The organism is Microbacterium luteolum, from assembly GCF_039533965.1.
In the GTDB taxonomy this organism is placed as follows: domain Bacteria; phylum Actinomycetota; class Actinomycetes; order Actinomycetales; family Microbacteriaceae; genus Microbacterium; species Microbacterium luteolum.
The window spans coordinates 509,531-1,415,950 of the sequence record NZ_BAAAUN010000001.1 but is presented as its reverse complement, the minus strand read 5'-3'; the positions used below and the strand labels follow the sequence as shown (position 1 = coordinate 1,415,950).

The window sequence follows — 906,420 nt, the reverse complement described above, 5'->3', positions numbered from 1 at the left end:
CAGGTCCCCACGCGCAGCGCGAGGGCATCGAGATCTCCGCGGAACTCGCCCCCGAGCCGATCCGCCTCCTCGTCGATGCGGGCCGGATCGGGCAGGCACTGGACAACCTGCTCTCCAACGCGATCAAGTTCACGCCCCGAGGTGGGCGCGTCACCGCCGCGGTCCGGCGCGTCGACGGCGGCGTGGAGCTGTCGGTGAGCGACACGGGTGTCGGCATCCCGGAGGACGAGCAGGGGATGCTCTTCACCCGGTTCTTCCGGGCATCCACGGCCACGAGGAACGCGGTGCCCGGTGTGGGGCTCGGCCTCACCATCACGCGGGCCATCGTGCTCGCCCACGGTGGGACGATGGACGTCACCAGCGAGGAGGGCGTGGGCACGGAATTCCGCTTCGTCCTGCCGGCGGCACTGCGGACCGAGGTGCTGCAGACGCTCAGTCGCGCGGACTGAGATCGTCGCCGTCGTCCGTCTCCCATGACGGCGGATGACGGCCCGTGAAGGACCGTGACGCCGAGGGTGCGGGTGCCTCATGGCCCGGCTACGTTTCCCGCATGACTCTTCTCCAGGACCAGATCAGCGCCGTCTCCGACGTCACACCCGCCGAGCGCGCACAGCGCCTGAACGATGCGGGGGCGGCGTGGAACGAGCGCATCGCCGCGGATGCGGGCAGCGCTCAGCTGACCTATCGGGTGAGCGGACGAGGCATCGGCTCGGTCGCGACGGAGATCCGTGCCGGCAAGCACCGATTCATCGTGGACGAGCCGAGCGCGCTCGCGGGGGACGACGTGGCCGCGAGCCCCGTCGAGTACGCGCTGGGTGCGCTGGTGTCGTGCCAGGTGGTCGTGTACCGGCTCTACGCCCAGGCGCTCGGTCTCACGATCGACGAGATCGAGATCACGGCCGAGGGAGACCTCGACGTGCGGAAGCTCTTCGGCATCGACGAGTCGGGCCGTGCCGGATTCCACGACATCCGGGTGAAGGTCGACATCACCGGCCCCGACAGCCCCGAGCAGTACGAGAACCTCCGCCAGGTCGTCGACGCGCACTGCCCGGTGCTCGATCTGTTCGCCGGCACCGTGCCGACGTCGAGCGCGCTCGTCTGATCGCTCTCCTCGTACCATCATCAGTCTGACAGTGGTACGGTGAGGCCATGGATACCACATTCGTCGCACCGATGGGTGATCGCGGACGCCTGGTCATCCCCGCCGAGCTCCGTGCTCGACAGCATTGGGACCAGGGTTCCCGGCTGCTGATGATCGAGACGAGCGGGGGAGTGATCCTCGTGACGCGCGATCAGGCCAAGGCGCTGGTGCGGTCGCAGCTCGACGGATCCGACCTCGTCGAATCGCTTCTCGCCGATCGCCGGGCGGCAGCGGCCTCGGAGGACGACGCCGCGTGACCGTCCTCGACGCCTCGGCGGTCCTCGCTTTCCTGCAGGGGGAGCCGGGTGCCGATCAGGTCGAAGGTGTTCTTGACGAAGCGGTCGTCGGTGCGGCGAACTGGGCGGAGGTGGCCCAGAAGGTGCGCGCCGCCGGTGCGGACTGGGGCGTGGCATCCGGTCTGCTGCGCAGCTACGAGCTGACGATCGAGCCCGTCTCATACGCCGACGCCGAAGCGGCTGCCGCGATGTGGAAGCGCGGCAGCGGACTGTCGCTCGGGGATCGGCTCTGCCTCGCGCTCGCTCGGCGCCTCGATGCGCCGGTGCTCACGGCGGATCGTGCGTGGGGTCGGTCGGACCGGATCATCCAGCTCCGACCCTGATCGCGATTCCGCCGACGGCGTCGCGGACTGATAACCTGGTCGGCTCGCTGTTCGCGGGCGGAAGGACGGCCACGAACAGTGGGCTACATCGATGTCTCCGGAGTGTCTCTGACGCTCCCCGACGGCAGACCGCTTCTCGACGAGGCGACATTCAGGGTCGGCGCAGGATCCACCAGCGCGCTGATCGGACCGAACGGCGCAGGCAAGACGACGCTGCTGCGCATCATCCGTGGTGACCAGCCGGCCGACGACGGAGTCGTCACGATCGACGGCGGGCTCGGCGTCATGGACCAGTTCGTCGGACACGGACGCCAGGGGCAGACCGTGCACGACCTTCTCGTGAGCGTTGCACCCCAGCGGATCCGCGCGGCGGCGCAGGGGCTCGAGGCGGCGGAGAACGCCCTGATCGAGCGCGACGAGCACGACACGCAGATGGCGTACGCGTCGGCGATCGCGGAGTACGCGGATGCCGGCGGCTACGAGCACGAGACCGTGTGGGATCAGTGCACGGTCGCCGCGCTCGGCGTGCCGTTCGAGCGAGCGCGCTTCCGGGAGCTCACGACGCTCTCCGGCGGCGAGCAGAAGAGGCTGGCGCTGGAGGCGCTGCTGCGCGGTCCCGACGAGGTGCTGCTGCTCGACGAGCCGGACAACTACCTCGACGTGCCCACCAAGCGCTGGCTCGAGGGACAGCTGCGGCAGACGCCCAAGACCGTGCTCCTCGTGTCGCACGATCGCGAGCTCCTGGCTCGCGCCGCGGACCGTCTCATCACTCTCGAGCCGGGAGGCGCCGGCTCGACCGCGTGGGTGCACGGCGGCGGCTTCGCGACCTATCAGCAGGCACGCACCGACCGGATGGATCGTCTCGACGAGCTCCGGCGGCGCTGGGACGAGCAGCACGAGAAGCTGCTGACCCTGGTCGCGAACCTCAAGGTCAAGGCCTCGGCGAACGACGGCTTCGCGTCGCGGTATCAGGCCGCCCAGACGCGGCTCCGCAAGTTCGAGGAGGCCGGTCCGCCGGAGGAGCGGCCCCCGGCGCAGGACTTCGACATGCGTCTGCGCGGTTCTCGTACGGGCAAGCGCGCCGTGGTGGCCTCCGCCCTCGAGCTCACCGGGCTGATGAAGCCCTTCGATGCCGAGGTCTGGTACGGCGATCGCGTCGCGGTGCTCGGCTCGAACGGATCGGGGAAGTCGCACTTCCTGCGGCTGCTGGCACGCGGCGGCAGCTATCCGGATGCCACGCTCGGCCATGTCACGTCCACCGGAGAGCAGCTGAGCGAGGTGCCGCATACGGGCACGGCGACGCTCGGCGCCAGGGTCGTGCCGGGCCTCTTCGCGCAGACGCACGCGCACCCGGAGTTCGTCGGGCGCACGCTGCTGGAGATCCTGCACCGCGGAGACGACCGCCGTGCGGGGATGCCGCGGGATGCCGCCAGCTCCGCGCTCGACCGGTACGGGCTCGTCCGGCAGGCGCAGCAGACGTTCGACTCCCTGTCGGGCGGACAGCAGGCGCGGCTCCAGGTGCTGCTGCTGGAGCTGTCCGGCGCGACGCTCCTGCTGCTCGACGAACCAACGGACAACCTCGACCTGGAGTCGGCCGAGGCTCTCGAAGACGCGCTCGCGCGTTTCGAGGGGACGGTGCTCGCGGTGACGCACGACCGCTGGTTCGCGCGATCCTTCGACCGGTTCCTGGTGTTCGGCTCGGACGGCGACGTCTACGAGTCCGACGCGCCGGTCTGGGACGAGAAACGGGTCGCACGCGCGAGGTGAGCCGAGTGCGAGGGGTCAGGAAACGCCGTGCGTCGCGGTCGAAGGCGGCACTCTCTGACCCCTCGACCCGGTCAGCGCCGGCGACCGCTCCCGCCTCGCAGCCGCAGGCTTCGTCGAGCGCCGGGTAGGCTGGACGGGTGACCATGGAGATCGAGCTCGGCCGAGGAAAGCGCGCACGCCGCGCGTACACGTTCGATGACATCGCGGTGGTGCCGTCGCGCCGCACGCGCAACCCCGAGGATGTCTCGACCGCATGGACGATCGACGCGTTCGGCTTCGACATCCCGGTGCTCGGAGCGCCGATGGACTCCGTCGTGAGCCCGCAGACCGCGATCATGCTCGGGCAGCTCGGCGGCCTCGGCGTGCTCGACCTCGAGGGGCTGTGGACGCGATACGAAGACCCCCAGCCGCTGCTCACGGAGATCGCCGGGCTCGACGACGGCGAAGCGACCGTGCGCATGCAGCAGCTGTACTCCGAGCCGATCAAGCCCGAGCTCATCACCCGCCGCCTCGCCGAGATCCGTGAAGCCGGCGTCACCGTCGCTGGATCCCTCACGCCGCAGCGTACACAGGAGCACTACGACACCGTGGCCGCTGCCGGGGTCGACCTCTTCGTCATCCGCGGCACCACGGTGTCCGCCGAGCACGTGTCCAGCGTCGACGAGCCCCTGAACCTCAAGAAGTTCATCTACGACCTCGACGTCCCGGTCATCGTCGGCGGCGCCGCCACCTACACCGCGGCACTGCACCTCATGCGCACCGGCGCTGCCGGCGTGCTGGTCGGCTTCGGCGGCGGAGCGGCTTCCACGACCCGCGCGACGCTCGGCATCCACGCGCCGATGGCCACCGCGGTCTCGGACGTCGCTGCTGCGCGTCGTGACTACCTCGACGAGTCCGGAGGCCGCTACGTGCACGTGATCGCCGACGGCGGCGTCGGCACGTCGGGCGACATCGTCAAGGCGCTGGCCATGGGGGCGGATGCCGTCATGCTCGGCGTCGCGCTCGCCCGCGCCACCGACGCTCCCGGCCGCGGATTCCACTGGGGTCCGGAAGCACACCACTCGAAGCTGCCGCGCGGACGCCGCGTCGAGGTCGGCGGCATCGGCACCCTCGAGGAGATCCTCTACGGTCCCGCCCCCGTCGCCGACGGCACCGCGAACCTCATCGGCGCCCTGCGCAAGTCCATGGCGACCACCGGATACTCCGACCTCAAGGAGTTCCAGCGGGTCGAGGTCGTGCTCGCGCCGTACGAGGCCTGAGGACCCGCTCGTCACCGTGTCGACTACTGCGCCGTTCCCGCCGACCCTTCGCGAGGTCATGCTGCGGGGACGCTGGATCGGGATGCTGCTGCTGTGCCTCGTCGTCGCCGGCGTGTTCGCGTGGCTCGGGCAGTGGCAGCTCGAGCGCGCGATCGAGACGGATCCGCCCCCGGCGGGGGCGACCGAGCAGGTGCGGCCGCTCACCGACGTCGTCGAACCCGGGCAGTACCTTCCCGAGCCGCTGGTCGGGCAGAAGGTCGAGACCTCGGGAGAGTGGGTCGAGGGGGACTTCCTCGTCGTGTCGAGCCGCTTCAACGACGATGTCGAGGGCTACTGGGTCACCGGCCAGCTGCGGGTCGCTGACCGCACGTCGATCGCGGTCGCGATCGGCTGGGCGCCGGATCGCGAGACGGCGGATGCCGCCATCGAACGGCTCGACGCCGAGGTCGACGGCTCCCAGGTGGAGATCGGCGGCCGGATCATCTCCGACGAGGGGCCGTCCGTCCCACCGCGCACGGACCCCGATCGGATGGATCGGATGTCGACGGCGGCGCTTCTCAGCCGCTGGCACGACACCGAGGAGCTCGACGTGTACCGCCCGTTCCTCGCCTCGACCACGGCGACCGCCGGACTCGTGGACATCTCCTCTCCCGCACCCGAGGAGCAGTCGCCGATCAACTGGCTGAACATCTTCTACGCCGTCGAGTGGGCGATCTTCGCGGGCTTCGCGTTCTACCTCTGGTACCGCCTGGCGAAGGACGCGTGGGAGCGCGAGGTCGAGGAGTTCGAAGACGCACGAGGCGTGGAAACGGCCTGATCACGTCGCGCATCTGCGCGGGGGCGGGTGCGCACATGTGCGCCGGAATGCCGGCATATGGACCTTCGTCGGGGGTCGCCGCGGCCATCCGGTGAGCGGTCGGTGACGAATCGGAGAACTCCATTGAGGATGTCCGGAGCGCTCCGTATGCTCGCAACATGTGTGCGGGCTGGGAGACCCCGGTGCGCGCCGTGACAGATTCATGAGAGATGTCGCACCACCGACCGAGGAGACCGCACCGATGATGTCCGCTCCAGAGGACGGGAACCGCATGGCTCCCGTCGCTCACCGTAGAAACAGGGGGCGCGTCGGCGCTCTCGCCCTGACCTGTGTGGCAGCGCTGGGCTTCGGCTCGCTGACCGCCGTGCCCGCCTTCGCCGATCCGGCAGGGACGGGGGTGGTGATCAATGAGGCGTACCTCTCCGGCGGCAGCGCAGGGGCGGCTTTCAAGAACAAGTTCGTCGAGCTCTACAATCCGACCTCCGAGCCGATCACCCTCGACGGCAAGTCGCTGCAGTACCGGTCGGCGACCGGAACCGGCGCCTCGAACGGCGTGGCACCGCTCACCGGCGTGATCCCCGCCGGCGGTTACTACCTGGTGCAGGGCAACAGCAACGGTGCGAACGGCGCAGACCTTCCCGCTCCGGATGCGGTCAGCACCCTCACGCCGAGCGGCACCACCGGCACACTCGCGCTCGTCGAGGGCACGGCCGCCGTCACCCTCACCCCTGGCTCGGTCGTCGGCGTCGACGGCGTGATCGACCTGCTCGGCTACGGCACCTCCAACACGTTCGAGACCGCCGTGGCGACTCCGCCGGCGGGCAACACCGACGTCAAGTCGCTGAACCGCACGAGCGGCGCAGACACCGACGACAACAGCGTCGACTTCACGCTCTCCGCCACCATTACCCCGCAGGGCACCGGCGGCACCGACCCGGATCCGGACCCCGATCCTGATCCCGATCCGACCACGGTCTCGATCGCCGAGGTGCAGGGCACCGCCGACGTCTCGCCGCTGAGCGGCCAGACCGTCACGGTCGAGGGCGTCGTCACCGCCGACTACCGCACCGGCGGCTACAAGGGCATCGTCATCCAGACGCAGGGCTCCGGCGGCGCGGACGACGCGACGCCCGGCGCATCCGACGGCGTCTTCGTCTTCCTCAACGCGCTGGCCCCGACCCTCGCGATCGGCGACCTCGTCTCGGTGACGGGCTCGGTCGGCGAGTACTTCGGCCAGACGCAGCTGAACCCCGGCGCGGTGACCGACATCGCCGTGCTCGCGGCAGGCGCCGGAGTGCCCGCCGTCACGCCGCTTCCCGACGCCGTGCGCGGCGCCGACCGGGAGCAGTACGAGAACATGTACGTGGCTCCGGAGGGCACCTACCGCCTCGCATCCAGCCACCAGCTGTTCAACTTCGGAACGCTCTGGCTCAACGCCGGGGCAGACCTCAACGTCAAGAGCACCGAGACCACGCGGCCCGGAGACGCGGCGGCGGCCATCGCCGCGGCCAATCGCGCCAATCGCCTCCTGCTCGACGACGGCTGGTCCATCCAGGTGACGAACAACGGCCACCCCGGTGCTCAGCCGTACTTCACGAAGGACGCGGTGGTCCGCAACGGCGACACCGTCGACTTCGGCGACAACGGCTACGTCCTCCAGTGGGGCTTCGACGACTGGCGGCTGCAGCCCGTCGTGCCGATAGACGACGCCTCTCCCGAAGACCTCAAGGTCGGCTTCACGGCGACGAACCCGCGCACCGAGTCGGCCCCGGAGGTCGGCGGAGACGTGCAGGTCGCGTCGTTCAACGTCTACAACTACTTCACGACGCTGACCTCCGAGAACCCCGACGCCCGGGGAGCGGAGACGGCCGAGGAGTTCGCGATCCAGAAGTCGAAGATCGTCTCGGCGATCAACGGCCTGGATGCCGAGATCGTCTCGCTCATGGAGATCGAGAACTCGGTCAAGCTGGGCGAGCCGATCGACTCGGCGCTGGCGGATCTGGTCGACGGCCTCAACGCGGACGCCGGCAGCGAGGTGTGGGACTACGTGCCCACCCCCGACGCGCTGAACGACGCGGCCACCACCGACTACATCACCAACGCGATCATCTACAAGAATGATGCCGTCTCCACCGTCGGCGACAGCGCGACCGTCACCGATGAGACCGTCTGGGGCAACGCGCGCGAGCCGATCGCCCAGGCGTTCGACATCGACGGCCGGGTCGTCACCGTGGTCGCCAACCACCTGAAGTCGAAGTCGCCGCCGCAGGGCGCGGGAGCGGAGCCGGCCGACGGCCAGGGCTTCTTCAACGCCGACCGCGTCGCGCAGGCGAACGCGATCCTGGCGTTCACCGCCGAGCTCGAGGAGACCACCGGCAGCGGCGACATGCTGCTGATCGGCGACTTCAACGCGTACGGCAAGGAAGACCCGATCGACGTCTTCACCTCGAACGGCTGGAGCGACCTGGTCGCCGACAAGGCGGCCGGTCAGTACACGTACACGTTCGACGGCGAGCTCGGCTCGCTCGACCACGTGATCGCGTCGCCGTCGCTCGCCGCGTCCATCACGGGCGCCGGCGTCTGGGGCATCAACTCGCCGGAGTGGAGCGACCGCGGCTACGCCTTCGGCGCCACCGAGGAGGGTACGCCCTACCGGTCCAGCGACCACGACCCGATCATCGTCGGCGTCTCCTCGGAGCTCCCGCCGGTGAGCATCGACGTCGTCACGGTCAACGACTTCCATGGGCGGATCGAGGCCGACGGCGCTGCCGCGGGCGCGGCCGTCCTGGCGGGCGCGGTCAAGCAGTTCCGCGAGGCGAACCCGAACACGATCTTCGCCGGAGCCGGCGACCTGATCGGTGCGTCGACGTTCACCTCGTTCATCAACGACGACAACCCCACGATCGACGCCCTCAACGCGGCCGGTCTCGATGTCAGCGCCGCGGGCAACCACGAGTTCGACCAGGGCTGGGAGGATCTGCGCGATCGTGTGCAGGACCGCGCGGACTGGGAGTACATCTCGTCGAACGTCTTCGTCACGGAGACCGGCGAGCCCGCACTCGCACCGGCGTGGGTCAAGGAGCTCGACGGCGTCAAGGTCGGCTTCGTCGGCGCCGTCACCGAGGACCTCGACTCGCTCGTCTCGCCTGAGGGCATCGCCGACCTCGAGGTGCGCAGCATCGTCGACTCCGTCAACGCGGTGGCCGACGACCTGCGCGACGGCGATGAGTCGAACGGCGAAGCGGATGTCGTCATCCTCCTCGTCCACGAGGGCGCGGAGAGCGTCGACGTCGGGGCCATCACCCCGGAATCGCCGCTCGGTGAGATCGTCTACGGCGTCGACGACGACGTGAACGCCATCGTCTCGGCGCACACGCACCTCGCGTACAACCACGTCATCGACGGCCGCCCGGTCGTCTCGGCAGGTCAGTACGGCGAGAACCTGGGCCTGATGAACATCCAGGTGGACCCGAAGACGAAGGACCTGATCTCGATCGCCAACGAGATCAAGCCCCTCACGGCTGCGGGCGCGCCGCTGTACCCGGCCGTCCCCGAGGTCGCCGACATCGTCGCCAAGGCGAAGGCCGAGGCCGACGTGCTGGGCGCGATCAAGGTCGGAGACATCACCGCCGACTTCAACCGCGCGCGTCAGACGGCCGGCTCGGAGAACCGCGGTGGCGAGTCCACCATCGGCAACTTCGTCGCCGACGTGCAGAAGTGGTCCACCGACGCGGACATCGCGCTGATGAACCCGGGCGGGATCCGGGCGAACCTCGCGTACGCCTCGGCCGGAGCATCCGATCCCGACGGCAACGTCACGTACCGCGAGGCGGCGACGGTCCAGCCGTTCGCGAACACGCTGGTGACGCTGACTCTCACCGGTGCGCAGCTGAAGGGCGTGCTGGAGGAGCAGTGGCAGCCCGCGGGCTCGGCACGGCCGTTCCTGAAGCTCGGCGTCTCGAAGGGGCTGGTGTACACCTACGACCCCGCCGGGGCGCAGGGTTCGCGGGTCACGTCGATCACGCTCGACGGCACGCCGATCGACCCCGCAGCGGAGTACACGGTCGCCGCGAACTCGTTCCTCGCCGCCGGTGGAGACAACTTCTCCACCTTCAAGCAGGGGACGGGCAAGCGCGACACGGGCAAGATCGACCTGCAGTCCATGGTCGACTGGTTCGACGCGAACAAGACCGCGAGCCCCGACTACGCCCAGCGTGCGGTCGGCGTCGCGGTCAGCCCGGCGGATGCCGACGGCTACAGCGCCGGCGACCAGGTGACCGTATCGCTCTCCTCGCTCGCGTTCAGCGCGGGGGAGCCGGCTCCGGGCGAGGTGACGCTCTCGCTGGGCGGCACGCAGCTCGCGGCCGGAGCGATCGACCCGGCCATCGTCGACACCACGGACGAGGTCGGGCGGGCGAGCCTGACGTTCACGGTGCCGTCGGGCGTCTTCGGTGAGCAGCAGCTCACCGTCGCTGTCGCGAGCACCGGGACGACCGTGCAGGTGCCGTTCACGATCGCCGGCGAAGAGGAGTTCGCCGGGACGATCGAGCTGGGCTCCTCCAAGGTGGCGGCGGGCAAGAAGCTCACCATCACCGGCGAGGGATATCAGCCCGGCGAGACCGTGACCGTGGAGCTGCGTCCGAAGAAGGGGCAGCCGATCGACGTCGGCACGATCCAGGTCGGTGACGACGGCTCGTTCACCGCGTCGGTGACGGTTCCGAAGAAGACGCAGCCCGGGAAGTACACGGTCGCCGTGTCGCAGGCGGACGGTGACGAGGCGACGGCCACCGTCACGGTCAACCGGGCCGGCGGCATCGGCGGCGCGATCCAGGACATCCTCGACTGGCTGTGGGATCTCCTCACCGGATGGTGGTGATCCTGCACGCAGGATGACAGGGCGGAGGCCGTCGGGGGGAGACCCCGACGGCCTCCGCTGTTGCGCGGGCGGCTCAGATGCGCGCGTCGCTCAGATGCGCGGAACTTCTGCGGCCGATCCTGACTTCTGCGGCCACATCGGCATATTTTGGCCGCAGAAGTTCGGGGTGGCCGCAAAAGTTGGACACCGGATGCCCGGACCGGATGCCCGGACCGGATGCCCGGGATCGCCGACTCGTCAGGGGGTGAGCACCTGCACGTCCGCCTGCGCGAGGGCGGCGGCGATGCGCGCGGGTGGGGGCGCGTCGGTGATTAGGTAGTCGGCGCGGTCCAGCAGGGCGATCTGCGCGAAGAACCTGCGGCCGAGCTTCGTGGAGTCGGCGAGGATCGCTGTGCGCTCCGCGCGCTGGATCATCTCGGACATCATCGCGGCATCGCCGAGGTTCGAGGTCGAGTATCCGGCCTCGTCGATGGCGCCGACCGCGATGAGAGCGAGGTCGCAGCGGATATCGACCTCCGGTCCTCCCGGCGTCATCGTGAACGTCACAGGTCCCGTCGTGGCCTGGGTGATCGATCGCACGGCCCCGCCGAACACGTACAGATCCCGGAAGGCGGACGGCGAGAGCTCCCCGGGGATGCGGAGGTTGTTCGTGGCGATCGTCAGGTCGTGGTGATTGCGCAGTGCCCGCGCGACCGCGAGGGTCGTCGTGCCCGCGTTCAGCATGATGACCGAGCCGTCTTCGACCAGGCCGGCCGCTATTCGCGCGATCCGCTCCTTCTCCTCGGTCTGCACCCGCATGCGCACGTCGAGCGCGCGGTCCTTCAGGGGGCCGCTCGCGGAGCTGACCGCGCCGCCGTGCGTGCGGACGAGCACACCCTCGCGGTCGAGCTGATCGAGGTCGCGGCGGATCGTGTCGATCGAAACGCCGAAGTGCTCGGCGAGATCGCTCACCGTCACCTGCCCCGTCTGCTCGACATAGCTGGCGAGGTCGGCTTTCCTGCCCGCAGGGAGGCGGCGTCGCGCCGTTCCGGAAGCATCCATGACCTCATCTTTAGCACATTCAGAGGATCAACACGGCATAGTCGTGCAAAAAACGGCACAGGCTGCGGCGAGCGATTGGCGGGCTAGATCACCGAGATTCGGGGACTGAACCGCCCGATCGCAGGAAAGTCCTCCTTGACGAACATGCAGATGTCGGCATAACATGGCTCAAAACCGCATGAAGAAGCATTGAAGCGCGTCATGCGGCACGATCTCGAAGAGGAGAAGTGATGAGCACAGTGGGACGAGGGCGCAGACGAACCCGGAACATCGTCGGCGCCGCGACCGCGGCGGTTACCCTGCTGGCCGTGGCGGGCTGCGCGCCCAGCACGACGGGAGACGGTGGCGGCGGTGACGGCGAAGACGTCACGATCGAGTTCGCCCAGTGGTGGGAGCCGGAGCTGCCGGACGGCGAGTTCCGTGCGCTCATCGACAAGTTCGAGGAGGCGAACCCAGGCATCACCGTCGAGCTGGTCAGCGGGCCGTACGCATCGACCAAGGAACAGCTCTTCGCCGGTGCGGCATCCGGAACCATGCCCGACGTCGTCGGTCTCGACGGCGCCTGGGTCAACGACTTCGCCTCACAGGGCGTCATCGCCGATCTCACCGCGCTGATGAAGGAGAACGACTACGACGACAGCCAGCTCGCCAGCCAGATCCAGGTCGACGGCAGCACCTACATGATCCCGGTCGTGAACTTCGTCTACCCGATGTTCACGAACGACGATCTGCTGGCGCAGGCCGGCGTCGACGCGCCGCCGACGAACCGCACGGAGTTCGCGGATGCCGCGGCGAAGGTCACCGCCCTCGGCGGAGACGTCTCCGGCTGGGTGCTCCCGCTGTCGCTCGAGACGCCGAACGGCGTGCAGAACGACGTCATGTCGTGGGTCTGGGCATCCGGCGGTTCGATGCTGAAGGACGGTCAGCCCGACCTGACGAACGACGACGTCACCTCGGCCGTCGAGTACATCGGCGGTCTCTGGGATGACGGCGTCATCGCCTCCGGCTCCTTCACGATGAAGGAGCAGGACAAGGTCGAGGAGTTCACCAACGGCCGCGCCGGAATGATGATCGACTCGCTCGCGCACATCAACCTGATCCGCGAGACGAACCCCGACCTGAAGTTCTCGATCTCAGCGCTCCCCGCTGAGGACGGCTACGACGGCGAACGGGGCATCCCCTACGCGTCCTGGGGCATCGGCGTCGCCGAGAACTCGGAGCACAAGGATGCCGCGTTCAAGCTCGTGTCGTTCCTCATGAGCGAGGAGACCAACTCCGAGCTCTCGACCATGGCCAACGCGTTCCCCGGCAACTCGGAATCCGTCCCGGCCTTCGTCGAGGACGACGAGCTGTTCAAGAAGGCGTTCGAGATCTACCAGGCGGGATACCCGGCGAACGAGTTCACGGGCCTCCCCGTCGCGGAGGAGCTCATGCGCCAGCTCGGTGAGCAGCTGCAGTCGGCGTTCGACGGCCAGCAGTCGATCGACGATGCGCTCAAGAAGGCACAGGAGGCCTGGAAAGCGGAGTTCTGATCTCCCGCCTCCCGCATGAACGGGGTGCCGCATCGCGGTTGCGATGCGGCACCCGACCAACCAAGGAGCACCGGTTCCCATGAGCCTGAGAACGACCGACGACACCGAGGTGATCGTCACCGGAGTGCCGCTGTCGCGCCGGCGACGTCAGCTGCGCAAGACCACGGAGTCCTACGCCTTCCTGTCGCCCACGATCATCCTGCTTCTCGTGCTGATGATCGTGCCGATCATCATGGTGATCGGCTACTCGTTCCAGGACAACGTCATCCTGAACAAGTCGCCCGAGTTCGTCGGCATCGCGAACTTCGTCGAGATCCTCGGTGATCCCGGCTTCTGGAAGGCGACCGGCAACACCCTCGTCTTCACCATCGGCAGTGTGATCGCCCACCTCGTCCTGGGGCTCGGCTTCGCGATGATGCTCAACAGCACCCTGCTGCACCACGCGGCCCGTGCGATCTTCCGGGCCCTCTACGTCCTCCCGTGGCTCTTCACCGTCGCGGTGATCGCCGTCCTCTGGCGCATGCTGCTCGCCCCGAACGGTGTGATCAACTTCCTGCTGAACACCGACATCGAGTGGCTCGCTTCTCCGCAGCTCGCGCTCGGCACCATCACGTTCATCAACATCTGGGCGGGGTACCCGTTCTTCATGGTGAGCCTGCTCGCCGGGCTCCAGGGCATCCCCGGTGAGCTGAACGAAGCGGCGACCGTCGACGGTGCGAGCGCGATCCAGCGGTTCTGGAACGTCACGATCCCGCAGCTGCGGCCCATCATCGTCAGCCTGGTGCTGCTCGACCTGATCTGGACCTCCCAGCAGTTCGCCCTCATCTGGATGACGACGGGTGGTGGCCCCATCGACGTGACCGAGGTGCTCAGCACCTTCACCTACAAGCTGGCGTTCGCCAAGTACGACTTCTCGCTCGCCGCGACCTCCGCGGTCCTCGTGCTGCTGATGTCGATGGTGCTCGCCGTGTTCTACGTCCGTCACCAGAAAGCGAGGGACTGACCATGGCTCTCACCGTCAAGGGCAAGCGCCGCGTCGGGACCGCCGGGGTGACGATCGGCCTCCTCATCGGCGCGGTCTTCGCGGCGGGCCCGGTGCTCTGGATGCTGTCCAGCTCGTTCAAGTCGAACACACAGATCTTCGAGCTGCCGCCGCGGCTGCTCACCGACACGTTCTCGTTCGACGCGTACATCGCGATCTTCACGAACCCCGAGACGATGCGGTTCTTCCTGAACAGCTACGTCGTCGCAGGCTCCGTGACCGTGCTGACTCTGATCGTGGCGATCCAGGCGGCCTACGCGTTCAGCCGGTTCGACTTCCGGGGCAAGCGCATCCTGAACGTGGTGATCGTGAGCGTGCAGGCGGTGCCGCCCATCACGCTGCTGATCCCGTACTTCGGACTCATGGTGGCGCTCGGTCTCTACAACTCCTACGCCGGGCTCATCCTCACCTACATGGTGTTCACGCTGCCCTACGCGATCATCATGATGACCGGCTACTTCAACACCCTGCCGCGTGAGCTCGATGAGGCCGTGCGCGTGGACGGCGCAGGATCCATGACCGCGCTGTGGCGGATCCTCGTGCCGATCTCGGTTCCCGGCATCGTCTCGGTCGGCATCTACACGTTCATGATCGCGTGGAACGAGTACCTGTTCGCCCTGACGCTCACACGCACGATCGACATGCGCACGGTGCCCATCGGCATCCAGCTGCTCATGGGCCAGCACTCCTACGAGTGGAACCAGATCATGGCGATGAGCGTGCTCGGCTCGATCCCCGTGCTGCTGCTCTTCCTCTTCTTCCAGCGCTACTTCATCAGCGGGCTGACCGCCGGCTCCGTGAAGAGCTGACGCCGTCCGAACGGACCCACGACCACCACGAAACAGGAGAAACACGTGCTCTACACCGGCAAATCCATCCTCGACGTCGCCAATGCGAACAACTTCGCGATCCCGGCGTTCAACATCAGCGACTGGGCGATGTTCACCGGCATCATCGACATCAGCGAGGAATTGAACGCCCCGGTCATCATCGCGATCCACCCCGACGAGGTCTCGCACATCACGACCGATCTGATCACCGCGATGCGCTCGCGTGCCCACAGGGCGAGCGTCCCGGTCGCGATCCACTGGGATCACGGCGGCACGTACGAGCAGATGATCACGGCGTTCCAGGCCGGCTTCACCTCGGTCATGATCGACGCCTCGCTGCTGCCGTTCGAGGAGAACGTCGCGCTGACCCGCAAGGTCGTCGAGGCCGCGCACGCGGTCGGCGTGCAGGTCGAGGGCGAGCTCGGCACGATCGGCGCCAACGACAGCTACGGCGAGTCGGGGGCGGCGGAGATCATCTACACCAACCCCGACGATGCGGTGCGCTTCGTGCAGGAGACCGGCGTCGACAGCCTGGCCATCGCGATCGGCACCTCGCACGGGCTCTACCCGGCCGAGAAGAACCCCGAGCTGCGGCACGACCTGCTCGAGCAGATCAAGGCCGCCGTCGGCATCCCGCTCGTCCTCCACGGCGGATCGTCGAACCCCGACTCCGAGCTCCGCCGCGCCGTCGAGCTCGGCGTCAACAAGATCAACATCTCCAGCGACATCAAGGTGGCGTACCACAACCGCATGCGCGAGATCCTCGGCACCGACGAGCGTCTGCGCGAGCCGAACGCGATCCAGCCCGAGCCGATCGCCGCCATGAAGGCCACGGCGGCTGAGAAGATCAAGCTGTTCGGTGCCGACGGCAAGGCCGGTCTCTACTGACGCACACGAATCGACAGTGAGGACGCTCGACGGATGATCGGCGATGTGGACAGGCAGCTGGTGCTCGGGCTCGGCGGCACGGTCGACTACGAGCTGCGGTGGGATTCCGCGGTTCTCGAGCAGCTCGTCCATGCGCATGACGTGCGCATGGACGAGCTCACGACCACGGCGCCCATCGTCGACGAGCGCTCCCTCCTGGTCGCGATCCTCGCCTTCGCCGCCGACGGAATCGGGGCGGAGCGCTTCGTCGCATCCTCCGAGGTCGTCGAGCGCTTCGCCGCGCACTTCGCGTATGAGGTGACACTCGGCGGCACGGGAGTCCGCGCCGGGTTGGTGCTCGACAGCCTCGGCATCCCGAGCGTGCAGCATCTGGTGAGCATCGACGACAACGTGCGCCGGCTGCTTCCCGACAGGATCACGATCGTGTCGTCCGCCGAGGGGGACACCCTGGACCCGCACCTGATCGTGCAGTATCCGGCGGGAGCGCATGTGCGCCTCGCGGACGGCGAGGTTGTCTCGCCCGGCGCCAATCGGCTCATCTTCGCCAACGATCCGCCGAATCGGACGATGGCGATCGCCGCCGACTTGTCCGATGCACTCGCCGACGCCTCCGCGTTCCTCATCTCGGGGTTCAACACGATGCAGGATCACGACCTGCTGGTGCGTCGGCTGAGCGAGCTCCTCACCGCGATGGCGCGCCTGGCGGTGGGGGCCCTGGTCTACTACGAGGACGCCGGCTTCTACACCCGCACCTTCGCCGAGACGGTGCGGGCACGGCTGCTGCCGCACATCCAGGTGTACGGGATGAACGAGGACGAGCTGCAGGAGTATCTCGGCAGAGCCGTCGATCTGCTCGATCCGGCTCAGGTCGCCCCGGCGCTCGAGGAGATCCACCGGCTGATCCCCGTGCCCGCCCTCGTGGTGCACACGCGCTGCTGGGCGCTCGCGGTCGGACCGGATGCAGCCCGCCATCGAGAGGCTCTCGAGAGCGCGGTACGAGTGGCTGCGACCCGCTTCCGGCTCGGAGACGGCTTCACGGCCGCGGACGCGGCGGAGACGGCCGCTATGGATCGGCATGCCGGGGGAGTCGCGCTCGTCCGTGCGATCGAGGACGCGATTCCGGATGCCGTCGGCGTCGCCGCCTTCTCTCTCGATGTCGCATCGCCGACCACCATCGGCCTCGGCGACACCTTCGTCGGCGGGTTCCTCGCCGCGCACGCCCGGAGCGGAGAGCAGCAGTGAACCCGATCGTCCTCCCCTCGAATCGTCCGCCGGAGCGCTTCTACCGCGGAGGCGCGCGCATCTCCGCGTTCCGTGGAGAGGAGGAGGCGGCTCCACGCGAGCCGGAGGACTGGGTCGGATCCACCTCGACCATCCGCGGCGAGGAAGCACTTGGCCTCACGACGCTCCCGGACGGCCGGCTCCTCCGTGACGCGATCGAGGCGGATCCCGTCGCCTGGCTCGGCGACCGCCACGCACGGCGTTGGGGTTCGGACGCCCGTCTGCTGGTCAAGCTCCTCGACGCCGGCCAGCGCCTGCCGGTGCACGCCCACCCGCACGACGACTTCGCCGCCTCGCATCTGGGCCGCACGCACGGCAAGGCCGAGGCCTGGTACATCCTCGAGGGCGGCACGGTGCACGTCGGGCTGCGGGAGGACGTCGCGGTCGAGACCCTCGCCGATCTCGTCGCGCGTCAGGACGTCGAGGTTCTGCTCGGACTCCTGCATGTCATCGAGGTGCATCCGGGCGATGTCGTCTGGGTTCCTCCCGGCGAGCTTCATGCGATCGGTGCAGGCGTGCTGCTGCTCGAGCTGCAGCAGCCCGAGGATCTGTCGATCCTGCTCGAATGGGAGGGCTTCGAGATCAATGGGCCTCAGGAGGGGCATCTGGGTCTCGGCTTCGACCTCGCGCTCACCGCAGTGACGCGGACGGCGCGGAGCGTCGCCGAGATGGGGGCGCTCGTGCACGCTGCACCGTCGTCGGGATCGGTGTTCCCCCGCGATGCCGACGAGTACTTCCGACTCGTGCGGATGCCGGTGCACGGCGCAGCCATCCTCGAGCCCGGTTTCGCGATCGTGATCGTGACCGCCGGTGCGGTCGATCTCGCAGGGCAGCAGCTCACGGCGGGGGCGACCGTGCTCGTGCCTGCGGCCGCGGGCCGTCTCGAGGTCAGCGGCGACGGCGAGCTGCTGGTCGCGCGTCCGCCCGCGCCCTGAGGCGGCATCCCGCGCACAACGGCGGAGGTGGGGAGCAACACGCCGCCGGAACGGACCGGACCCCCGGGGGTCGCCTTCGATCTCCGAAGTCGTGCATGCGCGGAGGCGGTGCCGGCGCCTGAATCGGACCGTTCTCACGCCGTCTAGACTGGGTGCATGCCCGAACCGAAAGTCGCCAGCTTTCCGGCGATCCGCGGTGCGCTGAAGTTCTACCAGATCGCGTCGATCATCACCGGAGTCATGCTGCTCCTGCTGGTCGCCGAGATGGTGCTGAAGTACACGCCGATCCACCTCGAACTCTTCGCCGGCGGATCCGGCGGACCGCTCTGGTTCGCACCGGTCGTCGAGGGCCCGGAGGGTCTCGAGTCCACTGGTGACGGCTTCAACCTCTCGCTCTTCATCCTGGTGGCGCACGGCTGGTTCTACGTCGTGTACCTCTTCGCGTGCTTCCGCATGTGGAGCCTGATGCGCTGGCCGTTCCTGCGGTTCATCCTGCTCGCGCTCGGCGGCGTGATCCCGCTGCTGTCCTTCATCATGGAGACGATCGTCGCCCGCGACGTGAAGACCTATCTCGCCACGAGGGAGGCCGCTGACGCTTCGACGAGCTCAGCGACCCACCCGAACAATGCCCCGGAAGGTGTCCGTTGACCGAGCATTCCGAGACCGAGCAGCGTCCTGCTCTCGTCGTCGACTTCGGCGCGCAGTACGCGCAGCTGATCGCCCGTCGCGTCCGCGAAGCGGGCGTGTACAGCGAGATCGTGCCGCACACCGCCACGGCCGCGGAGATCGCGGCGAAGAACCCCGTGGCGATCATCCTCTCCGGCGGCCCCTCGTCGGTCTACGAAGAGGGTGCTCCGCGGCTCGACCCCGCCGTGTTCGATCTCGGGGTCCCCACGCTCGGCATCTGCTACGGCTTCCAGTACATGGCCCAGACCCTCGGCGGCGAGGTCGCCCACACGGGGCTCCGCGAGTACGGTGCGACGGATGCCGTCATCTCGGGTGACGGCGGCACGCTGCTCGGTGGCCAGCCGGCCGAGCAGAACGTCTGGATGAGTCACGGCGACCAGGTCGCCAAGGCGCCGGAGGGCTTCGAAGTCCTCGCCACCACCGACGCCACCAAGGTCGCGGCGTTCGCGAACGAGGAGCGCAGCTTCTACGGGGTGCAGTGGCACCCCGAGGTGAAGCACTCCGACCACGGTCAGCGCGTGATCGAGAACTTCCTGCACAAGGGTGCCGGTCTCGCGTCTGACTGGAACAGCGGCAACGTGATCGCCGAGCAGATCGAGCGCATCCGCGAGCAGGTCGGTGACGCCCGCGTCATCTCCGCCCTCTCCGGCGGGGTCGACTCCGCGGTGTCGACGGCCCTCGTGCACAAGGCGATCGGCGACCAGCTCACCGCGGTCTTCGTCGACCACGGCCTCCTCCGCAAGGGCGAGCGCGAGCAGGTCGAGAACGACTACGTCGAGTCCACCGGTGTGCGGCTCATCACGGTCGACGCGGCGGAGACGTTCCTCGGCCACCTCGAGGGCGTGACCGACCCTGAGGAGAAGCGCAAGATCATCGGCCGCGAGTTCATCCGCGCGTTCGAGAAGGTGCAGCTCGACCTCGTCGCCGAGGCCAAGGCCTCGGGTGGCGCTCCGGTGAAGTTCCTCGTGCAGGGCACGCTGTACCCCGACGTCGTCGAATCCGGCGGCGGAGCGGGCACCGCGAACATCAAGTCGCACCACAACGTGGGCGGACTTCCCGACGACCTCGACTTCGAGCTCATCGAGCCGCTGCGCGCGCTGTTCAAGGACGAGGTCCGCGCGATCGGCCGCGAGCTCGGCATCCCCGAGGCCATCGTCGGCCGCCAGCCCTTTCCGGGGCCCGGTCTCGGCATCCGGATCATCGGTGAGGTCACCGCTGACCGTCTCGAGATTCTGCGTGAGGCCGACGCGATCGCTCGCGAGGAGCTGACGAAGGCCGGCCTCGACCAGGAGATCTGGCAGTGCCCCGTCGTGCTCCTCGCCGACGTGCGCTCGGTCGGTGTTCAGGGCGACGGCCGTACCTACGGTCACCCGATCGTGCTGCGCCCGGTCTCGAGCGAAGACGCCATGACGGCCGACTGGACGCGCCTCCCGTACGACGTGCTGTCGAAGATCTCCAACCGCATCACGAACGGCGTCCGCGACGTGAACCGCGTCGTGCTCGACGTGACGTCGAAGCCGCCGGGAACGATCGAGTGGGAGTAGGGGACGCCGTGTCCCCGGAAGCGGCGGCCGGGAAGCTTCCCGACGCCGAGTACCTGGTGCTGTCCAGCCGGCTGATCCCCGGGCTGGACGGCGGGTACGCGATCGCCGCGCTCGCGCGCGCCCGGCAGCTTGCAGGCGCCGGCATCGCCGACGGTGCGGGGCCGCAGCTGCTCACCTTCGATCCCGGTACGGCGGCCGCGCATGCGGAGCACCGGGCGACCTTCGCCGAGCACGGCGCGCTGACCGATCCGTCGCGGATGCGCAATCTCTTCGACGAGGCCGTCGCGCCCGGCGGGGGAGCAGCGGCCTGGCTCCTCGCGGCGGCGGATGCCGCGGCGGAACCCGACCCCGCCGTCGAGTACCGCGTGCTCGAGGATGCCGCCGGACGCCCGTTCGCGGCGCTGCCGGTGATCCTCGGGAACCCCGACTGGCATCTCACGGAGGAGCCGGTCCTGATCCACGATGCGTCCGGCGAGGTCGTCGGCGGCGTGCGCGGCTTCCGAGGGCTGTACCGGGCCTGGCTCGATCACGTCACGGCATCCTTCGGCGATCGCACGATCGTCGTGATCTGCGAGTCCCGACAGCTCGGTGAACTCATCGCCGACTGGTCGGATCCCCGAGTGCGCATCATCCACCCGATCCACACCATCCACCTCGAAGCGCCCTACACGGCTGACGCGCCGATGAGCGCGTTCTGGACGCGCTGGTTCACGCTCGCCGAGCGGTTCGACGCGGTCGTGTGGCCGACGAAGACGCAGCGCGACGACGTGGTGGCCCGGTTCGGTGACGCGGCGCGGCACGTCGTCGTTCCCAACCCCATCACACCCGTCGAGCGTCGGGACGACCTGCGCGAGAACGGCCTCGTCGTAGTGCTCGGTCGGCTCGCCCCCGCCAAACGCGTCGATCACGCGATCCGCGCATTCCTCGCCGCCGATGTTCCAGGCGCCCGGCTGGAGATCTGGGGCGAGGGCCCCGAGCACGGGCGGCTCCAGACGTTGCTCGACGAGCTGGGGGCGGGGGACAGGATCCTGCTCGCGGGCTACACGGACGAGCCGGGACAGGTGCTCGAACGCGCGTCGGTCGTCGTCACGTCCACGGCGTTCGAGGGTCAGCCGCTCGGAGTGGTCGAAGCGCTGCTGCACGGGGCGCCGGTCATCGCGTACGACGTGCGCTACGGCATCCGCGATGTGCTGCAGCAGGGCGGGGGAGTCCTCGTGCCCGGCGGAGACGTCGATGCCTTGGGCGAGGCGCTGCGTCGAGTGCTCACCGACGAGGGGCTGCGCACCCGGCTGAGTGCCGAGACCCCCTCGGTCGCCGCGGCGTGGAATCCCGAGCACTCTCTCGCCGCCCTCACCGCGGTGATCCAGGACGCCGTCTCGCGTCCCTCCCGCCGCTGAGCTCCGTCGCAAAAAAAGAATTTCAAGAAAATCTCCGGCGGATGTCGATCCGGGGCATTCCCGTTCGACGTCTGTGATGAGAGGGTCGAGAGACGGCCCCCTCGAACAAGGAGAACATCATGAAGTACATGCTCATCATGCGCGCGACTGACGAAGCGGTGGAGTCCTTCAAGGAGATGCCGTTCGAGCAGGTCATCGAGGCCATGGGAAAGTACAACGAGTCCATGATCAAGGCCGGCGTGCTGGCAGCGGGCGAGGGACTGACGGATGCCGCCGAGGGCTTCGTCGTCGACTTCAGCGCCGAGACGCCCCTGATCACCGACGGCCCCTACGGTGAGACCAAGGAGCTCTTCAACGGGTTCTGGATCATCGAGGTCTCCAGCCGCGAGGAGGCGGCGGAGTGGGCGAGTCGTGCTCCCCTCGGACCCGGTTCGTTCCTCGAGGTGCGTCGGGTGACCGGTGTCGAGGACTTCCCCGCCGACAACGAGTGGATCGAGAAGGAAGCCGGCTGGCGCGACGAGCAGGCTCAGCGCGCGCAGCAGTGATGGACGATTCCTCTCACAGCGAGACGGCGCGTTCCGCCCCCGATCAGGGGTCGGTGGAGCGCGTCGTCGCCGCTGTCTGGCGCATCGAGTCCGCCCGCATCGTCGGCGCGCTCACTCGTCTCGTCGGCGACTTCGGTCTCGCAGAGGACCTCGCGCAGGAGGCGCTGGTGGACGCGCTGCGGCAGTGGCCGGTCGAGGGCGTTCCGCGCAACGCGGCGGCCTGGCTGACCGCGGTCGCGAAGCGGAAGGCCATCGACGGCTGGCGTCGCCGCGAGCGGCTGGACGCGCGGGTCGCGCTGCTGGCCCACGACCTGGAGCGCGAGCAGGCGGAAGCGGGCGACATGCTGTGGGATCCGGATGCCGTGGACGATGACGTCCTGCGCCTGATCTTCATCGCGTGCCACCCGGTGCTCTCGAAGGAGGCGCAGGTCGCCCTCACGCTCCGCGTCGTGGCAGGTCTGTCGAGCGAGGAGATCGCGCGGGCCTTCCTCGTGCCGACGGCGACCGTGCAGCAGCGGATCGTGCGCGCGAAGAAGACGCTGGCCGCCGCGAACGCGCCGTTCGAGGTGCCCCCTCGCGAGGAGCACGCGCAGCGCCTCGGAGCGATCCTGGGCGTGCTGTACCTGATCTTCAACGAGGCCCATGCGGCGTCGAGCGGTCCGGACTGGATGCGGCCGGAACTCAGCGATGAGGCGATCCGGCTCGGCAGAGTGATGGCGGCGCTCATGCCGGGAGAGCCGGAGGTACACGGTCTGCTCGCGCTCATGGAGCTGACCGCGGCGCGTTTCCCCGCCCGCGTGGACGCGAACGGCGATCCGGTGCTGCTGGCCGACCAGGACCGGCGCCGCTGGGATCGCAGCCGCATCTCGCGGGGTCGTGCGGCGCTGGCTGCGGCGGATGCCGTCGGTCGCGGTCGCGGGGCGTTCAGCCTGCAGGCCGCGATCGCCGAGTGCCATGCCGTCGCGGCATCCGTCGACGACACGGACTGGGACCGGATCGTGCTGCTCTACGAAGCGCTCGGCCGGATCGCTCCGTCACCGGTGGTCGAGCTGAACCGGGCCGCCGCGGTGGCGATGGCCACGGGGCCGGCATCGGCGCTGCGGATCATCGACCAGCTGTCCTCGTCGGGCGTGCTGCGGGGCTACCATCTGCTGCCGGCCACGCGCGGGGAGCTGCTGCTGCGTCTCGGGCGCGAGGAAGAGGCACGGAGCGAGTTCGCCGTGGCCGCAGGGCTCGCCGGGAACGACCGGGAGAGGGCGCTGCTGAACCGCAAGGCGCACGGACACGAAAGATGACCCGTCCCTCCGGGAGCTTTCGCTGCCGAAGGGACGGGCCTCTGGGTGCTGTGCGGGCGTCAGTATCCGCTCAGTTGCGGGCCTTGCTGCCGCGACCGACGATCAGGCCGTAGATCAGCAGCACGACGATGGCGCCGCCGATCGCGAGGAGCCAGGTCTGCAGGCTCCAGAACTCTTCCAGACCCACGCCGAAGATGACGGATCCGAGCCAGCCGCCGAGGAAGGCGCCGACCACGCCGAGCAGGAGCGTGACGATCCATCCGCCGCCCTGCTTGCCCGGGAGGATCAGCTTGGCGATGGCGCCGGCGATGAGGCCGAGAAGAAGGAATCCGAGGAAACTCATGGTCTGCTCCTTTGTGTTGCGAATACCCGTGGTGTCGGGTCTCGCAGATGACTATGCCGCTCGGTCACCCTGGAAGACACCCCCTTGCGCGCACCTCCCCGGATATGGCAAGAGGCCCGCCTCCCCAGGGAGACGGGCCTCTCGACGCGAGCTGAGATCAGCAGGCGCTCGTGATCAGTTGCTGCGGACGATCGCGATGATGCGCAGGATCTCGACGTACAGCCAGACGACCGTGACCATGATGCCGAAGGCACCCATCCAGCCGAACTGACGCGGAGCGCCGTTGCGGACGCCCTGCTGGATCTGGTCGAAGTCGAGCACCAGCGAGTACGCGGCCATGATGACGACGAGCACACCGATGATCAGGCCGAGCGGGATGCCGGCGATCGAGGCGCTGAGCAGGCCGAACGCCTGTCCCTCCGGCAGCACGCCCGTCCACATCAGGACGAGGTTCAGCAGCGAGAAGACGAGGTAGCCGACCATCGCGATCATGAAGACCTTGGTCGCCTTCTTCGAGGCGCGGATCTTGCCGCTCGCGAAGAGAGCCAGCGTGACGCCGACGACAGAGACCGTCGCGAGGGTCGCCTGGAAGACGATGCCCGGGTAGATGATCTCGAAGAACGCCGAGATGCCACCGACGAACAGGCCCTCGAAGGCCGCGTAGGCGAAGATCAGCGCGGGACGCACCTTCTTGCGCGACGTGAACGTGATGACCATGGCGAGCACGAAGCCGCCGAGGGCGCCGATGATCCACGGCAGCATCGAGACGCTCTGCGTGGAGCTGAGGTCGACCCCGCCGAGCGTCCAGACCCAGCCGACGGCTGCGGTCACGAGGAGGATGGCGAAGAGGCCGGCGGTCTTCCAGACGGTGTCCTCGACGGACATCCGGTCGGTCTCGATCGCTCCGGCGGGAGGTGCCGCGTACATGCCCTCGAGCTGCGCGTTGGCCGCGGCATCCATCGTGGCGTGCTGGAAGGAGGCGTTCTGCGCACCCTGAGCGGCCTGCGGTCCGCCCGGGTAGGTCGCGACATTGCGCGGATCCTGCTGCTTGAACGCCGGGTTGTTGAAGGCGAAGTTGCTCATTGGTGGGCCTCACTCCAAAAGGGGGTCGTAGGTCGCTTTCCTCTACGATACCCGCGTGGTGGGGGGTATGGGGTGTTCTAAGCTGAGAGCGTGCCAAGGAAATCGCCCCTCGTCATCGGGCATCGCGGTGCGCCCGGCTACCGCCCGGAGCACAGCCGTTCCTCCTACGAACTCGCACTCGCGATGGGTGTCGACGCGGTCGAGCCCGACGTCGTCGCCACGAAGGACGGCGTCCTGGTCGTCCGCCACGAGAACGAGATCTCCGGCACCACCGACATCGCCCGGCATCCGGAGTTCGCCGACCGCAAGACGACCAAGCGCGTCGACGGGCAGGCGCTGACGGGCTGGTTCACCGAGGACTTCACCTGGGCGGAGCTGTCGACCCTGCGCGGGCGCGAGCGGCTGCCCGAGGTGCGCGCGACCAGCGCGAGCTTCGACGACTCCCAGGCGATCCTCCGCCTCCGCGACGTGCTCGACATCGTGCGCGAGGGCTCGGCGGAGCACGGGCGCGAGATCGGCGTCGTGCTCGAGGTCAAGCACGCGACGTACTTCGCCAGCATCGGCCTGGACCTGGCGCCGCTCATCGAGCAGGAGCTCCGCGACGCGGGCTGGGCCGACGGAGAGCTGCCGCTGATCATCGAGTGCTTCGAGTCCACCGTGCTCGGCCAGTTGCGCGCGCGGGGGATCGCGGCGTCGTACGTGTACCTCATCGAGGCGGCGGGACGCCCGTACGACCTGTTCGTCGCCGAGGGCAAGCAGGCGCTCACCTACAAGGCGACCGTGACGCCGCGGGGTCTCGACGGACTGATCGGGAAGGTCGACGGCATCAGCGTGAGCAAGCGGATGCTGCTGGCTCGGGGCAACACGATCGTCCAGGATGCGCATGAGCGAGGCCTCAAGGTCTTCACGTGGACGTGCCGCCCCGAGAACGCATTCCTCGCGGCGGAGTTCCGCGGCCCCGGAAGCAAGGGGGCCTTCGGCGACTACGAGTCGGAGTGGGGTGTGATCGCCCGCACCGGAGTGGACGGGGTGTTCGTCGACCACCCTGACCTCGGCGTGAGCTTCTTCCGCAGCTGACTCGCGGCGCCGGCGTCAGAGCGTGCGGTCGAAAGCGCCCTTGCGGGTGGAGACGATCTCCTTGCCGAGCGGCATCAGCGAGACCGGCACCATCTTGAAGTCGGCGATGCCCATCGGGATGCCGATGATCGTGATGCACAGCGCGATGCCCGAGATGATGTGCCCGATCGCGAGCCACCAGCCGGCGAGGATCACCCAGAGCACATTGCCGAGGAAGGAGCCGACGCCGGCGGTCGGCTTGCTGACGACCTCGCGGCCGAACGGCCAGATCGCGTAGCGCGCGATGCGGAACGACGCGATCGCCCACGGGATCGTGATGATCGGGATGCACAGCAGCACACCGGCCAGGATGTAGCCGAGGAACAGAGCCCATCCGGCCAGAATGACCCAGATGATGTTGAGGATCGTGCGCATCCGCTGATTGTGTCACCTGCCGTCTGCGGTGGCTGAGCATCCGCCCGGAGCTCCCCGACCTCGCGGCGTCCGGATGCCAGACTGACGGCATGACCGGAATCGTCGTGCAAGACGTCAGCAGAGCATTCGGGACGGTTCAGGCGGTGCGCGGGGCGACGCTCCGTGCGGAGCCGGGCCGCGTCACCGGGCTCGTCGGACCGAACGGTGCGGGCAAGACCACGCTCCTGCTGATGCTCGCGTCCCTCCTCGCCCCGGACACGGGATCGATCAGCATCGGGGGAGTGGACCCGTCGGCGGATCCGCTGGCCGCGCGCCGCCTCCTGGGCTGGATGCCGGATGCCCTCGGCGCCTGGCCCTCGCTCACGGCACGGGAGACGATCGTCACGACGGCGCTGCTCTACGGCATCCCGAAGCCGGATGCCGCGGTCCGCGCCCAGCAGCTTCTCGCCCTCGTCGGGCTCGCCGACCTCGCCGATTCTCCGGCGAAGGTTCTCTCGCGCGGGCAGAAGCAGAAGCTCGGACTGGCCAGAGCGCTGGTCCACGATCCTCGGGTGCTGCTGCTCGACGAACCGGCATCCGGTCTCGATCCCGAGGCGCGCGTGCATCTGCGCGAGCTGCTGCGCCGTTTCGCCGCCGAGGGGCGCACGGTACTGATCTCGAGCCACATCCTCTCCGAGCTGGAGGAGGTCGTCGACGATGCGGTCTTCCTCGTCGCGGGAGCGGTCGTCGACGCCGCCCCGGCGCAGGCGGCGGTGCGGGCATGGCGGATCCGGCTGGCCGGCGCCCACCCCGAGCGGATGAGCGCCGACACCTGGCAGGTCGCCTCCCATCTCGGGATCGCCCCCGAACTGCTCGGAGCCGATCGAGGTGCCGTGCTCGTCGGCTTCGCGAGCGAGGATGCGGCGGCGCAGTCGCTGCGTACGCTGGTCACGGCCGGCCTTCCTATCACCGAGTTCGCGCCGGCGCAGAGCGCCCTCGAGCACACGTTCCTGAACCTTCCGTCGCATCAGCCGGCAGCGCCGCCGCCACCCGCACCGACCGTGAGGTTCCCCGGAGAGGAGACGGGCGCATGAGCATCTCGCATATCGGCACGATCGCCCGACTCGAGCTGACGCAGCGGCTCCGCAGCGTGAGCTGGTACGTCCTGCTCGGCGTGTTCGCGGTCGTGCTGCTCGGCATCACGGGCCTCGCGTTCGCCGTGTACTCCTGGGGCGACGACGTCGGCGCCGGGGTCTACTCGATCGTCGTGAACATCGTGCTGCTGCTCGTCGTGCTCGTCTCGCCGACGCTGAGCGGCAACGCGATCAACGGCGACCGCGATGCCGCGACTCTCGCCGCGATCCAGGTCACGGCAGCGTCCACCGGCGACATCATGATCGGCAAGCTCGTCGCCGCCATCGCGACGGGTGGGGCGTTCCTGGTCGTCGCGCTGCCGTTCCTCGCCTTCTCGCTGCTCGGCGGCGGCGCCGACGGATGGGTGCTGGTCGTCTCGCTACTGATCCTGGCCGCCGAGATCATCGTGGTCGCCGCGATCGGCGTCGGACTGAGCGGCCTCCTCGCGCGTCCGCTGTTCTCGGTCGCGACGACCTATCTCGTCGTCGCCACCCTCGTCATCGGCACCCTCATCGTGTTCGCCCTCGGCGGCATGGCGGTGCGAGGGGAGGCGACGAGCTACAACCGTCCGCACGACGCGACGGGCGACGTCGACTGCGAGAACTGGGAGGTGACGACCACGTACGACGTGCCGAGGTTCGATCTCGTCTGGTGGGTACTCGCGGCGAACCCGTTCGTCGTGCTCGCGGATGCGACGCCGACGAAGTTCTCCCCGGACGGATACCCCGTCGACCTTTTCGGCCAGATCAAGTTCGGCGTGCGCAGTGCACAGCTGTCCCCGCTCGAGCAGCGCTGGGACGAATGCGATGAGAACGGCGGCTATCGCACGCCGGAGGAAGTGCTCGGCTCGACCGTGCCGAGCTGGTTCGTCGGATTGGGTGTGCAGATCGTCATCGCGGGCGGACTTTTCGCCGGAGCCTGGTCGCGCACGCGCACTCCTGCGCGACGGCTGCCACCGGGGACCCGCATCGCCTGAACTCAGCAGCTGTCGGGTGAACGGCCACGCGTCGTTCACCTGCTGTGCATCCGCGCGTCTCCGCGCGGCCACGCGGACTCGGTGGTCTGGAGGCCTACCCGTCTGAACCCCTAGCCAGGAGTCCTCCATGCCCCGCCTGCACTTCGCAGCGGCGGTCACGGCCGCGTGCGCCCTCAGCGCCGCCGCCCTGCTCGCCACCCCGGCCGCCGCAGTCGGCGCCGATCCCGGCATCCGCCCCTTCGAAGAGGCTCCGGGCGCGACCGCGACCGCGGGTCTCGTGCTCAACGAGATCATCTACGACGACGCGGCGACCGGTCTCGCCGATCAGGTCGAGCTCTACAACGCCGGCAGCGAGTCGGTCGATCTCGACGGCTGGTACATCGCCGACGAGAAGCGCGACACCTTCGGGTTCGCACCCGAGGGCACGTCGCTGGCTCCCGGCGAGTTCCTGGTGCTCGTGAAGGACGTCGACTTCTCCTTCGGTCTCGGCAAGGGCGACGAGGTCGTGCTGTTCGATCCGGCCGGAGCGGAGATCGACGCGTACGCGTACGAGAACACCGCACCGCTGTCGGACTGGTCGCGCTGCCCCGACGGCACAGGTGACTGGGCGCACGCGACGGCTGCCACGCCGGGAGCGGCGAACGACTGCACCGTGGCGCCCGTCTCGGGCGCGATCGTGATCAACGAGGTGGATTCGCAGCCCGCCGACTGGGTCGAGTTCCACAACCCCGGCGACGCGGCCCTCGACATCTCGGGCTACGAGATCCGCGACAACTCCGACGACCACCACTGGCAGTTCCTGCCGGGCACGACGATCGACGCGGGCGCGTTCCTCGTCGTGGAGGAGGGGACCATCGGACTCGTCGGCGGTGTCGAGACCGCGTTCCGCGACCCGATCGGCATCGGCAGCGCCGACCGTATCCGGCTGTACGACACCACAGGGACGATGATCGACGACACGCTTCCCTGGGAGGGGCACGCGGCGATCGACGGCGACTTCGCGGCGGCGACCCTGGCGCGCTGCCCCGACGGCGAGGGAGCGTTCCTGCTGGCCCGCCCCACTCCGGGTGCGGCGAACTCCTGCGTGATGCCCGACGTGGTCATCAACGAGGTCGAGTCGAACGGCGACACGACCGACTGGGTCGAGGTCGTCAACACCGGCGCGACGGCGGTCGACCTCTCCGGCTGGTCCGTGATGGACAACGACCCGAACGGCCACGCCTCCGAGACCACGCCGCTTCCGGCCGGCACGGTCCTCGAGCCCGGCGCCTTCTTCGTGTTCGACCAGCCCGCGAACTTCAGCTTCGGGCTCGGGAACGGCGACACTGTGACGATCCGCGACGCCAACGGCAACACGGTCGACGAGCACGTGTACGCGACCCACGCCGATGGCGTCTGGGCGCGCTGCGCCGACGGCACGGGCGAGTTCGCCGACGTCGCCGTCTCGACCAAGGGCCTTCGCAACGCCTGCGGCAACCCGGTGCGGATCAACGAGGTCGAGTCCGACGGCGGCTCCCCGGACGACTGGGTGGAGCTGGTGAACCCGACGACCGGGACCCTCGACGTCTCGGGCATCGTCGTGAAGGACGATGACGACGCGCACGCCTACGTGATCCCGGCAGGCTCCTCGATCCCGGCCGGCGGATACCTCGTGATCGAGCGCGAGCAGCTGGGCTTCGGCCTCGGCGGCGGCGACGCGGTGCGCCTGTTCGACGGCGACCTGCTGATCGATGAGACCACCTGGGGTGAGGGACACGCGGCGACGACGTGGGGTCGCTGCCCCGACGCCACGGGTGTGTTCGCGGTCACGGCAGAACCGACCAAGGGTGCCGCGAACGTGTGCGACGGCGAGGTCGTCGTCTCGCCGTGGCCCGGATCCGCGGACGTGCGCGCGCTCGACGAGGTCCCGACGTTCCTCGAGGACAGCTCCGGTCTCGACGTGCAGGAGACCGCCGACGGCGCGTTCCTCTGGGCCGTCGACAACGGCGAGGGCCGCATCTGGAAGCTCGAGGCGCACGCCGACGGCTCGGTCGAGAAGGTCGACGGCTGGGAGGACGGCAAGCGCGTCCGCTTCCAGAAGGACGCCGCGAACCCCGGCGCCGCAGGCCCGGACACCGAGGGCATCACGGTCGATGGTGCGGGCAGCGTCTACGTCGCCTCCGAGCGCGACAACAGCGCGAAGGGCGTGAACCAGAACGTCGTGCTGAAGGTGGATCCGGATGCCGCGGCGGGCGACCTCGTCGCCGAGCAGGAGTGGGATCTGACCGCGCTGCTTCCGGCCGTCGGAGCCAACCTCGGCATGGAGGCGGTCCAGTGGGTGCCCGACGCGGCGCTCGCGGGGAAGCTCTTCGACGACAACACCGGCGCGGCGTACGACCCGGCGGGCTACGCGGGTCACGGCGACGGGCTGTTCTTCGTCGCCGTCGAGGACAACGGGCACGTGTACGGCTTCTCGCTCGGCGCAGACGGCACGGCGACGCTCGTGTCCGAGATCGCGCCCGGCCTCACCGGTGTGATGGGGCTGGACTACGACACCGTGCGGAACACGCTGTGGGCCGTCTGCGACGACGGATGCCAGGGCCGCTCGGCCGAGATCACGCTGAACGGCACGGCGAAGCCGGGGATCGCGCACTACGCGCGCCCCGCCGGCATGCCCGACATCAACAACGAGGGCTTCGCCACGGCGCCGGCCTCGCTGTCGGTCGAGGGTCAGCGCCCGGTCTGGTGGTTCGCCGACGGATTCGCCTCGGAGGCGCTGCGCGTCGGTACCCTTCCGGGCGTCGACGGCGAGAACCCCGGCGGGGAGACGCCACCGCTGCCCGGCACGGATCTGGTCGACGGCAACCGCAACGGCGTGACGGTGGACCCGGCGGTCGCGACGCGCGGCCAGAAGGTCACGGTCACGGTCGGGGCGGATGCCGCGGGCGAGGACGTCGCGGTCTGGATGTACTCCGACCCGGTGCGCATCGCGACCGGATCGCTCTCGGCATCCGGAGCCCTGACCGTCACGATCCCGGCGGATGCCGCGCTCGGCGCTCACCGGATCGCGGTGTACGCCGCCGACGGCACGCTGCTCGGATGGGCGGACATCCGTATCACGGCTGCCTCCGGTGGCCTCGCCGCCACCGGTTCGGAGCTGCCCATCGCGGCTGTCGCGCTCGCGCTGATGCTGCTGACGGCGGGCGCTGTCGCCGTGCGCCGTCGGAAGCGCACGGCCTGAGGACGTCGGGAGGGTGCGCGAGTCCGTTCGCGTGCCCTCCCGCGGCCGTGCCCGGGGGCAGATCCGTGCCGCGGTGTCGGTGCCGCCGCCTAGACTCATAAGGCCATGACCGAAGCTCCCCTCATCGTCCCCGGAACCGCCGGTCCCCGCTCCTCCGGGGCCGAGGGACAGGACGACCTCCTCGCCGGACTGAACCCGCAGCAGCTCGAAGCCGTCACCTATCGCGGACCCGCGCTGCTCATCGTCGCGGGCGCCGGATCAGGCAAGACGAGCGTGCTCACGCGCCGCATCGCCTCGCTGCTGCGTGGCCGCGAGGCATGGCCGAGCCAGATCCTCGCGATCACGTTCACGAACAAGGCCGCCGGCGAGATGCGCGAGCGCGTCGCGGGGCTCATCGGCGACGCCGCCCGCGGCATGTGGATCTCCACCTTCCACTCCGCGTGCGTGCGCATCCTCCGCCGCGAGGCCGAGCAGTTCGGCTTCACGAAGTCATTCACCATCTACGACTCGGGTGACACCCGCGCCCTCCTCAAGCGGTTGGTCAAAGAGCACGAGGCCGACGCCTACGGACTCACACCGGCCTCGGTGATGGGGCGCATCTCGAAGCTGAAGAACGAGCTGTCCGACGCCGAGTCCTACGCACGCCAGGCCAACATGAGCGACCCGGTGGAGCGCAAATTCGTCGAGCTCTTCGCCGATTACCAGCGCCAGCTGCGGAAGGCCAACGCCTTCGACTTCGACGACCTCATCGGGCAGACCGTCTACCTGTTCCGGGCGTTCCCGCAGGTCGCCGACACGTACCGTCGCCGGTTCCGGCACATCCTCGTCGACGAGTACCAGGACACCAACCACGCACAGTACGCGCTGATCCATGAGCTGACGCGGCCGGTCTCGTCCGACGCCCCCGATCCATATGCCTCCAACGGCATGATGATCTTCGAACCCGAGACGACCCCCGCCCTCGAGGGCGCCTCGCTCACGGTGGTCGGCGACTCCGACCAGTCGATCTACGCATTCCGCGGTGCCGACATCCGCAACATCAGCGAGTTCGAGCGCGACTTCCCCGGCGCCAGGGTGGTGCTGCTCGAGCAGAACTACCGCTCCACGCAGAACATCCTGTCCGCGGCGAACGCCGTCATCGGGAACAACTTCGACCGCAAGGACAAGAAGCTCTGGAGCGACAAGGGCGACGGCGACGCCATCATCGGGTTCACGGGGTACTCGCAGCACGACGAGGCGCAGTTCGTGGCCGACGAGATCGAGGTGCTGCGGCGGGCGGGTATGCCGTACTCCGAGATGGCCGTGTTCTATCGCACCAACTCGCAGTCCCGTGCCCTGGAGGAGATCTTCATCCGCTCCGCCGTGCCGTACAAGATCATGGGCGGCACGAAGTTCTACGAGCGCGCCGAGATCAAAGACGCCCTCGCGTACCTCGTGGCGGTCGCGAATCCGGCCGACGAGATGTCGGTGCGCCGCATCCTGAACAAGCCGCGTCGCGGCATCGGCGATGTGACCGAGACCGCGATCGCGCGCTTCGCGGAAGAGCACGACATCAGCTTCCGCGATGCTCTGGCGAACTCGGCTCAGCTCGGCTTCGGCCCGAAGATCCAGGCCGCGATCGCGCACCTCGACGCCGTGCTCGCCGAGGCGACCGCGATCATGCTCCCGGCGTCCGGTGAGCTTCCGGCTCCGACCACCGTCGCCGACGGTCTGAGCCTGCTGCTCTCGAAGAGCGGGTACCTCGATTCGCTCCGCGCGAGCCGCGACCCGCAGGACGAGGCCCGTGTCGAGAACCTCGACGAGTTCGTCGCCGTCGCCCGCGACTTCGCGCGCAACAACCCCGAGGGCACGATCGTCGACTTCCTCACCGAGGTCGCACTGGTGTCGGATGCCGATGACCTCGACGACGAGTCGGGAACGGTCTCCCTGATGACCATGCACACGGCGAAGGGCCTCGAGTACGACGCCGTGTTCGTGACAGGCGTCGAGGAAGACCTCATCCCTCACCGCATCTCGGCAGGCGAGCCCGGTGGTCCGCAGGAGGAGCGTCGCCTCTTCTACGTCGGCATCACCCGTGCGCGCAAGCGCCTGCACCTCTCGCTCGCCATGACCAGGGCCCAGTTCGGCGAGGTCACCGTCGCCATGCCGAGCCGGTTTCTGCAGGAGATCCCGGCTGCGCTGATCGACTGGCGGCAGTCGCCGGGCGACGTCAACTCGCGCGGAGGCATGCAGTCCCGTGCCCTGAATGCGCGTCGTTCCGGGGGATTCGGCGGCTCGGGTTCGGGCGACCGGTTCGGTGTCAAGGCGCTGCCCGGCAGGGACTCGCTAAAGCCGCTCTCGACGGCGATGGACAAGTTCCCCAACCGGGTCACCGCCAAGATGCGCGACAACGGCGACCTCGAGCTCACCGCCGGCGACCGCATCCGTCACGTCGACTTCGGCGAGGGTCGGGTCGATGCCGTGACCGGCGAGGGAGCGAAGCGGATCGCACACGTGCGCTTCGACACGGCGGGACAGAAGAAGCTCCTCATCAAGGTCGCGCCGATCGAGAAGATCTAGGTCTCGCAGGCGGGTTAGGCTGGCTCATATGGCCCTCTTCTCCCGCCGCAAGAAGTCCAGCGACGACGCCGTCGCCCCGGCAGCAGACGCCCCCGAGACCGAATCGAGCGCTCGCGCCGACGATGACGCCGAGACGGCCGTCGCCGAACCGGTGGCCGCAGCGCCCACGATCGGCATCTCCGTCCAGGCGTTCCGCGGAGTCGGAGAGGAAGCCGGCCCCGAGGTCTCCCTGCCCGACGCCGACACGGCGCCCGGGACAGCGGCATCCGCCCCTCGTCCGTCGAGCCCGTCCGCTCTTCCGGGCTCGCAGTCGTCGGCGGCGCAGCCCGCTCCGAAGCTCGCGATCCCGCAGGACCGCAGGCTCCCGCTGGCGCCCAGCCTGCCGCCGGAGCAGACCGAGACCATCGCCGGGATGAAGGACAACGTCCTGCTCCGCGAGGCCCTCAAGGAGGTCGAGGCCGGCGCGACGAACGAGCAGCTGCTCGGCGTCATGCGCCAGGCCTTGCAGGGGCACCTGTACATCCGCGTGATCGGCGACGCGCGCACGCAGATCAGCGAGGGCACGCCGCTGGCGGTCGCGGTCGTCCGCGACGGCGAGCGTCAGTTCATGCTCGCGTTCAGCTCTGCGGCCGCCGTCCGCGACTCGGTGCAGTTGGAAGACGATCCCACGGCGACCTCCGCGGTCGCGCAGCCGGTCACCTCCGTGCTGCAGCAGGTGGTGTCGGGAGACTTCGCCGGCCTCATCGTCGACAACGCTTCCGCGCCGCACCGCGTCGTGTTCCCGACCGAGCTGCTCCAGAAGACGCTCGATCAGGCCGACGTCGACATGGCGGTCAAGTCGCTGCTCGCCGCCCCGCGGGAACAGGATTCCGCCGTGAAGGTGGGGGAGGCGCTCGCATCGAAGCGCATGTGGGTGGCTGTGAACGACGGCAACGGCAGCGGTCAGGTCGGCATCGCCGAGGCGCAGACCACCGATGGCCGACGGTTCCTGCAGCTCTTCTCGCACCCGCTCGAGGTCATCGCCCTCGGCCGCGGCGATCGGCCACTCCCGTTCGAGCCGGAGCAGCTCGCCAAGGTGCTCTCGAGCCACGACGAGATGGCCGGCGTGATCGTCGACACCGCGGGGCCGTCGATCGTCGTCGAGCGCGATGCGCTCGCGCCGGTCCTGGTGCTCGCGGTCGATCTCGGCGACTGAGCGCGGTCTTCCCCGGAATCCGTCGGCACCCTAGGGTCGGAGCATGGCCTCCGAACGTGTGACCCTGACCGTCGTCGACCCCGACGGAGAGCGCGAGGTCGCGCTCTCCAGCCCGAACCGTGTGGTCTGGCCGGACCTCGGCATCACCAAGGCGGAGCTCGCCGAGTACGTGCAGCTGGTGTCGACCCCGTTCCTCAACGCGAACGGCAACAGGGCCGTGTCCCTCGAGCGCTTCCGTGATGGCATCGAAGCCGCGGGAAAGCCGCGGAAGGAGGGATTCTTCTCGAAGAACCCACCCAAGGGCACTCCCGACTTCGTCGACGCCGAGATGATGACGTACAACAGCGGTCGTCAGCATCCGCAGATCGTGCTGAACCGCACGAGCGCGATCGTCTGGGCCGTCCAGATGAACACGATCGTGTTCCACCCCTGGGCATCGCTGGCGACGGATCCGGACAACCCGGTCGAGCTGCGCATCGACCTGGACCCGCAGCCGGGAACGGACTTCGCGGATGCCGTCACCGCCGCGCACACGCTGCGCGAGGTGCTTCGGGAGGCCGGCCTCGACGCGTTCGCCAAGACCAGCGGCAACCGCGGTCTGCACATCTTCGCCCCCATCGAGCCGACGCATGAGTTCCTCGACGTGCGTCACGCCGTGATCGCCGCCGGGCGGGAGCTGGAGCGCCGGATGCCGGAGCAGGTGACCATGAACTGGTGGAAGGAGGAGCGCGGGGAGCGCATCTTCGTCGACTTCAACCAGGCCAACCGCGACCGCACGATGGCCGGCGCCTACAGCCCGCGTGCCCTCCCGGGCGCGACGGTCTCGACGCCCGTGCTGTGGGAGGAGCTCGACGGGCTCGACCCGACCGTCTTCACGGTGCGCAGCATCCCGCAGCGGCTGGCGGAGATCGGCGATCCGTGGGCGGACATGCAGGCCTCGCCGGGTCGCATCGACACCCTGCTCGAGTGGTGGGAGCGCGACAAGGAGAACGGTCTCGGCGAGCTGTCGTTCCCGCCCGAGTTCCCGAAGATGCCGGGGGAGCCGCCGCGCGTGCAGCCGAGCAAGAAGGTCGCCGGCAACTGGGATGCCGAGGGGAATCCGATCGACGACTGACGCGGTTCAGGACAGCACGTCGGCGAGGTCGTAGCCGGCCACCGTGTCGAGCTGGTCGTAGGTGCAGGAGCGGGCATCGCGGTCGGGACGCCAGCGCTCGAACTGCACGGTGTGGCGGAAGCGCGCACCCTCGAGCTGGTCGTAGCGCACCTCGAGCACGCGCTCGGGGCGCAGCCGCACGAACGACACGTCCTTCGAGCCGCTGAACCGCGACCGCTCGCCCTCTCCGGTGACCGCGTCGCCGCTGTCGTCGCGCTCGACGAGGGGTGCGAGCTCCTCGACCAGCTCCTGGCGACGCGCGTCGCTCCACGCGGCGACGCCGCCGACCTGCCGCAGCGTGCCGTCGTCGTCGTAGAGCCCCACGAGCAGCGAGCCGACGCCAGAGCCGGACTTGTGGATCCGGTAGCCGAGGGCGACCACATCGGCGGTGCGCGCGTGCTTGATCTTGAAGAGCGTGCGCTTGCCGGGGGCGTAGGGCTGGTCGAGGGGCTTGGCGACGACGCCGTCGAGTCCCGCCCCTTCGAACTCGGCGAGCCAGCGGACGGCGGCGTCGCGGTCGCGGGTGGTGCGCGTGATGTGCAGGGGATGGTCGACGGCGTCCATCACGGTCTCGAGGCGGGCGCGGCGGGTCTCGAACGACTGCCCGAGCAGGTCGTCTTCGCCGTACGCGAGCAGATCGAACGCGATGAACATGGCGGGTGTCTCCACGGCGAGTTTGGCGACGCGGGAGGCCGCGGGGTGGATGCGCTGGCTCAACGCCTCCCAGTCCAGGCGCTGGGCGCCCTGCGGTCCGGTGGCGACGACGATCTCGCCGTCGAGCAGGCACGGTCCGGGAAGCAGCTCCGGGATCGCCTCCACGAGCTCCGGGAAGTACCGGGTGAGCGGCTTCGCGCCGCGGGAACCGATCTCGACCGTCTCGCCGTCCCACGCGATGAGTCCGCGGAAACCGTCCCATTTCGGCTCGTACAGCAGTCCACCGGGCGTCTTCGCCGGGTCGGGCACCGCCGGAACGGCCTTCGCGAGCATCGGGGAGGGGATGTCGTAGCGCATGGTCCCATCCTGGCCGCGGGTACCGTGCGGGGGAAGGGGGACCGGCTCAGGCGAACAGGTCGCCGAGCTCCGCGGGGGTCCCCGCGTCGCGCAGGGCGGTGCGCGCGGCGTGCCAACCGGCCATGCCGTTGACCGCGGGGCCGGGCGGGGTCGACGCCGAGGCCAGGTAGACCCCGCGCATCGGCGTCCGCCATGGCGCCGGGGACAGCGTCGGCCGACGCAGCGCCTGCCGGATGTCGAAGACGCCCCCAGAGATGTCTCCGCCGATCTCCGCCGGGTTGATGGCGTCCCGTGAGGATGCCGGCACGGCGTGGTGCGCGAGGATCAGGTCGCGGAAGCCGGGGGCGAAGCGCTCGACCTGCGCGGTGATGAGTTCGGTGGGATCGAGCTCCGAACCGTTCGGCACGTGGATGTACGCCCACAGCACCGCTTTGCCCGCCGGCGCGCGAGAGGGATCGAGCACCGAGGGCTGCACAGCGAGCACGTACGGCCGCTCGCTGACCCGTCCGGCGGCCACGGCGTTCTCGCTGGCCCAGATCTCGGCGCGCGTCCCACCCAGGTGCACGGTCGGTGCCTGCCGGACATCCGGATTCGCCCACGGGATCGGGCCGTCGAGCGCGAAGTCGACCTTCGCCGCCGCCGCGCCGTAGCGATACCCCGAGATCGCCCTGGCGTACCCCGACGGGACGTCGCGGTGCGTGAGGGCGAGTCGGGGCGAGGTGTTCAGGAAGAGCAGGTCGCCTCGCGCGGGGTCGCCCCAGTCGAGCCGCTGCAGGTCCGTGACGTGGACTCCGGCCTCCAGCACGCCGCCGTGGGTCTCGATGTCGGCCACCAGGGCATCCGCGATCTGCTGTGCACCGCCGCGCGGGTAGGGCCAGCCGCCGGCGTGGCCGAAGGCGGCGAGGAGCAGCCCGGCAGCGGCGCCCGCGAGCGTCGGCTGCGGCGAGTTCGCGTGCGCGACGACCCCCGACATCAGGGCGGCGGCCGCGTCGCCGAGGAAAGCGCGCTCGGCCAGGGGAGTGCCCTGATCCAGCATCCGGATCGCGTAGCGCGCAGCGGTGAGCGGGTCGCGGGGGACGCGCAGCAGCTGGTTCTCGGTGAAGTCGATGAGACCCTCGATACGGGTGCTCAGCGGCCGCACGCGGGCCAGCCATGCCTGCCCGTCGACGCCCAGCCCGGCCGCCGTGCGCGCGACGTCGTGCCAGGCGATCGCCGCACGCCCGCCGTCGAGCGGGTGAGCATAGGAGATCTCCGGGCGGATCCACTCGATGCGCTCGGCGAGACCGAACGCCTGGAAGAAGGGGGAGGAGACGGCCGCAGGATGCACGGCGGAGCACACGTCGTGCCGGAATCCCGGGAGCGTGGACTCCTGCGTCCGCACGCCTCCGCCGACCGTGTCGGACGCTTCGAGCACGTGCACGTCGTAGCCGGCGCGTGCGAGCGCGACGGCGGCGGCGAGTCCGTTGGGACCTGCGCCGATGATCGTCGCCCGTGCCATCACGCCAGTCTCGCACGCGAGCGGGAGGGAAGCGGTCGAAGACGGCGCTCAGACGTGCGATCCTGGAGGTGATGAAAGAAGCACAGGGGCCGACCCCCGCAGGCACCTCCCGTCCATACCGTTCGCTCAACGAAGCGCTGCGCGCACATCGCATCGACATCTCCAACTACGCGTTCATCACGGCGATCGTCGAGGCGATCGGCATCAGCTCCTACATCGACCGCGGTCGCTACATCGAGGCGATCCGCCGTGGCGAGGGGGCATCGCTCCACATCGGCCGCACCTACACGAACGGCTTCAGCGAAGACGATCGCCTCGTCATCGGTGCGGCTCCGCTGCGTCTGCAGCCGAGTGAGGGGCGTGCGCCGTACTTCTACGTCAATCACCCCACCGAGTTCATGCCGATCGCGCAGCCCAAGCCGAAGCGCACCACCACGCCGCGCGTCTCCGCACCCCGTGGGGAGCGTGCGCCCACACCCGTGGCCGATCGCGACTACGGCGTCTGCGACGTGTGCTTCATGGTCAAGACGCCGGCCGGTGCCTGCGGCTGCAGTTGATCGGGAGCGCCTGAGATGGCGGTGGATGCCTTGCTCCCGATGATCCGGTCGGCCGACCTCTCCGGATCGGATGCCGCAGTGGTCTCCGCCGCTGTCGGTGCGTACCTCCGGCAGACCGAGGAGGAGAAGCGCCGCGAGGGGCTCTCGCCCCGGCCGGACGGCGACGGTGCCCTTCCCGAGCGTTATCGCGCAGAGGTCGACGACCCCGCCGCCGCCTATGCCGGTTTCCACGTGCTCCTCGCCGAGGTCGACGATGAGACGCTGGGGGTCGTCGTCGTGGCGCCGCTCGACGAGGCGGCCGAGATCAAGCGGCTCTGGACGGCACCCGCCGCGCGGGGCCGCGGCATCGGATCCGCTCTTCTCGACGCGGCCGTGGCCACAGCGGGCGGCGCCGTGCGCCTGTCCGTCTGGGATTGGCGTGTCGGAGCCATGCGTCTCTATGCATCGCGCGGGTTCGCTCAGGTGCCGAGCTGGGACGGGCGTGACCGACTCGTCTGCATGATCCGTCAGGACAGCTCGCGGCTGCAGCTGATCAGGCGAAGGCGCTCATCCCGGTGATGTCGCGTCCGAGCAGCAGCGCCTGCACGCTCTCCGTGCCCTCGTAGGTGTGGATGGCCTCGATGTCGGCCATGTGCTGCATCACGCCGTTCTCGAGCAGGATGCCGTTGCCGCCGAGCAGGTCGCGTGCGGTCGAGGCCACCCGTCGTGCAGCGCGCGTGTTGTGGAACTTCGCCAGCGACGCCTGCGTCGGACGCAGCTCTCCGGCGTTCTCGAGATCGGCCATGCGGCGGCAGTAGAGCTGCATCGCCGTGAGGTCCTCGAGCATGTGCGTCAGGCGCTCCTGCACCATCTGGAACTTCGCCAGAGGCTTCCCGAACTGCACCCGTGCCTTGGCGTAGGCCAGCGACGCCTCGTAGCAGGCGGTCGCATGGCCGAGCGCGGACCACGCGACGCCCGACCTGGTCGCGTACAACACGGTAGACGCGTCCTTGAAGCTCGCGGCTCCGGGGAGCACGGCGTCCAGGGGGATGCGCACGTCGTCGAGCCGGATGTGCGCCTGATGGATCGCCCGCAGCGAGGCCTTTCCTGTGATGACCGTTCCGGTGTAGCCGGGGGTCTCCTGCTCCACGAGGAAGCAGCGCACGGCCCCGTGCTCGTCAGCGCTCTCGTCGTCGACGCGGGCCCAGACGAACGTGATCCCTCCGGAGGCGCCGTTGCCGATCCACTTCTTCGCGCCGCGGAGGACCCACTCCTCGCCGTCGCGGCGGGCGACGGTCTCGAGCGAGACGGAGTCGGAGCCGTGGTCGGGTTCGGTCAGGGCGAAGGAGCCGAGCACCGTGCCGTCTGCGAGGGCCGTGAGCCACTTCTCCTGCTGGGCGGGGGAGCCGAAGAGCGCCAGCGTGCGCAACGCCAGGCCGCCCTGCACGGCGAGGATCGTGCCGAGCGATCCGTCGCCGCGGGAGATCTCCATGTTGACGAGGCCTGCGGCCAGCGGGGAGAGGCGCGTCAGCGACGGGTGGTCGATGCCGTCGACGACGAGGTCCATCTCGCCCATACGGCGGGCGGCGTCGAGCGGGTACTCGGCGCGGTCCCAGGCATCCGCCATCTGCGGGGCGACCTCGTCGACGTAGGCCTTCGCGCGATCCCAGGCCTCGCGGTCGGCGGCGGGGATGTCGGCGAAGACGGCGTAGTAGTCGCTGTCCTGGCGCCCGGTGATGTCATACGACGAGACGCGCTCGCCGGGGAAGGGGGCTTCGATGCTCATGGGTACTCCTTCGTGGCACCAAGTATCGTACTCCTCGATACTCGGTCCCACGACCCAGGATCGTCAGTCCAGTTCGGATCGCAGCCTTCTGGTCACCTCGGCGATCGGCATCGAGCGCGGGAACACCGCGACGACGACATCGTCGGGAGCCCCGGCCGCGGCATCCGCTCCCACGCCGTAGCGCCGCCGGACATCGGCGAGCGCCGTCTGCAGCGTCGCCAGCGGCACCTTCTTCTTGCCGCGGAGCAGCTGACGCAGAACGTGGTTGTGCACGGCTGTCACGAGGGCGGCGAAGCCGACGGCGTCGAGGGGATCGACGCCGGGAAGGGCTCCCCGCAGGTAGTCGTCGAACAGCCGCTCGTAGCGGAAGACCGTGATGATCTCCCGCTCGCGGAGCACCGGCACCTGGCGCACGATCTGGTAGCGGCGGCGTGCGAGCTCGGGATCGTGGGCGAAGTGGGCGAAGACGGATTCGGATGCCGCGCACACGGCCGCCCACGGATCCTCGTGCCCCTCCGCGAGGAACTCCCTCAGCTGCCCCAGGAGAACCTCGTGGTCGGCGAAGACCACATCCTCCTTGCCGCCGAACTGCCGGAAGAACGTTGATCGCGAGACTCCGGCCGCTTTCGCGATCTGCTCGACCGAGGTCTGGTCGAAACCCTGATCCTGGAAGAGCTCGAGGGCTGCGGCGACGACGGCGGCGCGCGGTTCGGGGAAGTCTCGCATAGCGAAAGCCTAGATCGTCCGCACGATTGCGCAATCGGGGGCGCGATCCGTGGGATCGAGCGATGCGCGGGCAGGGCCGCCGCCGCGGGAGCTCCCCGGCAGAGGTAGTAGGCTGGGGGACTGGTCGATGTCTCGACATCGAGAGAATTACCAGACAGCAGCCCAGTGAAGGAACCACAGTGGATCTGTACGAGTACCAGGCACGAGACGTTTTCGAGAAGTACGGAGTGCCGGTCCTCGCCGGCATCGTCGCGGACACCCCGGAAGAGGTGAGGGCGGCAGCCGAGAAGATCGGCGGCGTGGTCGTCGTCAAGGCTCAGGTGAAGACCGGCGGCCGTGGAAAGGCCGGCGGCGTCAAGGTCGCCAAGACCCCCGACGAGGCATACGAGGCGGCCAAGGCCATCCTCGGCCTCGACATCAAGGGCCATGTCGTCAAGCGCGTCATGGTCGCGCAGGGCGCACGCATCGCCGAGGAGTTCTACTTCTCCGTGCTGCTCGACCGCGCCAACCGCTCCTACCTGAGCCTCTGCTCGGTCGAGGGCGGCATGGAGATCGAAGAGCTGGCCGTCGAGCGCCCCGAGGCGCTGGCCCGCATCGAGGTCAACCCGCTCACGGGCATCGACAAGGACAAGGCCGTCGAGATCGCCCGCGCGGCGAACTTCCCCGAGGACCTCGTCGAGAAGGTCTCCGACGTCTTCGTGAAGCTGTTCGACGTCTACAAGGGCGAGGACGCGACGCTCGTCGAGGTCAACCCGCTGGTCCGCACCGAAGAGGGCGACATCATCGCGCTCGACGGCAAGGTCACGCTCGACGACAACGCCTCCGAGATCCGTCACCCCGAGCACGAGGCGCTCGAGGACAAGGATGCGGCCGACCCGCTCGAGGCCAAGGCCAAGGCATCCGGTCTCAACTACGTGAAGCTCGACGGCGAGGTCGGCATCATCGGCAACGGCGCAGGACTCGTCATGTCGACGCTCGACGTGGTCGCCTATGCGGGCGAGAACCACAACGGCGTGAAGCCGGCCAACTTCCTCGACATCGGGGGCGGCGCCTCGGCCGAGGTCATGGCCGCCGGCCTCGACGTCATCCTCGGCGACCCGCAGGTGAAGAGCGTGTTCGTCAACGTCTTCGGCGGCATCACGGCGTGCGACGCCGTGGCCAACGGCATCAAGGGCGCCCTCGAGACGCTGGGCGCCACGGCCTCCAAGCCGCTCGTCGTGCGTCTCGACGGCAACCGCGTCGACGAGGGTCGCGCGATCCTCGCCGAGTACGCGCACCCGCTCGTCACCCTGGCCGCCACCATGGACGAGGGCGCCGACAAGGCCGCCGAGCTCGCCAACGCCTGACCCGGCGCTGAGACACAAGGACTGAAGAAATGTCGATCTACCTCAACAAGGACTCCAAGGTCATCGTCCAGGGCATCACCGGCGGCGAGGGCACCAAGCACACGGCACTCATGCTGAAGGCCGGTACCCAGGTCGTCGGCGGCGTGAACGCCCGCAAGGCCGGCACCACGGTCGCGCACACCGACAAGGACGGCAGCGCCATCGAGCTGCCCGTCTTCGCCTCGGTCGCCGAGGCCATGAAGGAGACCGGCGCCGACGTGTCGATCGCCTTCGTCCCCGGCGCCTTCACGAAGGACGCGATGATCGAGGCCATCGACGCCGAGATCCCGCTGCTCGTCGTCATCACCGAGGGCGTGCCCGTCGGTGACTCGGCCGAGGCGTGGGCGTACACGCAGAGCAAGGGCAACAAGACCCGCATCATCGGGCCGAACTGCCCCGGCATCATCACCCCGGGCGAGGCGCTCGTCGGCATCACGCCGGCGAACATCACCGGCAAGGGACCGATCGGCCTCGTGTCGAAGTCGGGCACCCTGACGTACCAGATGATGTTCGAGCTGCGCGACCTCGGCTTCTCGACCGCCATCGGCATCGGCGGCGACCCGGTCATCGGCACCACGCACATCGACGCGCTCGCCGCGTTCGAGGCCGACCCCGAGACCAAGGCGATCGTCATGATCGGCGAGATCGGCGGCGACGCCGAGGAGCGCGCGGCCGACTACATCAAGGCGAACGTCACGAAGCCGGTCGTCGGCTACGTCGCCGGCTTCACGGCTCCCGAGGGCAAGACCATGGGTCACGCCGGTGCGATCGTCTCCGGTTCGGCCGGTACCGCGCAGGCGAAGAAGGAGGCCCTCGAGGCCGCCGGAGTCAAGGTCGGCAAGACGCCGTCCGAGACCGCCGACCTGATGCGTGCACTGATCGAGTCGCTCTAGTCGCGAAGCGACTCCGACTGGTTGCTGAGCGAGGAGCGCAGCGACGAGTCGAAGTAGTCGAAGCTCTCTGATCTGAGTTACGCTGGAAAGGAAGGCCCCGGACTCCACTCTGGGGCCTTCTTTCATGCCCGGGCGGCTGAGCTTCTGCGGCCGATCCCACGTTCTGCGGCCATGCAGCGCCCAGGAAGCCGCAGAAGTTCGATGGGGCCGTTGAACTTACGCCCCGGAGGCGCCTACTGCGGGCGCGGAGCCACGGCATCCAGCAGCAGGTCGAGCGCGTCGTGCGCCTGGGCGCGGGCCGCGGCATCCGTCTGCCGTTCCGAGAGCCAGAGCGCCAGCTCGTTCATGGCTCCCGACAGCGCGGCGGTCAGAGCGTCCTGCAGCGCCGGCGTGATGCCGGCCTCCGTGAGCCCCTCTCGCAGCGTGGCCGCGGGGCCGTCGGCGTCGAACCTTCGCCAGTCTTCCCAGCTCAGCACGGCCGGTCCGTCGACGAGCAGCACGCGCGCAGCAGCCCCGCGGGTGATCGCGTCGAGGAAGGCGTGGCTGCCCTCGTGGAGCGCGGAATCCGGCGTGCTGTTCTCGGTTGCCGCCAGGATCGCATCGGCGACGAGCTGCTGTTGCGCGGAGGCCACGGCCGCGAAGAGGAGCGGCTTGGACGTGTAGTGGTGGTAGACCGCGCCCCGCGTGACGTCTGCGGCCCGGGCGATGTCGTCGACGGATGCCGCCGCGTACCCGTGTTCGGCGAAATGGGCGCTCGCGACATCGAGGACGCGACGGGCGGTCGCGGCGGCATCGGCGGCGGATGCTCGAGGCATGGGGTTTCCTTTACGTGCGGTGTGTATGTATCCTAGACCCACGGATACAAACACAAAGTATGTAAAGGAGATCCGCATGGACATCACGAGCTTCTATCCGGTGCTGATGGTCGACGACGTCGCCGGGGCCGCGGGCTTCTACCGGGAGGAACTCGGCTTCGAGACGACCTTCGAGGCCGACTGGTACGTGAGCCTGCGCTTCGAGGGCGGCGAGCTCGCGATCCTCGACCGTCACCACGAGACCATCCCGCCGGGCTTCCGCGAGCCGGTGCGGGGCCTGCTCCTGAACGTCGAGGTCGCGGACGCCGCCGCCGAGCATGCCCGTCTGGTGGGGGAGCGCGGCCTTCCCGAGCGCCTCCCGCTGCGCGACGAGGCCTTCGGCCAGCGGCACTTCATCGTGGAGGCGCCCGGCGGTGTGCTGATCGACGTGATCGAGCCGATCGAGCCTTCGCCCGAGTTCGCGGAGGCGTTCGCCTGACCTCCCGTCAGGCGAGCAGCCCCCACATCTTCGCGATGTGGGGGTCGTCAGATCCCGACGCCGAACAGCGCTTCGATCGGGCCACGCGCGAAGAAGATCAGGAAGCCCGCTCCGACCACCCACAGCAGGGGGCTGATGCTCTTGGCCTTACCCGAGAACGCGTGGATGAGCACCCAGCTCACGAACCCTGCGCCGATGCCGTTGGCGATCGAGTAGGTCAGCGGCATGACCGAGACCGTGAGGAAGACCGGCAGCAGCACGCGGAAGTCGGCGAAGTCGATGTGACGGATCTGCGCCATCATCATCGCGCCGACGATGATCAGCGCAGCAGCGGCGATCTCGGTCGGGACGATCGACGTCAGCGGAGTCAGGAACATCGCGAGCAGGAAGACGACGCCGGTGACGACGTTCGCGAGGCCGGTGCGCGCCCCCTCGCCGATGCCGGCACCCGACTCGATGAACACCGTGCTCGACGAGGACGAGGTCGCGCCACCCGCGATCGCGCCGACGCCCTCGACGATCAGGGCGGACTTGATCCGCGGGAAATCGCCGTTGTCATCGGCGAGATTCGCCTCTTTCGCGAGCCCCGTCATGGTGCCCATGGCGTCGAAGAAGTTCGTGAAGAGCAGCGTGAAGACGATCATGACCAGCGCGACGATGCTGACCTTGCCGAAGTCGAAGGTGAAGTCCACCGCACCCACCAGGCTCAGGTCGGGAACGCTCACGGGTGAGCCGTTCAGCGCCGGGACGGTCAGGCCCCAGCCGCCGGGGTTGACGACGTTGCCCTCGTCGTCGAAGCCGCGCGGACCGATGTGCCAGATGGCCTCGACGATCACGGCGAGCACCGTGCCGCCGACGAGGCCGATCAGCATGCCGCCCTTGATCCGCAGCGCCACGAGGATGCCGGTGAGGAGGAGCGTGACCACGAAGAGGAGGCTCGGCACGGTGGCGACCGAGCCGTTCACGCCGAGGCCGACCGGGGGAGACGACGATCCCGTGGCGGTGACGAAGCCGGAGTTGACGAAGCCGATGAACGCGATGAACAGGCCGATGCCGACCGTGATGGCGATCTTCAGCTGGAAGGGCACCGCGTCGAAGATGGCCTTCCGCAGGCCGGTGGCCGCGAGCAGCACGATGATGACACCGTTGATCATCACCAGCGCCATCGCCTCGGGCCAGGTGACCTGGCCGACCACCGAGAAGGCCACGAAGGCGTTGATGCCGAGACCTGCCGCGAAGCCGAACGGCAGGCGCGTGACGAGTCCGAACAGGATCGTCATCACGCCGGCGGTGAGGGCGGTGGCGGCTCCCACCGCGTTGAAGGCGAGCATGTCGCCCGCGACGTCGGGCTTGCCCGACAGGATGATCGGGTTCAGGATCACGATGTAGGCCATCGTGACGAACGTCACCAGGCCGCCGCGGATCTCGGTGCCGACCGTGGATCCTCGCTTGCTGATCTCGAAGAAGCGATCGAGAGCGCTCGTGGGCTCGGTGGTCTCGGTGGGCGCGGGGGACGGGGCAGTTGTCATCGGGGGAACCTCCGGAGAAGACGCTATCGTGTCGTCCGCCCAGCGCGCGCCCCCAGGAGGTGAGCGGGAAGTCGTCGTAGTCTCGATTCGATATGCAACGCCTCCTCGTCGCGCTCCTCGCCGCCTTCGACGCCGCCATCGCCGCCGCGGTCGGCCTCGCCGTGCTCCTGGCGCCGTTGACGCTGCTCTGGACGCTCGCGTTCGGCGTCACCGCGGACTGGGGCGCGCTCTGGCCGCTCACCGGCACACTGTGGGAATTCGGTCACGGCGTGCCGCTCGCCGTGACGATCCCCGACACGCTCATCGTCGCGCTCGGCCTGCCGACCGCAGCGGCGAGCTTCGCCGTCTCGATCACCCCGCTCGCATTCCTGCTGTTCACGCTGCTGTTCGCCGCCCGCTCCGGAGCGCGCGCCGCGCACGCCGGCGCCTGGCTCCTGGGCGCGCTCGCCGGCTCGGCCGTGTTCGCCCTGATCGCCACCGGCGTCGCCCTCAGCACGGGACTCGCGGCCGCGCGGACCTCCTTGGTCCTGGCGATCCTCCTTCCGTCCGCGGTGTACCTCGTCGGTGCGATCTGCGGCGGAGTCCGCGTCGCCTGGGAGGAGGGCGACGGCGGCCTGCTGGACCGCATCCACGACGCCCTCGACGCCCGGGAGGACTGGGCGTCGGTCCCTGCCGCGATCGTGCGCGGCACGGCCATCGTCATCGTGGCCGTGACGGGGGCTGCGGCGACGGCGCTCGCCGTGATGATCGCGCTGCGCGGAGGCGAGGTCGTCGCGCTGTTCCAGGCGGCCCGCGTCGACGTGCTCGGCCTGACGGTCATGACGCTGGGACAGCTCGTCTACCTGCCGACGCTGATCGTGTGGGTGGCGTCGTGGATCGCGGGACCCGGCTTCGCGGTCGGCGCCGGGACCGCGGTGTCGCCGGCAGGCACGCAGCTCGGCGTGGTGCCCGGCATCCCGGTCTTCGGCCTGCTGCCGGAGAACAGCTCGATCTGGATGCTGATCATCGTGCTGGTCCCCATCGCCGCCGGTGCGTTCGCGGGCTGGGTGGTCCGCTCCCGCCTGGTGTGGGAGGGAACCCCGCTGGGCATGTCGCAGCGGACCGTCATCGCACTCGGCATCGGCGCGGTCACCGCCGGGGTCGCGGCTCTCGCCGCCGTGCTCGCCTCCGGATCGATGGGACCCGGCCGTTTGGCGGAGGTCGGGCCGTCGCCGCTTCCGTTCGCCCTCGCGCTGGGCGGCGAAGCGCTCCTCGGCGCCGCGATCCTGCTGCTGTCGCCGCGTCATCGCGACGAGCTGGCGGAGGAGCGCACCGATCGGTGGCTGGCCGAGATGTCGGCCGAGCCCCTCGTGGAAGAGGCCGACGGCATCCCGGCGCCGGCATCCGATGCCGCACGGTCGCCCGGCCCCGCCTCCTTCGACGACACGGCGCCGCTGGACGACCTCCGTGGGTTCGTGATCCCGAAACGCGACCCCTCGGACCGTCTCGACTGACGACGACGACGCCGACGGATGCCGGGCGGGAGCACGCCCTGCGCCCCGGTAGACTGGGCGCGTGCTCACGGTCGCCGTTCTCATCTCGGGCACCGGCTCGAACCTTCGCGCCCTCCTCGAGGCCGCTCGTCACCCCGATTTTCCCGCCAGGGTCGTCGTGGTCGGTGCCGACCGCGAAGCCGACGGGCTGGCACACGCCGAGGAGTTCGGCATCCCCAGCTTCACCGTTCCGTGGCACGAGCACGACAGCCGCGCGGCGTGGGGCGAAGAGCTCGGCCGCCAGCTCGCCGTGTGGAGTCCGGATCTGGTGGTGCTGAGCGGGCTCATGCGCCTGCTTCCGCCGGCGCTGGTCGCCGAGTACTCGCCGCGACTGCTCAACACCCACCCCGCGTTCCTCCCGGAGTTCCCCGGTGCCCACGGCGTGCGCGACGCCCTCGCCGCCGGCGTCGAGCAGACCGGCGCGAGCGTCATCGTGGTCGACGACGGCGTCGACACCGGACCGATCCTCGCACAGGAGCGCGTGCCGATCCTCCCCGGTGACACCGAGCACAGCCTGCACGAACGCATCAAACCCGTCGAACGCCGACTCCTCATCGACGTCGTGCGCGCCATCGCCACCGGCGAGCTCGCACTGACACCCGCACCCTGACAGCTTCCACCCGACGCACCTCACGCACGAAGGAGCCCACCATGGCCGGCCCCCGCCACGACCCCTCGCTCTACCGCGACCGCGACACCGTGCCGATCCGGCGCGCGCTCGTCTCGGTGAGCGACAAGACCGATCTGCTCGTGCTCGCCGAAGCGCTGGCCGCGGCCGGGGTGGAGATCGTCTCGACCGGATCGACGGCAGCGACGATCCGCGACGCGGGCTTCGAGGTCACCGACGTCGCCGCCGTCACCGGCGTCGCGGAGATGCTGGACGGACGCGTGAAGACGCTGCACCCGAAGGTCCACGGCGGCCTGCTCGCCGACCTCCGCCTCGAGGATCACGAGCGCCAGCTGTCCGAGCTCGACATCGCCCCGTTCGAGCTCGTCGTGGTGAACCTCTACCCGTTCGTCGAGACCGTCGCCTCCGGCGCGGTCGGCGACGACGTCGTCGAGCAGATCGACATCGGCGGACCCGCGATGGTGCGCGCCGCGGCGAAGAACCACGCCAACGTCGCGATCGTGGTCTCGCCGCAGTCGTACCCCGCGGTCGTCGCGGCGATCGGCGAAGGAGGGACATCCCTGTCCCAGCGCCGCGAACTCGCCGCCCGGGCCTTCGCGCACACCGCCTCCTACGACACGGCCGTCGCGCAGTGGTTCGCCGAGGGCACCCTCGCCGAGGCGGGCGATCTGCCGGTGCACCTGACGATCCAGGCCGAGCGCCTCGCGACCCTGCGCTACGGCGAGAACTCGCACCAGCGCGCCGCGATCTACACGCGCGCCGGCGGCCACGGCATCGCACAGGCCATGCAGCTGCAGGGCAAGGAGATGTCCTACAACAACTACGTCGACGCGGATGCCGCGCTGCGCGCCGCCTACGACATGGTGAAGCCGGCCGTCGCGATCATCAAGCACGCGAACCCCTGCGGCATCGCCACGACGGCACCGAACGCCCTCGACCCGATCGCGAGCGCCCACCTGCGCGCGCACGAGTGCGACCCGGTGTCGGCGTACGGCGGCGTGATCGCCGCCAACGGCACCGTGACCCTCAAGATGGCCGAGAACCTGAAGGACATCTTCACCGAGGTGATCGTCGCGCCGTCGTTCGAGCCGGCGGCGCTCGAGGTGTTCAAGGCGAAGAAGAACCTCCGTCTGCTGCAGCTGCCGGAGGACTGGCAGCAGGAGCGGATGGACGTGCGCCTGGTCTCCGGCGGCCTGCTGCTGCAGGACGCGGACCGCTTCCCCGACGACATCGTGTCGGTCGCGAAGAACTGGGAGCTCGTCTCGGGCGAGCGTCCGACCGACGAGGAGATGGTGAACTTCATCTTCGCGTGGAAGGCCTGCCGCGCCGTGAAGTCGAACGCGATCGTGCTCGCGAAGGACAACGCCACGGTCGGCGTCGGCATGGGCCAGGTCAACCGGGTCGACTCGTGCCGCCTGGCGGTCGAGCGTGCGGGAGATCGCGCAGCCGGATCGGTCGCGGCATCCGACGCGTTCTTCCCGTTCGCGGACGGCGCCCAGGTGCTCATCGATGCCGGTGTCACGGCCATCGTGCAGCCGGGTGGCTCGGTGCGCGACGAGGAGGTCGTCGACGCCGCGCGCAAGGCCGGCGTGACGATGTTCTTCACCGGAGAGCGTCACTTCTTCCACTGATCCGGGGCATCCACAGCGATGTCCGATTCCCGCCAGTCGATGTCGGCGGGTCGTGACAGAGTGGGGGCATGAGCCTCCCCCTGACCGACTTCGACGAACGCTATCGGGCGATCAACGCCCGTGACACGCGCTTCGACGGGCAGTTCGTGACGGCGGTGCGCTCGACCGGTATCTACTGCCGGCCGAGCTGCCCCGCACGCACGCCGAAACCGCAGAACGTCACGTTCTATCCGACGAGTGCGGCCGCCCACGAAGCCGGGTACCGCGCCTGCAAGAGATGCCTGCCGGAGGCGGCTCCCGGTTCGCCCGCCTGGAATGTGCGCGGCGACACGGCGGCCAGGGCGATGCGTCTGATCGCTGACGGCGTGATCGAGCGCGAGGGAGTGCCGGGGCTCGCCGCACGGCTCGGATACTCCTCGCGCCATCTCACGCGCCTTCTCAGCGCCGAGCTGGGTGCGGGCCCCCTCGCGCTCGCCAGGGCGCACCGGGCCCACACCGCTCGCATGCTGCTCGTCGGCACCGACATGCCGATCTCCGACGTCGCGTTCTCGGCGGGCTTCGCGAGCATCCGGCAGGGCAACGACACGATCCGCGAGGTGTTCGGACTCACGCCGGGCGAAGTGCGGGCGCGCCGCCGGTCGTCCGGCATCGAGGTCGCGCCGGGCGTGATCGACCTCGTGCTGCCGTACCGCGGCCCGCTCGACGCCGGCGGCATCTTCGCCTGGATGACGGCGCGCGCGCTGCCGGGGGTCGAGGAGGCGACACCCACCTCCTTCTCCCGACACCTGCGCATGGCCGGAGGGCCGGCCTGGTTCGAGGTGCGTCAGGATGCCGCTGAGCGCCTGCATCTGCGGGCCCGCGTCGCCCAGCTCGGCGACCTCGCACCGCTCGTCGCGACCGTCCGCCGCATCTTCGACCTCGACGCCGACCCGATCGCCATCGACGAAGCCCTCGCCGCACATCCCGAGCTGGTCCCGCTCGTCGCTCGCACGCCCGGCATCCGGGTGCCGGGATCCGCCGATCCGCACGAGATGCTGATCCGCGCGATGATCGGCCAGCAGATCACCGTCGTGGCCGCACGCACCGCGCTCAGCGGACTCGCCGAGGCGCTGGGGGAGCGCACGGAGAACGGCCTGCTCTTCCCGACGATGGCGGCGATCGCCGAGCGCGGCGCCGAGGTGCTCCGTGGCCCCGCGGCCCGGATCCGCGCCATCACCGGTGCCGCGGCGGCCCTCGCCGACGGATCCCTGCGCCTCACGGTCGGTGACGACGGCGCCGAACAGCGCGCCGCCCTGCTCGCGATGCCGGGAATCGGTCCGTGGACCGCCGACTACGTGCGCATGCGCGTGCTCGGCGACCCCGACATCCTGCTGCCGGGAGACGTCGCTCTGCGCGCCGGCGCGGCGGCATCCGGGCTTCCGGGCGACCCCAAGCCCCTCATCGCCTGGGCGGAGCGCACCGCCCCCTGGCGCAGTTACCTCAGCGCGCATCTCTGGCGAGCCGCACCGGTCCGCCCCGCGCGCATCACCCGAACCGTCACTTCGAAGGAGACATCATGACCGCCATCATCCAGACCATCGACACCGCCGACGGCGCCTTCACGATCCTCGTCGACGACCGGCAGCGCGTGCTCTCGTCCGGCTGGACGGCCGACGCCGACGCGATCGTCGACCGGCTGGCAGCCTCCGCTCGTCCTGAAGCGATCCGCGAGGGAGAGACGGATGCCGCCGCTGCGGCCCTCGCCTACTATGCGGGGGACCTCTCCGCGATCGACGCGGTCGCCGTGAAGCAGACCGGAACGGCGCTGCAGCTCGCCGGCTGGGCCGAGCTGCGAGCGATCGACGCGGGGGAGCCCCTGACCTACACCTCGTTCGCGGCACGATTGGGCAACCCGCGTGCCGTGCGGGCCGCGGCATCCATCTGCGCGCGCAACGCACCGGCGCTGTTCGTGCCGTGCCACCGGGTGCTGCGCACCGACGGCTCCCTCGGCGGCTTCGCATGGGGGCTCCCGGTGAAGGAGAGCCTGCTGGCCCGAGAGTCCTCCGCACGCTGAGATCTGCGTGACGATCACGTTACTTCTCGCGCCGTTCGGGCGATATGCCCGGATCGGGCGGCCCGGGGCGGCAGGATGGGCGCATGACCGATAACCGAGCAGCCGCGCTGCACCGCAGCGCTCTCGTCGCCGACGCGCACAATGACCTGCTCTGCGCGGTCGCGACTCGGCCGTCGGACGAGTGGGCGTCGTTCTTCCGCAGGCAGTGGCTTCCGCAGCTGCAGGCCGGCGGTGTCGAGCTCCAGATCCTCCCCGTCTTCATCGACGAGTTCTATCGCCCCGAAGGTGCCCTGCGACGCACGCTGCGGATGATCGAGGCCGCACACCGCCTCGCCGAGGGGAACGCGGATGCCGTGACGCTCTGCGTCACAGGCGACGACATCGAACGTGTGATCGCCGAAGGGCGCATCGCGCTCGTGCTCGCACTCGAGGGCATGCCGGGTATCGCCGAAGACGTCGAGCTGCTCGAGACCGTGCACCGCCTCGGCGTGCGCGTGGGCTCGGTCGCCCACTTCGGGCGCAGCGCGTTCGCCGACGGCAGCGGAGAGGATGCCGCGGGGAGCAGGCTCACGCGTCCCGGCATCCGCGCCTTCGCCGAGATGGAGCGGATGGGGATGATCTTCGACGTGAGCCACCTCGGCGCCGCCGGCGTCGATCATGTGCTGGAGCTCGCCACCCGCCCCGTCATCGCGTCCCATTCCTCGGCGCGAGCACTGTTCGACCACCATCGCAACCTCACCGACGAGCAGATCGCCGGGATCGCGGCCGGCGGCGGTGTGGTCTGCGTCAACTTCTTCGCCTCCTACCTGCACGCAGACACCCACACGCTCGACACGGTCGTCGACCATCTCGAGCACGTCGTCTCGGTCGCCGGCATCGAGCATGTCGGCATGGGCCCCGACTTCGTCCGCGAGGTACTCGAAGACACGACGGCGCCGTGCTGTGTGGAGGAGCTGGTCGAAGGCGTGCCGGTCGACTGCTACATCCCGGGACTCGAAGGTCCGACCGGGCTGCCGCTCGTCACCGAGGCGCTGCTGCGGCGTGGATGGGGCGAGGACGACATCCTCGCCGTGCTCGGCCTCAACCTGAAGCGCCTTCTGCTGGCAGAACTGGGGCGCACCGGGCGCCACTGACGGTGTCTGCCGAGAGTCGAACCGCGAATCGGGAATGACTCTTGCGTCCAGCTGGTTCACAGCAATAGGCTGGTGGGCTGTCGCGCCGACCGGGCGACGCCGCCGAGCCCCTGAGGAGGACATCATGACCACGATCGCCGCTGTGCGGATCGACGCTCTCGGCTCGACCCCGGTGCGTCCGCTCATCTAGAGCCGCCTCTCTCGCAACGGATGCCGGACTCGGAGAGTCCGCGCTGTCATCCGTCCCCTCCGCAACTGTTTTTTCCATACGAAACTCATCTGAGAGACATGTCTTCCTCGCCTTCCTCGCAGAACACCTCGCCCTCTTCCACCCTCTCCACTCCGGCCGCACTGTGGCGCCTGAAGCCCTTCGTGAAGCCGGTCATCTGGCGACTCGCCGGCGGTGCCGCCAGTGCGCTCATCGCCGCGATCATCGCTCTGATGATCCCGATCGTCCTCGAGCAGATCATCGGCGGACCCGTGCGGTCCGGCGAGATCAGCGTCATCGTCTTCGGTGCGCTCATCGTCTTCGCCCTCGCCCTCGGCGAGGCCGTGATGGTGTGGCTGCGCCGGCAGTTCGTGCTGAACCCGGCCACCGAGGTCGAGTACCAGATGCGCACGACCCTCTACTCGCGCCTGCAGACTCTGCCGGTCTCGTTCCACGACCGCTGGCAGTCGGGTCAGCTGCTCAGCCGCATGATGCAGGACATCGGACTCATCCGCCGCTGGCTCGCGTTCGGCCTCGTGCTGCTCGTCGTGAACATCCTCACGATCGCCATCGGATCGGTGCTGCTCTTCCGCTGGCACTGGCTGCTCGGCACCATCTTCCTCGTCACCGCCATCCCGCTGTGGGTGCGCGGATACCTGTTCGAGAAGCGCTACGGCGCGCTCACCCGTCGCAGCCAGGATCAGGCAGGCGACCTGGCGACCAGCGTCGAGGAGAGTGTCCACGGCATCCGTGTGCTGAAGGCCTTCGGGCGCGGCAAGCACGCCCTGAGCCGCTTCAGCCGCCAGGCTGAGACGCTGCGCGAGACCGAGATGAGCAAGGCCCGTGCGATCTCGTCGATCTGGTTCTGGCTCGACCTGATGCCCCAGATCGCCTTCGGTGTCAGCCTGATGTCCGGAATCTGGCTGATCTCGCAGGGCGCCATCGATGAGGCTCAGCTGTTCGCGTTCTTCGCCATGGCCGTGGTGCTGCGCTGGCCGATCGAGTCCATCGGGTTCCTGTTCTCGTTCATGCTCGACGCCCGCACGGCGACCGACCGCGTGTTCGACATCTTCTCCGAGATCAATACGATCACCGACCCGGAGAACCCGGTGCACATCGAGAACCCGCGCGGTGAGCTCGCCTTCGAGGCGGCGCACTTCCGCTACCAGGACGCGGGTGCGCACGAACGCGACCTGCTCGACGGCATCGACCTGGTGCTGCGCCCGGGCGAGACGATGGCGCTGGTCGGTCTCACCGGCAGCGGCAAGACGACGCTGACGACCCTGCCCACGCGTCTGTACGACGTGACCGGCGGCAGAGTCACGCTCGACGGCGTCGACGTGCGCGATCTTCCGCTCGCCGAGCTGCGGCAGCACATCGCCATGGCTTTCGAGGACGCGACGCTCTTCTCGGCGACCGTTCGCGAGAACGTGCTCCTCGGCCGCGCCGACCTCGACGTGCACAGCGAAGAGGGCGAACGCGCGCTGCGCGAAGCGCTGGATGTCGCCCAGGCGGCATTCGTGGACTCCTTGCCCGACGGCGTCGACACCGTGATCGGCGAGGAGGGGCTCAGCCTCTCCGGTGGCCAGCGTCAGCGGCTCGCCCTCGCCCGTGCAGTGGCGGCGAAGCCGAAGGTGCTCGTGCTCGACGATCCGCTGTCCGCACTCGACGTGGACACCGAGGCGCTCGTGGAAGAGGCGCTCCGGCATGTCCTCGCCGACACCACGGCGATGATCGTGGCGCATCGTCCCTCGACGGTCGCGCTCGCCGATCGCGTCGCTCTGCTCGAAGCCGGGCGGGTGACGGCCGTGGGCACCCACTCCGAACTGCTGAAGACGAGCCGCCACTACCGTCACGTCATCTCCAGCTTGGAGGCGGAGGAAGCAGCGCGCACAGGATCGATCCCGATCATCCGCGACGAAGAGCGCGAGGTCGACGAAGAGGTCCGCGAAGGCCTCAGGATGTCGGCTTCCGATGATGCTTCGTCGGGCTCAGCAACCGAAATGGACAAGGAGGTGCAGCGATGAGCTCCGCCGTCACCGGAACGCAGAACGAGGATCGTTCCCAGTACACCCGCGAGGAGAGCAAGGAGATCCGTCGTCGGTCCCTGCGTCTGCTCGGATCGCTGGTGCGCCCGCTGAAGCCGCAGATCGTGCTGGCCGCCGCGGTGCTGGTGGTCTCGACCGCTCTGCAGGTCGCCGGTCCGATCCTGATCAGCATCGGACTCGACCGTGCCCTCCCTGCGGTGCTGAACGACGCCGATTGGATGCCGACCTTCATGGTCGGCGGCATCTACCTGCTCGCGGGCCTGTTCGCGTCGATCCTGATCGCGTGGTACGTGATCATCGCCGCCAAGCTCACGCAGGCCGTGCTGCTCGATCTGCGCAAGCGCATCTTCCTGCACACTCAGCGCCTGAGCCTGGAGTTCCACGAGTCGTACACGTCCGGTCGCATCATCTCGCGCCAGACCAGTGACCTCGACTCGATCAAGGAGCTGCTCGACGGCGGGCTGAACGAGCTCGTCTCCGGCGTGCTCTTCGGCCTCTTCACGTTCATCGCCCTGTGCTTCTGGGACTGGCAGTCGGGCCTGATCCTCGCGATCGGCGGCATCCCGCTGTTCTTCCTGATGCGCTGGTTCTACTCGCGCTCGCAGCTGGTCTACCGCGAATCGCGCGTCATCAGCGCGAAGGTGATCGTGCAGTTCGTCGAGACGATGACCGGCATCCGCGCCGTGAAGGCGTTCCGCAAGGAGCCGCGCAACGACAAGGCGTTCCAGGACGTCGCCGGCGACTACCGCGACGTCAACCGCCGGTCGATGCTGCTGTTCGGCACGTTCGAGCCCGGACTCATGGGCGTCGCAGCGCTGGTGCTCGGCATCGTGGTGCTCTGGGGCGGCATCCGCGTCTCCGACGGAGCACTCACCGTGGGCGTGCTGCTGTCGGCCGTGCTGTACGTGCGCAACTTCTTCGCGCCCATGCAGGAGATCGCGATGTTCCTGAACTCCTACCAGTCGGCCACGGCCGCGCTGGAGAAGGTGTCGGGCGTGCTCGAGGAGGTGCCGACGGTTCCGGACCCCGAGAAGCCCGTCGACCTGTGGGAGTCCCGCGGGCATGTGACGTTCGACGAGGTGACCTTCGGCTACAACGGCGAGAAGACCATCCTCCCGAACTTCTCGCTCGACATCCCCGCGGGTCAGACGATCGCGCTCGTCGGCACGACGGGTGCGGGAAAGTCCACCCTCGCCAAGCTCATCTCGCGTTTCTACGACCCGTCGGAGGGGCATGTGACGCTCGACCGCGTCGACCTGCGCTCGCTGCACCCGAAGGACCTGCGCCGCGCGATCGTCATGGTCACGCAGGAGGCCTACCTGTTCAGCGGGACGGTCGCCGACAACATCGCTCTGGGCAAGCCCGACGCGACGCTCGAGGAGATCCGAGCGGCGGCACGCGCTGTCGGTGCGGACGAGTTCATCTCGTCGCTGCCCGACGGCTACGGCTCCGACGTCAACAAGCGCGGCGGCCGCGTCTCGGCGGGTCAGCGCCAGCTGATCTCCTTCGCTCGGGCGTTCCTCGCCGATCCGGCGGTGCTGATCCTCGACGAGGCCACGGCCTCGCTGGACATCCCGTCGGAGCGCCTGATCCAGGACGCGCTGCAGACCCTGCTCAAGGACCGCACCGCGATCATCATCGCGCACCGGCTCTCGACGGTCGCGATCGCCGACCGGGTGCTGGTGATGGAGCACGGGCGGATCATCGAGGACGACGCCCCGGCGGCGCTCATCGGCGGCACCGGCAAGTTCGCGCAGCTGCACGCGGCGTGGCAGGGGACCCTGGTCTAGCCAGGCCGGCTCCGGGCCGCGGCAATTCCTGCGGCCATCTCCCACTTCTGCGGCCACATCCGAGCGATGTGGCCGCAGAAGTTCGGATCTGCCGCGGAACATGGAGGGCGCGGTCATGCTCGCCGCGCTCGTGATGCCGGAGCCAGGTGCAGTCCGCGCGCGATCGCAGCGGAGATCGTCGCCTCGACGCGGTCCCATCCGTGAACGATCTGAGCGTACGTGAACCTCAACACCGTGTAGCCCCGCAGGCGGAGTTCTGCATCGTGGGCCACATCCCGCCCGCGCTCGGCGGCGGAGGAGTGGTGTGCGAAGCCGTCGATCTGCACGACGAGGTGGGTGCCGAGCACGACATCGACCGGATGTCGGGCGAGGACGACCTGCTGGCGCAGCGGTATGCCCCATGAACTCAGCCGCACGACGAATAGAGTCTCGATCCCCGAATCCGACAGTCCGCGCACGGTCCCCGCGAGTTCGCGCGAGGCACTGCTCGGCCATCGCACCGCGCGCAGGGATTCGAGGTCGAGTGACTCCACCCTGATCGCGGAGTCCCAGATCGAGAGCGCATCCTCATGATCGAAGCACCGCGCGATATGCGCGAGCGCATCCTCGACGGATGCCGTGAGCGCTCGAGGTCCGCGATCCACGAGCGGCGCAGCCCAATGCAGGACGGCATCGTCGGGATGCTTGTGCGCGTTGGGGCCGACCTGCAGGTGGAGCCGTGATGCGGCCCCATCAGGAAGCCACCAGCTGCGATGTCGCGCGAGCGAGATGCAGGTCAGACGAGCGGATGCCGTTGCCGCCGCGGTCAGATCGGCGGGTGCATCGGGGAGTGCGATCCATCGCGCTCGGATGCGGCGCACGGCGCCCGCCCGAATCGCCGCGCGGACCCGATCGGGTGAGAAGCCCCGAGCTGCAGCATCCGCCCGATGTGCGATACCGCCCCGCGAGGCGACCCATTCCGTCAGTTCCATCGCCCCAGAATGCTCCTGCTCGGTGACGTCCACGTGGCGCTACGACCGGAGACGATCGGTGATCGGGGAGAACCCATCCGAATATCTGACTGTGCAGGACGGAATCGGTCTTAACTCTTGCGGCCATCTCCAACTTCTGCGGCCACATCGCGCGCACCTGGCCGCAAAAGGGGGGATCTGCCGCAGAACCTGCCGTCCCACCCCCGCGGGCCCGACCGGCCGCCCCGAGGTGGGAATCGGCCGCAGAAGCCGCCCGGGCCCGCGTGCCGCAACCTGCCCCTGGGTAGCATCGAAGGATGGACCCCTTGCTGCTCGTCGCCGAGTGGTGGTGGATCGCGCCTTCCGCGGTCGCCGTGGGGACAGTGGGGGTGATCGGCGTGAACCGACGCAACAGCACAGTCAGTGGCAGGCGCCTCGCCGTCGATGCGGCGCGTCATGACCTCCGGTCAGCGCAGCAGGTCGCGGCGGAGCGACGGACGGCATGGAAGATCGCACGGGCGGACCTGACGCGGATCTCGGCCGAGCGTGCGGCGCAGCGCGCGTCGGCGGAGCAGGTCGCCGCGGCACGACGGATGCTGCGTGAGAGAGAGCGCGACGCGAAGGCCGCCGCGGCCGACGTGCGCGCCCGTCAGGTGCGGCTGAATGCGGCGCGGGCGGCGATCCCTGCGGCATCCGCTCCTCGTCCGCTCGAACGTCTGCAGGCCGAGCACGACTCGGTGATCGCACGATGGATGCGCTACGAGACCGACCCGGCTCTGCAGATCGGGTATCCGGCGATGACCGACGTCAAGCGACCGGAGACGGCCGCGTATCTGCGTGCGGCGGACCATGCGAAGGAGATGCGCCGGGCGGCGACCGGCAGGGTCACGCCGGCCGCGTTCGGCGCGTACCGGGACGCCGTGGCAGAGCTCGAGCGCGCCTTCGAGGTGGCAGAGCACGCGGCGAAGGTGCAGGCGGGGGAGGCGACCACGATCCCCGCGTGGCAGGACGCGGCGCAGGACGTGTTGAGCCGCTCGGCCGAGGCGATCGACCGGGCGGCGGGAGTGGCGGCATCCGCTCTCTCGGCATGGACGTCGCGCCGCCGCCCTGGGAAGCCGGACGACCGCAGCTGACTGTCGGCTCGCCGGCGACCATCGATCTCGAGAAAGCACTGGCGATCTCTGTACCGGTATAGTAACCTCTTCTGTACCGCTACAGAAAGACAGGATCATGGAACACCAGATGATCGCGGCGCTCGTCCAGGCCGAACGCCGGACCACATCACGCGACCCGCACACCCAGCGACGCCTCGATGCGATGCGTGCGCGGGACCGGGTCTTCGCCGCACGCGCGAGGGAGGAATGGCGCGCACGCGTGCGCGCGAAAGTGGCACGCGGCATCCGACGCCTCGCCGAGGCCGTCGAGCCTCCGCCGCGCCCGGTCACCGCGTCGAGCGTCCCCGATCCGTGCTGATCCCCGACTCCGTTCTGCCGTCGGGCAGAATGGGGGCGGAGGTGGTCGAGGTGGGACGGGTGACGCTGAAGACGATCGCGGAGCACGTGGGGGTCAGCCGCATGACCGTCTCGAACGCCTTCTCCCGACCCGATCAGCTCTCCGAAGATCTTCGCGCCAGGATCCTGAGCGCCGCGGACGAGCTCGGATACGCGGGTCCGGATCCGGCGGCGCGCGCTCTCGCACGCGGACGCACCGGGGTCATCGGAATGGTCCTGACGAACTCGCCGCGAGACGCCTTCACCGATGACGTGGCGGTCGGATTCGTCCGGGCGGTCGCGGGATCGCTCGCCGACGCGGGGTACTCGCTCGTCCTGCTGCACTCCTCCGGAGAATCCGGAGTCGTTCCGGCACGAGACATCGCGATGGACGGCGCCATCGTGTACTCCTGCGCGCCGGCGATGTCGGCGTACACGGCGCTGCGGGAGCGTCGGCTGCCGATCGTGAACGTCGAGGGTTCGCCCCTCCCCGGAGTTCCCGACATCAGCATCGACAACGCCGCCGGCGCGTACCAGGCCGCCCGGCACCTCGTCGAGCTGGGGCATTCCCGCATCGCGGTGGTCGTCGATGCCCTCGATGCCGACAACCGGCCGTCTTCCGAGATCTCCCTCGAGACCGCTTCGACCACCATCGCGGCACGGATGGACGGATGGATGCGGGCACTCGACGAGGCCGGAATCGTCCCGACGCTGGTCGGGACCCCTGCCCTCGATATCGACGCCGTCCTGCGAGAACGAGTCGATCGGATGCTCGATGATCCGCCGACCGCCGTCCTGGCCTTCTCCGATCTCGCGGCGCTCGAGGTGATGGAGCGGGCTCGGGACCGGGGAATCCGCGTGCCCGAGCAGCTGTCCGTGGTCGGTTTCGACGACAATCCGCTCGCGGCGCGCGTATCTCCGCCGCTGACGACCGTGCGCCAGGACATCGATGCCAAGGGGGAGGCGGCGGTGAAGGCCCTGCTCGCCCTGCTGCGGGAAGAGGACGCTGAGTCCCCGCCGCCGCTCCCCACGGCACTCGTGGTCAGGTCGTCGACGGCTCCGCCGAGCTGAGCGCGCGGCGGGAGTGCCGGCGCCTGTCCTAGGCGCCCACCGTCCGCGTGCGCACGAGCTCGCGATACCAGTGCCCGGAATCCTTCACGGTGCGCTCGAGCGTGTCGAAGTCGACCCGCACGATCCCGAAACGCTTGGCGTAGCCGTACCCCCACTCGAAGTTGTCGAGCAGCGACCACACGAAATAGCCGCGCAGGTCGACTCCGCGTTCGAGCGCGCGATGCGCGGCGGTGAAGTGCCGACGAAGGTAGTCGGTGCGCTCCGGGTCGGGGATGGAGCCGTCCTCCGCGACCTCGTCGTCGAAGGCGGCGCCGTTCTCCGTCACCATGAGTGCCTGCTCCGGGAACTGCTCCGACAGCGACACGAGCAGCTCCTCGAGTCCCTCGGGCGCGATGTTCCAGCCCATCGCCGTGTACGGTCCCGGCTGCTCCACGAACTCCACGACGCCGTCGCTTCCCGGCCAGGCCGTGCCGCCCTCGGCGCCCTTGTGGCCGTCGTTCTGCTGCTTCTCCGAGATGCCGTCCCAGAGCCGCACGGTCGCGGTCGAGTAGTAGTTCACGCCGAGCACGTCGATCGGCTGCTCGATCGTGGCGAGGTCGTCCTGCTGCACGAAGTCCCAGTCGCTGACGGATGCCGTGTCGGCCAGCAGATCGGCCGGGTACTCGCCGCGCAGCATCGGCCCGGTGAAGGCGCGGTTCGCCAGAGCGTCGATGCGCCGCACGGCCTCAGCGGCGCCGTCGCCCTGCCCGCGCAGGACGTGGAAGTTGAGGGTCACGGAGTAATCGGGATCGCCGCTCGACGTCGCCCGCAGCGCCTGGATCGCACGCCCGTGGGCGAGGTTCAGGTGATGCACCGCCGCCAGCGCCGACGCCGGCTCATGCCGACCAGGCGCGTGCCCGCCCTGCCCGTAGCCGAGGTAGGCCGAGCACCACGGCTCGTTGAGCGTGGTCCAGGTGTGCACGCGGTCGCCCAGCGCGGCACCCATGATCTCGGCGTAGCGCTCGAATGCGTCGGTGGTCGCGCGGGAGGTCCAGCCGCCGGCGTCCTCCAGGTACTGGGGCAGATCCCAGTGGTACAGGGTCGCCACCGGGCGGATCTCGCGCTCGAGCAGACCGTCGACGAGGCGCGAGTAGAAGTCGACCCCCGCCTGGTTGACCTCGCCGGAAGCCGTCGGCACGATGCGCGGCCACGCGATCGAGAAGCGGTAGGCGTGCAGGCCCAGATCCCTCATCAGATCGAGGTCCTCGTCGACACGGTGGTAGTGATCGCACGCGACGTCGCCCGTGTCGCCGTTCCAGACTCGCCCCGGCGTCTTGCTGAAGGTGTCCCAGATCGACGGGGTGCGCCCGTCCTCGGCCGCCGCGCCCTCGATCTGGTACGAGGCCGTGGCGGAGCCGAACGTGAACCCCTCGGGGAAGACGAGACCGGAGCCCCGGTAGTCGTCACGCGGGGTGAGCGGGGTGGTCATCCGGTGATCTCCTCGAGGTCGACGTCGTACGTGATGGCGCGTCCGTCGGGGCTGGTCACGGTCACCGAGGCGGCTCCCGCGCCGCCGGCGAAGACCCGCAGCTGCAGTCCGTCGTGGTAATCGTACTCAGGGCTGTCGATGCGGGCGCCCCAGGGGAGTGCGGTCCCCGGGCGCACGTACAGCGGCAGGGAATCGAAGCCGTGGGTCTCCCGCCGCCATGAGCCGCCGGTGACGGTCTCGCCGGTGAGCAGCGACGTCCACTCGCCCGACGGCAGGTAGAAGTCGACGGACCCGTCCGCCGAGAACACCGGGGCCACCAGCAGGCTCGACCCCAGCATGTACTGCCGGTCGAGGTAGGCGGTGGCCGGGTCGTCCGGGAACTCCATCATCATCGGCCGCATCAACGGAGTACCCGACGCCGCGGCATCCAGACCCTGCTGGTAGAGGTACGGCATGAGTCGCATCTTCAGATGCGTGAACCGACGCGTCACCTCGACGGCCTCGTCGTCGAACGCCCACGGCACGCGGTACGAACTCGACCCGTGGAAGCGCGAATGCGAGCCGAGCAGGCCGAACGCGGTCCAGCGCTTGAACACGGCGGCATCCGGCGTGCCCTCGAACCCGCCGATGTCATGGCTCCAGAACGCGAAGCCGCTCAGCGCGAGCGACAGGCCGCCACGCAGAGTCTCGGCCATCGACGTGAACGTCGAGGTCGAGTCGCCGCCCCAGTGCACGGGCATGCTCTGCCCTCCCGCGGTCGCCGACCGCGCGAACAGCACCGCTTCGCCCTCGCCGCGGGCGTCGGTGAGCACCTCGAACACGGCGCGGTTGTAGAGCTCCGTGTAGAGGTTGTGCATGCGCTCGGGGTCGGAGCCGTCCGCCCAGACGACGTCGGTGGGGATGCGCTCGCCGAAGTCCGTCTTGAAGCAGTCGACCCCCTGGTCGATCAGCGCGCGGAGCTTCGACTGGTACCAGGCCGTGGCGTCGGGATTCGTGAAGTCGACGAGCCCCATGCCCGCCTGCCAGAGGTCCCACTGCCAGACGGATCCGTCTGCCCGCTTCACGAGGAAACCCTGATCCGCCGCTTCGCGGAAGAGTGCCGAGCGCTGCGCGATGTACGGGTTGATCCACACGCAGACGCGGAGGTCCTTGTCGTGCAGGCGCCCGAGCATGCCCTCCGGGTCGGCGAAGACCCGCGGGTCCCACTCGAAGTCGCACCAGTTGAACTCGCGCATCCAGAAGCAGTCGAAGTGGAAGACCGACACCGGCAGCTCACGGGCGGCCATCTCGTCGATGAACGAGTTCACGGTCTGCTCGTCGTAGTCGGTCGTGAAGCTCGTCGAGAGCCAGAGTCCGTACGACCAGGCCGGCACGATCGGCGGCCGCCCGGTGAGCGCCGTGTAGCGTCCGATCACGTCCTTGGGGGTCGGTCCGGCGATCACGAAGTACTCCAGCACCTCGCCCGACACCGAGAACTGCACGCGTTCGACGGCCTCGGAGCCGATCTCGTAGGAGACGTGGCCCGGGTCGTTCACCAGGACGCCGTATCCGCGATCGGACAGATGGAACGGCACGTTCTTGTAGGCCTGTTCGCTCGAGGTTCCGCCGTCGGCGTTCCAGATCTCGACGGTCTGGCCGTTCTTGACCAGCGGACCGAAGCGCTCGCCGAGTCCGTAGATGTGCTCGCCGACGCCGAGGTCGAGCTGCTCGTGGACGAAGGCGGTTGCGGCCGGTGCGGTCCCGCCCTGGCGGGCATTGGACACGATGCCCTGATCGACCTGGGCTGCTGGGGCGAGCTGGATGTACCCCTGCGCCTTGTGCCCGCTGCCGGTGACCCGACGGCCGTCGACCTCGAACGACAGGTTCCACGGAGCGCCGGGTGCGATGCGGGCCACGAGCGCGCCGGCGTCCACGACGCCGCCGGCATCCGAGACAGCGACGGATGCCGTGCTGGCCGCCGCTCCGGGGAGCGTGAACCCGCCGTGCCATCGGCCGCCGGAGTGATGCGCGATCCGCACGCGGATCACCCCCTCGGCAGGGGAGGAGAGCGTCGTGGTCAGCACGGCGCGGTTGAGCACATCGCCGCGCTTGGCGATCACCATCGTCGGAGCCGTGATGACGATGCCGGGGCCATCGGGGGTGTCATCCGTCTCCACGATGTCGTACGCCTCCTGCGCGTGCAGCGCAGTGACGCCGGGACGAAGCTGCCAGAACCCGTCGGTGAACTTCATTACTTGACTGCTCCTGCCGTGATGCCGCGTGTCAGCGTGCGCTGGAAGATGAGGAAGAAGATGAGCGTGGGGATGATGCCGAGAAGGGCCGACGCGCTCGTGGTGGTGACGTCCATGAGTCGGTCGCCCTGCAGCACGCTGATCGCGACCGGGACCGTCTGGTTCGCGTTCGAGGCGAGGAACGTCAGCGGGATGAGGAACTCGTTCCACGTCCAGATGAAGAAGAAGATGAGCAGCACCGACAGGGTCGGACGGCTGATCGGGAAGATGACCCGCCACAGGATCTGCCAGCGGGTCGCGCCGTCGAGCGAGGCGGCCTCGAGGATCTCCTTGGGGAACGTGCCGTAGACGGACGACAGCAGGTACGTGCCGAAGGCGGCCTGGATGACCGTGAACACGATGATCACCGCCCACACGTTGTCGTACAGGCCGACCGACTTGAACATGTAGTACAGCGGGTAGAGGAGAGCCTCCTGCGGCAGCAGGTTGGCCATCAGGAACAGCAGCACGATCCAGCTGCGTCCGCGGATGCGGCCGATGCCGATCGCGAAGGCGTTGAGCATCGAGATCACGACCGCCAGGACCGCGACGATGCCGGAGATGAAGATGGAGTTCCACACCTTCTCGGGGAAGTTCACCCGCTCCCAGAACTTGACGATGCCGCCGAAGTCGAGCGTCTCGGGGAAGGCGAGCGGGCCGGATGTCGCGTAGTCGACCGGCGACTTGAAGGAGTTCACCAGGACGAGGTAGAAGGGGGCGATGACGAGCAGCGCGCCGACGACGACCAGGGCGAGCAGCAGCCAGTCGACGGGCCGCTTCTTGGTCATGCCGCCGCGCGGACGGCTCTTCGGGGCTTTGCCGGTGACGATGGCAGTGGTGGCGTGCATCACAGTCCCGCCCTTTCCTTGCGCTCGAGCGAGTTCTGCACGCGGATGAACACGATCGACACGATGACCACGACGATGGTGAGCACGGTGGCGATCGTCGCGCCGTAGCCGACGTTCCGCTTCGTGAAGAACTCCTGGTACGCGTAGTAGGCGGGCACGAGCGTCGCGCCCGCGGGTCCGCCGCGCGTGATGATGTAGACGGGGCCGAACACCTTGAGGGCGGCGATCGTGCAGGTCAGGGTCACGACGAAGATCTCCGGGCGGATGATGCTCATCGTGATGGCGGTGAACCGCTGCAGCCAGTTCGCTCCGTCGAGCTCCGCGGCCTCGTACAGCTCCGGATCGACGCGCTGCAGCGCTGCCATGAACACGACGACCGGGTAGCCGAGCTGCACCCACACCATGACGAGCATGAGCACGATGAGTGCCGAGGGCATCTGGCCCAGCCAGTCGTAGGACGGCAGCCCGAAGGCGCCGAGGATCTGGTTGAGCGCACCGTCTCCGCCCGGGCGCACGATCCAGCCGATCACGATGCCCGCGACGGCGATCGGGAGGATCTGCGGCAGGTAGTAGGTGGCCCGCAGGAAGCTGCCGACCCTGCCGCCGAACTTGCGGCCGACGACGTCGAACAGCAGTGCGGCGACCACGAGCCCGACGATCGTGGGGACCACGACCATCGCGAGGATCATCCACACGGAGTTCGTGAACGACGTCCAGAAGTCGCTGTCGGTGAGGATCTTCTGCCAGTTCTCCAGCCCGATGAACTCCGGCGTGCGCACGCCCTTCCACTTGGTGAAGGTGAGGTACACGTTCCAGATGAGCGGGACGATGACGACGACGAGCAGCAGAGCGAATCCGGGAAGCAGGTACATCCAGTAGGCGCCGGTCCCGCCGCTGCGCTGCGGGATGGACGGCTGTTCGGGCGGCAGCTTCTGGCGGCGGCCCTCGCGAGTGGCGAGCGACATGTTCATCTCCAGGTGGAGGCGGGGGCGGCGATCCTGCGGATGCCGCCCCCGCGGTCGGATCAACGGAATTCGGCGGTGCCTTCGTCGTACTGCTCACCGAGGTTGGTGTTCGTCGTCTTCACGTCCTGCGAGCCCGTGATGAGACCCTGGAGCTCCTGGACGATCACGTCGTAGAAGCCGGGGGCGGGCCAGTCCGGGTAGAACGACAGACCATCCGCGTCGAGCACGCCGTTGAACGTCTCGATGAGCGCGGCGCTCTTCTCGTCCGTGATGTCGGCGGTGTCTGCAGCGACGGGCAGGCCGCCGTTGTTGCCGATGATCGCCTGGATCTCGGGCCGCATCGTGATGTCGATGAACTCGTAGGCGAGCTCCTTGTTGGCGGCGTTCTCCGGGACCACCCAGAGGTTGCCCGAGGAGCCCAGCGAGAGGTCCGCGCCCGGGAACGCCGTCATCGTCCAGTCGAAGCCCGTGGCCTCCGCCGCGAAGCGGCCGAACCACCAGGATCCCGAGACGAAGATCGGCGAGGTGCCGTTGATGAACGAGACACCGGCGTCCTCGGCCTTGACCGAGGAGACGTCGGAGGCGATGTAGCCCTTGTCGACGTACTCCTTCAGCGTCTCGGTCGCGGAGGTGACCTCGGGACCCTTCCAGTCGACCGGCTCCTTGTAGAGCTGGTAGTCGTCGACGAAGCCGCGGTCGCCTTCGAGGAGCGCGAGCTGGTACCAGAGCTGCCCGAGGGGGTACTCCGCACCGGCCTCGGCCAGCGGCGTGATCCCCTTCGCGACGAACGCGTCGAGCACGTCGACGAACTCGTCGTAGGTGGTGGGGATCTCGAGCCCCGCCGCCGCGAACGCGTCCTGGTTGTAGTAGACGCCGACGAACTCGCCGTAGTTCGGCACGCCGAACCAGGTGTCGCCGCCCATGACGCCGTCCTCGGAGTACTTCGCCGTCGTCTGCAGCGAGGGTGCGAGCTTCTCGTCCCAGCCGTACTCCTCGACGGCATCCGAGATGTCCGTGATCAGCCCGGTCGATGCGAGGAAGCCCGCCGTCGCGTTGCCCTTGTTGAACTCCATCAGATCCGGTGCGGCATCCGTGTCGAGCACCTGGCTGGCGGTCTTCTGGATCTGCTCGAAGGACTTCTCCTCGAACTCGACCTTCGCACCGGTCTCCTCCTCGAAGACCTTGATGGCCTCGGCCCACGCCTTGCCCATCGCGCTGTCTGCGCCCTCGTAGTGCCAGAGCTTGAGGGTCTTCCCATCGCCGCCGTCATCGCCGGAGCCGGCTGAGCAGCCGCTCAGAGCGATCCCCGTCACGGTGAGCGCGGCCAGCACGGCCAGCGCCTTCGTCCTGCGGATGTTGCGTGCCATCGTCGGCACTCCTTTCTCGGTGGCCCATCGGGCCGGACACTTCTCTGGGTCGGGTGTTCAGTTGTGGGGGAGCGAATCGTCGAAGCGTTTCGACAAAGCGCAAGCGGAAGCGGAGCTTCGGCGGACGTCAGCCCCGAGGGGCGACGGATCCGACGGAGCGGTATTCGGGCGGGATGAGATGGATGCCGGGCCGCACGTCCGCCTCTTCCAGGCGGCGCACCGCGAGGTCGACGGCGAGTTCGCAGGACTGCTGCGGCACGAGCGGGATGGTGTCGACCGGGACCGGCAGGGTGGTCGTGTCGAAGGAAGCGGCCGCGGAGATGACGGAGACGTCTTCGCCGACCAGGAGTCCGCGCTCGTCGAGGACCGCCAGGAGCGCCGCGTGCACGTCGTCGACGGCGTGCACGATGAAGGCCCGGTCGCCGCGTGCGATCGCGGCCTCGGCGGCCGCCCGCACGGCGGCGGTGTCGGTGGCCGATGTGCCGGTGGTGACCCAGTCCAGGCCGACGCCGCGCTCGACGGCCCGATCCTGGACGCCGTGGAGCAGCCGCCGAGGGAAGTTCGACTTCCGGTAGGAGACCTCCGTCTGCCCGAGCAGGGTGATGCGGGTGTGCCCGGCGTCGGCGAGGCGATCCACGGCGAGGTGTCCGGCCGCCTCGAAGTCGAGGTCGACGCAGGTCAGCCCCTCCTGGTCGTCGGGGATCCCGATGAACACGGTGGGGGTGCGCACGGTGCGCGCGATCGCAGCACGCGCGTCGTCCGGAGCGACATCGAGCACGAGGATCGCGTCGACGAGGTTGCTGGCCGCGACACGGTTCATGCCCTCGGAGGCCTGCTCGTCCGTCAGCAGCAGGATGTCGTATCCGCGCTGTCGCGCGGCCACCGCGGTGGCCAGCACGAAGGCCATGTGCGTCGGAGCGTGCGTGTCGGCGCGCAGCGGCTCCGTCAGCGCGAAGATGTGCGTGCGCCTTCCCGCCAGCATCCTGGCCCCGGCATCCGGCTCGTAGCCGAGCACGCGCACGGCGTCCTCGATGCGGACGCGGGTCTTCTCGGACACCGGCCGCTTGCCGCTGAGCGCGTAGGAGACGGTGCTGATCGACACGCCGGCGGCTTCGGCCACCTCATGGATCGTCGTCATCGTGACTCCATCGTCGTCGTGCGGGGAACGCTGTCGAAGCGTTTCGCTAACGCCTCTGGAGCGATGATACGCACGGCGGGGAGAGGAGCGCAAGCTTTTTGTGGTCGCTCGCAACATATTCGTGATGATCGGCGTGGGAGCGGTCCCGCCGATGGTCGATGAAAGGCGACGGAGTCTCGATGGGGGAGGGGATTCGAGACCCCGCCGCCGGTCTCAGGGTGTGACGCGGATCTCGGCGATGATCTCGCCGTATGCCGTCTCGCCGACCGGCGTGAAGCCGACGCGGTGGAAGAAGTTCTCGGGTCCGCCGTCGCCCGCCTCGTAGATCACGTTCACGTGGTCGACCTCGCGGCGTCGCGCCTCGTCGATGAGCGATTCGACCGCGAAGCGCCCGACGCCGCGACCCTGGTCGTCGGCGTCCACGTTGATGCGCCAGAGCACCGAGCGGAAGTGGTCTTCCGGGGCCTCGTCGTCGAAGTTCGCGCTGACGAACCCCACGACCTCGTTGCGATCGAGGATCACCCGCTGCCAGGAAGTCTGCGGGTTGATGACGGTGGCCGCTATCCCGTAGGAGACGGGGGCGAGGAACTGCTCCTGTCCGGGCTTGAGCGACAGGTTGTTCACAGCGACGATCGTCGCAGCGGAGAGTTCGACCATGCGCAGTTCGGACATGATCCCAGGCTAACCCCTCCCGCGCGGAGGAACACGTTTCCGCCGAACATTTCGCTCACGGCCGCAACGCGAGCGTCTTCCGGATGCTGTGACAGGGGGTGCGGCCCACACGGCGAGAGCGGCTCAGGTATCTTGGTATCGAGACAAATAGACCCCGCGAACGGAGAACCTCCTGGTGACCGACGACGCCATCATCTACACCTATACCGACGAGGCGCCGGCCCTTGCCACCGCCTCCTTCCTGCCGATCATCCAGGCCTACACCGGCCAGGCGGGCATCGAGGTGGAGACCCGCGACATCTCGCTGGCCGGCCGCATCCTCGCCGCCTTCCCGCAGAAGCTGAGCCCCGAGCAGCAGGTCGGCGACTCGCTCGCCGAGCTCGGCGGCCTCGCGACTCTGCCCGAGGCGAACATCATCAAGCTGCCGAACATCTCGGCATCCATCCCTCAGCTCAAGGGCGCGATCACCGAGCTCCAGCAGCAGGGCTACGACATCCCGGACTTCCCGGACGAGCCTTCCTCCCTCGAGGAGAAGGACGTGCGGGCGCGGTACGACCGCATCAAGGGCTCCGCGGTCAACCCCGTGCTCCGTGAGGGCAACAGCGACCGTCGGGCGCCGCTGGCGGTGAAGAACTACGCCAGGAAGCACCCGCACCGCAACAAGCCGTTCGCCGAGGGGTCGAAGACCCGCGTCGCGACGATGGGTCACGACGACTTCAAGAGCAACGAACGATCCTGGGTCGCCGCGCACGACGACGTCCTCAGCTTCCGCCACACGGCGGAGGACGGTACCGTCACCATGCTCAAGGAGGGGCTGAAGGTCCTTCCGCGCGAGATCATCGACGCGACGTTCCTCTCGGCGACCGAACTCGACGCGTTCCTCGACGAGACGCTGAAGACGGCCAAGGCCGACGGCATCCTCTACTCGGTGCACCTGAAGGCGACGATGATGAAGGTCAGCGACCCGATCATCTTCGGCCACGTCGTGCGGGCGTTCTTCACGGACGTCTTCGCGCAGTACGGCGAACAGCTCGCCGCCGCGGGCCTCAGCGCGAACGACGGCCTCGGCTCGATCCTCACGGGTCTCGCGAACGTGGCAGGAGGCGACGAGATCGCCGCCGCGTTCGACAAGGCCATCGCCGAGGGCCCCGCGCTCTCGTATGTGAACTCCGACAAGGGGATCACCAACCTCCACGTGCCGAGCGACGTGATCGTCGATGCCTCCATGCCCGCGCTCGTGCGCAACGGCGGCAAGCTCTGGGGCAAGGACGGCGGCGAGGCGGACACGCTCGCGGTCATCCCGGACTCCTCGTACGCGAGCGTCTATCAGGCCGTGCTCGACGACGTCATCGCGAACGGTCCGCTGGATCCCGCCACGATCGGCACCGTGCCGAACGTGGGTCTGATGGCGCAGGCGGCCGAGGAGTACGGCAGCCACGACAAGACGTTCGAGATCGCTGCGGACGGCATCGTCCAGGTCCTCGACGGCGAGGGCACCGTGCTGATCGAGCACAAGGTCGGCGCCGGCGACATCTGGCGTGCGACGCAGACCAAGCACATCCCGGTGATGGACTGGGTGAAGCTCGCGGTCAACCGCGCACGGGCGAGCGGCGTGCCTGCCGTGTTCTGGCTCGACGCGAACCGCTCGCACGACGCGCAGATCATCGCCAAGGTGCATCAGGGTCTCGCGACGCTCGACACCAAGGGGCTGACGATCACGATCCTCGCGCCCGAGGAGGCCACGCGCTACACGCTTGCACGGATGCGCCACGGGCTCGACACGATCTCGGTCACCGGCAACGTGCTGCGCGACTACCTGACCGACCTGTTCCCGATCCTCGAGGTGGGCACGAGCGCCAAGATGCTCTCGATCGTCCCGCTCCTCGCCGGTGGCGGTCTGTTCGAGACGGGTGCCGGCGGTTCTGCGCCCAAGCACGTGCAGCAGCTGGTGGAGGAGAACTACCTGCGCTGGGATTCCCTGGGCGAGTTCTTCGCGCTGGCCGCGTCGCTCGAGCACTTCGCCGACCGCACGGGCAACGAGAAGGCCCGCGTCCTCGCCGAGACCCTGGATGCCGCGACCGGCACCTTCCTCGAGGAGGACCGTTCCCCGGGCCGCGCTCTCGGCACGATCGACAACCGCGGCAGCCACTTCTACCTGAGCCTCTACTGGGCCCAGGAGCTGGCTGCGCAGACCAAGGATGCCGAGCTCGCCGCGTCCTTCGCGCCGATCGCCGCGACTCTCGCCGAGAACGAGGAGACCATCGTCTCCGAGCTCAACGCGGTGCAGGGGAAGCCGGTCGAGATCGGCGGGTACTACCGCCCGGACGACGCGCTCGTCGAGGCGGTCATGCGTCCGTCGGCCACGCTGAACGGCATCGTCGACGCCCTGCGCTGACGAACACGGAAAGGGGCCGGATGCGAATCGCATCCGGCCCCTTTCGCGTGCGTCCCCGCGAGGAGACGTCCGCTCAGTGGTGGACCGAGACCTCGAGGCCGACCGGCGCCCAGTCGAAGACGTACTTCGCGACCGAGACCGGCATGTTCACGCACCCGTGACTCATCTGGTTGCCGAAGTTGTTGTGCCAATAGGCGCCGTGGAAGGCGATGTCCCTCGCGAACCAGGTGTTCCACTGGACATCCTTGGTGACGTAGTCCTCGCCGATCATGTCCTGGATCTCGGTGTGTGCGAACACGGTGAAATTGCCGGTCGGGGTGGGGGTCGCGTCCAGGCCGGAGGAGATCGCCCACGACTGGACGACGGCACCGTTCTCGTACAGCGTCGTCTGCTGTGTGCTGAGGTTGACGTCGATCCGCCGGAAGAGCGTGACGGTCTCGAAGGGGACCTCGGTGACCGAGAGGGCGAACACGCCGTCGCCGGCGGCGAGCTGCTGAGCGAACTGCTCCGCCACGTCGGAGGTGTCGCCGACTGCGCGACCGGTGACGCCGGCCTGCTCTTCACGAAGGACGTTGCCGCCGGAGTCGACGATGCTCGTCGCGCTGACCGGAGCGCGGTCGACGACCAGGGCGAGGTAGTCGGAAGTGGCGCTGATGGCCTGCGCGTCGGCGTCGATGCGCAGCTGGCCGCCGTCGTCCACGACGGTGAGCCAGGTGGCGGCCGTGGCAGCATCGATCGGGACCGTGCGCTCTCCGCCGACGTAGAAGCCGATCGTGGTGAGCAGCGTGTTCATCTTCGCGGCCATCGCGGCAGCGTCGTCATCGGAGACAGCGGCGGGGGCCTCGGCCGGGCCGCCGGGGAACTCGAGCGTCTTGCCGCCGCCGGCGACGGCGTCGACGAATGCCGCGTTGAGCTCGCTCACGTCGATGCCGGTTCCGGCCTCGGCCGGGGTGGAGACGTAGGCGGCGGTGGCTGCGTCGAAGACGACGCCGGCATCGATCGGGTCCTCGAAGCTGGTCGGAACGGCTGCGCGCAGGGCGCTCGTCGCCTTCTCGGCGTCGAAGGTGATCTCGGCGGGCACGGGCTCGCCCATCCAGGCGCCGAGGTTCCACATCGGCGCCGCGGCGAATGCCTTGTCGGCGAGAGCCGTCGCATCGACGGAGGCGCCGAGGTCGGCGCCGGTCAGCACCGTGCCCTCGCCGTCGCCGGTGAGGGTGACCTCTGTCTCGGCGAGATGGGCGTCGATCGCATCGGCGGCGGCACCGGGAGTCATCCAGCCGACCGGGATGCCGGCGACGGTCGTTCCCGGGGCGATGAGGACCATGGAGGCCGCACCAGCGCCGATGGCGAGGACACCGAGGCCGAGGCCGATCCACAGACCGAGGCGGCGCTTCTTCGGCGCGGGCTCGATCGGAGCCCACGCGAGCGGCTGCTCGCCGGTCGTCGGAGGCATGGAGTCGGTGGGTGCGCCGGTGGGTGCGATGACGGCCGTAGCCGCGCCGTCGTCGCCATGCGCCTGTGCTGCGCCCGGTACTGAGATCACATCGGTCACGAACTTCACCCCCCGGTTCTCACGTGTCCTGTTGCTCAATAGTACGGGATGGCAGGTAACAGGGAGGCAACGGTGCTATCCGCGCGGGCCGCGCGGGGGTATAGGTCAGCTGATGACCGCGAGCCCATCGATCTCGACCAGCATCTCCTCACGCGGCAGTCCCGTGAAGACGGTGGTGCGCGCGGGGAGCACGCCGCTCGTCGTGTGAGCGGTCACGAAGGCGCCGTAGGCCTCGTTCATGAGGGGGAAGTCCTCGCGCGTGGTGAGGTAGACGCGCAGCATGACCACGTCGTCGAACGTGGCGCCCGATGCCTCGACGATCGCCTTGACGTTCTCGAGGGTGCGGGTCGTCTGGGCGGCGACGTCTCCGGGGAAGAGGTACTCGTTCGTCTCGGGGTGGACCGGTCCCTGGCCGGAGACCTGCACGATGGGTCCCTTGCGGACGCCCTGCGAGAAGGTGTGCGCGGGGGCGGGAGCGGCATCGGTGGAAACTCGGGTCTTCGCGGTCATGGTTCCACCCTAGTAGCCTTGTTAGGTGCCTCTACAAATTCCGGATCCTGTTCTCGGCGCCTGGGCGAAGGGCTTCCCTGCCCGCGCATCCGGGCTGCGTCTCTCGGAGATCGCCGACGCGGATCTGCACCTCTCCGACCTGGTCACGCCGGTGCTGACGGTGCAGGAGAGCGCGCTCGCCCACAACGAGGACACCGTGTTCGCCTGGGCGCGGGCCCAGGGCGTCCTCCTCGCCCCGCACGGCAAGACGACGATGGCACCGGCGCTGTGGCAGCGCCTGCTCGACGCCGGAGCGTGGGGCATCTCGGTCGCGACCCCGTGGCAGGCCGAGGTCGCCGTGGACGCCGGCGTGTCGACCGTGCTGATCGCGAACGCCGTGACCGATGCCGCAGCCGCCTCCCGGCTCGGCGATCTCCTCGCCGCCGATGCGGGACTGCGCATCCTGTGCTGGGCCGATTCCGTCGCCGGGGTGGGAATCCTGGCGGCAGCGCTCGCCGATGCGGCGCGGCCGCTCGACGTCCTCGTCGAACTCGGCGGCGCTCGCGGACGCACCGGCGCGCGCACGGTCGAGGAGGGGGAGCGCATCGCCGCGGCGATCTCGGCAGCCCCCGGTCTGAGGCTCGCGGGCGTCGCCGGCTACGAGGGGCCGTTCGGTCCCGATCGCAGCGATGCCTCGGTGGGGGCCGTCGACCGGTACCTGCAGACCCTGATCGAGCTGCATGAGCGCATCGAGTATCCCGACGGCATCCGTCCGGTGCTCAGCGCGGGCGGCAGCTCCTTCCCGGACCGTGCGGCCGCCGTGCTGGCGCGGAGCGAGGGCGCCGACGTGGTGCTGCGATCCGGGGCGTTCCAGATCCATGACGACGGGTTCTACAGCCGGATGTCGCCGTTCGGGCCGCTCACGGGCACCGCGCCGCTGCGGTCGGCGATGCATGCGTGGGCGCGAGTGGTCTCGCAGCCCGAGGATGGCCTGGCCCTGCTTGACGCGGGTCGGCGCGATGTGCCGTTCGATCTCGACCTCCCCGTGCCGCAGTCGGTCGACGGCGAGATCACGGCCCTCAACGACCAGCACGCCTTCCTCCGTCTCGCCGACGGAGCGACGGCAGCCGTCGGAGACGTGGTGCGGCTGGGGCTCTCGCATCCGTGCACAGCTTTCGACAAGTGGCGGGTGGTCGCCGTGATCGACGACCCCGACGCCGCCGACCCTCGTGTGATCGGAGCGGTCGCGACATGCTTCTGAGCGCCGAGAAGGCCGCGGCCGGCCTCGTCCGGATCTATCGCGGGGCGACCGTCGTCGACGGTACGGGCGCGCCGCGGTACGCCGCCGACGTGGCGGTCGAGGGCGCCAGGATCGTCGCGATCGTGAAGAGCGCGGATGCCTCCTCCGTCGAGTTCGAGCTGCCGGACGGTGCCGTGGAGGTCGATGCGAGCGGTCTCGTCCTCGCGCCGGGGTTCATCGACATGCACGCGCACAGCGACCTCGCGGTCCTCACCGGTGCGGCTCACCAGGCCAAGATCCGCCAGGGCGTCACGACCGAGGTGCTCGGTCAGGACGGCCTCGGATACGCGCCGCTGGACGAGGAGACGGCATCCGTCATCCCCGGGCAGATCGCCGGCTGGAACGGCAGGCCCGAGGTCGCTCCCTGGCGCACGATGGAGGACCTGCTCGTGGCCATCGACGCCGCGACGGTCGGGAACGCGGCTGTGCTGGTTCCTCAGGGGAACCTCCGCATGATGGTCGTCGGACACGCGAACCGTCGCGCCACGCCGACGGAGGTCGCCGCCATGGCGGAGATGCTCGGCCAGGCACTCGACGCCGGCGCCTTCGGGATGTCGAGCGGTCTCACCTACACGCCCGGCATGTACGCGGACGCCGACGAGCTCGAGGCCCTGTGCCGCGTGGTCGCCGAGCGCGGCGGCTACTGGGCTCCGCACACGCGCAGCTACGGCGGAGGAGCGCTCGACGCCTATCGCGAGGTGCTCGACATCGGCCGACGCACGGGCTGCCCGATCCACCTAACCCACGCGACGATGAACTTCGCACCGAATCGCGGACGCGCCGAGGAGCTGCTCGCGCTGGTGGACGCGGCGATCGGCGACGGCGTCGACGTGACGCTCGACACCTACCCGTACCTCCCCGGCGCCACGACGCTGTCCGCTCTGCTGCCCAGCAGACTCGCCGCGTCGGGTGATCTGCTGGGGACGATCGCCGAGCTGGATGCGGACGGCAGGGAAGCCGTCCGGGTCGAGCTCGAGGAGACCGGGTGCGACGGGTTCCACGGCGAGAAGGCCGACTGGTCGGAGATCCAGATCTCCGGGGTCGCGAACCCGGCGCTCGCCGACCTGGTCGGGCGCACGGTCGCCGAGATCGCGGCGACGACGGGGCGTCGGGGGATCGACGTCGTGCTCGACACGATCACCGCGGATGCCGGGGCGACCGGCATCCTGATGCACATCGGAGACGAGGGGAACGTCCGCGCCATCATGCGGCATCCGCGTCACACCGGCGGCAGCGACGGGATCCTGATCGGCGCGCGTCCTCACCCTCGCGCTCGCGGAACCTTCCCGCGGTATCTCGGGCACTATGTGCGCGAGCTGGGCGTGCTCACGCTCGAGGAGACGGTGCGGCATCTCGCCGGGACGCCGGCCGCGCGCCTCGGCCTGGACCGGGGCGACGCGCCCCGAGGTGTCGTCCGTGAGGGTGCGACCGCCGACCTGGTGCTGTTCGACCCGGAGACGGTCGCGGCCGGCGCCACGTTCGAGAGCCCGCTCGAGGTGCCGATCGGCATCGTCGAGGTGCTGATCGCCGGCGTCCCGGTGCTGTCCGGCGGAGAGGTCACGGGAGCGACGCCGGGGCGAGCGCTGCGGATGCCGCCGCCCGCGCACCGTGCCACGGTGCCGCGCATCGATGCCCGCATAGACCCGTCCGTTCCCGCGTTCTCCTGGGGGCCCTCGACGCCGATCATCGCGGAGCCGGGACTGACGGCATCCGTGGTGCGGCTGGGCGGGGGAGAGGTGGCCGATGATTCGCCGCCGATCCGGCTCCTGATCGAGGAGGGCATCGCCGCCGAGGTCGCCGGCAGTGGCCAGGTCGGCGAGGAGGCGTTCCGGCTGACCGTCGCCCCCGACGGCATCGAGATCCGCGGTGCGAGCGCGGCCGGCGTCTTCCGCGGCGCCACGACCCTGCGACAGCTGCGGGACCCGGATGCCGCGACGGCGGCGCTGCCCGCGGGTGTGTGGCAGGGGGCGCCCGCGTACGGCTGGCGCGGAGTGATGCTCGACGTCGCGCGCCACTTCCGCCCCGTGGACGAGGTACGGCGTCTCATCGACCTTCTCGCGGATCACCACCTGAACGTGCTCCATCTGCACCTCACCGACGATCAGGGCTGGCGCTTCGAGGTGCCCGGCTACCCGCGGCTCACCGAGGTGGGCTCCCGTCGATCGTCGACGCAGCGAGGGCATGGTCCGCTCGCGACCGTCGAACCGGGCGTCCACGAGGGGTTCTACACGACCGACCAGCTGCGGGAGCTCGTCGCGTACGCGGCGGAGCGCTTCGTCACGCTCGTGCCGGAGGTGGAGCTCCCCGGTCATATCCAGGCCGGCCTGGCCGCGTACCCGGAGCTGGGCAACACCGATGTCGGGGAACCTGTCACGGCGCCCTGGGAGCGCTTCGGGGTCAATCCGCGCACGCTCGCGCCGACCGAGGCCTCGCTGGCGTTCGGTCGAGCGGCCATCGACGCGCTGTGCGATGCGTTCGACGCCGAATGGATCGGCATCGGCGGCGACGAGGTGCCCGTGACGGAGTGGGCGCAGAGTCCCGCGGCCGCCGAGCGGATGCGGGAACTCGGCCTCGCCATTCCGCACGACGTCCAGCCATGGTTCACGGCGCAGTTCGTCGCGCACGTGCGCAGCCGCGGCCGCACCGCGCTGGCGTGGGACGAGGTGCTCGAAGGCGAGGTGCCGGAGGGTGTCCGCATCCTCGCCTGGCGTGGTCCCGTCGCGATGCGGGAGGCGCTGAGGCGGGGCATCCCGGTCATCGCCTGCCCCGACCTCGAGGTGTATCTGGACTATCCGCAGTCGGAGTCCGCCGAGGAGCCGATCCGCGTCGGTCCTCCGCTCAGCATCGAGCGGGCGTACACGCTGCGCATCGAGGACGGCGCGGTCGGCGGTCAGGCGAACGTGTGGAGCGAGCATCTGCCCACGCGCGACCGGGTCGACTTCGCGATGTTCCCCCGGGTCGCGGCGATCGCCGAACGGCTCTGGGCCGGCGGGGAACCAGCGCCCTATGCTGATTTCGGGCGGCGACTCCCGACGCACCTGCGCCGCCTGGAAGTCGCGGGGGTGCGTTATCGCCCCCAGGACGGCCCGGCACCGGATCAGCGGCGCCCCGGCGTCCCGGGAAAGCCTCTCACCGTCGAGGCGCGGGAGGCGATCGTCGCGGGGCTGGTCGCCCGGCTCGTGGAGCTCTCGGATTCTCGCCCCGTTCCGCCTCGAAAGTAATGTAACGTTTCGGTAACCCTCGCCGTCCGCCTCGCGGCAGAGGTTGCACAAATTTTGTTCGTAAGGTCTACTAACAAACATGTCCGTTTCGGATGAACAGCGTGCCGCATCGCCCTCGGAGTACGGCGGTGCGAATGCCCACGCCTTCGGCCCCGGCCGCCACCTTCGCTCCCGGTCCAAGGTGCTGCCCGAGCACGCGCGCGGTCATAACCGCGCCCTCGTCCTGCAGACCCTGTATCACGCCGGAGCGATGAGCCGCGCCGACCTCTCGCGCGAGACCGGACTGACCCGCGTGACCATCTCCGACCTCGTCGCCGAGTTCATCGCCGACGGGATCGTCATCGAGATGGGAGTGCGCGAAGCCGTGGGGCCGGGCAAGCCCCCGATCCTCATCGACATCGACCGCATCGGTCATCAGATCCTCGGGCTCGATCTCTCCGGTCCGAGCGCGTTCGAGGGCGCCGTGCTCAGCCTCGACGGCGACGTCCTCGAACGTCGCGAGGTCGCCCGTCCGGAGTCTCCGGACGGCGACGCGGTGTACGCCGCGACCCTCGAGCTCGCGCGCATGCTCGTCGCGGCGTCGACGCAGCCTCTGCTGGGCGTCGGCATCGGCACCCCCGGCGTCGTGCGCCCCGACGGCGTGGTCCTCAGCTCGCCCAACCTCGGCTGGTCGAACTTCCCGCTCGAGGCCAAGCTCAGCGTCGATCTCGACCTTCCGGTGCTGGCCCGCAACGACGCCAACGCGGCCGTGCTCGCCGAATACACGTTCGGTGACGCCAAGGCCGACTTCATGCTGATCAAGCTCGGACGCGGTGTCGGCGCCGGACTCATCACGGGCAGCCAGCCGCTGCTCGGCAGCCGATTCGCCGCCGGTGAGATCGGGCACGTCGTCGTCGGAACCGACGGCGGACCGCGGTGCGCCTGCGGCAAGGACGGATGCCTCGAGGCGTGGCTCAGCGTCAGCCGCATGCGCGAGGCGCTCGCAGCCGACCCCGGTGCGCGGGACGAGATCCTCCGTGATTCGGGAACGCGCATGGCGATCGCCATCGCCCCGATCGTCGCGGCCCTCGATCTGTCCGAGGTCGTGCTCTCCGGTCCCGCCGACCTGCTCGACGGGATCCTCATCGACGCGGCGATCGAGACGCTGCATGCGCGCACGCTCGAGGGCGTCTTCGAAGACGTCGTGGTGCGCCGCACCCACCAGGATGACATCGTGCTGCGCGGAACCGCGGTGATGGTGCTCTCCGGGCAATTGGGGGTGTCGTGACCCGCGCCGACACCACGACAGACGCAAGCGCCATCCGATGAGCGGGGCAGAGACCGCCGACCGAGCCGGTCGGCAGATTCGAGTGGGCCTGGACGTCGGCGGGACGAAGATCGACGCGGTCGCCGTCGACGGCTCCGGCGACATCCTCGGCCGCATCCGCCGATCGACCGGCTGGGGCGACGACGCCGTGGTCGAGAGCATCGTCATGGCCGTCACCGCGCTCGCCGACGAGACGGGCTTCCCCGTCTCCGACATCGGCTCCGTCGGCATCGGCATCCCCGGTCTCGTCGACGTCGCGGAGGGGCGCGTCGACCACGCGGTCAACCTCGGGGTGAAGTCGCTCGATCTCGCCGCGCGCGCCGAGCGGATGCTCGGCATTCCGTTCCGCGTCGAGAACGACGTGAAGGCCGCCGCCCTCGGCGCCGCTGTGCTCAGCGGCGTCGCGGGATCCATGGCCTACCTCAACCTCGGCACCGGCGTCGCAGCTGGCATCGTGATCGACGGGCGCATCTGGCGCGGTTCGCGCGGCACGGCCGGCGAGGTCGGACACATCTCTGTCGACCCGCACGGACGCCTCTGCGGATGCGGACAGCTCGGCTGCATCGAGACGTTCTGCGGCGGGGGAGCCCTCGCGAAGGCCTGGGGACGCCCCGGTGCCCTCCCGATCAGGGACATCTTCGATGCGGCGGATGCCGGAGACGCCCACGCGTCGACACTCCGCGACGATCTCTACCACGGGGCGGCCGCGGCGGTCCGGATCCTCGTGCTGTCCGCGGACGTCGAGACCGTGGTCATCGGCGGTGGGCTCACCGCGCTCGGCGCGCGGCTCGAGGACGGCATCCGCACCGCCCTGCACGCCGGCGCAGAGGCGTCGCCGTTCATGCGGTCGCTGCGCCTGGATGAGAGAATCGAACTGCTCTCCGCGGGTTCCCCCGCGGCTGCCTTCGGCGCCGCTCTGGTGGGCGCCTCCGTACCCGAGAAGGAGATCGTCCCCCATGGCTGAGGTCGTCATCGTCGAGAACGCGGCTGCTGCCGGCGCGCTGGTCGCCACCGAGATCGTCGAGCTCATCGAGAGCCGCCCCGACGCGGTGCTGGGCCTCGCCACGGGCTCCACGCCGCTTCCGGTCTACCTCGCGCTGCGCACGCAGCTCGCCGGGCACGACGTCTCGCAGGTCCGCGGCTTCGCCCTCGACGAGTACGTCGGCATCGACCCCGCGCACCCCGAGAGCTACCGTTCGGTGATCACGCGCGAGGTGGTCGAGCCGCTCGGGCTCGACCCGCAGCGCATCCACGTGCCCAATGGCGCCGCGGCGACCATCCAGCACGCCGGCGACGACTACGAGGCCGCGATCGCCGCGGCGGGCGGAGTGGACCTGCAGATCCTCGGGATCGGGACCGACGGGCACATCGGCTTCAACGAGCCCGGATCGTCGTTCGCCTCGCAGACCCGCGTGAAGACGCTCACCGAGCAGACCCGCGAGGACAACGCGCGGTTCTTCGACTCCATCGACGACGTGCCGCGGCACTGCATCACCCAGGGGCTCGGCACGATCCTGAAGGCGCGCCATCTGGTCCTGCTGGCGTTCGGCGAGGGCAAGGCGCAGGCCGTGGCCGACGCGGTCGAGGGGCCGCTCACGGCCTTCCTCCCCGGCTCCGCGATCCAGCTGCACCCGCATGCCACCGTGGTCGTCGACGAGGCCGCGGCATCGCGTCTGAAGCTCGCGGACTACTACCGCTACACGTTCGCCAACAAGCCCGCCTGGCAGGGCATCTAGCGGGAGCGCCCTACGGGGTGTGCGCCGGCCAGGCGATCGGCAGCAGATGCTCGAGGCTCAGCGGCGCAAGCGGCAGCGTCGCGACGTCGGACGGCGTGATCCAGCGCAGTTCTGCGAGCTCGGCCTGCACCGACACGGCGTCCGGGGCGACGGAGGTCGCGAACGCCTCGGCGACGACGCGGTGACCGGGTTCGTTGGCCGCTTCGGAGATGAACGTGCCGAGCGGCTGGAGGTCCGCCTCGTCGAGACGCAGCCCGAGCTCCTCGTGCAGCTCGCGGATCAGCGTCTGCGCGGGCGATTCACCGGGCTCCGGCTTGCCGCCGGGCTGCATGAACCTCGTCGTCCCCTGCTTGCGGACGACGAGTACGCGCCCGTCGTCGTCGACGATCACGGCCGCGCTCACATGGATGTCAGGCATCGGGCTCGAAGACCTTCCCGGGGTTGAGGATGCCGAGCGGGTCGAACACCCCGGCGATCTGACGCTGCAGCCGCCACTGGTCGTCACCGAGCTCGTCGGCGAGCCAGCGACGCTTCAGCACGCCGATGCCGTGCTCGCCGGTCAGCGTGCCGCCCAGGCGGATCGCGGAGCGGAACAGCTCGTCGGCGGCGGCCCAGACGTGCGTCGGAGTCTCCGGGCCCTCGAAGATGAAGTTCGGGTGGAGGTTGCCGTCGCCGGCGTGCGCGACCGTGGGGATCGTGAGACCGAAGTCGCGCTCGATGCGCGCGATCTCGTCGAACATGGCCGGCATCGCACTGCGCGGCACCGAGACGTCTTCGATCAGCGTGGTGCCGAGAGAGGCCATCGCCGCGTGCATCGAGCGCCGGATCGCGAGAAGCCGCTCGCCCTCCTCGCGGTCGCGGGCGAGTGTCGTGAGGCCACCGTGATCGCGCAGGATCCCGGCGATCGTCTCGGCCTCCGCAGCGGCCGCCGGGCCGTCTGTCCGGACGGTGAGCTGCGCTGCCCCAGGCGCCGGGGCGGGGAGGTCGAGCAGCGCGTGGACGGCGGCCAGGCTCGCGGCATCCATCAGCTCCATGATCGCGGGCTGCACACCGGCAGCGGTGACCGCAGCGGATGCCGCGGCCGCGGCCCGCACGTCGGGGAAGGTCGCGGTCAGCGTGCAGACGTCGCCCGCGACCAGGCGGCGCAGCTTCAGGGTCGCGCCGACGACGACGCCCAGCGTGCCCTCCGAGCCGATCACCAGCGAGGTGAGGTCGAGGCCCGTGACGCCCTTGACGCTGCGGTGTCCGAGGTGGAGCAGGCGGCCGTCGGCGAGCACGAGGTCGACGCCGAGCACCGCATCGCGCACGACGCCGTACTTGGCACAGAGAAGCCCTCCCGCACCGGTCGCGATGTTGCCGCCCACGGTCGAGATGTCGCGGCTGGCGGGGTCGGGCGCCCACCACACCCCGGAGGCGGCGAGCCTGTCGTTGAGGTCGGCGTTGAGGATCCCGGGTTCGACGACGGCGAGCAGATCGTCGGGCCGCACCTCGAGGATCGCGTCCATCCGACGGGTGGAGAGCACGATCTCGCCCTCGCCGGCGTTGGCCGCGCCCGCCAACCCCGTGCCGGCGCCGCGGACGACCACGGGCGTGCGTGTGGCGGTGGCGATCCGCATGGTCCGCTGAACGTGATCCACGGTCTCCGCGTGCACGACGGCGAGCGGGCGCCCGACGGCCGCGTGACCGGAGCGGTCGGCCCGTGCCTCTTCGAGCGCCTCGGGTCGCACATCGACGAGCGGGCCGAGCTCCTCCTGCAGAAGGGGCAGCGCCGTCACGTCCGCGCCCTCGCGCTCACGCCTGCACACTCACGGACGTGCGCTCACGACAGGGTGCGTCGGCCGCTGAGGACCCCGGTGACGATCGCGACCAGGGCGAATGCCGTGCCGATGAGCGCCTGGCCCATCGACCACCACGCGATGGTGACGCCGACGTAGATGAAGAGCTCGACGGCCGCACGGAGGAACGGATGCACCCGCAGGACCGGGCGCGGAGAGAGGAACAGCGCCCAGATCAGCAGGACGACGATCGGGGCGCCCACACCTGCGACGACGTTCCACGGAAGCGACCAGCTGGCGAAGCCCCAGAGAGCGAGGGATGCCACGGCGACGACGAGCACGACGGCGCGGACGATGTCGAGCGCGGTGATGACCGGACGGTCGACGCCGGGGACGGGTGCGGAATCCTGGGGCATGCTCCCAGTCTATTCGGCGGGTGCAGGCTCCTCGGCCGGTGCGAGAGCCTCGTCGACCGGGGCCGTGGCCGCCTCGTCGACCGGGGCCGACTCGACGACGGCGGGTGCGGTCTCGATCGGAGCCGGTTCCGTCTCGACAGGCGCAGGAGCGGGCTCGACAGGCGCAGGAGCGGGCTCGACCGGGGCGGGAACGGGCTCCGGTTCCACGGGGGCGGCCGGCTCATCCGGCACGGCGGCCGGAACGGTGCCTGCGCTGTCATCGAGGATCGTGGCGTCGACCGGAGGCACATCCGCGTCGATGAGCGGGGGTTCGCCCAGCGCACGCAAAGTCGTGTCGGCGGACGGGCCGATGCCGTCGGCGAGCACATAGCGGAAGGTCACCGTCGTGTCGGCCGAGAACAGCAGCTGAACCAGACCGGGCCGCAGGTCGATCGTCCCCTGTCCGAGGGAGTCCAGGACGATCTCGTCGCCTCCGCCGCGGCTTCCGTCGAGCAGCGCCTCCACGGTCGTTCCGGGCACTCCCGTGATCGGCACGCTGTAGTGGATGCGCAGACCCTCGAACCAGATCGTGGCGGCGGACCAGGAGGGAGCCGTGGTCGGCACTGCGGGGTCGGTCGGGTCGGTGGGATCGGTCGGGTCCGTCGGGTCCGTGGGATCGGTCGGGTCCGTCGGGTCCGTCGGGTCCGTGGGATCAGTGGGGTCGGTCGGGTCCGTGGGGTCCGTGGGATCGGTTGGGTCGACCTCGTCCTCGGGGTCGGTCGTCGGCGGCACCGGCGGAGCGACGACCGGCCCGGTCTGCTCCGGTGTCGACCGCGCGGCGGGCTCTTCGGCCGGCGGGGTCGGCGTCGCGTCGGGCTTCGTGACCGGTTCTTCGATGACGACCGGTTCTTCGAGGTTCATCGAGGCGTCGGGTCCGACGTCGGAGGTGATCGACGACGAGCCTCCGTCGGCGGCGCTGGCCAACGAGGTCGCGGGTTCGGCCCCGGCGAGGCCGGGGATGATCGTCGCTGCGGCGACGACGCCCGCGACGACCAGAGCCGCAGAGCCCACGCCGACGAGCGCACCCATCCCGGTGAGCACGCCACCGGACGTGCCGACGCCGGTGGCGACACCCGCGCCGCCGCCTGCCGTACCGCCCGAACCGGCCGTGCCGCTCCCCGAGCCTGCTCCCAGAGCCACGGCACCAGCGCCGGGGTCGCCTGCGAACACGCTGCCGGGGATGCTGGAGGGCATCGCGGCGAGGGCGACGATCGGCGCTCCGCCGCCCTGCAGCGTCGCGAGATACCCCGCGGCGCCGGTGACGCCCAGGACGAGAGGGAGGAGGACCAGAGCGAGACGCTTCGAGACGTCTTTCGCCTCGGCCGCGACGATCATGCAGCGCGCGCACTCGTCGAGGTGCAGCTCGAGTCGCTTGTGGTCGCGCGTGCCGAGGTTGCCTCGCGAGTACGCGCCGAGGTGCTCGATGGTCCACTGGCAGTCCGATCCCTCGGCTGCGCTGCGCAGGTGCGCCTGGATCCATGCCTCACGGAGGCCTTCGCGGGCCCGGAAGGCCAGCTGCGAGACGGCGCCGGACTTCATCCCGAGGAGCGGGGCCACCTCGTGCGGCTTCATCTGCTCGATCTCGGTGTACCAGAGCACCTCCTGCCAGCGGGAGGGGAGGCTGCGGAAGGCCTGCGCGGTCAGGCTGCGGTCGAGAGCCTCGTTGGCGGCCTGGTCTGTGGTGTCAGGGTCGGCGACCGTGTCGAGTTCGTCGATCGCGGTCTCGCGACGGGAACGGCCCCAGGCCGCCGCCGTGTTGCGGATGCTCGTGAACAGGTAGGCGCGGAACGAGCCGTTCGGGCCGCCACCCTTGATGATCGCCTGATAGATGCGGGTGTACGACTCCTGCACGAGGTCGTCGGGGTCGATCGACGAGGTGATGGAGCGGGCGACGGAGAGGCCGGACGGGTAGTGGCGTCGCCAGAGTTCGCCGAACGCCTCCGTGTCGCCCGAGCGGGCGCGGAGGATCAGGTCGGCGTCGCCGATCGGCTCGTCGTGGTGTGAGTTCTGTTCGTGCACTGTCATCCATCGCTCCTGGGGCGCAGGAACGCCTCCACAGGAAGAGACGCGCGAGAGAGGATCTCATCACGCGTCTTTCCATTCTCTCCCGGATCTCCCAGCTTGGCCACCCCTCGGCGAGATCTCACCGGCAGATTCTTTGATGTGATAAAACCCAGGTCTGGATCAATTTCCTGAGATCGTCGAGAAAAGATTCGAGGAAAATCTGAGAAGTCGCGTAATGAATCGGCGTCCGCGTCGTCTCATCCCATAGAGATAGCCGTACGAATTCCACCGGGGGGCGGAGTTCAGGCGCTGGTGCGAGGGGCAACTGCACCGGCTGGGTGGGTCGAGAGCCTCGGGGGAGGAGTTCTCGGCCCCCCTCTCTGTGAGGGGATGAGGCCGCCGATCTGGGGATAGGCGGCCTCCCGCCCCACTTCACGAACGACCGGAGAGCGCAGAGCTGCGCGTCGTCGCGCGATGCGCGGCTCTCATCCTGCGAGCAGCCGTGATCCCACCCATACGCGCGCGACGTGCAGTTCTGCATCCAGAAGCACGGCATCCGCCGTCATGCCTTCGCGCAGGCTGCCGAGCGCAGAATCGCGGCCGATTGCCCGCGCCGGCGTCTCGGTGAGGGCCCGCACGGCCTCGGTCAGTGTCGCGCCTGCATCGACTGCCCGGCGCAGCGCCACGTCCTGCGTCAGGGTCGACCCGGCGATCGAGCCGGTGTCGTCGGCGCGGGCCACGCCGTCCTCGACCGTGACGCTCACGGCGCCGAGGTCGTAGTGCCCGTCGGCGCTGCCCGCTGCGGCCATCGCGTCGGTGATGAGTGCCACGCGTCCCGGCGCGGAGTCGAAGATCAGCTTGATCACGTGGGGATCGAGGTGCACGTTGTCGGCGATCGCCTCGAGGGTCACGCGATGATCCGCCGCTGCGGCGAGAACCGGACCGGGCGCGCGGTGGTGGATGCCCGGCATCGCGTTGAACGCATGCGTGAGGATCGACGCCCCCGCTTCGAAGGCGGCGACCGCCATCGCCGCGTCCGCGCTCGTGTGGCCGACGGCCGCCGCCGCTCCTGCGGCGGCGATCTGACGGATCGCATCGAGGCCGCCGGGCAGCTCGGGCGCGATCGTGACCTGACGGACGGTGCCGCGACCCGCCTCGAGGAGGCGGGCGACATCGGCCGCCGTGGGTGCCCTGAGCAGCGAGGGCTCATGGGCGCCGTGATGCGCGGGATCGAGGAACGGCCCTTCCAGGTGTGTGCCGAGGATGTCGGCATCCGTCTCCATGAGATCGGCGATCGCGGCGACGCTGCGGCCGAGCTCGTCCAGCGGTGCTGTCACCAGCGAGATCACCGCACGGGTCGTCCCGTGCGCGCGGTGCAGGGCGCGCCCGGTGCGGATCGCCTCCACGCCGTCGTCGAACGCGGATCCCGCTCCTCCGTGCCCGTGGATGTCGATGAAGCCGGGGGTCAGCACGGCACCGCGGCCGGCGAGCTCGGCGGCGTCGAACGCCTCGTCCGCTGGCTCCCAGGTCGTGCCCGTCCCGCGGGCGACCACGGCGCCGTCGACGAAGCGGACCCAGCCGTCCTCGACGACCTCGCCCCGGTCGATGATGCGGGCGGAGTGGATGACCAGCGAACCGGTCGCGGAGGAGTGGATGCTCAACGTTCGCTCCAGGGGATCTCGTCTGCGGGGTGGAAATCGACCCCCTCAGCCTTCCACAGCGGGGCGAGCGAGCCGAGCCGCTCGCGGAACGACGCCCAGACGCGGTCGGGTGCCTCCTTCGGCGACCACGCGACCTCCGCCTGTGCTGCGGCGCGCGGGAAGACGAGCTTCTCGACGTCGCTCAGCGTGCGCGTGGTCTCGGACCAGAGCGGAGCCTCGATCCCGAGAATGGCGGCATCCGGAACATCGAGGACCGCGGTCGGCTCCCACTCGTACGCGGAACGGACGTCGATGATCGCCGCCCACGTCAGTCCGAGCGGAAAGTCCTCCGAGTACTTCATGTCGAGGTAGGTGACATCAGCGGCGGACATGATCAGCGCCCCGCCGCGCTCCACGAAGTGCACTGCTTCCTCGGCGTGCGTGCCCTCCGGCGTCGTCTTGCCCCAGTACTGGCCGATGGTCCCCTCGGCAATCTCGGCGGCGGAGCCCATCTCGTGCCAGGCGACGGGCGTCTTGCCCTCCTCGAACACGATGGCCGTGACCCGCTCGGCGAAGAGGTCGAAGTCCGCCTGAGGGGTGCCGAGCGATTCGTCTCCGCCCACATGAATGTACGGACCCGGCGTGAGCTCGGCGAGCTCGCGCACGACGTCGCGGACGAACTCGTAGGTGCGCTCCTCGTGGATGCGCACGCTGGAGTGGCCGACGCCCCAGCCCAGGTAGATCTCGCCGGCGACGGGCAGCGGCTGCCCCAGGCGGGCGGACTCCGAGACGAGACCGTCGTTCAGTACCGGCGCTTCGACGAGATCGGGGTACGCGACGCCGATCGCGTGCGTGTGACCGGGCAGATCGATCTCCGGGATCACGATCATGTGCCGCTCGGCCGCATACGAGACGATCTCGCGGTAGTCGTCCTTCGTGTAGAAACCGCCGAGGTGGCCGTCGACCGACGTGCTGGACGAGAGCTCGGTGAGGAGCGGCCAGGAGTCGATGTGGATGCGCCAGCCCTGGTCGTCGCTCAGGTGCAGGTGCAGGTGGTTGAACTTGAGAGCACTCGTGCTGTCGATGAACTTCTTCACCTCGGCCACGTCGAAGAAGTGCCGCGCGACGTCGAGCATGACGCCCCTGCGACTGAACCGCGGAGCATCCTGTACCTCGGCGCGCAGGACGCCCCAGCCGCTCTCGTCCTCGCGGAGCAGCTGCAGCAGCGTCTGCACGCCGTAGAAGAGCCCGGCCTCGTCGGCGCCGACCACGACCGCCCGATCGCCGACGGCGAGCGTGTAGCCCTCGGCGGCGGCCACGGCCGGGTCGACGCGGAGCTCGATGTCGGCCGGAGACGCGTCGGCGCGGGAGAGGCGGATGCCGCTGCGTCGCTCGACCGCCTCGATCAGCTGCGTCGCGGCGGGGGAGGAGCCGAGCACGCGCGTCGTCACGGTGATCGGCATCCGTCCTTCTCCTGCGGTGGCGGACACGGGTGCTGGCACGAGCGGAAGGGAATGGGTAAAGACCATGAACAAAACCTACCCGGCCGCACCGTCCAGCGGAATGGTGGAAGTCGAATCGATTCTGTGGACAATCTCTGCGGCGGTGGGTTCTCCCTCGTTACCGTCGTCCCATGCTGACCGCGAAGACCATGCATGCAGATGTGCATGCTACCCTCCATTCCATGGTGGCGATTCAAGTGCGCGACGTGCCGGGAGCGATCAGAGACGATCTGATGCGGGCGGCGCGCGAGCGGGGGCAATCCCTGCAGGTGTTCCTCCGCGAAGTCCTGGAAGTCGAGGCGAGGAAGTCGCGAAACCGTGAATTCCTGCGTGAGATGGCGCCGATTCCGGTCTCCGGAGAGATGTCTTCCGACCGCATCGCGGAGCTGATCCGCGAAGGTCGGGACGGACGTGACGAACGCATCATGGACGCGCTGGGCAAGCCGGCCGATTCGTGATCGTTCTCGACGCATCGGCCGTGGTCGAGGCGATCACCGACGTCGGCGCTCGGGGACAGCAGGTGCGTGAGGTCATGATGGGTGATGGTGACTGGGCGATGCCCGCGCATGGCCCGACGGAAGTCGCGAACGCGCTGCGCGGGCTGCGTCTCGCCCGTCTGACGACCGATGACGAGTTTCGTGGTCAGCTCGCGCTGCTCCAGCGGATGGAGCTGGTGCTGTTTCCGGTGTCGCCGCTCCTCTCGCGGGTCGCCGACCTCGCCATGAATGCCACCGCCTACGGCGCGGCGTACCTGGTGCTGGGGGAGGTGCTCGAAGCCAGGGTGCTGACCACCGACCGCAAACTCGCCACGGTCCCGGGCACCCATGCCGACGTCCACGTGGTAGCGATCGGATGAGATCGCGGCGTCGTCGCGGGACGCAGCGGGCAGCGCCGATCCGCTATGCTCGTAACCGTCGCAACTGGCGTCTGGGTGGACTACCACCGGGGAGCGACTGACCACGGAATTCGACCGCGCGCCTGGGCCGATCGGTACACCCTTTCGAATCCGTTGTCAGAGGAGCATGTCATCATGACCGACCGTTACTTCAACGCCCCGCTTTCCGAGGTCGATCCCGAGATCGCTCAGGTCCTCGACCGTGAGCTGAAGCGTCAGCAGACGTTCCTCGAGATGATCGCCTCGGAGAACTTCGTTCCCGTGTCGGTGCTGCAGTCCCAGGGTTCCGTGCTCACGAACAAGTACGCCGAGGGCTACCCCGGTCGCCGCTACTACGGTGGCTGCGAAGAGGTCGACGTCGCCGAGTCGCTGGCGATCGAGCGGGCCAAGAGCCTGTTCGGCTCGGAGTTCGCGAACGTACAGCCACACTCCGGCGCTTCGGCCAATGCGGCGGTGCTGCACGCGATCGCCCGCCCCGGCGACACGCTGCTCGGCCTCTCCCTCGACCAGGGCGGCCACCTCACGCACGGCATGAAGATCAACTTCTCCGGCCGTCTCTACGACATCGTCGCCTATGGTGTCGACCCCGAGACCTCGATCATCGACATGGACGAGGTCCGTCGTCTCGCGATCGAGCACAAGCCGAAGGTCATCATCGCCGGCTGGTCCGCCTACCCCCGCACGCTCGACTTCGCCGCCTTCCGCGCGATCGCTGATGAGGTCGGAGCTCTGCTCTGGGTCGACATGGCGCACTTCGCCGGGCTCGTGGCCGCGGGCCTGCACCCGAACCCGGTGCCGCACGCGCACGTCGTCTCGTCGACCGTGCACAAGACCATCGGCGGCCCGCGCTCGGGCTTCATCCTGACGAACGACGCCGACATCGCGAAGAAGATCAACACCGCCGTGTTCCCCGGCCAGCAGGGCGGACCGCTCATGCACGTGATCGCCGCCAAGGCGACCGCGTTCAAGCTCGCGGCGACGCCCGAGTTCGCCGAGCGCCAGGAGCGCACCCTGCGCGGCGCCGCGCTCCTCGCGGAGCGCCTCTCGCAGCAGGACGTGAAGGATGCCGGCATCGGCGTGCGCTCGGGCGGCACCGACGTGCACCTGGTGCTGGTCGACCTGCGCGACGCCGAGATCGACGGCAAGCAGGCCGAAGACCTGCTGCACGACATCCGCATCACGGTCAACCGCAACGCGGTGCCGAACGACCCGCGTCCGCCGATGGTGACCTCGGGGCTGCGCATCGGCACGCCCGCGCTCGCCACCCGCGGCTTCGGCGACGCCGAGTTCACCGAGGTCGCCGACATCATCGCGCTGGCGTTGATCCCCGGTGCCGATGTAGAGGCGCTCCGTGTACGGGTCGACGCGCTCGCCGCCGGCTTCCCGCTCTACCCGGACCTGCAGCAGTGACCGCTGTCGTCCTCGACGGCAAGGCGGCGGCCGCCGAGATCCGTGCCGAGCTGACCGAGCGTGTCGCCGCGCTGAAGGCGAAGGGGATCACGCCCGGCATCGCCACGGTGCTCGTCGGCGCCGACCCGGCCTCGCAGCTCTACGTGGGCATGAAGCACCGGCAGTCCGAGGCGATCGGGATGAACTCGATCCAGCGCGAGCTGCCCGCCGACGCCACACAGGCCGACGTCGAGGCGCTGATCGACGAGCTCAACGCCGACCCGGCGTGCCACGGCTACATCGTCCAGCTGCCGCTGCCGAAGCACATCGACACGGATGCGATCCTCGAGCGCATCGACCCCGCGAAGGATGCCGACGGGCTGCACCCGACCAACCTCGGGCGGCTCGTGCTGAACGTGAACGCGCCGATCCACACCCCGCTGCCGTGCACGCCGCGAGGCGTGATCGAGCTGCTGCTGCGCAACGACTACGACCTCAAGGGCAAGCACGTGGTCGTCGTCGGACGCGGTGTCACGATCGGACGCTCGATCGGGTTGCTGCTGACGCGTCGTGACCTCAACGCCACGGTCACGCTCACGCACACCGGAACCATCGATATGCCGCGCTACCTCCGCAAGGCCGACGTCATCGTCGCGGCGGCCGGGGTCAAGCACCTCATCCGCGCCGAGGACGTCAAGCCAGGCGCCGCTGTGCTCGATGTCGGCGTCACGCGGGAGAGCGATGCGGAGACCGGCAAGAGCCTGGTCTTCGGCGACGTGCACCCCGACGTGGCCGAGATCGCCGGCTACCTGTCGCCGAACCCGGGTGGTGTCGGGCCGATGACGGTCGCCCTGCTCATGACCAACGTGGTCGAGGCCGCAGAGCGGCTCGCCTGACGGGTCAGCCGAGTTCGTCGAGCATCCGGCGCTGCTCGGGAGTCAGGCCGTCTGTGAGCTCGTCGCGCGCGGCCGCGGTCTCGGGGGTCTCGCGCTCGGGCGCAGAAGCGGATGCCGTCGGCCTCGGACCGCCGCCCTTGACGCGCGCCTGGACGACGTCGTAGATCTCGCCGGCCTTGGCGTGGAGCTTGTCGTCGATCTGATCGTAGACGACCCAGCCGAGCAGCAGGATCAGCGGCGGGATGACGTAGCCCCAGAAGCTCGTGGAGCGTACGCCGCTCAGCCACACCGTGAGAACCCACACGATCAGCTCGACGATGTACACCAGGACGTACTGGACGACCTTCTCACCCGTCTTCGTGCGATCGGCCGCCGACTTCGCGGCCGATCGCCGGAACACGCTCCGCAGCAGCGGCTTCACGAAGAGCGCCGCGAGCGTGAGGATGATGGCGGCCCAGAGGGCGTTCCACCCGACGGAGACGCCGCGCAGCAGCAGGCCGATCAGCAGCAGGACCGCGACGTTGAACACGTACAGCGACACGAACCGGACGATTCCGTTCTTCATGCGACCAGAGTCCCACACCGCACCGGATCCCGCAGGTGCCGCGCCCGCGTCGGATCAGGCGTGTCCGGCGAGTGACCCTTCGATCCCGCTGATCCGCGCCTGCTCGTCGAAGCGGAACGTCGCCGAGCCCGAGGCGTCGACGACCGAGGCTCCGGAGAACGCCTCATCCGTCCAGGTGAGGGTCCAGCCGGCGAGACGGGCGAGATCCCAGACGGCCGTGCGGGCGTCGGTGAGAGCAAGACCGGAGAGGATGCGGGGGAGGGCGATGACGGCGTCCGACACCGTGAGGGCGGGGAGCGGGGCGTCGAGGACGAACACGGCGCGGGTGCCGCCGCCCACCGGCGCGGAGTAGTAGGGCGAGCGACCGGTGAGCTCCACCGCGACCCCGCCGACCACGTGAGCGGCCTGGGCGATCCATTCCTCGTCCGCGGCGGCGTCGGCCGGGAAGGCGACCTCGGGGGCCGTGAGGTCCGCGATGCCGTGCTCCGCGCCGTACGCGCGCAGCTGAGCCGCGACGCCCTGGGCATCTCCCTGCGGGTGGGCCCAGGCCCACAGCATCGACCGGGGTCCCGGAGCGATCGTCGCGATCAGGTGCGCCCGAGTGACGAGCTGACGAGACGGGTCGGCGTTCGCCGTGAAGGTGATGGTGCCGGCTGCCATGTCGGCGTCCCAGCGATGCTCACCCAGCGCGTCGGCCGCGGCGGCGAGAGCGTCCTGGCGGAGCGCGGTGAACAGGGCGGCACGGTCGGCGAGGGGCTGGAGCGCGGCGAAGGTCATGTTGACAGTCTCGCCCGGATTGCTATGAATACGCCAGAGTCAGCTGCGCCGTGTCAGGGCGCCGTCCGGCCTCCCCATGCGCCACACGCTCGGCACGAGGAGGGTCACGAGCGCGACGCAGGCGTAGACGATCCCGGATGCGATCAGCACCGTCGCAGCATCCGCTTGGGTGACGAGCCAGCCGAAGACCAGCGTGCCGATCGGCATCGCCACGAAACTCCCGAGCATGTCGTAGCTCGACACGCGGGAGAGCTTCTCACCGGGGACGTTCTCCATCATCGCGAGGTTCCACCCCGTGCTGAAGACCTCCGCACCGGCGCCCGCGATGAACGCCGCCATGGCGAGGAGCACGACGGCGGGGTGCACGCCGAGCATGGTCACGGGAATCGCGAACGCCGCCATGCCGAGCATCCCGTAGCGCAGCGGTCGCTTGAGCGGGAACCACATCAGGATCAGCGTCATCACGAGGACACCCGCGCCCTCGGCGCTGAGCACCCAGCCCCAGCCCGCGATGCCGAGCCGGTCGTCGTTCTTCGCGATGTACGGACCCACGACGCCCCAGGCACCGACGTGGATGGCGTTCATCACCATGAAGGCCAGCACGATCGTCCAGAGCCAGGAACGACTCCAGAACTCCTGCCAGCCGACGCGCAGATCGTGGAACATGGTCGTGCCGCCGGCGTGCGCGGGCGGCGGGAGCTTGACCAGGGCGAGGACCGGAATGGCGATCAGCCAGCCGGCCGCCTGGACGACCATGGCCCAGGCAGGACCGGCGGTGGCGACGAGGATCCCGGCGATGATCGGGCCGCCGATCGTGACGGCCGAGCGCACGAACGAGAGCATCGCGTTGGCCTGCTGCAGGTTCTCGGGCGTCGTCAGCTGCGGGATGATGCCCTGCATGGCCGGCAGCACGAACGCGGTGGAGGCTCCGTTGGCGACCGAGAGCACCACCAGCAGCATGACGGTCGCCGAGTCCGTGAAGAGCAGCGCCGCCATCGCGCCGATCGTCAGGATGTCGATCACGTAGCAGGTCTGGATGATCAGTGCTCTCGGCAACCGGTCGGCGACGACGCCGCCGAACAGGAGGAAGACGATGTTGCTGACGGTGAAGGCCGTGAGGACGAACGACAGGGAGCGGGCGTCGTTGTCGATCTCCAGCACCGCGAACGCGAGGGCGATCGACGACATCGAGCCCGTGATCATCGTGATCGCCCTGGCGAGGAAGAACCACCGGAAGTTGCGGTCCCGCATCGCGGCGAGCCCGCGGCTCACCGGTTCACCGCCCTCGTCTGCATCAGACGATCCTGCCACGTCAGTAGCTGGCGCGCGCCGATCCCTCGGCGGTGATGAAGCGCGCGGCCAGCGCCTCGGACGCACGGGCGAGCAGCGCCACGTCGGCACCGACCGCCACGAAGTCGGCACCGCCGGCGACGTACGCATCGGCGGCGGCCGGATCGAAGGCGTTGACGCCGACCGGCTTCCCCGCCGACTTGACCGCCGCGAACACCTTCTCGACCGCGGCGACGACATCGGGGTGCGTCTGCTGACCGAGGAGCCCCATCGAGGCCGAGAGGTCGGAAGGCCCGACGAACACCGCGTCGATGCCGTCCACCGCGGCGATCTCCGCCGCCGCATCCACTCCGGCCGCCGTCTCGATCTGCACCGTGAGGGAGGTGTGCTGCGCGGATTCCTGCAGGTAGCCGTCGACCCGGTTCCAGCGGGCGCTGCGCGCCAGCGCACTGCCGACGCCGCGGACGCCGGCGGGCGGATAGCGCGTCGCCGCCACGGCGGCCCGCGCCTCATCGGCGGAGGACACCATCGGCACGATCAGGTTCTGAGCGCCGAGGTCGAGGATCTGCTTGATCGCGACGGTGTCGTTGGAGGGGACCCGCACGAGCGGGGTGATCGGGTACGCCGCGACCGTCTGCAGCTGGAGCAGGACCGACTCGAGCGTGTTCGTCGAGTGCTCCATGTCGATGAGCAGCCAGTCGAGACCGGAACCCGCGGCGACCTCGGTGACGAGCGTGCTGCCCGAGCACGCCCACATGCCGATCAGCGCACGATCGGAGGAGGCGAGTCGCTCGCGGAACGACGGGTCTAGACGAAGCGGCATGTGATTGTTCCCATCGGTCCGTAATCGCACAGCACCTCGTCGCCGCGCGACACCCACATCGGGCGCGTGAACGATCCTGCCAGGATGATCTCTCCCGCCTCCAGACGCGCGCCGTGCTGATGGAACTTGTTCGCCAGCCACGCGACGCCGGTGGCCGGATGACCCAGCACTCCCGCCGCCACCCCGGTCTCCTCGATCTCGCCGTTGCGCGACAGCACGCCGGGCACCCAGCGCAGGTCGATCTCATCAGGGCGGCGGTGCTCGGTGCCCAGGACCATCGCGCCGTACGCGGCGTTGTCGCTGATGGTGTCGACGATGGTGCGCCCCTCGAGCTCGATGTGCGAGTTGAGCACCTCGAGAGCGGGGACCGCGTAGTCGATCGCCGCGAGGGCGTCGTCGAGCGTGCAGTCCGGACCTTCGAGCGGATGCTTCAGCACGAACGCCAGCTCCACCTCGATGCGCACGTTGGAGAAGTGGTCGACCGGGATCTCGGCGCCCGACTCGTAGACCGTGTCGTCGAACATCACGCCGTAGTCGGGTTCGGTGATGCCGGTCGCCTGCTGCATGGCCTTGGAGGTCAAACCGATCTTGCGCCCGACCAGGCGTCGCCCTGCCGCGATCTGCGAATCCCGCCACACGCCCTGGATCGCATACGAGTCCTCGACCGTGGCATCCGGGTAGCGCGCCGTGATGCGCGGGATCACCGCGTGCGTGCGATCGGCCTCCGCGAGCTCGGCCGCGATCTGCGCGATGACCTCGGGGGTCACAGCTGGTTGCCCAGCTTCTTCTCGCCCTCGTCCGCGCGCGTGTACGAGAAGCCGTCGGCGCCGATCGTCACGGCCATCTCCGAGCTGTCGGTGCGGGCGACGACCGGCTGCGGGTTGCCGTCGAGATCGAGCACCAGGCTCGCCTCGGTGTACCAGCTCGGCACGACGGGGTTGCCCCACCAGTCCCGGCGCTGGTTGTCGTGCACATCCCAGGTGATGACCGGGTTGTCGGGGTCGCCCGTGTAGTAGTCCTGCGTGTAGACCTCGACGCGGTGACCGTCGGGATCGCGCAGATAGAGGTAGAACGCGTTCGAGACGCCGTGGCGGCCGGGGCCGCGCTCGATCGAGTCGGAGCGGCGGAGGGCGCCGAGCTTGTCGCAGATCGCGAGGATGTTGTGCTTCTCGTGGGTGGCGAAGCACACGTGGTGCATGCGCGGACCGTCACCGCCGGTCATCGCGGTGTCGTGCACGGTGGGCTTGCGGCGCATCCACGCGGCGTAGACCGTGCCCTCGTCGTCCTGGATGTCCTCGGTGACGCGGAAGCCCAGGTCCTGCATGAACTTCACCGCGCGGGGGACGTCGGGGGTGACCTGGTTGAAGTGGTCGAGGCGCACCAGCTCGCCCGGGATGTGCAGGTCGTAGCGCCACGACATGCGCTCGACGTGGTCGGACTGGTGGAAGAACTCGATCGGGAAGCCGAGCGGGTCGACTACCCGCACCGAGTCGCCGACGCCCTTCACGAACCCGTCGGGGTTGCGGCGCACGTCGCAGCCGAGCTCGGTGTAGAACTCGACGGCGCGGTCCAGGTCCTCCGGCGTGCGCACACGGTACGAGAACGCGGCCACGGCGGCGATCGGGCCCTTGCGCAGCACGAGGTTGTGGTGGATGAACTCCTCCGTCGAGCGCAGGTAGATCGCTTCGTCGTCCTCTTCGGTGACGTACAGACCGAGGATGTCGACGTAGAACTGGCGGGATGCCGCGAGGTCGGTGACCACGAGCTCCATGTAGGCGCAGCGCAGGATGTCGGGAGCGGTGGCCGTCGGCGTCGCCACCGGGTTGTCGGAGCGGATCGGGGCCTCCTGCGAGACGTAGTAGCCGGCGGAGGTCAGGGTCATGTCGTCACGGTTGGTCATGTCAGCGTCCTCGCTTACTTGCCGAAGGTCGGGTTGTGCGCGCCGCCGAGCGTGATGTGCACGCTCTGCTGGTCGGTGTAGAAGTCGATCGAGCGGTAGCCGCCCTCGTGGCCGAGGCCGGAAGCCTTCACACCGCCGAACGGGGTGCGGAGGTCGCGCACGTTGTTGCTGTTCAGCCACACCATGCCGGCCTCGACCGACTGCGCGAAGTTGTGCGCCCGCTTGAGGTCGTTCGTCCAGATGTAGGCCGCGAGGCCGTACTTGGTGTTGTTCGCGAGCGACAGCGCCTCCTCATCGGAGTCGAACGGCGTGATCGCGACGACCGGGCCGAAGATCTCCTCCTGGAAGATGCGTGCGTCGGGCGAGACGTCGGCGAACACGGTCGGGGCGACGAAGTTGCCCTCGTCGAAGCCTTCGGGGCGGCCACCGCCGGCGACGAGGCGCCCCTCGGTCTTGCCGATCTCGACGTAGCTCATCACCTTGTCGTAGTGCTCGGGGTGCACGAGCGCGCCGACCTCGGTGGCCGGATCGTGCGGGTAGCCCACCTTGACCCGCTTCGCCTGGGCGGCGTAGCGCTCGACGAACTCCTCGTAGATCGAGCGCTCGACGAGGATGCGGGATCCGGCCGTGCAGCGCTCGCCGTTCAGGGAGAAGACGCCGAAGATCGTGGCGTCGACGGCGGCCTCGAGATCGGCATCCGCGAAGACGACCGCGGGGGACTTGCCGCCGAGCTCCATCGAGAGGCCCTTGAGGAAGGGCGCGGCGTTGCCGAAGATCAGCTGGCCGGTCGAGCTCTCACCGGTGAAGGAGATCAGCGGTACGTCGGGGTGCTTCACGAGCGCGTCGCCGGCGTCCTCGCCCAGGCCGTTCACGAGGTTGAAGACGCCCTGGGGCAGTCCCGCTTCTTCGAAGATGCCCGCCCAGAGGGATGCCGAGAGCGGCGTGAACTCGGCCGGCTTCAACACCACGGTGTTGCCGGTCGCGAGCGCGGGGCCGAGCTTCCACGACTCGAGCATGAACGGCGTGTTCCAGGGCGTGATGAGGCCCGCGACGCCGATCGGCTTGCGGTTGACGTAGTTCATCTGCTTGCCGGGCACCTTGAAGGCGTCGTCGGACTGCGCGACGATCAGGTCGGCGAAGAAGCGGAAGTTCTCGGCCGCGCGTCGCGCCTGGCCGAGCGCCTGCGTGATCGGCAGGCCCGAGTCGTAGGATTCGAGCTCCGCCAGGCGGGCGTCGCGCGACTCGACGATGTCGGCGATCCGGTGCAGCACGCGGCTTCGCTCGCGCGGCAGCATCCGCGGCCACGGTCCCTCTTCGAAGGCGCGCTTCGCGGCGGCGACGGCAAGCTCGATGTCGGCCTTCTTGCCGGCGGCGGCCGTCGTGTAGGTCTTGTTGGTCACCGGGTCGAGCACGTCGAACGTGTCGCCGTCGACCGAGTCGACGAAGGCGCCGTCGATGTAGTGCTGGATGTGGTCAGGAAGATCGGCGGGGATGCGCGAGTCGGTCATGAGGCTTCTCCTGTGGCGTGGGCGGAACGGTTGTGCAGGGCATCGAGGAACGCGTCCATCGTGCGCCAGCGGTGGTTGCGGGCGGCGAGTTCGATCTCGAGCGGATCGGCATCCGCCCGGATGAGTGCGAGGATCTCGGCGTGCTCCTCGACCGAGTGCTGCGCGCGACCGGGAACGGACGCGAACGTCGAATCCCGGATGCCGGAGAGCCGCGACCAGCCGCGGTGCACGAGGTCGAGCAGGTGCGGGTTCGGGCAGGGCTCGAACAGCACCGAGTGGAACTGCCGGTTGAGCTCCGTGAACGCGTGGGCGTCGAAATGCTCGAGCATCCGCGACATCCGGTCGTTGATCCTGGCCGCTTCGTCGAGGGCGTCCTCGTCGAGCAGGGGAGCGGAGAGCGCGGTCGCCGAGCCCTCGACGATGCCGAGCGTCTGCATCGTGTGCGCGTACTCGCTCTCATCGACCAGGGTGACCCTCGCGCCGACGTTGCGCTCGAAGGTCACGAGGCCTTCGGCCTCGAGGCGCCGGATCGCCTCGCGCACCGGCACGACGCTCATCTGCAGATCATCCGCGATCGATCCGAGCACCAGCCGGTAGCCGGGGCTGAACATGTGCCCCGTGATGCGCGAGCGGATCCACTCGTAGGCGACCTCGGACTTGCTGACGGCCGTGGTCGTCATCTCTGCGCCTCGTAGCGTGCGCGCCATTCGGCGTTCAACGGGAACAGTCCGTCGACCGGATGCCCGGCGGCGACCTGCTCCGCGATCCAGGCATCCTCGATCTCCTGGGCGAGCGCGGCGTCGACGACATCTTCGACCAGCGCCGGCGGGATCACGATCACGCCGTCGCCGTCGCCGACGATGATGTCGCCGGGCTGCACGGTCGCGCCGCCGCAGGAGATCGTGACGTCGACGTCCCACGGCACGTGCTTGCGGCCGAGGACCGAGGGGTGGGCGCCCTGCGAGAAGACGGGAAGACCGATCTCGGCGACCGCGTCGAAGTCGCGTACTCCGCCGTCGGTGACCACTCCGGCCGCGCCGCGCGCCTTCGCGCGGAGGGCGAGGATGTCGCCGAGCGTGCCGGTCGTGGCATCGCCGCGGGCCTCGATCACGATGATCTCGCCTTCGTCCACTGCGTCGAACGCACGTTTCTGCGCGTTGTAGCCGCCGCCGTGGCTCGCGAAGAGGTCTTCGCGGAACGGGACGAAGCGGAGCGTCTTGGCTGTGCCGACGATCTTGGTGCCGGCGATGTTGGCCGCGACGCCGTCGATGAAGCAGGAGTGGTGCCCGCGCTTGCGCAGCTGGGCGGAGAGGCCGGCGGTCGGCGCCTCGAGAAGCTTGGCCCGGAGCTCGGGGGAGAGTCCTGAGGGGTCAGGAATCGCCGCGACAGTCGGCGCGGGCGCGGCGTTCTGTGACTCCTCACCGGTGGTGGCCACGAGACCGGCTGCCTCGGCAGAACCCCAGGCCTCGGTGCGCTGCAGGTCGTCGACGGCAGGGAGCGAGCCGAGTTCCGCATCGAACGGCACGTCGCCCTCGACCACGGTGGTGATCAGCCGGCCCGAGGACGGTGCGCCCGGGGCATCGGGTGCATCCACCTCGATCTCGACGACGTCGCCGGGGACGATGACCGAGGAGCCTGCCGGGGTTCCGGTGAGGATGACGTCTCCTGGTTCGAGCGTGAAGTGCTGGGAGAGGTCGGCCACGAGCTGGGCGAGCGGGAAGATGAGGCCGGCGGTGGTGTCGTCCTGCCGCAGCTCGCCGTTGACCCAGGCGCGGACGCGCAGTGCGGCGGGGTCGACGGTGCGGGCGTCGATGAGCTCCGGGCCGAGCGGCGTGTAGCCGTCGCCGCCCTTGGAGCGGACGTTCGAGCCCTTGTCGTTCGCGCGCAGGTCGTAGAGGCCCAGGTCGTTCGATGCGGTGACTCCGCCGACGTGCGCCCACGCCTCGTCGAGCGAGACGCGGCGTGCGGCGGTGCCGATCACCAGCGCGATCTCGCCCTCGAAGGCGAGGAGCTCGGTACCCGCAGGGCGCTCGACCGTGCCGCCGGAGACGCCGACGGAGCTGGCCGGCTTGAAGAAGTAGGAGGGAGCTGCCGGCCGCCGGCCGCGCTGGTCGGCGCGTGAGGCGTAGCTCAGATGGATCGCGATGATCTTGCCGGGGCGGGCGATCTGGTCCGTCACGGGGCGCCTCCTCGCGCTCGTCTGCGGTGTCGTGCAAGACGCCTTGTGCGTCGTATTCGAAATCATATATCATCAGTTCACCCCTCGGCAAGCACCTCGGGATTCACGTCCCCGCACGCCGTGACAGTGCAGTCACAAACAAAGGAGACACCCCATGAGCGGGCAGTCACAGGCTGGGTTCACGCCCACCGGAACCATCGCGACGGCGGCCGATCGGCGCCGCGTCGTCTTCGCCACCGTCGTCGGGACCACCGTGGAGTGGTACGACTTCTTCATCTACGCGACCGCGGTCGGCCTCGTATTCGGACAGCTGTTCTTCGAGCCGCTGGGCGCGAACAGCGCGCTGATCGCCTTCGCCACCGTCGGCGTCAGCTTCCTCTTCCGCCCGCTCGGCGCCTTCCTCGCCGGTCACTACGGCGACAAGCTCGGTCGCAAGACCGTGCTCATGTGGACGCTGATCCTGATGGGTGCGGCAACCGCTCTGATCGGCCTCCTGCCGACGTACGAGACGATCGGCGTCACAGCGCCGATCCTGCTGGTGCTGCTGCGTATCATCCAGGGCATCTCGGCCGGCGGCGAATGGGGCGGCGCGGTGCTGATGGCCGTCGAGCATGCCCCGCGCCAGAAGCGGGGCATATTCGGTGCGTCGCCGCAGATCGGTGTCCCGCTCGGCCTGCTGCTCGCATCGGGCGTCATGGCGCTCATGACCGCGATCGCACCGGGCGACCAGTTCGCCGCCTGGGGCTGGCGCGTGCCGTTCCTGCTCAGCGTCGTCCTGATCCTCGTCGGCTACTACGTGCGTCGCCGGGTCGAGGAGAGCCCCGTCTTCGCCGAGCTCGCCGCGCGCAAGGAGAAGGCGCGGATGCCGATCGTGCAACTGTTCCGCAAGCACGCGCTGCTCGTGATCATCGCGGCCCTCGTCTTCGCCGGCAACAACGCGGTCGGCTACATGACGACCGGCGGCTACATCCAGGGCTATGCGACGAACCCCGAAGGGCCGATCGGGCTCGAGCGCGGTCCGGTGCTGCTGGCGGTCGCGGGCTCGGCGGTGTCCTGGCTCGTGGCGACGCTGCTCGCCGGGTGGGTCTGCGATCGGATCGGTCGGCGCACCACGTACATCATCGGCTGGGTGCTGCAGCTCATCGGCGTCTTCACGCTGTTCCCGCTCGTGAACACGGGGCAGATCGGGCTCCTGTTCGCCGGGCTCGCCATCCTCACGATCGGCCTCGGGTTCACCTACGGCCCGCAGGCGGCGCTGTACACGGAGCTGTTCCCCGCCAGCATCCGTTTCTCCGGGGTCTCGATCTCCTACGCCATCGGCGCGATCGCGGGCGGCGCGTTCGCCCCTCTCATCGCTGCAGCGATCGTGAAGGAGACCGGGTCGACTCAAGGGGTCACCTTCTATCTCGCCGGTATGACCGTGCTCGGCCTCATCGCGACGCTGCTGCTGCGCGACCGTTCCGGCATCCCGCTGGGTCCGGATCACGAGGAGGAGCAGTCGGTCAGCCCGATCTACGGTCTCGCCAAGGCCTGACACGTCTCATCCCACCGCTCCCGTGGCGCATCGCGCGCCGCGGGAGCAGTGGGGCGTCAGCCGTCGAGCGCGTCGCGGATGAGCGCTGCGGAGCGCTGCAGGCGCACCGCGATCCCGGCGTCGTCGAGCGCGGTCGCCACGTGCACGACGGCGATCGCGGCGGGTCGCTGACCGCGGAGGGCGAGCGGTGCGGCCACGGCCTTGACGGTCGGGATGACCTCGTCATGGCTGGTGCCGTAGCCGCGGCTTCGGGTCACCTCGACCTCGGCGCGCAGCGCGGCGGACACCTCTGACGGCCATTCCGCCGGCGCCAGTTGCGCGAGGATCGCCTTGCCGGGGGCGCCCGCAGTGACCGGATGCCGTGCGCCGGGGCGCTGGGCGACGCTCGCCACCGCGTGTCGGGGCTCGACGCTCGCGAGGGTGATGCACTCGTCCCCGTCGAGCACCGCGAGGAAGCAGGTCATGCCGAGCTCGTTCGCGATGGCGGTGAGCTCGGGGAGGGCCTCGGCCTGCAGGTCGTGCGCCACGCCGGCGGCGAGAGCGGCCATGCGGGGGCCCAGGGAGACGGCGCCTGCCGCATCGCGCCCCACGAGGCGATGGTCCTCCAGCGTGCGCAGCAGGCGATACGCGATCGAGCGGTGCACTCCCAGCCGGCCGGCGATCTCGTCGATCAGGAGCGGCCCGCGGGCATCGGCGAGGATCTCGAGGATCCGGATGCCGCGGCTCAGGGTCTGGGAAGCGGGAGAGGTGGACTCCGCTGCTGCCATCGCTGCACTCCTCGCCATCAGGGCATTGCTTGCATTCCGGGGATGGCCGGAATACGCTGTGTTCAATAGTAGAACGTTGTGTTCGAATATAGAACACGATTGTTCGAGAAGCAACACCGAAGCATGACCTGACAGAGCAGTCGGAAGGAATCGACGACGATGCAGTTCCACCACCATGGCTACGTCTCCGGGGACCCGCGCGTGCACGATGCCGCAGGACTCGGCAAGGATCGTCCGGCCGCGCTGCCGGACGAGGTCGACGTGCTCATCGTCGGCTCGGGCCCGGCCGGCATGCTTCTCGCCGCGCAGATGTCGCAGTACCCCGGCATCTCGACGCGGATCATCGAGAAGCGAGAGGGACGTCTCGTGCTCGGCCAGGCCGACGGCATCCAGCCGCGCAGCGTCGAGACCTTCCAGGCGTTCGGGTTCGCGGAGCGGATCGTCGCCGAGGCCTACAACATCGGGTGGATGAACTTCTGGAGCCCTGACCCGGAGAACCCGCGCGAGATCATCCGCACCGCTCGCACGGCGGACTACGCCTACGACATCTGCGAGTTCCCGCACCTGATCGTGAACCAGGCCCGCGTGCTCGACTACTTCGCCGAGGCCGCTGCGACAGGTCCCGGACGGATCGCGCCGGACTACGGCGTCGAGTTCGTGGGGCTCACCGTGCACGACGAGGGCGAGTACCCCGTCGAGGTGCGCGTGCGCCACGTGGCGGGGGAGCGCGCCGGCGAAGAGCAGACCGTCCGCGCGAAGTACGTCGCCGGGTGCGACGGCGCCCGCAGCGGCGTGCGTCAGGCCATCGGCCGCACCCACGTCGGCGGAAGCGCTGCGCACGCCTGGGGTGTCATGGACGTGCTGGTGAACACCGACTTCCCGGACTGGCGCACCAAATGCGCGATCAACTCTCAGGCGGGCAACATCCTGCACATCCCGCGCGAGGGCGGATACCTGTCGCGGATGTACATCGACCTCGGCGAGGTCGCACAGGATGACGACCACCGGGTGCGGCAGACGCCGATCGAGGAGATCATCCGCAAGGCGAACGACATCCTGCACCCGTACACGCTCGACGTGAAGCAGGTCGCCTGGCACAGCGTGTACGAGGTCGGGCATCGGGTCACGGACGGCTTCGACGACGTGCTCGAGGAGTCGGACCGCACTCCGCGCGTCTTCCTCACGGGTGACGCATGCCACACGCACAGTGCCAAGGCAGGACAGGGCATGAACGTCTCGATGCAGGACGGCTTCAACCTCGGCTGGAAGCTCGGGTCGGTGCTGACCGGTCGCGCGCCCGAGGCGCTGCTGGCCACGTACGGCGCTGAGCGGCGGCCGGTCGCACAGCAGCTCATCGACTTCGACCGGGAGTGGTCGACGCTCATGGCACGCAAGCCGGAAGAGATCTCCGACCCCGGTGAGCTGGCGACGTACTATCTGGCGACGGCGGAGTTCCCCTCGGGGTTCATGACGCAGTACACCTCGTCGATGATCACCGGATCGGATGCGCATCAGGGGCTGGCCGGCGGGTTCCCGCTCGGCAAGCGCTTCAAGTCGGCCGAGGTCATCCGGGTCGGCGACGGCAACGTCGTGCATCTCGGACACCACGCCAAGGCCGACGGCCGCTGGCGGGTCTATGCGTTCGGTGACCGGACGGGAACGGCGCTCGCCGCGTGGGCGGATGCCGCCGCGCCGTTGTTCGCACGGTTCACACCGGCGGATGCCGACGTCGACGCGGTCTTCGACGTGAAAGCCGTGTACCAGCAGCCGTACGAGGAGATCGAGGTCACGACGGTTCCTGAGCTGTTCCAGCCGAAGACCGGCCCGCTCGGGCTCACGGACTGGGAGAAGGTCTACGCCGCTGGACCCTCGAAGTGGACGGAGACCGACATCTTCGCGGCGCGGGAGCTGTCCCGCGACGGTGTGGTGATCGTGGTGCGGCCCGATCAGTACGTCGCGGCGATCCTCCCGCTCGACGGGGTGGACGAGCTGGCGGAGTTCTTCGAGGGGGCACTGCTGCCGGCATCCTGAGCGGTGGGCATCTTCCGCTCGGCATGACACGTGTCATGCCGAGCCGATGACATCGGCATCCGGTGCGGTCGCGACGGCGCGACCAGGCTGGGGGTATGAACACTTCCTCCGTCGCTGAAGCGGCCGCGCGGGCGTCGACCCTCTCGACCGACGACCCCATCGTCATCGCCCTGACCGGCGTACGTCGTCACTACGGTTCGGGCGACCGGCTCGTGCAGGCCGTGGACGGTGTGGACCTGACGATCCGCCGCGGCGAGATCGTCGCTCTGCTCGGGCCGAACGGTGCGGGCAAGACGACCACGCTCGACATGCTGCTGGGCCTCACCGTTCCGAGTGTCGGAACGGTCGAGGTGCTCGGCACCACGCCGGAGCGGGCGACGGCCGGCGGGTCGATCGGTGCCGTGCTGCAGACCGGCGGCCTGCTGTCCGACCTCACCGTGCTCGAGACGGTGCAGCTCATCGCATCGCTGCACGGCGCTGCGGCCATCGGCCGGGTCCCCGAGGTGATGGAGCGTGCGGACCTCGGACATCTCGCCCGCCGTCGGGTGGCGAAGTGCTCGGGAGGCGAGCAGCAGCGGGTCAAGTTCGCGCTCGCGATGGTCTCCGATCCCGACATCCTCGTGCTGGATGAACCGACCGCCGGCATGGACGTCACGGCACGGCGACACTTCTGGGACGTGATGCGCGCGGATGCGGATGCCGGACGCACGATCCTGTTCGCCACCCACTATCTCGAAGAGGCGGAGCAGTTCGCCCGTCGCACCATCGTCATGCACCGAGGGGTCGTCGTCGCAGACTCGCCGACCGCGCGGTTGCGGGCGAGCCTGGGCGAGCGCACGGTCTCGGCGACGATCGCATCGCACGAGGCCGACGACCTGGTCGCCATGCTGAGCGCGACACCGGGCGTGATCGAGGTGCGGCTCGACGACGACCGCCTCGCGCTGCGCGCGGCCGATTCCGACATCGTCGCCCGCATCCTGCTCGACGCGGGCGCTCGTGATCTGGAGATCGCCGCGCCCACGCTCGAGACCGCCTTCACCGCTCTCACGGAGGACTGACCCATGCTCATCTCACCCACCATGTTGCGCATCGAAGGCGTCCGCCAGCTGCGCAACCCGTACACCCTGGCGTTCACGCTCGCGATGCCGGTTGCCATGTATCTGCTGTTCGGCGTGAGCATGGGCTACGGCACGCTGTCGGCGGGCAACGGCAACGTGTCGTTCTACATCATGACTTCGATGGCCGCCTACGGCACGGCCGTCGCCATGAGCTCGCTCACCTCTCTCGCGGCGACCGAAGCGAAGCAGGGATGGGGTCGGCAGCTGGCGATGACCCCGCTGACCACCGCGGGCTACGCACTGACGAAGCTGCTCACGGCTGTCGCGTTCGCGGCCCTGGCGCTGGTGGCTGTGTTCACCGCGGGCATGCTCAGCGGCGCGCACGTCGACGACGCCTGGCGCTGGGTCGCGACGGCCGGGATCATCCTCGGCATCGGACTGATCTACGGGCTGTTCGGACTCGGCGTCGGACTGTTCTTCAGCTCCGATTCGGCGGCGGCCCTCGCCTCGATCTCGATGACGTTCTTCGCGTTCTTCGGCAACGTCTTCATGCCGCTCGACGGGGTGATGCTCGACATCGCGCGGTTCACGCCCCTCTACGGGTTCGTCGCACTGAGCCGCTGGCCGCTCACCGATGGGCGACTGACGACCGGGCAGACCGATGAGATGTGGATGCTGCTGCTCAACGTCGTGGTCTGGCTGGCGCTGTTCGCTGTGCTCGTCACCGTCGGGATGAAGCGCTCGCGCGCTCGCCAGTAGGTTGGACGGATGGTGCAGCCGCTCTCCCGTGACGCGGGGCCGAAGAATCCCTGGGCGAGATTCGGCTGGCTCATGGCGGTCATCTGGCTGGTCTTCCTGATCTACCCGGTGATCGCCTTGCTGCGTTCGGAGGCGCCTGCAGCCTGGGTGGTGGTCGGCTGGGTCGCGTTGATCGTGTTCGTCGTGCTCTATGTCACCGGGTTCATGCATGGCATGCGCCGCGGTGGGCTCGGGCAGAATCCGGCCGCACGTCAGTGGGTCACGTTCGCTGCTCTCATCGTCTGCACGTTGGTCTCCGTGCCTGCCGAGGGCGGTTCGGCGCTCAGCTTCCTGCCTTTCCTGATGTCGTTCGCGTCCTACGGGCTCACCCGGTTGTGGCACTGGATCACCACCGTCAGTGCGGTCGTCATCACCGCGCTCTGCGTGTTCCTGCTGCCCGGCGGGATGAACAACCTCTCCGTCCTCGCGATCGTCGCACTTCTCGGCGTGGTCAACACGGTGTCGACATGGCTCATCATCCGTTCCGTGGAGTCAGAGCGCCTCGGGTTGGAGCTGGCGACGAGCGAGGGAAGAGAGGCGCTGGCCCGTGACGTGCACGACCTGGTGGGGCATTCGCTGACGGTCGTCGGACTCAAGGCTCAGCTGGCGCGGAGGCTGATGGACTCCGATCCGGAGCGCGCGCGGGCCGAGCTCGCCGACATCGAGCAGCTCACGGCCGAAGCGATCGCGGGGATCCGGACGACGGTCGCCGGGTCGCGGGCGACGACGCTCGTCGAACAGCTGGCATCGTGCCGGGAGGCGCTTCGCGCGGCGGACATCGACCTCCACGTCGATGGTGCACCGAACGCGTTGTCTCCCGTGCAGGCCATCACCGCGAGCTGGATCCTGCGCGAGGCGACCACGAACGCACTCCGCCACTCGGAGGCGCGTCACGTCCGGGTGGTGATCGCCCCGGGCCGGTTGTGCGTGGAAGACGACGGCGTCGGGGCGCGGGGCGACGAAGGGAACGGTATCCGGGGGATGCGGGAGCGCGCTGCCGCTGCCGGTGCGGCGTTCTCGCTGGTGGCTGGAGTGAGCGAACCCGGAGTGGCCGAGTCGGGCGAGAGAGCCGGCACACGCGTGGAGGTGACGTGGTGACGGCGCAGACGGGCGGTGGCGGCATCCGGCTCCTCATCGCCGACGATCAGGCGCTGGTTCGAGGGGCGCTGGGCGCGCTGCTGGATCTCGAGGATGACCTGGAGGTGTGCGCCCTGGCGGCGGATGGTGCGGAGGCGCTGCGGCTGGTCGCGGAGACGAAGCCCGACGTGTGTCTGATGGACATCCAGATGCCGGGGATGGATGGCGTCGAGGCCACACGGCGCATCCGGGAGGTCAGCCCCGGCACGCGCGTGCTGATCGTCACCACGTTCGCGCGGCCCGGATATCTGCGCGCAGCTCTGGATGCCGGTGCCAGCGGGTTCATCGTCAAAGACACTCCGGCGGAACAGCTCGCCGAGGCGGTGCGGCGGGTGCACGCGGGACTGCGAGTCCTGGACCCCGCGCTCGCCGAGGAGAGCCTGTTCGAGGGGGCGAATCCGCTCAGCGACCGAGAGCGTCAGGTGCTCCGACTCGCGACGGATGGGCGTTCGGCAGCGGCCATCGCCGCCGAAGTGTTCCTCTCTGCCGGCACCGTGCGCAACCATCTGTCCGCGGCGATCGGGAAGACCGGGGCGTCGAATCGGGCGCAGGCGGCGCAGATCGCGCTCGACAAGGGCTGGATCTGAAGACCGGACGACCTCTGGTGCCGGGCAGGGGAGGGTCGTACCCTGGACCCCGGTGAGCGACGGCGCTCGCCAGGAGGAGTGCGTGATGGATTGGAAGATCGAGCTCATCTTCGTGCCGGTGTCGGATGTCGACCGGGCGAAGGACTTCTACGTGAAGATCGGCTTCAACGCGGATCATGATCAGACACCGTTCGACGGGATGCGCTTCGTGCAGATGACGCCTCCGGGTTCTGCCTGCTCGATCGCGTTCGGCACCGGTCTCGGCATCGATCTCGAGCCGGGGCAGCAGAACACCATCCAGGTCGTGGTGCCGGATGCGGATGAGGCGCTGGCGCACCTGCAGAGCGCCGGCGTCGAAGCGGTGGGCGTCGACGAGCAGGCCTGGGGTCGCTTCGTGAGCTTCGACGACCCCGACGGCAACACCTGGACTCTGCAGGAGCTGCCGGACTACGGCGCGCAGAGCTGAGATCTCCGCTGAGCGACGCGCTGGACTCCGGCCAGCGCGTCGTTCAGCTTGCCAGCGGAGTGCGCCGCAGGGGTGAACGAGGGTCCCACCATCGTCGGGTGGGGTCCCACCAGCCGGGCCCGCGAACTTTCGGGCGTCCGTTGTCCATGCGGACCTCCCACCCGGAGGTTTCCAGAGTGCGGTGGTGGTGCCAGCAGAGGGTCACTCCGTTGTCGGTGTGCGTGGGTCCGCCTCTGGCGTGTTCTTCGACGTGGTGGATCTCGCACCAGGACGCCGGAACGTGACACCCCGGTATGAGGCATTCCTTGTCGCGGAGGGTGATCGCGCGGCGTTGGTGGACGGTGAAGATGCGCTCCGTGGTTCCGATGCCGATGATGCGCCCTTCGGGATCGAGCAGCACCCGTTGGATGCTCCCTCCGCACGCGGCATGCCGGGCAAGGGAAACCGGGGCGGCGACGTCGACTCCGTCGATGTGCGCCCACCCTCGCCCGGTCGTGTAGTCCTGGGCGGTCACGGAGACCACCAGGGTCGGTGCCGCACCGCCGAGGCGGCGGCATATCGTCGTGGCGAGCGGCGATGCCGAGGGCTGCGGCGAGAGCGTCGTGCTGCAGCTGGAAGCGGGAGCGGGTGTCGGTCCTCCCCGCCGGCATCTCCTCGGCAACGCTCTCCGCTGACGTCAGATAGTCCGGGTCCTGCTCGGAGGGTTCGAACCGCACCCCCGGAAGCGGCGGTCCATCCACCTTCGGATTCAGGTACGCATCCCAGATGCGCTGCATCTGCCCCGCGACCTCCGGCAGCAGGCGTCCACTGATCGGGATCAGCCCGTCCTTCGCCCGACCGAGCCGGACGCCGCGTGACCGAGCGGCGCGCTCGTGCTCAGGCTCCGCGCCGTCGGGGTCGAGGTAGGCGACGATCACCTGCGCCAGCGTCCGCAGATCCTCTGCAGTCGGTGCCGGAGCCCCTGCCATCGCGCCGTCAGAAGAATCCTCGTCAGCGGCATCGGCGCCGAGTCTGACTCGTGCGTACGCCGCGAGTTCCGCATCCGCCCGCAGCCGGTCCTCCGCACCGATGCGGGGCCCCGCTTGCTCGATCGGCCCCATGGCCGCCAACAACCCCGCGACCCCGATCACGCCGTCGAGCAGCGCCTGTCGCAGCTCCGGCCACCGCGCCGGCAGCGGCGCGCCGGTCGTCAGCTCGGTCTCCCGCCGCACGACCTTCGACGCCTTGATCACCCGCGCCGCACCCACGGAATCGGTTCGCAGCGCCCTCTGGACCAGCTCATTCGTCGATCGGCACCCGAACCTCTGACCGAAGTCGGCATCAGCCGTGGCGATCGCCTCCACGACCCGTGCCTCGGCTCGCCGGAGCGCGTCACCCGAGCTCCGCAGGACCTCGATCCGCTCCGCATCCGACAACACCGTCAGATCGTCTGAGCACAGCACTTCATCCAGGCCGGACACGACCTGATCGAAGGAGCCCGAGGTGCTGTTCATGTCTTCCATTCAACCGAGAGCCACCGACATTCGATCCCGAAATACACCAGTTCAGAGCAATATTCTGGCATTCAGTTCGAAAGTCTGTAACCCGACTCCGCTCGGCATCCGCTGAGCCGTTCACCCCGCGGCAACGGCGCCGCCATCTGCGGGCCCTACCGTCGCGACGGACCGTGCGTCGAAAGGACTCCGCTGCAATGACATCCCCCTCCCATCGATCTCGGCGAGGCTTCCTCGCGCTTCTCGGAGCAGGCGTCGCGTTCGCCGGACTGCTCGTCGCTCCCGCTGCGCATGCCGCTGGTTCATCGCTCGCGGTCGACGCCTCGAGCATCCGCACCGACGAGACCGTCACGATCTCCTTCGATGCGGGGGAGTCCGTCCACGACCGGAACTGGGTCGGGATCTACCGCGACGGTGCGATCCCGGGAGGCCCCGCATCCCTCGACTGGCGGTACGTGCCCGAGGCGAGCGGAGATCTCACGTGGGGTCCGTCGGCCCGCGACGGCTGGACGCGCAACACGGCGTCGATGGGAGCCGGCGAGTACGACATCTACCTGCTCGAGGACGACGGCTACGGCATCCTCGCCGGCCCGATCGACCTGACCGTCACGGAGGCGGCGACCGAGCCGCCGCGTCCGCCCGCCGAACCCAAGCCCGCCGTCGACGGCGTGAGCGAACTGAACGTGCTCACCTTCAACGTCTGGCACGGCGGCACCCAGGTCGCCGACGGCGCGCAGCAGATCGCCGACATCATCGAGCAGACCGATGCCGACGTGACGTTCCTGCCCGAGGTGGGCGACGCGCCCTCCCAGGTCGCTGCGCTGCTCGGCTGCGACCACCTCACGGCGACCGACACCGGGATCGTCTCGCGCTACCCGATCGTGTCGACCGACACGGTGGGACGCTGGTGGTCGAAGGCGGTCATCGACGTCAACGGCACCGAGGTCGTCGTCTACGGAGGGCACCTCGAGTACCGCTGGTACACGACGTATCTGCCGCGCGGATACGGGGGAGAGATCCACGGCGACTGGCCCGACGGGTGGGACACCTGGGACAAGCTCGACGCACCGGTCACCGACGTCGAGGCGATCCTGGCCGCCAACCTCCAGTCGGGTCGCCCGGATGCTGCCGCCGAACTCCTCGCCGACATCGACGCCGAGCGGACTGCCGGCCGCATCTCCGTCGTCGGCGGCGACTTCAACGAACCTCCCTCGCAGGACTGGACCGCGGCGACGGCCGACCTCTTCGATCACAACGGGGTCGTCATCCCGTGGCAGACGACGCAGACGCTGCTCGACGGTGGTCTCGTGGACGCCTTCCGCGCTGTGCATCCTGATCCTGCGGCGAACCCCGGATTCACCTGGCCGTCGGACAATCCGCTGTTCCCGACCTCGTCGCTCACCTGGGCGCCGGAGGCCGACGAGCGCGACCGGATCGACTACATCTTCGCCACCCCGGATGCGCGCCTGGCGATCGACGGCTCGACGGTCGTCGGACCGCAGTCGACGATCGTGCGCAATGAGCGCGTAGTCGACGACAGCGCCGACGAGATCTTCACGCCCGACGCCGTGTGGCCGTCGGACCACAAGGCGGTGCTCGCGAACTTCTCGATCTGCGACGACGGCTGTGTGCCGCCGGAGCCGGAACCCGAGGCCGCACTCGGCCTCGGATCGACGTCGGTGGCTGCCGGAGCACAGCTCACGATCACGGGTACCGACTTCGCCGCGGATGCCGAGCTGCGCGTCGAACTGCGATCCACCCCCGTGACGCTCGGGACGGTGACGACGGATGCGGCCGGAGCCTTCCGGCTCGCGGTGACCATCCCTGCGGGAACCGCGCCCGGAGCACACCGCATCGTCGTCATCGACCCCGGCGGAACGGAGACGAGCGCTGCCCTCACCGTGACAGCCGTGCCGGGCGGAGGGCAGCCGGGCGGACAGCCGGGCGGCGGCGCGACGACACCCGGGACCGGAGCGGCTGACGCGCTCGCGACGACCGGCGCGGACAGCACGCCGTTCCTGTTCGCCGCGCTGCTGCTGTTCGCCACGGGTCTCGCATTCGTCGCGATGCGCCGTCGCCGGGTCTAGCGCCTTCGTTCCCGTGGCAGGTGTGGTGGGTGTCAGACCGATTCACCCGCCGCAGCTGCCACGGGAGCGTCAGGAGTTCACGCGGATGATCTCCTGCTGGTACGGGGCGATGACGTCACCCGAGATGCGGAGGTCGAGCAGCAGGAAACGGCGCGTCGCGGCATCCTCCGCGGCCCAGGTCTCCAGGCGGTCCAGGTCGGCGAGTGTGCGCACCACGACGCCCTCCGCCCCGACCGCTGCGCCGAGTGCGGCGAAGTCGACCTCGGGGATGAGCATCGGTCCCTCGGCGAGCCCCTTGAGGCCGTAGAGGTTCACCTCGGCCCCGTAGGCGGCGTCGTTCCAGATGACGGCCATGCCCCGGCCGGCTGCAGCACGCACGGCCGATTCGAGGTCCGCGATCGCCATCAGGCCGCCCCCGTCGCCCGAGGTGAGCACGATCGTGGACGAGCGGCGGGCGAGCGCTGCCCCGACGACGCTCGGCCAGCCCAGACCGATCGACTGGAACGCGGTGCCGATCATCATCATGCGATCCGGCGCGGCGACCGGCCAGTACATGTTCGCCCAGCCGATGAAGTGCCCGCCGTCCGAGACGACCACCCGGTCCTCGGGCAGCAGCTCGGCGATGCGGCGTGCCGCCGAACGCGGGTCGAGTCGTCCGTCGGGGGCGAGGTCGTCGCCGGCGTCGTAGGAGCGGGCGGATGCCACGTCGACGCTCTCCCGCCACGGCCGGGCAGGCACAGCTTCGGAGTCCGCGGCCGACACGTCGCCGAAGCGCTCGGGGGACGCGGCGTGCCGCGCCCGATCTCCGAAGTCGTGCCCGGCGGCCGGCTCGGACCGCAGCCGGTTCACGAGCTCCTCGGCCGCGACACGGGCATCCGCGCGGACGAAGCCCCCGATGTGCGCGTGCGTGGCGGCGGGGGCGATGTCGATCTGGAAGACGCGGGTCCCGGGCGCGAACAGCTCGCCGAAGCGCATCGTGAACTGGTTCAGCGACGCACCGAACACGACGGCGACGTCCGCGCTGCGCACGAGTTCCATCGCGCCGTCGGCCCCGAACCCGCCGGTGACGCCGAGGTCGTACCGCGTGTCGGGGAAGACGCCGCGGCCGAGCGCGGACGAGGCCGTGAGCGCTCCGGTCAGCTCGGCGAGCTCGCCCAGCGGCTCGCTCGCCCCGGCCAGCCACGCACCGCGCCCGGCGAGCAGGAACGGACGGTCGGCGTCGCGCAGCGCTGCGGCGATCTCGTCGAGCATCCCTTCGGCGAACTCCCCGCGCGGAGCGAGCGGTGCGGGCAGTCGCGGCGACGGCGCCTCCGCCACCGGGCCCGCTTCGAGGGCGGCGACGTCGTACGGGATCGCGAGCACGACGGGCACACGATACGTGAGCGCGTGCTCGATGGCGATGACCGTGGTCGCCGCGGCATCCGTCCGCCCGACGGTGTAGGTGCGGGCTCCCACTGCCGATGCGAGGGCGATCTGGTCGACGTCCCAGGGGCGCGGGCCCGACGTCGGCTCGTCGCCGACCACGAGCACGAGCGGCACGTGCGCCTGCACGGCTTCGGCCAGGGCGGTCAGGGTGTTCGTGAAGCCGGCGCCGTACGTGGACGTCCCGGCCGCGATGCGCCCGGAGGCCCGGAAGTGCGCGTCGGCGGCGACCACGGCGCCCTGCTCGTGGCGGACGGCGGTGAAGACGGCATCCGTCTGCTTCTCGATCGCATCGAGGAAATAGGCGTTGCCGTTGCCCATCACGCCGAAGACGGCGTCGATGTGCTGGGCGAGGGTGAGGGCGACATGCGCGGACACGGTGGGCATGAGAATGCCTTTCGAGACAGGGACGGAGAACTGCGGATCCGTATGTGTCTCGCCCTCGCATCCATGCGAGGTGCTTCGTGCCTCTTTTTCAGGCACCGGCGGAAGATCGCCGGACACGTCGACTCTACCGCGGCAGCAGTCGTGTCGCTGCCCGTCTTCCCCCGGAAACATCGCCGAAACCAGGCCAGGGAAGTATTCCGACATGGAGTCGCTGTTCAACGGATACACCTCTCGTCGCACCGCGATGCGCAGCGGACCGCAGCCCTGGGACGAGATGTTCCCGTCGGAGGCCGCAGCGGGCGGCGGCGACGTGCGCCTGCCGTACCGCGACATGTACCCCGCGCTCGCGGGAATGGACGATGCCGAGCTGCGGGCGCGGACGGATGCTCTCGCGAGCTCGTACCTGGCGCAGGGGGTGACCTTCGACTTCGCCGGCGAGGAGCGGCCGTTCCCCCTCGACGTGGTGCCCCGGGTGATCGCCGCCGAGGACTGGATGTACGTCGAATCCGGGGTGAAGCAGCGCGTGCGGGCGCTGGAAGCGTTCCTCGCCGACGTGTACGGCCCGCAGACAGCCGTGCGCGACGGGGTGATCCCCGCGACGCTGATCAGCTCCTCCTCGCACTTCCACCGGCAGGCGGCGGGCATCGTCGGCGCGAACGGCGTGCGCATCCACGTCGCGGGGATCGACGTCATCCGCGACGAGAAAGGCGCCTGGCGCGTGCTGGAGGACAACGTCCGCGTGCCGAGCGGCGTGAGCTACGTGCTCGCGAACCGGCGGGTGATGGCGCAGACGCTTCCCGAACTCTTCACGAGCCTCCGGGTGCGACCCGTGGTCGACTACCCGGGCCGGCTGCTCCAGGCTCTGCGCGCGGCCGCACCCGTGGGGATCGATCATCCGACCGTCGTCGTGCTGACGCCCGGCGTGTACAACTCCGCGTACTACGAGCACACGCTGCTGGCGCGGATGATGGGCGTCGAGCTCGTCGAGGGCCGCGACCTCTTCTGCTCCGGCGGGCGGGTGTGGATGCACACGACCGCCGGTCCGACCCGCGTCGACGTCATCTACCGCCGGGTGGACGACGAGTTCCTGGATCCGCAGCACTTCCGGCCGGACTCGGTGCTCGGAGCCCCGGGGCTGATGCTGGCTGCGCGCCTCGGCAACGTCACTCTGGCGAATGCGATCGGCAACGGCGTCGCGGACGACAAGCTCGTGTACACGTACGTTCCCGAGCTCATCCGCTACTACCTCGGCGAGGATCCGATCCTCCCGAACGTCGACACCTGGCGCCTGGAGGAGCCGGATGCTCTCGCGGAGGTGCTCGATCGCCTGGACGAGCTCGTCGTGAAGCCGGTCGACGGCTCCGGCGGGAAGGGGCTCGTGGTCGGCCCCGACGCCTCCCGTGCCGAGCTGGACGCTCTGCGTGCGCAACTGCTCGCCGATCCGCGCGGCTGGATCGCGCAGCCGGTCGTGCAGCTCTCGACGATCCCGACGCTCGTCGAGGACGGATTCCGCCCCCGGCATGTGGACCTCCGCCCCTTCGCGGTCAACGACGGGAACGACATCTGGGTGCTCCCCGGTGGACTCACGCGCGTCGCGCTTCCCGAGGGGCAGCTGGTCGTCAACTCGAGCCAGGGCGGTGGATCCAAGGACACCTGGGTGCTGGATCCCTCGCTGTTCACCGGCCCGACGGCGACCCTGGCGGGACTCTCCGACCCGGCATCCGACGAGGTCTCGATCGCCACCGGAGCCATCGGGATCGTGTCGGCACCTCGCGAGGAGCCGCATCCGCCCTTCCTGTCCTCGCCGCAGGACGAGGACCTCGAGACCCGGCACCACCAGCAGCAACAGCAGCAACAGCAGCAGCAGCAGGGAGGCGCGACATGCTGAGCCGCATCGCCGAAGCGCTGTTCTGGATCGGCCGCTACGTCGAACGCGCCGACGGCACCGCCCGCATCCTCGACGTGCACCTGCAGCTGCTCCTGGAGGATCCATGGGTCGAGGAGGACACCGCGTGCCGCGCCCTGCTCTCGGTCATGGGCACGACGGCGGATGGCGAGAGCACGGTCGGCCGAGACGACGTGGTGCGACTGCTCGCGCTCGACCGGGACCACGCAGCATCCATCGCGCACTCGATCGCCGCCGCGCGCGAGAACGCGCGGCGGGCACGCGAGATCATCTCGACCGACCTCTGGGAGACCCTCAACGAGTCGAACGCGCGGATGCCGCGGTGGGTCGCCTCCGACAAGACGCACCCGTTCTTCCGTTGGGTCCGTGATCGGTCCGCGCTGGCGTTCGGCGTGGTCGACTCGTCGACGAGCCGCGACGAGGCCTGGCAGTTCTTCGTGCTCGGCCGCTCGATCGAGCGCGCCGACATGACGGCCCGCCTGCTGGCGACCCGCTCGCTGACGGATGCCGGCGGCCCGAGCTGGACGACCCTGCTGCGCAGCTGCGGCGCGTACGAGGCCCATCTGCGAGGCCACCGGGCGGTGCCGACCGCGGCCTCCGCAGTCGAGTTCCTGCTCGTGGACAAGCTGTTCCCGCGGTCGGTGCTCTCCAGCGTCCTGCAGGCGGAGGAATGTCTCCGTGGCATCGACCCGGCCGGGGCGTTCGGGGCGCCGGATCGTGCGCACCGGGTGCTCGGCAGGATGCGGTCGGAACTGGAGTACCGCCCTGTCGCCGACATCGTCCATCGGCTGTCGGAGAGCATGGAAGAGGTGCAGGTGGCGATCTCAGTGGCGAGCGACGCGATCCGGGAGCGCTACTTCCCGTCGATCGCCATGCCGGTGTGGATCGGAGAAGCGCTGTGAGCCGGCTCCGGATCGTGCACCGCACCGGATTCCGTTACGAGAAGCCGGCGACCGCGTCGTACAACGAGGCGCGGATGCTGCCGCACTCGCGCGAGGGGCAGTTCGTGCTGCAGGCGACACTGGACATCTCGCCGTCGGCGACCCAGCACTCCTACGCGGACTACTGGGACACGCGCGTGTCGACGTTCGAGGTGCTCACGCCGCATCAACTGCTGTCGGTGACTGCGACCAGCGTCGTCGATGTGCGCGCGCTGCCGCACACGGCGCAGGCGGTGGGGTGGGATGAGCTCGACGCCCGCATCCCGTCGTCCCTGTCGCTCGCGGAGTGCGTCACGCAGACACCGGTGACGTCGCCCGACGACGAGATGCGCGAGCTCGCCCTGCGGATCAGGGCTGAGGGGCGGGATGTCGACGACACGGCCTTCGAGATCTGCCGGACCGTCGGCGGCGCCATGGACTATCAGAGCGGCGTGACGGGCGTGAACTCGACCGCGCGCGAGGCGTGGGCGGCGCGATCCGGTGTCTGCCAGGACATCGCGCATGTCGCCCTCGGCGTGCTGCGCGCGGCCGGCATCCCCGCGCGTTACGTGTCGGGCTACCTGCATCCGGACCCCACAGCGCCGATCGGGCAGCCGGTGATCGGTGAGTCGCACGCGTGGGTCGAGTGGTATTCGGGGGAGTGGCGCGGATACGACCCGACGAACCTGCTGGACATCGGGGAGTCGCACGTCTACGTCGGGCACGGCCGTGACTACGGCGACGTGGCACCGCTGCGGGGCGTGTACGCGGGCCCGAGCGCGTCGGAGCTGTTCGTCTCCGTCGAGGTCACGCGTCTCGACTGACGACCTCATGGAGGAGAATGAGGCGATGACCACGACGACGATCGAGCGCGAGACGCTCACCTGGGACGGCTTCGGCACGGCGACACGCGATCTGGCGCGCAGCATCCTCGCCAGCGGTTTCGAACCGGAGGTCGTCGTGGCGATCGCCCGCGGCGGACTGCTTCCGGCCGGCGCCATCGCCTACGGCCTCGGCGCCAAGAACTGCGGCGCCATCAACGTCGAGTTCTACACCGGCATCGGCACCGTCCTGGACGCACCGGAGGTGCTCCCTCCCGAGCTCGACATGGCGTACCTCGACGGGCGACGCGTGCTGCTCGTCGACGACGTCGCCGACTCGGGCCGCACCCTGGCGCTCGCCGTGCAGCTCCTGAAGGACAAGGGCGCGGACGTGCGCTCGGTCACGATCTACACGAAGCCGTCGACCATCATCCAGCCCGACTACGCCTGGAAGGACACCGATCTCTGGATCAACTTCCCGTGGTCGTTCCAGGGGACCGTACGGGAACAGGACCTGGGGCTTCCGCCTTCGGCGTGACGCGGCGACGCCTCAGTCTTCGTCGTCCAGCGCGTCGAGGAGGCGGGTGGTCGCTGCCGCGAGCAGCGGGATATCGTTCCGTGCGGTCGCAGTGACAACGGCGTGTGCGGTGTCGAAGTATCGATGGGCCAGGTGGTCACGCATCTGGGCGATCTCGCGCCAGGGGATCGTGGGTTCGGCGTCGAGAATATCCGCCGGAAGGTCCTTTACCGCTTCGCCGATCTCCAGCAGACGGATGCGAATCGCGTCGAACACGATCTCATCATCGCTGTCAGCACGCCTGACGTAACGCGAGATTGTGGCGCACGCGAGTGCGATGTCTTCGAGTCGTGCTCGAGTTCGCCGGCTCACAAGGGGACCGCATCTCGCCGAACATCGTCCGCGACACCAGATTTGAGGCTGGCGCGCGGAACGATATCGACGGGACGGCCGAGCAATGCCTCAGCCGCGGACTGCATACGGAGAAGATCGAACATCCCCACATCGGGGGCGAGGTCGACGAGGAGGTCGATGTCGCTGTTCTCATGATCGTCGCCGCGGGCGACGCTGCCGAACACTTCGATGTTTGTCGCACCGTATTCGGCGAGAATCGTCCGTAGATCGGCAGCAAGGAGGCGCACCTGTCGCAAAGTCTCAGGCGCTTCGGCCAGAGTCAGGGTCAGTCCTGCGGCACCCAGAAGCCTGTCGAGTGCGGCAACCGATGGCTCTCGCCTTCCGCTCTCGTACTCGCTGATGACGCTCTGACGGATGCCCGAGCGGTTCGCCAACGCGCTCTGCGTCAGGCCAGTGCGTTCACGCGCAGTCTTGATCAACGAAGCTCCTCGTCGCATGGTTCAACGATATCGCGGATGCGTGATAATGCGTCACCCGCGCAGCAGCGCGCGCAGGGTCTGGATCGTGTCGGCCTCGGCCGGCGTCTTGTCGGGGCGGTAGCCCTTCACCCGTGCGAACCGGAGGGCGATACCGCCGGGATAGCGCGGGGAGCGCTGCACGCCGTCGATCGCGATCTCGACCACGATCTCCGGTCGCAGGAAGACCGTGCCCTGGGTGCGGCGGGTCTCGTACTCGGGGAAGGTCTCGGTCTGCCAGCGCAGCAGTTCGTCGGTGAGGCCCTTGAACGTCTTGCCCACCATGACGTAGCCGCCGGGATCGCCGAACTCGCCGTCGGGATCGAGGGCGCCGAGATGCAGGTTCGACAGCCAGCCCTGTCGGCGGCCGGAGCCCCATTCGGCGCCGAGGACCACGAGGTCATAGGTCAGCACGGGTTTGACCTTGACCCAGGACTTGCCACGTCGACCGGCGGCGTAGGGTGCGTCGAGCGACTTGACGACCACGCCCTCGTGCCCGGCGGCGAGAGCTTCGCGGGACAGCTGCTCGGCGGCATCCGGATCGGCCGTGACGATCCCCGGCATCCGCCATTCCCCGGCCACGCGTTCGAGTTCGGCGAGACGCACCGACAGCGGCTCGTCGAGAAGATCGCGCCCGTCGACGTGCAGCACGTCGAAGAACCACGGCCGGAGCAGCAGCTCACGGGCGACGTCGGCGCCGAAGCGCGACATGGTCTCCTGGAACGGGCGGGGCCCGCCGTCTTCGTCGAGCGACAGCGTCTCGCCGTCGAGGATGAGATCCTGTGCCGGAAGCGACCGCACGATCTCGACGAGTTCCGGCACCCGGTGGGTGATGTCGGCGAGGCTGCGGGTGTAGACGCCGACCTCGTCGCCGTGACGGTGCACCTGGATGCGGGCGCCGTCGAGCTTGTACTCCACGGATGCCTCGCCGGTGATCTCGAGCGCGGCTGTCGGTGTCGCCGCGGTGGCCGCGAGCATCGGCAGCACCGGTCGCCCGACCTGCAGGCCGACCGCGTCGAGCTCTTCGGCGGTTCCGGTGAGGGCGATGAGCGCCGTCTCGCCGAGGTCGCCGGAGAGCATCGCGGCCCTTCGCACGGTCGCGGCGGCGCGATCCGATGCCTTCGCGATCGCATCGAGGAGTACACCCGAGAGGGCACCCGTGCGCAGCTCGCCGAGCATGGCGCGCGTGAGGAAGTCCCACTCGTCGGCGGTCGATCGTGCGGCGAGGGCTCCCAGCGCGCCGGTACGCGTGGCGGCCGAGCCTGTGCCGGATGCCGCGGCGAGAGCATCCAACGATTCGTCCACGTCGGCGATCGTCAGGCTCGGGCTGTCGGCGTGCGAGATCTCCAGTGCCGCGATCCCTCGCCATCCGACGCCGAGCTTGCCCTGACGCGGCGACGCGAGGAGCAGCCCGACGAGGGGCGCGATCTCATCCGGCTCTGCTGTCGCGAGCAGCCGTGCGAGCGCATCGATCTTCGCCAGGCGCGACGACGTGGCGGCGACCTCTTCTGTGGTGGAGACGAGGTCGGAGAGCTTCATCCCCGCATTCTCGCACCGAGGTCGGACATCGATGCCGGTGTGGCACCATCGGAGACCGGTGAGAGGTGGAGAATGAGCGATCAGCGAACGGAGTTCCTCGGCGCGCTGCTCGCGCTGATGCCGGTTCCCGAGCTCCATGGCCCCAACCTCATCGTCGGGATCGACGGCGTCGACGGCGTCGACGGCTCGGGCAAGACGCGGCTCGCGGATGAGCTGGCGGCGCGGATGCCCGAGTCCAGCCCCGTCGTGCGGGTGTCGATCGATGGATTTCATCACGTTCGAGAGAAGCGTTACCGCCGCGGACCCCGGTCGCCGGAGGGTTTCTGGCTCGACTCCTACGATTACGAACAGTTCCGTCAGGAGGTCATCGATCCGTTCCGCAGCGGCCGGGGGACCTACCTGTCTGCGGGACACGACGTCGACTCCGACAGGCTCTTGAGCGGTCCCCGTCGTGACGTTCAGCAGGGGAGCATCCTCCTCGTCGACGGCATCTTCCTTCACCGTCCGGAGCTTGTCGACGTCTGGGATCTGACGGTGTTCCTCGACGTCCCGTTCATGGAATCCGTCCGCCGGATGTCGGTGCGCGATGGGCTGCCAGGCGACCCGGATGCCGAGGAGAACACGCGCTACGTCGGCGGTCAGAAGCTGTATCTGTCGGAGTGCCGACCGGCCGATCGTGCCACGATCCACGTCGACTATCGACACCTCGATCGGCCTCGCATCCGACGTGCGGCGCGGCAACCCGCCCATCAACGCCATCGGGAAGGAACGTGAACGGCTTCATGCCAGGATGGTCGGATGATCGTCGAGACCGCACTGCTGGGCAGCCGAGCGGTCGGCGAGGAGCTGACCATATCCGCTGTCGAGGGCCCGAGCTCGCTGCGCGCGCTGCTGCGGATTCTGGTGCAACACGAGTTGACCGCGTACGCCGCGCATCGCTCGCGTTCGGCGATGATGCGCATCCTCACACCCGCTGAGCTTGTGGAGGGCGTCGAGACCGGACGCTATGGGCGGGAGGCGCGCGCTCTTCCGGCGCCGCCGAATCTCGATGCCGCGCATGCACGTGCCGTCGAGGCGTTCACCGACGAGCTTTTCTTCGTGTTCCTGGACGAGGTCCGGATCACCGACCTCGATGACACCCTCACGATCGAGCCGCACACACGTCTCCGGCTGGTGCGGCTCGTCGCTCTGACCGGATAGGGCAACAGTGCTGACCGCCGACCAGGCCAAAGAACAACTGAGCAAGTACTGCACCTGCGGTGACAAGGGGCGACGCGCGATTCGCGCCGAGGGTCTGCTCGCCCCGCGGCTCGCCCGTCGCATCGCGGACAATCTCAACGACCAGAGCGGTGCCCACGACCCCGAGGCGGCGGACGTCGTGCGGAGCACCGCGATGACGCTCGCCGGTGAACTCGATGACCTGTCCGAAGCGAAGCGGGCGAAGGTGTTCGCCGCGCTCTCGCCCTCACTGGGCGCAGAGCTCGCGCACTGGTGGGGGTGGGCGCAGGCCCGACCCTATGTTCAGGGATGGAGTGGGGTGCGCCCGTACCGCTCATCGGACCCCGCGATCACCCGATCGGCGCGCTGGCAGCGGCTCGCTTCGCTGCTGCATGACGCGACGCACTATCCGCAGCCGATCGAATGGCACGCGAGCTGGCTGCTCTACACCTCGTCGCAGTATGGCCCCGACCCTGTCGGCGAACTCCTCGCCTCGGCCCTGGATGCCGGGAACCACGCGGTACGGCGCATCCTGATGGAGAGCATCGACGGGACGCACTCGATCGGCGGGCCGTCCCAGCCGGGGTACGTCGCTCTGCTCGCAGCGTCCGACCCCGACGCGTGGGAGTTCGTGGGTCGGCAACTGCTCGCCGCAGGGCGTGCCGAAGGATTGCGCCAGACGATCCTCGGGTCCCTCAGTCTCGCGCATCCCGACGCCCTCACGCGGTTCGTCGAGATCATCGTCGAGAACGATCTCGTCCGGTTCTCCAGCGCGATCCTCAGTGTCGCAGGGTGGGCGGGCGAGGAATTGACCACGCAACGATCCGCGCAGGTCGCCGAGGCCCTCGCGGCGACCCGGCGCTTCCTGCAGGAGCCGCCGGACATCGACCAGCTCCGCGCCGCCGCGCCCGTCGAAGTCGTCTTCGGCTTGTGGTCGCTCGCGGTGCGTGACGTCTCCACGGCGATCGCGGCCGCCGCCGCACTCATCCACGACGCCGATGCGCGCCGCAGGCTCGCGGCGACGAGGATCCTCGTCGATGTCGCACACCCCGAAGCGGCCGCGCCACTCGCGGCAGCACTCGCGGATGCCGACCTCTCGGTGTTCGTCGCAGCGTTGGGGGCGCGGCCGACGTACAACGGCGCGTCGTGGGAGGGTCTTGTCGGCGATGTGGGTGCGAGCCTGCGACAGCGCCTGCTGGGGTGGCCCCCATCGCTGAGCGTCGACATCGGCCTCCTCGCCCCCCAGATCGTGAGACTGAAGAAGTCGGATGTCGCCGATGCGCTGGCAGCGTTCTCGGGCGACGAGGACGTCGATCTCGAGTTCGCGTCGGCTGATGCGCGTCGCGGCGCCGCGCGGAGGTTCGCGAAGGATCCGGTTCGGTATCGGGAGCAGCTGTTCATCCTCGCGCTGGACGCGTCGGAGAGTGTGCGCCGGGAGGCGCGACGAGCACTGGACGTCGATGCGATCACCATCGCAGAGGCTCTGACGCTGGAACGGGCGCTCACACGCAAGACGGATGACGTCCGCAAGACGGCGCTTCGACTGCTGCTGAAGCAGTCGCCCGCAGCCCTGGCCGCCTCGGTGGAGAGGCTCGGGGCGGGAAAGCCCGACCAGCGACGCGCGGCCGAAGAACTCGCTCAGATCGCGGGACTCAAGCCGACCGCAGACGAAGGCGCTTCTCACGAAGGGGCGTTGGCGGAGGGAACCCCGGCGACGACCGAAGGCATCGATGCCGCTGCGAGTCCGAGCGCCGACGATCGTCCGCCTCTGCTCAGGTACGGCGTCGAAGACCGCACGCCCGCTGAGCGTCCGCTCGCTCCACCCCGGTCACGCTGGACCGCGTACCACCCCGGTGCTCGGCGCATCTGGCAGTCGCTCGGAGCGTGGCTGGACGAGCACGCGAACCTCGAAGTGCAGACGCGCGGGGGAGTGGAGATGCTCGCGAACATCAGAGGCATCCAACGGAACGACGACGGTTCGATGCCGCTCGGGGAGCTGCTGGATCCGTGGTGGGAACGCATCCGTGGCGAGCTCGTCGACGGCGGAGTGGAACTTGTCCTTCTTCGACTGCTGCAGGCCGGCCGCGGTGATGCGGCCGTGCAGGTCCTCGGATCGCTCGGTGACGAACGGAGCGAGTGGAACGACGGACTCCGACGCGAGATGATCCGGCATCTGGCCTGGCGCGAGTGCCGAGCGAGCTGGGCGGAGCCGGTACTGGACCTGTTCGCTCTTGTGGCGGGTGAACTGCCGACCGATGAACTGATCGGTCCGCGAAACGTGGTGTTCGGCGACGACCGAAAACGAGTCGGGAGGGATCCCCGTGAGTTGAGCTGGCTTCTCAGCTATGCGTGGGACTACCTGGATCCGTCATTGCTCGACGACCAGCAGCTTCATCGTCTGTGGCGCATCGTCCGGTTCCTCGACGAACCCGAAGGTGCGGTCGACCAGTGGGCCGGGCCGAAGGCAGAGCTGGTCGATCCGTCCTACTGGGGGGCTGTCCACATCGTCGCCGACCAGCCGTTCCGGTACCGACCACCGTCCAATGTCGTGTTCGAGGCCTTCGCCCGCGGAATCGCCACGCGCGCCGACCTCATCGACCATCTGTTCACTCGTCCTGCACTGAGTTGCGAACTCAACACTCACAGACTCAATCCGTTGGAGGAGGCCAGTGCACTCAAGGCGACGGATCCCGCGATCCAGGCGATCGTCGAAGAAGTGCAGCGCACGGTGGTCGGTCTCGAGATCACTCGCGGTGACCGCCCGACGCCTTACTCCCGCATGGCGATGTCTCTCCAGCGAGTCACCGGAGTCGAGAGCCTCGCCGGCGTGCTCAAGGCTCTGGGGCGTCGCCCCTTCGTGCGCGGCTATCTCTACGCTGACAAGCGCGAGAGCGTGTTCTCTCATCTCGTCCGCATCCATCATCCCGCGACGGATGACTCCGTCGAATCCATCGCTCACGCGCTCTCCGGAGCGAAGATCTCGGAGAGCCGGATCATCGAGACCGCGATGTACGCGCCGCAGTGGGCGGAGCCTTTCGAGGAGCATTTGGCGTGGCCAGGATTCGCGTCAGCGATCTGGTGGGTGCACGCGCACACCACTGACTCCTGGCGAGTTCCGGAGGCCACCAGATCCTGGCAGTCGGATCAGGCACTCGGCGCGGCGCGGAAGCGAGAGATCGACCAGCGCACCCCGCTCTCGACCGAAGACCGCGATCGAGGAAGCGCCGACGCCGAGTGGTTCCACAGACTGTACGCCGAACTCGGCGACGATCGACTCGACCGCGTGCTCAACGCGGCGAAGTATGCCTCGAATGCGGCCGAACACAAGCAGGCCGAGCTGTTCGCGAACGCCATGCGCGGCAGAGTGACCGAAGACGAGCTGCTCACTCGCATGTACGAGAAGCGGCATCAGGATGCTGTGCGTGCGTACGGTCTGCTGCCGTTGAGCGGCGATCCGGACCAACTGCTGCGTCGGTACGAAGTGCTCCGCGCGTTCGTCAGCACCGGGAAGACCAACGGTCCTCAGCGCAGGGCGACCGAGACGGCAGCCGTGCACGCGGCGCTGGAGAACCTCGCCCGCTCCGCCGGGTACCGCGATCCGCAGCGTCTGATCTGGGCGATGGAGGCTCGGGCCGGCGAAGACCTGAGCCGCGGCGCGGTCACCGCCGTCGACGGCGACGTGACCGTCAGCCTCACCATCGACGATCTCGGCATGCCCGAGATCACAGTGGACCGTGCGGGCAAGACCCTGGCAGCCGTGCCGGCGAAGAGCCGCAAGGCCGAGGAGATCGCTGCGCTGACGACCCGAGCGCGCGACCTCAGGAAGCAGGCTCAGCGTGTCCGCGCCTCGCTGGAGGCCGCGTGCGTGCTCGGAGACGTCATCGACGCGAGCGAGCTCGCGCTCCTACAGGCGCATCCGATCCTCGGGCGCATGCTGTCGGATCTCGTCATGGTCGACGGTGAAGGCCGAACAGGTTTCCTCAGCGCCGGCGGCGACGAACTCGTCAACGCAGATGCATCGGCGTTTCGCGCGGTCGGCGGCTTGCGCATCGCCCATCCGCTCGATCTGCTGGCGAGCGGCGACTGGCCCGATCTGCAGCGCGCCGTCATGACGCGCGAACGTCCGCAGCCGTTCAAGCAGGTGTTCCGCGAGCTCTACGTGCTCAACGAGAACGAGAAGGCTGAGAAGGGGATCTCCTCGCGGCGCTACGTCGGACATCAGCTCGCGTCGAGACGAGCATCCGGTCTCTTCATCTCCCGCGGCTGGATCAGCGAGTACGGGTTCGGGTTCGGGCGCACGTTCCACAACGAGAAGGTGACCGCTTTCTGCAACATCGAAGGAGGGTGGGGGACCGCCGGCGAGGTCGAGGAGGCTGCCGTCGACGACGTCCGTTTCGCTCACGCAGGCACGCACATCGCGCTTCCTCTGGCCGACGTTCCGCCGCGCGTCTTCTCCGAGACCATGCGGGATCTCGACCTCGTGGTCTCGGTCGCCCATGCCAGCGGCGTGGATCCGCAGGCGTCGGAGTCGAGCATCGAGATGCGTCAGCGCCTCGTCGACGAGACCTGCCGACTTCTCGGACTCGAGAACGTCGAGGTCGACGGGCACCATGCGCGCGTGAAGGGGGCACTCGGGATCTACTCCGTGCACCTGGGGTCCGGCATCGTGCATCGCATCCCGGGGAACACGCTGTTCATCATCCCGGTGGGCGCACAGCACCGTGGACGCGTCTTCCTCCCGTTCGTCGACGACGATCCCCGCACGGCGGAGATCGTGTCGAAGGTCGTGATGCTCTCGCGAGACGAGAAGATCACGGATCCGACGATCCTCAGCCAGATCGTGCGCTGAGCCAGCGGCCGGAATCAGGCGAAAACGCAGGATCAGGCCGATTCCGAGCGAAACGGCCTGATTCCGCGTGGTCGCCTGATTCCGCGCACGGCCGTCGGATGCCGCAGCGCTCAGCGCCCGCGGAACTCCGGCTTGCGCTTCTCCTGAAAAGCGGCGAAGCCCTCGCGGTAGTCGTCGGTCTCGCAGAGCGCAGCCTGTGCGGCGTTCTCGATGTCGACCGAGTCCCAGAGCGCCAGGCGCTCATCGCGGATCCGTGCGATGAGCTCCTTGCTGGCGAGGAAGGCGGCCGTGGCCCCGCGTGCGGCGGTGGCTGCGGCATCCGTCGTCGCCGACACGACCTCGTCGTCGGGGAAGACCTGCGAGAACAGTCCGGATGCGACGGCTTCGGCGCCGCTCATCAGCCGCCCGGTGTAAATGAGGTCGAGGGTCTTGTGGGCGCCGAGGCGCTCCAGGAAGAGCGCGTGGCCGCCGGAGTCGAGCGTGGCTCCGAGCGCGGCGAAGGGCGAGCCGATCTTCGCGGACTCCGCGACGTAGACGACATCCGTCGCGATCAGCAGGCCGAGCCCGACGCCCAGGCAGGCGCCATGAGCGACCGCGAACGTCGGCGCCGGGAACCGTGACATGCGCTGCAGCAGCGGCGTGACGAGCCCGCCGAGATACCCCATGACGTCGTCGTCACGGGGGTCGACGCCCGAGATGTCGCGTCCGGCGCAGAACGCCCGGCCCTCGCCGCGAAGCACCAGGGCGCGGACGCCGGCGGCCTCGGCCTCCGCGTAGGCGGCATCCAGCCCGTGGAGCGCCTGCTCGTCGAGGGAGTTCAGCTTCGCGGGGGCGTTAAGGACGACCGTGGCGACGTCATCGGCGATGGTGAGATCGATCATGGGTTTCCTCTCGGTGGGCCCTTCGACAAGCTCAGGGACCCAGGTGGCGCGGGCCCTTCGACAAGCTCAGGGACCCAGGTGACGCACTCCGGTCACACGTCGTAGTCGACGACCACGCGGTCGCTGGTGGGATGGGACTGACAGGTGAGCACGTACCCGCGCTCGAGCTCGTCGGGCTCCAGCGCGTAGTTCTCGGTCATGCTGACGCTGCCCTCGATCACGCGCGCACGGCAGGTTCCGCAGACGCCGCCCGCGCAGGCGAACGGTGCATCCGGCCGCACGCGCAGGGCCGCATTCAGCACCGATTCGTGCGCGTCGACCGGACTCTCCACCGTCGACGAGACGCCGTCGAGGTTGACCTCGATGCGGAATGTCGCAGCTCCCGCGCGCACCTCGACCGGCCGTGCGGTGCGGAGCGGCTCGTCTCCCGTCGTGAACAGTTCGAAGCGGATGTGCTCGCGGGCGACGCCCACGTCGGAGAGCACCTCGCGGCACAGGTCCACCAGCGAGAGCGGACCGCACAGGAACCATTCGTCGACATCGGCGGGGTCGATGAGCGAGCCGAAGATCGTCCGCAGCTTCTCCTCGTCGATCCTCCCGGACAGCACGGGAGCCGTGCGCTGCTCGCGTGACAGCACGTGATGCAGTGTCACGCGGGTCGGGTAGCGGTCCTTGAGATCGGCGAGATCCTCCAGGAACATCACGTCGAGCGTCGACCGGTTCGTGTACAGCAGCGTGAAGCGCGAGGTGGTCGATCGCGTGAGCACCGTGTGGGCGAGCGCCATGAGCGGGGTGATGCCGGAGCCGGCGGCGATCCCGACCACGTGCTTGTGGTCGAGGTCGTCGAGGCCTGAGGTGAACGTGCCCTGCGGACTCATCACGTCGATCTCGAACCCCGGGTGCAGGCCGGTCTGGGCCCAGGTGGAGAACAGGCCGCCCTCGTCGCGCTTCACGGCGACGCTGAGTCGTGTCGGCGCGCCGTCCGTGCGGTGCTCGGGAGCCCGGCACAGCGAGTACGAACGGCGAACCTCCGTGCCCTCGAGCGTCGTGCGCAGCGCTACGTACTGGCCCGGCAGGTGGTCGTAATCATCGGCCAGCGCGGCCGGCACGGTGAACGTCACCTCGACCGCATCGTCGGTGAGCGGGCGCACATCCTCGACCGTGAGCGTGTGGAAGCGTGCGCGCGTGCGCTCGCCGGGCGACCGGCGCGGCGGGACGGATGCCGGGGCGCCGGCTCGCGCGGAGGAGAAGAGCGACATCAGTGCACCTTGAAATGGTCGAAGGGCTCGAGGCATGCGCGGCACTCGAACAGGGACTTGCAGGAGGTCGAACCGAAGCGCGAGACCTCGTGCGTGTCGAGTGAGCCGCAGCGCGGGCAGCGCACGCTCAGCAGGAGCCGGATCGGTCCGGTGGAGACGGCGGCGCGGCCGGAGGGCGGCGCGATGCCGTAGGCCTCGAGCTTCTTCTTGCCGGCATCCGACATCCAGTCCGTCGTCCAGGCGGGGGAAAGGACCAGGCGCACGTCGACCTCCGCGAAGCCGGCCGCGGTCAGCGACATGATCACGTCGTCGCGGATCGTGTCCATCGCCGGGCATCCGCTGTACGTCGGCGTGATGTCGACGCGCACGCGGTCGCCGTCGGCTTCGACGGCGCGGAGCACTCCGAGGTCCTCGATCGTGAGCACAGGGACCTCGGGGTCGGGCACGGCCGCCGCGATCCGCCAGGCCGCCTGCGTCGGAGTGAGGGTCACCATGATGCCCCCGGATGCCGGCGCGCGAGCACCTGCATCTCGGCGAGGATGTGGCCCAGGGGAGTCGCGTGTGCTCCGCGCCGTCCGCCGGCGGAAGAGGCGGCCACCGCGGGCACGGCCAGGTCGGCCTCGGCGAAGACGGTGTCGACGACGCCGTCGAATCCCTCCCGCAGGCTCGACGGCCGTGCGGCGGCGTCGCCCAGCCGTTCGATCAGCTCGTCGTCGCGGAACAGCTCATCCACGTAGGGCCAGACGTCCGCGGTCGCACGGATGATCCGGGCGCGCGATTCCTCCGTGCCGCCGGCGAGGCGCAGCATCCACTGCACCGAATGATCCCGGTGGTAGTCGACCTCTTTGAGGGACTTCTCCGCGATCGCCGCGAATGTCTCATCGGTGCTCGTGCGGAGGGCCGAGTACATCTCGAACATGTAGGTCGACACCACGAACTGTCGGGCGATGGTCTGCGCGAAGTCGCCGTTGGGCTGCTCGACGATCCAGGCGCAGCGGAACTCCGGCTCGTCGCGGAAGAAGGCCAGGTCGTCCTCGCTGCGGCCGTCGTAGGAGCCGGCGTAGTGCAGGAGCGAGCGGGCGTGACCGAGCAGGTCGAGGGCGATGTTGCCGAGCGCCACGTCCTCCTCGAGCTCCGGCGCGCGGGAGATCCACTCGCCCAGCTGCTGCGAGAGGATCAGCGCGTCGTCGCCGAGGCGGAGCGCGTACTCGGCGATGTCGGCGGACGCTGCCGTCGCTCCGGTTCCGGAGAGCTCGTCGCTGAGCTGCAGCGCGTCGACCGACACGTCGCCGTGGACGTCGTGCGTTTCGTCTCGCTTCGCTCGCTCAACGACCGGGTTGGTGTCGGTCACAGGTGCGGCACCCCCTCGGATGCCGTGTAGTACACGGCGTGCCGGTAGTTCTTCCCAGCCGGGCTCTCGAAGTACGCGCCCTTCGCGTCGGGGTCGCTGGTCGTGATCGCATCGGCCGGGACGGCCCAGATCGACACGCCCTCGCCGCGCCGCGTGTAGAGGTCGCGGGCGTTGCGGATGGCCATCTCGGCGTCCGGTGCGTGCAGGGACCCGACGTGCACGTGGCTCAGGCCGCGGTTCGCACGGACGAAGACCTCCCACAGGGGCCACGGCTCGCGCTCATCGGCGCCGGGCGTCGCCATCAGGCCACCTGCCCTTCGACGGGCTCAGGGACCCAAGGAGAGGCCTGCTTGCGGGCATACGCCGCTGCGGCCTCGCGCACCCAGGCGCCGTCCTCGTGGGCGGTCCGCCGGCGCTCGAGACGCTCGGCGTTGCAGGGGCCGTTGCCGCGCAGCACCTCGAAGAACTCGTCCCAGTCGATCTCGCCGATCGCGTACTGACCGGTCTCCTCGTCGAAGCGCAGGTCGGGGTCGGGCAGCGTCACGCCGAGGATCTCGGCCTGGGGCACCAGCATCCCGACGAACCGCTGACGCAGGTCGTCGTTCGAGAAGCGCTTGATCTTCCACTTCATCGACTGCGCGGAGTTGGGTGACTGCTCGTCCGGCGGCCCGAACATCGCCAGGCTCGGCCAGTACCAGCGGTTCACGGCATCCTGTGCCATCTGCCGCTGCTCCTCGGTGCCCTGCATGAGGCTGAGCAGGATCTCGAATCCCTGCCGCTGGTGGAAGGACTCCTCCTTGCAGACCCGCACCATGGCGCGGCCGTAGGGTCCATACGAGGCGCGGCACAGCGGCACCTGGTTGACGATCGCCGCGCCGTCGACGAGCCAGCCGATCGCGCCCATGTCGGCCCAGGTGGGCGTGGGGTAGTTGAAGATCGACGAGTACTTGGCCTTGCCGCTGATGAGCTGGTCCATCATCTCGTCGCGCGTGATGCCGAGGGTCTGTGCCGCCGAGTAGAGGTACAGGCCGTGGCCGGCCTCGTCCTGCACCTTGGCCATCAGGATCGCCTTGCGCTTGAGGCTCGGCGCCCGCGTGATCCAGTTGCCTTCCGGCTGCATCCCGATGATCTCGGAGTGGGCGTGCTGGGAGATCTGGCGGATCAGCGTCTTGCGGTACGCGTCGGGCATCCAGTCGCGGGGTTCGATGCGCTGCTCGTTCGCGATGAGCTCGTCGAACACGCGCTCCTCATCCGAGATCTCGCTCGGGATGAGGGAGAGGTCTGCGGGGCTGGTCATCGTGGCTCCTCATTCAGCATCTTTACTGACCGATCGTTAGGTTATTCTGACACAGAAGGTCGCCCGTCTTCAAGGCGGGTCTCAGTGCGACCGCGAGATCAGCTCCAGGAGAGCCCGGCCATACGCCTCGGCCGGATCCGGATGCTCGAACGAGAGGCCGTTCCCCGCGATCTCGATGTCCACGCGGAAGGTGTCTTCGAGGCGCACCAGTGAGCGGAAGGTCCCCCGGAGCAGCTCGCGCAGCTGGTCCTCGCGCGGCAGCCAGACCGCGTCAGCGAGAGTCACCGCGTCGAGGGCCCATTCCGTCGTGCCGTTGAACGCGAGGTCGGTGCCGCTCGGCGTCTGGCGCGCCTCGATCGTCATCTCGCTGACGGTGAAGACGTCGGCCTCCGCTTCGAGCTCCACCTCGTCGGGGAGGTCGAGCTGGAAGCGGTCGCCTTCGGCCGGGTGCCAGCCGAGGCCGGCCTCACGGAGGGTGACGGCGAGTTCGCGGGTGATCATGCTCCTACGCTAGGCGCGATCTGCGGCCGGGGATCGGAGGGCATGGGTGAGGCCCCGACACAGATGCAGGCCGAAAGGACGGATGCAGGTTCGGAAAGGGTGTTCTGGACCTGCATCCGCGCTTTCGACCGACACGTGTGATGCGAGGGCGGCGGGCTGGACGAGCCTGTGGATGCCGACCCCGAGGTGTCGGTGATGTGGGGCAGAGTGGGGGCATGACCTCCGCACCTCCCGTCGACACCCGCGAGGCCGCGCTCGCGGCGCTGCGCGAACTCGTCGGCCGCCCCGACGCCGACTTCCACGACGGGCAGTACGAGGCGATCGAGGCGCTGGTCGAAGGGCGCCGCCGCGCGCTCGTGGTGCAGCGCACAGGCTGGGGCAAGTCGGCCGTCTACTTCGTCGCGACGCTGCTGCTGCGGCGGCAGGGCGCGGGTCCCACCGTGCTCGTGTCGCCCCTGCTGGCGCTCATGCGCGACCAGATCGCCGCCGCCGAACGGGCGGGAGTGCGCGCGGTCGCGATCAACTCCACCAATGCGCACGAGTGGTCCGACGTGCTCGCGCAGCTCGACCGCGACGAGGTCGACGTGCTGCTGGTCTCGCCCGAGCGACTCAACAATCCCGCGTTCCGCGAGGAGCAGCTGCCGGCGCTCGTCCGTCGCATCGGGATGCTGGTCGTCGACGAGGCGCACTGCATCAGCGACTGGGGGCACGACTTCCGCCCCGACTATCGGCGGCTGCGCGACCTCATCGCGCAGATGCCGGCAGATGTCCCGGTGCTCGCGACGACGGCGACCGCGAACAGCCGGGTCGTGGCCGACGTCGCCGAGCAGCTCGGCAGCCTGACGGGTGCGACAGAGGGCGACGAGGGTATGGCGCCGGTGCTCACGATCCGCGGACCGCTCGCGCGCACTTCGCTGCGTCTGGGTGTGCTGCGGCTGCGCGATTCGGCGAGTCGGCTGGCCTGGCTGCTGAGTCACCTTGACGACCTGCCCGGTTCCGGCATCATCTACACGCTGACGGTCGCCGCCGCCGTCGACACCGCCCGGTTGCTGCGCGATCACGGCCACGACGTGCGGGCCTACACCGGCCAGACCGACACCGAGGAGCGCGAAGAGTCCGAGGGGATGCTCAAGCGCAACGAGGTCAAGGCGCTCGTGGCGACGAGCGCTCTGGGCATGGGCTTCGACAAACCCGACCTGGGGTTCGTGCTGCACCTCGGCGCGCCATCGTCGCCCGTGGCCTACTACCAGCAGGTCGGTCGTGCCGGTCGTGCGAGCGAGAGCGCCGACGTCCTGCTGCTGCCCGGCGTCGAGGACCGCGACATCTGGCACTACTTCGCGACCGCGTCGATGCCCGACCGGGAGCGCGCCGAACGGGTGATCGGCGCGCTCGGCGATGCGCCGATCTCGACGCCGGCGCTCGAGGCGATGGTCGACATCCGCCGCACGCCGCTCGAACTGCTGCTGAAGGTGCTCGACGTCGACGGGGCCGTGCGGCGCGTGCAGGGCGGGTGGGTCGCGACGGGTGCGCCGTGGAGCTACGACGCCGAACGCTACGAGCGCATCGCCGCCGAGCGCCTCGCCGAGCAGCAGCACATGATCGAATACGAGCAGACCGACGGATGCCGCATGGAGTTCCTCCAGCGCTCCCTCGACGATGACACGGCCGCACCCTGCGGGAGATGCGACAACTGCGCGGGCGGATGGTTCCCGCGCGAGATCGGCACGGCGGCGAGCACGCAGGCGGCGGAGTCGCTCGACCGTGTCGGCGTTCCGATCGAGCCCCGTCGGGCCTGGCCGACGGGAGCCGACCGGCTGGGCGTTCCGCTCAAGGGCCGCATCTCGGCAGGCGAGCAGGCCGGCGAGGGCCGAGCGCTCGCGCGTCTCACCGACCTGGGGTGGGGGAACAGCCTGCGGGAGATCTTCGCGCCCGGTGCGTCGGATGTCGCGGTGACACCGCAGCTGATCCAGGGCTGCATCCGCGTGCTCGCCGGGTGGGGATGGGCCGAGCGTCCGGTGGCTGTCGTCGCCCTGCCGTCGCGGTCGCGTCCGCTGCTGGTCGACTCGCTCGCGCGCGGGCTCGCCGAAGTCGGGCGCCTGCCGTATCTGGGGGCGCTCGAGCCGGTCGGGGGCGGGCCGACCGGGCAACCGGGCGGGAACAGCGTCTTCCGCCTCGCCGGCCTCTGGGACCGTTTCAGCGCCGAGCACCTGGAGGTGCCTGAGGGCCCTGTGCTGCTCATCGACGACCTGGTCGACAGCCGGTGGACGATGACCGTCGCCGCCCGTGTGCTGCGCCAGGCCGGGGCGACCGACGTGCTCCCGCTCGCCCTCGCGCTGCGCGGCTGAACTCGGGTCCTCGCGCGGTCAGTCCTCCGCTGGGGCGACGCGCGGCGGCCAGGACGTCGCGCCGAGCTCCCGCGAGATGTTGCGGGCCGTCTCGCGGAGCGCATCGAGGATGGCATCCGATGGCGGTGTCTGTGTGGTCGGCATCACCACCGCCACGGCCGCGACGATGTCGTTCGATGCATCCGCGATGGGTGCCGCGATCGAGGACTCGCCGAGCACCGCCTCGTCGAACTCCGCCGCGTTCCCGCGCTCGGCGATCGCGGGAAGTTCCAGGGTGAGTCGTGCGATGTCGGTCACCGTGTCGCCGGTGAGGCTGCGCAGCGGCTGCTCGAACACGCTCCGCTGGAAGCCGAGGTCGTAGGCCAGCAGCACCTTGCCCATCGCCGAGGCGTGTGCGGGGATCGCGACGCCGGTCTCCAGCATCTGCTGGCTGTCGTCGGGCCGGAGGTTGTGATGGATGACCAGGACGTCCGTGAAGTGCGGGGCGCCGAGTCGCACCGAGAGGTTCGTGCGGCGGGCGAGCTCCTGCGTCCAGCGCATCGCCCGGGCGCGCACGTCGAGCGTGTCGAGGTAGACGTTGCTGAGGCGCAGCAGGGTGGGCCCCAGCATGTAGCGCTGACCGCCGCGCTCCTTGGCGACGAGGCCGTGAGAGCGCAGCGACTTCACGATGCCGTGCACGGTGGAGGGCGGAAGACTGAGGGCGGCCGCGAGGTCGGTGATGCCCAGATGGCGGGCGCCCTGGAGCAGTTCGAGGATCTTCGCCGCACGGTCGATCGCCTGGATCACGGGGCCGTCCCTTCTTCCGATTCGACGTCGAACCGGTTCGTCGTGCTGGTCTTCCGGATTGATCTTGACAACCCGACCGGGTCCGAGCATATTCGACATTAACGAATTGCTTTCCGATTTTCGCGAAAGAGATCAAAGGAGATCGCAGTGAAGAAGCTCATCAATGCCCCGGAGGACGTGCTCGTCGAATCGCTCAGGGGCGTGGCGCTCGCCCATCCCGAGCTCTCGGTCGATCTCGAGACCCACGTCATCACGCGCGCGACGCCCAAGGCGCAGGGCAAGGTCGCCATCGTGTCCGGGGGCGGATCAGGCCACGAACCGCTGCACGGCGGGTTCGTCGGTACGGGCATGCTGGATGCCGCCGTCGCCGGCGAGGTCTTCACCTCGCCCACGCCCGACCGCGTGCAGGCCGCGACCAAAGCCGTCGACCGTGGCGCCGGCGTCCTGCACATCGTGAAGAACTACACCGGCGACGTGCTCAACTTCGAGATGGCGGCCGAGCTGGCATCGATGGAGGGCATCGAGGTGGGCAGCGTCGTGGTGGACGACGACGTCGCGGTGCAGGACTCGCTCTACACGGCAGGGCGTCGCGGCGTCGGCCTCACGGTGCTGCTGGAGAAGCTCGTCGGCGCGGCGGCGGAAGAGGGCCAGGACCTCGCCTCGGTGGTCGAGCTCGCGAAGCGCGTCAACGGCCAGGGGCGCTCGATGGGTATGGCGCTCACGAGCTGCACGGTTCCGGCCGCGGGCAAGCCGACCTTCGACCTCCCCGATGATCAGATGGAGATCGGCATCGGCATCCACGGCGAACCGGGTCGCCACCGCGAGCCGCTGGCTCCGGCATCCGACATCGCCCGTCAGCTCGTCGAGCCGATCCTCGCCGACCTCGACTTCGCCGGACCCGCGATCGTGATGGTCAACGGGATGGGCGCGACACCGCAGATCGAGCTGTACCTGATGTACGCGGAGGTCGCCGCGCTCCTCGAGAAGGCGGGGGTGCAGATCGTCCGGAACCTCGTCGGCAACTACATCACGTCGCTCGACATGGCCGGATGCTCGGTCACGGTGCTCAAGGTCGACGACGAGCTGCTGCGGCTGTGGGATGCGCCTGTGAACACGCCCGGTCTGCGGTGGGGGGCGTGATGGCGGCCGTCGGAACCGACACCCTGGTCGACTGGATCTCCGGCTTCCGCGATGCGGTGACCGAGAAGCGCGAGTGGCTCACGGAGCTGGACTCGGCGATCGGCGACGCCGACCACGGCGCCAACATGGCGCGTGGCATGAGCGCGGTCGGGGAGAAGCTCGCCGCCGGAACGCCGGCCACCGTCGACGAACTGCTGAAGACGGTGGGCATGACCCTCGTGAGCTCGGTCGGAGGGGCCAGCGGGCCGCTCTACGGCACGTTCTTCCTGCGCATGGGGATGACGGCCGGCGCGGTCACGGAGCTCGACGCGGCCGGCCTCGCCTCCGCGTTGCGGGCGGGGCTCGAGGGCATCGTCGCGCGCGGCAAGGCCGAAGCGGGAGACAAGACGATGTTCGACGCGATGGCACCGGCGGTCGACGCGCTCGATGCGGCGATCGCCGATGGCGCTGATCTGTCGACGGCGGCTCGGAGGGCTGCGGATGCCGCAGCCGCAGGGCGGGACGCGACCGAACCGCTCGTGGCCCGCAAGGGGCGGGCGAGCTATCTCGGCGAACGCAGCGCCGGACACCTCGACCCGGGTGCCGCATCGACGGCGATCCTGTTCGACACGCTCGCCACGGCGATCTCCGGCAGCTCCTGATGATCGGGATCGTCGCCGTCTCCCACAGCGCACGACTCGGGGAGGCGGCGCTGGAGCTTGCCCTGCAGATGGTGCAGGGCGCGGATGTGCAGGTGAAGGTCGCTGCCGGTGCCGGAAGCGACGCCGACGGAGCGCCGATCCTCGGAACGGATGCCGTGGCCGTCGCGGGTGCGATCGATGAGCTCGCCGCCGACTGCGACGGTGTGCTGGTGCTGATGGATCTGGGATCCGCGGTGCTGAGTGCGGAGCTCGCGCTCGAGCTGCGTGGGAGCGACGTGCCGGTGCGCCTCGCCCCCGCTCCCTTCGTCGAGGGGCTGCTCGCGGCGGTGGTCTCGGCGGCCGCGGGCGGTTCGCTCGACGAGGTGGCCGCGGAGGCCGGTGCCGCGCTCGGAGCGAAGACGGGGCAGCTCGGCAGCCCGGAGGAGAACCCGACCGTAACTGCGGAACCCGCAGGTGCGGAACACGCAGGAGCGACCGCGGTCGCGGAGGATGCGCTCGTCCGTCGCGTGCGAGTCCGCAATCCGCTCGGCATCCACGCGCGCCCGGCAGCCCTCATCGCCAAGGCCTCGGCGGGGTCGGACGTGCGGCTGCGGCGTCTCCCGGACGGACCCGACGCGTCGGCGGCGAGCCTCTCCCGGCTGCTGATCCTCGGCGCGCGCCAGGGAGACGAGGTCGAGGTGACCGCGCGAGGAGCCGACGCCGACGCCGCGCTGGACCGCGTGGTCGCGCTGTTCGACGACGGTTTCGGCGAAGGCGTGGACGACCCTGCGCCCGCGCAGCCCTCCGCGACGTCGACGAGCCCCGCGGCACCCGCGACGACGGCCGCGCCGCCGACCGCGATCGCCTCGGGCACGGTGCTCCGCGGACGCGGGGTGAGCGCGGGACGCGTCGCCGCGACCGTGGTGCATCTCGCCCCTCCGCTTCCCGAGCCCGATGCGAGCACGGTGATCGCACCGGAGAACCGCGTCGACGAGGTCTCCGCCATCGAGTGGGCGGCCGTGGCGGTCGCCGATCAGCTGCGTTCCCGCACGGCGCAGGCCACGGGTGAGGCCAGGGCGATCCTCGACGCCTCGCGACTCCTCGCCTCCGACCCGGAGCTCGTCGCGGACGCGACCGCCCTCGTGCAGACGAAGGGGCGCAGCGCCGCGCGAGCGGTGTGGGAGGCTGCGACGGCGCACGAGAAGAGCCTCAGAGCCCTCGGCGGACGCATGGCAGAACGGGTCGCCGACATCCGCGACGTGCGGGATCGGATCATCGCCGAGATCCTCGAGGTCGACATGCCCGGCGTTCCGGAGCGCGATGAGCCGTTCGTGCTCGTCGCCGCAGATCTCGCTCCGGCCGACACGGCGTCGCTCGAGGGCGGGCAGTGCGTCGGACTGGTCACCGAGCAGGGCGGCCCGACCTCGCACACCGCCATCATCGCGCGATCCCTCGGACTGCCGGCAGTCGTCGGTGTGGCCGGGGCGACGGGCGTGGTCGCGGGTGCGCTGCTGCTCGTCGACGGCGATCACGGCACGGTCGAGGTGGATCCCTCCGAGGAGCGCATCGCCGAGGCGCGGGCAGCGGCCGTCGTGGTCGCGTTCGACGGCGCCGGTGCGCTCGCAGACGGGCAACCCGTGCCGTTGCTGGCGAATGTCGGGGGAGCAGCGGATGCCGTGGCCGCCGCATCCGCCCATGCGGAAGGCGTCGGACTCTTCCGCACCGAGTTCTGCTTCCTGGACCGGGCCGACGCCCCGAGCATCGACGAGCAGGTCGCCGCGTACCGCGGGGTGCTCGCCGCGTTCCCCGGACGCAAGGTCGTGGTGCGCACGCTCGACGCGGGCAGCGACAAGCCCCTGCCCTTCGCGAACGCGGATCACGAGGACAACCCCGCGCTCGGCGTTCGCGGTCTCCGCATCGCGCGCCGTTCGCCGGAGCTCCTCGACGACCAGCTGCGGGCGCTCGCGCTCGCCGCAGAAGCGGAGTCGGCGCTGGTCGAGGTGATGGCCCCGATGGTCTCGACGGTCGAGGAGGCTCGTGACTTCGCCGAGCGCTGCCGCTCGGCAGGACTCGCACGTGTGGGGATCATGATCGAGACGCCGTCCGCCGCGCTTCTGGCCGCCGAGCTCTTCGAGATCGTCGACTTCGTCAGCCTCGGCACCAACGACCTGGCGCAGTACACGCTGGCGGCCGATCGACTGCTCAGCGAGCTCGGCGATCTCAACGATCCGTGGCAGCCGGCGGTGCTGCGCCTGATCGGCGCGGTCGGCGATGCGGGCCGTGCGGCAGGGAAGCCGGTGGGCGTCTGCGGCGAGGCCGGCGGGGATCCGGCGCTCGCGCCGGTGCTGCTCGGGCTCGGCGTGACGTCTCTGTCGATGACGTCGCGCGCGCTCGGCCGCGTCGCGGCCGAGCTCGCCGAGGTGGATGAGGCGACGTGCCGCCGCGCGGCACTCGCAGCGATCGCGGCCTCCACCGCAGCCGATGCCCGCGCGGCGGCTGCCGGAGAACTCAGCGGTGCGCTCCGTCGCTGAGCCTGCGATGGGCGACACGTATGCGCGCGACGGCATGCGCTTCGTATCATTCTGATCTCGACATGAGTCGCCTGCCCTCGTGGCGGCGTCGGCCTGATCTACGCTCGCCGCAGGGGGCGTCGACACGCGACGCAGTTTCACATCGGAGGGTCATATGTCGCGCGCGCGTTCACTCACGACGACGGTGGTCGGCGTCATCGCCGTCAGCTCGTTCCTCATGCTCTCGGCATGTGCCCCCGAACCGGGACCGAGCCCGGCGCCCACCGGCTCGGAGACACCCGGCTCCTCGCCGTACACGGGGCCCGCGGTTTTCGTGGGGGATGAGCTCGACCTGCTGCTCCTCACGCCGGACGAGATCACGGAGCTCCTCCCAGGGAGTGCCGAGGTGGGTGCGTCGTCGTCTGTGCTGGAGCAGATCTCCGACGGTGGCGGGCCGACCCCCGTCCCCGCGATCTGCTCGGCGCTGTTCGCCGAGCAGTCGCTGACGAGCGTGGGTTCGCGCAACCTCTCCTGGAAGGTGCCGGAGGACTCCGAGAGGGGAACCGGCAGCCTCACCGTCCTGCAGTTCGCCGATGAAGCTCAGGCGACGAAGCGCATGGACCAGCTGGTCGACGCGGCGGGGCGATGCGGCACGTTCGACTACAACGGCGAGGCGACCTTCGAGGCGGTGATTCCGGATGCCTCGGAGAACGCGCGCGCATTCGCCGGCGTCCTGACCTTCCCCGAGATCGAGGGCGGCAGGAGCACGTTCTCCGCCGTCGCCTCCGTCGGCAACGTGATCGTGCAGATCTGGCAGCCCGTCGTCGGCGACACCGCGATCGATGGGGAAGCGGTCGCCGAGCTCCTTCTGTGGCGCGCGGAGGACGCCCGTGCGTCGTTGATCGACGAGCTCACGGCGAACCCGCCCGAAGACGAGGAGGACCCGGCCTCCGATGCATCCGCGCCCTGGAGCGAGTGGACGGTGTCGACCGGCGGCGTCGGTCCGATCCGGCTCGGGGACCCGATCGACGAGGCCGTGAAGGCCGCAGCGGGAGCGCAGGCGCTCGAGCCCGCCTTCGAACAGGGGCCGTGGCGGGTCGTGAACCAGGACGGCACCGCCTCGCTCCTGATCCAACCGGAGCAGGGCGGTACGGTCGTCACGGCGATCACGGTGGGCAATGACCGCTCCCTCGATGAGACGGCGCAGTCGGGCGCCGCGCTGCCCGCCCGCGGCGACGTGCGTGTCGGAGACGCGGTCGCCGAGGCGGTCGCCGCCTACCCGGGAGGCACGACGGTGACCGTCGTCTCGTCGGGCGATGACTGGTACGACGTCGCGACGAGGGACGGCCGCCTGTTCCGCTTCCATGCCGACCGCGACGTCGTCGACCCCGGGTCGCTCATCGTCGGGATCTCCGTGGAGGATGCGACCACGCGTCGCGACCTCGTCTTCGACTGACGGACCCTCAGTCGATCCGGCGGTTCGTCGTGACCGAGCGGCCGCGGAACTCCGCGACCACGTCGCCGGCGTCGTCGGTGACGGTGACGTCGTAGAGGCCGGTGCGTCCGCTGACGACGCGGCGCACCGCCGTGGCGGTCAGCGTCTGTCCGGCGTGCGTCGACTTCAGGAACGTGATGTCGGCGCCCGCCGCCACGGTCACGCGTTCGTCCTCGTTGCACGCGAGGGCGAACGCGGTGTCGGCGAGCGCGAAGACGAGGCCGCCGTGCGTGATAGCGAACCCGTTCAGCATGTCGTCGCGCACGACCATCGACACGACCGCGGCTCCGGGGTCGTCGCGGTCCACGCTCATGCCCAGCGCAGCGGACGCCCGGTCGCGCTGCATCATCGGCCTCATACCGGGACCGCCGCCGGAGCGGGCTCCTTGCTGACGAGCGTCAGCACGTCGTAGGTGGCCACCGTCTCGTCGGCCTGGTTGCGGATGACGGCGTCCCAGCGCACCTCGCCGTACTCATCGGTCTCGCGGGGAGTGATCTGCTTCGCGGTGAGCTCGACCCGGATCTCGTCTCCCGGAGACACCGGGGTCAGGAACCGCAGGTTCTCCAGGCCGTAGTTCGCGAGCACGGGACCGGGTTCGGGGTCGACGAAGAGCCCGGCCGCCCAGGAGACGAGCAGATACCCGTGGGCGACCCGTCCGGGGAAGAACGGGTTGGCCGCTGCGGCATCCTCGTCCATGTGCGCGTAGAACGTGTCGCCGGTGAACTGCGCGAAGGTCTCGATGTCGGCCAGCGTCACCTCGCGAGACGCCGAGACGATCTGATCGCCGATGCGCAACTCGGCCAGCGATTTGCGGAACGGATGCCGGCCCTCGCTGCGGGCGGTCGCGCCGGCGTGCCAGATGCCGGTGAGCGCGGTGAGCATCTGCGGCGAGCCCTGCACGGCCGTGCGCTGCATGTGGTGCAGCACGGCGCGGATGCCGCCGAGCTCCTCACCGCCGCCCGCCCGCCCAGGACCGCCGTGCACGAGGTTGGGGAGCGGCGAGCCATGACCGGTCGACGATCGGGCGTCATCCCGGTCGAGCAGCAGCATGCGTCCGTTGAAGGGAGCGATGCGCGTGGCGAGGTCGACGGCCTGCACGGGATCGTGCGTCGCGATGCTGGTGACCAGCGAACCGCCGCCCCGTCCGACGAGCGCTGCGGCCTCGGCCGTCGTGTCGTAGGTCAGGAGCGACGCCACGGGGCCGAAGGCCTCCACGCTGTGCACGGCCTCGGCCCGGCGATCGTCGAAACGCAGCAGGACGGGAGAGACGAAGGCCCCGTCCACTGCGGCACCGGTGGTCCCGTCGGCGAGACGCACCTCCGGGGTCTCGGTCGATCCGACGACGAGCCGCCCACCGGCATCCTGCAGCACCGTGACCTGGCGCAGAACCTCGTCGCGCTGGGCGAGGGAGGCGAGCGGGCCCATCGTGACGCCTTCGGCGCGCGGGTCGCCCAGCACCGTCTTCTCGGCGATCCGAGCACGGACCGCCTCGATCACGGCATCCGCCGTCTCCGTCGGCACGATCGCCCGGCGGATCGCGGTGCACTTCTGACCGGCCTTGGTCGTCATCTCGGTCACGAGCTGACGCACGTAGGCGTCGAACTCCGGGGTGCCGGCCACCGCGTCCGTGCCGAGCACCGAGGCGTTGATCGAGTCGGTCTCAGCGGTGAACCGCACCCCGCCCGTCTGCACGGCCGGGTGCGCCTTGAGGCTCTCCGCCGTCGACGCGCTGCCGGTGAATCCGACGATGTCGCCCAGGCGCAGGTGATCGAACAGGGTCGGGACACTGCCGCTGACGAGCTGCAGCGACCCCGCCGGCAGGAGTCCGGATTCGACGAGGATCCGCACCATCGCCTCGGCCAGGTACCCGGTCGGGGTCGCGGGCTTCACAAGCGTCGGCATGCCGGCGAGGAAGGCCGGGGCGAGCTTCTCGAGCGAACCCCACACCGGGAAGTTGAAGGCGTTGATCTGCACCGCGACGCCCGGCAGCGTCGTGTACACGTGGCGGCCGAGGAACGAGCCGTCCTTCGAGAGCGGCTCGACCGGGCCGTCGACGTGCACCGTGCTGTTCGGCAGCTCGCGGCGGCCCTTGCCCGAGTAGGAGAACAGGACCCCGATCCCGCCGTCGATGTCGACCCAGGAATCGGTCTTGGTGGCACCCGTGCGGGCGGACAGCGCGTAGAGCTCGTCCTTGCGCTCGGTCAGCGCGAGCGCGAACTGCTTCAGCAGCACGGCCCGCTGGTGGAACGTGAGCGCACCCAGGCTCGCCTGGCCGACCGTGCGCGCGTGCTCGAGAGCCGCCGCGAGATCCAGTCCCACGGTGCTCACGCGTGTCACGATCTCGCCCGTCGACGCATCGCGCACGTCGGTTCCGGCGATGGATCCCTGAGCCTCTCCAAGAGGAGTCCACCAGGAACCCTCGACGTAGCTGGGCAGGTAGTCGGTCATCGCGTCTCCTCGTTCCATCTGTAGAAGCCCTCGCCGCTCTTGCGGCCGAGCTTTCCGTCCGCGACCATCGCGCGCAGCAGCGCGGGTGGTTCGAAGCGCGGGCCCAGCGTCGCCGCGAGCTCCTCGGCGATCCCGAGGCGCACGTCGAGTCCGACGATGTCGGTCGTGCGCAGGGGGCCGGTCGGATGCCGGTAGCCGAGAGTCATCGCCGCGTCGATGTCGGCGGCGCTCGCGACGCCCTCCTCCAGCATCCGGATCGCCTCGAGGCCGAGCATCACGCCGAGCCGCGAGGAGGCGAAGCCGGGGGAGTCGCGCACCACGATCGGCGACTTGCCGAGCGTCTGCACCCAGGCGTGAGCGGTCTCGACCACGTCGGCCCGCGTGGCCGATCCGCGGACGATCTCCACGAGGGCGGATGCCGGCACCGGATTGAAGAAGTGCAGCCCGAGGAAGGTCTCGGGTCGGGCGCGGCTCGTGGCGAGGTCGTCGATCGAGATCGAGGAGGTGTTCGAGGCGAGGATCGCGCCGTCGTGCATCGCTCCCTCGGCGCGGCTCAGCGCCTCCTCCTTGAGCGCCCGGTCCTCCGGAACGGCTTCCACGACCAGCGCGCACTCCGAGAACTCGGCGATCTCGGTGCCGCAGGTGAGGCGGGCGCGGAGCGCGGGTTCGTCGAGCAGCGGGTCGCGGTCGACCGAACGCCGGATGCTGTCGTGCACGCGCTCGGCGGCGGCGTCGGCACTGGCGCTGTCGCGCTCCACCACGCTCACACGGGATCCGGCGAGCAGGAAGGCGTGGGCGATCCCGGCGCCCATGCGCCCTCCGCCGACGACTCCGACGTGTGCCGGTGCGTCCATGCCGCTCATCGTCGCGCCCGCCTCTCGAGGAACTCCGTCATCCGGCGGTGCTTCGCCGGCGACTCGAACAGCTCGGCCTGCAGCTCGAACTCGATCGCGGGGTGCTCGGAGCGCGGCGTCCGCAGGGCGCGCTTGGTGTGCTGGGTCGCGAGCGGGTCGTTCGCGGCGATCCGGTCGGCGAGGGCGTGCGCCGCGCCGAGCAGGTCCTCGGCCGCGTGCAGGGACGAGACGAGCCCCCAGGCGAGCGCCTCGTCGGCGTCGAGCGTGCGACCGGTGAGCAGCAGCTCGCTCGCCCTGGCCTCGCCGACGATCTCGGGCAGCCGCCAGGTGGCGCCGGCCGCGGCCATGATCCCGAGCCCCGTCTCGGGATTCCCGATCCGCAGCGCGGGCGTGCCGATGCGGATGTCGGCGGCGTAGGCGAGTTCGGCCCCGCCGCCCAGCGCGTAGCCGTCGATCGCGGCGATCACCGGCATCGGCAGCTCCCGGACGCGGATGAACGCCGTCGCGTTGATACCGCGTCGGGCGTCGTCGGCCGTGCGCTCGCGGAGCTGGGCGATGTCGGCACCCGCGGCGAAGACGCCGTCGGCGCCGGTGAGGATGAGCGTGCGCGGGTGCTCTTCGAGCGACGCGCACAGGTCATGCAGCGCATCGATGGTCTCCTGGTCGATGGCGTTGCGCTTCTCCGGGCGATCCAGCACGGCGATGACGCGGTCGGTCCGCTCCTCGACCTGCAGCGTCATGAGACCCGCTCCACGATCATCGCGGCGCCCTGGCCCACGCCGACGCACATCGTGGCGAGACCGCGTTCGACGCCTTCTCGCTCCAGGCGCCCGAGCAGCGTGACGACGAGACGGGATCCGCTCGAGCCGAGAGGATGCCCCAGGGCGATCGCGCCGCCGTCCCGGTTGACGATCTCGGGGTCCAGGCCGAGTCGGCGCATCGACGCGAGCGACTGCGTCGCGAAGGCCTCGTTCAACTCGACGGCCCCGATGTCGGCGATGTCGAGCCCGGCGCGCTGGAGCGCCTTCTCGGTGGCCGGCACCGGTCCGAGGCCCATGATCTCGGGGGCGAGGGCCGCCGAGGTCGCCGCGAGGATGCGGGCGCGCGGCACGAGTCCGTAGCGCCGCACGGCGTCGGCGCTCGCGACCACGATGGCGGAGGAGCCGTCGTTCAGCGAGCTGGAGTTCCCGGCGGTGACCACCTCGCCCCCGGCGACGACCGGCCGGAGTCCGGCCAGGGCCTCCAGGCTGGTGTCGCGACGCGGGCCCTCGTCGATCGTGACATCGCCGGACCGTGTGGGCACGGCGACGATCTCGGCCGTGAAGCGACCGGCGTCGATCGCGGCGGCGGCGCGCTGCTGGCTGCGGAGAGCGAAGGCGTCGGCATCCGCACGGGTGATGCCGTCGCGGCGCGCGACCTCTTCGGCGGTCTCGGGCATCGAGAACGTCGCCTTGTCGCGCGCGGCCAGGCGGGGATTCGTGAAACGCCAGCCGATCGAAGTGTCGAATGCCGCACCGGGCTTCGCCCACGCGCGCTCGGGCTTCGCCTGCACCCACGGCGCCCGGGTCATGGATTCGACACCGCCCGCGACGATGAGGTCGGCGTCGCGGGCGCGGATCGCCTGTGCGGCCATCGCGATCGCCGACATCCCGGAGGCGCAGAGCCGGTTCACCGTGATGCCGGGGATGCTGTCAGGGAGTCCCGCCAGCAGCACGGCCATGCGCGCGACGTTCCGGTTGTCCTCGCCCGCCTGGTTGGCCGCTCCCAGGATGACCTCGTCGATCGCGGCATCCGGGATTCCGGCCCTGGCGACCGCCTCGCGCACGACGAGAGCGGCGAGGTCGTCGGGTCGCACACCGGCGAGGGCTCCGCCGTAGCGTCCGACCGGTGTGCGGACTCCGCCGACGAGGAACGCCTCCGTCATCAGACCCTCCCGAAGGCGCGCAGCGGATGCTCGATAAGCTCGGTCACGCGTCGGAGGAAGCCGGCTGCGTACCCGCCGTCGCAGACGCGGTGATCGAACACGAGCGACAGCTGGGCGATGCGCCGCACCACGATCTCGCCGTCCACGACCCAGGGGCGCTCGATGATGCGGCCGATGCCGAGGATGGCGACATCGGGGTGGTTGATGATCGCCGCCGAGCCGTCGACTCCCAGCCCGCCGTAGTTGTTGAGGGTGAACGTCGATCCGCGCAGTCGCTCCGGCGGCAGCGATCCGGCCCTCGCCGATGTGGCGAGCTCGCGCAGCGCCACGTCGAGCTGCTCGACCGTGAGGCTGTGAGCGCCGGGGATCACCGGGACCATCAGCCCGCGATCGGTGTCTGCCGCGACGCCGAGGTTCACCCCGTCGAAGGAGATCAGCTCGCCGGCGTCCTCGCTGAGACGCGACGCGAGGATGGGGTGGTCCTCGAGGGCGAGGAGCACGAAGCGGGCGAGGAGGGCGGTGACCGACGGTGCCCTGCCGCCCTCGGGCGCCATCTGCGCGCGAAGGTCCCAGAGGGCGGTGGCGTCGACGTCGACCCAGACCGTCGCCTCCGGAATCTCGGCCCTGCTGCGGCTGAGCTTGGCGCTGACGGCCTTCCGCAACGGCGACATCCGCTCCCGCGCCCGGACGCCGAGGCCGTCGACGGTCTCCTCGCTGCCGACCGCGGCACTGCTCGTCTCGCGATGATGCGCGGCCGCGCCGTCCACGGCGTTGTCCACCGCGGAACGGAGCACATCGGCGCGCGTCACGGCGCCGTCTGGTCCGGTCGCGACGATGGTGTGCACGTCGAGGCCGAGATCGCGCGCGAGGCGCCGCACGAGCGGAGAGCGCACCGCCACGGGGCGGCGTGGCGCGGCATCCGTCTCTCGGACGATCGTCGGCTTCTCGGATGATTCCGCGGGGACGGTCCGAGAAGCGGAGGGCTCTCGGAGATCTGCGGGAGTCTTCGCACGCGCAGCGGCGGGGCGGCGACGACGGCCGGATCCGGCGCGCTCCGTGGTGCCGTAGCCGATGAGCACGTTGCCGGAGCCGGCGCGCTCCTCCTCGCGGTAGGCCTCCTGCTCCACGGCGGCGCCGGGCGCGGCATCCGACTCCGGGTTCTGCGGGGCTCCCGCGACCTCGAGGACAGGGGCTCCGACGTCGATCGTGTCACCCGCCTCACCGTGCAGCGCGACCACGACGCCCGCGAACGGCGAGGGCAGCTCGACGACGCTCTTGGCGGTCTCGACCTCGGCGATGGGCTGGTCCGTGACGATCGTGTCGCCGACCGCGACGAGCCACTGCACGAGTCCGGCCTCGGTCAGTCCCTCGCCGAGGTCGGGGAGACGGAAGACCTGCGCGGTGCCGTTCTTCAGGTCGGTGCTCATACGTCCTCGTCCCAGTGCAGCGTGTCGATCGCGTCGAGAACCCGGTCGACGTCGGGCAGGTACCAGTGCTCGAGCTTCGGCGGCGCGTAGGGCACATCGAAGCCGGTGACCCGGCGCACGGGCGCCTCGAGGAACTCGAAGCACCGCTCGAAGACGCGGGCCTGGATCTCCGAGGCGACGGAGGCGTATCCGGGAGCCTCGGCGATGACCACGGCCCGCCCGGTCGACTTCACGGCGGCCGTCACCGTCGCGTCGTCGAACGGGGAGAGCGAGCGCACGTCCACGACCTGCACGCTCCGGCCCTCCGCGGCGGCGACCTCGGCGGCCTCGAGGGCGAGCGACACGGAGGCGCCGTACGCGAGCAGGGTCACGTCGGTGCCCTCCCGTGCGATCCGCGCCGTGCCGATCTCCGCCGTGATCGACGTGTCGACCTCGCCCTTGCTCCAGTACAGCTTCTTCGGCTCGAGGAAGATCACGGGGTCGGGGGAGGCGATCGCCGCACGCAGCAGGGAGTAGGCGTCCTGCGGGGTGGAGGGACTCACCACGGTGAGCCCCGGGGTGTGCGCGTAGTACGCCTCCGAGGAGTCGCAGTGGTGCTCCACGCCGCCGATGCCGCCGCCGAACGGGACGCGGATGACCAGCGGCATCCGCATTCCTCCGCGTGTGCGGTTGCCGAGCTTCGCGACGTGGCTCACGACCTGCTCGAAGGCGGGAAGGGCGAACGCGTCGAACTGCATCTCCACCACCGGACGCAGGCCGTTCATGGCCATGCCGACGGCGGTGCCGACGATGCCGGACTCCGCGAGAGGCGTGTCGAAGCACCGGTCCTCGCCGTAGCGCGCGGTGAGCCCGTCGGTGATGCGGAAGACGCCACCGAGAGCGCCGACGTCCTCGCCGAACACGACCACGTCCTGGTCGGATTCGATCGCGTCGGCGAGAGCCCGGTTGAGGGCGGCGGCCATGCTCATGGTCGTCACCTGGCGCTCCGCGGTCTCGGTGCGCATGTCGTCATGGGCGATGGTCATCGGTGGCCCTCCGTCTCGAGCTGCGAGCGTTCGATCTCGTCGCGCAGCAGCTGCCACTGCTCCTCGAGCTGCGACGAGCGCGTCTCGGTCACGAAGCGGAAGAGGTCTTCGGGATCGAGGTCGGCGTCCGTGTTCAGCGCAGCCCGCATGGCCGCGGCGATCTCCTCCGCGCCGGCCGCGAACCGCTCCTCGGCCTCCGCGTCGAGGGCGCCGGTCGCCGTGAGGTGCGTGCGCAGGCGCTGCAGGGGATCCCGCGCGACCCACTCCTGCACCTCGGCGCGCTCGCGGTAGCGGGTGTCGTCGTCGGCGTTGGTGTGCGCCTGCATCCGATACGTGTGCGCTTCGATGAGCGAGGGGCCGCCGCCGTCGCGTGCCCGGGAGATCGCCTCGCCGAGCACGGCGAGGACCGCGGCGACGTCGTTGCCGTCGACCCGCTGCCCTGGCATTCCGTATCCGATCGCCTTGTGCGCGAGGGAGGGGGCGGCGGTCTGGCGGGACAACGGCACCGAGATCGCGAACTCGTTGTTCTGCACGAAGAAGACGACCGGGACATGGAACACGGCGGCGAAGTTCATCGCCTCGTGGAAGTCGCCCTCGCTCGTCGCGCCGTCGCCGCAGAGGGCGAGGACGACCGTGTCCTCCCCGCGGTGCTTCGCGGCCTGCGCGAAGCCGACCGCGTGCAGGAGCTGCGTCGCGAGGGGCGTCGTCTGCGGTGCGACCCGGTGTGCGCGCACGTCGTAGCCGGAGTGCCAGTCGCCCTTGAGGAGGACCAGCGCGTCGGCGGGCTCGACTCCACGGGCGATGACGGCGACCGAGTCGCGATAGGTCGGGAACAGCCAGTCGGCGTCGCCGAGAACCATGGACGCGCCCACCTGGCAGGCCTCCTGGCCGTGCGACGACGGATAGACCGCGAGGCGGCCCTGGCGCACGAGGGCGCCCGCCTGATCATTGATCCGTCGTCCCTCGACCAGGCCGCGGTAGGCCTGCAGCAGGACGTCCGCCTCGGGGAGCGCATACTGCTCGTCGGCGACGGGAGCGCCGTTCTGGTCGATCAACTGCACCGCGGTGTCGCGCGGGAGCATGTCGGTGTGCTGCATCGTTCGCCCTCCTTGCCGAACTCGATGAGCCCAGCATGCCTCTCAGGAGTCAGTCGTCCAAGAGATTGCAGCAGATGCTGGACGAAGCGTGGCAGATTGCCGTTTCTGCGTTCGAAGTGTCAGAATTCGATGGACGAACGAAGGGGTTCCCATGACCGTGCTGGATGACATCGACCATGCGATCCTCGGTGAGCTCCGCCGGGATGCCCGGTCGTCGATGACGGCGATCGCCGAGGCCGTGCACATCTCGCGCGCCGGTGCCCACGCGCGCATCAAGCGGCTCACGGATGCCGGCGTCATCACCGGCTACTCGGTGCGCACCGATCCGGTGCTGCTGGGACATCACGCCAGCGCGTACGTCACGCTGGCGATCGAGCAGGCGACCTGGCAGGACGTGCGCGACCGCCTGCGCGCGATTCCCGAGATCGAGCACATGGCGCTGGTCGGCGGCGACTTCGACGTCATCCTGCTCGTGCGGGCCAACGATGCGCGGGATCTCCGTCGCATCGTGCTGGAGGACATCCAGGCGATCCCGTCGATCCGCTCGACGAGGACGACGCTGATCTTCGAGGACTTCGGGCCGAGCTGACCCTCTCGTTCCCGTGGCACTTCCTGCGGGTCGAAGGCCGCAGAACCCGCCGCAGCCGCCACGGGAACAGCGGGCGAACCTGCCAGACTGACGGGATGAGTCAGAGTGGCGCGACCGAACCGGCTCGGCGCGGCCGTCCGGGATACGACCGACGCGGCCTGCTCGACGCGTCTGTCGCCGTCTTCAACGAATCTGGCTACGACGCCACGTCGGTCGCTGCACTCGCCACCCGACTCGGATTGTCGAAGGCCGCTCTCTATCACCACTTCTCCTCGAAGGAGGAGATCCTCGAGACGGCACTCGGCGAAGCGCTGGACGGCCTCGAAGGCGTGCTCGCCGATACGCGGACGGTCGTCCCGAGCGAGCGCCTGGCGGCCGTGCTCCAGGGTGCCGTCCGTGTGCTCGCCGCGCACCTCCCGTCGGTGACCCTGCTGCTGCGCGTCCGCGGCAACAGCGATGTGGAACGCCGGGCGCTCGAACGACGCCGCGCCTTCGACCAGGAGGTCACGGGCATCGTGCGCGCCGCCCAGCGGGAGGGCGCCGTCCGAGCGGATGTCGACGCCTCGGTCGCGACACGACTGCTCTTCGGCATGGTCAACTCGCTCGTCGAGTGGTACCGCCCCGGCGGAGCCGAGGACGCCGACGCGCTCGCGGGAGACGTGCTGACCGTAGCGCTCGACGGTCTGCGCACGCGCTGAGCCGCGGCATCCTTCGCACTCGGACATCTACGACGCGCTCCCGGACAAGTGCCGTGCCGGACGGCATCCGACAATGAGATGACGACCGGCCTCCCCGATGCCGGCACCGTCCTGCTCGAAGGAGAGTCACCGATGTCCGAATCCGCCGCAGCCGCCGCCGCGCTGCTCGACCGCATCCAGGCGCCGGAGGGCGCAGGCCGGGACATCCCCGATGCGGCGACCCGTGAAGTCATCGGCCGCGCGCCGGTGCACGCCGTCGCCGACCTCGACGACGCGGTCGCGCGGGCCCACGCCGCGCAGCCGGCATGGGAGGCGCTCGGCCACGCGAAGCGCAGCGAGCTGCTGCTCGCGGCCGCCGATGCGATCGACGCGAACGCCGAGGCGCTGGCCCATCTGCTCTCGCGCGAGCAGGGCAAACCCCTCAACGGCCCGAACGCCCGATTCGAGCTGGGCGCCTGCTCGGCCTGGCTGCGCACCAACGCGAGCATCGCGATCGAGCCGCAGGTGCTGGTCGACGACGAGACGCTCCACGCCGAGCTCATCTACAAGGCGGCCGGCGTGGTGGGCGCGATCGGTCCGTGGAACTGGCCCCTGATGATCACCATCTGGCAGATCGGGCCCTCGCTCCGGATGGGGAACACCGTCGTCGCGAAGCCGAGCGAGTACACGCCCCTCAGCGTGCTCGCGATGCTCGCCGTCATGAACGAGGTGCTTCCCGCCGATGTGCTGATCGGCATCTCCGGAGACCGCGAGGTGGGCGCGCGGCTCGCGTCGCACCCGGACGTCGCCAAGATCATGTTCACCGGATCGACCGCGACCGGACGACGCATCATCGAGAGCTCCGCAGGCAACCTCGCCCGTCTCACCCTCGAACTGGGCGGCAACGACGCCGGCATCGTGCTCCCGGGGACGGATGCCGCCGCCATCGCCCAGGACCTGTTCTGGGGCGCCTTCATCAACACCGGTCAGACCTGCGCCGCGATGAAGCGCCTCTACGTGCACGACTCCGTCTACGACGATGTCGTCGATGCGCTCGCCGAGATCGCGGCATCCGTTCCGATGGGGAACGGCCTCGACGAGGCCAACGTCCTCGGACCCCTGCAGAACCGCGCACAGTTCGACATCGTCACCCGGCTGGTCGACGACGCGAAGAGCCGCGGCGCGCGCATCGTCGCCGGCGGCGAGCCCGCGCCGGAGCTGGGGGAACTGTTCTACCGCCCGACGATCGTCGCCGACATCGCCAACGACGCCTCGCTCGTGCAGGAGGAGCAGTTCGGCCCGGCACTCCCGGTGATCCGGTACTCCGACGTCGACGAGGCCTTCGCCTGGGCGAACGCGGTCGATGTGGGACTCGGCGCCTCGGTCTGGTCGAGCGATCCGGCGGCGGCGCGGGAGGCCGCCACGCGCATGCAGGCGGGAACCGTGTGGGTCAACTCGCACGGCGGGCTGCATCCGATGGTCCCGTTCGGCGGGGTGAAGAGCTCGGGCTACGGCCTCGAGTTCGGCGTCGAAGGGCTCAAGTCGGTGGCCGTGACGCAGGTCGTGTCCGGCCCCGGTCGGAAGGGCTGAACCATGCGCTCTGCGATCGTCGTCGGAGCGGGGACGTCGGGGGCCATCGTCGCGCGGAGACTGGCGGATGCCGGCGTCGCGGTGACCCTCATCGAAGCGGGCGGGTACGACACCAATCCGGCCATCCACGATCCCTCGCGCGCAGGAGAGCTGTGGCACTCCGCAGAGGACTGGGACTACTTCACCGTGCCGCAGGCGCACGCGGCCGGCCGTCGGCTGCACTTGCCCCGGGGCAAGGTGACCGGAGGATCGCACGCCCTCAACGCCATGATCTGGGTGCGCGGCGCCGCACCCGACTACGACGGATGGGAACGCGCCGGTGCGACCGGCTGGGGCTGGTCCGAGGTCGAACCCGTGTACGACGCGATCGAGCACGACCTGCTCTACGTGAGCGACGACTATGCGCTCTCGCCGATCCAGGCGTCGATCATCGCCGCCGCCGTGGAGGAGGGGCTGCCGCACAATCCGAACTACAACGGCGGCGTCCTCGACGGGGTCTCCCAGCAGCAGGTCACGATCCGCGACGGCCGCAGGGTGAACACCTGGACGACGTACGCGCAGCCGATCGCCGAGAAGCTGACGATCATCACCGGACGAGAGGTCCACTCGGTGATCATCGAGGACGGCCGGGCGCGGGGGGTCCGGCTGGGGGAGGGGTCCGATTCCGAGGAGGTGCTCGCCGACGAGGTCATCCTCTCGGCCGGCGCCATCGGATCGCCGACGATCCTGCTGCGATCGGGCATCGGCCCCGCGGCGGAGCTCGAGGCCCTGGGGATCCCGGTCGTGCAGGATTCGCCGGGGGTCGGCAAGAACCTGCACGACCACCTCCTCTCGCCGGTGATCTTCACGACCGCGCGCCCGGTGGGTCCGCCGCAGACCGGGGTCTCGGTGACGCAGACGCATCTCTTCTGGCGCAGCCGCGACGATCTGGCGGAGCCCGACACGCAGCCGATCCATTTCTCGGTCCCGATGTGGGGCGAGCTCGAGCCGCGAGGCGACGACGGCTTCACGCTCATGGCCGGGCTCGTGACCCCGCACAGTCGTGGTGCGCTGACGCTCAGCGGCCCTGGTCTGGCCGACCAGCCCGACATCGATCTGGCCGCGCTGGCCGACGAACGCGATGTCGCCTCGCTCGCGGCATCCGTGCGCCAATGCCGCCGCATCGGCGCGCAGCCGGCCCTCGCCGAGGAGTGGGGTGCGGTCGAGGTCTATCCCGGTCCCGAGGTGTCGGACGCCGACGTCGACGACTGGGTGCGTCGCACCGCCATCACCTATCACCACCAGGTCGGCACGTGCCGGATGGGGACGGATGCCGCTGCCGTGGTCGATCCACGACTGCGGGTGCACGGGATCGAGGGGCTGCGGGTGATCGACGCGTCCGTGATGCCCACGGTCCCGACCGGCAACACCAACGCGCCCGCCGCGATGATCGGCGAGCGCGGGGCGGAGTTCGCGCTCGCGGACTGAAACCGCCGAGCCCCTTCCGACTCGAAACCCCCACCCGCGATGACAGCGGGTGGGGGTTTCGGCGTCCAGGGGCCCCGCGTCAGGCGGAGTACACCTCGCGGCCGGCGAACCACGTCGAGATGACGGGCGTGCGCACGATCTCCTCCGGGGGGCCGGCGATCGCGTCTCGTGCCAGCACGACGAAGTCCGCGGACTTGCCGGGCGTCAGAGAGCCGGTCTCCGCACCGAGGCCCATGGCCGTCGCGGCGTTGATCGTGAAGACCTCGAGCGCTTCCTCGGCGGAGATGGCCTGCTCCGGCCAGAGCACGCCGGGTGCGCGCCCGAGCGGGTCGGCTCGCGTCACCAGGCCCTGCAGCCCCTCCAGGGTGTTCGGGGACTCGCTCACCGGCCAGTCCGACCCGCCGGCGACCAGTGCCCCCGAGTCGATCAGGGCGCGGTTCGGCTGCGAGTGCTCCGCCCGCTCGCCGAGCACATCGGCGAGCGCATGGGGGATGACGCCGGGGAACCAGATGAACGGCGAGATGTCGGCCGACACGTCCAGGGCCTGCAGCCGCGGGATGTCGGCGTCGGCGAGGAACTGGCCGTGCGCGATCTGGATCGGGGTCGTGACGCCCTCGCCCCGCAGCCGCTCGGCGACATCCAGCACGAGCCGGGCGGAGCCGTCGCCGGTGCAGTGGACCTTCGCGCCGAGACCTCTGTCGGCGACCGCGCGCAGCCAGCCGTGGAGCTCGTCGAACGTCATGGTCGTCTCGCCGTGGAAGTGCGCGCCGTGCGCGGCGTCCGCCGGATACGGGTCGAGGAAGGCCGCGGTGTGCGCCGGAGGCACGCCGTCGAGGAAGATCTTCACGAAGTCGGGGCGGTGGTGCGCCGTGCGGAACTCCTCGCCTCGTTCGATGAGGGTCGTGCCGATCGGCGAGACGCCGAAGATGTCGTCGTTGACGAGCAGCGACGACACGACCCACGCGTGCAGTTCGCCCGCGCGGTCGAGGGTCGCGAGGGCGTCGAGGATGTCGACCGACACACCTGCGTCCTGGAAGGTCGTGATGCCGAAGGAGTTCAGCAGCTCGACGCCGCGGCGCGAGGCGTCCGCATGCTGCTGCGGCGAGAGCCCGCCGCCGGCGTCGTGGGCCTCCTGCACCGGGATGCCCGCGGCCTCCAGAAGAACGCCCGTCGGCGCGCCGTCGTCGGGATCGAGCATGGTCACGCCGGAGGGCGGGATGCTCGTCGTGGTGATGCCCGCGAGCTCGAGCGCGCGCGAGTTCACCCAGCGGTTGTGTCGTGAGTCCTCCATGAGCATCACCGGGCGCCCGCCGGACGCGTCATCGAGTCGTCGGCGCGACTTCGTGTTCGCCAGCGAAGGCAGCAGCGTGGTCGGCACCGCGCCGCCGACGATCCAGGCGTCCGCTGGCAGCGTCGCGGCCCTGTCGCGCACGCGCTCGAGGATCTCATCGAGGGTCAGCGACGGCGGCAGCGACAGCTCGAACAGGTCGGTGCGGCCGGCCAGCGCGTGATGGTTGTGCACATCGACGAAACCGGGATAGACCGCCGCCTCCCCGACGTCCAGCATCCGCGTCTCCGGTCCGCGCAGTCGTGCGACATCGGCGAGGGAGCCGACCGCGAGCACACGTCCGTCGCAGACCGCGAAGGCTTCGACGAGCGGATCGTCCCTGTCGGCGGTCCGGATGACGGAGCCGGTGACGATGAGGTCGGCGACGGTCCCCATCTCAGTCTCCGAAGGTCGCCGGCTCGAGCTCGGGCGCGTGGAGCGTGGTGGACAGCAGCCGCCCGTGCGCGCCGAACGTGAAGTGCGTCGGCACCTCGCCCGTCTCGTCGAGCCCGAACAGCACGCCGTGCGAGCGGATGGCGTTCACGTCACGGTGGTCGGCGATGGTCACCGAGGCGCACGGGATGACCTTCTCTCGCCACGCGAAGATGTAGATGCCGGGACGCACCTCCCACACGCTGTTCTCGTCGGTGTCGGCGAGTCCGCGCTCCGGGCCGGCGAGGCACTGCCACGAGTACCACCGCGACGACAGGTAGACGTGCTCGTAGGCGTGCTCGGCGCTGTAGACCCACTCGACCCGTCGTCCGATCAGGGTCGTCGTCGGTGCGGCCTCGGCGCCCGACACCTCGGCGCCTTCGATCACGCTCGGCGCGAAGACGTGCTGCACACGGGTGCGGCCCTGCTCCGGCGCGGGGAGGATGATCGAGATCACGGCCAGTGCGCGTCCGGCGCGCAGATCGAGCACGAGCGAGACCGCTTCATTCGGCAGGTAGCGGTGATGGAACTGCACGAAGTAGAGGTCGTCGTCGACCTCGAACGCCTCGTAGTCGTCGGTATCCGCTGCGGCCTCGGTGGGATCCTCGGCGCCAGGGTGGTACTCCCACGAGACGGTCGTGTCGTCGAACCGGTGCACGATGCGGGTGCCGCGCGCGTCGACGACGGCGATCTCCCGGCCGCTGAGCGCGGTGCTGTGCGGAGCCTTGTTCGCGTCGAATCCGGGGGCGAGGCCCTCGAGCGGCAGCCAGGTGGAGGTGTCTGCGGGGTTCAGCGTGGTCATGGATTCCTTCTCTCTCGGAGGTGGTGGGGGAGAGTCAGCGGTCGCTGAACTTCTCCAGGTCGGTGGCGAGACCCTCGTACACGGCGGGCTTCGAGCGCTTCAGGTACGCGCCGTAGACGATGCCTCCGATGAGGGCCACGACCAGCAGCAGCGGCATGAGGCGGATCGCGAGCTCCTGGGATCCGGCGACGATGTCGAAGTTGACGACGGCCAGCACGGAGATGGCCGCGATGCCGAGGAAGCCGATGCCCGGGGCGATGAACGTGCTCCACCAGCGCGGGTCGTTCGCGCGCCGGAAGTACACCACGATCGAGATCGCGGCGAGACCCTGGAGGATCAGCACGCTGAGTGTGCCGAAGCCGAGCATCGCGGGGACGAGGGTGAGGATGGGGTCGGCGCCGGCGATCGCGAACACGATCGCGACGATCGCGGCGAAGGAAGCCTGCACGATGCCGGCGAGCTGCGGGGCGCCGTTCGCCCGGGTGCGGGCGAGGGCGTGCGGCAGGATCCGTGCGCGACCGAGCGAGTAGAGGTAGCGGGTCGCCGAGTTGTGGAACGCCAGCATCGCGGCGAACAGGCTCACGAGGAGCAGCACCATCATCACGATGGTGAGCGGACCGCCGAGATACTGCTGCGAGATCGAGAAGATGAGGTCGCCGGTCGGCAGATGTTCGAGCGCCGTCGCCTGCGCCTGGGCCACGCCGGTCGCGCTGACCACTGCCCAGGTCGTGACGCCGAGGATGACGCCGATCGCGATGATCGAGGTGTACGTGGCGCGGGGGATGGTGCGCAGCGGCTGCTTGGCCTCCTCGCTGAACAGCGCGGTCGCCTCGAAGCCGAGGAAGCCGGTCGCGGCGAGCAGCAGGCCGATCGGGAGCGAGCCCGAGAACACGGCCTCCGGGCTGAACGCGCCCAGGTCGTAGCCGGTCTGCACCAGCACCGAGACATCGAACACGACGAGCATCAGCACCTCGAGCACCAGGCACACGCCGAGGATCTTCGAGCTGAAGTCGACGCCGACCCGCGCGAGCACGAAGCACACGACGATCGACAGCAGACCCCACACCAGCCAGTGCACGTCGAGACCGGTGAGGTCGCGGATGATGTTCTGCATGAAGAAGCCGCTGGTGCCGATCGTGCCGACGACGAAGAAGTTGTAGCCGAGGGTGGCGATGAGACCGGCGATGAGTCCGCCGGTGCGACCGAGGCCCTTCACGACGAACGCGTAGAAGCCGCCGGCGTTGACCAGCTGCTTCGACATCTGCGCGTAGCCGACCGCGAACAGCAGGAGGATGGCGGCGACGAGGAAGAACGACATCGGGGTGCCGCCGCCGTTGCCGAGGGCGATCGCCAGCGAGGCGACGACCACGATGCCCGTCAGCGGTGCGACCGCGGCGAGCACCAGGAAGACGATCCCGGCGACGCCGAGGGCGCCGGAGCGGAGGGCGGTGTGCCCGTGAGATGTTTCGGTCGGGGTTGCCACGTCGGCTCCTTTGCTGGGTGACGCCGTGCTCGCACGGCACCGACGACGAGGGGAATCGTCGATAGAGCGAGTCTGCTCGCGCCGGTCGGTTCGCACTTGACCGTGAGGGAAAGACGATGGTGCGAGCGCGCACACCCCGCCGACGACGGTTCGCGTCGCCGCGAGGGGGGAGCAGGATGACCGAGACGACACCGCCGTCCTCTCCGCACCATCCGGTGCCCGGCGGCGATCCCGGAGGGTGAGATGGATCTGCAGCTGCAGGGCACGACGGCCCTCGTCACGGGCGCGGCGAGCGGGATCGGCCGTGCCACGGCGCTCGCGCTCGCCGCGGAAGGCGTGCGGGTCGCTCTGCTGGATCGCGATGCATCCGCGCTCCGCGAGACGGCGAGCGGATGCCGTGATGCCGTGATCCTCGTCGCCGACGTGACGGACGAGGACGAGGTGCGTGCGGCGGTGGAATCCGGTGCCGCGTCGCTCGGACGGCTCGATGCCGTCGTCTGCTGCGCCGGGATCTCCGGGCCGGTCGGGACATCGATCGAGGACACCGCTCTCGCTGACTGGCAAGCCGTGTTCGCGGTGAACGTGACCGGAGCGTTCCTCGTGCTCAAGCATTCGCTCCCGGCGCTGCGCGCCGCACCGGCGGCATCCGTCGTCCTGCTCGCGAGCGACTCCGCCGTCGTCGCCTCGCCGGGGATGGTGCCGTACGCGGCGTCGAAGGCCGCGCTCGTGCAGTTCGGGCGGGCGCTCTCGGTCGATCTCGCCGACACGCGCATCCGCGTGAACGCGGTGGCGCCGTCGATCGTCGACACGCCTATGAGCCGAGGCGATCTCGGTTCCGACGCGTTCGACGCGCCGGGATTCCCGGTGCAGAGCGCGGCGGAGGTCGCCGCGCACGTCGTCTACCTGGCGTCTCCGCGCAGCAGGGCGATCAACGGGACGACACTGCTCAGCGACTTCGGGTACACCGCCCGTTCGGGGTTCCCCGCGTGACGACGGAACCGTCGAGCACGAATCCACCGCGCGCACGCGCCAGAACAGTACAGGGAGCAGACATGGGACTCGCATTCGGATCGACGGTCTCCGGACGCGTCGTCGTCATCACCGGAGGCGGCACCGGCATCGGCGCCGCCATCGCCCAGCGCTATGCGGCCGAGGGTGCGCACGTCGTGGTCGTCGGGCGCCGCCCGGAGCCGCTGCAGGAGGTCGAACGCGCCGTCGGCGCCGTACCGGTCGTCGCTGATGCCGCCGACACGGCCTCGGCGAAGGCGGCGGTCGCCGAGGTGCTCGCGCGGTTCGGACGCATCGACGTGCTCGTGGCGAATGCCGGGGGCCACGGATTCTCGCCGGTCGGCGAGACCGACGACGCCGGATGGGAGGCGGCGATCCGCGCCAATCTCACGACCGCGTTCACGATGGCGCGCGAGTCGCTGCCCGCGTTGATCGAGGCGAAGGGGCAGATCGTGATCGTGTCGTCGCTCGCCGGGCTCTTCGCCGGGCCATCGGTCGCGGGGTACACCGTGGGCAAGCATGCACTGATCGGTCTGACCCGCACCCTCGCCCGCGACTACGGCAGGCACGGGGTGCGCGTGAACGCGATCTGCCCCGGCTGGGTGCAGACGCCCATGGCCGACGACGAGATGGACGAGTTCGCGACCCACGCGGATCTCTCCTCCCGGGAGGAGGCCTATGCCGCGGTCACCGCCGACGTGCCGCTGCGTCGCCCCGCACAGCCGTCGGAGATCGCGTCGGTCGTGCGCTTCCTCGGCTCGGGGGAGTCGTCGTACATCACCGGCGCCGTGATCGTCGCCGACGGCGGATCGCACGTCGTCGATGTGCCGACGATCGCGTTCGACCACGCGGGGATGTAGGAGCGGCGAGCTCAGCCGATCGTGAGTGCGAATCCCTCGGTGGTGGGGGCGACCGTGACCTGCGTCAGGTCGTCGACCCGGTAGGTCGGCCCGTGCGCGGCGGCGTGCTGTCCGACGCCGAGCACCCGCATGCCCGCGGCGAGACCCGCCTGGATGCCGGCACCGGAGTCCTCGAACACGACGCAGTCGGCGGGGTCGATGCCGAGCAGGCTCGCGCCGAGCAGGAAGCCTTCGGGATCCGGCTTGGATGCCGAGACGCTCTCGGCCGTGACGGCGATCGCGGGGACGGTGAGTCCGGCCGCCTGCATCCGTGCCGTCATCAGCGCGACGTTCGCCGAGGTGACGATCGCGTGCGGATAGGGGAGGAGTGCCTCGAGCAGTGCCTTCGCCCCCGAGATCTCGATGACGCCGTCGACGTCGTTCGTCTCGGTCGCGAGCATCTCGTCGTTCTCGCGGAGATTGATCGCATGATCGCGCTCCGGCAACATGATCGACATGCTCTGATGCCCCTGCCGGCCGTGCACGACGCTGAGCACGTGCTCGGGGGCGATTCCGTGCGGCTCCGCCCAGGCCAGCCAGAGCCGTTCCACCACCGCCGTCGAGTCGACGAGAGTCCCGTCCATGTCGAGGAGGACGGCGCGGGCGTGGATGGTCTCGGTCACCCCTTCAGGCTAGCTGGCGCACGGCGGTCACCTGCTAGGTTGGCGAACGGCATTCGAGGACCGGGGGGATTCCATGGACACCACGCCGACACGCCGCGGGCGCGTTTTCTTCATCGCCGCAGGGGTGCTGCTGGTTGCAGCCTTCCTCGGGTGGATAGTGCTCCGCAGACAGGATGCCTGGCCGGCGGCGCTGGAGCTGGACTCCGTGCTCGGATGGATCGCCCACGGGCTGGCGCTGCTGGCGCTGCCCGCTGGTGCCTGGTTGATCGCCAGAGGCACCTTCCGCGAGCGCGAGCGCGCGGTCGACAGCATCGACTGACGCGCGCGCCAGCCGCCGTCAGCCGCCCAGGTAGGCGCGATGCAGCAGGGCGGGGTCGGCACCGAGCTCCGCGGCCGTGCCCTGGAAGGACACCCGGCCACCCGCCACGACCACGGCCTCGCGTGCGAGACCGAGCGCGACCTGCGTGAACTGCTCGACGAGCAGCACGGCCACGCCCGAGTCGGCGATCGACTTCACGATCGGCATCAACCGCAGGAAGACGACCGGTGCGAGCCCGAGCGACATCTCGTCGATGAGGAGAACGCGGGGCTTCGCGGCGAACGCGCGCGCGAGCACGACCATCTGCTGCTCGCCGCCCGAGAGCAGGGCGGTCGGCGAGTCGATGCGCTTCTCGAGCTCGGGGAACTGCGCGAGCGCCGCATCCAGCTCCCCAGGGGTGCGGGCGGTGAGCGAGATGTTCTCCCGCACGGTGAGCGAGGGGAACACGGCTCTGCCCTGCTCGATGTGCACGATGCCGCGCCGCGAGCGCGCGACCCGCGACAACTTGTCGATCGGCTCGCCGTCGAGAGTGATGCTGCCGGCGGAGTGCGGGGTCACGCCCGAGATCGATTCGATCAGGCTGGTCTTGCCGGCGCCGTTGGGGCCGACCAGGGCCAGCACCTCGCCGCCCTCGACCCGCAGCGAGACGTCGGAGATCACGGCGCCCGCACCGCGGCTGACGCTCACGGCGTCCAGGACGAGTTCGCTCACTTCAACAGCTCCGTCTCTCCCATGTACGCCTTCACGACGTCGGGATTCGCGAGGACCTCGGCTTGCGGTCCGCTGGCGAGCACCCGGCCGAAGTCGAGCACCGTGAGAGTCGGGCAGACCGAGCGCACGAGATCGAGGTCGTGCTCGATGATGATCAGCGCGATGCCGTAGCGGGACGGGAGCTCTCTCAGTCGAGCGGCCAGCGCCAGGTGCTCGTCGTGCGAGAGCCCGGCGGCCGGTTCGTCGAGGATCAGCAGCCGGGGGCGCGCCACCACGTTCGCGGCGACCTCGACGAGTCGTCTCGTTCCGACGTCGACGCTCGACAGGCGAGCGCGTGCCGGCGGGCATCCGAAGAACTCCAGCACCTCGTCGATATCGGATGCCGCGAGCCGACGCCGTGCGACGAACCGCACATACGCCCCGATCGTGAGCGCGGGCGGCACGCGATCCTGCTGGAACGTGCGGCGCAGCCCGAGGCGTGCGCGCCGGGTGGGGGAGAGACCAGCGAGGTCGCGATCCCCGAGGAGCACGCGGCCGCCGTGCTTCGGCAGGAACCCGCTGATCGCATCGACGAACGTCGACTTCCCCGCACCGTTCGGGCCGATCAGTCCCATGATCGACGCGGCAGGCACCACGACCGACACGTCGTCGAGCGCCTTCAGTGCGCCGAACTGCACGGTCAGCCCATCGACGGACAGCACGGGTGCCCCCTCGAGCGCGGCCGCGTCGACCGTGGCGGTGGTCGTCGTGGTGATGGCCCCGGCATCCGCTCCGACGTCCGGAGGGAGCGCCGTGAGCTTCGCGTTCGCGGCACGCCGGTCGGCGCGCCGGTAGAACAGGTTGCGGATCCCCTGGCCGAGGTTGGTGCCGCTCGTGAGGGCCTGCACGCCGAGCACGCCGAACACCACGAAGCCCCAGTCCTGCGGGATTCCCCAACGCTTGAGCAGCTCGGGGACGAGCACCCACAGGATGCCGCCGAAGATGGCCATGTCGATCAGGTGCGCGCCCGACATGATCGCCAGGACGTAGAGCGCGAGGGACTGCAGCGGGGTGAAGCTGGAGGCGAACGGCAGCTGCACCTGACCGGCCAGCAGCCCTCCGGCGACGCCGCCCAGCGCGGCCGAGACCGCGAAGGCCGTGAGCTTCGCGATCTGCACGCTCTGGCCCGCGGCCGCGGTGCCGCGCTCCGAGAACGCGACGGCCTTCCAGCTCGATCCCCAGCGTCCGCGCTGCAGGAAGAAGACCCCGAGCGCGCAGAGTGCGAGCACGACGATCGAGAGGAAGAAGAACTGCCGGTCGTTGGAGAACATCGTGGGGCGCTCGATCGCGGTGCCGTCGGCGGAGCCGGGGAACTGGATCTGCACGAGCGTGACGTCGGCCGCCGCGGCGAAGCCGAGCGTGACGACCGCGAGATTCACCCCGCGGAGGCGGAGGGCGGGGAGCCCGACCAGCACGCCGACGAGACCTGCGGCGATGCCGCCGAGCACGAGCCAGACGATGAATCCGCCCGGTGCCTGCATCACGTTCAGAAGCGAGACGATCCACGCGCCGACGGCAGCGAAGGTGAGCTGGCACAGGGCGATCATGCCGGCGGAGCCGGTCACGATGCCGAGACCGAGGATCGCGATGGCGGCGATCACGGCGCTGATGGCGAGGAACACGAAGTAGCCCGGCAGGGCTGCGCTCAGGATCGCTCCGGCGCCGATACCGGCGAGTGCGATCGCGAACGGCCAGGTGATCCGGAACCAGGGACGGTCAGCGAGCGGCATCCCACACCTCCTTGCGCTGGGTCCAGAGGAGAAGGACGACGATGAACAGGAACGGGAGGAAGTTGCGCACGAGCGCGACCTCGTCGATCTGGGCGACCAGGCCGCCGAGCACGCCGAGGACGACGCCGCCGATCACCGCCAGGTCGAGACGCCGGAACCCGCCGAGGAGGGCGGCAGCTGCTGCGGGGACGATGAGCATCGCGAGGCTCGTCGCGTCGTTCGACTGCGACGGGGCGACGACGATGATCGCGATCGCGCTGATGACGCCGGTCACGAACCAGACGGCGATCGACAGCGGACGCGAGCGGATGCCGAGCAGCTCGGCCGTGGTCGGACGCTCCGAGAGGGCCCGCAGCTGCGTGCCGACCCTGGTGCGGCGCAGCACGATCCGGACCACGATGGCAGTGATGATCGCCATCGCCACGGTCGCGACGGTGACCTGGCTGATCACCACGCCGCCGAACGAGAAAGCGGGGCCCGCGATGATGGGCGTGAACGGCTGAGGCTTGTTGCCGAACAGGATGAACGACATCGAGATCAGCAGGAGCAGTGGTCCGACGGTCATCGCCGAGCGTGTCGTCGTGGAAGCCTCGGAGAGCCAGGTCGCGGCGATGAATCCGATCGCCGCGGCGAGGAGACCGGCGACCAGCACCCCGAGCACCGACCCGAGCCAGATCGGCAGCCCGATCTCGCGGACGAACCACACCGCCGTGAACGCGCCGAACATCCCGGTCGCGGCCTGAGCGAAGTTCACCACGCGGACGAGGCGTGACATGAGCGTCAGGCACACGCCGAGAACGGCGTAGAGCCCGCCGGCGGCGAGGCCGGCGATCGCGCCTTGCAGCATGAGGCGTCCTTTCTGATCTGAGGGGGATGGCCCGGTCGTTGAGCGAGGAGCGGAGCGACGAGACGAAACGCTGCGAATGCGTTTCGTCTCGCTCCGCTCGCTCAACGACCGGACCCGCGAGTGTCTACTTGCCGATGCGGAGCCAGTCGTCGGCGACCTGCTCCCAGGCATTCGTGCCCGACTTCAGGATGATCGGCCACCCCGCGGTGTTCTGCGTGCCGAAGGCGTACGGCGTGCCCACCATCGGGTTCTCGATCGGGTCCATGGCCTTGAGCGCCTCGGAGACGCTCTCCCGCGTGATGTCGCCGTCGATGCCCTTGAGCACTTCGATGAAGTACGTCGCGGCGAGATATCCGCCCTGGCTGAACGAGGTGAGCGGGATGTCGTTCGCCTCCATCAGCTCCCGCCAATCGGCGTTGATCTCGTTGTCGTCCGTGAACGGGTAGAACTCGGCCGGCACGTAGATCCCGGCGCCGGCGTTGTCGATCGCGTCGGCGAAGTTCTCGCTGTAGACGCTCGTCAGATAGAGCCAGGTCACGTCGTCCCAGCCCTGCGCGTTGGCGGCCTTGACCTGGCCGATCGCGTCGGGCTCGACCGGGTTGATCGCCAGAGCCTTGCAGCCCTGGTCCCGCGCCTTGACGATGTACGGCGTGTAGTCGGAGGCGCCGTAGGGCACGGTGTCGTCGACGTACTTCGGCTCCTTGCCGGTGATCTCGGTCCACTTGTCGATCGCGGCCTGGTAGGTGGGGCGCGTGGAGCCCGCGATCTCGAGCAGGATGCAGATGTCGTCCAGGCCGAGCACCTCGGAGCCGTACTGCAGCGTGAGGGTCATGTCGTTGAACGGCCCCACGTTCGCCGGCGAGATGTTGTCGCTGGCGAAGCAGCCGGTGTCGACGCCGATGCCGGGCATCGAGAGGATGCCTTCCTGCTCGTAGTACTTGGCGTTGATCTCGCATTCGATCAGGCTGGCCGAGCCGACGAGCGCGACGGCGCCGTCGCTGCCCACCAGTTCGCGAGCGGATGCCGTGGCTGTCGCGGGGTCGCCCTTGTCGTCGAGGGTCTTGTACTCGATCGTGCGACCGTCGAGCCCCCCGGCCTCGTTGAACGCGTCGAAGACGGCCGCTGCCGCCTGCGACGCCTCGGGGAAGGTCGCCGGACCGCTGATCGTGTTGACGGAGCCGACGACGATCGGGGCGCCTTCACCTCCGCCGCCTCCGCCGTCCGCGCCGGCGCAGCCGGCCAGGGTGAGGGCTGCCACGGCGAGGAGCGCCGCGGTGCCGGATGCTCGTCTGTTCATGTGCTTCCTGCCTCTCGTGTGTTCGGGTCGTGCTGTGGCTCAGGCTCGGGTCCCTGAGCCCGTCGAAGGGTCGCGCAACGCGCGGCTCACCATCTCGGTGTCGGTGAACTGCTCGAAGGCGACGACCTCGGCATCCTTCAGACGCCAGACGTGTGCGACGCGAGCGGCGAAGAAGCGCCCGGTGGCCCTGTTGGTGCCGGAGTACGTGCCGATGCCGACGACGACGTCTCCGCCGTCGATCACCTCGTCGATCGCGACGGTGTAGTCGTCCCAGTCCTCCTGGAGGCGCGCGAAGACGTTCGCGGCGACAGCATCCGGTCCGACGTAGGTGCCGGCGTAGGGGAAGCCCGCGGCCTCCGTCCAGCGGACGTCGGATGCCAGCGGTGCCAGCATCCCGTCGAGGTCGCCGCGGTCGCTGGCGGCGTAGTGGCTGCGGATGATCTCTGCGTTGCTCATGTGCGCTCTCCTCGATTCGTTTCCTGGGCCGTGAGCCTGTCGAAGACGGTCAGACCGGCTGGGCGTCGGGATAGGCGACGGACCCGAGCGGGTAGATGTGGCCACCGCCGCGGGAGTGCTCGGCGCGGCCCTCGCCGTTGAGCCCGAGGAAGGTGCCCGTGGTCATCAGCTGGTAGCCGAGGTCGTGCAGCCAGACGCTGGCGACGGCGATCCGGAACTCGCGGAAGCAGAAGAGGTACAGGCCGTCGGCGAACTTCCACACCGTCGAGAGATCCATGTCGCCGTGGCCGCGCTGCACGCCTTCCAGGCACTGCCACGCGTAGCGCTGACTCGAGATGTAGACGTGCTCGTAAAGGTGCTCGGGGCTGTAGCGGTAGACGTTGCGCTTGCCGATGAGGTCGCGGCTCGGGCCGGGCACTTCGCCGGTCGCCTCGCCGGCGTCGGTCGTCGCTGCCCAGAAGTCCTGCCCCACCTGCGGAGTGCCCTCCACGGCCTCGGCCCCGATGCGGGAGCGGATGACGGTCGCGCGATGCGTCGTGCGGGAGAAGACGACCGTGATCGCCTCGCGCTCGCGGCTCTCCAGCGGGATGTTCACGAAGACGACGTCGTCGCGTACGGCCACAGCGTCGTAGGGATCGGTGCCGGAGGCCTCGAATCCGGTCCACGTGACGGCGACGGAGTCGAAGCGCAGAGACAGCGTGGAGCCGTCGTCGAGGCTGAGGGCGAGCGCGGTGCCGGCCAGGGACACGTTCGGAAGTCGGAAGGTGTCGATCCCCGCAGCGAACTCGTCGTAGGTGCGCCACTCGTCGAGCGCCGGATCGAGGGAGGTGTCGGTCATGGAGGTCCTGACATCGCACGTGGCGGAGCATCGAGGCCCCGGGCGCCGCGTCATCGCGGTGCGCTTGCCTCATGCTCGGCCGCGGTGCGGCATCCGCTCAAGAGCGGGGGCGCCATCGCGCGCCGAGAGTCAACCGGCGTGCCCTCCCGGGCAAGGCCGCGCGATCAGCGGCGTCAGTGCGCGGCGCGGTACTCGCTGGGGGAGACCCGGAACGCCGCCTTGAAAGCGCGGCTGAAGTGCGCGGCATCCACGAAGCCCCAGCGGGCCGCGATCGCGGCGACGGGGCGGTCGGCCAGCATCGGGTCGAGCAGGTCGCGTCGGCACTGCTCGAGGCGTCGCGTGCGGATCCAGGTCGAGACGGTGACGCCCTGCTCCTGGAACAACCCGTGGAGGTGACGGGTGGAGATGAAGTGCGCCGCGGCGATCGTCGCGGGTCCGAGGTCGGTCGATGCCAGGTTGCGGTCGATGTAGGAGCGGATGCGCTGCACCAGAGCCCGGTGCGGATCGGCGGAGACCTCGTCGAGTCCGAGCTCGCGTGTGAACACCGTCGTCACGAGGTCGAGGGCGCTGTGCGCGAGGCGGGCGCCCGTGGTGCCTGCGAGCTGATCGAGGTTCCCGGCGAGCTGCGTGAGGTACGGCACGACCATGCCGCCGAGTCCCTCCTGGCCGGAGATCCGCACGGCGGTGAGCTGGCCGATCATGTCGGACGGCAGGCTGATCAGATGCTTCGGGAACATCACGACCATGGTGCGGAAGTCCTGGTCGAAGACGAGGGAGTACGGACGATCCGTGTCGTAGACGGCGAGGTCGCCGGGGTGGAGCACGGCCTCGCGGTCGTCCTGGATGAGCAGGCCCGTGCCGGCGAGCATCAGGCTCACCTTGAAGTAGGAGCGGTCGGCGCGGGCGATCAGCTCGGGTGTGCGCTCGACCACGTGCGACGTCGCACGCACCTCCGTCACGTGGACCTCGTCGACGGATGCTCCGCGGATGACGCCGCGGAAGTGATCAGGGCCGCTGCTCGACACCTGCAGAGGGACGAAGGACTGGGAGACGGCCGCACGGAATTCGCTGATGTTGCGCGCGATGAGCGACGACACCGACTCGGCGGGGGCGACGGGGGCAGCGAGTGCACCGTTCATGACTGATCACCTCGGGATGGTGGAACGACGACGTTGTATACGATCCGTTCCGTGATGCTATCACCGGCGACGGCCGCACAGCACTGCTTCTAGGATGTGACCGGAGGACGGACGATGAAAGCTCTCGGAGACACGATCCTGCGCGTCCTGCGACAGGTGCGGGGAGCGGACAGGTCGGATGCCGTCTTCGAGGCGACGGCGCTCATCGTGGGCGCGGCGTTCCTGGTTCTCGGCTTCGCGATCGGGCTGCCGGTCTTCTGGGGCCGCGAGCTGGCGATCAGCGGAGCCGGATCGATCGGCGTCTTCGCGGCTGTCGGCGGCGCGGTGACAGCGGTCATCGCCTTCGTGGTGGGGCGTCTGGCGGTACGTCCGGCGGAGCCGGACGCCGAGGGACTCCGCGACGGGTTCAGCGTGCCGGGCGACCGGCTGCGCTGGTACGACCTCGTCGCGATCGCCTTCGCGCACGCGGCGATCGCCTACCTCGGCTGGATCGGGATCGCCGAACTGCTCGAGCGCAGCTTCACCGACGCCCCGGTGTTCGCGTTCCCCGGCGCGGTGCTGGTCGCTGTGGCGTTCGCGCTCACCGGGTACGTCTCGTTCCTCAGCGCCGTCGCGCTCACACCGACGGTGCTGTCGCTCGTGCTGGCGGTGTTCCTCGTCGTGGGCGCCTTCGCCAGCATGCTCGCGTCGAGCGATCCGCACTGGTGGCGCGACAACCTCTCCGCGCTCGGGATGAGCACCAACAGCGCCTCGCTCGCCTTCAACGTCACGCTCATCATCGCGGGTGTCATGGTGACGACGATCTCGCGCTACGCGACGGCCGGCCTGCCGGCGTCGGACCCGATCGACCGCCGTGGCCGATTCATCGTGCGCGGCGGCCTGATCCTGCTGGGCGTCTTCCTCGCCTGCGTCGGCGTCTTCCCCGTCGACGAGTTCTTCCTGGTGCACAACACCGTGGCGACCGGCATGACGGTGGTGTTCGCGGTCGTCGTGGTCGGACTGCCGTGGTTCCTGCGCAGCATCCCTCGGGTCTTCGTCGTGTTCGGCTGGGTGTACGTGCTGGTCATCGTGCTGCTGGCCGTGTTCTTCGCGATCGGCTACTACAACCTCACGGCGGTGGAGCTCATCGCCGCCGTGCTGATCTTCAGCTGGATCATCGTGTTCCTGCGCACGGCGAGCTCGGCGGGATCGCCGCGCGTTCCCGCCCCCGCTCTGACGTCGGAGGACGCGCCGGCGCACTGACGGCTCCGGCTTCAGTCGTCGCGAAGCGCCCTGGCCGCGTCGGCCGTGCGCTGGAGCGCGTGCACGGTGTGGGCATGGCGGCGCTGGGCGACGCCGACGAAGAGGCAGTCGACGAGTGCGAGCTGAGCGATCCGGCTGACCATCGCGCCCGCCCGGAAGCGGGGTTCGCGCGCATGGCTGAACAGGGTATGGTCCGACTCGCGCACGAGAGGGGAGTCGACGACGCTCGTGACCCCGATCGTGGTCGTGCCGGCTCCGCGTGCGGCCTGCAGGAATCGCACCGTCTCCCTGGTGGACCCCGAGTTCGAGAATCCGATCGCGACCGCCTTGGTCGCGCTGAGCGAGGCGGCGGCACTCGCCTCGTGCGCGTCGGACAGGACGATCGCCGAGCGCCCGATCCGCAGGAGCTTGTGTCCGAGGTCGTCGGCGACCAGGCGGCTGGCGCCGACCCCGAAGAGCAGGATCCGGTCGGCCTGGTCGATCGCCTCCACGGCGGCGGCGAGCACGTCGAAGTCGAGATTCCCGATCGTCTCCTCGATTGCGAGCAGCTCGAGCGCGGCGATCTTGCCGACGGCATCCGGGAGTGTGTCACCCGTCGCGATCTCTGAGCCGAACCCGGCGGGGGCGTTGAACTGCACGGATTCGCGTCCGAGCTCGGCGGCCAGCGACATGCGCAGGGCGGCGTAGCCGCGAAGCCCGATGACACGGCAGAAGCGCACGACCGAGGCGACGGAGGTGTCGCAGAGAGCGGCGAGCTCGGAGATCGTGCTCTCGACGGCGGTGGTGGGATCGTCGGTGATGACGCGGGCGATCCGGGCGAGTGACGGCGGGAGTGTCTCGGCTGCCGTCGCGATGGTCGTCTGGATGCTCATGCCACTCCTTGCTCGGAAACGACCGGATGAACAATTGTTCCACGAATAGCTGGATCTGCGTAGACTATTTTCATGAGTTCCCCGCGTCCCGCCGTCGCCGTCGATCTCGGCAAGTCCCGGTGCCGCGTCGCGTCAGGCGATGTGGTCCGTGAAGGTCTCGGCGCCCCGGGTCTCGCTGCCGAAGACGGCGTGACCGCAGCGATCGCCGCCATCCTGCCCCTGCTGCCGGATGACGGGGGAACCCTCGACCTCGTCGGTGTCGGCGCCGCAGGCGCGTGGGCCGCTCCCGGCGCAGCACAGCAACTGGCTGCCGCGCTGGCAGCGGCGACGCACGCCAGGGTCGCCGTCGCCTCCGACGTCGTCGCCGCCCACGCCGGTGCGCTCGAGGGCGGCGAGGGCGTGCTCCTCATCGCCGGCACCGGCGCCGCCGCACTCGGCATCGACGCCGACGGCGCCCGGCTCGTCGACGGATGGGGCCCCGAGCTCGGCGACTTCGGGAGCGGCTCGTGGCTCGGACGTGAGGCCCTGCGCGCGGTGCTCCGCGCATCCGTCGGCCTCTCACCAGACACCGTGCTCGTCCCGGCGATCGAGACGCGCATCGGCACGGCGTCCGACATCATCGGCTGGCTGGCGGATCCGGAACCGCTCGCGCGGCGCCTCGCGACCTTCGCCCCGCTGGTGCTCGACTCCGCAGCAGCGGGCGATGATGTGGCCGGCGAGATCGTCGAGGAAGCCGTGCGTCTGCTCACCGCGTCCGCGGTCGCCGCCTCCTCCCGCACGCTCGCGGTGACGCTCCACGGCGGGCTCATCCAGCATCCCTGGTTCCATGCCGCCCTGGTCGCCTCGCTGCAGGCGGCAGGGCGACAGACCGTGCCCGCTGCCGGCACCGCTCTCGACGGCGCGCTGCTCCTCGCGCGCCGGGTCGATCTTCCCCACGAAAGGTTCGTGCACCGTGCCGAATGACGACGTCCGACTGACCGCCCTGCTCTCGGTGCTCGAGAGCCTCGACACCGAGGCGTCGACCACGGAGCGCGGCGACCTCGACCTGCTCGACACCGCCGAGCTCATCCGGCGGATGAACGCCGAGGACCGTCGCGTCCCGGCCGCGGTCGCGGAGCGCGCCACCGAGATCGCCTCCGCGATCGACGGGATCACCGAGCGGTTCCGCCGCGGCGGACGGCTCATCTACATCGGTGCGGGCACGGCAGGACGCATCGGCGTGCTCGACGCGAGCGAGTGCCCTCCCACCTTCGGCACGGATCCCTCGATGGTCGTGGGCCTGATCGCCGGCGGCGAGACCGCGATCCGATCCGCCGTCGAGAACGCGGAGGACGACGACGAGGCGGCCGCCGCGTCGCTGCGCGACCTCGACCTCTCCGCGAGCGACACGGTCGTCGGCATCTCGGCTTCGGGGCGGACGCCCTATGTCGTGGGCGGGCTGGACTATGCGCGGGGTCTCGGCGCACTGACGGTCGCGATCGCCTCGAATGCGGGGTCCGCGATCGGTGCAGCCGCCGAGATCGCGATCGAGGTGGTCACCGGACCCGAGTTCATCTCCGGATCCACGCGGTTGAAGTCCGGCACCGCGCAGAAGCTCGTGGTGAACATGCTCACCACCCTGTCGATGATCAAGCTCGGCAAGACCTATCGCGGCGTGATGGTCGACCTGCTCGCCACCAATGAGAAGCTCCACGCCCGGTCCATCCGCACGGTGTCGCAGCTCGCGGGCGTCGGCGTCGACGAGGCCTCCGTCGCGCTCAGGGCAGCCGACGGTTCGGTGAAGCTCGCCCTGCTGATGCTCGCCGCCGACGCGTCGCCCGAGGCCGCGGCATCCGCTCTCGTCGACGCCGACGGCATCCTCCGCGACGCGATCGCCGCCCTCGCCTGACGCTGCGGTCGCGTCAGTGCCCGCAGGTGCAGGCGGCGCCTCCGCCGCAGCATCCGCCGGCTCCCGGTGCGGCGTGTGCCTGCGATGACTCCGGCACGTCCATCGCGGGGTTCTGGTCGAGGAAGCCGTTCGGCTTGAACCAGAAGCCCGCGTAGTCGACGGGCATGATGGGCCAGTCCTCCGGGCGGGGGAAGTGCGTGAGCCCGAACGTGTGCCACAGCACCATGTCCTCGCCGTCGATCGAGCGATCTCCTGCCGAGTACTCCGGCAGTCCCGCCCCGCCCTGATGCGCATTCGGGTAGCGGCCGGCCGGCCAGATCTGACCCGGCTCATGCCGCGTCGCCCAGAGGTGCTTGGTGGCGAACGCGGCACGTGCGGCGACCGACGACGCCGGGTCGGCCATGAGCAACGCGGTCGGCTCGGGGATGAGGTGGTAGGCGGTCGGTCGTCCGACGCGGTTCGTCTGCGTGGCGCTCTGCACCTCCCAGACGCGCGCGAGCGACGTGTCGGCCTCGCGCTGCGCCGCGTGCTCCGTGGCGAGGAGCGTCTCCGACCACGTGAACGCGTTGCCGAAGGGGTTGTCCGGACCCATCGGCACGCGCTGGGCGTCGATCTCGACGAGCCGGTTGGCCTCCCCGTCGATCGCGACGTCGAGCCGCGCGCAGAACAGGTGCTGGTGCACGGGCGCGAAAACGCCGGGGGCGAGTTCCGTCGCGTGCTTCTGACGGACTCCGGGCTCGCCCGCGGCGGCGAAGACGATGCCGGTGGCCTTGGCGACGACCTCGATCGAGCCGTCCAGGTAGAAGTGCCAGTAGAAGCCGTAGTCGTAGTTGCCGATCGTCGAGAAGTACGACACCACGAAGCGGCGCGACCGGCGCACGTCGGAACGGCCCGACAGGTCGGTATGCTTCCAGAGGATGCCGTAGTCCTCCTCGTGCATGCAGATCACGTTCGGGATGCGCACGGGGTTGCCGTGATCGTCCGCGACGTAGCCGTCGACGTATCGGATGACGCCGAGGCAGTCGCAGCCGAGCTCCAGGTGGTTGGCGTTCTTGCCGAGCAGGTATTCGCCGGCGTCGAAGTAGCTGATCCAGAAGCGACCTAGTGCGGTGTCGCCGTAGGGCACGACCATCTCGGGCACGCTCGCCCTGCTCAGCACCGAGCGCCCGCCGAACGAGACATCGTGCAGCACGAGACCCTCGCGCGCGTTGAAGTCCACGCGCATCGACCAGCCCTCCCACTCGACGAGCGAGCCTGTGACCGCGAAGCTCGGGCCCTCGGGCTGCGTGATCTCGATGGGCTTGAGCGTCGTGCGCGCGGCGCCCTGCGCCTCGGGGTAGTAGTTGCCGTGACCGGCCGGCACCGGCACATCACCGTGGTCCTCGACCCGGATGACGCTGTTCGTCGTGAGATCGATGTGCACGATGAGGCCCTCGACGGGGTGCGCCCACGGGGAGTCGGCCTCGTCGTGCTTCAGGAACGTGAGGGAGCGGATGACGCGGCGGCCGACCTCGTCGGCTCGGCCGGTGTAGCCCGGGGCGAGCGGGCCGCAGAATGCCAGCGCCATGTGGCCCGCGAGGCCGCGGCGCGTCATCGCGGCCTGCCACTCGGGGGAGGCCTTCGCGATCGTCTCGGCGCGCTCGTACTCCTCGAAGAGGTACTGCGGCTGGCCGTAGGGCGGCGCGTCATTGGGCACCCGCTCGGCGCGGACGACCTCGCCGCGGGTGAGGGAGACGATGACCTCGGTGGCGACCCCGGTGGCGATGTCGAGAAGGGTGATGTCGGCGCGGCGGTCGATCGGAGAGCCGGGGCGCCACGCGGCGCGCTCCTGCTTGGTCGGCTCGTCGGGGAGCAGCATCGGCACGCGCGTGGTCTCGGTCATGAGCCCGGCGGCGTCGAGTACGGCGCGGGCGGCGGCGATCTCGGCGCCGGTGAGCGGATCGAGCGGATGCGGGACGGCGATCTTCTCGATGGAGACGGGCTGCGGGTGGTGGGACATCGTCGACCTCACTATTTTCGAGCAAACGCTCAATAAACGGGTTGGCACGATCGTACGACGGAACGCCCGGCGTCACAAGACCCGGGCTGCAGCCGGGCGGCTCAGGCGCGCCAGGGGGCCAGGATGCCCTCGAGCACGGCCAGGTGCGCCGAGGCCGGCTGGGGCTCGGTGACCTCGACCACCTGCTGCCCGTAGGTGATCGAGCGCAGCAGTGCCATCACGGCATCCTGCGGGGTCTCGGCGCGGAGTGCGCCGTCGGCGACGGCCTCTTCGAGGGAGGAGCGGATGCTGTCCTGCCAGGTCGCGAGGGTGGGCGCCCCGGCATCCGGCGTCGATTCGAGGGTGGCGATGCGGCCCCAGAATCCGACGACCACGTGGGCCTCGGTGCGCGTGCGCTCGTCGATCGGAAGAACCTCGCGCATGAGCGCGTGCAGTCGGGGGAGGCCGCGCAGGCCCGCGGTGGCGTCGGCGATCCGCATGTCGGTGCGACGGGTGACCTCGGCGGCGGCAGCACGCACGACGTCGTCGAATCCGTCGAAGTAGTGCCAGAGCGATCCGGTCGCCACCCCGAGCTCCTTGGCGACGGCGCGCGACGACACGTTCTCGTGGCCCTCGCGGGCGGCGACGGTCAGCAGCGCCTCGGCGATCTGCCGGCGGCGCTCATCGTGATCGACGATGCGGGGCACGTTCACATCCTGTCGTATTCGCGGTGGGTGTAGCTATGTTGAGCGTCCGATCAATATACTTCGCGGGTGGAGCATCTCCTGCCGGCGGCGCCGTGGCTGATGGCCGCGGCGGCGATCGTCTCGGCCGTCGCCTGCGTGGCCGCGTGGCGATCCGTCCCCTGGCAGGGCAAGCAGTCGGCTCTCGTCATGGCGGCGGTGATGCTGCTGGTGGCGGCGGGCGACGGAAGTCCGGTCGTCGGTCTGATCCTCGGGGCGGTGCTGCTGCTCTCGGCGATGCTCGGGACCATGGGAGTCCGCGGAACCCCGGCCGCCGCCACGTGCTGCCACCGTGCGCTCGTCTCGCTGGTGATGGCGATCTGCTCCTTCGAGAGTGCGTCGACCGGACAGGCCGCCGCCGTCGCGGGGCACGCCCACGGGCATGGCCAGGGCGTGACGGGTCTCCTCTCGGTGCTCGTGGTGGTCGGGGTCATCAGTGTGGTGCTGTGGACGGTCGTCGCGGAATGGGTGCTCGAGCCGGTGCACCACGGCCGCACCGCGCGCCTGCTCACGACGGAGGCCTGGGCCATGGCGGCGGGTGTCGCCGTGATGTGCCTCGGGTTCTGACCGCCGATGCGGTCCGGTAGCGTGGCCGGATGCCTGTCGCCCTGATCACCGGAGCCGCGCGCGCGAACAGCATCGCCGCCGGAATCATCTCTCGCCTGCGTGCCGCGGGTTGGACGGTCGCCACCAGCGATCTGCACGACGCCGAGCACACGGCGGACCTCTCGACGGCGGAGGGCCCCGACGCCTTGATCGCCGAGGTCACCGCCACGCATGGCACCATCTCCGCGCTCATCCTCAGCCATGCGCACGACGTCGAATCCGGCATCCTCGACACCACAGCCGAGAGCTTCGACCTGCACGTCGCCGTCAACGCGCGGGCGAGCCTGCTGCTCATCGCGGCGTTCGCCCGCCAGGTCGGCGACGAGGGCGGTGCGATCGTGGCGCTCACGAGCGACCATGTCACCGGGAACCTGCCGTACGGCGCGTCGAAGGGTGCGCTCGACCGGCTCGTGATCTCCGCGGCGCGCGAGCTCGGCCCGCGCGGCATCTCGGCGAACGTGCTGAACCCCGGCCCGATCGACACCGGGTGGATGGATGACGCCACGCGCACGCAGCTGCGCGAGATGACCCCGCTCGGGCGCCTCGGGCGTCCGGCCGATGTGGCCGCGGTGGTGGAGTTCCTCGTCTCGGACGAGGGCCGCTGGATCTCGGGGCAGCTCCTGAAGGCGGACGGGGCGTTCGGCGCCGATTTCTGATCAGGCGCGGCTTCCGATCAGCTGCGGGCGGCGGGGCGGACGAACGCCCAGGCGGCGATCGCTGCGACCGCCGCAGCGACGGTCATCGTCACGGCCATGGTCACGGCGTTCGTGCCGCCGACTCCTGCGGCGAGAGGCGCGACCACCGGTCCGAACAGGAACGTCGCCATGCCGAGCAGAGCGGATGCCGTGCCCGCCCTGGGGCGATGATGCGCGAGCGCGAGCGTCTGCCCGTTGGGGCCGCCGATCCCCGAGCACAGCATGAAGCCGACGAGCGCCGCGACGACACCGGAGACCCCCGTGCCGCTCAGAGCCAGCACGAGGAAGGTCGTCGTCGCGATCAGGGTCGCGGTGATCCCGCCGAGATAGATGTTCAGCGGACCCCAGCGGCGCACGACGAGGCGGCTCGCCTGACTTCCCGCGATGCTGGCCAGGGCTCCGCCCGCGAAGGCGAGGCTGAATGTCTGCGGCGTCAGGCCGAACTCGTCCTGCAGGACGAACGACGACATCGACAGATAGGTGAAGAAGGCGACGCCGCCACCCGCCGCAGCGATCAGCACCGAGGTGAAGAGTCTGTCGCTCATGACGGCGCCCGCGTGTCCGCGCAGCGCCTGCAGACCGCCGCCGTGACGTTCCCCGACGGGCAGGGTCTCGGGCAGCGCGAAGACGACGACGAGCAGGAGGACGACCCCGACGGCGCCGAGCACCCAGAAGATCCCGCGCCAGTCCATGATGAGGGCGAGCTGGCCGCCGACGACCGGCGCGATGATGGGCGCGGTGCCGGAGACGAGGAACAGCAGCGACAGCATCCGCGAGAGCTCGACGCCGTCGAATTGATCGCGGGCGATCGCCAGGCAGATCACGATCCCGGCCGATCCGGCGAGTCCCTGGAGGAACCGGGCGAGCAGCAGCAGCTCGATGGTCGGGGCCGTCGCACACACCGCGGAGAGCACGGCGAACGCCGCGACTCCGACCATCAGCGGCAGGCGTCGGCCGAAGCGATCGCTCAGCGGGCCCGCGATCAGCTGCCCGAGTCCGAGACCGATCATGCACGCCGACATCGTCGCCTGGCCGAGCGCCTCCGTGGTGCCGAGGGATGCCGCCAGCTGGGGCAGCTGCGGCAGATACAGGTCCATCGACAGCGGCCCGAAGGCCTCCAGCATCCCCAGGACGAGCATCGCGTGCAGCGTGCTCATCCGCGGGTGGTGAGGCTGATCCGGCGCGGGGATGCTCATTCGTCGAGGTGCAGGATGCGGCGCAACCAGCTCTCGCGCGCGGCGTTGGCCGCCTTCGAGACCTCGGCGTCGGGGGAGAACCCGTGGAAGCCGTGATACCCGCCGGCCCAGACGTGCAGTTCGGCCTGCCCGCCGGTCGCCCAGATGCGAGTGGCGTAGTCGACGGCTTCGTCGCGGAACGTCTCTGCGGCGCCGACCTCGATGAACGCCGGGGCGAGACCGGACAGGTCCGTCGCGCGCGCCGGGGCGGTGTACGGCGAGACGGCGTCGCTGAAGCGGTCGGTGCCGGCGATCGCGTCCCAGGCGGTGTCGTTGTTGTTGCGATCCCAGGCGCCGAAGCCGTCGTACTGCCGGGCCGACACGGTCTCGTTGCGATCGTCCAGCATGGGGCAGCCGAGAAGCTGTCCGGCGAGCCGAGGGCCCCCGCGGTCGCGAGAGAGCAGCGCCACGGCGGCCGAGAGTCCGCCGCCGGCGCTCATGCCCGAGGCGATGATCCGGTCAGGGTCGATCGCGAGCTCGTCGGCGTGCGCCGCCATCCACTCCAGCGCGGCGTAGCAGTCCTCGGCCTGGGCGGGGCCCGGATGCTCGGGTGCGAGGCGGTACTCGACGGCCACGCCGACCACTCCGTGGCGTTCGGCGAGGTCGATGAGCTCGCCCGTGCCGAAGAAGCGCGTGCCGAGCACCATCCCTCCGCCGTGGATCGAGAGCACCGCCGGCGCCGGTCCGGACGCGGCATGTGACGGTCGGACGATCGTGATCTCCAGATCGGGCGCGCCCTCGGGCCCGGAGATCACCCGGTCCTCCCAGGAGACGGCCCGCCCCTCGGCCTGCACGGTCATCGGCGGGATGATCGTGGCGAAGTGATCCCGGTTCGCGTGGATCGAGTCGGCGCGCAGGGGGATGATCTCGACGAGGCTCACGAAGGCGTCGAGGCCGGCCACGAGCTCGGGGTCGTAGGGGACGGGCGCGGGAGCGGTCATCGTGCGACGCTCCAGATCCGTCGCAGCCACGAGGCGCGGGCGGCGAGGGCCGCGCGCGAGAGCTCGGCATCCGGCATGTACATGTCGAAGCCGTGCGCGCCGCCGCCCCAGACGTGGAGCTCGGCCTGTCCGCCGGTGGCCCAGATGCGGAGGGCGTACTCGGTGTCCTCGTCGCGGAACATCTCCGCCTCGCCGACCTCGATGTAGGCCGCGGGGAGTCCGGACAGGTCGTCTGCGCGGGCAGGCGCCGCGTAGGCCGGCACGTCTGCGCGGAAGGCGACGTCGTCGCCGAGCACGCACGACCAGGCGAGCAGATTCATCTCGCGCTGCCAGGTGCCGATGCCGTCGTACTGCCGGCTCGAGACGGTGGTGTTGGTGTTGTCGATCATGGGGCAGAGCAGCAGCTGGCCCGCCATGACGGGACCCTGCCGATCGCGGGCCATGAGGGCGACGGCGGCCGTGAGGCCTCCGCCTGCGCTGCCGCCGCCGACGATGATGCGCTCGGGGTCGACGCCGAATTCGGACGCGTGCGCGTGCAGCCACACGAACGCGGCGTAGCAGTCCTCGACGCCGGCGGGGAACGGATGCTCTGGAGCCAGACGGTACTCGACGTTGACGGCGACCACCCGGTGCTCGGCGACGATGTCCACGACCCGACCGGTCTCCCACGAGCGGTGACCGACGATCATGCCGCCGCCGTGGATGTTGAGGAACGCGGGAAGTGTTTCGGTGTCGCTGTCCCGGGGGCGGAAGATCGTGATCTCGATGTCGGGATCGCCCGCAGGACCAGGGATCACGCGGTCCTCCCACTCGATGTCGCGACCGGCGATGACGGCCGTGTTGTCGGGGAACATCGTGTCGGTGCCTTCGCGGGGGAGTGACGCCCGGGTGAGTGCGGGTTGCGGGTTCTTCGCGAGCTCGTCGAGCACGGCCTGCACTTCGGGGTCGAAGGGCACGGGCGTGACGGTCGGGTGGCCGGCGGCGGTGGCGGTCATGGGTCTCTTTCGTTCGTGAGCGGTTCGCTGAGCGTGTCGAAGCGCCGGATCAGGGGCCTTCGGGCGAGACCACGTCGCGGTCCGCCCAGAACGGTTCGACGAGGCTGCGCAGTTCGGCGGCGCCGATGCGGTCGACGAGGGCGGCGGCGTCCAGGTTGGCCCGCAGCTGCTCGACGCTCGAGGCGCCGAACAGGGTCGTGGTCAGAGCCGGGTGGGTCAGCGTGAAGGCGATGCCCAGCTGTGCGGGAGAGACGTCGAGCGATGCCGCCAGCGCGGTGAACGCGGGGACGTCGTCGATGATCCGTTCGCGGATGTCGCCGGGGTCGCGTCCGATCTGGCGATCCCCGTTGATCTTCCCTGCCAGCACACCGCCCTCGAGGCAGTCGGAAGCCTGGAGGGTGAGTCCCTGCTCCCAGAGTCGTGCGAAGGGTTCGCCGTCCGGGATCGAGCGTCGAGAGACGCTGTACTTGAGCTGCGCGATCTGGGGGCCGGGCACGCCTTCGGCGGTCGAGATGTCGATCAGTCGCTGGATGCTGGACGCCGACCAGTTGTTCACACCCCAGGCGCGGATGAGTCCGGCATCCGTCAGCCGCGCCAGATCGAGCACGAGGTCGCGCAGGTCGAGGTCGTCCCGCCGCAGGTCGCCGAGGATCACCAGGTCGGAGTGCTCCACGCCGATGCGCATGAGCGCGTTCTCCAACTGCGGCCGGAAGCCGTCGGCCCCGAACGACTCGAGCCACAGCTTGGACGACAGCAGCCACTCCTCGCGTCGGAGTCCCGCCGCGCGGACCATACCGGCGAAGATGACGTCGGTGAAGACGGGCGGCATGCCCGGCGCGGAATACACGCCGACGTCGAAGAGATCCACACCCCGATCCACGGCCTCGCCCAGCATCGCGACCGCATCGGCGAAGTCCATCCGGTCATAGGTATGCCAGGAACCGAGGGAGAACAGGGAGGTGTGGATGCCGCTGCGGCCGATCTCGCGGCGGGGAAGCGGGGTGGTGGCGGTGGGCATGGTCGTGGTCCTCACAGGCTCGGGTCGATGACGGCCTTGACCTCATCGAGGTGGTGCATGTTCGCGATCTTCGCGGAGGCCTCGGCGAGTCCGACGGGCTCGCTGAAGAGGTCGTCCCAGGGGTACCGGTCGGCGAAGGCGGTGAAGAATTTGATGGCGCGGGCGTAGTCGGAGATGTCGCCGTTGAGGGAGCCGACCACGGTGAGCTCTTTGCCCATGATCGTGCTCAGTGGGAAGCCGTCGCCGGCGGGGCCCGTCGAGCCGACGATCGCGACCGTGCCGCGCTGTGCCGCCATGCCGATCGCGTCGGGTCCGACGCTCGGCGCTCCGGCGAAGTCGAAGACATGGTCGGCACCGTGGCCGCCGGTCAGCTCCATGACCTGCTCGATGACCGGGCCCTCGCGGAAGTCAACGACGGCGTCCGCGCCGAATCGGGCGGCGAGCTCGAGGCGGGCGGCAGGCGCTCCGACGGTGATGACCTGGCCGGCGCCGGCGACCTTGGCGACCGCGGTGGCGAAGATGCCGAGGGCGCCGGAGCCCTGGACGACCACCGTCGACCCGGGGCGGACACGGCCGGCACGCTCGAACGAACGAAGCACCGTCTTGGCCGCGCACCCAGCCATCGACGCCCACGTGTCCTTCACGGATGCCGGGAGCAGCAGCTTCGCGGCGCCAGGGGTCACATAGGCGTATTCCGAGAGCCCGGCCGTCGCGAACGGGTGCACGTCGGCGCGCTGCAGGAAGCCGTAGCCGCGGCGGGAGCAGGCCACGGGTTCCCGCAGCACCACGCAGCCGTGGCATTCGCCGCAGGTCGACTCCGACCAGCCGATGCGGTCGCCGGGGGAGAGGGGGCGGCCCAGCGCATCGTTCGTGTCAGGGCCGGCGGCGACGATCTCGCCGACCATCTCGTGACCGAGCACCATCGGGAGCATGCCGGGGAACGTCATCTTCCCCTCCCAGATCTCGATGTCGGTGCCGCACAGCGTCGTGCAGGCGATGCGCACGAGGGCGGCGCCCGGCTCGATCTCGGCGGGAAGAGGGAGATCCTGCAGGGTCAGCGGTTCGCGGTGCGCGGTGAGCACCGCTGCGCGGGTCGTGGTGGGGAGGGGCATGGCTGTCCTGTCTCGGGGAGTCGCGGCGTCAGGGGGAGGTGGTCGGGTCAGACCAGGAGCTGTCCGCCGTCGACCGCGACGGAGACGCCAGTGATGTGGCTGGCGGCGTCACTCGCGAGGAACAGGACGAGCGGGGTGACCTGGTCGACCTCGGCGATCGCGCCGAGCGGGATGCGCGACTCCCAGGCGGCGCGGGCCTGCGGGTCGTCGGCGAAGGCGGCGGTCAGGGGAGTGAGGACAGGGCCGGGGGCGACGGCGTTCACGCGCACGCCGGAGGCGGCGAGCTCGATCGCGGCCGTGCGCGTCAGGGCGTCGACAGCGGCCTTGGTCGCCTCGTAGTGGCCGAGGCCGGGTGTGGGCTGCCGCGCGCCGATCGAGGAGATGTTCACGATGCTGCCGCGACCGGCCTCGGCGAGAAGGGCCCCGAAGACCCGCAGCATGAGGAACGTGCCGCGCACGTTGACGCGGAGCGCGGCGTCGACCACGTCGACCGGCACCTCCAGCAGGGTGCCGCCACCGGCGACGATCCCGGCGTTGTTCACGAGCACGTCGAGTCCGCCGTCTGCGGCGATCAGCTCGGCGGCGGCGAGGACGGATGCCTCATCGCCGATGTCGAGGGTGAGGGCGGTCGCGCCGATCGCGGCCGCAGCTTCGGCCGCGGCATCCGCGTTCACGTCTCCGATGAAGACCGTGGCGCCCTCGGCGCGGTAGGCGGCGGCGATACCGCGACCGAGCCCGGAGGCGCCTCCGGTGACCAGGATGCGGCGGGGGGATGCAGACATGTTCGTCCTCACTGACGGTGTTGCGACGGGGTGTCTCCGTTATATTCTACAAACATAGAAAAACACAACCCCGTTCGTCGAGCGAGCGCAGCGAGACGCTCTCTCGTTCGTTGAGCGAGCGGAGCGAGACGAAACGCGCGTGCTCTCTCGTTCGTTGAGCGAGCGGAGCGAGACGAAACGCCCATCCGTCGATAAACCCCAGAGGAGCCGTCATGCCCGATCAGACATATGCCCGGAGGTCGCTGCACCCGGGCGGCGCACCGGTGCCGCCGCTCGCGCTCGGGTCGTGGAACACCTGGGACCGGATGTCGCAGGACGACGCGGTCTCGCTGATCCGTCGCGCCGTCGAGCTCGATGCCGGATTCTTCGACGTCGCGTACTACAACATGGGTCCGCACGCCGAGAACTCGAAGACGGACATCCTCTTCGGGGAGGCGCTCCGGAGGAGCGGAGTGGACCGCTCCGAGATCGTCCTGTGCGGCAAGCTCTGGCTGTGGGACTGGCCGAACCAGGGATTCCGGGCGCAGATCGTCGAGTCCCTCGATCGTGCCGGCCTGGATCGATTCGACACGCTCGTGGTGGGCGACTACATCGACGCGCCCGACATGCCGCGCCTGGTCGCCGACGTGAGCGAACTGATCGGGGAGGGGCTGCTCGACTCCTGGGGCATCAACAACTGGCGGATCGAGCACACGCGGGATGCCTTGGCCGAGGCTGCGACCCAGGGGGTCGCGGGTCCCGTGTTCGCGCAGCTGAAGTACGGCATCGCTCGGCGCTCGATGGCGGAGGGGCAGGCGTACGGACCGCTGTTCGCGGACGGCACGCTGACCCTGCAGGCGTCCGATGTGTTCGAGGGCGGCATCCTCGCCACCGGTCGCGCGCCGCAGCGGAAGATCGGCGCCGATGTCGGCGGCATCCGCGAGCAGATCGCGGCGATCTACCCGGAGATCGAGCGCGTCGCGGGGGAATTCGGCGTCTCTCCCGCCGCGCTCGGCATCGCCTTCTGCCTGTCCAATCCGGCGACGGCGAACGTCCTCTTCGGTGCCTCCCGCCTCGATCAGCTGGAGCAGAATCACGCCGCGCTGGCGCTGGCTCGCGACCACGGTGCGGAGGTGCGAGCCGCGCTCGCCGATTGCGGGGTCGACCGGGATGTGAGGGCCGACGGGGCGTGGTGACCCCGCGGCGGGCGCCGTGCGCGTCAGTGGGCGTGCGTCAGCGGGCGTGCGTCAGTGCGCGCCGCCGAATTCGATGAGAGCCACTCCGACCGCGATCAGGGCGACGCCGATCGCCATCATGGCGGAGAAGTGGTCCTTGAAGATCACTCGACCGAGCACGGCGGTGAGGGCCACGCCGGCGGCGGCCCAGATGCCGTAGGCCACGCCGACCGGCATCCCCATCGCGAGGATCGTGCCGAGCAGGGTGAATGCGGCGAGGTAGCCCACGACGATCACGGGGATCCAGCGTTTGCGGCGAAGCCCCTCGGAAGCGCGCAGGCTCAACGTCGCGGTGACCTCGCTCGCGATCGCGAGGGCCAGCAGCAGCCAGGTCACGAGGTGGCCTTCGCCGGCTCGCGCTTGTGAGAGCCGAGCTCGACCAGCAGCACGCCCATCACGATCACGCCGACACCGATGATCTGCACGGGCCCGAGGAGCTCGCCGAACAGAACGGTCCCGAGCACGGCCGTGAGCACCACGCCGATCGCCGACCAGATGCCGTACGCGACACCCACCGGCATGCCGCGATCGAGGACGATCGACAGCAGCCAGAGAGAGCCGCTGTAGCCGATTGCCACGACGATGAGCCAGAGCGGATGCGTGAAGCCCTCGGCTGCACGCAGCGCGAGAGTCGCCGACACCTCGAGCGCGATGGCGACCAGCAGCGGGGGCCAGGCCGAACGGCGGGGCGGAGTGGTCATCGTGCGCCTTCCTCGGGGTGTCCGAAGGGGACAACGTGGGCGGGTCTCGCGGGATTCCCGCAAGCCGGGCGATGTCTGCTGCGGAAGGCGAGGGGCCTCGATTGCTGACGTCGGCTGCGGTTGGCCGTGCGGCTTCCGCTGTCACGCGTCTGTGAGCGACGTCGGCCGCGAACGGTCCGTCGCGAGGCTCTACTCGGAGGGATTGAGTCCGTGTTTGGGTTGACGATCCGTGCTTTCACGATATGCCGATAGGCCGGTATGGGATCGAACAAAGCTTCGAAAGTCGGGTGGACGCGCGGTAAACTGGGGGTATGTCGAAGCTCACTGGATTGTTGGAGGCGGTCACCCGTCTCGATGCGGTGTGGGCGAGCGCGGATGACGCGACGGGGTTGACGCGGGAGCAGTTGATCGCGGTGGAGGCGACGATCGGGGTGGTGCAGCGTCAACTGGATGCCGCGCATGTCGATGTGGCCGCACGGATCTCTCACGAGTCGCGGGCCGAGCTCGGATCGGGGAGCCTGGCGAAAGAGCACGGGTTCCGGTCGGCGGCGAAGTTGATCGCCGCGACCACGGGGGTGTCGTCGGGGGATGCGTCCCGGTTGGTGAAAGTGGGGGAGGCGACCGCTCCCCGCACGGATCTACTCGGTGGGAGGTTGCCGGCCCGGTATGAAGTGCTGCGGGCGGCGTTGGCTACCGGGGTGATCGGAGTACCGGCCGAAGCGCTGATCGTCGCCCTGCTGGACCGGTGCCGGGTGGTGGCGGGAGTGGAACGCATTGCCGAGGCGGAGGCGCTGCTCACCGAACGTGCGGTCGGGTTGGGGCTGGATGAGTTGCGGAGGCTGATCACGCGGGCGGAGGCCTGGTTGGACCCGGACGGGGTGGAGCCGAAGGAGGAGGAGAAGCGGGCGAAGAGATCGCTGACGATCTTCGAACGCGACGGGATGGTGCACCTGAACGCGGTCCTCGATGCGGAGACCGCGGCACCGGTGGTGACCGCGATCCGCGGATTCGTGTCCGCCGCGTTCGCTGCCCGGAAGGATGCCCCGGATCCGGGGGCGGCGGATGCGGATCGCCGCACGGTGTCGATGATCCAGGCCGATGCTCTCGCGGTGTTCTGCGCGCACGTCCTCGGATGCGAATCCCGGGTGCCGCTCGCCGGAGCGACCATCGTGGTGCGGGTCACTCTCGACAACCTCCAGTCGGGGACCGGGTCGGCGACGATCGACGGACTCGACCAGCCCGTCAGCGCCGGGGCGGCGCGGCGGATGGCCGCCGGGGGCGGGGTGATCCCGTGGGTCATGGGCGGGCGCAGCGAGATCCTCGACTGGGGTCGGGAGAAACGCCTCTTCACCCGCCCGCAACGCCTCGCCCTGGTGGAACGGGACGGCGGGTGCGCGATGTGCGGACTCCCACCGGAGATGACGAAAGCCCACCACATCCGGTGGTGGCAACGCGACCACGGACCCACCGACCTCACCAACGGGGTGCTGCTCTGCGAGACCTGCCACCACCGCATCCACGACAACGGATGGGACATCCACATCGACGGCACCGGGACCACCGCCCGGGTCTGGTTCACCCCACCCCGCTACATCGATCCCGCCCGCACACCGCGCCTGGGTGGGCGGGCGCGATTCGACATCGCCGCCTGAGCGGCACAGCGGTGGCAGGTCTGCGCGCTCGGACAAGCCGTGTGCGCGACCGGGCATGGCGGATGCCGAGACCGGCCAGTCATGCCCTTGCACTCTTTTTCCACGCATGTAGACTAACCAGCACGACACATCGAAGTGGCGTCGGATCCGGCTCTCCGGCCAGCGGCTCTTCGAACCCTTCTTCACCCTCCCTGCATCCGAGAGAAGGAACCATGAAACGAATGCCCCTCGCGCTTGCCGCGGCAGTGGCCGCGACCCTCGCGCTCACCAGCTGCAGCGGCGGAACGTCTCCGTCACCGTCCGACGGCAGCGGTGCCGAAGGACCCGACGCTCTCAACATCGGCAACTTCCTCGACGTCACCTCCTGGGATCCGTCGCTCGCCGACATCGGCTTCGACGGTCCCTACCTCTCCGCGGTCTACGACGCCCTGATCGCACTCGACGCGGACGGAGCGCCCATCCCGTCGCTCGCGACCGAATGGACCGTCGCCGACGACGATCTGAGCATCGACCTCGACATCCGGACCGACGCGGTGTTCAGCGACGGAACCCCGGTCGACGCAGATGCCGTCGTGAAGAGCCTCGAGTATCTCAAGGCCGGCCCGCGATCCGGCGAGGCGTACCTCAACGTCGCCTCGTTCGAGAAGGTCGACGACGACACGATCAGCATCCGGCTCACGCAGCGCGACGACACGATCCTGTACCTGATGGGCCTCGGCCGCAGCTACGTGATGTCGCCGGCGTCCATCGAAGCGGGCACTCTCGGCAAGGAGCCGATCGGCTCCGGCCCGTACGTGCTCGACAGCACCACGAGCATCGCCGGCGCGGAGTACCACTTCACCAAGACCGCTGACTATTGGGATGCCGAGACGTACCCGTTCTCCGAGCTGTCGATCTTCCCGATCACCGACGCCACCGCCCGTCACAACGCGATGCTCAGCGGCCAGATCAACGTCCAGTACGGGGATGTGGCGAATCTCGAGCAGGCGGAGCAGCAGGGGTGGAACGTCGCCCAGCGCGTGTCCGGCTGGGCGGGCCTCGTGATCACGGACCACACCGGTGCCAAGAGCGAGCCCCTCGGCAAGCTCGAGGTGCGCCAGGCCCTCAACTACGCCTTCGATGGCGCCGCGGTCCTCGCCGCCGTCGGCAGCGGTGCGGGAGTCTCCACCAACCAGGTCTTCCCCGACGGCGGTGACATCAACGATCCGGCGCTGAACGAGACCTATGCGTACAACATGGACAAGGCCAAGGAGCTGCTGGCAGACGCCGGCTACCCCGACGGCTTCGCGATCTCGATGCCCATGTCGCCGATCTTCGAGATGTGGAAGCCATCCGCCGAGCAGGCGCTCAAGGAGCTCGGGGTCACGGTGACCTGGGACAACATGCAGATGCCGGACTACCAGCTGAACGCGCCGAACTATCCGATGTTCATCTCCTTCCTCGCGATGGACGGGAACGACGTCGCGACGGTGGCTCGGCAGGTCACCAGCGTGCAGTGGTTCAACCCCGAGCCCGACTACGCCAAGAACGACGTCATCGCTCCGCTCGTCGAGAAGGTGCAGACCGAACGCGGCGACGCGCAGACCGCGGCCATCGAAGAGCTGAACAAGGCCCTCGTCGATCAGGCGTGGTGGTCGGTCTGGTATCAGGCGAACAACACCTACTACATGGCGACCGGCATCCAGCTGCAGCCGGTCGTGGGGATGATGTTCCCGACACTGCGCTACATCTCCCAGGGCTGAAACCCACCGGGGCGGTCGGCGACACCGACCGCCCCGGCATCCTTCCCCTCCGACCCGAGAGGTCCCCATGCTCCTGTTCACGGCGAAGCGAGTGCTGTCCGGTCTGGTTCTGCTCATCGCGGTCTCGATCGGCACCTTCTTCCTCGCCCACCTCGCGATCAGCGATCCGACGGCATCGCTCCTCGGCACCACGGCGAGCCCCGCGCAGCAGGCCGCGCTCGCCGAGAAGATCGGGCTCGACCGTCCGCTGCTGGTGCAGTTCTGGGACTGGCTCTCGCAGGCGGCGCAGCTCGATTTCGGCGTCTCCTGGCGCAACTTCCAGCCGGTCTCGGAGCAGCTCGCCGTCAAGGTCCCGGTGACCCTCTCGGTGGTCACGTTCGCGACCCTCATCACCGCGGTGATCGGCGTCGCCTTCGGGATGATCACCGGTCTCCGACCCGGCACCTGGTTCGACAGGGGGATCAAGGGCATCTCCGTCGTGCTCTTCGCCCTCCCCGGCTTCTGGGTGAGCCTCGTGCTGGTGATGTGGCTGGCCGTCCAGCTCAAGTGGTTCCCGGCCGTCGGCTACGTCCCGCCGACGCAGTCCGTCGACGGGTGGCTCCGTTCGATCACGCTGCCCGCCATCTCGCTCGCCCTCGGCGGCATCGTCGCCGTCGCCGAGCAGCTCCGCAACGCAGTGATCGCGCAGAGCCGGCAGGACTGGGTCCGAACCCTCCGCAGTCGCGGCCTGTCGTCCGCCAGGGTCAACCTGCACATCCTGCGCAACGCCTCGCCCGCCGCCCTCACGGTGATCGCCCTGATGTTCGTCGGGCTGCTCTCCGGCGCGATCGTGGTCGAGCAGATCTTCAGCCTCCCGGGTCTCGGGCAGCTCACCAACCAGTCCTCGCAGAACGGCGACATCCCGATGCTGCTCGGCATCACCGTGATCTCGATCGTCTTCGTCGTCCTCATCAACCTCCTGCTCGACCTCGTGCTCGGCTGGATCAACCCGAAGGTGCGCGTCGCATGACCACGACAGACATCCGCGTCGCCTTCGACAGGGCGGCCCAGAAGCGCCGGTCCGGCCTGTTCCGCCGCTTCCTCCGCCACCCCGGGGGCTGGATCCCGCTGGCGATCTTCGCGGCCGTCGTGCTGGTCGGGGTCCTCGCCCCGCTCCTCGCGCCCATGGACCCGAACTTCGTCGACCTCGCCGCAGCGAAGGCCGCGCCGGGCCCCGAACACCTCCTCGGCGGGGACTCGACCGGACGCGACATCCTGTCCCGGCTCATCTACGGCACCCGCACCACGCTGCGGGGAGCTCTCATCACGGTCGTCACCGCGCTCGTGCTCGGCGTGCCGACCGGCGTCGCGGCCGGGTACTTCGGCGGCGTCTTCGACCGCGTCGCGACGTGGATCAGCGATGCGCTGCAGTCGATCCCGGGCATGATCATCCTGCTGGTGGTCGCCGCGGGCAGCCGCAACAACTTCGAGGTGCTCATGGCCACCGTCGGCGTGTTCATGGTGCCCGGCTACTTCCGCATCTCGCGCTCGCAGACGCTCGCGGTGCGGGGCGAGCCCTACATCGACGCCGCCCGCGTCTCGGGACTGTCGGATGCGCGCATCATCTTCCGCCACGTGATCAAGGCCGTCTACCCGCCCGTGATCATCCAGACGGCGCTCACCGCCGGCATCGCGATGGGTATGCAGGCCGGGCTCCAGTTCCTCGGCATCGGCGACTCGAACGTCCCCAGCTGGGGCGCGATGATGCTCGAGGGCTTCCGGCTCATGCTCACCTACCCGCTCATGCTGCTCTGGCCGTCGGCAGCGCTCGGGCTGACCATCGCGGTGCTGGCCATCATGGGGTCGACCCTCGCGGAACTCGTGCAGGTACGCACCCCACGGGCGTCGCGTCGGAAGGCGGATGCCGTCGCCGCTGCGCCATCGACCCCGGCCACGGGCAGCGCCCAGCACGAAGCCGCGCACGCCGCGCTCCGCATCGACAACCTCCGCGTCGCGCACGCGACGCCGAACGGAGAGACCGAGGTCGTGCACGGCGTCACCCTCGACATCGCGCCGGGCGAGGTCGTCGGGATCGTGGGGGAGTCCGGGTCCGGCAAGTCGCAGACCGTGTTCTCTGTACTCGACCTGCTGCCCTCGACAGGACGCGCGACGGCCGACGCGATCTGGGTGGGCGGCAAGGACGTCAGCCGTGCGACCGGGAAGCAGCGCCACGCATTGCTCGGGCGAGAGATCGGGTACGTGCCGCAGGAGCCGATGAGCAACCTCGACCCGTCCTACACGATCGGCCACCAGCTCATCGAGCCGCTCCGGCGAACCCATGGCCTGAGCCGGGCAGAGGCGAAGGAACGCGCGCGAGCCATGCTCGTCCGTGTCGGGCTCACCGATCCGGCCCGCGTCCTGCGCAGCTACCCCCACCAGATCTCCGGTGGCATGGCCCAGCGGGTCCTGATCGCCGGCGCGATCGCGGGAAAGCCCTCGCTGCTCGTGGCCGACGAGCCGACGACCGCGCTCGACGTCACCGTGCAGGCCGAAGTGCTCGAGCTGCTGCGCGAACTGCAGGCGGAGTACGGGATGGCGCTGCTCATCGTGACCCACAACTTCGGCGTCGTGGCCGACATCTGCGATCGCGTCATCGTGATGCGCGACGGCGAGATCGTCGAAGCGGGCCCGGTCGACGACCTCTTCGCCACACCGGCCGCCGACTACACGCGCGCACTCATCTCGGCGTCGCTCGACGATGTCGCCGGCCGCGCCGAACTCGACCGCGCCGTGGGCCCGGCCGTGCAGACAACGGAGGTGACGGCATGACCGCGCTGCTCGAAGTGAACGATCTCGTCGTCGACTACGGCCACGGACGCCGTGCCTTCCGTGCTCTCGACGGCATCTCGCTCGATATCGCGCCGGGGGAATGCCTGGGGCTCGTCGGCGAGTCCGGATCGGGGAAGTCGACCCTCGGCAAGGCCATCCTGGGACTCGCGCCGGTCACCAGCGGCAGCATCCGGTTCGAAGGGCAGGAGATCAGCGGTCTCGGACGCCGGGCCCGGCGTCGACTCGCCGATGACGTGCAGGTGGTCTTCCAGGACCCGTACGGATCGTTGAATCCGGCGATGACCATCGGCGACATCCTCGCCGAGCCCCTCCTCACCACCGGCATCGGGGCGACGGCGGCCGAGTCGAAGGTGCGGGAGATGCTCGACCGTGTGCGGCTGCCCGAATCGGTCATGGACCGCTACCCGAGCGAATTCTCCGGCGGACAGCGCCAGCGGATCGCGATCGCCCGGGCGCTGGTGCGCGGTCCGCGCCTCATCGTGTGCGACGAGCCGGTGAGCGCTCTCGACCTCACGACGCAGGCGACGATCCTCGACCTGTTCATCGAGCTGCAGCGAGACACCGGCGTCGCGTATCTCTTCGTGTCCCATGACCTCGGCGTGGTGCGCCGGGTCTGCCACCGGGTCGCGGTGATGTACCGAGGCGAGATCGTGGAGATCGGCGACGGCGAGCAGGTGACGCGGTCGCCGCAGCATCCGTACTCCGAGCGGCTGCGCCTGGCCTCGCCGGTCGCCGACCCCGTCGCTCAGCGCGAACGACGTGCCGGGTGGCTCGCTCTCCGGGAGGTGCGCGATGCGGCGGTACGGTAGCTCCAGGCCGGATCATCGCGTCGTCCACGACCGGCCGGAAGGACTCCATGCCGAAGATCATCGATCACGACCAGCGTCGACGGGACATCGTCGAGGTGGCGAAGAGCATCATCCTCAAGGGTGGCTTCGAAGCGGCGACGATGCGCAGCATCGCCGCCGAGGCGGGCTTCGCCAACGGAGCGTTGAAGCACTACTTCCCCGGCAAGGAGAGCATCGTCGCCGCGACCTTCGAGACGATCCTGCAGCAGATGTCGGAGGGCGTTCAGGCCGCAGGCGAGGAGCCGACGACGGCGGATGCCGCGCTGCGGGGATTCCTGGAGGCCACGATCCCGCGCGATCAGGCACAGATCGCCGCGGGGCGGGTGCTCCTCGCCCTGTGGGAGTACGCGATGGCGAACGAGTCGCTCGCGGACCTGTACCGGAGCCACCTCGCTGCCTGGCGGGGGTCACTCATCGAGCGGATGGAAGCCGCGCGCGACGAGGGCGCGATCCGCGACCAGGACTTCGGCGCCCGAGCGAACGAGTACATCTCGGTCGCGGTCGGAGCGACCGTCATCAACCTGATGTACCCGGACGGCGAACGCATCGCCGACTACGAGACCTATATCGACCAGTTCCTGGCGCGACTCCGCTGACGGCGACGCGCCCGATCCGAGAGGACGGCGCGCCGTGACCATCTCCCTGCACGCCGACCGACACCGCGGCTCCGGCCGGCCTGTCGTCTTCCTCCACGGTCTCGCGTCGCGCGGGAAGCAGGATTGGCCGGATGCCGAGTGGGCGGGGGTGTTCGCCGATCGTCCGCGGGTCGTGATCGACCTCCCCGCGCATGGCCGAAGTCCTGCGACAGGGACCGCGCCCACAACGGCGGTGATCGATGCACTGGCGCTCGCGGTCGGGGAGGAGGAGATCGACCTCGTCGGCTACTCGCTCGGGGCACGTCTCGCCTGGGATCTGGCGCAGCATCCGTCCGTGCACGTGCGACGTCTCGTGCTCGGCGGGCTCAGTGCCGCGGAGCCGTTCGGTCATCTCGACCTCGCAGCGGCGAGGGCAGCGATCGGCGGCGGACCCGCCCCGCTGGACCCGCTGACGGCGATGATCGTGAACATGGTGTCGTCGCCCGGCGCCCGGTCGGCGCAGCTGCTCGATCTGATCGAGGGACTGGCCGCAGAGCCGTTCGCGCCCGAGGCGCGCGGCCCGCAGATGCCGGTGCTCCTGGTCGGAGGCGTGCACGACACGATGTCCGACGGCATCGCCGCGCTCGCCGCCCTGCTGCCGGACGCGCGAGCGTTGCGGGTCCCCGGCGACCACGTCACGGCTCTGCACACCGCCGAGTTCCGCACCGCCGTGCAGAGCTTCCTGACGGCCTAGCGCCGACGCTCCATCTCACAGACGCAGACACAGACGCAGACACTCGCAGCACAACTGCGGATCACCCAGGAAAGGCAGAACCATGACGACCACCTCCACCCCCGATGCCGCGCGCATCCTCGACATCGCGACCGGCTACATGGCTTCGAAGCAGCTCTTCGAAGCCAGCCGCATCGGGCTCTTCGCCGCGATCGCCGACGGCGCCGACACCGTCGAGGAGATCGCCGTGCGCAGCGGTGTGAGTGAGCGCATCGCCCGCATCCTCGCCGACGCGATGGCGGCGAAAGGCCTGCTCGTGCGCACCGATGCGCGCTACACCGTGGCTGACGACGCCGCGGCGTACCTCACCGGTGCCGATGCGCAGGTCGACCTCGCTCCCTTCCTCACCTTCCTCGGCGAGATCAGCTATCCGCACTGGCTGCAGTTCGGCCACACGGTCGACACCACGGAACCCGGTGATCTGCAGATGGACGACGCGCGCTGGGCGACGTTCATGGCCGGCGTCATGACGTACAACCGTCTCCATGCGCAGGAATTCGGGCGACACCTCGACCTGGCCGGCGCCACCCGAGCGCTCGACTTCGGTGGACTCTCTGCCGAGTTCGCCCTCTCGGTGATGGCGAAGAACCCCGGGCTGCACACCACGTTCGTCTACGCCCCGGGGTTCGAAGACGGGATCGCCGAAGCGGTAGAGGCCGCAGGCGTCACCGATCGTACGGCCGTCGAGGTCGGCGACACCGCCACGGCGACGCCGCAGGGCGAGTACGACCTGGTCTATGCGAACCACGTGATCCACCGCTTCAGCGCGGAGGAGAACGCCCAGATCTTCCGCAATCTTCGGGCGGCCGCGGTGGACGGCGCGACTCTGACGGTGCTCGACTTCTTCCTCGATGACGACGTCGACCAGCGCGGCCTCGACGCCCTGCACGCGGGGGAGTACCTCGTGATCGACGGCACCATCGTGTATCCCGAGGCGCAGGTGCGCGGATGGCTGAACGATGCCGGGTGGAAGGTACGCGACAAGGTCGCGCTCCCCGGCAGCCCGCGGGTGCTGCTGGCCACCGCGGTATGAGCTCTGCCCCGGCGCCCGCTCATGCGGCGCCGGGGCAGGGACTGGTCCGAGGGGGATCAGAGGCGGGCGGCATGCGTGAACATGCCGCCCGCCGTTGCCGTCCCTCGAACGTGCTCAGTCCCGAACCTGCTCAGTCCCGCACGAAGACCGTCCGGCCGTCGACGATCGTGCGCGCGACTTCGGCGGAGGAGAACGCGCGACCCGGCTCGAGCGGGTCCTCGTCGAGGATCGTGAGGTCCGCGACCTTGCCGGTCTCGAGAGAGCCCTTCCACGTCAGAGCGCCGTCCTGACGCGCCGCTTCCACGGTCATGGTCCGCAGCAGCGCGCGACGCGTGCGGGCATCGTCCGGAGTTCCGGCCGCGGCGAGCAGGTCGAGTGAGGCATCGAGGCCTCGCCGCCAATCCGGCGTGGCGATCGGGGCGTCGCTCGTGATCGTGGTCAGCACGCCGGAGGCGAGCATCTCCGCCAGTGGCCAGGCGGTGGCGAGCCGCTCCGCGCCGAGCTGAGCGCGGGCCCAGTTATGCGTGTGCGCGGCGATCAGCGGCTGCACGGCGAACCCCGCCCCCAGCCGCCGCATGCGCTCGATCTGCTCGACGGTCGCGAGGTCGCCGTGCACCACGTAGTGCGGCGCGGGGGGTGCCGGGTGCCCGCTGGGCCGCTCGAGCACCCGTACGAACTCCGTGATCGAACGGTCGCCCGTGGCATGCACCGCGATCTGCAGTCCGAGCGATGCCGCGAGTTCCAGCATCCGTTGGAAGGCGGAGAGCGGGTCGTGGCCGCCACGCGTGAGCAGGCCGCCGGTCGTGCCGTCCGTGTACGGCTCGTCGACCCACGCCGTCGCCATGGGCGGGATGCCGTCGGCGAAGATCTTCACGCCGGTGATCGCCAACCAGCCAGGGTCGGTTGCCGGAACGGGTGTGCGGATGCCGCGCTCGAAGTCGTCGAGCCTGCTCTCGCCGTCGATGGTGCCGAACAGGCGGAGCATCGTCACCCGGGAGGTCTGTGCCCCGGCGCGGTGCAGATCGATGTAGGTCGAGAGCATGTCGGTGCCGAAGCATCCGGTCTCGCCGCCGTCTTCGCCTGGTCCGATCCCCGGCTCCGTGTAACTGGTGATCCCGAGTTCGGCGAGCAGGCGCCACGCCTGCTGCAGCGCGGCGCGGCGTTCGGCGGCCGTCGACACCAGCCGCCCGGACGGCTGCTGCTCCGGCGGGGTGTCGGAGAAGAACAGGTGCGGCCAGCGGGCTCCGAGCCAGGCGGCATGCAGGTGCGCGTCGTTGATGCCGGGGATGGCGGTGCGCCCGTCGAGCTCGATCGTCTCGCGGGCTCCCATCGCTTCGGCATCCGCGTCCGTCGCGACGATCCGTCCGCCGCGCACCGCGACGGCGCTGGCGAGGGCGTCGGCGGAATCGAAGGTGTGCACGCGTCCGCCGCGGATGATCAGGTCGGCGCCGTCGCCGTAAGAATCTTCACTCATTATTCCACCAGTGTAGACACAAAAGGGCATCTCCGGGGACGGTCGATGACCCTCGATTCGGATGCCGCCGCCGACCACGCGTACGCTGGTGGCATCCCCCGAATCACCCGGCAACCTCGCGCGCCGGCGATCTCGGCGCGCTCACACATGCAAGGACGCAGATGAACGATTCCGTCGCACCCCACGACGACTGGACGGCGAGAGAAGAGCTGGCCGAGCGGATGATCCCGCTGATCGGCGCACTCAGGCGCGAACACGACGTGGTGACGTCGCTGCACGGCCACCGCCTGCTCGGACTCTCCGCCACGGGACTCGTCGAGGTGCACGAGCGCGTCGCGCAGCTCGGTCACGAGCAGCTGCGTCTCGAAGACAGCCTCGCCGTCCTGCAGGCCATCCATGAGCTGGCTCCCGGCGCCTCGTCCCTCGACGTCGCGCGACTGGTCTCCGGGCATGCCGAGAGCGGTCAATCCCTCGAGACCTACGTCGCGGAAGCGCTCGCCCCCGCCGTCGGCGCGGTGGCCGCAGCGCCCACCGACGTGGTGCTCTACGGCTTCGGACGGATCGGGCGTCTGCTCGCCCGCATCCTCATCGCCCACACCGGCGGCGGCAACGGCCTGCGCCTGCGCGCCATCGTCGTTCGGCGCGGATCCGAGAACGATCTGATCAAGCGCGCGTCCCTGCTGCTGCGCGACTCGGTGCATGGGCGATTCGCCGGTTCGGTGACGGTCGACGAGGAGGCCGAGCAGATCATCGCCAACGGCACGCGCATCCAGGTGATCTACTCCGATGCTCCGGAATCCGTCGACTACACGGCCTACGGCATCCACGACGCGATCGTCGTCGACAACACGGGGCGCTGGCGCGATGAGGCCGGACTCTCGCAGCACCTCGAGGCGAAGGGCGTCGCCCGCGTGCTGCTCACGGCGCCCGGCAAGGGGCCGCTCAAGAACATCGTGCACGGCATCAACGACCATACGATCGATGCCGACGACCGCATCGTGTCGGCCGCGTCGTGCACGACGAACGCGATCACGCCGGTCCTGGCAGCGATCGACGAGGCCTACGGCGTCGTGCGCGGCCACGTCGAGACCGTGCACTCGTTCACGAACGACCAGAACCTGATCGACAACTTCCACAAGGGCGACCGGCGGGGCCGCTCGGCGGTGCTGAACATGGTCATCACCGAGACCGGAGCGGCGAAGGCCGTGGCCAAGGCCCTTCCGCAGCTGGAGGGCAGGCTCACCGGCAGCTCGATCCGGGTGCCCACCCCCGACGTCTCGCTCGCGGTGCTCCACCTCACGACAGAGCGTCCGGTGTCGAAGGAGCAGGTCAACGACTACCTGCGCCGCGTCTCCCTGCACTCCAAGCTGCGGCAGCAGATCGACTACGTCGAGTCGCCCGAGGTCGTGTCGACGGACTTCGTCGGCTCGCACCGCGCCGGCATCGTCGACGGACTGGCGACGGTCGCCGAGGAGAACACCCTGATCCTCTACGTCTGGTACGACAACGAGTTCGGCTACTCGTGCCAGGTGATCCGTGTCCTCGAGGTGATGGCGGGCTCGCACCCCGTCGTGCTTCCGGCGCGTCGAGAGGTGACACTGCACTCCTGATCTCGCAGGTGCGCGACGTCGGCGGCGCCCGGCATGATGGGCTCATGAAGACCGCGACCCTGCTGGCCGAGCGTCTCCGATCGCACCGGCTCACCGCGCCGGCGAAGACGGTGGCGGATGCCGCGCACCATATGCTCGCCGTGCAGAGCCAGGACTTCACCGCCGGGCGCTGGGCGCTCGCCCTGCGCACGCGGGGCGAGCTGCGGATGCGCGACGTGGACCGGGCATTCGATGCCGGCGACATCGTGCGGGCGTGGCCGATGCGGGGCACCCTCCACACGCTGCCGGCGCGCGACCTCGGCTGGGTGCTCTCGGTGACGGCGGCGCGGCAGCGGCAGCAGGCTGCGGGGCGGCACCGTGATCTCGGGATCGACGACGACATGGTCGCCCTCGCCGTGCGCGCGCTCACTCCGGCGCTGCACGACGGCGGACGCACCCGCGCCGAGGTCTTCGAGATCCTCGAGGGCGTCGGCATCGACCCCACCGGCCAGCGGGGCCTCCACCTGCTGTTCGTGCTGACGATCGACGGGCTCATCTGCCAGGGGCCGGTCGTCGCCCGCGACGGTGTGACGCGCGAGCAGCGCTTCGTGCTCGTCGACGACCACATCCGCGAGCACGCGCACCCCGACGATCCGCTGGCCGAGCTGTTCGTCCGGTACATCACCGGCCACGGGCCTGCCGGCGTCGCCGACTTCGCCTGGTGGTCCGGCCTCACGCTCGGCCAGTCCCGCGAGGCGGCGGAGCGTGCCGCGGGCCGCGTGGACGAGGTCGCCGACGGCCTGTTCGCGGCGCCCGAGCGTCCGCGTCGCGCCGCGGGGGCGGCATCCGTCATCGCGCTCGGCGCCTTCGACGAGTACTACCTCTCCTACGCCGACCGCACGACCGTCTGCGCGCCGGAGCACCTGGCGACAGTCGGGCCGGGGAAGAACGGGATGGTGCGTGCCACGCTCGTCGAGCAGGGCCGCGTGATCGGATGCTGGATGCACGCGACCGCCAGCAGAGGAGTGCCGCCGGAGTACTTCACGGCGCCGGCCGATGCCGACGCCGCGATGGCCGCACTCGCCCGCTTCGAGCGCTTCACGGAGAGCTGAGCCCCGGTCACTCGCTGGCGTGCCGACCCAGGAAGTTGTAGACCTCGTTGTCGTCCACGCCGGGGAAAGCACCGCGGGGGAGCGGCGAGAACATGTGCGTGTGCACGCGCGCGCTCGGCCACGCCTTCCCGCTCCAGCGCTCGGCCAGGTCGTTCGACGGCCGGCGGCAGCAGGCCTCGTCCGGGCACGTCGACACGGCCCGGTCCACGCTCTCCCGGCCTCGCCACCAGCGCGCATCGTCGAAGGGCACGCCGACCGTGATGGAGAACTCGCCGTCGCTCGATGAGCCCGTCTGCGTCGAGCACCAGAACGTGCCGGACGGAGTGTCGGTGTACTGGTGGTGCTCGGTCGTGCGGTTCTGCTGGGTGAAAGCGGCCCGCGCCTGGAACTTCCGGCACACGCGCTGTCCTTCGACCGCACCCGTGACATCCATCGGCAGCGGCAGGTCGTCGTTCTCGTAGACACGCGTGATCGCACCGGTCGCATCCACGCGCAGGAAGTGCAGCGGCATCCCGAGGTGCTGCGTGACGAGGTTGGTCATGCGCATCCCGGCAGCCTCGTGCGTCACGCCGAAGGCGTCGCGGAAGTCCTCGACCGCGAGGTTGCGGTCCTTCTTCGCCTGCTGGAGGAACGCGACCGACGCGGTCTCGGGCATCAGGCAGCACGCCGCGAAGTAGTTGATCTCGAGGCGCTGCTGCAGGAAGTCCGCGTAGTCGGTCGGCGGAGTGTGCCCGAGCAGTCGGTGCGCCATGGCCTGCAGCGCCATCGAGCGCAGTCCGTGGCCACCGGGGATCGACGCGGGCGGAAGGTAGATGCGCCCGTTCTCGAGGTCGGTGACCGAACGCGTGGAATGGGGGAGGTCGTTCACGTAGATCAGCTCGAAGCCGAGCTTCTCGGCCATGATGCTCACGGTGCGGTGCGTCAGCGCACCCTGGACATGCCCGGCGGACTTGAGCTGCTTCTCGGCGAGCTTCTCGATCTCGGGCAGGTAGTTGTTCTGCGCGCGCATCCGCAGTCGCAGCTCGGTGTTGCCGCGGCGTGCTTCCTCGGGGGTGGCGATGGCCTCGCGCTCGCGACGCTGCAGCTCGCGGTGCAGGCCGAGGATCGACTCGATCGTCTCGTCGCTCGTGCCCTTCGTGACGCGGATGGGCGCGACGCCGAGCTGCCGGAACACCGGGCTCTCCTGCGCGCGTTCGAGCTCGATCTCGAGCGCCGCGCGTCGGTTCGGCGGCTCGCCGGAGATGAGGTCGGTCACCTGGGTGCTGGTCGCCTGGGCGATCGCCTGGAGCAGCGACAGCTTCGGCTCGCGCTTGCCGTTCTCGATGAGGCTCAGTTGGGAGCCGGCGACGCCGACGAGCGCACCGAGTTCGTCGAGCGTGAACCCGTTCTCCAGTCGGTGATGACGGATGCGGTGACCGAGGGTCGTGAGATGGATGCCAGAGGACGCCATTCCTTGAGTCTAGCGAAAGAATTCGGATTCTTATCGCCCGTTTCGTCCGAAAATACCTCCCGAGTCGGAAGAAGATGGATGCAACGCCCCACACTTCGAAGGAGCAGTCATGGCCATGGCCGAAGTCATCACCCCTCGCACGTCACCCGTCGCCGCAGAGCGCACGTTCGGTGCGGCACCGACGTATGACACTCCCGCGATGGCCGAGCTGGTGGCCTGGGTCGAGGAGATCCGCGCCCTCACCCAGCCCGACTCCGTGCACTGGGTCGACGGCTCGCGGGCCGAGAACGACTGGCTCCTGCGTGGTCTCGTCACCGAGGGCAAGCTCATCAAGCTCAACCCCGAATGGCGTCCCGGCTCCTACCTCGCCCGGTCGCACCCGAGCGACGTCGCCCGCACCGAGGGACGCACGTACATCGCCTCGGAGCGCGAAGAGGATGCCGGCCCCACGAACAACTGGGCCGCCCCCGCCGACATGCACGCCAAGATGAACGAGATCTTCGAGGGCTCGATGCGCGGGCGCACGATGTACGTCGTTCCGTTCTCGATGGGCCCGGTCGGCGGACCGCTCTCCCACATCGGCGTACAGGTCACCGACAGCGCCTACGCGGTGGCCTCCATCGGCATCATGACCCGCGTCGGCGAAGCCGTCACGAGTCGGATCGCCGAGGGCGCGCCTTGGGTGAAGACCGTGCACAGCGTCGGCGCACCGCTCGCCCCCGGTGAGCAGGACGTCGAGTGGCCGTGCAACGACGAGAAGTACATCGTGCACTTCCCCGAGACGCTCGAGGTCTACTCCTTCGGTTCCGGCTACGGCGGCAACGCGATCCTCGCGAAGAAGTGCTTCGCGCTGCGCATCGCCTCGGTGATCGCCCGCGATGAGGGCTGGCTCGCCGAGCACATGCTGCTCATCCGCGTGATCGACCCGCAGGGCAAGGCGTACCACGTCGCCGCGGCGTTCCCCTCCGCGTGCGGCAAGACGAACCTCGCGATGCTGCGCCCGACGATCCCCGGCTGGAAGGTCGAGACGCTCGGCGACGACATCGCCTGGATCCGTCCCGGCGAGGACGGTCGCATGTGGGCGATCAATCCCGAGGCCGGCTTCTTCGGCGTCGCTCCCGGCACCGGCGAGTCGACCAACGTCACCGCGGTCGAGACGCTGTGGGGCAACACGATCTTCACGAACGTCGCGCTCCGCCCGGACGGCGACGTGTGGTGGGAGGGGCTGACCGAGCAGGCACCCGCGAACCTGATCGACTGGGAGGGCAATGACTGGACGCCCGACTCCGATCGCCCGGCGGCGCACCCGAACTCGCGCTTCACGGTGTCTGCGGCGCAGTGCCCGCAGATCTCCGAGGACTGGGAGCAGGCCGTGCCGCTCGACGTCATCCTCTTCGGCGGACGCCGCGCCAGCAACGTCCCGCTCGTGGTCGAGGCGACCGACTGGACCCACGGCGTCTTCCTCGGCTCGAACATCTCGTCCGAGCGCACGGCCGCTGCCGAGGGCAAGGTCGGAGAGCTTCGTCGCGACCCGTTCGCGATGCTGCCGTTCTGCGGATACAACATGGCGGACTACTTCGGTCACTGGCTGAAGGTCGGTCGTGGCCTGCGCTTCGACCGTGCACCGCGCATCTTCCAGGTGAACTGGTTCCGTCGCGGCGACGACGGCCGGTTCCTGTGGCCCGGATTCGGCGACAACTCGCGTGTCGTCGACTGGATCATCCGCCGCATCGCGGGCGACGTGCCCGCCGTCGACAGCCCGATCGGTCGCCTGCCCCGTCCGGAGGACCTCAACCTCGACGGACTCGACATCCCCGCCGCCGACCTCGACGAGCTGTTCTCCGTCGACGCCGAGGCCTGGAAGACCGAGGCCGACCTCACCGAGGCGTTCTACGACACCTTCGGCGACAAGGTCCCCGCGGCCCTGCGCGCCGAGCTCGCCTCGCTCCGCTACCGCCTCGCGAAGGCGTAGCCCCAGACCGGTGCCGACTCGGGGGAGTCGGCACCTCCCCTTCCGGCCTCCGCGGCCGGTCGAACCCGCGAAGGCGGGACGTCAGAGACGAACCCATGGCTGAGTGTGTCTCCGGTGTCCCGCCTTCGCGTCTGTCTGCATCCCGGTCGTTGAGCGAGCTTGCGAGACGAAACGCCCCTGGGCTCGTCGAAGGGCTCAGGCCAGCAGCTGATGACGCGCGAGATCGCGGTACAGCGGGGTGGATTCCACCAGCTCGGCATGCGTTCCCTGCCCGACGACGACGCCGTCCTGCAGCACGACGATCAGGTCGCTGTCGACGACGGTCGAGAGGCGATGCGCGATCACGACGAGCGTGCGATCCGTCGACACGGCGTCGATGGCCTCCCGCATCCGCTGCTCGTTGACGCCGTCGAGTGACGAGGTCGACTCGTCGAGGAGCAGGATCGGCGCGTTCGTCAGCAGCGCACGCGCGATCGCGAGGCGCTGGCGCTCGCCGCCGGAGAGCATCACGCCGTCCTCACCCACGGGGGCCTCGAGTCCGAGCGGATTGCGCTCGAGCACGTCGCCGAGGTTGACCGCACGCAGCACGCGCTCGCAGTCAGCGTCTGAGGCGTCGGGTGCTGCGAGGCGCAGGTTCTCCGCCAGCGTTCCGGCGAGCGTGGGAGCATCCTGCTCGACGTAGCCGAACTGCGCGCGGAGCTCGTCACGCGGGTACGTGCGGGCGTCGTGGCCGTGCAGCCGGATCGAGCCTCCGGTCGGGTCGTAGAAGCGCTCGACCAGCGACAGGATCGTGCTCTTGCCGGCGCCGCTCGGTCCGACGAGGGCCACGCGCGCGCCGCGCGGCACGAGGAAGGACACGCCCCGCAGGACCTCGTGGTCCGGGGTCGCGGCCGTCTCGGCATCCGCCTGTTCGAGGTGGGCGTCGGCGAGCAGGTTCCGCGCCTCCTTCGCTGCCGCCTGCCGGGCGGCGACGACGTTGGCGGGGTAGTGGAAGCGCACGTCCCGGAACTCGATCGCCGGCTCGGCATCGCCGACGGGCTGAGGGGTGGGTCCCTGACTCTCCCTGGGCCCCTGAGCTTCCCTGGGCCCCTGAGCCTGTCGAAGGGACGCCGCGATCCTCTCGTCGTCCTGGGTCTCGGTCGGCAGATCGAGCACTTCCTGGATGCGTCCGAGCGCTCCGAGAGCCTGGTTGACCGAGGTGATCGCACCGAAGGTCGTGGCGAGGGGCATGACGAGCAGGAACAGGAACATGATGAACGCGATCAGCGAGGCGATCGAGATCACGCCGGCCGCGACGCGGAAGCCGCCCACGCCCAGCACGACCAGGAGCGACAGCTGCAGGGCGATGCCGGAGACCGGGACGACAAGCGAGGAGATCTTCGCGATCCGCACCCCGATGCCGTACGCGTCGGAGGCGAGCTCCGACACGGCGGCGGTCTCGCGCTCGGTCGCACCCGACGCGCGGACCGTGCGGATCGAGCCGATCGCCCGCTCGACGCCGGACGCGAGCTCTCCGACTTTCTCCTGCTGCGCGGTGGACGCGGTGCGGATGCGTCCGCTGAGCAGTACGACCGTCACGACCGAGAGGCCGATCACGATGACGATGAGCAGCAGCAGGACCGGGTCGATCACGAGCATCGCGATGAGCGCGCCGAGGAAGAGCACCGCGCTGCCGACGGCATCCGCCAGCCCCTGCGTGAGCACCGCGTAGAGGAGGGTGGTGTCGGTGCCTACGCGCGAGACGAGGTCGCCGGTGCGGCGGGCGTCGAACTCGGAGACCGGCAGATGCAGGATGCGGGCGATGAGCTTGCGCCGGCTGGAGTACACGACGGCAGTGCCGGTGCGCTGCAGGAGGTAGTGCTGGAAGCCGGAGATGATCGACGACACGATCACGAAGCCGACGAGGAGCCACACCAGGATGCCTAGCGTGCCGCCGGATTGCACGGCCTCGATCACCTGCCCGACGAGCAGGGGCTGCACGAGCGAGGTCGCGGCGCCGACGACGCTCAGCACCGCGACGACGATCAGCGTGCGCTTGTGCTCGAACAGGAACGGGAGGAGCTGGCGGAACGTGGCGCGGGGGCCTTCGGGCTGCGCGCCGCGTCCGCGGCGGCGTGGTGTCGCCGTGCGGGACATGCGGGACCTCGATCTGAGAAGGGTACTTAGAACGTACTTCGTGCGCGCGGGGATTCTGTGGATGGGCTGTGTGCCCGGACCTCAGTGCCGCCCGTACTTCCGGTGCGCGGCCTGCTTGCTCACGCCCAGCGCGCTCGCGATCGCCTGCCACGAGTAGCCGGCGTTCCGCGCTCGGCGCACCTGGGTCTCCTCGGCGCGGGCGACCTCCTGGCGGATGCCGGCGAGCCGGTGCAGCTCGGCCAGCGGCTCGCCTTCCGGGTCGGTCGCCTGGGCGGTGGATGCGCTCATGTCCGCGCTCCTCTCTCTTCGTCTGCTTCTTCGCCTGTCTGTCAACTTATATTGACGTCGTCTCGCCGTCAACCCATGTTGACCTTTCGAGTCCGGCAGACTGGACGGATGCTGGCCGCACCCAAGCTCGTCCCCGGCGACCGCGTCGCCATCCTCTCGCCCGCGTTCGCTGCGCCCGCCGTCGCGCCGGCGCTGCACGAACAGGCCCTGCACCGCCTCGAGGAGCTCACCGGTCTGATCCCGGTCGAGTACCCGACGACGCGCCTCCTGGGCGCCCCGCCGGAGGCCCGCGCAGCGGATGTGAACGCGGCCTTCGCCGATCCCGGCATCCGTGCCATCCTCGCCACGATCGGCGGCGACGACCAGATCCTCGTGGTGCCGCATCTCGACCCCGCGCTTCCTGTGGCCGATCCCAAGCCGTTCGTCGGCTACAGCGACAACACGAACATCCTCAACTGGCTGTGGAGCCTCGGCGTCCGCGGGTACTACGGAGGCTCCACCGCGGTGCATCTCGGCCCCGGACCGGGCGTGGATGACATCCACCTGCGGTCGCTGCGTGCGCTGCTGCTCGACGGCGAGTCCCTCGCCATCACCGAGCCGGGGGAGTCGGAGGACGTCGGGCGGCGCTGGGACGATTCGCGCGCTCTCACCGAGTTCGGCGACCGCACTCCGACCGAGGAGTGGACGTGGGCCGGTCCTGCGAAGCGCGTGGAGGGGCGCACCTGGGGAGGCTGCCTCGAGGTGATCGACGGACTCGCGCTCGCCGATCGCCTGCCCGCGGCTGACGAGCTGACCGGGGCGATCCTGCTGCTGGAGACGAGCGAGGAGCGCCCGTCCGCCGGGTGGGTCGCCCGGTGGCTGCGAGGACTGGGGGAGCGTGGCATCCTGAGCGCGGTGTCAGGTGTGGTCGTCGCGCGCCCGCCGGTCAGCGATTTCGAGTTCCACCCGTCGGCCGAGGAGGCGGCTGCGCTCCGCGCGGCGCAGCGGGATGCCGTGCTCGATCAGGTCGCCCGCTACAACCCGGATGCCGTCGTCTGCATCGGCGTCCCGTTCGGCCACACCCGCCCGCAGTGGATCCTGCCCTACGGCGGCACGATGGTCGTGGACGGCGCGGCTCGCACCATCGTCGCTGAGTACTGACTCCCGGCGCCCTGTTCTAGGGTGTCCGGATGGCTGACGTGAGATGGATCCTGTTCGACATCGGCGGCGTGCTCGAGGTCGTCGACGACGACACCTGGCAGGAGCAGTGGTGGCAGCGCTGGTCCGATCGTGCGGGCATCTCGCGCGCCGAGGTCGATGCGCGTGTCGAGGACGCGGATCTGCCCCGGATCGATGTGACGACCGGTCAAGCCGAGGAGTTCTGGTCGGGACTCGGGTCTGCTCTCGAACTCGATCCCGAACAACGCGGAACCATGCGCGCGGATTTCTGGGACGCGTACTGCGGCACCGGGAACACCGAGCTGATCGAGTACGCGCGCTCCCTCCGCGGTCGGGCGCGCACCGCCATCCTGTCGAACTCCGCCGACGGCGCCCGCGAGGAGGAGGAGCGACGATTCGGCCTCTCCGAGATCTTCGATCCGATCTGCTACAGCCACGAGCAGGGCGTGAACAAGCCCGACCCGCATGCGTACCTGCTCGCTCTGGACCGCCTCGGCGCGGCCCCGGAAGACGCCTTCTTCATCGACGACCACGCCGAGGCCATCGCGGGAGCGGCGGCCGTCGGCATCCGTGGCATCCTGCACCGCCACAACGCCGAGACGATCACCGCGATCGAGACGTTCCTCGCCGGCGGTGCCCCCGTCGCCGCGGGCTAGCGCGTGGCGGGCGCCGCGACCCCGAGGTCTTGCTCGAAATCGCGGTCCTTCGTCTCCGGAGAGAAGATCAGCGCCACGAACGTCAGCACGCCCATCGCCGACAGGTACAGGCCGACGAGCCACGGAGCCCCGCCGCCGAGCTCCCAGAGCCAGACCGCGATCAGCGGAGCCACGGCGGCACCCAGGATGGACGACACGTTGTACGAGATGGCCGAGCCGGTGTAGCGCACGTTCGTCGGGAACAGCTCGGGCAGCAGGGCGCCCATCGGTCCGAAGGTCGCGCCCATCAGCATGAACCCGATCACGAGGAACGCCTGCACGAGAGTCGTGGTCAGGCGCGGATCGGCGGTCGGCAGCAGGAACAGGTTGAAGCTCAGGCCGAACACGATGATGAGCCCGGTCACCACCAGCAGGACCTTCCGGCGGCCGAACTTGTCGGCGAAGGGACCGGAGAGCAGCGTGAAGATGCCGAAGAACACGACGCCGACGATCTGCATCAGCACGAAGTCGGTGTAGCCGAAGCCGAGTCCGGGATAGAACTGGGCGGCGAACGCCGACGCGTCGAAGTCCTTCCCTGCGGCCTCGGCGGCGGCCTGGGCCGCGGCGGATGCCGTCTCGAGCGAGGCCGCCTTGGTGCCGTAGGCGAGCGTGAAGTTCGTCATCAGGTAGAAGAGCACGTAGGTCGCCAGCATGATGAAGGTGCCGAGGATCAGGTGCCACCAGTGGTGGCGGAAGACGGTCGCCAGCGGGAGCTTGCGGACGGCACCCTTCTTCTCCGCGTTCTTGAAGGTGTCCGATTCGACGAGTCGCAGGCGCACCCACAGGCCGATGATGACCATGACGGCGGAGAACAGGAACGGGATGCGCCAGCCCCACGACAGGAACGCCTCGGACTTCAGCGCCGGGTTCTCGGAGTGCGGCAGCAGCCAGTTGATGCCGAGGAACAGAAAGTTCGCGATGATGAAGCCGAGCGGCGCGCCCAACTGCGGGAAGGTGCCGTACCAGGCGCGCTTGCCCTTCGGAGCGTTCTCGGTCGCGACCAGGGCGGCGCCCGACCACTCGCCGCCGAGCGCGAATCCCTGCGCGAGGCGCAGGACCAGGAGCAGGAGTGCCGCCCACCAGTTGATCTGCTGATACGTCGGCAGCACGCCGATCAGGAACGTGGCGATACCCATCGTGAGCAGGGAGGCGACGAGCGTCGCCTTGCGCCCGAACTTGTCGCCGAAGTGCCCGAACACGACGGCGCCGATCGGGCGGGCGACCATCGCGGCGCCGAACACGCCGAACGAGGCGAGCAGCGAGGTCGTGTCGTTGCCGGTCGGGAAGAAGAGCACGGGGAACACGAGCACGGCCGCTGTCGCGTACGCATAGAAGTCGTAGAACTCGATCGTGGTGCCGACGAGGCTGGCCGTGATGACGCGGGAGCGCGGATTCGCGGGCGCGGGTGCAGTGCTCAAGGTGCTTCTCCGTTCAGTGCCTGGATGCCAGGGACTCGGGCGAGTTTACGCCTTCCTGAGTGTTGGCTGTGTGCGATGCTCCGCTAGCGTGTCGAGGATGACGACGCGGATCCTGCTGCTCGCCGACACGCACGTGCCGAAGCGGGCGAGACGACTGCCCGAGGGCGTCCTGCGGGCGGTCGACGAGGCCGACATCGTGGTGCATGCGGGGGACTGGGTGGACGTGCCGACGCTCGACCTGCTCGAATCGCGGGCACGCTCGTTCCACGGGGTCTACGGCAACAACGACGGCCCCGAGCTGCGGGCACGGCTGCCGGAGATCGCCCGGTTCACGGTCGAGAACGTCGACGTCGCGGTCATCCACGAGACCGGTGCGGCCACCGGTAGGGAGGAGCGGATGGACGCCGCCTTCGCCGGCGTCGATCTGCTCGTCTTCGGGCACTCGCACATCCCCTGGGACACCGTGTCGCGCGCGGGCATGCGGCTGCTGAACCCCGGATCTCCCACGGATCGCCGCCGTCAGCCGGTCTGCACCATGATGTGGGTCGCGATCGATGGTGCGTCGATCGAGGCGACGCTGGTGCCGGTTCGATGAGCGAGATGCCGGTCTATCGCGCGCCGATGCGCTCGCGCGACGATGCGGTACCCCGCGGCGTGGGGCCGGAGCGGGCGCTCGAGCTCGGCATATGCGGCATCGGCGGCAGGCTGGAGCCGGCTCCAGGCTCACTGGCCGAGGCGTTGGTCACCGCGGACGCGCAGTCCGGCATCCGGTTGGCGTGGCGTATCGAACGGTTCGCGAAGGCGCCCATCGGTGCGTTCGTGTGGACGAGGGATGTCGACGGCCTGACCTATCTCGGACGCATTGCCGGCCCCTGGGAGTATGACCCCGGAGAGGACGCCACCGCCGCGGACCTCGTACACATCCGCCGCTGCGAGTGGCTCGCTGAACCGATCGACCAGGTGGAGGTGCCGGCCGGTGTGCGGGCCACCTTCGCCCGTAATGGTCGGAACTGGCAGCGCATCCACGATGATGATGCCGAGCGGTTGTCCGCCGGGCTCTGGTACGCGCACCGCGACTGAACCCCGGCTCACTCCTCCGTGTCGCCGAGGGACAGCGCGCCGACGAACGCCGCCCGTGGTGCCACGAGGTTCTCCAGCTCGAGCACGATGAGGCGGTTCGCACCCGCGCGGGTCGCAGGCGCGGGGACGTACAGCGTGCGCTGCGGCCCGTTGCGCCAGTAGCGGCCGAGGAAGAAGCCGTTGACGAACGCGTAGCCCTTGCTCCACTCCGACGTATCGACGAACAGGTCGCCGGGCTCTTCGAGGGAGAAGTCTCCGGCCCACGCCCGCGGTCCGTCTGCGGTGTCGGCGCCCGATCGTTCGCCGAACTCCGCGGCGATGGCCGCGACGTCGAGCGGCGTCGAGCGCCATCCCGTCAGAGGCACGCCGTCGAGCGTCACCGCGCCGAGCAGCCCCTTCTCCTCGCCGAGTCGATGGTCGTAGTTCACGCGCCCCTGGTCTTCGACGAGGATGCTGAGCAGGCCGCCGGCCGGGATCCGGACGCTGCGGTCGTGGCGCGTCCGCGAGAGCGTGCCGACCGGCTGCCCGGCGACGCTCACCCACGCGAGGTCGCGGACGTCGTCGACGGCGAGCAGACCACCCGCGCCATGCAGCTCGACGTCGTAGCGCACGAGGGCGCTGAGGTGCGAGAGATCGTCGAACGTCTGCGGCCGGTCGGTGACGGGACCGGATGCCGCGGCATCCGTCCACGCGCCCAGGGGAGCGAGCGCGACGTCGAAGGCCGGCGCCGCGGCGGTCCGGGTCGGAAGCTCCTCGGGGACTGGGGCGTATCTCGCGATCACCTCGCGGAACGCGAAGAACTTCTCCGTGGGGTCGCCGGCCTCGTCGAGCGGAGCGTCGTAGTCGTAGGAGGTCACCAGCGGCAGGTAGCGGCCCTTGTCGTTCGCGCCGTTGGTGAGCCCGAAGTTCGTGCCGCCGTGGAACATGTAGACGTTCACGGAGGCACCGGCGGCGAGCAGCACGTCGAGGTCGGCAGCGGCGGCGGAGACATCGGTCGTGTGGTGCACACCGCCCCACCAGTCGAACCACCCGTCCCAGAACTCCGAGCACATCAGGGGTCCGGTGGGCTGGTGCTTCCGGAGCGTCGCCAGTCGCTCGGCGCTGCGCGAGCCGAAGGAGCCGGTCTTGTGGAGCTCGGGGAGGCTCCCGTCCGCCAGCATCTGATCGACGGGCTGATCGACCGTGGTGAGCGGCACGGTGATGCCCGCATCACGGGTGACGGCGACCAGCGCTTCGAGGTACGCCTTGTCGGCGCCGTACGCGCCGTATTCGTTCTCGATCTGGACGAGCACGACAGGCCCTCCGCGGTCGATCTGCCGCGGCGAGACGATCTCGTAGACCCGACGGAGGTAGGCGCTCACGTCCGCCAGGAACGCCGGCTCCGAGGAGCGCAGCTCGCGCTCGCCGCCGGTGAGCCAGACGGGGAGACCGCCGTTGTGCCATTCGGCGCAGATGTACGGTCCGGGCCGGACGATCGCGTCCATGCCCTCCGCGTGCACCAGGTCGAGGAATCGACCGAGGTCGTTCCATCCGCTCGCGTCCCACTCGCCGCGCCGCGGCTCGTGCGCGTTCCAGGCGACATAGGTCTCGATGGTGTTCAGGCCCATGAGCCGCGCCTTGTGGATGCGGTCCTGCCACTGGTCCGGGTGCACCCGGAAGTAGTGGATGGCGCCCGCGATCACCTGGTGCGGCTGTCCGTCGCGGAGGAAGTCGGCGTCGCCGATGGAGAAGGAGGTCACGTTTTTCGCAGTGCTTTCGGTGGAGGATCAGACCGCGCTGGGGACTCCTGGGTCCCTGAGCCTGTCGAAGGGCCCGGGCCCCCAGCGCGGCCGATGGCGTTACTTGTTGACGGCGAAGCCCTGGTCGTTGCCGTACTCGACCAGCGCGTCCTGCCAGGCGGTGAGGCCCTCGTTCAGGTCGCTGCTGTTCTGGTACGACTGCCCGACGGTGTCGCCGAAGATGCTGTTCGCGTACACCTGGTAGGGCAGGTAGCTCCAGCCCTCGACCACGTCATCGGCGGCAGCCGCCAGGACCTCGTTGATCTTCTGGCCACCGAAGTACTCCGGCGCGTCGGCCAGGAACTCCTCGCTCGACAGCTCAGCGGTCGTCGACGGGAAGCCGCCCGACTCGAGGAAGATGGAGATGCTCTCCTCCGAGTTGTTCAGCCACCACAGGAAGCCCGCAGCGAGTTCCGGGTTCTTGCTCTGCTTCGTCACGGCCTGGCCGCCGCCGCCGTTCTCCGCGCTCGCCGCCTTGCCGTCGTAGGTGGGCATCGGCGCGACGCGCCAGTCGCCGGCGCCGTCGGGAGCTCCCGAGATCAGGTTGCCCGGCATCCAGGCGCCGATCACGAGCGTGGCGATGCTGCCGTCGCCGAGGGCGCGGAACCACTCGTCGCTCCAGCTGCTGGTCGGCGCGACGAGGTCCTCCTCGACGAGGCGGTTCCAGTTCTCGGTCCACTTCTTGGAGCCCTCGTCCTGCAGGTCGAGGGTGACGTCGGTTCCCGAGGTCGCGAACGGCTTGCCGCCCGCCTGCCAGATCATCGACGTCGCGAAGCCCGCGTCACCGGTGTCGTTGGTGATGTACGCGTCGGGGTTCGCCGCATGGATGGCCTTGGCGGCCTCGTAGTACTCGTCCCACGTGGTCGGCACGGCGATGCCGGCCGCGTCGAAGACGGCCTTGTTGTAGAAGAGCGCCATGGGGCCGGAGTCCTGGGGGAGGCCGTAGATCGCGTCGCCGTCGGTCACGGAGTTCCAGGTCGAGGCGGTGTAGTCGTCCTCGAAGTCGGCGAAGCCGTACTGGGAGAGGTCGACGAAAGCGTCGGTCAGGGCGAACTGCGGCAGAGCGTAGTACTCGACCTGCACGACGTCCGGAGCGCCGGAGCCCGCCTTGATGGCGTTCTGCAGCTTGGTGTACTCCTCGTTGTTGGTGCCCGCGTTGACGAGGTTGACCTTGACGTTCGGGTACTCCTTCTCGAACGCCGCGACCTGGTCCTCGGCGGACGGGGTCCACGACCAGTACGTGATCTCGCCGCCCTTCTCGAGGGCCGCCTCCACGGAGTCGAACGAGCCGGTGCCGGAGCCGCCGCCGGCGTCTCCGCTGCCGCCGGTGCTGCAGCCGGCCAGCGCCAGCGCTGCCACGGTTCCTGCCGCGAGCACTGCGAGGGTGCGCCGCGTCGGTGAGGGAAGGTGCTTCATTGCTGTGTCCTTTCGGGGGGTGCGATCCGGCATCGGAGCGCGGGGGTGATGCAGGGGTACGGGAGGCTACTGCTTGACGCTTCCCGCGGTGAGACCTGACTGCCAGAAACGCTGCAGCAGCAGGAAGGCGATGACGATCGGGATGATCGTGAGGAGCGAGCCCATGATCACGAGGTTGTAGATGGGCTGGGATCCGGCACCGATCGCCTGCGAACTCCACTGGTTCAGGCCCACGGTGAGCGGGTACCAGGCGGGGTCCGACAGCATGATCAGCGGCAGGAAGTAGTTGTTCCAGGTGGCAACGACGGTGAAGAGCGCGACGGTCACGATGCCCGGAGCGAGCAGCCGCATCGAGATCGTGAAGAACGTGCGGAACTCTCCTGCACCGTCGATGCGCGCCGCCTCGAGCAGCTCGGTCGGCACCGACTCGGTGGCGAACACCCAGATGAGGTACAGCCCGAATGGACTGATCAACGACGGGATGATGACCGCCCACGGCGTGTTCGTCAGTCCCAGTTCGCTGAAGAGCAGGAACGTCGGGACCGCGAGCGCCGTGCCGGGCACCGCGACCGCTCCGAGGACGACGGCGAAGACCGCGCGGCGGCCGGGGAAGCGGTACTTCGCCAGACCGTAGCCCGCCATGGTGGCCAGCAGCGTCGCACCGCCGGCGCCCACCACGACGTAGAGCAGCGTGTTGCCCAGCCAGCGCAGGAAGATGCCGTCGCGATACGAGAACGTGGCTGCGAGGTTGTCGAAGAACGCGAAGTCGTCGGCGAACCAGAGGCCGAACGAGCTGAACAGCCCCGACTGGGTCTTGGTCGAGCTGAAGAGCAGCCACACCAGGGGAACGAGCGTGTACAGCGCGTAGACGACCATGACGATCAGCAGCGTGTTGGACTTGCGCGGGTTCATCGGGTCGTGGCGCTTGCGCGAGGTGCGGGCGAGGGGGAGTGCCATGTCAGCGCACCTCAGACTTCGAGCCGCGCAGCTGCACGACGTAGGCGATGACCGCGGTGATGACGCCCATGATGATGGCGATCGTCGCGGCGTAGTTGAACTGCTGGCCCGCGAACGACAGGTTGTACGCGTACATGTTCGGCGTGAAGAACGTCGTGATCACGTTGGGCGCCAGCGGGCGGAGGATGTTGGGCTCGTTGAACAGCTGGAAGCTGCCGATGATCGAGAAGATCGTCGCGATGACGAGGGCTCCGCGGACGGAGGGGATCTTGATCGAGAAGATCGTGCGCCAGGCGCCTGCACCGTCGAGCGAGGCGGCCTCGTACATGTCGGTGGGGATCGTCTTGAGCGAGGAGTAGAAGATCAGCATGTTGTAGCCGACGAACTCCCACGTCACGATGTTGCCGATCGAGACCAGCATCCACTCCTTCGCGAAGGGGGTGACCGCGTCGATGCCGAGGAAGTCGTTGACGTTGCTCGCGAGACCGAACTGGTCGCCGTAGATGTAGCCCCACATGAGAACGGCGACGACGGCGGGCACGGCGTACGGCAGGAAGATGATGATGCGGAAGAAGGATGCTCCGCGCAGTCGGGCGCTGTCGAGGGCGAGTGCCGCGCCGAGGGCGAGGATCAGCATGATCGGCACCTGCACGACGAGGAAGATCAACACGCGGCCGAACGCCTCCCAGAACTGCGGGTCGCTCAGCGCGCGGACGTAGTTGTCGAGGCCGACGAATGCGGTGCCGCCGATGAGCTTCTCCTGGAAGAAGCTCAGGTAGAGCGCGTAGGCGAGAGGTGTCAGGAACACCAGGGCGAACACGACCATGAACGGGCCGACGAAGGCCCATCCCTTCCAGTCGCGCTTGTCGCGGCGTCGGATGCCGAGGGCTCCGAGTGCTGCGGGGTTTTCAGTCGTCATCGACGAGACCTTCTTCGAGTAAGTGCGCTCGATGCGCCATGTGTCTACGTCAACATATGCGATCGACTGCTAGTGTGTCAACGTCAACATATGAATGGATGGTTGATCGTGTCCTCGGAGCATCTGGCAGAGCCCTCGCAGCGTCGTCGCGAGCCGTCGATGGAGGACGTGGCACGGGAGGCCGGGGTCTCCGGTCAGACCGTCTCGCGCGTGGTGAACGCCCGCGGATACGTCGGCGCCGCCACGAGAGAACGCGTCGAAGCGGCCATGCAGAGCCTCGGCTACCGACCGAACAGCGCCGCCCGCGCCCTGCGATCCGGTCGCTTCCGCACCATCGGCGTTGTGATGTTCTCGTTCAGCTCGTACGGCAACCAGCGCACGCTCGACGCGATCGCCGTGCGCGCCGCGCAGCTCGGCTACGCCCTCACCCTCATCCCTGTCGAATCGAGCGCGGGGGAGACCGTCGAAGGCGCCTTCCGCCGACTCGAGGAGCATGCGGTCGACGGCATCATCATCGTGATCGAGGCCCATCAGCTCGATGAGGCCGACATCGAGATCCCCGCCGCGCTGCCGGTCGTGTTCGTGGACTCGAACCGCGGCGACCTGCATCCGTTCGTCGACACGGACCAGGCTCAGGGAGCGCGGCTCGCGACCGAGCATCTGCTCGATCTCGGACACGACACGGTCTGGCATGTCGCCGGGCCGGCGAAGTCCTATTCCGCTGAGCGACGTCGTGAGGCCTGGCGGGCGACCCTCGACGCGCGCGACCGCGCCATCCCCGAGGTGCTGCAGGGCGACTGGTCTGCCGCATCCGGCTATGAGGCTGGCCTCCGTCTGCGCGAGATCGACGATGTGACGGCGGTGTTCGCCGCGAACGACCAGATGGCGATCGGCGTGCTGCGCGCGTTCCGCGAGGTGGGTCGCGAGGTGCCGGGCGATGTCAGCATCGTCGGTTTCGACGGACTGCCGGATGCCGCGCAGCTATGGCCACCGCTCACGACCGTTCAGCAGCATCCGGAACGTGTCGGCGCGCTTGCGGTCGATGCCCTTCTCGCCGAGCTCGACGGGGAAGAGCGGGTGCATACGCCGCTCGTCGGCACCGAGCTCATCGTGCGCGAGAGCACGGGCGCCCCGCGGGTCCGCTGAGGTCGCTCAGCGCCAGAGCAGCGCGAGAGCGGCGTTCGTGACCGCCAGGATGCCGATGAGCCAGAACACTGGCGACGGCACGGCCGCCCCCCGCTTCTGACGCGCCATGCCGATGCCGAGCATCGCGCCGATGACCAGCAGGATGACGAGCTTCGTGCCGATCTTGACGTAATTGAGGTCGTAGTCGATGCCCCACGGCGCCGCCAGGGCGAGACCGGCGAGACCGGCGATGGCCAGGCCGTAGTCCATGATCTTGGTGATCTTGCGCTCTCCGCCGAATGCCTGCGCGGCCCAGGAGCCGAAGAGCACGGCGAAGCCGATGAGGTGGACGAGCACGACGATCAGGCGCAGGGTCTCCATGCGCTCACCGTAGCGATGCCGACCGATATTCCGCCAGCAAGGCGAGGCTGACCTCAGCCGCGAAGCTCGCGTACCAGGAGGGCAGTCCGCAGCGCAGCATCCGCGGCTTCGGCGCCCTTGTCCTCCTTGGAGCCCGCAAGCCCCGCACGGTCGAGCCCCTGCTGCTCGTCGTCGAGGGTCAGCACGCCGAACCCGACGGGCTTGCCCGCATCGAGCGAGACCCGCGTGAGGCCGTCGGTCGTCGCCGCCGACACGTACTCGAAGTGCGGTGTGCCACCGCGGATGATGACGCCGAGAGCGACGACCGCATCCGCTCCGCCAGCGAAGGCGGCCTGCGCCGCGATCGCCAGCTCGAACGACCCGGGCACGCGCACCACGCGGTGCGTCGCCTGGGCCTCGTCCAGCACGCGCTCGGCTCCGGCGATCAGGCCGTCGGAGATCGCCTCATGCCAGGTGCCGGCGATGATCACGACGTTCAGCCCGCGGCCGTCGATCTTCTCGGTCTTCGGTGCTCCTGCGCCGCTCATTCGTGGTCCTCTCCGTGGGCGAGAGCCTCTGCGAGCTCGTCCGCGCCGATGATGTGACCCATACGGTCACGCTTGGTCTCCAGGTACTGGTGGTTGTTCGGGCCGACGCCGACGATCAGGGGCACCTGCTCGATGATGTCGAGTCCGAGCTCGCGCAGCTGCGTCACCTTGTCGGTGTTGTTCGTGAGCAGGCGCACGCGCGAGACCCCGAGGTCGTTCAGGATGCCGGCCGCCGCCGCGTACTCGCGGGCATCGGCGGGGAGGCCGAGCGCGAGGTTGGCGTCCACGGTGTCGAGGCCCTCCTCCTGGAGGCTGTAGGCCCGCAGCTTGTTGATGAGCCCGATTCCGCGTCCCTCGTGTCCGCGCATGTAGACGACGACGCCGCCCTCCTTCTCGATCGCGTCGAGTGCCGCGTCGAGCTGCGGCCCGCATTCGCACTTCAGGGAGCCGAAGGCCTCGCCGGTCAGGCACTCCGAGTGCACGCGCACGAGGGCGGTGTCGGTGAGCTCTCCGGAGACGACCGCGAGGTGGTCGGTGCCGGTGACACGGTCCTTGTAGGCGAGGAAGCGGAACGTGCCGTGGGTCGTGGGAACGGTCGCGTCGGCGCGCAGGCTCACCCGGCGACCACGAACAGCCTTCGGCGTCGCGCCCTCGGGATCGATCTCGTTGAGGTGCGCGATCAGCTGCTCGATCGTGATCACCGGGACGCCGTCGCGGGCGCCGAGCTCGAGCAGTCCGGGGAGGCGCATCATGCTGCCGTCCTCGGCCACGACCTCGGCGATTCCGCCGACCGGCTGGAGGCCGGCGAGCTTCATCAGCTCGACCGCCGCCTCGGTGTGTCCGCTGCGCTCGCGCACGCCGCCGTCGACGGCCCGGAGCGGCAGGACATGACCCGGTCGGATGATGCTCGTCGCGGTCGACGCCGGGTTAGCCAGCACGTTCAGGGTGTGGGCGCGGTCGTGTGCGCTGATGCCGGTGGTGACGCCCTCCGCGGCATCCACGCTCACGGTGTACGCGGTGGAGCGGGCATCCTCGCTCGCGGCGACCATCGGCGGCAGGTTCAGGCTGTCGGCGAGATCGGCGGGCATGGGGGCGCAGATGAAGCCCGACGACCAGCGCACGGTCCAGGCGACCCACTCGGGGGTGGCGAGCTCGGCCGACAGGATGACGTCGCCCTCGTTCTCGCGGTTCTCGTCGTCTGCGACGAGGACGGGACGCCCGGCGCGCAGCGCTTCGAGGGCCTCGGGGATGGTGGAAAGGCTCATCGCGAGCCTCCTTCCGGTGCAGCGGCGGTGGTCGGCCGGAACGCGAGCAGGCGCTCGACGTGGCGGGCGAGGATGTCGGTCTCGAGGTTGACGCGGTCGCCCACGGCACGGGTGCCGAGAGTGGTCGCGGCGAGGGTCTCCGGGATCAGCGAGATCTCGAACCAGTGGCCGTCCTGGGTCCCTGAATCTCCCTGGGTCCCTGAGTCTGCCTGGGTCCCTGAGCTCGTCGAAGGGGCGGCGCTGACCGCGCTCACCGTGAGCGAGGTGCCGTCGACGGAGATCGAGCCCTTGTCGACGACGAGCGGGGCGAGATCGTCCGGCAGGCTCACGCGCAGCACGCTCCACTGGGCTCCTGGACGCACCTCGAGGACCTCGCCGACTCCGTCGACGTGGCCCTGCACGATGTGGCCGCCGAGACGCGCGCCGACGGGCATGGCCTTCTCGATGTTCACGCGCGTGCCGACGGTCGCCCCGCCGATCGCGGCGACGTCGAGGGTCTGCTTCATCACGTCGGTGTCGAACGTGTCTGCGGTGGATCCCACGACGGTGAGGCAGACGCCCGACACGGCGATGGACTCGCCGTGCACGGCATCCGCCGCGGCCTTGGGGGCGCGCACGGTCAGACGCCAGCCGTCGCCTGAGGGCGCGATCGCGGTGATCTCGCCGATCTCCTCGATGATTCCGGTGAACATCAGTCGGTTCCTTCGTTCTGAGAGAGAGGGTCGTCGGCGGGCCGCGCGATCGCGAGCAGGTCGGGACCGAGGGGGAGCCATTCCGTCACGGTGAGGCGGCGGGCCTGGTCGATCGAGGCGACGCCGATGTCGGTCAATGCGAGGCGGTCGCCGCCGAGCAGGACGGGGGCGATGTAGGCGAGCACGCGGTCGGCGAGACCGGCGGCGATGAACGCGCTGGCCAGCGTCGGGCCGCCCTCGACGAACACGCTCTGGATCCCGCGGGCGTGCAGATCGGCTGTGACGGCCTGCAGATCGTGGGTGTCGTAGAACAGGGGCGGATGCGGATGCCGGTGCACCGCGGCATCCGACGGCGTCGGACGCGTTCCGATGACCACGGGGATCGGCTGGTTCGGGTACAGCGCGTCGCCGTCCCGCGCCGTGAGCGCCGGGTCGTCGGCCAGCACGGTGCCGGTGCCGACCGCGATGGCGTCGGCCTGCGCGCGACGGAGGTGCACGTCGGCCCTGGCCGCGGGACCCGTGATCCACTGGCTCGAGCCGTCGGCGGCGGCAGCCCGCCCGTCGAGGCTCTGCGCCCACTTCACCGTGATGTGCGGGCGGCCCAGACGCTGAGCGGTGAGCCATCCATCGATCAGTGCATGTGCGGCATCCGCCTGCTCGCCCGACTCGACGCTCACGCCGGCGGCGCGCAGACGCTCGGCTCCGCCACCCGAGGCGACGCCGGGGTCGTCGAGCGCGTAGACGACGCGGGAGACGCCGGCTTCGATGAGCGCCACGGCGCAGGGGCCGGTGCGTCCGGTGTGGTTGCAGGGCTCGAGAGTCACGACCGCGGTCGCGCCTCGGGCCGCGCCGGGAGCGAGCTTCGACAGCGCGTCGACCTCGGCGTGCGGCGTGCCGGCACCGTGGTGCCAGCCCTCTGCGAGCACCTCGCCGTCGGGGGAGAGGATGAGTGCACCGACCTGCGGGTTCACGCCGCGCGGGCCGCGGGCGGCGAGCTCGAGCGCACGGCTCATCGCCTCGCGCTCTGTCCCGTTCACTGCCATCCGTCGTCCTCCTGTGAGGCTCCGGAGCTTCTCCTGATCGGAGAGGGGAGACAGAAGGCGCGCACAGCTACGCCTCGTGCTGCCTCCCTTCCGGACTAGCGAGGTCTCCCTCACATCACCGTCGGTCCCGGAATTCCACCGGATCGGCATCTCGGATGGACCGAGACGCTCGCGGACTGTCACCGCCGGTTCGGATTCTCACCGACCCCGGAGCACGTTTGATGCTCTGAGTGTACTCAACGCGTCTGAGGACATTTCATTCCGCGTCATCGAGCGGCGCGTGCTCGTCACTTGAGCAGCCGCGAGAGACGGCGATCGGCGAGCACCTTGCCACCCGTCTGGCACGTCGGGCAGTACTCGAGCGAGCGGTCGGCGAAGAACACGCTGCGCACGGTGTCGCCGCAGACCGGACACGTCTCACCCCGTCGGGCGTGCACCTGCATGCCCCGGCGCTTGGCGTCCTTGAGGTCGGCGGGCGGCTTGCCGGATGCCTCGGCGACGGCTTCGGTCAGGGTCTCCTGCATCGCGGTGAACAGCCGATCGACCTCGGCGTCGTCGAGCTTCCCTGCGATGGCGTACGGCGACATCTTCGCGGCGTGCAGGATCTCGTCGGAGTATGCGTTGCCGATGCCGGCGATGACCGCCTGGTCGCGCAGCAGGCCCTTGATCTGCATGCGGCGATCCGCGAGGAGAGCGGCGAACGCGTCGCGCGTGAACCCCGGATCGAGCGGGTCGGGGCCGAGCCTCGCGATGCCGGGGACCTCCTGCACATCGCGCACGACGTAGACGGCGAGAGACTTCTTGGTCCCGGCCTCGGTGAGGTCGAACCCGCTGCCGTCGTCGAAGGCGATGCGCAGCGCGATCGGCGATTTGCCCGGCTTGATCAACGTCGCCGGCAGCGCCTCGTACCAGCGCAGCCAGCCGGCCTTGGCCAGATGGAACACGAGGTGCAGGTCGTCGCCGCAGGACAGCACGACGAACTTGCCGAGCCGAGCGGATGCCGTGACCTCGGCACCCTGGAGAGCGGAGATCGGAGGATCGTAGGTCTTCAGCGCGGCGATTGCCGCCACGCTCGCGCGGGTGATCGTGCGCCCGACGGCGCGCTCGCCGAGGAACGCGGTGAGTCCCTGGACCTCCGGCATCTCGGGCATGGTGTCATCCTGCCATCGGCATCCGACACTGTCACTCGAGCACTGTCACGTGCCTACGGCCGGCGTTCAGAGCACCGGCCACGCCACCGGGGTGCGGTCGTCGTCCACGAGCAGCCCGGCGATCCAGCCGTCGTCGCGACCGCGGGGACCCGTGAGCGCCTGGCGCTGCAGACCCTCGTACTGGAACCCGAGGGCTCGGGCGGCACGCGCGGAGGGCTCGTTCCCGGCGACGGCCTGCCAGCGGATGCGGACGAGTCCCAGCTCGGCGAAGCCCCAGTCGATCACCGCGCGGGCGGCCTCGACGATGTATCCCCGGCCTCGAGCGGATGCCGTCACCCAGAACCCGATCTCGGCGTGTGCGCCGGCGTGGTGGGTCTCGATGTCGTGCAAGCCGATCATGCCCACGAGGATGTCGTCGGCGAAGATGGCCCAGACGGTCTCCTTCCCCTCGGCCCACCATCCGGTCACGAGCTTCACGAAGTCCTCGGCGTGCTCACGTGTGTACGGACTCGGCACCGTCGTCCAGCGCGGGATCTCCGGGTCCTGGCATGCCGCCTCGATCGCGGCGATGTCGGCCTCGGTCGGTGCGCGCAGCACGAGTCGTTCGGTGGTGAGGGTGACCGTTTCCATCCCGACAGCCTAGTGAGCGTGCGCGCGCCGCCATGTCGGTGGGCGCGACTAGTCTTGTCCGGTGACTGTTCCGGGGATTCTGCGCGCCTTGGAAGAGGCGTCTCTGTACCGTGACGCCCTCAGCTGGGCGCACACCGACGCCGACCTCGGCCTGGTCGACGGACTCGACGCTCCGGCGCTGGCCGGGCTGCTCGAGAAGCGCGGTGCCGCGGGGCACCCCTCGGCTCTGCTCGCCGTCGCGCCGACCGGCCGCCGCGCCGAGAGCCTCGCGCATGCGCTCGCGGCCTACCTCCCGACAGCCGAGATCCTCACGTTCCCCGCCTGGGAGACCCTCCCGCACGAGCGGCTGAGTCCGAGCCCCGACACCGTCGGACAGCGACTGCAGACGCTGCGCCGGATCGCCGAGTGGTCCGGCGACCATCCGCTCGTCGTCGTCGCCTCGGTGCGCGCGGCGCTGCAGCCGATCGCGGGCAACCTCGGCGAGATCGCGCCGCTCGAGCTCGTGACCGGCAGCCGGGGGAACGAGCTCGACCATGTCGCCGAGCAGCTCGTGGAGCGCGCCTACTCGCGGGTCGACATGGTGTCGCGTCGCGGCGAGTTCGCCGTGCGCGGCGGCATCCTCGACGTCTTCCCTCCCACATCGGAGCACCCGTACCGCGTCGAGTTCTTCGGCGACGAGATCGATCAGATCCGCGCGTTCTCGGTCGCCGATCAGCGCTCGCTGCCGGGAGACATCCCGGGTGTCGACCTGCCCCCGAGCCGCGAGCTGCTGCTCACACCTGACGTGCGCGAGCGGGCACGCGCCCTGATCGGCGGGTTCCCGGCGATCTCGGGGATGCTCGAGAAGATGGCCGAGGGCATCCCGGTCGAGGGCATGGAGTCGCTGCTCCCCGCCGTGTCGGGTCCGCTCAAGTCGCTGGCCGAATACCTGCCGGCCGGGAGTGCGACGGCCGTCGTCGACCCGGAGCGCTCGACCGCGCGCGCCATCACCCTCGGCGAGACGAACCGCGAGTTCCTCGACGCCGCGTGGAGCGCGGCCACGTCGGGAGCCTCGGCGCCGATCGATCTCGGAGCCGGCGACTTCCGCACGATCGCCCAGCTGCGCGAGGTCGTGCGCGACCGCGGCGGCGTCTGGTGGCGGCTGAGCCCGTTCGGGGCTGGACTCGGCGAAGGCGATGCCGAGGCGACGAACCTCGATGCCGCCGTCATCCCGTCGTTCCACGGCAACGTCGACGGCGCGATCTCGTTCGTCGAGGCGAAGGTCTCGGACGGCTGGCGGGTCGTCGTCATCTCCGCGGGTTCCGGACTCGTCGATCGGGCGCGCGACGTGCTCGCCGACCGCGGCATCGCCGCGCGCGTCGTCGAGTCGCTCACCGAAGCTCCGGAGGCCGGGATCGCGACACTCGTCACCGGTTCGGTCGAGGCGGGCTTCCAGATCTCCGAGGCGAAGCTCGCCGTCCTCACCGACAACGAGTTCTACGGCCGCACGATCGGCGGCGACCAGCGTGTTGTCAAGAAGCTCGCCTCGCGCCGCAAGAACGTCGTCGACCCGCTGCAGCTCAAGCCCGGCGACCACGTGGTGCACGCCACGCACGGCATCGGCCGCTTCGTCGAGATGACCAAGCGCGAGGTGTCGACCGGCGGACGCAACGCCACCAAGTCGATCCGCGACTATCTCGTCCTGGAGTACGCGCCGTCCAAGCGCGGCTACCCCGGCGACAAGCTGTACGTGCCGACGGACCAGCTCGATCTGCTGTCGAAGTACGTCGGCGGCGAGGCCCCGACGCTCTCCAAGATGGGCGGCAGCGACTGGTCGCAGGCCAAGGGCAAGGCTCGCAAGGCCGTGCGCGACATCGCCGTCGAGCTCGTAAAGCTGTACTCGGCGCGGATGAGCGCGAAGGGGCACGCCTTCGGACCGGACACCCCCTGGCAGCGCGAGCTCGAAGAGGCGTTCCCGTTCGCCGAGACTCCCGACCAGCTGCAGACGATCGACGAGATCAAGGCCGACATGGAGCGGCCCATCCCGATGGACCGCCTGCTCTCCGGAGACGTGGGCTTCGGCAAGACCGAGGTCGCCGTGCGCGCCGCGTTCAAGGCGATCCAGGACGGCAAGCAGGTCGCGATGCTCGTGCCGACGACCCTGCTCGTGAAGCAGCACATGGAGACCTTCACCGAGCGGTTCGCCGGATTCCCAGTGAAGGTGCGGGCGCTGTCGCGGTTCCAGAGCGACAAAGAGGTGCGTCTCACGCTGCAGGGCCTGCTCGAGGGCTCCGTCGACATGGTCATCGGCACGCACCGCATCCTCACCGAGGGCATCGTTTTCAAGGACCTCGGCCTGATGATCATCGACGAGGAGCAGCGGTTCGGTGTCGAGCACAAGGACACGCTCAAGAAGCTGAAGACAAACGTCGACATCCTCGCGATGAGTGCGACGCCGATCCCTCGGACGCTCGAGATGGCGGTCACCGGCATCCGCGAGATGTCGACGCTCGCGACGCCGCCGGAGGACCGGCATCCGATCCTCTCGTTCGTGGGGCCCCGCAGCGACAAGCAGATGGCGGCGGCCATCCGTCGCGAGATCCTGCGCGAAGGTCAGATCTTCTTCGTGCACAACCGGGTGCAGTCGATCCAGCGGGTCGCCGCCCAGCTCGCCGAACTCGTGCCGGAGGCCCGCATCGCCGTCGCGCACGGGCAGATGGGGGAGCACCAGCTCGAGCAGGTCGTCGACGACTTCTGGGAGCGCAAGTTCGACGTGCTCGTCTCGACGACCATCATCGAGACCGGGCTCGACATCTCCAACGCGAACACGATCATCATCGATCGCGCCGACAAGTACGGCCTCAGCCAGCTGCACCAGCTGCGCGGTCGCGTCGGTCGTGGGCGCGAGCGGGCCTACGCCTACTTCCTCTACGACGAGATGAAGCCTCTGTCCGAGACCGCCGCCGACCGCCTGCAGACCATCGCGGTGAACAACGACCTCGGTTCGGGCATGCAGGTCGCGCTGAAGGATCTCGAGCTGCGCGGCGCGGGCAACATGCTCGGCGCCGAGCAGGCCGGTCACATCGCCGGCGTCGGCTTCGACCTGTATCTCCGCATGATCGGCGAGGCCGTGGCGACGTTCCGCGGCGACGAGGTCGAGAGCGGGCAGGAGCTGCGCCTGGAGCTGCCGCTCGACGCGCGCATCCCCGAGTACTACATCGACAGCGAGAGGCTGCGTCTCGAGGCGTACCAGAAGCTCTCGGCGGCATCCGCGGCCACGGCGAAGGACGAGGCGATCGATCAGGTCATCGAGGAGCTCGTCGACCGTTACGGCACGCCGCCGGAAGAGGTCGAGGGGCTGCTCGCGATCTCGCGCCTGCGCCGCCGCGCCGCGCGCGCGGGGCTGACGGATGTCGTGGTGATGGGGTCGAATCTGCGCATCGCCCCGGCACGCCTCGAGGACTCCATCAAGGTGCGGCTGCAGCGGCTGTACCCGAAGGCGAAGCTCGTCTCCGGCGGCGAGGCGCTCGTGGTGCCGATGCCGATGGTGGCGGCCGACGTGGGCGTGGGGCTCGAGCCCCTGCCCGACGCGCAGCTGCTCGAGTGGGTCGGACAGCTCTTCACCGCGATCTTCCCGGAGCCGGTCAAGGTCGAATAGCCGTCGCGACGTAGAGCAGGTTGCCGTCGGGGTCTCGCACCTGAGCGACGCGCTCGCCCCAGGGGAGATCCTCGGGCGGAGCGACGGATGCCGCGCCGGCAGCGAGTGCTGCAGCGTAGGTGGCATCGACATCGTCGGTGTAGAACCAGACGGCGATCGCGTCGCCGCGCGCGATGTCCGCTTCGAGCCCGATGCCGATCTGCCCGCCGCCCACCGCCAGGGCCACGTAGACGTCGACCCCTTCATGGTCGTAGCGGTAGGTGACCTCGGCGTCGAACGCCTGTTCATAGAACCCGCTGAGTTGCGGCAGGTCGGGCGTGCGGAGGATGGGAAAGAGCCGGTCGATGACCATGCAGGGGAGAGTAGATCGGTCGCTCAGCCCGTGTCAACGCTCATCGCGCCAGAGCCAGCGCAGCGCATCCGGGAGGATGACGCCGCCGTGATTCGGATGGTGGCCGCCGTCGCCGACAACGAGGCGGACATCGGTTCCCGCCCGGGTCAGGGCCGCGGCGGTCTCGAGGTTCTCAGCGAACCAGTTGTGATCGCGATCGTTCCAGCCGAGGTCGCGATGGGCGGCATGCAGAAAGACCCGCAACGGGCGGCCCTCGCCGGAGCGGAGGAGCGCGGGGTAGGGGTTGCCGCTCGGCATCTGCGCGAAGCTCCCGTTGAACGAGATGACCCGGCGGATGCCGTCGGGGCGCTGCCACGCGGCCGTGAGGGCGCCGTTCCCACCGGAACTCCCTCCGCAGATCCCGCGTCGGTCCGGCTCGGGCCTCAGCGCGTGCGTCTCGGCGACCCGGGGTAGCACCTCGTCCAGGAGGAAGCCGGCGTAGCGCGCATCTGCCTCGTCGTACTCCGCGTTGCGGTTCTTCGGGTTCGTGGCGTCCGGGAAGACTCCGGGGTCGACGAAGACGGATACGAGTGAGGGGATCTCGGCGCGATGCGCGAGGTTGTCCAGCACGATTCCCGCTCGGACATCGCCGGCCGGATCCAGGTACCACCAGCCGTCGTTGAAGACCATGACCGCCGCCGGGGCAGCAGCATCGTGGCCGTGCGGCGCATGCACCCAGATCTTGCGCACCGTACCGGGATACGCCACGCTGTCGACGATCTCGAAGGTGCGGATGGTTCCGGCGCGTACGTCGTCGCCACGCCTCGAGTCGGGGCCGTAGGCGTAGCTGACGGCATCCGCCTGCAGTGGCAGTGCGCGAAACGGAACGATCTCGGTCATCGCTCGAGCGTACCGAGCAGGACTAGTCTGGCCGCATGTTGTACGAGCACCTCGGGGCTCGGCCCCGGATCCATGACACCGCCGTCATCGCTCCCACCGCCGTGATCTCCGGCGACGTGGAGATCGGCCCGGACTGCCAGGTGCTGCACGGCGCCGTGATCACCGCGGAGGGCGGACCGATCACTCTCGGTGAGAACGTGATCGTGATGGAGAACGCCCTCATCCGCGCCACGGCCGCCAACGCGGTGCACATCGGGGCGCACACCCTCATCGGCACGCTGGCCAGCATCGCCGGCGCGACCGTCGGCGAGGAGGTCTTCTTCGCCTCGGGCGCCCGCATCTTCAACGGCGCGCTGGTCGGCGACCGCTGCGAGGTGCGGGTCAACGCCATCGTGCATCGACGCGCGGTGCTCCCGGAAGGGACCGTCGTCCCGATCGGCTGGGTGGCGGTCGGCGACCCCGTGCAGCTGCTGTCACCCGACCGGGAGGCCGAGATCACCGCCGCGCAGCCGGAACTCGACTTCCCCGGCCACGTCTTCGGCGTCGACCGCGACACCCCCGACCTGATGGTGCAGCTCACCGAGCGCTACGGCCGCTCGCTCGCCCGGCACGCCGACGACCGGCAGGTCGGCGGCTGACGGCATCCGCTCTGCGCCTGCGATCAGATGACGCCCTGGGCGAGCATCGCCGCGGCGACGCGCTCGAAGCCGGCGATGTTCGCTCCAGCGACGTAGTCTCCCGGCCGGCCGTGACGCTCGGCGGCGTCGAAGGCGGCGCGGTGGATGTCGCCCATGATCTCGCGCAGCTTGTTCTCGCTGTCGTGGAACGTCCAGCGCTGGCGCGAGGCGTTCTGGCTCATCTCCAGCGCCGAGGTCGCGACACCGCCGGCGTTCGCGGCCTTTCCGGGAGCGAAGAGCACCCCGGCGTTCTGGAACGCGTCGACCGCGGCCGGCTCGCAGGGCATGTTCGCGCCCTCGGAGACCGCGCGCACGCCGTTCGCGATCAGCGCCTCGGCGTCGGCCAGGCTCACCTCGTTCTGCGTGGCGGACGGCACGGCGATGTCGACCGGCACCTCCCACACGCTGCCGCCCTCGACGAAGCGGGCGCTCGGGCGACGGTTCGCGTACTCGACGATGCGGGCGCGCTCGACCTCCTTGAGCTGGCGGAGCAGATCGACGTCGATGCCGGCGTCGTCGACGACGTAGCCGGAGGAGTCGGATGCCGTGACCGGCGTTGCGCCCAGCTGGGTCGCCTTCTGGATCGCGTAGATCGCGACGTTGCCCGATCCCGAGATGCCGACGCGCTTGCCCGCGAGGGAGTCGTCGTGCACGGCGAGCATCTCCTGGGCGAAGAACACGGCGCCGTAGCCCGTGGCCTCGGTGCGCACCTCGGCGCCGCCCCAGCCCGTGCCCTTGCCGGTGAACATGCCGGACTCGTGGCGGTTGGTCACCTTGCGGTACTGCCCGAAGAGGTAGCCGATCTCGCGTCCGCCCACGCCGATGTCGCCGGCCGGCACGTCGGTGTGCTCGCCGAGGTGGCGGTAGAGCTCGTTCATGAACGACTGACAGAACCGCATGACCTCGGCGTCGGACCTGCCGTGCGGATCGAAGTCCGACCCGCCCTTGCCGCCGCCGATGCCCTGACCGGTGAGCGCGTTCTTGAAGATCTGCTCGAACCCGAGGAACTTGATGATCGAGAGGTTCACCGAAGGGTGGAAGCGCAGACCGCCCTTGTAAGGCCCGAGCACCGAGGAGAACTGGATGCGGTAGCCGCGGTTGACCTGCAGCCGACCGGCATCATCGACCCACGGCACGCGGAACAGGATCTGACGCTCCGGCTCGACCAGACGCTCCAGGATGCCGCCGTCGACGTATTCCGGGTGCTGCTCCAGCACCGGCGAGATCGAGTTCAGCACCTCGTGCACGGCCTGGTGGAACTCGGGCTCGTACGGGCTCCGCGAGAGCACCGTGTCGAAGACGGGCTGCACGGCGGGGGAGAGCGGGTGGAAGTCGACGGAAGACGTAGCGGTCACGCGAGGTGGGCTTTCTGGTGGGGGATGAGGGCGCAGGCGATCGTGTCGCGTGAGGGAGAAGGGCCGGATCCGACCGGTATTTCACTCTAGCGGTGCCCCGGACGTGAGAACTCTCACGCCGCCTGGGCGCAGGATCACCCGGTGTTCTGCAGGCCCGCCGCGACGCCGCTGACCGACAGCAGGAGCAGGCGCTGCTGCTCCGCATCGGCTCCGGAGCCCCCCGCCTCCTCTGCGGCCGAGCGGAGCGCCCGGAGCGCACGCAGCTGCAGCAGCGAGAGCGCATCGACGTAGGGGCTGCGCAACTGCACGGCGCGCTGCAGGACGGGCTTGTTCTCGAGGAGTCCCTCGCCGCCGGTGAGGCGGATCACCCACTGGCGGGTGAGCGCGAGCTCATCGAGCACGAGGGTGGCGAGGTCGTCGCGGTCGCCGAGTGCGAGGTACTGACGGGCGATCCGCTCGTCCGTCTTCGCCAGGCTCATCGCGACGTTGTCGATCATGGTGCGCAGCAGCGGCCAGTCCCGGTACGCCTCGGTGAGCAGTTCCACATCGCCGACGGCCTCCAGCGCGGTGCCCAGACCGAACCATCCGGCGAGGTTGATGCGGGCCTGCGTCCACGCGAAGACCCACGGGATCGCCCGGAGGTCTTCGAGCGACTCGACGGACAGACCGCGCCGTGCGGGGCGCGAGCCGAGCGCCAGCAGGCCGATCTCCTCGAGCGGCGTCACGGTCGCGAACCAGGGCGCGAACCCCTCGGCCTTCACGAGCGAGAAGAACCGCTCGCGCGACGTCGCATCCATGATCGACGCGACCTCGGCATAGCGGGCGGCGGCGCCGCTGGTGCGGGCCTCCTCCGAGGGGGCGGATGCCAGGAGGGTCGCTGCGGCGACCTGGTCGATGTGGCGCATGGCGATCGCGGGCTCGCCGTAGCGGGCGAAGATGACCTCGCCCTGCTCTGTGAGCTTGAACCGGCCGTCGACGGAGTGCGGCGGCTGCGCGAGGATGGCCGAGTTCGCAGGTCCGCCACCGCGTCCGAGGGCGCCGCCGCGACCGTGGAAGAGGGTGAGCTCGATGTCCGACTCCTGCGCCCACCGGGCGATCTTCTCCTGCGCTTCGTAGAGCGCGAGGTTCGCGGCGACCGGTCCGACGTCCTTCGACGAGTCCGAGTAGCCGAGCATGACCTCGAGGCGGTTGCCGGTCTCCGCCATGCGGGCGCGGAACTCCGGGAAGGTCACGGCCTCGGCGAGGATCTCCGGGGCGGCCTGCAGGTCGGCGAACGTCTCGAACAGCGGCACCACGTCGAGCACCGGGGCGTCGTCGCCGAGCGCGTGACGGGCGAGACGGTGCACGTTGGCGAGATCCGATGCCGACTGGGTGAACGACACCACGTAGCGGCCGGCCGCACGGGCTCCGCGGTCGCGCTGGATCTCGGCGATCACGCGGAACAGCTCCAGGACCTCCTCGGTCTGCGCGCTGATCGCGTCGCCGGCCTCCAGCTCCGCCAGAGCCTTCCTGTGCACCTGCGAGTGCTGACGGACCTCGAGCTCGGTGAGGTGGAAGCCGTAGGTCTCCACCTGCCAGATCAGGTGCTGCACGCCGCCGAAGGCGTGGCGCTTCGCGCCGGCATCCGCGAGCGAGGTCTGCACCGCGCGCAGGTCGGCGAGCAGCTCCTCCGGGCGTGCGTAACCGCGCTCGCGGTCGCCGCTCCGGGTCGCGGCGACGCGGCGCGCGAGCACGAGCAGTACGCGACGGTGCGGCTCCTCGGGAGAGCGCGCGGCGAGTTCGGCGGCGACATCGGGCTCCGCGGCGGCGAACCCCTCCCAGAGGGCGGTGACGTCGGCGCTGGGCGGTGTGTCGTCCGCGGCGAGCGTGAGCGTGCGGCCGATGCGGTCGAGGGCACGCTCGAGACCCCGGAGCACGTGGTCCGCGGCGATCTGCGAGGCCTCTCGGGTGACGGATGCCGTGACGAACGGGTTCCCGTCGCGATCGCCGCCCACCCAGGACCCGATGCGGACGAACGCGGGGACGACGGGCGCGCTCGAGCCGGAGTCCTCGCCGCGCAGCGCGTCGTCGATGCGCCGGTACACATGCGGCACGGTCGTGAAGAGCGTCTCGTCGAACACGCCCATGACCGTACGGACCTCGTCGGTCGGCGACGGCTTCTGCGAACGCAGCGGCGCGGTGCGCCACAGCGTGTCGATCTCCTCGAGCATCCGGCGACGGGCGCGGTGCTGCTCGGCGCCGCGTTCGCTCGCCGCATCGTGCTGGGTGAGCAGCTCGGACAGGCGGCGGATGCTGGACGACACGGCGCGGCGACGGGCCTCGGTCGGGTGCGCCGTGAACACCGGGTGGAAGCGCAGTCCGGCCAGGCGACGGCGCGCCTCGTCGTCGCCGACCTCGCTCTGCAGGCGCGCGTACGCGGTCGCGACCGTGTCGGCGGCATCCTCGCGGCCCGGCTGGCCGGCGCGTTCGCGCAGCACCCGGACGCGCTGGTGCTCCTCGGCGAGGTTCACCAGGTGGAAGTAGCAGGTGAAGGCGCGGGCGACCTCGTCGGCGCGCGCGACCGTGAAGGACTCGGCGATCGCCGCCGCCCGCTCGAAGGCGTCGGAGTTCTCCTCCTCGTACGCCTGGATCGTGGCGAGGCGCAGACGCTCGACGTCCTCGAAGAGGTCGTCGCCGCCGGCTTCGCGCAGCACCTGGCCGAGCAGTCCGCCCAGCATCCTGACGTCGGAGCGCATGGCATCCGGGATGCCCTGGCCGGCTTCGAAGCGGCCGATCACGCGGATGGCCTCGGTGTTCGTGGGCTCGGGAAAGCTCTGTGCGGGGGTCACCCTTCGAGAGTATCCCCGTCGGTCGGTGTGTCTGGAACGCATGACGCCCGAGGACACCCGCGCCCCGCGATCTACGATGGAGGGGATGCGCATCTCAGCGAACCCCCTCCGCGGCCAGCAGTTCCCCGCCGTCCTCCTGCTCGTCGCCGCAGGGCTCGGGCTGCTGCTGGCGAACCTCCCGACGCACGATGCGCTCGCGGCCATCCTCGACTTCCACATCGCCGTGCCCGGCACCGGGCTCGATCTGTCGGTCGCACATTGGGTGTCGGACGGGCTGCTCGCCGTCTTCTTCCTCGTCGTGGCCATCGAGCTGCGGCACGAGCTGACCCATGGCGAGCTCGATTCCCCGCAGAAGGCGGTGCAACCCGCGATCGCGGCCGCCGGTGGTGTGCTCGTTCCGATCGCGGTGTACCTCCTGATCGCCGGCAGCGGCGACACGGCGACGGGGTGGCCCATCCCGACCGCCACCGACATCGCCTTCGCTCTCGGCGTCCTGGCGATGTTCGGACGTGGTCTGCCTCCGACCGTGCGGGTCTTCCTCCTGGCGCTCGCGATCCTCGACGACATCATCGGCATCATCTTCATCGCCGTCCTCTTCGCGCACGACGTGCAGTGGCTGCTGCTCGGCCTCGGGATCATCGGGGTCGCGGTGTTCTGGCTGCTCAGCCGGCTGCTCCACGAACACGGGCACGCGCTGATCGCGGTGGCCATGGTCATCGTCGGAGTCGTGACGTGGGGCCTCGTGGCATCGTCCGGCATCCACGCCACGATCGCGGGAGTGATGCTCGGACTGGTCATGTCGCCGGTCCCTGCCGGTCGCACCAGGCACGCGCTCGAGCCGACGGTGAACGGCGTGATCCTGCCCGTCTTCGCGTTCGTCGCCGCCTTCGTGGTGATCCCCGCCGTGTCTCCGACGCAGCTGTCGCCGGCATTCTGGGCGATCGTCGTCGCCCTCCCGGTCGGCAAGATCGTGGGTATCGGCCTGTTCGGCTGGATCGCCATGCGCATCCGCCCGAAGGGAGCGGCGCCCGGATTGCCCTTCGCCGACATCCTGGCGGCGGGTGCCCTCGGCGGCATCGGGTTCACGGTCTCCCTGCTGCTGGCCAACCTGGCCTTCGGTGCGCACGACGAGATCCGCGATCAGGCGATCCTCGGCGTGCTCGTCGGTTCGCTGATCGCCCTCGTGCTCTCCGGCATCATCGTGTCGCTGCGCGCGCGCTGGTACCGTCAGGTCGCGGCCGCCTCGTCGTGAGCGCCGCCCGCCCGGAGCGCACCCCGGGGAGGATCGAAGGAGGAACCGTGAGCACTCGGCCCGAACTCCACGACGGCACGGAGGATCCGCTGCGCGCCGCGGCCGAGACCATGCGCCAGGTGCGTGAGCGCTGCGTGTGGTCGCAGCGCATCACGCATCGCGATCTGGTCCCCTATCTGATCGAGGAGTCGCACGAGGTCATCGACGCGGTCGAGAGCGGCACCCGGGCCGACCTGCGCGAGGAGCTCGGCGACCTGCTCTGGCAGGTGCTGTTCCACGCGGCGATCGCGGCGCAGGATCCGGACCACCCGTTCGACATCGACGACGTGGCCGAGACCCTGACCGAGAAGATGGTGCGCCGGCATCCGCACGTCTTCGCCGGAGAGGTGGCGACGACGCCGGAAGAGGTCCTCGTGCACTGGAATGCGGCGAAGGCCGCCGAGAAGCGCACCAGGACGAGCGTGCTCGACGGTGTTCCCCGGGGGATGCCGGCGCTCGCGCTCGCGCAGAAGCTCGTGGGGCGGGCAGCGGGGGCGGGGATCGTGCCGCAGGCCGAGCCTGCCGCTCCGGCATCCGAGGCCGAGCTCGGAGACGCGCTCCTCGCGCTGGTGGCGACGGCTCGCACCGAGGGCTGGGATGCGGAACGCGCGCTGCGCGAGAGACTGCGGATGCTGGAAGACGAGGTCCGCGTCGCCGAAGCGGCGTCCTGACACCCGGAGGATCGGGCCCCGCGCCGGACCTGGGAAGATGGGAGCGTGGCTACTGTGAACCCGCCGCGCGGCATGCGCGACATCCTCCCCGCCGACAAGGCCCGCCGTGAGCGTGTGCTCTCCGTCATCCGCGATCGGTACCTCGCGCACGGATTCGACGAGATCGAGACCCCGGTCGTGGAGGACTACGACCGCCTGCACGCCGGCATCGGCGGCGACAACGAGAAGCTGTCGTTCAACATCCTGCGGCGAGGCCTCGACGCCGACGAGATCCGCGAAGCGGCGGAGGACCCGGCCGAGCTGTCCGATCTCGGGCTGCGCTACGACCTGACCGTGCCGCTCGCCCGGTTCTACGCGAGCAACCGCGGGCAGCTTCCCGGCGTGTTCCGCTCCATCCAGATCGGGCCGGTCTGGCGCGCCGAGCGTCCGCAGAAGGGGCGCTACCGCCAGTTCGTGCAGTGCGACATCGACATCATCGGCGACGACTCCTCGCGCGCCGAGGCCGAGCTCATGGTCGCCTCCCTCGACGCGGTCGACGCGCTCGGACTCGAGGGCGCCACGGTGCGGATCAACGACCGGCGAGTGCTGGACTGGATGCTCGACAGCTTCGGCTTCACCGCCGACGAGCGCCCTGGCGTGCTGATCACGATCGACAAGCTTGACAAGATCGGCCCCGAGGGCGTCGGTGCCGAGCTCCGCGAGCGGGCTCTGCGGCAGGGGAGCAGCACGGATCCCGTCGACGCGTTCGAGGAGTTCCTGCGGCGTCCGCAGACCATGGAGTACAACCCGTACGGCGAGCGGCAGATCCGCAAGGCGCTGCCCGACGACGCGCCGGACGAGATCGTCGCGCACCTCGTCGGCATCGGCGACGCTGTCGCCGCCGGGCGTGCTTCGACAGAGCCGACCGAGATCCCGCTGGTCTTCGATCCGTTCCTCGTGCGGGGGATGGGCTACTACACCGGCACGATCTTCGAACTCGCACATCCCTCGGTCGCCTACTCGCTCGGCGGCGGTGGACGCTACGACGGCATGATCGGCCGCTTCCTCGGCCAGCAGGTTCCCGCCGTCGGGTTCTCGCTCGGCTTCGAGCGCTTGGTCGACCTGGTCACCGCGGAACCGGATGCCGTGGCCGAGGCGGTCGTGCTCATCCACGACGCCGACGTGCCCGTGAGCGAGCTCGTCGCGCACAAGGCCCGCCTCATCGCGGGCGGCGCTCGGGTACGTCTGGAGCGTCGGACCAAGAACCTCAAGGCGCTGCTCGAGCGCTCGGCCGCTGACGGCTACACCGCGTTCGCGACCGTGTCGACAGGGGCGGGCGCGCTGGAGCTCAAGCCGCTGAACTGACGACGGGCGTACATGACCGTCCGGAGTGATCCGTTCACGCCGCGTTCACGCCGGTCGTGTCGAATCGTGGCGTGAGCCGTATCCGCGTCCTCGTGTTCCGGGGTCTTGTCACCGGTCTCTCGGTCGCCGCCGTCCTCGCCGGCATCCGCCTCGTCCTCACGCGGCAGGCGGCTCTCGCCCGGGAGCGGATCGGGAAGCCGCTCGGCGAGGAGTCGCTGGATGCCGATCGCGTGTGGCGGGCAGGGCTCGACGGAGACCCGATCGACCTGCTCATCCTCGGCGACTCGATCGCGGCCGGCCTCGGAGCGGAACGGCGCAAGGAGACGCTGGGCGGGCGCCTCGCGAAGGGCACGGCACGACGGATGCGGCGCCCCGTGCGCCTGCACACCGCGGCGATCGTCGGCTCGGAGTCGCCGGACCTGCCCGCGCAGCTCGACGTGCTGCCGGAGGGCTACCGTCCGCAGGTCGCCGTGATCGTCGTGGGCGGAAACGACGTGACGCACCGCCTTCCGCCTTCGCTCTCGGCCCAGCATCTGCACGAGACGATCCGACGGCTGCGCGAGGTCGGCGCCGAGGTCGTCGTCGGCACCTGTCCCGACCTCGGCGCGCTGCGCCCGGTGCCGCAGCCGCTCCGGCGTCTGGCCTCCAGCATGTCGCGCCGTCTCGCCGACATCCAGGCGGAGACCGCGCGGCACGCGGGTGCCGAACCCGTCGATCTGCGCCGCGCCGTCGGGCCGATGTTCTTCGACGAGCCGGAGGCGATGTTCAGCCTCGACCGCTTCCACCCGAGCGCCCTCGGATACCGGCGCACGGCAGAGGCGCTGCTCCCTGCCGTGTGCCGGGCGGCCGAGGTCGCCGTCAGCTCGCGGCGTCCGCCGGTGCAGAGCTGAACGACTCGGCCCATTCGGCCACGCGACGGCTGCTCTCCTCATCGGAGATGTCCTCGACGCGGGTCATCACCGACCAGCGCACGCCGAACGGGTCGCGGATGCTGGCGTACCGGTCGCCCGACACGAACGGCGCCGGCGCTTCGCGAACGGTCGCTCCCGCCGCGACGGCCTTCTCGACCACGGCATCGACGTCGGACACGTACAGGCCCATCGAGTAGCAGTCGTCGTCGCCGGCGGGAGCGGCCACCAGGTGGTAGTCGGGACTCGGCTCGCCGAGCTGGAGGAGTCCGAGCCCGAAGTCGAGGTCGGCGTGGGCGACGACGCCGCCGAACTCGGTCACGTCGACGACCCGCGCGCCGAAGACGTCCCGGTAGAACTCGATGGCCTGCTTCGCTCCGGGGATCGCGAGGAAGGGTGTGAGCGACGTCGCGCTGTTCGGTCGTCCGTCGGTCGTGTACGCGCCGTTGGCGCCGGTGGTTGGGGTCTCATCAGTCATGTCCTCACGGTAGGAGGGGCGGGATGCCGGCGGCTTGAAGATCCGCGCCAACCTCGGCCGCATCGGTGTCGGGGTCGGACCCTACGCTGGGCCCATGGTGAATCCGACCCGCGGCATCCTGTACCCGGCACGACTGCCGGAGTTCCATCGCCTGCCGGCGCCGGCCGATGCGGTGGAGCTCGTCACCTGGTTCTGGATCCCCGAGTGGGACATCGAGCCTGGGCGCTCGTCCCGGCAGGAGATCGTCTCGTATCCCGCGCTCAACCTCGTGGTCGAGCCGGAAGGGGTCGCGCTGTCGGGGGCGACGACCCGCGCGTCCCATCGCGATCTGCGCGGACGCGGCTGGGCGGTGGGCGCGCTGCTGCGCCCCGCTGCGGTTGCCGCGCTGATCGAGGAGCCGGCGCTGCTGATCGACTCGGAGGCACGGTTCGACGCGCCCGACCTGCTCGACGCCGTGAGCGCGGCCATGGGTTCCGGCGAGGGGCACAGGGAGCGTGCGGTGGCGGCGTTCTCCCGCTGGCTCCGCGAGCGGATCGGCCTGCCAGAAGACGCGGCGCGTCAGGCGAACGCCCTGACCGACGTGCTGATGGGGGAGGACGCGGCGCTCACGCCCGAGGAGGCGGCGACGCGCCTGGCCGTGTCGGTGCGCACGCTCCAGCGGATGACGCACCGGCACATCGGGTTGTCGCCCGCCGCGATGATCCGGCGCCGCCGTCTGCAGGAGGCCGCCCTGCTCGTCCGTGAGGAACCGGCGGCCGACCTCGCGACGATCGCGGCCGAGCTCGGCTACTCCGACCACGCGCACCTGACGAGGGACTTCCAGGCCGTGCTCGGGATCGCGCCGCGGACGTACCGCTCGGAGTCAGCAGCGGACTCAGCTGCCGAGTCGGCGACCGGCGAGGTGCAGGCGCAGCATCCGATACCCGACGCCGAGGACGACGACGGCCGTCCCGACGAGTGAGGCGATGACCGGCAGGCTGTTCACGAGCACCAGGCAGCCGAGCGCTCCGACGACCTGCAGCACGCGCGGATAGCGGCGCGCTGCTCCTGTCTGGCGGAAGGCAGCCGCATTCGCGATCAGGTAGTACAGCAGCACGCCGAAGGAGGAGAACCCGATGGCGTCGCGCAGATCCGCGACGAGCACGATGACGATGACGATCGCGGCGATCACGATCTCGGCGCGCTGCGGCACCTGATGACGCTCGTCGACCTTCGCCAGGAACCGCGGCACGTCGCTCTCCCGAGCCATCGCGAGGGTCGTGCGGCCGATGCCCGTGAGCAGGGCGAGCAGCGCGCCGAGAGAGGCGGCGGCCGCGGCCACCCGGATGAGCGGTGCCAGTGCTGGCCAGCCGGCGGCGACGAGAAGATCGGCCAGCGGTGCGGTCGATGAGGCGGCATCGGCCCCGAGCACGAGGATGACCGCGAGGCCCACCAGGGCGTAGACGACGACCGCGCCGCCGAGGGCGAGGATGATGGCGCGGGGGATCGTCCGGGCGGGGTCGACGACCTCTTCACCCATGGTCGCGATCCGCGCGTAGCCGGCGAACGCGAAGAACAGCAGCCCGGCTCCCTGCAGCACGCCGTATGCCGAGGCATCCGGGAGTGGGGGAGGCGCGGCCGCGGAGGCCGACCCGAATCCGACCGCGACCGTGACGGCGAGGCCGAGCAGCGAGCACGCGACGAGGATCCGGGTCAGGAGGGCTGTGCGGGTCACGCCGAAACAGTTGACCGTGGCGAGCGCCGCGACAGCGACGACGGCGACCGGTATCTGCCAGCCCTCTGGGGCGGCGTACGCGGCGAACGTCATCGCCATCGCCGCGCAGCTCGCGATCTTGCCGATCACGAAGCTCCACCCCGCGATGAATCCCCACCACGGTCCGATCTCCGCGCGGGCGTACGCGTAGGTTCCGCCGGCGACGGGATGCACGGCGGCGAGCTGGGCAGACGAGGTGGCGTTGCAGAACGCCACGACGGCGGCGATCGCGAGAGCGATGAGGATGCCGCTGCCGGCGACGCCCATCGCGGGGGCCCACACCGCGAACACGCCGGCGCCGATCATCGAACCCAGGCCGATCGCGACGGCGTCTCCGAGCGTCAGTCGGCGGGCGAGGGGCATGGCGACATCGTCGCATGCCCGGGTGAACGGCAGGAGTCCGGTCAGCTCCGCGACGCGGTGACGCGCTTCTTCTCGCGGATGTAGACCTCCCGGCGCACCTTCGCGACGACGTCGCCGTCGCGGTCGGTGATGACGGTCTCGAACCACTCGAGCACCTTCGCTCCGCCTCGGGCGCGCTCGCGGATCTCGTCGGCCTTCTCCTTCGACACCTCGAACTCGGCGGTGAGCACGCCGCGGCCGGGCTTGAGGAACTCGATCTCGCCGCGGGTGTCCCACACGACGTGGTCGCGTCCGAGCTGATGCATCACCAGCATGAAGAAGTAGGGGTCCGTCATCGCCGACATCGAGCCGCCGAAAGCCGTCTTGACGTAGTTGCGGGTGAACACGTTCACGTGGAGCTCGACGGTCGCGTGGGTCCAGTCGTCGCTGAACCGGCGGATGCGGATGCCGCTGAAGAGGTTCGGGATCCAGAGACTCATGCCGATCGCGAGTCGGCGGGGAGTGATGCGCATGGCGTCAGTGTCCCGGATGCACCGCGCGTCGACCAAGGCGACTGGAGGGTTGCCACAGTTGTTCTAGTTCAATTAGAATAAGTAGCGATTCGAGAGGAGGAGTGCCGATGCTGATCCGAGTCGACACCGACAGTCCCCGACCGCTGTACGACCAGGTCGCGGCGTCCGTCCGCTCCGACATCCTCGCCGGCGCGCTCGTGCCCGGAGATCGCCTGCCGGCGGCGCGCGACGTCGCCGAGGCCCTCGACATCAACCAGCACACCGTTCTCCACGCCTACCAGCGGCTGCGCGACGAGGGACTCGTCGATCTCCGCCGGGGCAGGGGAGCCGTGATCGCGGCGTCGGCGGCACCGCTCGCCGAGCTCGCGCAGGACATCGACGCGCTGGTGCGTCGAGCCGGTGCCCTCGGTGTCTCCGCCGAGACGCTCGCGGGGATCGTGCACGCGCATCGTGATCCTCGCACAGAGACGAAAACCCCCAGGAGCCCCGAGGAGGTCTCGCCATGACCGCAGACGACCCGACCCGCACACCGTCGTCGCCGCTTCGCCGCGCGCGTCTCACCTTCTTCCTCGTCGCGGTGGTCGTGCCCATCGTGATCTCGGCCATCGGCGTCGTCGTGCTCCTCGCCTGGCTGCCGTCGATGCCCGACCAGGTGGCGATCCACTGGGGTGTCGACGGTGCCGACGGGTTCGGACCGGCATCCACCTATGTCTGGATCCTGCTCGGCGTCGGCCTGGTGCTCCCCGTACTCATGGCGATAATCACGCTCGCCGCGGTGGGCGCGCAGTGGGGCGGTGCCGCGCGGCTCATGGGTGCGCTCGCCGCGGGCATGGCCGCCTTCGCCACCGTGCTGAGCCTCGGCTCGCTGGCGATGCAGCGCGACCTCGAAGCCGGGGCAGACGTGCCGGGTATCGGCCTCGTGCTGGCCGGATCCTTCGCCGCGCTCGCGGCCGTCGGTGCCGTCGCCTGGGCGGTGCAGCCGCAGGTGCGTCCCGAATCGGGGCCCACGCTCGAACCGCGTCAGGCCGTGCGTATCGCCGAGGGGGAGCGCGTCGTCTGGCTGGCCACGACCTCGATGCCGCGTGCCGCGGTCTCGGCCCTCCTGCTGCTCCTGTTCGCGCTCGTCGCGCTCGCGGCCTTCATGCTCGGTACGGGTGTGCAGGGCGGATGGGTCGTCGCGATCGTGGTGGTCGTCGTCGCGTTCGCGATGGTCGCGACCACGGCGTTCCGAGTGCGCGTGACACCCGAGGGATTCGCCGCGAGAGCCCTCATCGGCTGGCCGCGCATCACGATGCCGCTCGACGAGGTCGAGTCGGCGCGTGCCGTCGACGTCTCGCCCTTCGGCGAGTTCGGCGGCTGGGGCTGGCGCATCGGCCTGGACGGGCGGACCGGCATCGTGACCCGTCGGGGATCAGCGATCGAGGTCGAGCGTCGCGGCCGACCGCCGTTCCTCGTCACGATCGACGGCGCCGAGGAGGCAGCAGCCCTGCTGCAGACGTTCGTCGACCGTGCACGCCCCCACGGCGCACCCCGGACCGACCAAGGAAAGGCGACCTCATGAACCACTCCGCACTGCTCGAGACCCGGCGGGTGCCCTGGTCGGCTGTCATCGTGTTCACGGTGCTCGCGTGCGGTCTCGCCTGGCTGGTCGCACTGCCGCTGTGGCTGGGTGACGGTCTCGCCGAACCGCTGGCCGGGGCGCTGCTGCCGGCGATGATGCTGACGCCTGCCATCGCCGCGCTGATCGTCACCTTCGCGATGCGCATCCCTGCGCGAGGGGAGCGTGCCCGATTCCTGGGGCTGTGGCCGCTGCGGCCCGCGAAGCGGGTCGTCTGGCTGATGGTCGCGGCCTGGCTGGTGCCACCGTTTCTGGTCGCGCTGACCGTCCTCGTGTCGGCCGCCCTCGGCTTCGTCCGGCTCGACCTCACGTTCGCGGCCTTCGCGGTCGAGCTCCAGAAGGCTCTGCCTGCGGGGTCGCCGATGCCCCCGGTCGAGGTGGTCGTGTTCGCGCAGATCGCGATGATCCCCTTCGCGGCGCTCCTGAACGCGATCCCCGCCTTCGGAGAGGAGCTCGGCTGGCGGGGGTGGCTCGTTCCCGCCCTCCGTCCGCTCGGCACGTGGCCGACGCTGCTCCTCAGCGGCGCCATCTGGGGCTTCTGGCACAGCCCGATCATCCTCCTCGGCTACAACTTCGGCCGCACCGACCTGAGCGGCGTGCTCCTGATGATCGGCGGATGCGTCGCCTGGGGCATCCTGCTCGGCTGGCTCCGGCTGCGCTCCGCATCGGTCTGGCCGGCGGTCATCGCACACGGGTCGCTCAACGCGGCCGCAGGGCTCATCGTGATCTTCGCGGCGGCGAAGCCTGATCTGGCGCTCGCGGGACCGCTCGGGGTCGCCGGCTGGATCGTCCTCGCCGTCGTGATCGCGGTCCTCGTGGCCACCGGGCAGTTCCGGCGGCAGCCCGAACTCGCCGGTGCACCGGGAAGGCTGCTCTCCGCCCCGCGCTCTTGACGCGCCGCCGAGCCGGCGGTTGGCTGAGGGAATGGAATCCACTCCCGCAGCCTGGTCGCAGGCCGACGCCTTCCTCGCCGACACGCTCGTCGGACACGACCCGGCCCTGGAGGCGGCGCTCGAGGCGCAGCGGGCCGCCGGCCTCCCCGAGATCGAGGTGGCTCCGGTGGCCGGCAAGCTGCTCGACCTCCTCGTCCGCATCAGCGGCGCGCGCCGGGTGCTCGAGATCGGCACGCTCGGCGGGTACTCCACGATCTGGCTGGCCCGCGCGGTCGGCCCGGAAGGGCGGGTCGTGACGATCGAGGCGGAGGCGGACAACGCTGCCGTCGCGCGCGCCAGCATCGATGCCGCCGGTGTGGGCGATCGTGTCGACATCCGCATCGGCAGGGGCGCCGACGTGCTGCCGACCCTGGTCGCCGGATTCGACCTGGTCTTCATCGACGCCGACAAGGAGTCCAACACCGTCTACCTCGACTGGGCCGCGAAGCTGGGCCACCCGGGGACGGTGATCGTGCTCGACAACATCGGTCGCGAGGGCGAGATCGTGCGCGAGGACTCGACGGATTCGAAGGTGATCGGCACCCGCGACGGACTGCGGATGCTGGGAGAAGATCCGCGGTTCGACGCGACGGCTTTGCAGACGGTCGGCGCCAAGGGCTGGGACGGCGTCGCCCTCGCGCTCGTCGTCTGACCGGCGTTCCCCGAACCCCGGGGGTGGGTCCCTGAGCCCGAGGAAGGGCCGGGCTAGACTGAGCGCGGACCGACGACGCTCCACACACCTTTTCTCTGAGCAAGGAGCACATCAGTGGCACTGATCGAGGCTGTAGGCGCACGCGAGATTCTCGACTCGCGCGGAAACCCGACCGTCGAGGTGGAGGTGCTCCTCGACGATGGCATCGTCCAGCGGGCCGCCGTCCCCTCCGGTGCATCCACCGGTGCGTTCGAGGCGTACGAGCTCCGCGACGGCGACAAGAGCCGTTACGGCGGCAAGGGCGTGCTCAAGGCCGTCGAAGCCATCATCGACGAGCTGGGCCCGGCCATCGAGGGCGTGGAGGCGAGCGAGCAGCGCATCGTCGACGAGATCCTCATCGAGGTCGACGGCACCGAGAACAAGAAGCGCGTCGGCGCGAACGCCATCCTCGGCGTGAGCCTCGCGGTCTCGAAGGCCGCCGCGGACTCCGCCGACCTTCCCCTGTTCCGCTACCTCGGCGGCCCGAACGCGCACCTGCTGCCCGTTCCGCTGTTCAACGTCATCAACGGCGGCGAGCACGCCGACAACGGCATCGACATGCAGGAGTTCTTCCTGGCGCCGATCGGCGCCGAGACCTACTCCGAGGCGCTGCGCTGGGGCGTGGAGACGTACCACGTCCTGCGCTCCGAGCTGAAGGCCGCCGGCTACGCCACGGGCCTCGGCGACGAGGGCGGCTTCGCCCCCGACCTGCCCAGCAACCGCGAGGGCCTCGACTTCCTGGTCAAGGCGATCGAGAAGGCCGGCTTCACGCCCGGATCCGACATCGCCCTCGGCCTCGACGTCGCCGCCACCGAGTTCTTCAAGGACGGCGTCTACCGCCTCGACAACAAGGACTGGGACGCCGAAGCGCTGACCGAGTACTACGTCGGCCTGGTCAACGACTTCCCGATCGTCACGATCGAGGATGCCCTCGCCGAGGACGACTGGGACAACTGGAAGCACCTCACCGACGTGCTCGGCTCGCGCGTCCAGCTCGTGGGCGACGACCTGTTCGTCACGAACCCGGAGCGCCTCGCCGACGGCATCAAGCGCGGCGTCGCGAACTCCCTGCTCGTGAAGGTCAACCAGATCGGCACGCTCACCGAGACGTTCGACGCGGTCAGCCTGGCGCAGCGTTCGGGCTACACGGCGATGCTCTCGCACCGCTCGGGTGAGACCGAGGACACCACGATCGCCGACCTCGTCGTCGCGACGAACGCGGGTCAGATCAAGGCGGGTGCGCCTGCGCGCAGCGAGCGCGTCGCGAAGTACAATCAGCTTCTGCGCATCGAGGAGGAGCTCGGCGACGCCGCGGTCTTCGCCGGGCGTTCGGCCTTCCCGCGCTACCAGGGCTGAGCAGGACAGAAGAGTCAGATTCACACCGCTGAGCGGTGACCGGAGGAGGAGCCGTGGCACGACGACCGGCTCCTCCTTCGGCGTCTCCGAAGGCGTCAGCGCCCCCACAGGCGACCGCGAAGAAGGGGCGCGCGAAGGCGAACGTCCGAGCGGCATCCGCGCCCGCCGCGTCGCGGAAGCGCACGCGGGGGAGCTCTCAGCGCGTCGATGTGCGCGAGTGGGCCTCCGGCATCCGTCTCTCCGCTTTCTCCGTGATCATGCTGTCCCTCGTCGTGCTGGGGGCGTGGGTGCTCGTGCCGACGCTCGGCACCTTCATCGACCAGCGGCAGAAGATCGCAGCGCTCGAGGCCTCTGTGAAGGTCAGCGAGGACGAGATCGCCGACCTGATCGCCGAGCGCGAGCGCTGGAGCGATCCCGCCTACATCACGACGCAGGCCCGTGAGCGCCTCTATTACGTGAAGCCGGGGGAGGTCGTCTACCTGATCGACAACGACCTCGACCCCTCCGCGCTCCCGCGCGAGCAGGACCCGATCAGCGCCACTCTCGAGGAGAAGCCGGCGGACTGGATGCCGCAGCTGCTGCGCACCCTCGTCTCGACCGGGCTCAGCGACACGGCGGCCGTCGTTCCCTGAGTGTTCGCTCCGAGCATCCTCCCTGGCGGCTCCCCTACGCTGGTGTGGTGACCACGCCGCCCTTCCCCGCACCCACGCCCGCCGAGCTCGCCGTCGTCTCGGCGCAGCTCGGGCGCCCTGCACGCGGAGTGGTCGGCATCGCGGCGCGATGCGCCTGCGGCAACCCGACGGTCGTCGCCACCACGCCGCGTCTGCCCGACGGCACGCCGTTCCCGACTTTCTACTACCTGACGCACCCGTCCGCCACGGCGGCGATGTCGACGCTCGAGGCCACGCAGGTGATGCGGGAGCTCGCGGCGCTCCTCACCGACGACGAGGCGATCGCAGCGGGATATCTCGCGGCGCACGAGGCGTATCTGTCCGATCGCGGCGGGTTCGGCGACGTGCCGGAGATCGACGGCATCTCGGCCGGCGGCATGCCCACCCGCGTCAAGTGCCTGCACGCCCTCGCCGGCCATGCGCTCGCGGCAGGGCCGGGAGTGAACCCGATCGGAGACATCGCTCTGGAACGATCCTCGTGGTCTCCTGCGGTGTGCCGCTGCGAGGACCCCGGCGCGGCGACCCGCGACGAGGCGCGGTCGGCGTGAGCCCACGGCGGATGCTGCGAAATGTCACGGCCATCGCGGTCGTGGCGGCATCCGTCCTGCTCCTGGGAGCGACGGCGACGCCTCCGCCGATCCCCGACGACCCCACCGATCCCGTGCGCGCGTCGGAGTACTGGCTCGACGGGGCCAAGATCCGCGAGGCGTGGAAGACGACCAGAGGTGCCGGCGTCACGATCGCGGTGATCGACACGGGAATCGGCAAGGTCCCGCAGACGTTCGGCGATGCGGTGGTCGGCGGGACGGACGTCTCCGGAACGGGCACGCCCGACGGCCGCACCCCGGTCGGAGCGGTCGACGGCAATCACGGGTCCTGGGTCGCCTCCCTCGCCGCCGGACGAGGTGCCCCCGACGGCAAGGGCATGATCGGCGTCGCGCCCGAGGCGAACCTCCTCTCCATCTCCGTGGGCTTCGGTGCCGCCGCGGCCGTACCGTTCACCGAGCAGGTCGCCAAGGCGATGCGCTGGGCCGTCGACAACGGCGCCGACGTGATCAACCTGTCGTTCACGACGAACACGCTCGACTGGGACGAGAGCTGGGACGACGCGTTCCTGTACGCCTTCGAGCACGACGTCGTCGTCGTGGTCGCCGCGGGCAACCGGGGGAGCGGCACCGACATCATCGGTGCGCCGGCAACGATCCCGGGCGTCCTGACCGTCGGCGGGGTCGACCAGACGGGCACGGCCAGCATCGAGGCGTCCACCCAGGGCATCACGATCGGCATCTCCGCTCCCAGCGAGGGGCTGCTGGGCGTGTCCGCGAACGGCGAGGTCGTCTCCTGGAGGGGCACCAGCGGGGCCGCCCCGATCGTGGCAGGCGTCGCGGCGCTGATCCGCTCCGCGCATCCCGACATCAAGGCGATCGACGTCATCAACCGGATCATCAAGACCGCGATGCCCGTCGCGGACGCCGTGAAACCGAGGGATCCGCTGTACGGGTTCGGCCTCGTGGACGCGGCGGCGGCGATCTCCGCCGACATCGCCGCGGTGGACAAGAACCCGATGGGGGATCTCGCCGAATGGATCCACTTCTTCCGCCGCGCGAAGACCGAGCCGCAGCCCGAACCGACGGTCACTCCGGTCGCCGTCGAGCCCCTTCCGGATGCCGACGCTCCCACCGAGGCGGGCTCACCGCTGCTTCCCAGCGCTGATTCGCTGCGCTACGGTACCCTGCCGCTCATCGCGCTCACAGTCCCTGGTATCCTGATAGCGCTTGGCGTCACCGCAGCTGCCCGGCGCATCCGATCGGCGCGCGTTTCTCGTACGCCACATTCCTGACTCCAAGGAGTTGTTCCCCTGTGCCTCAGAACAGCACTGTGCCCAAGATTCTGATCGTCGGTGGAGGCTACGCGGGCTTCTACAGCGCGTGGAAGCTCGAGAAGCACCTGCGCAAGGGCGAGGCGGAGGTGACCATGGTCGACCCGCTGCCGTACATGACGTACCAGCCGTTCCTGCCCGAGGTCGCTGCGGGCTCGATCGAGGCTCGGCACTCCGTGGTCGCGCATCGTCGTCACCTCAAGCGCACGAACGTGATCACCGCCAAGGTGACCAACATCAACCACGCGGAGAAGACCGCGACGATCACGCCGCCGCTGGGTGAGTCGTACGAGTTCGCATACGACCAGATCGTCGTGACCGCCGGTGCCGTGTCGCGCACGTTCCCGATCCCCGGCATCGCCGACAACGCGATCGGCCTCAAGACGATCGAGGAGGCCGTCGCGATCCGCGACCGCCTGATGTCGAACTTCGACAAGGCTGCTTCCCTGCCCGCAGGCCCCGCACGCGACCGTCTGCTCACGGTCGTCGTCGTCGGTGGTGGGTTCGCCGGCATCGAGGTGTTCGCCGAGCTGCGTTCGCTCGCCTCGTCGCTCGTCTCCAAGTACCCGCAGCTGACGTTCGATGACACGCACTTCCACCTCATCGAGGCCATGGGCCGCATCATGCCCGAGGTCTCGCTGAAGACGAGCGAGTGGGTCCTCAAGGACCTCGCCAAGCGCGGCGCGAACGTGCACCTCGACACGCAGCTCACCAGCGCGGTCGACGGCGACGTCGAGCTCTCGACCGGCGAGGTCATCCCGACCGACCTGATCGTGTGGACCGCCGGTGTCATGGCGAACCCGACCGTCGTCCGCGGCGGCGACCTGCCCGTCGAGGAGCGCGGTCGCATCCAGACCCGCGCCGACCTGCGGGTCGGCACCCCGGAGGCCTTCGTCGAGGGCGCCTGGGCTGCCGGCGACGTCTCGGCCGTCCCCGACCTCTCCGGTGGTGGCGTCGGCGGCTTCTGCGTGCCGAACGCCCAGCACGCGGTCCGTCAGGCGAAGCTTCTGGCGAAGAACATCGTCGCCGTGCTCCGCGGCGAGAAGCCCCGCGAGTACTTCCACAAGAACATGGGCGCCGTGGCCGGTCTCGGCCTGTACAACGGTGTCTTCCAGTCCGGCAAGATCGCGCTCAAGGGCTTCGTCGCCTGGGTCGCCCACCGCGGCTACCACGGTCTCGCGATGCCGACGTGGGAGCGCAAGTTCCGTGTCGTCTGGGGCTGGTGGAACAACCTGTGGCTCGGCCGCGACCTGGTGAACCTCGAGACGGTGCAGAACCCGCGCTACGTCTTCGAGGAGTTCGCCGCGCGTCCGCGCGCTGCCGCTCCCGCGGCTCCCGCCGTTCCCGCCTCGCCGTCGTCGGATGCCGCGACGACCACCGCTGCCGTCGCGGGCAAGGTTCCCGACGACAAGGCTCCGGTCGACGCCGCTCCGGCCGAGAAGGCTCCGGCCGCGAAGAAGGCACCGGCCAAGAAGGCTCCTGCCAAGAAGCCGGTCGCCGAGAAGGTCGCCGTCAAGTAATTCCACGGCTCCGCCCGTCCGAACAGCCCTCCCTTTCCGGGAGGGCTGTTCGCGTCTGAGGGTGCGGCATGGAGGTCACGCATAGCTCGGTTCCGTAGAGTCGAGCGCGCAAGGGGAGTACTCCCGTCTGCGGCGGAGTCGTCATTACGGACACGAGATCGTGTCCCGGCCCGTCGGCCCGAGAGGGTGGAGGAGACCTTGGCACCCGCTCTGCGGGCTGCCTCGACTCTTGCCGTCGTCCGACGTCGTGGAATCCCGGTGGTCCGCACCGCCCCACGAAAGGGACCACCATGGGAAAGCTCTCCCGCCTGATCGGCATCGCCTCCGACGCCCTGGAGAAGAACAGCGGCTCCGCCCGCAGCGGCGATCCCGCCGGCGGGTCCCGGTCGTCGACGGACTGGAGCGGCATGCTCCGCGGCGCCGTCGACGCCGTTCGAGGACCGTCGGACGCGTCACGCGCCGACGGGGCACGCCCCGCCGCGCCGGCTGCGCCGCCGGCATCCGCCGATCCGTACGCACCGCCGCCCGCTCCCGGCGACGCTGGGGCTACCCGAGCCGGTTCGGTGGCGAGCGATGCGGACCGCGCCGCGATCGCCCGTTACGACTACCTGCTCCAGACCGCCGATCCGCAGCGCATCGAGCAGATCCATCGTGACGCGTTCGCGCGCCTCACGCCGCAGCAGCGGGAGCTCGTCGAGGAGCGGATGCGCGACGAACTCGCGCCAGGGGAGCGGCCGCGTTCGTCCTCACCCGACGACCTCGCCCGTGCGGCGGGTCGAGCCGAGGCGATGCGCCCTGGTCGGATGCGGGGACTGCTGTCCCGCGCGCGCGGCGGCGGTGCCGGAGGTGCGGCCGTCATGGCGGGCGGTGCGGCAGTCGGTGTGCTCGGCGCGGTCGCGGGCGGCGCCGTGCTCAGCGCCGTCGCCACGCCGATCCTGGAGCAGGCCGCGGGTCTCGGCGTCGATTTCAGCGCGCTGGCTGGGGGCGTCGATCTCGAGGCCCTCGCCTCGGGCGTCGACATCGGTGGCTTCACGGGCGGTGCGGAAGAGCTGATGGGATCCGCCGGCGAGGCGGTGTCCGGCCTGGGGGAGACCGCGACCGGCTGGGGCGAGAAGCTCGGCGACCTCGGAATCCCGGGCATCGGCGATATCTTCGGCCGCTGAGAGGCGAGCATCGATGACTGCTGATCATGGCTTCACCGGCCTGACAGGGTTCGCAGCCGACGTCCTCACGTCTCTCGGCGACATCGGCGTCGGGGTGCTCGTCTTCCTCGAGGTGCTCGTCCCGCCGATCCCGAGCGAGGTGATCCTGCCGTTCGCCGGCTACCTCAGTCAGAGCGGTCAGCTGAACCTCGGCTGGCTGTTCTTCTGGAGCACGCTGGCATCCTGGCTCGGAGCGATGCTCCTGTATGCGCTGGGATCCGCCATCGGCATGCAGCGGGCGATCCGACTGCTCGCCGCGACGCGGCTCGTCAGTCGAACCGACCTGGAACGCGGTGCGGACTGGTTCGCGCGGAGCGGCGCGTGGACCGTGCTGGTCGGCCGGATGGTGCCGGGCGTGCGCAGCCTCATCTCGCTCCCGGCTGGGGCATCGCGCATGAATCTGCTGACGTTCAGCATCTACACGATCCTCGGCAGCGGTCTGTGGAATGCGCTGCTCCTGGGAGTCGGTGCCGCGCTCGGCACGCAGCACGAGCAGCTCGAGCAGTACCTCGGGTACCTCGACTACGTCGTCTACGGCGCGATCGCGATCGCGCTGGTGGTCCTGGTCGTGCGTCGGCTGCGGGAGGGGGCGGCAGCCCGACGCGAGACCGTCCGGGTCGACGACTGAGGATCGTGGTGCCCCCGCTGGGACTCGAACCCAGACTGAAGCGATTTTAAGTCGCCTGCCTCTGCCATTGGGCTACGGGGGCCACGCCGTCAGCCTAGCGGCGACCACCCCGGGTGCGACGGGGTGCCGCCGGACGTGATCCTGAGTCCGCGAAGCCATAAGGTGGGGGAGTGCTCGACCTCACCGAAGAACTGAGCCCCGTTCCGGGTGCCCCCGTGGTAGCTCCCGAGTGGCAGGACCCCGCTCGCTACTGGCCTCGCCTGTCCGCCGCGACCCAGCACCTGCCCGCCCCGGTCGCGGTGATCGACCGGGAGGCGCTGCGCTACAACGCGATGGACCTCCTGGTGCGCTCCGGCGGCCTGCCCATCCGCGTCGCATCCAAGTCGGTGCGCGTGCGTGCAGTCCTGGATGCCGTCCTGAAGCTCCCCGGATACCGCGGCATCCTCGCCTTCACACTCGCGGAGGCCCTGTGGCTCGCCGAGACCCACGACGACATCGTGCTCGCGTACCCCACCGTCGACCGGGGGAGCCTCGAGGCCCTGTTCGCGGATGAGCAAGCCGCGCAGCGCATCACGCTCATGATCGACGACCTGGCGCACCTCGACCTGATCGACAGCATCAAGGGTCCGGGCGAACGTCCGGAGATCCGCGTCGCGGTCGACGTCGACGCCTCGTGGAAGTCGTCCCTCCTGGGGCACATCGGCGTTCGTCGTTCCGCGCTCTTCACCGCGGGCGAGGTGGCCGGCTTCGCCCGGAAGGTCATCGCGCGTCCCGGGTTCCGGCTCGTCGGGCTGCAGATGTACGACGCGCAGATCGCCGGTCAGGGCGATGATGCCGGTTCCGATGCGCCGCTGATCCGCATGGTGCAGGCCCGGTCGCGCGCCGAGCTGCGCGAGCGCCGGGCGGCGATCGTCGAGGCCGTCACGGCCCTCGCGCCGATGGAGTTCCTCAACGGCGGAGGAACGGGGTCGCTCGAGTTCACCGGCAGCGACGAGTCCCTCACCGAGGCGAGTGCGGGCAGCGGGCTCCTCGGCGGTCATCTGTTCGACGGCTATCGGTCGTTCCAGCCGGCCCCGGCATCCGCCTTCGCCTTCGACGTCGTCCGCCGCCCTGCGGCCGACATCGCGACCGTGCTCGGCGGCGGATGGATCGCCTCCGGCCCGCCGGTCGCCTCCCGTCAGCCGAAGCCGGTGTGGCCGGAGGGCCTCCGCACCCTGCCGCGCGAGGCTGCCGGCGAGGTCCAGACTCCGCTGCAGGGCCCGGCGGCGACCTCTCTCGGCGTGGGGGACCGGGTCTGGTTCCGGCACGCGAAGAGCGGCGAACCGGCCGAGCGGATCGAGAGGTACCACCTCGTGTCGGGCGACGAGATCATCGACGAGCTGCCGACCTACCGCGGCGAGGGGAAGGCGTTCCTGTGACGAGAATCGGCGGCACCTGGCAGAACTGGGCGCGGTCGGCGTCGGTCCGTCCCGTGCGCGTGGAGCGCCCGCGCAGCCCCGAGGGGGTGCAGCGGGCGGTGATCGCCGCCGTGCACCACGGGCTCACGGTCAAGGCCGTGGGTGCCGGTCACAGCTTCACAGGCATCGCCGTCGCGCCGGGCGTACTTCTGGAGCTCGACGACATGCAGGGCCTGGTCTCGGCGGATGCCGCCACGGGGCGCGTGACCCTCCTCGCCGGCACGCGGCTGCATCGGATCCCGGCGCTCCTCGCCCCGTTCGGTCTGGCGATGGAGAACCTCGGAGACATCGATCGGCAGTCGATCTCCGGGGCGATCTCGACCGGCACGCACGGCACCGGCGCGGGTTACGGCGGTCTCGCCACCCAGGTCGTCGGCCTCACGATCATCACGGCCGCCGGCGAGTTCCTCCGCATCGACAAGCAGCAGAACAGTGAGCTGCTGCCTGCCGCCGCGCTCGGGCTCGGTGCCCTCGGGATCATCGTCGAGGTCACCCTGCAGTGCGTTCCGAGGTTCGTCATGCACGCGGTCGACGAGCCCCTGCCGCTGGAGGACGTGCTCGATCAGCTCGAGAGCCACGTCTCGGCATCCGACCATTTCGAGTTCTACTGGTTCCCGCACACCGATGTCGCGCTCACCAAGCGGCAGTCCCGTCTGCCCGAATCGGCCGTGCGCAAGCCGCTCCCGGTGGTGGGCAAGTGGATCGACGAGACGCTTCTGTCCAACGGCGTCTACCGGTTGGTGTGCGCGGCAGGACAGCTGGTCCCGGCCGTCACCCCGCCGTTCAGTCGACTCGCCGTGAAGCTCACCGGAGATCGCGAGTACACCGATCTCTCGAACCGCGTCCTCACGCAGAGCCGCACCGTGCGCTTCCGCGAGATGGAGTACGCGATCCCGGCCGAGAACGTCGTGCCCGCCTTCCGTGCCGTGCAAGCGCTCATCGAACGCCAGGGCTGGCGCATCGAGTTCCCCGTCGAGGTGCGCTTCGCCGCCGAGGACGACCGGTGGCTGTCCACGGCGCACGGCAGGGCGAGCGCGTACATCGCAGTCCACCGCTACTGGCGTGCCGACCCGACCGAGTACTTCGGCGCGGTGGAGGCCATCATGCGGGAGCACGGCGGACGGCCGCACTGGGGCAAGCTCCACACGCAGTCCGCAGACACGCTGCGCGAGCGCTACCCGCGGTTCGACGACTTCCTCGCCGTGCGCGACCGCCTGGATCCGGAGCGTCGGTTCGGCAACCGGTACCTCGAGCGCGTGCTCGGCGATTGACACCGGATCGATGCACGGGCACCCGGGCATCCCCAGTGCACGTGCAGACAGCCCGTCTAGGATGAGAGAAACACGAGGAAGGGTGGGCCTCTGATGGAATGGCTCGTGCCAGTACTGATCGTCGTCGGAGTGATCCTGCTCGTCGGCATCTATCTCTGGGCCACGTACAACTCGCTGGTGCAGTTGAACGTTCGCGTCGACGAGGCGTGGAGCGGCATCACGGTGCAGCTCAAGCGACGAGCCGACCTCATTCCCAACCTCATCGAGACGGTGAAGGGGTACGCCTCCCACGAGAAGGCCGTCTTCGAGAACGTCACGCGTGCGCGCGCCGAGACACTGTCCGCCGGCGGTCCCGGTGAAGCCGGCATCGCCGAGGGGCACCTGCAGCAGGCGCTGCGCAGTCTCTTCGCCGTCGCCGAGGCGTACCCGCAGCTGCAGGCGAGCCAGAACTTCCTCCAGCTCCAGCAGGCGATCGTCGACACCGAGGACAAGATCCAGGCAGCGCGCCGGTTCTACAACGGCGGGGTGCGCGAGCTGAACACCAAGATCAAGGTGTTCCCCAACAACCTCTTCGCCAAGGGGCTCGGCTTCACCGAGCGGGAGTTCTTCGAGGTCGCTGACAGCGGCGCGATCTCGGAGCCGCCGCGCGTCCAGTTTTGATTCGCTCCGGCGCATCAAGGTTGAGCGAGCGCAGCGAGTCGAAACCCGCGTCCCGCGCATCCCTCACCACGCCGTGAGGACCAGCTCCTCCTCGGTGAACGCGATGTCGCCGCGGATGCTCCAGGTCTCGGTGCGATAGGTCGTCGTGCGCTCCGCGCCATCCGTGCCCGTGCCCGTGACGGTAGCGACGAGCACGCCACCGTCGGCGACGAATCCGGTCGCGCCCAACGTGATCGCGGGCGACTTCTCGATGCGGTACCGGACGTCGGCGACGGCCCGGAACTCGGTCCCCCAGGGAATGCGGATGCCGCAGCCGTCCGGCGGTGTGCCGGCCGTCGTCGTGCTGTCCGACGAGGTGCATTCGGCGAGGTGCTCGTCGAGCTGCTCCTGTGCGGCCGCGGTCGCCGCGGGCAGGGCCGTGGCCTCGACCGTGACCTCGGCATCCTCCCTCGGGAGCACGAGCAGGTTCGCTGAGCCCTCGAGGAGGGAGGAGGGGGCGGCGGAGACGGCGTACTCGGCAGGCAGCAGCTGCACCGCCTCGCCCACGGCGACGGTCTGCTCGCCGATGCTGACCGACGAACCCAGGTCGGCCGTCGCGGTCGAGGTGCCGAACGCAGACGATCCGACGATCCAGTGGCCGTCGACCTCGATGATGTCCAGTCGGGCGGTCCTGTCCTCATCGCCGAGGCGGAAGGAGACGTCGGCCGTCGCCTCGGCGTCGCCGGTCTGCTCGATCGAGGCGACCTCGGCGTCCTCGATGAGATGACTCGCCCCGGCGAACGCCCCGAGTGCGGTCTCGGAGACGTCGATCCCGGTCGCCGCCACGGCCGCCGGGTCGCCGGACTCGAGTGCGCGCAGGTAGGCGGTCGCCGCTTCCTGCGGAGTGTCGGGGCGGGCGAGGGACTGCCAGATCAGCACGCCGGCGACGGCGGCCGCGACCACGAGAACGGACACGCCTCCGACGAGCCACCACCGACGCCGCGTCACGACGCCCTTTCCCTGGCGTGCAGGTGGCGCTGGACCGATGCGTATGCGCGCCCGCGCAGGGCGTCGTGGATCGCGGCGGTCGCGTCGCCCCAGCCCGAGACCGAGATGTGCTCGAGCCCCTGCCAGGCTGCCGCGAGGACGAGCTCCTCGGCGATCCGTTCCGCGTCTTCCGGTCGCGCCTGCGGCTCCCACCACGCCGACTGCACCTGCAGCGTCGACGTCGCCCGCTCGGCCTTGAGGTCGACCCGCGCGACGATGCGATCGCCGACGAGGACGGGCAGGGAGTAGTAGCCGAATCGTCGCTTCTCCGCGGGGACGTAGATCTCGATGCGGTAGTCGAGATCGAAGGTGCGAAGAGCCCGATCGCGGAACCAGACCACGGGGTCGAAGGGAGTCAGCAGGGCCGCGGCCTCGATCCTGCGGGGGAGGACCGCGTCGCGGTGGCGCCAGGCGGGGATCGGTCGCCCGCCTCGCTCCCAGCCGCGGACGTGGACGGGCTGGAGCTCGCCCGCATCGACGAGGTCGGCGATCGACCGGGCCACCGTCGCCCTGTCCTTGATGCGGTAGTAGTCGGCGAGATCGGACTGAGTGGCGACTCCGCTCGACCGCGCGGCACGGCGCATCAGCTCGTGGATCGCCTCGGCGCGCGGGATCTCTCGGGACAGGATGGCGTCGGGGATCACCTGCTCGGCGAGCGCGTAGGTGCGCTCGAATCCGCGGCGTCCGCTCACGGCGACGTCGCCCGTGCGCCAGAGGTGCTCGAGCGCGAGCTTGACCTCGTCCCAGTCCCACCAGGTTCCCCGCTCCCGTGGAGCGTCGGCGCGCAGGTCGGCCGGGCGCAGCGGGCCGCGCGTGCGCAGCTCGTCCTGCACCCACTGGACCGTGCGGGCGTTGGCGCTCAGCCACGAGTCCTCGCCGGCCCATCGTCGGCGGAAGTCGTCCATGCGGAAGCGCCACAGCGGCCAGTCCTCGATCGGGATGAACGTGGCCTCGTGGGCCAGGTACTCCACATAGTGCGTGGTGCGGGCGAGGAAGACGCGGTCCAGCAGTGCGGGTTCGTAGGCCCCGAGGCGCGAGAAGAGCGGCAAGTAGTGCGAACGCGCGAAGACGTTGACCGAGTCGATCTGCAGCACGCCCAGCCGCTCCATCACCCGATCCACGTGACGCCGGGAGACGGATGCCGGACGTGCGCGGGTGAATCCCTGAGCGGCCAGAGCGATGCGGCGTGCCTGGGCGGCGCTGAGGGTGTCGGTCACGTCGTCAGCGTATCGCCGGCCGCTGACATCGCGTCATGACCCGACGCGCCACCGCCGTAGACTTGGGCGATGAGCGAGGACCAGCGACCCCGGCTGCGAGACCTGTTCCGTCCGCGCCCGGTCTCCACCGACAGAACCGTGACGACAGAGGCCGACGAGGCCGTGCCCCCGAGACTGCGCATCACCGCCGCGTACGCGTGGCGTCTGCTGCTCATCGCGGCGGTCATCGGCGTCTTCATCTGGCTCGTCATGCTGCTGAAGCTGCTCGTGATCCCGCTGATGGTCGCCATCCTCATCACGGCGTTGCTCTGGCCGGCGTTCGAATGGATGCTGCGCCACCGGTTCCCGCGGTGGGCCGCCATCGCCGTGTCCCTCATCGGGACGGCGGCGATCGTCACCGGGCTCGTCTGGCTCGTCGTGTGGCAGGTGCGAGCCGAGCTTCCCGCCGTGCAGGAGAGCACCGCGAAGGCCATCGACGGCTTCCAGGTCTGGCTGCACGAAGGACCCCTGCAGCTTTCCGACAGCCAGATCGCCGACTACATCGACCAGGGCTTCGCGATGATCGAGGAGCAGACGCAGGCGCTGCTCTCGGGCGCACTGGCGATCGGCACCACGCTCGGGCACGTCCTCACCGGAGCCCTCCTCGCGCTGTTCAGCCTCATCTGCCTCCTGGCCGACGGCGGCGGCATCTGGCGCTGGACCGTCAAGCTCTTCCCGCGCAACGCCCGCCCTGCGGTCGACGGTGCGGCCCGCAACGGCTGGCGCACGATCGTCAACTACGCGCGGACCCAGCTCTTCGTCGCGACGATCGATGCGATCGGCATCGGCCTCGGCGCGTTCCTCCTGCAGGTGCCGCTCGCACTGCCGGTCGCCGTGCTGGTGTTCCTCGGCTCCTTCATCCCGATCGTCGGTGCGGTCGCCACCGGCGCCGTCGCCGTGTTCCTCGCGCTCGTCTACAACGGGCCGTGGATCGCGCTGTGGATGCTCGTGGTCGTGCTCGCGGTGCAGCAGATCGAGGGGCACATCCTGCAGCCCATCATGATGGGCTCCGCCGTCAAGGTGCACCCGCTTGCCGTCGTGCTCGTCGTCGCGGGCGGTGCGATGATCGCCGGCATCCCCGGCGCGCTGTTCGCGGTGCCGTTGGCGGCGTTCGTCAACGTCGCGGCGGTGACCCTGAGCTCGGGATCGTGGCGCACCGGCGCCGCTCCGAGCGGAGATCTGATCTGGAGCACAGTGCCGCGCGAGCGGCAACGGAGGAATCGATGAGCGCAGTCCCCAGCCTGTCCGAGTTCGAGTACGCGGCTCAGAGTCTGGCTGAGGTGATCTCGCACACGCCGACGCTGCCGTCCCGCGCGCTCTCCGACGTGCTCGGCTCTCCGGTGCTGCTGAAGATGGAGAACCTGCAGCGCACCGGGTCCTTCAAGATCCGCGGCGCGGCCTATCGGCTGTCAAAGCTCAGCGCCGAGGAGCGCTCCCGCGGCGTCGTCGCGGCATCCGCCGGGAACCACGCACAGGGCGTCGCGCTGGCCGCTCAGGCACTCGGGATCCCCGCCACCATCTTCATGCCGCTGGGTGTCCCGGTGCCCAAGCTCCTCGCCACCCGCGGCTACGGCGCGGAGGTCGTGCTGGAGGGCGAGACCGTGGCGACCTCGCTGCGCCTCGCCGCCGACTTCTCGGAGCGCACGGGCGCCGTGCTCATCCACCCGTTCGATCACCGCGACGTCGTGATCGGCCAGGGCACGCTCGGCCTCGAGCTCCTGGAAGACGCACCCGACGTCGACACCATCGTTCTCGGCATCGGCGGCGGAGGCCTCATCGCCGGCGTCGCCGCGGCGGTCAAGGCCCGCGCGGCCGAGCTCGGCCGCACCGTGCGCGTGATCGGCGTGCAGGCGGAGAACGCCGCCGCGATCCCGCCGTCGCTCGCGGCAGGAGAGCCCGTCGACATCGTCACGCGCCCGACCATCGCCGACGGCATCCTCGTCGCGCGCCCCGGTGCCATCCCGTTCGACATCATCAAAGACCTCGTCGACGAGGTCGTCACGGTCTCCGACGACGACCTGGCGCGGGCGATCCTCGTGCTGCTCGAGCAGGCGAAGGTCGTCGTGGAGCCCGCGGGCGCGGCTGGCGTCGCGGCGATCCTGGCCGGCAAGGTCACCGGATCGGGGACCACGATGGCCGTGCTCTCCGGCGGCAACATCGATCCGCTGCTGCTGCAGCGCGTCGTCTCGCACGGGCTCGCGGCCTCGGGGCGCTACCTCACGATCCGCGTGCCGCTTCCTGACCGACCCGGTCAGCTGGCGCGCGTGTCCGAGCTCATCGCCGAGGCTGGCGCCAACGTCATGGAGGCGATGCACACGCGGCACGGCCACGGTCTGCAGATCAGCGATGTCATCCTCGAGCTCAGCGTCGAGACGCGCGGACCGGAGCATTCGGAGCACACGCTCGACACCCTGCGCGGGGCCGGCTTCGAGCCGATCGTCGTCCCCGACTGATTCCCGACACAGACGAAGCGCCCCGGCATCCGCAGGGACACCGGGGCGCGTGCGTGTGACCGGCGTCAGCCGGTGTACGTCTCGACGTTCACGATCTCGACGGCGATCGCCCGACCGTTCGGCGCCTCGTAGGACGACTTCTCGCCGACCTTGAGGCCGAGGATCGCCTGGCCGAGCGGGCTCGCCTCGCTGTACACGTCGAGGTCGCTGCCGGCGGCGATCTCTCGGCTGCCGAGGAGGAAGACCTCCTCGCCGCCCGCGACGACCGCGGTGACGACGGTGCCGGGCTCGACGATGCCGCGGCTGGCCGGAGCCTCGCCGACCTTCGCGGTCTTCAAGAGGCCCTCGAGGGTGCGGATGCGGGCTTCCTGCTTGCCCTGCTCGTCCTTCGCGGCGTGGTAGCCGCCGTTCTCCTTGAGGTCGCCCTCTTCACGAGCGGCCTCGATGCGCTTGGCGATCTCGTCGCGTCCCGTGGTCGAGAGGTGTTCCAGCTCGGCGACGAGCCGGTCGTACGCCTCCTGCGTGAGGAAGGGAACCTGAGCATCAGTCGACATGACGAAGCTCCTTCTATCCGGATCCCGGCCGCGAACCGCGGGGGATATGCCAAGACGCCCCGGCTCTGTGCCAGGGCGTCGTCTGTCTGCGATGAGTCTAGGCGACCCAGCAGGTGTTCACCAAACCTGTGGTGGCAGCGGAGACGGTCGGAACCGAGGCGGACACGGCCTGCGAGTGGCTGTCTCCGGCCGGGATCTCGACGACCTTCCAGCCGACGACACCGAACTCTTCGTCGAGGGCCTCGACCACGCAGACGACGTCCTTGCCCTGCACGCCGGTGACCTGGAATCGCACGTCGACGGTGTGCTCGTCGACGAGATCGAAGCCGAGATCATCGGCATCCACCGAGCTCATCGACTGCGCGACGATCATCCAGCCGAACGCTCCGACGACGATCAGTGCGACGATGCCGCCGATGATCCACGGCATCCGCCGCGTGCGGGTGCGGCCATAGCGTTCGTCGAGCTGTTCTGCGGTCGTCACAGGGCGGTCTTCCGGTCGTTAGGCTGGTGTTACCAGGTTATGCGACCTGCGTAGGAAAGGCCGACACACATGCGCTCTCTGTCCGAGACTCCGATGCCGACGCCCGTCATGACGGTGGCTCCGGAGGCCGTGACTCCCGGGTTCGTCGGCTTCGCCGCGATCGTCGTCATCCTCATCGCGGTGATCCTCCTCATCTGGGACATGAACCGGCGCATCCGCCGTGTCCGGTACCGCGAGGAGGTACGGGAGGAGCTCGACGCCGAAGAGGCGGCACGCGCCGCGGATGAGGCGACCCTCCAGGGCACCGGCGGGACAGGGCAGGCCGGTGCCGACCTGCCGGTCACCCCCCGCGAAGGCGACGACGACCCGCGCGCCACCTGAGCGGGCGTCAGCCGCCGAGCGACGGCGAGAGCGGCTCCAGCGTGATCAGCAGGCACGCGAACCAGTGGCACAGGAACGCGAGCACCGTGCACACGTGGAAGATCTCGTGGAAGCCGAAGTGGCCGGGCCACGGGTTGGGCTTCTTCAGCGCGTAGACGATCGCTCCGCCCGTGTACAGCAGGCCTCCGACGATGACGAGAACCATCATCGTGGCGTTCGCCACGAACAGATCCGCCATGAACATCACGGCCGCCCACCCCATCAGCAGGTACAGGGCCACGTAGAGCCAGCGCGGCGCGTGGATCCAGAAGACGCGGAAGAGGATGCCGACCACGGTTCCACCCCAGACAAGCGCGAGCAGCAGGGCGCCCTTCCCCGGAGGGAGCGCCAGGGTCGCGAGCGGCGTATAGGTCCCGGCGATCAACAGGAAGATGTTGGCGTGGTCGATCCGCTTGAGGGTGAGCTTCACCTTCGGCGACCAGTCGAAGCGGTGGTACAACGCGGAGTTCCCGAACAGGAGCAGCGAGCTCGTCATGAAGACGGCAGCCGCCCACTTCGCAGCACCGCCCTGCGCGACGATGATCAGCACCACGCCGGCCACGAGCGCGACAGGGAAGATGCCGGCGTGGATCCATCCGCGCCAGGTCGGCCTCAGCTCGGCCCCGGCCTCGGATTCCGCCTCCTCGACGAGCGGCAGCTGGGGGAGGTCGGGTTCGGATGACTCGGGAGTGCTCACGTGCTCACTCTAGGCGGGCCCGCATGCCACCGATGGCACATATCCCCAGCATCCGTACACGGTTCAGGACGGCCCGACGCTGTAGCGTAGGTGGGTGATGTCACGCGAGAGTCCGGGGCGCGGACCGCTGTACCGGCTCTACACCAGCCGGCTGCGACGCCATCTCGATCCCGCGTCGGTGCCGCACCACGTCGCGATGATGATCGACGGCAACCGACGGTGGGCACGGCAGCTCGGATTCACCACTCCGGCGGAGGGGCACCGGGCCGGTGCCGCCAAGATGCGCGAGTTCCTCGGCTGGTGTGATGAGCTGGGCGTGCGGGTGGTGTCTCTCTACCTGCTGTCCAGCGACAACCTTCGCAAGCGGGATTCGGCCGAGCTCGCGGACCTCATCGAGATCATCGCGGAGCTCGCCGAGGCGGTCTCGCGCGAGGACAACTGGCGCGTGCAGCACGTGGGGCGCTCCGACATCCTCCCGCCCGAGCTCGCCCGCGTGCTCTCCGACGCCGAAGAGCGCACGAAGGGGCACACCGGCCTGCACGTGAACCTGGCCGTCGGCTACGGCGGACGCCACGAGATCGTCGACGCGGTCCGCAGCATCATCACCAAGCACGAGGCGTCCGGCGGCACCCTCGAGGATCTCGCGGCGCACCTGACCCCCGAGATGATCGGGGAGCATCTCTACACGGGCGGCCAGCCCGATCCGGATCTCGTCATCCGCACCAGCGGGGAGCAGCGGCTCAGCGACTTCCTGCTCTGGCAGAGCGCGCACAGCGAGTTCTACTTCGTCGAGGCACTGGGTCCCGACCTGCGACAGGTCGACTTCCTCCGCGCCATCCGCGACTACGCCGATCGCGACCGCCGCTTCGGACGCTGATCCGTCCGCGGGCTCAGGGACCGGCGTCCGATGACGGGCCGTGCCAGAATGACGCGGTGAGCACTATCGAGGACTACGTCGGGACGTTCGACAACGAGTCCGGTTACCTGAACTGGGCCGCGTTCGGTCCGCTGTCGCCATCCGTGCGCGAGGAGATCTTCGCCGATGCCGATCTGCTGGGCAGCGGGCGCCCGTCGTCGCTGTCCCTGGTGGCGGAACGCATCGGGCAGGCGCGGGAACTGGTCGCCGAACTGCTCGGCGCCGAGGCGGACGACGTCACCCTGCAGCCGTCGTCCACACAGGGGCTCATGCATGCGCTGTACGGGATGATGGGCGCGGTGATCGCGAGCACGGCCGAGTTCCCCAGCGTGAGTCTGACGCTCGAGCGCGCCGCGGCCGCGTCGAACCGCGCACTGACGCCGCGCTGGGTCACCCCGGCGGACGGCCGCATGACCCCGGATGCCGTCGCCGAGGCGCTGGACGGTGAGGTCACCGCGGTGGCCGTCAGCCACGTCGACTTCCGCACGGGCTTCCGCGCCGACCTCTCCGCGCTTCGCGAGCTCATCGGACCGGACCGGCTGCTGATCGTCGACGCCGTGCAGTCGTTCGGCGTCGTGGACGTCGACTACTCCGCCGCCGACGTCGTGGTCGGCCACGGCTACAAGTGGCTGCGCGCCGGGCGAGGCAGCGCGTTCGCGTGGTTCTCGCCACGCGCGAGGGAGCGGATCGCACCCGTCCTCTCCGGAATCACCGGCACCACGGCGACGGGTCTCGTCGTCGATGAGCTGCCTGCGCCCGCCGCATCCGCTCAGGCCTTCACGGTGAGCCAACCAGACACTCTCGCGGCCGGACGCCTCGCGATCGGCACGCGCGACATCCGCGACGCCGGAGTGGCGGCGATCGAGGAGCGCATCGCCGCGCACGTCGACGCCGTCCTCGAGATCGCCGACCGCCACGCCATCGCCGTGACCTCGCCGCGGGAACGCGCGTCCAGGGCCGGCATCGTCGCGCTCTCGCCCGAGGAGCCGGCCCGTCTGGCCGCCGCGCTGGCCAACGCCGGACTGGTCGTCACCGCCCGCGGGTCGTCGGTCCGCGTCGCCGCGCATGCCGGCACCGACGCCGCCACTCTCCGGCTGCTGGACGAGGCGCTCGCGGCCTTCGGTAACGAGACGTTCATCAGCGCGTAAAGAATCATGGCGTGTCGACGCGCGGTTAAGTCGTTGAGGGGTCGTACGTTCTAGGCATCGGGCAAGGAGCCCGGTCGAGTCGGCCTTCCGGTTGACGACTCGTGGCCCCAGGTCGACTCGTTCTCAGGCGGGGATCATCCCCGGGTCGGGAGTGGGTCGTGACCACACGTACAGCGCAGCAGTCCAGCACCACCGCGCAGCAGTCCACGCGTAAGACGACGAGGAGCGCCTCGTCGATCGAACCGGATCAGGACCTGCGCACCTATGTGCTCGACACGTCGGTGCTGCTGAGCGATCCGCAGGCCTTCTTCCGGTTCGCGGAGCACTCCGTCGTCGTCCCCGTGGTCGTGATCACGGAGCTCGAAGGCAAGCGTCACGATCCGGAGATCGGCTACTTCGCCCGGCAGGCGCTCCGGCACCTCGACGACCTGCGCATCGAGCACGGACGCCTGGACTTCCCGGTCGAGGTCGGCGAGGGCGGCACGCTGCGTGTCGAACTCGCGAACACGGATCCGTCCGTGCTCCCGGCCGGCATCCGGCTCAGCGACAACGACACCCGCATCCTCTCGGTCGCGATGCACCTCGCGCAGGACGGCCAGGACGTCACGATCGTCTCGAAGGACCTGCCGATGCGCGTCAAGGCGGCGTCGCTCGGCATCCGCGCCGAGGAGTACCTCGCCGAGCAGGCCGTGGACTCCGGGTGGACCGGCATCTCCACGCTCGACCTCTCGGGTGACGAGATCAGCGACCTGTACGAGAGCGAGGTCGGCATCAGCGAGGACGCCAGGGGCATCCCCGTGAACACCGGCCTGATCATCCACTCGGAGCGCGGATCGGCCCTCGGCAGGGTCACCGGCGACGGCGAGTACAGGTTGGTGCGCGGCGACCGCGACATCTTCGGGATGCACGGACGCTCGGCCGAGCAGCGCATCGCGATCGACCTGCTGCTCGACCAGGAGGTCGGGATCGTCTCCCTCGGCGGCCGGGCCGGCACCGGCAAATCGGCCCTCGCGCTGTGCGCCGGTCTTGAAGCCGTGCTGGAGCGGCAGCAGCAGAAGAAGATCATCGTGTTCCGGCCGCTTTTCGCCGTCGGAGGGCAGGAACTCGGGTACCTTCCCGGCGACCAGGGCGAGAAGATGGGCCCGTGGGGTCAGGCGGTGTTCGACACGCTCGGCTCGGTTGTCTCGGGCAACGTCGTCGAAGAGGTGATCGAGCGCGGACTGCTCGAGGTGCTCCCGCTCACGCACATCCGCGGACGCTCGCTCCACGATGCCTTCGTGATCGTCGACGAGGCGCAGTCGCTGGAGCGCAACGTGCTGCTGACCGTCCTCAGCCGCATGGGGCAGAACTCGCGAGTGATCCTCACGCACGACGTCGGGCAGCGCGACAACCTCCGGGTCGGTCGGCACGACGGCATCGCGAGCGTCATCGAGACTCTGAAGGGTCACGATCTGTTCGGACACGTGACGCTGATGCGCTCCGAGCGCTCGGCGATCGCCGCACTCGTCACTGAGCTCCTGGAGGGCGGAGAGCTCAGCTGACGGCAGTGGGGGAGCGGATGCCGCGACCACGGCATCCGCNCACGCCAGATGTCGGATCGAATGCGCACAAGTGTCCGACATCTGGCGTGTCGACCCCCAAAGTGAACGAGGAAGGGGCCGACCGGTGGCGGGGTTCACCGGTGGTCCCGAGTCCGTTCGACTGCGGCGAGGATCGCGGCCTGCACCGACGGCCATTCGTGGATCACCTGGGCATAGTCGAAGCGAAGGGTCTCGATGCCCATGCGCGACGCCGCCGCATCCCGAGTCAGGTCGCGATGCCGTTCGGATGCTCCGTCATGATTCTCTCGACCGTCGATCTCCAGGATCAGCCGCTTCTCGATGAGGAAGTCGACCCGCCCGACGTCGGGAAGCAGGACCTGGCACGCCAGGAACAGACCGAGGATGTGCAGACGGAGACGCACCAGGGACTCCAACCCGCTGTCGGCATCCGGGCGCGCGAAGTCGACGAGCCAACGTGCGTATGCGGGGAGAGCCGCGCGGATACGCGAACGTGCGGCGGCGGACAGCTTGCGGAGACGCCAGGACGACTCGAAAGAGGCGAAGAACGCCTCATCTCCGGCGCAGCGATGAAGGTGAATGAGTGCGGTCTCGACGTCGACCAGGCCGAGCCCAGGAACTCCTCGGAAGAAATGACTCGTGCATCGGCATCCGACGTGCGGATGAACGCGACCGCGCCGGCCGACCCACACGTGGGGAGGGCCTTCCGGCTCGAGCACCCACACGCCGTGTCGGCGCAGGGCCTCCGCGCACGTGAGGGAACCGCCGTGCAGAGCTGCGCGATGCAGCGAATCGTGCAGGCCCTTCGTGGCGAAGAGTCCGGGGCGGACGCGGTCTATTCGCCCCTCGCGGACATCTTTCGTCAGCTGCACCCGGCTGACGCCGTACTGCCGGAGCTGCACGCCGCTGGCCAGCCCACCGAGGCGGGTGAGGAGCAGCTGTGGATCGAGCATCCTTCCACCATGCCCGGCCCTGCCGTGCGGGACCGGCGCCAGGGCGCCCGATGGCGGAAACCGGGGGAATGAAGCGCGGGAAGCCTTGCTGTGCAGGACAAGTCGTTGCGTCATTCCGGGGGCCGACACGCCAGATGTCGGACCGAATCGGCACACGTGTCCGACATCCGGAGTGTCGGCCCCCAGGGAAGTGGGCAACGGTCGTCATCAGCGGGTGCGGACCACAGGCAGGAGACGACGGATGCCGCGAGGACCAGGTCCCCACGGCATCCGCTCTTCTCCGTCTTCGTCCGGACTCAGCCGGGGTGCGTCATCGAGAGCAGGTCGAGCTTCTCGTCGAGCTGCTCGAGCGTGAGGTCGCCGCGCTCGACGTAGCCCAGGTCGATCACGGCGTCGCGCACCGTGATGCCCTTGGCGACCGAGTGCTTCGCGATCTTCGCCGCCGCCTCGTAGCCGATGAGCTTGTTCAGCGGCGTCACGATCGACGGGCTCATGCCCGCGAACGCGGCCGCGCGCTCGACGTTCGCCTGCAGGCCGTCGATCGTCTTGTCGGCGAGCACACGCGAGGCGTTCGACAGCAGGCGGATCGACTCGAGCAGCGCCGTGCCCATGACGGGGATCGCGACGTTGAGCTCGAACGAACCGGATGCTCCGGCCCAGGCGACCGTCGCGTCGTTGCCGATCACGCGCGCGCAGACCATCAGCACGGCCTCCGGCACGACCGGGTTGACCTTGCCGGGCATGATCGAGGATCCGGGCTGCAGGTCGGGGATGTGCAGCTCGCCGAGACCCGTGTTCGGGCCGGAGCCCATCCAGCGCAGGTCGTTGTTGATCTTGGTCAGCGAGACCGCGATCGTGCGGAGGGCACCGGACGCCTCGACCAGACCGTCGCGGTTGGCCTGCGCCTCGAAGTGGTCCTTGGCCTCGGTGATCGGCAGCTCGGTCTCGGCCGCGAGCAGCGCGATGACCTTCTGCGGGAAGCCGAGCGGGGTGTTGATGCCCGTGCCGACGGCGGTGCCGCCGAGCGGGACCTCGGCGACGCGGGGGAGCGCCGACTGCACGCGCTCGATGCCGAGGCGCACCTGACGGGCGTAGCCGCCGAACTCCTGACCGAGCGTGACGGGCGTCGCATCCATGAGGTGCGTGCGGCCGGACTTCACGGCATCCTTCCACAGCTCCGCCTTCGCCTCGAGGGCGACGGCGAGGTGGTCGAGCGAGGGGATGAGCGTGTCGATGAGCGCCTGGGTGACAGCGATGTGCACCGAGGTCGGGAACACGTCGTTCGACGACTGTGAGGCGTTCACGTGGTCGTTGGGGTGCACGCTCGCGCCGAGGATGCCGGTCGCGAGGGTCGCGAGCACCTCGTTCATGTTCATGTTCGACGACGTGCCGGAACCGGTCTGGTACGTGTCGACCGGGAATTCGCCGTCGTGCGCACCCGAGGCGACCTGGTCGGCCGCCTGGGCGATCGCGTCGGCGATGGCGCCGTCGAGGGTGCCGAGCTCCTTGTTCGCCAGGGCGGCGGCCTTCTTGATGCGCGCGAGGGCGGCGATCTGCGTCGACTCCAGCCCCTTGCCCGAGATCGGGAAGTTCTCCACGGCACGCTGCGTCTGGGCGCCGTAGAGCGCGTTCACGGGAACACGCACCTCACCCATGGTGTCGTGCTCGATGCGGTAGTCGTACTCAGTCATTCCGAACCTTCCTTGGTTGCGGGGACGATCCCCTCGATGGCGACGTCCTCGGTGTCGATTCCGACCGTGATCACCGGCGAAGCGGTGCCCTCGGCCAGACGGTAGTTGGCGCCCACGATGCCCAGACGGCCCTCGGCGACGGCGCTGCTGATCAGCTCGGAGGACTGCAGCAGATCCTTCACCGTGTTGCGCAGGTGCTCTTCGCCGACGAGCTCGGCATCGATCTCGGCGACCGTGGTGCCGCCGTTCTCGGCCAGCACCTTCCGGGCCGCCGGCACGATCGGGGCGATCAGTCGCCAGATGTGCGGCGGAAGGGGAGCGGCGTCGATGGCGGTGCCGTCGATCGCCGCGCGCACCGCACCGCAGGAGTCGTGCGCGAGGACGACGATGAGCGGAACCTCCAGCACGGCGACGGCGTACTCGAGGCTCGCCACGATCGACTCGCCGAGAACCTGGCCGGCGTTGCGCACGACGAAGAGGTCGCCCAGACCCAGGTCGAAGATGATCTCGGCTGCGAGACGCGAGTCGGAGCAGCCGAAGAGTGTGGCGACCGGATGCTGCGCGGCGGCGAGGTGCTGGCGCCTGGCGCCGTCCTGGTTGGGATGCTGAGGCTCGTCGCGCACGAAACGGGCGTTCCCCTCCTGCATCTGCTGCCAGGCTGCGGCCGGGGTGAGGGTGTTCGTCATGAAGCCTCCGAGAGAGCGCGGATCTGGGGCACGAGGGATTCGGCGAGGTCGGCGGTGGACGCCGCGGAGCGCGAGCCGTAGAGCAGCACGTAGTCGTCGCCGGCCTGTGTGCCGATCGCATAGCTGACGTTGGCGTTCGCGCCCGCGTCGCCGAGCTTGTAGACGTCCCAGTCGAGTCCGCCGATGCGCACCTCGTCGGTGGGGGCGTTGCCGTTCAGCCGCTGCGGAGCCCAGGAGGAGTCGGCGTCGAACGCCTGGGCGACCTTGATGAAGCCGCGCTCGTCGTCGGCGGCCGGGGCGAGGGTGATCTCCCACACGACAGTGGCGCCGCTCTGCAGCTCGGCGGCGTTCACGCGCCAGAAGTCATCGAGTTCCGGGACGATCGCCGGGCTCTCCATGGTCGACTCCACGCCGGCGGCGATGCCCGCGACGTCGATCTCCTCGGCCTTCACCGGTTCCCCGCGAGGGACGGCGAAGATGATCACGGCGACGACGGCGACGGTGACGAGGAGCGCCGCGACGAGGTTCCGCACGGTCTGGCTGCCGCGGTACGCCTTGCTGGACGCGGCCTTGCGTGCCGCGGTCTCGTCCGGGGTCTCGGGGCGGCCGAGCTCGGCGACGATCGGCGGCTGCTTGCTCACGATGCGCCGCCGGGGGCGTCGGAGTCGGATGCCGCGGCCCGAGCGGCGTCGAGACGGCGCTTCGCGCCGAGGAGCCACTCCTCGCATCGGGCGGCGAGTGCTTCGCCGCGTTCCCAGAGGGCCAGAGAATGCTCGAGCGTGGGGGAGCCCTGCTCGAGCTCGGCGACGACGGTGACGAGCTCATCGCGGGCTGCCTCGAATGACAGCGTCTCGACCGGGATCTCGTTCAGGGCGCTCACTCCTCCATCTTACGGCGTGCGTCGTCGGTGGCCCGCTCAGGAACCTTCGGCGATCTCGCCCTCCGAACGCGCGGCGAGCGAGCCGCGATCGACGGTGATCGTCAGGGCGCTCCCGGCCGGAGCATCCGCCGCGTCACGCAGGATCACACCGCCCTCGAGGTGCGCGATCGCATAGCCGCGGGCCAGGGTCGCGGCCGGTGACAGGGCTCGCAGGGAGGCGCGGAGCTCACTGGTGCGGCGACCGGCCGTGTCGAGCTGCCGGGCGATCGTGTCGCGGCCGCGCGACAGCAGCAGCCACAGCTCCTGAGACCGGGCGTCGATGATCGGCGCGGGGGAGCGCAGCACCGGGCGGGACCGCAGCTGCTCGAGCTGGGCGATGTCGTGGGACAGGCGCTGGGTGAGCCGGGTGGTCGCCCGAGAACGCAGCTGTGCGATGAGCGCGCGCTGTTCGCCGACATCGGGGACGACGCGCTTCGCGGCGTCTGTCGGGGTCGATGCCCGCAGATCGGCGACGTCGTCGAGCAGGGGGTGGTCGTTCTCGTGCCCGATCGCGCTGACGATCGGAGTGGATGCCGCGGCCACGGCCCGCACCAGCCGCTCGTCGCTGAACCCGAGGAGCGTCTGCGGGTCGCCGCCGCCGCGCGCGATGATGATGACGTCGACCTCGGGATCGGCGTCGAGGCGCTTGAGCGCCGCAAGGGTGTCGGGGACGCAGCGGTCGCCCTGCACAGCCGCGTATTCGGTGCGGAATCGCACCTGCGGCCAACGCAGCTCGGCGTTGCGGTGCACGTCCTTCTCGGCATCGGAGCGCTCGCCGGTGATCAGGCCGATGACATGTGGGAGGAACGGCAGGCGCTTCTTGCGGGCGGCATCGAAAAGCCCCTCCTGGCGCAGCTGCAGCCGCAGCTTCTCCAAGCGCTCGAGCTGGTCGCCGAGGCCCACGTGCTTCATCGCCGAGACGGCGAAGCTGAAGTCACCGGACTTGACGAAGTAGTCGGCCTTCACCGCCGCGACCACGTGGTCGCCGACGCCGAGGTCGGAGGGGATGCGTCCGCGCACGCTCGACCAGATCCGGATCGAGATCTGCGCATCGGACTGAGTGTCCTTCAGGCGAGCGAAGATGTTCCCGGCCCGCACGTTCCACGAGGTGATCTCGCCTTCCACCCACACTGTGTTCCAGCGTGCGATGAAGTCGCGGATCGTCGCGTTCAACCGCGCGACGGAGGTGGGCGCGTCGGAGGTGGAATCCCGCGGGGCGACGGCATCGGCCGGCGGCGTCTCGCCCGGACCCGCGGCCGCTTCGAAGACTGTCATCTGCTCCCGTTCCGTGCCGTCGCGTCGTGTGGCGGCATCCCGGCCTTCCACAGGCACACGCCGGTAGAATCATGGGGTGACTTCGACTGCCGTTCATCTCCCCGTCCCCCGCATCCCACGCGTGCGCGCGGCGGCAGGGCGGCTTCAGGATAACCCGATCGTCGGACACAAGCGGATTCTGCTCGCCGCTCCCCGCGGTTACTGCGCGGGCGTCGACCGTGCCGTGGTCGCGGTCGAGAAGGCGCTGGAGCGCTACGGCGCACCGGTGTACGTGCGCAAGCAGATCGTGCACAACATCCATGTCGTCACCGAGCTCGAGGAGAAGGGCGCGATCTTCGTCGAAGAGGTCGACGAGGTCCCGGCCGGAGCCCACGTCGTCTTCAGCGCGCACGGCGTCTCGCCGGCCGTGGTGAACGCGGCATCCGATCGCGGCCTTCATGCGATCGACGCGACCTGCCCGCTGGTGACGAAGGTGCACCGCGAGGCCGTGAGGTTCGCCCGGGACGACTTCGAGATCCTCCTGATCGGTCACGAGGGCCACGAAGAGGTCGAGGGCACCGCGGGCGAGGCGCCCGAGCACGTGACCATCGTGAACTCGCCGGCCGAGGCCGACACGGTGCAGGTGAAGGACCCGTCGAAGGTCGTCTGGCTCTCGCAGACCACGCTGTCGGTCGACGAGACCATGGAGACGGTCAACCGCCTGCGCCTCCGCTTCCCCGATCTGCAGAACCCGCCGTCCGATGACATCTGCTACGCCACCCAGAACCGGCAGGTGGCGATCAAGAAGGTGGCGGCGAACGCGGATCTCGTCATCGTCGTCGGATCCTCGAACTCGTCGAACTCGGTGCGCCTGGTCGAAGTCGCCCTCGAATACGGCGCCAAGGCGGCGTATCGTGTCGACTACGCCGAAGAGGTCAAGCAGGAATGGCTCGACGGCGTGGAGACCGTCGGCGTGACGAGCGGGGCATCCGTTCCCGAAGTGCTCGTCCGCGAGGTCCTCGATGCACTCGGTGACGCCGGATACCGCGACGTGGAAGAAGTGAAGACGGCTGAGGAGGATCTGATGTTCTCTCTGCCCAAGGAGCTGCGCCAGGACTCCACCGGCCAGCGCGACGCCCGGGCGCTCGGCGGTCGTGCCTCAGGAGGAGGCGCGTAGCGGTGAGCCCGACGGAGGGCGAGCCGACTCTCATCGGGTCGGTGCAGCGCGCACTCCGTCTCGTCGACATCGTCGCGAACTCGCCCCGTCCGCTGCCGGCGAAGATGCTGGCCACCGCCACCGGGCTGACCCCCGGCACGACGTACAACCTCATCCGAACTCTGATCCACGAGGGATATCTGTCCGCGGAGCCCGACGGCCTCGTGCTCGGCACCCGGTTCCCGTCCTTCCAGCAGGAGATCGACTCGCGAGGGGTCTTCCTCGCCCGCGTGCGCTCCGCCCTGCGGAAGGTGACGGAGGAGGTCGGCGCGACCGCCTATCTGTCTCGCTTCGACGACGGCGAGATGCACCTCGTCGACATCGTCGACGCCGTGCACAATCCGCGGGTCGAGCTCTGGGTCGGCCTGCAGTCCAGCGCCCACGCCACGGCCCTCGGCAAGCAGATCCTCGCGGAGCTTCCCGACGAGCACCGGCTCGACTACCTGGCGCGGCACCGCCTGGAGGAGCTGACGCCTCGCACCATCAGCGATCGCCACACGCTGCTGACGCAGCTCGAGCATTCTCCGGGCTGGGTGGTGGATCAGGAGGAATACGTCATCGGAGCGACGTGCGTCGCCGTGCCGGTGATCGCTCCGAACATCACCGCCTCGCTGGCGATCTCGCTGCCCTCGGAGCTCGCCGTCGTGGATCGAGCACTGGTTTCCCGTCTCCAGAGCGTGGCGCGGAGGCTGTCTCTCCAGCTCGGAGCCGATGCGTTGGACGCGGGCACGCCCGATGTCGAGTTCACTATCTGAAGTTTCCGCTCTAGCGCGGGGGCGAGGGTCTTCCTATGATCAGAACTGTAGGCGTCTGTGCAAACGGCCCTGCAGATTCGCGGAGGGTCCCCAGCTCTGCGTGAATCCACTTGGATGACGAGCGTCCCCAGCGTTCCGAGTCCGCGGCCCCGAGGAGTCCCCAATTCTCCGGGGCCGCCATCATTTTCGGCGGTGTCCTGCTGTGAGCCGCTCCGAGCCACGGCGATTAGCATGGCGGGATGACCGATCAGCGTCCTCAGTACGGCGAACTCGCGACCCCCGAGGAGCAGCGGAGAGCGGCGGGTCTTCCGCCGCTGAGCGAGGTCGTGGCCGAGCCGGTCTTCACGACCCCCGCGCCGGGGCCGGTCGTCGCGGATGCGGCTCCGCGCCGCCCCCATGCCGTCGATCGGTTCGTGACCATCGGGTTGCTGGCCTACGGCCTCATCAACGTGATCGTCACGGCGTTGTCCTACCTCGACCTCACGCGCGTGATGAACGAGAGCATGAAGATCCTCGGCATCGAGGGAGAGTTCACGAACTACGACCAGGGCAAGCTGTGGGGGACCATCGCCGCGGTCGTGCTGGTCGTCGGCTGGTCGCTCACCGCGTGGGCGTCGATCCGGCGGCTCCGCAGTGCGAAGGTCGCCTGGTGGGTTCCGCTGGTCGGCGCGGTGGTGACGATGCTGATCGCGTCGATGTGCCTCGCGGTGCCGATGTTCGGCGATCCCGCGTTCATGTCCTACGTCGGGAACGTGGGCGGGAGCTGATCCCGCCGCTTGACGCAGAAGGGGTGCCCGGCCGATCGGCCGGGCACCCCTTCGCTTCGACAAGCTCAGCGACCCATTGAGGGCCGCTCAGCGACCCACGGAGGGCCGCTCAGCGACGGTCGTCAGCTCTTCGACTGGCCGTAGGAGCCGAGCTGGCGGGTCGACTCGACGACGCGGGCGGCCATCGCGGTCTCCGCGACCTTGCCCCAGGCGCGCGGGTCGTACTGCTTCTTGTTGCCGACCTCGCCGTCGACCTTCAGGACGCTGTCGTAGTTCTTGAACATGTAGTCGGCGATCGCACGCGTGTAGGCGTACTGCGTGTCGGTGTCGATGTTCATCTTGATGACACCGTTGGCGACCGCGAGGGCGATCTCGTCGTCGGTCGAGCCGGAGCCGCCGTGGAAGACGAGGTCGAGGGGCTTGGCGCCGGTGTTGTACTTCGCGGCGACCTGCTGCTGGATCTCGCCCAGCAGCTCGGGACGCAGCTTCACGCCACCCGGCTTGTAGACACCGTGGACGTTGCCGAAGGTGAGGGCGGCGATGTAGCGCCCCTGCTCACCGAGACCCAGCGCCTGCACGGCCTGGTCGACATCGGCGAAGGTCGTGTACAGCGCATCGTTCGAACCCTCGTGCGCGACGCCGTCTTCCTCGCCGCCGACGACGCCGATCTCGACCTCGAGGATCGCGTTGATGGCCTTCATGCGGGGGAGGAGATCCTTGGCGATCTCGATGTTCTCTGCGAGGGGAACAGCCGAGCCGTCCCACATGTGGGACTGGAAGATCGGGTTGCGTCCGGCCTTGACCTCTTCCTCAGAGGCGGCGATGAGCGGCTCGACGAAGCCGGCCAGCGCGTCCTTGGGGCAGTGGTCGGTGTGCAGCGCGACGGTGACCGGGTAGTTCTTGGCGACCTCGGTGGCGTAGCGCGCGAACGCGAGTGCGCCGGTGGCGCGGGCCTTGACCGTGTGGCCGGCGAAGTAGTCGGCGCCGCCGGTGGTGACCTGGATGATGCCGTCGGAGCCGGCCTCGGTGAGGCCCTGCAGGACGGAGTTGATCGTCTGCGAGCTGGAGACGTTGAAAGCGGGGTACGCGAAGCCGCCGGCCTTCGCGCGGTCGAGCATTTCGGCGTACTGATCCGGGGTGGCGACGGGCATGAGAACTCCTGCGGTAGGTGAAGCCGGGACAGCAGTCACTCTATCGGGGTGCGTGAGCGGATGCCGCAGGCCCCCGGGCGCGGGGGAGCCGGGACTCCTGCCGGAACGTTAAGAACCGCGATTCCTTCACGTGAAATCGACCGAAAGCCGGGCGCTTCGCAACGGACGATGGCTAGGCTGACCGCATGGTGAGTCTGACAGCGGATCTGAGCCCTCTTCATCCCGACCGTAACCTCGCGATGGAGCTCGTCCGCTCCACCGAGGCGGCGGCCATTCGCGCGGTGCCGTTCATCGGCCGTGGCGCGAAGGAAGCGGCGGACGGTGCCGCGGTCGACGCGATGCGGGCGTTCCTCGGAACGGTCGACTTCCAGGGCAAGGTCGTCATCGGCGAAGGCGAGAAGGACAACGCCCCGATGCTCTTCAACGGCGAGGTCGTCGGCACCGGTCGCGGACCGCTGTGCGACATCGCCGTCGACCCCATCGACGGCACATCACTCACTGCCGCCGGTCGGCAGAACGCGCTCTCCGTGATCGCGGTGTCCGACCGCGGCACGATGCTCGACGCGTCATCCGTGTTCTACATGGACAAGCTCGTGACCGGGCCTGCGGGTGTCGGCGTTGTCGACATTCGTCTGCCCATCGGCGAGAACATCCGCAAGCTCGCGGGCGCGCTCGACAAGCCGGTCGACGAGATCGTCGTCTCGGTGCTGAATCGTCCGCGTCACGAGAAGCTGATCCAGGAGATCCGCGATGCCGGTGCCGGCACGCGTCTGATGAGCGACGGTGACGTGGCCGGCGGGATCAACGCCGCTCGGCACGACGCGCGCACCGACATGTGCGTGGGCGTCGGTGGCAGCCCGGAGGGCATCGTCACCGCATGCGCGATCAAGGCGCTCGGCGGGCACATCCAGGGGATTCTCTGGCCTCGCGACGATGACGAGCGTCAGCGCGGGATCGACGCCGGTCTCGACATGGACAAGGTCTACGAGGCCGACGACCTGGTTCAGGGCAAGAACACCATCTTCGTCGCGACCGGCGTCACGGACGGGCAGCTCGTCGCGGGTGTGCGCCGGGAGCGCGGCTTCGTCTACACGGAGAGCGTGGTGCTCCGCGGAGCGTCGGGAACCCTTCGCCGCATCGCGTCGGAGCACCTCGTCTCCAAGTGGCTCTGAGAGGCTCGCAGCGGCCGTATGCGCCCGTCGGTGAGTGACCGGCGGGCCTTCTGGACAGCCTCATCGTTACCGACCCGGTACCCGGTCGAGACGTCGTGATCCGCGGTTACTCGGAGCGCCGTGTCACAATTGACCCTGGGTTTGTCGCCGTCGACGGAGCCGCCAGGCACCGCGGGCACAGGAGGGCGAACAGATGACAACGCAGCACACGAGTGGCTCGAAGGCCGCCCCGACGAAGATCATCACGACGAACACGGGGCGCATCCTCCGGGTGAGCGCCGACGCCGAGGTGATCGCGCCAGCCACGACTGCTCCACCCCAGACCTCGGTCAGTGACCCGGCCCGCCGCGCCGATGTGCTCTTCCGCAAGCGTCTCGACGAAGGTCATGAGATCAGTGCCTGGTGGATGATCGGGGCCTTCCTCGCCACCAGCGGCCTCGTCATCGTGCTGCTGAGCGGCGTTCCGGGCGCGGCCTGACTCACACGTCGTCGAGACGTGCGCGCACCTCGCCCACGTCTGCGCGCACCGCACTGTCTGATTCCTCGTCGTCGATGCCGACGAGTTCCGGCGCGGTGAACCGTCGGGTGATGCCCGCGGTGACCGCCGGCGCTGCGGGGAGGCCCGAGGCGTCGACGCCGGGGAACTGCCTCGCCGTCACGAGGACACGGGTCTCGAGGGAGCCGGCGAACTTGTTGTAGCTGTCGACCGTGCGCTCCAGCGCTCGACGCAGGTCGTCGGCGTGCCCCGAGAGAGTGCCGAGGCGCTCGTAGAGCTGGGTGCCGAGATTGAGCAGGGTGCGCGCCTCGGTCGACACCTCCTGCTGCGTCCAGGCGTATGCCACCGTCTTCAGGACCGCCCACAGGTTGACGGGGGAGGCCAGCGCGACGCGCCGGCTGAAGGCGTAGTCGAGCAGCGTGGGATCTTCGTCGATCGCCGCCGCGAGGAGGGACTCGCTCGGCAGGAAGCAGATCACGAACTCGGGGCTGGCGTCGAGACCCGACCAGTAGGCCTTCTTCGCGAGGGCGTCGACGTGAGCGCGCACGGCTTTGACGTGCCGCTGCATGTGCGCACGTCGCTGCGGCTCGTGGGCGTCTCCGGCGGGAAGCGCGGACGCCTCGAGATACGCGTCGAGCGGGACCTTGGCGTCGACGGCGATCGACGTGCCGCCGGCCAGGCGCACGACCATGTCGGGACGGCCGGTGCCGCGGTCGGACGAGATCGTGGACTGCAGGTCGAAGTCGACATGCCGGGTGAGGCCGGCGGCCTCGACCACCCGACGCAGCTGCGTCTCTCCCCAGACGCCGCGTGTCGCGGTGGAGCGCAGGGCTCCGGCCAGGGATTCGGTCGTCGCCCGCAGCGCCTCGTCGGACTCCTGCGCGCGCCGCAGCTGCTCGGCGAGGGAGCCGAACTGGGCCTGCCGCTCCTGCTCGATCGCCGTGACCTTCGACTGCATCTGCTGCAGGCTCTCGCGCACGGGGGCGAGGGCGGTGAGCACGGCATTCTGCTGCTGCACGCGCAACGCCTCGGCGCGCTGTTCCGTGCGGGAATGCTCGACGGCGTCGCGGTAGAGGTCGTATTGGCGGTCCCGGTCGTCGCGCGCGGCGGCCAGCTCGGCCTCGGCCCGTGCCAGGTCGGCAGCCCCTCGTCCTGCGCGCAGGAACCAGCCCACGGCGACACCCGCCGCGAGTGCGGCGAGGACGAGAACGAGCGAGAGAGCATCCATGTGTCTCATGATGCGGCCGGCATCCGACATTCCCAGGGCGCCCCGCTCAGGCGCGGCGATGCTCGTCAGGCGACGGCGCGCTCCAGAGCAGGAGCCGCGGGCGACGTCACGCGCAGGCTGAGTGCATCGGCGAGCGCGAAAACGTCGGTCGCGCCGTGACGACGGGCGGCGTCGATCACGATCTGCGCGCAGGCGCGGGCGTCGGCCAGGGCGTCGTGGTGCGAGAACTCGGCGAACCCCGCGGCGGCCGCGGCCACCGGCAGACGGTAGGAGTCGAGCTGGTAGGTCTTGCGCGCGACCTGCAGGCTGCAGAGCGAGCGGTACGGCGGGCAGGACATATCGGTGGCCTCCGCCGCCCGGCGCAGCACGTTGAGATCGAATCCCGCGTTGTGCGCGACCAGCACGTCGGCACCGGCGAAGGCACACAGCCGGTCGAACTGCTCTACCCAGGTGGCGGCCGAGAGCACGTCCTGCGGCTGGATGCCGTGGATGCGCACGTTCCACTCCTGGAACTCGTCGTGTCCGGGCGGGGGCTGGATGAGCCAGCCGGCGGTGGCGACGACCTCGCCGCCGCGCACGCGGACGAGTCCGACGGAACAGGCGGAGGCGGGGCTGGAGTTCGCGGTTTCGAAGTCGATCGCAGTGAAGTCCAGTGGCACGGGTCCACTCTCCCTCCCGACATCGGCGACCGATCGCAGGCTCGCCGTAGGCTGGCGACATGACGGACGAGCAGGCGACATCCTTCGGCGTGCAGGCCCACAGCTATGAGGTCGGTCGACCGGAGTACCCCTTCGCAGCCGTCGCCTGGATGCTCGATGCCCTCCCGCACGGTTCGCGCCGCATCGCCGATGTGGGTGCGGGGACGGGAAAGCTCACCCGTACGCTGCTCGGTGCGCCGGACGCCGAGGTCGTCGCGGTCGACCCCGACCCCGAGATGCTCGCGACCCTGCGCACGGCGGTTCCCGGGGTCCCCGCGTTCGTCGGCACGGCCGAGCGGCTCCCGCTCCCGGATGACAGCGTCGACGCGGTCGTGCTGGGCCAGGCGTGGCACTGGGTGGAGCCGATCGCGGCATCCGTCGAGATCGGCCGCGTCGTCCGGCGCGGGGGAGTGCTCGGACTCATCTGGAACATCCGCGACGAGCGCGTGGACTGGGTGCGCAGGCTCACCGAGATCATGCACGGCAGCAATGCCGAGATCATGCTCGCCGCGGGAGACCCTGTCGTCGCGGCGCCGTTCGGTCCGCTTGCCCAGCAGCGGTGGGAGTGGGCGCGGCCCATCACCCGGGAGCTGCTGCACGCCATGGCGTCGTCGCGCAGCTATGTGATCACGGCATCCGACGATGAGAAGGCGCGCATCCGGCGCGACATGGACGCCCTGTTCGACGAGCTCGGCCTCCACGGTGACGACACGATCGATCTTCCCTACGTGACGAGGGCGTTCCGCGCGGTGCGCGACTGACGACGCAGGGTCAGGCACGCGGAATCAGGCGATCACGCGAAATCAGGCCGATTGCGTCGGCATCCGCCTGATTCCACGCGTCTGCCTGTCCTGGCGACGCAGGGTCGCGCGGGACCGACCGGTAGACTCGTCCTCCGTGGCTCTCACTATCGGCATCGTCGGCCTGCCCAACGTCGGCAAGTCCACCCTCTTCAACGCACTCACCAAGAACGACGTGCTCGCGGCGAACTATCCGTTCGCGACGATCGAGCCGAACGTCGGCGTGGTGAACCTGCCCGACCCGCGTCTCGACACGCTCGCGGAGATCTTCGGCAGCGAGCGCATCCTCCCCGCCGCGGTGTCGTTCGTCGACATCGCCGGCATCGTGCGCGGTGCGAGCGAGGGCGAGGGGCTGGGCAACAAGTTCCTGGCGAACATCCGCGAGGCGGATGCGATCGCCCAGGTCGTGCGCGGATTCGCCGACGACGACGTGGTGCACGTGGACGGTGCCGTGAACCCGGCATCCGACATGGAGACGATCAACGCGGAGCTCATGCTCGCCGACCTCGAGACGGTCGAGAAGGCGATCAGCCGGTTCGAGAAGGAAGTTCGCGGCAAGAAGATCGAGCCCGTCGTGCTCGAGACCGCGATCGCCGCGAAGGATGCTCTGGAGCGCGGTGTGCTGCTGTCGGTCGCCGGCATCGACCTGGCGCCGATCCGCGAACTCGGACTGCTCACCGCGAAGCCCGTCATCTTCGTCTTCAACGTCGATGAGGGCGTGCTGACGGATGCCGCGCGCAAGGCCGAGCTCGCCGCTCTCGTCGCGCCCGCGAAGGCCATCTTCCTCGACGCTAAGATCGAGTCCGAACTGATCGACCTCGACCCGGAGGATGCCGCGGAACTGCTGGCATCGACCGGCCAGGACGAGTCGGGCCTCGACCAGCTCGCACGCATCGGCTTCGACACGCTGGGCCTGCAGACGTACCTCACCGCAGGTCCGAAGGAAGCTCGCGCCTGGACGATCCCCAAGGGGTCGAAGGCACCGCAGGCCGCCGGTGTCATCCACACCGACTTCGAGAAGGGCTTCATCAAGGCCGAGATCGTCTCGTTCGATGACCTCGTCGAGACGGGTTCCGTCGTCGAGGCCCGCGCCAAGGGCAAGGCGCGCCTCGAGGGCAAGGACTACATCATGAAGGACGGCGACGTCGTGGAGTTCCGCTTCAACAACTGAGTGGTCGACCTGGCGGATCGAAGTAGTCATGGCTGCGGATGAAACGCGCTCCCCAGTAGCCGCGAGTGAGATCTTCGGCGACCTTCGTATCGCTCCTCTTCCGGAGGGGACGAAGGCCGAGGCTGTCTTCGTCCTGGTCAAGCTTGACGACGGAGATTGGTGCGCCCGAAGTGTTGGGGGCGATGCGTACAACCGCGTATCCTCGCCGAGGACGACGAGGATACGATGAGTGACGGCGACGCAGCGGAGTTCCGTCATAGTTAGGTATCTGCCGGTCCCACCGGATGGAGGAGACACGGTGCGCTTGAGTCTCAGTCGCTTGGCAATGATCGGAACGCTCTCGCTTGCGGTCGTCCTTGGCGCAACCTCGTGTGCCGCGGCTGGACGGGCTGACGGGGAATCCCCGGCGGGGGAGCCATCCGAGGACGTATGGGTGTTCTACAACGATCACTTTGAGACCGACCGGTCCATGCTTACCGAGGATGAGCGAGGCTTGCTCGCCATCCTCGACTTGCGTCAAGAGGTCGCGTCAGGCGGTTTCGATTCCTACCTCTCGGGATGGGGTGGGAACACAGCGGTCGATGCTCTCGACGCTCTACCCGCTGCATTGGGTACCGAATGGGCGGATGTGCTCCGCGACGCGATGGGACTACTCGGTTCTCCCTATCCGAACGATCCTGACGAGCGCTACGAGATCTTGCAGTCGCGGGACACCGAGGAGGAAATAGACGCGCTCGATGCGCGTCTCAACACTCTCGAGGCAACGTCCGACGTTGACGCTCGGCTCGGAGCCGTGCTCGCCGCGTTGCATCGTTGAGCCAGGACGGCGACGTGGTGGAGGTCCGCTTCAACGTGTGATCGGGTTGCGCTCCTGCGTCTCGGCTTCTACCGGGCCAAGCGCCAGTAGGTCGGTCGCCACCAGTACAAGGTCGTGAGGTCGTCGGGCCACTCTGCGTCGCGGTCGTCCTTGGCTTCGAACGCATCCTGCTCGTGGTCGATGGGCCGCCACCCGGCATCCATCTGTTCCTCTTCCGAGGCCCGGCGGACGTGCTTGACGAATCGGTCCTCCATTGCTCCGAACAGCGCATAAGCGCGCTGGGAATCGATGAGGGAGGGGCGATTGGCTCCACCTGCGTATGTGGGCCATCGGAGTTGGACTGCGTCGTCCTCCCAGAAGCACACAGGGCATAATTCGTATGATCCCGGCGGCTGACCAAGGGTCAGATGTCCGCAACATGGGCACGGGTAGGCGGTCTGGTCATCAAGGTCGGACACGTCGTCAGGTTATCGGTGGCGCGAAATGCCTATCGGTGACGCGACGTCGTGGAGTTCCGCTTAAACAACTGAGTGGTCGAACTGATGTGATGGCTAGGATCAGACCGTCATACTCGGATCGCGGAGGACAGGTGAGACCGTTGGTTGTTGCCTATCGTCACTACCCATCGCGCGACGACCAGCGAGAGTGGATGCAGTCGCTGCGATCGCGAACCTCCCATTTCGAGTTCGTCTTCAATCGTGGAGACGACGAGGGCCATGCTCTGATCGCGCTGCTCGCTCACCTGAAGTCGACGAGAACTGTCGGTGTGGGACCGAGTAATGGTTATGTGCGGTCGCGTCCGACCGCAGTGAGGCGCCGGTTCGCCTACGATCGCGACATCCTCCGTGCCGTCGATGGATTGGGCGGGATCTTCCCCGAGGAGGCGAGCCCCGAGCCTTGGACCGGACTGGGAGATGTCGATATCTTCTTCGTCGACGCAAGGGGCGGGGTCCTCGGAGAAACGGTGACGCACGAGCAGATACTGATCACCACGCAAGATGAGGGCCATGCCGACCGTTGAGAGTGATGCCTATCGGCGACGCAATCCGGTGGAGTTCCGCTTCAACGTGTAGTCCCGTCCCGTTTCGACCTCTGGCCCGGACTGCTGGTGTCGCCGCTTTGCTCTGTCGCGGTGTCACAGCCACAGTCCCCGGGGCGGCCGCCTGGTATATTTATCTTGACGTCGAGATAAATTGGAGGCGGAGATGAAGCTCCATCATGTGCAGATTTCCATGCCTCGAGGCGAAGAGGATGATGCCCGTCGCTTCTACGGCGAAGCCCTCGGACTGCACGAGGTTCAGAAACCGCCATCTCTGGTCGGCCGCGGCGGCTGCTGGTTCCGTGCCTTCGATGGTGATGTCATCGCTGCGGAGATCCACCTCGGAGTCGACGATCCTTTCAGCCCTGCGAGGAAGGCTCACCCTGGCCTCGTCTGCGCGACCCTGCGAGAGCTGGAAGCGACGGCTGAGCGCATCGAGCGCGGTGGGTACGAGCTCTCGTGGGCAGAGCGGGACACCTTCGAGGGATACGTTCGCTTCCACGCGTGCGACGGTTTCGGGAATCGCATCGAAGTGATGACACCCGCCGGCTGATAGACGGGCTCTGCCGTTGATGGTCGCACATGCGTTGGTCCGGATGGCGACGTCGTGGAATTCCGCTTCAGTGTGCAGCCATGCGGCTCGGCGGGTCACGGATGCCCCGCGGCGCCTGTCAGAGACCCTTCCGATGCTTCGCGGCCGCACGCCGGATCGAGGCCACCTTCGGGCTGTCCGCACGCGATGCGGGGAGACTGTCGAGGATCGTGACGTCGGCTCGGGCTGCGAGCGTCAGGAGGCCCCACATGCCGATCGAGTCGAGTTCCAGATCGACTTCTTCGGGGGTCGCCGCTGCGAACGCCGCACGCGCGATCGCCTCGATCTCTGGGTCGCTCGGTCTCTTCGCCGCGCCTGCGACGGCGTTCGGCTGATTCGAGTAGTTGTCGAGCTTGGTCAGAAGTTCATCGGCGCGTGCGGTACCGAGGGCCGATTCGAACCGGGCTTGAATCGGGTATGTCTCCGTCAATCTCGTCTCCAGAGTTCGGTTCGCGGTCGTTGCGATGGCAGCTGCCGGAATCGGCCACCGTACGGGTAGCGTACTCATTCGGACGACGCTCGGGTTCTGCCGGGGCCCTCCAGGTGTGAGCGTTCAACTGCGAACATGTCCTCATGCGCCGCGCTGCCACGCTCACCACGACCCTCGCCGCTCTCCTGCTCACGACCGGCGTGCTTGCAGGGTGCGCCGACTCGACAGCGCCAGAGGCGGCACCTCCCTGGCCGACGCCTGCCCCCACACCGCTCCAGGAGTACCCTCCGGAGCTGCCCGAGTGGGCGCAGGGTCACCAGGTCTGGCTCATCTATCCGGACGGTTTCGAGTGCGGCGGCACCGAGGGGTGCCCGAACGACTACCGTGCGCTCATCGGCGAGCCTGGTCCCGTCCTGCCTGATGGCGTCGAATACTACGACCCGGCCAAGCACGACTGCGTGGTGGTGGCTCCCCTGGGCGTGGACTGCTTCGGGTGAACCGCAGACTCGCCTCACCTGCTCTGCACTCTCAGCGCGTCTCTGAGAGTCGTCCACAATCGCTCGAATCTGCTCACATGATGGCGTGCGCGCGTGCAGGCTCGACGCATGGGAAACAGATCCTCCGCGCCGCGTGCTATCGTGCGTGATATCAGGCAAGGAGGTGGTCGTTTCGTGGCATCGATCATTGTTCGTGGACTCGATGAGTCGGTCAAAGTGCAACTCGCCGCGCAGGCGAGGAGCCATGGACGTTCCATGGAGGCTGAGGTCCGTGAGATTCTGACCAGGGCCGCTCGGAGACCGCACATCGGGCTGGCGCTCATGCACGCCGCCCAGCAATGGGGTGTTGCGGATGACCTGGAGATTCCGAAGCGCGATGACATCGCGCGGGCTGCGGACTTCGAGTGATCGTCCTCGACACGAACGTCATCTCGGAGGTCTTCCGATCCGCGCCGAATGAACGGGTCGTCGCCTGGCTCGAGGCGTGCACCGATGAAGTCTCCATCACTGCGGTGACGTTGGCTGAGCTGTTGGCGGGCCTGGAACGGCTCCCGGACGGCCGTCGGAAGACGGAGCTGACCGCTCGCGTTGACGCGGCGATCGAGCCCTTTCGCGGTACCCGTTCCATCCTGGCCTTCGATGACGCCTCCGCAGCTCACTACGCGAGAGTCCTTCTCGCGCGAGAGGCGGCGGGGAGCCCGATCAGCACGGCTGATGCCCAGATCGCTGCCATCTGCCTCGCCCATGAGGCGACGTGCGCGACACGCAATGTCAAAGACTTCGCGCACACCGGGGTCGACCTGTTCGACCCGTGGGGTGTCTCGTAACGATTTGCGCGTGCGGAAAGAGGCGACGAACCACCAGAATGTCTCCATAGTCGAATCGTCGCGATGGGCCCACCCGGCGACACGAAGCCTCGGAAGGTCCCGATGACAACGGCAACCACTGCACCGCGCACGAACACCCTGTCCCTCGTCGGCTTCATCGCCGCGTTCGTGATCCCCGTCGCCGGACTCATTCTCGGAGTGTTCGCCCTGCGGCAGCTGCGGGCGCCCGGAAACCTCGAATCGGGGGCGGGGCTCGCTCGCTGGGCGATGGTGATCGGAGTCCTGGGCGCCCTGGCGCAGCTGATCTTCTTCATCGTGTGGTTCACCCTGTTCTTCTCCGCACTCAACGGGCAGTCGTTCGGCCCGGGGCAGCCCGGCTGAGCCCGCGGTCCGACCTCGAGAAACAGGTCGGGATCCTCGACGAGATCACCGGCCGATTCGTGTACTTCCACGGCGTGCGGCCCAACGCCACATGGCACCCCGAGTCGTTGGGATACCGTTTGAGGTCGATCACGGCCGTCGAGATCGGCCGGCGCTACTTCGCCGCTCTCTCAGTGATCGCCGGCGAGGGTCCCGAGCGCGACCGGGACTAGCTACGCTGGACGGAGGCGGCGTGAGCCGCGGTCCGGCCGCAGGCGTCCGCCGAGTTCGTTCCGCCTGCGCTTCCGACACCGACGGCACGAGGAGACTGACGCCGATGACCGACACCCAGACTTTCGAGCCCGACGGCCGCGCCGTTCCCTTCGTTGACGAGGGCGATGGTCCCGTCAAGCTCGTGCTGATCCAGGAGCAGGGTCTGGCCGCCGACGTCCTGGGCGTCGTCGGGCACTACCTCGCCGAGGAAGCCGGATTCCACGTGCTGCGGATCGGCTACCGCGGCGGCGACGCCGACATCTCGCTCGAGGACCGCGTCGACGATGTCCTCGCGGTGATCGACCACGTCGGCCTCACCGACACCTGGGTCGGCGGTCACGGCTTCGGAGGCACCATCGCACGTGCGCTCGCCGCATCCCACCACGAGCGCGTCAACGGCCTGCTCCTGCTCGGCGTGGAGGAGAACGAGATCCCCGTCGCACCGGTGATCCCCGTGCTCATCATCCAGGGCTCCGACGACACCACCACTCCGCCGGCCACCGGCGAGCGTCTGCAGTCGACCGTGCCCGAGCGCGCGAGCGTGAAGACCATCACCGGCGGTGACCACCTGTTCCCGATGACGCACCCGATCGAGACCGCGGTGAACATCGAGGAATACCTCGACTGGGACTGAGATGACCTCGATCCCCGCGCCGCGTACCGCTGTCGTCATCATCGACGCGCAGGTCGGGGTGATGCCCGGCTGCTTCGACGAACAGGGCATGCTCGCTCGCACCGCCACTCTCGTGGAGCGCGCCCGCGTCGCCGATGTGCCGGTCGTGTGGGTGCACCACGATCCGGTCGGCGTCGGAACGCCCGACTGGGACCTCGCGCCACCCCTGGCTCGTCACGACGGAGAACCGCTGGTCCGGAAGAGCTATCGCGATGCCTTCGCCGAGACGGACCTGCGCGAGACGCTCGACCGTCTCGCGGTCACGCACCTCGTCGTGGCCGGCGCGCAGTCGGATTTCTGCGTGCGCACCACGCTCCAGCGCGCGGCGGCGGAGGGGTACGACGTCACCCTCGTGGGAGACGCGCACACCACGGTCGACACGGACTGGGACGGCGTGCTGATCTCGGGGGAGCAGATCGTCGCGCACACCAACATGTACTTCTCGGGGCTGCGATACCCCGAACAGAGCTTCGCGGTCGCCACGCACGACGACGCCGAGCTGCTGACCCCGGCGGCTTCGCGGAATTAGCGCCCCTGACGCTTCTTGTACGGCTTCGGCTGCCCCTTCACCACGGGGGCTCGGCCCTTGCCCTTCGAGGCCTTGGCCTTGCCACCCGCCGGAACGACCGGCTTCGCGCTCGGTGCCGGCGCCGCGGCGATCCGCTCTCGTGCCTCGTCGAGCAGAAGCTCGCCGGCCTTCGTCAGGCGCGTGTCGCCTCCGCGCGTGAAGAGCGGATGTCCGACCTCCTCCTCGAGCTGCTCGATCGAGGAGTAGACAGCCTGCAGCGACACGTCGAGGGATTCTGCCGCCCGGGGGAAATGCAGCGTCTCGGCGACGGCGACGAAACGCCGAAGTTGAGTGAGTTTCACGGGGGAGCAGTCCTTTCCCGCGGGAATCGCGGCCGGTCTTCAGCGTACGCGTCTTCGATCGGGATGTCGGCGTACGCTGAGCATGCCGCCGATCGAAGGGTTCGCCGTGTCCGACCACAACGACCACTCCTCGCACGAACACATCCCCGGCCCGGGCGAGGCGACCATCCCCGAACTCGAGGACGACGAGACGATCGCACCGCGGCCGGAAGAGGAGATCGCCGACGCTCTGCGGGCGAAGCCCGACCTGGAAGACCACAGCGGGCACCACCCCGACTGAAGCTCGCAGTCGGGCCGAGGCGGATCGCGTGCGAACCGGCATCCGCTCGATGACAGGATTGAGTCATGACCGCAACACTCGTGGCCCAGGGCCTGGCCGGAGGCTACGGCCATCGCATCCTCTTCGACTCGCTCGATCTGACGGTCGCGCCGGGAGACGTCGTCGGAGTGGTCGGTGCGAACGGCGCGGGTAAGTCCACGCTCCTCCGTCTGCTCGCCGGCCTCGACGAACCGCAGGCGGGCACGATCGCCCTGGCTCCGTCGGATGCGTTCGTCGGATGGCTGCCCCAGGAGCACGACCGCGTCGCCGGTGAGACGATCGCCGCGTACATCGCCCGCCGCACGGGATGCGCGGCGGCCACCACGGCGATGGATGCCGCCGCGGCTGCGCTCGGCGACCCGTCGCTCGCTGCCTCGGGCATCGACCCCGCAGACGCCTACTCGACGGCCCTCGACCGGTGGCTCGCCAGCGGCGCCGCGGACCTGGACGAGCGACTCCCGGCCGTGCTCGCCGACCTGGGTCTCGAACTCGGCGGCGACGCCGACGGTGTCCTGATGACCTCGCTCTCCGGAGGTCAGGCGGCTCGTGTCGGGCTGGCGGCGCTGCTCCTCTCGCGTTTCGACATCGCGCTGCTCGACGAGCCGACCAATGATCTCGATCTCGACGGTCTCGAGCGGCTGGAGGGCTTCGTGCGCGGGCTGCGTGGCGGCGCGGTGCTGGTCAGCCATGATCGCGAGTTCCTCGCACGCTGCGTGACCCGGGTGCTGGAGCTCGACCTGGCGCAGGGCTCCAATCGCGTGTTCGGCGGCGGCTACGACGCCTATCTCGAGGAGCGGGCGACGGTGCGCCGCCACCAGCGCGAGAAGTACGACGAGTTCGCCGAGAAGAAGGCCGACCTCATCGGTCGTGCCAGGACGCAGCGGGAATGGTCCAGCCAGGGTGTGCGCAACGCGATGAAGAAGGCGCCGGACAACGACAAGATCAGACGCAAGGCGTCGACGGAGTCCAGCGAGAAGCAGGCGCAGAAGGTTCGACAGATGGAGAGCCGGATCGCGCGGCTCGAAGAGGTCGAAGAGCCCCGCAAGGAGTGGCAGCTCGAGTTCACCATCGCCGCGGCGCCGCGGTCCAGTTCGGTCGTCTCGACGCTGAGCTCCGCGGTCTACCGGCAGGGCTCCTTCGCTCTGGGCCCGGTGTCGCTGCAGGTCAACGCAGGGGAGCGCATCGGCATCACGGGTCCCAACGGCGCGGGCAAGTCGACTCTCCTTCGCGCACTGCTCGGGCAGCAGCATCCGGATGAGGGAACCGCGAGCCTCGGAGCGAGCGTGCAGATCGGCGAGATCGATCAGGCACGCTCGCTGCTGGCCGGTTCCCAGCCGCTGGCGGTCGCCTTCGAGGAACTCGTGCCGGAGATGGCCAGCGGCGAGGTGCGCACGCTTCTCGCCAAGTTCGGGCTCAGGGCCGACCACGTGGGGCGTCCCGTCGACGACCTGTCACCGGGGGAGCGCACCCGCGCGGGACTCGCCCTGCTGCAGGCCCGCGGCACCAACGTGCTGGTCCTCGACGAGCCGACGAACCACCTCGATCTCGCGGCGATCGAGCAGCTCGAGCAGGCGCTCGAATCGTACGAGGGAACGCTGCTGCTGGTCACGCACGACCGGCGGATGCTCGCAACGGTGCACACCGATCGTCAATGGCGTGTCGAATCCGGTCAGGTGACCGAGCTCTAGTGGGACGACCCCGGGGTTTCGGCGGATAGCATCCGAGGATGAGTGCAAACGCCGTGCGGAAGGGTGTGCGCCTGCGTGCCCTGGTCTCGATCATCCTCGGCGGCATCGCGGGAGTCGCCGTGGCGTTCGTCCTCGGGCCGGCCCCGGGTCTCCTCGCCGGCTGGGGAGTCTTCGCCCTCGTCAACGTCATCTGGGTGCTTCGCGTCGTCTGGCCGATGGGGCCGACCGAGACGCGGGAGCACGCGACGATCGAGGCGCCCGGTCGACGGGTGGCCCGCCTGATCTCGGTCATCGGGAGCCTGGTGAGCCTCGCCGCGGTCCTGAGCGTGATCATTCAGGCCCAGAACGCTCCCGGTGCGGAGGAATACGTCCTCGCCGGCATCGCGGTCGTGAGCGTCGCGACCTCCTGGCTGCTCATCCAGGTCGACTACGTGCTGCGCTACGCGCGGATGTACTACTCCGAGCCGAACGGCGGCATCGACTTCAATCAGGATGAGCCACCGCAGTACACGGATTTCCTCTACTTCTCACTCGGCCTCGGCATGACGTATCAGGTCGCCGACACCAACGTCACGAGGAACGCCATCCGCCGCGTCGTCATCGCTCAGACGGTTCTCGCCTACCTCTTCGGCACGGTGATCCTCGCCACCATCATCAACCTGGTGGCCGGCCTGCACTGACCTCTCAGAGGTCGCTGAAGTCGTTGGCGAGTCCGAAGATCTTCGACACGGTGTCGCCGTCGAGGGCGAGCATCACGTACTCGATTCCGACTTCGCCCGGCCGGACGAGCGACGTGGTGCCCGGGACCTCGCGTGTGCCGACCGCGAGGTAGTCGTTCACGCCGTCGCCATCATCGTCCAACGGCAGCTCTTCGGCACCGGCCGCCAGAGCTGCTTCGCGCGTCGCGCCGATGCCGATATCGTCGGCGACGGTGAACACGACGCCGGGCGTATCGGCGCTCCCGACCCAGAGCCCGGCGCGGCCCGACTCGGGAACGTTCAGGCGCACGGCGCCGTCCCAGTCGTACGACGTGAACCCGTACTGGTCCGGCCCTTGCGCCGCAGGTACGGGGCCCACGATATCGCCGAGGGCGGCGAGGACAGCCTCGTGGTCGGTGTACTCGATCAGCGGACCGTCATCGATCGAGAGACCGTCGATGGTCACCAGAGCGTTCGCTGCCGACGACGTGGCGGACGCGGACGGCGAGGGCACAGCCGAACCCGGCGAGCCGCTGGGCTGCGGTGCGGTCGGCGTGCATCCGGTCGCGACGACGGCGAAGACCGCCAACGTGGAGAGGAGCAGGAGACGGGGCGCGCGAGTTCTCATGCCTCGATGCTAAACGGCACGGGCGGGGCGAGTTGTCCTGCATCGATGCCATATACCGGTCCCCGACGTGGGCGGCGTCGCCGTCCAGTCCCGCTGCCGGAAGACGACGGATGCCGCGACCCTGGGGGCCGCGGCATCCGGAATCCTGTCGGTCAGGCGACCTTCGGCATCACGGCGAAGGACACGGCGCCCTCGTCGTCGACGCCGGCGTCGAGCACCTTGTCGTCGAGCGCGGTCGCGGCCTCCTCATCGAGGAAGAGGCGGGTGCCGGAGATCTCCACGACCTGGTCCTGCGGCTCAGGGTCGGCGGTCACGAGGACGGCCAGGCGGGCTCCGCCGTCCGCGCCGGGGGTGGCGGTGGAGTGGATGCGCAGACCGGCATCCGGGGCTTCGCTCTGACGACTCACGAGGGTGGAGACGATGGCGGTGGCGTTGTCGGTGAGGGTGAGCACGAGACTCTCCTTCCGGTTGGGGCATGCCGCGGTCGCGACACGTCCGGGCCACGATGCCGGACCTCGTCCTTCGGCTCAACCCCCTTGCCGGGATTGCCAGGAGGCTCTCAAGGTCCGAGCCGCTTCCGCAGGAACACCTGTGCGGTCCCGTCGCCGTCCGGAATCCGCTCGTGCTCCTCGTACCCGCACGATTCGTACAGCCGCAGGTTCGCCTCGCTGAGGCTGCCGGTGAAGAGCTCGGCCACGTCGGCATCAGAGGACTCCTCGGCGGCTTCGAGCAGCATCCGTCCGATCCCCTCGCCCTGCATGTCGGGGGCGATCGCGATCCGGCCGATCAGGAGCAGGCCATCGCGCTCGACGAATCGGATCGCGCCGACGAGGCGCCCGTCGATCCGCGCGACGAAGCCGGATTCCGTGCGCAGCTCGGCTTCCAGCTCGGAGAGCGTCTGCGTCAACGGCGGCATGTCGACGCTCCCGTAGATCGCTGCCTCCGAGACGAAGGCCGCTCGCTGCACCGTCAGCACCTCGCCCGCGTCGCTGTCCTGGATCGAGCTGATCTCGATCTGCGATCGCTCCTGCTGGTCGTTCTCCACCCGGTCCGCCTCTCTGTCCTCCGGCCACATTCGAGGGGGACGCATATCGCTGTCAACCCCCTCGGTGCTCGCTTCCGCCCCCGCTAGCGTCGCACCATGGCTGAGACGAAGACGACCAAGAAGACCACCGGCAGCACGAAGGGCGGAGCGAAGACGACGCGACGGCAGAACGCCGAGAAGGGCTTCACCGCCACGCCGGATCTGGCGGCGAACCTGCAGTCCGTGCTCGTCGACCTGCTGGAGCTCGCGACTCAGGGCAAGCAGGCGCACTGGAACGTCGTCGGACGCAACTTCCGCGACATGCATCGACAGCTCGACGAGATCATCGACGACGCGCGTGCCTTCAGCGACACGGTCGCCGAGCGCATGCGCGCGCTGCACGCCGTGCCGGACGGGCGCAGCGTCACGGTGTCGGCCACGACATCCCTGCCCGAGTTCCCGGCGGGAGAGGTCTCCACGTCGGAGACCATCGACCTGATCACCGTCCGTCTCGAAGCCGTCGTCTCGACGATGCGCGATGTGCACGACGACGTGGATGAGGCCGACCCGACATCGGCGGACATCCTGCACGCGGTGATCGAGCGCTTGGAGCAGTTCGCGTGGATGGTCAGCGCGGAGAACCGGAGCCCTGCCGGCCGCTGATCGCGGTGCGCGGAGTCAGTCCTCGACGGTCTCGACGGAGCGGGGACGCCCGCGCATCAGCCGCGGCAACGCCAGCCACAGCGCCACGACCAGCACGAGCGCGGCCACGAGCGCGACGATACCCGCGGTGCGGTTGACCGTGAAGTCGACGATCAACGTGGTCACGCCGATGGTCAGCACGCCGATCACGGCGAGGTCGATCCGCACGATGCGCGCGGCGATCCGCACCAGGTCGGGCTTGCGATGGTGCCCGAACAGTGCGCGGTGCATGCCCACCGGAGCGAGCGCGAGAATCGTCGCGACCGCTGCGAGAGCGACCAGGATGACATAGAGGTCGCGCTGGAGTTCATCCATGTCGGTGAAGCGCGGCTGGAACGCCACGGCGAGCAGGAAGCCGGTGAGGATCTGCGTGCCGGTCTGCATGACGCGCAGCTCCTGCAGGAGCTCGAGCCAGTTCCGGTCGGCCCTCTCGTTGGGCGTCTCGTCGCGACCGTCGGCCCGATCGTCGATGTCGGGCTCATCAGGGGGCAGATCCACTGTCATGATCTCAGTGTCGTGCCGGTGATCCGGTGATGTCCAGCCCGTTGCCCTGCCCCTCCGAAAGAAGGAATGATGACGCTTCCCCCGATCGACGACTGGTGGTCGGAGCTGTCGCCCGATGCCCAGCAGTCCGTGCTCGACAGCGACTCGCACCGCCTCGATGAGACGGTCCGGGAGGAGATCCGCGAGATCACCGGAGCCGTCGTCGGGATGGTGGAGCAGCTCTCCGCCAAGGATCTCGCCTACGCGCGGGCGCACACCGGGTCGAAGGACTGACCGGAGCGGGCCGTTCGTCAGTCGGCGCCCGGCGACGCCGCCGGGTTCTCCTCGCGCAGTCGCGGCTCGGTCCGTCGCTCGGGGCGCACGCCGGCCTTGTCGGCGTAGAACGCCCGGATGCGGTCCATGTCGGCTGCCACATCACCCGTGAGGTCGATCGTCGGTCCGAGACCCGTGGTCATGGTCGTGCGGTCGACGAAGCCGAGGGTCACCGGCATCCCCGTCTCGCGGGCGATGCGGTAGAAACCGGACTTCCAGTACTCGTTGCCGCCGCGGGTTCCGTCCGGTGTCACGACGAGCCCGAAGACCGTGCCGGCGTGCACCTGGCCGACGACCTCCTTCACCACGCGCGCCGGGTCGGCTCGATCGACGGGGATGCCGCCGAGCCCGCGCATGATCGGACCCCGCCACCCGCGGAAGAGACTCTTCTTCCCGAGCCAGTGCACGTCGATGCCGAGGCGCCACGCGATGGCGAGCATCAGGACGAAGTCCCAGTTGGACGTGTGCGGTGCGCCCACCAGCACCGTCGGGCGCGTCGGTGCGCCTTCGCTTGTGAGCGTCCAGCGGCTGAACGCCCAGAACAAGCGGGCGAGGAGTCGTTTGAGCATGGCTCAACCGTAAGGGAGAGCGGCTATCCATCCCCTGTCGGCTGCGAGCGGACGGCGGCTTCCGAGCGCGTCAGCGCGGCGGCGATGGTCGGATCCAGGCCGGGGACCTCGTCGACCGGCACGGCGAGGGCGAGCAGGGCGCGGCTGAAGAAGTTCCGTGCCGCCGCCGCGAGAGTGATGTCCACGATCTGCCGGTCCGAGTAGCCCACGTCGCGCAGGGCCTGCGTGTCGGCATCCGTCATCGAAGCGGGGTCGTTCGACAGCTGCGCGGCATACCCGACGACCACCTGCTCGGCGGGGGTGAATCCGGCGTCGTCTCCCGCCGCGAAGGCTTCGAGGGCGTTCTCGTCGAGGACGTCGGCTCGCAACGACTTGCGGCCGTGCGCGAGGAGACAGTGGGTGGAGCCGATGGCCCGCGCCGCGCCGAGCGTGGCTGCCTCGTACACGCGGATGCCGATCGACGGCACGATCGCGCCGATCAGATCCTCGAACGCGGCATGCGCGTCGGGATTCACAGCCATCGCGCGAGTGTGCGCGAAGACGAAGCCGTCGTCGTCGATGTCGCCCGCATACATCTCGGCGACATGGCCCGCTGCCTCGGACTCTCCCGGCGTGCTGATGATCATGGCGGCTCCTTCGCTGCGGTCACCGGACCGCGCACGCGCCCGGCATCACAGCGAACGATACGCCGGGCGTATCAGGCAGGGAAGAGGCGGGCGGCGCCGGTTGCTTCCGGCAGGCGTACCATCGAAGGATGAAGAAAACGCAGCAGGACTCCGTGGAGCAGGTTGCGCCTCTCGCGACACTGCCGCTCGCGGACGCCCTGAACCTGCTCGAGGCGGATGCCGCCGGTTATTGCAGCGGTGGCGTCTGCCACTTCCCTGCGCCGAAGACGCAGTAGCGGGCAGACGCCACCGGGTGCGATCCGTGCCGGTCAGTGACCGCCGTGGAAGCCCTCGCCCGCGTCATCGGCGGGCTTGCGCACGAACGGGCTCAGCGCCACAGCGGCCAGGGAGATGATCGCCGCGATCAGGAACGCCATGCGCGCCCCGGGTGCACCGGCGGTCGCCGTGGAGAGGCCTTCGCTCTCTCCCGCGTGCAGGATCGCGGAGTACGTCACCGTCAGCAGAGCGACGCCTGCGGCGCCGCCGACCTGCTGCAGCGTGTTCAGCACGGCGGAGCCGTGCGAGTACAGCGAGCGCTGCAGCGAACCCAGCGAGGCGGAGAACAGCGGGGTGAACGACATCGCCAGTCCGACCGACATCGCGGCCTGCACGATGATGAGCACCCACCACACGGTGTGCTCGCCGACCGTCGAGTAGTAGAACAGCGCGGCCGACACCAGGATGGTCCCGGGGATCAGCAGCGGGCGCGTGCCACGCGAGTCGTAGACGCGACCCATCACCGGACCGAGCAGACCCATGAGCACCGAGCCCGGCAGCAGGATCAGCCCGGACTGCAGCGCATTGAGTCCCGCGACGTTCTGCAGGTACTGCGGCAGCAGGGTGAGCGTTCCGAACATCGACAGCGCGAGGATCGTCATGATGATGACCGCGAACGTGAAGTTGCCGGCGCGGAACACCCGCAGATCGAGCAGCGCGTCATCGATGCGCTGCAGCAGGAGCTGACGCCAGACGAACAGGCCGAGCGTCACGGCGCCGACGACGAGGGCGATGATGCCGGTCGTCTCACCGGAGCCGCCCTCTCCGCCGAACTGGCTGAGGCCGAACACGATGCCGCCGAAGCCGAGCGCCGCGAGCGGGATGGACAGCACGTCGAGCGGGACGCGACGCGTCTCGCCGAGGTTCGTCATCCACTTGACGCCCATGCCGAGGGCGATGAGGGCGATGGGCAGGACGATCGCGAACAGCGCACGCCAGTTGAACGCCTCGAGCACGGCGCCGGCGAGCGTCGGGCCGATCGCGGGTGCAAGGGAGATGACCATGCCGACGCGGCCCATCATGCGGCCGCGCGACTGCGGCGGCACGACGTTCATGATGGTGGTCATCAGCAGGGGCATCATGATGCCGGTTCCCGCGGCCTGGATGACGCGGCCGACCAGCAGCACGCCGAATCCGGGCGCGACCAGGGCCACGAGCGTGCCGAGCGAGAACGCGACCATGGCTGCGATGAACACCTGGCGCGTCGTGAAGCGCTGGAGGATGAACCCTGTCGTCGGGATGACGACGGCCATGGTCAGCATGAAGGCGCTGGTCAGCCACTGACCGAGCTCCGGCGGGATGCCGAGATCGGTGTTCAGGTGCGGGATCGCGATGCCCATCGTCGTCTCGTTGAGGATGGCGACGAAGGCGGCGACGAGCAGCAGCCAGATGACACGCATGTCGGTGCGAGAGATCTCGCCGGACGCGGGCGTGCGGGTGGTCGGGATGGAGCCGGTATCGACGGCAGACATAGACGGCCTCCTGGGCGACGAGATGAAGGGGAAGTGCGAGAGATCGCGGAAGTCTTTCAGCGTAACCACAGGTTCCGACATTTCATTCCGGATGCGGCGATATCCGCCGACAGCGGATCCCGCGGCCCTGCATGTCCATGAGGCTGAGTACGCTGGCGCCATGAGCATGGGCGGTGGCAGAGGTGGCGGGCACGGCGGCGGGTTCCGCGGTGTGGACGAAGACGCGCAGCGCAGGCTGAACGCCGAGGCGCCGCGCATCAGCGGTCTCGGCGCGCGCGTGATCACGCTGTTCCGCCCGTACCGGTGGCGGATCTTCTTCACCGGCATCCTGGTCGTGGCGGGCGCCGCGATCGCCGTCATCCCTCCGCTGATCGTCCAGCGCATCTTCGACGATGCACTCTTCCCCGTCGACGGCGGGAGCCCGCAGCTGCAGCTGCTGGCCTGGCTGGTCGCGGCGATGGTCGGGCTGTTCCTCTTCTCGGCGGTGCTGGGCGTCGCGCAGACCTGGCTGACGGCAACAGTGGGCAACAGCGTCACCGGCGACCTGCGCGTCAGACTGTTCGAGCACCTCCAGGCGATGGAGCTCGGCTTCTTCACCCGCACGAAGACCGGCGTGATCCAGTCGCGGCTGCAGAACGACGTCGGCGGAGTCTCCGGCGTGCTGACCAACACGGTCACCAGCATCCTCGGGAACGTCGTGACGGTGGTGGCGTCGCTCGTCGCCATGATCCTGATCGACTGGCGTCTGACCCTCATCGCGGTGGTGCTGATGCCGTTCCTGATCTTCGTGCAGCGCCGCGTCGGCCAGGTGCGCGCACGGATCGCGGGGGAGACCCAGGAGTCGCTCTCGGAGCTGACCTCGATCACGCAGGAGACGCTGAGCGTCTCGGGGATGCTGCTCTCGAAGGCTTTCAACCGGCAGCGCACCGAGTCGGAGCGGTATCAGGCAGAGAACCGCAACCAGGTGACCCTCCAGGTGCGCCGGGCGATGAGCGGCCAGGGCTTCTTCGCGGTGGTCCAGGTGCTGATGGCCAGCGTGCCGGCGGTCATCTACCTCGTCTCCGGCTACCTGATCACCGGGGGGACCGACGCCATCACCGCCGGAACGGTCGTCGCCTTCACGACCGTGCAGGCGCGGCTGCTGATGCCGTTGATGGGACTCATGCGGGTCTCGCTCGATCTGCAGACATCGTCGGCGCTGTTCGCGCGCATCTTCGAGTACCTCGATCTGGTGCCCGAGATCGTGGACGCGCCGGACGCGATCTCGGTCGACGAGGCGCCCGGACCGCGCGGACGCATCGAGTTCGCCGATGTCGTCTTCCGCTACCCCGACGCGTCGGCGGACGCCAGACCCACGCTGGACGGCGTCTCCTTCGTCGCCGAGCCGGGCCAGCACGTCGCCTTCGTGGGGCCGTCCGGCGCGGGGAAGACCACGATCCTGTACCTCGCGCCGCGGCTCTATGAGGCGAAGGGCGGGGCGGTGCTGTTCGCCGGCGCCGACGTGCGGGCACTCACGCAGGAGTCGATCATCGACAACGTCGGCATCGTCTCGCAGGAGACGTACCTCTTCCATGCGACGATCCGCGAGAACCTGATGTACGCGCGCCCGGAGGCGACCGAGGAAGAGCTCATCGCCGCCTGTGAGGCCGCGAACATCCACCACATCATCGCCGGATTCGAGAACGGGTACGACACGGTCGTCGGAGAACGCGGATATCGGCTCTCCGGAGGCGAGAAGCAGCGCATCGCGATCGCGCGCGTGCTGCTGAAGGACCCGCCGGTCCTCCTCCTCGACGAGGCGACCTCGGCTCTCGACACCGTCTCGGAGCGCGTCGTGCAGGAGGCGCTCGACGAGGCCGCGAACGGACGGACGACGCTGTCGATCGCCCACCGGCTGTCGACGGTCATGGGCGCCGACGTCATCCACGTGGTCGAGGCCGGCAAGATCGTCGAGTCGGGAACGCACGCCGAGCTGCTCGCCCAGGACGGCCTCTACGCCGAGCTCGCCGCACAGCAGGTCGCGGCGTCGCGCGTGCTCGCGACCGAGGCGGTCGTCGAGGACACGGTGACGGGGGGCATCCAGGCGGGCCTCACCGACCGCAGGGCCGATCGTGCACCGGTCGACTCCGCCGGAGCCGATGCGGTGGCCGCGCTCACGGCTGCGGTGCCGCTCCTCGCTGAGCCGAGGGTCGACGAACGGGTCTATCCCGCCGAGACCTGAGCGCGGCGAGGGCCAGGTCAGTGCACCGAGAGGCCGCCGTCGACGAAGAGCGAGTGGCCCGTGACGTAGCCGGAACCCGCACCGGCGAGGAAGACCGCGGCGCCGGCGAAGTCGCTCGGCAGGCCGTTGCGACCGATCATCGTGCGTGCGGCGAGGGCGGCGATCTTCTCGGGGTCCTCCTGGAGCCGGGCGTTGAGCGGGGTGAGGACGAACCCGGGGACGAGCGTGTTGCTCGTCACCCCCGTGCCGCCCCACGCCTCGGCCTCCGACCGCATGAGCGACTCCACCGCCCCCTTCGACGCGCCGTAGATGCCGCTGCCGACGAACGCGCGATGCGCCTGCTGAGAGCTGATGTGGATGAGCCGGCCGTACCCGCGCTCGACCATTCCGCGGGCATAGTGCTGTCCGAGCAGGAAGGGCGCGAGGGCGTTCACCGTCATCGTGGCATCCCAGTCGTCCTCGGTGATCTCGGCGTAGGGCGGCCGGATGTTGATGCCGGCCGAGTTCACCAGGATGTCGGGGGCGCCAAAGGGTTCGGCCGCCGCCTCGGCGAGGGCGTGGATGCCCGCACGGGTGCCGAGATCGCCCACGACACCGGCGACGCGGCATCCGCTCTCCTGGAGATCGCGCACGGTCTCGTCGATGCGCTCTGCGCCGCGGGCGACGATGACCGTCGACGCACCCGCACGGGCCAGGGCGGTGGCGATGCCGCGGCCGATGCCCGAGCTTCCGCCCGTCACCACGGCGGTGCGGCCCTCGAGCGAGAAGAGCGAGTCGAGGTAGTCGTTCATGGAGTCACCGTTCTCGTCGATCACCAGGAGAGTGCCGCAGCGATGGCCTCATCGGGAGAGGCGTCGTCGAACTCCGGAAGCGCGCGGAGCTCGTCGATGAAGACGGCGACCTCGGCGGCGTAGGCGGGGTCGTCGTGGGTCGCGGCGATGTCGAGCAGCGACGGCATGTCCATCGCGAGGATCAGGTCGAGCCGCGCCGTGACGGCCGCGCGCTCACCGGCGTCCTGCAGCACACGGATGCCGCCGCGCAGGGCGGCGAGGTAGTCGCGCAGCACCGGCAGCTGAGCCTTCCCCTGCGTGATCGAGGTGCCGTCCGGGCGGACACGCCACCTCACGACGACGTCGGGGATGACATCGAAGGAACGGGCACGGGTGTACATCTGCTGGGCGACGATCTGATCCTCGTACGCGACGCCTTCGGGGAACCGGAGATCGTGCCAGAAGTCCGTGCTGCTGATCTTCGACCAGGCCACGATGTTCGACACCGCCCGCGGATGCCGGGCGAGCGAGGTGCGGAGCCGTGCCGGATCGGTGGCCGCGGCGACCCAGGGCTGCACTCGTCCGGAGTCGTAGGTGTCGCCGTGCGGGCGCAGTCGCACGTAGGCCCCGGCCACGAAGTCGCTTCCGGTCTCGGCGAGGGTTCCGGTCAGGCGGGTGAGTGCCTCCCGGGTGAGTTCGTCGTCGCCGTCGAGGAAGCCCAGGTACGGGGTGTCGACGCGGGCGACGCCGGCGTTGCGGGCCGCGCCGAGGCCGCGGGACGCCTCGTGCCGGAGCACGGTGAACCGGGTGTCGGCCGCCGCGGCGTCGGCGAAGATGGCTCCGGTCTCATCGACCGAGCCGTCGTCGATGAGGATCGCGCGCCAGCGGGTCTCGGTCTGGGCGCGCAGCGAATCGAGAGCGGCCGGGGCGAAGGCGGCGATGTCGCGTCCGGGGACGATCATCGTCACGATCGGGGCGGATGCAGTCACCAGCCGAGTCTATTGGCCGCCCGTCAGCCGGAGGCCGCTCGCACCGACTCCGCGACCAGCACCGTCAGACGTTCCGGGGCGTCGTCGGGAAGGGGTTCCCGGCCGAACGTGAAGCGCACGGAGGTCTGCGCGACCTCGGGCGGGATCCCGCAGGCGAGCAGAACGGGCGACGGCTCGTCGCTGCCTGCCGCGCACGCCGAGCCGCTGGACGAGATCACACCGCGGCGCTCGAGCTCCAGCAGCACCGCCTCGCCGCTCGTTCCCGCGAACGTGAAGCTCGCGGTGCCGGGGAGCCGATGCTCGGGGTCCCCGGTGAGCGCGGCCTGAGGAACGGAGCGCAGCACGCCCGCGATGAATCGTGCGGTCGCGGCGCCGACGCGGGCCGAGACGACGGCCCGCTCCGCCTCGGCGAGCTCGAGGGCCGTCGCCAATCCCACGGCGCCGGCGACGTTCTCGGTGCCGGAACGGCGTCCGCGCTCCTGACCGCCGCCGTGCAGCAGAGGCTCCAGCGGCACCCGTCCGCGTACCGCCAGAGCGCCGATGCCCTTCGGGGCGCCGAGCTTGTGCCCGGCGATCGACACGGCATCGGCGCCGAGGTCGCGCAGCGGCAGCCATCCCGCGGACTGCACCGCATCGAGGTGCAGGGGGACGCCCGCCGAGCGAGCGATCTCGGCGAGGGCCTCGACGTCCTGGACCGTGCCGATCTCGTTGTTCGCGTGGCCGACGGAGACGAGCGCAGTGTCGTCGCGGATCGCCTCCGCGAGGGCCGACGGCTCGATGCGCCCCTCGGTGTCGACCCGGAGCCTCGTGACGGAGACCGCGTGGAAGCGGCTGAGATAGTCGGCGGACTCGAGGATCGACTCGTGCTCGATGGGGGACACCACGAGGTGTCGCCGCCCGCTGTCGAGCGCCGCGAGCACGATGCCCTTGACCGCGAGGTTGTTCGCCTCGGTGCCGCCCGCGGTGAACACCACGTCGCCGCGACGCATGCCGAGCACGCTCGCCACCCGAGCCCGGGCGTCGTCGAGGGCGCTCGCCGCCGCTTCGCCGGCCGTGTGGTGGCTGGACGGGTTCCCGAACACCGCGGTGAGGTAGGGGTGCATCGCCTCGAGCACCTCCGGTCTGACCGGAGAGGTGGCGGCGTGATCGAGGTACAGCACGATGCTCAGTCGATCCGCAGGTCGAGGCCGAGATCGAGGGCCCTCGCCGAGTGGGTCAGCGCCCCGACCGAGATCACGTCGACGCCGGTTGCAGCGATGTCGTGCACGGTGTCGAGGTTCACACCCCCGGAGGCCTCGACCGTAGCCCTGTCGCCGATCAGCTCGACGCCCGCGCGCAGGTCGTCGAGCGAGAAGTTGTCGAGCAGCACGGTGTGCGCGCCGCCGTCGAGGACCGCCGGGATCTGGTCGAGGCGATCGACCTCGACGACGACATGCGTGGTGTGCGGCAGTCGGGACAGCGCATCGCGGAGCGACGTCGCAAGGTCGGCGCCGGAACGCTTCAGCACCGCGAGGTGGTTGTCCTTGGCCATCACGGCATCCGACAGCGAGTAGCGGTGATTGCGCGCTCCGCCCGACACGACGGCATGCCTCTCGAAGGCGCGGAGTCCCGGCGTGGTCTTGCGGGTGTCGGCGATACGCGCGCCGGTGCCCTCGACGGCGCGCACATAGGCCGCGGTCAGCGTCGCGATGCCGCTCATCCGCTGGGCGAAGTTCAGGGCCACGCGCTCGGCGGTGAGGATGCTGCGCGCCGAACCCGAGACCGAGGCGAGCACGTCGCCGGCGGCGAACTCGTCGCCGTCGCCCACGTGCAGGTCGACCGTGAGCGCGGGGTCGGTGAGGGCGAAGGCCGTCGAGAAGACCTCGCCGCCGCTGAAGACGCCCGCCTCGCGCGCGACGAGATCGGCCGTGGCGGTGGCCTCCGCGGGAAGCAGGGTCGCGCTGGTCAGGTCGCCCCAGGGAGCGTCCTCCTCGAGGGCGGCGCCGACGACGCGCGTGAGGATGGCGGGTGTGAGCATCAGACGGTCTCCAGGATCGGTGCGGCGGTGCGGGCTTCGGCATCCGTGAGCCGGTAGTGGGCGCCGACGGAGCCGGTGCGCGCCAGGGCGGCGGATGCCGTTGCCTCGGCCAGCAGCAGCAGGTTGGCGTCCTCGTGCTCGCCGACGGTGCGGGGCGCGGGTGCAGCGAGGCGCCATGCCTGCACGGTGTCGAGGGCGTTCCGAAGACCCTCGGAGGTGCGCAGGAGTCCGACGTCGCTCCACATCAGCTGCTGCAGAGCCGCGCGGGAGAAGTCCGGGACCTCGCTCCCGTCGCGATATTCCACGGATGCCGGCGCCGGATCGGTTGATTCCCGCGACCCCAGGGTGGGGGATCCCGGCCAGGGGGCACCGAGCGCCGCCGCAGCGCGAGCACCGAAGACGGCGCCCTCGAGCAGGGAGTTGGATGCCAGGCGGTTGGCTCCGTGCACGCCGGTGCGCGCGACCTCGCCGACGGCGAAGAGCCCGGGGATCGTGCTCCGACCGTGCAGGTCGGTGACGACGCCGCCCATCAGGTAGTGGGCGGCGGGTGTCACCGGGATGGGGTCGGTCGACCAGTCGAAGCCGCGCTCGCGCGTCACCCTGTCGATGGTCGGGAAACGCGCGGCGAGCGTCGCGGCTCCGAGCATCGCGGCATCCAGGCGCACCGGACCACCCTGCGCCGCGGCCCGGCGGGCGATCGCCCGGGAGACCACGTCGCGCGGTGCCAGCTCGCCGTCGGGGTGGCTGTCGAAGACGAACCGTCGACCGTCGTCGTCGATCAGCGTGGCGCCTTCCCCGCGCACGGCCTCGGAGATCAGGAAGGCGGGGTTGTCGGCGAGGATCGTCGGGTGGAACTGGACGAACTCCAGATCGTCGACCTCCGCGCCGGCGCGCAGGGCGGCGGCGATGCCGTCACCCGTGGTCCCGACGGGATTCGTCGTGTGCGCGTAGAGGTGCCCTGCTCCGCCGGTGGCGAGGATCACGGCGTCGGCCGTGAGCTCGGATGCTGTCGCGTTCCCCGCGGAATCACGGATGAGCAGGCGGATGCCGCGCACCGCGCCGTCGCTCACGATGAGGTCGGACACGAACGCGTGCTCGATCACGTCGATCGTCGCGCGACGCACCGCTGCGACGAGCGCGCGGGAGATCGCTGCTCCCGTGGCGTCTCCGCCGGCGTGCACGATGCGGGCGTGGCTGTGCGCGGCCTCACGACCGAGCAGCAGCATGCCGTCCGCGTCGCGGTCGAACGCGACGCCGCGGGCGATCAGCTCGGCGATCCGGTCGGCCCCGTCCGCGACGAGGGCTTCGACGGCCGCCTCCTCCGAGAGCCCCGCGCCGGCGGCCAGAGTGTCGGCCGCGTGCTGCTCCGCCGAGTCGCCGGCGCCGTAGACCCCGGCTACGCCGCCCTGTGCGTAACCGGTGCTGCCGTCGCCGAGTGCGCCCTTCGTGACGACCGTGACAGCATGCCCGGCCTCCCGCGCGTGGAGAGCCGCGGTGAGTCCGGCGATGCCGGAGCCGACCACCAGGACGTTCATCGCGCGCCGACCGTCACGGGCGGCTTCGCCGCCAGCATCCGCTCCAGGGCCACGCGCGCGGGATCCGCGACGTCGGCTGACACCGTGATGCGGTTGGGCGTTCGTCCCGCGACGAGCTCCTCGAGCACCCAGGCCAGGTATCCGGGGTGGATGCGGTACATCGTGGAGCACGGGCACACCACCGGGTCGAGGCAGAAGATCTCGTGCTGCGGGTACTGGGCCGCGAGGCGGCGGACGAGGTTGATCTCGGTCCCGATCGCGAAGGTGGTCGGTTCCGTTGCGCCGTCGATCGCGCGGCGGATGTAGTCGGTGGATCCGGCCTCGTCGGCGGCGTCGACGACCTCCATCGGGCATTCCGGGTGCACGATCACCCGCACGCCGGGGTGCTCCGCGCGTGCCTGATCGATCTGCGCCACGGTGAAACGACGGTGCACGGAGCAGAAGCCGTGCCACAGGATGACGCGCGAATCGACGAGTTCGGCCGCAGAGGAGCCGCCCAGCGGCCGACGCGGATTCCACATCGGCATCTGCTCGAGCGGCACGCCCATCGCCTTCGCCGTGTTGCGACCGAGGTGCTGGTCGGGGAAGAACAGGACGCGCTGACCGCGTTCGAACGCCCACTCGAGCACCGTCTCGGCGTTCGACGATGTGCAGACGATGCCGCCGTGGCGCCCGACGAAGCCCTTGATCGCCGCGGAGGAGTTCATGTACGTGACGGGGATCACGGGCACCCGGCCGTCGGCGTCGGGGGTGTCCAGATCGCCGAGGACATCGGCCAGCTGCTCCCAGCACTCCTCGACCTGGTCGATGTCGGCCATGTCGGCCATCGAGCATCCCGCAGCCAGGTTCGGCAGGATCACGGCCTGATCGGGCTGCGAGAGCAGGTCGGCTGTCTCGGCCATGAAGTGGACGCCGCAGAACACGATCGCCTCGGCATCCGTCCTGCCCTTGGCTGCCGTCGCGAGCTGGAACGAATCGCCCACGTAGTCCGCATGCTGCACGACCTCCTCGCGCTGGTAGAAGTGGCCGAGGATCACGACGCGATCGCCGAGGGTCGCCTTCGCGGAACGGATGCGCTCATCGAGCTCGCTCTCATCCGCTTCGCGATAGGCGGCGGGGAGCTCGCCCTGGCGCGGGGCACCGGTCGGGATGACGTCGCCCATGGAGGACCCGGGGCCGTAGCCGGGCCTGGCGTCGAAGTCCCAGGGGCCGGCGGCGAGGTCGGTCGCACAGGTCGCGTCGGTCGACGCTCCCTCGACGATCGCCTGGATCGCGTGGTCGACGGAGGGATCCAGGGGCGGAACCGCGGGCGTCGGGACGAAGGTGATGCTCATCGGGTGCTCGTTTCTTCGGAACCGAGAGGGCCGCGGTCGGCCAGCTCGACATCGGTGTTGTAGCGGTACAGACGTGCAGGTCGGTGGCTCCCGGTGCGGAAGCGCTCGGTGGGGAGGAGGTTGCCCGTCGCCTCCACCTGGCGACGGAAGTTGGCGGGGTCGAGCTGCTTTCCGAGGATCGCCTCGTAAGCCTCCCGAAGATCGGCGAGCGTGAACTCGGCGGGGAGGAACCCGTGCGCGACGCGGCTGTAGCCGACCTTGTTGCGCAGGCGCCAGAGCGCGTACTCGATGATCTTCGCGTGGTCGAACGCGAGCGGAGGCAGGGCGTCGACGTCGAACCACTGCACGTTCTCCGGCGCGCGTCCGGAGGCGATGTGCGCCGCGCTCTGCGCCACCACATCGTCCTGGCGGAGCAGTGCCCAGTAGACGATCGACACGACGCGGGTGGGGGAGCGGTCGACGGCGCCGAAGGCGTAGAGCTGCTCGAGATAGCTGGGTGCGAGGCCGGTGGTCTCGGCGAGCGTGCGGGCCGCGGCGTCGACCGGCGATTCGTCGGCGGTGAGCCAGCCGCCCGGCAGTGCCCACTGGTGCGCGAAGGGTTCGCGCGTGCGCAGCACCAGCGGCAGCGACAGGACCGCTGCGCCGTTCTCCGCACGGCGCAGCGTGAGGATCACCGTCGAGCCGGCGACCCGGATGCCGCGAGTTTGAGTCATGGTTACCTTAACCTCCGAGATCGATCTTAGTGTCCTTCTGACCCTTAGTGGGTGCAGATGACGAGAATTCCCGTCGAGTCCGAAACGTTATCTCCCGACCGGGTGGAGGCTTGTCCGCCGCGGCAGGGTTTGTTAGGTTACTGTCCTAACAAACCCTGCGAGGTCGGCCCACCAGCTCCTCCCGGGTTTCCACGAACCCCAGACGGGGTTCTGCTCCATCCGGAGAAATCCCTCCTGCAGTGCAGCACCGAGAGGAAACAGAAGAATGATCCGTAACGGAAAGCGCAAGATCGCGCTCACCGCCGTCGCAGGGGCATCCGTCCTGGCACTGGGCCTCACCGCCTGTGGCACCGGCGGCAGCGGCGATGACGGCAACGCCGATGGCGACCGGGCCCTCCGGGTCTGGGCCGGAAGCCAGACCCCGATCACCGCGAACTACAACCCGTTCGCACCGACCGTGCTCCATGGCGCGCTCGGACCCATCTACGAGCCGCTGTTCTTCTTCAACAAGACGTCCGACTCCGAGCCCGTGGGCCTGATCGGCGACTCGTACGAGTACAACGAGGACGGCACGGTGATCACCATCACCATCAAGCCCGACCTCAAGTGGAGCGACGGCGAGCCGCTGACCGCTGCGGACGTCGCGTTCTCCTTCAATTACGAGGCGAACAACCCCGAGGGCAACGGACTCGTGTCCGCCGAGGCCACCGACGACACCACCGTGGTGCTCACCTACGCGGCCGCGCAGTACACCACCGAGTTCCAGCGCCTCGGCTCGACCTACATCCTGCCCGAGCACATCTGGGCCGACGTCGCCGATTTCGCGAACTTCGCGAACGAGGAGCCGGTCGGATCCGGCGCATACGTCGTCGACAAGACCACCAGCGAGTCGTACACGCTCGTGGCGAACGAGAACTTCCGCGACGCCGACAAGCTCGGTGTGAAGAAGGTCCAGTACATCGCCGTCGACAACAACCAGACCGCACAGGACCTGCTCGCGGCGGGTGAGCTCGACTGGACGGGCATGTTCATCCCGAACCCGGATGACGTGACCGCCAACGGCAAGATCAGCTGGGTCAACACCCCGCAGGACCCGACCGTGCTCTACACCTGCTCGAACGCCGAGCTCGGCTGCGCCGGTCCGCAGACCGACGTCGCCGTGCGCCAGGCGCTCAACGTCGCGATCGATCGTGCGGCGATCAAGGACAAGGCGTTCGTCGGTCTCACCGGCGACATCTCGCCGACCTACGCGCTGCTCCCGCGCGACGAGAAGTGGGTCGCGGATGCTGCCAACGAGGTCAGCCCGCAGGAGGCGGACGCCGCCGAGGCAGGCAAGATCCTCGAGGCCGCCGGCTACGTCAAGGACGGCGACTTCTACGCGAAGGACGGCGTGCCGCTCGAGCTCACGCTCACCTCGGTCGACGGCTGGACCGACTACAACGACGCCGCCAAGCTGATCGCCGAGCAGGCCGCGGCAGCGGGCATCAAGATCACCGCGTCGACCGTGCAGTGGCAGGAGTTCTCGGACTCCCGTCAGGGCGGCGAGTACCAGCTCATCGTCGGCGGCATGATCGGCACCTCGGTGGCCGACCCGTTCCAGATCTACCGCGACTGGGTCGGTGGCACCGCGATCCAGTCGACCAGCCCCGTCGGCACCGAGGTTCCCGCCGGACGCTGGAACTTCAGCCGCTACGACAACCCCGTCGTCGACGCCGCGATCCAGTCGGCGATCAGCACGAACGACGAGGCCGAGAAGAAGGAGCTGTACGGCACGATCCAGACCGAGATCGTCCGTGACCTGCCCTACATTCCGCTCGTGATCAACGCCACGCAGACCTTCTACAACACGCAGGACTTCACGGGTTGGCCGACGGAGGAGGAGATGTACGCCTTCCCGCCGTCCTGGGGTGCGATCGCGGCAGGCTACGTCCTGACGCAGCTGCAGCCGGCTAAGTAATTCGAAGGGATGGGGAAGCAGGAAGCAGTGACATGAAGTTCTATGCACGAAGAATCGGGTTCTACGCGTTCACGCTCTGGGCCGCGATCTCTCTCAACTTCCTGCTTCCCCGGCTCATGCCGGGGAACCCCGCCGACATCATGATCGCCAAGATGCAGCGGGCCGGCGGCGAGATCTCCGAGACCACCATCAGGAACATCAAGCTCCTGCTGGGCGGCGACGACTCCTCGCTGTGGGAGCAGTACCTCTCCTACTGGGCGCGCATGTTCCGCGGCGACCTCGGTATCTCGGTGACGAAGTATCCGACCCCGGTGACCGAGCTCATCGCCGGCGCGATCCCGTGGACCCTCGTCCTGGTGGGTACCGCGACCGTCATCTCGTTCATCCTCGGCATCGCGCTCGGCGCCTGGGCAGGGTGGAAGCGCGGGACCTGGGTCGATCATCTGATCCCGGCGACGACCGTGCTGCAGTCGATCCCGTATTTCTGGTTGGCCCTGATCCTGGTCGCGGTGTTCTCCGTGGGGCTCGGCTGGTTCCCGCTCTTCGGGGGCTACGACGTCTTCGACTTCCCCGACGGGCCGGAGCCGACCTGGGCGTTCTTCACCGACGCCTTCTCGCATGCTCTCCTTCCGGCGATCACCATCGTCATCTCCTCGGTGGGCGGCTGGATGTTCGGCATGCGCAACATGATGGTCGCGACCCTCGCCGAGGACTACGTCCTCACGGCCGAGGCCAAAGGCCTTCGCCCGCGGCGCATCCTCACCACGTACGCCGCGCGGAATGCCGCGATCCCGTCGATCGCCGGCTTCTCGATCACCCTCGGCTTCGTCGTCTCGGGCTCCATCGTGATGGAGCAGGTGTTCACGTACCCCGGCATCGGCAAGCTGATGTTCCAGGCGGTCACCAACAACGACTACGCGCTGATGCAGGGTCTGTTCCTCGTGATCACCATCACGGTGCTCGCGGCCAACTTCTTCATGGACCTCGTCTATGGCTTCATCGACCCGAGGGCTCGCCAGAATGTCTGATCCGCAGAACACCGCCGGCCTCCTCTCCGTCGAGGAGACGCCCACGACGGCACCCGCCAGCACGATCGCGATGGCGACGCAGCAGGGCCGCAAGCGCCGTCGCATCCTTCCCAGCACGTCGCCGAAGTTCATCGTCGGCTCGATCCTGGTGATCGCGACCGTCCTGTTCGCGATCATCGCGCCGATCTTCACGCAGAACCCGCGCAGCACCGCGAATCCCGCTCTTCAGGCGCCCTCGGCCGAGCACTGGCTCGGCACGACGAAGCTCGGCAACGACATGTTCGCCCAACTCGCGATCGGCGCTCAGGGATCGCTGCTCGTCGGACTGATCGCCAGCGTCATCGCGATCGTGCTGTCGCTCGTCTTCGGCGTTCTCGCCGGCTACCTGGGCGGATGGCGCGAGGACGGTCTCGCGCTCTTCACCAACGTGATGCTCGTGATCCCCGCACTTCCGCTGGTCATGGTGATCGCGTCCTTCGTCCCTCAGCGCACCTGGCAGCTGGTGGCGATCTTCCTCGGCATCACCTCGTGGGCGGGCGCGGCCTACGTGCTGCGTCTGCAGACGCGCTCGCTGCGCACCCGCGACTACGTCTACGCCTCGAAGGTCGCCGGAGAGAGGTCGCTGCGCGTGATCCTCGTCGAGATCATGCCGAACCTCCTTCCCCTTCTCACCGCGCAGTTCCTGTTCGCCCTCATCTTCGCGATCCTCGGGGAGGCAGGACTCTCGTATCTGGGACTCGGACCGACGGACTCGATCACCTGGGGGACGATCCTCAATGATGCGCAGTCCGGTCAGGCCCTGGGACGAGGGGCGTGGTGGTGGTTCGTGCCGCCGGGCCTGATGATCGCCGTCATCGGCGCGGGCCTCGTCCTCATCAACTTCGCCATCGACGAGGTCATCAACCCGAAGCTCCGCAATGCGCCGGATGCGGCCCGCCGCGTGCGCAAGGCCGCCAAGACCAAGGGGGTCACCGCATGAGCGACGCCGTGCTGACAGCGACGAACGTGTCGATCGAGTACGAGGTCGATCCGCCGGTGAAGGCCGTGCGCAACGTGTCGCTCACGCTGAACCGCGGCGAGATCCTGGGACTCGCCGGGGAGTCCGGCTGCGGCAAGACGACGCTCGCCTACGGGATGAACCGTCTGTTGAAGGCGCCGGCGCTGATGACGAGCGGCGAGATCGTGTTCCACGATCGCGACGGCCACGACATCGACATCGTGGGGCTCGACGGCGATGGCCTGCGAGCGTTCCGGTGGGACAAGATCTCGATGGTGTTCCAGGGCGCGATGAACTCGCTCAACCCGGTGCTCGATGTGAAGGCGCAGATCTTCGACATCTTCGACACCCACCGCCCCGGCATGTCGAAGAAGGACAAGACGGCCCGCGCCGAGGAACTGCTCACCCTGGTGGGAGTGGATCCCGCCCGGTTGACGAGCTTCCCGCACGAGTTGTCGGGTGGGATGCGGCAGCGCATGATGATCGCGATGGCGCTGGCGTTGGATCCGCAGGTGATGATCATGGACGAGCCGACCACGGCGTTGGATGTGGTCGTGCAGCGGGGGATCATCCGGGAGATCATGCGGCTGCGTGAACGCCTCGGGTTCGCGGTCATCTTCATCACGCACGATCTGCCGATGCTGATCGAGATCAGCGACCGCATCGCGGTGATGCTCCAGGGACAGATCGTGGAGCAGGGGACGGCTGCGGAGATCTACCGGACCCCGCAGCACGAGTACACGAAGAAACTGCTGTCGAGCTTCCCCTCGCTGAAGGGTGAGCGGGGCGATTTCGTCCGCACGGGCGTGAGCCAGGAGGGGACCCGATGAGCACGAAGACGGATGCCGCGCGCGGCACGGGCACGCTGGAGGCGCGGAACCTGACGAAGGACTTCCACCTGCGCTCCGGGTTCAGGACCACGACCCTGCACGCGGTGAAGGACGTGTCGTTCACGTTGGAGCCGGGGCGGACGGTGGCGCTGGTGGGGGAGTCGGGGTCGGGCAAGTCGACGATCGCGCGGATGCTGATGAAGCTGGAGACCCCCACGAGTGGGGAGATCCTCCTCGACGGCGCCCCCTCGGGGACGGGCGGACGCGCGCTGGAGCGGTACCGGTCGGATGTGCAGATGGTGTTCCAGGACCCGTTCGCGTCGTTGAACCCCTTCCACACGATCGTGCACCACCTGGAGCGACCGATCCGCCTGCACCACCCGGAGCTGACAAGTGCTCAGGTGCGGGAGCGGGCCGTGGAGCTGCTGGAGCGGGTCCGGTTGACACCGGGGGAGAGCTTCGCGGAGCGTCGTCCGCACGAGTTGTCGGGTGGTCAGCGGCAGCGTGTCGCGATCGCCCGGGCGCTCGCGCCGGGGGCACGGTTCATCGTCGCCGACGAGCCGGTGTCGATGCTCGACGTGTCGATCCGCCTCGGGGTGTTGAATCTCCTCGCGGAGCTGCAGCGGGAGGAGAACCTCGGGGTGTTGTACATCACGCACGATCTCGCGACCGCCCGACACTTCTCCGACGAGATCATGGTTCTCTACAAGGGGGATGTCGTCGAACGCGGGCCCGCGGACGAGGTCATCCTCAACCCGCAGCACGAGTACACCAAGACCCTCCTCGGCGCCGCTCCCGAGCCCGAGAACCTCGGTCGTCTGCGGGACGAGGTCCGCGCCGAACTCGGCATCGTCGGCTGACAGCACCGTTCCGCGCGGGGCTCCCGCTAGACTGATCCCCACAACTGAAGACAGGCCGAATGACCCCCGCGGGAGAGCCCCGGCGAACGCAGCCGGGCACCGAAGGAGCAAGCCTCCCCGCCAATCTCTCAGGTAACGCGTACCGCGCGGTTCCGGCCACTCTGAAAAGCGATTTCGAGCGAAGCAAGAAATCGGGTTGAGCAAGGGCGCCCCGCGCCCGAGTCGAAACCCCGGTGAGACAAGCCCCGCGAGTCTCCCCGTTCTTGCTCTGGTTCGAGAGTCGAGTGCACGGTGAGGCGTTTCGTCTCGCTCCGCTCGCTCAACGACCGGGATATCGAGATCCGCCGACGGTGAAAGCCCCCCAGCGCGGGCGAAGCTCTCAGGCCCATGACAGAGGGGGAGTTCCGAGGAACGTCGATGTCGTCGTTCCGCCCGATTCCGCACGGGAGAACTCCATGTCCGATCCCCGCTACACCCCGCTCCGCGAACGCCATGAGGCGCTCGGGGCATCGTTCACCGACTTCGGCGGCTGGCAGATGCCGGTGCGCTACACGTCGGACCTCGCGGAGCACCACGCCGTCCGCCGGTCGGCCGGCCTGTTCGACATCTCGCACATGGCCGAGTTCCTCGTCACCGGGCCGAGCGCCGCGGAGTTCCTCGACTACGCGCTCGCCGGCCGTCTCTCCACGATGTCTGTGGGAAAGGCCAAGTACTCGCTGATCCTGTCCGAGGCCGGCGGCATCGTCGACGACGTCATCGTCTACCGTCTCGCGGAGGATCGCTACCTGGTGATCGCGAACGCCGGGAACCGCGGATACGTGGATGCCGCCTTCGCCTCGCGCGTCCGGTCGTTCCCGTCGCTCATCGAGCGCGAGGGACCCCCGCGCGTGGAGGGGGAGGAGCGCAGCTTCGCCGGCTTCCTGGGCGACCGCGGGGTCGATGTCGAGGATGTCTCCGACTCGTTCGCCCTCCTCGCCGTCCAGGGCCCCGCGGCGGAGGCCATCGTCGCGGCGACCGAGGGGATCACCGACGTCGGAACGCCGTGGGCCGAGCAGAAGTACTACGCCTGGGCCGACGCCCGCTTCCTCGGCGAGCCCCTGCTCCTCGCCCGGACCGGCTACACGGGCGAGGACGGCTTCGAGCTGCTCGTCCCCGGCACCCTCGCGCCCGCGCTCTGGGATGCGCTGGTCGTCGCAGGAGAGCCGCACGGCCTCGTTCCCGCCGGGCTCGCCGCTCGCGACACGCTCCGGCTCGAGGCGGGGATGCCCCTCTACGGCCACGAGCTCTCCCTCGAGACGCGACCGGCGCAGGCCGGCCTCGGACGCGTGGTGGTGTCCGACAAGGAGAGCTTCATCGGGAAGGATGCCGTCGACGCGGCCCCGGATGCTCCGGTCCTCGTCGGGCTCGTCGCCGAGGGCAAGCGCGCCGGACGCGCCGGCTACGCCGTGGTGGATGCCGAGGGCGCAGCGCTCGGTGAGATCACCAGCGGTGCTCTGAGCCCGACCCTCGGCCACCCGATCGCGATGGCCTACGTGACCCCGTCTTCCGCCGAAGAGGGAACCGCAGTATTCCTTGATGTGCGGGGGACGAAGATCCCCGCGACCGTGACCGCCCTGCCTTTCTACCGGAGGACAAAATGACCGACCTCAACGCACTGAAGTACACCGAAGAGCACGAGTGGATCGCGACCGGTCCTTCGACAGGCTCAGGAACCCAGGTCGTGAGCATCGGCATCACCGACTATGCCGCCGAGAAGCTCGGTGACGTCGTGTTCGTCGAGCTCCCCGCGGTCGGCACCGAGCTCGCCGCCGGCGCTGTCGTCGGCGAGATCGAGTCGACGAAGTCGGTCGGCGAGCTCTACGCCCCGGTCGCCGGCACGGTCGTCGAGATCAACGATGCGGTCGTCGACGACCCGTCGCTCGTCAACGCCGAGCCCTTCGAGGGCGGCTGGCTGATCAAGGTGTCGGTGGCCGACGGCGCCACCGACGACCTGCTCGACCGCGACGCGTACGTCGCCCTGACGGAGGGCTGATCCACCCGTGGTAGCTTTCGCCGATCGTCACATCGGACCCACCGCCCAGGCCCAGCGGACCATGCTGGATGCACTCGGGCTCCTCGACGAATCCGAGGAGCCCGTCGAGGCGCTGATGCGTCAGGCCGTGCCCGGCTCGATCTTCACGGCTGCTCCCTCGGGCGCGGAGGCCCAGGCCTCTCTCATCCCGCCGGCGGCGAGCGAGACCGAGGCGCTGGCCGAGCTGCGCGCCCTCGCGTCGCGCAACGCGGTGAACCGGCCGATGATCGGCCTCGGCTACTACGGAACCATCACCCCGCAGGTGATCCAGCGCAATGTGCTGGAGAACCCCTCGTGGTACACGGCGTACACGCCGTATCAGCCGGAGATCTCGCAGGGCCGCCTGGAAGCGCTCATCAACTTCCAGACCATGGTCGCCGAGCTCACCGGGCTGACGACCGCCAACGCGTCGATGCTCGACGAGTCCACCGCGGTCGTCGAGGGCATGCTGCTCGCCCGTCGCGCCTCCAAGTCGTCGTCGAACGTCTTCGCGGTCGACGCCGACGCGTTCCCGCAGACCAAGGCCCTGCTGGCCACGCGGGCTGATGCCGTCGGCATCGAGCTCGTCTCCGTCGACTTCGCCGCCGGAGCGGAACTCCCGACCGAGCTGTTCGGAGTCTTCGTGCAGTACCCGGGCGCATCCGGTCGGGTCTGGGACCCGTCGGCCGTGATCGACGCCGCGCACCTCGCCGGCGGTCTCGCCGTCGCGGCCGCGGACCTGCTCGCCCTCACGCTGATCTCCTCGCCCGGCTCGCTGGGCGCGGATGTGGCGGTCGGCACCACGCAGCGCTTCGGTGTGCCGATGGGCTTCGGCGGTCCGCACGCCGGCTACATGGCCGTGCGTTCGGGACTCGAGCGTCAGCTGCCCGGTCGCCTGGTCGGCGTCTCGGTCGATGCCGATGGCAGGCCCGCCTACCGCCTCTCCCTGCAGACGCGCGAGCAGCACATCCGCCGCGAGAAGGCCACGTCGAACATCTGCACCGCGCAGGTGCTGCTGGCCGTCATGGCCTCGATGTACGCCGTCTATCACGGGCCCGACGGGCTCAAGGCGATCGCGACGGAGGTGGCGACGAAGGCCGCGCTGCTGCGCGACTGGCTCGTCGAGGCCGGCGCCGACGTCGCGCACGACGCGTTCTTCGACACCGTCTCCGTGCGGGTACCGGGTCGTGCGGCGGAGCATCAGGCGCAGGCGCATCACGGCTACGGCATCCTCGTCCATGTCGCGGATGCCGACACGATCAGCTTCGCCGTCGACGAGACGACGACGATCTCCGAGCTGCACCAGGTCGCAATGGTCTTCGGCGGCAAGCAGGAGCGGGTGTTCGGGGTCATCGATGGGCACGACGCTCTGCCGGCTGTCCTGCGCCGTCAGGACGAGTACCTGACCCACCCGGTCTTCCACGCGCACCGCAGCGAGACCGCGATGATGCGCTACCTGAAGAGCCTCGCCGACCGCGACTACGCGCTCGACCGCGGCATGATCCCGCTCGGGTCGTGCACCATGAAGCTCAACGCCGCGACCGAGATGGCCGCGATCACGTGGCCCGAGTTCGCGGGCATCCACCCGTTCGCGCCGGCATCCGACGTGCAGGGCTACCTCGACCTCATCGAGCAGCTCGAGGGCTGGCTCGCCGAGGTCACCGGGTACGACGCCGTGTCGCTGCAGCCGAACGCCGGCTCGCAGGGCGAGCTGGCCGGTCTCCTGGCGATCCGCGGCTACCACCTCGCCAACGGTGACGAGCAGCGCACGGTCTGCCTGATCCCGTCGTCGGCGCACGGCACGAACGCGGCATCCGCCGTGCTCGCGGGGATGAAGGTCGTCGTGGTGGCCTGCGACGAGCTCGGCAACGTCGATCTCGACGACCTGCGCGCCAAGATCGCCGCGCACGCCGACACCCTCTCCGCGCTGATGATCACCTACCCGTCCACGCACGGCGTGTACGAGCACGACGTCGTGGAGATCACGACGGCGGTGCACGACGCCGGCGGCCAGGTGTACGTCGACGGCGCCAACCTCAACGCCCTGCTGGGGTACGCGCGCTTCGGCGACCTCGGCGGCGACGTCTCGCACCTGAACCTGCACAAGACGTTCGCGATCCCGCACGGCGGCGGCGGCCCGGGCGTCGGACCCGTGGCGGCGAAGGCGCACCTCGCGCCGTTCCTGCCGTCGCACCCGCTCGCGCAGCGCGCCGAGCACTTCGGCGGCTTCACATTCGAGGGCGGAGTCGTCTCGGCGGCGCCCTACGGATCTGCGGGCATCCTGCCGATCTCCTGGGCGTACGTGCGCATGATGGGCGCCGACGGCCTGCGGCGCGCGACCGCTGCCGCGGTGCTCTCGGCGAACTACATCGCCGCCCGCCTGGGCGAGCACTACCCCGTGCTCTACACCGGTGAGAACGGTCGAGTGGCGCACGAGTGCATCCTCGACCTGCGTCCGCTCAAGGAGGCCACGGGCATCACGGTCGACGACGTCGCCAAGCGACTGATCGACTACGGCTTCCATGCGCCGACGATGTCGTTCCCGGTCGCGGGCACGCTGATGGTCGAGCCGACGGAGTCCGAGGACCTCGCCGAGATCGAGCGCTTCATCGAGGCCATGATCATGATCAAGGCCGAAGCGGATGCCGTGGCGGCAGGGCGCTGGCCCGCCGACGACAACCCTCTCGTGCACGCGCCGCACACCGCGGTCTCGCTGATCGCGGGGGAGTGGACCCACGCCTATACCCGGGAGGACGCCGCGTACCCCGTGCACGCACTCGTCGCCGGGAAGTACTGGCCGCCGGTGCGCCGTATCGATCAGGCCTACGGCGACCGCAACCTCGTCTGCGCCTGCCCGCCCGTGGAGGCCTTCGCCTGACACCGGGCCCGCGGATCCGAACGGAGTCGTGCTCCTCGCCGGGGAGCGCGGCTCCGTCGCGTCTTTCCGGGTGTTTCGCGGATGTTACGGATGGTCACCACTCAGTAACAGTTCGTTAGCTGAGTGCATTCGGGAGCCCGAGCGCGGGTTACGCTCGACTATCCCTACGCGTTCAACGGTGAGCGCGCAGTCTGAGTAACAAGTCCAGGAGGACACAAAGTGAAGCGCAACAAGATCGCCCTCGCGGGCAGCGCCATTTTCCTGATCGGAGCCCTGACTCTCGCGGGCTGCGCGAGCGGCGGCGGCAATGAGCCCGCCGAGGAATCGTCGGGTGACGCTTCGGCGATCATCTCGGTCAACAACACCGAGCCGCAGAACCCGCTGATCCCCACGAACACGAACGAGGTCGGCGGCGGCCTCGTGCTGCAGAGCATCTTCGCCGGTCTCGTGTACTACGACGCCGAGGGCGCCGTGCACAACGACCTCGCCGAGTCCATCGAGACCGACGACGCGCAGACCTACACGATCAAGATCAAGGCCGACCAGACCTTCGCGAACGGCGACCCGGTCGACGCCGAGTCGTTCGTCAAGGCCTGGAACTACGGTGCAGCGCTCGACAACAAGCAGCTCTCGAGCTACTTCTTCGAGTCCATCGAGGGCTTCTCCTACGAGGAGAACGTCCCGGAGCTCTCCGGCCTCAAGGTCGTCGACGACCTGACCTTCACGGTCAAGCTCAAGCAGCCCGAGTCCGACTTCCCGCTGCGCCTCGGCTACACCGCGTTCTTCCCGCTGCCCGCAGCGGCGTGGGACGACCTCGAGGCCTTCGGTGAGAACCCGATCGGCAACGGACCGTACGTCTTCGCCGAAGAGGGCGCGTGGAAGCACAACGAGAGCATCGACCTCATCAAGAACGAGGACTACACCGGTCCCCGTGAGCCGAAGAACGGCGGCGTGGACATGATCCTCTACGCCAGCACCGATGCCGCGTACGCCGACCTCCAGGGCGGCAACCTCGACATCCTCCAGGAGATCCCGGACAGCGCACTGCAGACGTTCGAGAGCGACTTCGAGGGTCGTACCGTGAACCAGCCGGCCGCAGCCAACGCGACCATCACCATCCCGGAGCGCCTCGAGCACTTCAGCGGTGAAGAGGGCCAGCTGCGCCGTGCCGCCATCTCGCACGCGATCGACCGCGAGGAGATCACCGACGTGGTCTTCAGCGGCACGCGCACCCCGATGAAGGACTTCACGTCGCCGGTGATCGACGGATACTCCGAGGACATCCCCGGCTCCGACGTGCTCGACTTCGACCCCGAGAAGGCGAAGGAACTGTGGGCCGAGGCCGACGCCATCGCTCCGTGGACCGGCTCGTTCCAGATCCAGTACAACGCCGACGGTCCCAACCAGGGCTGGGTCGACGCGATCGCCAACCAGCTGAAGAACAACCTCGGCATCGACGCATCGGGCAACCCGATCCCGACCTTCGCCGAGCACCGCACGCTGATCACCGAGCGTCAGTCGACCACCGCCTTCCGCACCGGATGGCAGTTCGACTACCCGTCGATGTTCAACGGTCTCGGCCCGCTCTTCGGAACCGGCGCCGGCTCGAACGACGGCGACTACTCGAACCCCGAGTTCGACGCACTCCTCGATGAGGGCGCATCCGCTGCCGACGTCGAAGAGGGCATCACGAAGTTCCAGGAGGCGCAGGAGATCCTGTTCAAGGACCTGCCCGCCATCCCGCTCTGGTACACCAACGCCATGGGCGCCTGGGGCGAGTCGGTCGACAACGTCGCGTTCGGCTGGGACACCTGGCCGATCCTCTACCAGGTCACGAAGGACGGCGAGTAAGCCGGACGGCACTCACCTGTGAGGCGGTGACGATTCGTCGTCACCGCCTCGCGGGCTGTGTTCGTCACGATTCTCCGCCTCCTCGCTACAGGACCACAGATGCTCGGCTACATCCTCAGACGTCTTCTGCAGGTGATTCCGGTTTTCTTCGGAGCCACCCTGCTCATCTACTTCCTCGTGTTCGCCATGCCCGGCGATCCGATCCTCGCCCTGTTCGGCGACCGCACCCCGAACCCCGCGGTCGTGGAACAGCTGCGTGAGCAGTACCACCTCAACGATCCGTTCCTCGTGCAGTACTGGTACTACATCACCGGCGTGTTCCAGGGAGATCTCGGCAACACGTTCTCCGGACGCCCCGTCTCGGAGGTCCTCGCAGAGACCCTCCCCGTCACGGGCCGTCTGGCCGTCATGGCGATCGCCATCGAGTTCGCACTCGCCATCGTCATCGGCACGATCTCGGCTCTGCGCAAGGGCAAGGTCTTCGACCACGCGATGCTGGGCATCGCGCTCGTCGCGATCGCCATCCCGATCTTCGTGGTCGCGTTCCTCGCGCAGTACTTCCTGGCGATCCAACTCGGCTGGTTCAAGCCCACGGTGGGCTCCGACAACGACTGGGGCGGCCTGTGGCTGCCTGCCATCGTGCTCGGTTTCAGCCTGTTCGCGGTCAGCATGCGGTTGATGCGGAGCTCCGTGATCGACACGCTCAACCAGGACTGGGTGCGCACCGCCTACAGCAAGGGCCTCTCCCGCAACCGGGTGATCCCCGTTCACGTGCTGCGCAACTCGCTGATCCCGGTGATCACCAACTCGGCCACCAACTTCGGTGTGCTGCTGGTCGGCGCGACCGTGACCGAGGGCATCTTCAACGTCCCGGGCGTCGGCAACACGCTGTATCAGGCCGCGATCCGCAACGAGGGGCCGACCGTGGTCTCCTTCGTCACGGTGTTCGTGATCCTGTACGTCCTGGTCAACCTCGTCATCGACCTGCTCTACGGTCTGCTCGACCCAAGGATCCGCTATGCATGACCCCATCTCGCAGAATCACTTCGTCGCGCCGGTCGAGACGGAGACCATCTCGGTCGACGCCGTGCGCATCGCCGAGAAGCCGCGCAACCTGTGGCGTGATGCATGGGCCGATCTCCGGCGGCGCCCGCTGTTCTGGTTCTCGGTCGTGCTCGCGCTCTTCTTCCTCGTGATGGCGCTCTTCCCGACGCTGTTCACGTCGACTCCGCCGAACGCCGACTGCCAGCTCGGCAACAGCAACGCCGGTCCGGCCGAGGGGCATCCGCTCGGCTTCACCTTCCAGGGCTGCGACATCTACGCCCGGCTCGTCTGGGGGGCGCAGACCTCGCTCGCCGTCGGCCTCCTGGCCACGGCGATCGGCTCGATCGTCGGCCTCATCATGGGCGCGCTGGCCGGGTTCTACGGCGGATGGCTGGACTCGCTGCTGTCGCGCATCGGCGACATCTTCTTCGCCATCCCCTACATCCTCGCCGCCGTGGTCGTCATGACGGTCTTCTCGCAGTACCGCTCCGTGCCGGTCCTCGCGTTCGCGATCGGTGGTTTCGCCTGGGCGTCGACCGCACGCGTCGTGCGTGCCGAGGTCCTCAGGGTTCGTCAGGCCGACTTCGTCGTCGCGTCCAGAGCGCTCGGGCGATCCAAGTTCGGCACCCTCGTCGGACACGTGATCCCGAACGCCCTGGCGCCGCTGCTCGTCGTCTCGACGCTGTCGCTCGCCGCATCGATCGTTGCGGAGGCGACCCTGTCGTTCCTCGGCGTCGGCCTGGGAAGCGACACCATGTCGTGGGGAAATGACATCAGCGCCGCGCAGTCGTCGCTGCGGGTGGCGCCCATGGCGCTCATCTATCCGTCGATCGCGCTCACGCTCGCCGTGCTCGCGTTCGTCACCCTGGGCGAGCTCATCCGAGACGCCATCGATCCGAGAGCGAGGGCACGCCGATGAGCGAACGCACTCCCGACCAGGTGCCCCTGCTGAGCGTGCGCGACCTCAAGGTCGCGTTCCGCACACAGGACGGGCTCCGCGAGGTCCTGCACGGCGCGAGCTTCGACATCTTCCCCGGCGAGACCATCGCCATCGTGGGCGAGTCCGGGTCGGGCAAGTCCACGACCGCCAGCGCCATCGTCAACCTGCTCCCGGGCACCGGCACGATCACGGGCGGTTCGATCACCCTCGACGGACGCGAGCTGACCACGCTCGGGCGCCGCGAGATCGAGGCCGTCCGCGGCCGGGAGATCGGCTTCGTGCCGCAGGATCCCATGTCGAACCTCAACCCGGTATGGAGCATCGGCTTCCAGGTGAAGGAGGCGATCCGCGCCAACGGGATCGCCAGCGGCAAGCAGGACGTCAAGGCGCGAGCGATCGAGGTGCTGCAGCAGGCCGGACTCGGCGACGCCGAGCGACGCCTGCACCAGTTCCCCCACCAGTTCTCCGGTGGCATGCGTCAGCGCGCGCTGATCGGCATCGGCCTGGCGGCGGATCCCAAGCTGCTCATCGCCGACGAGCCGACCTCGGCTCTCGACGTCACGGTGCAGCGGGTCATCCTCGACCACATGGCGACTCTCACTCGCGAGAAGGGCACCTCGGTGCTCCTCATCACGCACGACCTCGGCCTCGCGGCCGAGCGCGCGGAGAAGATCATCGTGATGAGCAACGGCAACATCGTCGAAGCCGGGCCGAGCAGGGAGATCCTCGAGAACCCGCAGCACCCGTACACGCAGCGACTCGTCGGAGCCGCCCCGAGCGTCGCCTCGCAGCGCATCCAGGCCGTGGTCGAGGACCGCGGCATCGAGACGCTCGAGGACCTCGCGGACATCCCGCCGACCGTGCGGGTCGCGGGTCTCACGAAGGACTACAAGATCCGCCAGGGGAACTTCCGCAGTGAAGCCTTCCGCGCGGTCGACGATGTCTCCTTCGAGATCCCGCGAGGCAAGACGCTCGCGCTCGTCGGGGAGTCGGGTTCCGGCAAGTCGACCGTCGCCAAGATGGTGCTCAAGCTCGAGGAGCCGACCAGCGGAACGATCGAGATCGACGGCCAGGACGTGTCGAAGCTCTCGAACGCGCAGGCATTCGGCCTGCGTCGTCGCATGCAGCCGGTGTTCCAGGATCCGTATGGATCGCTCGACCCGCTCCGCAACATCGGGAGCACGATCGCGGAACCGCTGCAGATCCACGGAGTGGGGGATCGCGCCTCGCAGCGCGAGCGCGTGGAGGAACTCCTCGACCAGGTGGCGCTGCCGAGGGCGCTCGCGACCCGGTACGCGAACGAGCTCTCCGGCGGACAGCGGCAGCGCGTCGCGATCGCTCGGGCGCTCGCGCTCAAGCCGGACATCGTCGTGCTCGACGAAGCGGTCTCGGCGCTCGACGTGCTGGTGCAGGATCAGATCCTGAAGCTCCTCGCGGAGCTGCAGTCGGAACTGAACCTCACGTACCTCTTCATCACGCACGACCTCGCCGTCGTGCGCGTGTCGAGCGATCTCGTCTGCGTCATGGAGAAGGGAAAGGTCGTCGAGCAGGGAACTGTCGACGAGATCTTCGCGAACCCCCAGCAGGAGTACACCGACCGACTGCTCAAGGCGATCCCGGGTGCGTCGATCCCGCTCGGCGGGCGCTGAACGTGCCGACGGATCCACGACCGGAGGCCGCACGGACTTTCCGTGCGGCCTCCGGTCCTGTCTTCCTCGTCATCTGCGCACTGCTCGCGCTGTTCCTGCTCGGCGATGCCGTGCTGCGCGCCGGCTGGGGGCCGATGCTGCTGCTCGCACCCTGGATCCTCCTCGGCCTGTGGGTGGTGTACGAGGTCGCCTTCGTCTCGTTCGTCCGCATCGATGACGCGGGAGGGACCGTGCAGAACATGCTGCGACGCACGACCTTCGGGTGGCGTCGTGTGCGGGACATCGATCTTCGCTGGCAGCTCGTCTTCTCGCTCGACGACGGCACCGATGTCACGTGTTACGGCGGCCCGGCCAGGGCGCGGCAGCGGCGCACGGTCGGTCGGCAGGACGAGGAGCGGAAAGCCCCGACCAGCCTCCGCGACCTGACCGACATCCGCGACCGCTGGGAGGCAGCCGATATCGCCGCCGATGCGCCGATCCGGCGGAGCTGGGACGGCCCGGCGATCATCGCCCTCGCCGTGATCGTCGTCTGGGCTGTCGCCGCAGTCCTCATCGCGAACGCCGGCTGACCGCGTCTCAGCTCGGCAACCCGAACAGCTCGGGCCAGGTCGCGGCTGCCCAGGGGTAGCCGACGAAGACCGTCGCGTCGATCAGGAAGTGCGCGACGAGGAACGGCAGCAGGCGGCCGCTGCGCTGGAAGAGCCAGCCGAACAGCAGTCCCATGGCCAGGTTCCCGATGAACGCGCCGGGCCCCTGGTACAGGTGATAGCTCGCACGCAGCACCGAGGTGGACACGATGATGGTCCAGGGGCTCCAACCGAGCTGCTTCAGGCGGGCGAAGAGGTATCCGAGCACGACGAACTCCTCCTGCAGCGACGCCCGCGCGGCGGCGAGCAGCAGGACGGGCACGGTCCACCAGTGCGTGTCGAGTCCCGCCGGGTTCACGGCGACGAAGAGTCCGGAGGCGCGTCCGGCGATGTAGAGGGCGAGTCCGGGGACGCCGATGGCGACGACGAGGAGGATGCCGCGTCCGGCATCTGCTGCGACCCGGGTGCCGTCCAGTCCGAGCCTCTCCAGGTGCGGACGTCGGGACTGCCAGAGCAGGAAGCACACCAGCAGAACCGGCACCAGCGAGAAGCCGATCGACAGCACCTGGTAGATGAGGTCGAAGATCTCGCGGTCGCTGCGCGAGGGGTTGAGCGTCGCGGTCTGATCTGCCAGCGGTGTCTCATCCGCGAGACGGTAGGCCAGCTGCACGATCGCGTACACCGCGGACTGGCCGAGGCCCAGCGCGAGGACGATCGCGATCTCCCACCAGAGCCGGCTGCGGGAGGGCGCGGGAGAGCCCCAGGGGAGGGGGTCCGAGGCGGGTCGGGAAGTCACGATCCCGATGCTACGACCTCCGCTCAGGAACCGACCCTCAGGTTGCGTTATCCTGGAACGTCGGCTTCCCGGCGCAATCCCACACCTCTTTAGGACTTCTGCATGGCGCACGCCCTCCGCTCTGACCTCCGCAACGTCGCAATCGTCGCGCACGTCGACCACGGCAAGACCACTCTCGTCGACGCCATGCTGCGTCAGACGGGCTCCTTCGGCGAACACGCCCACGTCGACGATCGCGCCATGGACTCGAACGACCTCGAGCGCGAGAAGGGCATCACGATCCTCGCCAAGAACACGGCGATCACCTACAAGGGCGTGCACGCCACCGACGGCGAGGTGACGATCAACGTCATCGACACCCCCGGTCACGCCGACTTCGGCGGCGAGGTCGAGCGCGGCCTCTCCATGGTCGACGGCGTCGTGCTGCTCGTCGACGCCAGCGAGGGCCCGCTCCCGCAGACACGCTTCGTGCTGCGCAAGGCGCTCGAGGCGAAGCTGCCCGTCATCCTCCTGGTCAACAAGACCGACCGTCCCGATGCCCGCATCGCCGAGGTCGAGGAGGAGGCCCACGATCTGCTCCTGGGTCTCGCGTCCGACCTCGTCGACGACGTGCCCGACCTCGACGTCGACGCGCTGCTCGACGTGCCGATCGTGTATGCATCCGGCCGTAACGGAGCCGCCTCGCTCAACCGCCCGGAGAACGGCACTCTGCCCGACAACGAGGACCTGGAGCCGCTCTTCGGCGCGATCCTCGAGCACATCCCGGCCCCGTCCTACGACGACGAGGCTCCGCTTCAGGCGTGGGTCACGAACCTCGACTCGAGCCCGTTCCTCGGCCGCCTCGCTCTGCTGCGCGTCTTCAACGGCACGCTGAAGAAGGGCCAGACGGTCGCCTGGGTCCGCGCCGACGGCACGCACCAGAACGCCCGCATCACCGAGCTCCTGAAGACCCGCGCCCTCGAGCGCTACCCGGCGGAGTCCGCGGCCCCCGGCGACATCGTCGCCATCGCCGGCTTCGAGGACATCACCATCGGCGAGACCATCGCCGACCCGGAGGATGTCCGCCCGCTCCCCGCGATCACGGTCGACGACCCCGCCATCTCGATGACGATCGGCACGAACACCTCGCCCCTCATGGGCAAGGTCAAGGGACACAAGCTGACCGCCCGCATGGTCAAGGACCGCCTCGACCGCGAGCTCATCGGCAACGTGTCGCTCAAGGTCGTCGACATCGGACGCCCCGACGCGTGGGAGGTCCAGGGACGCGGCGAGCTCGCGCTCGCGATCCTCGTCGAGAACATGCGCCGCGAGGGCTTCGAGCTCACGGTGGGCAAGCCCCAGGTGGTCACGAAGCAGATCGACGGCAAGACGAACGAGCCGTTCGAGCACCTCACGATCGACACGCCGGAGGAGCACCTCGGCGCGATCACGCAGCTGCTCGCGGGCCGCAAGGGTCGCATGGAGAACATGACGAACCACGGCACCGGCTGGGTGCGCATGGAGTTCATCGTCCCGTCGCGCGGCCTCATCGGCTTCCGCAGCGAGTTCCTCACCACGACCCGTGGCACCGGTATCGCCAACGCGATCTCGCACGGCTACGAGCCGTGGGCCGGACACATCACCACGCGCCAGAACGGCTCGATCGTCGCCGACCGCCAGGGTGTCGTCACCCCGTTCGCGATGATCGCCCTGCAGGAGCGCATGTCGTTCTTCGTGCAGCCCACCCAGGAGGTCTACGAGGGCATGGTCATCGGCGAGAACTCGCGCGCCGACGACATGGACGTGAACATCACCAAGGAGAAGAAGCTCACCAACATGCGTGCAGCGAGCTCCGACACGTTCGAGTCGATGACCCCGCCGCGTCAGCTGACGCTCGAGGAGAGCCTCGAGTTCGCCCGTGACGACGAGTGCGTCGAGGTGACGCCGGAGGTCGTGCGCATCCGCAAGGTGAACCTCGATCAGAACACCCGCGCTCGCGAGACGGCCCGCATCAAGCGTCAGGACGCGAACGCCTGACCCTCGTCTCGAGGATGCTCTGCAGAGGGCCTCGCACCGCCGAAAGGCGCGTGCGGGGCCCTCTTCTCATGTAAATCCCAGATGAGGCACAATTTTCGTTCAGGAAGGCATGGCAGGCTCGAACACTTGCGCCTGGGACGAGCTCCCGATGAGTCTCCTGTATGGGCGTACGACGACCCGAAAGTCGAACCATGCTCCATGAAACCCGTGCGCTTCGGCGCGCCTCCGACGCGGCGAACGCCCGCGCCACGACCCGCCGTCCGATGATGATCCTCGGGACCGCGGCCGCCACACTCCTCGGCATCACCCTCACCGCCGGCATCGTGTCGGTTCCCGCCTCCGGTTCCGAGATACCGGATGCGACCGCAGCCGTCGCGCAGCTGGTCGCCGCTGCCGAGCCCCACGCGAAGGTCGCGGACGACGCGGCCATGCCGCTGGTCGATGCGAAGGATGCCGTGTTCGCCGCACAGGCCCTGACGTACGACGTGGCCGCGTCCGGTCTCGACGTGAGTGCCGCGCCGCCCGTCGACGTGTCCGAGCTGCAGCACGACATCGACGCGCTCGAGGACCGCGACGCGATGTCGCCCCTCGTCGTCACGGTGCTCGCGGGCGAAGTGGAAGCCGAGACGACGACGCTCGCCACGGCGACCGTGGCGCTGCAGGGCGCGCTCACCGCCGCCCAGGAGAAGAAGGCCGCGGATGACGCCGCCGCCGCGGCAGCCGCCGAAGCAGAGGCCGCCGCCGTCGCGCTGGCCTCCGCGAACACGGTCGACGGCGCGAAGGCCACGGCGCAGCAGATGATGTCGAGCCGCTACGGCTGGGGCGGCGACCAGTTCTCCTGCCTGGATTCGCTGTGGACCAAGGAGTCCGGCTGGAACTACCAGGCGTACAACCCCAGCGGCGCCACGGGCATCCCGCAGGCTCTCCCCGGCAGCAAGATGGCGTCGGAGGGCAGCGACTGGGAGACCAACGCCACGACCCAGATCGCCTGGGGTCTCGGCTACATCTCGTCCGTCTACGGCACTCCCTGCAGCGCCTGGGGGCACTCGCAGGCGACGAACTGGTACTGAGCCCCTCTGGTCGGAGCGCCCTCCGACCGCTACGGTGGCACTGACGGCTGGGGACGTCTCCGATCCGAGGAGGACGCGTGCTCGACCCCGCCGCCTGGCTCGACGTCCCTCAGCAGGTGTCCACGGGCGCTCTGCCCGGCTGGGACCGCGTCGAGGAGATCGTCCGCGAGGCGCATTCACGGTTCTCGGCGGAGCGCGGAGGACGTGTCGCCGACTACATCCCCGTGCTCGCCGAGGCCGACCCCGATCTCTTCGGCCTCGCGGTGATCGAGGTCGGCGGCGGCCTGCACGACGCCGGCGACGCGCGGCATCCGTTCTCGATCCAGTCGATCTCGAAGATGTTCGTGTACGCCCTGGCGATCCGGGAGCACGGGCACGAGCGCGTGCGCGACATCGTCGGGGTGAACAACACGGGTCTCGCCTTCAACTCCGTCGTCGCGCTGGAGCTCAACGACGGTCATCCGATGAACCCCATGGTCAACGCCGGAGCGATCGCGACGACGGCGCTGATGCCCGGCTCGACGACGGCGGAGCAGTGGGAGCGCGTGCGCGAGGGGCTCTCCGCCTTCGCCGGGCGCTCGCTGAGCCTGGACGGCGTCGTGTACGCCTCCGAGGCCGCGACCAACGAGCGCAACCGCGCGTTGGGGTGGCTGCTGCGCAGCTACGGCCGACTCAGTGGCGATCCCGACGAGGTCGTCGACGTCTACACGCGTCAGTGCGCTCTCAGCGTCACCGCGCACGACCTCGCCGTGATGGGGGCGACGCTGGCCGATGGCGGTGTGAATCCCGTGACGGGGGAGCGCGTCGTGTCGGCGGAGGTGTGCCGGGACACGCTCGCCGTCGTCGCGTCCACCGGGCTCTATGAGCGCTCGGGGGACTGGCTGTTCGAGATCGGCCTGCCTGCGAAGTCCGGCGTCGCCGGTGGGATCGTGGCCGTCGCTCCCGGCAAGGGCGCCGTGGCCGGGTTCTCGCCGCCGCTCGACGACGCGGGCAACTCCGTGCGATCGCAGATGGCCATCGGCTACCTCTCGCGTGCGCTCGGTCTGAACCTCTTCGCCTCCGCTCCCGCGCAGGAGCATTCCGGCGCTGTTCCTCGATCCCCCGAGTAGGAGAAGCCATGACGCAGATTGAGCAGTCGACGACGAAGACCTCCTGGCTGCCGATGGTCAGCCTGTTTCTCGCGCAGGTGCTGATGTCGTTCAATGTCGCCGCGCTGCCGATCTCGCTGGGTGGGATGGTGAGCGACTTCGGGGTGCCTCCCACGGTCGCGAGCACGACCATCGTGATGTACGGACTGGCGGTGGCGGCACTCGTGATGACGGGCGCGAAGCTCGGCCAGCGCATCGGCTGGGTCCTCATCTTCCGCATCGTGATCGCGCTGTTCGCGGCATCCTCGATCATGATGCTGGTCGCGCCGACCGTGGGATGGGCGATCGCAGGTCAGGCGGTCGCCGGAGCCGCTGCGGCGATCATCGTGCCGTCGATCGTCGCCCTCATCGCCGAGAACTATCGGGGAGCGCAGCAGGCGACCGCGATCGGTGCGATCGGCTCGGCGCGGGCGATCTCCGGGGTCAGCGCGTTCCTCATCGGCGGCACGCTCGGAACGCTCGTCGGCTGGCGGCCGATGTTCTTCATCGTGCTCGGGATCGCCGTGCTGGTCTTCGCCCTCAGCTTCACCCTGCGTGGCGACCGCGGCGACGCCTCGATCCGCATCGACCTGGTCGCCTCGCTCCTGATCGGCGCGGCGATCGTCTTGCTCACGCTGGGTTTCAACAACCTCAACGCCTGGGGAGCGGTCGCGGCGACGGACACAGCGCCCTTCAGCATCCTGGGGCTCTCGCCTGCTCCGGTCTTCGTGGGCGTCGGACTCGTGCTCGGGCAGGGCTTCTTCCTGTGGACGAGAAGGCGGATGGCCGAGGGGAAGGTCCCGCTGATCGATCTGAGCGTCCTCGGCTCGTCACGGGAGCGCGCCGCGGTGTACGCGATGTTCATCGTCGTGGCTCTGGAAGCGTGCGTGAACTTCACGATCCCGCTCTACATCCAGATCGTGCAGGGCCGAACGCCGTTCGACACCTCGATCGCCATGATGCCGTTCAACCTCACGGTCTTCATCACAGCGACGCTCGTGGTGCGGTTCTACAAGCGGTTCCCGCCGCGCACGATCGGCGTCTTCGGCTTCATCCTGACCACGGCGGCATTGGTCTGGCTCTCCTTCGTCGTGAGCAACAACTGGGAGACGCTGCCGACGATCCTGGGCCTCATCGTGTTCGGCATCGGTCAGGGCGCGCTCGTGACCCTGGTGTTCAACGTGCTGGTGACGGCGGCACCGGCCGAGCTGGCGGGCGATGTGGGGTCGTTGCGGGGGACCACGCAGAACCTCGCCTCGGCGGTCGGAACCGCGCTGGCCGGGGCGCTGCTGGTGTCGCTGCTCGGTCTCAGCATCGGGCGCGCGGTGGTCGAGCATCCGGAGCTTCCGCCGTCGCTGCTGGCCCAGGTCGACATGGACAACCTCAACTTCGTCAGCAACGACGATCTCCGGGCTGCGCTCGAAGCGACCGATGCGACGCCCGGGCAGGTCGATGCGGCCGTGGTCGTCAACGAGGAGGCCCGCCTGGGGACGCTCAAGCTCGGCCTGCTCCTGCTGGCGGGGATCAGCGCCCTCGCGATCCTCCCGGCGTCGCGGCTTCCGCAGTACCGGCCGCACGAGATCCCCGATCCCTCGCCCGCGGGCGGCGCCGAGTGAGTCGGGCGCGGCCGACGATCAGCGCAGCTCGGAGATGAGCACGGCGCTGGTGCCGGCGGCGGTCGCCTCGAAGATGTGGGGCGCGTCGCCGGCGTACGTCAGGTAGTCGCCGGGGCCCAGCAGGATCGGCTCGGCCACCGGGCCGACCTGGGCCTGCCCGGCGATCAGGATGACGTGCTCGATCGTCCCCGCGTGGTGCGGGTCGGACACCCGGGGGTCGCCCGGCTCCGCCTGGATCAGGTAGACGTCGCGACGGGCGCCGGGAGGGCTGGCCGAGAGCAGCGTCGCGCTGTAGGCCGAGGCTGACGACGGAACACCGGCGAGCTCGTCGGCGCGGATCAGTGTCGGTGCGTTGGCCTGCTGGTCGACCAGCACCGCGAACGGAACGCCGAGAGCGACGCCGAGGGCCCAGAGAGTCTCGACGCTCGGGTTTCCCGCCCCGCTCTCCAGCTGTGAGACGGTCGCCTTGGACACGCCGGCGCGCCGGGCGAGCTCGGAGACCGAGAGGCCGATGGCCTCGCGCTCGCGGCGGAGCGTGCGGGAGATGCGTGTGCGGAGATCCTCCATCCGTTCATCATGTCAAACGATCGTTCGCTTGACTATGCACGCGCCGTTGTTCAGAATGATAGGCATGTGTTCATCGGATCGAACGACGGCGGATCGGTGCGATGACCGCCGAGCGTGAGGTCTGGCGCGAGGCTCTCGGCGTCGTGCTCGCGACGAGCGCCTACGGCATCTCGTTCGGCGCGTTGGCGGTGGCATCCGGTCTCGACGTCTGGCAGACCTGTGTCCTGAGTCTGCTGATGTTCACGGGTGGATCGCAGTTCGCGTTCGTCGGTGTCTTCACGGCAGGCGGGCTGGCGGCGCTGCCCTCGGCCGTCGCCTCCGCGGCGCTGCTCGGGGTGCGCAATGTCGCCTACGGCATGCGCATGTCGCCCATCGTCGGAGGCGGACCCGTGCGTCGCGCCGCCGCAGCGCATTTCACGATCGACGAGTCGACGGCTGTGGCGATCTCGCAGACCGTCCCGCGCCTTCGCCAGGTCGGCTTCTGGGTGACGGGCATCGGCATCTTCGTCGGGTGGAACATCACGACGCTGATCGGCGCTCTCGTGGGCGATGTGCTCGGCGACCCCAAGACCTGGGGACTGGACGCGGCGGCCGCGGCGGCCTTCCTCGCCCTGCTCTGGCCACGGCTCAAGCAGCGCCAAGCGATCGCCGTCGGTGTCGCGGCCGCCGTCGTCGCGGCGGCGCTGACGCCCTTCCTCATGCCGGGGCTGCCGGTGCTGGTCGCCGCCCTGGTCGCCATCCTGGTCGGCTGGTTCAACTGGCTCGGACGCGATCCGCAGCAGGAATCCGCGGCGGATGCCGGAACGGAGGCGGTGTCGTGAGCCTGTGGAGCGCCATCCTCCTGGCCGCCCTGATCTGCCTCGCACTGAAGGCGGTCGGGTACCTCGTGCCACCCAAGGTGCTCGAGGCGCCTCGGCCCGCACGGATCTCGGACCTGCTGACCGTCGCGCTGCTCGCCGCTCTCGTGGCGGTGCAGACTCTCGGCGACGGGCAGGCGATCACGGTGGATGCCCGCGTGCCTGCGCTGCTGGTCGCCGGCGGTCTGCTCTGGCTGCGTCAGTCGTTCCTCGTGGTCGTCGTGGCGGCAGCACTCGTCGCGGCGCTCCTGCGGCTCTTCGGCCTCGCGGCGTGAACCCGAGGCCGCACCCCGGATGCACAGCCCCCGCCGGTAGGATCGACGGGTGCGTGTGAGCTGGTTGTCGAGAGTCCTGTCGTGGGTCGCGGCCGCCCTGGTGGGCGGCGTCTACGGCGTCGCCGGGACGATCGGACACAGCCTGATGTGGGGACCGATCCCGGTCGGACTCATCGTCGGCGCGATCGCCTGCGCGGCGATCCTCATCGCCGTCCGCGCGCTCACCCACGACCGGGGCGCCGCCGTCGCCGCCGGTCTCGGCATGATCGGGATGCTGGTGCTGATCTCCGGTGTCGGTCCGGGCGGATCCGTCGTCGTGGCCGACTCGCTCGCCGGACGGATCTGGACCTACCTGGTCGCCGGACTCGTGCTCCTGGTCGTCGCCTGGCCGTCGCTCTCGCGGCTCCCCGTGCGCACGGAGACCCCCTCTGCGGAGGAAGCGGCCGTCCGCGAGTCGTAGACTGGGGGAGTGACGTATGTGATCGCCCTCCCGTGCGTCGATGTCAAGGATCGCGCCTGCATCGACGAGTGCCCCGTTGACTGCATCTACGAGGGTGAACGCTCGTTGTACATCCACCCGGACGAGTGTGTGGACTGCGGCGCGTGCGAACCCGTGTGTCCCGTCGAGGCGATCTACTACGAAGACGACCTGCCCGACGAGTGGCAGGACTACTACAAGGCCAACGTCGAGTTCTTCGACGAGATCGGCTCACCAGGCGGCGCCGCCAAGGTCGGCGTCTACACGTTCGATCACCCGGTCATCGCCGCCCTGCCTCCTCAGGGCGAGTAGGCGCCGCCCGTGAGCGTCCGCGACCTCGCCGACTACCCGTGGGACGCCGTGGTGCCGTTCCGCGAGCGAGCCGTCCAGCATCCTCTGGGGCTCGTCGATCTCTCCGTCGGCTCTCCCGTCGATCCGACGCCGGAGATCATCCGCCGCGCGCTGGCCGAGGCGACCGACGCGCACGCGTATCCGCAGACGCTCGGCACGCCCAGCCTCCGCGAAGCCATCGTCGCCTGGTATGCGCGTCGCCGCGGTGTACCGGACCTCACGGTCGACAACGTGCTCCCGACGATCGGCTCCAAGGAGCTGGTCGCCCTGCTGCCGACGCTCCTCGGGCTCGGCGCGGGCGACATCGTCGTGCATCCGCGCGTCGCCTACCCGACCTACGAGGTCGGCGCCCGCGTGGTCGGTGCCGAGCCGGTCGCCGCAGACGATCCCGCGGAGTGGCCCGAGGGTGCCAAGCTCATCTGGATCAACACGCCGGGCAACCCCGACGGCCGCACCTGGACCGTCGACGAGCTGGCAGCCGCGGTCCGGCGCGCACGCGAGCTCGGCGCAGTGCTCGCGAGCGACGAGTGCTATGCCGAACTCGGCTGGGACGGACCGTGGGCGACCGAGTCCATCCCGTCCATCCTCGACCCCCGCGTGACCGGCGGGCGACGGTCGAACCTGCTCAGCGTGTACTCGCTCAGCAAGCAGTCGAATCTCGCGGGCTACCGCGCGGCTTTCGTCGCCGGCTGCGCCCACATCGTCGGCGACCTTCTCACGGCACGCAAGCACCTGGGGCTGATGCCGCCCGCGCCTGTGCAGCACGCCATGACCGTGGCTCTCGGCGACGACGAGCACGTCGCCGTCCAGAAGGAGCTGTACCGCGCGCGGCGCGACGCCCTGCGTCCGGCGCTCGAGGCGGCGGGATTCCGCATCGACGGCTCCGAGGCCGGGCTGTACCTCTGGGCGACCGAGGGGCGGGACGCCTGGGAGTCGATGGGGCGGCTCGCCGATCTCGGCATCCTCGCGGGTCCGGGGCCGTTCTACGGCGCGGCATCCGGTCAGCACGTCCGGCTGGCGCTGACGGCCGCGACCGACCGTGTCCTGGAGGCCGCACGACGCCTTCATGAAGGAAAGCTGTAGATTCCCTCGTCAGACGAGCCGTCTGTTTGGTGGATGTCACAGTAGGCCTGCATGCCTACTAGGCTGTAAAGGCGATTCGGTCGGGTGCCGACCTGGTGCCTCAGCGCCGTGAGATCGCCAGTTCCGGCTTGATCAAGATCTTGTCTGACACCGACGCGACAAGCGGGGGTCCGACACCAGGAGGAGGTCCGCGTGAGCGCAGCGGCAGACCAGACGGCGAAGCTGACGATCGGCGACACGACCGCCGAATTCCCGCTGGTGCGCGGCACGGCAGGCCACGACAGCATCGACTTCTCGACCCTGACCCGGCAGACCGGCTACACGGGTCTGGACTACGGCTTCGTCAACACCGCCTCGACCAAGTCGGACATCACGTTCATCGACGGCGACAAGGGCATCCTGCGCTACCGCGGGTATCCGATCGAGCAGCTGGCCAACACCACGAGCTACCTCGAGGTCGCCTGGCTCCTCATCTACGGCGAGTTGCCGTCGGCGTCCGAGCTCGCGGAGTTCGACGAGAAGATCCGTCGTCACACGCTGCTGCACGAAGACCTCAAGCGCTTCTTCTCCGCTCTTCCGCACACCGCGCACCCCATGTCGGTGCTGTCGTCCGCGGTCGCCGCGCTCTCGACCTACTACGAGGGCCAGACCGACCCGCACAACCCCGAGCACGTCGAGCTGAACATGATCCGCATGCTCGCGAAGCTTCCGGTGATCGCGGCGTACGCGCACAAGAAGAGCGTCGGCCAGGCCTTCCTGTACCCCGACAACTCGCTGAGCTTCGTGGACAACTTCCTGAAGCTGAACTTCGGTGTGCTGTCGGAGCCGTACGAGATCAACCCCGTCATGTCGAAGGCTCTCGAGCTGCTTCTCATCCTGCACGAGGACCACGAGCAGAACGCGTCCACCTCGACCGTCCGTCTGGTGGGTTCCACCGGTGCGAACCAGTTCGCCTCGATCTCGGCCGGCATCCAGGCCCTCTCCGGCCCGCTGCACGGTGGCGCCAACGAGGCCGTGCTCAGCATGCTCGGCCAGATCCGCGACTCCGGACAGAGCGTGTCGCGCTTCGTCGAACGGGTGAAGAACAAGGAAGAGGGCGTGAAGCTGATGGGCTTCGGGCACCGGGTCTACAAGAACTACGACCCGCGCGCCAAGCTCGTCAAGGAGGCGGCCGACGAGGTGCTCGCCTCGCTCGGAGTGACCGACCCGCTGCTGGACCTCGCGAAGGAGCTCGAGGAGCTCGCTCTCGCCGACGACTACTTCCGCGAGCGTCGCCTGTACCCCAACGTCGACTTCTACACCGGCGTGATCTACAAGGCGATGGGCTTCCCGACCCGCATGTTCACGGTGCTCTTCGCCATCGGCCGCCTGCCGGGGTGGCTCGCGCAGTACCGCGAGCTGCAGCTCGACCCGCAGACGAAGATCGGTCGCCCGCAGCAGCTGTACACGGGGTCTCCGGAGCGCACGTTCCAGACCCGCTGACACCGGCGTCCGATGCCCGTCGTCAGCGCCGAAGCCGTCGTCCCGGTCGATCCGGCGACCGCCTTCGCCGTCTCGCAGACGACGGGAGCGATCCGTCGACGCTGGGACCCGTTCATCAGCGAACAGCATTTCCTGGATGAGGCGGATGCTCCGGCCAAGGGCGTGCGCACGTTCACCCGGCAGCGCTTCGGCTTCGCGATGGTGAGCAGCTACGTCTCGTACGCGCCGCCGACGAACGTCGGCATGGTGATGGAGACCGGACCGTGGTTCTTCGAGAAACTCGGTGGCGGCTGGCGGTTCACCGCGGTGCCCGAGGGCACCCTGGCGGTGTGGAAGTACAACTTCTCGTGCCGGCCGGCCTGGCTCGCACCCCTCGCCGAGTGGATCGGTGCGCGGGTCCTCGGCTTCGAGATCCGGCGCCGGCTTGCCGGGTTCGTCCGCGGATGCTCCGACCCGGTCGTGCTGGACGCGGTGCGGACCTGACGGCCAGACGCCTGGGCACGCCGAGGTGACGAAAAAGGCCGCCGGCACGAATGCGCGGCGACCTTTCGCATCATCTGATCTGCGAGCGGATCAGATGTGAGAGAGATTCAGCGTCCCTGGTAGCCGCGGCCACCCTGGCCCTGGCGTGCGGCGCCGCCCTGACGAGCCGCACCGCCCTGGCCGCCCTGACCCGAGCGGGGACGACGGCGACGAGCGGGGGGGAGTGGATGCTCCGGCACGCTCTCCGCCGGCCGGGCGCTGCTTGGCCTGACGCTGCGGCTGCGTCGCCTGCACGGGCGCCGGGCGCACGTGAGCCGCGCGCTCGGGCACGAGACCGGTGATGGCATCCTGCGTCGCGTTCTCGAGCGGTGCGTCGATCGCAGCCTTGCGCAGCAGGTCCTTGACGTCGCGGCGCTGCTCGGGGAGCACGACCGTGACGACGGTTCCTGCGGCGCCGGCACGGGCGGTGCGACCGGAACGGTGCAGGTACGCCTTGTGCTCGACGGGCGGGTCGACGTGGACGACCAGGTCGACGTTGTCGACGTGCACGCCGCGGGCCGCGACGTCGGTGGCGACGAGCACGCGCACGCCGCCCTCGTCGGGAGCGGTCGAGAAGGCGCTCAGGTTGCGCTCACGCGCGTTCTGGGACAGGTTGCCGTGCAGATCGACGGCCGGGATGCCGGCCGCGGTCAGCTGCTTGGCGAGCTTCTTCGCCTGGTGCTTGGTGCGCGTGAAGAGGATGCGGCGACCGGTGCCCGAGGCGAGGTCGCGGACGAGAGCGGTCTTGTTGTCCGTCGAGTCCACGACCAGCACGCGGTGGGTCATCTCGCCGACCGGCACGCTCTCCTCGTCGACCTCGTGGCTCACGGCGTTCGAGAGGAAGCGGCGGGCGAGGGTGTCGATGCCGCGGTCCAGGGTCGCGCTGAACAGCAGACGCTGTCCGCCGGCCGGGGTCGCGGTGAGGATGCGGGTGACGCCGGGCAGGAAGCCCAGGTCGGCCATGTGATCGGCCTCGTCGAGAACGGTCACCTCGACGGCGTCGAGCTGCACGACGCGCTGCTTCATGAGGTCTTCGAGGCGGCCGGGGCACGCCACGACGATGTCGACGCCGTTGCGCATGGCCTGCTCCTGCGGACGCTGGCTGACGCCGCCGAACACGGTGGTGACGCGCAGGCCCTTGGCCTCGGCGAGCGGCGCGATGGTCGCGGCGATCTGGGTGGCGAGCTCGCGGGTCGGCGCGAGCACGAGGCCACGCGGGTGGCCGGGACGGCTCTTGCGCGACGACGCCGCGATGCGGGCGACGAGGGGGAGTGCGAAGGCGATCGTCTTGCCGCTGCCGGTGCGGCCGCGGCCGAGCAGGTCACGGCCGGCGAGGGAATCGGGAAGCGTGTCGCGCTGAATCGCGAACGCCTCGGTCTTGCCGTCCTTGGAGAGGACGGCGGCGAGGTCGGCGGGCACGCCGAGATCGAGGAAGGAAGTCATAGGGGTATATCTCCGAGAGTGCACGCACGAACCATCAGGGCCGGGTGCGGAAGGTGGGCGACGGCGCGGGATCGCGCATCGTTTCGCCGTTCGAAGTGGCCAGAACCAGGCTAGTGGCGCGGGAGCGTGTCGACGACGCAGACGTCTCGCACTGCGAGGGGCGTCATGCCGACACTATCACGCACAACCTGAGTGCCGGCCCGCCACGCGCGGTCGGCACCGTCGGCGTGGTGCGGATGTCAGGCGTGCAGGGCCTCGTTCAACGTCACGCCGATGCCCGCACGGCGCACCGCTTCGACCGCGCCGCTGAGCGAGTTGCGGCGGAAGAGGAGCCCGTCCTGACCGGACAGCTCTGCGCCCTTCACGGTGGTGCGGCCATCGTCGGCGGTCTGCGGGCCGTCGACGAGCACGATCTTCGTGCCGGCGGTGACGTAGAGCCCCGCCTCGACCACGCAGTCGTCGCCGAGGGAGATGCCGATGCCCGCGTTGGCGCCGAGGAGGGTCCTCGCCCCGATCGAGACGCGATGCGTCCCGCCACCGGACAGCGTGCCCATGATCGACGAACCGCCCCCGATGTCGCTGCCGTCGCCCACGACGACGCCCTGCGAGATGCGTCCCTCGACCATCGAGGCGCCCAGGGTGCCGGCGTTGAAGTTGACGAAGCCCTCGTGCATGACGGTCGTGCCGGGGGAGAGGTACGCCCCGAGGCGCACGCGCGACGCATCGGCGATCCGCACGCCGGCGGGCTGCACGTAGTCGGTCAGGCGGGGGAACTTGTCGAGCCCCTGCACCTGGATGCCGGCGCGCTGCAGCAGCGGGCGCAGGCGGGCCGCATCCGCGGGGTGCACGGGGCCGGCGTTCGTCCACGCCACGTTCGGAAGGTGGCCGAAGATGCCGTCGAGGTTGAGGTCGTTCGGGCGCACGACGAGGTGCGAGAGGGCGTGCAGGCGCAGGTAGGCGTCAGCCGTGGAGGCCGGGGCCTCGTCGAGGTCGATCTGGAGCTGGACGACCTCGACCGTGACGTTGCGTCGGTCATCGGGGCCGGTGAGGGCCTCCCAGGTCGCGACCGCGGCGGCTGCATCGCCCGCAGACGGCGCTCCGACGCCGACCTCGGGGTACCACGCGTCGAGCACCGTGCCGTCTCCGGCGATCGTGGTCAGTCCGATGCCCCACACGCTGCGCGATTCACTCATGCTTCCACGCTATCGCGCCCGCCGAGCGACGACGTCACGCATGACGGTGTAAGTAGGCTGGTGGACATGCTGCTCGATCTGACCGCGACCTCCGTGGAACTCACCCGCGCTCTCTGCGACATCCCGAGCGTCTCGGGCGACGAGAAGACCCTGGCGGACGCGATCGAGGCGGCCGTCGCGCCGCTCGCGCACCTGGAGGTGATCCGGCACGGCAACACGATCGTCGCGCGCACGAACCTCGGCCGGGCGCAGCGCGTCGCGATCGCCGGGCATATCGACACCGTGCCCATCAACGCGAACGTCCCCACGCGCGACATCGAGATCGACGGCGTCCCCTATCTGTGGGGGCGCGGCACGGTCGACATGAAGGCCGGTACCGCCGTGCAGCTCAAGCTGGCCGCTGAGCTCACCGATCCCGCGATCGACATCACCTGGATGTGGTACGACAACGAGGAGGTCGAGGCTTCCAAGAACGGCCTCGGGCTGCTCGCCGCTGTGCGTCCGGAGCTGTTCCAGGCGGACTTCGCCATCCTGGGTGAACCGTCCAACGGCGAGGTCGAGGGCGGATGCAACGGCACGCTGCGTGCGATCGTGCGCACCACCGGCGTGCGTGCGCACGCCGCTCGCGCCTGGATCGGCGAGAACGCGATCCATCGCGCAGCGCCGATCCTCGCCCGCCTCGCCGAGTACCGGGCCAAGGAAGTGCCCGTCGACGGGCTCCTGTACCGCGAGAGCCTGAGTGCGGTCCGGATCACCGGCGGCGTCGCGGGCAACGTGATCCCCGACGCGTGCGAGGTCGAGGTGAACTACCGCTTCGCTCCGAGCAAGTCGGCGGCCGACGCCGAGGCGCATGTGCGCGGCGTGCTCGCCGGGTTCGACGTCGAGATCACGGATGCCGCGGAGGGAGCCCGCCCCGGGCTCGACGCCCCGATCGCGCAGCAGTTCGTCGCCGCCGTCGGCGCCGAGCCTCGGCCGAAGTACGGCTGGACCGATGTGGCGCGCTTCTCGGCTCTCAGCATCCCCGCGGTGAACTACGGCCCCGGTGACCCCCACCTCGCGCATCACGACGAGGAGCGCGTGCCCCTGGCGCAGATCGACGCCGTGGAGCGGGGCCTGCGCGCATGGCTCACCTCGCACTGAGCGTCGCCCGTCGCTGGGCGCAGGCGCCGCTCGCGCTGCGCATCGCCGTCATCTATCTCGCCGCGCGCATCGTCACGACCGGCTTCCTCATCGCGGCGGCCACTCTGTCGACATCGCTGTCGCGCTTCGGAGCGGGGGCCGGGCTGATCGACTTCGTGCTCGGCTGGGATGCGCAGTGGTACTGGCTGGTCGCCGAGAGCGGGTATCCGGCGGAGCTTCCGGTGACGGATACCGGCGATGTCGCGGAGAACGCCTGGGCGTTCATGCCGGTGTTCGCCTACGCGGCCAAGGCGCTCGGGTTCGTATTCGGCTCCTGGGGCGCCGGAGCCTTCCTGCTCTCCTTCGTGGCCGGCTACCTCGCCTGTCTGGCGTTGCATCGGCTTCTCCGTGATCGCATCGGAGTCTCCGCGGCGACCTGGGCCGTGGTGTTCTTCGCCGCGGGCCCGCTCGCCGCGATGTTCCAGGTCGGCTACGCGGAGACGCTGTTCCTCCTGCTGCTGTTCCTGGCTCTCGACGCGATGACACGCCGGCAGTACGCCTGGCTCTACGTGCTCATCCCGGTGATGGCCTTCACGCGGCCGGGCATCCTCGCCTTCGCGCTCTACATCGGACTGCACGGCATCGTCCGGTGGGTGCGCCGCCGCGAAGATCCGCTCACCGGCCGGGAGATCGCGCACATCGTCGCGCTCGGCGCCCTCGCCACCGCGACCGGCTTCGCCTGGCAGCTGATCGCCGGCATCATCACGGGCGATCCCGGCGCCTACCTCGCCACGGAGCTCGCATGGCGGCGGCACTGGATCGCCGGCGGCGTCGAGGGGTTCGTGCCGTTCGAGGGATGGGTCCAGGCTTCGCAGTTCTGGTTCGGGCTGTGGGGCCTGCCGACCTGGGCGGGGCCGGTGGCACTGGCTCTGCTGACTGTCGCGGCCGGAGCTGCGCTGCTGTATCTCCCGCAGGTACGAGCGTTGGGAGCGGATATACGGCTGTGGAGCGCGAGCTATCTGCTGTATCTGCTCGCGGTGTTCTTCCCGCAGTCGAGCACGTTCCGACTGCTGCTGCCGCTGAGTCCGACGTGGGGAGCGGTCGCAGTGCCTCGGTCGCGGTGGTGGCGAGGCGGTGTACTGACCCTCTGCCTGGTCGGTCAATGGGCCTGGATCTTCCCCATGTACGCCCTCGGGAACACCTTCTGGCAGGTGCCGTGAAAGTGAACGTGCGTCGCTTTTCTTCACAGGTGACGTCCAGGCACCGGTTACACCCGATAAACTCATCTCATACCACCGAGGAAAAGGAGCCACGATGGCAGCGATGAAGCCGAGGACCGGAGACGGACCCATGGAGGCCGTGAAAGAAGGGCGACTCATCATCGTGCGCGTTCCGCTCGAAGGTGGCGGCCGTCTGGTCGTCTCCGTGAACGACGCCGAGGCCAAGGAACTTCACGACGTGCTGGCCGCCGTCGTGGCACCGGCCTGATAGACCCAGGATCCGCTCTGCGGATCTTCGAGGGCGATGGATCTTCGGATCCGTCGCCCTCTTTCTCGTTGCGGGCGCGGCTCAGCTGCGGTCGGCGAGGCTGACGAGCTGAAGGAGGCCTTCGCCCGCGGGGGAGACGGTCGCGAGAACGGCCGACGACTCCTGCGTCTCCTGCACGAGCGAGCGGTACGCGGCGGTGACCTCGTCGCGCTGCACCGGGTCGGCCACACGGCCGCCACCGAGCACGCGGGGAACGAGCACGATGCCTCCGGCGCGGACGAGCCGCAGACCGTGCTCGACGTACTCGATCACGTTCTCGGGGTCGGCGTCGACGAGCACGATGTCGTAGGAGGCCTCATTCATGCGGGGGAGCACGTCGGAGGCGCGTCCGGTGATGAAACGGGCCTTCGTCGAGGGGACCTTCGCATCGGAGAAGGCCTGACGGGCCGCGGCGAGATGCTCCGGCTCGTTGTCGATCGAGGTCAGCACGGCCTGGGGTGCTCCGCGCAGCAGCCACAGTCCTGAGACGCCGGCGCCGGTACCGATCTCGACGATCGATCGCGCGGCGGTCGCGGCGGCGATCACGGCGAGCTGCGACCCGACGACGGCGCTGACGGGCGCCGCTCCCAGCTCGACGGCATGGGCTCGGGCGCGCGCGATGGCATCCGGCTCGATGATGGACTCGCGAAGGAAACGCGCGTTCGCTTCGTGCTCGCTCATGGCCTGCCTTTCCGTGCTTGCACTGTGATTGTTCTCAGCGTATTCGTTCGGTGTGCGCGGGCAGTGCAGGCGCGGCGGTAGCCTGTAGAGATGACGTTCGGGCTCACTTTCGAGAAGCTGCTGCTGATCGGCCTCATCGCGGTCCTCATCATCGGTCCGGAACGTCTTCCGCGGGCTGCTGAGGGATTCTCGCGCATGGTCCGCAAGGTCGGCGAGTACGTGCGCGACACGAAGTCGAAGATGCGCCAGGAGATGGGCCCCGAGCTCGATGACGTCGACTGGCGCAAGCTCGATCCGCGGCAGTACGACCCGCGCCGCATCATCCGCGATGCGCTGCTGGAGGAGCCGCAGCCCGCTGCCGCGACGAAGGCGCGAGCCACCATCGCCGAGCCCGTGGCGCCGCGCGCCCCGCAGGAGTTCAGCGCCGAGAACCGGCCGCCGTACGACCCCGAATCCACGTGAGGCCGGCGGGGTCGCGCACTCACCCGGCGACTCGTCTTCGCGTGGCGGTGGCCGCCGCGGTCCTCGGCGGCGTCGGCGGCGCGCTGATCTGGGTGCTCTGGGTCCTCCCCATCGTCGCGTCGGTCGACCGTGCGGAGCCCCGCCCGCTCGGTGACGCGATCGTCGTCGAGCTCGGCGCGGACCAACGCGCGGGCGTCTGGGCGCAGGGAGTCTCCGCGAGCCTCGGCACCCTGGACTGCGTCGTCACCGCACCGGACGGAGGAGCCGTGGCGCAGCGCGGGGCGCCAGCGCTCGACTGGAGCAGCACTCTCTGGTGGATGACGCCGAAGGCGGGGTTCGAGCAGATCACGCAGTTCACGGCCTCGACGGCGGGTGCTCACGAGGTCCGCTGCACGGATTCGCTAGACATCTATGACGGAGCCTTCCTGATCGCGGGCGACTCGTTCGGAGGCGGGAGCATCGGGCTCGGTCGCGGAGGCAACGCCGACTACCCCGTCGGGACGATGCTGTCGTTCGGCGCGGTCTTCCTCCCGCCGTTCGCGGTCGGCGTGACGATCATCGTGCTGATCCGCCTCGCGGTATCGCGCCGAACAGCGCGTCGCACCGGGGACCCGGTGGCCTAGGCGATCTTCGCGCGCAGGGCGGCGAGGTCGTCGTCGCTCAGCAGCGCGCGGGGGATGGCCGTCGCGACCGACGCGTCGCGCACCTTCAGCAGCACGGCATCGGTGCCCACCCTGATGCTCTGGAACGTGCTGTAGGCGATGGTCGAACGGCGATCGCCGCTACCCACCTGCAGCTCCTCCTCCTCCAGCGATACCCACACGACGGTCGCCGGCGGCATGGCGGCGCGCACTGCGTGACGGGCGCTCGAGATGGACATGATGATCGCGACGACGGCGAGGGCGATGACCAGCGGCGGCATCCACGCCGCGAGACCGTCGTTGTCCTGGCCGGCGGCGACCCGTCCCGACAGGTTCAGGATGCTGATCCCGAGGGCGGCTGCCAGCGCGACCCACATGACGATCGCGACCGGGCGTGTGAGCGAGTAGACAGCCGCATCGCGCGCCATCCGTCGGAGCAGGCTCTGATCGATCGTGAGGGAGCGAGGGGGCATCGTCCCATTCTCCCACGGGGCCTCCGGTCGTCGGCGGCTCAGCCGATCGACACCGGCAGGGATCGTCCGGAGAGACCGCGGCCCTGACCGGCGAGGGAGCGTGCCAGGGCACGGATCGTGGTGGCGGCGGCATCCGTCGATCCCGTGGTGACGATCGGGATGCCGACGTCGCCGCCCTCGCGGAGCGCCGGGCTCAGCGGGATCGAGGCCAGCAGTGCCACGGCGTCGCCGCCGTCCGACAGCGCCGCGGCCACGGCCTCGCCGCCGCCGGAGCCGAACAGATCGACGACGGTACCGTCGGGGAGGGTGTACGCGGCCATGTTCTCGACGACCCCGATCACGCGCTGCCCGGTCTGCCGGGCCACGAGGCCGCTGCGGATGGCGACGTCGGATGCCGCGGCCTGCGGCGTCGTGACCACGAGCACCTCGGCGTGCGGCAGCAGCTGCCCGATCGAGATCGCGATGTCGCCCGTGCCCGGGGGCATGTCGATCAGGAGGATGTCGAGATCGCCGAAGAAGACGTCGGTGAGGAACTGCGAGACCGTCCGGTGCAGCATCGGTCCTCGCCAGGCGACCACGGCCTCCCCGTCGCGGAGGAACATGCCGATCGAGATCGTCTTCACGCCGTGCGCGACCGGCGGCAGCATGAGATCGTCGATGCGCGTGGGCTGGGTCCCCGCGGGGATGCCGAGCAGGCCGGGGATCGAGAATCCGTGCACGTCGGCATCCACGAGTCCGACGGACAGTCCCTGGTCGGCGAGGGCGACGGCGAGGTTCGCGGTGACCGTCGACTTGCCCACCCCGCCCTTGCCGCTGGAGACGAGGATGACCCGGGTGAGCGACTCGGGGCCGAACGGCATCTGCCTCGCCGGCCGTCCCTCGCGGAGCTTCTCGGTCAGCGCCTTGCGCTCGGCGGGCGTCATCACGCCGACCGCGACCTCGACGGCGGTGATGCCGGGAACGGATGCCGCCGCCTGTCGCACATCCGACTCGATGCGCGACGCCGCGGGACAGCCGACGATCGTGAGCACGATCCCGACCCGCGCCAGATCGCCGTCCACCTCGATCTCGCGCACCATGTCGAGGTCGCCGATCGGACGGCGCAGCTCCGGATCCGTGACCGCGGCCACGGCGGCGCGGACTCTGTCGACCGCTGTCATGAGGCGGCGCCGCCGGTGTGCTTCTCGGCGCCGAGCTTCTCGCCGTGCTTCTCATCTGCGGGGTCGAGCTCCGCGAGCAGAGCCTTCAGCTCGTTCCGCAGCACATCGCGGGTGACGAGCTGCGTGTTGCGCTCCTCGAGCGCCATCCGCAGCGCGACGATCTCACGGGCGAGGTACTCGGTGTCGGCGAGGTTGCGTTCCGCGCGCTGACGGTCCTGCTCGATCTGCACCCGGTCGCGGTCGTCCTGGCGGTTCTGCGCGAGCAGGATCAGGGGAGCGGCGTACGAGGCCTGCAGCGAGAGCATGAGGGTGAGCGCGGTGAAGCCCAGAGCCGCATCGTCGAATCGCAGATGATCGGGCGTCAGCGTGTTCCAGAGGATCCAGGCCACGCAGAACAGCGTGAGCATCAGCAGGAACGCGGGGGTCCCCATCGCCCGGGCGACCCATTCGGTGAACCGCCCGAAGCGGTCGCGCGAGGTGGGGCGTGCGCGCGTGGTGCCCCGGCCGAGGGGCGCGTCGAGGCGCGGAGAACGTGCCATCAGCGCACCTCCTTCGCGGGCGTCGCAGTCTCGTCGCTGTCATGCGAGCGCCAGTCGTCCGGCAACAGGTAGTCGAGCACATCATCGATGCTGACCGCGCCGACGAGGCGACGCGCGGCATCCACGACGGGAAGCGAGACGAGGTCGTAGCTCGCCAGGAGACGCGCGACCTCGGCGGCGGACGCGTTCGCGGGCACGGGCTCGAGACTGTCGTCCATGATCCCGCCGAGACGTTCGTGCGGCGGGTAGCGCAGCATCCGTTGGAAGTGCACCATGCCGAGCAGGCGACCGGTCGGCGTCTCGAACGGCGGAAGCGTGACGAACACCGCAGACGCGAGGGCAGGGTGCAGCTCATGGCGACGGATCAGCGCGAGTGCCTCGGCCACCGTGGCATCCGCCGAGAGGATGATGGGCTCCGGAGTCATCAGACCACCGGCGGTGTCCGGGCCGTAGCGCAACAGCATCCTGACGTCTTCGGCCTCTTCCGGCTCCATCAGCTCGAGCAGCTGCTCGAGCCGCTTGGGAGGCAGCTGGGCCAGGAGATCGGCGGCGTCGTCCGGTTCCATCTGGTCGAGGATGTCCGCGGCGCGCTCGTCGCCCAGCCAATCGAGGATGTGCACCTGATCGTCTTCGGGCATCTCTTCCAGGGCATCGGCGAGCCGGTCGTCGGAGAGCTCTTCGGCGACCTCGATCATGCGCTTCTGCGGCAGATCCAAGAGGGTGTTGGCGAGGTCGGCGGCGTGCAGCTCGGCATACGACGCGACCAGCTGCTCGGCGGACTGCGACTCGCCGGGTGCGACCTTCTCGGCGACCTCGCTCCACGCGGCGAAGGTCGTCGGGCCCTTGGCGAACGGCGAGGCGCTGGTCTTCGGGCGGCGGAGGAAGAGTTGGCTCACGGCCCACTCGCCGAGGCGGTTCGGCTCGATCGCGACGTCTTCGATGACGGCTGTGCCGCTGCCGTCGGCGAACGTCATCCGTCGCCCGAGCATCTCCGCGAGGATGCGCACTTCACCGGCGCGGGGCGAGAACCGTCGCACGTTGATGAGGCCGGTGGTGATGACCTGGCCGGCGCGGATCGACGTGACCCGCCCGATCGACAGGAAGACCTGTCGGCGGCCGGGGATCTCGACCACCAGTCCGATGACGCGGGGAGCGGCGGTACTTCGGTACACGATGACGACGTCGCGGACTTTGCCGAGCCGATCGCCCTGGGGGTCGAAGACGGCGCAACCTGCCAGGCGCGCGGCGAAAACCCTTTGTGTGCTCACCTCCCCAGCGTAGTGCGCGGGCCCTCAGGGCGCCGGAGGGTTGCACACACGGGCCCGGGATGGCAGGGCGTGAAAGAATGGCCGGATGAGCATGCTGAACCGTCCTGTGAACGGTACCGAGACCGGCGAGATGGTCGCGTCGACGCGCGACTACGAGAGCGCGCAGAAGACGGTGTCGAAGCTGATCGCGGGGGAGGTGCCCGCGCGGGACATCGCCATCGTCGGGCAGAGCGTGCGCACCATCGAGAGAGTCACCGGGAAGCTCGGCTACGCCGCGGCCGCCCGCTCCGGCGCGATCAACGGAGTGCTGCTCGGACTGTTCCTCTCCGCGATCCTCGTGCTCGGCAACCCCGAGGTGCCGATCCAGCTGTTCGTCGGCTTCGTCTTCATCGGCGTGGCCGTGGGGATGCTGCTGAGCCTCGTGACCTATGCGATCGTGCGCCGTCGCCGCGACTTCGCGAGCGTCACCCAGTTCGCCGCCGACCACTACGAGGTCACCGTGCTGCCCACGTCGCTGTCCAAGGCCCGTCAGGTGCTCGGGTCTGCGCATGTCGCCCCGGTCAGGCCGCCGGTGAACCTCGACGAGCCGCCCCGGTACGGCGAGCGGATCCCCGCGGGTGCACCGGTGCCGGCGCCGGAGCCGTCGCCGGAGCCCGTGATCCCGCCACGCCCGGCCGATCCCGTTCCGCAGCCCGAGGGAACCACTCCCGAGCCGCCCGCGCCGGGTCCGGTCGATGAGCCCGGTGTCGCCACCGACGTCGAGGGCCCGCAGGACGGCGCTCGATGAGCGGACAGGATCCCCAGGGTCCGGGTGAGTTCGCGCCGCCTCCGCCTCCTGCTCCTCCTGCGCCGCCGGCCGCCCCGGCTCAGATGCCGGTGCCACCCGCGCCGGTCTACGGTGCGCCTGCTCAGCCCGCACAGGCCTATCCCGCACCGGGTGCGCCCGCGGGGTACCCCGCCCCGGCGTACCCCGCCTACCCGGCGGCGGTTCCGCCCCGTGGCCTGCTGCCCTGGGTGCTCGGGTTCCTGATCGTCATCCCGTTCCCGTTCGCCGGCGGTCTCGCCTCCGGAATCGCGATGGCGGTGAGCGGCGGATCGTCTCTCCGCGCCGGCGGCACGGCGCGCGAGAACGCGCGGGCGGCACGGAACTGGGGACTCACCTACCTGATGGTGTCCACGCTCCTGCTCATCCTGCACTTCGTGCTGCTGTTCGTCCTCACGTCGCAGTCGCCGACGACGGGCTTCTACCCGCTCGGCATCCCGATCACCGTGTACTTCGCGCTGTCGCTCGCGCACCTGGTGATCGTGATCATCGGCACCGTGCGGGCGTCTTCGGGCAAGGTCATGCGGGTGCCGTTCGCGATCCCCTTCCTCCGCGCCTGATGGTGGAGATCGCCGTCGAACTGCCGTCCGGGCCCACGACGGTCTCCGCGGACTGGTCCGCCGGCGACAACGGAGTGACGGTGATCGTCGCGCACGGAGCAGGGACCGGCAAGGATCACCCGTTCCTGACGGGGTTCACGGCTGCGCTCGACGCTCTCGGCTTCTCGACCCTGCGCTTCAACTTCCCGTACGTCGAGCAGGGTCGCCGGATGCCGGGACCGGCGGCGCACGCGATCGCGACCTGGAACGCGGTCGTCGGCTTCGCGCGCGCCGCCGACCCCGACGCGACCGTCTGGGCGACCGGGAAGTCCTACGGCGGACGGATGGCGTCCATGGCCGTCGCCGAGGGGCTGGAGGTCGAAGGGCTCGCGTACCTCGGGTATCCGTTGCATCCCCCAGGGAGACCGGAGAAGCCGCGCATCGAGCACCTTTCGGCCATCGGCGTGCCGCAGCTGTTCGTCGAGGGGACGAACGACCCGTTCATCCAGCCGATCTCCCAGTTCGAGGATGCGGTCGCGACGTGTCAGAACGCCGAGGTCGTCTGGATCGAGGGCGGCGGGCACACGTTCGAGGTGAAGGGGCGGAAGCGCCCGGCATCCGAAATCGGTGCGTCTCTCGCGCCGGTCGTCGCGGAGTTCGTGCGCCGCTGAGCGCGTCGAAGCCGTCATGAAGGGGATTCATCACGTCGAGATCTGGGTGGCGGACCTCGATGCGGTCGTCGACGGCTGGAGCTGGCTTTTCACCTCGCTCGGTCTGGAATGCACAGGGGAGTGGCCGGGCGGTCGGACCTGGGACGCCGGTGGCGCCTACGTGACGCTGACGAACTCGCCGAACCTGTCGGCGGTCGATCACGACCGACGGCGACCGGGCATGAACCACCTCGCGCTCTGGGGCGGATCCCGGACCGAGGTCGACGCCGTGATGTCCGCTGCCGTCGCCCATGGGTGGCAGCCGTTGTACGGAGATCGGTATCCGCACGCCGGCGGACCCGACCACTACGCCGGCTGGCTGGAGAACGCCGAAGGATTCAAGGTCGAGATCGTCGCGGAGTGACGCCCCCTCACGGGCGGAGCGCCGACAGCTCCTCGTCCTCCAGCAGCCGCCGCATCGTAGAGAGGCCCAGTGCGCTCATCGGCGGATTCGACTCCTCGTAGTACCAGATGAGACCCATCGCCTGCTGGAACGCCCATGCCGCTCCGCCCAGCCATTCCCCATCGCCCGCGCCGACGCCGTCGCGCAGGATCCGTCGGCGCGGAGCATCGAACAGATGCCACGCGGCGACGAGGTCGAGCGCCGGGTCGGCCGGTCCGAAGCTCCCGCCGTCGAGGACACCGGCGAGCCGATCGTCGCCGTCGCGGCCGATGACGAGCAGGTTGAACGGGGTGAGGTCGCGATGACTCATGACGTCGGGCCCGGTTGTCGGCAGCACGCGCAGCGACGCCCAGAGCTCGGCAGCCCGACGCGTGTCGAGCAGGTGTCCGCTCTGCGCGAGGCACTCCGCGATCCACTCGTCGTGATCGGGGAGATGACCGCCGCGACCGGCGCCGTCGAACACGCGTCCGCCGACCGGGACGCTCCGCAGTGCCGTGATGAGCGTCACGAGGTCGCGGGCGAGAGAAGCGGATGCCGCGTGCCGTGCGTGCCCGGCCACCTCGCCGTCGAGCCAGGTCTGCACCGACCACGCCGAAGCGAAACCGTCGGAGGCGTTCGCGACCCCGTAGGGGCGCGCAGCGGGGAACGGGCCGGCGTCGGCCAGCTCGGCCATGGCGTCGGCCTCGGCGCGCAGCTCCGCCTCGGAAGCGCCGAGGAGCGGGAACCGCGCGACCAGCTCATCGCCCAGTCGGATGATGGTGTTCACCGTGCCGGTCGTGGGCACGCGCCGCAGCGGTCGACCGCGCAGCTCCGGGAAGCGCTGTGCGATCAGCCGCTCGGCGAGACCATCGTCGAGTGGCAGCTCGCCCTCGTGCATCGCGTGTCAGCTCTGCACGCGGGCGATCCAGGCCTCGACCTCGTCAGCTGTGCGGGGGATCCCGGCCGACAGATTCACGGGTCCGTCGGCGGTCATCAGGATGTCGTCCTCGATGCGCACGCCGATGCCGCGAAGCTCCGCGGGCACCGTGAGGTCGTCGATCTGGAAGTAGAGGCCGGGTTCGATCGTGAAGACCATGCCGGGCGCGAGGATGCCGTCGTAGTACATCTCGCGACGCGCCTGTGCGCAGTCGTGCACGTCGATGCCCAGGTGATGCGACGTGCCGTGCACCATGTAGCGGCGGTGCTGCCCGCCGGCATCCGCGTCGAGGGCTTCCTCAGCAGTGACCGGCAGTAGACCCCACTCGGCGGTGCGGGCGGCGATCACGGTCATCGCCGCGGCGTGCACGTCGCGGAACCGCACGCCCACGCGCGCTGCGGCGAACGCGGCATCCGCGGCCTCGCGCACGGTCTCGTAGACGCGACGCTGCACCTCGGTGAAGGTGCCCGACACCGGAAGCGTGCGGGTGATGTCGGCCGTGTACAGGCTGTCCGCCTCCACGCCGGCATCGACGAGGATCAGGTCGCCGGGGACGACGCTGCCGTCGTTGCGGGTCCAGTGCAGGTAGCAGGCGTGCGGACCAGAGGCGGCGATGGTGTCGTACCCCTCGCCGTTGCCGTCCTCGCGCGCGCGGCGGTGGAAGACGCCCTCGACGACGCGCTCTCCGCGTGCGTGGTCGATCGCCTGCGGCAGCTCGCGGATGATGTCGTCGAAGCCGTGCGCGGTGATGTCCACGGCGCGACGCATCTCGGCGATCTCGAACTCGTCCTTGATCAGGCGCAGCTCGGAGACGACGCGGGTGAGGTCGTCATCGTCGTCGAGGATCAGCTCGCCGTCGACCGGTGCGAATTCGTGCAGGTGCTCTGTCGCGATCGCGAGGTCGGCTGCGACGCCGGCGAGGGAGGGCCGCGGGCCGATCCAGAACTCGCCCACCGTGGCGTCGGCGTAGAACTCGGTCGTGGTGCGGTCGGCGCGCTCGCGGAAGTAGAGGGTGACGTCGTGTCCGGCGTCCGTCGGCTCGAAGACGAGGATCGAGTCGGGCTCGGCATCCGACGCCCAGCCGGTGAGGTGGGCGAATGCCGAGTGCGCGCGGAACACGTAGTCGGTGTCGTTGCTGCGCTGCTTGAGGGAGCCGGCGGGGATCACCAGTCGCTTGCCGGGGAAGGCCGCGGAGACCGCCGCCCGCCGCGTCGCCGCGAACGCGGCCTGTGCCCGCGGAGCCGGAAGGGTCTCCGGCCGCTCGGCCCAGCCGGTCGAGATCGTGTCGAGGAAGCCCTGCGGGAAGGGCTGCTTGCGATTGGTACTGCTGTTCTCGACGGTCTCCGTCGTGACTTCGGCGGGGATCTCTCCGGCGGCTTCTGCGATCGTGTCGCGCTCTGCGGTGCTCATCCCTCCAGTCTGTCATCTGGTGGGCAGGCGCAGAAGCTCAGCCGGCCGGCTCCAGCTGCACGACGAGGGCGCGGTGGTCGCTTCCGCCCGCGTCATCGAGCACGACGGAGCCCGACGGCGTCCAGTTCTTCGAGACCATGACGTGGTCGATCGGGGCACCGGCCAGGGGAGGGAGCGAACTCGGCCAGGTGCCGGTCATCCCGTTGCCCGTGCGCGACGCCCCGTCGCGGCAGTACCCGATGTCGCCCCCGTCCATGCCGAGCGGCGCCATGTGGTCGATGGTGGCGTTGAAGTCGCCGGCGAGGATGAAGTCGCCTGGAGGGCACTGGTCGGCGATCCACTGCAGATCCTGCCGCCACTGCTCCATCTCCTCCATGCGCGGCGCCACCGCGTGCACCGCGACGATGGTGGGTCCGGCGCCGTCGATGGGCATGAGCACGGCGCTCGGCACGGATCCGGTGTTGCTCGTGCCATCCTTCGACGACTCGATCACGGAGTACTCGCCGAGCTCGGGGGCGACCAGCACGGTCGTCTGCCAGGACTGCGGACCGTCCTCCACGTCGGGACGGAACTGCACGTGATGCACCCACATCGGGTGTCCCTGCTCCCGCAGCATCAGCGCGATCTGTTCTCCGACCGCCTGTGTGGTCTCCGGAAGCGCGACGATGTCGGCACCCTGCTCGAGGATCTGCTGCGCGATGTCCGCGGCTGAGACCGCCTCGCCGGCGGTGTTCCAGGTCAGCACGCGGACGCTGTCCGCGGTCTTCTCCGGGAGCGCGGAGGCTCCGAAGCCGCGCACGGCGCCGATCGCGCCGATCGCTCCGGCTCCGACCAGAGCCACGATGAGGACGGATGCCGCGAACCCTCGCAGCGGACGAGCGAGGAGCAGCAGGAGCGCGAGAACCGCGACGATGAGGAATCCGGCCAGAACGGGGCCGCGAGCCGACACCAGTTGCGCGAACGGATAGGTCTGCTCGAGGTGGAAGAACTGCGGCCACACCACGATCGCCGTCGCGATCGCGAGCAGCACGGTGAACAGGACCCCCAGTAGTCGAAGCATCCTGACAAGCCTAGAAGCGCCGCCTGTGAAGTCCCTGCCGTCCGTGCTCGGTACGCTGAGAGGATGTCCACTCCGTCCCACGGGTTCGCCGGTCCTGCAGACCTGCACCTGCACTCCAACCATTCCGATGGCACGGAGAGCCCCGCGGAGGTCGTCCGGCAGGCGCACGCGCACGGCGTGAGGACGGTCGCGCTCACCGACCACGACCGCTCGACGGGGTGGCGGGAGGCGGGCGATGCCGCCGCAGAGCTGGGGATGACGTTCCTCCCCGGGATGGAACTCTCGGCGAAGCACGAGTGGCGCAGCGTGCACGTGCTCGGGTACCTCTTCGATCCGGAGGACCCGGCTCTCCTGGCCGAGACGGACAGGATCCGCGGCGATCGGATCGGACGAGCGGAGCGGATCGTCCGGAGCATCGGACGCGACTACGACCTGCACTGGGACGACGTGCTGGCGCAGACCACGCTCGACGCCACCGTCGGGCGCCCGCACATCGCCGATGCGCTGATCGCCCGAGGGATCGTGCGCGACCGCACCGAGGCCTTCGATGGCATCCTCCATCCGCGCGAGGGGTACTACGAGCCCCACTACGCTCCCGACCCGCTCACGGCGGTCCGCCTCATCACGGATGCCGGGGGAGTGGCGGTCATCGCCCACCCGGTGACCGGCCGCGACCTGATGATGCCGGTGCCCTACCTCGAGCGCCTGATCGCCGCCGGGCTCGGCGGGTTCGAGATCGACCACCGGGAGAACACCGAGGCGGGCAAGCGGAAGCTGCGCGGGATCGCCGCCGCGCACGACCTCATCGTGACCGGTTCGAGCGACTATCACGGCAGCGGCAAACCCAACCGTCCGGGCGAGAACACGACGTCCGAGGAGATGGTCGCCCGGATCATAGAGCGCGCGACCGGAACGGCCGTGCGCTTTCCCTGATCCTCGGCATTCTGTCGGGAGACTCCCTGCGGCCTGTCGAACGGCGCGGATACGGTTCCAGGCATGCAGCGAGCGACTTCCCTGGAGCGCCGTGTCGATGCCACGGCGAGGCGCGTGCTCCTCGGCGCTCCGGCGAACGGCATCCGCGGCGCACTCGTCGAGTGTGCGGTGTTCGTCCTCAAGCAGGCCTGGGCGTGCATCTTCGGTGCCGCGCTGCTGCTCGTGATCGTCGCCGCACAGCTCTGGTACCCGGACGACGCGGCCCTCGCCCGCAACGACGCGCTCACGATCGCCGCCGTGGTCATCCAGGTCGCGATGCTGGTGTTCCGCCTCGAGAGCGGACGCGAACTGTGGGTCGTCGTCCTGTTCCATCTCACCGGCACGGTGATGGAGCTGTTCAAGACGGATGCCGGCTCCTGGGCCTATGCCGCGGACGGGTTCCTCCGGATCGGCGGCGTCCCGCTGTTCAGCGGCTTCATGTACGCGGCCGTCGGCTCGTACATGGTGCGCGTGTACCGGTTGTTCGACCTGGGCTTCAGTCGCTACCCGCGTCGGTGGATCACGGCGATCCTGGCCGCGGCGATCTATCTGAACTTCTTCACGCACCACTGGTGGTGGGATGCCCGCTGGGTGCTGCTCGCCGGTGTCGTGCTGCTCTGGCTGCCCACCGTGATGCACGCTCGGGTCTGGCGCCGCACCCTCCGACTCCCGCTCCTGCTGGTGTTCGCCGGGGTGGCGGTGTTCATCTACCTCGCCGAGAACATCGGCACCTGGGCCGGCGCGTGGGCGTACCCGGACCAGGCCGAGAGCTGGCAGCCCGTCTCGCCGAGCAAGCTGAGTTCGTGGTTCCTGCTGATGATCATCTCGGTGGTGCTGGTCGCGTGGGTCTATCCGCCGCAGGTCCCCGCGTCGATGCTGCGCACGGAATCGGGAGACAGCAGAGGGGCGGATGCCGCTCGCGCAGCATCCGCCCCTCCCACATCGGTCGGTCCGACGTCGATCAGGCCCCGGTGACGGGAGCGGCGCCGGGCGCGCCGGAGCCGCCGCGACGGCGACGACGACGGCGTGCCGGTGCCGGCTTTCCGTCGTGGTGCTCCTTGCCCGCACCGTCATGGGTGCCGCCGCCGTCAGCGCTGCGGTCGGCTGCCTGCGCGGACTGCCCGTCACTCGAGGAAGCATCCGACGTGCCCTCCGCGAATGTGGAGCCGACCGGGTTCTCGCTGTTGCGACGACGCCGACGACGACGGGTGCCGCTCTCGTCGGTGCCCTCGGCGGCGGCATCCGCTGCCCGCTCGGGGCGACGCGTGCGCTCGGTCTTCACCGACTGGGTCTTCGGCGCGGTCGTGAGGCGGCCCTTCGTGCCGGCCGGGATGTCGAGGTCCTCGAACAGCTGCGGGCTCGACGAGTAGATCTCGACGGGCTCGGGCTGGCCGAACTCGAGGGCGCGATTGATGAGGGCCCACTTGTGCAGGTCCTCCCAGTCGACGAACGTCACGGCGATTCCGGTCTTCCCGGCACGGCCGGTGCGGCCCGCGCGGTGCAGGTACGTCTTGTCCTCGTCCGGGATCGTGTGGTTGATCACGTGGGTCACGTCGTCGACGTCGATGCCACGCGCGGCGACATCGGTCGCGACGAGCACGTCGCGCTTGCCGGCCTTGAACGCGGCCATCGAGCGCTCGCGCTGATCCTGACCCATGTCGCCGTGCACGCCGCCGACGTTGAAGCCGCGGTCGCCCAGCTCGTCGACGAGGCGCTGCGCCGCGCGCTTGGTACGCGTGAAGATCACGGTCTTGCCGCGACCCTCGGCCTGCAGGATGCGGGCGATGATCTCGTCCTTGTCCATCGAGTGCGCGCGGTACACGAGGTGCTTGATGTTCGCCTGCGTGAGGCCCTCGTCGGGATCGGTCGCGCGGATGTGGATCGGGTTCGACATGAACCGGCGGGCGAGCGCGACGATCGGACCGGGCATGGTCGCCGAGAACAGCTGCGTGTGCCGGACGGCCGGAACCTTCTGGAAGATCTTCTCGATGTCGGCGAGGAAGCCGAGGTCGAGCATCTTGTCGGCCTCGTCGAGCACGACCTCGGTCGCGTTGGAGAGGTCGAGCAGACGCTGTCCGGCGAGGTCGATCAGTCGACCGGGCGTGCCGACGACGATCTGCGCGCCGGCCTTGAGCTGATCGATCTGGCCCTCGTAGGCTTTGCCGCCGTAGATCGCGACGACGCTCGTGGAGCGGTTGCTGGTGAGCAGGTCGATGTCCTCGTAGACCTGCACGGCGAGCTCGCGGGTCGGGACGACGATGAGCGCCTTCACGCCGTGCTCGGGGTCCTTGCCGAGGCGCTGGACGACCGGGATGCCGAAGCCGAAGGTCTTTCCGGTTCCGGTCTTGGCCTGGCCGATGATGTCCTGGCCGGGAAGGCCGAGGGGGATGGTCTGCTCCTGAATGGGGAACGCCTCGATGATGCCCTTGGCGGCGAGTGCGTCGACGATGTCCTGATCGACACCGAGTTCAGCGAAAGTTGTCACTTGTTCAATTGCCTGTCCGGCGACCCTCTGGGTCACCACGTAAACGGATCCACGCCGTCTCTTGTGCCACAGGCGCGGGGGCCCGCTCCGACGGCGGGACACGCCCAGCCTACCCGAGGGCCGGTGCGGGCCAGGAAGAGGCCCTGCGCCCGAGTATTGTGAACGACGTGGTGAACTCGACAGGGAGGCCTCGTGGTTAAGTGGTTCTGGCAGCGCGACGCCGCGCCGCGCCGCACGCTGGCCCTCCGCAGTCGGGGCGATCAGGGCGACGCGACCCGCGTCGACTTCGCCGAGCTCGCGCCCGAGCTCAATCGCTTCCTCGGCCAGGCCGCCTACCTCCAGCTCGGCTACTTCGAGACGCTCACGCGTCTGATCCGGGCGACACCCGAGCTCTCTGAGAAGGAGTCGCTCTCCCGTGCGGCCGGAGCGGCTCTGACCAAGCACCGCGCGATCATCGACCTCATCGCCGCGCGCGGCGACGACCCCACGCAGCTCATGCTGCCGTTCCGGGAGAACCTCGACGCCTTCCGCCGCAAGACCATCGGTGCGCGCCCGAGGGAGACGCTCCTCGCGGTCTACATCACCGCAGGCATGCTCGACGACTTCTACCTGGCCCTCGCCTCCAGCTACGCCGACACCGGCCGCCGCGTGGTGGAGATCCTGCGAGAGGACGATGCGCGACACGAGATCGTCGCGATCATCCAGGAGACGATCGAGAGCGACGAGGAGTGGCGCTCCCTGCTGTCGATGTGGGCGCGCCGGCTCGTCGGCGACACGATCCTCGTCTGCCGCTCGGCGCTGCGCCCGGAGCGGCTCGCTGCCGATGACGAGCGCATCGAGCCCGTGTACACCGAGCTCATGGGTGCGCACGCTCGGCGCATGGACGCGATGGGGCTGGCCTCCTAGGCCGATCGCATCCGCTCGAGTCGAGCGGTGAGTCGCCAGGCGATCAGCAGCGGGATCACGCCGAGCACGCCGAACGACATGTCGATCAGCTGCCACCCCAGCGGGATGCCGCGGATGCCGCCCGCGATCAGGGCGAGGGGGATGATCCCGGCGCAGGCGATGACACCGAACTGGATCACCCAGATGTTGCGCACCGGATCGACCATCGGGCCGATGAAGACCACCGCGAGGACGAGGTGCGCGTACGCGAGCCAATCTGTGCCGTACGAGATGAACGGGTAGCGACCGTCCACGTCGACCAGTGCAGCGGCGACCCGGTCGACCCACGCCACCGCGTCGGGGAACCAGTCCACGGCAGGGCTCGAGTGGAGGATGTCGGAGCCGATCCCCAGCTCGACCCGCAGCGGGAACGCCGTGACACCGCTGACGAACAGCCCGAGGATCATGATCGCGATGCAGATCCGGATCCAGCGCAGCGTGCGCCGCTCGTCCACGTCAGCTCGCTCGCCGGATCAGATCCCGAGCGCGGCCTTGGCCTGGGCATCCGATCGGCGGCGGGCCGCGACGATCGCCACCGTCGCCAGGACGGCGACGGCCACGGCGCCGAGGACGCTCGCGAGCCAGAGCCAGATGCTGTCCTCGCCGATGCCCGCCCACTGCAGGCTCGTGTAGACGATGGCCGACACGGCCGTCGCGATGCCCGGGGTCACCGCGACGCCGCGCAGTTCGCGGCCGCCGATCAGGTAGTGCGCGCCGATGCCGAGAGCGCACGCGCCGATGAGCGCGAGGAGGATGTACATCGTCCGGTCAGGCGACGAAGCCGACGCGGCGGGATTCCTCGGAGCCCAGCTCGATGTAGGCGAGGTTCGCGGTCGGGACGAGGTACGAGTTGCCCTTCACATCGGAGAAGTTCAGGTGCGTCGTGCTCTGCTCGAGGGCGGCGGAGACCTGGGTGCGGACCTCGTCCGCGCTCGCGCCGGTGTCGAAGCTCAGCTCGCGGCCGGTGTTGATGATGCCGATGCGGATTTCCACGCGTGCTCCTTGAAGTTCGGGGACTGGCCCAACTCTACCCCTCGCGCACCGGGCGGGATCGGCCGCTGGAGCCGGTTTCGCCGTGAGCGCACACGGTGCGCGGGCAGGGCGCGGCGACGATGTCCGCGCGCCCCGATACCGTGGAGGACATGACACCGGATGCTGCGCAGCGAGCCGTCGTCGCCGCCGCGTCGACCGCCTCCGGGGTCATCATCGGCGCACCGGGCACCGGGAAGACCCGCACCCTCGTGGATCGCGTCGTGCATCTGCTCGACACCGAGGGGATGCGCCCGGAAGAGGTGCTCGTGCTCACGCCGAGCCGCCAGGCCGCGACCGCGCTGCGCGACCGGATCGGCGTGCGCATCGGGCAGGCGACGCCGGGACCGCTCGCGCGCTCGCTCGGGTCGTTCGCCTTCCAGCTGGTGCGCGGAGCGATGGTGCGCGCGGGCGCCGAGCCGCCGGCTCTGCTCACCGGTGCCGACCAGGACCGCATCATCGCCGAGCTGCTGGCGGGGGACGCCGAGGACGAGCGCATCCGGTGGCCCGAGGCGCTCAGCGCATCCGTGCGCGCCTCCCGAGGATTCCGCTCCGAGTTGCGTGCCTTCCTCGCCGAGTGCACCGAGATCGGCGTCCACCCCGACGAGCTCCGCGCGTCGGGCAACGAGGTCTGGGCCGCGGCGGCCGAGTTCCTCGTCGAGTACCGCACGGTCCTCGACGCGCTGCGCTCGGCCCACCGCGATGCCGCCGATCTGCTGAGCGAGGCGAGCTCGGTCCTTCAGGCCGCGGACCCCGCGGCTCTCGGCCCGCTCGCGCCCCTGCGTGCGGTGCTCATCGACGATGCGCAGGAGCTGACCCGGGGCGGGATCGCGGTGGTGCGGGCCCTGCGGAGCCGCGGGATCGCGGTGCTCGCGTTCGGCGACCCCGACATCTCGTCCGGAGCCTTCCGCGGTGCCAGCCCCGAGCTCTTCGCGCAACTCGCCGGTGTGCTGGGCGACGTGCACGTCCTCGACGGGTCGCACCGCCAGCAGCCCGCTCTCACCGCACTGACGCGCACGGTCACCCAGGCCATCGGCGTCTCCGGCCGAGTCGAGCACCGTCGCGCTCCGGCCCCGCCGATCGAGGATGACGATGCCGCGGTCACGACGTTCATCGCCCCTTCGCCGTACGAGGAGCTCGACCGCATCGCCGGCGTCATGCGGGACTGGCACCTCACCGACGGTGTGCGCTGGGATCGCATGGCGGTCATCGCGCACGACACGCGGCAGGTGACGACGCTCGAGACCGAGCTGGCCGCGCGCGAGATCCCGACGCGAGCAGCGGGCGTGCAGCGACCGCTCGGCAGCGAGGGGATCGTGCGCGACATCGTCGAGATCGTGCGGCTCGCGCTGACCCCGGTGGACGAACGCACCCCGGCGGCGCTGGAGGAGGCGCTGCGCACCCCGTTCGGCGGGATGGACGCCATCGGACTGCGGCGCCTGCGCGCGCGTCTGCGGCACATCGAGCTCCAGCAGGGCGGCTCGACACCCGCACGAGAGCTGCTGCGGCAGGCGATGGCGAACCCCGCCCACCTGACGCTGATAGACGCGGCGGAATCGCGCACGGCGGCACGATTCGCCGAGACGATCGAGGCGCTCGCTCGCGCGGCGGCCGAGGGGGAGACGATCCACGACCTGCTGTGGCGGGTGTGGGATCAGGCCCGCGCGGTCGACGGGCGCCGGCTGCACGTGGCCTGGCGGGAGATCTCGCAGCTGCCGACCGGGGCGGAGACGGCACGCTCCCTCGACGCGCTGGTGTCGCTGTTCGATGCGGCGAAGCGGTTCGTCGAGCGCACCCCCAACGAGAAGCCCGAGACGTTCGTCCGCGACATCCTCGACAGCGAGGTGCCCGAGGACTCGCTCTCGACGCCCGATCGCCCCGGGAAGGTCACGCTGCTGACACCCGCGACCGCACTCGGAACCGAGTTCGACGTGGTCGTGGTAGCGGGCGTGCAGGACGGCGTCTGGCCGAATGTGCGGCTGCGCGGAGGCCTGCTGCAGACCTGGCGGCTGGCCGACGAGCTGGAGGCCGCACGCACCGGGGTGAGCATCGAGCCGCCCGGCGTGGTCGACCGCCGGCGCGCCGCCCTGCACGACGAGCTGCGCCTGTTCGTGCGTGCGATCTCCCGGGCGCGCGACCGGCTCCTCATCACGGCGGTCGATGACGACGACCTGACGCCCAGCGCGTTCTTCGGCTTCCTGCCCGCCCCAGAGCCGCCGGAACGGCACATCTCGGCTGAGCATCCGCTCACCCTGCGCGGCATGGTCGCGCGTCACCGCCGCACGCTCACGTCCGTCCCCGCCGAGCCGCTGCGGCGCGAGGCGGCCGGACAGCTCGCCGTCCTCGCGCGCGAAGGCGTGCCGGGCGCGGATCCGGCCGAGTGGTACGGGGTGACGCCGCCGTCGACGGATGCTCCGCTGCGCGACCTGGCGGTCGCCGGCGCGCGAGTGTCGCCGTCGAAGATGGAATCCTACGAGGAGTGCGGACTGAACTGGGTCGTCACAGCCCTCGGCGGCGACACCGTGATGCCCCCGACCGCCGGGATCGGCACGATCGTGCATGAGGCGATGGAGCGGGTTCCCGACGGCGATCTCGAGCAGATGCGCGCGATCGTCGCCGAGCACTGGCCCGAGCTCGACTTCGAGACCGAGTGGATCGGCCGCAAGGAGCGCCGGCGCGCCGACCTGTTCGTCGATCGGCTGCACTCGTACCTCGGCGACGTGCGCCGCGAGGAGGGCGAGGTCATCGGCAGCGAGGTCGAGTTCCGGTTCGCCGTCGACCTGGCGGACGACGAGGCCACACCCGCCGTGCACGCGGTCGGGGAGGACCGCGCGAATCAGGCGATCATCCACGGATACATCGACCGGGTCGAGGCCTACCCACCGGGGAGCGGCGAGCATGCGCAGGCGCGCGGCCGCGGCTGGAACCCCATGTCGGGAGGTCCTGACGGTCCGACCGTGGTGGTCGACCTGAAGACGGGCAAGACCGACCCCGAGTCCGATTCCGGCGTGCTCGAGCATGCCCAGCTCGCGGCGTATCAGGTCGCCGTGCAGCAGGGGCTGATCGAGGGGGCTCCGCCGGAGTCTCTCGCGGGCGCCCGCCTCGTGATCGTGTCGAAGACCCTCGCCAAGAGTGACTACCGCATCGCCCACCAGCACACGCTCGACGACGAGTCGCGCTCGGCGTTCCTGCGTCGGGTCGCCGGCGCGGCGCGCGGCATGTCGGCGTCGAGCTTCACGGCGCAGGTCGAGTCGCACTGCGCCGACACGCAGCGCCGCGTGCACCCGTGCCGCATCCACACCGTGCCGGCGGTGAGCTCATGACCGCGTGGGCGGCATCCGGCGGCCTGTCCGCGACCGATATCGCGGCCGCGCTCGGCCAGCCGCCGCCCACTGCCGCGCAGCAGCGCGTGATCGAGGCGCCCCCGGAGCCGGCGCTCGTCGTGGCCGGCGCAGGCAGCGGCAAGACCGAGACGATGTCAGGACGCGTCGTGTGGCTCGTCGCCAACGGGCACGTGCGCCGGGACGAGATCCTCGGGCTCACCTTCACCCGCAAGGCGGCCGGGGAGCTCGCGGAGCGGATCGGGACCCGCCTGTCCGTGATCGACGAATACGGACGACGCGGACTGCTGCCTCACCTCACCGAGATCGTTCGCGGCGATGCGCTCCGTCGCGTCGAGGATGCGGCGACGGGACGCCAGCGCGAACTCGTGCGTGCGCACGTGCTCGACGAGCTGGCCGCGGGCTTCGAGACCGGGTGGGATCCGACCACGCCGCGTGCCGCGGAGGACCTGATGATCCGGCCGCGGGTGTCGACGTACAACGCCTTCGCCGACGGCATCGTCCGCGAGCACGCCGCGCGGATCGGTCGCGACCCCGACGTGGCGATGCTCAGCCAGGCGGCGTCCTGGATGCTGGCGCGCGAGGTGGTGCTGCGCAGCGACCTCCCCGAGCTCGAGAACATCGATTTCGCGCTCGGGACCGTGATCGACGCGGTGCAGCGGCTGGCCGGGGATGCACTGGATCACCGCGTCGACCTCGAGCTCGCGGAGCGGATCACGCGGGATCAGGCACTCGCCTTCGCGCCCTACCGGTCGAACGCCGACGTGGAGAAGGCGGCGTCGAACCTGCTGAGCCTGCCGACCCTCGCCCACCTCGTGCGCGACTACATGGCCGAGAAGGAGCGGCGCGGCGTGCTCGACTTCGCCGATCAGGTGGGCGGCGCGTACGACATCGTCGAGTCCGCCCCCGACGTGCGCGCCGAGCTCCGCGAGCAGCACCGCGTCGTGCTTCTCGACGAGTACCAGGACACGTCCGTCATCCAGACCCGCTTCCTGGCGGAGCTCTTCCGCGACTCGGCCGTCATGGCCGTCGGCGACCCGCACCAGTCCATCTACGGGTGGCGCGGCGCGAGCGCCGACAACCTGTACGCCTTCTCGAAGACGTTCGCGAGCACAGGAGCCGCGCAGACGTACAGCCTGATGACGAGCTGGCGCAACGATCGCGGCATCCTCGACATCGCCAACCGGGTGCTCGAGCCGTTGCAGCGGCCGGGACTCGATGTGCCACCGCTCGAGCCGAGGCCGGGCGCGGGCGAGGGCGTCGTGAGCGTGCGCTTCCCGTTCACGGTCGACGACGAGGCCGCCGCCGTGGCGGAGTGGTTCGCCGAGCGGCGCGCGGCGCATGAGGCGCACGGCGCTGTCCGTGGGCAGGGGCACAAGCCCCACACCGGCGCGATCCTCTTCCGGTCTAAGCGGCACATGCAGACCTTCGCCGGAGCGCTCGCCGCCCGCGGCATCCCGCATCGGATCCTCGGTCTCGGTGGACTGCTCACGACGCCGGAGGTGGTCGACGTCGTCTCCACACTGCGGGTCGTCCACGATCCGACCGCGGGGTCGGCGCTGATCCGCCTGCTCACCGGCCCTCGCTTCGGCGTGGGCGTGGCCGACATGGGTGCGCTGTACGACCTCGGCCGCACTCTCGCCGAGCGCGACACCGACATGGCACCGCTGCCGGAGGAGGTGCGCGCGAGGCTGCGGTCATCGCGCGGCGCCGACGAGGCCGTCTCGATCATCGACGCTGTCGACGTCGTGCGCGCGGTCCGGGACGACTACCGCATGCTCGAGCAGATCACGCCGGACGGACGCGCCCGGATCCGGGCCGCGGGCGAGATGCTCGAGCGCCTGCGACGCGCCTCCTCTCAGCCGATCCCCGAGCTGATCAGGCTGATCGAGCTGGAGCTGCGTCTGGACATCGAACTCGCGTCGAACGAGACCAGGGGCCCTGCCCGCATCGCCGCGACCCAGCTGCGGGCCTTCGCCGACGAGGTGCGGGCGTTCCTCGCCGCCGACGACCGCGGCACCATCGGGAGCCTGCTCGCCTGGCTGGACAAGGCCGAGAGCACTGATGAGCTGATGCCCCGACCGGAGCCGCCGGAACCGGGAGTGGTCCAGCTGCTCACGATCCACGGCTCGAAAGGGCTGGAGTGGGACGCGGTCGCCGTGGTCCGGCTGGTCGCGGACGAGCTGCCCAGTCGCGTCTCCGACACGTCCGGCTGGTTCGGCTTCGGCGTCGTGCCGTTCGCGCTCCGCGGCGATCGCGACGCTCTGCCGCGCTTCGAGTGGGATCCCGTCGAGGCGATGGGGGAGGAGTCCGACCCCGAGAAGCGGCAGAAGCTCGCGCAGGCCTCGCTCTCGGGCGGAGCGACGAAGGCCAACCCGCAGGGCGGGGCGCTCAAGCGCTTCAAGGACGCCTACCGCGCGTATCAGCAGCAGGAGGAACGGCGTCTCGCGTATGTCGCGGTGACGCGTGCGCGGACCGACCTGCTGCTCAGCGGTGCGCACTGGGCGGGACAGAAGGCCCCTCGAACCCCGAGCCCGTACCTCGTCGAAGCCATCGAGGTGCAGGGACTCGATCCGATCGACCCCGTCGACCCCGACGAGAATCCGTACGAGGGTCCGGGGTCGACGCTCAGCTGGCCGCTCGATCCGCTGGGCGCGCGGCGGGCCGCCGTGAGCGCGGCGGCGACCTCCGTCGAGGAGGCGGCACGAACGGGCCTCGCACAGCCGTCTCCCGAGCTGACCCGCCTGCTGGCGGAGCGCGCTGCGCGTCAGCGGGGCACCGACGTCGCGGCCCCGACCCGGGTCCCGGCATCGCGCTTCAAGGACTACGTCACCGACTTCACTGGCACGCTGTCATCGATCGTGCGGCCGATGCCCGAGCGTCCCTACCGGCAGACGCGACTGGGTACGCTCTTCCATGCCTGGGTCGAGCAGCGCTCGGAACTCGTCGGCGTCGGCAGCCGTGTCGACGAAGCTCTGTGGGAGGTCGACGAGGACGAGGTCGCCTCCGAACCCGGGTTCTCGTCCGACGGCAGTACCGACGGTCCGGCGTCGTCGGCGGATGCCGCGGATCTGGCCGCGCTGCAGGAGACGTTCGAGCGCAGCGAGTGGGGCGGTCTCCGACCGATCGCTGTCGAGATCGAGATCGACTTCGCTCTCGGCGCGGGAATCGAGGAGGCCGAGCGATCCGAGCAGGCGCACATCGTCATCTGCAAGCTCGACGCCGTGTATCGCCGTGACGACCGTGGCGGGCGCATCGAGATCGTCGACTGGAAGACGGGCAAGGCGCCGCGCACGGCGCAGGAGCGGGACGAGCGGATGCTGCAGCTCGCGCTCTACCGTCTTGCCTACCACCGGCGATTCGAGGTTCCGCTGGACGAGATCGACGTCGCGCTGTACTACGTCGCGGACGACCTCATCATCCGCGGCGACCGGGTCTACTCGGAGGACGAGCTCTTCCACCGCTGGAGCGCGGCGCGCGCCGCGCGCTGAGCCTCTTCGGAGTCGTCGGCGGAGTCTTCAGCAGAGGCATCGCTCGATGCGTCGGTCGCGCGCTGCGGGGCGAGGGGATGCGAGTCCTCGCGCGCCCCCGCGACACCGTTGGTGCCGGCGAACATGCTCGCGACCCCGGACAGATCCTCGGTCTCGAGGTTCAGCATCTCGGCGCGATGGGACGCCTCCGCGCTCTGCGAATCGGTCGCATCCGCGCGCTCGGCCCAGGGCGGCGATGCCGGCTCGTCGTCTCCACTGACGCCGACTTCGCCAGCGCTGTCGTCGTGCGTGTCATCGGCGTCGGCGCCGTCCGCCCACAGCTCGTTGGGATTGTAGGCGTCGGTCTGCATGGAGGTGTCGACGTCGGTGGCGGCCGTGGCCGGCACGCGGCCCAGAGCATCCATCGCGGAATCGACGCCATCGCTGCGAGCGGCGATGATGCTGAGGTCGTCGGTGCGCAGCCCTTCGGCGAGGGATTCGAGCAGAGCGGCGGCGTCATCGACGATGTCGGGCCGGCGCATCGAGTCGCCGTGCACGAGCCAGCGCGCGAACTCCAGCTCGGCGAGCAGTCGTGCGCGCACCTCGAGACCCGGATCCGGCGCCCGGTCGACCGCTCGCGCGTAGGTCGCGTGCACGTCGGGTGCGGCGTCCGGCGCAGCTGACAGCCAGGAGAGATCGACGGCCGGGTCGCCGACGGAGAGTCCGTGCCAGCCGACGAGGCCGGTGACCTCGGGGCCGCGCTCCGGATGGTCCGCGAAGACGAACGAGGTCGCCTGGACCCCGCCCAGGACGACGGTCGATTCGAACCGCCACAGGGCGTCATCGGCGACGGCGTCGCGCCAGCGCACCGTGAGACGTGCGGGAACCCGGCCGGTCGCTGCCGCGGAGTCGACGAGGCGGCTCAACTCCTCGCGGGTCTCGTCAGCCGAGCGGGTCACGAGGCCGGCGCCGCGCACGACCGAGGTCGGCATCCCGTGGACGGCGGCGATGGCGGCACCCATCGATTCGGCCGCGCCACGCCCGGCGGGCACGAGCGACGCCTCGATCTGGAATCCGGGGAGGAGCTCGGTCACCAGCGCGCGACCGGCGCCGACCGTGGTCTCGCCGATGTATTCAGGTGCGTGGAACGGCAGCATCGCCCTGGCGCCGTCGGTCAGAGCCCGCAGTGCGAGGGCCTCCGCGGCCAGTTCGCGCGCCGCGTCCTCATCGTCGGCGACACGGATCGCGAGTTCGCGGCCGTCGGCCAGCGAGGCCACCGCCGAATCGAATCGGCCGTCGCCGTCGGCGCTCAGAGGGCGAGTACCCGTGACCTCCGCGCCGGGCAGTGCGGCCGTCACCGCCGCGGCTAGAGTGAATGGAGAGCGTCCCATGCCCCCAGGGTAGGTCGACGCCGGGGCGGTCCCGCCTCCGCCACGCCCGTGAGAGAGGGAGTCGATGACCTTTCAGCCCCCGTCCCTCGACCGCGCCGCCGAACTCCGCGAGGAGCCGGACGTGCTCGAGCGCCTGCGAGACGACCCCGGCACGCGGGTCATCGTGGTGCGCGAAGGCCGCGTACGGGTCGCCGACTCGACCCTGCTGCGCGTTCCCGCCGACGCCGTGGGCGACGCGACCTGGGCGCTGCTCGGTCGCGATCAGGACGGGGCCGTGCTGCTGCTCGCCGTCGCACCGCCCGAGAACGACGCCCTGGACACGGCCCCCGACGAGATCTGGCTCGGTCTGCGCGATCTCGGCGGGCGCATCGATCGCGTCGAATCCGAACTGCTCGTCGAGGCGATCGCGCTGGCCGGTTGGCTGCGCGACGCGCCCTTCTGCCCGACCTGCGGAGGCGGCACCGAGCTGCGTCAGGCCGGCTGGTCACGGCGCTGCCTCGTCTGCGGCCGCGACCACTTCCCGCGTAACGACCCCGCCGTGATCGTCGCGGTCGAGAGCCGCGACGGCGAGCGTCTGCTGCTCGGCGCGAACGCGAACTGGGGCGGGCGCATGTACTCGTGCTTCGCGGGCTTCACCGAGGCTGGCGAGTCGCTCGAAGCGACCGTGCATCGCGAGATCGAGGAGGAATCCGGCGTACGCCTCTCGGCGCTGCGCTACATCTCGTCGCAGGCCTGGCCGTTCCCGCGCTCGCTGATGATCGGCTTCCGCGCCGTCGTCGACGACGAGTCCACGGCTCTCGCCGACGGTGAGGAGATCGTCGACGTCCGGTGGTTCACCCGGAGCGAGATCGCCTCCGCCCTCGCCGGCGACGGCCCCGTGGGGCTGCCGGGCCCGGCGTCCATCGCGCGCGCCCTGATCATCGACTGGTACGAGGATCACGCGTGAGCGCACTCGATGCCCTCGACGAGGCGCAGCGGGCCGCGGCATCCGTCCTTCGGGGTCCGGTCGCCGTGCTGGCCGGCGCCGGAACCGGCAAGACCCGTGTGATCACGCATCGCATCGCGCACGGCGTCGACACGGGCGCGTATTCGCCGTCACGGGTCATGGCGGTGACTTTCACCGCGAAGGCGGCAGGGGAGCTCCGGGGGCGGCTGCGGGCACTCGGTGTCGAAGGCGTCGCCGCCCGCACGTTCCATGCGACCGCCCTCGCGCAGCTGAACTTCTTCTGGCCGACATTGGCGGGCTCGCCGGCCCCGGCCATCATCACCAACAAGGTGCGGATGCTGGGGCAGGCAGCCGACGCGATCCGGCTGCGACCGAGCACCGCCACGCTCCGCGACATCGCGTCCGAGATCGAGTGGCGCAAGGTGTCGATGCTGTCGATCGATCAGCACGCCGCGCTCGGCCGCACGGTGACGGGAATCGACTCCGGGCAGCTGGGCGAGCTGATGCGCGGCTATGAGGCGCTGAAGGACGAGCGCAGGCAGCTCGACTTCGAGGACGTCCTCCTGGCGTGCGCCGGGATGCTGGAGGCGGAGCCGCGGGTCGCGGCATCCGTGCACGAGCAGTATCGGCACTTCACGGTCGACGAGTTCCAGGACGTCTCGCCGCTGCAGAACCGGCTGTTGGAGCTCTGGCTGGGCGATCGCCAGGACATCTGCGTGGTCGGCGACGCCAGCCAGACCATCTACTCGTTCGCGGGTGCCGAGCAGCGGTTCCTGCTGGAATTCGAACGACGGCACCCGGACGCGACCGTCGTGCGGCTCGAGACGAACTACCGTTCGCAGGCGCCCATCCTGACCGCTGCCAACGCCCTGATGCAGGGCCGCCCCGGCGCCCTGGAACTCGTTCCCGCGCGGGAGCAGTTCACCGCGGATGCTCCGACCGTCACGGCCTACGACTCCGAGACCGACGAAGCCGCCGGCATCGCCGCCGCGATCTCCGCGCGGATCGCCGCCGGCGCGTCTCCGGCCGAGATCGCGGTGCTGTACCGGGCGCACGCGCAGTCGGGCGTGCTGCAGCAGGCGCTGGCGGCGGAGGGCATTCCGACCTCGGTCCTCGGCGGAACGCGCTTCTTCGCTATGCCCGAGGTGCGGCAGGCGATCCTCGCGCTGCGCGCCGCCGCTGTGGCTCCCACCGAGCAGGGCTTTCTCCCGAACGTGCAGCGGGTGCTGCGCGAGCTCGGCCTGACCGACGAACCGCCGGCGGCCGGTGGCGCCCAGCGCGACGGCTGGGAGGCCAGACGGGCGATCCTGCGACTCGCGGAGGAGGCAGGACCCGAGGCGAACCTGCGCACGTTCAGCGATGCCATGATGGCGCGGGCGAAGGATCAGCACGAGCCGACGATGCGCACCGTGACGCTGTCGACCCTCCACGCCGCGAAGGGCCTCGAGTGGCCGCACGTGCATCTCGCGGGCTGGGCGGAGGGATCGCTGCCGATCTCCTACGCCTCGAGCTTCGAGGCCATCGACGAGGAGCGGCGACTGGCCTATGTGGGGGTCACGCGCGCCGCGCGTACCCTGGACATCTCGTGGTCGCGCTCGGCAGGGCGAGGAGAGCGGGCGCCGTCGCGGTTCCTGGCGGAGATGGGGACGACGGCGCGCGGCACCGGCATCCTTCGTGAAACGTCACCGCGCGACGCGCGCGCGAGCCGTCAGCGCTGACCCGGACCATCTCGCCTCCTCCGCCGTCGGCGGCGAGGAGTCGCGACGCCAGGAGCGCGCCCTCGGCCACCTGCGCCGCCCGCAGCACCACGGGGCCGTATCCGATCATCTGGGCGTGCAGCAGCGGCCACGCCGGATCGCGATCGGCGTCGTCGGCGTCTCGGCAGGCCAGACAGGGGGTCTCCCCGGGAAGCACCAGCGGTCCGACCGTGACGTGGCCCGGCTCGAAGGCGATGGGCAGGTGCGGGACGTCCTCACGCAGATAGCGCGCGAACTGCACAGCCGCTGCGGCGCCCTGCACGAGGATGACCCCGACCGCGTCGCGCACCGAGCGGTCGACCAGCGCGATCCCCTCGTCGGCGAGCGCCTCTCTGGCACGATAGGCGCCGCGCCCGTCGGTGATGCCGATGGTCTCGACCCAGGCAGGCCGCGTCGCCGCTGGGTCGTCGATCAGGAGGTGCTCGATCCGGGCCAGCAGAGTCCGAGCCTCCTGACGCGGCGCTCCCGTGCCGTGGGCGATCACATCGAAGGCGGAGCGGCGGAAACCGGAGCGCAGAAGGCTCAGCAGCAGTTCCACCCACGGCGCCTCCGCCTCGATGCGCAGACCGTCGTCGATGCCGAGCTGCAGGGTCCGCTCATCGCGCCAGAGCAGCGGCGCGCTCGGATCCAGGCGGGTGAGGGTCGGCGGGGTCAGCGGCATCACCTGATTCTGGTGAAACCCCGGATGCCGTGGAGTCGCGAACGCGGTTCCGTGGAGAACTTCCGTGCTCCGCGGATCAGGGGAGGAGCGGTGCGCGCCGCGCCCGCTCCTCCAGGCTGTCAGACCGGTCGTTCGCCCTCGGGCGCGGCATCCCCGTCCGGATCGTCGGACCCGTCTGTCTTCTCCGTCGGATCCTCTGCGGAGAAGTCGTCGCCGTCGAGCAGACGCGCGAGGGCCTCGTCGAACTCGTCCGCGACCGGCTGCTCGCCCCGCTCGGCGGCCTGCAGACGAGCCACCAGTGCGCTCGGGTCGTCGATGTCCTCGGCGGTCGGCATGAGGTCGGGGTAGTCCCACAGGGCGTCGCGTCCGCTGATGCCGACGGCATCCGTCACGGCCTGCCACATCGCGGACGCCTCACGCATGCGCCGCGGACGCAGCTTCAGCCCGACGAGAGCGCCCAGGGCGTCTTCGGCAGGACCGCCGACCGCGCGGCGACGACGGGCGGCTTCGGCGATGCGCGCACCGTCGGGCAGCCGGGCGGTCGCCTGTGCGGTGACCACGTCCACCCAGCCGTCGATCGTGGCGATGAGGTTCTCGAGCCGTGTCAGCGCCTCGCGCTGCGCCTCGGTCTGCGCGGGGAGCAGCGCTCCGCCCTCGATCGCCGCCCGCAGCTCCTCGGGGTCCGACGGGTCGAGGCGGCTGGCGACGTCCTCGAGTGCGTCCACGTCGACGCTCACGCCGCGTGCGAAGTCGGTGATCTGCGCCATCACGTGCAGGTGCAGCCACTTCGCATGGCGGTAGAGGCGCGCGTAGGCGAGCTCGCGCGTCGCCAGGTAGAGCGCGATCTGGTCTTCGGGGATCTCGAGTCCCTCGCCGAACGCGGTGAGGTTCTGCGGGATCACGGCGGCGGTCCCGGCCGGCAGCACGGGGATCCCGACGTCGCCGCCGGAGACCACCTCGAGCGAGAGATTGCCGAGCACCTGGCCGAACTGGGCGGCGAACACCGAGCCGCCCAGACCGCGCATGAGCTTGCCCGCCCCCTGGACGACGCTGCGCATCTCCTCGGGGACCTGGGTGTCGAGGGCAGAGGTCAGCGCGTCGGCGATGCTGGTCGACACGGGGCCGGCGATCTCCTTCCAGACAGGCAGGGTCTTCTCGACCCACTCGCCGCGGGTCATCGCGGTGGGGGCCTCGCTCAGCTCGGAGATGGTCGTCGCCTCGCCGAGCCAGAGGTTCGCGAGCGTGAACGCGTCGATGAGCGAGTTGCGCGATCCGTCGGTCACCCCCTGGCCTTCGCGGTTCGCGATGTGCAGCGCCTGACGCTGCGCGTTCTCCCACGGGTCGCCGCCGAACGCGCCCTGGAGCTGCGACATGATCGTCTGCATCATCGCCGGGTCGAACTGGAAGCCCTCCATGCCCTGCATGGCATCTCGCAGAGCCTCGGGGTCGATATCCCCGCCGCCCTGGTTCGAGAGCATCTTTCGGAGGAACTCCTGGAAGTCCTCGGGAGTCGGGTCGTTGTCTGCCATGTCGTTCGCCCTCTCAGCACGCCTATAGCCGTGGCATCTACGCTAGTCACAGGTTTCTGCGCGCGTCCCCGAAGCGAGCAGATCGCTGTACGCCGCTCGCGAACGACGGAGGAATGCTGTGGATCGAACGCGGTCTGGAAAGCCCGGACTCGGAGTCTGGGCGCTGATCGTCGCGCTCTTCGCGCTCGTGGTCCTGACCTTCCTCCCGACGCCGTACGTCATCCAGCGGCCCGGCCCCGTCTACGACACCCTCGGCACCGCCACGGGGACCGACGGCGAGCAGGTGCCGCTGATCAGCATCGACGGCGCCGAGACCTTCGAGACGAGCGGCACGCTCGACCTCACGACCGTGCAGGTCGTCGGCAACCGCGAGCGCACGCCGAGCTGGTTCGAGCTCGCGCTCGCCTGGATAGACTCGTCCCGCGCCGTCGTGCCGCTCGACTCGGTGTTCCCGGAGGGCGTGACGACCGAGCAGCGCGACGAGCGCAACGCGATGCTGATGGTCGACTCGCAGCACGAGGCGACGGCCGCGGCTCTGAACGAGCTCGGCTACGACACGGGTGCGAAGGTCGTCGTGCAGGAGGCCGTGGCCGATGCGCCGGCCGATGGGCTCCTCGACGCCGAAGACGTCATCACCGCGATCGACGGAACCGCGGTCACCTCCGCCGCGCAGCTGCGCCAGGCGATCCAGGATGCCGGCGGCGACCCGGTCGTCCTCACCGTGCTCCGCGCAGGCGAGGAGAAGACCGTCGAGGTGACGCCGGAGGAGCACACCGAGAACGACGTGACGACGTGGCTCATCGGCATCACGCTGCGCACGGACTACGACTTCGAGATCGACGTCACGCTCCAGCTCGACAACGTCGGAGGACCCAGCGCCGGGATGATGTTCGCGCTCGGCATCATCGACACGCTCACCGAGGGCGAGCTCAACGGCGGGCACGACATCGCCGGCACCGGGACGATCGACGCCGCTGGCACGGTCGGGCCGATCGGCGGCATCCGTCAGAAGCTGTACGGGGCGCGCGACGCCGGAGCGGACTACTTCCTCGCGCCGGCGTCGAACTGCGACGAGGTGGTGGGTCACGTGCCCGACGGGCTGCAGGTGATCCGCACGTCGACGCTCGAGGAGTCCCTCGATGCGCTCGAGGTCATCGCGGCCGACGGCGACGTCACCTCCCTTCCCACGTGCGAGCTCGCCGGCTCGTGAGCGGGGGAGTCGCCGTGACCTCGCCGTGACCGGGATGACAGCCGCCGCACAGTGAGGCCCGCCTAGGATGGAACGGTGACCTCGAACTCAGCCTCAGCTCCGAATCCGGCCACGCCTCGAACCTCCCGACGCATCCTCGGCATCTCCCTGGTGATCATCGCCGCCCTGATCGCGGCGTTCTTCGTGTTCGCCTCGCTCTACACGGAGTTCCTCTGGTTCGACCAGGTGGGCTTCACCGGCGTCCTCACCACGCAGTGGATCGCCACGGCCGTGATGTTCGTGGTCGGCTTCCTCGGCATGGCCGCGCCGCTCTTCCTCGTGATCCAGCTCGCGTACCGTCTGCGACCCGTCTACGTGCGGCTCAGCTCGCAGCTGGACCGCTACCAGGAGGTCATCGAGCCGCTGCGTCGCCTGGCGATGTGGGGCATGCCGATCTTCTTCGGCCTCTTCGCCGGTTTCGCTGCCGCCGGACAGTGGAAGACGGTCTGGCTGTGGGCCAACGGCGTAGCGACCTCCGACGTCGATCCGCAGTTCGGCATCGACACCGGCTTCTACATGTTCGCGATGCCGTTCTACTCGATCCTGCTCGCGTTCGTCTCCGCCGTGCTGCTGCTGTCGCTGCTGGTCACCGCCCTCGTGTCGTACCTCTACGGCTCGGTCCGCGTCGGACAGGGCGAGCTGCGCATCTCGAAGCCCGCGCGCATCCAGCTCGCCGTGATAGCCGGCCTCTACCTGCTGGTGCAGGCGGCGAGCCTGTGGCTCGACCAGTACAAGACGCTCTCCACGCCGGAGGACCGCATCACCGGTGCGGCATACACCGGTGTCAACGCGACCATCCCCGGGTTGGCGATCCTCGCGATCATCGCCGCCGTCGTCGCGATCCTCTTCTTCGTCACCGCCGTGATCGGCCGCTGGCGCTTCCCGCTCGCGGCGACCGCGCTGCTCCTCGTCGCCTCGCTCGTCGTGGGTGTCGGATACCCGTGGATCGTCACCACCTTCCAGGTGAAGCCGAACCAGAACGCCTACCAGGCCGAGTACTACCAGCGGAACATCGACGGCACGAAAGAGGCCTACGGCATCGCCGACCTCGAGACCACGGCCTTCGAAGCCGAGACGGACGCCGCGGCCGGCCAGCTGCGCGAGGACGCGGAGACCACCGCGTCGATCCGCATCATGGACCCGAAGGTCATCCCGCCGACCGTCCGCCAGCTCGAGCAGTACCGCGGCTACTACCAGTTCCAGACGACGATGGACGTCGACCGCTATGAGATCGACGGCGTGATGCAGGACACGGTCGTCTCCGTGCGAGACCTCGACATGTCGGGCCTCGGCGACGGCGACAACTGGAACAACCGCGTCGCGGTCTACACGCACGGCTACGGCCTCGTGGCTGCGGCCGGCAACCAGCGCACGAGCGACGGCGAGCCGGTGTTCCTCGAGCGCGGCATCCCGTCGTCCGGATTCCTGACCGACCGGGAGAACTTCGAGCCCCGCGTCTACTTCGGCGAGAACTCCCCGGAGTACTCGATCGTCGGCGCCCCCGAGGGCTCGGAACCGGCGGAGATCGACTATCCGCGCGGCAAGGACGGGTCCAGCGAGACGAAGACCACGTTCGAGGGCGAGGGCGGCCCCGCCGTCGGCAACACGTTCACGAAGCTGCTCTACGCGCTGAAGTTCCAGTCAGAGCAGATCCTGTTCTCCAACCTCGTGAACGAGGACTCGCAGATCCTCTACGACCGCGATCCGAAGACGCGCGTGCAGAAGGTCGCCCCGTACCTCGAGCTCGACAGCGACCCGTACCCGAGCGTCGTGGACGGTCGCATCGTCTGGATCGTCGACGGCTACACCACCAGCTCGACGTACCCGTACTCGACCGGCGTCAGCCTGTCGGACGCGATCGCCGACTCCAACGTCCCGTCGCCGACCCTCGCGATCGACGACATCAACTACATCCGCAACTCGGTGAAGGCCACGGTCGACGCCTACGACGGCTCGGTGACGCTCTACGCCTGGGACGAGGAAGACCCGGTGCTCAAGACCTGGCAGAAGGTCTACCCGTCGACGGTGAAGCCGATCAGCGAGATGTCCGGCGAACTGATGAGCCACGTGCGCTACCCGACCGACCTGTTCAAGGTGCAGCGCGATGTGCTCGGGATCTACCACGTCGACACCGCCGGATCGTTCGCGCAGCAGGACAACCGCTGGCAGACGCCGAACGACCCCCGCAGCGACGCGATGCTGCAGCCGCCGTACTACCTGACGATGCAGATGCCGGGGCAGGATTCTCCGCGCTTCTCGATGTTCTCCACCTTCATCCCTGTCTCCCAGGGAGCGGGAGGCAGCCGAGACGTGCTGATGGGCTACCTCGCGGTGGACTCGGATGCCGGGTCGGAAGCTGGTGTGAAGGGGGACGGCTACGGTCAGCTCCGCATGCTGGAGATCGACACGGACACGACTGTGCCCGGCCCCGGCCAGGTGCAGAACACCTACAACTCGGACACGGCCGTCGTGCCGCAGCTGAACCTGCTGCAGCAGGGCGAGTCCGAGGTGATCTACGGCAACCTGCTCACGCTCCCGGTCGGTGGCGGTCTGCTCTACGTGCAGCCCGTGTACGTGCAGTCCTCCGAGGGCACGCAGCTCCCGAGACTGCAGAAGGTGCTCGTCGCCTTCGGTGATCGCGTGGCCTTCGAGAACACGCTCACCGAGGCGCTCGACACGCTGTTCGGCGGTGACTCGGGAGCGACCGGCGGTGACGACGAGGTCGAGCCCACGGAACCGGGCACGGAAGATCCGAACACCGGCGAGACGCCGACAGAGCCGACGCCGCCCACCGAGCCCACGGGTGACGAGGCCGCCGCCCTCGCGGCCGCGCAGCAGGCGCTGCTCGACCGTGACGCCGCTCTGAAGGCCGGAGACCTCGAGGCCTTCGCGGAGGCCGACAAGCGCCTCACGGCAGCCGTCGAGAAGCTCCTCGCACTGGATGCCGCCGCCGGTCAGTGACCTCGCGCAGCTGAAGTGAATCGGGCGTCCCTTCGGGGGCGCCCGATTCGCGTATCGGCGAAACCTATGGTCTCCATCGGATTCCCGGGATGGGACGGGATCGGCCCGCGACCTACTGTTGCACCATGAACGAGCCGCAGCACGACCTGCCAGATCCCGGCCCCGTGCGGACCGAGGTCCCGGTCTCCCGAGCGACGGGGATCGAGGTCAAGTCCATCGACTGGGTGCCGCTCTCCGAGCGCACCGGCACGCCGTCGAGTCTCTTCCCGCTGTGGTTCATGTCCAACGCGAACCTCACCACGCTCGCGACGGGCATGGTCGGGGTCGCGATGGGGGCGAACTTCCTGGTCTCGCTGCTGGCGATCGTGCTGGGGGTGTGCGTCGGCACCGTGTTCACCTCCTTCCATTCCGCCCAGGGACCACAGCTGGGTCTGCCGCAGATGATCCAGTCGCGAGCGCAGTTCGGCTACCGCGGCGTCGCGATCGTGTGCCTCGTGGTCGTCGCCAGCATCGTCGGATTCAACATCTTCAACCAACTGCTCGCGGGGCAGGTGCTCACGGCGACGACCGGCGTCGATGCGGGCGCCGGCTGGTACGTGCTCATCACGGCTCTCGCCCTCACGTTGGCGATCATCGGCTATCACTGGATCCACCGCGTGCAGAAGTGGCTGACCTGGCTGTTCCTCGCGACCTTCGGCGTGTTCAGCGTGGTGGCGCTGTTCGCGCTTCCGCTCCCTGCAGCGGACTTCTCGCTGGGGGAGTTCGACGGCCCGGCGTTCCTCGTGCAGTTCGCGGCCGCCGCGGCCTACGCGCTGGGCTGGGCGCCCTACGTGTCCGACTACTCACGGTACCTGCCCCCGCAGACGAGCCCGCGCAAGGCGCTGTTCTACACCTCCTCCGGTGTGATCGTCGGCGCGGGCTGGCTGATGATCCTCGGGGCGTTCGTCGCCTCGCTCTTCGCGGATGCGGATCCGGTGCAGGCGATCACGGCGGCGGCCGATGCGATCGTGCCCGGTGCGGGCGCGGTGCTGCTCTGGTCTGCGCTGCCCGCCCTGATCACCGTCATCACGATCAACATCTACGCCGCGAGCCTCGAGCTGATCACGGTCGCCGATTCGTTCCGATCGGTGCGACCCACGCGATTCGCCCGCATCGTCGCCTGCAGCATCATCGGCCTCGGCGGCCTGCTCGGCGCGGCGTTCTCGACGGGGGAGTTCCTCGACTCGTTCGGCAGCTTCCTCGTCGTGCTGCTCTACGTGCTCGTCCCGTGGACCTCGGTCAATCTCGTCGACTACTACTTCGTGCGCCGCGGGCGCTACGCCGTCGCCGAGATGTTCCGTCCGCAGGGCATCTACGGCTCGTGGGGATGGCGCGGGATCACCGCGTACGTCATCGGCATCGCCGCGATGATCCCGTTCGTCGTGGCCACGTGGTTCACGGGGCCGATCGCCGCTGCGATGGGCGGCATCGACATCGCCCTGTTCGTCGGACTCGCGGCATCCGCCGTGGCGTACGTGCTGCTCGCGCGCGGACTCGATCTCGACGCGGAACGTCGACTCGCCAGGGAAGAGGCGGAGGCGATGGGCGTGCGCTCCGTGAGCTTCGGCGCCGAGCGCGGCTGAGGGCGTTCACGTGGCTCTCACGCCGGGCAAGCGAAAGGCCCCCGATCCGGATTTCTCCTGATCAGGGGCCTTTCTTGTGTCGCATTCTCGTTGCGGGGACAGGATTTGAACCTGCGACCTCCGGGTTATGAGCCCGGCGAGCTACCGAACTGCTCCACCCCGCGGCACAAGAAGTAACCTATCACGGATTCCGAAGGTCGGCGAATCGAGGCCGGGCACGGGCGGATGCGAGAGGATGAGGTATGTCCGAGACCGCAGCCGTATCCGTCGCCGTGTGCCAGTTCGCACCGACGGCATCCCGTTCCGACAATCGCGAGCGGATCGCTGCGCTGACGGCGGATGCTGCGGCGCGCGGCGCGAAGCTGATCGTGTTCCCCGAGTACTCGAGCTACTTCGTCGATCCGATGGATGCGACGCTCGCGGCGAACGCCGAGGAGCTCGACGGCGAGTTCGTCGCAGCGCTCACGGCTCTGGCCGCCGACTACGCGGTCGTGATCGTCGCGGGCCTGGCCGAGCGCGCCGCGGACGGCGAACGGGTGCGGAACACGGTCGTGGCGGTGCGCGGCGACGGCATCCTCGCCGTCTACCGCAAAGAGCACCTCTACGACGCCTTCGGGCAGACGGAATCCGACTGGGTCGAGCCGGGTGACCCGGGGGAGCCTGCCACATTCGTGCTCGGTGGCCTGCGCTTCGGGCTGATGACCTGCTACGACCTGCGCTTCCCCGAGCTCGCGCGCACCCTCGTCGACGCGGGCGCCGACGTGCTGGTGGTGCCGGCCGAGTGGGTGAGGGGTCCGCTCAAGGAGCACCACTGGACCACCCTGCTGGCTGCCCGGGCGATCGAGAACACCGTGTACGTGGTCGCCGCGGACCATCCGACGCCGATCGGCGTCGGGCATTCGCAGGTCGTCGACCCGCAGGGCGTCGTGCTTGCCGGCGTCGGAACGGGCGAGGGGATCGCGGTCGCGGCGCTGGAACGGGCGGCGATCGACCGCGTGCGTGCGGTCAACCCCTCCCTGCGCGTGCGGCGCTACGCCGTGGTTCCCCGCTGACGCGGAGCCGCGCGTCAGAGCGCCGAGGCCGCGAGGCGCGCAGCGGCCTCTTCGAGTACCTCGACGCGCTTGCAGGCGGCGAAGCGCACCAGGCTGCTGTACTCGCTGCGCCTGCCCTCCGACACGAACGCCGTCAGGGGGATCGCGACGACGCCGGCGCGCTCCGGCAGCGCACGGCAGAAGGCCGCGGCATCCGCGCCGCCCAGAGCGGTCGCGTCCGCGACGGTGAAGTAGCCGCCCTGGGGTGCGTGCACGGTGAACCCGGCGGCCCGCAGACCCGCCCCGAGGATCTCGTGCTTGTGCGCGAGCGCCGCCGCGGCATCCGTGAACGTGGCGTCGTCGAGACGCAACCCCACGGCGATGGCGGGTTGGAACGGTGAGCCGTTCACATACGTGAGGTACTGCTTCACGGAGAGCACGGCCGTGATCAGGTCGGCCGGACCGTGCACCCAGCCGATCTTCCATCCCGTGGCGGAGAACGTCTTCCCCGCGGAGGAGATCGTGAGCGTGCGCTCGGCGGCGCCGGGCAGCGTGGCGATCGGCGTGTGCGGGGTGTGGAACGAGAGGTGCTCGTAGACCTCGTCGGTGATGATGATCGCGTCGTGCCGCTGGGCCAGACGCACGACCTCGGCGAGCACCTCGGCGCCGAAGACAGCGCCGGTCGGATTGTGCGGGTCGTTCACGAGGATGATCCGGGTGCGATCGTTCACCGTGGCGGCCAGCAGATCGAGATCGGGCTGGAAGTCGGGGGCCCTCAGCGGCACGGTGCGCAGTCGAGCGCCCGCCAGCGCCACCGCCGCCGCATAGGAGTCGTAGTACGGCTCGAACACGACGACCTCGTCGTCCGGCCCGTCGATCAGCGCGAGCAGACTGGCCGTGAGCGCCTCGGTCGCGCCGGCGGTGACGATGACCTCGGTCGCCGGGTCGACGTCCAAACCATAGAAGCGGTGCTGATGCTCGCTGATGGCGGCGAGCAGATCGGGGATGCCGCGCCCCGGCGGATACTGGTTCGCCCCGGCGGAGATCGCGGCGCGCGCGGCCTCCAGCACCACCGCGGGCCCGTCCTCATCGGGGAAGCCCTGGCCGAGATTGATCGCGCCGGTTCTGGCCGCTGCCGCCGACATCTCTGCGAAGATCGTAGGTGCGACGGTTCCGTCTGCGGCGAGCAGACCTGCACCGGCCGCCGTGCGCCGCCATGCGCCGGGAATGACACTCATGAAGAACAGGCTAAGGCCATAGCTGAAACTCATCTTCGCCATACGAAACGCACAGATACAGGCGGCAGTCTGAAGGGGCGTTGATGAAGGAGCACACCATGAACGAAGACGACACCCAGAACCACTCGGCACCCGCGTCCCACGACGCCGTGCCGTCCACCGAGGCAGCAGAGGCCACCGCTCAGTCGGCGACCGCCGCCGCCGCTGAGACCACCGCCCCGGCCGCCCCGGCGCAGGGACATGAGGTGCCGTCGACCTTCACGTCGCAGGCACCCGCCGCCCCCGCCGCGCTCACGCCGCCCGCGCCCGCCGCCCCGGCCGCACCGCAGCCCTTCGCCGCGCCGAGCACGGCGCAGCACGCGACGGCATCGGCTCCGGGCGCAGCCTTCGGCATCCCCACCGCGACCGCGCACACCCAGCCGACGCAGCCGCTCGACGGCACCGCGCCCCTCGGCTTCGGCAGCGCTCCGGCCGACGGCGTCAAGACGAAAGAGCCCAAGTCCCGGGGCGGCGCGAAGTTCGCGGCGTTCATCGTGGCCGCGGCGCTGGTCGGCGGTGTCGCCGGGTTCGGCGGCGGCGCGCTGCTGACCGGACTTCAGGATCAGCCAACGGGCGGCACGGCCGGCGGGCCCCAGACCGTCACGGTCAACGACCCCGGATCGGTCAACGAGACCACCGCGGTCGCGACGGCGGCGCTTCCCTCGGTCGTCACGATCGAGGTCGCCGGCTCCCAGGAGGCCGGCAGCGGCTCTGGCGTGATCATCAGCGAGGACGGCTACGTCCTCACGAACACGCACGTCGTGACCCTCGGCGGCGCCGTGGCCGACCCCAGCATCCGTGTGACCGCGTCCGACGGCCGCATCTACGAGGCCACCGTCGTCGGCACCGACCCGATCTACGACCTCGCCGTGATCAAGCTGACGGACGCCAAGGGCCTCACGCCCATCGAGTTCGCCGACTCGTCCAAGCTCAACGTCGGCGACACCGCCGTCGCGCTCGGTGCCCCGCTCGGTCTCGCGAACTCGGTCACCACCGGCATCGTGAGCGCGCTCAACCGCAGCATCCAGATCGCCTCCTCGGCCCTGCCCGACTCGTCGTCCGAGGACGCTCCGGAGCAGCAGGCGCCGGAAGAGGGCGACGGACAGGGGCCGTTCCAGTTCGATCTGCCGGGCAACACCGGGCAGCAGTCCAACGAGTCGATCTCGATCGCCGTGATCCAGACGGATGCCGCGATCAACCACGGCAACTCCGGCGGCGCACTCGTGAACAGCAAGGGCGAGCTGATCGGCATCAACGTGGCGATCGCGAGCTCGGGCGGATCCGAGGAGTCCGGCTCGATCGGCATCGGCTTCGCGATCCCGGCGAACATCGCCCAGCGCGTCTCCGAGGAGATCATCGCCGACGGCGCAGCCACGCACGGCCTGCTCGGCGCATCCGTCCGCGACGCGGCGAGCGTCGAGGGTGCGAACGTGGCGGGAGCGTACATCGCCGAGGTCACCGACGGCGGAGCGGCAGCTGCGGCCGGGCTCAAGGCGGAGGATGTCGTCACGGCGTTCAACGGAGTCCCGATCACCAGCGCCAGCGATCTGACCGCGCAGGTGCGCGCGGCGGCCGCGGGCAGCGATGCGAAGGTGACCTACGTCCGCGGCGGCAAGGAGGGCGAGCTCGAGGTGACACTCGGCGAGCTCGCCGGCTGACCGCTGTTCGCAGAGAAGGACGCCACCCCGCGATAGGCTCGCGGGGTGGCGTCCTTCTCCTTCGGCACCGGCAATGCGGCCAAGCTGCTCCGGATCCCGCTCTATGCCGCAGGACGCATGGGTACGTTCCTCGTTCCGCGCGGTCGACGCTGGGTGTTCGGCTGCGGCGCGGGGATCGGCGACGGCGCGCTGGCTCTGCAGCGCTATGCATCGGACGCCGGACACGACACGCTGTGGCTCACGTCGTCCGACCGGGAGGATCGCGATGCCGCGGCGCTCGGCATCCGCACTGCGCGCAAGACCGGCCTGCGGGGCTGGTGGGCGACCGCCAGAGCGGGCGTGCTCGTCGTCACGCACGGCCTCGGCGACGTCAACCGCTACGCGAACGGCGGGGCCTTCGTCGTGCAGCTCTGGCACGGTATCCCGCTGAAGCGCATCGGCCTCGACTCGTCGGCCACCACGCAGGTCCCGAACGTTCCCGGCGCACCGCTGCTGCGCCGGGTCGTCGGGCTGCTGTATCGCGGTGCCGCCCAGCGCATCAGGGTCCTGCCCGCGGCCTCGCATCGTTCTCGCGGCCGCCTGGAATCGGCGTTCGGGCTGGGCGATGACCGGGTCGTCGTCACGGGCGAGCCACGGGTCGATGTGCTGTCCACCGGATCAGTCGACGAGCGCAGGGCCGCGGCATCCGCTCTGCTGCGTCGCGCGGTCGGCACCGTCCCCGAGAGCGCTCGCGTGATCCTCTACGCGCCCACCTGGCGCGACGGGGCGGCAGACCCCGCGGTGCCGTCCGCGTCGGAATGGGTGCGGATCATCCGTGTGCTCGAAGAGGAGGATGCGATCCTCCTGGTGCGATCTCACCCGCTCGGCGAAGGCGGCTACGCCCCTCCGCTGCCCAGCAGGAGAGTGCGGATGCTGGGGGCCTCCGTCCTCGCCGATGTCACGCCGGTACTCGCCGCGGTCGACGTTCTCATCACCGACTACTCCTCTCTCGCGTACGACGTAGGTCTGCTCCGGACGCCCGTGCTGTATCTCGCCCCGGACGCGCGGGAGTACGCCCGCACCCGCGGGTTCTACGGACGGTACGAGGACGTCGCGGGCGCGGACCCCGCGCCGGACTGGGATGCCGTCCTCGGGCAGCTCCGCGGCCTGCTTTCCGAGCCGACCGCGTACGACGCGGCGTCGGCGCGTTCCGCTACGCTCAGCGCGGAGATGCATGCATACCGAGACGGGCGCAACACCGATCGGGTGTACCAGGCAATCCGCGCGCGGGGGATCCCCGCACCGAAGGGAGCAGCATGACAACGGCCCGGATCGATGAAGCGGCCGAAGCGCTGATCATCGCAGGGACCGGTCAGCGACCGGCGACCGCGGAGCTGTCCGGACCGCGGGCGCGCGTCGACGCGCGCATCACCGGCGGAGGGAAGACCTGGAAGGCCGTGTTCCCGCTGCAGGCATCGCGGTGGGGCGGCCCCGCTCTGCCGCTGCCTTCGGGCGAGTACGCGCTCCGCATCGCCGATGCCGACCTCGACGACCTGCGGATCGCGCCGACCATGCTGGCCGGCGTCCGCGTCGCGGTCGACGGCGGCGCGGTGCACGTCGCCGCACCGATCGATCCCGTGTACGAGACCGTCGAGGGGCAGTCGACGCTCGAAGGGCGCTACGTGGCCCAGGCCGGGGGCACCGAGAACGCCGTCTTCTTCGAGAGCTTCTACGGCCGCAGCGTCGGCTGCAACCCGCAGGCGATCGACCGCGAGCTCGCGGCTCGCGCACCGGGGCTTCGACGCTACTGGAGCGTCGTGGACCTCTCGGTCGCGGTGCCGGAGGGCGCGATCGCGGTCGTCGAGGGCAGCCCGGAGTGGTGGCACGCCCGAGGCGCCGCGCGGCTCCTGGTCGTGAACGACTGGCTGCGCCGCCGGTTCGTGCGCAAGCCGGCGCAGAAGGTGCTGCAGACCTGGCACGGCACGCCGCTCAAACGGCTCGCCCTCCACCGTCCGGGCTTCGACCCGCGCCGGATGGCGGCCGTCGTGAAGGAATCTCGGCGATGGGACGTGCTGCTCGCGCAGAACACCTACTCCGAGCGCATTCTCCGGAAGGCATATGCCTTCTTCGGCAGGCCGATCTGGGTCGAGGGCTACCCTCGCGACGATGCTCTCACCACCGGCGATCCGACCGCGATCCGTGAGGCTCTGGGCATCGTAGAGCAGGAGCGGGTCCTGCTCTACGCGCCGACCTGGCGCGACGACCGCACGGAGATGGTCGACTTCATCGATCCGGAGCTCCTCGCCCGGCAGGCCGACGCCGTGGTGCTCGTCCGCGGGCATTCGCGCACGTTGCAGCAGGGGCGCGATCGCGCGGGCGCCCGGGTGATCGACGTCACCGGCTACCCCGAGACCGCTCAGCTGCTCCTCGCCGCCGACGCGCTCATCACCGACTACTCCTCGGTGATGTTCGACTTCAGCGTCACGGGCAAGCCGATGTACTTCCTCGTGCCCGACATGGATCACTACCGCGGGCAGCTGCGCGGGTTCTACTTCGACCTCGCCGAGCGGGCACCGGGGCCGCTGGTGCGCACGCAGGACGAGCTCGCCTCCGCGCTCGCCGAGCCCGGCCACGAAGCCGCCTACGCGAGCCGGTACGCGGCGTGGCGCGCGCAGTTCAACCGGCGGGATGACGGCCGTGCCGCCGAGCGCGTGGTCGACCGGATCCTGGATCTGGGGTTCGTCAGCCCCTGAGGCGTCGAGGCACCATCACGGCAGCGGGGTGTTCCGGGTGCCGAGGCGCGACGCGTCGACGGTGTCGCGCGCACCGCGCAGCACGCCGCCGAGGAAGCCGATGCCCCAGGACAGGTGCATCGTCGGGAGCACGAGCAGGGTCCACAGCTTCTGGCGGAGCCCGCCTCCGCCCGGTGCCAGGGCGACGGCGAGGACGAGCAGCAGATACAGCGCGAGCGGCCCGTAGACCACGACGGAGGCGACCAGGGAGGCGATTCCCGAGAGCACTCCGGTGAGCTGCAGGACACCGACGACGATGGCGAGGGCGACGACGAGCACGAGCGCCGGGGGAGCGAAGTAGCGGATGCCGTTGCGGCGGCCGAACCGGCGCACCAGTTCACCGCGCCAGGCGCCGGTCGCGCGGAACTGACGGGCGAGACGGAGCCAGCTCTCCCTCGGCCAGTACGTCACGGAGAGACTTGGGTCGAACCACACGCGATGTCCGGCCTGGCGGATCCGGAGATTGAGCTCCCAGTCCTCGCCGCGCCGGATCGTCTCGTCGAAGAGGCCCACCTCGTCGAGCACCTCGCGGCGCATCACGCCGAGGTACGCCGATTCGGCTTCGCCCTCGTTCGTGCGGCCGTGATACGCGCCGCCGCCGAGGCCGACGGGAGAGTTGTAGAGCCGGGCGACCGCCTTCTGGAAGGGGGTGCGGCCCTCGGCGTGCATGACGCCGCCGACGTTCGCGGACTGCGTGCGCTCGAGCGTCTCCAGGGCACGGGCCGCGTAGCCGGGGGAGAGCTCCGAGTGGGCATCGACGCGGACGATCGTCGCGTAGCGGCTCGCGCCGATCGCGGCGTTCAGTCCCACCGGGATGTGCGCGGCAGGGTTCCGCACCAGACGGATGCGGTCGTCGGCCGTAGCGAGCCGCTCGGCCAGCTCGGTCGTCCCGTCCGTCGAGGGTCCGAGTGCGAGGACGAGCTCGGCGGGGCCGGCGACATCCTGGGCGAGCACAGAGGCGACGGCGTGCTCCAGGTACGCGCGCTCGTTGAGCACCGGCATCACGAAGGACACCCCGGCTTCGGGCGTGACGGATTCGTTGGCTGGCACATGACGATCATGGCACGACGACATCGCGCGTTCCCTGATGCGCGCTCCGGGAGCGGGCGCGGGACGAACTATTCTGGAGGGATGGGTGCATTGTCTGACGCCAAGAAGGCGTACCGTCTCCTCACGCGCGCGCTGGCGTCCCGCAGCGCCGTGCAGCGCGTGCGACGGCGCCTCGCCGAGCACGAGCCGCATCCGCTCGATCATTTCCAGGTCGCGGTGTACTTCGCCGACGGCGCGGTGAACATGTATCAGATGCGGCAGTGGTACCGGCCGCTCGCCGAGCTCGCGAAGCGCTGGCCGGTCGTTGTGCTCTCGCGGTCGGCGGCGGGCGCCGAGAAGCTGCTCGACGAGGACGGGCCGCCGGTGGCCTTCGTGCCGAAGGTCCGCGACCTCGAACGGTTCATCGCCCACCAGGACATCCGGGTCGTGCTGTACGTCAACCAGAACACCCGCAACTTCCAGATGTTCCGCTACGGACGCCGCTGGCACGTGTTCATCAACCACGGCGAGTCCGACAAGATGTACATGACCACGAACCAGTACAAGGCCTACGACTACGCCTTCGTGGCAGGTCAGGCGGCGCGGGATCGTCTCTCGCGCACGCTGTGGGACTACGACGTCGACCGCCGCACGATGGACATCGGCCGTCCCCAGGCGGATCACTACTCCGGCACGCTGCCCTACACGCCCGACGAGCGCACCGTGGTCCTGTACGCGCCGACCTGGGAGGGCGACCGCCCCAGTGCGCACTACGGCTCGATCGCCACGCACGGCGAGACGCTTGTGAAGCAGCTGCTGGCGACCGGCACGCACCGGGTGATCTACCGCCCGCATCCCCGCAGCGGCGTCGTCGACGAGGCGTACGGAGCAGCCCACCGCAGGATCATCGCGGCGATCAGCGCTGCCAATGCCGCCGACCGCAGCGCGCAGCACATCTACGACGACGGTGCCGATCTGGGCTGGCAGCTCTCCGCCGCGGATGTCGCGGTCGTCGACATCTCGGCCATGGTCTACGACCGGCTCGCAGCGGGCAAGCCGCTCATGATCACGCGGCCGGCCGACGAGCGCGCCGCGATCGATTCCACGGGCTACCTCGCGGACTGCGAGTGGCTGACGGTCGCCGACGCCTCCCGGATCGTCTCCGAGGTCGAGCGTGTCCGTGCGGACGATGCGGCCGTCGCCCGACTGAAGATGTGGGTGCAGCACTACTTCGGCGACACGACGCCCGGCGTCGCGACGGAGAAGTTCCATGCGGCCATCGAGCGCCTCATGCAGGAGTGGGAGCAGTGGCAGGCGAACGACCTCGGGGCGATCCGCGAGGACGAGGACGACGACGACGAAGAGGGCGACGAGGAAGACGCATGAGCGCCGACCTCGCGCGTGCTCGCGATGTCGCCGCGCGGCTGGAAGCGCTTCCGCGCACGGGCTCCACGAACGCCGATCTCCGCGAGCGGGCCGATGACGTCGAGGGCTGGCCGCATCTCTCCGTGCTGGTCACGAGAAACCAGACCGCGGGGCGCGGGCGGCTCGACCGCACCTGGGTGGCGCCGGACGGGGCGTCGCTGGCGGTCTCCGTCCTGCTGCGCCGTCTTCCGGCCGATCCCGCCGCGCGCGGCTGGATCCCGCTGGCTGCCGGAGCGGCGATGGCCGAGGCCGTCTCCGCCCAGCTGCCCGGGCGCGACGTCGCGGTCAAGTGGCCCAACGACGTCCTGGTCGACGGGCGCAAGATCTGCGGCATCCTGGCGGAGGCGACGACGGATGCCGTCATCGTCGGATCCGGCGTCAACACGGCCATGACGGGGGAGCAGCTGCCCGTGCCGACGGCCACCTCTTTCGCCGTGCTCGGCGTCGAGGTCGATGAGGACCGGCTGCTGGCGGACTACCTGCGGTCGCTCTCCTCCTCGCTCGCCGCGCTGGTCGCGGCCGACGACGCCGTCGCGAGCGGGCTGCACGCCGCCGTGACCGCCCGCTGTGCGACGCTCGGTCTCGTCGTGCGTGTCTCGCTCCCGGGCGATGTCGTGCTCGAAGGCCTGGCCACGGCGCTCGACTCCGAGGGCCGCCTGCTCGTCTCGGTGGACGGGTCCGAGCGGGCGATCTCGGCGGGCGACGTGGTGCACGTGCGCCCCGCGTGAACTGACACGCCGCCGCGCAGACCGCTTTGTCGCAGATCACGGGCACAATGGTGGGGTGACTCAGCCCGTGACGCTCGGAGGTCGGCCGGTGATGCCGCCACCCGGCGTGCCGACCGAAGAGCTGCTCATCGCGCGGTTGCGGAGCCACGCGCGCCGGCTGTTCTGGTCGGCGCTGGTCCTGATCGCCGTGTTCGGCGCGACGGCGTACTTCTACGACAATCTGCCGGCGGGTCTCGAGAACTGGATGATGCTGTCCGCGGCCGGCCTCGTGGTCTTGTTCGTCGTCGTGGTGCCGTTCGTCGTCTGGTACTCGCGCAGCACGACGGTGACCACCAGGAGGGTCATCGCGCATCAGGGGATCGGGGCGCGTCGACGTCGTGAGATGTCGCACGCCAGGGGGTACACGATCGCGGTGCGCCGCGGGCCGCTGCAGCGGCTGTGGGGGACAGGGACGATCACGCTGTCGAACGGCGTCGACGATCCGCTGCGCCTTCCGAACGTGCCCAACGTCACGCTGGTCCACGAGACCCTCGCCGACCAGATCGAGGTCGGTCAGATCCTCGCGCATCGTGACGCGCAGGGCGGTTCCGACCACGTCGACGACGTCTGAACCCGGCAGCTCGCTCACTGCCGACACACGGTCGCTGGCCCTCGGGGTCGAAGGCGACCTCCTCCGTGCGCGAGAATGGTCCAGACGAATGGAGGCGGCACATGACGCTGCGTGTGGGCGTGATCGGTGGAGGACAGCTGGCCCGGATGATGATCGCTCCGGCGGTCGAACTCGGACTCGACCTGCGGGTGCTCGCGGAGGACGACGGCATGTCCGCCCGACTCGCGGCGACAGCCGTCGGCGACTATCGCGACATCGACGCCGTGCGGGCATTCGCGGCGGGCGTCGACGTGATCACGTTCGACCATGAGCACGTTCCCCAGGATGTGCTGCGGACCCTCGTCGCCGAGGGCGTCGCGGTGCACCCGGGGCCGGACGCCCTGCGGTTCGCGCAGGACAAGCTGGCGATGCGAGCGCGCCTCACCGAGCTCGGCATCCCGCAGCCCGAGTGGGCGGCGGTGCGTGATGCGGAGGAGCTCCAGGCGTTCCTCGACGCCCACGACGGCAGAGGCGTCGTCAAGACGCCGCGCGGGGGTTACGACGGCAAGGGCGTGCGGGTCGTCCGTGCCGCCGACGAAGCCCAGGACTGGCTCGACGCGGTCGCTGAGGGCGATGCGCTCCTCGTCGAGGAGCTCGTGCCGTTCGTCCGGGAGCTCGCACAGCAGGTGGCTCGCCGTCCCAGCGGTCAGATCGTCGCCTACCCGGTCGTCGAGACCGTGCAGCGCGGCGGTGTCTGCGCCGAGGTCATCGCGCCCGCGCCGGCTGCGACCGAGCGTCTCTCGCAGGTCGCCGAGGAGATCGGTCGCACGATCGCCGAAGGGCTCGCAGTGACGGGCATGCTCGCCGTGGAGCTCTTCGAGACCGACGACGAGCGGATCCTTGTCAACGAGCTCGCGATGCGTCCGCACAACAGCGGGCACTGGGGCCAGGACGGTGCCGTGACCGGGCAGTTCGAGCAGCACCTGCGCGCCGTGGCCGACCTTCCCCTCGGAAGCACCGCTCCGCGGGCGGCGTGGTCGGTCATGGTGAACATCCTGGGCGGCCCGACGGAAGGCACGCTCGAGGAGCGTTTCGACGCGGCGATGGCCGAGCACCCCACCGCGAAGATCCACACCTACGGCAAGGCTCCGCGACCCGGCCGCAAGGTCGGGCACGTCAATGTCTCGGGCGACGACCTCGACGATGCCGTGTACGTCGCCAGAGCGGCTGCCGCGCACTTCGACTGAGCGCCCGCAACACCGGTCAACAGGTGTGCCGTTCAGGGCTTCTCACAGCAGCAGACCGTAGCCTGATCTGGTGACCGAGCCACTGCACTCCTCCGCCGCGCCGCTGGTCGGCGTGATCATGGGATCCGACTCCGACTGGCGTGTCATGAGCGACGCGTCGCAGGCGCTCACGGACTTCGGAATCCCGCATGAGGTCGAGGTCGTCTCGGCGCACCGCACGCCGGACAAGCTGATGTCCTACGCGCGCGAGGCCCGATCCCGCGGCATCCGCGTGATCATCGCCGGGGCCGGGGGAGCGGCGCACCTGCCGGGGATGGTCGCCTCGATGACGGCGCTCCCGGTCGTGGGCGTGCCGGTGCCCCTCGCATACCTCGACGGCATGGATTCGCTCCTCTCGATCGTGCAGATGCCCGCCGGTATCCCCGTCGCAACGGTCTCGATCGGCGGAGCCCGCAACGCGGGGCTGCTCGCCGCCCGCATCCTGGGCACGGCCGACGCCGACCTCGCCGACCGGGTGGAGGCTTACGCGCGCGACCTCGAGGCTCAGGTCGAGCAGAAGAACGAACGGCTGAAGGGCTCGCTGTGACCCTCGCGCCGCCGCGCGCGACAGGGCGCCCGCTGATCGAGAACCGGCCGCTGCGGCATCCGGACTCCTCCGACGCCGGGCAGATGGCGAAGCGCGGGTGGTGGCTCGTCGTGCTCAATCTCCTCGTTCCGGGATCGGCGCAGGTCCTCGCCGGCAATCGGCGGCTCGGACGCTTCGGCCTCCGCGCCACGGTGTTCGCCTGGTTCGCGCTGATCGTCACAGCCGGTCTCGCCCTGTTCGCCCGCCCGGTGCTGCTGTGGCTCACGATCGGCGGCGGGTTCCTCTCGGCCGCGGTGCTCACGATCGTGCAGGTCCTGCTGGTCGCGTATGTCGTGCTCTGGATCGTCCTGACCTTCGACGCTCTCCGTCTGGTGCGCCTCGTCAAGGTCTCGAGCCCTTCGCGGTTCGCGATCCCCGTCGTGGCGCTGATCCTGCTCGGTCTCGTCGGCGGCGGTGCGGGTTACGCGGCGACCGTGGTGGGGTCGACGCGCAGCACCATCTCCACGATCTTCGGGCAGAGCGGACCGAGTCTTCCGCCGAGCGACGGCTACTACAACATCCTGCTCCTGGGCGCCGACAGCGGCGACGGGCGCGACTCGATGCGGTTCGACAGCATCTCGGTGGTCTCGGTCAACGCCGACACCGGCGCCGTGACGATCACCGGCATCCCGCGTGAACTTCCGAACGCACCGTTCAGCGAGGGCAGTCCGATGCAGGAGCTCTACCCCGACGGATTCGAGGGCTACAGCTCCGACGACTGCGGCTGGAACGGCTGGATGAACCACGTGCGCAACGCCGCGGAGATCTGCCGTGAGGATCAGGGAGCGTCGCTCTACCCTGACGCCGTCGCGCAGGGGTCGGACCCCGGCATCGAAGCGACCAAGGATGCCGCGGAAGGCGTGCTGGGAATCGAGATCCCGTACTACGTGTTCGTCGACATGCACGGATTCGCGGAGCTCGTGGATGCTCTGGGTGGTGTGAACATCAACGTGACCGAGCGCCTGCCGATGGGCGGCCCGCCGGAAGGCTGGGAGGGCACGGATGTGAACGAGTGGGCGATCGGCTGGATCGAGCCGGGTCAGCAGCTCATGAACGGCGACACCGCCCAGTGGTATGCCCGTTCGCGGTACACGACCAGCGACTGGGATCGGATGAAGCGTCAGCGGGAGCTGCAGGAGGCGATCCTCGCCCAGTTCACCCCGCAGACCGTCCTCAGCCGGTTCAACGAGGTCGCGGCAGCGGGAACCGCGCTCATCAGCACCGACCTCCCTCAGGACAAGCTGCCGGAGTTCTTCGACCTGATGCTCAAGGCGAAGGAGCAGACGGTCACGTCGATCGAGCTCACCCCGGACTTCGGAGTCGACGAGTTCGAGCCGGACTACGCGTACATCCAGGAGATGATCCGGCAGTCGCTGCATCCCCCGACGGCGACGCCGACGCCCGAGCCGTGATCCGGTAGGCCGGGAACCCCTGACCGACGCCTGCGCGAATCCGAGCCGCGATCAGAATGCGCGGTCCAGCCCAGGCACGCCGCAACCCACGACCTTCTCCCTGAGGAGGAGGCCGTGGGCTTCCGGTGCGGCCACCGGGATCGCCAGACGACGGTGATCGGAGGGGGAGGGATCACCGTCGTCCAGCCGACCACCGCACGAGGCGGCAGCCAGACTCAGGCGCGCTTGCGGCGAGCCGCACCAGCGGCGACGAGCGCCCCGCCGGCGACGAGAGCAACGGCTCCGCCACCGAGGATCCACGGCGAAACACTGCCGCCGGTGAGCGCCAGCTCCGATCCTGCAGGCGCGACGCCCGGATCGTGATCGCAGCTCACGGCAGAGTCATGACCGTGCGAGACCGTGATCGTCGCCGTGTACGAGCGCGAGCCTTCGAAGGCGATGGCATAGGAGCCCTCACCGTCGGACGGCGGACGGAACGTCACGGTCATGCTTCCGTCTTCGGCGGCGGTGTTGCCCGAGACGGCCGCGTTCGCGGCGTTCAGACCCGAAACCGACACGTTCACCGTCTCGGACGGCAGGAAGTAGCCGGATCCGAAGACGATGGTCGAGACCTCGCAGATGTCGATGATCGGATCATCGACGTTCACGCCAGGAGTCTCGGCGTAGGAGCCGGATGTCGCAGCCGGCACAGAAGGTGCAGCGGTCGCAACGGTCGGCGCGATGAATACCAGCGCGCCAGCGGTAAGGCTGATGGCAGCCAGTTTCTTCAGCATGATTTCTCCCCAGAATTTCACGCGGAATCGCACCCGAACACACCCCTGCGTTCGACTGCGTGGGCTCATCCTGCCCCCACGGCAGGAAGACAGAGCCCAGATATTCCCCAGTGCCTCGACAGTAGCCTATCCGGCAGCGAAAGTCACGAACCGCAGCGCAGTTCTTCGCGGGAGATCTCCGGAGCCTCGATCAGGGGCGTGACGATCGCCTCCGTGAGCCGTGCGCCCGCGCCATCGCCCTGGAACTCCACGGTGATCGTGGTCGACTCGCCCGGCGCGAGGAGCACCTCGTGCTGGACGACGGAACGGTCGCCCAGCATGGCCGTCTGCACGCTCTCCTCGTCGCCGTCACGGTCGATGTGCGAGGGCGTCGCGCCCTCCGGCCCGTAGACGGCGATGAGGGTCCGCACGGAACCGGCGGGGACGCCGTAGTAGCCAGCGCCGGTGACGTAGGGCGGCAGCGAAGTCGCGGCATCGGAGGGGGCTGTGTTCGTCCAGGTGACGCGGACCTGCGTCGTCGCCTCGCCCTGGCAGCTGCCGATCGCGGTCACGACCGAGGCCCGCGTGTAGTAGTCCATCTTGGCGCCGGTGGTGTCGTTCATCAGCACGCCCACGTACGTGGCGTCGGCGCTGTCCTTCGGGATCGTCCCCCCGAGGGCGGAGGCCGTGAGCACCGCCTCCTCGTCTTCGTGGGCGCTCCAGATGCGGATGCGGCCCTCGCCGGCGGATTCGGCGAGGGCGCCGATGAGCGCCTTCGTGTCGCCGCCGGAGAGAGCTGCGCCGAACAGCCCGCTCGCGGCCTGGGCGAAGACGTCGTCCTGGGCGGCGGGGTCCGGGACGGCCGCGTAGATCTCGGAGAGCAGGATGCTGATGATCGTCTCGGGGGTCGCCGTGAACGGGCCGAAGCTGAGGTCGCCGGTGGCCTCCATGAGGTGCTCGGCCACCACGGCGTCGACCGCGATCACGCCGTCGATCTCGCCACCGAAGCGGCCCTGCCACCTCGCCGCGATCGTCGCCCCCGCCTCGGCGAAGTCGGGGATGCTGGTGATGTTCTGGAGGTAGCGGCCGGGCCGGTCGTCGAAGAGCGCGACGGTCGACTCGCTGAGCGGGAGCGCGGTGTCGAGACCGGGGAAGTCCCTGGTGGATGCCTGGGTGCCCAGCGTGATCCGCCCGCCCTCCGCATGCAGCAGGGCGATCGATCCGATGATCCCGCCCGACGAGCGCAGTTCGGCGTTGTTCTGCATCGCCAGCACGTAGTCGCGCGGTCCGTCTCCTCCGAGCATGGTCGGCAGCAGCACCGCGGCGCCGTGGAGGGAGCCCACCACGGTCGCGGCCTCGGTCACGGACCCTCGGAGCTCCCGCACAGCCTCGGCGAGCGGGGGAAGGGTCGCATCCGCGTCGATCTGCTGAGCGCGCTGCTCCGCCGCGGTGAGGGCCGCACTCGCCGCCCCGAGCGGCTTCTCGATCTCGGCGAAGGGCTCGAGGTCGATCGCGCCGTCCGCGAAGCCGAGGCTTCCCAGATCGAAGTCGGCGGCGACGCCGAGGAGCGGGGCGAGGGCGTCCGCCGACACGTCGTCGGCGATCTCTGCCACGTCGCTCACGGCGCGGAAGTTCGGTCCGAGCCAGGGGACGTAGCCGAACGCCTGCCAGACCGGATCGGAGGTGAGGTCGCGCGCCGAGCGCGCGTTGCCTGCGATGCTCTCGGCGATGGGCTCCGCGCCGTCGAGGTCACCCTCGGCGATCGCGTCCTTGAGCTGCGAAGCCCCCTTGGCGACCAGCTGGAGATCGCTCACCGCGCCGATGCCGCGGATGGCGACCCATCCGATCGCCAGGACCAGAAGGGTCAGGACGAGGCCGACGGTCCAACCGATCCATCGGCGCCGCCGGGGAAGTCGACCGTCGCTCACGTGAGCATTCAAGCACGAACCGCCGCCGCGACGGTGGACGGATGCCGTCGGAGGCCGGACTTTCGCGCGGCACGGGGGTGGGATCCACGGCAGAAGGTGGCGGCGAGGATAGCCTGAGCGCATGGGTGCTCGGCTGCGTGTTGTTCTGGATCAGCTCGTGCACGTCGTCGACGCGGATCAGGCCTCGGCTGCCGTGGATCTGGCGATCGGCCTCGTGGCGACGGCTCCCTCGGGATGCACGGTCGATGCGATCGTGCCCGCCGGTGCAGAGGTCACCGTGACCGGGGTTTCCGACGTGCGCACGCTCAACCTCGGACGGCGGGAGCTGGCCGCGGCCTGGCAGCTGGGCATCGCGCCCGGCGTCGGCGGTGGGCTGATCCATTCGCCGAGCCTGATGGCGCCGCTCGTGCGACACGATCGCGTGCACGACAACGATCAGACCACGGTGACCGTCTGGGATCTGCAGGCCTGGGACGCCCCTGAGCTGCTCCCGAAGAGCGCGGTGGCCTGGCAGCGCGCCATGCTGAAGAGAGCGGTCAAGCACGCCGACGCCGTTGTCGTGCCGTCGCATGCTGTGGCGGAGCGGCTGTCCGAGGTGGCGAAGCTCCGAGGTCGCGTTCGGGTGATCGCCGGCGCCGCGCCGCGCGGGTTCGTGACGCCGCGTGATGCCGAGGCGCGTCGCGCTGCGCTGTCGATGCCGGGGGAGTACGTGGTGCTCACGGGGACGGCGGCCTCGCTCGACGCAGGATTCCGCGGTGCTGTCGCCGCGGGCGTCGATGCGGTCGTGCTCGATGCGCCGGAAGGGGCGGAGCCGCGACTGGCCGAGCTGGCGTCCGCCGCAGGCCTCCCCGAGAGGCGCGCGCATGTGCGCGGAGTGCTGTCCCCGGAGGACCGTGCCGCCGTGCTCGCCGGTGCCGCGGCGTTCGCGGCCACCAGCCCTGTCGCCGGCTGGCCGTGGCGTGCGGTGGAGGCGATGACGCTCGGCACCCCGGTCGTCGCGATCGACAGCGGCGCGCATCAGGACGTGATCGCCGACGGCGGGCTGCTGGTGCCTGAGGACGGCATCGCGGATGCCCTCGCCGCAGCATCTCGAGAAGGAGCGCCGCGCCTGCGCGTCCTCGCCACCGACCGGTCGCGGGCGTTCTCGTGGGCGAGCTCCGCGGAGCGCGTGTGGGGCCTGCACGCCGATCTGTGACGGCTGAATCCGGCCTGTGCGTGCGGGCGACACGCTCAATCCATGCAGCGGATTCTCAGTAACAGTGGCATCATCCTGTAACTTCCGTCACACTGGTCACATGTCTCGACGTGCCCCACGCTCGCGAAACACCCTGAGGATCTCCCGACTCCTCACCTGTTTCCTCGCCGTCTCCGCCCTGATCGTCGGCACGGTGGTCCCCGCCACCGCTGCCGCGGCGTCCATGTCGTCGAGCATCTCGACCGCGGCGAAGGCCGCTGCCGACCCGGCGGCCGCCGGGATCGCGAAGACGACGCTCGTCGGCTTCAACGCGGGCAACATCATCAGCGACGCCGTGTTCACGAACAAGAACTCGATGACCGAGGCGCAGATCCAGGCCTTCTTCAGCAGCAAGGTCTCCCGCTGCCTGGGCGGCACGGATGAAGACGGCCGGCGGATCGTCTGCCTCAAGGACTTCACGATCTCCTCCGTGACGCGTCCGGCTGACGCGTACTGCAACGGATACACGGGGGCCGCGAACGAGTCGGCGGCGCGGATCATCTACCGCGTGGCGCAGTCGTGCAACATCAACCCGCAGGTGCTGATCGTGATGCTCCAGAAGGAGCAGGGCCTCGTCACGCACTCGTGGCCCAGCGCGTGGCGCTACGACATCGCCCTCGGGCAGGGCTGCCCCGACACCGCGCCGTGCGACCCGCAGTACGTGGGCTTCTTCCATCAGATCTACGGTGCCGCGCGCCAGATGCAGATCTACATGGAGGGCAAGTGGTTCCAGTGGTACGCGCCGGGCCGGACCTGGAACATCCTGTACAACCCGAACGCCGCCTGCGGTTCCTCCCCGGTCTACATCGCCAACAAGGCCACGTCGGCGCTCTACTACTACACGCCGTACCAGCCGAACCAGAACGCGCTCAACGCCGGGTACGGCGACAGCGGCGACCCGTGCTCCGCCTACGGCAACCGCAACTTCTACAACTACTTCACGGACTGGTTCGGCTCGACGCAGCTCCCGACCTCGGTGGTCCCGACGTTGTCGTCGATCGACCAGAGCACCTTTGTGATGGGCGTCGACGGAGCGGGGGACGTCTACGGATACCCGTACCTGAACGGCGCCTGGGGCGACCGCGTCAAGGTGGGCGGCGGTCTCACCGGGATCAAGAAGTTCTTCGGCGTCGGAGACCTCGACGGTGACGGGCGGCGTGACTTCATCGCGATCAAGACCTCCGGCTCGGCACAGGTGGTGCGGAGCAACGGGACCACCACGCTCCCCGCGCCGAACACGCTGCCCGGCGACTGGTCCGGAGTGGTGCTGGCGACGCCCGCCGGCGACTTCGACGGAGACGGCATCCCCGATCTGTTCACGACCGACGCCGCGGGCCGGCTCTGGCTCTGGTCCGGCAACGATCGCGGAGGGTTCCTCGCCCCGCGCGCCGTGGGCAGCGGGTGGACGTCGATGAACCTGATCACGGGCAACGGCGATTTCGACGGCGACGGTCGCGCCGACCTCATCTCGCGCGATCCCAGCGGTCGGCTCTTCCTCTACTCCGGTGACGGCAACGGCAGCTGGAAGGCGTCGAAGCAGATCGGGAACGGCTGGCAGGGCTTCACCGACATCTTCAACAACGGCGACTTCAACGGCGACGGCAGAGCCGACCTGCTCGCGGTGACCTCGGCCGGCACGCTGAACCTGTATCGGGGCCTCGGCGGCGGAACGATGAGTGCCGGCCTCGGGATCGGCGGCGGCTGGCAGAACTTCAACGCCTCGTCGGCGGGCCCGGCGGTCACGGCGCGGCGGTCGCTCCCCGCAGGCGCGGGAAATCTCGACGGGGTTCCCGGTGGTGACATCGTCGGGCTCACCACATCCAACGAGCTGCGCGTGTACGGTCTGACGCGCGACGGCAACTGGGGCGGCACCCTCAACATCCCCGGTGCCTGGGGCGCGACCGATCGCCTGGTGTCGATGGGCGATTTCAACGGCGACGGATTCAGCGATGTCGGACAGGTCGACGCCGCAGGATACTTCTACCTGCATCCCGGCAAGGCCGGGGGCGGCTTCGGCGCCCGTTTCGTCATCGGCAACGGTTGGGGCTCGTTCGCCCGGGTCGTCGGCAACCTCGATTTCGACGGCAATCGTCTCCCGGACGTGCTCGCCGTCGACAGCAAGGGCGACCTCATCCTCTACCGCGGCAACGGGTACGGCGGCTGGGCCAACCAGCCGCCCCTGGTGATCGGTCAGGGGGGCTGGTCGGGCTTCACCAGCCTCTTCAGCGCCGGCGACTTCGACGGAGACGGCGCCGCCGACCTGATGGGTCGATCGGCGTCGGGTGCTCTGATGCTCTACTCGACGAGCGGGGACGGCAACTGGGCCCGCGCCCGACAGATCGGGCAGGGGTGGGGCGGCATGTTGGCCGTCTTCAGCGCCGGGGACATCGACGGCGATCGCCGAGTCGACGTGCTCGCCATCGCGGCCAACGGCGACATGTACCTCTACCGCGGTGACGGACAGGGCGCATGGCGAGGCGATCAGCCCCGCATCAACGCGGGCTGGCAGATCATGAAGCAGCTCTTCTGATCCGCATCCCGCACCGCGCGAGGGCACCCTTCGGGGTGTCCTCGGCGCGTTTCCAGGGGTGCCATAGGATACTGGGATGCGTCGTGGCGACCGCCACCGCAGCTGAATGAGTGGGCCAGTGACAGATACCCGAGATCTTTTCGCCGTCGTCCCGCGTTCCGAGTTCGATACTCCCGGCACCAGCCGAGGGCTCATCGATGTCGTGCGCTGGCGCTACCTCCTGTACCTGCTGGTGCGCACGGGGGTCACGACCCGCTACCGCAACTCCGTGCTCGGCTGGACCTGGTCCTACGTCCGTCCTGGAGCGCAGTTCCTCGTGTTCTGGGTGGTGCTGGGGCTCTTCCTGAACCTCAACCGCGACATCCCGAACTACCCGGTGTACCTGTTCTCCGGCATCGTCGTCATCAACCTCTTCTCCGAAGCGTTCAAGAACGCGACCACGTCGATCGTGAACAACGCGCCGCTCGTGCGCAAGGTGTTCCTGCCGCGCCAGCTGTTCGCGGTCTCCTCGGTCGTGGTCGCCTTCATCCACTTCCTCCCGCAGCTCGCCCTGCTGCTCATCGTCTGCCTGTTCATGGGCTGGATCCCGAGCGTCTCGATCCTCGGCGTCCTCGCCGCGCTGGCGGCGATGATCATCGTGTCGCTGTTCGCTCTCGGCATCGGGCTCTTCTTCGGGGCGCTCAACGTGCGCTTCCGCGATGCGGAGAACATCGTCGAGCTGCTGCTCCTCCTCGCCACCTGGGCGTCGCCCGTGCTCTACGCCTGGACGATGGTGCAGGAGGCGATGGACAAGCTGGGGTGGCCGGACTGGCTCGTCGACATCTACCTGCTGAATCCGATCACCCAGGGCGTCGAGCTGTTCCACTACGCCTTCTGGCGTCCGGTGACGAGCACGACGCTGGCGCTGCCGCCGGACCTCGCCTGGAACACGCTCTGGACGTTCCTGATCGCCGTCGTCACCCTGCTGCTCGGCCAGCTCGTCTTCCGACGTCTCGAGGGAAGGTTCGCGCAAGACCTATGAGCACTGCAATCGCTTCGCGCCCCAGCATCGTCGTCGACGGTGTCCGCAAGAACTTCACGCTGAACCACGCGCTGTCCTTCAAGGACACCGTCGTGGCCTGGATCCGCCGTCGCAAGACGAGCAGCACCTTCGAGGCGCTCAAGGGACTGGACCTCGTGATCAACGAGGGCGAGTCCGTCGCCATCCTCGGCCTGAACGGGTCGGGCAAGTCGACGCTCCTCAAGTTGATCTCGGGTGTCATGGAGCCCGACGCCGGCGAGGTGCTCACGCGCGGACGGGTGGCCGGTCTCATCGAGGTCGGCGCCGGGTTCCACCCCGAGCTCTCCGGCCGGGAGAACGTCTTCCTCAACGCCGCCATCCTCGGGATGCAGCGCAAGGAGGTCGAGGAGCGCTACGACGAGATCGTCGCGTTCAGCGAGATCGAGCAGTTCATCGACCAGGAGGTCAAGCACTACTCCTCGGGGATGTTCATGCGGCTCGCGTTCTCGGTCGCGATCCACGTGGAGCTCGATGTGCTCCTCGTCGATGAGATCCTCTCGGTCGGAGACGCCCCCTTCCGGGAGAAGTGCCGCCTGAAGTTCGGCGAGCTGATCGCGCAGAAGAAGACGCTCGTCGTGGTCAGCCACGACATGGAGATGGTCCGAGAGCTCTGCACCAGAGGCGTGGTGATCAACAAGGGCCAGATCGTCTACGACGGCGAGATCGAGGGCGCCATCGCGCTGGTCGACGAATGATCACCGACTGGCTGGCGCAGTCCGGGCTCTTCGCCCTCGCTCTGGCCGTCGTCTTCGTTCCCGGTCTGCTGGTCGGCCTCGTCCTCCGACTGCGCGGCCTCGTCCTGTGGGCGTCGGCGCCGGGGATCTCGGTCGGCCTGCTGTCGGTGCTGGCGATCGCGTACTCGTTCCTCGGCATCCGCTGGGGGCATCTGAGCGTCGCCATCGGCGTGGTGATCGTCGGCGCGCTGCTCTACGCTCTGTCGCTGCTCGTCGGCCGCCGTCGGCTCTCGCCGCCGCGACGGCGGTCGAGCGTGCCGAACCTGCTGCTCTTCGCCGGCCTCCTCGTCGGCGGCGCGCTCAACGCGGCCCGTCTGATGACGTACGTCGGCGTTCCGGAAGCGATCTCGCAGACGAATGACGCGGTGTTCCACCTCAACGTCCTCCGCTGGATCGCCGAGACCGGAAGCGCATCGTCTCTCGACGTGTCAGGGCTCATCGGCGGCACGACGTTCTATCCCGCCGCCTGGCACGCCGTCACCTCGCTCGTCGCGGTGGACGTGGCTCAGATCCCCGTCGCCGCCAACCTCGTCTCCCTGGTGATCGCCGCGGTGATGTGGCCGCTCGCCATCGCGCTCTTCGCGCGAGTGGTGAGCAACGGGAACACCGCCGTGACCGCTCTGGCGGCCGCTCTTTCCGCAGGGCTGCTCGCCTTCCCGCAGCTGATGTTCGAGTGGGGGGTGCTGTACCCCTACGCTCTGTCGCTCGCGGTGATCCCGGCAGCGGCAGCGCTCACGATCGACGCGGTCCGGATCTGGATGGGCGCGGCCCCCGGGGAGAAGACACGTCGGGCGATCGGTGTCGCCGCCGCAGCGCTTCTCGCCGTCGCGGCGACGACACTCTCCCAGCCTTCGTCGATCCTGGTCTGGGGAGTGCTGGTGATGCTGTGGCTCACCGGGACGGTCCTGCTCCGCTATCGCACGAGCGATCGGCTCTTCCGTCGTCGGTCGCTGGTGGTGCTCATCGGCGGGTGGGCGGCGGTCGCGTTCGTGTGGCTCGCGCTGGCGTATCTCGCCGGTCACGTGCTCTGGAGGTCGTACCGCGGGATACCGGGAGCGCTCGTCGACGTCGTCCTGAACAGCCACTCGCTGCTGCCGGCGGCGTGGGGGATGAGCGCACTTCTGATCGTCGGCCTCGTCATCGCGGTGCGGGCGCCGCGCCTGCGCTGGCTGGTCGTCGCCTGGGCAGGGATCTCCGCGCTCTACGTGGTCAGTGTGGCCACGGACCTTCCCGTGGTCAAGCGTGTGCTGACCGGGCCGTGGTACGGCGACTCCTTCCGCCTCGCGGCGATCGTCCCACTGATCGTGGTGCCGCTCGCGGCGATCGGGCTCGCTGCGCTCATCCGCGTCGTGGCGCGACGATGGCCGGACGCCGCCGCGCTCGCCCGTACACCGCTGACGGGTATCGCGATGGCCCTCATCGCCGTGGCCGGGACTATCGGCGTGGTCGTCGCACCGGTCATCCTGCTGCGCGTGGCCGCCGACACCGACGAGCAGTCCCGCTACGCCATGGACGCGGACAGCTACCTCTCGTCCGACGAGTACGCGCTCCTCCGCGAGCTCCCGGACCTCATCCCCGAGGACGCCGTGATCATCGCGAATCCGTCCACGGGCGCCGCCTTCGCGTATGTGCTCGGAGACCGTGACATCATCCCGCGCACCTGGTCCCCGCCGCAGACCCAGGCGTGGGACACCCTTTCCGTCGGACTCCGCGATGCCGGCGAGGACCCCGCGGTCTGCGAGGCTCTGGCCGCCTACGGGGCACCCGAGTACGTCCTCGACTTCGGTATCGGGGGCACGGGGCCCGGTGAGTACCTGATGCCGGGGATGACCGAGTTCGACGGACAGCCCGGATTCACCGAGGTGGCGCGCGAGGGCGACGCCAGCCTCTGGCGGATCACCGCCTGCGACTAGCGGTTCTCCGGCTGCCCGGCATCCGTCTCGTCGGGCTGTGCGGACGGGCTGGACGCCTGGAGCAGCGCCAGCTTGCGCGCCAGCAGCGTCAGTCGCCGCTGCTGTGCCGCGTTCCGACGCGACTGCGTGTAGACGAACACCAGGAACATCAGCACGAGGGCGTAGAGCAGCAGGTCGGTGCCGCGGCCGACGCCGACGAGGTTGGCGACCCAGGTGAGCCACTGCGGGAAGAGGATCGAGATGATCGCGACGAGTCCGAACGCGCCGTAGAGCAGGCGGCGGATGGCGAGGTGGCTGTCGGCGCCCGTGCGGCGCATGAAGACGGCGCCGATGACGACGACGGCGGCGATGAGGACGATCTGGATCCACATGGCGTTACCTCACGATCAGGTCGACGAGGATGTTGACGGAGTTGAGCACCGACTGCCCCTTCGACTTCGAGTAGTCGGTGTAGAGGAGCTCGACGGGGTGCTCGATCCACGGGAGTCCGGTGTGTCCGAGCTGCAGCACGATCTCGGTGGCATGCGCCATCCGGTCCTGCTTCAGCGAGATCTGACTCGCGGCGTCGGCGCGGATGACCCGCAGGCCGTTGTGCGCGTCGGTGAGCTTGACGCTGGTGGTGAGGTTGGTCACCCAGACCGCGGTCTTGAGGATCACGCGCTTCATCAGGCCGGGATTCGTGCGGTCGTCGAGGAACCGGGACCCGAAGACGATCGCCGCACCCGTCTCGCGGGCGGCGGCGACCATGGCGATCGCATCGTCGACGCGGTGCTGGCCGTCGGCGTCGAAGGTCACGATGTACTCGCATCCCGGCTGCGAGAGCGCGTAGTCGATGCCCGTCTGCAGCGCGGCGCCCTGGCCGAGGTTGATCGGGTGCTCCACGATGTGCGCACCAGCCGCCCGCGCCTCCTCGAGAGAGCCGTCGGTGGAGCCGTCATCGATGCACACGACATTCGGGAAATGGGGGAGCAGGGTCGCGATCACCCCCGAGATGACGCTCGCCTCGTTGAACAGCGGGACGACGACCCAGGTGTGCGGATCGGGGCTGACTGGGTTGATCACCCTCCTATCCTCTCAGGAAACGACTGGGTGAACAGATAGGATGACCGAGTCCCCTTCTTCACCCACGAGGAGAACCCGTATGCCCTCACCGACCGATGTCCGGATCGTCGATTCGGCCGATGTGTCCCCTGAGGCGAAGATCGGAGCAGGAAGCTCCATCTGGCATCTGGCGCAGGTACGCGAGGATGCGCAGCTCGGTGAGAACTGCATCGTGGGGCGCGGTGCCTACATCGGCACGGGCGTGATCATGGGCGACAACTGCAAGGTGCAGAACTACGCGCTCGTCTACGAGCCCGCGAAGCTCGGCGACGGCGTGTTCATCGGACCGGCCGTCGTGCTGACCAACGACACGTACCCGCGGGCGATCAACGCCGACGGGACGATCAAGAGCGCGCACGACTGGGAGCCCGTCGGCGTGACGATCGAGCGCGGCGCGGCCATCGGCGCGCGGGCGACCTGCGTCGCCCCCGTGACCATCGGGGCCTGGGCCACCGTCGCCGCCGGCGCCGTGGTCGTCAAGGACGTGCCGGCCTACGCCCTCGTCGCGGGCGTTCCCGCCCGCCGCATCGGCTGGGTCGGCGAGTCGGGCGTGCCCCTCGTGGCCGGAGATGACGCGAAGACCTGGGTGTGCCCCTCGACGGGCGCGCACTACATCGAGACTGACGGAACACTGATCAAGGAGACCGTGTGAGCGAGTTCATTCCCCCCGCCAAGCCGATCATCGGCGACGAAGAGCGTGCTGCTGTCGATCGCGTGATGCGCAGCGGCATGATCGCGCAGGGTCCGGAGGTCGCGACCTTCGAGAGCGAGTTCTCGGCGCACTTCGTGCCCGGTCGCCCCTCCGTCGCCGTGAACTCCGGCACGGCGGGTCTCCACCTCGGGCTGCTCGCCGCCGTCGTCGGCGCGGGCGACGAGGTCATCGTGCCCTCCTTCACGTTCGCGGCGACGGGCAACTCGGTCGCGCTCACGGGCGGGACCCCGGTCTTCGTCGACATCGAGCCCGACACGTTCACGCTCGACCCCGAGGCGGTCGCCGCGGCGATCACTCCCAAGACCAAGGGCATCCTGCCGGTGCACCTGTACGGTCACCCGGCACGGATGCGCGAGCTCGAGAAGATCGCCGCCGAGCACGGCGTCGCCCTGTACGAGGATGCGGCGCAGGCGCACGGCGCGTCGCTCGACGGACGCCCGGTGGGCTCGTTCGGCGAGTTCGCGATGTTCAGCCTGTACCCGACCAAGAACATGACCAGCGGCGAAGGCGGCATGGTCACGACGGCGACCGACGAGATCGCCCGTCAGGTCAAGCTGCTGCGCAACCAGGGCATGGAGCGCCAGTACGAGAACGAGGTCATCGGCTTCAATGCCCGTATGACCGACATCCACGCGGCCATCGGCCGGGTGCAGCTCACCAAGGTCGACGCCTGGACGAAGACGCGCCAGGCGAACGCGGCGTTCCTCGACGCCAACCTGCAGGGCGTCATCGTGCCGCCGGTCGCCGACGGCGCCGTGCACGTGTACCACCAGTACACGATCCGCGTCCCCGAGGACCGCGACGGCTTCGTCGCCGCGCTCAAGAGCGAGCACAACGTGGGCGCCGGTGTCTACTACCCGATCCCCAACCACCGTCTGCCCTCGCTGACGCATTTCGCGCCGGGACTCGACCTGCCGGAGACCGAGCGTGCGGCCCGCGAGGTCGCCTCGCTGCCCGTGCACCCGTCGCTGAGCCAGGACGACCTCGAGCGCATCGTCGCCGCCGTCAACACCGTCGCCGGAGCGGGCGCCTGATGGGCAACCTGCGGGCCGGTCTGCTCGGCGTCGGGATGATGGGACGCAACCATGCGCGCGTCCTCCGTGACGTCGAAGGCATCGACCTCGTCGCGATCGCCGATCCGGGCGGCGACCCCCACGGCGTCGCCGGCAACCTCGAGATCCTCCCCGACATCGAGGCGCTGATCGAGCAGAAGATCGACATCGCGGTCGTCGCGGTTCCCACAGCCTTCCACGAGGATGCGGCCTTGAAGCTCGCGGAAGCCGGAGTGCACACCCTGGTCGAGAAGCCGATCGCGCACAGCGTGGAAGCCGGGCGGCGCATGACGGATGCGTTCGCGGCGAAGGGCCTCGTCGGCGCGGTCGGGCACGTCGAGCGCTTCAACCCCGCTCTGCAGGAGATGCGTCGTCGGCTGGAAGCCGGCGAACTGGGCGACGTGTATCAGATCGCCACTCGCCGACAGAGCACCTTCCCCGCACGCATCGCCGACGTCGGCGTCGCCAAGGATCTCGCATCCCACGACATCGACCTGACGAGCTGGGTCGCCCAGAGCGACTACACGACGGTCTTCGCCCAGACGGCGCACCAGAGCGGCCGCGAGTTCGAGGACATGATCACGATCACCGGGCGTCTTGCCAGCGGCGTGATCGTGAACCACCTCGTGAACTGGCTCAGCCCCATGAAGGAACGGGTCACGGTGGTCACCGGCGATCGAGGGACGTTCATCGCCGACACCGCTACCGGTGACCTCACCTTCTACGCCAACGGCACCATTCCGCTGGAGTGGGAGTCCATGCTCGCCTTCCGGGGAGTGTCCGAGGGTGACATCACGCGCTTCTCGTTCGCCAAGCGCGAGCCGCTCAAGGTGGAGCACGAGGCCTTCCGCGACGCAGTGCTCGGCAAGCCGAACCATGTCGTCACGATGGAGCAGGGGCTCCGCACTCTCGAGATCGTCGAGAGCGCCCTGTCCTCCGCTGCCTCCGGCACCTCGAAGACCCTCTAGGCGCGCATCCAGTGAAACGCATCTGGCCCGTACTCCGGGACCTCCTTCCCCTGCTTCCCGACGGTGCACGTCGCTACTTCGCCGGCTACATGATCGCGACCACGGTCATCACCGGTCTCGACGTGATCGCGATGTCGCTCCTGGCGCTCATCATCGGGCCGGCGGTTACCGGCGGCCAACTCTCCCTGCCCCTCATCGGCGCGGTCTCGGCCGAGACCCTGCCATGGATCGCCCTGGGCGCCTGCGGCCTGATCATCCTCAAGTCCGTGCTCTCCGTCACGCTGCACTGGTTCGCGACGAGGCGTTTCGCCACGTACGAGCTGGAGATCGGCGACCGGATGTTCAAGGCCTACATCAACTCCAGCTGGGAGGAACGGTCGAAGCGCTCCGTCGCCGAGATCACTCGGATCGCGGATGGCGGCATCGCCAACACGATGGCCGGTTTCCTGCTGCCGCTCATGCGCGTCCCGAGCATGATTTTCACGTTCGTGCTCATCATCGTGGTGCTCCTGGTCGCCGACCCGCTCACCGCGGTCATCGCCTTCGTCTACCTCGCGATCGTCGCCTTCATCGTCCATCAGGTCGTCACGAAGCGGTCGCTGGAAGCCGCACAGGTCAATCTGACGTACAGCTATCGCGTCGCGATCCTGATGACGGAGATGATGGAGGCGCTCAAGGAGCTCAGCCTCCGCAACCGTCTCTCCGAGGTCTCGGACCTCGTGACCGCGAACCGCAGCCGGTCGGTTCGAGCACGCGCCAACGGCTCGTTCCTCGGCATCATCCCTGGTTTCGCGTTCGAAGCCGCCCTCATCGGCGGAGTCATCCTCATCGGCGCCTTCGCCTTCGCACAGGGCGGCGTCGCCGGGGCCCTCTCGTCGGTCGCGCTCTTCGCCGCCACCGGCTTCCGGCTGATCCCCGCCATCACGGGGATCCAGGGCGGCATCGTGCAGGCGATCGCCAGCACTCCGCCCGCGATCGACGTCATCGGAGACCTCACGTCGGCCGAGAAGGACATGACGGACTCTCAGCCGCCCGCCGATACCGCGGTGCTGGCGGACAGTCCGCGCGAGCTCCGACTCACCGACGTGCGCTTCCGCTATCCGAACGCCGAGGACGACGTCATCCGCGGCATGTCGCTGGACATCCCGCTCGGCAGCTCGCTCGGGATCGTCGGTCCTTCCGGCGCCGGCAAGTCGACGCTCATCGATCTGCTGCTCGGGCTCAGCCAGACGTCGCGGGGCGCGATCACGATCGACGGCGCACCGTTGAACTCGGTGCTGACGCAGTGGCGCGGGCGAGTCGGATACGTGCCGCAGCGCGTCGCGCTCTTCGACGGCACCATCGCTCAGAACGTCGCGCTCACCTGGAGCGATGACGTCGACGAGGAGAAGGTGCTCCACGCGCTCGAGCGCGCGCAGCTCGGGCCGCTCATCCGCTCGCGAGCGGGCGGAATCCATGAGCGCATCGGCGAACGCGGTGTATCGCTCTCCGGAGGACAGCAGCAGCGTCTGGGTATCGCCCGCGCGCTGTACACCGATCCGCTGGTGCTCGTGCTCGATGAGGCGACGAGTTCGCTCGACACGAAGACAGAGGACGAGGTCACCAAGTCGATCCGCGCGCTGCAGGGTGAGGTCACGCTCATCTCCGTCGCGCATCGTCTGTCCACGATCAAGGACTACGACCGGATCTGCTACGTCGAGGACGGCGTCATCGCGGCATCCGGCAAGTTCCTCGAGGTGGCTGCGACGCTCCCCGCCTTCGCCGAGCAGGTCGTCCTGGCAGGACTCGCGAAAGACCTGGACTGAGAGTCTGCGGCGGACGCGTCAGCGTACCGTCGTGGAGGAGAGCCCGGCCAGGAGCGTGCGCACCGGGGCTTGAGCATGCAGGGTGAGCAGAGGATTCTGCGGAACCAGCGCGTTGAAGGTCCGGTAACGCTGGCGTCGATCGAGGAGCTCGCCGATCCGGATGATGTCCTCGCTCGTGCGCACGGCGGCGATCACTCGACGATCCGCTCGGGACAGGAGTGCCTCCGCAGACGGCGACATCGCGGCAACCCGCTCGAGCACGGCCAGAAGGTGCGGTCTTGCCGTCGAGATGTTCTCCGCGCCGAGAACGACCGCGCGGACGGCGTCGAAGAAGTGCACCCGAAGGATCTTGACGGCCAGTGCCGTGCGATCGGCGGATCCGGCTCGCCGGTATGCGTCGAGATCCTCCACGGCGTCGAGGAAGGCGAAGTCGCGCTCGACCGACCTCGAGCCCTCGGTCACTCGATCCTCGGCATCGTCATGTCCCACATACGGGGGGAGCGCGAGCGCATATGCGATGTCGGTGCCGGTCAACCAGAGCGCGCAGGTGTAGGCCAGGTCCTCCCCGGAGGAGAGCCCCTCGGTGAACCGCAGGCCTCCGTGCGACGCGGTGCGCAACAAGCCGAGCGGCGCGCTGCGGTAGTGCAACCTGTCCCGTCGCGCATCCAGTCGTCTGCGCCGTCGTCCCCAGCGGACCGGGGGGAAAGGATCGCGTCGGCCCGAGACCAGATCGATCGCGGCGAGGACGACGCTGGCGTTCGTGGCTCGCTGAAGACCCAGCCACGCGTCGATCGCTCCCGGGGCGAACTCGTCGTCGGAACCGAGCACGGCGAAGAAGGGCGCGGTCACGTGATCCAACCCGGCGTTCATGGGACCGGCGGGGGAGCGGATGCCGTCGTCGAGGTTCAAGACCCGCACCCGCCGATCGGCGGCCACGTCGCCGAGGTTGCGGACGATGATGTCCTTCTCGATGTTGTGCGCGATCACCGTCACCCGCACGGCGGCCTCGGTATGGTCCAGCACGGATGCCGCCGCGCGCCGGACGGGCCGCATCTCCGAGTGCACCGGGATGATGACATCGACCTCCGGCGTCTGCTCGCCGCGGTCGCCCATCAGATGGTCATCGCGCGGAGTGTGCGGAAAGGGGCCTGCGCGTGCAGGGAACGCAGCGGATTCCGGGTGAGCAGGGCGTCCGCCCCGCCGCCCCACCGCGCTCCGATCAGGCGCCTCACCTCCGCGGTGTCCATGGGGCCGCGCCTCAGCGCGTCGATGACCTTCCGGTCGCATCGTGCGAGGTAGGCGACTGCACCCGGGAACACGGTCGTCAGGGTTCCGAGGACCTCGAGCAGGGCGACGCGAGTCGACTCGAAGTCACCAGGCGCATCGAGGCGGTTCAGCACGGCGTCGAAGAAGTGGACGCGGAGCGTCTTCACCCCGAGGGCGGTCCGCTGTCTGCGGGTCAACCGCGGGAACCACGCCGACGTCGTGATCGCGTCGAGGAACGCGAAGTCCTCGCGAACGAGCCGAGGCGCGGACGTCACCCGGTCGCCCTCGTCCTCGTGCCCGACGTAGCCGGGGGTGTGGCGGTCGTAAGCGAAGGCGGAGCCTGTGAACCAGAGCGCGGCGGTGAACTCGAGATCCTCACCCGAGAACAGGCCCTCGGTGAAACGCAGGTCGGGAAACTGCTTCCTCGACACGAGACCGAGAGGCGCGGATCGGTAGGACAGGCGGTCCCGAGCGGGGTCGAGGTCGGTGATCCGCCCTCGCCGTGTCGGCGGCGTCGGGTCGGGCCCGGACGTGAGGCGGTCGATGCGCGCGAGGACCATGGAGGCATCGACCGACCGAGCCAGTTCCAGCCAGGAATCGAGCGCACCGGGCGCGAACTCGTCATCTGAGCCGAGCAGAGCGAAGTAGGGGGCAGTGGCCTGATCGAGAGCATGATTCATCGGGCCGGCCGGCGAAGGGATCCCATCCGCGAACGGCAGCAGCCGGACGCGCTCATCGTCGAGCAGATCACCGAGATTCGCGGCGATGAGATCGGGATCGATGTTGTGGGCGACGACGTTGACGCGGACCCGCGCTTCGTTCCCACGCAGGGCAGAGGCGGCGGCACGATGGATCGGCCGCGTCACCGTATGGACCGCGATGATGACGTCGACTTCCGGAGTGCTCACCGTTCGAATTCTAGTCGGCGTGTCAGGACTCGTCCCAACCCGTTGGGTATCCTGGAACGACGACGCCATGATTCCGGACTGAGGTTGTATGTCGCGCCCTGCCACGAACGTTCTCGCCGAGCCCACGCAACGGCTCGATGCGCTGACCGGACTGCGGTGGTGGGCAGCCTTCCTCGTGTTCTTCTATCACATGCTGGTCTTCGCACCCGTGCCGGGCATCCTCGCTCAGGTGTTCTCCTACGGCTATTTCGGAGTGACGTTCTTCTTCGTCCTCTCGGGCTTCGTGCTCACCTGGTCTGCGCGTCCGCGAGTGTCGACATCGACTTTCTACTGGCGGCGTTTCGCGCGCATCTGGCCATCGCACATGGTCGCCCTCCTCCTCGCCATCCCGGTCTTCTACACGTTCGCGGCGATCCCGGAGGGGAGCTTCCTCAAGCCGTTCGATCTCGGGATCCTCGCGCTCTCCGTGGTGCTGCTGCAGGCCTGGTGGTCGAATCCGACCATTCTCTTCTCCGGTAACCCGGCAGCGTGGACTCTGACGTGCGAGGCCTTCTTCTACGCGCTGCATCCCTGGATCTCCCGTGTCCTCGTTCCCATGGCGAAGCGCGGGGCGCTGCTCCTCGCGGGCGGCGTCGTGCTCTACGCATTCGTCTACCGCGCCGGCGTGGCGCTCGCGCCGGACTCCTGGCTCCCTCTGGTGCCGGTGCCCGTGCAACGCCTCCCTGAGTTCGTGCTCGGCATGGCGCTCGCCTGGGCGATGCGGTCGGGATGGCGTCCTCGTATCCATCCCCTCGTGGGTGTCGGGGCGATGGCGGCGGTGATCCTCGCCATCCTGGCGAGCACCCGACTCGCGGGTACCCTGCCGATGATCGGCTACCTCGGCATCTTCGCCAACGAACTCTTCACCGTCGCATGCGCGATCGCGATCGTCGCTCTGTCGGCGGCGTCCCTGAACGGACGTCGGGTCTTCTTCGACACGAAGATCCAGGTGAAGCTCGGCGAGTGGTCTTTCGCCTTCTACCTGGTCCACGCCACGCTGATCTACACCGCCCTGCGCATCTTCGGCTACCAGGAGGCTTCCTGGGTGAACCTGCTCTGGTACGTCGCGCTCTTCGCCGTGTGCGTCGTCGCTGCTTGGGCGCTGCACTCGTTCGTCGAGCGGCCCGCTGAGCGACGGATGCGCAAGTGGAAGGACACGCGTGACGCAGCCCGGGCGGTTCCGGCGTCCGCGACCTAACTCGGGTCGATCCAGCCGTCGATGAGCGCCCTGGCGCTGCGGTCGCCGGAATGCACGGCCGCCACGAAGAGCGGACCCGCGGCGGCGATCTCGCGGGCGCGATCGCGGTCCGCGAGCAGACTGCGGATCACCTCCTGAAGCGTGTCGGGAGTGGCCTCGACGATGGGGAGCTCCTTCCCGGTCTCCTGCTCGATCCGTGCCCGCACCGCCGGAAGCACATGTCCGACGACGATTCGGCCGGCTGCCATCGCCTCGCAGGCCGCGACGCCGTAGGAGCCGAGCCGGAACTGGTCGAGAACGATGTCGGCTTCCGCGATCACGCCGGGCATCCGGTCCGAGCTCACCCCGGAGATCAACGCGTAGTCGACGTCGCCCGAATCGATCAAGGGACGCAGGGCGGGTTCGATGTGGTGGCTGCCTTTCTGCACGACCGAGCTGGATGCGTGGATGACACGGGCCGTATCGCGTGCGAGGACCGGAGCGAGGGTGGTGAAACGGTCCGCGTCGACCACGACGGGGCACCAGCGCGCCCACGGCACGTCGTCGAGCAGATCCGGAGTGGACACGAACGTCGGCCGCCGCAGACGCTCCAGGAGCGCGAGATTGGTCTCTGCGGCCACCTGGAGGAGATCGGTGCGCGGGTCGTCGGGATACGGTGACCACGGGGTGCGGCGTGCGTGTTCTCGGGGATCCCGGATGTCCGTGCCATGGCTGATGAACGCCACCGAGACGCCGGCGGCTTCGAGCGCTTCGACCTCTGCAGCGACGTCACGGCCGAAGAGTCCGCCGAAGATCGGTCGTTCCGCCTCGATGAGGACGTGAGTGAAACGCCGGACGGCGTCCCGCTCCGTCTTCTGCCAATCGGTCGAGGCGTTGTTGGCCGCGATCGGCACGAGGTTGTCCGCAGGAAACGCGTAGCCGCCCGGGACGTCGACGGCCATGTTCCTCGCTCCGAGTCGCGGATCGGCGGCTTCGAGCGCCCTCGCCCACAGATACCCCTGCCCCGAGTAGTTCGTGGGAGCGATGTACACTCGCAGCTCCGATTCCGGGACAGAGGTGTTCGAGGCGCCAGCGCCACCGAGTACCCGGTAGGCGATGCGGCCGATGACACCGTCGGGGTTCTGGGCCGGGGCGTCGATGATGCGATTCATCCACGCCGGCATGTCGGCGCGGCGACGGACGAGCCATCCGGCGATCTCCTGCAGACGTCCGCTCATCTCAGCGCCTCGACTCGGTCGCGGCGGACTCTATCTGCACGACGACACGGCGTGCGACGGCGGCGAGGGAGTGCTCTTCCGCCGTCCATCGGGCCAGAGCCGACCGCTCTTCGGTGCTGAGGGGGTCCGTGGCCATCAACGTCATCGCTGCGGCGATCTGTCCTGCATCGTGGGCGCACGCCACTCCGGCCCGTACAGCGCGGTTGGCCTCGCTGATGAACTGCGCCGTCGGTCCCGGCCCGGCGAAGATGACAGGACACCCGGCAGCGAGCGACGAGTACGCCTTGGTCGTGAAGGCGTACTCATACGAGGTTCCGGGCCGGAGGGTCGCGAGGCTCGCGACCGCCGCATGCAGGTGCGGCGCGAGCTCTTCCGCGGGAACGGCGTCGACGAACTCGACCGATCGTCCGATCCCGAGTTCGTCGGCGCGAGCGGCGATGAGGTCGCGCTCGCTCCCGTTGCCGATGAATCGCAGGATGTACCCGGGATGTTCCCGTGAGAAGATCGCGAACGCGTCGGCCAGCGCCTCGGCGCCGTGCCAGGGCGAATAACTGCCCGCGTAGACGAAGAGGCGCTCGACGGGCGCAGCGGCGTCGGATGCGAACGCGCTCGTGTCCGCTCCGAATCCGGTGACGACGATCGGGCGTCGTACGCCGAGAGCCTGCACCCGGTCGACGACCCCCTGGGATATGGTGACCAGTCTCCGCGCGCCGTTCATGCCGAAGCGCTCCATCCCGCGCAGGACGCGGATCACGAGCGACGACCCCGTCGCCTGATGGGCGGCATCCGACCAGATGTCGGCGGCGTCGTACACGTAAGGGATCCGGCGCAGTGCGCAGATGATCCGCACGACCACGCCGGTGGTCGGGGGCGGCTCCATGAAGACGACGTCGGGCCTCGGGGTGAACAGCAGCCGGAAAGCGAGCGGGATGTCGAAGCTCAGGTAGGGGATGTATCCGCGCAGGTAGCCCTGCTTGTCGCGCACGACGGGGAAGTCGCGAACGTCTTCCGCGGACGACGGACGCTTCTGGCGACCGGGCAGGCGGGCCGTCAGCACCCGTACCGCGTGTCCTTCGGCGGTCAGCTCGTCGGCCACCGATCCGAGGAACATCGAGGCGGCTGAGGGCTCCGGGCGGTAGATCCGCGAGACGATGGTGACGCGCAGGGACGTCATACCGAGAAGAAGTCCCGCACCAGGACGTCTCGCGAGAAGGAGCCGTCGTGAAGCCGGCGCACGAAGTCGGGACCGGATCGCGCGATATCGCGGTAATGGTCGCGTCGGGCGACGATGTCTCGGAGCACGTCCTCGAGGGAGTCAGGTGTGGTCTCGGGTATCGGCAGGGGGATGCCGGCACGTCGCTCCACCTCTGCGCGCACCTGGTCCGTGGCGTGGGCGAGCACCACCCGGCCCGCGGCCATCGTCTCGCAGGCGGCGACGCCGTAGTCGCCGACGCGGAACTGATCCAGCACCACGTCGGCCGAAGCGAGGACACCCGGCATCTCCTCGTTGGGCGTTCTCTCGAGCTGGATGAATTCGATCAGGCCCTCGTCGTGGAGTCGTTGAGCCGTCGGCACGATCAGAGGCGTCCCCTTCACGTGCGGGTTGGTGGGCGCGTGCACGACGCGTGGGCGGTCGCGCTCGAGGAGAGGTGCGTCGTTCGCCCAGCGCTCAGGATCGATCACGACGCCCAGGAAGTGCGCACGGGGGAGATCGACGAGCAGCCCGGCTGTCGAGACGAACGTGGGCAGCGCGAGGTCTTCGATGACCCGGAGATTGTCGGCGACCACCGCCTCGACCTTCTCCGCTGCCACCCACTCGGCGTCGCTGTCCGTGAAGTGGGACCACGGAGTGCTCGTGAGGTGGGTCGAGGGCAACCGCACCTCGGTGCCGTGCGCCGCCATCCCGACGACGACGCCCGCCTGCTGGAGCAGCGCGACCTGACGGCGGAGGTCACCGCCGAACATCCCCCCGAAGATGGGGAAGCAGGCCTCGATGAGGACGTGCGTGTAGTGGGCGCGCACGACCTCGACCATCTGGCGCTGCCATGCGCGGGAGTGTTCCGACGTCCGCCAGGAGACGACGTAGTCCGCGGGGTACTGCAGCAGATTGTTCTCCGCGTGCACATAGTTGCGTGCGGACACCTCGCCGGACGTCTCCGCGGCACGGGACCAGCGGTAGCCCTGTCCGGCGTAGTTGACCGGACCGACGAGCATCCGGTACGGCTTGTCGAGATCCGGGACTGGCGGAGGCGGGGGGACCACGCCCCGCAGCCGATCGACACCAGAGGCGATCGCATCCTGTGCGGGCTTGGGTAGACGGGTCCACAACGCTTCAACTCCGTGATGCACGCTCACCGCCTCCTTCCTGATGAGGGCCGGCGCTGCGCCCGATCCAGTGTTCTTCGAGGACGCGAGCCGAGCGACGGCCGTCGTGGACGTCATGGGCGAACTCCACGCCCGTGCGCTGCAGGGGCTCGAGATCGTCGCGCGCCAGCCGTGTTGCGAGGTCGCGGATGACCTCGTCGAGCGTCTCGGGGTCCGCCTCGACGAGCGGGACCTCGGATCCTGTCTGCGCGAGCACCGTGTCGCGCACCTGCGGGTTCAGATGACCCACGACGACGCAGCCGGAGGCCAGCGCCTCGCAGGCGGCCACCCCGTAGGATCCGATCCTCATCTGATCGATCACCACGTCGGCGTCGGCGAACGCCTTCGGCATCTCGGCGCTCGACACCCCCTGGATCAGGCGGAGAGCGATCACGCCCTCGGCCTCGAGGTTCTGCAGGGCGGGCATGATCATCTGCGTCCCCTTGATGACGGAGACGGACGGCGCGTGAGCCACACGCAACGGCCCTGGTCGCCGTTCGCCTCGCTGCGCTGCCCAGCGCGGCGGATCGACGACGACAGGGCACCAGTGCGCGCTCGGAATGTCGAGGAGCAGATCTGGCGTGGAGACGAACACCGGGCGTCCGCTGGCCTCGAGGAAGCGGATGTTGCGTGCAGCGATGGTCTCGTCCCGTGGTGCGTAGACGCCGGCATCCGCGTAGTGCGACCAGCGATTGCCCGCGATGTGCCGAGACGGAAGCCGGACATCGGTACCGTGCGCGAGGAAGGCGACGTCCACGCCCCTCTGCAGAAGGGCTTCCGTCTGGGCGGCGACGGAGCGCCCGAGCAGACGCCCGAACGGAGGCTCCTCGGCTTCGATGAGGACATGCGTTGCCGACGCGGCGGCTTCGAACTGACGCCCCTGCCACTCGGTGCCGTTGTGATAGGTGCCGACCGGAACGACCAGGTCGGATTCGAAGGCGAAGCCCCCCGGTACATCGACGGCCATGTTGCGCGCCGAGATGGCAGGGTCGGCGGCCTCGAGTGCGCGGGCCCAGGCCCGGCCCTGCCCGGAGTAGTTGACCGGAGCGATGAGGACCCGAACAGGGCGGTCATCGAACGACACCGATGGGACGGTGCCATCGGGTGCGGGTGCTCCGAGCCGGCGCGCGGCGATCTGTCCGATCAGACTCGTCGGGGAGTCCGCGATGCGGTCGATGAGCGAGTTGATCCACCTCGGGAGACTGTTGCGATTCACGAGCTCTGTCGGTGCTCCGAGGGGACGGCGATCATGCGGCCAGTCTATCCAGCGCGGCCCGTCGATTCTGGGTGCACCCTCCGTCGCCACTATCATTGCGGACAGTGCGCCGGCACCTACAGCCGATGAACGCGCGTGAGACGAACGGCAGATGATGACCACTCCTGAGCCCGGAAAGCTGGGCTTCTCGCTCAAGGACTACGCGGACACGCTGAAGGCCTACCTCGATGACGGCTATGCGGTGACCGGCTTTCGCGAGTACCTCGACGACCCGCAGCCCAAGCATCTCGTGCTGCGGCACGACATCGACAACAGCATCGAGCAGGCCATGCGCGTCGCGCGTGTCGACGCGGAGGCGGGGTGCACGTCGTCGATCTTCCTGCGCGTGCACGCGCGCGGCTACAGCCTCATGAGCCTGCCCTCGCTCCTCATGATCCGCGAGATGGAGGAGCTCGGGCATGAGGTGCAGCTGCACCTCGAAGGCGGTATCTGCGAGGTGCTGGGCGGCGACAACTTCGAGTGGGCGGAGCGGCAGCGAACGGTCTTCGAGACCGCCGTCGGGCGCCCGCTGGGCGGTTTCAGCCTGCACGAACCCGCACGTCTCGGTGGGTTCGCGTTCGCCGCAGAACTGCTGGAGAAGTGGTCGGACACTGTCCGTTACCACTCCTACGAACCGCGCTTCATGATGCCGCACATGAAGTACTTGAGCGACAGCAGCGGCAACTGGCGTGAGGGACACTTCGCGCTCTGGGTCGGCAAGGAGCCCCTGATGCAGGTGCTCACGCACCCGTTCTGGTGGTTCGACAAGGTGCCCGCTGAGAACTACTGACCCGATCGTTCCGGCCGATTGTCGCCCAGACGACGAGCCGGGTTGCCCGTGCGCACCTCGTTCGCGGGAATCGACCTGATCGCGACGGCTCCGATACCGAGCACCGAGTCTCGGCCGAGCGTCACACCCTGGATCACCGACGCATTCGGCCCGAGCCACGAGTCGTCCTCGATGACGACGCTCCCGGACAACGTGACCCCGGCGGTGAGGATGACGTTGCGTCCGATCTGGCAGTTGTGCGCGATATGCGCGTGGTCATCGATCTTGGTGTGGTCCCCGACGCGGGTCGGGATGATGGTGCCGGAGCAGACGGTGACGAAGTTCCCGACCTCGACATGATCCTCCAGTACGACCGAGCCGACGTGGGGAATGCGGATGTAGTCGCCGGCGGAATCGCGCTCCATGCCGAATCCCTCTTCCCCGACCACGGCGTGGCTCTTGATCAGGGTGTGCTCGCCGACATGCACGTCGTGCCCGATGATCACGTGGTCGCGGACCTCGGCTCCTGCTCCGATGACGGCACCGGCGCGCACGACCGAGTACTCCCCGATGTTGGCGGTGGGATGCACGGACGCTTCCGGGTCGATCCTCGCTGTCGTGGCGATTCCCGGGGAGGGAGTCCGAGCGAAGAACTGCGCCACCGCGATGGCGAACGCCGCGCGCGGGCTGTCGACGGTGATGATGGCCCCGTCATGCTCACCCGCGGAGGCGACAGTCGGCGGCACGAGGACCACGGCACCGGCGGCGAGCGCGGCATCGAGTTGCTCGCGGTACGCGTCGGGATCCACGACGAACGTGAGACGGTCCGCCGTCGCCGCGCCCAACGGTGCGAGCCCGGAGAGCACGCGATCGCGGCCCCGCAGCGGAGCAGAGAGAGCGCGGGCCACCGCGGCGGCGGAGATCTCTGAGTTCATTCTCTGACTGTATCGCGCGGGAATCGGGAGACGAGGCGACCGGTCGTATGCTGGAGGAATGGATGAGAAAGCGCTGATCGAACTCGTTGCCGACATTCTCCAGGTCGATGCTTCGCAGGTCGCACTGGACGATGACCTGAAGGATGCGGGATGGGACTCGCTCGCGAACGTCGAGTTCATCGCGAACGTCGACGAGACGGTCGGGGTCACCGTCGACGCTGATGAGCTCTCCAACGCGGCGACCGTCCGCGATCTCCACGCGCTCGTCTCCGCCGGCTCGACCGACGCGGCGTAGGCGGGCCCCGGCCGCGGCGTCGGCCTCCCGCACGCATGGCCCGGTCACCATAGAATGGGTCCATGGGTGCCCGGATCGCTGCCGTCGACTATTTCCTTCCCGATGAGGTTCTCACGAACGAGGACCTGTCTCGCGAGTTCCCGGAGTGGAGCGTCGAGAAGATCTCGGCGAAGACCGGCATCGACCGCCGGCACATCTCCGGCCCTGACGAATTCTCATCGGATCTCGCGATCGCTGCCGGCCGCGCGCTCTTCGCGAATCGCGACATCGATCCGCAGTCGATCGACTACCTGATCGTCTGCACGCAGAGCCCTGACTACTACCTGCCGTCCACGGCCTGCATCGTCCAGGACGCCCTCGGACTGCCGACATCGGCGGGCGCGACCGACATCACGCTCGGGTGCTCGGGATACATCTACGGACTCGGACTCGCCAAGGGGCTCATCGAGTCGGGGCAGGCGCGACGCGTTCTGGTGATCACCGCTGACACTTACACGAAATTCATCAACCCCGCTGACAAATCCGTGCGGACCATCTTCGGCGACGGCGCAGCAGCGACCCTCGTGACAGACGACGGTGATGCGGCGTCGATCACCGCCATCACCTACGGGACGGACGGCGCGGGGGCGAAGAGCCTCATCGTGCCCAACGGAGGCCTGCGGCGGGGTGCGGGAATCCAGCCCAAAGCCGATGCTGCGGCTCGCGAGCTCGACAGCAGCGGGTACGACCTGTACATGGACGGCCCGGACATCTTCAACTTCACGTTGCGCGTCGTTCCGGGAACCGTCGAGGAGATCCTCGCGAAGGCGGGCGCGGAACTGGGCGACATCGACCTCTTCGTGTTCCACCAGGCGAACGCGTTCATGCTCGAGCACCTGCGCAAGAAGCTCGGCGTGCCGGCCGACCGATTCTTCGTCTCTCTGGCCGAATCCGGGAACACCGTGTCGTCGACGATCCCGATCGCGCTCGCCGATGCCGAACGGACCGGCGTGCTCAAGCCGGGCATGAAGATCATGCTCCTCGGGTTCGGCGTCGGCCTGTCCTGGGGTGGGCTCGTGGCGACGTGGTGAGCGCCTCATCGCGCCCCAGGCTCCTCATCCTGTCCTTCGACGCGATCGACATCGATCCTCGCGTGATCAAGCAGGTGCGCCGCTTCGCCGAGGACCACGAGGTCACCACGTGCTCGCCGGGAGGATCGCCGGATCCCCGCGTCGAACACGTCACTCTCGACCCCGCGGATGTGCGACCGCTCGGACGACTGCGAAATCTCGTCGATGACATCGCCCGCGAACGCGAGTGGTTCGGCTGGACCTACGATCATCTGCCCCTCGTCCAGCAGACGAGAAGACGTCTGAGGGGTCGTGCGTTCGACGCCGTGCTGGCGAACGACGGAGAGACGCTGGGTGCCGCCATCTCGCTCGTCGGCGCCGATCGTGTGCATGCGGATCTTCACGAGTTCTATCCCGGGCTGCCGGTCGACGAGACGAAGCTGGGGCTGCGTCAGCGCCGGTACTGGACATGGCTCATCACGCGGTTCGCCTCGCGCGTCCGGTCGTCCACGACCGTCGGCCGCGAGATCGCGAAACGCTATCGCGAGTACGGCCTCGATGCCGGAGTGGTGACGAACGCGACACCGTTCCGGGATTTCGCTCCCACCTCGACGCAGACTCCCATCCGGCTGGTCCACAGTGGCAACCCCTTCCGGGAGCGCGGTCTCGCGGAGATCATGCGCGCCGTCGCCGCTTCGACCGCTGACGTCAGCCTCGACCTCTACCTGACCTACAACCCGCCGACGGACCGCGAGCAGCTCGTCGCTCTCGCCGACGAGCTCGGACCGCGGATCACCGTGCGCGAGCCGGTGTCGCAGGCCGAACTGATCGACGTGCTGCACGACTACGATCTCGGCATCCACGTGCTCCCGCCGACGAGTGAGAACAACGCCCTCGCGCTGCCGAACAAGTTCTTCGACTTCGTGCAGGCGCGACTCGGCATCATCGTCGGGCCGTCGATCGAGATGGCGAGCATCGTCACCCGCGACGGGCTTGGGATCGTGACCGAGGACTTCTCCGAGAGCAGCATCCTCGCCGCGCTGAACGGCCTCACCCCGGCGGCGGTCGACGAGTTCAAGGCCGTCGTGCAGGCGAACGCCCGCGCGCTCTCCGCCGAGGTGCAGGTGGAGAACTGGGTGACGGCCGTTCGCGCGATCGCGCACTCGGCCTAAGAAGCTGCGTCGAGCTCCGCGGAAGCCTCTTCGAGGTATCTCCGGGACCAGGAGAGCGCCAGTGCGACGCTGCCGACATGGAGATCGCCGGACGTGCGCGCGTCCACGGTGACGCCATCCAGCTCCACTCGAGCCTCGACGCCTTCGGCAGCGAACAGCCCATTCCAGAACTCGGTCTCAGCAGTGGGCGCCGGAGTGCCGATGTAGTGATTCGCCGGTCGCAGCCGGCGCACGAACTCCTGGATCGATGTCGGCAGAAGAGCGAAGAGCTCCGGTCGCGTGCGAGGGAAGCGCGGAGGCAGCTCGGGGGCGGGCGTGACAGGCGCTCCGGTGTTCGCATTGGGCACGCCTCGCAGCGAGACGAGACGCGACGAGATCATCCGGCGGTAGTAGTTCTTCGCCATGATGTCCGTCGGGCCGAGGGTGAGGAGCGCATCCACGTAGCGGCCGGCGAGGACCGGAGTAACGGCCAGCACGTCGTGGGAAAGGATCGCGGGACTCACGTAGCTGAAGCGCGGCTGACGTTCGAACATCGCCCACGCGCTGATCGCCTGAGCCGCCGATCGACCGGGAGAGCGCAGGACGCTGCGGCTCAGCGAGGCGTGGGCCGCACGTGCGATGCGCTTCGCGCGGGGGCCGGCGACCTCGACCCCGCGCACCCGCCAGAGCGGAGCGCGCTTGCGGGACCAGTCCCGCAGCGCCCAGCCGCGCGAGGCGCGGGAGAGCATCAGCGGCGTCACCGGCACGTAGGAGCCGATCAGGCAATCGCCCGGCCAGGCGCCGACGAGGGTGACGTCGCCGTTCGCCGCCTTCCCGGCTACCTCGTAGGCGAGGATGTTGCCGGCGGCCGCGTGGACGGAGACCTGGCCGCCGGTGAGCGACCATCCGGACCTCGCCGCCTGCAGGGACAGGTCGTCGAGCCGCGCGGTCCGATGCGGGAACCCGAGCGTGGTCGCGACCCGGTGAGCGATCTCGAGTTCCTCCGGCGTGGAGAGATCGAGGGTCACCGCCTCGGGCCTTTGCGGACCGGCTTCAGCAAGGACGCCGAGGGTGAGCCTGCTGTCGAGGCCGCCGGAGATCGTCAGCGTGAGCGTGCGGTCCGGGTCGTGCAGGGGGCCGATCTGCGCGACCGAGTCACGCAGCGCCTCGTAGGTCTCATCGATGCTCGCGGTGGACTGCGAGTAGCGCGGGATCCACCGGCGATGCAGCCGGAGTGCGGATGAGCCGTCGACGTCGGTCGTCGCCTGCAGCGCCTCGCCGGCCACGAGGGCGAAGACGCCGCGGAGGGTCGTCTCCCGGCCGATCGCGTGATAGTACGCCAGGAGCTCGTAGGAGCCCTGCGCGCTGAGGGCCGTGAAGCCGAGAGCGACCGCGACGAAATGCGGGTCGTTGGAGATCACGCTGCGGCGTCCGTCGCTGCCGTGGTACAGCGGCCAGGAGCCTGCCCGATCCGCCCACACATCGACCTGTGAGCCCTGTGCCGCCGGACGAACGCGAACTGCCGCGAACTCGCCCCAGATGTCGGGATGCTCGGTCGCGTGCGTCCCTTCGGTCCACTCGTCGGATCCGGAGATGTAGCCGCCGCGGAGCAGGAATCCGCCGCCGTCGGGAGCGTCGAAGAGGTCGGCATGCGTCGAGCCGCCGTCCCAGTACAGAGAGCCGCCGTCGAATTCGCGTCGGGCCAGCTCTCCGAATCGAGCCGTCTCGGAGAGATGGCGGGCATGGAGCAGGGCCGCGCGATCGACGCGCTCCGCACTCTCGGCCGGGTGCAGACTCACCGCAAAGAACATCCCTGTTCCTCCTCCTCGTCGACGTTCAGGCTTCCGACAGAGCCTGATTCAGCGCTTTCGTCGAGGCGGACGCCGAGGCATGCCGCTTCGCCCAGTTCCACCCTCGTTCGGCCTGCGCCGCCATCTCCGCGGGGTGCGCGAGCACTGTCCGCAGCTCGTCGTGCAGCGAGTCGACGTCCGCGATCACCCAGGCGTCGTCGGCGTCTTCGCCCAGGTCCGGCTCATCCGCGAAGCGCGCGCTCGTGACGAGCACGCAGCGGCGCGCCATGGCCTCGACACCGAAGACGCCGGGCACCGAGGCGTAGAACTCGTTGAGCGCGATGTGCGCCTCGTCGAGCGCGGCGAGCACCTGCTCGTGCGGCACGCCGATCAGCTCGCGGTACTCGACCTGCGGGTGGGACTGCGTGATCCGGGCCATGACCTCGCGCACGACATCCGTCCCCTTGAGCAGGGGATTGGAGGGTGCGTGCACGACGACGATCCGCTCGGGGGCTTCGAACTTGTCCGTGGCGTCGACGAACTGCTCATCCGGGTAGAAGTACAGGAACGGGTGGGTGTGCCCCTCGAGGTAGGAGAGTTGATCGTTGCGGGCATTGAAGATCGCCTCCGCATGCCGCTCAGCGACCTCCGCCCGCAGCCGGCGCGCCCGATCGTACTCCGGGGCGGCGAATGCCGGATCGATCGTGACGAGCACGGATCCGATGTTCGGGCGACCCGTCTCCTCGGCGCGCGTCACGGACAGGCGCGGCGAGCGGATGTCGTTGCCGGTGAAGTAGCAGACGAGGCGTCGACCGCGGCTCCGGATGAACGCGAACTCGAACTCGCGCTCGTCATGGTGGCCTTCGAGGAAGGCGCCTCCGCCGACGTAGATGAAGCCGCGTGCGCGATTGACCAGCCAGGCCAGCAGGATCGGACCGCCGTACAGACGGCGCCACGTCGCGAGACGGCCCCCGAGGGCGGTGGAGGAGGTCTGGATCACGGCGTCGTACTCCACCGCGTAGAACGGATTCCTCGCATGGATCGCGGTGTAGCTGTTCGGCAGCGCCTCAGCGATGTGCGTCGCCATCAGCGCGATGTCCTCGGGGCCGACGACCCAGTCGATCCGCCTCGTGAACAGCGCGAAAGGCTTCAGCACCCAGTACAGCGTGCGCAGGAGCGCCTGCTGGCGCCGGAAGACCACCGACGTCGACGCGGTCATCATCGCTTCTTGCGCGGGATGCAGAACTTCACATAGAAGCTCTTGGGGACGCGGTCGAGCTTCCACATGAGCCAGAAGAACGGACGGAGCAGCTCGAACCGCCGCTTGTACGTCGGATAGTCCGTGTAGTCCTTCTTCGGCATCGTCATGATGTGCTCGAAGCCCGCGTCGTCGAAGCCGATGCGCTTCTTCACCATCGCGATGAGCTCGGGGTCGCCGTGGCGCGGCTCGATGAACTGCGCGGCAGCGAGCCTCCGGTCCATCTGCCCCGAGCGCACCAGCGCGGAGAGCTCGATCTGACGGAAGTTGATCCCGAAGCGGGTCGGCAGGAAGTACGTGTGGTAGAACGCGGTGAAGCGGTTCTCCAGGTGGTGGCCGCCGTACCACTGCCAGCCGTACTCGTCGGCGAGGAAGCGCTTCGCGTCTTCCTTGTTGTAGTCGATCCAGTAGAGCGGGCGGGTGCGCTGGATCCGGCTGAACGCCGACCACTTGACGAAGTTCGCGAAGTCGAGGTTCGGATAGGTCTTCATCGGCACCGTGCCGAAGAGCTTGTGGACGCCCTTGATGTAGCCGCCGTCCATGTACAGCCAACCCATGGGGGAGATGCCCTCGGTGCGGAATGAGTGGCCTTCGACGATGTGGCGGATGCCGTGCTTCTCGGCAGCGCGATACAGCACGCCCATGAAGCCGATGTCGGTCGGCGCCTCGATGTCCTTGACGCCCGCGAGCATGAACGAGCGGTAGATGTCGTCGTACTCCGCGTTGTCCACCACGTACGTCTCGAGGTCCACGCCGAGCTTGTCGAGCACCGCGAAGATGTTCGACGTCGCCGTGGGGGAGTTCCAGGTGTTGTCGAAGTGCACGGCCAGCGGGCGCACGCCCTTCTTGACGAGCAGGTGCGCGAGGTAGGACGAGTCCGTGCCGCCGCTCACCCCCATGATGCAGTCATACTTCTTGCCGCGGCCCGCCGCCTTGAGCTCGGCGACGAACTTGTCGAGCGCCTTCTCGCTCTCGACCCCGATCGGGTACTGCTTGTCGAGCGAGTCGTGCAGGTGGCAGTAGTAGCAGACGCCGTCGGCGTCGAAGGCCGCGCCGGGCACGTCGGAGGTGATGATGCATCGGCGGCACACGTTCGGCGAGCTCAGGAACTCATCGGACGTGGCCGCATCGAACTCGCGGCCGAACTGCTGCGCGGCGATGGGTTCCCCGCGCCCGTCGAAGAGGTGGCCGAAGAGCGCGTCGATCTGCGGACGCGTCGGGTAGTTGATGAGCACGCTCTCGCGCCCGGACTGCATGACGAACGCCGTGCCGGCGGCGACGGCTGATGCCCCCGCGTGCTCGATCGGCGCGACGAGGTCGGTTCGTCCGCCGACACCGCCGTGGGCGATCACCGGCACCGTCGCCGTCGCTGCCACCGCACGGACGAGGTCGAGGTCGATGCCCTCGCGAGTGCCCTCGTGGTCGATGTTCGTGACGAGGATCTCGCCGACCCCGACGTCGGTGGCCAGTGCGACCCACTCGTCGACCGTGAAGGCCGCGGCATCCGCTCCTCCGCCGGTGTGGACGACGTAGCCGTCCTCGGTGCCGCGCACGTCGAGACTCGCGACGATCGCCTGCGATCCGAGGGCGCGGACCATCTCGCGGACGGCATCGGGGTGCGTGATCAGCGCCGTGTTGACGATGATCTTCTCGAAGCCCGCGGCGATGATCGCCTGCGCCTGCGCAGCGGTCTCGACGCCGCCGCCGTAGGCGAGCGGGATGAACGCCTCGGTGGCGATCCGGTTCAGCAGCTCCATCCGCGCCGGGACCCTGCTCTTCGCCGCGCCGATGTCGAGGATCACCAGTTCATCGACCTCGAGGTCGTTGAAGATGCTGATGACGTTGACCGGGTCGCCGACGTAGCGGGGATCTTCGAAGCCCTTGGTCTTCACGAGGCGGTCGCCCTCGAGGAGCAGGACGGGGATCAGCCGGGGATAGACGTGCATCAGGCCTCCGCCACCGCGAACTCGCCGAGAAGCGCGAGTCCGAAGCGGTGGCTCTTCTCGGGGTGGAATTGGATCCCGATCACGTTGTCGCGCTCCACGGACGACGCGTAGCGCTCGCCGTATTCGGTCCACGTGAGGACATCGGCTTCGTCATCGGGGGTGACGGCGTAGGAATGGACGAAGTAGAACCGTCCGCCGTCGCCCAGGGACGGCGCGAGGCGCGACGGCTTCGCCGCGACGGCCGCGCTCCATCCCATGTGCGGGACGAGCAGGCGCGAGCCGTCGAACTCCTCGGGGAAGCGGTGGGCCCGTCCGGGGATCAGCCCCAGCCCTGGGCGTTCGCCCTCGTCGCTGCCGTCCATGATCAGCTGCATGCCCAGGCACACGCCCGCGAGTGGCGTGCCCTTCTCGCGAGCCGCGGTCACGACGGCCTCGCCGAGGCCGGTCTCCGTCAATCGGTCGACCGCGTGGTCGAAGGAGCCGACGCCGGGGAGGATGATGCGTGCGGCATCGATGACGGTCTGCGGGTCGCTGGTCACCTCGGAGGAGCGCCCGACCTTGGCCAGCGCGTTGCGCAGCGAGCCGAGGTTCCCCACGCCGTAGTCGACGATCGTGACGTCAGGTCGGGTCATCGCGTCGTGCTCTCCTCGATGCTCAGCCGCAGCGCGTCGGCGATCGCATCCATGTCGTCCTCGGTCAGCTGCGGATACAGGGGCAGGGTGAGTGCCTGATGGTGCGCGCGGGTCGTGTGCGGGAGCGCCTCGTCCGGGATGCCGAACCGCTCGCGGAAGTACGGCTGCAGGTGCATGCCGTAGGTCCCCAGCGTCGTCTCGATGTCGCGCGTGCGCATGCGGCGGATGACCTCGTCGCGGTCGATGCGGTCGTCGAGGAGGACGACGTACGACTGGAAGGTGTGCGCGGTGCCCGCGGGTTCCGTCGGGACCTGCACGCCCTCGATGCCGGAGACGCGGCTCGTGAGCTCGGATGCCGCGCGCCGGCGACCGGAGACGATGTCGTCGATGCGGGTCATCTGGGCGAGGCCGATGGCCGCGTGGACGTCGCTGAGCCGGTAGTTGAAGCCCGCCTCGACGAACTCCATGTACAGCTCGCCGCGGACGGCGCCGTGCGCGCGCAGCACGGCGATGCGCTTCGCGAGCTCGTCGTCGTCGGTCGTGATCATCCCGCCCTCGGCGGTCGTGATGATCTTGCGGGGGTGGAACGAATAGACGCCGGCGGTGCCGAGCGTGCCGGCGTGACGGCCCCCGTACGTGCCGCCGAGCGCGCAGGCAGCGTCCTCCAGCACCGGCAGGTCGTGCCGCGCGGCGACGGCGTTGATGGCGTCCATGTCCGCGCAGAGCCCGAAGGCGTGCACCGGCATGATGGCGCGGGTCCGGTCGGTGACCGCCGCGTCGAGGAGTGCGGGGTCGAGGTTGAACGTCGCCTCGTCGATGTCGACGAACACAGGCGTGGCGCCCTGCTGGATCACGGCGTTCGCCGTCGCGGGGAAGCTGAAGCCCGGGATCACGACCTCGTCTCCGGGCTGGACGCCCAGAGCGACGAGGGCGAGATGCAGACCCGTCGTGGCAGAGCTGACGGCCGCGGCGTGGCGGGCGGCGGTGTAACCGCGCACCGCGTCCTCGAACGCCGCCGTCTTCGCACCCTGCGTCAGATAGCCGGACTCGATGACCTCGCGGACCGCGTCGACCTCCGGGGCGCCGGTCAGCGGGATGTTGAGCCTCATGACAGGACCGAGGTGTACCACTCGACGGTCTGGCCGAGCGCGTCGTCGGTGAGGCGCGGGGACTGGTGACCCAGGAGCGACTCCAGCTGCGACACGTCCGCGAGGTGGCGGCGGACGTCACCGGGACGCTCAGCCGTGTGGACGACCGGGTGATCGGGTCGTCCCATGATGCCGAGGATCCGTGAGACCAGCTCGTTCACCGTGGTCTCGACGCCGGTGGCCAGGTTGAGCACCTTGCCGCGGCATGCGTCGGAGTCGTGCACCTGGGCGATGAGGTCGGCGCTGTCCTTGGCGAAGATGAAGTCACGGGTCTGCTCCCCGTCGCCGAAGATCTCGATCGGCACGCCGTCGAGCACGCGGCGGACGATGATCGGCACGATCCCGGCGTAGGAGCCGGGGTTCTGGCGCGGGCCGATGTTGTTGAACGGCCGGATCACCGTGGCATCGATCCCGAAGGTCTGCACGTAGGACTCGATGATGTGGTCCGCGGCGGACTTGCTCGCCGCGTAGGGCGTGATCGCGTCGTGCGGATGCCCCTCGTCCATCGGGATGTAGCGCGCGGAGCCGTAGGCCTCGGAGCTGGAGACGTGGATCAGGCGCTCCACGAGACCGCGGCGCGCGATCTCACAGAAGGTCGTGGCGATGCCGACGTTCGTCTGCACCGTCCAGGCCGGGTAGGTGAGCGACGTCGGCAGGGGGATCACTGCGAGGTCGAAGACGGTGTCGATCTCATGGGTCGTGACGACGTCCTGCATCGCGGCGAGGTCGGCGGCATCGAGACGGATGATGTCGATGTCGGGGCGAGCAGCCTTCGCCTCCGCGAGGTTGTCCATGCTGCCGAGGAAGAAGTTGTCCACGACGGTGATCCGCCGGGGCTCGTCACGGATGAGTCGATCGACCAGGTGGCTCCCGATGAAGCCGGCGCCGCCGGTGACCAGGATGGATTTTGAACGCACAGACATGGATTTCGAGTTCTCTCGTTATCGAGCTCCCGTGGCAGCACGGAAGCGGGCAGACTGCTAAGTATCATATGGGATGGAGGTGCGCCGAACCGTGAGAGAACCCGCTGAGTCGCCGAACCAGGAGGTCCCCTCGTGGCACGGGATCGCGTCCAACAGATTCAATCCGCACGCGTGGATCGTCGGTGAGCCCGAGATCGGCGACGACGTCTGGATCGGGGCGTTCACCGTCATCGACGGCAGCGGCGGACTCGTGATCGGCGACGGCTGCGACATCTCCGCCGGTGTGCAGATCTACACGCACTCGACCGTGGAGCGATGCGTCAGCGAGCGCGCCCGCGACATCCAGCGGGCATCGAGCAGCATCGGCCGGAACGTGCACATCGGCGCGAACGCCGTCGTCCTCATGGGCGCGGACATCGGTCATCACAGCGTCGTGGCGGCCGGTGCCGTCGTCACCGAGAACACGGTCGCTCCGCCGTACAGCGTTCTCCGGGGGGTTCCCGCCCGTGTCTTCCCCGACGCCGCCCGCCGTTTCGCCGACTGAGTCGAAGCCGGAACGGCCCGCTCTAGGCTGGGTGCCGTGAAGATCATCAGCGTCGTCGGCGCCCGCCCGCAGTTCGTCAAGCTCGCCCCGATCCACAAGGCGGCGCTCGCCGCGGGCGTGGAGCACGTCATCGTGCACACCGGTCAGCACTACGACCCGATGCTCTCCGACGTGTTCTTCGAAGACCTGGGGATCGCAGCGCCCGACGTGCACCTCGGCGTCGGAAGCGGATCGCACGGCGTGCAGACGGGATCGATGCTGGCGGCCCTCGACGCCGTGTTCGACGAGCACCGGCCGGACTGGGTGCTCGTCTACGGCGACACCAACTCCACCGTCGCCGCGGCGCTGAGCGCCGTGAAGATGCACATCCCGGTCGCCCATCTCGAGGCGGGTCTGCGGAGTTTCAACCGTCGGATGCCCGAGGAGCACAACCGGGTGCTGACCGATCACGCGGCGGATCTGCTGCTGGCCCCCACCGAGGTCGCGGTGGGGCATCTTGCGCACGAGGGGCTCGCCGAGCGCACCGTGCTCGTCGGCGACGTCATGACCGATGTGCTGTTCGAGGTCCGTGACCAGGTGGCGGGGGCTCCGTCCGCGCTGATCGAGGAGCTCGGCCTCGAGGCGGGCGGGTTCTACGTCGCGACCATCCACCGCGCCGAGAACACCGACGACCCCGCGCGCCTGGCCGAGATCGCCGCCGGTCTCGCAGGCCTCGACAAGCCCGTCGTCCTGCTGGCGCATCCGCGCGTCGTCGCGAAGGCCGCCACCCACGGCATCGCGCTCACGCAGGGATCGCTCATCTCGCACGCGCCGCTCGCGTACGCCGACCTCATCGCCGCCGCCGTCTCGAGCGCCGGGGTGGTCACCGACTCCGGCGGTCTGCAGAAGGAGGCATTCCTCCTCCGGGTTCCCTGCACGACGGTGCGGACCGAGACCGAATGGGTCGAGACGGTGCAGCTCGGCTGGAACGTGCTCGCGAACACCGCGCAGGAGATCGCCGCAGGCGTGACGCGCGCGAGGCCGTCCGACACGGACCAGGCGCCGTACGGTGACGGGCACGCGGCCTCTCGCGTCATCACCGTCCTCGCGGAGCAGCGCCGCTGACCGGAGGGTCCGCACACTCCGCGCACGGCCCCTGAACAGTTCGCGCGCGGGGGCGGGGAGCGACGGAGCGCGAGGCCGCCCTCGATCCGCGCAATAGAATATCGCTCATGCGTATCGCCGTCGTGGCCCTCGGAAAGATCGGCCTCCCCCTCGCTCTGCAGTTCGCCGATCGTGGACACGAGGTGATCGGCGTCGACGTGAACCCGGCGCTCGTCGACGCGGTCAACAGCGGGGTCGAGCCGTTCCCCGGTGAAGCACAGCTGCAGGAGAAGCTCACCGCGGCTCTCGCAGCCGGACGCCTGCGCGCCACGACCGACTATGCCGAGGCGATCCCGTCGGCGGAGGCCGTCGTCGTCGTGGTCCCCCTCTTCGTCAACGAGGAGACTGCGGAGCCCGAGTTCGGCTGGATGGACCAGGCGACGAGGTCGCTCGCGGAGCACCTCCGCCCCGGCACGCTGGTCTCCTACGAGACGACGCTCCCCGTCGGCATCACCCGCGGACGCTGGAAGCCGATGCTCGAGGAGATCTCCGGGCTCACCGAGGGCGAGGACTTCCACGTCGTCTTCTCGCCGGAGCGCGTCTACTCCGGCCGCATCTTCGCCGACCTGCGCAAGTACCCGAAGCTGGTCGGTGCTCTCTCCGACGAGGGCGGGCGTCGCGCCGTCGAGTTCTACGAGGCCGTCCTCGAGTTCGACGAGCGTCCGGACCTGTCGCGGGCGAACGGCGTCTGGGACCTGGGCAGCGCGGAGGCCGCGGAGATGGCCAAGCTCGCCGAGACCACTTATCGCGACGTGAACATCGGACTCGCGAACGAGTTCGCCCTGTTCGCGGGAGCGAACGGGATCGACGTCTACCAGGTGATCGAGGCGTGCAACTCGCAGGTGTTCAGCCACATCCACCGCCCGGGTATCGCCGTCGGCGGTCACTGCATTCCGGTGTACCCGAAGCTCTACCTCTCGACGGATCCGGGCGCCGACATCGTGCGGACCGCGCGTCGCGTCAACGAATCCATGCCGGAGCGCCTGGTCGCACAGGCGGAGGGCATCCTCGGTTCGCTCTCCGGACTGCGGGCGGTCGTCCTCGGCGCCAGCTACCGCGGCGGCGTGAAGGAAACGGCGTTCTCCGGTGTGTTCCCGACGGTGGCGGCCCTCGAGTCGCGCGGGGCCGTGGTCCAGGTGCACGATCCGATGTACACCGACGACGAGCTACGTCGCCTCGGATTCGAGCCGTACACGCTGGGCGACGACATCGACATCGCGATCCTGCAGACCGACCATGCCGCCTATCGCGAGCTTGAGCCTGCGCAGCTTCCCGGCATCAAGCTGCTCGTCGACGGACGTGCCGCGACGGATGCCGCGCGCTGGGCGGGTACTCCGCGCATCGTCGTCGGGACCGCGGTCGAGCTGATGGCCACCGCAGGGGCCACGACCTGAACCGCGCACGGCCCGCCCCGCCTCGGCGTGCCGCGTTCCGTGCGGACATCCAGGCGCTCCGTGCGATCGCCATCGCGGCGGTGGTGCTCAACCACCTCTGGCCGACCCGCCTGACCGGAGGCTACGTCGGCGTCGACGTGTTCTTCGTCATCTCGGGGTTCCTGATCACGAGCCACCTCACTCGAGAGATGACGGCCACGGGCCGCATCGCACTGGCCGCGTTCTACGCGCGCCGCGTGCGCCGGCTCCTTCCCGCCGCGCTCCTGGTGCTGATCGTCAGCGCGATCGGCACGCTGCTGCTCCTGCCGTACCCTCGCTGGCCGCGGGCCGGCGCCGAGATCGCCGCGAGCGCCGGCTACGTCGAGAACTGGTTCCTGAGCGCCATGTCGGTGAACTACTCGGCGCTCAACGACCAGGCGACCGTCGCCCAGCACTACTGGTCCCTGTCGGTCGAAGAGCAGTTCTATCTGCTGTGGCCGCTGCTCCTGCTGGCCGCGTCGTGGTGGGCCGTCAAGCGGTCGGCGCGTCCTCGCGTCGTGGCCGCCGTGGTCCTGGCCGTCCTCGTCGTCTCCTCGCTCGCGGCGAGCGTGATCGCCACGACCCTGATCCCGAGTCAGGCGTACTTCGCGACCTACACGCGCGCCTGGGAGTTCGGCGTCGGGGGACTGCTGGCGCTGACCGCGACGCGCCGTCTCCCACGCGTGGGGGCCGATGTGCTCGCGCTCGCGGGACTCGTGATGATCGCGCTCGCCGCCGTGTTCTTCGGCGCCGCGACGCCGTTCCCCGGATACGTGGCGCTGCAGCCCGTGCTCGGCACGGCGGCGGTGATCCTCGCCGGCACCGGACGCGAGCGCCTCTGGCACACCGCGGTGACCGGCACCAGGCCGGTGCAGTGGATCGGCGACGTCTCCTATTCGCTCTACCTCTGGCACTGGCCGCTGATCGTGCTCGTGCCGTTCCTCGTCGGAGCGGCTCCGTCGACCGTCATGAAGCTCGGCATCCTGGCGCTCTCGCTGCTGCTTGCCTGGGCGACGGCCCGCTTCGTGGAGCGCCCCGGCCAGCGATGGAAGTTCCTCGCCGCCTCTCCGCGTCGGACCCTCCTCGCGATGCTGGGCGCCGTCGTCACCGTGGCTCTCGTCGGCGGCGGGCTCGTCCTGACAGGCCGAGCGGCGTCCGCGGCGGACGTGCCGCCCGTGACCGTCACGATCGAGGCCTGCGTCGGACCCCAGGCGATGGATCCCGGCGCGGAGTGTCCTGACCGGTTCGGGCCGGCGGCCGACGTGGTGATGGGCCCGGGGAACGCCTACTTCGCCGTGCCCGACGAGTGCCGAGCCGATCCCGCGCTGCTCCCCTTCGGCGACACCACGGCGACGGTGGTGTGCGATTTCAGTGCGGGCGCCGCGGATGCGCCGACGGTCTGGCTCGTCGGCGATTCGCACGCGCAGCAGTGGCAGGGCGCGGTGTTCGACCTCGCCCGCACGGAGGGATGGATCGTGACGACGTCGTTCGGGGGAGGGTGTCCGGTGATCGATGCGCCGTTCATCGGCTTCCGCGAGCCCGCGACCGCCGCGGAGCAGGAGCGGTGCGAAACGTGGTCGTCCGCCGTGCAGGCCGCGGTGGTCGAGGCTGCACCCGACGTCGTGCTCACGTCTTCGGCGGGGCGCGTGCAGCTCGTGGACGACGGCTCCGACCGCCCGCAGACCGATCAGTTCGCCGACGGTCTGCAGCGCACGTGGCGCGCCTGGGCCGATGCCGGTGTGACGGTGGTCGCCCTCGGCGGCGTGCCGTTCAACGGCGAGGTGCGCTCTCCCGACTGCCTTCTCGTCAACGCGCGCAACCCGCTGGCGTGTGCGGTGCCGATCGCCGAGGCGCAACCGGCCGATCCCTACCTGCTCGCGGCATCCGCGGCCGCCGATCCGTCGATCCGTTCCTTCGACGCCGGGCCCTACTTCTGCGACGAGGTGCGCTGCTACGCCGCGATCGGGGGCACGGCCGTCTTCTACGACGCGGACCATCTGAACCTCGACTACGTCCGCCGGTTCGCTCCGATGCTGGCCGACGTCATCGGTCCGATCGACCGCGACTGAGCTCCCAGCTACGCGCCGATACGATTGCAGGTATGGATCTTCTCGTCGTCGGGTCGGGCTTCTTCGGCCTCACCATCGCGGAGCGCGCAGCAGAAGCGGGCCGCAAAGTCACCGTCATCGATCGTCGTCACCACATCGGCGGCAACGCCTACAGCGAGGCGGAGTCCGAGACCGGGATCGAGGTCCACCGCTACGGTGCGCACCTCTTCCACACCTCGAACCCGACGGTGTGGGAGTACGTGAACCGCTTCACGACCTTCACCAACTACGTGCACCGGGTGTACACGACGCACAAGGGCACCGTGTTCCCGATGCCGGTGAACCTCGGCACGATCAACCAGTTCTTCCAGTCCGCGTACACCCCCGACCAGGCGCGCGCGCTGGTCAAGGAGCAGGCGGGGGAGTTCGACGCCAAGACGGCGGCGAACTTCGAGGAGAAGGGCATCGCGCTCGTCGGACGCCCGCTTTTCGAGGCGTTCTTCCGCGACTACACCGCGAAGCAGTGGCAGACCGATCCCCACAAGCTCTCCGGTGACATCATCAGCCGCCTCCCGGTGCGCTACACCTACGACAACCGGTACTTCAACGACACCTGGGAGGGTCTGCCGACCGACGGCTACACCGCGTGGATCGAGCGGATGGCGGATCACCCGAACATCGAGGTGAAGCTGAACGTCGACTACTTCGACGACTCGCAGCCCCTGAGCAAGAAGGCCACGGTCGGTCAGGTGCCCGTCGTCTACACGGGGCCCGTCGATCGCTACTTCGACTACGCGGAGGGCGCGCTCAGCTGGCGCACGCTCGACTTCGAGCAGGAGGTGCTGAACGTCGGCGACTTCCAGGGCACGCCGGTCATGAACTACCCCGACATGGATGTGCCCTACACGCGCATCCACGAGTTCAAGCACTTCCACCCGGAGCGGAAAGACGTCTTCGCGCAGGACAAGACGGTCATCATGCGCGAGTTCTCGCGCTTCGCGAACCGCGAGGACGAGCCGTACTACCCGGTGAACACGCCGACCGACCGGGAAGGTCTGCTGGCGTACCGCGAACTGGCCAAGGGCGAGCAGGACGTGCACTTCGGCGGACGCCTCGGCACGTACCAGTACCTCGACATGCACATGGCCATCGGCTCGGCGCTGTCGCTCTGGAACAACACTCTCTCCTAGACTCGACATCGTGAGTCACGCTGCTGTCGGGGCGCCCGGGACGCCCCGGCGCTATCTGCATTCGTTGTGGCTGCTGTCGGCCCGCGACCTCAAGGTCCGGTACGCGACGAGCTCCCTCGGCTACCTCTGGTCCGTCCTCGATCCGCTCGTGATGAGCGCGATCTACTGGTTCGTCTTCACTCAGGTCTTCCACCGCACCGTCGGTGAGGATCCCTACATCGTGTTCCTCATCGTGGCGCTCCTGCCCTGGGTGTGGTTCAACACCTCGGTGTCCGACTTCACGAGGGCGTTCAAGAAGGACTCGCGCCTGGTGCGGTCGACGGCCATCCCGCGGTCCATCTGGGTGAACCGCATCGTGCTGAGCAAGGGGATCGAGTTCCTCTTCTCGATTCCCGTGCTCGTGCTCTTCGCGGTGTTCAGCGGGGCGACCGTCAACTGGATGCTGCTGTGGTTCCCCGTCGCGATGCTCATGCAGATCACGCTGCTCGTCGGCCTCGGCCTGCTGGTGGCTCCGCTCTGCGTGCTCTACGCCGACCTCGAGCGCACGACGGCGCTGATCCTGCGCGCGCTCTTCTACGCCTCGCCCGTGATCTACAGCTTCCAGGACCTGCCGGCGCCGTTCGACACCATCGGCGCCTTCAATCCGCTGGCGGGCATCTTCACCCTCTACCGGGTCGGGTTCTTCCCGGAGCTCTGGCAGACGACTCCCGTCGTGATCAGTGCCGTCATGTGCATCGTCATCCTCGCCCTGGGCATCTGGACGTTCCGGAGCCTCGAACGTCCCGTGCTGAAGGAGCTGTGATGTCCGCGGCCATCGAAGTCCAGGGTCTCGGCGTCCACTTCCGACGGAACCGTCGAGGACGGCGCAGCTTCAAGGATCTCTTCTCCGGCGCGTCGCGGCGCTCGCGTCCCGGGGAGTTCTGGGCCCTGCGCGACGTGTCGTTCACGGTGCAGCCGGGGGAGTCGATCGGCGTGGTCGGGCGTAACGGCCAGGGCAAGTCGACGCTCCTCCGTCTCGTCGCCAAGGTCCTCCTGCCCGACACGGGAACGGTCACGGTCAACGGGGGAGTCGCTCCGCTGATCGAGATCACCGGCGGCTTCGTCGGCGACCTCACCGTGCGCGAGAACGTGCGGCTCACGGCAGGACTGCACGGGATGTCGCGTGAGGAGGTCTCCCGCCGGTACGACGGCATCATCGCCTTCGCCGAGCTGGCCGGGTTCGAGGAGACTCCCTACAAGCACCTCTCCAACGGCATGAAGGTGCGCCTGGCGTTCTCGGTGGTCTCGCAGCTCGACGAGCCGATCCTCCTGGTCGACGAGGTGCTCGCGGTGGGAGACAAGGCCTTCCGCGAGAAGTGCTACACGCGCATCGACGAGTTGCTCGCCGAGGGGCGCACGCTGTTCTTCGTGAGCCACAACGAGCGCGACCTCCGCCGTTTCTGTACTCGGGGTCTCTACCTCGACAAGGGCGAGCTCGTGCTCGACGCGCCGATCGCCGACGTGCTGGCGCGGTACAACGCCGACTACAACTCCTGACCGTCGACGACCGGGCTCAGAGTCCGACGAGGGCGCGCAGGTCCTGCACGGCCGCACGAGCGGCGTCGATCGTCTCGGCGGGAGCGGCGCCGGCGGACAGGGCTGACTGGAGGTCCGCCAGCCTCTGCGAGTACACCGAGAGTCCGTCGCGCCATCCGTCGGCGATCGACGACGGCGGCTGTGCGTCCGACAGGCGCTGCACGTCCTGCTGCAGCGTCTCGACGACCGGAAGCGCGTCGGGGCCGTTGGCTCCGGTGATGATGTCGAGCCCGCGAGGAGCATCGTTGAGCCAACCGCTGACCTGTCCACGGAAGACCTCGACCGTCGGGTCGCTCGCCGGCGGAGGATCCACGATCGGTGTCTGCGACGGCGCGGGTGTGGCGGAAGGCGTCGGTGTCGGCGTCGGCGTCGCGCTCGGTGAGGCCGACGGCGTGGCTGACGGGCTCGCACCGGGCGCGGGGCCATCACCCCGCGGAAGGAACAGGAACAGCAGCACGCCCACGATCGCGAGAGCAGCGACCGACAGGCCGACGATCAGCCAGATCCGGCCGGTGCGCTTCGGCGGCGCGGGGAGAGGGGCCCACCGCAGTTCCGGCTGCTGCTCGTCCGTCATCATGCCTCCAGGGGTTCCATGGGCTGCCAGGTGCGGTCGCGACCGGCCTTGCCGCCGTCACGGATGCCGCGGAAGAGGTTGCTCGTGCCGCGCACCGTCCGCTCGACGAAGACGAGCCGGATCAGCTCCTTGGCGAATGTCGCCGCGGTGCCCAGCCCGAACAGGACCGGGTTGTAGACGCCGTGCACACGGTAATACTGCTTGATGAACCCGCGATTGCGCATGATGTAGTAGCGATACGCGTTGCTCGACGCGTTCATGTGGCGGATGCCCATGTCCCACTGCTTGATCTCGCGCGTGCGTCGCAGGACGAACTCGTCCACGATGACGGCGGTGGTCCGGCGCGAGGCGAGCCACCCGTACATCTGGTCATCCCAGTAGATGAAGAACCTCGGGTCGGGGAGGCCGATCTGCGTGACGATCGAGCGGTGGATGAACATGCCCTCGAAGCATCCGCTGTTCATCTCCTTGTAGCCGGACGCGTCGAATCCGGACGGCGCGAACGGGATCGGGATCCCCATGCGCTCCGCGATGCGGTACTGCCAGTAGAACTCGCTGCCGTCGTAGTCGATGCGGCGGCCCTGGATGCTCTTGAACCGCGGCGCCCACTTGCCCATCTTGGCGAGGCCGTCGGTCAGGACCTCGACGTCGTCGTCCATCATCCAGATCCATTCGGATCCGAGCTCGTACGCCGTGCGCATGCCCTCGCTGAAGCCACCGGATCCGCCGGTGTTGGTGTCCAGGCGACGGTAGACGATCTCGGTGCCGATCCCCTCGCGGAAGGAGTCCACGACGGCGGTGGTGTCGTCGGCGGACGCGTTGTCGATGATCACGACATGTCCGGGCTTCGGGTCCATCGCGGTGATGCTCGTGAGCAGGCCCGAGAGGAGGTGAGAACGGTTGAAGGTGACGATGACGATCGTCGCGGCCGTGGGGTCGAATGCAGCGGGCGCCGCGGTCATGCCTTCTCCTCGAAGATCTGCTGCCAGGACTGGGGCGAGACGAGCTCGGGGAGAGCCTCGCGATACTGTTTCTGCAACTGGGGCCACCGTCGACGGAGCTCGGCGTGCAGTCGGACGCTCTCGCGCAGCATGCGGCGGTACTGTCCGCGGTCGCGCGTGTAGATGTTCTTGCCGGATCCGTCCGCCGCGCTCACGAGGGCGCTGTCGAACGACGGGACACGCCACCACCGGGCGTCTTCCTTGCCGAACTCGACCTCGGGCTGCGTCAGGTTCGCGGGGTGAGGCCGGTGGAGCCAGTGGGAGACCAGCGTGCGCATCGTGAACACGCGCAACCGGATCCCCTTCGGGTTGTCCAGATCGTTGTTCGACAGCTGCTGGAACACGCGGCGGCCGCGGCGAGAGTGCAGGACCCTGGCCGGATCGCGGTGCACGACCGTCTCCGGGAACTCGGCGGCGAGCGCCCGCGCGGCGGGCATGGCCGTCGCCAGGTTGCCTCGCATGTGGTCGGGCCCGGACAGGATGTCCCGTAGAGCGCGGGCGCGCAGCGCCACGGGGTAGTACTGCATCATCATCAGGTGCTTGAGGTCGACGCGCCTGCTGTGCTTCAGGAGCGCCCCTCCGCGCGGGGCGCCGGAGTGCAGGAGTCCGGCGACGATCCGGTTGCGGGCGTGGAAGTACGCCTGCCAGTCGATCGTGTCGTCCTTGTTGACCCAGGAGACGTGCCAGAGCGCGACGCCCGGCATCGACACCGTCGGGAACCCGGCCTCGCCGGCGCGCAGGCAGAATTCGGCGTCGTCCCACTTGATGAAGGCGGGGAGGGCCAGGCCCACTTCCCGGATCACGTCGAGGGGGATCAGGCACATCCACCAGCCGTTGTAGTCGGCGTCCATCCGGATGTGGAGCAGCGTCGACTGGCGCAGGTTCGACACGCCGAAGTCGTGCGGCATCTTCTCCTGGTACAGATTGCGCCACATGAACGGGTCTTCGTCGACGACCTCGGCCCAGCCGTGGAGCTTGGGGCGGTCGAGCAGGTCGAACATGTGCCCGCCGACGAGCACCGGCGTGGTCGCGTACTGACCGAACACGATCGAGCGGCGCAGCGACTCGGGCTCGAGGCGCACGTCGTCGTCCAGCAGCTGCACGAAGTCGCTCTCCGGGCGCTGCAGCGTCTCGTGCATGGCACGGGCGAATCCGCCGGAGCCGCCGAGGTTCTCCTGGCGGATGACCTGCAGCGTCTCACCGAGGCTCTCGGCGACCTCGTCGAAGCCGTCCTGCTCGGAGACGAGCTGCGAGCCCTGGTCGACCAGGAAGATGCGATCGACGAACTCCAGAGCGTCCGGAGAGGCCGCGAGGGCGCGCAGCGTCTCGACGCAGTAGTCCGGCTTGTTGTACGTGGTGATGCCGAGCGACGCCTTGCCCGAGCGCGCGGGCTCCTGCTCGGTCGTCCACTCCGCGCCTTCGAGCACCGCCGGCTTCTCGTCGGCGACGATGTCGAACCAGATCCAGCCGCCGTCGCTGTATTGCGTGAGCTCGAGATCGAAGGTCGTCGTCGCCTCCCCGGTCACCTCGCGGGTCGCGACCCGCTGGCGGATGCCGGAGCCGTTGGAGCGATAGACGAGGATCGTCGCGGGTCCCGTCGTGCGGACGGTGAGCCGGACCTCTCTGACGCTGGTCCAGTGCTGCCAGTAGGACGCGGGGAAGGCGTTGAAGTACGTGCCGAGCGACACGCGCCGCCCGGCGACGATGCGCGCACGGTGGCGGCCGAGGATGTTGCCGAGGTGCGCCCGGTTCGACACGCGCACGGGCTCGTTCTCGATGACCGACCAGGTCTCGGGGTCGGCGTAGAGGGGAAGCAGATCGGGGTCGCGATCAAGTGGGAAGACGACGTTCTGAAGGACGTGGGCCACTGGGTAGTTCTCCGATGTTGGTGCCGCAGACCGCTGTGGCGGGACAGCGCGCGACTCGATGAGCAGTGAGTAGCCTACCGTCCGTCTCCTTCGGATCTGCGGAGAGTCCGCGCCACGACCCGACCGTGCTGCTGGCTAGACTGAGCGCGATGAAGGTATTGATCACCGGCGGCGCCGGCTACATCGGGTCCACTGTCGCGACGGCATGCATCGAGGCCGGTAATGAGGTCGTCATCCTCGACGATCTCTCCAAGGGCCTCCGCGCCTTCGGCGACGGCCGCAACCTCTACGTCGGCGACATCGCGGATGCGGCGCTGCTCGATCAGCTGCTCTCCGACCATCCCGACATCGACGCGGTCGTGCACTGCGCGGCCCGTGCCGTCGTCCCGGAGTCGGTCGCCGATCCACTCGGCTACTACGACTCCAACGTCGGCAAGACGGTGCTCCTGCTCCAGCGCCTTCGCGATGCGGGCATCGCGCGCATCGTCTTCAGCTCCTCCGCCTCCGTCTACGCGGGCGAGAGCGGCGAAGGCGTCGACGAGAACGGTGTGCTCGCGCCGTCCAGCCCCTATGCGACGACGAAGGCGATGGTCGAGCAGATCCTGCACGACGCGGCCGCCGCCGGCGACTTCCGTGCGATCGCGCTCCGCTACTTCAACCCCATCGGCGCCGACCCGCAGCTGCGCACCGGGCAGCAGAATCCCGCGCCCTCGCACGCGCTGGGCAAGATCATGCAGGCGCATGCCGCCGGCGAGCCGTTCACCATCACCGGCACCGACTGGGCGACGCGCGACGGCTCGGGTCTGCGGGACTACATCCACGTCTGGGACCTCGCACTCGCGCACGTCGCGGCGGTGCAGAGGTTCGACGAGGTCGCGACCGCGGACGAGCCGTATCAGGTCATCAATCTCGGCACCGGCGACGGCGTCACGGTGCGCGAACTGGTCGCCGCCTTCGAACGCGTGACCGGCGAGCCGCTCGCGGTCGTCGAGACGGGGCGCCGTCCCGGGGATCAGGCCGGCGCCTTCGCGATCGTCGATCGTGCCGAGCAGGTCCTCGACTGGCATGCGGAGCGCTCCGTCGACGACGGCGTGCGCGACGCCATCGCCTGGGCCGAGAAGCTCGGCGCTCTGCGCTGAGCCGGGCTCACCCCGGCCGCGTCACGCCTGCGGGCGGAGCGTCGGAATCGAGCTGGTGTGCGCCGCGTCGATGTTCTCGCGCCAGGACCGGGACTGACCAGCGCGCAGCGCGCAGAGCACGAGCATGAACCACCCGGCGCCGACGATCGTGAAGCTCTCGAACATCGAGTCGACCGCGAGTGTGACCAGGGTGATCGGCGTCCACGCGTAGACGACGGACCGCCGCACGCTGGCGACCAGCCAGGAGCGCACCAGTGCCACCCCGCCGAGCAGCAGGAAGAGCACGAGACCGACGGCTCCCAGTTGCAGGAGCACGTCGAAGAACCCGTTCAGCGCGCTCTGATGACGGTCGTCCAGTTGGAAGTTGATGTACGTGAACGGGTACTCGCCCCGCGCCCAGTCCCCGAACCATCCCCAGCCCTGGATCGGCTTGACGGCGACGAAGTCGAGGATCGTGTTCCAGAGCGAGGCGCGGATCGAGAAGTCGGAGCCGGCATCGAGGAGCGCGATGATCTGATGGCGCAGCGCGAACGCCACGACGAGCGCGAGAGCGACGAGGATGCCCAGCATCCACTGCACGAGATTGCGTCGTTCCGGCGACGCGTGTCGCACGATCGTCAGCGCGACCGTCACGATGCCGACGGCGACGGCGAGCACCAGCACGGTCGGGGAGGACGAGAGGAAGGCCAGGGATCCGGCCAGGGCGACGGACGTCACGGCGAGCGGCGGGTTGACCGACTGGGTGCGCCACTCGATCACGAAGGTGATCAGTGCGATGACCGCGATGAACCCCAGCATGTTGCGGCTGCCGAAGAGACCCTGGATCGGGCCGCCCGCGGCGAGATTCCCCTGGATTCCGAGGAACGCGAACGGGACGTCGAGCAGGATCCCGGACAGGATCTCGATGCCGAGCGAGATGGCCAGCAGCGCGCGCAGCGTGTCGCCGATCGCGCGGACGGTCTGCAGCGTGTCGCGGATGTGACCGACCGTGATCGCCAGGAAGGCGAATCCGAACAGGGACAGCCAGCCGAACACCGTGTCGGAGCGGTCGGTCGTCCAGACCAGGCTCACCAATGCCCAGCAGAGGAACGCGAAGAGCGAGGAGGGCGCGATGCGCAACGGCGACAGCTCCTCGCGGCGGACCCAGAGGATCGCCCCGCCGAGAAGGCAGAGGGCCGTGATGACGGCGGCCAGAGTGACCGGCGACGTCATCTGTCCGATCGCGAACGATCCGAAGACCGCCGTCAGAGCGGCGAGCGTGAACGCCCTCGCCATCTCGACGGACCCGAGAAGGCGCACGATCGGGCGCATCGGCGTCACGGCACCCGCCGCTGGCGCGCGCCGCGTTCGAAGAGGAGATCGCGTTCGCCGACGCCCACCAGGGGGACCGACTTGAGCTTGAACGAGAGCAGCACCAGCAGCATCCAGCCCCAGAGCATGATCGGCGTGGACTCGGAGAGCCCCTGAACGAGGAGGACGATCGTGAAGAGGCTCGGGAGCAGGGTGAGCGGGGAGAACGGACGCGCGGCCTCGAGGTCCCAGCGCGGGCGATCGACGGCGAAGAACCAGGAGCGCCAGAGCAGGCTCACGTAGGCCAGCGCCATGAGGACGACGCCGAGGACACCGAGCTGGAGCAGCACGTCGAGCCACATGTTGTGCGCGTGGAAGACGGTGATGCCGTGGTCGATGATCCAGCCGTCGAACGCGGGGTCCGTGGGGATCCAGGGACTGGAGAAGCCGTTGCCGAAGAGCGGATGCTCGCCGGCGCGCTCGAGCACCTTGGACCAGATCAGGTCGGAGCGCCCCGTGAGGTCGGAGCTGCGGCCGAGCAGCGCGAGCAGGGGCGCACGGACCAGCCACACCGCCGCCGCGACCAGGGCGGTGCCGCCGATCGCGATCACGTAGACGCGGGTGCGCGCTCCGGGAGTGCTTGCGCGGCGCATGATCAGCGCGACCGCGAGGACGACGGCGGCTGCCGCGGCGCAGACGAGCGCGGTGGCGGACGACGTGCGGAACAGGAAATAGGCGGCCAGCAGCGCCCACATCGCGAGCGTGGTGCGCCAGCGTGCGCGTGCCGCGAAGAGCACGCCGAAGGTGATGATCGCGAAGAGCGAGATGATCGCCAGCAGGTTGGCGTTGCCGACGATGCCCTGGATGCGACCGCCGTCGAACAGGTTGTCGCGCACCCAGTACCACTGCGGGTCGAGCTCGCCGTCCGGCAGCGTCGCGAAGTTGGGCAGCAGCGGGCCGTGGATGACAAGTGAGACCCAGAGCTCGAGCGCCAAGGAGAGTCCCAGGATCCACTTGAACGCGGACGACAGCGCTCGGACGATCTCGTGCCAGGTCAGGACGTGCGCGATGAACAGGCCGTTGACGGTGACGGCGGCGAGCAGCACCCAGGTGAGGAGGGTCGGCCCGCGCCACTGCGACCAGGCGACGGAGACGAGCGCGAGGGTGGTGTATCCGAGCGCCGACCACGGCAGCCGCCGCCAGCGGAACGGCTGCGGTCGGTTCCGCGCGAGCATCGGGATGCCGATCGCGAGCGTGGCGAGGGTGAAGACCACGAGGACGATCCCGGCGCCGATCATCCCGAGCAGGTTGTAGACGGCCGAGTGCGCGAATGTCACGAAGAGCACGAGGATCACGTAGGCGCGCAGCAGGAGGTGCCCCGTCGACTCGCGCTCCGGCGCGGTGGGCGGGGGCGCCACGGGATGCTTGGTGTACTGAGCCATCGCGTTCAGGCTACCGCGCCGCGCTTCGTGCGTCGCTGAGCGCCGCCGTGCGGCTCTACGCTGGGATCCATGCTGCTCAGCCTCACGAACGCGCCCCGTGACTACGCCTGGGGATCCGACTCCCTGCTCGCCGAGCTCGAGGGCCGTGTCCCCTCGGGCGCACCCGAGGCCGAGGTCTGGTTCGGCGACCATCCGAGTGACCCGGCGGACGTCGAGGGCGGCGGCACCCTCGACCAGATCACGGGGGGCACGCTACCGTACCTGCTCAAGCTGCTCGCGGCCGGCACGCCGCTGTCGATCCAGGTGCACCCGACGATCGCGCAGGCGCGTGAGGGCTGGGCGCGGGAGAGCGGTCTCGCGGACGACGATCCGCGACGCAACTACCGCGATGACAATCACAAGCCGGAGCTCATCGTGGCGCTCAGCGAGACCTTCGAGTCGCTCAGCGGCCTGCGTCCGGTGGCGAGAACCCTCGCTCTGCTCGACACTCTGGGCGACAGTGCGGGTGTGGCGGCGCTGCGTGCGCGGCTGAGCGGCGATGGCGATGTCCTCCGCACGGTGATCGGGTGGCTGCTCGGAGGCGAGGCGCAGAGCGAGGTCGATGACATCATCGCGGCGGTGCGCACCGCCGCAGCGGGCACGGGTGCAATCGCAGGGGAGTGGAGCACCACGATCCGGGCGATCGCCGGCGTGGCCGCGAACTACCCGGCGGATCCCGGAGTGGTCGTCGCCCTGCTGATGAACCATGTCGTCCTGCGCCGCGGCGAAGGAGTCTTCCTGCGCGCCGGCCTGCTGCATGCCTACCTCTCGGGGCTCGGGGTCGAGATCATGGCCGCGAGCGACAACGTGCTCCGCGGCGGTCTCACCCCCAAGCGCATCGACGTGCCCGAGCTGCTGTCGATCCTCGACACCTCCTCCGGAGAGGTGCCGGTGCTGCGTCCGTCCGGAGACGGCGCCGTCACGGCCTATCCGGTGCCGATCCCCGACTTCGCCCTCGAGCGGGTCTCCCTCACCGGTGCGCCCCTGACGTGGGACGTCACGGGGCCGACGATGGTGCTGGCGACCGCGGGCGACGTGGCCGTCTCCTCCGCCGCGGGAGAGGTTCGACGAGTGCCCGTCGGCGCAGTGGTCTTCGCCACGCCCGACGAGGGCGCGGTGACGCTGTCCGGAGCCGGCGAGGTGTTCCTCGCGTCGCCCGGGCGCGACACGCCGACGAACACTCAAGAACTTTAAAGAACCGCTTGAGGGTTTACGATCCGCGACTTGACCGGAGCGAATGACACGGGTGTAATTAGGTACGAGCACGGCCCGCCGGGGGGCGGAGACAGGGTTGGAGATCGAGATGACGGGATACCGTTCCGACGTACCGGAGAACTGGTTCGTCGATCCGATCAACCTCGGAGTGCCGGGGGTTCGGAAGCCGAACGCCGAAGACGACAACGCCCTCGCCTGGCAGAGCGACGCTCTCTGCTCGCAGACCGATCCCGAAGCCTTCTTCCCGGAGAAGGGCGGATCGACACGAGACGCGAAGCGCATCTGCACCACGTGCGATGTCCGCGGCGAATGCCTCGAATACGCGCTCAACAACGATGAGCGCTTCGGGATCTGGGGCGGACTCTCCGAGCGCGAGCGCCGGAAGCTCAAGCGCCGCGCGACCTGATCGCCTTCCGCTTCGCGGGCGCGCCGCGTCCACTGCCCGGGAGGCGCGGATCGCGCGCTTAGGCTGACCACGTCATGCCAGCCCGAGTTCACGCCATCATCGTCGCGCGCCCCGGATCTTCTGCCCGCGCGCAACTCCTCCGCACTCTCGACGCCGTGCGGTCTCAGACGACACCTCCGGCCGCCGTGACCCTCGTCATGTGCGGTGACGCGACGACCGCGCGCGAGAGCGAGACGGTCGCCGGCACCGTGGAGGGCATCATCGAGGCCCGCGCGACGACGTCGTTCGCCGAGGCGGTGGAGCTCGCACGCCCCCGCGTCCTCGAGGGAACCGCGATCTGGCTCCTCGCCCAGGACACGGCGCCCCATCCGCGCGCCCTCGAAAGGCTCAGCGGGATGCTGGAGCGCTCGCCGTCGGCGGTGATCGTCGCTCCGAAGCTGGTCGCGACCGACAACGAGCGTGAGATCGTCTCCCTGGGCGTGACGATGACCACGCTCGGCCGTTCGGTCGAGCTGGCGGCGGGGGAGCTCGACCAGGGTCAGCACGACGGCATGGACGATGCGCTCGGATCCGACATCCGCGGGATCCTCATCCGCGGGGAGGTCCGCGACGCGCTGCGTCCGGATCCGGCTCTCGCCGGGGCCGACGAGGGGCTCGATCTCGGCGTGCGCGCCCGGCTCGGCGGCGGTCGCGTCGTGGTCGCACCGACCGCGCGCATCTCCGCTTCTCCGGACGGCCCCGCGGCGCTCCCTTCCGGCCGCTCGCGTCGCGCCTACGTCCGACGGCTCGCGCAGCTGCATCGCCGTCTCGCGTACGCCCCGGCGCCCGTCGTGCCGCTGCACTGGCTGGCGCTCCTCCCGCTCGCACTCTGGCGATCGATCACGCACCTCATCGGCAAGCGTCCGGAATCGGTCATCCCCGAGTGGGCCGCCGCACTCACCGCGATGCTGCGCGTCAACGCCGTCGCGCGCTCGCGCGCCCGCATCCGTTCCTTCCGTTCGTCCACCTGGGCGAGCATCGCACCGCTGCGGGTCACCTCGTCGCAGTTGCGTCGCCGGCTCGACGACGGACACGGCAGCGAAGGCGGCGCGGTCAGCGAGCTGCGCTTCTTCTCCGGCGGTGGCGCGTGGGCCGTGCTGGCCGCCCTGGTCCTGAGCATCGCCTCGTTCACGACGGTGCTGGCGTGGCCGACGGTCGGCGGCGGTGCACTGCTCCCGCTGCGCGACACGGTCTCCGCGCTGTGGAGCGATGCGGCGTGGGGCCTCCGCGGTGTCGGCATCGACCTCGTCGGTCCCGCCGACCCGTTCGCCGCCGTCGTCGCGGTCCTCGGCACGCTCTGGCCCGCCGGCCCGTCGTTCACGCTGGTGCTGCTCTGGATCCTCGCGCTCCCGCTTGCCGTTCTCGGCGGATGGTTCGCCGCCACACGCGTCACCGACCGCGCCGGACTCCGGATCTTCGCGGGCGTGGCGTGGGCGATGGCACCGACCTTCCTGACGGCGCTCGTCGACGGGCGGCCGAGTGCCGTCCTCGTTCATCTCCTGCTCCCGTGGCTCTTCCATGCGGCCGCCGTCGCCCACCGGTCCTGGGGGGCCGCAGGCGCCGCATCGCTCCTGCTCGCCGCGGTCGTCGCGTGCGCACCGTCGCTGGCACCGGCCCTGGCGCTGCTCTGGATCATCGCGATCGGCATCGCCCTTGCGACGGCGCAGTTCCGCGGCGCGGGTCGGCAGCTCTGGCTCCCGCTTCCGACGGCGCTCCTGTTCGCGCCGCTCGTCTTCTGGCAGCTCGCGCACGGCTCGCCGCTCGCTCTGCTCGGCGATCCCGGCTTCCTCTGGGCGGGCCCGCAGGCGACCGCCGACGCGGCAGGCCGCCTCGCGATCGCGACCGGGTTCCCGACGAACGACTTCGCGGGATGGACGATCTTCGCTCCGGCCGTGATCGGCACCTGGGCACCGCTCCTCTGCGCCCCCATCGCCCTGCTCGCCCTCGCCGCGGCGGTCGCCCCGCGCTGGCGCGCCGGTATCACGCTCCTCGTGGTGACGCTGGCGGGTCTCGCGACCGCGTTCCTCGCGGTCGGCATCACGGTCGGCTTCACGCAGGGCAATCCGGTCGCGATCTGGCCGGGCTCGGGCCTGAGCCTCGCATGGATCGGCGTCGTGGGAGCGGCGCTCGTCACTCTCGACACCGCGCTCACCCTCCCGCGGCTTCGCCTGATCGCCACCTCCGTCGCGGCGGTCGCGCTCGTGGTCTGCGCGGTGCCCGCCCTCACTGCTTTCCATCTGGAACGCTCGGCGCTCACCAATGGTCCGGTCTCGACCCTCCCGGCCTATGTCGCGGCGCAGGCCGCCGGAGATCAGCAGATCGCCACGCTCGTCCTCACACCCCAGGACGACGGCGGTCTCGCCGTCGACGTCGCCTGGGGAGCGAGTGAGACTCTCGGAGCCCAGTCGACCATGATGACGACGGCTGTCGAACCCCAGGGGGCCGACATCACCGCTCTCGCGGTCGACCTGCTCTCGGCGCGTGACTTCGACGCTCCGGGCGAGCTCGCGGAGCAGGGCATCAGCTACGTGCTGCTCGCCCAGCTCCCCGGGGGGCAGAGCGACAAGGCGCGTGCCCTGGGGACCACGGCTGTCACCTCGATCGATCAGCGTCCGGGGTTCGTCCACGCCGGCACCACCGAACGCGGCGTGCTGTGGCGGTTGGAGGCCGACGCGGACGCGCCGGAGGCGCTGACACAGGCACAGCAGGGCACCGCGCGTCTGGTGATCACTCTGCAGCTCGTGTTCGTCTTCGCTGCCTTGCTGCTGTCGGTCCCGACGCGCGCGTCGCGACGGGCCGCCCGTGCACAGTCCCGCATCGTCGGCCGGGTTCCGGAGGAGCCGCTCGTGCTGCCGAGGCACGCCGAGGATCGCGAGGACGAGGATGCCGTCGGCGGCGTCGCCGAGGCGACGGTCCCCACAATCGCGACGGGCGAGACCGAGGACGCGATCTCCGACGACCCGCTCGTCGGCGTGGACGCGCCGGATGACGAGCCCCTGCCGGATGATGACGCGCCGGTTGACGAGCCCCTGCCGGATGATGACGAGCCCCTGCCGGATGATGACGCGCCGGCCGTTGATGAGTCGCCGTCCGACGACGCGCCGCTGCCGGACGACGAGCCGCCCGCAGACGACGAGCCGTCCTCAGACGATCAGGCGCCGTCGGCTGGTGCGGCCGAGGAGGACAACCGATGAACGGCACACGCGCTTTCCGAGTCGCCGCCACCAGCGCCCGCGTCATCACCGGGGTCGCGGTCGCCGTCGCGTGCGCGGTCGGTGTCGTCGCCGCCATCCATGCGCCGTGGCCCGAGATCAGTCACGACCCGGCGCAGGTCCAGGTCACGCCGCTGCCCGGCGACACGGTCCTCGTCTGCAACGGCGATCTGCGCGCCCTCGGGCGGGATTCGTCCGCGCCCCTGGACATGCGCTCCGCCGCCTCGCCGACCCTCACCGAGGGCGGCACGTCGGGGAGACCGTCCAGCACGACACTCGAGAGCCCTGACCTGACCGATGCCGGAGACGTCCGCGTGCTCACCGGCGCGGTCGAAGGACGCACAGCGCCGCTGATTGCCGCGACGGAATCCGTGACGATCGCGGAGGACGACCTCGCCGGGTTCGCCGCCCTGGCCTGCGGCGAGCCGCGCCTGGAGTCCTGGCTGGTCGGCGGGAGCGTCGGCACCGGCACCGAGGACATCGTGATCCTGGCCAACGCCGGAAAGGTCCCGACGACGGTCACACTGTCCGTCTACGGCACGACGCGCAGCGCGCGCACCGTGGTCGTGCCGGCCGGCACGCAGCTCGCTCTTCCCCTCGCGTCGATCGCGGCAGGGAACGAGGCCCCCATCGTCAAGGTGAACGCATCGGGAGCGCCGGTGCGTGCGGTCCTGCAGTCCTCGCTCGTGCGCGTGCTCGACCCCGCGGGGATCGACCTCCAGGACGCGGTGGCCGGTGCGCAGAAGAACGTGGTGTTCGCCGGAGTGCAGGCATTCCCCGTCGAGGGCGATGAAGCGGACATGACCGTCATGCGGCTGCTCTCGCCGGAAGCGGACGGGGAGGCGCGCATCGTCGTGCGGGCGACCGGATCGCGCGAGGTGGCGAACGAGTTCACCGTCCCGCTCTCCTCCGCGACCCCCGCGGAGGTCTCGCTGAGCGGACTCGAGCCGGGCACGTACTCGGTCGAGGTGGAGGCCGACGTCCCGGTGGTGGCCGCGGTGCGTCAGCAGGACGGCGCCGGCCTGGATTCCGACTTCGCCTGGGTGACGCCGGCTCCCGAGCTCGATGCCGACGTCCTGGTCGCCGTCCCGCGGGGCCCGACCGCGCAGCTGCAGCTGACGAACACCGCGGATGAGGATGCCACGGTGTCGCTCGCACCCGCCGAGGGCGGCGACGGCGAGGAGATCATCGTCCCCGCGGGGCAGTCGGTGAGCGCCGACGTGGAGCCGGGGACGAGCTATCTGCTTCGCCCTTCGGCCACCGTGCATGCCGCCGTCACCATGACGGCACCCGGCGCTCTCGCGGTGCTCCCGATTCAGGCCGGTGCCGGAGCCGAGCAGTCGATCACCGTCTACCCCTGATCCGGAGGGGCGTCCCCGAAGGGCGCTGGATCAGTGGTCGTGGCCGAGATCCCAGGGCTCACGCCCGACGTACTCGGCCGCAGCGCGGAACACGGCGCTCTCGATCGCCATCCGGCGATGCGCCGCGTCATCGTGCCCCGGCGGCAGGAGACGCTCGATCGGCAGGCGGAACAGCACGATCCGACTGTTCTCGCGGTCGAGGTACCAGCGCGGCACCTCGTCGGTCGCGTCGAACGCCGGGATCGCGCCGATCTCGAATCGGACCTCCTGCAGCTCCGGCCAGGTGCCGCGGAGGAACTCGACGGCGGTGCCCACCGTCAGGTCGAACCGGTCGAGTCGGCCGTCGAGGGGAGCGAGAGGAGGTCGGACGACCTCGCTGCGCCCGAGGCGCCCGTGGCGTCCGTGCCGCGCGCCGCGCCGAGGGGCTGCAGAGGTGCGGGCGGAACGGCGGCGGGGCATGACGAAAGTCTAGGCGGTGCGCGTGTGCGCGGCGCGGCATCCGCGGGCCCGCGCCGTGGCGCCGTACTGTTGCGGTGATGGACGGACGACTCTGCTCGAAGGTCGGCTGCGCGCGAGAAGCGGTGGCCACGCTCACCTACGATTACGGCGACCAGATGGCCGCTCTGGGACCGCTCGGCGCGCCGAACGATCCGCAGGCTCACGATCTGTGCTCGCCTCATGCGGATCGCATGTCGGTTCCGTCGGGCTGGATCGTCGTGCGGCACGAGGCGCTTCGCGCCTGATCGCATCCCGGCGACACGCGGCCGAGGTCGCGATGACCGGAGAGCGCGTCTGAGTACTCTGGCCGCGGGCCCGTCAGAGCGGCGCGTTCGGAAAGGCAGCCGTGATCGTCTGGCGACGCTGGATCTTCCCCCTCCTTCTCGTGATCGTGTTCGGGGCGTGCGCTGCGGCACTCGTCAAGATCGCCTTCTTCCCCGATCGCGCCGAGAGCATCGTCAGTCCGGAGGCGGGTATCACCGATCCGGTCGTGGCGGTGGAGCGGGGTTCGGTCGTCAACGCCCTGAGCCTGAGCGGGAACGTCGCGAGGGATGACAAGTACGGGGTGCGGAGCGAGCTGAACGGCACCGTCACGGCCGTCCACGTCGGCGAAGGAGCGACGGTCGCGGCGGGTCAGGCGCTCTTCACTGTTCGTCAGGAGGATCCCCGCGCGGACATCGACGTGCTCGCTCCGGAGAGCGGCGACGTGTCGGAGATCGCCCTCGTCAAGGGGCAGGCGGTGTCCGTCGGCACCGAGTCCTACACCCTCACCCCAGCGCGCTACCACCTACTCGCCACCGTGGAGCCCGTGCAGCTGTACCGCCTGGTGAATGCGCCGACCGAGGGCACCGTGACGATCGCCGGTGGCCCGGCTCCCTTCGTCTGCACGGGTGTGGGCGTGCAGGTGAGCGCCGAGGGCACGGCGAGCGTCCGCTGCGCCATCCCTGTTGACCAGACGGTCTTCGCCGGCCTCCCCGCGACCATGGATCTCGCCCTCGGCCAGGTCGAGGACGCGCTGGTCATCCCCGTGACAGCCGTGCAGGGCGGCGCCGGAACCGGGAACGTCTGGATCGACGCCGGGGACGGAGGAGAGCCGGAGGAACGTGCCGTGAAGCTGGGGGTCAACGACGGCGTCATGGTCGAGGTGACCGAGGGGCTGGAGGAGGGCGACAGCATCCGGCAGTTCGTGCCGGGCTTCGTGGCCCCTGTCGAGGAGTTCTGCTACGAGGTCTCGCCCGGTGTGGAGCAGTGCGACAGCGGGATGAACTGGTGACGCTGGTCGCTCTGCAGGACGTCGCGAAGAGCGTGCTGCTGGCCGACGACTCGCGACTCGAGATCCTGCGCGGCATCGACCTCGAGGTGAGCGCCGGCGACCACGTCTCGATCGTCGGGCGCTCCGGATCGGGCAAGTCCACGCTGCTCAACATCCTGGGCATGCTCGACGCGCCGACGTCCGGCACGGTCTCCTTCGAAGGGCGCGAAGTGCGCCGCATGCGCTCGGGACGGCTGGACCGCCTGCGCGGCGACAACGTCGGGTTCGTGTTCCAGCAGTTCAACCTGCTGCCGGGACGAACCGCGATCGACAACGTGATGATGCCGCTCGGTCACGCGAAGGGGCGGATGTTCTGGAACCGTCGGCAGATCGCCGCGGACATGCTGGAGCGGGTGGGTCTCGGGCATCGGGTCGACCAGGTCGCCGATCGGCTGTCGGGAGGCGAGCAGCAGCGCGTCGCGATCGCCCGCGCTCTGGTGCGCGGGCCCGTGCTGATCCTCGCCGACGAGCCCACCGGTGCACTCGACATCGACACCGGGGCATCCGTCATGTCGCTCCTCGACGAGGTGGCCACCGAGACGGACGCGGCTCTCGTCACGATCACGCATGACCTGCACGTCGCCGCACGTGCCCGGCGCCACTATCGGCTGGACGCGGGCACCCTCGCGCCGGCCGACCTCAGCCGAGCGTTCGAGGCGTCCACGCTCGCGGCGCCGGTGCCGGCTCCGCCGATCGGCCCGAGCGCGTGACCGGGTTCCTGGGCGCGCTCGCCGATGCCTGGGCGGAGATCCGCGTCCACAAGCTCCGCGTCCTGCTCAGCCTGATCGGCATCGCCGTCTCCGTCGGAGCCCTCACGGCGGTCGTCGCGATCTCCGAGTATCAGCGGCAGTACCAGGCCGAGCAGTCCGATCGGTGGGGAGGCCGCGCCGCGACCATCGTCGTCGGCGTCAGCAGCGAAGAGGGCGAGCCGGTCGACATCGGCGACTTCGACGAGCGCTTCGAGCGGGTGAGCGAGCGCTTCGCCTTCAGCCACACCGCGCGCATCGTGCAGGGGATGACCGTCGGGGTGCGGCTTCCCGAGGGCATCACCGACGTCAACGCGCGGCTGATGGATCCGGTCTACTCGCAGATCCATCGCGAGCAGCTCCTGGAGGGGCGCTGGCTGCGCGATTCCGACATCGAGGCGCTGGCGCCTGCCGTGGTCATCTCGGAGCCGCTGTGGGACCGCCTCAGGCGCGTGCCCCTCACCCAGCATCCGATCGTGACGCTGACCGGGGCCGGGGGCGGCACCTACCAGGTCGTCGGCGTGGTCCCGCGGCAGGGATTCGGCGACGAGGAGCTCCGCATCGATCTGCTCTACGACGGCTACCGCGATCGCGTGGACGCGCTGCCCGAGGGGGCCTGGTCTCAGTACGAGATCTGGGTCGGCCCGGAACAGGCGGACGAGATCGGTCCGGTGCTGGCGATGGACCTCCGGGCGGGCCTGCCCGAGGGGCAGACGGTCTCGGTGAGCAGGTCGGACTGGGCGGCTCAGCCGGGGACGATGGAGGTGCAGGCGACCTTCGAGATGGTGACGGGTGGCATCGCCGCACTGATCCTCGCCCTCGGCGCGCTGAGCCTCATCAACATCCAGCTCGTCGCGATGCGGCAGCGGGTGCGCGAGATCGGCGTCCGCCGTGCGTTCGGGGCGAGCTCCGGACGAGTGTTCTTCTCCGTGTTCCTGGAGAGCCTCGTCGCCACCACCGTCGCGGGAGCCATCGGGATCGCTATCGTCGTCGCGGTGCTCCGGTCGGACTGGCTCCTCACGTCGATGTTCGTCGGGATGCAGGACGTCCCGCCCTTCCCGATGCGGGCGGCGCTCATCGGCCTCGTCGCCTCGGTCATCGTCGGTGCGGTGTCCGGCTTCATCCCCGCGCTCGTCGCGCTGCGGGTGAAGGTGATCGACGCGATCCGCTTCTGACACACGAGCGGTCCGACGAAGGGGGAGTGGAACAATGGGAGGATGCCTGAGTTCGAGCACCGCGTCGCCGATCTGTCCCTCGCTGAAGCCGGCCGTCACCAGCTGCGACTCGCCGAGAACGAGATGCCGGGGCTCATGGCTCTCCGCACGGAGTTCGGCGCGGCGCAGCCGCTGAAGGGCGCGCGGATCGCCGGATCCCTGCACATGACCGTCCAGACGGCGGTGCTCATCGAGACGCTGGTCGCCTTGGGTGCAGAGGTGCGCTGGGCCAGTTGCAACATCTTCTCCACGCAGGACGAGGCCGCGGCCGCCGTGGTCGTCGGTCCGGAGGGGGCGGTCGACGCGCCCGCCGGTGTTCCGGTTTTCGCCTGGAAGGGCGAGACGCTCGAGGAGTACTGGGCGTGCACGGAGCGCATCTTCGACTGGTCAGCCGAGGGCTTCGACGGTCCCAACCTGATCCTCGACGACGGCGGCGACGCCACGCTGCTCGTGCACAAGGGCGCGGAGTTCGAGAAAGCAGGCGGCGTCCCCGAGACGGCGGCGGGCGCCGCGCACGAGTACACGATCATCCTCGACCTGCTGCGTCGTTCGCTCGTCTCCTCGCCCGACCGCTGGACGAAGGTCGCCGCCGGTCTCATCGGCGTCACCGAGGAGACCACGACGGGCGTGCACCGGCTGTACGAGCTCGCGGCCGCCAGCGGACTGCTCTTCCCGGCGATCAACGTCAACGACTCGGTGACCAAGAGCAAGTTCGACAACAAGTACGGCATCCGCCACTCCCTGCCCGACGGCCTGAACCGCGCGACCGACGTGCTCATCGGCGGGAAGGTCGCCTTCGTCTGCGGATACGGAGACGTCGGCAAGGGCGCGGCCGAGGCGCTGCGCGGACAGGGTGCGCGCGTCATCGTCAGCGAGGTCGATCCGATCTGTGCTCTGCAGGCCGCGATGGACGGCTTCCAGGTGGCGCGGTTGCTCGACGTGGCCGGCGAGGTCGACATCGTCGTGACCGGCACCGGGAACCGCGATGTGGTGACCACTGAGCACCTGCAGGCGCTGAAGCACCTGGCGATCGTCGCGAACGTCGGCCACTTCGACAACGAGATCGACATGGCAGGGCTCGAGGCGCTGCCCGGCGCGGAAAAGGTCGAGATCAAGCCGCAGGTGCACGAATGGCGGATGCCGAGCGGTCGCAGCGTGCTCGTCCTCAGCGAGGGGCGCCTGATGAACCTCGGCAACGCCACCGGGCACCCGTCGTTCGTGATGAGCGCGTCGTTCACGAATCAGGTGCTCGCCCAGCTCGAGCTGTTCACGAACATCGAGGCGTACCCGACCGGCGTCCACACGCTGCCGAAGGCGCTCGACGAGAAGGTCGCCCGCCTGCACCTCGATGCCCTGGGCGTGCAACTGACCACCCTGACCGAGGGGCAGGCCGCGTACATCGGGGTTCCCGTCGACGGCCCCTACAAGCTGGAGCACTACCGCTATTGAGCGGCCGCGGACGAGCTCTGCTCAGACCCCGACGCGACGACCGGTGAGCTTCTCGGCCCGTCGGTCGGAGTTCTCCAGCGCGCGGCGCTCACGTTCTCTGCGCAGCACCGTGATGCCGATCAGCACGGCCTCCGGGTGCGCGGGCGGCATCGGCGAGACGTACGGCATCGCCTCCGTGAGCAGGTCCTGCGCGACCCTGGCCCTGGCGGCGGGGACCATGCGAGGGGCGCTCTGCAGGAACTGGGAGATGCGTCGCGCGAGCCGGTCCGGAAGCCGTGCCACGTCAGCGATCTGCGCCCAGCCTCCGAGCTCGGGCGGCAGGATCGGGACGAGCGGCACGAGCCGCGGTGTGCGCACACGCTGGCTGTAGGTGCCGGCGACGAGGTCGCCCAGACGCTGCGACCGGGCGTTGAAGGCGCCGGTGAGCACCGCGATGCCCCCGAAGGTGCCGTAGATCTCCAGCACACCCAGCAGGGCGCGGATGAAAGCGTGGCGGAACCCCGCCGCGCCCCCGTCGACGCGGACGATGCGCCCGCCGACCGCGAGCTTGCCGAGGCTGCGGCCCTTCATCGCCACCTCCATGGTGATCGGCAGGACCACGAAGCTGACGACCAGCGCCGCGACCGTCGCGATGCGGTCCGTGGCGTCGTCGAGCACGCCGGCGTCGAGCAGCCAGATGCGCAGGAAGAGCCAGAGGATGAACACGGCGAAGCCGAGCACCATGTCGATCAGGGCGCCCAGGGCGCGGAGCAGGAAGCCGACCGGCTGCACATCGATGGCGACGGCTTCACCGGAGAGCACCTCGTCGGACGCATCGATCGGGACGGACATGAGTACAGTAAATCAGGTGGATGCCGATGCGCTGTCTGATGCACGCCGCGCCGAATGGGAGCGGCTGGACGAGCTCAGCCGTGCCCGCCTGGATGGGGCGGGCGTCGACGAGCTGATCGTCCGCTACCGCGCGGCATCCGCCGATCTCGCCGAGCTGAAGACCTCGGTGGGGGAGTCGCCTCAGGGGGCCTACCTCTCCACGATCCTGGTGCGTGCGCGGCTCCGCCTCACGGGCGCCTCCGACAGCATCCTCACGCAGACCGCGCGATTCTTCAGCCTGCAGCTTCCCGCGGCCCTCTACCGGCTGCGCTGGACGACGCTGATCATCGCGGTCTCGTTCATCGCGATCGGCGTCGGCACCGCGGCGTGGATCGCGAGCGATCCTGCGCTCATCGCGACCCTCGGTCCGCCCGACGCGCTCGAGCAGTACGCCGACGAGAGCTTCACCGGCTACTACACCGAGAATCCGGCAGCCGAGTTCATGGGGATGGTCTGGACGAACAACGCCTGGATCGCGATGCAGTGCGTGCTCTTCGGGGTGACCGGGATCTGGCCGATCGCGATGCTCGTGCAGAACGCGATGGGTCTCGGCGTGTCCGGAGCGGTGATGGCCGCGCACGACAAGGCCGACATCATGCTGCTCTACATCCTCCCGCACGGCATGCTCGAGCTGACCTGCATCTTCGTCGCGGCGGCCGCCGGACTGCACATCTTCTGGGCGTGGGTGGCGCCAGGAGCCCGCTCGCGCGGCGAGGCGCTCGCGGAAGAGGGCAGGTCGCTCGCGACGGTCGCTCTCGGGCTGGTGTTCGCGCTGTTCCTCGCGGGACTCGTCGAGGGCTTCGTCACCGGCTGGTCGCTGCCGTGGCCGGTGAAGATCGGCATCGGCGCGGCGGCGCTCGCCGTGTTCCTCATCTACATGATCGTGATCGGCGGCCGTGCCCACCGTCGAGGTGCGTCGGGCGACCTGGTCGAATACGAGGCCGGCACTCCGCGTCTCGTCGCCGGCTGATCCTGCTCCGACGGCTCAGAGTCGACCGGCGGCCTTGAGCTCGAGGTAGCGGTCCGCGATGCGTGGCGGGAGCTCTTCCGGGTCGGCGGCGATGGCCTCGCCCCCGGCTCGACGGATCGCGTCGGCGACGTTCTCCGCATCCCGGAGCGTGCGCTCGGCTGCGGCGGCGAGATAGATCTCCTCGCGCGAGCCGCGCCGACGGGCGAGATCCGCGATGTCGTCATCCGTGACGGATCCGACCAGCACCGTCGTCGCCCGGGAGGCGTTCGGGAAGGCGCCGAGGAAGGCCCTGGCCGACTCCGCGGCATCCTGTGCCGTGAGGACCACGATGAGCGAGGGGCGGGTCGTGAGCGTGCGGACCGCGGCGAAGGCGCCGTGCCAGTCGGTGTCGACCAGGCGCGCGTGAACCGGGGCCATCGCATCGGTCATCGCCGGGAGGAGCGCCGTGCCGTCGACACCCGTGACCCGGCCGCGCACCACGCGGTCGTACATTAGCAGGTGCACGTGGTCGCCGGCGCGCGAGGCGAGAGCGGCGAGCAGGAGGGCCGCCTCGAGCGAGGCGTCGACGCGGGTCCCGTCGCCCACCCGAGCGGCCGCCGTACGTCCGGTGTCGATGATGATGACGACATGACGGTCGCGCTCGGGGCGCCAGGTGCGCAGCATCGTCGTTCCGGCGCGCGCGGTGGCACGCCAGTCGATCGAGCGCACGTCGTCGCCGCGTACGTACTCGCGCAGGGAGTCGAACTCCGTGCCCTGGCCGCGGACCTGGATGCTCGTGTTCCCATCGAGCTCGCGCAGCCTGGCCAGCCGCGAGGGGAGATGCTTGCGCGAGGAGAACGCGGGCAGCACGCGGATCGCTCCGCGCACCCGGTGCCGCGCCTGCCGACCGGCGAGACCGAGCGGACCGCGCGAGCGGATCATGACGAACTCGCTCACCAGCTCGCCGCGACGGCGGGGGAGCAGCGGGATCGCGACCCGCGCGCGTTCGCCGGGAGGGATGCTCAGCTGCTGTCGAGCGGGTGATGCGCCGGCGGTCGGCTGCCAGGCATCGCGGATCACCGCGTGCAGCACGCGGTCACCGTGATTCTGCAGGGCGACACTCACCGGCACCGGCTCGCCGATCCGGGTGCGCTTCGGCAGGCGGCGTGTCACCGTCACGCGGCGCGGGCTGGCCGCGAGGGCGATGTCGATCCCGCTCAGCAGCACGCACAGGGCGATCCATCCGCCGAACACCGCGTACGCCGGATAGCCCGCGAGTCCTGCGAGGACGAGCGGGATCACGCCCACGGCGAGGGCGAGGGCGAGGCGGCCGGTGACGAACACCTAGATCGGCACCCTGGTCTGCTGCACGACGGAGGTGAGCACGGCATCCGCCGACACGCCCTCCATCTGAGCGTCGGGCCGAAGCTGCAGGCGATGGCGCCACACCGGCACCAGCATGGTCTGGACGTGGTCGGGGGTCACGGCGGAGGAGGCGTTGAGCCACGCCCAGGCCTTCGCGGCGGCCAGCAGACCCGTCGATGCACGCGGACTCGCGCCGAGCTCGACGGACGGGGACTGGCGCGTCGCCCTGGCGAGATCGACGACATAGCCGAGGACGTCGTCGGTGACCTCGACGCGCCCCGACGCGGCCTGCGCCGCGCGGATCTCGTCGGCCGTCACGACGGCCTCGACGCCGGTCAGGTCACGGGGGGAGAAGCCTTCTGCGTGCCGGCGCAGCACCGAGACCTCGGCGTCGCGCTCCGGCATGCCGACCACGAGCTTCATGAGGAAACGGTCGAGCTGTGCCTCGGGCAGAGAGTAGGTCCCCTCGTGTTCGATCGGGTTCTGCGTCGCCGCGACGAGGAACGGATCCGGGAGCGGCCGGCTGACGCCGTCGGCCGAGACCTGGCGCTCCTCCATCGCCTCGAGCAGCGCGGCCTGCGTCTTCGGGGGCGTGCGGTTGATCTCGTCGGCGAGCAGGATGTTCGTGAACACGGGCCCCGCGCGGAAGTCGAACTCGCCGGTGCGCGCGTCGTACACGAGGGACCCGGTGACGTCGCCGGGCATGAGGTCCGGTGTGAACTGCACGCGCTTGGTGTCGAGGCCGAGCGCCCGTGCGAACGAGCGGACCACCAGGGTCTTCGCCACGCCGGGCACGCCTTCGAGGAGCACGTGTCCGCGGGCGAGCAGCGAGACGAGCAGCCCCGTCACGGTGCCGGCCTGACCGACGACGGCCTTGTCGACCTCGGTGCGCACGCGGTGCATGGCCTGACGCAGCGCGGCGTCGTCGGCGGGATGGTTGTCAACGGTCACGTGGTGTCCTCGGCTTCCGTGGGGATGGATGGACGGCGGTTCGGATGCGGATCACGGCTCGCCCCTGGTGGTATGCGTGCTCGCCTCGACGGCGGCCTCGAGCTCGTCGAGGCGACGTGCGAGCTCGACCAGGGCGGCGTCGTCTGCGGGAAGCGGGCCTGCCAGCAGCGCCTGCAGCGTGCCTCGGGGGATCCGGAGGCGGTCGGATGCCGCATCCGCGACCTCGTCCGCACCGGCGTGCACCGCGAGGCCGAGCCGGCGCGCGAGTCGACGCTGTGCACCGTCGCGGAGCGCCTCGCCCGCATGCGGCGCATCTCCGGCCTTCGCCGTGAGCCGCGCCCGTCCATGCATGGTCTCGGAGGCGCGCACGGTCACCGGAAGCGTCTCGGCGACGAGCGGGCCGAAGCGCTGACCGCGCCAGACCGCTGCGGCGATCCCGGCCGTGAAGAGCAGGAGGATGACGGGGGTGACCCACGGCGGCGTGAGGCTTCCCAGCGTGTCGGGCGACTGACCCTCGATATCGGTGTCGCTGAACGACGGCACGTACCAGACGACGCGCTCGGTCTGACCGAGGAGCGCGAGAGCGAGGGCGGCGTTGCCGTTCTCGGCGAGGTAGGCGTTGCTGAAGAGCTTCGTGCCCTCCACGACGAGCACGTCGCGGTCCGCGCCGTCGTCGACGAGGACCGCGGCGCCGTCGGCATCGCCGAAGCAGCCTTCGACCCCGTCTGCGGGAGAGAAGAACCGGTCGGCGCGGATCGTGCCGACCTCGGCGAACTCCGGGACGTCGCAGCCCGCGTCGGTGGGCGCGGAGCTTCCCGGCGCGTTCTCGCCGATGTCGAGCACGTTCAGCAGGTGCGTGCCCGACGACAGGAAGACGATCCGGTCGGCGGGTTCCAGCAGCTCGGTGAGGGCGTCGTCGCTGAGGGTGTACGGATTCGTCATGACCAGCGTCGTGTCGTCGCCGACAGCCGCTCGTGCCTCGGTGCGGGAGCGGACGACCGAGACCTCCACGCCCTGGTCGCGCAGGATCTCGGCGAGGGCGAGGGCGCCGGAGTCGTCACGGCCCTCCGGATCGAGCGTGCCGCGGGCCCCGGGGCCGCTCGCGCTCACACGGAGCGCGACGAACGCGACGAGCAGCACGAGCGCCACGACGATCAGCCATCCCACGATCGTTCGCACGCGCCGCGGTCGGGTCTCGGCGGTGGAGGTCCCCGTCGCCGCCTGATCCACAGCCGTCACGCGGGCACCGCCTCGAGGCGCCGCGTCCGCAGCCGCTCATCGGTGGCCGCGAGGTCGCGGTAGCTCTCCTCGGTCGCCGGATGCCGCAGGTAGCGGACGTCGTCGAAGGACACGGCGGCGCGGCGCATGGCAGCGGCCTCGTCAGCGAACACCGCGCTGGCCTCCCGGGCGATCGACTGCGCCGTGGCGCCGGGAGCCGGATCGATGAGGTCGCGTTCCAGAAGTCCGCGCGCGATGGCGCGGTAGCGGAGGACGGTCGCGGTGTCCCAGTCGCCGCCGCGCGCGCTGCGCTCGGCATCCGCGCGGAGCTGCGCGGCGCTGCGGTCGTCCTGCTCGCCGAGGAGGTCGGCCCGTGCCCGCCGCACGGCTCGAGAGCTGCGCGGGCGACCCCAGATGATGAGCGCCGTGATGAGCGCCGCGACGATGACGGCGCTCACGATGATGAGCGCCCAGGGGCCGACGTTGGCGCCGTTGTCCGAGGTGAAGAGGTCGGCGATGAACCGGCCGATGTCGCGGGCGACGAGATCGAACCAGGTCGGCTTCGCGTCGGCGTAGCGGGGATCGGAGAGCTCCTCCTCGGCCCAGCGCCGCGCCTCGTCCCCGTCGGGGACGAACAGATCGTCGAACGGTCGGATCATGCCGTGCCGTCACCGCTGCCCGGAGCGGCCCAGCCGCCGTCGGCCGGCGATGCCCACGGGCTGTCGGTTGGCGGGGCGGGCATCGTGGGCGGAGCTGCAGGTGCAGGAGGCGCGGGAGGCGGCGGCGCGAAGGATGCCGGGGGCGCTCCGGCAGGCTGCTGCGGTGGGTACGGCTGTCCTGCATAGGGAGGAACGCCGGACGGCGGCGCGTACGGCTGCGGGTACGGCTGCGGCGCGTAGCCCTGCGGCGGCGCAGGCTGGACCCCGTACGGCGGGTAGCCGTAGCCCTGGGTCATCATGACGTGCTCCGGCACCTGTCGCGGAGGGGGTGCGCTGGTGACGGCGCGCGACGGATCGACGGCGAACGGGTCGCCGAGCTGCTCCTCGGTCCAGCCGAGTTCGCGGCGCTCCACGTGCGCGATGAGCGTCTGATCGAGTCCTTCGTAGCGCATCCGGCAGTCGAGGTAGACGAGCGCCGATCCCGTGCTCTGCACGACCAGCGTGATGGCCTGGAGGACGAGCAGCAGGATCTGCGGTGCGATGAGGGTGAGGACGAAGCCGATGACGGCGCTCGGCTCGGCCGCGCCGGTCGGAGCGACCACGGTTCCGAGGAGCGAGCTGAGCATCGCCACGGGGAAGCTCACCACCTGCATCGCCAGTCCCATGATGAGGCTGATGAGGAAGGTGACCCCGAAGGCGACCCAGAACCGGCCGCGGGTCAGGCGCCAGGAGCGCACGAGCGCCTCGCGGAAGCGCGCCCCCTCGAGCACGAGGATCGAGGGCACCAGCAGGAGCTTGGTGGTCAGCCACACGGTCAGCGGGATCGAAGCCAGGCCGATGAGCACCACCACCAGCACGACGACCCCGATGAGCTCGACGCTCCCGCCGAGCCCGCCCGCGACGAAGGCCCCGATGATCAGGGCCACGATCGCGAACAATCCGAACACCGCGATCACCGACAGGGAGGCGAAGCCGGCGAGCCGCCAGAACGACGGGGCCATCTTGCGCCACAGCATCCCGAGTGTCGCCTTCACGCCGATCGACGCGTAGCCGATCTCGGCGGCGACGACGCCCTGCATCATCGCCGTGAACGCGATCGAGGTCAGACCGACGGCGAGCCCGGCGATGATGTTGATCGCGATCGTCCCGGCGAGCACCGCCTCGAAGTCGGGGGAGGAGGGCGACACGGTCTCCAGGCGGGAGAACGTGGTGAAGAGCACCACGCCCATCACGCCGGCCGTCGCGATCACGACGACGAGCTGGATGACGACGGCGAAGCCGAAGAGCACCTTCGGGTTGTGCCGGAGGGCCGCGAAGGCCTTCCCCAGCAGCATGCCGAAGGTCAGCGGATGAAGAGGGATGACGCCCTTCTTCGGGGCAGGGGTCCACGTCGCACCACTCACAGCTCTCCCTCCATCGAGCGCTCCCATCGTGTCATATCCGTGTACGTGGCGCGCAGACCTGGGGGCGGTGGGACTCGGTGCCATAAGGTAACAGTTATGACCTCACGCATTCTTGTGGTCGACGACGACACCGCGCTCGCCGAGATGATCGGCATCGTGCTGCGCACGGAGGGTTTCGAGCCGGTGTTCTGCGCCGACGGGGCCCGTGCGGTCGACGAGTGGCGCACGCAGCGGCCGGACCTGGTTCTGCTCGACCTCATGCTTCCCGGCATGGACGGCATCGAGATCTGCACTCGCATCCGCGCGGAGTCCGGCGTCCCCATCCTCATGCTCACGGCACGCAGCGACACCGCGGATGTCGTCCGCGGCCTCGAGGTCGGCGCGGACGACTACATGGTGAAGCCCTTCAACCCGAAGGAGCTGGTCGCCCGCATCCGCACCCGCCTCCGTCCGACGCCGCAGACCACCAGCGAGCAGCTGAAGGTCGGCGACCTCACGGTCGACGTCGACGCGCACGAGGTGCGTCGGGGCACGACGCCCATCGCGCTCACGCCGCTGGAGTTCCAGCTCCTGGTGGCGCTCGCGTCGAAGCCGCAGCAGGTGTTCTCCCGCGAGATGCTGCTCGAACAGGTCTGGGGCTACCACTACAAGGCGGACACCCGGCTCGTGAACGTGCACGTCCAGCGCCTTCGCGCCAAGGTGGAGCTCGACCCCGACAACCCCAAGATCGTCATGACGGTGCGTGGCGTCGGCTATCGCGCCGGGAGCGTCGGCTAGGCGCAGGATGGACGCGACGACCGCGACCACGACGGCCGTCGCTGTGATCCGCGACTGGCGCGGATGGCCGACCGTGCTCTCCGCGCTCTGGCGTCGTTCGCTGCGTTTCCGCACGCTCACGATCACGCTGCTCGCGACCTCGCTGGCGATCTTCATCACCTGCGTCACGATGGCTCTCGTGATCCAGAACGACCTCTTCGTCTCGCGCAAGAACGTCGCTCTCGAGGACGCCCGCCGGGCCGTGGATCAGGCGCAGGACATCCTCGACGTCGCCGAGGTGAGCGACGATCCCGCCGCTCTCGCGGACCTGTGGAGCAGCATCCAGGCGAACCTGGCACGCACCTCGAGCACGGATCTGCTCGCCGGGTTCCGGATCGAATCCGAAGCGGACGGCGTGCGACTGAACGGCTTCACCGCGGGACTGAGCGCGAATCGACTGAGCCCGGAGCTGCAGGCGCGCGTGGAGGCGTCCGACGACTGGCAGACGTGGCAGTCCGTGGCCCTGCCGGTGGCCGACGGCGGCGAGGTGCCGGGGATCGTCGTCGGGCAGCAGCTGAACGTGCCGGAAGCCGGACCGTTCGCGATCTACTTCGCCTACGACCTGCAGGACGCCAACCAGACGCTCGTGTTCGTGCAACGGACCCTCTGGATCGCGGGGATCGGGCTGGTCGCGATCGTCGCGGCGATCTCCTGGATCGTGCTCCGGGCGGTGGCGACGCCGATCGTGCAGGCCGCGGAGACGAGCGCGCGTCTCGCGGCGGGCGACCTCGGAGTGCGACTCGAAGTGCACGGTGAGGACGAGCTGGCCACCCTCGGGCGGTCGTTCAACGCCATGGCCGACAGCATCGAGGCGCAGATCAAGGAGCTCGGGGAACTGTCGATGGTGCAGCAGCGCTTCGTGTCGGATGTGTCGCACGAGCTGCGGACGCCGCTGACGACGATCCGTCTCGCGGCGGACATGCTGAACGACCAGCGCGAGGAGTTCGACCCGACGACCTCTCGGACCACCGAGCTGCTGCACACGCAGGTGCAGCGGTTCGAGACCCTGCTCTCCGATCTCCTCGAGATCAGCCGCTACGACGCGGGCTCGGTGCAGCTCGAGCTGGAGGCGACGAGCCTCGCGCACCTCGCCGAGGACATCATCGACCAGATGCATCCGCTCGCCGACGGGCGCGGATCCGAGCTGAGACTCGTCGCTCCCGGCGGCTACTCGCCGGTGGACATGGACCCGCGCCGCGTCCGCCGCGTCCTCCGCAATCTCATCGGCAACGCGATCGAGCACGGCGAGGGCCGACCGATCGTGGTCACCGTCGACAGCAACCAGCACGCGGTCGCGGCCGGCGTGCGCGACTTCGGACTCGGAATGGAGCCCGCCGACGCCGAACGCGTCTTCGATCGCTTCTGGCGAGCCGACCCCTCGCGTCAGCGCACCATCGGAGGGACGGGCCTCGGTCTGTCCATCGCGCTGGGCGATGCGACCCTGCATGGCGGGACGCTCGCCGTGTGGTCGGAGCTCGGGGTCGGCACGAACTTCGTCCTCACCATCCCGCGGCACGGCGCCGCGCTGGAAGGTCCGAGCCCGATCCCGATAGAACCCCAGGAGCCGCTCGCGGAACTCGGCGATGCGACGCAGCCCATCTCCTGGGCGGAGCTTCCCGGGCTGTTGAAGGAGCCGGACGATCATGAGTGAGCGCAGAGCGACACGGATGCTGCGCGGCGTCGCGCTGCTCGTCGCCGCCCTCCTGCTGCCCGCCTGCGCGGGGCTTCCGACAAGTGGCGACGTCGCGGTCGGCCTCGTGCTCGGCGAATCGGCCGCGGATGTCGACTTCCTCCCGGTGGCGTCGGGCCCGATCCAGGGCGCGGGTCCTCAGGAGATCGTGGAAGGGTTCCTCGAGGCCGGGATCACGACATCCGACAACTGGGCGACGGCTCGGGAGTTCCTCGCGCCGTCGTTGCAGCGCTCATGGCGGCCGGCGGCGGGCGTGTCGATCGACGTCGGCACCGAGACGCGCGTCCTGACCTCCTCCGTCCCCGCGGATGCCGTCGACGAGGCCGAGAGCGCCGACGTGCAGGTCCGCCTCGACCTCGTCGCGATCGTCGACGAGGCCGGCGCGTACGCCGAGGCTCCCGGCTCGTCGCCGACCATGTTCGCCCTGGAACGCATGGATGACGGGGAGTGGCGCATCACGCAGGCGCCCGACGGCATCGTGATCGACGAACCCCGGTTCTCGAACGTGTTCGATGGGTATCCGCTGCAGTACTTCGACGGCGCCTGGTCCCGGCTGGTTCCCGATGTGCGCTGGTTCCCGCGACGGCAGAGCCCCGCGACGACGGTCACGCAGGCGCTCATCGACGGATCGCCGAGCCCCTGGCTCGGTCCTGCGGTGCAGACCGCCTTCCCCGCCGATGTGCAGCTGGCCCAGGACGCGGTGCTGATCACCGACCAGGTCGCCGAGGTGGCCCTGACGCGGTCCGCCGTGGGGCTCGATCAGGTGACGCTCTCGCGCATGCGCACTCAACTGCAGGAGACCCTGAAGGCCGCCGGCGTCTCCGTGTCGCAGGTGCGCTTCGCCGTCGACGGCCGGACCCTGGAGGCGGGGGTCGTCGAACTCGTCGACATGCCGGCGGATGTCGGCACCCTCGTCCTCCAGGACGGAGTGTTCGGACGGATCGTCGGGGACGAGGTCACCGCCGTTCCCGGGATCTCGCAGGGCATCGTGGCGATCGACCAGCCCATCGCGTCGATCGACGTGGCGGTCGACGACTCGCACGCGGCCGTGCAGCTCGCCGACGGTCACGTGTATCTGGTCAGCGAAGGGAGCATCGACGAGCTCGACTCGCGCCCTGGCCTGATCGAGCCCTCGCTGGACCCGTACGGCTATACCTGGACGGTCCCGGCCGGCGAACCCGGGGCGGTGAAGGCATGGGGGAGCGACGTCGTCGAGCATCCCGTGGCGAACGCCTGGCCGAACGCCTCGGCCATCTCGGACCTGCGTGTCTCGTCCGACGGTGCCAGAGTCGCTGCCGTGGTCACGGTCGGCCAGCAGCGCTGGGTCGTGGTCGCCGCGGTGGTACGAGATCCTTCGGGCGTCCCGATCGAACTCGGCGACGTGAAGCAGATCACGCTGATCTCGGCGCCGGCGACGGGGCTGGCATGGCTCGGCACGGAGCGTCTGGCGGTCCTCGTCGACCCGCAGGGGCCACAGGTCCTCACCCAGATGGTGGGTGGCCCGGGGGCCGTGGAGGCCGCTCCCGAGGGCGCGGTGTCGATCGCGGGCGCACGCACCGTCGGCGGCCTGAGGGTCGTCGGAGTCGGCGGTCAGCTGTTCGCGCACGCGGGTTCGACCTGGCGGGAGATCGCGACCGGGATCACGGTGCTCGCGACGCGCGCCGGCGAGTGAACCGCGTCTCCTCCACCACGCGCTGATCGGCTCGTCTTCTCCCGTCATGCAGTGACCGCGGGGATGACGGACGATCCGCGAAGAGCAGGATCGTCGGATGAACAGCACCTCCGTCCTGCGTCCCCTCGGCGCCGAGATCGCCGCGTTCCTCCTCGCCGCCTCCTGCGCAGGATGCGATGAGCCCGGGCACCTGCTCTGTCGGCCGTGCGGAGAACGACTCACCCCAGCGCCGCAGAGGGTGCTGACGCCGGCAGGTCTCCCGGTGCACGCCGCGCTCGGCTACGAGGGAGTGGCTGCGCGCTGCATCCGCCGGCTCAAGAGCGACGGGGAGACCCAGCTCGCGCGTCCCCTCGGCGCCGCCGTCGCCGCCGTTCTGGCGCCCATGGTGTCGTCCTCGACGTGGATCGTGCCCGTCCCCACGGCGCGGAGCGCGTTCCGTCGGCGCGGCTATCGGGTTCCGGAGCTGCTCATCCGCCGTGCGGGGCAGTCGCCGCAGCGGGTGCTCTCGCTCGTCGCGCGGCCCGTCGATCAGCGAACGCTCGGAGCGAAGGAACGGGAGCTGAACGTCCGCGGGGCGATGCGCGCGCTCGTGGCCAGCGGAGGAGCTGCGGCGGTCCTGGTCGACGACGTGGTGACCACCGGGGCGACACTCGACGAGGCGGCTCGCGCCCTCCGAGCGGCCGGGTTCCGAGTCGATTCGGCCGTCACGCTCGCCGCCACGCCGAGGCGCGCCGGATTCGAAGGAGACTCATCGAGAACTCACCGAGGACACGACGAAAGTCACCAGTGACATCGACTCGCATGCGGACTACGGTTGGGGACCACAAGGCGACAACGGTCCGCCCTTGGCCGGGAGGACCGGGACAAGGAGACAGCAATGGAAACGAGCATCGTCGGCGTCGGAGTGGGAATCACCGATCGCTTCCGAACCGTTGTCGAGGAGAAGATCGCCAGGGTCGAGACGCTCGCGGCTCGAGCGCAACGGCTTGATGTGAAGGTCACGCACCGCGTCTTCCGCAACGGCCACGTCCCCGAGGAGACGGTCGAGCTCACGCTCGTCGGGAAGGGTCCGGTCGTCCGCGCTGAAGCGACGGACGGTGACAAGTTCGTCGCCCTCGATCTCGCGATCGACAAGATGTCCGAACAGCTGCGTCGTGCGAAGGAGAAGCGCGTCGACGGACGCCAGCACCCGCGAGGAGCGCACTTCGAGAAGGGCACCGGGGAGATCGAAGGCATCGACGTGCAGCCGGTGTCGGCCGACGTCCTGCACGCGGTGGCCACCGGGAGCATCCCGGTTCGGAACGACGAGGAAGAAACCTATTCGCCGGTCGTCATCCGCACGAAGAGTTTCGACGCGGAATGGATGACGGTCGAGGAGGCTGTGGACCGTATGGAACTGGTCGGCCACGACTTCTTCCTGTTCGTCGACGTCCGCACGGATCACCCCAGCGTCGTCTACCGCCGCAAGGGCTGGGACTACGGCGTGATCGCGCTGAGCACCCAGGCGCCGCCGTCGGAGGCACTGGCTTCCTGAGCGGAAACGAGGAACGGCCCGTCCCGGAGGGGACGGGCCGTTCTGTCGTCGGGGGAGATCAGTCGAACATGCCGTCGAGGAGGCTGCCGATCACGAGGCCGCCGAGGATGCCGGAAGCGATGTCCCCGCCGCCGCCGCCACGTGGTCGTCCGCCCCAGCCTCCGCCTCCGTAGCCGCCGCCGCCACCCCAGCCCTGGTCGTCGGGGCGAGAGGAGTCGATGTCTCGCTGCGCGAGCTGCAGGGCCTCGGACGCCAGGTGCGCGACACGGCGCGCCTGCACGAGCGCCTCTTCTCTCGTCTCCTCGGCGGGCAGGAGATCGGACAGGTCGACCCTCAGCCGCTCCGCTTCCGCGAGTCGCGTCCGTGCGTCGGCGCCGATCCAGCCGCGGTGGCCGGAGATGAGTCCGCGTGCCACGCCCAGCTGCCGGTCGGCGTCATCGATGGCGTGCTGCACCTGCGGGATGCTCGGCAGCGGATTCTCGGCACGGTGACGGGCCTTCGCGATCGCCTCGTCCAGCGCCGAGTTGGCGGTGCGGAGCTGTGAGAGCTCCGCGAAGGGATCGTTCGGGGTGCCGGAGGGTGTCAGAGCGCTCAGCGCGGCCTGAAGAGCGGAGACGGCGTCGGCGACCGCAGGGACCTGCGGAGCGGTGCGGGCGGCGATCAGGTCGCCGCGGGAGTCGGCCACGACCTCGGCGAGGGTGGATTCGGCGCGCAGTGCCTCGATCTCGAAGTCCTCGACGGCGTCGAGGAGTGCCGACGCCCGGCGGGTGGCTTCGGTCGCGGTCTCCAGGGCGAGGTTGGCCTCTTCGTTCTGCTTGGCGGCTCTGCGGCGCTCGGAGATGTCGGCGCTGTGCGTCGCGAAGGCGATCAGCTGCTCGGCCTCGGCAGCGCTGGCCGTGATCTGGTGCATCGCCGATTCGGCGTAGCGGGCTGAGAGTCGCGAGACGGAGTCGTTGGTCTGCGGGATGCGCGAGCTGAGGGCTGCGGCATCCGCCCGCACCTGTGCGATGACCTCGGGAGCCCGTCGAACCTTGGCGACGGAGGCGGCGAGCACGGATGTCTTCTCGTCGAGCAGATCCTGGGCCCAGTCGCACAGCTGGAGGATGCGCGCGTTGCGGGTGCGCAGCTCCTCTGGCGTGTCGGGGATCTCGTCGTGGTTCAGCTGGTGCAGCTGGAACGCCTCGCGCAGATGGGTGCGCACGGCCGCGAGGGCCTTGCGCAGGTCGGCGGTCAGCGACGCGCCGAGTTCCGCTTCGGCGAAGTCGAGCTCGTCGGAGGTGGTGCGGATCCTCTCGTCGGCGCCGACCAGGGCCTGCTCCGCACGGCGCGCGAGATCGGCGTCCTGTGCGGCGAGTTCTTCCTGTTCGCGTTTGCGTCTGCCCCAAAATCCAGCCATGACCCGATCCTAGTTTCCCGGGCGGTCGCGATGGCTGAGCATCCGCTCCGGGCGAACGCGGTTCGCTGAGCGCGTCAGGCTATCGCGGGGGTGCGGGTCGCCGGTCGGCCGCGCTTGGGGCGTTCCGTGGCCAGCTCGAGATCCATGGCGTGCTGCGGATGCTGCGCGAGGAGCCGTTCGGCGTGATCGAGCCAGCGCACCTCGGCCTCGGCGGCGAAGATCATCGAGTCGCGCACCAGCGACCAGGCGAGCTCTTCGGGACCGTCGGCGGCGGTCCCCGGGTGGACCGCGCTCTGCAGAGCATCCAGCTGTCGTAGCGAGGCCTCGCGCTGAGCCTGCAGAGCGCCGGCGACGTCCACTCCCGGCAGCGTGGCGGCGACCGCGAGCTTGATCGCCAGCTCGTCGCGGGTCGCCGGCGTCCGCACGACGGGGGAGGAGAGCCACTGCGCGACCTCCGCCGACCCGGCATCCGTGATCCGCCAGTAGACGTGGCCGCGCTCGTCGGTGTCGCCGCGCTGCACGAGCCCGTCGCGCTCGAGCCGTTCGAGCGTGTTGTAGATCTGGCCCACGTTGAGAGGCCACGTCGATCCGGTACGACGGTCGAACTCGTGCCGCAGCTGATAGCCGTAGCAGGGGCCCTGATCGAGGATGGCGAGCAGGCTCTGACGGACCGACATGGTGATCTCCCGACGGCGTGTTGTCGAACGCGATACCGAGTATATGGATACCCGGCAACGGATCCGACAGGCTCGCAGCCAGCGCGTGCAGGCGACGCGCAGGTCACAGCCCGGTAACATGGCAAAGTATGCCTGGCGATCGCCTTCCTGGCGGCCGGCACTTTACCCACTGACAGGGAGATGACATCCGTGGCCAATCCTCTTGAGAAGCTGCTGCGTGCTGGTGAGGGGCGGGTCATCCGCCGCCTGAACCAAGTGGTCAAGGCAGTGGGGGCGCTGGAAGAGGACATCTCCAAGCTCACCGACGACGAGCTGCGCAACGAGACGACGGAGCTCCGCGCCCGCTTCGAGAAGGGCGAGACGCTCGATCAGCTGATGCCCGAGGCGTTCGCCGCCGTTCGTGAAGCCGCGAAGCGCACGCTCGGCATGCGCGCCTACGACGTGCAGATCATGGGTGGAGCCGCCCTTCACCTCGGCAACATCGCCGAGATGAAGACCGGTGAGGGCAAGACGCTCGTCGCGACCTTCCCCGCCTACCTCAACGCGATCGCCGGCAAGGGCGTCCACATCATCACGGTGAACGACTTCCTCGCGAGCTACCAGGCAGAGCTCATGGGCCGAGTCTTCCGTGCTCTCGGCATGACCACCGGCATCATCGTCTCCGGGCAGACGCCGGCCATCCGCCGCGAGCAGTACGCCGCGGACATCACGTACGGCACGAACAACGAGTTCGGCTTCGACTACCTGCGCGACAACATGGCCTGGCGCAAGGAGGACCTCGTCCAGCGCGAGCACTTCTTCGCGATCGTCGACGAGGTCGACTCGATCCTCATCGACGAGGCCCGTACCCCGCTGATCATCTCCGGCCCCTCCTCGGGCGAGGCCAACCGCTGGTTCGCGGAGTTCGCCAAGATCGCGCGCACGCTCGAGGCGGGCGAGGACTACGAGGTCGACGAGAAGAAGCGCACGGTCGGCGTGCTCGAGCCCGGCATCGAGAAGGTCGAGGACTACCTCGGCATCGAGAACCTCTACGAGTCGGCGAACACTCCGCTGATCTCGTTCCTCAACAACTCGATCAAGGCGCTCGCCCTCTTCAAGAAGGACACCGACTACGTCGTCATGAACGACGAGGTCATGATCGTCGATGAGCACACCGGCCGCATCCTGGTCGGTCGTCGCTACAACGAGGGCATCCACCAGGCGATCGAGGCGAAGGAGGGCGTTCCGGTCAAGGCCGAGAACCAGACCCTCGCCACCGTCACGCTGCAGAACTACTTCCGTCTGTACGAGAAGCTCGCCGGCATGACCGGAACGGCCGAGACCGAGGCCGCCGAGTTCATGTCGACATACAAGCTCGGCGTCATCCCGATCCCGACGAATCGGCCGATGATCCGCAAGGACCAGTCCGACCTCGTCTACAAGAACGAGACGGCCAAGTTCACGCAGGTCGTCGAGGACATCGCGGAGCGCCACAGCAGCGGCCAGCCGGTCCTCGTCGGCACGGTGAGCGTCGAGAAGAGCGAGTACCTCTCGCGCCTGCTCGCCAAGAAGGGCATCAAGCACGAGGTGCTCAACGCGAAGAACCACGCGCGCGAGGCCGAGATCGTCGCCCGCGCCGGTCGCCTCGGCGCCGTCACCGTCGCCACCAACATGGCCGGCCGTGGAACCGACATCATGCTCGGCGGCAACGCCGAGTTCCTCGCCGTTCAGGAGCTCAAGGGCAAGGGACTCGACCCGGTCGAGACGCCCGAGGAGTACGAGATCGCCTGGGACGAGACGTACCAGGCGATGAAGGACGTCGTCGCCGAGGAGTCGGGGAAGGTCATCGAGGCCGGCGGCCTCTACGTGCTCGGCACCGAGCGCCACGAGTCCCGCCGCATCGACAACCAGCTGCGTGGTCGGTCGGGCCGTCAGGGCGACCCCGGTGAGAGCCGCTTCTACCTGAGCCTCACCGACGACCTCATGCGCCTGTTCCAGTCGGGTGCGGCCGAGGCGATCCTGTCGCGCACGAACTTCCCGGACGACGTGCCGATCGAGTCCGGCCTCGTGTCGCGCGCGATCCGCAGCGCGCAGTCCCAGGTGGAGGCGCGCAACGCCGAGATGCGCAAGAACGTCCTCAAGTACGACGACGTCCTGAACCGTCAGCGCGAGGCGATCTACGCCGACCGCCGCCACATCCTGCAGGGCGACGACATCGCCGGTCGCGTGCAGCACTTCATCGAGGATGCCATCAGCGGAGTCGTGGGCGACCACACCGGCGAGGGTCACAACGAGAGCTGGGACTTCGACGCGCTGTGGACCGAGCTGAAGACGCTCTACCCGGTCGGCGTCACGATCGATGAGGTCGTGTCCGAGGCGGCGGGCCGCAAGGGCGGCATCACCGCGGACGGACTGACCCGCGAGCTCCTGTCCGACGCGAAGATCGCCTACGAGAAGCGCGAGGAGTCGCTCGGAGAGGCGGCGACCCGCGAGCTCGAGCGTCGCGTCGTGCTGCAGGTGCTGGATCGCCGCTGGCGCGACCACCTCTACGAGATGGACTACCTGAAGGACGGCATCGGCCTCCGTGCGATGGCGCAGCGCGACCCGCTGATCGAGTATCAGCGCGAGGGGTACGCGATGTTCCAGTCGATGATGGGGCAGATCAAGGAGGAGTCCGTCGGCTACCTCTACAACCTCGAGGTCGAGGTGCGCCGTGCTGACGCGCAGACCGCAGAGGTCGAGGCCAAGGGCCTGGCGACCGACGGGGGAGAGCAGCGCCTGGAGTACTCGGCGGCGAACGACGCGGGCGAGGTCGAGGTCCGCAACGATCGTGGACAGGTCCAGCAGGCCGCCACCGAGCGTCTTCGGCAGGCGGCGGCTGCGCGCACCCCGGCGCCGCAGGAGGAGCCGGAGGAGGCGCCTCGCGGAGCCTTCGGACAGCGGACTGATGCTGCCGCTCCCGCAGCGGCCAACCGTGAGCAGCGCCGCGCGCAGGAGAAGAAGAAGAAGAAGTAGGCGCGGTCCTGCCGTGCCGGACGAGAGGGCCAATCCGTGTGGATTGGCCCTCTCGTCGTCGCTGTAGGCTTGGTCGATGACCCCAACGCGCAACTTCGACCAGTCGTCGAAGCTCAAGAACGTCCTGTACGAGATCCGCGGAAACGCCCTCGTCGAGGCGGCGCGGCTGGAGGCGGAGGGTCACAAGATCCTCAAGCTGAACACCGGGAATCCGGCGATCTTCGGCTTCGATGCCCCGCATCAGATCGTGCACGACATGCTCGCGGCTCTTCCGACCGCGCACGGCTACAGCGACAGCAAGGGCATCATCTCGGCCCGCCGTGCGGTCGTCAGCCGCTACGAGCAGATCGAGGGATTCCCGCGCTTCGACCCGGACGACGTCTACCTCGGGAACGGCGTCTCCGAGCTGATTACGATGACGATGCAGGCTCTGCTCGACGAGGGTGACGAGGTGCTCATCCCCGCGCCGGACTACCCGCTGTGGACGGCCATGACGAGCCTCGCCGGCGGTACCCCCGTGCACTACCTCTGCGACGAGGATGACGGGTGGCAGCCCGACCTCGAGGACATCCGCTCGAAGATCACGCCGCGCACCAAGGCGATGGTCATCATCAACCCAAACAACCCCACCGGCGTCGTCTACTCGAAGACGATCCTCGAGGGACTCGTGCAGATCGCGCGGGAGCATGAGCTGCTGCTGCTCTCCGACGAGATCTACGATCGCATCCTCTTCGACGGCGCTGTGCACATCCCGACGGCGACACTCGCTCCCGATCTGCTCTGTCTGACCTTCAACGGGCTCTCCAAGACCTATCGCGTCGCCGGCTACCGCTCCGGGTGGATGGTGATCACCGGGCCGCAGGATCACGCCAAGGGGTTCCTCGAGGGGATCACGCTGCTCGCTTCGACGCGGCTGTGCCCGAACGTCCCGGCGCAGCACGCGGTCCAGGCCGCCCTCTCCGGGGTGCAGTCGATCGATGCGCTGATCGCGCCCACCGGTCGCCTGCACGAGCAGCGCGACATCGCCTGGGAGGGCCTGGAGGCGATCCCCGGCGTCTCGTGCGTGAAGCCCGAGGGAGCGCTGTACGCCTTCCCGCGCCTCGACCCGAACGTCCACGAGATCCGAGACGACGCGAAGCTCGTGTACGACCTGCTCGTCTCGGAGCACATCCTGCTGGTGCAGGGCACGGGCTTCAACTGGCCGACGCCGGATCACCTGCGGCTGGTCACTCTTCCCGAGCCGCGAGTGCTGAGCGAAGCCGTCGAGCGACTGGGGAACTTCCTCGCGAGCTACCGGCAGTAGCTGCCGCCGCCCCTTCCGGAGCGAGGCTGGTCGCGAGACGGCGCACGGCGGCGACGAGCGACGAGCGGGGAGTGACGTCGGACATCGGCCTCGCGTGCAGGAGCGCCGCGTCCGCGGCGCGCTGGTCGAACGGCAGGAACGCGACATCGGTGATGCCGGCGAAGCGCTCGAGAGTCCGTCGCACCTGGCCGCGTGCGTCGATGCCCAGCGGGCCGGGGCGCACCTGATTCACGACGACGGTCACCGGCGTCGGCGCTGCGAGGCGACGCAGCTCGGCGTGATCGCGCAGGAATCGGCTGATGCCGACGGGGTCGGCCGACGCGACGGCGACGATGGCGTCGGCCTCCTGGAGCGTCGTCGACGTGGCGGCGTGACGACGCGGGCCGGCCAGATCACTGCTGACCTCGTCGTCGGCGTCGAAGGATGCCGCGACGTCGACGATCGTGTCGTCCACCCAGTCGCGGCAGGCGCGGAGCGCTGCGCCGAGCCGCGCCGATGAGAGCTCCGGCCAGCGGCTCGGCCGGTTCAGTCCGGGCAGGACCTCGATGTCACCGGCGCTGGTGGAGACCGTCGTCGCCAGGCGCGTCAGCTCCGCCGCGTCGAGACCGCCCAGCTCGGCACGCCGACATGCGGCGGCGATACCGGGTGAATCGTCGCTGAGTCCGAGCAGCAGGGCGAGGGAGGGCGCGGTCGAATCCGCATCGACCAGCGCCGCGGTGCGCCCGGTGCGCGCCAGCTCGACGGCGAGCTGGATCGCGACGGTCGATCGGCCCGGGGCTCCCTGCGGGCCCCACACGGCGATGACGCGGCGCGGAGCGACGGATGGAGCCCGGACGGGGAGAGGCGACTCCGCGGCCAGGGCTGCGGCCACTTCCCATCCGGCGGCCTCCGCGGGAAGCGCTGCGGCGATCCCGAGCCGACTGAGCAGACGAGTCTCCGTGCCGCCGAGGGCGAGGATGCGCACGCCGGCGCGATCGCAGGCCGCGATCAGGCTCGCCGTCAGCACGGTGCGGGCAGCGGGGACCACGATCGCCTCGACGCCCGGCAGCAGGTCGATCGAGGCCGTCGGGGGCACGATCGCCGCGACGCGGATCCCTTCCGCATCCAGCTCTGCGGCGAGTCCCGCAGCTCGAGGCTGTGGGACGGCGAGGATCACCGAGGTCATCGTGCCGACCGGACCGGGACGACCGAGAGCGAGGAGCCTCCGGTGACGGCGGCGAGGACATCGGCGACGTCCGATCGATCGATCACGATCTCGACCCGGGTGCTCGCGTCGGCGAGCACGGTGTCGTCCTCGAGCACGTCGCGGACGATCACCTCGGCGACGAGGATGCGCGGGACGTCGTAGGAGCGCCCGTCCTCGAGCGGGGGCGCATGCCACACCTCGACCACCGCACCGCTCACCACGTCCTCGGGAATGCCCGTGCTGCTCTCGATCACGATCGTGGTGCTGCGGCTCTCGGCGGCGTCGGTCGTCGCCGAGGTCGGCACGATCTCGCCCCTCTCCAGCGTCCGCGACGCGACCTGGCCCTGCTGCAGATCCTGAGGACCGAGGTAGTCGTCGGCGAGTGCGCCGAGCCCGACCTCGACGACCTGGAAGTCGCCGGATGTCAGTGCCTCGCCCTCGGTGATGGTCCGATTGGCCTGCAGCACCGGGGCCGCGTCGTCGGAGGCCGAGACGATCAGCCAGACGCCCGTGATGGAGACGATCACCAGGGCGATGCCGATGAGGAAGCGCACGTCGCCCCAGAACGCGCGCCGAGGACGGGAGAGGACAGCCATGGCGACATCGTCACAGAAATCCGCCCGGCGCCCGTCGAGTTATCCACAGGGATGGATCGGGCGATGCCGGCACGCACGAGTGGGGGACAATGGGGACATGGCAGATCCGCCCGCGTCCGCTCCGCGATTCCTCGCCCCCGCGCAGGTCGCCGAGCTGCTGAGCATCGGGGTCGACGAGGTGATCACTCTCGTCCACGAGGGCCGTCTGCGCGGGTCGCAGCTCGGCACTCCGCCTCGCTGGCGTGTGGAGGAATCCAGCCTGCAGGACTATCTGGCCGAGCAGTCCGAGATCTCTCGACGTATGGCGCTGTGGCGGCAATCCCAGACCGCGAGCTTCCCCGAGGTCTGGGGAACCTCGTCGGCTCACGGCATCTGAGTCCCCGGTGTCCGCACAGCGACGAGCCGCGGGAACGGGATGATCCGGAATGCCTGGACCGCGGACGCGCGTCTGGCGTCTCCCGCCTCGTGCACGGCCAGATCGAGGTGATCTGCCGCGGCGCGGTCGATCGTGCCGTGGACGTCTTCCCCCGTGAGGGTGCTCACCTGCACGGCGACGCGACGTCGCGCGAGATCGCGTAGCACGAATCCGAGGGTCATCCGCTCTCGGAGCGTGTGGTCGGAGGATGCCGCCTCCTCCACACTCGCGAGGATCATGCCGTGATCGAGGGTGATGCCGGCGATCGCGTGCGCCGGCATGAGGAGCGTCGACGCGGCGGCCTGCGTCCCCTCAGCCACTCGGGAGGTCGCCGCGATCCAGTCCGCCCCGAGAGCGCGCAGCGTCACCGGGAGACGCCGTCCGTTCGCGAGATCGACCACGGCCTCGGCGCTGAAGGCGCACAGCCTCCGCAGTCGCGCACGGAGCTCGAGACGCGCGATCCGCAGGCGCTCCGACTCGGCGTCGAGCGCGGCACGCTCGGCCTCCCACTCCGAGGCCAGCTGACCCTCGAGGTCTTCGAACAGTCGATCCCAGTGCATCCGAACGAGAGTAGGCCACGCCGGGTCTCGGTGTACGAGTTATCCACATTCCTCTCGTGCGACGCCCTCCGGAGCGGCTTCCCCGTGCTCTACTGACGCGCAGCCCGCCACGACCGAGAGCACGATGATGACGCTTCACGAGTACTTCGCACCGCAACCGACGCCGACCGTCGAACTGCCCGACCCCGTTCCACTGCTGCGGAGCCTGACGCAGGGCGCTCTCGAGGTGCTCGCCGGAGTCAGGGAGGTCGATCAGCTGGCCCGATGGTTCAGCGAGGACGCCTTCCGGAGTCTGGCGACCCGGGCGAATCTGTCGGCCAGAGCGCGCAGCGCGAGGGGAGTCCCGCCCGGGCGTCCGACATTCGAGATCCTCTCCATCCGGGTGTGCGAGCCGACGGACGGAGTGATCGAGGCGGTCGTGGTCGTGGCGGGTCCCGGACGCACCCGCGCGGTCGCGGTGCGTCTGGAAGGCCTGGATCGTCGGTGGCGCGCGAGCTCTCTGGCCATTCTCTGAGCTCGGTCGCCCTAGGCTGGTGGGGTGTCAACCCTCAGTGATCTCGCCCACGCCCAGGGTCGTCTGACCGACAGCGACGTGGAGTGGCTCCATCGGCTCGCCGGCGACGGCCAGCTCCTCGCCGACCTCGCGTCGGCGGACATCGTCATCTGGATCCAGACCGAGGACGGATCCTTCGTCGCCGTGGCCCATGCGCGGCCCAGCGGTGCAGCGACCCTCTTCTACCGGGACATCGTGGGAGAGCGCGTGCGTCCACAGTGGCGCACGCAGGTGCAGGGAGCGTTCGAGTCGGCGAAGATCGTCGACTCCTCGTCGCCCGACTGGTTCGAGGAGACCCCGACGAGGGTGCGCGCCGTCCCGATCGTTCGGGATCGCGGAAACGCCGACCACGGTCCGATGGTGATCGGCGTCGTGACCAGGCACACCAACCTCGGAGAGGCGCGGACACCGTCCCGCCAGCAGATCACTTTCGACGAGTGCGCGAACGACCTCTTCCGGATGATCGCCGACGGCAGCTTCCCCGACCTCGCCGCTCCGACGTCGCCGCGCCGCGGTGCGCCCCGCGCGTCGGACGGTCTCATCCGCATCGACGTCGACGGGATCACGACCTTCGCGAGCCCGAACGCGCTCTCCGCGTTCAACCGGATGGGATTCGATGACGAGCTCGAGGGGGAGTCGCTCGCAGAGGTGACCACGCGGCTCGTGCCGCCGTCGCGCCAGGTGGACGAGTCGCTCCCCGTCGTCGTCACCGGTCGCGCTCCCTGGCGCACCGACATCGAGGCGCGAGGGGTGACCGTGTCGCTGCGGGCCATTCCGCTCAAGGACCACGGGACCCGGATCGGGGCCATCGTGCTCTGCCGCGACGTGTCGGAGCTGCGTCACCAGGAGCAGGAGCTCATCACCAAGGATGCGACCATCCGCGAGATCCACCACCGGGTGAAGAACAACCTCCAGACCGTGGCCTCGCTGCTGCGCATCCAGGCGCGGCGCACGCACTCCGACGAGGCCAGGGACGCCCTCACGCAGGCGATGCGCCGGGTGGACTCGATCGCCGTCGTGCACGACACGCTCGCGCAGGGGCTCACGCAGAAGGTCGATTTCGACGAGGTCTTCCATCGTGTGCTCAAGCTCGTGGCAGAGGTCGCGTCGGCGCCGAACACGCGGGCGCGCACGCAGTCGACCGGACGCTTCGGCGTGCTGCCGAGCGAGTACGCGACGCCGCTCGCCCTGGCCCTCACCGAGGTCGTGACGAATGCCGTCGAGCATGGACTCGCGGGCCGGGAGGGGCTGGTGACGATCGACGCCACCCGTACCGAGGACAACCTCCGCGTGACGGTGCACGACACCGGTCTCGGACTGCCGGAGGGCCGGATCGGTCAGGGACTCGGCACCCAGATCATCCGCACGCTCATCCAGGGCGAGCTCGGCGGCACGATCGAGTGGCGCGGAGCCGACGGCGAGGGCACAGAGGTGGTCATCGACATTCCGCTGCGCTGGCTGCAGCCCTGAGCGACCTCCACGCACACGAAAGCGGCCTGAGAGCAGGTCTCAGGCCGCTTCCGTAAAGGTCAGGACGCGCGGCGGGCGCGTGCGGCGCGGCGCTTCAGAGCGCGACGCTCGTCTTCGGAGAGGCCGCCCCAGACGCCGGAGTCCTGGCTGCTCTCGAGGGCGTACTGCAGGCAGATCTCGGTCACCGTGCAGGTGGCGCAGACGGTTTTCGCCTTCTCGATCTGGTCGACGGCCGGACCGGTGTTCCCGACAGGGAAGAACAGCTCGGGATCGACAGTCAAGCAGGCGGCTTTGTCGCGCCAGTCCATGGGGGCTCCTCGGTGTGGATTTCCAAAGTGGTCGTGACATGACCGCTCTGATTTCGGGCGACTGTTCGGGTTCAGTTACCCTGTTGATATGCGGACGGATGCCCGCGAATTGTGATGCGAGCGAATCGCCCGCCCCACGCCGCTGTGGGAGCACATGACGCTGTCTATTCTGTTACATGAAACCTGCGAAATCAAGGGTTTTCCGCCTTCTCACTCGATTCTCAGGAGACACATCGTGCGCGCACCTGGACTCGCCCTCGCGGCGGCAGTCGTCCTCGCCGCAGAGGGCGCGGCGCTACTCGTTTTCGCGGTCATCGAGCTCGCGGGTCTCGGCGCCGGCGACGCCGCGTCCCTTCCGACAGCCCTCGCCCTGATCGTACTGACGCTGATCGGCGCGGCCGCCCTGATCGCCTTCGCGATCGGCACCCGCACCGGGCGCTCGTGGGCGCGATCCGGGGGAGTGGTCTTCCAGGTGCTGGCGGTCGCGCTGGCGCTGGCCTCGCTCACCCTGCAGCCGATCTCGTGGCTCTTCACGGTCGCCGTCGGCCTGCCGGGACTGCTCGGCTTCGTCCTGCTGATCGCCAGTGCGCGACGCGAGGGCGAGCAGCGCGCGGCGGAGTGAACGACCGCTGAGACGGCCAGGAGTCAGGCGTCGATGCCGAGCAGTTTGCGGATCCGTGCGACGTGGCCGGTGGCCTTGACGTTGTAAAGCGCGAGGTCGATGACGCCGTCTGCGTCGAGCACGAAAGTCGAGCGGATGACGCCCTCGATGACCTTGCCGTAGTTCATCTTCTCGCCCCACACGCCGTAGGCGGAGTGGACAGCGTGGTCCGGGTCGCTGAGGAGGGTGAAGGTGAGGCCGTCGCGCTCGCGGAACTCGGCGAGAGTCGACGGCTCGTCGCGGGAGATCCCGATGACGCGGTAACCGGCGCCCTGGAGCGAGCCGATGCTGTCGCGGAAGTCGCAGGCCTGCGTCGTGCACCCCGGGGTCATCGCCGCCGGGTAGAAGTACAGGACGACCTTCTCCCCGCGCAGGTCGGCGAGGGCGACACGGGAGCCGTCCTGGTCGATAAGGCTGAAGTCGGGGGCGGCGGTTCCGGGTTCGAGGCGCTGGGTCACCCCTCCAGCCTATCGGCCGGGGGTCTGCTCGGCCTTGTCGGAGAAGGTCTGCAGCAGCCGCTGCAGCGAATCGAGGCGGGCGCGTCCCGTCTCGCTGAGCTCGCCGCGCTCGGCGGCCTCGATGAGGGCGCAGTCGGGGGCGTCGGCGAGGTGCGTGCACCCGCGTGGGCAGTTCTCGGCGATCTCCGCCAGCTCGGTGAAAGCCGCCAGGATGTTCGCCGGGTCCACGTGGCCGAGGCCGAACGAGCGCACTCCGGGGGTGTCGATGACCCACCCCGTGCCGAGCTCCCCGTGATAGCGCAGCGAGACGGTCGACGACGAGGTGTGGCGGCCGCGACCGGTGACCTGATTGACGTGCCCGGTGGCTCGCTCGGCCGTCGGCACGAGCGCGTTCACGAGCGTCGACTTCCCGACGCCGGAGTGTCCGACGAACACCGTGGAGTGGCCGACGAGCGCCGCGCCGATCTCCTCCACCGGCATCTCGTCCAGTGCGCTGGTGAACACGCGCAGGTCGAGGCCGTCGAAGTGGGCGAGGAAGTCGCTCGGATCGGCGATATCGGTCTTCGTCACGACGAGGAGCGGACGGATGCCGGCATCCAGCGCCGCGACGAGATAGCGGTCGACGAGCCGGGCGCGGGGCTCGGGGTCGGCCGCGGCCACGACGATGAGCATCTGATCGGCGTTCGCGACGATGACCCGCTCGACCTGGTCGGTGTCGTCGGCGCTGCGCCGCAGCAGCGAGGTGCGATCGGCGATGCCGATGATGCGACTGAGCGTGCCCTCGTCGCCCGATGTGTCGCCGACCACGCGCGCCTGGTCGCCGGTGACGATCGGCATGCGGCGGAGCTCCCGGGCGCGGACGGAGCTGATGACGTGCTCGTCGTCGGTGTCCTCGTCGAGCAGCACCGTGTAGCGGCCCCTGTCGACACCGAGCACGCGACCCGTCTGCGCGTCCTCATGCGCGGGGCGGCGCTTCGTGCGCGGTCGGTTCGCCTTCGGGTTCGGACGAGTGCGGATGCTGCTCTCGTCGTAATCCTCGAATTCGTCATCGAGGTCGTCGGTGTCGTCGAGCCAGCTCATCCGTCAGCTCCGCAGCATCCGCTCCCAGAGCATCGTGAACTCCGGGAGGGTCTTCGCGGTGGTGCCGATGTCGTCGATCTCGACGCCGGGGACGCGCAGGCCGATGAGCGCTCCCGTGGTGGCCATCCTGTGGTCGTGGTGTGCGGCCCAGCCGCCTCCGTGCAAGGGGACGGGGGTGATGCGCAGTCCGTCGGAGAGCTCCTCCGCCTCGCCGCCGAGTGCACGGAGATTGCCGACGAGAGCGGCGATGCGATCGGTCTCGTGCAGGCGGATGTGTCCGATTCCGCGGATCGTCGTCGGCGAATCCGCGAAGGCCGCGAGCCCCACGAGAGTCGGGGTGAGCTCGCTCGCCGCGGAGAGGTCCATGTCGAGCCCGCGGATGCCGGACCCGGCGCGCACGGTGAGCGTGCCGCCGTGCCGGCCGACATGGGCGCCCATGGCCTGCAGGATCTCGGGGAGGAGCGCGCCGGGCTGCGTCGAGTGCGCCGGCCAGCCGGTGATCGACACCGAGCCGCCCGCGACGAGGGCAGCCGCGAGGAACGGCGCGGCGTTGGAGAGATCGGGCTCGATCGCGATCTCCTTGGCGCGGGGGACGCCGGCCTCGACCAGCCACTCGCCGACCGCGGGGCGCTCGATCCGGATGCCGCGCCGACTCAGGGCCTCGATGGTCATGTCGATGTGCGGGAGGCTCGGCAGGTGCTCCCCGGTGTGCACGAGGTGCAGCCCGACGTCGAAGCGGGGCGCGGCTAGCAGGAGCCCGGAGACGAACTGGCTCGATGCGGAGGCGTCGATCTCGACCCGGCCGCCGCGGATGCGTCCGTGGCCGCGGATCGTGAAGGGGAGGGCCCACGTGCCCTCGTCGTCGATGTCGACGCCGAGGTCGCGCAGCGCGCTGATCAGTCCGCCCATCGGACGGTGCAGCGCGGTCTCGTGCGCGGTGATGTGGACATCGTTCGCGGCGAGACCCGCGAGTGGGGCGATGAAGCGCATCACGGTACCGGCCTGACCGCAGTCCACGGTCTGGCCGCCCACCAGCTTCGCGGGCGTGACGACGAGGTCGGGGCCGAACTCGTGCCCGGCATCCACCTCCTCGATGCCGACGCCGAGGGCGCGCAGCGCGTCGACCATGCGTGCCGAATCGTCGGAGTGCAGCGGAGCGATCAGACGGCCGGGGCCGTCGGCGATCGCGGCGATGATGAGCTCGCGATTGGTCAGCGACTTCGATCCGGGGATGGTGAGCTCGGCGTGGACCGGCTCGTCCACCGTGGGCGCGGCATAGGCGCCCTGGACTCGGGCGGGGGAATACCTGTTCGCGCTCATTGGTTCTCACTTTAGTGAACAGGATGCCCGCCGCGTGAAGGCGCGGGCGTCTGCCGAGAAGGAGAGTGCATGCTGGGCACGCTGGAACGCGAGACGCTGGACATCAGCGGCCTAGACTGGCCGGTGATGGATGACACCGCAACCGCAGAGACCGTCGGCGACCCTCGGCGCGAATTCGAGGAGCAGGCGATCCCCTTCATGGATCAGCTCTACGCCGCCGCGATGCGCATGACGCGCAACCCGGCCGACGCCGCCGACCTCGTGCAGGAGACGTTCGTGAAGGCGTACGGCTCCTGGGCGACCTTCTCGCAGGGCACCAACCTCAAGGCGTGGCTGTACCGCATCCTGACGAACACGTACATCAACATCTACCGCAAGCGGCAGCGCGAGCCCTACCAGGGCACGATCGACGAGCTCGAGGACTGGCAGCTGGGCGGCGCCGAGTCGACGACCGCGACGCACGGTCGTTCAGCCGAGGCCGAGGCGATCGACCGCATGCCGGCCTCCGTCGTCAAGGATGCTCTCCAGGCGGTGCCCGAGGACTTCCGACTGGCGGTGTACTTCGCCGATGTCGAGGGATTCGCGTACCAGGAGATCGCCGACATCATGAAGACCCCCATCGGCACCGTGATGAGCCGCCTGCACCGTGGCAGGCGGATGCTGCGGGAGCTGCTGGCAGACTACGCCGCGGAGCGAGGCATCGCCGCGGCTGACACGAGGAGCACGAAATGAGCGACTGCGGCTGCGACAAGGCCCGTCAGGATCTGGAGGAGTACCTCCGCAACGAGGTGTGCAAGACCGAGCACACCGAGATCCGGGAGCATCTCGAGAACTGCGCGTCGTGCCGAGACGAGGCGCTCGTCGCCACGACGCTCACCGAGGTCGTGGCCCGCGCCTGCAAGGAGACGGCTCCCGAGCAGCTGCGCGATCAGGTTTTCGCCCGCCTCCGCGAGGTCCAGGCCTCTCAGCACTGACGATCCGTCGGAGGCCGTCGGTAGGCTGGATCGATGACCACCGATGCACGTGACGTGCCCGCCGACCCCACCTCGACCGAGCGACTGAGCGCCGCGGGACTCGACTACCGCATCGTCGATCTCACGGTCGACGAGACAGCGAACGGGTTCCAGCGGGCCGCGGACCGAGGGTTCCTCGGAGCCGAGCCGAATGCGGAGTCGCTCGCCCAGGGCAGGAAGACCTTCGCCCAGCGACGCAACATCGGGGTCTACGAACCCGGTGCTCCGGCGACCGCGCTCCCGGTGGCGACCACCAACGCCTGGGTGACGCCGCTCACCGTCCCCGGCGGTGGCGAGCTCGACATGTGGGCCATCAGCATGGTGACGGTCGCCGCCACTCATCGGCGTCGCGGCATCGCCCGGTCGCTGCTCGAGGGTGAGCTCCGTGCCGCCGCCTCTGCGGGCGTTCCGATGGCCGGTCTCACCGTCTCCGAGGCGACGATCTACGGTCGCTACGGATTCGGCTCCGCGATCCCGGTCGCGCATCTCACCATCGACACCCGTCGCGCCGGGTGGGGCGGCGCGACTCCGTCCGGACGCGTCGAGTACGTCGACCGCGAGACGCTGGCCGCCGACATCGGCACTGTGCACGAGCGTGCGCGTCGGGGCGTTGCCGGGCGCATCCCCGGTTGGCAGGGCCGCTGGGAGGGCCTCTCCGGCGCGTCGCCGGCGGGTCAGGACCGCGACAAGGCGCGAGGGGTCCGCTTCCTCGACGACGCGGGTGAACTCCGCGGCGCGCTCGCCTACACGCTGAACGAGAAGGGCGACTCGTTCCGCTTCCGGCTCGACATCGGGCTCCTCGTCGCTGAGACACCGGACGCGGTAGCGGCACTCTGGCGTTTCGCACTGCAGCACGACCTCGTGGATGAGGTCACCGCCGATCTCCGGCCGCTCGACGATCCGCTGCCGTGGCTGGTGTCGGATCCGCGCGGCGTGACGCAGGTCGTGCATGATCACGGCTGGCTGCGCATCCTCGACCTGCCGACCGCGTTCACCGCCCGACGGTTCTCGGCTCCGGTCGACCTCGTCCTCCGCGTCGAGGACTCTCTGGGCTTCGCGGCAGGCGATTGGCGACTGCGCGCGGACGCCTCGGGCGGGGCGACCGTGGAGGCCGTCACCGATGCGGAGATCGACATCACTCTCGACGTCTCCGCGCTCTCCTCGCTCTACAGCGGTGGGGTGCGAGCAGCCACGCTGCACGGCGCAGGGCTGATCACGGCGGATGCCGCGGCCGTCGAGGCCCTCGACCGCGCACTCGTCGCGTTCCCGGTGCCGTCGCTCGACATCTGGTACTGATCCGACCCTCTGACACGAGAAGGCGCCCCGACCGTGAGGTCGGGGCGCCTTCTTCGTCGGGGTCGGCTCAGCCGAGCGTGAGAGCCTCACGCAGCAGCTTCGCCTGTTCGGCGGCGTGAACCTTCGAGGAGCCGGTCGCGGGCGACGCGGAGGCCGCGCGCGCCACGGGGCGGAACGAGCGGTCGCCGGGCACATCGGCGAACGCGAGGGCCAGGAACGGCCAGGCGCCCTGGTTCTCCGGCTCCTCCTGTACCCACACCAGCTCGGCGTTCGGGTACGAGTCGGTGATGGCCTTGAGCTCGTCGATCGGCGTCGGGTACAGCTGCTCGAGCCGGACCAGGGCGATCTCCGGGTTCGGGTTCTTCTCGAGGTCGGCGCGAAGGTCCCAGTGGACCTTGCCCGAGTGCACGAGAACGCGCTTGACGGCGCCGCGGTCGAGATCGCGGTGGTCGTCGATCACCGGCTCGAACCGGCCCTGCGTGAAGGCCTCGACAGGGCTCGTCGCACCGCGGAGTCGCAGCATCGCCTTCGGCGTGAACACGATCAGCGGCTTGCGCGGACGGGCGTAGGCCTGACGGCGCAGCAGGTGGAAGTACGACGCCGGGGTCGAGGGACGCGAGACGATCATGTTGTCCTGCGCGCACAGCTGCAGGAAGCGCTCGATGCGGGCCGAGGAGTGGTCCGGTCCCTGGCCCTCGTAGCCGTGGGGGAGGAGCAGCGTCACGCTGGACTGCTGTCCCCACTTCTGCTCCGCGGCGGAGATGTATTCGTCGATGACCGACTGCGCGCCGTTGACGAAGTCGCCGAACTGCGCCTCCCACAGCACCAGCGCCTCCGGCGCCTCCACAGAGTAGCCGTACTCGAAGCCGAGGGCGGCGTACTCGCTGAGAAGGGAGTCGTAGATGAAGAAGCGTCCCTGCGCGTCGGAGAGGTTCGACAGCGGCAGCCATTCCTGGCCGTTCGCGCGGTCGTGCAGGGTGGCGTGACGCTGCACGAACGTGCCGCGTCGTGCATCCTGTCCGGCGAAGCGCACGGGCGTTCCCTCGACGAGCAGCGAGCCGAACGCGAGCAGTTCGCCGAAGCCCCAGTCGATGCCGCCGTTGCGGCTCATGTCGAGACGCTTGTCGAGCAGCTGCTGGATCTTCTGGTGCACCGTGAAGCCCTCGGGCTTGTTCACGAAGGCATCGCCGATCAGCTGGATGACCTCGCTCGGCACGCCGGTGATGTCGGGAGCGCCGACCTGCTCCTCGACCGGGAGCAGATCGGGAGCGATCGGCGTCGCGCCGGTCTCGGCCGCATGCGTCTCGGCGAACGCGATCTCCAGGCGGTTCTGGAAGTCGGCCTTCGCCTCGTCGTACTCCTGCTCGGTGATGTCACCGCGGCCGACGAGCGATTCGGTGTAGAGCTTGCGGACCGAGCGCTTCGCCTGGATGAGGTCCGTCATCAGGGGCTGCGTCATCGAGGGGTCGTCGCCCTCGTTGTGACCGCGTCGGCGGTAGCAGACGAGGTCGATGACGACGTCGCGGTGGAAGCGCTCGCGGTACTCGAACGCGAGCTGTGCGACGTGGATGACGCCCTCGGGGTCGTCGCCGTTCACGTGGAACACCGGCGCCTGGATCGTCTTGGCGACATCCGTCGCGTAGACCGAGGTGCGTCCGTCGTTGGTCGACGTGGTGAAGCCGACCTGGTTGTTGACGACCACGTGGATGGTGCCGCCGGTGCGGTAGCCGCGCAGCTGCGACATCTGCAGGGTCTCGACCACGACGCCCTGGCCGGCGAAGGCCGCGTCGCCGTGCACGAGGATCGGCAGCCAGGCGAACGTGCCGATGGGCTTGCGGTCCTGCTTGGCGCGGACGATGCCCTCGAGCACTCCGTCGACCGTCTCGAGGTGCGAGGGGTTCGCGGCGAGGTACACCGGCAGCTCGGAGCCGTCGTCGGCGACGAACGTGCCCTCGGTGCCCAGGTGGTACTTCACGTCGCCGGAACCGCGCTGGTTGCCCGGCGTCTGCGTTCCCTCGAACTCGCGGAACACCTGGCCGTACGTCTTGCCGGCGATGTTCGTGAGCACGTTCAGGCGGCCGCGGTGGGCCATGCCGATCGCGGCGCCCTCGAGTCCGGCGGTCGCCGCACCCTGCAGGACCTCGTCGAGCAGGGGGATGAGCGATTCGCCACCCTCGAGCGAGAACCGCTTCTGGCCGACGAACTTCGTCTGCAGGAAGGTCTCGAAGGCCTCGGCCTCGTTCAGCTTGCGGAGCACCCGCAGCTGCTCGTCGTGGCCGGGCTTCTGGTACTTGACCTCGACCTTCTCCTGGAACCAGCGACGCTGCTCCGGGTCCTGGATGTGCATGTACTCGATGCCGAGCGTGCGGCAGTAGGAGTCGCGGAGCACACCGAGGATGTCGCGCAGCTTCGCGACGCGACGGCCGCCGAAGCCGCCGGTGACGAATTCGCGGTCGAGGTCCCAGAACGTGAGTCCGTGGCTCTCGATCTCGAGGTCGGGGTGCGAGCGCTGCACGTACTCGAGCGGGTCGATGTCGGCCATCAGGTGGCCGCGCACGCGGAACGAGTTGATGAGCTCCTGCACACGGGACTGCTTGTCGACGCGCTCGGCGAGGTCGACAGCGATGTCAGGGTTCCAGCGGATCGGCGCGTACGGGATGCGGAGGGCGGCGAAGAGGTCGTCGTAGAAGCCGCGCTGCCCGATGAGCAGCTCGTGCACCTTCTTGAGGAACTCGCCGGAGCCGGCTCCCTGGATGACGCGGTGGTCGTACGTGCTCGTGAGGGTGATCGTCTTGCCGATCGCGAGCTCGTTCAGCGTCTTGTCGCTCGCGCCCTGGAACTCGGCCGGGTACTCGAGGGCGCCGGCGCCGATGATGCAGCCCTGGCCCTTCATCAGACGCGGGACCGAGTGGACGGTGCCGATGCCGCCGGGGTTCGTCAGCGACACCGTGGTGCCCTGGAAATCCGCCGCGGTGAGCTTGTTGTTGCGGGCGCGCGTGACGAGATCCTCGTAGGCGACGAGGTACTCGCTGAAGCTCATGGTGTCGGCGCGCTTGATGCTCGGCACCATGAGCGCGCGCGTGCCGTCGGGCTTGGGCAGGTCGATCGCGATGCCCAGGTTCACGTGGGCGGGGGCGACGACGGACGGCTTGCCGTCGATCTCGGCGTAGAAGACGTTCTGACTGCGGAACTCGTCGAGCGTGCGGATCAGCGCCCAGCCGATGAGGTGGGTGAAGCTGACCTTGCCGCCGCGCGTACGGGCCATGTGGTTGTTGATGACGATGCGGTTGTCGATCAGCAGCTTCGCCGGGATCGTCCGCACGCTGGTCGCGGTCGGGACGGTCAGGGACTCGTCCATGTTCGCGGCGAGGGTCTTCGGCAGGCCGCGGAGCGGGGTGACCTTGTCCTCTTCGGCGGCGTCGACCGCTTCCTTCGCCTCGGGCTTTGGCGCCTGGGCCGGGATCGGTGCCGTGGCAGCAGGCTTGGTGGTCGTGCGCGCCACCGGCTGAGAGCCGATCACCGGGATCGGTGCCGTGACGGGGTGCGCCGCCGTGTCGGTGGGAGCCGCAGGTGCGGCTGCTGGAGCCGCGGAGCCGGCGGTGTCCGTGTGGTACTTCTCCAGTACCGGCCACCACTCCTTGTCGACGGAGTCGCGGTTCTCCTTGAACTGCTCGTAGAGCTCTTCGACGAGCCAGGAATTGGCTCCGAACCCCCCGTCGCCCCCGACGCCGGTCACCTGGTTCGACACGCTGTATCGCCCTCTTTCATCGCTGAAGCACTCTGGTGCAAGACGACGGCGCAGGATGCGCCCGGGTCCGCACACTCTCGACTGTCAAGCCTAACGTGTTTCGCCCCGGCAATCGTCGAAGCCGTGTGCCGACCGCGCGGCGATCTGAGTACCGTGGAGTCATGAACTTCTCAGGTGCGCAGCCGACCGTCGATCTGACCTATTCGGACGTCTTCCTGGTTCCGCGCCGATCCGCGGTGACCAGCCGGCTCCAGGTCGACCTCGCGCCGCAGGACGGCACCCCGGCGACGCTGCCCCTGGTCGCCTCGAACATGAACTCGGTCACCGGTCCGCGTCTCGCGGCCGTGCTCGCACGGCGCGGCGGCCTCGGCGTGCTCCCGCAGGATCTGCCGCTGCAGGACCTGGATGCCGCGATCCGCGACGTGAAGGCGCAGCCGGTGCTCTGGGACACGCCGATCGTGCTCCCGCCGGAGGCGTCCGTCGCCGACGCGCTCCGGCTCCTGCCTCCCACCGCCGGGCACGGAATCGTCGTGGCGCGCGGAGGTTCTCCGATCGAGGTGGGCGATGTGCTCGGCATCCTTCCGGCGACGAGGCTGGCGACGGCGCTCCCGGATGCACAGCTGGGCGACCTCGTGCACAGCGGCGTCCCGTCGATCGATGCGGAGGACATCGGCTCGGAACGGCACGCGTTCGACGTCATCACCGACGCGGCAGTCGAGATGGTGACGGTGATCCACCACGGCCACCTGGTCGGCACGCTGAGTGCACGTACCGCCCTGCGCTCCACGCTCTACCGTCCGGCCCTCGACGCCGACGGCCGCCTGGTCGTCGCGGCCGCCGTCGGCATCAACGGCGACGTGGCCGCCAAAGCGAAGGCGCTCGCCGGTGCGGGCGTCGACGTGCTGGTGGTCGACACGGCCCACGGGCACCAGGAGGGGATGCTGCGCGCGCTGCGCGCGGTCGCCGACCTCGACCTGGGACTGCCGATCGTGGCCGGCAACATCGTCACCGCCGACGGGGTGCGCGATCTCGTCGATGCGGGCGCCACGATCCTCAAGGTCGGAGTCGGTCCCGGTGCGATGTGTACGACGCGCATGATGACGGCGGTCGGCCGGCCGCAGTTCTCCGCCGTGCTCGAGACGGCGCAGGCGGCACGGGAACTCGGCGCGCATGTCTGGGCCGACGGCGGGGTGCGCTACCCGCGCGACGTGGCGCTCGCTCTCGCCGCCGGCGCGGCATCCGTCATGGTGGGCTCCTGGTTCGCCGGCACGATCGAGGCACCGGGGGAGCTGCAGCGCGATGCCGAAGGGCGCATCTTCAAGGAATCGTGGGGGATGGCTTCGACCAAGGCGGTGCAGGCACGCTTCGGCCGTCTGGACGCGTACGAGCGTGCCCGGAAGGAACTCTTCGCCGAGGGGATCTCCTCGTCGAAGATCTACCTGGACCCGCTCCGCCCCGGGCTGGAGGACCTGCTCGACATGATCACCTCGGGCGTGCGCTCGTCGTTCACCTATGCCGGCGCATCATCGGTGCCGGAGTTCCACGACCGGGCTCTCGTGGGTCTGCAGTCGGCCGCGGGCTACGAGGAGGGCAAGGCCCTGCCGGTCAGCTGGTAGCCGAGTCGCACTCCCTGCCGGGTTCTGTAGAATCGTCGGCATAATGGACGACCCTCCCAGTTGCAGTACATCGCCCCACTGTCCGCCTCTCTCACCGGAGAGGAACCTCTGATGGACTACATCATGTTGGGCGTGGGGCTCCTGCTCACGGTCGGCACCGGCCTCTTCGTCGCGAGCGAGTTCGCGCTGGTCAATCTCGACCGTGCCGATCTCGAGGCGCGTCAGGCACGAGGCGAATCCCGGCTCTCGCTCACGATCAGCGCGCTCAAGCACACGTCGACGCATCTCTCGTCCGCGCAGCTCGGCATCACCCTGACGACGCTCCTCACGGGTTACACGATGGAGCCTGCGCTGTCGAACCTGCTCCGCCCGACGTTCGTCGCCTGGAGCATCCCCGAGGCGGCCGTCGCCCCGATCGCCACGATCGTCGCGATGCTGGTCGCCACGGTGCTGTCGATGATCCTCGGCGAGCTCGTCCCGAAGAACTTCGCCCTGGCGCTGCCGCGGCAGACCGCCAAGCTCGTCATCCCCTTCCAGGTCGCCTTCACGGCGATCTTCAAGCCGGCCGTCGTCGTGCTCAACGGCAGCGCGAACGGCGTGCTGCGCAGCATGGGCATCGAGCCGAAGGAGGAGCTCTCCGGCGCACGCAGCGCGGAGGAGCTCTCCTCGCTCGTCCGTCGCTCGGCCAACGCCGGGCTGCTCGAGGCCGACACGGCCAGCCTGCTCGACCGCACGCTCACCTTCTCCCGCCTCAGCGCCGCCGATGTCATGACCGCCCGGCCGAGCATGCATGCGCTCGCCGCGGGCGACTCCGCCGATGACGTCATCCAGCTGGCGCGCCGCACCGGACACAGTCGTTTCCCGGTCTACGACGACGACCTCGACGACATCTCGGGCGTCGTGCACCTGAAGGCGGCGATCTCAGTGCCTCGCGAACGGCGCGCCGAGGTCCCCGTCGGCGCTCTCGCGACCGATGCGCTCCGCGTCCCTGAGACCGTGCACGTCGACGGTCTCATCTCCGAGCTCCGCGCTCGCGGCTATCAGCTCGCCATCGTCGTCGACGAGTACGGCGGAACGGCGGGTCTCGTGACCCTCGAGGACCTCATCGAGGAGCTCGTCGGCGAGGTCTCCGACGAGCACGACCGCACCAGAGCCGGCATCGTCCGGGGGCGCGACGGCATCATGTTCCCGGGCGAGCTGCGTCCTGACGAGCTGCGCAGCCGCGCCGGAGTCGTGGTTCCCGAAGGGGATGTGTACGACACGGTCGGCGGGTACGTCATGAGCGTGCTCGAGCGGGTGCCGACCGTCGGCGACGAGGTGACGGTCGACAGCGGCAAGCTCCAGGTCGTCCGCATGGATGGAAGGCGCGTCGATCGCGTGAGATACGTTCCGAGACCGCACGACGCAGGAGAGGAGGCCACCCGATGAACGATTGGGGAGGACTCGCCTGGCTCGTCGTGCTGCTCGTCGCCAACGCCTTCTTCGTCGGCGCCGAGTTCGCGGTCATCTCCGCGCGACGCTCGCAGATCGAGCCGCGCGCCGAGGAGGGCTCGCGGGCGGCGAAGACCGCGCTCTACGCCATGGAGCACGCGACGCTGATGCTCGCGACCTCGCAGCTCGGCATCACGATCTGCTCGCTGCTGATCCTGAACGTCTCCGAGCCCGCGATCCACCACCTGCTCGCCGTGCCGATGCACGCGCTCGGCTGGTCGGACGGCGTCGTGGACGTGGTGTCGTTCACGATCGCCCTGTTGATCGTCTCGTTCCTGCACGTCGTGTTCGGCGAGATGGTGCCGAAGAACCTCGCGTTCTCCGTGCCGGACCGTGCCGTCCTGATCCTGGCCACCCCGCTCGTCTGGGTGTCGAAGATCTTCATGCCGGTGATCTGGGTCCTGAACGCGGCGGCGAACGGCGTGCTGCGCCTGTTCCGGGTCGAGCCGAAGAACGAGGCCGCCTCGACCTTCACGCTCGAGGAGGTCGCGACGATCGTCGATCAGTCGCGGCGGGAGGGCGTGCTGACCGACACCGCGGGAACCGTGGCCGCCGCCGTGGAGTTCACGGACAAGAAGGCGCGCGACGTCGCCGTTCCGCTCAGCGACCTCATCACGCTGCCGCAGTCGACGACCCCCGACGACATCGAGAAGGCGGTCGCGCGGTACGGGTTCTCACGCTACGTGATCGTCGATGCAGATGGCGCCCCGGTCGGCTATGTCCACCTGAAGGACATCCTGCGGGCCTCGGACGGGCCTGATGCCGCCGAGAAGCTGGTGGAACCGCTGCCCTCGAAGCGCATCCATCACATGGTGCCCGTGCAGGAGGACACCGATCTGGAGGATGCCCTCGCGCTCATGCGCCGTGCCGGTCGCCATCTGGCGAAGGTGCGCGACGCGGAGGGGCGCACGACCGCCGTGCTGTTCCTCGAGGACATCCTCGAGGAGCTCGTCGGCGAGGTGCAGGACGCCACACGTCGCATCCGGGGTCGCTGATCGCGCGCGCCTCATGACGAAGGCCGCCGTCCCTTGTCGGGGCGGCGGCCTTCTTCTCGTGGTGACCCTGGTCAGCGCCAGCGTGCGCGGTCGTACTGCGGCGGCCAGGCGACGTCGGCGCCCAGCTCGTGCGCCGCGCGGAGCGCGAAGTGCGGGTCGCGCAGCCATTCGCGTCCGGCGAAGATCGCGTCGGCCGCACCGTCGGCGAGAACCTGCTCGGCCTGCGCCGCGGCGGTGATGAGCCCGACGGCCGAGACGGGGATGCGGCCGCCCTGCCGGACGGTCTCGGCGAGCGGGACCTGGTAGCCGGGGAAGACCTCGATCCGCTGATGAGCGACGAGCCCGCCACTGGAGACGTCGATGAAGTCCGCGCCGTGCTGCGCGGCCCATTCGCCGACCACCGCCGCCTCTTCGGCGGTGAAGCCGCCGTCGGCGTGATCGGTCGCGGAGATGCGCACGAACAGCGGCACGTCATCGCCGGCCTCCGCACGCACGGCATCCACGACGCGCAGCAGAAGCCGCGCACGGTTCTCCAGCGATCCGCCGAACTCGTCGTCGCGACGGTTCGACAGCGGGGACAGGAACTGGTGCAGCAGGTAGCCGTGCGCCCCGTGCAGCTCGAGAACGTCGAAGCCGGCGTCGACGGCACGACGCGCTGCCGTGGCGAAGGCGTCGACGACGCGACCGATTCCTGCAGCATCCAGCGCGATCGGCTCGGCGAATCCGTCGAACGCGACGGCGGACGGCGCGGTCGTCGTCCATCCGCCCTCGTCGGTCGGGACCGAGCCGCGTTCCGCTGCCCAGGGCCACCAGGTCGATGCCTTGCGGCCCGCATGCGCGAGCTGGATGCCGGCGACCGCACCGCGATCGTGGATCGCCTGCACGATGGGGGCCCAGGCGTCGCGCTGCTCGTCGTTCCACAGTCCGACGTCGCGCGGCGAGATGCGCCCCTCGGGGACCACGGCGGTTGCCTCCGCGACGATGAGTCCCGCGCCGCCCGATGCGAACTGGGCGAGATGCGTGTGGTGCCATTCCTGGACGACGCCGTCGACGGCGCTGTACATGCACATCGGCGACACCCAGAGGCGATTGCGGAACGTGACGGATCGGATGGTCAGCGGGGAGAAGAGGAGGCTCACCGTTCGACGTTACCCCCGCGCGGGCATGGCACGGGTCGTCCCGCTAACGTGGAGTCATGGTCGAGGTGCGCGAGTGGACACGCAGCGATACCGCGCGGTTCTTCCGCGTCCCGACGCCGGACGACGACAAGTACGCCCGCGGCGTCGTGGCGCTGCGCACCGGGTCGCCCGCCTACCCCGGTGCCGCCGTGCTCGGCGTCGAGGCCGCGTGGCGGGCGGGCGCCGGCTTCGTGCGGTACGTCGGGCCGACCCGGGTGGCGGATGCCGTCCTCGCGCGTCGTCCGGAGACCGTCGCCGGTCCCGACGCGGGTGGGACGCGCCCGGACGTCTGGGTCATCGGCTCAGGCACGGATCCGGGGGAGCGCAGCGACGCGGAGACCGTGACGCTGCGAGAGATCCTGTCGGGATCGGCCACCGTGATCATCGATGCCGGCGCGCTCGACCTCGCCCCCGGGACGCGCGCCCCCTTCCTCGTGACGCCGCACGCCCGCGAGTTCTCGAAGCTGCGGGAGCGTCTGCGCGTGCCGTCGTCCGAAGACGATCGCGCTGAGGGGGCGTCGCAGGTCGCCGTGAAGATCGGGGGAACGGTGCTGCTCAAGGGTGCCCGGACCCTGATCGCCGACCCGTCCGGAGCGGTCATCGCTGTGGAGGCCGGGACAGGATGGCTGGCGACAGCCGGCACCGGTGACGTGCTCGCGGGCGTGCTCGGCGCGGTGACGGCCGCAAATCCCGGAGCATCCCTGGCGGAGGTCGCCGCGGCGGGGGCCTGGTTGCACGGCCACGCCGCGCGCATCGCCGCCGGCGTGCTGGAGGGCGCTCCCGGACACCCGATCGTCGCGATGGACGTCGCTGAGGCCCTGCCGTCCGCGATCGCGGACGTCCTGGCGTGAGCCGCATCCGGACGACGCGCGTGGTCGTGCTCTGGTGCGCCTTCCTCGTCGTGCACCTCGTCACAGCCGCGGCGGGCTGGGTGTACCCGAGTCAGCCCATGGGCGACGTGGTCCTCGTCTACGAGCCGTGGGCATCGTCGGCGCTCGGCGGCGGAGCGATCGTCGGGGTGACCGAGACCTGGGTCTACCCGCAGCTCGCCCTCGTGCCGATGCTCCTGGCCAAGGGGCTGGCCGTGCCGCTCGTGCCGCTCCTCGGAGCCTCCGGCGCCTACCTGGTCGCCTGGGCGGTCCTGGTCACCGCGCTGGACGCCGTCGCTTTCGGCGTGCTGATCGGACGGGCGCCGTCGCGGCCGCGGCGCGTCGCCGCCTGGTTCTGGTGCGGGGCGATCCTCCTGCTCGGCCCCATCGCAATGTACCGGATCGACGCGGTCACACTCCCTCTCGCGGTGGTCGGCGGCCTCTGGCTCGCGTCGCGACCCGTGGTGGCCGCCGCTCTGCTGACCGCCGGCGCCTGGATCAAGATCTGGCCGGGCGCCCTGCTGCTGGCGGCGATCGTGGCCGTCCGGGCGCGGTTCCGGATGCTGCTCGCCGCCGCGGCCGTCACCGCCGGGGTCATCGTGGTGCTGCTGCTCCTCGGAGCGGACACCGAGCTGTTCGGCTTCCTGACCGGGCAGACCGGCCGTGGGCTGCAGATCGAAGCCGTGGCGGCGACGCCGTTCCTCTGGCTGGCCGTGTCCGGTGCCGCGCGCATCGAGTACAGCTTCGAGATCCTGACGTTCCAGATCGTCGCGCCCGCGGCAGACGCCGTCACCGCGGTGCTCACGCCGCTCATGGCGCTGGCCGCCGTCGCCGTGACCGCGATCGGCGCCGTGAAGGCCGTGCGCGGAGCATCCTTCCCCCGGCTCTTCCCGCCGCTCGCTCTGAGCCTGGTCGCGGTGCTCATCGTGACCAACAAGGTCGGCTCGCCGCAGTTCCAGACATGGCTGATCGCCCCTGTGGTCCTGTGGATCGCGTTCGACGGCATCAGGGCGCGCGTTCCCGCGCTGCTCGTGCTGACCCTGTGCGCCCTGACCTGCCTGGTCTACCCGCTGAGCTACGACGCGCTGCTCCGGGCCGAACTGCTGCCGGTCCTGGTGCTCACGCTGCGCAACGTCCTCCTTCTCGTGCTTCTCGCCGTCGGCATCCGGGCTCTCGTCCGTGTGCCCGCCCACCATCCGTCGAAAACCAGGGAGTGAACCATGCTGATCGCCTTCTCCGTCGCCCCGAGCGGCACCCCCGCAGACGGTGCCGAGCGCACCGACGACTCCGTGCACGACGCCGTCGCCGCGGCGGTGCGCGTCGTCCGCGAATCCGGCCTGCCGCACCGGACGACGAGCATGTTCACCGAGATCGAAGGGCCGGACTGGGACACCGTGATGGATGTCGTCAAGCGGGCCACCGAGGCGGTCATGCCGTTCGGCTCGCGGGTCTCGCTCGTGCTGAAGGCCGACATCCGCCCGGGGTACTCCGGCGAGCTCGACGCCAAGATCGAGCGGCTCGAAGCCGCGATCGAGGAGTCCGGGGACCGCTAAGCTGAACCGGTGAATCCCTCGACTGAATCGAGGGGTGCGGCGAAGAGGGCGCTCCTCTCTCTCGCCATCGGCAGTTTCGGCATCGGCATGACCGAGTTCGTGGTCATGGGCCTGCTGCCCGACATCGCCGGCGACCTGCTGCCCACCCTCTGGTCCTCGAGCCGGGAAGATGCCCTGAGCCAGGCCGGCTGGCTCATCTCGCTGTACGCGCTCGGCGTCGTCATCGGCGCCCCGACGATCGCGGGCTTCGTGGCGCGGTACCCGCGTCATCGCGTGATGATCGTCCTGGCGCTGGCTCTGACCGTGTTCAACGCCCTCACCGTGGTGCTCCCGTCCTTCGAGCTCGTCGGCGTCTCGCGCTTCCTGGCGGGGCTCCCGCACGGTGCCTACTTCGGCATCGGGGCGCTCGTCGCGGCCGACGTGATGGGTCCGGGCAACCGGGCCAAGGGCGTCGCGTTCATCCTCACCGGCCTGACGGTCGCCAACGTCGTCGGGGTGCCGCTGGGCACGTTCCTCGGGCAGCAGTGGGGGTGGCGCGCCGCTTTCGCCGTCGTGGCACTCGTCTTCGCCCTGGCCACGCTCGCCATCGCCCTGTTCGTGCCCGCGCATCCCGGTTCGCCGGGACGCACCATGCGCCAGGAGCTCGGGGTCTTCCGCATCCCGCAGGTGTGGTTCACGCTCGGCGTCGGGGCGATCGGCTTCGGCGGGTTCTTCGCGGTCTACAGCTACATCGCCCCGGTCGTCACGGAGGTCGCCGGTTCGCCGGAGTGGGCGGTGCCGATCATCCTCGTCCTGATGGGCATCGGAATGACCGTGGGCAACCTCGTCGGCGGCCACCTCGCCGACATCGACCTGCGCCGCACGCTGCTGGTCGGCCTCGCCGCGATGGCGGCCATGTTCGTCCTCCTCGCCGTCCTGTCCTTCTGGATCGTGACGCTCGCCCTCATGGTGCTGATCGTCGGATTCGTCTCCTCGGTCCTCAGCCCGACCATCCAGACGCGGCTCATGGATGTCGCGGGCGACAACCAGTCGATCGCCGCGGCGATGAACCACTCCGCTCTGAACATCGGCAACAGCCTCGGGGCCTTCCTCGGCGGTGTCGTCATCGCCGTCGGATGGGGGTTCACGGCCCCTGCCCTGACCGGCGCGGTGCTCGCCGTCGCCGGGCTCGTGATCGCCCTGCTGTCCTACCGCCTCGAAGCCCGGCGCGCCGCCGTCAGAGAGCTCATCGCGTCCTAGAGTGGCGGGGTGAGCACTCCCGACGAACCCCTGCCCGTCGCAGGCACCGTCGTGCTGCTGCGTGCCGCCGATCAGGGCTTCCAGGTTCTGCTGATCCGGCGCCCGGACCGCGGATCCTTCGCCGGTGCGTGGGTCTTCCCTGGCGGCAAGGTCGAGCCGGCCGACCGGCGGGCCGGCGAAGCGGAGAGCGACGATGCGCGGCGGGCCGGCATCCGGGAGACCCGCGAAGAGGTCGGGCTCGCGATCGACGACCTGGTGCCGCTCTCGCAGTGGCGGCCGCCGGTCGAGGCGCCGACGCGTATCCGCACCTGGTTCTTCCTCGCGAGCGCCCCTGACGACGAACCCGTGCCGTCGGCGGACGAGGTGGCGGAGATCGCCTGGGTGAGCCCTGCTGAGGCCCTGGCACGGCACGGCGCCGGCGAATGGGTGCTCTTCCCCCCGACATGGATCACGCTGCACCAGCTCACCGGGTTCGTCGACGCGGAGTCGGCGCTGTCATCCGCAGGCGTCCCGCAGCTCTTCCAGACGCGCGTGCTCGACACCGACGCGGGTCGCGTCTTCGCCTGGGAGCAGGGGCAGCTGGCGGCCGGAACCCTGCCCTGGCGGTTCGCGCCGTCCTGAGCGCAGGCTCAGTCGGCGAGCAGTCGCCGCAGGTGCGTGCCGACGGCTTCGGTCTCGATGAGGAAGCCGTCGTGCCCGAAGTCGCTGGTGAGCACGACCGCATCGCCACCGACGACGTTCGGGATGCTCCGCGCGATCCGCTGCTGCCCGTCGACGGGGAAGAGCCTGTCGCTGTCGATGCCGATGACCAGGGTCGTGGCGGTGACGGCGCGCAGAGCTTCCTCCACACCGCCGCGGTCCCGTCCGACGTCGTGGGAGTTCATCGCCTCGACCAGGGTGATGTAGCTGTTCGCGTCGAAGCGGCGCGTGAACTTGTTGCCGTGGAAGTCGAGGTACGACTCCACCGCGAAGCGACCGCCGTGCCCCAGGGGGGAGACACCGGACTGCCAGGAGCGCTGGAACCGCTGGTTGAGCTCGATCGGGCTGCGGTAGTTCAGCAGAGCCATCCGCCGCGCGAGGGCGAGACCGCGGTGCGGGCCGTCGCCGTCACCGAGGTCGTAGTACTCCCCGCCCTGGAAGCGCGGGTCCATCCGGATCGCCTCGAGCTGCACCGTGTTCAGCGCGATCTGGTCCGCTGTGGTGATCGGGGGAGACGAGAGCACGGCGAGACGCGCGACGCGCTCTGGGTGCGTGACGGCCCACTCCAGAGCGTGCATGCCCCCCATGGATCCGCCGACGACGGCGGCCCACCGGTCGATCCCGAGAGCATCGGCGAGACGCACCTGGGCAGCGACCTGGTCGCGGATCGTGAGATAGGGGAAGCGCGACGCCCACTCGTAGCCGGTGGGGGCGACGCTCGCGGGCCCCGTCGAGCCCTGGCAGCCGCCGAGCATGTTCGGGGCGATCACGAACCAGCGGTCGGTGTCGAGCGGCGCGCCGGGGCCGGTGACGTCCTCCCACCATCCAGCGGTCGCGTGGCCCGCGCCGGCCGCCCCGCGCACGTGGCTGTCGCCGGTCAGCGCGTGCAGCACGAGCACCGCGTTGTCGCGGGCCTCGTTGAGCTCGCCCCAGCTCTCGTAGGCCAGTCGGATGCCGGGGAGGACCGCACCGCTCTCGGTCGTGAAGGCCCCGAAGCTCCCGAAGCGTCGACCGCCGACAGGATCCCCGTCGCGCCAGGCACCGGTCGCCGGGGGGCGGGCGCGGAGCAGCCGTACGTCGGCCTCCGTCACGGGCGCTGAGGGCACCGTGTCCTCGGAGGTCGTCTGCCAGTCCATGGTTCCATTCTCGCCTGGCCGAGGACCCGCCCGGTGAACGTTACGGTTCCGGGACGGATTCCGCGCTCGGCATCCGGATGCTGACGCTCGTCACGGTCGCGAGATGATCGCTGTTCCCGGCGCGTCGCGTCGTGGAACTGTTCACGTCGAGTCCCCGCACGAAGACGTGGTCGATGCGGGCGAGGGGCAGGGAGGCCGGCCACGTCATGCCGAGGGTGCCGTCGGTCGGTCGGACCCAGTCGAGTTCGGAGCGGACCGCGCCCAGGGCCGGATCTGCCGATGCGGCGTTGAAGTCGCCGACGACGATGATCGAGTCCGCCTCGTCGTCGGCGACGGCCTGGGCGATGCCGGACAGCATCATGTCGCGGTCGTGCTGCTGCCCTGGGCGCACCGAGGCCGCGTGCAGGACGTAGACGGCGACATCGGCGTCCGGCGTCTGCACCGAGACGCGCAGGGCGCGCTTCCAGTCCAGGCCGAGCGTCAGGGGGACGGCGTCGTCGATCGGGAAGCGGCTCCAGACCCCCACCGTCCCGATCGCGTAGGAGTGCGGGTACTCCTCGGCCAGCGCGGCACTGGCCGCAGTGAGGCTGTCGGCGTCGAGTTCCGTGAGGGCGATCACGTCGGCGCCGAGGCTCGCGAGATCGTCGGCCGATGCGGCGGCTCCGCCGGAGTGCGCGCGCACGTTCTGGCTGACGACCGTCACGGGTGCGGCATCCGTCGCCGGGTTCGAGCCCGGTCCCGGGAGCGAAGGGAAGATCGCGAGGGTCCAGGCGAGAGCGGGGACCAGCAGGACGATCAGCACGCGTCGTGCCAGGAAGAGTGCGAGCACGGCCACGATCGCGAGAGCGAGCCCGGTCCACGGCAGGGCTGCAGCTGCGGCCGTGCCGATCGCCCCGGGGACCCAGGCGCAGATCACGGCGAACAGCAGGATCAGGCCGGATACCGCCACGAGCCGTCCGGAGCGCGCACGGGACCGCCGAGACGGCAGTCTCGGGACGGTCGGGCGGGGGGATGTGATGGCGATCGCGGGCTCCTCGGGCAGGACCTCCCATTCTGGGCGATCGTGCTGTGCGATCGCCGTGTGGAGGCACGCGGACGCAGAAGTGCCCCGGGTCGTCGACCCGGGGCACTTCCTTCCGTTCCGGAGATCAGGCGCGAGCGGCCTCCGACACGCGGCGTGCCGCAGCGAGAGCCTCTTCGAGGTCGGCCTTCAGGTCGTCGACGTTCTCGATGCCCACCGAGAGACGGACCAGGCCCGGCGTGACGCCGGCCGTGAGCTGCTGTTCGGGGGTGAGCTGCGCGTGGGTGGTCGATGCCGGGTGGATGACGAGCGAGCGCACGTCGCCGATGTTGGCGAGGTGGCTGAACAGCGACAGGCTGTTGACGAACTCGCGACCGGCCTCGACGCCGCCCTTGAGCTCGAACGACAGCACCGCGCCGACGCCCTTGGGGGCGTACTCGTTCGCCTTGGCGTACCAGGGCGAGGAGGGCAGACCCGAGTAGTTCACCGTCGCGACGTCGTCACGGCTGTCGAGCCATTCGGCGATCTCCTGCGCGTTCTGCACGTGGCGCTCGATGCGCAGCGACAGCGTCTCGACACCCTGGATGAGGTTCCAGGCGCTCTGCGGCGCGATGGCCGAACCGAGGTCGCGCAGCAGCTGCACGCGGGCTTTGATGATGTAGGCGAGCGGGTCGCCGACAGCGGCGGTGTAGCTGGCGCCGTGGTACGAGGGGTCCGGAACCGTGAGGCCGGGGAACTTGTCGACGTTCTTCGACCACTCGAACTTTCCGCCGTCGATGATGACGCCGCCGATGGTCGTGCCGTGGCCGCCGAGGAACTTCGTGACGGAGTGCACGACGATGTCGGCGCCGAACTCGAACGGGCGGATCAGGTACGGCGTGGCGATCGTGTTGTCGACGATCAGCGGGACGCCGTTCTCGTGCGCGACGTCGGCCACTGTGCGGATGTCGAGGATGTTGATCTGCGGGTTGCCGATCGTCTCCGCGAAGAACAGCTTCGTGTTCGGACGGACCGCGCGGCGCCATTCCTCCGGGTCGTCCTGGTTCTCGACGAAGGTGACCTCGATGCCGAGCTTGGCGAGGGTGTACTTGAAGAGGTTGTACGTGCCGCCGTAGATCGAGCTCGAGGCGACGAAGTGGTCGCCGGCCTCGGCGATGTTCAGCACGGCGAACGTGGATGCGGCCTGGCCGCTGGCGAGGACGAGGGCACCGGTGCCGCCCTCGAGCGCGGCGAGGCGCTGCTCGAGCACGTCCTGCGTGGGGTTCTGGATGCGCGTGTAGATGTTGCCGAACTCCGCGAGGGCGAAGAGGTTGGCAGCGTGGTCCGCGCTGTCGAACACATACGACGTGGTCTGGTAGATCGGCGTGGCGCGGGCCTTCGTCACCGGATCGGGCGCGGCACCCGAGTGGATCTGCTTGGTCTCGAAGCGCCAGGACTCGGGTGCGGTCATGTGTTCCCCCTGGAACGATTGAAGGTCGGATGGCGGATGCCGTTGCAGCGAGAGTACGGAATATCGGCTCGTGTCAACAAGGACCGGGAAATGTGACGTAACAGTGCCGGACCGCGAAATCGCGCGGGAACATCGTACGGTGGAGGCATGGTGATCAGACGTGCAGTGGTGACAGGTGCGAGCTCCGGGATCGGCGCGGCGACGGTGCGCGAGCTCCGCACCCGCGGATGGGATGTCGTCGGAGTCGCACGACGCGAGGATCGGCTGACGGCGCTCGCCGAGGAGACCGGGGCCTCGGCCATCGCCTGCGACCTCACCGACGCCGCGGCCGTCGACGCCCTGGTGGCCGAGCTCGAGAAGTCCGGGCCCGTGCACGCCCTCGTGCAGGTGGCCGGTGGAGCGCGGGGAACGGATCGCGTCGAGGACGCGTCGATCGACGACTGGCAGTGGATGTTCGACGCCAACGTGCTGGCGACGCAGCGCCTGGTGTCGGGACTGCTCCCGCTGCTGCGCCTCGCGGCCGCAGCGGATGGCCACGCGGACACCGTCTTCATCACGTCGACGGCCGCGCAGACGGCCTACGCCGGCGGGGCGGGTTACAACGCCGCCAAGGCCGCCGAGGCGATGCTGGTGCGGGTTCTGCGTCAGGAGCTGAACGGCGAGCCGATCCGCGTCGTCGAGGTCGCGCCGGGCATGGTGCACACCGAGGAGTTCACGCTGAACCGTCTCGGTGGCGACACCGTGGCGGCGGAGGCCGTGTACTCGGGTGTGGAGGCCCCGCTCCTCGCCGGCGACGTGGCCGATGTGATCGCCTACGCGCTGGAGTCTCCGGCCCACGTCAACCTCGACCTCATCACGATGCGTCCGGTCGCGCAGTCGGCGCAGCATCTCCTGGCGCGCGGCCCGCTGCGGGTGCGGTCCATCGACTGACGATGGCCCGTACCCTCGCCGAGCTCGCCGCTGACGGGCAGATCGATCCGGGATGGGCCGCAGCCCTCGCGCCGGCGCAGGACGAGATCACCGCCCTGGGGGAGCGGCTCCGCGCCGAGCAGGCCGCCGGCCGCAGATATCTTCCTGCCGGTGAGAACGTGCTGCGCGCCTTCCAGCGACCGCTGTCCGACGTGCGGGTGCTGATCACCGGCCAGGATCCGTATCCGACTCCCGGGCACCCGATCGGTCTGTCGTTCGCCGTCGACCGCGAGGTGCGCCCGCTCCCGCGCAGCCTCGCCAACATCTACAAGGAGCGTGAGAGCGATCTCGGCATCCCGCCCGCTCCGCACGGCGACCTGACGGCGTGGAGCGACCAGGGCGTGCTGCTGCTCAACCGAGTCCTCACCGTGCAGCCGGGTGCGGCGGCGTCGCACCGCGGCTGGGGCTGGGAGGGCGTCACCGAGCTCGCGATCCGGACCCTCGTCGCCCGCGACCAGCCGCTCGTCGCGATCCTGTGGGGGAAGGACGCGGCGAACCTGGAGCCGATGCTCGGGGAGACGCCGGTCATCGCGTCAGCGCATCCCTCGCCGCTCTCGGCCCGCCGCGGCTTCTTCGGCTCCCGGCCGTTCTCCCGGGCGAACACCCTCCTCGAGGAACTCGGCGCCGATCCGGTGGATTGGAGAGTGGAGGGCGAAGCGCCTTCCTCCCTAAGCTGAACCCATGCAGTTCGAGCCGGGGGACCGTCGTCGCGTCCTGCCGCGCCATCTGCGCCCGGAGGCGGCACCGGAGGTGTTCTCCTATGTGATCCGTCCCGCACGCGCCAATGATCTCGCGCACATCCGGGAGATCTACAACCACTTCGTGAGCAACTCCGCGGTGACGCTCGACGAGCGACGCAGCAGCATCCCGTACTGGCGGGACAAGTTCGCCCTGCTCGAGCGCCTCCAGCTGCCGTTCCTCGTGGCCGTCTCGCCGGCCGGCGTCGTGATCGGCTACGCGCTGGCGCAGCCGTGGGCAGGCAAGAACGCCTACCGCTACACCGTGGAGGACTCGATCTACCTCGGCCCCGGCGCCGGGGGCAAGGGGCTCGGCGCCGCGCTCCTGCAGGCGCTCATCGACGCGTGCGAGCAGATCGGACTGCGCGAGATGGTCGCCGTCATCAGCGACAGCGGCGCAGAGGCGTCGATCCGGCTCCACGCGAAGCTGGGTTTCGTCGAGGCGGGACGCATGGGTCGCGTCGGCTACAAGTTCGGCCGCGATCTCGGGACGGTCTACATGCGTCGCGTGCTCAAGCCGACCGGACGGCGACGCCGGAGCCTCTTCGGCGGACGCTGAGACGGATCCTACGGGTCAGGAGCCGGGGATCACCGGGATCGCGGAGAGCAGCGCCTTCGTGTAGTCGTGCTGCGGGTGCAGGAGCACGTCCGTCGTGGAACCTCGCTCGACGACGTGTCCGTCCTTCATCACGACGACTGTGTCGCACAGGTTCTGCACGACGCCGATGTCGTGCGACACGAGCAGCAGGGTGAGGTCGGTCGTGCGACGCAGCTCCATCAGCAGCTCGAGGATCTGCGCGCGCACCGTGACGTCGAGCGCGGACAGCGGCTCGTCTCCGACCAGGATGCGCGGCCGGTGCACGATGGCCCTGGCGATCGCGATCCGCTGGCGCTGCCCGCCGGAGAACTCATGCGGGTAGCGATCGGCCATCGCGGGTTCCAGTCCGACCTGCTCCAGCACCTCGCGGACCCTCGCCCGATGGTCGCCCTCGATGTCGAGCGCCCACAGCGGCTCGCGCACGATCTGCCCCGCCGACATCCGCGGATCCAGTGATGCGTAGGGGTCCTGGAAGACCAGCCCGGTCTCTCGGCGCAGCCAGTGCAGGGACTTCGCGGAAGCCGTGGCGTCCACGGGCCGTCCGCCCACGCTCACCGTGCCGGTCGTCGGGCGATCGAGCCCCAGCAGCAGGCGGACGAGCGTGGACTTGCCGGAGCCGGACTCGCCGATGACCCCCACGGACGATCCCTCGACGACATCGAGATCGGTCGGCGCGAGTGCGGTCTGTCTGCGGGTGCGCTCGAAGGTCGAGCGCTTCGGGACGATGAAGTCCCGGCTCAGCCCGCGCGCTTCGATCAGACTCATGCCGGACCGCCTTCCGGTCGCCAGAGCGTCGCCGTGGCGTCGCGCAGCAGCGCTTGCGTGACGGGCGAGGTCGGCGCGGTCAGGAGCGTGGTCACGGGTGCGGCCTCGACCACGCGTCCGTGCTCGAGGACGACGCCCTCTGTCGCCACCTGCGCGAGAACCGCGAGATCGTGGGTGATGAAGACGAGCGACATGCCCTCCTCTGCCACGAGCGAGAGCAGCAGCGAGAGGATCTCGGATTGGATCGTGACGTCGAGTGCAGTCGTCGGCTCATCGGCGATCAACAGTCGTGGACGGCAGGCGAGCGCCATCGCGATCGCCACCCTCTGCCGCTGGCCGCCGGAGAGCTGGTGCGGGTAGCGATCCACGATCGAGGCCGGGTCGGGCAGGCGGACGCGTTCCGCCTCGGCGATCGCACGATCTCGGGCCTCGCGGCGACCGAGCCCTCCGTGGATGCGGATGGACTCCGCGATCTGCCGGCCGACCGTCCGGATCGGATTGAGCGCGGTCCTCGGTTCCTGGAAGACGATGCCGATGTCGTCGCCGCGCAGCTTCGCGAGCTCGCGATCCGGCATGCCGATCAGCTCGGTGCCGTTCCATCGGATGCTGCCGCTCGCGGTGGCGCCTTCGGGGAGGAGCCCGAGCACCGCGAGGGCGGTGAGCGACTTGCCGGAGCCGGATTCGCCGATCAGTCCGAGACGGGAGCCGTCCGGCACGTCGAAGGAGATGCCGTCGACCACTCGACGTCCGTCGATCTCGACGACGAGGTTCTCGACCGCGAGCGTCACGCGACCACCGCCGGGGTGTGGAGCTCCGCCGCGCGGTGGCGCAGCGTCGGGTCCGTGGCCTCGCGCAGGCCGTCGCCGAGCAGGTTGAGGGCGAGGACCGTGATGGTGATCGTGAGCCCTGGCCAGATCACCGACAGCGGATGGACGCCGATGTAGCGCTGCAGGTCGGCCAGCAGGATGCCCCAGCTCGGTTCGACCACCGATGCGCCGAAGCCGAGGTACGACAGTCCGGCCTCGGCGAGGACCGCGACGGCCATCGACCAGGAGAGCTGCACGATGAAGACGGGTGCGACGTTCGGCAGCAGGTGCCGCGTCAGGCTCTGCCGGGGAGTGAGGCCGGAAGCACGGGCGGCGAGGACGAAGTCGCTCTGCTGCATCCGGCGCAGCTCTGGACGGGTGACGCGGGCGATGTTGACGCCGAACCCGATCCCGACCGCCCAGATGACGACCCAGAGCGAGCCGCCCCAGACAGAGGAGATCATCATGGCGATCAGCAGCACGGGGAACGCGATGAGGATGTCGACGAACACCGCGACGGTCTCGCGCACCCAGCGGACGGTGAGGGCGCCGAGCGCGGCGAGGGAGATGCCGATGACGGTGGCCACCACGCCGGCGCCGACGCTGACGAAGACGGCCGTCCGTGAGCCGGCCATGATCAGGCTGAGGATGTCGCGGCCGGTGTCGTCGGTGCCGAGCAGGTGGGGCCAGCTCGGCGGCAGCCAGCGATCGCCGATGTTCGACGACTGCGGGTCGAACGGCGTCCAGAACGATGACACGAGCGCGGTGACGGCGATCACTGCGACGACGATGAGTCCGAAGCGGCCCGTCGCCGTGGCCCAGAGCCGCGACAGCCAACGGGGGGTCATGCGGCCTCCCGCTGTCGGGGATCGATCGCGCGATGCAGCAGGTCGACGAGGAAGCCGATCACGAGCACGAAGCCGGTCAGCACGAGCAACTCGCTCTGCACCTTGATCAGGTCGCGGGTGCCGACGTCCGCCACGAGCATCCGCCCGATCCCGGGGAGCGTGAACAGCTGCTCGATGACGACGGATCCCACGATGATCCCGGCCACCTGGAGTCCCAGCACCGTGATGATCGACAGGCCGACAGCGGGGATGCCGTGCTGGATCAGCGCTCGCGTGCGCGTCAGGCCCTTCGCCGCGGCGGTGCGGACGAAGTCCTGGCCCGCCGCCTGCAGCGTGGCGCTGCGGACGAAGCGCATGAGCATCGCGCCCTCGACGATCCCGATCGTGAGCGCGGGGAGAAGGAGGGCTTCGATGGCGCGACCCGGCGTCGACCAGCCCGTGCGCGGGAACCCCTGGGGCGGCAGCCAGCCGAGCCAGACCGAGAAGACCACGATGAGCATCATGCCCGCCCAGACGACCGGCACGGCCGCGAGCGTCTGCGCGCCGACGCTGAGCGCGGTGCCGCCGCGTCGGCCGCGGAGAAGTGCGGCGAGGATGCCGAAGGGCACGGCGATCAGGATCGCGATCAGCAGCGCCATGATCCCGAGCGGGACGGTGACCTGCGCCTTGAGGAACAGTTCCTCGCCGACCGATGCTCCGGAGAGCAGCGAGGTGCCGAGGTCGCCCCGGAAGATGCCGCCGATCCAGTCGGTGTACTGCGTGAGGAGCGGACGGTTCAGCCCGAGCGACTCGCGGAGCGCGTCGACCTCGGCGGGGGAGGCCTGGGTGCCGGCGATCAGCTGGGCGACATCGCCGGGGAAGACCCTCAGCGTCAGGAAGATGAGCACGCTCGACACGAGGAGCCCTGCGATCAGCAGGGCCCCTCGGACGAGCGCGTAGCGGAGCACGGAGGGCCGACCGCTCCTACTTCTCGGCGGAGACGGTGACGCCGGCGAGGTTGATGCGCGAGTTGATCGAGTCCTCGGGGAACCCGGCGACGATCGGGCTCACAGCTGTGAGGGTCTCGCCGTTGTACAGCCAGTCCGCGGCGTGATCCTCGGAGACGATGCGCGCCGCCTGCGCGAGGAGTTCGGCGGACTTGTCGGGATCCACCTCGGCCTGTGCCTGCTCGTAGAGACCCTGGACCTCGGCGTTGTCGTAGCCGAAGTAGTAGTCCGGATTCGCGAAGTTGCCGAAGTCGCGCGGCTCGACGTGGAGCACGAAGCTGAGGTCGTAGTCGTGGTTCGTGTAGACGTCTTCGAGCCAGGCCGGGAACTCCACGGAGTCGACCTCCAGAGTCACGCCGACCTTCGCGAAGTCCGAGATCAGGACCTTCGGCACGGTCGTCCCGTAGAAGCTCGGGATCGTCAGGGTCAGCTCCAGATCCTTCTGACCTGCTTCGGCGAGCAGTTCCTTGGCCTTCTCAGGGTCGTACGAGATCACGTCGGAGAGGTCCTCGTAGCCCGGGTCGAGCTCCGGGATCGGCCCGTAGAGCGTGGTGCCGGCGCCGACCGCCTCGATGAGGGCCTCATGGTCGATCGCCAGGCGCAGCGCTTCGCGCACGCGGACGTCGTCGAGCGGTGCCTTCTTGTTGTTGAAGGCCAGCGTCGCCTTGTCGGTGGTGCGACCCTTCGTGAGCGTGAAGTCGCCGGAGTCCTCGAGCTGCGATGCGAGGTTCGGGTCGACCGCCGTCAGGACGTCGACGTCGCCTGCGAGCGCGGCGTTCACGCCGGCCGTGAAGTCGGGGATGTACTGGAACTCCACCTCGGCCACTCCGGCCGCTTCTCCCCAGTAGTCGTCGTTCCGCGCGAACGTGATGGTGCTGCCCTTGCTCCAGCGCGTGAGGGTGAAGGGACCCGTGCCGTTCTCGGCCGTCTTGAGGTCTGTCGTGTCGCCGGACTTGAAGATCAGGCCGGCGGGTCCGGTGAGCGCGAACAGGAAGTTCTGATTCGGCGCGGACAGCACGATCTCGACGGTCGTGGCGTCGGGGGCGGTGATCGAGGCGACCGAGGCGAACTCCGCGTTGCCCTGCACCGTCGTGTCGGTGCGCACGGTCTCGTAGGAGGCGACGACGTCGGCCGACGTGAGCGGCGTGCCATCGTGGAAGAGCACACCGTCGTTCAGCGTGAAGGTGTAGGTGAGTCCGTCGGCGGACACCTCGTAGTCGGAGGCGATCCGTCCCTCGATCTCGTTGTCCTGCGTGCGTGTCACGAGACCCTCGTAGATGTTGTCGATGAGGATCTGCTCGATGGCGGCGCCGCTGGTGTGCCGGATGTCGAGGTTGGTCGGCTCGAGGACCAGACCGACGTGCAGGGTGGCGTCCGGGTCGGGCTTCCCGGGAGAGGACGACGGGGTCTCTGCGGGGGTGCCGGTGCAGGCGCTGAGGATGACGGCGGTCGCCGCGAGGGCGGAGATCAGAGCAAGACGTCGGGTGCGTCGGAACATGAGGCGTTTCCTCTCGGTGCGGCAGTTGCTGTGTGCCGCTGGATCGAGCCTAGAGATGGGTGGAGGGATGCGGGGCGGTTGTGGAACGAATCGTCACAATCCGCTGCCCGTCGGGGTGCCCGCTGCGGTGGACGCGATGAGGTCGGCGAGTGCGGCCGGGGCTGTCTCCTGCACGTTGTGAGTGGCGTCGAGGACGACCACTCGCGCCTCCGGCATCCGGCTCTGCAGCTCGGCGGCATCCGGTTCGCTGACGAACCCGCGGCTGGCGCGCACCAGGGTGATCGGGGCGCGGACGGCCGCCAGGTCGTCCCAGCCGGTCTCATGCAGCACGGAGGGGGCGACGGCTGACCCGGGATCGTGGGCCGCGAGCGCCTGGGCGGCGAGATGCGCGAAATGATGCTTCCACTCGATGCGCCCGTCGGCGCGGACGCGGGTGTTGAGGAAGACGCCGCGTTCGGTCTCCGGCCGGGTTCCCCCGAAGCCGAGGGACATCGCCTTGTCGACGAGTTCGTCGCGGGTGGCGAAGTCGGTGGGTCCCTCGTAGAACGCGCGCAGCGCGGCCGGTCCGGCGCTCACGTCGATGCCGGGGGTGATGTCGACGATGACCAGCGCCGACACGAGATCCGGTCGGGTGGCGGCAAGGGCCGCGCCGGTGAGCCCGCCGAGCGACTGGCCGACGATGAGCTGGGGCTGTTCGGTCCAGGCGTCGAGAGCCGCGGCGACATCGACGGCGAGCGTGCGCGGCGTGTAGTCGGCGTCGGACCGCCAGGAGGAGTCGCCGTGGCCGGCGAGGTCGATCGCCAGCAGGGGCTGCCGCAGGGCCAGCGAGGTGGTGTCCCAGGTGTGCGCGTTCAGCCCGGCACCGTGCAGCAGCGTGACCCGGGGCGCCTCAGTGCCGAAGCGCAGCGCGCTCACCGCGCGACCATCCGGGAGGGAGAGCGCGATGCGCTCGACCGGGGGGAGAGGCACGCCCAGAGCGTCGGCCTGTGCGGGAAGATAGCTGAACTCGGTGATGTCGATCGCCACGTCCATATTCTGCTCCTCGTCTTTAGCGGCAGGAAATTGGAGAGCGATATGACAAGCAATATGGAGACATCATTGGACATATTCGCGTCCAGGACATGTCCGCGTTGATCATTTCGCATTTCGATGACCTTGCGCGGTCGCGAACATGCTGCCTCTACGGCGAATATCATGGAGACATGAGCGAGACGCGCGTGCACCTGTCCAAGACCGAGCCGGCGGCTTATCAGGCGCTCGACGCTTTCGCGCGGACGGTCGGCGACATCTGCGCCGCGAACGGCATCGACGATCGGCTCAAGGAGATCGTCATGATCCACTGCTCGCAGCTGAACGGGTGCAGCTACTGCGCCCGCCTTCACGTCGATCGGGCGCTCAAGGCCGGTCTCGACACCGACACGATCACCCAGATCCCGGTGTGGCGGGAGAGCGGCGTGTTCAGCGACAGGGAGCGCGCGGCGCTCGAGCTCGCCGAGGCGTTCACCTTCATCTCCGAGGACGGCGTGTCCGACGAGGTCTACGACCTGGTCGGCAGCGTCTTCACCGAGAAGGAGTACGCGGCGTTGAGCTGGGCCTGCGTCTCCATCAACGCCTTCAACCGCATCGTCATCGCCGGCCGCTACCCGGTGCCGCCGCGCACCCCGCAGGCACAGGCATGACGATCCTCGACATCGACGGCGTCAACAACGTCCGCGACGTCGGGGGGATCCCCGCGGAGGGCGGACGGATCCGCTCGGGAGTGCTGCTGCGATCAGGGCAGCTGTCGGGAGTGACGTCCGCGGGCGCCGCGGCGCTGCAGGGCAGCATCCAGCACATCGTCGACTTGCGCGACGGCGAGGAGGTCGCGGCCGAGCCCACCGAGATCGAGGGCCCCGAGACCACGCACCTTCCGCTGTTCCTCGGCTCCGTGCGCTCGTTCTTCGAAGCGGATACGAGCCTCGATGATCTCTACCTGCATCTGCTCGAGGAGAGCGGAGAACGCCTGGTGGAAGCCATCCGGATCATCGCGGCGGGTGAGCCCACGCTCGTGCACTGCACCGTGGGCAAGGACCGCACCGGCGTGACCGTCGCCCTCGCGCTGTCTGCCGTAGGCGCTGATCGCGAGGCCGTGATCGCCGACTACGCGCTCACCGAGTCGCAGCTGCCGGCGCAGCGATCGCAGCGCATCGCGGCATACCTGCGATCGCAGCATCCGGAGGCGGTGCACGCCGTCGCCCTCGCGACGCAGTCGCCGGCACCCGTGATGCGGAACCTGTTGGAGCAGATCGACGAGCGCTGGGGATCGGCGGCCGGCTATCTGCGCGCCAAGGGGATGACGGACGCCGAGCTGGCGGCTCTGAAGAGGGCACTGGTCGAGGAAGGTTAGGCAAGCCTTCACTTGGTGTACGATGGAGTCACCATGAACACCTCCCTCGAGCTCCGCAGCACGCGCGCCCAGCGCCGCGAAGCGCGTCGCCGTGCACACCACCTGGTGACCGCTGACGAGCACTCGCTCGCCGACCTGGAGATGTTCCTGGCCACCCTTCCGCTGTGCGCCTCCGGCCGCATCTTCATCGAGGTTCCCGACGCGTCCGACATCGGCGTGGTCGAGGCTCCCGGACGCATGACCGTGACGTGGCTCGCCCGCGGACAGCGGTCCGGCACGCCCGGGTCCGGGCGCTCCTGCGCACCGGGACAGGCTCTCGCGCGCGCCACCTGCGCGTGGGCGGACGAGATGATGTGCGACGACGAGATCCAGACGAACGTCACTCTTCTCGGCGGCTACCTCGGCACGGCCGACATCGTCGATCATCTGACGAACACGCTCGACATCGAGCCGGCGCTCATCCACGCTCCCGAGCGTTTCGGGCTGCTGCCCGCCGACCGCTGATCCCTCAGCGCCCGCGTCGCACGTAGTTGCCGTCCTCCAGGCCCGCCTCGATCTCGAAGCGGTTGCGCAGAGGATCGCGTCCGGCGAACAGGTAGAGCAGGGGCATCAGGAAGCCGTAGCGCAGCCACTGCTCCTTGTGCACCGCCTCGTGACGGAGTACAGCGTCGGTCGGACGCGTATCCCCGGTCAGGAAGCACCCGCCGACGCAGACACCGCCGCGGTTGAACGTCCATTTCGGCATGCCCTGGAAGATCCAGAGACCCGCGCGGCGCTCCACGGGGCCCGTGCTCCACAGGGAGCCCCAGAGCCAGCCCACCGCCGTGCCCCACCAGTAGCCGGCGCGGCTGATCGGCGACCGGAGCAGGAAGGCGGGGATGCGGCGATCGAATCGTCGCCCGCGGGCGAGCGCAGCCTCGGCTTTCGGTCGCCAGTCGCCGCTCACGCGACAGCCCCGACGAGTCGGAGAAGAGCGCCGAGATCGTCGACCGCATCCGCCGGCGAGCGAGGAGCGAAACCGGCGATCGTGGCGCCGGCGAGCGGGACCTGCTCCCGCAGCCGACGGATCGCCGCGCTGAGCGCGGCGGGGGAGGCTCCGAACGGGGCGGCGGACGACACCCCGGCGAGGTCGGAGGGATCGAGCACGTCGACGTCGATGTGCACCCACACGCGGGAGGCTCCCGTGGCGCGGACGGCCTCGGCCAGCGCATCCGTGCGATCGAGGTCGTCGACCGAGAGCTGCGTGAGCGTGTCGAGCTGGTCGATCTCGGCGTCGTCGACATCGCGCATGCCGACGGTGATGACGCGATCGCGAGAGATGCCGGGGGAGAGCACGATCTGCTCCTCGCCCTGACCCAGCACGGCGCGCAGCGCCATCCCGGAGAAGGCTCCGGATGGCGAGGTCTCCGGCGTGTGGAGGTCGCCGTGGGCGTCGCACCACACCACGGCGAGGTCGTCCGTCCCACCCGGTATCGCGGCGAGAGCGGCGACGGTGACGCTGCAGTCGCCGCCGATGATGATCGTGTCCTCCTGCAGATGCTCGCGCAGCAGCTCGCGGGTGCGCAGCAGCGCGCTCAGGCGACGGACGCCTGTGCCCAGCGACTCACCGGCCTCGACGGGCGCGTCGAGCACGGTCGTGGCTGCGCGCGGAAGGTCGCCGGCGATCGCGGAGGCGCCGTCGACGAGGAGCATCGCACGCGGTGCGGGCGAGCCCTGCCACTGCGGAACGACCAGGAATCGCACCATGGGTTGCCTCCGGGGGAGAAAGCGCCGATGCCCCGGACTCTGGTGGTGTCCGGGGCATCAGCGGGGTGTGTCAGGAGCCTTCGATGGCCTGGCGGGGAGCGGCGCCGCCGGCCTTGAGCTCGGCGAGGCGGGCCTCGACCTCGGTCAGCTCGCCGAGGTCTTCGAGGCTCTCGAACTGCGCGTCGAGGCTGGAGGCCGCGAGCTCGATCTTGCCCTGAGCGATGGCCTCCTGGCGGCGGACCTTGTCCTCGAAGCGCCCCAGCTCGCTCGTGGGGTCGAGGACGTTGATCGAACCGACGGCATCCTGCACCTTGGTCTGCGCCTCGGCGACCTTGGCGCGGGCGAGCAGCTCGCTGCGCTTGTTCTTGAGCTCGCCGAGCTTGTCCTTCATGCCGTTGAGGCCGCTCTTGAGCTTGTCGACGATCTCGGTCTGGGCGGCGATCTGCGGCTCGGCGCCGGTGGCCTCGCGCTCGGCGCTGATCTGGCGCTGCAGTGCGATCTTCGCGAGGTTGTCGAACTTGTCTGCATCCGTCGAGTTCGTCGCGCGCATCTCGTCGGCCTTGCGGCTGGCGGCGAGAGCCTTGTTGCCCCACTCGGTGGCGGCCTGGACATCTTCCTCGTGGTCGCGCTCGAGCAGGCGCAGGTTGCCGATGGTCTCGGCGATCGCGGACTCGGCGTCCGCGATGCTGTTCGTGTAGTCGCGAACGAGCTGATCGATCATCTTCTGCGGGTCTTCCGCCGAGTCGAGGAGCGAGTTGATGTTCGCGCGGACGAGGGTCGAGATACGTCCGAAGATGGACTGCTTGGTCATGCGTGGTTCCTTTCAGAGGGACGGATTCGTGAACTGTCGATGAGTGTCGATGTGCGGATCAGAAGCGCCTACCTCCGGATCGTCCACTGCGGCCGCTGCTGCTGCGGGAGCTGCTCCGCGAGCTGCTGCGGGAGCCGCCGCCGAAGCCGGAGCTGCGGTAGCCGCCGCCTCCACCGGATCGCCAGCTGCTGCTGCGCGAGGAGCTTCCGCCTCCGCCGCCTCCGGAGAGGAGACCGCCGATGATGCCGCCGAGGATGTCGCCCCCGAGTCCGGAGCCGCCGGACGAGCCGGAGCCGCCGAACAGCCCGCCTCCCCAGCTGTCGTCCGCGGAGGCGGGGGAATTGTAGGACTGCACGTCGGACTGGGCGGCGTAGGTCGCCTGCCGCACGAGTTCGACCGCCCGGTTGGCCTCGGCCAGTGCAGCGTCGGCATCCGTCGCGCGCAGGTTCTGCGCCTGCGTCAGGCTGGCCTCGGCAGCGGCGAGGCGCGTGCGTGCGGTGGAGCCGACCGTGCCACGGCGGGTCTCGATGAACTCGCGCGTCGCACGGATCTCGGAGTTCGCCTGGGTCAGCGTCTGATCGAGAACCTGCTGCACCCGGCGGCCGCGTTCCACGGTCTCCCGACCGTGCGCGAGAGCGGCGTCGATCTGCGTGTTCGCGGCCGTCAGCGTCTCGAGCGCGGCCTGAGGATTGCGGGTCGCGCCGGCGAGCTGCGTCTGCGCCAACTGGAGATGCTGGGCCGTCGCGGATGCGGCTGCGGCGATCGAGCCGTCGGCGTCCGGAAGCTGCGGGGCGGCGGTGAGGTCGCCCTGCAGGTCGGCGATCAGCGCCTGCGCCTGGGTCTCGATCGTCGCGAGCTCCTGCCCGAGTGCCGTGATGGCCTGCGCGAGCTGCGCCGACTGCGCGACCGACTGCTCGGCGGTGCGGATCGCGAACGCCGCTTCGCCGGGTCGCCCCGCCGCGACCGCCTGGGCTGCGGCCTCGATCGACCGATCCGCGAGCGTGGCGCGCTCCTGCGCGTGAGCGGGGTTGTCCGACACGGTGCTGAGGGCTGCGGGATCGTACGAGGCCGACAGCGTCGCCAGAGCGGGAGCGGCCGCGGCCAGAACCGGCGCCAGCGCGGCCCGCTCGCCGCGGACCCTCTCCAACTCCTGGGGGGCGTTCTGCTCGAGCTTGCGCAGTTCGTCGAACGCCTCGGTGTTCTCTTCGAGGACATCGCCGATCTCATCGGAGATCTGGATGATGCGGATGTGCCATGCCCGACGGTCCTGGACTGTGTCCTCGATCTCGTCGTCGAGCTTCTGCTTGAGATCGAACGCCTCGGACATCTTCGCCTTCGCCGCCTCGACGGCGTGCGTGAACTCGGCGGTGGCGCCCTCACCGAACTGCGCGACGGCGAATCCGAGCTCTTCCTTGCTCGAGGTGATCGCATCGTCGGCCTGCACGAGGGCGATCCCTGCCTGGGTCTCGATCTGCTCGTCGGTGAGCGTGGAGAACGGATCGTTGGGGTCGGGCGTCTCGGGCATCGCGCCGCGCCGCCGCACCTCCGCGTTCCGCCGGGAGCGGCGGACGAGCGCGATGACGAGCCAGAGGAGCAGGCCCGCGGCGACGACGGCTCCGATGATCAGCGCCACCCGCAGAGCGCCGGCGCCGCCGTCGCCCTGGATCTCGTCGGCCGCGAGCGTGATCGCCCCGACCCAGTCGTTCTGCGAGGCGAGCGGGACCATCTTGTTCTCGACATCGTCGAGCTTGGCGTCGCTCAGCGGGCCGTCGGGTGCGGCCGAGATGTAGTAGCTGCGACCCTCCACGGCGATCGCGAGAAGGTACTGCTCGGAGCCGAGGTTGTTGCTCTGCGCGACGGTGTCCGCCCACTCGGCGTTGTCGGAGGGGGAGGAGAAGTCATCGACGAGCACGACGAAGAGGTCGGCGTTCGAGTTCGCGCTCAACTCCGTCAGGCGGGCCTCGACGGTCTCCTCTTCCGCGGAGCTCAGCACCCCGGCGTCGTCCGTGACGTACCCGGAGTCGAGCGTGAGCGGATCGGTGGCGGATGCCGCGGAGGCGGAGAACGCCCCTGCGGCGGCGGCCACGGTCAGCGCGGCCAGCGTGAGCCACCGTTTCGTCATGCTTTTCCCTCCGACCGGCAGCCGAGCCCCATGGCACGAGTCTATGCACAGAGGCCGACACGCGACAGCACTCGATGCCTGATCTCCGTTCGCCATCAGCGGAGACACATACGCTGGAAGGCATGGATGACCGGTACGGATCGGATGTGCTGTCGGCAGGCTGGCGCGAGCGCGGGGTGAAAAAGGTGCCCCAGGTGCCGGCCGAGACCGACCTCGTGGTCGAGGTCGCGGACGACGGCTACTGCGGTGCCGTGACCCGTGTGCAGGGCGGCAACGTCGAGCTCGAGGACCGCCTCGGCCGCAAGCGCCTGTTCCCGCTCGGCGGAGGGTTCCTCATCGACGGCGCACCGGTGCGACTGGTCGTTCCCGCCGCGAAGGAGCAGGGGCCGCGGCGCACGGCATCCGGATCCTTCGTCGTGGGTGATCAGCGCGCACGCGTCGCCCTGCCCAGCCGCATCCTCGTCGAGGGCAAGCACGACGCCGAGCTCGTCGAGAAGGTCTGGGGAGCCGACCTGCGCGTCGAAGGCGTGGTCGTCGAGTTCCTGCAGGGCGTCGATCTGCTCGACGATCTGCTCGCCGCTGAACCGCCGAGTGCGAGCCGCCGCTACGGCGTGCTCGTCGACCACCTCGTGCCCGGATCGAAGGAGTCCCGCATCGCGGACGCCGTGGCCCGCGGTCCGCACGGCCGTCACCTCCGCATCGTCGGTCACCCCTTCGTCGACGTGTGGCAGTGCGTGACGCCGCGCGCACTCGGGATCGCGAAGTGGCCGGAGATCCCACGCGGCACCGACTGGAAGACCGGCATCTGCCGGGCGTTCGGCTGGCCGCACGAGACCCAGGGCGACACCGGGCGCGCGTGGCAGCACATCCTCTCGAAGGTCACGACCTACCGCGATCTGGAGCCCGCGCTGCTGGGTCGCGTCGAGGAGCTCATCGACTTCGTGACCGCGCCGGCGGAGTGAGCGTCTCCGCCGACTACCCTGGATTCATGCCCGAACCCCGCACTTTCCGTGACGAGCCGGTGTCCTTCGTGCGCCGCAGCGGCCGCATGTCCGAGGCGCAGGACCGCGCCTTCTCCGACCTGGCCCCGCACTACCTGCTCGACGTCCCGCGGGACGTGGCCTGGACCTCGGTGCACCCGGAGGCGCGCCTGGATCCGGCCACGGAATACGGTCGCGCCGCCGACCTCTACGTCGAGATCGGCTCGGGGCAGGGGCACGCGATCGTCGCGGCGGCCTCGTCGCGCCCTGCTGACGACTTCCTCGCCGTCGAGGTCTTCCGTGCCGGACTCGCGCGCACCATGCTCGACGCCGATCGGGAGGGCGCCCGCAACCTCCGCGTGGTCGAGGCCAACGCGCCCGAGGTTCTGGCCTCGTTCCTCCAGGAGGCCGCGGCCCGGGAGGTGTGGATCTTCTTCCCCGACCCGTGGCACAAGAAGAAGCACACCAAGCGGCGTCTCGTGCGCGCGGGCTTCGCCGACAACGCGGCCAGAGCGCTGCGCGACGGCGGACTTCTGCGACTCGCCACCGACTGGGAGGACTACGCCCTGCAGATGCGTGACGTGCTCGATGCGGAGCCGCTGTTCGAGCGCGCGTTCGACGGCGAGTGGGCCGACCGCTTCGACGGTCGGGTCATGACGGCGTTCGAGCGCAAGGGCATCGCGAAGGGGCGCGACATCCGCGATCTCGTGTATCGGCGCCGGGACCGCGCGTGACCGTCGTGCGGGGCGATACCGCGCTCCAGCGCGGCATCGCACCCGCGCTCCTCGTCTGCGCCGCCGCGCCCGCGTTCTTCGTCCTGGAGATCCCGTGGCTCGGCTGGGCGCTGCTGGCGCTGGGAGTCGGTGCCGCCTGGTTCGTCGAGCGGGGGAGGGTGACGGCATCCGCTCCCTCGCTGACCAGGGACCTGTCGCTCATCGCCGTGGGCATGCTGATCGTCAGCATCATCCCGCTCGCCGCCGAGCTCGACAACCTGGCGATGCTCCGGTTCACCCTGGCGCTGGGCGGGGCGGTCGTGGTGCCCTATGTGATCTCGCGGTTCGTCTACCGTGACCGGGCGATCAGCTTCCCCTGGCGGACGCATCGCCGATGGGGGCGCCTCCAGTGGGGCTGGCTCGTCGCGGTGCTGGTGCTCGGGTGGCTGATCCTGCCGTTCTACTTCATCACGAGCGGCGTCTACCAGAACTGGCCGGTCGTCGACACGCCCGAACTCATCGTGCGCCTGTTCGTCGGCGTCGGCGCCGTGGGCATCTGGGACGAGCTGTTCTTCATCTGCACGGTGTTCGCCCTGCTGCGGCGGCACTTCCCGGACATGGTCGCCAATGTGCTGCAGGCGATCGTGTTCGTGTCGTTCCTCTGGGAGCTCGGCTACCGGGAGTGGGGTCCGCTGCTCACGATCCCGTTCGCTCTCCTGCAGGGCTTCATCTTCCTGCGGACGCACTCGCTCGCCTACGTCGTCACGGTCCACCTGTTGTTCGACGCGGTCGTCTTCGCGGTCCTCGTGCACGCGCACAACCCCGGCCTTCTGCCGATCTTCCTCGTGTGAGCCTGCCGGTCTGAGAGAATCAGTCCATGCTCATCGTCGGTCTCGTCCTCGCCGCCGCAGCCGCGGCCTTCCACGTGTTCATCTTCGCGCTCGAGTCGCTGAAGTGGACCGAGCCCGAGACGAGGAAGATCTTCGGCGTGGCCAGCGAAGCGGATGCCGTCACGATGAAGCAGCTCGCCTTCAACCAGGGCTTCTACAACCTCTTCCTCGCGCTGACGACCCTGCTCGGTATCGGCCTCGTGATCGTCGGCTCACCCACCGTCGGGTTGACGCTCGTCTTCGCCGGTACCGGCATGATGGTCGCCGCCGCGCTCGTGCTGGTGCTCTCCGACCGCACGAAGGTCCGCGCCGCTGTGATGCAGGGAACGCTCCCGCTCCTCGCCGTGATCGGCACGGCTATCGGCGTCGCCCTCAGCTGACAGGGGTGACATCAGGTCCACCAGCCGCCACACTCGTTGCATGGCCGACTGGGTGCTGCATGTGGACATGGATCAGTTCATCGCCGCCGTCGAAGTGCTCCGCCGCCCGGAACTCGCCGGCCGCCCGGTGATCGTGGGCGGACGCGGTGATCCGACGGAGCGCGCCGTGGTCTCGACCGCGTCCTACGAGGCGCGGGCGTTCGGCATCGGCTCGGGGATGCCGCTCAAGATCGCCGCGCGGAAGGCGCCGGAGGACGCCGTCTTCCTGCCGGTCGATCACGATGCGTACGCATCTGCCTCCGCAGACGTGATGGCGGCACTGCGCACGCTCCCCGGCGTCGTGCTGGAGGTGATCGGATGGGACGAGTGCTTCCTCGGGGTGACCACCGACGACCCGGAGCGGACGGCTCGCGACGCGCAGGCCGCCGTGCTCGAGGCGACCGGACTGCACTGCTCCGTCGGCATCGGCGACAACAAGGTGCGCGCCAAGATCGCGACCGAGTTCGGCAAGCCGCGGGGTACCTTCCGACTCACCGAGGACAACTGGTTCGAAGTGATGGGCGCGAAGCCCACGCGCGATCTGTGGGGCGTCGGGTCGAAGGTGCAGAAGCGTCTCGCCGAACACGGCATCGCGACGGTCAGAGAGCTCGCCGACGCCGACGAACAGGAGCTGGTGACGGAGTTCGGCCCGAAGATGGGTGTCTGGTACCACGGGCTCGGCTCCGGCCTCGGACCGCACGTCGTCGACGACACGCCGTGGGTCGCGCGCAGTCACAGCCGGGAGACGACCTACCAGCAGAACCTCACGACCGCGGCGGAGGTCGAGACCTCGATCCGTGAGCTGGCCGGTCACGCCTTCGACGACTGCGCCGCGGAGGGGCGGCCGGTCATCCGTGTGCATCTGAAGGTGCGGTACGCGCCCTTCGAGACGAAGACGTTCGGCCGCAAGCTCCCGGCCCCGACCGATCGGCGTGCCGACGTCATCGACGCGGCGGTCGCGCTCGGGTCCACGCTGGACGCCGAGCGCGAGATCCGTCTGCTGGGCGTGCGCGCCGAGATGGCGATGCCGGACGACGGCGACGCCGTCGAACGGACGCCGGTGCGAGGGCGGATCTGAGCAGGGGAGCCGAGGCTCACTCGTCGTAGACGCCGAAGAGCCCCGACCCGTACCGGGTGACCGCCTCGTACGCCTCGCCGTAGGTCTTGGGAGGCTTCGAGCCGGGGTTGTAGCGGGCGAGGAGAAGACCGGTGAGGCCGACCGCCGGTGCCGTGAGCGGACGGTGCTTGTGCTTCGTCGCGGACGAGGTCGCGTCGTCCTCCTCCGGGTTGCGCCCGACGTAGAGCGCGCGCGGCTTCGGCCAGGTGTAGGGCTGCCGCGGCTCGGTGAGGTTGACCGCATTGAAGATCGGGTTGGCCGTCTGATCTCTCAGGGTCAGAGGTGACAGCCCGTGCTGACGGCAGAGCGTGTTGATGATCGAGCCATGATGCATCTCGTCGTGGATGACGGTCTCTTTGGCCGTGTAGGCGCTGACCACGATCGCGGGCACCCGCACCCCGAGCCGATCGAAGACGAAGCCCATCTCGCCCGGACCGCTGCGGTCGGGTGGCGTCGTCTGCGGCGGGGCCACGTGATCGTACGTCCCGCCGTGCTCGTCGAAGGTGATGACGAGCGCGGTGTTCATGGCGTTCGACCCCTTGTGCGACTTGCTCGTGCGGATCGCGTCGTAGATCTCCTGGACGAGCCGATCGCCGGCGCGGACGTCGGAGAGGGCGCTGTTGTAGACCGGCACGGTCTCGCCGTCGATCTCGACGTCGGTCTCTCGGACATGCTCACCCCACGGCGGATGCATGTCGTTGTGGTTGAACACCATGCGGGGTTCGATGAAGCTGTAGGCGGGAAGGTCGCCGTTCTTCGCGTCCTCGTGGAACTGGCTCATCTCCCGGAAGTTGGTCTTCCAGTAGGGCTGCAGGACGGGAGAGTGGAGGAGTCCCGTGAGGGAGACCAGCTGCGAGCCGTCGTAGTAGATCCGCCAGGGGATGCCCGCCTCCTCGAGGCGGTTGAAGATCGTCGGCGCGGGCGGGCCGTCGATCCACTTGTAATAGCCGTCCCCGCCGTGGTTCGTCACGTACCCGTGAGAAGTCGACGCGTGGAAGAAGAGGCGGTTGCAGAAGGTCTGAGACGGAACGGCGGCGTGCCACGCGTCGTAGACGGCGAACTCGCGGGCGAGCGTCGAGAGCACGGGCATCATCTCGGGGCTGAAGCCGCCCATCGCCACCCGGTACTCGTCCGCCGTCGGAGGTCGGCCCTTGTCGAGCTCGAAGTTGATGATGTAGTCGCGCACGAACCCGTCGTTCGTGGGGGTCGCCCCGGTCGGCGGCGTGTTGAACGGCGGCATCTGGCCGTTCTTCCGGATGTGGGCGTTGCCCGCGGGGTCGACCGTTCCGAAGAGCTGGGTGTTCACATGCGGGAAGTGCTCCCCGGGGTCCGGCTGGGGCGACTGCATGATGTGGTCCGTGGACCCGGAGTAGATGTGCGCCTCGATCGCTTCGCCGTCCGGGCCGGGGTTGGAGTACGAGCCCTGGGCGAGCCCATCGAACTCGTCCTTCGACTTCTCCTCGGCGCTGTAGAGGTGGCCGAGCATGTTGTCGAAACTGCGGTTCTCGAACATGACCACGACGACGTGATCGAATCCCGGGACCTTGCGCGTCGGAAGCGGTGCGAATTCGGGCGGACTGGCGGTGGCCGCAGCCGTGACCGCTGCACCTGCCGAGCCGCCGATCGCGAGGCCCGCGGCGCCGATGCCCGCTCGACGAAGAAAGTCACGACGTGACTGCGGCGAGGACGTGTCCCCGTCTCCCTGCGTGCTGCTTGGATCTTCCACCCGCACCTCCTCTCGCATAGTAGCAACGCGCGCGAGCGCCGAGCGTCGACGGCGACCAACGGATATATCGCTAAGGTCTAGACATGGTGGAGCGTGTGCGATTCGACAGGAATGCGCGGTACGGCGCGAGCATGGGCGGCGTGCTGTTCGCTGGCTATCTGAACATCATCACGAGCTTCGATGCGTTCATCCAGGCGGAGAACTACGCCGGGGTATTGGGCACCGACATCCCGATCGTGGACGTCTTCGAGTTCCTGGTGTGTCTCGGCCTGTACATCGTGTCGTTCGCGATCTTCCCCACTTCGGCCGCGCGGCGTCTCGGCGCCATCACCCTGGCCTGCGTGACATTGCTGCTCTGGGCCACGATCGGCATCGAGCGGGGTGTGGGCAACATCGTCGAGCCGGTCGGCCTGTGGCAGTTCATCACCGATCAGGGGTTGATCACGCTGATCGTGAGCCTGGGCGGATGGCTGATCGTCAGGGAGCGCACCCCCGCGGCGTACGTCGTCCTCCTGCTGGCGCTGATCTCTCCCATCGTGAGCAGGCTTCTCGTCGAGAGCTCTGTGACCTCAGGGGCCTACGCGCTCGTGACTCTCGGCGTGGTGGTCATCATCGGGATCGGCGGCGCCTGGGCCGCCGTCGCCATCGACAGATGGATCCGCGCGCGGCGCTCACGTTCGGAAACCGCGCCCCTCAGCGGATGACCGCTGCCACCGCGCTGACCTCGATCAGCGCACCCGGGACGCCCAGGCCGGCAACGAGTGCCGCGGTGACCAGGGGTGGCGCCCCCTCCCGCGCCAGCTTCGACGCGACCGCGCCGTAGGCGGCGCGCAGGTCGGCATCCTGGTGGATGAGGACGGTCCAGCTGATGACGTCGTCGAGCCCCGCGCCGGCCGACTCCAAAGCGATCCTGGCGTTCTCGACGGCGCGGGCCGACTGCTCGGCGGCGTCGGCCGAGACGACGGCTCCCGCGGTGTCGACGCCGTTCTGACCGCCGACGTAGATCGTGGTCGCACCCGGGGGCACGACGGCGACGTGACTGAATGCGGGGCTGACGACGAGCCCCTCGGGCTGAGCGAGTGTGATCTCCATGAGGGGAGTGTGCACCTGGGTTCGGACACTCCACAACCGGGAGGGCGCCGTCGGCGGACGCCCTCCCGAGGCGTGTCAGAACTTCAGCAGGACCTTGCCGACGCGGCCGGGGGTGCCGCTGGCGCGCACGGCATCGGCGATGTCGGCGGCATCGAAGACGCCCGCCACGGGAAGCGTGAGCGTGCCGTCGGCGATGCGCTGGAACAGCTCTCCGAAGAGGGCCTTCCGGTCGGCCGGGTCGAGCGCCGGGATCACCTTGCTGCCCCAGAAGCCCTTGACGGTGGCCTGCTTGAAGATGACGTCGGAGGACGCGATCTCCATGGTCGGCGAATCCATCGCCCCGAAAGCGACCAGCGTGCCGCCCTCGGAGAGGAGCGAGAGCACGTCCCCGGCCGATGCTCCGCCGACCGAGTCGACGCCGGCCACGACGCGGGCCCCGCCGATGAGAGCGGCGGCCTGCTCCTTCCAGTCGTCCTGGTCCGTGGCGATCACGTTGGCGATGCCCTGCGCACGGAGCTCCTCGACGCCGGCGGAACGGCGGACGAGTCCGAGGACGTTGATGCCGCGAGCGGCACCCAGCTGCGCCAGCATCCGCCCGACGGCGCCGTTCGCCGCGTTCTGGACGATCCAGTCGCCCTCCTCCACGATCAAGAACTGCAGCAGGGTCATCGTGCTGAAGGGCATCGACACGAGCTGGGCGGCGCTCTCGTCCGGCAGCGAGTCCGGCACCGGGACGAGTCCCGCCGCGTTCGCGAGGATGTACTCGGCCCAGGCACCGAACGTGCCGCCGGTGGCGACGCGCTGTCCGACGGTGAGATGTTCGACACCTTCGCCCACGGCGTCGACGATGCCGAGCGCCTCGGTGCCGGAGGCCGCGGGAAGCTCGGGCTTGAAGCCGTAGGTGCCGCGGACCGTCCACAGGTCGTGGTTGTGGATGGGGGAGAGGACGATGCGCAGGCGCACCTGACCGGGGCCGGGCTCCGGGACGGGGCGTTCCTGGACCTCGAGGACCTCTTCGGGTGTGCCGAACGTGGAGTGGATGAGTGCGCGCATGGTGGTTCTGCCTCTCAGGTCAGTCGTCGGAGACGGTGATGGTGACGTCGATGTTGCCGCGGGTCGCGTTCGAGTACGGGCACACCTGGTGCGCGGCATCCGCGAGGGCCTGGGCCTGCTCGTGCGGGATCTCGGGGATCACGACCTCGAGCTCGACGGCGAGTCCGAAGCCGCCCTTGCCGTTCTGGCCGATCTGCACGCGAGCGCCCACCGAGGAATCGGCGATGCGCACCTTCTGGGCGCGGGCGACGCTCTGCAGAGCCGAGTGGAAGCACGCCGCGTACCCGGCGGCGAAGAGCTGCTCGGGGTTCGCACCGTCGCCACTGCCGCCCATCTCCTTCGGAATCGCGAGATCGAACTCGACGCGGCGATCGCTCGTGGCGACGTGGCCGTCGCGTCCGGCTCCGGTGGCGAGGGCCTCTGCGGTGTAGAGAGCTTCCATGGGTGCGGTTCTTCCTTCCGATGGGGTGGTCATTCGCTGCCGTGAGTGCTGGCGGCGGCGGAGTTCGTGGTCGCGTCCTGCAGGAGCGCGGTGAGCTCCTGCAGCTCGGCGATGAGTCGGCGGCGGTGCTCGTCGTCGCGGATGCCGGAGAAACGGGCGACCTGCGCCGGGATGGCGGCGAGCTCGCCGCGCAGCGCCTGGCCCTCCGGGGTGAGGTTCACCGTGACGACGCGCTCGTCGTCCGCGCGGCGTGCTCGCGTGACGTGGCCGGCCTGCTCGAGCCGGCGCACCAGCGGCGACAGGGTGCCGGAGTCGAGCTGCATCGCCTCGCCGAGCGAGCCGATCGTCTGGTCGCCTTCGTGCCAGAGGATGGCGAGGACGAGGTACTGCGGATAGGTGAGACCCCAAGGGGCGAGCAGCACGCGATACGCCTGCGTCGTGGCGCGGGCAGCGGAGTAGAGCGAGAAGCACACCATCTCATCCGTCACAGCCATAGCTGGAGTATGTCACGCAATTGAGTTGTGCACAATTTAATCAGACAGGGCGTGGATCGATCGCGCGGATCAGCGCGATCGTCTCGCCCCTAATATGGGCGCATGGAGTCCCCCACGGCGGTGCAGCAGCAGGTCGACGTCGACACCGACCCTCGGATCGGACTCACGGCCTCGCGGGTCGCGGAGCTGACGGCGGACGGTCGGACGAACGCCTTCACGGGCGACTCGAGCCGGAGCGCGTGGAACATCGTCCGCGCGAACGTCTTCACTCTCTTCAACGGGATCGTCGGTGCCTGCTTCCTCGTCCTGCTCCTCCTCGGCCGCTGGCAGGACGCACTCTTCGGCCTCGCGGCGTTCGGCAACGCGATCATCGGATGCTGGCAGGAGTTCCGCGCGAAGGCGGCGCTCGACAAGCTGGCGCTCCTGAACGCGCCGCGCGCGAGGGTGCGTCGGGATTCGGAGGACATCGAGATCGCTCCGGCCGACGTCGTCCAGGGCGACATCCTCGTGCTCCGCGCCGGAGATCAGGTCACTGCGGATGCCGTCGTGCTCGAACATCGTGCGCTCCAGATCGACGAGTCCATGCTGACCGGCGAATCGGATGCCGTCGACAAGGGCGACGGCGATGAGGCGCTGTCGGGCTCGATCGTCGTGGCGGGTGACGGCATCGCACGCGCTGTGCGCGTCGGCGCGGATTCCTACGCCAACAAGTTCGCCGAGGAGGCCAAGCGGTTCTCCCTCGTGTCCTCCGAGCTGCGCACCTCGATCGACCGGGTGCTGAAGTGGGTCGGCTGGGGGATCGGTCCGATCGGTCTCCTTGTGCTGAACGCGCAGATGATGGTCGCCGGCGGCTGGGTGTCGGCGTGGGAGACAGGAACCTGGACTCAGGCGATCGTCAACACGATCTCCTCGTTGACCGCGATGATCCCGCTCGGCCTCGTGCTGATGACCTCGATCGCCTTCGCCGTCGGCGCGGCGCGTCTCGCGGCCCGGCAGGTGCTCGTCAACGAGCTCCCTGCCGTCGAGGGGCTCGCACGCGTGGACGTCATCTGCCTCGACAAGACAGGAACGCTCACCGAGGGCGAACTCGCCTACCGCGACCTGCTCCGGCTCAGTTCGGCGACGGGGGAGTGGCAGGCCGCGCTCGCCTGGTTCGGCAGCGCTCCGGATGCGAACGCGACCGCACGCTGCCTGCGCGAGCCGTTCCCCGAGGAGAGGCCGCGCGAAGCATCCGCCTACGTGTCGTTCTCGTCTGCTCGCAAATGGAGTGCGCTCTCGCTCGCTGACCACGGCGACGAGACGTGGGTGCTCGGCGCTCCCGAGATGGTGCTCGGAGACGCGGCGACGGATGCCGGCACCGAGGTGGGCGAAGCCGTCACCCGCCTGGCCGCCGAGGGACTGCGCACGCTCGTCCTCGCGTTCACCGCGGATCCCTACTCGGCGGCCGCACAGGAGTCCGAGGCTCTTCCGACGGGTCTCGTGCCGGTGGCAGTGATCACGTTCAGCGAGAAGGTGCGACCGGATGCCGCCCAGACCCTGTCGTACTTCCGTGCCCAGGGCGTCGGCGTGCGGGTCATCTCCGGCGACAACCCGCGCACGGTCGCGGCGATCGCGCGGCAGGTCGGCCTCGATGCCGGTGAGGGGTACGACGCGCGGCAGCTCCCGGAGGACGACGCCGAGCTCGGTCCCGTGCTCGACGCGCACACCGTCTTCGGCCGTGTGACGCCGGAGCAGAAGAAGCGCATGGTGGTCGCGCTGCAGGCGCGCGGGCACACGGTCGCGATGACCGGCGACGGGGTGAACGACGCGCTCGCGATCAAGACGGCCGACATCGGCATCGCGATGAACTCCGGATCGCCCGCGACGAAGGCCGTCGCGCGGCTCGTGCTGCTGGACGGTCAGTTCTCGCATCTCCCCGATGTGGTCGCGGAGGGCAGGCAGGTGATCGCCAACATCGAGCGCGTCTCGATGCTCTTCCTGACCAAGACGGTCTACGCGACGACGCTCGCCGTGCTGTTCGGCGTCATGGTGCTGGAGTTCCCGTTCCTGCCGAGACAGCTGTCGATCACGGACGGGCTGACGATCGGCATTCCGGCGTTCTTCCTCGCTCTGATGCCGAACGCGAGCCGCTACGTCCCTGGATTCCTCCGGCGCTCGCTGGCCTTCGCGATCCCCGCGGGTCTGCTGATCGCGATCGCGCTGACCGTGTACACCCGCGGTGCCATGGCGATCGGCGTCACCGAGCCGCAGCTGCGGACCGGGTCGACCATCATCCTGGCGATCGTCGGCATCTGGGTGCTCTCGGTGCTCGCGCGCCCGCTCAACCGCTACAAGGTGCTGGTGGTCGGTGCGATGTTCATCGCCCTGTCGATCCTGTTCACGGTGCCGCTCGCCGGGGAGTTCTTCCAGCTCGTGGATCCGGGTGAGGCGGCCGCGTACCTGATCGCCGGCGTCACGATCGCCACGATCCTCGCGATCGAGGTCGTGCGGCTGATCCACCGGCGATTCCTCGCCCGGTCGACGGCCGCAGCAGGAGGATCAGCGGTCGAGGAAGTGCCGCGAACCGGGCGGCGCCCAGACCGCGACGACCACCAACAGCTCCACGACTGACTGGACGAGGACGGCCCAGTCCCACGTGGTGGTGAGCGCTGTCACGGCGTGCAGCGCCAGCTGCACGCCGATGTAAATCGTCAGCAGCAGCCGGGCGAGACGACTGCCGCGCGCGATCGCCGCCGCCACGGCGAGGGTGAGCAGACCGAACAGGATGACGGCGGCGCCGATGAGCGACACGACGAGGACGTCGCCGTCGGGCACCTGATACCGGCTCAGCAGCACGGTCAGCCCGAGGAGAGCATTCGACAGGCCGCTCAGCACGACCAGGATCACGACGACGGTGACGACGACGGGGCGCTTGTGCGAGCGGGGTTGCTCGGTGACGATGTCCACGCGCTCACTGTACAAGCAGGGTCTGATCCGTGAAGTGATCGCCGAGCGGTGTGATGCTCTGCTAGCGTCCGTCTACCCGGCCACGAAGGAGAAAGACCATGGCAGTGATCTCGAGAGGCTTCGGCGCACGCCGCAGAGAGAGCGACCCGAAGCTCCCACCGGGCCAGTACCTGACCGAGGACTTCCCGGTGCTCTCCGCGGGGCCGACGCCGCAGATCTCCACCGCCGAGTGGAGCTTCGGCATCCGGAACGAAGCAGGTGCGGTGACGTCCTGGACCTGGGACGAGCTGCAGGCGCTCCCCATCGAGGACGTGCACACCGACATCCACTGCGTGACGCGCTGGTCGAAGCTCGGCACCACCTGGCGGGGAGTCTCGCTCGACACGCTCCTCGCCGGCGTCGACACGGCCGCGTCCTACGCGATGGCTCATTCGTACGGCGGGTACACCACGAACATCGCCCTCGACGATCTGCTCGGCGGGCAGTCGTGGGTCGCCTTCGAGTTCGACGGCGAGCCGCTCGATCCGGAGCACGGCGGCCCGGCGCGTCTGCTCGTGCCGCATCTGTACTTCTGGAAGAGCGCGAAGTGGGTGAGAGCGCTCACCCTGATGGACGAGGATGCGCCCGGCTTCTGGGAGCAGAACGGTTACAACATGCACGGCGATCCGTGGACGGAGGAGCGCTATTGGTGATGGTCGGAGGATGGCGTCCGGCGCGGGTGATCGAGACGCGGACCCAGACGCCCTCCGCGCGCAGCATCCGCCTCGAGGTTCCGGGGTGGACGGGCAGCGATGCGGGCCAGCACGTCGACGTGCGGCTCACGGCGGAGGACGGGTATCAGGCGGTCCGCTCGTACTCGCTCGGGTCCTACGGGCCGTCGACCGAGGTGATCGAGCTCGCTGTGGACGAGGTGCCCGACGGCGAGGTCTCGCCGTATCTGGTGCGTGACGTCCGGATCGGCGATGAGCTCGAGGTCAAAGGACCCCTCGGGCAGTTCTTCGTCTGGCGTCCGGATCAGGAGCTGCCCGAGCGACGGGGGCCCGTGCAGCTGATCGCCGGAGGATCGGGCGTCGTCCCTCTCGTGGCGATGATACGTGCGGCGCAGGATGCCGGGGCGGTCGAGTCCGTCCGGATGCTGTACTCGGTGCGCAGCCCCGAGGACGCGATCTACCGCGACGAGGTCGTGTCAGCCGCCGCGGCGGGTGTGGACGTGCGCTGGGTGTACACGAGGTCGGCTCCGCCCGACTGGGAGGGCACGGTCGGACGCGTCGATGCCGACACGCTCCGAGACGCGGTCTGGCCCGTCGAGCGGGAGCCGCTCGTGTTCGTGTGCGGCCCGACCGGTTTCGTCGAGCATGCGGCGGACACGCTGGTCCGACTAGGGCACGATCCTGTGCGCGTGCGCACCGAGCGATTCGGAGGTCGCTGATGGATGACCCTGCGAACACGTCGATGATCGTCGACGGCAACTGCCTCGCCGGGATGATGGGCGACCTGTTCGGTGCGGACGTCACCGCTCTCGTCGCCGTCTGCTCCGGGTGCGGAACGGAGGCGCGTGTCGCCGAGGCCGTCGTCGAACTCGACAGTCACGCCGCGATCGTGCGGTGCCGATCCTGCACCAGGACGCTGTTCACCCTGCTCCTGCAGGACAGTCCCCGGTTCGTCGTCGGGATGCTCGGCGAGATCCGGGCCTGAACCGGTTCGCGATCGAGTGCTCCTTTCTCGCCGTGGTCGGCGGGCGATGGTGGTGTGATGCGGCCAGTCACTTGTCGATGGAGATCATGTTGGCTTCGTCGTGCCGCTCGCCCGCTGCGGGTTCGAGTGCCGTCAGGCGGTCGGCCTGGTCGGCGGTGAGCACGACGGCGTCAGCCGCGGTGTTCTCCTCCACGCGGGTCACGCGGCGCGTGCCCGGGATGGGCGCGATGTCTTCTCCGCGAGTGAGTATCCACGCCAGCGCGGTCTGCGCAGGGGTCGCCCCGATCTCGGCGCCGATGGCGCGCACCTCGTCCACAAGGCGAAGGTTGCGGGTGAAGTTCTCGCCCACGAACCGTGGATTCGTCTTGCGCCAGTCGTCGTCGGGAATGTCGGCCGCGGAACGGATCTGTCCGGTCAACAGCCCGTGCCCGAGCGGCGAGTATGGCACGAAGCCGATACCGAGCTCGCGCAGCAACGGCAGGATCTCCGACTCCACATCACGGGTCCACAGCGAGTACTCGGTCTGCAGCGCAGACACAGGCTGCACGGCGTGCGCACGGCGAATGGTCTGCGCCGACGCCTCGGACAGCCCGAAGTGCAGTACCTTGCCTTCGGCGATGAGGTCGGCGACCGCGCCCGCGGTGTCTTCGATGGGCGTGTTCGGGTCGACCCTGTGCTGGTAGTACAGGTCGATGTGGTCGGTTCCCAGGCGGCGGAGGGAACCTTCCACGGCGGCCTTCACGTTCTCGGGTGCGCTGTCGATCACGCCGGGTCCGCCGCTCGAGTGGGAGACGAGGCCGAACTTGGTGGCGATCTTCACGTCATCACGGCGACCGCGGATCGCCTGTCCGACGATCTCTTCGCTGAGGTAGGGGCCGTAGATCTCGGCGGTGTCGATGTGGGTGACGCCCAGGTCGAGGGCGCGGTGGATGGTGCGGATGGACTCGTCGTTGTCGAGCCCGCCGCCGGTCGTGTAGGTGCCGGCCATGGTCATGGCGCCGAGGCCGATGCGGGAGACTTCGAGGGTTCCCAGGTGTGCGTTCTTCATGTTCTGGCTTTCTGTTCCTGCCGGTCGCAGTTTCTCAGGTGACGGATGAGGAGAGTCAACGCTCTTCCGTCGGAGTTAGCGTGGCCCTAGTTATGGGTGTCCCCGCAGGGACCCCCAAGATCGACCGGACCGGCGTAGTTTCGATGGCATGGACACCCGCGGCGACATCAGCGACTTCCTCACCACGAGGCGCGCGAAACTCACCCCGGAGCAGGTGGGACTGCCGGACTTCGGCGGTCGCCGCCGTGTCCCCGGGTTGCGTCGCGAAGAGGTCGCCCTCGTCGCAGGGATGAGCTCCGAGTACTACAAGCGCCTCGAGCGCGGCAACGCCGCAGGGGTATCAGAATCCGTCATCGATGGCGTGAGCCGGGCCCTGCAGTTGGATGAGGCAGAACACGCGCACCTGAAAGACCTGATCCGGGCAGCGAACGCTGGCGACCGTCCGCAGCAGCGACAGCGGCCGGTGCGGAAATCACAGCTGTCGCCCGGCATGCGGCAGACCATCGACGCGATGTCCACAGTGCCCGTGTTCGTGCAGAACGGCCGGCTCGACGCCATCGCGACCAACTCACTCGGACGAGCGCTGTTCTCCGAGATGCTCGACAGTGTTCGTCCGCCCGCGAATGCCGCTCGCTTCATCTTCCTCGAAGCGCGCGCTCAGAGCTTCTATCGCGATTGGGAGGCGCAGACGCGACAGATCGTCGCCGTGCTTCGCGCCGAGGTCGGTCGGTCGCCGTACGACCGGCAGCTCAGTGACCTGGTCGGCGAGCTCTCCACCCGCAGCGATCTCTTCCGAAAGCTGTGGGGAGCACACGACGTCCGCGAACACCGCACCGGCCTCAAGAACGTCCACCACCCGGTTGTCGGCGACCTCGACCTCACCTTTCAGGCGATGGATTTCGCCTCTGACAGAGGACTCCAGATGATCGTCTTCTCAGCGGAATCCGGATCTGCCACCCACGAACGCCTGCAGCTGCTCGCCAACCTGAGCGAAGCGAAAGCCGAACGAGCAATCCTGTAATCAGCAGGGGGGTTACTGAGAAATCGTGCCCCCGCGTCCCCATTCGCCACTCCACGCGCCGCCACGTCGGGACGCATCCTCGCGTTGGGGGGAGGTGGGCGGCGCGCGGAGCCTCGGGCGAATGGGGCCCCTCGGTAGGGGGTTACCTAGAAATCGCAGAAGGGGACCGTCCTGGCGGACGGTCCCCTTCTGCGATTTCGTGCCCCCGACAGGAGTCGAACCTGCGACCTACGGTACCGGAAACCGGCGCTCTATCCACTGAGCTACGGAGGCGTACCGAACGACGATATCACTCGTCGGGGGTGGTCTCCGACCCGCCGGCCTCGGTGACGGGAGCGCCGCGCAGCTCGTCGAGCGCGGCGGCGAGCTTCTCGGCCAGATAGCGGTGGCCCTCGGTGGACGGATGCTTGTGACCGAAGTCCACGTCGATGACCGCGAGGTAGTTCTGGTCGGTGATCCAGTTCAGGGCGATGGGGGAGATGTACCACCAGCCGCGTGCGGCGGCGAGCTCGGAGAGATCGGTGTCGATGCGTGCGGTCGCGGCGCCCACCGGCAGCTCGTGCGGTGCGGGACCCAGCACGACGATCGACGCCTCCGGGTACTTCGCCGCGAGAGCATCCCACGCGGCGGTGACGGCTTCGCGGTAGCCGGCCGCGCCCTGCGCCCGGTCGTTGATCGAGCCCTGGATGATGATCAGGTTCGGAGCGAGCGCCGGGTCGAGGAGGGTGATGCGCTCGCCGAAGGCGGGACCGTCGAGCCCGGGCTTGAGGTAGCCGCTGCCGCGGACGCCGTCGACGATCGTCTCGCCGTCGATCAGTCCCCCGAGCACGTAGGCGTAGCCGAGGGTGGGATCCGTCGCCGCCGACCCGTAGGTCCAGGAGTCGCCGAAGACGAGCACGCGCGGGTGATCCGGCAGGCTCAGCGGTGCCGGAGCGACGACCGAGGCAGCGCTTCCGTCACCATCCGCGGCCGCGACGGCGGGGGCCGCGGAAGGGAGCGGAGTCCACGGTCGCCACACGCCGAGAACGCCCGCGGAGACGGCGAGCAGCAGGGCGATGGCGATTCCCGCGGTGCGCAGTCGGCGTCGGGCGGCGGAGGCGTGCATTGCATGAGAGTAGATCACCCGGGGGCGATCACAAATTCCCCGCGCCGCCCCGGCGTCGGACACCGTCATCGTGCGCCGTAAACTGGGACGGCTATGAACCCTGAAACGCTCGCCGAAGCCCTCCTCGCCGTCCTCGCACCGATCGCGGAGGAACGACGTCCCGGCGAGCCCCTCGAGCTCACCGCCTCCGACATCGTCTTCGAGCGTCCGCGCAACCGCGACCACGGCGACTGGGCCTCGAACATCGCCATGCGCCTCGCGAAGCCCTTCGGCACGAACCCGCGCGAACTCGCTCAGCAGATCGCCGACGGACTCGCCGGAATCGACGGCGTGGCCAGCGCCGAGGTCGCGGGCCCGGGCTTCATCAACATCCGCCTCGACGCCGCCGCTGCGGGTGCGCTCGCGAAGACGATCGTCGACGCCGGACCCGCGTACGGCACGAACGAGACCCAGTCCGGCCGCAGCATCAACATCGAGTTCGTCAGCGCGAACCCGACCGGTCCGCTGCACATCGGCCACACCCGCTGGGCGGCGCTCGGCGATGCGATCGGCCGCGTGCTCGCGGCATCCGGCGCGACCGTGGCGCGCGAGTTCTACATCAACGACGCCGGTGCGCAGATGGAGCGCTTCGCGCAGTCCATCGTCGCCGCGGCGAAGGGCGAGCCGACGCCCGAGGGCGGCTACGCCGGCAGCTACATCACCGATCTCGCCGCACGCGTGGTCGCGTCGCGCCCCGACCTCCTCGACCTGCCGGACGACGAGCAGGTGATCGTCGCCCGCGAGCTGGGCTACGAGTTCCAGCTCGCCGAGCAGCAGGAGTCCCTGTCGAAGTTCAACGTGCACTTCGACGTCTGGTTCTCCGAGCGCACGCTGCACGCGAAGAACGCCGACGGGGTCAGCCTCGTCGACCAGGCCGTCGACCGTCTGCGCGAGCAGGGTCACGTCTTCGACCAGGACGACGCCGTGTGGGTGCGCACCACCGACTTCGGTGACGACAAGGATCGCGTCATCCGCCGCTCCAACGGCGAGTACACGTACTTCGCCGCGGATGCCGCGTACTACCTGAACAAGGGCGACCGCGGCTTCGCGCACAAGATCTACCTGCTCGGCGCCGACCACCACGGCTACGTGCACCGCCTGAAGGCACTGGCGGGAGCCGCGGGCGACGACCCCGAGAAGGACGTCGAGGTGCTCATCGGGCAGCTCGTCTCGGTCGGCGGGGCTCGGCTGAGCAAGCGCGCGGGCAACATCATCGAGATGGACGACCTGCGCGAATGGCTCGGCACCGACGCGCTGCGGTACTCGCTGGAGCGCTCACCGGCGGACTCGCCGCTCGCGCTCGACCCGGAGCTGCTGCAGAAGCGCACGAACGACAATCCGGTGTTCTACGTGCAGTACGCGCACGCCCGCACCCACAACGTGGCCCGCAACGCCGCCGACTCCGGCGTCGACCGCTCGGAGTTCGCCCCCGAGACGCTCACGCACGAGTCCGAGGCGGCGCTGCTCGGCGCGCTGCAGGAGTTCCCGCGCATCGTGGCGTTCGCCGCCGAGGTGCGCGAGCCGCACCGCGTCGCCCGGTACCTCGAGGAGCTCGCGGGCCTGTACCACCGCTGGTACGACAACTGCCGGGTGATCCCGCTCAGCGACGACCCGATCGAGAGCGTGCACCGCACGCGCCTGTGGCTGAACGACGCCGCCGGTCAGGTCTTCCGCAACGGACTCGACCTGCTCGGCGTGTCCGCTCCGGAGCGCATGTAGCGACCGCTGCCGAACGCGCCGGTAGGGCAGGATGGCAGCATGAGCGACGACAACCACACCCTGCCGTATCCGGACGCTTCGGCAGAGCATCCGACGCTCGTGATCCCGGGGTCCGATGCGCCCGGGAAGGCGGATGCCGCGCGGCCGAAGCGCCGTCGCCGCTGGCCGTGGGTGCTGCTGATCGTCGTGGTGCTGCTGGCGCTGCTCGTCGTCGCGGCGGAGTTCATCGCGCGCTCGATCCTCCCGGGGGTCGTGCGCTCGCTCGTCATCGAGCAGCTCGACCTCCCCGCCGACCAGCAGCTCGACGTCGACGCGGAGGGCGTGCTGCTCCCGCAGCTGATCGGCGGACGCCTCGACATGCTGCACCTGTCGACGGATGCCGTGACCCTCGAGGGGATCACCGGCGCCGCGGATGTCACCGCGACGGGGATCCCGCTGCGCGGGGGAGACCTCGGCGGAGCATCCGGCACGATCCGGATCGATCAAGCGGAGTTCACCACGCTGCTCGCCGGCACCGACCTGCCGGTCGAGTCGGTCGTCTTCGACGCGCCGAACGCGACGCTGGGCGGCTCGTTCACCGTCTTCGGCGCGGCCGTCCCGATCACTCTGACGCTCACGCCCGGCGCCGCAGAGGGAGACCTGGAGCTCACGCCGGTGGGGCTGTCGATCGGCGGGCTCGATGTCGATGTGGACGGCGTCGGCTCGATGCTCGGCTCCGTCGGCGACAACCTCACGCAGACGCAGCGCATCTGCATCGCGGACCAGCTCCCGGCGGGGCTCACCCTCACGGGCCTCGAGATCGTGGGCAGCGAGGCCGTGATCGACATCGACGTGGATGGAGCGATCGCCACGGATCCGGCTCTGCTGGAGAAGGGCGTCTGCCCGAGCTGAGCGGCGGTCGTGGTCAGCGCGTCCGGGATTCGATACGCCGAGCGAGCCAGGAGGCGCGCTGCAGCGGGATGCCGTGACCGCACCCGTCGACGATCTCCCGCTCGCTCAGCGGCCGGGCCTCCTGCAGCGCGGCGGCCGAGCGCTTCATCAGCGATTTCTCCTTCGAGCCCGCGAGGATCAGCGCTGAGCCCGGGAAGTCCCGCCACCCGTCCGGCGGTGTGAAACGCAGGTTCTCGCCGACGGCGTTGAGCAGGGTCTCTCGGGATATGCCGGCCGATGTGCGCACGTAGTCGTGGAGATGCTCGGGCGGCACGAACAGCTCCCGCGCCTGGAGCTTCGCGAACCACTTCTGTCGAGCGAGTCCTGCCGTCGCACCGAGCAGGGCGAGCGTGGGGCCGACAGCCCGCAGCGGGACGGCCTGGGCGCTGACGACGATCACGTCCGCGACCAGATCCGGGCGTCGGGCGGCGAGCAGCACTGCCAGCTGGGCGCCGAGTGAGAAGCCGACGACCGTCGCAGGCCGACCCTCGTGTTCGAGCAGCTTCTCGAGCGCCGGGAGCACATCGTCGTGCGAGGTGTAGGTCTGGTGCGCGCTGCGCCCATGACCCGGCAGGTCGGGCACGAGGATCCGGCGCTCCTGGTCGAGGTGCGCGCGCATCGGCTCCCACATCCACCCCGCCACGCCGCCGCCGTGCAGGAGCAGCAGCGGCCTGCTGCCTTCCGCGCCGAAGCGGTTCACGTGCATTGGTCAGTTCCTCTCGAAGCCGGCGGCCATCAGGCCCACGGTGTCGATCGCGCTCTCGAGCTGCTCCGCTGAGAGGGGGCCGAGCAGACGGGCGGCGGAGAGCAGGCCGATCGTCGCGCTCGACAGCGCCAGGGCGAGCGACTCCGGGTCGACTCGTGGGTCGAGCTCTCCCCGCGAATGCAGGTCGCGCACCCACTCGACCACGCCGAGATGACGCGCCCGGTAGCGGCCGTCGTCCACGTCGGTCACGTGGCTGCCGAGGATGCCGCGGTCGTCGAGGAATGCGGCGGTCATCAGCGCATCGTCCAGCACTGCACGTGCGGAGGCCCGGTAGGCGACGCTGAGGGGCGGTCGCTCGCCGGTCTCGGCCCGCACGCGATCACTCAGCCGCGCGGTGCCGCGCTGCAGCAGGGCATCGAGGACGTCGCGCTTGGAGGCGAACTCCCGGTAGACGGCGCCCTTCCCGATTCCGGCGTTCGCGGCGATCGCTGCGACGCTCATCGCGTCGAATCCATCGGCGAGCACGAGCTCCTCGGCGGCGTCGAGGATGCGCTCCCGCCTATTCGGGACGAGTGGTCGGGGCATCGTCGATCCTCCGGAGGTGGGCGAGCATCGCCGGGACGACCATGTCGGGACGGTCGCGCTGCACCCAGTGTCCCGCGTCCGGGACGGGGAGGAGCGTCGCGTGCGGCATCCGCTCCGCCGCGCACCGGATGCGCGCGATCGGCACGCCGCTGTCGTGATCGCCGTGCACGAAGAGCGTCGGCGTGCGGATCAAGGCCAGCTGGTCCGCGTAATCGGTGCGCAGCCGATTCCACAGGACCTGGTCGTGCTGCCACTCGCCGAAGACGGCGGTGCCGGTGCCGGATGCCGCCTCGGCGAGGACCGCATCGATGAGCTCCGGCGTGCGCGCCGTCGGGTTGCGGACGAGATCCTGGAGGCCGCGCTCCATCGCCGTGCGGTTCCGCATGTAGCGCCTGGTCATCGCCGACAGTGCCCCGGTCCGCAGCAGGAGGAACGTCGTGAAGTGGGTCAGTCCGCCGAGGAAGCCGTCGGCGAGCCGGGGCATGAGGCCGTAGCATCCGAGCAGCATCGCCCCGCGAGCGCGGCCCGGCCGTTCGAGAAGGTGGCCGAGCGTCATTCCGCCGCCGAGCGAGAGACCGCCGATCACGTAGTCCGTGAGACCGACCGCGTCGGCGAACTCGCCGACATAGCGGACGAGACGTTCCTGTGTGAGCGGCCACTCCGCCCGCGGGCTGCGGCCGAAGCCCGGATGATCCGGAGCGATCACGCGGTGCCCGGCCGCTGCGAGTGCGGGTCCGACCTCGGCCCACGACAGTTCGGCGCTGTCGGCGCCGCCGCCGTGCAGCAGGAGGACGGTCGAGCCCGTCTCCTCTGTCGGCCACCACTCGAGGGAGGAGATCTCAGCACCGGCAGTGGTGACGAGCGCGCGTCGGGGTTCCATGGGCTTCCTCTCGTTGTGACCACAATATCCGATCTGGTCACAACGAGGGCCGAAACGGCGTCAGGATTCCTTACCGCCGCCGGGAAGTGCCTTCTGCGCGGCCCGGAGCTCGGCGGTCGCGATCCGCACGTCGACCTCGGCGCGCTGCAGGCGTCGCTGCGGGAACGTCGTGGCGCCGAAACGCTGGTGCACACGGTCCTTCCGCTCCTCATCGGCGGTGACGATGAACGCGCAGGCCAGCAGCATCACCTGCGTGGAGAGGTTGAGCCAGATGAGCAGAGCGAGCAGGGAGGCGAAAGAGGCCAGCAGCGGGTTGCTGGTCGCGCCTCCGACGAACAGGCTCGAAAGCTGCTGCAGCACGACGAGACCGACCGCACCGAGCAGCGCGCCGCTCCACAGGGAGCGCGCCGCGGGGCGCACACCGGACAGCAGTCGGAAGATGCCGACGAGCAGGAGCGTGTCGAGGGCGAACACGATCACGAGGGAGAGGATCGGTGCGCTCCAGCTGACGAGCGGCGAGTCCGCAGGGAGCCCGAGCAGATCGCCGATCCACGCGACGCCGAGCTGACCCACGAAGGTCACGGCCGCCGCGGCGACGAACGAGAGGCCGATGCCGAGCGCCAGAGCGAGGTTGCGCAGGATCACCCACACCCAGAGGATGTCGTCCTGCACGGTGCCGGCGATGACGCGCACGGCGGTGCGGAGCGACCCGATCGCACCCAGGGCGGCGCCGATGAGGGCGACCAACGAGACGATGCCCGCGACCGACAGGGACGCGGGCTTCTGCAGATCCTTCGGGTCGATCACGCCGCCGTCGCCGATCAGGCCGGGAACCACCGACTGGACCGAGTCGATGATCGCCCGCCATGCGTCGGGATTGCCCGCCAGCCACAGCGCCGCGATGGAGAAGCCGAGGAGGACGCCTGCGAAGACGCTGAACAGCGCTCGGTAGGTGACGCTGTCCGCGAGCATCGGTCCGCGGCGCTCGGTGTAGAGCAGCGCGGCGCGTACGAGCCGTCTGCGCAACGCCCACGCGATCAGGGGCTCGGTGACGCGCGCGACGAGCCCGGGGCGAGCGGTGGTCTCGGAGGGCGATTCGGTGTTCATCACGCCCCCACCCTATGAGCCTCCGCGAAACCGCCGGAGGGGCTTGACGTCCGGCGTCACCGTGACAAGGCGCCCGGAGGCGGTGCCATAGAATCGGGTCAACCTCGATGTGCGTGTTCAGCCCGAGATCCGTCCCACGATTGGTGCTCAGTGCTTCCCCCTGCCGATTCGCTCGCCCCGGAATGGCTCGTCGTCCCCGAAGACGCGAACGATCTCGCGAGCGGAGTGTGGCCGGCATCTGCGGTTCGCGACGCCGACGGCGTCCTCGAGATCGCCGGCGTGAGCGCGGCCGACCTCGCCCGCACCTACGGCACCCCGCTGCTCGTGCTCGACGAGGACGAGGTCCGGGGGCGCGCCAGGGCTTTCCGGACCGCCTTCGATCAGGCCGCATCCGACCACGGCACGACGGCGCAGGTGTACTACGCGGGCAAGGCCTTCCTCTCGACGACCGTCGCACGCTGGGTCGTCGACGAAGGACTGCGCGTCGACGTGTGCACCGGAGGCGAGCTCGAGGTGGCGCTCGCCGCAGGGGTGTCGCCCGAATCGCTCGGCTTCCACGGGAACAACAAGTCGACAGCGGAGCTCGAGCGCGCCGTGATCGCCGGCGTCGGCACGATCATCGTCGACAGCGCGATCGAGATCGAGCGTCTCGCCGCGATCACCGCGCGGACCGGTGCCGTCCAGCGGGTGCTGGTGCGCGTCATCAGCGGCGTCCATGCCGAGACCCACGAATTCCTCGCCACGGCGCATGAGGACCAGAAGTTCGGGTTCCCGCTCGCTGAGGCCGAAGTTGCCGTCGCCCGCATCCGGGAGCTCCCCGGGCTCGACTTCGCCGGCCTGCACTGCCATATCGGCTCGCAGATCTTCGGCGTCGCGGGCTTCCGCGAATCGGCCTCCCGCGTCCTGGAGCTGCACGCCGCGCTCCTCGACGGCGGTCCGGTGCCGCTGCTGAACCTCGGCGGCGGTTTCGGCATCGCCTACACGCGGGTCGACGATCCGACGCCGATCGAGGTCCTCGCCGGTGAGATCGTCTCCGCGGTCGCCGAAGGCTGCGCGGCGCGCGGCATCCCGGTGCCCGCGCTGTCTTTCGAACCAGGGCGCGCGATCGTCGGCACCGCCGGCGTGACCCTGTACGAGGTCGGCACGACGAAGGACGTGACGGTGGAATCCGGTGCGGTCCGCCGGTACGTCAGCGTCGACGGCGGGATGAGCGACAACGCCCGCACCGCCCTCTACGGCGCCCAGTTCTCGGCGCGGCTCGCTTCGCGCATCGGCGTGGGGGAGCCGCAGCTCAGCCGCGTCGTCGGAAAGCACTGCGAGTCGGGCGACATCGTCGTCGATCATGAATACCTGCCGGCCGACCTCGTGCCGGGCGATCTGCTCGCGGTTCCGGCGACGGGCGCGTACTGCGCCTCGCTGGCGAGCAACTACAACCATGTTCCGCGTCCGCCGATCGTCGCCGTGCGCGACGGTCGATCGAGGATCATCGTCCGCGGTGAGACCATCGACGACCTGCTGGCCCGAGACGCGGGCATCGACGGGGCGCACGCCCCCGAGGGAGACAGATGACCCACCTCCGAAGGAGCAACCATGACTGACTACCGACGACTTCGTGTGGCGCTGCTGGGCGCGGGAGCGGTCGGCTCGCAGGTCGCGGCTCTCCTGCTGCGACACGGCGATGAGCTCGCCGACCGAGCCGGCGCCGAACTGGAGCTCGCCGGCATCGCGGTCCGCGACGTCGACGCGCCGCGCGACGCCGACCTGCCGAAGGAGCTCTTCACGACCGACGCCGAGACGCTGATCCTCGGCTCCGACATCGTGATCGAGCTGATCGGCGGCATCGAGCCGGCCCGGACGAACATCCTCCAGGCGATCGGCTCCGGAGCAGACGTCGTGACCGCCAACAAGGCGCTGCTCGCCACGCACGGTCCTGAGCTCTTCGAGGCGGCCGATCGCGTCGGCGCGTCGGTCTACTACGAGGCGGCCGCCGCGGGGGCCATCCCGATCATCCGCCCGCTGCGTGACTCGCTGGCCGGCGACCGCGTGGTCCGGATCATGGGAATCGTGAACGGCACGACGAACTACATCCTCGACCGGATGGACACCGAGGGAGCGGACTTCGGCGACGTGCTCGCCGATGCCCAGCGTCTGGGCTACGCGGAATCGGACCCGACGGCGGATGTCGAGGGCTACGACGCCGCGCAGAAGGCAGCCATCCTCGCGAGCCTCGCGTTCCACACGGCCGTGCCGCTCGATGCCGTGTACCGCGAAGGCATCACTTCCGTCACCGCCTCGATGATCGAAGAGGCGCGTGCCGCCGGCTTCGTGATCAAGCTGCTCGCCGTGTGCGAGCGGCTGGAGGCCGACGGCACGGAGTCGATCTCGGTCCGCGTGTACCCGGCCCTCGTTCCCGTCTCGCACCCGCTGGCATCCGTCCACGGCGCGAACAACGCGGTGTTCGTCGAGGCCGAGGCCGCAGGCTCCCTCATGTTCTACGGCGCGGGCGCGGGCGGCGTGCAGACGGCATCCGCCGTTCTCGGTGACGTCGTCTCGGCTGCCCGCCGCCACATCGCGGGTGGCGTGGGCGTCGGCGAGTCCACCAGGGCGAACCTCCCGGTCGTCCCGATCGGGCACGTCACCACCCGCTACCAGATCACGCTCGAGGTCGCGGATGCGCCGGGCGTGCTCGCCACGGTCGCCGGCACGCTCAGCGACGGCGGCGTCTCCGTGGCGACCGTCGTGCAGACCGTCGAGGGCGAGGACGAGCCGACCGCGCGACTGATCATCGGCACCCACCGCGCGACCGAGCAGGCGCTCAGCGCGACAGTCGATGCCCTCGCCGGCAGCGCGGTCGTGGAGCGCGTCGTCTCCGTGCTGCGCGTGGAAGGCGAGTGACGGTGACGGCCACCTCCGAGCCCGTCGAGGGGCGCACCGTCGAGGTGACGGTCCCCGCCACGAGCGCGAACCTCGGCCCGGGCTTCGACACCCTGGGGCTCGCTCTCAGCATCTACGACACGCTCCAGGTGACCGCGCTTCCCGCCGGTCGGCTCGAGATCGAGGTCACGGGCTCGGGCGCCGAGGAGATCCCGCGCGACGCATCGAACCTCATCGTTCGCACCATCGCCTACGTCTTCGCCGACGTCGGCCGTCCGGTCCCCGGACTGCGGATCGTCGCTGAGAACGGCGTGCCGCACGGTCGGGGGCTCGGGTCCTCCGGCGCGGCGGTCGCCGCCGGCGTGCTCGCGGCCAAGGGGCTGCTGGAGGGTGACGTCGAGATCGACGACGCCGACCTGCTGCGCCTCGCCACCGAACTCGAAGGTCACCCCGACAACGTCGCCCCCGCGCTGTTCGGCGGACTGACGATCGCCTGGGTGGGGGAGCGCGGCCCGCAGCACAAGAAGCTCCTCGTGCACCGAGGAGTCTCTCCGCTCGTACTCGTCCCGGCGTACACGATGTCGACCTCGCGGGCGCGATCGCTGCAGCCGCCGCAGGTCTCCACGGCCGACGCCGTGTTCAACGTGTCGCGCTCTGCTCTGCTCATCGCCGCGCTCATGCAGAGCCCCGAGCTGCTGTTCGACGCCACGGCCGACCGCCTTCATCAGGACTATCGCGCCGAGGCGATGCCGGAGACGCAGCGGCTGGTGCAGGCGCTCCGCGCCGAGGGCTTCGCTGCCGTGGTCTCCGGTGCCGGACCGAGCGTGCTCGTGCTCGCCGATGGGCCCGGCAGCCGCCAGGACGCCGTGGATCTCGCCGATCGCGTCACCGACACCCCGTGGGAGGCGCTCCTGCTCGCCGTCGACGTCCGTGGTGGTACAGTGGGGGCGAGCGGAGGGCTCCACGTAGTTTCGTGAATCTGGCCCCATTGCAAATCTTGCAAGACCCGCACGCAAACCCCTGAGGCAGATTTCTTCCGAGAACTCCCTGCCGAGGCCGGCTGGCGCCGAGCGTCAGCCCGTGCGATCGCGCGCAGCACCCGTTGTGCGCGTTCAACGCTCATTCCCCATGACATATAAGGGAGTACTCGTGGAGAACCTCTCCGAGACCCAGAACGATCAGACGACGTCCGTCGCCGACGCCCCTGCGGCTGCTGCCGGTACCGAGACGGCCGCCCCGGCGCGCAAGCGCGCACCGCGTCGTGCCACCACCGCGACGGCCGCGGCGAAGGCCGAGAAGGCCGCCGAGGCGAAGGATGCCGCGTCCGCGGCCGCCGAGCCGAAGGCAGCGCCGTCCAGCGACGGCGCCGAGACCGCAGAGGCCGCCCCCAAGGCGAAGGCCCCGCGCCGAAGCCGTGCGAAGAAGGCGGATGCCGACGCTCCTGCCGCCGACGCAGCCGCCGCGCCGACCGAGGCTCCTGCCGCCGCAGAAGCGCCGGCCGAGGCCGCCCCGAAGACCACCGGCCGCGGTCGCCGCGGTGCGCAGAAGCCTGCGGCCGAGGCCGAGACCCCGGCCTCCGAGGTCGCGGCCGATGCCGCGCCGGCCGAGTCCGGCCAGGAGGACGGCGGACAGAACGACTCCGCCCCCAAGCGCAACCCGCGCAACAGCAATGCGCGAGGCGGCAGCCAGAACGGCAACGCCCAGAGCGATGACGGTCAGAACGGCAACGCCCAGAACGGCAACGGTCAGAAGGACGACGCGCAGAACAACGACGCGTCCGACTCCGACGGTGGCGACGAGCAGGGTGGCCGTGGCCGCAACCGCAACCGCAGCCGCAACCGTGGTCGCGGTCAGAACGGTGCCGCGCAGGACCAGCAGCAGCCGCAGGCCGCCGCGGGTGCCGCAGACGATCAGCCGGGCGGGAACAACCGCAACCGTCAGCGCAACAAGCGCCGCGGCGCGGAGCCGACCGACGAGTTCGACACCGAGATCGGCGAGGACGACGTCCTGATCCCGATCGCCGGCATCCTCGACGTGCTCGACAACTACGCCTTCGTGCGCACCACCGGCTACCTCGCCGGCCCCAGCGACGTCTACGTGTCGCTCGGACAGGTCAAGAAGTACAACCTGCGCAAGGGTGACGCGGTCGTCGGCTCCATCAAGCAGCCCCGCGAGGGCGAGCAGCAGGGCCGTCAGAAGTACAACGCACTCGTGAAGGTCGACTCGATCAACGGTCTGTCGATCGACGACGCCGCCACCCGCGTCGACTTCGGCAAGCTCACCCCGCTGTACCCCCAGGAGCGTCTGCGTCTCGAGACCGCTCCGGAGAAGCTGACCCAGCGCATCATCGATCTGGTCGCCCCGATCGGCAAGGGCCAGCGCGGCCTCATCGTCGCGCCCCCGAAGGCCGGCAAGACCATCGTGCTGCAGCAGATCGCCAATGCGATCGCGCAGAACAACCCCGAGGTCCACCTCATGGTCGTGCTCGTCGACGAGCGCCCCGAAGAGGTCACCGACATGGAGCGCACGGTGAAGGGCGAGGTCATCGCCTCGACCTTCGACCGTCCTGCCGAGGACCACACCACGGTCGCCGAGCTCGCCATCGAGCGTGCCAAGCGTCTGGTCGAGCTGGGTCGCGACGTCGTCGTGCTGCTCGACTCGATCACCCGCCTCGGCCGTGCGTACAACCTCGCGGCCCCGGCATCCGGTCGCGTGCTCACCGGCGGTGTCGACGCTTCGGCGCTGTACCCGCCCAAGCGCTTCTTCGGCGCGGCGCGCAACATCGAGAACGGCGGATCGCTCACGATCCTCGCCACCGCGCTCGTCGAGACCGGTTCCAAGATGGACGAGGTCATCTTCGAGGAGTTCAAGGGCACCGGCAACAGCGAGCTGCGCCTGTCGCGCTCCCTCGCCGACAAGCGCATCTTCCCGGCGGTCGACGTGAACGCGTCGAGCACCCGCCGCGAGGAGATGCTGCTCTCGGCCGACGAGGTCAAGATCACCTGGAAGCTGCGTCGCGCCCTGGCGGGCCTCGACCAGCAGCAGGCCCTCGAGGTCGTGCTCGGCAAGCTCAAGGAGACGAACTCGAACGTCGAGTTCCTCGTGCAGATGCAGAAGTCGATCCCCGCGCTCTCCTCGGGCGCGCACGGTCACGACAACAACATCCGCTGAGGGATTCCGTGTTCGAGTCCGTCCAGACTCTGATCGACGAGCATCGCCGGGTCCAGGAGGAGCTCTCCGACCCGGCGGTGCACGCCGACGCCGGTCGTGCGAAGCGTGTCAATCGCCGTTACGCCGAGCTGTCGCGCATCGTCGCAGCGCACGACGCGTGGGTCGCAGCGACCGACGATCTCGAGACCGCGCGCGAGTTCGCCCGTGAGGACGAGTCGATCGCGGCGGAGATCCCGGCGATGGAAGAGGAGCTGCAGGCCGCTCAGGAGCGGCTGCGACGTCTGCTCATCCCGCGCGACCCCGACGACGCCCGCGACGTGATCATGGAGATCAAGGCGGGGGAGGGCGGTGCCGAGTCGGCGCTGTTCGCCGCCGACCTGCTGCGGATGTACGTGCAGTACGCCGCGTCGAAGGGCTGGAAGACCGAGCTCCTGGAGCGCAACGAGTCCGACCTCGGCGGCTACAAGGACGTGCAGGTCGCGATCAAGGGATCGTCGACCGACCCCGCGCAGGGCGTGTGGGCGCACCTCAAGTACGAGGGTGGCGTGCACCGCGTGCAGCGGGTCCCGGCGACGGAGTCCCAGGGACGTATCCACACCTCGACGACCGGCGTGCTGGTCTTCCCCGAGGTGGATGAGCCCGAAGAGATCCAGATCGATCAGAACGATCTGAAGATCGACGTGTTCCGCTCGTCCGGCCCCGGCGGCCAGTCGGTGAACACGACCGACTCCGCCGTGCGCATCACGCATGTGCCGACCGGCATCGTCGTCTCGATGCAGAACGAGAAGTCGCAACTGCAGAACCGCGAGGCCGGCATGCGCGTTCTCCGCGCCCGCCTGCTCGCCCGTCAGCAGGAGGAGCTGGCCGCAGCCGCCTCCGATGTGCGCAAGTCGCAGATCCGCGGCATGGATCGCTCGGAGCGTATCCGCACCTACAACTTCCCGGAGAACCGCATCGCGGATCACCGCACCGGTTTCAAGGCGTACAACCTCGATCAGGTGATGGACGGCGCGCTCGATCCGATCATCACCAGTGCCATCGCCGCCGACGAGGAAGCCCAGCTGGCCGCCGTCGGCAACGATTCCTGACCTCGGCCGCCGCGGACCGCTAGGCTCGGCCCGTGATCACACTCCTGTTCCGCGGGCTCATGTACGTCGTGTCCGCAGGTCTCGGCCTCATCGTCGCCGATGCGCTCCTCGCGGGCTTCCAGATCCAATGGGACAAGTGGTGGGGCTTCGTCATCTGCATCCTGATCTTCGCGATCCTGCAGAGCGTGCTCGCGCCGTGGGTCAGCAAGCTGGCCGATCGCTACGCGCCGGTCCTCATGGGCGGCATCGGGATCTTCTCGACGCTGATCGCCCTCGTCATCGTGGTGCTGCTGCCCATCGGCGGCCTGCGCATCGTCGACCTCACCGGCTGGCTGCTCGGCTCGGTGATCGTCTGGCTGATCACCGCTCTCGGCAGCGTGCTGCTGCCGCTGATCTTCCTGAAGCGCAAGGTCGACGCGAAGGAGCCGCGCCGCCGCTAGCGGGCGCCGCTCAGATGGAGTAGTCGGGCGCCGTGAGCAGGGCCCGGGTGTCCTCGCCCACGACGCGCAGGCGGGGCTTGGCCGGCACCCCGACGAGGATGCTGTCCGCCGGGGCGTCGCGCGTCACCACGGCGTTCGCGCCGACCACGGTTCCCGCGCCGATCGTCACGGGACCCAGGATCTTGGCCCCGGCGCCGACGGCCACGCCGTCGCCGAGGGTGGGATGCCGCTTCCCGGCGTCGCGCGTGCGACCGCCGAGGGTCACGCCGTGATACAGCATCACGTCATCGCCGATCTCGGCCGTCTCGCCGATCACCACGCCCATGCCGTGGTCGATGAAGAAGCGTCGACCGATCGTCGCGCCGGGATGGATCTCGACTCCCGTGAGCCACCGGGACAGCTGGGACCCGGCGCGGGCCAGCAGCCGGAGCCGCCGTCGCCACAGCGCATGCGAGACGCGATGCGCCCAGATGGCATGCAGACCCGGGTACAGCAGAGCGACCTCGACCGCGCTGCGTGCAGCGGGATCCCGCAGGCGCGCCGCCGCGATGTCCTCGCGCACGCGAGCCCAGATCGACGTGCTCACTCGTCGCGCAGGTGCTCGTACAGCGCCGTCGACAGGTACCGCTCGCCGAACGAGGGGATGATCACGACGATGTTCTTGCCTGCTGCTTCGGGGCGCTTGGCGATCTCGAGCGCGGCCCAGATCGCGGCACCGCTGGACATGCCGACGAGGATGCCGTCCTTCGCCGCGGTCTCGCGGGCGAGGCGGATCGCGTCGTCGAATGTGACGTCGATCACCTCGTCGAGCACGTCGCGGTCGAGGATCGGAGGCACGAAGTTCGGTCCGATGCCCTGGATCTTGTGCGGACCGGGGTGGCCCTCGGTGAGGATCGGGGAGTCCTTGGGCTCGACGGCGACGATCTTGACGCCGGGGATGCGCTCCTTGAGCACCTGTCCGACACCCGTGATCGTGCCGCCCGTGCCGATGCCGGCGACGAAGTAGTCGACCTTGCCGTCGGTGTCGCGGAGGATCTCCTCGGCGGTGGTCTTGCGGTGGATGGCCGGGTTGGCCTCGTTCGCGAACTGCTTCGCCAGCACGGCGCCCGGCGTCTTCGCCGCGATCGCCTCGGCCTCGGCGATGGCGTTGGTCATGCCCTTGGTGGGGTCGGTCAGCACGAGCTCGGCGCCGAAAGCCTTGAGCAGCATCCGCCGCTCCTTCGACATGGATGCCGGCATCGTGAGGATCACCTTGTAGCCGCGAGCCGCACCCACCATCGCGAGAGCGATGCCCGTGTTGCCGCTGGTCGCCTCGACGATCGTCCCGCCTGGCTTCAGCTCGCCCGATGCCTCGGCGGCGTCGACGATGGCGATGCCCAGGCGGTCCTTGACACTCGATGCGGGGTTGTAGAACTCGAGCTTGGCCAGCACCGTGGCGCCGACGCCCTCGGCGACCCTGTTCAGGCGGACGAGCGGGGTGTTGCCGAACGCGGTGGTGATGTCGGAGTGAATACCGGGCATGAGGAACCTTTCCAGAGCGGGTCGCTGCGCCCCAGCCTAGGTGAGGCGGCTTCGGGTGCCGGAAATGTGACGCACGCTTGCACTCTACGCTGGAAGCCATGCCTGAGAACTCGCTCGCCGCCCTCGTGCGCGCCGCGGCCCAGCGCCTCGCGGACGCCGGGGTACCCGATCCGCTCGTCGATGCCGAACTGCTCGCTGGACACGTGCTGGGTCGTCGCCGCGGCGAGGTGCAGGCGGCGATCGTGCGCGGCGACAGCGTGGGGGAGGATGACGCTGCGGCGCTCGATCTCCTCGTGGCGCGGCGCTCCGGCCGGGAGCCGCTCCAGCACATCACCGGCACCGCTCCCTTCCGCCATCTCGAACTGGCCGTCGGACCCGGCGTCTTCGTGCCGCGCCCCGAGACCGAGACTGTCGTGCAGTACGCGATCGACGCACTGCTGAACGCGCCGGAGCCCGCACCGATCGGCGTCGATCTCGGCACGGGGAGCGGAGCGATCGCCCTGGCCATGGCGACCGAGGTCCCGCACGCACGGATCTTCGCCGCCGAGCTCTCCCCGGACGCGCACGCGTGGGCGACCCGGAACACGGCAGGAGTGGAGAACCTCACGCTCGTCCTCTCCGACCTCGGCGAGGCGTTCCCCGAGCTCGACGGCACGGCATCCGTCGTCATCTCGAACCCGCCGTACGTCCCCGACGCCGCGATCCCGCGGGACCCCGAGGTCCGCTTGTTCGACCCCGCACTGGCGCTCTACGGCGGCGAGGACGGCCTCGACATCGTGCGCGTGCTCAGCACCAGGGCGCTGCGACTGCTGCGATCGGGCGGATTGCTGGTGATCGAGCACGGCGAGCTGCAGGGCGCGTCGATCAGGGAGCTGCTCACCGAAGACGGCTGGCGCGCCGCCGCCACGCACCGCGACCTCACCCTGCGGGACCGCACGACGACGGCTCTCCGGCCCTGATCAGCGCACGTCGAGCTTCCGCCGCATCCGTCCCGGATAGAATCGAACCGCCATGTCAACCATCTTCGACTGCCGCGACGAGGCGCAGCTGCTCGCCGGAATGCGCCACGCACGCCAGGCGATCGGCCGCGGTGAACTCATCGTCATGCCCACAGACACCGTGTACGGCGTCGCCGCCGACGCCTTCTCGCCGACCGCCGTGCAGCGTCTTCTCGACGCCAAGGGCCGCGGTCGCAACCAGCCGCCGCCCGTGCTGATCGGGTCGAAGGACACTCTCGCGGCCCTGGCCGAGTCGGTGCCGGAGCCCGTGCAGCGTCTCGTCGACGCGTTCTGGCCCGGCGGCCTCACGATCGTGCTCCCCGCGCAGCCGTCGCTGGTCTGGGACCTGGGGGAGACCCTCGGAACCGTCGCCGTACGCATGCCGGAGGGCCACGTGGCGCTCGAGCTGCTGGCCGAGACCGGCCCGCTCGCGGTGTCCAGCGCGAACCTCACGGGTCAGGATGCCGCGATCTCGGCCCTCGACGCGGAGAAGATGCTCGGCGACAGCGTCGCGGTGTATCTCGCCGACGGCATGAGCAAGAACGGCATCTCCTCGACGATCGTCGACGCCACCTCGCTCGTCCGACGCGGCGACGAGGAGCAGGGCGTCGTGCGCATCCTCCGTCACGGCGTCGTGACGCGCGCGCAGCTGCACGAGGTGCTCGGCGACCTGCTCGAGTCCGACGAGGCGCAGGAGTCGCACGAGGATCACCCGCACGAGCCCGACGCGGAGGAGCAGCAGGACGGGAACCCGTGAAGCAGTACCTCTTCACGATCGTCATCACCGCCGTCCTCACCTTCGGGTTGACGTGGGCGGTCTGGCGGCTGAGCCTGCGCTTCAAGCTCTATCCCGGCATCCGCGATCGCGACGTGCACACGACGCCCACTCCGAGGCTCGGCGGCGTCGCGATCTTCCTCGGCATCGCCGCCGCCTTCGCGTTCTCGGCGACCAACCCCTTCTTCCAGAGCATCTGGATCCCGCCGACGACCATGTGGTCGATCCTCGGCGCCTCCTTCCTGATCGCCGTGATCGGCGTGGTCGACGACCTCTGGGATCTGGACTGGATGATCAAGCTGGGCGCGCAGTTCCTCGCCGCCGGGATCATCACCGTGGGCGGCGGGCTGCAGATCCTCTCCCTCCCGTTCGGCGACCTGATCGTCTTCTCGAGCTGGGTCAGCATCACGATGACGATGTTCGCGATCGTGATCGTCATGAACGCCGTGAACTTCATCGACGGACTCGACGGTCTCGTCGCCGGCGTGTGCCTCATCTCGAACGGCGTCTTCTTCGCCTACTCGTACATCTTCACGCGCGACTCGGGTGCCTCCAGCTACTTCAACCTCTCGACGTTCATCGCCGCCGTGCTCATCGGTGCCTGCCTGGGATTCCTCCCGCTGAACTGGAGTCCGGCGAAGCTGTTCATGGGCGACTCCGGAGCGCTGGTGCTCGGGCTGCTGATGTCCACGTCCGCGATCGCTCTCACGGGGCAGATGGATCCCTCCGCCCTCGACCCCGAGCGCCTCGGCCGCTCGCAGCTGCTCGGTGCGTTCATCCCGATCCTGCTGCCGCTCCTGGTCGTCCTGCTGCCGCTCCTCGACTTCGGCCTGGCGGTGCTCCGTCGCATGAACGCCGGCAAGTCGCCGTTCTCGCCCGACCGCAAGCACCTGCACCACCGGATGCTCGACCTCGGTCACCGCGACCGGGACGCGGTCCTCATCTTCTACGCATGGACGGCGGTCATCTCTCTCGCTGTCCTGCTCATGTACGTCGGCGCGCGGGAGGACTGGCCCGGCCAGTACCTGCCCGGCGTCGGCTTCGGCATCGTGGGCATCGCGGCCTGCCTCGTCATCACCCTGAGTCCTACCCGCCGCAGAAAGCGCCCGGCGGGGGTTGCACCCGATCCGACACCCGTGGAGTCCTGATGAGCCCCAGCCCCGTATCCAGCACGCCGATCCTGCGTCGAACACTGATCTGGTCGGCGGTGGCGACCGCCGTGCTCGCGATCGTGGCCGGTGGTGTGGGATTCCTCGTCGCCCAGGGGGAAGGGCTCGTGAGCGGCCTTCTCGGCGTGCTGCTGTCCGCCCTGTTCCTGGCGATCACGGGCATCAGCATCCTCGTCGCCAACCGCTGGTATGGCGACCCCATCTACGTGCAGCTCTTCTTCGCGATCGTGCTCGGCGGGTGGCTGCTGAAGCTCGGCCTGTTCGTCGTGGTGATGATCCTTCTCGGCGGTCAGCCGTGGCTGCAGCCGATGGTGTTCTTCCTCTCGATCGTCGCCGGCGTGATCATGTCGCTGATCATCGACGTGATCGTCCTCACGCGCATGCGCCTGCCGAACGTCAGCGACACGACGCTGCCGACCGAGGTGCCGGAGGACGTGGCGCCGGGGGCCCAGAACCGCGCGGACGAGGGATCGTCCGAGGGCGGTCAGCGGTCTTAGGACATCCTCATATTCTGATAGTGTTGAGGAGTGCCCGCCGCTCGCCCGCGAGCGCTTGCGCTGATAGCACACCGACCATCGTCGCCCCGGTTTAGACCGGTGCCCCGAAGCTGGAGCCCGCGCTGTTTAATCTTGCTGCGACCCTGATCCCTAAACTCGCCACTGACGGCGAGTTCCACGGCCCGTCGATCGATGAGTTCTTCCCGGAGATCCTCTTCAACGTCGCGGGCATCCCGGTGCACCGCATCCACCTGGTGCAGCTGCTGTCGGTCATCGCCGTCGTCCTGATCCTCTGGCTCGGCACGCGTCGCATGACGGTCGTGCCCGGCCGCTTCCAGAGCCTCGTCGAGATGGGTCTCGGCCTCGTCCGCGGCAACATCGCGCACGACCTGCTCGGACGCAAGGACGGCGACCGCTTCCTGCCGATCCTCACCACGATCTTCTTCATGGTGCTGTTCATGAACATCACCGGCATCATCCCGTTCCTGAACATCGCCGGAACCAGCATCGCGGCCGTGCCTCTGACGCTCGCGATCGTGAGCTACGTGACCTTCATCTATGCGGGCATGCGACGCCACGGCTTCCGGTTCTTCAAGAACGCCCTTCTCCCGCAGGGAGTCCCGGGCTTCGCGATGCCGATCGTCGCGATCATCGAGCTGCTCTCGACCTTCATCCTGCGCCCGGTCACTCTGATGCTCCGACTCCTGATGAACATGGTCGTCGGGCACATGCTGCTCGTGCTGTGCTTCGGGGCCACGCAGTTCTTCTTCTTCACCGTCGGCGGCGGCTGGGCCGCCCTCGGCGTCGGAACCCTCGCCTTCGGCGGCGCCTTCACTCTCTTCGAGATTCTGGTGGCCGTTCTGCAGGCCTACGTCTTCACCGTCCTCACCGCGGTCTACATCCAGCTCGCGGTCGCAGAAGAGCACTGAGCGGGCGGGCATCAGCCCTCCCACCCAACGAAAGGAAAAACCCGTGGACGCAACTACGGTTCTCGCTGAAATCAACGGTCACATCGGTGCGGTCGGCTACGGCCTCGCAGCCATCGGCCCGGCCATCGGCGTGGGTATCGTCGTCGGCAAGACCATCGAGGGCGTCGCTCGTCAGCCCGAGCTGGCCGGTCGCCTTCAGGTCCTCATGTGGATCGGTATCGCCTTCACCGAGGCGCTTGCGTTCGTCGGCATCGCCGTCGCATTCATCCCGTTCCCCGCGTAATCCCTACCGACTTCAGAAGGAGACAGGATGCTGAACGCTCTTGTCACGAACCTCGCGGCGGAGGGGGAACCGAAGAACCCCCTGATCCCCGAGTGGTACGACATCATCTGGTCGGGTCTGTGGTTCGTCGTCATCCTCTTCGTCGTGTGGAAGGTCGCCCTTCCCAAGCTGACGAAGATGCTCGACGAGCGGTCCGCTGCCATCGAAGGCAACATGGCGAAGGCTGACGAGGCGCAGAAGAAGGCCGAAGCAGCACTCGAGGAGTACACCCGCCAGCTGGCGGAGGCACGCACCGAGGCCGGTGAGATCCGTGAGGCCGCCCGTGAGGACGGCAAGAAGATCGTCGCCGAGGCCAAGGATGCCGCTTCCAGCGAGGCTGCACGCCTCACGGCCACCGCGCACACGCAGATCGAGGCCGAGCGTCAGACCGCTCTTGTCTCGCTGCGCAGCGAGGTGGGCTCGCTGGCCCTCGACCTCGCCGGCGGTGTGGTCGGAGAGACCCTCTCCGACGACGCTCGTGCCACGGCTGTCGTCGATCGCTTCCTCGCCGATCTCGAGGCATCCGAGAAGGCGGCTCAGTAATGGGCAGCGCGACCACTCAGGCACTCGCGGCATCCATCGAGACGCTTGCCGCAGCGAAGGGCGTCACTCTCGACACCGCACGGGAGCTCTTCGCTGCCGGGCGCGCCGTGAGCGAGTCGTCCCAGCTGAGCGGCGCGCTGGCCGACCCGTCGGCTCCGGCCGACGCGCGACAGAACGTCGTCACAGCGATCTTCGGCGGATTCTCCGCAGACGCGCAGAGCGTCTTGAAGACCGTCGTCGCCGAGCGCTGGTCGAACGCCTCCGAGCTGGTGGATGGCATCGAGGAGCTCGCGATCCGCGCTGCAGCGATCGCGGAGCCCGGCGCCGATCTCGAGGCGGAGATCTTCGGGTTCTCCCGCGTGATCGCCGCCAACGCCGAGCTCGAGCTCGCCCTGGGCAGCCGCCTCGGGGGAGAGGAAGCCAAGGGCGCTCTCGTGGAGCGGCTGCTCGCCGACGGCGGCTACAGCGCTCCCGCCACGCTGATCGTCTCCTCGCTCGTGCGCCAGCCGCGCGAGCGGCGTGTGCGCCAGCTGCTCAACCGCGCCACGCGCATCGTCTCGAGCCAGCACGGTCGAGTCGTGGCGACGGTCCACACCGCGTCCGAGCTCAACGACGCGCAGCGCACCCGTCTCAGCGATGCTCTCTCGCAGCGCTACGACGGCAAGGTCACGCTCAACGTCGTCATCGACCCTGCCGTCCTCGGAGGCCTGCGCGTGCAGATCGCCGATGACGTCATCGACGGCAGCATCTCCGCTCGACTCGCAGATCTTCGCCAGAAGCTCGCGGGCTAACACGACTTCGCGCGGGGAACCGCGCACCCAGATACAAAGGGAAGACAATGGCAGAACTATCGATCAGCCCCGACGTCATCCGTGACGCGCTGAAGGACTTCGCCGCCGCCTACGAGCCCACCGGGGCCGCGGCGACCGAGGTCGGCACCGTCATCGACGCCGCGGATGGAATCGCGCATGTCGAGGGCCTGCCCGGCGTCATGGCCAACGAGCTCGTGACCTTCGCAGACGGCACCAAGGGTCTCGCGCTGAACCTCGACGAGCACCAGATCGGTGTCGTCGTCCTCGGCGAGTTCACCGGCGTCGAGGCCGGCCAGGAGGTCACCCGTACGGGTGAGGTCCTCTCGGTCCCCGTCGGCGACGGCTACCTCGGCCGCGTCGTCGACCCGCTCGGCAACCCGATCGACGGCCTCGGCTCGATCGCGACCGAGGCGGTCCGCGAGCTCGAGCTGCAGGCGCCCGGCGTCATGCAGCGCAAGTCGGTCCACGAGCCGATGCAGACCGGCATCAAGGCCATCGACGCGATGATCCCCGTCGGCCGTGGTCAGCGTCAGCTGATCATCGGCGACCGCCAGACCGGCAAGACGGCCATCGCGATCGACACGATCATCAACCAGAAGGCCAACTGGGAGTCGGGCGACGTCAACAAGCAGGTGCGCTGCATCTACGTCGCGATCGGCCAGAAGGGCTCGACCATCGCCTCGGTGAAGGGCGCGCTCGAAGAGGCCGGCGCCCTGGAGTACACCACGATCGTGGCGGCTCCGGCATCCGACCCTGCCGGCTTCAAGTACCTCGCTCCCTACACGGGTTCCGCGATCGGCCAGCACTGGATGTACGGCGGCAAGCACGTCCTCATCATCTTCGACGACCTGTCGAAGCAGGCCGAGGCCTACCGCGCCGTGTCGCTCCTGCTGCGTCGTCCGCCGGGCCGCGAGGCCTACCCGGGTGACGTCTTCTACCTGCACTCGCGTCTGCTGGAGCGTTGCGCGAAGCTGTCCGACGAGCTCGGTGCCGGATCGATGACGGGTCTCCCGATCATCGAGACCAAGGCGAACGACGTCTCGGCGTACATCCCGACCAACGTGATCTCGATCACCGACGGCCAGATCTTCCTGCAGTCCGACCTCTTCAACGCCAACCAGCGTCCGGCGGTCGACGTGGGTATCTCGGTCTCGCGAGTCGGTGGTGACGCGCAGGTCAAGTCGATCAAGAAGGTCTCCGGAACGTTGAAGCTGGAGCTCGCGCAGTACCGCTCGCTCGAGGCGTTCGCGATGTTCGCGTCCGACCTCGACCAGGCGTCGCGTCGTCAGCTCTCCCGTGGTGCGCGTCTGACCGAGCTGCTCAAGCAGCCGCAGTACTCGCCGTACCCCGTCGAGGAGCAGGTCGTCTCGATCTGGGCCGGAACGAAGGGCAAGCTCGACACGATCGAGGTCTCCGACGTGCTCCGCTTCGAGCGCGAGCTCCTGGACTACCTGCGTCGCAACACCAAGGTCCTCGAGACCCTGCGCGAGACCAACGTCCTCGATGACGACACGGTCGCAGAGCTCGAGAAGCACACCGATGCCTTCGTCCTGGAATTCCAGGGTGGCAAGGGACACGCCATCGGCGCTCCCGGTCACGAGGAGCACGCGGCGGCCGAGGCGGACGACGTCAACCAGGAGAAGATCGTCAAGGGTCGTCGCGCGTAACCGCGTGAGGTACTGATTTCATGGGCGCTCAACTCAGGGTCTACAAGCAGAAGATCTCTTCTGCTCAGACGACCAAGAAGATCACGAAGGCGATGGAACTCATCGCGGCTTCGCGCATCCAGAAGGCGATGGCACGCGTCAAGGCGTCCAGCCCCTTCGCGCGAGCCGTGACGAGGGCCGTGTCCGCCGTCGCGACGCACTCGAACGTCGACCACCCGCTCACCCGTGAGCCCGAGTCGATCCGCCGCTCCGCGGTCGTGATCTTCTCGTCGGACCGCGGTCTCGCCGGAGCCTTCAACTCGCAGATCCTCCGTGAGGGTCTCGAGGTGGCGGAGCTCCTGCGCGAGCAGGGCAAGGAGCCGGTGTTCTACCTCGTCGGTCGCAAGGCCGTCGGCTACTTCCAGTTCCGTCGCATCGCGGCGGCCGCGGAGTGGACCGGCGACACCGACACCCCGTCGTTCCACACGGCGGAGGAGATCTCGCAGCAGCTGCTCGAGGACTTCTCCCGCGGTGCGGACGAGGGCGGCGTCGACGAGATCCACCTCGTGTACAACCGTTTCGTCAGCATGATGACGCAGTCGCCGGAATCCGTGCGTCTGCTCCCGCTGGAGATCTCGGAAGCAGACGAGTCGGAAGCCGGGAACACCGTCTACCCGCTCTACGAATTCGAGCCGGATGCCGAGACCGTGCTGGACGCGATCCTGCCGGTGTACATCCAGAGCCGCGTCTTCAACGCCCTCCTGCAGTCGTCCGCCGCCAAGCAGGCCGCGACGCAGAAGGCGATGAAGTCCGCCAGCGACAACGCCGACAAGCTCATCACCGACTACACCCGTCTGCGCAACAACGCGCGTCAGGCGGAGATCACGCAGCAGATCGCAGAGATCGTCGGCGGCGCCGACGCGCTCTCGTCGAGCAAATAGACCATCAGGAGAGAGACGAAAATGACCCCCACCGCCACGGCTGACCAGCCGGCGACCGCGGTCGTCGGGCGCGTCGCGCGCGTCAACGGTCCGGTTGTCGACATCGAGTTCCCGCACGACTCGATCCCCGACATCTACAACGCACTGAAGACCACGATCGTGATCGGCGAGTCCGCCGTCGAGATCACGCTCGAGGTCGCGCAGCACCTCGGCGACGACCTCGTTCGCGCCATCGCCCTCAAGCCGACCGACGGCATCGTCCGCGGTCAGGAGGTGCGCGACACCGGAGAGGCCATCTCGGTCCCCGTCGGTGACGTCACCAAGGGCAAGGTCTTCAACGTCATCGGAGAGGTCCTGAACCTCGAGCCCGGTGAGACGATCGAGGTCACGGAGCGGTGGCCCATCCACCGCAAGGCCCCGAACTTCGACCAGCTCGAGTCGAAGACCACCATGTTCGAGACCGGCATCAAGTCGATCGACCTCCTCACGCCGTACGTGCTGGGTGGAAAGATCGGTCTGTTCGGTGGCGCCGGTGTCGGAAAGACCGTCCTCATCCAGGAGATGATCCAGCGCGTCGCGCAGGACCACGGTGGTGTGTCGGTGTTCGCCGGTGTCGGTGAGCGCACCCGTGAGGGCAACGACCTGATCCACGAGATGGAAGAGGCGGGTGTCTTCGACAAGACGGCCCTCGTGTTCGGCCAGATGGACGAGCCGCCGGGAACGCGTCTGCGCGTCGCCCTGTCGGCTCTGACGATGGCGGAGTACTTCCGCGACGTGCAGAAGCAGGACGTGCTGCTCTTCATCGACAACATCTTCCGCTTCACGCAGGCGGGTTCCGAGGTCTCCACGCTGCTCGGCCGCATGCCGTCCGCGGTGGGTTACCAGCCGAACCTCGCCGACGAGATGGGTGTGCTCCAGGAGCGCATCACCTCGACGCGCGGTCACTCGATCACCTCGCTGCAGGCGATCTACGTGCCGGCCGACGACTACACCGACCCGGCTCCGGCGACCACCTTCGCCCACCTCGACGCCACGACCGAGCTCTCTCGTGAGATCGCGTCGAAGGGTCTGTACCCGGCCATCGACCCGCTGACCTCGACGTCGCGGATCATGGACCCCCGGTACTTGGGCGAGGACCACTACCGCGTCGCGACCACCGTCAAGCAGATCCTCCAGAAGAACAAGGAGCTGCAGGAGATCATCGCCATCCTCGGTGTCGACGAGCTCTCCGAGGAAGACAAGATCGTCGTGTCGCGTGCGCGTCGTATCCAGCAGTTCCTCTCGCAGAACACCTACATGGCGAAGAAGTTCACCGGTGTCGAGGGTTCGACCGTCCCGCTGAAGGAGACCATCGAGTCGTTCGATGCGATCACCCGCGGTGACTTCGACCACGTCGCCGAGCAGGCCTTCTTCAACGTCGGTGGCATCAACGACGTCGAAGAGCAGTGGGCGAAGATCCAGAAGGAGAACGGCTGACCATGGCGCTGCACGTCAGCCTCGTCTCCGCCGACGCGGAGGTCTGGACGGGAGAGGCGAGCCTCGTGGTCGCCAAGACCGTCGAGGGCGAGATCGGCTTCATGACCGGCCACGAGCCGGTGCTGGCCATCCTCGCCGAGGGCCAGGTCCGGATCACCCAGACCGACGGCACCAAGGTGCTGGCCAACGCGCAGGACGGGTTCCTCTCCATGGAGGGCGACACCCTGACCATCGTCGCCGGCAACGCGGCTCTCATCGCCTAGCAGTTCTGTTCCACTCGTCCGCCCCGGACCGTCCCGCGCTCACTCGTGAGCGTCGGCGGTCCGGGGCGGACGTGTCTGTCCCCGAGGTCCCATGAAGATCCTGCTCCCACCGTCCGAGACCAAGCGTCCGGGCGGCGACGGCGCACCGCTCGCTCTCGCCTCGCTGGCCCTTCCCGAACTGCACGCGCACCGATCCGCCGCTCTCGACGCGCTGATAGATCTGGCCGCCGACGAGGCGACCGCGCGCAGGGTTCTGAAGCTCAGCGACCGTCAGGTCGGCGATGTGGAGCACAATCGGACGCTGCGGACGGCGCCCACCATGCCGGCGGTCGACCGCTACACGGGTGTGCTGTTCGATGCGTTGGATGCCGCCACGCTGTCGGCGGCCTCTCGCCGCTGGCTCGGCGAGCACGTGTGGATCCACAGCGCTCCGCTGGGTCCGATCGGGGCCCTGGATGCGCTGCCCGCGTACCGGCTCTCCGCGGGGACCTCGGTGCCCGGTCTTCCGGCCCTCCGGCGGCACTGGGCGGAGGCCACGTCATCCGCCATCGCGCAGTCCGAGCCGGCCTTCGTGCTCGACCTGCGGAGTGAGGCGTATGTGGCCCTCGGGCCCGTCCCGGCATCCGTTCCCTCCTCCTACGTCCGGGTGGTGACGGAGAAGGGCAGGGCGCTCAACCACTTCAACAAGAAGTCCAAGGGTCTGCTCGTGCGGGCGTTGGCCGAGGACAGGCCGCGCATCGCGTCGCTGCGCGGCCTGCGCAGCTGGGCGGAGAAGAAAGGCGTCGTGCTTCGCGACACTGCGGACGCCGGCGTTCTGGAGCTCGTCGTCGCCGAGTGACGCCGCGTGACTTCCGGTATATCTCTCCCGCGTGGTTCGTTGCCCGCCCTCATGCGCACCGCTACCATGTCCAATGCGAGGCGGTCGCTTCGTTGCGGGGGGCGAAAGCCGTCTCCCGAGACCAAAGAATGTGAGTCTCATGGATTACGACGACTACGGAGCAGGCTATGCCGGCCTGCTTCTCGCATATTCCTTCGTGATCTTCCTGATCGCGATCGCCGGCTATGTACTGAGCTCTCTCTTCCTCATGAAGATCTTCGAGAAGGCCGGAGTGCAGGGCAAGTGGCGTGCCTGGGTGCCCGTCTACAACTCGATGGTCTTCTTCAAGCTCGGTGACCTGAGCCCGTGGCTCGTGCTCTACGGCATCGGTGGCGCCGCGCTCCTCAGTTGGATCGGGATCGGCTTCGTCTTCTCGATCGCGTTGGCCGTGCTGTCTGTGATCGCCGCGTGGCGCGTCGGCCTCAAGCTGCAGAAGGATGCGGTCTGGGTCGTGCTCTACTTCTTCCTGAGCATCGTCTGGCTCGGCATCAACGCGTTCGACAAGTCGCGCTGGAACCCGAACATCCAGCCGGCCTCCTGGGCGGGCAACGGCTTCCTCGGAGATCGCACCGTGTGGGACGGCATCCCCGTCCAGCCGGCCGCCGCCGCACCCCAGCAGGGCTACGGCGCCGCTCCTCAGGGTTACGCGCCCCCGGCGCAGCCCGGATACGCTCCGCCCGCACAGCCGGGTTACGCGCCTCCGGCACAGCCCGGCTACGCGCCGCCGGCTGCTCCTGCCGCACCGGCGACCGGGGCACCTGTGCCTCCGGTGCAGCCCACCACGCCGCCGGCTCCGCCGGCAGCTCCGCCGGCGACTCCGCCGGCACCCCCGACCGCGCCGCCGGCGGCTCCGCCTGCGCCGCCGTCCGACCCCACGCAGCCTCCGGCGTGATCGTCTGACACAGGGCCCTCGACTTCGGTCGGGGGCCCTGTGCCGTTCCCTCCGCGGGCCGCACCGATGGTGACGGCACGGGGACTAACGTGGAGATCATGGTCATGTCGCAGCGCCGGGTGGGCGCCTCCGGTCTCCTCGTATCGGCCACCGGCCTCGGCTGCAACAACTTCGGGCGTGCGGGGACCGCGACGGAGACGCTCTCCGGCACCCGCGAGGTCCTCGACGCGGCGATAGCCCACGGGATCACGCTGCTCGACACTGCCGACATGTACGGCGCCGCGCCCGGCGCGAGCGAGTCCCTGATGGGGGAGGCGCTCGAAGGTCGCCGCGACCGCGTCGTGCTCGCGACGAAGTTCGGTCAGGAACGCGACATGGGCTACGACTTTCCGGCCGGCCGCGGGTCGCGTCGCTACGTGCGCCGTGCTGTCGAGGAGTCCCTGCGCCGGTTGCGCACGGACTGGATCGATCTCTACCAGCTGCACCTGCCCGACCCCGAGACGCCGATCGCGGAGACGACGGATGCGCTCGACGAACTCGTCCGCGAAGGCAAGATCCGCTACTACGGGCACTCGAACTTCTCGGGCTGGCAGATCGCCGAGGCGGAGTTCACCTCGCACGAGAGATCGACCGGTCGTTTCATCTCATCCCAGAACCACTACTCCCTGCTCGCGCGTGCAGCCGAGAGGGAAGTTCTCCCTGCCGTCGAGCGGTACGGACTCGGGTTCTTCCCGTTCTTCCCGCTGCACAACGGTCTGCTGACGGGCAAGTTCACCCGTGACGGCGGTCCGGCGTCGAGTCGCATCATGTCGAGCCGTCGCCACGTGTGGGAGAACGCGCCGTGGGATGCCCTCGACGAGTTCCGCGCGTTCTGCGACGATCGCGACATCACGATGCTGCAGGCGTCATTCGGCTGGCTGCTCTCGAATCCGGTCGTGTCGAGCGTCATCGCCGGGGCCACCTCTGCGGCTCAGGTCGAGGCGAACGCCCTCGCCGGTGATGCGTGGCGACCGGACGCCGCCGACCTCGCGACCATCGACGAGATGTTCCCGCTGCCCGAGGACCCGGGGGCGCGAGTATGAGTCGGGAACCGGAGTTCCACTACGATGTGTGAGTATCCTGCGCTCGCCCGATCAGCCGCAGGTCCATCGGAGGCAGCACGTGGCTGAGACGACGAAGACGCGCAGCATCACGATCGCAGAGCGCCCGCTGCTGCTCTCGTGGGCCGGCGTCACCGATCTGGGCCGTCGCCGTGAGACGAACCAGGATGCGTTCCTGGCGGAGTACCCGCTGTTCATCGTCGCCGACGGCATGGGTGGTCATGCCGGGGGAGAGATCGCCAGCCGCAGCACGGTCGCGAGGCTCGAGGCGATGGTCGAGTCCGGCGAGGTCGACAGGGCCGCGATCGAGAACGCGCTCGAATTGGCCGTCGCCGACATCGCCGACCACCCGGAGACCACCGACGAGGGCACCGGCACTACGCTCACCGGGGTCTTCCTCGACGTCGACGGCGACGTGCCGCAGTGGGTCTCGCTGAACATCGGCGATTCCCGGGTCTATCTGCTCCGTGACGACCGGCTGGTGCAGGTCACCACGGACCACTCGGTCGTGCAGGAGCTCATCACGGCGGGCAAGCTCAGCCCGGAGGAGGCCGAGGGCCACCCCTACAGCAACGTGATCACGCGTGCCGTCGGTGCGAGCGAGCTCACTCCGCCGGACTATCTCACGATCGATGTGCGAGCGGGCGACCGCTTCGTCATCTGCTCGGACGGGCTCACGAAGGAGCTGACCGACTACGGGATCCAGCACTTCCTGCGCGAGAACGCCGACCCCGCCGACGCCGTCGATGCGATGCTCGCCGCGGCTCTGGAGAACGGTGGACGCGACAATGTCACGCTCGTCATCGTTCAGGTGGGCGAGGCGGACGAGTCGCCCTCCACAACGGACGACGACGCGGAGTAGCCGCCCCGCTCCTGTGGACAGCGCCCTTTGCGGAGGCTGCATGCTGTGCACTGAGGAGCATGGACTCCTTTCCGATCGCTCTCCCCGCTGCGCCCCCGGAGCCGCGTCGCCCCTCGTTGCCCTTCATGGCGGCGATCGTGCCCATCGCCGCCGGAGTGGTGCTCTGGCTGGTCACCGGTTCGCTGTACGCTCTCTGCTTCGCTGCGCTCGGTCCGCTGATGCTCGTGGCGTCGCTCGCCGACGGAGCTCGGAGCAGACGACGAGACCGGCGCCGCAACGACGCAGCGACCGAGGCGGGATGGGCGGAGGCTGAGGCCGAGCTGGAGCGCCGACAGCGCGAGGAGCGCGCCGCGCGGTGGCTCCAGGAACCGGATGCCGCGTCGTGCCTGACCCGGCGGCCGCTCCGTGACGCACATCCGCCGGACGAGACGACCGTTCTCGTGGTGGGCGGGGGGAGGGTGCCGAGCGGGATCCGCTGCAGCGGCGGCGGTGACGATGCGCGTGCGCGCGACTTCCGTGGGCGGTCGGCATCGCTGGACGATGCGCCGCTCACGGTGGCTCTCGGGCGCGGCGTCTGTCTGCGAGGACCGGAGGCTCTGGTCGCCGCGGTCGCCCGCGCCGTCGCCGTGCAGCTTTGTCTGCGGTTCAGCGCCGCCCAGCTCTCGCTCGTCGGCGAGGATCTCGCGCGGTGGGGACTCGATGCCCTGCCGCACGCCGTGCGTGCACGACGGAGCGGATTCCGTGTCGGCGTCGCCGCGTCGGGCGGAACCCGGATCGATGCCGACGCCGTGATCTGGCTCACAGACGCGGGAGGTGAGGTGCCCGACGGCGTGACGACCGTGCTCGACGTCGAGGAGCCGGGAGCTGCGACGCTGAGGACGCCACGAGGAATCGTGGAAGTAGCCGTGGAATGCCTCTCGCTCGCGCAGGCGCAGGTGATCGCCCGGGAGTGCAAGGAGGAGCACGGCGACGCCGACGCGCTTCCGCAGGCCGTCGCCATGCGCGAGCTCGGGCAGTCGCAGAGCATCGGTGGACTCCCCGCGGTCATCGGGCGGAGCGCCCACGAGGACATCGTGGTCGACATCGTGGACGACGGACCGCACGCGATCGTCACCGGCACGACGGGGACGGGCAAGAGCGAGCTCCTCGTGACCTGGGTGACGGCGATCGCCGAGGCCAACGGCCCCGACCGCGTGACGTTCGTTCTCGCGGACTTCAAGGGCGGCACCGCCTTCGAGCCGCTGCGCGAGCTCCGGCAGGTGGCCGCCGTCATCACCGATCTGGACGACGACGGGGCTCGACGGGGTGTCTCGAGCCTGACCGCGGAGCTGCGGCACCGGGAAGGGGTGCTCGCGGCTGCGGGCGCCAGGGACGTGCGAGACGTGTCGATGCCTCGGCTGGTCATCGTCGTCGACGAGTTCGCGGCTCTTCTGCAGGAGCATCCGGACCTCGGCGCCGTCTTCACCGACGTCGCCGCCCGCGGTCGCGCGCTGGGCATGCACCTCATCCTCGGCACGCAGCGCGCTGCCGGTGTCGTCCGCGACGCCCTCGCCGCGAACTGTCCGCTGCGGATCAGTCTGCGGGTCGGGGACGCCGCTGACAGCAGGCTCGTGATCGGGACCGACGCCGCGTCGGAGATCCCGGGGGGAGCGGGCTCGCGGGGAATCGCGCTGGTGCGCCGTCCCGAGGATCACGCGCCGGTCGCGCTGCGCGTCGCTCTCACCGGCGCGGCGGATCTGCGGCAGGTCGGTATGCGATGGGCTGCCGTCGAGCGACCACGCAGTCCCTGGCTTCCCGCGCTGCCCGGAAGCGTCCCCCTCCGAGAACTCACACTCGACGCACCGCCTGTGCCGGCGGGGACAGCCATCCTGGGACGATCCGACGCACCGGAGCAGCAGTCACAGCCTCTCGAGCTGCTGGGCTGCGGGGTGGAACGGGGTATCGCGATCCTGGGCGCGCCTGGGTCCGGACGCACCACGGCTCTGCGGCTGATCGCCGCGCAGCGCCCGGATGCGCGATGGGTGCCGCGCGATGCCGAGCGAGCGTGGGACCTGGTCGCGGCCTGGTCGACCGGCAGCGAACCGCTGCCGCCGGTGGTGCTGTGCGACGACCTGGACGGCCTTCTCGCCGGACTGCCACCCGAGCATGCGCAGCAGTTCGCCCAGCACTGGGAGCGCATCCTGCGGGCGGGCGGTGCGACCATCGTGATGACCGCCGCGCGTGCGGCCGGCCCGGTGGGTCGTCTTCTCGATGCGCTTCCGCGACGGGCCCTGCTGCGGATGGCGAGTCGGGTCGAGCACATCGCGGCCGGGGGAGAACCGTCCGGGTTCATCCGCGACCGCGTCCCCGGCCGAGCGGTCCTCGGCGGGCGTGAGATGCAGTTCGCCTGGGTCGAGGAGGATGCCGTCGTCATCCCGGTCGAGCCGTCGCCGCCGGCGTGGAGCCCCGCGGCGAGCATCTCGGCGGTGGTGAGCACCGGCGCCTCCGACATCGTGGCGCGCTTGCAGGCGGCTCACCCGGACTGCGAAGTGCTTCTCCCGGGTGCGGAGAGACTGCGGCCGCACGTCCCGTGTATCTTCGTGGCGGATGCCGAGACCTGGCAACGCAGCTGGTCGATCTGGCAGGGAGTCCGCGCGACCGGGGAGGTCCTCGTCCGCGCGGAGCAGCCGGCGGATCTGCGTCAGCTCGCGGGTGTCCGAGAACTGCCGCCCTTCGCGCATCCGCACGCCGGCCGAGCGTGGTCGGTGCGCGGTGCCGGGTCACCACGCCGTGTCATCGTTCCGGCGCTCGCGCCGGGGTGAGTGAGCCCGTAAGTGGGAGAGCGCGTCAGATGCCGCTGCCGGGGCGGATGCTGCCGACCACGGCGCCTCCGCCGAGGACATCGAGCGCAAGAGCGGAGTGGAGCTCCGCGACGTCGGCATCGCTCAGCCCGCCTGCGCGGGAGAGCAGGGTCGCGGCGACGATGGTCGAAGCGCGCGCGGCGCCGTCGAGCATCTTCAGCGCCACGGTGGTGCCGTTCGGCGCGACCATCACCATCACGCCCTCGGCGCCGCCCTTGGTGAAGACCCCGAGCTTCTCGATCGCGATCGTGTCGGGTCGACCAGGGCCCTCGATCGTCCACGGGTTCTCGCGGACGGCCCGCACCAGGGATCCGGCGACGCGGTGCAGAGCGAACGGCGACCGATCCGACGCTGTGCCGATCCGGTGGATGGCGCGGGCGAGGCCGATGAGCGTGAGCGCGTGCACGGGGGCCCCGCAGCCGTCGATCGCCGTGTGCGCGATCTTCTCACCGGAGAGCCTCTCGACCACCTCGCGGATGTGGGACTGCAGCGGATGAGAGGGGTCGAGGTAACCGTCGGTGGACCATCCGGTGGCGACGCATGCACGGAGCATCGCTGCGTGCTTGCCGGAGCAGTTCATGCGCACGCGCGCCATCTGGCCGTGCTCACGGACGAGTTCATCCCTCGTCGCCGAGTCCGTCGGCCAGGCCGGCGGGCAGCCCAGGTGGTCTTCCGTCAGACCGCCCTCTGTCAGGATGTCGCGGACGACCGATGCGTGACGGTCGGTTCCGGTGTGGCTGGCCGTGGAGAGTGCCAGCTGCTCGCCCTCGAGGACGGCACCCGCTGTGATGCACGCCACGGCCTGCAGTGGCTTGAGGCTGGAACGCGGAAGGATCAGCGCGTCGGCGTTGCCGTGTCGGGCGACGACCTCGCCATCGGGCGACAGCACGACGGCGACACCCGCATGGCGGGACTCGACGAACCCGCTGCGTTCGACGACGGCGAGTTCCACGGCATCCTGAACGGTGAGAGTCTCCAGCACCCCTCAACTCTATCCCTGGCAGACTTGTGACATGGCAGAGCAGTCGACCCCCCGCGCCCTCGGCGAGCATCGTTACGCCCTTACGTCGACCTGGACGGGAAACACCGGAGGCGGGACCAGCGGCTACCGCGACTACCGCCGTGACGTGACGATCGAGGTGGACGGCAAGCCCGACCTTCTCGCGTCGGCCGACAAGCCGTTCCGCGGCGACCCCTCGCGGTGGAACCCGGAGGATCTGCTCCTGGCCTCGCTGTCCGAATGCCACCTGCTGTCGTACCTCCACGCCTGCGTGACGGCCGGGGTCGTCGTCGTGTCCTACCGCGATCAGGCGAGCGGGATGATGCGCGAGAACGGCGCCGGGGGAGGCGCCTTCGTCGAGGTCATGCTGCGACCCGAGGTGGTCGTCGCCGAGGCCTCTATGATCGAGGCCGCAGAGCGTGCTCACGCACAGGCCAACGAGTGGTGCTTCATCGCGAACTCGATGAACTTCCCGGTTCGACACGAGGCGACGGTCACCGCGCTCGCGTCCTGACCCGGTCTCGGGTCAGCGCCGTTCGTGCGGCAGCGCCTGCTTGATCTTCTCGATCGCGCCCTGCGCCGGTGCCTCGTTGTAGGCGCCCGCGAGCTCCTGGCCGGAGAGGGCATGGATGGCCGCCATGATGTCGTCGGTCGCGAGTCGCCGTGCGCGTCCGCTCGTCGCGGGACCGTGCGGCGAGAGATCGAGAGGTTCGCCGAAGCGCACCGTGATGCGCTCCGACATCGTCGGGACCTTCGCACCGACCGGCATCACCTTGTCGGTGCCGATCAGGCCGACCGGCACGACCGGGGCGCCGGTCTGGAGCGCGAGGAACGCCACCCCGGTGCGGCCCTTGTACAGGCGTCCATCGGTGGAGCGGGTGCCCTCGGGATAGAGCGCGACCGCGAGGCCCTCGTCGAGGAGCTGGCGCTGCAGGTCGAGCGCGTCGAGCGCTGCCTGGCCGGCCCCGCGACGAACCGGGATCGCGCCGATGGACTCGAAGAACGTCTTGCTCATCCATCCCTGGAATCCGGTGCCCTCGAAGTACGACGACTTCGCGAGGAAGTGCACCGGACGGGGAGCGGCGACCGGAATGGCGATCGAGTCGATGAACGACATGTGGTTGCTCGCGAAGATGACGGGTCCGCTGAGCGGGACGTTCTCGCGGCCCTCGATCCGAGGACGGTAGACCAGTCGGGCCAGCGGTGTGATGAGGCCGCGACCGAGTCGGTACGCGAATCCGGCGTGGCGCGGCTTCGCTGTGTCCTCTGAGGCCGGAATCTCTTCTGACGAGGATTCGGGCTCGACGGACTGCTCAGAGGTCATCAGAGCAGGTTACTCCCGGATCCATGCCATCGCGGGAATGAAGAATCGCGCCGCGCCTCCCAGCGCGGGCAAAGGGGGATGGGAGAGGATGGGGTGTCCCGCCCGCGATCCTGAGGTCTCCCTGTGCGCATGCGTCCGCTCGTCTTCCTGTCCACTGTCGCTGCGGCGACCCTCCTCCTGGCTGGCTGCTCCGGCAGCGGTGAGCCGGAGAGCTCGAGCACGCCCGATCCGACGGCCTCCAGCTCCTGCGCGCTGGATGCGCAGCCGGGCGACACCTCCGATGCGGTGACTCTCGACGGCGGAGGCGCCGACACCAAGGTCACCGTGCCCGCAGACGCCCCGTTCGCGGGCGTCGAGCGCACCGTCGTGAGCAAGGGCGACGGCGAGGAGATCGGGGTCAACGACCTGGTGTCCGTGCAGTATCAGATCATCGATGCCGCGACAGGCAGCGTTCTCGACTCGTCGGCACGCGGCGAGGGCGGACTTCTGCCCGTGCTGCTCGACACCAATCAGTCCTCGCTCTTCGTCGCTGCTCTCGAGTGCGAGCCGGTGGGTTCGCGGATCGTCCTCGCGCTCCCGGGCGACGTGCTCGGTGAGGGCGCGAGCAACGTGGTCGTCTACGCCGAGGCGGTCGAGCACCTCCCCGAGGTCGCGACCGGCACCGACGTCGAGCCGACCGCCGGCATGCCCGCCGTCGAGCTCGACAAGGCCGGGAAGCCGACCGTCACGATCCCCGACGGCGACGAGCCGACGGAGACCAAGGTCGCCGTCCTCAAGCAGGGCGATGGCGCGACGGTCGCCTCCGGTGACCTGGTCGTGGTGCAGTACCTCGGCGTGAAGTGGTCGGACGGCAGCGAATTCGACTCGAGCTGGAGCCGCGATGCGGCACCGGCGCAGTTCCAGACCACCGGCGTCGTCGCGGGCTTCCAGAAGGCGCTCGAGGGCCAGAAGGTCGGCTCGCAGGTCGTCGTCGTGATGCCGCCGGCTGACGGCTACGGCGCGACCGAGGGGCACGAGCTCCAGAAGGAGAGCCTCGTCTTCGTCGTCGACATCCTCGCGACCACGCCCGTCCAGCCGCAGCAGTAGGCGAGGGGCTCGTCGGCTCGTGTCCTAGGCTGGCGTCATGCGTCGCATCATCGTCCTCGGCTCCACCGGCTCCATCGGAACGCAGGCGCTGGATGTGATCCGTGCGAATCCTCGACGCTTCGAACTGGTCGGCCTCGCCGCCGGTTCGAACGCCGAGATGCTGGCGACGCAGGCGGCGCAGTTCCACATCGAGGACACGGCCCTCGGCGCCGCAGAAGCCGAGCAGCTCGTGCGCGATGTCGAGGCGGACGTCGTCCTCAACGCGATCACGGGTTCGATCGGCCTCGGCTCGACGCTTGCCGCGCTGAAAGCCGGTCGCACCCTCGCTCTCGCCAACAAGGAGTCGCTCATCGTCGGCGGCGAGCTCGTCCTCGCGGCCGCGGCCCCCGGGCAGATCGTGCCGGTCGACTCCGAGCACAGCGCGCTCGCGCAGGCCCTCAGGGCGGGAACGCACTCCGAAGTGCGGCGACTCGTCGTCACGGCATCCGGTGGACCCTTCCGCGGTCGCTCCCGCGCCGAGCTGGCCGACGTCACGCCGGCGGAGGCCCTCGCGCACCCGACGTGGGACATGGGGCGGATGGTCACGACGAACTCCGCCACCCTCGTGAACAAGGGACTCGAGGTCATCGAGGCCCATCTCCTCTTCGATGTCGCGTACGACGACATCGACGTCGTCGTCCATCCGCAGTCCATCGTCCACTCGATGGTCGAGTTCATCGACGGCTCGACGATCGCGCAGGCGTCCCCGCCGGACATGCGACTGCCGATCTCGCTCGGCCTGGACTGGCCGAACCGCGTCGGCGGAGTCGGACGTCCCCTCGACTGGACGACGGCCTCATCCTGGACGTTCGAACCACTCGACGGCACGGCTTTCCCCGCGGTCGCTCTCGCGAAGGCCGTGGGACGCGCCGGGGCGACGTTCCCCGCGGTCTACAACGCGGCGAACGAGCAGGCCGTCGATGCCTTCCACGAGGGACGTCTGTCGTTCCTCGGCATCGTCGACACGATCGCCCGCGTCGTCGACGCGCACGAGCCGCCCGACGTCCTCACGGTCGAGTCTCTCGCCGCCGCGGAGTCCTGGGCGCGCCAGACCGCCGATCGGCTGATCGCGGCGGCCTGAGCCACCGCTCCCGCGTCAGTCCTCGTCGGGGTACGGCACCGGCCAGCGGGAATCCGGCACCGGCCAGCCCGCGGCGCGCAGCGCGCGCCGGGCGAGTTCTCGAGCCGAGTACGGCGTGCGGACGCCGCGGATGTCGCGGTAGTCCTGGTGACCGGGTCCTGCCCAGAGGATCGCATCACCGTCGCCGACGAGGTCGACGGCCGCGACGATCGCGCTCTCCGGCGGGGAGTACTCGTGGATCTCCGCATCCGGTCGTGCGCTCCGTGCGCCCGCGATGAGGGTCGCGCGGATGGAGGCGGGATCCTCGAAACGCGGGTGGTGGTCGGTCACGACGAGGATGTCGCTGCCCTCCACCGCGGTGCGTGCCATGTCGAACCGCTTGCTCGCGTCGCGGTCGCCGTCCGCCCCGAACAGCATCAGCACGCGGCCGGGGGTCACGCGCCGGACAGCGGCGAGAGTCTTCTCGAACGCATCCGGCGAGTGCCCGAAGTCGACGAAGACCGCGGGTCCTCGCTCGCCGGAGACGAGCTGGGTGCGGCCGGGGAGGTACGCGCGGATGCCGTCGTCACGGGACAATGCGTCGACGATGCGCTGCCACGGGTACCCGCCCTCGAGCAGCATCACGATCGCGAGAGCAGCATTGGCGGCCATGTGCGGGCCGATCACCGGAACCGTGGTGGTGAGCGAGCCGGCGGGGCCCGTCATCGTGAAGGTCGTGCCCGCGGCGCGCTCGTCGTCGATGACGACCACCCAGTCCGCCTGTGCCGCGGCGTCGGGATCGGCCGCGATCGACGGGGTGCCGACGGTCACCGAGGGGATCTCGGAGCGCTCCACGACGAGGGCGCCGGAGGGGGAATCGAGGCAGATGACTCCGCGCAGGGCCCGATCGGGGCGGAACAGCGGCAGCTTGGCCTCGAAGTACTCGTCCATGTCGGCGTAGTCGTCGAGATGGTCGTGGCTGAGGTTGGTGAAGCCGGCGACGTCGAAGCGGATGCCGTCGACGCGATGCCGCGACAGGGCCTGCGCACTCACCTCGACGGCGACGGCCTCGACCTCGCGTTCGCGCATGAGGGCGAGGAGCGCATGCATCTCCGAGGCTTCCGGCGTCGTCAGCCGGGAGACGATGACCTCGCCGGCGATGTGCCGTTCGGCGGTCGAGGAGAGTCCGGTGACGACGCCCATCTGGTCGAGGATGCCTTCGAGCAGGTGGGAGACGCTCGTCTTGCCGTTGGTGCCTGTCGTGGCGAAGAGCAGGGGGAGCGGATCGTCGGCTCCGGTGCCGTAGACCCACGCGCTGAGGTCGCCGAGGACGGCGCGGGGATGGTCCACCACGATGATCGGGAGTCCGGCGGCCGCGGCGATCTCGGCGCCCGGCTCGTCGGTGATGACGGCCACGGCTCCCTTCTCGGCGGCGGCGACGGCGAAATCGGCGCCGTGGCGGTTGACGCCCTGGATCGCGACGAAGGCCTCGCCGGGCCGCAGATCCGCGGTGGCGAGGGTGATGCCGGAGACCACGATGCCGGCCACGTCGCCGCGGACGGCCCTGGCGAATCGGGAGGCGAGTTCGGACAGCTCACGCCGGGGCGGGTTCGCGGGGCGGAGCACGGGAGGCAGGCTCGGTTGTTGTTCAATCGACATGTCGAATCCATGATCTCACGGCGCCGAGATGAACTCGGTCTGCGGCCCGCCTCCTCCCGCGCGTGGTGCGCGAGAGGAGGCGGACTCGCGTGTCAGGCGCGGCGACGGTAGGCGAGCACCGCTACCACGAGGGCAGCGATCCCGGCCACGAGCCCTCCCGCACCGAGGACCGTGGGCAGCGGGTCTGCGGCGACGGGCGCGGCGGCATCCGTGGTCGTCTCCGCTGCTCCATGCTCGCCGTGGCCGTCGGCCGTGGCCTCGGCGACGGTCACGACCGGCGCGGGGGAGTCCAGGCTGTGCGGGTCCTCGCCGTCGGCGGCGAGCTGGGTCCATTCGGTCGCCCCCTCGACGCACTGCTGCACGACAGGGAAGGCCAGGGAGCTCGGGGTGTCCTCATCGAGGCCGACCGACATGCTCACGGCGCCGCGGAGATCGATCGGAACCGGTGTGAGCGCCGTGTAGGTCACCGCGCTCACCAGTCCGTCGTCGCCGCGTTCGACGTCGATGGTCCAGTCGCCGTCGAGCGTGGGAGCCACCGAGGCGAGCCCCTCCGGCATCGTGATGCGGAGAGAGGTGGTGGGGGAGTCCTCGCACCCGTGCGAGAACGAGAAGGTGAGCACACCGTGGTCGCCGGCCACGAGCTCATCGGGGCTGACGCCGACGTGCGCAGCGGCCATCGTCGGGACGGCGAGAGCGAGGACGGCGCCGCCGAGGACGGCAGCGGAGGTGATCGCGACGCGGCGGGCGCGGGTGCGGGTGTTGTTGTTGCTGGACATGAAGAAGTCTCCTGATTGCTCGTGAAGCGGGCGCGTCGGAAGGACGCGGGAACCCGCGAAGGATGACGCTGCCGTGGGCAGCGGAACGTCGGTGCGGCGTTCAGCCGCGGACGGGCGCCGGCGGTCCGCGTCGCGAGACGTCGCGGGAGATCGCGGCGTCGAACGCGGGAAGCAGGACGGAGCGGAGTGCACCAGGGCGTCGGTGATCGACGGGAGCGCCGAGGACGGCGCGCAGGAGCAGCGCCTGGAACCAGCGCGCGACGGCCTGGGCGAGCGCCTCGCCGTGCCAGATGAGCAGCGTGGTGAGTGCGGCGGCGATGACGTGCGCGCCCAGCATGGCGGCGTCGGCCGTGGGCACCGATGCGACGGGCCCGAGCAGCGCGAGATCGAGGTGGTGCGCATGGCCCGACGTGTCAGCGACGGCGGATCCCGTGGGCGAACCCAGCACCTGGAAGACGAGGTGGAAGGCCGCCTGCGCGAGGAGGACGGCAGCGGCGACACGCGAGCGCGACGGCCGCACGCCCACGAGCAGCGCGCAGAGCGGTGTGAGCAGCGTGGCGACCGCGAGGATGAGCAGCGGATGCGGTGCGGATCCGCCGCCGAGGGTGTGCGACACGGCGGCGAGTAGCGTGGCCACGGAGGAGACGGCGGCGGCGCGTACCAGTCGCAGCTGCCGGGTCGTCACCGTGTCAGCCTAGCCCGGTCGGCGGTGCCGGGCGGATTCCTAGGCTGCGGGCAGTAGCGTTGGCACGTGGAAATCCTCCTCTACGTGGGCGGCATCCTGTTCATGCTGATCGGCCTCGGCTTGTCGATCGGCCTGCATGAGGTCGGCCATCTCGTCCCCGCCAAGCTCTTCGGCGTGCGCGTCGGCCAGTACATGATCGGCTTCGGGCCGCGTCTCTGGTCGAAGCGGATCGGCGAGACCGAGTACGGATTCAAGTTGCTGCCGCTGGGCGGCTTCATCTCGATGTCGGGCATGTACCCCGCTTCGAATAACGCCGGACCTGCGCGGGGTGTGTTCCGCACGCTCATCCAGGACGCGCGCTCCGCGAACGACGAGACCATCGCCGAGGGCGCCGAGGACCGCGTCTTCTACAAGCTCCCGGTGTGGAAGCGCGTGGTCGTCATGCTGGGCGGACCGCTGATGAACCTGCTCCTCGCGGTCATCATCTTCACGGTCCTCGTCTCCGGCATCGGGGTGCAGCAAGGAACGACGACGATCGCGTCGGTGACCGAATGCGTCGTGCCCGCCGAGTCCACGGCGACCGAGTGCTCCGCCGACGACCCCGCGTCGCCGGCGGCGGAGGCGGGCATCGAACCGGGTGACGTGCTGGTCTCGATCGACGGTCAGCCGGTGTCGACGTTCGCCGAGGCGACAGCCATCGTCCAGGCGGCGCCGGGCGACGCGCTCGACTTGGTGGTGCGTCGCGACGGGGCCGAGAAGGCCTTGAGCATCACGCCGATCGCCGCAGAGCGCACGATCACGGATGCCAGCGGGCAGCCGATCCTCGACTCCTCCGGCGATCCCGTCGTCAAGGAGGTCGGCTACGTCGGCATGGGCTCGCAGATGGGCTACGTGCAGCAGCCTCTCACCGCCGGAGCGCAGCTGACGGCCGAGAACGTCAGCCGGGTGGCCTCGCTGATCGTCACCCTCCCGGTGCGGCTCTGGGATATCGGTGTCTCACTGGTCACCGGAGGCGAGCGCGACCCGAACAGCCCGCTCAGCGTCGTCGGTGTCGGGCGGCTCGCCGGAGAGGTCGCCGCGACCGACGCCCCGATCCTGAATCGCTTCGCGGTGCTGCTGCAGCTGTTGGCCTCGCTGAACGTCGCGCTCTTCGTCTTCAACCTCATCCCGCTACTTCCGCTCGACGGCGGTCACGTCGTGGTGGCGCTCTGGGAGGGCGTCAAGCGGATCTGGGCGAAGCTGTTCCGTCGGCCCCCGCCGGCGCCCGTCGACGCCACCCGGCTCGTGCCGTTGACGGTGGTCGTCGCGGTGCTGCTGATCGGCATGGGCGCGCTCCTGCTGGTCGCCGACCTGTTCAACCCGGTCGACATCCTGCAGTAACGGCCGCAGCGCGAACTCTTACGAGAGCGCGTGACGGACGAGCCGTTCCAGAGTGCGGATACCGTCGCGCGACAGGATCGACTCGAGGTGTCCCTGTACCGAGGCGAAGTGCGGGCCGCGAAGCGCATACACGTCGCCCGACACGGCATCCGCCGAGACCTCCGCCGGCCCGACCTTCGTCGTGCCGGGCTCGACGCGGGCGGTGAAGGTGTTGTAGAAGCCGATCGACGGGTCCTCGCCGAACACGGGCACCGCCTTCTGGAGGCCCTGGTGCGGAGCATCCAGCGATGTCAGCGCGATGCCGAACCGGTCGCTGAGGATCTGGTGACTGAGGCAGACGGCAAGCAGCGGCGCCTCGGCGTCCATGCGTCGGGCGACGACCTCGCGCATCCGGGCGATGCGGGCATTGCCGGCATCCCGGGGATCGCCGGGTCCGGGGCCCGCCACGACGATGTCTGCGGCATCCAGATCGGCGTCCTGCACCTCGCTCCAGGGGCTGATCGTGACGGAGAGGCCGAGGTGGCGGAGCTGATGCGCGAGCATCGTGGTGAAGCGGTCCTCGGCGTCCACCACGAGTGCGGTGCGCCCGGCGAACGGTCCGTCGAGATCGTCGCCCTGCGGGTTGAGCCAGAAATCCGCCAGGCGGGCGTTACGCGACGACAGCAGCGCGGCGATGGTCGGGTCGTCGGCCAGTGCCTGCTCGTCACCGGGGGCATCGGAGTCGCTGCGCGCCTCGGCGATCTGGTCGCGGTCGATGGCGCCGATCGCCCCCAGCACGCCGGCTGCCTTGCCGTGCGTCTCCGAGACCTCGCCGAGGGGGTCCGAGTGCCGCACGAGGGTCGCCCCGACGGGCACGCTGAGCGCACCGTCCTTCAGATAGACCGTGCGGATGAGGATCGGGGCATCCAGGTCGTGCCCGCCGTCCCCGTTCGGGGTGAACAGGGCGGCCACGCCGGAGTAGTAGCCGCGGGGCTTCTTCTCATGGCGGCGGATCACCGCGCAGGCGTTCTGCATCGGCGATCCGGTGACCGTCGGCGCGAACATCGTCTCGCGCAGGATGTCGCGGGGGTCGAGGGCGCTGCGTCCGCGGAGCATGTACTCGGTGTGCGTGAGCCGCGACATCTCCTTGAGGTGCGGTCCGGTGATCCGGCCGCCGTCGGAGCAGACGGCGCTCATCATCTTGAGCTCTTCATCGACGACCATGAAGAGCTCTTCGGTCTCCTTCGTCGAAGCGAGGAAGTCGATGAGCGTCTCCTTCGTGGCGCCTCCCGACGGGTGGCGGAAGGTGCCGGAGATCGGATTCATGGTGACGACGCCGCCGCGTGCGACGACGTGCGCCTCCGGGCTCGCACCGACCGCGATGTGGCCGGGCGTGAAGACGGCGAACGTCCAGTACGCCCCGCGCTCGTGCGTGAGCAGAGCGCGGAACCAGGTGAGTGCCGCCGTGCGGTCGTCGACGTCGATGTTCGCGGTGAAGTCGCGGCGGATGACGAAGTTGGCTCCCTCGCCGCGGCCGATCTCGTCGGCGATGACCTTCTCGACGATCGTGGCGTACTCCGCGTCGGCGATGTCGAAGCCGTCGTCGTGCAGCGGCACCGGGGCGTCGGGGAGCGCGGCGAGCACCTCTCCGGTCTCCAGGTGAAGGTGTTCGTCGACGACGATGCAGCGCAGGGGCGCGCCGTCGTCCTGCGCGACGAAGCCGCGCTCGCGCACCTGGCGATACGGGACGAGTGCGAACACCTCGCGCGGTGCGCCGTCGATGTCGAGAGGGATGTCGCGCAGCAGGTCGACGTCGAGGACGTCGCCGCTAAGAAGCTCGACGGTGTCGGCGCCGTCGCGTGCGATCAGCACGAAGGATGCCGTCGGGTCGGCGCTGAGCTCGGCGAGTCGTGAGAGGGTCATCGATGTCTCCTGTGAAGGGCTCCGGCTCGGCTCAACGAAAAGACCGCCCCGGAGGCGGTCTGGATTCGTGGGAACGCGAACACACCGCCTAAGAGGCGGGCCACCAGGTGAAGTTCGCGAGCATGGGGTGAAAACTACCACACCGCGTGTGCCGTGCCCGGGCGGATGACGCCGAGACGATGCGGTCGACATCCAGCCCCCGTGCATCCTGGCGGCGTAGGCTTGAGGGGTGCCAGCAGTGAATCTTGGGATGCCGAAGGTCCCCGTCGTCCTCGCCCCGCGTCGCAAGTCCCGCCAGATCAAGGTGGGCAAGGTGCTCGTCGGTGGCGATGCACCCGTCAGCGTGCAGTCGATGACCACGACCAAGACGACCGATATCAACGGGACGCTGCAGCAGATCGCCGAACTCACGGCGTCCGGCTGCGAGATCGTGCGTGTCGCCGTGCCGTCGCAGGACGACGCGGACGTGCTGCACATCATCGCGAAGAAGAGCCAGATCCCGGTGATCGCCGACATCCACTTCCAGCCGAAGTACGTGTTCCAGGCGATCGACGCCGGCTGCGCCGCGGTGCGTGTGAATCCGGGGAACATCCGCAAGTTCGACGATCAGGTCGGGGCGATCGCCAAGGCCGCCAAAGACGCCGAGGTCTCCCTGCGCATCGGCGTCAACGCCGGATCCCTCGACCCGCGCCTGCTGCAGAAGTACGGCAAGGCGACTCCGGAGGCGCTCGCCGAGAGCGCGCGCTGGGAAGCCTCCCTCTTCGAGGAGCACGACTTCCACGACTTCAAGATCTCGGTGAAGCACAACGACCCGGTGATCATGGTCCAGGCCTATCGCCTGCTGGCGCAGATGGGCGACTGGCCGCTGCACCTCGGAGTCACCGAGGCCGGACCCGCGTTCCAGGGCACGATCAAGAGCGCGACGGCCTTCGGCATCCTTCTGGGCGAGGGCATCGGCGACACGATCCGCGTCTCGCTCTCCGCCCCGCCGGCCGAAGAGGTCAAGGTCGGGCACCAGATCCTGCAGTCGCTCAATCTGCGCGAGCGCAAGCTCGAGATCGTCTCGTGCCCGTCGTGCGGACGCGCTCAGGTCGACGTCTACACCCTCGCGGAAGACGTGACCGAGGGGCTCAAGGACATGACCGTCCCGCTGCGCGTCGCCGTGATGGGCTGCGTCGTGAACGGCCCAGGCGAGGCGCGTGAGGCCGACCTCGGTGTGGCTTCGGGCAACGGCAAGGGGCAGATCTTCGTCAAGGGCGAGGTCATCAAGACCGTCCCCGAGGCCGACATCGTCGCCACGCTGATCGAGGAGGCGAACCGGATCGCCGAGGAGATGGGCCCCGCGGCGCCGCTCGGCACCGCCCAGGTCGTCACCGTCTGAGCATCGACCCGAGGAGACCGAGATGTCCGACAGCACCGTGCCGGCGCCCGTGCAGGCGATGGTCGACGCGATCAACGCGGCCGACACCGAGGCCTTCGTCTCGGCGTTCACCGCTGACGGCTTCGTGAGCGACTGGGGAACGGTGAAGTCCGGACCCGATGGCGTTCGGAGCTGGGCAGGAAGCGATGCGATCGGTGCCGGAGCGCGCATGACCGTGCTGAGCGCCGTGACCGAGGGCGACACCACCCGCATCCGGTTCGGCTGGTCGAGCCGCGTGTTCAACGGCGAGTCCGACGGCATCTTCGTCGTCGAGGGCGACAAGCTCGCGAGCTTCACCATCCCGCCCGCTCACTGAGCACATCGGCGTCCCGGACGCCTTCTCGTCTCTGCACCGACCCCAGGAGTCCCATGCCGTCCACGATCGTGTCCTTCGCCGATGGTTCCCTGACGGGTGACGGTGTCGTCACGCGCGTCGAGACCTTCCCTGAGGGCGTGGTGGTCGTCGTCGACGCGTCGCCGTTCCATCCGGTGGATCACACGTGGCCCGATCAGCCGGGCGACTCCGGCGAGCTGATCGTGGGCGATGCGCGTGCGGCCGTCGTCGAGGCCGTCATGGCAGCGTCGAGCGACGCGGGCGAGTTCACTGTCGGCAACGGCATCCCCGTCAAGCGCGGTGCGGAGGGATGGACCTGGCTGGTGGGGCACCGCCTCGCCGCGGAGGCGCCCGAGGGGCTCGTCCCCGGCGCGACCGTCACCCTTTCGGTGGATGCCATGCGTCGCGCAGGACTCAGCCGCGGGCACACCGCATGCCACCTCGCCTCGCTCGCCCTGGACCTCGCCGTCGCCGACCTGTGGCGCAAGGATCCTGGCGCCGACGCTCTCGGCAACCCGGACTTCGAGGGTCGCGCGAATCAGTCGAGCCGCATCGACGAGGACGGCGCCGTTGACGAGTATCGCCTCGGCAAGAGCCTGCGCCGCGCCGGGTTCGACACCGAGACGTTCGCGGCGACGCTCGACGCGCGCGCGGCGCGCATCAACGCCCAGCTCGCCGACTGGGTCGCGTCGGGAGCGTCCAGCCGCATCGAGGTCGAAGGCCCGACCATCGTCGATCGTCGGCGCTGGCACTGCGAGCTTCCCGAGGGTGAGGCCGTGATCCTGTGCGGCGGCACGCACGTCGCGTCGCTGTCGGAGTTCGCCTCGATCGAGGTCGCGCTGGATCTGAGCGACCCGCAGTTGCTGGTGATGACGACCACGGCGGTGCCGGCCGTCTGAGCGTCGCCCGCCCTGCCGGCGACACTGTGGCTGCGGGTCAGACCTCGAAGTCGATCTCTCCGCGTGCGATGTCGGCGCGGACGACCCGAAGTCGGACCATGTCACCGGGCCGCGAGCCCGCGGGCACGGGAGCGGTTGCGGTCACGGCGGGGTTGGCGATCTGGATGGATGCGCGGTCGCCGCGGAGTTCGATGACGGTCGCCTCGATCGTCGTGCCGACCAGCGGAGTCATCAGGGCCGCTTCGACGCAGTTGATGGTCGCCGCGTTCAGCTGGGATGCGCGCCGGCCGGATTCCTGCATCAGCCCGGGCAGCTCGTCGAGCGACTCCCGTGCCCACGACGGGATCTCTCGCCCGGTCGAGACGGCGAGGCAGATCGCCAGCACCCAGCGGTCGACGAGGCGCCGCAGTGGCGCGGTGGCGTGGGCGTACGGCGCGGCGATCGCTGCCTGGACGGCATCTCTGGGCGCCTCGCCGTCGAACGTGACATAGCCCGCGCCGCGGAAGAGGGCTGCTGCTGCCTGCAGGACGGGAAGCGTCAACGGGTCGTTCCGGTCGAGGGTGCGCAGGTACTCGCCGTAGTCGCCGGACGTCCACGGGCGGCCGAGCGCCTCGGTCTGGTGCCGGAACGTGTCGAAGGCGTCGTCGTCGGGCCTCGGCATCGTGCGCAGGATGCCGACTCCGGCATCGAGCATGAGAGAGGCCGCGGCCATTCCCGTCATCAGGGAGAGCTGGGCGTTCCATTCCTCGACAGCGAGTGGGGTGGTGCGTTCTATCGCGTAGGTGCCGTCGTCGGCGCGCACGACTTCTTCGTCCGGGAGGTTGAGGCTCGCGCCTCCGCGACGCCGCTCTTGCTCGATGCGCAGGGCGCCGATCTCCGGGAGGAGCGTCGCCGGGCCCTCCTCGCCTCGATCGAGGGACTGCTGGGTCGAGACGTAGTCGAGCTGGGCGCGCGAGCGGATGAGTGCACGCTCCAGACGGAAAGCGGAGACGGCACCCTCGGCGTCGAGGGAGAACGTCCACACGAGCGCCGGCCGATCGACGTCGGCGAGAAGGGAGGCGCGATCCTCGCTCAGGATCGGCGGATGCAGGGGGATTCTGCCATCGGCGGCGTACAGCGTCTGCCCGCGGCGGCGAGCCTCGGCGTCGACCGCGCCTTCCGGCTCCACGAAGCCGGGGACGTCGGCGATCGCGTAGCGGACCGTGTATCCGGCGCCGTCGCGTTCCAGGTGGAATGCCTGGTCGAGGTCACGGGATCCGGCGGGGTCGAGGGTCGCGAACGGAATCTCGCGCAGGTCGAGCTCGGGTTCGGTCGGGTCTGTCGCGTCCGCTTCGGCGAGCACCTCCGCGGGGAACTTGAGCGGGGCGTCCAGGGATTCGCGCAATGCCGCCAATGCCGAGGCGAGCTCGGTCTGTTCGGCGGACGAGGCGACGTGCGATCGGCGCTGAGGCATGCTTCCACCATAGGTCGAGCGGCTCCGAGCGTCGTCCAGATCCGCCGGGGCGCCCCTGCGTCAGAAGGGTGGTGGGGTGTCGTCTTCGGTGAAGGTGATGGTGTGGGGTGGTGGGGGTGTGTCGATGTAGGTGCGGCCGGTGGGGCTGGTCCAGGTGTACAACCCGTCGGTGAGGGGTTCGACGTGCCACGGGGTCTGGTGTTTGAGGGTGTGGTGTCGTCGGCAGAGGTGGCCGAGGTTCTCGGCGGTGGTCGCACCGCCGTGGGCGGCGTCGTGGTGGTGGTCGATGTCGCAGTCCGATGGTGGGTATCCGCAGGTGGGGAATCGGCAGCGTTGATCCCGAGCCCGCAGGTGTCGTTTCAGGTCAGCGCCAGGTCGGTACCGGTCGACGGCGAGGAGGGCCCCGGTGATGGGGTGGGTGAGGATGCGATCCCATCCGGATGCCGCACCCGCCAGGCGTCTCGCGGTGTCGGGGTCGATCGGGGTGCGCCCGTTCAGTTCCGCAGGGGTGGTCCCGGCGCCCATGAGGGTCGTGACGGGGACGGTGACGGACACGGTGGCGGTGATCGCGGCGAGCAGCCCGGCCGGGGTGTCGTGTCCGGCCGGTGTGCCGGTGAGGAGGAGATCGAGGGTGAGATCGGCGCGGATCTGCCCGAGAGTGCGCGGGCCTTTCGCCACCGTGTCACCGTGCTTCTTGTCGGAGGCCGGGCGACCTGCGGTCCGCGCCGCATCCGCCGCCGGGCCGAACGCGCTCTCCCGCGAGTCGCCACCAGCATCCGCCCGGGTCGGGTGTGTCTGTTCCTGCACCGTCTGTTCCTGCACGGTTTTCGCCATGGCGGTGATCCGGTCGAACGCGCCGTGCACGAGCGCGGCGGGGCCGCACATTCCGAGTTCGGCCATCCCGTCAGGGAGGTCTTTCACCCACACACCCCGCTTCGCCCGCGCATCCTTGTGTCGTTCACCGATCGGACGGGACTGGTAGCGTTCCGCGACCCGCCGCGCCATCCGGGCGACACGGTTCGGGGACTCGGTCTCCGCGAACCCGAGCACCTCCCCGGCATACGCATCCCGGGCCGCGGGGATCATCCAAGTGCGCACCGGCGTCGCAGATCACCCGGGCATGCCCGGCACTGATGAGCCCGGCGCCCAGCGCCCGCCACACCCGCGGGAAACGCTCCACCAGGAACGACGCGTCCGTCATCCGCCGCTGCACCGTCCGGTCCGACACGCGCAGCGCGGCCGCGAACTCGGCCGCGACGCCAGCTCCGCCTCGTCCCGCGACGCGGCCTGCCGGGCGACGTCGACCGCCAAACGGGACCCGACCGCGAGGAAACCATCACGCACCGCCTGCATGCTGCTGATCGTGCGCTCGACCTCGACGAGCATCTCGGTGACCGCCCCCAGGGCGTTCACCTGCTCGACCGTCGCGTCCGCCAGTGCTGTCATACCCCTAGTGAACCAGGGGCCACCGACATTCAAACCCCCAGATCAGCCCCACAAACCGATACACCGGCATGCCGTCCCGAAGCAACGGAACACCGTCGCTGAGCCCGCGATTGTTCCGGCTGTACCGCCCCCGATGTCGACCGCCCGCGTTAGCGTGGAGTCATGACCACTGCAGCCAAGGCCCAGACCCTTGTCGGACTCTATGACGCTCCGGAGATCCTCCGCGTCGTGAACGTGTGGGATGTCGTCGGTGCCCGTGCCGTCGCCGCCCTTCCCGAGACGAAGGCGATCGCGACCGCCGGACACGGCATCGCCGCCTCCTTCGGGTATGACGACGGTGCGACGCCGCGCGACCTCATGATCGACATGGTCGGGCGCATCGCGGCATCCGTCCAGGTCCCCGTCACCGCCGACCTCGACGACGGCTACGGAGACGCGGGGGAGACCACCCGTCTCGCGATCGGCGTCGGCATCGTCGGTGCGAACGTCGAAGACCGGCTCAAGCCGTTCGACGAGTCGGTCGCCGCCGTCGAGGCGATCGTGAAGGCCGCTGAGGCCGAGGGTGTCCCGTTCGCACTCAACGCGCGCACCGACGCCTTCGTCCGCGCGGGTCACCGTCCGGTCCAGGAGAGCATCGCCGATGCGATCCAGCGCGGCCGCGCCTACCTCGACGCCGGGGCGACCGCGGTCTTCGTCCCGGGCCTCCTCGACGCGAACGTCACCCGTCAGCTCGTCGAGGGCATCGGCGATCGCAAGGTCAGCGTGATCGGCGTCCCCGGCGCTCTCGCGGCCTCGGATTACGAGAAGCTCGGCGTCGCGCGCATCTCCTACGGCCCGCTCCCGCAGCGCGTGGCACTCACCGCACTGCAGGAGCTCGCCGTCAGCCTGTACGGCGGGGGAGTCGTGCCGTCCGGACTGCCCGCGCTCAACTGACCTCGTCGCAGAGACGGGTGTCCACGGCTCACTAGACTTGATCCGTGGTCACTCGTCTCTCGAAATTCTTCCTCCGTACGCTCCGCGAAGACCCTGCCGGTGCAGAGGTCGCCAGCCACAAGCTGCTGATCCGGGCGGGATACATCCGTCCGCAGGCTGCCGGCATCTTCGCGTGGCTGCCACTGGGTCTGCGCGTCAAGGCGAAGATCGAGGCCGTCGTCCGTGAGGAGATGGCCGAGGCCGGTGCGCAGGAGGTGCACTTCCCGGCGCTCATGCCGCGCGAGGCGTACGAGGCGACCGGGCGCTGGGAGGAGTACGGCGATCTGCTGTTCCGACTCCAGGACCGCAAGGGCGGCGACTATCTCCTCGCGCCCACGCACGAGGAGGCCTTCACGCTGCTCGTGAAGGACCTGTACTCGTCGTACAAGGATCTGCCGCTGACGATCTACCAGATCCAGGACAAGTACCGCGACGAGGCCCGCCCGCGCGCAGGTCTGCTCCGCGGTCGCGAGTTCACGATGAAGGACGCCTACTCGTTCGACGCTTCGGATGAGGGCCTCGACGCCAGCTACCAGGCGCAGCGCGACGCGTACGAGCGCATCTTCCAGCGGCTCGGGCTCGAGTACGTCATCGTGCAGGCGGATGCCGGCGCCATGGGCGGCTCGCGCAGCGAGGAGTTCCTGCACCCCACTCCCGTGGGTGAGGACACCTTCGTCCGCAGCGCCGGCGGGTACGCGGCGAACGTCGAGGCGTTCACGACGGCTGTTCCCGATGCGATCGCGTTCGACGCCGATGCGGCCCCCGTCATCTTCGACTCGCCCGACACGCCGACCATCGAGACGCTCGTCGCGCACACCAACGCGCACCTGGACGGGGAGTACACCGCTGCGGACACGCTGAAGAACGTCGTCCTCTCGCTGACGCACCTCGACGGCACCCGCGAACTCGTCATCGTCGGCATCCCCGGCGACCGTGAGGTCGATGAGAAGCGCGCCGAAGTGGCCTTCGCCCCGGCAGAGGTGGCGACGGCAACGGCCGACGACTTCGAGAACAACCCTCTGCTGGTGAAGGGCTACATCGGCCCTTGGTCGCCGACCGGTGCGGTGCTCGGCGAGGAGTCGGCCACCGGCATCCGCTATCTGGTCGACCCCCGCGTCAGCGAGGGCACCAGCTGGATCACGGGCGCGAACATCGACCAGAAGCACGCGCACTCGGTCGTCGCCGGACGCGACTTCTTCGCGGACGGCATCGTGGAGATCGCGAACGTCCGTGCAGGTGACCCCGCACCCGATGGCTCGGGTCCTGTCGAGCTCGCGCGCGGAATGGAGATCGGGCATGTCTTCCAGCTCGGTCGCAAGTACGCGGAGGCGCTGGGGCTCAAGGTGCTCAACGAGAACGGCAAGCTCGTCACCGTCACGATGGGTTCGTACGGCATCGGCGTGACCCGTATCCTCGCGATCATCGCCGAGCTCAACAACGACGACAAGGGCCTGATCTGGCCGGCATCCGTCGCTCCGTTCGACGTGCAGGTCGTGGCCGCGGGCCGCGACCAGGTCGCCTTCGACGTCGCTGAAGCGCTCTCGGCGCAGCTGGAGAGCGCCGGGTTCGACGTGCTGTACGACGATCGACCCAAGGTCTCGCCCGGCGTGAAGTTCGGCGACGCGGAACTCGTCGGCGTGCCGAAGATCGTCATCGTCGGCCGCGGCGCAGCCGACGGTCAGGTCGAGCTCTGGGACCGGAGCACGGGGGAGCGCGACGCGATCTCCGTCGGCGACGTCGTGGGACGCCTGACCCGCTGAGCTTCTGCCCGAACGCCGCGCCCGCCATCCAGCGGAGCGCGGCGTTTCGGCGACTTGCGTGAGAAAGCCTGGCGTTGAACGCTCGATGACGCGCGGCGTTGCGGGATGCACCAGCTCCTTCCCGCATGCGACGCTGGGACCATGACGGACGAACCGCTGCCGGAGACCCTGACCGCCGAGATCGACGCGCTCCTCGACGACGCGGGCGTTCATGATGATCGCAGACTCGTGACGCGGATGATCCGCACGTCGATCGGCCTCGGTGAGGATGATGCGGACCGACTGGACCTGAAGATCGCGTCCGCAGCCCTCGCCGAGATGCGCGACGCGTTCCGGCTGTTCGCGCCGTTCCGCGGCGTGCCGAAGGTCAGCGTGTTCGGATCGGCGCGCACGCAGCAGGACGATCCGCTCTACCTCCAGGCGCGCGACATCGCGGCCGCTCTCGCCGCGGACGGCTGGATGGTCGTGACCGGGGCGGGTCCAGGGATCATGCAGGCTGCGGCGGAAGGTGCCGGCCCCGAACTCTCGCTCGGGGTGTCCATCCGCCTGCCGTTCGAGGAGAAGGCGAACAGCCTCGTCACCGGTCAGGGCCAGGTCGTCGCGATGAAGTACTTCTTCACCCGCAAGCTGATGCTCGTGAAGGAGTCCTCGGGCTTCATCTGCCTGCCCGGCGGCTTCGGCACGCTCGACGAGATGTTCGAGCTGCTCACGCTGCAGCAGACGGGCAAGGCCGAGCCGACCCCGATCGTCCTGCTCGACCAGCCCGGTGGCACCTTCTGGCACGGCCTGCAGCGGTACATCGATGACACCCTCGAACCGATGGGCGTCATCTCACCCGGCGACTTCGACCGGGTCGTCGTCACCGACTCCGCGGAGAGGGCGCGGGCGGAGATCGCCGGTTTCTGGCGCAACTACGATTCCCTGCGGTGGATCGGCGACACCCTCGTGCTGCGTCTGCGCAACGAGCCGACGGATGCCGAGATCGAGGTGCTGAACGAGCAGTTCGCGCCGATGCTGGCCTCCGGTCGAATCGAACGGACGGCACCCAGACGCCCCGAGGTCGCCGACGACGACGTGCTGCATCTGCCGCGCCTGATCCTGCATTTGGATCAGCGTCAGGTCGGAAGTCTGTTCCGGCTCATCCGCGCGATCAACGACCTGCCGTCTGCTCCCGCGCAGTGATGCCTGCGGCGAACGCATCGAGGTCGACCGCCCGCCCGAGGATGCGCTCCGCAGCGCGGCGACCCGAGTAGTACGCCGCTCCGACGGTCGCAGGCTCATCGCCCCAGGTCGCCTCGCCGGCGAAGTGCAGGACGTCGTCGACGGGACCTGCGAGCTCGTCATGATCATGATGCGAGGAGCCGAGCGCGAGGTGGGAGTAGGACCCGACGGAGAACCGGTCCTCGCCCCAGTGCGTGATCCAGTGCGCCACCGGCTCACCGACCGCATCGCCGTAGAGTGCGCGCAGAGCGCGTACGACGTCGGCGACCACCTCGTCATCGGGGAGCTCCTGCATGTGGCGCCCGAACGGACCGGCCGCGAAGGTCAGCAGGGTCGGAATGCCGCTCACCGCGGACACGTCGTACCAGGAATGCCAGTGCTCCCCGGCTTCGCCGAGAGCGCGGATGACGTAGCTGTCCTCATTCCAGAACCGCTCGGGGAACTGGAGGAAGATCTTGTTGAAGACGCCCATGCCCAGTCTGTCGATCGGTCCGGCGACGGAGTCGGGCAGCGGGGGATCGAAGGCGAGCGATCCCGCCTGGAGAACGCCGAGAGGAACGGTCACGACGACGCGATCAGCGGTGAACTCGGCGTCGCCGGTGCTGACGACGACTCCGGTCGCCGACCGCGCGACGCGGCTCACGATGTGGCCCAGACGGACGTCGAGTCCCGCCGAGATGCGGCGCGGCAGCTCGTCGTAGCCGCGCGGGAAGATCACCTCGTCGCCGTCGATCGCATCCTCGTCGAGCCCGTGCGCGTCGAGGTCGCCGATCCATGCTCCGCACTGCTCCTCGACGCGGTGCCGGAAGAACTCGCGGATCTCGTCGATGCGCTCGGGGTCGAGGCCGGAGCGGTCGAGCGCGCGCTCGGTCACGTCCAGGTAGGTGTCGCCGGCGGAGGACTCGCCGATCTCCTCGACGAGCAGGCGGTCCGCTTCCTCGACATCGGCGATCCATCGCGCGCTGGCCTCGGCGTCCATGAGCTTGCCGTCGCCGTCGAAGTTCTCGATCGGGCGTCCGCCGACCTGGAAGCTGCCCACGGTGTACTCCAGTGTCGGAATGCCGAGCGCCTGCACGAGCTCCCAGAGCGGCGATCCGTCGATGCCGTGGACCCATGAGGCGCCGAGGTCGACGGGGAACCCGGCCTGCCGATCGGAGTTCATCCGTCCGCCGACGCGGTCGCGCCCCTCGAGCACCACGACTCTCTGGCCCGCGTCGACCAGCATCCGCGCAGTCGTGACGCCCGACATCCCGGCGCCGATCACGATGGTGTCGAACGAGTTCACGTGGTCCTCCTGCGGCGTCGTCGCCGCGACGGCGCGGCTGCCGCCGTGGCAACAGGCGGTGGGCACAGGGTATCGTGGTACGGATGTCGCGCGTGCGAACAGGCGCGACGAGAGCTGAATAGGGAGGCCGTCATGGACATCGAACTGAGTCTGCTGCGAGGCATCGAGAAGGAGAAGGCGATTCCCTTCGAGGAACTCGTCTCGATCATCGAGCAGGCGATCCTGACCGCGTACTCCAAGCACGTCGCCGGTGACGGCGCGGCCCCCGAAGGCGTCCGCGTGCACCTCGATCGCAAGACCGGTCACGTCGACGTGCTCCAGGTCGTCCGGGATGAAGAGGGCGCGATCATCGGCGAGGAGGACGCGACTCCCGACGACTTCGGCCGGATCGCCGCCTTCGCCGCCAAGCAGGTCATCAGCCAGCGCCTCCGCGACATCGCGGACGACGTCGTGCTCGGCGACTTCAAGGACAAGGAAGGCGACATCGTCGCCGGCGTCATCCAGCAGGGTCCGAACCCGCGGATGATCCACGTCGACCTCGGCGCCGTCGAGGCCATCCTGCCGCCCGAGGAGCAGGTGCCGGGCGAGGAGTACACCCACGGATCGCGACTGCGTGTCTACGTGACGAGCGTCGCGAAGGGCCTCAAGGGTCCGCAGATCACCGTGTCGCGCACCCACCCGGGTCTCGTCCGCAAGCTCTTCGCCCTGGAGGTTCCGGAGATCGCGGCCGGTCTCGTGGAGATCGTCTCGCTCGCTCGCGAAGCCGGGCACCGGACGAAGATCGCGGTGAAGGCGAACGACCCCTCGATCAACGCGAAGGGCGCCTGCATCGGTGAGATGGGGCGCCGCGTCCGCGCGGTGACCGAGGAGCTCGCGGGGGAGAAGATCGACATCGTCGATCACGATCCGGATCTGGCGACCTTCGTGGCACACGCCCTGTCGCCTGCCAAGGTGACGAGCGCCTTCGTGCTCGACGCCGGCACCAAGGCCGTGCGCGCGCTGGTTCCCGACTACCAGCTGTCGCTCGCGATCGGCAAGGAGGGCCAGAACGCCCGCCTCGCCGCCAAGCTCACCGGAGCCAAGATCGACATCCAGCCCGACAGCGTCCTCGACGACTGACCGGTTCTCGTCCCGACTCGCGCCATGCGGGGAGAGGGGCGGGGGAACGCAGGTGTAAGATGGAACCCGTACGAACGTGCGTCGGCTGTCGCACGCGTGCTCCTCGCTCCGCTCTTCTCAGAGTGGTGTCCCAGAACAATGTGCTCATCATCGATGAGCGTGCTGTTCTGCCGGGGAGAGGCGCGTGGCTGCATCCGACACAGGAATGCATGGATGCCGCTCTGCGGCGTCGCGCATTCGGACGAGCACTGCGCGTGTCCACTCAGTTGGACACGCGGACCTTCGAACAGCACCCACCAAGAAACAAAGGCTGAACAGCTATGGAAACAAAGTGAACGGCTCGAAATGAGACCCGTCCGCGACTAGTGGTCTGCCCTGTCTGGGTGGACCGACTCAGACAGGAGAATTGTGGCTGGTAAACCACGCGTACATGAGATCGCCGCCGAACTCGGCGTCGACAGCAAGGTCGCTCTTGCAAAGCTCAAAGAACTCGGCGAGTTCGTGAAGAGCCCGTCCTCGACCATCGAACCGCCGGTGGCGCGCAAGCTGCGTGCGGCGATCGAGGCCGACGGCTCGCTCAAGACCGGTGCGGATGCCGCGCCTGCGGCCAAGCCCGCAGCGAAGCCCGCCGCCAAGCAGGCGCCGACCCCGGGCCCCAAGCCCGGCCCGAAGCCTGCCCCCGAGGCTCCCGCCCCCGAGGCACCCGCCCCGGCGGCTCCCGCTCCGGAAGCACCTGCTCCCGCTGCGGAGACCCCTGCACCGGCATCCGAGCCCGCAGCGGCCAAGTCCGATGACGGCGGCGCGCCGAAGCCCGGTGCCCCGCGCCCCGGCAACAACCCCTTCTCCTCCTCGCAGGGGATGGGCCAGCGTCCGGCGGGTCCCCGCCCGGGCAACAACCCCTTCGCTTCCGCGCAGGGCATGGGCCAGCGCCCGAGCCCGACTCCCGGAAACATCCCGCGCCCGCAGGCGCCCCGTCCCGGCGCTCCGCGTCCGGGTGCCCCGCGTCCCGGCGGCCCCGGTCGTCCCGGTGGCGCAGGTCGCCCCGGTGGCGGCGGTCGTCCCGGTGGCGCACCGTTCCAGCAGCGTCCCGGCGGCCCCGGTCGTCCCGGCGGTGCCGGTGGACCCGGTGGTGCAGGCGGCCCCGGTGCACGTCCCGGTGGCGGTTTCGCCGGTCGTCCCGGTGGTGGTGGCGGCCGTGGCCGCGGTCCCGGTGGTGGTACCGCCGGTGCCTTCGGCAAGGGCGGCGGCAAGAGCAAGCAGCGCAAGTCGCGGCGGGCGAAGCGGCAGGAATTCGAGATGCGGAGCGCCCCGGTCGTCGGTGGCGTCAACGTCACCCGTGGCAACGGGGAGATCATTCGCATGCGTCGTGGCGCGTCCATCGCGGACTTCGCCGACAAGATCGAGACGCTGACCGGCTACACCGTGCAGCCGGGAACCCTCGTCACCATCCTCTTCAACCTCGGCGAGATGGCCACGGCCACCGAGTCGCTGGACGAGGCGACCTTCGAGGTCCTGGGTGCCGAGCTCGGCTACAAGATCCAGATGGTCTCGCCCGAGGACGAGGACAAGGAGCTCCTCGAGGGCTTCGGTCTCAACCTCGAGCAGGAGCTGGAGGAGGAGAGCGAGGACGACCTCGAGATCCGTCCGCCGGTCGTCACCGTCATGGGTCACGTCGACCACGGTAAGACGCGCCTTCTCGACGCGATCCGCCAGACCAACGTCATCGAGGGTGAGGCCGGAGGCATCACCCAGCACATCGGTGCGTACCAGGTGTGGACGGAGCACGAGGGCATCGAACGTGCCATCACCTTCATCGACACCCCCGGTCACGAGGCGTTCACCGCCATGCGTGCCCGTGGTGCGCAGGTCACCGACCTCGCGATCCTCGTGGTCGCGGCCGATGACGGCATCATGCCGCAGACGGTGGAGGCCCTGAACCACGCCCAGGCGGCCAATGTGCCGATCGTGGTCGCGGTCAACAAGGTCGACAAGCCCGACGCCAACCCGTCGAAGGTGCGCCAGCAGCTCACCGAGTACGGTCTGGTCGCGGAGGAGTTCGGTGGCGACGTCATGTTCGTCGACGTGTCGGCACGAGCGAACACCGGCATCCAGGACCTCCTGGACGCGGTGCTGCTCACGGCTGACGCTGGTCTCGACCTGACGGCCAACCCGAACAAGGGTGCCCGCGGTGTCGCGATCGAGGCGAAGCTCGACAAGGGTCGCGGTTCTGTCGCCACCGTGCTGATCCAGTCCGGAACGCTCCGGATCGGTGACGCCATCGTGGCCGGCACGGCCTATGGCCGTGTGCGTGCCATGGCTGACGAGAACGGCGAGCAGGTCCTCGAGGCCTACCCGTCGCGCCCGGTGCAGGTGCAGGGTCTGAACTCCGTGCCTCGTGCCGGTGACGTCTTCATCGTCACCGAAGAGGACCGCATGGCCCGCCAGATCGCTGAGAAGCGTGAAGCAGTCGAGCGCAACGCCCAGCTGGCCAAGGCCCGCAAGCGCATCTCGCTCGAGGACTTCACCCGTGCTCTCGAAGACGGCAAGGTCGAGTCGCTCAACCTCATCATCAAGGGCGACGTGTCTGGTGCTGTCGAAGCGCTCGAGGAATCGCTCCTCAAGATCGAGGTCGACGACTCGGTGCAGCTGCGCATCATCCACCGCGGAGTCGGTGCGATCACCGAGTCCGATGTGAACCTCGCGACGATCGACAACGCGATCATCGTGGGCTTCAACGTGCGTCCCGACACGAAGGCGCGCGAGCGCGCTCAGCGCGAGGGCGTCGACATCCGGTTCTACTCGGTGATCTACAACGCCATCGATGAGATCGAGAGCTCCCTCAAGGGCATGCTCAAGCCGGAGTTCGAAGAGGTCCAGTCGGGCGTCGCCGAGATCCGCGAGGTCTTCCGCTCGTCGAAGTTCGGCAACATCGCCGGTGTCATCGTGCGGTCGGGAACGATCACGCGAAACGCCAAGGCGCGTGTCATCCGCGACGGCGTCGTGGTGGCCGATGGCCTCGCCATCGAGTCACTGCGCCGCTTCAAGGACGACGTCACCGAGGTACGCACGGACTACGAGGCCGGTATCGGTCTCGGCAAGTTCAACGACATCCAGATCGGTGACGAGATCGAGACGACCGAGCTCATCGAGAAGCCTCGCGGCTGATCAATCGCGATACCTTCGGGCGAGGATGCTGCGCGCATCCTCGCCCGAAGACTTTCTGAAGAGGGAGAGAAAAATGGCTGGTGAACGACAGGCTCGTCTGGCGGACCGCATCCGCGTGATCCTCGCCGAGCGGCTGGAGAAGGGGCTGCGCGACCCGCGCCTCGGCTTCGTCACGCTCACCGACTGCCGCGTCAGCGGCGACCTCCAGCACGCCTCCGTGTTCTACACGGTGCTGGGCACGGAGGAGGAGCGCATCGCCAGCGGCGAAGCTCTCACGTCCGCGACCGGCATGCTGCGCAGCGAGGTCGGACGGCAGCTCAGCACGCGGCTCGTGCCGACGCTCGAGTTCATCCCTGACGCGCTTCCGGAGAACGCCGACCACATCAGTGCTCTCCTGCGTCAGGCGCAGGAGCGCGATGCGGAGGTCGCGAAGCTCGCCTCCTCGGCGTCGCACGCCGGCGATGCGGACCCGTACCGCGCCGACGACGAGCAGGACTGACCTCGTCCGGCTGCAGGTCTACTCCGGTGGGAGCGGCAACCGATATACAACGTCGGTGAGTCGCTCCGCCGGGGACATCCCGTTGCTAGCCTCGCCTCTGCGGGATCGCGTCCCGCCGAGCTGAGGGGGATCGGCATCGAGGATTCGAACGCGCAGGAAGGCCGCTCGGCTGCGCCGGAAGCGGTCGATACCCTCCTCGAAGATCTGCTCTCCCACGGGCTGGGCTGCGCGCCCCACGTGGTGTCTCGCCTCGCTGTCGAGCTGCAGGACGACGTGCTGGCGATCCGCGAGGTCGTGGAGCGCCTGCTGCCCTCTCAGCGGACCGGCCTGCGCCCCCTGCCGACGCCGCTGCCGGTCGTTCCGGCGATCGCCGCACGGTTTCACGACCTCATCCTCCCGGCACGCGATCGCGACCTCCTCCTCGCGCTCTCCGTCTCGCTCGACGACCGACTGGACCCCCTGCTGACGTTCGACGGGCGGTCCGCGCTCGAGATCTCGGCGGCGCCCGTCGGTCGGCACCTCATCGTCCGGGCAGGAAGGGTGCGGTTCACGGACACGCGTCTGGCGATCTGGGTTCAGGCGAGGACGGATCCCGCCATCATCGGCGCCGTGCACGATCGGCTCAGCGGGATGTTCCGGAGTCGGGGCGACGGGATGAGCGCCGATTGGCATCGGGCGCGGGCGTCGCTCGAGCGGGACCCTCGCGCCGCCGCCGAACTCACCCGGATCGCCCGCGAGCTGTCGGAGGCCGGCCACCCGGACCGTGCTCTGCTGCTTGCGCGGGAGGCGACGAAGCATGCGGATGGTGCGGACCGGGATGAGGCGCGACTCGTCGCGGGCGCGGCCTCGGTGGGTGCGGGATTCGCGGTGGAGGCGGCGGAATGGCTGGGGAGCCTGTTCCCCGACGGCACACAGCGTTACCGCCTGCAAGGGCTCGCGGGACTGATCACGGCCCGCGCGCACCTTCACGGTGCGGTGCCCGACGTGGATCCGAACTCCCTCCGGCCCCGCACGGACGACACGGGCGACTGGTATTCGTGGACCCGCGCAGCGGCACTCGCCGCCGTGCTCTGCGCGGAGCGCGGCGATCGACCCGGAATGCGGAGGTGGCTGGATGCCCTGCGCGTCGGCACGGCTCGTGTCGGCGCCGAGCGCGAGCTCCGAGATCCGGTGATCGCCCTGAGCTGGCTGCTCGTCGGAGAGCGCGACCTCGATGACATCGCCGGAACCGGGCCGCTCAGTGGACGGATGCTGTGCGCACTGCGCGCCGCCGTCGACGGGGATGTCGACCTCGGACTGCGGACGCTGGAGGCAGCGGAGCCGATCATGGATGGGGAACTCGACCCGCTCGTCGCCGGCTTCGAGTTCAGCCCGGTGGTCCGGGCGTATCTGTCCGTCGCCGAGACGTTGCTGCTCGTGTGGCGCGGCGACATCGGTCGTGCTCGCGATCGGCTGCTGCTCGCCGCGCGCGAACTCTCGATCGCGATGCCGTTCGCCGGTCTGGGCGTCGTGCTCGCACGCCGATTGGACCTCGCGGTGCTCGGCGAGGTCGGCCCGGTCTCCCGTTCGCTCACGGCGGCGCTCCCGCCGGCTATGAAGACCGACGTTCTGGTCGATCGCGCGATCGCGTCGTACCTCGCCGGTGCGTTCGATGACGCCGCCGCGTCGATGCGACTCTGGATCGACCTCGGGGCACCGCAGACGACGCTCTCGGTGCCCGGTCTCGACGAGGTTGCCGCGACCGGGGAGATCGGCCCGGATGCTCCGAGCATCGTCGCGCCGCCGGAGGTCTTCCTCGCGCACGAACTCCGGATCCGGGTCGCGACCGCGGTCGACGCACGCTGGCGCTCCGAGCACGATGGGGTGCACGCCTCCGCCCGGACCCTGCGTTCGCCCTTCGCGAGAGCGCGGGTCGAGTCCATGCTGGGAGTCCAGTGCGCCATCCACGATGAGATCGGCGCCGCGCGGAGTCATCTGCGGAGCGCCCGGCATCTCTTCGAACTCGCCGGAGCGACCGCCTGGGCGCGCGCCGTCGGGGATCGGCTCGACCGGCTGGAGTCGCGCGGGACCGAGGCGGATGTCCCCACAGATCCTCTGTCAGCGTGCCGGCACGTCTGGTCGCAGCTCCTGACGGCACGCGAGGTCGAGGTGGCGATGCTCGCGGTGGTCGGCGCGGGGAACAAGGACATCGCCGCGGCCCTGGGCGTCTCCGTCCGCACCGTCGAGGTGCACCTGGGGCGGGTCTTCGCCAAGCTCGACGTGCGCGGGCGTGTGGAGCTCACGGCCCTCGCACACCGCACCAACAGGCACGTCTGAATCGAGGTGCGGCCCTCGGTCAGCGCGGTAGGGAGATCCATTCTCCGTCCGCCTCGGCGAGTCCGTCGGCGATGAGGGAGTCGATCGCACGATCGCGCTGCTGTGCATCCGGCCAGTCCGGAAGAACCGTGTCCAGCGGCACCGGCGCCGGCGTCGCGTCCCGCAGCAGCCGCAGGACCGCGCCGCGCGCCTGCCGGTCGGACCCCTCATACGTCGCCTGGCGTCGGCGGGCGTCGCCCGTGTCGGGTCGTCCTGCGGCCAACCAGGCGCAGGTGCCAGCGAGAGGACAGATCTCGCAGCGCGGAGATCGTGCCGTGCACACGGTCGCTCCGAGTTCCATCGCCCCGGCGTTGAAGGCCGCCGCATCGACGTCGTCCGCGGGCAGGAGCGACTCCATCAGCGTCAGGTCACGCCGGGAGGGCGGCGACGGCTGCGCCCGACCTTCGACCGCCCTGGCGAGCACACGCCGGGTGTTGGTGTCCACGACGGGATGGCGGTCGCCGTAAGCGAAGACGGCGACCGCCCTGGCCGTGTAGTCGCCGATACCGGACAGGGCGAGGAGCGCATCGACATCGCGCGGGACGACGCCGCCGTGGCGCGCCGTTACCTCGACGGCTGCGCGATGCAGCCACAGTGCGCGGCGCGGGTAGCCGAGGTTGGCCCATTGCCGCACGACATCGGCCGTCGAGGCCGCGGCCATGACCGGCGGGGTCGGCCAGCGATCCAGCCACGCCTCGAGGTGCGGGATCACGCGGGTGACCGGGGTCTGCTGCAGCATGAACTCGCTGACCAGCACGCCCCAGGCGCCGAATTCCTCATGGAACGCCGCGCGCCGCCAGGGGAGATCGCGGGCACCGGATCGATACCATCGGAGCACCGGCTGCACGATCTCCTCGACGGGGATCGTGGGAGTCGAAGGCACGACGACAGCCTAGGCGAGCGAGATCAGCGCGCGAGAACCGGAGAGCAGCGATGAGGACGAACCACATGCGGCGGATGACCTTCGCTATCGCGTCGGGGGCGGCCCTCTGCCTCCTGGCCGGGTGCGCGACATCGACGGCGGCCGATCCCTCGGCCGGCCCGACCGCGACGCCCGCTGTGACGCCGAAGCCGACCGAGACGCCCGAGGCCGACCCAGCGGATCCGGCGACGTGGATCATCAGCGACGAGGGGATCGGACCGGTGGAGCTGGGCGGCGACTTCGGGACGGTACTCGGGATGCTCCCGGACACCTGGAAGAACGACGAGGTCTGCTCCTGGACGGCGTGGTGGACGGCGGCGGACTCGTCCTACGGGGTGTACTTCGTGCGCGGCACCGAATCCGACACGGCACCCATCAGCGAGCTGTCGGTGTACTCCGCCGCGGAGGATCTCGGCACCGTCGAGGGTCCGCGTACCGCGGAGGGCCTGGGCGTCGGCGCTTCGACCGAGGACGTGCTCACGACGTATCCGGACGCGGAGCAGGGGGCGGAGGAGATCGGAGGCGGCACCTGGATGCGTCTTCCCGGAGATGCCGAGGGGCACGTCTTCTTCCAATTCCGCGAGGGCGAGGACACGGCGAGCAGCGTGACCGTCACGTCGCGGGATGCGCCCTCCTACGAGGTGTGCGGCTGACCCCGCGATGACGGCGGCACGGCGACCGCATCGTAGGCTGGGGGGATGGTCTCGCCCGGCATCCTCCTCGTCGACAAGCCCGCAGGGCTGACCAGTCACGACGTCGTCGCGCGCACGCGCCGCGCCTTCGGGACGCGGAAGGTCGGGCACGCCGGCACGCTCGATCCGATGGCCACCGGACTGCTGGTGATCGGGATCGAGGGAGCGACGCGGCTGCTCACCTACGTCGTCGGTGCGGACAAGACCTACGAGGCGACGATCCGCCTGGGCCAGACCACCGGAACCGATGATGCCGACGGCGAGATCCTCGCCGCGGCAGACCCCGAAGCGTGGAACGCGGTGACCGACGCGGCCGTGGCCGACGGCGTCGCCGCGCTGACCGGGCAGATCTCCCAGGTGCCCAGCGCCGTGTCCGCGATCAAGGTCGATGGACGCCGCGCATACGACCGAGTGCGCGCGGGGGAGGACGTGGTGCTCGCGGCGCGCGCGGTCACGGTCTCGCGCTTCGACGTGCTCGCGACGCGCCAGGGGGAGGGCGTCCTCGACCTCGACGTGATCGTCGACTGCTCGTCCGGCACGTACATCCGTGCGCTCGCTCGCGATCTCGGGGCCGCCCTCGGCGTGGGCGGCCACCTGACGTCGCTGCGCCGCACGCGTGTCGGCCCGTTCGAGGTGGCGGATGCCGTCCTGCTCGACGACCTCGCGGACGCGGGGACGTTGACGCCCGCCCAGGCCGCCGCGCGCATCCTGCAGCCGTTGACGGTCTCTTCGGAGGAGGCGCGAGACCTCCGGCACGGCAAGCGGCTCGCCGACCAGGCCGTGCGACTCGACGGTGCTCTCGCCGCGGCCATCGATGAGGACGGCACGCTGGTGGGGATCGTGGAACGACGAGGCGCCGATCTGAAGAGCGCCATGAACATGCCGGAGGCCGCGCGATGATCCTGTGGCTCACCATCGTGCAGATCGTCGTGGCCGTCGCTGCCGGCGCGTTCTGCCTCGTCGCGGGACTCGCCGGTCGCCGGCCGAGCGATCTCAGTGTCGGCGCGCTCGCTCTCGTGGAGCTGCTCCTCGTCGTGCAGGTGGTGGTGGCGATCGCCGCGCCGTTCGCCGGCAATCCGCCCACCGGCGACCTCCTCGAGTACTGGGTCTACCTGGTGTCCGCCGTGCTGCTGCCGATCGGGGCGGTGCTGTGGGCGCTGATGGAGCGCAGCAGGTGGAGCACGGTGATCCTCGGCGTGGCCGCTCTGGCCATCGCGATCATGCTGTGGCGCATGCAGGTCATCTGGACCGTGCAGATCGCGTGACGCCCGACGTGGCGGCGGAGTCCCGCATCCCCGCGCGGCTCTAAGATGGAATGCGCTATGAGCACCACCACCCCCTCCACTCGGATGACCGGAATCGGTCGCGTCCTCGTGATCGTCTACGCCGTCATGGCGCTGGCCGCCACGGGGCGCAGCTTCGTGCAGATCGTCCGGCGTTTCGACGAGGCGCCGCTCGCGTACTCGCTCTCCGCACTCGCCGCCGTGGTGTACATCCTCGCCACGCTCGCACTCGTGCTCGCGCGGCGTCGCGGCTGGTACACGGTCGCCTGGATCGCGATCGTCTTCGAACTCACCGGCGTGCTCGTCGTCGGACTGCTCAGCATCCTCCTCCCCGCCCTGTTCCAGCACGAGACCGTGTGGTCGCTGTTCGGACGGGGCTACCTGTTCATCCCTCTGGTGCTTCCGGTGTTCGGCATCTGGTGGCTCCGCACGCATCAGCCGTCCGCCGCGGATCGTCCGATCGAGGTCACCGCGTGATCGTGTTCCGGAGTCCTGCCGAGGTGCCGGACGACTTCGGCCCCAGCGCCGTGGCCATCGGCAAGTTCGACGGCGTCCACGCCGGTCACCGGGCCGTCATCCGTCGACTGAACGAGGCGGCCGCCGCGTCGGGCAGCCGTGCGGTCGCCGTGACCTTCGACCGCAATCCGCTTGCGGTCCTCCGACCCGACCGGTGCCCGGAGAATGTCGTGACCGTCGACCGCAAGCTCGAGCTGCTCGGCGAGCTCGGGCTCGATGCGACGCTCGTGCTCACGTTCGACGAGGAACTCGCCGCGCGGAGCGCGGAGGACTTCGTGGTCGACATCCTGGTCGGCGCGCTGAAGGTGTCCCAGGTGCTCGTCGGGGAGGACTTCCGCTTCGGACGCGGGGGAGCGGGCACGCCCGCGCTCCTGCGCGAGCTCGGACCGAAGCACGGCTTCTCGGTCGAGGTCGTCGACGACGTGTATCTGCCGGGGTCGCCGCGCCGGGTGTCTTCGACGTGGATCCGCGAGCTGCTGATCGACGGCGATGTCCGCGAGGCGGCTCGCGTGCTCGGGCGCCACCCGGATGTGCGTGGCGTGGTCGTGCACGGACTCAAGCGCGGTCGCGAACTCGGGTTCCCCACCGCCAACCTCTCGACGATCGTCGACGCGTTCGTCCCCGCAGACGGCGTCTACGCCGGCTGGCTCGTCGATCACGACACCGGCATCCGTCATCCGTCGGCGATCTCGGTCGGCACGAATCCGACCTTCGACGATGTGCTCGAGCGCCAGGTCGAAGCGCACGTGCTCGACGAGACGACCCTGGACCTCTATGGTCACGACGTGACCGTCGAGTTCGTGGAGAGGCTGCGCGGCATGGTCGCGTACGAGGGCATCGACAAGCTCTCCGCCCAGATCGCCGTCGATGTCTCGGACGCCCGACGGGTGCTCGCCGGGGCCGTCGACTGACGTCGTGACGCGCGCTGACGGCGAAATCTTCCGTCGTCCGAGCCGGATGGCCTAGACTGGGGAGCGGTTCACATCGATCCTCACGCGCATCGCGTGCATCGGCGAGAACCGGAACAACTGTTCGTACGGTCCTGGCTCACGCCACACGCGGACATCGAGAACGGCTCGCGGCTTCATGAGGATGCCGGGGCCTTCACGCTCAGGAGGAGCATGCCGACCACGGCAACCGCCGCCACGCGGCGAAAGAAGACGTCCCGTCGAGACGACGAGGCCCCGCTCATCCCGATCCTTGCGCGCAAGGTGCGCGAGATCGAGGCGAAGTCGCAGCGGGGGAAGCTCGGCCCGACCAATCGCGTCAAGTTCCAGGTGATCGCCTTCCTGGTGCGCGAGGAGCGCGCCAGAGTGAAGGCGGATGCCGAGATCGGCGACCCCGCACGCGCGGAGCTGCTCAAGCGCCTCGACGGCGTCGCGACCATCCTCGCGAAGACCGCCGCACGCGACACCTCGCTCATCCAGCTGCTGGAGGCCGACCAGGCGACGTCGCCGGTGGCCAAGCGGATGCGCCGCGACTGGCTGCTCGAATCCGGAGCCGAACTGGCACCGGAAGAGCTCATCATCGCCGACGCGGCTCCTGTGCAGATCTCCTCGGTGCCCGCGGCGATCGCCGAGCGGCAGGTCACACCGCCCTCGGTCGAGTCCCGGCAGCTGGCGAACCCGTTCCTCGCGCCGGACCTGACCCCGCGCAGCACCTCGACCCCGCGCCGTCGCCTCGACGGGTGGGAGCTGATGGGTCCGCTCTACAAGGCGTTCGAGACCGGCGCCGGTGGATCGGCGGCCACGATGGAACTGCCCCCTGCTCCCGAATACGACCACCTCTCGCCCAAGGGGCTCGAGGTGATGGTGCACCAGTCCCGCTTCCTCGAAGCCGTGCGCGCCGGTCACCGCAGCTTCCTGCTGGCCGACGAGCCGGGACTCGGCAAGACGGCGCAGTCGCTGCTCGCCGCCTCCGTCGCCGGTGCCTATCCGCTGCTCGCGGTCGTTCCGAACGTGGTGAAGATGAACTGGGCCCGTGAAGTCGAGCGGTGGACGCCCCAGCGCCGTGCCACGGTCATCCAGGGCGACGGCACCGACATCGACGCCTTCGCCGACATCTTCATCGTCAACTACGAGATCCTCGACCGCCACCTCTCGTGGCTCGGATCGATCGGTCTGCGCGGCATGGTCGTCGACGAGGCGCACTTCATCAAGAACCTCTCGTCGCAGCGCTCGCAGAACGTGCTCTCGCTCGCGTCGCGGATGCGCGAGCGCACGCCGGGCGGCGACCCGCTCATGCTCGCTCTCACCGGTACCCCGCTGATCAACGACGTCGAGGACTTCGACGCGATCTGGCGGTTCCTCGGCTGGACGACCGGCGAGAAGCCGGGACCGGAGCTGATGGAGAAGCTCGACGCCACCGGGTTCACCCCCGCGGACAAGGCGTTCTACCCGGAGGCGCGGGATGCCGTGATCTCGATGGGCATCGTCCGCCGCAAGAAGAAGGACGTCGCGGCCGACCTCCCCGACAAGCTCATCGCCGACCTGCCCGTGCAGCTCGACGACGAGTTCGGACGCAGCATCCGTCAGGCCGAGCGCGAACTGGGGGAGCGGCTGGCCGCTCGCTACCGTCGCATCATCGACGCGCGCGGAGACCGCGGCCTCGCCCCGGGCGAGATCGACGAGGACATCGTGCGCCTGGTCGCGCAGAACGAGCTCGAGGAGTCGAAGGCCGCAGGCACCGGAGGCGACAACGTCTTCACCATGGTCCGCCGCATCGGTCAGGCGAAGGCGCAGCTCGCCGCCGACTACGCCGCGCAACTGCAGCGCTCGGTCGGCAAGGTCGTCTTCTTCGCGAAGCACATCGACGTGATGGATCAGGCGGAGGCGCACTTCGCCGCCGCCGGCATCCGCTCGGTGTCGATCCGAGGAGACCAGACGTCGACGGCGCGTCAGCAGGCGATCGACGACTTCAACGGCGATCCCGCGGTCGGCATCGCGGTGTGCTCGCTCACCGCCGCAGGCGTCGGACTCAACATGCAGGCCGCGTCGAACGTCGTGCTCGCCGAACTGTCGTGGACGGCAGCCGAGCAGACTCAGGCGATCGACCGCGTGCACCGCATCGGCCAGGACGAGCCGGTCACGGCGTGGCGGATCATCGCCGCGCACACGATCGACACGAAGATCGCCGAGCTCATCGACCAGAAGCAGGGCCTCGCGGCACGTGCGCTCGACGGCGAGGCTGTCGACGACACTGCGGCGGAGCCGGTGCAGCTGGCGGCCCTCATGCATCTGCTGCGGCAGGCGCTCGGCGCAGCATAGGCGTCAAGAACGGGGTTTCTTAACGCCGATTTCGGGTCCGAATCCGGATGTGTCGTGAAGATCTGAGAGGGCGGGTCTCGAGGACGTAAAGATCCTCGGTTTTCGCCTGCCTCGAATGGCGCCGCACCACGCCGGGGCACTAGTGTCGATCGCAGGCAGCGTCGCCTTTCCCCCTCTCTCCCGAACGTCGGAAGGCACCAGCATGAAGATCGGCATCCTGACGAGCGGTGGCGACTGCCCCGGACTCAACGCGGTCATCCGCGGCATCGTCCTCAAGGGCACCACCACGTACGACCTCGAGTTCGTCGGCATCCGTGACGGCTGGCGCGGGGTCGTCGAGGGCGACTTCATGCCGCTGACCCGGCACGAGGTGAAGGGCCTCTCGAAGGTGGGCGGCACGATCCTCGGCACCAGCCGCACCAACCCCTACGAGGGGGAGCGCGGTGGCGCGGAGAACATCGCGAAGACCCTCTACGGCCACAAGATCGACGGCATCGTCGCGATCGGCGGGGAAGGCACGCTCGCGGCGGCCGACCGCCTGTCGAAGGACGGCATCAAGGTGCTCGGCGTCCCCAAGACGATCGACAACGACCTTCAGGCGACGGATTACTCCTTCGGCTTCGACACGGCGGTGAACATCGCCACCGACGCGATGGACCGGCTGCGCACCACGGGAGACTCGCATCAGCGGTGCATGGTCGCCGAGGTCATGGGGCGCCACGTCGGTTGGATCGCGCTGCACGCCGGCATGGCGGCAGGGGCTCACGTCATCTGCATCCCCGAGGTGCCCATGTCGATCGACGACATCACCGCGCTCGTCTCGAGCGCGCACGACCGCGGTCGTGCGCCCCTGGTCGTCGTGTCCGAGGGCTTCAAGCTGCTCGGCATGGAAGAGGCCTACAGCGACAAGGGCCTCGACGCGTTCAACCGTCCCCGTCTGGGCGGCATCGGCGACCAGCTCGCGCCCGAGATCGAGCGCATCACCGGCATCGAGACGCGCGCCACGATCCTCGGTCACATCCAGCGCGGCGGCTCGCCGTCGGCCTTCGACCGGGTCCTCGCGACACGCCTCGGCCTGCACGCCGCCGACGCGATCGTCGAAGGCGCCTGGGGCCAGATGGTCGCGATGCAGGGCACGGACATCGTGCGCGTGCCGTTCGCCGACGCGCTCGGCGAGCTGCACACGGTGCCGCGCTACCGCTACGACGAGGCCGCTGCGCTCTTCGGCTGAGCGTCCGGTCGGGCGCACGAGCCGGCTCGTCCGCGCTGAATCAGGCGATCGCGCGGAATCAGGCTGATCGGGCGAGTTTCTGCCTGTGTCCGCGCGTCTGCCTGATTCCGCGCGCGAGGTCAGCGGCGTGATCGGATCTGGTGCAATCCCTGCGCCATCGCCGTGCGCACGGTGTGCTCGATATACGTGTGATCGTGCATCACCTGGTGGTAGTCGAACCGGAGGATCGTGTAGCCGCGCAGCACGAGTCTCGCGTCCGCGCGGAGATCGCGGCGGCGATCTCTCGCTGCGCTGTGATGCGAGTAGCCGTCGATCTGCACGCCGAGGCGATCGCCGATCAGCGCGTCGAGCGGATGTCCGTCGACCCATACCTGCTGACGGACGGCGACGCCGATCGCCCGCATCCGCTCGACGAAGACCGTCTCAGGTCCGGAGTCCGATCTGCTGCCCACGAGGGACGCGATCCGCGCAGCCGCCGAGGAGCGCCAGTCGACACGTTCCAGTTCGTCGAGTTCCACGGCATCCCGTCGCACCGCCGACTCCCAGACCGCCAGTGCATCGGGCGTCGGAAGGCATCGAGCGACGTGGAAGAGCACATTCAGGACGGGTTCGTCCGCGGCTCGCGGATGCACCGGCACCGGCCCACGGCCACGGTGGACCTGGATGCCTGTGGCATCGAACCGAGAAGCGGAATGCGGGAGTGCGATGTGCACGGCATCCGTCTCGACATGCCAGAAGCCCATCAGGTCTGCCGCACTGGCACATGTGACGCGCCCGCCGACCGATGCTGCACGCACCCGTCGGCTGTCGCAGTCGACGGTGACGAGCCACGAACGCCGGACACGTCGGAGCCGTCCCGACTCGACGGCGCTGTGAACGGCGTGTGCGGTGAAGCCTGCCATCCGCAGGTGTGAAGTGTGCGCCACGCCGCCGCGTTGGCGCACCCATTTCTCGACCGACGGCTTCTCCATGCGATCAGTCTGGGATGCCGCCCGGTTCTCCCCGTCCCGGTCTTTCGCGAACAGGGGACAACTGGTGCCGGTCTTCGTCCGTGCAGCAGAAGTGCACCGTCTGCGAGATCAGGCGTTCGCGCGGGATCAGGCTGTTCAGGAGAGAACCGGCCTGATCTCGCGCGACTGCCTGATTCCGCGTGAGCGCGCGTGGTTGGTCAGGCGTCCGCGAGCCCGAGGGTGTCGAGCAGCCATGCGAGCTCGAACGCGCGCTCCTTCCAGGAGTTGTAGCGTCCGCTGACGCCCCCGTGTCCGGCGACCATCTCGCACTTCAGGAGGACATCGGATGCTCCGGCCTCCCGGAGACGGGCGACCCACTTCGCCGGCTCCACATAGAGGACGCGGGTGTCGTTGAGCGACGTCACGGCGAGGATGCGCGGGTAGGCGACGCCGTCGCGGACGTTCTCGTAGGGCGTGTACGACTTCATGTAGGCGTAGACCTCGGCGTCGTGCAGCGGGTCGCCCCACTCGTCCCACTCGATCACGGTCAGCGGCAATGAGGGATCGAGGATCGTCGTCAGCGCGTCGACGAACGGCACCGCGGCGAGGATGCCGGCGAACAGCTCGGGCGCGAGGTTCGCGACCGCGCCCATCAGCAGACCTCCCGCGCTGCCGCCCTCGGCGACCAGCTGCTGCGGCGTGGTCACGCCCGTGGTGACGAGGTGCTGCCCGCAGGCGACGAAGTCCGTGAAGGTGTTCCGCTTGTGCAGCAGCTTGCCCTCCTCGTACCACTGGCGGCCCATCTCGCCGCCACCGCGCACGTGCGCCACCGCGAAGACGACCCCGCGGTCCAGCTCCGAGAGCCGCGCGACGGAGAAGCCGGGATCGATCGAGTGCTCGTAGGAGCCGTAGCCGTAGAGGTGCACCGGTCGCGGGGCCGATCCGGGGTCGCCGAGCGAGCGCTTCCACACCAGCGAGATCGGCACCTGGGTGCCGTCGGATGCGGTCGCCCATTCCCGACGCTGACCGTACTCTGCCGGGTCATAGCCGCCGAGGACGGTGACCTGCTTGCGCAGCACCAGCTCCCGCGAGGCGAGATCGAGGTCGTACACGGTCCCCGGTGTCACGAACGACGTGTAGCCGAGTCTCAGGTACGGCGAGTGCCACTCCGGATTCCCGCTGACACCGGCCGAATACAGCGGCTCGTCGAAGGAGATCTCGTCGACGGCATCCGTCGAGTAGTCCAGCAGGCCGACGCGCTCGAGCCCCTCGCTGCGGTACTCGACGGTGGCGAAGTCGCGGAACGCGTCGGTCCCGAGGAGTCGCCGGCCCGGCTCGTGTGCGATCACCACGCGCCGCTCGCCCTGCGGATCGGATGCCGCGACCGATACCAGCTCGAAGTCGAGGGCATCGTGGTTGTGCAGGATGAGAAGACGATCCTCGCCGTCGACGACGGCATGATCGAGCGAGTACTCGACGCCTTCGCGGCGCGGCCACACGAGCCGCGGCTCGGCGGTGAGATCTCCGGTGAGGTCGACCAGGTACTCCTCGCTGGTGATGCTCGATCCGACGCCGATCACGAGGTATCGGCGACTGCGCGTGATCCCCGCGCCGAGCCAGAACTTTTCGTCGGGCTCATGGAACAGCGTGATGTCGTCGGCGACGGGGGTGCCGAGGCGGTGAAGCCACAGCGTGTCGGGCCGCCAGGCTTCGTCCCGGGTCGTGTAGACGACGCCGGTGCCGTCCGGCGTGAAGAAGGCGCCGCCGGTGTTCGGGATGACGTCGTCGAGCGTCACGCCCGTCGTCAGGTCGCGCACATGCACCGTGTAGAGCTCATCGCCCTCGAAGTCGGTGGACCAGAGCAGCTTCGTCGCGTCGTCCGAGGTGTCGAACGCTCCCAGCGAGAAGAACTCATGGCCCTCGGCCTCGGCGTTCCCGTCGAGGAGGACGACCTCGCCGGGCACCGGCACGCCGGGCTCGAGGCGCGGGGGAGTCCAGTCGCCGGGTGCGGCGGCGGCACGGCAGTGGATGCCGTACTGAGAGCCCTCTTCCGTGCGGCTGTAGTACCACCAGTCGCCGCGACGGGTGGGCACCGACAGGTCCGTCTCCTGCACCCTGCTCTTGATCTCCTCGAACAGCTGCTCGCGAAGCTCGGCGAGGTGCGCGGTCTTCGCGTCGGTGTAGGCGTTCTCGGCCTCGAGGTGCTCGATGACCTCGCCGGACTCCTTCGCGCGGAGCCACTCGTACGGGTCGTCGACCTCGTCTCCGTGGTGAGTGCGAGTGGTGGAGCGGCGGTCTGCGATGGGGGCGTCGGTCACCGTTCCACGCTATCCCAGGTCGAGTTGACCGGCGCGGGGCAGGGTGGGAGGATTTAGCGGGGCCGGTAAACGGAAGTGAAACCCACGGTGAACTCTTCGTTCATCACGTCGATCACGTCGACATCTCCTTTCTTCCTCAAACGACCGAAAGCGAACGGTGGAAACCGCAGCCCTCATCGTCGTGCTTGTCATCGCGCTGGCACTGTTCTTCGACTTCACCAACGGATTTCACGACACCGCGAACGCGATGGCCACACCCATCGCCACCGGTGCGCTGAAGCCCAAGACCGCCGTCCTCCTCGCAGCCGTCCTGAATCTCGTCGGAGCCTTCCTCTCGACGGAGGTCTCGAAGACGATCTCGGGCGGCATCATCAAGGAAGACGCGATCATCGCGGCGGGAGCCGATCTCTTCCTGTCGTTGATCTTCGCCGGACTCATCGGCGCCATCACGTGGAACATGCTGACGTGGCTGCTCGGTCTGCCGTCGAGCTCCTCGCACGCCCTGTTCGGAGGCCTCATCGGGGCCACGCTCGTCGGTGCGGGTCTCGGCGGCATCGACTTCGGTGCCGTGCTGTCCAAGATCGTGCTGCCGGCACTGATCGCCCCGGTCACGGCCGGCATCATCGCCTTCGCCGCTACCAAGATCGCGTACTCGATCACGCGTCGCTACGACGGGAAGCCCGACGGACGAGACGGATTCCGGTGGGGCCAGATCTTCACGTCCTCCCTGGTCGCGCTCGCGCACGGCACCAACGACGCGCAGAAGACCATGGGTGTGATCACCCTCGCCATGATCACGATCGGATGGCAGTCGGGTGCCCACCACGAGCCGGAGCTGTGGGTCATCATCGCCTGTGCCTTCACGATCGCGCTCGGCACCTACCTCGGCGGATGGCGCATCATCCGCACGCTCGGCAAGGGCCTCACCGACGTCAAGCCCGCGCAGGGCTTCGCGGCGGAGAGCTCGACGGCCGCCACGATCCTCGCCTCGAGCGCGCTCGGCTTCGCTCTCTCGACCACCCAGGTCGCTTCCGGCTCCGTCATCGGCTCCGGCCTCGGACGTCGCGGCTCCACGGTGCGCTGGCGCACGGCCGGACGGATCGGTATCGGCTGGCTCCTCACGCTGCCGGCCGCCGGCGGAGTGGGCGCACTGGCCGCTCTGCTCGTCGTGTGGCTCGGCAACTGGGGCGTCGCGATCGACGCGGTCATCGCGGTGCTCATCATCCTCGGTCTCTTCATGCGCTCGCGCCGCAACGCGGTCACGCATGCCAACGCGATGAGCGACGTGGCCGAGTCCCACCTCGCGGTGGAGCTCCCCGACACGCCGCCGCCCACGCGCCGGCAGCAGCGCATCGAGCGTGCCAAGGCCGAGGCGAAGGCGCGTGCCGAGGCCAGGGAGAAGGCGAAAGCCGAGTCCAAGGCCCGGGCGAAGCAGAAGGCCGAGGCCAAGGGCGCCGCGAAGTCCGGGAAGAGCTCGAAGCCCGTGGACGCCGGCCGGGACGGAGATTCCGCATGAACGTCTCGATCGACTGGCTCGCCTTCCTGCAGGTGTTCGCCGCCGCGCTCATCGGTGCCACCGCCATCGTCACGTTCTACGCGCTGGGGCTCCGGCTGCTCGTCCGGAGCGGGCACGCTCCGGTGGTGAGCCCCGCGGAGTTCACCGACGCGATCACCGTGATCTCCGAGAAGGAGCTCAAGCGGGCGGCGAAGCAGGCCGCGAAGGCGGCCAGGAAGAGCCCGCTGACCGATGCGCAGAAGTCGCTCGCGCTCGTCGGGGCCTACGGCTGCTTCGTGCTGTGCGCCGCCGCGGTGATCGCAGGCATCCTGCTCATCGTGGTCGGTCACTGACCGAGGACTGCGACCTCAGCGCAGCAGCCCGGCCACGAGAGCGTCGATGATGTCGTCGGTCGAGGTGTCCGGATCGATCGGCGACGTCAGGCGATCGAGCAGGAGGCCGTCGATCGCGTAGTGGAACAGGGCGATCTCCCGTCGGCCACCGGGAAGCCCCGCCGCCGCGTTGAACGCGACGTCGCCGTCGAGACCGGCGCGCTGCCAGGCCGCGAGGACTGCGGCGACCTCGGGTCGGCGGCTGCTCTCCAGACGCAGCTCGAACAGCGCGAGCGTGACGTCGCGATCGTCGCTGAGGCGCCGGACGATGTCGCGGATGTAATCGGCGAACAGGGCAGGACCCGGCGAGCCGGCGGCGCGGCGCTCCAGGTCCTCCGTGGTCGGAGCCAGGCGTTCTCCGATGCGTTCGACGAGCCCGGCCACGAGGGCGTCGCGGCTGCGGAAGTAGTTGGACGTGGTTCCGGTCGGGACCTCGGCCGCGGCGTCGACGGCGCGGTGGGTGAGTCCCCGGGATCCGTCGCGCGCGAGCACGGCGAGGCCGGCATCCGCGATGATCCGGCGTCTGCTCTCGTTCTTGGCCATGATCGAAGCCTAGTGCGATCACTACAGGCGCAGTAGTCGGTGGGGGAGCATAGGCTGAGGCCATGTCAGCAGGAACAGGCACCGCGCACGCGTTCGGCCGCCACCGGCCCGCGTCGCACGTCCTCATCCACGTGAGCGATCCCCACTTCCTCGCGGGAGGAGCGCGTCTCGGCGGCCGCTACGACGTCGAGGCGAACTTCGCTCGGACGCTCGCGGCGATCCGCGCCGTGCATCCGCACCCCGCAGCCATCGTCGTGACCGGTGACCTCGCCGATCTCGGTGAGCCGGACGCCTACCGACGGCTGCGCGCCGCCGTCGAGCCGGTCGCGGCCGATCTGGGCGCGCCGGTCATCTGGGTCGCGGGCAATCACGACGAGCGCCCAGCGCTGCGGCGAGACCTTCTCGATCTGCCACCGACCGAGGAACCCGTGACCGGCGTCTGGAACCTCGACGGTCTCCGGGTCATCGCCCTGGATACCAGCGTGCCGGGCTGGCATCACGGCGATCTCGATCCCGGCCAGCTCGCCTGGCTTGCTGAGACTCTGGCCCAGCCGGCGCCCCACGGCACGCTGCTGGCGATGCATCATCCGCCACTGCCGAGCCACCTGCCGCTCTTCGACATCCTGGAGCTCCGCCATCAGGACGAGCTCGCCGACATCATCCGGGGCAGCGACGTGCGCGGCATCCTCGCCGGACACCTGCACTACTCCTCGCACGGCACGTTCGCCGGTGTCCCGGTGAGCGTGGCATCCGCGACGTGCTACACGATGAACGTCGCGCTGCCCGCCGCCGAGGTCAACGGGATGGATGCCGCGCAGGCGTTCCAGCTCGTCCACGTGCACCCCGACACGATCACGCACTCGGTCGTCCCGGTGACGGATGCCGCGACTGGGAACTACTTCTCCGAGGAGTGGCTGGATCGCATGGCGGCGCTCACACCGGAGGGGCGGCTCGAAGCCTTCTCCCGGAAACGCGGTCGCTGAGCCGCGTAGACTGAGTGCATCCCCCACACACTCACCCGCCACGACCCACAAGGATGTGACATGGCTTCTGCCGCGCCTGCCCTGACCCGCACCGAGACCGATTCCCTCGGGAGCATGGAGATCCCCGTCGACGCGTACTGGGGGATCCACACCGCCCGCGCCGATGCGAACTTCCCGATCACCAAACGCCCGATCTCGGTCTACCCCGATCTGGTGATCGCGCTGGCGATGGTCAAGCAGGCGAGTGCGCGGGCGAACCGGGAGATCGGCGTCCTCGACCCCGAGCGCGCGGACCTCATCGACCGCGCCGCTCAGCGCGTGATCGACGGCGAGTTCCACGAGCAGTTCACCGTCGGGGTCATCCAGGGTGGTGCCGGCACGTCGACGAACATGAACGCGAACGAGGTCATCACCAACATCGCGCTCGAGATGGCCGGACGCGAGAAGGGCGACTACGCCTTCCTGTCGCCGATCGACCACACCAACCGCAGCCAGTCGACCAACGACGTCTACCCGACCGCCGTCAAGATCGGGCTGTCGCTGACGCTGCGCTCGCTTCTCGAAGAGCTCGATCTGCTGCGGCTGTCGTTCCTCGCGAAGTCCCGCGAGTTCCACGATGTGCTCAAGGTCGGCCGCACGCAGCTGCAGGACGCCGTGCCGATGACCCTCGGGCAGGAGTTCCACGGCTTCGCCTCGACCCTCGGCTTCGATCACACGCGGCTCACCGAGAACGCCTCGCTGATGTTCGAGATCAACATGGGCGCGACGGCCATCGGCACCGGGATCACGACGCACCAGGACTACGCACCGGCGGTGCTCAAGCACCTGCGCGAGATCACCTCGCTCGATCTGATGACGTCGGCCGACCTCGTGGAGGCCACCAGCGACACCGGCTCGTTCATGTCGTTCTCATCGACGCTCAAGCGCAACGCGATGAAGCTGTCGAAGATCTGCAACGACCTGCGTCTGCTCTCCTCCGGCCCGCAGGCGGGCTTCGGCGAGATCAACCTCCCGGCGATGCAGGCCGGTTCCAGCATCATGCCCGGCAAGGTCAACCCGGTCATCCCCGAGGTCGTCAACCAGGTGGCCTTCGCCGTCGCCGGCGCCGACATGACCGTCACCATGGCGGCGGAGGCCGGACAGCTGCAGCTGAACGCGTTCGAGCCCGTGATCGCGCACTCGATCTTCCAGTCCATCACCTGGATGCGGCAGGCGATGTGGACCCTCCGCGTCAACTGCGTCGACGGCATCACCGCGAACCGGGACCGTCTCGGTGCCATGGTCGGCGCCTCGGTCGGCGTCATCACGGCGCTGACGCCGTTCATCGGCTACGCGGCCGCGGCTGCGCTCGCGAAGACCGCCCTGCTGACGAACCGCAACGTGGCCGACCTGGTCGTCGAAGCGGGCCTGATGTCGCGGGAAGAGGTCGTCAAGCAGCTGTCGCCCGCTCGCCTCTCCGGACTCGAGGCGATCACGGCGGCGATCCCTGTCATCACGCCGGAGGACCTGGTCGAGATCTGAGCCGACGCACGCAGAAGGGGACGGATGCCGAGCGGCATCCGTCCCCTTCTGCGTTCTGCGGGTGCGCTCAGCCGGTGATGCGGCAGTGGGTGGTGAGCTCGCCGATCCCGTCGATCCCGACGGTGACAGTCGAGTGGTCGCGCAGGAAGATCTGCGGGTCACGGGAGTAGCCCGCGCCGCCGGGGCTGCCGGTGGAGATCAGCGTCCCCGGCAGCAGAGTGAGCGACTGGGAGAGGTGCGCGATCAGCTTCGCGACCGATCGCACCATCTGCCCGGTGCTGGCGTCCTGCACGGTGTGCCCGTCGACGACCGCCCAGATGTGCAGGTCCTGCGGGTCCGCGACCTCGTCGGCGGTGACGGCGAAAGGGCCGGTCGGGGTGAAGCCGTCGAACGACTTGCAGCGGGACCACTGCGCTTCGGAGAACTGGATGTTCCTGGCGGTGATGTCGTTGACGACCGTGTAGCCCCAGACGTGCGAGAGAGCGTCGCCCTCGCTGACGTCCTTGGCAGGCGTCCCGATCAGGACCCCGAGCTCGGCTTCGTAGTCGACGGCCTCACTGAGGGAGCGCGGCCAGGAGGTGGTCTGCTCATGGCCGGTGAGGGAGTTCGGCCACAGCGTGAAGACGGTCGGGGCAGCATCGGTCTTGAGTCCGAGCTCGCTGGAGTGCGCGGCGTAGTTGAGGCCGACGGCCAGGACGGCCGGGGGAGCGAGCACGGCCGAGGAGAACTCCCAGTCACCCAGCGGATGCCGCGGCGCGGTGTCACTGGCGAGCGCGGCTCGCAGCTCGTCGAGCACCAGGTCTCCTCTCTCGATGAGCTTCTGCAGGGTCGCAGGAGCATCGTTGAGGAGGTCAGAGACGAGGATGGCGTCCGAATCCTGGACCACGGCGAGAACCGGGAGAGGGGAGTCAGGACGGCGCAGATGAGCGAACCGCATGCTTCTACGCTACCCGGTGGCGCGGGATCGCCGCGTGGAGGTCTTCGCCAGAACGAAGCGATATCGCTTGTGCCCCATATGCTTCAGCTATGAGTTTCGGAGGACCTCCCCAGCAGCCGCAGCAGCCGTCGCCCTACACACCGCCGCCTGCGCAGCCCGCGAATCCGCCCCAGTACTCCGCGCCCCAGTACTCCGCGCCGCAGTACGCGCAGTCGCCGTACACCCCTCCGCAGTTCTCCGCGCAGCCGGCGTATGCGTCCGCTCTGGCTCAGCCGACGCCGTACACGCCGCCGGCTCCCGTGGCACCCGCTCCTGCGCCGTCGCTGCCGGCGCTCCCGGTGCCGACGAAGAAGGGGCGCACCGTCTCCCTGTGGCTGTTCGCATTCCTCGGCTTCCTGCTCCTGGCGCTGATCGGCTACTTCGGCTGGGCCCTCGGTCCGATGGCGTCCGTGATCGGTCTGGTTCTCGCCCTCATCCCGCTCACGATCGTCTTCCTCGGGGTGCGGATCATCGACCGCTGGGATCCCGAGCCGAAGCGCCTCGTCATCTTCGCCATCGCCTGGGGTGCCATCGCGGCGATCGGCCTGACGCTGCTCGTCGACATCGGCCTGACGCTCCTGGTCGGTCTCCGCGACGACACGTTCTCCGCGGTCGTGCAGGCGCCGATCGTCGAGGAGTTCTGGAAGGGCCTCGGGGTCTTCCTGATCTTCCTTGTCGCCCGGCGCGCGTTCGACGGTCCCGTGGACGGGGTCGTGTACGGGGCACTGGTCGGTGCGGGGTTCGCCTTCACCGAGAACATCCAGTACTTCGCGATCAGTCTGATCGAGGGCGGCGGGTCTCAGCTCACGGTCACGTTCGTGGTGCGTGCGCTGCTCTCGCCCTTCGCCCACGCGATGTTCACCGCATTGACGGGCTTCGCCATCGGTCTCGCAGCGCGTCGGCATTCGTCGGCGGGCGTCGCGCTGGGAGCGGGGCTCCTCGGGATGCTGGGCGCGATCCTCCTGCACGCGCTGTGGAACGGCTCCGCCACGTTCGCCGACTTCTTCGGCCTGTACTTCACGCTCCAGGTGCCGCTCTTCCTCGGCTTCATCTTCGGGATCATCGCCCTGCGGCGGGAAGAGGCGCGCCTGACGAAGTCGCGTCTGGGTGAGTACGCGGCCGCGGGCTGGTTCACGCCCGAGGAGGTCACGATGCTGGCGACGCCGGCCGGGCGCAAGGTCGGTCTCACCTGGGCCGCCCAGCTCCGCGGCGACCGGCGACCGCTCATGCGCGAGTTCATCAAGGACGCGACGGCGCTGGCGGCGGTCCGGCAGCGCGCGATCACGGGGCGGGATCCGCTGGCGGCCGAGGACGAGCGCGCTCTGCTCATCCGCACCAGAGCGACCAGGGCGGCTCTGCTCGCCTACTGACGCCGGAGGCGTACCCTTCTCGCAGGAGAGGCGGTGCACGATGAGCACGTTCGTTCTGATCCATGGCGGCGGAGACGTCGGCTGGTCGTGGCATCTCGTGGCCGCAGCATTGACGGCGCGAGGGCACGACGTGCTGGCGCCCGATCTCCCGGCCGACGACGACTCGCTCACCCTCGACGACTACGCGGATGCGGTCGTGGACGCTGTCGGCGACCGACGCGACGTGGTCGTCGTCGGGCACTCCTTCGGTGGCTTCACGGCACCGCTCGTCGCCGAGCGGCTCTCCGCCGACGCCCTGGTGCTGCTGGCCGGGATGATCCCCGCTCCGGGGGAGCCTCCGGAGGACTGGTGGGAGGCGACCGGGTACGGGGCCGCCGTCGAGGAGCAGTCCGCCCGTGACGGCGGCCTGACCGGCAACGACGACCCGTACGTGAGCTTCTATCACGATGTCCCGCGCGAACTGGCGGACGAGGCGCTGAGCAGGGAGCGTGCGCATCCTTCCCAGGCGGCCATGGCCGCACCCTGGCCGCTCGCGGAGTGGCCCGATGTGCCGACGCGATTCATCGTGTGCACGGACGATCGCTTCTTCCCGCCGAGCTTCCTGCGGGACCTCGCGCGCCGACGCCTCGGCATTCGCGCGGAGGAGGTTCCCGGCGGTCATTGCGCCATGCTGAGTCGGCCGGGTGAGATCGCCCAACTGCTGATGCGCAGCGCGGAAGGGCGTCCGGAGCCGCAGCGGTAGCAAGACTCAGCGCCCGGTGCTGCGGCGATGCCTGCATGTCTACCGGGCGCTGAGTTGGTCTGTAAACAGGGTGCACCCGGCCGTGCGGGGTGTCAAGGGCGAGTTGCGTCGGGCTCGACGATGACGTCGAGCGCGAGGCCGGCGCAGGTGAATCGTGGGAGCTCCGCCCACGGACTGCTGCGCACCGCGTCGCCCGTCGCGCACCGCGGGTCGGTTGAGACGACGACGCGACCGATGCTGTTGACCAGGGTGACCTCGCGACCGAGCGCCGCGAAGCGCGGAAGGAGGTCCCGTTCCACCTCGGCCACGAGCATGTCGAGTCCCGCGACACCGATGCGCATCCCGTCCGCCTCTGCGGGTGCGGCGACCGTGATGGTGTATTCATCGCTGCAGAGGTAGTCGACGTACGGTCCGGCGATGTGCGGCTCGCCCGTGGCCATCGGCAGGCGGTACCACTCGAGCGCGCTGTAGTCGATGTTCTCCTTGTTGAGCGACTGCGCGGCGAGCACCAGCTGCCGCCGATCGTCGCCCTGCCACCAGGCGAGGTGGCTGCGGGCATCGGACGGCAGGTCGATCGCCGCGATGAAGCCCGCGCCGTACACGGGAGCCTCTTGCAGGTCGAGCGTGCGCAGCGCGTACGGCTCCACGAGAGCGTCGATCCGCGCGCTGGTCAGAGGGCCGGAGCGCTTCGCCTCGGCCACCTGTGCGGCGAACGGGCCGACCCAGCCGAGGAGACTCCGGATCGTCGAGGAGAAGTACTCCTCGACGATGGTCGCAGCGCCGCGGGTCGCCGTGTCGGTTGCTGTCGTCATCGTGTCCTCCGGGTGTGCGGGGGCGGGTTCCGGCATGATCAGCCGTTCCTCGGCTGAGCCTGCAGCTGGATCAGGGCGTCGATGATCTCCGCGACCATCGTGTCGGTGCGAGTGCCTGCGGCGTCGGCATCCGCGGCTCCGATCGCGTCGACGACCGCAGCGAGATGTGCGCCCTGCCGACGGTGCTCTTCCGACGTGTGCGCGACGAGTCGCAGGTAGGGCGAGAACTCCGCCTGCAGCTTCATCTGCTCGCGTGTCAGTCGCGCGGACTGGCTGAGCGCGACGAGCTCGATCTGGATGTCGTCGAGGAGACGCCGCTGCGATTCGCCGTCGAGTTCGTCGAGGCGCTCCATCCGTCGTCGGACCTGTTCGGCCTCTGATGCGTCGGCCCGCCGTGCCGCGAGACGCACGCCGGCACCCGTGATCGCGGCGTAGTGCGCGCCGAGGTCGCGGAGCGCGACGCGCGACGATGTCCGGACGGCTTCCCGCGCGAAGGAGAGCGGGTCGGCATGCTGCGCGACGAAGCTGCCGCCGTTGCGTCCGCGGCGCGTGACCACCAGCCCGCGCTCGCGGATCGCGAGCAGCGCCTCGCGAACCGTGACCGGGGCGACGCCGAGGCTCCTCGCCAGCTCGGCTTCGGAGGGGAGTCGCTCGCCGGCGCGGAGATGGCCGCGTGTGATCGCGTCGACGAGGCGGCGCTCCACGAGCTCGGCGCGCCCTTCGTCGCCGATCGGCTGGAACAGCACGCCCTGCAGGCGATGCGGATGCTGTCGCGTCTGAGGGCCGCCGGGTGGAGGCGCGACGGAATCGGCGACCCCCTGAGGTGACGAAACCGATTCCATCCTGCGATTCTGCCTTGTCATCAGCGGCTTGTCGAAGTGTTCGCTGTGAGCAGGTGCCCCCGCGTTGACCCGTCAGCGCGGCTCGGGTTGGATGGAGGCATGACTGATCGCACAAAGCCCGAGTTCGACGCCCCCACCGGCACCGCCCCCACGGAGCTCGTCATCCGCGACCTCATCGAGGGTGACGGAGCCGAGGCGAAGCCCGGCGACACCGTGACCGTCCACTACGCCGGCGTCGAGTTCGACTCCGGCGAGGAGTTCGACTCGTCGTGGGGACGCGGCGAGACCATCCAGTTCCCCCTCCGCGGCCTGATCCAGGGATGGCAGGACGGCATCCCCGGCATGAAGGTCGGCGGGCGACGCGAGCTGGTCATCCCGCCGCACCTCGCCTACGGTCCCGTCGGAGGCGGCCACTTCCTCTCCGGCAAGACGCTGATCTTCATCATCGATCTCGTCGCCGTCGGCTGAGTCCGTACGACGCCGGATGAGGCGCCTCGCTCCCTCGGGAGTGGGGCGCCTCGTTGTTTCGGAAAGAGATCTGCATGCGCGGGAATACATGCAGGTGAATGTAAGTTGAGACACATGATGCCGCGCACGCGGCTCCTGTCCCTTGCCGCCGCAGCGGCTGACGTCTCCAGAGGAGAAAAGCATGACCAGCATCGACATCCCCGGCTACCGTTCCGGCACCTGGGTCCTCGACCCCGCACACAGCGAGGTGACCTTCAGTGTCCGCCACATGATGATCTCGAAGGTGCGCGGCACGTTCGGCGTGAAGAACGCCACACTGATCGCCCCGGAGAACCCGCTCGAGGCCAAGGTCGAGGCTTCCGTCGACGTCACCTCGATCGACACGAACGACGAGGGCCGCGACGCGCACCTCCGCTCCGGCGACTTCTTCGACACCGAGAACTTCCCGACCATGGAGTTCGTCTCCACGGGGGCGCACGTCAAGGGCGACGAGCTGTTCGTCGACGGCGACCTCACCATCCGCGGCGTCACCAAGCCGGTCAGCTTCGAGCTCGACTTCGGTGGCTTCGGAACGGACCCGTACGGCAACTACAAGGCGGGTGCTTCCGCCAAGACCGTGATCAACCGCGAGGACTTCGGCCTCACCTGGAACGCCGCGCTCGAGACCGGCGGGGTGCTCGTCGGCAAGGACGTCACGATCAACCTCGACCTGCAGGGTGCTCTGCAGCAGGACTGATACCTCGGATCGACTCGGAACCCCGGGCCCCTCAGGGCTCGGGGTTCTCTGCGTCGTAGTCGTGGAATCGACGACTCCGCCGCGCCAGCAGGGCGACCAGGGCGATCACGAGGACTCCGCCGAGGAGCGGCGGGAACCAGAGCGCCGTCACGGTCGCGAGCGTGCCGGCGTACAGTGCTCCGACTCTGGGCCCTCCGGTGACCACGACGATGAAGACGCCCTGCAGCCGGCCGCGCATCGTGTCGGGCACGGCCGCCTGCATCATGGTGTTGCGGTAGATCGAGCTGACGTTGTCCGAGGCGCCGGACAGGGCGAGCGCGACGCACGCCGCGACGATCAGGGCGACGTCGGGGGAGTGCTCCGTGGCGGAGCCGGAGAGGGCGCCGACGAGGAGCACGACGCCGAACAGGAGGATCGAGGCGCCGTACGCCTCGACGGCGCGCTCGATGCCGCGACCGTGCCAGCGGTAGTGCACCACTCGGCCGGACAGGAGACTCGACGCGAACGTGCCGACGGCGACCGCCGCGGTCAGGATGCCGGTCGTGACCGCTCCGCCCCCGAGGATCACGGTTCCGAGCGCGGGGAACAGCACCAGCGGCTGCCCGAACGTCATCGCGATGATGTCGATGACGTACTGCATCCGGATGTTGCTCGCGCTGCGGAGGAACCGCCAGCCGTCGACAAGGGATGTCAGCCCCGGACGAACGATGTCGCCCTCGGGGCGGAGCGCGGGCAGCGTCCACAGGTCGAGGAACATCGACAGCATCAGGATCACGTCGATCGTGTAGGTCCAGCCGTAGCCGGTGAGCGCCACGAGGACTCCGGCCACCGCCGGGCCGGCCATCACCGTGACACCGAAGGCCACGCCGTTCAGGGCGGATGCCGCGGCCAGCATGTTCCGCGGGATGAGGCGCGGCACGATCGCCGTGCGCGTCGCCATGCCCACCGAGTTCGCCGCCGAGATGACGATGCTCAGGACGTACAGCCACCAGATCGTCTCGTTCCCGGTCCAGGTGAGCGTCGCGAGCAGCCCCGTGGCGGCGAAGGTCACGGTGGCCGCGATGAGAGCGACGCGGCGCCGATCGAAGGCGTCGGCGAGCATCCCGCCGTACAGGCCGGCGAAGATCATGGGGAGAAGCCCGGCGACGGCGATCATGGAGACGGCGAACGTGCTCTGGGTGAGCGCGAAGACGTGCAGCATCACGGTGACGATGGTGAGCTGCCCGCCGATGCCGGCGAGGGTCGACCCGATCCACATCCGGGCGAACGCCGGGCTGGACTTCAGCGGGGTGAGGTCGATCAGGTGTCCGCGCGCTGCGCTCACTCGAAGGCTCTCATCTGCACCATCCGAGACTATCCGAGCGTCGACGGGTGCACGCCGGGGCCGTGTCACTCGGGGGAGTCCGCGGCTGGTAGACTCTTCAGGTTGCCGTTTGATCGGCCGCGGATAAAGAGAGCCCTCGCATCAGGCGTCGGGCGCCGCGCAACGAACTGAAAGGGGATCCCATCTATGCCACTCGAATCAGACGCCAAGAAGGCGATCATGGAAGAGTACGCGACGCACCCCGGTGACACCGGATCCCCCGAGGTGCAGGTCGCGATGCTGACGCAGCGCATCAAGGACCTCACCGAACACCTCAAGGAGCACAAGCACGACCACCACTCGCGTCGTGGTCTGTTCCTCATGGTGGGTCAGCGCCGTCGTCTGCTCGGCTACCTCCAGGACATCGACATCGAGCGTTACCGTTCGCTGATCGAGCGTCTCGGACTCCGCCGCTAAGGCAGAGCGCCCAGCGTACTATCGCGCAAAACATTCTTGAGAAGGCCGTCCCACGGTGTGGGGCGGCCTTCGTCGTGCGCGGGAAGGGTTGACGTCGCAAGAGGTTTCCATTAGGAAAGTAGTAATGCTTTCCATCTGGAAAGAGAGAGTGGGGGTCCACCGTGGAGCAGCGGTCGATGCAGGGATCCGAGCCCCTCGAGCCTCCGTCTCCTGAGGTCGCACGACTCTTCCTCGATGAGATCGAGGTGATCGAGCAGCGCCGTGAGGAGCGGATCGATCGGCGCGCCGTCGCCTGGCAGTCGATCGCCACCGCCGCGGTGACCGCGGCCATCTTCACCGCGTATCTCCTGGTCGTGCGGGCGGAGTCTTCTGCCGCACAGCCACTCCTGTTCCTTCTCCTCGTCACATCGCAGATCATCGCGGGCGTGGGAGAGCGGAACGGCCTGCAGTGGCGCACTCCGCGCTCCAAGTGGTGGTACACCGTCTTCATCGTGCTCTTCGCCCTCGCGGTCGTCGGCACGTTCTTCGCCCTGCTGATCTCACCCGAGGCGCGACCGATGTGGGCGTACTTCATCCCCGGCGCCATCATGCTCGTCGGATTCGGCGGGATCGGAGTCGTTCAGCTCTGGAAGGCGCGCGGAAGCGCTCCCGCCGCTCGTCCCGCGCGCGATCCGATACCGCTTGCGACGCGCATCGCCACGGCATCCGTCGGGCTGCTGCTGGGGCTGGCCACACTGTCGATCGGCATCGGCGATGATCTGACCACGTCCATCGCGACGCTGGTGCTGATGATGATCGTCGTCGGCTGGTTCTTCGCGTGGAGGACGGATGCCGGACCGGCTGCCCTCGGCAGATACTGGCGATGGCCGCATTTCCTGGCGTACGCACTGACGGTCGTGGTGATGGTGTGGGCGAACCTGCAGACGGTCTACTCGGGGCCGATGGCGACGTCGACGTACCTCCTCTTCGGCGCCCTGGTCGCGGCCCTGCTGATCGGATCCGCTGTCCTCCCCGAGCGGCGCGTGCGCGACGGCCAGCGGCCATGATGGCTGATCCCGTGGAGGCTCGAGGTCCCGCGCATCCGAGGACTCGCCTCGACGACAACTTCTCCACGCCCATCCGCTTCTCGCTGATGGCGTCGCTCGGCGAGGGGATCGAGCTCGACTTCGCCACCCTCGCGGAGATACTGCAGGCGAACGACTCCGCGCTCAGCAAGGCGATCAGTCATCTGCAGCAGGCCGGCTACGTCACCGGGCGCAAGGGATACGTGGGCACCCGCCCGCGCACCTGGGTGCGCTCGACCGCGGCGGGGCTCAGCGCCTTCGACGGGCACCTGCGCGCACTGCGCGAGATCGTCGAGCTCGGCGGCCAGCGGATGCCCTGAGCTCTCAGGCGGGAGCGCCCACGAGATCGGGGTGGTGGATCGCCGCGACGTCCGGGTGTGCCCGCAATCGCGACTTCATGGCGTTCTCGCCGTAGGTCGCATGGATCGGGTTGCTCGGGTCCTCGGTGACGCCCGTCGCGTCGGCGGCGAGCGCCGTCGGCAGTTCGAGCAAAGGGAGCTGCTGGTCGAGCGCAGGGTTGAAGAAGAACGGGATCGAGATGCGCTCCTCCGGTGCCCGGGGTGAGATCACCCGGTGGTTGGTCGCCTTCAGGTATCCGCCGGTCGCGTACTCGAGCAGCTCGCCGATGTTGACGACGAAGGCGCCGTCGACGGGAGGAGCCGAGACCCATTCACCGTCGCGTTCGACCTGCAGACCGCCCTTGCCCGGCTCGACCCACAGCAGCGTGAGCACGCCGGAGTCCTTGTGTGCGCCCACGCCCTGCTGCGGCTCCGGCTCATGCGAGCCCGGGTAGCGCACGATCTTGATCAGCGTGGAGGGGTCGCGGAAAGGCTCGTCGAAGTACGACTCCTCTGCTCCGAGGGTCAGGGCCCAGGCACGCAGAAGCTTGCGGGCTATCGCGGTCAGGGTGTCATGCCACTCGGTGACGATCTCCTGCAGCTCCGGCTGCGCCGCGGGCCACAGGTTCGGCCCGATGAGGCGGTTGAACGCGGGTCCGTCCTCGACGGGCTCGCGCTCCGGCCCGATGTCGATCTGCTCACGCCAGTCGACCTTGCCCTGCGTCCGCTCTCCGCCGACACGCGTGTAGCCCCGGAAGTGCGGGCTGTTCACGTTCTCGATCGCGAGCTTGTCGGCCTCGGGGAGGGCGAAGAAGTCCAGCGCCGCGCGGTGCAGCCGTGCTTCCAGCTCGGGGGAGATGCCTGTGCCGGTGAGGTAGAAGAACCCGACGTCGTGCGTCGCCGCACGCAGGTCGTCCCGGAAGCGGGCGGCGGCTTCGGGGCTTTCGTCGAGCTGGGACAGGTCGAGGATGGGGAGCGAGAGTTCAGCCATGGACCGAGGCTACGTCGCCCTTCCGGGGTGGCGGGCGTGTGTTGCGCCGCATTACCCAGTGCTAGAGTCTCGTGAGTAAGGGATGCCTTACCTCAGTCATCACAAGAGAGTCGAACATTCCGTGCTCGCCACCTTCCTCATCGGCCTTCGCGAGGGCCTCGAAGCCGCGCTCGTCGTCGGCATCCTCGTCGCCTACCTCCGTCGACTGGGGCGGCAGGATGCACTGCCGAAGCTCTGGGCCGGGGTCGGGCTCGCGATCGCCCTCGCTCTCGGGATCGGCGCGGTGCTCACCTTCGGCGCGTACGAGCTCACCTTCACCGCCCAGGAGCTGATCGGCGGCTCGCTGTCGCTGCTGGCCGTCGGCATGGTCACCTGGATGATCTTCTGGATGCAGCGCGCGGGGCGCACGATGAAGGCGACCCTCGAGGGCGGAATCGACCGGGCGCTCACCGCCGGCGGGCTCTGGGCCCTCATTGCGATCGGATTCGTCTCGGTCGCCCGCGAAGGCATCGAGACGACCCTGTTGCTGTGGTCGATGGTGCAGTCGTTCGGCGATGCGCCCTCCGCACTGCTCGGAGCACTGCTCGGTCTCGTGGCCGCGGTCATCGTGGGCTGGCTCATCTCGCGCGGCGCCGTGAAGCTGGACCTGCGCCGCTTCTTCGCCTGGACCGGTGGCTTCCTGGTCATCGTCGCAGCGGGCGTGCTCGCCTATGCGCTCATGGACCTGCAGGAAGCCGGTGCTCTTCCCGGACCGTTCACCGCCGCGGCTCCGATCGACCCGCTCACCGGCAGTGTGGCGGTCGGCTGGGCCGGTCTGCCCTTCGGCTGGGCCTTCGACGTCTCGGCGACGATCGCACCGGGCGGCCCGCTTGCCGCGATCCTGCAGGCCACCGTCGGGTTCATGCCCGCGATGACCTGGCTGCAGGTGCTCGCCTGGACGCTCTACATCCTCATCGTCGGATCCCTGTACATCCGCGGTCTCCGCTCGCGGCGCCCGTCGAAGCCCCGCGCGTCGACGGATCCGCAGCTCGCAACGGCATCTCACTCACCACAAGGAGCAGCATGACCACCTTCCACCGGATTCTCGGGGCGGTGGCCGCCACGGGCGCCGCCGCGCTCGTCCTGAGCGGCTGCGTCGCGAAGAGCGACGTCGGCGCCGCAGCGGCCTTCGACGTCTCCTCCACGGATGCCGGCTGCGCCGTGTCCGCCGCGACGGCGAAGAGCGGGACGCTCACGTTCGACGTGAAGAACGACACCGATCAGGTCTCCGAGTTCTACCTGCTCGCAGAAGACGGACTGCGCATCGTCGGCGAGGTCGAGAACATCGCGCCCGCGGCGTCCCGCACGCTGACGGTCGTGGCGCAGCCCGGCGACTACTTCACGCTCTGCAAGCCGGGCATGATCGGCGAGGGCGTCGGGAAGACCGCATTCACCGTCACGGGCGACCGTGTGGCCGTCGACGGCCCCGACGCCGAGCAGAAGAAGGCGGCCGTCGACCTGTACGCGGCCTTCGTGAAGGACCAGGTCGGCCAGCTGGTCCCCGCGGTCGAGGACTTCGTCGCCGCGTACGAGTCGGGCGACGACGAGACGGCCCGCGCGCTGTTCCCGCAGGTGCGCGCGTACTACGAGCGCATCGAGCCGGTCGCCGAGGCGCTCGGGGACCTCGACCCGCGCATCGACTACCGCGAGGTCGACGCCGTCGCCGAGGGCCTGGACTGGACCGGTTTCCACCGCATCGAGAAGGACCTCTGGGTGCCGGCGCAGGATGCGCTGAACGCCGACGGCGAGACTCCCGCCTGGCAGGACTGGGCGCCTTCGACCCCGGCGGAGCGGGCCGACTTCGGCGACCTGCTGCTCGCCGATGCGCAGGAGCTCTACGACTACGTGCACTCGGACGACTTCACGACGGCGCTCGAGGACCAGGGCATCGGCGGCATCTCCAACGGTGCGATCGCTCTGCTGGACGAGGTCGCGACGGGCAAGATCTCCGGCGAGGAGGACTGGTGGTCGGGAACCGACCTGTACGACTTCGCCGCGAACGTCGAGGGCTCGAAGATGGCGTTCTCCCTCGTACAGGACTTCGCCGCGGCACAGGGCGATGACGGCAAGGCGCTCGTGTCGGAGATCGAGGCCGGTTACGCAGCTCTCGAGGAGTCGCTGGCCGCCCACGGTTCGCTGACCGACGGTTTCGTCGGCTACTCGGAGCTCACCGAAGCCGACAAGCGCGAGTTCACCGATCTGATCAACGCCCTGGCCGAGCCGCTCTCGCAGCTGACCGGCACGGTCCTCGACTGATCGCCCGAGCCGATACGATCACGGACGTGAACGAACCAGAAGAGGATGCCGCGGCCGAGACGGCGACCGCCGAGACGGCTGCGGCATCCCCTCCGTCGGGTCTGAGCAGGCGCGGCCTGCTGGGCCTCGCCATCGGAGGCGGCGTCGCAGGACTGGCGGTGGGTGCCGGTGCCGGCATCGCGGGCGGTGTGGCGATCGGGCGCGCGCGAGCGCACGCCGATGCGCAGCCCGTGCACGAGTTCTTCGGCGAGCATCAGGCGGGGATCACGACTTCCGTGCAGGACCACCTGCACTTCGCGAGCTTCGACATGATGCCGCGCACCGACCGCGACGACCTGATCTCCCTGCTGCAGGACTGGTCGTACGCGGCGGCCCGCATGACGCAGGGTCTCGAGGTGAGCGCCAGCGGCGCGGTCGGCGGTCCGGCGGAGGCGCCTCCGGACGACACCGGCGAGGCGTTGGGGCTTCCGGCCGCAGGCCTCACGATCACCTTCGGCTTCGGACCGGGGCTGTTCGAGAACGAGGACGGCGATCGCTATGGGATCGCCGCGCTCCGTCCGACCGGCCTGGAGCGCCTGCCGGCCTTCCTCGGAGACGACCTGAACCCGCAGGCGTCGCACGGCGACCTCTGCGTCCAGGCGTGCGCCGACGACCCGCAGGTGGCGGTGCACGCGATCCGCAACCTCAGCCGGATCGCGTTCGGCCGTGCGCGGCTGCGCTGGTCGCAGCTGGGGTTCGGAAAGACGTCGCGCACCACCTCTTCGCAGGCGACACCACGGAACCTCTTCGGGTTCAAGGACGGCACGGCGAACATCCTGGCCGACGACGCGGCGGCCCTCGATGATCACGTGTGGGTCGCATCCGACGACGAGCCCGCCTGGCTCGCCGGTGGTTCGTATCTGGTGGCGCGCAAGATCGCCATGCTCATCGAGACCTGGGATCGCGTGCGTCTCGCCGAGCAGGACACGATCATCGGCCGGGACAAGGGGGAGGGCGCGCCGCTCTCGGGAGGCGACGAGTTCACGGCGCCCGACTTCGGCGGCGCGTCGATCGACGCGAACAGCCACGTGCGCCTCGCCCACCCCGAGCAGAACGAGGGCATCCGCATCCTCCGCCGCGGCTACAACTACGTCGACGGGAACAACGAGCTGGGCAGGCTCGACGCCGGGCTCTTCTTCCTGTCCTATCAGCGCGACCCCGGGCAGTTCATCACCCTTCAGCGACGCCTGTCGACCGATCTCCTCAACGAGTACATCCGTCATGTCGGCTCCGGCATCTGGGCGGTCCCCGCGGGAGTGAAGCCCGGCTCCTACGTGGGCGCCGAGCTCTTCGCCTAGGTGGCGTCAGCTCGCGAGCATCAGTACGACGGCGGCCGCCATGGCGTCGGCGCCCAGGTGATCGTTCGCGGTGATGGTGACCACGGCCTCATCCACGAAGATGATCAGCTGGCCGTGCGCGCCGTGCAGCCGCCACGCGCCACCCGGTCCACCCCAGCCCGCGAGCGCGTAACGGTCGTAGCCGGGAGTCGATCCCGCCATCACCCAGTCGGAGTGCATCGCGTCGATCCACTCCGCCGAGACCAGCCTGGACCCCTCCCACATCCCGCGGTCGCGGATCAGGGCCCCGATGCGCGCCAGCTCCTCGGTGCGCAGCGCGAGCCCTCCGCCGGCGATGATCCGGCCGTTCGGGCAGCGCTCCCATGCGACGTCGCGGATGCCGAGCGGACGGAACAGGCGCGGATCGAGATACTCGGCGACGTCGCCGACGCGGCGGGCGAGCACGGTCATCGCCGTGTAGGTGCTGGCGTTGGAGTACTGGAAGACGGACCCTCGTGACGGCCGGCCGAGGAACTCGATCGCGAGATCGGGCCAGTCGGTCATCATGGTCTCCGACCAGGGCAGATCGATGCCGCTCGACATGCTCAGGAGACGGCGGAGCGTCACGCGATCGACGCCGGCTCCGAGATCGATGTCGTCGACGTATGTGCCGACCGGGGCGTCGAGATCGATGAGCCCCTCATCCGAGGCGATGCCGGCGGCGAGGACGCAGACGGCCTTCGCGACGGAATGGATGTCCTCGCGGACGTCGGGGGTCCAGCGGTGCTCCGCGGAATCCGTGCCGAGGAGGACGTGCAGTCCGTGCGCGTCGAAGCCGGATTCCTCCGCCTGCTGGACGACCTGATCGCGGATGGTCGAGGCGCGGAGCATCCGTTCAGGCTATCGCGGCCGCCGCGATCCGGTCGGGTCGTTCCTCCGCCCCTCGCGGGAGGCGAGAGCGGGGTCGGCGAAAAGCCATTTCGGGCGCGGTTCGACGAGCGGACGGAAGAGCCAGCGGACGGGTTTCGTCGCCAGAGCCAGTGCGACGACGACGGACAGGATCGTGACGAGAGGCAGCCAGATCCACGTCGGTTCGAGGTCGCGCAGGGCACCCGATTCACGGAAGGGGTACAACACGAACGAATGCAGGAGGAACACGTACATCGTGTACTGGCCGAAGTGCGTCCACCAATAGGTCCCGCGGGGGATGAGCGCGAAGAACGCCGCGCAGAGCACGACGGCGAGGAGCATCAGCGCGAACCGGAGACCGCCGGCCCACCACTGCTCACCGCCGAGGTCGGCGTAGGAGTCCTCGTAGAAGAGCCAGTGACGCAGGTCGATCGCCTGCCACACCGGGAGCCAGTTCCAGGCCGCCCAGCCCGTGGCTGCGAGGACGGCGACGGCGACGACGCGCACCCACCAGGGGCGGAAGTCGAGGAGGCGGAATCGGTCGACGATGTCCCGCTCCCGGAGCCACCACCCGAACGCGAAGAACGGGAGGAGGCCCAGCGTGCGCGAGAGCGAGAAGGTGCTGTCGACGTTCGGCAGGTACCCGACGCCGATCGAGATCACGACCGTCCAGGCCAGCGGCCACCGGAGCAGAGCGAGGTAGGGGAGGACCAGCCGGAAGATCCCCAGCGCCAGCAGGAACCACAGCGTCCAGGACGGCTTGGTGATGTTCGGGTTCGCCTGGCCCTCCACGAGCCACTTGGTGAGCGTCCACAGCACCTCGAAGATGAGATACGGCACCAGGATGTCGGTGATGACTCTGGCCATCTGCGTCCTGGTCGGCGACCCGGACTTCGAGAAGTATCCCGAGATGATCGCGAACGCCGGCATGTGGAAGGCGTAGAGGGCCAGGTAGAACGCGAAGGCGATGTCGGAGTCGTAGATGAGCCGCTGGATCGCGTGGCCCAGCACCACCAGCACGATGCACGCGTAGCGGGCGTTGTCCCAGAACGGGACGCGGCGCCGAGGGCGTGCCGTCGACCCGGTCGGGGGACCGGAAGGGGCCGCGGCTGCGTTGCTCATCCTTCGAGGCTACCGTCGGGAATAAAGTTGGCCGCATCGCGTTGACTCATATACATTCAAATGAATAGAAACGGATGCACCGTCATCCGCTTCGAGGAAAATGGAGCAATCATGAGCGAGCAGTCAGGCGCGCAGGCGATGCAGTTCGGCATCATGTCGGTCAGCGACATCACCCGCGATCCCACCACGGGCATCACCCCCAGCGAGCAGGAGCGGATCAAGGCGACGCTGACCATCGCCACGCACGCCGAAGAGGTCGGACTCGACGTCTTCGCGATCGGCGAGCACCACAACCCGCCGTTCTGGTCCTCGAGCCCCACGACCTTCCTCGCCGCCCTCGCCGCGCAGACCGAGCGTCTGATCGTCTCGACCTCGACCACGCTCATCACGACGAACGACCCGGTGCGCATCGCCGAGGAGTACGCGATGCTGCAGCACGTGTCCGACGGCCGCATGGACCTCATGCTCGGTCGCGGGAACACCGGACCCGTGTACCCGTGGTTCGGCCAGGACATCCGTCAGGGACTCCCTCTCGCGATCGAGAACTACGCCCTGCTGCACAAGCTGTGGCGTGAGGACGTCGTCGACTGGGAGGGCAAGTTCCGCACCCCGCTGCAGGGGTTCACCTCCACGCCGCGGCCCCTCGACGGCATCGCGCCCTTCGTCTGGCACGGATCCATCCGCACCCCGGAGATCGCCGAGCAGGCGGCCTACTACGGCGACGGCTTCTTCGCGAACAACATCTTCTGGCCGAAGGAGCACTACCAGCGCCTCATCGAGCTGTACCGTCAGCGCTACGCGCACTACGGGCACGGCACCCCGGAGCAGGCCATCGTCGGTCTCGGCGGTCAGGTGTTCATGGCCGCGAACTCGCAGGACGCGGCGAACCAGTTCCGTCCGTACTTCGACAACGCGCCCGTCTACGGCCACGGTCCGAGCATGGAGGACTTCACCGAGATGACGCCCCTCACCGTGGGGTCGCCGCAGCAGATCATCGATCGCTACGCCGCCATGCGCGAGCACTACGGCGACTACCAGCGTCAGCTCTTCCTGATCGACCACGCCGGGCTTCCGCTCAAGATCGTGCTCGAGCAGCTCGACATCCTCGGCTCCGAGGTCGTGCCCGTGCTGCGGAAGGAGCTCGCGCAGGGTCGCCCGGAGACCGTGCCGGATGCTCCCACCCACGCCGCACGCGTGAAGGCGGAGTTCGGCGACGGGCCCACCCGTCAGGCGCGCCCCGGTGCCAACCGCGGCGACAACCTGACCGGCGACTCGCCCTACCAGGACACCCCGGCTCCGGCCGGTGCCGCGTTCGGGCTCAGCCGGAAGGAGGCCTGAGATGACCGTGCGTCGCATCGCCGTCGTGTCGGCCGGTCTCTCGAATCCCTCGTCCACGCGGATGCTCGCCGATCGGCTGGCCGCCGAGACGGTGAAGGCGCTCCGCGAGCACGACATCGAGACGAGCGTCGACGTGATCGAGCTGCGCGACTACGCGCATGACATCACCAACAACCTGCTCACCGGATTCGCGCCGCCGGCGCTGGAGACGGCGATCAACACGGTGGTGTCGGCCGATGCGCTCATCGTGGTGACGCCCATCTTCTCGACCAGCTACTCGGGATTGTTCAAGTCGTTCATCGACGTGCTCGATCCCGACGCGCTCACCGGGAAGCCGGTCCTCATCGGCGCGAATGCCGGTACCGCCCGGCACTCGCTGGCGATTGACTACGCGATCCGTCCGCTGTTCGCCTACCTGCACGCCGACGCCGTCTCGACCGGCGTGTTCGCGGCCTCCAGCGACTGGGGAGGGTCCGGCGACCACGTCGCTCCGCTCGCGAAGCGCGTCGAGAAGGGCGCGCGGGAGCTCGCGGATGCGGTGGCCCGACGCGACGCCGCCTCGGCCTCCGACCCGTTCGACCCGGCGACGTACCTCGGTGAGGGCCGGTCGTTCGGCCACCTGCTGGGCGGTCTCGCGGGGGAGTGAGGCGACTGTTCGCCTCCGCTGCCGATCAGGCGAGGGCGTCGAGTCCGGCGAGCGTCTTCACGACCGCGTCGGCGAGCTCGGCGCCCTTGACGGAGAAGTGACGGCGGAAGTACTCGCGGTGCTCGTCGTGCTCGTGGAAATTGTGCGGCGTGAGGACCGCCGAGAACACGGGCACGTCCGTCTCCAGCTGCACGCGCATCAGCGCATCGACGACCGTGGACGCCACGAAGTCATGGCGGTAGATGCCGCCGTCGACGACGAGCGCGCAGGTGGCGATGGCGTCGACTCGACCGCTGCGGGCGAGCCGCTGCGCGTGCAGCGGGATCTCGAAGGCCCCGGGTACCCGGAGGATGCTGACGTCGTCGAAGCCGAGTGACGCGAGCCTTCCCTCGAAGGATTCGACGGCCTGGTCGACGATCTCGGCGTGCCACTGCGCGGCGACGATGGCGATTCTGGGCATGATGACTGCTCCCTCTCGTCCTCTTCCATCCGGACTGTGACCGTCGGCCCCGGAATCGCACCGGGTCTGCAGACCCCACCGTGGGGTCCGCTCGCGGGCTCCACGGCCCTGCCGTGATACCGCCGGTGGGGAATCGCACCCCGCCCTGAGGACATTCGGCACGAGGCTATCACTGGGTATGGTCGAATGTCCGAGGGATGTCCTACCGTGGCGTCATGACCTCGATCTCCTCGTTCGATGCCCTTCGCGACCGACTGAGCGGCTCCCTTTTCCGTCCCGGCGATGCCGGGTTCGATGAGGCGCGGCAGCCATGGAACCTCGCGATCGATCAGCGACCCCTCGCTGTCGCCGCTCCGGCGGATGTCGCCGATCTGCACGCACTGCTCGGCGCCGCTCGCTCGTCGGGCTTCCGCCTCGCCGTCCAGCCGAGCGGGCACGGAGCGTCGAGTGATCTCGACGGTGCGGTGATCGTGCGGATGTCGGCATTCGATGAGCTCGATGTCGACGTGGATGCCGGGATCCTCCGGGTGGGCACCGGTGTCCGCTGGGGCGCGGTCGTCGACGCCCTCGAGGGCACCGGCTGGGCGGCTCCGGCCGGCACGAGTCCGGTCGTCAGCGTGGCCGGTTACACACTGGGTGGCGGGCACTCGTGGTTCAGCCGCACGGCGGGGCTCGGCTCCGACAACCTGCGGGCAGCGTGGGTGCTGCGTGCCGACGGCTCCCATGAGCGTGTCGACGACGACAGCGATCCGGATCTCATGTGGGCCCTGCGCGGCGCGGGCGGCGTCGTCGGCATCGTCACGGCCCTCGAGATCGATCTCGTGCGCACGCCGGCACTGTGGGGTGCGAGCCTCACTTTCGACGTGGCGGATGCCGCCGCGGTGATCCGCGCCGTGCGCGACCTCGCGGCCGACGCACCGGCGTCGCTCAACGTGTTCATGAACTCGATGCGCATGCCCGACGCGCCACAGCTGCCGGAGGCGATCCGCGGGCGCAGCTTCCTCGAGGTGCAGGCGTTGTCGGTCGACGGCTCCGCGGACGAGCTCATCGATCGGGTCCGCCGTGCCGGCGCGGTGCAGCACGAGACGACGGGAGCCACTTCGCCGGCGGCCCTCGTGGCGGCATCGAACGAACCGACAGAGCCGACCCCTGGCCGTGGCGCGTCCATGGCGCTCACGACGTTGGACGACGCCACGATCGATGCGCTCGTGGAGTTCCGCGAGCTGCCGGAGCAGGCTCCGATCATCGGGATCGACATCCGGATGCTGGGCGGCGCGCTCGACGCGCCACGGCGCAGCGGCTTCGCGAGCCTGGCTTCGGCGGGTTGGCTGCTGCACGCGCTCGCGCCGCTGTTCCCCGGCGCGCCCCGCGAACCGGGAGACGCGAGTCTCGCGGGGTTCGTCGATCTACTGGCGCACGCAGAGGCCTCGCGTACGGTGCCGACCTTCCTGGGGCCGGGACAGACGCTCGACCGCTGCGGTACCTCGGCCGACCTCGATCGGCTGCGCGCTGTCCGCGCCGCCGTCGATCCCGAAGGGGTACTGCACGCGGGACGCCTTCCGCGCTGAGTCGTCAGGCGTCGTCGCCGGTGCCCCGGTTCCAGTGGTACTCGGTCTCGGGGCGTCCGCGCGCGCCGTACCGCGCCGTCCGGAGGAGCACGCCCTCAGCGGCAAGATGCTCGAGGTAGCGCCGCACGGCGACGCGGGACATGCCCAGACGCTCCGCCGCCTCGCTCGCCGACAGCGGACCCATCGCGCGCAGCGCGGAGGTCACGCGATCCAAGGACGCGGCCGACAGGCCCTTGGGCAGCAGGATCGTGCCGGTCGTGCGGCCGAGCAGCGCATCGATCTCGGCCTGCGTCGCCTCGCCGTCTGTGGTGCGGGCTTGATCCCGGTAGGAGCGGTACTGCTCCATCCGCTCCTTGAACACGGCGAAGGGGAACGGTTTCACGAGGTACTGGAAGACGCCCAGAGCCGCCATCTGCCGCACGGTCTCGGCATCGCGCACCCCGGTGATCGCGATGACGTCGACCGAGGCCGCCCTGGCACGGAGAGCCCGCAGGACATCGATGCCGGAACCGTCAGGCATCGTGATGTCGAGCAGGACCAGGTCGAAGGCGTCCGCGCCCCGGCGATCCAGCACCGCGCTCACCGCGGCGCGTGCTCCGCTGCACTCTCCGGAGGCCTCGAAGCCCTCGAGACGTGCGAGGTAGTCGCGATGGAGTTCGAGGGTCAGAGCGTCGTCGTCGACGATGAGCGTCCGGATCATGAACGGCGCCTCCGCGCTCCCGCTGCGGGCAGGATGACGCGGAAGGTCGTGGGATCGCCCTCCAGCGTCACCGAACCGCCGACGCCCGTGACGACCGACCTCACGAGTGCGAGGCCGATGCCTCGGCCCTGCGCATCCGCGGGCTTCGTCGAGAAGCCCTGCTGGAAGATCTGCTCGCGGCGGTCGATCGGGACGCCCGGTCCGCTGTCCGAGACCTCGAGCACGATCCCGCCGTCCGCGCCGGGCGTGAGCGAGACGGCCACCCAGCGGTCGTCGGACTCCGCCGCGGCATCCATCGCGTTGTCGACGAGGTTGCCGAGCACCGACACGCTGTCGACCGTCGACAGCGGCGAGCGCGGGGTCTCCGGATCGATGCGCACACGCCAGTCGATGCCGCGCTCCTTCGCCTGAGACGCCTTCCCCAGCAGGAGGGCACCGACCGCGGGGTCGCCCTGGCGCCGTGCTGTGACCTGGTCGACGAGGGATTGGCTCTGCCGCGAGGTCTCGGTGAGGATCTCGATCGCCTCGTCGCTCCGCCCGAGCTCGAGCAGGGCGACGGCGGTGTGCATCCGGTTCCCGTGCTCGTGGGTCTGGGCGCGCAGTGCCTCGCCCAGGGTCCGGATGGATTCGTACGACGACACGGCATCACGCACCTGGCCGGGTGGAAGGTCGCCGGCGATGCGCCGGGTGACCCGGCGCGCGATCAGGGCTCCGCCTGCCCCGAGCGCGACGAGTCCCACGGTGATCCCGAGCGTGAGGGGGAGACGGCGGATCAGCGTGTCGGTGATCGACTCGGTCGTCACGCCCGCCGCCACCCAGCCGATCAGGGTGTCGTCGGCGTCCACGACCGGCACGATCGTGCGGACCGAGGGCCCGAGGGTGCCGGTGAACTCCTCGGTGAGCATCTGGGGGGTCGTGGGGATCGTGCCGAGATAGCGTCCGCCGATCTGCGCGAGGTCGGGGTGGGTGACCCGTACGCCCTCCACGGTCATGACCGTGATGAAGTCGAGTCCGGCGTCCTCCACGACCGTCATCGCGTAGGGCTCGAGCAGACGTGTCGCTGCGCCCTCGTCTCCTTCGCTCAGCGAGGAGACGACATCCGGTGATGCGGCGAGCGAGATGGCGGCTGCCGCCGTGACCCGCTCGGCCTCGGCGCGGATGGCGCGCTGCGCCTCCACGACGAGGTAGACGGCGACGAGGGCGCCGATGACGACCGCGACCCCGAGGAGCACGACGAACACGCGCGATGCGGTGCTGCGGCCGTCAGAGGCGTGTGCCATCGCATCCTCCGGTCGTCGGCGCTCTCGGTAGTGACCAATACGACCACAAATCGCGTCGCGGTGTGAAGTCCGCGACGGTGAATCTCATCGGCGACGAGGATGCCGCCGCACACATGACACGAAGACGTTCATGATCAAGGAGGAAACATGGCCATCACAACGGGGTTCCGTCTGCCGGGGTTCAACTCGCGGCGTGGCAAGCAGTCCTGGGACCGGCACACCTGGCTGTACGTGTCGGTGATCATCGCGGTCGTGCTCGGCGCCCTCGTCGGACTCATCTGGCCCGAGGTCGGACAGGGGTTCGAGGCTCTCGGCAAGGGATTCGTGGCGCTGATCAAGATGATGATCGCGCCGATCATCTTCTGCACCATCGTCGTCGGAGTCGGATCCATCGCGAAGGCGGCGACGGTCGGGAAGATCGGCGGGCTCGCCCTGTTGTACTTCATGATCATGTCGACCTTCGCCCTCGCGATCGGCCTGGTCGTCGGCAACATCATCCACCCGGGATCCGGGCTCGACATGGCTGCCTCCACGTACGATCCCGAGGGTGCGACCGAGGCGAAGACCACCCAGGAGTTCATCCTCGGGATCATCCCCGCGACGTTCTTCGGCGCCTTCACCGGCGAGAGCGTGCTGCAGGTGCTGTTCATCGCCCTCCTCGTCGGTTTCGCCCTGCAGGGTCTCGGCGAGCGCGGTGCTCCGATCATGGAGGCGGTCAAGCAGCTGCAGAAGCTGGTGTTCCGCATCCTCGGCATGATCCTCTGGCTGGCGCCGATCGGTGCCTTCGGTGCGATCGCGGCCGTCGTGGGCAAGACCGGCATCTCGGCGATCTGGAGCCTCGGCATCCTGATGGGCGCGTTCTACATCACCTGCATCCTGTTCATCGTCGTGGTGCTGGGCACGTTGCTCTGGACCGTCACGCGGGTCAACATCTTCTCGCTCATGAAGTACCTGGGGCGCGAGTACCTGCTGATCGTCGGCACGTCCTCCTCGGAGTCCGCGCTGCCGCGGCTGATCGCGAAGATGGAGCACGTCGGCGTCTCCAAGCCCGTGGTGGGCATCACGGTGCCGACCGGCTACTCGTTCAACCTCGACGGCACGGCGATCTACCTGACGATGGCCTCTCTGTTCATCGCGACGGGCATGGGCCAGCCGATGTCCATCGGCGAGCAGATCGGTCTGCTCGTCTTCATGATCATCGCGAGCAAGGGCGCCGCCGGCGTCACGGGTGCAGGACTCGCCACGCTGGCGGGCGGACTGCAGGCGTACCGGCCGGACCTGGTCGACGGCGTCGGGGTCATCGTCGGTATCGACCGCTTCATGTCGGAGGGTCGCGCACTGACGAACTTCACGGGCAACGCTGTCGCGACGCTCCTCATCGGCACCTGGACCAAGCAGATCGACCGTGACCGCACGCGCCGCGTGCTCAACGGGGAGCTGCCTTTCGACGAGTCGATGATGGACGGCGTCGACGGGCACGGGATGTCGGACGCTCCGCACGCCGTCGGTGTGCAGGAGCTCAGCGAGTCGGCGGTGTCGGAGATGGCGGCGAAGGAGCAGCGGGCCAGGGACCGCGCCGCACAGCGCTGAGCGGAGAGAGAGGCTGAGCGGAGAGAGAGGGATGCGGGGCCGGATGATTCCGGCCCCGCATCCATGTGGTCAACCGCTCTTGCGTCGGAACTCGCGCCGCGTCTGCGGGGCGGCCGCGCCGTGCACGGCGGAGTCGCCGTCGAGGTGCGACTCGCCCTGCCGGTGCTGCGCGTTCTTCTTCTCGAGCGCTTCCTTGAACTTGCGCTTCATCTCCTCGGAGGAGGTGGCGCCTTCTTCGGTGCTCATGCTCTGAGCCTAGAGCACGCCCGCCGCGAGGGGGAGGTCAGCGGCGGCTGCGGCGCAGCGCGAGGTCGATCAGGGCTCCGGCGCCGATCGCGACGACGATCGACACCGGCACGGCGACGAGAGGTCCTCCGGGGACGATCGCGGCGACGGCGGCGCCCACCGCCGCCTGGTAGACCGCCCAGGCGGTCGCGGCTATCCCGACGAGGGCGAGATAGCGCGGGGGATGGATCCGCGATGCCCCGGCCACCAGGTTGATCGCGAGCCGGGCGAACGGCACGAAGCGCGCTGTGAAGAGTACTGTGGCCGTGCCGCTCTCGAGGCGTCGTCCGGCCCACTCGAGCGCCTGCCGCACGCGGGGCGCGCGCATCCAGCGCCAGCGTTCGATGCCGACCAGGCGTCCGATCAGATAGCAGCACGCGTCTCCGAGCGCGGCGGCGACCGCGGCGCACACGATCACCGCCCAGAGGGCCGGCGCACCGTTCGTGACCGCGAGCGCCCCGAGCGCGGTCACCGCGACCTCGCCGGGGACGACCACGAAGAAGGCGTCCCCGAGGACCAGGAGGCTCATCAGCACCAGGCTCCACGGTCCGGTGAGCGATTCGGTGAGCACGTCGGTCGGCACGGGCTCACTGTGCACGCCGAGGGTGAACGGGAACCAAAGACCGGATAGCCGGTGACCTGCGCTCCAGCATCCGGTGAACATCTGGTGGCGAAGGCCGATTCCGGAGAATCCCGCACGCCGTCGCCGTCATCCTGAGGGTGTGAGAGTAGCGATCGTCACGGAGTCCTTCCTTCCGCACATGAACGGCGTGACCGGATCGGTGCTGCAGATCCTGCGGCACCTCGAGAGCCGGGGGCACGATGCGCACGTGATCGCCCCCGCGGCCGTCGGCATCCCCGAGACCGTGGACGGTGCGCGCATCGAGGCGATCCCGAGCCTCGCGCTGCCGGGCTACCGGAACGTCCGGGTCGGCACCTCGACGGCCCACCGCGTCGCGGCCGCCCTGCGTCGCTTCCAGCCGGACGTCGTCCATCTCGCCTCGCCTTTCGCCCTCGGGTGGCGCGGCGTGCTCGCGGCGGAACGTCTCGACGTGGCATCCGTCGCGGCCTATCAGACCGACGTCGCGGCCTACACCGAGCGCTATGGCATCGCGGCGACCACGGGGATCGCTCAGACGCACATCGCCCGGCTCCACCGGCGTGCGACGCTGACGCTCGCGCCCTCGGCCGAGTCGGCGCAGCAGCTGGCCTCGCTCGGCATCGACCGTGTGCGCCGCTGGGGTCGCGGAGTGGATGCCGAGCGCTTCCAGCCCTCCCGCCGCGACAGTGCGCTGCGCGCCGCCTGGGGAGCCGAAGTCGTGATCGGCTACGTGGGCAGGCTCGCACCGGAGAAGCAGGTCGAGGACCTCGCCGCGCTGAACGGTGTGCCCGGCACGCGACTCGTGATCGTGGGCGACGGACCGAGCCGTGCGCGGCTGGAGAGCCTGCTGCCGGATGCCCTCTTCCTCGGACACCTCGGCGGAGAGGCGCTCGCCGCGGCGATGGCGTCGTTCGACCTGTTCGTGCACCCGGGGGAGAGCGAGACCTTCGGTCAGACCCTGCAGGAGGCCCACGCGAGCGGCGTCCCCGTCATCGCGACCGGCCGTGGAGGTCCGCTCGACCTCGTGCGGATGGGCATCGACGGCTGGCTGTACCGGCCGGGCGATCTCGGCGACCTGCGGATGCGCGTCGCGGACCTCGCCGGAGATGCGCGCAAGAGGCGGGCCTTCGGCGAGGCAGGACGCGAAGCCGTGCAGGGCCGCAGCTGGTCGAGCGTGTGCGACCAGCTCGTCGGGCACTTCGAGGACGCGCGGATGCTGCATCGGGTGGATGCCGGCGCCCGCGCTCGCCGCGTGGTGCGTCCGGAGGCCTCGGTACCCGTCCCGCCGCGGCGGTGGCACCGTTACGTCGCCCTCGGCGATTCGCTCACCGAGGGTCTCTGCGATCCTGCACCGGACGGCGCGCTGCGGGGATGGGCCGACCGCCTCGCGCTGCTGCTCGCCGCTCGCGGCGGCCTGCACTACGCGAACCTCGCGATCCGCTCCAAGCGCGTCGGCGACGTCTGCGGGACGCAGTTGGAGCGGGCGCTCGAACTGCGACCGGACCTGGTGTCGATCCTCATCGGCGCGAACGACCTGGTGAAGCACCGCGTGAACGTCGCCGCGCTGGCTCTGCGCCTCGAGGACGCGGTGGTGCGGCTCCGCGGGATCGGGGCCGACGTGGTGCTGGTCACGCCGTTCCTGCCCGGTCGGCGGGCCGCCTCCATCTACACGCGGAGGTTCTCCGCGTTCGCGACCGCACTGGCGGGGATCGCCGCGCGCACCGGTGCGATCCTGATCGACACGGATCTGCATCCCTCGCTGCCGGATCGCCCGAACTGGGGCGAGGACCTCGTGCACCTGAGCAGTCGAGGACACCGCTTCCTCGCGTACCGCGCGGCCGAGGTCCTCGGCGTTCCGGACGCCGATGCCCTCGGTGTGCTCGATGCCGCCCTGCACGAGAACGAGACGATCGGCGCCGGCGTGTGGTGGCGGCGGCATGCCCTGCCGTGGGTCTGGCGCCGTCTGCACGGTCGAGCCGCGGGCGACGGCCGCTCGGCGAAGCACGACGACTACGTCTACCTCGGCCGCTCCTCCGCGGCCCGCGGGGTGTCCGTCAGCTGACGGGACTGCCTCAGCGCCGTCCCATTCCGTGATACTGCCAGCCGGCCGCGCGCCATGCGGCGGCATCGAGGCAGTTGCGCCCGTCGATGATGATCCGTCCGCGCACGAGGCCGCCGGCGTGCGCGGGGGAGAGGTCGCGTCGGTACTCATCCCACTCGGTGACGATCACGACGGCGTCGGCCTCGCGCAGCGCGTCGTCGCGCTCCTGTGCATAGCCGAGCTGCGGATGCGCGGTCCGGGCGTTGTCGATCGCCGCTGGGTCGGTCACCACGACATCGGCGCCGAGTCCCCGGAGGCGGACGGCGACGTCGAGGGCCGGTGAGTCGCGGATGTCGTCGCTGAAGGGCTTGAAGGCCGCACCCAGCACCGCGATCCGGCGCCCGAAGACCAGTCCGCCCAGTGCATCGACGACGAGCTGCACCGCCCGGTCGCGTCGCCGCAGGTTGATGGCGTCGACCTCGCGGAGGAACCCCACGGCCTCACCGCGCCCGAGCTCCTCCGCCCTGGCGGCGAAGGCGCGGATGTCCTTGGGGAGGCAGCCGCCGCCGAAGCCGATTCCCGAGCCGAGGTAGCGCCGCCCGATGCGGCCGTCGTGTCCGAGCGCATCGGCGAGGAGCGTGACGTCGGCTCCGGCCGCCTCGGCGATCTCCGCCATCGCGTTGATGAACGAGATCTTGGTGGCGAGGAAGGCGTTGGCCGCTCCCTTGACGAGTTCGGCCGTGGCCAGGTCCGTCACCAGGAACGGCGTGCCCGTCTCGATCGCGGCAGCGTAGGCCTCACGGAGCACGTCGACCGCCCGGTCGCCGTCCGCGTCCGGTGCAGCGCCGACCACGAGCCGGTCCGGCGTGAGCGTGTCGTGCACGGCCCATCCCTCGCGGAGGAACTCCGGATTCCAGACCAGTGCCGCTCCCGTGCCCACCAGGCGCTCGGCCAGTCGCGCGGCGGTGCCCACCGGGACGGTCGACTTGCCCGCCACGACGTCGCCGGGGCGGAGGTGGGGGAGGAGGTCCTCCACGGCGGCGTCGACGTACCGCAGATCCGCCGCATGTCCTCCGGCCGTCTGAGGCGTGCCGACCGCGAGGAAGTGCACGTCCGCACCCGCGGCATCCGCCATCCGGCTGCTGAACCGCAGCCGACCCGAAGCCAGGCCGTCTGTGAGCAGCTCGGTGAGTCGAGGCTCGAAGAACGGCGCGGTCCCCGCGGCCAATGCGGCGACCTTCCCCTCGTCCACGTCGATGCCGACGACGTCGTGTCCGATCGAGGCCATGGCGGCGGCATGCACGGCACCGAGGTAGCCGCAGCCGATCACTGACATGCGCATCGCCCCAGCACAGCGGATGCCGCTCACGTCACGGCATCCGGGCGGTGAACGCCTCATGGCCGGGACGTGACCGATCCGCTGAGCGGGTCGTGGCGCGGGATTCCGCGGGCCTCGCTGATAGGGTGGAGGAGGTCGACCTGTGTCGATCGCACAATTTCATATCGACTCATGGAGCGAGCGGCGGAGAAGCTGGTCCCCTGTGGTGGGTTCCTCGGCACGGAGATGTCGGGTGGCTTTCTACTGGTGGCCAGCGCAGGCGATGTTCGCGGGAGTGCCCGCGCGCCCGAACCCTGCTGTATCCGCTCCTCTTGAATGCGCTCGCGCGTCACATGGATTCGCGAGTCTAAACAAAGAAGGAGAGACCTCTTGGAAGGTCCTGAAATCACCGCCACCGAGGCCGTTCTCGACAACGGCCGCTTCGGCACCCGCACCATCCGCTTCGAGACCGGCCGCCTCGCGCAGCAGGCTCAGGGCGCAGTCGCCGCCTACCTCGACGGCGAGACCATGCTCCTCTCGGCCACCAGCGCAGGCAAGCACCCGCGCGAAGGGTTCGACTTCTTCCCGCTGACGGTCGACGTCGAGGAGCGCTCCTACGCCGCCGGCAAGATCCCCGGCTCGTTCTTCCGTCGTGAGGGCCGCCCCTCCACCGAGGCGATCCTCGTCTGCCGTCTGATCGACCGCCCGTTGCGTCCGTCGTTCGTCGACGGCCTCCGCAACGAGGTCCAGGTCGTCATCACGGTGATGTCGATCGCTCCCGGCGAGTTCTACGACGCTCTCGCCATCAACGCCGCATCCGCGTCGACGCAGATCTCCGGTCTGCCGTTCTCGGGTCCGGTCGCGGGTGTGCGTCTCGCATTCGTCCCCGGTCACGGCGACCACGGCGACCAGTGGGTCGCCTTCCCGACCGCCGAGCAGGTGTCGGAGGCCGTCTTCGACCTGATCGTCGCCGGTCGCGTCGTCACCAAGGCCGATGGCACGGAAGACGTCGCCATCATGATGGTCGAGGCTGAGGCGACCGAGGGCAGCTGGAACCTGATCAAGGCCGGCGCCACCAAGCCGAACGAGGAGATCGTGGCCCAGGGCCTCGAGGCCTCGAAGCCGTTCATCGCTCAGCTCGTCAAGGCTCAGGCCGAGCTCGCCGCGACCGCGTCGAAGGAGCCGGGCGTTTACCCGGTCTTCCCGGCGTACAGCCAGGAGGTCTACGACTTCGTGGCCGGCCGCTCCTACGACGAGCTCGTCGGCGTGTACCAGATCGCCGACAAGACCGAGCGTCAGACGGCCGACGACGCGATCAAGGACCGCGTCAAGGCCGAGCTCATCGAGGCCACCGAGTCGGGTTCGCTCCCGGCCGCGGCCCCGCTCGAGTTCTCCGCCGCCTACAAGTCGGTCACCAAGAAGATCGTCCGCGGTCGTATCCTCACCGAGGGCGCCCGCATCGACGGCCGTGGTCTGGCGGACATCCGTCCGCTCGACGCCGAGGTGCAGGTCATCCCGCGCGTCCACGGCTCCGCGATCTTCCAGCGCGGCGAGACCCAGATCCTGGGTGTCACCACGCTGAACATGCTCAAGATGGAGCAGCAGATCGACTCGCTGTCTCCCGTCACGAGCAAGCGCTACATGCACCACTACAACTTCCCGCCGTACTCGACCGGTGAGACCGGTCGCGTCGGTTCGCCGAAGCGTCGCGAGATCGGGCACGGCTTCCTCGCCGAGCGCGCCCTCGTGCCGGTGCTGCCGAGCCGCGAGGAGTTCCCGTACGCGATCCGTCAGGTGTCCGAGGCGCTCAGCTCCAACGGCTCGACCTCGATGGGCTCCGTCTGCGCGTCGACCCTGTCGCTGCTGAACGCGGGTGTGCCGCTGCGCGCTCCCGTCGCCGGTATCGCGATGGGACTCGTCTCCGACGAGGTCAACGGTGAGACCCGCTACGCGGCGCTGACCGACATCCTCGGTGCGGAAGACGCACTCGGCGACATGGACTTCAAGGTCGCGGGTACCAGCGAGTTCGTCACGGCCATCCAGCTCGACACGAAGCTCGACGGCATCCCGACGCAGGTTCTGGCCGGCGCGCTGACCCAGGCCCGCGAGGCTCGTCTGACGATCCTCAACGTCCTGAACGCCGCGATCGACGCTCCTGACGAGATGGCGCCGACCGCGCCGCGCGTCATCAGCGTGCAGATCCCGGTCGACAAGATCGGCGAGCTGATCGGCCCGAAGGGCAAGACGATCAACGCGATCCAGGATGAGACCGGCGCGCAGATCTCCATCGAGGAGGACGGCACCGTCTACATCGGCGCGACGGACGGCCCCTCGGCCGAGGCCGCACGTGCGCAGGTCAACGCGATCGCCAACCCGACCAACCCCGAGATCGGCGAGCAGTTCCTCGGAACCGTCGTGAAGATCGCCACGTTCGGCGCCTTCGTCTCGCTGCTGCCGGGCAAGGACGGTCTGCTCCACGTCACCGAGGTGCGCAAGCTCGCCGGTGGCAAGCGCGTCGAGAACGTCGACGACGTCCTCTCGGTCGGTCAGAAGATCCTCGTGAAGATCACGAAGATCGATGACCGCGGCAAGCTGTCGCTCGAGCCCGTGCTCGACGATGCGCCCGCCGCCGAGGCCGCTCCCGCCGAGGACGCAGCCGCCGAGTAAGCTCCACGCTCGAACCGGAACCCGGGTCCGTCCGCACAGGATGGGCCCGGGTTCCGTCGTTCACGGCGTGACCAAACCGTTATCGGAAGTTTTCGCGCCGTTCCCTGGATTGGTCGGGACGTTCGCCGAAGTCGCTTACCCTCGAAGTACGCACCGGGGGGTGCACCACAAGCAGTGACGTAGGTCGGAACGCAACCGATCGACGCGGGGGTGAGAGTATGCGGTTGTTCAGCGTAGGCGCGGGAGCGTCGGACGAGCGAGCCCACGGGGCCGCTGAGCCCGCCTCCATCGAGCATCCCTCCGCGCCCATCCCCATCGTCGGACCCGGCGTCGGCGAGACAGTCCGCACGCCCCTCGGCGAGACGGGATTCGAGACGTTCCCCCTGATGCTGGGCGCGGCGGAGTTCGGCTGGAACGTCGACCTGGAGACGAGCCACGGCATCCTGGACCGCTACATCGAGTTCGGCGGCAACGCGATCCACACGGCCGACGGCTTCTCCGGAGGTCGCAGCGAGCACATCCTCGGGCAGTGGCTGCGCTCACGCGGGCAGCGCGACCGGGCGATCCTGAGCGTTCGCATCGGCGCTCACGCCGACAACCCCGGGCTCGGCTCGGTGAACCTCGTCCGTGCCGTCGAGGGCTCGCTGACGCGTCTCGGAGTCGAGCGCATCGATGTGCTCTACCTCGACGCCACCCTCGACAGGACGACGAACGTCGAAGACACGCTCGCCACGGTCGAATGGCTGAAGGACGCCGGCAAGATCGGCGTGGTGGGCGCGTTCGGCTTCGCACCCGAGAAGCTCGTCGAGGCGCGGATCCTGGCGTCGGCGGGCTACCCGCGCATCGAGGTGATCGACGCGCCGTACAACCTGCTCCGTCGGCAGCCGTTCGAGGGCGACCTGCGCCTCGTCGCAGGGGCGCAGAACCTCGCGGTCACGCCCTCGCACGCACTCGAACACGGTTTCCTCTCGGGCCGCCACCGCAACAAGGCGCTCGCATCGCAGGGCGTTCGCGGCGAGCAGCTGCGTGGTCATCTCAACCGCCGGGGCATCAAGATCCTCCGCGCGCTGGATCAGGTCGCCGCGGAACTCGCGGTTCCGGTGGCGGCGGTCTCGATCGCCTGGCTCCTGGCGCAGCGCACCGTCGCAGCCCCGATCGTGAACACCTTCGCGACCGAGCACGTCGACGAGCTCATGCAGGGCGCGGGGGTCACGCTCTCGCGCACCCAGGTCGCCGAGCTCACACGAGCCGGCAACTGAGCATCGTCCCACCCGTGACATAGGGTGGAAGGGAGGTCCGGCGGATGCTGGCGATGAAGCGAGCGAGTTTGTGACGCATTACATATATCTGGTCAGACATGGTGAACATCAGGATGCCGAGCACGGCCTCGCCGACGGTCCCCTCTCGCCGCGCGGGCAGCGGCAGGCCGAGCTGATCGCCGATCGGCTCTCCGGTCTCCCGCTCGACGCGGTCTGGCACTCGCCGCTCCTGCGCGCGAACGAGACGGCCCGTGCGATCGCCGGTCGGCTCCCGTCCGTCGATCCCGAACCGACTGCTCTGCTGTTCGACTGCGTCCCCACCGGGATGACGGAAGAGACTCCTGCGGCGTTCGAGCCCTTCTTCGGGTCGATCTCCGACGCCGAGATCGACGCGGGTCGCGCACAGATGGCCGACGCGGTCAACGAATTCCTCATGCGCAAGAACGGCGAGGTGCACGAGGTCCTCATCACGCACAACTTCGTCATCTCCTGGTTCGTCCGCGAGGTGCTCGGAGCGCCCGAGTGGCGCTGGATGACCCTCAACCAGGCCCACTGCGGATTGACGATCATCGCGCAGAAGCAGGGTCGGCCGTGGACGCTGCTCAATCACAACGACACCGGGCATCTGCCGTTCGAGCTGCGCACCGGCATCCCTGACCCGATGCCCGTCTGACGCCCCGCGCGCCCCGGCCGCAAGCGGTCGTCCGCTCCATAGACTGGACGCATGACTTCGCAGGTAGCACTCGTCGGCGGAACCGGGAAGCTCGGGAAGATCATCCACGCGGTGATCGATGATCTCGAGGGCTTCGAGGTGAGCCGCGTGCTGACCTCGTCGAGCGATCTCTCCGAGCTGCACGGTGCCGACCTCGTCGTCGACGCGTCAACGCCGCAGATCAGCATCGACGTCGTCCGTTCCGCCGTCGAGCGCGGCATCAACGTCCTGGTGGCGACCTCGGGGTGGTCGGCGGAGCGGATCGCGCTCGTACGACCGCTGGTCGAGGCCGCGGGTACCGGCGTGGTCTTCATCCCGAACTTCTCGCTCGGGTCGGTCCTCGGCTCGGCCCTCGCGGCGGCGGCAGCACCGTTCTTCGGCTCGGCCGAGATCATCGAGGCGCACCAGGAGACCAAGATCGACTCGCCGAGCGGCACAGCGGTGCGCACGGCCGAGCTCATCGCGGCGGCGCGGGCCGAGCAGGGACCGGTGAGCGCGCCGCACGCGGATCAGCGCGCCCGCGGTCAGCAGGTCGGCAGCGTGCCGATCCACTCGCTGCGTCGACCCGGCGTCGTCGCCAAGCAGGAGGTCATCCTCTCCGGCCCCGGCGAGTCGCTCACCTTCACGCACGACACGGTCGATCCCGCCCTCGCCTATGCGCCGGGCATCCGCCTCGCCGTGCCGTTCGCGCGCGACGCGAAGGGCGTGATCGTGGGGCTGGAGCACATGATCGACATCGGCATCCGCTCGTGATGTCGCGGATCGGCGTCGGCCTGATGGCCGCGGCGCTGCTCGTGTACCTCGCCGTCGCCATCTGGCTCGCCGTGATGTTCATCTCGGTCGGCACCCCCATCTCGATCGGCATGGGGATCACGCTCGTCGTGCTCGCCCCGATCGGCGCGTGGGCGCTCGTCCGGGAGATGCAGTTCGGTTTCGCCGCCGACCGCCTCGGACGCACGCTCGACGCTGAGGGAGGGATGCCTCCCGTCGAGACCGAGCTGACCCCGAGCGGACGGATCGCCCGCGCAGACGCCGATCCGCTGATCGCGCGGTATGCGGCCGAATCCGAGGCCGCATCGGGCGATTGGCGTGCCCGGTATCGGCTGGGCGTCGTCCAGGACGCGGCCGGTCGACGGAAAGACGCCAGGGCCAGCATCCGCGAGGCGATCCGCCTCGCGCGACGCTGACCCCGGCGACGAGCGGTATCAGCCTCAGGCCAGCGTGGCCTCGAGGGTGATCTCGATGCCGGCCAGCGCCTGAGACACCGGGCAGCCGGTCTTGGCCTCTGCCGCGATCTCCTGGAACTTCTCCGGCGACAGGCCGGGGACGACCGCGTTCACGTTGAGGTGGCTGCCGGTGATGCCGACGCCGGGCTTGAACGTCACCGACGCGCTGGTGTTCACCTTCTCCGGCGGGGTGCCGTTCTCGGCGAGGGCGTGAGAGAGCGCCATGCTGAAGCAGGAGGAGTGCGCCGCGGCGATGAGCTCCTCGGGCGTCGTCGTCGTGTCGCTGCCCTCGCTGCGCGCCTTCCAGTTGATCGGGAAGGTGCCGAGGTTCGACGAAGAGAACGCGACGGTGCCCGACCCCTCCATGAGCGATCCGGTCCACGTGCTGGCGGCTTCGCTGGTGACGGGCATGATTCCTCCGGTTCTCGCGTCCCGCTCGGTGTGCGGGGTGCGTCGCGGCCAGCCTATCGACCGCGCCGGGCCGACGGAACAGCGATCAGGCCGTGGAAGCCGCCCGGCCGATGATGCCGGCGCGCTGCAGCAGCAGGTAGAGCTGGCATCCGAGGCAGAAGGCGAAGGCGGCGTTCAGGAACGCGGCGATGAAGGCGGCGGCCGTGGCGATCGGGAGCGCCCACGGAACGCCGATCAGATGCAGGACCAGGCCGATGCCGACGACGAAGAGTCCGACGCCCTGCGAGAACCGCGGCGGTCGGGGATCTTCGAGTTCGGCCGGCGGCGCGAGGCGAGGGCGCACGAGGCGGCGGAACAGCACGCCCCAGGGGGCGGTTCCCGGCGACACGACGCTCCACAGGAACAGGAGGGCGATGACGACGGTGACGAGGAAGCCCGGGTCGAGGGCGCGCTGGGCGAGCGACGCCGAGGTGATCGCCCACGTGCCGGGGACGAAGGTCGCGTCCGCCAACGGCTGGTAGGCGAACCAGCCGGTCGCCTGCGCCGTCGAGATCCCGATCAGCGCCAGGAACGTCGCCACCAGCAGGAGGACGGCCGTGATCGTGGCGGCGAAGCGCGGGCCGCGCGGATCGATGCCTGCGGGAGTGGTCATGGGTGCTCCAGTCTTCGCGCCTCAGACGGAGGCGACGGCTTCGGTGAGGGCGTGACGATGCGGGACGCCGTGGAAACGCGCCCGGACGGCGCCGGAGCCGTCGATCACGAAGGTCGTGGGGGTCTGCAGCACCTTGTACCGGGCCGACAGGTCCGGTCGATGGGTCAGATCGACCTCGATGTGGCTCAGACCGTCGTGGTCTGCGGCGTATGCGTGCAGCATCCGCCGTACTTGAGGGCAGCGCGCGCACATCTCCGTGCTGAACTGCACGAGCGTCGCGCGGGAGCCGAACTCGGCCGCAGCGGCATCCGCCCGGTCGAAGCGGAGCGCGCCGGCATCGAGCCTGCGCCCGTCTCGGCGGCGCAGGGTCACTCCGATGATCGTGGCGAGCACCAGGAGTGCTGCCGCGATCCCTCCCGCGAGCGCTGGCGACATGCGTCGAGAGTACGTCGCCCGGAGGGGGTCGAGGGCCGATGTTTCCGACCGTGACGATCGGCACGCGGTGGGACGCCATCCGCCCGGAGCCCACAGCCGACAGGTATCGTGGCTGTCATGAGCGCAGCCGTCCCGACACCCTACGAAGACCTGCTCCGCGACGTGCTGGAGACCGGCACGCACAAGTCGGATCGCACGGGCACGGGCACCACCAGCGTCTTCGGACGGCAGATCCGTTTCGACCTGTCGAAGGGCTTCCCGCTGATCACCACCAAGCGGGTGCATTTCAAGTCGATCGCGTACGAGCTCCTCTGGTTCCTGCGCGGCGATTCCAACGTGCGGTGGCTGCAGGAGAACGGCGTCACCATCTGGGACGAGTGGGCCGACGAGACCGGCGATCTGGGTCCGGTGTACGGGGTGCAGTGGCGCTCGTGGCCGACGCCGGACGGCGAGAGCATCGACCAGCTCTCTCAGGTGATCGAGCAGATCCGTCAGTCCCCGGACTCGCGCCGCCTCATCGTGTCGGCCTGGAACCCGGCCGACATCCCCGACATGGCGCTCGCCCCGTGCCATGCCCTGTTCCAGTTCTACGTCGCCGACGGCCGGCTGTCGTGCCAGTTGTACCAGCGCAGTGCCGACATGTTCCTCGGCGTGCCGTTCAACATCGCGTCGTACGCCCTGCTCACCATGATGATCGCCCAGCAGGTCGGTCTCGAGCCCGGTGATTTCGTCTGGACGGGCGGCGACTGCCACATCTACGACAACCACCTCGAGCAGGTCCGCGAACAGCTGACGCGCGAGCCTTTCGCCTATCCGACGCTGCGCTTCGCCCGCACCCCGGAGTCGATCCTCGACTACCGCTACGAGGACCTCGTCGTGGAGGACTACCAGCACCACGCCCCGATCCGCGCGGCGGTGGCGGTATGACCTGGGTGGGCCTGATCTGGGCGGAGGCACAGGGCGGAGTGATCGGCGCCGAGGGCGGGATGCCGTGGCACGTGCCGGAGGACCTCGCGCACTTCAAGGAGGTCACGCTCGGCGCGCCGGTCGTGATGGGCCGCAAGACCTGGGATTCCCTGCCGGAGAGGTTCCGTCCCCTCGAAGGACGCGAGAACATCGTCATCACCCGCCAGCAGGACTGGGCTGCCGAGGGCGCGCATCGTTCGGCGAACGTCGCCGAGGCCGTCCGCGGCAAGGACAGGGTCTGGATCATCGGCGGCGCCGAGATCTTCCGCCTCGTGATCGGCGACGCGGATCGGCTCGAGGTCACCGAGATCGAGCTCGACGTCACGGGTGACGCGTACGCGCCGTCCAAGGCCGGGTGGCGGCTCGTCGACGAAGGGGAGTGGCAGACCTCTCGCACCGGCACCCGCTACCGGTTCCTCGGGTACGAGCGCTGATGCCCACCGCACTGATCACGGGAGCCAGCGCCGGCCTCGGCGCCGAGTTCGCCCGGCAGCTCGCTCGTCGCCGTGCAGACCTGATCCTCGTGGCCCGTTCGGAGGATGCGCTGAACTCCCTGGCCGCCGATCTGCGGAGCGAGTTCGGTGTGGCGGTGGAGGTGCTCGTCGCCGATCTCGCCGACGACGAGGGCGTCACGAAGGTCGCCGATCGGCTGCGGGATGCCGGAGACCCGATCGATCTGCTCGTCAACAACGCCGGCTTCGGACTTCCCCTGCAGTTCGCGGACAACGACATCGATGACGAGGTCCGGCACCTGCGCGTCCACGTGGAGGCGTCGATGCGGCTCATGCACGCGGCGTTGCAGACCATGCGCGGTCGCGGCGGACGCATCATCAACGTCGCGTCCGTCGCCGGATTCATCTCCCGCTCCACATACTCCGCCTGCAAGTCCTGGCTGATCGGATTCAGTCGCTGGGCGAACGCCGAGTACTCCCGTGACGGTGTCTCGGTGACCGCGCTGTGCCCCGGATTCACGCACACCACGTTCCATGAGCGCATGGGTCTCGCGGTGGGCCAGGAGGGCGTTCCCGACCTAATGTGGTTGAACGCCCGCGATGTGGTGCGGGTGGGTCTCCGGGATGCGGCTCTCGGGCGCTCCGTGTCGATCCCTTCGCTGCGCTACAAGGCGATCGTGGCACTGACGGGCATCCTTCCGAGCGCGCTCACGTCCGGCGTCGCGCGCCGTGGTCGCGTCTGATCGGGCCCGGCGCATGGGATGGTTCCGCAGGAGACGCGATCCGCAGGACGCGAACGAGATCCTGCGGCAGTACAACGAGGCGGAGGCGGTGCGCCTCGCCGCCTTGGCGAACGGCGTGACGACGACGCGGGAGGAAACCGCATTCGTCAGCGCAGCCGGCGATGCGGCCCAGCTCGCCGTCGAGGACGTCTTCACCATCACGGGCCGCGGCCAGGTCGCGACCGGCACCGTGACGACCGGGACGATCCGGGTCGGCGACGCCGTGGTCGTTCTCCGGGACGGGGCCCCGGTCGCCGACACGGAGATCACCGGCATCGAGATGTTCCGCAAGCATGCGGACGCGGCATCCGCCGGCACCATGATCGGGGTGCTGCTGCGCGGCAGGACCGACGTGGCCCGTGGGGACGTCATCCGGGTCGCCTCGTCTGGGTGAGGGGCATCCGAACCGATACGCTGGTGGCATGACGCACTCGGGCAACCCCTTCGGACAGGTTCTCGTCGCGCTCGTCACTCCGATGACGGCCGACGGCGAAGTCGACTGGCCCGCCGTCGAGAAGCACATCGATGACGTGATCACCGCAGGCGCGGACGGCATCGTCGTGACGGGAACGACAGGCGAGACCTCGACCCTGACGGACCCGGAGAAGCTCAAGCTCGTCGAGGTCGGGAGGTCCGTATCGGCGGGCCGCGCCAAGATCATCACGGGCGGCGGCTCGAACGAGACCGCGCACGCCATCGAGCTGTACAAGGCCAGCGAGAAGGCCGGCGCCGACGGCATCATGATCGTCACGCCGTACTACAACAAGCCGACGCAGGCGGGCATCCTCACGCACTTCCGGCTGGTGGCCGATGCGACCGATCTGCCGGTGATCCTCTACGACATCCCCGGCCGCACCGGCGTGCCGATCAAGTACGAGACGATCCTCCGCCTGGCGAAGCACCCCAACATCCTCGCGGTGAAGGACGCCAAGGGCGACTTCTCCGAGGTGAGCCGCGTGCTCAACCAGACCGATCTGATGTACTTCTCCGGCGATGACGCGAACGTCCTCCCGCACCTCGCGATCGGCGCGACGGGCCTCATCGGCGTCACAGCGAACGTCGCGGCAGCTCCGTACCGCACCATCATCGACGCGGTGAACAACGGCGACCTGGCCACGGCGACCGCAGAGCACAAGCGTCTCGAGCCGCTCGTGCGCGCGGTGATGACGCATGTGCCCGGCACCGTCGCGGCCAAGTACATCCTGCACGGCCTCGGTCGCATCTCGAGCCCGCGCGTGCGCCTTCCCCTGGTCGGTCCGGAGGAGTGGGAGGCCGCTCTCATCGAGGACGAGCTCGACCTCGTCAAGGATGTCCCCGGCGCCGATTTCTCGAACTTCCGACCCGACCGCAATGCGGCTGCGGGTGGTGCCCTGCCGAAGGTGCACGGCACGACGCGCTGAGCCGCGTCGCCACGAACGAACGGACGCGCACAGTGTCCGACTGAGGAGACAGCATGTCCATCCCCCTGTCAGAACCGTCCGCCCTCGACGAAGGAACGCTCCGGGTCATCCCGATCGGCGGCCTCGGCGAGATCGGCCGGAACATGACCATGTTCGAGTACGACGGCAAGATCCTGATCGTCGACTGCGGCGTGCTCTTCCCCGAGGAGCACCAGCCGGGTGTCGACCTGATCCTTCCCGACTTCGAGCCGATCCGCGACCGCCTGGATGACATCGTCGGCGTCGTCCTCACGCACGGTCACGAGGACCACATCGGCGCCGTCCCGTATCTGCTCCGCCTGAAGAGCGACATCCCGCTGATCGGGTCGGGCCTGACGCTCGCGCTCGTCGAGGCGAAGCTCAAGGAGCACCGCATCAAGGCGTTCACGCTCACGGTCACCGAGGGCCAGGAGGAGCGCGTCGGCCCGTTCGACCTCGAGTTCGTGGCGGTCAACCACTCGATCCCGGATGCTCTCGCCGTGGCCATCCGCACCCCTGCGGGCATGGTCCTCGCGACCGGCGACTTCAAGATGGATCAGCTGCCGCTGGACGGCCGCATCACCGACCTGCGGGCGTTCTCCCGTCTCGGCGAGGAGGGTGTCGACCTGTTCCTGGTCGATTCGACCAACGCCGACGTGCCCGGATTCACTCCCACCGAGCGCTCGATCGGCCCGGTTCTCGACCAGGTGATCGCCAAGGCTCCCCGCCGCGTGATCGTGGCGAGCTTCTCGAGCCACGTGCACCGTGTGCAGCAGGTGATCGACGCCGCCTACGCGAACGGACGCCGCGTCGCGTTCCTCGGTCGCAGCATGGTCCGCAACATGACGATCGCCGAGCAGCTGGGCTACCTCAAGGTCCCTGCGGGCGTGCTGATCGACTACAAGAAGGCCCGCGACCTCCCCGACGACCAGATCGTCTACATGTCGACCGGATCGCAGGGCGAGCCGATGGCGGTCCTGAGCCGCATGGCGAACCTCGACCACGCGATCGAGGTCAGCGAGGGCGACACCGTGATCCTCGCCTCCAGCCTCATCCCCGGCAACGAGAACGCCGTCTACCGCGTGATCGACGGCCTCACCAAGCTCGGCGCGAACGTGGTGCACAAGGCGAACGCGAAGGTCCACGTCTCGGGTCACGCTGCCGCGGGCGAGCTGCTCTACTGCTACAACATCCTGCGGCCGAAGAACGTGCTCCCCGTGCACGGCGAGTACCGCCACCTGATCGCGAACGCCAAGCTCGCCCAGGACACCGGGATCCCGGAGGAGAACACGATCATCGCGGCGAACGGCACCGTGATCGACCTGAAGGACGGCGTCGCCCGCGTCACCGGGCAGCTGGATCTCGGCTTCGTCTACGTCGACGGCTCCACGGTCGGCGAGATCACGGACGCCGATCTCAAGGATCGCCGCATCCTCGGCGAAGAGGGGTTCATCTCGGTCATCGTCGTGGTGGATGCCGGCACCGGGCGCATCATCTCGGGACCGGAGATCCACGCCCGCGGTGTCGCCGAGGACGACTCCGTCTTCGACGACGTCGCCCCGAAGATCGTCGCAGCACTCAAGGAGGCCGCAGGGAACGGTGTCCGCGACACGCACGCGCTGTCGCAGGTGGTGCGCCGCACGATCGGCCGCTGGGTGAACCAGAAGCTCCGTCGGCGTCCGATGATCGTCCCGCTCGTCATCGAGGCATGACATCCCGCGCGGACGGGCGCACGCACTCACGGCTGACCGACACACCGTCGTAACAGCCGCGCCCTAGGCTCACGACATGTTCTCGGGCTTCTCCACCCGGCGGGCCACGCAACCCGACGCGGTCTTCCTCGGCGACATGCTCGTCGAGGCCGCGAACTGGCGCGCCGGGGGAGTGCGGCCGCGGCACGAGGTGCTGACGTCCGCAGATCACCGCCGATACCTCGCCGGGTGGAAGCGCGCCGCGGACGAGGGACTGATCGCCGTCGGCGACGACGGCGTTCCGGTCGGTGCCGCCTGGTACCGGATGCTGCCGCAGAACGAGCCGGGATTCGGGTACGTCGGCGCCGGTGTGCCGGAGCTCATCATCGGCGTCCACCCTCTCTGGCGGGCTCGCGGCGTCGGTCGTACGCTGCTGCGGGGCATCGTGGAGCTGGCGAGCGCGCAGGGGTACGCGCGCATCAGCCTCAGCGTGGAGCGCGACAACTTCGCGCGCAACCTGTACCGGTCCGAGGGGTTCAACGTCACGGCAGAGGGTCTGATGCGTGACACGATGGTGCGTCGAACGGGCTGAGCCTCGGATGCCGGATCGGCGGAAAGCCGCGTCATTACGGGGATATGTCGGCGGTCCGTCGTAACGTGAGAGCATGGCCAGGAGTTCCACGAAGACTGAGCGTGCGTCCACGAGCGCATCGTCGCGCCCCAAGCGGCAGACGGCTCCCAAGGCCCAGCCCACGCCCAAGAAGTACATCGACGAGCAGGACAGGCCGCCGGTCGCGGTCCGCGCCTGGACGGGACTGGCGCACGGCGTCGGAGGGCTGTTCCGCGCCTTCGGTCCGGAGAGCCTCGAGAAGGACGACCGTCGCGACGGATTCCCGTTCCTGCTCGTGCTGCTCGCGGTCGCCGGTGCGGTGAACGAGTGGTTCTTCATCGGCAACGACGTCGCCGCGAACATCAGCGCGTTCTCCGTCGGAGGACTGATCGGACGCGTCGCCTTCGTCATGCCGGTGCTGCTGCTCCTGCTCGCGGGCTGGCTGTTCCGGCATCCGTCCTCCGTGCACGACAACGGGCGCATCGGGATCGGCTTCGGGCTGTTCGTGCTGACTCTCGCTGGCATATGCCACGTCGCCGGATCCCGCCCGCAGCCCAAGGAGGGCATGCTCGCGCTCAGCGAATCGGGCGGCCTCTTCGGATGGATGCTCGGCCAGCCGCTGACCTATCTGACCGACATCCCCGCTTACATCGTGCTGGCGCTTCTCGCTGCACTGAGCGTCCTGATCCTCACCAAGACCCCGCCGAACCGCATCGGCGCGCGCCTCGGCGACCTCTACGCCTGGATGTTCGACGCGGAGCGCACCGAGAAGCCCGCGAAGGATGCGGCCGCGATCGACGAGGCCGACAAGGTCGACGATCCGGACGTGCTGCCGTGGTGGCGACGCAACAAGACCGGCCGTGAGGAGGACCCCGACGAGGGGACTCTCGGCTCCGATGACATCACGGCCCTGCTGAACACGGCGGAGCCGACCCCCGCCTACGATCAGGCCGTGGTGGTCGAGAATCCCTACGACGCCGCCACCGAAGTGCTGACCGATGTCCGCTCGGTCACCGACTCGCTCGCGGAGCAGCAGGCGACCGCGCTTCTCGACGACGAGTCCGACACGGGCGAGATGCCCGAGCTTCCGGGCCTCGACGGTTTCGGCACCGAAGGTCCGGGGGACCGAGGGCCTCAGGCCCCCGTGGCCCCGTACATCCTGCCGTCGCCCGGCCTGCTCGTAGAGGGGCCTGCGCCCGTCATGCGCTCCGAGGCGACCGACAAGGTCATCGAGCAGATCACCAGCGTGCTGACGCAGTTCAAGGTCGATGCGAAGGTGACGGGCTTCTCGCGGGGCCCGACGGTCACGCAGTACGAGGTCGAGGTCGGCCACGGCGTCAAGGTCGAGAAGATCCTGCAGCTCAGCAACAACTTCGCCTATGCCGTCGCATCGAACGATGTCCGCATCCTCTCGCCCATTCCGGGAAAGAGCGCCATCGGCATCGAGATCCCCAACGCCGACAAGGAGATGGTGGCGCTCGGAGACGTCCTGCGCTCTCCCGCCGCCCAGAAGAGCACGCACCCGATGACCATCGGCGTCGGCAAGGACGTCGGCGGCAACATCGTGATCGCCAACCTCGCGAAGATGCCGCACCTTCTCGTCGCCGGTTCGACCGGTTCCGGTAAGTCCAGCTTCGTGAACTCGATGATCACGAGCCTGCTGATGCGGGCGCGGCCCGCCGACGTGCGGATGGTCCTGATCGACCCGAAGCGCGTGGAGCTCACCAGCTACGCGGGCGTCCCGCACCTGATCACCCCCATCATCACGAACCCGAAGAAGGCGGCCGAGGCGCTGCAGTGGGTCGTGAAGGAGATGGACATGCGGTACGACGACCTCGCGTCGTTCGGCTACCGCCACATCGACGACTTCAACCGCGCCGTGCGCGCCGGGGAGGTCGAGCTGCCGGTCGGGAGCGAGCGCGTGCTCAAGCCGTACCCGTACCTCCTGGTCGTCGTCGACGAGCTGGCCGACCTCATGATGGTCGCCCCGCGCGACGTCGAGGACTCGATCGTGCGCATCACCCAGCTCGCCCGCGCCTCCGGCATCCACCTGGTCCTCGCCACGCAGCGACCCAGCGTCGACGTCGTGACCGGCCTGATCAAGGCGAACGTCCCGTCGCGCCTCGCCTTCGCCGTCACCAGCGTGACCGACAGCCGCGTGATCCTCGACAGCCCGGGAGCCGACAAGCTCATCGGTCAGGGCGACGCCCTGTTCTCGCCGATGGGCTCCTCGAAACCGTTCCGTCTGCAGGGCGCCTGGGTCGATGAGAAGGAGATCGACGCGGTCGTCAAGCACGTCACCCGCCAGGCGCGCCCGGACTACCGTCCCGACGTGCAGGAGGCGCTCGAGCCGACCAAGAAGAAAGAGGTCGACGAGGACATCGGCGACGACCTCGAACTGCTGCTCGCGGCCGCCGAGCTCATCGTGTCGTCCCAGTTCGGCTCGACGTCGATGCTGCAGCGCAAGCTGCGTGTCGGATTCGCGAAGGCCGGTCGTCTGATGGACCTGCTGGAGTCGCGCGAGATCGTCGGCCCGTCGGAGGGATCGAAGGCGCGCGACGTGCTCGCGACGGCCGAACAGCTTCCCCAGGTGATGGCCAAGCTCCGCGGCGAGGATGCTCCTGCCGCGCCGTCTGCACCCTCTGCGCCTTCCGTGACGTCGGCGGCCTCTGCTGCTCCCTCGCACGATCCGGTCGAGGCGCAGTTCAGCGGGTTGCCGGTCGTGGAGGCCGAGGGCGATGAAGACGCCTGGGGCCTGACGGGTCGCGACTGATGGCCATTCCACGGCAGTTGCCCAACGCGATCACGATCGCGCGTATCCCGCTCGCCGTCGTCTTCTTCATCCTGCTCCTGCTCGGCGGCACCTACGGGATTCCGGAGCCGACGCTGCGCTGGATCGCCGCGATCCTGTTCATCGTGGGCATCTCCACGGACTGGGTCGACGGCTATCTCGCCCGCAAGTACGACATCGTCAGCGATTTCGGCAAGCTGTGGGATCCGATCGCCGACAAGATGCTGACGGGTGCCGGATTCATCGGGCTCGCGATCCTCGGCGAGGTCGACTGGTGGATCGTCGTCATCATCCTGATCCGCGAGTGGGGGATCACCGTCCATCGGCTCATGGTGGCCAGCGAGCATGTGGTCGCCGCCGCCTGGATGGGCAAGATCAAGACCGCCTTCCAGGGCGTGGCTCTGGGCTGGGCGCTGCTGCCCCTCCATGTCGTCATCGGCCTCGGCCCCTGGACTCTCATCACCTTCCTGCTCATGATCATCGTGCTGGTGCTCACCGTGGCGAGCGGCATCGACTACATCGTCGCTCAGGTCAGAGGGTCGCGGCAGAAGTCGTGAGTGCTTCCCCGGCGGCCGAGGTGCTGTCCGCACTGGAGCGTCGCGGATGGACGCTGGGTGTGGCGGAGTCCCTCACCGGCGGAGCGCTCTGTGCGGAACTGGTGTCGATACCCGGCGCATCCGCGGTCCTGCTCGGGGGAGTGGTCGCCTATGCGACCCCGGTCAAGCACACCGTCCTCGGCGTGGACTCGGGAACACTGGCCGAGCATGGGCCGGTGCATCCGGAGGTCGCACGGCAGATGGCGGAAGGGGTGCGACGTGTCGTCGGCGTCGGTGGGCGTGCGGCCGACGTCGGGATATCGACGACAGGGATCGCCGGCCCGGATTCACCGGACGGCCAACCGGTCGGGACCGTGCACATCGGAGTCGTCACGCCCTTCGCCACGCAGACGCGGGAGCTGCACCTCGATGGCGACCGCGCCGCGATCCGTGCGCATTCCGTCTCCGACGCGCTCGGATTCCTGCTCGAGATGCTGCAGGAATAGTGGCGCGCATTCTGCGGTTATCTCCGATGTGCTCACATTGAAACCACAGAGTGCAGGGGTAGATTCTGTGCAAGCCAAGGGGACTAGACTGGCTGTCTCATCGAGGGGGAACTCGGTGAATATAACGGGGAGGAGGTTCCGATGATTCTTGTACGACAGGAAATCGGCGATGTGCTGAGGGACTTCCGCCTGCAGAAGGGGCGCACCCTCCGGCAGGTCGCAAGCAAGGCTTCTGTCGCGCTCGGATACCTCAGTGAGGTCGAGCGGGGTCAGAAAGAGGCGTCGAGCGAGATCCTCGCCTCCGTCGCCGATGCGCTCGACGTACCCATCTCGACGATCATGCGCGAGGTCGGCGATCGCATCTCCGTGCTCGAGGGCATCCAGGTGTTCCCGGATGTCGTCCCCGATGACCTCGTGGCGTCGATCGAGCCCGAGCTCTCCCTGCACTGACCGTCTGCCGGCCCGGAGACAGGATGCGTCGTAGCGAGTTCCTTCGTGCCGTCGAGACGGAGTTCCAGGCCCGTGCCTCGTCGTTGGTGAACGATCTCGTTCTCGGTGCGCTCGGCAACCGGACCGCCGTCGAGGCTCTCGCCGACGGTGCACCGCCCCGCGACATCTGGCTCGCGCTCTGCGCGGAGATGGACGTGCCGGACAACCGGCGACACGGCGTCGGCCGTCAGGAACCTCGGCGTCGCTGACGTCTCGCGTCCCGTTCGAGTCGTGCGGTATCCGACACGCCGATCGCGGCGTGTCGTCGAAGATCTGTTCGAAGCGGGCGTAGTCTTCTGCACAAGTGGTCTCTGAGTTTCGTTCCACACGGTTCCCGGATACTCCGATGCAATGTCGGAGGCTCCTTCTACGGTGAGGAACAGGCCCAGAGCCATACGCCTTGTCGGAGAGCTACTCCCAGTCGGGAGTGCCGCGGCAGCCTACAGGCGGCACCACGCGAACAGAAGGAGCAGACCATGCCATCACCCGCCGACCGCGAGAAGTCCCTCGAGACAGCACTCGCCCAGATCGACCGCCAGTTCGGCAAGGGCTCGGTCATGCGCCTGGGAAGCGATGATCGCGCCCCTGTGGCCGTCATCCCGACCGGCTCCATCGCCCTCGACGTCGCTCTCGGCGTCGGAGGTCTTCCGCGTGGTCGCATCGTAGAGATCTACGGACCGGAGTCCTCCGGTAAGACGACGCTGACCCTCCACGCGATCGCGAACGCGCAGCGTGCCGGCGGCATCGCCGCATTCATCGATGCCGAGCACGCGCTCGACCCCGACTACGCGGCCAAGCTCGGCGTCGACATCGACGCGCTCCTCGTCTCGCAGCCCGACACGGGTGAGCAGGCACTCGAGATCGCCGACATGCTCGTGCGCTCCGGTGCGATCGACCTCATCGTCATCGACTCGGTGGCGGCTCTCGTGCCCCGTGCCGAGATCGAGGGCGAGATGGGCGACTCGCACGTGGGTCTGCAGGCGCGACTGATGTCGCAGGCTCTGCGAAAGCTCACCGGTGGTCTCAACCAGACGAACACCACGATGATCTTCATCAACCAGCTGCGCGAGAAGATCGGTGTCTTCTTCGGCTCTCCCGAGACCACGGCCGGTGGTAAGGCTCTGAAGTTCTACGCATCGGTGCGACTCGACATCCGTCGAATCGAGACGCTGAAGGACGGCACGGATGCGGTCGGAAACCGCACCAGGGTCAAGGTCGTCAAGAACAAGATGGCGCCGCCCTTCAAGCAGGCCGAGTTCGACATCCTCTACGGTGTCGGCATCTCGCGCGAAGGCAGCCTGATCGACTTCGGCGTCGAGCACGGCATCGTGAAGAAGTCGGGCTCCTGGTACACCTACGACGGTGACCAGCTGGGCCAGGGCAAGGAGAACGCCCGCACCTTCCTGCTCAACAACCCCGACGTCGCTCTGGCGATCGAGACGCAGATCAAGCAGAAGCTCGGCATCGGCGGGCACGTCGCACCCGAGGCCCCCGTGGCTGCTGACGAGCTCGCCGAGCGTCGTCCGGCCTGATGAGTGACACACGTGGGGGCGATTCCGAGCGGATCGCCCCCATCATTCCTCTCTTCGGCAAGAAGACCGCCGGCTCCGAGAACGCGCCTGCGTCGAAGTCGTCGTCTGCGGCTGATGCAGGCACAGGTGAAGCGGTCGTGCCACGCCGTACCGGCGATTCCGGACTGTGGCGTTCGACGTGGGACGGTCCGTCTGAGCCGACGCACATAGGCGACGCGCGAGAGATCGGCACGCCGAGTGACCGCCACCCGGCGCGAGGGGCAGCGGCGGCGAAGGCTGCAGGACCGGAGAGGTCGCCGGCGGAGAAGTCGCTGGCGGAGAAATCCGCACCGAAGCTTCGCGCCCTGCGCGATCTTCAGGCCGCACTGGACGACGACGGCTCGGAGCCAGTGCAGTCACCTGACGAAATCCGCGCCACCGCCGAGGAATCGCTGCTCCGCAAACTTCGAGCCAAGTCACTCTCCATCTCTGAGGCCCGGCTGGTTCTCCGCGGACACGGCCTCGAAGCAGGTCAGATCGACGATGTGATCGACGACTTCACCCGGCGACGATATCTTGACGATGCCGTCCTCGCCGGTCTGCTCGTCACGTCCGGAGTCGAGCGGAAGGGGCAGGGGAGAGTCGCGCTGTCTCGAGCCCTGTCGCAGCGCGGTCTTCCGCGTGACGTGATCGACGCGGCCCTCGACGAACTGCCCGACGATGATTCCGAGCGCGCTCTCGAGTACGCCCGCACCAAGGCCCGGTCGATGGCCAGACTCGACAACGACACGGCCGTGCGTCGCCTCGTCGGCCAGCTTTCGCGCCGCGGATACAACGGCGCGGTGGCGATGAACGCAGCGAAGACAGCGCTGCGCGAGGTCTCGTCCGGTGGCTCATCGTCGGGTGTCCGCTTCGTGGATTCGGACTGAGCCGCGTCGCTCCTCGGGCTGTGATCCGCTCGTACAATGGGAGGATCATGACTATCCCGCGCAGCGAACCGACGATCATCAGCGCGTCGTCGGCGGCCATCGATGTCGACGGCCGACAGCGTTCCTACGAAGTGCGCACCTTCGGGTGCCAGATGAACGTCCACGACTCGGAACGTCTGTCCGGTTCCCTGGAGAGCGCCGGATACGTCCGCGCGTCCGAGGGCACCGAGGCCGACGTGGTGATCATCAACACGTGCGCGGTGCGCGACAACGCGGCCGGCAAGCTGTACGGCACGCTCGGGCATCTCGCCTCCGTGAAGCGCCGCAAGGACGGCATGCAGATCGCCGTGGGCGGCTGCCTCGCACAGATGGACAAGCAGGCCGTGCTCGACAAGGCGCCCTGGGTCGACGTCGTCTTCGGCACGCACAACATGGGCTCGCTGCCCGGTCTTCTCGAGCGTGCACGCCACAACGGCGACGCCGAGCTCGAGATCCTCGAGTCTCTCGAAGTCTTCCCGTCGACACTGCCGACCAAGAGGGATTCGGCTCACAGCGGCTGGGTCTCGATCTCTGTCGGCTGCAACAACACCTGCACGTTCTGTATCGTGCCGAGCCTGCGCGGCAAGGAGAAGGATCGTCGTCCCGGCGACATCCTGAACGAGCTCCGACTGCTCGTCGACGACGGCGCGATCGAGGTCACGCTGCTCGGACAGAACGTGAACTCCTACGGCGTCGAGTTCGGCGACCGTCAGGCGTTCGGCAAGCTGCTGCGCGCAGCCGGCGAGATCGAGGGCCTCGAGCGCATCCGCTTCACAAGTCCGCACCCCGCCGCCTTCACCGACGATGTCATCGACGCCATGGCCGAGACGCCGAGCGTGATGCCGCAACTCCACATGCCGCTCCAGTCCGGAAGCGACCGCATCCTCAAGGCGATGCGGCGGTCGTACCGCAGTGAACGGTTCCTCGGCATCCTCGACCGCGTCCGCGAGCGCATCCCGCACGCCGCGATCACGACCGACATCATCGTCGGCTTCCCGGGCGAGACCGAGGAGGACTTCGAGGACACCATGCGCGTCGTCGAGCAGGCGCGTTTCTCGGGGGCTTTCACCTTCCAGTACTCGATCCGAGAGGGCACGCCCGCCGCGACGATGGAAGACCAGGTGCCGAAGGAGATCGTCCAGGCCCGGTACAACCGTCTGATCGCCCTCCAGGAGCGCATCTCCCTGGAGGAGAACCAGAAGCAGATCGGCCGCGAGATCCACGTGCTCGTCTCGACGGGCGAGGGCAAGAAGGATGCCGAGACGCACCGCCTCACCGGTCGCGGGGAGGACAACCGCCTCGTGCACTTCGAGGTGACCCCCGGCTCCGACCTGCCGCGACCCGGCGACGTCGTCACCGTGACCGTCACGCACGCGGCCCCCTTCCACCTGCTCGCCGACGACCCCACGGGTGCACCCTTGCGAATCCGGCGTACCCGCGGCGGAGACGCTTGGGACCGCGCGCAGTCCGAGTCCTGCGCCGTGCCGGCTCCGACCTCGGACGGCCGCCCCCGAGCCGTTTCCCTCGGTCTTCCCACTCTGCGCGTCGGCGTGTGACCGACGGCCCGCGACTCTGGGCCGTCGTCGGCGCGACCGGCACCGGCAAGAGCGACCTCGCTCTCGACCTCGCTGAGGCTCTGCGTTCGCAGGGCAACCCCGCGGAGATCGTGAACGCGGATGCCATGCAGCTTTATCGGGGCATGGACATCGGCACCGCCAAGCTTCCGGTCGCCGAGCGACGAGGTATCCCGCATCATCTCTTCGACGTCCGCGAGGTCGATCAGGAGGCCGCGGTCGCCTGGTACCAGCCGCAGGCGCGGACGGCGATCACGTCGATCCACGAGCGCGGGGGAGACGCGATCCTCGTCGGCGGCTCCGGTCTCTACGTCTCGAGCGTCGTCTACGAGTTCCACTTCCCCCCGCGCGACCCGGCGATCCGCGAGCGGCTGGAGCGGGAGCTGGAAGCGGATGGGCCGGACGTCCTCATGGAGCGCCTGCGGGCACGGGATCCGGTGACCGCGGCGCGCATCGACCCCCGCAACGGTCGACGTGTCGTCCGCGCGCTGGAGGTCCTCGAGCAGGGCGGGGCCACGCACGGCGCTGCGCTCCCCGAGCACCCGACGCTCTGGCAGCGGCACACCCGCATCATCGGCCTGCAGGTCGATCGCGCGGCACTGGTCGAACGCCTCGATGCCCGTGTCGAGAGGATGTGGGCGACGGGGCTCGTCGACGAGGTCGCCGGCCTTCGCCGTCACGGTCTCGAGGGCGGCGTGACCGCGAGTCGCGCGATCGGCTACGCGCAGGCGCTCGGACAGCTCGACGGTCGACTGTCCGAAGCGGAGGCGATCGCCGAGACCCAGGCACTGACGAGACGCTACGCCCGACGCCAGGTCTCCTGGTTCAAGCGGTACCGCGAGGCCGAATGGCACGATGCACCCGCGGACGTCGACAGGCTCCTCGACGTCTGAAGGATCGGATGTCGGACGTCGATGCCACTCTGTCGGAATGACGACACACTTCTTCACGGCGTCCAGCCTCGACGGGTTCATCGCCACATCCGAGCATTCGCTCGACTGGCTGCTGAAGCAGGACATCGACCCGGAGGGGCCGATGGCCTATCAGGGGTTCGAGAAGACGATCGGTGCGCTGGCGATGGGCGCCTCGACCTATGAATGGGTCATGCGGCACGAGGAGGGCCGCTGGGGGTACACCCAGCCGGCGTGGGTGTTCACGCATCGGGACCTCGAGGTTCCCGATGGGGCCGACATCCGTCTGACCCGGGCCGACATCGCCGAGGTGCATGCCGAGATGGTCGAGGCCGCGGGCGACAAGGACCTCTGGGTCATCGGGGGAGGAGACCTCGCGGGGCAGTTCGCTGATGCCGGACTGCTCGACGAGGTGTGGGTGCAGTATGCGCCGGTCACGCTCGGTTCCGGAGCTCCGCTGCTGCCGCGTGAACTCGACCTCGAACTCCTCGACGTCGCCCGCAATCGCAGCTTTCTCTGCGGTCGGTATCGGGTGCTGCGCGCCTGAGCGGCGTGGACCGGGCCGCCCTCCCGCAATCCCTAGACTGGGCTCATGGTCGCATTCACCAAAGGACACGGCACGGGCAATGACTTCATCATCATCGCCGACCCCGACGGAGAGCTCGATCTGACGGTCGAGCAGGTCGCCGTGCTCTGCGATCGGCACTTCGGAATCGGCGCGGACGGAATCCTGCGCGTGGTGCGGTCCTCTGCGATCGCCGAGGGCGCCGCCGCACTCGCGGAAGAACCCGACGCCGAGTGGTTCATGGACTACCGCAATGCCGACGGCTCGATCGCCGAGATGTGCGGCAACGGCATCCGCGTGTTCGCGCATTTCCTCGTGCGTGCGGGACTCGCCACCATCGAACAGGGCTCGACCCTGCCCATCGGAACACGGGCCGGCGTGCGCGATGTGACGCGGAGCGCGACGGGGTATCAGGTGGATCTCGGCCTGTGGAAGCTCTCCGGGGATGACCCCCTGGTGCGTGTGGACGGGCTGCCGGTCACGCGTCCCGGTCTCGGCATCGACGTCGGCAACCCTCACGTCGTCGTCGCCCTGGCCTCGGAGGCCGAACTCGCCGCGGCGGAACTGCACCGCGCGCCGGACCTCGAGCCTGCACTGCCGGCCGGTGCGAACATCGAGTTCGTGGTGCCGGGCGAGCCTCTGGTCCGCGACGGCATCGGTCACGTGCGCATGCGCGTCTTCGAACGCGGCGTCGGCGAGACCCTCAGCTGCGGCACCGGGATCGCCGCGACGGCACTCGCGGTGCGGTACTGGGCCGGCGAGCAGGCACCGAACAACTGGCAGGTCGAGGTGCCGGGCGGCACGCTGAGCGTGCGCATGTTCCCGGCGGAGGACGGCGAGCACGTCGGACTGGCCGGACCCGCCCAGCTGGTGTTCCAGGGCGAGGTAGACCTCGTCTGATCGGCGTCAGGCGACGGCCGCTCAGGCGACGGTGATGGGCTCGGTCGGCGGGCTGCCGTGCTTGCGCACCTTGAGGATGCGGTAGCCCTTGCCCGTGGCGGTGCGGAACACGCTGTAGCCGGGATGGAAGGTCGCGCCGATCCAGCGCTGCAGGGAGTCCGCACCGAGGTTGCGCTGCACCACGAGCCACGCGTCGCTGCGGTCGTCGAGGCGCGGGATCCAGCGTTCCAGCAGTCCATGCAGCTCGTTCTTGCCGACGCGGATCGGGGGATTCGAGCGGATCGTGCGGAACGTGACGTCATCGGGAACATCGTCAGGCAGCGAGGCGTTGACATTGGTGAGCCCGAGAGCCGCAGCATTGCGGCGGACGAGATCGAGGGCTCGCTCATTCACGTCCACGGCCCACACGGTCGCGTGCGGAGCGGCGAGGGCCATCGAGAGACTGATCGGTCCCCACCCGCTTCCGAGGTCCAGAAGATTGCCGCCCGGAGGTACCGGGGGCATGTTGGCGAGGAGCACGGCGGTTCCGGCATCCAGCCGATCCGGGCTGAAGACGCCACCTGCGGTGGTGACATCCAGCTCACGGCCTGCGAGCGACACACGGATCGCGCGCAGGTTCTCGGGGCTTGCCGGGGCCGCAGTGAAGTAGTGATCAGACCCCATACGGTGAGCGTACCGGACCACCCGGGCTAAGGTTAAGGCTCGCGACGAAAGCAGAGATCAGGAACGGATGACGGAGACCACGACCCACTCCACCGATGACGAGGCGCTCGACCGCGTGCTCGCGAACGCAGAGAAGCGCTCCGAGGTGCGCATCTTCGGCGCCGCGCAAGCGCTGCAGGACGATTCCACCGCTGCCCACTCCACGACCGACGGCAATCAGTGGGATCTCGAGGATCGCCACGCGCTGCGCCGCGTCGGCGGGCTCTCGACCGAGCTCGAGGACGTCACCGAGGTCGAGTACCGGCAGCTGCGCCTGGAGAACGTCGTGCTCGTGGGCGTCTATCCGCAGGGTGCGCAGGAAGATGCCGAGAACTCGCTGCGGGAGCTCGCTGCTCTCGCCGAGACCGCCGGCGCCGTCGTGCTGGACGGTGTGCTCCAGCGTCGGCCGCATCCGGATGCCGCCACGTACCTCGGACGAGGCAAGGCGCAGGAGCTCAAGGACATCGTCGCGGCGGTCGGCGCAGACACGGTGATCGCCGACACCGAACTTGCACCCAGCCAGCGCCGTGCGCTGGAAGACGTCGTCAAGGTGAAGGTCATCGACCGTACGACCGTGATCCTCGACATCTTCAGTCAGCATGCCAAGAGCCGGGAGGGCAAGGCGCAGGTCGAGCTCGCGCAGCTCGAGTACCTGCTTCCGCGCCTGCGTGGCTGGGGTGACTCGATGAGCCGTCAGGCCGGCGGCCAGGTCGGCGCCGGCGGTGCCGGTATGGGTTCCCGTGGTCCCGGTGAAACGAAGATCGAGCTCGACCGTCGCCGCATCCGCACCAAGATGGCGCTGCTGCGCAAGCAGATCCGCGACTTCGGCCCGGCCCGCGAGGCCAAGCGTGCCGAGCGCAAGCGCAACACGATCCCCTCCGTGGCCATCGCCGGTTACACCAACGCCGGGAAGTCCAGCCTCCTCAACGCGCTCACGAGCGCCGGGGTCCTGGTCGAGAACGCGCTGTTCGCGACTCTCGACGCCACGGTGCGTCGCTCGGAGACCGAGGACGGGCGCGTCTACACGATCACCGACACCGTGGGCTTCGTCCGCAACCTTCCGCACCAGCTGGTCGAAGCGTTCCGATCGACGCTGGAAGAAGTCGGTCAGGCCGACGTCGTGCTGCACGTCGTCGACGGATCGCACCCCGATCCCGCCGGCCAGCTGCAGACCGTGCGCGACGTGATGGGCGATGTCGGCGTGCGTGATCTGCCGGAGATCGTGGTCTTCAACAAGGCCGACCTCATCGGCGAGGACGAGCGTCTGGTGCTCCGCGGCCTGCAGCCGCACGCGCACTTCGTCTCGTCACGCTCCGGCGAGGGCATCGCCGAGCTCCGCGCCGCCATCGAGGAAGCGCTGCCGAAGCCGGCCGTCGAGGTTCACGCGGTCGTCCCGTACGACCGCGGAGACCTGATCGCGGCGATCCACGAGACGGGGATGCTGCTGTCGGTCGATCACCAGGAAGACGGGACAGCCGTGCACGCGCGCGTCTCCGAGCGTCTCGCTGCGGAGCTGGAGCCCTTCACGCGTCGAGGCTGACCTCCGTCACCGGGCGAGGAAGCGCGCCTCGACCGTGGCGGAGATCACGATGTCCTCCGGCTCGTACTCCATCGCGGGAGCCGAGTCCGCGGCGAACGCCGCTCCGCGCACCTTCATCATCGGCGCGAGTGCAGCGGGCTGACCGCTCGAGATCAGACCGACGTCGGCGATCTCGAGGGGAGTGACGCCCTCGAGTCCGAGCGCGTGAGCGTAGGTCTCGGCGCGGGTGACCGCGACGCCGACGGCCTGCGCTGCGACCTCGCGCTCGATCCGCGCGGTGGTCTCGGGTGTGAGGTGCCAGTTCACCCAGCCGACCTCGACGCCGTCCCACGGCGAGATGTCCGACACCCAGATGGAGAGCTCGGACGCCTCGACGAAGGTCGCGGTGAAGTCGATGCTGGCGTAGTACACCGGTGCGAGACGCTTGCCCTCGTTGTTCCACGGGCGCTCCGCGCGCACGGACAGCCGCTTGCTCGTCCAGTCGACGACGCTGCCGGCATCCGCTCGTTCCGTGATGCTCCCGCGCACGGGCTCGGCGAGACGCACGACCTGCTCGACGACGGTGGTGCGCTCGGGCCCTTCGGCTCGCACGCTGACGCGGATGGTGGCGCGCTCCGGCGCGACGCGCGCCTCGTGCTCGCCGCGGACGGTGACCGTGACTTCGCTCATGGGGCGACTCTACGCCAGCCGGTCGAATGTCTCCGGAATGGCGAAGCACCCGCGGACGTTGTACTCTGAGATGCTCGGGTGTTCCTCACCCGGGGTGACAATTCCACAGTGCGACAGCGGCTCCTTCGAGAGAAGGACCACGGGGCTGATCGGTTTCGACAGCGCCTGTGTATCCACGAGAAGCGGGCCGAGGATGCAGAGTTATCTCGTAAACGCTCTCTGCAAAAAAATAGTTGCCGAAACCAAGCGCAACGACTTCGCCCTCGCTGCATAAGCGAGCCCGATAGTCCGTCAGACCGTGTGTGATTCCGACACGGACCCTGGCGTCATTTAGGAATCTTGCTGTGTGACGGCGTCTGGACGTCACGCGGGACTCTTCCCAGGCTGGGCTCGTCGACTTAGGTGTCTGTGACAAAGGTCGGAGCCGAGCAGAACGTCTTCACAGACTGCGCCCGGAGAAGGCGTGGATTAGCAGCGTTGGACGGGGGTTCGATTCCCCCCAGCTCCACCAAGCCGTTGTCGCGGAGAAAAGGCCCGTCGCCCTGGAAACAGGAGGCGGGCCTTTTCGCGTCCTGATTGGTCGTCACCCTCATTCGGAGAGGTCGAGAGCCCATTCGTTGACCGTGAGCGTCGCGTCGCGGAACGTCTCGGTGGTCGAGGCCCTCAGGCGGAAGCCCGCACGACGGCAGACGGCATTCGACGCCGGGTTGTCGACCGAAGGGAAGGCGACTAGGTGTCGACGAGCTTCGGGCTGACGACGCGCGTCATCGATCAGGAGTGCGAGGGCGCGTGCGGCGACGCCCTGGCCCTGCGCCTCCGGAACGACGAACCAGCCGGTCTCCCAGGCATCCTCGTCGTACCAGCGCACCTTCCAGTAGCCGATCGAACCGACCGCCGTGTCACCGACGAGGATCGCGAACATGTGGGCTTCGCCGGTCTCCGCGTATCGCAGGTAGCGAGCGTGGCGGTCTGCCACCTGGTCGTCCGTCTCCGGTCCGTTGAGATGCGAGGTCATCTCGGGGGTGTTGGCGCGATGCAGGAGCGGGAGGTCGTCGTCCCGCCAGGGGCGCAGCGTGAGGGGTTCCATGTCGTCAGTCCGTCCACGTGACGAGGAGGAGGCCCTGCTTGGTGTCGGACAGCGTGACCCAGCCGTCGCCGAACAGGTAGGTCATGCCGTACCCGTCTTCGTCCGTGCCCATCGAGTACTCCGGGTTCTCGGTGAAGTACACGCCCTGCGGGCCGTCCTCGCGTCTCCAGCCATCGGAGATCAGTGATTCCTGAGCCTGAGCCGCCTGGTCTGCGGTGATCGGCGACCAGCCGTAGAGCTGTCCGTGATCGGAGCCGACCGAGTAGTCGGCCCAGAAGCACACCATCCCGGAGGTGAGTGCGAGGTCGCCGATCACGAACTCCTTCGGCTGCGCTGTCCAACCGGCCGCTGTGAGGGCCTCCACGGTGCCGGCCGAGATCATCGTCTCGCAGGAGAGCTCCGCGGCGGGATCCGTCGGATCGGGGATGTCCGCTGAATCGCCGCTCGCATCGGGAGCCGCGGAGGTCGACGAAGGGGCCGCAGGCGACTCGGACGGTGCCGCGCACGCCGCCAGCGCACCGAGGGCCAGAAGCCCACCGGCAGCGGCGGAGATGATGCGGCGGTACATGGCGGGCCTCGCAGTCCGATCAGTCGTGCAGGAGCGTCAGGAAGGCCTCGTGAAGGATGCCGTTGGTGGCGAGCACCGAGCGGGCGGAGAGCGTCTCCTCGCCGTCGAACGATGTCATGCGGCCACCCGCTTCGCGGACGATCGGGACCGCGGCCGCGATGTCGTACTCCTTGACGTCGAACTCCGCGACCATGTCGATGCGTCCCTCGGCCAGAAGCATGTAGGCGTAGACGTCTCCGTACGCACGGTCGCGCCAGACGCGATCCGCCAGGGTGAGCAGCGCATCGAGTTGACCTGCGTCCGACCACTGCGCGATGCTCTGGAAGCTGACGCTGGCGTCATCGAGCGATGCCACCGAGGATGCCTGGAGCCGTCGGGGACCATCGGTGGTCGACGTCCATGCGCCGCCGCCCGCGGACGCCCACCAGCGTCGCCCGAACGCCGGCATGCTGACGACCCCGACCTGGGGGACTCCGTCGACCGCGAGCGCGATCATCGTGCCCCACAGCGGGACTCCACGGAGGAAGTTCGCCGTCCCGTCGATCGGGTCGATGATCCACTGGCGCTGTATGCTGCCCTGCGCGCCGTACTCCTCGCCGAAGATGCCGTCGTCGGGGCGCTCGGCTTCGAGGATGCTGCGGATCGCGCGCTCGGTCGCGAGGTCGGCGTCGGTCACGTGCGAGTTGTCGGCCTTCGTCGAGATCTCGAGGTCGGCGGAGTCGAAACGCGGGAGCGACTGGGCGTCGGCGGCGTCCGCGAGGCGGAGGGCGAGTTCGAGATCTCGAGTGAGGGAGTCAGCGCTGGGGGAGGCGGTCACGGTCCCAGAATAGTCGTTCGTGTGAGGCGGCCAGAGAGACGTTCCGCCAGGTTTCGGGGCCCGCCCGAGGTCGGCCACGCCCGGGCCGGCCTCGATTTCGCATGGGGCCGATCGGCTGGTAATGTAATTCCTCGGTCGGGGTCATCCCAGACCACGCACCTCTAGCTCAATCGGCAGAGCAACTGACTCTTAATCAGTGGGTTCTCGGTTCAAGTCCGAGGGGGTGCACGGATCAGCCTCGAAGACTCTCGCCAGTCTTCGGGGCTTTTCTGCTTTCCCGGCTGCGGCGTAGGGTTCGGCTATGGAGACCACCCCCGAGCGCATCTCCGACCTGCGGTCGGACGAGGTCTTCGTCTTCGGATCGAACGCAGGAGGACAGCACGGCGGTGGCGCGGCGCGCATCGCCCACGACCGGTTCGGAGCGGTGTGGGGCGAGGGGCACGGCCACCACGGTCAGACCTACGCGATCGACACGATGAGCGGGCTGGACGTGCTCGCGCGGGAAGCGCGCGACTTCATCGCCTATGCGCTGGCGCACCCGGAACTCCGATTCCTGCTGACACCGGTCGGCTGCGGCATCGCCGGCTACACGCCGGAACAGGTCGCGCCCCTCTTCGTCGGAGTTCCGCCGAACGTGACGGTCCCCGCAGCGTTCGCTCCGCTCCTCTGACGTGACATGCGATACCGTGATCCTCATCTCGGAGGGGGAGTGCGATGCGCGGAGTCATTCGTTCTGCAGTGATCATGGTCGGTTCGATCGCCGTGGCAGCGGGACTCGTGTCCTGCGCCGGCGCGGCCGAGAAGGTCATCGACCACACGGCGGACTCTGTCACTCTCGCCCCGGGTGAGGCGCTGGTCATCGACTTCGGCGAGGTGAACTCCTCTGTCGGCGAGGACTGGGAGATCACGCAGGAGCCCGATGCCGCGGTGCTGGGCCCCGGAGAGGAGCGCTCTGTCTATCGCGGGGAGGAGGGCATGACCGGTGCGCCGAGCGAAGTGACGTACCGGTTCGCGCCGGCGGGGGAGGGTACGACAGTGATCGAGTTCGAGTACCGCTTCCGCGGAGAGATCCCGGAGGACCCGGAGGATCAGAAGTCGGCGAAGATCGAAGTCACGGTGAAGTGACTCACGCCACAGCGATGACCTGACCGTCGGTGATCCGACGGAGTTCGTCGAAGGTCAGCGGCATCACGGTGTGGGGGTGGCCCGCTGCCGCCCAGATCAGGTCGAACTGCTGCAGAGCCTCGTCGACGAAAGTGCGCAGAGGCGCGGGGTGGCCCACCGGCGCCACGCCGCCGATCGCCTGCCCTGTCGCCGAGCGGACGACAGGGGCCGGTGCCATCACGACCTCCGCCGCGCCGATGCTCCCGGCGAGCACGTCGAGATCGGCGCGGTGGCCTCCGCTGGTCATCACCAGCACCGGCTCGCCGTCGGCGAGGAAGACGAGGCTGTTGGCGATGGCGGCTACCTCGCAGCCGATCGCGGACGCGGCTTCAGACGCGGTGCGGGCAGAGTCCGGGAGGACGCGGATCTCGGTGTCCACGCCGGCATCCGTCAGGTGACGGTGCACGATGAGGCTGCGTTCGGGGAGAGAGGAGACATCGCTCATCGCTCCACCGTAGCGAAGCCCGCCGCGCGCCTCAGGCGGCGTCGCCGATCAGGATCGCCTCGGCGTCTTCCGCCGCGGCATCCGACGGCTCGTCATCGATGTGCGCGAGCACGCGGCGACCGAGGAACACCGTGAGGGCGGCGAGCAGCACGGACGCGGCGGCGAAGACGTACGGCACCGTCGCGTTGAATGCGTGCCACAGCAGAGCGGCGATGGGCGGTGCCATCGCTCCGCCCAGGAACCGGACCGCGGAGTACGCCGACGATGCCACGGAACGCGGCAGGTCGGTGGCCTCCATCACTGCCTCGGTGAGGACGGTGTTCATCACTCCCAGGAGCAGACCGCCGATGACGATGCAGGCGACCAGGGCTCCGGCGCTCCCGACGACGAGCCCCGCGACGACGAGGTCGAGTGCGAGCAGTGGCAGGACGATGAGGATGATGCGGGTCCGCGGCATGCGGCGCATCAGGACGGGGGCGACCCAGACGCTGGTGACAGCGAGCGCGACCCCCCAGCCGAAGAACGTAAACCCGATGCCGAGGGCTCCGAAGCCCAAGGGGAACGGGGAGAAGGCCAGGAGCACGAAGAAACCGATGTTGTAGAACAGGGCAGCGACAGCGAGGATCGCGAGCGCGGGACGACGCAGCGCGGTGAACGGTGCCGAGAACGGCACCGGCTGGCGCTTCTCACCCGGGCCGCGGAGCAGCACCAGCACGGCGAGGAACGCGATGGCCATGAGCACGACCACGCCGAAGAACGGTCCGCGCCAGCTCTGCTCGCCGAGGATGCCGCCGAGGAGCGGACCGATCGCGATGCCGAGACCGAGGGCCGCCTCGTAGAGGATGATCGCCGCACTGCTACCACCGGAGGCTGCACCCACGATCGTGGCGAGGGCCGTGGAGATGAAGAGCGCGTTCCCGAGGCCCCAACCCGCGCGGAAGCCGATCACGGCGTCCACGCTGCCGCTCAGGGCGCACAGCAGCGCGAAGGCGACGATCAGGGCCAGCCCGATCAGCAGGGTGGCCTTGGCGCCGATCCGGCTGGAGATCCAGCTCGTCACGAGCATCGCGAGACCCGTCACCAGGAGGTAGCTCGTGAACAGCAGTTCGGTCTCGACCGGTGAGGCCTCGAGGGACTCGGCGATCGCCGGGAGGATCGGATCGACCAGCCCGATGCCCATGAAGGCGACGACGCAGGCGAAGGCGACCGCCCAGACCTGCGCGGGCTGCTTCCACACCGAGGTGGTGGCGGGGGTGTTCAACGTGCTTCTCCTGTCGAATCGGGGGCGGTGTGCGCGGCGAGGATCTCGGCGGCGCGGGTGAGGGTGGACCAGTCGTCATCGCTCAGTGCGGCGAAGCGCGGCGCGAGTGTCTCGCGGAACTCGGTGCGCCACGCAGCGAGGGTCTCGGAGCCCTGCGCGGTGATGTCGACGACGATGGCCCGGGAGTCGTCGGGGTCGGGGGAGCGGAGCACGAGTCGGTCGCGCTCCAGTCCGCCCAGCAGGCGGGTCATGCCGGGCTGAGTGGTCCGTGCGGAAGTCGCCAGGGCGCCCACGCGCTGCGCGCCGGCCTGCTCGAGGAGGCTGAGCACCCGCCACTGGGCGGCAGGTGCGTCGTTGCCGGCATCCTGCGCGGCGATGCGTCCGAGCGCGTAGCCGGAGAGCACGAGCGAAGGGATCACTTCGGAACGATTCATACCATCGAGTATATACCCGTTGGTATGAATAGAGCTTTCAGCGTCGAGCGCTCGCGATGCGCGCCGAGAGCTGGTGCGCGTGGGAGAGCAGCGTGCGGCCGAGTTCGGCGATCCGATCGTGTCCGAAGCGGAACTCCACGCCGGTCAGGCTCAGCGCCCATTCCGGGCGGCCTGCGCGATCGAACACGGCGGCGCCCATGCCCCAGCTGCCCTCCACGATCAGTCCGGGGTTCACGGCGTAGCCGCGTTCCTTCGTCTCGGCGAGCCGGGTGCGCAGCGGGGCGTCGCCGTGGGCGCGGCCCCAGCTGCTCTCGAGCTCCGGGTGGCGCTCGAGATAGGCATCCACATCGTGGTCAGGCAGGAAGGCGAGGATGGCGAGGCCGGCGCTGGCGACACCCAGGGGGAAACGCACGCCCTCACTCAGCACGAATGACCGGATGGGGAACGAACCCTCTTCGCGCAGGAGGCAGACGGTCTCGTCGGCGCGTCGCACGGAGAAGAAGGCACTGTCCTCGGTCTTGACCGCGAGAGAGCGCACGATGTCACGGGCCAGTCCGGTGACGTCGTACCTCGCTGCCGCCACCGAGCCCATGAGGAAGAGCTCGGGCCCCGGCATCCATCGTGTGCTCTCGCCGTCTCGATCGACGAGCCCCTCGGCCTTCAGAGCGCTGAGCAGTCGATGCGTCGTCGAACGCGAGAGGTCAGCGGCTCGAGCGAGGTCGTGCAGTGCCGCACCGTCGGCGCCGGACGCCGTGACGAGACGCAGCAGTCGGGCGGCGCGGGCGATGGCCTGTGCTCCGGGAACGCTGCGGGACGGGGATTCCATAATGTGGACGCTACGCGCACGATCGCCCACATCGCAAGAACTTCGTTCCGCTCGCCGTGAAGAGAGGCGGATGCTGGAGGCACGCACGTATTTCAAAGGAGCAGGCGTGATCGACAAGCAGTGGGAATCGGCGGCTTCGGCCGTCGCCGACATCACGGACGGTTCATCTCTCGCGGTCGGAGGGTTCGGTCTCTCCGGCAACCCGATCGCCCTGATCGAAGCGCTGCTCGCGCAGGGGACGAAGGACCTCAGCGTCGTGAGCAACAACTGCGGCGTGGACGACTGGGGCCTCGGCGTGCTCCTCGCCGCGCAGCGCATCCGCAAGATGACCTCGTCGTACGTCGGCGAGAACAAGGAGTTCGAGCGGCAGTTCCTCTCCGGCGAGCTCGAACTCGAGCTCACGCCGCAGGGAACGCTCGCCGAGAAGCTCCGCGCCGGCGGTTCCGGCATCGCCGCGTTCTTCACCCAGACGGGGGTCGGCACGCAGGTCGCCGAGGGGGGACTGCCCCGGCGCTACAACCCGGACGGATCGATCGCCGTCGCCTCGCCGGTGAAGGACGTCCGGACGTTCGACGTCGACGGCGTGCCGAAGGAGTTCGTCCTCGAAGAGGCGATCACGACCGACTTCGCACTCGTGCACGCCGCTGCAGGCGACCGGCACGGCAACCTCGTCTTCAACAAGGCGGCGCGCAACTTCAACCCGCTCGCCGCCATGGCCGGTCGCGTCTGCATCGCGCAGGTCGAGCGCCTCGTGGAACCGGGAGAGCTCGACCCCGACAGCATCCACCTCCCCGGCGTCTTCGTCCACCGGATCATCGAGGTCGGCACCGACATCCCCAAGCGCATCGAGCGACGCACGGTGTCTGAGCCCGTCGCCACGGAAGGAGCCTGACATGGCACTCACCCGAGACCAGATGGCCGCACGCGCCGCCGCCGAGCTCGAGGACGGCGCCTACGTCAACCTCGGCATCGGCCTGCCCACCCTCGTGCCGAATCACGTCCCGGCCGACGTCACGGTCGTGCTGCAATCGGAGAACGGCATCCTCGGCGTAGGTCCGTATCCGCGCGAGGAGGCGGTGGATCCGGATCTCATCAACGCCGGCAAGGAGACCGTCACGGTCCTCCCGGGATCCGCGTTCTTCGATTCGGCGGCGAGCTTCGGCATGATCCGCGGTGGCAAGATCGACGCCGCGATCCTCGGCGCCATGCAGGTCTCGGCATCCGGCGACCTCGCCAACTGGATGATCCCGGGCAAGATGGTGAAGGGACCGGGAGGCGCCATGGACCTCGTGCACGGTGCCGGTCGGGTCATCGTGCTGATGGAGCACGTCGCTCGGGACGGATCCGCGAAGATCGTGAACGACTGCTCCCTCCCCCTCACCGGTCGTGGGGTCGTCGATCGCATCATCACCGATCTGGCGGTCATCGACGTCACCGACGAGGGCCTCGTGCTCGTCGAACTCGCGCCAGGAGTCACGGTCGACGAGGTCGTCGCGGCCACCGAACCACCCCTCGTCCTCTCGGACGCCCTCACCGACGGAAGGACCACGGAAAATGGTTGAGAAGAGCACTGCCGCGAACGACATCGTCATCGTCGCCGCCGCCCGCACACCGCAGGGACGCCTCAAGGGACAGCTGGCCGCCTTCTCGGCGCCTGAGCTCGGCGCCCTCGCCATCCGAGGCGCGCTGGAGCAGGGCGCCGTCGACCCGGGCGACATCGACGCGGTCATCGTCGGCCAGGTGCTCGCGGCGGGTTCGGGCCAGAACGCCGCCCGCCAGGCCGCGATCGGTGCCGGGATCGGCTGGGATGTGCCGGCGCACTCGGTGAACAAGGTCTGCCTCTCCGGCCTGACCTCGATTATCGACGCGGCCCGGATGATCCGCACCGGAGACGCCGAGGTCGTCGTGGCGGCGGGGATGGAGTCGATGACGCGCGCGCCGCACCTGCTGATGGGATCCCGCGACGGCTGGACCTACGGGAGCGTCGAGGTGCTCGACCACATGGCGTACGACGGGCTGACCGATGCGTACGACCGGGAGAGCATGGGCGCATCGACGGAGCGGCACAACGCACGGTACGAGCTCACGCGCGAGGCGCAGGATGCTGTCGCGGCCCTGTCGCATCAGCGTGCGGCGGCGGCGCAGGAGGCCGGTGCTTTCGACGCCGAGCTGGTGACCGTCTCGGTGCCGCAGCGTCGAGGTGAGCCGGTTCTGGTGACGAAGGACGAAGGCGTGCGCCCGGAGACCACGGTGGAGACGCTCGGGGGGCTGCGCGCGGCCTTCGCCGAAGGCGGCTCCATCACCGCCGGGAACTCGTCGCAGATCTCCGACGGCGCATCCGCGGTCATCGTGACATCTCGCGGGGTCGCCGAGGCCAAGGGCTGGCCGGTCCTCGTGACCGTCGGCGCGAGCGGTCAGACGGCGGGACCGGACAACTCCCTCCAGGCCCAGCCGGCGCGTGCGATCGAGAAGGCCTGTGCGAAGCAGGGCATCACGCCCGCCGACCTCGACCTGGTCGAGATCAACGAGGCCTTCGGTGCTGTGGTCGCCCGCTCGCAGGTGGAACTCGGGCTGGACAGCGAGATCGTGAACATCCACGGCGGCGGGATCGCGATCGGACACCCGATCGGTGCGTCAGGCAACAGGCTCGTGGTGCACGTCGCCCATGAGCTCGCGCGGCGCGGCGGTGGCACGGCAGCCGTGGGGCTGTGCGGCGGCGGCGGTCAGGGCGAAGCACTCATCCTCACCCGCTGACAGGAGCCCGCCGAGGGCCGTCTCAGTCGCGACGGTCCTTGGCGTGGCCCTGGGCATCCGCGAGAGCCTTCTGCGAGCGGAACTGCAGGCGCTGCGCCTTCTTCGACTTCTTCACGGACTGCGGCGAATCGGCGTCGACGAGCACGCCGCGGCGCTCGCGATTCATGTCCACGACCGCACCGACGGCGAGGGCCATGGTGATGCCCCAGCTCAGCCACGACAGGGCGGCACGCCAGGTGATGGGCTCTTGGCGGGTGCCGCGCAGCAGCGAGATTCCCGCGGAGATCGCGGCGACGAGTCCGGTGCTGAAGAGGTAGCGCATGCCCCTACGCTACCCGCCTGCGCCCCAGGCCGTCCCGAGCCTTGACAACCCCTCCCTGATGCTGGCAGGAGGGTAGGTGGTGAAGGACAGACGGAGCGTGCGCTCGTCGGGAGGCCCGGAGAAGAACGACGCGCCGGGAACATAGGCGACGTCCTGCGCCAACGCTGCGCCGAGCGACGCCGCGGCATCCATTCCCTCCGGCAGCCGCACCCACACGAACATGCCGCCGTCCGGACGGTTCCAGGTGCTTCCCGCGGGGAGCACGCTCGGCAGCACGTCGAGCATGGTGTCGCGCCGCTCCGCGTAGGCCGAGCGGATGCGGTCGAGCGCCGGCTCTCCGCGTCCGGAGACGAGATAGTGCGCGGCAGCCGCCTGGTCGATCGTGGACGTGTGCAGGTCCGCCGCCTGCTTCGCGATCGTGACCGTGGGGCGCACGTCCGGCGTCGTGCGGATCCAGCCGATGCGCAGTCCCGGGGCGATCACCTTGGAGAAGCTGCCGAGACTCAGGACGTGATCGGGCGCGAAAGCGGCCAGGGACGGGAGCGGGTCACCCGAGTAGCGCAGCTGGCGGTACGGCTCGTCCTCGATGATGCGGAATCCGCGCTGCCGTGCGATCTCGGCGATGCGTCGCCGAGACCCCAGACCGTGCGTGCGGCCCGTGGGGTTCTGGAACGTCGGGACCGTGTAGAAGAACTTCGGCGCGTGCTCCGCTGCCATCCGGTCCAGCGCGTCGAGGTCGAGACCGTCGTCGTCGTAGGGGATTCCGACCACGCGGGCGCCGGCCAGCGCGAACGTCTGCAGTGCGGCGAGGTAGCACGGCTCCTCGACGAGGATCGTGTCGCCGGGATCGATCAGCGCGGTCGCCAGCAGTCCGAGACCCTGCTGCGACCCGGTCGTGATGATCAGCTCGGATGCCGCGGTCTCCAGGCCGTCCGCGGTGTAGCGCCGGGCGACCTCCTCGCGGAGCGCGGGACTGCCCTCGGACGTCGAGTACTGCAGGACACCGGGAGACCCGAGCACCGCATCGAAGGAGGCGCGGATGCCGTCGAGATCGAACAGCTCCGGAGCGGGCAGCCCGCCGGCGAACGAGATGACCTCGGGTCGCTCGGTCAACGCGAGCAGGTCGCGGACGGGCGAGGTCTTCGCCGATCCCGCGCGCTGCGAGCGGTCGGGGAGCGCCCGGGTGGGAGTGGAGGTCTGCGGGGCAGAGGACAACGGTTCCTCCTGAAACGAGAGGCACGGGTGTGGGAGTGACGACCACACTAGCGCCGCGGCGCAGGGCGCGAGCTCCCTGCCCCCGCCCAGTCCGACCCGATACCATGGGGGTGTCGCGGCTCGTCCGCGGCCGCACAGACCGTGTAACTACCGGCCGCGGGCATTCCCGCGGACAGCGGCGGCACCCGACATCGCGTCATCGACGCGCGAGAGCCATGACACACGCATCACCGCACACCCAGACGATTCGTTCCGACGGACCCAGCCTCTTCCGCCTGGCCGGCCTCCCGTACTTCCTCATCGCCTTCATCGCCCGACTGCCGTTCGCGATGATGGTCGTCGGCGTCCTGACGGTCGTCGTCTCGGCGCGAGGTTCGCTCTCGCTCGGCGGACTCACCTCGGCCGCCGTCGGCATCGGGACCGCCTGCTTCGGTCCGCTCCTGGGTGCGGCGGCCGACCGGTGGGGCCAGCGCGGCGTGCTCCTCGCCCTCGCGCTGGCGAACGGCGCGATGCTCGTGGTCTTCACCGTGGTGGTCTACGGCGCAGCGGCAGACGGCTTCGTGCTGCTGGCTGCGGCAGGCATCGGTGCGACCGCACCGCAGGTCGCGCCGCTCTCGCGCTCGCGGCTCGTCACGATCATCCGTGAGCGGATGCCCGATGCTCGGCAGTCGCGCACCCTCTCCGGAACGATGGCCTACGAGTCGGCGGCGGATGAGACCGTCTTCGTGTTCGGACCCTTCCTCGTCGGCGTCCTCGCCTCGGCTCTCGCGCCGTGGGCACCGCTGGTGGGAGCCGCGGCACTGACCGTCCTGTTCGTCGGCGCGTTCGCGCTGCATCCGAGCGGCCGTCATGTCTCGCAGGAGCGCGGTGCCGACGGCAAGGCGCCGTCCGCCGTCTCCGAGCTGTTCCGCCCGCAGCTGCTCATCGTGGTGCTCGGGATCCTCGGAGTGGGGATCTTCTTCGGCGCGATGCTCACCGCTCTCACCTCGTTCATGGCCGACCGGGGTGCTCCCGAGCAGGCCGGACTCCTCTACGGCGTGATGGGCGTCGGCTCGGCGATCCTCGCGCTGGGGGTGGCCTGGCTTCCGCCGGCCTTCACCCTGCGCGCACGGTGGCTGGTGTTCTCCGGCATCCTGCTCGTCGGGAGCCTGCTGCTCCTCTTCGTGGACTCTCCCGTGACGATGATGGTCGCGCTCGGCATCATGGGCATCGGCATCGGACCGACGCTGGTCACCCAGTACAGCTTCGGCGCCGCCCGCAGCCCGCTCGGGCGCTCCGCGACGGTCATGACGATGCTCGGCTCGGGTGTCGTCGTCGGACAGTCGCTGGGGGCTGCGACCACCGGAGAGATCGCCGAGAGCATCGGCACGGCTCCGGCCCTGCTGATCCCGGTGATCGCGGCCGGCGTCGTGTTCGCCGCGGGACTCGTCAACTGGTTCCTCAGCCGCACGACACCGCGCGCTGCGCGCGTCGCCGCCTGACGACCTGGCGAAACGCGCGCGGCAACCTCGGTAGCCTGGGGAGAACCCAACCCCTGGCGTGAGGAGTCATCATGGCCGCCGCAGATTTCGTCGTGGTCGCCAATCGGCTGCCCGTCGACCGTGTTCCGGGTCCCGACGGCGAAGAGGTGTGGCGCACGTCGCCCGGTGGACTGGTCGCCGCGCTCGAGCCCGTGATGCAGGGAGTGAACGGCGCCTGGGTCGGATGGGCCGGACAGCCTGATCTCGAGCTCAAGCCCTTCACCTCCGGGGGTCTGCGACTGATCCCGATCCCGTTGAGCGAGCAGGAGATCGCGGAGTACTACGAAGGCTTCTCCAACGACACCATCTGGCCGCTGTATCACGACGTCATCGCGCCTCCCCAGTACCACCGCGAGTGGTGGGACGCGTACGTGTCGGTCAACCGCCGGTTCGCGGATGCCGCCGCGGCGGCTGTGGCGCAGGGCGGCACCGTCTGGGTGCACGACTACCAGCTGCAGCTCGTGCCGCAGATGGTGCGCGCACTGCGCCCCGACGTGACGATCGGCTACTTCCACCACATCCCGTTCCCGACGCACGGCCTGTACGCCCAGCTGCCGTGGCGCGGACAGGTGCTGCGCGGTCTCCTCGGAGCCGATGTGATCGGCTTCCAGCGTGCGACCGACGCCACCAACTTCCTCAACGCCATCCGGCGTCGGTTGAAGTACGACATCAAGGCCTCGACCGTCACGGTGCCGTCGGGCAACGGAGAGATCGATGACAGGGGAGAGTCCCACCGAGCGCTGGTGAAGGCCTTCCCGATCTCGATCGACACGGTGCCGTACCTCGAGCTCGCCGCGCGACCCGACATCCAGGCACGTGCCGTCGAGATCCGGGAGAGCCTCGGCAACCCCAAGCGCATCCTCCTCGGAGTGGACCGTCTCGACTACACCAAGGGCATCGGGCACCGGGTCAAGGCCTACGGAGAGCTGCTGGCATCCAGGGCCCTCTCGGTCGAGGACGTGACCCTCGTGCAGGTGGCGAGCCCCAGTCGCGAGCGCGTCGACGCGTACGCGAACCTCCGCGACGAGATCGAACTCGCCGTCAGCCGCATCAACGGCGACACCGACACCATGGGTCACACGGCCATCCGCTATCTGCACCAGGGATTCCCCCGTGAGGAGATGGTCGCCCTGTACCTCGCGGCCGACGTGATGCTCGTGACGGCACTGCGCGACGGCATGAACCTCGTGGCCAAGGAGTACGTCGCCACCCGGATCGACAATCGGGGCGTACTGGTGCTGAGCGAGTTCGCCGGCGCCGCCGACGAGCTCGGCAGTGCGATCCAGGTGAACCCGCACGACATCGAAGGCCTCAAGGAGGCGATCATGCGTGCTGTCGAGATGCCGCCGAGAGAGCAGGGGAAGCGGATGCGGTCGATGCGCCGCCGAGTGCTCGAACACGACGTGAACGCCTGGTCCGACTCCTTCCTGTCGGCCCTCAGCGCGGCGCGCGATGCACGCTGACACCACGACCACGACCACGACCACGACCACGACCACGACCACGACCACGACCACGACCACGACTGGAGAACACGTGACCCGCGCCTGGACCCCCGGAGCCCCCGACGCCGACCTGTCGGCCCTCGCCGCGACGCCCCGCCTGGTCGTCGCCCTCGACTTCGACGGCACCGCGTCCCCCCTCGTGCCCGACCCCATGGCGGCACGGGCGCTCCCGGACGTCGCGACGCAGGTGGCCAGACTCGCCGCGCTGCCCGACACCGTGGTCGCCTACGTCTCCGGACGCAGCATGCACGACCTCCGGGTGATCACCGAGCACGACGACGACTCGGTCATCGCGCTCGCCGGATCGCACGGCGCCCAGTACTGGTTCCCGGGCGAGGGTGAAGCCGCGGCGACGGGGGAGGCGACCGAGGACGGTGCGCGCGAAGAGCTGTGGGCCGCGGCCCGCCCCATCATCGAGCGCTACGAGGGAGCCGAGTTCGAGCCCAAGACCTTCGGGATGGGCGTGCACACCCGACGCGCCGACCGCGACACCGAGGAGCGCGTGTTCGCGGAGATCGATGCGCTCGTCGCCGAGCGGTTCCCGCACTGGCGCCGTCGTGCGGGGCACCGCGTGCTGGAGTTCTCTTCGCGCACCGAGGGGAAGGATGCCGCGGTCGCGGCCCTGCGAGAGCGCTTCGACGCCACCGGCATCCTGTTCGCCGGCGACGACGTGACCGACGAGGACGCCATGCGGGTGCTGCAGCCGGGCGATCTCGGCGTGCGCGTGGGGCCGGGGGACAGCGCCGCGATCCTGCGTGTGGAGAACCCACAACAGATCGGCGAGCTTCTGGAGGCACTCGCGGACGAGCGCTCCTCGCTCCGGGAATAGACTTCGGTCATGTCCACGCACGATCCTTCTCCCAGCGCGTCCATCGACATCAAGCCCCGCAGCCGCGTCGTCACCGACGGCATCGAGGCGACGACCTCCCGCGGCATGCTCCGCGCGGTCGGCATGGGCGACGCGGACTGGGAGAAGCCGCAGATCGGCATCGCCTCCAGCTGGAACGAGATCACGCCCTGCAACCTGAGCCTCGACCGGCTCGCGCAGGGCGCGAAGGAGGGCGTGCACTCCGGCGGGGGCTATCCGCTGCAGTTCGGCACGATCTCCGTCTCGGACGGAATCTCGATGGGGCATGAGGGCATGCACTTCTCGCTCGTGTCGCGCGAGGTCATCGCCGACTCGGTGGAGACCGTCATGATGGCCGAGCGCCTCGACGGCTCCGTCCTGCTCGCCGGCTGCGACAAGTCGATCCCCGGCATGCTCATGGCCAGCGCCCGCCTCGATCTGTCCAGCGTCTTCCTGTACGCGGGGTCGATCGCTCCCGGCTGGGTGAAGCTGTCGGACGGCACCGAGAAGGACGTCACGATCATCGACTCGTTCGAGGCGGTCGGCGCGTGCCGGGCCGGCCTCATGAGCGAAGAGGACCTGAAGCGCATCGAGTGCGCGATCGCACCGGGTGAAGGCGCCTGCGGCGGCATGTACACGGCCAACACGATGGCATCCGTCGCCGAGGCGCTCGGGCTCAGCCTCCCCGGCTCCGCTGCGCCGCCCGCGGCGGACCGTCGTCGCGACTACTACGCGCACCGCTCCGGAGAGGCCGTGGTCAACCTGCTCCGCCAGGGCATCACCACCCGCGACATCCTGACGAAGGAGGCGTTCGAGAACGCGATCGCGCTCGCGATGGCTCTCGGCGGCTCGACCAACGTGGTCCTGCACCTCCTCGCGATCGCCCGCGAGGCGGAGGTCGACCTGAACCTCCACGACTTCAACCGCATCGGCGACAAGGTTCCGCACGTCGCGGACATGAAGCCCTTCGGCAAGTACGTCATGAACGACGTCGACCGCCACGGCGGCATCCCGGTGATCATGAAGGCCATGCTCGACGAGGGGCTGCTGCACGGCGACGCGCTCACGGTCACCGGCAAGACGCTCGCCGAGAACCTGGCCGAGCTCGACCCGCAGCCGATCGACGGCACCGTCATCCACACCTTCGACAACCCGATCCATGCCACGGGCGGCCTCACGATCCTGCACGGCTCGCTGGCGCCGGAGGGCGCGGTCGTCAAGACCGCCGGGTTCGACGCCGCCGTCTTCGAGGGCCCGGCGCGAGTGTTCGAGCGCGAGCGCGCCGCGATGGACGCCGTCGCCGAGGGCGAGATCGAACCGGGCACCGTGATCGTGATCCGCTACGAAGGTCCCAAGGGCGGACCGGGCATGCGCGAGATGCTGGCCATCACCGCGGCCATCAAGGGCGCTGGGCTCGGAAAAGATGTACTACTCTTAACTGACGGACGATTCTCAGGCGGCACAACCGGCCTGTGCATCGGCCACATAGCACCCGAAGCGGTGGACGCAGGTCCTATCGCCTTCGTGCGCGATGGTGATCTGATACGGGTCGATATCGCAGCTCGCTCTCTCGACCTACTCGTCGACGACGCTGAGCTCGCCTCCCGCCGCTCTGGCTGGGAGCCGCTTCCCCCGCGTTACACCCGTGGTGTTCTTGCCAAGTACTCACGACTCGTGCGTTCCGCTGCAGAAGGCGCGACGACCGGGTGATCCACGTCGGCCCCTCGCTGACGAAATCTCAGATCATCAAGGAAAGACATGACTGCTGACTCCGCCCCGGCCGTTCCACGGCCACCGTCCCAGAAGGCCGCTTCTCCCGAGCTCACGGGCGCTGAGGCCGTCGTCCGCTCTCTCGGGCTTCTCGGGGTGACCGACGTCTTCGGCATCCCCGGCGGCACGATCATGCCCGTCTACGACCCTCTGCTCGACGACGACACCGTCCGGCACATCCTCGTGCGCCACGAACAGGGCGCGGGTCACGCCGCTGAGGGCTATGCCTCGGCGAGCGGACGCACCGGTGTCGCGATCGCGACCTCGGGCCCCGGAGCGACCAACCTCGTGACCGCGATCGCGGACGCCTACATGGACTCCGTGCCGATCGTCGCGATCACCGGCCAGGTGTTCAGCCACCTGATGGGCACGGACGCGTTCCAGGAGGCCGACATCGTCGGCATCACCATGCCGATCACGAAGCACTCGTTCCTGGTGAAGGAGCCTTCCGAGATCCCCGGTGCCCTCGCTGCCGCCTTCGAGATCGCCTCCACGGGACGTCCCGGGCCGGTGCTCGTCGACATCACGAAGGACGCGCAGCAGAAGTCGGCGCCGTTCATCTGGCCGCCTAAGGTCGATCTGCCGGGCTACCGTCCGGTGACCAAGGCCCACGGCAAGCAGATCCAGGCCGCTGCCGCCCTGCTCGCCGAAGCCAAGAAGCCGGTGCTGTACGTCGGCGGCGGTGTGGTGCGCGGTCGCGCGGCAGCCGAGCTGCTGGCACTCGCCGAGTCGACCAACGCGCCGGTGGTGACGACGCTGATGGCACGAGGGGTGTTCCCCGACTCCCACCAGCAGCATCTCGGCATGCCGGGTATGCACGGTACGGTTCCGGCCGTGCTCGCGCTCCAGGAGTCCGATCTCATCGTCGCCCTCGGCGCACGATTCGATGACCGTGTCACCGGGAAGGCCGCGGACTTCGCACCTCATGCGAAGGTCGTGCACGTCGACATCGATCCGGCGGAGATCTCCAAGATCCGCAACGCCGACGTGCCGATCGTGGGCGACGTGCGCGACGTGCTGATCGACCTGGATGCCGCGTTCCGCGGTGTCGTCGGCAGCACGCAGCCCGACATCTCGGAGTGGTGGTCGTACCTCGACGGCCTGCGGGGGGAGTTCCCCCTCGGCTACACGCCCCCGGACGACGGTCTGCTCGCTCCGCAGTACGTGATCCAGCGCATCGGCGAGCTCACCGGACCGGAGGGCGTCTACGTCGCCGGCGTCGGTCAGCACCAGATGTGGGCGGCGCAGTTCATCAAGTACGAGCGCCCCAACGCGTGGCTGAACTCGGGCGGAGCCGGCACGATGGGCTACTCCGTTCCCGCCGCGATGGGGGCGAAGGTCGCCGAGCCTGACCGCCACGTGTGGGCGATCGACGGCGACGGCTGCTTCCAGATGACCAACCAGGAACTCGCCACCTGCACGATCAACAACATCCCGATCAAGGTCGCGATCATCAACAACTCCTCGCTGGGCATGGTGCGCCAGTGGCAGACGCTGTTCTACGACGGCCGTCACTCCAACACCGACCTCAACACGGGGCACGGCACCGTGCGCATCCCCGACTTCGTCAAGCTCGGCGAGGCCTACGGATGCCTGGCGATCCGGGTGGAGAAGGCGGAAGACGTCGACGCCGCCATCAAGCTCGCCCTCGAGACCAACGACCGACCGGTCGTGATCGACTTCGTGGTGAGCGCCGACGCCATGGTGTGGCCGATGGTTCCGCAGGGAGTCAGCAACAGCTATGTCCAGTACGCGCGCGACCACGCGCCCACGTTCGACGAGGAGGACTGATCCATGTCGACCCATGTGCTGAGCCTGCTGGTGGAGGACCGCCCCGGTCTTCTCACCCGTGTCGCCGGGCTGTTCGCCCGTCGCAGCTTCAACATCGAGTCCCTCGCCGTCGGCGTGACCGAGGTTCCGGGCATCTCCCGGATCACTGTCGTCGTCGACGTGGAGGAGCAGCTTCCCCTCGAGCAGGTGACGAAGCAGCTGAACAAGCTGATCAACGTCATCAAGATCGTCGAGCTCGATGCCTCCTCGTCGGTGCAGCGTGAGCACATGCTCGTCAAGGTGCGTACCGACAACACCACCCGCTCGAACGTGATCGAGGTCGTGAACCTGTTCCGTGCATCGGTCGTCGACTACGCGCCGGATGCGCTGGTCGTCGAGGTCACGGGTGACAAGGGCAAGGTCGAGGCGTTGCTCAAGGCGTTCGAGCCCTTCGGCATCAAGGAGATCGCCCAGTCGGGTCTCCTCGCGATCGGCCGCGGTGGCAAGAGCATCACCGAGCGCGTCCTGCGCGGCTGACGAACTTCACACACTTACAAGAACCACGAACAAGGAGAAACACACCGTGAGCACCGAGATCTTCTACGACGCCGACGCCGACCTGTCCCTGATCCAGGGCAAGAAGGTCGCGATCGTCGGTTACGGATCGCAGGGTCACGCCCACGCGCAGAACCTGCGCGACTCGGGTGTCGAGGTCGCCATCGCGCTCAAGGAGGGCTCCAAGTCCGCCGCGAAGGCCGAGGAGGCCGGCTTCCCGGTCAAGACCGTCGCCGAGGCGACCGAGTGGGCCGACCTCATCATGATCCTCGCGCCGGACCAGCACCAGCGCACCATCTACAGCGAGTCCATCGCGCCGAACCTGACCGCGGGCAAGACCCTCGCGTTCGCGCACGGCTTCAACATCCGCTTCGGCTACATCGACGCTCCCGAGGGCGTCGACGTGATCCTCGTCGCCCCGAAGGCGCCGGGGCACACGGTCCGTCGCGAGTTCGTCGCCGGCCGCGGCATCCCGGACATCATCGCCGTCGAGCGCGACGCGTCGGGACACGCCTGGGATACGGCGCTCTCGTACGCGAAGGCCATCGGCGGCACCCGCGCCGGCGTCATCAAGACGACCTTCACCGAGGAGACCGAGACCGACCTCTTCGGCGAGCAGGCTGTGCTCTGCGGTGGCGTCAGCCACCTCGTCCAGGCTGGCTTCGAGACCCTCACCGAGGCGGGCTACCAGCCGCAGATCGCCTACTTCGAGGTGCTGCACGAGCTGAAGCTCATCGTCGACCTCATGTGGGAGGGCGGCATCGCCAAGCAGCGCTGGTCGATCTCCGACACGGCCGAGTTCGGCGATTACGTCTCCGGCCCGCGCGTCATCGACGCCCGCGTCAAGGAGAGCATGCAGGGCGTCCTCGCCGACATCCAGTCCGGTGCTTTCGCGAAGCGCTTCATCGACGACCAGGACAACGGCGCCGAGGAGTTCCTGGCGCTGCGCGCCAAGGAGGAGCAGCACCCGATCGAGGTGACCGGCAAGGAGCTGCGGTCGCTCTTCGCGTGGAAGCAGACCGACGAGGACTACGTCGACGGCAGCGCTGCGCGCTGATCTGATCTGATCCAAGAGAGAACGGGCACCCCTTCGCGGGGGTGCCCGTTCTTTCGTCTCAGCCGCGGGTGAGCTCTTCGAGCACCTCGACGACGTGGCGGTACGGCTGTCCGGTCGCGCGGGTCATGCCGATCTCGCAGGTGCGGTTCGCAGAGACGAAGGCATCGAATCCGCCGCGGTCGGCATCCGCCGCGCGGATCTCGGCCGACTCGACGGCTGTGGCGCTGGCCGTGAGCTCAGGATGCAGCATGCCGCGGTCTCCGGCGAAGGCGCAGCATCCCCATCCCTCGGGAACGAACACCTCGGTGGCGACGGCCGCGGCGATCTCGGTGAGTGCGCCGGTCGCGCCCAGGGCGGTCGTCGAGCAGGTCGGATGCACTGCCACGCTGTCGAGCTTGGCGGCCACGGTGAGGTTGGGGAGCACCTCCCTGGCGATGTAGGTCGTGGCATCCTCGATCACGAGCTCTGCGTACTCCGGATACTCAGCGACGGACTTCGCGAGCATCGTGTGCAGGCCCTCGGTGCAGGAGGCCGCGTCGCACACGACCGGCAGCACGCCCTGCCGGCTGGCCTCCCACAGCGACGAGAGCACGCGCTCCGTCATCCGGTCGTAGCCCGCGAGGTGCCCCTTCGACTTCCAGGGGGTGCCGCAGCACATGCCGCCGGTGTCCTCGGGGATGACGACGGCGATGCCGGCTCGGTCGAGCAGAGCGCGGACCGCATCGCGGGAGCCCTCGCCGTGGCCCTCCGCCCCGAACATCGTGCCGATGCACGCGCCGAAGAAGACCGCTCGGGCGTCGGCGGGGTTCTGCGCTGCCGGGGCCTTCGTGCCGCCACGGGGCAGCCCGCCGTCGTAGAGGGGCACGGTGTCGGCACCGAGGAGGGCGCGCCCCACCTGGGTCACGCCCTTCACGAGGGGAGCGGGCATCGCGGAGGCGAATGTCAGGGCGGTGCCGCCGACGCGTGTGACGGCGCCCCAGCCCTTGGCGGCCGCGTCCCAGAACGTGTCCTCGATCTTCGACGACTCCTCGGCGCGGAGCCGACGGACCAGATCGCCCGTGTTGATGTCGACGGGGCAGGCGACGCCGCACATGCCGTCGACCGCGCAGGTCTGCACGCCGTCGTAGTCGTAGTCGGCCTGCAGGTCCCGCAGCAGCGCGGTGTCGCCCTGCTCCTCGGCCCAGGCCATGTCGCGGCGGATCACGATGCGCTGCCGCGGCGTGAGCGTGATGCTCACGCTCGGGCACGTCGGCTCGCAGTAGCCGCACTCGACGCAGCGGTCGACCTCGCTCTCGACGGTCGGCACCCGCTTGAGATCGTCCAGGTACGAGTCCGGGTCATCGGAGAGCACCACGCCGGGGTTGAGGATCAGGTCGGGGTCGAACAGCCGCTTGATCTCCCACATCATGTCGGTCAGCTCGTCGCCGTACTGGCGCCGCACGAACGGGGCCATGATGCGGCCGGTCCCGTGCTCGGCCTTGAGGGAACCCTGCTGCGAGAGCACCAGGGTGACGAGGTCATCGGTGAAGCGGCGATAGCGGGCGACGCTCTCGGGATCGTCGAAGCGCTCGTTGAGAAGGAAGTGCACGTTCCCGTCCTTCGCGTGCCCGAAGATCACGGACCCTTCGTAGCCGTGCTCCGCGAAGAGCTCGATGAGCCGCTCGCAGGTGGCGAGGAGGCGCGGGACGGGTACGACGATGTCTTCCAGGAGCGCGGTCGTGCCGGAGGGGCGCGCGCCGGCGACGGCGGTGTAGAGCCCCTTCCTGACGTGCCAGAGCGCCGCTCGCTCCGCGGCATCCGTGGTCAGGCGCGGTGCGATGGCCAACGGGAGCGATTCGAAGTGCGCCTGAGCCGTGGCGCTCGCCTGCACGAGTGTGTCCACGCTGTCGGAGTGGACCTCGACGAGCAGTGCGGCGTGACCCTGCACCTCGATCTCCGCGATCGTCGCCGGCACGTCGCTCAGGTCCTGCGCGACGCGGAGCGATGCCGCATCCAGCAGCTCGATGGTGGCGAGCCCGAGATCCGCGAGGTCGGGCAGCGCCGTCATCGCGGCCGAGAGCGTCTCGAACACGAGCAGTCCGGTGGCGACGGCGGGTCGCACCTCGATCGTCCGGAAACTGGCCTCGGCGACGAAGGCGAGGGTGCCCTCCGAGCCGATGATGAGGTGCTCGAGGATCCGCACCGGGTCATCGAAGTCGAGGAGGGCGTTGAGTCCGTATCCCATGGTGTTCTTCATGGAGAACTGCTGCCGGAGGAACGCGACGTGCTCGGGAGAGGCGAGGAGCCGGTCGCGCAGCGCCAGCAGTCCGTCGACGAGCGCAGGCTCGGCGGCGCGGAGCAGGGCCTCGGCCTCCGGATCTCCGGTGTCGAGGATCGTGCCGCTGGGGAGGACGATCCGCATCGACTCGATGGTCTGGTACGAGTTCTCGGTGATGCCGCACGCCATGCCGCTGGAGTTGTTGGCGACGACGCCGCCGATGGTGCACGCGATCTCGCTGGCGGGGTCGGGGCCGAGCTTGCGGCGATACCGCGCGAGGCGCGTGTTGACCTGCCGGACGGTGGCACCGGGGCCGACCCGGACGGTCGCGCCGTCGTTCTCGACGAGGATTTCGCGGAAGTGGCTGCGGGTGTCCACGAGGATGTCGCCGCTCACGCCCTGTCCGGAGAGGCTGGTGCCGCCGGAACGGAAGGTCATCGACCGTCCCGCGGCGCGCACGGCGCCGAACGCGCGCGCGACGCCTTCGGCATCCGCGGGGGAGAGGACGGCGTCGGGGATCAGGAGGTAGTGAGAGGCATCGTGCGCCCGGGCGAAGCGGTCGATCGATCGGGAGTGGACCTCGGTCGACGACCCGAGCAGGGCAGGGTCCAGCGGTTCTGCGAGTGTGGTCGGCACGGTGCTCCTCTGCTCCGCTCGAAGGATTGTCTGACAAGTGTACTGACTTCGGGTGATCTGGATAGACTGCTCGGATGACGACGGATGCTGCCCTGGGGATCGTCGGCGTGGTCGACGCCGTCACCCTCCGACTCCGTGGACGCATCCTGAGCGGCGAGATCCGCTCCGGTGCGCCGCTCACCGAGGCCGCGGTGTCGGAGGCGTTCGGTGTGGCCCGCCCCAGCGCGAAGGCGGCGATCGAGCAGCTGGTCGCCAGCGGTCTGCTGGTCCGCACGGCGCACCGCTCGGCACGTGTCGTGGGGATCGATCCGGAGACCGTGCGCGACGTCTACCGCACGCGGTCGCGACTGGAGAGCGCCGCGCTCCGCGAGCTGGCGATCACCCGCACCGTGCCGGCATCCGCTCTCGAGGCGAACGCCGAGATTCTGGCGATGCCACCCGGACCCGACGCCGCGACCGTCGACCCCGACCTGCGGTTCCACACCGCGCTGATCGACGCGCTCGGAAGCGACCGGACGGCGCGGATGTATCGCAGCGTCCTCGACGAGGCACGACTCTGCATGGCCCAGGTGCAGGGCCGGCGCCTGCTGGACGCCGCGGTGATCGCCGCGCAGCACGCCGAGATGCTGGAAGCCGTCGCCGCGGGCGAGGGCGATCGTGCGGCCGATCTCCTCGCCGCGCATCTCTCCTCGGCCGAGGAGAGACTGGTCGAGGCGATCGACGCCGACTGACGCCGCTCAGCCGGCCGTCACTCGGCCGGCGCCTCCTCGACCTGGATCGGGGCATCGGCCGGATCCGCCCAGACCGGCGCGGGCAGAAGCGTGTCGACCTGGCCCGCCTGGATGGCGCGGAGCGCCTCGGTGATCTCGTCGGCGTTCTCGGGCACGGCCAGGTCGCAGGCGCGCAGCTCGGAGGCGAACTGGAGCGTGAGGCGGATCTTGCCGGCCTCGACGGCCTCGGCCGTCGTGCCGGTGCGGATCTCGCTGCCCGTCTGGATCGCGGAGACCTGATCGCAGACGTGGTACACGGCACCGCCGTCGACCCAGACGACCTCGTCCTGGCCGAGAAGCTGGATCACCGCGGACTGATCGGCGGTGTACTGCTCGACCGACGGCGGGTTGAAGTCGATGCCCAGGACGACCGCGAGCGCCGCGAGAGCGATGCCGACGATGCCCGCGGTCGTCTTCTGCCCCTTGTCCATGTCCTTGTTCAGGAAGATCAGGATGATGAGCGGGAGGAACGCCACGATGGCGATGATCGCTCCGAGCTGGTTCTGGACGAAGAATCTGACCGTCTCGGACTTGCGCGCAGGGTCCAGGCGATTCGCCTTCTTCCAGAGCACCGACCCGGTGATCGACAGTGCGGCGATGACGACGAGGAGCACGAGGAGCGCGATGAAAGCCCACTGCGGGAACTGCGCCGTGACGCCCTGCTCCTGGAGGAGGCCGGTGTCGGGGTCGCGCACGAGCGTGCCGTCCTCGCCGACGAAGACGCGCTGACGGAGGAGCCAGAAGATGCCGACCGCCTCGCCGGCGATCGCGACTGCCCAGAGGACCGCGGCGATCCAGCGGAATGTCGTCGCCTTCTGCTTGGCGGCAGCCGTCGGCACCCAGCCCGCGGGCGGCTCCGCAGCGCTGGCATTCGTCGGCGCCTGCTCCGCGCGATCGACCTTCTTCTTCTCAGCCACAGCGGTCCTTTCCCCCTGCCGAAGGCCTCCGCGGCCCGATGCCCCCGAGCATAGTGGACCGCGTGTCCTACTCTGGGGACATGACCTCCGATTCCGACGACGCCCTCAGCTGGGAGGGCGACGACGCGCGGACCCCGAAAGACCCGGCGCTGCCGCAGGGGTGGAATGCCGTCGGGAAGGGCAGCGCCGACGTAGGCAGGATCGAGGAGGACGGATCCGTCACGCCGGCGGGGGAGACGGAGCGCGCGGGGCTGAGTACCGCGATGCTCCTCGTCCTGGGTGTCGTCGGCGGCGTCTACCTGCTCTACACGATCGGGTGGGTCGTCGGCGGACTGCGGCTCAAGCCGCTCGCCTCCTTCCTGGTCGACGATGCGATGTTCCTGCCGTGGTTCGTGCTCGCCATCGCCGCCCCGGCGCTCTGGTTCCTCGCGACCTGGGTGCTGACACGGGGGAGAGCGGCCTGGGTCCGGATCGCCTTCCTGCTGGCCGGCGTCGTGCTCCTCGTTCCCTGGCCCTTCGTCACGGTGGGGTGATCGGATCATGACCGACGCGCAGAGCACACCCGTCTCGGCCGGATCCCCGCGCTGGCTCGTCGGAGTCGTCCTCGGCTTCGCCGGCCTCCTCTACGCCTACGCGGTCTGGAACGCGGTCGCGCATCTGATCAACATGGCGCGCACCGGTCTGACCGGAACGGGCTGGATCACGCTGCTGTTCGGGGTGGTGTTCCCCGTCATCGTCTTCGTGTTCGCGTTCCTCATCGGCCGGCGGCGTCGCGTGGGCGAGCTGGCTCTCGCGCTGCTGGCCGGTCTCGGGATCGTCGCCGTCTTCTGGATGAGCCTGATCGCATTGAGCCTGACCCTTCCCAGCGCCTGAGCGTCTGTTCCCGCGTTCGAAGCCGGAGCGCGGTCCGACGCGGGCCGTCACACGCACCGAGCGCCGCGACCGCTCGGGTACAGTTGAGGTGATCGCGCCCCCATGGTGTGCGGCGCATCGGCCCCTCCCGCCTGTCGCGCTGCCCCGAAGGATTCTCTGTGCCGAAGCCCGTTGTGCTCATCGCCGAAGTGCTCTCTCCCGCCACGATCGAGGCTCTGGGCCCCGACTTCGACGTCCGTGACGTCGATGGCACCGACCGCGAGGCGCTCTTCGCCTCGCTGGCCGAGGCGGACGCGGTCCTCATCCGCTCGGCCACCCGCATCGACGAAGAGGCTCTGGCGCACGCGCCGAAGCTGAAGGTCGTCGCCCGTGCCGGCGTCGGACTCGACAACGTCGACATCAAGGCCGCGACGGCAGCCGGTGTCATGGTCGTGAACGCGCCCACCTCGAACATCGTCTCGGCCGCCGAGCTCACGGTCGGGCACATCCTCAGCCTCGCCCGCCGCATTCCGGCCGCGCACGCGTCGCTCGCCGCCGGACAGTGGAAGCGCAGCTCCTTCACCGGGGCCGAGCTGTTCGAGAAGACTGTGGGCATCGTCGGCCTCGGCCGCATCGGGGCGCTCGTCGCCGCGCGCCTCGCCGCCTTCGACATGCGCGTCGTCGCCTACGACCCCTACGTCACCTCCGCCCGTGCGCAGCAGCTCGGCGTGCAGCTGCTCTCGCTCGACGAGCTCGTCGCCGAGGCCGACTTCCTCACGATCCACATGCCGAAGACGCCGGAGACCACCGGCATGATCGGCGCGGAGCAGTTCGCCGCGATGAAGCCGACCGCGTTCGTCGTGAACGTCGCGCGTGGCGGCCTGATCGACGAGGAGGCGCTGCACGAGGCGCTCGTCGCCGGCGAGATCGCCGGTGCCGGACTCGACGTCTTCACGTCCGAGCCGCCCGCCGAGGGGGGCTCGGCGCGACCGCTGCTCGACCTGCCGAACGTCGTCGTCACCCCGCACCTGGGTGCGAGCACGGAAGAAGCGCAGGAGAAGGCCGGCGTCTCGGTCGCGAAGTCCGTGCGCCTCGCGCTCGGCGGAGACCTCGTGCCGGATGCCGTCAACGTCGCCGGCGGCGTCATCGACCCCTACGTCCGCCCCGGTATCTCGCTCGTCGAGAAGCTCGGCCAGATCTTCGCCTCGCTCGCGACCTCGCCGCTCACCAGCCTCGACGTCGAGGTGCACGGCGAGCTCAACGACTACGACGTGAGCGTGCTCAAGCTCGCCGCGCTCAAGGGCGTCTTCACCAACATCGTGAGCGAGACCGTCTCCTATGTGAACGCCCCGCTGCTCGCGGAGCAGCGCGGCATCGCGGTGCGTCTGCTCAAGGACGACGTGAGCGACGAGTACCGCAACGTGATCACCCTCACGGGGGCGCTCTCCGACGGCTCGCAGCTCTCGGTCTCCGGAACGCTCACCGGCCCGAAGCAGGCCGAGAAGCTGGTCGGGATCAACGACCACACGCTCGAGCTGCCGATCGAGAAGCACCACGTCGTCATGCTCTACACCGACCGTCCCGGCATCGTCGCGGTGTACGGCCAGAAGTTCGGCGAGGCGGGCATCAACATCGCCGGCATGCAGATCGCTCGTCAGGCGGCCGGCGCGCAGGCACTCAGCGTCCTGACGCTCGACTCGCCGGTCTCGGAGGAGCTGCTGGAAGACGTGAGCGCCGCCATCGACGCCGACCTGTTCCGCCAGATCGAGATCACCGAGGTCTGAACACGGGGTAGGAGAAGGGCGGAGAGGCGAGAGCCTCTCCGCCCTTCTCACGTTCGGCGGCGCGGTGCCTACGAGGTGGTCTTCAGGACGAGGGCGATCAGTGCCGCGAGCTCCTCGTCATGGGGGACGAGGCGCTCGGGCCCGTGCACGTCGAGCGAGTTGTTGAAGTAGAGGCCGTCGCTGAGCAGCATCACGAGATCGAGGCTGGTCCGGTCGCGGACATGCGGACGGATCGCGTCCTCCCAGCGGCGGCGGTTGTCGCGGAGGCCCTCCGCTGCGGCGACCGAGCCGCCCTGAGCGAGACGGGACGCGGCGATCAGGGCGCGATCGAGCGCGTCATCCTCCATCACCGATGTGCGGATGTAGTAGGCGACCGGCCCCTCCGCGGCTGTCGCCATGACCTCGAGGTCTGCGGTGGTCAGCGAGTCGAGCCGCTCCAGGAGGCCGGCTGCGAGCTCTTCCTTCGATCCGAAGTGGTAGAGCAGCCCGCCCTTGGAGACGCCGGCGGCTCTGGCCGTGGCGTCGAGCGTCGCCGCACGCTCGCCGTCGGCGATGACGATGGACTCGAAGGCGTCGAGCACCTTCTCGCGGGCGAGGGGAGGTCGGGGCATATCTGTTACTATACCAGCTGGACGGTTCACTAACGAGGCCGCCAAGATCCTGAGAGGTGTTCCATGACCCGTACTGCGTCGATCCCGACGACAGAGACGGATGCTCCCCGCGTCGGGGCCCGGGGCTGGGCGGCGCTCGTCGTCCTCATGCTGCCGGTGCTGCTCGTCTCGGTGGACAACACGGTGCTGAGCTTCGCGCTCCCCGAGATCTCCATCGCGCTCGCGCCCTCCGGTGCCGAGCAGCTGTGGATCATCGACGTCTATCCTCTGGTGCTCGCCGGTCTCCTCGTCACGATGGGCACCCTCGGCGACCGCTTCGGCCGCCGTCGCATGCTTCTGATCGGTGCCGTCGGCTTCGCCGCCGTCTCGGCGTTGGCCGCCTTCGCCCCCACCGCGGGACTTCTGATCGCCGCGCGAGCGCTGCTCGGCTTCTTCGGCGCGATGCTCATGCCGTCGACCCTCTCGCTGCTGCGCTCGATCTTCCAGAACCGCGACCAGCGCCGCATGGCCATCGCGGTCTGGGCCTCGGCGTTCTCCGCCGGTGCGGCGCTCGGGCCGATCGTCGGCGGGTTCCTGCTCGAGCACTTCGCGTGGGGCTCGGTCTTCCTCATCGCCGTGCCCGTCCTCATCCCGCTGCTGATCCTCGGGCCTCTCCTGGTCCCGGAGAGCCGCGACCCGAACCCGGGGCGGATCGACCCCGTCAGCATCGTGCTGTCGATGGCCGCGATGATCCCCGTCGTCTACGCGATCAAGTCGCTTGCGGTCGACGGGCCGTCGCTCGTCGCCGGAGGATGGGCGCTTCTCGGCATCGCGATGGGTGTGCTGTTCGTCCGTCGACAGAACCGTGCGACGATGCCCATGCTCGACATGGCGCTGTTCCGGCGCGGCACGTTCTCTGGGGCCATCCTCGTGAACCTGCTCAGCGTCGTCGCCCTGGTCGGCTTCCTCTACTTCGTCTCCCAGCATCTGCAGCTGGTGCTCGGCCTGTCGCCGATGCTGGCCGGCGTCGCGCTGGTGCCCGGCATGGCGGCGATGATCGTGGCCGGCCTCACGGTCGTGCCGATCTCGCGTCGCGTCCCGCCGCATGTGCTGGTGCCGAGCGCCCTGCTGTTCTCGGTGGCCGGCTACCTGATCGTCGCGTTCACGACGCACGCGCACGGCGTCGCGCCGCTGATCATCGCCTTCGTCGTGCTCGGCATCGGCATCGGCGCCGCGGAGACGATCTCGAACGAGCTGATCCTGTCGAGCGCCCCGGCCGAGAAGGCCGGAGCCGCGAGCGCGGTGTCCGAGACGGCCTACGAACTCGGGGCCGTGCTCGGCACGGCGATCCTCGGCGGCATCATCACGGCCTTCTATCGCGGAGCGCTCGTGCTGCCGGACGGGCTGCCCGCAGAGGTGGCGCACGCCGCGCGCGAGACCCTCGCCGGTGCCTACACCGCCGCGCGGGAACTGCCGACGACGCTCGGAGATGCCCTCTGGAACGCCGCCGCGTCGGCGTTCGGTTCCGGCGTGATGGTGACGTCCCTGATCGGCGCGGGTCTCGTCGTCGTGGCGGGCGCGATCGCGGCCGTCACACTGCGCAAGGCCCCCTCGCACTGAGCACTACGCTGGGATGACCGGTCCGCTCGACGAGCGAAGGAGCGCGACCGGTTCATCCCGGTGCAAGGAGTGTCATGTCGCGTGTCGTGAAGCTGGCCGTCATCCCCGGCGACGGTATCGGTCCCGAGGTCGTCGCCGAGGCCGAGAAGGTCCTCGAGGCGGTCACCGCGCAGAGCGACGTGGTCTTCGACAAGACCCGCTTCTCGCTCGGGGCCGCTCGCTTCCTCGAGACCGGCGACACGCTCACCGACGACGACCTCGCGGCCATCGCCGCGCACGACGCCATCCTCCTCGGCGCCGTCGGCGGCACGCCGGGAGACCCGCGGCTCAAGGACGCGAACATCGAGCGAGGGCTGCTCCTCAAGCTCCGCTTCACGCTCGACCACTACGTGAACCTGCGGCCGTCGAAGCTCTTCACGGGCGCACCCGGCCCGCTGTCGAACCCGGGCGAGATCGACTTCGTCGTCGTCCGCGAAGGCACCGAGGGCCCGTACGTCGGCAACGGCGGCGCGATCCGCAAGGGCACGCCGCAGGAGGTCGCCAATGAGACCTCGGTGAACACGGCTTTCGGTGTCGAGCGTGTCGTGCGCTACGCCTTCGATCTGGCCGAGCGGCGCCGCAAGAAGGTCACCCTGGTGCACAAGACGAATGTGCTCGTGCACGCGGGCGCGATCTGGCAGCGCGTCGTCGACGAGGTCGCTGCGGCCCACCCCGACGTGTCCGTCGACTACCTGCACGTCGACGCTGCGACGATCTTCCTGGTGACAGACCCTTCGCGGTTCGACGTCATCGTCACCGACAATCTGTTCGGCGACATCCTCACCGATCTCGCCGGCGCCGTCACGGGCGGCATCGGCCTCGCGGCATCCGGGAACATCAACCCCGACGGTGCCTTCCCCTCGATGTTCGAGCCCGTGCACGGTTCGGCACCGGACATCGCAGGACAGCAGAAGGCCGACCCGACGGCCGCGATCCTCTCTGTCGCCCTGCTGCTCGATCACCTCGGTCTCGCCGAAGAATCCGCACGCGTCAGCGCAGCGGTCGAGACCGATATCGCCGCTCGCAGCGCGGCTCGCACGACGGCGGAGATCGGCTCCGCGATCGCCGCGCGCCTCTGACCTTCAGGCGTAGGCTGAGAGGGCGCGACGATGCGCCCACCCACGAGGAATGGATGACGACATGACGACCATCGATGCTGAGTCGACCGTGGCTCCACTGGAGTTCGCGGTGACGAAGAACCTGACCGCAGCCTCGCCCGGACGAGTGGCCGAGGTGCACGAGAACCCGGGGTTCGGCGTCGTCTTCACCGATCACATGGTCGACATCTGCTGGTCGGCCAAGGGCGGCTGGCACCGGCCGCGCGTGCAGCCGTATGGACCCATTCCGCTCGACCCCGCGGCATCCGTCCTGCACTACGCCCAGGAGATCTTCGAGGGCATCAAGGCCTACCGCCATGAGGACCGATCGATCCACACGTTCCGCCCCGACCGCAACGCGGCACGGATGCAGGCCAGCGCCCGGCGCCTGGCGCTGCCGGAGCTGCCGACCGAGTACTTCATCCAGTCGCTGCGCGAGCTCGTCGCGGTCGACGGGCACTGGGTGCCGTCGGGCGCCGACCAGAGCCTGTACCTGCGGCCGTTCATGTTCGCCAAGGAGGCCTTCCTCGGCGTCCGGGCTGCGCAGAAGGTCGCGTACTACGTGATCGCGAGCCCCGCCGGCGCCTACTTCTCCGGCGGCGTGAAGCCCGTGCGTATTTGGCTGTCCGAGGACTACGCCCGCGCGGGCAAGGGCGGCACCGGCAAGGCGAAGACGGGTGGCAACTACGCGTCGAGCCTGCTGGCGCAGAGCGAGGCCAGTGCGAAGGGCTGCGATCAGGTCGTGTTCCTGAACGAGCACCGCAACGTCGAGGAGCTCGGCGGCATGAACGTCGTGTTCGTCTTCAAGGACGGCCGCGTGGTCACGCCCGAGTCCGACAGCATCCTCGAGGGCATCACACGCGACTCGCTGCTGCAGCTCGCTGAGGACCGCGGGTACACGGTGGAGAAGCGTCCGATCTCGATCGACGAGTGGCGCGAGGGCGTGGCATCGGGCGACATCGTCGAGGTGTTCGCGTGCGGCACGGCCGCGGTCGTGACTCCCATCGGCGCGCTGGTCGGCGACGGCTTCGACGAGCCGCAGCCGCTGGGCGAGCTGGCGCTGTCGCTGCGCGAAGAGCTCACCGACATCCAGTACGGTCGCCGCGAGGATCGGCACGGCTGGCTGCTCCGCCTCGACGCCTGAGGGCGGGCGCGCTCGCTAGGCTGGAACCATGAAGATCGCCCGGTTCAGCCACGACGACGCCATCATGTACGGGATCATCGACGGGACCGACCTCGTCGTGCTCGCCGGAGACCCGATGTTCTCGGGATACGAGACGACGGGTGCGCGCGTGCCGCTGGCGGATGCCGCGCTCCTCGCCCCGGTGATCCCGCGGTCCAAGGTCGTCTGCGTCGGCAAGAACTATCACGATCACGCCGCTGAGATGGGGGGAGTGGCACCAGAGGAGCCGCTCCTCTTCCTCAAGCCGAACACCGCGGTGATCGGCCCCGGTGACGCGATCGTGCGTCCGACGCTGTCCGAGCGCACCGAGTACGAGGGCGAGCTGGTGGTCGTGATCGGCAAGATCGCGAAGAACGTGAAGGCCGAGAACGCGCTCGACTATGTGCTCGGTTACACGATCGGCAACGACGTGACCGCGCGGGATCTGCAGCGCAAGGACGGCCAGTGGTCGCGTGCCAAGGGGTTCGACACGTTCTGCCCGCTCGGTCCGGTCATCGAGACGGACTTCGATCCGGCCTCCGCGAGCATCGAGACCCGCGTCAACGGCGAGGTGCGCCAGCAGGCTCCGCTCACCGACATGATCCACTCGGTCCCGGCGATCATCGAGTACGCCTCCGCTGTCTTCACGCTTCTTCCCGGTGACGTCATCATGACCGGCACTCCGGCAGGCGTGGGCGAGTTCGGCGCCGGCGACGTCGTCGAGGTCGAGATCACGGGTCTGGGGATCCTGCGCAACAGCGCACGCAACGCCGCAGCGTCCTCATGAGCGGTGTCGCCCTGACGGCGGCCGAGCAGAACGCCGTGCAGCGGCGCACCGTGCTCGTCCTGTCGTTCGGGCAGGTTCTCGGCGGCATCGCCTTCGGTGCGACCGTCTCGCTGGGCGCGTTGCTCGCGGCGGACATCTCGGGCAGCGATGCCCTCTCCGGTCTCGCGACCGCCTCGGTGACCCTCGGCGCGGCGGTCTGCGCCATCCCTCTGGCGCGACTGGCCGCGCGGGTCGGCCGACGGCGCGCTCTCACCCTCGGGAACCTGTTCGCTCTCGTCGGCATCGCCGTGGTGATCCTGGCCGCGTCGCTGCGGGTGTTCCCGCTGCTGCTGGCGGGGATCCTCATGATCGGTGCAGGCAACGCCGGGAACCTGCAGTCGCGGTTCGCGGCGACCGACCTCGCGGCACCGCAGCATCGCGGTCGGGACCTCTCGATCGTGGTGTGGTCGACCACCATCGGGGGAGTGGCGGGGCCTCTGCTGCTGGGGCCGGGCGAGATCGTCGGGCAGGCGATCGGGATGCCGCCGCAGACCGGATCCTACGTGTTCTCCTTCGTCGCGCAGTGCGCGGCGCTGATCCTGTACGTCGTCGCACTGCGACCCGACCCGCTGCTGGCGGCGCAGCGACTCGCGAAGGCGGCGGCCGCGGCGACCGGGACACCGTTCGCCGATCGCCCCCGCGTGGCGCGCTACGCGATCTTCGCCGTCGCAGGATCGCACGTCGTGATGGCTTCGGTCATGGCGATGACGCCCGTGCACCTCTCGCACATGGCGCACGGCGCGCACGGGATGGCGCCCACTCCGGCGGATGTGTCCGCTCTCGTGGGCATCACGATCGCGCTGCATGTCGGCGGCATGTACGCGCTGTCGCCGCTCTTCGGTGTGCTGGCCGACCGCTGGGGAAGGCTTCGTGTCGTGCTGCTGGGGCAGGTGCTGCTCGGCGGCGCCCTGGCCTTCGCGATCTTCACGGGGACCGAGCAGTGGGGTGTCATCGCGGCGCTGATCCTGCTCGGCCTCGGGTGGAGCGCGGCGACCGTCGCCGGTGCCGCGCTCCTCACCGAGGCGTCGGCGCCCGAGGTCCGCACGCGGCGGCAGGGTCGCAGCGACTCCCTCATGAGTCTGTCCGCCGCAGCCGGCTCTGTGCTCGCCGGCGTCGTCCTCTCGAACTTCCAGTACGCGGGGCTCGGGGTCGCGGCATCCGTCCTCGTCCTGGCGATCGTCGCGCTCTCGCCCCTCGGACGGACCCCGGCCCGCTGAGGTCCTGTGCGCTCAGGTGTACCAGGTCGGTTCCGGCACCTCGCCCAGCAGCACGAACCCGCCGACCTCGCGCTTCTTGTACGCGATCGGGTCGTGCAGGCTGTGCGTGCGCAGGTTTCGCCAGAAGATGTCGAGCCCGACGGCGTTCGACGACGCACGGGCGCCGGTGAGCTCGTAGACCTTCGTGGCGACCTCCAGGCCGTCGTCGACGATCCGCAGCTTGCCGGCCGCGATGCGCACGGCGATCTCACCGCGGCGGCGCGCGGTGAGCTCTTCGCGCGGGGCATGGAGGACGGCGCTGATCTCGGCGCCGACGGCATCCAGCAGCGCCTCGTCCGCCCAGAGCTTGGAGGCCAGGTCCCCGTACCCCTCGCGCAGGTACCACTCGTCGGTCGCGCGCTGCTTGTCGCCGCCGCCGTACGGCCACGCACGCGTGGTGGTGCGCGTGTACGCCGACGCCGTCTCGAGAGCGCCTTGGGCGATGCCGAGGTAGAAGTTCGCGAACACGAGCTGGATCGCGGGGACATTCAGGGTGTTGTACGTGAGCGGCTGGAAGACCTTGTCCACGAACCCGGCGGCGGATCCCCAGGGCACGCGCACGTCGCGGATCTCGACGGATCCGGACTCGGTGAGTCGCTGACCGAGGTTGTCCCAGTCGTCGGCGAACACGATGCCGTCCTGGTCGGTCGGGACGATCGCGAAGATGTGCGTCTCCGTCCCTTCGACGACGCCTTCGAGGACCGTGAGGTCGGAGATCTGGCCACCGGTGGAGAACGACTTCCGGCCGGAGAAGACGAGTTCGTCGCCGTCTTCGCGGATGACGAGGTCGGAATCCCGGGGGTTCACCGCGCCGCCGAAGACGAAGCGGTTCGCCGTGTAGAGCTCTTCCACCGCGGTGATCTGCTCCTCGGTCGCGACCAGTCGCGCCGCCCACGCCCAGAGGTAGTGGTAGCCGAGCACCTGTCCGATCGATCCGTCGCCCCGGGCGACGGTTCGGATGACCTTGTACGCCGTGTCCCAGCTCTCGCCGGCGCCGCCGTGAGCGACAGGACCGAGCAGCGTGATGAGCCCCGAGTCCTTGAGCAGCTGCACCTCGGCGTGCGGCGTCGCATTGGCGCGATCGCGCTCGACGGCGTCGACCGCGAGGATGTCGGCGACCTCCTGCGCTCTGTCGAGCCATTCCTCGCTGTCTCGCGGTGCGGCGGCGTCCTGCCAGCGATTGCCGAGTCCAGTGGTCACGGGGGATGTGATGCTCATGATTCTGCCTTCCGGTGGTGGTCGTGTGCCGCAACGATAGGAGTGTTCCGGACGACGGCGCCGGTGGGTTACCCGGGGTGAGCGACTGTTACCCGGGGTGACCGGATGCGTCGCCCGAGGGCTCCGGGGTCGCCGACAGACGGCGGAGGTTCGCCAACTAGAATCGAAGGGCTATGGCTACCCTTCACCCCCTCACCACGACTGCACGTGGTGCCGACGTCCGCGTCCGCTTCTGCCCCTCGCCGACCGGCCTGCCGCATGTCGGCCTGGTGCGCACCGCCCTGTTCAACTGGGCATACGCCCGCCACAACGGCGGCAAGCTGGTCTTCCGCATCGAAGACACCGATGCCGCGCGCGACAGCGAGGAGAGCTACCGCCAGCTGCTGGACGCGCTGACGTGGCTCAAGATCGACTGGGACGAGGGCGTCGAGGTCGGCGGACCGCACGCGCCCTACCGGCAGTCCGAGCGTCACGACATCTACCGCGGGGTCATCGACACGCTCCTCGCGTCGGGCGCCCTCTACGAGAGCTTCTCAAACGCGGAGGAGATCGACGCCCGCAACGAGGCGAACGGTCGTGCCAAGCAGCTCGGCTACGACAACTTCGATCGGGACCTCACCGAAGCGCAGAAGGAGGCGTTCCGCGCCGAGGGACGGCAGCCGGCTCTGCGCCTGCGCGTCCCCGACGAGGATCTCACCTACGTCGACCTCATCCGCGGCGAGGTCACGTTCCCCGCGGGGTCGTTCCCCGACTTCGTGGTCGTGCGGCCGAACGGCATCCCGCTGTACACGTTCGTGAACCCGGTCGACGACGCGCTGATGGGGATCACCCATGTGCTGCGCGGCGAAGACCTGATGCCGTCGACCGCACGTCAGCTAGCGCTCTACGCCGCGCTGATCGACGCGGGCGTCACGACCTTCGTCCCACGCTTCGCGCACATGCCGCTCGTGCTGGGGGAGACCGGCAACAAGAAGCTCTCGAAGCGCGACCCGCAGGCCGACCTGTTCCTGCACCGTGATCGCGGCTTCATCCCCGAGGGCCTGCTCAACTACCTGGCCCTGCTGGGGTGGTCGATCGGACACGATCGCGACGTCTTCTCGCTGGACGAGTTCACCGCCGCCTTCGACGTCGAGAACGTCAACCCGAACCCGGCCCGCTTCGACCAGAAGAAGGCCGAGTCGATCAACGGCGACCACATCCGGATGCTGGACGAGAAGGACTTCGCCGAGCGCACGGTTCCGTACCTGGCGGCCGCCGGCCTCTTCGACGAGCCGACCCGCGAGCAGCTCGTCACCGCCTTCCGCGTCGCGCCCCTCGTGCAGGAGCGCGTGCAGCTGCTCGGCGAGGTGCCCGGCATGGTCGGCTTCCTGTTCACCGAAGAGGTCTCGTACGATGCCGACGCGCTCAAGGGCCTGCCTGCGAATGCGCCTGAGGTGCTCGAGGCGTGCGTCGCGGCGCTCGAGCCCGTGAGCGAGTTCACCCCGGAGAAGATCCAGGATGCCCTCGCCCACGCCCTCGTCGAGACCCTGGAACTCAAGCCGCGCGTCGCCTACGGTCCGCCGCGCGTCGCGATCACGGGTCGTCGGGTCTCGCCGCCGCTGTTCGAGTCGATGGAGCTGCTCGGGAAGGACGAGTCACTGCGTCGTCTGCGGGGTCTCGCCGAGTTCCTCGCGAGCTGAGTCCTCGGCCGCCAAGGCTGCATCGGAGTCGGCGGAGAGGACGCGAAGCCCGAGGTCTTCGAGGGTCGCACTCATGTGGGCCGCGTACCACTGCGGCCACTGCTCGTCATAGACCCCACCGAGGTTCTCCTGTTCGTGCACGCCGTGCGCGGCGGCCGCACGCGTGAGCAGGTCCTGGAGGATGCGCGTCGTCTCGTCCATGGCGTTCCCGGCTTCCGGGATCAACGCCCGGGGAGGCGGTCGACGATCTGCTGGATGATCCACTCGTTCCCGTCGGGGTCGTCGAACGAGACGTACGACGAATAGCTGTCGTGCTGGGCGTTCGCGCCCGGAAGACGGTTGCGGGAGCCTGCCCAGTGGAAGATGCCGTCGGCGTCGTGCCATACCTCCGAGACTTCCGCGCCGCCGGTGACGAGCTCGGCGCGCGCCGCTTCGAGATCGGGTGTGACGAGGTGCAGTCCGCGCACCGAGCCCGGAGCGGCATCCGTCAGGTTCTCGCCGAAGATGATCGAGGCTGTGCCCTTCCCCGGAGGCGTCACCTGGACGACTCGCAGACCGCGCTCGGTGGTGAAGTCGGCGTCGAGGCGGAAGCCCAGACGGGTGTAGAAGGCCTTGCTGCGATCGACGTCGGAGACGGGGAGGACGACGATCTCGAGTGTGAGTTCCATGATGAGCCTGTTCGTGTGGGTGGTGTGCGTAACTAGTTGAAGCGGTTACGGCTGTTGTTGCTTTCAACGTAACTTGTCAAGCTGGTTATTCCGGATTGCTCAATCCGCGGTCACCCTTCAGAATGGTTACGTGATGCATGCCTTCCCCTGCGGGACCCCCGCGCTCGACTTCGTCGGAACGCTGCGCGCGCGCCGCAACGCGTCGCCGACGGAGAAGCTCGACTCCGACGCTGCGCTCACGGCGTGGTTCGAGGAATCCGGGCTGGTCCACGACGCTCCGGACTCTGCGACCGGCGACCTCGAGGCGGCCATCGCCCTGCGCGAGGCCGTCTACGACCTCGTGAGCGCACGACGGCGAGGCGAGGCGATCCCCAGCTCTGCGAGAGAGATCGTGAACCGCTTCGCCGAGGGGATGCCGATCGGCGTGCGGCTCGACGGCGCGGTGCAGCGATCGGGAACCGTCGGCCAGGGGCTGTCGTCCCTGGCTCGGCAGGCGGTCGAGATCGTCGGAGGGGAGGTTGCTGCGCTGCTGCGCGAGTGCGCTCGCCCCGAGTGCACCCAGGTGTATCTCGATCGATCTCGCGGCCATCGTCGTGAGTGGTGCGCCATGAAGACCTGCGGAAACCGGGTGAAGGCGGCGAACTTCCGAGCGCGCCACCGGGCGGGCACGGAAGCGTCGGCGTGACGTCTCGAGCGCGACGCGCCCGAGTGTGCGTGACCGTGGGGCGTTTTGGCGTTCTGCCCCTGCTCCGGTAGGCTTGATTCTCGGTGCGAGGCTCCGGTTTCGCCCTTGGGGTATGGTGTAATTGGCAACACGACGGTTTCTGGTTCCGTTATTCTTGGTTCGAGTCCAGGTACCCCAGCAAGATGAAAACCCTCGCGTGAGCGGGGGTTTTGTCGTTGATGCGAGTGGTCTCCTCAGGGTGTTCCTGACAGACTGACGTCATGAGCCCACAACGGATCCTGTTCATCGGCGGCACGGGGATCATCAGCTCCGCGAGCGTGTCCCACGCCCTCGAGGTGGGCCACGACGTCACCGTGCTGAATCGCGGGACGACCGGCATCCGCCCCCTGCCGACCGGCGCCCGGTCGATCGTCGCCGACATCAGGGATCCGGAGGCGACCCGAGCAGCGCTGAACGCTGCCGGAGAGGACTTCGACGTCGTGGCGGACTTCCTGTCCTTCACGCCGGGGCAGGTGCAGTCGGGCGTCGATCTCTTCGAGGGGCGCACCGGGCAGCACGTGTTCATCAGCTCGGCGTCGGCGTATCAGACGCCGCCGTCACGCCTCCCGGTCACCGAGTCCACGCCGCTGCGCAATCCCTACTGGCAGTATTCGCGAGACAAGATCGCCTGCGAGGAGCTGCTCGTCTCGGCCTACCGGGAACGAGGTTTCCCCGCCACGATCGTGCGCCCTTCGCACACCTACGATGCGACCTCGGTGCCGACGCTCGGGGGATGGACCGACATCGCCCGGATGCGCGCGGGCAAGCCGGTGGTGGTCCACGGCGACGGCTCCAGCCTGTGGACGATCACGCACACGCGAGACTTCGCGGTCGGCTTCGTGGGGCTCCTCGGTCATCCTGCCGCCGTCGGCGACGTGTTCCATCTGACCGGGGACCACGCGCCCACGTGGGATCAGATCTACCGCTGGATCGGCGCGGCCGCTGGCGTCGACCCCGAGCTCGTGCACGTCGCCTCCGAGACGATCGCCGCCGTGCACCCTAGGTGGGGCGACGGACTGCTCGGCGACAAGGCGCACTCGATGATCTTCGACAACAGCAAGGTCAGAGCCCTCGTGCCCGAGTTCCGGACCACCGTGACGTTTGACCAGGGCGCAGACGAGATCCTGGCCTGGTACGACGCCGACCCGGCGCGGCAGATCGTCGATGCAGAGGCCGACGCGGCGTTCGAGCGCATCCTCGCTCTGCCGCGGAGCTGATCGGAGTTACTCGCACTCTCCGATGAAGCCCAGGTAGCACACGGCCTCGTGGGTGACGGCCGGCGCCTGATCGTTGTTGGACACCTGGCGGGTGTCGATCTCGGCGGTGCGCGAGAGGCTGCCGTAGTCGCCGAGCGTGGCCACATACGACCCCGGCTCGTCGAGGGCCCTCATCTCGCCGACGGCCGAGAGGTAGTCCGCGCATAGGGCGGTCGCCGACTCGGTCAGCTCGACACCGGCGCACGTCGCGTCGTACTGCGCCTGCATCGCATTGATGCAGTCGGTCCAGTCCTGGTTCACGAAGCACGGGTTGACCGCGTCCATGGCCACGTCGAACCGTCCGGTCTCGAATTCCTCGCTGTGGAACGTCTCGGGCTTCTCGGGCACATCGACCTTGGTCCAGTGGCGCGCGGTCGTGAAGGCGAAGACGACGACGATTGCAGCGATCAGCAGCAGGGCGCCGAGGATCGAGAGCGTGACCCAGAGTCCGACGTTCTTCTTCCGCGGAGCCGTGTCCGTCGGCGGGAGAGCCGAGGGGTACGGAGATCCACCCGCGTATGCGCCCGGGGCGGCGGGGAGGATGCGCGTCAGATCGTGGTCACCGAGAGGAGCCTGCTGCACGGGCGGGTACGCCGGCAGGGCGGGTGCCGCCGCTGCGGCCGCCGGAGTGGTGAGCCAGTAGGAGTACCAGCTCTGCGCGGATGAGGCGTCGTCGTGCACCTGCTGCGCCTCGGCATCCGTCAGTTGGATGCCGAGGAACCGCCGTCCATCCGCACTCAACAGGGACGCGCGGAAATCCTCGAAAGACAGTGCCATGTTCAGGATCATCTCAGAACGGGTCGAATCCTGATACTCCGACATACCGGTTCTGCTCTCCGACGGATGAATGTCCGAGGTATCCGGAAGAATGCATGGGTGACCGGCATGAGGACCTTCTGGAACGCGCTGCCCACCGAGGGGCGCTGGCTCCTGTCGACCGTGGCGATCCAGACACTCGGTCGAGGGATGACGCTCCCGTTCACGATCATCTACCTCCACGAGGTCCGCGGCTTCGATCTCGGGATCTCCGGAGCGCTGATGAGCCTCATCGCCATCACGGGGTTGATCGTCACGGGCCCCGGCGGCACGCTGATCGACCGCTACGGTGCCAGGCGGGTGCTGATCGCGGGACTCCTCAGCATGATCGCGGGCTGCGCGCTGCTCGCGTTCGCGACGCACCCCGCGGTCGTGGCGGTCGCCGTCGTGCTGATCGGCGTGAACTTCGGCGTCTCCTGGCCGGGGTTCAACGCGCTCATCGCGACCGTGGTCGACGGCGAGGTGCGCCAGCAGTACTTCGGCGTCAACTTCGCTCTCGTGAATCTCGGCATCGGCGTCGGCGGTGTGATCGGCGGGTTCTTCGTCGACGTGCACGATCCCACCACGTTCACGACGATCTTCCTGATCGATGCCGCGACGAGCCTGATCCCGCTCGCGCTGCTGCTCGGGCCTCTCCGCCGGGTGCGCACGCAGTCCGATGCCGATGACGACGCCCCGGCGGTCGGCGGCTACCGCGAGATCCTGCGACGTCCCGCCGTCCTGTGGCTGACTCTGCTGACCTTCCTGTCGGTCTTCATCGGCTACGGGCAGATGGAGGCCGGGTTCCCCGCGTTCGCGCGCCAGGTCGCCGAGGTGTCGACGCAGGTCGTCGGCCTCGCCTTCGCGGTGAACACCGCGGTGATCGTGCTCTTGCAGTTCACGGTCCTCCGACTCATCTCCGGAAAGAGGCGCACGCGGGTCATGCAGGTCATGGCGCTCATCTGGGCGCTCTCCTGGGTGCTGCTGGGGGCTACCGGATTCCTCCCAGGGACCATCACCGCCGCGATCGGCGTCATCGCCTTCATGGGGGTCTTCGCCTTCGGTGAGACGATGCTGCAGCCGACGGTCCCGGCGATCTACAACGACCTCGCCTCCGACCGCACGCGCGGCCGATACAACGCGATCAACTCGGCTGCGTTCCAAGGAGGCGCGATCCTGGGGCCGCTCGTCGCCGGGGTGATGCTGGGCGAAGGCCTGGACGTCTGGTTCATCGGTCTGATGGTGGCGGGTGGTCTCGCCGTCGGTCTGCTGGCACTGGTGCTGGAACGGGTCATCATGCCCGAGGCCAACGGGCTCTCGTCCGTCGGAACCGAAGGCACACCGGATATCGGGACGGCGGGCGCGTCCGGCATCCATCGAACGGACGAGGCCGCCGAGCGTCGAAGCCCATAGGCTCCAGCCATGGCTCTGGAATCCCTCTTTCTCCGTCTCGACCGGATCGCCGGCGGACGGCAGGCCGGCGTCGCGATCAGCGAGGCCGACCGCACGCACCCCAAGACCGTGCGAGCCTTCACCTGGATCCTCTGGCTCCTCGTCGTAGAGCTCGTGATCGGTGTCGGAGCCGTTGCCGTCGCGCTGCTGCTGGCCGTCGACGGGGAGTCGGTCTCCTTCGCCGTCTGGATGCGGACACTCGTCGTGCTCGCGATGACCGCCACGTTGTTCTACTTCGCCTGGCGGGCACAGCGCGGGTGGCGTTGGGCGTATCGGCGGCTGCGGCTGTTCGCGCAGATCTTCCCCGTCATCACGCTCGTGATGGCGGCGATCCCCGGCCTGTATCCGCTGTGGATGGTGTCCGAGCAGATCGTCTTCAGCCTGATCATGATCGGCATCGCGGATTTCCTCACGAGCGACCATATGCGCAGCACCTTCGCCGTACCTCGCGCCGACGATCGATAGCACGGAGGAGCAGGCGACGCCACTCCCTTTCACCGTCGGGAGAAGCGCGACATCCTCGATCCGAGAACGAGTCGAGGGAGGCAGCACGGATGGCGAGACTGAATCGCGTCGTTCCCGGGGATGATCCGGGATTCCGGCGGGTGCGATCGGGTTCCGGGTTCCGCTACGCAGACCCGGAAGGGGCGATCGCGCCGGAGGCTGATCGGGAACGGATCCATGATCTGGTGATCCCGCCCGCCTGGACCGACGTCTGGATCGCCGCCGATCCGCTGGCCCATATCCAGGCTGTGGGCGTCGACGAGGCTGGTCGTAAGCAGTACCTCTACCACCCGCTGTGGCGGGTCTCCCGGGACCGGCGCAAGTTCGTCCGCGCGTTGGATCTCGCCGCCGCACTCCCCAGTGCACGGGCACAGGTGACCCGCGCGCTCGGCGACGACGGGCAGACGAAGGACAAGGCTCTCGCGATCTCCTTCCGGCTGCTCGACGATGCCGCACTCCGCATCGGGTCCGAGCGCTACCTGGTGCGGCACGGCAGCCGCGGTCTGACGACTCTGCGTCGACGCGACGTGAAGCTGGACGGCAGCGATGTCGCCCTGTCCTTCCCGGCGAAGAGCGGTCGGACGGCCTCGATCGAGATCACCGACGATTCGCTTGCGGAAGCGCTCACGGAGTTCGCCGCCGGCGGGCCGCGAGAGTTCCTGCTGGCGTACCGCAAGGGGCGTCGCCGTGTGCGCATCACTCCGGCGGAGGTCAACGCCTACGTGCGCGAGATCACCGGTGCGACATTCTCGGCGAAGGACTTCCGCACGCTCCATGGCACGATCACCGCGGCCGATGCGCTGGCGCGTATCGGTGAACTCGATGGTCGCGGGGATCGGGCCAAGGCCGAGCGACTTGCGGTCCAGGCGACCGCGACAGCGCTGGGGAACACGACGGCCGTCGCTCGAGGGAGCTACATCGATCCCCGGGTCTTCACGCTCTACGCCCGCGGTCAGACGCTCGACCTGAGCGTGAGTCCCGAGACGGCCATCCGTCGGCTTCTGGGCGGACCCGAGAAGTCGCGCAAGGCCAACCGGCGGGAGAAGAGCGGGCGTCGCGACAAGAGCCGACGGCGGCGCTGAACGGCGAGGCTGCTGTCCGGCCCCCGGCGACGTGGGTGAAAGGATGGAGGCATGGACACCGCCAACCTCAGCCGACAGGAGACCGCGGCGCGATCCGCAGCGGTCACCGTGCGCACCATCCGTGTCGAGCTCGACCTGACCGGAGCGCCGGAGCGCGCGCGCACCGGATTCCCGACCACGACGACGCTCGACTTCGACGCGACGACGGACACGACATGGGTCGACTTCATCGGCGAAGAAGTGCGGCGCGTCGTCGTCAACGGCGCGGAGCAGGAGGTCGTCTACGACGGATCTCGGATCGCGCTCTCGGGGCTGGCCGCATCCAACGTGGTCCGGGTCGAGGCGGTCGGCGCGTACAGCCGATCCGGCGAGGGGCTGCACCGCTTCCACGATCCTGTCGATGATGCGACCTATCTGTACACGCAGTACGAGCCTGCCGACTCGCGCCGTGTGATGGCCTGCTTCGAGCAGCCCGACATGAAGGCCGCGTACACGTTCGTCGTGGATGCTCCGTCGGGCTGGGAGGTCCTGTCGAACCAGGCGCCGGAGCGCATCGAACCCGGACTGGGCGTCCAGCACGTGGAGTTCGCTCCGACCCTGCCGATCTCGAGCTACATCACGGTCGTCGCCGCCGGCCCCTATGCCCGCGTCGACGGCGCCTGGGAGCGCGACGACCAGCGCACCCCGCTCGGGGTCTTCGTCCGCCGTTCCCTCGCGCAGCATCTCGAGGCGGACGAGATCCTCGAGGTCACCCGTCAGGGCCTCGACTTCTTCACGGATGCCTTCGCCTACCCGTACCCGTGGGGCAAGTACGACCAGATCTTCGTCCCGGAGTACAACCTCGGCGCCATGGAGAACCCGGGCCTCGTGACCTTCACCGAGGCCTACATCTCCCGCGGAGCGGCCACGGATGCCCAACGCGCAGCGCGCGCGAACACGATCCTCCACGAGATGGCGCACATGTGGTTCGGCGATCTCGTCACGATGACGTGGTGGGACGACCTCTGGCTGAAGGAGTCGTTCGCGGACTACATGGGCTCGCACGCCTCCGCGGTGGCGACGCGGTTCCATGACGCCTGGGTGAAGTTCGCCGCGAACCGCAAGGCCTGGGCGTATCAGCAGGACCAGCTGCCGACCACGCATCCGATCGTCGCCGACATCACCGACCTGGAGGCCGCGAAACTGAACTTCGACGGCATCACGTATGCCAAGGGCGCGGCTGTGCTCAAGCAGCTCGTCGCCTTCGTCGGCGACGACGCCTTCTTCGAGGGCGCGCGCCGGTACTTCGCCGCGAACGCGTTCGGCAACACGACTCTGGACGACTTCCTCGTCGAGCTGAGTGCCGTCTCCGGTCGCGACATGAGCGATTGGTCGCGAGCGTGGCTGCAGACATCCGGAGTGTCGGCCCTGTGGATCGAGACGGACGCCGATGGACGTCGCACGCTGAGGCAGACGGATCCGCGCCCGCACCGTCTGCGCATCGGACTCTACGATCGCGTCGACGGTCGCGTGGCGCGGCGTGAGCAGGTCGAGCTCGACATCGTCGGCGAGATCACCGAGCTGGACCTCGGCGAGGCCGACCTCGTGCTCGTCAACGACGACGATCTCACCTACGCGAAGGCACGACTCGACGAGCGCTCGCTGCGCACCGTGGAGGAGTCGCTGTCCGCGATCGACGATCCGCTCGCGCGGGCCCTCGTGTGGTCGTCCATCTGGAACGCGACGCGCGACGGCGCGCTCGATGCGCGCCGCTATCTCTCGATCGTGCGGGCGCACGCGCCGGGGGAGCCGAACATCGGCCTGCTCTCCGGCGTGCTCGCCAACGCCGCCTCGGCGGTGCGTCAGTTCGTTCCCGACGCGCACCGCGTCCAGGAGCAGCGTGCATGGACCGAGGCGACGTGGAGCGCCCTGCAGGCCGCAGAGGCCGGCAGCGACTCGCAGCTGTCGTGGGCGCGGGCGCTCGCCTCGGCATCCGCCTTCGACGACGTGCGGCATGAGGAGGTGCGGGCGCTGCTCGACGGCCGGGTTCCCGACGGGCTCACTGTCGATCCCGATCTGCGGTGGCAGCTTCTGACGGCCCTCGTCACGACCGGCCATGCGGATGCGGACGACATCGACGCCGAACTCACGCGCGACGACACGGGCAGCGGTCGCACGGCAGCGCGGCGCGCCCTGTCGTCTCGCCCGGATGCGGACGTGCGTCGGGCGGCCTGGGACGCGGCGTGGGGTGATCGCTCGTTGAGCAACGATCACCTGGATGCCGAGATCTCCGGCTTCCGGGCCGGCGGACGCCGCGACCTCATCGCGCAGTTCGACGCGGACTACTACTCCCGGGTCGGGGAGGCGTGGGGCACGCGCAGCATCGAGATCGCGCGGCGCCTCGTCGTCGGCCTCTTCCCCGCGGGCGAGTCCCTGGTGCTCGCGGACACCTGGCTCGCCGAGAACGAGCAGGCTCCGGCCGCGCTCCGGCGTCTCGTCATCGAGCAGCGCGACCACCTGGAGCGTTCGCTCCGGGTGCGGGCGATCACGCGGAGCTGACGGGGGAGACCTGCATTCCCATCACCGTGCGGACGATCCATGGATGCGCGTGATCGTCGTCGATGTGGGTCATGCCGAGGTTCTCGGCGACGCCGCGGGATGCGGCGTTGTCCGGATGGATGATCGCGGTCAGCAGCGTCGGTGCGAACTCCTGCGCGACGAGGTGCACGCAGGCCCGTGCCGCTTCCGTCGCCAGTCCCCGTCGTTGCATCGAGCGGCGCACGTGGTAGCCCACCTCCAGGACGGGAGCATCGTTGACCGATTGCCATGTGATGCCGCAATCGCCGACGAACACGCCCTCGTGCGTCTCGATGATCCAGAGGGCATGACCGTGCGTTTCATACCGATCTCGCATGCGGGCGATCCACTCGGCACTCTCCGGCCGCGTCTTCGGAGCCGGGTAGTACGCCATGACCTCGGGGTCGCCGAGCAGATCGGCCATCGCATCGAGGTCGTCAGCGGTCATCTCACGGAACCGCAGGCGCGGGGTCGGCGGCGGGAGAAGCCGACGCACGGATCCGGTCACAGGTCGAGGGCGTCGCCGGGCTCGAGCACCGTGAACTCGCCGCCGCCCTGCTCGGTCGCCCACTGCAGCCGCTGGCGGTGCATGTTCTTGCCGATGACGGACAGCGTCATGTCGTGGGTGCCGAACGAGCGCTTCGGCTTGACGGCGAGCACGTAGTCCATGGCCTCGCCGATCTTGAGCCAGGGCGCGCCCAGCGGAGCGGCGAGCGTGTCGACCTCGACGCCCTCGGGAACGGCATACGAGTCGCCCGGGTAGTAGAGCTCATCGTTGACGAGCACTCCGACGTTCTCGACGACCGGGAGCGAGGAGTGGATGACCTCGTGCGTGCCGCCGAAGAACCGCAGGGTGAACGCGCCGACCTCGACCGTGTCGCCGGGAGCCACCACGGTGATCTCATACCCCTCGGCAGCGCGCGCGACGCCGGAGGGCGCGTATATCGGGGTTCCCGGGGCATCGCGCAGAAGGCGATCGAGGTGGTCGGGAGTCCAGTGATCCGGGTGCTCGTGGGTGATCACCACGCCGACGAGGCCGCCGAGATCGACGAGCGGCGAGGTGAAGGAGCCCGGATCGACCAGGAGGGTGTCCTGGTTCACATCGATGCGGAGGGTTGCATGTTCGAACTTCGTGACGCGCATGAGACGAGTCAACCCCTTCGGACGCTCGGCGGCAAACACATTCCCGCCCGCCACGCCCGAGAGTCCGAGACGGGCGGCTCGATTTTGCGGAGCGAGAATCGTCGTGGCATACTTGAACGGTTGTCGCGGGACGGAAACGTCCGGCCAGACGGCCCCATCGTATAGCGGCCTAGTACGCTGCCCTCTCACGGCGGTAACGCGGGTTCGAATCCCGCTGGGGTCACACGACACCAGAAAGCCCCCGGTTCGCCGGGGGCTTTCTTCGTATCTCCGACTGTTGTCTCGACGCTACCGTCGCTGTATGCGACACGAGCCGACCAGCGGTTACGAAGATGCGACTCTCAACTATCGGGTCGCCTGGACGATTATGGACTCCGGCGGACAGACGGACGAGCGCATCTTCACGAGTCGTGACCAGGCCTGGGATTACTACCAGGACATGCAGAAGTCACGTCGGGTGTACAACGTCTCCTGGGAGCACATTCCCGCACGGTAGCGAGACTGGTTCATCGCCGACTCCCGCGAGGCGCTACGCGGTCGACACCGTAGCGTGAGGATCGAATGCCCTGCCCGCCCGACATCATTGTCTGCGGTGATCAGACCCGGTTGTTGAGTATCCGCACTTTGATCGTTCGATGCTTCCGCACGTCAATGAGAGCGTTCATGGGCTTGATCCACTTTGCGAACATCGGTTTTCCGCGCCGGCTTCCTCTCCACAGCCCAAGTGGAAAGATCACCACGCTGGGGTTGAACCGCACGTAGAGACCGTCGTTGTGACCATGAACCGATCCGTGGTGCGGCGCGAGAGCGACGCAAACTTCCACGCCGGGCAGGTGGCGATTCCAAGCGGTCTCGAAGGCATCCCAGACGTCAGGGACATCCAGCGGGAGATCGCCAGTGTGCAGCCACCCGTGCTCGCACTCCATCTCGAAATCGTCCGGTGCGTGGGGAACGACGTGACGCGCGAATGGCGAGAGCGATGCGCTGTAGAGGCTTTGCGATGACCAATTGCTTACTGTCGACGCGCGCAGATCAAGCTTCGTCTTCCTCGCTGCGAATCTCATGGCTGCGCGGATCTCTGAGCGATGATCTTTGATGAGTTTGGCGTGATTCTTCTGATCTGCAGGATCTAGCCCGGTCACCTGAATGACGCGCTTGTCAAACGCCATCAGCGTTTGCGTCGGCGGCTCCAAGTGCGAGATGAGCATCCGCCAAGGGATACCGGTCGGCACCTTGAGTGGAGTGCCTGAGGGGATGTATGTCGCGTTCGATGCGTGAGAGCGAGGCGTCGAGGGAGCGGCGTCGGACCCGTCTGTGCCGCCACCATCGTCGCTAGATTCACCCTCGACGAATAGGACGTTCTCGACTCCGAGGTTGGTTGCGAACTGAACGACGCTGTCGTCGTCTTGCAGTAGTTGATACACGACCGTTGATGGACCGCGTCGCGGGGAACGGTTGAGTGCAAGGAGTCGAGAGGTGTCTCGCAACCACGGCAGAGCCAGTGTTTCAACGGCGATCTTCTTGTCGCCGAGCTTCCCCAGAAGATGATCCAGACGGCTGACGTGATCCTCGTCGATGTGAGACAGGATCACGTACTGCAGGCGCTTGATCCCTCGCGCAACGAGACGCTTCACGAACCGGTCGATCGCGTCTTCCAGAAGCGCTACGTCTGGGCAGGCCCCCACGTCATAGACGTAGACCAAGTGCTGTTTGGTGGAGGCATCCTCAACGATCGTCGCATGGAAGCCGCCGTGTCCGACGCGGTACTGGACGCGCTGTGCGGAGAGCGCAGGCCCAGGTTGAATGGCGGTGGAATTCATGATCTGACACTAGCCATTGCGTGGGCGGGTCACACGGCCCCCGGTTGGCCGGTGACTTTCTTCGTTTCTCCGACCGACGACTCTAGCCGGAGCGCAGGGACATCTCGCGGAAGGTGCCGGTGCGGAGGGGCAGGATCATCAGCCCCATCATCGTGACCCCGAAGAGCACGAAGGGCACCCAGACGGAGGTCGCCGAAGCCAGCGCACCGAACCCCGCCATGGCGAGGGGCATGAGGCAGTCGTCTCCCAGCCGCGTGATCGAACCCATGCGTCCGAGATAAGCCGTGTCGACGGTCGCCGAGAAGGTCGCACTCAGCAGCACCGAGGCGTATCCGGCGGTCGCCCCGACGACGAAGGCGGATACCGCCACGGTCCAGATCGATCCGAATCCGAGGGCGACGATTCCCGCGCCCTGCACGACGAGCGCCCAGAACCCCGCCACCGCCTCGCGGCGCGGACGCCACTTCGCCACGGAGACGGCGCCGATCGCCGCGCCGAGCCCCAGAAGCGCCTCGAACAGTCCGACGGCCTGCGCGCCCCACCCCTGGTCGTGCGCCCGCAGTGCGAGCCCGATGCCCACCGCCGGCCCGACAGCCAGGTTGAGTCCGGAGAGGGCGAGCACCAGCGTGCGCGTCGTGGGGGTGGCGGCGAGATGCCGGAAGCCGCGGGCGATGCCGCGCAGCGCGGATTCCTTCTCGGCGCGGGCGAGCAGGAAGCGGGGGCGCAGCCAGATCGCGAGGAACGCGACGACCAGGGTGAAGGTGACGGCGTTCGCCGCTGAACTCCCGGCGAGCCCGGCGTGCGCGACGATCACGCCTCCGACGGCCGCGCCGCCCATGGTGCCCAGTCGCGATGCCGTCTGCGCCGCGGCCCCGTAGGCGGGGAGGTCGGATGCTCGGACGAGTCGGCGCGCGATGGTGCCCGCCGACGGCTCGTAGAAGGCGTCGCACACGCCGAACGCGATTGCCGCGAACAGCAGCACGGCGACCGTCGGCGGGGTCGCGAGAACCCAGAGCGTCACGGCGACGAGCACGCCGACGCGGATCGTGTTGAACAGCAGCATGACCAGGCGCGCATCGGCCCGGTCGGCGATCACACCTCCGAACAGCAGCACCACCGCTCGCGGCACCGTGCCGGCTGCGACGATCAGGCCGGCGACGGCTGGCGAGGCGATCTGCACGGCGGTCCAGGCCAGGGCGATCGTCCAGAGCGCATCTCCTGCATCGGAGAGGGCCTTCACCCCGATCCACGCATGCGTGAGGCGATCGCGGCGGAACGGCGGAGCCTCGCGCAGCTGGACCGGTTCGACGACTGCGGTCATCAGGGCTCCGTCGGGAACGCGTGGGCGAAGAGGAAGACCGGCGTCCGGTCCTGGCCGTCCTCGAGATCGATCGAGTCCTGCCACTGACGAATGGTGGCGAGGAGCCGGATCGAGAGGTCCTCCAGCTCGCCCGGCGATGCCCAGGCGGTGGTGTCGGTGCTGTAGCCGTCGTAGTCCGCGTACGCCGCGTCGCTGCGGTGGCGGTGCCAGCGCTGCAACCGCTCGAACTGCAGGCGGATGCCCTGGCGCTGCGCCTCGCGGGCGAGGAGCGCGTCGGCAGGGGAGTCGGCGAAGTCGTCGGTCGACCAGCTCAGCCCTCGCCGCGCGACTCTCCACCAGCTGGTGCGCTTGTCCCCGTTCGGGTCCTCCACGCGCTCCACGACACCGGCGCGCTCCAGCATCCGCAGATGGTGGCTGATGCTGCCCACCTGGCTGTCGAGAGCCCGGGCGAGCACCGTGACCTGCGAGGTGCCGTACAGCAGCAGGTAGTCGAACAGGCGCCGCCGCAGCGGGTGGTGCACGGCGGTGATCACGGAGATGTCTTCCATGAGAGGAACGCTAAGTCTGCTTCGCAGGTTTCACAAGAGTTCTTGTATACCCCGGAAAATCAACGAAGAGCGGCTCCCGGCGCGTGCCGGGAGCCGCTCGAGATCAGCTGATCAGTCCGCGTCGGACGTCGCTGTCTTCGCCGCCGCACGGCGGTTGCGGCGGGCCCGGCGGACCAACCACACGATCAGCACGACGAATCCGGCCACGGCGAGCCAGGGGAGGAGGAAGCCGACGGCGATCACCAGCGCGTTCAGCGACACGACCAGGCCGTTCCAACCGGCCAGCAGTCCGTCGCCGAACCCGGCGGGGTCCGCCGTCGTGGGCGCGGCGGTGCGCGTCAGCTCCACCTGGAGCGTCGACATCGCGACCTGATCCTCGATCGACGCGAGCTGCTGCTCGTACGACTCGAGCTGCGCCTGACGGTCGGTCAGCGCGACCTCCGCCTCGATCAGTTCCGACACGCTGCCGGACTGCGCCATCAGCTCGGTGAGCCGCGTGACCGATGCCTTCGTGGCGTCGACGCGCGCCCGGAGGTCGATCGCGACCGAGGTCACATCCTGCTTCGAGGTCGAAGAGGAAAGAACCTCTCCGGACTCCTCCAGCTCGGCGATCACGTCGGACAGCTCGGCCGAGGGGACGCGGATGCTGATCCATCCGTAGCCGGAGTCGGCGGGGGCCGGTTCCGTCGTGCCGTCGACGGCCACAGCCTTGCCGATCTCGGTGCTCTCGACGTAGCCGCCGCGCTCCTCGGCCAGGGCGGTGATGGCCGTCGCGGCATCGGTGATGCTCTTGACCCGCACCGTGGCGCGGGCGGTGGCGATGATCTCCCGGTCGCTCACCGCGAGATCCTTGCCGGCCAGTGCGGAGGGGTCGGTCGCCGCCTCATCCACAGCGCCGGGAGCGACCTCGAGGCTCCGGTCGGGGGAGGACACGCCGGATTCGGCGACGCTCCCGCCGGCGCCGTCCGCCGTCATCATCGATCCGCCGCCGACGGCGCCGAGGATCGGGGGCGTCACCAGGACACCCACGACGAAGGCGGCCGCGATCCCGGCGCCGGTCAGCCAGCGACGCCGTCTGGTCCGCGCACGGGCTGCGGACGGCGCTGCCGCCGGGGGGCGCTCCGCCGCGATCGCGGAGAACACGGAGGTCTCGATGCGGGCGATGGTCTCGTCGGAGAGCTCGGGGAGCTCATCTCTGGGGGTCTGGTCGTTCATGCGTCTCTCGCTTCCTTCACGGCGCCGCGCAACTGGGTGCGCACTCGGGAGAGACGGTTCCGGACGACGGCGTGGCTCACGCCGAGCTCCTCGGCGGCCGCCTGATAGGCATAGCCCTCGGATGCGCACAGGCGGAAGATCTCGCGATCGAGCTCGCTCAGCGTGCCGACCTCGGCGGCGATCCGCGCCGCGAGATCCGCGGTGATGACCTGCTCCTCGACGCTGACCGTGGCCGGGAGGTCCTCGTCGAGGGCCTCGGCGGTGTGGGCCTGGTCACGGCGGCGCTGGCGGAGCCGGTTCGCCGCCTGGAAGCGACAGATCGTCGCCAGCCACGGCAGGATCGACTCGCCCTGGAGCTCGAGCCCCGGGAGCTTTCGCCAGGCGACCACGAAGGTCTCCTGCGTCACATCCTCGGCGTCGGCGGGCGACGCGAGGATGCCGTTGGCGATCCAGTAGACCGGTCGTACGTGGGCACGGTACAGCTCGCGGAAGGCACTCTCGTCACCTGCTGCGGCCTGCGCGGCCCATCTCTGATCACTCGTCTGCACGGGCATCCTGTTTCCGTTCGGTGTCTCTCACTGGGAAAGTGTCGACGGATGCCCCATCGTCTCAGATCAATGCGCGGCGGTCTGCGCAGCGGCGTGCGCGGCCTTCGCCGTGCTCTGCGACATCTTGTCGATCCAGGCCAGTGCGAGGGCGGAGAGGATGAAGACGCAGTGGATGACGACCTGCCAGAGGACGCCGGTCGGCGTGTACCTCGCGCCGTCCTCGTTGATCCCCGATTCGCTCATGCCACCGACCTCGATGAAGGTCTTGAGGAGGTGGATCGACGAGATGCCGATGATCGCCATCGCGAGCTTCACCTTGAGGACGTTGGCGTTGACGTGCGAGAGCCACTCCGGCTGATCCGGGTGGCCGTCCGTGTTGATCCGCGACACGAAGGTCTCGTATCCGCCGATGATGACCATGATCAGGAGGTTCGCGATCATCACCACGTCGATCAGGCCGAGCACCGTCAGCATGATGGTGGCCTCTTCGATGTGCGTGATGTCCCCGAATACGTCCTCGGCGATCAGGTGCCACAGCTCCACCATGAACACGACGACGTAGACGAGCTGCGCGACGATGAGCCCGAGGTAGAGCGGGGCCTGCAGCCAGCGGCTGACGAAGATGAGCGACCCGATCGCCCGAGCCCAGGAGTTCTGAGGGCGGGTCTCCAGGGGAGCGGTGCCGTGTTCGATGTGGTCTGGGTGCGAAGTCGAGGTCACGACGACTATTCCACCACGCAATATCGTTCTCCGCGGCAGTATTGCTCCGGTAGCATTGCTCCCGCGAGAGGGAGTATCCCGGATCCGCGCGTAACGTCATCACGAGCATCGGCATCGATGCTCCGGGCGCGCGACGCACTTCTGTGCGGGGGAGAGACTTTCGGCTTCTTCCCGACCCTCCCGAAAGGTGCAGTGCGCCCTTGGAAATCCCTCTCTGGTTCGAGATCACCTCGATGGTCGTGCTCACGATCATCCTCATCGGCGACCTTCTGCTCATCAAGCTGCGCCCACACATCCCCTCCACGAAGGAGTCCACCCTCTGGGTGGTGTTCTATGTCGGTCTCGCGCTGCTGTTCGCGGTGCTGCTCGGCAATGTGGGCGGCTGGAAGAACGCCGGTGACTTCATCACCGGCTGGGCGCTGGAGTACAGCCTCTCGATCGACAACCTCTTCGTCTTCGTGCTGATCATGGCGCAGTTCGCCGTTCCGAGGCGGCTGCAGCAGCAGGTGCTCATGATCGGCATCATCATCGCCCTGGTCCTGCGCGGCGCGTTCATCCTCGTCGGCGTCGCGATCGTCGAGAACTTCTCGCCGATCTTCTACGTCTTCGGCGCCTTCCTGATCTGGACGGCGATCCGTCAGGCGATGCCGGACGGCGATCACGAGGGCGAGGTCCAGCGCGAGAACTTCGTCGTGCGACTGCTGCGTCGGCGCATCGACATCAGCGACCACTACGACGGCTCGAAGCTGCGCACCACGGTCGACGGCAAGCGCATGTTCACTCCGATGGTCATCGTGCTCATCACCATCGGCGTGACCGACCTGATCTTCGCGATCGACTCGATCCCCGCGATCTTCGAGATCACGACCAACGGGTTCCTCGTGTTCGCGGCGAACATCTTCGCGCTGATGGGGCTGCGCCAGCTGTACTTCCTGCTCGGCGACCTGCTCGACCGCCTGCGCTACCTGCACTACGGCATCGCCGTGATCCTCGGATTCATCGGCATCAAGCTGATCCTGCACGCACTCCACGTGAACGAGCTGCCGTTCATCAACGGCGGCGAGCACGTCGAGTGGGTCCCCGACATCGACAACATGGTCTCGCTCGGCGTGATCATCGCCTCGATGACGATCGCCACGGTCGCCAGCCTCATCGCCTCCGGGCGCGAGAAGCGTGCCGAGAAGAAGGCGCCTCTCGTCGAGTGACCGCGGCGACGCATCTCACTCAGCGGACCACAGGATCTCAGCCTCCAGCGTGAGGTCGATGACATCACGGAGCAGCGCCGCGACGCTCGTCGAACGCAGCAGGGCGTAGCGGTCGTATTCGCCGAGCGGGGCCATCGCGGCGAGCTGCCACGCCGCGGCGAGCGGGTCGTCGGAGAGCTCGGTGTCGGCATCCCACCGCGCCTCCGGAGCGCGCGGGATCGTGCGCCGCACGATCGCCTCGGCTTCCGTGCGCAGCGGGGTGAGCGCGTCGTTCCAGACGAGCCCGGGAAGCGGCGTCACCTCGGCGCGCGGGTAGGGCTCGTCATCCTCCCACTGCTCGACCGTGAAGCGTCCGGCGCCGACCGACACGGTCTGCAGCACCTCGGCCCCTGCGGTGACGCTGACGAGCCGTGCCATCGTGCCGACGGTGCTCCGCCGGTCGCCGCCGCCGACCTCGTGGCCGCGTTCGATCAGCACGACACCGAACTGCGGGTCATCCTCGTCGAGGAGCCGCCCGATCATCGTGAGATATCGCGGTTCGAACACGCGAAGCGCCAGCGGGGTGTACGGAAAGTGCACCGAGCCGAGAGGGAACATCGGTATCGCGGTCATGGGGCCAGTCAACACCGAGCGACGTACAGTGAACAGATGCGCCGACCCACACCTGCCGCTCCCGGCCCCGGTCAGGAATCCGTCTGGGACTATCCGAGGCCGCCTCGGGTCGAGCCGGTCGCAGAGCGTGTGACCATCCGCTTCGGTGGAGAGCTGATCGCCGATACCCGCAGCGCGGTGCGGGTGCTCGAGACGAGTCACCCTCCCGTCTACTACGTTCCGATCGCGGATTTCGTCCAGGGAGCGCTCACGGACTCGCCCGGCGCCTCGTTCTGCGAGTTCAAGGGTGCCGCGCGCTACTTCGACGTGCATGGCGGAGGCACCGTGGCAGCGGGGGCGGCGTGGAACTACCCCGATCCGGCGCCCGGGTTCGAGACGCTGGTCGATCGGGTCGCGGTGTATGCGGGGCCGATGGACGAGTGCACCGTCGGGGACGAGGTCGTCGTTCCGCAGCCGGGTGGGTTCTACGGCGGGTGGGTCACGTCCTGGGTCGTCGGACCGTTCAAGGGCATCCCGGGCTCGCTGGGCTGGTAGCGAGTCCGCTGCGCCTCAGAAAGCCTGCAGATTCGCCTGCAGGCCGCCGTCGGCGTACTCGCGGCGAAGGATGCCGCGTCGGCGGAGCACGGGGACCAGCTCGTCGAGCGTGCGGTGCAGGCTGACCGGGTGGAAGTCGCCCCACAGCAGCACGCCGTCGTTGCCCCATTCGCCGAGTTCTTCGATCACGTCGGCGAACTCCTCCGCGGTCCCGACGAAGCCGGTGCGGTCGGAGAAGCGGCCTGCCCGCACCAGGGCCGTCAGATGCGCACGCAGTGGCGCATCCTCGCCGCGGTCGCCGACCAGTCGCTGGATGCTCCCGCGCGAGACGTGCGGGCCGAAGATCGCGAGGTCGAGCGGCTTGTCGAGATCGAGCGAGGTGAGATCGGTCTCGAGATCGCTGGACTGCTTCCGCGCGATCTGCACGAGCGCGGCATCGTCCGGGTGCGCGGACGCGGCGACGATCCGATCGGCCTCTTCGGCCGACGAGGTGATCACGGGCTGGATGGCGAACAGGATCTTGATGTCCTCGGGGCGGCGGCCCGCCGCGACCGCGGCGTCGTGGATCTTCGACCGATACGCACGGACGGACGCCTCGTGCAGCGGGGCGAGCGCGAGCTGGACATCCGAGTTGGCTCCCGCGAAGCCCAGACCGCGCCCGGAACCTCCGGGCGACACGATCGCCGGCTCGCCGTCGGCGAAGGGCAACGCGTTGAGGGGTCCGTCGAAGGCGAAGTGCGTGCCGCGATGCTGCACGCGCCGCATGTTCGTGCCGTCCGCGAATACATCTGTGGCGCGGTCCCGCACCAGCGCGCCGTCGTCCCAGCTGCGCCAGAGGGAGCGGATGCTGTCGAGCCATTCCTCGGCGCGATCGTAGGCCTCATCGTGACCCAGCTGCGCGGCATCCGAGAAATGGCGCGCGCTGCCGGTGTCGGTGACGACGTTGAGTCCGAGGCGGTTCGCGCTCAGGTGCTGGAGCGTCGCGAACTGCCGGGCGGACGTGTAGGGAAGGGACGCCGCCGGATTCACGGTCGGCACGACGCCCAGGTGCTTCGTCGCCTGGAACAGGTACGGCGCGAGGAGCAGCGGGTCGTGCTTCGGGCCTCCGAAGGCGTGCCGGACGCGGATGTCGATGGTCTCCGGAGAGCCCATCGACGGAGCATCCTCGATGATGACGAGATCGAAACCCGCCTGCTCGAGGGTGCGCGCCGCCTCCTGATAGATCTCGGGGCGCGTCCAGTCGTAGTCCCAGTCGAGGGCCGGATAACCCCAGCCCTGCGGTCCGAAGCCGCGGGCGAGGAACCACCCGAAGTGCTGCGGCCGGGTCATGCCACCGCCTCGCGCGTGGCGTCGAGCACGCGCGTCAGGTCGGAGATCAGATCCTCGATGTCCTCGATGCCGATCGACAACCGCAGGGTGCCGGGGCGCACGCCGAGCAGCTCTCGCTCCTCCTCCGTGCGCTGCGCGTGACTCGTCGTACCGGGATGCAGCACCAGGGAGCGCACGTCGCCGATGTGGGTCATGTGTGTGAAGACGCGCACCTGCTCCACGAACCGGCGGGCGGCCTCCAGACCGCCGCGGAGCGTGAACGTGAAGATGGAGCCGAAGCCGCCCTCGAGGTAGCGCACGGCCGTCTCGTGATCCGGGTGGGAGGGCAGACCCACGTAATCGACGCTCTCGACCGCCTCCTGCGCCTCCAGCCACTGCGCGATCGCCAGGGCGTTGCGCGACTGCCGCTCGACGCGGAGTCCGAGGGTCTCCGCGCCCTGCCCGATCAGGAAGGCGTTCAGCGGGGAGGGGGAGGCGCCGAACCGCGGAGCCACAGACTCGCGCGCATACGCGATCCGGGCGCGGCCACCATGCCGGGCCGCGACGCTCGGCAGTCCGCCGCGACCGGGGAGCACGAGATGCGGGGCGTTGTGCCCCGCACGCTCGGGGTCGAAGCGGCCGTCGTCCACGATCACACCGCCGAGGACGGATCCGTGGCCGGCGAGGAACTTCGACGCGGAGTGCACGACGATCGCCGCGCCATGCTCGATCGGGCGCAGCAGGAAAGGAGTGGCCAGCGTGTTGTCGACGATCAGGGGGATGGCCGCCTCGTCGGCGACGGCGCTGATGGCGGCGATGTCGAGCACGTCGTTGCGGGCGTTGGCCAGCGATTCCGCGAACAGCGCGCGGGTGGTGGGCCGGATCGCCGCACGCCAGGCCTCCGGGTCGGCGATGTCGTCGATGAAGGTGGTCTCGATGCCGAGCCGGGCGAGGTTGTCGAGGAACAGACCCCGGGTCCCCTCGTAGATGTGCGTCGAGGTCACGATGTGGTCGCCCGCGCCGGCGACGGTGAGCAGCGCCGTCACGACCGCGGCCTGCCCGCTCGCGACGAGCACCGCATCCGCACCGGACTCGAGCGCGGCCAGCTGACGCTCCGCCGCGTGCACGGTCGGGTTCCCGGTGCGGGTGTACCCGAATCCGGTGCCGGTGCCGAAGTGGTCCGCCGCATGGTCGAAGTCGTCGAACTCGAACCCGGCCGTGAGGTAGATCGGTGTGGCACGCGGTGCCGCCGTCTCGCGGCTCCTCGCGGCGTGCACCGCACGGGTGGCGAAGCGGGCGGTGTCGACGGTCATGCGGAGCCTCTCGGTCGTTCGGGGTGATGAACAGAGTGTCACGGCGGGTCGGAGCACGCTCCGGCGGTGGTAATCTGACGTCATGCGGACCGTGCTCCTTCTTCTTAGCGGCCGCGACGAGACCTCGTTCTGAGCCCCTCCTCGTCGCGGAGTCCATCGTGGGCCGAACCGCCAGCTTCAGGAGAAACGCCATGAACACCCCCGTATCCGGTGCAGATTCGTCACGTCGCAGGACTCTCGCCGAGAAGGTCTGGGACGATCACCTCGTCGTCAAGGGCGAGAACGGTGAACCCGACCTCATCTACATCGACCTGCACCTCGTGCACGAGGTCACCAGTCCGCAGGCCTTCGACGGGCTGCGGAGCGAGGGGCGGCCGCTGCGCCGGCTCGACCTCACGATCGCGACCGAGGACCACAACACTCCGACGTGGGAGATCGACAAGCCGATCGCCGATCTGACCAGTCGCACGCAGATCGAGACGCTGCGGCGCAACGCCGCGGAGTTCGGCGTTCGCCTGCACTCGCTCGGCGATGCCGAGCAGGGGATCGTGCACGTCGTCGGCCCGCAGCTCGGACTCACCATGCCGGGGATCACGGTGGTGTGCGGCGACTCGCACACCTCGACGCACGGCGCGTTCGGCGCCATGGCGTTCGGCATCGGCACGAGCGAGGTCGAGCACGTCATGGCGACGCAGACGCTGCCGCTCAAGCCGTTCAAGACCATGGCGATCACCGTCGAGGGCGCGCTGCGTCCCGGTGTCACCGCGAAGGACATCATCCTGGCGGTGATCGCGAAGATCGGCACCGGCGGCGGACAGGGCTATGTCCTGGAGTTCCGCGGCAGCGCCATCCGCGCGCTCTCCATGGAGGGCCGGATGACGATCTGCAACATGTCGATCGAGGCCGGAGCCCGTGCCGGGATGGTGGCGCCGGACGAGACGACCTTCGCCTACCTCGAGGGGCGCCAGCACGCGCCGAAGGGCCAGGACTGGGAGGATGCCGTCGCCTACTGGCGCACGCTTCCCACCGATGAGGGTGCGGAGTTCGACGCCGAGGTCTTCATCGACGCCGACGAGCTCGAGCCGTTCGTCACCTGGGGCACCAACCCCGGGCAGGGCAGCTCGCTGTCGGCATCCGTTCCGAATCCGGCGGAGATCGCCGACCCGAACGAGCGTGCTGCGGCCGAGCGCGCCCTCGAGTACATGGCGCTCACGCCCGGCACGCCGCTCAAGGAGGTGCCGGTCGACGCGGTCTTCATGGGCTCGTGCACCAACAGCCGCATCGAGGACCTGCGCGCCTTCGCCTCGATCATCGAGGGCAAGAAGAAGGCCGACGGTGTGCGCGTCATGGTCGTTCCGGGGTCCGCCCGCGTGCGGCTCGAGGCCGAGGCCGAGGGCCTGGACAAGATCATCACTGACTTCGGCGCCGAATGGCGCTTCGCCGGCTGCTCGATGTGCCTCGGCATGAATCCGGACCAGCTCGCCCCGGGGGAGCGCTGCGCGTCGACCTCCAACCGCAACTTCGAAGGCCGCCAGGGCAAGGGCGGGCGCACGCACCTGGTCTCGCCGCTCGTCGCGGCGGCGACGGCGATCCGCGGCACGCTGTCGAGCCCTGCCGATCTGCTGGTCACCATCGGAGAAGAGGCCTGATCATGGAGAAGTTCATCACGCACACCGGTATCGCGGCTCCGCTGAAGCGGTCCAACGTCGACACCGATCAGATCATCCCGGCCGTCTTCCTGAAGCGGGTCACCAAGACGGGCTTCGAGGACGCGCTGTTCCACGCCTGGCGTCAGGATCCGGAGTTCGTCCTGAACCAGGCGCCGTTCCAGGGGGCCTCCGTGCTCGTCGCCGGCGCCGACTTCGGCACCGGATCCAGCCGCGAGCACGCCGTCTGGGCGCTGCGCGACTTCGGCTTCCAGGTCGTGCTCAGCCCTCGATTCGCCGACATCTTCCGTGGCAACTCGGGCAAGCAGGGACTCCTCGCCGCAACCATTTCCGAAGAGGACCTCGAGCGCATCTGGGCCGTCATCGACAGGGATCCCGGGGTTCAGATCACCGTGGATCTCGAGGCGCGCACCGCCTCGATCGGCGACGTCCAGGCCGACATCGGGATCGACGATTACACTAGATGGCGGCTCCTTGAAGGGCTCGATGACATCGGGCTCACGCTGCGCAACGAAGACAAGATCGCGCAGTTCGAGGCCCGTCGCGAGTCGTGGCGGCCCCGAACCCTCCCCGTGCAGTGACACGGCGGGGGCGGGGGAGCCAGGGGCAACCCGCCCCCGAAATCCGTGGAACGAAGTGAGGCTCCGAATGACGACACCTGTGCGCGACGCTCTCCCGGACGGAGTCCCCGCTCTCACCGGCGACGTCCTCGCCATTCGAGGGGGTCGCCCGCTCACCGGTCGTGTCGACGTCAAGGGTGCGAAGAACCTCGCGACGAAGGCGATGGTGGCCTCGCTTCTCGGCGAGACCGTCAGCGTGCTCCGCGACGTCCCCGCGATCAGCGACGTGGCCGTCGTCCGCTCGCTGCTCGAGGTGCACGGCGTCAACGTCTCCGACGGTGACGAGCCCGGTGCGCTGGTGTTCGACCCGAGCGACGTCGAGTCCGCGCACTTCGAGGAGATCGACGCGCACGCGGGCGCCTCCCGGATCCCGATCCTCTTCTGCGGACCGCTGCTGCACCGTCTCGGTCAGGCGTTCATCCCCGACCTCGGCGGATGCCGCATCGGCGACCGCCCGATCGACTTCCACCTGGACGCGCTCCGGAAGTTCGGCGCCGTCGTGGAGAAGCTGCCCAGCGGCATCCGCCTCTCGACCCCGCACGGGCGTCTGCACGGCGCGAACATCCACCTCCCGTACCCGAGCGTCGGGGCCACCGAGCAGGTGCTGCTGACGGCCGTGCGTGCCGAGGGGACGACGGAGCTGCGGAACGCGGCCATCGAGCCCGAGATCATGGATCTCATCGCCGTCCTGCAGAAGATGGGCGCGATCATCTCGTACGAGCCCAACCGCGTCATCGTGATCGAGGGTGTGGAGAAGCTCCGCGGCTACGACCACCGCTCCATCTTCGACCGCAACGAGGCGGCCTCCTGGGCCTCCGCCGCGCTGGCGACCGACGGCGAGATCTTCGTCGGCGGCGCGAAGCAGCAGGAGATGCTCACCTTCCTCAACGTCTTCCGCAAGGCGGGCGGTTGGTTCGACGTCCAGGAGGACGGCATCCTCTTCCGTCGCGACGGCGACATCCAGCCCGTGGTCGTGGAGACCGACGTGCACCCCGGCTTCATGACCGACTGGCAGCAGCCGCTCGTCGTGGCACTCACGCAGGCGCACGGCCGCTCGGTGGTGCACGAGACCGTGTACGAGAACCGGATGGGCTTCACCGACGCGCTGGTCAAGATGGGCGCTGACATCGTCGTGCATCCGCACGGACTCCAGGCAGGTCCTCGCCGTGTCCCGCGTCGCGAGCTCGAGCAGGCCGCCGTCATCACCGGCCCCACGCCGCTGCACGGCGCCGACATCGTCGTTCCCGACCTCCGCGGCGGATACAGCCACGTCATCGCCGCGCTCACCGCGACCGGCGAGTCGAAGGTCTCCGGCGTCGACATCCTCAGCCGCGGCTACGAGAAGTTCCTGGCCAAGCTCGACGCCCTCGGCGCCGACTTCGACGTCATCCGGTGACCCGGGTGACTTCCCGATCAACGGAGACGACGCGGCCGAGTGTGTTCTGGCCGCTCGCCGCGCTGGTGATCCCGCCGGTCGCCTTGATCGCGAAGATCCGTGTCTCGGGTGCGGAGAAGCTGCCGCAGCAGGGGTCCTTCGTCCTCGCGCCGAATCACTACTCGGAGTTCGATCCGCTGATCGTGTCGGTCGCCGTGTGGCGCACCGGCCGCGCCCCGCGGTTCATGGCCAAGGAGAGCCTGTTCCGGGTGCCGGTGCTGGGGTGGTTCCTCAAGCGCACGGGGATGATCCCCGTGGCCCGCACCTCGTCGGCGACGTCGGCGAAGCAGACTATGAAGCAGTCGGCCGAGCTCGTCGAGCACGGACGCGGAGTCATCGTGTACCCCGAGGGCACGCTCACGCGCGACCCCGACCTGTGGCCCATGCGCGGCAAGTCCGGTGCGGTGCGCCTGGCACTCGCCGACGGCATCCCGCTGATCCCGATGGCGCAATGGGGCACGCAGGCCATCATGGGGCGCTACCAGAAGGGCCTCAGCCTCTGGCCGCTGCGCAAGCCCGTGCAGGTGCTCATCGGCGACCCGGTCGACGTCTCCGACCTGCGCGCTCGCGCGGGTGAGCCGGCGGCGCTCAACGAGGCGACGACACGGCTCATGAACGCGATCACCGCCCTGCTCGAGCAGCTGCGCGACGAGAAGGCCCCCGCGGAGCGCTGGAATCCCGCGAGCCACGGCCAGAAGGAGACGGGGCGCCTTGACTCCTAAGAGAACCGCCGTCCCGGTCGGCCCGCGGGCCACGGTCATCGGCGCCGGCAGCTGGGGCACCACGTTCGGCAAGATCCTCGCCGACGGCGGAGCGCAGGTGACGATGTGGGCGCGTCGCGCCGAGCTCGCGCACGAGATCGACGAGGCGAAGCGCAACTCGAGGTACCTGCCCGGTATCAACCTCCCGCGGTCGATGGCGGCGACGCATGAGCTTGCCACCTCGCTCGAGGGCGCGGAGCAGGTCTATCTCTCCGTGCCGAGCCAGTCGCTGCGCGAGAACCTCAAGGCGCTGCGGCCGCTGCTGGCCGACAGTGACGCGAAGATCGTCAGTCTGATGAAGGGCGTGGAGCGCGGCACCGGGCTGCGCATGAGCCAGGTGATCCAGCAGGAGCTGCGCTGCGATCCCGACCGCATCGCCGTGGCATCCGGGCCCAACCTGGCGCTGGAGATCGCCCGCGAGCAGCCGACGGCGGCCGTGATCTCCTCGCGCAGCCGGGAGACGGCGGAGATCGTCGCGAGGGCGGCGCGCAACAGCTACTTCCGGACGTTCGTGAACACCGACGTGATCGGCACGGAGTTCGGCGGCGTGCTCAAGAACCTGATCGCGGTCGCGATCGGCATCGTGGACGGCGTCGGCTACGGCGAGAACACGAAGGCCTCGATCATCACCCGCGGCCTCGTCGAGATGACGGATTTCGCCGTCGCGAACGGCGCGCATCCGGAGACGCTCCAGGGACTCGCCGGGCTCGGCGACCTCATCGCGACCTGCCAGTCTCCGCTGAGCCGCAACAACACGGCCGGGCGCCTGCTCGGCCAGGGGTACAGCTTCCAGGACGTCGTGAAGCAGATGCAGCAGACCGCGGAAGGCCTCGCCTCCGTCGCGCCCGTGCTGCAGCTGGCCCGCGAGTCCGAGGTGGACATGCCCATCGTCGAACAGGTGAAGATGGTGCTCGACGGGAAGATGGATCCCCGTGATATCGCGCCCCACCTGACGACGGACGACGACACCCCCCAGGGTGAGAGGACCAACCATGGACAAGCAGACGGTGGTGGTGCTCTTCGGAGGGCGCTCCAGCGAGCATTCGATCAGTTCCGCAACGGCGGGGGGCGTGCTGGGAGCGATTGATCGCGACCGCTACGCCGTGATCCCGGTGGGGATCACCCGCGAGGGCGCATTCGTCCTGGAAGACGACGACCCCGCGAAGTTCCCGCTCGACGCGGCGCACCTCCCGGAGGTGGTCGACAACGGCACCCGCATCCTGTGGCCGGAGCCCGGCGGCGACCGCACTCTGCGGGTCGTGCATCCCGGCGGCGCGACCGAGGGGCTCGGCGAGATCGACGTTGTCCTGCCCATCTTGCACGGGACGCATGGTGAGGACGGGACGATCCAGGGCTTCTTCGACACCCTCGAGGTCCCCTATGCCGGAGGTGGTGTCCTCGACTCCGCGCTCTGCATGGACAAGCACTTCATGAAGATCGCCCTCCAGGCGTCCGGGATCTCGGTCGCGCCCTGGGTGACGGTTCGTCGACGGGAGTGGGAGCAGGATGCCGCGCCGCTGCGGGCACGCGCCGCCGAGCTCGGTCTGCCGCTGTTCGTGAAGCCCGCGCGGGCGGGCTCCAGCGTCGGCGTCTCCAAGGTCGAGACGGCCGATGAGTTGGACGCCGCCCTGGCGATCGCTTTCGCGGAGGACGACAAGGTCCTCATCGAGACCGGGGTGAGCGGTCGCGAGATCGAGGTCGCCGTGCTCGAGAGCGCCGACGGTGTGCGCGCGTCGCTCCCCGGTGAGATCGTGCTGACCTCTCGCGGGTTCTACGACTTCGAGGGCAAGTACCTCGGCGGCGACGGCGTCGATGTGGTCTGCCCCGCGGAGCTGACCGACGCCGAGGTCGCGGCGATCCAGGACACCGGCATCCGCGCTTTCGAGGCGGTCGACGGCCGGGGTCTCGCCCGCGTCGACATGTTCCTCACGTCGGCGGGCGAGCTGGTCGTCAACGAGCTCAACACGATGCCCGGGTTCACGCCCATCTCGATGTTCCCGAAGTGCTGGGTGGCCTCGGGGTTGAGCTACGGCGACCTGATCACCGAACTGGTCGAGGCCGGGCTCCGCCGCTGACTCAGCCGGCGGGGAACTCGACCCGCTCGGTGCACTGCGCGGTCGCCGCGGAGAGTCCGGGCTGGATGCTGGACGAGAGCGTGTCGACGACGGCCTGGAAGTCGATCTGCTCGCCCCGGCGGATGTTCACCTCGACGGCCGGCTCCCGACCGTAGGTGACGAGTCGCTGCCGCTCCTCCTCCTGATCGAGCACGAGCCAGTCGACGCCGCCGATCGTGGTGCAGACGAGCTCGGAGGGTGCGGGCGGTTCCACGCCGCAGCGGAGCACGATCGTCGGGTCGCCCCACGCGCCGGTCGCCTGGGCATCCGTCCACACGCGGTCGAGCCCTGCGACCGTCTCGGGCAGCAGTACCGAGACCGCAGCGCAGCCGGGATCGTTCGCGTCGGCGGCGGGTTCGAGATGCACGGTCGTGGAGCAGCCGGCGAGGGCCGCGGCCAGGATCACCGCACCTGCGACGGCTGCGAGGCGACGGGAACGGAGCATGCTTCCAGGCTACCTTTGACAGCATGCCCTCCCGACCCGCAGCCGACGACCCTGCCCTCGGCGACCTCTCCGAGGGCGCGATCCTCAAAGCGATCCTGACCCGCACCGCACCCGGGACCTACACGCTCCTCGGGCCGGGAGACGATGCCGCCGTCGTCGCCGCGCCCTCCGGCAGCGTGGTGGCGACGACCGACACCCTCGTGCACGGACCGGACTTCCGGCTCGCCTGGTCCAAAGGCTACGACCTGGGTTGGAAGGCGGCGGCGGTGAACCTCGCGGACATCGCGGCGATGGGCGCCCGCCCTACCGCTCTGCTCGTGGCGCTGGCCGTCCCGCGTGACCTGCGCCTGTCCTTCGTCGAGCGGCTCGCCGACGGGTTCCGCGAGGCCTGCGCCGCTCTGGCACCCGGCTGCGCCGTGGTGGGCGGCGACCTCACGGTCTCCGACGTGCTCACTATCGCCGTCACCGCGCTCGGCGATCTCGAGGGCCGTGCGGCCGTCACACGTGACGGCGCGCGACCCGGCGACGTGGTCGCGGTCGCGGGTGAGCTGGGGCACGCCGCGCGGGGCCTCGCCGTGCTGTTCGGACGCTTCCGCGACGGCGATGTGCCGATCGCGATCGATCCCTCGAAGCTCGCCGCGGGGGAGAGCGGTGCGGTGTCCGCGCAGCTCCGCCCTTCTCCGCCGATCGGGCTGGGTCCTGTGGCAGCGACCGCTGGTGCGACGGCGATGATGGACATCTCCGACGGGCTCGCCCTCGATGCGCGGCGGATGGCCGCGGCATCCGAGGTCACCATCGCGCTCGATCGCGCGCTGCTCGGGGACGATCCGGAGCGCGCGATCGCCGGCGGGGAGGACCATGCCCTGCTCGCGACCTTCCCCGACGGGGTCCTTCCGCCCGGGTTCCGGATCATCGGCGAGGTCCGCGACCGCGGTGAGGAGGATCTCCTGTGCGACGAGCGGCCGGTGGACATCTCCGGCTGGGACCCCTATCGGGACTGGGATTCCGTCTCGGGCTGAGACCGGGTGACCGGCGGGTCCGCCGCCGTCGGCTCCGCCCACCAGAGGACGGTGTCGCCATAGGCCTTCTCGCGGAACAGCTCGAGCCCTGCGGCGGCGAAGTCCGGCGGAGTGGAACGTCGACCGCGCTCGACGACGACGAGCGCCTGCGGCGAGAGCAGAGGCGCGAGTGCGACGAGATCGGCCGTCATCGCCTCGTCGTCGAGGTCGTACGGAGGGTCGGAGAACACGAGGTCGAACGTGCCGGCAGCCCGCAGCAGATAGGTGTGCACCGCCACCTCGTGGACGCGCGCAGCCGCTGCGCCGCCCGCCTTCGCCACGGTCGCGGCGTTGCGCCGGATCAGCGCGGCCGCCTGGCGTCCGCGTTCGACGAGATCGGTGCTCGCCGCGCCGCGGCTGAGCGCCTCCAGACCGAGGGCGCCGGAACCCGCATAGAGGTCCAGCACGCGCGCGCCGTCGATGGCGTCGGCTGACTCCAGAGCGCCGAACAGCGACTCCCGGACACGGTCGCTGGTCGGACGCGTGCCGGTGCCCGGCACCTCGAGTCGTGCTCCGCGTGCCCGTCCGGCGATGATCCTCGTCACCCGTTCACGATACGACAGACGCGGCGCCCGAGGTGTCCGCGGGGTTCCCTAGACTCGAATCATGCCGCTTACGCTCGATTCCTCGCTGGAGGAGGCCCTCGGCGCCGCCCCCGCGAAGACGCTCAACCGGGCGTTCAGCATGCAGACGGTGGCAGACCTGGTCTCGCACTACCCGCGGCGCTATGCGGATCCGGGAGAACTCACCCCCATCCGCGACCTCCCCATCGGCGAGACCGTCACGATCGTGGCCGAGGTTCTCTCCTCGAGCTTCCGCCGCATGCGCAACCGCCCGGGCGCGATGGTCGACGTCGTGATCGGCGATGGCATCGGGCGCATGTCGTTGACGTTCTTCGCCAAGAACATCAACGCGGCCGAGTGGCGTTCGAAAGACCTCGCGGTCGGACGGCGGGGCGTGTTCTCCGGCAAGGTCGGCATGTTCAACGAGGTCACCCAGTTCGCTCATCCCGAGTACGAGCTGTTCGACGACGAGGACGCAGCCCGGCGCCGGGCTGATGCGAGGGCGTCTGTCCTCATCCCGATTTACCCGGCGACGTCGACCCTGCAGACCTGGCAGATCGCGAAGTTCGTCGCACGCGTGCTCGACGACCTGACGGGCATCCCCGATCCGATTCCGGAAGCGGTGCGCACGGAGGAGGAGCTCCTCACCGCCGGCGAGGCGCTCGAGCTCATCCACCGACCGCGCACGCGGAACGACATCGACCCCGCCGTGCGCACCCTGCGGATGCACGAGGCGCTCACACTGCAGACCGCCCTGCTCCAGCAGCGCGATGCGGTGCGAGCACTCTCGGCGACCGCGAGACCCGCGCAGCCGGGCGGTCTGCTGGAGCGCTTCGATGCCTCGCTGCCCTACGTTCTGACGCCTGATCAGCAGACGGTGGGAGAGCAGGTCGCTCACGATCTGGTGGGCGCCTGGCCGATGAACCGCCTCGTGCAGGGCGAAGTCGGCTCCGGCAAGACGCTGGTCGCTCTGCGCGCCATGCTGCAGGTCGCCGAGAGCGGCGGGCAGGCGGCGCTGATCGCCCCGACCGAGGTCCTCGCCGGTCAGCACCTGCGGTCCATCGCGAAGATGCTCGGCCCGCAGCTCGCGCCACTCGTGATGCCGACGCTGCTCACAGGGCAGCTCCCGGCGGCGGAACGCCGGAAGGCCGCGCTGCGCGTCGCGTCCGGGCAGTCGCTCATCGTCGTCGGAACGCACGCGCTGCTGGGGGAGAAGACGACCTTCGCCGACCTCGGCCTCGTGGTCGTCGACGAACAGCACCGCTTCGGCGTCGAGCAGCGGGAGGCTCTGCGGGCGAAGGGCTCGAGCCCGCACGCCCTCGTGCTGACGGCGACGCCGATCCCGAGGACCGTGGCGATGACGGTCTTCGGCGATCTCGACACCTCGGTCATCCGCACGATGCCAGCTGGACGCGCCGGCATCGAGTCTTTCGTCGCCCCGCTCGCCGAGCATCCCGGGTGGTTCAACCGGGTCTGGGATCGGGCGGCGGAGGAGATCGCGCAGGGCCGGCAGGTGTTCGCCGTCTGCGCCGCGATCGACACGGCCAAGAAGACCGCCGAGCAGGGGGAGCAGTCCGCGCTCGCACCCGAGGGGGCTGCGGGACCGCGCTGGGGGGTGGTGCAGCTCGACGAGGCGCTCGCGACGCACCCGAAGCTGGGCGGACTCCGCAGGGCTGTGCTCCACGGCAAGATGCCCTCTGATGAGAAGGATGCCGTGATGCAGGCCTTCGCGCGGGGGGAGATCGACCTGCTGCTGGCCACCACGGTCATCGAGGTCGGCGTCGACGTTCCGAACGCCTCGACGATGATCGTCCTCGACGCCGACCGCTTCGGCGTCTCCCAGCTGCATCAGCTGCGCGGTCGGGTGGGCCGAGGCGGAGTGCCAGGGCTCTGTCTCCTGGTCACGGAGGCCGAATCGGGTTCCGTCGCCCGTGAACGCGTCGAGGCGGTCGCAGCGACCCTCGACGGATTCGCCCTGGCCGAGGTCGACCTCGAGCTGCGCGGTGAGGGCGATGTGCTCGGGGCCGCCCAGGCGGGGGTCCGCTCGTCGCTCAAGCTCCTGCGCGTCGTGAAGGACGCGGGACTCATCACACGAGCGCGCGAGGTCGCGGAACAGATCCTCGCGGAAGACCCGGAACTCGCCCGGCATCCGGGGCTGAGCGAGGTCATCGGCCGTCGAGTGAGCGACGAGGACCGTGCCGCGCTGGCGAAGAACTGACGACATGCGCGTGCCCTAGGCTGGACGTATGCGATGCACTGAGCGACGGATGGAGTCGAAGTGAGCAGCCGGATCGCCGTCGTCCCGGGTTCCTTCGATCCGCCGACCCTGGGTCACCTCGATGTGATCCGTCGTGCCGCGAAGCTGTACGACGAGCTGCATGTGCTCGTCGTCCACAACCCCGGCAAAGAGGCGATGCTGCCCATCGCGCAGCGGCTGTCGCTCCTCGAACGGTCGATCGCCGAGGACGGCATGGCGGGAACCATCGTGATCGGTTCCTGGAGCATGGGTCTCCTGGTCGACTACGCCCGCGATGTCGGAGCCGGCGTGCTGGTGAAGGGCATCCGATCCCAGATCGACGTGGCCTACGAATCGCCCATGGCGATCGTCAACCGGCACCTGGCGGACATCGAGACGGTCTTCCTGCTTCCCGACCCGTCGCATGCTCTGGTGTCGAGCTCGCTGGTGCGTCAGGTGGCATCGCTCGGCGGAGACGTGACGCCGTTCGTCCCCCCGGCCGTCGCCGCGTTCCTCGACACCGGCGCACGCGGGATCTGAGCTCCGCTGCCGATGCCCTGTCCGGCCCGCTCGCAGACGGAGCCGGGTAACATGGCGTGGTGCGATCTCGACTGAACGGCCCTTTCGTCCTTCCCGTCCGCGACATCGTCCGACGACCGGGGGAGATGCGTGAACACGAGTTCACGGTGAGCCTCGCCGAACCCTGGGGCGAGGGAATCGTCAGGTACGAGGCGGGTTCCGACCTCGACATCGACGTACGTCTCGAGTCGGTCCACGAGGGCATTCTGGTCTCCGGAACAGCGGAGGCCGAGTACGCCGGTGTGTGCGGAAGATGCCTCATCGACATCACTCAGCCTGTCGAAGTCGAGTTCCAGGAGCTTTTCGCGTATCCTGGTGAGGAAGAAACTGACTTCGAGGTTCAAGACGACCACGTGGATCTTGAAACTCTCGTCAGGGATGCGGCCGTATTGTCGCTTCCATTTCAGCCGGTGTGTCAGCCGGATTGCCCGGGTCTCGACCCGCAGACGGGCGAAAGGCTGACCGTGAGCACCGGGACGGAGCAGGCCGCTCCCATCGATCCTCGATGGAGTGCGCTCCAGCAGATCACAGACCAAGACGGCAAGGCATCGAGCCGCGCCGCCGAGAAAGAAGAGAGCTAGTCATGGCTGGTAACCCCCCGAAGCGTAAGGTCTCCCGTTCGAACACCCGCTCGCGCCGCGCGCAGTGGAAGGCGGCTCCCATCGCCCTGGTGAAGACCATCGAGAACGGCAAGACCGTCTACAGCCGTCCCCACCAGGCGAAGGTCGTCACGGACTCGCAGGGCACCGAGCTGTTCCTCGAGTACAAGGGCCGCAAGGTCGCCGACGTCTGAGTCGCGAACTCATCGTGACGGAGGTCCCCGGGGGGACGAGACCTCTCCCAGTCAAGCTCCGCGTCGACATCGACGCGGAGCTTCTGGAGTTGGCGCTCACCCATCGCTCGTACGCGTACGAGCACGGCGGCATCCCTCACAACGAGCGTCTGGAGTTCCTCGGCGACTCGGTGCTCGGGCAGGCCGTCACGGTCATGCTGTTCACCACGCATCCCGACCTGGATGAGGGCGAGCTGGCCAAGCGGCGCGCGAGCGTCGTGTCGACCGTCGCCCTGGCGGAGGTCGCCCGCGGCATCGATCTGGGCAGTCACCTCCTGCTCGGTCGTGGCGAGGAGCAGACCGGTGGTCGGGACAAGGACTCGATCCTCGCCGACACCATGGAAGCCGTCATCGGCGCGACCTACCTGTCGGCTGGGCCCGAGGCCGCGACGGAGCTCGTGCTGCGTCTCACCGAGCCGCTGCTGGCAGACCCGGAGCGCTACGGCGCGGCGATGGATCCGAAGACCAGTCTTCAGGAGCTCGCCGCACGGTCCGGGGCCACGCCGCCGCAGTACTCGGTCGAGGCCAGCGGTCCCGATCATGACCGACGCTTCACGGCGACGGTGGAGGTCGGGGACGTCCGCATGACCGGCACCGGGAGCAGCAAGAAGACCGCCGAGATGGCGGCTGCGCTGAGCGCCTGGCGCACGCTGAACGAGCGTGCCTGAGCTTCCCGAGGTCGAGGTCGTCCGCGCAGGTCTCGCACCTGCGGCGATCGGATCCCTGATCACCGGGGTCAGCGTCTTCGACGAGCGGGCGTTGACCCGGCATCCGGCCGGGGCCGCCGATTTCGTCGCACGCCTGGAGGGCCGTCGGTTCTCGGCGGCATCGCGCCGCGGGAAGTTCCTCTGGCTCCCGCTGGACGACGCGGAGTCCGCGCTGATCGCCCATCTCGGCATGAGCGGTCAGATGCTGCTGCGCGCGCCGGATGCCGCTGCCGAGCGCCATGAGCGCGTCCGGATCGATCTCGAGCATCCGCAGCACGGCGAGCTGGCGATCGTCTTCTCGGACCAGCGGACGTTCGGATCCCTCGCGGTCGACACGCTGATCCATGACGGCTCCTCTCTGATCCCGACTCAGGTCGGTCACATCGCCAGGGACCCGATCGACGACGCGTTCGACGACGACCGCTTCCGGCACGCCCTTGCACGCAAGAACAGCGCGATCAAACGCGTGCTCCTCGACCAGAGCGTGGTCAGCGGGATCGGCAACATCTATGCCGACGAGGCGCTCTGGGCGGCGCGCGTGCACCCGGAGACTCCGGCCAGCCGCCTGTCCACGCCGGCGGTGCAGCGGCTCCTCGGCGAGGTCCGTGCTGTCCTCGCCAAGGCACTCGCCGAGGGCGGGACGAGTTTCGACGCGCAGTACGTCAACGTGAACGGGCAGGCCGGGTACTTCGCGCACTCCCTCAACGCCTACGGCCGCGGGCGACAGCCCTGCCCGCGCTGCGGCACGCCCATCCGCCGCGAGGCGTTCATGAACCGTTCGTCGCACTACTGCCCTCGCTGCCAGCGCCGCCGCTGATCGCGACGCCGTCACGCCGCCTGGAACGCCCCGGTCAGCAGTGGCCGGGTGGCCCAGGTGCTCGCCCACACGACGCCGATTCCCACGGCCACCACGGCAGCGATGGTGAGGAGCGACAGCGGGGCGGTGATCAGGGCGATTCCCACGAGCGGGAACACGACGACGGCCGCGCACAGCGCCGATCCGATCGCCGTCACCAGCAGCGGCGACATGATCGCCCGACGTCGCGCTCGATCCACGGTCTCGAGGGGCATTCCCAGATGATGCAGGCTGCGGTGGAGCTCTCGCTGGTCGAGCACGTCCGACGCCTGGTTGACGCCGACGGATGCCGCCACCATGAGGAACGAGCCGATGAGCGTGATCACGAGCCCGGTGCGGATGTCGTCCGCGAGGGCGATGTCCGACGCTGTCGCGCCCTCGCCGCCCATGACGTCCAGGAGCGCGACGCCGGTGCCGGCGAACACGGCCATGAAGCTGGCCATGGCGATGCCGCCCACCTGACGCCATGCCGTCTTGGGGGAGTCGAGGACGATGCGGGCGGCGAGCAGGCGCTCCGGCTGCTCGGCGCGCCGGAGCTGTCGGGATGCCGAGACCTTGAGCACCCAGGGACCGACGATGTTCAGCACCGCGAGCACGGCGCCGAACACCCCGGCGAGCACAGCGATCGTCGCGACGAGGCTGCCGACCGAGGGGAAGACCTTGATCAGGACGAACGCGATCGCGACGGCGCCGGCGGCGATGACCGCGCGGATCCAGTGCACGCTCGACACCGATGAGCGCGTGCGGACACCCAGCGGGGAGATGACGACCCGGCGGAGCCCGATGATCGCGCTGCCCGCCGCGAGGACGAGAACTCCGCCGAACACGGCGACGATGTGCAGGGGTGACAGGAAGACCGCGCCGAAGCCGAGCGGCTCTCCGCGGAACGGGATCATGCCCACCAGCGGACTGATCGCCAGGTGCCCGAGCACGCCGACCACCGCTCCGGCACCCGCGACCAGGACCGATTCGGCGACCGTCGCGACGGTGACTCCGGCGGGGGAGACGCCCAGAAGTCGGAGGGTGGAGAGGCGCTCATCGCGGCGACGGGCGGAGAGTCTCGCGGCTGCGCCGCCGAGCGACACGAGCGGCACCACGAGCAGCACCAGGGCGATAGCGGCGAGGGCCTGGTAGACCGGCGCGAACTCGTCCGTCCATCCCCAGAACGACTGTGCGCCGCCGATCACGGTGAGCACGAGTGTGGTGACGACGCCGAACGCCACGACGGGGAGGGCCAGGACGCTGTTCTGCCCGGGTGCCGGGCGGAGCAGCAGGGCGAGCACGTTGGCGTTCATGCGGCGACCGCCGACGAGACGATGCGTCCGTCGCGCACGGCGATCGTGCGCGTGCACCGCGCGGCGACCTCGGGATCGTGTGTCACGACGACGAGTGTGCGTCCCTGTCCGGTCGTCGACCAGAGCAGCGCGTCCATGACCTCGGCGGATGTCTGGGAGTCCAGCGCTCCGGTCGGCTCGTCGGCGAAGACCAGCTCCGCTCCGGTCGCCTGAGCGCGAGCGATCGCCACGCGCTGCGCCTGGCCTCCGGACAGCTCGCCGATGCGGCGCTCCTCCATGCCGGCGAGACCGAGTGCCGCGAGCCACGCGGCTGCGTGCTGCACGGCATCCTGCCGCCGGATCCCGTTGATCATCGAGGCCAGCGCGACGTTCTCGACGGCGGTGAGCTCGGGGATCAGGAGACCCTGCTGGAAGACGAAGCCGAAGCGCTCGCGACGGAGCCGGGAACGGGCCGACTCACCCAGCGCGGTCACCTCCACCGGTGCCCCTTCGGCAGGGCGGAACGTCACGGCACCGGCATCCGGGGAGATGATGCCGGCCAGCACGTGCAGCAGCGTCGTCTTGCCCGAGCCGGAGGCGCCCATGATCGCGACGGACTCGCCGCGATGGATCGCGAGGTCGACACCGGCGAGGGCACGGGTCGAACCGAAGTTCTTGCTGAGGGCGTGGGCTTCGATCACGGGGATGTTCATGCTTCCAGCCTCGTCACCCGCCTCGCCGCCGTCGTCCGTCAGGCGGATGAGGATGCGGACCCGACGTCATCCCGGAGAATGAGATCGGGTCCGCATCCGAGGTCAGATCTTCTTCTGCCACGCTCCCGCATAGGAGACGGGCAGGAAGCCGATCGCCTCGTTGATGCTCAGCATCGGACGGTTCTCCTCCGCGTTGAAGGTGGAGACGATCGGCGAGGACGGCATCCGCTCCCGCCAGCGGAGTAGGTTGGCGCACTTGACGATCATTCCGAGCCGGTGGCCGCGATGCTCCCTCGAGACGAGCGTCCCGAACTGGTGCGTGACGCCTCCGCGGTCGGCGCCGATCAGCAGCTCGTTGTACGCGACTAGCTCTCCGGTCGGCACATGCTGGACGGCGGCGACGGACATCGCCTGGCCCGCGCTGGTGAGCTGCTCCTCGCGACGGATCAGCCGATCGGCATCCCATTCCTCGGCGACGAAGTCCATCTCGCCGCTCGGGGCGTCTGTCGACAGCCGGGCGAGCACGGCGGCGAAGCCGTCTCGGAGGTCCGGCGGAGTGGGCAGCATCCATTCGACGAGCCGGTAGTCGGCGCCGGCGACGGATCGCGCCTCTGCGAGGGCCCGGCGCAACGGCTCGGAGTCGGCGCGCAGGTCGAACTCGCTGTTGCGTTCGACCTGCTCGAGCTCGAATCCGCGCGCTTCCAGCAGATCGCTGAGCGGGATCGCGGGAACCCGGCCCCAGCCGGTTCGAGGCACCAGCATGCGCTCGGTCTCTTCCGGCCGGTGCAGCGACCAGATCTGCAGCACGCTGCGCCCCTGTGCGCGCGCCTCATCCTCCGCGCGAGCGAGCAGAGCATCCTCGACACCGTGGCCCCAGTGCTCGGCCGGGACGAGCAGGTCGATCTCCGCGGCGTGCGCCTCGGCCTCCTGGGCGAACGCCACCGTCACCATGCCGAGGATCCTGTCGTCCGAACGCGCGACGAATCCCGTCTGCAGCGTGTCGGTGCTGTCGTGCCAAGCGGGCAGCATCTGCGCGGCATCCGGTGCGAGGTCGGGCAGGCCGACGGCTTCGTCGCAGATGAGCCGGTTGAGCTCGCCGTACGCGAGGAAGTCCGCGGCATCGGCGTCGTCCAGCGAGCGTGGCGCGATGAGCGGGGTGATCGTCAGCACGATCGTGTTCATGTCAGTTCCTTCTTCCAGGCGCCCTCGTAGGCGGTGGGAGTGAAGCCCATGGCCTCGTTGATGGAGAGCATCGGCCGGTTCTCCTCGGCGTTGTAGGTGATCACGCGGGGCGATCGTGGCGCGACGTCGAGCCATTCGAGCATTGCGGCGCACTTCACCAGCTGTCCGAGACGGTGGCCGCGGTGCTCGTGGAGCACGAGCGTGTCCTCCTGATGGGTCACCGCGTCATGGTCAGGACCGATCGCGAGCTCGGTGAACGCGCTGAGCTCGCCCGTGGCGATGTGCTCCGCGGCGGTGACCAGCACGGTTCGGCCCATCTCGGCGAGACGTCGCTCGCCCTCCTGCAGACGAGCGACGTCCCACGTCTCCTCGTCGGTCTCGATCCCGGCGGAGGGGGCATCGGTGGACATGCGCGACTTCATCCACGCATACCCCTCGGCCCGGTCGGCAGGCGTCGGGAGCATCCAGTGCACCACCCGGTAGTCGGTGGACGCGGCGCGCCCGTCGGCGAGGAGCTCTCGTGCGTGCTGGATCGTCTCCGGGGAGAGCGTCAGATGGCTCACGCGATAGACCTGCTCGAGCTGGTAGCCGTGCCGCAGGAGGAACCGGGAGACATGGTCGTCCGGAACGCTCCCGAAGCCGGTCTGGGCTTCGATCCGCGGACCGTCGCTCGGCTGCTGCTCGAGCCATTCCTGCAGTACGGAACGCCCGTGCTGGCGGGCGACGTCCTCCAGGTGCGGGAGCACCGCGCTGCCGATCCCGCGACCCCACACGTGCGGCCGCAGCTCGATGCTCACGATCGCGACGCGTGATCCCTCCTCATGCGGGATGTTCACGATGGCCCGTCCGACGATCTCCTCGCCGATGCGCACCGCCCAGACGACGGTGGTGCGCTCCTTCCGGGACCGCAGGATCGGCAGCAGCGCTTCCGGCGTCAGATCGTCTTCGTCACGGCCGGTGATCTCGCGGTAGACGAGGTTGCGGACGCGGGCGAGTTCGCGGAACTCGCCCGCGTCCGCTGCGTCCGCTCGTGCCGGGAGCACGAGCGGACGCAGGGTCGCGCCTGCGGTGAGCGGGATGTCCATGAGGTGATCTCCGATCAGCGCATGCTGCGCTGCAGGTCGTAGGTGAGCAGCGCGTAGGTCTCCGCGGCGGAGCGGTCGCGCTCACCGAGGATCAGGGAATCAGTGGGTGGGAAGTGCAGCTTCCGGCGTTCGCGCCGGGGACGCTGCGCCCTCTGAAGCAGCCAGAGGCCGATCCGGAGGGAGAGACGATCAGCGAGCGCGAGGCTGCGCAGTTCGTCGGGACGGGGGATCTGGAGGACCTGCTGGTCCTCGGTATCGGGCGGGTGGGTGATGCCGCGATGCAGCGTCGTGTTCACGATTGTTCCTTCGAGATGAATGACGGGAGATGGGTGTGGAAGCGTCGTCACGAGACGGCCATGGCAGTCGGGGACGGCGCGGAAGGATGCGACGCCTCAGGCGCCGCGAGAAGCGGATGCCGAGGGTGGCGGGGAGTCCATGATCTGCACGCAGATCAGAGGGTGGGGCGCGGGTGCACCGGCGAGAGGCGAGCCCGATACGGGCCGGAATTCTCGGGCTGCGGTTCTATGCGAGCGCGCTGGAGCGGACGCCGGCGGTTACCGAGTACGCAGAGCGCGGCGCAGAGTGCGCTGGCGCGGTGAGGCCTGTGGCCTGTGCGTTGAGCTGAATGAACATCATCGGTAACCTCCTTTCGTGTGGCGATCCGGAGGACACGGTAGCGAAGGATCGCCGAGGTCGTCAAGCACATCCGTGTTCTTCCGGCGTGTCGCCGCCGGCGCGGGTTCATCGCCCGCCCGCGCGGGATGACAGCGGATCGGCGCGATTCCGGTAGCGTGGCGGCGTGAATCTCCCCGGACGAGCGGTGCTCGCATGCATCTGAAGAGCCTGACGCTCAAAGGGTTCAAGTCGTTCGCCCAGCCGACCAGTTTCGTGTTCGAGCCCGGCGTCACCTGCATCGTCGGCCCGAACGGATCGGGCAAGTCCAACGTCGTCGATGCGCTCGCGTGGGTCATGGGGGAGCAGGGCGCCAAGACGCTCCGTGGCGGGAAGATGGAGGACGTCATCTTCGCCGGCACCTCGACCCGCGGGCCGCTCGGGCGGGCGGAGGTGCAGCTCACGATCGACAACGCCGACGGCGCGCTCCCGATCGAGTACGCCGAGGTCACGATCAGTCGAACGCTCTTCCGCAGCGGATCGAGCGAGTACGCGATCAACGGCGAGAGCTGCCGGCTGCTCGATGTGCAGGAGCTGCTGAGCGACTCGGGTCTCGGACGCGAGATGCATGTCATCGTCGGCCAGGGTCGCCTCGACACCGTGCTGCAAGCGTCACCCGAGGATCGTCGCGGATTCATCGAGGAAGCCGCCGGCATCCTGAAGCATCGCCGCCGCAAGGAGAAGACCCTCCGCAAGCTCGATGCCATGGAGGCGAACCTCACGCGCCTCAGCGATCTCGCCGGCGAGATCCGGCGTCAGCTCAAGCCGCTCGGTCGGCAGGCGGAGATCGCTCGCGAGGCGCAGACCATCGCCGCGGTGGTCCGCGACGCGAAAGCACGCATCTTCGCGGATGACGTCGTCGCGCTGCGCACGGCGCTGGCCGATCACACGCGCACCGAGCACGAGCGCCACACCGAGCGGCTCGTGCTCTCCGACCAGGCCGAGACCGTGCGCGCGAGCATCGCCCGACTCGAGCAGGACCAGAACTCCGTCGCCGTCGATCAGGCCAGGGGCGTGGCATTCGGACTCGAGCAGGTCCAGGAGCGGATGCGTGGCCTGTACACGCTGGCGAATCAGCGGCTCGCCCTGCTGGGCTCCGAGGAGGATGACGCCGCCGTCACCGCGGTGACGGTGACCCAGAGCACGATCGATGAGGCGAAGGAAGAGATCGACCTGATCTCCGCAGGCCTCGGTGACGCGCAGGACGCGGCCGCTGCGGCGAGCCGGGAGGTCGTGCACGCCCGTGCCGAGTTGGACACGCTCGACGTGGACATCGCCGAGCAGAGCGCTCTCGTCTCGGAGTACGACATGCGGCTCTCGACGCTCCGTGGCACCGCGGATGCCGCGGCGTCGGCACTGGCAGCCGTGCGCGGCGCGGTGCTCCGGCAGGAGAACGCGCTGGAAGCCGCGAACGTGCGACGCCGGGAGGCGACAGAGGCGCTCGAGGCGATCGACGACGCCGAGGCCCCGGAGGGCACGGCGGTCGAGCACGCGGCGGCCTACGACAGCGCGCAACGGGCATCCTCGACGGCCGAGGCCGAGCGAGAGGCGCTGCGGGAGCGGCTCCACGCCGCCGAGCGCGAGGTCGACTCGCTGACGGCGAAGGCGGCGGCGCTGAGCAGCGCGCTCGCGCTGTCCGGTGGTGCGGCGGAGATCGTCAAGGCCGGCGGAGCCGGTGTGCGCGGACTCGTCGGCGACGCGGTGCAGGTGCGGTCCGGCTTCGAAGCGGCCATCGCGGCCGTCCTCGGACCGCTCGCAGAAGGCGTGCTGATCGACTCCGCGGCCGACGCCTTCGCGGCGGCCGCGGAGGCCGCCGAACAGCGTCGTGGCGTCGTGGACTTCGTCGTGGCCGATGCCCTGCGTCCGACCGTCGACCTGCCCGCTATCGACGGGATCACGCCGGCGACCGAGACCGTCACCGCGCCCGACGGGGTGCTGGGCATCCTCTCGCACGTGCTCATCGCCGCCGATCTCGATTCGGCGCGAGCAGCGCGCGCAGCCCTGGACACCGCCGGCGACGCCACGACCACCATCGTCACGCTCGGCGGCGACGTCGTCACGGCTCAGACTCTGCGGACCGGATCGGGAGGCGAGCGGTCCCGCCTGGAGCTCGCGGCCGAGCGCGACGCCGCGAGAGAGCGTCTCACCGAGATCCAGATCGTCGTCGACTCGCTGCGCGAGGCGCGGGAGGACGCGAACGAGGCCGTCGAGACCACCCGTCGCCAGGCGAAGGATGCTCTGCGGGCTCTTCGAGAGCACGACGCGGCGCTCGCGAGCCACGCGGAGCAGGTGAACCGGATCACCGTGCGCCACGAATCGGCCGTGGCGGAGTGCGAGCGACTCGAGACCGGACTCGCGCAGGCGCAGGCGGCCGTCGCCGACGCCGAGGCCAAGGCACAGGCAGCGAAGGACGAGGTGGATGCGGCAATCGCGGCGCCTCGTCCGGTGCTCGACGCCACCGCGCGCGACGGTCTGCTCGAAGCGCTCGAGGCCGCGCGCGAGGACGAGGTGCGCGCCCGACTCGAGATCGAGACGCTCCGGGAGCGGGTGCGCGCCGCGCAGGCGCGGGTGTCGAGCCTCGAGCGCCAGCGCGAGCACGAGCGCGACGCAGCAGCAGAGGCGGCGCGCAGGGCCGTCATCCGCCGAGCGCAGCGCGCGGCGGCATCCGGCGTCGCCGCAGAGCTGCCCCGCATCCTCGACTCACTCGATCGTTCCGTCACCGAGGCGCGCATCGCGCTCGGCGAGGCGGAGTCCGCGCGCTCCGCGCAGAACGAGGAGCTCGTGGCTCTGCGCGCGCAGGAGACGTCCTTGCGGGAGCGCCTGTCCGGTCTCACCGAGAGCGTGCACGGGCTCGAACTCCAGATCCACGAGAAGAAGCTCCACCTCAACAGCCTGTTGGAGAGAGTGTCGTCCGAGCTCGCTCTCGACGAAGATATTCTCATTGCGGAATATGGACCTGACCAGCTGGTTCCTCGGGATCCGGGTGTGGCTCCGCCCGAGGATGAGCTCATCGACGACACGGCCATCCCCTTCGACCGGCGCATTCAGCAGCGCCGCCTCGCCGAGGCCGAGCGCAAGCTGGCGCAGCTCGGACGCGTCAATCCGCTCGCGCTCGAGGAGTTCGCCGCGCTGGAGCAGCGTCACGCGTTCCTCACCGAGCAGCTGGCGGACCTCACGCAGACGCGCCAGGACCTGCTGACGATCATCGGCGACCTCGACGATCGGATGCAGACGATCTTCGCGAGCGCGTTCGAAGACACGAAGGAAGCCTTCGGCCAGGTGTTCCCGCTGCTGTTCCCCGGCGGTTCGGGGAGCATCTCCCTCACCGACCCCGACAACATGCTGACGACGGGGATCGAGGTGTCGGTCCGACCCGTCGGCAAGAAGATCGAGCGGCTGTCGTTGCTTTCGGGCGGCGAGCGCTCACTCGCGGCCGTCGCTCTCCTCGTCGCGATCTTCAAGGCGCGGCCCAGCCCGTTCTACATCCTCGACGAGGTCGAGGCCGCACTGGACGATGCGAATCTCGGACGCCTGCTGACGGTGTTCGAGCAGCTGCGCGAGAGTTCTCAGCTGCTGATCATCACGCATCAGAAACGCACGATGGAGATCGCAGACGCGCTCTACGGCGTCTCGATGCGGCAGGACGGCGTGTCCGCCGTGGTCGGCCAGCGCGTCGGCGACCGGGCGGCCGCGGCGAGCTGAGGCGCTCAGCCCCGAGCACAGCTTCGGAGAACTCGCGGCGACACCCCGCGGATGCCGGGCGCCGTCGGCGTTTCGGGCGTGAACTCCGAAGTCGTGCTCAGGATGCGAGTGCGGCCACGAACTCGTCCACGACGTGCACGAAGCGGCCGGAGTCGTGCGGGCGATGTTCGTGACCCGGCAGCACGCGATGCGTGGCCCCGTGATCGGCGAGCACCTGCGCGATCACCTCGTACTCGTCGTTCCAGCCGCCGGTCACCACCAAGGTCGGCACGCCGCCGAGCATCCGGTCCCGTACGCCGTGCCCCCAGGGCAGGTTGGTGGTCGCCCACCGTTGGGCGAGAGCCTGCTCCTCGCTCCAGCGCTCCTCGTCGAAGGGGCCTCCGAACATCAGCGGCCGCAGGATCGCCCAGAATCCGCGGAGGTCCCCGACGGATGCCCGTGAACGCGCCTCGGTGACGATGCCGATGTGGCGTTCGATCGCCGTATCGCCGCGCGCGAGGTCGTAGAGCGCCGGTTCGATGAGCACGAGACCGGCGATATCGAGCCGCGGCGCTGCGAGGGCGACGGGAACCGCGCCGATCGAATGCGCGAAGATCATCACCGGCCGGCCGCCGAGTTCATCGGCGAGAGCGTGAGCCTGATCGTCGATCGAGGATCCCGCGGGGAAGGAGACGAACGTCGCGTCGCCCTCGTCGACATGCGGCCAGGCATCGACACCGCGTCTTCCCCCGCCGTGCACGTAGACGCGTTCGCGAACCATCCCCGGATGCTACCCGTAGGCTGGACTCATGGCGGAGAAGTCCTGGTCTCTCGGTCGCGCACTGCGCGGCATGTTCGTCAAGCCCACCATCGACGAGACGACCTGGGAGGACCTCGAGACCGCGCTCATCACGGCGGATTTCGGTCCCGACATCAGCGAGCGCGTCGTCGAGGAGCTCCGCGAGAAGGTGGAACGCTTCCGCACCACAGACCCGCAGGATCTCCAGCGGATGCTGCGCGAGACGCTCGAAGAGCACTTCGCGAAATTCGACACCACGCTCAAGCTCACCGAGCGTCCCGCAGTGGTGCTCGTGGTCGGCGTCAACGGCGTCGGGAAGACGACCACGATCGGCAAGTTCACGAAGTTCCTCCGCGGATACCAGCGCAGCGTCGTGGTCGGCGCGGCGGACACCTTCCGTGCCGCAGCGGTCGATCAGCTGGCCACCTGGGCGCAGCGCGGGGGAGCGGCGATCGTGCGCCCGCAGCAGGAGGGTCAGGATCCGGCATCCGTGGCCTTCCAGACCATCGACTACGCCAAGCGCGAAGGCATCGAGATCGCGATCATCGACACGGCGGGGCGTCTGCACACCAAGGGCGGGCTCATGGACGAGCTCGGCAAGATCCGCCGCGTCATCGAGAAGCAGGCTCCGATCAGCGAGGTGCTGCTCGTCCTCGACGCCACGACGGGGCAGAACGGCGTCATGCAGGCCGAGTCGTTCCTGGAGCACGCCGGGGTCACGGGACTCGTCCTCACGAAGCTCGACGGGTCGGCCAAGGGCGGTTTCGTGCTCGCCGTCCAGGAGCGCACCGGCATCCCCGTGAAGCTCCTCGGTCAGGGCGAGGGCATCGACGATCTGACCGGATTCACCCCCCATGTGTTCGTCCAGTCGCTGGTCGGTTGAGGACAGGGCTACCGCAGTGAGCACGAGGCTGGTTTCATAGCGTTATGGCGATCGAACACGACTACTTCGGACTCCTCTCATCGGGACCCGACGGCTCGATCTTCTGGTCGGAGACCGTCGAGCTCGGCGATCAGAGCGTCACCGTCGATCTGACGGCTCCTGACCAGGACGACGTGTCCGCTGACGCGCTCGACATCGCCGCGAGCCTCATCGCGGGCCTGGAGAGCGTCGACGACACCGCGCGTCGGGGAATGCTCTCCGAGGTGGACGATCGCACGAGCGAGGTGACCGAGTACATCCTCCAGCAGCAGGAGACCTACGGTGAGGATCTCCCCGAAGTGCTCGTCGACGTCTCGGGCGATGCCGCGGTCGACATCATCCGCTCGCTGCGGTTGATGAGCATGACGATCCTCGCTGACGAGCACGGCGGCTCGGAGCCGTTCGCCGTTCTCGAGTACGCACTGGACGACAGCTCGACCGACGACGTCCTGCTCGTGAACCTCGGTTCCGACGGCAGTGTTCAGTCGGTCATGAGCGCCGACTAGACCGCCTGCGCGAAGCCCAGGTCCGCGCTCTCGGCGATGTGCGCCAGGTGGGCGGGGATCTCGCGTCCCTTCGACACCATCGACTGCGCCCACAGCCGGCCGGCGCGGTACGACGAGCGGACGAGCGGTCCCGCGAGGACACCGAGGAAGCCGATGCGCTCGGCTTCCTCCTTGAACTCGACGAACTCGGCGGGCTTGACCCAGCGGGCGACCGGAAGGTGGCGCGGCGTGGGGCGCAGGTACTGCGTGATCGTGATGATGTCGCAGCCGGCGTCGTGCAGATCCTGCAGAGCCTGGACGACCTCTTCAGGCTCTTCGCCCATACCGAGGATCAGGTTCGACTTGGTGATGAGCCCGGCGTTGCGGCCCTGCGTGAGCACGTCCAGCGACCGCTCGTAACGGAATGCCGGCCGGATGCGCTTGAAGATGCGGGGCACCGTCTCGACGTTGTGCGCGAAGACCTCGGGGCGCGCATCGAAGATCTGACCGAGGAAGGCCGGGTCGGCGTTGTGCTCGTTCGCGAGCAGCTCGACACCCGTGTTCGGGTTGAGCTCGTGGATCTTCCGGACCGTCTCGGCGTTGAGCCACGCGCCCGTATCGGGCAGGTCGTCTCGGGCGACGCTCGTCACGGTGGCGTACCGGAGGTTCATCCGCTGGACGCTCTCGGCCACGCGGCGCGGTTCGTCGGTGTCGTAGGCGTCCGGCTTGCCGGTGTCGATCTGGCAGAAGTCGCAGCGCCGCGTGCACTGGGAGCCGCCGATGAGGAACGTCGCCTCCCGGTCCTCCCAGCACTCGAAGATGTTCGGGCATCCGGCTTCCTGACACACCGTGTGCAGATCCTCGCTCTTCACGAGGGAGTGCAGGGCCGTGTACTCGGGGCCCATCTTCGCCTTGGTCTTGATCCACTCGGGCTTGCGCTCGATGGGCGTCTCGGCGTTGCGGATCTCGAGGCGGAGGAGTTTGCGCCCTTCGGGTGCGGCGGTCATGCGGATGCTCCTGCGAGGTCGGCGTCGGCGTAGTCGGTGGTGAAGGCGGCGATGACGGCGTCGACGAGATCGGCCGGGGTGACCGTCCGGCCCACGACCTCGCTCACCGTGGTGACGCCGGCGTCGGTGATCCCGCATGGGATGATGTCACGGAACCCGGCGAGCGAGTTGTCGCAGTTGATCGCGAAGCCGTGCATCGTGACACCCTGCTGCACGCGCACGCCGATGGCGGCGACCTTGTCCTCGGAGAGCGGACGGCGCACCCAGACACCGCTGCGGCCGTCCACCTGGTAGCCCTCGACGCCGAACGGGCGCAGGACATCGATCAGCAGGCGCTCCAGGCGGCGGACGTGTGCCACCACGTCCATGGGCTCGGGCAGCCGGACGATGGGGTAGCCGACGAGCTGCCCCGGCCCGTGCCAGGTGATCTTGCCGCCGCGGTCGACATCGACCACGGGCGTGCCGTCCTGAGGGCGCTCCTGGGGCTCGGTGCGCTTGCCGGCCGTGTAGACGGCCTCGTGCTCGAGCAGGATGAGAGTGTCGGGTCGGGTGCCCTGCACGACGTCGGCGTGGACGCGGCGCTGCAGCTCCCATCCGTCGGTGTACGGCACGGGGTTCGGTGCGAAACCCGGAGTGAGGATGTCGAGCATCATTGCCACCTTCATGGGGTAGTTGGATTGCGTCTAACAATACCCCTCATCCGTGCGGACGGCTCAGGGCCCCGCGACGGGCGGTACCGTGAAAGCATGAACTCCACCGGTCGCGCGGGTCGCCCCAAGGCGTCGTCGCGGGAGACGCTCGCCGAAGCGGCGTGCGAGCTCTTCCTGGAGCGCGGCTACGACGCGACATCGGTGGCTGACATCACCCAGCGCGCCGGGGTGAGCCGCTCGAGCTTCTTCAACTACTTCACCTCCAAGAGCGACGTGCTGTGGTCGGGCGTGGACGAGCGGATCGGGCACGCGATCACGTCGCTCGAGAGCCTCGGCAGGCTGGCGACAGGAGACGCCGTGCGCGGCATCCTGCTCCTCGTCGTGCGGGATTTCGAACCGGACCCCCTCGCCCTCGCCCTCCGGAACGCGGCGGCGATGGGTCTGGAAGAGGAGCTCGTGCGTGACACCGGCCTGCGACTCGCTCGGCTCTCCACAGCGGTCGCCCGGGCCGCCAGCGCATCGGGCGTCGACGTCGTCCGCGCCGACATCCTCGGAGCGGCCCACGCGGCCGCCGTGCTGTCCTCGCTGCGCGTCTGGGCGGAGCACGGCGCCGGCCAGGGCACGCCCGAGGCCGTCCTGCTGCGGGCGCTCGGCACGATCCACGATCTGCCCTGGGCGGATTGACCCTCACCGACTCGGATCGGCGCGCGGCTCCCGCTCGCGTAGAATCGACAGCACCATGGCTACCTTTGGCACGCTCTCCGATCGGCTCACCGAGACCTTCCGCAACCTTCGCACGAAGGGGAAGCTCACCGCGGCCGACGTCGACGGCACCGTGCGCGAGATCCGTCGCGCGCTGCTCGACGCCGACGTCGCGCTCGTCGTGGTGAAGGACTTCACCGCCAAGGTGCGCGAACGCGCGCTCGGCGACGAGGTGAACAAGGCCCTCAACCCCGCACAGCAGGTCGTGCAGATCGTCAACGAGGAGCTCGTGCAGATCCTCGGCGGCGAGCGGCGGCGCCTGCAGTTCGCGAAGACCGCGCCGACCGTGATCATGCTCGCCGGCCTCCAGGGTTCGGGAAAGACGACGTTCGCCGGAAAGCTGGCGAAGCAGCTCGAGGGCGAGGGGCACACCCCGCTTCTCGTCGCCGCCGACCTGCAGCGACCGAACGCCGTCAACCAGCTGCAGGTCGTCGCGCAGCAGGCCGGAGCAGCGGTCTACGCGCCGGAGCCCGGCAACGGCGTCGGTGACCCGGTCAAGGTCTCGCGCGATGGCGTCGAGCACGCCCGTCGCCAGCAGCACGACGTGGTCATCATCGACACCGCCGGCCGTCTCGGCGTCGACGCCGAGCTCATGAAGCAGGCCTCCGACATCCGCAAGGCGGTGGACCCCGACGAGGTCCTGTTCGTCATCGACGCGATGATCGGACAGGACGCGGTCAACACCGCGAAGGCGTTCCAGGAGGGCGTCGACTTCACCGGCGTCGTGCTGTCGAAGCTCGACGGCGACGCGCGCGGTGGCGCCGCGCTCTCGGTGGCATCCATCACCGGCCGTCCGATCATCTTCGCCTCGACGGGTGAGCGTCTCGAGGACCTCGAGCCCTTCTACCCGGATCGCATGGCGAGCCGCATCCTCGACCTCGGCGACATCCTCACCCTCATCGAGCAGGCGCAGAACGCCTTCGATGAGGAAGAGGCCACGAAGATGGCCGAGAAGCTCGCGAACGAGGCCTTCACCCTCGAGGACTTCCTCGACCAGCTTCAGCAGATGAAGAAGATGGGGTCGATGAAGAAGATGCTCGGGATGCTCCCGGGCATGGGCCAGATGAAGCAGCAGCTCGAGGACTTCGACGAGCGGGAGATCGACCGCACCGAGGCGATCATCCGCTCGATGACGCCGGTCGAGCGCCGCAACCCGAAGGTCCTCAACGGCTCACGCCGCCTGCGCATCGCCCGCGGCTCCGGCATGACCGTCACCGATGTGAACCAGCTCGTCCAGCGCTTCGAGCAGGCCGCGAAGATGATGAAGACGGTCGCCCGCGGCGGCACCCCGAACATCCCAGGTATGGGCGCGGTGCCCGGGATGGGCCGTCCCGGCGCGTCGTCGAAGCGGGGGAAGAAGGGCAAGTCCTCCGGGGGCTCGCGCTCCGGGAACCCGGCCAAGCGTGCGGCCGAGAACGCGGGTATCACCTCGACCACGGCGCCCACCGGCTCCGGGTTCGGTCTCGGCGGTGGCGGCGCTCAGGCACCGAGCGAGGCCGACCTCGCCGAGATCCAGAAGCTGTTCGGCAAGGGCTGAGCCGCTCTCAGCGCTGCGGCGCCAAGGCGGCCGTTGGCTCGACCGGCGGCACGGTCGTGCGCGCCTGACGCGCGAAGACCTGCCCCAGTACGAGCGCCGCGAGCGTGATGGTGAAGCCGACGGCCTGGATGGGCGTGAAGGCCTCTCCGGCGACCAGGGTGCCGAGGACCGTCGCGACGATGGGGGAGAGCAGCGCGAGCAGGCCGGGGGCGATCACCGGCAGCTGCTGGATGCCGCGGAACCAGAGCGTGTAAGCGACGATCCCTCCCGCTGTCCCCAGCCACAGGTAGCCGAGGGCGGCGCCTCCGTCGATGGTCGCCGGGACGCCCTCGACGAGCAGCGTGACGGGCAGCAGCAGGAGTCCTCCGGCGGTGAGCTGCCAGCCCGCATACCCGACCGGACCGACGCCGCTCGGGCGACCCCAACGCTTGGTGAGGATCATGCCGATTCCTGTGGCCGAGACGCCGCCCAGAGCCGCCAGGATGCCCCAGAGGTCCAGTTCGGCGGCCGGCCCGAGGACGACGAGCGCCACGCCGCCGGCACCGGCGACAGCGGCAGCCGCCGTGGTCGGACGGATCCGCTCCTGCAGGACGAGGGCGCCGAGCGCGAGCACGATCAGTGGCTGCGCACCGGCGACTGCGGCGGCGACGCCACCGGGGAGCCGTTCCGCCGCGAGGAACAGCAGCGGAAAGAACGCGCCGATGTTCAGGGCTCCGAGCACCACGGACTTCCACCACCACGCGCCATGGGGGAGCTGTCGACTGATCGCCACGGCGAGGAGTCCGGCAGGGAGCGACCGGAGGAGCCCGGCGAACAGCGGATGCCCGGCGGGCAGGAGTTCGGTGGTGACGAGATACGTCGTTCCCCAGGCGATCGGGGCGAGGGCCGTCAGCAGGACGATCGTCAGTCGGTTCATGCTCTCAGCCTCCTCCCCGCACGACGATGAGTCCAACGCATGCTTGTCACCGCAATCATGAAGAGGGATCATGAACAGATGGACCTGCAGCAGCTGCGTTACGTCGTCGAGGTGGCAGCGACATCGAGTTTCACCCGCGCGGCGGAACGGTGCTTCGTCACGCAGTCGGCGCTCAGCCACCAGATCGCCGCGCTCGAACGCGAGCTCGGCCAGCGGCTGTTCGTGCGTTCGAGTCGCAGCGTCCGCCTGACCGAGGCGGGCGAGGCCTTCGTCCCGCACGCCAGGGCTGCTCTGCTCGCGACGGAGCAGGCCAAGGAGGACGCAGCCGCGGCCGCCGGTCAGATCGTCGGCACGCTTCGACTCGGCGTCATTCCGACGGTGACGGCTGTGGATGTCCCCGCTCTGCTCGTCGCGTATCGGGCAGCGCACCCCGCGGTCCGCGTGGAGCTGCAGGTCGGGAACAGCGACGCGTTGATGGCGGCGATCCGCGCCGGCGAGCTCGATGTCGCCCTGCTCGGGCTCCGCGAAGATGTTCAACCGAGCGGCGTCGCCTCGAGGCTGCTCGTCACCGAGAGCCTGGTGGCCGTCGTCCCGTCCGCACATGTCCTGGCGAAGTCGGCATCCGTCAGTATCCGCGACCTCGCCGGCATGACCTTCGCCGACTTCCCCGCGGGGACGTCCGGGCGCGCACAGAGCGACGCGGCGTTCGCGGCTGAAGGTGCGGCCCGCGATGTCGCCTTCGAAGCCGACTCGGCCGAGCTCATCCTCGGGCTCGTCGCGGCGGGGCTCGCCGTCACGCTGCTCGCCCCCGGCGTGGTGGCCCGCGCCACGGCCGACGTCGTCACGGTCGAAGTGCGCCGTGGTCCGGTGCGGGTGGAGTACGTGGCCTGGGATGCCGCCGCGCCTCGCAGCGTCGCCCGCGCCTTCCTGGCGGTGCTCGAGGAGTCCCCATCCGCACACGAAGAAGCGGGCCCGGAGAAGACTCCGAGCCCGCTTCCTGGTGTTGCGACTACTTCACGTCCTCGTCGACCCAGTCTATCGACTTCGTGACGGCCTTGCGCCACAGGCGCAGCTGACGGTCGCGTTCGCCGTCTTCCATCGACGGCTCCCAGCGCTTGTCCTCCTGCCAGTTGGCGGAGAGGTCGTCCAGGCCGTTCCAGAACCCCACCGCGAGGCCCGCGGCGTAGGCGGCACCCAGCGCGGTGGTCTCGGCGACGACCGGACGGACGACCGGCACGCCGAGCACATCGGCCTGGAACTGCATGAGCGCGTCGTTCGCGACCATGCCGCCGTCGACCTTGAGCTCGGTGAGGTCGACACCGGCATCGGCGTTGACAGCGTCGAGCACGTCGCGGGTCTGGAACGCCACGGCCTCGAGGGCCGCGCGCGCGATGTGGTTCTTGTTCGCGTACCGGGTGAGCCCGACGATGGCACCGCGAGCATCCGGGCGCCAGTAGGGAGCGAACAGTCCGGAGAACGCGGGCACGATGTAGACGCCCCCGTTGTCCTCGACCTGCTCGGCCAGCTTCTCGACCTCGGGGGCCGAGGAGATGATGCCGAGCTGGTCGCGCAGCCACTGGATCAGCGAGCCCGTGACGGCGATCGATCCCTCGAGCGCGTAGTGCGTCGGTCCGTCGCCGAGCTTGTACCCGACCGTGGTGAGCAGCCCGTTCTTCGAGTGGACGATCTCCTCGCCCGTGTTGAAGATCAGGAAGCAGCCGGTGCCGTAGGTGTTCTTGCTCTCACCCGTGTTGAACGCGGCCTGACCGAACGTCGCAGCCTGCTGGTCGCCGAGGATGCCGGCGATCGGCGTCTCGCGCAGCAGCGACGAGTCCTCCGCATTCCCGTACACCTCGGACGAGGAGCGGATCTCCGGCATCATCGAGCGCGGCACACCGAACGCCTCGAGGATGTCGTCGCGCCACTCGAGCGTCTCGAGGTCCATGAACATCGTGCGGGAGGCGTTCGTGACGTCTGTCGCGTGCACGCCGCCGTCGACGCCGCCGGTGAGGTTCCACAGCACCCAGCTGTCCGTGGTGCCGAAGGCCAGGTCGCCGGCCTCTGCCTTCTCACGGGCGCCGTCGACGTTCTCCAGGATCCAGGCGATCTTGGTGCCGGAGAAGTACGTCGCCAGCGGCAGGCCGACGATGTTCTTGAAGCGGTCGCCGCCGCCGTCGGCCGCGAGGCGGTCGACGATCTCCTGCGTGCGCGTGTCCTGCCAGACGATCGCGTTGTAGATCGGCTTGCCGGTCTTCCGGTCCCACACCACCGCGGTCTCGCGCTGGTTGGTGATGCCGATCGCGGCGATGTCGTGACGGGTGAGGTCCGCGCGGCTCAGCGCGAGCCCGATGACCTCCTGGACGTTGCGCCAGATCTCGGCGGCATCGTGCTCGACCCAGCCGGCCTTCGGAAGGATCTGCTCGTGCTCCTTCTGGCCCGACTCGATGATGCTGCCCTTCTTGTCGAAGATGATGGCACGGCTCGAGGTCGTTCCCTGGTCGATGGCGATGATGTAGTCAGCCACTGTGCTTCTCCTTTGAATAGCGTGCGGATGCGTGATGCGTCAGGTGTCAGCCGGCGAGGCCGAGCAGCGCGGGTGCGGCGAGGGCGGCGATGACACCACCGATGAGCGGGCCGACGACGGGGACCCACGAGTAGGACCAGTCGCTGGAGCCCTTGCCCTTGATGGGCAGGATGGCGTGCGCGATACGCGGGCCGAGGTCACGGGCCGGGTTGATCGCGTAACCGGTCGGTCCACCGAGCGAGGCGCCGATCGCGACCACGAGCAGCGCGACAGGAAGGGCCGTGAGCGGTCCGAGGCCTCCGGGCGTGCCGACCTCGATGTCGCCGTAGTCGGCGAACGCGAAGATGACGAACACCAGCACGAACGTGCCGATGATCTCCGTGATGAGGTTCCAGCCGTAGGAGCGGATCGCGGGGCCGGTCGAGAAGACGCCGAGCTTGTTGGCGGCCTCCGGCTCCTCGTCGAAGTGCTGCTTGTAGGCGAGCCACACGAGGATCGCACCGATGATCGCTCCGAGCAGTTCCGCACCGGTGGCGGTGAGGAACATCACGAAGGAGATCTTGCCGGCGACCAGGAGGCCGATGCCGACGGCGGGGTTGAGGATCGCACCGGAGTACGCGGAGACGAGCACACCGGCGAAGACGGCGAGGCCCCATCCCCAGTTGACCATCAGGAAGCCGCCGGCGAAGCCCTTGTTCTTCGCGAGAGCGACGTTGGCGACGACACCACAACCCAGGAGGATCAGCATCGCTGTGCCGACGAGCTCCGACAGGAAGTAGAGACCGAGATTCACATCAGCCATGTCTTCATTGACCTTTCTTGAGTGTCGGGGCCCCTCTGCCCCGACACGGTGAGGGAGTTGCGTCGCAAGGAGGGCGACGGTCGGATCTCTCGTCAGCCGCGGGCGCGGGACGAGATGTGAAGACCATGTCGTTCGTTCAGCAGCACGCGGGTCTGCTCGAGCTCGGCGTCGTGCCGCGCACGGTCCCACCCGAGGAGAGGCACCAGCGCATCGGCGATCTCGTCGAGCACGTCGGCATCCGCGTTTCCGATGAAGGCGATGCTCGTGCGGCGGAGGATCACGTCCTCCAGGCGCGTCACCATCTCGTGCTCGACCATCCACTCCAGCTCGCGGGTGGAGAGGTCGCCGCCGGCCAGCGGTGCATCCGCACCCTGCTCGACGTACGCCCAGACCTGTGCGGCGCGCGTGCCGTATCGGGCGAGGAGACGCTCGGCGCGCGGACCTGCACCCGGGAGGTTCTCCTGGATCCAGATGCGCTTGGCCTTCTCGGTGCGCGGGAAGTCGCGTCCGCCGCCGATGGCGCGTCCGGCCGTCGAGACGGTGCGGGTGCGGTCGATGAGGCCGAGGACGATGTCGGAGAGCGATTCGCCCAGGGCGCGGAACGTCGTCCACTTGCCGCCGACGAGGCTGACGAGCGGCACGGAACCCTTGTCGTCGACCTCGACGCGATAGTCGCGCGACACGAAACCGGGAGCGGTGTCCTCGTGCCGCGGCAGGGGCCGGATGCCCGAGAACTTGTACACGATCTGATCGCGCGAGACCGGGATGCTCGGGAAGACGTGGTGGACAAGCTCGAAGAAGTAGTCGACCTCTTCGTCGGTGCAGACAGCCACTTCGCGCGGGTCGGCGTCGATGTCGGTCGTGCCGACGAGGACCCGTCCCTTGAGCGGGTAGATGAGGACGATGCGTCCATCGGAGTGCTCGAAGAAGATCTCACGGCCCTGCGTCGCCTCGAGCAGTTCCGGGTGTTCGAGCACGATGTGCGAGCCCTTCGTGCCGCCCATGAACCGGCTGTCGACGCCCAGCGCGTCGTTGGTCAGGTCGGTCCAGGGGCCGGATGCGTTCACGACCACGTCGGCCTTCACGGAGAATTCCGTGCCGCTCTCACGATCGCGGAGCACAACGGTGTCGCCGTCGCGCGCGATGGCCTCGACGTAGTTGAGCGCGTGCGCTCCCGGGTGCGCGGCGAGGCCGTCCTGCAGGACGTCGAGCGCGAGACGCTCCGGGTCGTGCATCGACGCGTCGTAGTACGTGGCGGTGTACTTGATGTTCGGGTCGAGCGAGGGGAGCTCGGCGAGGGACTTCTTGCGTCCGAGGAAGCGGTGGCGCGGCACCATGCCGCCGTCGCGAGAGAACGTGTCGTAGATCGTCAGGCCGACCTTGATCAGGAACGCGCCGCGCTCCTGCGGCTTGCCGCTCTTGTGCGTGAGGAAGCGCAGGGGAGCGGAGAGGATGCCGGAGAACGTGGAGTAGATCGGGATCGTCGTCTGCAGGGGCTTGACGTAGTGCGGGGCGATCTTCAGGAGGCCGTTGCGCTCCTGGACCGACTCACGGACGAGGCGGAACTCGCCGTTCTCCAGATAGCGGATGCCGCCGTGGATCATGTGGCTCGACGCCGCCGAAGCACCCGACGCGAAGTCGCCGCGTTCGACGAGGAGCACATCCACACCCTGAAGGGCCAGGTCCCGGAACGTCGAGATGCCATTGATCCCGCCGCCGATGACGAGGACGCTCGTCCTGCCGGATTCGCGGATGTCGCGGACCTCGGCCCGCTCCGCCGATGAGTGTGTCGAATCGTTCATTCTCGAACTCTCTTCCTTGCTTGCCCCCAGCATCGACCTCCACGACCGCGGTGCGCAACCCCACTGCACATATGTGCAAGGATCGAGGTCGAGGAGGTTGTCATGTCAGGTCCCGGAGCGCAATCACGCGACGCGAAGCTGATCGCGGCGCTCACCGCTGCGCAGCTCTACTACATGCAGGACAAGACGATGGAGGTCATCGCGCAGGAGCTGCACACATCGCGCTCCTCGGTCTCGCGTCTGCTGAGCTTCGCCAGGGAGAGCGGGCTGGTCGACATCCGCATCAACTCACCGCTGGAACGGCTCGGCATGCTGGAGCAGCGCATCCGCGACCGCTACCGCGTCGCCGCTCACGTGGTCCCGATGCCGGAGATCGTCAGCGAGGTCGAGCGCCTGGAGCGAGTCGCGCTGACCGCAGGACGCCTTCTGTCGCAGTTCGTCGACTCCAACATGATCATCGGCGTCGCCTGGGGTTCCACGATCAGCGCGGTCAGCCGCGGGCTCACGCAGAAGGAGACGCACAACACGACGTTCGTGCAGCTCAACGGGGCGGGCAACACGCAGACCAGTGGCGTGGAGTACTCCAGCGACATCCTGCAGCGCTTCGGCAGCGCCTTCGGCGCCCAGGTGCAGCAGTTCCCGGTGCCGGCCTTCTTCGACGATCCGGCGACTCGTGAGGCGATGTGGCGGGAGCGCAGCACGCGGCGCGTCCTCGACCTCCAGGCGAAGATGGACATCGCCGTGTTCAGCCTCGGCTCGCCGGCGGCCGAGGTCCCGAGCCGCGTGTACGTCGGCGGCTATCTCGGCCGCGAGGACTACCGGAGCCTCCGCGAGGATCACGCGATCGGCGACGTCGCGACGGTCTTCTTCCGCGCCGACGGCACATGGCGGGACATCCGTGTCAACGCGCGGGCGACGGGACCCGGGCTCGACCGCCTCCGTCGCGTACCGCGGCGGGTCTGCGTGGTCTCCGGCATCCCGAAGCTCGTCAGCCTGCACGCCGCGATCGCGGCCGAGCTCATCACCGACGTCGTCCTGGACGAGGGGCTGGCGCGCCGGCTCCTCGAGGACTGAGCGCTATCGCTCCTCGATCGACGACTCGGGTCCCGATCGGAACTCTCGGATCAGGTGCTGCACCACGGCGCCGAGGTCTCCGGCCGTCGCATTCGCGATCGTGAGCTGGCGCTCGTAACTCGCGCCGTCTTCCAGAGTGGTCGCGATGCTGCCGAACTCGCGCACGCACCCGAGCTCCACCGCCACCGGCGCGAGCTCCTCGAGAATCTCCGAGAGGTGCTCGCGGACCGGACGCTGTCTTCCCGCCGCGTCGACGATCACGCGAGCATCCATGCCGTACCGGGCGGCTCGCCACTTGTTCTCCCGATGGAACCAGGCCGGCATCTCCGGAAGCGTGCGCCCCTCGTCGAGCTGCCGGGAGAAGTCCTCGACCAGCACCTGCACGAGGGCGGCGACCGAGGCGAGCTCGGGCAGCGTGGACATGCCGTCGCAGGCGCGCACCTCGATGGTTCCCCAGCGCGGGGCGGGCCGGATGTCCCAGCGCACCTCCGTGGCATCGGCCATGACGCCGGTGCGGACCATGTCGTCGAGATACGACTCGTACTGCGACCAGTCGTGCAGCGGCCAGGGGAGTCCGGCTGTCGGCAGCTGCTGGAACACGAGTGCACGGTTGGACGCGTAGCCGGTGCGCTCGCCCGCCCAGAACGGGCTCGAGGCCGCCAGGGCCTGCAGATGAGGGAGATAGCCCGAGAGCGCATTGATGATGGGGAAGACCTTGCGGTGGTCCTCGACCCCGATGTGCACGTGGATGCCCCAGATCATCATGTTGCGCCCCCACCACTGGGTGCGCTCGATCAGGGTGTGGTACCGCGTCTTATCGGTCACCTCTTGGTCGTACCACTGCGCGAAGGGGTGGCTTCCGGCCGACAGGAGCTCGATCCCCGCGGGGTCGGTGGCCGAGCGGACCGCGGCGATCGCGTTGGCGATGTCGTCCACCGCGTGCGCGACGGAGTCGCCGATGCCGCTGGTGACCTCGATGGTGTTCGTGAGCAGCTCGCCGGTGACCGTGTGCCGCTCGTCGGCGCTCTCCGCCTCCAGGGCATCCAGCAGTTCGGGAGCGCGTCCGACGAGGTCACCGCTCACGGGATCCGCGAGCATGATCTCCCATTCGATGCCGACGGTGGATCGGGCGGAGGGGGCGAACTCGAGCTTCACGAGCACAGTCTGACACGCAGGCGCGGCGACACGGTCAGCGCCGTTTCCCTGCGTTTCGCGACTGGGACGGGGATCTGGCAGAATAGAAGGTCGGACGACCTGCTCGACCCTCTATCCAGCTGTCGTCCACCCATTGAGCTTCCGCCGGGTGTGCACCCCACGCTCCAGGCGATCAGTTCCTTCCTTCCACACAATTCAGGAGAATCGTGGCTGTAAAGATTCGTCTCAAGCGCCTGGGCAAGATCCGCGCTCCGTACTACCGCATCGTCGTCGCCGACTCGAAGACCAAGCGCGACGGTCGCGTGATCGAGGAGATCGGCAAGTACCACCCCACCGAGGAGCCCTCCTTCATCGAAGTCGACTCCGACCGCGCGCAGTACTGGCTCTCCGTCGGCGCGCAGCCGACCGAGCAGGTCGCCGCCATCCTCAAGCTCACGGGCGACTGGGGCAAGTTCAAGGGTGACAAGGACGCGAAGTCGACCGTCAAGGTCAAGGAGCCCAAGGCTCCCTTCGAGATCGACGGCTCCAAGAAGTCGGTCGTCAAGCCCAAGGTCGAGAAGAAGGCAGAGGCTCCCGCTGAGGAGGCTCCCGCCGCTCCCGCCGCCGACGCGGAGGCCGCTGAGGCTCCCGCCGCCGACGCAGAGTAATCCGTCGTGCTCGCCGCCGCGCTCGAACACATCGTCAAGGGGATCGTCGATCACCCGGAGGATGTCCGCATCAACGAATCCACGTCGCCGCGAGGCGACCTCCTCGAGGTGCGCGTGCACCCCGATGACCGTGGACGCGTGATCGGGCGCGGCGGCCGCACGGCCAAGGCCCTTCGCACCCTCGTCAGCGCTCTGGCCGACGGGCGCCGGGTCCGCGTCGACGTCGCGGACGACTGACGTGGTGTCGAAGGACCGCAACCAGGGCAAGAACCAGCTGCGCGTCGGGCGTCTCGTCAAGGCCCATGGCCTCAAGGGCGCCCTGAAGCTGGAGCTGTACACGGACAATCCGGAGCGACGTTTCGTCCCCGGAGCCGCGTTCACGGTGCAGGTGCCTGAGGCATCTCCGTGGCACGGCAAGGACATCACCGTCCGCGAATATCGCGTGATGAACGGCAACCCCGTCGTCTTCTTCGACGACGTCGACGACCGCGAAGGTGCCGAGAGCCTGGTCAAGGCGATCCTCTGGATCGATCAGGATGACGACGAGGTCGAGGACGACGCCTGGTTCGATCACCAGCTCGTCGGGCTCGACGTGGTCCGCGAGGACGTCGTCGTGGGGCGTGTCTCGCGCGTCGAGCACTTCCCGGCCCAGGATCTCCTCATCGTGAAGTCCGGCGACAAGGAGGTCATGGTCCCGTTCGTCGCGGCGATCGTGCCGACCGTCGACGTCGCCAACGGCCGCGTCATCGTCACGCCGCCTCCCGGGCTCTTCGAGGAGCTGCCGGATGCCGAGCCGGAAGACGCCTCGGACGCCGACGCGTCCGAGTGACCGCTGATACGGTTCCCCCGTGCGCATCGACGTCCTCTCGATCTTCCCGTCGTACTTCGACGGGCTGACGCTCTCGCTCCTCGGCAAGGCCAGGGACGCCGGCATCCTCGACCTGCACGTCCGGGATCTGCGCGACTGGACCTCCGACCGTCACCGCACGGTCGACGACACGCCTTACGGCGGTGGTGCCGGCATGGTCATGAAGCCGGAGCCCTGGGGTCTCGCGCTCGACGAGCTGGCGGCGGCGCCTTCCGCGTCCGCCGATGCCTCGCGCCCGACCATCATCTTCCCCTCGCCCGCGGGCGAGGTCTTCACCCAGGCGACCGCACGCGAGCTGTCCTCGCGTCAGCACCTGATCTTCGGCTGCGGTCGTTACGAGGGCATCGACGAGCGCGTCTTCGAGTACGCCGCCGACCTCGGTGAGGTGCGACTGATCAGCCTCGGAGACTACGTGCTCAACGGTGGCGAGGTCGCCACGATGGCGATGATCGAGGCCATCGGACGCCTCATCCCCGGGGTCGTCGGCAACCCCGAGAGCCTCGTCGAGGAGAGCCACGAGGACGGTCTTCTCGAGTACCCCTCGTACACGAAGCCCTCGAGCTGGCGGGACCGCGCCGTGCCCGACGTGCTCCTCAGCGGCAACCATGCGGTCATCGCCTCCTGGCGTCGCGATCAGCAGCTCGAGCGCACGCGCCGCCGGCGACCGGATCTGCTGCCTGAGGAGGATCGCTCCGAGTCCTGAGCCGTCCTCGCGGGTCAGAGCACTCGTTCCGCGCCGCGCTCGATCTCGAAGATCACTCCGGGCGGATGCCGCAGCGCCAGCGCGCCGCTCGGATCGAGGCCTCGCAGCTCGGCGCGCAGCATCCGCCCGATCATCTCGTGACTCACCAGCAGCGGGATGCCGTCCGACGCCCATCCGCAGGTGCTGAGCGCCTTCCGTGCCCTGGCGCGCGCCTGGGCATAGCTCTCGCCTCCGGGGAACGCCCACCCCCAGCGGTTGTCAGCGCGCTCCTCGCGCGCGGTCGGATACTGCTCGTCGACCTCCTCCCAGGTCATGCCGGCGAGCTCCCCGTGATCGAGCTCCGCCAGTTCCGGTACTTCGACGACCGCGGCGCCGAGGCTCTCGGCGATGATCCGGGCGGTGCGCAGCGCTCGTCCGAGCGGGCTCGAGCACACGGTGCCGATGCCCGAACCGACCAGACGTCGCGCCATGGATTCGGCCTGAGCGACGCCGTCATCGGTGAGAGGGGAGTCGAGCTGTCCCTGCAGGCGATGTTCGAGATTCCAGGTGGTCTGGCCGTGCCGCGCCAGGAAGACACGCTCCGGCACGTGGCGGTCCTGCGGAATCATGGACTCAGAATGGCACACCCCGGCCGCGGTCGGCGTGCGGACGACTCCGGCGCCGCTGATAGCGTCGGATCATGGCCGTCGACGCACTCGCCCGCTCCTTCGAAAGCATCGGAGACGACTACGACCGCTACCGACCGGGGTTCCCCGATCGTGCGGCGGCCATCATCATCCCAGAGCGAGTCGAGGTCGTGCTCGATCTGGGCGCAGGAACCGGCAAGTTCACCGAGCTCCTTCCGGTTCGCGCGACGCGGGTCGTCGCCGTCGAGCCGTCGGACCGGATGCTCGCGGTGCTCCGGAGCAAGCTGCCTCGGGTCGAGGCGCACATCGGCACAGCGGAGGAGATTCCCGCTGCCGACGCCACGATCGACGTGGTGACGGTCGCCCAGGCCTTCCACTGGTTCGACCGGGAAGGCGCCTGCGCCGAGATCGCGCGTGTGCTCGTGCCGGGAGGGACGCTCGGGCTCCTCTGGAACCATTCCGACCCCGGGTGCGAGTGGGATCGCGCGTGCCACCGCATCGCGCACCCCGCGGTCGGCGAATCCGATGCGACGACGGACACCGCGGACGAGGAGCTTCCGGGGTTCGAGTTCGTGCGGCGTGAGGAGGTGCGCTGGACGGAGACGGTTTCCCGCGAGCACTACCTGCGGCGCTGGGGGACCGTGAGCAGCTTCCTCGTCGCCGATGACGTCGAGCGAGCACGCATGATCGCCGCGGTCGAACAGGTCCTGGACGACGCGCCTGCCACGCGCGGTCGAACGGCGTTCGATGTTCCCCAGGTGACCGACGCGTTCGTCTACCGCCTCGCTGCTCCGGTCTGAGAACCGTCAGTCGACGCCGAGGAAGGAACGATCGGTCAGGATGATCGGACCGTTCTCGGTGATCGCGATGGTGTGCTCGGAGTGCGCGCCGCGTGAGCCGTCGACGCTGCGCAGCGTCCAGCCGTCCGGATCCGTCACCAGCTCATCGGTCGTCGCGAGGAACCAGGGCTCGAGAGCCAGGACGAGGCCCGAGCGGAGAGGGAAGCCGCGGCCGGCGCGACCGTCGTTCGCGACGTGCGGATCCCCGTGCATCGTGCGGCCGACGCCGTGGCCGCCGAAGTCCGTGTTGATCGAGTAGCCCTCGCCGTGAGCGACCTCGGCGACGGCGGCCGAGATGTCTCCGATGCGGTTGCCCACGACCGAGGTGGCGATCGCGGCATCGAGTGCCCGCTCGGTCGTGTCGATGAGACGGAGGTCCTCTTCGCGCGGCGTTCCGACGATGAACGAGACGGCCGAGTCCGCGACCCAGCCGTCGACGGAGACGGCGAAGTCGAGGGTCACGAGATCGCCGTCGCGCAGGGTGTAGTCGTGGGGGAGACCATGCAGGACGGCGTCGTTGACCGATGTGCAGATGACCTTGCCGAAGGGGCTCGCCCCGAAGGACGGGTGATAGTCGATGTAGCAGGACTCCGCCCCGGCCATGCGGATCATGTCGTGCGCGCGGCGGTCGATCGAGAGCAGGTTGGTCCCCACCTTCGTCTCGTCACGCAGGGTCGCCAGGGTCTCGGCCACGAAGCGTCCGGCGGCGCGCATCTCATCGATCTCGGCAGGGGTGCGCAGTTCGATCATCGGGGTGTCCTCTCGTCCGTCCCATTCTCCCTGATGCGACAGCACCGGATCCCCGCGCGCTCACAGCGAACACCGGGGCAGGCGCATGGTCGGCGTCGTACGATCTGAGCATGTGGTTGCGTCAGGCGTTCTTCCGCTGGCTCCTGCCGGCAGCGTTCGTGCTGCCCCTGTGGCTGCTGATCGGATGGGGAGTCTTCCAGGGCGGCTGGTCGATCCTCTGGGTGCTGCTGATCGCCATGCCGTCGGTCTTCGTCGGCCAGCTGGTGCTCACGCTCCTGACCCGCTCCCGGCCGTCCGTGCGCGTCGAGCGGGCTGTCTCCTGGTGGGACGTCGCCGGATTCACGCTCTGGCACGGTCTGACGATCGCCGTGGGGTTCTTCATCGACGGCGCCTTCGGGTGGCTGCTCGCGGCCGCGATCATCGTCGGGATCGGTCTCGTCTGGCTGCAGCTCTGGCAGCTCTGGAACGAAGCGAAGGGGAGCGGCGCGCGGTTGCGGGAGACGATCTCCTGGTCGACCATCCCGACGCCGGAAGAGCAGGCTCCGCCGACGCGGGCGCACGAGGTCATCGTGGTCAAGGAGACAGAGAACCGCGACTGACGCGTCGTTTTGGCCGCGGACTGCATCCGTGGCAGAATGAATGTTTGTGCCGTGACCGGCTCTGCCACAGGGGAGCCCGCGGACGCGTCAGCGCCGTACGGCACATCCCTTTTCTTGTTCCTTCCGAAAACATGCATCCGACCTGTGGCGAGTGCAGAGAGAGACGATCATGCAGATCCTCGACGCTGTCGACGCGGCATCACTCCGCTCCGACATCCCCGACTTCAACCCCGGTGACAACGTGAAGGTCCACGTGAACATCACCGAGGGCAACCGCTCCCGTATCCAGGTCTTCCAGGGCGTCGTCATCGGCCGCCAGGGCGACGGCGTGCGCGAGACCTTCTGCGTCCGCAAGATCAGCTTCCAGGTCGGCGTCGAGCGCACCTTCCCGGTGCACTCCCCGGTGATCGACCACATCGAGGTCGTCACCCGCGGTGACGTGCGTCGCGCGAAGCTCTACTACCTCCGCCAGCTCCGTGGCAAGAAGGCGAAGATCAAGGAGAAGCGCGACCGCTGAGTCGCAGCAACTCCACAGCACCCCGGGACACGATGTCCCGGGGTGCTTTGTTGTGTCCCGGGTGTGCGAACCTTGATACGGCCGCGATCTCGGCGGTGTCAGACTGCGAAGGAACCTCATGACCGACTCTCCGACCGCGACCGCGTCCGGGTCCAGACGCCGTCGGGGGTTCCTCGTCTTCCTCCGCGACGTTCTCGTCATCATCCTGATCGCCGCGCTGGTCTCGTTCGTGGTCAAGTCCTTCGTCGTGCGGTCGTTCTACATCCCCTCCGCATCGATGGAGCGCACGCTGCTCATCAACGATCGCATTCTCGTCGACGAGCTCACGCCGCGATGGACCGGCTACGAGCGCGGCGACGTCGTGGTCTTCAAGGATCCGGGCGGATGGCTCGACGCGCAGCCTCAGACACCGGCTCAGCCTCCTCTCGTGGAGGCCGTCGACTGGGTCCTGAACTTCGTCGGCATCTCGGCGACGGATTCGCAGGACCATCTCGTCAAGCGGGTGATCGGGGTGGCCGGCGACCGCGTCGTGTGCTGCAACGCGCTCGGCCAGATCACGATCAACGGTGCGCCGATCGACGAACTCAGCTACCTGAACCTGCCAGAGGGCGACACCGCCGCCTCCAATGAGCCGTTCGATGTCGTCGTGCCGGAGGATTCCGTCTGGCTGCTCGGCGACAACCGTGACCGTTCCCGCGACTCGCGAGCGCACCAGGAGCTGCCCAGCGGCGGATTCGTGCCGCTGGCGAATATCGTCGGCAAGGCCTTCCTCACCACCTGGCCGTTCGATCGGATGGGTGCCATCGACGGTCACCACCAGATCTTCAACGGCGTCCCTGCCCCGGAATGACCGTCGCCACGCCGAGACTGACCCTGGAGCGCAAGCTCCTGGGGGAGTGCGACCTGATCATCTCACTCGACGAGGTGGGGCGGGGAGCGCTGGCCGGACCCGTCGCCGTCGGCGCGGCGGTCATGGATGCGGTCGGTGCTCGCAGACGCGTGCCCGAGGGGCTCCGCGACTCGAAGCTCGTCACCGAGAAACGCCGGCCCGAGGTCGCGGCTCGGGCGGCCGCGTGGGTGCAGGCTTCCGCGGTCGGATGGGCGAGTGCGGCGGAGATCGACGAGGTCGGCATCATGCGGGCGCTCGGTCTGGCGGCGTCGCGCGCCGTGCAGGCGGTGGTCGACCAGGGAGTCGGGGTTGAGAACGCGCTCGTCCTGCTCGACGGAAACCACGACTACGTGTCGAAGGTGCACCCGGTGCCCCTGCGGGTGAGGCCCGTCATCAAGGCCGACCGCGACTGCGCGTCGGTGTCGGCGGCATCCGTGATCGCGAAGGTGGCGCGCGACGGCCTGATGACCGAGCTGCACGGCAGCCACAGCGAGTACCAATGGGACCGGAACAAGGGCTACGCGAGTCTCGAGCACCGTGAGGCGATCCGTGCGGTCGGGCTCTCGCCTTTCCATCGTGCTTCCTGGGCGATCACGGACGCTCCGACGCTGTTCTGACCGGAGGTGGTCGTCTTCGCTTGCACGGATGCCGCACCGGGGGTCGAGCGACTCTAGGATGGACACATCATGGATGAGGAAGCCTTCGACGACTACGACCGCGAGCTCGAGCTTGCTCTGTTCCGTGAGTACCGGGACGTCGTGTCCCAGTTCCAGTACGTCGTCGAGACCGAGCGTCGGTTCTATCTGGCCAATGAGGTCAACGTCGTACGCCGCGACACCGAGCACGACTTCTACTTCGAGATCTCGATGACCGACGTGTGGGTGTGGGACATCTACCGCGCCGACCGCTTCGTCAAGGCCGTGCGGGTGCTCACCTTCAAGGACGTCAATGTCGAGGAGCTCCAGCGGCGGGAGTTCGAGCTGCCGCAGGAGCTCTCGCTCGACGGCGAGTGACACCCTCTCTCCACAGGTCTCCGATCGGGGAGCTTCTCCCGAGGCGCCGGGACCTTCTCTGATCCTCGCCGCCTCGTGCCGAGACCAGGCGCGAAGCTGTCGGCATGGCAGCGAAGGACGAACTCGGAAGAGCCGGTGAAGAGCGCGCGGCGCAGCACCTGATCCGGCACGGCTACACCGTGCTGGACCGGAACTGGCGGTGCACGCAGGGCGAGATCGACATCGTCGCGTCCCACGGCGCGCATCTGGCCGTGGTCGAGGTGAAGACGCGGCGCTCTGCGGCCTACGGGCACCCTTTCGAGGCGATCGACGATCGGAAGAGGCGGCGTCTCTGGGGTCTCGCCTTCGCCTGGCGAGCCCAGCACCCCGAGCTCGCGCGCGGACTCGATCTGCGCATCGAGGCGATCGGCATCATCGGGGCCGACCCGTCCATCGGTGCGCTCGAGCATCTCGTGGACATCGCATGAGCACCGCGCGGACCTGGGCGGTCGCGCTCACCGGCGTCGACGGCCACATGGTCGAGGTCGAGGCCGATCTCTCGAATCAGACTCCGGAGTTCAAGATCATCGGTCTTCCCGACAAGTCGCTCGGCGAAGCGGTCCAGCGCGTGCACAACGCCTGCAAGAACGCGGGTCTCGACCTCCCGCGGCGCCGGCTCACGGTGAACCTCTCGCCGGCGAGCCTTCCGAAGCACGGCGCGGGGTTCGATCTCAGCATCGCGGTCTCGACGCTGGCCGCCGGCGGCGCGCTCGAACGCCGTTCGATCGCCGACACCGTCCACATCGGCGAGTTGGGGCTCGACGGACGCATCCGGCCGGTCCCCGGCGTCCTGCCCGCGGTGTTCGCGGCGGCCAGGGCGGGCTTCGAGCGCATCATCGTGCCGAGAGGGAACGAGGCGGAGGCGAGGCTGGTGCCTGGCGTCGAGGTGCGGGCCGCCGGGTCGCTCGCCGAGGTGGCGGTGTGGCACGGCGCCGACGTCGAGGTGCCCGACGTCGATGCCGTCGCGGTGGGCCGTACGGGGCCGACACCGGACCACGCCCTCGATCTTGCGGATGTCGTCGGGCAGGACGAGGCCGTCGAAGCACTGATCGTGGCGGCGGCGGGCGGCCATCATCTCCTGCTGAGCGGACCGCCGGGAGCGGGGAAGACCATGCTCGCCCGGCGCCTTCCGGGAATCCTTCCTCCACTCCGGGAGCAGGAGGCTCTCGAGGTCGCATCCATCCGTTCGCTGAGCGGCGAACCGATCACGGCTCTCGAATCGCTCCCGCCGCTGGAGGCTCCGCATCACAGCGCATCGGTCGCCGCTCTGGTGGGCGGCGGTTCGCGCGTGGCCCGCCCGGGTGCGATCGCCCGAGCGCATCGCGGTGTGCTGTTCCTCGACGAGGCTGCGGAGTTCTCCCGCGTCGCACTCGACGCGCTCCGGCAACCCCTCGAAGCCGGTGTGATCGACGTCCACAGGGCCGGCTTTACAGCGAGGTTCCCTGCGAGGTTCCAGTTGCTCCTGGCGATGAACCCGTGTCCGTGCGGAAACCACGGCGTGCGAGGAGCGGAGTGCGTGTGTCCGCCCATGGCGATCAGGCGCTACGCCACGCGCCTGTCCGGCCCGCTGCGGGACCGCGTCGACATCGATCTGTCGGTCACGCGGGTCGCGGCATCCCGGGCGACCGCGGGCGGTCGCTCCGAGGTGACCACGGCGCGGGCTCGCGCACGCGTGGAGGCGGCGCGAGCGCGAGCTGCCGATCGTTGGCGGGGGACACCATGGCGACGCAACGCCGACATCCCGGGGACCTGGTTGCGTCAGGGTTCGCTGCGACTGCCTCCGTCGACCCGCGCATCGCTGGACCGCACGCTCGAACGCGGTGCGCTCACGCTCCGCGGATACGACCGCGTTCTCCGGCTCGCCTGGACGATGGCCGACCTCGCGGAGCTCGAGAACCCGGGGATCGACGAGATCGGCAGAGCGCTGCATCTGAAGAGAGGACTGACCCCGTGATGGAGATGCTGCTGGGCGACGCCGAAGTCGTCGCCGCCGCGCGCCGACTGCGGCCGGACGAGGATGTCGCCGATGCTCTGGCCCGCGTCGCGTGGAGCGTCGTCGCCGAGCCCGGCGATGCCGTGGCCGGGACGCTGATCGGAGAGCTCGGCGCAGCCGATGCGCTGGGTATCGCGTTCGGAGGATCCCGCCAGGGGACGTTCGCACTTCTGGATGCCGCCGGCTCAGGGTCGCGCGCTCTGAGCGAGGCGCGCAAGCGGTGGCGCCCGCGCGCCGATCCTCGCGCCGTACGGGACGCACTGCGCAGCGCGCACGACGTCGGCGCGGCGCTGCTCATCCCCGGCGACCCGCACTGGCCTCACGCGCTCGACGACCTGGGGGTCAACGCACCGACGGTGCTCTGGGTACGCGGCCGAGCAGAACTGCTCGTCGCCGAGCCGCGGGCGTCGCTCGTCGGAGCGCGTGCGTCCAGCGGATACGGCGAGCATGTGGCGGCGGAGTTGGCCGGAGACCTCGCCGCCACCGGCACCGTCATCGTGTCGGGCGGGGCCTATGGCATCGACGGTGCAGCCCATCGTGCGGCACTGGGCGTGAGCGGTGCGACGGTCGCGTTCCTCGCCGGGGGTGTCGATCGGGCCTATCCCGCGGGGCACCAGTCGCTGATCCGGCAGATCGCTGCAGAGGGCGCTGTCGTCAGTGAGCCGCCGTGCGGCGCGGCACCCACCAAGTGGCGGTTCCTCGCGCGCAACCGTCTCATCGCCGCCCTCGGCCACGCGACGGTCGTGATCGAGGCCGGATGGCGCAGCGGCTCGCTCAACACGGCGGGTCACGCTGCCGCGCTGGGGCGCCCGCTCGGTGCGGTGCCGGGTCCGGTGACCTCGGCGGCATCCGCGGGCTGTCATCGACTGCTGCGCGAATACGATGCGCAGTGCGTGACATCTGCTCAGGAAGTACGGGAACTCTGGGGGATGGGCGCCGGTTCATCGTCGTCCGCGCGACCCGTCGATCCCGATCGGATCCGCCTGCTCGATGCGATGAGCACGAGGGCGCGGACGTCCGTCGACGAGCTCGCCCGACGATCCGGGCTGGGACCCGACCGTGTCCGCGCGCTGCTCGGTCTCCTCGAGCTCGAGGGGGAGGTCCAGCGCGATGACGGAGGCTGGCGCCGCATACCGGCAGCACGAGGCGCATGAGATCCGCGTCGTCGCCTCCCCGGCGGGGCTTCGGTGAGTCCCACGCGACCGCGGGCAGACTGGGCTCATGGAACTCGCGATCGCCGCCGAGGCGTTCGCCGATCACCTCGAGCGGGTGCGTCGGCTGTCGCCGGCGACCGTCAGGGCCTATCGCTCGGACCTGCGCGACCTCGGAGCGTCAGCGGGTCCCATCGCCCTCGAAGAGGCTGACCTCGAGGTGCTGCGGGACTGGCTCTGGCGCGCCACGCAGCGCGGAGACGCGAGATCGACGCTGGCGCGCCGTGCGGCTGCCGCCCGGTCGTTCTTCAGCTGGGCGCAGGAGCAGGGACTCATCGCGCACGACCCGAGTCTGAGACTCATCGCCCCGAAGAAGGGGCGCACGCTGCCGACCGTCGCCTCGCGCGACGCGATGTCAGGGCTTCTCGACGCCCACCGCGCTGCCGCGGGCGCCGGGGAACCGGTCGCCCTGCGCGACCATGCGATCCTCGAGCTGCTCTACGGATCCGGCATCCGCGTCTCGGAGCTCTGCGGTCTGGACATCGACGACCTCGATCTCGACCGGGGGACGGCACGGGTTCTCGGCAAGGGCTCCAAGGAGCGCGTCGTGCCCTACGGGGCACCGGCGCGAGATGCGCTGCGCGCCTACCTCACCCGGGGGAGACCCGCACTGATCGCCCGTGCCGCCGCCGCCACCCCGGCGGTGATGCTCGGCACCCGAGGTGCACGCATCGGGCCGCGCACGGTCTACACCCTCGTCGCGCGCGTGCTGGCCCCGATCGTCGGCGCCGAGACCATCGGCCCGCACGCGCTGAGGCATACGGCGGCCACGCATCTGCTGGACGGCGGCGCCGACCTGCGCGCCGTGCAGGAGATCCTCGGCCACGCCAGTCTCGGCACCACCCAGATCTACACGCACGTGTCCGCGGAGCGACTGACCGCGACCTACCGCCTGGCGCACCCGCGAGCCTGACGGCGCTCAGGCGCGCCCACGGTGCCCACGGTCGGCCGCCGGCGTCAGAGCGGGTCGCAGCACGGCAGCAGAACGGCGCGCGGGACATCGCCGAACAGGATCAGGGGGTTGATGTAGGCGCCGTCGAGTCGCACGCCGAGATGAAGCGTTCCCGGTGCCGCGTGACCGCCGACGGCGACGACCCCTATTTCGTCGCCGACCGAGACCGGGTCGCCCGGACGCAGCGACGACTGCAGCGGCTCGAACGTCGACACCAGGCCGCCTTCGTGCTCGATCGTGAGCAGCGGCCGGTCGACGACGGTGCCCTGGAACGCGACGACCCCGGCGGCAGGAGCCCGCACCATCGCTCCGACGGGAGCAGCGAGGTCGACGCCGCGGTGACCGGCGCCGTACGCATGGGCGGGCGCTCGATACGGCTGCACCACCTGACGGGCGCCGTCGACCGGCCACAGCCACTGCGCGTCCTCGGAAACGGAGGAAGGAACGGCGGCGCCGCGCTCGGGCATGAACAGGAGCGAGATGACGATCAGGACGATCGCGGACACAGGTCGTGAGGAGGCACGCATGACGGCATCCTGCTCGGCCGGGCCGAGGCCGCGTCGCGACCTGGGCCTGAGTGACGGATGCGGGGGAGAACCGGCTCCGATCGCGGTGGAGTGCAGGGCCAGTCGGGCCGCGGCATCCTGTATGCTGGAGGAGCACCTCGATATCGGGGTGACTACGCGTGCCCAGAGCGACCGGCGTCTGCAAAGACTGAGGTCGTGGCATCCGCTCCCACAGGTCCTGCTCCACGAGCGGGCGGGAGTGCGCCGGGCACCAGGAAGTCCGATCAGAAGATCGGCAGACAACCTCAACGGCGCAGAATCGCGCCAGAACCAGGAGACGACCATGGCTGTGGTCACCATCCGCCAGCTGCTCGACAGCGGCGTGCACTTCGGACACCAGACCCGTCGGTGGAACCCGAAGGTGAAGCGCTTCATCCTCACCGAGCGCAGCGGCATCCACATCATCGACCTGCAGCAGTCGCTCGGCTACATCGACAAGGCCTACGACTTCGTCAAGGAGACCGTCGCCCACGGTGGCACGATCCTCTTCGTCGGCACCAAGAAGCAGGCGCAGGAGATCCTCGCCGAGCAGGCCACGCGCGTCGGCCAGCCCTTCGTGAACCAGCGCTGGCTCGGTGGACTCCTCACCAACTTCCAGACGATCTCCAAGCGTCTCGCCCGCATGAAGGAGCTCGAGGAGCTCGACTACGAGGTCCCCGCGAACAGCGGCTTCACGAAGAAGGAGCTGCTTCTCAAGAAGCGCGAGCTCGACAAGCTGCACAAGTCGCTCGGTGGTATCCGCAACCTCACGAAGACGCCTTCGGCCATCTGGGTCGTCGACGCCAAGCGCGAGCACCTCGCCATCGACGAGGCCAAGAAGCTCGGCATCCCGGTGATCGGCATCCTCGACACGAACGCCGACCCGGACGACTTCCAGTACCCGATCCCCGGCAACGACGACGCGATCCGCTCGGTCTCGCTGCTGACGCGCATCATCGCCGACGCCGCTGCCGAGGGCCTGCAGCAGAAGCACAACCCCGAGTCGGGCGACGCTGAGCCGCTGGCCGAGTGGGAGAAGGAACTTCTCGAGACCCCCGCCGACGCTCCCGTCGTCGAGGAGTCCGCTGACGCGGCTGAGGTCGAGCCGGCCGCCGATGAGGCTGCCGTCGTCGAGACGCCTGCCGCCGACGAGACCGCTGCCGACGAGGCCGGTGCCGAGGCGCACGACGAGGCGATCGCCGCCGCTTCCGGTGAGGAGACCGCTGAGGTCGCCGCCGCCGAGGCTGCAGACGCCAAGTAATCCCCTCGTACACACACATACATAACGAAGCAAGGAGCCACCACACATGGCCAACTTCACCATCGCGGACCTCAAGGCGCTGCGGGAGCAGCTCGGCACGGGAATGGTCGACACCAAGAAGGCGCTCGAGGAGGCTGACGGAGACGTCGAGAAGGCCACCGAGATCCTGCGTCTGAAGGGTGCCAAGGGCAACGCGAAGCGCGCTGACCGTTCCACCAGCGAGGGACTGATCGTCGCTCGTGAGCAGGACGGCGCCGTGACGCTCATCGAGCTCGCCTGCGAGACCGACTTCGTCGCCAAGAACGAGCGCTTCATCACGCTCGCCGAGAAGGTCGCCGACGCTGTCGCAGCGGTCAAGGCCGATTCGGTCGAGGCCGGCCTCGCGGCCGCCGCCGGTTCGCAGACCGTCGAGCAGCTGATCTCGGAAGAGGCGGCGATCATCGGCGAGAAGGTCGAGCTGCGCCGCGTGCGCACGATCTCGGGCGACAAGGTCGAGGTCTACCTGCACCGCACCAGCAAGGACCTGCCGCCGCAGATCGGCGTCGTCGTCGCCTACACGGGTGACGACGCGGAGACCGCGCGCAGCATCGCCCAGCACATCTCGTTCGCCAACCCGTCGTACCTCGCTCGCGAGGACGTGCCGGCAGACGCGGTCGAGAAGGAGCGCGAGATCGTCACCGAGATCTCCCGCAACGAGGGCAAGCCGGAAGCGGCGCTGCCCAAGATCGTCGAGGGCCGCGTGTCCGCGTTCATCAAGCAGGTCGCCCTGCTCGAGCAGGACTACGCGAAGGACAACAAGCTCTCCGTCGCCCAGGTCGCGAAGGACGCCGGTATCACCGTGACGGACTTCGCGCGCTTCAAGGTCGGCGCGTAACACTGTCGAAGGGGTTCGGATCATCGCGATCCGGACCCCTTCTTCGTGCCCACGAGGCACTATCTTGAATCGGGACGAGAGGACACCCCCACATGACTGAACGCACTGGACGCCGCCGCGTCCTTCTCAAGCTCTCCGGCGAGGCTTTCGGGGCCGGTCAGCTGGGCGTCAGCCCCGATGTGGTCTCGCAGATCGCGCGCGACATCGCCGCTGCCGTCGATCGCGTCGAGGTCGCCATCGTCGTCGGAGGAGGCAACTTCTTCCGCGGCGCCGAGCTGAGCCAGCGCGGCATGGACCGCGGCCGCGCCGACTACATGGGCATGCTGGGCACCGTCATGAACGCGCTCGCCCTCCAGGACTTCCTCGAGCAGGCCGGCGCCGCCACACGCGTGCAGTCCGCCATCTCGATGACGCAGGTGGCAGAGCCCTACATCCCGCGCCGCGCAGAACGCCACCTCGAGAAGGGGCGCGTCGTGATCTTCGGCGCCGGTGCCGGCCTTCCGTACTTCTCCACGGACACCGTCGCCGCCCAACGGGCGCTGGAGATCGGCGCGCAGGAGGTGCTCGTCGCCAAGAACGGCGTCGACGCCATCTACACAGCCGACCCCAACAAGCACGCCGATGCGGAGCGCATCGAGCGGGTCACGTACCGCGACGCGCTGCAGCGCGGCCTCAAGGTCGTCGACTCGACGGCGTTCAGCCTGTGCATGGACAACAGCATGGACATGCGCGTCTTCGGCATGGAGCCCGCGGGCAACGTCACGAGGGCGCTGCTGGGCGAGCCCATCGGCACACTCGTCACCGCCTGAGTGCCTGAGCGGGTGGAGAGGTCTTCGCCCGATAGAATTTCCAGAACACCCCGACGATAGGAGTCACCGTGATCGCGGATGTCCTCGCTGAAACCACCTCCCGTATGTCGCGGGCGGTCGAGGCTGCCAAGGAGGACTTCTCCACGGTGCGCACCGGCCGCGCGAACCCGCAGCTGTTCCAGAAGCTGCTCGTGGATTACTACGGGACGCCGACTCCGCTGGCTCAGCTCGCATCGCTGGCCAACCAGGAGGCGCGCACCCTCATCATCACCCCGTACGACAAGTCGGCGCTCAAGGCGATCGAACAGGCCGTGCGCGACATGCCGAACCTGGGTGCGAACCCGACCAACGACGGCAACCTGGTCCGGGTGACGATGCCCGAGCTCACCGCCGAGCGGCGCAAGGAGTACGTCAAGCTCGTCAAGTCCAAGGGCGAGGACGCCAAGGTCCACGTCCGCGGCATCCGCCGCAAGGCGAAGGACGAGCTCGACGCGCTGAAGAGCGAGATCGGCGAGGACGAACTCGCGCGGGGCGAGAAGGAGCTCGACGCTCTGACTCGTCAGCACGTCGACCTCATCGACGACGCTCTCAAGCGCAAAGAGGCCGAACTCCTCGAGGTGTAGTCCGGATGTCCGACGACACGCGACACGGCGAGGAGGGACGATCGCCGACGCACCGTGCAGCAGACGATGCCGGGACGCCAGACGACGGCGTCCCGCTCGCCGACGAAGCGTTCCCGTCCTTCGACGCCGCGACGATCCCCCCGCGTCCACCGCTGCCGCCCGTCGAGGCGGCGCTCGCAGGCGCCGGGCCCCTGGACACCGCGGATCACAACGCGATCCGGGAGCAGTGGCGCGTGCGGAGAGATGAGCTCAACAGCCACGTCTCCCACGCGCGGGATCAGATCGACCAGGCGAACGAGCGCATCAAGGAGCGCACCGGCCGGGACCTGATCCTGGCGACTCTCATCGGACTCGCGTTCGGTGCCGCCCTGCTGGGCTCGCTGCTGTTCATCAAGGCGCTCTTCGTCCCCTTCGCCCTCGCTGCGGCGCTCCTGGGCGTGTACGAGCTCTCGCGTGCGCTGCGCGCCTCAGGCCGTCGCGTCGACGTGGTCCCGCAGCTGATCGCGGCCACCCTCCTCGTGCTCTCGGCGTACTTCGCCGAGCCCTGGCTGTGCTGGGTGATGGTGTTCGTCGCGGTCGCGTTCGTGATCGTGTGGCGGCTCGTCGGCCAGATGGTCGTGAAGGATGGCCGCACCTACGGCGAGGTGCTGGCGGATGCCGTGATCAGCGGCTTCGTGCAGATCTACGTGCCGTTCCTCGCGGGTGTCGCGCTCATCCTGCTCGTGCAGGAGGGCGGCCAGTGGTGGGTCCTCAGCTTCATCGCCATCGCGGTCGCCGCCGACACCGGCGCGTACGCCGCGGGGCTGGCGTTCGGTCGCCACCCGATGGCGCCCAAGATCAGTCCGAAGAAGACGTGGGAGGGCTTCGGAGGCGCTGTCCTCGCCTCTCTCGCCGCCGGCGTGCTGCTCGCGATCTTCCTCCTCGATCTCCCGTGGTGGGCCGGCCTGATCTTCGGAGCATCGATCCTGCTCACGGCGACGCTCGGCGACCTCGGCGAATCCATGCTCAAGCGGGACCTCGGCATCAAGGACATGAGCTCCTGGCTTCCTGGGCACGGCGGCCTGCTCGACCGGCTGGACAGCATCCTGCCGTCGACCATCCCCGCACTGGGCCTGTACTTCCTCCTCTCTCCCTGGGTGGTTCTCTGATGAATGAAGACCGGATCGACGAGCAGACGGCGCCGCAGGCGCCACCGGCGTTCGCTCTGACCACGGGCCGCACGCGGGGCTATCACCGCACGGCCGTCGACACCTTCCTCGCATCGGCTCGGCGAGCGTTCGAGACGGGTCGAGACGAGATGGGTGCCGTCGACGTGCGCACCGCCTCGTTCCCCCTCGTGAAGGGCGGCTACGTCGTCGCCGACGTGGACGCCGCGCTGGGGCGTGTCGAGGACGCTTTCGCCGCACGTGAGCGCGAGCAGGTCGTGCGCTCGCGCGGAGCCGGCGCGTGGGTGGAGCAGGCCCGCGAAGATGCGCAGCTCATCCTGGATCATCTCGCTCGCCCGCGTCGTCACCGCTTCGCCCGCACCGGTGTCCTCACCTTCGGATACCGGATCGACGAGGTCGATCACGTGACCACGCGGATCGTGCGATACCTGCGCGACGGTGAGGGTCTGACTGCCGAGCAGCTGCGGTCGGCCGCGTTCCGGATGCAGCGCGGTGGCTACCGCGAGGAGCAGGTCGACGCGCTCCTCGACGCGGCGATCGACGTCATCCTCGCCGTTCGGTGACGTTCCTGATGGCCGTCTCAGCCAGGTCTGCGTAGACTGTCATCCATCGTGAACTCCCGAAACGACATGACCCTCGAACGAAACGGCTCGTCGCTGGTGCCCGCAGCGACGGTGAATCCCGCACGCACGGGCACTCGCCGGTGGTCGCGGCGACGCGGCGTCGTCGGCGTCTTCAGCGCTCTCGCCGTCGTGGCATTCGCGGGCGCGCTGGTCGCTCCCACGGGAGTGGCACTGGCTGAGCAGGCTCCGCAGGAGTCGCCGGATTCGGCATACTCCGTGGCCCTCGCCGACACGCAGAACCTCACTGTCACGGTCGAGGGGGCGCCGATCACGCCTGCCGTGCGCGGCACCTTCGAGGTGTACGTCAAGCCCAAGCCGGTGCCGGTTCCCGCTCCGGCGGCGGCCTCCGGTTCGAGCGACGAATCCTCGGGCAGCGGACCTCTGTTCTACACCGGCGGAGGCGCACCGGCCGAGTGGATGGCAGCCGCCGGCATCGCCGAGAGCGACTGGGGCTACGTCGATTACATCGTGTCCAAGGAGAGCGGCTGGAACCCGAACGCCACGAACTCCTCGTCCGGGGCGTGCGGTCTCGTGCAGGCGCTGCCCTGCAGCAAGGTGCCGGGCAACGGCTACGACCCCGTCGACAATCTGCGCTGGGCCAACGGCTACGCCACCGGTCGGTATGGCAGCTGGGCCGGCGCGCACGCGTTCTGGACGAACAACCACTGGTGGTGAGCCGGCATCGTGCCACGCTCCCACCGACGCCGTCCGGCGCGCCCTGACGCCGAGGATTCCCTCGAGCGCCTGCTCGCCGGGTGGAAGCGCACGGAAGTCCGTCGTGGCAGCGAGTGGACGGTCCAACCCGTCTCCGCCGTGCAGGCGCAGAAGGCTTATCGCTGTCCCGGCTGCGCGCAGGACATCCAGCCGGGCACACCGCATCTGGTGGCCTGGCGCGCCGACGGTGTGCTGGGAGATGCCGCGGATCTCGCGGCACGACGTCATTGGCATACGCACTGCTGGAGGCTCGCGTGAACATGGAGATCCGGGGGCCGCTCGAGCTCCCCGCACGACGTGAAGAGATCGAGTTGCAGACGGCCGACGGCTTGAGACTCGTCGGCGAACTCGCTCAGCCGGAGGACGCCGCCCCCGTCGCCACCCTCGTGACCCTGCATCCCCTGCCCACGGCGGGTGGGTTCATGGACTCCCACATCATTCGCAAGGCCGCTGCCCGGCTTCCTGCCCTCGCCGATCTCGCCGTGCTGCGGTTCAACACCCGCGGCACGACTTCGGCGCGGGGAACGAGCGAGGGAGCGTTCGACGGCGGCGCCGCCGAGCAGTTCGACGTGGCGGCGGCTATGGACTTCGTTCGGGAACGCGAACTGCCTCGTCCCTGGCTGCTGGGGTGGTCGTTCGGCACGGAGCTCGCTCTGAAGTACGGCCGAGAGCACGAGATCGAAGGCATCATCCTGCTCTCGCCCCCGTTGCACCGGGCGACGGACGAGGAAGTGGCGGCCTGGGCGAGCACGGATCGTCCCGTCGTCGTTCTGGTGCCCGAGCTGGACGACTATCTCCGCCCGGATGAAGCCCGACAGCGTTTCGCCGCGATCCCGCACGCACAGCTCATCGCGGTGGAGGGTGGCAAGCACCTCTGGGTCGGCGAGACGCAGACACGGCGGGTGCTCACGGAGATCGTGGCTGCGGTCAACGCCTCCGCGCTCCCGCTGGCGACCCACTGGCCGCCCGCCTGAGCGGGCGTCAGAGCTCGTTCATCCGCGGGATGACCACCTGACGGTAGATGATCAGGATGCTCGCGGCGACGGGGATGGCGATGAGGGCGCCGAGCAGACCGAGCAGGCTGCCGCCTGCGAGGGCGGCGACCACGACCACGGCACCGGGTACCGAGACAGCACGGCTCATGATGCGCGGCGAGATGATGTACGCCTCGATCTGCATGTAGATCAGGTAGTAGATGCCTGCGGCGATCGCCGTGGCGGGGGAGCCCAGCCCGGGGATCAGGCACGCCAGCACGATGATCGTCGAGCCCGTCAGCGTGCCGACCAGGGGGATCAGCGAGAAGAAGAACGCGACCACGGCGAGCACGGCGGGGAACGGCGCCTTGATGATCGACAGGTACACCGCGCTGAGCACGCCGTTGATGACGCCCTGTGTGACCTGTCCCATGACGTAGTAGCCGACCGAGTCGGTGATCTGGTCGGCCAGGTCGATGAAGCGGTCGCGCTTCGAGGCGGGGGCCAGCTGGTACACGGCCCGCTTGAGAGACGGTGTGGAGGCCGTGAGGTAGATCGTGAGGATGAGCACGATGAACGCACCGAACAGGCCGCTGAGCACCGCACCGCTCGCGACCAGGACTCCCTGACCGATCGACCCGCCGATCTCGGTGAGGTTGGTGTTCAGCCAGTCCTCGACATAGCTGAAGACGTCGTCGACGCGGAGGTTCGGGAAGGAGCCCTTCATCCAGTCCTTGAGATCGTCGATCGCCGTTCCGCGCTGGACGATCGCCGATATCTGCGCGATCAACTGGGAGATCTGGTTCACCAGCACCGGAAGGATGATGAGCACGATGCCGACGAAGATCGCGAGCACCGCGAGGATCGTGACGAGCACCGCGAGCCAGCGGGGGAGCCGGCGACGCTCGAGATACGACACGAGCGGGTCGAGCCCGAGGCTGAGGAACAGGGCGGTCCCGAGGTACAGGAGCACGGTCGAGAGCGTCTCGACGCTGCCGATCAGCAGGATGCCGAGCCCCACGCCGAGCGTCGCCACCAGGGCGGTGCGGAAGGGGTTGTGGATCTTCATCTCGGCTCCTCGGAACGTGTGGAATCAGATTATCGAGCCGCGTCGCGGTGAACCGCGCGACGTGCCGGACAGGTGCCGAGCGGAGGTGCTCGTGGGCAACACACAGGAGGTTTCGCTAGTCTGAAATGTCGAGTGTTGCGTCTCGGATGGATATCCGGGGTGCGTGAGGAGACTATTCGTGCGTTTCGTATGGGCCGTTGTGGCCTTCGTGCTGGCCGCGGTTCTGATCGGGGCAGGGATCGCCCAGCGAACCATCTTCCTGGGGCCGCCGTCGCAGCAGACCCAGGTGGAGGTCGAGGAACCGGCGCCGTTCGTGCTCATGGACGGCGAGGTGCTCCGAACTCACCCGGGCGCCCAGACGCTCCTCGTCCGGGGCGAGGGAGAGATCTTCGCCAGCTACGGCCGTACGCCCGACATGGAGGCGTGGCTGGCCGACTCGGACTACAACCACGTGACCGTCGCGGACGACGGAACGCTCGACGTCGAACACGTGGTGGCCGGAGCGGCAGCCGATGAGACGGATGCGACACCGGCGCCTGAGGAGACACCCGCGCCCGAGGCGACTCCCACGCCCGAGGGGGAGACGGATGGAGGCGAGTCGACGAGCGAAGAGCCCGCCGGTCGAAACCCGGCCGGGTCCGACCTCTGGCTGGACTCATTCGGCGACGAGAACGCCCTCATCGCCGACAACATGCAGCTCCCGGATGGCACGAGCGTCCTGATCGCCTACGACGGCACGAAGGACGCCCCGGACGACATCGCGGTCTCCTGGCCGCTCGACACCAGCACGCCGTGGGCGGGACCCCTCATGGCAGCCGGCGGCGCCGTGCTGCTGATCGGCCTGATCCTCTACATCCTCGGCATCCGCCATCAGCGACGCGGACGCGGTCCCCGTCGCAAGGGCCCTGGCCCGTTGCCTGTCACGGAGCCGATCGACGTCGCAGCGCTGCCCCCGGCTGAACGGGAGGCCATCGCGTCGACCGAGCCGCACGCACCGGCCGACGCGACCGAGGAGACCAGGATCGAGGACGCCGAGATCGTGGACGAGGGCAAGGAACCGGATTCGAAGAACGCGATGCGAGCCGCCCGCCCCGCCGGCAGGCGGCGCATGCTGGCGCTCCCGGCGCTCGGCCTGACGGCTCTGCTCGTCGCCGGCTGCTCCGCGGATTCCTGGCCGCAGTTCGATGAGAGCGCGCCGTCGCCGACGCCGACCCCGACCGTGATCGCGCCGGAGAACCAGAAGCCGCCCGCCGTCACCGAGGCTCAGGCCACGCGGATCCTTCAGACGATCTCCGGCACGCTCGAGGAGGCAGACACGGCGCTCGACGTCGATCTGGCGTCGACGCGTCTGGACGGGCCGGCTCTCGCCGCGCGCACCACGGAGTACGCGCTGCGCACGCAGATCACGGACGGCCCGCTCCCGTCCGTCATCCCGACCGATGAGGTCGAGGTCGTGCTCCCCGAGGCGACGGACCGCTGGCCGCGCACGGTTCTCATGCTCTCCAAGGGAACGAGCGACGACACCGTTCCGCCGGTCATCCTGACGATGACCCAGGCTGACCCGTGGTCGAACTACAAGGTCACCGATATGGCGGAGATGTCGGCCGACGCCGTCTTCCCCGACGTGGCGGCCGCGTGGCTCGGGACGTCGCTCGTCCCGCAGGACTCAGCGTTCCTGCGCGTCGCACCCGGAGAGGTCTCCGCGGCCTTCGCCGACGTCGTCGATTCCGGTGACAAGAGCGCCTCGTACGACCTCTTCGACGACCTGTCGCTGAACCTGGCGAAGTCCATCGTCGACAGCCGTCAGGCGGTCGTGCAGACGCTCGCCGACAACGGAGCGTCCGCGACCTCGCAGGCCGCGTTCGACATGGCACCGGCCACCTCGGTGCCTGTGTCGATGACGACTCTCGACAGCGGCGCGATCGTCGCGGTGTCGTTGACCGACACCGAGAGTGTCACGCCGACATCGGCGGACGCGGTGATCCGCTTCGGCGACAACGCGCAGGCGAAGGCCCTGACCGGTGTGACGGAGTCCGCCAAGGGCGTCGAGACGACGTACGAGTTCCAGCTGTTCTTCTCGGTTCCGGCGCAGGGATCGACGGAGCAGATCAAGCTCCTGGCAGTCCGCCAGGACCTGCTGTCCGTGAAGGTGATCGAATGAGTGAGATCTCTCCCGCCGCCCTGCGCGGCGCCGTCGACCTGTCGAGCCTCCGCAACCGTCCGGCACCCGCGCCGGCCGGCGCGCCGGCTCCCGCGGTCGTCGATGTCGTCGTGGACGCCACCGACGAGACGTTCGGCCAGATCCTCGAGCTCTCGCGCACGGTGCCCGTGGTCGTGGACCTCTGGGCCGAGTGGTGCGGCCCGTGCAAGCAGCTGAGCCCCATCATCGAGAAGGTGACCAGGGAGCTCGGTGGTCGGGTGCTGCTCGCCAAGGTGGACGTGGACGCGAACCCTCAGCTCGCTCAAAGCTTCCGGGCGCAGTCGATCCCGATGGTGGTGGCCCTGATCGCGGGCCAGCCGGTCCCGATGTTCACGGGCGTGGTGCCCGAGCAGCAGGTGCGCGACGTCTTCGCGCAGCTGCTCCAGGTCGCGGCCCAGAACGGCGTCACGGGATCACTGTCGCTGGGTGAGGAAGCCGACAGCGCAGAGCCCGCCGAGGAGCCGCCGCTCCCGCCGCTGCACGCCGAGGCGTTCGCAGCGATCGAGACCGGCGACTACGCCGCCGCCATCCGCGCCTATGAGCAGGCGCTCGTGGAGAACCCCCGCGACGAGGATGCTCTGGCCGGTCTGGGCCAGGTCCGCCTGCTCGACCGGGTGCAGGGACTCGACCTGCAGGCTGCGCGTGCTGCCGCCGCTGATGCGCCTCTCGATGTCCAGGCGCAGTTCGCGGTCGCGGATCTCGATCTCGCCGGCGGCCATGTCGAGGATGCGTTCGGTCGCCTGCTCGACCTGTTCGCCCAGCTGCCCTCCGAGGAGCGCACGCCCGTCCGCGAGCGTCTCATCGAGCTGTTCGGGCTGCTCGGCGCGGCCGACCCGCGGGTGATCACGGCACGCAACCGCCTGTCGTCGCTGCTCTTCTGATCGGCCGATCAGCCGTTCGAGATCGTCGGCACGTGCGGGTCGGGCTGATGCCGCAACCACAGCGTCGACAGCGCGGGCAGCGTCACGGTGGCCATCGGCGCGCCACCGTCCTCGGCTCGAGCGATCACCATGCCGAGGTTGCCTGAACCGCGGCCGCCGTAGTCCGCGGCATCCGTGTTGAGGATCTCCTGCCAGACACCCTCGCGCGGGAGGACCAGTCGGTGGCCGGTGCGCTCCACTCCCGCGAAGTTGCTGATGACGACCAGCCGGCCGCCGTGCGCGTCGCGGCGCTCGAAAGCGATCACGGTCGGTTCCCAGTCCGGTGCACCCAGCCGTGAGAACGACGATCCGTCGCTGTCGCGTTCCCACAGGGGGGCCTGCGCCCGGTACGTGTGGTTGAGGGCGCCGACGAAGCTCTGCAGCTGCGCGTGCGAGGGCTGGTCCAGAAGCCACCAGTCGAGCTCTCGGCCCTCCGACCACTCGGCGATCTGCCCGAACTCCTGTCCCATGAACAGCAGCTTCTTGCCCGGGTGCCCCCACATGTACGCGAGGTAGGCGCGGACGTTGGCGAGCTTGTGCCAGTGGTCGCCCGGCATCTTCGCCAGCAGACTGCCCTTGCCGTGCACGACCTCGTCATGACTGATCGGCAGCAGATAGTTCTCGCCGAAGGCGTAGACGAACGAGAACGTCATCTCGCCCTCGTGATGCGAGCGGTACATCGGGTCGCGCTCGATGTACTGCAGCGAGTCGTTCATCCAGCCCATGTTCCACTTGAAGCCGAAACCGAGACCGGCGTGGTCGGTCGGCGCGGTGACTCCGGGGAAGCTCGTCGACTCCTCGGCGATCATCAGGATGCCGGGGTGCAGGCGGTAGGCCGTGGCGTTGACCTCCTGCAGGAAGCGGATGGCTTCGAGGTTCTCGCGGCCGCCGTGGATGTTCGGCTCCCACTCGCCGGCGTTCCGCGAATAGTCGAGGTAGAGCATCGAGGCGACCGCATCGACACGCAGTCCGTCGACGTGGAACTCCTCGAACCAGTAGAGCGCATTGGCGACGAGGAAGCCGCGCACCTCCGGCCGCCCGTAGTCGAAGATGAGCGTGCCCCAGTCCTGGTGCTCGCCGCGCCGCGGATCCGGGTGCTCGTAGAGGGGCTGCCCGTCGAACCGCGCGAGCGCGAAAGCGTCTTTCGGGAAGTGACCGGGAACCCAGTCCATGATCACGCCGATGCCGGCCTGGTGCAGACGGTCGATCAGGTGTCGCAGGTCGTCGGGGCTGCCGAACCGGCTCGTCGGCGCGTAGTAGCCGCTGACCTGGTAGCCCCACGAGCCTCCGAAGGGGTGCTCGGCGAGCGGCATGAACTCGACGTGCGTGAATCCGGCATCCGTGACGTGCTGGATCAGGGGTTCCGCGATGTCGCGGTAGCCCAGACCGTTGCGCCAGGATCCGAGGTGCACCTCGTAGATCGAGAGCGGTTGCGCGACCGCATGCGTCGCCGCACGACGGGTCATCCAGGCGCCGTCGGTCCAGACGTAGGACGACGACGTGACGACGGATGCCGTGTCCGGCGGAACCTCCGCGGCGAGGGCCATCGGGTCTGCCTTGAGGATCCAGGCTCCGTCGCGGGTGCGGATCTGGTACTTGTACTTCGTGCCCTCGGCGAGATCCGGGATGAACAGCTCCCAGACACCGCTGACCCCCATCGAGCGCATCGCGTGCGTCTCGCCGTTCCAGCCGTTGTGGTCGCCGATCACTCGGACGGCGGTGGCGTTCGGGGCCCAGACGGCGAAGGAGATCCCCTGCTCGCCGTCGAGCGTGCGGGGATGGGCGCCGAGGACCTGCCACAGGCGCTCGTGTCGTCCTTCCGCGATCAGATGCAGGTCGATGTCGCCGAGTGCGGGGGAGTGGCGGTAGGGATCGCCCTGGACGGACTCCTCGTCGTCGCCGTATGCGGTGGCGAGGCGATAGGAGAGCGGCGGGCCGGCGTGCTGGGCCTCCCAGATGCCGTGGGCCACATGATCGAGAGCCAGGCGGCTCCCGTCTGCGAACACCGCTTCGACAGACGAGGCGAGCGGGCGGCGGGCTCGGATGACCGTGACGGTGTGATCGGCGGCGTCCTTGATCGGATGCGCACCGAGCACCGAGTGCGGATCATGGTGCTCCGCAGAGGCGATGGCCTCCCAATCGGCGGACGTCCTGGCGTCTTCCACGTAGCTCATGATCGCTCCCTCACCTTCAGGATGTGCACCGGTTCGGCGAAAGCGTCGAGCCGCACGTAGTTGTGGTCGCTCCAAGTCCAGACCGCGCCCGTGAGCAGGTCCTCCACCTCGAAGTCCTCGCCGAGCGGGACGCCCCAGCGCGTCGTGTCGAGATGGACCGTGGTCTCGCGTACCGAATGCGGATCGACGTTGGCCACGACGATGATCGTGTCGGCCTGCCCGGTGCCCGTGAACGCGGCATCCAGGTGCTTGCTGTAGACGAGGACGGAGTCGTCGTCGCTCCAGTGCGTCGCGAAGTTGCGGAGCTGGCGCAGCGCGGGGTGCGCGGCTCGGATCTCGTTGAGTCGACGCAGCAGCGGGGCGAGCGACTCTCCGCGCGCCTCGGAGCCGGCCCAGTCCCGCACCTTGAACTCGTACTTCTCGTTGTCGATGTTCTCCTCGGAACCCGGGCGGGCGACGTTCTCGAACAGCTCGTATCCGGCGTACACACCGTAGATCGGGGCCGCGGTGGCCGCGATGCATGCGCGGATCCGGTAGGCGGCTCTGCCGCCGAACTGCAGGTACTCCGTGAGGATGTCGTGCGTGTTCACGAAGAGGTTCGGACGCATGTAGTCGCTGGTCTCCTGCGACACAGAGGTGAGGAACTCCTCGAGCTCCTCCTTGGTGTTCCGCCAGGTGAAGTAGCTGTAGCTCTGCTGGAATCCGACGGCGGCGAGCGCGCGCATGACCGCCGGGCGCGTGAACGCCTCGGCCAGGAAGATGACGTCGGGGTCCTCGGCGTTCACGGTCCCGATGAGCCATTCCCAGAACTGCAGCGGCTTGGTGTGCGGGTTGTCCACCCGGAAGATCTTCACTCCCTGCGCGACCCAGTGCCGGACGATGCGCAGCATCTCGGCGTAGATGCCGGCCGGGTCGTTGTCGAAGTTCAGCGGATAGATGTCCTGGTACTTCTTCGGCGGGTTCTCGGCGTACGCGATCGACCCGTCGGGGAGCGTGGTGAACCACTCCGGGTGCTCAGCGACCCACGGATGGTCCGGTGACGCCTGCAGCGCGAGGTCGAGGGCGACCTCGAGGCCCTCCTTCTGCGCGGCGCGCACGAAGGCGCGGAAGTCCTGCGCCGTGCCCAGATCGGGGTGGATGGCGTCGTGGCCGCCCTCCGCCGCACCGATCGCATAGGGCGAGCCGGGGTCGGTCGCCTCGGCGACCAGGGTGTTGTTGCGCCCCTTGCGATTCGTGGTGCCGATCGGATGGATGGGGACCAGGTAGAGGACGTCGAAACCCATCTGCGCGACGCCAGGAAGCCTCTTCGCGGCCGTGCGGAACGTACCGGTCTTCACACTCCCGTCCTTGAGGCGCCTGGCGCCTTCGGAACGGGGGAAGAACTCGTACCACGCGCCGACGCCGGCCGTCGTGCGATCGACGAGCAGGGTCTGGGGCGTCGAGGCGGAGCGGAGGCTCGCGAGCGGCCGATCCGCGAAGATCTGCGCGAGTGCGGCATCCGTCGACACGGCGATGGTCGTCGCTGCATCGCCACCCGCCAGAGATGCCGCTTCGGCCAGCAGACGCTTGCGCTGCGCGGCCGGACGATCCTTCTCGCCTGCGGCCCTGGAGAGGAGCTGGGCGCCCAGAGCTGCCATGATCGGCACGTCGACGCCGGCGGCGACCTTCAGCTCGGCGGCGTGAGCCCAGGTCGCGAAGTCGTCCGAGAAGGCCTCGAAACGATAGATCCAGCGGCCCTGGAGATCCAGCGCGATCTCGGTTGACCAGCTGTCGGTGCCGTCGAGTCGCGGGGACAGTCGATGCAGGCTCTCCTCGCCTTCGGGCGAGGTCAGCCGGACGTGCACGCCGATGATGTCGTGGCCCTCGCGGAAGGACACGACGCTGAACGGGACGACCTCGCCGACGAACGCCTTCGCAGGGAACCCGCCCGGGACCGAGGGGGAGCCGTTCAGGAGCGGGAGGCGGGGCGTGTGCGTATCCTCCGCGATCGTGACGTCACCACCGGGGCGCGTCGGGATCTGAGAGGGGCTCCGGAGAGCCGAGGACCGAGTACCACCACGTGCAGCCACCCCCTCAACGTACCGCCCGGACGTTGTCGCGGGAAGCGATCACCGGGGCGGGTCGGAGAGCGATGTCATTCCACGCGGAACAGGCGCATGGAGGTGCCCGGAATGGGCAGGACGTCGCCCGGGGCGAACACCTCGGCCGTATCCGATGGGTGCTCTTCGGCGCTCGACCACAACGAGACGAAGCGCGTCGCGTCCTCGATCTCCTCGGGGAGGCGCACGTCGATGGGTGACTCGGTGCCGTGGACGATCAGCAGGATCCGGTTCGCCGCCTCCTTGTCCGGTGTGGAGGCCGCGACGTACTGGAGGGTGCGGTTGCGGGGGTCCGCCCACTGCGCGCTCTCCATGGTCTCGCCGTTCTGGTCGAACCAGTCCATGACGGAGGCGTTCGGGATGTGCTCGCCGAGCCGGGCGTACTTGCTGGGGCGGAGCGCGGGGTTCTCGGCACGCAGGCCGATCAGCCGGGCGACGTGCGCACGGAGATCCTTCTGCCACGGTTCGAACTCCCAGGCGAGCCAGGTCATCGCGGAGTCCTGGGCGTAGGCGTTGTTGTTTCCGCGCTGAGTGCGGCCGACCTCGTCGCCTGCGGTGAGCATCGGGATTCCTGCCGAGAGCAGCAGCGTGCCGAGGAGGTTGCGCATCGCCTTACGACGGGCCGCGAGGATCGTCGGGTCGTCGGTCGGGCCCTCGACACCGTGGTTGAACGCACGGTTCATATCGGCGCCGTCGCGGTTCTGCTCGCCGTTGGCCTCGTTGTGCTTGACGTCGTACGAGACGAGGTCGTGCAGGGTGAAACCGTCGTGAGCGGTGACGAAGTTCACACTGGCCAGAGGGCCGCGGGCCTCGCTGAACGTGTTCGACGAGCCGGCGAGCCTGGTCGCGAAGCCGCCGATGCCGACCGGCGCCGACGCCCGACGGGCGTAGTCGATGTCGCTGAGCCAGAAGTTGCGGACCCGGTCGCGATACCGATCGTTCCACTCGTGCCAGCCCGCCGGGAAGTTGCCGGTCTGCCATCCGCCGAGACCGACGTCCCACGGCTCTGCGATCAGCTTCGTCTCGGCGAGGATCGGGTCGTTCGCGATAGCGGTCAGGAGCGGATGCTCCGGCGTGTAGGTGTGTGCGCCGTCGCGGGCGATCGCGGCGGCCAGATCGAAGCGGAAGCCGTCGATCTGCATCTCCTGCGCCCAGTAGCGGAGCGAGTCGAGGATCAGTCGAGCGCCGGCATCCGTCGAGGTGTTCAGCGTGTTGCCGCACCCGGTGGTGTCGATGTACACCCCGGTGTCGTCCTGGCGGTAGTAGCTGGCGTTGTCGATGCCGCGGAGGCTCGAACGCGGCCCGCCGATGCCCTCCTCCGAGGTGTGGTTGTAGACGACGTCGAGGATCACCTCGAGCCCCGCCTCATGCAGCAACCGCACCATGCCCTTGAACTCGGCCAGTACGGCCTCCGGGCCTTCCTTGCGTGCCTCCTCGGTGGCGTACGCGGTGTGGGGGGTGAAGAAGTTGAGGGTGTTGTAGCCCCAGTAGTTGGTGAGGCCGCGCTCCAGCAGGCGCGGCTCCGGGACGAAGGCGTGCACGGGGAGGAGCTCCACCGAGGTGATCCCGAGCGAGTGGAGGTAGTCGATCATCGCGGGGTGGGCGAGTCCCGCATACGTGCCGTGCAGGGCAGGTGGCACGTCGGGGTGGCGCTTGGTGAGACCCTTCAGGTGGCCCTCGTAGATCACGGTCCGGTCGAGGGGCACGCGTGGCTTCTGCGAATCGCCCCAGTCGAAGCCGTCGACGATGACGACCGAGCGCCATTCCTCGTAGCCGTCGCCCTGGGCGAGACCGCGCGCGTACGGGTCGAGCAGCAGGCTCTCCGGGTTGAAGGTGTTGCCGGGACCGTGCGGACCACCGACGCGGACGGCGTAGCGGACGCCGGGCTGCAGGAGAGGAGTGGTGACCTCCCAGATGCCGCCGGGGCGGCGCTCGAGCGGTACCTCGTCCGTCGCCCAGTCGAGGTCTGTCGCGTCGAAGACGACCAGCACCACGGAGGCCGCGTTCTGCGACCAGATACGGAGGGTCCCGACGCCGTCGTGCAGACGGACGCCGAGGTTGTCGAGGGCTGGACCGCCGGGCGCGGTGAAGTCTCGGGACTCGGGCATGAGTACACCATAGGCGGGATGTGTTGCAGTCCCATGACAGATCGCACTCGGTTCCATCGCCGTGGTCGCCTCGGGGGAGCGGATTCGCGAGAGAATCGAGGGATGCGGCACTACCTGGACCATGCGGCGACCACGCCTCTGCGGCCTGAGGCGCGCGATGCCTGGCTGGAAGCGACCGAGACGGTCGGCAACGCCTCTTCGACGCACGGCGCCGGGCAGGACGCGCGGCGTCTGCTCGAGGAATCGCGCGAGCGCGTTGCGGCGGTGCTGGATGCCGATCCGATCGAGATCGTGTTCACGTCTGGTGGCACCGAGTCGATCAACCTCGCACTGCAGGGGCTCTGGCGTTCGCGCCCCGCCGGCGCGGAGGCGATCGTGATGCCGGATGCCGAGCACCACGCCACGATGGACACCGTCGCGGCCCTGGCTGAAGAGGGTGCGCAGGTGCGTGCCGTCGGTGTCACAGCGCTGGCCGGCATCGACATGGACGCCTTCGCCCGCCAGCTCCCCGGGGCGGCCCTCGCCACGGCTCTCGTCGCGAACAACGAGGCGGGCACCGTCAACGATGCGGCCGCGCTGGCCTCGTCGAGCGCGATCGCCGGGGTGCCGCTCCACCTCGACGCCGTCGCCGCCCTCGGTCACCTGCCCCTCTCCTTCCGCGGGCTGCGGGGGGATGCGGCACCCGGGGTCGGACTCGTCGCGCTGAGTCTGGCCGGGCACAAGATCGGTGCACCCGTCGGCGTCGGCGTCCTCGTCACTGCTCGGACGGCCCGGATGACCGCGATGCTCCGCGGTGGTGCCCAGCAGCGCGGTCTCCGCGCCGGGACCCAGGACGTGGCCGGGGCCGCGGCCTTCGCGACGGCTCTGGAGCTCGCCGAGTCGGAGCGCGAAGTCGAGGCCGTTCGTCTGTCCGCTCTGCGCGACCGTCTCGTCGCCGGCATCCGCTCGGCCGTACCCGCCGCGGAGCTGCTCGGTGACCCGGTCCACCGGCTCCCCGGCAACGCCCACGTGCTCTTCCCCGGTGCGGTGGGGGAGAGCCTCCTGTTCCTCCTCGACGTCGCAGGTGTCGCCGCATCCACCGGCTCCGCCTGCCAGGCGGGCGTCGCCGAGCCCTCGCACGTGGTGATGGCCATGGGCCGGAGCGAACGGGACGCCCGGAGCGTGCTGCGGTTCTCGCTCGGTCGCACCTCGACGGATGCCGACGTCGACGCGGTGCTCGACGCGATCGCCGACGCCTACCTCCGCGCATCCGGGTCCGGCACAGGCGCACGCTCGTAGACTGGTCTCATGCGGATACTGGCGGCGATGAGCGGCGGAGTCGACTCCGCCGTCGCGGCCGCGCGTGCCGTGGAGGCGGGGCACGACGTGGTCGGCGTGCACCTGGCGCTCTCCCGAGCCGGCGGAACGCTGCGGACGGGAAGCCGCGGATGCTGCACGATCGAGGACGCCCTCGATGCGCGCCGCGCCGCCGACCTGCTCGGCATCCCGTTCTACGTGTGGGACTTCTCCGAGCGCTTCCGCGACGACGTGATCGACGACTTCATCGCCGAGTACCAGGCCGGACGTACGCCGAACCCGTGCATGCGCTGCAACGAGAAGATCAAGTTCGCCGCCCTCCTGGAGCGCGCGATCGAACTCGGCTTCGACGCCGTGTGCACCGGTCACTACGCCACGCTCATCGACGGCGAGCACGGGCTTGAGCTGCATCGAGCCTCGGACAACGCGAAGGACCAGTCCTACGTGCTCGGGGTGCTCACGACCGAGCAGCTCGCGCACACCTACTTCCCGCTCGGCACGACGCCGTCGAAGGCGATCGTGCGTGCGGAGGCGGAGGCGCGCGGGCTGACCGTCGCGCAGAAGCCCGACAGCCACGACATCTGCTTCATCCCCGACGGCGACACCCGCGGATGGCTCGCCGAGAAGGTCGGCACCGCCACCGGCGAGATCGTCGATCGCGCAGGCGAGGTGGTCGGGTCGCACGAGGGGGCGCACGCCTTCACGGTCGGACAGCGCCGGGGGCTCAAGCTCGGCGTGCCGGCGGCCGACGGCAAGCCGAGGTTCGTGCTCGAGGTGCGCCCGGTGTCGAACACCATCGTCGTGGGTCCGAAGGAGGCTCTCGCGATCGCGGAGATCGCGGGCGAGCGCTACAGCTGGGCCGGTGCAGGGCCCGTCGACTCGTCCTTCGCGTGCCATGTGCAGATCCGCGCGCATTCCGAGCCCGTCGCGGCCGTCGCGACGGTGACCGACGACGGCGTGCGTGTCGTTCCCGAGGTCCCGCTCGACGGTGTCGCGCCGGGGCAGACCGCGGTGCTCTATGTGGGGACGCGCGTGCTCGGGCAGTTCACGATCGACACCACCGTGTCGGCCGTGCCCGTCGGCGCGTAGATCTCGATGGATGTCGGCGCCCGCTCGTAGACTGACGGGGTGCCGGAGAACATCTCGCTGGAAGACGCCCGAACCGAAGCCGAAGAGCTGACCACTCGCATCCTCGAGGCGAAGGACGCCTATTACGGGCGCGACACCTCGGTCGTCGACGACTTCACCTACGACGGCTGGATGCACCGTCTCGAAGAGCTCGAGCGCCTGCACCCCGAACTGCAGGGCCAGGACTCCCCGACGCAGATGGTCGGCGCTGCCGAGGCGACGGGCCTCGCCACCATCGAGCATGCCGAGCGGATGCTGAGCCTCGACAACGTCTTCTCGATCGAGGAGCTGCGGGAGTGGGCCGCGAAGACCCAGGCATCCGCCGGGCGGAAGGTCGCCTGGCTCACCGAGCTGAAGATCGACGGGCTCGCCATCAACCTGCGTTACGAGAACGGCGTGCTCACGTCGGCGGCCACGCGAGGAGACGGGCGCGTGGGTGAGATCGTCACGGAGAACGCGCTCCGGCTGCCGGAGATCCCCGAGCGCCTCAGCGGTGAGGGACATCCCGAGATCGTCGAGGTCCGCGGAGAGGTCTTCATCCCCGTCGCGGCGTTCGAGCGGCTCAATGCCGCGCAGGCGGCCTTCCGTGACCGCGCCTACAACGACGCGCTCGCACGCTGGGAGGCGCGCGGCGGAGCCAAGAAGCCGTTCGACGAGGAGAAAGCCCGCACGGCCGCTGCACGGCGGTTCCCCTCGTTCGCGAATCCTCGGAACGCGGCGAGCGGCGGACTCCGCCAGCAGATCGAAAAGAAGGACGGGCTCGAACTCGAGGCGGGGCTCCTGCGCATCGAGTCGCTCGCGCTCTACGTGCACGGCGTCGGCGCCTGGGTGAATCCGCCGGTCGAGGCGCAGAGCGAGGTCTACGACCTGCTGGCGGAGTGGGGCCTGCCGACGAGTCCGCACACCAGGGTGTGCGGCTCGATCGACGAGGTGGCGTCGTTCGTCGAGTACTTCGGCGAGCACAGGCACGACATCGAGCATGAGCTCGACGGGATCGTCGTCAAGGTCGACGAGCTCGAGCTGCACGATGAGCTCGGCGCGACCAGCCGAGCTCCGCGGTGGGCGATCGCCTACAAGTACCCGCCGGAAGAGGTGCAGACGAAGCTGCTCGACATCGTCGTCTCGGTGGGTCGGACCGGTCGCGCCACACCGTTCGCCGTGATGGCGCCGGCGCAGGTCGCGGGTTCCGTGGTCCGTCAGGCGACCCTGCACAACAAGGACGTGGTGAAGGCCAAGGGCGTGCTCATCGGCGACACGGTCGTACTGCGCAAGGCGGGCGACGTGATCCCCGAAGTGCTCGGACCGGTGGTCGACAAGCGCGACGGCTCGGAGCGCGAGTTCGTGATGCCGGTGGAGTGCCCGGAGTGCGGAACGGCGCTGCGGCCCATGAAGGAGGGCGACATCGACCTCCGCTGCCCGAACGCCCGCTCGTGCCCCGCACAGGTGCGCGGTCGTGTCGAGCACATCGGGTCGCGTGGCGCACTCGACGTCGAGGCCCTCGGCGAGGTCACCGCCGCCGCACTCACTCAGCCGACCTCGCCAGAGGTGCCCCCGCTGGAGACCGAGGCGGGGCTGTTCGATCTCACGATCGAGCAGCTCGTACCGATCGAGCTCTTCGTGCGCGACGCCGAGACCGGGCTTCCGAAGGAAGACGAAGACGGGCTCGTGAAGACGAGGGCACCGTTCCGGCGCAACCCCACGGCCGCCGAGAAGAAGGCCGGCGCGGAAGGCCCGCAGCCGTCGTCGCAGGCCATCACCCTGCTGGCTGAGCTCGAGAAGGCCAAGACGAAGGACCTGTGGCGGCTGCTCGTGTCGCTGAACATCCGCCACGTCGGTCCGTCCGCGGCTCGGGCGCTGGCGCAGTGGTTCGGCTCACTCGAAGCGATCCGTGCGGCATCCCGCGATGAACTCGCGTCGGTCGAGGGAGTCGGCGGCATCATCGCCGACTCGCTCCTCGCGTGGTTCGAGATCGACTGGCACCAGGAGATCGTGCTGCGCTGGACGGAGGCGGGCGTGCAGTGGTCGACGCCCGGCCATCCGGGTCCTGGCGGTGCGATCGCGGCGGGCGGGGTGCTCGAGGGACTCACGATCGTCGCCACGGGCTCGCTCGACGGGTATACCCGCGATGGTGCGCAGGAGGCCATCATCATGGCAGGTGGCAAGGCCGCCTCGAGCGTGTCGAAGAAGACGGACTTCGTCGCCGCCGGCCCCGGCGCCGGCTCCAAGCTCGGGAAGGCCGAAGAGCTCGGCATCCGCATCCTCGACGCGGCGCAGTTCCACATCCTCGTGACCGAGGGGCCTGACGCTCTCGCATGAAGCGCTACGGACCGCTGATCGCCGTCCCTGATGCGCTGGCTGTCGGCGATCCCGGGCGGAACCACCTGCGACTCACGCCGGACGCGGTGATCCTCCGGGAGGGCGTCGACAACCGAGGCATCGTGCCGTGGTCGAGTGTGGAGAGCATCCTGCTGGATGTGCCGACCACGCGTTTCCGGCTGCCGGGGCTCGTCGGCACGATCGTGCTGGGTGCTCTGACCGCGGTGGCCCTGTCCGATCTCGGCGTGGATCCGGATGACGGCGCGGTGACTCTCACGGTCGACGGAGAGTCGACGACCGTGCCGCTGAGCCGTCACCACGTCGGCGGATACTGGGAGCCGACGGTCATGGGCGCGCACCGATTGCTCACGCACCTCATCGAGAATCCGGAGCAGCGTGCGCTTCTCGCACATCCGGAGTCGCTGATCGATATCGCGGCGCAGCTCGCGCGGGAATCGGTCTAGCCCGCCGGGCACCGTCGATCGCAACGGCATCCTGTACGGGTGGTGTCAGTCCACGGCATCGCGCACGAGCAGCACGGGGGAGACGTCGAAGCCCAGGCGTCGATAGAGCGAAACCGCGCCGACGCTGGAGTTCACGACGACCTTGGCCGCACCTGCGGACACTGCATGCTGATACGCCGCAGAGACGAGCTCTGTCCCGATCCCGTGCCCCCGATGCTCCGGCAACACGAACACACTCTGGATGTCGGCGGACAGCCGTTCCACCTGACCCGGCCTCGGCACGCGCGGAAGCAACGCGACCCACGCCGCGCCGACGATCCCGTGCTCGCCCGAGCGTGCGACGAACGCGAAGTGGGAGCGCCGGTGATCGCGCCACCAGGTATCGAGGTCCGCCGCGAACTCGACGGCCGACTCTGCGCGAGAGGAACCGTCCATATCGTCACGCCATTTCAGAAGCGCGAGGCCGTCCACATCATCGAAGGTGGCCTGTTCGATCAGCACGCTCGCCGCCGTTCGCTCAGCTCTTGTGGCGGGGCTTGCGGAACGGCTTGTCCTCGCGGTCGCCGCGCGGCGGGCGCTCGTCGCGATCACGTCGCTCGTAGCCGCCCTCGCGCGTGTCGCTGCGTCGAGCCCCCGGGCCGCGGTCCGGCTTGATCTCGATCAGTCGTCCCGAGATGCGCGTGTCGCGCAGTTTCTCGAGCACGGTCGGGCTGAGGTTCGCCGGCAGTTCGACCGTCGAGAAGTCGGGACGGATGTTGATCACGCCGAAGTCGTCGCGACCGAGACCACCCTCGTTCGCGAGAGCGCCGACGATCTGACGCGGCTCGACCCGGTGTCGACGGCCCACCTCGATGCGGTACGCGGTGTAGTCGCCGCGACCGCGACGCTCGGTGCGGGGCTCACGCGGCTCGCGCGTATCCCTGGTGCCGCGGGCACCACCCTCGCGGGGCGGCCGGTTGTCGGCTTCGACCGCTTTGGCCAGCCGGTCTTCGGCGGGGTCGAGCAGGAGCGGGGTGTCGCCCTGCGAGACGATCGCGAGCGCGGCCGCGACGTCGGCTTCGGGCACGTCGTGGTTGCGCACGTAGTGGGAGATCACGTCGCGGAACTTCTCGACCCGCGCCGTGTCGCCGAGCGCGGCGGTGATCGCATCGTCGAACCGCGCGAGACGCGTGGTGTTGACGTCATCGGTCGTCGGCAGCTGCATCTGAGTGGGCTGCTGGCGTGTGGCCTTCTCGATGTGCTTGAGCAGGTAGCGCTCACGGGGCGTGATGAAGCTGATCGCATCACCCGTGCGGCCGGCCCGGCCGGTGCGACCGATGCGGTGCACGTAGGACTCGGTGTCGGTGGGGATGTCGAAGTTGATGACGTGGCTGATGCGCTCGACGTCGAGTCCGCGGGCAGCGACATCGGTCGCGACGAGGATGTCGAGCTTGCCGTCCTTCAGCTGGTTGACGCTGCGCTCGCGCTGCACCTGCGCCACGTCGCCGTTGATGGCGGTCGCCGAGTACCCACGTGCACGGAGCTTCTCGGCGAGGGTCTCGGTCTCGTTCTTCGTGCGGACGAAGACGATCATCCCGTCGAAGTTCTCGACCTCGAGGATGCGCGTGAGCGCGTCGACCTTCTGCGCGTACGACACCACCAGGTAGCGCTGCGTGATGTTGGTGCCGGTCGCGGTCTTCGACTTGATGCTGATCTCTTCCGGGTCGCTCAGGTACTTCTGCGCGAGGCGGCGGATCTGCGGAGGCATGGTCGCCGAGAAGAGGGCGACCTGCTTCTCGGAGGGGGTCTGGGCGAGGATCTGCTCGACGTCTTCCGCGAAGCCCATCTTGAGCATCTCGTCGGCCTCATCGAGCACCAGGTACTTCAGCTCGGACAGATCGAGCGTGCCCTTCGCGAGGTGGTCCATGATCCGGCCCGGAGTGCCGACGATCACGTGCACACCACGACGCAGTGCCGACAGCTGCACGCCGTAGCCCTGGCCGCCGTAGACGGGGAGGACGTGGACGCCCTTCATCTTCGAGGCGTAGGACTCGAACGCCTCGCACACCTGCAGTGCGAGCTCGCGGGTCGGCGCGAGCACGAGTGCCTGGGGAATCTTCTGCGACACGTCGAGGCGCTCGAGCACCGGGAGTGCGAAAGCCGCGGTCTTGCCGGTTCCGGTCTGCGCCTGTCCGACGACGTCGCGTCCGGACAGCAAGGTCGGGATCGTCGCGGCCTGGATGGGGGAAGGCGTCTCGTAGCCGAGATCCTTGATGGCTTTGAGGACGGGCCCGGTGATGCCGAGCTCCTCGAATCCGGGGGTCGCGGGGGAGTCCTCGGGGGCGTCGGTCAGCACTGCATCTTCAGGAGTCACTACCCAAGGGTAGCGCCCCCACGCTCTCAGCGCCTGTGAGGGCGTCCTCAGCGGCCCGTCGTCAGAGCGACGAGCTTCTCCTTCACCTGTCGGCGCAGCACCTTCCCGATCAGCGACTTCGGGAGTTCGTCGACCACGAAGATGCGCCGCGGCACTTTGTAGGGGGTGAGGATGCTGCGGGCGAACTCGCGGATCGCCTCGACATCCACATCCGTACCACTGTCCACGACGATCGCCGCGACGACCTCTTCGCCGGAGTGCTCGCTCGCGAGCCCGACGACCGCGGCATCCACCACCTGCGGATGCTGTCGCAGCGCGTTCTCGACCTCGGTGGGCGCGACGTTGAACCCGCCGGTGATGATGAGCTCCTTGATGCGGTCGACGATGCGGATGAAGCCGGCCTCGTCGATCGTGACGATGTCTCCCGTGCGGAACCAGCCGTCGACGAACACCTCTTCGGTCTCCTCCGGCTTGCCGTAGTAGCCCGAGAAGACCTGCGGTCCGCGCACGACGAGCTCACCGGGCGAGCCCTCCGGCACGTCCTGCGTGGGGTTCTCCGGATCGACCACACGGCATTCGGTTCCGGGGAGGGGGAGTCCGACCGTGCCGGGTACGCGGTGCTCGGCGACGGGGTTGGCCATCAGCACCGGGGAGCATTCGCTGAGGCCGTATCCCTCGACGAGGTATCCGTGCGTGGCTTTCTCGAACGGGACGACGAGTTCGTGCGGCAGTGCCATCGCGCCGGAGATCGCCACCTCGATGCCGTCGAGGGAGACGCCCTTCTCGCGCGCGGCGGCGAGCAGCCGATCGGCGATCGGCGGAACGAGCGGCAGGAACGTCGCGGGGTGCTTCTTCACGACATCCAGCACCAGGTCGGGATCGAACTTGGGGAAGAGCACGAGCCGAGCGCCCATCGACATCGCGAAGGTCAGGCAGAGCGTGAGGCCGTACGCGTGGAACATCGGCAGCACCGCGTAGACGACGCATCCCTTGCCGCGTTGGATCGACGGCACCCATGTCCGGGCCTGCGCCGCGTTGGCGAGCAGATTCCGGTGGCTGAGCGAGGCGCCCTTGGGAGTGCCGGTGGTGCCGGACGTGTACTGGATGATCGCCAGGTCGTCGGTCGACGGCTTCGGGTGCGACGCGGGGATCGGTGCCGACTTCACGAGAGCATCCCAGGTGATCGTGCCTCGCACCTTCTCGGTGAGTGCGGCGCGTGACTCGCGCGCCTTCGCGACCGGCAGCCGCAAGGCCACGCGGGTGAGGAAGGGCATCGCCTGCGTCACATCGACCGAGATGAGATTCGTGACGGCGAGGTCGGCCGGGAACTCCTGCACCGTGGCGACGACCTTGTTCCAGACGATCGCATGCTTCGCGCCGTGATCCTCGAACTGCTTGCGCAGCTCCCGCGGCGTGTAGAGCGGGTTGTGCTCGACGACGACGGCGCCGAGTCGGAGGACGGCGTAGAACGCGACGATGTGCTGCGGGCAGTTCGGCAGCACGATCGCGACCGGATCGCCCGCTCGCACGCCCAGATCGCGGAGCCCGGCGGCAGCGCGGTCGATCGCGTCCTGCAGCTCGGCGTAGGTCGTCTCCCTGCCGAAGAACTGGAGGGCGGGGGCCTCGGGATAGTCCCTCGCGGATGCCGCGACGATGTCGATCAGCGATCCCTCGACGGGAGCGAGGTCTTCGGGAACACCGGCGGCATAGCTGGCGACCCACGGGCGAGGAGGCTGGAACGGGCTCACGTGCCCAGCATAAGGTGACGGATCCGATCGGGCAGGGCGCGACGGACGCGCCAACTAGACTGGAAGCGTGTCTGAAATCACCCCTGATCTCGTGCGCCATCTCGGCGTGCTCGCGCGTATCCAGCTGAACGACGACGAGGTGACGCGGCTCACGGGCCAGCTCGACGCCATCGTCGACAACATCGCCAAGGTTTCGGAGGTGGCGACCGCCGACATCGTCGCGACGAGCCACCCGATCCCGCTGAGCAACGTTTTCCGTCCCGACGTCGTCGGGGAGACCCTGACGCACGAGCAGGTGCTGCAGAACGCTCCGGACGCCGCCGACGGCCGGTTCCGCGTCACCGCGATCCTGGGAGAAGAGCAGTGAGCGACATCATCCGACTGACCGCTGCGGAACTCGCCGACAAGCTCGCGTCCCGTGAGATCTCGAGCGTCGAGGCCACGCAGGCGCACCTCGATCGCATCGCCGCCGTCGACGGCGACGTCCACGCCTTCCTGCACGTGAACGAGGGCGCTCTCGCGGCAGCCGAGGCCATCGACGCCCGACGCGCGGCGGGGGAGCAGCTCGGTCCGATCGCGGGCGTTCCGCTGGCGATCAAGGACGTGCTCGTCACCGACGATCAGCCGACCACCAGCGGTTCGCGCATCCTCGAGGGCTACCGCTCGCCGTACGACGCGACCGTCGTGGCTCGCTCGCGTGCCGCGGGGCTCATCCCGCTCGGCAAGACCAACATGGACGAGTTCGCCATGGGGTCCTCCACGGAGCACTCCGCGTACGGTCCCACCCGCAACCCGTGGGACCTCGACCGCATCCCCGGCGGCTCCGGCGGCGGTTCCGCTGCCGCCGTTGCAGCCTTCGAGGCGCCGCTCGCGCTCGGCTCCGACACCGGCGGATCGATCCGTCAGCCCGCACACGTCACGGGCACGGTCGGCGTGAAGCCCACCTACGGCGGCGTGAGCCGCTATGGGGCGATCGCCCTCGCCTCGAGCCTCGACCAGGTCGGACCCGTCACGCGAACCGTGCTCGACGCGGGCCTGCTGCACGATGTCATCGGCGGGTACGACCCGAAGGACTCCACGTCGCTCCGCGATGCGTGGCCCTCGTTCGCGGATGCCGCCCGCGAGGGTGCCCGCGGTGACGTGCTCAAGGGCCTCAAGGTCGGTGTCATCCGGGAGCTCCCGGACAGCGGTTTCCAGCCCGGCGTCGCGGCGTCCTTCCGCAGCGCGCTCGCGCTGATGGAGGCGCAGGGTGCGGAGATCGTCGAGATCGGCGCACCCCACTTCGAGTACGGCGTGGCCGCGTACTACCTGATCCTCCCGGCTGAGGCGTCCAGCAACCTGGCGAAGTTCGACTCCGTCCGGTTCGGGCTGCGCGTCACCCCCGACGGCAACCCGACCGTCGAGGACGTGATGTCCGCGACTCGCGACGCCGGCTTCGGCGACGAGGTCAAGCGCCGCATCATCCTGGGCACCTACGCACTGTCCGCGGGCTACTACGACGCGTACTACGGCAGCGCGCAGAAGGTGCGCACGCTCATCCAGCAGGACTTCGCGAACGCCTTCGCCGAGGTCGACGTGATCGCGACGCCGTCGGCGCCGACCACGGCGTTCAAGATCGGCGAGAAGATCGACGACCCGCTGCAGATGTACCTGAACGACGTCACGACCATCCCGGCGAACCTCGCCGGCGTCCCCGGTATCTCGATCCCGAGCGGTCTCGCCGAGGAGGACGGGCTGCCGGTCGGCATCCAGTTCCTCGCGCCCGCTCGTGAGGACGCTCGTCTGTACAAGGTCGGCGCCGCACTCGAGACCGTGCTGCTCGACTCCTGGGGAGCCCCCCTCCTCACCCGCGCACCCCAGCTCGCAGGAGGAAACCGCTGATGGCCACCGCCAAGCTCATGGACTACGACAAGGCGCTCGAGCTGTATGAGCCCGTCCTCGGCTTCGAGGTTCACGTCGAGCTCAACACCAACACGAAGATGTTCTCGGACGCGCCGAACCCGGCCAACGAGAAGTACCACGCGGCCGAGCCGAACACCCTCATCGCTCCCGTCGACCTCGGCCTGCCGGGGTCGCTGCCCGTGGTGAACGAGACGGCGATCCGCTCATCGATCAGCCTCGGCCTCGCGCTCGGCTGCTCGATCGCCGAGTCGAGTCGTTTCGCTCGGAAGAACTACTTCTACCCGGACCTCGGCAAGAACTACCAGATCTCGCAGTACGACGAGCCGATCGCGTATGAGGGGTCCGTCGAGGTCGAGCTCGAGGACGGCACGATCGTGACCATCCCGATCGAGCGCGCGCACATGGAGGAGGACGCCGGCAAGCTCACCCACATGGGCGGAGCGACCGGACGCATCCAGGGCGCCGAGTACTCGCTCGTCGACTACAACCGGGCAGGCGTCCCGCTGGTCGAGATCGTCACGAAGGTGATCGTCGGCACGGAACACCGAGCGCCGGAGGTCGCCAAGGCCTACGTCCAGACGATCCGCGACATCGTCCGCGGTCTCGGCATCTCCGAGGCCCGTCTCGAGCGCGGCAACCTGCGCTGCGATGCGAACATCTCGCTCCGTCCGCGCGGAACCGAGAAGCTCGGCACGCGCACCGAGACCAAGAACGTGAACTCGATGCGCTCGGTCGAGCGCGCGGTCAAGTACGAGATCCAGCGCCAGGCGCAGATCCTCGCCGACGGCGGCACCATCACCCAGGAGACGCGGCACTGGCACGAGGACACCGGCACCACGTCGCCGGGTCGACCGAAGTCGGATGCCGACGACTACCGGTACTTCCCCGAGCCCGACCTGCTTCCGGTCGAGCCCGCCGCCGCGCTGATCGAGGAGCTGCGTGCCGCGCTGCCCGAGCAGCCCGTCGCCCGTCGCCGTCGCCTGATGACGGAGTGGGGCTTCACCGACCTCGAGTTCCAGGATGTGCGCAACAACGGCGTCCTCGAAGAGGTCGCGGCGACGATCGCCGCCGGAGCGACCCCCGCGACGGCGCGCAAGTGGTGGACGGGTGAGATCTCCCGCCTGGCCAACGCGCAGGAGAAGGACGCGTCCGAGCTCATCAGCCCGGAGAACGTCGTCGCTCTGCAGAAGCTCATCGACGCGGGAACGCTCACCGACAAGCTCGCGCGCCAGGTGCTCGAGGGCGTCATCGCGGGTGAGGGCACCCCGCAAGAGGTCATCGACGCGCGCGGGCTCGCCGTGGTGTCGGACGACGGCGCACTGATCGCCGCCATCGACGAGGCTTTCGCTGCGCAGCCCGACGTGCTCGCCAAGATCAAGGACGGCAAGGTGCAGGCGGCCGGTGCTGTGATCGGTGCGGTCATGAAGGCCATGAAGGGACAGGCCGACGCCGCGCGTGTCCGCGAGCTCATCCTCGAGCGCGCGGCGCAGTAGCGCCTCGACGGGCTCGGCCGCCTCGGTGCGCTGAGCCCGTCGACACGCTCGTGTCCGGGGTCCGGGAGAGAATGGACCCATGGGACACGGCGACGGCAGAGGGCAGATCACCTCGCCCACCGACGCCGACGACACCGGGACCCGCATCCTGCATGTCGACATGGACGCGTTCTACGCGGCCGTCGAGGTCCTCGACGACCCGAGCCTGCGCGGGCTGCCGCTGATCATCGGTGCTCCAGACGGGCGCTCCGTCGTGTCGAGCGCTTCATATGAGGCGCGTCGGTACGGCGTGCACGCGGCCATGCCGGTGTCCCAGGCGTTGCGGCTGTGCCCGACGGCGCGTATCGTGCTGCCGCACTTCCACCGCTACCAGGAGGTCTCCCGTCAGGTGATGGCGATCTTCGAATCGTTCACGCCGCTGGTGGAGCCGCTCTCGGTCGACGAGGCGTTCCTCGACGTGCAGGGCGTCCGACGCCTCTGGGGGAGTCCTGCACGCATTGCCGGTCTCATCCGTGAGCGCGTGCTCGACGAGGTCGGGATCACGTGCAGCGTCGGTGTCGCTGCCACGAAGCACGTGGCGAAGATGGCCTCGACCATCGCCAAGCCCGATGGGATGCTCGTGGTCGCGGCGGCCGACACGCTCGACTTCCTCGCGCCGCGTCCCGTACGGGCGATGTGGGGCGTCGGGCCCAAGGCGGCCGAGGCTCTGGAAGCCCGCGGCATCCGCACGATCCAGAACATCCGCGAGTCCTCACCCGAGATGCTCGAGCGGGCTGTGGGCCCCGCGCTCAGCACGCGACTCGCGCAACTCGCCCGCGGGGAGGATCCGCGCACGGTGGAGACCGAGCGCATCGAGAAGAGCATCGGGCACGAGGAGACCTTCGATCACGACATCCTGGACCGCGCTTTCCTCCGGGCGGAGCTGCTCCGTCTCGCTGACCGCGTGGCGGCCCGGCTCAGGCGAGCGGAATGGGAAGCGGGCACGGTCTCGATCAAGGTGCGCTTCGACGACTTCCGCACGCTGAACCGGTCCCAGACGCTGAGCGAGCCGTCGGCCGTCGGACAGCGGATCGGCGAGGCCGCGCAGGCCCTGTACGAGCAGATCGATCGTCGTGATCCCGTCCGTCTACTGGGTGTGCGCGCCGAGAACCTGCGTCCGGCCGGCGGCGGTGGCCTGGGGCTGTGGGACGACGACGAGGACTGGCGGAAGGTCGAGGGGGCCGTCGACGAGGCAGTCGCGAGGTTCGGCACCGCGACGATCAGTCGCGCACGCCATATCGGTCGTGGCGACGGGCGCGGTGCGGCGCAGCATCCGAAGGCGCACGGCGTGGATTGACCGCGCACGTCCGTGATTCGTGGGCTAGCGTGGGACCATGCCGAACATTGCACTGGAACTGGGAAAGCAGATCGCGTCCTTCGGCGTGAAGAGCGCTTACGGTGAGCCGCAGGACGTCGACGGGGTGAGCATCACTCCGGTGTCCCTCACCTACTCCGGTTTCGGCGGCGGCAGCGCGGAAGGCGGCGAAGGCGGTGGTGGCGGCGGCGTCTCCATCCCAGTCGGTGTGTACGTCCGTCGCGAAGAGGGACTGCGGTTCGAGCCGAACATCGTCACCCTGCTGGCCGTGGCTGTGCCGTTCGTCTGGGTCACCGGGCGGGCGCTCTCGCGCATCATCCGTGCCCTCAAGAAGTGACGATCCGGTCGCGGCAGCGATCGATCGCGCCGCGACGCTGATCGCGCAGGATGTCGTCGCTCTGGCGGCGGCGAATCCGGTCGTCCTGATCGACGGTCGCAGCGGTGCCGGGAAGTCGACTCTGGCCGCTCGGCTCGCAGCGCGCTGGCCGCTCGCGGGACGGGTGCAGCTGATCGCGCTGGATTCGCTGTATCCGGGCTGGGACGGTCTCGACGCCGGTGTGGATCGTGCACTCGAGTGGATCCTCCGTCCGCACGGACGCGGATACCTGGGCACCTGGCGTCGCTGGGACTGGGAGCGCGAGACGGAGGCCGAGAGCCACGCCGTCGACCCCGCTCTCGGCGTCATCGTCGAAGGCAGCGGCATCCTGACGCCGTCGACGGTCGGGCTCGGGGACGTGCGGATCTGGGTGGAGTCAGGGGAGCCCGCTCGCAAGGCTCGAGCGCTGGCGCGTGACGGCGAGACGTATCGGCCGCACTGGGACCGGTGGGCGGCTCAGGAGCGTCTCCATGTGGAGCGCGACGACCCGCGGATGCTGGCGACCAGGATCGTCGACGTCCCCTAGAGGTTCATCGGCCTCGTCGCTCGTCGAGTTCATCGGCCGCCTGGATCAGCACTTCGAGGCGGTATCCGAGCCAGTCGTAGATGCCGCCACGGGCGTCGTCGGTGGTCTGGTCCTCCGTGGTGATCCCGAGCCGATCGGCGATCACCAGCCGGATCGCCGTGAGCGTGCGCAGCCAGGCATCGATCTCTTCCTCTGCGATGACGAGATCGCGGGGCGCCAGTGCGTCCTCCTCGGACAGCACGTCGACGTCGACGTCGAAGGGGTCGAGCGCCGTGCTCACGATGGTCGCCTCGTCGAGCCGCCGATCGAGCAACTCGTCCCGGGTACTGTCGGCGAACGCCTTCGCGGCCGCCTGATCCTCCGGGTACGCGCTCGGGGTCAACCGCCGAACGGCCGGATCCTCCACGGCGCGATCGCGCATCAACTCGCGGAAGTCGTCCACGAGCCGCGCGAGATGTGCGCCTTCGATCAAGGCGAGCGAAAGGACGATCTCCCGGGCGCTCATCCGCCCACCTTCCGCACCGTCGCCCAGAGGCCGTAGTCATGCATCGCCTGGGCGTGCACCTCCATCGTCTCGCGCGGCCCGGTCGCGACGATCGCGTGTCCGTCGTGGTGGACGGCGAGCATCAGTGCTGTCGCGCGCTCCGTGGAGTAGCCGAAATACGTCCGGAACACCCGGACCACGTAGCTCATGAGATTCACCGGATCGTTCCACACGACCACTTCCCAGGGCTCGAGGGGAGCGGCCTGGAGATCGGTGATCTCCTCGAGGTCGGGGACGGCGATCGGGGTGCTCATGCCCAGCCCATCTCGTGGAGCTGCTCGTCGTCGAGGCCGTAGAAGTGGGCGATCTCATGCACCAGGGTGGTGTGGATCTCGTCCCGCAGCTCCGTCTCGGTCTCGCACTGCGCGAGATGGGGCTCCCGGAACAGCACGATCCGATCGGGAAGCTCGCCCATGCCGTACTGGGTGCGTTCCGTCAGAGCGAGCCCGTCGTAGAGCCCCAGCAGATCGAGGGTGCCGTCTTCGGGGCGGTCCTCGACGACGAACACGACGTTCTCCAGCCCGTCGACCATGTCGTCGGGCAGCTGGTCGAGCTCGTCGATCACGAGCGCCTCGAAGGCGGCAGCATCCATCTCCATCCGCTCCAGCCTAGGGGCGGGCGCGGGGCGACACGGCCGTGTCAATGAAGGAAGACGAGCAGCGCCGCCACAGCGATGAACAGGACGCCGAACACGGTGTTGAGGATGCGTTGACCGCGTGCGGAACGCGTCAGACGGCGGAACGGGCGGGCAGCTGCGGCGAAGAAGCCCCACATCACGATGACGTCGACGATGATCACGGTCACGACGAGCGTGAGGTACTGGGGGAGAGGCGGCTCATCGAGTCGGATGAACTGGGGGATGAAGGCGAGGAAGAAGACGATCGCCTTCGGGTTGAGCAGGTTGACCCAGAACCCGCGCCGGATCATCGACCAGTGGCTCTCGCGGGAGTCGATGGGAGAGATCTCGTCGTCGGCGACGACGACATCGGGCTTCGCGAGGATGAGCCGGATGCCGAGGAACACGAGGTAGGCCGCGCCCGCGTACCGGATGGCGTTGAAGAGGAACTCCGAGCGCGACACCAGGAGTCCGACGCCGGCGGCGACGATGGCGACATGGACGATGAGGGCGATCTGCTGTCCGACGATCCCCCAGATCGAACGGCGCCACCCCTGATTGAGCGCGTTCGACATCGTGTTGATCGCACCGGCACCGGGCGTGAAGCTGATGACCACCGAGGCCGTGAGAAGAGAGAACCAGACCGCGAGTGACACCCCGTCAGTCTAGAGCCCGGCGCTTGGGCGGCCGAGACGCAGAAGAGGCCCGAATCATCCGATTCGGGCCTCTTCGCTGGGGTGAGTAACGGGACTCGAACCCGCGACATCCGGCACCACAAGCCAGCGCTCTACCAGCTGAGCTATACCCACCATGTGCCCACCGGAGCGGGCAACCAGATGAGTCTATTACATGTTCGAGGTGAACTCCGACACCGTCCGGGTCGCGATGCCGCGTGCGTCGTCGCTGGACGGGCCGGGCTCGGCGACGAAGACGGCCTCGCGGTAGTAGCGCAGCTCGCGGATCGACTCCAGGATGTCGGCGAGCGCGCGGTGGCCACCGTCCTTGGACGGAGCCTGGAAGAACACGCGCGGGTACCAGCGACGCGACAGCTCCTTGATGCTGGAGACGTCGACGTTCCGGTAGTGCAGCCACTGATCGACCTGCGGCATGTACTTCGCGAGGAACATGCGGTCGGTGCCGATCGTATTGCCGGCGAGGGGCGCCTTGCGCTCCAGAGGGACGAATCGTCGGATGTAGGCGAGTGTCTGCGCTTCCGCCTCCTCCAGCGAGACGCCGTGGGGGATCTCCTCGATCAGCCCCGATGTCTCGTGCATCTTGGTGACGAAGTCGTTCATGTTCGCGAGGGCCGCGTCGTTCGGGCGGATCACGACCTGAAAGCCGGGGTCGATGGGGCGGAGCTCGAAATCGGTGATGACGACGGCGATCTCGACGAGTTCATCGACCGCCAGATCGAGTCCCGTCATCTCGCAGTCGATCCATACGAGACGATCGTTCTCGGACGCAGATACCATGCCGCCATACTATCGACGGGCCCGACATCGGCGGCCGGGCGCGGTACGGTAGATGCACGCCTCCGTAGCTCAGGGGATAGAGCAGGAGCCTTCTAATCTCTTGGTCGCAGGTTCGAATCCTGCCGGGGGCACCCAGATCGACTGCGTCTCGACCGCAACTCGTCCCGCAGGGCGAGTGCAGCCGGTCAGGAGTACCGCAGTGCGGCGACCGCGTCGTCCGGCCGCCAGAACTCCCCGACGATGCGGAACGTGCCCGTCGCGAGGTGCAGGCGCTCGGCGCGGTAGCGCAGGCCCAGCGGGTCGGCGACGATCCTCAGGTGGCCGAGGACGCGCTCGGTCCTGTCCTGAACGCGCCAGAGATGATCGGCCGCGCGGACGAGGTGCTCGCGTGCGGAGGAGAGCCGAGGCGTCGCGTAGGGAACCTCGGGCAGATAGGTGGTCAAGCTGTCGGACATCGGAACTCCTTTCTCTGATTCGAACATATGACCGACCACCGACATTCCTCCTCCGAGAGCCAGCGAGGACCGTCGAAGCTGTTCTGCACACGCCGGATCTCACGAGGGCTCTCCACCGATCGCGTGTCTGACGTGTCCGTCGGGAACCGCGATCCCGCACGCTGGTGCGATCCGGGCATTCGACCCGGGCATCGAGAGGACTGAGAATGATCGACACCGTCACCATCGTCGGGCGAGTAGCCACCGATCCGACACACGGACAGACCGGAGGAGGGGCGCCGGTCACCAACTTCCGACTCGCCAGCACCCACCGCCGATTCGACAACGCGACCCAGGCGTGGATCGACGCGGACACCAACTGGTTCTCGGTCGCCGCGTTCCGGCAGCTCGGCGAGCATGCCAAGGCGTCGCTCCGCACGGGGGACAGCGTCATCGTCACCGGTCGGCTCCGGATCCGCACCTGGGAGAGCAACGGCAAACAGGGGACCAGCGTCGACATCATCGCCGAGGCGATCGGACACGATCTGCGGTGGGGGACGACCGCGTTCCTCGCCCGGAGTCGAGCGACGCCTTCGGACGCGGGGACCCACGGGGCCACCCCGGAAGCGCGCTCGGCCGATCAGGAGAACGACTTCGACACCGATACCGGTGCCGATGCCGACGCCGACGATCATCGAGAGCTGCCCGATCTGGATCTCTCGTGGGCGGAAGCCCCGGCGGGTGCCGCAGCCACGTCCGCGACCGCGCACTGAAGAGGCGACGAAGGGACGGACCAGGACCGGTCGGCGGTGCGGGCTGCACGGTCGCTGCCCGTAGACTCAGCACGTGCTTCGTCGACCGGTCTCTGCGGCGCCGCGGAAGGCCGCCTCCGTCCTGGCTCTCGCCTCCGGGCTGCTCCTCCTCTCCGCCTGCACGCCGGGGCCCGACTCCGTCGCGCCGCCATCCGCCGAGGCTTCGCCGACACCGGATTCCACGGTGCCGGCGGAACCGGAGCTGGTGCCCGACGGCACCGCCGAGGACAACCTCCCCGTGTTCACGAGAGTGTCGGAGGGGATCTGGGCGACCGACCAGCGCGTGTCCGGGCGCGCGTACATCGACGCCCTCACCGCTGCGGGGTTCGACCGCGCCGCGATGCAGGTGACTCAGGACCTCTCCACCGTCGGCAACACGGCGGAGAGCCTGCAGTTCTCGGTGCGCTGGGGTGAGGACGAATGCCTGATCGGCCAGGTCGGGCCCTCGACCGGGCAGGTCGTCACCGCGGTGATGCCCCAGTTGGCGGAAGGGCGCTGCCTGGTCGGCACGACTCGTCCCATCGACTGGTGACACAGCCGAGGGCCGGTAGGCTGGAGTGTCGATCTTCGACGCCAACAGAAGGAGCGGTTTTCGGTGGCTGAGTACATCTACTCGATGGTGCGTGCACGCAAGGCAGTGGGCGAGAAGCTCATCCTCGACGACGTCACCATGGCATTCCTTCCCGGTGCCAAGATCGGCATGGTGGGTCCGAACGGCGCCGGTAAGTCGACGATCCTCAAGATCATGGCAGGTCTCGACACGCCGTCGAACGGCGAGGCCAAGCTCTCCCCGGGCTTCACGGTCGGCATCTTGATGCAGGAGCCCGAACTCGACGAGTCGAAGACGGTGATCGAGAACATCCAGGACGGCATCGCCATCAAGGCGAAGGTCGACCGCTTCAACGAGATCTCGGCGCTCATGGCCGACCCCGACGCCGACTTCGATGCGCTTCTCGCCGAGATGGGCGGGCTCCAGGAGGAGATCGACGCCGCAGACGGCTGGGACCTCGACTCCCAGCTCGACCAGGCGATGGATGCCCTGCGCACCCCGCCGGCCGACGCTGCCATCGCCCCGCTCTCCGGTGGTGAGAAGCGTCGCGTGGCGCTGGCGAAGCTGCTGCTCCAGAAGCCTGATCTCCTGCTCCTCGACGAGCCCACCAACCACCTCGACGCGGAGAGCGTGCTCTGGCTCGAGCAGCACCTGCAGGCGTACAAGGGCGCGGTGATCGCGATCACCCACGACCGGTACTTCCTCGACCACGTCGCCGAGTGGATCGCCGAGGTCGACCGCGGTCGTCTCATCGGCTACGAGGGCAACTACTCGACCTACCTCGAGAAGAAGGGCGAGCGTCTGGAGGTCCAGGGCAAGAAGGACGCGAAGCTCGCCAAGCGCCTCAAGGAGGAGCTCGAGTGGGTTCGGTCGAGTGCCAAGGGCCGCCAGACCAAGTCCAAGGCCCGTCTCGCCCGTTACGAGGAGATGGCGACGGAGGCGGAGCGGACCCGGAAGCTGGACTTCGACGAGATCCAGATCCCCGCAGGCCCTCGCCTCGGTGGCATCGTCATCGACGCCAAGAAGCTGCAGAAGGGCTTCGATGACCGCGTGCTGATCGACGGCCTCAGCTTCAACCTGCCGCCGAACGGCATCGTCGGCGTCATCGGGCCGAACGGTGTGGGTAAGACCACGCTGTTCAAGACGATCGTCGGCCTCGAGCCGCTCGACGGAGGCGACCTGAAGGTCGGCGAGACGGTCAAGATCAGCTACGTCGACCAGTCGCGCTCCAACATCGACCCGAACAAGACCCTGTGGGAGGTCGTGTCCGACGGGCTCGACTACATCCAGGTCGGCAAGACCGAGATCCCCTCTCGCGCCTACGTCTCGAAGTTCGGCTTCAAGGGGCCGGACCAGCAGAAGAAGGCCGGCGTCCTCTCCGGTGGTGAGCGCAACCGTCTCAACCTCGCGCTGACGCTGAAAGAGGGCGGCAACCTGCTGCTCCTCGACGAGCCCACCAACGACCTCGACGTCGAGACGCTGAGCTCGCTCGAGAACGCTCTGCTCGAGTTCCCCGGCTGTGCCGTGGTCATCACCCACGACCGGTGGTTCCTCGACCGTATCGCGACGCACATCCTCGCCTACGAGGGCACCGACGAGAACCCCGGCCAGTGGTACTGGTTCGAGGGCAACTTCGAAGCCTACGAGGAGAACAAGATCAGCCGCCTCGGACCGGATGCCGCGAAGCCGCACCGCTCCACGCACCGCAAGCTCACGCGCGACTGATGTCCTCGCCCCGCCTGCACATCCCGATCCACCTCCGCTGGGGCGATCTGGATGCCTTCAACCACGTCAACAACACCTCGATGCTCAAGCTGCTCGAGGAGGCGCGGGTGCGGGCGTTCTGGCGTGCAGGACCGGGGGAGGAGGCGCCGTCCACGGCTGTGCTCGACTCCGGCATCGACGAGGGCATCCTGACCCTCATCGCCCGCCAGGAGATCGAGTACCTCGCTCCGGTGCCCTACCAGCGCCGCCCGCTCGAAGTGCAGATGTGGTTCGGGAAGCTCGGCGGGTCGAGCGTCGAGGTCTGCTACGAGGTGCACAACGACCCCGCCGCCGAGCCTCGGACGATCTATGCGCGCTCGACGGCGGTGATCGTCCTGGTGGACGCGGCCAGCGGGCGTCCGACTCGTCTGACCCAGGAGATGCGCGACGCCTGGGAGCCCTTCGTGGGCGCGTCGATCGAGTACGCGCACCGCTAGACCGATTCGCCGCCTCGTCGCGGTACCGTCGTCGTGTGCCCTCACGCCGACGATTCCCCGCCACCACGTCATCGGCGGCGCGTGCACGCTACGCGAAACGGCGGCAGCGCCGGCTCGACAAGGTGACCAACGACCTCACCCCGTCCCAGTGGGCCGACATCGTGGCGGCCTGGGGCGGATGCGCATACTGCGGTGTGCACGACGACCGGCTCCAGCGCGACTGCGTCATGCCGATCTCCCGGGGCGGGCGATACACCGTCGACAACGTCGTCCCGGCGTGCGCGTCCTGCAATGCGAGCAAGAGCAACAGCGAGGTCACCGGTTGGCTGCGCCGCAAGAAGCTCGACGAGCGCCGCTTCCTCGTCCGCTACGCCGAGATCCTGCCCACGCTCAGTCGGGACTAGTCCGCGGGCACGCGGATCATGATCTCCTGCGCGACGCTGGCCACGAGACCGCCTTCGCGGGAGTAGATCCGTCCGGTGGCGAGTCCCCGGCCCCCGCGCGCGTTCGGCGACTCCTGCACGTAGAGCAGCCACTCGTCCACCCGGGCCGGACGATGCCACCACATCGCATGGTCGAGGCTCGCGACCTTCAGCCCCGGCATCGCCCAATACACGCCGTGCGCCCGCAGGATCGACTCCTGGATCGTCATGTCGCTCAGATAGGCGAGCGCCGCGCGGTGCAGGCGCTGATCGTCGGGAAGCGGCGCGCGCATGCGCATCCAGACCGCCTGTCTGGCCACATGCGGATCGTCGCTCGGCAGGTAGAGCGGAGAGTCCACGTGTCGGATGTCGGCAGCCCGCTCGCTCAGCATCCGCGCGGTCCCTCCGGGGAGTCCCTCCACGCGATCCTCGTCCGGAGCGAGATCCTCCGGGGCAGGCATCCCCTCCGGCATCGGCTCCGCATGCTCCACGCCCGGATCCGCGTCCTGGAACGACGCGATCATCGAGAAGATCGGCACGCCGTTCTGGTACGCCTGGGACCGCCGCGTCGAGAACGACCGGCCGTCGTGGATGCGGTCGACGGCGATCGTGATCCCCTGACTCGCATCCCCCGGACGAAGGAAGTAGCCGTGCATCGAGTGGACGGCGCGATCCTCGGGGAGGGTGCGCTCCGCGGCGATCAGGCTCTGCGCCAGGACCTGACCCCCGTAGATGCGCCCGGTCGGCATCGGATGCGATGCCCCGGTGAAGATGTCCTCGGTGGTGCGCGCCTGCGTGACCTCGAGGTCGAGCACGTCGAGCAGTCGTTCGACGGTCCGGATGGCGTGGTCTTCGGGGCTCATTCTTTCCTCTCCGCGACCGCGGGCACCGGTCCGTTGGTAGTTTAGAACGCGTGCCGCATCACCTTCTCCTCACCGATCCCGAAACGGCGAAGGACGTCCTCACGTTCGTGGGGAGGGCGACGAGGATCACGGATGACGGCGTGCGGCTGCAGGCATCGAACGGCGTCCTCGCGCTGACGACGGCAGCACTCGCCCCGCACGGGCTCTTCGACAGCACGCCCACCGTGCTCGCCATGCGCATCGTGCACGCCGACCCGGAGCTCGAGTGCGACATCGTCGTCGACCAGCTCACGGCGGCCGACGACCCGTTGCGCTTGACGCTCCCGGAGACGGGACTCTCACCGGCCTGGGCCGGGGTCGCACCGCCCCGAGGGGACTGGACGCCGGCGGCGACGCTTCCGGCGTCGATGATCGCTCAGCGTGCACAGTGGGGCATCTCCGCCGTCGCACGAGGGGCGACGCCGGGATCGGGCGAGGAGGCCGTTCGTGCGCTGCGCGCGGCGATCTGGGGCGAGCCCGACGACGATCTGGGCGGCCTGCCCCGAGGGATCGCCTTCGCCGCCGACGCCCTGGGATTCATCTCGGGCGAGGAGGAGGTCCCCGTGATGCGCTCGGGACGATGGACCCGCCTGGCGTTCCGGCGCGGGCATGTGCTGGCGCGCGGACCGGTCGCATCCGGGCTGACGGCCGTCCGCGACACCGGTACTGCCGGCTGAGCCCCTCGCTGACTCAGCGCGCGGCGGCGCGTCCCGCCTGGCGGCCGGAGAACAGGCATCCTCCGAGGAAGGTTCCCTCCAGCGCCCGGTACCCGTGCACGCCCCCACCGCCGAAGCCGCTCGCCTCTCCTGCGGCATACAGCCCGGGGATCACTGCGCCCGCGGCATCGAGTGCCCTCCCGTCGAGGTCGGTGTTGATGCCGCCGAGCGACTTCCGCGTGAGCACGTGCAGCTTGACCGCGATGAGGGGCCCGGCTGCCGGATCCTGCAGACGATGCGGCGCCGCGGTGCGGATCAGCTTGTCGCCGCGGTAACTGCGCATCGAGCGCAGCATCCCGATCTGCGCGTCCTTCGTGAAGTCGTTGTCCATCTCGCGGTCACGCGCGACGACCTCGCGTCGCACGTTCTCGATGTCGAGAGCCTCGCCGCCCGGATGCTGCTGCATCTGCTCGAGCAGGGACTCGAGGTCCGATTCCACGATGAAGTCCTCGCCCTCGTCGAGGAACGCCTGCACCGGACCGGTCGGGCCCTTCGCGAGTCGGGAGGTGAGCAGCAGCCCCACGTCTTTGCCGGTGAGGTCGGGATTCTGCTCGCTGCCGGAGAGCGCGAACTCCTTCTCGACGATGCTCCGCGAGGTGACGAACCAGGAGTGGTCGTGGCCGGTCGTGCGCAGATGCTCCAGTGTCCCGAGCGTGTCGAAGCCCGGGAACAGCGGGACAGGAAGCCGCTTGCCGGTCGCATCGAGCCACAGCGAGGACGGACCGGGGAGGATGCGGATGCCGTGCGACGGCCACACCGGGTCCCAGTTCGTGATCCCCTCGACGTAGTGCCACATCCGGTCGCCGTTGATCAGGCGGGCCCCTGCAGCCTCGCTGACGGCCTGCATCGAGCCGTCGACGTAGGCCGGAACTCCGGTGAGCATGTGGTCGGGCGGCGTGCCGAGACGCGAGGGCCAGGCCGCTCTCACCATGTCGTGGTTTCCGCCGATGCCGCCGGACGAGACGATCGTGGCGCCGGCGCTGATCTCGAACCCGCCGATCACCTCGCGGGAGGACTCAGCGCCGCGTCGTGCGCCGCTCGTCGCCAGCACGTCGCCGCGCGCGCCCGTGACGACACCGTCGGTGACGATCAGCTCGGAGACACGGTGGCGCGGCAGCACCGTGAGATGTCCCTCGCGCTCGCCCTGCTCGACCGCGGCTGCGAACGGCGCGACGACCCCTGGCCCGGTTCCCCAGGTGATGTGGAAGCGGGGGACCGAGTTGCCCGGCCCGATCGCCCCGTACCCGCCGCGCTCCGCCCACCCGACCACGGGGAAGAAGCCGACGCCGCGCTCACGCAGCCAGGCGCGCTTCTCGCCGGCCGCGAACTGCAGATAGGCCTCTGCCCACCGCCGCGGCCACTCATCCTCCGGGCGATCGAAGCCCGCGTTGCCGAACCAGTCCTGCGTCGCGAGCTCGAGCGAGTCCTTGATGCCCAGACGACGCTGCTCGGGGGAGTCGATGAAGAAGAGTCCGCCGAATGACCACCACGCCTGCCCGCCGAGGTTCGTCCGCGGTTCCTGGTCGATGAGGATGACCCGACGCCCGGCCGTGAGGGCCTCGGCGGCGGCGACCAGCCCGGACAGCCCCCATCCGATCACCAGGACATCAGTGGACAGGGGCGTCTTCGTCATGAGTTCTCCGTTGATTCCTGACGTGATCGGGTCTCGAGCGTGGGACGCCCGCCGGTGGCGGTCCCGATCCCCGACGGCTCGAATGTGTTCACCATGGCATAGGCCGCCCGCTCCAGATAGTCCCAGAGCGTCGATTCGTGCAGGGGCGACAACTGCGCCTCGTCCACGGCGGTCCTCATGTGACGGAGCCAACGATCCCGAGCGTCGGGATCGACGTGGAAGGGCATGTGCCGCATGCGCAGGCGCGGATGCCCGCGGGTCTCGCCGTAGGTGGTCGGTCCGCCCCAGTACTGCTCGAGGAACATCAGGAGACGCTGCTCGGCAGGCCCGAGATCCTCCTCGGGGTACATGGGCTTGAGCACCGGGTCAAGCGCGACCTCGCGATAGAAGACCGAGACGATCTTCGCGAACGTCTCGTGTCCGCCGACCTCGTCGTAGAACGTCACTTCTGGGGGCTCCCATCGTCGGTCGGCTTCTTGCGACGCCAGATCCCGCGGTCAGGGATGACCGGCACTCCGGTGACGGCGTTGGGGCGGGTCCTGGGGGGATTCGCCCCGCGGACGCGTCGAGCTCCGTCGAGTCCGGTCGGGGCGACCTCGACCATGCTCGGCACCGCGATCTCCTTCTCGGTGAGCGCAGCGCGCAGGCGTCGGCGGAGTTCCTGGGCGACGTCGTCCTTCGCGTTGGCGCGCGCCTTGATCACGATGCGCACGACGAGGGCGTCCCCGCTGATCGACTCGAGTCCCCACAGCTCGGGCTTCTCGATGATGCGGGTGCGCCACTTCGGATCCTTCGCGAGCCCCTGCGCGGTCTCGAGCATCGTGTGCTCGACCTGCTCCAGATCGGAATCGGCAGGCACTCCGAGATCGATGATCGCGCGAGCCCAGCCCTGCGACATGTTGCCGATGCGGGTGACCTCGCCGTTGCGCACGTACCAGAGGGTGCCGTTCACGTCGCGCACCTGGGTGATGCGCACGCTGACGTACTCGACCACACCGCTCGCGAGCCCCAGGTCGACCACGTCGCCGATCCCGATCTGGTCCTCGGCGACGATGAAGATGCCGTTGAGAACGTCCTTGACGATGTTCTGGGCCCCGAAGCCGAGACCGGCGCCGACGGCGGCGGTGAGCAGGGTCAGGGAGCCGAGGAGACCGGGGGAGAGGGCGCCGACCACGAGCACGAGCGCGATCACGACGAGCATCACGTTCACGATGTTCTGCAGGATCGTTCCGAGCGTGCGCGTCCGCTGGACGAGCCGCATGTCGGACAGCGGGGAACGCTCGAGCGCCTGCGTGTCGTCGACCGCCGCCTTGTTCTTGGCGCTGTCGACGATGCGATGCACCACGCGACGGATGACGACGCGCAGGATGAGTCCGATGACGATGCAGCTGACGACGATGAGGGCGACGGCGAGCGCCTTCATGCCGATGTCGCCGAGCACGAGGAGGGTCTGCTTCCACCACTCCGGGAGCGGGGTCTCGACAGGGGGTTCCGTGACTTCGAAGGGGATCATCATCACCACCAGATCCTAGCGAGCGGGCCTCTGCGCAGGCTGGACACGACGACAGGCTCGGCGACCCCGCGTCGGGGCGCCGAGCCTGTCGGTGTGATCAGTCGTCCGCGTCGCGCGACTGCGCGGCCAGAGCGCGCTCGACGTCGGCCAGGTTCTCCAGGACGAGACGGCGGAGCGCCGGCGCGGCATCCTGGTTCGCTGCGAGCCAGGCGCGCGTGGCGTCACGCAGCGCGATGTCCGCGAGCGCCGTCGGGAACAATCCCACGACGAGGTACTGCGCGATCTGGTACGAGCGCGACTCCCAGACGGGAAGCAGCATCTCGAAGTACGCCGGCACGAACTCCCGCAGGGCCTCGGCGCCGGCCGGATGCACGAAGCCCAGCGCTGCCGATCGGACGATCGTGTTGGGGGCGTCGTCCCGTTCGATGAGCGAGGCCCACGCGGCCTTCTTCGACGCCGCGTCGGGGAGTGCGGCCCGCGCCTGGGCGGCGAACTCGCCACCCTTGGCGGTGTTGTCCGCGGCGAGGGCGGCGTCGATGGACGCGGCATCCGTCGCGCCGATCGTGGCGAGGCCGACGAGCAGCTGCCAGTTCAGGTCGGCGTCGATCTCGAGCCCGGGGAGGGTCTCCTCGCCGGAGCGCAGGCGCCCGACGATTCCGGCGTGCTCGGGCGTGACCAGGGCGTTCGCGAACGCGGTGACGAACTGCAGCTGGCTGTCGCTGCCGGGTTCGGCAGCCTCGGCCAATGCCCAGATGCCGTCGGCGACCTTCAGGCGTGCGGCCTCGCGGTCGGCGGGTGCCACGTACAGCGTCGCGGCGGTCCGCAGCTGGCCGAGCGTGGTGCGGACGGTCGTGGACTCCGTCTCCCGGCCGATGTTGCCGAGCACCAGGTCGATGTAGGCGGACGCCGGGGTCTCGGCGTCGCGCGTCTGATCCCAGGCCGCGCCCCAGACGAGCGAGCGCGCCAGCGGGTCGTGGATGTCGGCGAGGTGGGCGATCGCCGTGGCGAGCGACTTCTCATCGAGACGGATCTTGGCGTACGCCAGGTCGTTGTCGTTGAGCAGCACCAGATCGGGGCGCTTGATGCCCTGCAGCTCCGGCACCTCGGTGCGATCACCGTCGACGTCGACCTCGACGTAGTGCGTGCGCGTGAGCGTGCCGTCGGCCAGCGTGTAGAAGCCGATGCCGAGGCGGTGCGGACGGATCGTCGGGTAGTCGGCCGGCGCGGTCTGCGTGATGGCGAAACGCGAGATGGTGCCGTCGCCGCCTTCGGCGATGACCGGCTCCAGCGTGTTGACGCCGGCCGTCTCGAGCCACTTCTTCGACCACGTGCTGAGGTCGCGACCGCTCGTGGCCTCGAGCTCGGAGAGCAGGTCGCTCAGCTCCGTGTTGCCCCACGAGTGCTTCTGGAAGTACTGCGAGACCCCGCCGAAGAACGCCTCGATGCCGACCCAGGCCGCGAGCTGCTTGAGCACGGAGCCGCCCTTGGCGTAGGTGATCCCATCGAAGTTGACCTGGACGTCTTCGAGATCGTTGATCTCCGCGACGATCGGATGCGTGGAGGGAAGCTGGTCCTGGCGATAGGCCCAGGTCTTCTCCATGGCGTTGAACGTGGTCCACGCCTCGGTCCATTCGGTGGCTTCCGCCGTGGCGATGGTCGACGCCCACTCGGCGAAGGACTCGTTGAGCCAGAGGTCGTTCCACCACTTCATGGTGACGAGGTCGCCGAACCACATGTGCGCCAGCTCATGCAGGATCGTGACGACACGGCGCTCCTTGACCGCGTCGGTCACCTTGCTGCGGAACACGTAGGTCTCGGTGAAGGTGACCGCGCCCGCGTTCTCCATCGCACCGGCGTTGAACTCGGGCACGAAGAGCTGGTCGTACTTCGCGAACGGATACGGCACGCCGAACTTCGACTCGTAGTACGCGAAGCCTTCGCGGGTCTTGTCGAAGATGTAGTCCGCATCGAGGTGCTGCCACAGGCTCTTGCGGCCGTAGACGCCGAGGGGGATCACTCGGCCCGACGCGCTCGTCAGCTCCGAGAAGGTCGACTCGTAGGGTCCTGCGACGAGCGCGGTGATGTACGAGGAGATGCGGGGAGTCGGCTCGAAGCCCCACGTGGCGGTGACGTCGTCGTCGTGGAGGATCGGCTCGGGCGTCGGGGAGTTGGAGACGACCTTCCATGCCGAAGGGGCCGTGATCGTGAACTGGAACGTGGCCTTGAGGTCGGGCTGCTCGAAGACGGCGAAGACGCGGCGAGAATCCGGGACCTCGAACTGCGAGTAGAGGTAGACCTCTTCGTCGACGGGATCGACGAAGCGGTGCAGTCCCTCGCCGGTGTTGGTGTACAGGCAGTCGGCGTCGACGACCAGCACGTTCTCCGCCTGGAGTCCGGTGAGGGCGATGCGCGAGTCGGCGAAGACCTCGTCCGGGTCGAGCTGCTCGCCGTTGAGGGAGATCTCGCGGACTTCCCGCGCGATCAGGTCGATGAAGGTGAAGCTCGCAGGCGTCGCGGAGAAGCGCACGACGCTGCGGGAGCCGAAGACCTCGGCACCCTTGGTCAGATCGAGGGCCACCTCGTACGACTGGGTGTCGACGACGTCGCGGCGCTCCTGCGCTTCGATGCGGGTGAGGTTCTCTCCAGGCACAGATGTACTCCCAGGGGTGAGGGGATGTCACCGGAGTCGGGCGCAGTTGGCGCCGACGGCAACCCTGACAGCCTACGCCAGAGCAGCGGACCAGCTCGCTCCGGAGAGGTGAAAGGATGGGAGGGTGACTGCGACCGAGCCGAACACCGTCCTCTTTGCCTCGACTGCCGCTGCCGGCGGCGCACCGTTCGTGACGACGCCGGTCGCCTACGACGGCATCCTCCTGGCGGGCTTCGGCGGACCGGAGGGCCAGGACGACGTGATCCCGTTCCTGCGCAACGTCACGAGGGGTCGCGGCATCCCGGACGAGCGACTGGAGGAGGTCGCCCACCACTATCGCCACTTCGGCGGTGTGAGCCCGATCAACGGTCAGAACCGGGTGCTCAAGGAAGCCCTCGAGGCGGAACTCGCGGACCGCGGGATCGACCTGCCCGTGTACTGGGGCAACCGCAACTGGGCCCCGTACCTCGAAGAGGTGGTGGCGGAAGCCTCCGCTCAGGGGCACAACACGCTCCTGGCCTTCGCGACGAGCGCCTACAGCTCCTTCTCCAGCTGCCGCCAGTATCGCGAGGACTTCGCGCGGATCCTCGAGGACACCGGGCTCGGCGACACCGTCACGATCGACAAGATCCGTCCCTTCTACGACCACCCGGGCTTCGTCGAGGCCTTCGAGACCGGGGTGCGCGAGGCGGTCGAGCAGTTCCTGGCCGCCGGCAACGCCGCGGCCGACATCCAGATCCTCTTCTCCACCCACAGCATCCCGACGGCCGACGCCGAGCGCTCGGGCGCTCGCGACATCGAATGGGGCGAGGGCGGCGCCTACGCGGCCCAGCACCTGGCCGTCGCCGCATGGGTCATGGACCGCGTCCGCGAGAGCGTGCCGGCAGCGGCGGGCGTCTCCTGGGAACTCGTCTACCAGTCGCGTTCCGGTCCCGCCTCCCAGCCCTGGCTGGAGCCCGACGTCTGCGACGTGATCGGCGAGCTGCCCTCCCGCGGTCGCACGGCCGTGGCCGTGGTGCCCGTCGGGTTCATGAGCGATCACATGGAAGTGCTGTGGGATCTCGACACCGAGGCCGCCGAGGCCGCGGAGGAGGCAGGGCTCGCGTTCACGCGCACCCCCACCCCCGGCGTCTCGCCCTCGTTCGTCGCGGGGATCGTGGACCTGATCGAGGAGCGGCTCCAGGGCCGCCCCAACGAGGAGCGCCCGCACGTCACCGCGCTGCCCGGCGGGTTCGACGTCTGTCGTCCCGGATGCTGCGAGAACATCCGTGCGGGGTTCAAGCCGGCCGCGGCGGGCGTCGCCCCCTGACATCCCCTCGCGCGGTCGCCGCTTCTAGGATGGGAGCCATGCGCATCCACATCGCCACCGACCACGCGGGTCTCGACTTCTCCACGCAGCTGCAGGATCACCTGCGCACCGCCGGACATGAGGTCATCGATCACGGTCCGATCGTCTACGACGCGGTCGACGACTATCCCGCCTTCTGCATCCGTGCGGCTCAGGCGGTCGTCGCCGACCAGACGGCCGGCGTGGAGGCGCTCGGCATCGTCTTCGGAGGGTCCGGCAATGGGGAGCAGATCGCCGCGAACAAGGTGCAGGGCGTCCGGGCAGCACTCGTCTGGAACCTCTCGACGGCCGAGCTGGCGCGCGAGCACAACGATGCGAACGTCATCTCCATCGGTGCGCGACAGCACACGTACGAAGAGGTCACGGGCCTGATCGACCGCTTCATCGCGACGCCGTTCTCCGGCGAGGAGCGTCACGTCCGCCGGATCGGGCAGATCGCGGAGTTCGAGCGCGACGGCTCCCTCCTTCCGGACCCGAGGGCCTGACATGCCTGAGGGGCATTCCGTCCATCGCATCGCCCGGCAGTTCGACCGGAACTTCGTCGGGAAGACGCTGCACGCTTCGAGCCCGCAGGGCCGTTTCGCCGAGGGCGCGGCCGTCCTCGACGGGCGGGCAGCCGTGAGCGTCAAGGCCGTCGGCAAGCAGATGTTCCTCGAGACCGAGGGCGACCTCTGGCTGCGGGTGCATCTGGGCCTCTACGGGGCCTGGGACTTCGCGGGAGAGATCCTGCTCGACCCCACGATCGCTTCCGCGAACGGGCGCATGGGGCAGACGAATCAGCGCGGCACGGTGCTGGACGAGCCGATCCTCGACGACGCGGGGGAGAACTCGCTCTCCTCGATCGGCGCACCGCGGCGCACACGCGTGCATGTACGGATGTCTGAGCAGACGAAGGGGCTCGCGGACGAGGGCATGGACTGGCCGCCGCCGATCGTGGGCCAGGTGCGGCTGCGTCTCATGACCGACATCACCGCTGCCGACCTGCGCGGACCGACGGCCTGTGTGCTGCAGACACCGGAGGAGATGCTCGCCACCGTCGCGAAACTCGGCCCCGATCCTCTCGTCGGCGATCCGGTGGAGAACGAGGAGCGGTTCGTCCGCGCCGTCGCCAAGACGCAGACCGTCATCGCCCTGCTGCTGATGGATCAGTCGGTCGTGAGCGGCATCGGCAACGTCTACCGCGCGGAGATGCTCTACCGTCAGCGCCTGAACCCGCACACGCCGGGACGCGACGTGCCGGAGGAGATCGTCCGCGCCCTGTGGCACGACTGGGTGCGGCTGCTCGCGATCGGCGTCGAGACCGGTCAGATGATGACCATGGACGACCTCTCGCCGGACGAGTACCGGGCGGCCATGGCGAGCAGGGACGACCGCCACTGGGTCTATCACCGCGCTGGTCTGCCCTGTCGGGTGTGCGGCACGGAGATCGCCCTCGAGGAGATCGGTGCGCGCAAGCTGTACTGGTGTCCTCGCTGCCAGGCGTGACGGTCCCGCTCTAGGCTGGATTCATGCGACAGAATCCGAGCTTCACGCTGGCCGACGTCACCGAGATGCGTCGAGTGATCGACGCGAATCCGTGGGCGAACATCGTCAGCGCGGGGAGCGACGGGCTCGTCGCCTCGCACTACGTGGTTCTGCTGGACGAAACGCGGGACGACCTCACGGTCGTGGGCCATGTCGGCCGGCCCGATGACCTCATCCACGGTATGGGGGAGCGTGAGCTCCTGGTGGTCTTCCAGGGCCCGCACGGCTACGTGTCGCCCGGGTGGTACGGCGACGTGCAGGCGGTCCCGACCTGGAACTACACGGCCGTGCACCTCTCCGGAGTGCCGGAGATCCTGAGCGACGAGGAGAACCTCGAGGTGCTCGATCGCCTGGTGCGCCGCTTCGAGGAGCGGATGCCGGATCCGCGCCTGATGTGGGAGCGGCCGAACGACCCCGCTTTCGTGCAGCGCCTGGCCGCGGGGACGGTCGGGTTCCGGCTGACGCCGACGCGGCTGGTCGCCAAGCGGAAGCTGAGTCAGAACAAGCCCGCCGAGACGATCGAGGCCGTGATATCCGCGCTGTCGGAAGACGGGCCCTACGCCAACCGCGAGCTCGCCGCGGAGATGCGCCGTGCGCAGGACGCGCGCACGGGAGCGTCGCGTTGACCGCGCGGGAGACGGTCGTCGACACCGTGCGAGCCGTGCGGATCGCTGGCCCCGGCCGCGAGTTCCTGATCGACGACGAACCCGTCGACATCCTGATCGAGGACGGGCGCATCGCCGATATCGCTCCGACCGGAGCGCTCCGTGCGCGAGGCGAGGTCCTGGACGCGGACGGAGCCTGGGCGGTTCCGGGGCTTTGGGACAATCACGTGCACACCGTGCAGTGGGCGCTGGCCGAAGAGCGCGCGCCCCTCGGATCGGCGGACTCGGCGGCGGCCGCGGCACGCCTCATGAGCGATGTGCGGCCGCTCTCGGACGGACGACGCGTGGGCAGCGGCTTCCGGGACGCGCTCTGGACAGACCTGCCGTCGCTCGAGATGCTGGATGCCGCGACAGGAGCCGTGCCGACCTATCTGATCAACGCCGATGTGCACAGCGTCTGGCTGAACTCTGCCGCCCTCGCCCGTGAGAGCTTCCGGAGCCCCGACGGAATTCTGCGTGAGGAGGACGCCTTCGAGATCTCCCGGCGTCTCAACGCCGCCGATCCCCCACACGGCGACCGGGCGGTGCAGAGCGCCGGTGACCGTGCGGCGGCGCGAGGGATCACCGGACTCGTCGACTTCGATATGGCATGGAACGCCGACGCCTGGCCCCGACGTGTCGAAGCCGGTTTCGCCGCGCACCGTGTGGAATTCGCGATGTACCCGTTCGACCTCGATCGAGCGATCTCGTCCGGTCTCCAGACGGGGGAGTTGCACGAACACCCGGACAGTCCGGAGACGGGGCGCGGGCTCATCCGGGTGGGGTCCCTCAAGGTCATCACCGACGGCTCGCTCGGCACCAGGACGGCCGCCTGTTCGCACGCGTATCCCGGTGATCCGCACAACTTCGGGATGCTGACCGTTCCGCCGGATGCGCTCGTGGAACTGCTGACCCGGGCCACCGGTGCCGGCCTGGCCGTCGCTGTGCACGCGATCGGCGACCGAGCGATCACCTCGGCGCTCGATGCGTTCACGGTCTCCGGCGCCGTCGGAACCATCGAGCACGCGCAGCTCGTGCGACACGCGGATCTCGCCCGGTTCGCGCGGCTCGGCATCGCCGCGAGCGTGCAACCCCAGCATGCGATCGACGACCGCGATCTCGTCGCGAAGCACTGGGCGGAGCAGACGGCGATCAGCTACCCGCTCGCGTCCTTGCGTAACGCCGGAGCGGAACTCCGATTCGGCTCGGATGCCCCCGTGGCAGAACTCGACCCCTGGCAGGCGATCTCTGCGGCCGTGGCCCGGACCGACGATGACCGAGCCCCGTGGCATCCGGAGGAGTCCCTGACCGTCGACCAGGCGATCGAGGCGAGCGTGCGCTCCACGCTCCGCCCCGGAGAGCCGGCGGACATCGTGCTCTGCGGCGAGGATCCGCGTACGGCGACGGCGGCGCGTCTGCGTGAGATGCCGGTCGTCGCGACGCTTCTCGCCGGTCGCGTCACGCACACGCGGTAGAGGCCGCCGCACGCGAAAGGGCGGGACTCGGTGATCCCGAGTCCCGCCCTTTCGTGATGGTGGTCAGGCCGCGATGTGCGAGACGAGGAACCAGCGGTCCTTGTCGAGACCGCGCTGGATCTCGATCGCGACGTCCTGGCTCGTCAGGTCGACCTCGTCGAGGCCGTCGACGGCGGCGCGGACGTCGACGAGGATCGCGTCGATGTCGGCGATGACCGCACGGATCAGCTCATCGGACTGCGTGAAGCCGGCGGGGACGCCGGTCGCTCCGGCCTTCGCCGCGACGGCGCTCACGCGCGCGTCGATCGGAAGTCCGAGGGCGACGATGCGCTCTGCGGCGGTGTCGGCGAAGTCGCCGGCGTGCGCGACGATCGTGTCGAGCAGCTCGTGGACGCCGACGAAGTTCGCGCCGCGCACGTGCCAGTGGGCCTGCTTGCCGTTGACGGTCAGCGCCTGGAGGCCGAGGACGACGGGGGAGAGGAACTGCGCGGCGCCGGCGGCGACGGTCGGGTCGACGGCGGTGGTGGAAACGGTCTGTGCCTTGCTCATCTTCTGCTCCTCAAAAGCGAAATCTCGTATCTGTTGAAGACAACGCTACTCACGCTCAGACATTCCGCAAGCAAGCTGAGGCTCGGCTCACTTCCGCGTGATTCCGCGGAAGTGAGGGTAGTCTCACCTCATGACCATCGCCTCCGACGCCTCCGTTCTCTCCCTGCCGGACGGCACCCCGTCGATCGATGCCTCCGCGTTCGTCGCGGCGGGTGCGCGCATCGTCGGCGACGTCTCCCTCGCGGCGGGCGCCAGCGTCTGGTACAACGCGGTGCTGCGCGGCGACTCCGCCGGGATCGTCATCGGGCCGGGCAGCAATGTGCAGGACAACGTGTCGGTGCACGTGGATTCCGGGCACCCCGTCGTCGTGGGCTCGAAGGTGTCGATCGGACACAACGCCGTCGTGCACGGCTGCACCATCGGCGACGGCTCGCTCGTCGGGATGGGATCGGTGATCCTCAGCGGCGCGGTGATCGGCGAAGGATGCCTGATCGCGGGCGGCGCCGTCGTGCTCGGCGGGACGGAGGTCCCGGCAGGTTCCCTCGTCGCCGGCGTCCCCGCGAAGGTGCGCCGGTCGCTCAGCGAAGAGGAGCGCGCCGGGTTGATCGCCAACGCCGAGATCTACCTGGGTCACCTGCAGACCCACGCCGCCGCGTCTCCGGTGTGACCCGGACCGGCCGCTAGGCTGGAACGTGTACGGGGCGGTGGCCAAGCTGGTTAAGGCAGTGGGCTCATAACCCAACGATCGCGGGTTCAAGTCCCGCCCGCCCTACCATCGGTACCGGCCGTCAGTCGGTGGCAGCGCTCTCGAGGTGCTCGTCGACGAGCGTGATCCCGCCGCTCGAGTTCGCGGAGTGCGCGAGATCCTCGATCCAGCTGCGGCTGAGCTCCGGGGTCTCCGGCTCCTGGAAGACGAAGCGGAGCGGGATCGAGGGGTGCAGCCAGAGGGTCGAGCGTCCGGGCGCGTCGCCCTCCGGGTGTCGCCACGACAGCGTGAAGCTCTCATTGCGCCGGAGTTTGGTGGCGATCACGACCTTGAGATGGGCGAGCGCGCGGTCCTCGATCTGGATCGGATCCTGGGCATCGCCGTAGTAGAGGCTTCCCATCTGTCAGCAGGCGTCTCGAGAGATGACGGGCGCGTGGCTCATGGAACTCCTCGGGGACGGCAGTGCGGACCGACGGGCGGTCGGGGGATGGTTGAACTCTAGTCAACGCGCGAGACCCTCCCCGCCATGGATCGGAACCCGCCGTCACGGACGAACAGAGTCTTCGCCTGGTGTCACGCGGCGAGCAGGATCCGAGGTGAGGGAGGGCGCCTCGCCGTACGCCTCCCGATAGGCCGCGGTGAAGCGGGACGGATGGCTGAAGCCCCACCGACGAGCGATCGCGCGGACGGAGGCGCCTTCGCCGTTCTGGAGATCTCGACGCGCCCCGTCGAGCCGCGCGCGCCGGAGGGCATCGGTCGGCGTGATGTCCAGGGCACGGCGGAAGGCGTACTGGAGGCCTCTCGTCGAGATGAAGGACGCGCCCGCGACGTCATCCACGGTGATCGGCAGATGCGCGTTCTCGTCAATGTAGGAGAGGGCGCGCCGCACGGTCATCGGCGCACCGGAGCGCTGCGGAGGTCGCCGCATCGACTCCGCCAGCGTCGTGGGGAACGTGGACAGCGTCATCATCAGCGCGTGCCGCTCGAACTCGGACAGGAGCAGGCGGTCGTCGCCGGTCTCATCCCCCAGAGCGGCATCGAGGTAGTGGAACATCCGCTCCCACTGCGCTGCCGCAGCGGCCGAGCGCGGCGCGAGTCCGAGAGCGCGCAGCTCGATCCCGTCGTCACCCGTGAACTGCCTGGCGCGCTCCTGCGCCGCCTCGCGGTCGAACACGAAGGCCCTGACGCGCGCCGAGCGGTGCCATTGCGCCTGGACCTGTGTGCCGTCGGTCAGCCAGGGGAGTCGGGCGTCGAGCGTCTGCCCGTCCGACCAGACGTGAGCATCGGCGGAGTCGACGCGGCACACCAGGAGCTGGTCGCGCGGTTCGGCGGTGGAGTGGACCTGTGCTGCGAGGTCGTACCTCACGAGCGTCGCGCTGCCGAGATCGGCGGATCGCCAATCGAACCGGAATCGCTGCGGGTCGACCTTCTGCAGCGCCGCAGACGGGACGTACTGCTGCCAGGTGGACTCCACGTCGTCGACGTTCCTGGACGTGAACTGCATCGCCTGCTTCCTCCTCACACCGCGCGAAATGGGCGCCAGTGTGGAGAGTAGTCGAACCGGACGCGTGGGAAGAACCCGCACGACCGAGACGCTCAATCCGTCGTCGGAGGAGAGGCGCGCACGGGCCAGCTGCCGTCGAGGTGCTCTTCGGGCTCGAGTCGGCCGACGCTGATGAAGTACTCCGTCAGGCTCGCGGCCTGCGAGCGGGCCCAGCCGATCTGACGGGTGTGCAGTTCGGTCAGCGTCGGCGGCAGCGAGAATTGGCGCGCGAGCGCCTGAGCCACCCGCCCGGCGGCGATCGCATCGGCCGACGCCTCATGCGCATCGTCGAGAGGGACGGCGTAGTGCTCGGCGACGACCTCGAGGGTGCGTTTGCCACGACGGTAGCGGTCGTAGGCCTTGTCGATGACGAAGGGATCTATCACGGGGGCGGGATCGACGAGCGGTTCGATCCCGTGCCTGGTGGCGTCATGGGCGAGCAGGGAGAAGTCGTAGGCGGCGTTATAGGCGACGACCGGCACGCCCTGATCGAGGAGGGAGCGCAGGGCGGACGTGACCTCGGCGATGACCTCGCCTGCGGGGCGGCCGTACTCGCGTGCGTATCCGGTGGTGATGCCGTGCACCGCCGTCGCGCCGTCGGGAATCACGATCCCCGGGTCGGCGAGCCAGGAGCGCGCCGCGATCTGTCGTCCCTCAGCATCGAGGACCCCGACGTGAGCGGTGACCACGCGGTCGGAGGCGACATCGATGCCGGTCGTCTCCAGGTCGAACACCGCGACACGGGTGAGCCAGGCGGGAAGCGCAGGACCGGGTGACATGCCTTCACCGTAGAGCCGCCGTCAGACATTCAGGAGAAGGCGCACTGCGGCTCGTAGACTCGGAGCATGACGGTGCCATCGCCCTACGCCGACCGACTCCGCCGCCTGCCGGTGCAGCGGCACGAGGTCGCCGTGCGCGGCGGCGTGACCGCGTACTGGGAGTACGGACCGGCGGATGCCGACACCACCGTCGTGGCGGTGCACGGTTTCCGCGGCGAACATCACGGCCTCGAGCCCGTGCTCGCCTACCTTCCCGAGGTGCGGGTGATCGCCCCCGACCTGCCGGGGTTCGGCGAGTCCGCGCCGCTTCCCGGACGCACGCACGACCTCGACGAGTACGCAGCGTGGCTGACCGAGTTCACCGCCGCCGTCGCGCCGGGAGCTGTCATCCTCGGCCACTCCTTCGGCTCCATCGTGACGGCCGCCGCGGTCGCCGGCGGCCTGGCGACGCCGCGCCTCATCCTGCTCAATCCGATCGGCGCCCCGGCTCTGGAAGGTCCGAAGGGGCTCATGACGCGTCTCGCCGTGCTCTACTACGCGCTCGGTGCCCGCCTTCCGGAGCGGATCGGGACCGCACTGCTGCGGAACCGGGTCATCGTGCGGGTGATGAGCATCACGATGGCGAAGACGAAGGATGCGGCGCTACGGCGTTTCATCCACGACCAGCACGACACGTACTTCTCGCGGTTCTCCGACCGGGACGTGCTGCGCGACGCGTTCGTGGCGAGCGTGTCGCACGACGTGCGGGAGTTCGCCTCGGACATCGAGGTTCCGACGCTCCTGGTCGCCGCCGAGCGCGACGACATCACGCCGATCGAGGCCGAGCGGACGCTGGCCGCGCTGTTCAACGACGCGACGCTGGTGGAGATCGCCCACGTCGGGCATCTCATCCACTACGAGACCCCGGCCGAGGCCGCCGGGGCTGTTCGCCGATTCCTCAGGATTCCCGTCGCGCGAGGCCGATGAGGCCGGCGACCCGGAACGGGATCACCTCGCCCATCGCGAGCGAGGTCTCGGTCCTCTCGACGCCTTCGATCGACAGGATCCGGGCGTCGGTATCGAAGAGGTGTCTGGCGTCGCGGCAGGCCACGCGCGCGAGAAGGTCGATCGAACCGCTCAGACCGTGAGCCTGGACGATCTCGGGGATGCGCGCGAGCTCGTTGATGATGCGAGGCAGCTCGGGCTGCCGGACGCCGATGTTGACGAACGCCTGCAGCGGGAAGCCGAGCACATCGGGGGAGAAGGACCGCTCGTAGGAGAGGAAGACCCCCGTCTGCTCGAGACGCGCCATCCGGGCCTGGATCGTGTTGCGCGAGAGCTTGAGGTTCTCGGCCAGCGCGACGATCGTGATGCGCGGGTCGTCGGCGAGTGCGGCGAGGAGTTCGAGATCGATGCGGTCCAGTCCAGGCATAGTGCCAAACCTTAGCAGGCGCCAGATCGCCGAAATTGAGCAACATGCTCAAGCGCATCGCAATTGCTTGAGCGAGGTGTTGAGCAGACGTAGCCTCAGAGCAGGCCGGTGATGTCGCCGGTGCCGCCGCGAGTACCCCACGAGGGTCGCTGAGGACTTGGAGGACGATGATGTCACCGCAGATCACGCCCATCGCAGACACCGCACAGGATCTGGAGCTCTCCGAGCGCATCCTGGCCCCGGACGGATCGCGCATCGTGAACCCCCGACTGGACTCCTTCGTGGCCGATGTGGATGCCGCGCAGCTGCGCGCCCTGCACCGCGACATGGTGATCCTCCGCCGCATCGACTCCGAAGGCGTCGCGCTCCAGCGGCAGGGTCAGCTCGGCCTCTGGGCGCCGTGCCAGGGCCAGGAGGCGACGCAGATCGGCACCGCCAGGGCACTGGCCCCGCAGGACTACGTCTTCCCGAGCTACCGCGAGACCGGCGTCATCTACGCCCGTGGAGCGCAGCCCGGAGACTACGTCCGCATGTGGCGCGGTGAGGAGGGCGCAGGACACGACCCGGAGGCGCTCCGCGTGGCCCCGCTCCAGATCATCATCGGCGCGCAGACGCTGCACGCGGTCGGCTACGCCCTGGGCATCCGCCACGAGGGCGCGGACGAGGTCGCCGTGACGTACTTCGGCGACGGCGCGACCAGCCAGGGCGACGTCAACGAGGCCATGATCTTCGCGTCCTCCTACCAGGCTCCCGTCGTCTTCGTCTGCCAGAACAACCACTGGGCGATCTCCGAGCCCGTGGCGGTGCAGTCGCAGTTCCCGATCGCCGGGCGCGCGCCGGGCTTCGGCATCCCGAGCCTGCGCGTCGACGGCAACGATGTGCTGGCGTGCATGGCGGCGATGCGCTGGGCCCTCGACCACGCGCGTTCCGGCAAGGGACCCGCGTACATCGAGGCCGTGACCTATCGGATGGGACCGCACACGACCGCGGACGACCCGACGCGCTACCGTGACGACGCCGAGCTCGAATCCTGGCGCCGCCGCGACCCCATCGCGCGGCTCGAGCAGTACCTGCGGAGCACGGGGGAGTTCAGCGACGCGCACGTCGCCGAGACGCAGGTTGCCGCGGATGCCGTCGCCAAGGAGATGCGCGCGGCCTGCCTCGGCATGGTCACCCGCCCGCCGCTCGCCGTCTTCGATGGTGTGTACGCCGAGCCGCACACGGGGCTCGAGCGCCAGCGCGACGAGTACGCGGCCTACCTCGCGACGTTCGAGGTGGAGGCGTGACCATGACGGAGATGACTCTCGGCAAGGCCCTCGGAGCAGGTCTCCGCCAGGCCATGCGTGACGACGACAAGGTCGTCCTCCTCGGTGAGGACATCGGCAAGCTCGGCGGAGTTTTCCGCATCACCGACGGACTGCTCGACGAGTTCGGTGCCTCTCGCGTGATCGACACCCCGCTCGCGGAGTCGGGCATCGTCGGAATGGCGGTCGGACTCGCCTTCCGCGGCTACCGTCCGGTCGTCGAGATCCAGTTCGACGGATTCGTGTACCCGGCGTTCGACCAGATCGTCGCGCAGGTCGCCAAGCTCCACTACCGCACGCAGGGGCGGGCGAAGATGCCGATCACCATCCGCATCCCGTGGGCGGGTGGGATCGGTGCGGCCGAGCACCACTCCGAATCGCCCGAGGCCTACTTCGTGCACACCGCCGGACTCCGCGTCATCGCGGTGTCCAACCCGGAGGACGCCTACCGCAGTCTGCGCCAGGCCATCGCCAGCGATGATCCCGTGATCTTCTTCGAGCCCAAGCGCCTGTACCACCACAAGGGCGAGGTCGACCTCGCAGCCCCTCTCGCCGATGCGTCGCCGATGGGGCTCGCGCGCGTCGTGCGCGCCGGTTCCGATGCCACTCTGATCACCTACGGCGCCATGGTGTCGACCGCCCTCCAGGCGGCGGATGCCGCGGAGGACGAGGGCATCTCGCTCGAGGTCATCGACCTGCGCTCGCTCTCCCCGATCGACTACGACTCGGTCGCGGCATCCGTTCGCAAGACCGGACGGGTCGTCGTGGCACACGAGGCCTCGCGTGAGGCGGGCGTCGCCGCCGAGGTGATCGCGAGCATCACGGAACGCTGCTTCGAGTACCTCGAGTCGGCACCGCTCCGCGTCACCGGACACGACATCCCGTATCCCCCCGCGAAGCTCGAGAAGTACCACCTGCCCGACCTCGACCGACTCCTCGACGCGGTGGACCGCGTGCTGGACCGGCCGAACAGCTTGACGGGAGCAGACGCATGAACGCGGAGTTCCGCCTGCCGGACCTCGGTGAAGGCCTCACCGAGGCGGAGGTCGTGCAGTGGCTCGTCGCCCCCGGCGATGCGGTGACCCTGAACCAGACGCTCGCCGAGGTCGAGACCGCGAAGGCCGTGGTGGAGCTGCCTTCCCCCTACGAGGGAACAGTCGCGACGCTGCACGCCGAAGCGGGTCAGACCGTGGCCGTCGGCGCCCCGCTGATCGATTTCGACGTGGAGGGCGACGATGAGCCGGCCCCTCAGGACGATGCGGGGGAGAAGGCGCAGCCGAACCTCGTCGGATACGGTGCCGCGCCGACCAGCGCCGGTCGTCCTGGCCGGCGCGCGCGTCGTGCAGGCGCGGCATCCGCGGTCTCGGACACGGCGGTGCTCGAGGCGGCGCCGCACGATGCCACACCTGCGGCGAGCACCGACACCGTGATCGAGCGCCCCCGATCCACACCACCGGTGCGTGCGCATGCCAAGCGGCTCGGCATCGATCTGGTTCTGGTCGCGGCGGAGGTCGGCGATCGGCTGATCACCCGCAACGACGTCGACGCCTACGCGGAGCGCGTCGGCGTGGTCTCCGCGGCAGTCACCGCGCCGGCGCTGGGGGAGCCGGCGGCTCCGGCTACGCCCGCCGCGCTGTTCGCGGTCGCGCAGGAGGGGGAACGCGAGACCCGCATCCCCATCCGCGGCGTCCGCAAGCACACGGCCGCCGCGATGGTGCAGAGCGCTTTCACGGCCCCGCACGTCACGGTCTTCCACACCGTCGACGTGACGGCGACCATGGACCTGTTGGCGAGTCTGCGCGAAGACCGGTCGCTCAGCGAACACCGGATCGGGCCGCTCGCCGTCATCGCGAAAGCGGTGTGTCTCGCACTCGGGCGCACCCCGGGGCTGAACTCCCGCTGGGATGAGGCGGCAGGCGAGATCGTCCAGCACAACTTCGTCGATCTCGGCATCGCCGCGGCCACGGACCGAGGGCTGATCGTCCCCAACATCCGCGACGCGGATCAGCTGAGCCTCACCGGACTGGCCGGGGCTCTGAAGGCTCTCGCCGAGACGGCTCGATCCGGCAAGACGTCGCCGGCGGAGCTCGCCGGCGGCACCTTCTCGATCTCCAACATCGGCGTGTTCGGCGTGGACGCGGGGACGCCCATCCTTCCGCCCGGGCAGTCCGGCATCCTCGCCGTCGGCGCCGTGCGCCGGCAGCCGTGGGAGTACCGCGGTGAGATCGCTCTGCGCCAGATGATGACGCTGAGCCTCTCGTTCGACCATCGGCTCGTGGACGGGGCCGAGGGCGCCCGATTCCTGAAGGACGTCGCGGATGTCCTTCAGGAGCCGGGCCGCGCGATGCTCTTCAGATAGCGGCGCGCAAAGCGGCATCCGCCATCGCGACGAGGACGCTCGCGGTGGCGGCGTGCCGTCGAGCGGCGGCCCGTGTGCTGTGCGGGGTGGAGTTGATGAGGCCGAAGCAGGCCTGCACGCGGAGCCTCAGCTCATCGCGGTGAGCGGGGGAGTCCTCAGCAGTCGGGTGGAGAGGCGCCAGCACGACCATCCAGAGTTCGATGTAGGCGCGCTGCAGGCGCCGGACCTCCGCGCGATCCGCCTCGGAGAGGTGCGCGACATCACGATCCTGCACCTGGATGACCTCGGCGTTCCCGAGCGCGAAGTCCACGTGGAACCGGATCAGCGCCGGCATCCGCTCGTCGGGTGTCGACGCGCTGTCCGCGACCCGCTGACCGCCGTGGACCAGGTCCTGACTGACCTTCACCAGGACCGCGCCGAGCAGTGCCTGCTTGCCGGCGAAGTGGCGGTACACGGCGGGACCCGACACGCCGACCGCGGCGCCGATGTCCTCGAGGCTGACGCCCGTGTAGCCGCGCTCGGCGAAGAGCCGAGCGGCGGCGTGAAGGATCGCGTCGGAGCGCTCGGCCTTCGCGCGGTCTCGGGCGGTGACCGGGCTTGTCATCTCAGTTAATCCTCGCTAACCTGAATCAACGGGTTAGTGAACACTAACCGAGAATGCATGCACGCGCCAGGGCCATCGACCGGCGCGACGTGGGTCGAGGAGGACATCACGATGCCGGCAACCCAGGAGTCGCTCGCCGACGAACTGCGGGCGCGCCTTGCGACAGCGGCGCGCGGGGGACCCGAGGCGTCCCGTGAACGCCATCTGGCCCGGGGAAAGCTGCTCCCGCGGGATCGCGTGGCACGCCTCCTCGATGAGGGCAGCCCCTTCGTCGAGGTCGCACCGCTCGCCGCGGACGGGCTGTACGGGGGAGAGGCTCCCGGCGCGGGGGTCATCGCGGGCATCGGCCTCGTCCACGGCCGCCACGTGATGGTGGTCTGCAACGACGCGACCGTCAAGGGCGGCACGTACTACCCGCTGACGGTGAAGAAGCACCTCCGCGCGCAGGAGATCGCGCTCGAGAACCGCCTCCCGTGCCTCTACCTCGTCGATTCGGGCGGCGCCTTCCTGCCGAAGCAGGACGAGGTGTTCCCCGATCGCGAGCACTTCGGACGCATCTTCTTCAACCAGGCGCGGATGTCCGCGGAGCGGATCCCGCAGCTCGCCGCCGTCCTCGGCTCCTGCACGGCCGGCGGCGCCTACGTCCCCGCGATGAGCGATGAGACGGTCATCGTCCGCGGTCAGGGCACGATCTTCCTCGGAGGCCCGCCTCTCGTGAAAGCCGCGATCGGCGAGATCGTGACGGCGGAGGAGCTCGGCGGTGGAGAGCTGCATGCGCGCCGCAGCGGTGTCGTCGACCACCTGGCGGAAGACGACGAGCACGCCCTCGAGATCCTCCGTGACATCGTCGCCACCCTGCCCCCGCCTCAGACACCCGCCTGGGAGGTGCTCGACAGTCGTCCGCCGACGGAGCAGTCGTCGCTCTACGACGTCGTGCCCGTCGACGTGAACGCCGGCTACGACGTGCGCGAGGTCATCTCGAGACTCGTCGACGGCGACACGTTCCGGGAGTTCAAAGCGGAGTACGGCACGACCCTGGTCACCGGATTCGCCCGCCTGCACGGGCATCCCGTCGGGATCGTGGCCAACAACGGCGTGCTGTTCAGCGAGTCGGCGCTCAAGGGAGCGCACTTCATCGAGCTGTGCGATCAGCGCGGCATCCCGCTGCTGTTCCTGCAGAACATCACCGGATTCATGGTCGGGTCGGATGCCGAGGCCGGCGGGATCGCGAAGGACGGGGCCAAGATGGTCACCGCCGTCGCCAGCACCCGCGTGCCCAAGCTCACCGTCATCATCGGCGGATCGTTCGGCGCCGGCAACTACTCCATGTGCGGCCGTGCGTACTCGCCGCGCTTCCTCTGGACCTGGCCCGCCAGCCGCATCTCGGTGATGGGCGGCGCGCAGGCGGCATCCGTCCTCGCGACGGTCAAGGAGGATCAGCTCTCCGCCCGCGGCGACGGATGGACCCCCGAGGACCGTGCGTCGTTCGAGGCGCCCATCCGTGAGCAGTACGAGCAGCAGGGCGAGCCGTACTACGCCACCGCCCGGATCTGGGACGACGGCATCGTCGACCCGGCGCAGACCCGCGACCTCCTGGGCCTCGCCCTCGATGTCGTCGCCCGCAGTCCGCTGCCCGAACCGCGCTTCGGCGTCTTCCGGATGTGAGTGCCATGAGCTTCCCTACCGTCCTCGTCGCGAACCGCGGAGAGATCGCGCGCCGCGTGATCCGCTCGCTGCGCGAGCTCGGCATCCGCAGCGTCGCCGTCTACAGCGACGCGGATGCCGCAGCGCCCCACGTGCGCGAAGCGGATGCGGCCGTGCGCATCGGCCCGGCACCGGCCGCCGAGTCCTATCTCGACATCGACGCGGTGATCGCCGCGGCTCGCACCACGGGGGCGCAGGCGATCCATCCCGGCTACGGCTTCCTCTCCGAGAGCGTGGGTCTCGCCGAGGCCTGCGCGGAGAGTGGGATCGTCTTCATCGGACCGTCCGTCGAGGCACTGCAGATCATGGGCGACAAGGCACGGGCGCGCGATCATGTGATGCGCTACGGCGTTCCGGTCGTCCCCGGCTTCGACGCCAGGGGTCTCTCCGACGGCGAGATCGCCGAGGAGGCGGAGCGTGTCGGCTTCCCCCTCCTGGTCAAGCCCAGCGCGGGCGGTGGCGGAAAAGGCATGGAGATCGTGGCGGATGCCGGGGGTCTCGCCGGAGCGCTGGCTTCGGCTCGACGCGTCGCGGCGGCCGCCTTCGGCGACGACTCCCTGATCCTGGAGCGTCTGATCCGACGCCCCCGGCACATCGAGGTCCAGGTGTTCGGCGACGCCCACGGCACCGTGATAGCCCTCGGCGAGCGGGAGTGCACGCTGCAGCGGCGGCACCAGAAGGTCGTCGAGGAGGCGCCGTCGGCCGGAATCCCGGCCGAGACGCGCGAGCGTCTTCTCTCCGCGGCCGTGCAGGCCGGTGAGAGCGTGTCCTACGTCGGCGCGGGGACTGTGGAGTTCCTGGTCGACGCGGATTCCCCCGAAGACGTGTTCTTCATCGAGATGAACACGCGTCTGCAGGTCGAGCATCCGGTCACCGAGGAAGTCACCGGTCTGGACCTGGTCGCGCTGCAGCTGCGCGCCGCCGCCGGTCTGCCGCTCGACGTGACGCCGGTCCTCCGCGGACATGCGGTCGAGGCGCGGGTCTACGCGGAATCGCCCGAACGCGGATTCCTGCCGTCAACCGGGACCGTGCTGCTGTTCGACCCTCCTGTGGGCGTGCGCGTGGATGCCGCGATCGAGACGGGAAGCGAGGTCACGGGCTTCTACGACCCCATGATCGCGAAGATCATCGCCTTCGCCGACGATCGCACGACCGCGCTCCGTCGGCTCGACGAGGCGCTTTCCCAGACCGTCGTGCTCGGCGTCGACACGAACATCTCCTTCCTTCGCCAGCTCTGCCGTGACGCGCGCGTCATCGCCGGCGATCTCGACACCGGACTGATCGAATCGCTGCTGCCGGTCGCCGCGGAGAAGCCCACCGCGGCGATGCTCGCGGCAGCTCACGCGGCAGCGCCGTCGCGCCCCGAGCCGGTCAGGACGAGCCCGCTCTGGCGCGATCGTCCCGGCTGGCGTCTGGGCGCGGTTCCGGTCGAGCGTGAAGCATTCGCCGTCCTCACGGACGACGACGAGATCATCGAGGCTCCGTCCGAGGACGACGGAGCATCGCGCGGTCGCACGCACGCCGTCGTCGACGCCGACGGTGCCGTGTGGGTCGCCGAGGACGGGCGGACCGTCCGGCTCCGGCCACTCGACCGCCGCGAGCGGATGCGACGACGGCTCGCCGCGCATGACGGACGCACGTCGGCGACCGAGCCGGAGGCGCGAGCGCCGATGCCGGGGAGCGTCGTCGCGGTGCACGTGCAGGACGGTGCCCGCGTCATCGCGGGCACGCCGCTGATCGCCATCGAGGCGATGAAGATGGAGCACCCGGTGCTCGCGCCGCATGACGGCGTGGTTCATCTGCTGGTCGCCGTGGGCGATCAGGTTCGGCGCGACCAGCCGGTCGCGCGTGTGACGACGGAAGAGAGCTGATGATGGAAGACCTGTCCGAAGAGGAGCGCGAACTCGCCGCCATGGTGCGCGAGTTCGCCGAGACCGTCGTCGCGCCGCAGTCGTACGAGGCCGATCGCACGCACACGCTGTCGATGGACGTCGTGGCGCAGATGGGCGATCTGGGACTGTTCGGTCTGCCCTTCTCCGAGGAGTACGGCGGCCAGGGCGGCGACTACATGGCGCTCGGCATCGCCATCGAGGCGCTCGGCCGCGTCGACCAGTCCATCGCGATCACCCTCGAAGCGGGAGTGAGCCTCGGAGCGATGCCGATCTACCGCTTCGGAACCGAGGAGCAGCGGCAGGAGCTGCTTCCCGATCTCCTCGCCGGTCGGGCCCTCGCCGGCTTCGGCCTCACCGAGCCGGAAGCCGGCAGCGACGCGGGTGCGACGCGCACCACCGCCCGGGTGGAAGGCGACGAGTGGGTCATCGACGGCTCCAAGCAGTTCATCACCAACTCCGGCACGCCGATCACGCGATTCGTGACCGTGACCGCGGTCACCGGCGTGGAGAACGGCCGCAAGGAGATCTCGACGATCATCGTCCCGAACGGCACCCCCGGCTTCACCGTCGAGCCGCCGTACGACAAGGTCGGCTGGAACGCCTCCGACACCCATCCCCTGAGCTTCCAGGGTGCGCGGGTCCCGGCGGCGAACCTCCTGGGCGAGCGCGGACGCGGATTCAAGAACTTCCTCAGCATCCTCGACGAGGGCCGCATCGCGATCGCCGCGCTCTCCACGGGCGCTGCGGAAGGGTGCCTGGAGGCCGCCGTCGACTACGCGAAGAGTCGCACGATCTTCGGCAGCGCGCTGAGTACCCGGCAGAACGCACAGTTCACGCTGGCGCGCATGCGGGCGCGCGTGCACACGGCGCGGCTCGCCTGGCACCACGCGGCGCGGTTGCGCGACGCCGACAAGCCGTTCGTCGAGGCGGCCGCGATCGCCAAACTCGTCGCCGGCGAGGCCGCGATGGACAATGCCAGGGACGCCACCCAGATCTTCGGCGGCAACGGATTCATGAACGAGTTCCCCGTCGCACGGCACTATCGCGACTCGAAGATCCTGGAGATCGGCGAAGGCACCACCGAGGTGCAGCTCCTGGTCATCGCCCGAGGGCTCGGACTCGCCGGGTAGCGTGGGCGACATGCCAGAGGACATCATCCAGCGAGGCCTCTACTTCGAGGAGTTCGCGGCAGACGCCCGGTATCTGCACCGTCCGGGTCGCACGGCCACGGAGGCCGACAACGTGCTGTTCACGACGCTGACCATGAACACGCAGGCGCTGCACCTCGACGCGGCGTTCGCCGATACGCAGGCCCCGTTCCATGCGCGGCTGATGAACTCCATGTGGACGCTGTCGACGATGGTCGGAGCCTCCGTCGCCCAGCTGACCCAGGGCACCCTCGTGGCGCAGCTCGGCTTCGGCGACGTCACCTTCCCTCATCCGCTGTTCGCGGGCGACACCCTCTACACCGAGAGCGTCATCGTCGAGAAGCGGCTGTCGTCGTCGCGCCCCGGTCAGGGCATCGTGCAGATCGCGCACACCGGGCGCAACCAGGACGGCACGGTCGTCGCCACCGCCACGAGAAGCGTCCTCGTCCACTGTCTTCCGGAGGCATCCGCGTGACGTCGTTCGACCTGGGGCCCGCCCTGCTGTTCTGCCCAGCGGACCGTCCGGAGCGCTTCCGCACCGCGCTGGAACGCGCCGACGCGGTGATCCTCGACCTCGAGGATGCCGTGCTGCCCGATGCGAAGGCCGCGGCGCGGGTCAACCTGATCCACGCCGACATCGATCCCGAGCGCGTGATCGTGCGGGTGAACCCCCCGAGCACCGGGCATTTCGCTGCGGATCTCGAAGCACTGGAACAGACGCCGTTCCGCACGATCATGGTCGCGAAGACGGAGAGCACCGAGGGCCTTGCGGCGTTCGACGACCGGTTCTCGCTCATCGCGCTGTGCGAGACGGCCCGCGGCATCCATGCGGCCCCCGAGATCGCCGCGCATCCGCTGGTCGCAGCGATGATGTGGGGCGCGGAGGACCTCGTGGCCTCGCTCGGCGGCACGTCGTCCCGCACACCGGGCGGCGCCTATCGCGAGATCGCCCGCTACTCCCGTTCGCGCGTGCTGTTGGAATCAGGCGCGCACGGCAAGGCGGCCATCGACGCGGTGCACATCGACCTCGACGACGTGCAGGGTCTCGAGGAGGAGGCGACGGATGCCGCGGCGTCCGGGTTCCGTGCCACGGCGTGCATTCACCCGAACCAGGTCGCCGTGATCCGCGCGGCGTATCTGCCCGATGAAGCGACGGTCGTGTGGGCGCGCGCGGTGCTCGCCGCTGCGGAGCAGGAGCGCGGGGTCTTCCGATTCGAGGGCCGGATGGTCGACGAGCCGGTCCTCCGGCACGCGCGGTCCGTCGTGGCCCGCGTCAGTTGATCAGATGACCAGCGACTCCTCGAGGAGTCGGAGGGAGCCGGGCGACGCCTCGAAGCGATGCGCCGAGCCGTTCGCGATGACCTCGCCCTCGCGCGGCAGCGTGCCTCCGGAGACCTGATCGATCACCGAGCGGATGACGCCGCCGTGCGCCACCACCAGCACGGACTCGGCCAGGGGAGCAGACCTGCGCCGGGAGTCGCGCGCGATCGCATGGAGGGCGGCGATGGCCCGCACGCCGACCGCGTGCAGGGATTCGGCGCCCGGAACCTCGGCATGCCAGTCGCCGTAGGTCGAGATGTACTCGGAGACCAGCATCCCCTCGCCCTCGCCGAACTCGCGCTCCCGCACGTCGGGGACGACGCCCGCGAGCTCCAGCCCGAGCTCTGCTGCGATGATCTCGGCGGTCTCCTTCGCGCGGAGAAGCGGACTCGAGTAGATCGCGTGGTGCGGCGTCCCGGCGAGATGACCGGCCGCGCGGTGCGCATCGGCGCGTCCCTTGTCGTTCAGGGGGATGTCGGTCGAGCCCTGGATGCGCCGGGCGAGGTTCCAGTCGGTCTGGCCGTGGCGGATGAGGGTGATGAATGTCACGAGAGCAGTTCCTGGAGAGCGGGGAGCACGTCGCTGGTGCCGGCCGCGATCGTGAGATCGGCCCAGGCATCCGCGCGGGTCGGCTCGCGGTTGACGATGATCAGGGGGATGCTGCGGCGGCGTGCCCGCTCGATGAGACGGACGCCCGAGTTCACCACGAGCGAGGAGCCCGCCACGATGAGCGCGGAGCTGGAGCGCAGCAGCGACTCCGCGGCGCGGAAGCGATCCTGCGGAACATACTCGCCGAAGAACACGACGTCGGGCTTCAGCATCCCGTCGCACACGGTGCAGGTCGGGATGACGAAGCCCTCCGTGCTCTCCGGCAGCACATCGCCGTCGGGGGCGAGCGCGACGTTCTCCGGAACCGTGATCCAGGGGTTCAGCTCCTCGATCTGCACCGCCACGTCGCGGCGGTCGAAGACCTGGCCGCAGTGCAGGCAGAGCACACGACGCATCGTGCCGTGCACCTCGATGACGTGCGAGCTGCCGGCACGGAGGTGCAGGCCGTCGACGTTCTGGGTGATGACTCCCGAGACCGCACCGGCGGCCTCCATCTCGGCGAGGGCCACGTGGCCGGGGTTGGGCGTGGCGCGCGCGAAGGCACGCCATCCGAGGTGACCGCCGACCCAGTAGCGTCGCCGGGCCGCCTCGTCGCCGAGGTATGTCTGGATCGTCATCGGATCGCTGCGGGTCCGCGCGCCCTCGCCGCGATAGGCGGGGATGCCGGAGTCGGTGGAGATGCCCGCGCCGGTCAGGAGAGCGATTCGCCGGCCACGGAGCAACCGGGCCGCCTGGGCGAGTGTCGCCGACAGCTCGGCAGTGCTCGATGCGCTCACAGGACCTCCCCGAGCGAGTCTACGACGTGTCGCGGGGGTGGGCGGTGCCCGGAGGCATCCGCCGGGTGGCAGAGTGGCTCCCGTGGAACTCATCTCCGTCGCCGACGCCGCAGACCCCCGACTGGACGACTACCGCGGTCTCACCGACACGGCTCTCCGCACTCTGCGGGAACCGCCGGACGGGCTGTACATCGCGGAATCGACGAAGGTCATCGCCCGTGCGGTCGCTGCCGGCCACCGCCCCCGCTCCCTGCTCGTCCAGGAACGCCGGATCGAAGACGTCCGGGGAATCGTCGGCGCCCTCGACGTGCCGGTGTATGTCGTGCCGGATGATGTGGCCGAAGCCGTCACCGGGTTCGCCGTGCACCGCGGCACGATCGCATCGATGCACCGTCCGCAGCTGCCGACGGTCCGCGAGGTCGTCCAGGGCGCCGGTCTCGTGCTGATCCTCGAGAACATCGGCGATCACACGAACGTCGGTGCCGCCTTCCGTGCCGCCGCCGGTCTCGGCGCAGACGCGGTGCTGGTGTCGCCCGGCGGTGCGGATCCGCTGTACCGGCGCAGCGTGCGGGTGAGCATGGGGACCGTGTTCCAGGTGCCCTGGACGCGCATCAGCGATTGGACGGAGACCGTGGCGGATCTGCATGCCGCCGGCTTCGACATCGCTGCTCTGGCGCTCGAAGACGACGCCATCACACTGGATGAGTACGTCGACCTCCGCCGGGAGCGCGTCGCCGTGGTGATGGGGGCCGAGGGCGATGGTCTCTCCCGCACCGCGATCGACAGCGCCGATCACGTCGTGACGATCCCGATGAGCGGGGGAGTGGACTCGCTCAACGTCGCCTCCGCCGCAGCGGTCGCGCTCTGGGCGCTGAAGCGCTGAGGGCGTCGGCGATCAGTCCTTCTGGAGCCGGATCATCGGGGAGGCATCGGGACGCTTCGCCGCGATGTGATCACCGGACGACTGGTGGCGGAGCCGACGGAGGACCCAGGGCACGAAGTGCTCGCGCGCCCAGCCGAAGTCCTCGGAGCGCGCCTCACGCCAGGTGCGCACCGGGAGCGGCTCGGGCTGCATGGCCTCGAGGTCGTTCGGGACGTTCAGTGCCCGCAACGCCATGCGCGCGACCTCGTGGTGGCCGAGCGCGTTGTAGTGGAGGCGGTCGTCGTCGAAGAAGCGCATGTCCTGCACGACCTTGAGCGCCCACTGGTCCGCGACGATGCAGTCGTGGCGCTCGGCGATGGCTCGCACGTTCTCGTTGTAGATCGCGACCTTGCCGCGGAATGCACGGAAGACGGGCGTGAAGCCCGTGTCGATGCCGGTGAAGAGGAGGATGGCGGCGCCGGTGGAGGCGAGACGCGCGACGGCATCCTCCAGCTGCGCGGCGATCGCATCGGGGTCTGTTCCGGGGCGGATCACATCATTGCCCCCGGCGCAGATGGAGACGAGGTCGGGATGCAGGGCGACAGCGGGCTCGATCTGGTCGGCGACGATCTGCGCGATGAGCTTCCCCCGCACCGCGAGGTTCGCGTAGGCGAAGTCGTCGACCTGCTGGCCGAGCACTTCGGCGACGCGATCGGCCCAGCCACGGTGGGCGCCCGGTGCGTTCGGGTCGGGGTCGCCGATGCCCTCGGTGAACGAATCGCCCACCGCGACGAAACGGCGCCACGGGTGCACGCTCTCGTTGGGGATGTAGGGGGTCCGAGTCGAATCCTGGTCGGTCATCCAGCTCTCCTTCGCGAACGGGTGCGCCGGGCGGTGGCCGCAGCGCAGTGAACGAGCCTACCCCGCCGACGGCGTGTCGCGGCAGGGGTGCCGGATGCGGCGAGCCGCGTGCGCCGCAGTGTCGGTGGGAGCGATTATCGTGGACTCGATGCTCTCTCCGTCCTTTCCTCAGCGCGCCCCGTGGGGAACGGCGAACAAGCTACGAGCGTGGCAGCAGGAGGCTCTGGAGCAGTACTTCGAGGCCGACCAGCGCGACTTCCTCGTGGCCGCGACACCGGGCGCAGGCAAGACGACATTCGCCCTGACGCTCGCGGTCGAGATGATGCGCATGGGCGAGGTCAATCGCATCATCGTGGTCGCCCCGACGGAGCACCTCAAGACCCAGTGGGCCGATGCGGCGGCGCGGGTCCACATCCGTCTCGATCCGCGCTTCCGGAACAGCGACTGGGCGCCGGCGAGGCACTATCACGGCGCCGTGGTCACCTACGCGCAGGTCGCGGCGAAGTCGTCGGTCCACCGTCATCTGACCGAGGACGCGAAGACGCTCGTGATCCTCGACGAGGTGCACCATGGCGGCGATGCGCTGAGCTGGGGCGACGCGATCCGCGACGCGTACGGGCCGGCCAAGCGACGACTGCTGCTGTCGGGGACCCCGTTCCGCAGCGACACCGCGCCGATCCCGTTCGTCGAGTACCACCCCGACGAATCCGGCGCGCGCATCTCGCGCACCGACTACAACTACGGCTACGGGCGCGCTCTCGCCGACGGCGTCGTGCGTCCCGTGCTGTTCCATATGTACGCCGGCAAGATGCGCTGGCGCACCACGTCAGGCGACGAGCTCGAGACGCACCTGGGGCAGGACAACACGAAGGACGTCACGTCGCAAGCCTGGCGCACGGCGCTCGACCCCGAGGGCGAGTGGATGCCCGCCGTGCTGTCGGCGGCCGATCGTCGCCTCACCGAGATCCGCCATCATGTGCCGGATGCCGGCGGCCTCGTGCTCGCGACGGATCAGACGGTGGCACGCGCCTACGCGAAGATCCTGCACAGCATTACCGGTCAACAGCCGACCGTCGTCCTCTCCGACGACGCGACCGCGTCGGAGCGGATCGAGAAGTTCAGCGCCGGCGACCAGCGCTGGATGGTCGCGGTGCGCATGGTGTCGGAAGGGGTCGACGTGCCGAGACTGGCCGTCGGTGTGTACGCCACGTCATCGTCGACGCCGCTCTTCTTCGCGCAGGCCATCGGTCGTTTCGTGCGAGCGCGCCGTCGTGGCGAGGCTGCGAGCGTCTTCCTCCCGCAGGTCCCCGTGCTCATGGGGCTCGCGGGCGAGATGGACAAGGAGCGCGACCACGCCCTCGACCGCCAGTCGAAGGACGACGACGGCCTCGAGGACTCCCTTCTCGAGAGCGCCAATCGTGAGGATGAGGCCTCGGACGCCCTCACGCAGGAGTTCAGCTACCAGGCGCTGTCTTCGGTCGCCCACTTCGACCGTGTGGTCTTCGAGGGTCAGGAGTTCGGCCAGCTCGCCGAGCCCGGCACCCCGGAGGAGGAGGAGTTCATCGGGTTCCCCGGCCTCCTCGAGCCCGAGCACGTGCATGAGCTGCTGATGCAGCGTCAGACCCGTCAGTCGCGCCTGCGCGAGGCGCGTGAGGCCTCTGCGGGGCCGACCGAGACGACGACCCTGCCCGCGCCCCTGCACCGCACGCTCAAGGAGCAGCGTCAGCTGCTGAACAGTCTCGTGGGCCTGTATGCGCGGCAGAAGGGCGAACCGCACGGCGCCGTGCATGCCGAGCTCCGTCGCATCTGCGGAGGACCCGCCGTCGCGCAGGCCACCGTGACGCAGCTGCAGTCCCGCATCGACGTGCTGCGCAAGCGCGTCCGCTCCTAGCCGGGGTTCGGATCCCCGAAATGCTGGCAATCCGCGTCTGAGCACGGCTCGCATGCGCCCGCGCGGCTAGCGTGGAACGGTTGCCCCCGCACCGGGCTTCGTGACGCCTGGAGGATTCATGACAGCGCCTGCCGCAGCAGAGCCGACACCCGCTGATCACCGCCGATGGGCGCGCTACCTCGTCGAGGAGCGCGCCGAGGGATCGGTGTACCAGAAACTCGCCGCCCGTCGCACGGGGGAGGAGCAGGAGATCCTGCTCCGGCTCGCCGATGCGGAGCGGCGGCATGAGCAGCACTGGCTCGACCTTCTCGGCGGAGAGCCGAAGCGCCTGCCGCGGGCCGGCATCCGCTCGCGCCTGCTGGGGTGGATGGCCGGCCGCTTCGGGTCGATCTTCGTGCTCGCGCTCGCGCAGAGCGCCGAGGCGCGATCGCCGTACGACGCCGAGCAGTATGCGACGCCCGCGATGCGCGCCGACGAGAAGATCCATTACGAGGTGGTCCGCGGTCTCGCGGCCCGTGGCAGGCGGCGGCTCTCCGGCTCGTTCCGTGCCGCGGTCTTCGGTGCCAACGACGGCCTGGTGAGCAATCTCGCCCTCGTGCTCGGCATCGGCGCGACCGGAGTGAGTTCCGGGTTCGTGCTCTTCAGCGGCATCGCCGGCCTGCTCGCCGGTGCCCTGTCGATGGGCGCGGGAGAATTCGTGTCGGTGAGGTCCCAACGAGAGCTGCTCGCCGCGACCGAGGCCAACGAGGATGCGGCCGACGCGGCGGGCGACCTCGACATCGACGAGAACGAGCTGGCCCTCGTCTACCGTGCCCGCGGCATGGAGCAGGAGGAGGCTCTGCTGCGCGCCCACCGCATCGTCGAGGCGGCCAAGGCCGGTGCTCGTCGCGCGGCGACCGGGCCCGTGCGCGTGCCCGGGAGCGACCACGAGATCGTCGGCAGCGACTGGACAGCGGCGATCTCGAGCTTCCTGCTGTTCGCCTCCGGCGCGATCATCCCCGTGCTGCCGTGGATCTTCGGCCTGCAGGGCGCCGCCGCCGTCATCCTCGCGCTGGTTCTGGTGGGCATCGCCCTGCTGAGCACGGGCGCGATGGTCGGCGTCCTCTCCGGCGGTCCGCCCCTGCGTCGTGCGCTGCGTCAGCTGGCGATCGGCTTCGGTGCGGCCGCCGTGACCTACGCGCTCGGGCTCGCGTTCGGCGTCGGCGTGGCCTGACCCCGAATGCGGGCACGCGCCCGGACCACGAAGAAGGCCCCTGATCCGGAGATCAGGGGCCTTCTTCTTACCTGTGCGCGGAGGGGGACTTGAACCCCCACGCCCTTACGGGCACTACGACCTCAACGTAGCGCGTCTACCATTCCGCCACCCGCGCAGGTCTTGGATGATCGTTGCCGACCGAAGAATGAGATTAGCACGTAATGGAGCGCGCTTCGAACCGAGCCGTACGCCCGGGCGTGGCTCGCCGCTTCGGTAGCCTGGAGGCATGACCGATCCCTCCCTGCCCGAGGTCGTCCGCATCGCGAGCGACCTGATCCGGTTCGACACGTCGAACTTCGGCGGCGGCAACGCCAAGGGCGAGCGCGAGGCCGCGGAGTACGTCGGCGCCTACCTCGAGGGCCTCGGACTCGACGTCGAGTACTACGAGCCGATCCCACGCCGCACGAACGTCATGGCACGGGTTCCGGGCCGCGACAGCAGCAAGCCCGCCCTCGTCGTGCACGGCCACCTGGACGTCGTTCCGGCGATGGCGGAGGACTGGAGCGTCGACCCGTTCGCCGGTCTGGTGCAGGACGGGATGCTCTGGGGCCGCGGGGCCGTCGACATGAAGAACATGAACGCGATGATCCTGACGGCCGTCGCGGACATCCTGCGCGCGGGGGAGCAGCCCGAGCGCGACCTCGTCCTGGCGTTCTTCGCCGATGAGGAGAACGGCGGCGTGGAGGGATCCGCGCTGGTCGTGCAGAACCACCCGGAGTGGTTCGAGGGCGCAACGGCCGCCATCAGCGAGGTCGGGGGCTACTCGATCACCGTCGACGACCGGCGCGCGTACCTGCTGCAGGTCGGCGAGAAGGCCCTCATCTGGATCCGCCTGGTGGCCAAGGGCCGCGCGGGTCACGGCAGTCGTCTGCACGACGACAACGCGGTCACGAAGCTCGCCGAGGCTGTCGCCGCCATCGGACGTACGCGCTGGCCCCTCCGCCTGACGCCCACGACCGAGGCACTGCTCCAGGGGCTCAGCGACCTGACCGGCCGCAGCACAGACGATCCGGATGCTCTCGCCGCAGCCGCCGGGCCGGCCGAGGCCTTTCTGCGCTCGTCCTTCCGGACCACGTCCAACCCCACCGCGCTGACGGCGGGGTACAAGCACAACGTGATCCCGGAGCGCGCCGAGGCGCTGATCGACGTGCGCGTCATCCCGGGCACCGAAGACGACGTGCTCGCCGAACTCCAGCAGATCATCGGCGACGACATCCTGATCGAGACGGTCGTGCGCGACATCGGCATGGAGACGCCGTTCGAGGGAGAGCTCGTCGAGGCGATGGTCGCGAGCATCGGCCGCCATGACCCCGGTGTCCCCGTGATCCCGTACCTGCTCGGGGCCGGAACCGACAATAAGGCGCTGGCGTACCTCGGCATCACGGGTTACGGGTTCGCCCCGCTGAAGCTGCCGGCCGACCTCGACTTCACAGGCATGTTCCACGGCGTCGACGAGCGCGTGCCCGTAGAATCGCTTGTCTTCGGCCAGCGCGTGCTGGCCGATCTGCTGCGCACGTACTGACCGCAGCCCCACCCGCTTCCGCGCCCTCCTCACACCAGAAGGCCCTCCATGCACCTGCTCGAAGCCCTCATCCTCGGCATCGTCCAGGGACTCACCGAGTTCCTGCCCATCTCCTCCAGCGCCCACCTGCGCATCCTGGGCACCTTCCTGCCTTCCGGGGAGGATCCGGGCGCGGCATTCACCGCCATCACGCAGATCGGCACCGAGGCCGCGGTCGTGGTCTTCTTCTGGCGCGACATCGTGCGCATCGTCTCGCAGTGGTTCCGCTCGCTCGCCGGACGTGTTCCGCGCAACGACCCGGATGCGCGGATGGGCTGGCTGATCATCATCGGCAGCATCCCGATCGTGGTGCTCGGACTGCTCTTCCAAGATCAGATCGAGACCGTGTTCCGCTCCATGTGGATCGTCGCGATCATGCTCATCGTGTTCGGCATCCTGCTCGGCATCGCCGACCACGTCGGGGCCAAGCGCCGGAAGCTCGGCGATCTCACCTACCCGCACGGCATCGCGTTCGGCTTCGCTCAGGCTCTCGCCCTGATCCCCGGCGTCTCCCGCTCGGGCGGCTCGATCACCATGGGGTTGTTCCTCGGCTACGAGCGCGCCGCCGCGGCCCGGTACGCGTTCCTGCTCGCGATCCCCGCGGTCTTCGGCAGCGGCTTCTACCAGGTGTTCAAGAGCTGGGGAGAGCCCTCGTTCTTCTCGTTCGGCGACACGCTGGCCGCGACCGGCATCGCGTTCGTCGTGGCACTCGGAGTGATCGCGTTCTTCATGAACTTCATCTCGAAGCGCAGCTTCCTGCCGTTCGTGATCTACCGGATCCTGCTCGGCACGGTGCTGCTGATCCTGCTCGGCACGGGTGTCATCGCGGCCTGAGCCGCGTCAGCGCTTGTGATCGCCGGGGGCGTCGCCCCGACGACGCAGGTAGCGCTCGAACGCCTGCGCGATCGCATCTCCGGACGCCTCGGGGGAGTCCCACGTGTCCCGGGTGCGCTCGAGCTGGCGGATGTACTCCGCCATGTCCTCGTCCTCGGACGCCGCAGCATCGATCGACGCCTCCCACGCGGCCGCTTCGGTCCGCAGGTGGCTGCGGTCGACGTCCACACCGGTGAGTTCCTCGAGACGGTCGAGCAGCGCGAGAGTGACCTTGGGGGAGGGCGTGGCGGACGCGACGTAGTGCGGCACGCTCGCCCACAGGCCCGCCGTCGGGATGCCCGCGCTCTCCGCGAAGTGCTCGAAGACGCTGAGGATGCCGACGGGCCCCTCGTAGAGCGATCGCTCGAGGCCGTGGGCCTCACGCACCTGCTCGTTCTGGCTCGAGGCGAAGATCGAGATCGGGCGGGTGTGCGGGACATCCGCCAGCATGGCGCCCATGGTCACGAGTCCGGTGATGTCGTCGCGTAGGGCGATGTCCACGAACTCCGAGGCGAAGGCCTGCCACGTGCGTGCGGGCTCCACGCCGGTGAGCAGCCAGAACTCGGGCCCAGGGCCGGGATCGCGAGGGCGCCAGAGGCCGGCTTCCGGCCACTTGAGCTGGCGACGTCCCTCCGCATCCATCTGCGTCGAGGGGCGCGTGTACTGGTAGTCGAAGTACAGTTCGGGGTCGACCGAATGCACGAGTTCGTAATCCGACGACGAACGCAGCGCCTCGACGGCGCCACTGGCTGCTTCGCCCGCGTCGTTCCAGCCGTCGAAGGCGGCGATGACGATGCGTGAACCGAGAACATCCATCATGGGCTCCCTTCGAGATCGAGGACGTATCCCTCCAGGCTAGTCCGCGGCGGCGGGATGTGGGCGGCGCCGGGCTAGCATGGGTTCAGTGAGCAGAAAGCCCCGCGCAGTCCTCTGGGACATGGATGGAACACTGGTCGACACCGAGCCGTACTGGATGGCGGCGGAGACGTCGCTGGTGGAGTCCTTCGGCGGGTCGTGGACCCATGAGGACGCCCTGCAGCTGGTCGGGAGCGGTCTGATCGACAGCGCGATCATCCTGCAGAACGCCGGCGTGGCGATGGAGCCGGAGGCGATCGTCTCCCACCTGACCGATGTCGTGCAGGAGTCGTTGCGCACCCAGGGCGTCCCGTTCCGTCCCGGGGCACGCGAGCTCCTCGCGGAGCTCAGGGATGCCGGCATCCCCACGGGGCTGGTCACGATGTCCCTCCGCCGGATGGCGCTGAACGTCGTCGACCTGATCGAATTCGAGGCTTTCGACATCGTCGTCGCCGGCGACGACGTGGACAATCCCAAGCCGCATCCTGAGCCCTACCTGCAGGCTGCCGCTCTTCTCGACGTCGACATCACCGAGGTCGTCGTGATCGAGGACTCGCCGACCGGTGTGCGCGCGGGTCTCGCCTCCGGCGCGGTCACGCTGGGTGTCCCGCACATCGTCCCGCTGGACGACCTCGGGGCGCACGAGCTCTGGCCGACGCTCGCCGGACGAGGCGTGTCGGACCTCGGAGACCTGTTCGACGCGAACAACGCCATGACGGAGGTCATCCGATGACGGATTCCGCTGCCCAGCGACCGAGCGGCCCCTTCCGCGTGGGCGACCGTGTCCAGCTGACGGGCCCGAAGGGCCGCCTGCACACCGTGACCCTCCGCGAAGACGGCGAACTGCACACGCACCAGGGCGTGCTCCGCCACCGCGACCTCATCGGGCTTCCCGACGGTTCGGTGGTCGCGAACAGCTCGGGACACGACTACCTGGCCCTGCGCCCGCTGCTGCGGGACTTCGCGATGTCGATGCCCCGCGGTGCCGCGATCGTCTATCCGAAGGACGCCGCGCAGATCGTCATGCAGGCGGACATCTTCCCCGGCGCCACGGTCGTCGAGGCCGGTGTCGGATCCGGCGCGCTGTCACTGTCGCTCCTTCGCGCGATCGGGCCGGTCGGACGACTGATCTCCTTCGAGCGCCGCGACGACTTCGCCGATGTCGCTCGGGGCAATGTCGAGACGTTCTTCGGCGGGCATCCGGACACCTGGCGCGTGGTCGTCGGCGACCTGGTGGAATCCCTCCCCGCCGAGACTCCTGCGGGCACCGTCGACCGCGTCGTGCTCGACATGCTCGCCCCCTGGGAGTGCATCGATGCCGTGGCGGAGGCACTGACCCCTGGAGGCGTGGTGCTCTGCTACGTCGCGACCGCGACGCAGCTCTCCCGCGTGGCCGAGTACATCAGGGGGACCGGTCTCTTCACCGATCCCGATGCGTCCGAGACCATGGTGCGCGGCTGGCATGTCGAAGGACTCGCCGTGCGGCCGGACCATCGAATGGTCGCGCACACCGGATTCCTCCTGACCGCCCGCCGCCTCGCTCGCGGCGCGGTCGCGCCGTCGGTCAAGCGCCGCGCGTCCAAGAGCAGCTACGGCGACGACGACGTGGAGGCCTGGACTCCCGGAGCCGTCGGCGACCGGGAGATCAACGACAAGAACCTGCGCAAGCGCGCCAGGGAGGCGGGCAAGGCGGCCGAGGGGGCGCGCCTTGCTGCTGCTTCGCGCGAATCGGAGCACGCGACGGAATAGACTGGAGCGCGTGCGTAAAACGTCCGCCGTTCTGGCCTCCCTCAGCCTCGCCGTCCTCGCCCTGACGGGCTGCACCGCGTCGGCCTCCTCCGACGGTGCTGCGTGCGATCGCGGCGGCGACGACAAGATCCTGAACATCGCCGACGTGAGCGGCGACCTCGGGTCTCTGCCGGACGTCTCCGTCTTCGGACCGGTCAAGACCGACAAGACCTCGTTCGCTGATGTCACCGTCGGCGATGGCCTCGCGCTGGGGTCGGACTTCCAGCCCGTCGTGCTCGACATCGCGTTCTACGGTGGAGACAGCGGCAAGAAGCTCTACCAGTCCGAGTTCAACGGCGACGGGAGTCGGGTGCACAGCATCGACTACTGGGCCCAGCGCTCCGCCGGGTTGTCGGGTGTGCTCGAGTGCGCGACCGAGGGCAGCCGCGTCCTCGCCGTGCTGACTCCGGAGGACTTCGGGGAGCAGAACGTCGAGGCATTCGGTCTCGCCAAGGATGAGACCATCGTTGCAGTCGTCGACGTGCTCGATGTCATGCCGTCGAAGGCCACCGGCGCGCTGCAGTTCAACGACGCCAGCGGTCTGCCCACAGTGGTGCGTGCTCCGGACGGCACTCCCGGGATCATCGTCCCCGACGTTCCGGCACCGACCAAGACCGTCACGCAGACGCTCATCAAGGGCGACGGCCCGAAGGTCAAGGAGGGCGACGCGGTCGTCTCCAACATCATGAGCGTCGGCTGGGACGACAAGAAGGTGACCACGAACACGTGGGGTACGGAGGCCAGCATCAGCGCGGCTCCCGAGCAGCTCATCGGTGCGACCGTCGGGTCTCAGGTCCTCGTCGTGTTCCCCGAGGCCGACGGATCTCCCTCCACGGTGGTCGTGGTCGACATCCTGGGCGCAGTGACGGCGCCCACCCAGTGATGGCCGCCCGGATTCCCGCGGAGGAGCGCCTGACGAATCTCGTCGTGGCGCTCATGGCCACGGAGATCGGGCTCACGAAGCAGCAGATCCTCGACAACGTCTCCGGCTACCGTCAGCGCGCCGATGCCGGCACGCGGTCGGATGCTCTCGAGAAGATGTTCGAGCGCGACAAGGAGGAGCTGCGGTCGCTCGGGGTGCCGATCGAGACCATCGGCGACGCCGCAGACCCGAACGATCTCCGCGAGGCGCGCTACCGTATTCCGCAGGCGGAATACGACCTGCCCGCCGACATCGAGTTCACTCCGGCCGAGCTCGCCGTGCTCCGCCTCGCGGGCAGTGTCTGGAGCGCCGAGTCCGCCTCGGGCGACGCGCAGTCCGGCGTGCGCAAGATCCGTGCGCTCGGCATCGACGGCGACGAGCCGATCATCGGCTTCGCTCCGCGGATCACTGCGCGCGATGCGGCTTTCGCGCCGCTGCAGGATGCGATCGAGAAGAGCAGGGTGGTCGCCTTCGAGTACCTCAAGCCGGGAGAGGCGGTGCCGCGTCGGCGCAGCATCCGTCCGCTGGCGCTCGTCGACTACGAAGCGCGCTGGCATGTCTTCGGGGTCGACGTCGACATCGATGAGGACCGTATGTTCCTGCTCAGCCGCATCGTCGGCGACGTCAAGGTGACGACCACGACATTCGATCCCGCGCTGCGCGATGGGGCGGGGGAGCGCGCTCTCGCAGGGCTCGAGCGCGTCTCCGCGGAGAACGCCGCGCTGCTGGAGGTCACACCCGGCACCGAGGCGGCGCTGCGCCTCGGTCGGCGAGCGACGCCTGCGGCGCAGGGCATCACGGTGCCGTTCGTCGACCTGCACATCCTCGCCGACGAGCTGGCCTCGTACGGACCGGAGGTGCGCGTCGTCGAGCCCGCGGCACTGCGAGATGCCGTCATCGCCCGGCTCCAGGCCGTCATCGATGCGCATGCGGAACGTGAGGAGGCCCGATGAGCGCCCAGCCCAAGCCGCTCCTCGCCGCCGAGCGCGTCCGTCTCTACCTGACCCTCGTGCCGTATCTGCTCGAACACGGTCAGGTGTCGCTCGCCGAGGCATCGGCGGAGTTCGGCGTCACGCCGCAGGAGATGCGCGGGATGGTCGAGAAGCTCACGGTGATCGGCCTCCCCGGCGAATCCGGATACTGGCAGCAGCCGCAGGAGATGTTCGACATCAACTGGGACCTCCTCGACCTCGAGGACGTCATCGAGATCACCAACGATGTGGCGCTCCGCCGGGTTCCGCGGTTCACGGCGCGCGAGGCCGCTGCGCTGCTCGCCGGTCTCCAGATGGTCGCGGCGGTGCCGGCGGTCTCGGACTCCGGCCTCGTCGCGGGGCTGATCTCCAAGCTGTCCCGTGGCGCAGCCGACGCGCCGGCCGACGTCGTGGTGGCTCCCAGCGCGGTCGACGAGGTCCGCGAGGTCGTGGCGCGCGGGCTGCAGGACGGCGTCGCCATCTCCTTCACGTACCAGGCACCGGATGCCGCCCCGACCACGCGGACGGTCGATCCGGTGCAGATCCTGATCACCAACGCCCAGTGGTATCTGCAGGGCTGGTGCCATCTCCGACAGGCGATGCGCACGTTCCACCTCGACCGGGTGAGCGAGCCGAAGCTCACGGACATCCCGATCACGCACGGCGGAGATCAGGTCCCCGAGCCCTTCGCCGGCCTCGACGACGAGCGCGAGGTCACGGTGCGCGTCTCCGAGCGGTTCGCACCTCTGCTCAGCGGATTCCTGCCGGCGACCACGCTGGAAGCCGTCGACGGCTCGGTCACCGCGCACGTCCACCTGGCCGATCCCCGCGGCATCAAGCGTCTCGCCGCGCGCTTCGGCGGGGCCATGGAGGTCCTGGAGCCGGGTGTCGCGCGGTCGTCGACCCGCGAGTGGGCGGCATCCGGACTCGCGCTCTATCACCGCCCCGATCACGAGGATTGATCTGTAGACTGGGGCGAAAGCTTACCGAAGACGGGAATCCTGACATGTTCGCTGGAATGCAAGGCTGGCACCTGCTCATCGTGCTCGCCGTGATCCTCCTTCTGTTCGGTGCTGCGAAGCTGCCGGCGCTCGCGAAGAGCATGGGCCAGTCGGCCCGCGTCTTCAAGGGCGAGATGAAGGCCATGAAGGACGAGGACGCGACGCGCACCGACGCCGTCGTCGCCGAGCCCACCACGGTGAAGGACTCCGGCGTCGACCCTGAGACTCCGCCTCGCGCCTGACCGACCGTGGCAACCATCGAACCGACCGTGAAGCAGAAGGCGGATCGGGATCGGCGGATGTCGCTGGGCGCACATCTCGTCGAACTGCGCAAACGCCTGATGTATGCGGCGCTCGCGCTCGTCGTCGGCATGGTGGTCGCGTTCATCATCGCCGATCCGGTCATCCACCTGATCACGGAACCCATCCGCGTCATCATGGAGAAGCGTGGTGACAACTTCAGCGCGCTGAACTTCGGCACCGTGACGGCCGCGTTCGACATGCGCATGCGGATCGCCTTCTCGATTGGCCTGTTCATCTCCGCGCCCGTATGGCTGTGGCAGATCTGGGCGTTCATCATGCCCGGGCTCACCCGCAAGGAGATCAAGTACACGATCGGCTTCATCGCCGCCGCCGTGCCGCTCTTCTTCGCAGGGTGCTACCTCGGCATCGTGATCATGCCGCACGTGATCGAGCTGATGTGGGGCTTCACGCCCGAAGGCGGGACGAACTTCTACCAGGCGCAGGAGTACTACGACTTCATCTTCAAGCTGATGATCGTGATCGGGGTCTCCTTCGTGCTCCCGGTGTTCCTCGTCGCGTTGAACTTCGCCGGGGTCATGTCCGGACGCGCGATCCTCAAGGGCTGGCGCATCGCGATCATCATCGCGACGGTCTTCGCGGCCCTGGCGACACCGGCTGCCGACGTGATCAGCATGCTGATGCTGGCCGGCATCCTCATCGTCCTGTTCTTCGCGGCCGCGGGGCTCTCCCTGCTCTTCGACCGCCGCAAGCGCAAGCGCGACGCCGCAGCGGGGCTTCTGCCGGACGCTGCATGAGTTCGCCGTCCGAGCGATATGCGGCGGCACGAGAGGCCGCCGAGAACCCGGCGACGAACGCCTTCGCCGCGCGCCAGAAGTTCGAACTCGACCCGTTCCAGGTCGCGGGCTGCCACGCACTCGAAGCCGGCCGCAGTGTGCTCGTCGCCGCGCCGACCGGAGCGGGCAAGACCATCGTGGGCGAGTTCGCCATCCATCTCGCGATGCAGTCCCCGAGCGACAAGGCGTTCTACACGACGCCGATGAAGGCCCTGTCCAACCAGAAGTTCCGCGAACTGGTCGAGGTCTACGGCGCAGATGACGTGGGGCTCCTCACCGGCGACACCAACATCAACGGCAACGCACGCATCGTGGTCATGACGACCGAGGTGCTGCGCAACATGATCTACGCCGACTCGGCGGCGCTCCGCGACCTCCGGTACGTCATCATGGACGAGGTCCACTATCTCGCCGACCGGTTCCGCGGTGCGGTGTGGGAAGAGGTGATCATCCACCTGCCGCAGCACGTGCGGCTCGTCTCCCTCAGCGCGACCGTGTCGAACGCCGAGGAGTTCGGCGACTGGCTCGACACCGTGCGCGGCGACACCGAGGTGATCGTCTCCGAGATCCGGCCCGTCCCGCTCGAGCAGCACGTGCTTGTCAGGGACGACCTGCTCCCGCTGTTCGACGACCGGGCGGGCATCGCGACTGCGCAGGTGAATCAGGAGCTGATGCGGATCCGCTCCTTCACGGGTTCGAACTACGAGAACAATCGTCAGGTGCAGTCGTACGTCAGCAACAGGCATGCCGGGCGGCAGGCCAAGCGACCGCCGCGCGGTGGCCAGCGGCCCGTACGGCCGTCCAACCTGCGCCGCATCGAGCGGATGGATCGCCCCGATGTGATCAAGCTCCTCGAGCGCGCCAACCTGCTGCCGGCGATCTTCTTCATCTTCAGCCGCGTGGGCTGCGACGCCGCGGTTCAGCAGGTGCGCCGCTCCGGCATCCGACTGACCTCGTCGGAGGAGAAGGCGGAGATCCGCGCGATCGTCGAGGAACGCACTCGATCGCTGCAGGACGAGGACCTCGGCGTGCTCGGCTACTGGGACTGGCTGGAGAATCTGGAGCGGGGCGTCGCCGCCCACCACGCCGGACTCCTGCCCGCCTTCAAAGAGGTCGTCGAGGAGCTCTACCGCCTCAAACTCGTCAAGGTCGTCTTCGCCACGGAGACGCTGGCGCTCGGCATCAACATGCCCGCCCGCACGGTCGTGCTCGAGAAGATGGAGAAGTTCAACGGCGAGGCCCGGGTCGCGATCACCTCGGGGGAGTACACGCAGCTGACAGGGCGTGCCGGTCGACGCGGCATCGATGTCGAGGGGCACGCCGTGGTGCAGTGGACCGAGGGCATGGATCCGCAGGCCGTCGCCGCATTGGCATCGCGGCGGACCTACCCGCTGAACTCCAGCTTCCGGCCCACGTACAACATGGCGGTCAATCTGATCGACCTGTTCGGCAAGGCGCGTGCCCGGCAGATCCTCGAGTCGTCCTTCGCGCAGTTCCAAGCGGACAGGGCCGTCGTGGGTCTGGCGCGTCAGGTGCGGGAGGCCGAGGAGTCGCTCGCAGGGTATCAGAAGTCGATGGCGTGCGAGCACGGAGACTTCCCCGAGTACGCGGCGATCCGGCGCGAACTCAGCGACCTCGAGAAGAAGAACCGTCAGGACTCCGGCGCGCCACGTGTCGCCCGTGAGAAGCGCATGAAGCGCATCCAGTCGCTGCGGACGGCCATGCAGCGGCACCCCTGCCATCGCTGCCCGGATCGCGAGGCGCACGCCCGCTGGGCCGAGCGCTACTGGAAGCTCAAGCGGCAGACCGACCGCATCCGGCGCCAGATCGAGACGCGCACCGGCACCGTCGCGCGCGTCTTCGACCGCGTGGTCGAGGTGCTCGAGACCCTGGACTATCTCTCCGACGAATCCGGAGAGCCCGCGCTGACCGAGGCCGGTCGCACGATGCGCCGCATCTACGGGGAGCGCGACCTGCTGGTCGCCGAGTCTCTGCGTCAGGGATTGTGGAACGGACTCGACGCCCCGTCGCTCGCGGCGATGGCGTGCTGCCTCGTCTATGAACCGCGACGCGACGAGGCGAACTCGGGGGAGCGGGGCCTCCCGCGCGGCGCGTTCCGCACCGCGTACGAGAAGACGACCACGTTGTGGGCTGAGCTCGACGATCTCGAGAAGGATCACCACCTGCCGGGTTCCGAGCCGCTCGCGGCCGGTCTGGCCGGCGCGATGCACTCCTGGGCCCGCGGCGGCATGCTCGATCGCGTCCTGATCGACGCCGACATGGCGGCGGGTGACTTCGTGCGCTGGGCGAAGCAGACGATCGATCTGCTCGACCAGCTGTCGATCGTCGCGGAGGACGGTGCTCTCGCGCGGACGGCTCGCACGGCGCTCGACGGCGTGCGACGTGGAATCGTCTCCTACTCGTCGATGTGAGAATGAGAGGGATGTCTGAATCCCCGGCGCGCCAGCGCCCTCTCCTGCCGCTCTGGGCTGCTCTGCTCGCCGCTGCGCTCTCGGCCTTCTTGATGAACCTCGCCTATCCGGAGACAGCGATCTGGGTGCTCGCGTTCCCCGCTACCGCCCTCCTGCTCGTCGCGCTCATCGGTCGGCGTGCGGGGGGTGCTCTGCTGGTCGGGCTCGTCTACGGCATCGTGCTGTTCGGCTTCCTGGTGTCCTTCACCTCGCGTTATCTCGGGCCGATCCCGTGGGCGGCGCTGAGCGTGGTCGAGGGCGGGCTCACCGCTGTCGCACTGATCCTGACGGCGCTCGCCTACCGCTGGATGCCGCGTGCGTTCCCGGGCACAGCCGGACGCCTGGTGGGCCTCCCGCTCATGGTCGCGGCCCTCTGGGTGGGTCGGGAGGTCTTCGTCGGCTCCTTCCCGTACGGGGGCTTCCCCTGGGCGCGCATCGGCATGAGTCAGGCGGAGAGCCCGCTGGCCCCGCTGTCGTCCTGGTTCGGCGTCAGCGGCCTCGGATTCCTCATGGTGCTCCTGGTCGCCGTGCTGATCGAGGTTGTCCGCCTGCGGGCATGGCGGTCTCCTCTGCGACTCCTCGTGCCCGCCGCGCTCGTACTCGTCCTGTTCTTCACGCCGTTGTTCCCGACGACGGATGCCGGTTCGATGCGCATCGCCGCCGTACAGGGCAACGGTCCCACCGGCTACTTCGACGAGCGCGAGCCGTTCTCGGTGATCGACGCGCAGACCGCGGCCACGACCCCCCTTTACGGCGAGGACGTGGATCTGCTGGTCTGGCCGGAGGGGTCGCTGGACACCGACCCGTTCCAGAACGAGGCGCTGGCTCGACGGATGACGCTGATCACGACCCGGATCGGGGCGCCCCTGCTCGCGAACGCCGCGACCGGGCGGAACGAGCGCTACTTCAACACATCGATGCTGTGGACGGATGCCGGGGGAGCGACGCACCTCCACGACAAGCGGCATCCGGTGCCGTTCGGGGAGTACGTACCGGATCGGGCATTCTTCAACGCGCTGGCGCCCGACCTGATCGGACTCATCCAGCGCGAGTACACGCCCGGCGAGAATCCCCCCGTGGTCGACGTCGACGGAGTTCCCGTGGGACTCGCGATCTGCTTCGACGTGATCTACGACGACGTGATCACCGAGGGTGTGAACGCCGGAGCACAGGTGCTGGTGTTCCAGACGAACAACGCCGACTTCCGCGGGACCGATGAGAATCTGCAGCAGCTTGCCTTCGCGCGGATGCGGGCGATCGAGACCGGGCGCAGCGTCGTGAACATCTCGACGGTCGGCACGAGTCAGATCATTCGTCCCGACGGCTCGACCGTGACGAGCCTGGATGCCGGGGAGGCTGGTGCGATGCTCGAGGACGTCGAGCTGCGCACCGGGCTGACCGCGGGCGTCGTGCTGGGCCCGTGGGTGCAGCAGATCCTGGTCTGGGGCGGGCTGATCGCGCTCCTGATCGCGTGGTGGCGCAGCACGCGGCGGCGCGACGAGCAGGTGTGAACCGCGCCCGCCTCACACAGAGAAGCAGCAGGGCTCGTTCGAGCCCTGCTGCTTCGTGATCCGGGCGGTCAGGCCCCGATCTTCTCGCGGGTGGGGTCTTCGCCGGCACCGCGGCGGGCACGGATGAAGGCCAGACGCTCCTCGAGCAGCTCCTCGAGCTCGGCGCGCGTGCGACGCTCCATCAGCATGTCCCAGTGGGTGCGAGCGGCCTTCTCGTCGGTGACCTCGAGCGTGACGGCCTGGCCGTCGACGTTCAGGCGGGCGTCCGCTCCACAGGAGCGGCATTCCCAGGTCTGCGGCGGCTCGGCGTCAGCCGCGAACATCAGGTTCGTGACGTGTCCGCACGTGTCACAGGAGTAGTGGGTCTCGCGGCGCTCCATGAAAACGACGCCCTCTTCGCTCTGTAGGCTCTGGGCGCCGAGTCGGATGCCGCGCAGGCTGCGATCTGCCATTTTGTGGTCCTCTCGTCGCTGTCAGGTATAACGCTCCAGCCTGTGCGCCTGCTCAACGCGAGCGGATTCTCGGTGGGATTCACAGCGTAATCCCAGCGAAGGAGGTTATAGGGCCCGCCGAGGGCCGTCAGCGGGGTGGAGCGCGGCCAGTGCGACGTCGGCACTATCGGAGACGATGCCATCGACCCCGAGGCCCACCAGGCGCCGCATCTCATCCGGATCGTTGACCGTCCACACGTGCACCTCGACACCGGAGCGATGCGCGGCGCGGAGCAGCGCCGGGGTCAGCACCGTGAGCGCGCCGTGCCGTTCCGGGATCTGTAGAGCATCGATCTCACGGAGGACCCTGGTGGGGGAGAGGCGCAGGGACGAGACCGCACGCAATGCGGCGATCGTGCGGCTGCCGCCCGACGTGGCAGGCCGGAGCGCGGCACCTGCTCCCATGACGGACGCGATCGTCGCGCGACGGTGTACGTCGGAGAAGCTCGTCACGAGCACCCGATGCGTGTGCTCCGCGAGGATCGGGCCGAGGAGACCCGTGGCGGCGTCCGTCTTCACATCGATGTTGAACCGGATCCGCGGGAACGAGGAGAGTGCTTCTGCGACTGTGAGCAGCCCCCCATGATCGGCGAAGACGCTGCGGAGTTCCCTCGTGCGCACCTCCCTCACCGGACGGTGGTCGCCGAGGAGACGTTCGAGCGTCGCGTCGTGGAAGAGCACCACGTCGCCGTCGGCCGTCACCTGGCAGTCCGTCTCGATGTAGTCGACACCGGCGGCGTGAGCGGCGGCGAACGACGCCGCTGTGTTCTCCCAGACGCCGGAATCCTCGCCCGCCGCGGTGATCAGACCGCGGTGAGCGAGGACTCGGGGATGCCGTGCCTTCGAGAAGTACGGGTGCGTCACGCGCCCGGGAGAGTGTTGCTCGGGCCGCCCTGGCCGGGCTTCGGCGTGAAGGCGCTGCCGATACCCTTGAGAGCCTCGGTGAGCTCGCTCGGGATGATCCACAGCTTGTTGGACTGACCCTCGCTGATCTTCGGCAGCATCTGAAGGTACTGGTATGCGAGCAGCTTGTCGTCCGGAGCGCCCTGGTGGATCGCCGTGAAGACGTTCTGGATGGCCTCGGCCTCACCCTGCGCGCGGAGCACCGCGGCCTGCTTGTCGCCCTCTGCGCGGAGGATCTCGGCCTGACGCGCACCTTCTGCTTCGAGGATCGCGGACTGCTTGGTTCCCTCTGCCGTGAGGATGGCCGCGCGCCGGTCCCGCTCTGCGCGCATCTGCTTCTCCATCGAGTCCTGGATGGATATCGGCGGATCGATGGCCTTCAGCTCGACGCGGCCGACACGGATGCCCCACTTGCCGGTCGCCTCATCGAGCACGACGCGGAGCTGGCCGTTGATGTTGTCGCGGCTCGTCAACGCTTCTTCGAGGTTGAGTCCACCGACGACGTTTCGCAGCGTCGTGGTGGTGAGCTGTTCGACCGCACCGAGGTAGTTCGCGATCTCGTAGGTCGCGGCGCGCGCGTCCGTCACCTGGAAGTACACGACGGTGTCGATCGAGACCACCAGGTTGTCCTCGGTGATCACCGGCTGCGGCGGGAACGAGACGACCTGCTCGCGCATGTCGATCAGCGGGCGGAGTCGGTCGATGAAGGGCACCAGGAGGTTCAGACCCGGCATGAGGGTCTTGTGGTACCGGCCGAGCCGTTCCACCACGCCCGCGGTCGCCTGGGGGATGATCCGGATGGACCGGGCCAGCGTGACCACCACGAAGATGATCACCGCGATAACGAGTATCCAACCGATGGCGGCCGGGATGAACGAGGAGTCGTTCATGTGTTTCTCCTAGTCATTGACGGGACGGACGGTGGCGGTCGCCCCATTGATCGCGATGACCGCGACCGGTGAGCCTTGGGGGATCGGCACAGAGGTGGATGTGCGGGCGGTCCAGGTGTCACCGTTGCTGAGCTTGACCTGGCCGGAGATCTGCGTGACGTCGTGCAGAGCGATGCCACGGAGGTCGATCAGTGCATCGACATTCGACTTCGTGGGGTCCTCGCCGCGCCGCAACCTCTTCAGGAGTGGAGGCCGGAGGAAGAGCACGAACAACGCTGCGGCCGCCGCCGCGATCAGCACCTGTGCCCAGACCGGGAGCCCGACGAGGTCGGCGACCAGACCGATCACGCTGCCGAAGCTGAGCATGAGGAAGGTGAAGTCGAGAGTGAGCATCTCGATCACGAGGAAGAGAGCGATCAGGACCAGCCAACCGATCCACGCCCAATTGTCGATCAGTTCGATGAAGACGGAGAAGTCGTTCATGCGGCCTCCTTTGCGGTCAACCTATCACGCGCCGTCGACGCTCTCGGGTGCCCCGGGCCCGGATTGATAGTCTGTGAGAGCCGTGCGATCACGGCATCTCACCCATCTCCAGGAGTCATCGTGACCGACGTTCTTCCCGCAGGATCTCTCGACGGCAAGGTCGCCCTCGTCACCGGCTCATCCCGGGGGATCGGCGCCGACACGGTGCGCTATCTGGCCGAGGCCGGTGCCGATGTCGTCATCAACTTCCGGAACAAGGCTCCGCGGGCCGAGAAGCTCGCCGCGCAGCTGCGCGAACTGGGTCGCCGGGCGCTCGTCGTGGGGGCCGACCTCACCGATCCGGCATCCGTCGCCGAGATGTTCGACGCGATCCGCGCCGAGTACGGCCGGCTCGACGTCCTGGTCCTCAATGCCTCGGGCGGCATGGAGTCCGGGATGGCCGCGGACTACGCCCGGACGCTGAACCGCGACGCCCAGCTCAACGTCCTGAACGCGGCGACGCCGCTGCTCGGCGACGGCGCACGCGTGGTCTTCGTCACCAGCCACCAGGCGCACTTCATCCGCACCACGCCGACGATGCCCGAGTACGAGCCGGTCGCGCTCTCGAAGCGAGCGGGGGAGGATGCGCTCCGGGAGCTGATCCCAGGCCTGGCCGAGAAGGGCATCGGCTTCACCGTCGTCTCCGGCGACATGATCGAGGGCACGATCACGGCGACTCTTCTCGAGCGTGCCAACCCCGGTGCCATCGCCGAGCGTCGCGAGTCCGCGGGCAAGCTCTACAACGTGTCGGAGTTCGCCGCCGAGGTGGCGAAGGCCGCGGTCGACCCGGTGCCCGCCGACAACACGAGGCTCGTCGGCGACGTCAGCGCGTTCGCCGACGAGTAAGAAGGACGCCCGAACGACGATCGGCCCCGTCCTGCTTCGCGCAGGGCGGGGCCGATCGCTGTCGTCAGGACCGTCAGGCCGTCGCGCCCTCCGCGGCGGTGATGGTTTTCGCGTCCTTGCCGAGCGTGATCGCACGGACGATCTGCACGATGCCGAGTGCGACGAGCGAGATGCCGAGGAGCAGCCAGAACGCCAGGCCGGCGATGATCGGCGAGAACAGCACGACGACTCCGGCGATGATGCTCAGCAGCGCGTAGAGCAGCGTCCACACGCGCGAACCGTCACGGCCGAGCAGCGACAGGGAGACGACGCCGTCCACGATCCAGCTGATGCCGATGAAGATGACGACGACGAACGCGAGGGTCGCCGCAGCCGCACCGAGGTTCGCGTAGGCGATCACACCGGCGACGATGTAGACGAGACCCAGCACGATGTGGCCGACGCGGGACCATCCGCCCTTGGCGCCCGAGAAGATGCCGAGTCCGATGTACACGAGGCCGGCGATGATCAGATAGGTGGCGAAGATCGCCGTCACGATGACCGCCGACTTCACCGGCCAGATCAGGAGGACGAGGCCGGCGATGAGAGCGATGACGCCGGACACGGCCAGCGCGACGCGGATGGACTTGAAGAGGGACTTCGCTTCGGAGAGTGGTTCGGACATGATGTGGACCCTTTCTGAGAGAATCCTGTGGGGATGCCCTCAGGGTAGCGCCCGTGGGATCGCCTGTGGGAGAGGCTTCGATCGCGCGTCGCAGAACGTCACCCCGTGACGTCTGGTGACGTGACAGGATCGACTCGTGACAGCCGTGGACGACGCCCGCCTGCGCGAGCTCGCCGTGATGCGGAAGGTGAGGGACCGCATCGACCGCGAGTACGCGCGGCCGTTGGACGTCGAAGCTCTTGCCAGGGGAGTCCACATGTCTGCGGGGCATCTGAGCCGCCAGTTCCGCGAGGCGTACGGGGAGTCGCCGTACTCCTATCTGATGACCCGTCGTATCGAACGGGCGATGGCTCTGCTGCGCCGTGGCGACCTGAGCGTGACCGAGGTGTGCTTCGAGGTCGGGTGCTCGTCGCTCGGAACGTTCAGCACGCGGTTCACCGAGCTGGTCGGTGTCTCACCCCGGGTGTACCGTGAACGCGCCGCCAATGTCGACGGCATCCCGTCCTTCCAGGCCAAGCACGTGACCAGACCGATCAGGAATCAAGAAGCACCGCGCACCGATGCGCATCTAGCGTGAACACCATGAACATCAGCATCCACTACGCCTTCCTCCCGCACACCGACGCCGATGCGGCCCTCGGGTTCTACCGAGACACGCTCGGCTTCGAGGTGCGCAACGACGTCGGGTACGACGGGCTCCGCTGGCTCACTGTCGGTCCCGCCGGCCAGCCCGAGACCTCGATCGTCCTGCACCCGCCGGCCACTGACCCCGGCATCACCGACGTGGAGCGGCAGACCATCCTCGAACTCATCGCGAAGGGCAGCTATGGTGCGCTGACCCTCGCGAGCGACGATCTCGACGGCCTGTTCGAGCGTCTGGTCGAGGGTGGGGCCGACGTCGTGCAGGAGCCCATGGATCAGCCATACGGAGTGCGCGACTGCGCGTTCCGCGACCCGGCAGGGAACCTGCTCCGTATCAATCAGGCCGGCTGACCGATCAGCCTCGACAACGAAGGACGCCGATGACCGCCGCCGAGCATCCCGCAGACGCCCATGACCTGATCCGCGTGCAGGGCGCGCGGGAGAACAATCTGAAAGACATCAGCGTCGACATCCCGAAGCGGCGCCTCACCGTCTTCACGGGTGTCTCGGGATCGGGCAAGAGCTCGCTCGTGTTCGACACGATCGCCGCCGAGTCCCGACGCATGATCGACGAGACCTACAGCGCCTTCGTGCAGGGGTTCATGCCGTCGGTCCCGCGTCCGGATGTCGACGTCCTCGACGGACTGACCACGGCCATCATCGTCGACCAGGAGCGTCTCGGCGCCAATCCGCGTTCGACGGTCGGCACCGTGACCGATGCGAACGCCATGCTCCGCATCCTCTTCAGCAAGCTCGGTTCTCCGTACATCGGCGGGCCGACGGCGTTCTCCTTCAACATCCCGACCCAGCGGGCGAGTGGCGTGATGACGGGCCCGAGCGGCGAGAAGAAGATCGTGAAGGATGCGATCTACCTCGGGGGGATGTGCCCGCGATGCGAGGGCAGGGGAGCGGTGTCCGACCTTGACCTCGCGCAGATCGTCGACGAGTCGAAGTCGCTCGACGAGGGCGCGATCATGGTTCCGGGGTACACCGCTGACGGATGGATGGTGAAGGGCTTCTCGGCCTCGGGCTTCTATCCGGCCGACAAGCCGATCGCGCAGTTCACCGAGAAGCAGCGGCACCTCCTGCTCTACGGCGAGGTGACCAAGGTGAAGATCTCCGGGATCAACATGACCTATGAGGGTCTGATCCCGAAGATCACCAAGTCGATGCTGTCGAAGGACCTCGACGCGCTGCAGCCGCACATCCGCGCCTTCGTCGAACGGGTCGCGACGTTCGCGGTCTGCCCGGAGTGCGATGGAACCCGGCTCACCGAGGGAGCGCGCTCCTCGAAGATCGACGGCGTCAGCATCGCCGATGCCTGTCGCATGCAGGTGACCGACCTCGCCGCGTGGGTGCGCGGACTCGAGCTGCCCGGAGCAGGACCCCTCCTCGAGGCTCTCAGCGCGAATCTCGACGCGTTCGTGACGCTCGGACTCGGCTACCTCAGCCTCGAGCGGCCGTCCGGTTCGCTCTCCGGGGGAGAGGCGCAGCGGATCAAGATGCTCCGCCATCTCGGGTCCTCGCTCACCGACGTCACGTACGTGTTCGATGAGCCGACGATCGGACTGCACCCGCACGACATCCAGCGCATGAACAGTCTGCTGCTGAAGCTGCGCGACAAGGGCAACACAGTCCTGGTGGTCGAGCACAAGCCCGAGACCATCGCCATCGGCGACCACGTGATCGACCTCGGCCCGGGAGCCGGAGGCGCCGGCGGAGAGATCTGCTTCGAGGGCACGGTCGAAGGTCTCAAGTCCAGCGGCACGCGCACCGGCGATCATCTGGAAGATCGTGCTCAGCTGAAGGATGCCGTGCGCGCGAGCGACGGCGCCATCGAGGTGCGGGGTGCCACGGCGAACAACCTCCAGAACGTCGACGTCGACATCCCGACCGGAGTGCTGACGGTCGTCACTGGCGTCGCAGGGTCGGGCAAGAGCTCGCTCATCCACGGTTCGGTCTCGCGTCGACACGGCGTGGTGGCGATCGACCAGGGGGCGATCAAGGGTTCGCGGCGGAGCAATCCTGCGACGTACACGGGGATGCTCGAGCCGATCCGCAAGGCGTTCGCGAAGGCCAACGGAGTGAAGCCGGCGCTGTTCAGTGCGAACTCCGAGGGAGCGTGCCCGACCTGCAAGGGCGCAGGGGTCATCATCACCGAACTCGGCTTCATGGACACGATCGAGACGCCGTGCGAGGACTGCGGTGGCAAGCGCTTCCAGGCGAGCGTGCTGGAGTACAAGCTGGCAGGCAAGGACATCACCGAGGTGTTGGATCTCCCGGTGTCGGATGCGCGGGTGTTCTTCTCCGACGGCGAGGCGAAGATCCCGGCGGTCACCGCGATCCTGGGCCGCCTGGACGACGTCGGGCTCGGATACCTGTCACTCGGCCAGCCGCTGTCGACGTTGTCCGGCGGCGAGCGTCAGAGGATCAAGCTGGCCATCCAGATGGGGGAGAAGGGCGACATCTACGTGCTCGATGAGCCCACCACTGGTCTTCATCTGGCCGACGTCGACAAGATCCTCGGACTTCTCGATCGGCTCGTCGATTCGGGCAAGACCGTGATCGTGATCGAACACCACCAGGCCGTCATGGCGCACGCCGACTGGATCATCGACATCGGTCCCGGCGCGGGCCACGATGGCGGCACGATCGTGTTCGAAGGGAAGCCTGCCGATTTGGTATCCCAAAAATCGACGCTGACGGGGCAGCACCTCGCCGAGTACGTGGGGGTGTGAGGCAGACGACAGCCTGCGATCGCACCTATGAGCCGGCCCCAAGGTCGGTCGCATGTTGCTATGAGCCCTGTAGAGGGGGTCCACTCGATCTAGCATCAGGACGTGTCCCGTCTCGTTCGTGGTCTCTCGCTCACCGCCCTCGTGCTCGCCATGGCCGGGTGCGCGAGCGCGCCTGCCCCTGAGGCATCTCCGCCGTCGAAGCAGAGCAGCCTGGAGGCTGCCTACGGCGCTCTTGACCGCGCTGACACCTCGGTGGTCGTCGCTGTGTCATTGGATGGGGCGCCGCCGTCGGTGCGGGAGTTCGGTGCGCTGCAGGAAGACGGGGTGCCGGCGGAGACGACGTTGGTGGACATCGGCTCGATCACGAAGACGGTGACGGCTGTGGCCGTTTCGAAGCTCATCGATCAGTCCGTTGTGCGGCTCGACGAGACGCTGGCGGAGATCTTCCCCGGTGTGCCCGAGGACAAGTCGCGGATCACCGTCGAGCAGCTGCTCACGCACAGCGGTGGTCTGACCGAATCGGTGGGTGACGACTTCGAGCAGATCGATCGGGACGAGTTGCTGAGGCGTGCGTTCGCATCGCCGTTGATCGAGCTCCCCGGCACGCGATATGCCTACTCGAACGTCGGATACTCGATCCTCGCCGCCATCATCGAGGTCCGCAGCGGCAGGTCTTACGAGGATTACCTGCGTGACGAGGTGCTGGCCCCTACGGGAGTCGGGGGTATCGGGTACCTGTCAGAGTATGCCGATGAGCGGTCGATTCGCTCCGCGAGCGGCGAGAGCGTCCTTGCGGCGAGTTGGGGTGAACACGATGTCTCCTGGAACCTCGTCGGCAACGGCGGACTGGTCACCACGGCGCCGACGTTCGTCCGCTTCCTCCAGGAGTTGACGAGCGGCCGCCTGCTCTCAGCCTCGGCGCTGGACCGCCTGCAGCAGCCTCACATCGCTGAGGACGATGCCGGATCGAGCTTCTACGGTTACGGACTCGTCGTGCAGGACGTTCCCGATCTCGGCCGCATCTACTGGCATGACGGCGGGAACGACGTCTTCTCCGCCGAGTGGTCGCTCTACGCGGATCACGGAGATGTCATCTTCACCGCAGGAGTGGACGCGGCGCCGGGGGAGAGCGCCGCGGGTGCTGCTGCGAGTGTGCTTCGTGAGCACCTCTACGGCGCGTCGGGCTGAGTGCGGGGACCAGGGTCTCGCTTTCCCGTCGGAGCAGTGCGGTCAGTCCCGGCGCGCGACGATCGTGTATGTACAGGGCACGAGGTTGCGTTCGCCCTCGGGCCAAGCCCAGTCGCCGTCAACTTCGACCATGCGAGGGCTGAACTGCCACGGCAACGTACGTCCTTCGTCGAAATGGATCAATCGGAGACCTGCGCGGAGCAGCGCTCCGATGATCTCCGAAAGCGGGTGCGGCCACTCGAAGGTGCGCGGGTGCGCCACGGTGCCGTCTCCGACGTAGGTGGCGGCATCGTCCCATTGCTGTGCTCGGCCGTCGCCGAAGTACGGGTAGCGGATCGTCAGCGTCGCGGCATCCTCGTCGAGGGCGTACAGCGACGGATGGCCGTCGCGGATGAAGAAGGTGCCGCCGCGGCAGAGCAGCGCTGCGATCTGAGCGGCCCAGCGGTCCAGATCCTCCAGCCACGTGACGGTGCCGATGCTCGTGTAGACCACATCGAATTCACCCTTGACGGCGCTCCGAGCTTCGAGCACATCCGTCTCCACCCAGGTGGCAGTGGCACCCGTGCGCTGTGCGAGTTCGGCGGCGGCACGGAGGGCGGGCCGTGAGAAGTCCACACCGGTGACCGTGGCGCCGGCGCGAGCCAGCGAGATCGTGTCGGTCCCGATGTGGCACTGCAGGTGGCACACATCCAGCCCGGAGACGCTGTGCGACGCCAGGAACGACTCGAGTACCGGCAGGTCGTGCCGTATGACGTCGCTGAGGTGCGTCGGGTCGTCGAAGGCGTCGAGTCCGTAGGCGTCCTCGTGCAACGGCACCCGGTCATTCCAGTTCTGCTGATTCGCGTGCCGCGCGGCTTCCCAGTCGATCTCGACGTTGCGTGGAGTCATGGGAGGAAGCCTAGTGAGGGCCCTCCCAATCGATCCACGCGGATAAACCGATAATGCACATTATGTCAGTTCGTCTCTGAAGATCCCCCTCGCCCGGGCGACGATGTTGCCCGCTGCCAGCAGACATGTCATTCCTGCCATTGAACGTGTCATTCTCCGGTTCAGCGTGCCGATGAAGCCACTGTGTCGCGGGACATGTCAGCCGGCAGCAGGCGCATGTGTCTTGCCTCGGTGTCTCAAACCACATCGACGTCGGCACACGCGCCGGGCGGCGGCCGCTATTGGGCGCCACGGGCGTTCTTCGCCACCGTCTCCCCCGTGCGCCGATGGAGCACGGGTAGCCCAGGCGCACAAGCCGCTCAGGCCGTTAGGGGAACCGCAACTCGGTGTCTCGTCGATCGATCCCGGCACGGACAGAAGCGCCACAATTCCCGTGCTGGTCGTAGATTTGTATTTGAATCTGTTATAATACTTGATGCAATCACTTGTGCGAATAGAACCCAGGAGTGCCCGTGACTATCCAAGAAGACCTCAGACAGATCATCGCCGACCATCGAGCCCTCGGCGATCGCTTGGAGAGCCTTCTCGAGAACAGTGACTGGATCGGAGAAATCGATGACGAGTCGTCCTGGCCCGTGTTCGACCCCGAAACAGACGAGCCTTACGTGCGTCCTGATATCAACGGCAATCGTGCACAACTCGATTGGGTCTCGATCATGTTGTGGTCGAAGCTCGCCGCTTTGAACGCCCGTGAGCGCCGAGGAGCAAGTCGACAGGAGTACATCCAATTCTCGAAGGATGCTGGGTACCGTGACGGTCGCGGGTGGAACGCGTGGAGCGGATACCTCGATCTAAGTGATGGCCGCTGGATTGATAATGAGGATGGGCTGACAAACCTTCGGACGTACTACCGTCGCCAGCGTCGCGCCATCCCCGCCGACATTGTGGCGTGGGCAGATGCTGGAGGCTTCGCCCAGTAGCCGTGATGCAGCATCGCGCGTCAGGTGGCCGGAAGAACTACACCCTCGGGAACCGCGTCATCGAACCAGTGACTGCACAGACGACAACGGTACGTGAGCCGAGCAGGCACCGCGTCGCTGATTGTTCGGCCCAACAGAGACGTCGACCACCCCTGCGGAATTCCGCCCGTCACGGAGATCCACGATGCTGGCAGCTTCACGCCGCAGTTCGCGCAGGCGAGAGGTTCTTCATTCACTCCCGCATCCTCGCACACCGCCACCCGGCCGCTCGAGACAAATAGACGACTTCTTGCGGTGGTGTGGCCTGCTCAGGTCGGTACGGGCAGCTAGCGGCCGGCGCTGACCGGGATCTTCGTCCTCTCCACCGAGGAGGACGAAGTGCTCCAGATTGGACACTTCCTACCGCTGAAGGTCGCGATGTATTCGACCGTTGTCATCGACACCCTGGAGGCACCCGTCGTTACGCGCTACGTGATGGAGATATGTGGGCACCAACCCTGAGCCCAGCGAGCAGGACTCCCAGAAGCAGTTCGCGTCGTCAACCAGCTCGAGGACCCCTCACTCGATCGCCGATCGAGTGAGGAGCGGTCAAGCACCGAGATTGCGGGATGCTTCGCGCTGGCGAAATAGGCGGGATTCGTCGATGCCTTGGGTATAGCTCCGCTCTATGTCGATGGCGGAACCGAGGCTATGCGTGCCGCATTCCGTTTCATGTAGTCACTGAGGGCGATGCGTCCGCGTTCAAGCTCGATGACCTCCGCGACCGCCGCCCGATCAGGCTCCCAGCCAGTCAGATACTCGGTGGCGAAGACGTCACGCACGTTGGCACGGTGCCGATCATCAAGTTCGATGAACAGGTCAGGCCACATCGCACTAACGTCGAGCCCAGCCATGTGAGCTTCCTCGCGTACCGAAAGATTCTGCTGACGGACCACTCAACCCTGATCGTCCCCCATGTATTCGACTGCTAGTCGGCCCGGCCATCAATCCGCGCCCCGCGGTTCGTCGACCGAAACGCGCACCGCAATTTCGGTGGCATCGACTCCCAGCCAAGCCGAAGCGAGTTCTACAGCCGCAGCAGCTATTCCGCGGGCGTCGAGGGCGCTGCCAGTCGCAACGATGATTGCTCCGCTAGGTGTTCTTGAGACGAGTCTTGGAATTTCGATGGTCCACGTCTCATCGTTCTCCCGATAGGCCCGAGCTCTGAGCTCAATCACGATGTCACGACCTGTTCGCTCCCGGCTGTCGCCGTTGGCGGAGGCGCTTCTTCTGTTCTGCTGCGCGTCCGATACCCAGCGTTCGCTGTCGAGCTGCGCGAGCCCTCGGCGAATCGACTCGATCAGGATCGTCTGGACAGAATAATTCCTGCGTTTCGCAAAGTCGATGACCGCGTCTCGAAGCACTTCGTGACGCTCCCACCGGACCAGACTCGAGGCTGGGCGCCCTCCGGAGCCCATTGATGCGCGGGTGGTTCTGGGCTCCGCAGCCGCCACCGGGAGCTGATCGTCCGAAGCGCCGGCCGGACCCATCGCCAGCTCTCGATCCGCCGACGTGATGTCTCGGACGCTTTTGACCATCACACGATCATTTCTATCCGCCGTTGGCCGCGGTAACGCCAGCGAGCCCGCCCGCCGCCGGGCTCGTACTGACCCTCGTGAGTTTCCGCATCGTTCAGACCTACATCAGTCGGCGCGCTTGCACAAGTGATTGGGCAGACTCTTACGTGTAACTAGGCTGTGTTGGTCTTGAATCACCCGCGTGAATTCGGGATGCTTTGGAGCACGGAGCGAGTGAGGCGGGGGTGGGCACGGTGGACGTTCACAATCTTCTCGACGAGCCGCGGGCGCTCTGTCGCCTCAACGACGCGCGCAAGCCAGCCAATCTCAGCATCGACGAGTTCGCCAGCATCCTTCCCGAATCGCTGCAACCCGTTGCCCGCATCCCCACTTGGCGAGGCAAACAATCGTACGAGGGACGCTGGTGGTTCTCGACTATCCCTGCGCACGTGGCATACGCCTCAGGGCGTGAGTGCGATCTCCTCGTCTGGCTTGACTTCGCCGGGAGCGTCACGCAGCTGGTCCGCGATCCCGCTGTGATTGTGAGCGCCAGAACTGCTCATACTCCCCCGCTGCGCCCCTGGCTCTACGTGCAGGTGGAGGATGGATCGCGTCGCCTGTTCCTCCACGCGAAGGATGTGGACCGAGCGCCCGACCTCGCTGACGTACTCAGTGGGACGGGCATTGGCGTTGAGGTTAGTTCGCGACCGGACGACAAGGAGCTACGGTTCATAAAGTGGCTATCGGGATACCGGTTCACGCGCTTCCGGCTTCCGCAGGAGGCTGAGTGTCAGATACGCGCTGCCTGCGCGACCCCACGTGCACTGGGCGTAGCGATCCATCAGATTGCCCAAGACTCGCCGTACGACCTCAGCACTATTCGGGGCAACCTCTATTCTCAGATTTGGCGGCATGAGGTCGATTTCGTTGACGGATACAGCGACCTGTCGGACACGGCGAGGATCTGCGCCGCATGAACGTCGACCTTGGGTCCGTCGCAGAACTCGCTCGGCTCTCCCCTGCTGAGCGCGCCCGGTGCAAAGCAATCGAGCGCGTCATTCAGGCCGCCGACTCTGATCAGGCGTCGGAAACGGAGTCGCGCGCCGAGCGCGTGCGCCAAGCGTTTAAGGGGCAACTAGGAATCGACGTTTCACAGCGCCAGGTGTATAGATACCTCGCTTCCTATCGATTGGGCGGCGTCGCAGCGCTCGCGGATGCGCGAAAGACGGGGAAGAGCCGAGCCACGAAGACTGATCCTCGGGTCTTTGGACTCATCGAAAGCGAACTGAAGGACCAGCTCGAGGTCTCGACGGGCACGAGATCGCGAACGATCGCACGAGTGAAGTGGGCAGCGTCGCGGCAGGGCGTTCCTGTCCCATCAACGCGAACCATGTATCGACTCCTCGAGCAGCTCGATCGACACCGAGGAAGCTTCGGCTCCGCGACGACGCGTCGATCCAAGGCCGTGAGGCCTGACCGCACGTTCAGGCCATCTCTACCGTCTCGCCCAGGTGAACTCGTCGAGATCGATTCCACTCCGCTCGACCTTTTCGTTCAGATGCCTGATGGCAGCGTCGGGCGCCCCGAGCTCACGTACGCGATCGACGTCGCCACGGGAACGATCGGCGCGACCCTACTCCATGAGCGTGCTGCAAAGTCGGTGGACATCGGTGCGGTTCTGCTCACCCGGATGCTGACCCGGATCGTTGACCAGCCATGGTGGGGCGAAGCGGTATCGTTCGCTGAAACCGTGTTCGAGCCCACCTCTGAGCCTCTGGGGCGAGTGCTTGAGGAAGCCGCCGCCGTCGTGCCACTGATTGTTCCCGAGGCGGTGACTGTCGACCGCGGCAAAGTTTTCGTTGGGTCCACCTTCACTGCGGCATGTGAACGCCTGGAGATCTCACAAGTCCGTGCCAATCCACGTCAAGGCACCGACAAACCACACGTCGAAGGCGGGTTCAAACGGATCCGTGATGGTTTCGTCCAATACCTTGCGGGTTACAGCGGTGGGCACACGCAGAACCGCGGCGATGAGCCTCGAACAGAAGCGGTTTGGACTCTCGGCGAGGTGCGATTGCTTCTCGACCTCTGGGTCATAGTTGAGTGGCAGACGACAGCGCAATCGGGACTTCGGCTGCCCGGCATGCCGCAACGCGCCCTCTCCCCCAACCAGATGTACGCGGCGCTGTCCGCTGCGGCACCACACGTGCCTGTGAGCTTGGGCCGGGAGGACTACATCGCCCTTCTCCCCCTCGCCTGGCGCTCCGTTCAGCCGTACGGACTGAACTTCGGCGGACTCGTCTATGACGCCGAAGCACTCCATCCGATGAGAGGGCGGCAGTCTGGCCTCTCAGGTGAAGCTCGCGGACGCTGGGAGATCCGCTACGACCCTTACAACCTTCGGCAAATTTGGGTACGCGACATCGCGAATAGCCGCTGGATCACCGCTTCCTGGGCGCTGGCAGCTCGGACCGATCATCCCTTCAGTCGCGAAGTCCTCCGCGCGGCGCAGCGTGCCATCACAGAACCCAGCCACCCAACGACGATCGACATCCTCGAGCAGATCAATCGCATCCAAGCGCAACGTGTCACGCCTCAGTCAGGCGCACCACCGTTCAAGAAAAGCCGCGTCACGAAGGGTGACCGACCGACGCCTGTCGTTGAACTCCGTGCCGGAGGCAGCGACAGCAGAGCAGGCACTGAACACGCTGAGGGAACGAAGACCCGCGCAGCACTCCCCCATGCCCGGCTTCGCCTTCTGGAATGATGATGGCTATCCCGACGAACCTTCAGGACTGGCGCGAGTACGTCGCCAGAGAACCACAGCGTCCGGACCATCTCAGCGCTCGCGAACTCAAAGCGCTGACGGCTAGCGCGCTCGACGCCTACAACGAGACGCGATTCGCCTGGCTCAGTGCGGACACCGTGCTCGCCACCCCCGACGTGCAACAGCTGCGACGGCTCTGGGCGACGCTTCGCGCCGAGACGCTTTATGGCACCAACACGGCAGCGAAGCTAATGAGCGTGTCAGGCGCACCAACGTCCGGTAAGACCACCGCGGCGCTCTGGATCGCCCGCGATCACGAACGAACTGAACGCCATCGGCACCCCACGCGTCCGCCGGACCAGCTCCAGCCGTCGCTGTACGTTGTCACTCCGCCGGCGACGACTCCGAAGATGCTCCTCATTGCCTTCTGCAACGTTCTCGGTCTCCCCCACGTGCGTGCAAGCACGGCACAGGACCTGATCGAGCGGGTCCACGCCATCCTGCGCACTCTTCAAACGTCACTGATCGTGCTCGATGAGGTCCACAATGTGCAAAGCAACCGACAGATCGGTGCGGAGGCAGCCTCAACTCTGAAGCTCTTCGCCGAACGCTTGGACTGCGCGTTTATTCTCAATGGCATCGACCTCGATCGAAGCCCGGTGTTTGCGGGAACCGTCGGCGAACAACTCGCCAGCCGCACCATCCGGTACGACATTCGCGGCTACCGCTACAACTCCGCCCAAGCCCGCGAGGAATGGGGGGAGCTCCTCGTCAGCTGCGGTGATCTCCTCCCTCTCGCCCGCCAAAGCGACGAGGTCTTCGCTGATGCTGCCGCATGGCTTTTCGAAGTCACGGGCGGTTCGATTGGGCGGCTCCGTTCTCTGCTGCGTCGAACCGCGATCGACGCCATCACCTCCGGCCGGGAGCGCGTCACAATGGCGGATATGGAAGTTTTTGCGAATCAGGGCGGGCACTCTCGCAAGCCTGCCTCGGGGCCGCGCGCCGCCCGAGACTTGGATGCAGCATCGGCATGAGCGAATCCACGCTCGATGGCGTGGCATGTGTCCACATCAATCCGCTCCCGATACGTATCCGGCGCGTGCACAACGAGTCGATGGACAGCTACATTCGACGGCTCGCAACGGCGAACGGCGTGACGGCGATCGACGTCGGCATCTGGCTCCACGAGTCCGGAATCCTCCCCCGCGAGGTCCCCAGAGCCGCGTGGCATGCGGCCTGGGTTCAGCTGGGCAACTTGTCTCCCAAGTCGCGGCCCGACGATCCTGGTGCAGGTGTCGATCGCGCAGTATGTCGCCGCTGCAGCCACGGGCAGCGTGTTGAAGGCAGGATGCCAGCGTGGGGTCTGATCTGTCTGCGGCATTCCTGCTGGATCGACCCCGCAGACGGAACGTCCCCGCAGCCGACCGAGCTTCGAGCTGAACGTGCTTTCCGGCGAATGCTTGCTTCCATCGGGCTGCACATGGAGAGCCCCCGCCTGCAGTTTGCCCTGCGTCTCGCGTCGCTCGCGGTCAGCCCGGACTGGCTCGATGTGCGGAGCCAACGAGATGGATTCCGATCACTCCGGGCTAGCCTCTTTCCCGCGCAGGTCCGCATCGCCGCGGACCTGTTCGAACACGACGATCTCGCGGCCTTGAGATTGGTTGAGCCCGGTCGTCGCCTCGAGTCGTGCGAACGATGGCTCACTTGCCGAATCACCGGCCTCGGCGAAGGAGACGAGCCCTGGCGCGCTGCGGTAGTCCTCAGCGCGCTTCTGCAACATCTTGATGACCCTTCGGCCGTCGTTGAGCTCGATGAGTTCCTTTACCGGTTCGCCCGGTAAAGGGTACCGATCGACATGATCAGGAATCTCAGACAGCACCCGCCCCACGTACATCTGTGCACGCGCTACGGTGTCCTCGTCCGTCACCTGCCTTATCCGGCCCGTCGTGCCGCGCTCCACGCAGTATGCATCGAGGACTGTTCCTGGCCTGATGATCCGAGGCGCCAACGTTGGGCCGGCGACGACCAGCACCTCTGCCAGCGAACCTTCAGGGACTCCTCGCCGGATGGGGGTTCGAAGGGCATCTGGGGACCCAAAGACGAACGGTGCGCCGCGTCGGTATCCCCAGAGTTCGATATACGTCGTTCTCCAACTTGGGAGCGACAGTGGTTGAGGGTCGAGGAAGGCATCGAGCACCCAGCCCGGGACGTACCATAGCGGGCCCCCCGCGCTCAACGTCCCGTCATCAATCAGCTTGAGAAGCGCCTTCCGATTCCAAGGATTATCGGGATTCGTTCTCGTCGATGGACTCGGACCATGTGGCCGTGCGAGCACACCAGACTGGCCTGTCGCGCGGTTGTCGCCCGCATCGCTTGCCAGTGCCAGTGTGCGAAGCGTGCTGGCGTTCGCTCGCGCGATCTCAGGCACACGATCATGGACGTGAATGCCTGGGTTAGCCCCTCTCGAGTACCTCGGGACGGACGACGTGATCGTCACGAAATAGAGCCACTCCGGACTCTCGGTGACGCTCCCCACAGACTCCGGCACGAGCGTCGCCCCTACCTGCCTTCACCCGACGCGGGATCGCTGGGCGGCATCAAGGCAGCTGCATCGATGCCGAGCGCCTCCGCCAGGTCGTAGATCCGCTCGAAGCTCACTCCCCTGTTACCGTGCTCGACATGTATGAGCATGTTCCGGGTAACCCCGGACTCGAGCGCCAACGCCTCCTGAGTGAGACCAGCGCGAAGCCGCTCGTTACGCACGGCTGCGCCGACAAGCAACCTCGCTCGCCGCCACGCCTCTTTCTGCTCGTCGGAGGACTTTGAATCAGGAACAGGCACTACTCAATTCGGTTGGAATAGAGCATGGAAGTCTGCCCTACTAGTTGCTCATTTCGAACGAGCTCTTGAAGTTGAAGGGTTGCTATATGAGATATGTGCAGGATCACCCACCTTAATGACGGCTACCCAGATTCGGTCGTCCGCGAGAACAACCTGCCTGGGCATCACAGCTAACGATCGTTTCGGTGGGGCGCACTTCGCTGCTCAGTCGGATCAATCGCTTGTCGGCATCCGTCCAGGCGTCATGGGTATGTGACACTTCGCAAACCCATTTCTATGACCGCAACGGTGAAGTTGGCGGTCTGCTTCCTCGCGGGGTCTTCCGCCTCGCCGGAGCTCAGCGCCCTCGATGCGGCTCGATCAGATGGGGACGAGTTGCCACTGGTTGCCGGCGAGGATTCGTACGCGGCCGATGGCTCGACGAGTCGTTTCGTCGGCGACTTTGAGGACGTGTCCTTGTGGATCTCGCGGGGAGCAGACTCTCCCGTGTGTCTCATTGCGGTGAACACGAGCCTCGACGAGGGATTCACCGTATGCGGCGGACTACCTCTCGGAGCAGAAGGGCTTGGGCACATCTTTGAGCTCTGGCCAGATGACGCGCCTGCCCCGGATGGAATGACTCGCCTGTCGGAAAACGTGTACGCCCAGTAGCAATACTGGCCCCTCGAAGCCGGGATCGCCTGCCTGGCGATTCCGGCCTCAGCTTTTGCGGAGGCCCGTTCGATCGGTAGCTCAACGAAGCGCGCCGAAACGGTCGGGTCGGGACAGCCAGCGCTGGCTTGCCGCGACCGCCTGCCGGCACCCGTTCCGCCGGGATTTGGCACGGTCCGTGCGCGGGGCCGATCGCGGTCATGCGCTCTCAATCACCGTGCAAAGTTATGAATTCGTGATCAAGGGCGTATCGCGGCTGATGCTGAGGATCCGCTATTTGTTAGCTATGCGGCCGAAGTACCCTCCGCAGCTCATCCTTCGAAGGGTCCGCCTGTGGTCGGTGTTGTTCGAGGCGTCCTCGCCTCGCTCCTTGTCGCTGCGCTCGTTGTCATCGCCCCGGATTCTTCGGCGGTTGCTGACGCGATGATCGCGCAGGAGGTGAGCAGCAGTGTGGCGGCATCCGCACCGATTGAGAACCGCGATATCCCCGATAACGGCCAGCTGTCGGAGGAGGATGTCGAGCGTTTAGGTGGCCAGCCCGATGCGCCTGCCGAGGAGTCCGCACCGGACATGCCCGAAGGTGAATATATCGTTCCGACAGCTGAGCCGACAGCGCCGGCGATCATTCCGGCACGTTACGCGCGGAAGGTCGAGAAGACTGAGAACGACGGCGCGGCCTTGGCCGAACGCGCGGAAGAGAGTGAGGTCGTCGCGCAGGACACCTATTCGACGACCTACGAGACGGACGCCGGTTCCACGATCCGCAAGGAGTCGACCGAGCCGCTGAACTTTCTCGATAGCGGCGGGGATTGGGAGGAGATCTCGACGGAGGTGACGCAGGACGGCAAGCGCTGGACCGCCGAGGACCACCCGCTCTCGCCGTCGTTCTCCGATCGGGCCGACTCCGATACGGCGGTCTCGCTAGATGCGGATGGGCATGAGCTGTCGTTCTCGCTCGAGGGCAGCGCCGACAGTTCCGCCGAGGCTGATTCCTCCGATGGCGAAACCAACGACACCCTGCGGTTCGAGAATGTTCGAGGCGGGGTCGATCTGGAGTATCAGGTCGAGCCCGGCGGGGTGAAGGAGACCCTGATCCTAGACAAAGCCCCGACCGCAGCGGCGAAGTGGACGTGGAGCATCGATGTCGGGGACATGACGCCGGTGCTCGCCGCCCACGACGTTCTGGAACTCCGTGATGCCGAGGGCGCCGTGGTCATGCATGTTCCGACACCTGTGGTGTGGGACTCCTCCGGAAAAGAGGACGTGAGCGAGGACGCGCTCATCAACCCCACGGTCACCCTGGCGCAGTCCGAAGACGGCTCGTGGGAGTACACGATCGAGGTCGATGACGCATGGCTCGACGCTCCGGATCGCGTCTATCCGGTGTCGGTCGACCCGACGTTCCAGTGGGGGCCTCCGCATCAGCGCTCGTTCAAGTCCGACGGTGCGGTCTACATGGACCAGTCGCACATCGGGAACACCCGCCAGAACAACCAGAACGTGTTCTGGCGGACATACACGTGGTTCGATGCATCCCCGGCGTACAAGAAGTTCCTCGGTGAGGCTCAGATGCTGGCCGTCTACGCGGGAGCGGGCACGACGAACGGCTACTACTCCGCCGTGAACAAGGGCACCGGCGACTGTTATGAGTGCCGGGGAGCGTGGCTGGCCGATTTCTATCTGGAGGACGGGGGCGCCTGGACGTCCGGCGACGGGATCGGGACTTTCGCCGTCAACTACTTCTGGTCGAACTACTCTGCGATTCCGGTGCATATCCAGGGGTGGGAGAGTTCGGACTATACGTACAAGAAGATCGCGACCGCGATGTACATGGAGTACTGGGACTACCCGACCGTCACGCAGACTGCACCCGCCAATGGCGTCACCGGTCAATCTCTGACACCGACACTTTCAGTGTCGACGACGAATTCATCCCCGAAGTCGCCGTATCAGGCACAGATGTTCGAGGTGTCGGCGAACGCGGACATGTCCTCGCCCGTCTGGTCGAGCGGCTGGGTCGAGCCGAAGCAGGTGACAGTACCGGAAGGCAAGCTGCTTCCGGGCGTGACATACTACTGGCGGGCGAAAACAAAGGACGGCCACGACACGCTATTCGGCCAAAGCACCCAGATCTCCACTGCTGTCCGCACGCTGACGACGCAGTTCGTCCCGCCGACGCCACCCGTGGGAACGGCGACCCCTGGCAATGCGACGGGTCTGCCCGAGACGATCGTCAGCCTCACCCCGACGCTCGTGGTGGATGCCGTCGCCGACCCGGACAACTTCCCGGCAGGTGCCGAGGTCAAGTACGAGTTCAAGATCTCGACGGGGGCCGATGGAAAGTCAGGTGCCGTCTTCACCTCCGGCCTGATCTCTGCAGGGACCGACGGCAAAGTGCGATGGACAGTTCCCGAGGGTACGCTCCGTGACGGCAACATCTACTCCTGGGTCGTACAGCCGACCGACGGCATCGGCAAGAACACGGCACCCGCGTGGGTGAAACGGATCAAGGTCGACATGCGCCTCGGGTCTTCGGGCCCGTCGCCGTTCGATTCGACCGGACCCGTCACGGTGAACCTTGCGAACGGCAACGCGAACCTCTCGTTCTCCTCGCCGTTGGTGAGCACCCTCGGCGGCCCCATGGGGATGTCGTTCAGCTACAACTCCCTGGCCGCTGGAGTCTCGGACCGTGGGCTCACCGGCTCCTACTACGACGGTCGCACGACTCTCGGCAACGTCCCGACCGCACCGGCGGAATACACGTTCACAGGCAAGACGCCGCTGATGGTGCGCACGGACTCCGCGGTCTCGTTCGACTGGCAGGCGGAATCGCCCGGCCCCGCCTTGCAGCCTGATCACTTCATGGCGCAGTGGAACGGCTTCGTCCGGGTGCCGCATGCATCGACGCAGTGGCGGTTCGGTGTGAGACACGACGACGGTGTGAAGCTGCGGCTGAACAACACGACCGTGCTCGACAAGTGGACCAACGGCACGACAGCGGTCGAGTGGTCGGGGAATCAGAACCTGTCGACCGCAGAGGTTCCGATCCAACTGGACTACTACGACGCCACCACGGGAGCGTTCGTGGAGCTCTGGGCAGACGACCTCGCCGACAGCAGCGGCCCGGTGATCGTGCCGGCATCGTGGTTCACCACACGTCGCACCGTGATGCGAGAAGGCTGGTCCGCGTCGACGCCGATCGCCGGCGACGCCACAGCCTGGGCGCGTGCGACCATCGAGCCACAAGCCGTGGTGCTCACGGACATCAGCGGCGGTGCGCACACATATGCGCGTACGTCGAGCGGCGGATACACGCCCCCCGCGGGCGAATACGGGGTGGTCTCGCTCGATACCGCGGGCAGGGTCGTCTTCACCGACGAAGGCGGCACGGTCCATCAGTTCGCTGCGACCGGCAACGTGGAATCTGCGACGTCGCCAGCGGATGGCCAGAAGCCCGCAGCGCCGATCATGATCTACAACTCCGACGGCATCGTGAAAGAGATCGTCGATCCGCTGTCGAAAGACGGATCGACCTACCACCGCAAGATCTCGTTCGTGTATCAGGATGCGGCGCAGACGATCTGTCCGACCCTTCCGCCGAACTACCATCCCGCGCGTGCGGGATCCTTGTGCCAGATCATCTACCCGGCCCTCTCGTCCGCGGCCGCTCCGGTGACGAACCTGTACTACGCGGGTGGTCAGCTCTGGATCATCGAAGACCCCGGCAACGAGCGGACGGTCTTCGGGTACAACAGCGACAACGTTCTGGAGAGCATTCTCGATTCCGCCGCGAACGACTATCTGCTCGCGCAGCCGGTGCCGAGTCAATACGACCCACCGCGGACGACGATCGCGTACACCGACAAACGGGTGTCGTCGGTTCGGCTTCCCTCCGCAGACGGCGGGCCCGCGCAGAGGCTCAAGAAGAACTACGCCTACAACCTTGCGGCGCGCACGAGCACGGTGGCGGTCGACACCGTCGCGAACTCGACCAGCACGGTCGCGTACGACGCCGTATGGCGGCAGACCTCATCCACGAGTCCGCTTGGCGCGTCCGCGGCCCAGCAATGGCACCCCACAAAGGACCTGGTGCTCTCGGCGACGACCTCGACCGGGTTGATGTCGACGACGATCTACGATCCGGCAACGGATCGCGCCACAGACTCGTTCGGCCCCTCTCCGACGGCCTGCTTCCAGGCCAGCGGGTGGCCTGTCGCGAACCCTGTCGGAACGAGCGGGTGCGGCAACCTGCCGGCGCATACGTCGACCACGTACGACGGCGGGATGCAGGGACTGCAGGCGACGTACTATTCGAACAAGACGCTGAGTGGAAAGCCGGCGCTGATCGGCTTCGGCATCGGAGGGACCGGTGGAGCCGTCGACCGGAACTGGGGCACGACCTCGCCGGGAACCGGTATTGCCGCGGACAACTGGTCGCTGCGTCTTACCGGTCTCGTCACGTTCCCCGACGCCGGTCAGTACACGTTCGTCACGAACAGCGACGACGGCGCTCGCGTGTGGGTGGGCGACACCCTGGTGGCCGATAAGTGGGAGACCGGTGCGTTGGAGAGAGCCGGAACCCCGATCACGGTCGCCGCAGGCGAGACGCGTCGCATCCGTGTCGAGTATCGCGACGACACGACGGGAGCGTCGCTGCAGCTCAAGTGGCGCACACCGTCGTCCGGGACGACGGCAGCCGTCGTGCCAGGTACCGCGCTGCGTCCGGACTATGGTCTCGTGACCCGAACAACGACGGACGACTCGACGACGGCACCCGGAGCGGTTGCCCCGTCGACGACAGCAGCTGTGACGTACCAGCACCCATGGCTGGGACAGGCCACCGCGTCGACGGTCGACCCTGACGGACTCTCGCTCACGACCGCAACGTCATTCGAGCAGCCCGGTGCTGCCGGATGGCTACGACGGTTGACGCGCACGCTTCCCGCTGGTGGTGTGGCTGGCGCTCCGGCAACCGCGAAGACCACGAGCACGTACTACGGCGACCTCGAGACGGCACCGGCGGTCTGCGGCATCCCCGCGGGAACGCGGCAGTTCGGCATGACGAAGTCGGTCACCGGGCCCACCCCCGCGTCGGGCGGGGCAATCACAACCGAATACGCATACGACGCATGGGGTCGCACCGTCGGCACGAAGACCAGCGGCGACACAGCATGGTCGTGCATCGGGTTCGATGCTCGCGGGCGTACTGTCTCGTCGAGCGTGGCGGGCCCGTCGGGCACGGCCACGATCTCGAGTGCGACGACGCAGACGGCGCGCGTGGTCGGCGGAGGCTACACCGTCGCGACTACGGGAGTCGCCGTTGTCGGGTCGCCGAACAACTCGACGATCACGACCGCGACCGACCTGCTCGGCCGCACCGTCAGCTACACCGATGTCTGGGGCACGGTCACCGCGCCCACGTACGACCCGGCATCAGGTCGAGTGACGCAGGTCGCGACCACGCCCGCCGGCGGGGCTGCATCGGTCACGGCCTACACGTACGACGCGGACGCCAAGGTGACGATCGTCACCGTCGACGGCCAGCAGATGGCGAACGTGACCTATGACGCGTTGCAGCGTCTGCAGAAGGTCGTGTATCCCGATGGGTCGGCGCTAAACAGCATCGGGCGGGATACGGCGCAACGGGTTGTCGCCCAGGAATGGATCGTGGCGGGGCAACTCGTGTCGGACAACGTCGTGCGGTCCCAATCCGGTCGGGTGGTGAAGCAGCACACGGGAACCGGTTCGACGACCTATTCATCGACATACGGGTATGACACGGCGGGGCGGTTGGTGTCGGCGGCGATCCCTGGGCATCAGTTCACATACGCGTTCGGTTCGTCGGGTGGGTGTGGTCCGAATGCGGCGGCGGGGATGTCGGGCAACCGGACGGGTCTGACGGATGCGTGGACGGCTCCGGGGCAGTCGGCGGTGACGACGTCGACGGCCTATTGCTATGACTGGGCCGATCGGTTGCTGTCGACTGCCGTGACGGGTGCGATCCCTGGGGCGACGACGGTTGCGGATGGTCTCGCGGCGGCGGAGATCACGTATGACGTCCGGGGGAACACGAAGCGTCTCGGGGATATGCAGTTCTCCTATGACGCGGCGAACCGGCACGTCGGGACGACGTACGACGACGGCACGACCGTGGTGATCCTTCGGGATGCGACCGGGCGGATCGTGTCGCGGACGATGGATCCGGCGGGTGCTGTTCCGGCGGTGACGACGAAGTACCTCTACGCCGCCGGTGGTGATGCGGCGTGGGGGCAGAAGATCGGCTCCGACCTGACCCGCAGCATCGGGTTGCCCGGTGGGGTGTCGTGGACGAAACAGGGCTCGACGGTAACGTGGTCGTTCCCCAACATGCAAGGGAATGCCTTGATCACCCGCACCGGGACGACTACAGGCGGGCTACTGCTGTGGGACCCGTTCGGGCAGCCCGTGGACCCGGTCACTTTCGCGATCGGCACCGCGGCGACAGACGACACCGGCCAGGTTGCGGGAAACACTCTCTGGTACCAGGGAGCGTTGAAGCCAGCGGAATCCGCAGGCTCGGCGCTGATCGTCGAGATGGGGGCACGGTTGTACGTCCCCGCTCTCGGGAGGTTCCTGCAAGTCGATCCGATCGAAGGCGGCGGCGCGAACGACTACGCGTGGCCCACTGACCCCATAAACGGACACGATCTCAGTGGAGAAGCGTGGAAGAAGAAAGGCCCGACATTTTCTAAGAATGCGAACTCCGCTGCCCGATCAGCCCAGAAGACGATTACTACCTCTACTCGAATCTCTTCGGCCGTGGCTTCGGTCGGGGCAAAATCTGGAGAATGTCCGCCCGGGCAATACTGGCATGAGGGGGTATACACGGATGCTTGCCACAGCATTGCCATCAGAGATCGGCAACTACGGGATCAAGCGGCTTTCTTCAATGGGATAGCAACAATTTGGGAAGCTGGCAGCGTTTCCGTGTCTGCCTGCCTCTTTCTTTGCGTCGAGTTTGGTATCGGCGGCGGCATCACCTTCGGTGCCGGAATCGGTGGCAAGGCTGGAGTTGACGTATCCGTGGGCGTCGGAGGTCCACCTGATGGGGGCGCGATGACATTCGGATGCAGCGGAGCGCTCGGGCCCGTCGGTTTATATGGGGAAGCGGGTCTAGCCGCCAACGGCGACAGGTACACGGGCGGCGGATGGACGGGGGGCGTGTCGGGTGGCTGTAGTGTTATGTGGACGTATCGAATCTTCTAGATACGAAGGGATCGGCATGACGATAGAGAACTACGTGGCCCTTTCCGTTGGGGTCATTGCGCTCCTGTGTGGACCCTTGATTGTGCGAAACCGAAGAAAGATATTCGGCGTCATTTCCGACACCCTTCGCGCACTTGGTGGCACTCCAGGGCGGCAGGTTGTTAAGATGTCAAGCCCATTTTGGGTTGGATTTACTGGTGTCGTGCTAGCGGCAATAGGTGTGATCGCGATTATCGCCGGAGTTTTCGTCCGTGAACCATTGCCATGACCAGTTATTCCTTGATGAACCTTCTGACGGGGGTACCCATCCTGCTTATCGGAGTCGTGGCGCTGTGTCTTCGAAGGCGCATTCTGAGGTATCTTCGCCAGCGTTTTGCGCGTATCCTAAGTGACGACGGCATCTCCGAGATTGAGGTTGACCGCCGACTCCCGAAGATGAGAGCGATTGTCATCATTAGCACCGGCTTTGTCGCATTCGGAGCATGGCTCATCGCAGTTTCTCTTCTTTAGCCCAGGCGGAGGGGTGATTGGCTGAGGTTGCTCGTGGGAGCCAAGTCAGGACCGGTCCCCTCGCTCATTGGACCGGAAGGTCACCAAAGAGTACATAGTCGGGCAACGAGGTGTCGGCGCGGGGTGAGAGTGTCACGCTGGCGGGTCCGCCTTCGTGCTTCGCCACGACTTGATGGCCCGCCAGATCCCAACGAGACCGCTGAAGAGGAGACTAACCCCGAGCCCACCTACGACTACTACTTCCAGAGGCTGATCACCTCTCTTCATCGATGGTGAACCATCACGGACGTCCAACCATATCGCCAGCGCCAGCAGCGCCACCCCGGCAACGGTGAGTACCGCGTAAAGCCAACGACTCATGATCTCGCCGCTCGGGTCGCACTGCGGTCGAGCGTCGCCGCGAAAGGTCCCCTGCGCTCCATCGCGCATCGTTGGTCTCCGCATGCCGTGGGCATAGCACCACTCCGATCTGTCGTTTTTAAGTGAGTTCCGCGGTATCAGATGCGCGGTGTCATGTGTCATTCTGGCTGCCGCTATGCGAGGCGTCGGGGACCGATACCAAGACCTCATCATCAAATCATCTTTCAGGGCAACGGTAGTCCCGGAGACGCCTGCACTCAATGAATCGCACGACCATAAGTTCCAGGTTCATGCAGGAGTAGTGCCGATGCCAGCAAGCTCGTGGCGTTCCGACAAGTGCCCTGGACAGGCCCGCGGCACCGGCAGCGGCTTCGTCCTCTTCCAGGCGCAGTTCATCGGCGACGTTTTTCGCGGGCGCATCGTCGGCGTTTGAGGGATGTGCAAGTCGTCTATGGCGTGGCGAGCCGGATTGCTTCCATCCAGGGTGAGTCATCCAAGGAATGCGCGGTATCTGGGATCGAAAGCTGGATGCCCGCCGGCTTGCCCGCCCTGCCCGGCCCGCCCCGGGCCGGCGATCTCGTGTCAGAGCCCCCGTTGTGGCGACCCCGGAATGGTCTGGCGTGGGCCCAGTTTGTTTCGGCAGATCGTCTGGCAGCGCGACCGGTCCGGATCTCTGCTGCCTGTCGCGCGAAGAGACTCTGGATTCGAGAGTTCGGGAGCAGGGTAGCTGCTCGTGCCTCGTGACGCCGCTCGGATTAGCTTTGCGTCATCGTTCCGTGCCGCAACAGGGGGACGGCGAACTCGACGCACCGGCGCCGGTTAGCTGACTTCGTCGATGGAGAGGATGGAAACGCGAAGGCGGCGTCACGCCACCGTTCGAAAAGCGATCGTTTCCGGCGTGAGGAGGTCCCGCGCAGCGCTTGGCCGCCGCAAACGTCGGCCGCAGGCAGGGGCGAAGGCAGGGGCGAAGGCGCTCGCGACCGTTCTTTAGACCGCTTTTCGCGTCAACCGCGAGTAGCAATACGGATCATGCGGCCGGCCGCCTTCGGGCGTCGATCCGTGCTACAGGTCTACGGGGAGAACCCGAGCTGGTAGCGAGTGTTGCTTTGAGGTATACCCCTGAGCAACACCCACCGCGGCAGTGTCGGAGCATCGCGATAGAGTCCGGATTGACGGTTTCGCGACACATCTGATCGGAGGTCTAGACATGGCGCAACACACTCAGGTCGTTGGCTACGTCCGAGTCAGCTCCAGCGATCAGAACGAGGCGCGGCAGCTCGAGGCGATCGGCGCCGTCGATCGGATCTTTGCTGAGAAAGTGAGCGCGGGCAGTAGATTCAGCCGCGTCGCGCTGGAGGAATGCATTCGATACGTCCGAGACGGCGACATCGTGCGCGTCGCGTCGATGGATCGTCTCGCTCGCTCGATGCGTGACCTCCGCCAAATAATCGATGAACTACTCGCCAAGGGCGCAGCTGTCGAGTTCGTCAAAGAGTCACAGACCTACAGCCCCGGTCCATCCAATGCACTTGCGAACCTGATGCTCAACATGCTCGGCGCGTTCGCCGAATTCGAACGCGCATTGATACGAGAGCGGCAGGCTGAGGGCATTCAACTTGCGAAGAAGGCCGGCAAGTATCGAGGTCGCAATCGAAAACTGGCCTCCAGCCAAGTCGACGAGATTCGGCAGCTTGTTGATGCGGGCGTACCGAAGTCCGAAGTCGCGCGACGTTTCGAGATCAACCGGAGTACGGTCTACCGTCTTCTCGCCGTTCCGAAGGAGCGCTAGATCGTGTCTGGTGCGGGTGATACTGGTGACCACGTCAAAGGGGCACCTCGACCGACGGCGTGGGAGTGGCTGGCTGGCCACAAACACCCGCAACTCCTACCGACGCCGTGGCTATCGGACACCGAGCTAGAAGACTTCGTCGAGGTTCTTCTCTTTTCGGAGCGAGTCCTCGGAAACGCTGTCCGCCATGTGCAGCACGTAGAGCGATGGGGCGTTCCCGGAGACAAACAAGACGGCATCGACTTCTTCGGGCGCTTCAGTGATGGAACACCGGCGGCTTGGCAGGTGAAGCAACTCGAGAACCTCACGCGCGGAGCGGTCCGAGATGCCGTCCGGGCGACGACTTTCGACAAAGCCGCCGAGATCTATCTCGTCTTCGGCGGTATCGCCACTGTGCAGGCCCGCAAGGAGATGCTCGCGTATCCGAGCTGGACCCTCCTGGATCGACGGACGCTCACCGAAATGCTCAGGATCCTCCCGACGCAAACACAACACGACATCGTTGATCGATTCTGGGGCGAACAAGTCCGTAGACAATTTGTCCGCGCTCCCGGCGACGCAATGATGCCCTTTGAGCACTTCCAGGCCACGAGACAGAACCCTGCATCCGTGATCAATGATCTCGGCCAGCTGGCCGGTCGAGAGGACGAATTGGATCGCCTCGCCGTGGCGCTGACTAGGTCGCGCCGTGATGCACCCCAAGTCCTGGTCATCAGCGGCCCCGGTGGTCGAGGAAAGACGCGCCTGTGGAACGAAGCACTCCGCGCCGAGACCAAGCGCGATCCGAGCCGCGTCATCAGTTGTCTCGGGCCCAACCGAACCTTCGACGCGAGCGTGATGAATGACCTGCGTCCGGGCACGAACATCATCGTGATCGACGATGCGCACAACGACCCGCCCGCCCTCGCCCCCCTACTCGCGTTCGCGCGCAACCATGCCGACCTCCAGGTCGTCTTGACAACGCGACCGAGCGGCCTCCCTTCGATCCAAGGCGCGATCGCGCGCGCCTCCTTCGCACCCGATGATCAGCTCTCAATCTCCCTCGATGAGCTGAGTCTCTCTACGGCCAGAAGCCTCGTAACTGGGCTCACCTCCGGCATCGACTTGAGCTTCGGCCTGCGCAATTACCTCGCTGAACAAGCGCGACATAGTCCACACATCGCCGTCATCCTGACGAACCTCATCCGGAGAGGGCAGATCAGCGGATCGATAGCAGTCAACGCAAATCTCCGCGAGATCGTTCTCGCGCGGTACCAGGAGGTCATGTTCCCGAGCGGCTTCAAGGGCTTCGACAGCGACACAATTCACCGCGTAATCGCGACGTACGCGTGCGTGCAACCTGATTCCAACCGGTCGCCGGCCGAACAGGCGCAGATCGCATACTTTTGTGGACATAGCGAAATACAGCTCGCCCGCCTGACAAGACAACTCATCGACCGCGGGATCATCCTTGACACCGACGGCCGGCTCCGCGTGGTGCCCGACGTACTGGCTGACCAGATCGTGGAAGATGTCGCCGTGTTCGAGGACTTCGACACGGGCTTCGTGTCCGAGCTTTGGCAAACGTTCGGACCAAACCATTACCAACGGCTGGCGGTCACCCTAGGCGAGCTCGACTGGCGGGTCACTCAGCGAGGTGGCCCCGCGGTCATGGAGACGGTCTGGGAAGCGATCCGGACTCGGCTTACCTCGCCGCACCCATCCGTCCTCACTCGAGAGCTAGACCAGATCGCGCCGCTGGCGGCAACTCAACCAGCAGCCCTGGTAGCAGCACTCGAGGAGGTGCGCATCCGACTCGATTGCGACGACGCACGTCAGGTTCCCGAAGTCGACGATCCAGAGGACGTGGATGACCAGCTCTATCACCGAGTCTGGCCAGGCTCTCGTCACATCGGTCGATCCGATGTGCGCGCGAAGCTGCCGAAGCTCTACGGTCGCGCAGCGATAAACGACTCTAGCGCCCTTGAAACCGCTGTCGATGCGCTGTTAGCGCTCGCCTGCGTCGACTCCCGCCCCCCGCACGCGCATCCTGATCATGCTCGACGTGTCCTTTCCGATGATCTCAGCAATCTTGCGACACTCCCAGACCTTACCTACCCGGGCCGGATCGTCACGCGTGTGAAGGTGTTCAGTTCAGCTCACGCCGATGCCGAAGCGGCCGTCGCGCTGTCGGCTCTAAAACCACTGCTCGCAAAGGAAGAGCTCGAGACCATCCAGTCCGCGCTCCACCAGATCTCCTTCAAGCCTCACCTGATCTCCGAGACTGCGCTCCGGCCTGTGCGCGACCAAATTCGAGCACTCCTGCTCGACGAAGCATCGTCCGCTAGCCTCCTAAGAGCCGGAGCAGCGATCGCACTGCTGCGAGAAGCGCTGCGAGCACCGCACGGCTATTTCGGGAGCGCGGTGAGCACGGATGCCGTGCTCGTTTGGGAAGACGACGACCTCGCGACCCTAGCTACCCTTGCGCAGGCCGCCGCACGCACACCTTTTGCGACGATCCGGCGGACGATCCGAGATGCCATCGACTGGAACGCCGAGCATGGCCAGTCGCTCCTCATCCAACACGCGGCCCTGTCACTGCAGTATGAGCTCGACGGCTCCGACGACCTCCGAGACGCTCTCGCCGACCGCGTCGTCGGATCGCCATGGAAGCAAGTCGGCGAGGTAGTCGAACGCGTCCCTGACCTCGGAGAACTGAAAATCCAGCGAGACGCGAGGCTCGCCGAGTCGGAAGAGCTAACCGAACAAGAGCAGAACGAGAGAAGACAGGCGGCGGCAGCCGCGAAGGTAGAGGTTACGCGCACTGGGATATCTACCGTCAACAAAGCCCTCGCCCGACGACTCCTCGCGCTCGGGGAAGCGGCCGACATCGTGGCCATCGTCGGCGACGTCAGCGCCGAGGCGGTCGAACTCGGTAAGCAACCCTCGTTCAGCGGAGTTTGGCAAGCCATCAGTGACCTCGAGGCGCCCTTGATGCCTGACCTCGTTCGCACGATCGCCAACGCAGCGGGGAGTCACCCTCTAGACCGAGACCTGCCAGTGCTGATCTCTCAATGGAGTTGCAGCGCGATGGACGACGCCCTCGCGTGGGCGACGACCGCCGCCGTGTCTTCGCGGACCGGCGTTCGGCTGGCTCTGGCCGCATTCATCGACGGCGTCCCGTGGACACAGCGCCAGGGGGCGTTCCTCGGCATCTGGCGTACTGGCATCGCGGATCCCGACATTGCCGTCGCGACTGCATTCCTCGGTAGTGGTGGGTGGTATCTCCACGCCAACCCCCGAGAGGCTTCCGAAACGCTTCTTGCATACGAAGTTTCGCCGCGTGCGGCGGCGAACGCGCTCACGGGCGCGTGGCGATACGACCAAGGCGGCGACCAGACGGGACGTGACGAGGCAACTCACTCAGCCTTGCTCTCGATTGCCGCACGTACTGGACTCAACGACTTCATCGCCCAAGAAGTAGTCACGACCGCAGCCCGCGCGCACCCCAAGCTCGCGCTGGACTTCCTGCTTGAGACCTCCTGCAAGGACGAGGAGATCGCAGACGATTTTGATGACCTCGCCGCGGTCTTTGAGGAGCAGGCAGACGCCTTCTCTGACTGGCTCATCGATCAGCTCCACGATGGCTCCGACGATCTGCTAAAGGTTGTCGCAGTTGCGCTGGGCAATAGACTCGCGCCGAATCAAGCGGCATCGCTCGCCGCGCGCGTTCCACGCCTCGGCCAAAACGAACTCATCACCCTTGTTCACACGCTCGGGGCATTGAAACTCTGGGTGCCGGGCAACCTTCAGCTGGCGGATGCCTGCGTGAACCAGGCCGAGATCGGCGACGTGCTCGACGACGTCTTGTCCGAGCTCCGGCGAGGGATGCATCTGAATGCCTGGGGATGGGTAGGCAATGAATCATCCGAGCTGAATGCCGCGCGCGACGCATGCGCAGTAGCCGCAGACAAGGCGAGATCCATCCACCTCCGCGCACAGCTGAGCCAAGCAGCCGAGTGGTTTCAGCAGACAATTGATGAGCTTCACGACAGGGAACTAGAGGAAGACTGGTGAGCCTTATCGGCGATTCAAGAGGCGAACAACCGAGGACACCCGCCGTCGACCGCGAGGATCCGCACGACTCCACAAGTAGCGAATACCTCTACGAGTCGGGCCACGGCGAGGTTGCGGCGAGGATTCTCGATCGCCTCGGAGCCACAGCCGGCGACCCTCTGGAGATCTCGTTCGCGTGTCACGGAGACGGTGAGTTCGGCGACCTCTCGCTGGGCCTTCAGTCCGAACTGACCACTCTGCTCGGATTCGAACTCGACGACAAGGCGACAGGCGGCAGCGTCGCACTAACGCCGGTATCGGGCCCACGCATTGGGCTGCAAGTGCGACCGGTCGGAAGCGCGACCCACGAGTCACACACGTTGTGGCGGTCCATGCTTGCAAGCACCAAGCTACCCATTTTGGTGGCGCTACTGTGCGACTCTCTTCTCACAGCCCGCGCCGAGACCGGCGTCGCCCACGCCGCGAGGACGGTTGCCGCGTACTGTGCGCTCGGCGACGACGACTCAGTGGACAGCCTCCACCGTGCCCTCGCGATCGGCAGAGCTAACTCAATCGCGCGAGGCCGCCGGATGCTGGAGGAAGAAGCCATACGTCAGCAGGCGCTTAGGTTGGCCACATCCGCCGTTGGCAGCCACATGCCGGATGGAGTAGTCGCTCGCGTGGTGGTACCCATCTCAGCTACCCCCGCTACCTACGCGCTGACGGAGGAGGAACGTGCGCAGGTCCGCGCCATCCTGGATCTGGCAGCGACGGAATATCGAGACCCGTCGTCAGCGGACTGGATCGCCGACTGCCGGCGAAGTCTCGCCACGACCAGCTCCGAGCGACTGGAGGCAACACGCGAACAAGTCGCCGTGTATCTGGCTACGGCGGAATCGGAGGATGTCGGTTTTCGGCGGATGCACTGGGCTGCAACAGCAGCCGACCTCGCCGGTCGTTACGGCGACACCGAGTCGCGCGACCGAGCCGTCAGGCTGATGCAATCGATACCGCCTGAGTCGATGGGCTGGCAAGCTCACGAGTCGGTAGTCCGCGTGCCAACGAGCGCTCTCCGAAGTCACATTCGGCGATACAAGTTCGCTGGCGACTGGCGCCAAGCGCTACGAATCTTCCTCGCTTCGAAGTCGCCCGCGGGCAACCATGAACAAAACATAGCCACTGCACGCGCGTCATCAGTGGGCAGTATCCGGAGTCTGTTTTCGCGCGTCTCATTCGGATCACACGGACTCCCTGAACGAAGCGACAGCGACTTCGACGAAGAAGAGCTGGTGCGAACAGAGCAGGTCGCGATCCGAACGCACGGGATATTGCTCGATCTCGAATTGAACGAGATGGAGCGGAGGTTCGGTCGACCCGCGGCATCCGAGATCGGCTCCTGGCTCTCAGTCACCTTCAATTGCGATCCTGGTCATGCCTTCCTATTCGCCCGTGCGCTTCACCTCCACTGGCGCGGTGAACCGTCCGATAGCGCGCGCATCGCTATCCCGCTCATCGAAGCTGGCGCGCGGCGCCTGCTCCTCCTACTCGGCGAGCCGCTCTACAGGATCGAGCGCGGCGCATCCCCAGGCAGGTTCCCAGCCATGGACTTCTACCTCGACAAGCTCGAGGAGCTCGACCTGGACGTTGACTGGGTTCGCGCGGTGCGAACGACCCTCCTCGATCCAGGCATGAACCTACGCAACATGGCGGCTCACGGCTTCAAGTTCGAGTTTGCCGCTTCCGAGGGCGCAGTTCTACTTCGGCTCGCAGGCCTCTTCTGCGCGATGCCGATCGGGCAAGACAGCGACTTAGATCCGTCACCACTGAAGCGCCCGACGATGGCAGCACGTCAGACACTCCGTCGCCGACTTCGTTGGGAATGGAACTAGCGGTCCGGCGAACCAGGCCGCGACGAGCTTCTTATGCCTGCGTCGTCCGGGGCCCCAGCTACGGTGTCGATCCTCCAGAGGCATAGATGATTGATGCGTTAGTGCCGCCCAGCCGTTCCTGATCTGCAGCGAGGATGCCGGACCCCGGATCTTTGCTGGAGCTCCAGCGATTTCGGCACGGTAGCCGCGAATGTCTGGAGTTGCTGATCAGACATTCGATTACTGGCAGTCGCCGTTGGGTGCCGCTCATCCTTTGCGGATGGGCGGCCCTCGCGGTGAGTGTTCTTGTTCCACTCCTTGTTTCGCTGTCTTCGTGGCTCCAGACGCGAGAGATGAGATGCACAGACGACTTCGAATACACGTTCGCACCGCTCCTCGTCACCTGCGGAGAGAGATCAGCAGGTACACAGGTTCTGGGATGGATCCTGTGGGCAGTCACCGTCGGCAGCCTGCTGACCGCGAGCATCCTCGCTGTCGCGGCTCTCGTTGAGACGCGGACGCGAGTTCGCCGCAGGTTCGCGATCTTCGAGTCCTGGGTACTGACTATCGGTGTTGCGACAGTCCTTTTACTTCCGGCATCCTCGCTGCAGATCAGGAACGCCTAGGCGGCACTAACGCATGGATCATCTTGGCCTCTGGAGGATCGGCACTGCTGCTGATTCTCATCTCAGTCGTGCACCCCATCATCTGGCTAGCTGTAAAGCAAAACTCGGGCGTCGACCGGTAACCGGGACGGCACGCGATTTCCGTTTGGGATCCCGTCACGGGACTGGTCGATGGACGTGGATTTGATTCGACAATCGGAGCCCGACGCCCGAGCTCGCATTTGCCGTAAACGATCGTTTCCGGCAGACGTAAGGCGTTGAGATCAGGAATCTGTGGACGGAGGCACAGGAGCTTGCTGTGCCTCGGGTGGTTGCAGCTCAGACAAGGGGATAGCGACACGAAAAGTTGGCGGCAGCGAGAGCGCTGCGGGGTGAACGCCGTGGTACTGCCCGTTCATGGCGCTTTCTTTCGTGGGGCTGTCGCATCATCAACTGTTCCGCTGTATGTCTGCCAGGTGACGCGAAAGACATCAATGACGTCGTTGATCTGAGCGCCCGATGATTGCGCCGCGGTAACGAGATCACGGATGTGTCGGATCACCGGTTGGGGTAGAGGCGCGGCCGCGTCGGCGACGCGGGTGCCGGCAGCGGTGCGTGTGACGACGAGTCCCTGGTGTTCAAGCATCTTGTAGGCCTTCGCGGCGGTTCCTGGGGCTACGCCGAAGTCACTGGCGGTTTGCCTCACCGTCGGAAGACGCTCGTTCACGCCGAGTTGTCCTGAGACGATGAGGCCTCGGAACTGACGGTAGATATCGAGGGTCGGGCTTCCCTCGTCAGTGGACGCCGGGATTGTGTTTGCCATCACAGCGCCGATGCGTCGCTCGTCGTGAGCGCGTCTTGGGTTCTGGAAGATTCACCATTCGGCCTACTGAAGGCGCGGACAGCGACGACAATCAACAGGGCGAACGCGATGACCTCGAGAATGGGTGCAATCCACCCGCCTGCGGCAGCGAGTTCCGCATACCGCCAGGTCATGTCGTAGGGCTCGCCGCCGTTCTGGCCGTTGATGAAGAGCTGCGATCCGGTGCCGGAGCGCGCGATGAAACGCCACGCGCCCGCAAGAGCGATCAGGATCCCCGCCAACGCAACGTGCACGGTACCAGCGGCGATCTCGCAACGTGCACTCTTCTCGTCGATCACCGTTTCCGGCCGGAGATAGGGACGCGAAGCGTTGAAATGCAGCACTGACCAGGTCGCCGCTCCGAGCAACGCCAGGCAAATAAGGACAGGCACCCCGTATGCCCATCCATAGAACCAGTGACGAACCGGATCGATGGCCGCCTCGTTCGGCACCGGGACCACAAGCCAGATATATCGGCCGCGATCATCCGGCGATGACGTCAGCCCAGCCGAGACGGTTGTGGCTAGAAGCGCCGCGAGGGCGACACACGCCGCGATGATGCCCACCCGCGGGCCGAACGTCATCCATGTCCGACGCGCGGTCGCGACAGGAACCTCGGGCGGCGTCGTCCCGCGGGTCACCACGAGAGCGAGGAGCACGATGAGCCCGAGGGCCGCACAGAACAACGAGAGCGCGAATCGCCACCATGAGACAACGTCCACCGTGTTGAGAATGTAGCCACGAACTACGTTCTCAACGATAAAGAGGATCACGATAGCGATCGCAGTCGCGCCGAGAGTTCGACGTTCAGACGCGTGACGAGACTGGGTCGCAGTATCCGCGTGTCCCGCGACCGCTTTGCCTGCACGGCCGTCCTTGGACATTGCAAGGCTGAGGCCAGCGACGACGAGGGCTATGGCCAACGAGACCAGCGGTGTCGAGAACGCCGCGCCGATGAGGTCGGCAGGGCCGATTGAAAGAATGCTCATGTGCGACATCACGCCTCCATCAGAACTTGTGTCATATTCCTATCACAAGTTGTGCCACGTTGATAGTACAAGGCGAGACCGGCCGGGGGTTGGCGTGCTCACCTATCCGAGTGAGCAGATGCGTCACGGCCGCCCTGGCGGCGGTCAGCCGGAACCCCTTGCCGAATCGTGGTTCTGAGGAGCGTTTGTGTCGACCGACCAGGGATCATGCACGTGCCTACGCCGTAAACGATCGTTTACGGCGGGTGATGCTTCGCGTGCCGATCCTGCTGCCGATAGGGTCGGCCGGAAGGACTTCGGTGGAGGCCTCGGACAGTGTCTGAGCGGTCGCGCATGTCCTGTGTAGTCGGATCAGCCTTGGGTGGTGATCCCTGGAAGGACGAGGGTGAGCCCCGTTCTCACGCGGCGGCCGGCTGGTCCGTCGGAGCTACCGACTACGACGATGGAGGGGTGCCACGGCTACTGCCGTGGCACCCCTCCATCGTGATAGCGCTCTTGAAGCGCGGACTTCTACTGGAACATTCCTGCCGAACCGCTCGGGGTGGAGTAGGAGATCATCTTGATGCGTTTCGTGGAAGCGACGTTCCCCCAAGGTAGTGCGTCGCCCCCGGAGTCCCCGCCGCTCCCGCAGCCGATCCCGCCCCAGAGTTCGGAGTATCCTCCGCCGCCGGGCCACGTGAGGTATTGGTATCCGCGACCGTTGAGACACGCGGAGCCGGAGGAGTTGCTGTCCACGGTCCAGCTGTATCCGACCTGGGTTGCAGCGTTGAGGCCGATAAAGGAACAGCCGTTCACGGAGGTGTACCAGGTGCCCGTTCCGGGGGCGACCCATGAGTACCAGCTGCATCCGGCCAGCGCGGCCCTGTTTGTAGTGTCGACGGCTTCGACTTTCGCAGTCTGCCCGTCTGCGTAGATGAGTTCAATGTCACTGACGGCGACGGGGTTGCCTGTTTCGTCGAAGACGAGTGCCGGCGCTTCAGGGTCGAAGTCGGCCATGACGGCGATGTCCGCGGGCTTCCCATCGATCACGAGCGTGGCGTCGATAGGCTCGACGGGCGTGTACTCGGCACCTTCGATCGGTAACGCGTCGGGTGATGGCGCCTCCTCCCCGTAGGCGGGACTGCCCATCGCGGCGAGAACCACGGCGAGCACTCCCGCGGACAAGGTTGTCTTGATCTTCATTGATCTTCCCTCCGGTATTGCCTTTAGAGCTGCTAGCGCAGCCTTCTTCTTGGCAGGCTAACAACGCCGCGCGGCGACCGCTGTAGGTACTTCGGGGGACAAGACCGGTGGCTTGCTGGACGCGCCACTGTTGCTACTGCGTGGGGAAAATCTCAACGCTTTCAGGTCTTTGTCTCGCAGCGAGGGCGACTGCAAGGATGCCTAACCCCATCGTTCCCGCAAGGGTCGCGAGAGTGGCGAGCGCTTGAAACAGAGAAGCGAAGCTCTGGAGTTCCTCGGGCCTTTGAGAGACGAAAGCAACCTGCGGGATCACCCACGTGAAGACGTAGGCGCCCAACACCCAAAGAGGTGCCCATCGCCAGGGATTGGGCACTACACGAGATCGCACGATCCGCACGCCTGCAAGCAGTCCCGCCGCAGTAGGAACCAGCAAAGCCACGAACCCGAGAGCACTTCCCCCGGCCGGCGAAATCGGATCACTAGTCACGACCCGCGTGACGACGGACCACACAAATGGCCAGACACCCACCACCACCAAGGCAGCGACTCCTACGGGCTCACGCCCGACCACGCTCGCATCTCGAGACAGCCCTATGGCAAATAACAACACCGATGCCGCGAAGATCACATCAGCGAGCACCCCGACCCACACTTGGGAATTCAAGGTCGGCTGCACAGCACAAGCCACCCCGCAGACGATGAGACCGATGCCCGCGGACACCCATGTCCTTTGTAGCTGACGCCTAGTCATGACACTCACCCTAACCCGCACACTGCTGACAAATTACGGCAGGGCGGTGAGCCGCTCGACCGCGGACTCCTGGGCCTTGATGATCGATACGGGCGCTCGAATCCCCAAAGGTGGACGTCCTTACATGGTGTGACCGACGCCGCGCGCGAGACAGCGGCCATGTAGCTATGTCATGGACGGCGTCGCGCGATGCGCCGGTCGTCAGGGCTGGTTGAGGGGTGTTGCGCTCGTAAGGAACAGCTTCCGCAAGGTCTTGTGTTCGTCGCGATCCGGGTTGTTCAGCCAGAGATTGCGAGAGGGGTGAAAGACCTTAAGAGGCTCACCAGGGAGGCCAGTCAGCCTCCTAGCGAATCGCTGAACGAAGTCACCGCACAGCACCACTGCCGTGCCGCTTTCGAACTTCAGTCGGCTCACACGGCCCTGCAGCCCATCACGAATTATGGTCCCGATGCGGTTGGCTTCGGGCGTCATCGTGCCATCGACTTCCCTGGCTGTGGAGTCACGGACGGCACCAATGACCTTCCACTCATCGGGCGTCAATGGCCCTGCATCGTCGTCGAACGCCTGCGGTTGCAGCGGGACGTTCGACACGTTCATGACGGCTACGCGGTAGTCGCCGGCGGTGTGCATCGCGTCGACGAACTCGCCAAGGCTGCCGCGTGTCGCGTTCCCAAGCAGGTACTCGAGCGCGCTCTGACCCGCGCCACCGACGACCGGCGTCCCCGCTGCTACCTCCTCGAGGTGTGGCGACTCAAAGATGAGGAGCAGCTTGACGGGCATGCCGGAGGCAGGCAGGAGGTCGCGAACGTACGCATCTCTCAGCGACCCGCTGCCGTCTTCGGTCACATAGTCGTCGATGCTCACGCGCCCCCTCTCCGTCGCTCCTAGTTTGGCGCGTCCTCCGCCGCACAGCCAGTCGGCAATCCGCGCACCACCACGCGCCAACGGCCGGTTCGAGCATCACGAAGCATGAGGGACACCGTGCCCTAGCGAGGTCGAGATGTTCGCGTGTGCAAGCACCCGTGACGCTAACGGACGCGGCAGAGCTGCATTCGCCACAAATCAACGACCCGCTCGCGATACGCTCGTCCCGGGGAGGGAGTCCCATGCCTAAAGAGGAACCGGACGGCTTCGACTACGTCACCGCCAAGTTGCCGCGCACCGGCAAGGACGGCACCGACATTACAGGCGACCGGGTAGGCGGAGGCGGACGCCATCGCGCCAACGGCACCTACTCCGGAGCCGTCTACGACATCTCCATCGAGGACGGCCACCCGGTATCTCGCAATGAGCACGATGCGGCCGTCCGCAGACGCGATGAGCTCAGCGAAGAGAACGATGCGCTGAGCCGCGCGAACTACGAACTGCGTATGCGGCGGCGGGAGCGCGAAGACGCGCGGAGGCGCCAGCAGTTCGAAGACGACTTTGGCCCTCTCATCAGGTGGGCGGTGGACAATACCGTCGATTACGCTGTCGACCGAGGCGTTTATGCATGGACGCGATGGGGTGCCCCGTTCGTCAAGCGAACGTCGCAGAGAGTTTCAGCCGGATTGACAAGCCGGCTCGCCAAGCCCGAAGAGCCGAAGACCGAGCGCCTCATCATGCACGAGTCGACCGATGTTGACGTTGTTAAGGACCTGCCGCCCATGAGCGCCGACGAGGCCGGGCGCCGCCTGAGTCGGGTGGCCCTGCTTGTCGAACTGTTGGCCAATGAGATGCGAGCCCTCGATGGCGTTGAGATAGGCGACACGTCGCTCGATGTAGATGCGGTCACTCGAAAGCTCATCGAGAGGTCATCGGCTGGCGGGCTCCTGACCGATGAGGAGACTTCGGAGTTGGAGGCTCTGCTTCTAAGGGTGCGTGAGCAGCCTCCGGCTCCCCCGAAGCGCCTCACGGGACCCCAGCCGTCATAGGCGAACCGGTCACGGTTGGCGTCTTGACGCACAGCGCAGCGCCTCGATGTGAGCGGACACCTTCCTCTGGGGCGTCGCCTCGCGTTCGTAATCCGCGCGGCCGGGTCCGGCGCACCGCGGATGCCATCGGCCGCACCGTCGGGCACGTCTCGCACGTTTGTGGCCCTCTCCCCCGCCGCCGAGGGACATTTCTGGGCGTCGCCTCGAGAGACGCCGACTGAAATGACATCTGCAATGACGCAATCTCCGGCAGATCTTATGCCATCGGAAATGACAAACCCCGGGTCAGAAGGGTTCGTGAGTGACACGTCTAATGGCACCGGGCAGATGTCGTCCACTCGTGCTTGCAGGTACGGGCCCGGGCATTCAGTCCCCGACCATGTCTCCCGGTGTGTGATGACGTGCTCCCGGTCGATCGTGAACGACACCGGTACACCGTCCAGAGTCTGGCCGTCGAAGGTCGCGAGCCACGCGATCATCTGCGCGAGCTCCTCCAGCTGTGCCTCGGTGACGCTGTACTCAGGCGCTCCCGTGTCGTTCTGAGTCTCTACCGCCACGGATCGCCAGTTCCAGTCGACCCCCGTCGAGGACGGTTTCGCGCCTGGGCGAATCACCTCGATGACCGACCCGTCGCGCCGCAGATAGAACGTCGGCGCGGAGGATCGTTTGTTGCACCGCGAGAAGAAGTCCAGGTGGTCAGCGGTCGTAGCGGTGTGGTGAATGACGAAACGGTCGATGATTGGCGATACCGCGTGGCCGTCGGTACCTGCCGTATCGCGGGTCGCCCGAGTGGTGGGATTGGCGCAGTCCTCGAACCCCAGAGGTGCTTCGAGGCCTCTCACCGCGCGGTCGTAGACGGGATCGTACTGTGGCAGACCCCTCGGGTTGTCCGGGTCCACACCGGGCATCGCCTCGTCCTGGACTCCGGGGGTCGCGCTGAGCCAGATGCCGGCTGCGGTCACGGTCACTCCCGCGCCCGCAGCGATGAGAAAGCCACGACGGCTGTGGCCCGGGGATCCGACGGCGGAGTCGGGCGTCTGGGAGTCGTGCATCTGTCCATTCAACACTCGCCGGCTGGAACCCTGCGCGAAGAACTCAGGCAGGGCCCTCCTAGGCTGTGCGGTATGCCTTCCCACACTCACGATCTGCGGATCGCCGACGCGGTGGTTCGTAAAAGGTTTCTGAGCTGGGCAGACGGCGAAGCCGATCGTGAGTGGCGCTGCCTGCAGCTCGTCTGGGAACAGGCTCCGGGACTTGCTCCGCGACCACTCGAGCAGGCGACCGAAGACGGCCACCCCGTGGTGATCATGGAACGCGTGCCCGGCGTGCCGCTCGGCGACAAGCCGCTCACCGCTGAGCAGACCGCCTCCCTCGGGCGGGTGCTGCGGCGACTGTACAACATTCCCGTCGAGGACATCGCGGCCGCCGGGATCGCGGAGCGCCGTTACGGCCCTTCGAGTCTCCCCCAGGCGCTCAGCGCGTGGTTGAGCGACACGTACGACCTCTCCCGGTGCGAGGACGCCGCAAGGGTCGCCGACGGCGTCGAGGCTGCGCGCGAATGGCTGAGCCGTCCCGACGCGCTGCCGACCCCACGACTCGTCGGGCTCGGAATCGCGGACCTCAATCCCGCGAACATCCTCTGGGACGGCCGCACGTGCCGCCTCGTCGACTTCGAAGACGGCGGACTCACCGATCCGGCGTACGATCTGGCCGATCACGTCGAGCATCTCGCCGGGCGCCTGGGTAAAGTGTTCGATCCTGACGCGCTCTCCGTCGCCGTCGTGTTGTCGGCGGATGAGCGAGAGCGGATGCTCGCGTACCGGCCTCTCTGGGCGGCGTTCTGGCTGGCGATGCTCCTGCCCGGGAACGGTGGTTTCCTCCGTAACCCGTCCGGCACGACCGAGGCTCAGGTCGGCCACTTCATGAGCCTCATCGGGTGATCGTGTCTCTCGGAGTTCGCAGCGAGTCGCCATAGCATCCGGATGCGAGGGCCGATTCCCGCGAGATTCTCGAACTCCTGGCTGATGAACTCGAGCCATGACAGTGAGCCGCCGCGATCCCCTCCCCCGCCGATTCCTGCGCATCGCATGGTCGAGCGTGGCCACCCAGATGGCGGAACAGGTCGCGCTCGTGGCTGTGCCGCTCGCCGCCGTGCTGTCGCTCGGTGCCGGAGCGACCGAGACGGCGCTCCTGCATGTCGCCCAGACGTTGCCCTTCCTCGTGCTGGCTCTCCCCTTCGGCCTCGTCATCGATCGATCCTCCCCGCAGCGAGTGCTGATCGCGTCGGAGGTTCTGCGAGCCGCCACGCTGGGCGCCATCGTCGTTCTCATCACGCTCGACTCGCTGTCCATGGGCGCTCTTCTCGGGCTCGGCTGCCTCGGCGCGATCGGCACGGTGGGCGTGAGCGTCTCAGTCCCTTCAGCGGTGCCGCGCCTCGTGACATCCGATCGCCTGATCGACGCCAATCGATGGTTGGAGCTCGGAAGGAGTGCGGCCTTCATCTGCGGGCCTGTCATCGCTGGCGCCATCGTCTCCGCCGCCGGCGCGGGCACAGCCCTCGTGGTCGCCACGATCGCCTGCGTCGCCGCCGCGGCGCTATTGGTTCGACTGGACATCCCTCGAAGCGTGCCCTCGGCCGGTGGGTCAGCGTGGAGAGCGGCTGCCCACGGCGTGCGATATGTGCTGGGGCACCACCTCTTGCGGCCGATGATCGTCACCTCGACCATCTTCAATGTGGGCTGGTTCCTGATTCAGTCCGTGTTCGTCGTCTACGCCGTGGACCGGTTGGGGATGACAGCCACCACCGTGGGCATCGCGATGGGAGCGTACGGCGCAGGCATGGTGATCGGAGCGCTTCTGGTACCCCCGCTGTCCCGACGCTTCCGTCTCGGTGCGATGACGGTGCTCGGCCCGGGCGGCGGGTTCGTTGCGGCAGTTCCGATGGGCATCACACTGTGGACACCCGCACCCGCCCTCGCCTTCGCCTCATTCTTCCTCTTCGGCTTCGGCCCGGTGATCTGGACGATATCCACGACCTCGCTCCGCCAAGCCGTGACCCCGGCCCCGATGATCGGGCGAGTTTCATCGTTGGTGGTGGTCTCCACCTACGGCGCGCGGCCGCTCGGCGCGGGAATGGGAGTCGCGATCTCGGCAGGATTCGGGATGGAATGGTGCATCGCCGTCGCCGTCGTCGTCTTCGCTGCCCAACTCGTCACCGTCCTCTCGTCGGCTCTCCCGGCCGTACGGGAACTTCCTGCTGCGCCGACCCCGGCCTCTCGGTGAGCGCCAGGTCGCCGGATGCTCGGCTACGCGAGCACGCGGTAGCGCAGATGGACCTCACTCGCGAAGGCCGAGGTCTCGATGCGCTCCAGCCTCATCTGCCTGCTCAGTCCCGTGAACAGGGAGATCCCGCTCCCGAGCAGGATCGGCACCACGTCAAGGACGATCTCATCGACGAGTCCCTTCTCCAGACACTGCCTCGAGATGCTGCCCCCGAGCACGCTCACCCACTTGTCCCCCGCCGCTTGCTTGGCGGCACTCACGGCTTCGACCACGTCGTCGACGACGAATTCGTAGATGATCCCGTCTCTCTCGATGGACTCGTGAGGGGTGTGCGTCATGAGGAACACCGGCACCCCCAGGATGCCGCCGTAGGGAATCTCCCCGTCTTCGATCGTCTGCGTCTTGTTCGCTCCCCCGACCACTGCGCCTATCTCCCCGACGACGCGCGAGACCACCGCCTCGTCTGCCGGATCGACCGGGAACCCGTTCATCCACTCGACTCCCCCGCTGGCATCGGCCATGAATCCGTCGAGCGACACCGTCGCGTGTATGAGTACTTTCGACATCACTACCTCCTGGATATGAGCCCGTGGCCCGAGAGGTGAGTCGTTCGACTCACCTTGCAGGCTAGCTCTCCGCGAGTCCCGAGTCAAGCGACTCACCACTACGGCATACTTGATCCATGCCTCGTGAGCTCTCCGCCTATCACCGCCAGGTCGCCGCCGACAACCGCGCGGCAATCCTGGGTGCCGCCACCGATCTGTTCCTCGAGCTCGGCTTCGATCGAACTTCTCTCGCCAAGGTCGCCGAGCGCGCGGGCGTCTCGAAGGCGACGCTGTTCAAGCAGTTCCCCACCAAGGCCGAGCTGTTCGAGGCCATGGTCCTCGTGGCGGGCGACACCGCCGTCGGCGGGCCATTGGATCTCCCGGCCGGCGACTTCCACTCCGGCCTGGTGGCGCTGGGGACGGCCTACGCATCCCTGCTCGCCCAGCCGCGGATGATGGAGCTCATCCGCGCCGTCATCACCGAGTCCGCACGATTCCCGGAGTTGCGCGCCCAGACGTTCGACTTCGGGACGCTGCCCGTCCTGCGCGCGCTCAGAGAGTTCCTCGAGAAGGCGAATGATCACGGCGACGCGTACATCGCCGACCTCGACGTCGTGTCCGCTCAGTTCCTCGGCATGATCGCGACCGTCGTGTTCTGGCCGCGCCTCGTCCATGTCGGATGGTCGCTCACCGAGGAGGAGTCAGCCCGCACGATCGACGAGGCCGCCCGCACGATCGCGGCGCGTTTCGGTCGAAGCGATCCCGCCTGACGGGCCTCTCAGCGGTGCGCGCGGGCAGCCAGTTCCCGCTGCACCCACTTCTCCACCGCGCCGGCCACCTCGCTCGGTGACAGGTCATCCGTCTCGATCACCTCGGCAGCCCAGCGCGGATCGCCACTCCCCCAGTCGGCCCAGCGCTCCCAGACCATCGGCACGGAGCTGTCCACACGGATCACATCCGGCATGTGCGTCGGGTCGAGCGTATGGCCGAGGAACCACTCTCCGAACCGGTTGTGATGCACGATCGCTGCGGGATCCTCTCCGCGCGCCAGTAACCGCTCGCTACGTGTGGCCGGCGCGCAGTGCAGCATGCAGACGGCGATGCCCTCGAGCCGGGCGGCGGACGGGGCGGCGAGGAGCTCGCCCTGCGGCACCTGACCGCAGAGAAGCATGTGCTCACCCGCAGCCTCCGCTTCTACCGCCTGCCGGACCCAATGCTCGATGGCGCCGTGCCGCCAAGCCGTGTCGGCACCCGCCGGGACGCCGATGGAGTCGAACTCGACGCAGCGGATCGGTTCCGACCAGGCCACCTTCGCAAGATGCGCCAACACCGTCGACTTGCCCGCGCCACTCGCGCCGGTGAGAGAGAACAGCATCCGCACAGACTACTTCGGTGTCTGGATCACGGATGTGGCGTCGCTCAAGGCCTGGCGCCTCCCTACCGCGCTGCTCGCCGCCGCCGGTAGCCCGCAAGGAAGAGGTCGACCGCGCGATCCACCGGGGAGGCATCGACGTCGCCGGCGAGCAGGCGGGCGTTGAGCGGTGCTCCGATCACGAGCCACGTGAAGTCCGCGGCCGCAGCATCCGCCTCGTCCATCTGAAGACCGTGCCGCGCCGCCACCGTTTGCAATGCTTCGGCGAGGTTCCGGATGTTGGCGTTCCAACTCTCCTCGAGATACATCCTCGCCACCTCCGGCTGCGTCACGGCCTCCGCCGTCACGAGTCGACGCATGGCGAGTACCGGTTCGCTCAGGATGCCGAAGCGCATCGTCTCCGCGAGATCGGCGAGCCCTTGCCGAAGATCATCCGCCGCCAGCAGCCGCTCCAGCGCCGGGCGCATCGCGTTGCGCCCGGCGGATGCCCAGTGGCGGACCACCGCTTCGTAGAGGGCCGACTTCGAGGGCTGCTCACGATAGAGCGACGCCTTCGAGATCCGTGCACGTCTGGCGACCTCCTCCATAGAGGCTCCCCCATACCCGCGCTCGAGGAACACGTCGCGCGCCACCGCGAGGAGGTCCTCCCCCGTGAGGCCTGGGGGTCGACCCGGGGCGCGAGCTTCTGTCGTCATGCTTCCACTTTAGTACTTGACGGTTCTAAATCACCAGTCTACTCTGAGTACCAGTCGGTACTAAAGGAGTCGAAATGCTCATTCTCGGAATCGCCGTCGCCACCGTCGCGTCGTTCGTCGCCAGTGCGGCGCTGTACGCCATCCCTGCTGTCTCGGCCACGATCACCCGCACCAGCACTCCACGGCCCGGGCTGTCCATGGCCGCCCAGATGGCGTCCGTCGTACTGCGCAGCCTCATCACCGCGTGCCTGATCGCTGGAATTCTGGTGTGCGCGGAATGGCACGGAGCCGTCCCGGGACTGCTCCTGGGCCTCGCTCTCTCGGTGCTGCCGCTCACGCTGCTCATGGGTGGCGTCATACACGAGAACACAGCCGTCTCGGCGGCCGCGATCCACCTCGTCGATTGGGTCGTCAAGCTCGCACTGATCGGCGTCATCGTCGGACTCTTCGTCTGATCACAGAACCGGAGGACATCATGACCACACCCGCACCCCTCGACATCACCTTCGTGGCCACGCTCGGCAAAGTGCGTGACGGCGACACGTGGACCTGCGTCCAGCTCCCCGACTCCGCAGCCGTCTTCGGCACGCGGGGTCTCGTGAAGGTCGTCGGAACAGTGGACGGAGAGCCGTTCCGGGGCGCCTTCATGGGCCTGGGCGACGGCACTCACAAACTGCCGGTGACCGCCGCGATCCGCAAGAGGATCGGGAAGACCGACGGTGATGACGTGACCGTCCATCTCACCGGACGACTCACCTGAACGTCGTGAGCCTCTACTGCGCGGCCCACACTCCGAGCTCATTGCCGCTCGGGTCGGCGAAGTGGAGGCGCCGACCGCCGGGGAACTCGTAGGGCAGCTGGAGGATCGTTCCTCCAGCCGCCGTGATCGCGTCCATCGTGGCGTCGAGATCGTCCGAGTAGAGAAGGACGAGCGGTCCGCCGACCGGGCGCGGCTCGTCGGCGAGCAGAAGTCCTCCCACCTCGCTCCCGTCACCGCTCGGCGAGGCGATGCCCGCGTAGCCCGGTCCGTAGTCGACGAAGGTCCAACCGAAAGCCTCGGTGTAGAAGGCCGTGGCGGCGGCGAGGTCGGTGACGACGAGTTCAGTGTAGTCGAGGGAATGGTGCACGGGTCGAGGGGTCATGCGATCACCGTAGCGGTGGCTGACGACATGCGGGCGCCGACGATGTCTGACGCCTCTGGCAGGCTGTGAGGATGAGCTCGACCATCGCCGCCTGGAACGGCAGTCACGATCAGTTGACGCAGGCGGCAGAGCTGTACGCTGACGTCTTCTCCGAAGCGCCGTACGACGAGGAGCGTTCGCAGAGCATCGAGAGCTTCACTTCCCGCGTGCGACGCTATGCAGCCGAGAAGCCGTCGTTCCGGCTGCTCATCGCATCGGAGGGCGACCGGGTGGTCGGCCTCGTTCTCGGGACCGGCGCCTCCCGTGGCGACTGGTGGTGGGACCGCCTGGAAGCAGTTTTGCCGGCAGACGTGCAGGCGCTCTGGCTCGACCCGGAGTGCTTCTCTGTGGAGGAACTCGCCGTCGACGCCTCGCACCGCCGTCACGGGGTCGCAGCCGCGCTGATGACTGCAGTCCTCGGTGAGCTTCCCTACCGCACCGCGCTTCTCTCCTGCTACCAGGAGGCGCGGTCGGCGCAGAAGCTGTACAGCGGCCTCGGCTGGACGATCATCGATCCTGCTGTCCACTTCACGGCGTCTCGCGCAGTGCAGGTGATGGGCATCCGCTTGCGCGAGTGACGATGCGAAACCCGCGCCGCTGCACAGGAGTAGCGTTGAGGCGTGTCGCAGGTCCCCCGCTCCCCCGTCTCGACGCCGGAGTGGCGAGCATGGCTGGTCTGGTCCGTGGGTGTCGCGGCCTACGTGCTCGCGATCACGAACCGCACCTCGCTCGGCGCCGTCGGCGTCGAGGCCGCTGATCGCTTCCAGGCCGACGCGTCGACGCTCGCGCTCTTCGCCGTCGTCCAGCTCGCGGTCTACGGAGGCATGCAGATTCCGATCGGGGTGCTGCTCGACCGGTACGGATCACGCCCGATCATGACGATCGGCATGCTCCTGATGGCCGCCGGGCAGTTGACGATGGCCCTCTCCCCCAGCGTCGGTATCGCGATCGTCGCCCGCATCCTTCTGGGTGCCGGTGATGCTGCGATCTTCCCCGCCGTCCTTCGTCTCGTCGCGACCTGGTTCCCCGCGCAGCGCGGCCCGATCATGGTGCAGTTCACCGGCATCGTCGGCCAGGCGGGCCAGCTGATCGCCCTCGTCCCGCTCGCTGCTCTCCTGCATGCGACGACGTGGACCATCACCTTCGGCAGCATCGCCGGCCTCGGCGTCCTCTTCGCGATCCTCGTCGCCCTGATCATCCGCAACCACCCGCCTGAGCGGAATGCCGACGTCACCGTGAACACCGACACCGGAGTGATCCGCGTCGTCACGTCCGCGATCGACACCGGCGTCGGCATCCGCGCCGCATGGGCGCACCCCGGGACCCGGCTCGCCTTCTGGTCGCATTTCACCTCGCCGTTCGCCGGCACCGCGTTCATCCTCCTGTGGGGGATGCCGTTCCTGACGGCGGCTCAGGGACTCGACACCGCCCACGCTGCGGGGATCATCTCGGTCTACGTGATCGCCGGCATGGTGCTCGGCCCGGTGATCGGCGACCTCTCCCGGCGGCTGCCGAACTATCGGTCGATGGCCCTCGTCCTCCCCGCTGTCGGCATGCAGATGCTGGCCTGGATCGTCGTCATCGCGCTCCCCGGACCTGCCCCGCTGTGGCTGCTCTACGTGCTCGCCGTGGCCCTCGCAACCGGCGGCCCCGCATCGATGATCGCGTTCGATCACGCCCGCACGCACAACCCTTCGCACCGACTGAGCACGGCGACGGGGGTGACGAACGCCGGAGGCTTCATCGCGGCGCTCATCGCGATCTTCCTGATCGGTCTCGCGCTCGACCTGCAGGGGGCCGGGACCCCGGAGACCTATTCGCTCGACGCGTTCCGGATCGCGTTCCTGATGCCGATCCCGCTGTGGATCCTCGGAGTCGTCTTCATCCTGATCGAACGTAAGCGCACGCGCATCCGCATCGGCCTGGATCCCGACCGGCGTCGCTGACCACTCGTAGGATGAAGCATGGTCTCCGGCTTCACCTTCTCCTCCGATTCGACCCGCATCGATCGTGCCCAGGTGCACGCCTGGTTGAGCGAGCAGGCCTACTGGGCTCAGGGACGCGCCCGCGAAGTGCAGGATGCCGCGATCGACGGCTCGCGCAACTACGGCGTGTGGAACGAGGACGGCGAGCAGGTGGCCTATGCCCGTGTCGTGACGGATGCCGTCACCTTCGCCTGGCTGTGCGATGTCTTCGTCGACGAGAAGGCGCGAGGGAACGGCGTCGGCAAGATGCTCATCGAAGGCGTCATCGCCGACCTTCAGCCTCTGCCGGTCAAACGCATCCTGTTGGCCACGGCCGACGCGCACGGACTCTACGCGCAGTACGGCTTCGCCCCCTCCGAGGACCCGAACCGGTACATGGTCAAGCACCTGGCTCAGGCCTGAGACGGGGAAGAGCGGGTGATCGACACCGATCCGGCCGTGATCCTCGTGCACGGGCTCTGGCACCAGGGCGCGCACGTGGGCCCGCTCGCTGACGAGCTCCGGAATCGCGGCATCGACGTGCATACCCCGACTCTTCACCGTGGATCGCTCGAGGCCGACACCGCCGCCGTGCAGGAGATCATCGACAGGCTCCCCGCTCCCCCGCTCGTCCTCGGCCACAGCTACGGCGGCGCAGTGATCACCGGCCTCCGTGGCGTGCGGTCCCTTGTCTACCTCGCCGCCTTCGTCCCGACGACCGAGGAGAGCTGTGCCTCGCTCGGCGGCGCTCTCGTGAACGATGCGATGCGCCGAGCTCCTGGGGGTGGGACGGCCGTCGACTCGTCACTGGCCGGCGCCGCCCTCTACGCGGATGCCGATCCGCAGACCGCGGCATGGGCGATCAGCCTGCTTGTGCCGCAGGCGTCAGGGCACGGGCGCGGCGTTCCCGCCCGCGCGGCGTGGCGCGACGTCCGCTCGCGGTACATCGTGTGCGCGGAGGACCGGGCCGTCGACCCTGACGTCCAGCGGATGCTCGCCCGGCGCTGCACGCACGCGACGGAGATCGATGCCGATCACTCGCCGTACATCTCGCGCCCCGGCGAGATCGCGGAGATCGTCGTCTCGGAGCTCTCGCCGAGCTGACGTTTCACCGCCGAAGCGGCGTCCAACCCGGCGGCAATGGGCCGTCGACGACCGCTCGCTCCCGGTCGATCTGCGCGGACCACCCCTGCGCTTCGTCGACCGTGTCGAACGCGCCGCGCGCGAGGCGCATGCCCACGTCGTCCTGATGCGTTCTCGGCGCGCCCCCTCGACGGACCGATGCGCGCACGCTCCAGGCGTCATCCGCGAACCCTCCACCGCGGAACACCCGGTAGTCGTCGTAACGCGCTGGATCCAGCAGGTCCCAGCACCACTCCCAGACGTTGCCGAGCGTGTCGAACAGTCCGTTGAGGTTCGGGATCTTTCCGCCGACGTTCTGCGGCGAGGCGACGCCGTCGGCGCTCGTCCATGCCGCATCCGCGAGGGGCGCGTAGTGCGGTCCCGTCGAGCCCGCGCGACAGGCGAACTCCCACTCCGCTTCCGTGGGCAGGCGGTAGCCGTCCGCCGTGGCATCCCAGCTCACGTCCTCACCGTCGAACAAGTACACCCGGTCGAGACCCTCCCACTCGGATGCGGCATTGCAGAAGTGCACCGCGCGCAGCCAGCTCACGTCGACCGCCGGACGTGACGGATGCCGGACGGCGATGCCGAGCACCTCGGCCATCTGCTCCTCGGTCACGGGGTAGACGCCGATCGCGAAGGGCTCCAGCGAGACCGTGCGCTGCACCTTGCGCCGTGCGTCGTGCAGGGTCACCGAGCCCGCGGGAAGGCGGGCCATCTCGAAGTCGGACATGCTCAGCCCGCGATCCGGATCTCGCCCGTGCGTGTCGCGGGCTCGGTCTCCGCCGTCTCGGGGATCCTGACGGCGAAAACGCGCAGGAAGAACTGGCACAGCGGGCCCACCAGCAGCGCGAACGCGACGGTGCCGACGCCCACGTTCCCACCGAGGACCCACCCGACGGCGACCACGGTCACCTCCAGCCCGGTGCGAACGACCCAGATGGGCCATCCGGTGCGACGGTGCAACCCGGTCATGAGTCCGTCGCGTGGTCCAGGACCGAATGCCGCACCGATGTACAGACCCGTCGCGCCCGACAGCACGAGCAGGCCGACGACGAAGAGCGCTATCCGGATCCAGAGCTCATCCGTCTCCGGGATCAGGAGGAAGCCGATGTCGGCGGCGGGCCCGACCAGCAGCGCGTTGAGGACGGTCCCGATTCCGGGCTTCTGCCGGATCGGGATCCAGAGCAGCAGAACGACCACGCTGACGAGGATCGTGATGACGCCGAACGTCAGCGGCACGTGTCGCGCGATGCCCTGCGTCAGCACGTCCCAGGGCGCCGCGCCGATCATCCCTCGGACGATGAACGAGATGCCGATGCCGTACAGGAACAGCCCGACGAGGAGTTGCGCGATGCGACGAGGTAGCCGCCGACCCCCGCTACGACTCACGAAGGGGTCCGTTCGACCCACGTGGGGTACTTGGCCGCGCGACCGTCGCCGGAGGATGTGCGAGTCACGCGTCGCCGGACCCACGGGCCGACGTGTTCACGGTAGTAGGCGAACCCGGAGGGCCGCGCTCCTCCCCGTTCGCTGGGTGCCCACCAGGGCTCGGGCGGCTCGAAGCCGAGCGCATGGACGACGCGAGCCGCGACACGATGGTGACCGGCCGCGTTCATGTGCAGCCGGTCCTCCGACCAGTAGGCGGTGTCGGAGAGCTCGCGGTCCGGCCAGTTCAACGCGCGGATCACATCCGGCCGGTTCTCGATCCGGCGGAGCACCGCCTCGGACAGCAGGTCGCCGCGGCGCTGCACGAGAGATCCCATCGGCAGTTGGCCGCTGGGGTTCGCGCCGGAGAGCAGGATCATTGTCACGCCCTCCTCGTCGCAGCGCCGGAGTACGCGGCTGAAGGCGTCGGCAATGTGCTCGACGTCGGTCCGCGGCCGCAGCATGTCGTTGCCTCCCCCGTTGAACGAGAGGTGGGTCGGATGCAGGGCGAGGGCGGGCTCCAGCTGCTGCTCCACGATCGGCCAGGCCAGCTTGCCGCGGATCGCGAGGTTGGCGTACTGGATCGGGCGACCCGCCGCATCGGCCCAGCCCTGGGCTGCCAGATCGGCCCACCCGCGTTCTCTGCCGTCGGGAAGGACGTCGCCGACGCCCTCTGTGAAGGAGTCGCCGATCGCCACGAATCGCACATCTGCCACCGCACAAGCCTATTCCCGCGCGCGGCGGGCCAGGCGCACGTCAGCGGTCGTCGAGCGCGATGCCTCGGCGATCGGCAAGACCCCAGGCCGCCACAGCCGCGACCACGAAACAGACGCCGAAGACGACGAACAGCAGCGGCGTGCCGCCCGCGACGAGCAGCACGGGCACGGACAACGGCGCGACGATCGAGGCGATGCGACCGACGCCGGCCGCCCAGCCGGCACCGGTCCCTCGGAGCGAGGTCGGATACGTCTCCGGTGTCACGGCGTAGAGCGCGCCCCACGCGCCGAGATTGAAGAACGACAGGGCCATACCCGAGGCGATGATGGCGAACTCCGTCGTGGCGGTGCCGAAGAACACGGCGGAGACCGCGGATCCGACGAGGAAGACCGACAGCGTGGCGCGTCGGCCCCAGACCTCGATGAGCCAGGCCGCGACGGCGTACCCGGGGAGCTGGGCCAGAGTGATGATCAGCGTGAAGCCGAACGACCTGACCAGGTCGAATCCGGCATCGAGAAGGATGCTGGGGATCCAGATGAACGCGCCGTAGTAGGCGAAGTTCACGCACAGCCAGACGAGCCAGAGGCACAGCGTGCGGACGCGGAACTCCCGGTTCCACAGTGTCGTGAGGCGCGCCCTGGTCGTGATCGCGATCGCGCGGGATGCCGGCTCCTTGCGGATCGCGGGCGCCGCGATGAAACCGGCATCCGCTTCGAAGGTCGACACGATGCGATCCGCCTCGGCGATCCGTCCGCGAGAGGCGAGCCACCGCGGAGACTCCGGCAGTCCCCACCGGATGATCAGCGCGTACACCGCCGGGATGGCCCCCAGTGCGAACGCCCAGCGCCATCCCGCATCGGATGCCGGGATCACGAAGTACCCGACGAGCGCCGATACCGTCCAGCCCACGGCCCAGAACGCCTCGAGGATGACGATGAGCCTGCCGCGGATGCGCGCAGGAGCGAACTCGCTGACATAGGTCGAGGCGACCGGCAGCTCGGCGCCG

Annotated in this window: 856 protein-coding genes, 10 tRNA genes, 1 other RNA gene, 4 pseudogenes and 4 riboswitches (2 of these 875 only partly in view); of the genes and pseudogenes, 516 read left to right on the top strand and 355 right to left on the bottom strand. The window is 69.0% G+C overall.

Annotation, left to right across the window (positions count from 1 at the left end; all coding sequences use genetic code 11):
- From ABD648_RS06860 to ABD648_RS06825, 8 genes are all read left to right on the top strand, one after another.
- On the top strand, positions 1–449 hold the final stretch of the coding sequence (locus ABD648_RS06860) for a sensor histidine kinase (RefSeq protein ID WP_282214222.1). Its footprint begins 1,345 nt before the window's first position; 449 of the gene's 1,794 nt are visible here — the last part of the coding sequence; its start codon lies beyond the left edge, outside the window; it ends in the stop codon at positions 447–449.
- 101 nt (positions 450–550) lie between these two features.
- Positions 551–1,102 carry an OsmC family protein gene (locus ABD648_RS06855; RefSeq protein WP_282214221.1) on the top strand — a complete coding sequence of 184 codons (552 nt, stop codon included), beginning with the start codon at positions 551–553 and terminating at the stop codon, positions 1,100–1,102.
- 47 nt (positions 1,103–1,149) lie between these two features.
- Positions 1,150–1,398, top strand: a complete 249-nt coding sequence (locus ABD648_RS06850; protein WP_282214220.1) for an AbrB/MazE/SpoVT family DNA-binding domain-containing protein — start codon at positions 1,150–1,152, stop codon at positions 1,396–1,398.
- Positions 1,395–1,760, top strand: coding sequence for a type II toxin-antitoxin system VapC family toxin (locus ABD648_RS06845; protein WP_282214219.1), 366 nt, complete (start codon positions 1,395–1,397; stop codon positions 1,758–1,760). Before ABD648_RS06850 ends, ABD648_RS06845 begins: the two co-directional genes overlap by 4 nt.
- 78 nt (positions 1,761–1,838) lie before the next feature.
- The gene (locus tag ABD648_RS06840) at positions 1,839–3,527 is read left to right on the top strand and encodes an ABC-F family ATP-binding cassette domain-containing protein (RefSeq protein WP_282214218.1); all 1,689 of its coding nucleotides are present in this window, start codon (positions 1,839–1,841) and stop codon (positions 3,525–3,527) included.
- Positions 3,528–3,670: 143 nt separating this feature from the next.
- Entirely contained in the window at positions 3,671–4,786 is a 1,116-nt protein-coding gene (locus ABD648_RS06835; protein WP_116634586.1) for a GuaB3 family IMP dehydrogenase-related protein, read from the top strand.
- A 58-nt stretch (positions 4,787–4,844) separates the two neighbouring features.
- On the top strand, positions 4,845–5,603 hold the full coding sequence (locus ABD648_RS06830; RefSeq protein WP_282217517.1) for an SURF1 family protein: 759 nt from the start codon (positions 4,845–4,847) through the stop codon (positions 5,601–5,603).
- Positions 5,604–5,874: 271 nt separating this feature from the next.
- On the top strand, positions 5,875–10,479 hold the full coding sequence (locus ABD648_RS06825) for an ExeM/NucH family extracellular endonuclease (RefSeq protein WP_344708672.1): 4,605 nt from the start codon (positions 5,875–5,877) through the stop codon (positions 10,477–10,479).
- Positions 10,480–10,716: 237 nt separating this feature from the next.
- Here ABD648_RS06825 and ABD648_RS06820 read toward each other — a convergent pair whose 3' ends face one another.
- On the bottom strand, positions 10,717–11,520 hold the full coding sequence (locus ABD648_RS06820) for a DeoR/GlpR family DNA-binding transcription regulator (protein ID WP_282214216.1): 804 nt from the start codon (positions 11,518–11,520) through the stop codon (positions 10,717–10,719).
- Between the two features lie 230 nt (positions 11,521–11,750).
- Here ABD648_RS06820 and ABD648_RS06815 point away from each other — a divergent pair, with 230 nt between their 5' ends.
- The 11 genes from ABD648_RS06815 to ABD648_RS06765 all read left to right on the top strand — a co-directional run bounded on the left by ABD648_RS06815 (position 11,751) and on the right by ABD648_RS06765 (position 23,496).
- The gene (locus tag ABD648_RS06815) at positions 11,751–13,052 is read left to right on the top strand and encodes an ABC transporter substrate-binding protein (protein ID WP_282214215.1); all 1,302 of its coding nucleotides are present in this window, start codon (positions 11,751–11,753) and stop codon (positions 13,050–13,052) included.
- 79 nt (positions 13,053–13,131) lie between these two features.
- Complete coding sequence (locus ABD648_RS06810) at positions 13,132–14,055, top strand: carbohydrate ABC transporter permease (protein WP_282214214.1); 924 nt, start codon at positions 13,132–13,134, stop codon at positions 14,053–14,055.
- A 2-nt stretch (positions 14,056–14,057) separates the two neighbouring features.
- On the top strand, positions 14,058–14,903 hold the full coding sequence (locus ABD648_RS06805) for a carbohydrate ABC transporter permease (RefSeq protein ID WP_282214213.1): 846 nt from the start codon (positions 14,058–14,060) through the stop codon (positions 14,901–14,903).
- 45 nt (positions 14,904–14,948) lie between these two features.
- Positions 14,949–15,812: a ketose-bisphosphate aldolase gene (locus ABD648_RS06800; RefSeq protein ID WP_116634594.1), complete on the top strand. Its 864-nt coding sequence runs from the start codon at positions 14,949–14,951 to the stop codon at positions 15,810–15,812.
- A 33-nt stretch (positions 15,813–15,845) separates the two neighbouring features.
- Positions 15,846–17,054, top strand: coding sequence for an ADP-dependent glucokinase/phosphofructokinase (locus tag ABD648_RS06795; protein WP_282214212.1), 1,209 nt, complete (start codon positions 15,846–15,848; stop codon positions 17,052–17,054).
- Positions 17,051–18,028: a class I mannose-6-phosphate isomerase gene (locus tag ABD648_RS06790; RefSeq protein ID WP_282214211.1), complete on the top strand. Its 978-nt coding sequence runs from the start codon at positions 17,051–17,053 to the stop codon at positions 18,026–18,028. The genes ABD648_RS06795 and ABD648_RS06790 overlap by 4 nt, the downstream gene beginning before the upstream one ends.
- 156 nt (positions 18,029–18,184) lie before the next feature.
- Positions 18,185–18,676 (top strand): DUF3817 domain-containing protein, encoded by a 492-nt coding sequence (locus ABD648_RS06785; protein WP_116634596.1) that lies wholly within the window; start codon positions 18,185–18,187, stop codon positions 18,674–18,676.
- Positions 18,673–20,259: a glutamine-hydrolyzing GMP synthase gene (gene guaA / locus ABD648_RS06780; RefSeq protein WP_282214210.1), complete on the top strand. Its 1,587-nt coding sequence runs from the start codon at positions 18,673–18,675 to the stop codon at positions 20,257–20,259. The genes ABD648_RS06785 and guaA overlap by 4 nt, the downstream gene beginning before the upstream one ends.
- A gap of 8 nt (positions 20,260–20,267) precedes the next feature.
- Positions 20,268–21,656 (top strand): glycosyltransferase, encoded by a 1,389-nt coding sequence (locus ABD648_RS06775; protein WP_282214209.1) that lies wholly within the window; start codon positions 20,268–20,270, stop codon positions 21,654–21,656.
- Positions 21,657–21,775: 119 nt separating this feature from the next.
- A complete protein-coding gene (locus ABD648_RS06770; protein ID WP_282214208.1) occupies positions 21,776–22,201 on the top strand; it encodes a YciI family protein in 426 nt (141 codons plus the stop codon).
- Positions 22,201–23,496, top strand: coding sequence for an RNA polymerase sigma factor (locus tag ABD648_RS06765; RefSeq protein ID WP_282214207.1), 1,296 nt, complete (start codon positions 22,201–22,203; stop codon positions 23,494–23,496). Before ABD648_RS06770 ends, ABD648_RS06765 begins: the two co-directional genes overlap by 1 nt.
- A gap of 70 nt (positions 23,497–23,566) precedes the next feature.
- Here the strand turns inward: ABD648_RS06765 and ABD648_RS06760 are convergent, their stop codons facing one another.
- Together ABD648_RS06760 and ABD648_RS06755 are read right to left on the bottom strand one after the other, a co-directional pair.
- Positions 23,567–23,839 carry a GlsB/YeaQ/YmgE family stress response membrane protein gene (locus ABD648_RS06760; RefSeq protein ID WP_116634600.1) on the bottom strand — a complete coding sequence of 91 codons (273 nt, stop codon included), beginning with the start codon at positions 23,837–23,839 and terminating at the stop codon, positions 23,567–23,569.
- 174 nt (positions 23,840–24,013) lie between these two features.
- A complete protein-coding gene (locus ABD648_RS06755; protein WP_282214206.1) occupies positions 24,014–24,922 on the bottom strand; it encodes a Bax inhibitor-1/YccA family protein in 909 nt (302 codons plus the stop codon).
- 90 nt (positions 24,923–25,012) lie between these two features.
- On the opposite strand from ABD648_RS06755, the gene ABD648_RS06750 reads away from it, so the two are divergent.
- Positions 25,013–25,999 carry a glycerophosphodiester phosphodiesterase family protein gene (locus ABD648_RS06750; protein ID WP_282214205.1) on the top strand — a complete coding sequence of 329 codons (987 nt, stop codon included), beginning with the start codon at positions 25,013–25,015 and terminating at the stop codon, positions 25,997–25,999.
- A gap of 15 nt (positions 26,000–26,014) precedes the next feature.
- On the opposite strand, the gene ABD648_RS06745 is transcribed toward ABD648_RS06750, so the two are convergent.
- A complete protein-coding gene (locus ABD648_RS06745) occupies positions 26,015–26,413 on the bottom strand; it encodes a YccF domain-containing protein (protein WP_282214204.1) in 399 nt (132 codons plus the stop codon).
- A gap of 89 nt (positions 26,414–26,502) precedes the next feature.
- Here ABD648_RS06745 and ABD648_RS06740 point away from each other — a divergent pair, with 89 nt between their 5' ends.
- The 6 genes from ABD648_RS06740 to ligD all read left to right on the top strand — a co-directional run bounded on the left by ABD648_RS06740 (position 26,503) and on the right by ligD (position 36,590).
- Positions 26,503–27,486, top strand: coding sequence for an ABC transporter ATP-binding protein (locus tag ABD648_RS06740; protein WP_282214203.1), 984 nt, complete (start codon positions 26,503–26,505; stop codon positions 27,484–27,486).
- Positions 27,483–28,502 (top strand): ABC transporter permease, encoded by a 1,020-nt coding sequence (locus tag ABD648_RS06735; protein WP_282214202.1) that lies wholly within the window; start codon positions 27,483–27,485, stop codon positions 28,500–28,502. Before ABD648_RS06740 ends, ABD648_RS06735 begins: the two co-directional genes overlap by 4 nt.
- A gap of 127 nt (positions 28,503–28,629) precedes the next feature.
- Positions 28,630–31,722 (top strand): lamin tail domain-containing protein, encoded by a 3,093-nt coding sequence (locus ABD648_RS06730; RefSeq protein ID WP_282214201.1) that lies wholly within the window; start codon positions 28,630–28,632, stop codon positions 31,720–31,722.
- A gap of 105 nt (positions 31,723–31,827) precedes the next feature.
- On the top strand, positions 31,828–34,281 hold the full coding sequence (locus tag ABD648_RS06725) for an ATP-dependent helicase (RefSeq protein WP_282214200.1): 2,454 nt from the start codon (positions 31,828–31,830) through the stop codon (positions 34,279–34,281).
- A 28-nt stretch (positions 34,282–34,309) separates the two neighbouring features.
- Positions 34,310–35,476 carry an SseB family protein gene (locus tag ABD648_RS06720; protein WP_282214199.1) on the top strand — a complete coding sequence of 389 codons (1,167 nt, stop codon included), beginning with the start codon at positions 34,310–34,312 and terminating at the stop codon, positions 35,474–35,476.
- A 43-nt stretch (positions 35,477–35,519) separates the two neighbouring features.
- Positions 35,520–36,590: a non-homologous end-joining DNA ligase gene (ligD, locus tag ABD648_RS06715; RefSeq protein ID WP_282214198.1), complete on the top strand. Its 1,071-nt coding sequence runs from the start codon at positions 35,520–35,522 to the stop codon at positions 36,588–36,590.
- Positions 36,591–36,596: 6 nt separating this feature from the next.
- On the opposite strand, the gene ABD648_RS06710 is transcribed toward ligD, so the two are convergent.
- Both ABD648_RS06710 and ABD648_RS06705 read right to left on the bottom strand, forming a co-directional pair.
- Positions 36,597–37,640 carry an ATP-dependent DNA ligase gene (locus ABD648_RS06710; RefSeq protein WP_282214197.1) on the bottom strand — a complete coding sequence of 348 codons (1,044 nt, stop codon included), beginning with the start codon at positions 37,638–37,640 and terminating at the stop codon, positions 36,597–36,599.
- A 46-nt stretch (positions 37,641–37,686) separates the two neighbouring features.
- Positions 37,687–39,138 carry a phytoene desaturase family protein gene (locus ABD648_RS06705; protein ID WP_282214196.1) on the bottom strand — a complete coding sequence of 484 codons (1,452 nt, stop codon included), beginning with the start codon at positions 39,136–39,138 and terminating at the stop codon, positions 37,687–37,689.
- 71 nt (positions 39,139–39,209) lie between these two features.
- On the opposite strand from ABD648_RS06705, the gene ABD648_RS06700 reads away from it, so the two are divergent.
- Both ABD648_RS06700 and ABD648_RS06695 read left to right on the top strand, forming a co-directional pair.
- Positions 39,210–39,695, top strand: coding sequence for a hypothetical protein (locus ABD648_RS06700; protein WP_282214195.1), 486 nt, complete (start codon positions 39,210–39,212; stop codon positions 39,693–39,695).
- A 21-nt stretch (positions 39,696–39,716) separates the two neighbouring features.
- Entirely contained in the window at positions 39,717–40,253 is a 537-nt protein-coding gene (locus tag ABD648_RS06695) for a GNAT family N-acetyltransferase (RefSeq protein ID WP_282214194.1), read from the top strand.
- Here the strand turns inward: ABD648_RS06695 and ABD648_RS06690 are convergent.
- Entirely contained in the window at positions 40,228–41,460 is a 1,233-nt protein-coding gene (locus tag ABD648_RS06690) for an acyl-CoA dehydrogenase family protein (RefSeq protein WP_282214193.1), read from the bottom strand. The genes ABD648_RS06695 and ABD648_RS06690 overlap by 26 nt on opposite strands.
- Positions 41,461–41,523: 63 nt before the next feature.
- Positions 41,524–42,186 carry a TetR/AcrR family transcriptional regulator gene (locus ABD648_RS06685; protein WP_282214192.1) on the bottom strand — a complete coding sequence of 221 codons (663 nt, stop codon included), beginning with the start codon at positions 42,184–42,186 and terminating at the stop codon, positions 41,524–41,526.
- Positions 42,187–42,365: 179 nt separating this feature from the next.
- On the opposite strand from ABD648_RS06685, the gene sucC reads away from it, so the two are divergent.
- Complete coding sequence (gene sucC / locus ABD648_RS06680; protein WP_282214191.1) at positions 42,366–43,532, top strand: ADP-forming succinate--CoA ligase subunit beta; 1,167 nt, start codon at positions 42,366–42,368, stop codon at positions 43,530–43,532.
- A gap of 29 nt (positions 43,533–43,561) precedes the next feature.
- Positions 43,562–44,464 carry a succinate--CoA ligase subunit alpha gene (gene sucD / locus ABD648_RS06675; RefSeq protein ID WP_282214190.1) on the top strand — a complete coding sequence of 301 codons (903 nt, stop codon included), beginning with the start codon at positions 43,562–43,564 and terminating at the stop codon, positions 44,462–44,464.
- Positions 44,465–44,697: 233 nt separating this feature from the next.
- On the opposite strand, the gene ABD648_RS06670 is transcribed toward sucD, so the two are convergent.
- Positions 44,698–45,279: a TetR/AcrR family transcriptional regulator gene (locus ABD648_RS06670; protein ID WP_282214189.1), complete on the bottom strand. Its 582-nt coding sequence runs from the start codon at positions 45,277–45,279 to the stop codon at positions 44,698–44,700.
- A gap of 76 nt (positions 45,280–45,355) precedes the next feature.
- Here ABD648_RS06670 and ABD648_RS06665 point away from each other — a divergent pair, with 76 nt between their 5' ends.
- A complete protein-coding gene (locus ABD648_RS06665) occupies positions 45,356–45,757 on the top strand; it encodes a VOC family protein (protein WP_282214188.1) in 402 nt (133 codons plus the stop codon).
- Between the two features lie 47 nt (positions 45,758–45,804).
- On the opposite strand, the gene ABD648_RS06660 is transcribed toward ABD648_RS06665, so the two are convergent.
- Positions 45,805–47,286 carry an NCS2 family permease gene (locus tag ABD648_RS06660; protein ID WP_282214187.1) on the bottom strand — a complete coding sequence of 494 codons (1,482 nt, stop codon included), beginning with the start codon at positions 47,284–47,286 and terminating at the stop codon, positions 45,805–45,807.
- Between the two features lie 92 nt (positions 47,287–47,378).
- On the opposite strand from ABD648_RS06660, the gene ABD648_RS06655 reads away from it, so the two are divergent.
- The 9 genes from ABD648_RS06655 (at position 47,379) to ABD648_RS06615 (ending at position 58,309) form a co-directional block, all read left to right on the top strand.
- Complete coding sequence (locus ABD648_RS06655; protein ID WP_282214186.1) at positions 47,379–48,779, top strand: cell division protein PerM; 1,401 nt, start codon at positions 47,379–47,381, stop codon at positions 48,777–48,779.
- A gap of 61 nt (positions 48,780–48,840) precedes the next feature.
- Positions 48,841–49,428 (top strand): phosphoribosylglycinamide formyltransferase, encoded by a 588-nt coding sequence (gene purN, locus ABD648_RS06650; RefSeq protein WP_282214185.1) that lies wholly within the window; start codon positions 48,841–48,843, stop codon positions 49,426–49,428.
- A gap of 41 nt (positions 49,429–49,469) precedes the next feature.
- The gene (purH, locus tag ABD648_RS06645) at positions 49,470–51,077 is read left to right on the top strand and encodes a bifunctional phosphoribosylaminoimidazolecarboxamide formyltransferase/IMP cyclohydrolase (protein ID WP_282214184.1); all 1,608 of its coding nucleotides are present in this window, start codon (positions 49,470–49,472) and stop codon (positions 51,075–51,077) included.
- A 68-nt stretch (positions 51,078–51,145) separates the two neighbouring features.
- Positions 51,146–52,636 carry an AlkA N-terminal domain-containing protein gene (locus tag ABD648_RS06640; RefSeq protein ID WP_282214183.1) on the top strand — a complete coding sequence of 497 codons (1,491 nt, stop codon included), beginning with the start codon at positions 51,146–51,148 and terminating at the stop codon, positions 52,634–52,636.
- A complete protein-coding gene (locus ABD648_RS06635; RefSeq protein ID WP_282214182.1) occupies positions 52,633–53,130 on the top strand; it encodes a methylated-DNA--[protein]-cysteine S-methyltransferase in 498 nt (165 codons plus the stop codon). The genes ABD648_RS06640 and ABD648_RS06635 overlap by 4 nt, the downstream gene beginning before the upstream one ends.
- An 83-nt stretch (positions 53,131–53,213) precedes the next feature.
- Entirely contained in the window at positions 53,214–54,263 is a 1,050-nt protein-coding gene (locus ABD648_RS06630) for a dipeptidase (RefSeq protein WP_282214181.1), read from the top strand.
- Between the two features lie 34 nt (positions 54,264–54,297).
- Positions 54,298–54,453 carry a hypothetical protein gene (locus ABD648_RS06625; RefSeq protein ID WP_282214180.1) on the top strand — a complete coding sequence of 52 codons (156 nt, stop codon included), beginning with the start codon at positions 54,298–54,300 and terminating at the stop codon, positions 54,451–54,453.
- Between the two features lie 98 nt (positions 54,454–54,551).
- Complete coding sequence (locus tag ABD648_RS06620) at positions 54,552–56,498, top strand: ABC transporter ATP-binding protein (RefSeq protein WP_282214179.1); 1,947 nt, start codon at positions 54,552–54,554, stop codon at positions 56,496–56,498.
- Complete coding sequence (locus tag ABD648_RS06615; protein ID WP_282214178.1) at positions 56,495–58,309, top strand: ABC transporter ATP-binding protein; 1,815 nt, start codon at positions 56,495–56,497, stop codon at positions 58,307–58,309. The genes ABD648_RS06620 and ABD648_RS06615 overlap by 4 nt, the downstream gene beginning before the upstream one ends.
- A gap of 113 nt (positions 58,310–58,422) precedes the next feature.
- Here ABD648_RS06615 and ABD648_RS06610 read toward each other — a convergent pair whose 3' ends face one another.
- Positions 58,423–59,280 carry an endonuclease domain-containing protein gene (locus tag ABD648_RS06610; RefSeq protein ID WP_282214177.1) on the bottom strand — a complete coding sequence of 286 codons (858 nt, stop codon included), beginning with the start codon at positions 59,278–59,280 and terminating at the stop codon, positions 58,423–58,425.
- A 296-nt stretch (positions 59,281–59,576) separates the two neighbouring features.
- Between ABD648_RS06610 and ABD648_RS06605 the strand changes: the two genes are divergently transcribed.
- The 3 genes from ABD648_RS06605 to ABD648_RS06595 all read left to right on the top strand — a co-directional run bounded on the left by ABD648_RS06605 (position 59,577) and on the right by ABD648_RS06595 (position 61,820).
- Entirely contained in the window at positions 59,577–60,392 is an 816-nt protein-coding gene (locus ABD648_RS06605; protein WP_282214176.1) for a hypothetical protein, read from the top strand.
- Between the two features lie 97 nt (positions 60,393–60,489).
- Positions 60,490–60,732 carry a hypothetical protein gene (locus ABD648_RS06600; RefSeq protein ID WP_282214175.1) on the top strand — a complete coding sequence of 81 codons (243 nt, stop codon included), beginning with the start codon at positions 60,490–60,492 and terminating at the stop codon, positions 60,730–60,732.
- Positions 60,733–60,791: 59 nt separating this feature from the next.
- Positions 60,792–61,820 carry a LacI family DNA-binding transcriptional regulator gene (locus ABD648_RS06595; protein ID WP_282214174.1) on the top strand — a complete coding sequence of 343 codons (1,029 nt, stop codon included), beginning with the start codon at positions 60,792–60,794 and terminating at the stop codon, positions 61,818–61,820.
- Positions 61,821–61,848: 28 nt separating this feature from the next.
- Here the strand turns inward: ABD648_RS06595 and ABD648_RS06590 are convergent, their stop codons facing one another.
- From ABD648_RS06590 to ABD648_RS06560, 7 genes are all read right to left on the bottom strand, one after another.
- Positions 61,849–63,288, bottom strand: coding sequence for a GH1 family beta-glucosidase (locus tag ABD648_RS06590; protein ID WP_282214173.1), 1,440 nt, complete (start codon positions 63,286–63,288; stop codon positions 61,849–61,851).
- The gene (gene yicI, locus ABD648_RS06585) at positions 63,285–65,519 is read right to left on the bottom strand and encodes an alpha-xylosidase (protein WP_282214172.1); all 2,235 of its coding nucleotides are present in this window, start codon (positions 65,517–65,519) and stop codon (positions 63,285–63,287) included. Before yicI ends, ABD648_RS06590 begins: the two co-directional genes overlap by 4 nt.
- Positions 65,519–66,406 carry a carbohydrate ABC transporter permease gene (locus ABD648_RS06580; protein WP_282214171.1) on the bottom strand — a complete coding sequence of 296 codons (888 nt, stop codon included), beginning with the start codon at positions 66,404–66,406 and terminating at the stop codon, positions 65,519–65,521. Before ABD648_RS06580 ends, yicI begins: the two co-directional genes overlap by 1 nt.
- Positions 66,406–67,371, bottom strand: a complete 966-nt coding sequence (locus tag ABD648_RS06575; protein ID WP_282214170.1) for a carbohydrate ABC transporter permease — start codon at positions 67,369–67,371, stop codon at positions 66,406–66,408. Before ABD648_RS06575 ends, ABD648_RS06580 begins: the two co-directional genes overlap by 1 nt.
- Before the next feature lie 59 nt (positions 67,372–67,430).
- Positions 67,431–68,738: an ABC transporter substrate-binding protein gene (locus ABD648_RS06570; RefSeq protein WP_282214169.1), complete on the bottom strand. Its 1,308-nt coding sequence runs from the start codon at positions 68,736–68,738 to the stop codon at positions 67,431–67,433.
- Between the two features lie 127 nt (positions 68,739–68,865).
- The gene (locus tag ABD648_RS06565) at positions 68,866–69,876 is read right to left on the bottom strand and encodes a LacI family DNA-binding transcriptional regulator (protein ID WP_282214168.1); all 1,011 of its coding nucleotides are present in this window, start codon (positions 69,874–69,876) and stop codon (positions 68,866–68,868) included.
- Between the two features lie 213 nt (positions 69,877–70,089).
- Positions 70,090–70,548 carry a GNAT family N-acetyltransferase gene (locus ABD648_RS06560; RefSeq protein WP_282214167.1) on the bottom strand — a complete coding sequence of 153 codons (459 nt, stop codon included), beginning with the start codon at positions 70,546–70,548 and terminating at the stop codon, positions 70,090–70,092.
- 175 nt (positions 70,549–70,723) lie between these two features.
- Here ABD648_RS06560 and ABD648_RS06555 point away from each other — a divergent pair, with 175 nt between their 5' ends.
- Positions 70,724–72,943, top strand: a complete 2,220-nt coding sequence (locus ABD648_RS06555) for an NADP-dependent isocitrate dehydrogenase (protein WP_282214166.1) — start codon at positions 70,724–70,726, stop codon at positions 72,941–72,943.
- Between the two features lie 73 nt (positions 72,944–73,016).
- Here ABD648_RS06555 and ABD648_RS06550 read toward each other — a convergent pair whose 3' ends face one another.
- Together ABD648_RS06550 and ABD648_RS06545 are read right to left on the bottom strand one after the other, a co-directional pair.
- Positions 73,017–74,504: a L,D-transpeptidase gene (locus tag ABD648_RS06550; RefSeq protein ID WP_282214165.1), complete on the bottom strand. Its 1,488-nt coding sequence runs from the start codon at positions 74,502–74,504 to the stop codon at positions 73,017–73,019.
- A 96-nt stretch (positions 74,505–74,600) separates the two neighbouring features.
- A complete protein-coding gene (locus tag ABD648_RS06545) occupies positions 74,601–75,005 on the bottom strand; it encodes a RidA family protein (RefSeq protein WP_116634639.1) in 405 nt (134 codons plus the stop codon).
- A gap of 25 nt (positions 75,006–75,030) precedes the next feature.
- Here ABD648_RS06545 and ABD648_RS06540 point away from each other — a divergent pair, with 25 nt between their 5' ends.
- The 5 genes from ABD648_RS06540 to nagB all read left to right on the top strand — a co-directional run bounded on the left by ABD648_RS06540 (position 75,031) and on the right by nagB (position 82,547).
- On the top strand, positions 75,031–76,245 hold the full coding sequence (locus ABD648_RS06540) for an alanine racemase (RefSeq protein WP_282214164.1): 1,215 nt from the start codon (positions 75,031–75,033) through the stop codon (positions 76,243–76,245).
- A complete protein-coding gene (locus ABD648_RS06535; protein ID WP_282214163.1) occupies positions 76,236–79,505 on the top strand; it encodes a family 20 glycosylhydrolase in 3,270 nt (1,089 codons plus the stop codon). Before ABD648_RS06540 ends, ABD648_RS06535 begins: the two co-directional genes overlap by 10 nt.
- A 79-nt stretch (positions 79,506–79,584) precedes the next feature.
- Positions 79,585–80,772, top strand: coding sequence for an ROK family transcriptional regulator (locus ABD648_RS06530; RefSeq protein WP_282214162.1), 1,188 nt, complete (start codon positions 79,585–79,587; stop codon positions 80,770–80,772).
- A gap of 37 nt (positions 80,773–80,809) precedes the next feature.
- Complete coding sequence (locus ABD648_RS06525; protein WP_282214161.1) at positions 80,810–81,775, top strand: ROK family protein; 966 nt, start codon at positions 80,810–80,812, stop codon at positions 81,773–81,775.
- Positions 81,768–82,547: a glucosamine-6-phosphate deaminase gene (gene nagB, locus ABD648_RS06520; protein ID WP_282214160.1), complete on the top strand. Its 780-nt coding sequence runs from the start codon at positions 81,768–81,770 to the stop codon at positions 82,545–82,547. Before ABD648_RS06525 ends, nagB begins: the two co-directional genes overlap by 8 nt.
- Positions 82,548–82,557: 10 nt before the next feature.
- Here nagB and ABD648_RS06515 read toward each other — a convergent pair whose 3' ends face one another.
- From ABD648_RS06515 to ABD648_RS06490, 6 genes are all read right to left on the bottom strand, one after another.
- Positions 82,558–82,965 (bottom strand): NUDIX hydrolase, encoded by a 408-nt coding sequence (locus tag ABD648_RS06515; protein WP_282214159.1) that lies wholly within the window; start codon positions 82,963–82,965, stop codon positions 82,558–82,560.
- On the bottom strand, positions 82,958–84,322 hold the full coding sequence (locus ABD648_RS06510) for an FAD-binding oxidoreductase (protein ID WP_282214158.1): 1,365 nt from the start codon (positions 84,320–84,322) through the stop codon (positions 82,958–82,960). The genes ABD648_RS06515 and ABD648_RS06510 overlap by 8 nt, the downstream gene beginning before the upstream one ends.
- A gap of 44 nt (positions 84,323–84,366) precedes the next feature.
- The gene (locus ABD648_RS06505) at positions 84,367–84,738 is read right to left on the bottom strand and encodes a YrdB family protein (RefSeq protein ID WP_282214157.1); all 372 of its coding nucleotides are present in this window, start codon (positions 84,736–84,738) and stop codon (positions 84,367–84,369) included.
- Positions 84,739–84,747: 9 nt separating this feature from the next.
- Positions 84,748–86,802, bottom strand: a complete 2,055-nt coding sequence (locus ABD648_RS06500) for a sigma-70 family RNA polymerase sigma factor (protein WP_282214156.1) — start codon at positions 86,800–86,802, stop codon at positions 84,748–84,750.
- 464 nt (positions 86,803–87,266) lie between these two features.
- Complete coding sequence (gene nagA / locus ABD648_RS06495) at positions 87,267–88,442, bottom strand: N-acetylglucosamine-6-phosphate deacetylase (protein WP_282214155.1); 1,176 nt, start codon at positions 88,440–88,442, stop codon at positions 87,267–87,269.
- Positions 88,439–89,950 carry a family 20 glycosylhydrolase gene (locus ABD648_RS06490; protein ID WP_282214154.1) on the bottom strand — a complete coding sequence of 504 codons (1,512 nt, stop codon included), beginning with the start codon at positions 89,948–89,950 and terminating at the stop codon, positions 88,439–88,441. Before ABD648_RS06490 ends, nagA begins: the two co-directional genes overlap by 4 nt.
- A 104-nt stretch (positions 89,951–90,054) precedes the next feature.
- Between ABD648_RS06490 and ABD648_RS06485 the strand changes: the two genes are divergently transcribed.
- The 4 genes from ABD648_RS06485 (at position 90,055) to ABD648_RS06470 (ending at position 93,103) form a co-directional block, all read left to right on the top strand.
- Positions 90,055–90,381 carry a hypothetical protein gene (locus ABD648_RS06485; protein ID WP_282214153.1) on the top strand — a complete coding sequence of 109 codons (327 nt, stop codon included), beginning with the start codon at positions 90,055–90,057 and terminating at the stop codon, positions 90,379–90,381.
- Positions 90,378–90,779: a type II toxin-antitoxin system VapC family toxin gene (locus ABD648_RS06480; protein WP_282214152.1), complete on the top strand. Its 402-nt coding sequence runs from the start codon at positions 90,378–90,380 to the stop codon at positions 90,777–90,779. The genes ABD648_RS06485 and ABD648_RS06480 overlap by 4 nt, the downstream gene beginning before the upstream one ends.
- 50 nt (positions 90,780–90,829) lie before the next feature.
- A riboswitch (ZMP/ZTP riboswitch) is annotated at positions 90,830–90,914 on the top strand.
- Positions 90,915–90,953: 39 nt separating this feature from the next.
- Complete coding sequence (gene glyA, locus ABD648_RS06475; RefSeq protein WP_282214151.1) at positions 90,954–92,228, top strand: serine hydroxymethyltransferase; 1,275 nt, start codon at positions 90,954–90,956, stop codon at positions 92,226–92,228.
- A complete protein-coding gene (locus tag ABD648_RS06470; protein WP_282214150.1) occupies positions 92,225–93,103 on the top strand; it encodes a bifunctional methylenetetrahydrofolate dehydrogenase/methenyltetrahydrofolate cyclohydrolase in 879 nt (292 codons plus the stop codon). Before glyA ends, ABD648_RS06470 begins: the two co-directional genes overlap by 4 nt.
- 4 nt (positions 93,104–93,107) lie before the next feature.
- Here the strand turns inward: ABD648_RS06470 and ABD648_RS06465 are convergent, their stop codons facing one another.
- From ABD648_RS06465 to ABD648_RS06425, 9 genes are read right to left on the bottom strand one after another with little or no spacing between them, the layout of a single operon-like run.
- Positions 93,108–93,668, bottom strand: a complete 561-nt coding sequence (locus tag ABD648_RS06465) for a hypothetical protein (RefSeq protein ID WP_282214149.1) — start codon at positions 93,666–93,668, stop codon at positions 93,108–93,110.
- 54 nt (positions 93,669–93,722) lie between these two features.
- Entirely contained in the window at positions 93,723–94,445 is a 723-nt protein-coding gene (locus ABD648_RS06460; protein WP_282214148.1) for a DUF6882 domain-containing protein, read from the bottom strand.
- 39 nt (positions 94,446–94,484) lie between these two features.
- On the bottom strand, positions 94,485–95,756 hold the full coding sequence (locus ABD648_RS06455) for an MFS transporter (RefSeq protein ID WP_282214147.1): 1,272 nt from the start codon (positions 95,754–95,756) through the stop codon (positions 94,485–94,487).
- A 1-nt stretch (position 95,757) separates the two neighbouring features.
- The gene (locus ABD648_RS06450; RefSeq protein WP_282214146.1) at positions 95,758–96,558 is read right to left on the bottom strand and encodes an HpcH/HpaI aldolase family protein; all 801 of its coding nucleotides are present in this window, start codon (positions 96,556–96,558) and stop codon (positions 95,758–95,760) included.
- Positions 96,543–97,325 carry a 2-keto-4-pentenoate hydratase gene (locus ABD648_RS06445; RefSeq protein WP_282214145.1) on the bottom strand — a complete coding sequence of 261 codons (783 nt, stop codon included), beginning with the start codon at positions 97,323–97,325 and terminating at the stop codon, positions 96,543–96,545. The genes ABD648_RS06450 and ABD648_RS06445 overlap by 16 nt, the downstream gene beginning before the upstream one ends.
- On the bottom strand, positions 97,322–98,458 hold the full coding sequence (hpaD, locus tag ABD648_RS06440) for a 3,4-dihydroxyphenylacetate 2,3-dioxygenase (protein WP_282214144.1): 1,137 nt from the start codon (positions 98,456–98,458) through the stop codon (positions 97,322–97,324). Before hpaD ends, ABD648_RS06445 begins: the two co-directional genes overlap by 4 nt.
- Positions 98,459–98,472: 14 nt before the next feature.
- Positions 98,473–99,966, bottom strand: coding sequence for a 5-carboxymethyl-2-hydroxymuconate semialdehyde dehydrogenase (hpaE, locus tag ABD648_RS06435; RefSeq protein ID WP_282214143.1), 1,494 nt, complete (start codon positions 99,964–99,966; stop codon positions 98,473–98,475).
- A complete protein-coding gene (locus ABD648_RS06430; protein WP_282214142.1) occupies positions 99,963–100,646 on the bottom strand; it encodes a GntR family transcriptional regulator in 684 nt (227 codons plus the stop codon). Before ABD648_RS06430 ends, hpaE begins: the two co-directional genes overlap by 4 nt.
- Positions 100,643–102,145 (bottom strand): fumarylacetoacetate hydrolase family protein, encoded by a 1,503-nt coding sequence (locus tag ABD648_RS06425; RefSeq protein WP_425561699.1) that lies wholly within the window; start codon positions 102,143–102,145, stop codon positions 100,643–100,645. The genes ABD648_RS06430 and ABD648_RS06425 overlap by 4 nt, the downstream gene beginning before the upstream one ends.
- A gap of 154 nt (positions 102,146–102,299) precedes the next feature.
- Here ABD648_RS06425 and ABD648_RS06420 point away from each other — a divergent pair, with 154 nt between their 5' ends.
- Entirely contained in the window at positions 102,300–103,679 is a 1,380-nt protein-coding gene (locus ABD648_RS06420) for an MFS transporter (protein ID WP_282214140.1), read from the top strand.
- A 56-nt stretch (positions 103,680–103,735) separates the two neighbouring features.
- Here ABD648_RS06420 and ABD648_RS06415 read toward each other — a convergent pair whose 3' ends face one another.
- Positions 103,736–104,446 (bottom strand): IclR family transcriptional regulator, encoded by a 711-nt coding sequence (locus tag ABD648_RS06415; protein ID WP_282214139.1) that lies wholly within the window; start codon positions 104,444–104,446, stop codon positions 103,736–103,738.
- A gap of 159 nt (positions 104,447–104,605) precedes the next feature.
- Between ABD648_RS06415 and ABD648_RS06410 the strand changes: the two genes are divergently transcribed.
- From ABD648_RS06410 to ABD648_RS06385, 6 genes are all read left to right on the top strand, one after another.
- On the top strand, positions 104,606–106,477 hold the full coding sequence (locus tag ABD648_RS06410; protein ID WP_282214138.1) for an FAD-dependent monooxygenase: 1,872 nt from the start codon (positions 104,606–104,608) through the stop codon (positions 106,475–106,477).
- Positions 106,478–106,572: 95 nt separating this feature from the next.
- The gene (locus ABD648_RS06405) at positions 106,573–107,535 is read left to right on the top strand and encodes an ABC transporter ATP-binding protein (protein WP_282214137.1); all 963 of its coding nucleotides are present in this window, start codon (positions 106,573–106,575) and stop codon (positions 107,533–107,535) included.
- 3 nt (positions 107,536–107,538) lie between these two features.
- Entirely contained in the window at positions 107,539–108,294 is a 756-nt protein-coding gene (locus tag ABD648_RS06400; RefSeq protein WP_282214136.1) for an ABC transporter permease, read from the top strand.
- 9 nt (positions 108,295–108,303) lie between these two features.
- Positions 108,304–109,431: a sensor histidine kinase gene (locus tag ABD648_RS06395; protein WP_282214135.1), complete on the top strand. Its 1,128-nt coding sequence runs from the start codon at positions 108,304–108,306 to the stop codon at positions 109,429–109,431.
- A complete protein-coding gene (locus tag ABD648_RS06390; protein ID WP_486348112.1) occupies positions 109,428–110,057 on the top strand; it encodes a response regulator in 630 nt (209 codons plus the stop codon). Before ABD648_RS06395 ends, ABD648_RS06390 begins: the two co-directional genes overlap by 4 nt.
- Before the next feature lie 85 nt (positions 110,058–110,142).
- The gene (locus ABD648_RS06385; RefSeq protein WP_282214133.1) at positions 110,143–110,523 is read left to right on the top strand and encodes a VOC family protein; all 381 of its coding nucleotides are present in this window, start codon (positions 110,143–110,145) and stop codon (positions 110,521–110,523) included.
- Positions 110,524–110,566: 43 nt separating this feature from the next.
- On the opposite strand, the gene ABD648_RS06380 is transcribed toward ABD648_RS06385, so the two are convergent.
- Positions 110,567–111,037 (bottom strand): HNH endonuclease signature motif containing protein, encoded by a 471-nt coding sequence (locus tag ABD648_RS06380; RefSeq protein WP_344708626.1) that lies wholly within the window; start codon positions 111,035–111,037, stop codon positions 110,567–110,569.
- 118 nt (positions 111,038–111,155) lie between these two features.
- Positions 111,156–112,016 (bottom strand): annotated as a pseudogene (locus tag ABD648_RS20220) (DUF222 domain-containing protein); the annotation flags it as partial.
- A 197-nt stretch (positions 112,017–112,213) separates the two neighbouring features.
- On the opposite strand from ABD648_RS20220, the gene ABD648_RS06370 reads away from it, so the two are divergent.
- Positions 112,214–114,103 (top strand): endonuclease/exonuclease/phosphatase family protein, encoded by a 1,890-nt coding sequence (locus ABD648_RS06370; RefSeq protein WP_282214131.1) that lies wholly within the window; start codon positions 112,214–112,216, stop codon positions 114,101–114,103.
- 69 nt (positions 114,104–114,172) lie between these two features.
- Here the strand turns inward: ABD648_RS06370 and ABD648_RS06365 are convergent, their stop codons facing one another.
- The gene (locus ABD648_RS06365; protein WP_282214130.1) at positions 114,173–115,912 is read right to left on the bottom strand and encodes a thiamine pyrophosphate-binding protein; all 1,740 of its coding nucleotides are present in this window, start codon (positions 115,910–115,912) and stop codon (positions 114,173–114,175) included.
- 202 nt (positions 115,913–116,114) lie between these two features.
- On the opposite strand from ABD648_RS06365, the gene ABD648_RS06360 reads away from it, so the two are divergent.
- From ABD648_RS06360 to ABD648_RS06345, 4 genes are read left to right on the top strand one after another with little or no spacing between them, the layout of a single operon-like run.
- Positions 116,115–117,800: a circularly permuted type 2 ATP-grasp protein gene (locus ABD648_RS06360; protein WP_282214129.1), complete on the top strand. Its 1,686-nt coding sequence runs from the start codon at positions 116,115–116,117 to the stop codon at positions 117,798–117,800.
- Entirely contained in the window at positions 117,794–118,720 is a 927-nt protein-coding gene (locus ABD648_RS06355; protein ID WP_282214128.1) for an alpha-E domain-containing protein, read from the top strand. The genes ABD648_RS06360 and ABD648_RS06355 overlap by 7 nt, the downstream gene beginning before the upstream one ends.
- Complete coding sequence (locus ABD648_RS06350; RefSeq protein ID WP_282214127.1) at positions 118,717–119,562, top strand: transglutaminase family protein; 846 nt, start codon at positions 118,717–118,719, stop codon at positions 119,560–119,562. The genes ABD648_RS06355 and ABD648_RS06350 overlap by 4 nt, the downstream gene beginning before the upstream one ends.
- A 25-nt stretch (positions 119,563–119,587) precedes the next feature.
- Complete coding sequence (locus tag ABD648_RS06345; protein WP_282214126.1) at positions 119,588–120,097, top strand: phosphoribosyltransferase; 510 nt, start codon at positions 119,588–119,590, stop codon at positions 120,095–120,097.
- A 12-nt stretch (positions 120,098–120,109) separates the two neighbouring features.
- Here ABD648_RS06345 and ABD648_RS06340 read toward each other — a convergent pair whose 3' ends face one another.
- From ABD648_RS06340 to ABD648_RS06330, 3 genes are read right to left on the bottom strand one after another with little or no spacing between them, the layout of a single operon-like run.
- Positions 120,110–120,448 carry a HepT-like ribonuclease domain-containing protein gene (locus tag ABD648_RS06340; RefSeq protein ID WP_282214125.1) on the bottom strand — a complete coding sequence of 113 codons (339 nt, stop codon included), beginning with the start codon at positions 120,446–120,448 and terminating at the stop codon, positions 120,110–120,112.
- The gene (locus ABD648_RS06335) at positions 120,445–120,909 is read right to left on the bottom strand and encodes a nucleotidyltransferase domain-containing protein (protein ID WP_282214124.1); all 465 of its coding nucleotides are present in this window, start codon (positions 120,907–120,909) and stop codon (positions 120,445–120,447) included. Before ABD648_RS06335 ends, ABD648_RS06340 begins: the two co-directional genes overlap by 4 nt.
- Before the next feature lie 51 nt (positions 120,910–120,960).
- Positions 120,961–122,484, bottom strand: coding sequence for an ATP-dependent DNA ligase (locus ABD648_RS06330; RefSeq protein ID WP_282214123.1), 1,524 nt, complete (start codon positions 122,482–122,484; stop codon positions 120,961–120,963).
- A 72-nt stretch (positions 122,485–122,556) separates the two neighbouring features.
- Between ABD648_RS06330 and ABD648_RS06325 the strand changes: the two genes are divergently transcribed.
- Genes ABD648_RS06325 through ABD648_RS06315 form a run of 3 tightly spaced genes read left to right on the top strand, consistent with a single transcriptional unit; the run spans position 122,557 to position 128,551 of the window.
- Complete coding sequence (locus ABD648_RS06325; RefSeq protein ID WP_282214122.1) at positions 122,557–123,258, top strand: nucleoside/nucleotide kinase family protein; 702 nt, start codon at positions 122,557–122,559, stop codon at positions 123,256–123,258.
- 24 nt (positions 123,259–123,282) lie between these two features.
- Positions 123,283–123,684 (top strand): hypothetical protein, encoded by a 402-nt coding sequence (locus tag ABD648_RS06320; protein WP_282214121.1) that lies wholly within the window; start codon positions 123,283–123,285, stop codon positions 123,682–123,684.
- 7 nt (positions 123,685–123,691) lie between these two features.
- Entirely contained in the window at positions 123,692–128,551 is a 4,860-nt protein-coding gene (locus tag ABD648_RS06315) for a DUF4132 domain-containing protein (RefSeq protein WP_282214120.1), read from the top strand.
- A gap of 110 nt (positions 128,552–128,661) precedes the next feature.
- Here ABD648_RS06315 and ABD648_RS06310 read toward each other — a convergent pair whose 3' ends face one another.
- The 7 genes from ABD648_RS06310 to ABD648_RS06280 form a co-directional block, all read right to left on the bottom strand.
- Positions 128,662–129,432, bottom strand: a complete 771-nt coding sequence (locus ABD648_RS06310; RefSeq protein ID WP_282214119.1) for an enoyl-CoA hydratase/isomerase family protein — start codon at positions 129,430–129,432, stop codon at positions 128,662–128,664.
- 92 nt (positions 129,433–129,524) lie between these two features.
- Positions 129,525–130,691, bottom strand: a complete 1,167-nt coding sequence (gene paaE, locus ABD648_RS06305) for a 1,2-phenylacetyl-CoA epoxidase subunit PaaE (protein ID WP_282214118.1) — start codon at positions 130,689–130,691, stop codon at positions 129,525–129,527.
- The gene (paaD, locus tag ABD648_RS06300) at positions 130,691–131,185 is read right to left on the bottom strand and encodes a 1,2-phenylacetyl-CoA epoxidase subunit PaaD (RefSeq protein ID WP_282214117.1); all 495 of its coding nucleotides are present in this window, start codon (positions 131,183–131,185) and stop codon (positions 130,691–130,693) included. Before paaD ends, paaE begins: the two co-directional genes overlap by 1 nt.
- Positions 131,179–132,042: a 1,2-phenylacetyl-CoA epoxidase subunit PaaC gene (paaC, locus tag ABD648_RS06295; RefSeq protein WP_425561698.1), complete on the bottom strand. Its 864-nt coding sequence runs from the start codon at positions 132,040–132,042 to the stop codon at positions 131,179–131,181. The genes paaD and paaC overlap by 7 nt, the downstream gene beginning before the upstream one ends.
- Entirely contained in the window at positions 132,039–132,344 is a 306-nt protein-coding gene (gene paaB, locus ABD648_RS06290; RefSeq protein WP_136056072.1) for a 1,2-phenylacetyl-CoA epoxidase subunit PaaB, read from the bottom strand. The genes paaC and paaB overlap by 4 nt, the downstream gene beginning before the upstream one ends.
- Positions 132,344–133,339 (bottom strand): 1,2-phenylacetyl-CoA epoxidase subunit PaaA, encoded by a 996-nt coding sequence (paaA, locus tag ABD648_RS06285; RefSeq protein ID WP_282214116.1) that lies wholly within the window; start codon positions 133,337–133,339, stop codon positions 132,344–132,346. Before paaA ends, paaB begins: the two co-directional genes overlap by 1 nt.
- Before the next feature lie 81 nt (positions 133,340–133,420).
- Positions 133,421–133,840, bottom strand: coding sequence for a pilus assembly protein CpaE (locus ABD648_RS06280; protein WP_282214115.1), 420 nt, complete (start codon positions 133,838–133,840; stop codon positions 133,421–133,423).
- A 215-nt stretch (positions 133,841–134,055) separates the two neighbouring features.
- Between ABD648_RS06280 and ABD648_RS06275 the strand changes: the two genes are divergently transcribed.
- Complete coding sequence (locus tag ABD648_RS06275; protein ID WP_282214114.1) at positions 134,056–136,185, top strand: RecQ family ATP-dependent DNA helicase; 2,130 nt, start codon at positions 134,056–134,058, stop codon at positions 136,183–136,185.
- Between the two features lie 18 nt (positions 136,186–136,203).
- Here the strand turns inward: ABD648_RS06275 and ABD648_RS06270 are convergent, their stop codons facing one another.
- Positions 136,204–136,971, bottom strand: a complete 768-nt coding sequence (locus ABD648_RS06270; protein ID WP_116634689.1) for an IclR family transcriptional regulator — start codon at positions 136,969–136,971, stop codon at positions 136,204–136,206.
- A gap of 147 nt (positions 136,972–137,118) precedes the next feature.
- Between ABD648_RS06270 and dhaK the strand changes: the two genes are divergently transcribed.
- From dhaK to ABD648_RS06250, 4 genes are all read left to right on the top strand, one after another.
- A complete protein-coding gene (dhaK, locus tag ABD648_RS06265; RefSeq protein ID WP_282214113.1) occupies positions 137,119–138,111 on the top strand; it encodes a dihydroxyacetone kinase subunit DhaK in 993 nt (330 codons plus the stop codon).
- Positions 138,111–138,752: a dihydroxyacetone kinase subunit DhaL gene (dhaL, locus tag ABD648_RS06260; protein WP_282214112.1), complete on the top strand. Its 642-nt coding sequence runs from the start codon at positions 138,111–138,113 to the stop codon at positions 138,750–138,752. Before dhaK ends, dhaL begins: the two co-directional genes overlap by 1 nt.
- Positions 138,752–141,262 carry a phosphoenolpyruvate--protein phosphotransferase gene (ptsP, locus tag ABD648_RS06255; protein ID WP_282214111.1) on the top strand — a complete coding sequence of 837 codons (2,511 nt, stop codon included), beginning with the start codon at positions 138,752–138,754 and terminating at the stop codon, positions 141,260–141,262. The genes dhaL and ptsP overlap by 1 nt, the downstream gene beginning before the upstream one ends.
- Positions 141,263–141,416: 154 nt before the next feature.
- The gene (locus tag ABD648_RS06250) at positions 141,417–142,697 is read left to right on the top strand and encodes a hypothetical protein (protein ID WP_282214110.1); all 1,281 of its coding nucleotides are present in this window, start codon (positions 141,417–141,419) and stop codon (positions 142,695–142,697) included.
- 7 nt (positions 142,698–142,704) lie between these two features.
- On the opposite strand, the gene paaI is transcribed toward ABD648_RS06250, so the two are convergent.
- The 8 genes from paaI to ABD648_RS06210 are packed head-to-tail and all read right to left on the bottom strand — an operon-like array spanning position 142,705 to position 151,511.
- The gene (gene paaI / locus ABD648_RS06245; protein ID WP_282214109.1) at positions 142,705–143,094 is read right to left on the bottom strand and encodes a hydroxyphenylacetyl-CoA thioesterase PaaI; all 390 of its coding nucleotides are present in this window, start codon (positions 143,092–143,094) and stop codon (positions 142,705–142,707) included.
- Positions 143,091–145,184 carry a phenylacetic acid degradation bifunctional protein PaaZ gene (gene paaZ / locus ABD648_RS06240; RefSeq protein ID WP_282214108.1) on the bottom strand — a complete coding sequence of 698 codons (2,094 nt, stop codon included), beginning with the start codon at positions 145,182–145,184 and terminating at the stop codon, positions 143,091–143,093. The genes paaI and paaZ overlap by 4 nt, the downstream gene beginning before the upstream one ends.
- Positions 145,181–146,038: a 3-hydroxyacyl-CoA dehydrogenase family protein gene (locus tag ABD648_RS06235; RefSeq protein ID WP_282214107.1), complete on the bottom strand. Its 858-nt coding sequence runs from the start codon at positions 146,036–146,038 to the stop codon at positions 145,181–145,183. Before ABD648_RS06235 ends, paaZ begins: the two co-directional genes overlap by 4 nt.
- 5 nt (positions 146,039–146,043) lie before the next feature.
- A complete protein-coding gene (locus tag ABD648_RS06230) occupies positions 146,044–146,778 on the bottom strand; it encodes an enoyl-CoA hydratase/isomerase family protein (RefSeq protein WP_282214106.1) in 735 nt (244 codons plus the stop codon).
- Positions 146,775–147,962 carry a thiolase family protein gene (locus tag ABD648_RS06225; protein ID WP_282214105.1) on the bottom strand — a complete coding sequence of 396 codons (1,188 nt, stop codon included), beginning with the start codon at positions 147,960–147,962 and terminating at the stop codon, positions 146,775–146,777. Before ABD648_RS06225 ends, ABD648_RS06230 begins: the two co-directional genes overlap by 4 nt.
- Positions 147,962–149,389, bottom strand: a complete 1,428-nt coding sequence (locus ABD648_RS06220) for a dihydrolipoamide acetyltransferase family protein (RefSeq protein ID WP_282214104.1) — start codon at positions 149,387–149,389, stop codon at positions 147,962–147,964. Before ABD648_RS06220 ends, ABD648_RS06225 begins: the two co-directional genes overlap by 1 nt.
- Positions 149,386–150,414, bottom strand: coding sequence for an alpha-ketoacid dehydrogenase subunit beta (locus ABD648_RS06215; RefSeq protein ID WP_282214103.1), 1,029 nt, complete (start codon positions 150,412–150,414; stop codon positions 149,386–149,388). The genes ABD648_RS06220 and ABD648_RS06215 overlap by 4 nt, the downstream gene beginning before the upstream one ends.
- The gene (locus ABD648_RS06210; RefSeq protein ID WP_282214102.1) at positions 150,411–151,511 is read right to left on the bottom strand and encodes a thiamine pyrophosphate-dependent enzyme; all 1,101 of its coding nucleotides are present in this window, start codon (positions 151,509–151,511) and stop codon (positions 150,411–150,413) included. Before ABD648_RS06210 ends, ABD648_RS06215 begins: the two co-directional genes overlap by 4 nt.
- Positions 151,512–151,662: 151 nt before the next feature.
- Between ABD648_RS06210 and ABD648_RS06205 the strand changes: the two genes are divergently transcribed.
- From ABD648_RS06205 to ABD648_RS06190, 4 genes are all read left to right on the top strand, one after another.
- Positions 151,663–152,100: an Lrp/AsnC family transcriptional regulator gene (locus tag ABD648_RS06205; RefSeq protein ID WP_207769925.1), complete on the top strand. Its 438-nt coding sequence runs from the start codon at positions 151,663–151,665 to the stop codon at positions 152,098–152,100.
- Positions 152,101–152,195: 95 nt separating this feature from the next.
- Positions 152,196–152,798: a TetR/AcrR family transcriptional regulator gene (locus ABD648_RS06200; RefSeq protein ID WP_282214101.1), complete on the top strand. Its 603-nt coding sequence runs from the start codon at positions 152,196–152,198 to the stop codon at positions 152,796–152,798.
- Between the two features lie 132 nt (positions 152,799–152,930).
- Entirely contained in the window at positions 152,931–154,367 is a 1,437-nt protein-coding gene (locus ABD648_RS06195; RefSeq protein WP_282217514.1) for an aldehyde dehydrogenase family protein, read from the top strand.
- Positions 154,368–154,370: 3 nt separating this feature from the next.
- On the top strand, positions 154,371–155,834 hold the full coding sequence (locus tag ABD648_RS06190; RefSeq protein WP_282214100.1) for a GMC family oxidoreductase: 1,464 nt from the start codon (positions 154,371–154,373) through the stop codon (positions 155,832–155,834).
- 79 nt (positions 155,835–155,913) lie between these two features.
- Here the strand turns inward: ABD648_RS06190 and ABD648_RS06185 are convergent, their stop codons facing one another.
- Genes ABD648_RS06185 through ABD648_RS06175 form a run of 3 tightly spaced genes read right to left on the bottom strand, consistent with a single transcriptional unit; the run spans position 155,914 to position 159,878 of the window.
- The gene (locus ABD648_RS06185; RefSeq protein ID WP_282214099.1) at positions 155,914–157,557 is read right to left on the bottom strand and encodes an amidohydrolase; all 1,644 of its coding nucleotides are present in this window, start codon (positions 157,555–157,557) and stop codon (positions 155,914–155,916) included.
- A 1-nt stretch (position 157,558) separates the two neighbouring features.
- Complete coding sequence (locus ABD648_RS06180; RefSeq protein ID WP_282214098.1) at positions 157,559–158,395, bottom strand: molybdenum cofactor biosynthesis F family protein; 837 nt, start codon at positions 158,393–158,395, stop codon at positions 157,559–157,561.
- Positions 158,396–158,429: 34 nt separating this feature from the next.
- Positions 158,430–159,878, bottom strand: a complete 1,449-nt coding sequence (locus tag ABD648_RS06175; RefSeq protein WP_282214097.1) for an APC family permease — start codon at positions 159,876–159,878, stop codon at positions 158,430–158,432.
- A gap of 243 nt (positions 159,879–160,121) precedes the next feature.
- On the opposite strand from ABD648_RS06175, the gene ABD648_RS06170 reads away from it, so the two are divergent.
- On the top strand, positions 160,122–160,868 hold the full coding sequence (locus ABD648_RS06170; RefSeq protein WP_282214096.1) for an SDR family NAD(P)-dependent oxidoreductase: 747 nt from the start codon (positions 160,122–160,124) through the stop codon (positions 160,866–160,868).
- Between the two features lie 62 nt (positions 160,869–160,930).
- The gene (locus tag ABD648_RS06165; RefSeq protein WP_282214095.1) at positions 160,931–161,746 is read left to right on the top strand and encodes an SDR family NAD(P)-dependent oxidoreductase; all 816 of its coding nucleotides are present in this window, start codon (positions 160,931–160,933) and stop codon (positions 161,744–161,746) included.
- Positions 161,747–161,757: 11 nt separating this feature from the next.
- On the opposite strand, the gene ABD648_RS06160 is transcribed toward ABD648_RS06165, so the two are convergent.
- On the bottom strand, positions 161,758–162,408 hold the full coding sequence (locus ABD648_RS06160) for an HAD-IA family hydrolase (protein WP_282214094.1): 651 nt from the start codon (positions 162,406–162,408) through the stop codon (positions 161,758–161,760).
- A 73-nt stretch (positions 162,409–162,481) separates the two neighbouring features.
- Here ABD648_RS06160 and ABD648_RS06155 point away from each other — a divergent pair, with 73 nt between their 5' ends.
- Positions 162,482–162,727: a hypothetical protein gene (locus ABD648_RS06155; protein ID WP_282214093.1), complete on the top strand. Its 246-nt coding sequence runs from the start codon at positions 162,482–162,484 to the stop codon at positions 162,725–162,727.
- 18 nt (positions 162,728–162,745) lie between these two features.
- On the opposite strand, the gene ABD648_RS06150 is transcribed toward ABD648_RS06155, so the two are convergent.
- The 7 genes from ABD648_RS06150 to ABD648_RS06120 form a co-directional block, all read right to left on the bottom strand.
- Positions 162,746–163,438 carry an ABC transporter ATP-binding protein gene (locus tag ABD648_RS06150; RefSeq protein ID WP_282214092.1) on the bottom strand — a complete coding sequence of 231 codons (693 nt, stop codon included), beginning with the start codon at positions 163,436–163,438 and terminating at the stop codon, positions 162,746–162,748.
- Entirely contained in the window at positions 163,435–165,207 is a 1,773-nt protein-coding gene (locus ABD648_RS06145) for a branched-chain amino acid ABC transporter ATP-binding protein/permease (protein ID WP_282214091.1), read from the bottom strand. The genes ABD648_RS06150 and ABD648_RS06145 overlap by 4 nt, the downstream gene beginning before the upstream one ends.
- Positions 165,194–166,054 carry a branched-chain amino acid ABC transporter permease gene (locus ABD648_RS06140; RefSeq protein WP_282214090.1) on the bottom strand — a complete coding sequence of 287 codons (861 nt, stop codon included), beginning with the start codon at positions 166,052–166,054 and terminating at the stop codon, positions 165,194–165,196. Before ABD648_RS06140 ends, ABD648_RS06145 begins: the two co-directional genes overlap by 14 nt.
- A gap of 124 nt (positions 166,055–166,178) precedes the next feature.
- Positions 166,179–167,351 (bottom strand): ABC transporter substrate-binding protein, encoded by a 1,173-nt coding sequence (locus ABD648_RS06135; protein WP_282214089.1) that lies wholly within the window; start codon positions 167,349–167,351, stop codon positions 166,179–166,181.
- A 39-nt stretch (positions 167,352–167,390) separates the two neighbouring features.
- Complete coding sequence (locus ABD648_RS06130; RefSeq protein WP_282214088.1) at positions 167,391–167,807, bottom strand: nuclear transport factor 2 family protein; 417 nt, start codon at positions 167,805–167,807, stop codon at positions 167,391–167,393.
- A gap of 49 nt (positions 167,808–167,856) precedes the next feature.
- A complete protein-coding gene (locus tag ABD648_RS06125) occupies positions 167,857–168,645 on the bottom strand; it encodes a MoaF C-terminal domain-containing protein (RefSeq protein WP_282214087.1) in 789 nt (262 codons plus the stop codon).
- 173 nt (positions 168,646–168,818) lie between these two features.
- Complete coding sequence (locus tag ABD648_RS06120; RefSeq protein WP_282214086.1) at positions 168,819–169,784, bottom strand: AraC-like ligand-binding domain-containing protein; 966 nt, start codon at positions 169,782–169,784, stop codon at positions 168,819–168,821.
- A 114-nt stretch (positions 169,785–169,898) separates the two neighbouring features.
- On the opposite strand from ABD648_RS06120, the gene ABD648_RS06115 reads away from it, so the two are divergent.
- Entirely contained in the window at positions 169,899–171,026 is a 1,128-nt protein-coding gene (locus ABD648_RS06115) for a DUF998 domain-containing protein (protein ID WP_282214085.1), read from the top strand.
- An 11-nt stretch (positions 171,027–171,037) separates the two neighbouring features.
- On the opposite strand, the gene ABD648_RS06110 is transcribed toward ABD648_RS06115, so the two are convergent.
- Complete coding sequence (locus tag ABD648_RS06110; RefSeq protein WP_282214084.1) at positions 171,038–171,898, bottom strand: MurR/RpiR family transcriptional regulator; 861 nt, start codon at positions 171,896–171,898, stop codon at positions 171,038–171,040.
- Between the two features lie 72 nt (positions 171,899–171,970).
- Between ABD648_RS06110 and ABD648_RS06105 the strand changes: the two genes are divergently transcribed.
- Positions 171,971–172,861 (top strand): N-acetylglucosamine kinase, encoded by an 891-nt coding sequence (locus tag ABD648_RS06105; protein ID WP_282214083.1) that lies wholly within the window; start codon positions 171,971–171,973, stop codon positions 172,859–172,861.
- Positions 172,851–173,786, top strand: coding sequence for an N-acetylmuramic acid 6-phosphate etherase (murQ, locus tag ABD648_RS06100; RefSeq protein ID WP_282214082.1), 936 nt, complete (start codon positions 172,851–172,853; stop codon positions 173,784–173,786). The genes ABD648_RS06105 and murQ overlap by 11 nt, the downstream gene beginning before the upstream one ends.
- A gap of 13 nt (positions 173,787–173,799) precedes the next feature.
- Here the strand turns inward: murQ and ABD648_RS06095 are convergent, their stop codons facing one another.
- Complete coding sequence (locus ABD648_RS06095; protein WP_282214081.1) at positions 173,800–175,785, bottom strand: primary-amine oxidase; 1,986 nt, start codon at positions 175,783–175,785, stop codon at positions 173,800–173,802.
- 101 nt (positions 175,786–175,886) lie between these two features.
- Positions 175,887–176,471 (bottom strand): TetR/AcrR family transcriptional regulator, encoded by a 585-nt coding sequence (locus ABD648_RS06090; RefSeq protein WP_282214080.1) that lies wholly within the window; start codon positions 176,469–176,471, stop codon positions 175,887–175,889.
- Between the two features lie 66 nt (positions 176,472–176,537).
- Between ABD648_RS06090 and ABD648_RS06085 the strand changes: the two genes are divergently transcribed.
- Together ABD648_RS06085 and ABD648_RS06080 are read left to right on the top strand one after the other, a co-directional pair.
- Positions 176,538–177,074, top strand: coding sequence for a hypothetical protein (locus tag ABD648_RS06085; protein WP_282214079.1), 537 nt, complete (start codon positions 176,538–176,540; stop codon positions 177,072–177,074).
- Positions 177,075–177,103: 29 nt separating this feature from the next.
- Positions 177,104–177,769, top strand: a complete 666-nt coding sequence (locus ABD648_RS06080) for an SDR family oxidoreductase (protein WP_282214078.1) — start codon at positions 177,104–177,106, stop codon at positions 177,767–177,769.
- 17 nt (positions 177,770–177,786) lie between these two features.
- Here ABD648_RS06080 and ABD648_RS06075 read toward each other — a convergent pair whose 3' ends face one another.
- From ABD648_RS06075 to ABD648_RS06050, 6 genes are read right to left on the bottom strand one after another with little or no spacing between them, the layout of a single operon-like run.
- Complete coding sequence (locus ABD648_RS06075) at positions 177,787–178,965, bottom strand: multidrug effflux MFS transporter (protein ID WP_282214077.1); 1,179 nt, start codon at positions 178,963–178,965, stop codon at positions 177,787–177,789.
- A gap of 35 nt (positions 178,966–179,000) precedes the next feature.
- Positions 179,001–179,984, bottom strand: a complete 984-nt coding sequence (locus ABD648_RS06070) for an alpha/beta hydrolase (RefSeq protein WP_282214076.1) — start codon at positions 179,982–179,984, stop codon at positions 179,001–179,003.
- Positions 179,981–180,979 (bottom strand): alpha/beta hydrolase, encoded by a 999-nt coding sequence (locus tag ABD648_RS06065; RefSeq protein WP_282214075.1) that lies wholly within the window; start codon positions 180,977–180,979, stop codon positions 179,981–179,983. The genes ABD648_RS06070 and ABD648_RS06065 overlap by 4 nt, the downstream gene beginning before the upstream one ends.
- 49 nt (positions 180,980–181,028) lie before the next feature.
- Positions 181,029–181,997: an aldo/keto reductase gene (locus ABD648_RS06060; protein ID WP_282214074.1), complete on the bottom strand. Its 969-nt coding sequence runs from the start codon at positions 181,995–181,997 to the stop codon at positions 181,029–181,031.
- An 11-nt stretch (positions 181,998–182,008) separates the two neighbouring features.
- Entirely contained in the window at positions 182,009–183,109 is a 1,101-nt protein-coding gene (locus tag ABD648_RS06055) for a zinc-binding dehydrogenase (protein WP_282214073.1), read from the bottom strand.
- A 47-nt stretch (positions 183,110–183,156) separates the two neighbouring features.
- Positions 183,157–183,891 carry an SDR family NAD(P)-dependent oxidoreductase gene (locus ABD648_RS06050; protein WP_282214072.1) on the bottom strand — a complete coding sequence of 245 codons (735 nt, stop codon included), beginning with the start codon at positions 183,889–183,891 and terminating at the stop codon, positions 183,157–183,159.
- Positions 183,892–184,103: 212 nt separating this feature from the next.
- Here ABD648_RS06050 and ABD648_RS06045 point away from each other — a divergent pair, with 212 nt between their 5' ends.
- Positions 184,104–185,066 (top strand): aldo/keto reductase, encoded by a 963-nt coding sequence (locus ABD648_RS06045; protein ID WP_282214071.1) that lies wholly within the window; start codon positions 184,104–184,106, stop codon positions 185,064–185,066.
- Between the two features lie 51 nt (positions 185,067–185,117).
- Here the strand turns inward: ABD648_RS06045 and ABD648_RS06040 are convergent, their stop codons facing one another.
- Both ABD648_RS06040 and ABD648_RS06035 read right to left on the bottom strand, forming a co-directional pair.
- Positions 185,118–185,441: a DMT family transporter gene (locus ABD648_RS06040; RefSeq protein ID WP_282214070.1), complete on the bottom strand. Its 324-nt coding sequence runs from the start codon at positions 185,439–185,441 to the stop codon at positions 185,118–185,120.
- Positions 185,438–185,806: a DMT family transporter gene (locus ABD648_RS06035; RefSeq protein WP_282214069.1), complete on the bottom strand. Its 369-nt coding sequence runs from the start codon at positions 185,804–185,806 to the stop codon at positions 185,438–185,440. Before ABD648_RS06035 ends, ABD648_RS06040 begins: the two co-directional genes overlap by 4 nt.
- A 311-nt stretch (positions 185,807–186,117) precedes the next feature.
- On the opposite strand from ABD648_RS06035, the gene ABD648_RS06030 reads away from it, so the two are divergent.
- The 8 genes from ABD648_RS06030 (at position 186,118) to ABD648_RS05995 (ending at position 195,278) form a co-directional block, all read left to right on the top strand.
- Positions 186,118–187,458 carry an HNH endonuclease signature motif containing protein gene (locus ABD648_RS06030; protein WP_282214068.1) on the top strand — a complete coding sequence of 447 codons (1,341 nt, stop codon included), beginning with the start codon at positions 186,118–186,120 and terminating at the stop codon, positions 187,456–187,458.
- 212 nt (positions 187,459–187,670) lie between these two features.
- Positions 187,671–189,200 carry an ABC transporter substrate-binding protein gene (locus tag ABD648_RS06025; protein WP_282214067.1) on the top strand — a complete coding sequence of 510 codons (1,530 nt, stop codon included), beginning with the start codon at positions 187,671–187,673 and terminating at the stop codon, positions 189,198–189,200.
- Positions 189,201–189,267: 67 nt separating this feature from the next.
- Positions 189,268–190,209, top strand: coding sequence for an ABC transporter permease (locus ABD648_RS06020; protein WP_282214066.1), 942 nt, complete (start codon positions 189,268–189,270; stop codon positions 190,207–190,209).
- Positions 190,206–192,008, top strand: a complete 1,803-nt coding sequence (locus ABD648_RS06015; RefSeq protein WP_282214065.1) for a dipeptide/oligopeptide/nickel ABC transporter permease/ATP-binding protein — start codon at positions 190,206–190,208, stop codon at positions 192,006–192,008. The genes ABD648_RS06020 and ABD648_RS06015 overlap by 4 nt, the downstream gene beginning before the upstream one ends.
- Complete coding sequence (locus ABD648_RS06010; protein ID WP_282214064.1) at positions 192,005–192,838, top strand: ATP-binding cassette domain-containing protein; 834 nt, start codon at positions 192,005–192,007, stop codon at positions 192,836–192,838. Before ABD648_RS06015 ends, ABD648_RS06010 begins: the two co-directional genes overlap by 4 nt.
- A gap of 47 nt (positions 192,839–192,885) precedes the next feature.
- A complete protein-coding gene (locus ABD648_RS06005; protein WP_282214063.1) occupies positions 192,886–193,473 on the top strand; it encodes a TetR/AcrR family transcriptional regulator in 588 nt (195 codons plus the stop codon).
- 34 nt (positions 193,474–193,507) lie between these two features.
- Entirely contained in the window at positions 193,508–194,206 is a 699-nt protein-coding gene (locus ABD648_RS06000) for an alpha/beta fold hydrolase (RefSeq protein ID WP_282214062.1), read from the top strand.
- Between the two features lie 82 nt (positions 194,207–194,288).
- On the top strand, positions 194,289–195,278 hold the full coding sequence (locus ABD648_RS05995) for a methyltransferase family protein (RefSeq protein ID WP_282214061.1): 990 nt from the start codon (positions 194,289–194,291) through the stop codon (positions 195,276–195,278).
- A gap of 130 nt (positions 195,279–195,408) precedes the next feature.
- Here the strand turns inward: ABD648_RS05995 and ABD648_RS05990 are convergent, their stop codons facing one another.
- Positions 195,409–196,752, bottom strand: a complete 1,344-nt coding sequence (locus ABD648_RS05990; RefSeq protein WP_282214060.1) for an amidohydrolase — start codon at positions 196,750–196,752, stop codon at positions 195,409–195,411.
- 161 nt (positions 196,753–196,913) lie between these two features.
- On the opposite strand from ABD648_RS05990, the gene ABD648_RS05985 reads away from it, so the two are divergent.
- Both ABD648_RS05985 and ABD648_RS05980 read left to right on the top strand, forming a co-directional pair.
- Entirely contained in the window at positions 196,914–198,362 is a 1,449-nt protein-coding gene (locus tag ABD648_RS05985) for a glyceraldehyde-3-phosphate dehydrogenase (protein WP_282214059.1), read from the top strand.
- Between the two features lie 44 nt (positions 198,363–198,406).
- Entirely contained in the window at positions 198,407–199,453 is a 1,047-nt protein-coding gene (locus ABD648_RS05980) for a winged helix DNA-binding domain-containing protein (protein ID WP_282214058.1), read from the top strand.
- 7 nt (positions 199,454–199,460) lie between these two features.
- Here the strand turns inward: ABD648_RS05980 and ABD648_RS05975 are convergent, their stop codons facing one another.
- On the bottom strand, positions 199,461–200,903 hold the full coding sequence (locus ABD648_RS05975) for an XRE family transcriptional regulator (protein ID WP_282214057.1): 1,443 nt from the start codon (positions 200,901–200,903) through the stop codon (positions 199,461–199,463).
- Between the two features lie 109 nt (positions 200,904–201,012).
- Here ABD648_RS05975 and ABD648_RS05970 point away from each other — a divergent pair, with 109 nt between their 5' ends.
- Positions 201,013–202,875: a phosphoenolpyruvate carboxykinase (GTP) gene (locus ABD648_RS05970; RefSeq protein WP_282214056.1), complete on the top strand. Its 1,863-nt coding sequence runs from the start codon at positions 201,013–201,015 to the stop codon at positions 202,873–202,875.
- 195 nt (positions 202,876–203,070) lie between these two features.
- On the opposite strand, the gene ABD648_RS05965 is transcribed toward ABD648_RS05970, so the two are convergent.
- Positions 203,071–205,011, bottom strand: coding sequence for an ABC transporter ATP-binding protein (locus ABD648_RS05965; RefSeq protein ID WP_282214055.1), 1,941 nt, complete (start codon positions 205,009–205,011; stop codon positions 203,071–203,073).
- A gap of 81 nt (positions 205,012–205,092) precedes the next feature.
- Positions 205,093–205,299 carry an AsnC family protein gene (locus ABD648_RS05960; RefSeq protein ID WP_282214054.1) on the bottom strand — a complete coding sequence of 69 codons (207 nt, stop codon included), beginning with the start codon at positions 205,297–205,299 and terminating at the stop codon, positions 205,093–205,095.
- 108 nt (positions 205,300–205,407) lie between these two features.
- On the opposite strand from ABD648_RS05960, the gene ABD648_RS05955 reads away from it, so the two are divergent.
- Positions 205,408–206,439, top strand: coding sequence for a S66 family peptidase (locus ABD648_RS05955; RefSeq protein WP_282214053.1), 1,032 nt, complete (start codon positions 205,408–205,410; stop codon positions 206,437–206,439).
- A 29-nt stretch (positions 206,440–206,468) separates the two neighbouring features.
- The gene (locus tag ABD648_RS05950; RefSeq protein WP_282214052.1) at positions 206,469–207,113 is read left to right on the top strand and encodes an HAD-IA family hydrolase; all 645 of its coding nucleotides are present in this window, start codon (positions 206,469–206,471) and stop codon (positions 207,111–207,113) included.
- On the opposite strand, the gene ABD648_RS05945 is transcribed toward ABD648_RS05950, so the two are convergent.
- Positions 207,110–208,570 (bottom strand): MFS transporter, encoded by a 1,461-nt coding sequence (locus ABD648_RS05945; RefSeq protein ID WP_282214051.1) that lies wholly within the window; start codon positions 208,568–208,570, stop codon positions 207,110–207,112. The genes ABD648_RS05950 and ABD648_RS05945 overlap by 4 nt on opposite strands.
- Positions 208,571–208,667: 97 nt before the next feature.
- On the opposite strand from ABD648_RS05945, the gene ABD648_RS05940 reads away from it, so the two are divergent.
- Together ABD648_RS05940 and ABD648_RS05935 are read left to right on the top strand one after the other, a co-directional pair.
- The gene (locus ABD648_RS05940; protein ID WP_282214050.1) at positions 208,668–209,165 is read left to right on the top strand and encodes a metallophosphoesterase family protein; all 498 of its coding nucleotides are present in this window, start codon (positions 208,668–208,670) and stop codon (positions 209,163–209,165) included.
- Positions 209,162–209,650: a GAF domain-containing protein gene (locus ABD648_RS05935; protein WP_282214049.1), complete on the top strand. Its 489-nt coding sequence runs from the start codon at positions 209,162–209,164 to the stop codon at positions 209,648–209,650. Before ABD648_RS05940 ends, ABD648_RS05935 begins: the two co-directional genes overlap by 4 nt.
- 8 nt (positions 209,651–209,658) lie before the next feature.
- Here ABD648_RS05935 and ABD648_RS05930 read toward each other — a convergent pair whose 3' ends face one another.
- From ABD648_RS05930 to ABD648_RS05915, 4 genes are all read right to left on the bottom strand, one after another.
- Entirely contained in the window at positions 209,659–211,389 is a 1,731-nt protein-coding gene (locus ABD648_RS05930; protein WP_282214048.1) for a glycoside hydrolase family 35 protein, read from the bottom strand.
- Positions 211,390–211,488: 99 nt separating this feature from the next.
- Positions 211,489–212,844: an ABC transporter substrate-binding protein gene (locus ABD648_RS05925; protein ID WP_282214047.1), complete on the bottom strand. Its 1,356-nt coding sequence runs from the start codon at positions 212,842–212,844 to the stop codon at positions 211,489–211,491.
- Between the two features lie 66 nt (positions 212,845–212,910).
- Positions 212,911–213,756 carry a carbohydrate ABC transporter permease gene (locus ABD648_RS05920; protein ID WP_282217513.1) on the bottom strand — a complete coding sequence of 282 codons (846 nt, stop codon included), beginning with the start codon at positions 213,754–213,756 and terminating at the stop codon, positions 212,911–212,913.
- A gap of 46 nt (positions 213,757–213,802) precedes the next feature.
- Positions 213,803–214,720, bottom strand: coding sequence for a carbohydrate ABC transporter permease (locus ABD648_RS05915; RefSeq protein WP_282214046.1), 918 nt, complete (start codon positions 214,718–214,720; stop codon positions 213,803–213,805).
- A gap of 159 nt (positions 214,721–214,879) precedes the next feature.
- Between ABD648_RS05915 and ABD648_RS05910 the strand changes: the two genes are divergently transcribed.
- Positions 214,880–215,866, top strand: coding sequence for a LacI family DNA-binding transcriptional regulator (locus tag ABD648_RS05910; RefSeq protein WP_282217512.1), 987 nt, complete (start codon positions 214,880–214,882; stop codon positions 215,864–215,866).
- Between the two features lie 6 nt (positions 215,867–215,872).
- Here ABD648_RS05910 and ABD648_RS05905 read toward each other — a convergent pair whose 3' ends face one another.
- The 7 genes from ABD648_RS05905 to ABD648_RS05875 form a co-directional block, all read right to left on the bottom strand.
- Positions 215,873–216,226, bottom strand: coding sequence for a Fe-S protein (locus tag ABD648_RS05905; RefSeq protein ID WP_282214045.1), 354 nt, complete (start codon positions 216,224–216,226; stop codon positions 215,873–215,875).
- Positions 216,227–216,279: 53 nt separating this feature from the next.
- The gene (ribH, locus tag ABD648_RS05900) at positions 216,280–216,753 is read right to left on the bottom strand and encodes a 6,7-dimethyl-8-ribityllumazine synthase (protein WP_282214044.1); all 474 of its coding nucleotides are present in this window, start codon (positions 216,751–216,753) and stop codon (positions 216,280–216,282) included.
- Positions 216,750–218,018: a GTP cyclohydrolase II gene (gene ribA, locus ABD648_RS05895; protein WP_282214043.1), complete on the bottom strand. Its 1,269-nt coding sequence runs from the start codon at positions 218,016–218,018 to the stop codon at positions 216,750–216,752. The genes ribH and ribA overlap by 4 nt, the downstream gene beginning before the upstream one ends.
- Complete coding sequence (locus ABD648_RS05890; RefSeq protein ID WP_282214042.1) at positions 218,015–218,710, bottom strand: riboflavin synthase; 696 nt, start codon at positions 218,708–218,710, stop codon at positions 218,015–218,017. Before ABD648_RS05890 ends, ribA begins: the two co-directional genes overlap by 4 nt.
- On the bottom strand, positions 218,710–219,753 hold the full coding sequence (gene ribD / locus ABD648_RS05885; protein ID WP_282214041.1) for a bifunctional diaminohydroxyphosphoribosylaminopyrimidine deaminase/5-amino-6-(5-phosphoribosylamino)uracil reductase RibD: 1,044 nt from the start codon (positions 219,751–219,753) through the stop codon (positions 218,710–218,712). Before ribD ends, ABD648_RS05890 begins: the two co-directional genes overlap by 1 nt.
- 73 nt (positions 219,754–219,826) lie before the next feature.
- Positions 219,827–219,972: riboswitch (FMN riboswitch) on the bottom strand.
- Positions 219,973–220,040: 68 nt separating this feature from the next.
- Positions 220,041–220,904: an Fpg/Nei family DNA glycosylase gene (locus ABD648_RS05880; RefSeq protein WP_282214040.1), complete on the bottom strand. Its 864-nt coding sequence runs from the start codon at positions 220,902–220,904 to the stop codon at positions 220,041–220,043.
- Between the two features lie 66 nt (positions 220,905–220,970).
- Positions 220,971–221,534: a GNAT family N-acetyltransferase gene (locus tag ABD648_RS05875; RefSeq protein WP_282214039.1), complete on the bottom strand. Its 564-nt coding sequence runs from the start codon at positions 221,532–221,534 to the stop codon at positions 220,971–220,973.
- A gap of 61 nt (positions 221,535–221,595) precedes the next feature.
- Between ABD648_RS05875 and mfd the strand changes: the two genes are divergently transcribed.
- Positions 221,596–225,171 (top strand): transcription-repair coupling factor, encoded by a 3,576-nt coding sequence (gene mfd / locus ABD648_RS05870; RefSeq protein ID WP_282214038.1) that lies wholly within the window; start codon positions 221,596–221,598, stop codon positions 225,169–225,171.
- On the opposite strand, the gene ABD648_RS05865 is transcribed toward mfd, so the two are convergent.
- A complete protein-coding gene (locus ABD648_RS05865; RefSeq protein WP_282214037.1) occupies positions 225,158–225,523 on the bottom strand; it encodes a VOC family protein in 366 nt (121 codons plus the stop codon). The genes mfd and ABD648_RS05865 overlap by 14 nt on opposite strands.
- Before the next feature lie 33 nt (positions 225,524–225,556).
- Entirely contained in the window at positions 225,557–226,402 is an 846-nt protein-coding gene (locus tag ABD648_RS05860; protein WP_282214036.1) for an alpha/beta hydrolase, read from the bottom strand.
- Positions 226,403–226,437: 35 nt separating this feature from the next.
- Between ABD648_RS05860 and ABD648_RS05855 the strand changes: the two genes are divergently transcribed.
- Positions 226,438–227,040 (top strand): gamma carbonic anhydrase family protein, encoded by a 603-nt coding sequence (locus ABD648_RS05855; RefSeq protein ID WP_116636907.1) that lies wholly within the window; start codon positions 226,438–226,440, stop codon positions 227,038–227,040.
- 23 nt (positions 227,041–227,063) lie between these two features.
- Here the strand turns inward: ABD648_RS05855 and gdhA are convergent, their stop codons facing one another.
- Positions 227,064–228,434, bottom strand: a complete 1,371-nt coding sequence (gdhA, locus tag ABD648_RS05850) for an NADP-specific glutamate dehydrogenase (RefSeq protein ID WP_282214035.1) — start codon at positions 228,432–228,434, stop codon at positions 227,064–227,066.
- Between the two features lie 134 nt (positions 228,435–228,568).
- Positions 228,569–231,262: a phosphoenolpyruvate carboxylase gene (locus ABD648_RS05845; protein ID WP_282214034.1), complete on the bottom strand. Its 2,694-nt coding sequence runs from the start codon at positions 231,260–231,262 to the stop codon at positions 228,569–228,571.
- An 85-nt stretch (positions 231,263–231,347) separates the two neighbouring features.
- On the opposite strand from ABD648_RS05845, the gene nhaA reads away from it, so the two are divergent.
- The 4 genes from nhaA (at position 231,348) to ABD648_RS05825 (ending at position 235,458) form a co-directional block, all read left to right on the top strand.
- Entirely contained in the window at positions 231,348–232,514 is a 1,167-nt protein-coding gene (nhaA, locus tag ABD648_RS05840; protein WP_282214033.1) for a Na+/H+ antiporter NhaA, read from the top strand.
- Between the two features lie 110 nt (positions 232,515–232,624).
- A complete protein-coding gene (locus ABD648_RS05835; protein WP_282217511.1) occupies positions 232,625–233,224 on the top strand; it encodes a nucleoside triphosphate pyrophosphohydrolase in 600 nt (199 codons plus the stop codon).
- A 72-nt stretch (positions 233,225–233,296) separates the two neighbouring features.
- Positions 233,297–234,568, top strand: a complete 1,272-nt coding sequence (locus tag ABD648_RS05830; RefSeq protein WP_282217510.1) for a histidine--tRNA ligase — start codon at positions 233,297–233,299, stop codon at positions 234,566–234,568.
- Between the two features lie 71 nt (positions 234,569–234,639).
- Complete coding sequence (locus tag ABD648_RS05825) at positions 234,640–235,458, top strand: SGNH/GDSL hydrolase family protein (RefSeq protein ID WP_282214032.1); 819 nt, start codon at positions 234,640–234,642, stop codon at positions 235,456–235,458.
- Here the strand turns inward: ABD648_RS05825 and ABD648_RS05820 are convergent.
- A complete protein-coding gene (locus tag ABD648_RS05820) occupies positions 235,427–235,954 on the bottom strand; it encodes a VOC family protein (RefSeq protein ID WP_282214031.1) in 528 nt (175 codons plus the stop codon). The two genes, ABD648_RS05825 and ABD648_RS05820, sit on opposite strands and share 32 nt — an antisense overlap.
- A gap of 94 nt (positions 235,955–236,048) precedes the next feature.
- Between ABD648_RS05820 and ABD648_RS05815 the strand changes: the two genes are divergently transcribed.
- Complete coding sequence (locus tag ABD648_RS05815) at positions 236,049–236,915, top strand: AraC family transcriptional regulator (RefSeq protein ID WP_282214030.1); 867 nt, start codon at positions 236,049–236,051, stop codon at positions 236,913–236,915.
- Here the strand turns inward: ABD648_RS05815 and ABD648_RS05810 are convergent.
- Positions 236,829–238,070: an APC family permease gene (locus tag ABD648_RS05810; RefSeq protein ID WP_282214029.1), complete on the bottom strand. Its 1,242-nt coding sequence runs from the start codon at positions 238,068–238,070 to the stop codon at positions 236,829–236,831. The genes ABD648_RS05815 and ABD648_RS05810 overlap by 87 nt on opposite strands.
- A 41-nt stretch (positions 238,071–238,111) precedes the next feature.
- Entirely contained in the window at positions 238,112–238,582 is a 471-nt protein-coding gene (locus tag ABD648_RS05805; protein ID WP_282214028.1) for a PaaI family thioesterase, read from the bottom strand.
- Between the two features lie 107 nt (positions 238,583–238,689).
- Between ABD648_RS05805 and ABD648_RS05800 the strand changes: the two genes are divergently transcribed.
- The 11 genes from ABD648_RS05800 (at position 238,690) to ABD648_RS05750 (ending at position 249,079) form a co-directional block, all read left to right on the top strand.
- On the top strand, positions 238,690–239,088 hold the full coding sequence (locus ABD648_RS05800; protein ID WP_282214027.1) for a GntR family transcriptional regulator: 399 nt from the start codon (positions 238,690–238,692) through the stop codon (positions 239,086–239,088).
- Entirely contained in the window at positions 239,085–240,143 is a 1,059-nt protein-coding gene (locus ABD648_RS05795; protein ID WP_282214026.1) for a DUF1648 domain-containing protein, read from the top strand. Before ABD648_RS05800 ends, ABD648_RS05795 begins: the two co-directional genes overlap by 4 nt.
- Positions 240,140–241,093: a CPBP family intramembrane glutamic endopeptidase gene (locus ABD648_RS05790; protein ID WP_282214025.1), complete on the top strand. Its 954-nt coding sequence runs from the start codon at positions 240,140–240,142 to the stop codon at positions 241,091–241,093. Before ABD648_RS05795 ends, ABD648_RS05790 begins: the two co-directional genes overlap by 4 nt.
- A gap of 31 nt (positions 241,094–241,124) precedes the next feature.
- Positions 241,125–241,784, top strand: coding sequence for an O-methyltransferase (locus tag ABD648_RS05785; protein ID WP_282214024.1), 660 nt, complete (start codon positions 241,125–241,127; stop codon positions 241,782–241,784).
- Positions 241,785–241,898: 114 nt separating this feature from the next.
- Positions 241,899–243,179, top strand: a complete 1,281-nt coding sequence (gene eno, locus ABD648_RS05780; protein ID WP_282214023.1) for a phosphopyruvate hydratase — start codon at positions 241,899–241,901, stop codon at positions 243,177–243,179.
- A gap of 53 nt (positions 243,180–243,232) precedes the next feature.
- Entirely contained in the window at positions 243,233–243,811 is a 579-nt protein-coding gene (locus tag ABD648_RS05775; protein WP_282214022.1) for an FtsB family cell division protein, read from the top strand.
- Between the two features lie 47 nt (positions 243,812–243,858).
- Positions 243,859–244,398, top strand: a complete 540-nt coding sequence (locus ABD648_RS05770; protein ID WP_282214021.1) for a DUF501 domain-containing protein — start codon at positions 243,859–243,861, stop codon at positions 244,396–244,398.
- 11 nt (positions 244,399–244,409) lie between these two features.
- Positions 244,410–245,690: a S8 family peptidase gene (locus tag ABD648_RS05765; protein WP_350352778.1), complete on the top strand. Its 1,281-nt coding sequence runs from the start codon at positions 244,410–244,412 to the stop codon at positions 245,688–245,690.
- 38 nt (positions 245,691–245,728) lie between these two features.
- The gene (locus ABD648_RS05760; protein ID WP_282214019.1) at positions 245,729–247,249 is read left to right on the top strand and encodes an NAD(P)/FAD-dependent oxidoreductase; all 1,521 of its coding nucleotides are present in this window, start codon (positions 245,729–245,731) and stop codon (positions 247,247–247,249) included.
- A 290-nt stretch (positions 247,250–247,539) separates the two neighbouring features.
- On the top strand, positions 247,540–248,412 hold the full coding sequence (locus ABD648_RS05755) for a cation-transporting ATPase (protein WP_282214018.1): 873 nt from the start codon (positions 247,540–247,542) through the stop codon (positions 248,410–248,412).
- 13 nt (positions 248,413–248,425) lie between these two features.
- Positions 248,426–249,079, top strand: a complete 654-nt coding sequence (locus tag ABD648_RS05750) for a DedA family protein (protein WP_282214017.1) — start codon at positions 248,426–248,428, stop codon at positions 249,077–249,079.
- Between the two features lie 6 nt (positions 249,080–249,085).
- Here the strand turns inward: ABD648_RS05750 and ABD648_RS05745 are convergent.
- Positions 249,086–249,161: transfer RNA gene (locus tag ABD648_RS05745), tRNA-Leu, on the bottom strand.
- An 88-nt stretch (positions 249,162–249,249) separates the two neighbouring features.
- On the opposite strand from ABD648_RS05745, the gene ABD648_RS05740 reads away from it, so the two are divergent.
- From ABD648_RS05740 to ABD648_RS05730, 3 genes are all read left to right on the top strand, one after another.
- Positions 249,250–250,497 (top strand): type III PLP-dependent enzyme domain-containing protein, encoded by a 1,248-nt coding sequence (locus ABD648_RS05740; RefSeq protein WP_282214016.1) that lies wholly within the window; start codon positions 249,250–249,252, stop codon positions 250,495–250,497.
- Entirely contained in the window at positions 250,494–251,807 is a 1,314-nt protein-coding gene (locus tag ABD648_RS05735; protein WP_282214015.1) for a D-arabinono-1,4-lactone oxidase, read from the top strand. The genes ABD648_RS05740 and ABD648_RS05735 overlap by 4 nt, the downstream gene beginning before the upstream one ends.
- A gap of 93 nt (positions 251,808–251,900) precedes the next feature.
- On the top strand, positions 251,901–252,467 hold the full coding sequence (locus tag ABD648_RS05730) for a LemA family protein (protein WP_116636928.1): 567 nt from the start codon (positions 251,901–251,903) through the stop codon (positions 252,465–252,467).
- Between the two features lie 63 nt (positions 252,468–252,530).
- Here ABD648_RS05730 and ABD648_RS05725 read toward each other — a convergent pair whose 3' ends face one another.
- Both ABD648_RS05725 and ABD648_RS05720 read right to left on the bottom strand, forming a co-directional pair.
- Positions 252,531–253,454 carry a hypothetical protein gene (locus tag ABD648_RS05725; protein ID WP_344708549.1) on the bottom strand — a complete coding sequence of 308 codons (924 nt, stop codon included), beginning with the start codon at positions 253,452–253,454 and terminating at the stop codon, positions 252,531–252,533.
- A complete protein-coding gene (locus tag ABD648_RS05720; protein WP_282214013.1) occupies positions 253,451–254,710 on the bottom strand; it encodes a winged helix-turn-helix domain-containing protein in 1,260 nt (419 codons plus the stop codon). The genes ABD648_RS05725 and ABD648_RS05720 overlap by 4 nt, the downstream gene beginning before the upstream one ends.
- A gap of 69 nt (positions 254,711–254,779) precedes the next feature.
- On the opposite strand from ABD648_RS05720, the gene ABD648_RS05715 reads away from it, so the two are divergent.
- Positions 254,780–255,976, top strand: a complete 1,197-nt coding sequence (locus ABD648_RS05715) for an AI-2E family transporter (RefSeq protein ID WP_282214012.1) — start codon at positions 254,780–254,782, stop codon at positions 255,974–255,976.
- Entirely contained in the window at positions 255,973–257,202 is a 1,230-nt protein-coding gene (gene ilvA / locus ABD648_RS05710; protein WP_282214011.1) for a threonine ammonia-lyase, read from the top strand. The genes ABD648_RS05715 and ilvA overlap by 4 nt, the downstream gene beginning before the upstream one ends.
- Positions 257,203–257,267: 65 nt before the next feature.
- On the opposite strand, the gene greA is transcribed toward ilvA, so the two are convergent.
- Together greA and ABD648_RS05700 are read right to left on the bottom strand one after the other, a co-directional pair.
- Positions 257,268–257,756 (bottom strand): transcription elongation factor GreA, encoded by a 489-nt coding sequence (gene greA, locus ABD648_RS05705; protein WP_282214010.1) that lies wholly within the window; start codon positions 257,754–257,756, stop codon positions 257,268–257,270.
- Between the two features lie 97 nt (positions 257,757–257,853).
- Entirely contained in the window at positions 257,854–258,240 is a 387-nt protein-coding gene (locus ABD648_RS05700) for a DUF4307 domain-containing protein (RefSeq protein ID WP_282214009.1), read from the bottom strand.
- 69 nt (positions 258,241–258,309) lie between these two features.
- On the opposite strand from ABD648_RS05700, the gene ABD648_RS05695 reads away from it, so the two are divergent.
- Positions 258,310–258,621: a hypothetical protein gene (locus ABD648_RS05695; protein WP_282214008.1), complete on the top strand. Its 312-nt coding sequence runs from the start codon at positions 258,310–258,312 to the stop codon at positions 258,619–258,621.
- Between the two features lie 7 nt (positions 258,622–258,628).
- Here ABD648_RS05695 and trhA read toward each other — a convergent pair whose 3' ends face one another.
- A complete protein-coding gene (trhA, locus tag ABD648_RS05690; RefSeq protein WP_282214007.1) occupies positions 258,629–259,357 on the bottom strand; it encodes a PAQR family membrane homeostasis protein TrhA in 729 nt (242 codons plus the stop codon).
- Between the two features lie 97 nt (positions 259,358–259,454).
- Here trhA and ABD648_RS05685 point away from each other — a divergent pair, with 97 nt between their 5' ends.
- The 3 genes from ABD648_RS05685 to phoH2 all read left to right on the top strand — a co-directional run bounded on the left by ABD648_RS05685 (position 259,455) and on the right by phoH2 (position 262,962).
- Complete coding sequence (locus ABD648_RS05685) at positions 259,455–260,234, top strand: isoprenyl transferase (RefSeq protein WP_282217509.1); 780 nt, start codon at positions 259,455–259,457, stop codon at positions 260,232–260,234.
- Positions 260,235–260,290: 56 nt separating this feature from the next.
- A complete protein-coding gene (locus ABD648_RS05680; RefSeq protein WP_282214006.1) occupies positions 260,291–261,421 on the top strand; it encodes an aminotransferase class V-fold PLP-dependent enzyme in 1,131 nt (376 codons plus the stop codon).
- Between the two features lie 236 nt (positions 261,422–261,657).
- Positions 261,658–262,962, top strand: a complete 1,305-nt coding sequence (gene phoH2, locus ABD648_RS05675; RefSeq protein ID WP_282217508.1) for an RNA 5'-3' helicase PhoH2 — start codon at positions 261,658–261,660, stop codon at positions 262,960–262,962.
- A 134-nt stretch (positions 262,963–263,096) separates the two neighbouring features.
- Here phoH2 and ABD648_RS05670 read toward each other — a convergent pair whose 3' ends face one another.
- The 6 genes from ABD648_RS05670 to xseA all read right to left on the bottom strand — a co-directional run bounded on the left by ABD648_RS05670 (position 263,097) and on the right by xseA (position 268,504).
- Positions 263,097–263,933 carry a type IV toxin-antitoxin system AbiEi family antitoxin domain-containing protein gene (locus ABD648_RS05670; RefSeq protein WP_282214005.1) on the bottom strand — a complete coding sequence of 279 codons (837 nt, stop codon included), beginning with the start codon at positions 263,931–263,933 and terminating at the stop codon, positions 263,097–263,099.
- A gap of 296 nt (positions 263,934–264,229) precedes the next feature.
- Entirely contained in the window at positions 264,230–265,624 is a 1,395-nt protein-coding gene (locus tag ABD648_RS05665; RefSeq protein ID WP_282214004.1) for a class II fumarate hydratase, read from the bottom strand.
- The gene (locus ABD648_RS05660; protein WP_282214003.1) at positions 265,621–266,310 is read right to left on the bottom strand and encodes a carbonic anhydrase; all 690 of its coding nucleotides are present in this window, start codon (positions 266,308–266,310) and stop codon (positions 265,621–265,623) included. The genes ABD648_RS05665 and ABD648_RS05660 overlap by 4 nt, the downstream gene beginning before the upstream one ends.
- Entirely contained in the window at positions 266,307–266,951 is a 645-nt protein-coding gene (locus ABD648_RS05655) for a DUF4245 family protein (RefSeq protein WP_282214002.1), read from the bottom strand. Before ABD648_RS05655 ends, ABD648_RS05660 begins: the two co-directional genes overlap by 4 nt.
- Positions 266,948–267,190 (bottom strand): exodeoxyribonuclease VII small subunit, encoded by a 243-nt coding sequence (locus ABD648_RS05650; RefSeq protein ID WP_282214001.1) that lies wholly within the window; start codon positions 267,188–267,190, stop codon positions 266,948–266,950. The genes ABD648_RS05655 and ABD648_RS05650 overlap by 4 nt, the downstream gene beginning before the upstream one ends.
- Before the next feature lie 36 nt (positions 267,191–267,226).
- Positions 267,227–268,504: an exodeoxyribonuclease VII large subunit gene (gene xseA / locus ABD648_RS05645; RefSeq protein WP_282214000.1), complete on the bottom strand. Its 1,278-nt coding sequence runs from the start codon at positions 268,502–268,504 to the stop codon at positions 267,227–267,229.
- Positions 268,505–268,616: 112 nt separating this feature from the next.
- Here xseA and ABD648_RS05640 point away from each other — a divergent pair, with 112 nt between their 5' ends.
- From ABD648_RS05640 to ABD648_RS05630, 3 genes are all read left to right on the top strand, one after another.
- Positions 268,617–269,660: a 4-hydroxy-3-methylbut-2-enyl diphosphate reductase gene (locus tag ABD648_RS05640; RefSeq protein WP_425561723.1), complete on the top strand. Its 1,044-nt coding sequence runs from the start codon at positions 268,617–268,619 to the stop codon at positions 269,658–269,660.
- A 2-nt stretch (positions 269,661–269,662) separates the two neighbouring features.
- A complete protein-coding gene (locus ABD648_RS05635; protein ID WP_282213998.1) occupies positions 269,663–270,454 on the top strand; it encodes an IclR family transcriptional regulator in 792 nt (263 codons plus the stop codon).
- Positions 270,455–270,693: 239 nt separating this feature from the next.
- The gene (locus ABD648_RS05630) at positions 270,694–271,221 is read left to right on the top strand and encodes a DUF6264 family protein (protein WP_282213997.1); all 528 of its coding nucleotides are present in this window, start codon (positions 270,694–270,696) and stop codon (positions 271,219–271,221) included.
- 122 nt (positions 271,222–271,343) lie between these two features.
- On the opposite strand, the gene fbaA is transcribed toward ABD648_RS05630, so the two are convergent.
- On the bottom strand, positions 271,344–272,372 hold the full coding sequence (gene fbaA, locus ABD648_RS05625) for a class II fructose-bisphosphate aldolase (RefSeq protein WP_282213996.1): 1,029 nt from the start codon (positions 272,370–272,372) through the stop codon (positions 271,344–271,346).
- A gap of 185 nt (positions 272,373–272,557) precedes the next feature.
- Here fbaA and glpX point away from each other — a divergent pair, with 185 nt between their 5' ends.
- Positions 272,558–273,544 carry a class II fructose-bisphosphatase gene (glpX, locus tag ABD648_RS05620; RefSeq protein WP_282213995.1) on the top strand — a complete coding sequence of 329 codons (987 nt, stop codon included), beginning with the start codon at positions 272,558–272,560 and terminating at the stop codon, positions 273,542–273,544.
- A gap of 193 nt (positions 273,545–273,737) precedes the next feature.
- A complete protein-coding gene (locus ABD648_RS05615; protein ID WP_282213994.1) occupies positions 273,738–274,022 on the top strand; it encodes a hypothetical protein in 285 nt (94 codons plus the stop codon).
- 1 nt (position 274,023) lies between these two features.
- Here ABD648_RS05615 and ABD648_RS05610 read toward each other — a convergent pair whose 3' ends face one another.
- Positions 274,024–275,268: a DNA recombination protein RmuC gene (locus ABD648_RS05610; RefSeq protein ID WP_282213993.1), complete on the bottom strand. Its 1,245-nt coding sequence runs from the start codon at positions 275,266–275,268 to the stop codon at positions 274,024–274,026.
- A 65-nt stretch (positions 275,269–275,333) separates the two neighbouring features.
- Complete coding sequence (locus tag ABD648_RS05605) at positions 275,334–275,927, bottom strand: 3'-5' exonuclease (protein WP_282213992.1); 594 nt, start codon at positions 275,925–275,927, stop codon at positions 275,334–275,336.
- 59 nt (positions 275,928–275,986) lie between these two features.
- Between ABD648_RS05605 and ABD648_RS05600 the strand changes: the two genes are divergently transcribed.
- From ABD648_RS05600 to ABD648_RS05590, 3 genes are all read left to right on the top strand, one after another.
- On the top strand, positions 275,987–276,727 hold the full coding sequence (locus tag ABD648_RS05600; RefSeq protein ID WP_282213991.1) for a class I SAM-dependent methyltransferase: 741 nt from the start codon (positions 275,987–275,989) through the stop codon (positions 276,725–276,727).
- A gap of 136 nt (positions 276,728–276,863) precedes the next feature.
- The gene (gene ychF, locus ABD648_RS05595; protein ID WP_282213990.1) at positions 276,864–277,937 is read left to right on the top strand and encodes a redox-regulated ATPase YchF; all 1,074 of its coding nucleotides are present in this window, start codon (positions 276,864–276,866) and stop codon (positions 277,935–277,937) included.
- Between the two features lie 433 nt (positions 277,938–278,370).
- Complete coding sequence (locus ABD648_RS05590) at positions 278,371–278,754, top strand: DMP19 family protein (protein WP_282213989.1); 384 nt, start codon at positions 278,371–278,373, stop codon at positions 278,752–278,754.
- A gap of 68 nt (positions 278,755–278,822) precedes the next feature.
- On the opposite strand, the gene ABD648_RS05585 is transcribed toward ABD648_RS05590, so the two are convergent.
- Positions 278,823–279,212 (bottom strand): CPCC family cysteine-rich protein, encoded by a 390-nt coding sequence (locus ABD648_RS05585; RefSeq protein WP_282213988.1) that lies wholly within the window; start codon positions 279,210–279,212, stop codon positions 278,823–278,825.
- A gap of 191 nt (positions 279,213–279,403) precedes the next feature.
- On the opposite strand from ABD648_RS05585, the gene ABD648_RS05580 reads away from it, so the two are divergent.
- Together ABD648_RS05580 and ABD648_RS05575 are read left to right on the top strand one after the other, a co-directional pair.
- Positions 279,404–279,775 (top strand): hypothetical protein, encoded by a 372-nt coding sequence (locus ABD648_RS05580; protein ID WP_282213987.1) that lies wholly within the window; start codon positions 279,404–279,406, stop codon positions 279,773–279,775.
- Between the two features lie 184 nt (positions 279,776–279,959).
- Positions 279,960–280,346: a VOC family protein gene (locus ABD648_RS05575; protein WP_282213986.1), complete on the top strand. Its 387-nt coding sequence runs from the start codon at positions 279,960–279,962 to the stop codon at positions 280,344–280,346.
- Positions 280,347–280,464: 118 nt separating this feature from the next.
- Here the strand turns inward: ABD648_RS05575 and ABD648_RS05570 are convergent, their stop codons facing one another.
- Positions 280,465–280,815 (bottom strand): hypothetical protein, encoded by a 351-nt coding sequence (locus ABD648_RS05570; protein WP_282213985.1) that lies wholly within the window; start codon positions 280,813–280,815, stop codon positions 280,465–280,467.
- 143 nt (positions 280,816–280,958) lie between these two features.
- Here ABD648_RS05570 and ABD648_RS05565 point away from each other — a divergent pair, with 143 nt between their 5' ends.
- The 6 genes from ABD648_RS05565 to ABD648_RS05540 all read left to right on the top strand — a co-directional run bounded on the left by ABD648_RS05565 (position 280,959) and on the right by ABD648_RS05540 (position 283,974).
- The gene (locus tag ABD648_RS05565; protein WP_282213984.1) at positions 280,959–281,312 is read left to right on the top strand and encodes a hypothetical protein; all 354 of its coding nucleotides are present in this window, start codon (positions 280,959–280,961) and stop codon (positions 281,310–281,312) included.
- A 174-nt stretch (positions 281,313–281,486) separates the two neighbouring features.
- The gene (locus ABD648_RS05560) at positions 281,487–281,720 is read left to right on the top strand and encodes a FitA-like ribbon-helix-helix domain-containing protein (RefSeq protein WP_282213983.1); all 234 of its coding nucleotides are present in this window, start codon (positions 281,487–281,489) and stop codon (positions 281,718–281,720) included.
- Entirely contained in the window at positions 281,717–282,139 is a 423-nt protein-coding gene (locus tag ABD648_RS05555; RefSeq protein ID WP_282213982.1) for a type II toxin-antitoxin system VapC family toxin, read from the top strand. The genes ABD648_RS05560 and ABD648_RS05555 overlap by 4 nt, the downstream gene beginning before the upstream one ends.
- Positions 282,140–282,241: 102 nt before the next feature.
- Entirely contained in the window at positions 282,242–282,520 is a 279-nt protein-coding gene (locus ABD648_RS05550) for a DUF4190 domain-containing protein (RefSeq protein WP_282213981.1), read from the top strand.
- Between the two features lie 316 nt (positions 282,521–282,836).
- Positions 282,837–283,406, top strand: a complete 570-nt coding sequence (locus tag ABD648_RS05545) for an alpha/beta fold hydrolase (RefSeq protein WP_282213980.1) — start codon at positions 282,837–282,839, stop codon at positions 283,404–283,406.
- A 1-nt stretch (position 283,407) separates the two neighbouring features.
- A complete protein-coding gene (locus ABD648_RS05540; RefSeq protein ID WP_282213979.1) occupies positions 283,408–283,974 on the top strand; it encodes an isochorismatase family protein in 567 nt (188 codons plus the stop codon).
- Here the strand turns inward: ABD648_RS05540 and ABD648_RS05535 are convergent.
- Entirely contained in the window at positions 283,971–284,315 is a 345-nt protein-coding gene (locus tag ABD648_RS05535) for a LysR family transcriptional regulator (protein ID WP_282213978.1), read from the bottom strand. The genes ABD648_RS05540 and ABD648_RS05535 overlap by 4 nt on opposite strands.
- Before the next feature lie 82 nt (positions 284,316–284,397).
- On the opposite strand from ABD648_RS05535, the gene ABD648_RS05530 reads away from it, so the two are divergent.
- The 3 genes from ABD648_RS05530 (at position 284,398) to ABD648_RS05520 (ending at position 287,002) form a co-directional block, all read left to right on the top strand.
- A complete protein-coding gene (locus ABD648_RS05530) occupies positions 284,398–284,595 on the top strand; it encodes a hypothetical protein (protein WP_282213977.1) in 198 nt (65 codons plus the stop codon).
- Between the two features lie 65 nt (positions 284,596–284,660).
- Complete coding sequence (locus ABD648_RS05525; protein ID WP_282213976.1) at positions 284,661–286,322, top strand: ABC-F family ATP-binding cassette domain-containing protein; 1,662 nt, start codon at positions 284,661–284,663, stop codon at positions 286,320–286,322.
- Between the two features lie 38 nt (positions 286,323–286,360).
- Positions 286,361–287,002 carry a DUF1345 domain-containing protein gene (locus ABD648_RS05520; protein WP_282213975.1) on the top strand — a complete coding sequence of 214 codons (642 nt, stop codon included), beginning with the start codon at positions 286,361–286,363 and terminating at the stop codon, positions 287,000–287,002.
- 4 nt (positions 287,003–287,006) lie between these two features.
- Here the strand turns inward: ABD648_RS05520 and ABD648_RS05515 are convergent, their stop codons facing one another.
- The 3 genes from ABD648_RS05515 to ABD648_RS05505 all read right to left on the bottom strand — a co-directional run bounded on the left by ABD648_RS05515 (position 287,007) and on the right by ABD648_RS05505 (position 288,693).
- Positions 287,007–287,648 carry a hypothetical protein gene (locus ABD648_RS05515; RefSeq protein WP_282213974.1) on the bottom strand — a complete coding sequence of 214 codons (642 nt, stop codon included), beginning with the start codon at positions 287,646–287,648 and terminating at the stop codon, positions 287,007–287,009.
- A gap of 152 nt (positions 287,649–287,800) precedes the next feature.
- Entirely contained in the window at positions 287,801–288,100 is a 300-nt protein-coding gene (locus tag ABD648_RS05510) for a Fe-S cluster assembly protein HesB (RefSeq protein WP_282213973.1), read from the bottom strand.
- Between the two features lie 107 nt (positions 288,101–288,207).
- Entirely contained in the window at positions 288,208–288,693 is a 486-nt protein-coding gene (locus tag ABD648_RS05505) for a GNAT family N-acetyltransferase (protein WP_282213972.1), read from the bottom strand.
- Positions 288,694–288,789: 96 nt separating this feature from the next.
- Between ABD648_RS05505 and ABD648_RS05500 the strand changes: the two genes are divergently transcribed.
- Complete coding sequence (locus ABD648_RS05500; RefSeq protein ID WP_282213971.1) at positions 288,790–289,335, top strand: Dps family protein; 546 nt, start codon at positions 288,790–288,792, stop codon at positions 289,333–289,335.
- A 15-nt stretch (positions 289,336–289,350) separates the two neighbouring features.
- Here ABD648_RS05500 and ABD648_RS05495 read toward each other — a convergent pair whose 3' ends face one another.
- Positions 289,351–289,878, bottom strand: a complete 528-nt coding sequence (locus ABD648_RS05495) for a DUF6328 family protein (protein ID WP_282213970.1) — start codon at positions 289,876–289,878, stop codon at positions 289,351–289,353.
- 69 nt (positions 289,879–289,947) lie between these two features.
- Here ABD648_RS05495 and ABD648_RS05490 point away from each other — a divergent pair, with 69 nt between their 5' ends.
- Positions 289,948–290,151 (top strand): hypothetical protein, encoded by a 204-nt coding sequence (locus ABD648_RS05490; RefSeq protein ID WP_282213969.1) that lies wholly within the window; start codon positions 289,948–289,950, stop codon positions 290,149–290,151.
- 17 nt (positions 290,152–290,168) lie between these two features.
- On the opposite strand, the gene ABD648_RS05485 is transcribed toward ABD648_RS05490, so the two are convergent.
- Together ABD648_RS05485 and ABD648_RS05480 are read right to left on the bottom strand one after the other, a co-directional pair.
- Positions 290,169–290,759 carry a 1-acyl-sn-glycerol-3-phosphate acyltransferase gene (locus tag ABD648_RS05485; protein WP_282213968.1) on the bottom strand — a complete coding sequence of 197 codons (591 nt, stop codon included), beginning with the start codon at positions 290,757–290,759 and terminating at the stop codon, positions 290,169–290,171.
- Between the two features lie 23 nt (positions 290,760–290,782).
- A complete protein-coding gene (locus tag ABD648_RS05480) occupies positions 290,783–291,385 on the bottom strand; it encodes a carboxymuconolactone decarboxylase family protein (RefSeq protein ID WP_282213967.1) in 603 nt (200 codons plus the stop codon).
- A 128-nt stretch (positions 291,386–291,513) separates the two neighbouring features.
- Between ABD648_RS05480 and ABD648_RS05475 the strand changes: the two genes are divergently transcribed.
- Positions 291,514–291,660, top strand: coding sequence for a hypothetical protein (locus ABD648_RS05475; RefSeq protein ID WP_282213966.1), 147 nt, complete (start codon positions 291,514–291,516; stop codon positions 291,658–291,660).
- A 33-nt stretch (positions 291,661–291,693) separates the two neighbouring features.
- Here the strand turns inward: ABD648_RS05475 and ABD648_RS05470 are convergent, their stop codons facing one another.
- Complete coding sequence (locus ABD648_RS05470; protein ID WP_282213965.1) at positions 291,694–293,172, bottom strand: MDR family MFS transporter; 1,479 nt, start codon at positions 293,170–293,172, stop codon at positions 291,694–291,696.
- Positions 293,173–293,338: 166 nt separating this feature from the next.
- Between ABD648_RS05470 and ABD648_RS05465 the strand changes: the two genes are divergently transcribed.
- Positions 293,339–295,393 carry an ABC transporter ATP-binding protein gene (locus ABD648_RS05465; RefSeq protein ID WP_282217507.1) on the top strand — a complete coding sequence of 685 codons (2,055 nt, stop codon included), beginning with the start codon at positions 293,339–293,341 and terminating at the stop codon, positions 295,391–295,393.
- A gap of 17 nt (positions 295,394–295,410) precedes the next feature.
- Here the strand turns inward: ABD648_RS05465 and ABD648_RS05460 are convergent, their stop codons facing one another.
- From ABD648_RS05460 to ABD648_RS05430, 7 genes are read right to left on the bottom strand one after another with little or no spacing between them, the layout of a single operon-like run.
- A complete protein-coding gene (locus tag ABD648_RS05460; RefSeq protein ID WP_282213964.1) occupies positions 295,411–296,184 on the bottom strand; it encodes an SDR family NAD(P)-dependent oxidoreductase in 774 nt (257 codons plus the stop codon).
- A gap of 20 nt (positions 296,185–296,204) precedes the next feature.
- Entirely contained in the window at positions 296,205–297,152 is a 948-nt protein-coding gene (locus ABD648_RS05455; protein WP_282213963.1) for a glycosyltransferase family 2 protein, read from the bottom strand.
- Between the two features lie 23 nt (positions 297,153–297,175).
- On the bottom strand, positions 297,176–298,312 hold the full coding sequence (locus tag ABD648_RS05450) for a cysteine desulfurase family protein (RefSeq protein ID WP_282213962.1): 1,137 nt from the start codon (positions 298,310–298,312) through the stop codon (positions 297,176–297,178).
- A gap of 5 nt (positions 298,313–298,317) precedes the next feature.
- Positions 298,318–299,169, bottom strand: a complete 852-nt coding sequence (nadC, locus tag ABD648_RS05445; protein ID WP_282213961.1) for a carboxylating nicotinate-nucleotide diphosphorylase — start codon at positions 299,167–299,169, stop codon at positions 298,318–298,320.
- A complete protein-coding gene (gene nadB, locus ABD648_RS05440; protein WP_282213960.1) occupies positions 299,169–300,704 on the bottom strand; it encodes an L-aspartate oxidase in 1,536 nt (511 codons plus the stop codon). Before nadB ends, nadC begins: the two co-directional genes overlap by 1 nt.
- Positions 300,701–302,038, bottom strand: a complete 1,338-nt coding sequence (gene nadA / locus ABD648_RS05435) for a quinolinate synthase NadA (protein ID WP_282213959.1) — start codon at positions 302,036–302,038, stop codon at positions 300,701–300,703. The genes nadB and nadA overlap by 4 nt, the downstream gene beginning before the upstream one ends.
- A complete protein-coding gene (locus tag ABD648_RS05430; RefSeq protein WP_116636586.1) occupies positions 302,035–302,751 on the bottom strand; it encodes an NUDIX hydrolase in 717 nt (238 codons plus the stop codon). Before ABD648_RS05430 ends, nadA begins: the two co-directional genes overlap by 4 nt.
- A 265-nt stretch (positions 302,752–303,016) precedes the next feature.
- On the opposite strand from ABD648_RS05430, the gene ABD648_RS05425 reads away from it, so the two are divergent.
- From ABD648_RS05425 to ABD648_RS05365, 13 genes are all read left to right on the top strand, one after another.
- Positions 303,017–304,708, top strand: a complete 1,692-nt coding sequence (locus ABD648_RS05425; RefSeq protein ID WP_282213958.1) for an ABC transporter substrate-binding protein — start codon at positions 303,017–303,019, stop codon at positions 304,706–304,708.
- 32 nt (positions 304,709–304,740) lie between these two features.
- Positions 304,741–305,736 carry an ABC transporter permease gene (locus ABD648_RS05420; protein WP_282213957.1) on the top strand — a complete coding sequence of 332 codons (996 nt, stop codon included), beginning with the start codon at positions 304,741–304,743 and terminating at the stop codon, positions 305,734–305,736.
- On the top strand, positions 305,729–306,715 hold the full coding sequence (locus ABD648_RS05415) for an ABC transporter permease (RefSeq protein WP_282213956.1): 987 nt from the start codon (positions 305,729–305,731) through the stop codon (positions 306,713–306,715). The genes ABD648_RS05420 and ABD648_RS05415 overlap by 8 nt, the downstream gene beginning before the upstream one ends.
- Positions 306,712–307,563 carry an ABC transporter ATP-binding protein gene (locus tag ABD648_RS05410; protein ID WP_282213955.1) on the top strand — a complete coding sequence of 284 codons (852 nt, stop codon included), beginning with the start codon at positions 306,712–306,714 and terminating at the stop codon, positions 307,561–307,563. Before ABD648_RS05415 ends, ABD648_RS05410 begins: the two co-directional genes overlap by 4 nt.
- Positions 307,560–308,423, top strand: coding sequence for an ABC transporter ATP-binding protein (locus ABD648_RS05405; RefSeq protein WP_282213954.1), 864 nt, complete (start codon positions 307,560–307,562; stop codon positions 308,421–308,423). The genes ABD648_RS05410 and ABD648_RS05405 overlap by 4 nt, the downstream gene beginning before the upstream one ends.
- 59 nt (positions 308,424–308,482) lie before the next feature.
- Positions 308,483–308,578: riboswitch (glycine riboswitch) on the top strand.
- A gap of 300 nt (positions 308,579–308,878) precedes the next feature.
- Positions 308,879–310,063 (top strand): glycine cleavage system aminomethyltransferase GcvT, encoded by a 1,185-nt coding sequence (locus tag ABD648_RS05400; RefSeq protein WP_282213953.1) that lies wholly within the window; start codon positions 308,879–308,881, stop codon positions 310,061–310,063.
- Positions 310,060–310,455 carry a glycine cleavage system protein GcvH gene (gene gcvH, locus ABD648_RS05395; RefSeq protein WP_282213952.1) on the top strand — a complete coding sequence of 132 codons (396 nt, stop codon included), beginning with the start codon at positions 310,060–310,062 and terminating at the stop codon, positions 310,453–310,455. The genes ABD648_RS05400 and gcvH overlap by 4 nt, the downstream gene beginning before the upstream one ends.
- Before the next feature lie 61 nt (positions 310,456–310,516).
- Positions 310,517–313,351 (top strand): aminomethyl-transferring glycine dehydrogenase, encoded by a 2,835-nt coding sequence (gene gcvP / locus ABD648_RS05390; protein WP_425561722.1) that lies wholly within the window; start codon positions 310,517–310,519, stop codon positions 313,349–313,351.
- Between the two features lie 219 nt (positions 313,352–313,570).
- Positions 313,571–315,202 (top strand): peptide ABC transporter substrate-binding protein, encoded by a 1,632-nt coding sequence (locus ABD648_RS05385; RefSeq protein ID WP_282213950.1) that lies wholly within the window; start codon positions 313,571–313,573, stop codon positions 315,200–315,202.
- A 99-nt stretch (positions 315,203–315,301) separates the two neighbouring features.
- On the top strand, positions 315,302–316,228 hold the full coding sequence (locus ABD648_RS05380) for an ABC transporter permease (protein WP_282213949.1): 927 nt from the start codon (positions 315,302–315,304) through the stop codon (positions 316,226–316,228).
- Complete coding sequence (locus tag ABD648_RS05375; RefSeq protein ID WP_282213948.1) at positions 316,221–317,165, top strand: ABC transporter permease; 945 nt, start codon at positions 316,221–316,223, stop codon at positions 317,163–317,165. Before ABD648_RS05380 ends, ABD648_RS05375 begins: the two co-directional genes overlap by 8 nt.
- Positions 317,162–318,835, top strand: a complete 1,674-nt coding sequence (locus tag ABD648_RS05370; protein ID WP_282213947.1) for a dipeptide ABC transporter ATP-binding protein — start codon at positions 317,162–317,164, stop codon at positions 318,833–318,835. The genes ABD648_RS05375 and ABD648_RS05370 overlap by 4 nt, the downstream gene beginning before the upstream one ends.
- 2 nt (positions 318,836–318,837) lie before the next feature.
- Positions 318,838–319,404 carry a PH domain-containing protein gene (locus ABD648_RS05365; RefSeq protein ID WP_282213946.1) on the top strand — a complete coding sequence of 189 codons (567 nt, stop codon included), beginning with the start codon at positions 318,838–318,840 and terminating at the stop codon, positions 319,402–319,404.
- Positions 319,405–319,411: 7 nt separating this feature from the next.
- On the opposite strand, the gene ABD648_RS05360 is transcribed toward ABD648_RS05365, so the two are convergent.
- Positions 319,412–320,218 (bottom strand): CPBP family intramembrane glutamic endopeptidase, encoded by an 807-nt coding sequence (locus ABD648_RS05360; protein WP_282213945.1) that lies wholly within the window; start codon positions 320,216–320,218, stop codon positions 319,412–319,414.
- Positions 320,219–320,320: 102 nt separating this feature from the next.
- Between ABD648_RS05360 and typA the strand changes: the two genes are divergently transcribed.
- From typA to ABD648_RS05340, 4 genes are all read left to right on the top strand, one after another.
- Complete coding sequence (typA, locus tag ABD648_RS05355) at positions 320,321–322,234, top strand: translational GTPase TypA (protein ID WP_282213944.1); 1,914 nt, start codon at positions 320,321–320,323, stop codon at positions 322,232–322,234.
- A gap of 191 nt (positions 322,235–322,425) precedes the next feature.
- Positions 322,426–323,304: an aggregation-promoting factor C-terminal-like domain-containing protein gene (locus ABD648_RS05350; protein WP_282213943.1), complete on the top strand. Its 879-nt coding sequence runs from the start codon at positions 322,426–322,428 to the stop codon at positions 323,302–323,304.
- A gap of 77 nt (positions 323,305–323,381) precedes the next feature.
- Positions 323,382–324,413: a glutaminase A gene (gene glsA / locus ABD648_RS05345; RefSeq protein ID WP_282213942.1), complete on the top strand. Its 1,032-nt coding sequence runs from the start codon at positions 323,382–323,384 to the stop codon at positions 324,411–324,413.
- 8 nt (positions 324,414–324,421) lie between these two features.
- A complete protein-coding gene (locus ABD648_RS05340; protein WP_282213941.1) occupies positions 324,422–326,047 on the top strand; it encodes an MFS transporter in 1,626 nt (541 codons plus the stop codon).
- An 18-nt stretch (positions 326,048–326,065) separates the two neighbouring features.
- Here the strand turns inward: ABD648_RS05340 and ABD648_RS05335 are convergent, their stop codons facing one another.
- The gene (locus ABD648_RS05335) at positions 326,066–326,614 is read right to left on the bottom strand and encodes a helix-turn-helix domain-containing protein (protein WP_282213940.1); all 549 of its coding nucleotides are present in this window, start codon (positions 326,612–326,614) and stop codon (positions 326,066–326,068) included.
- Positions 326,615–326,715: 101 nt separating this feature from the next.
- Between ABD648_RS05335 and ABD648_RS05330 the strand changes: the two genes are divergently transcribed.
- The 7 genes from ABD648_RS05330 (at position 326,716) to ABD648_RS05300 (ending at position 331,623) form a co-directional block, all read left to right on the top strand.
- Positions 326,716–327,435 (top strand): AzlC family ABC transporter permease, encoded by a 720-nt coding sequence (locus ABD648_RS05330; RefSeq protein ID WP_282213939.1) that lies wholly within the window; start codon positions 326,716–326,718, stop codon positions 327,433–327,435.
- Complete coding sequence (locus ABD648_RS05325; protein ID WP_282213938.1) at positions 327,432–327,746, top strand: AzlD domain-containing protein; 315 nt, start codon at positions 327,432–327,434, stop codon at positions 327,744–327,746. The genes ABD648_RS05330 and ABD648_RS05325 overlap by 4 nt, the downstream gene beginning before the upstream one ends.
- A 49-nt stretch (positions 327,747–327,795) precedes the next feature.
- Complete coding sequence (locus ABD648_RS05320) at positions 327,796–328,206, top strand: histidinol dehydrogenase (RefSeq protein WP_282213937.1); 411 nt, start codon at positions 327,796–327,798, stop codon at positions 328,204–328,206.
- Positions 328,207–328,215: 9 nt separating this feature from the next.
- The gene (gene fdxA / locus ABD648_RS05315; RefSeq protein ID WP_282213936.1) at positions 328,216–328,536 is read left to right on the top strand and encodes a ferredoxin; all 321 of its coding nucleotides are present in this window, start codon (positions 328,216–328,218) and stop codon (positions 328,534–328,536) included.
- Between the two features lie 9 nt (positions 328,537–328,545).
- The gene (gene dapC, locus ABD648_RS05310) at positions 328,546–329,658 is read left to right on the top strand and encodes a succinyldiaminopimelate transaminase (protein WP_282213935.1); all 1,113 of its coding nucleotides are present in this window, start codon (positions 328,546–328,548) and stop codon (positions 329,656–329,658) included.
- 192 nt (positions 329,659–329,850) lie between these two features.
- Positions 329,851–331,140 (top strand): citrate synthase, encoded by a 1,290-nt coding sequence (locus ABD648_RS05305; RefSeq protein WP_282213934.1) that lies wholly within the window; start codon positions 329,851–329,853, stop codon positions 331,138–331,140.
- Between the two features lie 12 nt (positions 331,141–331,152).
- Positions 331,153–331,623 carry an SRPBCC family protein gene (locus ABD648_RS05300; protein ID WP_282213933.1) on the top strand — a complete coding sequence of 157 codons (471 nt, stop codon included), beginning with the start codon at positions 331,153–331,155 and terminating at the stop codon, positions 331,621–331,623.
- 90 nt (positions 331,624–331,713) lie between these two features.
- Here the strand turns inward: ABD648_RS05300 and ABD648_RS05295 are convergent, their stop codons facing one another.
- Positions 331,714–333,105 (bottom strand): DEAD/DEAH box helicase, encoded by a 1,392-nt coding sequence (locus ABD648_RS05295; protein ID WP_425561697.1) that lies wholly within the window; start codon positions 333,103–333,105, stop codon positions 331,714–331,716.
- Between the two features lie 239 nt (positions 333,106–333,344).
- On the bottom strand, positions 333,345–334,298 hold the full coding sequence (gene dapD / locus ABD648_RS05290; RefSeq protein WP_282213932.1) for a 2,3,4,5-tetrahydropyridine-2,6-dicarboxylate N-succinyltransferase: 954 nt from the start codon (positions 334,296–334,298) through the stop codon (positions 333,345–333,347).
- 66 nt (positions 334,299–334,364) lie between these two features.
- Between dapD and dapE the strand changes: the two genes are divergently transcribed.
- The 3 genes from dapE to ABD648_RS05275 all read left to right on the top strand — a co-directional run bounded on the left by dapE (position 334,365) and on the right by ABD648_RS05275 (position 336,905).
- Entirely contained in the window at positions 334,365–335,438 is a 1,074-nt protein-coding gene (gene dapE / locus ABD648_RS05285; RefSeq protein ID WP_282213931.1) for a succinyl-diaminopimelate desuccinylase, read from the top strand.
- Positions 335,420–336,637: a hypothetical protein gene (locus ABD648_RS05280; RefSeq protein WP_282213930.1), complete on the top strand. Its 1,218-nt coding sequence runs from the start codon at positions 335,420–335,422 to the stop codon at positions 336,635–336,637. Before dapE ends, ABD648_RS05280 begins: the two co-directional genes overlap by 19 nt.
- A gap of 94 nt (positions 336,638–336,731) precedes the next feature.
- Positions 336,732–336,905 carry a DUF3117 domain-containing protein gene (locus tag ABD648_RS05275; protein WP_017203323.1) on the top strand — a complete coding sequence of 58 codons (174 nt, stop codon included), beginning with the start codon at positions 336,732–336,734 and terminating at the stop codon, positions 336,903–336,905.
- Positions 336,906–336,986: 81 nt separating this feature from the next.
- Here ABD648_RS05275 and ABD648_RS05270 read toward each other — a convergent pair whose 3' ends face one another.
- Positions 336,987–337,625, bottom strand: coding sequence for an O-methyltransferase (locus tag ABD648_RS05270; protein WP_282213929.1), 639 nt, complete (start codon positions 337,623–337,625; stop codon positions 336,987–336,989).
- Between the two features lie 90 nt (positions 337,626–337,715).
- Here ABD648_RS05270 and ABD648_RS05265 point away from each other — a divergent pair, with 90 nt between their 5' ends.
- Positions 337,716–338,087: a twin-arginine translocase TatA/TatE family subunit gene (locus ABD648_RS05265; RefSeq protein ID WP_282213928.1), complete on the top strand. Its 372-nt coding sequence runs from the start codon at positions 337,716–337,718 to the stop codon at positions 338,085–338,087.
- A gap of 41 nt (positions 338,088–338,128) precedes the next feature.
- Positions 338,129–338,710 (top strand): hypothetical protein, encoded by a 582-nt coding sequence (locus ABD648_RS05260; protein ID WP_282213927.1) that lies wholly within the window; start codon positions 338,129–338,131, stop codon positions 338,708–338,710.
- Here the strand turns inward: ABD648_RS05260 and ABD648_RS05255 are convergent.
- From ABD648_RS05255 to ABD648_RS05240, 4 genes are read right to left on the bottom strand one after another with little or no spacing between them, the layout of a single operon-like run.
- Positions 338,707–339,201, bottom strand: a complete 495-nt coding sequence (locus tag ABD648_RS05255; protein WP_282213926.1) for a YcxB family protein — start codon at positions 339,199–339,201, stop codon at positions 338,707–338,709. The two genes, ABD648_RS05260 and ABD648_RS05255, sit on opposite strands and share 4 nt — an antisense overlap.
- Positions 339,202–339,239: 38 nt before the next feature.
- Positions 339,240–340,361 (bottom strand): Mrp/NBP35 family ATP-binding protein, encoded by a 1,122-nt coding sequence (locus ABD648_RS05250; RefSeq protein ID WP_282213925.1) that lies wholly within the window; start codon positions 340,359–340,361, stop codon positions 339,240–339,242.
- A complete protein-coding gene (locus ABD648_RS05245) occupies positions 340,358–340,900 on the bottom strand; it encodes a DUF1003 domain-containing protein (protein WP_282213924.1) in 543 nt (180 codons plus the stop codon). Before ABD648_RS05245 ends, ABD648_RS05250 begins: the two co-directional genes overlap by 4 nt.
- Positions 340,900–342,168 (bottom strand): magnesium transporter MgtE N-terminal domain-containing protein, encoded by a 1,269-nt coding sequence (locus ABD648_RS05240; RefSeq protein WP_282213923.1) that lies wholly within the window; start codon positions 342,166–342,168, stop codon positions 340,900–340,902. Before ABD648_RS05240 ends, ABD648_RS05245 begins: the two co-directional genes overlap by 1 nt.
- Positions 342,169–342,253: 85 nt before the next feature.
- On the opposite strand from ABD648_RS05240, the gene ABD648_RS05235 reads away from it, so the two are divergent.
- From ABD648_RS05235 to ABD648_RS05220, 4 genes are read left to right on the top strand one after another with little or no spacing between them, the layout of a single operon-like run.
- Complete coding sequence (locus ABD648_RS05235) at positions 342,254–342,955, top strand: YflT domain-containing protein (RefSeq protein WP_282213922.1); 702 nt, start codon at positions 342,254–342,256, stop codon at positions 342,953–342,955.
- The gene (locus ABD648_RS05230) at positions 342,952–343,551 is read left to right on the top strand and encodes a magnetosome magnetite crystal formation protein family (protein WP_282213921.1); all 600 of its coding nucleotides are present in this window, start codon (positions 342,952–342,954) and stop codon (positions 343,549–343,551) included. The genes ABD648_RS05235 and ABD648_RS05230 overlap by 4 nt, the downstream gene beginning before the upstream one ends.
- Positions 343,551–344,201: an alpha/beta hydrolase family protein gene (locus ABD648_RS05225; protein ID WP_282213920.1), complete on the top strand. Its 651-nt coding sequence runs from the start codon at positions 343,551–343,553 to the stop codon at positions 344,199–344,201. The genes ABD648_RS05230 and ABD648_RS05225 overlap by 1 nt, the downstream gene beginning before the upstream one ends.
- A 16-nt stretch (positions 344,202–344,217) precedes the next feature.
- Complete coding sequence (locus ABD648_RS05220; protein ID WP_282213919.1) at positions 344,218–344,604, top strand: VOC family protein; 387 nt, start codon at positions 344,218–344,220, stop codon at positions 344,602–344,604.
- Between the two features lie 7 nt (positions 344,605–344,611).
- On the opposite strand, the gene ABD648_RS05215 is transcribed toward ABD648_RS05220, so the two are convergent.
- From ABD648_RS05215 to ABD648_RS05205, 3 genes are read right to left on the bottom strand one after another with little or no spacing between them, the layout of a single operon-like run.
- On the bottom strand, positions 344,612–345,520 hold the full coding sequence (locus tag ABD648_RS05215) for a phosphotransferase (protein WP_282213918.1): 909 nt from the start codon (positions 345,518–345,520) through the stop codon (positions 344,612–344,614).
- 6 nt (positions 345,521–345,526) lie between these two features.
- Entirely contained in the window at positions 345,527–346,969 is a 1,443-nt protein-coding gene (locus ABD648_RS05210; protein WP_282213917.1) for an aminopeptidase P family protein, read from the bottom strand.
- Between the two features lie 37 nt (positions 346,970–347,006).
- Positions 347,007–348,029 carry an endonuclease/exonuclease/phosphatase family protein gene (locus tag ABD648_RS05205; protein WP_282213916.1) on the bottom strand — a complete coding sequence of 341 codons (1,023 nt, stop codon included), beginning with the start codon at positions 348,027–348,029 and terminating at the stop codon, positions 347,007–347,009.
- A 63-nt stretch (positions 348,030–348,092) separates the two neighbouring features.
- On the opposite strand from ABD648_RS05205, the gene ABD648_RS05200 reads away from it, so the two are divergent.
- Complete coding sequence (locus ABD648_RS05200; protein WP_282213915.1) at positions 348,093–348,962, top strand: PHP domain-containing protein; 870 nt, start codon at positions 348,093–348,095, stop codon at positions 348,960–348,962.
- A 63-nt stretch (positions 348,963–349,025) separates the two neighbouring features.
- Positions 349,026–349,976, top strand: coding sequence for a DUF817 domain-containing protein (locus ABD648_RS05195; protein WP_282213914.1), 951 nt, complete (start codon positions 349,026–349,028; stop codon positions 349,974–349,976).
- Here the strand turns inward: ABD648_RS05195 and ABD648_RS05190 are convergent.
- Complete coding sequence (locus tag ABD648_RS05190) at positions 349,963–351,486, bottom strand: DEAD/DEAH box helicase (RefSeq protein WP_282213913.1); 1,524 nt, start codon at positions 351,484–351,486, stop codon at positions 349,963–349,965. The two genes, ABD648_RS05195 and ABD648_RS05190, sit on opposite strands and share 14 nt — an antisense overlap.
- Before the next feature lie 192 nt (positions 351,487–351,678).
- Between ABD648_RS05190 and ABD648_RS05185 the strand changes: the two genes are divergently transcribed.
- Complete coding sequence (locus ABD648_RS05185; RefSeq protein WP_282213912.1) at positions 351,679–352,392, top strand: ferritin-like fold-containing protein; 714 nt, start codon at positions 351,679–351,681, stop codon at positions 352,390–352,392.
- Here ABD648_RS05185 and ABD648_RS05180 read toward each other — a convergent pair.
- The 3 genes from ABD648_RS05180 to ABD648_RS05170 are packed head-to-tail and all read right to left on the bottom strand — an operon-like array spanning position 352,389 to position 353,424.
- Complete coding sequence (locus tag ABD648_RS05180) at positions 352,389–352,886, bottom strand: hypothetical protein (RefSeq protein ID WP_282213911.1); 498 nt, start codon at positions 352,884–352,886, stop codon at positions 352,389–352,391. The two genes, ABD648_RS05185 and ABD648_RS05180, sit on opposite strands and share 4 nt — an antisense overlap.
- An 18-nt stretch (positions 352,887–352,904) precedes the next feature.
- Positions 352,905–353,192, bottom strand: a complete 288-nt coding sequence (locus ABD648_RS05175) for a hypothetical protein (RefSeq protein WP_282213910.1) — start codon at positions 353,190–353,192, stop codon at positions 352,905–352,907.
- Positions 353,193–353,199: 7 nt separating this feature from the next.
- Positions 353,200–353,424 carry a DUF3107 domain-containing protein gene (locus ABD648_RS05170; protein ID WP_282213909.1) on the bottom strand — a complete coding sequence of 75 codons (225 nt, stop codon included), beginning with the start codon at positions 353,422–353,424 and terminating at the stop codon, positions 353,200–353,202.
- 149 nt (positions 353,425–353,573) lie between these two features.
- Here ABD648_RS05170 and ABD648_RS05165 point away from each other — a divergent pair, with 149 nt between their 5' ends.
- Both ABD648_RS05165 and ABD648_RS05160 read left to right on the top strand, forming a co-directional pair.
- The gene (locus ABD648_RS05165) at positions 353,574–356,783 is read left to right on the top strand and encodes an ATP-dependent helicase (RefSeq protein ID WP_282213908.1); all 3,210 of its coding nucleotides are present in this window, start codon (positions 353,574–353,576) and stop codon (positions 356,781–356,783) included.
- On the top strand, positions 356,780–360,292 hold the full coding sequence (locus ABD648_RS05160; protein ID WP_425561721.1) for an ATP-dependent helicase: 3,513 nt from the start codon (positions 356,780–356,782) through the stop codon (positions 360,290–360,292). Before ABD648_RS05165 ends, ABD648_RS05160 begins: the two co-directional genes overlap by 4 nt.
- Here the strand turns inward: ABD648_RS05160 and ABD648_RS05155 are convergent.
- The gene (locus tag ABD648_RS05155; RefSeq protein ID WP_282213906.1) at positions 360,238–361,662 is read right to left on the bottom strand and encodes a phosphotransferase; all 1,425 of its coding nucleotides are present in this window, start codon (positions 361,660–361,662) and stop codon (positions 360,238–360,240) included. The two genes, ABD648_RS05160 and ABD648_RS05155, sit on opposite strands and share 55 nt — an antisense overlap.
- A 64-nt stretch (positions 361,663–361,726) precedes the next feature.
- On the opposite strand from ABD648_RS05155, the gene nudC reads away from it, so the two are divergent.
- Together nudC and ABD648_RS05145 are read left to right on the top strand one after the other, a co-directional pair.
- A complete protein-coding gene (nudC, locus tag ABD648_RS05150) occupies positions 361,727–362,608 on the top strand; it encodes an NAD(+) diphosphatase (RefSeq protein ID WP_282213905.1) in 882 nt (293 codons plus the stop codon).
- The gene (locus tag ABD648_RS05145) at positions 362,605–364,326 is read left to right on the top strand and encodes an ATP-dependent helicase (RefSeq protein WP_282213904.1); all 1,722 of its coding nucleotides are present in this window, start codon (positions 362,605–362,607) and stop codon (positions 364,324–364,326) included. The genes nudC and ABD648_RS05145 overlap by 4 nt, the downstream gene beginning before the upstream one ends.
- A gap of 819 nt (positions 364,327–365,145) precedes the next feature.
- Here ABD648_RS05145 and ABD648_RS05140 read toward each other — a convergent pair.
- Positions 365,146–366,555, bottom strand: coding sequence for a zinc-dependent metalloprotease (locus ABD648_RS05140; protein ID WP_282213903.1), 1,410 nt, complete (start codon positions 366,553–366,555; stop codon positions 365,146–365,148).
- 118 nt (positions 366,556–366,673) lie between these two features.
- Between ABD648_RS05140 and ABD648_RS05135 the strand changes: the two genes are divergently transcribed.
- The 3 genes from ABD648_RS05135 to ABD648_RS05125 all read left to right on the top strand — a co-directional run bounded on the left by ABD648_RS05135 (position 366,674) and on the right by ABD648_RS05125 (position 372,387).
- The gene (locus ABD648_RS05135; RefSeq protein WP_282213902.1) at positions 366,674–367,765 is read left to right on the top strand and encodes a YlbL family protein; all 1,092 of its coding nucleotides are present in this window, start codon (positions 366,674–366,676) and stop codon (positions 367,763–367,765) included.
- A 75-nt stretch (positions 367,766–367,840) separates the two neighbouring features.
- On the top strand, positions 367,841–370,765 hold the full coding sequence (locus ABD648_RS05130) for a UPF0182 family membrane protein (protein WP_282213901.1): 2,925 nt from the start codon (positions 367,841–367,843) through the stop codon (positions 370,763–370,765).
- A gap of 125 nt (positions 370,766–370,890) precedes the next feature.
- Positions 370,891–372,387 (top strand): purine-cytosine permease family protein, encoded by a 1,497-nt coding sequence (locus ABD648_RS05125; protein ID WP_282213900.1) that lies wholly within the window; start codon positions 370,891–370,893, stop codon positions 372,385–372,387.
- Between the two features lie 90 nt (positions 372,388–372,477).
- Here ABD648_RS05125 and ABD648_RS05120 read toward each other — a convergent pair.
- A tRNA-Met gene (locus tag ABD648_RS05120) sits at positions 372,478–372,551 on the bottom strand.
- 78 nt (positions 372,552–372,629) lie between these two features.
- On the opposite strand from ABD648_RS05120, the gene ABD648_RS05115 reads away from it, so the two are divergent.
- Positions 372,630–373,439, top strand: a complete 810-nt coding sequence (locus ABD648_RS05115) for a carbon-nitrogen hydrolase family protein (RefSeq protein WP_282213899.1) — start codon at positions 372,630–372,632, stop codon at positions 373,437–373,439.
- Positions 373,440–373,453: 14 nt separating this feature from the next.
- Here the strand turns inward: ABD648_RS05115 and ABD648_RS05110 are convergent, their stop codons facing one another.
- Positions 373,454–374,656: an aminotransferase class I/II-fold pyridoxal phosphate-dependent enzyme gene (locus tag ABD648_RS05110; protein ID WP_282213898.1), complete on the bottom strand. Its 1,203-nt coding sequence runs from the start codon at positions 374,654–374,656 to the stop codon at positions 373,454–373,456.
- A gap of 98 nt (positions 374,657–374,754) precedes the next feature.
- On the opposite strand from ABD648_RS05110, the gene ABD648_RS05105 reads away from it, so the two are divergent.
- From ABD648_RS05105 to ABD648_RS05095, 3 genes are read left to right on the top strand one after another with little or no spacing between them, the layout of a single operon-like run.
- On the top strand, positions 374,755–376,353 hold the full coding sequence (locus ABD648_RS05105; protein ID WP_282213897.1) for a S1C family serine protease: 1,599 nt from the start codon (positions 374,755–374,757) through the stop codon (positions 376,351–376,353).
- Positions 376,354–376,398: 45 nt separating this feature from the next.
- A complete protein-coding gene (locus ABD648_RS05100; protein WP_282213896.1) occupies positions 376,399–377,652 on the top strand; it encodes a CDP-glycerol glycerophosphotransferase family protein in 1,254 nt (417 codons plus the stop codon).
- Positions 377,649–379,085, top strand: a complete 1,437-nt coding sequence (locus tag ABD648_RS05095; protein ID WP_282213895.1) for a CDP-glycerol glycerophosphotransferase family protein — start codon at positions 377,649–377,651, stop codon at positions 379,083–379,085. The genes ABD648_RS05100 and ABD648_RS05095 overlap by 4 nt, the downstream gene beginning before the upstream one ends.
- 15 nt (positions 379,086–379,100) lie before the next feature.
- Here ABD648_RS05095 and ABD648_RS05090 read toward each other — a convergent pair whose 3' ends face one another.
- The gene (locus tag ABD648_RS05090) at positions 379,101–380,198 is read right to left on the bottom strand and encodes a glycosyltransferase family 2 protein (protein ID WP_282213894.1); all 1,098 of its coding nucleotides are present in this window, start codon (positions 380,196–380,198) and stop codon (positions 379,101–379,103) included.
- 57 nt (positions 380,199–380,255) lie between these two features.
- Here ABD648_RS05090 and ABD648_RS05085 point away from each other — a divergent pair, with 57 nt between their 5' ends.
- The 6 genes from ABD648_RS05085 to ABD648_RS05060 all read left to right on the top strand — a co-directional run bounded on the left by ABD648_RS05085 (position 380,256) and on the right by ABD648_RS05060 (position 386,179).
- Positions 380,256–381,539, top strand: a complete 1,284-nt coding sequence (locus ABD648_RS05085; protein WP_282213893.1) for a CDP-glycerol glycerophosphotransferase family protein — start codon at positions 380,256–380,258, stop codon at positions 381,537–381,539.
- Positions 381,536–382,306 carry a biotin--[acetyl-CoA-carboxylase] ligase gene (locus ABD648_RS05080; protein ID WP_282213892.1) on the top strand — a complete coding sequence of 257 codons (771 nt, stop codon included), beginning with the start codon at positions 381,536–381,538 and terminating at the stop codon, positions 382,304–382,306. The genes ABD648_RS05085 and ABD648_RS05080 overlap by 4 nt, the downstream gene beginning before the upstream one ends.
- Before the next feature lie 91 nt (positions 382,307–382,397).
- On the top strand, positions 382,398–382,916 hold the full coding sequence (locus ABD648_RS05075; protein ID WP_425561720.1) for a PH domain-containing protein: 519 nt from the start codon (positions 382,398–382,400) through the stop codon (positions 382,914–382,916).
- A 101-nt stretch (positions 382,917–383,017) separates the two neighbouring features.
- On the top strand, positions 383,018–384,142 hold the full coding sequence (locus ABD648_RS05070; RefSeq protein WP_282213890.1) for a 5-(carboxyamino)imidazole ribonucleotide synthase: 1,125 nt from the start codon (positions 383,018–383,020) through the stop codon (positions 384,140–384,142).
- Between the two features lie 118 nt (positions 384,143–384,260).
- On the top strand, positions 384,261–384,728 hold the full coding sequence (purE, locus tag ABD648_RS05065; protein WP_282217506.1) for a 5-(carboxyamino)imidazole ribonucleotide mutase: 468 nt from the start codon (positions 384,261–384,263) through the stop codon (positions 384,726–384,728).
- Positions 384,725–386,179 carry an LCP family glycopolymer transferase gene (locus tag ABD648_RS05060; RefSeq protein WP_282213889.1) on the top strand — a complete coding sequence of 485 codons (1,455 nt, stop codon included), beginning with the start codon at positions 384,725–384,727 and terminating at the stop codon, positions 386,177–386,179. The genes purE and ABD648_RS05060 overlap by 4 nt, the downstream gene beginning before the upstream one ends.
- 215 nt (positions 386,180–386,394) lie before the next feature.
- On the opposite strand, the gene ABD648_RS05055 is transcribed toward ABD648_RS05060, so the two are convergent.
- Together ABD648_RS05055 and ABD648_RS05050 are read right to left on the bottom strand one after the other, a co-directional pair.
- Positions 386,395–386,826, bottom strand: coding sequence for a hypothetical protein (locus ABD648_RS05055; RefSeq protein ID WP_282213888.1), 432 nt, complete (start codon positions 386,824–386,826; stop codon positions 386,395–386,397).
- A gap of 269 nt (positions 386,827–387,095) precedes the next feature.
- Positions 387,096–388,859, bottom strand: coding sequence for a DUF4012 domain-containing protein (locus ABD648_RS05050; protein ID WP_282213887.1), 1,764 nt, complete (start codon positions 388,857–388,859; stop codon positions 387,096–387,098).
- Between the two features lie 121 nt (positions 388,860–388,980).
- Between ABD648_RS05050 and ABD648_RS05045 the strand changes: the two genes are divergently transcribed.
- From ABD648_RS05045 to ABD648_RS05025, 5 genes are all read left to right on the top strand, one after another.
- Positions 388,981–390,054, top strand: coding sequence for a glycosyltransferase (locus ABD648_RS05045; RefSeq protein WP_282213886.1), 1,074 nt, complete (start codon positions 388,981–388,983; stop codon positions 390,052–390,054).
- A gap of 100 nt (positions 390,055–390,154) precedes the next feature.
- Positions 390,155–392,623, top strand: coding sequence for an FG-GAP-like repeat-containing protein (locus tag ABD648_RS05040; RefSeq protein WP_282213885.1), 2,469 nt, complete (start codon positions 390,155–390,157; stop codon positions 392,621–392,623).
- 118 nt (positions 392,624–392,741) lie between these two features.
- Positions 392,742–393,644: an ABC transporter permease gene (locus ABD648_RS05035; protein WP_282213884.1), complete on the top strand. Its 903-nt coding sequence runs from the start codon at positions 392,742–392,744 to the stop codon at positions 393,642–393,644.
- On the top strand, positions 393,641–394,378 hold the full coding sequence (locus ABD648_RS05030) for an ABC transporter ATP-binding protein (RefSeq protein ID WP_282213883.1): 738 nt from the start codon (positions 393,641–393,643) through the stop codon (positions 394,376–394,378). Before ABD648_RS05035 ends, ABD648_RS05030 begins: the two co-directional genes overlap by 4 nt.
- Complete coding sequence (locus ABD648_RS05025; RefSeq protein WP_282213882.1) at positions 394,375–396,330, top strand: DUF6541 family protein; 1,956 nt, start codon at positions 394,375–394,377, stop codon at positions 396,328–396,330. Before ABD648_RS05030 ends, ABD648_RS05025 begins: the two co-directional genes overlap by 4 nt.
- Here ABD648_RS05025 and ABD648_RS05020 read toward each other — a convergent pair.
- Positions 396,327–396,701, bottom strand: coding sequence for a DUF2304 domain-containing protein (locus ABD648_RS05020; RefSeq protein ID WP_282213881.1), 375 nt, complete (start codon positions 396,699–396,701; stop codon positions 396,327–396,329). The two genes, ABD648_RS05025 and ABD648_RS05020, sit on opposite strands and share 4 nt — an antisense overlap.
- Positions 396,702–396,705: 4 nt before the next feature.
- Positions 396,706–397,392 carry a glycosyltransferase family 2 protein gene (locus tag ABD648_RS05015; RefSeq protein WP_282213880.1) on the bottom strand — a complete coding sequence of 229 codons (687 nt, stop codon included), beginning with the start codon at positions 397,390–397,392 and terminating at the stop codon, positions 396,706–396,708.
- A gap of 79 nt (positions 397,393–397,471) precedes the next feature.
- Between ABD648_RS05015 and ABD648_RS05010 the strand changes: the two genes are divergently transcribed.
- From ABD648_RS05010 to ABD648_RS04995, 4 genes are read left to right on the top strand one after another with little or no spacing between them, the layout of a single operon-like run.
- A complete protein-coding gene (locus tag ABD648_RS05010) occupies positions 397,472–398,083 on the top strand; it encodes an acyltransferase (RefSeq protein WP_282213879.1) in 612 nt (203 codons plus the stop codon).
- Positions 398,080–399,177 carry a DegT/DnrJ/EryC1/StrS family aminotransferase gene (locus tag ABD648_RS05005; protein ID WP_282213878.1) on the top strand — a complete coding sequence of 366 codons (1,098 nt, stop codon included), beginning with the start codon at positions 398,080–398,082 and terminating at the stop codon, positions 399,175–399,177. Before ABD648_RS05010 ends, ABD648_RS05005 begins: the two co-directional genes overlap by 4 nt.
- The gene (locus ABD648_RS05000) at positions 399,177–400,163 is read left to right on the top strand and encodes a Gfo/Idh/MocA family protein (RefSeq protein WP_282213877.1); all 987 of its coding nucleotides are present in this window, start codon (positions 399,177–399,179) and stop codon (positions 400,161–400,163) included. The genes ABD648_RS05005 and ABD648_RS05000 overlap by 1 nt, the downstream gene beginning before the upstream one ends.
- 11 nt (positions 400,164–400,174) lie before the next feature.
- Positions 400,175–401,968: an ABC transporter ATP-binding protein gene (locus tag ABD648_RS04995; RefSeq protein ID WP_282213876.1), complete on the top strand. Its 1,794-nt coding sequence runs from the start codon at positions 400,175–400,177 to the stop codon at positions 401,966–401,968.
- An 18-nt stretch (positions 401,969–401,986) separates the two neighbouring features.
- Here the strand turns inward: ABD648_RS04995 and ABD648_RS04990 are convergent, their stop codons facing one another.
- Positions 401,987–403,081 carry a glycosyltransferase family A protein gene (locus tag ABD648_RS04990; protein ID WP_282213875.1) on the bottom strand — a complete coding sequence of 365 codons (1,095 nt, stop codon included), beginning with the start codon at positions 403,079–403,081 and terminating at the stop codon, positions 401,987–401,989.
- Entirely contained in the window at positions 403,081–404,142 is a 1,062-nt protein-coding gene (locus tag ABD648_RS04985) for a glycosyltransferase (RefSeq protein WP_282213874.1), read from the bottom strand. Before ABD648_RS04985 ends, ABD648_RS04990 begins: the two co-directional genes overlap by 1 nt.
- Before the next feature lie 88 nt (positions 404,143–404,230).
- Between ABD648_RS04985 and ABD648_RS04980 the strand changes: the two genes are divergently transcribed.
- Entirely contained in the window at positions 404,231–405,379 is a 1,149-nt protein-coding gene (locus ABD648_RS04980) for an acyltransferase family protein (protein WP_282213873.1), read from the top strand.
- Here the strand turns inward: ABD648_RS04980 and ABD648_RS04975 are convergent.
- From ABD648_RS04975 to ABD648_RS04960, 4 genes are all read right to left on the bottom strand, one after another.
- Complete coding sequence (locus tag ABD648_RS04975) at positions 405,376–406,596, bottom strand: glycosyltransferase family protein (protein WP_282213872.1); 1,221 nt, start codon at positions 406,594–406,596, stop codon at positions 405,376–405,378. The two genes, ABD648_RS04980 and ABD648_RS04975, sit on opposite strands and share 4 nt — an antisense overlap.
- 1 nt (position 406,597) lies before the next feature.
- Positions 406,598–407,770, bottom strand: a complete 1,173-nt coding sequence (locus ABD648_RS04970) for a glycosyltransferase family 4 protein (protein ID WP_282213871.1) — start codon at positions 407,768–407,770, stop codon at positions 406,598–406,600.
- The gene (locus ABD648_RS04965) at positions 407,767–408,858 is read right to left on the bottom strand and encodes a glycosyltransferase (protein ID WP_282213870.1); all 1,092 of its coding nucleotides are present in this window, start codon (positions 408,856–408,858) and stop codon (positions 407,767–407,769) included. The genes ABD648_RS04970 and ABD648_RS04965 overlap by 4 nt, the downstream gene beginning before the upstream one ends.
- A 70-nt stretch (positions 408,859–408,928) precedes the next feature.
- Positions 408,929–410,176 (bottom strand): glycosyltransferase, encoded by a 1,248-nt coding sequence (locus tag ABD648_RS04960; RefSeq protein WP_282213869.1) that lies wholly within the window; start codon positions 410,174–410,176, stop codon positions 408,929–408,931.
- 151 nt (positions 410,177–410,327) lie between these two features.
- On the opposite strand from ABD648_RS04960, the gene ABD648_RS04955 reads away from it, so the two are divergent.
- Entirely contained in the window at positions 410,328–411,005 is a 678-nt protein-coding gene (locus ABD648_RS04955) for a GCN5 family acetyltransferase (protein ID WP_282213868.1), read from the top strand.
- On the opposite strand, the gene ABD648_RS04950 is transcribed toward ABD648_RS04955, so the two are convergent.
- Positions 410,999–411,919 carry an LpxD N-terminal domain-containing protein gene (locus tag ABD648_RS04950; RefSeq protein ID WP_282213867.1) on the bottom strand — a complete coding sequence of 307 codons (921 nt, stop codon included), beginning with the start codon at positions 411,917–411,919 and terminating at the stop codon, positions 410,999–411,001. The genes ABD648_RS04955 and ABD648_RS04950 overlap by 7 nt on opposite strands.
- A gap of 58 nt (positions 411,920–411,977) precedes the next feature.
- Between ABD648_RS04950 and ABD648_RS04945 the strand changes: the two genes are divergently transcribed.
- The 3 genes from ABD648_RS04945 (at position 411,978) to ABD648_RS04935 (ending at position 414,435) form a co-directional block, all read left to right on the top strand.
- Positions 411,978–412,214 carry an acyl carrier protein gene (locus tag ABD648_RS04945; protein WP_282213866.1) on the top strand — a complete coding sequence of 79 codons (237 nt, stop codon included), beginning with the start codon at positions 411,978–411,980 and terminating at the stop codon, positions 412,212–412,214.
- Positions 412,215–412,276: 62 nt separating this feature from the next.
- Positions 412,277–413,284 (top strand): 3-oxoacyl-ACP synthase III family protein, encoded by a 1,008-nt coding sequence (locus ABD648_RS04940; RefSeq protein WP_282213865.1) that lies wholly within the window; start codon positions 412,277–412,279, stop codon positions 413,282–413,284.
- On the top strand, positions 413,281–414,435 hold the full coding sequence (locus tag ABD648_RS04935; protein ID WP_282213864.1) for a glycosyltransferase family protein: 1,155 nt from the start codon (positions 413,281–413,283) through the stop codon (positions 414,433–414,435). Before ABD648_RS04940 ends, ABD648_RS04935 begins: the two co-directional genes overlap by 4 nt.
- Here the strand turns inward: ABD648_RS04935 and ABD648_RS04930 are convergent.
- Genes ABD648_RS04930 through ABD648_RS04905 form a run of 6 tightly spaced genes read right to left on the bottom strand, consistent with a single transcriptional unit; the run spans position 414,432 to position 422,111 of the window.
- Positions 414,432–416,213, bottom strand: coding sequence for an asparagine synthase-related protein (locus ABD648_RS04930; protein WP_282213863.1), 1,782 nt, complete (start codon positions 416,211–416,213; stop codon positions 414,432–414,434). The genes ABD648_RS04935 and ABD648_RS04930 overlap by 4 nt on opposite strands.
- A gap of 37 nt (positions 416,214–416,250) precedes the next feature.
- The gene (locus ABD648_RS04925) at positions 416,251–417,423 is read right to left on the bottom strand and encodes a glycosyltransferase family protein (protein WP_282213862.1); all 1,173 of its coding nucleotides are present in this window, start codon (positions 417,421–417,423) and stop codon (positions 416,251–416,253) included.
- Entirely contained in the window at positions 417,423–419,408 is a 1,986-nt protein-coding gene (locus ABD648_RS04920; protein ID WP_282213861.1) for an N-acetyl sugar amidotransferase, read from the bottom strand. The genes ABD648_RS04925 and ABD648_RS04920 overlap by 1 nt, the downstream gene beginning before the upstream one ends.
- Complete coding sequence (hisH, locus tag ABD648_RS04915) at positions 419,408–420,040, bottom strand: imidazole glycerol phosphate synthase subunit HisH (RefSeq protein ID WP_282213860.1); 633 nt, start codon at positions 420,038–420,040, stop codon at positions 419,408–419,410. The genes ABD648_RS04920 and hisH overlap by 1 nt, the downstream gene beginning before the upstream one ends.
- On the bottom strand, positions 420,037–421,149 hold the full coding sequence (locus tag ABD648_RS04910; RefSeq protein ID WP_282213859.1) for a DegT/DnrJ/EryC1/StrS family aminotransferase: 1,113 nt from the start codon (positions 421,147–421,149) through the stop codon (positions 420,037–420,039). Before ABD648_RS04910 ends, hisH begins: the two co-directional genes overlap by 4 nt.
- Positions 421,146–422,111: a dTDP-glucose 4,6-dehydratase gene (locus tag ABD648_RS04905; RefSeq protein ID WP_282213858.1), complete on the bottom strand. Its 966-nt coding sequence runs from the start codon at positions 422,109–422,111 to the stop codon at positions 421,146–421,148. Before ABD648_RS04905 ends, ABD648_RS04910 begins: the two co-directional genes overlap by 4 nt.
- Positions 422,112–422,202: 91 nt before the next feature.
- On the opposite strand from ABD648_RS04905, the gene ABD648_RS04900 reads away from it, so the two are divergent.
- From ABD648_RS04900 to ABD648_RS04870, 7 genes are all read left to right on the top strand, one after another.
- A complete protein-coding gene (locus tag ABD648_RS04900) occupies positions 422,203–422,655 on the top strand; it encodes an acyltransferase (RefSeq protein WP_282213857.1) in 453 nt (150 codons plus the stop codon).
- 36 nt (positions 422,656–422,691) lie between these two features.
- Positions 422,692–423,759, top strand: a complete 1,068-nt coding sequence (wecB, locus tag ABD648_RS04895; protein WP_282213856.1) for a non-hydrolyzing UDP-N-acetylglucosamine 2-epimerase — start codon at positions 422,692–422,694, stop codon at positions 423,757–423,759.
- A gap of 107 nt (positions 423,760–423,866) precedes the next feature.
- Positions 423,867–425,192, top strand: a complete 1,326-nt coding sequence (locus ABD648_RS04890; RefSeq protein WP_282213855.1) for a nucleotide sugar dehydrogenase — start codon at positions 423,867–423,869, stop codon at positions 425,190–425,192.
- Positions 425,120–427,279: an acyltransferase family protein gene (locus ABD648_RS04885; RefSeq protein WP_344709757.1), complete on the top strand. Its 2,160-nt coding sequence runs from the start codon at positions 425,120–425,122 to the stop codon at positions 427,277–427,279. The genes ABD648_RS04890 and ABD648_RS04885 overlap by 73 nt, the downstream gene beginning before the upstream one ends.
- 32 nt (positions 427,280–427,311) lie before the next feature.
- Positions 427,312–428,448 carry a UDP-galactopyranose mutase gene (gene glf / locus ABD648_RS04880; RefSeq protein WP_282213854.1) on the top strand — a complete coding sequence of 379 codons (1,137 nt, stop codon included), beginning with the start codon at positions 427,312–427,314 and terminating at the stop codon, positions 428,446–428,448.
- A 10-nt stretch (positions 428,449–428,458) separates the two neighbouring features.
- On the top strand, positions 428,459–429,250 hold the full coding sequence (locus tag ABD648_RS04875; protein ID WP_282213853.1) for an ABC transporter permease: 792 nt from the start codon (positions 428,459–428,461) through the stop codon (positions 429,248–429,250).
- The gene (locus tag ABD648_RS04870; RefSeq protein WP_282213852.1) at positions 429,250–429,984 is read left to right on the top strand and encodes an ABC transporter ATP-binding protein; all 735 of its coding nucleotides are present in this window, start codon (positions 429,250–429,252) and stop codon (positions 429,982–429,984) included. Before ABD648_RS04875 ends, ABD648_RS04870 begins: the two co-directional genes overlap by 1 nt.
- Positions 429,985–430,000: 16 nt before the next feature.
- Here ABD648_RS04870 and ABD648_RS04865 read toward each other — a convergent pair whose 3' ends face one another.
- From ABD648_RS04865 to ABD648_RS04855, 3 genes are read right to left on the bottom strand one after another with little or no spacing between them, the layout of a single operon-like run.
- Positions 430,001–430,600 carry a hypothetical protein gene (locus ABD648_RS04865; protein ID WP_344708466.1) on the bottom strand — a complete coding sequence of 200 codons (600 nt, stop codon included), beginning with the start codon at positions 430,598–430,600 and terminating at the stop codon, positions 430,001–430,003.
- Entirely contained in the window at positions 430,597–431,559 is a 963-nt protein-coding gene (locus tag ABD648_RS04860) for a glycosyltransferase (protein ID WP_282213850.1), read from the bottom strand. Before ABD648_RS04860 ends, ABD648_RS04865 begins: the two co-directional genes overlap by 4 nt.
- Complete coding sequence (locus ABD648_RS04855; protein ID WP_282213849.1) at positions 431,556–433,466, bottom strand: glycosyltransferase; 1,911 nt, start codon at positions 433,464–433,466, stop codon at positions 431,556–431,558. The genes ABD648_RS04860 and ABD648_RS04855 overlap by 4 nt, the downstream gene beginning before the upstream one ends.
- A 149-nt stretch (positions 433,467–433,615) precedes the next feature.
- Here ABD648_RS04855 and galE point away from each other — a divergent pair, with 149 nt between their 5' ends.
- On the top strand, positions 433,616–434,605 hold the full coding sequence (gene galE, locus ABD648_RS04850; protein WP_282213848.1) for a UDP-glucose 4-epimerase GalE: 990 nt from the start codon (positions 433,616–433,618) through the stop codon (positions 434,603–434,605).
- 21 nt (positions 434,606–434,626) lie between these two features.
- Here galE and ABD648_RS04845 read toward each other — a convergent pair whose 3' ends face one another.
- A complete protein-coding gene (locus ABD648_RS04845; RefSeq protein WP_282217504.1) occupies positions 434,627–435,916 on the bottom strand; it encodes an O-antigen ligase family protein in 1,290 nt (429 codons plus the stop codon).
- A gap of 5 nt (positions 435,917–435,921) precedes the next feature.
- Positions 435,922–437,337, bottom strand: a complete 1,416-nt coding sequence (locus tag ABD648_RS04840) for an O-antigen ligase family protein (protein WP_282213847.1) — start codon at positions 437,335–437,337, stop codon at positions 435,922–435,924.
- A gap of 69 nt (positions 437,338–437,406) precedes the next feature.
- Between ABD648_RS04840 and manA the strand changes: the two genes are divergently transcribed.
- The 4 genes from manA to ABD648_RS04820 all read left to right on the top strand — a co-directional run bounded on the left by manA (position 437,407) and on the right by ABD648_RS04820 (position 443,609).
- Entirely contained in the window at positions 437,407–438,570 is a 1,164-nt protein-coding gene (manA, locus tag ABD648_RS04835) for a mannose-6-phosphate isomerase, class I (protein WP_282213846.1), read from the top strand.
- A 109-nt stretch (positions 438,571–438,679) separates the two neighbouring features.
- Complete coding sequence (locus tag ABD648_RS04830; RefSeq protein WP_282213845.1) at positions 438,680–438,997, top strand: WhiB family transcriptional regulator; 318 nt, start codon at positions 438,680–438,682, stop codon at positions 438,995–438,997.
- A gap of 74 nt (positions 438,998–439,071) precedes the next feature.
- On the top strand, positions 439,072–442,230 hold the full coding sequence (locus ABD648_RS04825; RefSeq protein ID WP_282213844.1) for a glycosyltransferase: 3,159 nt from the start codon (positions 439,072–439,074) through the stop codon (positions 442,228–442,230).
- A complete protein-coding gene (locus ABD648_RS04820; RefSeq protein WP_282213843.1) occupies positions 442,227–443,609 on the top strand; it encodes a DUF5719 family protein in 1,383 nt (460 codons plus the stop codon). Before ABD648_RS04825 ends, ABD648_RS04820 begins: the two co-directional genes overlap by 4 nt.
- A 30-nt stretch (positions 443,610–443,639) precedes the next feature.
- Here the strand turns inward: ABD648_RS04820 and ABD648_RS04815 are convergent, their stop codons facing one another.
- Positions 443,640–444,068: a hypothetical protein gene (locus tag ABD648_RS04815; RefSeq protein ID WP_282213842.1), complete on the bottom strand. Its 429-nt coding sequence runs from the start codon at positions 444,066–444,068 to the stop codon at positions 443,640–443,642.
- Between the two features lie 77 nt (positions 444,069–444,145).
- Here ABD648_RS04815 and ABD648_RS04810 point away from each other — a divergent pair, with 77 nt between their 5' ends.
- The 5 genes from ABD648_RS04810 to ahcY all read left to right on the top strand — a co-directional run bounded on the left by ABD648_RS04810 (position 444,146) and on the right by ahcY (position 448,828).
- Positions 444,146–444,352, top strand: a complete 207-nt coding sequence (locus ABD648_RS04810) for a DUF3499 family protein (protein ID WP_136055126.1) — start codon at positions 444,146–444,148, stop codon at positions 444,350–444,352.
- Positions 444,353–444,453: 101 nt separating this feature from the next.
- Complete coding sequence (locus ABD648_RS04805) at positions 444,454–445,380, top strand: efflux RND transporter periplasmic adaptor subunit (protein ID WP_282213841.1); 927 nt, start codon at positions 444,454–444,456, stop codon at positions 445,378–445,380.
- Positions 445,377–446,129 carry an ABC transporter ATP-binding protein gene (locus ABD648_RS04800; RefSeq protein WP_282213840.1) on the top strand — a complete coding sequence of 251 codons (753 nt, stop codon included), beginning with the start codon at positions 445,377–445,379 and terminating at the stop codon, positions 446,127–446,129. Before ABD648_RS04805 ends, ABD648_RS04800 begins: the two co-directional genes overlap by 4 nt.
- A complete protein-coding gene (locus ABD648_RS04795; protein ID WP_282213839.1) occupies positions 446,126–447,340 on the top strand; it encodes an ABC transporter permease in 1,215 nt (404 codons plus the stop codon). Before ABD648_RS04800 ends, ABD648_RS04795 begins: the two co-directional genes overlap by 4 nt.
- Before the next feature lie 42 nt (positions 447,341–447,382).
- Entirely contained in the window at positions 447,383–448,828 is a 1,446-nt protein-coding gene (ahcY, locus tag ABD648_RS04790) for an adenosylhomocysteinase (RefSeq protein ID WP_282213838.1), read from the top strand.
- A 21-nt stretch (positions 448,829–448,849) separates the two neighbouring features.
- On the opposite strand, the gene ABD648_RS04785 is transcribed toward ahcY, so the two are convergent.
- Positions 448,850–449,659, bottom strand: a complete 810-nt coding sequence (locus ABD648_RS04785; RefSeq protein WP_282213837.1) for an RDD family protein — start codon at positions 449,657–449,659, stop codon at positions 448,850–448,852.
- A 16-nt stretch (positions 449,660–449,675) separates the two neighbouring features.
- Between ABD648_RS04785 and ABD648_RS04780 the strand changes: the two genes are divergently transcribed.
- Positions 449,676–450,668: a stage II sporulation protein M gene (locus ABD648_RS04780; protein WP_282213836.1), complete on the top strand. Its 993-nt coding sequence runs from the start codon at positions 449,676–449,678 to the stop codon at positions 450,666–450,668.
- A 15-nt stretch (positions 450,669–450,683) separates the two neighbouring features.
- Here ABD648_RS04780 and ABD648_RS04775 read toward each other — a convergent pair whose 3' ends face one another.
- From ABD648_RS04775 to ABD648_RS04755, 5 genes are all read right to left on the bottom strand, one after another.
- On the bottom strand, positions 450,684–451,991 hold the full coding sequence (locus ABD648_RS04775) for a DUF58 domain-containing protein (RefSeq protein ID WP_282213835.1): 1,308 nt from the start codon (positions 451,989–451,991) through the stop codon (positions 450,684–450,686).
- Positions 451,992–452,915: an AAA family ATPase gene (locus tag ABD648_RS04770; RefSeq protein WP_282217503.1), complete on the bottom strand. Its 924-nt coding sequence runs from the start codon at positions 452,913–452,915 to the stop codon at positions 451,992–451,994.
- 99 nt (positions 452,916–453,014) lie between these two features.
- The gene (locus tag ABD648_RS04765) at positions 453,015–454,202 is read right to left on the bottom strand and encodes a DUF4350 domain-containing protein (RefSeq protein ID WP_282213834.1); all 1,188 of its coding nucleotides are present in this window, start codon (positions 454,200–454,202) and stop codon (positions 453,015–453,017) included.
- On the bottom strand, positions 454,199–454,840 hold the full coding sequence (locus ABD648_RS04760; protein ID WP_282213833.1) for a DUF4129 domain-containing protein: 642 nt from the start codon (positions 454,838–454,840) through the stop codon (positions 454,199–454,201). Before ABD648_RS04760 ends, ABD648_RS04765 begins: the two co-directional genes overlap by 4 nt.
- Entirely contained in the window at positions 454,837–456,243 is a 1,407-nt protein-coding gene (locus ABD648_RS04755) for a glycerophosphoryl diester phosphodiesterase membrane domain-containing protein (RefSeq protein WP_282213832.1), read from the bottom strand. The genes ABD648_RS04760 and ABD648_RS04755 overlap by 4 nt, the downstream gene beginning before the upstream one ends.
- 96 nt (positions 456,244–456,339) lie before the next feature.
- Between ABD648_RS04755 and mtrA the strand changes: the two genes are divergently transcribed.
- The 5 genes from mtrA to hpf all read left to right on the top strand — a co-directional run bounded on the left by mtrA (position 456,340) and on the right by hpf (position 461,955).
- Positions 456,340–457,020, top strand: coding sequence for an MtrAB system response regulator MtrA (gene mtrA / locus ABD648_RS04750; protein WP_223625855.1), 681 nt, complete (start codon positions 456,340–456,342; stop codon positions 457,018–457,020).
- A 7-nt stretch (positions 457,021–457,027) separates the two neighbouring features.
- Positions 457,028–458,710 (top strand): MtrAB system histidine kinase MtrB, encoded by a 1,683-nt coding sequence (gene mtrB, locus ABD648_RS04745; protein ID WP_282213831.1) that lies wholly within the window; start codon positions 457,028–457,030, stop codon positions 458,708–458,710.
- Entirely contained in the window at positions 458,703–460,421 is a 1,719-nt protein-coding gene (locus ABD648_RS04740) for an LpqB family beta-propeller domain-containing protein (protein ID WP_282213830.1), read from the top strand. The genes mtrB and ABD648_RS04740 overlap by 8 nt, the downstream gene beginning before the upstream one ends.
- A 97-nt stretch (positions 460,422–460,518) precedes the next feature.
- Positions 460,519–461,211 carry a ComF family protein gene (locus ABD648_RS04735; protein ID WP_282213829.1) on the top strand — a complete coding sequence of 231 codons (693 nt, stop codon included), beginning with the start codon at positions 460,519–460,521 and terminating at the stop codon, positions 461,209–461,211.
- An 87-nt stretch (positions 461,212–461,298) separates the two neighbouring features.
- Positions 461,299–461,955 carry a ribosome hibernation-promoting factor, HPF/YfiA family gene (gene hpf, locus ABD648_RS04730; protein WP_282213828.1) on the top strand — a complete coding sequence of 219 codons (657 nt, stop codon included), beginning with the start codon at positions 461,299–461,301 and terminating at the stop codon, positions 461,953–461,955.
- Positions 461,956–462,013: 58 nt separating this feature from the next.
- Here the strand turns inward: hpf and ABD648_RS04725 are convergent, their stop codons facing one another.
- Together ABD648_RS04725 and ABD648_RS04720 are read right to left on the bottom strand one after the other, a co-directional pair.
- Entirely contained in the window at positions 462,014–463,351 is a 1,338-nt protein-coding gene (locus tag ABD648_RS04725) for a coiled-coil domain-containing protein (protein WP_282213827.1), read from the bottom strand.
- A gap of 74 nt (positions 463,352–463,425) precedes the next feature.
- Positions 463,426–464,028 carry a PadR family transcriptional regulator gene (locus tag ABD648_RS04720; RefSeq protein ID WP_282213826.1) on the bottom strand — a complete coding sequence of 201 codons (603 nt, stop codon included), beginning with the start codon at positions 464,026–464,028 and terminating at the stop codon, positions 463,426–463,428.
- 189 nt (positions 464,029–464,217) lie between these two features.
- Here ABD648_RS04720 and secA point away from each other — a divergent pair, with 189 nt between their 5' ends.
- Both secA and ABD648_RS04710 read left to right on the top strand, forming a co-directional pair.
- A complete protein-coding gene (gene secA / locus ABD648_RS04715) occupies positions 464,218–467,022 on the top strand; it encodes a preprotein translocase subunit SecA (RefSeq protein WP_282213825.1) in 2,805 nt (934 codons plus the stop codon).
- A 76-nt stretch (positions 467,023–467,098) separates the two neighbouring features.
- Positions 467,099–468,325 (top strand): pyridoxal phosphate-dependent aminotransferase, encoded by a 1,227-nt coding sequence (locus tag ABD648_RS04710; protein WP_282213824.1) that lies wholly within the window; start codon positions 467,099–467,101, stop codon positions 468,323–468,325.
- Here ABD648_RS04710 and ABD648_RS04705 read toward each other — a convergent pair.
- Together ABD648_RS04705 and ABD648_RS04700 are read right to left on the bottom strand one after the other, a co-directional pair.
- Positions 468,249–469,490 carry a CpaE/TadZ family protein gene (locus ABD648_RS04705; RefSeq protein ID WP_282213823.1) on the bottom strand — a complete coding sequence of 414 codons (1,242 nt, stop codon included), beginning with the start codon at positions 469,488–469,490 and terminating at the stop codon, positions 468,249–468,251. The two genes, ABD648_RS04710 and ABD648_RS04705, sit on opposite strands and share 77 nt — an antisense overlap.
- Complete coding sequence (locus ABD648_RS04700; protein ID WP_282213822.1) at positions 469,487–470,107, bottom strand: SAF domain-containing protein; 621 nt, start codon at positions 470,105–470,107, stop codon at positions 469,487–469,489. The genes ABD648_RS04705 and ABD648_RS04700 overlap by 4 nt, the downstream gene beginning before the upstream one ends.
- A 97-nt stretch (positions 470,108–470,204) precedes the next feature.
- Between ABD648_RS04700 and ABD648_RS04695 the strand changes: the two genes are divergently transcribed.
- Positions 470,205–470,483 carry a helix-turn-helix domain-containing protein gene (locus tag ABD648_RS04695; RefSeq protein WP_282213821.1) on the top strand — a complete coding sequence of 93 codons (279 nt, stop codon included), beginning with the start codon at positions 470,205–470,207 and terminating at the stop codon, positions 470,481–470,483.
- On the opposite strand, the gene ABD648_RS04690 is transcribed toward ABD648_RS04695, so the two are convergent.
- Complete coding sequence (locus ABD648_RS04690; RefSeq protein WP_282213820.1) at positions 470,471–471,082, bottom strand: hypothetical protein; 612 nt, start codon at positions 471,080–471,082, stop codon at positions 470,471–470,473. The genes ABD648_RS04695 and ABD648_RS04690 overlap by 13 nt on opposite strands.
- Positions 471,083–471,209: 127 nt before the next feature.
- Here ABD648_RS04690 and ABD648_RS04685 point away from each other — a divergent pair, with 127 nt between their 5' ends.
- Both ABD648_RS04685 and ABD648_RS04680 read left to right on the top strand, forming a co-directional pair.
- A complete protein-coding gene (locus ABD648_RS04685) occupies positions 471,210–471,596 on the top strand; it encodes an Rv3235 family protein (protein ID WP_425561719.1) in 387 nt (128 codons plus the stop codon).
- Between the two features lie 24 nt (positions 471,597–471,620).
- Entirely contained in the window at positions 471,621–473,105 is a 1,485-nt protein-coding gene (locus ABD648_RS04680; RefSeq protein ID WP_282213818.1) for a sensor histidine kinase, read from the top strand.
- 59 nt (positions 473,106–473,164) lie between these two features.
- Here ABD648_RS04680 and ABD648_RS04675 read toward each other — a convergent pair whose 3' ends face one another.
- On the bottom strand, positions 473,165–473,413 hold the full coding sequence (locus tag ABD648_RS04675; RefSeq protein WP_028503730.1) for a WhiB family transcriptional regulator: 249 nt from the start codon (positions 473,411–473,413) through the stop codon (positions 473,165–473,167).
- A 235-nt stretch (positions 473,414–473,648) separates the two neighbouring features.
- Between ABD648_RS04675 and ABD648_RS04670 the strand changes: the two genes are divergently transcribed.
- Positions 473,649–474,035 carry a hypothetical protein gene (locus tag ABD648_RS04670; RefSeq protein WP_282213817.1) on the top strand — a complete coding sequence of 129 codons (387 nt, stop codon included), beginning with the start codon at positions 473,649–473,651 and terminating at the stop codon, positions 474,033–474,035.
- A 23-nt stretch (positions 474,036–474,058) separates the two neighbouring features.
- Here ABD648_RS04670 and bcp read toward each other — a convergent pair whose 3' ends face one another.
- The 3 genes from bcp to aroA are packed head-to-tail and all read right to left on the bottom strand — an operon-like array spanning position 474,059 to position 476,932.
- Positions 474,059–474,532, bottom strand: a complete 474-nt coding sequence (gene bcp / locus ABD648_RS04665; RefSeq protein ID WP_282213816.1) for a thioredoxin-dependent thiol peroxidase — start codon at positions 474,530–474,532, stop codon at positions 474,059–474,061.
- Between the two features lie 9 nt (positions 474,533–474,541).
- Positions 474,542–475,612 (bottom strand): ribosome small subunit-dependent GTPase A, encoded by a 1,071-nt coding sequence (gene rsgA, locus ABD648_RS04660; RefSeq protein ID WP_282213815.1) that lies wholly within the window; start codon positions 475,610–475,612, stop codon positions 474,542–474,544.
- A 3-nt stretch (positions 475,613–475,615) separates the two neighbouring features.
- Positions 475,616–476,932: a 3-phosphoshikimate 1-carboxyvinyltransferase gene (gene aroA, locus ABD648_RS04655; RefSeq protein WP_282213814.1), complete on the bottom strand. Its 1,317-nt coding sequence runs from the start codon at positions 476,930–476,932 to the stop codon at positions 475,616–475,618.
- A gap of 69 nt (positions 476,933–477,001) precedes the next feature.
- Between aroA and ABD648_RS04650 the strand changes: the two genes are divergently transcribed.
- Genes ABD648_RS04650 through ABD648_RS04640 form a run of 3 tightly spaced genes read left to right on the top strand, consistent with a single transcriptional unit; the run spans position 477,002 to position 479,241 of the window.
- Complete coding sequence (locus tag ABD648_RS04650; protein WP_425561696.1) at positions 477,002–477,664, top strand: sigma-70 family RNA polymerase sigma factor; 663 nt, start codon at positions 477,002–477,004, stop codon at positions 477,662–477,664.
- On the top strand, positions 477,661–477,906 hold the full coding sequence (locus ABD648_RS04645) for a zf-HC2 domain-containing protein (protein ID WP_116635331.1): 246 nt from the start codon (positions 477,661–477,663) through the stop codon (positions 477,904–477,906). Before ABD648_RS04650 ends, ABD648_RS04645 begins: the two co-directional genes overlap by 4 nt.
- 33 nt (positions 477,907–477,939) lie before the next feature.
- Positions 477,940–479,241 (top strand): GNAT family N-acetyltransferase, encoded by a 1,302-nt coding sequence (locus ABD648_RS04640; RefSeq protein ID WP_282213813.1) that lies wholly within the window; start codon positions 477,940–477,942, stop codon positions 479,239–479,241.
- A 67-nt stretch (positions 479,242–479,308) separates the two neighbouring features.
- Here ABD648_RS04640 and ABD648_RS04635 read toward each other — a convergent pair whose 3' ends face one another.
- On the bottom strand, positions 479,309–482,989 hold the full coding sequence (locus ABD648_RS04635) for a multifunctional oxoglutarate decarboxylase/oxoglutarate dehydrogenase thiamine pyrophosphate-binding subunit/dihydrolipoyllysine-residue succinyltransferase subunit (protein ID WP_282213812.1): 3,681 nt from the start codon (positions 482,987–482,989) through the stop codon (positions 479,309–479,311).
- A gap of 161 nt (positions 482,990–483,150) precedes the next feature.
- On the opposite strand from ABD648_RS04635, the gene guaB1 reads away from it, so the two are divergent.
- From guaB1 to ABD648_RS04620, 3 genes are all read left to right on the top strand, one after another.
- Positions 483,151–484,605: a GMP reductase gene (gene guaB1 / locus ABD648_RS04630; protein WP_282213811.1), complete on the top strand. Its 1,455-nt coding sequence runs from the start codon at positions 483,151–483,153 to the stop codon at positions 484,603–484,605.
- 111 nt (positions 484,606–484,716) lie between these two features.
- Positions 484,717–486,033, top strand: a complete 1,317-nt coding sequence (locus ABD648_RS04625) for a hemolysin family protein (protein ID WP_282213810.1) — start codon at positions 484,717–484,719, stop codon at positions 486,031–486,033.
- A complete protein-coding gene (locus ABD648_RS04620; protein ID WP_282213809.1) occupies positions 486,030–487,091 on the top strand; it encodes a hemolysin family protein in 1,062 nt (353 codons plus the stop codon). Before ABD648_RS04625 ends, ABD648_RS04620 begins: the two co-directional genes overlap by 4 nt.
- A 71-nt stretch (positions 487,092–487,162) precedes the next feature.
- Here the strand turns inward: ABD648_RS04620 and ABD648_RS04615 are convergent, their stop codons facing one another.
- Entirely contained in the window at positions 487,163–488,230 is a 1,068-nt protein-coding gene (locus ABD648_RS04615; protein WP_282213808.1) for an NADH:flavin oxidoreductase/NADH oxidase, read from the bottom strand.
- Positions 488,231–488,286: 56 nt separating this feature from the next.
- Between ABD648_RS04615 and ABD648_RS04610 the strand changes: the two genes are divergently transcribed.
- The 5 genes from ABD648_RS04610 to ABD648_RS04590 are packed head-to-tail and all read left to right on the top strand — an operon-like array spanning position 488,287 to position 492,551.
- The gene (locus ABD648_RS04610; protein WP_282213807.1) at positions 488,287–489,120 is read left to right on the top strand and encodes an ADP-dependent NAD(P)H-hydrate dehydratase; all 834 of its coding nucleotides are present in this window, start codon (positions 488,287–488,289) and stop codon (positions 489,118–489,120) included.
- Positions 489,117–490,355, top strand: coding sequence for a hypothetical protein (locus ABD648_RS04605; RefSeq protein WP_282213806.1), 1,239 nt, complete (start codon positions 489,117–489,119; stop codon positions 490,353–490,355). The genes ABD648_RS04610 and ABD648_RS04605 overlap by 4 nt, the downstream gene beginning before the upstream one ends.
- Before the next feature lie 3 nt (positions 490,356–490,358).
- Complete coding sequence (locus tag ABD648_RS04600; protein WP_282213805.1) at positions 490,359–490,691, top strand: thiamine-binding protein; 333 nt, start codon at positions 490,359–490,361, stop codon at positions 490,689–490,691.
- A 9-nt stretch (positions 490,692–490,700) separates the two neighbouring features.
- On the top strand, positions 490,701–491,930 hold the full coding sequence (locus ABD648_RS04595; RefSeq protein ID WP_282213804.1) for an MFS transporter: 1,230 nt from the start codon (positions 490,701–490,703) through the stop codon (positions 491,928–491,930).
- 9 nt (positions 491,931–491,939) lie between these two features.
- Positions 491,940–492,551: an NUDIX hydrolase gene (locus ABD648_RS04590; protein WP_282213803.1), complete on the top strand. Its 612-nt coding sequence runs from the start codon at positions 491,940–491,942 to the stop codon at positions 492,549–492,551.
- A gap of 8 nt (positions 492,552–492,559) precedes the next feature.
- On the opposite strand, the gene metX is transcribed toward ABD648_RS04590, so the two are convergent.
- The 3 genes from metX to ABD648_RS04575 form a co-directional block, all read right to left on the bottom strand.
- Positions 492,560–493,765: a homoserine O-acetyltransferase MetX gene (gene metX, locus ABD648_RS04585; protein ID WP_282213802.1), complete on the bottom strand. Its 1,206-nt coding sequence runs from the start codon at positions 493,763–493,765 to the stop codon at positions 492,560–492,562.
- A gap of 40 nt (positions 493,766–493,805) precedes the next feature.
- Positions 493,806–494,714, bottom strand: a complete 909-nt coding sequence (locus ABD648_RS04580) for an endonuclease/exonuclease/phosphatase family protein (RefSeq protein WP_282213801.1) — start codon at positions 494,712–494,714, stop codon at positions 493,806–493,808.
- Between the two features lie 199 nt (positions 494,715–494,913).
- On the bottom strand, positions 494,914–496,236 hold the full coding sequence (locus tag ABD648_RS04575; RefSeq protein WP_282213800.1) for a bifunctional o-acetylhomoserine/o-acetylserine sulfhydrylase: 1,323 nt from the start codon (positions 496,234–496,236) through the stop codon (positions 494,914–494,916).
- Between the two features lie 147 nt (positions 496,237–496,383).
- On the opposite strand from ABD648_RS04575, the gene ABD648_RS04570 reads away from it, so the two are divergent.
- From ABD648_RS04570 to ABD648_RS04560, 3 genes are read left to right on the top strand one after another with little or no spacing between them, the layout of a single operon-like run.
- On the top strand, positions 496,384–497,166 hold the full coding sequence (locus ABD648_RS04570) for an SDR family oxidoreductase (protein WP_282213799.1): 783 nt from the start codon (positions 496,384–496,386) through the stop codon (positions 497,164–497,166).
- A gap of 2 nt (positions 497,167–497,168) precedes the next feature.
- A complete protein-coding gene (locus ABD648_RS04565; RefSeq protein WP_282213798.1) occupies positions 497,169–497,882 on the top strand; it encodes a uracil-DNA glycosylase in 714 nt (237 codons plus the stop codon).
- Between the two features lie 4 nt (positions 497,883–497,886).
- On the top strand, positions 497,887–498,501 hold the full coding sequence (locus ABD648_RS04560) for a GNAT family N-acetyltransferase (RefSeq protein ID WP_282213797.1): 615 nt from the start codon (positions 497,887–497,889) through the stop codon (positions 498,499–498,501).
- Positions 498,502–498,516: 15 nt separating this feature from the next.
- Here the strand turns inward: ABD648_RS04560 and ABD648_RS04555 are convergent, their stop codons facing one another.
- The 6 genes from ABD648_RS04555 to ABD648_RS04530 all read right to left on the bottom strand — a co-directional run bounded on the left by ABD648_RS04555 (position 498,517) and on the right by ABD648_RS04530 (position 504,475).
- The gene (locus ABD648_RS04555) at positions 498,517–499,305 is read right to left on the bottom strand and encodes an ABC transporter ATP-binding protein (RefSeq protein ID WP_282213796.1); all 789 of its coding nucleotides are present in this window, start codon (positions 499,303–499,305) and stop codon (positions 498,517–498,519) included.
- A complete protein-coding gene (locus ABD648_RS04550; protein WP_282213795.1) occupies positions 499,302–500,093 on the bottom strand; it encodes an ATP-binding cassette domain-containing protein in 792 nt (263 codons plus the stop codon). The genes ABD648_RS04555 and ABD648_RS04550 overlap by 4 nt, the downstream gene beginning before the upstream one ends.
- The gene (locus ABD648_RS04545; RefSeq protein WP_282213794.1) at positions 500,090–500,959 is read right to left on the bottom strand and encodes an ABC transporter permease; all 870 of its coding nucleotides are present in this window, start codon (positions 500,957–500,959) and stop codon (positions 500,090–500,092) included. The genes ABD648_RS04550 and ABD648_RS04545 overlap by 4 nt, the downstream gene beginning before the upstream one ends.
- A complete protein-coding gene (locus ABD648_RS04540; RefSeq protein WP_282213793.1) occupies positions 500,956–501,906 on the bottom strand; it encodes an ABC transporter permease in 951 nt (316 codons plus the stop codon). The genes ABD648_RS04545 and ABD648_RS04540 overlap by 4 nt, the downstream gene beginning before the upstream one ends.
- Before the next feature lie 16 nt (positions 501,907–501,922).
- Positions 501,923–503,443: an ABC transporter substrate-binding protein gene (locus tag ABD648_RS04535; protein WP_282213792.1), complete on the bottom strand. Its 1,521-nt coding sequence runs from the start codon at positions 503,441–503,443 to the stop codon at positions 501,923–501,925.
- A gap of 93 nt (positions 503,444–503,536) precedes the next feature.
- Entirely contained in the window at positions 503,537–504,475 is a 939-nt protein-coding gene (locus tag ABD648_RS04530; protein WP_282213791.1) for an alpha/beta fold hydrolase, read from the bottom strand.
- A gap of 170 nt (positions 504,476–504,645) precedes the next feature.
- Here ABD648_RS04530 and ABD648_RS04525 point away from each other — a divergent pair, with 170 nt between their 5' ends.
- The 3 genes from ABD648_RS04525 to ABD648_RS04515 are packed head-to-tail and all read left to right on the top strand — an operon-like array spanning position 504,646 to position 506,333.
- Positions 504,646–505,122, top strand: a complete 477-nt coding sequence (locus tag ABD648_RS04525; protein ID WP_282213790.1) for a carboxymuconolactone decarboxylase family protein — start codon at positions 504,646–504,648, stop codon at positions 505,120–505,122.
- Positions 505,119–505,829, top strand: a complete 711-nt coding sequence (locus tag ABD648_RS04520) for a tyrosine-protein phosphatase (protein WP_282213789.1) — start codon at positions 505,119–505,121, stop codon at positions 505,827–505,829. Before ABD648_RS04525 ends, ABD648_RS04520 begins: the two co-directional genes overlap by 4 nt.
- Positions 505,830–505,862: 33 nt before the next feature.
- Complete coding sequence (locus ABD648_RS04515; protein WP_282213788.1) at positions 505,863–506,333, top strand: SIP domain-containing protein; 471 nt, start codon at positions 505,863–505,865, stop codon at positions 506,331–506,333.
- 4 nt (positions 506,334–506,337) lie between these two features.
- Here the strand turns inward: ABD648_RS04515 and ABD648_RS04510 are convergent, their stop codons facing one another.
- The 4 genes from ABD648_RS04510 to ABD648_RS04495 all read right to left on the bottom strand — a co-directional run bounded on the left by ABD648_RS04510 (position 506,338) and on the right by ABD648_RS04495 (position 510,508).
- A complete protein-coding gene (locus ABD648_RS04510) occupies positions 506,338–506,775 on the bottom strand; it encodes a Fe-S oxidoreductase (protein ID WP_282213787.1) in 438 nt (145 codons plus the stop codon).
- Positions 506,772–507,575, bottom strand: a complete 804-nt coding sequence (locus ABD648_RS04505) for an arginase family protein (RefSeq protein ID WP_282213786.1) — start codon at positions 507,573–507,575, stop codon at positions 506,772–506,774. The genes ABD648_RS04510 and ABD648_RS04505 overlap by 4 nt, the downstream gene beginning before the upstream one ends.
- Positions 507,576–507,645: 70 nt before the next feature.
- On the bottom strand, positions 507,646–508,386 hold the full coding sequence (locus tag ABD648_RS04500) for a PspA/IM30 family protein (protein ID WP_282213785.1): 741 nt from the start codon (positions 508,384–508,386) through the stop codon (positions 507,646–507,648).
- A 58-nt stretch (positions 508,387–508,444) separates the two neighbouring features.
- The gene (locus tag ABD648_RS04495; RefSeq protein ID WP_282213784.1) at positions 508,445–510,508 is read right to left on the bottom strand and encodes a TPM domain-containing protein; all 2,064 of its coding nucleotides are present in this window, start codon (positions 510,506–510,508) and stop codon (positions 508,445–508,447) included.
- A 122-nt stretch (positions 510,509–510,630) separates the two neighbouring features.
- On the opposite strand from ABD648_RS04495, the gene ABD648_RS04490 reads away from it, so the two are divergent.
- Genes ABD648_RS04490 through ABD648_RS04470 form a run of 5 tightly spaced genes read left to right on the top strand, consistent with a single transcriptional unit; the run spans position 510,631 to position 514,588 of the window.
- Positions 510,631–511,470, top strand: coding sequence for a DUF3097 domain-containing protein (locus ABD648_RS04490; RefSeq protein ID WP_282213783.1), 840 nt, complete (start codon positions 510,631–510,633; stop codon positions 511,468–511,470).
- A 26-nt stretch (positions 511,471–511,496) separates the two neighbouring features.
- Positions 511,497–512,222, top strand: a complete 726-nt coding sequence (gene trmB, locus ABD648_RS04485; protein WP_282213782.1) for a tRNA (guanosine(46)-N7)-methyltransferase TrmB — start codon at positions 511,497–511,499, stop codon at positions 512,220–512,222.
- A complete protein-coding gene (locus tag ABD648_RS04480; protein WP_282213781.1) occupies positions 512,219–513,052 on the top strand; it encodes a CPBP family intramembrane glutamic endopeptidase in 834 nt (277 codons plus the stop codon). Before trmB ends, ABD648_RS04480 begins: the two co-directional genes overlap by 4 nt.
- Positions 513,053–513,078: 26 nt before the next feature.
- Positions 513,079–513,471: a DUF1304 domain-containing protein gene (locus ABD648_RS04475; RefSeq protein WP_282213780.1), complete on the top strand. Its 393-nt coding sequence runs from the start codon at positions 513,079–513,081 to the stop codon at positions 513,469–513,471.
- Between the two features lie 40 nt (positions 513,472–513,511).
- Positions 513,512–514,588, top strand: coding sequence for a DNA polymerase IV (locus ABD648_RS04470; protein WP_282213779.1), 1,077 nt, complete (start codon positions 513,512–513,514; stop codon positions 514,586–514,588).
- 16 nt (positions 514,589–514,604) lie between these two features.
- On the opposite strand, the gene ABD648_RS04465 is transcribed toward ABD648_RS04470, so the two are convergent.
- Positions 514,605–516,353: an alkaline phosphatase family protein gene (locus ABD648_RS04465; RefSeq protein WP_282213778.1), complete on the bottom strand. Its 1,749-nt coding sequence runs from the start codon at positions 516,351–516,353 to the stop codon at positions 514,605–514,607.
- A gap of 83 nt (positions 516,354–516,436) precedes the next feature.
- Here ABD648_RS04465 and ABD648_RS04460 point away from each other — a divergent pair, with 83 nt between their 5' ends.
- The gene (locus tag ABD648_RS04460; protein WP_282213777.1) at positions 516,437–517,057 is read left to right on the top strand and encodes a hypothetical protein; all 621 of its coding nucleotides are present in this window, start codon (positions 516,437–516,439) and stop codon (positions 517,055–517,057) included.
- On the opposite strand, the gene ABD648_RS04455 is transcribed toward ABD648_RS04460, so the two are convergent.
- The 4 genes from ABD648_RS04455 to ABD648_RS04440 all read right to left on the bottom strand — a co-directional run bounded on the left by ABD648_RS04455 (position 517,047) and on the right by ABD648_RS04440 (position 519,434).
- A complete protein-coding gene (locus tag ABD648_RS04455; protein WP_282213776.1) occupies positions 517,047–517,445 on the bottom strand; it encodes a RidA family protein in 399 nt (132 codons plus the stop codon). The two genes, ABD648_RS04460 and ABD648_RS04455, sit on opposite strands and share 11 nt — an antisense overlap.
- 75 nt (positions 517,446–517,520) lie before the next feature.
- Positions 517,521–518,498, bottom strand: a complete 978-nt coding sequence (locus tag ABD648_RS04450; RefSeq protein WP_282213775.1) for a zinc-binding dehydrogenase — start codon at positions 518,496–518,498, stop codon at positions 517,521–517,523.
- 19 nt (positions 518,499–518,517) lie between these two features.
- Positions 518,518–518,940, bottom strand: coding sequence for an organic hydroperoxide resistance protein (locus ABD648_RS04445; RefSeq protein ID WP_282213774.1), 423 nt, complete (start codon positions 518,938–518,940; stop codon positions 518,518–518,520).
- Between the two features lie 29 nt (positions 518,941–518,969).
- A complete protein-coding gene (locus ABD648_RS04440) occupies positions 518,970–519,434 on the bottom strand; it encodes a MarR family winged helix-turn-helix transcriptional regulator (RefSeq protein ID WP_282213773.1) in 465 nt (154 codons plus the stop codon).
- A 102-nt stretch (positions 519,435–519,536) separates the two neighbouring features.
- On the opposite strand from ABD648_RS04440, the gene ABD648_RS04435 reads away from it, so the two are divergent.
- Positions 519,537–522,044, top strand: a complete 2,508-nt coding sequence (locus tag ABD648_RS04435; RefSeq protein ID WP_282213772.1) for an HAD-IC family P-type ATPase — start codon at positions 519,537–519,539, stop codon at positions 522,042–522,044.
- On the opposite strand, the gene ABD648_RS04430 is transcribed toward ABD648_RS04435, so the two are convergent.
- On the bottom strand, positions 521,973–522,380 hold the full coding sequence (locus tag ABD648_RS04430) for a hypothetical protein (protein ID WP_282213771.1): 408 nt from the start codon (positions 522,378–522,380) through the stop codon (positions 521,973–521,975). The two genes, ABD648_RS04435 and ABD648_RS04430, sit on opposite strands and share 72 nt — an antisense overlap.
- A 98-nt stretch (positions 522,381–522,478) precedes the next feature.
- On the opposite strand from ABD648_RS04430, the gene ABD648_RS04425 reads away from it, so the two are divergent.
- The 3 genes from ABD648_RS04425 to ABD648_RS04415 are packed head-to-tail and all read left to right on the top strand — an operon-like array spanning position 522,479 to position 524,075.
- Positions 522,479–523,072: a sulfite oxidase-like oxidoreductase gene (locus ABD648_RS04425; protein WP_282213770.1), complete on the top strand. Its 594-nt coding sequence runs from the start codon at positions 522,479–522,481 to the stop codon at positions 523,070–523,072.
- On the top strand, positions 523,072–523,809 hold the full coding sequence (locus ABD648_RS04420; RefSeq protein WP_344709753.1) for a ferredoxin reductase: 738 nt from the start codon (positions 523,072–523,074) through the stop codon (positions 523,807–523,809). Before ABD648_RS04425 ends, ABD648_RS04420 begins: the two co-directional genes overlap by 1 nt.
- Positions 523,809–524,075, top strand: coding sequence for a DUF6510 family protein (locus ABD648_RS04415; protein WP_282213768.1), 267 nt, complete (start codon positions 523,809–523,811; stop codon positions 524,073–524,075). Before ABD648_RS04420 ends, ABD648_RS04415 begins: the two co-directional genes overlap by 1 nt.
- A gap of 67 nt (positions 524,076–524,142) precedes the next feature.
- Here ABD648_RS04415 and ABD648_RS04410 read toward each other — a convergent pair whose 3' ends face one another.
- The gene (locus tag ABD648_RS04410) at positions 524,143–525,123 is read right to left on the bottom strand and encodes an aldo/keto reductase (RefSeq protein ID WP_282213767.1); all 981 of its coding nucleotides are present in this window, start codon (positions 525,121–525,123) and stop codon (positions 524,143–524,145) included.
- Between the two features lie 148 nt (positions 525,124–525,271).
- Here ABD648_RS04410 and ABD648_RS04405 point away from each other — a divergent pair, with 148 nt between their 5' ends.
- Positions 525,272–526,144 (top strand): helix-turn-helix transcriptional regulator, encoded by an 873-nt coding sequence (locus tag ABD648_RS04405; RefSeq protein ID WP_282213766.1) that lies wholly within the window; start codon positions 525,272–525,274, stop codon positions 526,142–526,144.
- A 200-nt stretch (positions 526,145–526,344) separates the two neighbouring features.
- Here the strand turns inward: ABD648_RS04405 and ABD648_RS04400 are convergent.
- Positions 526,345–526,417 (bottom strand) — tRNA-Arg (locus ABD648_RS04400).
- 16 nt (positions 526,418–526,433) lie between these two features.
- Entirely contained in the window at positions 526,434–527,249 is an 816-nt protein-coding gene (locus ABD648_RS04395) for an SGNH/GDSL hydrolase family protein (RefSeq protein ID WP_282213765.1), read from the bottom strand.
- A gap of 93 nt (positions 527,250–527,342) precedes the next feature.
- Here ABD648_RS04395 and argS point away from each other — a divergent pair.
- Together argS and ABD648_RS04385 are read left to right on the top strand one after the other, a co-directional pair.
- Positions 527,343–528,944: pseudogene (gene argS / locus ABD648_RS04390) on the top strand (arginine--tRNA ligase); the annotation flags it as partial.
- A gap of 102 nt (positions 528,945–529,046) precedes the next feature.
- Positions 529,047–529,898, top strand: coding sequence for an LmeA family phospholipid-binding protein (locus ABD648_RS04385; RefSeq protein WP_282213763.1), 852 nt, complete (start codon positions 529,047–529,049; stop codon positions 529,896–529,898).
- Between the two features lie 13 nt (positions 529,899–529,911).
- Here ABD648_RS04385 and ABD648_RS04380 read toward each other — a convergent pair whose 3' ends face one another.
- Genes ABD648_RS04380 through ABD648_RS04365 form a run of 4 tightly spaced genes read right to left on the bottom strand, consistent with a single transcriptional unit; the run spans position 529,912 to position 533,215 of the window.
- Complete coding sequence (locus ABD648_RS04380) at positions 529,912–530,643, bottom strand: alpha/beta fold hydrolase (RefSeq protein ID WP_282213762.1); 732 nt, start codon at positions 530,641–530,643, stop codon at positions 529,912–529,914.
- Between the two features lie 3 nt (positions 530,644–530,646).
- Positions 530,647–531,228, bottom strand: a complete 582-nt coding sequence (locus tag ABD648_RS04375; RefSeq protein WP_282213761.1) for a TetR/AcrR family transcriptional regulator — start codon at positions 531,226–531,228, stop codon at positions 530,647–530,649.
- Positions 531,203–532,108 carry an alpha/beta fold hydrolase gene (locus ABD648_RS04370; protein WP_282213760.1) on the bottom strand — a complete coding sequence of 302 codons (906 nt, stop codon included), beginning with the start codon at positions 532,106–532,108 and terminating at the stop codon, positions 531,203–531,205. Before ABD648_RS04370 ends, ABD648_RS04375 begins: the two co-directional genes overlap by 26 nt.
- 60 nt (positions 532,109–532,168) lie before the next feature.
- On the bottom strand, positions 532,169–533,215 hold the full coding sequence (locus tag ABD648_RS04365) for a YihY/virulence factor BrkB family protein (RefSeq protein WP_282217502.1): 1,047 nt from the start codon (positions 533,213–533,215) through the stop codon (positions 532,169–532,171).
- A 150-nt stretch (positions 533,216–533,365) separates the two neighbouring features.
- Here ABD648_RS04365 and lysA point away from each other — a divergent pair, with 150 nt between their 5' ends.
- From lysA to ABD648_RS04335, 6 genes are all read left to right on the top strand, one after another.
- Positions 533,366–534,784: a diaminopimelate decarboxylase gene (gene lysA, locus ABD648_RS04360; protein ID WP_282213759.1), complete on the top strand. Its 1,419-nt coding sequence runs from the start codon at positions 533,366–533,368 to the stop codon at positions 534,782–534,784.
- A 21-nt stretch (positions 534,785–534,805) separates the two neighbouring features.
- Positions 534,806–536,110: a homoserine dehydrogenase gene (locus tag ABD648_RS04355; RefSeq protein ID WP_282213758.1), complete on the top strand. Its 1,305-nt coding sequence runs from the start codon at positions 534,806–534,808 to the stop codon at positions 536,108–536,110.
- A gap of 2 nt (positions 536,111–536,112) precedes the next feature.
- Positions 536,113–537,066 carry a homoserine kinase gene (thrB, locus tag ABD648_RS04350; protein WP_282213757.1) on the top strand — a complete coding sequence of 318 codons (954 nt, stop codon included), beginning with the start codon at positions 536,113–536,115 and terminating at the stop codon, positions 537,064–537,066.
- A gap of 172 nt (positions 537,067–537,238) precedes the next feature.
- Entirely contained in the window at positions 537,239–539,260 is a 2,022-nt protein-coding gene (rho, locus tag ABD648_RS04345; protein WP_282213756.1) for a transcription termination factor Rho, read from the top strand.
- A gap of 8 nt (positions 539,261–539,268) precedes the next feature.
- The gene (gene prfA / locus ABD648_RS04340; protein ID WP_282213755.1) at positions 539,269–540,348 is read left to right on the top strand and encodes a peptide chain release factor 1; all 1,080 of its coding nucleotides are present in this window, start codon (positions 539,269–539,271) and stop codon (positions 540,346–540,348) included.
- Positions 540,349–540,380: 32 nt separating this feature from the next.
- Positions 540,381–540,788: a hypothetical protein gene (locus tag ABD648_RS04335; RefSeq protein ID WP_282213754.1), complete on the top strand. Its 408-nt coding sequence runs from the start codon at positions 540,381–540,383 to the stop codon at positions 540,786–540,788.
- Between the two features lie 10 nt (positions 540,789–540,798).
- Here the strand turns inward: ABD648_RS04335 and epsC are convergent, their stop codons facing one another.
- Both epsC and cysK read right to left on the bottom strand, forming a co-directional pair.
- A complete protein-coding gene (epsC, locus tag ABD648_RS04330) occupies positions 540,799–541,374 on the bottom strand; it encodes a serine O-acetyltransferase EpsC (protein WP_282213753.1) in 576 nt (191 codons plus the stop codon).
- On the bottom strand, positions 541,371–542,309 hold the full coding sequence (cysK, locus tag ABD648_RS04325) for a cysteine synthase A (RefSeq protein ID WP_282213752.1): 939 nt from the start codon (positions 542,307–542,309) through the stop codon (positions 541,371–541,373). Before cysK ends, epsC begins: the two co-directional genes overlap by 4 nt.
- 98 nt (positions 542,310–542,407) lie before the next feature.
- On the opposite strand from cysK, the gene prmC reads away from it, so the two are divergent.
- The 17 genes from prmC to ABD648_RS04240 all read left to right on the top strand — a co-directional run bounded on the left by prmC (position 542,408) and on the right by ABD648_RS04240 (position 559,212).
- Positions 542,408–543,268, top strand: a complete 861-nt coding sequence (prmC, locus tag ABD648_RS04320; RefSeq protein WP_282213751.1) for a peptide chain release factor N(5)-glutamine methyltransferase — start codon at positions 542,408–542,410, stop codon at positions 543,266–543,268.
- A 52-nt stretch (positions 543,269–543,320) separates the two neighbouring features.
- Positions 543,321–544,064: an L-threonylcarbamoyladenylate synthase gene (locus tag ABD648_RS04315; protein WP_282213750.1), complete on the top strand. Its 744-nt coding sequence runs from the start codon at positions 543,321–543,323 to the stop codon at positions 544,062–544,064.
- Positions 544,061–545,230 (top strand): MraY family glycosyltransferase, encoded by a 1,170-nt coding sequence (locus tag ABD648_RS04310; RefSeq protein WP_282213749.1) that lies wholly within the window; start codon positions 544,061–544,063, stop codon positions 545,228–545,230. Before ABD648_RS04315 ends, ABD648_RS04310 begins: the two co-directional genes overlap by 4 nt.
- Positions 545,230–545,748, top strand: a complete 519-nt coding sequence (locus ABD648_RS04305) for a Cg1360 family ATP-synthase-associated protein (RefSeq protein ID WP_282213748.1) — start codon at positions 545,230–545,232, stop codon at positions 545,746–545,748. Before ABD648_RS04310 ends, ABD648_RS04305 begins: the two co-directional genes overlap by 1 nt.
- A 143-nt stretch (positions 545,749–545,891) precedes the next feature.
- A complete protein-coding gene (atpB, locus tag ABD648_RS04300) occupies positions 545,892–546,677 on the top strand; it encodes a F0F1 ATP synthase subunit A (RefSeq protein WP_486348114.1) in 786 nt (261 codons plus the stop codon).
- A gap of 43 nt (positions 546,678–546,720) precedes the next feature.
- On the top strand, positions 546,721–546,960 hold the full coding sequence (gene atpE, locus ABD648_RS04295; protein ID WP_045265023.1) for an ATP synthase F0 subunit C: 240 nt from the start codon (positions 546,721–546,723) through the stop codon (positions 546,958–546,960).
- A 27-nt stretch (positions 546,961–546,987) separates the two neighbouring features.
- A complete protein-coding gene (locus ABD648_RS04290; protein WP_282213746.1) occupies positions 546,988–547,542 on the top strand; it encodes a F0F1 ATP synthase subunit B in 555 nt (184 codons plus the stop codon).
- Complete coding sequence (locus tag ABD648_RS04285) at positions 547,542–548,333, top strand: F0F1 ATP synthase subunit delta (RefSeq protein WP_282213745.1); 792 nt, start codon at positions 547,542–547,544, stop codon at positions 548,331–548,333. The genes ABD648_RS04290 and ABD648_RS04285 overlap by 1 nt, the downstream gene beginning before the upstream one ends.
- Positions 548,334–548,380: 47 nt before the next feature.
- Complete coding sequence (atpA, locus tag ABD648_RS04280; RefSeq protein WP_282213744.1) at positions 548,381–550,021, top strand: F0F1 ATP synthase subunit alpha; 1,641 nt, start codon at positions 548,381–548,383, stop codon at positions 550,019–550,021.
- A gap of 20 nt (positions 550,022–550,041) precedes the next feature.
- Positions 550,042–550,941, top strand: a complete 900-nt coding sequence (locus ABD648_RS04275; RefSeq protein WP_282213743.1) for a F0F1 ATP synthase subunit gamma — start codon at positions 550,042–550,044, stop codon at positions 550,939–550,941.
- Between the two features lie 21 nt (positions 550,942–550,962).
- Positions 550,963–552,417 (top strand): F0F1 ATP synthase subunit beta, encoded by a 1,455-nt coding sequence (gene atpD, locus ABD648_RS04270; RefSeq protein ID WP_282213742.1) that lies wholly within the window; start codon positions 550,963–550,965, stop codon positions 552,415–552,417.
- A 2-nt stretch (positions 552,418–552,419) separates the two neighbouring features.
- On the top strand, positions 552,420–552,680 hold the full coding sequence (locus ABD648_RS04265) for a F0F1 ATP synthase subunit epsilon (protein WP_045280545.1): 261 nt from the start codon (positions 552,420–552,422) through the stop codon (positions 552,678–552,680).
- A gap of 91 nt (positions 552,681–552,771) precedes the next feature.
- Positions 552,772–553,518 (top strand): YaaA family protein, encoded by a 747-nt coding sequence (locus tag ABD648_RS04260; RefSeq protein ID WP_282213741.1) that lies wholly within the window; start codon positions 552,772–552,774, stop codon positions 553,516–553,518.
- Positions 553,519–553,657: 139 nt separating this feature from the next.
- Entirely contained in the window at positions 553,658–554,449 is a 792-nt protein-coding gene (locus tag ABD648_RS04255; protein ID WP_282213740.1) for a large exoprotein, read from the top strand.
- 98 nt (positions 554,450–554,547) lie between these two features.
- Positions 554,548–555,531 carry an aldo/keto reductase gene (locus tag ABD648_RS04250; protein WP_282213739.1) on the top strand — a complete coding sequence of 328 codons (984 nt, stop codon included), beginning with the start codon at positions 554,548–554,550 and terminating at the stop codon, positions 555,529–555,531.
- A 79-nt stretch (positions 555,532–555,610) separates the two neighbouring features.
- Positions 555,611–556,411 carry a PP2C family protein-serine/threonine phosphatase gene (locus ABD648_RS04245; RefSeq protein ID WP_282213738.1) on the top strand — a complete coding sequence of 267 codons (801 nt, stop codon included), beginning with the start codon at positions 555,611–555,613 and terminating at the stop codon, positions 556,409–556,411.
- A 59-nt stretch (positions 556,412–556,470) separates the two neighbouring features.
- Positions 556,471–559,212, top strand: a complete 2,742-nt coding sequence (locus tag ABD648_RS04240; protein WP_282213737.1) for an FtsK/SpoIIIE domain-containing protein — start codon at positions 556,471–556,473, stop codon at positions 559,210–559,212.
- Positions 559,213–559,237: 25 nt separating this feature from the next.
- On the opposite strand, the gene ABD648_RS04235 is transcribed toward ABD648_RS04240, so the two are convergent.
- On the bottom strand, positions 559,238–560,233 hold the full coding sequence (locus tag ABD648_RS04235) for an asparaginase (protein ID WP_282213736.1): 996 nt from the start codon (positions 560,231–560,233) through the stop codon (positions 559,238–559,240).
- A 31-nt stretch (positions 560,234–560,264) separates the two neighbouring features.
- On the opposite strand from ABD648_RS04235, the gene ABD648_RS04230 reads away from it, so the two are divergent.
- Complete coding sequence (locus ABD648_RS04230) at positions 560,265–560,765, top strand: OsmC family protein (protein ID WP_282213735.1); 501 nt, start codon at positions 560,265–560,267, stop codon at positions 560,763–560,765.
- A gap of 12 nt (positions 560,766–560,777) precedes the next feature.
- Here the strand turns inward: ABD648_RS04230 and ABD648_RS04225 are convergent, their stop codons facing one another.
- A complete protein-coding gene (locus ABD648_RS04225; RefSeq protein ID WP_282213734.1) occupies positions 560,778–561,575 on the bottom strand; it encodes a lysophospholipid acyltransferase family protein in 798 nt (265 codons plus the stop codon).
- 129 nt (positions 561,576–561,704) lie between these two features.
- On the opposite strand from ABD648_RS04225, the gene ABD648_RS04220 reads away from it, so the two are divergent.
- Complete coding sequence (locus tag ABD648_RS04220; protein WP_282213733.1) at positions 561,705–562,661, top strand: FKBP-type peptidyl-prolyl cis-trans isomerase; 957 nt, start codon at positions 561,705–561,707, stop codon at positions 562,659–562,661.
- A 37-nt stretch (positions 562,662–562,698) separates the two neighbouring features.
- Positions 562,699–563,781 carry a 1-deoxy-D-xylulose-5-phosphate reductoisomerase gene (dxr, locus tag ABD648_RS04215; protein ID WP_282213732.1) on the top strand — a complete coding sequence of 361 codons (1,083 nt, stop codon included), beginning with the start codon at positions 562,699–562,701 and terminating at the stop codon, positions 563,779–563,781.
- A gap of 15 nt (positions 563,782–563,796) precedes the next feature.
- Here dxr and ABD648_RS04210 read toward each other — a convergent pair whose 3' ends face one another.
- The 3 genes from ABD648_RS04210 to ABD648_RS04200 all read right to left on the bottom strand — a co-directional run bounded on the left by ABD648_RS04210 (position 563,797) and on the right by ABD648_RS04200 (position 566,880).
- Positions 563,797–565,419 carry a Mur ligase family protein gene (locus ABD648_RS04210; protein WP_282213731.1) on the bottom strand — a complete coding sequence of 541 codons (1,623 nt, stop codon included), beginning with the start codon at positions 565,417–565,419 and terminating at the stop codon, positions 563,797–563,799.
- A gap of 92 nt (positions 565,420–565,511) precedes the next feature.
- On the bottom strand, positions 565,512–566,195 hold the full coding sequence (locus ABD648_RS04205; protein ID WP_282213730.1) for a YcnI family copper-binding membrane protein: 684 nt from the start codon (positions 566,193–566,195) through the stop codon (positions 565,512–565,514).
- A 100-nt stretch (positions 566,196–566,295) separates the two neighbouring features.
- Positions 566,296–566,880 (bottom strand): hypothetical protein, encoded by a 585-nt coding sequence (locus ABD648_RS04200; RefSeq protein WP_282213729.1) that lies wholly within the window; start codon positions 566,878–566,880, stop codon positions 566,296–566,298.
- Between the two features lie 66 nt (positions 566,881–566,946).
- On the opposite strand from ABD648_RS04200, the gene ABD648_RS04195 reads away from it, so the two are divergent.
- Positions 566,947–568,260 carry a M50 family metallopeptidase gene (locus ABD648_RS04195; protein WP_282213728.1) on the top strand — a complete coding sequence of 438 codons (1,314 nt, stop codon included), beginning with the start codon at positions 566,947–566,949 and terminating at the stop codon, positions 568,258–568,260.
- Between the two features lie 18 nt (positions 568,261–568,278).
- On the opposite strand, the gene ABD648_RS04190 is transcribed toward ABD648_RS04195, so the two are convergent.
- Entirely contained in the window at positions 568,279–570,162 is a 1,884-nt protein-coding gene (locus ABD648_RS04190; RefSeq protein WP_282213727.1) for a chorismate-binding protein, read from the bottom strand.
- Between the two features lie 250 nt (positions 570,163–570,412).
- Between ABD648_RS04190 and ispG the strand changes: the two genes are divergently transcribed.
- Genes ispG through ABD648_RS04175 form a run of 3 tightly spaced genes read left to right on the top strand, consistent with a single transcriptional unit; the run spans position 570,413 to position 572,815 of the window.
- Positions 570,413–571,543, top strand: a complete 1,131-nt coding sequence (ispG, locus tag ABD648_RS04185; RefSeq protein WP_282213726.1) for a flavodoxin-dependent (E)-4-hydroxy-3-methylbut-2-enyl-diphosphate synthase — start codon at positions 570,413–570,415, stop codon at positions 571,541–571,543.
- Positions 571,544–571,565: 22 nt separating this feature from the next.
- On the top strand, positions 571,566–571,898 hold the full coding sequence (locus ABD648_RS04180) for a nuclear transport factor 2 family protein (protein ID WP_282213725.1): 333 nt from the start codon (positions 571,566–571,568) through the stop codon (positions 571,896–571,898).
- 53 nt (positions 571,899–571,951) lie between these two features.
- On the top strand, positions 571,952–572,815 hold the full coding sequence (locus ABD648_RS04175; RefSeq protein ID WP_282217439.1) for an alanyl-tRNA editing protein: 864 nt from the start codon (positions 571,952–571,954) through the stop codon (positions 572,813–572,815).
- A gap of 37 nt (positions 572,816–572,852) precedes the next feature.
- Here the strand turns inward: ABD648_RS04175 and ABD648_RS04170 are convergent, their stop codons facing one another.
- The 4 genes and pseudogenes from ABD648_RS04170 to ABD648_RS04155 all read right to left on the bottom strand — a co-directional run bounded on the left by ABD648_RS04170 (position 572,853) and on the right by ABD648_RS04155 (position 575,714).
- On the bottom strand, positions 572,853–574,268 hold the full coding sequence (locus ABD648_RS04170; protein ID WP_282217438.1) for an RNB domain-containing ribonuclease: 1,416 nt from the start codon (positions 574,266–574,268) through the stop codon (positions 572,853–572,855).
- Between the two features lie 60 nt (positions 574,269–574,328).
- Positions 574,329–575,366, bottom strand: coding sequence for an HNH endonuclease signature motif containing protein (locus ABD648_RS04165; RefSeq protein WP_282217437.1), 1,038 nt, complete (start codon positions 575,364–575,366; stop codon positions 574,329–574,331).
- A 49-nt stretch (positions 575,367–575,415) separates the two neighbouring features.
- Positions 575,416–575,481 (bottom strand): annotated as a pseudogene (locus ABD648_RS04160) (hypothetical protein); the annotation flags it as partial.
- Entirely contained in the window at positions 575,466–575,714 is a 249-nt protein-coding gene (locus ABD648_RS04155; protein WP_282217436.1) for a hypothetical protein, read from the bottom strand. The pseudogene ABD648_RS04160 and the gene ABD648_RS04155, both read right to left, overlap by 16 nt.
- Positions 575,715–575,876: 162 nt before the next feature.
- On the opposite strand from ABD648_RS04155, the gene ABD648_RS04150 reads away from it, so the two are divergent.
- From ABD648_RS04150 to ABD648_RS04140, 3 genes are all read left to right on the top strand, one after another.
- Positions 575,877–576,647 carry an isocitrate lyase/PEP mutase family protein gene (locus ABD648_RS04150; protein ID WP_282217435.1) on the top strand — a complete coding sequence of 257 codons (771 nt, stop codon included), beginning with the start codon at positions 575,877–575,879 and terminating at the stop codon, positions 576,645–576,647.
- A 44-nt stretch (positions 576,648–576,691) separates the two neighbouring features.
- Positions 576,692–578,446 (top strand): proline--tRNA ligase, encoded by a 1,755-nt coding sequence (locus ABD648_RS04145; RefSeq protein ID WP_282217434.1) that lies wholly within the window; start codon positions 576,692–576,694, stop codon positions 578,444–578,446.
- Positions 578,447–578,587: 141 nt separating this feature from the next.
- Positions 578,588–579,628 (top strand): LOG family protein, encoded by a 1,041-nt coding sequence (locus ABD648_RS04140; RefSeq protein WP_282217433.1) that lies wholly within the window; start codon positions 578,588–578,590, stop codon positions 579,626–579,628.
- Here ABD648_RS04140 and ABD648_RS04135 read toward each other — a convergent pair.
- Positions 579,597–581,018, bottom strand: a complete 1,422-nt coding sequence (locus ABD648_RS04135; RefSeq protein WP_344708387.1) for a flavin monoamine oxidase family protein — start codon at positions 581,016–581,018, stop codon at positions 579,597–579,599. The two genes, ABD648_RS04140 and ABD648_RS04135, sit on opposite strands and share 32 nt — an antisense overlap.
- Positions 581,019–581,084: 66 nt before the next feature.
- Between ABD648_RS04135 and nusA the strand changes: the two genes are divergently transcribed.
- The 5 genes from nusA (at position 581,085) to ABD648_RS04110 (ending at position 588,051) form a co-directional block, all read left to right on the top strand.
- Complete coding sequence (nusA, locus tag ABD648_RS04130; RefSeq protein WP_282217432.1) at positions 581,085–582,071, top strand: transcription termination factor NusA; 987 nt, start codon at positions 581,085–581,087, stop codon at positions 582,069–582,071.
- Positions 582,072–582,130: 59 nt separating this feature from the next.
- Positions 582,131–582,385 carry a YlxR family protein gene (locus ABD648_RS04125; RefSeq protein WP_282217431.1) on the top strand — a complete coding sequence of 85 codons (255 nt, stop codon included), beginning with the start codon at positions 582,131–582,133 and terminating at the stop codon, positions 582,383–582,385.
- A 94-nt stretch (positions 582,386–582,479) separates the two neighbouring features.
- Positions 582,480–585,236, top strand: coding sequence for a translation initiation factor IF-2 (gene infB, locus ABD648_RS04120; protein ID WP_282217430.1), 2,757 nt, complete (start codon positions 582,480–582,482; stop codon positions 585,234–585,236).
- A 73-nt stretch (positions 585,237–585,309) separates the two neighbouring features.
- Positions 585,310–585,735 (top strand): 30S ribosome-binding factor RbfA, encoded by a 426-nt coding sequence (gene rbfA, locus ABD648_RS04115; protein WP_282217429.1) that lies wholly within the window; start codon positions 585,310–585,312, stop codon positions 585,733–585,735.
- 237 nt (positions 585,736–585,972) lie between these two features.
- Positions 585,973–588,051: a helix-turn-helix transcriptional regulator gene (locus ABD648_RS04110; RefSeq protein WP_282217428.1), complete on the top strand. Its 2,079-nt coding sequence runs from the start codon at positions 585,973–585,975 to the stop codon at positions 588,049–588,051.
- 19 nt (positions 588,052–588,070) lie between these two features.
- Here ABD648_RS04110 and ABD648_RS04105 read toward each other — a convergent pair whose 3' ends face one another.
- A complete protein-coding gene (locus ABD648_RS04105) occupies positions 588,071–588,973 on the bottom strand; it encodes an HhH-GPD family protein (RefSeq protein ID WP_282217427.1) in 903 nt (300 codons plus the stop codon).
- Positions 588,974–589,047: 74 nt separating this feature from the next.
- Between ABD648_RS04105 and ABD648_RS04100 the strand changes: the two genes are divergently transcribed.
- From ABD648_RS04100 to ABD648_RS04070, 7 genes are all read left to right on the top strand, one after another.
- Positions 589,048–589,665: a hypothetical protein gene (locus ABD648_RS04100; protein WP_344708382.1), complete on the top strand. Its 618-nt coding sequence runs from the start codon at positions 589,048–589,050 to the stop codon at positions 589,663–589,665.
- 45 nt (positions 589,666–589,710) lie between these two features.
- Complete coding sequence (gene truB, locus ABD648_RS04095) at positions 589,711–590,604, top strand: tRNA pseudouridine(55) synthase TruB (RefSeq protein ID WP_282217425.1); 894 nt, start codon at positions 589,711–589,713, stop codon at positions 590,602–590,604.
- Positions 590,601–590,969, top strand: a complete 369-nt coding sequence (locus ABD648_RS04090; protein ID WP_282217424.1) for a hypothetical protein — start codon at positions 590,601–590,603, stop codon at positions 590,967–590,969. Before truB ends, ABD648_RS04090 begins: the two co-directional genes overlap by 4 nt.
- Positions 590,970–591,026: 57 nt before the next feature.
- Positions 591,027–591,464: a hypothetical protein gene (locus ABD648_RS04085; RefSeq protein ID WP_282217423.1), complete on the top strand. Its 438-nt coding sequence runs from the start codon at positions 591,027–591,029 to the stop codon at positions 591,462–591,464.
- Positions 591,461–592,414, top strand: a complete 954-nt coding sequence (locus ABD648_RS04080) for a bifunctional riboflavin kinase/FAD synthetase (protein WP_282217422.1) — start codon at positions 591,461–591,463, stop codon at positions 592,412–592,414. The genes ABD648_RS04085 and ABD648_RS04080 overlap by 4 nt, the downstream gene beginning before the upstream one ends.
- A gap of 210 nt (positions 592,415–592,624) precedes the next feature.
- Positions 592,625–594,769, top strand: a complete 2,145-nt coding sequence (locus ABD648_RS04075) for a DEAD/DEAH box helicase (RefSeq protein WP_282217421.1) — start codon at positions 592,625–592,627, stop codon at positions 594,767–594,769.
- A gap of 202 nt (positions 594,770–594,971) precedes the next feature.
- The gene (locus ABD648_RS04070; RefSeq protein ID WP_282217420.1) at positions 594,972–596,000 is read left to right on the top strand and encodes a 6-phosphofructokinase; all 1,029 of its coding nucleotides are present in this window, start codon (positions 594,972–594,974) and stop codon (positions 595,998–596,000) included.
- 119 nt (positions 596,001–596,119) lie between these two features.
- Here ABD648_RS04070 and ABD648_RS04065 read toward each other — a convergent pair whose 3' ends face one another.
- Positions 596,120–596,971, bottom strand: coding sequence for a DUF559 domain-containing protein (locus tag ABD648_RS04065; RefSeq protein WP_282217419.1), 852 nt, complete (start codon positions 596,969–596,971; stop codon positions 596,120–596,122).
- 197 nt (positions 596,972–597,168) lie between these two features.
- Positions 597,169–599,268, bottom strand: coding sequence for a S9 family peptidase (locus ABD648_RS04060; protein WP_282217418.1), 2,100 nt, complete (start codon positions 599,266–599,268; stop codon positions 597,169–597,171).
- Between the two features lie 157 nt (positions 599,269–599,425).
- Between ABD648_RS04060 and ABD648_RS04055 the strand changes: the two genes are divergently transcribed.
- Positions 599,426–600,784 (top strand): inorganic phosphate transporter, encoded by a 1,359-nt coding sequence (locus ABD648_RS04055; protein WP_282217417.1) that lies wholly within the window; start codon positions 599,426–599,428, stop codon positions 600,782–600,784.
- On the top strand, positions 600,781–601,116 hold the full coding sequence (locus ABD648_RS04050) for a peptidase (protein ID WP_282217416.1): 336 nt from the start codon (positions 600,781–600,783) through the stop codon (positions 601,114–601,116). The genes ABD648_RS04055 and ABD648_RS04050 overlap by 4 nt, the downstream gene beginning before the upstream one ends.
- Positions 601,117–601,131: 15 nt before the next feature.
- Here ABD648_RS04050 and ABD648_RS04045 read toward each other — a convergent pair whose 3' ends face one another.
- A complete protein-coding gene (locus ABD648_RS04045; protein ID WP_282217415.1) occupies positions 601,132–601,698 on the bottom strand; it encodes a TetR/AcrR family transcriptional regulator in 567 nt (188 codons plus the stop codon).
- Positions 601,699–601,760: 62 nt separating this feature from the next.
- On the opposite strand from ABD648_RS04045, the gene ABD648_RS04040 reads away from it, so the two are divergent.
- Positions 601,761–602,681 carry a phosphodiesterase gene (locus ABD648_RS04040; protein ID WP_282217414.1) on the top strand — a complete coding sequence of 307 codons (921 nt, stop codon included), beginning with the start codon at positions 601,761–601,763 and terminating at the stop codon, positions 602,679–602,681.
- Positions 602,682–602,741: 60 nt separating this feature from the next.
- A complete protein-coding gene (locus ABD648_RS04035) occupies positions 602,742–604,202 on the top strand; it encodes an aspartate ammonia-lyase (protein ID WP_282217413.1) in 1,461 nt (486 codons plus the stop codon).
- Positions 604,203–604,269: 67 nt separating this feature from the next.
- Here the strand turns inward: ABD648_RS04035 and ABD648_RS04030 are convergent, their stop codons facing one another.
- Positions 604,270–605,139 carry a fumarylacetoacetate hydrolase family protein gene (locus ABD648_RS04030; protein ID WP_282217412.1) on the bottom strand — a complete coding sequence of 290 codons (870 nt, stop codon included), beginning with the start codon at positions 605,137–605,139 and terminating at the stop codon, positions 604,270–604,272.
- A gap of 89 nt (positions 605,140–605,228) precedes the next feature.
- On the opposite strand from ABD648_RS04030, the gene ABD648_RS04025 reads away from it, so the two are divergent.
- Entirely contained in the window at positions 605,229–606,548 is a 1,320-nt protein-coding gene (locus ABD648_RS04025; RefSeq protein ID WP_282217411.1) for a PrsW family intramembrane metalloprotease, read from the top strand.
- A gap of 40 nt (positions 606,549–606,588) precedes the next feature.
- Positions 606,589–607,290, top strand: a complete 702-nt coding sequence (locus tag ABD648_RS04020; protein ID WP_282217410.1) for an alpha/beta fold hydrolase — start codon at positions 606,589–606,591, stop codon at positions 607,288–607,290.
- A gap of 92 nt (positions 607,291–607,382) precedes the next feature.
- Here ABD648_RS04020 and ABD648_RS04015 read toward each other — a convergent pair whose 3' ends face one another.
- Together ABD648_RS04015 and ABD648_RS04010 are read right to left on the bottom strand one after the other, a co-directional pair.
- Positions 607,383–608,102 carry a cache domain-containing protein gene (locus ABD648_RS04015; protein ID WP_282217409.1) on the bottom strand — a complete coding sequence of 240 codons (720 nt, stop codon included), beginning with the start codon at positions 608,100–608,102 and terminating at the stop codon, positions 607,383–607,385.
- 38 nt (positions 608,103–608,140) lie between these two features.
- Positions 608,141–608,944 (bottom strand): FadR/GntR family transcriptional regulator, encoded by an 804-nt coding sequence (locus ABD648_RS04010; protein WP_282217408.1) that lies wholly within the window; start codon positions 608,942–608,944, stop codon positions 608,141–608,143.
- A 99-nt stretch (positions 608,945–609,043) separates the two neighbouring features.
- Between ABD648_RS04010 and ABD648_RS04005 the strand changes: the two genes are divergently transcribed.
- Positions 609,044–609,412 carry an FKBP-type peptidyl-prolyl cis-trans isomerase gene (locus ABD648_RS04005; RefSeq protein WP_223625467.1) on the top strand — a complete coding sequence of 123 codons (369 nt, stop codon included), beginning with the start codon at positions 609,044–609,046 and terminating at the stop codon, positions 609,410–609,412.
- 181 nt (positions 609,413–609,593) lie between these two features.
- Positions 609,594–610,148 carry a YceI family protein gene (locus tag ABD648_RS04000; RefSeq protein WP_282217407.1) on the top strand — a complete coding sequence of 185 codons (555 nt, stop codon included), beginning with the start codon at positions 609,594–609,596 and terminating at the stop codon, positions 610,146–610,148.
- 31 nt (positions 610,149–610,179) lie between these two features.
- Here ABD648_RS04000 and ABD648_RS03995 read toward each other — a convergent pair whose 3' ends face one another.
- Positions 610,180–611,472, bottom strand: coding sequence for an MFS transporter (locus ABD648_RS03995; protein ID WP_282217406.1), 1,293 nt, complete (start codon positions 611,470–611,472; stop codon positions 610,180–610,182).
- A gap of 186 nt (positions 611,473–611,658) precedes the next feature.
- Between ABD648_RS03995 and rpsO the strand changes: the two genes are divergently transcribed.
- The 3 genes from rpsO to ABD648_RS03980 all read left to right on the top strand — a co-directional run bounded on the left by rpsO (position 611,659) and on the right by ABD648_RS03980 (position 613,312).
- Positions 611,659–611,928, top strand: coding sequence for a 30S ribosomal protein S15 (gene rpsO / locus ABD648_RS03990; RefSeq protein ID WP_046014407.1), 270 nt, complete (start codon positions 611,659–611,661; stop codon positions 611,926–611,928).
- A gap of 176 nt (positions 611,929–612,104) precedes the next feature.
- Entirely contained in the window at positions 612,105–612,974 is an 870-nt protein-coding gene (locus tag ABD648_RS03985; RefSeq protein WP_282217405.1) for a hypothetical protein, read from the top strand.
- Positions 612,974–613,312: a winged helix-turn-helix domain-containing protein gene (locus ABD648_RS03980; protein WP_282217404.1), complete on the top strand. Its 339-nt coding sequence runs from the start codon at positions 612,974–612,976 to the stop codon at positions 613,310–613,312. Before ABD648_RS03985 ends, ABD648_RS03980 begins: the two co-directional genes overlap by 1 nt.
- A gap of 4 nt (positions 613,313–613,316) precedes the next feature.
- Here the strand turns inward: ABD648_RS03980 and ABD648_RS03975 are convergent, their stop codons facing one another.
- Positions 613,317–614,321: an isopenicillin N synthase family dioxygenase gene (locus tag ABD648_RS03975; RefSeq protein ID WP_282217403.1), complete on the bottom strand. Its 1,005-nt coding sequence runs from the start codon at positions 614,319–614,321 to the stop codon at positions 613,317–613,319.
- Between the two features lie 121 nt (positions 614,322–614,442).
- Here ABD648_RS03975 and efeU point away from each other — a divergent pair, with 121 nt between their 5' ends.
- The 3 genes from efeU to efeB are packed head-to-tail and all read left to right on the top strand — an operon-like array spanning position 614,443 to position 617,953.
- Positions 614,443–615,387: an iron uptake transporter permease EfeU gene (efeU, locus tag ABD648_RS03970; protein WP_282217402.1), complete on the top strand. Its 945-nt coding sequence runs from the start codon at positions 614,443–614,445 to the stop codon at positions 615,385–615,387.
- Entirely contained in the window at positions 615,384–616,616 is a 1,233-nt protein-coding gene (gene efeO / locus ABD648_RS03965) for an iron uptake system protein EfeO (RefSeq protein ID WP_282217401.1), read from the top strand. The genes efeU and efeO overlap by 4 nt, the downstream gene beginning before the upstream one ends.
- A gap of 26 nt (positions 616,617–616,642) precedes the next feature.
- Positions 616,643–617,953, top strand: a complete 1,311-nt coding sequence (gene efeB, locus ABD648_RS03960; protein WP_282217400.1) for an iron uptake transporter deferrochelatase/peroxidase subunit — start codon at positions 616,643–616,645, stop codon at positions 617,951–617,953.
- A 6-nt stretch (positions 617,954–617,959) separates the two neighbouring features.
- Here the strand turns inward: efeB and ABD648_RS03955 are convergent, their stop codons facing one another.
- Both ABD648_RS03955 and ABD648_RS03950 read right to left on the bottom strand, forming a co-directional pair.
- Positions 617,960–618,823, bottom strand: coding sequence for a serine hydrolase domain-containing protein (locus ABD648_RS03955; protein ID WP_282217399.1), 864 nt, complete (start codon positions 618,821–618,823; stop codon positions 617,960–617,962).
- A gap of 9 nt (positions 618,824–618,832) precedes the next feature.
- Positions 618,833–619,963: an acyltransferase family protein gene (locus ABD648_RS03950; protein WP_282217398.1), complete on the bottom strand. Its 1,131-nt coding sequence runs from the start codon at positions 619,961–619,963 to the stop codon at positions 618,833–618,835.
- Between the two features lie 111 nt (positions 619,964–620,074).
- Between ABD648_RS03950 and ABD648_RS03945 the strand changes: the two genes are divergently transcribed.
- A complete protein-coding gene (locus tag ABD648_RS03945; protein WP_282217397.1) occupies positions 620,075–621,301 on the top strand; it encodes an LLM class flavin-dependent oxidoreductase in 1,227 nt (408 codons plus the stop codon).
- 1 nt (position 621,302) lies between these two features.
- The gene (locus ABD648_RS03940; protein WP_282217396.1) at positions 621,303–621,947 is read left to right on the top strand and encodes an FMN reductase; all 645 of its coding nucleotides are present in this window, start codon (positions 621,303–621,305) and stop codon (positions 621,945–621,947) included.
- Between the two features lie 25 nt (positions 621,948–621,972).
- On the opposite strand, the gene ABD648_RS03935 is transcribed toward ABD648_RS03940, so the two are convergent.
- Positions 621,973–622,407 (bottom strand): 6,7-dimethyl-8-ribityllumazine synthase, encoded by a 435-nt coding sequence (locus ABD648_RS03935; protein ID WP_282217395.1) that lies wholly within the window; start codon positions 622,405–622,407, stop codon positions 621,973–621,975.
- A gap of 13 nt (positions 622,408–622,420) precedes the next feature.
- Positions 622,421–622,564, bottom strand: a riboswitch (FMN riboswitch).
- A gap of 58 nt (positions 622,565–622,622) precedes the next feature.
- Between ABD648_RS03935 and ABD648_RS03930 the strand changes: the two genes are divergently transcribed.
- Positions 622,623–623,975, top strand: a complete 1,353-nt coding sequence (locus ABD648_RS03930) for an FAD-binding oxidoreductase (RefSeq protein ID WP_282217394.1) — start codon at positions 622,623–622,625, stop codon at positions 623,973–623,975.
- A 4-nt stretch (positions 623,976–623,979) separates the two neighbouring features.
- Here ABD648_RS03930 and ABD648_RS03925 read toward each other — a convergent pair whose 3' ends face one another.
- Both ABD648_RS03925 and ABD648_RS03920 read right to left on the bottom strand, forming a co-directional pair.
- Positions 623,980–624,675 (bottom strand): response regulator, encoded by a 696-nt coding sequence (locus ABD648_RS03925; RefSeq protein WP_282217393.1) that lies wholly within the window; start codon positions 624,673–624,675, stop codon positions 623,980–623,982.
- A complete protein-coding gene (locus ABD648_RS03920; RefSeq protein ID WP_282217392.1) occupies positions 624,672–625,955 on the bottom strand; it encodes a sensor histidine kinase in 1,284 nt (427 codons plus the stop codon). Before ABD648_RS03920 ends, ABD648_RS03925 begins: the two co-directional genes overlap by 4 nt.
- A 147-nt stretch (positions 625,956–626,102) precedes the next feature.
- On the opposite strand from ABD648_RS03920, the gene ABD648_RS03915 reads away from it, so the two are divergent.
- Entirely contained in the window at positions 626,103–627,545 is a 1,443-nt protein-coding gene (locus ABD648_RS03915; protein ID WP_282217391.1) for a cation:dicarboxylate symporter family transporter, read from the top strand.
- A gap of 69 nt (positions 627,546–627,614) precedes the next feature.
- Here the strand turns inward: ABD648_RS03915 and ABD648_RS03910 are convergent, their stop codons facing one another.
- On the bottom strand, positions 627,615–627,791 hold the full coding sequence (locus ABD648_RS03910) for a DUF5302 domain-containing protein (RefSeq protein ID WP_165808049.1): 177 nt from the start codon (positions 627,789–627,791) through the stop codon (positions 627,615–627,617).
- Between the two features lie 37 nt (positions 627,792–627,828).
- Positions 627,829–628,413, bottom strand: coding sequence for a DedA family protein (locus tag ABD648_RS03905; protein WP_282217390.1), 585 nt, complete (start codon positions 628,411–628,413; stop codon positions 627,829–627,831).
- Between the two features lie 139 nt (positions 628,414–628,552).
- On the opposite strand from ABD648_RS03905, the gene ABD648_RS03900 reads away from it, so the two are divergent.
- Positions 628,553–630,493 carry a GDSL-type esterase/lipase family protein gene (locus ABD648_RS03900; protein ID WP_282217389.1) on the top strand — a complete coding sequence of 647 codons (1,941 nt, stop codon included), beginning with the start codon at positions 628,553–628,555 and terminating at the stop codon, positions 630,491–630,493.
- A gap of 10 nt (positions 630,494–630,503) precedes the next feature.
- On the opposite strand, the gene ABD648_RS03895 is transcribed toward ABD648_RS03900, so the two are convergent.
- A complete protein-coding gene (locus tag ABD648_RS03895; protein WP_282217388.1) occupies positions 630,504–631,814 on the bottom strand; it encodes a UDP-glucose dehydrogenase family protein in 1,311 nt (436 codons plus the stop codon).
- A gap of 366 nt (positions 631,815–632,180) precedes the next feature.
- Between ABD648_RS03895 and ABD648_RS03890 the strand changes: the two genes are divergently transcribed.
- From ABD648_RS03890 to ABD648_RS03870, 5 genes are all read left to right on the top strand, one after another.
- A complete protein-coding gene (locus ABD648_RS03890) occupies positions 632,181–634,457 on the top strand; it encodes a polyribonucleotide nucleotidyltransferase (protein ID WP_282217387.1) in 2,277 nt (758 codons plus the stop codon).
- A gap of 218 nt (positions 634,458–634,675) precedes the next feature.
- On the top strand, positions 634,676–635,716 hold the full coding sequence (locus ABD648_RS03885; RefSeq protein WP_282217386.1) for an aldo/keto reductase: 1,041 nt from the start codon (positions 634,676–634,678) through the stop codon (positions 635,714–635,716).
- Positions 635,717–635,786: 70 nt separating this feature from the next.
- Complete coding sequence (locus tag ABD648_RS03880; RefSeq protein ID WP_116635185.1) at positions 635,787–636,389, top strand: histidine phosphatase family protein; 603 nt, start codon at positions 635,787–635,789, stop codon at positions 636,387–636,389.
- Positions 636,390–636,440: 51 nt separating this feature from the next.
- Positions 636,441–637,181, top strand: a complete 741-nt coding sequence (gene dapB, locus ABD648_RS03875; protein WP_282217385.1) for a 4-hydroxy-tetrahydrodipicolinate reductase — start codon at positions 636,441–636,443, stop codon at positions 637,179–637,181.
- Positions 637,181–637,615 (top strand): hypothetical protein, encoded by a 435-nt coding sequence (locus tag ABD648_RS03870; RefSeq protein WP_282217500.1) that lies wholly within the window; start codon positions 637,181–637,183, stop codon positions 637,613–637,615. Before dapB ends, ABD648_RS03870 begins: the two co-directional genes overlap by 1 nt.
- Positions 637,616–637,639: 24 nt before the next feature.
- Here ABD648_RS03870 and ABD648_RS03865 read toward each other — a convergent pair whose 3' ends face one another.
- The 3 genes from ABD648_RS03865 to ABD648_RS03855 form a co-directional block, all read right to left on the bottom strand.
- Complete coding sequence (locus ABD648_RS03865) at positions 637,640–638,065, bottom strand: OsmC family peroxiredoxin (protein ID WP_282217384.1); 426 nt, start codon at positions 638,063–638,065, stop codon at positions 637,640–637,642.
- 85 nt (positions 638,066–638,150) lie between these two features.
- Positions 638,151–638,717, bottom strand: a complete 567-nt coding sequence (locus ABD648_RS03860; protein ID WP_282217383.1) for a DUF4395 domain-containing protein — start codon at positions 638,715–638,717, stop codon at positions 638,151–638,153.
- A gap of 21 nt (positions 638,718–638,738) precedes the next feature.
- The gene (locus tag ABD648_RS03855; RefSeq protein WP_282217382.1) at positions 638,739–639,152 is read right to left on the bottom strand and encodes a thioredoxin family protein; all 414 of its coding nucleotides are present in this window, start codon (positions 639,150–639,152) and stop codon (positions 638,739–638,741) included.
- A 117-nt stretch (positions 639,153–639,269) separates the two neighbouring features.
- On the opposite strand from ABD648_RS03855, the gene ABD648_RS03850 reads away from it, so the two are divergent.
- The 18 genes from ABD648_RS03850 to dapF all read left to right on the top strand — a co-directional run bounded on the left by ABD648_RS03850 (position 639,270) and on the right by dapF (position 655,822).
- On the top strand, positions 639,270–640,079 hold the full coding sequence (locus ABD648_RS03850) for a thymidylate synthase (protein ID WP_282217381.1): 810 nt from the start codon (positions 639,270–639,272) through the stop codon (positions 640,077–640,079).
- A complete protein-coding gene (locus ABD648_RS03845) occupies positions 640,076–640,552 on the top strand; it encodes a dihydrofolate reductase (RefSeq protein WP_282217380.1) in 477 nt (158 codons plus the stop codon). The genes ABD648_RS03850 and ABD648_RS03845 overlap by 4 nt, the downstream gene beginning before the upstream one ends.
- Positions 640,552–641,313 carry an SDR family NAD(P)-dependent oxidoreductase gene (locus tag ABD648_RS03840; protein WP_282217379.1) on the top strand — a complete coding sequence of 254 codons (762 nt, stop codon included), beginning with the start codon at positions 640,552–640,554 and terminating at the stop codon, positions 641,311–641,313. Before ABD648_RS03845 ends, ABD648_RS03840 begins: the two co-directional genes overlap by 1 nt.
- A gap of 13 nt (positions 641,314–641,326) precedes the next feature.
- Complete coding sequence (locus ABD648_RS03835) at positions 641,327–641,746, top strand: EF-Tu/IF-2/RF-3 family GTPase (protein ID WP_282217378.1); 420 nt, start codon at positions 641,327–641,329, stop codon at positions 641,744–641,746.
- 28 nt (positions 641,747–641,774) lie between these two features.
- Positions 641,775–642,752: a 4-hydroxy-tetrahydrodipicolinate synthase gene (gene dapA / locus ABD648_RS03830; RefSeq protein WP_282217377.1), complete on the top strand. Its 978-nt coding sequence runs from the start codon at positions 641,775–641,777 to the stop codon at positions 642,750–642,752.
- Positions 642,753–642,805: 53 nt separating this feature from the next.
- Entirely contained in the window at positions 642,806–644,482 is a 1,677-nt protein-coding gene (locus ABD648_RS03825) for a ribonuclease J (RefSeq protein WP_282217376.1), read from the top strand.
- A gap of 76 nt (positions 644,483–644,558) precedes the next feature.
- Positions 644,559–645,053 (top strand): GNAT family N-acetyltransferase, encoded by a 495-nt coding sequence (locus ABD648_RS03820; protein WP_282217375.1) that lies wholly within the window; start codon positions 644,559–644,561, stop codon positions 645,051–645,053.
- 73 nt (positions 645,054–645,126) lie between these two features.
- Positions 645,127–647,844: a DNA translocase FtsK gene (locus tag ABD648_RS03815; RefSeq protein ID WP_282217374.1), complete on the top strand. Its 2,718-nt coding sequence runs from the start codon at positions 645,127–645,129 to the stop codon at positions 647,842–647,844.
- Complete coding sequence (gene pgsA / locus ABD648_RS03810) at positions 647,844–648,419, top strand: CDP-diacylglycerol--glycerol-3-phosphate 3-phosphatidyltransferase (RefSeq protein ID WP_282217373.1); 576 nt, start codon at positions 647,844–647,846, stop codon at positions 648,417–648,419. Before ABD648_RS03815 ends, pgsA begins: the two co-directional genes overlap by 1 nt.
- Positions 648,416–648,904, top strand: a complete 489-nt coding sequence (locus ABD648_RS03805; RefSeq protein ID WP_282217372.1) for a CinA family protein — start codon at positions 648,416–648,418, stop codon at positions 648,902–648,904. The genes pgsA and ABD648_RS03805 overlap by 4 nt, the downstream gene beginning before the upstream one ends.
- A gap of 141 nt (positions 648,905–649,045) precedes the next feature.
- Complete coding sequence (locus ABD648_RS03800) at positions 649,046–649,354, top strand: helix-turn-helix domain-containing protein (protein ID WP_060925763.1); 309 nt, start codon at positions 649,046–649,048, stop codon at positions 649,352–649,354.
- Positions 649,355–649,377: 23 nt separating this feature from the next.
- Positions 649,378–649,602 carry a DUF3046 domain-containing protein gene (locus ABD648_RS03795; protein ID WP_282217371.1) on the top strand — a complete coding sequence of 75 codons (225 nt, stop codon included), beginning with the start codon at positions 649,378–649,380 and terminating at the stop codon, positions 649,600–649,602.
- A 267-nt stretch (positions 649,603–649,869) separates the two neighbouring features.
- Complete coding sequence (gene recA, locus ABD648_RS03790) at positions 649,870–650,925, top strand: recombinase RecA (protein ID WP_282217370.1); 1,056 nt, start codon at positions 649,870–649,872, stop codon at positions 650,923–650,925.
- The gene (locus ABD648_RS03785) at positions 650,925–651,833 is read left to right on the top strand and encodes a regulatory protein RecX (RefSeq protein ID WP_282217369.1); all 909 of its coding nucleotides are present in this window, start codon (positions 650,925–650,927) and stop codon (positions 651,831–651,833) included. The genes recA and ABD648_RS03785 overlap by 1 nt, the downstream gene beginning before the upstream one ends.
- A 47-nt stretch (positions 651,834–651,880) precedes the next feature.
- Positions 651,881–653,428, top strand: a complete 1,548-nt coding sequence (miaB, locus tag ABD648_RS03780; protein WP_282217368.1) for a tRNA (N6-isopentenyl adenosine(37)-C2)-methylthiotransferase MiaB — start codon at positions 651,881–651,883, stop codon at positions 653,426–653,428.
- Entirely contained in the window at positions 653,425–654,339 is a 915-nt protein-coding gene (gene miaA, locus ABD648_RS03775; protein ID WP_282217367.1) for a tRNA (adenosine(37)-N6)-dimethylallyltransferase MiaA, read from the top strand. Before miaB ends, miaA begins: the two co-directional genes overlap by 4 nt.
- A gap of 37 nt (positions 654,340–654,376) precedes the next feature.
- The gene (locus ABD648_RS03770) at positions 654,377–654,904 is read left to right on the top strand and encodes a dihydrofolate reductase family protein (RefSeq protein WP_282217366.1); all 528 of its coding nucleotides are present in this window, start codon (positions 654,377–654,379) and stop codon (positions 654,902–654,904) included.
- Between the two features lie 45 nt (positions 654,905–654,949).
- Positions 654,950–655,822, top strand: coding sequence for a diaminopimelate epimerase (gene dapF / locus ABD648_RS03765; RefSeq protein WP_282217365.1), 873 nt, complete (start codon positions 654,950–654,952; stop codon positions 655,820–655,822).
- A 21-nt stretch (positions 655,823–655,843) separates the two neighbouring features.
- On the opposite strand, the gene ABD648_RS03760 is transcribed toward dapF, so the two are convergent.
- A complete protein-coding gene (locus tag ABD648_RS03760) occupies positions 655,844–656,485 on the bottom strand; it encodes a class I SAM-dependent methyltransferase (RefSeq protein WP_282217364.1) in 642 nt (213 codons plus the stop codon).
- Positions 656,486–656,552: 67 nt separating this feature from the next.
- Here ABD648_RS03760 and hflX point away from each other — a divergent pair, with 67 nt between their 5' ends.
- On the top strand, positions 656,553–658,064 hold the full coding sequence (gene hflX / locus ABD648_RS03755; protein ID WP_282217363.1) for a GTPase HflX: 1,512 nt from the start codon (positions 656,553–656,555) through the stop codon (positions 658,062–658,064).
- 6 nt (positions 658,065–658,070) lie between these two features.
- On the opposite strand, the gene ABD648_RS03750 is transcribed toward hflX, so the two are convergent.
- Positions 658,071–658,733 (bottom strand): SIMPL domain-containing protein, encoded by a 663-nt coding sequence (locus tag ABD648_RS03750; RefSeq protein ID WP_282217362.1) that lies wholly within the window; start codon positions 658,731–658,733, stop codon positions 658,071–658,073.
- Positions 658,734–658,874: 141 nt separating this feature from the next.
- On the opposite strand from ABD648_RS03750, the gene ssrA reads away from it, so the two are divergent.
- Positions 658,875–659,244, top strand: a transfer-messenger RNA (tmRNA) gene (ssrA, locus tag ABD648_RS03745).
- A gap of 78 nt (positions 659,245–659,322) precedes the next feature.
- On the opposite strand, the gene ABD648_RS03740 is transcribed toward ssrA, so the two are convergent.
- The 3 genes from ABD648_RS03740 to hisN are packed head-to-tail and all read right to left on the bottom strand — an operon-like array spanning position 659,323 to position 661,205.
- Positions 659,323–659,820: a GNAT family N-acetyltransferase gene (locus ABD648_RS03740; protein WP_282217361.1), complete on the bottom strand. Its 498-nt coding sequence runs from the start codon at positions 659,818–659,820 to the stop codon at positions 659,323–659,325.
- A gap of 4 nt (positions 659,821–659,824) precedes the next feature.
- On the bottom strand, positions 659,825–660,388 hold the full coding sequence (locus ABD648_RS03735) for a hypothetical protein (protein ID WP_282217360.1): 564 nt from the start codon (positions 660,386–660,388) through the stop codon (positions 659,825–659,827).
- A gap of 19 nt (positions 660,389–660,407) precedes the next feature.
- Positions 660,408–661,205, bottom strand: a complete 798-nt coding sequence (gene hisN, locus ABD648_RS03730; RefSeq protein ID WP_282217359.1) for a histidinol-phosphatase — start codon at positions 661,203–661,205, stop codon at positions 660,408–660,410.
- 155 nt (positions 661,206–661,360) lie between these two features.
- Here hisN and ABD648_RS03725 point away from each other — a divergent pair.
- From ABD648_RS03725 to ABD648_RS03715, 3 genes are all read left to right on the top strand, one after another.
- Positions 661,361–661,433, top strand: a tRNA-Lys gene (locus tag ABD648_RS03725).
- Positions 661,434–661,506: 73 nt separating this feature from the next.
- Positions 661,507–661,875 carry an A1S_2505 family phage non-structural protein gene (locus ABD648_RS03720; RefSeq protein WP_282217358.1) on the top strand — a complete coding sequence of 123 codons (369 nt, stop codon included), beginning with the start codon at positions 661,507–661,509 and terminating at the stop codon, positions 661,873–661,875.
- 74 nt (positions 661,876–661,949) lie between these two features.
- Positions 661,950–662,330 carry a protease inhibitor I42 family protein gene (locus ABD648_RS03715; RefSeq protein ID WP_282217357.1) on the top strand — a complete coding sequence of 127 codons (381 nt, stop codon included), beginning with the start codon at positions 661,950–661,952 and terminating at the stop codon, positions 662,328–662,330.
- A 1-nt stretch (position 662,331) separates the two neighbouring features.
- Here ABD648_RS03715 and ABD648_RS03710 read toward each other — a convergent pair whose 3' ends face one another.
- The 4 genes from ABD648_RS03710 to ABD648_RS03695 are packed head-to-tail and all read right to left on the bottom strand — an operon-like array spanning position 662,332 to position 665,335.
- Positions 662,332–662,814 carry a YbaK/EbsC family protein gene (locus ABD648_RS03710; protein ID WP_282217356.1) on the bottom strand — a complete coding sequence of 161 codons (483 nt, stop codon included), beginning with the start codon at positions 662,812–662,814 and terminating at the stop codon, positions 662,332–662,334.
- Between the two features lie 31 nt (positions 662,815–662,845).
- Positions 662,846–664,075, bottom strand: coding sequence for an MFS transporter (locus tag ABD648_RS03705; protein ID WP_282217355.1), 1,230 nt, complete (start codon positions 664,073–664,075; stop codon positions 662,846–662,848).
- Positions 664,072–664,509 carry a MarR family winged helix-turn-helix transcriptional regulator gene (locus ABD648_RS03700; protein WP_282217354.1) on the bottom strand — a complete coding sequence of 146 codons (438 nt, stop codon included), beginning with the start codon at positions 664,507–664,509 and terminating at the stop codon, positions 664,072–664,074. Before ABD648_RS03700 ends, ABD648_RS03705 begins: the two co-directional genes overlap by 4 nt.
- A 37-nt stretch (positions 664,510–664,546) precedes the next feature.
- A complete protein-coding gene (locus tag ABD648_RS03695) occupies positions 664,547–665,335 on the bottom strand; it encodes an IclR family transcriptional regulator (RefSeq protein ID WP_282217353.1) in 789 nt (262 codons plus the stop codon).
- Positions 665,336–665,441: 106 nt separating this feature from the next.
- Between ABD648_RS03695 and ABD648_RS03690 the strand changes: the two genes are divergently transcribed.
- The 3 genes from ABD648_RS03690 to ABD648_RS03680 are packed head-to-tail and all read left to right on the top strand — an operon-like array spanning position 665,442 to position 668,089.
- Positions 665,442–666,227: a CoA transferase subunit A gene (locus ABD648_RS03690; protein ID WP_282217352.1), complete on the top strand. Its 786-nt coding sequence runs from the start codon at positions 665,442–665,444 to the stop codon at positions 666,225–666,227.
- Position 666,228: 1 nt separating this feature from the next.
- Entirely contained in the window at positions 666,229–666,897 is a 669-nt protein-coding gene (locus ABD648_RS03685) for a CoA transferase subunit B (RefSeq protein ID WP_282217351.1), read from the top strand.
- Positions 666,890–668,089, top strand: a complete 1,200-nt coding sequence (locus tag ABD648_RS03680) for an acetyl-CoA C-acetyltransferase (RefSeq protein ID WP_282217350.1) — start codon at positions 666,890–666,892, stop codon at positions 668,087–668,089. Before ABD648_RS03685 ends, ABD648_RS03680 begins: the two co-directional genes overlap by 8 nt.
- 22 nt (positions 668,090–668,111) lie before the next feature.
- On the opposite strand, the gene ABD648_RS03675 is transcribed toward ABD648_RS03680, so the two are convergent.
- Together ABD648_RS03675 and ABD648_RS03670 are read right to left on the bottom strand one after the other, a co-directional pair.
- Entirely contained in the window at positions 668,112–668,411 is a 300-nt protein-coding gene (locus ABD648_RS03675; protein ID WP_282217349.1) for a hypothetical protein, read from the bottom strand.
- 9 nt (positions 668,412–668,420) lie between these two features.
- A complete protein-coding gene (locus ABD648_RS03670; RefSeq protein WP_282217348.1) occupies positions 668,421–669,626 on the bottom strand; it encodes an aminotransferase-like domain-containing protein in 1,206 nt (401 codons plus the stop codon).
- Between the two features lie 215 nt (positions 669,627–669,841).
- On the opposite strand from ABD648_RS03670, the gene ABD648_RS03665 reads away from it, so the two are divergent.
- The 7 genes from ABD648_RS03665 (at position 669,842) to ilvC (ending at position 678,650) form a co-directional block, all read left to right on the top strand.
- Positions 669,842–671,107, top strand: a complete 1,266-nt coding sequence (locus ABD648_RS03665) for an MFS transporter (RefSeq protein WP_282217347.1) — start codon at positions 669,842–669,844, stop codon at positions 671,105–671,107.
- Between the two features lie 71 nt (positions 671,108–671,178).
- On the top strand, positions 671,179–672,609 hold the full coding sequence (locus tag ABD648_RS03660) for an alpha,alpha-trehalose-phosphate synthase (UDP-forming) (protein WP_282217346.1): 1,431 nt from the start codon (positions 671,179–671,181) through the stop codon (positions 672,607–672,609).
- Positions 672,599–673,480 (top strand): trehalose-phosphatase, encoded by an 882-nt coding sequence (otsB, locus tag ABD648_RS03655; protein ID WP_425561695.1) that lies wholly within the window; start codon positions 672,599–672,601, stop codon positions 673,478–673,480. Before ABD648_RS03660 ends, otsB begins: the two co-directional genes overlap by 11 nt.
- Before the next feature lie 9 nt (positions 673,481–673,489).
- Positions 673,490–675,208: a dihydroxy-acid dehydratase gene (ilvD, locus tag ABD648_RS03650; RefSeq protein WP_282217345.1), complete on the top strand. Its 1,719-nt coding sequence runs from the start codon at positions 673,490–673,492 to the stop codon at positions 675,206–675,208.
- A 48-nt stretch (positions 675,209–675,256) separates the two neighbouring features.
- Complete coding sequence (locus ABD648_RS03645) at positions 675,257–677,059, top strand: acetolactate synthase large subunit (RefSeq protein WP_282217344.1); 1,803 nt, start codon at positions 675,257–675,259, stop codon at positions 677,057–677,059.
- Between the two features lie 3 nt (positions 677,060–677,062).
- The gene (gene ilvN / locus ABD648_RS03640; protein WP_282217343.1) at positions 677,063–677,575 is read left to right on the top strand and encodes an acetolactate synthase small subunit; all 513 of its coding nucleotides are present in this window, start codon (positions 677,063–677,065) and stop codon (positions 677,573–677,575) included.
- Positions 677,538–678,650 (top strand): ketol-acid reductoisomerase, encoded by a 1,113-nt coding sequence (gene ilvC / locus ABD648_RS03635; RefSeq protein WP_282217342.1) that lies wholly within the window; start codon positions 677,538–677,540, stop codon positions 678,648–678,650. The genes ilvN and ilvC overlap by 38 nt, the downstream gene beginning before the upstream one ends.
- A 58-nt stretch (positions 678,651–678,708) precedes the next feature.
- On the opposite strand, the gene ABD648_RS03630 is transcribed toward ilvC, so the two are convergent.
- On the bottom strand, positions 678,709–681,543 hold the full coding sequence (locus ABD648_RS03630; protein ID WP_282217341.1) for an FAD-binding and (Fe-S)-binding domain-containing protein: 2,835 nt from the start codon (positions 681,541–681,543) through the stop codon (positions 678,709–678,711).
- Positions 681,544–681,617: 74 nt separating this feature from the next.
- On the opposite strand from ABD648_RS03630, the gene ABD648_RS03625 reads away from it, so the two are divergent.
- A complete protein-coding gene (locus ABD648_RS03625) occupies positions 681,618–682,274 on the top strand; it encodes a GntR family transcriptional regulator (protein WP_282217340.1) in 657 nt (218 codons plus the stop codon).
- A 17-nt stretch (positions 682,275–682,291) separates the two neighbouring features.
- Here ABD648_RS03625 and ABD648_RS03620 read toward each other — a convergent pair whose 3' ends face one another.
- Complete coding sequence (locus ABD648_RS03620) at positions 682,292–683,230, bottom strand: hypothetical protein (RefSeq protein WP_282217339.1); 939 nt, start codon at positions 683,228–683,230, stop codon at positions 682,292–682,294.
- An 80-nt stretch (positions 683,231–683,310) separates the two neighbouring features.
- Here ABD648_RS03620 and ABD648_RS03615 point away from each other — a divergent pair, with 80 nt between their 5' ends.
- The 3 genes from ABD648_RS03615 to serA all read left to right on the top strand — a co-directional run bounded on the left by ABD648_RS03615 (position 683,311) and on the right by serA (position 685,866).
- Positions 683,311–683,763 carry a hypothetical protein gene (locus ABD648_RS03615; RefSeq protein WP_282217338.1) on the top strand — a complete coding sequence of 151 codons (453 nt, stop codon included), beginning with the start codon at positions 683,311–683,313 and terminating at the stop codon, positions 683,761–683,763.
- A 7-nt stretch (positions 683,764–683,770) separates the two neighbouring features.
- Positions 683,771–684,103 carry a hypothetical protein gene (locus ABD648_RS03610; RefSeq protein WP_282217337.1) on the top strand — a complete coding sequence of 111 codons (333 nt, stop codon included), beginning with the start codon at positions 683,771–683,773 and terminating at the stop codon, positions 684,101–684,103.
- Between the two features lie 158 nt (positions 684,104–684,261).
- Positions 684,262–685,866, top strand: a complete 1,605-nt coding sequence (serA, locus tag ABD648_RS03605) for a phosphoglycerate dehydrogenase (protein ID WP_282217336.1) — start codon at positions 684,262–684,264, stop codon at positions 685,864–685,866.
- Between the two features lie 68 nt (positions 685,867–685,934).
- On the opposite strand, the gene ABD648_RS03600 is transcribed toward serA, so the two are convergent.
- Positions 685,935–686,477: a TetR/AcrR family transcriptional regulator gene (locus ABD648_RS03600; RefSeq protein WP_282217335.1), complete on the bottom strand. Its 543-nt coding sequence runs from the start codon at positions 686,475–686,477 to the stop codon at positions 685,935–685,937.
- 63 nt (positions 686,478–686,540) lie between these two features.
- On the opposite strand from ABD648_RS03600, the gene ABD648_RS03595 reads away from it, so the two are divergent.
- From ABD648_RS03595 to ABD648_RS03575, 5 genes are all read left to right on the top strand, one after another.
- Positions 686,541–688,076 (top strand): MFS transporter, encoded by a 1,536-nt coding sequence (locus tag ABD648_RS03595; RefSeq protein ID WP_282217334.1) that lies wholly within the window; start codon positions 686,541–686,543, stop codon positions 688,074–688,076.
- Between the two features lie 74 nt (positions 688,077–688,150).
- Positions 688,151–689,194 carry a 3-isopropylmalate dehydrogenase gene (locus tag ABD648_RS03590; RefSeq protein WP_282217333.1) on the top strand — a complete coding sequence of 348 codons (1,044 nt, stop codon included), beginning with the start codon at positions 688,151–688,153 and terminating at the stop codon, positions 689,192–689,194.
- Between the two features lie 61 nt (positions 689,195–689,255).
- Complete coding sequence (locus tag ABD648_RS03585) at positions 689,256–690,356, top strand: branched-chain amino acid aminotransferase (RefSeq protein ID WP_282217332.1); 1,101 nt, start codon at positions 689,256–689,258, stop codon at positions 690,354–690,356.
- A 28-nt stretch (positions 690,357–690,384) separates the two neighbouring features.
- Positions 690,385–691,161, top strand: a complete 777-nt coding sequence (locus ABD648_RS03580) for a fumarylacetoacetate hydrolase family protein (protein ID WP_282217331.1) — start codon at positions 690,385–690,387, stop codon at positions 691,159–691,161.
- Entirely contained in the window at positions 691,158–692,417 is a 1,260-nt protein-coding gene (locus ABD648_RS03575; RefSeq protein WP_282217330.1) for an MFS transporter, read from the top strand. Before ABD648_RS03580 ends, ABD648_RS03575 begins: the two co-directional genes overlap by 4 nt.
- Before the next feature lie 12 nt (positions 692,418–692,429).
- Here ABD648_RS03575 and ABD648_RS03570 read toward each other — a convergent pair whose 3' ends face one another.
- On the bottom strand, positions 692,430–693,674 hold the full coding sequence (locus tag ABD648_RS03570) for an acyl-CoA dehydrogenase family protein (RefSeq protein ID WP_282217329.1): 1,245 nt from the start codon (positions 693,672–693,674) through the stop codon (positions 692,430–692,432).
- Between the two features lie 173 nt (positions 693,675–693,847).
- Here ABD648_RS03570 and gltX point away from each other — a divergent pair, with 173 nt between their 5' ends.
- On the top strand, positions 693,848–695,353 hold the full coding sequence (gltX, locus tag ABD648_RS03565; RefSeq protein ID WP_282217328.1) for a glutamate--tRNA ligase: 1,506 nt from the start codon (positions 693,848–693,850) through the stop codon (positions 695,351–695,353).
- Here gltX and ABD648_RS03560 read toward each other — a convergent pair.
- Positions 695,309–695,554: a hypothetical protein gene (locus tag ABD648_RS03560; protein ID WP_282217327.1), complete on the bottom strand. Its 246-nt coding sequence runs from the start codon at positions 695,552–695,554 to the stop codon at positions 695,309–695,311. The two genes, gltX and ABD648_RS03560, sit on opposite strands and share 45 nt — an antisense overlap.
- 20 nt (positions 695,555–695,574) lie before the next feature.
- On the bottom strand, positions 695,575–696,021 hold the full coding sequence (locus ABD648_RS03555; RefSeq protein ID WP_282217326.1) for a VOC family protein: 447 nt from the start codon (positions 696,019–696,021) through the stop codon (positions 695,575–695,577).
- Between the two features lie 133 nt (positions 696,022–696,154).
- Here ABD648_RS03555 and ABD648_RS03550 point away from each other — a divergent pair, with 133 nt between their 5' ends.
- The 3 genes from ABD648_RS03550 (at position 696,155) to ABD648_RS03540 (ending at position 697,962) form a co-directional block, all read left to right on the top strand.
- Positions 696,155–696,706 (top strand): CGNR zinc finger domain-containing protein, encoded by a 552-nt coding sequence (locus ABD648_RS03550; RefSeq protein WP_282217498.1) that lies wholly within the window; start codon positions 696,155–696,157, stop codon positions 696,704–696,706.
- A gap of 106 nt (positions 696,707–696,812) precedes the next feature.
- Positions 696,813–696,884: transfer RNA gene (locus tag ABD648_RS03545), tRNA-Gln, on the top strand.
- A gap of 82 nt (positions 696,885–696,966) precedes the next feature.
- Entirely contained in the window at positions 696,967–697,962 is a 996-nt protein-coding gene (locus ABD648_RS03540) for an SDR family oxidoreductase (RefSeq protein WP_282217325.1), read from the top strand.
- A 6-nt stretch (positions 697,963–697,968) separates the two neighbouring features.
- Here ABD648_RS03540 and ABD648_RS03535 read toward each other — a convergent pair whose 3' ends face one another.
- Complete coding sequence (locus ABD648_RS03535; RefSeq protein WP_282217324.1) at positions 697,969–698,778, bottom strand: hypothetical protein; 810 nt, start codon at positions 698,776–698,778, stop codon at positions 697,969–697,971.
- Between the two features lie 108 nt (positions 698,779–698,886).
- Here ABD648_RS03535 and ABD648_RS03530 point away from each other — a divergent pair, with 108 nt between their 5' ends.
- From ABD648_RS03530 to pepN (ABD648_RS03515), 4 genes are all read left to right on the top strand, one after another.
- Entirely contained in the window at positions 698,887–700,209 is a 1,323-nt protein-coding gene (locus tag ABD648_RS03530) for an MFS transporter (RefSeq protein WP_282217497.1), read from the top strand.
- 9 nt (positions 700,210–700,218) lie between these two features.
- Positions 700,219–700,713, top strand: coding sequence for a hypothetical protein (locus ABD648_RS03525; RefSeq protein ID WP_282217323.1), 495 nt, complete (start codon positions 700,219–700,221; stop codon positions 700,711–700,713).
- An 89-nt stretch (positions 700,714–700,802) separates the two neighbouring features.
- Entirely contained in the window at positions 700,803–701,834 is a 1,032-nt protein-coding gene (locus ABD648_RS03520) for a DNA topoisomerase IB (RefSeq protein WP_282217322.1), read from the top strand.
- A 51-nt stretch (positions 701,835–701,885) separates the two neighbouring features.
- Entirely contained in the window at positions 701,886–704,372 is a 2,487-nt protein-coding gene (pepN, locus tag ABD648_RS03515; protein WP_282217321.1) for an aminopeptidase N, read from the top strand.
- On the opposite strand, the gene ABD648_RS03510 is transcribed toward pepN (ABD648_RS03515), so the two are convergent.
- Positions 704,359–704,886: a GNAT family N-acetyltransferase gene (locus ABD648_RS03510; protein ID WP_282217496.1), complete on the bottom strand. Its 528-nt coding sequence runs from the start codon at positions 704,884–704,886 to the stop codon at positions 704,359–704,361. The two genes, pepN (ABD648_RS03515) and ABD648_RS03510, sit on opposite strands and share 14 nt — an antisense overlap.
- Positions 704,887–704,894: 8 nt before the next feature.
- The gene (locus tag ABD648_RS03505; RefSeq protein WP_282217320.1) at positions 704,895–705,533 is read right to left on the bottom strand and encodes an MBL fold metallo-hydrolase; all 639 of its coding nucleotides are present in this window, start codon (positions 705,531–705,533) and stop codon (positions 704,895–704,897) included.
- Between the two features lie 150 nt (positions 705,534–705,683).
- Here ABD648_RS03505 and ABD648_RS03500 point away from each other — a divergent pair.
- A tRNA-Glu gene (locus ABD648_RS03500) sits at positions 705,684–705,756 on the top strand.
- Positions 705,757–705,834: 78 nt separating this feature from the next.
- Positions 705,835–706,029 (top strand): hypothetical protein, encoded by a 195-nt coding sequence (locus ABD648_RS03495; RefSeq protein WP_344708300.1) that lies wholly within the window; start codon positions 705,835–705,837, stop codon positions 706,027–706,029.
- Positions 706,030–706,129: 100 nt separating this feature from the next.
- Here the strand turns inward: ABD648_RS03495 and ABD648_RS03490 are convergent, their stop codons facing one another.
- The 6 genes from ABD648_RS03490 to ABD648_RS03465 all read right to left on the bottom strand — a co-directional run bounded on the left by ABD648_RS03490 (position 706,130) and on the right by ABD648_RS03465 (position 711,705).
- A complete protein-coding gene (locus ABD648_RS03490; RefSeq protein WP_282217319.1) occupies positions 706,130–707,353 on the bottom strand; it encodes an MBL fold metallo-hydrolase in 1,224 nt (407 codons plus the stop codon).
- A gap of 82 nt (positions 707,354–707,435) precedes the next feature.
- Positions 707,436–708,674 carry an MFS transporter gene (locus ABD648_RS03485; protein ID WP_282217318.1) on the bottom strand — a complete coding sequence of 413 codons (1,239 nt, stop codon included), beginning with the start codon at positions 708,672–708,674 and terminating at the stop codon, positions 707,436–707,438.
- Positions 708,674–709,222: a winged helix-turn-helix domain-containing protein gene (locus tag ABD648_RS03480; RefSeq protein ID WP_282217317.1), complete on the bottom strand. Its 549-nt coding sequence runs from the start codon at positions 709,220–709,222 to the stop codon at positions 708,674–708,676. The genes ABD648_RS03485 and ABD648_RS03480 overlap by 1 nt, the downstream gene beginning before the upstream one ends.
- Positions 709,223–709,333: 111 nt before the next feature.
- Positions 709,334–710,437, bottom strand: coding sequence for a DUF4349 domain-containing protein (locus tag ABD648_RS03475; RefSeq protein WP_282217316.1), 1,104 nt, complete (start codon positions 710,435–710,437; stop codon positions 709,334–709,336).
- Complete coding sequence (locus ABD648_RS03470) at positions 710,434–710,991, bottom strand: RNA polymerase sigma factor (protein ID WP_282217315.1); 558 nt, start codon at positions 710,989–710,991, stop codon at positions 710,434–710,436. The genes ABD648_RS03475 and ABD648_RS03470 overlap by 4 nt, the downstream gene beginning before the upstream one ends.
- A 60-nt stretch (positions 710,992–711,051) precedes the next feature.
- The gene (locus ABD648_RS03465) at positions 711,052–711,705 is read right to left on the bottom strand and encodes a TIGR00645 family protein (protein ID WP_282217314.1); all 654 of its coding nucleotides are present in this window, start codon (positions 711,703–711,705) and stop codon (positions 711,052–711,054) included.
- Positions 711,706–711,905: 200 nt separating this feature from the next.
- On the opposite strand from ABD648_RS03465, the gene ABD648_RS03460 reads away from it, so the two are divergent.
- The gene (locus ABD648_RS03460; RefSeq protein ID WP_282217313.1) at positions 711,906–712,910 is read left to right on the top strand and encodes a TerC/Alx family metal homeostasis membrane protein; all 1,005 of its coding nucleotides are present in this window, start codon (positions 711,906–711,908) and stop codon (positions 712,908–712,910) included.
- 15 nt (positions 712,911–712,925) lie between these two features.
- Here the strand turns inward: ABD648_RS03460 and ABD648_RS03455 are convergent, their stop codons facing one another.
- A complete protein-coding gene (locus tag ABD648_RS03455; protein ID WP_282217312.1) occupies positions 712,926–713,522 on the bottom strand; it encodes an LON peptidase substrate-binding domain-containing protein in 597 nt (198 codons plus the stop codon).
- Between the two features lie 36 nt (positions 713,523–713,558).
- Between ABD648_RS03455 and ABD648_RS03450 the strand changes: the two genes are divergently transcribed.
- Entirely contained in the window at positions 713,559–714,056 is a 498-nt protein-coding gene (locus tag ABD648_RS03450; protein WP_282217311.1) for a DUF427 domain-containing protein, read from the top strand.
- 15 nt (positions 714,057–714,071) lie between these two features.
- Here ABD648_RS03450 and ABD648_RS03445 read toward each other — a convergent pair whose 3' ends face one another.
- Complete coding sequence (locus ABD648_RS03445; RefSeq protein WP_282217310.1) at positions 714,072–715,385, bottom strand: LLM class flavin-dependent oxidoreductase; 1,314 nt, start codon at positions 715,383–715,385, stop codon at positions 714,072–714,074.
- Entirely contained in the window at positions 715,382–716,677 is a 1,296-nt protein-coding gene (locus tag ABD648_RS03440; protein ID WP_282217309.1) for an O-acetylhomoserine aminocarboxypropyltransferase/cysteine synthase family protein, read from the bottom strand. Before ABD648_RS03440 ends, ABD648_RS03445 begins: the two co-directional genes overlap by 4 nt.
- 191 nt (positions 716,678–716,868) lie before the next feature.
- Between ABD648_RS03440 and leuC the strand changes: the two genes are divergently transcribed.
- The 6 genes from leuC to ABD648_RS03410 all read left to right on the top strand — a co-directional run bounded on the left by leuC (position 716,869) and on the right by ABD648_RS03410 (position 723,235).
- Positions 716,869–718,326 (top strand): 3-isopropylmalate dehydratase large subunit, encoded by a 1,458-nt coding sequence (leuC, locus tag ABD648_RS03435; RefSeq protein ID WP_282217308.1) that lies wholly within the window; start codon positions 716,869–716,871, stop codon positions 718,324–718,326.
- Positions 718,327–718,328: 2 nt separating this feature from the next.
- Positions 718,329–718,925 carry a 3-isopropylmalate dehydratase small subunit gene (gene leuD, locus ABD648_RS03430; RefSeq protein WP_282217307.1) on the top strand — a complete coding sequence of 199 codons (597 nt, stop codon included), beginning with the start codon at positions 718,329–718,331 and terminating at the stop codon, positions 718,923–718,925.
- 67 nt (positions 718,926–718,992) lie between these two features.
- Entirely contained in the window at positions 718,993–720,360 is a 1,368-nt protein-coding gene (murA, locus tag ABD648_RS03425) for a UDP-N-acetylglucosamine 1-carboxyvinyltransferase (protein WP_282217306.1), read from the top strand.
- Positions 720,357–721,121, top strand: a complete 765-nt coding sequence (locus ABD648_RS03420; protein ID WP_282217305.1) for a lysophospholipid acyltransferase family protein — start codon at positions 720,357–720,359, stop codon at positions 721,119–721,121. Before murA ends, ABD648_RS03420 begins: the two co-directional genes overlap by 4 nt.
- Positions 721,111–722,247, top strand: coding sequence for an NAD(P)H-dependent glycerol-3-phosphate dehydrogenase (locus ABD648_RS03415; RefSeq protein WP_282217304.1), 1,137 nt, complete (start codon positions 721,111–721,113; stop codon positions 722,245–722,247). The genes ABD648_RS03420 and ABD648_RS03415 overlap by 11 nt, the downstream gene beginning before the upstream one ends.
- Positions 722,153–723,235, top strand: a complete 1,083-nt coding sequence (locus ABD648_RS03410) for a D-alanine--D-alanine ligase family protein (RefSeq protein ID WP_282217303.1) — start codon at positions 722,153–722,155, stop codon at positions 723,233–723,235. The genes ABD648_RS03415 and ABD648_RS03410 overlap by 95 nt, the downstream gene beginning before the upstream one ends.
- Before the next feature lies 1 nt (position 723,236).
- On the opposite strand, the gene ABD648_RS03405 is transcribed toward ABD648_RS03410, so the two are convergent.
- Positions 723,237–723,719 (bottom strand): DUF3515 family protein, encoded by a 483-nt coding sequence (locus ABD648_RS03405; RefSeq protein WP_282217302.1) that lies wholly within the window; start codon positions 723,717–723,719, stop codon positions 723,237–723,239.
- 23 nt (positions 723,720–723,742) lie between these two features.
- On the opposite strand from ABD648_RS03405, the gene thiL reads away from it, so the two are divergent.
- The gene (gene thiL, locus ABD648_RS03400) at positions 723,743–724,738 is read left to right on the top strand and encodes a thiamine-phosphate kinase (RefSeq protein WP_282217301.1); all 996 of its coding nucleotides are present in this window, start codon (positions 723,743–723,745) and stop codon (positions 724,736–724,738) included.
- On the opposite strand, the gene rsmD is transcribed toward thiL, so the two are convergent.
- A complete protein-coding gene (rsmD, locus tag ABD648_RS03395) occupies positions 724,708–725,322 on the bottom strand; it encodes a 16S rRNA (guanine(966)-N(2))-methyltransferase RsmD (RefSeq protein WP_282217300.1) in 615 nt (204 codons plus the stop codon). The genes thiL and rsmD overlap by 31 nt on opposite strands.
- A gap of 61 nt (positions 725,323–725,383) precedes the next feature.
- On the opposite strand from rsmD, the gene ABD648_RS03390 reads away from it, so the two are divergent.
- The 6 genes from ABD648_RS03390 to mutM all read left to right on the top strand — a co-directional run bounded on the left by ABD648_RS03390 (position 725,384) and on the right by mutM (position 730,511).
- Positions 725,384–727,558, top strand: coding sequence for an ATP-dependent DNA helicase RecG (locus ABD648_RS03390; protein WP_282217299.1), 2,175 nt, complete (start codon positions 725,384–725,386; stop codon positions 727,556–727,558).
- 60 nt (positions 727,559–727,618) lie between these two features.
- Positions 727,619–728,116 carry a pantetheine-phosphate adenylyltransferase gene (gene coaD / locus ABD648_RS03385; RefSeq protein ID WP_282217298.1) on the top strand — a complete coding sequence of 166 codons (498 nt, stop codon included), beginning with the start codon at positions 727,619–727,621 and terminating at the stop codon, positions 728,114–728,116.
- Positions 728,117–728,187: 71 nt separating this feature from the next.
- A complete protein-coding gene (locus ABD648_RS03380) occupies positions 728,188–728,736 on the top strand; it encodes a YceD family protein (protein ID WP_282217495.1) in 549 nt (182 codons plus the stop codon).
- Positions 728,737–728,738: 2 nt separating this feature from the next.
- A complete protein-coding gene (gene rpmF / locus ABD648_RS03375) occupies positions 728,739–728,948 on the top strand; it encodes a 50S ribosomal protein L32 (RefSeq protein WP_282217297.1) in 210 nt (69 codons plus the stop codon).
- Between the two features lie 14 nt (positions 728,949–728,962).
- Entirely contained in the window at positions 728,963–729,655 is a 693-nt protein-coding gene (gene rnc, locus ABD648_RS03370) for a ribonuclease III (RefSeq protein ID WP_282217296.1), read from the top strand.
- Entirely contained in the window at positions 729,648–730,511 is an 864-nt protein-coding gene (gene mutM, locus ABD648_RS03365; protein WP_282217295.1) for a bifunctional DNA-formamidopyrimidine glycosylase/DNA-(apurinic or apyrimidinic site) lyase, read from the top strand. The genes rnc and mutM overlap by 8 nt, the downstream gene beginning before the upstream one ends.
- An 11-nt stretch (positions 730,512–730,522) precedes the next feature.
- On the opposite strand, the gene ABD648_RS03360 is transcribed toward mutM, so the two are convergent.
- From ABD648_RS03360 to ABD648_RS03340, 5 genes are all read right to left on the bottom strand, one after another.
- A complete protein-coding gene (locus ABD648_RS03360; protein WP_282217294.1) occupies positions 730,523–731,845 on the bottom strand; it encodes an FtsX-like permease family protein in 1,323 nt (440 codons plus the stop codon).
- Entirely contained in the window at positions 731,842–732,537 is a 696-nt protein-coding gene (locus ABD648_RS03355) for an ABC transporter ATP-binding protein (protein WP_282217293.1), read from the bottom strand. The genes ABD648_RS03360 and ABD648_RS03355 overlap by 4 nt, the downstream gene beginning before the upstream one ends.
- A 102-nt stretch (positions 732,538–732,639) precedes the next feature.
- On the bottom strand, positions 732,640–733,719 hold the full coding sequence (locus ABD648_RS03350) for a GNAT family N-acetyltransferase (RefSeq protein WP_282217292.1): 1,080 nt from the start codon (positions 733,717–733,719) through the stop codon (positions 732,640–732,642).
- Positions 733,716–734,804 carry a GNAT family N-acetyltransferase gene (locus ABD648_RS03345; RefSeq protein WP_282217291.1) on the bottom strand — a complete coding sequence of 363 codons (1,089 nt, stop codon included), beginning with the start codon at positions 734,802–734,804 and terminating at the stop codon, positions 733,716–733,718. The genes ABD648_RS03350 and ABD648_RS03345 overlap by 4 nt, the downstream gene beginning before the upstream one ends.
- A gap of 14 nt (positions 734,805–734,818) precedes the next feature.
- Positions 734,819–735,100, bottom strand: a complete 282-nt coding sequence (locus tag ABD648_RS03340; protein ID WP_282217290.1) for a hypothetical protein — start codon at positions 735,098–735,100, stop codon at positions 734,819–734,821.
- A 532-nt stretch (positions 735,101–735,632) separates the two neighbouring features.
- Between ABD648_RS03340 and smc the strand changes: the two genes are divergently transcribed.
- Entirely contained in the window at positions 735,633–739,178 is a 3,546-nt protein-coding gene (gene smc, locus ABD648_RS03335) for a chromosome segregation protein SMC (protein WP_282217289.1), read from the top strand.
- A 97-nt stretch (positions 739,179–739,275) separates the two neighbouring features.
- On the opposite strand, the gene ABD648_RS03330 is transcribed toward smc, so the two are convergent.
- A complete protein-coding gene (locus ABD648_RS03330; protein WP_282217288.1) occupies positions 739,276–739,938 on the bottom strand; it encodes an alpha/beta fold hydrolase in 663 nt (220 codons plus the stop codon).
- A 28-nt stretch (positions 739,939–739,966) separates the two neighbouring features.
- Between ABD648_RS03330 and ftsY the strand changes: the two genes are divergently transcribed.
- Positions 739,967–740,839 (top strand): signal recognition particle-docking protein FtsY, encoded by an 873-nt coding sequence (gene ftsY, locus ABD648_RS03325; RefSeq protein ID WP_282217287.1) that lies wholly within the window; start codon positions 739,967–739,969, stop codon positions 740,837–740,839.
- Positions 740,840–740,883: 44 nt separating this feature from the next.
- Positions 740,884–741,384 (top strand): DUF2004 domain-containing protein, encoded by a 501-nt coding sequence (locus ABD648_RS03320; protein ID WP_282217286.1) that lies wholly within the window; start codon positions 740,884–740,886, stop codon positions 741,382–741,384.
- On the opposite strand, the gene lipA is transcribed toward ABD648_RS03320, so the two are convergent.
- Together lipA and lipB are read right to left on the bottom strand one after the other, a co-directional pair.
- Positions 741,381–742,370 carry a lipoyl synthase gene (lipA, locus tag ABD648_RS03315; RefSeq protein WP_282217285.1) on the bottom strand — a complete coding sequence of 330 codons (990 nt, stop codon included), beginning with the start codon at positions 742,368–742,370 and terminating at the stop codon, positions 741,381–741,383. The two genes, ABD648_RS03320 and lipA, sit on opposite strands and share 4 nt — an antisense overlap.
- A complete protein-coding gene (gene lipB, locus ABD648_RS03310) occupies positions 742,367–743,020 on the bottom strand; it encodes a lipoyl(octanoyl) transferase LipB (RefSeq protein ID WP_282217494.1) in 654 nt (217 codons plus the stop codon). The genes lipA and lipB overlap by 4 nt, the downstream gene beginning before the upstream one ends.
- Positions 743,021–743,116: 96 nt before the next feature.
- On the opposite strand from lipB, the gene ABD648_RS03305 reads away from it, so the two are divergent.
- Together ABD648_RS03305 and ffh are read left to right on the top strand one after the other, a co-directional pair.
- Entirely contained in the window at positions 743,117–743,704 is a 588-nt protein-coding gene (locus ABD648_RS03305; protein ID WP_282217284.1) for a TetR/AcrR family transcriptional regulator, read from the top strand.
- Positions 743,705–743,759: 55 nt separating this feature from the next.
- A complete protein-coding gene (gene ffh / locus ABD648_RS03300; protein WP_282217283.1) occupies positions 743,760–745,319 on the top strand; it encodes a signal recognition particle protein in 1,560 nt (519 codons plus the stop codon).
- Positions 745,320–745,326: 7 nt separating this feature from the next.
- Here the strand turns inward: ffh and ABD648_RS03295 are convergent, their stop codons facing one another.
- Positions 745,327–746,235 (bottom strand): EamA family transporter, encoded by a 909-nt coding sequence (locus tag ABD648_RS03295; protein WP_282217282.1) that lies wholly within the window; start codon positions 746,233–746,235, stop codon positions 745,327–745,329.
- A 78-nt stretch (positions 746,236–746,313) separates the two neighbouring features.
- Between ABD648_RS03295 and ABD648_RS03290 the strand changes: the two genes are divergently transcribed.
- On the top strand, positions 746,314–747,285 hold the full coding sequence (locus ABD648_RS03290) for a LysR family transcriptional regulator (RefSeq protein WP_282217281.1): 972 nt from the start codon (positions 746,314–746,316) through the stop codon (positions 747,283–747,285).
- Here ABD648_RS03290 and glpK read toward each other — a convergent pair.
- The 3 genes from glpK to ABD648_RS03275 all read right to left on the bottom strand — a co-directional run bounded on the left by glpK (position 747,245) and on the right by ABD648_RS03275 (position 751,363).
- Complete coding sequence (gene glpK, locus ABD648_RS03285) at positions 747,245–748,759, bottom strand: glycerol kinase GlpK (protein ID WP_282217280.1); 1,515 nt, start codon at positions 748,757–748,759, stop codon at positions 747,245–747,247. The genes ABD648_RS03290 and glpK overlap by 41 nt on opposite strands.
- 46 nt (positions 748,760–748,805) lie before the next feature.
- Positions 748,806–749,561, bottom strand: a complete 756-nt coding sequence (locus tag ABD648_RS03280; RefSeq protein WP_282217279.1) for an MIP/aquaporin family protein — start codon at positions 749,559–749,561, stop codon at positions 748,806–748,808.
- Positions 749,562–749,653: 92 nt separating this feature from the next.
- Positions 749,654–751,363: a glycerol-3-phosphate dehydrogenase/oxidase gene (locus ABD648_RS03275; protein WP_282217278.1), complete on the bottom strand. Its 1,710-nt coding sequence runs from the start codon at positions 751,361–751,363 to the stop codon at positions 749,654–749,656.
- A 102-nt stretch (positions 751,364–751,465) separates the two neighbouring features.
- Here ABD648_RS03275 and ABD648_RS03270 point away from each other — a divergent pair, with 102 nt between their 5' ends.
- Positions 751,466–752,437, top strand: a complete 972-nt coding sequence (locus ABD648_RS03270; protein ID WP_282217277.1) for a sugar-binding transcriptional regulator — start codon at positions 751,466–751,468, stop codon at positions 752,435–752,437.
- A gap of 3 nt (positions 752,438–752,440) precedes the next feature.
- Here the strand turns inward: ABD648_RS03270 and ABD648_RS03265 are convergent, their stop codons facing one another.
- Entirely contained in the window at positions 752,441–753,592 is a 1,152-nt protein-coding gene (locus ABD648_RS03265) for a glutamate--cysteine ligase (protein WP_282217276.1), read from the bottom strand.
- Positions 753,593–753,798: 206 nt separating this feature from the next.
- Here ABD648_RS03265 and rpsP point away from each other — a divergent pair, with 206 nt between their 5' ends.
- From rpsP to trmD, 4 genes are read left to right on the top strand one after another with little or no spacing between them, the layout of a single operon-like run.
- Entirely contained in the window at positions 753,799–754,239 is a 441-nt protein-coding gene (rpsP, locus tag ABD648_RS03260) for a 30S ribosomal protein S16 (protein WP_282217275.1), read from the top strand.
- Between the two features lie 6 nt (positions 754,240–754,245).
- Positions 754,246–754,476 (top strand): RNA-binding protein, encoded by a 231-nt coding sequence (locus tag ABD648_RS03255; protein ID WP_017830729.1) that lies wholly within the window; start codon positions 754,246–754,248, stop codon positions 754,474–754,476.
- 1 nt (position 754,477) lies between these two features.
- The gene (gene rimM / locus ABD648_RS03250) at positions 754,478–755,068 is read left to right on the top strand and encodes a ribosome maturation factor RimM (RefSeq protein WP_282217274.1); all 591 of its coding nucleotides are present in this window, start codon (positions 754,478–754,480) and stop codon (positions 755,066–755,068) included.
- Positions 755,069–755,087: 19 nt separating this feature from the next.
- Entirely contained in the window at positions 755,088–755,810 is a 723-nt protein-coding gene (gene trmD / locus ABD648_RS03245; protein WP_282217273.1) for a tRNA (guanosine(37)-N1)-methyltransferase TrmD, read from the top strand.
- A 14-nt stretch (positions 755,811–755,824) separates the two neighbouring features.
- On the opposite strand, the gene ABD648_RS03240 is transcribed toward trmD, so the two are convergent.
- Positions 755,825–756,418, bottom strand: coding sequence for a histidine phosphatase family protein (locus ABD648_RS03240; RefSeq protein WP_282217272.1), 594 nt, complete (start codon positions 756,416–756,418; stop codon positions 755,825–755,827).
- A 71-nt stretch (positions 756,419–756,489) separates the two neighbouring features.
- On the opposite strand from ABD648_RS03240, the gene ABD648_RS03235 reads away from it, so the two are divergent.
- Complete coding sequence (locus ABD648_RS03235) at positions 756,490–757,236, top strand: class I SAM-dependent methyltransferase (protein ID WP_282217271.1); 747 nt, start codon at positions 756,490–756,492, stop codon at positions 757,234–757,236.
- Positions 757,237–757,242: 6 nt separating this feature from the next.
- On the opposite strand, the gene map is transcribed toward ABD648_RS03235, so the two are convergent.
- A complete protein-coding gene (gene map, locus ABD648_RS03230) occupies positions 757,243–758,025 on the bottom strand; it encodes a type I methionyl aminopeptidase (RefSeq protein ID WP_282217270.1) in 783 nt (260 codons plus the stop codon).
- Between the two features lie 110 nt (positions 758,026–758,135).
- Between map and ABD648_RS03225 the strand changes: the two genes are divergently transcribed.
- The 9 genes from ABD648_RS03225 (at position 758,136) to ABD648_RS03185 (ending at position 765,199) form a co-directional block, all read left to right on the top strand.
- Positions 758,136–758,624: an MFS transporter permease gene (locus tag ABD648_RS03225; RefSeq protein WP_282217269.1), complete on the top strand. Its 489-nt coding sequence runs from the start codon at positions 758,136–758,138 to the stop codon at positions 758,622–758,624.
- Between the two features lie 169 nt (positions 758,625–758,793).
- Positions 758,794–759,141, top strand: coding sequence for a 50S ribosomal protein L19 (gene rplS, locus ABD648_RS03220; protein ID WP_046014510.1), 348 nt, complete (start codon positions 758,794–758,796; stop codon positions 759,139–759,141).
- Positions 759,142–759,259: 118 nt separating this feature from the next.
- Entirely contained in the window at positions 759,260–759,991 is a 732-nt protein-coding gene (gene lepB / locus ABD648_RS03215) for a signal peptidase I (RefSeq protein WP_282217268.1), read from the top strand.
- Positions 759,988–760,647 carry a ribonuclease HII gene (locus ABD648_RS03210; protein WP_282217267.1) on the top strand — a complete coding sequence of 220 codons (660 nt, stop codon included), beginning with the start codon at positions 759,988–759,990 and terminating at the stop codon, positions 760,645–760,647. The genes lepB and ABD648_RS03210 overlap by 4 nt, the downstream gene beginning before the upstream one ends.
- A 69-nt stretch (positions 760,648–760,716) precedes the next feature.
- Positions 760,717–761,043: a DUF2469 family protein gene (locus ABD648_RS03205; protein ID WP_017830719.1), complete on the top strand. Its 327-nt coding sequence runs from the start codon at positions 760,717–760,719 to the stop codon at positions 761,041–761,043.
- A 104-nt stretch (positions 761,044–761,147) separates the two neighbouring features.
- On the top strand, positions 761,148–761,510 hold the full coding sequence (locus tag ABD648_RS03200) for a YraN family protein (protein ID WP_282217266.1): 363 nt from the start codon (positions 761,148–761,150) through the stop codon (positions 761,508–761,510).
- Positions 761,507–763,036 (top strand): YifB family Mg chelatase-like AAA ATPase, encoded by a 1,530-nt coding sequence (locus ABD648_RS03195; protein WP_282217265.1) that lies wholly within the window; start codon positions 761,507–761,509, stop codon positions 763,034–763,036. Before ABD648_RS03200 ends, ABD648_RS03195 begins: the two co-directional genes overlap by 4 nt.
- The gene (dprA, locus tag ABD648_RS03190) at positions 763,036–764,229 is read left to right on the top strand and encodes a DNA-processing protein DprA (protein ID WP_344709748.1); all 1,194 of its coding nucleotides are present in this window, start codon (positions 763,036–763,038) and stop codon (positions 764,227–764,229) included. Before ABD648_RS03195 ends, dprA begins: the two co-directional genes overlap by 1 nt.
- A 67-nt stretch (positions 764,230–764,296) precedes the next feature.
- Positions 764,297–765,199, top strand: a complete 903-nt coding sequence (locus tag ABD648_RS03185; protein ID WP_282217263.1) for a tyrosine recombinase XerC — start codon at positions 764,297–764,299, stop codon at positions 765,197–765,199.
- A 44-nt stretch (positions 765,200–765,243) separates the two neighbouring features.
- On the opposite strand, the gene ABD648_RS03180 is transcribed toward ABD648_RS03185, so the two are convergent.
- Entirely contained in the window at positions 765,244–765,765 is a 522-nt protein-coding gene (locus ABD648_RS03180) for a murein hydrolase activator EnvC family protein (RefSeq protein ID WP_282217262.1), read from the bottom strand.
- 322 nt (positions 765,766–766,087) lie between these two features.
- Here ABD648_RS03180 and rpsB point away from each other — a divergent pair, with 322 nt between their 5' ends.
- The 9 genes from rpsB (at position 766,088) to ABD648_RS03135 (ending at position 772,827) form a co-directional block, all read left to right on the top strand.
- On the top strand, positions 766,088–767,044 hold the full coding sequence (gene rpsB, locus ABD648_RS03175) for a 30S ribosomal protein S2 (RefSeq protein WP_282217261.1): 957 nt from the start codon (positions 766,088–766,090) through the stop codon (positions 767,042–767,044).
- Positions 767,045–767,090: 46 nt separating this feature from the next.
- The gene (gene tsf / locus ABD648_RS03170; RefSeq protein WP_282217260.1) at positions 767,091–767,918 is read left to right on the top strand and encodes a translation elongation factor Ts; all 828 of its coding nucleotides are present in this window, start codon (positions 767,091–767,093) and stop codon (positions 767,916–767,918) included.
- 92 nt (positions 767,919–768,010) lie between these two features.
- Positions 768,011–768,727, top strand: a complete 717-nt coding sequence (gene pyrH, locus ABD648_RS03165; protein WP_017202017.1) for a UMP kinase — start codon at positions 768,011–768,013, stop codon at positions 768,725–768,727.
- A gap of 68 nt (positions 768,728–768,795) precedes the next feature.
- Entirely contained in the window at positions 768,796–769,350 is a 555-nt protein-coding gene (gene frr, locus ABD648_RS03160) for a ribosome recycling factor (RefSeq protein WP_116635057.1), read from the top strand.
- Positions 769,351–769,355: 5 nt separating this feature from the next.
- Entirely contained in the window at positions 769,356–770,498 is a 1,143-nt protein-coding gene (locus ABD648_RS03155) for a phosphatidate cytidylyltransferase (protein ID WP_282217259.1), read from the top strand.
- A complete protein-coding gene (locus ABD648_RS03150; protein WP_282217258.1) occupies positions 770,498–771,079 on the top strand; it encodes a DivIVA domain-containing protein in 582 nt (193 codons plus the stop codon). Before ABD648_RS03155 ends, ABD648_RS03150 begins: the two co-directional genes overlap by 1 nt.
- Positions 771,080–771,145: 66 nt before the next feature.
- Positions 771,146–771,814 carry an aggregation-promoting factor C-terminal-like domain-containing protein gene (locus tag ABD648_RS03145; protein ID WP_282217257.1) on the top strand — a complete coding sequence of 223 codons (669 nt, stop codon included), beginning with the start codon at positions 771,146–771,148 and terminating at the stop codon, positions 771,812–771,814.
- A 9-nt stretch (positions 771,815–771,823) separates the two neighbouring features.
- On the top strand, positions 771,824–772,111 hold the full coding sequence (locus tag ABD648_RS03140; RefSeq protein ID WP_282217256.1) for a hypothetical protein: 288 nt from the start codon (positions 771,824–771,826) through the stop codon (positions 772,109–772,111).
- Between the two features lie 2 nt (positions 772,112–772,113).
- On the top strand, positions 772,114–772,827 hold the full coding sequence (locus ABD648_RS03135; RefSeq protein ID WP_282217493.1) for an alpha/beta hydrolase: 714 nt from the start codon (positions 772,114–772,116) through the stop codon (positions 772,825–772,827).
- 7 nt (positions 772,828–772,834) lie between these two features.
- Here the strand turns inward: ABD648_RS03135 and ABD648_RS03130 are convergent, their stop codons facing one another.
- Entirely contained in the window at positions 772,835–773,896 is a 1,062-nt protein-coding gene (locus ABD648_RS03130; RefSeq protein WP_282217255.1) for an AI-2E family transporter, read from the bottom strand.
- A 178-nt stretch (positions 773,897–774,074) separates the two neighbouring features.
- Here ABD648_RS03130 and ABD648_RS03125 point away from each other — a divergent pair, with 178 nt between their 5' ends.
- Together ABD648_RS03125 and ABD648_RS03120 are read left to right on the top strand one after the other, a co-directional pair.
- Positions 774,075–776,057 (top strand): DUF8094 domain-containing protein, encoded by a 1,983-nt coding sequence (locus ABD648_RS03125; RefSeq protein WP_282217254.1) that lies wholly within the window; start codon positions 774,075–774,077, stop codon positions 776,055–776,057.
- The gene (locus ABD648_RS03120; RefSeq protein ID WP_282217253.1) at positions 776,054–776,977 is read left to right on the top strand and encodes a tetratricopeptide repeat protein; all 924 of its coding nucleotides are present in this window, start codon (positions 776,054–776,056) and stop codon (positions 776,975–776,977) included. The genes ABD648_RS03125 and ABD648_RS03120 overlap by 4 nt, the downstream gene beginning before the upstream one ends.
- Before the next feature lie 8 nt (positions 776,978–776,985).
- Here the strand turns inward: ABD648_RS03120 and glgB are convergent, their stop codons facing one another.
- From glgB to glgX, 3 genes are all read right to left on the bottom strand, one after another.
- Complete coding sequence (glgB, locus tag ABD648_RS03115; protein ID WP_282217252.1) at positions 776,986–779,190, bottom strand: 1,4-alpha-glucan branching protein GlgB; 2,205 nt, start codon at positions 779,188–779,190, stop codon at positions 776,986–776,988.
- Positions 779,187–781,259, bottom strand: coding sequence for an alpha-1,4-glucan--maltose-1-phosphate maltosyltransferase (locus tag ABD648_RS03110; protein ID WP_425561694.1), 2,073 nt, complete (start codon positions 781,257–781,259; stop codon positions 779,187–779,189). Before ABD648_RS03110 ends, glgB begins: the two co-directional genes overlap by 4 nt.
- A 65-nt stretch (positions 781,260–781,324) precedes the next feature.
- On the bottom strand, positions 781,325–783,397 hold the full coding sequence (gene glgX, locus ABD648_RS03105; protein WP_282217251.1) for a glycogen debranching protein GlgX: 2,073 nt from the start codon (positions 783,395–783,397) through the stop codon (positions 781,325–781,327).
- Between the two features lie 102 nt (positions 783,398–783,499).
- Between glgX and ABD648_RS03100 the strand changes: the two genes are divergently transcribed.
- The 4 genes from ABD648_RS03100 to ABD648_RS03085 are packed head-to-tail and all read left to right on the top strand — an operon-like array spanning position 783,500 to position 788,601.
- Positions 783,500–784,675, top strand: a complete 1,176-nt coding sequence (locus ABD648_RS03100; protein ID WP_282217250.1) for a cysteine desulfurase family protein — start codon at positions 783,500–783,502, stop codon at positions 784,673–784,675.
- Between the two features lie 9 nt (positions 784,676–784,684).
- On the top strand, positions 784,685–785,782 hold the full coding sequence (mnmA, locus tag ABD648_RS03095; protein WP_282217249.1) for a tRNA 2-thiouridine(34) synthase MnmA: 1,098 nt from the start codon (positions 784,685–784,687) through the stop codon (positions 785,780–785,782).
- A gap of 39 nt (positions 785,783–785,821) precedes the next feature.
- Positions 785,822–788,137, top strand: a complete 2,316-nt coding sequence (ligA, locus tag ABD648_RS03090) for an NAD-dependent DNA ligase LigA (RefSeq protein WP_282217248.1) — start codon at positions 785,822–785,824, stop codon at positions 788,135–788,137.
- On the top strand, positions 788,134–788,601 hold the full coding sequence (locus tag ABD648_RS03085) for a hypothetical protein (RefSeq protein ID WP_282217247.1): 468 nt from the start codon (positions 788,134–788,136) through the stop codon (positions 788,599–788,601). Before ligA ends, ABD648_RS03085 begins: the two co-directional genes overlap by 4 nt.
- 45 nt (positions 788,602–788,646) lie before the next feature.
- On the opposite strand, the gene ABD648_RS03080 is transcribed toward ABD648_RS03085, so the two are convergent.
- The 3 genes from ABD648_RS03080 to ABD648_RS03070 all read right to left on the bottom strand — a co-directional run bounded on the left by ABD648_RS03080 (position 788,647) and on the right by ABD648_RS03070 (position 792,702).
- Positions 788,647–789,192, bottom strand: coding sequence for a GNAT family N-acetyltransferase (locus tag ABD648_RS03080; RefSeq protein ID WP_282217246.1), 546 nt, complete (start codon positions 789,190–789,192; stop codon positions 788,647–788,649).
- Positions 789,119–790,936, bottom strand: coding sequence for a DEAD/DEAH box helicase (locus ABD648_RS03075; RefSeq protein WP_282217491.1), 1,818 nt, complete (start codon positions 790,934–790,936; stop codon positions 789,119–789,121). The genes ABD648_RS03080 and ABD648_RS03075 overlap by 74 nt, the downstream gene beginning before the upstream one ends.
- Before the next feature lie 65 nt (positions 790,937–791,001).
- The gene (locus tag ABD648_RS03070) at positions 791,002–792,702 is read right to left on the bottom strand and encodes a long-chain-fatty-acid--CoA ligase (RefSeq protein WP_282217245.1); all 1,701 of its coding nucleotides are present in this window, start codon (positions 792,700–792,702) and stop codon (positions 791,002–791,004) included.
- 67 nt (positions 792,703–792,769) lie between these two features.
- On the opposite strand from ABD648_RS03070, the gene gatC reads away from it, so the two are divergent.
- From gatC to ABD648_RS03040, 6 genes are all read left to right on the top strand, one after another.
- Positions 792,770–793,069, top strand: coding sequence for an Asp-tRNA(Asn)/Glu-tRNA(Gln) amidotransferase subunit GatC (gatC, locus tag ABD648_RS03065; protein ID WP_282217244.1), 300 nt, complete (start codon positions 792,770–792,772; stop codon positions 793,067–793,069).
- Positions 793,066–794,583 carry an Asp-tRNA(Asn)/Glu-tRNA(Gln) amidotransferase subunit GatA gene (gene gatA, locus ABD648_RS03060; RefSeq protein ID WP_282217243.1) on the top strand — a complete coding sequence of 506 codons (1,518 nt, stop codon included), beginning with the start codon at positions 793,066–793,068 and terminating at the stop codon, positions 794,581–794,583. Before gatC ends, gatA begins: the two co-directional genes overlap by 4 nt.
- Complete coding sequence (gene gatB / locus ABD648_RS03055; RefSeq protein ID WP_282217242.1) at positions 794,583–796,097, top strand: Asp-tRNA(Asn)/Glu-tRNA(Gln) amidotransferase subunit GatB; 1,515 nt, start codon at positions 794,583–794,585, stop codon at positions 796,095–796,097. Before gatA ends, gatB begins: the two co-directional genes overlap by 1 nt.
- A 79-nt stretch (positions 796,098–796,176) precedes the next feature.
- Positions 796,177–797,433: a DNA polymerase IV gene (gene dinB / locus ABD648_RS03050; RefSeq protein ID WP_282217241.1), complete on the top strand. Its 1,257-nt coding sequence runs from the start codon at positions 796,177–796,179 to the stop codon at positions 797,431–797,433.
- 37 nt (positions 797,434–797,470) lie between these two features.
- Positions 797,471–797,788, top strand: coding sequence for a hypothetical protein (locus ABD648_RS03045; protein ID WP_116635034.1), 318 nt, complete (start codon positions 797,471–797,473; stop codon positions 797,786–797,788).
- Complete coding sequence (locus ABD648_RS03040; protein WP_282217240.1) at positions 797,772–798,353, top strand: nucleoside/nucleotide kinase family protein; 582 nt, start codon at positions 797,772–797,774, stop codon at positions 798,351–798,353. Before ABD648_RS03045 ends, ABD648_RS03040 begins: the two co-directional genes overlap by 17 nt.
- A 4-nt stretch (positions 798,354–798,357) precedes the next feature.
- Here ABD648_RS03040 and ABD648_RS03035 read toward each other — a convergent pair whose 3' ends face one another.
- The 6 genes from ABD648_RS03035 to orn form a co-directional block, all read right to left on the bottom strand.
- Positions 798,358–798,858: a DUF2017 family protein gene (locus ABD648_RS03035; RefSeq protein ID WP_282217239.1), complete on the bottom strand. Its 501-nt coding sequence runs from the start codon at positions 798,856–798,858 to the stop codon at positions 798,358–798,360.
- Positions 798,855–799,151: an ATP-dependent Clp protease adapter ClpS gene (gene clpS / locus ABD648_RS03030; RefSeq protein WP_282217238.1), complete on the bottom strand. Its 297-nt coding sequence runs from the start codon at positions 799,149–799,151 to the stop codon at positions 798,855–798,857. Before clpS ends, ABD648_RS03035 begins: the two co-directional genes overlap by 4 nt.
- Entirely contained in the window at positions 799,148–799,495 is a 348-nt protein-coding gene (locus ABD648_RS03025; protein ID WP_116635030.1) for a metallopeptidase family protein, read from the bottom strand. The genes clpS and ABD648_RS03025 overlap by 4 nt, the downstream gene beginning before the upstream one ends.
- A 41-nt stretch (positions 799,496–799,536) precedes the next feature.
- Positions 799,537–800,169 (bottom strand): LysE family transporter, encoded by a 633-nt coding sequence (locus ABD648_RS03020; RefSeq protein WP_282217237.1) that lies wholly within the window; start codon positions 800,167–800,169, stop codon positions 799,537–799,539.
- A 77-nt stretch (positions 800,170–800,246) separates the two neighbouring features.
- Positions 800,247–800,322, bottom strand: a tRNA-His gene (locus ABD648_RS03015).
- Between the two features lie 36 nt (positions 800,323–800,358).
- Positions 800,359–800,985 carry an oligoribonuclease gene (gene orn / locus ABD648_RS03010; RefSeq protein ID WP_282217236.1) on the bottom strand — a complete coding sequence of 209 codons (627 nt, stop codon included), beginning with the start codon at positions 800,983–800,985 and terminating at the stop codon, positions 800,359–800,361.
- Positions 800,986–801,043: 58 nt separating this feature from the next.
- Between orn and ABD648_RS03005 the strand changes: the two genes are divergently transcribed.
- Positions 801,044–801,116 (top strand) — tRNA-Arg (locus ABD648_RS03005).
- Positions 801,117–801,170: 54 nt separating this feature from the next.
- Here ABD648_RS03005 and ABD648_RS03000 read toward each other — a convergent pair.
- Positions 801,171–801,440, bottom strand: a complete 270-nt coding sequence (locus ABD648_RS03000; RefSeq protein WP_282217235.1) for a hypothetical protein — start codon at positions 801,438–801,440, stop codon at positions 801,171–801,173.
- A 206-nt stretch (positions 801,441–801,646) separates the two neighbouring features.
- On the opposite strand from ABD648_RS03000, the gene ABD648_RS02995 reads away from it, so the two are divergent.
- The 5 genes from ABD648_RS02995 to ABD648_RS02975 all read left to right on the top strand — a co-directional run bounded on the left by ABD648_RS02995 (position 801,647) and on the right by ABD648_RS02975 (position 805,386).
- Positions 801,647–802,192 (top strand): single-stranded DNA-binding protein, encoded by a 546-nt coding sequence (locus tag ABD648_RS02995; RefSeq protein ID WP_282217234.1) that lies wholly within the window; start codon positions 801,647–801,649, stop codon positions 802,190–802,192.
- Between the two features lie 73 nt (positions 802,193–802,265).
- Positions 802,266–802,763, top strand: a complete 498-nt coding sequence (locus ABD648_RS02990; RefSeq protein ID WP_282217233.1) for a DUF6993 domain-containing protein — start codon at positions 802,266–802,268, stop codon at positions 802,761–802,763.
- 63 nt (positions 802,764–802,826) lie between these two features.
- Positions 802,827–804,506, top strand: a complete 1,680-nt coding sequence (gene ettA / locus ABD648_RS02985; protein WP_282217232.1) for an energy-dependent translational throttle protein EttA — start codon at positions 802,827–802,829, stop codon at positions 804,504–804,506.
- Positions 804,506–804,982: an acyl-CoA thioesterase gene (locus tag ABD648_RS02980; protein WP_282217231.1), complete on the top strand. Its 477-nt coding sequence runs from the start codon at positions 804,506–804,508 to the stop codon at positions 804,980–804,982. Before ettA ends, ABD648_RS02980 begins: the two co-directional genes overlap by 1 nt.
- A 35-nt stretch (positions 804,983–805,017) precedes the next feature.
- Positions 805,018–805,386 carry an HNH endonuclease gene (locus tag ABD648_RS02975; protein ID WP_282217230.1) on the top strand — a complete coding sequence of 123 codons (369 nt, stop codon included), beginning with the start codon at positions 805,018–805,020 and terminating at the stop codon, positions 805,384–805,386.
- Here ABD648_RS02975 and ABD648_RS02970 read toward each other — a convergent pair.
- Positions 805,383–806,267, bottom strand: a complete 885-nt coding sequence (locus ABD648_RS02970) for an acyl-CoA thioesterase (protein ID WP_282217229.1) — start codon at positions 806,265–806,267, stop codon at positions 805,383–805,385. The two genes, ABD648_RS02975 and ABD648_RS02970, sit on opposite strands and share 4 nt — an antisense overlap.
- Positions 806,268–806,317: 50 nt before the next feature.
- Here ABD648_RS02970 and ABD648_RS02965 point away from each other — a divergent pair, with 50 nt between their 5' ends.
- On the top strand, positions 806,318–806,983 hold the full coding sequence (locus ABD648_RS02965) for a DUF8185 domain-containing protein (protein WP_282217228.1): 666 nt from the start codon (positions 806,318–806,320) through the stop codon (positions 806,981–806,983).
- A gap of 13 nt (positions 806,984–806,996) precedes the next feature.
- On the opposite strand, the gene ABD648_RS02960 is transcribed toward ABD648_RS02965, so the two are convergent.
- The 4 genes from ABD648_RS02960 to pepN (ABD648_RS02945) form a co-directional block, all read right to left on the bottom strand.
- A complete protein-coding gene (locus ABD648_RS02960; RefSeq protein WP_282217227.1) occupies positions 806,997–808,655 on the bottom strand; it encodes an FAD-binding dehydrogenase in 1,659 nt (552 codons plus the stop codon).
- Positions 808,652–809,101 (bottom strand): globin, encoded by a 450-nt coding sequence (locus ABD648_RS02955; RefSeq protein ID WP_282217226.1) that lies wholly within the window; start codon positions 809,099–809,101, stop codon positions 808,652–808,654. Before ABD648_RS02955 ends, ABD648_RS02960 begins: the two co-directional genes overlap by 4 nt.
- A complete protein-coding gene (locus ABD648_RS02950; RefSeq protein ID WP_282217490.1) occupies positions 809,098–810,171 on the bottom strand; it encodes a mechanosensitive ion channel family protein in 1,074 nt (357 codons plus the stop codon). The genes ABD648_RS02955 and ABD648_RS02950 overlap by 4 nt, the downstream gene beginning before the upstream one ends.
- A 94-nt stretch (positions 810,172–810,265) precedes the next feature.
- The gene (gene pepN / locus ABD648_RS02945; RefSeq protein ID WP_282217225.1) at positions 810,266–812,818 is read right to left on the bottom strand and encodes an aminopeptidase N; all 2,553 of its coding nucleotides are present in this window, start codon (positions 812,816–812,818) and stop codon (positions 810,266–810,268) included.
- A 124-nt stretch (positions 812,819–812,942) separates the two neighbouring features.
- Here pepN (ABD648_RS02945) and ABD648_RS02940 point away from each other — a divergent pair, with 124 nt between their 5' ends.
- From ABD648_RS02940 to ABD648_RS02920, 5 genes are read left to right on the top strand one after another with little or no spacing between them, the layout of a single operon-like run.
- Positions 812,943–814,127: a ferrochelatase gene (locus ABD648_RS02940; protein ID WP_282217224.1), complete on the top strand. Its 1,185-nt coding sequence runs from the start codon at positions 812,943–812,945 to the stop codon at positions 814,125–814,127.
- A 38-nt stretch (positions 814,128–814,165) separates the two neighbouring features.
- Entirely contained in the window at positions 814,166–814,651 is a 486-nt protein-coding gene (locus tag ABD648_RS02935) for a ribose-5-phosphate isomerase (RefSeq protein ID WP_282217223.1), read from the top strand.
- A 1-nt stretch (position 814,652) separates the two neighbouring features.
- Positions 814,653–815,651, top strand: coding sequence for an Fpg/Nei family DNA glycosylase (locus ABD648_RS02930; protein ID WP_282217222.1), 999 nt, complete (start codon positions 814,653–814,655; stop codon positions 815,649–815,651).
- Positions 815,652–815,674: 23 nt separating this feature from the next.
- Positions 815,675–816,316 (top strand): FMN-binding negative transcriptional regulator, encoded by a 642-nt coding sequence (locus ABD648_RS02925; protein ID WP_282217221.1) that lies wholly within the window; start codon positions 815,675–815,677, stop codon positions 816,314–816,316.
- Complete coding sequence (locus tag ABD648_RS02920) at positions 816,313–817,809, top strand: amidohydrolase (RefSeq protein WP_425561693.1); 1,497 nt, start codon at positions 816,313–816,315, stop codon at positions 817,807–817,809. The genes ABD648_RS02925 and ABD648_RS02920 overlap by 4 nt, the downstream gene beginning before the upstream one ends.
- Positions 817,810–817,872: 63 nt before the next feature.
- Here the strand turns inward: ABD648_RS02920 and ABD648_RS02915 are convergent, their stop codons facing one another.
- Positions 817,873–818,358, bottom strand: coding sequence for a Dps family protein (locus tag ABD648_RS02915; RefSeq protein WP_116635011.1), 486 nt, complete (start codon positions 818,356–818,358; stop codon positions 817,873–817,875).
- Between the two features lie 130 nt (positions 818,359–818,488).
- On the opposite strand from ABD648_RS02915, the gene ABD648_RS02910 reads away from it, so the two are divergent.
- On the top strand, positions 818,489–819,025 hold the full coding sequence (locus ABD648_RS02910; protein WP_282217220.1) for a gamma carbonic anhydrase family protein: 537 nt from the start codon (positions 818,489–818,491) through the stop codon (positions 819,023–819,025).
- A 31-nt stretch (positions 819,026–819,056) separates the two neighbouring features.
- Positions 819,057–819,133, top strand: a tRNA-Ile gene (locus ABD648_RS02905).
- A 13-nt stretch (positions 819,134–819,146) separates the two neighbouring features.
- Here ABD648_RS02905 and ABD648_RS02900 read toward each other — a convergent pair.
- The 3 genes from ABD648_RS02900 to ABD648_RS02890 form a co-directional block, all read right to left on the bottom strand.
- Positions 819,147–819,464: a DUF7882 family protein gene (locus ABD648_RS02900; protein ID WP_282217219.1), complete on the bottom strand. Its 318-nt coding sequence runs from the start codon at positions 819,462–819,464 to the stop codon at positions 819,147–819,149.
- Between the two features lie 144 nt (positions 819,465–819,608).
- Positions 819,609–820,568 (bottom strand): helix-turn-helix transcriptional regulator, encoded by a 960-nt coding sequence (locus ABD648_RS02895; protein ID WP_282217218.1) that lies wholly within the window; start codon positions 820,566–820,568, stop codon positions 819,609–819,611.
- 92 nt (positions 820,569–820,660) lie between these two features.
- Complete coding sequence (locus ABD648_RS02890; protein WP_282217217.1) at positions 820,661–821,386, bottom strand: 3'-5' exonuclease; 726 nt, start codon at positions 821,384–821,386, stop codon at positions 820,661–820,663.
- Positions 821,387–821,452: 66 nt separating this feature from the next.
- Between ABD648_RS02890 and ABD648_RS02885 the strand changes: the two genes are divergently transcribed.
- Positions 821,453–822,352 (top strand): alpha/beta fold hydrolase, encoded by a 900-nt coding sequence (locus ABD648_RS02885; RefSeq protein WP_282217216.1) that lies wholly within the window; start codon positions 821,453–821,455, stop codon positions 822,350–822,352.
- On the opposite strand, the gene ABD648_RS02880 is transcribed toward ABD648_RS02885, so the two are convergent.
- Positions 822,324–822,797 carry an Lrp/AsnC family transcriptional regulator gene (locus ABD648_RS02880; protein WP_282217215.1) on the bottom strand — a complete coding sequence of 158 codons (474 nt, stop codon included), beginning with the start codon at positions 822,795–822,797 and terminating at the stop codon, positions 822,324–822,326. The genes ABD648_RS02885 and ABD648_RS02880 overlap by 29 nt on opposite strands.
- Positions 822,798–822,967: 170 nt before the next feature.
- Here ABD648_RS02880 and pdhA point away from each other — a divergent pair, with 170 nt between their 5' ends.
- The 3 genes from pdhA to ABD648_RS02865 are packed head-to-tail and all read left to right on the top strand — an operon-like array spanning position 822,968 to position 826,460.
- Positions 822,968–824,083: a pyruvate dehydrogenase (acetyl-transferring) E1 component subunit alpha gene (pdhA, locus tag ABD648_RS02875; protein ID WP_282217488.1), complete on the top strand. Its 1,116-nt coding sequence runs from the start codon at positions 822,968–822,970 to the stop codon at positions 824,081–824,083.
- Between the two features lie 2 nt (positions 824,084–824,085).
- Positions 824,086–825,096: an alpha-ketoacid dehydrogenase subunit beta gene (locus ABD648_RS02870; RefSeq protein ID WP_282217214.1), complete on the top strand. Its 1,011-nt coding sequence runs from the start codon at positions 824,086–824,088 to the stop codon at positions 825,094–825,096.
- Entirely contained in the window at positions 825,093–826,460 is a 1,368-nt protein-coding gene (locus tag ABD648_RS02865; RefSeq protein WP_282217213.1) for a dihydrolipoamide acetyltransferase family protein, read from the top strand. The genes ABD648_RS02870 and ABD648_RS02865 overlap by 4 nt, the downstream gene beginning before the upstream one ends.
- Here the strand turns inward: ABD648_RS02865 and ABD648_RS02860 are convergent.
- On the bottom strand, positions 826,453–827,064 hold the full coding sequence (locus tag ABD648_RS02860; RefSeq protein ID WP_282217212.1) for a TetR/AcrR family transcriptional regulator: 612 nt from the start codon (positions 827,062–827,064) through the stop codon (positions 826,453–826,455). The two genes, ABD648_RS02865 and ABD648_RS02860, sit on opposite strands and share 8 nt — an antisense overlap.
- 111 nt (positions 827,065–827,175) lie before the next feature.
- Here ABD648_RS02860 and ABD648_RS02855 point away from each other — a divergent pair, with 111 nt between their 5' ends.
- From ABD648_RS02855 to ABD648_RS02835, 5 genes are read left to right on the top strand one after another with little or no spacing between them, the layout of a single operon-like run.
- The gene (locus ABD648_RS02855; protein WP_282217211.1) at positions 827,176–828,729 is read left to right on the top strand and encodes a carboxyl transferase domain-containing protein; all 1,554 of its coding nucleotides are present in this window, start codon (positions 827,176–827,178) and stop codon (positions 828,727–828,729) included.
- A 5-nt stretch (positions 828,730–828,734) separates the two neighbouring features.
- Complete coding sequence (locus ABD648_RS02850) at positions 828,735–830,639, top strand: acetyl/propionyl/methylcrotonyl-CoA carboxylase subunit alpha (protein WP_282217210.1); 1,905 nt, start codon at positions 828,735–828,737, stop codon at positions 830,637–830,639.
- A 2-nt stretch (positions 830,640–830,641) separates the two neighbouring features.
- Complete coding sequence (locus ABD648_RS02845; RefSeq protein ID WP_282217487.1) at positions 830,642–831,790, top strand: acyl-CoA dehydrogenase family protein; 1,149 nt, start codon at positions 830,642–830,644, stop codon at positions 831,788–831,790.
- Between the two features lie 10 nt (positions 831,791–831,800).
- On the top strand, positions 831,801–832,283 hold the full coding sequence (locus tag ABD648_RS02840) for a MaoC family dehydratase (RefSeq protein WP_282217209.1): 483 nt from the start codon (positions 831,801–831,803) through the stop codon (positions 832,281–832,283).
- Complete coding sequence (locus tag ABD648_RS02835; RefSeq protein WP_282217486.1) at positions 832,274–833,089, top strand: HpcH/HpaI aldolase/citrate lyase family protein; 816 nt, start codon at positions 832,274–832,276, stop codon at positions 833,087–833,089. The genes ABD648_RS02840 and ABD648_RS02835 overlap by 10 nt, the downstream gene beginning before the upstream one ends.
- Here the strand turns inward: ABD648_RS02835 and ABD648_RS02830 are convergent, their stop codons facing one another.
- Together ABD648_RS02830 and ABD648_RS02825 are read right to left on the bottom strand one after the other, a co-directional pair.
- Positions 833,090–833,677, bottom strand: a complete 588-nt coding sequence (locus ABD648_RS02830) for a histidine phosphatase family protein (protein ID WP_282217208.1) — start codon at positions 833,675–833,677, stop codon at positions 833,090–833,092. It lies immediately after the preceding gene.
- Positions 833,674–834,513, bottom strand: coding sequence for a Sir2 family NAD-dependent protein deacetylase (locus ABD648_RS02825; RefSeq protein WP_282217207.1), 840 nt, complete (start codon positions 834,511–834,513; stop codon positions 833,674–833,676). The genes ABD648_RS02830 and ABD648_RS02825 overlap by 4 nt, the downstream gene beginning before the upstream one ends.
- Positions 834,514–834,595: 82 nt before the next feature.
- Between ABD648_RS02825 and ABD648_RS02820 the strand changes: the two genes are divergently transcribed.
- A complete protein-coding gene (locus tag ABD648_RS02820; protein WP_282217206.1) occupies positions 834,596–835,396 on the top strand; it encodes a TrmH family RNA methyltransferase in 801 nt (266 codons plus the stop codon).
- A gap of 12 nt (positions 835,397–835,408) precedes the next feature.
- Here ABD648_RS02820 and ABD648_RS02815 read toward each other — a convergent pair whose 3' ends face one another.
- Positions 835,409–836,236 carry an SGNH/GDSL hydrolase family protein gene (locus ABD648_RS02815; protein WP_282217205.1) on the bottom strand — a complete coding sequence of 276 codons (828 nt, stop codon included), beginning with the start codon at positions 836,234–836,236 and terminating at the stop codon, positions 835,409–835,411.
- 148 nt (positions 836,237–836,384) lie between these two features.
- Between ABD648_RS02815 and ABD648_RS02810 the strand changes: the two genes are divergently transcribed.
- Together ABD648_RS02810 and ABD648_RS02805 are read left to right on the top strand one after the other, a co-directional pair.
- Entirely contained in the window at positions 836,385–838,127 is a 1,743-nt protein-coding gene (locus ABD648_RS02810) for a DEAD/DEAH box helicase (protein ID WP_282217204.1), read from the top strand.
- 118 nt (positions 838,128–838,245) lie between these two features.
- Positions 838,246–839,340 (top strand): VIT1/CCC1 transporter family protein, encoded by a 1,095-nt coding sequence (locus ABD648_RS02805; protein WP_282217203.1) that lies wholly within the window; start codon positions 838,246–838,248, stop codon positions 839,338–839,340.
- Between the two features lie 74 nt (positions 839,341–839,414).
- Here the strand turns inward: ABD648_RS02805 and ABD648_RS02800 are convergent.
- Positions 839,415–839,497 (bottom strand) — tRNA-Leu (locus ABD648_RS02800).
- A 111-nt stretch (positions 839,498–839,608) separates the two neighbouring features.
- On the opposite strand from ABD648_RS02800, the gene ABD648_RS02795 reads away from it, so the two are divergent.
- Positions 839,609–840,904, top strand: a complete 1,296-nt coding sequence (locus ABD648_RS02795) for a M20/M25/M40 family metallo-hydrolase (RefSeq protein ID WP_282217202.1) — start codon at positions 839,609–839,611, stop codon at positions 840,902–840,904.
- A 48-nt stretch (positions 840,905–840,952) separates the two neighbouring features.
- A complete protein-coding gene (locus ABD648_RS02790; protein ID WP_282217201.1) occupies positions 840,953–841,777 on the top strand; it encodes an undecaprenyl-diphosphate phosphatase in 825 nt (274 codons plus the stop codon).
- 6 nt (positions 841,778–841,783) lie between these two features.
- Here the strand turns inward: ABD648_RS02790 and ABD648_RS02785 are convergent, their stop codons facing one another.
- Complete coding sequence (locus ABD648_RS02785) at positions 841,784–842,632, bottom strand: PAC2 family protein (protein WP_282217485.1); 849 nt, start codon at positions 842,630–842,632, stop codon at positions 841,784–841,786.
- A 79-nt stretch (positions 842,633–842,711) separates the two neighbouring features.
- Between ABD648_RS02785 and ABD648_RS02780 the strand changes: the two genes are divergently transcribed.
- Genes ABD648_RS02780 through lnt form a run of 9 tightly spaced genes read left to right on the top strand, consistent with a single transcriptional unit; the run spans position 842,712 to position 852,432 of the window.
- Entirely contained in the window at positions 842,712–843,404 is a 693-nt protein-coding gene (locus ABD648_RS02780; RefSeq protein ID WP_425561692.1) for an HAD family hydrolase, read from the top strand.
- Positions 843,401–844,420, top strand: coding sequence for a tRNA (adenine-N1)-methyltransferase (locus ABD648_RS02775; RefSeq protein ID WP_282217199.1), 1,020 nt, complete (start codon positions 843,401–843,403; stop codon positions 844,418–844,420). Before ABD648_RS02780 ends, ABD648_RS02775 begins: the two co-directional genes overlap by 4 nt.
- Before the next feature lie 10 nt (positions 844,421–844,430).
- A complete protein-coding gene (locus ABD648_RS02770) occupies positions 844,431–845,342 on the top strand; it encodes a hypothetical protein (RefSeq protein ID WP_282217198.1) in 912 nt (303 codons plus the stop codon).
- Positions 845,342–846,334, top strand: a complete 993-nt coding sequence (locus tag ABD648_RS02765; protein WP_282217197.1) for a helix-turn-helix transcriptional regulator — start codon at positions 845,342–845,344, stop codon at positions 846,332–846,334. The genes ABD648_RS02770 and ABD648_RS02765 overlap by 1 nt, the downstream gene beginning before the upstream one ends.
- Positions 846,331–847,314: a helix-turn-helix transcriptional regulator gene (locus ABD648_RS02760; protein WP_282217196.1), complete on the top strand. Its 984-nt coding sequence runs from the start codon at positions 846,331–846,333 to the stop codon at positions 847,312–847,314. The genes ABD648_RS02765 and ABD648_RS02760 overlap by 4 nt, the downstream gene beginning before the upstream one ends.
- A 44-nt stretch (positions 847,315–847,358) precedes the next feature.
- On the top strand, positions 847,359–847,595 hold the full coding sequence (gene tatA, locus ABD648_RS02755) for a twin-arginine translocase TatA/TatE family subunit (RefSeq protein WP_116634986.1): 237 nt from the start codon (positions 847,359–847,361) through the stop codon (positions 847,593–847,595).
- 57 nt (positions 847,596–847,652) lie between these two features.
- A complete protein-coding gene (tatC, locus tag ABD648_RS02750) occupies positions 847,653–848,411 on the top strand; it encodes a twin-arginine translocase subunit TatC (protein ID WP_282217484.1) in 759 nt (252 codons plus the stop codon).
- Positions 848,408–850,882 carry a DEAD/DEAH box helicase gene (locus tag ABD648_RS02745; protein WP_282217195.1) on the top strand — a complete coding sequence of 825 codons (2,475 nt, stop codon included), beginning with the start codon at positions 848,408–848,410 and terminating at the stop codon, positions 850,880–850,882. Before tatC ends, ABD648_RS02745 begins: the two co-directional genes overlap by 4 nt.
- Positions 850,883–850,893: 11 nt before the next feature.
- Entirely contained in the window at positions 850,894–852,432 is a 1,539-nt protein-coding gene (gene lnt / locus ABD648_RS02740) for an apolipoprotein N-acyltransferase (RefSeq protein ID WP_282217194.1), read from the top strand.
- 68 nt (positions 852,433–852,500) lie between these two features.
- On the opposite strand, the gene ABD648_RS02735 is transcribed toward lnt, so the two are convergent.
- From ABD648_RS02735 to ABD648_RS02720, 4 genes are all read right to left on the bottom strand, one after another.
- Entirely contained in the window at positions 852,501–852,884 is a 384-nt protein-coding gene (locus ABD648_RS02735; RefSeq protein ID WP_282217193.1) for an RNA polymerase-binding protein RbpA, read from the bottom strand.
- Positions 852,885–852,989: 105 nt separating this feature from the next.
- Positions 852,990–853,787 (bottom strand): glycerophosphodiester phosphodiesterase family protein, encoded by a 798-nt coding sequence (locus ABD648_RS02730; RefSeq protein WP_282217192.1) that lies wholly within the window; start codon positions 853,785–853,787, stop codon positions 852,990–852,992.
- The gene (locus tag ABD648_RS02725; RefSeq protein ID WP_282217191.1) at positions 853,784–854,716 is read right to left on the bottom strand and encodes an SPFH domain-containing protein; all 933 of its coding nucleotides are present in this window, start codon (positions 854,714–854,716) and stop codon (positions 853,784–853,786) included. Before ABD648_RS02725 ends, ABD648_RS02730 begins: the two co-directional genes overlap by 4 nt.
- A 9-nt stretch (positions 854,717–854,725) precedes the next feature.
- Positions 854,726–855,199, bottom strand: a complete 474-nt coding sequence (locus tag ABD648_RS02720) for an NfeD family protein (RefSeq protein WP_282217190.1) — start codon at positions 855,197–855,199, stop codon at positions 854,726–854,728.
- 120 nt (positions 855,200–855,319) lie between these two features.
- Between ABD648_RS02720 and ABD648_RS02715 the strand changes: the two genes are divergently transcribed.
- On the top strand, positions 855,320–856,084 hold the full coding sequence (locus ABD648_RS02715) for an SDR family oxidoreductase (protein ID WP_282217189.1): 765 nt from the start codon (positions 855,320–855,322) through the stop codon (positions 856,082–856,084).
- 73 nt (positions 856,085–856,157) lie between these two features.
- Here ABD648_RS02715 and ABD648_RS02710 read toward each other — a convergent pair whose 3' ends face one another.
- Complete coding sequence (locus ABD648_RS02710) at positions 856,158–856,748, bottom strand: HdeD family acid-resistance protein (protein WP_282217188.1); 591 nt, start codon at positions 856,746–856,748, stop codon at positions 856,158–856,160.
- 178 nt (positions 856,749–856,926) lie between these two features.
- Here ABD648_RS02710 and ABD648_RS02705 point away from each other — a divergent pair, with 178 nt between their 5' ends.
- The 4 genes from ABD648_RS02705 to ABD648_RS02690 all read left to right on the top strand — a co-directional run bounded on the left by ABD648_RS02705 (position 856,927) and on the right by ABD648_RS02690 (position 861,316).
- Positions 856,927–857,325 carry a helix-turn-helix transcriptional regulator gene (locus ABD648_RS02705; RefSeq protein WP_282217483.1) on the top strand — a complete coding sequence of 133 codons (399 nt, stop codon included), beginning with the start codon at positions 856,927–856,929 and terminating at the stop codon, positions 857,323–857,325.
- A gap of 5 nt (positions 857,326–857,330) precedes the next feature.
- Positions 857,331–857,741: a VOC family protein gene (locus ABD648_RS02700; RefSeq protein ID WP_282217187.1), complete on the top strand. Its 411-nt coding sequence runs from the start codon at positions 857,331–857,333 to the stop codon at positions 857,739–857,741.
- Between the two features lie 29 nt (positions 857,742–857,770).
- A complete protein-coding gene (locus ABD648_RS02695) occupies positions 857,771–860,128 on the top strand; it encodes an ATP-binding cassette domain-containing protein (protein ID WP_282217186.1) in 2,358 nt (785 codons plus the stop codon).
- Between the two features lie 102 nt (positions 860,129–860,230).
- On the top strand, positions 860,231–861,316 hold the full coding sequence (locus ABD648_RS02690; RefSeq protein WP_282217185.1) for a serine hydrolase domain-containing protein: 1,086 nt from the start codon (positions 860,231–860,233) through the stop codon (positions 861,314–861,316).
- Positions 861,317–861,358: 42 nt separating this feature from the next.
- Here ABD648_RS02690 and ABD648_RS02685 read toward each other — a convergent pair whose 3' ends face one another.
- Positions 861,359–862,204, bottom strand: a complete 846-nt coding sequence (locus ABD648_RS02685; RefSeq protein WP_282217184.1) for a class I SAM-dependent methyltransferase — start codon at positions 862,202–862,204, stop codon at positions 861,359–861,361.
- A 512-nt stretch (positions 862,205–862,716) separates the two neighbouring features.
- Here ABD648_RS02685 and ABD648_RS02680 point away from each other — a divergent pair.
- The gene (locus ABD648_RS02680) at positions 862,717–863,184 is read left to right on the top strand and encodes a hypothetical protein (RefSeq protein WP_282217183.1); all 468 of its coding nucleotides are present in this window, start codon (positions 862,717–862,719) and stop codon (positions 863,182–863,184) included.
- Positions 863,185–863,849: 665 nt separating this feature from the next.
- Here ABD648_RS02680 and ABD648_RS02675 read toward each other — a convergent pair.
- Both ABD648_RS02675 and ABD648_RS02670 read right to left on the bottom strand, forming a co-directional pair.
- Positions 863,850–864,077: a hypothetical protein gene (locus ABD648_RS02675; protein WP_282217182.1), complete on the bottom strand. Its 228-nt coding sequence runs from the start codon at positions 864,075–864,077 to the stop codon at positions 863,850–863,852.
- Between the two features lie 90 nt (positions 864,078–864,167).
- Complete coding sequence (locus ABD648_RS02670) at positions 864,168–864,761, bottom strand: hypothetical protein (protein ID WP_344708227.1); 594 nt, start codon at positions 864,759–864,761, stop codon at positions 864,168–864,170.
- Between the two features lie 224 nt (positions 864,762–864,985).
- Here ABD648_RS02670 and ABD648_RS02665 point away from each other — a divergent pair, with 224 nt between their 5' ends.
- From ABD648_RS02665 to ABD648_RS02655, 3 genes are read left to right on the top strand one after another with little or no spacing between them, the layout of a single operon-like run.
- Positions 864,986–865,717: a hypothetical protein gene (locus tag ABD648_RS02665; protein WP_282217180.1), complete on the top strand. Its 732-nt coding sequence runs from the start codon at positions 864,986–864,988 to the stop codon at positions 865,715–865,717.
- Positions 865,714–867,507 carry a Mu transposase C-terminal domain-containing protein gene (locus ABD648_RS02660; RefSeq protein WP_282217179.1) on the top strand — a complete coding sequence of 598 codons (1,794 nt, stop codon included), beginning with the start codon at positions 865,714–865,716 and terminating at the stop codon, positions 867,505–867,507. Before ABD648_RS02665 ends, ABD648_RS02660 begins: the two co-directional genes overlap by 4 nt.
- Entirely contained in the window at positions 867,504–868,541 is a 1,038-nt protein-coding gene (locus tag ABD648_RS02655; protein ID WP_282217178.1) for an ATP-binding protein, read from the top strand. Before ABD648_RS02660 ends, ABD648_RS02655 begins: the two co-directional genes overlap by 4 nt.
- A 542-nt stretch (positions 868,542–869,083) precedes the next feature.
- Here ABD648_RS02655 and ABD648_RS02650 read toward each other — a convergent pair.
- Both ABD648_RS02650 and ABD648_RS02645 read right to left on the bottom strand, forming a co-directional pair.
- Complete coding sequence (locus ABD648_RS02650) at positions 869,084–869,467, bottom strand: hypothetical protein (RefSeq protein ID WP_344708224.1); 384 nt, start codon at positions 869,465–869,467, stop codon at positions 869,084–869,086.
- Positions 869,468–870,066: 599 nt separating this feature from the next.
- Positions 870,067–870,348 carry a helix-turn-helix domain-containing protein gene (locus ABD648_RS02645; RefSeq protein ID WP_344708222.1) on the bottom strand — a complete coding sequence of 94 codons (282 nt, stop codon included), beginning with the start codon at positions 870,346–870,348 and terminating at the stop codon, positions 870,067–870,069.
- A gap of 1,329 nt (positions 870,349–871,677) precedes the next feature.
- Here ABD648_RS02645 and ABD648_RS02640 point away from each other — a divergent pair.
- The 4 genes from ABD648_RS02640 (at position 871,678) to ABD648_RS02625 (ending at position 886,827) form a co-directional block, all read left to right on the top strand.
- On the top strand, positions 871,678–878,244 hold the full coding sequence (locus tag ABD648_RS02640; protein WP_344708220.1) for a PA14 domain-containing protein: 6,567 nt from the start codon (positions 871,678–871,680) through the stop codon (positions 878,242–878,244).
- A gap of 2,077 nt (positions 878,245–880,321) precedes the next feature.
- Positions 880,322–880,903 (top strand): recombinase family protein, encoded by a 582-nt coding sequence (locus ABD648_RS02635; RefSeq protein ID WP_282217175.1) that lies wholly within the window; start codon positions 880,322–880,324, stop codon positions 880,901–880,903.
- Between the two features lie 3 nt (positions 880,904–880,906).
- Positions 880,907–884,959, top strand: a complete 4,053-nt coding sequence (locus ABD648_RS02630; protein WP_282217174.1) for an ATP-binding protein — start codon at positions 880,907–880,909, stop codon at positions 884,957–884,959.
- Positions 884,956–886,827, top strand: a complete 1,872-nt coding sequence (locus tag ABD648_RS02625) for a hypothetical protein (RefSeq protein ID WP_282217173.1) — start codon at positions 884,956–884,958, stop codon at positions 886,825–886,827. The genes ABD648_RS02630 and ABD648_RS02625 overlap by 4 nt, the downstream gene beginning before the upstream one ends.
- A 999-nt stretch (positions 886,828–887,826) precedes the next feature.
- Here ABD648_RS02625 and ABD648_RS02620 read toward each other — a convergent pair.
- The 4 genes from ABD648_RS02620 to ABD648_RS02605 all read right to left on the bottom strand — a co-directional run bounded on the left by ABD648_RS02620 (position 887,827) and on the right by ABD648_RS02605 (position 892,059).
- Positions 887,827–888,234, bottom strand: a complete 408-nt coding sequence (locus ABD648_RS02620) for a GntR family transcriptional regulator (RefSeq protein ID WP_282217172.1) — start codon at positions 888,232–888,234, stop codon at positions 887,827–887,829.
- Positions 888,234–889,262 (bottom strand): hypothetical protein, encoded by a 1,029-nt coding sequence (locus tag ABD648_RS02615; RefSeq protein WP_282217171.1) that lies wholly within the window; start codon positions 889,260–889,262, stop codon positions 888,234–888,236. The genes ABD648_RS02620 and ABD648_RS02615 overlap by 1 nt, the downstream gene beginning before the upstream one ends.
- Positions 889,263–889,772: 510 nt before the next feature.
- On the bottom strand, positions 889,773–890,444 hold the full coding sequence (locus ABD648_RS02610; RefSeq protein WP_282217170.1) for a hypothetical protein: 672 nt from the start codon (positions 890,442–890,444) through the stop codon (positions 889,773–889,775).
- Positions 890,445–891,396: 952 nt separating this feature from the next.
- On the bottom strand, positions 891,397–892,059 hold the full coding sequence (locus ABD648_RS02605) for a hypothetical protein (RefSeq protein ID WP_282217169.1): 663 nt from the start codon (positions 892,057–892,059) through the stop codon (positions 891,397–891,399).
- Positions 892,060–892,301: 242 nt separating this feature from the next.
- Here ABD648_RS02605 and ABD648_RS02600 point away from each other — a divergent pair, with 242 nt between their 5' ends.
- The gene (locus ABD648_RS02600; protein ID WP_282217168.1) at positions 892,302–893,108 is read left to right on the top strand and encodes a hypothetical protein; all 807 of its coding nucleotides are present in this window, start codon (positions 892,302–892,304) and stop codon (positions 893,106–893,108) included.
- 365 nt (positions 893,109–893,473) lie between these two features.
- On the opposite strand, the pseudogene ABD648_RS20215 reads toward ABD648_RS02600, so the two are convergent.
- Positions 893,474–894,016, bottom strand: a pseudogene (locus ABD648_RS20215) (N-acetylmuramoyl-L-alanine amidase); the annotation flags it as partial.
- A gap of 216 nt (positions 894,017–894,232) precedes the next feature.
- Here ABD648_RS20215 and ABD648_RS02595 point away from each other — a divergent pair.
- Together ABD648_RS02595 and ABD648_RS02590 are read left to right on the top strand one after the other, a co-directional pair.
- Positions 894,233–895,048: a phosphotransferase family protein gene (locus ABD648_RS02595; RefSeq protein WP_282217167.1), complete on the top strand. Its 816-nt coding sequence runs from the start codon at positions 894,233–894,235 to the stop codon at positions 895,046–895,048.
- Positions 895,049–895,145: 97 nt separating this feature from the next.
- Positions 895,146–896,390, top strand: a complete 1,245-nt coding sequence (locus tag ABD648_RS02590) for an MFS transporter (protein WP_282217166.1) — start codon at positions 895,146–895,148, stop codon at positions 896,388–896,390.
- 23 nt (positions 896,391–896,413) lie between these two features.
- Here the strand turns inward: ABD648_RS02590 and ABD648_RS02585 are convergent, their stop codons facing one another.
- Positions 896,414–896,956, bottom strand: a complete 543-nt coding sequence (locus ABD648_RS02585; protein WP_282217165.1) for a dihydrofolate reductase family protein — start codon at positions 896,954–896,956, stop codon at positions 896,414–896,416.
- 116 nt (positions 896,957–897,072) lie between these two features.
- On the opposite strand from ABD648_RS02585, the gene ABD648_RS02580 reads away from it, so the two are divergent.
- Positions 897,073–897,705, top strand: coding sequence for a TetR/AcrR family transcriptional regulator (locus tag ABD648_RS02580; RefSeq protein ID WP_282217164.1), 633 nt, complete (start codon positions 897,073–897,075; stop codon positions 897,703–897,705).
- A gap of 8 nt (positions 897,706–897,713) precedes the next feature.
- Here ABD648_RS02580 and ABD648_RS02575 read toward each other — a convergent pair whose 3' ends face one another.
- Positions 897,714–898,310 (bottom strand): DEAD/DEAH box helicase family protein, encoded by a 597-nt coding sequence (locus ABD648_RS02575; protein ID WP_282217163.1) that lies wholly within the window; start codon positions 898,308–898,310, stop codon positions 897,714–897,716.
- 62 nt (positions 898,311–898,372) lie between these two features.
- The gene (locus tag ABD648_RS02570) at positions 898,373–899,002 is read right to left on the bottom strand and encodes a TetR/AcrR family transcriptional regulator (protein ID WP_282217162.1); all 630 of its coding nucleotides are present in this window, start codon (positions 899,000–899,002) and stop codon (positions 898,373–898,375) included.
- Between the two features lie 74 nt (positions 899,003–899,076).
- Between ABD648_RS02570 and ABD648_RS02565 the strand changes: the two genes are divergently transcribed.
- Positions 899,077–899,457: a DUF1761 family protein gene (locus tag ABD648_RS02565; RefSeq protein ID WP_282217161.1), complete on the top strand. Its 381-nt coding sequence runs from the start codon at positions 899,077–899,079 to the stop codon at positions 899,455–899,457.
- 20 nt (positions 899,458–899,477) lie between these two features.
- Positions 899,478–899,762 (top strand): DUF1905 domain-containing protein, encoded by a 285-nt coding sequence (locus tag ABD648_RS02560; RefSeq protein WP_282217160.1) that lies wholly within the window; start codon positions 899,478–899,480, stop codon positions 899,760–899,762.
- A 13-nt stretch (positions 899,763–899,775) separates the two neighbouring features.
- On the opposite strand, the gene ABD648_RS02555 is transcribed toward ABD648_RS02560, so the two are convergent.
- Positions 899,776–900,144, bottom strand: coding sequence for a VOC family protein (locus ABD648_RS02555; protein WP_282217159.1), 369 nt, complete (start codon positions 900,142–900,144; stop codon positions 899,776–899,778).
- A 71-nt stretch (positions 900,145–900,215) separates the two neighbouring features.
- Between ABD648_RS02555 and ABD648_RS02550 the strand changes: the two genes are divergently transcribed.
- Genes ABD648_RS02550 through ABD648_RS02535 form a run of 4 tightly spaced genes read left to right on the top strand, consistent with a single transcriptional unit; the run spans position 900,216 to position 903,251 of the window.
- Complete coding sequence (locus tag ABD648_RS02550; RefSeq protein WP_282217158.1) at positions 900,216–900,761, top strand: GNAT family N-acetyltransferase; 546 nt, start codon at positions 900,216–900,218, stop codon at positions 900,759–900,761.
- A 42-nt stretch (positions 900,762–900,803) separates the two neighbouring features.
- Positions 900,804–902,129, top strand: coding sequence for an MFS transporter (locus ABD648_RS02545; RefSeq protein WP_282217157.1), 1,326 nt, complete (start codon positions 900,804–900,806; stop codon positions 902,127–902,129).
- An 18-nt stretch (positions 902,130–902,147) separates the two neighbouring features.
- Positions 902,148–902,570: a GNAT family N-acetyltransferase gene (locus ABD648_RS02540; RefSeq protein WP_282217156.1), complete on the top strand. Its 423-nt coding sequence runs from the start codon at positions 902,148–902,150 to the stop codon at positions 902,568–902,570.
- Positions 902,571–902,585: 15 nt separating this feature from the next.
- The gene (locus ABD648_RS02535; protein ID WP_282217155.1) at positions 902,586–903,251 is read left to right on the top strand and encodes an alpha/beta hydrolase; all 666 of its coding nucleotides are present in this window, start codon (positions 902,586–902,588) and stop codon (positions 903,249–903,251) included.
- Between the two features lie 4 nt (positions 903,252–903,255).
- Here ABD648_RS02535 and ABD648_RS02530 read toward each other — a convergent pair whose 3' ends face one another.
- The 4 genes in view from ABD648_RS02530 to ABD648_RS02515 are tightly spaced (at most 49 nt apart) and all read right to left on the bottom strand, a layout consistent with a single transcriptional unit that may run on beyond the window.
- Positions 903,256–904,002 carry a formylglycine-generating enzyme family protein gene (locus ABD648_RS02530; protein ID WP_282217154.1) on the bottom strand — a complete coding sequence of 249 codons (747 nt, stop codon included), beginning with the start codon at positions 904,000–904,002 and terminating at the stop codon, positions 903,256–903,258.
- 2 nt (positions 904,003–904,004) lie between these two features.
- A complete protein-coding gene (yczE, locus tag ABD648_RS02525; protein ID WP_282217153.1) occupies positions 904,005–904,661 on the bottom strand; it encodes a membrane protein YczE in 657 nt (218 codons plus the stop codon).
- Positions 904,658–905,404, bottom strand: a complete 747-nt coding sequence (locus ABD648_RS02520) for an SGNH/GDSL hydrolase family protein (RefSeq protein ID WP_282217482.1) — start codon at positions 905,402–905,404, stop codon at positions 904,658–904,660. Before ABD648_RS02520 ends, yczE begins: the two co-directional genes overlap by 4 nt.
- A 49-nt stretch (positions 905,405–905,453) precedes the next feature.
- Positions 905,454–906,420, bottom strand: partial view of an MFS transporter gene (locus tag ABD648_RS02515; protein WP_282217152.1) — the 3' portion only. It continues 386 nt past the right edge of the window; 967 of the gene's 1,353 nt are visible here — the last part of the coding sequence; the start codon falls outside the window, past its right edge; the stop codon is at positions 905,454–905,456.

What these genes read in the sequence shown, in the direction of transcription:
- ABD648_RS06855 (WP_282214221.1), top strand. Translation starts at nt 551, where the DNA reads ATGACTCTTCTCCAGGACCAGATCAGCGCCGTCTCCGACGTCACACCC.
- ABD648_RS06850 (WP_282214220.1), top strand. Translation starts at nt 1,150, where the DNA reads ATGGATACCACATTCGTCGCACCGATGGGTGATCGCGGACGCCTGGTC.
- ABD648_RS06835 (WP_116634586.1), top strand. Translation starts at nt 3,671, where the DNA reads ATGGAGATCGAGCTCGGCCGAGGAAAGCGCGCACGCCGCGCGTACACG.
- ABD648_RS06830 (WP_282217517.1), top strand. Translation starts at nt 4,845, where the DNA reads ATGCTGCGGGGACGCTGGATCGGGATGCTGCTGCTGTGCCTCGTCGTC.
- ABD648_RS06825 (WP_344708672.1), top strand. Translation starts at nt 5,875, where the DNA reads ATGGCTCCCGTCGCTCACCGTAGAAACAGGGGGCGCGTCGGCGCTCTC.
- ABD648_RS06820 (WP_282214216.1), bottom strand. Translation starts at nt 11,520, where the DNA reads ATGGATGCTTCCGGAACGGCGCGACGCCGCCTCCCTGCGGGCAGGAAA.
- ABD648_RS06815 (WP_282214215.1), top strand. Translation starts at nt 11,751, where the DNA reads ATGAGCACAGTGGGACGAGGGCGCAGACGAACCCGGAACATCGTCGGC.
- ABD648_RS06810 (WP_282214214.1), top strand. Translation starts at nt 13,132, where the DNA reads ATGAGCCTGAGAACGACCGACGACACCGAGGTGATCGTCACCGGAGTG.
- ABD648_RS06805 (WP_282214213.1), top strand. Translation starts at nt 14,058, where the DNA reads ATGGCTCTCACCGTCAAGGGCAAGCGCCGCGTCGGGACCGCCGGGGTG.
- ABD648_RS06795 (WP_282214212.1), top strand. Translation starts at nt 15,846, where the DNA reads ATGATCGGCGATGTGGACAGGCAGCTGGTGCTCGGGCTCGGCGGCACG.
- ABD648_RS06785 (WP_116634596.1), top strand. Translation starts at nt 18,185, where the DNA reads ATGCCCGAACCGAAAGTCGCCAGCTTTCCGGCGATCCGCGGTGCGCTG.
- ABD648_RS06770 (WP_282214208.1), top strand. Translation starts at nt 21,776, where the DNA reads ATGAAGTACATGCTCATCATGCGCGCGACTGACGAAGCGGTGGAGTCC.
- ABD648_RS06765 (WP_282214207.1), top strand. Translation starts at nt 22,201, where the DNA reads ATGGACGATTCCTCTCACAGCGAGACGGCGCGTTCCGCCCCCGATCAG.
- ABD648_RS06760 (WP_116634600.1), bottom strand. Translation starts at nt 23,839, where the DNA reads ATGAGTTTCCTCGGATTCCTTCTTCTCGGCCTCATCGCCGGCGCCATC.
- ABD648_RS06755 (WP_282214206.1), bottom strand. Translation starts at nt 24,922, where the DNA reads ATGAGCAACTTCGCCTTCAACAACCCGGCGTTCAAGCAGCAGGATCCG.
- ABD648_RS06745 (WP_282214204.1), bottom strand. Translation starts at nt 26,413, where the DNA reads ATGCGCACGATCCTCAACATCATCTGGGTCATTCTGGCCGGATGGGCT.
- ABD648_RS06740 (WP_282214203.1), top strand. Translation starts at nt 26,503, where the DNA reads ATGACCGGAATCGTCGTGCAAGACGTCAGCAGAGCATTCGGGACGGTT.
- ABD648_RS06735 (WP_282214202.1), top strand. Translation starts at nt 27,483, where the DNA reads ATGAGCATCTCGCATATCGGCACGATCGCCCGACTCGAGCTGACGCAG.
- ABD648_RS06730 (WP_282214201.1), top strand. Translation starts at nt 28,630, where the DNA reads ATGCCCCGCCTGCACTTCGCAGCGGCGGTCACGGCCGCGTGCGCCCTC.
- ABD648_RS06725 (WP_282214200.1), top strand. Translation starts at nt 31,828, where the DNA reads ATGACCGAAGCTCCCCTCATCGTCCCCGGAACCGCCGGTCCCCGCTCC.
- ABD648_RS06720 (WP_282214199.1), top strand. Translation starts at nt 34,310, where the DNA reads ATGGCCCTCTTCTCCCGCCGCAAGAAGTCCAGCGACGACGCCGTCGCC.
- ligD (WP_282214198.1), top strand. Translation starts at nt 35,520, where the DNA reads ATGGCCTCCGAACGTGTGACCCTGACCGTCGTCGACCCCGACGGAGAG.
- ABD648_RS06710 (WP_282214197.1), bottom strand. Translation starts at nt 37,640, where the DNA reads ATGCGCTACGACATCCCCTCCCCGATGCTCGCGAAGGCCGTTCCGGCG.
- ABD648_RS06705 (WP_282214196.1), bottom strand. Translation starts at nt 39,138, where the DNA reads ATGGCACGGGCGACGATCATCGGCGCAGGTCCCAACGGACTCGCCGCC.
- ABD648_RS06700 (WP_282214195.1), top strand. Translation starts at nt 39,210, where the DNA reads ATGAAAGAAGCACAGGGGCCGACCCCCGCAGGCACCTCCCGTCCATAC.
- ABD648_RS06690 (WP_282214193.1), bottom strand. Translation starts at nt 41,460, where the DNA reads ATGAGCATCGAAGCCCCCTTCCCCGGCGAGCGCGTCTCGTCGTATGAC.
- ABD648_RS06685 (WP_282214192.1), bottom strand. Translation starts at nt 42,186, where the DNA reads ATGCGAGACTTCCCCGAACCGCGCGCCGCCGTCGTCGCCGCAGCCCTC.
- sucD (WP_282214190.1), top strand. Translation starts at nt 43,562, where the DNA reads ATGTCGATCTACCTCAACAAGGACTCCAAGGTCATCGTCCAGGGCATC.
- ABD648_RS06670 (WP_282214189.1), bottom strand. Translation starts at nt 45,279, where the DNA reads ATGCCTCGAGCATCCGCCGCCGATGCCGCCGCGACCGCCCGTCGCGTC.
- ABD648_RS06665 (WP_282214188.1), top strand. Translation starts at nt 45,356, where the DNA reads ATGGACATCACGAGCTTCTATCCGGTGCTGATGGTCGACGACGTCGCC.
- ABD648_RS06660 (WP_282214187.1), bottom strand. Translation starts at nt 47,286, where the DNA reads ATGACAACTGCCCCGTCCCCCGCGCCCACCGAGACCACCGAGCCCACG.
- ABD648_RS06655 (WP_282214186.1), top strand. Translation starts at nt 47,379, where the DNA reads ATGCAACGCCTCCTCGTCGCGCTCCTCGCCGCCTTCGACGCCGCCATC.
- purH (WP_282214184.1), top strand. Translation starts at nt 49,470, where the DNA reads ATGGCCGGCCCCCGCCACGACCCCTCGCTCTACCGCGACCGCGACACC.
- ABD648_RS06640 (WP_282214183.1), top strand. Translation starts at nt 51,146, where the DNA reads ATGAGCCTCCCCCTGACCGACTTCGACGAACGCTATCGGGCGATCAAC.
- ABD648_RS06635 (WP_282214182.1), top strand. Translation starts at nt 52,633, where the DNA reads ATGACCGCCATCATCCAGACCATCGACACCGCCGACGGCGCCTTCACG.
- ABD648_RS06630 (WP_282214181.1), top strand. Translation starts at nt 53,214, where the DNA reads ATGACCGATAACCGAGCAGCCGCGCTGCACCGCAGCGCTCTCGTCGCC.
- ABD648_RS06625 (WP_282214180.1), top strand. Translation starts at nt 54,298, where the DNA reads ATGACTCTTGCGTCCAGCTGGTTCACAGCAATAGGCTGGTGGGCTGTC.
- ABD648_RS06620 (WP_282214179.1), top strand. Translation starts at nt 54,552, where the DNA reads ATGTCTTCCTCGCCTTCCTCGCAGAACACCTCGCCCTCTTCCACCCTC.
- ABD648_RS06615 (WP_282214178.1), top strand. Translation starts at nt 56,495, where the DNA reads ATGAGCTCCGCCGTCACCGGAACGCAGAACGAGGATCGTTCCCAGTAC.
- ABD648_RS06610 (WP_282214177.1), bottom strand. Translation starts at nt 59,280, where the DNA reads ATGGAACTGACGGAATGGGTCGCCTCGCGGGGCGGTATCGCACATCGG.
- ABD648_RS06605 (WP_282214176.1), top strand. Translation starts at nt 59,577, where the DNA reads ATGGACCCCTTGCTGCTCGTCGCCGAGTGGTGGTGGATCGCGCCTTCC.
- ABD648_RS06600 (WP_282214175.1), top strand. Translation starts at nt 60,490, where the DNA reads ATGGAACACCAGATGATCGCGGCGCTCGTCCAGGCCGAACGCCGGACC.
- ABD648_RS06590 (WP_282214173.1), bottom strand. Translation starts at nt 63,288, where the DNA reads ATGACCACCCCGCTCACCCCGCGTGACGACTACCGGGGCTCCGGTCTC.
- yicI (WP_282214172.1), bottom strand. Translation starts at nt 65,519, where the DNA reads ATGAAGTTCACCGACGGGTTCTGGCAGCTTCGTCCCGGCGTCACTGCG.
- ABD648_RS06580 (WP_282214171.1), bottom strand. Translation starts at nt 66,406, where the DNA reads ATGCACGCCACCACTGCCATCGTCACCGGCAAAGCCCCGAAGAGCCGT.
- ABD648_RS06575 (WP_282214170.1), bottom strand. Translation starts at nt 67,371, where the DNA reads ATGTCGCTCGCCACTCGCGAGGGCCGCCGCCAGAAGCTGCCGCCCGAA.
- ABD648_RS06570 (WP_282214169.1), bottom strand. Translation starts at nt 68,738, where the DNA reads ATGGCACGCAACATCCGCAGGACGAAGGCGCTGGCCGTGCTGGCCGCG.
- ABD648_RS06565 (WP_282214168.1), bottom strand. Translation starts at nt 69,876, where the DNA reads ATGACGACGATCCATGAGGTGGCCGAAGCCGCCGGCGTGTCGATCAGC.
- ABD648_RS06560 (WP_282214167.1), bottom strand. Translation starts at nt 70,548, where the DNA reads ATGTCCGAACTGCGCATGGTCGAACTCTCCGCTGCGACGATCGTCGCT.
- ABD648_RS06545 (WP_116634639.1), bottom strand. Translation starts at nt 75,005, where the DNA reads ATGACCGCGAAGACCCGAGTTTCCACCGATGCCGCTCCCGCCCCCGCG.
- ABD648_RS06535 (WP_282214163.1), top strand. Translation starts at nt 76,236, where the DNA reads ATGCTTCTGAGCGCCGAGAAGGCCGCGGCCGGCCTCGTCCGGATCTAT.
- ABD648_RS06530 (WP_282214162.1), top strand. Translation starts at nt 79,585, where the DNA reads ATGTCCGTTTCGGATGAACAGCGTGCCGCATCGCCCTCGGAGTACGGC.
- ABD648_RS06525 (WP_282214161.1), top strand. Translation starts at nt 80,810, where the DNA reads ATGAGCGGGGCAGAGACCGCCGACCGAGCCGGTCGGCAGATTCGAGTG.
- nagB (WP_282214160.1), top strand. Translation starts at nt 81,768, where the DNA reads ATGGCTGAGGTCGTCATCGTCGAGAACGCGGCTGCTGCCGGCGCGCTG.
- ABD648_RS06515 (WP_282214159.1), bottom strand. Translation starts at nt 82,965, where the DNA reads ATGCCTGACATCCATGTGAGCGCGGCCGTGATCGTCGACGACGACGGG.
- ABD648_RS06505 (WP_282214157.1), bottom strand. Translation starts at nt 84,738, where the DNA reads ATGCCCCAGGATTCCGCACCCGTCCCCGGCGTCGACCGTCCGGTCATC.
- ABD648_RS06500 (WP_282214156.1), bottom strand. Translation starts at nt 86,802, where the DNA reads ATGACAGTGCACGAACAGAACTCACACCACGACGAGCCGATCGGCGAC.
- ABD648_RS06490 (WP_282214154.1), bottom strand. Translation starts at nt 89,950, where the DNA reads ATGGTCTTTACCCATTCCCTTCCGCTCGTGCCAGCACCCGTGTCCGCC.
- ABD648_RS06485 (WP_282214153.1), top strand. Translation starts at nt 90,055, where the DNA reads ATGCTGACCGCGAAGACCATGCATGCAGATGTGCATGCTACCCTCCAT.
- glyA (WP_282214151.1), top strand. Translation starts at nt 90,954, where the DNA reads ATGACCGACCGTTACTTCAACGCCCCGCTTTCCGAGGTCGATCCCGAG.
- ABD648_RS06465 (WP_282214149.1), bottom strand. Translation starts at nt 93,668, where the DNA reads ATGAAGAACGGAATCGTCCGGTTCGTGTCGCTGTACGTGTTCAACGTC.
- ABD648_RS06460 (WP_282214148.1), bottom strand. Translation starts at nt 94,445, where the DNA reads ATGACCTTCGCCGCGCTCCAGCCCCTCGCCGACCGTGCCGCCCTGTTC.
- ABD648_RS06450 (WP_282214146.1), bottom strand. Translation starts at nt 96,558, where the DNA reads ATGCCGCTTCGTCTAGACCCGTCGTTCCGCGAGCGACTCGCCTCCTCC.
- hpaD (WP_282214144.1), bottom strand. Translation starts at nt 98,458, where the DNA reads ATGACCAACCGTGACGACATGACCCTGACCTCCGCCGGCTACTACGTC.
- hpaE (WP_282214143.1), bottom strand. Translation starts at nt 99,966, where the DNA reads ATGACCGACTCGCGCATCCCCGCCGATCTTCCTGACCACATCCAGCAC.
- ABD648_RS06430 (WP_282214142.1), bottom strand. Translation starts at nt 100,646, where the DNA reads ATGACGACCACGGCCGTCAGCAAGTCCGAGGTCGCCTACGAGTGGATC.
- ABD648_RS06420 (WP_282214140.1), top strand. Translation starts at nt 102,300, where the DNA reads ATGAGCGGGCAGTCACAGGCTGGGTTCACGCCCACCGGAACCATCGCG.
- ABD648_RS06415 (WP_282214139.1), bottom strand. Translation starts at nt 104,446, where the DNA reads ATGGCAGCAGCGGAGTCCACCTCTCCCGCTTCCCAGACCCTGAGCCGC.
- ABD648_RS06410 (WP_282214138.1), top strand. Translation starts at nt 104,606, where the DNA reads ATGCAGTTCCACCACCATGGCTACGTCTCCGGGGACCCGCGCGTGCAC.
- ABD648_RS06405 (WP_282214137.1), top strand. Translation starts at nt 106,573, where the DNA reads ATGAACACTTCCTCCGTCGCTGAAGCGGCCGCGCGGGCGTCGACCCTC.
- ABD648_RS06400 (WP_282214136.1), top strand. Translation starts at nt 107,539, where the DNA reads ATGCTCATCTCACCCACCATGTTGCGCATCGAAGGCGTCCGCCAGCTG.
- ABD648_RS06395 (WP_282214135.1), top strand. Translation starts at nt 108,304, where the DNA reads ATGGTGCAGCCGCTCTCCCGTGACGCGGGGCCGAAGAATCCCTGGGCG.
- ABD648_RS06385 (WP_282214133.1), top strand. Translation starts at nt 110,143, where the DNA reads ATGGATTGGAAGATCGAGCTCATCTTCGTGCCGGTGTCGGATGTCGAC.
- ABD648_RS06370 (WP_282214131.1), top strand. Translation starts at nt 112,214, where the DNA reads ATGACATCCCCCTCCCATCGATCTCGGCGAGGCTTCCTCGCGCTTCTC.
- ABD648_RS06365 (WP_282214130.1), bottom strand. Translation starts at nt 115,912, where the DNA reads ATGCCCACCGTGTCCGCGCATGTCGCCCTCACCCTCGCCCAGCACATC.
- ABD648_RS06360 (WP_282214129.1), top strand. Translation starts at nt 116,115, where the DNA reads ATGGAGTCGCTGTTCAACGGATACACCTCTCGTCGCACCGCGATGCGC.
- ABD648_RS06355 (WP_282214128.1), top strand. Translation starts at nt 117,794, where the DNA reads ATGCTGAGCCGCATCGCCGAAGCGCTGTTCTGGATCGGCCGCTACGTC.
- ABD648_RS06345 (WP_282214126.1), top strand. Translation starts at nt 119,588, where the DNA reads ATGACCACGACGACGATCGAGCGCGAGACGCTCACCTGGGACGGCTTC.
- ABD648_RS06330 (WP_282214123.1), bottom strand. Translation starts at nt 122,484, where the DNA reads ATGAAGCTCTCCGACCTCGTCTCCACCACAGAAGAGGTCGCCGCCACG.
- ABD648_RS06325 (WP_282214122.1), top strand. Translation starts at nt 122,557, where the DNA reads ATGAGCGATCAGCGAACGGAGTTCCTCGGCGCGCTGCTCGCGCTGATG.
- ABD648_RS06320 (WP_282214121.1), top strand. Translation starts at nt 123,283, where the DNA reads ATGATCGTCGAGACCGCACTGCTGGGCAGCCGAGCGGTCGGCGAGGAG.
- ABD648_RS06310 (WP_282214119.1), bottom strand. Translation starts at nt 129,432, where the DNA reads ATGATCGATCTCACCATCGCCGATGACGTCGCCACGGTCGTCCTTAAC.
- paaE (WP_282214118.1), bottom strand. Translation starts at nt 130,691, where the DNA reads ATGTCGCTCTTCTCCTCCGCGCGAGCCGGCGCCCCGGCATCCGTCCCG.
- paaD (WP_282214117.1), bottom strand. Translation starts at nt 131,185, where the DNA reads ATGGTGACCCTCACTCCGACGCAGGCGGCCTGGCGGATCGCGGCGGCC.
- paaB (WP_136056072.1), bottom strand. Translation starts at nt 132,344, where the DNA reads ATGGCGACGCCCGGCGCCGATGAGCGCGAGCCGTGGCCCCTGTGGGAG.
- paaA (WP_282214116.1), bottom strand. Translation starts at nt 133,339, where the DNA reads ATGACCAGCCCCGCAGACCTCTCCCTCATCCCGAGCGAGATCTCGGAT.
- ABD648_RS06280 (WP_282214115.1), bottom strand. Translation starts at nt 133,840, where the DNA reads ATGATCACCCGCGAACTCGCCGTCACCCTCCGTGAGGCCGGCCTCGGC.
- ABD648_RS06275 (WP_282214114.1), top strand. Translation starts at nt 134,056, where the DNA reads ATGACCTCCGCACCTCCCGTCGACACCCGCGAGGCCGCGCTCGCGGCG.
- dhaL (WP_282214112.1), top strand. Translation starts at nt 138,111, where the DNA reads ATGGCGGCCGTCGGAACCGACACCCTGGTCGACTGGATCTCCGGCTTC.
- ptsP (WP_282214111.1), top strand. Translation starts at nt 138,752, where the DNA reads ATGATCGGGATCGTCGCCGTCTCCCACAGCGCACGACTCGGGGAGGCG.
- ABD648_RS06250 (WP_282214110.1), top strand. Translation starts at nt 141,417, where the DNA reads ATGTCGCGCGCGCGTTCACTCACGACGACGGTGGTCGGCGTCATCGCC.
- paaI (WP_282214109.1), bottom strand. Translation starts at nt 143,094, where the DNA reads ATGAGGCCGATGATGCAGCGCGACCGGGCGTCCGCTGCGCTGGGCATG.
- paaZ (WP_282214108.1), bottom strand. Translation starts at nt 145,184, where the DNA reads ATGACCGACTACCTGCCCAGCTACGTCGAGGGTTCCTGGTGGACTCCT.
- ABD648_RS06235 (WP_282214107.1), bottom strand. Translation starts at nt 146,038, where the DNA reads ATGGACGCACCGGCACACGTCGGAGTCGTCGGCGGAGGGCGCATGGGC.
- ABD648_RS06230 (WP_282214106.1), bottom strand. Translation starts at nt 146,778, where the DNA reads ATGACGCTGCAGGTCGAGGAGCGGACCGACCGCGTCATCGCCGTGCTG.
- ABD648_RS06225 (WP_282214105.1), bottom strand. Translation starts at nt 147,962, where the DNA reads ATGACGGAGGCGTTCCTCGTCGGCGGAGTCCGCACACCGGTCGGACGC.
- ABD648_RS06220 (WP_282214104.1), bottom strand. Translation starts at nt 149,389, where the DNA reads ATGAGCACCGACCTGAAGAACGGCACCGCGCAGGTCTTCCGTCTCCCC.
- ABD648_RS06215 (WP_282214103.1), bottom strand. Translation starts at nt 150,414, where the DNA reads ATGACCATCGCCCATGACGACATGCGCACCGAGACCGCGGAGCGCCAG.
- ABD648_RS06210 (WP_282214102.1), bottom strand. Translation starts at nt 151,511, where the DNA reads ATGCAGCACACCGACATGCTCCCGCGCGACACCGCGGTGCAGTTGATC.
- ABD648_RS06205 (WP_207769925.1), top strand. Translation starts at nt 151,663, where the DNA reads ATGACCGTGCTGGATGACATCGACCATGCGATCCTCGGTGAGCTCCGC.
- ABD648_RS06200 (WP_282214101.1), top strand. Translation starts at nt 152,196, where the DNA reads ATGAGTCAGAGTGGCGCGACCGAACCGGCTCGGCGCGGCCGTCCGGGA.
- ABD648_RS06195 (WP_282217514.1), top strand. Translation starts at nt 152,931, where the DNA reads ATGTCCGAATCCGCCGCAGCCGCCGCCGCGCTGCTCGACCGCATCCAG.
- ABD648_RS06190 (WP_282214100.1), top strand. Translation starts at nt 154,371, where the DNA reads ATGCGCTCTGCGATCGTCGTCGGAGCGGGGACGTCGGGGGCCATCGTC.
- ABD648_RS06185 (WP_282214099.1), bottom strand. Translation starts at nt 157,557, where the DNA reads ATGGGGACCGTCGCCGACCTCATCGTCACCGGCTCCGTCATCCGGACC.
- ABD648_RS06180 (WP_282214098.1), bottom strand. Translation starts at nt 158,395, where the DNA reads ATGACCACGCTGAACCCCGCAGACACCTCCACCTGGCTGCCGCTCGAG.
- ABD648_RS06170 (WP_282214096.1), top strand. Translation starts at nt 160,122, where the DNA reads ATGGATCTGCAGCTGCAGGGCACGACGGCCCTCGTCACGGGCGCGGCG.
- ABD648_RS06165 (WP_282214095.1), top strand. Translation starts at nt 160,931, where the DNA reads ATGGGACTCGCATTCGGATCGACGGTCTCCGGACGCGTCGTCGTCATC.
- ABD648_RS06155 (WP_282214093.1), top strand. Translation starts at nt 162,482, where the DNA reads ATGGACACCACGCCGACACGCCGCGGGCGCGTTTTCTTCATCGCCGCA.
- ABD648_RS06145 (WP_282214091.1), bottom strand. Translation starts at nt 165,207, where the DNA reads ATGCCGCTCGCTGACCGTCCCTGGTTCCGGATCACCTGGCCGTTCGCG.
- ABD648_RS06140 (WP_282214090.1), bottom strand. Translation starts at nt 166,054, where the DNA reads ATGCTGCAAGGCGCGATCGCCGGCCTCGCCGCCGGCGGGCTCTACGCC.
- ABD648_RS06135 (WP_282214089.1), bottom strand. Translation starts at nt 167,351, where the DNA reads ATGAACAGACGAGCATCCGGCACCGCGGCGCTCCTCGCCGTGGCAGCC.
- ABD648_RS06130 (WP_282214088.1), bottom strand. Translation starts at nt 167,807, where the DNA reads ATGAGCAACGCAGAGATCATCCGCAGCCACTACGCCGCCAGCGACCGC.
- ABD648_RS06125 (WP_282214087.1), bottom strand. Translation starts at nt 168,645, where the DNA reads ATGACCGACACCTCCCTCGATCCGGCGCTCGACGAGTGGCGCACCTAC.
- ABD648_RS06120 (WP_282214086.1), bottom strand. Translation starts at nt 169,784, where the DNA reads ATGAACGGTGCACTCGCTGCCCCCGTCGCCCCCGCCGAGTCGGTGTCG.
- ABD648_RS06115 (WP_282214085.1), top strand. Translation starts at nt 169,899, where the DNA reads ATGAAAGCTCTCGGAGACACGATCCTGCGCGTCCTGCGACAGGTGCGG.
- ABD648_RS06110 (WP_282214084.1), bottom strand. Translation starts at nt 171,898, where the DNA reads ATGAGCATCCAGACGACCATCGCGACGGCAGCCGAGACACTCCCGCCG.
- ABD648_RS06105 (WP_282214083.1), top strand. Translation starts at nt 171,971, where the DNA reads ATGAGTTCCCCGCGTCCCGCCGTCGCCGTCGATCTCGGCAAGTCCCGG.
- ABD648_RS06095 (WP_282214081.1), bottom strand. Translation starts at nt 175,785, where the DNA reads ATGTCCCACCACCCGCAGCCCGTCTCCATCGAGAAGATCGCCGTCCCG.
- ABD648_RS06080 (WP_282214078.1), top strand. Translation starts at nt 177,104, where the DNA reads ATGCCTGTCGCCCTGATCACCGGAGCCGCGCGCGCGAACAGCATCGCC.
- ABD648_RS06075 (WP_282214077.1), bottom strand. Translation starts at nt 178,965, where the DNA reads ATGAGCACGCTGCACGCGATGCTCGTCCTGGGGATGCTGGAGGCCTTC.
- ABD648_RS06070 (WP_282214076.1), bottom strand. Translation starts at nt 179,984, where the DNA reads ATGACCGCTCCCGCGCCCGTCCCCTACGACCCCGAGCTCGTGGCCGGC.
- ABD648_RS06065 (WP_282214075.1), bottom strand. Translation starts at nt 180,979, where the DNA reads ATGACCGCCACCGCCGCCGGCCACCCGACCGTCACGCCCGTGCCCTTC.
- ABD648_RS06060 (WP_282214074.1), bottom strand. Translation starts at nt 181,997, where the DNA reads ATGCCCACCGCCACCACCCCGCTTCCCCGCCGCGAGATCGGCCGCAGC.
- ABD648_RS06055 (WP_282214073.1), bottom strand. Translation starts at nt 183,109, where the DNA reads ATGCCCCTCCCCACCACGACCCGCGCAGCGGTGCTCACCGCGCACCGC.
- ABD648_RS06050 (WP_282214072.1), bottom strand. Translation starts at nt 183,891, where the DNA reads ATGTCTGCATCCCCCCGCCGCATCCTGGTCACCGGAGGCGCCTCCGGG.
- ABD648_RS06045 (WP_282214071.1), top strand. Translation starts at nt 184,104, where the DNA reads ATGCCCGATCAGACATATGCCCGGAGGTCGCTGCACCCGGGCGGCGCA.
- ABD648_RS06035 (WP_282214069.1), bottom strand. Translation starts at nt 185,806, where the DNA reads ATGACCACTCCGCCCCGCCGTTCGGCCTGGCCCCCGCTGCTGGTCGCC.
- ABD648_RS06030 (WP_282214068.1), top strand. Translation starts at nt 186,118, where the DNA reads ATGTCGAAGCTCACTGGATTGTTGGAGGCGGTCACCCGTCTCGATGCG.
- ABD648_RS06025 (WP_282214067.1), top strand. Translation starts at nt 187,671, where the DNA reads ATGAAACGAATGCCCCTCGCGCTTGCCGCGGCAGTGGCCGCGACCCTC.
- ABD648_RS06020 (WP_282214066.1), top strand. Translation starts at nt 189,268, where the DNA reads ATGCTCCTGTTCACGGCGAAGCGAGTGCTGTCCGGTCTGGTTCTGCTC.
- ABD648_RS06015 (WP_282214065.1), top strand. Translation starts at nt 190,206, where the DNA reads ATGACCACGACAGACATCCGCGTCGCCTTCGACAGGGCGGCCCAGAAG.
- ABD648_RS06010 (WP_282214064.1), top strand. Translation starts at nt 192,005, where the DNA reads ATGACCGCGCTGCTCGAAGTGAACGATCTCGTCGTCGACTACGGCCAC.
- ABD648_RS06005 (WP_282214063.1), top strand. Translation starts at nt 192,886, where the DNA reads ATGCCGAAGATCATCGATCACGACCAGCGTCGACGGGACATCGTCGAG.
- ABD648_RS05995 (WP_282214061.1), top strand. Translation starts at nt 194,289, where the DNA reads ATGACGACCACCTCCACCCCCGATGCCGCGCGCATCCTCGACATCGCG.
- ABD648_RS05990 (WP_282214060.1), bottom strand. Translation starts at nt 196,752, where the DNA reads ATGAGTGAAGATTCTTACGGCGACGGCGCCGACCTGATCATCCGCGGC.
- ABD648_RS05985 (WP_282214059.1), top strand. Translation starts at nt 196,914, where the DNA reads ATGAACGATTCCGTCGCACCCCACGACGACTGGACGGCGAGAGAAGAG.
- ABD648_RS05980 (WP_282214058.1), top strand. Translation starts at nt 198,407, where the DNA reads ATGAAGACCGCGACCCTGCTGGCCGAGCGTCTCCGATCGCACCGGCTC.
- ABD648_RS05975 (WP_282214057.1), bottom strand. Translation starts at nt 200,903, where the DNA reads ATGGCGTCCTCTGGCATCCATCTCACGACCCTCGGTCACCGCATCCGT.
- ABD648_RS05970 (WP_282214056.1), top strand. Translation starts at nt 201,013, where the DNA reads ATGGCCATGGCCGAAGTCATCACCCCTCGCACGTCACCCGTCGCCGCA.
- ABD648_RS05965 (WP_282214055.1), bottom strand. Translation starts at nt 205,011, where the DNA reads ATGTCCCGCACGGCGACACCACGCCGCCGCGGACGCGGCGCGCAGCCC.
- ABD648_RS05960 (WP_282214054.1), bottom strand. Translation starts at nt 205,299, where the DNA reads ATGAGCGCATCCACCGCCCAGGCGACCGACCCGGAAGGCGAGCCGCTG.
- ABD648_RS05955 (WP_282214053.1), top strand. Translation starts at nt 205,408, where the DNA reads ATGCTGGCCGCACCCAAGCTCGTCCCCGGCGACCGCGTCGCCATCCTC.
- ABD648_RS05950 (WP_282214052.1), top strand. Translation starts at nt 206,469, where the DNA reads ATGGCTGACGTGAGATGGATCCTGTTCGACATCGGCGGCGTGCTCGAG.
- ABD648_RS05940 (WP_282214050.1), top strand. Translation starts at nt 208,668, where the DNA reads ATGACGACGCGGATCCTGCTGCTCGCCGACACGCACGTGCCGAAGCGG.
- ABD648_RS05935 (WP_282214049.1), top strand. Translation starts at nt 209,162, where the DNA reads ATGAGCGAGATGCCGGTCTATCGCGCGCCGATGCGCTCGCGCGACGAT.
- ABD648_RS05925 (WP_282214047.1), bottom strand. Translation starts at nt 212,844, where the DNA reads ATGAAGCACCTTCCCTCACCGACGCGGCGCACCCTCGCAGTGCTCGCG.
- ABD648_RS05920 (WP_282217513.1), bottom strand. Translation starts at nt 213,756, where the DNA reads ATGAACCCGCGCAAGTCCAACACGCTGCTGATCGTCATGGTCGTCTAC.
- ABD648_RS05915 (WP_282214046.1), bottom strand. Translation starts at nt 214,720, where the DNA reads ATGACGACTGAAAACCCCGCAGCACTCGGAGCCCTCGGCATCCGACGC.
- ABD648_RS05910 (WP_282217512.1), top strand. Translation starts at nt 214,880, where the DNA reads ATGGAGGACGTGGCACGGGAGGCCGGGGTCTCCGGTCAGACCGTCTCG.
- ABD648_RS05905 (WP_282214045.1), bottom strand. Translation starts at nt 216,226, where the DNA reads ATGGAGACCCTGCGCCTGATCGTCGTGCTCGTCCACCTCATCGGCTTC.
- ribH (WP_282214044.1), bottom strand. Translation starts at nt 216,753, where the DNA reads ATGAGCGGCGCAGGAGCACCGAAGACCGAGAAGATCGACGGCCGCGGG.
- ribA (WP_282214043.1), bottom strand. Translation starts at nt 218,018, where the DNA reads ATGAGCCTTTCCACCATCCCCGAGGCCCTCGAAGCGCTGCGCGCCGGG.
- ABD648_RS05890 (WP_282214042.1), bottom strand. Translation starts at nt 218,710, where the DNA reads ATGTTCACCGGAATCATCGAGGAGATCGGCGAGATCACCGCGATCGCG.
- ribD (WP_282214041.1), bottom strand. Translation starts at nt 219,753, where the DNA reads ATGGCAGTGAACGGGACAGAGCGCGAGGCGATGAGCCGTGCGCTCGAG.
- ABD648_RS05880 (WP_282214040.1), bottom strand. Translation starts at nt 220,904, where the DNA reads ATGCCCGAGATGCCGGAGGTCCAGGGACTCACCGCGTTCCTCGGCGAG.
- ABD648_RS05875 (WP_282214039.1), bottom strand. Translation starts at nt 221,534, where the DNA reads ATGGAAACGGTCACCCTCACCACCGAACGACTCGTGCTGCGCGCACCG.
- ABD648_RS05865 (WP_282214037.1), bottom strand. Translation starts at nt 225,523, where the DNA reads ATGGTCATCGACCGGCTCTTTCCCATCCTCCGCACGCCCGACCTGCCG.
- ABD648_RS05860 (WP_282214036.1), bottom strand. Translation starts at nt 226,402, where the DNA reads ATGACCGAGATCGTTCCGTTTCGCGCACTGCCACTGCAGGCGGATGCC.
- ABD648_RS05855 (WP_116636907.1), top strand. Translation starts at nt 226,438, where the DNA reads ATGTTGTACGAGCACCTCGGGGCTCGGCCCCGGATCCATGACACCGCC.
- nhaA (WP_282214033.1), top strand. Translation starts at nt 231,348, where the DNA reads ATGCGCATCTCAGCGAACCCCCTCCGCGGCCAGCAGTTCCCCGCCGTC.
- ABD648_RS05835 (WP_282217511.1), top strand. Translation starts at nt 232,625, where the DNA reads ATGCGCCAGGTGCGTGAGCGCTGCGTGTGGTCGCAGCGCATCACGCAT.
- ABD648_RS05830 (WP_282217510.1), top strand. Translation starts at nt 233,297, where the DNA reads ATGCGCGACATCCTCCCCGCCGACAAGGCCCGCCGTGAGCGTGTGCTC.
- ABD648_RS05820 (WP_282214031.1), bottom strand. Translation starts at nt 235,954, where the DNA reads ATGACTGATGAGACCCCAACCACCGGCGCCAACGGCGCGTACACGACC.
- ABD648_RS05815 (WP_282214030.1), top strand. Translation starts at nt 236,049, where the DNA reads ATGGTGAATCCGACCCGCGGCATCCTGTACCCGGCACGACTGCCGGAG.
- ABD648_RS05810 (WP_282214029.1), bottom strand. Translation starts at nt 238,070, where the DNA reads ATGCCCCTCGCCCGCCGACTGACGCTCGGAGACGCCGTCGCGATCGGC.
- ABD648_RS05805 (WP_282214028.1), bottom strand. Translation starts at nt 238,582, where the DNA reads ATGCGCATCACTCCCCGCCGACTCGCGATCGGCATGAGTCTCTGGATC.
- ABD648_RS05800 (WP_282214027.1), top strand. Translation starts at nt 238,690, where the DNA reads ATGCTGATCCGAGTCGACACCGACAGTCCCCGACCGCTGTACGACCAG.
- ABD648_RS05795 (WP_282214026.1), top strand. Translation starts at nt 239,085, where the DNA reads ATGACCGCAGACGACCCGACCCGCACACCGTCGTCGCCGCTTCGCCGC.
- ABD648_RS05790 (WP_282214025.1), top strand. Translation starts at nt 240,140, where the DNA reads ATGAACCACTCCGCACTGCTCGAGACCCGGCGGGTGCCCTGGTCGGCT.
- ABD648_RS05785 (WP_282214024.1), top strand. Translation starts at nt 241,125, where the DNA reads ATGGAATCCACTCCCGCAGCCTGGTCGCAGGCCGACGCCTTCCTCGCC.
- ABD648_RS05765 (WP_350352778.1), top strand. Translation starts at nt 244,410, where the DNA reads ATGCTGCGAAATGTCACGGCCATCGCGGTCGTGGCGGCATCCGTCCTG.
- ABD648_RS05755 (WP_282214018.1), top strand. Translation starts at nt 247,540, where the DNA reads ATGGGAAAGCTCTCCCGCCTGATCGGCATCGCCTCCGACGCCCTGGAG.
- ABD648_RS05750 (WP_282214017.1), top strand. Translation starts at nt 248,426, where the DNA reads ATGACTGCTGATCATGGCTTCACCGGCCTGACAGGGTTCGCAGCCGAC.
- ABD648_RS05730 (WP_116636928.1), top strand. Translation starts at nt 251,901, where the DNA reads ATGGAATGGCTCGTGCCAGTACTGATCGTCGTCGGAGTGATCCTGCTC.
- ABD648_RS05715 (WP_282214012.1), top strand. Translation starts at nt 254,780, where the DNA reads ATGAGCGAGGACCAGCGACCCCGGCTGCGAGACCTGTTCCGTCCGCGC.
- ilvA (WP_282214011.1), top strand. Translation starts at nt 255,973, where the DNA reads ATGAGCGCAGTCCCCAGCCTGTCCGAGTTCGAGTACGCGGCTCAGAGT.
- greA (WP_282214010.1), bottom strand. Translation starts at nt 257,756, where the DNA reads ATGTCGACTGATGCTCAGGTTCCCTTCCTCACGCAGGAGGCGTACGAC.
- ABD648_RS05695 (WP_282214008.1), top strand. Translation starts at nt 258,310, where the DNA reads ATGCGCTCTCTGTCCGAGACTCCGATGCCGACGCCCGTCATGACGGTG.
- ABD648_RS05685 (WP_282217509.1), top strand. Translation starts at nt 259,455, where the DNA reads ATGTCACGCGAGAGTCCGGGGCGCGGACCGCTGTACCGGCTCTACACC.
- ABD648_RS05670 (WP_282214005.1), bottom strand. Translation starts at nt 263,933, where the DNA reads ATGCTCGATCCACAGCTGCTCCTCACCCGCCTCGGTGGGCTGGCCAGC.
- ABD648_RS05665 (WP_282214004.1), bottom strand. Translation starts at nt 265,624, where the DNA reads ATGACTGAGTACGACTACCGCATCGAGCACGACACCATGGGTGAGGTG.
- ABD648_RS05660 (WP_282214003.1), bottom strand. Translation starts at nt 266,310, where the DNA reads ATGACGAACACCCTCACCCCGGCCGCAGCCTGGCAGCAGATGCAGGAG.
- xseA (WP_282214000.1), bottom strand. Translation starts at nt 268,504, where the DNA reads ATGACAGTCTTCGAAGCGGCCGCGGGTCCGGGCGAGACGCCGCCGGCC.
- ABD648_RS05630 (WP_282213997.1), top strand. Translation starts at nt 270,694, where the DNA reads ATGACCGATCAGCGTCCTCAGTACGGCGAACTCGCGACCCCCGAGGAG.
- fbaA (WP_282213996.1), bottom strand. Translation starts at nt 272,372, where the DNA reads ATGCCCGTCGCCACCCCGGATCAGTACGCCGAAATGCTCGACCGCGCG.
- glpX (WP_282213995.1), top strand. Translation starts at nt 272,558, where the DNA reads ATGGTGAGTCTGACAGCGGATCTGAGCCCTCTTCATCCCGACCGTAAC.
- ABD648_RS05615 (WP_282213994.1), top strand. Translation starts at nt 273,738, where the DNA reads ATGACAACGCAGCACACGAGTGGCTCGAAGGCCGCCCCGACGAAGATC.
- ABD648_RS05610 (WP_282213993.1), bottom strand. Translation starts at nt 275,268, where the DNA reads ATGGATGCTCTCTCGCTCGTTCTCGTCCTCGCCGCACTCGCGGCGGGT.
- ABD648_RS05600 (WP_282213991.1), top strand. Translation starts at nt 275,987, where the DNA reads ATGACGGACGAGCAGGCGACATCCTTCGGCGTGCAGGCCCACAGCTAT.
- ABD648_RS05580 (WP_282213987.1), top strand. Translation starts at nt 279,404, where the DNA reads ATGCAGTCGCTGCGATCGCGAACCTCCCATTTCGAGTTCGTCTTCAAT.
- ABD648_RS05575 (WP_282213986.1), top strand. Translation starts at nt 279,960, where the DNA reads ATGAAGCTCCATCATGTGCAGATTTCCATGCCTCGAGGCGAAGAGGAT.
- ABD648_RS05565 (WP_282213984.1), top strand. Translation starts at nt 280,959, where the DNA reads ATGCGCCGCGCTGCCACGCTCACCACGACCCTCGCCGCTCTCCTGCTC.
- ABD648_RS05550 (WP_282213981.1), top strand. Translation starts at nt 282,242, where the DNA reads ATGACAACGGCAACCACTGCACCGCGCACGAACACCCTGTCCCTCGTC.
- ABD648_RS05545 (WP_282213980.1), top strand. Translation starts at nt 282,837, where the DNA reads ATGACCGACACCCAGACTTTCGAGCCCGACGGCCGCGCCGTTCCCTTC.
- ABD648_RS05540 (WP_282213979.1), top strand. Translation starts at nt 283,408, where the DNA reads ATGACCTCGATCCCCGCGCCGCGTACCGCTGTCGTCATCATCGACGCG.
- ABD648_RS05530 (WP_282213977.1), top strand. Translation starts at nt 284,398, where the DNA reads ATGCCGCCGATCGAAGGGTTCGCCGTGTCCGACCACAACGACCACTCC.
- ABD648_RS05525 (WP_282213976.1), top strand. Translation starts at nt 284,661, where the DNA reads ATGACCGCAACACTCGTGGCCCAGGGCCTGGCCGGAGGCTACGGCCAT.
- ABD648_RS05520 (WP_282213975.1), top strand. Translation starts at nt 286,361, where the DNA reads ATGAGTGCAAACGCCGTGCGGAAGGGTGTGCGCCTGCGTGCCCTGGTC.
- ABD648_RS05515 (WP_282213974.1), bottom strand. Translation starts at nt 287,648, where the DNA reads ATGAGAACTCGCGCGCCCCGTCTCCTGCTCCTCTCCACGTTGGCGGTC.
- ABD648_RS05500 (WP_282213971.1), top strand. Translation starts at nt 288,790, where the DNA reads ATGGCTGAGACGAAGACGACCAAGAAGACCACCGGCAGCACGAAGGGC.
- ABD648_RS05495 (WP_282213970.1), bottom strand. Translation starts at nt 289,878, where the DNA reads ATGACAGTGGATCTGCCCCCTGATGAGCCCGACATCGACGATCGGGCC.
- ABD648_RS05490 (WP_282213969.1), top strand. Translation starts at nt 289,948, where the DNA reads ATGACGCTTCCCCCGATCGACGACTGGTGGTCGGAGCTGTCGCCCGAT.
- ABD648_RS05485 (WP_282213968.1), bottom strand. Translation starts at nt 290,759, where the DNA reads ATGCTCAAACGACTCCTCGCCCGCTTGTTCTGGGCGTTCAGCCGCTGG.
- ABD648_RS05480 (WP_282213967.1), bottom strand. Translation starts at nt 291,385, where the DNA reads ATGATCATCAGCACGCCGGGAGAGTCCGAGGCAGCGGGCCATGTCGCC.
- ABD648_RS05475 (WP_282213966.1), top strand. Translation starts at nt 291,514, where the DNA reads ATGAAGAAAACGCAGCAGGACTCCGTGGAGCAGGTTGCGCCTCTCGCG.
- ABD648_RS05470 (WP_282213965.1), bottom strand. Translation starts at nt 293,172, where the DNA reads ATGTCTGCCGTCGATACCGGCTCCATCCCGACCACCCGCACGCCCGCG.
- ABD648_RS05465 (WP_282217507.1), top strand. Translation starts at nt 293,339, where the DNA reads ATGGGCGGTGGCAGAGGTGGCGGGCACGGCGGCGGGTTCCGCGGTGTG.
- ABD648_RS05460 (WP_282213964.1), bottom strand. Translation starts at nt 296,184, where the DNA reads ATGAACGACTACCTCGACTCGCTCTTCTCGCTCGAGGGCCGCACCGCC.
- nadC (WP_282213961.1), bottom strand. Translation starts at nt 299,169, where the DNA reads ATGCTCACACCCGCCATCCTCACGCGCGTCGTCGGCGCCGCCCTCGAG.
- nadB (WP_282213960.1), bottom strand. Translation starts at nt 300,704, where the DNA reads ATGAACGTCCTGGTGGTCGGCTCCGGCATCGCCGGACTCACCGCGGCT.
- nadA (WP_282213959.1), bottom strand. Translation starts at nt 302,038, where the DNA reads ATGAGCATCACCTTCGTCCCGACGCCCGCGGTTCCGCCCCTGGATCCC.
- ABD648_RS05430 (WP_116636586.1), bottom strand. Translation starts at nt 302,751, where the DNA reads ATGACTCAAACTCGCGGCATCCGGGTCGCCGGCTCGACGGTGATCCTC.
- ABD648_RS05425 (WP_282213958.1), top strand. Translation starts at nt 303,017, where the DNA reads ATGATCCGTAACGGAAAGCGCAAGATCGCGCTCACCGCCGTCGCAGGG.
- ABD648_RS05420 (WP_282213957.1), top strand. Translation starts at nt 304,741, where the DNA reads ATGAAGTTCTATGCACGAAGAATCGGGTTCTACGCGTTCACGCTCTGG.
- ABD648_RS05415 (WP_282213956.1), top strand. Translation starts at nt 305,729, where the DNA reads ATGTCTGATCCGCAGAACACCGCCGGCCTCCTCTCCGTCGAGGAGACG.
- ABD648_RS05410 (WP_282213955.1), top strand. Translation starts at nt 306,712, where the DNA reads ATGAGCGACGCCGTGCTGACAGCGACGAACGTGTCGATCGAGTACGAG.
- ABD648_RS05405 (WP_282213954.1), top strand. Translation starts at nt 307,560, where the DNA reads ATGAGCACGAAGACGGATGCCGCGCGCGGCACGGGCACGCTGGAGGCG.
- ABD648_RS05400 (WP_282213953.1), top strand. Translation starts at nt 308,879, where the DNA reads ATGTCCGATCCCCGCTACACCCCGCTCCGCGAACGCCATGAGGCGCTC.
- gcvH (WP_282213952.1), top strand. Translation starts at nt 310,060, where the DNA reads ATGACCGACCTCAACGCACTGAAGTACACCGAAGAGCACGAGTGGATC.
- gcvP (WP_425561722.1), top strand. Translation starts at nt 310,517, where the DNA reads ATGCTGGATGCACTCGGGCTCCTCGACGAATCCGAGGAGCCCGTCGAG.
- ABD648_RS05380 (WP_282213949.1), top strand. Translation starts at nt 315,302, where the DNA reads ATGCTCGGCTACATCCTCAGACGTCTTCTGCAGGTGATTCCGGTTTTC.
- ABD648_RS05375 (WP_282213948.1), top strand. Translation starts at nt 316,221, where the DNA reads ATGCATGACCCCATCTCGCAGAATCACTTCGTCGCGCCGGTCGAGACG.
- ABD648_RS05370 (WP_282213947.1), top strand. Translation starts at nt 317,162, where the DNA reads ATGAGCGAACGCACTCCCGACCAGGTGCCCCTGCTGAGCGTGCGCGAC.
- typA (WP_282213944.1), top strand. Translation starts at nt 320,321, where the DNA reads ATGGCGCACGCCCTCCGCTCTGACCTCCGCAACGTCGCAATCGTCGCG.
- ABD648_RS05350 (WP_282213943.1), top strand. Translation starts at nt 322,426, where the DNA reads ATGCTCCATGAAACCCGTGCGCTTCGGCGCGCCTCCGACGCGGCGAAC.
- ABD648_RS05340 (WP_282213941.1), top strand. Translation starts at nt 324,422, where the DNA reads ATGACGCAGATTGAGCAGTCGACGACGAAGACCTCCTGGCTGCCGATG.
- ABD648_RS05335 (WP_282213940.1), bottom strand. Translation starts at nt 326,614, where the DNA reads ATGGAGGATCTCCGCACACGCATCTCCCGCACGCTCCGCCGCGAGCGC.
- ABD648_RS05330 (WP_282213939.1), top strand. Translation starts at nt 326,716, where the DNA reads ATGACCGCCGAGCGTGAGGTCTGGCGCGAGGCTCTCGGCGTCGTGCTC.
- ABD648_RS05300 (WP_282213933.1), top strand. Translation starts at nt 331,153, where the DNA reads ATGCCCGTCGTCAGCGCCGAAGCCGTCGTCCCGGTCGATCCGGCGACC.
- ABD648_RS05295 (WP_425561697.1), bottom strand. Translation starts at nt 333,105, where the DNA reads ATGACTTCCTTCCTCGATCTCGGCGTGCCCGCCGACCTCGCCGCCGTC.
- dapD (WP_282213932.1), bottom strand. Translation starts at nt 334,298, where the DNA reads ATGAGTGAATCGCGCAGCGTGTGGGGCATCGGACTGACCACGATCGCC.
- dapE (WP_282213931.1), top strand. Translation starts at nt 334,365, where the DNA reads ATGCTGCTCGATCTGACCGCGACCTCCGTGGAACTCACCCGCGCTCTC.
- ABD648_RS05280 (WP_282213930.1), top strand. Translation starts at nt 335,420, where the DNA reads ATGGCTCACCTCGCACTGAGCGTCGCCCGTCGCTGGGCGCAGGCGCCG.
- ABD648_RS05275 (WP_017203323.1), top strand. Translation starts at nt 336,732, where the DNA reads ATGGCAGCGATGAAGCCGAGGACCGGAGACGGACCCATGGAGGCCGTG.
- ABD648_RS05270 (WP_282213929.1), bottom strand. Translation starts at nt 337,625, where the DNA reads ATGAGCGAGCACGAAGCGAACGCGCGTTTCCTTCGCGAGTCCATCATC.
- ABD648_RS05265 (WP_282213928.1), top strand. Translation starts at nt 337,716, where the DNA reads ATGACGTTCGGGCTCACTTTCGAGAAGCTGCTGCTGATCGGCCTCATC.
- ABD648_RS05255 (WP_282213926.1), bottom strand. Translation starts at nt 339,201, where the DNA reads ATGCCCCCTCGCTCCCTCACGATCGATCAGAGCCTGCTCCGACGGATG.
- ABD648_RS05250 (WP_282213925.1), bottom strand. Translation starts at nt 340,361, where the DNA reads ATGACAGCGGTCGACAGAGTCCGCGCCGCCGTGGCCGCGGTCACGGAT.
- ABD648_RS05245 (WP_282213924.1), bottom strand. Translation starts at nt 340,900, where the DNA reads ATGGCACGTTCTCCGCGCCTCGACGCGCCCCTCGGCCGGGGCACCACG.
- ABD648_RS05235 (WP_282213922.1), top strand. Translation starts at nt 342,254, where the DNA reads ATGAGCATGCTGAACCGTCCTGTGAACGGTACCGAGACCGGCGAGATG.
- ABD648_RS05230 (WP_282213921.1), top strand. Translation starts at nt 342,952, where the DNA reads ATGAGCGGACAGGATCCCCAGGGTCCGGGTGAGTTCGCGCCGCCTCCG.
- ABD648_RS05225 (WP_282213920.1), top strand. Translation starts at nt 343,551, where the DNA reads ATGGTGGAGATCGCCGTCGAACTGCCGTCCGGGCCCACGACGGTCTCC.
- ABD648_RS05220 (WP_282213919.1), top strand. Translation starts at nt 344,218, where the DNA reads ATGAAGGGGATTCATCACGTCGAGATCTGGGTGGCGGACCTCGATGCG.
- ABD648_RS05215 (WP_282213918.1), bottom strand. Translation starts at nt 345,520, where the DNA reads ATGCACGAGGGCGAGCTGCCACTCGACGATGGTCTCGCCGAGCGGCTG.
- ABD648_RS05210 (WP_282213917.1), bottom strand. Translation starts at nt 346,969, where the DNA reads ATGAGCACCGCAGAGCGCGACACGATCGCAGAAGCCGCCGGAGAGATC.
- ABD648_RS05205 (WP_282213916.1), bottom strand. Translation starts at nt 348,029, where the DNA reads ATGCTTCGACTACTGGGGGTCCTGTTCACCGTGCTGCTCGCGATCGCG.
- ABD648_RS05200 (WP_282213915.1), top strand. Translation starts at nt 348,093, where the DNA reads ATGTCCACTCCGTCCCACGGGTTCGCCGGTCCTGCAGACCTGCACCTG.
- ABD648_RS05195 (WP_282213914.1), top strand. Translation starts at nt 349,026, where the DNA reads ATGCAGCGAGCGACTTCCCTGGAGCGCCGTGTCGATGCCACGGCGAGG.
- ABD648_RS05175 (WP_282213910.1), bottom strand. Translation starts at nt 353,192, where the DNA reads ATGTACATCCTCCTCGCGCTCATCGGCGCGTGCGCTCTCGGCATCGGC.
- ABD648_RS05165 (WP_282213908.1), top strand. Translation starts at nt 353,574, where the DNA reads ATGACACCGGATGCTGCGCAGCGAGCCGTCGTCGCCGCCGCGTCGACC.
- ABD648_RS05160 (WP_425561721.1), top strand. Translation starts at nt 356,780, where the DNA reads ATGACCGCGTGGGCGGCATCCGGCGGCCTGTCCGCGACCGATATCGCG.
- ABD648_RS05155 (WP_282213906.1), bottom strand. Translation starts at nt 361,662, where the DNA reads ATGGGACGCTCTCCATTCACTCTAGCCGCGGCGGTGACGGCCGCACTG.
- nudC (WP_282213905.1), top strand. Translation starts at nt 361,727, where the DNA reads ATGACCTTTCAGCCCCCGTCCCTCGACCGCGCCGCCGAACTCCGCGAG.
- ABD648_RS05140 (WP_282213903.1), bottom strand. Translation starts at nt 366,555, where the DNA reads ATGGCAGACAACGACCCGACTCCCGAGGACTTCCAGGAGTTCCTCCGA.
- ABD648_RS05125 (WP_282213900.1), top strand. Translation starts at nt 370,891, where the DNA reads ATGAACGAGCCGCAGCACGACCTGCCAGATCCCGGCCCCGTGCGGACC.
- ABD648_RS05115 (WP_282213899.1), top strand. Translation starts at nt 372,630, where the DNA reads ATGTCCGAGACCGCAGCCGTATCCGTCGCCGTGTGCCAGTTCGCACCG.
- ABD648_RS05110 (WP_282213898.1), bottom strand. Translation starts at nt 374,656, where the DNA reads ATGAGTGTCATTCCCGGCGCATGGCGGCGCACGGCGGCCGGTGCAGGT.
- ABD648_RS05105 (WP_282213897.1), top strand. Translation starts at nt 374,755, where the DNA reads ATGAACGAAGACGACACCCAGAACCACTCGGCACCCGCGTCCCACGAC.
- ABD648_RS05095 (WP_282213895.1), top strand. Translation starts at nt 377,649, where the DNA reads ATGACAACGGCCCGGATCGATGAAGCGGCCGAAGCGCTGATCATCGCA.
- ABD648_RS05090 (WP_282213894.1), bottom strand. Translation starts at nt 380,198, where the DNA reads ATGTCGTCGTGCCATGATCGTCATGTGCCAGCCAACGAATCCGTCACG.
- ABD648_RS05085 (WP_282213893.1), top strand. Translation starts at nt 380,256, where the DNA reads ATGGGTGCATTGTCTGACGCCAAGAAGGCGTACCGTCTCCTCACGCGC.
- ABD648_RS05080 (WP_282213892.1), top strand. Translation starts at nt 381,536, where the DNA reads ATGAGCGCCGACCTCGCGCGTGCTCGCGATGTCGCCGCGCGGCTGGAA.
- ABD648_RS05075 (WP_425561720.1), top strand. Translation starts at nt 382,398, where the DNA reads ATGCCGCCACCCGGCGTGCCGACCGAAGAGCTGCTCATCGCGCGGTTG.
- ABD648_RS05070 (WP_282213890.1), top strand. Translation starts at nt 383,018, where the DNA reads ATGACGCTGCGTGTGGGCGTGATCGGTGGAGGACAGCTGGCCCGGATG.
- purE (WP_282217506.1), top strand. Translation starts at nt 384,261, where the DNA reads ATGGGATCCGACTCCGACTGGCGTGTCATGAGCGACGCGTCGCAGGCG.
- ABD648_RS05045 (WP_282213886.1), top strand. Translation starts at nt 388,981, where the DNA reads ATGGGTGCTCGGCTGCGTGTTGTTCTGGATCAGCTCGTGCACGTCGTC.
- ABD648_RS05040 (WP_282213885.1), top strand. Translation starts at nt 390,155, where the DNA reads ATGTCTCGACGTGCCCCACGCTCGCGAAACACCCTGAGGATCTCCCGA.
- ABD648_RS05030 (WP_282213883.1), top strand. Translation starts at nt 393,641, where the DNA reads ATGAGCACTGCAATCGCTTCGCGCCCCAGCATCGTCGTCGACGGTGTC.
- ABD648_RS05025 (WP_282213882.1), top strand. Translation starts at nt 394,375, where the DNA reads ATGATCACCGACTGGCTGGCGCAGTCCGGGCTCTTCGCCCTCGCTCTG.
- ABD648_RS05020 (WP_282213881.1), bottom strand. Translation starts at nt 396,701, where the DNA reads ATGTGGATCCAGATCGTCCTCATCGCCGCCGTCGTCGTCATCGGCGCC.
- ABD648_RS05010 (WP_282213879.1), top strand. Translation starts at nt 397,472, where the DNA reads ATGCCCTCACCGACCGATGTCCGGATCGTCGATTCGGCCGATGTGTCC.
- ABD648_RS05000 (WP_282213877.1), top strand. Translation starts at nt 399,177, where the DNA reads ATGGGCAACCTGCGGGCCGGTCTGCTCGGCGTCGGGATGATGGGACGC.
- ABD648_RS04990 (WP_282213875.1), bottom strand. Translation starts at nt 403,081, where the DNA reads ATGGGCGACCGCGGCGAGCAGACGCCGGAGGTCGATGTCATCATCCCG.
- ABD648_RS04980 (WP_282213873.1), top strand. Translation starts at nt 404,231, where the DNA reads ATGTCGCGCCCTGCCACGAACGTTCTCGCCGAGCCCACGCAACGGCTC.
- ABD648_RS04975 (WP_282213872.1), bottom strand. Translation starts at nt 406,596, where the DNA reads ATGAGCGGACGTCTGCAGGAGATCGCCGGATGGCTCGTCCGTCGCCGC.
- ABD648_RS04970 (WP_282213871.1), bottom strand. Translation starts at nt 407,770, where the DNA reads ATGACGTCCCTGCGCGTCACCATCGTCTCGCGGATCTACCGCCCGGAG.
- ABD648_RS04955 (WP_282213868.1), top strand. Translation starts at nt 410,328, where the DNA reads ATGATGACCACTCCTGAGCCCGGAAAGCTGGGCTTCTCGCTCAAGGAC.
- ABD648_RS04950 (WP_282213867.1), bottom strand. Translation starts at nt 411,919, where the DNA reads ATGAACTCAGAGATCTCCGCCGCCGCGGTGGCCCGCGCTCTCTCTGCT.
- ABD648_RS04945 (WP_282213866.1), top strand. Translation starts at nt 411,978, where the DNA reads ATGGATGAGAAAGCGCTGATCGAACTCGTTGCCGACATTCTCCAGGTC.
- ABD648_RS04940 (WP_282213865.1), top strand. Translation starts at nt 412,277, where the DNA reads ATGGGTGCCCGGATCGCTGCCGTCGACTATTTCCTTCCCGATGAGGTT.
- ABD648_RS04925 (WP_282213862.1), bottom strand. Translation starts at nt 417,423, where the DNA reads ATGACCGCGTCGACGTCGGTGGTCTTCCGGCGCCAGCAGGCGCTCCTG.
- ABD648_RS04920 (WP_282213861.1), bottom strand. Translation starts at nt 419,408, where the DNA reads ATGCACGTCTATCCCCGGCTGATCCCCGTCCTGCTCCTCGAGGGCGAC.
- hisH (WP_282213860.1), bottom strand. Translation starts at nt 420,040, where the DNA reads ATGACCCGACCTGACGTCACGATCGTCGACTACGGCGTGGGGAACCTC.
- ABD648_RS04910 (WP_282213859.1), bottom strand. Translation starts at nt 421,149, where the DNA reads ATGAGGCTCAACATCCCGCTGACCGGCGCCCCGGAGGTCGACGCGGTC.
- ABD648_RS04905 (WP_282213858.1), bottom strand. Translation starts at nt 422,111, where the DNA reads ATGTCTGTGCGTTCAAAATCCATCCTGGTCACCGGCGGCGCCGGCTTC.
- ABD648_RS04890 (WP_282213855.1), top strand. Translation starts at nt 423,867, where the DNA reads ATGCGTATCGCCGTCGTGGCCCTCGGAAAGATCGGCCTCCCCCTCGCT.
- glf (WP_282213854.1), top strand. Translation starts at nt 427,312, where the DNA reads ATGGATCTTCTCGTCGTCGGGTCGGGCTTCTTCGGCCTCACCATCGCG.
- ABD648_RS04870 (WP_282213852.1), top strand. Translation starts at nt 429,250, where the DNA reads ATGTCCGCGGCCATCGAAGTCCAGGGTCTCGGCGTCCACTTCCGACGG.
- ABD648_RS04865 (WP_344708466.1), bottom strand. Translation starts at nt 430,600, where the DNA reads ATGATGACGGACGAGCAGCAGCCGGAACTGCGGTGGGCCCCTCTCCCC.
- ABD648_RS04860 (WP_282213850.1), bottom strand. Translation starts at nt 431,559, where the DNA reads ATGACCGCGGCGCCCGCTGCATTCGACCCCACGGCCGCGACGATCGTC.
- galE (WP_282213848.1), top strand. Translation starts at nt 433,616, where the DNA reads ATGAAGGTATTGATCACCGGCGGCGCCGGCTACATCGGGTCCACTGTC.
- ABD648_RS04845 (WP_282217504.1), bottom strand. Translation starts at nt 435,916, where the DNA reads ATGCGCCCGATCGTGCGCCTTCTCGGGTCCGTCGAGATGGCGAGGGCG.
- ABD648_RS04840 (WP_282213847.1), bottom strand. Translation starts at nt 437,337, where the DNA reads ATGGCTCAGTACACCAAGCATCCCGTGGCGCCCCCGCCCACCGCGCCG.
- manA (WP_282213846.1), top strand. Translation starts at nt 437,407, where the DNA reads ATGCTGCTCAGCCTCACGAACGCGCCCCGTGACTACGCCTGGGGATCC.
- ABD648_RS04830 (WP_282213845.1), top strand. Translation starts at nt 438,680, where the DNA reads ATGACGGGATACCGTTCCGACGTACCGGAGAACTGGTTCGTCGATCCG.
- ABD648_RS04825 (WP_282213844.1), top strand. Translation starts at nt 439,072, where the DNA reads ATGCCAGCCCGAGTTCACGCCATCATCGTCGCGCGCCCCGGATCTTCT.
- ABD648_RS04820 (WP_282213843.1), top strand. Translation starts at nt 442,227, where the DNA reads ATGAACGGCACACGCGCTTTCCGAGTCGCCGCCACCAGCGCCCGCGTC.
- ABD648_RS04815 (WP_282213842.1), bottom strand. Translation starts at nt 444,068, where the DNA reads ATGCCCCGCCGCCGTTCCGCCCGCACCTCTGCAGCCCCTCGGCGCGGC.
- ABD648_RS04810 (WP_136055126.1), top strand. Translation starts at nt 444,146, where the DNA reads ATGGACGGACGACTCTGCTCGAAGGTCGGCTGCGCGCGAGAAGCGGTG.
- ahcY (WP_282213838.1), top strand. Translation starts at nt 447,383, where the DNA reads ATGCCTGAGTTCGAGCACCGCGTCGCCGATCTGTCCCTCGCTGAAGCC.
- ABD648_RS04785 (WP_282213837.1), bottom strand. Translation starts at nt 449,659, where the DNA reads ATGTCCGTCCCGATCGATGCGTCCGACGAGGTGCTCTCCGGTGAAGCC.
- ABD648_RS04770 (WP_282217503.1), bottom strand. Translation starts at nt 452,915, where the DNA reads ATGCACCGCGTGCGCACCGAGGTCGACAAGGCCGTCGTCGGTCAGGCC.
- ABD648_RS04760 (WP_282213833.1), bottom strand. Translation starts at nt 454,840, where the DNA reads ATGATCCGACCGTTCGACGATCTGTTCGTCCCCGACGGGGACGAGGCG.
- mtrA (WP_223625855.1), top strand. Translation starts at nt 456,340, where the DNA reads ATGACCTCACGCATTCTTGTGGTCGACGACGACACCGCGCTCGCCGAG.
- mtrB (WP_282213831.1), top strand. Translation starts at nt 457,028, where the DNA reads ATGGACGCGACGACCGCGACCACGACGGCCGTCGCTGTGATCCGCGAC.
- ABD648_RS04740 (WP_282213830.1), top strand. Translation starts at nt 458,703, where the DNA reads ATGAGTGAGCGCAGAGCGACACGGATGCTGCGCGGCGTCGCGCTGCTC.
- ABD648_RS04735 (WP_282213829.1), top strand. Translation starts at nt 460,519, where the DNA reads ATGAACAGCACCTCCGTCCTGCGTCCCCTCGGCGCCGAGATCGCCGCG.
- hpf (WP_282213828.1), top strand. Translation starts at nt 461,299, where the DNA reads ATGGAAACGAGCATCGTCGGCGTCGGAGTGGGAATCACCGATCGCTTC.
- ABD648_RS04725 (WP_282213827.1), bottom strand. Translation starts at nt 463,351, where the DNA reads ATGGCTGGATTTTGGGGCAGACGCAAACGCGAACAGGAAGAACTCGCC.
- ABD648_RS04720 (WP_282213826.1), bottom strand. Translation starts at nt 464,028, where the DNA reads ATGTCGGTCCGTCAGAGCCTGCTCGCCATCCTCGATCAGGGCCCCTGC.
- ABD648_RS04710 (WP_282213824.1), top strand. Translation starts at nt 467,099, where the DNA reads ATGACCCCAACGCGCAACTTCGACCAGTCGTCGAAGCTCAAGAACGTC.
- ABD648_RS04705 (WP_282213823.1), bottom strand. Translation starts at nt 469,490, where the DNA reads ATGACCTCGGTGATCCTCGCCGTCCCACAGCCTCGAGCTGCGGGACTC.
- ABD648_RS04700 (WP_282213822.1), bottom strand. Translation starts at nt 470,107, where the DNA reads ATGGCTGTCCTCTCCCGTCCTCGGCGCGCGTTCTGGGGCGACGTGCGC.
- ABD648_RS04695 (WP_282213821.1), top strand. Translation starts at nt 470,205, where the DNA reads ATGGCAGATCCGCCCGCGTCCGCTCCGCGATTCCTCGCCCCCGCGCAG.
- ABD648_RS04690 (WP_282213820.1), bottom strand. Translation starts at nt 471,082, where the DNA reads ATGCACTGGGATCGACTGTTCGAAGACCTCGAGGGTCAGCTGGCCTCG.
- ABD648_RS04685 (WP_425561719.1), top strand. Translation starts at nt 471,210, where the DNA reads ATGACGCTTCACGAGTACTTCGCACCGCAACCGACGCCGACCGTCGAA.
- ABD648_RS04675 (WP_028503730.1), bottom strand. Translation starts at nt 473,413, where the DNA reads ATGGACTGGCGCGACAAAGCCGCCTGCTTGACTGTCGATCCCGAGCTG.
- rsgA (WP_282213815.1), bottom strand. Translation starts at nt 475,612, where the DNA reads ATGAGCTGGCTCGACGACACCGACGACCTCGATGACGAATTCGAGGAT.
- aroA (WP_282213814.1), bottom strand. Translation starts at nt 476,932, where the DNA reads ATGAGCGCGAACAGGTATTCCCCCGCCCGAGTCCAGGGCGCCTATGCC.
- ABD648_RS04650 (WP_425561696.1), top strand. Translation starts at nt 477,002, where the DNA reads ATGCTGGGCACGCTGGAACGCGAGACGCTGGACATCAGCGGCCTAGAC.
- ABD648_RS04645 (WP_116635331.1), top strand. Translation starts at nt 477,661, where the DNA reads ATGAGCGACTGCGGCTGCGACAAGGCCCGTCAGGATCTGGAGGAGTAC.
- ABD648_RS04640 (WP_282213813.1), top strand. Translation starts at nt 477,940, where the DNA reads ATGACCACCGATGCACGTGACGTGCCCGCCGACCCCACCTCGACCGAG.
- guaB1 (WP_282213811.1), top strand. Translation starts at nt 483,151, where the DNA reads ATGAACTTCTCAGGTGCGCAGCCGACCGTCGATCTGACCTATTCGGAC.
- ABD648_RS04625 (WP_282213810.1), top strand. Translation starts at nt 484,717, where the DNA reads ATGGACTACATCATGTTGGGCGTGGGGCTCCTGCTCACGGTCGGCACC.
- ABD648_RS04620 (WP_282213809.1), top strand. Translation starts at nt 486,030, where the DNA reads ATGAACGATTGGGGAGGACTCGCCTGGCTCGTCGTGCTGCTCGTCGCC.
- ABD648_RS04610 (WP_282213807.1), top strand. Translation starts at nt 488,287, where the DNA reads ATGGTCGAGGTGCGCGAGTGGACACGCAGCGATACCGCGCGGTTCTTC.
- ABD648_RS04600 (WP_282213805.1), top strand. Translation starts at nt 490,359, where the DNA reads ATGCTGATCGCCTTCTCCGTCGCCCCGAGCGGCACCCCCGCAGACGGT.
- metX (WP_282213802.1), bottom strand. Translation starts at nt 493,765, where the DNA reads ATGGACTGGCAGACGACCTCCGAGGACACGGTGCCCTCAGCGCCCGTG.
- ABD648_RS04575 (WP_282213800.1), bottom strand. Translation starts at nt 496,236, where the DNA reads ATGACCGCACCCGAGTCCTGGCGCTTCGAGACCAAGCAGATCCACTCG.
- ABD648_RS04570 (WP_282213799.1), top strand. Translation starts at nt 496,384, where the DNA reads ATGGTGATCAGACGTGCAGTGGTGACAGGTGCGAGCTCCGGGATCGGC.
- ABD648_RS04565 (WP_282213798.1), top strand. Translation starts at nt 497,169, where the DNA reads ATGGCCCGTACCCTCGCCGAGCTCGCCGCTGACGGGCAGATCGATCCG.
- ABD648_RS04560 (WP_282213797.1), top strand. Translation starts at nt 497,887, where the DNA reads ATGCAGTTCGAGCCGGGGGACCGTCGTCGCGTCCTGCCGCGCCATCTG.
- ABD648_RS04555 (WP_282213796.1), bottom strand. Translation starts at nt 499,305, where the DNA reads ATGAGTCTGATCGAAGCGCGCGGGCTGAGCCGGGACTTCATCGTCCCG.
- ABD648_RS04545 (WP_282213794.1), bottom strand. Translation starts at nt 500,959, where the DNA reads ATGACCCCCCGTTGGCTGTCGCGGCTCTGGGCCACGGCGACGGGCCGC.
- ABD648_RS04535 (WP_282213792.1), bottom strand. Translation starts at nt 503,443, where the DNA reads ATGTTCCGACGCACCCGACGTCTTGCTCTGATCTCCGCCCTCGCGGCG.
- ABD648_RS04530 (WP_282213791.1), bottom strand. Translation starts at nt 504,475, where the DNA reads ATGGACGTGGCGATCGACATCACCGAGTTCAGCTATCTTCCCGCACAG.
- ABD648_RS04525 (WP_282213790.1), top strand. Translation starts at nt 504,646, where the DNA reads ATGAGCGAGACGCGCGTGCACCTGTCCAAGACCGAGCCGGCGGCTTAT.
- ABD648_RS04520 (WP_282213789.1), top strand. Translation starts at nt 505,119, where the DNA reads ATGACGATCCTCGACATCGACGGCGTCAACAACGTCCGCGACGTCGGG.
- ABD648_RS04515 (WP_282213788.1), top strand. Translation starts at nt 505,863, where the DNA reads ATGAACACCTCCCTCGAGCTCCGCAGCACGCGCGCCCAGCGCCGCGAA.
- ABD648_RS04505 (WP_282213786.1), bottom strand. Translation starts at nt 507,575, where the DNA reads ATGGTGCGATTCCTGGTCGTTCCGCAGTGGCAGGGCTCGCCCGCACCG.
- ABD648_RS04500 (WP_282213785.1), bottom strand. Translation starts at nt 508,386, where the DNA reads ATGACCAAGCAGTCCATCTTCGGACGTATCTCGACCCTCGTCCGCGCG.
- ABD648_RS04495 (WP_282213784.1), bottom strand. Translation starts at nt 510,508, where the DNA reads ATGACGAAACGGTGGCTCACGCTGGCCGCGCTGACCGTGGCCGCCGCC.
- ABD648_RS04490 (WP_282213783.1), top strand. Translation starts at nt 510,631, where the DNA reads ATGGATGACCGGTACGGATCGGATGTGCTGTCGGCAGGCTGGCGCGAG.
- trmB (WP_282213782.1), top strand. Translation starts at nt 511,497, where the DNA reads ATGCCCGAACCCCGCACTTTCCGTGACGAGCCGGTGTCCTTCGTGCGC.
- ABD648_RS04475 (WP_282213780.1), top strand. Translation starts at nt 513,079, where the DNA reads ATGCTCATCGTCGGTCTCGTCCTCGCCGCCGCAGCCGCGGCCTTCCAC.
- ABD648_RS04470 (WP_282213779.1), top strand. Translation starts at nt 513,512, where the DNA reads ATGGCCGACTGGGTGCTGCATGTGGACATGGATCAGTTCATCGCCGCC.
- ABD648_RS04460 (WP_282213777.1), top strand. Translation starts at nt 516,437, where the DNA reads ATGGTGGAGCGTGTGCGATTCGACAGGAATGCGCGGTACGGCGCGAGC.
- ABD648_RS04455 (WP_282213776.1), bottom strand. Translation starts at nt 517,445, where the DNA reads ATGGAGATCACACTCGCTCAGCCCGAGGGGCTCGTCGTCAGCCCCGCA.
- ABD648_RS04450 (WP_282213775.1), bottom strand. Translation starts at nt 518,498, where the DNA reads ATGCGCGCACTCATCCACTCCACGTTCGGCACACCCGAAGAGGTCCTC.
- ABD648_RS04445 (WP_282213774.1), bottom strand. Translation starts at nt 518,940, where the DNA reads ATGGAAGCTCTCTACACCGCAGAGGCCCTCGCCACCGGAGCCGGACGC.
- ABD648_RS04440 (WP_282213773.1), bottom strand. Translation starts at nt 519,434, where the DNA reads ATGGCTGTGACGGATGAGATGGTGTGCTTCTCGCTCTACTCCGCTGCC.
- ABD648_RS04435 (WP_282213772.1), top strand. Translation starts at nt 519,537, where the DNA reads ATGGAGTCCCCCACGGCGGTGCAGCAGCAGGTCGACGTCGACACCGAC.
- ABD648_RS04425 (WP_282213770.1), top strand. Translation starts at nt 522,479, where the DNA reads ATGGCAGTGATCTCGAGAGGCTTCGGCGCACGCCGCAGAGAGAGCGAC.
- ABD648_RS04420 (WP_344709753.1), top strand. Translation starts at nt 523,072, where the DNA reads ATGGTCGGAGGATGGCGTCCGGCGCGGGTGATCGAGACGCGGACCCAG.
- ABD648_RS04415 (WP_282213768.1), top strand. Translation starts at nt 523,809, where the DNA reads ATGGATGACCCTGCGAACACGTCGATGATCGTCGACGGCAACTGCCTC.
- ABD648_RS04410 (WP_282213767.1), bottom strand. Translation starts at nt 525,123, where the DNA reads ATGAAGAACGCACACCTGGGAACCCTCGAAGTCTCCCGCATCGGCCTC.
- ABD648_RS04405 (WP_282213766.1), top strand. Translation starts at nt 525,272, where the DNA reads ATGGACACCCGCGGCGACATCAGCGACTTCCTCACCACGAGGCGCGCG.
- ABD648_RS04395 (WP_282213765.1), bottom strand. Translation starts at nt 527,249, where the DNA reads ATGCACGCCTCCGCCGCCCGACGCCGACTGCGCACCGCGGGAATCGCC.
- ABD648_RS04385 (WP_282213763.1), top strand. Translation starts at nt 529,047, where the DNA reads ATGAGCGACGACAACCACACCCTGCCGTATCCGGACGCTTCGGCAGAG.
- ABD648_RS04380 (WP_282213762.1), bottom strand. Translation starts at nt 530,643, where the DNA reads ATGCACGTGAACCGCTTCGGCGCGGAAGGCAGCAGGCCGCTGCTGCTC.
- ABD648_RS04375 (WP_282213761.1), bottom strand. Translation starts at nt 531,228, where the DNA reads ATGCCCCGACCACTCGTCCCGAATAGGCGGGAGCGCATCCTCGACGCC.
- ABD648_RS04370 (WP_282213760.1), bottom strand. Translation starts at nt 532,108, where the DNA reads ATGGAACCCCGACGCGCGCTCGTCACCACTGCCGGTGCTGAGATCTCC.
- ABD648_RS04365 (WP_282217502.1), bottom strand. Translation starts at nt 533,215, where the DNA reads ATGAACACCGAATCGCCCTCCGAGACCACCGCTCGCCCCGGGCTCGTC.
- ABD648_RS04355 (WP_282213758.1), top strand. Translation starts at nt 534,806, where the DNA reads ATGACTGACTACCGACGACTTCGTGTGGCGCTGCTGGGCGCGGGAGCG.
- cysK (WP_282213752.1), bottom strand. Translation starts at nt 542,309, where the DNA reads ATGCCCGGTATTCACTCCGACATCACCACCGCGTTCGGCAACACCCCG.
- prmC (WP_282213751.1), top strand. Translation starts at nt 542,408, where the DNA reads ATGCCTGAGAACTCGCTCGCCGCCCTCGTGCGCGCCGCGGCCCAGCGC.
- ABD648_RS04315 (WP_282213750.1), top strand. Translation starts at nt 543,321, where the DNA reads ATGTCAACCATCTTCGACTGCCGCGACGAGGCGCAGCTGCTCGCCGGA.
- ABD648_RS04305 (WP_282213748.1), top strand. Translation starts at nt 545,230, where the DNA reads ATGAGCCCCAGCCCCGTATCCAGCACGCCGATCCTGCGTCGAACACTG.
- ABD648_RS04290 (WP_282213746.1), top strand. Translation starts at nt 546,988, where the DNA reads ATGCTGAACGCTCTTGTCACGAACCTCGCGGCGGAGGGGGAACCGAAG.
- ABD648_RS04285 (WP_282213745.1), top strand. Translation starts at nt 547,542, where the DNA reads ATGGGCAGCGCGACCACTCAGGCACTCGCGGCATCCATCGAGACGCTT.
- atpA (WP_282213744.1), top strand. Translation starts at nt 548,381, where the DNA reads ATGGCAGAACTATCGATCAGCCCCGACGTCATCCGTGACGCGCTGAAG.
- ABD648_RS04275 (WP_282213743.1), top strand. Translation starts at nt 550,042, where the DNA reads ATGGGCGCTCAACTCAGGGTCTACAAGCAGAAGATCTCTTCTGCTCAG.
- atpD (WP_282213742.1), top strand. Translation starts at nt 550,963, where the DNA reads ATGACCCCCACCGCCACGGCTGACCAGCCGGCGACCGCGGTCGTCGGG.
- ABD648_RS04265 (WP_045280545.1), top strand. Translation starts at nt 552,420, where the DNA reads ATGGCGCTGCACGTCAGCCTCGTCTCCGCCGACGCGGAGGTCTGGACG.
- ABD648_RS04260 (WP_282213741.1), top strand. Translation starts at nt 552,772, where the DNA reads ATGAAGATCCTGCTCCCACCGTCCGAGACCAAGCGTCCGGGCGGCGAC.
- ABD648_RS04255 (WP_282213740.1), top strand. Translation starts at nt 553,658, where the DNA reads ATGGATTACGACGACTACGGAGCAGGCTATGCCGGCCTGCTTCTCGCA.
- ABD648_RS04250 (WP_282213739.1), top strand. Translation starts at nt 554,548, where the DNA reads ATGGTCATGTCGCAGCGCCGGGTGGGCGCCTCCGGTCTCCTCGTATCG.
- ABD648_RS04240 (WP_282213737.1), top strand. Translation starts at nt 556,471, where the DNA reads ATGGACTCCTTTCCGATCGCTCTCCCCGCTGCGCCCCCGGAGCCGCGT.
- ABD648_RS04230 (WP_282213735.1), top strand. Translation starts at nt 560,265, where the DNA reads ATGGCAGAGCAGTCGACCCCCCGCGCCCTCGGCGAGCATCGTTACGCC.
- ABD648_RS04225 (WP_282213734.1), bottom strand. Translation starts at nt 561,575, where the DNA reads ATGACCTCTGAGCAGTCCGTCGAGCCCGAATCCTCGTCAGAAGAGATT.
- ABD648_RS04220 (WP_282213733.1), top strand. Translation starts at nt 561,705, where the DNA reads ATGCGTCCGCTCGTCTTCCTGTCCACTGTCGCTGCGGCGACCCTCCTC.
- dxr (WP_282213732.1), top strand. Translation starts at nt 562,699, where the DNA reads ATGCGTCGCATCATCGTCCTCGGCTCCACCGGCTCCATCGGAACGCAG.
- ABD648_RS04210 (WP_282213731.1), bottom strand. Translation starts at nt 565,419, where the DNA reads ATGTCGATTGAACAACAACCGAGCCTGCCTCCCGTGCTCCGCCCCGCG.
- ABD648_RS04205 (WP_282213730.1), bottom strand. Translation starts at nt 566,195, where the DNA reads ATGTCCAGCAACAACAACACCCGCACCCGCGCCCGCCGCGTCGCGATC.
- ABD648_RS04190 (WP_282213727.1), bottom strand. Translation starts at nt 570,162, where the DNA reads ATGACCCTCTCACGACTCGCCGAGCTCAGCGCCGACCCGACGGCATCC.
- ispG (WP_282213726.1), top strand. Translation starts at nt 570,413, where the DNA reads ATGCCGAAGGTCCCCGTCGTCCTCGCCCCGCGTCGCAAGTCCCGCCAG.
- ABD648_RS04180 (WP_282213725.1), top strand. Translation starts at nt 571,566, where the DNA reads ATGTCCGACAGCACCGTGCCGGCGCCCGTGCAGGCGATGGTCGACGCG.
- ABD648_RS04175 (WP_282217439.1), top strand. Translation starts at nt 571,952, where the DNA reads ATGCCGTCCACGATCGTGTCCTTCGCCGATGGTTCCCTGACGGGTGAC.
- ABD648_RS04170 (WP_282217438.1), bottom strand. Translation starts at nt 574,268, where the DNA reads ATGCCTCAGCGCCGATCGCACGTCGCCTCGTCCGCCGAACAGACCGAG.
- ABD648_RS04155 (WP_282217436.1), bottom strand. Translation starts at nt 575,714, where the DNA reads ATGACAGCACTGGCGGACGCGACGGTCGAGCAGGTGAACGCCCTGGGG.
- ABD648_RS04150 (WP_282217435.1), top strand. Translation starts at nt 575,877, where the DNA reads ATGACCACTGCAGCCAAGGCCCAGACCCTTGTCGGACTCTATGACGCT.
- ABD648_RS04140 (WP_282217433.1), top strand. Translation starts at nt 578,588, where the DNA reads ATGACGGACGAACCGCTGCCGGAGACCCTGACCGCCGAGATCGACGCG.
- nusA (WP_282217432.1), top strand. Translation starts at nt 581,085, where the DNA reads ATGGACATCGAACTGAGTCTGCTGCGAGGCATCGAGAAGGAGAAGGCG.
- ABD648_RS04125 (WP_282217431.1), top strand. Translation starts at nt 582,131, where the DNA reads ATGGAACCCGTACGAACGTGCGTCGGCTGTCGCACGCGTGCTCCTCGC.
- rbfA (WP_282217429.1), top strand. Translation starts at nt 585,310, where the DNA reads ATGGCTGGTGAACGACAGGCTCGTCTGGCGGACCGCATCCGCGTGATC.
- ABD648_RS04100 (WP_344708382.1), top strand. Translation starts at nt 589,048, where the DNA reads ATGACCTTCGCTATCGCGTCGGGGGCGGCCCTCTGCCTCCTGGCCGGG.
- truB (WP_282217425.1), top strand. Translation starts at nt 589,711, where the DNA reads ATGGTCTCGCCCGGCATCCTCCTCGTCGACAAGCCCGCAGGGCTGACC.
- ABD648_RS04090 (WP_282217424.1), top strand. Translation starts at nt 590,601, where the DNA reads ATGATCCTGTGGCTCACCATCGTGCAGATCGTCGTGGCCGTCGCTGCC.
- ABD648_RS04085 (WP_282217423.1), top strand. Translation starts at nt 591,027, where the DNA reads ATGAGCACCACCACCCCCTCCACTCGGATGACCGGAATCGGTCGCGTC.
- ABD648_RS04075 (WP_282217421.1), top strand. Translation starts at nt 592,625, where the DNA reads ATGCCGACCACGGCAACCGCCGCCACGCGGCGAAAGAAGACGTCCCGT.
- ABD648_RS04070 (WP_282217420.1), top strand. Translation starts at nt 594,972, where the DNA reads ATGAAGATCGGCATCCTGACGAGCGGTGGCGACTGCCCCGGACTCAAC.
- ABD648_RS04065 (WP_282217419.1), bottom strand. Translation starts at nt 596,971, where the DNA reads ATGGAGAAGCCGTCGGTCGAGAAATGGGTGCGCCAACGCGGCGGCGTG.
- ABD648_RS04050 (WP_282217416.1), top strand. Translation starts at nt 600,781, where the DNA reads ATGAACGTCTCGATCGACTGGCTCGCCTTCCTGCAGGTGTTCGCCGCC.
- ABD648_RS04045 (WP_282217415.1), bottom strand. Translation starts at nt 601,698, where the DNA reads ATGGCCAAGAACGAGAGCAGACGCCGGATCATCGCGGATGCCGGCCTC.
- ABD648_RS04040 (WP_282217414.1), top strand. Translation starts at nt 601,761, where the DNA reads ATGTCAGCAGGAACAGGCACCGCGCACGCGTTCGGCCGCCACCGGCCC.
- ABD648_RS04035 (WP_282217413.1), top strand. Translation starts at nt 602,742, where the DNA reads ATGGCTTCTGCCGCGCCTGCCCTGACCCGCACCGAGACCGATTCCCTC.
- ABD648_RS04030 (WP_282217412.1), bottom strand. Translation starts at nt 605,139, where the DNA reads ATGCGGTTCGCTCATCTGCGCCGTCCTGACTCCCCTCTCCCGGTTCTC.
- ABD648_RS04025 (WP_282217411.1), top strand. Translation starts at nt 605,229, where the DNA reads ATGAGTTTCGGAGGACCTCCCCAGCAGCCGCAGCAGCCGTCGCCCTAC.
- ABD648_RS04020 (WP_282217410.1), top strand. Translation starts at nt 606,589, where the DNA reads ATGAGCACGTTCGTTCTGATCCATGGCGGCGGAGACGTCGGCTGGTCG.
- ABD648_RS04015 (WP_282217409.1), bottom strand. Translation starts at nt 608,102, where the DNA reads ATGACGACAGCAACCGACACGGCGACCCGCGGCGCTGCGACCATCGTC.
- ABD648_RS04010 (WP_282217408.1), bottom strand. Translation starts at nt 608,944, where the DNA reads ATGGAATCGGTTTCGTCACCTCAGGGGGTCGCCGATTCCGTCGCGCCT.
- ABD648_RS04005 (WP_223625467.1), top strand. Translation starts at nt 609,044, where the DNA reads ATGACTGATCGCACAAAGCCCGAGTTCGACGCCCCCACCGGCACCGCC.
- ABD648_RS04000 (WP_282217407.1), top strand. Translation starts at nt 609,594, where the DNA reads ATGACCAGCATCGACATCCCCGGCTACCGTTCCGGCACCTGGGTCCTC.
- rpsO (WP_046014407.1), top strand. Translation starts at nt 611,659, where the DNA reads ATGCCACTCGAATCAGACGCCAAGAAGGCGATCATGGAAGAGTACGCG.
- ABD648_RS03985 (WP_282217405.1), top strand. Translation starts at nt 612,105, where the DNA reads ATGCAGGGATCCGAGCCCCTCGAGCCTCCGTCTCCTGAGGTCGCACGA.
- ABD648_RS03980 (WP_282217404.1), top strand. Translation starts at nt 612,974, where the DNA reads ATGGCTGATCCCGTGGAGGCTCGAGGTCCCGCGCATCCGAGGACTCGC.
- ABD648_RS03975 (WP_282217403.1), bottom strand. Translation starts at nt 614,321, where the DNA reads ATGGCTGAACTCTCGCTCCCCATCCTCGACCTGTCCCAGCTCGACGAA.
- efeO (WP_282217401.1), top strand. Translation starts at nt 615,384, where the DNA reads ATGACCACCTTCCACCGGATTCTCGGGGCGGTGGCCGCCACGGGCGCC.
- ABD648_RS03955 (WP_282217399.1), bottom strand. Translation starts at nt 618,823, where the DNA reads ATGCTCCGCGCCTCGACCATCCGCGATCAGGTCGTCCAGCAGGCGGAG.
- ABD648_RS03950 (WP_282217398.1), bottom strand. Translation starts at nt 619,963, where the DNA reads ATGAGCAACGCAGCCGCGGCCCCTTCCGGTCCCCCGACCGGGTCGACG.
- ABD648_RS03945 (WP_282217397.1), top strand. Translation starts at nt 620,075, where the DNA reads ATGAGCGAGCAGTCAGGCGCGCAGGCGATGCAGTTCGGCATCATGTCG.
- ABD648_RS03940 (WP_282217396.1), top strand. Translation starts at nt 621,303, where the DNA reads ATGACCGTGCGTCGCATCGCCGTCGTGTCGGCCGGTCTCTCGAATCCC.
- ABD648_RS03935 (WP_282217395.1), bottom strand. Translation starts at nt 622,407, where the DNA reads ATGCCCAGAATCGCCATCGTCGCCGCGCAGTGGCACGCCGAGATCGTC.
- ABD648_RS03930 (WP_282217394.1), top strand. Translation starts at nt 622,623, where the DNA reads ATGACCTCGATCTCCTCGTTCGATGCCCTTCGCGACCGACTGAGCGGC.
- ABD648_RS03925 (WP_282217393.1), bottom strand. Translation starts at nt 624,675, where the DNA reads ATGATCCGGACGCTCATCGTCGACGACGACGCTCTGACCCTCGAACTC.
- ABD648_RS03920 (WP_282217392.1), bottom strand. Translation starts at nt 625,955, where the DNA reads ATGGCACACGCCTCTGACGGCCGCAGCACCGCATCGCGCGTGTTCGTC.
- ABD648_RS03915 (WP_282217391.1), top strand. Translation starts at nt 626,103, where the DNA reads ATGGCCATCACAACGGGGTTCCGTCTGCCGGGGTTCAACTCGCGGCGT.
- ABD648_RS03910 (WP_165808049.1), bottom strand. Translation starts at nt 627,791, where the DNA reads ATGAGCACCGAAGAAGGCGCCACCTCCTCCGAGGAGATGAAGCGCAAG.
- ABD648_RS03895 (WP_282217388.1), bottom strand. Translation starts at nt 631,814, where the DNA reads ATGCGCATGTCAGTGATCGGCTGCGGCTACCTCGGTGCCGTGCATGCC.
- ABD648_RS03885 (WP_282217386.1), top strand. Translation starts at nt 634,676, where the DNA reads ATGCGGTTGTTCAGCGTAGGCGCGGGAGCGTCGGACGAGCGAGCCCAC.
- dapB (WP_282217385.1), top strand. Translation starts at nt 636,441, where the DNA reads ATGACTTCGCAGGTAGCACTCGTCGGCGGAACCGGGAAGCTCGGGAAG.
- ABD648_RS03870 (WP_282217500.1), top strand. Translation starts at nt 637,181, where the DNA reads ATGTCGCGGATCGGCGTCGGCCTGATGGCCGCGGCGCTGCTCGTGTAC.
- ABD648_RS03865 (WP_282217384.1), bottom strand. Translation starts at nt 638,065, where the DNA reads ATGCCCGTCACCAGCGAAGCCGCCAGCACGTGGACCGGATCGCTCATG.
- ABD648_RS03860 (WP_282217383.1), bottom strand. Translation starts at nt 638,717, where the DNA reads ATGACCACTCCCGCAGGCATCGATCCGCGCGGCCCGCGCTTCGCCGCC.
- ABD648_RS03855 (WP_282217382.1), bottom strand. Translation starts at nt 639,152, where the DNA reads ATGTCGCCAGCGCTCGCGGGAGGGATCGCGGCAGCACTCCTGGTGCTC.
- ABD648_RS03850 (WP_282217381.1), top strand. Translation starts at nt 639,270, where the DNA reads ATGAGCGCAGCCGTCCCGACACCCTACGAAGACCTGCTCCGCGACGTG.
- ABD648_RS03845 (WP_282217380.1), top strand. Translation starts at nt 640,076, where the DNA reads ATGACCTGGGTGGGCCTGATCTGGGCGGAGGCACAGGGCGGAGTGATC.
- ABD648_RS03840 (WP_282217379.1), top strand. Translation starts at nt 640,552, where the DNA reads ATGCCCACCGCACTGATCACGGGAGCCAGCGCCGGCCTCGGCGCCGAG.
- ABD648_RS03835 (WP_282217378.1), top strand. Translation starts at nt 641,327, where the DNA reads ATGGGATGGTTCCGCAGGAGACGCGATCCGCAGGACGCGAACGAGATC.
- dapA (WP_282217377.1), top strand. Translation starts at nt 641,775, where the DNA reads ATGACGCACTCGGGCAACCCCTTCGGACAGGTTCTCGTCGCGCTCGTC.
- ABD648_RS03825 (WP_282217376.1), top strand. Translation starts at nt 642,806, where the DNA reads ATGTCCATCCCCCTGTCAGAACCGTCCGCCCTCGACGAAGGAACGCTC.
- ABD648_RS03820 (WP_282217375.1), top strand. Translation starts at nt 644,559, where the DNA reads ATGTTCTCGGGCTTCTCCACCCGGCGGGCCACGCAACCCGACGCGGTC.
- ABD648_RS03815 (WP_282217374.1), top strand. Translation starts at nt 645,127, where the DNA reads ATGGCCAGGAGTTCCACGAAGACTGAGCGTGCGTCCACGAGCGCATCG.
- pgsA (WP_282217373.1), top strand. Translation starts at nt 647,844, where the DNA reads ATGGCCATTCCACGGCAGTTGCCCAACGCGATCACGATCGCGCGTATC.
- ABD648_RS03800 (WP_060925763.1), top strand. Translation starts at nt 649,046, where the DNA reads ATGATTCTTGTACGACAGGAAATCGGCGATGTGCTGAGGGACTTCCGC.
- ABD648_RS03795 (WP_282217371.1), top strand. Translation starts at nt 649,378, where the DNA reads ATGCGTCGTAGCGAGTTCCTTCGTGCCGTCGAGACGGAGTTCCAGGCC.
- recA (WP_282217370.1), top strand. Translation starts at nt 649,870, where the DNA reads ATGCCATCACCCGCCGACCGCGAGAAGTCCCTCGAGACAGCACTCGCC.
- ABD648_RS03785 (WP_282217369.1), top strand. Translation starts at nt 650,925, where the DNA reads ATGAGTGACACACGTGGGGGCGATTCCGAGCGGATCGCCCCCATCATT.
- miaB (WP_282217368.1), top strand. Translation starts at nt 651,881, where the DNA reads ATGACTATCCCGCGCAGCGAACCGACGATCATCAGCGCGTCGTCGGCG.
- ABD648_RS03770 (WP_282217366.1), top strand. Translation starts at nt 654,377, where the DNA reads ATGACGACACACTTCTTCACGGCGTCCAGCCTCGACGGGTTCATCGCC.
- dapF (WP_282217365.1), top strand. Translation starts at nt 654,950, where the DNA reads ATGGTCGCATTCACCAAAGGACACGGCACGGGCAATGACTTCATCATC.
- ABD648_RS03760 (WP_282217364.1), bottom strand. Translation starts at nt 656,485, where the DNA reads ATGGGGTCTGATCACTACTTCACTGCGGCCCCGGCAAGCCCCGAGAAC.
- hflX (WP_282217363.1), top strand. Translation starts at nt 656,553, where the DNA reads ATGACGGAGACCACGACCCACTCCACCGATGACGAGGCGCTCGACCGC.
- ABD648_RS03750 (WP_282217362.1), bottom strand. Translation starts at nt 658,733, where the DNA reads ATGAGCGAAGTCACGGTCACCGTCCGCGGCGAGCACGAGGCGCGCGTC.
- ABD648_RS03740 (WP_282217361.1), bottom strand. Translation starts at nt 659,820, where the DNA reads ATGGAACCCCTCACGCTGCGCCCCTGGCGGGACGACGACCTCCCGCTC.
- ABD648_RS03735 (WP_282217360.1), bottom strand. Translation starts at nt 660,388, where the DNA reads ATGTACCGCCGCATCATCTCCGCCGCTGCCGGTGGGCTTCTGGCCCTC.
- ABD648_RS03720 (WP_282217358.1), top strand. Translation starts at nt 661,507, where the DNA reads ATGGAGACCACCCCCGAGCGCATCTCCGACCTGCGGTCGGACGAGGTC.
- ABD648_RS03715 (WP_282217357.1), top strand. Translation starts at nt 661,950, where the DNA reads ATGGTCGGTTCGATCGCCGTGGCAGCGGGACTCGTGTCCTGCGCCGGC.
- ABD648_RS03710 (WP_282217356.1), bottom strand. Translation starts at nt 662,814, where the DNA reads ATGAGCGATGTCTCCTCTCTCCCCGAACGCAGCCTCATCGTGCACCGT.
- ABD648_RS03700 (WP_282217354.1), bottom strand. Translation starts at nt 664,509, where the DNA reads ATGAATCGTTCCGAAGTGATCCCTTCGCTCGTGCTCTCCGGCTACGCG.
- ABD648_RS03695 (WP_282217353.1), bottom strand. Translation starts at nt 665,335, where the DNA reads ATGGAATCCCCGTCCCGCAGCGTTCCCGGAGCACAGGCCATCGCCCGC.
- ABD648_RS03685 (WP_282217351.1), top strand. Translation starts at nt 666,229, where the DNA reads ATGGCACTCACCCGAGACCAGATGGCCGCACGCGCCGCCGCCGAGCTC.
- ABD648_RS03680 (WP_282217350.1), top strand. Translation starts at nt 666,890, where the DNA reads ATGGTTGAGAAGAGCACTGCCGCGAACGACATCGTCATCGTCGCCGCC.
- ABD648_RS03675 (WP_282217349.1), bottom strand. Translation starts at nt 668,411, where the DNA reads ATGCGCTACCTCTTCAGCACCGGACTCGTCGCCGCGATCTCCGCGGGA.
- ABD648_RS03665 (WP_282217347.1), top strand. Translation starts at nt 669,842, where the DNA reads ATGACACACGCATCACCGCACACCCAGACGATTCGTTCCGACGGACCC.
- ABD648_RS03660 (WP_282217346.1), top strand. Translation starts at nt 671,179, where the DNA reads ATGGCCGCCGCAGATTTCGTCGTGGTCGCCAATCGGCTGCCCGTCGAC.
- otsB (WP_425561695.1), top strand. Translation starts at nt 672,599, where the DNA reads ATGCACGCTGACACCACGACCACGACCACGACCACGACCACGACCACG.
- ilvD (WP_282217345.1), top strand. Translation starts at nt 673,490, where the DNA reads ATGTCCACGCACGATCCTTCTCCCAGCGCGTCCATCGACATCAAGCCC.
- ABD648_RS03645 (WP_282217344.1), top strand. Translation starts at nt 675,257, where the DNA reads ATGACTGCTGACTCCGCCCCGGCCGTTCCACGGCCACCGTCCCAGAAG.
- ilvN (WP_282217343.1), top strand. Translation starts at nt 677,063, where the DNA reads ATGTCGACCCATGTGCTGAGCCTGCTGGTGGAGGACCGCCCCGGTCTT.
- ABD648_RS03625 (WP_282217340.1), top strand. Translation starts at nt 681,618, where the DNA reads ATGACGACGGATGCTGCCCTGGGGATCGTCGGCGTGGTCGACGCCGTC.
- ABD648_RS03615 (WP_282217338.1), top strand. Translation starts at nt 683,311, where the DNA reads ATGACCTCCGATTCCGACGACGCCCTCAGCTGGGAGGGCGACGACGCG.
- ABD648_RS03610 (WP_282217337.1), top strand. Translation starts at nt 683,771, where the DNA reads ATGACCGACGCGCAGAGCACACCCGTCTCGGCCGGATCCCCGCGCTGG.
- ABD648_RS03600 (WP_282217335.1), bottom strand. Translation starts at nt 686,477, where the DNA reads ATGCCCCGACCTCCCCTCGCCCGCGAGAAGGTGCTCGACGCCTTCGAG.
- ABD648_RS03595 (WP_282217334.1), top strand. Translation starts at nt 686,541, where the DNA reads ATGACCCGTACTGCGTCGATCCCGACGACAGAGACGGATGCTCCCCGC.
- ABD648_RS03590 (WP_282217333.1), top strand. Translation starts at nt 688,151, where the DNA reads ATGTCGCGTGTCGTGAAGCTGGCCGTCATCCCCGGCGACGGTATCGGT.
- ABD648_RS03585 (WP_282217332.1), top strand. Translation starts at nt 689,256, where the DNA reads ATGACGACCATCGATGCTGAGTCGACCGTGGCTCCACTGGAGTTCGCG.
- ABD648_RS03580 (WP_282217331.1), top strand. Translation starts at nt 690,385, where the DNA reads ATGAAGATCGCCCGGTTCAGCCACGACGACGCCATCATGTACGGGATC.
- ABD648_RS03575 (WP_282217330.1), top strand. Translation starts at nt 691,158, where the DNA reads ATGAGCGGTGTCGCCCTGACGGCGGCCGAGCAGAACGCCGTGCAGCGG.
- ABD648_RS03570 (WP_282217329.1), bottom strand. Translation starts at nt 693,674, where the DNA reads ATGAGCATCACATCCCCCGTGACCACTGGACTCGGCAATCGCTGGCAG.
- gltX (WP_282217328.1), top strand. Translation starts at nt 693,848, where the DNA reads ATGGCTACCCTTCACCCCCTCACCACGACTGCACGTGGTGCCGACGTC.
- ABD648_RS03560 (WP_282217327.1), bottom strand. Translation starts at nt 695,554, where the DNA reads ATGGACGAGACGACGCGCATCCTCCAGGACCTGCTCACGCGTGCGGCC.
- ABD648_RS03555 (WP_282217326.1), bottom strand. Translation starts at nt 696,021, where the DNA reads ATGGAACTCACACTCGAGATCGTCGTCCTCCCCGTCTCCGACGTCGAT.
- ABD648_RS03550 (WP_282217498.1), top strand. Translation starts at nt 696,155, where the DNA reads ATGCATGCCTTCCCCTGCGGGACCCCCGCGCTCGACTTCGTCGGAACG.
- ABD648_RS03540 (WP_282217325.1), top strand. Translation starts at nt 696,967, where the DNA reads ATGAGCCCACAACGGATCCTGTTCATCGGCGGCACGGGGATCATCAGC.
- ABD648_RS03535 (WP_282217324.1), bottom strand. Translation starts at nt 698,778, where the DNA reads ATGGCACTGTCTTTCGAGGATTTCCGCGCGTCCCTGTTGAGTGCGGAT.
- ABD648_RS03530 (WP_282217497.1), top strand. Translation starts at nt 698,887, where the DNA reads ATGAGGACCTTCTGGAACGCGCTGCCCACCGAGGGGCGCTGGCTCCTG.
- ABD648_RS03525 (WP_282217323.1), top strand. Translation starts at nt 700,219, where the DNA reads ATGGCTCTGGAATCCCTCTTTCTCCGTCTCGACCGGATCGCCGGCGGA.
- ABD648_RS03520 (WP_282217322.1), top strand. Translation starts at nt 700,803, where the DNA reads ATGGCGAGACTGAATCGCGTCGTTCCCGGGGATGATCCGGGATTCCGG.
- pepN (WP_282217321.1), top strand. Translation starts at nt 701,886, where the DNA reads ATGGACACCGCCAACCTCAGCCGACAGGAGACCGCGGCGCGATCCGCA.
- ABD648_RS03505 (WP_282217320.1), bottom strand. Translation starts at nt 705,533, where the DNA reads ATGCGCGTCACGAAGTTCGAACATGCAACCCTCCGCATCGATGTGAAC.
- ABD648_RS03495 (WP_344708300.1), top strand. Translation starts at nt 705,835, where the DNA reads ATGCGACACGAGCCGACCAGCGGTTACGAAGATGCGACTCTCAACTAT.
- ABD648_RS03490 (WP_282217319.1), bottom strand. Translation starts at nt 707,353, where the DNA reads ATGAATTCCACCGCCATTCAACCTGGGCCTGCGCTCTCCGCACAGCGC.
- ABD648_RS03485 (WP_282217318.1), bottom strand. Translation starts at nt 708,674, where the DNA reads ATGACCGCAGTCGTCGAACCGGTCCAGCTGCGCGAGGCTCCGCCGTTC.
- ABD648_RS03480 (WP_282217317.1), bottom strand. Translation starts at nt 709,222, where the DNA reads ATGGAAGACATCTCCGTGATCACCGCCGTGCACCACCCGCTGCGGCGG.
- ABD648_RS03475 (WP_282217316.1), bottom strand. Translation starts at nt 710,437, where the DNA reads ATGAACGACCAGACCCCCAGAGATGAGCTCCCCGAGCTCTCCGACGAG.
- ABD648_RS03470 (WP_282217315.1), bottom strand. Translation starts at nt 710,991, where the DNA reads ATGCCCGTGCAGACGAGTGATCAGAGATGGGCCGCGCAGGCCGCAGCA.
- ABD648_RS03455 (WP_282217312.1), bottom strand. Translation starts at nt 713,522, where the DNA reads ATGACCGCGATACCGATGTTCCCTCTCGGCTCGGTGCACTTTCCGTAC.
- ABD648_RS03450 (WP_282217311.1), top strand. Translation starts at nt 713,559, where the DNA reads ATGCGCCGACCCACACCTGCCGCTCCCGGCCCCGGTCAGGAATCCGTC.
- ABD648_RS03445 (WP_282217310.1), bottom strand. Translation starts at nt 715,385, where the DNA reads ATGACCCGGCCGCAGCACTTCGGGTGGTTCCTCGCCCGCGGCTTCGGA.
- ABD648_RS03440 (WP_282217309.1), bottom strand. Translation starts at nt 716,677, where the DNA reads ATGACCGTCGACACCGCCCGCTTCGCCACCCGTGCGGTGCACGCCGCG.
- leuC (WP_282217308.1), top strand. Translation starts at nt 716,869, where the DNA reads ATGAACACCCCCGTATCCGGTGCAGATTCGTCACGTCGCAGGACTCTC.
- leuD (WP_282217307.1), top strand. Translation starts at nt 718,329, where the DNA reads ATGGAGAAGTTCATCACGCACACCGGTATCGCGGCTCCGCTGAAGCGG.
- murA (WP_282217306.1), top strand. Translation starts at nt 718,993, where the DNA reads ATGACGACACCTGTGCGCGACGCTCTCCCGGACGGAGTCCCCGCTCTC.
- ABD648_RS03410 (WP_282217303.1), top strand. Translation starts at nt 722,153, where the DNA reads ATGGACAAGCAGACGGTGGTGGTGCTCTTCGGAGGGCGCTCCAGCGAG.
- ABD648_RS03405 (WP_282217302.1), bottom strand. Translation starts at nt 723,719, where the DNA reads ATGCTCCGTTCCCGTCGCCTCGCAGCCGTCGCAGGTGCGGTGATCCTG.
- thiL (WP_282217301.1), top strand. Translation starts at nt 723,743, where the DNA reads ATGCCCTCCCGACCCGCAGCCGACGACCCTGCCCTCGGCGACCTCTCC.
- ABD648_RS03390 (WP_282217299.1), top strand. Translation starts at nt 725,384, where the DNA reads ATGCCGCTTACGCTCGATTCCTCGCTGGAGGAGGCCCTCGGCGCCGCC.
- rpmF (WP_282217297.1), top strand. Translation starts at nt 728,739, where the DNA reads ATGGCTGGTAACCCCCCGAAGCGTAAGGTCTCCCGTTCGAACACCCGC.
- ABD648_RS03360 (WP_282217294.1), bottom strand. Translation starts at nt 731,845, where the DNA reads ATGAACGCCAACGTGCTCGCCCTGCTGCTCCGCCCGGCACCCGGGCAG.
- ABD648_RS03355 (WP_282217293.1), bottom strand. Translation starts at nt 732,537, where the DNA reads ATGAACATCCCCGTGATCGAAGCCCACGCCCTCAGCAAGAACTTCGGT.
- ABD648_RS03350 (WP_282217292.1), bottom strand. Translation starts at nt 733,719, where the DNA reads ATGAACACGATCGTGCTGACGATCACCCCGCTCATCGCGCCACGCTCG.
- ABD648_RS03345 (WP_282217291.1), bottom strand. Translation starts at nt 734,804, where the DNA reads ATGGACATCCCGCTCACCGCAGGCGCGACCCTGCGTCCGCTCGTGCTC.
- smc (WP_282217289.1), top strand. Translation starts at nt 735,633, where the DNA reads ATGCATCTGAAGAGCCTGACGCTCAAAGGGTTCAAGTCGTTCGCCCAG.
- ABD648_RS03330 (WP_282217288.1), bottom strand. Translation starts at nt 739,938, where the DNA reads ATGGTTCGCGAACGCGTCTACGTGCACGGCGGGGGAAGACGCGGTGTC.
- ftsY (WP_282217287.1), top strand. Translation starts at nt 739,967, where the DNA reads ATGGCGGAGAAGTCCTGGTCTCTCGGTCGCGCACTGCGCGGCATGTTC.
- ABD648_RS03320 (WP_282217286.1), top strand. Translation starts at nt 740,884, where the DNA reads ATGGCGATCGAACACGACTACTTCGGACTCCTCTCATCGGGACCCGAC.
- lipA (WP_282217285.1), bottom strand. Translation starts at nt 742,370, where the DNA reads ATGACCGCCGCACCCGAAGGGCGCAAACTCCTCCGCCTCGAGATCCGC.
- lipB (WP_282217494.1), bottom strand. Translation starts at nt 743,020, where the DNA reads ATGCTCGACATCCTCACTCCGGGTTTCGCACCGAACCCCGTGCCGTAC.
- ABD648_RS03305 (WP_282217284.1), top strand. Translation starts at nt 743,117, where the DNA reads ATGAACTCCACCGGTCGCGCGGGTCGCCCCAAGGCGTCGTCGCGGGAG.
- ffh (WP_282217283.1), top strand. Translation starts at nt 743,760, where the DNA reads ATGGCTACCTTTGGCACGCTCTCCGATCGGCTCACCGAGACCTTCCGC.
- ABD648_RS03295 (WP_282217282.1), bottom strand. Translation starts at nt 746,235, where the DNA reads ATGAACCGACTGACGATCGTCCTGCTGACGGCCCTCGCCCCGATCGCC.
- ABD648_RS03290 (WP_282217281.1), top strand. Translation starts at nt 746,314, where the DNA reads ATGGACCTGCAGCAGCTGCGTTACGTCGTCGAGGTGGCAGCGACATCG.
- ABD648_RS03280 (WP_282217279.1), bottom strand. Translation starts at nt 749,561, where the DNA reads ATGGCTGATGTGAATCTCGGTCTCTACTTCCTGTCGGAGCTCGTCGGC.
- ABD648_RS03275 (WP_282217278.1), bottom strand. Translation starts at nt 751,363, where the DNA reads ATGAACGATTCGACACACTCATCGGCGGAGCGGGCCGAGGTCCGCGAC.
- ABD648_RS03270 (WP_282217277.1), top strand. Translation starts at nt 751,466, where the DNA reads ATGTCAGGTCCCGGAGCGCAATCACGCGACGCGAAGCTGATCGCGGCG.
- ABD648_RS03240 (WP_282217272.1), bottom strand. Translation starts at nt 756,418, where the DNA reads ATGATTCCGCAGGACCGCCACGTGCCGGAGCGTGTCTTCCTGGCGCGG.
- ABD648_RS03235 (WP_282217271.1), top strand. Translation starts at nt 756,490, where the DNA reads ATGGCCGTCGACGCACTCGCCCGCTCCTTCGAAAGCATCGGAGACGAC.
- map (WP_282217270.1), bottom strand. Translation starts at nt 758,025, where the DNA reads ATGATCGAACTGCGCACCCCTGCCGAGATCGATGAGATGCGCGCCGCC.
- ABD648_RS03225 (WP_282217269.1), top strand. Translation starts at nt 758,136, where the DNA reads ATGTGGTTGCGTCAGGCGTTCTTCCGCTGGCTCCTGCCGGCAGCGTTC.
- rplS (WP_046014510.1), top strand. Translation starts at nt 758,794, where the DNA reads ATGCAGATCCTCGACGCTGTCGACGCGGCATCACTCCGCTCCGACATC.
- lepB (WP_282217268.1), top strand. Translation starts at nt 759,260, where the DNA reads ATGACCGACTCTCCGACCGCGACCGCGTCCGGGTCCAGACGCCGTCGG.
- ABD648_RS03210 (WP_282217267.1), top strand. Translation starts at nt 759,988, where the DNA reads ATGACCGTCGCCACGCCGAGACTGACCCTGGAGCGCAAGCTCCTGGGG.
- ABD648_RS03205 (WP_017830719.1), top strand. Translation starts at nt 760,717, where the DNA reads ATGGATGAGGAAGCCTTCGACGACTACGACCGCGAGCTCGAGCTTGCT.
- ABD648_RS03200 (WP_282217266.1), top strand. Translation starts at nt 761,148, where the DNA reads ATGGCAGCGAAGGACGAACTCGGAAGAGCCGGTGAAGAGCGCGCGGCG.
- ABD648_RS03195 (WP_282217265.1), top strand. Translation starts at nt 761,507, where the DNA reads ATGAGCACCGCGCGGACCTGGGCGGTCGCGCTCACCGGCGTCGACGGC.
- dprA (WP_344709748.1), top strand. Translation starts at nt 763,036, where the DNA reads ATGGAGATGCTGCTGGGCGACGCCGAAGTCGTCGCCGCCGCGCGCCGA.
- ABD648_RS03185 (WP_282217263.1), top strand. Translation starts at nt 764,297, where the DNA reads ATGGAACTCGCGATCGCCGCCGAGGCGTTCGCCGATCACCTCGAGCGG.
- ABD648_RS03180 (WP_282217262.1), bottom strand. Translation starts at nt 765,765, where the DNA reads ATGCGTGCCTCCTCACGACCTGTGTCCGCGATCGTCCTGATCGTCATC.
- rpsB (WP_282217261.1), top strand. Translation starts at nt 766,088, where the DNA reads ATGGCTGTGGTCACCATCCGCCAGCTGCTCGACAGCGGCGTGCACTTC.
- tsf (WP_282217260.1), top strand. Translation starts at nt 767,091, where the DNA reads ATGGCCAACTTCACCATCGCGGACCTCAAGGCGCTGCGGGAGCAGCTC.
- pyrH (WP_017202017.1), top strand. Translation starts at nt 768,011, where the DNA reads ATGACTGAACGCACTGGACGCCGCCGCGTCCTTCTCAAGCTCTCCGGC.
- ABD648_RS03155 (WP_282217259.1), top strand. Translation starts at nt 769,356, where the DNA reads ATGTCCGACGACACGCGACACGGCGAGGAGGGACGATCGCCGACGCAC.
- ABD648_RS03150 (WP_282217258.1), top strand. Translation starts at nt 770,498, where the DNA reads ATGAATGAAGACCGGATCGACGAGCAGACGGCGCCGCAGGCGCCACCG.
- ABD648_RS03145 (WP_282217257.1), top strand. Translation starts at nt 771,146, where the DNA reads ATGACCCTCGAACGAAACGGCTCGTCGCTGGTGCCCGCAGCGACGGTG.
- ABD648_RS03135 (WP_282217493.1), top strand. Translation starts at nt 772,114, where the DNA reads ATGGAGATCCGGGGGCCGCTCGAGCTCCCCGCACGACGTGAAGAGATC.
- ABD648_RS03130 (WP_282217255.1), bottom strand. Translation starts at nt 773,896, where the DNA reads ATGAAGATCCACAACCCCTTCCGCACCGCCCTGGTGGCGACGCTCGGC.
- ABD648_RS03120 (WP_282217253.1), top strand. Translation starts at nt 776,054, where the DNA reads ATGAGTGAGATCTCTCCCGCCGCCCTGCGCGGCGCCGTCGACCTGTCG.
- glgB (WP_282217252.1), bottom strand. Translation starts at nt 779,190, where the DNA reads ATGAGCTACGTGGAAGACGCCAGGACGTCCGCCGATTGGGAGGCCATC.
- glgX (WP_282217251.1), bottom strand. Translation starts at nt 783,397, where the DNA reads ATGCCCGAGTCCCGAGACTTCACCGCGCCCGGCGGTCCAGCCCTCGAC.
- ABD648_RS03100 (WP_282217250.1), top strand. Translation starts at nt 783,500, where the DNA reads ATGCGGCACTACCTGGACCATGCGGCGACCACGCCTCTGCGGCCTGAG.
- mnmA (WP_282217249.1), top strand. Translation starts at nt 784,685, where the DNA reads ATGCGGATACTGGCGGCGATGAGCGGCGGAGTCGACTCCGCCGTCGCG.
- ABD648_RS03085 (WP_282217247.1), top strand. Translation starts at nt 788,134, where the DNA reads ATGAAGCGCTACGGACCGCTGATCGCCGTCCCTGATGCGCTGGCTGTC.
- gatB (WP_282217242.1), top strand. Translation starts at nt 794,583, where the DNA reads ATGGCCACCGCCAAGCTCATGGACTACGACAAGGCGCTCGAGCTGTAT.
- dinB (WP_282217241.1), top strand. Translation starts at nt 796,177, where the DNA reads ATGGGACACGGCGACGGCAGAGGGCAGATCACCTCGCCCACCGACGCC.
- ABD648_RS03045 (WP_116635034.1), top strand. Translation starts at nt 797,471, where the DNA reads ATGCCGAACATTGCACTGGAACTGGGAAAGCAGATCGCGTCCTTCGGC.
- ABD648_RS03035 (WP_282217239.1), bottom strand. Translation starts at nt 798,858, where the DNA reads ATGAGCGCCCGGGAGATCGTCCTTTCGCTCGCCTTGATCGAAGGCGCA.
- clpS (WP_282217238.1), bottom strand. Translation starts at nt 799,151, where the DNA reads ATGAGCACCCCGATCGCCGTCCCCGACCTCGAGGAGATCACCGATCTC.
- ABD648_RS03025 (WP_116635030.1), bottom strand. Translation starts at nt 799,495, where the DNA reads ATGGAGATGGATGCTGCCGCCTTCGAGGCGCTCGTGATCGACGAGCTC.
- orn (WP_282217236.1), bottom strand. Translation starts at nt 800,985, where the DNA reads ATGGTATCTGCGTCCGAGAACGATCGTCTCGTATGGATCGACTGCGAG.
- ABD648_RS03000 (WP_282217235.1), bottom strand. Translation starts at nt 801,440, where the DNA reads ATGTCCGACAGCTTGACCACCTATCTGCCCGAGGTTCCCTACGCGACG.
- ABD648_RS02995 (WP_282217234.1), top strand. Translation starts at nt 801,647, where the DNA reads ATGATCGACACCGTCACCATCGTCGGGCGAGTAGCCACCGATCCGACA.
- ABD648_RS02980 (WP_282217231.1), top strand. Translation starts at nt 804,506, where the DNA reads ATGTCCTCGCCCCGCCTGCACATCCCGATCCACCTCCGCTGGGGCGAT.
- ABD648_RS02970 (WP_282217229.1), bottom strand. Translation starts at nt 806,267, where the DNA reads ATGAGCCCCGAAGACCACGCCATCCGGACCGTCGAACGACTGCTCGAC.
- ABD648_RS02960 (WP_282217227.1), bottom strand. Translation starts at nt 808,655, where the DNA reads ATGACGAAGACGCCCCTGTCCACTGATGTCCTGGTGATCGGATGGGGG.
- ABD648_RS02950 (WP_282217490.1), bottom strand. Translation starts at nt 810,171, where the DNA reads ATGATGATCCCCTTCGAAGTCACGGAACCCCCTGTCGAGACCCCGCTC.
- ABD648_RS02935 (WP_282217223.1), top strand. Translation starts at nt 814,166, where the DNA reads ATGCGCATCCACATCGCCACCGACCACGCGGGTCTCGACTTCTCCACG.
- ABD648_RS02930 (WP_282217222.1), top strand. Translation starts at nt 814,653, where the DNA reads ATGCCTGAGGGGCATTCCGTCCATCGCATCGCCCGGCAGTTCGACCGG.
- ABD648_RS02925 (WP_282217221.1), top strand. Translation starts at nt 815,675, where the DNA reads ATGCGACAGAATCCGAGCTTCACGCTGGCCGACGTCACCGAGATGCGT.
- ABD648_RS02915 (WP_116635011.1), bottom strand. Translation starts at nt 818,358, where the DNA reads ATGAGCAAGGCACAGACCGTTTCCACCACCGCCGTCGACCCGACCGTC.
- ABD648_RS02910 (WP_282217220.1), top strand. Translation starts at nt 818,489, where the DNA reads ATGACCATCGCCTCCGACGCCTCCGTTCTCTCCCTGCCGGACGGCACC.
- ABD648_RS02900 (WP_282217219.1), bottom strand. Translation starts at nt 819,464, where the DNA reads ATGGGAAGCCTCTACTACGGCGATGCCCAGGATCCGATCCAGATCGAG.
- ABD648_RS02895 (WP_282217218.1), bottom strand. Translation starts at nt 820,568, where the DNA reads ATGCAGTTCACGTCCAGGAACGTCGACGACGTGGAGTCCACCTGGCAG.
- ABD648_RS02890 (WP_282217217.1), bottom strand. Translation starts at nt 821,386, where the DNA reads ATGTCACCCGGTCCTGCGCTTCCCGCCTGGCTCACCCGTGTCGCGGTG.
- ABD648_RS02885 (WP_282217216.1), top strand. Translation starts at nt 821,453, where the DNA reads ATGACGGTGCCATCGCCCTACGCCGACCGACTCCGCCGCCTGCCGGTG.
- ABD648_RS02880 (WP_282217215.1), bottom strand. Translation starts at nt 822,797, where the DNA reads ATGCCTGGACTGGACCGCATCGATCTCGAACTCCTCGCCGCACTCGCC.
- pdhA (WP_282217488.1), top strand. Translation starts at nt 822,968, where the DNA reads ATGTCACCGCAGATCACGCCCATCGCAGACACCGCACAGGATCTGGAG.
- ABD648_RS02870 (WP_282217214.1), top strand. Translation starts at nt 824,086, where the DNA reads ATGACGGAGATGACTCTCGGCAAGGCCCTCGGAGCAGGTCTCCGCCAG.
- ABD648_RS02865 (WP_282217213.1), top strand. Translation starts at nt 825,093, where the DNA reads ATGAACGCGGAGTTCCGCCTGCCGGACCTCGGTGAAGGCCTCACCGAG.
- ABD648_RS02860 (WP_282217212.1), bottom strand. Translation starts at nt 827,064, where the DNA reads ATGACAAGCCCGGTCACCGCCCGAGACCGCGCGAAGGCCGAGCGCTCC.
- ABD648_RS02855 (WP_282217211.1), top strand. Translation starts at nt 827,176, where the DNA reads ATGCCGGCAACCCAGGAGTCGCTCGCCGACGAACTGCGGGCGCGCCTT.
- ABD648_RS02850 (WP_282217210.1), top strand. Translation starts at nt 828,735, where the DNA reads ATGAGCTTCCCTACCGTCCTCGTCGCGAACCGCGGAGAGATCGCGCGC.
- ABD648_RS02845 (WP_282217487.1), top strand. Translation starts at nt 830,642, where the DNA reads ATGGAAGACCTGTCCGAAGAGGAGCGCGAACTCGCCGCCATGGTGCGC.
- ABD648_RS02840 (WP_282217209.1), top strand. Translation starts at nt 831,801, where the DNA reads ATGCCAGAGGACATCATCCAGCGAGGCCTCTACTTCGAGGAGTTCGCG.
- ABD648_RS02815 (WP_282217205.1), bottom strand. Translation starts at nt 836,236, where the DNA reads ATGACCGACCAGGATTCGACTCGGACCCCCTACATCCCCAACGAGAGC.
- ABD648_RS02810 (WP_282217204.1), top strand. Translation starts at nt 836,385, where the DNA reads ATGCTCTCTCCGTCCTTTCCTCAGCGCGCCCCGTGGGGAACGGCGAAC.
- ABD648_RS02805 (WP_282217203.1), top strand. Translation starts at nt 838,246, where the DNA reads ATGACAGCGCCTGCCGCAGCAGAGCCGACACCCGCTGATCACCGCCGA.
- ABD648_RS02795 (WP_282217202.1), top strand. Translation starts at nt 839,609, where the DNA reads ATGACCGATCCCTCCCTGCCCGAGGTCGTCCGCATCGCGAGCGACCTG.
- ABD648_RS02790 (WP_282217201.1), top strand. Translation starts at nt 840,953, where the DNA reads ATGCACCTGCTCGAAGCCCTCATCCTCGGCATCGTCCAGGGACTCACC.
- ABD648_RS02785 (WP_282217485.1), bottom strand. Translation starts at nt 842,632, where the DNA reads ATGGATGTTCTCGGTTCACGCATCGTCATCGCCGCCTTCGACGGCTGG.
- ABD648_RS02780 (WP_425561692.1), top strand. Translation starts at nt 842,712, where the DNA reads ATGGGTTCAGTGAGCAGAAAGCCCCGCGCAGTCCTCTGGGACATGGAT.
- ABD648_RS02775 (WP_282217199.1), top strand. Translation starts at nt 843,401, where the DNA reads ATGACGGATTCCGCTGCCCAGCGACCGAGCGGCCCCTTCCGCGTGGGC.
- ABD648_RS02765 (WP_282217197.1), top strand. Translation starts at nt 845,342, where the DNA reads ATGGCCGCCCGGATTCCCGCGGAGGAGCGCCTGACGAATCTCGTCGTG.
- ABD648_RS02760 (WP_282217196.1), top strand. Translation starts at nt 846,331, where the DNA reads ATGAGCGCCCAGCCCAAGCCGCTCCTCGCCGCCGAGCGCGTCCGTCTC.
- tatA (WP_116634986.1), top strand. Translation starts at nt 847,359, where the DNA reads ATGTTCGCTGGAATGCAAGGCTGGCACCTGCTCATCGTGCTCGCCGTG.
- tatC (WP_282217484.1), top strand. Translation starts at nt 847,653, where the DNA reads ATGTCGCTGGGCGCACATCTCGTCGAACTGCGCAAACGCCTGATGTAT.
- ABD648_RS02745 (WP_282217195.1), top strand. Translation starts at nt 848,408, where the DNA reads ATGAGTTCGCCGTCCGAGCGATATGCGGCGGCACGAGAGGCCGCCGAG.
- lnt (WP_282217194.1), top strand. Translation starts at nt 850,894, where the DNA reads ATGTCTGAATCCCCGGCGCGCCAGCGCCCTCTCCTGCCGCTCTGGGCT.
- ABD648_RS02735 (WP_282217193.1), bottom strand. Translation starts at nt 852,884, where the DNA reads ATGGCAGATCGCAGCCTGCGCGGCATCCGACTCGGCGCCCAGAGCCTA.
- ABD648_RS02725 (WP_282217191.1), bottom strand. Translation starts at nt 854,716, where the DNA reads ATGAACGACTCCTCGTTCATCCCGGCCGCCATCGGTTGGATACTCGTT.
- ABD648_RS02720 (WP_282217190.1), bottom strand. Translation starts at nt 855,199, where the DNA reads ATGAACGACTTCTCCGTCTTCATCGAACTGATCGACAATTGGGCGTGG.
- ABD648_RS02710 (WP_282217188.1), bottom strand. Translation starts at nt 856,748, where the DNA reads ATGTCCGAACCACTCTCCGAAGCGAAGTCCCTCTTCAAGTCCATCCGC.
- ABD648_RS02705 (WP_282217483.1), top strand. Translation starts at nt 856,927, where the DNA reads ATGCGGAAGGTGAGGGACCGCATCGACCGCGAGTACGCGCGGCCGTTG.
- ABD648_RS02700 (WP_282217187.1), top strand. Translation starts at nt 857,331, where the DNA reads ATGAACATCAGCATCCACTACGCCTTCCTCCCGCACACCGACGCCGAT.
- ABD648_RS02695 (WP_282217186.1), top strand. Translation starts at nt 857,771, where the DNA reads ATGACCGCCGCCGAGCATCCCGCAGACGCCCATGACCTGATCCGCGTG.
- ABD648_RS02685 (WP_282217184.1), bottom strand. Translation starts at nt 862,204, where the DNA reads ATGACTCCACGCAACGTCGAGATCGACTGGGAAGCCGCGCGGCACGCG.
- ABD648_RS02675 (WP_282217182.1), bottom strand. Translation starts at nt 864,077, where the DNA reads ATGGCTGGGCTCGACGTTAGTGCGATGTGGCCTGACCTGTTCATCGAA.
- ABD648_RS02670 (WP_344708227.1), bottom strand. Translation starts at nt 864,761, where the DNA reads ATGGTCAAAAGCGTCCGAGACATCACGTCGGCGGATCGAGAGCTGGCG.
- ABD648_RS02660 (WP_282217179.1), top strand. Translation starts at nt 865,714, where the DNA reads ATGAACGTCGACCTTGGGTCCGTCGCAGAACTCGCTCGGCTCTCCCCT.
- ABD648_RS02655 (WP_282217178.1), top strand. Translation starts at nt 867,504, where the DNA reads ATGATGATGGCTATCCCGACGAACCTTCAGGACTGGCGCGAGTACGTC.
- ABD648_RS02635 (WP_282217175.1), top strand. Translation starts at nt 880,322, where the DNA reads ATGGCGCAACACACTCAGGTCGTTGGCTACGTCCGAGTCAGCTCCAGC.
- ABD648_RS02620 (WP_282217172.1), bottom strand. Translation starts at nt 888,234, where the DNA reads ATGGCAAACACAATCCCGGCGTCCACTGACGAGGGAAGCCCGACCCTC.
- ABD648_RS02615 (WP_282217171.1), bottom strand. Translation starts at nt 889,262, where the DNA reads ATGAGCATTCTTTCAATCGGCCCTGCCGACCTCATCGGCGCGGCGTTC.
- ABD648_RS02610 (WP_282217170.1), bottom strand. Translation starts at nt 890,444, where the DNA reads ATGAAGATCAAGACAACCTTGTCCGCGGGAGTGCTCGCCGTGGTTCTC.
- ABD648_RS02600 (WP_282217168.1), top strand. Translation starts at nt 892,302, where the DNA reads ATGCCTAAAGAGGAACCGGACGGCTTCGACTACGTCACCGCCAAGTTG.
- ABD648_RS02595 (WP_282217167.1), top strand. Translation starts at nt 894,233, where the DNA reads ATGCCTTCCCACACTCACGATCTGCGGATCGCCGACGCGGTGGTTCGT.
- ABD648_RS02590 (WP_282217166.1), top strand. Translation starts at nt 895,146, where the DNA reads ATGACAGTGAGCCGCCGCGATCCCCTCCCCCGCCGATTCCTGCGCATC.
- ABD648_RS02585 (WP_282217165.1), bottom strand. Translation starts at nt 896,956, where the DNA reads ATGTCGAAAGTACTCATACACGCGACGGTGTCGCTCGACGGATTCATG.
- ABD648_RS02580 (WP_282217164.1), top strand. Translation starts at nt 897,073, where the DNA reads ATGCCTCGTGAGCTCTCCGCCTATCACCGCCAGGTCGCCGCCGACAAC.
- ABD648_RS02575 (WP_282217163.1), bottom strand. Translation starts at nt 898,310, where the DNA reads ATGCTGTTCTCTCTCACCGGCGCGAGTGGCGCGGGCAAGTCGACGGTG.
- ABD648_RS02570 (WP_282217162.1), bottom strand. Translation starts at nt 899,002, where the DNA reads ATGACGACAGAAGCTCGCGCCCCGGGTCGACCCCCAGGCCTCACGGGG.
- ABD648_RS02565 (WP_282217161.1), top strand. Translation starts at nt 899,077, where the DNA reads ATGCTCATTCTCGGAATCGCCGTCGCCACCGTCGCGTCGTTCGTCGCC.
- ABD648_RS02560 (WP_282217160.1), top strand. Translation starts at nt 899,478, where the DNA reads ATGACCACACCCGCACCCCTCGACATCACCTTCGTGGCCACGCTCGGC.
- ABD648_RS02555 (WP_282217159.1), bottom strand. Translation starts at nt 900,144, where the DNA reads ATGACCCCTCGACCCGTGCACCATTCCCTCGACTACACTGAACTCGTC.
- ABD648_RS02550 (WP_282217158.1), top strand. Translation starts at nt 900,216, where the DNA reads ATGAGCTCGACCATCGCCGCCTGGAACGGCAGTCACGATCAGTTGACG.
- ABD648_RS02540 (WP_282217156.1), top strand. Translation starts at nt 902,148, where the DNA reads ATGGTCTCCGGCTTCACCTTCTCCTCCGATTCGACCCGCATCGATCGT.
- ABD648_RS02530 (WP_282217154.1), bottom strand. Translation starts at nt 904,002, where the DNA reads ATGTCCGACTTCGAGATGGCCCGCCTTCCCGCGGGCTCGGTGACCCTG.